Below are 922,746 nucleotides of genomic sequence, written 5' to 3'. Positions count from 1 at the left end.
TACAAAAAAAATATTGACAGCAAAAACAATAGTATCTACACTAATTGCAGTCGCTTCAAAAAATGAAGCGAAATGAGAAGGAAAGATTATGAATTATAAGAGAAAAATTTTTTATTTCAGGGTTGTTAGATATGTTCGTTAGCTTATCTGGCGATGTTTTAAAAGCAGCATTTGTAGGCGAGCCAGGTGAATTTATCTGGCTTGCAGTGTCGAAATTTACAGATCTGAAGGCAAAGCAAGTCAATGACGCCATCATCGATAACTACCTCCGTAGAGTCTTTTAAACAAACAATATTCAAAAGGGCATTTTATGAATAACGAAGCTTCTCAACGTTCAAACTTCGAACCGTACGTTTCTCAGCCTAACTCACCGAACTATTCGCGGTTAATTAAAAAGGCCTCAAGCGGAAAAAAAATTAATCGTTTTGTCATTTTTAGCGTTGTCATGATGGGTGGCTATTGTGCGCACGAACTTTTTGCAACCGAAACAACTTTAGAGCAAGTTATGGATCCACCGAGCGTGATCGTTAGTTCTCCTTTGAAAGGAAATTTTGAAACTCACTTAAAGTTCCTTGGTCAGTTTGCTGCCGTTGAGCATGTTGAACTGCGTCCCCAGGTCGGCGGTACATTAGAAAAGATACATTTTAAAGACGGTGATCTCGTAAAAAAGGGCGATCCGCTTTTTACCATTGACCAGACTCCTTACGAAATCAGATACAGTCAAGCGACGGCTCAACTGGAAAATGCACAGGCAAAGCTGCAGTTGGCAAATCAAGAATTAACACGGGCAAAAGTTCTGAAAGAAACGGATGCCGGTACTACACAAAACGTAGAGCAACGTTTGGCCGATCAACAAGCCGCTTCTGCTTTAGTAAACGTAGCAAAGGCGCTGGTACGCGATGCAAAGTTCGATCTTGATCACGCGAGCATCATAGCTCCCTTCAGCGGAAAAATAGGCACGCACCAAGTATCGGTCGGCAACCTGATTGCAGGTAATCGCGCAGGTACCGGGCCAACTACCTTACTGACCACCATCGTATCTCTCGACCCGATTTACCTAAATTTCGATATGAGCGAAGCCGATTACCAAACCTTCCAACGTCAGCGCATGACCGAGAAAGGCGAGTTGGCTAGCAAAGTTTATGTGGATCTCGGTGACGCAAAACTGAATCGCACAGGAACACTGGATTTCGTAGATAACGCCATCGACCGTTCCAGCGGCACCATCCGTGCTCGAGCCACAATTCCCAACAAAGATCTGTTACTCACTCCAGGCGGCTTCGCTCGTGTCCGCTTAGCTCTGACTTCAGCTGAATCAACCTTGTTGGTGCCGGATGCGGCGGCTACACCTGATCAATCCAACCATATCGTACTGACCGTCGATCACGATGGAACGGTGAAGCCTAAGCGAGTTGAAGTAGGTGACTTACATGATGGAATGCGCGTCATCAAATCGGGTATCGGCGCTAGTGACTTGGTGATTATCGAAGGTATGGCTTCGGCTGCTCCCGGCGCGAAAGTGAAGCCAATGAACGCGAAAACCGAATCCGTAAATCAAAAAAATAAAGAGTAATCAACATGAAACTGACACATTTCTTCATAGATCGCCCGCGTTTTGCGATAGTCATCAATATCTTCATCATCGTTTTCGGGTTGGCAGCGATGGTTAAATTACCGATCGCACAGTATCCGAGTATTGTTCCCACCACAATTCAAATTACGACCACATTTCCTGGTGCATCTGCAGATACCATTGCCCGCACTGTCGCGACGCCGCTTGAGCAAGCGATCAATGGCGTGGAGGGCATGGACTATATCACTAGCCAATCAACTAGTGATGGCAGGCTGGCGATTACTGTCATTTTTAAGGTTGGCACTGACGCCAATACCGCTCTGTTGCTGACGCGAAATCGTGTGCAGGACGTATTGACACGCTTGCCGCAAGAAGTGCAGCTGCAAGGCGTGCAGGTGAAAAAGACTATCCAATCGCTATTGCTAGGCGTACATGTTTATTCACCGGATGGGTCGCGTAGCGCCGAATATCTGTCAAATTACATGCTTCATGTTCGTGATGAGATCGCGCGTATTCCCGGTGTAGCTGATTTTTGGGCTTTGGGAGAACGTCAGTATGCGATGCGTATCTGGATTGATCCAGACAAAGCTGCAGCCTATAACATCAGCGCCAGCGAGATTATGAGCGCCCTTCGCGCCCAAAACGCACAGGTATCGACTGGTAATCTCAATGCCCCGCCAGTGGCGACCGATGCAGCTTTCCAGATCAACGTAGAAGCTCTCGGACGGTTAACTTCTCCTGATCAGTTTGCCGACATTATCGTCAAATCGGATAATCAAGGTCGCATCACTCGCATCCGTGATATTGGCCGAGCTGAAATTGGTTCTGTAGATTACGGTTCAATCGCTTATGCTGATAAGCATATTTCCGCACCTTGGTGGGTTATCCCGACACCTGACGCTAACGTAGTAGAGGTAGAGCACGCCATTTGGGATAAGATGGCCGAGCTTAAAAAATCCTTCCCGACCGGTGTTGATTATATCAACATTTACGATCCTACCACCTTCGTAAGCCAGTCGATTCATGAAGTAATCGAAACCATCTTTATCGCCATTATTCTTGTAGTCGGCGTGGTGTATCTCTTTCTTCAAAACTGGCGGGCTACTCTGATTCCCGTGGTAGCTATTCCCGTTTCTCTGGTCGGTGCCTTCACTATCCTCTCGATGTTTGGAATCTCTATCAATAATCTCTCGCTTTTCGGCCTCGTGCTAGCAGTAGGTATTGTGGTTGATGACGCTATTGTGGTGGTGGAAAACGTCGAACGCAATATGGCAACGGGTATGCTACCTAAAGAAGCCGCGCATCGCACGATGAACGAGGTGTCTGGCGCATTAATTGCTATTACTCTTACACTCTGCGCAGTTTTCGTACCTTTGGCCTTCGTCTTCGGAATTCCGGGGCTTTTCTTTAAACAGTTTGCGATCACAATTTCTGCTTCCACAATAATCTCGAGTTTTGTATCTCTCACGCTGAGCCCAGCGCTTTGCGCGATACTGCTAATACCGCATAAGACTGGCGAGTTATATGAGAAGCCACGCGGTGTAGCACGCTTTAAGAACCCTCTCTTCGACCACTTTAATCGTGGATTCGCATGGCTCTCGATCAGTTATGGCAATATGACCAGCCGTTTTGTGCGTGTTACTGCGAGTATTCTTATAGTTTATGTCGGGTTAATCAGCGTAACAGGCTTCCAAATGTCGCGTATGCCAACCGGCTTTATTCCGGATCAGGACATTGGGTATGAGGCGATCATCGTTATGTTACCGCCCGGTTCCAGCCTGTCCCGCACGGACGAAGTAGTACGTGAAGTCAATGATATGGCATTGAGCATTCCTGGCATAAAACATACATCGCCCACAGCTGGATTCGATGTGACGACAAATACAATTGCCTCTAATGTTGGGACGATCTTCACGTCACTTCCCTCACTTTACGGTGAGTATATACCCGGTACCACTGCTGCGGAAATGCTGGTGAAAATGCGCGAAAAATTCGCGGATTATAAGAAAGCCTATCTGATCGTAATCAATCCTCCTGCGGTACAGGGGTTGGGGGCGGCTGGTGGTTTTAAAATGATGATCCAAGATCGTGAAGGTCTTGGGCCACAAGCTCTCGCAAAAGCGACCAACGATCTCGTTGCTGCCGCGAATAAAGATAAAACCTTTGCTGGAGTGTTCACGCTATTTAATGCTGGTGCGCCGTCGCTTTATGCCGACATCGATCGCTTAAAGGCTGAAAAAGTCGGGCTCACGCCAACGGATGTGTTCTCGACTATTCAGTTATATCTTGGTTCGCAATATGTGAATGATTTCAATTATTTGGGTCGCACTTATCCCGTATTCGCCCAAGGGGATGCTGAATTCCGTAAAACTCCAGGAGATATTGGCAAATACAAAGTGAGAAATGCTGCCGGTGAAATGGTGCCGCTGAGCGCTGTGACCGATTTCAAAGAGCAATCCATGCCTTATCGCATCCCGCGTTACAACATGTTCCCAGCCGCGGAAATCATGGGCGCTGCTGCGCCAGGAATCGCTTCTGGTACGGCTATGGAGCGGATGGAAGAACTGGCTAAACAAACGCTTCCGCAAGGTATGTCGTTTGAATGGACAGAGCTTTCACATCAACAAGCGCAGCATGGCGTGCCTACACTGGCGATCTTTGCGGCTTCTGCCTTGTTCGTGTTCCTTGTTCTGGCTGCGCAGTATGAAAGCTGGCGTACACCGTTGGCAGTCGTGCTGATCGTACCTATGTGCTTGCTAGCAGCTATTATCGGGCTGGACATGCGGAGTATGCCGATCGACATTCTTGCGCAAATAGGCTTCATCGTACTGGTCGGGTTGGCTGCGAAAAACGCGATCTTGATAGTGGAATTCGCCAAGCACCATGAAGATCATGAAGGGCGGACGCCGGAAGATGCGGCAACGCTTTCGGCAAAAGAACGTCTGCGTCCGATCTTGATGACCTCATTTGCCTTCATCCTTGGCGTATTTCCTCTTGTAGTAGCCAAAGGTGCGGGTGCTGAAATGCGCCAATCCCTTGGAACCACAGTGTTCTTTGGAATGCTCGGAGTAACAGCGTTTGGACTCTTATTCACACCAGCGCTTTACGCCTTTGTACAAAAATTTAGCAAAAAGGAAATTAGTCATGACTAGTATGCTCAAAATATTTGTAGCTTTACTTGCTGGTTTATTTTTCAGCACAACTTTCTCTGGTTGCGCAGTAGGTCCGGATTATGTGGCTCCTAATATCGAATTAGTGCCATTTCACAATAAAGTCGAAGTTGTCGACAAGGAAATGGCTGTCTCACCTAGTTTAGATCGATGGTGGATGGGATTTAATGATTCAGAGTTGCTTAAAGTAGTGCAACGAGTGTTGGATCAGAATCTTTTTCTTGATGTAACGAAAGCAAGGGTAATTCAGGCGCGAGCTATCTCAGATGGAAGTAGCGCAAAGCTTCTGCCAACCATTGAGTTTAATGGCTCCGTTACCCGCCAGACTCTGAGCAAAGAGGGGCTGTTTGGCTCAATTGCTAGAAATTCACCTAACTTTAGCCGCGATTTTACCAATTTTACGATTGGACCTGCAGCAAGCTGGGAAATAGATTTTTTTGGTGGCTTGCAGCGCGGTGAAGCGGCATCAAAAGCGGAATTCCAAGCTTCAGAGGCAGATCAAGCTGGAGCACGAATCCTTGTCGTGGCAGATGCGGCGGATGCTTATTTCCAAATAAGAGGATATCAAGTACGTCTCAATATCGCAGAGCAGCAAATTAAAGATGATGAGCATCTTTTAAGCTTGGTACATGATCGCCATACTGCGGGGAGCGCTACCGGGCGAGAAGTTGCGCAGGCCGAGGCTCTTTTAAAACAGGCTCGCGCATCTGTTCCGTTGCTTCGAATTGGCCTTGAGCAACAGATGAACAGATTAGATGTTTTGATGGGTGTTCAGCCTGGCACATATATGAGAGAGTTGCATCCTGTTACTGAAATAGTGTTTCTTCCGACTATTCCTGGCGATCAACGTCCTGTTGATGTTTTGCGTCGTCGTCCAGACGTTATTGCGGCTGAACGACATCTTGCCGCTTCAAATGAAAGAATCGGTCAAGCTATTTCAGAATATTATCCCAAAATCTCGCTGTCTGGCCTACTAGGCTTCGATAGTATTTCGAGTGCTAATTTATTTACAGGTGGTGCATTTCAGGCTATTGCCAGAGGAACACTACGATGGCGTCTTTTCGACTTTGGCAAAATTGATGCCGAAGTGATGCGGGCAAAAGGGGCTAATGCCGAGGCGTTGACAGTGTACCGACAAGCTATTTTGCGCGCCGCTGAAGACGTAGAAAATTCGCTAGTCGTCTTTGCTCAAACACGAATTCATATTGATGAACAACAGGGCGAAGTACAAGCGTTGATGAAAGCCCGCGACCTCTCCGAGCAATCCTATAAAGCGGGTTCTATTACGTTGACCGATGTATTGGACGCGGATCGCCTGCTACTAGTAGCTCGTGATCAACTCAGCGCAAAGCAAGTGGATATAGCGCGCGCTGCCGTAGGCGTATTTCGCGCGTTAGGCGGTGGGTGGGATTCATAGTTTCATCAATTCGAAAAAAAACAAAGGGAAACAACCCGTGAAAATCTATGACCGTTAAGGCTTCTCAGACCCTATTTGGGTAAGAGCAAGCACGACTGTTATTAGATCAATCAGCGGTAAACGTTATGCAGATCTGTTATTTAAAAAATAGGAGAACAAGATGAATATGAACGTCATACAACAAGAACACTATGAACAATTCAAAGCCCTTCACGAACGACCAGAAGGCTTCATTATGCCAAACGTATGGGATGGAGGATCGGCTCTGATAATGATGGATGCGGGATTTGAAGCGCTTGCAACATCCTCTGCTGCTTTGGCAACTACGCTCGGACGAATAGATGGAAGGCATGCAGTCAGTCGGGAAGAACACCTTGCGCACGCACGCCTCATAGTGGATGTCACCGGTTTACCGGTAAATGGCGATTTGGAAGATGGATTTGGGCCAGAACCTGAAGATGTTGCAGCTACCGTGAAAGCTGCAATCGCTGCGGGTCTCGCTGGGGTAGGCATCGAGGACACTACTGCTAATCCGGAAAATCCGATTCACGATTTCGATAAAGCAGTAGCTCGCATCAAAGCTGCTGCCAAAGTCGCCAAAGGTCGCATTGTGCTTACTGGTCGTACTGACAATTATATTCAGGGGCGGCCAGATTTGGATGACACAATTCGACGACTGACTGCCTTTGCCGAAGTCGGAGCGGATGTGCTTTTTGCACCGTATCCTTCCGATATTGACGCCGTGCGCGCGATCGTGAAAGCAGTGGCCCCCAAACCCGTCAATCTGCTGATCGGAACAATGCAAGGTATCGTGCCATGGGCGGAGTTACAAAAAATAGGAGTGAAACGATTGAGCCTAGGCTCACGGCTTTATGCCCGTGCTATTTGGAGTGCTTACCAAGCGGGCCTCGATCTGCTGGAAGAGGGAAATATCAATCAAGCAATCGGTAAAACTTCATCCACATCGATGAATTACGGTCACGAAATTATTGCCAAAAAAATAAGGCTTTCTACCGGTTTATGGGGGCAACCATAAAATATGGTGCAAGCCGATAAATGAAAATATTCAGTATTCGATTTAATACTATTTACAATTATTGAAAAATGTGATTCTGAGACGGATTCTATGTGAATAACTTTAAAAAACAAATGAATAAAAATATAACTAACTTTAGTTATTAGTGCTTTTATTTGAAGTTAGACAGACTATCTCAAAATAAAAAATCAGAGTAATTATTATGAGCATTCAATCTTCGAAAAAACTATTTAGCCCACTAAAAGTTGGCGATATCACTCTTAATCACCGTATTGTTATGCCACCAATTAGCCGATTACGTGCAAATTGGCCTAACGCTATACCGAGCAATATGATGTTAGAACACTATAGTCAGCGTGCTACCGAAGGTGGCTTGATTATCGCAGAAGCCACGGCCGTATCTGCTGAGGCACGTGCGTATCACACAGCTCCAGGTTTATATACGGATGAACAAGTACTAGGGTGGAAACGAATCACTGACGTGGTTCATGAAAAAAAAGGCGTGATATTTGTGCAATTATCTCATGCAGGTCGTGCTACAAATGCACTTTTGACCGAAGGAAAACTCCCTATAACCGCCTCTGTTAATCAAGAATTTTTACAGAATAAAAATATCGTGGTTTCGACTCCGAACGGCTTTGAGCTTCCTTCAGAACATCGAGCATTACAAACCAATGAAATTCCAAATGTTATTGAGCAATTCAGATACGCTGCAGAAAATGCGAAAAATGCAGGTTTTGATGGTATAGAGATACAAGCAGGTCAAGGTCATATCATCGAACAGTTCTTACAAAATAAAAGCAACAACCGGATTGATGAGTATGGCGGATCTATTGAAAATCGCGTACGTTTACTTACAGAAATACTTGAATCAACCATCAGTGTTTGGGGGCAAAATCGTGTTGGTGTGCGTATTTCACCAAGTAGTACCTTTAATGGTATGGGAGACAGCGATCCGCGCGCCTTGTTTCGTTATCTAGCTAGTCGGATGAATAATTATGCCTTGGCGTATCTTCATATTATTGAACCTCGCATTAGCGGAGCGGATACAATAGCCGAAAACCAAGATGCCATTGCGACAAAAGAATTACGTGGTATCTATGAAGGTATTATCATTTCTGCCGGTGGTTTTACACCTGCAACCGCAGAAAATGCAATCGACAACGAGATTGCTGACTTGATTGCTTTCGGCAGACATTTTACTTCCAATCCTGATCTTCCCAACCGAATTTTCCACGACTTACCATTGACGCATTATGATCGGAATACATTCTATGCATTCGATGCCAATGGGTATACAGATTTTAGCGTTTATGATTTCTCTAAAGGCAATCAAAAGGCATCAGTTGAAGTTTGACCTGCAATAAAAACTGATTTCAATGAAGTTGATTGCAGAAAATGGTACTAAAATCGGGTAGTAAAAATAATTGTTTTTATTACCCGATTCCAGGTGATTATTTCTATTTCTAATGAAAAAAACAGCCGCGTCATTTGAATTACCTAAGGAACCTATGAAAAACGCCCATTTTGAGCGGCAGTTACTGTCAAAGTGGGTCAAAAACTTCAATATACGCTCGATTTTTGATCAAAACAGCGGTTGTTCTCTACATAAACTGTACCGATTGGTATAGAATGTAATTTCTGGCAGATACGTTTTCCACGCGTCTGCGATTTTATTGATTTGATTAAGAGGTAATTCATGAATATTTTGCTGTTGGGAGCGGCTTTTTGCATAGCCGCTTTGATCGTATCCGCTTGGATAATGACATTTGCTCGTTGGTTTCCAATTGAAGGTATAGATGGGAAGTTTTTAGTTGATTACAAGACAATGATCCGAGCACATATAGATTATGCTTTGATGGCATTATTTAATTTGGGATTTTACGGTATCGGGATTGATTTGCCGGTGTTTGCTTGCTGGTGCGTAGCAATTGGAGGTTTTGCTAATCCGACGGTTTTTACTATAGCAGCTTTTGATCCTGATTTTTGGAAAAAGAAACATTGGCGTTTATATACTATATCTTCATTCCTGATAACAACAATTGGATTTTTAGGCATAGGTTATGCACTATTAATTAATGGCGTTAATTGAAATTAAAAAACTAGACAGTGCTCTTTTCAAAGATACTAAAATTTACAGTTAATATAATATTTTTTTATTTTAAATATTCCTATTGAAATTTAGAATTAATTTTATATACAACTTTGCAGCATAAATTTATAAGAAAACGAAAACTCGAGACTACAACCAATATTTGAAGTTGCGAAACTCAATGCTGTTATAAGTTGATTAAGAGATAAGCGATGAAATTCAATAATAGAATGTCGTAGCATATAAAATAATACTTCTATTAGCTAACTTCTAAAGCGTACCAATTTATGAAACAGAACCTTGTTGAAATTGAATCATGCATTTCTTCGCAACACTCTTTTAGAAAAAATGTTGCAATTGGGCTTTTAACGATCTCTAAAGTTGTGAACTACTGCAAACGCTGCGTTAGCGAATTAAGATTGAACGGTCTCTGAAAGCTGCAGAGCCGGTAGGTTTTTCGACTAGGAAACTGCAAAGTATCGCGAAATGGCGTGGCGTCGTTATGGGAGAGCCAAAGCTTTGATCCCCTTGCTGGGTCAAAGCCGATGTGACACGGACAATCTGGGGCGTTTCAGGTAATCACGTGGCGGTGTAGGCGCGATTGCTAGTCAGGAATGGCTAGCAATCTTTCCCGCCGGAAGCCGACACTCGCCAGAAATAAGACAAGATAAAACAATTAAATAATTTTAATATGCACAGCTTTAATTATTATGAATGAAAATAATGCACTAAAAAACCATATCTTAAATGTAGCGTCTGATCTTTTTTATAAAAAAGGAATCAAATCTACAGGTGTAGATGCTATAGTTAAAAGCTCAGAAGTTGCCAAAATGAGTTTTTATAAATATTTCCCATCAAAAAATGACTTAATAAAAGAATACTTAGAAAAAGATTGTAAAGTGTTAGAGTATAGATTACGTGCCGAATTGCAGAAAAAAATATATGCACTGAAAAAGCGCTTGCAATATTTAGTTATTTTGCCGAACTATCTTCCATGGAAGGCTATCGTGGATCAGCTTTTATTAATGTCTTTATTGAAACATCAATGGACCTTGAATTTATTAAAGATCAATCCCTAAAGTTTAACAGTACACTCATAAAATTATTTTATGAGCAGCTTAATTATGATTTCTCTAAAGATGTTTCAACAAAAATGGCTGAACAATTCACGCAGTTACTGATTGGCGCTATAATTCAAGCCCAAATGAAAAATAGTTGCGATCCTGTATTATTTGCACAATCAACTGCTAAAGAGTTGATTGAGAAAAATTATGCGGAAAATTGTTACTGCTCCTGAAGAAAGTATTGTCACATGCCAGCATATTGACACTCTGGGTGTTTAAAGAAAGATTTCACGACTTGGGGGAGTTTCTGTAATCGATGCATGGCGGATTGAACGAGTTTCTTTAATTAGATTTTATTTTCCGGCATCTGCTTGGCGATGCGCGGTTTGATATGGCCTCAGACCTGTTCGTCCGGATTGAGTTGTGGCGCGTAGGGTGGCAGAAAAACCAACTGCAACCGGCCTTGCTGTTGCTCCACAAATGTTTTAACGCTCTTAGCCTTGTGAATCGGATGGCCGTCGACGACCAAGATGATCGGTTGTTCGGCACCGCGTAGTAGACGTTTCAGAAATTCGATAAACACCTCGGCGGTGACGTTGCATTCTTGCACCATGAAGCGAAAATCGCCTCGCGCGCTGACCGCCGAGATCAGATTCAATCCATATCGACGCCCGGTCATCTTCACGGTCGGCGTCCGACCCACCGGCGCCCAGGTCGTACCGGCATGAAAGTCAGAACGAACGCCGGCTTCATCGGCAAAATAAATCACCGCACCCGTGCGTTTCGTTTCAGCCTTCAATGCCGGAAATTCGTCGGCCTGCCACTTTTCCACCAAGACCGGGTCCCTGCGGTAATCTCCCATTTTTAAGCAAATTCAAAAGTAGAGGTTATGCGGCCGGGCTAATTTTTGTTTCGGTGTCACACTATGGTTATCTTCTGTCTTAATTTTTATTTTGCAGCATTCAGTGGAATGCCGCGCTCTTTAAGACGCTTGATTTTACCTGGCGAATTAGCTGGTCCGCCTGCATAGATGATTTTAGTGAAGTCGATCTCTTTACCAGTTTCTCGATCCACGATAATGGGAACGACTTTTTTGTGCGTCTTACTATCAACCAGCTGCGTATCAATACCATTTGGCGAAGCATGCTTGTTGCCCCACATCATGATGATAGCCAATACTGGCAAGAAATCCTTACCAATATCTGTAAGTACATATTTTGCGCGAGGCGGATTATCTTGGTAGATTTCTTTTGTCAACAGTCCTTCTCCGACCAACGCAGACAGGCGTTTGCTCAGCGTAGCAGGGGGAATTTCGAGGCTATTCTTAAGCTCTTCATATTTTGATAGGCCATTACTCAAGTCACGAAGTATCAAAAGGCTCCAAGAATCTCCAATTTTGTCAATCGATCGAGAAATAGAACACATATCACGGTGTTTTTCACATAATGCGTTATTTTTTTCATTCATAAATTCTCCTTAATTGACTACTTGATCAAATTTATCAATCACAGAAGCATACTACATTCAAAAAGTGAAGTCAATATAGATATTGGCAATAGATTCATAATATATAGTAAGTTTATATCGTGAAGTTACTAACGATATGAGTCAGTTTGATTAGAAAACTTCTGATTAATTCGTAACATTGTCATTGTTCTATAACAAAATCAATTCCTTGCACATAAAACGGTCTTAAAAAACTGAATTAATAAGCGATATAATTTAGAGAGTCAGTCCCCGCTTTGGAGATGACGCGCATGGAACAATACGAGCAGCTCAGTTTCACTGATGCCGAATACAACAACAAAGGCAAAGTCATGCGGCGAGAAAAGTTTCTCAATCAACAAGGACACTTATTGCCGTGACAGGTGATGATGGCGGTGATTAAGTAACTATATGTATCAGGCAAGGGGTGGGGCGTAGGCCGTTTTGAATGCCATGCGACATGTTCGCTTGGCACGGATTGTTTACAACTACCCCGACCCTGGCATGGAAGACGCGTTGTACGAGATTGATTGAATCGTTGCAGCGCTTTTGCGGTATTCGACTGGACGCTGTGCCGTATGAAAGCCCGATTTTGCAGTTTAGGCATTTACTGGAGCAGCGCAGTTTGACCGAAGAAATATTCCAAGCCATCAACTAAATGCTGAGTGAACGCCCGCTGTTTTTAATAACCGGCATCATCAATGCCTGTCTGATTACTGCTCTGATCTTGACCAAGATCAAAAGCCAGTCGCGCGATCCCGAGATGCAAGCCGGCAAGAAAGGCAATCAATGTTTTTCGTCAGCAAATTCCAAATTGGCGTCGACCACGAGATCGGGCTGGTACATAAGTTCAAAGTCACCTCAAGGCATGTCAGCGACATTGCCGAAACCGCGTCTTTACTGCATGGCGAGGAATAGTTTATAGGCAGCGATGCCGGTCATCAAGGCTTGGACAAACGTCCGGAAATGCTTATCGAAAATGCACCGTTTTGTGTGATCGTGGTGTGCCTTGGCAAACTGGATACGCTAACGAACGACGATTGTGCGCAGGTTCAGCGACTGCGTCAGACCCTGAGCGAATTGGAGAGCGTTAGAGCCAAGCTTGAGCATGTATTGCAGGACATTAAAATCCGCTTTGGTTACGCCAAAATTCGCTGTCGGGGCGTAGCCAAAAACGCCGCCTGTTTGACCTTTCTGACAGCTAATTGCCAATGTCATCCGGGGTGATGGCTATGAACGTCGGCGTATTATTGCATCAGAAATTCAAAAATAGGCTCAGAAAGAGGCTTATTTTGGGAAAAAACAGGCCGTTTTGATGGAAAAATGGTCGAATATTGAAATTATTTTACGGAATTCTAAATTAATATCGTTCAAAACGGCTGTTTTTTAGATGCGCCTTAAGTTTATAATTATTCGCTAACTTTTTGACTTGTATTGATAAAACCTATTTTTTTATAGGAAAAAATTATTTTACAAATGGCGAGATTGGATTCTAATATAAATTGACTTTTAACTCTTTTGGAAAATTTATGAAACAGTCAAAATTAATTGTGATATATCCAGTTCCTAGTAATTTAGAAGATTTCGAGCGTCGTTATGCTGAAGAGCATATACCAATGGCAATTGAAAAATTAGTCGGAAAAACGAAAGTTGTTACTTCACTAATAACCTCTAATGTTAATAACGCGCCAGCAAGGTATCATCGTGTAGCAGAGATTTATTTCAATTCAACTGCTGATTTAATAGTATGTTTAGGCTCACCTGGAGGCCAAGAAACTGCGGCTCATGCTATTGAAATATCGAGTGGCGGAGCGCCGTTATTTTTAATGGCGGAAGTGGAAGTTATCGATTTTTAGAATGGGTATAATTATGTGGAAATTACTATTTTAGGAGTATGTTATGCTAGAACTCCGACCCAATTGCGAATGTTGCGATAGAGATCTTGCTGCTGATTCATCGGAAGCTATGATCTGTAGCTTTGAATGCACTTTTTGTCGAGAATGTGCAGATACCAAACTGGGAGGGCGTTGCCCAAATTGTAATGGCGAATTTCAACTTAGACCAATTCGTTCTGTCGAGCTATTAGAAAAATATCCCGCTTCTTCAGTACGCATTTATAATCCGCAAGGATGTGACCCGAATAATGAATAAAAAAGATGCACGAATCATTAAACCTATAGTCGGTTTGCTGAATCTGGCCGAGTAATGGAGTAACGTATCTAAAAGCCTACAAAGTCATGGGGGCTGTCGCTAGATACGTTTTATCGCTGTGAAACGGCAGTAGAATCGGGAGATGTCGACAATCTATTTGATAATGATAAAAGCCATTGCCAGTCAAATCTGAAAAATCGGGTTGACGACGTCACCGAACTAGAAGTGTTGTCTTTTGTGCTGGATTTTCCTGTTTACGGTCGATTACGCATCATTAACGAGTTACGTAAAGCGGGGACGACTTTCGTATCGTCGAGTGGGTTGCGTAACTAACACGCCCTGGCTTCGTTGTAACGCAGCCAACGCGTTTTCTAGATGTTGGTGCGCATCATCGTAAAGTCTGATTCATGGTAATGCTCCGAAAAAAGTTATGGAAACACCAGGATCAGGGCTGAAAAAAAATTAACGAGCAAGAATAAATCTTCCAAACACGGTATGTGAATGGGCCACCTTACGCTGTACTCTTTTATTCAGACTATCACCGTCGGCGTCGGCATCTCACCAGATCTGCTGACCTGGATTTCCAATTTCGGAAACTACGGCGCTCGCGGATTCCCCGGATTCCCCGGATTGGCCTGGATACCGTTGGTGGGGAATTTCGCCCCGCCCTGAGTACAATCACCGTCATTTAAAGAGAAGTAGGCAGTGTCGCCAAGGTAAATAAGCTCTACTACTGGTATTTATGAGTTCGGTTTTATTGCCAAATATCGAATACGAAGGTCAAAAATTCACGCGTATTTTTTCCAGTAGCTGATTAACTTCAGGGTTTGCTGTCGATGATGGTTGAAAAAAAACTTGTACTGTGCGAAGTATTTCAGGATCGGACAGATAACGAAAATTAAGGTTGTCCGCTTTTTTGGGTATGGTGAATTCAGGCATCAATGCTATACCGATTCCGGCCCGTACCATACTCAATATCCATTCCTCACTATTACTCCTGTATGCGGCATAAAGATTGATTTGTTTATCTTGACAGACGTTTCGTAACTCTTCGCGTAACTCGCAGTTGAGACGATCAAGGTAGGGTTCTTGCTGAATCGCTACCAAATCGATTCGCTCAAATTGATTGAAACGGTGTTTGTCGTTGAAGACCACCACATAGCGTTCTTCATAAAGCTTTAACGAATGATAGTGTCCAATCGGTAGCGTGCTTGGTGCGCTGATGACCAAATCAAGAGTATCGTCATCGAGTAACTTCAACAAATTGCTTTCGCAATCCACTATCAATTCCAACTCTACATGTGGCCGCTCTTGCTGAAAGTCAGTAAAAAAAGGACTCAAATATTGCGCAGAAATGGTATTCATTACGCCGATACGCAACGGTACTGTGTTCAAACGATTGAATCGAATGGCATCGGCTTTGATACTTTGCGTTTCGCGAAATATTTGCCGCATGGTTGGCTCGACGAAACGTCCCAGAGGTGTAAGTTGGCAACCGCTACGATCTCGAATAAACAAATCGCCGCCTAGCTCTTCTTCCAGTTTCTTTATTGCTTGTGTCAGGGAAGGTTGTGCCACATAGGTCGATTGCGCTGCACGGGTAAATGAACTCTTATCACAGACTGCCAGAAAGTAACGTATTTGTTGTATTTCCATGTTAGTGTCCATTGAATAGGAAAAATCTATTATTTCATGGAAAATAGAATTTTGCTAATACAAGCCTGAACAATGCGACGAGTTCTCTTCTAGACATTAATCTGAAAGTGAAAAAGTTGAGACAGAAATGCTTCAATGCTCAGATTAGAGAGTGATGTTTTCGACAATATCGGTGTGATCCAAACTTAGAAATCACTGAACTGTGAAGATATAAAGAATTAAAAAACCAGGAAAACTGTCGTCGGCATTGAGTTGTAGTGGATAAAGTCAGGTGAATTTACTTAAAACTGCGCGAGCAGGTGTTAACTCTAACTATCAATGAAAACCTCACCAAATAAAGAGCGTGGAAAGATTGGTTATACCCTGAAAAGTAACGGGTCATTTTGTTAAATGGTAGTTTGGTTTTTGTATCATTTCTTTATGTATAGGTTGCATCTATTGATCGATAGGAAATTGGTATTTAACAATCTTGTGGAGTTACAGTAAATTTTAGCCAACTGCTACATCTCGACTCTCTATTAGAAGCGTTAACCATGCCTAGTAGAGGCGATTGATAATCAGTAAAAACAAGTTTAAGAGGCTAAAAATGAGCAAAGAAACGAAATGGGTCATCTGCAGTACCTGCGATATCAATTGCGGACTTCTTGTCACCGTTGAAGACGGTAAGGTGAAATCGATCAAAAAAAACCCAGATCACCCCCTTACTCCGAATTCGATCTGCATCAAGGGAGCTAACGCAAATAAATACATTACCCACCCAGACCGATTAACGCATGCGCTGAAAAGAGTCGGTGAGCGCGGCTCGGGTCAATGGGAACAAATTAGCACGAAACAAGCTTTAGATGAAATTGCCGATAAGATGAAGAAGTTGATAGCCGAAGATGGGCCGGAAACAATCGGCAGCACTTATGGTTGGAGCTCTAATGCTGGTGCGGCCTCACGAAGATTTATGAACTTACTGGGGAGTCCGAACTGGACTTGGACGGGATACGTGTGTTTAGCCAATTCCACAGTGCCCAGTAAAGCGACTTACGGTTTTTGGCAGTTTCCAGACTTTCATAATACCAAATGCATCGTACTTTTAGGCCACGCTCCGGGACCGCAAAGATGGACGGCTGAGTATCTGTGGATTAAGGATGCCCTGGATAGAGGAGCAAAACTAATCGTTACAGATCCACGCCGTAATAGCTACAGTGATCAAGCGGACATTTTTCTGCAAGTTAAACCTGCTACGGATAGCGCCTATTTACTGGCCTGGATCAATGTGATCATCTATGAAGACCTCTATGACAAAGAATTTGTAAAAAAATGGACGGTTGGTTTTGAACAACTCACTGAAAGAGTGAAGGATTACACTCCGGAGTGGGCGTCAGAAATAACTGGAGCACCAGCGGATAAGATTCGTGAGTCTGCCCGTATGTATGCTACTACTGGTCCGGCTGTGATCCCCTGGGGAGCAGTGCCTGATCATCATGCCAATAGCACTCAGACTTTGCGAGCCTTAACCATATTGAGATCCATCACCGGTAATCTCGATGTACCCGGAGGCGAATTGTTGATGGGGTACCATCCGGAAATTTCATCGGATGATGAATTCGAACTCAATGAGAGGCTATCTCCTGAACAACGCAAGAAACAACTCGGTGTAGATCGCTTTAAGCTCTTGAGCTGGGAAACACTCGAAAAGACTGGTCCAGCAATGGAAAAGGTCTGGGGCAAGAAATATTCAAACCAGGTATCCGGCGGCGCAATGGCGCATCCTGCAAGCATGTGGGAGGCAATGAAAACTGGCAAGCCTTACCGCTTGAGGGCACTTATATCGCAATGTAACAACACCTTAAACAGTTACCCCAACACTACTCACATTTACGAAGGGTTGATGAATCTGGATCTGTTAGTTGTCATGGATCTTATTAAGTCACCCACGGCCCAAATCGCCGATTATATTTTGCCGGCCACCCATTGGCTGGAAAGGCCGAACTTGTTTAATTACTGGGATTGGATTCCAATCTATCAAGGAGGAGAGCAAGCGGTGGAGGCGCCAGAAGAGTGTATGCACGACTGGATGTTATGGCGTGAGCTTGGCGTCCGTCTAGGACAGGAAAAAGATTGGCCATGGAAAAGCATGGAAGAGGCCTACGATGAACGGTTGGCACCAGCAGGTTTAACATGGCAAAAATTATCAACCCAAGATCGAGCGTCTGCCCCTGAACTCGGTTTCAAGAAGTACGAACAGACAGGCTTTGGCACTCCTAGCGGGAAAGTCGAGCTCTATTCAAGCATTTTCGAAGAGCTTGGTTATGATCCGTTACCAAGCTGGATTGAGCCACCGGATAGCCATGTAAGGAAACCTGAGTTGGCTAAGTCGCATCCATTGACTTTTTTTACCGGGATGCGAGAAAACTATTGGTTTCACAGTTTTGGCCTTGGCCGGTCTATTAAAGAGCTGCGTGGTCGTGAGCCGGACCCTCGTATGCAAATTCATCCTGATACGGCGTACGATTTGGACCTGTCGGATGGAGATTGGGCATGGGTGGAATCAACTAGCGGAAAAAGAATAAAACTCAGGTCGTGGCTCAGCAACGACACGCATCCTAACGTGGTCAGGGTTCCTCATGGCTGGTGGTACCCGGAAACAACAGGAAGTGAAGAACCAGGAGCGGCGTTATCGAGTCTCTGGAAATCGGCGGATGCGGTCATCCTTCATGACTCTGACGAATACTGTGATAAAGAACAAGGTAACTTCCAACTCAGAGGACTGGCTTGCAAAGTTTATAAAGTGGAGGACGGAACAGAAGGGACAAGTTATGCAATATAAAATTTTTGTAGCACGTACAGGGTAATCAGACTTAAAAGTAGCTTTAAACAAAGCTTTGATAAAGAAGATGAGAGCTATCATTTCGATTTGAATGATAGCCTCTATTCACCGACTATTCTAAATCGTTTTTTCCTATCTTGAAGAGCGTCGAGCCGATAAGTTGTAAGATCATAAATTTACCAACAATAATTGCTTGTCATTAATCGTAAACATTAGCATGAGCTCGATAATTTATCCTTGTTGGCAGCTTATGAAATTCGGACATAAAAAAGTATGTAAAGCCCAAAAAGCCTGACTCTAAATAAAAACAAACAGCATATGACATTGATTTTCTATATTTTTAAGATAGACGATCAGTGAAAATATTTTTGTATAGTTTTACGCACTATTTAAATTAACTTCGAGCCTACCTAAGTATGACTATTAAGTATGACTATATAGGGTTCATGGCTGATAAGGTTTTGCCGGAAATAGCAAAGCCTCCTGTACTAGGAAAGGAGTAACATGAGTGTGACTTACTTACATACAACAAATCCAGAAAATTCAACAGGTTCCCAATTGATTGATCCCCAGGGGCGCCATTTAAATTATTTGCGGCTTGCCGTTACCGACCGTTGCAATTTTCGTTGTACTTATTGTATGCCAGAGGAGGGTATTGATCTTAAAGCGCGTGATGATATTTTGTGCTTTCAGGAAATGGAACATCTTCTTGGACTCTTTCTGGATTTAGGTGTAACCAAGGTGCGTATTACCGGTGGCGAGCCTTTTGTTCGTAAAGGTCTGCCTGATTTTTTAACCAGAATAAACCAATATGAAAAACTGGAAACAATCAATTTAACAACGAATGCCTATTTTTTAGAAGATACCATCCCATTGTTTCAAAAAATAAAATCAGGCAGTATTAACATCAGTCTTGATTCATTGAAGCGAGACGTTTTTTATAAAATTACCCGACGTGATGATTTTGAACGGGTGTGGAATAACATTGATAAAATTCTGCTAACAGATCTGAACGTAAAATTGAACATGGTGGTTCTCAAAGGCGTCAATGACAATGAAATTGTTGATTTTGCGATGTTAGCCAAAAGCAATAAAGTCGAAGTCCGTTTTATTGAACAAATGTCATTTAATGGGGGGTGTTTTTCAAACGAAATATATTCTGCAGAAGAAATTATCAGCACGTTGCAGAATTTTTTCCCAGAAATGATCGAACATCTTAAAATGAGTTCAACTGCCCGAATTTTTGGAATCCCCAGATTTAGAGGAAAAGTCGGCATCATCGCCGGCCATTCCAGAACATTCTGTTCAACATGCAGTCGTTTAAGGCTCACTCCCGACGGTACATTCAAAACCTGTCTCTATGATCATGGCGCCATAAATTTAAAAGACATGCTACGTTCAGGGAAAAGTGATCAGGAAATAAAAACGGCAATTGGAGAGGCCGTGGCCAAAAGGGCAAAAGACGGATTTGAATCGGAACAGCGAACACAGCAAATAGTTCATTTTTCAAAAAAACATCTTTCAATGGCACAGATAGGTGGATGATGAAAAAACTTAAAAACAGATTTTGACTTTTGGAATAGTCTGGCTCTATTGATAACTTGAGAACACTATTACTGTTGGCAGTTGCGATTGCTGTTGGTTTCATTTCTTTTACCACACGAAATCTGACGATCGCGTTGATAGCCGGATTGATATTAGAGTATAGCTATAATTTTTTTAAACAGACAAACAAAAATAGTTTCCATTAAAACGTAAGGAAAAACTATGCAAATTAATGTAATTTTTTTTGGTGTTCTGAGTGATGTGGTGGGGAAGAACATGCTGACGATTCAAGATACGGATAATATGACTGATTTAAAGAGAAAATTAATCACAAATTATCCAGACTTAATAGACTATACCTATAGAATGGCTGTAAATCAGCAAATGGTTGAAGACAATCACCGTCTTTTTGATAACGATATAGTTGCAATTATGCCACCCTTTGCTGGGGGCTGATTTTTTAAAGGCAGCCATGAACCTAAATAAAGAGGAAATTCAGTATTATCATCGCCATTTGATTTTACCCAAAATTGGCAAAACAGGACAACAGGCTTTAAAAAAAGCAAACGTGCTGGTCATCGGTGCAGGCGGATTGGGCTGCCCTATTTTAATGTATCTGTCCGGAGCTGGTATCGGCAGGATTGGTATTGTGGACCCCGATAAAGTTGCGGTTTCTAATTTGCATCGCCAGGTATTGTATGGCTTTTCACAAGTTGGAGAATTCAAAGCTGAAGCTGCGGTAAATCGTTTAAAAGATCTCAATCCTAATATTGTTTTAAAGGCATATGCTCAAAGATTGTCTTCGAAAAATGCCGTCGATTTGGTTTCCCAATATGATGTCGTTATTGATGCGACAGACAACTTTCCAACCCGTTATTTAATTAATGATATTTGTGTTTATCTGGACAAACCTTTTGTTTCAGGATCAGTAGACCGCTTTCAGGGACAAGTGAGTGTATTAAATTTTACAGATGGTCAAGGCAATAAATGGCCAACTTATCGCTGCCTGTTCCCCAAGCCGCCGGCACCCGAAAAAGCACCGGATTGTTCGCAAAATGGCGTGCTTGGAGTTCTGCCGGGAATTATCGGTAACTTACAAGCAAACGAAGTTATAAAAATGATCTGCGGAGTAGGCGAAATTTTATCTGGAAAAATTTTAATATTTGATGCATTGAATAATCAAACGATGCAGTTTTCCATTCAACGAAACGAACAGGCTGTACAGCTAGCTTTGCAAAATGCCTCGGATTTCGGATCATTTGATTATGAATACTTTTGCAGTTCAAATCAGCAAAAAATAAATGAAATCAGCGCTGTTGATTTGTACAAAAAGTTACAAAAAAAAGAAAAAATACAATTGGTTGATACTCGTTCGGCACGTGAATTTCAAATGGAATTGCCGAATTCTGTTCACATTTCACTAAATGATTTGCAGGCTAACATTGATAAAATATCGAGAAACGGCAACAAGGTTGTTTTTTATTGTGATCATGGAATCAGCAGCGCCAAGGCGGTTAGAATGCTGCAGAATCATCATAACCTTAAAAATGTATTTAATCTTAAAGGCGGTTTGGCAGCCTGGCTGAAAAAAGAAAAAATAGAACAATGAGAACAATGAAAGATAAAAATTATTTTGTCCAGGGTGCGATTGATCCGGTTTTTATCGGTGAGCAAATAGCAACACATAACTCTAATCATGGCATAGGTGCCCATTCTATTTTTCTCGGTCAAGTACGTGCGGATGAAAAAGTAGGCAAACATGTAGCTGGAATTGAATACTCAGCTTATAGGGATATGGCCAACAAAGTTTTTGCAAAAATTCGTGAAGAAGCCTTTGAAAAATGGCCATTAAATTGCGTGCACATATTTCATAGTACTGGACTGGTAAAAACTGGAGAGTTATCACTTTTTGTTTTTTGCTCATCTGGGCATCGTAAAGAAAGTATTAAAGCGATGGAACAGATTGTTGAAGATATTAAACACAAAGTTCCCATCTGGAAAAAAGAAATTATGGAAGATGAATCTGTGCGCTGGGTTCAGGATTAGCTTTTTAGAACATTTTTTCAGAAATTGTAAGGTCAGTTGAAAATATAATTTTCTGATCGTTTGTATGTTCAACAAAATGCAAAAAATAAATAATTTAAGAGTCAAGGGTTACAAAATGATTGATGTTAGTCCAAAATTTAATACATTAAGATATGCAAAAGCCGAAGGAATTTTGACAGCTAATTTGGAAACAATAAAACGGGTGGCTGAAAAAACTGTCCCTAAAGGAGATGTTTTACAGGTTGCACGGGCAGCAGGTATAACCGCTGCAAAAAATGCTGCATCCTGGATCATCTTTTGTCATACCCTACCTTTAGATTGGGTTGATATAAATTTTGATATCGAAAAAGACACAATAAAAATTTCAGCGGAAGTAAAAGCAATCTGGAAAACCGGTGTTGAAATGGAAGCTATGGCTGCAGTTACAGGCGCGCTATTAAATGTCTATGATATGCTTAAACCTTTAGATGACAATATCTCTTTTTCTTGTATAAGGCTGGTTAAGAAAAAGGGCGGGAAAAGCAGTTTTAAAGAATATTTTGCTGAACCATTAAAATCGGCTGTTCTTGTTATTTCTGATTCAACATATGCTGGAAATCGCGAAGATACATCTGGAAAAATCATCAAATTATTTTTGGAAGATAAAGAGCTCTCGGTTCCGGTCTATGAAATTATACCTGATGATTCAGACCAAATATCAAATCGCTTGCGGCAACTGGCAGATGAAAATATTGATCTGATTATAACAACCGGTGGAACGGGTTTTGGTCCTAAAGATATAACTCCGGAAGCAACGGCTAACGTCATCGAAAAAGAGGCGCCCGGTTTAGTTGAGACTATACGCCGCTATGGTAAAGAACGCACACCTTATGCAATGTTATCACGCGAACTAGCCGGTATCCGCGGCAAAACAGTAATTATTAATTTACCCGGAAGTTCCAAAGGCGCGCAAGAAAGTATGGAAGCGCTTTTCCCTGGTCTCTTACATGCTTTCCCCATGTTGTGGGGTGGCGGACATGATGAAGAAAAACGCTGGGTAAAAAAGTGATATCCATAAACCAAACTCTGATAAGCAGTCTACTCAGAGTATAAGCCTGCCCTGCAAACGTCGATCACGTGCCTGCCGTTATTTTAGCAATTCTGAAATTAACCGCCAGATATATGCGATTTATTATCTGCAGAATCAGAAAAACACTGAAATTAAGAACTTACTTGCAGTTTTAATCCATAAATAAACCCTATTTTTTCATGGGAAATTAGTCTTTTACAAACACGTCTGATTTAATTTAAAATGAATTTAGGCGCATCAATAAAAGGGTTGCGATTATTAGTTTATCTTCCTAAAGCAAAATAAATATGTGTCACTCTAATAGCTATATGATAAACCTATGGTAAGCAGTATAAATAATCTTATTGAATGAATAGGCTTGTGCTCTAATTAAAGTAATTTACAGTGAAACAGGATGTCTGCATCTGAGGTGGTACATAATGAATGATATAAAAAAACTCTTGTTAGAGATTGGACTGCTTTTTTATTGGGTCAATTCATAACGTTTATACTAGTTGGAGCCAAAGGTATTTGGTCTGAATTTTGATTTTTAATCAAGTAAACCAAGCATAAACCGAATAGGTAAAATATGTCATGAATTTTAACCGTATTAAGTGACCTAAAAAGCTTGTAAATAATGGTAGCTAACGGTCATAATTCGATATAGTTTTATAAAAAGAGGGGCAGAAATTGGAAAATATCATTAAAAAACAGTATAGTCACTTAACAGAAGCAATTCGTCCAATATTATTATTCGTGTATAAATACAGATATATATTCGCAGTAATTTTGGGGTTTATAATTGCCTTTTTTCCTTCGTTAATGTTTTTTTTCTACAGCGTTTTCGGTTTAAAGGAATAGCTTCCCATTGTTAATTTAGATTTTCGGTGTGTCAACTCGTTAAATGTTATCAGACCAATTTATTGATTTGTTTAACATTTAACGAGAGATAGACATCTTAAAAAAAAGTGTCCTCGAAAAGCATAAGTTCGAAAATATTGATATAATTGGCGATACCTATATAGACACACTAAAATAAACCATAAGACTTGAAAACATCTGCATTTTCAGTTTGGTTTATTTATGAGTATCTGACCGCTTCAACCCGCAAAGTATTTGCGCTCCAATATTTGCTTTTTTGCTTCATGAAAGAAGTCACATCACCAAGGCGATCGACTCCCGGACAATAAGGCGACTTATGATACCGTGTTCAGCGAGCAAAACAGGCCTCTCTTTAGCAATTGCAATAAGCATCTGGGTAGCACATTTGCGCGGACTTTTGTGGCTTGAGCCGATTCAGAATCCCGCGAGTATATTAAGGTGAAAGCGAATGAAAATATCTCCATCGGGCATTCGACAAAGAAGGCTACATCATAGATTTTTTGTTGAACGCTCGTCAAGACAGGAAAGCGGCACTTCATTTTTTTATGAGGTGATAGTTTTCACGGTCGGAATGAAAAGATAGCACTGCAAAACTCAGGCCTGTTCGCACATTGGCATATTACCTTCGCCGGAATGACTGAACGATAAGAGCGGTATGAATCGAGATATTCACGTACCGTTGCGTGATATGTGATAGCCTGAAGGTGCGATTCCTTTGGGCTACTCGACCAACTAAATATGACGGTTTATGCCCAAATCAGGGGGGCGCCTCTATATTGAATTAATCGGTTCGTACTAGCTCAGTCATTCCATTCAAACTTTATAGCCAACTAGCAAAAGGTTGCACGATTACCGTTGAACCAGCTTCCACTCGGGTTTGATCGGCGGTCAAGACTATGAAACAGTTGGCTTGCGACATAGAACGTAAAATTCCGGAGCCTTGCTCACCTGTCTTGCATACTGTCAACTCGCCATCAGACGCCTGACTCAAAATGCCACGCTGGTACTCTGTTCTCCCCGCTCGCTTCCTTAAAAGTGAACTGGTCACCGCTCGTAAAATTAAAGGCGGACGCGCGATTTCGCCACCAAAACGCTGCAGGGCCGGCTGCACAAACTGGCTAAAACTTACCATTACCGCTACAGGGTTGCCTGGCAAACCAAAAAACAATGCTTGTTGCAGGCGGCCAAAGGTTAATGGTCGTCCTGGCTTCATCGCCACCTTCCAAAAGATAATGTCGCCTAATTCGTTCAACACTTGATATATATAATCGGCTTCGCCGACTGACACTCCGCCGCTGCTGATAATGACATCATGACTCTTCGCAGCTAATTGCAATGTATTGCGTACTTGCATGGGATCGTCGCCAACCACGCCCAGATCAGTTATATCGCAATGCTGGCGGCTCAACATTCCAAACAGCGTATATCGATTGCTATCATAAATCTGTCCTGGCTGTAAGGCTTCCCCAACTGTCTGCAATTCATCACCGGTGGAGAAAAAGGCTACCCGCAAGCGCCGCATTACTGCAACATTATTGATGCCTAAGGAAGATAACAGCCCTAAATCTGCCGCCGTTAATCGTCGACCACAAGTCAACACAGTTTGCCCTAAACGAATATCCTCGCCAACGAATCGGACATTTTCTCCTAGTCTCGCACGACCATCGATTCTAATGCTTTCTGCGCCGAGCAGTTCGACATGCTCCTGCGGGATTACAGTGTTGCAACCCGCCGGAATCATTGCACCCGTCATTATGCGAACACACTCGCCGCTTGTACAACCCTCAAAAAATGGATGACCGGCAAAACTATTTCCAACTACCTTTAATGTGACCGTCCCGTTCTGCGGTATACCATCGGCATGCAAGGCAAACCCATCCATCGCCGAATTGTCATAAGGGGGGACATTCATTTCAGCAATAATATCTTCAGCCAAGACGCGATCAATGGATTGTCGCAACGGTAATCGTTCTTGCTCCGTACTAGCTAATGGTTTGACACAATCTATAATGGACTGCTGTGCAACATCCACAGTTATTGCTGTCGGATCATGCTCGTCACTGCAACCTGGTCTGCTTAGATGAAGAATGTCGTTATCTATCATGTTACGCATAACGCTCTGAAACTATTATGATCATCCACTGCTGCAGATACTGTCCGACTTGTTCCATATTACTGGTATGATTCCTCATATTACCTCTTACTACTTAGCTCCAAAAGCATAACTAAAATTAACTCGATAACGTTGATAAAGCCGACGTTCATTCAAGATATAAACATCCTGCTAACGCCAAATAAAATAAATATTCTGTCTTGTTTTCAAATTTGCAATTTAAATATATCGTTATGCAATTTATTGATTTTAATAATATTATGTTTTATAGATATATTAATGATCAACATGTATTGTCTATTGAGAAGTAAATAGCCAAATGCATTTGTAAAAAAAACCCTCATCACCTATTCGCCACATGGCGAAAGAGTTAGTTCTAGCATTCTTCTCTTGGAGGTAAGAAAATGCTTGGGAGAAACGCCCCCAAACCCAGTACACGCGCATCAAATGTACTGATATTTTGATGATGAAGATCTGTAAATTGTTTCCAATCTTGACTTTATTGACCAATATATTATCTTTATTTAGTTTACGTAAATAGACAAGATGCATAAATCACTCTCACTCTGTTGATATCTGTGCTCCCAATCGAATGAAATACATTTCAAGAAGCGGGATGGGCGGTTGGCTCCACCAGACCAACCAGTAGCAATTACCTTCATCCATCAACCCTTGGGGGAGTTTATATGGCTGGTAGATATTGCTGGTCATATAGTTACTGATGGAGCTAACCGTCCACCCTGTTTACAGAATATAAAATGGTAGCATCTCACCGGATACAAACAAAAGAATGTAATACCCGGCGAAATACTGACTTTTATTTTAAATAATTATTTCTTTTCAATGCGCGCACTTAATTTATCAATTCCATCAATGTGCTCTGAAGTTACAAAAAACTAAATCATTTGGGTATCCCGCAGAGGCCACTGCGAATGTGGTTGACCTTGGAGTGGAAAAAGGAAGCCACGAAAGAGGTTTTACCTGCCAGTTTTTCGACAGCCATTGGGATATACTCATCTGCGTAGCGACGTTCAAAAGTTTTCATATCGGTCGGCACAGGGTAAATTACAATTAATTTTGCTGAACTCATAAGTTTATTGTATGGCTATCTAAATGGTAGCGCATATAAAACACCAATTTTTATGACTAGTAAAATACCTATTTTCTATGATTGAATAGGATTATCCTATTCAACAAAATTAGTGTAATTTTAAAATGCAATAAATTCGCTATTTCTGGCAGTCTGCGATAAGAACTCATTCAACCAGCCAGTTTTGGCGTATCTTGTTTTGACCATGTGGATTAGCATATATACATTTGCTGTTTATTGGGCAGGAAGCTTTTTGCTGAACAAGATAATGCATGGCATCAGGCGGCAATTTGGGACAGTATTTTTACTGCTAATCATGTAGTTGAATTTTATTTATGTTTTCTGTTCTACATTATCATGGGTTCTGCATCGTGGTTTTATGCGCGAACTTGATTATCATTATTTGCAAAAGGAATTTCTCTGCCTTTAACACTTGCCGTTCTCGGGTCATTTATCATTTTTGTTGCCGTTGGCTTCAATGAGTGGGGCATACATTTTGGTTTCGCGAGGAGTTGTTCGGTGCCTATATGCACTACGCTTTCGTCATTGGAGTTCGGTTCGCGCTTGCGGTGGGAGGAATTCTTCCCCAATGCGTTATTCGTATGAGCACATTGATGGAATTGATAAATCAATAACCCGCTTTGGAAAATACATAACTTTTCCTGATTACCCACGACCCTCAGCAACTTTTGATCATTCGGTTAGTCGAACTGAAGCCTTGATCTGCCTGGAGATCCGTGCCATGAAAAAAAACCGATCCAATTTCAAAAGGCTTCAGCTTGATGGATTTCATGAAGCAGTACGGCACTGAAAGCCAGTGCGCCGAAGCGTTACTTCAGGCCCGATGGCCTCATCCGGTTTTCAATGCCCAGGCTGCAATCCGCCAAGAAATGTCAATAGGCTTTGGTAATGTAAATGCCCTAAACACTAGGGTTTCACGCCGTAAAAGCCGATCAAGAAAGCCTACGAACAACGTCCGGAAGCCGTCAAAGCTTGGCTGAAGAACACTATCCTGTGATTGCCGCCCAAGCTAAGGCTGAAGGCGGCGAAATCCAATGGTGCAATGAAACGGCGCTGACCAACAAAGACGTTCGCAGCTGCCTGCCGTCGACTTCAATTGACTTATGAACGCCGATAAAAAATGCTCAGATTGATTGACATGGCTGATAATATAGTGTAGATTCTGTACCAAATGGTATATTAAAATTTAAGTTTTATGGCAAGATATCAAGAATTCGATACTCAAGAAGCTCTTACTAGAGCGATGTATGTTTTTTGGGATAAAGGGTATAAAGGAGCTTCTCTGAGTGACCTTTTGAACAACATGGGCATAGGAAAAGGAAGTTTTTATGCAACCTTTGGTAGCAAACATGAGCTATTTTTAGATGCGCTGAAACTTTATAGAAGTAAGCGAGCTATGGTGCGCGAAATAGCCGATATCACGGCAAGTTTACCTGCCAAAAACGCGATTGAGCGGATTTTGGTTAGAGTTATGGATAGGGCCATTGAAGACAAGCGTTGTTGCATGTTTGGAAAAACTGCGTTGGAGTTTTGGCAAACTGACGCAAAAATATCTGAAGAAGTTGAAGGCGGTATCAAACAAGTCGAAGATGCTTTCCGTCAGGTCATCATTCGAGGTCAAAAAGATATGGAAATTGCTGCTGATAAAGATTCCGACTCGCTCGCATATTTTTTTACTGGTATTTTTTATGGTTTGCAAGTTATGGGTAGCGCCAACCCTGATCGTAAAACTTTAGAAAAGGTTATTTCAAATGCACTTATCCTGCTGGATTGATTTTTAATAAACTAAAAAATAGATGTTTTTGTAACAATACTGTACTAGTCGATATAAATAAGCGACAAGGAGATAATCAATATGTGAGTCTTAATGAAGTAATACCTTAAAAACGGCATTTATTAACTGAATATTTATATATTTATGCGCACCAAAAAAACCAAACGGTACAGAATGGCGCAATGCGTGAGGACTTTTCGTGACACAGATTTTTTTAGCTAAAGACGCAGTAACTCAAGCTACGATGACGTCCAATCTCTATAACTGTTTTGTTCATTTTTTTTTCTGGCAGAAAGATCCAAAAATTGCTAAGTACTTTGAGCAGGGTCTTGGAGGAATTAAAAAAGGTTTTAAGTCGGCGATTATCAAGGGGCAAAATTCAGGGGAAATTTCAACCGATAAAGATCCTGAATCACTCGCTGATTTTCTAACTGGTCTATTTTACGGTTTACTGGCGACGGGAAGCGAAACTCTTCCCATGAATTCGGTTAGTCATATTATATCTAATGCATTGAGTGATTTGGATTAGTAAGTGCTTGTTATATTTAGGCGTTTCTTTTGCGCCAAAATGTACCGAACGGTACAAATAATGTTGCAAATTGCGACGAGGAGTGAATTATGTCAACAATTAGCGTATCCACCGGTTTTGATAAAGAAACCGCCACGGTCTCCAGGATTTATGATTATCTAATCTTGGTGTTAGCCGGATTTTTATATATTGGCTCTTATCATCTGCATTTCATGCTAACGGTGGGCGACTGGGATTTTTGGCTCGATTGGAAAGACCGGCAATATTGGCCGCTTGTGACGCCCGTTCTGATGATTGCCTGGCCCGCAGCAGTGCAATCGGTATTATGGACCCATTTTCGTTTGCCTATGGGTGCAACTTTATCAGTAGTGGGTTTAATGCTGGGCATGTGGATCACTCGCGTGACCGCCTATCAAATTTGGACCAATTACCCACTAAATTTTGTGCTACCAGCCACCATGATTCCTAGCGCCTTAGTTTTGGATGCTATTTTGATGTTGTCACCTAGTTTTCTAGTGACTGCGATTGCAGGGGGCGCTTCTTTTGCGCTTTTATTCTATCCAACTAACTGGCCTATTTTTGCTATGTTCCATGTTCCAATTGAATGGCAAGGTGGATTGCAAACCATCGCCGATCAATTTGGTTTTGAATAATTACGGGCGGGTATGCCGGAATATCTACGCATCATAGAACGAGGCACATTACGAACATATGGCCAGATGGCCGCTCCTTTATCCGCCTTTTTTGCAGCGCTACTCTGCATCCTGGTTTATGCCGCAGGTTGGTATATCGGTAAAGCCTTTGCCACTGTCCGTTACCTGAAACGTGTATAGGAGAAAAAACATGAAACTATTGAAGTTATTTGTTTTTTCATCCATCTGTCTTAGTGGGCTTTTTCTTTCAACGTCAACTGCTTGGGCTCACGGTGAACGTTCTTTAGAGCCTTTTGTCCGCATGCGAACGGTTCAATGGTATGACGTTAACTGGTCAGCTAGTACGGTTGCTGTTAATGATGAACTCACCATAACCGGTAAAGTTCATGTTGCAGAAGATTGGCCTAATAGTCTTCCAAAGCCAGAAGCCGCTTATTTGGGTGTCATCGCTCCTGGTCCAGTATTTCTCCGTAAAGAACGGTGGATCAACGGCGAAGCCCATTTGAACTCATTACCCCTAAAAGTTGGTCGTGATTATGAGTTCAAAATGAAGCTTAAGGCCAGAATTCCTGGGCGTTATCACATTCATCCTTCGTTTAATATCATAGATACAGGTAATGTTGCGGGACCTGGGCAATGGGTTGAGATTACCGGTAATGCCAATGCGTTCACAAACAATGTCGAAACTGTCAAGGGAGAAATGATCAATTTAGAAACCTACGGCACTGCCAACGGTGTTCGTTGGCATATGCTGTGGATGATTCTGGGAATAGCCTGGTTGGTTTGGTGGGTTCGACGTCCGTTGTTTATTCCACGCTATGCCATGGTGAATAAGGGCGAAGAAGATAAATTGGTAACTCCTAAAGATAAAAATCTGGCTAAGGCGATACTTGTCGCGGTTCCTGTCATTGTCTTGAGCGGTTATTTTGTGACAAACAGTCAGTATCCGGAAACCATACCGTTACAAGCTTCATTGGATCTTATCCCCCCGTTACCTGAACAAGCCGATCTGGTTAACGCAAAAATTAAACGCGCTACTTACAATATTCCCCAGAGATCAATGATGATGATGGTGGAAATCAAAAACGATAGTCAAAAAACTTTGCAGATTGGTGAGTTTACCACTGGATCTGTGCGTTTTATTAATTCAAATATGAACATTGATGCCAGTCATACGCCGCCAGAATATTTGGCGACAAACGGTATGCAAATTGAACCAAACGATTTGATTCACCCCGGTGAAGCCAAAGTTGTAAAAATCATGGCATCTGATGCTGTCTGGGAAATCGAACATCTCTCCAGTGTTATTGGTGATGCCGATAGTCGCTTTGGAGGGTTGTTGTTTTTATTCGATGATCAGGGAAATCGCTATCTATCAAGTATTTCGGCGTCTTTGATACCTGAATACAAATAAAACAACATTTATTTATATCTACATATAAACAGGAAATTATTATGGTTACTGCACCTGATAAAATTATTTCATCATCCAGCACTGAAACCTATGATAGACAGTGGTATCTGAAGGATTTTAAACGATACGCTGTGTCTTTCTTGGCAATTTTGCTTATGTACGTATCGATCACGGCTTATCAATATACTTTTGGTGCTGCTACGGGTTTAGATTCAACCGATCCTCTTTTTGAGGAATACTGGATGAATTTGTTTTATATAGAAGTCATTTTTCAACTCAGTTTGATCGGTGCACTTGGCTATTATTTTTGGAAAAACCGTGATCTACATCTTGATCAACTATCTCCACGCGAGGAATTACGACGTTATTTGAATCTGACGATGTGGATCAGCATTTATACCTTTTCAGTTTATTGGGCAGGTAGTTATTTTGCCGAACAAGATAATGCCTGGCATCAAGCTGCTATTCGCGACAACATTTTTACCGCCAATCATGTCGTTGAATTTTATCTGTGCTTTCCGTTTTATACCATCATGGGAGTTTCATCATGGCTATATGCGCGTACCCAATTACCATTATTTGCCAAAAACGTTTCGCTACCGTTGACTTTGGCTGTTGCGGGCCCCTTTATGATTTTTGTTGCTGTTGGCTTTAACGAATGGGGGCATACATTTTGGTTTAGAGAAGAACTGTTTGGTGCTTATATGCATTATGCTTTCGTTATCGGTGTGTGGTTTGCACTTGCTGTTGGAGGTATTTTGTTGCAACAAGTAACTCGCATGTCCGAACTAACCGAACTAATCAATCAAGACAATTCCAAAAAACGTTAATTAATTACAAAAAATCACATATAAAACGTCCAGCCAACAATAACAATCTATTGTTGGCTGGGTATATGATCTTAACGAATTTATTTTTATAAAATAAATCGTTATGCTATTTAATGACTATATTGTTTATGTATTAACTTTAATGGCTTCATAATAAACTAATGATGGCTGCTGATATCTGTGGTTTCTGATTTAAATAAATAGTAGCTATAGTGCATTCTCAGTGTTTTATAAAATAAAATTAACGAGTTATTAATCATGTTGGCAATTGGAGCAATATTTATTGCAGTCTGGTTTTTTAAATCTGCAAAGCAAACAAAAAAGAATCGGTATTTGTGGATGGCAATCGGTGTTATTAGTTATTATATTTTTAGTATTTTTTGTCTATATGGAATTATAAAACCAGTTTTAGGGCATGCGTTTTTTATACATCGAATGAAAACCGGTATTACAATCAAGGCTTTAGCAATGGCCTTCGGGGTTTTAGTGGGGGCATTGATACGTTGGAAGTTTCTGGTTAACAGTGCTGATAAAAGCTGAAATAGCACTCTGCAAATATTTAATAAAATAATATTATGATTATTATTGTGTAATCTGTTTTTTTATAAAAATAGCAAATTTTATAAGCCGATTAACGCTCGGCTCTTACGAACGCTTGCATGTAGAATAATAATTGGCTTGTGGCATATTAACGAAAAATATTTATATCGGTTTCTAGGTAAAACGAATTTACATTGTTTTAACATTAAAGTTTTTGCATAGGGAAAACCTATTTAATCATAGAAAATAAATATTTTACTAGACATAAAATATGTTGTTATATATGTCTCGAAAGTTGAATGATTATACGAAAAATCTATGAAGTAAAAATATTTTTAATTTATCGTATGACGCTCGAAATGAGAATTTTTAAATGATGATTAGCTAATTCTATTGTGCTCTTGGCTGTAAAAAATAGACAGGGGAAACATCTTTCGTGGTTATCTTGTTCCATTTAACGGATCAAGCAGCTGTTACATATTGCTGAGGCGTATTTCTCTTCTAACGCAAAGCTATATGTAAGTCGAAATTCACATGAATGTCAAAAAACGGTTGGAAACATAGTCGACACGTTTAACGATGGCACCCTTTTTTTTGATTACAGGAGCATAACATCATGCCTTATAAAAGAATTTTTCGAAGTGCGATGAAGATAGAGAGGATAAGCCAATGAAAACTAGTCTTGAAGAATACTTGTCGGCATACGGCATTAAAAGTTCCGGGTTTAAATTAGCGGTTATCCTTGTTTTGTTGGGACTAACGTCAATAAATGCCTATGCCCATCGTGGTGCACAAGAAGAGGTTGACGCCTGTAAAACTCGGCTTGGCTTTGAACGCGTGCATTTTACGGCATATACTCCAACGCTGACGGGTGACGCGGAATATTGCGATATTATTCCTGGACTTGGCCCTACTAAATTGGTTTTCGATTACGAAGGTAAACGTCTGCGAAATCTTAATATCGAATTTGAGATTACTAAAGAGCCCGAAGGTACGAGGATTTTTTATCAGGAACCACAATTGATTAAAACTGGTACAACAAATGGTTCGGTCGATTTCAGCCAATATGGTGCGGGCCATTACTTGGCGCATATCGCTATCGTCGACAAGGATAAGCGCCTAGATTCACATATTCCGTTCTCCGTAGGATTGGAGTCGCTGCCAGGAAAAAGCTATATGCCACAGCTTGTGATAATTGGCAGCCTGTTTTTAATGGTCTATGGATTGTTTAGGGTGGCACAGAAGGAAACGCCCAATCACACTCCCGAAACATAATCCGCAAAAGCTATTTAACCAAATCTAACAAATAAGAGAGGCACGGCTATGAATATTAATCAGTTAAAGTCTTTTCTACTTGAAGGAAATAAGTGGTGGAAGGTGTTATTCGGATTACCTGTCGTGGCTGTGATTTTCATGTTGGGTCTGGATCATAGTGGCGATTCGGTAGAACTGGGGCAAGCCAGCTATCACCCCCAAATGCATAAAGACCGCTGTCAACCTGATCAGCTTAAGGGCGATTCTGGTGCCAGTTATGGCGAATCGACCGAAAACGGCATTAAATACAACGTCCGCACCCCACTTAATTATGACCCTTCTATTGCTCACCCATTATTATTGGTATTTTCACCGGCGGGTTCGAATCGCGCCAAAACGGAGAAGACGACGGGATTGACCTTACCTGCTACGCGCGCAGGCTTTATCGTCGCCTATGCCGATCATCCGGAGTTATCGCCTAGCACCACTGTGGAATTAGGGACAATTCCGCATTTGATGGCCAAAAAATGGTGTATTGATGAAAAGCAGGTTTATATCACAGGGCATTCAGACGGAGGGACTTCGGCGATGGCGCTAGCGTTTATGACCGGAACACGACACATTCCACACGCTATTGCACCTAGTGCTGCTGGTATTACTTATGAGGATCTACGTGACCGCAAATGTCCAGAGCCCTTGTCGGTGATGATCATGCATAGCAGTAAAGATCGACTGTTCCCAGGATTTGGTCAGCAATCGGCCGGTTGGTGGGCATCCTGTAATAAATGTGATCCGATTCCGGATAAGCAAGGTGATGGTTGCATCTCTTATTCAGGGTGTGCAAATGGAGTAAAAACCTTATATTGCGAAGGTGATCAACCACATTCGCAATGGCCTCAGCTTGATACCCAAGTTATCGATTTTTTTATAACTTCTGAGTCCGTTGATAGAGTCGGTAAATTATGAACTCGCGTTGAAAATAAATAGTTATATAAAATAAAAATCAGTTTTCCTAGATGTTTCCTTGTTTTATTTTTATCTAGCGAGATGTTGCTATTTTAGATAATTTAAGAAAGATATATGACTAGCTCCATCAGAAACAAAATACCGCTAGTAGATCTATCAGCTATATAAACTCCCCAAGGGTGATAGTTGAAAGTAATTTCTACTTGTGGTATCTGATGGAGCTATTCATGCATCCTATTTCTTAACATTTATTCAAGTCAGTGAGATCAAAGATATTCATAGAATGATAGAGTTATAGTGATATTATAAATTTATATAAAATACACGAAATCAATTAGTTAATTAAAAATTAGAATAAAACTATAAGCCTTTATTATCACTAATATCAGTGCTCTTGTTAACAAACCTTTGATCATGGCCCTGTTTTGATTTGCCTAGTAGATGACTAATGACAACCGATAATTGATTTTAATGAATATTAATAATGACCTCATAAAGTTTATACATTTAACAGATGTTTTAAAACTCTGTAAGATTTTTCCAAAGTACGCTGAAGTTATGCGATCAGCGATAGCATACAAACCTTTTTAATCCGTGTTTAGTGAGTCAGTCATGGCATTAGGCTTTTTTCATCCAATAAGTGTAGTCACAGAAGGCTCTGTTCCAACCTCAGGAGAGTCATTCGTTGATTTATCTAATCAGCCTATAGATATAAAAGTCGGATCTAAGTTGTCTGGCCAGGAACCAACCCTAGCTATCCGAGACTTGGCTTTGGAAATGAAGAAGGCAAAAAATGAACTTCTGCGCTTACTTCTAGAAAATCCTATTGCCTATGGTTATTTGATTGATCAACTATTGGTTAGCAAAGGTGAAAGTGTCGATTATTCATTCAATATTAATGATAAAACCGTTGACGAGGAGATTGTTCAAAATAACGATCTTGTAAAATCCCATTTCACCTCGCACTTCCCCTTACAAAACAAAAATCAGTTTTTTGTTGGTAACAGTTCGGAATCAGTTCGTCTGGAAGATGTACATTTTTTTCCAGCATTTTTGATTCGGATTGCCGATCGAACTTTACATACATATCCCAACGACATCGCCCATAAAGTTGAGTTGGCAACTTCCCGCCGCCATTTGCAAGACATCCGACAAAGAATGATTGGCGCCAATACTGGTCTTGTGGCTTTTCTTGCGTATAAATACAAAACCAGCGCCTTAAGTTTTGACGATTTAATGCAGGAGGGCATCATCGGTTTGATCAGGGCCGTGGATAGATTCGACCCTAGTCGAGGGATACGCTTTTCCACCTATGCGGTGTTCTGGATCAAACAAGCCATTTCCAGACTGATCGTCAAGCAGGAAAAAGTGGTTCGCCTTCCGATTGCGATGGCCGAAAAAGCCTCAGTAGTGTTCGAGGCAATGAGAAATTGCTATCTCGAACACCAGCGTTGGCCGAGTCTGGTGGAACTCCAAGCCCGTTGCGAACTATCGCTGGAAGAGATTAAAACCATCAGTAGCTACTATCAGGCTACCCATTCCCTGGATGAATCGCTATCCGGTGAGAAAGACGATCAAACCCTGATGTCCAGCCTTATACAGCACCAGTTTCCCCAGCCATTGGACGAGCTCGTCGACCAAAATCTAAGCCTATACCTCGGCAAAATCGTCGCAAGCCTCCCAGAGAAGGAAGCCGCTATTTTGACTATGCGCTTCGGTTTAAAAAATCACACCGAGATGACGTTGCAAGCCGTCGCCGAACAATTGCACGTCACCCGCGAGCGGGTTCGGCAAATACAGAATAACGCCTTAAAAAAACTAAAACAAAACTTCGGTTATGACCTGATGCCGTTTCTAGAGCCTAACGATGGCTGAAAGAATCAGGTAAACCAACGATAACAAGAGGAGCGACCATGTCGTCAGAAAAACACAACACCAGCAAACCGACGCCACCGACCGACTGGAAGGCCGAGGCCGACAAATACTGGCAACAAGTCAGCCAACGCGGCGCCGATTTTTATCGCGACCACAAGCACCTGTTATCGTTGCGGAAAGTCGGCGCGGTATTGGGCGGCTCGCTGGCCCTGGCCTGGCTGGCGAGCGGGGTGTACATCGTTGATCAGGGCAATCGCGGCGTGGTCAGCCGTTTCGGCGCTTACGTCGACACCACCCAGCCCGGCCCGCACTGGCATATTCCGCTGCCGATCGAAACCGTCAAAATCGTCAATGTCGAGCAGCAACGCTTTATAGAAGTCGGTTATTCCAGTCGTGTTACCAAATCGGCCACCTTGCCTCAGGAATCCCTGATGCTGACCAGCGATGAAAACATCGTTACCGTCCGCCTGGCTGTGCAATACCAGATCAACAATGCCAAAGACTATCTGTTCAACGTCAAGGACAACGAAGCCACGCTGAAACAACTGACCGAAAGCGTGGAACGGGCGGTCATCGGTCGTAACGACATGGATTTCGTGCTGACCGAAGGCCGCAGCGAAATCGTCGCCGAAATCAAAGGCGAGATTCAACAAGCCATGGACGATTACCGCACCGGCATCACCATCGCCAGCGTCAATTTGCAAGATGCCCAACCGCCGGAAGAAGTACAAGGCGCATTTGAAGATGCCATCCGCGCTCGCGAGGACAAGCAACGGCTGATCAACGAAGCCGAAGCCTACAGCAACGAAATCATCCCCAAGGCCCGCGGTGCCGCCGCTCGCCTGTTACAGGAAGCCGAAGCCTACGAGGCGGAAAAAGTCGCCAAGGCCAAGGGCGAAACCGAGCGTTTCGACCAGTTGTTGGTGGAATACGAGAAAAACCCGGCCATCACCCGCAAACGCTTGTACCTGGAAGCCAAGGAAAAGCTCTACAGCGGCAGCAACAAAATCATGGTCGAAGCGGAACGCAACACGCCGCAGTTTTATATGCCGTTGCAATCGGCCCCAACCCATAGTGCAACAGCGAAAACGGTCCAAGCTCCCGAGATCAACAACGACAGCATAGCTAACGACAAAGGCACATCTCATAAAGCTGCTGCCAGCACTGAATTACGCCCCAGCCGGAGTAGACCATGAACAGCAGAACCATAACACTATTACCGGCCGGTTTAACCCTTCTGGCACTCGCTTACCTGTCGGTTTTTCATGTCAGCCAGAATGAAAAGGCTATCTTATTTCGTCTCGGTGAAATGGTCGCTTCAGACTTTACGCCGGGACTCCACTTTAAGACCCCCATCATCAATAACGTCAGTACATTTGATGCGCGTGTGCTGACCTTGGACACCAAGTCCGAGCGTTTTCTTACCTCCGAAAAGAAGAACGTTATAGTTGACTCGTTCGCCAAATGGCGGATCGGTGATGTGGGTCTTTTTTATACCACGGTCGGCGGCGACGACTATCAGGCCAATCTGAGACTCGAACAAGTTTTGAAAGATGCCATGCGCGGCGAATTTGGCCTCAGGACCATCAAGCAACTGATCTCCGAAGACCGTACCGAACTGCGGCAAACCCTGCTCACCAAACTGACGCCGGTAGCCGGTAAATTTGGCATCGAGCTGATCGATATCCGTATCAAACGTATCGATCTGCCGCCGGAAGTCAGCAGTTCGGTTTACCAAAGAATGCGCGCCGAGCGCGAACGGGTTGCGCGGGAATTCCGCTCGCAAGGCTCGGAAAGCGCCGAATCGATCAGCGCCGAAGCTGACAAGCAGCGGCAAGTACTGTTGGCTAATGCCCAACGCGATGCAGAAAATATCCGAGGCCGTGGTGACGCTCAATCGGCGGATATTTACGCTAAAAGCTTCGGTAAAAATCCCGAGTTTTATGCCTTTTACCGTAGCCTACAGGCTTATCAGACGGCGTTCGAGAAAACCGACGACACCTTGGTGTTGAAGCCCGAATCTGACTTTTTCAGATATTTCAACAGCGAAAAATAGAAACCAAATGAAAGGTGTAGGTCGGGTAAGGCGTCACCCGTCACCCGACACCCGACACGTTGGCTTCGATAGGTTGGGTGAGGCTCTATCGAGCCAACCCAGCCTGCAGCTGAACTTAATGCGGAGCATTCCCATGAAAAAACTCTTAATTTCTCTAACGATCATCACCGCCATCGGTCTGATTGTTTATTCGATTTTTAGCCGCAATCTGCCGGATTACGATCCGCATTACGACATCTCCTATTCGGATTTTATAGAGGATGTACGAGGTAAAGCAGTCACGGAAGTGACCATCAACGGCAATTATGTCGACGGCCGCCGTCAGAACGGCACTCGTTTTACTACCTACAACCCAAACGACATGCGGATGATTGATGAGTTGCTGGAATACGGCGTCAAAATCAAAGTAGAAAAACCGCAAGTACCATCGACCTTAATGCAGATATTCATCTCCTGGGCACCTATGTTGTTGTTAATAGCAGTGACCATTTTCTTCATGCGTAAACAGCAAATGGGTGGCGCCGGTGGTGCCAACAGTTTCGGCAAAAGCCGAGCAAAACTGATGGCAGAAGACCAGGTAAAAGTTCGTTTCAAAGATGTGGCCGGTGTCGAGGAAGCCAAGGAGGATGTCGTGGAGATGGTCGATTTTTTGAAAGACCCCGGCAAATACGAAGCACTTGGGGGGAAGATCCCGCGCGGTGTACTGATGGTCGGTCCTCCAGGCACTGGCAAAACCTTGCTGGCCAGGGCCATAGCCGGGGAAGCCGGAGTACCATTCTTCTCCATCTCGGGTTCCGATTTCGTGGAAATGTTCGTCGGCGTCGGCGCCTCCAGGGTGCGGGACATGTTTGAGCAGGCCAAGAAACGCGCGCCCTGCATCATCTTCATCGATGAAATCGACGCGGTTGGCCGCCAGCGCGGTGGTGCCGGCATGGGCGGCGGTAACGACGAGCGCGAGCAAACCCTGAACCAGCTGTTGGTGGAAATGGACGGTTTCAGCGGCAACGAGGGCATTATCGTCATCGCCGCCACTAACCGCGCCGATGTCCTGGATAAAGCCCTGCTCAGACCGGGTCGTTTCGATCGCCAGGTTCAGGTCGGCTTGCCGGACATCAAAGGCCGCGAGCAAATCCTCAAGGTTCATGCTGACAAGGTTCCCCTGGCCGACGACGTCAACATCAACGACCTGGCCCGCGGCACCCCCGGTTTTTCCGGCGCCGAGCTGGCCAACCTGATCAACGAAGGCGCGCTGTTCGCCGCTCGCCACAACCAGCGGGTGGTGACCATGAATGACCTGGACAAAGCTCGCGATAAGATGATCATGGGTGCGGAAAAGCGCACCATGGTGATGGGCCGCGAAGAGTTGTTGATGACCGCCTATCACGAAGCCGGCCACGCCATCGTCGGCCGCATCGTTCCCGAGCATGATCCAGTCTACAAAGTCAGCATCATGCCGCGCGGCGGCGCCTTGGGCATCACCATGTTCCTGCCTGAGCGTGATCAGTACAGCGCCTCGAAAGATAAGCTGGAAAGCCAGATATCCAGTCTGTTCGGCGGCCGGGTCGCGGAAGCCTTAATCTACGGTAAAAACAAAGTGACCACCGGCGCCTCCAACGACATCCAAAGAGCCACGCAACTGGCCCGGAATATGGTCACCAAATGGGGTTTGTCGGAGCGGCTAGGGCCTATGGACTATGGCGATAGCGAAGGCGGTTACATGGGGGCACAAGCCAAGCCGATGTCGGAACAAATGGCACAGATCATCGACGAAGAAATCCGGCATATGGTGGACAGCAACTACCAACGCGCCGAAACCATTCTCAAAGCGCATATCGAGATCCTGCACAACATGGCGTATACGCTTCTGGATTGGGAAACCATCGACAAATTTCAAATTGATGAATTGATGCAAGGAAAAATTATTGCGCCGCCTATATTTGAAATTCATGAATCGAGCATTGATGACATAAAAACAAATCAGAATTCAGAAGAAGTTGAAAACGACCAATTAGCTCAAAATATATTTGCATTATCTTGAGTCTAATTTTAATTAGATAATTTTTGGTAAAACCAATTTTTATAAATTTCATTATCTATATGTACATGGCTTTTTTTATATTGATGAAAATTTACATTGGTTTATTTTTTACTTTTGATTATTCCATATTGGGCTTGAGTGATTCGGCTCGATTAATAGCAGTAACTAACGTTTAGGAGAAGGTCTATGAAAACCACACAAATATTCAGAAAGAGTTTCCTTGGATTTCTGGGGATGATTTTTTCAACCATTCTTTGGGCGCACGGCGGTGCGGCCGGCACAGATACCGACCAATGCAAGTTCGAACTGGAAAAAGATCATTGGCTGCATTACACGGCTTATCAACCGAAAGCTTATCCGGCTAAAGATTTTTGCGGCAGCCTTCCCGATATCAACACGCTGACGCAGTTGGTATTCGACTACCAAGATCAGCGTTACCGCAACATGGCGATCGAATTTGAAGTCACCAAGGAGCCTGAAGGAAAACGGGTTTTCTTTTCGGAAGCCGAGAAACACAAGTCCGGAACCGTGGTATTAAATATGCCGGATGGAGTAGCTGAACAAGGCAAATATCTGATTCATATTACCTTGCTGCAAGATAACGGCGATAGACTGGATGCGCACATGAACTTTAAGGCAGGGGTAGGGCAACCAGCCAGCAAAAGTAAAATCGGTATATACATAGTCGCGTTCTTGACTATTCTTTATTTAGTATATTTAACCAATGCGCGCTTCAAACGCACAATAGGTAAATTAGTCAGAAGAACTCACGCCGAATCTAAAATCTAAGCCTTTAAAGGTTAAGGAACCTCTGATTAATTACCGGCGAGCGATATAATTCAGCAACAGCCCTGATTTCGAGATAACGCGCATGGAACAGTATCAACAACTTAGTTTTGCGGATGTCGAATACGCCAACAAAGGTAAACTCACACGGCGGGAAAAGTTTCTGAACCAACTCGAAGAGCTGTTGCCGTGGTCAGTCATGGGAGCGGTGATTGAACCGCATTACGCATCCGGTAAAGGGTATGGCCGCAAGCCGTTTGCCTTGAATGCCATGCTTCATGTTCACGTAGCGCAGATTGTCTACAACTACTCCGATCCTGGCATGGAAGACGCGCTGTACGAGATTGAGTCCCTGCGACGTTTTTGTGGGATTCGCCTGGAAGCCGTGCCCGATGAGAGCACGATTTTGCAATTTCGGCATTTGCTGGAACAGCACGGCTTGACCGAGCAAATCTTCCAAGCCATCAATCAAACGCTGAGTGAACGCGGGCTGTTTTCAAGAGCCGGCACCATCGTCGACGCCAGCCTGATTGCCGCGCCGACCTCGACCAAAAACACAAGCCAGTCACGTGACCCCGAAATGCATTCCAGCAAAAAGGGTAATCAATGGTTTTTCGGCAGCAAATTTCACATCGGCGTCGATAGCGAAACCGGCTTGGTGCATACGCTCAAAGTCACCGCAGGGAACGTAAGCGACGTAGCCGAAGCGGCTGCCTTGCTGCACGGCGAAGAGCAATTCGTGCACGGTGACGCCGGTTATCAAGGCTTGGACAAGCGCCCCGAGATGCCCACCGAAAATCCACCGATCTGCGTGATTGCGATGCGCCCTGGCAAACTGACTAAGCTAACGAAAGACGACAGCGAAGAGGCTCAGTTACTGCGGGCGGCAGCCAGAGAGTTGGCAAGCCGCCGCGCCAAGGTCGAACACGTGTTTCGAGACATTAAGATCCGCTTTGGTTACGCCAAGAATCGCTATCGTGGTATAGCCAAAAACGCCGCCCGATTAACCTTTTTAACCGCGATTGCCAATGTGCTGCGCGGTGATGCGTATGAGCGTCGATGCCTCATTGCGCCTGGAATTTGAAAATAGGCTTGGAAATGGGCTTGTTTTCGAGAAAAACCGGCTCGTTTGATGAAAAAACGGTCGATTATTGAAATCTTTGACCAATCTTGGAAATTACTGCCGCTCAAAATGGCAGTTTTTCAGAGGTTCCTTAAGAGAAAGATGAGCCAATTGTTAGATTTATCTGTTCGAATTGCAAAAGCGAGAATAATCTTTCTAAAAATACGCGCCCAATATCGCGAAATATCCTACTCAGACCGGCAGATGCTTTGTCCTTAAATCCGTTTTTGTGTATTGGCTAGCAACACATTGATGGCGTAAGCGACAACAAAAAAAACCACCGGGACGGCGCGTGGCGTAATCGGAAACGGCAAGGTCAAACTGACCAGCAACAGATACAGCGCTCCCAGGATCAGATAGAGGCTGTAGCGATGCGCCATGGGACTGGGGTAATCGAAATTGGTCTGGCTGATCTTGCGCCGCACCAGTCCGTCGACGACAAACGGCAGCAAGGCGGCCGCCAGGTACGGTAACCAAATACACGCCGTGGTCAGGCGCTTGATCATTTGAAAGATCGTGTCCCACAGCACGTTGAGCCGGCTTTCGATGAAGGGAAACAAATCGTTACGGCCCACATCCTCGAAACCTTTGGACATCTGCCGTTCGCGCTCGGTCGGGATGAAGTAGCGGAACACGCTTTCTCGGATGCCGGTGGTAACGAATAAGCGATCAAACCAGCGTTGCGCGGTTTTACTGATCTGTGATTCTTTATCGGCGCCAAAATAGCCGATCATCATCCGGTCTTCGGCCCGTTGCAGTTCACGCGTCCAGCGGTCGGAAACGAAACTGGCCACCAGGATCACTTCCAGTAGCCAAAGCATCAGGCTGAACAACAGATTGCGGGTCATGAGCTGGCACCTTGGTGATCCCGTTGTCGATTCAGTTCCGACCGCAGTATCGGCAAGCGGCCTTTGACAATGCGGCCGCCGGATAACTTGGCGATGTAATGCAAGTCAGGCAATTGTCCGAGTAACTGCGGCGCAAACAAGTCACCTTCTTCTTCCATCAGGCGTTCGCCGACATTGCCGGAAAACACGGTGGGATTGGTCGCGCTGGTGGCAACACCCTGGGTGCGCATGATGTATTTCAATCGCGTCTTTGGCAGATTGTCGGTGATGTACTGCTGGGTTTCGCTGTCCATGATTCTGAGCGCGATCAGGTTGTTGACGTTACCCAGCACTTGCCGAGCTTTGTCCTGGGAACCAGTGCGGGCGGCAAAATCGGCAAAGGTTTGCGTGGCAATGAACAGGCGAATCTTGGCGCCGCGGCCTTTGTTCAAAACTTGGATGAAGGGATCATTGATGACTTCAGCCGCTTCGTCGACGAACACATTCACCGGCCGATCCGAGACGCCGTAGTTGTAACGATCGCCGGCAACGGCGGCCAAGTCGGCCAACAGAATCGAGCCAATCGCGCTACCCACCATGCCATCCGATAACGAGTCCAGGCCAATATACGCGACCTGGGCTTTTTCAATGATGTGGCCGGTATTGGTAATCGGCCGCAGATCGTCCACGTCGTGTGGATTTGGTGACAGCAGAGGCCCTAAGGAGCCAGAGGTAAGCATGTTCATGATCGGAATCAAGGAGGCAACCATTTTGCTGAAGTGCGCCCGGTCGTGTTCGAACAAAGACAACAAGCCTTCCAAATCTAAATTTGGCAATTGATATTGCACGACCTCCCGATAGAACCGCACCAGACCCACGGCTTTGGAATCGATGTCCTTGGCATTCTTCAGGTAAGGGCGCGCTTCTTGTCGCCAATGGCCCAGATTATTGTCGAAATAGCGTTCCAGGGCTTGAATGACCAATGTCGAAGGACCGCCTTCCAAATAACGACGCAGCTTGACCAAAGTTGGCCGTTCCTCGATGACCATCAAGCCTTGAATCACGTTATCCAGTGATTTTTGGCCAAAGGCTTTGAACGGATCGTTACTGCTTTCGCTGGGCGAAATGGCGCTGATGCGGCTGGCGATTTCCGAAGGCCGGTTGAAATTGTGCAAGGGATCGAGTCGGACGCTGTCTTCTGGAAACGCCGGATGGAAATACACGAAACGATCCGGACGCTTGGCCAAAGCGCAGGCGCGTTTGGCACAGGCCATCAAGTCCTTGTCGCCCTTGGGATCGATGATGATCACGGCCTCGCCGCGCAACGCGGCTTGCGTGACCAATACGTCAAACGCTCGGGTTTTACCAGCGCCGGTGGTACCGACCAGCAGCGTATGGCCGGCGGTATGCTGCAAGGGCTGACGAATGTCGCTTTCGGACACTTCCAAACCATGAATCCAGGCCGAGCCCATGCGTTGATGATCGCTGGGTATCAAGGTCGAGACATCGCGTTTCAAGATCTCATAGGCCAATTGCGCGTGCTTTTGTACCCAATCGAATCCCCAACCGAACCACAAAGCCTCGGGGTTGCGCTTCACCATCGTTACCAGCTTCTCGGCATCCAGGTATTGGAACCGAAACTGGCGCAATCGGCGTTTGCGATACCAGAGATTCAATGCCGGCGACAGCCGCCAACACGCCATCACTCCGCACGCCGTCATCAACCAATCGAAGGGTTCGCGCGGCAATCCCGACCAGCGACTGGTCAGATACGCCAGACCAGCCCCGCCCAACCAACCCGAGATGGCATACACCTCAAATATCGGTCGCCAGGGAAACTGATAGTCGTAATCGGATTTCATAGGCGTAATCTCACCTGAATGCCTTCCGTGGCACTGACCGATCGACAATCTGGATGGTTGGCAATATCCAGCATCAGGCGAGTGCGCTTGATCGTAAGATGTTGCGTTAGAAATTGTTCCAGCGCGGTATTGGACACCGTGTGCCAGTGACCGTCTGGCGATGATTCATCGGGCGGAATGTTTTGTTGCCGCACATACGTGATCAGCAAGTCGATTGTTCCGGATTTTGCCGGTGGGGTTGTTAGGGGGGAAATTGCTTTATCAGGCTCGGAATTGGTCGAACTGATTGCTGCGTTGCAGTTTATTGATTTTTGTTTGCCGGTCGTGGTTGATTTTGAGCGGACAGGCTTAGGTTCGCGAAAGGCCTCGTCTTGAGGCTGAGATGACTTAGCTGGTTCTCTGATATTGTCAGTATTGCTGCTTGGGGTTTGCGCAGATGACGTTGGCGGCGTGACTTTGTCTCGGGATTTCAACAATGCCTTTAAAGCCAAACTCGGTTCCAATGCCAGCAGGACGCCGCAGACCGATTGGATGGTTTGTACCTTGCGCATCGGCGACAGGACGTCTGTCACCAACCAACCCGTCTCCTCCAGTATTTTGATGAATTGGGGCGGATCGACGGCGAGTTTTTCAGCAGTCGCCGGAAACGGGAGCAAGTATTTGTCTTGGACTTCCAACAGATCACTGCCTAACTGCCATTGGCCTTGATTGAGCATGCTGGCAATGTCCATTAGCCATTGACCGGCGTCGGCGTGGCTTCCCAACCAGCACTTGGCGTTGTCGACCGGATTAGAGATGCTTTTCGTATCCGTCGTAGCGAGATCGGGTTTTGCCGCTGAATCAGATTTTTCTGCGATGGGCGTTTTGGCTGGCGTTTCGTTTTTCGGTTGTTTTGTCTGACACAACGAAGGGGTGCCATCGATTGATTTGGATTGCGACAGTCCTTGATCGGGATCCGATGGTAAGGAATTTGAAATGCCTGACGCCGATTCGAGGACCGGTAGCTCGAGTTCAGCGCTGGTTTCATGAGCAGGTTCTATTTGGGGTTCATTTGGCTCAACTGGCTTTGGATTATCTGTGCGTTGGGGTTGCTTCAGAGTCGCGACATTCTTGGCTTTTGCCGGTTTGCTGATTTGCGGTGCCTGACTGGTAACAGGTTCGGTTTTTACGATGGCCGCATCCGATTCGTTGATTTCGAGCGCTGCAACCACGAGCGGCGGCTCGCCGCTGAAAATCAGTTCCGCGGATTTCAGGCGCAACAGATACAGCGGATTGTCCAGGCCTTCAGGCTGCATTTGCCAATAACGGTATTGCCGACCATCCGGCCAGGACTTAGGGATTGCCAAACCGCGTTCGATCAGGATGTCCGCCAAGGTATCTTCGTCGCGCGGAATACCGGGAACTTTGTCCTTGGCCAACAGGGTGACAATGTCTTGCGCACCGGCACGCCAGACGATATGCAGGCCATCCTCAAAACGCCATAGCCGAGCGCCTTTTTCGTTGACGGTCCATTGTCCGGATTTGACCAAGCGGCGCATGGCATCGAACAAGTACTTTTCCACCGGCATGCCCAAGGCCGAGTCGATGTTTTGATAATGCGCTTTTAAATCCCGTTCCACACTTTTGCAGTCGGCGGTTATCACCAGTGCGTAAACTTTGGATCCGCGGTCCAAACCGTTAATGGTTTCCAGCATGGCCTGCATGATGTCGGGGCCAGACTCCAGAATGAATGTGCGGGCTTCGCGGGTCAGGACGCGCTCGATCACCAAGGCCGAAAACTGTTCGTGGCGTTTATGGCGGTTATCCCGCCAGCGCAGAAAGTATCGGTCGATCTCATTTCGCAAAGCCCAGTCGGTGATGTTTTCATCGCAAGGGTTCCAGGTATGTTGCCCCTGTGCGTCGACCACGGCGATATCGGCGACCGGTTTGCCGATGTCATGCAACAGCCCGGCAAAACAGACCGCCAGACGCCAGCGTAATTCTTGTGCTTTTCGTTCCTGGGGTGATGCTGACGTGGCAAACAAACTGCCTTGAGAAGCCAAAGTGGCCCAATGGGCGACTTCCAGACCATGCCGAAATAAGCCGCCGGCGCCACGATGATGATGAGATTCCGAAGCCGGCAATAAGTGGCTGAAGCCGGCATAACGGCGTATGACCGGCGCGGCTATGGTTTGATACAGACTGTCCGGTAGGGCCAGCGCCTGTTCGATGGCCGCAATCAACTCCGCTTGACTGGACAGTATGCGTTCCACAGGCGCAGCCGGCAGACCCTTCATGAAGGGCGGATAACGCGGCACGTCCTCATCCATCGTTGTCGCAACCGGACCGACAGGCGCGGACTCGACGCCAAACAGACGTTGGCGGATGCGGGTAATGAGCGTCGAAGGCGTATTTTCCATAACGCCGCATCTTGCCGGGAATTTTTCAATCGTCGCTTGCAGCTGACGACGAATTCGACGTCAGCTGCAAACAGGCTTCGCAAAAGAGTGTTTAGTGTAACGAGCTCCCTTTAATTACTCTGGAGCTCTCATGAAATCCAAATCGCTCGTAATCCATTGTCTTGTGTCTGCAGTGTGCGGCACGGCCTGTACTTCGCTGAACCGGCACGATGCTGCCGTCATCGAATCGATTGTGCCGGTTCAACCCGAACAACCCTGGCGCCTGGATAATGCTCGGCAGACAGGAGGATTGGGCGGTTCGGTATTACGGTCTGCATCGATTGAACACGTTGTCAGGCAAGTCGATCAGCCGCTTGGCGTTTACGTGGCAAGCGACGACTCATCGGATCGCGTTCTCGATGTCAGCGCGTCGCACATTCCCGATCGCCAGGATGACCATACACTATTCATTGAACGTGCTTGGCGAAAATATTGCCATCACCAACTCGATATGACACCGGAGGAACAGGCGTTAGTTAAAACCATGCCAATTCCGCACAGCGTTCTGAGCCATGGTTGTCATCCTGGCAGCCTGAAGAAGTGAGGTGGTCGTCATGGACAGAAATACCACCAACCATTCGCTCGATAATCTGACCGAACGTTTTCAATCTCTGACGGAGCGGAAAAAGGCCAAATTGCGGGTCGTCGAACCCATGACTTCACTACCCAATTGGCCGTCGGCGATACGCGGTACCCCTAATGCCTGTTTGCGAAGTGCATTGTTCGCCGGTATCCAAGGTAAGGAACGCATTGCCTATAAAAAACGCACCCTGCTGGCTGCGGTCGATGGCATTGAGGTTCGTTACCTCGGCATACAGCTCAATCAATCGGACCTTGATGTCTGGATGCAGATCATGCACTTATCCCGGCAACAATTGCCGGGGTTTAGCGTGACCTTCAGCGCCCATGCCCTATTGACGGCATTGGGGCGCGGTAGCGGCAAAAGCCAACATGAATGGTTGAAAGAATCAATGGCTCGGTTGGGCGGCGCCTTTGTCGAAATCACCTTTCACGGCCGGGATGCCTTTGGTGAAAAAGGCTTCCTGCGCTATTACCGTGATGAACTGACGCAACGCTACGTGGTGGAATTGACCGAATCCATGCTGCGCCTGTTCGAGGAGGGCTACACCTACATCGAGTTCGAGCAGCGGCAGAAATTGCGGAAACAACCCTTGGCCTTATGGTTACACGGTTTCCTGTCGTCCCATGCCGCACCGTTCCCAATGAAAATTGCCACCATTCACCGACTGAGCGGCAGTGGCGCGAAAACCCTGCGAGATTTCAAATATCGGCTGGGTAAAGCGTTGGAGGCCTTGGTGAGCATTGGTACTTTGGCTAGCTTTGAATTCGCCGATGATATCGTGAAGATCAAACGCCAGCCGACGCCCAGTCAACAGCGTTTTCTGGACGACCAGCAGCTCTAAAAAAGCACGGCATTAGACCGACGCTATTTTGGGTCGGTCGAAGCCTCTCGATACGGCATTAGGCCGACGCGGACACGGCATTCGGCCGACAAGGTAACGGCATTAGACCGACGGGCACGGCATTAGACCGACAAAAAGCACGGCATTAGGCCGACGTTTGACACGGCATTAGACCGACGCTTCAAGCAAATTGTGAAATCGCCTCAGGCCATGCCATCCGTGGCCTGCAGCGATTCTCTTATGCTGAAATTCGAAGGTGCTAATCTATATATAATCTTTTTTTAATCTATATATAGGGACTGGTGATTACATATTTTGTTTTCGAAACGAATGCTAGTGAGGCGTTTGTCACTTGGTCGCCTATGGCATCATCGCCCTTGGCCGTCGTGGTTCGGCCTCAAGCAGCCTGTCATCCGATCTCTTTAAGTGTGCGTCAGTTGCATTCAATAAAAAAGCAGACATTAATTCTTTAAACTTAGTCGTTTCGGACAGACAAAACCCAAAGCCCAAAAAGCCAATGCCAACTGCCAGAGGCTATCTGGGGTTTATGAATGGTGTATCAGGGGAGAATTGTCCTTAAAAAAGAAATTGTCGCTCATGACAATCAAGTATCCCTCTATTCCATTAACGCCACCGATTTAACCTGAACCCAAACGTCTTGACCGATGGTTAGGCCTAAATCAAAGGCCGCCCGTTTCGTTAACCGAGAAACTAATTGGCTGCCGCCTATCGACACCCGCACTAACGCAAGTCCAGGGTGTTCATCCTCGCCGATGGCATCCACGTGTCCCTGCAAAACGTTTTGAATGCTGCTGTGGCTGGGCGGTGCGTTGGCCATGCTTACATCGCGGGCCAGCACTCTGACACGCACGCGGCGGCCGACCGGTAAACCATGGTCTCGCGTCCACAGGCTGCCGCCGGGAAAATCCACCCGCGCGAGTTGCCAATGACTGTCTACTGCGCCTATTTCCGCTGCGAGTACGGCTCCGGCGTCTTCACCCAAGTGAATGGGTAAATCGATTCGGGCCAGAATATTGGCCAACGGTCCGGTTGCCGTCGCTTTGCCCGCATCCATGACCACCAAATGGTCGGCAAGCCGGGCCACTTCATCGGGCGAATGGCTCACGTAGAGTACCGGAATATCCAACTGGTCGTGGAGCTGTTCCAGGTAGGGTAAAATCTCCTGCTTGCGCTTGACATCCAAAGCCGCCAGCGGTTCGTCCATCAGTAAAATTCGAGGGTTGACGACCAAGGCTCGGGCAATCCCAACCCGTTGGCGCTCGCCCCCGGAGAGGCGATCCGGTTTCCGTTCAAGTAAATGGCCGATACCCAACAACTCGATCACTTGATCCAGTTTAGCTGGTTCCGACCCCGCAACCCGCTTTAAACCATAACGCAGATTGCCCAGAACCGTTAAATGCGAAAACAAACTGGCTTCCTGAAACACGTAGCCAATTGGCCGTTCGTGAGTAGGCTTCCATTCCTGCTCGCCTTGCCAGATTTGGCCATTGACGGACAGATAACCGTGCGATGGCCGTTCAAGGCCAGCCACGCAGCGCAGTAAAGTGGTTTTGCCTGAACCAGAATGGCCGAATAAGGCCGTTACGCCGCGTCCGGGAATGGTCAGATTGACATCCAAGGTAAAACTCGGCCAATCGATCCGGAAACGTGCGTTAATCATATCCATACCGTCAGCACTTTTTCGGATTCGGTTGCCAAATATACAGCGACAGCAAAACCAGGAACGAAAACACCAGCATCATCGCGGCCAATTGATGGGCTTGCGCATATTCCAAGGCTTCGACATGGTCGTAAATTTGCACTGATGCCACGCGGGTAGCGCCGGGGATATTGCCGCCTATCATCAACACCACGCCGAATTCGCCGACGGTATGGGCAAAGGTCAAGATACTGGCACTCAAAAAACCGGGTAACGCCAGCGGTATCGCCACGGTAAAAAAGGCATCCAAGGGTGAAGCCCGCAAGGTGGCGGCGGCTTCTAACGGCCGGTCGCCAATGGCTTCGAAGGCGTTTTGCAACGGCTGCACCATGAACGGCAGCGAGTAAAATACCGATGCCACTACCAGCCCCCAAAAAGTAAACGGCAATAAGCCCAGTCCCAGTGTTTGTGTCATGTAGCCCAGCGGCCCATTCGGTCCCATCGTCAGCAACAGATAAAAACCCAATACCGAAGGTGGCAGCACCAAGGGCAAGGCGACAATGGCGCCAATCGGGCCTTTCCACCTGGTTTTTGTCCGGGCCAGCCACCACGCCAGCGGCGTGCCGAACATTAATAAAATCAAGGTGACGATGCCTGCTAGGCGAATCGTCAGCCAGACCGCTTGAAAATCGCTATCGGTCAAAATCATGGTTTTAATCGGTCAGTGATTGTGTTGAAAGGTTTTGATGGCGGATACCAACAAAATCGCGCCAAGTAGCGTCAATAAAAGATTCGTTGGTATCTGTCCTAGCAAAAAGCCACCGATGGCCGCGCCGAGAATGGAACCGGCAATCATCCAGGCCAATAACGCTTGTTCCTGGCGCAAGATGGCGAAGGCATCGGAACGGGTATAGCGGGCGAAGCCGACGATCATGGTGGGTAGGCTGACGCTCAAAGACAGGCTACCCGCCAGTTTGATGTCCAAACCGTACAGCAGCACGATGGTCGGAATCAGCAACTCCCCGCCTGCCACACCCAACAAGGCCGCCACCATGCCGATGCCAAAGCCTGCTATCAGGCCCAGCATCCAGCGCGATAGATCGTCATCGAGCAAAGCGTCGGTAGGGTTGTGCCAATCGAACCAAGCTTCGGATAGCATCAGTACCGACAAACCGGCCAACAGCCACATGATGATGCGATTAAGCAAGGTACGTGGCATGGTCATGGCATGACCCGCCGCCCACCAAGCGCCAACCAGACTGCCCGCCAGCAGATTCAAGCTGACATCGACGTGTGCCAGTTGTGTGGTGAACGGTATGTGGCCGGCTCTAAAAATCAAAGCCGAACTGACCACAACCAAACTCATGGCCTTGTTCAGAATGACGGCTTCCAAGGTCGGCAATTTGAAGAATCCCACTAATACGGGCAGCCGGAACTCAGCGCCGCCCAAACCGATTAAGCCGCCCAATGTGCCAATCAATGAGCCCGCAATGAAACTTTGGGTATCGCGTAGCGACGGCCTCATGTTAGTGGGCTACCGCTTCGCCCGGTAATACAAAACCGTATTTAGTCATCACCGCGCGAACGTCGGCGCTGCTCATGTGCTCGGCAAAGCGTTTGGCCAAGGCATTGTTTTCGGCCCGTTTGCTGATAATAAAGCCTTGCTCCAACGGTTCGTGCAGATTGTCGGGGATTAGCCAGTAACCGCCTTTTTGGCTTAATTCGGGGTTGCCCGCCAGCGACAAGGCAATAATCCCCACTTGCGCGTTGCCGGTCTGCACGAATTGTGTGGTTTGCACGATGTTTTCGCCAAACACTAGCTTGGACTCCACTTGTTCCCAGAGGCCCGATGCGCGGAGCGCTTCCTCGGCCCGTTTGCCATAAGGCGCATGTTTGGGGTTGGCGATGGCGATGCGGGTGATACTGGGGTCGTTCAGGCTGGCCATCGTCATTTTGGTCGCATCCATGCTGGCACTCCACAACACGATACGCCCGAGTGCGTAGGGTTTAACCTCGGAAGCCGCCAAACCGTTCTTGACCAATTCGCGGGGCAAACCAATATCGGCAGAGAAGAATAAATCAAACGGCGCACCCTGTTGAATTTGGGTGTTGAAATTGCCGGATGAACCATAAGCCACATCAATCTGGTCGTCGGGATTGGCTTGCTTGAAGCCGGTAATAATCTCGTCCATGGCAAACTTAAGATCGGACGCGGCAGCGATGGTGATTTTTTCCGCCTGCGCCGCAATGGAAAGCAGGGTTAGAGCAACGAACAGAAAGTGTTTGGCAAACTTCATAGTGGTTCCTTGGCTAAAGTTAAAGTATAGAAATTGTTCAAACGGCTCATCCATTAGACATGAATGTCTGGCTTCGTAATATATTAGAGACTATAACGATGTGCCGAGCAAAATTGATACCACTGTCCGCCACAGATAATTCTGGAATTGAATCGATGATTAGTGAATTGTTTTTACAATAAAAACCAGTAGTACTGTAATGTTTTAGAGCGAAGCCGACGGTAAGACTGCTAGGGGCTTATCATTCATAATCTTCCATTATTGTAATGATTCGCACCAATTGGGTTTTTCTAGCATTGATTGGTCATCACTCAGGAATAATTGATCCCCAAGGAATAGTCAGTTACAAACCGTTCAAATTCTTGAGGCAAACGACAGTTGATTGCATATGGCCGAAGGGGAACCATAAATACCAGTCTGGTTTATTCGCGTAATGCTTGCTTTTGTACGGCTTCAATTACCCTGCAATAACGCTGAACCGCATCGCGAATTTTTCCCAGTCGATCGAGCTGTTGCCGGATATGGGCAAACTCGGTTTCCAGTTCTTCAACTAATTCCGCTTCCCAGGCGGGTTCGCCCCTCAGCAGGTTGCCGAGCGGATAACGATAGCCATGGCCTTTCTTAACGTACTGCGCAATGGGCTTGGTTTGACCGTTTTGCCGCAACGTGGCCATGCGGTACCACTCAATGCTGAAAGCGCGTTGGTTTTCCCGGCAGCGGATGCGGACGCCGATTCGGCCCGATTCGCTTTTGCTGTGTTTCTGGCGCTGGCTTTTCAATTGGCGCCAATAATCATCGACCAATACTTTGGCTTGCGTCTGGAGATGATCGCACCGAGTTTCGATCCAATGCAATATATCTTGTTCGGTGAGAGTGGACTGAGCGTTGACTGGTCGTTCGCTGGACATGAATTTTCCTATTACTTAACTGTAGGGATAGACATGGACAATGCCTAATGGAGTTTTCTGTCCATTGCGAACCTTGGAAAGCGCCTTAGTGCATAGGTATTTGCACCTTAAATCCCTAACGTAGTAGGCATATCACTGTCATTTTCTCGATGGGTCATTTAGGCATTGCCTTCGCAAAACGGCGTGATTCATGCCTGCCTAGGAAATAACTTCGGCTTTGGGCCGATTACCGTTGCCTCGTTTCCCTACTAGCGTAGGTAAAGCGAAAGTCGATTTCCTATTGGGATTTGCGGGCCATCGTTCGTTCGCAATGACGCCGGTATTTTAGGCAACCGACATGGGATGCCAATTGCAGTTGACGCCGAATTTGCGATCGTCTGCCGTTACGGTCGGATTCTGCGATAGCTTTTGAACCATCTTGCAGCTGATGGCGTTTTCGTCGTCAGCTGCAAAAGTCGCTAGGAAGATCTGACGGACAATGGCGCGATGAACCGAAATGCCATTTCTTTACCGATCATCTTGAGCTTGTGTCTCAGAGCCTCTCTGGCGATGGGTAAGGACGACACGTCCGAGGTTTCCTATTTCGTCGACAAACAGCGCGGCTGGTTTTGGTATGAGGTGTTGCCGGAACCAGCTAAAAAAGCCAAACCCGAAACCCAAGCCGATCAGGAAAAACCCAAGCCTGACAGCAAACCGCCCAGCGTCGTTCAAGCTGAAATTGAAACCAAAATTCAAGATAAGCCCTCTGCAGAACCCCAATCGCTGTCTTCAGCCTGGTTAAAGCAAAACCTGGAGCGTTACCTGAACCAGGCCATCGACGATCCCAGCCCCGAGAATGTGGCGGCGTTTTATTACCTGCAGCGGGTGATGATGGACAAAGCCGAGCGTTTTACCAACGCGGCGCGTTACGTAGTGATGTCTGATCCGCAACTCGATGAAACCGTGCGCCGACCGGTGGCGACCTATGCGGCTAACGAAGCCAATCATCAAGCCAGTGTGGTCGCCGAACAGGCTTTGAAAGCGATTGCCGCCCAAGCCGGTATTTTGTTTTTCTTTCGGTCCGATTGCCCTTATTGCCATGTGCAGGCGCCGATTCTGGCCATGCTGGAAAACGCCTACGGTTTCAAAATCTATCCAGTGTCGCTCGATGGTTTACCGATGCCGAACGGCTTTTTCGGTCAGTTCAAACGGGATAACGGTCAGGCTGCGATGTTGGGGGTTGAGCAAACCCCGGCGCTGTTTCTGATGAAACCGCCCAAGCAAATTGTACCGTTGGCGCAAGGCGCATTGTCGCTGGAAGAAATCACCGGTCGGATTCTGCTAGCCGCCAAGGAAGCAGGTTGGATCGATGCTTCGCAATATCAAACCACTCAGGGTATTCGCAATACGCCGATGCTGTTACCAATGGCTGGCAGTATCAGCCCTGCGGTCACTCAAGATCCACTGTCACTGATCCAGGCATTGCAACGCAATGCGCAAATGGGGAGCACGCCATGACTTCGTTTTCGCTTCGATTTCGCTATCGCCAGATCGTTGTATTGATCCTGTTGATCGAGAGTTCTGCTCCAGCCTATGCCGACCTGCAACAGGAAATGGACAGTATGTTCGGCACCATGACCAACTTCACGGCGCCGACCGCGCATTTGGGACAGCGCCGTGGCGTGATTACCGGCGGTAGCTTGGTGGCGCGCAATGGCATCACCAATACCAACCTGGTGTCGTTCGTGCCGCCGTCGTTCAGCGCCGGTTGCGGCGGCATCGATTTGTTCGCCGGCAGCTTCAGTTTCATTAACTTCAACCAGTTCGTGCAATTGATGCGCAACGTGGCCGGCAATGCGGCGGGTTACGCGTTTCAACTAGCGGTTGGAGCGATGTGTCCCTGGTGTGCGTCGGTGATGACCGACCTGCAAAAGAAAATCCAGGAAATGAACCAGATGTTCAGCAACTCCTGCCGACTGGCACAAGGCCTAGTCAACGATACGGTCAAAGCCTTCGATCTGCAAAGCAAAACCAATCTATCCAATGCCTCGTTTACCCAAGGCATTTCCGATGTGTTTTCCAGCTGGACCAATACCAGCACCTTGGGTGATCCGGTACAGCAGATAAAGCAGAATGACCCGACCGATATGACCAAGATCATCCAAGGTAATCTGGTGTGGCGAGCGTTGGTCAATCAAAACGCCGGCGGCTGGTTTCGCTTCGGTGGAAACAGTTTGCTGGAAGCGGCGATGAGTATTTCCGGTACCGTGATTGTCGATGCGCCGCAAGCCGCGCCCGACGGCAAAGGCGAAAACAATGCCATCAGCGCGCCGCCGCCGGTGCTGCGGATCAAGGATCTGATGTACGGCAATGACGCCGGCAATAGTTATCAAACCGTCAGGATGTACACCTGTTCGGATGGACACGATGCCGATCAGTGCCTCAAACCCATCGTCCAGAACGTCAATCTGGTGGGCTTGAAGCAACGGGTGATGGAAATCCTGCTGGGTTCGGCCAATACCGGCAACGGCCTTATCTACAAATTCTCGACCAACAGCGGTCAAATCACCGATAGCGAAAAAGCCTTCATGCAAACCGTGCCGGATGCCATTGGCGGCATGATCCATAACCTGGCGAGGGAAGATGCCGGCATTGCCAGGATGTGGGCCGAAGAAGCGGCGCCGGTGATTGCCTTGGAATTGGCGCAATTGATCGTCAATGATTTACTCAATGCCGTGCAAACCGCCGCACACATGAATGACCATGCTTACGCCAAGTTGCTGATGGACGCCTTGAAGGATGCCAGAGAACAAATCCAGGATGAATACGTCACCATCGCCGGTCGCTATGGTAACCCGCAAACCTTGATGGCGTTTTATCAGCAATTGATGAATACCGTAAAGCCAAAACATTACGGTACCGTGGCGCAATTGCCGGCTTCCGGGACGGCTTGGCCAAATCCTTAAACGCTCATCCTCTCGCACCCCATGTTGGTTTTCTCCCTCGTTGTTTAAAAGGCAGGTTGCCCATGTTTGAACTCTTCTCCGTGGGCGATTCCGCCTATTTGCAAGCCGTACTGAATGCCATTGCAATGATTTCCGGGACGGGCGATTACCGCACCGCTGCGGCCGTCGGTGGTTTGATTGGTGCCATCATCGTCATGCTGCGGGCGTTGTTGCAATGGGATGGCCGCGGCATCCGCTATCAGGATTTATTGCTGGCTTATGTGTTGTGGTTGATGCTGTATGCGCCGTCGGTGCGGGTGTCGATCGAGGACGCCTATACCGGCAGCGTGGTGGTAGTCGACAATGTGCCGTTGGGGCCGGCGGTGGTGGGCAGCGTGATGTCGAACATGGGTTATCGCACCACACGGCTGTTCGAACAAAGCTTTGGCACACCGTCGATGACCGGCAATGGCTTTGCCGACAGTTTGCAGACACTAACGTCGGTACGGAAGAATTTGTTGTCGCGGGTTAATCTAGGCGCGGCCAATGTACCCAATGCCGGCAGCGACATGGAAACCTCGTTCGCCAACTATGTGCGTGAATGCACGTTGACCGGTGTCGATCTGAATCTGAAATCGGTGGATGCCATCTTGCGCGATGCCGATCCGCTGAATGCCATCCGCTTCGATTCCGACATCTACATGACCCAAATCTATGTCGGCGGCCAGCCGCAAACCAAAACCTGCTCGGATGCCTGGGCCGATTTGAGCGTGGTGACCAATGGCAATTTTGCGACAGCACTGGAAGGTTTGTTGCAACCGACACTGGGTGTGCCAGCCACAGGCGATACGGTGCCGAAAATCCAGGATGCCTTCGATGCGTTGGCCGGTCCGGGCGTGGTCGATGCGGCCGATTACATGTTGATGTCGGCGATCCTGCCGATGTTCGAGAAAGGCGTCATCGGTCGACATGAAGACGGCTTGCACTGGAACAAGGCTGCGATGGTCGAACAAGCCATCCAGCAACGCAATACCCAATGGGCCGCCGAACAAACGCTGTTCTCCAAAATCGTTCGACCGATGATGGCGTTTATCGAAGGCTTGAGTTATGCCATCGCACCGATCATGGCCTTTGTGGTGATGCTGGGCAATGTCGGTATACGGATGAATATCGGCTATTTCTCGATGTTGTTGTGGATCCAATTGTGGATGCCGATTCTGGCGGTGATCAATCTGTTCATCCAGATGTCCGCCGCCGGTAAAATGGCCGCGCTAACCACTGCCACCTACAATCTGCCGTCGATGATGGGGATTTACCAACTGGACATGGAATTGCAACAATGGCTATCGATTGGCGGTATGCTGGCCGCATCGACGCCGGCCATTACCTTGATGCTGATTTATCGCGGTGCGGTGACCGCCACCCATTTCCTAGGGCGGATGGATGGCGGGGATTACGTGAACGAGAAAATCGCCACGCCCGATGTGATCAGCCCGGCACCGGTCTTGAATGCCCAATCGCAACATCAATACAGTCCATTGTCGGCGGTCACCCAAACCGGCGTCGACAAGGTGCTGCCGACATTCACAGCCGGCAAGGACATGAGTGCGGCTGTATCGTCGACTTATAGCGCTTCTGAACAAGCCACCAGTAGTTTCATGCACAGTGTCTCATCAACGGCGTCGAAGTCGGCCAGCATCACTAGCGATGCGTTTGACAGTCGGTCATTGGGCAATCAAATTGCCAGCAGTTCCAGTTATACCGATGCTTACAATCGTCAGTTTGGCGAAGCTTTTGCCAAGAAACATGCCGATACTGGGATTTCCGCGGATCAGTTCTCGGCGTTGGTGGCCGGCAGTGCCAATGCTGGGGCCAAGCTGGGTAGCGACCAATTGAGCGGTGCGATCTCCGGTCGCCTGCAAAACGATTTCAAAGTCAGTCAGGACAAGTCCGATGCTATTGCCGCCGACATCAGCCAGACCGTCAACGACAGTCAGGGTTATCAAGCCGGCTTGGCGAAAAGCCTGGCCATGGATGCGCAAACCGGCACCCGAAACGTCGCCTCAATGGGATTGCAAAATCAATCGTTGTCATCACTGCAACACAGCGCAACCGATGCGGTATCCGCCAGCGAATCCTATCAACAAACCCTATCGGCCCAACAACGCTTCGGAACGCAAGCCAGTTTCGGCGCGGCGGAAACGGGTTACAAAATTGCGAATGATCCCGGCTTGATGGAGCGTCTGGATCGCACACTTGATCAATACGGCTTGCGCGGCGATACGCAACGGCTAGCCTCGCAATGGAAAGCGTCGGGTTGGATCAGCGATGCCGACCAAGCCTACGCGGCCGCTGGCATGTCGTTATTGACCGGATTTTCGTCACCCAGTTACCGAACGCTGGACGATCAGCAATCGCAGCAGGCGCACATCTCGGGTTACCAACTGCTAGGCGATGCTTTTAATGCACCGCAAGCCGATCAAACCTGGGATGCTAGCAGGAATGAAGCACTTAAAGCCAATGCGCCGGAAACTGGCAAGGTTCAGACTGCCGTCGAACAGGCACAGCTTAAAGACCAACGGGCTGAAACCGAATCGCTAAATCAACGAGCACAGGCGAGGATTCGTTCAGCGTCGGGAAAAATTGCCGGCGGTGAAGCAAGTATCGAAGCACAACATGATCGTAACCTGGCAGAGCGTGAACAAAATTCAAGAGAAGGCTTTGGGCAATTGGCGAATGTAAAAGCAGAGCACTTTAGGCAATCAATTGCCGCAGCGGCCAATGACACGTCTTCTGCCGCAGAGTTGTCTTACAACTACATTGGTGGTGGGGTCTACAGTACTGCTAAAAATCTTGAAGCAATGGGTGCTGCTGGGCAGGAGTACTTGAAGCACTTCAATAATAGTTATGATGAAGCGAGGTCAAGAGGCGCTGAAAAATGGGATGCTTTTAAACACGCAGCATCCCAGTCCTATCCTGGATTTGCTCAAGCTACGCAAGCCTGGGCTGATCAAAGAGTCAATGAAGTTGCCGACAAGCTGACATCGAGTCAACAAGCTTATTATCGTGCTGCTATGTTTGAAGCCTTTGATGGGATCGCTGTGAGTAGTGAAAACACTGGTGGATTGGGAGAGGCGAAGCAGCGGATGATAAATGAAGAAGGTGAAAATGATGGCAATAATATCGCTAACTTATTGAGAAGTGCTGCTGGGCAAAACAGACAGGATCTGATTGACCAGATAGGACAATATAATCGAGCCCGTGGGCTGATCAATTATTGAAACGTGGATTTTACTGGTTTTTTCCGACCTAGGATAAAGGCAGCAACAAAACCACGAGCAATAATCATAAAGAAAAATAGAGCAACATAGCCAGCTGCCGATGGATACTCATGGGCAATAAACATCGAAACTAGTACCAATATCGCCCAATAATAATTACTTCGATGAAAAAACTTGGCTGCCGCACGCTCAATTCCCTGAAATACTAATTCAGCCAATGTCATGGCAAGAAAGAACGCAGTCCCAAATGCTGCAAACAAACTGACGTTATCTGAGAGGTTTCCCCAGTCAGCAACAAACCATAGCGCTACAAGAAATATCGTTATGGTTACCAGTTTTTGAAGAACTGAAAAGGAAAGAACATCTGAGTATCTGGATTGGATAAATCGGGTAAAACCAGATGGGAACGATGCAAAAGTGCTTCCGCAAAAAGGACAAATCGATTTTGTTGGTTGTCCGTAATAGGTAATGACGCGAGGCACCATGATTCGATGGCATTCAGGACAATCGACCATTGCATGATGGCGATTAAACATTGAGTGATTTGACCGGGTTTGAATCGGCTGGTTGGGGCGTTTGAACCGATCTGAGAGCGATGACTGTGTCGGCATAGTATTCTCCATAAACGTTTTGGTAATCCTACCGCGAATGAACTAACGCTCCAAGTCGGTTTTAAATCAAAGCCATTTTCATAAGGCAAAGAAAATTAGCCTGAATATCGATTCGATTACTCGCCGACACTCGCCAGAATTTTGTTGATTACCGTAGCCGAAATTCGAAAGTCCGATCGATGCAGGACTTCAAACGCGGCTCGAGCAGACGAAATCAAACCTCGTTTCTTGGCTAGGCCAATAACGGCGGCCGTACCGACGACCTGCAGTTGATATTCTTTGGCCACCGCCCGGCCGGCACGTTCGTCCATGATCAGCAAATTGTTTTCGGGTGACGATAGCGCGATGTTGATGCAATCGGTTTCACCAGCGTCCAGATCAATGTCCAAACAAGGCGTGATGGATTCATGCCATACCGTTAACCAACCTATATCGAATGCATGAGCCAGGGCTTCTTCACCCGGCGCCGATTTGCCCCGTAACACTTCTTGTTTCACCGATTCGGGTACGAAAACCTGGTCAAATAACTCTGGCAGCCAGATTAAACCCTCCACCAACGCCAATCCGATCAATGGACTGGCATCGACAATCACTTTTTTGACCATCAGCGTTCAGGCTTGGTTTAGCCACTGGTCCAGGGTGTCTAAATCATCCCCAACTTCTTCGGCCGTTTGATCTATGACGGGGATACCCAAGCGGGAGACGTGCGCAATAAAATTGGCCAAAGGCATATCGGCCAGTTTGGCGGAGCGGGCAAGGGACAGGTTGCCGTCCTTGAAGAGTGCCGTTGCCAAGGCTTTACGCACACCCGGCATACCAATGATTTTGGCGGATTTGAGGCCAACCATTACGGCATCCGGTTCATTTCGGTTCATGACCAGAACCATATCCTCGTGGGCCATGCGCAAGGCTTCGCTGGGATTGTTCTTTAGACCACTGACATTGACAGTTTTCATAGTCTGGTTATATAGGAATATTGGATGGGTGGATTATAAGCCTATGAATGAAAATTGATGCAACAATGTGAAGTGGGATCGACCTGCCTTGACAACGAATCGACCGCTATGGGACTAAGTAACTAGGTCTGACTGTCCCTAGGATCAGTTACTCGTTGATCGCTATGGATTTAGGGATTTGGTTTAGCACGCACATTTGGCAGACCTGTTGGTATTTACAGCCATGAATAACCAAATAAGGTGTATGGCAGGTCGTACAGTAAGGTAGTTCAGCGAGACCGTCTTTCAGAGCCTCGATGATAATCCAGGCTTCATCGAAATTCGCAGGCCGTATGCGGCCAAACGGTCGGCGTTCTTGAATATGGTTTGGATAAAATGCACAAAAAGTGTCCCAGGCAAATACCATGGCATTTAGGTCTATTTCTGCTCTGATAGTGCCTGAGCAAGCGCTTCGATAGATTGAAGAAAATAGGGCCATGTAAAGAAACGACTCGCGTGACTGCGGCATTGCCATAATGCTGGGGACCAGTCCCGCCACTGGGCTTTCGCGGTGCATCGAAAAGTAAAGGTTACACAATTCTTTAGGGCGCAGGGTTTTGACGACCCGGCTGGCCAATTTGGTACGCAACTTTCGTTTCAGCAATTGATAGGCCCAATACTGATCTTTGAGTCGAGCAGCAAAAGGGCAATGGTCGCTCATGACTCTGGTGAAGGGGAGGACAAAAGCGTCAGGAGTTCGACAGTCCGTGCGGCGAGTGCATCGGGGTCTTCGGTTTTTTGGACGTTTAGGAATTGGCTCCATTTGTGGGGATTGAAACGGGGAACAAAGGTCAGGCAATCACTTCGAGCCAGGCTCTTTAATTGTTCGAGTGGCATCTTTCTGAGCAACGACACCGCTTCGGTCGTGAGGCCTAAGCAGAACATAGCTTTCTGTTCACTTTCGGAAAATATTAAGGACTGAGCAACGATGAGGTAGTCGAGATTGAGTTTGTAGAGATTTTCGTCCATTCTGCAATCCCCGATTAACTAAAGAATTCCTCGGATCTGATCGGCCAAAGCAATCACTTTCTGCCCATACTGGATGGCGGCTAGCTCGTTTTTCCAACTGTAATATCGGCCGATGCCATGCGCGAGATTGCCAGGCGCCGATTGGATGGCCTCGGAGAGTACGCTTGCGCCAATTTCGAGATTAGTGGTCGGTATCAAAAGTTGCTCAGGTTTCGCAACACGGTGACCATGCCATCGTAGATTCACTTGCATAATGCCAATATCGATATTGCGTTTACCTTGATCCATCAATTGATAAAGCAACGCTTCGGCTTCCTGCTGGCTGCCAGGAATAAAGGCGTTGCCAGCGTTATTGATGGCCCAGGGCGAAGGTATGACACGATTCTGTCCATCGTTTTTTCGTGACTCCGTGAGCGCAACGGCATAGAGAATGTAGGGGTCAATGCTATGTCTCCGAGCAACTTGGCCCCACAGCGTGTTCCGTAATGTGGTTTTTGAACCAGGAGACTGTTGGTTGCTGCTGTTTATTTGAACGGCTCCATCAGCCATTGATTCCATGGGTTGGCTGATGATGCAAAAGCCGACAAACATGCCAATCCGTATATGTTTAACAACGTTTTGAAATGGAAACTGAAGCTTAAGGTTTTTTGAAGGAATATTGCACATCGCAAGCTCGCCGTAATGGTCTTGATGCGAGTTTACGACGTTGCCAAAAATTCTATACGCTCGAAAAACCCCTCTTTTCGCGGTTTTTCGCTAGTCATCGGATTTTGGCCTTGCTTAGTCTTGCGGTCGGTACGGAGCGTGATGACTGGAGCGGGCTGAAGTTGGATTAAGTTTAATCGTGCAACCAAGATGTTTTTATGGCGCGATTTTTGGTTTAATGACATATTAAATGGCGCATTAAAACTAATCGCGACACAAAAAATGAAATCATGCCAAAAATAGTCCCATCAGAAGAGCTGGAACGAATCGAAAAGCTGATTGCTCAATATCCCGAAGGTATTGGCGCGAAAGACATTGCGCAATGGCTAGATTTCGAAATTAAGGGCCGCACTTTACAACGTCGATTGGCCACATTGGTGGCAGAGCGTCGCATTGTTAGCGAAGGCGATGGACGAGCACTGAAGTATAAAGTAGTAAAGCCTGGTACGGGTATCGCCACAGTTGATGGTGTGGATGACTCAAACCGGCATGGCGTTGACGAAGTTTACATTCCCATTTCGCCTGAAGGCGAAGAGATCAAGTTCTTTATTCGTCAACCACGAACTCAAAGGCCTCCCGTCAGCTACCAACCGGATTTCCTGGGGCAGTACTATCCAAACCACACCTATTACTTATCAGCTGGTTTACGCGAACAATTACATACCCTGGGCAGGTCGCCGTCTGAGCAAACCCCGGCAGGAACCTTTGCCCGTGACATTCTGAATCGCCTGCTCATCGACCTTTCTTGGGCTTCTTCCCGATTGGAAGGCAATACCTACAGTCGACTGGATACCGAACGCTTGATTGAATTCGGTCAGGCCGCTGACGGGAAGGATGTCATGGAAACCCAGATGATCCTCAATCACAAATCGGCCATTGAATATTTGGTACGCGATACCGAGCATGCCGGCGTCACAACTGAAACCATCGTTGCCTTACATGCTTTTTTATCGGATGGTTTGTTGGCAGATCCGATGAGTTGTGGCCGCCTGCGCAATCGGGCGGTCGATATCGGCGGCAGTGTCTATTTGCCGATTGCGATGCCGCAACGGATTGAGGAGTTGTTTGGGATTGTCATGACCATGGCGGCGGAAATCAACGATCCGTTTGAACAATCGTTTTTCCTGATGGTGAATTTGCCTTACTTGCAACCCTTCGAAGACGTCAACAAACGGGTTTCGCGGTTGGCGGCCAACATCCCGCTGATTCAACACAATCTCTGTCCACTGTCCTTTATCGATGTGCCTCAACAGGCTTACGTGGACGCGGTCCTCGGTGTCTATGAGCTTAATCGAATTGAATTGTTGAGAGATGTCTATATCTGGGCGTACGAGCGTTCATGCCAGCAATACGTGGCCGTAAAGCAGCAGCTCGTGCCGCCGGACATCGTTCGATTACGTTATCGAAACGAACTGGCTGAAGTGATACGAGCCATTGTCCGGGATGGACTGGAGACAGATGACGCATCGATCTTGGCTGGCACTCCGAATTCCGTGTCTCAGGACGACAAGCAGAAATTTATTATTTTGGTACAAAACGAACTCAAAACGTTACATGCGGGAAATGCTATCCGTTTCGGCTTGCGTCCTCTAGAGTTTTCGGTATGGCAGGAAAAAGGAACAAAATTCTGTGATTGAATTGAACCAACAAATAACTAAGGGCTAATTTTTTATTGATCTAATAAAAATCAACACTACGTGTTTTTATCTCCATTCAACTCGATTAAGTGGTTTTCCCATTTTAGTAAGGCGCTTCGTTTTTCCTGTAAATAATCATATCTATCATAATGTTTTGAGCTTACATCATTTAGAGCATGATTTTGTATCCTATCTCTGATGCTTTTTTCAATGCCAATTTCTCCCATACGAGTCTTTACTGTTCTTCTTAAATCTCTCGGGGTAAAAGTATCGATGCTGCTTATTCGCGTGATTGCGTGAGCCAAAGACGTTTTGTGTATCGGTTTTTCTTCGTTATATCGACTTGGAAAAAGATAATCAGAGTTTCCAGAATACGGCCATAATTTATCAAGTAATTTTTTAGCTAACGGAGTAATAGGTAATATCAGCCAGCGTTCGTTTTTCACTCGCTCTGGCGGGGCGCTCCAAATCATAGTGTCAAAATCAAACTCATGTTTCATTGCGCCGCAGAGCTCCCAAGATCGACAGCCATATAGCAGTAATAGTTTTGTAGCCAGATGGAATTGCTCAAGAAGGCATGTTTCGTTCCAAAGTACTTTTATTTCGGAAAATGATAATGCTCTTTCTCCAGCAACTTCCGCACTGGTATCTTTTGGAATTGCATCGACAGGGTTGGTTTGTATTTGAAAGGTAAAATCATTTGATAGGTTTTTGGGGTCGTTATCATGATAAACCCCTAATTCAAATGCTCTTCTTAAGTATGATCGAATCCGATTAGCTTGAACATTCGAGCCTCGCGAAATAATGGTGTGAAGTATTTTTCTTATATGGGCTGGCGTTACGTCTTTGGCTTGTAAGTCCAAAATGTCTTTACAGTTGTAATGAAGATCGGCCTCGACTTTTTCAAAAGTTCGCTTTCCTGAATCAACCATGTGCTTGATGTAGTAATCAAACAAATCGGCTACGCTACCAAGTCTCAGCTCAATGCGGGATTGTGGGTCAATCCCTCGATCGATCTCCCGTCTCAGTTCACGACACTTATCCCTTGCCTCAGATAGGCTAATCGATGGATACCGTCCTAGGCTTGCGAATTTTTGTTTACCATCTGGACCTGCATACTGAATAAAAAAGGTTACGCTTCCAGCTGGCGTCACTTTGACGCCAAAGCCTTTATCGGGCCCTTTTTCATAAAGTCTATATGCCGACGGTTTTGCCTTAAGTCCTTTGATCGATTTGTCAGTAAACATAATTTCGTGGTCACTTTGTGGTCACTTGAATTCCGCAACATAAGGTCACAGAATGAAACAACCAGGAACGGAAGATGTGATAAAGTTCAATATAATCGGGCATTTAGGAATGTTCTGCAACCTACAGAAATACATGGAAACATGGTCTTTAGCGACTGTTAATCACTAGGTCGGCGGTTCGAGCCCGTCCGGGGGAGCCAAATAAATTAAGGCCTCACATCTAAATGTGGGGCTTTTTTTTTGCCCGCGCCGGCCCTCCGCTGATCCGAGGGGCGTCTAGCTTCATCCAGTTCTGTCTATCTGATTCGAATATCCAAATTCGGTTTGGAATTAGATGAGCAACCCATTCAAGTTGAAATCGACCTACTGATAAAATCCAGGGCAAGGATTTTTTAATGGGTTTGATAGACTATTGCCCATCGGACGCCGTTTCCAATTAATTCTAAGATAGGGAAAGTCACCAAAAATGAGCTACAACGAAGCTGAAACCCGTTATTGGTTAATCGATCCCGTTCTGCGCGATAAAGGCTACGACGACGCCGGCAAGCTAAAATTGGAAACACCCGCACCGGTGGAAGCGATCGGCCACAAAGGCCGCAGACGCCCCGGCGGCGGTCGCACTGATTATCTACTTTGCGTACAAACGCCCGATGCCACCAAACCGCTCCCCGTCGGTGTGCTGGAAGCGAAAAAGGAAGAGGCCGACCCGCTGCAAGGCATGCAGCAAGCCAAGGCCTACGCGGAATGCAGTCGCTTTCATGTGCAATACGTATATGCCACCAACGGCCATCGTTATGGTGAGTTTGATAAAACTACCGGCTTGCAAACCGGGCCGCATGCGTTCAAAGAACACTTTCCAACGCACACCGCGCTAACCCAGCGCTACCTCAACGACACCGGCATCGACCTGCATAAACCGGAAGCGGCGCTGTTGTTCACCGCCGACAGCAAAGCCTATCCCAAGAGCCGCTATTACCAGGATGCCGCGATTCGCGCCGTGTTCGAGAAGATCCTGCATTGCGAACGGGCACTAAAGCCGTGTCGTGTTTTGCTGGCACTGGCCACCGGCGCGGGTAAAACGGTGATTGCCGCCAACTTGCTGTGGCGCCTGCAACAAGCCCAACGCCTGACCAAGCCGGCATTATTTTTGTGCGACCGCGACGAACTGCGCACCCAAGGCTATAACAAACTGAAAGCAGCCTTTGGCGATAGCGCCAGTATCGTCGAAACCGCCAGCGGACAAAACGCCGCCAAAAACGCCCGCGTGCATATCGCCACCTATCAAACCTTGGGTTTGGATGACGAAGAATCCGGCGCCAGCAGTTTTTTAACCGATCACTATCCGCCCGACGCCTTCAGCGTCATCATCATTGACGAATGCCATCGCTCCGCCTGGGGCCGTTGGTCGGAAGTCTTGCTGCGTAATCCTAACGCGGTGCAAATCGGCTTGACCGCCACGCCGCGCCAGTTGCGCGAATCCAAACAGCAAACCGCCGACGATGCCGCTATCACCGCCAACAATCTCAAATACTTCGGCGAACCGGTCTACGAATACACCTTGATTCAAGCGCAAGAAGACGGCTACCTCGCCGTCTGCGAAATCGTCAAACGCCAGGCCAGTATCGACAACATCAGCTATACCAAGCAACAAATACTCGACCTCAAACCCACCGACCTTCGCACCGGCAAACCCATTTGCGAGACGGATTTAAAAAAAGACCTCTACACCGCCAAAGACTTCGACGACGAAATCTTTATCGAACTGCGCACCCCAACCATGTGCGCAGACTTGTTCGAGCAACTCTGCCGCCACGGCGGCCCCGAGCAAAAAGTGATCATTTTCTGCACCCGCGACATTCATGCTGATCGCGTCGTGCAACAGATGAACAACCTGTACAGCCGATGGTGCAAACAGCACGGCAAAACCCCGAAAGACCTGTACGCCTTTAAATGCACCAACAAAGGCGGCCGCGACCTGATCCAGCCCATGCGCGGCTCCGGCGAACGCGCTTTCATCGCCTGCACGGTCGATCTGCTGGCAACCGGCGTCGACATCGAACGCCTCAATGCCGTGGTGTTCTTCCGCTACCTGGAATCCAGCATCTTGTTTTACCAAATGGTCGGACGCGGCACCCGCATCGACGAAGACACCCAAAAATACAAATTTTGGCTTTACGACTACACCGGCGTCACCGACTTATTCGGCACCGATTTCATCACCGCGAACAGCTCGGGCAAAAAGAAAAAATCGGGCGGCGATGATGAAGACGACGAGGACGGCGGCGGTGATGATGGCGATGGAGGACAAGGCCATCAACCCTCGGTAGCGGAGATCAAAGGCCAATACGTTAGCGTCACCCCGCAAGGCCGTTACATTCTGACCCGCCGCGATGGCCGCGACGTGCAAATCCCCAGCGACGAATACCGTCGGGAAATCCTGCTGCGCGTGGTCAGCGAAGCACGCGATCTCAACCAGTTTCGCCAATTGTGGATAGAAGCCAAAAAACGCCGGCAATTGATAGACCATCTGCTGGGGGACCATTACTCGCCGGAAGTACTGCGCGAACTGGAAGACATGCAGGATTTTGATTATTACGACATCTTCGCCCACCACGGCTACCGCGCCCAAGCCTTGAAGCAACCGCAACGCGGCCAGGCGTATATCGACAGCAATCAAGCCTGGTTCGACGCCATGCCAAGCGACAGCGCCATGGTGTTGCGCGGCTTCGGTCAGCAATTTGCGCTGGGCGGCACCGAAGCTTTGGAAACGCCGACGCTGTGGGACGTGCCCGAAATCCAGCAGGCGGGTGGTTTGGAGGCGTTGAAGAAACTGGGTAAACCGGTGGAGGTGATTTTGTTGGCTAAAGGAAGGTTGTTTGGGGTATGAACTTTTACTCAGTAAAACTTGGTGAAATTGCAATTCAGGAAAAAAACATCGTTTCACCTGAATCTGAAGATGCTTCTCTATTGCCATTCTTAGGTCTTGACCAAATTGAATCGCAGACTGGAAAAATTATTTCCTATGACTCTAAAAGCTCTGAAGGCAAAAGTACATCTTTTGCTTTTACCTCCAGTCATATCCTTTATGGTAAGTTGCGGCCATATCTCAATAAAGTGGCTACTCCAGAGCGAGATGGGCGCTGTTCAACCGAGATTATTCCGCTATTGCCGTATGGTGTTGACAGAGATTTTTTAGGTTTTCTTTTGCGTACTCAAGAAATTGTCTCGTTGGCAATGTCCGAGAAAACTGGATCACGGATGCCAAGAGCCGATATGGATGTGCTTTTGAATGCATACGTCGAAATTCCAAAAAATTTAGATGATCAAAAATGCCTTGCGGCCAAGCTCAAAACCCAACTCGCCGAAGTCGAAACCGCGCGGCAGGCTTTAGAAATTCAACAGCAAGAAATTGTCAAACTTGCCAATGCCTATATTCGCCAAAGCATCGAGCATTCCAAGGTTAGCGAATGCCCGTTAGGTGATGTTCTGGATGAAGTGAAAAAAGGCATTGGTGAACGTTGGGCCGATTACCCGGTATTGGGTGCAACCCGTGACGGCTTGGCCCCGGCCAAGGAGCCGCCGGGCAAACAACCGCAACGTTATAAACCGGTTTTCTCCGGCACCGTGTTTTACAATCCAATGCGTATCCTGATCGGCTCGATTGCCTTTGTCGATGACGGCGATCAACCCGGCATCACCAGCCCGGATTACGTGGCGTTGCAGGGCAAGCCGAGAATAGTCGACTCCCGCTGGTTTTATTACTGGCTACGTTCGCCTTACAGTGCGCAGTGCATCAATTCGCTGGCGCGCGGTGCAGTACGCGAACGGATGTTGTTCAACCGCTTAGCCGAAGGCACGATCCTGCTGCCGCCTTATGATGAACAATGCCGCGTTTCCAAGGCATTAGCGCAGTTGAAATCGGTCAAATCCGCTATTCAACAACAACTCGACGACCTGAATAAAATCCCGGAACGCCTGCTTGCTCAGGCCTTTTCAGCATAGTAACTATCATGCACCTTTGTTATTTCGACGAAAACAAGCACTCGCCCGACAATCCCTATTTTTTTATTGGCGGGCTGTTGATACCTGATAGCAAAGCACTGGAATTTGAAAAAACGTTAGCGCAAATTGCCTTTAATTTTTTCGGCTCCAGTTCATTGACAGTACATAACGAATTTCACGGCAAAGAGTTGTTTCATGGCAAGGGAATCGCCAAGGGGCGCAAGATGGAAGATCGGGTTCAGGTGTTTCGGGATGTCGCTAATTTTGTTACCTGCAATCAGATCCCGGTGCGCTTGGTGTGCATCAATGTAGATCGACACCGCAGTAAATATGCTTACCCCATGCCGGCTTACCGTTTGGGATTAATGCTTATTCTGGAGCGATATTGTGAGTATCTGGATAAGGTAGATGATTTAGGGCTGGTCTTTGGCGATTATGAAGCCGATGAAGTGACTAGCGCAGTCGTTGACTTTTCGGAATACAAATCACAAGGCAAAACCCCTATGTATTCCGGCAGGCCGCTGGGCCGTTTGTTGGATACCGTTTACTTCACTCATTCCCATCACAGCCGTTTTCTGCAAGTTGCTGATTTGCTGGTTTATATGGCCGGACGTTACGAGAATATGCAGAGCGCGCCGGATAAATGGCACGAAAAAGAAGTGGCGGCGGCGTGGGAAAAAATTAAGGCCAGCGGGAATGTGTATATTCAACGCTGGCCTTAGCAATTTGGAACGACCAGCCCCCTTGGGGTGAAACTCGCTTTTGGAACGAGTCATCTAGTCGCTGGAAGCATTATCAACAGATTTGGCTTGTCGAGCAAGTCAGAATTAAAAAACAAATATGGCAAAAGCTCTTAAAACCAAACAACCCAAAGCCATCGCCTCCACGCAATCGCTGTCGTCTTTCGTCAAAGCCATTTGCGATGTGATGCGCCGTTCCAATTGCGCCAGCGCTTTGCAGTACGTGCCGGAACTGACCTGGATTCTGTTTTTGCGCATTCTCGATGCCCAGGAGCAAAAAGCCCTGGAACAAGCGGAAGCCTTGGGCAACGACTATTCGCCGGCTTTGCGGGCGCCGTATCGCTGGCAGGATTGGGCGGCGCCGTATTCCGAGAAGCCGGACGCGCCGAAAACGCCGGAAGGTTATCGGTTTGGTTGGAAGCGGCAAGCCTTGTTCGAAGCCGGTGAAGGCAGTCTGTTCGATTTCATCAATAACCAATTGCTGCCGCATCTGCATCGGCTGGATGTCGATCCGCGTACTCAACTGCCTAACGCCGGCGCCAGCCCGAAGCAGCGCGTGATTGGCCGTATCATGACGGCGGTGGAAAAGGTGCGCGTGGATAGCGAAACCAATTTGTGCGACATTTTCGACAAGGTGCATGAAATCCATATCGATCATATCGACGACACCCATTTCTTTACCCTGTCGCAGGTCTACGAAGACTTGCTGCTGAAAATGGGCGAAAAGAACTCGGACGGCGGCCAGTTCTTCACGCCGCGCGAAGTGATTCGGGCGATGGTGAATGTGCTCGATCCGCAGCCGGGCGAAACGGTGTATGACCCGTGTTGCGGCACCGGCGGCTTTTTGGCGGTGACTTACGAGCATATCGCCTATCAACTAGGGCAATCGCCGGCCTCGACGGTGTTGGAAACGCTGAAGCACGATACGTTTTTCGGCCGGGAAAAGGAAAATCTGGTATTCCCCATCGCCTTAGCCAATCTGATTCTGCACGGCATCGACCAGCCCAATCTCTGGCACGGCAACACGCTGACCGGCAAGCAAACCTACGACGGTTTATTCGAGCAAGCGCCGACAACCTTTGATGTGATCCTGACCAATCCGCCGTTTGGCGGCAAGGAAGGCTCGGACGCGCAGAAAAACTACGATTTTGAAACCGGCTCCACGCAAGTGTTGTTTGTGCAGCATATTCTGGACGAATTGAAAGCGCCGCTGGACGGTAAGCCGGGCGGGCGCTGCGGTATCGTGCTGGACGAGGGTTTGCTGTTTCGCACCAACGAAAGCGCCTTCGTGGAAACCAAACGTAAATTGGTGGATGAATGCGATTTGTGGTGCATCGTTAGTTTGCCGGGTGGGGTGTTTTCCACCGCCGGCGCGGGTGTTAAAACCAACCTGCTGTTTTTCCGCAAAGGCAGCAAAACCGAGCGCATTTGGTATTACGATTTGTCGCAAGTCAAAGTCGGTAAAAAGTCGCCGATGACGTTGGCGCATTTCGGTTTTGATCGACACGGCGGCCTATTGAGCGATGCCGAATTGCCGTCCACACTGACCGCTGACTGGCTGGCGGTGGAAGAACATCAAGATAAGCTCTTCCCGTCGTTTGCCCGTTTGCTGGCGAAACACGGCACGCCGGAAGCCGACAGCGATTTTTCCTGGACGGTCGATTTCGCCGCCCGCCGCGCCAAAGCCCGCGCAGACCTACAGCCCTTTATCGACGAAGCCAACCGGCTAACCGAAGAACTGTTGCCGTTACGGGAAGCGTTGAAGGCATTGAAACGCGACAAAGCCGGCAAGGACAAAATCGCCGCCGCAGAAGATGCGATTAAAACCAAGGAAAAAGCCATCCGCGAAGCCCAGGCCAAAGCCAGCGACATCGACGCCGCCGTTTTCGACCTGAAAGCTGTGAATCCGCACGCCAAAGCCGTTATTGATACCCGTACCGTGCAACAGATTATCGACAACATCAATCATCAAGGCGAGATAGTCGCGCGGGCTATGGCGAATTTAGCAGCCATGATCTAACGCTGCGTCGTTCCGAATGCATGGTAATAACCTGGGTTTGTAACATCGAACGAAGGACTTATGCATTTTGCTCAAGTGCTAGGAATTCTTGTAAATGCTGTTGAACTCGCTTTTTGTCACATTGATGTCATAAGGTATTTGTAAGCTAAAGCTTCAAATAAATAAAAATATGAGTCAGGAAAATGAGCGAATTTTTCAACAAAAAGCCGATGGAGCTTTTGGAGATTGAACAAGTGGTTAACGAATTGATGGAAGACCTGAGCCACCCGGTGAATAACAAAAGACATCCTTACCATCGAGATTGTGTTCAAGCGTTTAATGATTTGATGGCACATGCGGACACTATTCGCCAGCACTGGGCTTCTCATTAGAACGATCTCAAAGCTCTACGGTCATCGGCCATGCTCACGCCAGAAGTAAAGCGCCCGGTTTTGGATTGGCTGGCGCGTAGGTATAGGATTACGCTAATGATTGTTGTAGATCAAAAAATCCTTTATTTTTAAGCCTATAGTGGCTGCGTCTTCACAGCACAATAGGTTCGGAAATACGATGACGGCAGAGCTGCAACTTAAACGTTACCATGTCTTTTTTGAAGATCTTACGCATCCTGGATTCGGTTGCCATCGCGATGAATCCGGCGTCGTAACGATCACGCTCCATCGATTACGCTTATCTATTTACGGTCGGACATTCAACCGCCGTTGGAAGTAATCTCTAAATAGCGCGCTGAACAGCCTCTGCCGCATTCTGTAGAGGCCATGGCGTGTTGCAGTTCTTGAATCGTGGTCTTTAGGGCTTTCAGTTAATGGTTTTGACTGGCTTAGCCATCCCAACTTTTCCGGTAGTAGTCATTGGCATTTGGCCTGAATCGATTTTGCCGTGGGCCGACACCTGTTCGTCTAATTTTCAATGTTGACTATAATTTCCAGCGATTCCAGTTCAGTTTCAGGATACCTGGGGCTTCAAGCCATTGCGGCTGTTCTGGCGGTGCGGTGAATCTTTATTGGGAAGACAAAATCATGATGAAGCGCTTAACGGGGTATTTATGTGTTGTGTTTTTTACCGGCTGTGCAACGCTTAGCCAACAAGACTGCAAGCGGGGTGATTGGTTTGGTTTAGGGGTTCAAGACGGTCGTTCTGGAGATGCGAGTGAGCGGCTGAGCGAACACCGAAAGGCATGCTCCGAATACGGTGTGGCGGTGAATGATTCGCAGTATTTTGCTGGCCGCGAACAGGGTATAAGAGAATACTGTCGTATCGATAACGCTTTTGAAGTGGGGTTGCAAGGCCATGATTACCGCCATGTTTGCCCGTCATCGATTGATGGTGTATTCAGCCGTTACCACGCAGCGGCTTACGCTGTACATAGAGAACGCGCCGAATTGGATAGGATAGATAACGAACTTTCCAGCAAAGAAATCAGCTTGGGGGATAACAAATTAAACGACAAAGACCGGGCCAGAATTCGTAACGATATAAGTCAACTGCGGCGTAACCGAGACCGGGCTCGGGATGATCTTTACTACCACGAACGGCAACTCAACGAGTTTCGCCATGAGTCTCAGTCTTATCGATGAGTGGCTTCTTGGGATTCCGGGAGGATTCGTTGCAAATATCCGGATTAAGCACAGATATGGCGCCAGCAAAACGCGGTATCTGTTAGGCAAGCTGGGCATTGATAATTTTTTGAATTAACTCTGCCTTTAACTTGCCTGGCAGCGTATTTGCCTTTAACTCATCCTCTCGGTTCGGGTTTGCCGCTGCTTAGTCTTTCCTGCTTGTCTTTCTCGAACTCGTGTTTCACGAAAAACAGGCCCCCCATCAAGCCCAACAGCATTACGACTTCCAGTATTTCTCTCATCATTTCAGCCACCTTTCGTTTAGGAAAAAGCCTTGTTACTTCAGTGGGGTGACTAATGATTTTTTGGACGGGCTACAAGAATAAGGTTTTTACAACATTAGTTTCCCTCGTCAGACAGATTACCCTGGGAATTTGCATAGTCAATGATGAAGCTGATAGTCAAATTAGCGGCTTACTGCAACAGCGGCAATAAACTCACCATGCCCCAGGCTATGCCGCCGGCGGCGGGAATCGTCAGAACCCAAGCCCAAACAATCCGTTCGATCACGGAAAGTTTCAGGGTATAGGGATTTTTGGCAAAACCGACACCCATGATCGCAGTGGAGATACTATGCGTGGTGGAAACCGGCATGCCGAAATGTGCGGCGGCCAATAGAATGGTGGCGGAGCTGGTTTCCGCCGCGAAGCCGTTGATTGGGTGCAGTTTGACCATTTTGTGGCCAAGGGTCTTGATAATGCGCCAGCCGCCTACTGACGTGCCGAGTGCCATGATCAAGGCGCAACTGAAGACGATCCAGGTGTCGATGTCCTTTTCGCCGCCGTCCGGACGCAGGAATTCCGCCCAACTCGGCAGCTGATCGAGCGTGCCGGCGTTATTGGCCGCAAAAATGGCCAGTGCAATGATGCCCATGGTTTTTTGTGCATCGTTACTGCCGTGGGCAAAGCCCATATAACCGGCCGATAGCAATTGTGCTTTTCCGAACAGCGCATTGATCCATCTCGGCCGCGAGATTTGCGCCATGACACCGCCGGCGGAATTCATGCCGCTGATGATTGCCATCAACAAACCCATGATCAAAATGCCCAAGGTAAAGCCGGCAATTGGCGAGCTTATCATCGGGATCACCACTTTCCAGAGCAGGCCTTTGTTTTCGGTCCACACCAATGCGGTTTTCGACCAAATCAACACATCGGGATTGTTGTGCCCCGCTGCCAGGGCCGCGCCGCATAAGCCGCCGATCAAGGCGTGGCTGGAAGAAGAGGGCAAGCCCAAGGCCCAGGTGATCAAATTCCAGATAATCGCCCCGGTCAGTGCGCAAATCAACACTTCGGAGGTAATCGTCACCATGCCGGTATCGACCAGTCCTGAGGAAATGGTTTTGGCTACCGCGGTGCCGGATAAGGCGCCGACCAGATTGGTCACGGCAGCCAGGATCACCGCCTGGGTGGGGGTTAATACTTTGGTGGCGACTACCGTGGCAATAGAGTTGGCCGTGTCGTGGAAACCGTTGACGAACTCGAATATCAGTGCCGCCAGAATGACCAGCAAAAGCAATGTCAGCATGACGGAGCCACTAAGAATTTTTTAATACGATGTGGTAAACCACGTTGCCGGCATCGCGACAGCGGTCAATGGCTTTTTCCAGGATTTCGAACAAATTGGTTTTTACCAGATAACGGATCGGATCGGTTTCGTTGGCGTAGACGTCGCGATACAGCTCAAGTATCTGTTCGTCGGCTTCCGCTTCAATCGTTTGCAGTTGATCGTTGAGTCTTTTGACTTCGTCCAAATCCATGCCTTTGCGCAGTTGACCAACCATTTGTTCCAAAACTTGGCAGGCTTGTTCCAGCATGACAGCGCGGCTGTTGAAATCGACATCGCCGATCCGCTCCGATGCCAGCGTATAACGCTCGGCAAATTTTTCGACGACTTTCGGAATCTTATACAGCGCGCCGTTTAGGGCTTCGATATCCTCGCGGTCCAGGACGGTCACGAAGGTATTGACTAATTCTTCGCTGATTTGGCCGAATAAATTCTTTTCCCGGCGCCGCGCCTGTTTAAATTTTTCTAATGACTGTTGGGTGGTGGGTGTGCTTAGTAGTTCTATCAAGGCTTTGGCAGAGGCGTGTGCCGATTCCGCACTAGCTTCAAGCAATCCATAAAATTTATCGCCTTTGCCAAAGATGGTTTGTAGAGAGAACATGGTGTACCTTAATTGTGACGGTTTTGTTGCATATTGTATAACAGCGTGGCGGCATGTGCAGAAACTGTCGGCAATTTGCCGACCCCATGCGTAGCGGATGTCATCCGGCGCTAAACTGCCAAACGCAGGTTAATCGTGTTTTTGCAAAATGTCCTTAACCGCGCGTATTGCCGATTGGCTGGCGCCGTTGGAGTGGCTGTCCTCGGTAAAATCTCCGGCAAAATAGACCCGGCCCTGCGGTTTTCTTAACGACTCAGACAGGTTATCGAAGCGCGACCGGCCGACCGGCCATGACGCTATCGCGCGCGGATGGTAACGGTAAAAATTCATCCGTTTGACCGACTCCCGGAAGCCTGGCCACTGTTTGTCAAACGCCGCCAGCAACGCTTCGCGAATCTGGTCCGGATCGCTCATCCGCGAGTTAAACCGTTCTGCGTCGGCACCGCTAACCAATAAATTCAACAGCGCATCGGTGCCGGATTTTGATCCGCCCTCATAAATTACCCCCAAAGGACTGTCGGTCATAATCGGCAATATGCTGTCGCCGTCGCGGGTCCAAAAGCTGCTGGCGGCCTTATTCACCGTGACGTGCGCCGTAAAGTAGGCACCGGCCGATTGGGTTTGGATAGCCTGCTTTCGCTCGGCGCTCAACGGCGGAGCGAACTGAATGTCGTTGAGCCGGAATAATGGAATGGCAGTGATCACGTATTTTGCGCGGAATAGCTTTTGCCGCAGACTGCTTTGGTCGGACGCAAGCACTTCCACATTGTTGTCGGTGGCGGTGATATGAGTGACTTGCTGGTTGAGCAGGATGCGGTCCCGGCCGATAAAATCGGCCAGCGCCCGCACGGCGCGTTGATTGCCGCCTACTACATGGCGGGGTGCCAGACCATTGCCGGAAAAATAATGCCATTCGGCAATGCCGTCCAGCGCGCTGATTTTTCGCCAGGAGGTAGCGTATTCCGGTTCGGTTTCAATGCGCACCAATTCTTGGGCTTTGGGCGACAGGCCGCTGGTGCTTTCGATCCAGTCGGCGAAGGAAATTTCTTGCAGTGCCAGCATCGCCTCGGGCAAAGGCCGCAAATCCAATTGCCGGTAAAGCTCGGCCATTTTTGCGTCCCAGCGTTGATAGGCTTGCAATTCGTCGCTATCCAACACCGATGCCAGAAACTCCTGATTGGTATTTTGCGTAAACGGATACAGCTTGCCCTGGTAATAAAAACTGGAAAAACTGCTGTAAGCCGTTTCCATCGGCACATGCAAATCCCGGAAAATCTCGATAGCCGGGTTATTTTCCCAAAACTCTTCCAAACCCACTTCGGCATGCGTGCCGTCCGGGTAAGTAGCGGTGCGGATGCGGCCGCCAACACGCGGACTCATTTCCAAAAACACGGCGGTTTTGCCGGCTTTCTTTAAATGATAGGCCGCACTTAAACCCGACAGGCCGGCGCCGACGATCAACACATCGGCGCTAAGCGGTTCGGCGGCTAACGCGGCGGAGCGCAGGCTCAGCGACAGCGCCAACACGATGAAACAGATGGAGCGGTTGATTTGCTTGAGGGATAGTGTGGTCATCTGCGTCGCCTCTGCGTGTTTATGGGTTGCCAGCCGTTTGCCATTGGAATCGGCCGCGAATTCTCGCTACGGTACGAGCCAAATATTGCAGGCAAATGACTCGATCGTAACTGCAGGTCTGCAGCCGGCTACGTCACATAATAGTCACAAACTTGTCGTATTCTCGCGTTTTACCCCATCGTAAGCTGCCCGACTGATGACTTATTCCGCAACCGTAAAAGGCAAAAGCTTTCATTTTCGCGATTTGCGTACCTTGCTGGCCAAGGCTACGCCGCGCCGGGCAGCGGATGAGTTGGCCGGTTTGGCGGCGGATTCCGAAGTGGAGCGGGCTGTTGCTCAACGAGCTTTGGCCGACGTACCCTTAAGGCGGTTTATCGAAGAGCCTTTGATTGCGCCGGAACTGGATGAAGTCTCGCGCTTGATTCTGGAGCGCCATGATCCGCAAGCGTTTGCGCCGATTGCGAGTTTAAGTGTGGGCGAGTTTCGCGATTGGCTGTTAACCGAGCACAACGATCTGGCGGCAATCTCGGCCGGGTTAATGCCGGAAATGGTGGCCGCGGTCAGCAAAATCATGCGTAATCAGGATTTGGTTGCCGTGGCGCGCCGTTGCCGGGTTGTTACCCGCTTTCGCAGCACAATTGGCTTGCCGGGCCGCTTATCTACCCGTTTGCAACCCAATCATCCGACCGACGATCCGCGCGGTATCGCCGCCAGTATTCTGGATGGTTTGCTCTATGGCAGCGGCGATGCGGTGATCGGCATCAATCCCGCCACCGACAATCTGCACAACGTCCACACCTTGTTGAATTTGCTTGATGAGATCATTACACAGTATCAAATTCCTACCCAGTCTTGTGTACTGGCTCATGTGACCACCAGCATGGAACTGATGCAGCGCGGTGCGCCGGTGGATTTGCTGTTTCAATCCATTGCCGGTACCGAAGCGGCCAATCGCAGTTTCGGTACCGACTTGGCAATGCTCCGCGAAGCGAAGGCCATGGCCGAAACTTTGGGCCGTGCGAGTGCCGGCCAGCAGTTGATGTATTTTGAAACCGGGCAGGGCAGTGCTTTATCCGCCAATGCGCATCACGGTATCGATGCGCAAACCTGCGAAGCGCGGGCTTATGCGGTCGCCAAGGAGTTCGATCCCTTGCTGGTCAACACCGTCGTTGGTTTCATCGGCCCGGAATATTTATACGATGGCAAACAAATCATCCGCGCCGGTCTGGAGGATCATTTTTGCGGCAAGCTGTTGGGTGTGCCGATGGGCTGCGATATTTGTTACACCAACCATGCCGAGGCCGATCAGAACGATATGGATACCCTGCTGACGCTGCTGGGCGTGGCCGGCTGCAACTTTATCATGGGCATACCCGGTGCCGACGACGTAATGCTGGCGTATCAAAGTACTTCGTTTCACGATGCGTTGTATCTACGACAAGTATTGGGCTTGCGGCCCGCGCCGGAGTTCGAGGCCTGGTTGCAGCGCATGGGTATTTTCGATGGTCAAAACCGCTTGGCCGAGGCGCGCAACACCACACCATTGCTGGCCAACTTTCATGGCTTGCCGAGGGCTTAACGATGAACGATCCGTGGATTAGCTTACGGCAATTTACCCAGGCCAGAATTGCCCAAGGCCGCGCCGGTTGCAGCCTGCCGACTGCGGCGCTATTGGAATTTCAATTGGCCCACGCGGCTGCTCGGGATGCGGTGCATCAAGTTTGGGATGTGATGGCATTTGCCGAAGGCTTGGAAAGCTTGGATTTGGAGCCGCTGGTACTCGCAACGCCGGTCGTCAGCCGCGCGCAGTACTTGCAACGTCCCGATTGGGGGCGTTGCCTGGCACCGGACAGCCGGGAACAACTGATGGCGCGCAAACAATCCGCAGTCGACGTAGCTTTGATTGTCAGCAATGGCTTGTCATCCGCTGCACTGGATGAGCACGGCTTGCCCTTGCTCGGCGCCATCGTTGCTGCTTACCGGGCCGCCAAGCTGCGGTTGGGGCCGGTGTGTTTGGTGCCCAATGGCCGGGTGGCCTTGGCCGACGAAATCGGTGGATTATTGAACGCGCGCCTGGCTGTCATCATCGTCGGCGAGCGGCCCGGTCTAAGCGCCGCAGACAGCCTGGGGATTTACCTCACCTACGCCCCGCAAGTCGGCAACACCGACGCCGAGCGCAACTGCATCTCCAACATTCGCCCGCCCGCCGGCCTGAGCTACAGCGCCGCGGCTGCCAAACTGGTTTATTTGAGCAAGCAGGCGCTGCAACTGGGTTTTTCGGGGGTAGCGTTGAAAGACGATATGCCGGCGCAGTGGCTTACCTAGATTGGCAGCGCGGAGTTGTTAAACAAACTCTGAACCAGTTGATTACGCCAAGGCAAAAGTGGCTCGGCAGCTGCTCCCGCATCCTGACAGTCGACACGATGTGCCATTTTCTGTTCGAATCGGCGGAAGATTTCATGGCCGCTTTCATGTCGCATGCCGCCGAATTAAACCGATTTAGGACCGGTGATGCCGCTCAATAACGTGTTGATTTCGGCGCAAGCCGGCGACTTGACTAGACTTGATCAATGATGGCTGGAGAGATGATTGGCCGATTGGGCTGTCATAGCTCGCTGAACCTGCGCTTTCGTCGCAATGCAATTGGCCGCTATTGCAGTTGGAGCGGGCGGCTAGAAAGGGTCCAAAAACACCGGTGCTTTGCCGAACTCGGTCTTGTATTCGCCGTTTGGCACGTACCAACCGGGGCCTTGAGAGCCGTTCATCCAAGCCACGCGCTTGCCTTCCGAGGCCCATTTCTCAAGTTTCTCGCCGCTTTTGGTCAGGTAGTCGGATGCGTAGCAAACAGTATTCAGCCAGGGGTCGATGACTAGCCAGGATTGGGCGATCTTGCGGTTGGTGAAATCGGCCATCGATGCATAGTCTTGCGCCGAATCGGGGATTGCTTCCTGGGAAACCAGGCAAAAGGCGTGGTCGCCTTTGTCGTGAACGTAGCAGATATAGAGTAAGTCGCGCTTGATATTGTAGATTTTCTTAGCGTAGTAAGCGCTCAAGACTGCCATCTCTTCGCAGTTGCCTGATCGATCCGCAATAGTCATCTTGACCAATTTCTCGGCCAAGTCCAAGTGCGATGTGCTGCCGTTGAGCCTGTGTTTGCCAGACTCGCACGCTTGCTGATATCGGGTCTTGCCTTTAGCGCTCATACTCACTAGAACGGCATGCCCGGCAAGGTCCACGTCGTAAAGCTTGTTACTGGATTTATGGCCTTTTTTAAAGAACTCTCTGACTAGAACCTTGATTTTTTCGCCTTCGTCCACCAGCATGGTTGCACCCTCTAGAGTTTGATTCTTGGCAATTGCAAGCGCCCCGCTTTCCGCTGTTCCGGAGGGCAAACGGGCGGGCCTCACGCCCGGTATTGCGTTCTCGGCGTTGTCTCGTAAGTATAGTTGAAACCCGAATGGTTTATGGGGGTCTCTGAAAATCCACGATTGTTTTGGTAAGCGGTTCGGGCAGATTTACCGTTGATTCGTCCTTCACGAGTTCGTTTACCGTTATCGATAACACTCCGGGTTATCGAGCCGTCACACCATTCATCAAATTGTCACCGAGCGGTTTTAGACTCCGGCGTTGCCGACTCGTTCACGTTTTTTGTCTTAAAGCCTTGGAGACCCTCATGAAATTCAAAGTAGTTCGATTAACCGCCGTCGCGACGCTGGTCGCTCTGGGCGGTAAAGCGCAAGCGGCATTGCCCAACGGCGTGGCCGCGGGCGACGTCAGCCAAACTTCCGCCGTACTGTGGGGAAGGTCCAATACCGCCGGTGATTTATATTTCCAGTACGCGACCGATAGCGCTTTTACGCAGAATGTCGGATCCAGCTTTAAGACCGTGAATGACCCGCTGGCGCCGGTCAAATGGGATGTCTCGGGCTTGTCCGCGGATACTACCTATTACTATCGTGCTATCGATAGCGTTGGTGCGATAGCACGCGGCCAATTTAAAACCGCCGCGGCATTGGGTAACACCACTGGTCTGCGCTTTGGTGTATCCGGCGATTGGCGCGGTGAATTACTGCCGTATCCGGCCGTGAAAAACGCCAGCCAGCGAAACCTGGATTTTTTTGTGGCGATGGGCGATACCATTTACGGCGATGTGGCCTCCAACGTCAACGGCGGTCAGCAACAAGCGCAATCCCTGGCCGACTACCGCAACAAACATGCTGAAGTGTATAGCGCCAAGGGTGGCATGAACGGCTTGGCCGATCTGCGCCAATCCACCGCCGTATTCGCGACGATAGACGACCACGAAGTGACTAACGACTTCGCCGGCGGCGCCGACGTCTCGACCGACGCGCGTTTCAATGCCGATCCGGCCGGCACCTTGATCAATGACAGTACCTTGTACAATAACGGTATCCAGGCTTTTCAGGAATACAATCCGCTTCGCAACGAGACTTACGGTGCCACCGGCGACATTCGCACGGCCGGCGAAGTCAAGTTGTACCGCAACCAAACTTTCGGCAGCGATGCGGCCTTGATGGTGTTGGATGCGCGCTCGTTTCGCGACAAAGAACTAGCCGATGCGAATCCTTTAAGCCAAGCTTCGGTTGGCGGCTTTTTGGCCAACTCGTTCGACCCGAGCCGGACCATGCTGGGCAAGCAGCAAATCGCCGACCTGAAAGCCGATCTGCTGTCAGCGGAGCAAAATGACGTCACCTGGAAATTTATCGCTGTCCCTGAGCCAATGCAAAACCTGGGGGTGGTTGGCGCTGGTGACCGCTTTGAAGGCTATGCCGCCGAACGTACCGAAATCCTGAAGTTTATCGACGACAACAAAATCGATAACGTGGTGTTCCTGTCGGCCGATATTCACGGTACTTTGGTGAATAACCTGACTTATCAACTCACACCCTTCGGTGAGCAAAAAGCCACCAACGCCTTCGAAATCACCACCGGTTCCGTAGCCTATGACGCGCCGTTTGGCCCAACAGTCGCGCAATTGGCGGCCGCGGTAGGTTTATTGACGCCGCAACAAAAAGCCTTCTACGACACATTGCCCAGCATTGCCGCCAAGGACAGTTTCATCAAGTCGGTAACCAATGGCGCTTTGACGCCGCTGGGTTACGACCCGCTGGGCTTGGATGCCAATCTGGCTAGCGCCGACGGCAAAATCCAGGCCGAATTGCTGCAAGGCGATTACGTCGCCACGCACACCTTTGGCTGGACCGAGTTTGAAATCGATCAGGTCACTCAACAACTGCTGGTCACCACCTATGGCATTCCCGCCTACAACGTCGGCGATATTGCCAACGATTTGAGCGGCATCGTCAACCGCACGCCACAAATCGTCAGCCAGTTCAGAATCACGCCAAGCTCCGTACAACCCGTACCGGTTCCCGGCGCGGCCTGGTTGTTTGGTAGCTCTTTATTGGGTCTGGCGTTTGGCAAACGCAAAAAAGCCTAGTTAAGTGGTCGGCAGGGGATGTCTGTCAGTTGCCGCATTATCTGCAACAGCAACTGCGGATTGAGGTTTTTCGCAGAACATCAGCTGTTTTGCTGGGGCCTAGTGTATCGAAGCACATGCGGTGGTGGATTGACTGCTGGCGCGGATGCCTCGGCGATATGGTCTTAATGTTTTGTCTGTATATATTTGGGGCTCAGTCTTGTAATTAGACTCGAAATTTAGCATGGATAAATTGATCAGAAACTCCTCAAACACACCAATTCTGCTGAAGGTCTGTGTTCTTTTGTTGTTATTGATTAGTTCGCCGGCTGAAGCCAGAAGAGTTCACGTTTGCTTTGGTATTGAGGATCATTTTTACGATTTGGGTGAATTAAAAGTCTCGGATCAACAGGTTAAAAAAACGGGTATGCCGGCCGAATGGGCTTCCGATGGGTATCTATTTGGTATTCAGTTACGGGATCACTGTTTGCTTGTTCCGACTAATACAGAGGTGGTCGGTTATGCCGTCTATGCCAAAAATTCAAGCCAATACTGGGCCTTGGACGAAACTACCATTCAATCATTGCAAAAGTCTGGGGTGCTGCCAAACCCCATGCCGCCGCTGCAGGTGCCGTGGGATGACACTGTTGGCGGCCAGTGGCTTTGGGGTCTGGCTATCTTGGCTGGGTTGGTAGTTGTTGTTACCCTGGAAGCTTTTTTGTCCGGCAAGCTGCAACGACGTGTCGTCGCTAAAGTTGATAAAGTCTTGCATGGTAGTTTTGTGCTGTTATTGCGCGAGGTGTTAGTCGATGTTGCGCGTATAGATCGGAATTTTGATGCTAATAAATTACATGCCATACTCGCTACTATGCAGCGGCTGGGGATTGCTGTTAACGACCTCGCTAAGCTTAACCCCGAGGATATGCCTGCAGGGAAATTATCAAGAAAGCTATTGATTGCTTATATCAAGGCGGTCGCTGGCAATCTCAACGATCAGCAAAGAAACATTTTACTAACCGGGATTGCGACCGTGATGTCGGTGGAAGGTAAAGTAGGTAGAAACAAAAAAGCCGTGTTTCGGCAATACATCATCGCGTTGGGTTTTCCGGACAATCAGGCGGAAAAGATCATGGAGATGGTTCTCAATGCTTAATTGGACGGTTTGGCCTCTTACTTACTCAAGCCAAGTCAGTACGGCTGTGGAAAAGTGGTCAAACCACCCGCTTTTTGACACTCATAAATCCACGTTAGTCTGGAGATTATCATGAAAATAAAAACCTTCGGTTTACTCTGGTTGTGTCTTGCCTCGGTTAACGCTCACGCCACCCAGCAAATTTCCTATAAAGGCCATATTATTTTTAGCGACGGCAATGTGGCGAATATTGGCGATTCGTTCTCGGGCCAGTTTTTGTTCAATCCCGATCAACCGGATGGTAGCCATTTTAATCCGGCCACTCCGCCTTATACCGAATGGGAAAGTGGTTTTTGGAACAATACTTATCTGTCCACGGCAATTCAAAATAAGTTTTCTTTTGTTAGCAATAAAGGTATTGGGGCTGCATTTCAAGACAATCAAAACATCACCCAAACTGAGATCGATGTAAACGGTTATCACGGCTATGTAAATGCGGGAAATTACGACGTAGTCTCTTTCGAGGCGATTAACCTTGGCAATGACGAGCAAACTGTTACTGGAACCGAGTTTTCCATTACAGCATTATTCGATCCATCTCGCTTCAATATTGCTTCGTTTCAAACCGAAGACTTAAACAGCATATTCCAGTCGCAGCCACTTAAATTTGGTTATTCCATCAACAAAGTCACCAACGGTTTATTGGATTTTCGTATTAGCGGCCTGATCGATACCTTTAATGTCAGCACGCCAACGTCTCAGGTTGCATTGCCTTCCGCACCGGTTTTACCAACACCAAGCAACGATGGATTTACATTCAGTACACCGCCCATGCCGGTTTTGGATGGCAACGGAAATCCAAAACCAGGCGGGTTTTACGACCCGGATGTGGCGGTGGCTTACACCTATGAAGCGTTAAATGCCGACACCTTATTCGGCGATGTGATGATTCCCAACCAATACGGCGACGGTAAATTCCAACTGCTGATTTGGGATGAGACCAGCGGTGAATACGTCGACAGCGGTATCCGCTTGTTGGCGGGCGTTTGGTTTAATTTCGGCGAATTGGGTTTTCAAAACGGCGTTGGCAAGTTCCGCATAGCCGGCATCGAAACTTCCGCCATGATCGATCCCAGCGATCCGCTGGGTTTTGTTACCGGTTTAACGTTTACCGGAAGTGGTAGTGCTTTCAAAATGACGCCTTTAGCGGCCCCCGTTCCGCTGCCTGCAGCGGTCTGGTTGTTTGGCAGCGGTCTACTCGGGCTATTGGGAAGCCGAAAATTCCGGGCATCGCGCTAGCCGCTTAGCTTTCAAACTTTAAGGCTGAAAGGCGTTTCGCCGGATTTGGAAAACGCCTTACGGCCTTTGTTTCAAAAACGCCGCTATAAACCGGCAGGCCTCCGCTAAGTTGGCAGCGCAGCGTTCGCTTAACCCGCAGCCCAGTTCGAAGGCTTCAGCTTGAATGCTTAATAAATAGCAGGGCGGTAGCGGCTGTTTGCCGAGGGTTTCATAGACCGACAGCAGCGCGGTCGGGCTCAGCGCATGGCTGGAGTAACTGTGGTCTTGGGCTGGGGTTAATGGGGTAAAGGTAAAGCTGTCCGGGCAATCTACGGCTGCATCGACAAACACTACCCATTCGCGGTCTTGTATATCCAGCGCATGTTCGATTTGTAACTGAAAATCGCTGAGCAATTCGATATTGCTGAGGTCCAGATGCTCGGCGAGATAATCCAACAGCAAAGGACCAACAGCATCATCGCCACGGCTGGGGTTGCCGTAACCGAACACCAGGATGGGTTTTGTCATTCGCTACCGTGAATGAATTCGCCGCTGCTGTGTCGCACCAGTTTATCCACCAACTTGCCGTCCGCGTCGACCAATTCCAACTGCAAGGGCATTTTGCCGACCGCATGCGTGGCGCAGGACAGACACGGGTCGTAGGCGCGGATTGCCACTTCCAGATTATTCAGCAAGGGTTCGGTCAATTCGCGGCCGGACAGATATTCCGCCGCGACTTGCCGCACCGACTCGTTCATCGCCGTGTTGTTGCTGGTGGTGGAGACGATCAGATTGGCTTTGGTGACAATGTCGTTTTCGTCGATTTGATAATGATGAAACAGGGTGCCGCGCGGCGCTTCGATCACGCCGATGCCTTCGTAACGTTTTTCGCCTTTGGCGACCAAGTCGTTACTCAGCAGGTCAGGATCATCCAGCAAGATTTGGATACTTTCCGCGCAATGCAGTAATTCGATCATCCGCGTCCAGTGAAAAGCCAGGGTGCTGTGAACCATGGCTGCGTCGCCGTGTTGCTTGAATTCGACGCGCGCGGCTTCCGCCAGTGGCGTGTCGATAAAATCGCAATTGTTGACCCGCGCCAACGGTCCCACCCGATACCAGCCGTCGGCTTTACCCTGCGCCGTCAGGTAGGGGAATTTCATATAAGTCCAGGAACGGACTTCTTCTCGGATCAAGTCCGGATAGTCGCAGTAATCGTAATGATCCACGAGGGTGTCGCCTAGCGGGTTCTTCACCCTAATCCCGCCGTGATAAAGCTCCAGCGCACCATCAGGCTTGGTCAAACTCAGGTAGTTGCTGCGGATGGTGGCAAAGTCGTCGTAATAGGGCTGGTTGGAGGTGTGGACTTTTGTGACCAGTTGCAAAGCGCCTTGCGCCCAACTCACGATTTGGCCGATGTCTTGTTTCAGATAATCGCGCTCATCTTTGCTCAGCGCTTTGTTCATGCCGCCAGGAATCGCGCCGGTGCCGTGAATGCGCTTGCCGCAGACCATGCGGATCACTTCCTGGCCGTATTTGCGCAGTTTCACGCCTTGCAGGCCAATATCCGGATAATCCGCCAACACGGCGACGATGTTGCGTTTGCCGATCTCGCTTTCGAATCCGAACAGCAAATCCGGGCTGGACAGGTGGAAAAAATGCAAGGCATGCGATTGCAACACCTGACCGAAATGCAGCAAGCGCCGCAACTTGTCTGCTGCCGGCGGCAGATTGGCCGGATCGACGCCCACCAACTGGTCGATGGCTTTGGCGGCGGCCAGATGATGACTGACCGGGCAGATGCCGCACAAGCGCTGCACCATGACCGGTAGTTCCCAGTAAGGACGGCCCTGGATGAATTTTTCAAAGCCGCGAAATTCGACAATGTGTAGCCGGGCTTGCTTGACTTGATTGTTTTCATCCAACAGCAGTGTGACTTTGCCGTGGCCTTCCACGCGGGAAACCGGATCGACAGCGACCCGTTTTAACTTGCCGGCTTCGACCAAGGCCGGATCGGCGGTTTCAAGATATTCGTACACGGGGTTCCTCCGTTAGTCGTAATGGACTAACTCGTAAGGTAAAGTCGGGTCGCGGCCTTCGATCAATGCGCTCAGGTAGTGCCAAAACACATCGGCGGACGGCGGACAGCCGGGCATAAAATAATCGATCTTGACGATCTCGTGGACCGGCCGCACCTTGTCCAGTAGCAAAGGCAATTCCGGGTCGCTGGGTATCTGCGGATTGTCCACGCCGATGCCGTCCTGGTACGCTTCCAACAAGCAATCTTCCAGCTTAAAAAAGTTGCGCAGCGCCGGTAGGCCGCCGTTGATGGCGCAAGCGCCGACGGCGATCAGAATTTTGCAGTTAGCGCGAAACTCGCGCAGCACATGCACGTTTTCGGAATTGCAAACCCCGCCTTCGATCAGGCCGATGTCGCACGGGCCGCAGTGTTCGATGTCGGTGAGTGGCGAGCGGTCGAATTCGACGCTGTCAGCCAATTTCAAGAGGCGCTCGTCTATATCCAGAAACGACATATGGCAGCCAAAGCAGCCGGCCAGCGAGGTGGTGGCGATTTTAATCTTAGCGGCCATGTTTGATGTCCGGAGCGGGCGGCATGGTCGCCGCGTAGTGGGAGTCCGGGCCACCGTTCTGCTGAGCTGACTCCGCCAGCTTGGTCGGGTCGCAGCTTGGGTAGCCGCTGGCCTCGCCGGCTTTGATAACCGCTTTTTCGCAGGCGACTTCGCTGATGGGATGCCCGTCGTAGATGCGTTCACCAATCGGTGCCAGATAGGCGCTGCGTTTGACCAGAATCGCGCCGGTCGGGCAGACATGGGCGGCCTCGTCATCGACACTAATCTCGCTGTCTTTCAGCTTGCCGCTAGGCGAGTTGATGACCAGGCGTTTGTGGATGCCGCGCCCGGCGATGCCGAATACGTCTTTCCCGTCTTTTTCCTTGCTGGCGCGCACGCATAAATTGCAGAAAATGCAGCGGTCGTGATCGATCAAAATATCCGGGTGCGAGGCGTCCATTTCGCGCTGTGCATAAAAATGCGGGTAGTGGTTATCCAGCATGTTCTGATGGTAGGCGACGGCCTGCAACTGGCAATTGCCGGATTTTTCGCAGGATGGGCAGAAATGGTTGCCTTCCACAAACAGCATTTGGGTGATGCGCTGGCGGTCGTGTTGCAGGTCGGGGCTGTTGCTGATGACGGTTTGGCCGTCGGCGGCCGGCAGGGTGCAGGCGGTATTGGTGCGGCCATTGACTTTCACCGTACACAGTTTGCAACTGCCGTAAGGGGCGTAACCCGGCCGGTGGCACAGATAAGGAATGTAAACGCCGGCGGTGCGGGCTGCTTCGATAATAGTTTGGCCGTCGCTGAACGGAACGGCGATGCCGTCGATACAAAGAGTGCCGCTCATATCAATTCTCCACTTGCGATAAATGCGCCGCGTCGTCGTCGCGCTGCGCCATGCGGCGAGCCACGGCCAGGGTGGCGTCCAAGTCAAAACCCGGGGTAAAACTGCTCTGCTTTAATTGCTTAAGATACAGCTCGGGATAGCTGGCCAGGGTGCTTAAAATTGGATTGGCTGCTGAATCCCCCAAACCGCAATGGCTGTTGTTTTTGACGACCAGGCATATCTCGTTGAGTTCTTCCAGGTCGACCGCAGCGCCGTTGCCTTCGACAATTTTCCGCAGCTGATTTTTCAACAGTGTGGTGCCGACCCGGCACGGTGTGCAAAAGCCGCAGCTTTCATGGGCGAAGAAATCAGTGAAATTTTGCACGATGTCGAAAATATTGCGGCTGTTGTTGAACACCATAAACGAGCCGGCGGTGGATAGGTCCTCGAAGGCTATGCGCCGTTGCAATTCCCGATTGGAAATAAAAGTGCCGGACGGCCCGCCGACTTGCACACCCATGACGTCGTCCGCGCCGCAGTCTTGCAAAATCTCTTCAATTGACGTGCCGAACGGGTATTCGTAAATGCCAGGCCGCGCGCAGTCGCCGCTGATGCTGAGCAGTTTGCTGCCGGTGGATTGTGCGGTGCCGACTTCCGCAAACCATGACCCGCCTTGTACAGCAATGTGAGTGGCGGCGAAAAACGTCTCGACATTGTCTACCACGGTGGGTTTGCGTTGATAGCCGCAGATCACCGAGTTGGGCGGCTTAACCCGCGGTATGCCGGGTTTGCCTTCCAAGGACTCGATTTGCGCGGATGCCTCGCCGCAAATATAGGCACCGGCGCCCATGCGGATTTCGATGTCAAAATCAAAGCCGTCGTGACCGAGAATATTGCGCCCCAGCAAACCGCTATCGCGGCGGCGTTTCAACACCCGTTGTAATTGTTCGTAGAGGAATAAATACTCGGCGCGCAGATACAGCAAGCCCTGGTCCGAACCAATAATCGCCGCGCACAAGGTCATGCCTTCAAATACTTGGTCGGCATACAGATCGAGCAGCATTCGGTCTTTAAAGGTACCGGGTTCGCCCTCGTCGGCGTTACAAATCACGTAGTGCGGTGTGGCAGTTTGTTGAGCGCAGGTCCGCCATTTCAACGCGGTTTTAAAGCCCGCGCCGCCGCGGCCGCGCAGATTGGAACTGTCCACTTCCGCCAGGGTTTCCGTCAGGCCGCGGGCAAAGGTCGCCCTTATCGCCGCGCCGTTTTCGAATGGCTGGTTGAGCAACAGGCCGGGTTTGCGGACCGGCTCTTCCACCGCAAAGAACTCCGGTGGCCAATCGCTTAACGGCGCTTGTTGTTCGATCAGTTTGGCGATGACATCGATTCTGGCAGGGTCCAGACGGGTCAACGCATAGCCGTTAACCAAACCGGCCGGGCCTTGGTCGCACATGCCGGTGCAGGAGGTATTATTCAAACTGACCAGACCGTCCGCGCGGACTTCACCCACGTTAACCCGCAATTTTTCCGCCAGGTAGTTCAACAATTTTTCCTTGCCTAGCATCCGGTCGGTAATCGAATCGCTGATATGAATGTCGTAACGGCCCTGTGGTGTCAGGTGCAAGAAACTATAGAATTCCGCGACGGCAATAATCTGCGTACGGGGAATATGCAGGGCTGCGGCCAATTGTTCGATAGCCGCGTTGGGAATATGCAGGTACTGCGCCTGCACGGCCCTTAGCATCTGCAAGAGCCTTTCTGGTTTATAGTCCGCCTCTGCAAGTACGGATCGAATAAAACTATTCATCGTCGAGTTCTGGGCAGTTAGGTTGAATCGTTGTGTCCCATTGCAATTGAAAAATCAAAGGCCATCTACACACCACTCTTAATTTGGCGCTAGATTTTTCAAATCGTTCACTAGCAGTTATTTGGCGGGGCGCCTCCACAAGACGCCTTGTCGGCGGCGATACATTCCGCTTGCCAAGTGAAAGTGTCTGCCCTGTCTCTCCAAGCGTCAATGCAGACAACTCAAGCGCGCGATGCCTATCGATACCGCCACGGAAGCTGTGCAAATTCGCCGTCATCCATGGCGCAATACTAAACAAATAAGCCAGGCGTGGACAGCAAAATATTGCCGGTTAAAACCGGGCAATAGCGGCGAAGGGGTTGCGGCGTTGGCAAGAAATACGCTTTTCACCGGGCTCCCGCTCACAGTCATGCTTGCGGGTTTGGTAACAAAGTGCGCAACGGGTCAAGCGGCGCTGGTAACGGCCATAGGCACTGAAAATAAAACGCTCTAGGCGATCCAATGCCGTAAGGTTGGGGGCCAACAGCCCGACTTGTCTGGCATGCAATGCCGCATAAAGCTGCCGGGCTTGATCGATTAAAATGTCATTGTCCATAGTCATAACCTGACTTAATCGCTGATGAGTCCAAAAAAACCGCGTTGGCATGTGCGATTGAACATGCCTGGCTGAATTATCAAACAGGCTTGTTCTGATAGCTTTGACTTCAATCAACGCCGCTTAAAATTGTTGGCGATTTTGATCCGGCTGACACTAATTGGCTTCCTCCGAGTCGGCAGCCAGGCACTGTTCGACGACACGGCGGCTTAACACTTCATCTTGCAGCATGATATTCACCATACACGCCACCACCGTACGGGTTTTTAAGCCGTTAAAGCGGGAAAAGTTTTTCAGTTGGTCGTAAGTGGGTTCTTCCACCGCAATTTTCTTTCTATCGTTTTTCGATTTATCAGTAGCCATGAGGGTGTTCCTTTGTAAGGTTAAAGAGGGGTAATGCAGTCGTTGGGTAAACGTTTTGCTATTTTTAAATCATCCCCTGTTTACGGAAAAAGAAAGCCACATTGACTAGGGCTATCATCACCGGCACTTCGATCAAGGGTCCAATCACCGCGGCAAACGCCGCGCCGCTATTAATACCAAACACCGCCACCGCCACCGCAATCGCCAATTCAAAATTATTGCTGGCGGCGGTAAACGCCAGTGTGGTGGTTTTGCCGTAACCGGCGCCGATGTTTTTACCCAGCCAAAAGCTGAGTAAAAACATCACCACAAAATAAATCAACAGCGGTATCGCAATCCGCACCACGTCCAGCGGCAATTGTACGATCAAATCGCCTTTTAACGAGAACATCACCACGATGGTAAACAGCAGGGCGATCAAGGTCAGTGGGCTGATTTTCGGGACGAAATGCTGGTGATACCAATCCTTGCCTTTGGCTTTGACCAATAGAAAGCGCGTGCTAAAGCCGGCGATAAATGGAATGCCCAGATAGATGAATACGCTTTTGGCGATTTCGCCGATGGTGATGGCTACCAGGCTGCCTTGCATGCCGAATAAGGGCGGCAGCACGGTGATGAACAGCCAGGCATAGACGCTGTAAAACAAGACCTGAAATACGCTGTTAAATGCCACCAAGCCCGCCGCGTATTCGTTGTCGCCGTTTGCAAGCTCGTTCCAGACGATGACCATCGCGATGCAGCGCGCCAGTCCGATCAGGATCAAACCCACCATGTAGTCCGGGTAATCGCGCAGAAACACGATAGCCAATACAAACATCAACACCGGACCGAGCAGCCAGTTTTGCAGCAAGGACACGGCCAATATCCGCCAGTTGCGGAACACGTCGCCAAGTTCTTCGTAACGGACTTTGGCCAGCGGCGGATACATCATCACGATCAAGCCGATGGCGATCGGAATATTGGTGGTGCGGACCGATACCGCCGCGTTGAAGTCGGTTACTTCCGTGGGAAACAGAAAACCGATGCCGACGCCAAACGCCATGGCGATGAAAATCCATAGCGTCAAAAAACGGTCGAGAAAGGATAAACGGGCGTTGGGGCAATGCGGGGTGCTCATTTAAATCTCCAAATCAGCGATTTACTGTGCAGCGTTATCGGCTGCCGGCGGTTTGCAGCAGCTGCTGGCGGGTTCAAGTTGCAACACTTGATCCTCGCCAAATAAGGGAATGGTTTGCAAGGAGTGGAAGGCTTCCCAGGCGATGCCTTGTGGATCGACGGTCCAGTATTTATCGGACTGGGCGTAGCAGCAGTTGGCTTGTTTTTGCGCGGCGACCGGTAGCTCGGCAACGGCCAGGTTTTCCTGAGCTGCTTCCAACTCCTCACCCGATTCGACTTGTATGCCCAAATGATCCAACCCCGGCTGGCGGCCGCGGCTGGAAATCGCGAAATTGACGCGCGGATCGTCCAGTAGCCACTTGGCGTAATCGGCTTCGCGCACGCTCGGTGCGCTTTGAAACAGCGCGCTATAAAAGTCGATATTTTTCGCCAGATCATCGACGGCGAGATGGATATGCAGGCGTTTCATCGCGTTTGCTCCGGGGTAAATAGTGAATGAGATTGGAGATTAGCTAGCATTGTTTAGTGGGGACCTCTGAAAATTCCCTCTCCCTCAGGGAGAGGGCTAGGGTGAGGGATGTAAATAACTGATTTTAATCCCCTCATCTCAACCTTCTCCTTTATGCTCCGTAGGTACTAAAGGAGAAGGCGTTTGGCCGGCCGGCCAATGCCAGCAAGCGTTCCACACCTGTCGGTTCTTCCCGCAACAAGGGCACGAGCGCGTAACGTTGGGCGTGTCGATCCGCTACCTCGGCAATTTCCGCCAATTCATTGGCCGCGCGTTGGCGTAACAGCGCCGAATGCACGGTGGTCGCCGCCACGCTGTTATTAATCACCCAGGCCCAAGGTTGGATGCCGGCCCGGCGCAGATCGTCTTGCAAATGAGCAGCTTCCAGTACCGGCGTGGTTTCCGCTAAAGTGACGATCAGCACCTTGGTTTGACGCGGGTCCTGCAACTGCATCATCGGCGTGGTGAAATGCTGATTGGAATCGCCCATCTGCCGCGCCACCTCGCGATGGTAAGCGCCGGTAGCGTCCAAGAGCAGTAAGGTATGGCCGGTAGGGGCGGTATCCATCACCACGAATTTCTTGCCGGCTTCGCGGATGATGCGGGAAAAGGTTTGGAAAACGGCAATTTCTTCGGTACACGGCGAGCGCAAGTCTTCTTCCAGCAAGGCGCGGCCTTGTTCATCTAGTTTGGCGCCTTTTGTGGACAGCACATGCTGACGGTAGCGTTCGGTTTCCGCATGCGGATCGATTTTGCTGACTGTCAGGTCCGGCAAAGCCCCGTTTAGCGTGTCCGTTAAATTGGCGGCTGGGTCGGAGGTGGTCAGATGCACCGGCAAACCGCGTCGTGCCAGTTCCACCGCCAATCCGGCGGCCAGGGTGGTTTTGCCAACGCCACCTTTGCCCATTAGCATCACCAGGCCATGACCGTCGGCGGCAATCTCGTCCACCAATTTAGATAGATCAGGCGCGGGTATGGCCGGCATAACGTCACTGTCAGGCATTGCTAGCGGTGCGGCATTGCTAAGCAATTGTCTGAGAGCCGTCAGTCCAACCAGATTGAAGGGCTTTAATTCAATGCGGTCCATCGGTAGGCTATTTAAAGCTGCCGGCATGTCGGCCAAAGCATGTTGCTCGCGTTGGTAGATGGCATTCGCCAGCGGGTCTTGTGCGGTGGCGCTTGCCGGCAAGATGCCATTGATGGCCAAATATTGTTGCGTTAAGCCGATGGCGTCTAATTCTTCATGGGTGCGGGCTACTTCGCGCAAGGTCGATGGTTGGGCGCGGGCGACCAGGATCAAACGGCTGCGTTGCGGATCGGCCAAGGCGTCGACGGCGGCTTTATATTGGCTACGCTGTTTTTCCAGACCGGCCAAGGGGCCCAGGCAAGAGGCGTCGCCTTTGCCTTGCTCCAAAAAGCCGCTCCAGGCACCTGGTAGTTGCAACAGGCGGATGGTGTGGCCGGTCGGGGCGGTGTCGAACACGATTTGATCGTAGCCGGCGGTCAAAGCGGAGTCGGTTAATAGCGCGGTAAATTCGTCGAACGCCGCAATTTCCGTGGTACAGGCCCCGGACAGCTGTTCTTCTATACCTTTGACAATGCTGTCCGGCAACACGCCCCGCACCGGGCCGACGATACGGTCGCGATAGGCTTGCGCCGCCGCTTGCGGATCGATTTCCAATGCCGCCAGACCGGATACGGCCGGAATCGCGGTGATCTGATTACCGATGGCGATACCAAATACCTGGCCGACATTCGAGGCCGGATCGGTGCTCACCAACAACACCCGTCTGCCGGCATCCGCCAATTTTACGGCCGAGGCGCAAGCGATGGAGGTCTTGCCCACACCGCCTTTGCCGGTAAAAAATAGAAAGCGTGGCGCTTGATCGAGAAATTTGCAATCGCTGCTCACGGCACGATCACCAGAAGTTAACAACAGCTGCTGCCGCTACAACAGCCCGACGGGGCTTGCTGTTCCGCTACGCTAATGGCTGCCCAACGCGCCAATTCGGTTCGATTCGGATAGCGACCGGCTAAGGCGACTTCGCCATCGACCAAGACCAACGGCAAGGCATCGGCGCCGGAGCGTTCCAGAAACGCTTTAACCACCGGGTTTTCGGCAAACGCCAACGGGGTTTGCGCCAGATTGAAGCGCTCAATGGCGGCGCCGTTTTGCTTGGCCCAATCGACATCGGCGGCAAAACCCACTAACTGCTGATCGACTTCCACACCGCAAACACCGGTGCTGCAACACAATGCAGGATCAAATATTTGAATACTGGTCATGGGAGAACTCCTTAACAACTAAGGCAACAAGGTGCCGATGCGATCCAGTTCGGCTTTCAGGCGCTCGGGATCGTTTTTTAACTCTTCCAACGGTAAAGCAAAAAACTGCTCGATGCGATGGCGCAGAATCCGATACGCGACCATGAAGGCCGCGTCGATTTCCTCGTCGGTACCCTCGACGTGAGCCGGATCTTCAACGCCCCAATGGCTGCGCATGACCGGGCCCAGGTAGGCGGGGCAGGTTTCGTTGGCGGCATTGCCGCACACACTCAGCACGATGTCCGGCGTCACCGGCAGGTCATTCCAGGACTTGCTGTAATAACCCTCGGTGGATATGCCTTCTCTGGCCAGCAAAGCCAGCGAACGCGGATGAATTTTACCGGTGGGTTTGCTGCCGGCGCTCAGGCCACGCCAGCCGGCCGGAGCCAAATGATTGAAAGTGGCTTCGCCAAGGACGGAACGGCAGGAGTTGCCGGTACACAAAAACAATACGTTCATGATGGAGTGTCGGTCGGGGTTGAGGGTAAAGATTCGTTATTGGTGGAACAGGCAGAGAGCGATAGACAGGGATGGCCGTCGCAACAGTTCTCAGTCAGGAAAGCCAACAGATCGTTCATCGCGGAAAAATTGGCCGTATAAATCACAAAGCGGCTTTCGTTGCGCGAGTTCACCAGGTTGGCGTAAGTCAATTCCTTCAAATGAAACGATAGGGAAGACGGGGCAATGCCGGTGGCTTCACTGATTTTTCCGGCGGCCAAACCTGCCGGGCCGGCTTGCACCAGCGCGCGGTAAATTGCCAGACGGGATTCTTGGGCCAATGCGGCCAGTGCGATAACAGCAGTTTTATTTTCCATATTTCAACAATAATTGAAATATGGAAACAAGTCAATTTTCCGGGCGTTTGCGATGCGGCTGTCGCGTAACGCTACTGTCATAAAGGCTATTTACCATTCGCAAGACTACCGTTCCGACGCTGTCGGTGAGCTGGTACTTACACATCCTTTCTTCAAACACCAAACGAATAGTGCCTCAGGAGCATTTTTATGAAACTCACTTCAATCGCCGCCGCCGTCGCTGCTGTGCTGGCCTCTGCCAATGCCAGCGCTGCGGGGGATTTTCAATGGTCGCATCAATGGACCTTCAATCACACTGCAGCGAATGGTTCCAGTGCCATGGGCTCGGAAATCGTCTCTTTCGATGCGGTTAACAACCGCTTGTGGGTAGCGGGAACCGATGCCAATCAGGCCAATATTGGCCAAGGCGGCATCGACGTGTTGGATATGAACGGCAATTTGCTGCAAAGCATTTCCACGAGCGCGTTCGGCGGAATCAACAGCGTGGCGGTGAAAAACGGCCAAGCGGCCATTGCTTTGACGGCGCCGACGAAAACCGATCCGGGTTTGGTGCGTTTTTACAATGCGGCTGACTACACATTGCAACACAGCGTAACCGTCGGTGCCAACCCTGACGCAGTGACATATACGCCCGACGGCAGCCGCTTGCTGGTGGCGAATGAAGGCGAACCCAGCAGCTATTTGGTGGGGCCAAGCGGCGATCCGGAAGGCTCGGTGAGTATTATCAACACCAACAGCTTTGCCGTCCAAACGGCCGGATTTACTGCTTTCAACGGTGCGGCGGCGGCTTTGAAAGCCAGCGGCGTGCGTCTGACCGGGCCGAACGCCAGCGTCGCGCAAGATCTGGAACCGGAATACATTGCGGTTAGCCAAGACGGCAGCAAAGCTTTTGCGACGCTGCAAGAGGCCAACTCGGTTGCGGTCATCGACATCGCCAGCGCCACAGTCACCGACATTAAAGCCCTGGGTTTGAAGGATCACAATTTAGCCGGCAACGGTCTGGATGTCTCGGATCGCGACGGTGCCGGCACTGCGGCTTTGAAAGGCAATATCCAGAACTGGAATGTGATGGGTATGTACATGCCCGACGGCATCGCCAGTTTTAGCAAAGACGGCAATCAATATTACGTGACCGCCAATGAAGGCGACTCTCGCGAGGATTGGCCGGGCGGTGCGGAAGAAGTGCGGGTGGGCGCAGCGACTATCGATCCCGCCTTGAATGCCACCATGACAGCCTTGCACGGACCGGATTGGGCCACGAACAATGACAAGCTGAATCGACTAACGGTTTCCAGGAGCGGGGATTTGGACAACGACGGTGACCTGGATCAACTGCAAGTCTTCGGCGCCCGCTCGTTCTCGATTCTGGATGCCAATGGTGCCATGGTGTTCGATTCCGGTGACAAACTGGAACAAACCATCAAAGCGCTGATCGCGGCGAATCCCGGTAATGCGGCTTACGAGGCCTTGTGGGACGATGGCCGTAGCGACAACAAAGGTCCTGAGCCGGAAAGTGCCGTAGTGGGTAAAGTGGATGGCCGGGATTTATTGTTCCTGGGTTTGGAGCGTTCTAATGCGGTGATGGTCTGGGATTTGACTGACCTGAACAGTCCGAAATTTTTGGACATGTTGTTTACCGGCGGCGACATCGGTCCCGAGGGTCTGAGTTTCTTCAGCAATGCCCAGGGCAGTTACCTGGCGGTGGCCAACGAGGTAAGTGAAACCACTTCGCTGTACAAAGTATCGGCCGTGCCGGTACCGGGCGCGGTTTGGTTGTTCGGTTCCGCGCTGGTGGGCTTGATGGGAATGCAACGCGGCCGTAAACAGTAATATCCGCCGGCCTTATTTAACACGGATAGACCGTTCGGGCTGAGCCATTCGACAAGGCTCTCCTGAACGCAGCCGAAGGGCTCAGGACGAACCGTATTTAAGGGCCGGGTTAATACGTCAGCTTGGCCGAGCTATATCGGCTAAGCTGGCTTTCCCGTTTTATCCCGTAACGCGCTTGTCATATTCAATCGCTAATGTTGCCGCTCCATCAACCGCTCTCGGGGCAACACATGAAAAAAACACATCCACAAAAACTGGCGGCAGTCGCTGTCGGCGCCTTCGGTTTTACCTTGTCGGTAGCCGCAGTCGCCCACGACCATGCCGACCGCGATCATCACGATTCTCATAAACCTGCACAAACCAGCCAAGTACCGACATCCGGCGCTGAATGGTTCAAAGCCGGTGAGGCTGCGGTGTTGGTCAATAAACGCGATGTAGCACAACTGCGCAAAGCCAAAAACGTTATCTTGTTCGTCGGCGACGGCATGGGCGTATCCACCGTCACCGCCGCGCGGATTTTGGAAGGCCAAATGGCCGGACGCGATGGGGAGTTCAACCGTTTGGGCTTTGAAAAATTTAATAATCTGGCGTTTTCGGTTACTGCCAGCGCCAATCAACAAACCTCGGATTCCGCGCCTACCGCTACCGCGATGGTGGCCGGTGTCAAAACCAACGACGGTGCTATTTCCGTCGATCAAAGCATCAACCGTACCGAACCTAGCGCGGAAGTCACCGCCGCAAAAAGCGTGAAAACCATCCTGGAACGCGCCGAGGAACGCGGCATGTCCACCGGTGTCGTCACAACCGCCCGTTTTACCCACGCCACGCCTGCCGTGAATTACGCCCACATTTCCAACCGCGATTGGGAAGCCGACAGCAACCTGCCTGCTGGCGCCACCGTGAAGGATATTGCTCGCCAGTTGCTGGAGTTTCCTTACGGCGACGGCCTGGAAGTGGCTTTGGGCGGTGGTCGTAGCTATTTCATGCCTAATAACGTTGCCGACCCTGAATACCCAACCCAAAAAGGTCGCCGCGCCGATGGCCGCGATCTGACCTTGGAGTGGACATCGCAATACAATAATTCCGACTACGTCTGGAACAAAGCCCAGTTCGACGCGGTAAATCCGGCGTCTACCGATCATTTGTTGGGTTTGTTCGAACGTTCGCACATGCGCTATGAAGCCGACCGCGCGCAAGACGCCGCCGGTGAACCGTCCTTGACCGAGATGACCGAAAAAGCCATCAAAATTCTGGAAAAAAACCGCAAAGGTTATTACTTGATGGTGGAAGCCGGCCGGATCGACCATGCTCATCACGCCGGCAATGCCTACCGGGCGCTAACCGATACCGTGGCGCTGTCGGATGCGGTGAAAAAAGCCAGACAACTGACCCGCGACGAAGACACCTTGATCCTGGTTACTGCCGATCACAGCCATGTGTTCACCATCGCCGGTTACCCCTCGCGCGGCAATCCTATCCTGGGTAAAACCGCTGTAGACGGCGTTGTTACTAAAGATTCTTTAGGTTTGCCTTACACCACGCTGACCTATGCTAACGGCCCAGGCTGGACCGGTGGCTTGCAACGCAAGGAATTTAATCCTGCCAACGAAGGTACCGTCGCTGCTGCCTACGAGGGTAGTAAACTGCGTCCGGATTTGACAGCGGTCGATACCGCCAATCCGAACTACATGCAGGAAGCCACCGTACCGATGAGCGCGGAAACCCACGCCGGCGAAGACGTGGCTATCTATGCCGACGGCCCTGGCGCTTATCTAGTACGCGGTACGCTGGAACAAAACGTGATTTATCATGTGATGGCGGATGCGCTAGGCATGCGTAAATAGTCCGGGAACCTTTCCCAAAGCCGAATCAGGGACGCTGGCCGTCCCTGATTTTTTGGAATTATTCACTGCGAAGTACAAGAATCCCTCTCCAGCGGGAGAGGGTAGGGTGAGGGGATGAAAACAAAGTATTTTGCTAGTTTAATTCTCCTCTCCCCAACCCTCTCCATCAGGAGAGGGAGCAATTTCTCGGCAATTGTCAGAGTTTTGCAATTCACTGAATAATTACATTTTTTTGAATACCGCTAAAGTGCAGGATCCATGTTCAACACCCATTTCAAATTTTTACCCAAACTGCTTGGTCTCAATTTATTAGTCGTTTTGGCGGCTTGCAGCCATGCACCGGCCAAGCATGCCGCTAACATCACCGATTTGTCTTCGGCAAACTTGCCCGCCGTGGCCGCCGAGTTCGTCACCACCCGCACCGGCGCAGAGCACGAACACGACGAGCACCAGGCATTGCCGGCAGAAGTGAGTTGGCGCTTCTGGCGCGATAGCCGGCAGATCACAATAGAACGGCCGCAATTGGGCGTAGGCGAACTTTGGCAGCGTGACGGCCAAGAGCTGATTCACCGTAAGCTGTATCACCAAGACCAGCGGGCAATCGAATTTCAGGCCGGCGATCTAAGGATGCTGGACATCACGCCGTCCTGGCAAAAATTGGCGTTGCTGCTGGATAGCCAGCTGCTCGACAAACTGACTGCCGGAGAAATAGAATGGACCGACGGCATCCCGACCCGCGAATATCAAGGTAAAGTCGCCGATACCGAATGGCATGTGGTGATGCGTTTGGACCTTGCGTTACCGGCCTTGATCGAACGGCAACAGGGCGAACTTTCCGAGCGCACCGAACTGTTGCAGGCTTATTCTTTAAGCGCTGCGCCCTGGCAACCGACGCCAATCGACGGCTACGACGTGATCGATTTTGCGGATTTGGGCGATAAGGAATCCGACCCGTTCGTGATCAAGGTACAAGCGCAAATGGGTCATGAGCATCATCACTAAGCGCTAGATCCGTCAGGCAAAAAAAAGCCCGCTGTATCGCGTACCAGCGGGCCCGAGTACCACTACAGAGCTTACAACTAATCCCTAAAACTTACGGAGCCGGCAAAATCCGATTTTGCGGGCCGGGGGCTACAGTACCATTGACGGTAAAGTAGTTTTCCAACGCATCCAGATCCAACGCGCCGCCCAGGCGGTTAGTGCCTTGTGTGAGCACGTAATATTGATCGCCGCCGTCGGCCATGAAGTTATTCACGGTAACCCGGTAGCTGGCGGCAGGGTCTACCACTACACCGTTGATTTTGATGCTGGCGGGATCGACGTTATCGCAAGCCGTGCCTTTTTCCTTCCACTCGTAACTGAAGCCGTTGGAAACTTGCATGATGCGGTTGAACGCTTGGCCGGTAGCCGGTGCGCCGGCTGGATAGCCGACTGTGCAACCGGTGAATTGTTGCTCCAACAAAGTGTGGATTTGCGCGCCGGTCAAGGTCAATGTCACCAAGGTGTTGCCGAACGGTTGCACGGTAAAGGCTTCCGCATAAGTTACCTTGCCGTCGCCTTCGTTAGCGGCGCTGGATGGGAAGGTCAAATCGGCGCGGATGCCGCCGGGGTTCATGAATGACACCACGGCTTCGCCAAAACCGACGTTTTGCGTAGCCAGCAATTGCGCGTCCGCAATCACGTCGCCCAAGGCCGATTCGCCGGCTGCGGTGGTGGTTCGGGTAATCGCCGCGCTGATGCTGCCGATCACCCGATTAGCGATGGGAGTAGACAGGGCTTTGTAATTATCGACGATGGTTTTAATCGCCGCGTTGGGCGTGATGGCGGTGTTGCTGCGATCAACCACGATGTTTTCGGCGCTGACGCTACTGACTTCACCGTTGGCGGTATTGATGGCCACGTCGATGTCGGTTAATACCCGGCCTTGCGAATTGGCGCTGGTCACCGAAATCAAGCGGCCGGCCTTGTTGGCGATTTGGCAGTTATAGGCTTGATGCGTGTGGCCGGAAATCACCAAATCCACTTCGTCGTCCAATTGGTTGACGATGGTTTTAATCGGCGAACCGTCCAAACCGCCATCGCAGTTGTTGATGGTAGATTTGCTTTGGGTGACCGGTATCGTGCCGCCTTGGTGAATCAACACCACCACCGCTTCCACACCGCGCGCCCGCAATTTCGGAATCAACGCATTCACGGTTGCTGCTTCGTCTTTGAACTCCAGGCCGGCCACGCCGGTGGGGGTGACGATGGTGGGGGTTTCTTTTAAGGTCATGCCGATAAAGCCGACCCGCACGCCGCCGACCACTTTGATCGCGTATTGCGGAAACAAGGTTTTGCCGGTGGCGGTTTCGACTACGTTGGCGGCCAGAAATTTGAAATCAGCGCCTTCAAAAGGCACCGGCGTGCCGACGGATGCGCCTTGACAGGAATTGGGATCGGTCGGATGGCAGCCGCCGTTTTGCATGCGTTTCAGTTCGTTCTTGCCTTCGTCGAACTCGTGATTGCCGACCGCATTAAATTCCAGACCCAGGCGATTCATGGTTTCGATGGTCGGTTCGTCGTGAAACAACGCGGAAACCAGCGGCGTGGCGCCGATGATGTCGCCTGCCGATACCACCACAGTGCTCGGGTTTTGGTTTTTCAATTCGTTGATATAGCCGGCCATCCAGTCCACGCCGCCGACCGGAATATTGGTGGCTGCCGCGCTGGTGGGTGTTTGCCGGAAGGTACCCGGCGATTCCAGTTGGCCGTGAAAGTCGTTGAACGCGACGATTTTAATCGTGGTGGTGGGGATGGTGGTCAAGGCATTGGCCGCGCCCAGTGTGCCCAAACCCAAGGCAATGCCGATGGCAAGTTTGTTTAATTTCATTGGTTTAACCCTTATTTAGTGGATTTGCGGCGACGAGAGACCAAGCCCAGCAGGCCGGCCCCGGCGGCATATAAACCGGCAGCGGCAGGCAGCGGCACGGCGGTCAGACTGACAGCGCCTACGGTGGCGTTAAGCTCGGTGGAGGTATCATCCAGAGCGGATTGGATCAGCAGGCCGCTGATTTGGTAACTGCCGGCACCCAGCAGAAATTCGCCGCGGCTGTAGTCTGAGCTGGCGTAAGCCAAGTCAAAATCGCTGTAAACAGAAGTTGGATAATTGTTAACGGCGGCCGAGGTTTCACCGATTACGCTGGCCGTGTTAAAAATCTTGAATCTATCACCAGCGAAGCCGGCGTCCACTACGCGCAAAACCGCCGAGCCGGTTAAGGTAAAGTCAAAGCTCAACGCATTGTTATCCAGGTCTATCCACTCCAAACCACCCGAGTTAGATACTGAGTTGTCTACGTCAAACGCATGCCAAGCGCCGTCGGCATTGAGAGTAACCGCCTCGGCTTGCGTACAAATTGCCGATAGCAAAGCCATGGCAAGAACAGATTGTTTAATCATTTAGAGTGCTCCGATAGAGACCGCGCGGGCGTTTTTGTTATAAGCCGCTGGCTGCTCGTTCATATGGGGTTGAGAAATTTCCATCGCTATGGGTAAAGCAAGTACAGCCTAAGGAAATTTTGTGATGAACTTGTGATTGCTAAATGAAGATTTTGTGAAATGTAATACACGGGTGTTGCGGGTTTTATTCGGGCGCTGACTCTGGCTTGGGTGGCTGGAAGGCAATCGATGAAATTTGCGGAATGAAGTATTTCGGGATGTAGTTAGTCCGGTTTGGTTTTCGACTGTTTGAGTACAGAGCTTGGCTGTTGGACAAAATAACTCCAGTGTTGGGGTTCTGAGCTTGGCTGATTGAGTTCTGAAGTGAAATGATCGAGAAAAAAGCTTGGATGGTCGAGAAAATTTCTCGATTGATCGAGCTCGGAGCTTGGGTGTTGCACAAAATTACTCCAACCGTGTGGTTCCTAGCATGAATGATGGAGAAAACTTCTAGTGCTTAGTTGCGTTATTAGGTGCTAATAATGTAATCTTGGAGGGATGTCACGAGTAGCCCAAAAATTGAGTGTTCCGCGGACGTGCGGGCAGAGTGAGAGCGACGCGCAGCGAGCCGTACGGAAGAAGCTCGAGTAGTCGAGCGAGCCCGGATGATTCTGGGCTGCCTGGATGGCGCGCAAGTCCAAGCGGTTGCAGCGCAATGCCGAACGCGGGCCAATACGGTCATCAAGTGGCGAAACCGCTTTATGGCTCAGGGGCTTTTGGGGCTGTCAGACGAACGTCGGCCGGGCGCACCGAAGACGTATGATGAGCATTTTCGACAGCGTGTCTTAGCAATCCTTGAGCTACCACCGCCAAAGGGACAAGCCGTCTGGGATGGTCCCGCTGTAGCTCAGGCCCTGGATAGTTCGGTTTACGCGGTTTGGCGCGTGCTCCGTAAGGAAGGGATTTGTCTGCAACGACAGCGATCCTGGTGCGTCAGTACCGACAAAGAATTTGCGGTAAAGGCGGCGGACATTGTTGGCTTGTATTTGAGTCCGCCCGAAAATGCCTTAGTCATCAGTGTCCACGAAAAACCCAGTATCCAAGCGCTGGAACGAATGACCGGGTACGTTGAAACCGACAGTGGCAAGATCGCGCGCGGATTCCAGAGCACCTATAAGCGTCATGGGACACTGAATTTGTTTGCAGCTCTGCAGGTCGCAACCGGTAACATCATCGCCCAGATAACCGAAACGAAGCGGCGTGAAGATTTTCTCGGGTTCATGGACACGATTGTTGCCGAGACGCCGGCTGGCCAAGAGTTGCATGTGATTCTGGACATTACTGTACCCACAAAAAATGCGACGCCTGGCTGGCTCAGCATCCCAATGTCCATTTCCACTTTACGCCCACCTCAGCCAGTTGGCTGAATCAGGTGGAAATCTGGTTCGGCATTCTGTCTCGTAAAGCTTTACGCGGCGCCAGTTTCCAAAACATCGCAGCCCTGCGGCAAGCGATTGAAGACTTTATTGCCGCTTACAATCCAACGGCTACACCTTTTCGATGGCGGAAACGCGAGGTCCGCGGTGCGCAATTACGAAATACTATCGCTAACTTACGGAATTAAGCACTAGTACGTAAGTGGATAGGACTTTATCATGATGAGGCCTGTTCTGCTCCGAACAGTTCAGCCGGGTTGCCGGCTTTTATGCCCATTCATTCACTGAGCGAAGCGAAACCGGCTGAATCAGCGCTCAATGCGACGTTGCCCAACGGCGTTAAACTCACATTACAGTCAGTCGCACTCAGCGATTTGCCGTTACTTTTGAATGCATTGGCGGCCTTGCCATGTTCAGTTTCAAACCGGGATTAAAGGTCTACCTGCACCGGGAACCCATCGATGGTCGCAAGGCTATCAATACCCACAGGGCATAAATGGCTTGGTGGTGTTGGTCGAGCAGGCATTGGGCTTGAACCCCTTCGAGCCGGCGATTTATGTGTTCAGTAATCGCCGCCGGGATCGGATCAAGTTGCTGTTGTGGGATCGCACGGGTTTTTGGTTGATGCTCAAGCGCTTGGAAGCGGATCGATTTCGTTGGCCGAAAGAGGCGGCGGTGGTCACGTTGATGGTGGAGCAACTGCACTGGCTGTTAGCCGGCATTGACTTGGCGGCGATGCGCCCGCATTCGGCGCGTATCTATACAAAATCAAGCTGAAACAATGACTTAAATCCAGTAAAATAGCGGCATGACGACCGCCATCACGCTGTCCACCGAAGACTATCAAGCCTTGTTAACGGACACGCAGGCCTTAGTGGATGAACAGCAGCGGCTGGCGAATTAATTACGGTTAGTGACGGTCGAGCGTGATCTGTTGAAGGAACGTGTGGATGCTTTTCTGCATCGTCTATATGCCGCCAAGTCCGAGGCGCGGCGCAATCCCGATCAGCGTGATCTCTTCCTGAACGAAGCTGAAGCGCTGGCACCCAATGGAACGCCGGTGGCCGAGGAAGCGACGCCCGAAGCGGTTGAGGTGGCCGGCCACAGCCGCCAGAAACGCGGCCGCAAGCCGCTCGATCCCCTCCTGCCGCGCGAGATCGTGCGCCATGAGCTACCGGAAGCTGAGCGGGTCTGCGCGCATGACTGCCATACGCTGGTGGAAATTGGCGCGGACATCAGCGAGCAACTCGACATTGTGCCGCAACAGGTCCGGGTGATTCAGCATCAGCGCATCAAATACGCCTGTCCCTGCTGCGACAATAGCATTCGCGTGACGCCGGTACCGGCGCGCATCATTCCCAAAGGTTTATTGACCGAAACGGCCTTGGCCTGGATCGTTACCGCTAAATACCAAGATAGCCTGCCGTTGTATCGGCAAGCCAACTTGCTTAGCCGGTTCGGCGGCGATCTGTCGCGCACCACGCTGGCCGCCAGCACAGTGCGAGTCGGTCAAGCGGTGCAGCCCATCATCAATCTGCTGCGTGATCATCTGCTGGAAGCCAATCTGATTCTGGGCGACGAAACCGGGGGGGGCAAGTGCTCAAGGAAGCTGGACGTGCCGCGCAACGTAAAAGCTATCTGTGGGCGCAAATGACCGGGTCCGGACCGCCGATTCGGCTGTTTAGCTACACGCCCGGTCGTGGCGGAAGTCATGCGCAACCCCTCTACGAAGGCATCCTGCCTGGCACCGTTCTCATGAGCGACGGCTATGAGGTGTATAACGCTATTGCGACAGTGCGAGGTGCCATTCACATCAGCTGTTGGGTGCATGCGCGCCGCTATTTTGTCGAAGCAGAAGCGGCCATCCCCAAAGCCGCGCGTGGATCAGCATCACTGGCGACGCAGTTTATCGCCGCGATTGGTGAACGGTATGCGATTGAGGCCAAAGCCAAAGATCTGAGTGCCGAACAGCGCACGCTGCAGCGTCAACAGCACAGCAAGCCGGTATTAGCCAATATCGAAGGTTTGCTGGTCGAACATCTGCATGGGGTCACGCCCGGCAGTTTGCTGGGCAAGGCCTTGCATTAGCTGTCGTCGCAATGGCCGAAGCTGATTCGGTTTGTGGAAAACGGTGCTTGGCCCATCGACAACAACCTCGGTGAAAACGCCATACGCCCGTTTGTCGTCGGTCGCCGCAACGGGTTGTTCTGTGACACGGTGGTCGGCGCGAAGGCCAGTGCCAATCTGTACTCGCTAATCGAAACCTGCAAAGCCAACCAAATCGAACCTTACACCTATCTGGCGGCGTTGTTCCGTCAGTTGCCCCTGGCCAAAACCGTCGAAGACTTTGAGGCATTGCTGCCCTGGCACCTCGCCAATCCAACGGCCTAACCAAATTCGCACGGCTTTGTAGAAAAATTCAATGGCGTGGTTTATAGGGCGCTTACGTTTATCTCGACTGCATCCACGTCAAAGTGCGCGATACCGGTGCCGTGCGCGTCAAAGCGGTTTATCTGGCGATTGGCATCAATATGAACGGCGAAAAGGAAGTGCTGGGCTTATGGATCGCCCAAATCGAAGGCGTCAAGTTCTGGTTGCAAGTCGTCACCGACCTAAAGAATCGCGGCGTCCAAGACATTTTCATTGCCTGTGTCGATGGTTTGAAAGGCTTCCCGGAAGCGATAGAAACCCTCTATCCACACGCCGCCGTCCAACTGTGTATCGTCCACCTAGTCCGCAACAGCCTGAACTATGTCAGTTGGAAGATGCGTAAGCAGATTGCCGATGATCTCAAGCGGATTTACCAGTCCGCCACCGTCACCGTCACCGACGCTGAGCAGAACCTGTCAGAATTCGAGGCTCAGTGGAACGAGGCCTATCCACCGATTGCCCAGATTTGGCGGCGCAATTGGGATCGGATCATTCCCTTCTTTGACTATCCGCCGGAGATACGCCGCATCATTTACACCATCAATGCTATTGAGTCGGTGAACATGAGTTTGCGGAAAACCACCAAGAATCGCGGCTCATTTCCCAGTGACGAGGCCTTGTCGAAATTGTTCTATTTGGCGCTGATGAATATCAGTAAAAAATGGACGATGCCATTACATGACTGGAAAGCGGCTTTAAATCGGTTTAGCATTCAGTTTGAAGACAGAATGCTAAACCACTAACAAAACCCGTTTACACAAAATTCAGGACACCCTCCGTTTGTTAGTAAGCCCCGACGCTGCAGTATGCCAACGATTGTCATATCGTTGTTGCCCATCATCTTTTGCATTTTCCTGAAATTCTTAACCTCCCTTTTTTCACTGGATTGCGGTCATTCGTGGTGGCTCGCATACCGGCACACCTGATCGTTGTGGGATGAATGAGGCGCCCATTCTCGCCATCGCGGTTTTGATGACCCACCCAGTAGGCGCATCTGAGTCTATAGTTATGCTGCTTCGCTTGCCCTAGGGTTAAAACATAGGCGTGTTCATAACGGCAGTTGACCAACTTTGATAGATGTTCCCTGGTGATGAATGAGTTATCCTTAGCGGTATTGCGCAACATTGATGCCAAGGGCTGAAGGGTTTAAATGGCCTTTAACGCGCTAACAACACCGAAAACATTGATAGGAATTTATGCCGCACAGTGCCTTTACGCTGGAATCGTTGCTGGAAACTCATGATCTGCCGCTGATCATAATCGGCGCCGATTTACGCATCGTGGCAGTGAATCGCGCTTGGGAACAGAGTTTTGGCGTCATGCGGCAGAATTTGGTCGGCCAACCGTGCTGCGTCGAAAACCGCAATTGCCGCCATCAGCGCTTATTTCAAACTCTGGAAGCCTACGCCGGTATTTTTGCCGACACCAACGATGCCAGTTCCCAGCGTTCTTTCAGTGCGCGCGGTTTTCCGTTGCTGGATGCCGATGCCACATTGTATTTAGGCGAAACGCTAACCGTGTTGAAAAGATCCGCGGCAAAAGGCAACGAGGCACCGGCCATGATCGGTAAGTCGGCGGCGTTTGCACAATATAAAACTCGGCTGCAACAGGCGGCGGATACGCAAGCACCGGTATTATTGCTGGGTGAGACCGGCACCGGTAAGGAATTGGCGGCGGAATTTGTGCATAGCCATTCCCGGCAGGCGGATGGCAATTTTGTGATTGTCGATTGTACGATTCTGGGCGAAGAGTTATTTGAAAGCGAATTGTTCGGGCATGAAAAGGGTGCGTTTACCGGCGCGACATCTGCAAAAAAAGGCTTATTCGAATTAGCTAACAATGGCACCCTGTTCTTCGACGAGATTGGCGATTTGCCGCTGTCGCAACAGCCCAAACTGCTGCGCGCCCTGGAAAGCGGCCAATTTCGGCGGGTAGGCGGCACGGCGATGCAAAAAGCCAATGTCAGAGTGGTATGTGCTACGCATAGAAATTTAGCGGACATGGTCAAAGCCGGTCGGTTTCGCGAAGATTTGTTCTACCGTTTATCGGTGTTTCCGGTCGAAGTGCCGCCACTGAGGCTGCGTAGACAGGACTTGCCCTTATTGATCGATCATTTTTTAGCGCAGTTAAACACCGAGGCCGATAGCGGCTATACAATGACGCAATCGGCCTTAATCAAGCTTATCCAATACGCTTGGCCCGGCAATATTCGCGAGCTGCGAAACTGTCTGCAATTGGCGGCCGGCTTGTGTCAGGATAAAAGCATTCAAGAAGCCGACATACATTTTATGCAGCGCCAAGCAGTAGGGGAGCCGGCCGCCGCCAGTGAGGCAAGTAGCGATGCATATTCCCCGCCAATTAACAGCATGGCGCAATTCGAGGCGGAGTTTATCAATAGTTTGATCAGCAAGTATCAGGGGAATCGCAAGTTGATAGCGGCGGAAATGAATATCAGTGAACGAACGCTGTACCGTAAACTTAACCGACTCAATCTAAATTAAGTGGCGGGGCAATGATGGAATCCAACCTGATAAACTGGACGCTTGATAACGTTGGCAGCCGGCAACGCAACGGTTTGACCCCGCCGCGCGACATGCGCGAGACTATCGCCCAGATTAAAGCGCTGCCGCCTTTGCCCGGCAGCGCGCTGCGCATATTGAATCTGATCGCCGATCCCAGCGCGGATGCGCGCAAATTAGCCGACATCATCGAACTCGACCCTTTATTGACAGCGCAAATTACCCGTTGGGCCAGTTCGGCGCTCTACGGTTATCGCGGCCAGATCACGACGGTACATGATGCGATTACTCGCGTGTTGGGGTTTGATTTTGTATTGGATTTGGCTTTGGGTTTGGCGGTGCTGGCACCGTTGAAATCGCCAAAGGAAGGGCAGATAGGTACGCGGATGTTCTGGACCCATGCCTTGGCCAGCACCCGCTTGATGGCGCAGTTGGCCGCTGTTATGCCGGCCGCTACGCGACCTGAGCCGCAAGCCTTGTTTTTATCAGGCTTGATGCACAATATTGGTTTCCCGTTACTGGGGCATCGTTTTCCTGACGAATTCAGTTATTTGAGTGGCTTGATCACCGCCAATCCCAGTCTGGCGATTTTCAATCTGGAAACTTTTGCCTTCGGGCTGAATCATGCCGAAATCGGCGCCTGGCTGATGAATGTGTGGTCGATGCCGCGCATGATTACCGATATTGTCTATCACCATCACAACCCCTTCTATCGCGGCGAAAACCACCAACTGAATCTGCTGACGTTTTACAGCGATTGCCTGTTGGGACGTTTAGGCATAGGCGACGCATCGAACCAGGTGTGTCCGGAGGAAGTGCCGGACTTGCTGGGGTTGGATGAGGCGGTTTGTCTGGAAATACTCGACAGCCAGAATGACGATTTAGCGAAAATTCTAGCCACTGCGGAACAACTTACCGATTAAATTCGCCGCCTGTCATCGCCAAGTGGGCGCCTAAAAATTTGCCGGCGCCCCACCAATCAACTCAGCAGTCAATCGCGCAATATCGCGTTGCGGCGGTCGGATTGCTTCAGAATGCCGCCCAGTATCCACATTTGATACATGGACACGGTCCACATAAAGGCAAAGGAAACGCCCAAGCCGGCCCCGGCGACAATCACCAACAAGGCGAAGTGGGGATTGAGTTTAGTCAGCCACCACGAGGCGATGTCAATCAGTAGAAACAAATAAGGCATCACGATGGCGGGGTATTTATATTTGCAAGGCACACCGGTACTAAAACTGAAAATGATGCCGACAAACATAAAAATAAAACTGATCCCAAACAAATGGATATGCGACAGGCGGGTCAGTGATTGAAAGGTTGCGCCTTCGTTTGATTCGGTCAGCTTTTTTAAGTTTTCGAACTTGGTGAAATCCGGCAACGAACCGGCATTGGCGCTATGACAGCCTATGCAAAATTGCTCGACGATGGGTTTGATGTCCTTGTTATAAACCGCTTCGTCACCGCCATCCCTGACCCATTGAATGATTTTGAAACGCTCCTGTTCCGGTGCGTTGTATTTCATCGATCCATTCAATTTGGATTCCAACACCGAACCGGAGCGGTCGCCATAGTAGCTGTAAACAATATCGTCCATCGACAAACCGAATTTGCCGTCGGCCATGCCGTGGGTAAACAAAATCTGGATTAAGGCCATTAAATAACCGGCGGCTATCGTCGTTAGATAACCGGTGAACAGCAATTTGATCGAGAGGCCGAAGCTGATCAGATTGGCGCCTTTGTACGCATATTTAACAGGTGTTTGGTTGCGATCAGACATAGATGTTTTCCGGGTTATTGAGCAGGGTATCGCTTAGCGCAAGGTTTCAAACGGGAGGCAAAAGCCTTGCCTCCCGTGCCAAGCATGTTACTAGTTTTTGATATTTTGGTAGTAATAACCCAGTTCGCTGATTTCTTCATCAGTCAGGGTTTGCGCGATGATGCGCATCCGGCTGTAGATGTCGTTGTGACGAGAGCCTTCCTTAAACGCATGCAGTGTGGCCGAGATGTAATCTGCATTTTGGCCGGAGATGGCCGGAATATCGACGGCTTGCCCCTTGCCGTCGCCGCCATGGCAGACTTCGCAAGGTGGTAACACCCGCTCACGGCTGCCGTTTTTAACCAAGGCTTCGGCTTTTTCATAGACCATTACTGTTTTCGATTGGAAGGCTGGCGGTTGCGAGCCGAACCATGCCGCCAAATCGGCGGCGTCCTGGTTACTCAGGGTTTTGGCCAAGCCCGACATCATCGCGTTATCCCGGCTACCGTCGGCATAATCCTGCAATTGCTTGTACAAATAGGTCGGCAATTGCCCGGCTAGCGACGGGAACGCCGCCGAGATACTGATGCCTTTTTCGCCGTGACAGGCGCTGCAAGCCTTGGCTAGTTCTTCGCCTTTTTGCGGGTTGCCGGCTTTCACGAAATTTAACTGTTCGGCAGTCCAGGCGACTTGTGAGGAAGGCTGGGCAAAAGCCGCGCTGGGCAACAATAATGCTGCGCTTAGAATGAGTTTTTTCATGATCAGACCCCCCATCTGCCTGAACCAAAGGTTTCCATCAAGAAGAATTGCAGGATCGGATAGCCGAACGCGATCAGCATGAACACGCCGATCACGATATTCCATAAGGTGAAGTTGTTTAGATAGCCGGGCAGATTACTGACCGCGTGAATCGGCTCGGCGTATTCCACTTCACCCTGATAACTTTCGCTGCCGAGATGGGTTTTATACAGGTTGTAAACCAGCATGCCGGCCGAAACGACCAGGATCAAACCGCCGAAAATCATCGTTACCTCGTAGGGTTCCCAGGAAATCGTCAACAGATTGTTGTAATTGACGCTATCGATGCGGCGTGGCTGGCCTAGCAAGCCCAGAATATGCCAAGGGGTAGTCATGATGATCATGCCGATGAACCAGCTCCACAGCTGAGCAACCGCCATTGAAGGACAGAACAGTGGTTTACCGGTCAAAATCGGCCAGAAATAATAGGCAATGCCAAAGTACATGATGATGGTGGTGCCGCCGAAGATTAGGTGGAAGTGTCCGGAAATCCAGGCAGTGTTATGCACCATCGCGTTCATTGCGTAGCTGGCATTAACCAAGCCGCCGAAGCCGCCGAAGATCAGCATCAACAAGCCCAGAATGATGGCCAATACCATGGGATTATTCCAGGGCAGGGCAGCAATCCAGCCGAACAAGCCCTTGCCGCCGTTCAAACGACCGGCGATTTCCAGTGAGGCAATCACGGTAAAACCGGTGATGAAGGTTGGCAGGGTGACGACAAAGGTACCGACCGCATGCAGGATTTTCCAGCCGTGGCCTTGTTCCGGGTCCATGTATAAATGATGAAAACCGATCGGCAAGCTGAATACCACCAATAAGATGAATGCGGCCCGGGCCATCTCATCGCTGAACAAAAAACCGCCAGCTTGCTTGGGCACCAAAGTATAAAACGCCGTGTAGGTGGGAATCAGCCAGAAATAAACGATAGGATGCAGGGTCCAGGCGAACAGCGTGCGCGCCAAGCCGGCATCGATGGTATCGATCCAGCCCAAAGCCCAGGGTATCAGTTGGAACAACACTTCGGCGGCTACGCCGGCGCTGGTCCACAGCCATAAAATGGCGTTCGCGGTGGTGGCGAACATCGCCAATGGTACGGGTTGCTCCGGATTGATCTTTTTCCATTGCATGTACATGACAATCATCGACACGCACCAGAACCAGGAGCCGACCACCAATAAGGTTGCGCCGATGTAAAACAGCGGATGCGCCATCAATGGCGGATAAAAGGTAAACAGCACCGAGGCCTGGCCCAGCAGCAACGGCAATGCCGCCAAGACTACGCCGGTCAATGCCACGCCGAAGCCGGTCCAGGCAAAAGTCTTGTTCCACACCGGCAGTTTCAAGGTGGTGTTGGCCACATAATAGCCAAAGCCCATGATGAAGAAGGTGGTAAGGACAAAGCCCATCAACACGCCGTGGGTACTGACCGAGGCGTAATACACCTCTCGGGATTCCAGAAAGCCGAAAAAGCCGCTGCGCTCGATGACCTGATACAGGCCCATCACCGCCGCCAGCCCGAACGAGCCAAACGCTACCCAGAAATGGGTCAGCGCCAATTTTTTTTCCGCTGCGTTATCCATGATTTGCTCCCCCTTGTTTGTTGAGCGCTTCCCATTGCGCCTTGCTCACCACCTTGATGTTGCTCCACATATGCGCGTGGCCCATGCCGCAATATTCGTTGCACAGCACGGGATAATCGCCGGCATGATGAAAGGCGGTGCTTACCTGCGCCACATAGCCGGGTACGATCATCGTACTCATATTGGTCATTGGCATATGCACGCCGTGGATGACGTCCAGGCTGACCCAGCGAAAGGTAATTTCAGTTTCTGCCGGCAGCGTGAGTTCTTTTGGATAAAAGCCGTAACGGCCGGCCACCATGCGCACGGTGACGCTACCGTTAGCATTATGTTGTACGCCCAGCTTGTCTTCGGCGAACTCGGCGGAGAGATGCAGTTTGGCGGAGTCTATGGTTTCGACGTTACTCGGCGCGTGAATGCCGTGAAAAAACGCCGACCCTAAAATGACGGTCACAAACAGGCCGGCTATCCCCAACGAGATACCGGCCCAGTTTTTTTCCAGTTTATCGATATGCATGTCTCCCCCTTAACCAATATGGCCGCGAGGCAAAAAGATGCCGTAGTACATCAACAGCCAGGCTACGACCATGCCGCCGCCGACTATCAACATTAGCGCCCAAGTGCCCACCGGTGAGCTTTGCAAAATTTTTTGACGTTCTTCTTCTGAGAGATTGTTCATATCCTTCCTTCTTGTATGCGTTTTGATAGGAATTAGGTTGGCAACCAACGGCATGAACAGCAGGGGCTTTGTCATTCTTACTGATGACTTTACCATCTGATTGCTAGGGTAATCATACCTTTAGCGCCGGGCTAACCGAAAGCAATAAATCAGCGGTACTAATTGTTAGAGGAGGGTGGGCTGAAAGCGCGCCGAGAACGGCCTCGGTATTTACCGGAGCGGGGAAGACATGGAGAACGGGAAATTTAGAAACCCTGTGCGGTTGGAAATCTCTGATGTGAGCCAAAAAGCCAAAAAACTGGTAATGGCGAAGTCGTCGTGTCACTATTTGGTGCAAACCGATAGTTTGCCCCAAAAAAGTTAACGGGACCCGCTGGCATGAAACACCGAAAAACTGCTTGCAAGCGTCCGTGTCGAATCACTAAACCGTGGTAGCCACAATGAATCAACCGATCAACGAATTTCAAGAAACGCCGCCCCGCCATGTGAAATTTCGATTACTTGGGTTTTCTAATGCGGCGTTGTTGCTGGCAGCTTGTAACTTTGTTATCTGGTTATTTATTTTATTTCCGATCTATGCCGCTACGGATGGCGTCTCCAACAGCGATGGCTTACGCTTCTTAGTGGTGGCTTTTATCGTGATGGATCTGGTTGGCTTAGCGTTGGCTGCCGTGGCGATGTTTAAGTCGAAACTCCGCAAAACCATGGCTAACTACGGATTTGTAATGAATGTCGCGATGATCGGTTTGAATCTATCGGTATTTCCGTTTTAAAGCTTTGTTGCTTCCGTTAAATATGTTTGTTGATTGAAATCAGTCAATCCTTTGCAGCTATGCCACAATAGGTAGTTGGAATCCTGAGGTTTTGTAAGCGGGGCTTTAAGAGAGCAACTGTATGCGCTTAGGTCAATGAATAGAAATCAAACGGTGGGCATGGGGTGTCTACTGCAGATTTTTCCTTAGCCAGGCTTTTCGTGAATGAACTCCGGTGTACAAAGGATTTCCAGCGTGGTACGTACTCAAAAAATTATTATTAGCGACGGTTTGCTCAGGAGCAAATATGCGAACAGTTAGATCAAAATTAAAAAAAAATCTGGTCATTTTTCTGGTGATGGCAGCTATTTCTGCTTTTAATCCAGTGCTTGCCGAAACGGCGGGGACTGACGACAAGGATGCTCATCACGAACACAAGAGTATGGATTGGCCGGGGATTTATACTGGCTTAACCCCTTGTGCCGACTGCATCGGCGTGAAAACCACGCTGGCTTTGAACAAAAATGGCAGTTATCTGCTGATGACCCAATTTTTGGGGAAATCGGAAAGGGAGTTTACTGAAAAGGGTAAGTTTGCCCCTGGCGAAAAAGCCAACACTCTGGTTTTGACGCCAAAGAATGGCGCAACTTCCCAGCAATATCTGGTTGAAAAAGATGCGTTGATTCAGTTGGATACTAGCGGCAACCGGTTCACCGGCAAACTTGCTGATCGCTATATTTTGCGTAGAACCAGCGTCACCGATAAGCAGCCTGAACATTCCGGGCATTGATTTAAAACTTAAGCCGGGTGGCCGCGCGCCCTGGGCCACCCGGAGATTAGAACTGTTATATCGATTTCTGCTGGTTTTTGCGCCGAAAATAGATAATGGCTAAAAGTACCGTCAAGGCCAACGCGCCAAGCATGAAGCGCGGTTCCACGACCTTCACCGAATGATTGTCGTCTTTGAATTTGAACTTGGCGAGTACGCCCAAGGCGGGGTCGGTAATGTCAATGGCAATCGATTTGGCGGCAAGATTTAAAAATTGCACTTCGCTGCCATCGAATGGCTTGTTGTTACGGGTATCGTTGCTGACCATGCCAGGATAAAGCGGTGTTTCAGCAAGGTGCGAGACGCTCAACTGTTTGGCGATTTCTTGCTCGAGTTCGCGAGTGGTTTTACCGTCGGTTTTGATATGAATCGGTTTTTGGTCGTCTATCTTAATCTCGATTTCGCCTTGTGAGGCGGTGAGGGCTTTTTTCGAGGAAAAGCCGTCCAGATATTCCACATCCGCGCTGAACACCAGATCAAAAGCCACTTGCACGCCGTCGGCGTTGAAATTTTTATCGGCAAGATCGAAACGCAAGCCTTGGTTGCTGTAATCTCTAACCGTTACCGTGGTCAACGAATAGCCGGTTTTGTTGGCGATGATTAATTCTGCTTGTTCCGGCGGTTGGGTAATAGTGATGCCGCGCCAATTCGGATCGAGCTGAATCATGCCGTCTTTCATTGATGTAAGTAGTTTTTTGGTGACCGCGTGAGCCTGTGTCGGATCATCAAACTTGTGTGCATTCAGAAAGCTCAAGCCGGTAGAGCGATATAGCTCCCCATCGTCGATACGCCATTCCGCCGTGTATGAAAACAGCGAATCGCTGGTTCTTCGGGGCATGCTGGTATGAATGCGCAATTTATCCTGCTCTGCCGGCGTAGTGATTGCAAAGGCTGATGGGACAAAAATACCCGACGAACAGCATGTCAGAATGATGGCGAGAGTGGATCGTTTCATCGTGGTTCCAAGCAAAAAAAAATTTACGTTAGCATAATGCGGCGTAAATGACACAACCTTTGATCGGTCGGATATTAACGCCACTAATTGTAGTGTTTGCCAGTGCTGATATTTTGCGGAAAACTACGCTGCGTTTGCTTGTGTTTGATCCGAAAAGGCGGTGGTTTATTTGCGCGGATATCTGTTTATTCGGGAACTAAAAAATTCACCGCTTGAAATAAATGTTCAAGTAAAAAGTAGGGATATTAAGGCGGGCAAACACTACGCAGCAAACGCTCGAGTATCTGTTCTGTATTACAATCCCAGTGCTGGGCGCTGCGTCAGGTTTTAATTCAATAAGTTGCAGGTAAGGTATCGGTAAAATCCGAAGAGGATAGAAGTGGACGAATCGATAGGGAGTAGAAATAGTGGGAACTAGAATTTTCCACTAAGTTTTTCAAAAAATAAATATAAATTAATAAGGAAATACTGTTATGACATTAGATTCTCATGCTGCTAAATTAAAAGAAATGGCGGAGAAAATTATAGATTTCACGCCGCAAGAAATCAGTAGTATTACGCCGGAAGAAATCCAGCGTCTATTTTATGATTTACAAGTTTACCAAATTGAATTGCAAATGCAGAATGAAGAGCTGCAAAAAGCGCAATTTGAGTTATCCCGCCTAAATAATAAGTTAAATTTTACTTACCATTGCGTTCCGGTGGGTATTATCACCCTGGATTATCAAGGTTTTATAGAGCAAGCAAATCATACGTTTGCAGATATGTTGGGTTATAAAGCCAGTAAATTGCAGAAAACCCATTTTTCCAAACTAATCTTCGAAGAAGATAAAAATATATTTATTCACCGTTTTGATGCTTTTTTCAAAGCGCCAGCCCATAAAAGTTTGCAGTTGCGTTTGCAAGGCGATAAGAATTTGGCTTTTCCTGCTTTGATTAAAGGTAATGCGGATGACGGTAGCGATACGGCAGGCGAATCGTTTGATTTGAAAGCACGTAAATTAGTCGTGACTATCACAAATATTAGCGACGTGATCAGCGACACAAATAAGGCTTGATTTTTCTATCGCCGCGTGGAGGGTAATGTTGTCCAGAGGCTTTATTAATTTAAACGATCGATATTAAATAACATGGTTTTATGGATAATGAAAACACTGTAAAAGTGCCGCCGCAGTATATTGTCGGGATCGGTGCTTCGGCCGGAGGCTTGGAAGCGATTGAGGCATTTTTCAAGAATATGCCTGCCAATAGCGGCTTGTCGTTTGTGGTGATTCAGCATTTGTCACCACAGTATAAAAGTTTGATGGCTGAACTATTGTCCAAACATACCGCCATGCCGGTAAAGCGCATCGAGGATGGTATGAAAATCGAGCGCAACACCGTCTACTTGATTCCGCCCCGGAAAAACGTCACGGTGTTTCACAACCAGTTATTGCTGGCCGAGCAAGATCCCAGCAAAGGGATTAATCTGCCGATCGATATATTTTTGCGCTCCTTGAGCGAGGACGCCAGAGAACTGGCGGTAGGTATCATTTTGTCCGGCACCGGCAGTGATGGCACACGTGGTATTCGTGCCATCAAAGAATTCGGCGGCATGGTGATGGTGCAAGACGAAAATTCCGCCAAATTCGACGGCATGCCCAAGAATGCCTTCGCTACGGGTTTGGCGGATTTTAGTTTGCCGCCGGAGAAGATGCCCGGTCAGTTGCTGGCGTTTGTTAAGCATCCCTATGCCACCTTACAGGAAAAAAATATCGTCTCGTCTGACGACAGTGACATCACGCGGATTTTTTCAATCCTTAGAGAAAAGTGCAAAATCGATTTTACCTTTTATAAACCCAATACGGTAGTTAGACGCATTGAACGGCGTATATCGATCAATCACTTAAAAGATATATCCGAGTATTTAAACTTATTGCAAACAAATCCTCATGAAGTTTTAGTGTTATTTCAGGAGTTGTTGATAGGGGTTACCAGTTTTTTTCGCGACGAGCACGTATTTGACGATATTCGTGAGCATTGGTTGAAAAAAGTCGTCAAGTTATTACAAGAAGACGAATTGCGAGTTTGGGTGACCGCATGCTCAACCGGCGAGGAAGCTTATTCCTTGGCGATGTTGTTGTCGGAATATCGGGAGTATTCCGGGCATTATTTTCGCGTGAAGATTTTTGCGACCGATGTTGATCTAACCGCCATTGAGAAAGCCAGTAACGGTAAATATCCGGAAAGTATTATTGCGGATATTCCTCCCAAGCTTCTATCGAAGTACTTTATTCGCCGGGAAGATTATTTTCAGGTCAGTCAAAAAATTCGGGAAATGGTGGTGTTTGCCCAGCACAACCTGATTAAAGATCCGCCATTTACCAATATTCATATACTTAGCTGTCGAAACGTGTTGATTTACTTGCAGCCTGTTTTACAGAAGAAGATATTGGAGTTATTCAACTTTTCTCTGGTAAAGGAAGGCTTGTTGGTGTTGGGTACCAGTGAAACGATAGGCGATATGGGTGAGTATTTCGATGTGGCAAGCGCCAAATCAAAACTATATCGCTCCAAAGGAAAATATAAATCCTTAGGTTTTACTGCCTCTCCCAGTGCTTTAATGACGTACTCGCCGTATCCAACTTCTGTGCGCTCCTCGAATGCACTTAGTGGTCAGGAAGAAAGAGTATTGGATCGCTTCATTAGGGCAATATCTAATGATGTCTTGCCGTTTACGATGATAATTAATGAGAATATGGAAATATCCCATATTTTCGGCGATTCTAAAGATTATTTGAGTTATCCCAGCGGCAAACTGGTGAGTAATGTCAGTAAAATTGTTAAAAAAGATTTATCCATACCCATTTCCACAGGTATCCAAAAAGCCTTAAAAGCGAATAACGAAATTGTGTTGTCCAATATTCGGGTCAGAGAGCAGGACAGTTTACGGACGTTTAGACTGCAATTTAAACCCCTGCCGGGCAAGAAGGGCCAAGAAATCTTAGTGGCGGCGATGATTACTGAGACGGTGGATCCTTCTTGTTTTAGCGAGACGGAAACCCTGATCTACGATGTCAATTTAGACGCCAAACAACGCATTATCGATTTAGAGCAAGAATTACAGTTTACCCGCGAAAACCTGCAAGCTACGGTGGAAGAGTTGGAAACCTCCAACGAAGAACTGCAAGCTACCAACGAAGAATTATTGGCAAGTAATGAGGAATTGCAGAGTACGAATGAGGAATTGCAATCGGTCAACGAAGAGCTTTATACCGTCAATGCCGAACACCAGGGCAAGATAGTCGAGTTGACCTTACTGAATAACGATTTGGATAACTTATTCAATAGCACCAATATCGCTACGCTGTTTTTAGACGAGAATCTGGATATTAGGCGATTTACTCCGAAACTACAGTCGATATTCCATATTTTGGAAACCGATCTCGGGCGGCCGTTTTATCACTTGACGCATACCATCAAAGATCTGGATGTCATCGCTGTCGTTAAAGGTGTCAACGATCAACACAACTGTTTCGATCAGGAGATTCAACTTGAAAACGGTACCTGGTATCTATTGCGGGTGATTCCCTACGTAGTTTCAGCCAAAGTCAATGCCGGCGTTATTTTGACTTTTGTGGACATCAATCAGCTGAAAAGCGCGCAATTGGAATTGCATAAGCGGGAGGAGCAAGAAACGCTAAGGTTGGCCAAATTTGTACAGTTCTCCAACGATGCGATTACCTTGCTCGAACCGGACGGTACCATCGTGACGTGGAATCATGCTGCCGAGAAACTGTATGGCTGGTCGGCGCATGAAGCGCTGGGGATGAATTTTTACAATCTGATTCCGGACGACGAAAAGCATTTTGCCAAGCAAGGTTTAAGCAACCTGAAAGTGGGTAACACCTTGCCGTCGTTTCAGGCCAAGCGGCTGAGCAAATACGGTAAGGTGGTGCACGTTTCGGCGTCGGCTTGTATGTTCCAGGCCGAGAACTCGGCCAGGGAGTTAATCGCGTTAACCGAGCGCGATTACGTTCACCAGCACCAAGTCGAAAAACAGGAATGTTTAAATTGTTTGCAAAAGCTGGCCACGATAGTGATGGACACCGATGAAGCGATCATTCTGTTTGAAGTGTCAGGGAAGATTACCGCTTGGAATAAAGGCGCCGAAATCTTATACGGCTGGGATAGCTTGGACGCCGCCAGCATGACGTTTGCCGAGATCGTCTCTGACGATGAAAGGGGCATTACCCAACAACTGATTCAGGAATTGATCCTTGCTGGCGGCGTGAAAAGTATTAAGACCAAACGTATCACCAAGGATCAGAAAATTATCCCGGTGCGTATGCATGCAACGGTTTTGGGTAATCGCTCGGGAGAAGCGCTGTTAATCGTCAGCAGTGAAAAAGCGGTGCACTGAGCGGCTAATATCAACTCGCTATTGAGGCAAGATTTCGGCTAACGATTGCTCCACAGCCGACAATTCCGCCAGCGTATTAATATTGACGAAGAGGTGCTGCGAGTCGCTGAAATCCACCTCGACCAGTGAATGCCGGTGAAACCAAGCTTGTAACTTGCGCTCACCACTATGCAGGTAGTTCTGTAAATCCGTTTGCAAGCGCGTTTTCAGCGCGGCGAAAACCGGGTGTAAGCGTTCGCCGTCAAAAGCCACGGCGATGTCAGCATCCTGGCTTATTAATGCGTCGAGCAAGCGTTGCAAATGCATGCTTGCAACCAACGGTGAATCGCACGGCGCTACCAGTAATATCGGATGCTGAGCGGTCTGCATCGCCGCCAGAATGCCGGCCAGCGGTCCGTCAAAGCTGAGTTCGGCATCGCTGATGACCGGATAATTGAATTGCCGGTATTGGTCTTGATGGCGATTAGCGCTGACGAATAACTCGTTGACCAATGGGTTCATGGCGGCCAGCGCATAACTCACCAAGGGCCGGTTATGGCATATCAACAAGCCCTTGTCCTGGCCCTGCATGCGCCGAGCCATACCGCCCGCCAGCACTACGCCGCTCACTTTGTTTTGCCCGTTCATGATGGTAAGCTTTGCCGATGTTTAAAAGAGTCGTCATTTTCGCAAGCCTGCCGTTGATTGCAAGTTGTGCCGCGCAGTCTGTGCATACCGAAGAAGTGACGTATTATCAGGTGGAAACCAGCAAACCCTACGACGAAGTATTGACCGAACTGGAAGTAGCGATTGCCGAACATAACTTTCGCATTACCGGCCACAGTCGGGTGGGGAAGGTCATCCGCGACAGAGGGGCCACGAACTTTCCGGAATACGATACGGTACAGTTTTGCAATCTGACGTTGGCAAAAGTAGTGCTGGAAATCACCCCGCACGCGATAGGCTATATGCCCTGCAATGTGGTGACCTATCAATTCGAAGGTAAAACCATCGTCAGGACGCATTTGTTACCGGAAGATACGGGCAACCCCGCCTTGAATAAATTCGCCAAGGAAATGAACCCGCAATTACGACAGATTGTCGACTTCGCCGCCGAGCAATAATTTAATATCCCTATAACGAAAAAACGAGCACCATGACAAAATCAATCTTCGCTACTCTCGCTGTTATCACGCTGCTAAGCGGTTGCGCCGCTACTCAGGAAAATTCAAAACCGGACGCCGCTGCCGGCGAGCCTGCGGCACTGGTCAATGATTATCCCACCCGCGACCGCGTCGAGTACGTGCTGGAATGTGTGGCCAAGCACGGCGGCCTAACCTATATCAGCCAATACGCTTGCGGTTGCAAAATCGACAAAATCGCCGAAAAACTCAGCTTCGAAGAATACGAATCGGCTAAAACCTTTACCCAGATGCAAAAAACTCCAGGCGAAGCCGGCGCGGCGTTTCGCGATCCCAAACAATCGAAGGATTTGCGCACCAAGCTGAAAGACGCTGATGCCGAGGCGGAAAAAGCCTGTTTCGTTAAATAATTCCTGTTGGTCACGACGGCGCCAGCCTGACGCCGTCTTGGTTCATGTCTTTTCCGTCAAACCTTTGCCATGAGTAGTTTGGCGTTCGACTCAATTAATCATACCGTTATGCCCAACGCCGAGTTTTTTCTTACCTACCCCAAATACAAACTGGCGATACTGGCCTTGTTGACGTTGAATATCGGCATATACGCAGCGGTCGATACGCTGACGACGGCGGTTGATGCGCTGACCTGGGTGATATTGTTGGTGATGTTCGAGCTGGAAACCGTCAAGGCCTCGCCATTCAACGAGCGTACCTTGCACGCAGTGCGGAATCTATTGATTGTGGTGATTGTGCTGGTGTTCGGCAGCTACGTCCGCGATAACGAATGGCTGGATGTGGTCAACTCCTTGCTTTGGTTTGGATTGATCGTGTTGCTCGAATTGGAAGTGCGCTGGCCGGCTTTGGTGGAGCGGCACCGGCAGGCGTTTTGGTTGGTCACCGTGCTGGTATTTATTGGCTTGATCGGTATGGTCGTGGCTTGGCTGATGCAGTCAGAATGGCTGGATGCTTACGATGCGTTGCTGTGGATCACTGCATTCGGTGTGATTGAAGTTGATATCTTCCACTTCCTGAAGTTAACTCGCGATTAACCGCATTTTCAACTGCTTCCTCGGTATGGGCAAAACGGTTTTATGGCTTATTTTGGTTGCGCCCTTGCTGCTGAAAGGGTGGTATGTCGATAATTTTATTTATCACTATACCGGCACCCGTTTTCTGGGATTTACTCAGGTTTTATGTAATGACGCGCTGATTTATGGCGGTATTTTTATATTGCTGTATTTTTCGTTTCTGCCGACTATCATGCGTGGGCTGGCAGCAATATTACGTTTGGCGGCTTTGTTGTTGTTTGCGCTTTATATTATTGATTACGCCATTATCGTTAATTTTAATACCCATTTGGCTTTGGGTGACGCAATAAAATATTCGGATTATTCGTATAAATATATTCAGCAAATTTATGGATTAAGCGATTTTGGTATGCTTGGGCTTAGCGCATTAGTCTTGGCTGTGCCGTTATATTTTTCGTGGGTAAGGTTTAAATCCATAAATCCTTATTTCAAAAAGTGGCCCATCTGCTTAATTCTTGGCTTACCGTTGGCCGCTGCGTTTGCCGATAATGAAAAATACGCCCATGCCTGGATTTATAAAAACGTCATTGACTATAACTTAACCATATTATCCGAGGCTGCGCAGTATAGCGCCGCTTATGTCGATAATTTTAGTTTTCAAGAGCCTATAAACTGCCAAACTCAGCCGGTAGAAATTAAGAATATTATTATTTTGATGGTGGAGTCCCTTTCCGCTTATCAAAGTCGATATTTCTCCGGCATCCACGATTGGACGCCCAATCTGGATGAAATTGCTCGCCAACATCAAGCGTTCAAGAATTTTTATGCCAACGGCTTTATCACTGAAGATGGCGAAGTCGCGCTGCTGACGGGCTTGCAGCCGCTCTATCCGCCCTCCAGTTATACCGACGACGGCGGTACGTCGTTTTATAGTTTTTATAATATAAAAGATTCCCTGCCCAATATCCTTAAAAAGCACGGTTATAAAACCGAATTTTTAACTACCGCGGATTTGGAGTTTGGTAATACCGGAGTCTGGGCAAAAAGCATAGGGTTTGATTATATCGAAGGCCACGACCAGCCGGAGTACGATAAATGGGAGCGGTTTCATTTTGAGGCCGCGCCGGACGAGGCGTTATATTTAAGAGCCTTGGATAGGATAGAGAAAAATAAAAAAAATAATTTTATGCTGTTTATCAAAACGGTTAGCAGTCATCATCCTTATATTAATCCAGAGACTAAGGAAAAATCCGAATCGGCGGCCATTACCTATACCGATAAGCAAATAGGCCGGTTTTATCAAGAACTAAAAAATAAGGGCTTTTTCAAGAATGGTCTCTTGATTATTGTCGGCGACCATCATTCGATGACGCCCTTAAAAAAAGCCGAAGTCGAGTTATATGGCCAGTATAAAGCTTCGGCCAAAGTGCCTTTAGTGATTGTCGATGGTGATCAGCCAGCAAGCGTGGAAAACAATCAATATCAACAAATTGATGTGTTTAATAGTTTGCAGGGTTTGATCGCCGGCAAGCAATGTTATTCGGATTGGAACGGGATATTGTTCGGTGCAGCAAAAACCTCGCCCAAATACATCATTCATCGGCGCGGCGACAACCGGGATATGGTTAGTGTATTTGCCGAAAACCAAGACTATCTGGTTAAACTGGATGGTGACAATACTCGCGTAATTAGCAAGCTACCGGCGGAACAGGATTTCAGAAAGTTGGTGGTCGATAAGGTTAACGCGCTGCGGATAGCGCGGGCGAAGTGGGCGTTGACACAATCCGCCGAAAAGTCAGATTGATCCGGGCTTGCTTGGCTTGGCGAGTTTTGGGAAGTTCGTGGCGCCAATGGTGCTGCAACTCGCCGGCCATGATCAGCAAATCGCCGTGCCTTAGCTCGATATCCAGCACCGTGCAGCTGCGGGCGTGTCGAAAGCGCAGCAATCGCGTCTCGCCGAAACTTAATGAAGCAATCAGCGGATTCGCCCCCAGCTCTTTTTCATTATCGGTATGGCAGCCCATCGAGTCCTTGCCGTCGCGATACAGATTCGCCAAAACGCTATTGAAAGGCTGCTGGCAAATGGTTTCGACGTCGCTTCGTATGGATTGTAGCTCGCTGGTCCAGGGCAAGGGTTGGTGATCTACCCCGGAATAGCGGTAGTCGGCGCCCGGGTCGCCGTACCAGGCCATCAAGCGCGGTACCGGCACCCAACGCCCGAAGATATGGATTTGTTCGGTTTGCCAGGCCAGGTTTTGCAGCAAGCTGCGCAAATAACCATCTGCAATGGTGGGTGGGTAGAAAGCTGGCAGTAGATACAACTCGCCATCGCAGGGAGCCAAATTCTGGTAGTTGATGATTAAGGTCGATGTCATCGCAGTACGCGCCTCAGTTGGCTCGGGGATTTTAGCCGCCGAACCAGACAATCCGATGAATGAATCAGTTTTAATGCACCAACAAGATAATCAGCTGCGCGGCGATGATCCGCAGAATCATGACCAGGGGATACACGGTCGCATAGGCCATGGACACCGCTGCCGCCGGGCTGAGGTTATTAGCGAACGCCAACGCGGGCGGATCGGTCATGCTGCCGGCCAGCAAGCCGCAAAGCGTCAGGAAGTTGAGTTTGTAGACTATCCGGCCTACGGCCGCGACGATCAGCAGAGGCAGCAAAGTGATTAATGCCGCGCAGGCCATCCAGTAAAAACCATCGCCTTTGACCAGCGTTTCGACGAATTGATCGCCGGAGTGCAAACCGACGCAGGCCAGGAACAACACAATGCCGATGTCTTTTAAAATGATGTTGGAGCTTTTCGGTAAATGCCAGGTCATCGTGCCCCAGTTACCCACCCGGCTGAGCATAATGGCCACCAGCAAAGGCCCGCCGGCCATGCCCAGTTTGACCGCGGAGGGAATGCCGGGTAAATACATGGGCAGACTGCCCAGCAACACTCCCAGCGAGATGCCGATAAAAATCGGCATGATCTGCGGATGGTTGAGTTCTTCCAGTGAGTTACCCAGGGCTTTTTCGATACTGTTTAACGCTTCCTGATGACCCACCACATTCAGCTCGTCACCGAAGTGGACATGCACATTGCTGGTGGGCGAGAACTCGACATCAGGCCGATGAATCCGGGAAATAGTCACGCCGTAAAGCATGCACAGATTGCCGACAGTTTGATTGATCGCGGATTTGTTGGTGACTACCAGTCGCCGGCTTTGCAAATTGGTGGCAATTTGTTTCAGATCGATATCCGACTCAGGGCCGATCAGAATTTTCAGTTGTTCCAAAGGTTCACGTTCGCCGACCAGTCGGATGGTGTCGCCAATTGCCAGGCGGCTTTCCTGGCCGGCGACATCGACTGCACCATTGTGCAGAATCCGGGTCATCACCACGTTCATGCCTTCGAAAAACGGAATTTGGCTCAGCGTTAAACCGTTCAGATTAGGGTTTTCCACCCGCAAATCCTTCCAGATCGGTACATGGGTGTCTTGCTGTTGTTGGTCGGCAAAGCTTTTGGCTTCGTCGGCTATATCGACTTTAAACAAGCGTTTGTTTAGTAGCATGGCCAGAATGATGCCGGCGATACCGAATGGGTAGGCCACCGCATAGCCCAAGCCCGGCATTTTCAAGGTTTCGCTGTCGATGCCGGCAATCCCGCCCAGTACTTGCTGGGCGGCGGCCAGGGAGGGGGTATTGGTGGTGGCGCCGGAAAACAGGCCCACCGCCACGGGCATCGGAATCTCGCCGACAATGCTGATTAATACCGTAATTAATGCGCCCAATAGCACAATAGCGGCGGCCATGCCGTTCAGTCGCAAGCCGTAACGAAAAAACGAGCTGACAAAGCTGGGGCCGACTTGCAAACCAATCGCGTAAACGAAGAGTACCAAGCCGAATTCTCGCAAGAAATGCATCACTTCCGGATTGATACTCAGTTGGAAATGCCCGAATAGCAGTCCGGAAAACAGCACGCCGGCGATGCCCAGTTGAATGCCGGCCAGCGCTACTCTGCCCAACACCAGGCCGCTTGCCACTACCAAGCTAATAATTAGTAGTGTGTGCGGCACGGAATCTTGATTAAAAAGCGATAGCAACCACGACATGGCCTATTCCTTTGGTTCGAGTGGGTTGAAGGGATTTAGGTTTGCTTAGTCAATGTCGCCTGACTATGATGCAGAAGCCTGATAGCGCATTATGTGGTCAGGATTGTACAACAAGCCAACCAAGGGTGATTCCGATGAATAATAAATATCATAAAATGAAATATATCGTCATGCTGGGGCTGTTTGCCGCAGGCGTCAATGCAGCGGATATCGAAGCAGGCAAGGCGAAAGCGGCTGCATGCCAAGGTTGCCACGGTGCGGCCGGCGTCAGTAGCAGCCCGTTATGGCCCAGTCTGGCGGGGCAGAGCGCGGTGTATATCGAGAGTCAGCTGAATAAATTTCGCAACGGTCAGCGTGATAACGAGGTGATGAAGCCATTGGCTTCAGGCTTGAGCGACACCGACATTCAAAATATTTCTGCGTATTACGCCAGCTTGCACGGCAAATCGGCCGGTAGCAGCGACGCCAATTTGGTTAAGCAGGGTAAAGACAAAGCTGCTATGTGTCTGGGTTGCCACGGCAACAATGCGCAAGGTATAGGTATGGTGCCGAAACTGGCCGGACAGCATCCGCAATATTTAGCCAAACAGCTAACCGATTTCAAAAAAGGCGCGCGCAAGGCCCCGCAAATGAATGCTCTGGCACAATCGCTTAGCGAAGACGACATCAAGGCGGTGGCCGCTTATTTGGGGTCCTTATAAATTATTTGATATTCCGCATCGTTGAGAGTACCTGACGATGCGGTTGTTTTGTTGAATGATTCGGCTAACCTTATGTGCATAGTTCTCAAAATCCCGCAATCCAAGCGCATAGCAAATTAACAGTGTGATGAAATTAAAGGGTCCGATACGGATTGGCTTGTTGGCTTGCGCCTCCGGGTCTGCGCTAGCTGATGCGTTGTCATCCGATGTGTCCTGGTCGGTGATTGGGCGTAATGTCACGATTACTCAGCCGTTCTTTGCCGGCGCAGACCGGGGGAGTTTTGCCGGAAACTCGGCAACGGTAGGTTCGGGGGCCACCGTTAATTTGGCGGGTGGTTACAGCATCCAGGAAGGCGACACCAGTTACTGCCCAGGCTGCATTATCCAGCTTTATACCGCTTGGATTGCCCCGGCACAGGCTGGCTCGGCCGGGTTTTACTCCGGCGGAATCGGTCCCGGTTTCGGTAGCCTGAGCGGATCGTTTTCCGGTCAACTCACGGCCCCTAAAACGCCGGGGACTTACTTTATCGGTCTCGGCGCAACGCTGGACTATGTTTACCAACCGAATACTGCCGGAGGGTTTGGGAAAGACCAGAATGGCATATCCGGTTTCGCGCCTTTTCAGGTGACTGTCACACCTATAGCCGTTAGTTCTATTAGTGCGAATGACAGTTTCAGCACTCTGCCCGGTTACTATTACAACACCGGCGGCGATTTCAACAACTATGGCACATTAGTCAATAACAGCGCCACGTTCAGTCATGGCTCAGGCGTTTTCGCCAATTTCGGCGCCATCAACAACCAAGGTGTAATCGAGAATGCCGGACAGATGGTCAATAGCGGCAGCATCGACAATGTAGCAGGCAATACGCTGACAAACGCCGGCGCACTGGTCAATCAGGGAAATTTCGGCAACGCCGGGCAACTGAGTAACCAAGGTACTTTCAGCAATCACGGCGTGCTGAACAATACCGGCACTATAAGCAATACCGGCCAATTCAATCTGGCGCAAACCGGCCTAATTACCGGGACCGGCGATTTCTATAACAGCGGGCAAGGGCGCGTCGATATTTCCGGTAACAACACGCATCGGTTTGATGGCAATGTCAGTAACGACGGAGTTTTCAGAACGGTAAATACCTCGGTGGCGTTTACCGGTAACTTCACGAATAACGGCCGCTATGAGAGCGACCCGTCGATCAATCAATTTAACAATCTGTCCATAGGTGCCAGCGGTTATTTGGTGGGCGGTGCCGGCGATGTTTTCATCGTAACCGGCGACTTTATTAATACCAGTACGCAAAATACCCTGTGGAATACCGCAAATGCCGATCTGGTTTTCAGCGGCCCGAGCGCGACGCAGCATGCGATGAGCTTGGTGGGTAGCGATCAGGGGCAGACCACTGCCGGTGCGGTCAATAATTTTGCCTGGGGTTCTGTAACGGTAGCGAGCGGCAACGGTTTGAGCTTGGTCGATGGCAATAGCACGCCGGGCGCCGCATTGTATGCCAGTCGACTGGTATTGGCGGATGGCGTGAACCAATTAAGCAGCATTAGCAGCGACTACAACATTTACATCGATCCCAATCTGCCGGAAAACCAATACTTATTGGGAGCGATACGCAGTTTCGGTGGCGGTCGAGGCCAATTGGCACCCTGGAGTCTGCAACCTTTTACGACCGAAACCAGCACCTCACCGGAATTAACCTTTAACCAGCAGACTTTCGCGCCCGCCTTGAATGAGGCTTGCGCGACCCCAAGCGGGATTTTGGCGACCCGGTGTCTGCAACTGCAAGCACTCAGTCCGGAACAGCAAACCACCGCTGTTGCCGCATTAACGCCGGATCAGGTGCCGAGCCAGATGGCCGGGCCGGTGAAATTGGGCGCAACGCGCATGGATGGCCCGTTGACCCGATTGGCGAGCTTACGGGCAGGCGGCGGCGGTGCGCCTTTGTCGGTGAATTTTAACGGGATCCAATTATCCGCCAACCCCGTGGGCTCTCAGGGGCTAGGCGGCGCGGCGGGCGATGACGAGCTGTTCCGTGATTCGCCGCTGGGTGTGTTTTTACAAACCCGCTTTAATTTTGCCAATCTGCGCGGTGATGCGTGGGATCGCGGCTTTGATTCGCAAGCGCGCACCGTAACGGGCGGCGCGGATTATCGGCTAAGCGATAAGCTGGTGGTTGGCGCGGCGTTTAACTACACGCATTCTTCCACCCAATATGCCGATTCGGCCGGCAATATGAGCAGCGATACTTATCTGGGCGCACTATACGGCAGCTATTATCTGCCCGAGGATATTTATCTGGATTGGGTGGGAAATTACGGCGGTAATGACTATGCCTTTAACCGCCAATACGCCTTTTCCGGATTCGCCGGCCAATCCGCATCGACAACCACCGGCAATCAATACGGTTTTGCATTAAGCAGCGGCAAAGACTTCAATTGGGACGAGTGGGCCATTGGCCCTTATCTGCGTTTGGAGTATCTGGGCATGAATATCGCCCAATACCAAGAGCACAGCGGCAACGGTTTCGACATCATCACCGGCGAGCAAATCAATCATTCTTTTGTCAGCAATCTCGGTACCCAAATCAGTTATGCGCTCAGCACGTCATTGGGCGTATTCACACCGGCCGTGCGCGTGGAATGGGAGCATCAATACCTCAACGACAACCGGCTGATTCACATGCGCTTGGCTCAGGCCGAGCCGGGGCAGGGTAATTTTACGATTCAAACCGGCGAGCCCGACCGCGATTATGTCAACCTCGGCGGTTCGCTCAGCGCTACATTGCCCAATGGCGGCTCAGGGTTCGTGCGTTATGAAACCCGCTTGGGCCAAACCAATATTTCCGACCACATTCTGGAAGCGGGCTTGCGGATGAGTTTTTAGGTACGCAAGCCCTTCCTGACTATCACCGATACGGTGGTGGTGGCGGTAATCCGGGCGGTGGTGGCGGGATGCTAGGCTGTGATGTTTTCGGCGTCGGCGATTGGTAAGAAAACTGCCCGGATACCGGTACTCTGTGCCCCTTGGCATACATACATTGCACATAGGCATTGTCGTAACCTTGTTGGGTGGCATAACCGGAGCGTCTTGATTCGCCGCTGCCGACGATAGTGCCGGCCACTAATCCCGTGCCCGCGCCGATTGCCGCTCCACCGCCTCCACCAATAGCGGCGCCAGCGGCCGCTCCCACTGCCGTGCCAACTGCGGCACTGCCGATTTGGCTATCGGCGCTGGCCTGATTCGGCGTAGCGCCTACTTGTCCGGCCGCGTATTGCTGACATTGGTAGTCGTCCTGGCGAAATTGTTCGAATGATAAGCCGGTGCCGGGCAGCGCCATCACACTCGGGCCCGAAGGCATATGAGCGCAGCCGCTCAAGGCCAGTGCCACGCAGATTCCTGCTATTGGGTTTTTACTGTTCATGTTTGCGGTCTCCTGCTAATTTTGCGGCGTCGGCTCAACTTGTTGCCAGCCATTCGCACAGTCCTTTACATAGGGATAGTAGCCAGCCGGGTCGTTACAGTAATACCAATAGCCTTCTGCTAAAGGGGCGTTCTGAGGCTGGCTGCGCTCGCGCTCGATGTAGACCGGGGGTTGCACCGGTACGGTGATAATTTCCCGCGGGTAATACGGATACGCCGGGTAGTAAGGATAGGACGGGTAAAACGGTCGGGGATAGAGTGGAGCGCCGAAGTAGAAGCCAAAACCCGGACGGAAGTGTCCGCCAAAATGCCGGCCGCCGTGATGATGAAACGGGTCGGCGCTCGCGCTTAGCGTCCATGCCGACAGTAAAGCTATCAGCGTGGCTGACAGCCACTTTTTGAGTTTAAACATACTTACCTCTCGTTTGCGTGCCGTATTGGAAACGGGATTTCAATCAGAACACTTAAACCACCTTGCAGCCGGTTGCCGGCGCTGATGCTGCCGCCATGCGCCTCGACGGCTCGATGCGCGATGGTGAGTCCCAGGCCGGTGCTGTGCGGTTTTTGTGCTTGACCACTGCGGAAAAACGGCTGAAAAATGGCCGTCAAATCCTGATCGGGTACCCCAGGGCCGTCATCGTCCACCCGAATTCTTAAGTGACGATTAGCGCTATCAAAATCGGCGGCAACGAATACCGTGCCGTCGGCTTGACAGTGTTGCACGGCGTTACGCAGCACGTTTTCGATAGCGCGATGTAATAGTTCGCTTTGGCATTCGACCTCCACGTCAACATCGCCGAGATACCTCAATGCGATACGTTTCGGTTCCGCCTCGAAACGCACGTCGGCGACAATGTCGGCCAGTAGGTCGTCGAGATTGATAGCATCTAGTTTTCCTGGCGCAACGCCGGCTTCCAGCTTAGATAGCATCAATAGTTCGCCGACCAAATCGCTGATTCGTTGCGATTCCCGTTCGATGCGTTCCAGCGTGGTCGGCAATTTTTCCGGTTGTTGTTGGGCTAGGCCGATAGCGGCTTGGATACGCGCCAACGGCGAGCGAAGTTCGTGGGATACATCGTGCAGCAGATGTTGCTGGGCACTGATTAGCGAGCAGATTTGTTGCGCCATATGGTCAAAGTCACGACCCAGGTCCGCCAATTCGTCGCTCCGTCTACCCATTGCATTGCCGATGCGGGTATTTAGCCGGCCTTGAGCGACAGCGCTTAAAGCGTCGCGCAGGCTGCGGATGGGTTTGGCGAAATACCAGGCCAACAGTCCGCTGAACAGCAGGCTGGCCAAGCAGCCGGAGACTATCGGTAAAATCGGCGCGGGCGGTTCGCGGTGCGGGCGAGGGCCGTGATCCTCTGGATTACCGCTCGGTGGTGGTGGCCGGTCTCCTAGCATGGAGCCGTCGAAGCCAAATGCAGGCAGTCCGGGATTACCTGGAAATGACGGCCTGAACAGGCCACCAAAGCCGTGCTCCGGTAGCGGAACGAATAGTAAATAGTGTTGGCCGTCGTCGGCTGCAATCATTTGGATAGCATCCGGGTAGGCGTTTTTTCGCTGTAAGGCTCTGGCCTGCTGCAATACCTCTGTCGCTAAGGGTCTGCCCAGTAATTCCCGATCCGTATCGTCTACCGCGTATATCGGTGGAAAGCGGGTACTTTGCAAAGTCTGAATAAAATCGTGCAAGCCCTTGACGCCGCCATGCGGCAGGGTGCTGGCGGCCAGCTTGACTAGCGAGGCGCGTCTGACATCGACGACATCGGCTGGCTTGGCCGACAGGTTTTGCTGCGCGGAGTGTCTGAGCCAGACGGCGGTACCCACACCGATGCCTGCGGTTAATAGAGCCAGCCAGAAAGCAAAGAAAAACTTCCAAAACAATCTGCCCATCTTATGCCTTGATCATCTGGTAGCCTTGGCCGCGCACGGTCTGAATGTAAGAGCGGCCGTCCGGCTGGTTGCCGAGTTTCTGGCGGATGCTGCTCATATGGACGTCAATGCTACGGTCGAAACGCGCCAGAGGCCTGCCCAGGGCTTTTTCGGAGAGCTCGTTTTTGCTGACGACCCGGCCCACCTGACTGGCCAAAGTTTCCAGCAAATTGAACTCGGTGCTGGTTAGGTCCAGGTCTTGTTCAAACCAGGCAGCTTTGCGTTTTTCCGGCCACAGTTGCAGCGGCCCGGCCACAATCGGTCCCGGCGAGAGACTGGCGGCGGGCTGGGTTCGGCGCAAAATAGCCCGAATTCTGGCAACCAGTTCTCTGGGCGTGCAGGGCTTGGGGACGTAATCGTCGGCGCCGGATTCCAAGCCAATGATGCGGTCCACGTCATCGCCCTTGGCGGTAAACATCAGTATCGGCACCCGGCTTTCCAGGCGGATGCGCGTCAATATCTCGGTGCCTTTGATATCCGGCAGCATGATGTCCAAAATGACTAATTGATATTCGCCGGATAGGGCATGTTGCAGTCCGGAGGCGCCGGTATGGCTGACGTCCACATTAAAACCTTCCTGCGTTAGATACTCTCGGAATAATCCCGCCAGTTCGACATCGTCATCGATAATTAACACTTTGTGCATGGTTCTCGCTCGTTGGCTGTGTGTTCATCATCATAGCCGCGGCTTCCGTAGACAACCAGCAGGGTTTACCTGATTTTACACGGCACTAACAGCACTTAACCTCTGATTTGAAATACTGGCTACGACGAAATTGAACAAGTTTTGTCCTTGGATTTATCATCGTTTTGTGGAGAGTGTTATGAAAAAATTAGTGTTAGTGCTTGGCTTGTTACCCCTAACTGCAATGGCTGAGCCGCCGCACGGCGGGCACCACGGCGGCGGGAAACCGCCGATGCATAGGTTTGGCGAGGCGGACGGCGAGCAACATTTGCCGAGATTTTTAAAAAATCTTGATCTCAGCGAAAAGCAGGAAGCGGATATCAAGAATTTAATGAAAACCCGATTCGGTGACGGCCAGGCCCGATTTAAAGACGAGCATGCGCTACGAGCCGAATTGCACGCTTTGAGCTTTTCCGCGGATTACAATGAGGAAAAGGCCAAAGCGTTGCTTGAGAAATCTGCGGCGATGCATCAGCAGATGGCCTTGGAAAAATCCAAGCTTGATCATGACGTGTTTATGCTGTTGACGGCGGCGCAGCAAGAAAAACTGCAAGCCGAAATCGGCAAATTCGAACATTGACTGAACCTGTTGTCCTTACACAGCCCGGTGCAGTGGCTGCTGGCGCCCGGGCAGCTCGGATAAGGCGGAATTGGCAATAAATACAGTGTCTTTGTGAAACAGTGGAATCTCGGTGACGCACCAAGTTAGAAAATTGTTAATGACCAAACAGCCATAATTTCGTAAAATCACCTAAGTTTTTATCTATCAGGAACGGGATGAATCGCAAGATTTATCCCGTTTTCTACATCTAAGGTGGCCAATCTTGAACAAACCTGCATTACTGGTACTAGAAGACGGGACGGTGTTTCACGGCATTTCGATAGGTGCCGACGGCTGTTCCGTGGGAGAAGTGGTTTTTAACACGGCACTGACCGGCTATCAGGAAATTCTCAGCGATCCGTCGTACGCACGGCAAATCGTCACATTGACGTATCCGCACATCGGTAATGTCGGTACTAATCCTGAAGACGACGAATCTGTCAAAGTGTTTGCCAGCGGCCTGGTGATACGGGATTTGCCTTTGCTGGCCAGCAGCTGGCGTAACGCGAAAACCCTGCCCGAATATCTGCGCGAGCACAACGTGGTGGCAATTGCCGACATCGACACCCGCAAATTAACCCGCTTGCTGCGCGACAAAGGCGCACAACGCGGTTGCATCATGGCCGGTGAGTCGGTTGATTTAGACGCTGCGAAACAGGCCATCGAAGGCTTTCCAGGCTTGAAAGGTATGGATCTGGCGAAGGAAGTGACTACCGCCCAAGCCTATGTCTGGACCGAAAACGTCTGGAAGCTGGGTGAAGGTCATCAACAAGCGCCTGATTTGACCAAGCATGTAGTGGCTTACGATTTCGGTATCAAGCGCAATATCCTGCGTTTGTTGGCCAACCGCGGTTGCAAGGTCACGGTCGTTCCGGCCAAAACGCCCGCCGCCGAAGTGTTAGCAATGAATCCCGACGGCGTGTTTTTATCCAACGGTCCTGGCGATCCGGAGCCTTGCACCTATGCCATCGAAGCGATCAAAACCATCCTGGACAAAAAAGTGCCGGTATTCGGTATTTGTTTGGGCCATCAGTTATTGGCTTTAGCCAGCGGCGCGAAAACCGAGAAAATGAAATTCGGCCATCACGGTGCCAACCATCCGGTGCAAGAACTGGCAACCGGCCGGGTGATGATCAGCAGCCAAAACCACGGTTTTGCCGCTAGCGCCGACTCTTTGCCCGCCAACCTGAAAGCCACCTACGTATCGCTGTTCGACGGCAGTTTGCAGGGCATCGCCCGCACCGACGTGCCGGCCTTCAGCTTTCAGGGGCATCCGGAAGCCAGTCCCGGCCCGCAAGATGTCGAGTCCTTGTTCGACGATTTCATCGATTTGATGAACCAGCCTCGTTCAGCTTAAGTTTTATACAGAGTGATATGCCAAAAAGAACCGACATAAAATCGATTTTATTACTGGGCGCAGGACCGATTGTCATCGGTCAGGCTTGCGAGTTTGATTATTCCGGCACCCAGGCTTGCAAAGCGCTACGGGAAGAGGGATACCGGGTTATTCTGGTCAACTCCAATCCGGCGACGATCATGACCGACCCGGATATGGCCGACGCGATTTACATCGAGCCTATCGACTGGCAGACCGTTGAGAAAATCATCGAAAAAGAACGTCCCGATGCGGTGTTGCCGACCATGGGCGGCCAGACCGCGCTGAACTGTGCGCTGGCGCTGGACAAACACGGCGTATTGGCAAAATACAGCGTGGAAATGATAGGTGCGACCAAAGAAGCCATCAACATGGCCGAGGATCGTGCGCTGTTCAATGAAGCGATGGCGCGCATTGGTTTGGAAGTGTCTAGAGCCAAAGTCGCACACAGCATGGAAGAAGCCTTTGCGGCGCAGGAAGAAGTGGGTTATCCCACCGTGATTCGGCCCTCGTTCACGATGGGCGGCAGCGGCGGCGGTATTGCCTATAACCGCGAAGAATTCATCGAAATTTGCGAGCGCGGCCTGTATCTGTCGCCGACCAGCGAATTGTTGATCGAAGAATCGATTTTGGGCTGGAAAGAGTTTGAAATGGAAGTGGTGCGGGATTCCAAAGATAACTGCATCATCATTTGCTCAATCGAAAATTTCGACCCTATGGGCGTGCATACCGGTGATTCGATCACCGTAGCCCCGGCGCAAACCCTGACCGACAAGGAATATCAAATCCTGCGTAACGCTTCGTTGGCGGTATTGCGGGAAATCGGTGTCGATACCGGCGGTTCCAACGTACAGTTTGCCATCAATCCCGACACTGGCCGCTTGATTGTCATCGAAATGAATCCTCGTGTCTCGCGTTCGTCGGCCTTGGCCTCCAAGGCCACCGGTTTCCCGATTGCCAAAGTCGCGGCCAAATTGGCGGTGGGCTATACGCTGGATGAATTGCGTAACGAAATCACCGGCGGTGCTACGCCTGCGTCGTTCGAGCCGTCCATCGATTATGTGGTTACCAAAGTGCCGCGCTTTGCCTTTGAAAAATTCCCGCAAGCTAATGACAGGCTGACCACGCAAATGAAGTCGGTCGGCGAGGTGATGGCGATTGGCCGCACCTTCCAGGAGTCTTTGCAAAAAGCTTTGCGTGGCTTGGAAGTGGGTGTCGATGGTCTGGATGAAATTGCCGATTTGAACGATGCTAATAGCGAAGACACCATTCTCAAAGAACTACGCTATCCCGGTCCGCAACGCCTCTGGTATTTGGCGGATGCCTTCCGTAGCGGTTTGAGTTTTGAAGACATTCATCAGGCGTCGAAAATAGATCCGTGGTTCTTGGCGCAGGTCGAGGATCTGATTAATACTGAAAAAACCTTGTCCACCAAAACCCTGGCGACCCTGGAGCCGGGCGAGTTGTTGCGGCTGAAGCGTAAAGGCTTCTCTGATAGACGCCTCGCGAAACTGTTGGAAACCAAAGAATCGGAAGTGCGCAGCGTCCGTCACAAAAAAGGCGTGCGTCCGGTTTATAAGCGCATCGATTCTTGCGCGGCGGAGTTTGCTTCCGATACGGCTTATCTGTATTCGACTTACGAGCAGGAATGCGAGGCCAATCCGTCCGATAAGGAAAAAATCATCATTCTTGGTGGCGGCCCAAACCGGATCGGCCAAGGTATCGAGTTCGATTATTGCTGCGTGCATGCCGCGTTGGCGCTACGCGAAGATGGTTACGAAACCATCATGGTCAACTGTAACCCGGAAACCGTTTCTACCGACTTCGATACTTCCGACCGTTTGTACTTCGAGCCTTTGACGCTGGAAGACGTACTGGAAATCATCGAACTGGAAAAGCCCAAGGGTGTCATCGTCCAATATGGTGGGCAAACGCCGTTAAAACTGGCCCGGGCCTTGGAAGCTGCTGGTGCGCCGATTATCGGTACTTCGCCGGACTCTATCGACTTGGCTGAAGATCGCGAGCGTTTTCAGAAATTGCTGGAGCGTTTGAATCTGTTGCAACCACCCAATGCCACTGCACGTTCGGTCGAGCAAGCCGTTAATTCGGCTCGCGAACTCGGTTATCCCTTGGTCGTGCGCCCATCCTATGTGTTGGGTGGTCGGGCGATGGAGATCGTGTTCAACGAAGAAGGTTTGCGTCGCTACATGAAAGAAGCGGTCAGTGTCTCCAACGATTCGCCGGTATTGCTGGATAGATTTCTGGACGATGCGGTGGAAATGGACGTTGATGCGATTTACGACGGCGAAACCGTGCTGATCGGCGGATTGATGGAACATATCGAGCAAGCCGGTGTGCATTCCGGTGACTCCGCGTGTTCGTTGCCGCCTTACGATTTGCCGGCGCATATGCAGGATCAACTGCGTGCGCAAGTCGCGAAAATGGCCGAAGCGCTGGGTGTACGCGGTCTGATGAATACCCAGTTCGCGATTCAGGGCGAAACCATTTACGTGCTGGAAGTGAATCCGCGTGCCTCGCGTACCGCGCCGTTCGTGTCCAAAGCCACCGGTTATCCGCTGGCGAAAATTGCCGCGCGGGTGATGGTCGGTAAATCCTTGCAAGAGCAGGGCATTACCGAAGAGCGTATTCCCGAATATTTCTCGGTGAAAGAGGCGGTATTCCCGTTCATTAAGTTCCCCGGCGTTGATCCGCTGTTGGGACCAGAAATGAAATCGACCGGTGAAGTCATGGGCGTCGGTAAGACCTTCGGCGAAGCGTTTGCCAAATCGCAACGCGCGTGTGGTGTGGATTTGAGTCACAGCGGCAAGGTGTTAATCAGTATCCGTGATGCCGACAAACCTAAGCTGCCGGAACTGGCTAAAATGCTGATCGACAAAAATTACGAGATTGTGGCGACTCGCGGTACTGCCAAGGTATTGAAAGAAGCCGGTATTCCTTGCAAGGAAATCTTCAAGGTCAACGAAGGCAGGCCCAATACTGTGGATATGATCAAAAACGGCGAGGTGCAGTTGATCGTCAACACGACCGAAGGCGTTAAAGCCGTGGCCGATTCGTTTACCATGCGCCGCGAAGCCTTGCAGCGCAAAGTGACCTATTACACGACGATGGCGGGTGCGCGTGCCGCTTGTTATGCCTTGGGCGAACTCGATGCCGGCGACGTGAACTGTCTGCAAGACTTGCATAAAACATTTTAACGGATGAATTTGAATTCAAAAGGGGAGCAGTAAATGCAAAAATTTCCACTGACAGTGGTGGGTGCCAATAAATTGCGCGCCGAATTGGAAGAACTTAAAACTGTGGTTAGACCGCGCATCATTCAGGCCATCTCTGAAGCACGTGCCCACGGCGATTTAAAAGAAAACGCCGAGTACCACGCGGCGCGCGAACAGCAAAGTTTTGCCGAAGGCCGTATCGCTGAAATCGAAGGCAAGTTATCTAACGCCAATATCATTGATGTGACAAAAACCGAAGCCAACGGCAAGGTCGTGTTCGGGGCGACAGTGGAAATCGAAGATCTCGATTCCGGCAAGACAGTGACCTATCAGATCGTCGGCGAAGACGAAGCCAACATCAAGGAAGGCCGCATTTCCGTGGGTTCGCCGATTGCCAGAGCATTAATCGGCAAAGAAGTGGAAGACGTGGTGACGGTAAAAGCACCGGGCGGCAATATCGAATACGAGATTCTCTCGGTCCAATATATTTAAGTTGATTGGTAATGGGGAGGAGGCATGCCTCCCCATTGAGTTTATTTCTTGGGGTTCAAACGATAAATAACGGCTATTTGGCCAATAGATTGCACCAGTTCGGCCTTGGTTTGCGCGCAGATTTGTTCTCTGATAGTGGCACGCTCGTCTCTTTCTGCGCGAATTTTGACTTTGATCAGCTCGTGAGCGTCCAACGCTACATTAATTTCTTTGATAACTGCTTCGGTCAAACCGGCCTGGCCGATAATCACCACAGGATTGAGCGGGTGAGCTTCAGCTTTCAGCTTTTTCTTTTGAATAGGATTCACTCTGTTTCCTTAAACTTTAAAAACCCAGCAATTTTACACGAATAGAAAATATGGCACGCAGCAAAAGTAGCCAGCAGTGGATGCAGGAACATTTCCAAGACGAGTATGTCAAGAAAGCGCAGGCCATGGGCTACCGTTCTCGCGCAGTGTTCAAGCTGATAGAAATCCAAGAAAAAGACAAAATCATAAAACCTGGTATTAATATAGTTGACCTAGGCGCTGCACCGGGTGGGTGGTCCGAATATGTTAGTAAAATCGTCGGTAAAAAAAATAAGGTGATTGCGCTGGATTTGTTGGCTATCGATCCTATTGATGGCGTCGATTTTATTCAAGGCGATTTCCGGGAAGACGAGGTGCTGGAGCAGCTATATAAAGTGCTTGATGGCGAACCGGTTCACTTGTTATTGTCGGATATGGCCCCCAATATGAGTGGTAGTCGGGAAATGGATCAGCCGCGGGCGATTTACTTGGGCGAATTGGCCCTGGATGCCGCGCAACATATACTGGCTAAGGGTGGGACGTTTTTGATCAAGATGTTTCAGGGCGCCGGATTTGATGAATACTATAATCAAGTGCGTCAGCAGTTCAGCAGTGTGGTGATTAGAAAGCCGAAAGCTTCGCGGCCCAGAAGTAACGAAGTGTATATTTTGGCGAAAGGTTTTAAATAAAACTGCGAAAGTCGCCGTTCATAGGGCTATGATGGCGGTGGGATGCGAGTAGTCCTGATACAATTACTCGGTTTTTAAATTTTGAGGCCATTCCAGGCCGGAGCGCGTAACTTGAGCGATATGATTAAAAATTTAATTTTGTGGGTGGTCATCGCCGTAGTGTTGATGGCTGTATTCAACAGTTTCGGGTCGCGGGCGATTCGTAGCGACGCGACTTTTTCGTACTCGCAATTGATCGACGCTGTCAAAGCAGGACAAGTTCAGCAGGTTGCGATCTCCGATAATACTGTCAAAGGCAAAATGGTCTCCGGTGATAAGTTTAAGACTTATATGCCTAACGATCCGCATTTGATCGACGATCTGTTGGCTAATGGTGTGGAAATATCCGTTCAGCCTCCCGAAGAGCCGTCCATGCTGATGCAAATCTTCGTGTCATTCGGTCCGATTTTGTTGCTGATTGCAGTTTGGGTATTCTTCATGCGCCAAATGCAAGGCGGCGGCGTCGGTGGTCGCGGCGGTGCGATGGGCTTTGGTAAAAGTAAGGCGCGTATGCTGGACCAGGATCAAAATAAGGTGACGTTTGCCGACGTGGCAGGTTGCGACGAGGCTAAGGAAGAGGTCGAAGAAATGGTCGACTTCCTTAAAGACCCGTCAAAATACCAGAAACTGGGTGGTAAAGTACCGCGCGGTGCCTTGATGGTGGGGCCTCCAGGTACCGGTAAAACTTTGTTGGCCAGAGCGATTGCCGGCGAAGCCAAAGTGCCGTTCTTCACTATTTCCGGTTCGGACTTCGTGGAAATGTTCGTCGGTGTTGGTGCCTCCAGGGTGCGCGACATGTTCGAACAAGCTAAAAAACACGCACCGTGCATCATCTTCATCGACGAGATCGATGCGGTTGGTCGTTCACGTGGTGCCGGTTTGGGCGGTGGCAACGACGAGCGCGAACAAACCTTGAACCAGTTGTTGGTTGAGATGGACGGCTTCGAAGGTCACGAAGGTATTATCGTTATCGCGGCAACCAACCGTTCCGACGTGTTGGATAAAGCGTTGTTGCGTCCAGGCCGTTTCGACCGTCAAGTGGTAGTTGGATTGCCTGATGTCAGAGGTCGGGAACAAATTCTTAATGTGCATTTGAAAAAAGTCCCTGCGGCGGATGACGTCAAAATCAAATATATCGCCCAAGGTACGCCAGGATTTTCCGGTGCTGACTTAGCCAACTTGGTTAACGAAGCGGCCTTGTTCGCCGCGCGCTACAACAAGCGTTTAGTCAGCATGGTGGACTTGGAAAAAGCCAAGGACAAACTGATCATGGGGGCGGAAAGACGTTCCATGGTGATGGACGAGAAAGAAAAGAAAATGACCGCGTATCACGAAGCCGGTCACGCTATCGTCGGTCGTTTGGTTCCTGAGCACGATCCAGTCTATAAAGTCAGCATCATGCCGCGTGGCCGTGCGTTGGGTGTAACCATGTTCTTGCCTGAGCGCGATCAATACAGTGCTAGCAAGCGTAAGCTGGATAGTATGATTTCCAGCTTGTACGGCGGCCGGATTGCCGAGGAATTGATTTTCGGCTGGGAACAAGTGTCTACCGGTGCTTCCAACGACATCGAGCGTGCCACCGAGTTAGCCAGAAACATGGTGACCAAATGGGGCTTGTCGCAACGTCTTGGCCCATTGGCATATAGCGAAGAAGAAGGCGAAATTTTCTTGGGCCGCTCAGTCACCCAGCATAAATCGGTTGCGGAAGAGACTTCACACACCATTGATGAAGAAATCCGGTCTATCATTGATAGAAATTACGAAAGAGCGGAAACGATTCTGAAAGAAAACGAAGATATTCTGCATGCAATGGCAGATGCCTTGATGAAGTACGAAACCATCGATAAATATCAGATCGATGATTTAATGGAAAGAAAACCGGTGAGAGAGCCAAAAGGTTGGGAGGACGATACGCCGTCTTCCAGTGGTGGCATCAAAAATGATCATTGGGATCAAAAAGATACCGACCCATCAATCGGAGGCGCAGCCGAGCAAGGCTGATGCTGTAACGGCAAAAGCGAGAGAGGCTCCGGCCTCTCTTTTTTTTGGGATTTAGTTAAGAGAAATTGAGTATGGCAAAAAAATATTTTGGCACTGACGGTATCCGCGGCAAAGTCGGTGAGTACCCCATTACTGCCGACTTCATGCTAAAACTGGGCTGGGCGACAGGCAGAGTCTTTGCCAAGGAAGGCAGTGGTTTCGTGTTGGTGGGCAAGGACACGCGCATTTCCGGCTATATGTTCGAATCAGCGTTGGAAGCTGGGTTGTCGGCGGCGGGTGTGGATACCCGTTTATTGGGGCCTATGCCCACGCCTGGTATTGCCTACTTGACTCGTACTTTGAGAGCAAAAGCCGGCATTGTCATCAGTGCTTCTCACAATCCGTACTATGACAACGGTATCAAGTTTTTCTCGGTGGATGGCGCCAAATTGCCGGATGACGTGGAGCACCAGATCGAACAGTATCTGGATGCGCCGATGACTACGGTGGAATCGGCAAAACTGGGTAAAGCCAAACGGGTCAGCGATGCGGCCGGGCGTTATATTGAGTTTTGCAAGGCAACCGTGCCGCCGCATTTGGATTTTAAAGGCATGCGGATTGTTATCGATTGTGCCAACGGTGCGACCTACCACATCGCACCGCATGTTTTCAGCGAAGTGGGAGCCGAAGTTGTCACCATCGGTGCCGACCCGGACGGTTTGAACATTAACGACGAATGCGGTGCTACCAAGCCGGAAAATCTGGCTGCCAAAGTGCTGGAATTCCGCGCCGATCTGGGAATAGCGCTGGATGGCGACGGCGACCGGATTATCATGGTCGATCACAAAGGTGAAATTGTCGATGGCGACGAGTTGATTTACATCATTGCCAAATCACGTTTGGAAGAAGGCAAATTGTTTGGGCCCGTGATTGGTACACTGATGTCAAACCTTGGCATGGAGCATGCGCTGAAAGCCGTCGGCGTGCCTCTGCTGCGCGCCAAAGTAGGCGACCGCTATGTGATGGAAATGTTATCTGAGCACAAAGGTATGCTCGGTGGCGAAGGCTCCGGACATATTATCTGTCTGGATAAAACCACCACGGGCGACGGTATTGTTTCCGCCTTACAAGTGTTGGCGGAAATGCAACGTACCGGCAAAAGCCTGAACGAGCTTAAATCCGGTATGAGCAAATACCCGCAAGTGCTGATTAACGTCAAAACCGATAAAAAAGTCAAAATCGAAGAGATCGACAGCATCAAAAAAGCCGTGGACGCAGTAGAGAAAAAACTGGGTGAACGAGGTAGAGTGTTGCTGCGATCCTCCGGCACCGAGCCATTGATCCGAGTGATGGTGGAAGGTGTAGATCAAGACGAGGTGGTCAAGTTTGCCAACCAACTGGCGGCCGATGTCAAGAAAGCTATTCCGGCTTGAACTAAAAGGCTTAACTCGATATTATATGCGGTCTTATTTAGCTCGGAGGATGTAATGCGTCGGTCTTTGATTATGGGTAACTGGAAAATGAACGGCTCTCGGGAAGATGGGCAAAAACTTGCTCAAGCTTTGGCTGATGGTCTAGGTGACGTTCAGCAGGAAGTCGCGGTTTGCGTTCCTTTCGTCTATTTGTCAGATATTCGTAACGTATTGGCTGCATCCCCTATCGCATTGGGCGCGCAAAATGTTGCCGACCAAGCATCCGGTGCTTATACCGGAGAAGTATCAGCAGCAATGCTGAGCGAAGTCGGCTGCAAATATGCATTGGTGGGTCACTCCGAGCGTCGCAGCTACTACGGCGATACTAACGAATCGGTCGCCAAACGTTTTTGCCAAGCCTTGAGCAAAGGTGTAGTGCCTGTGCTGTGCGTTGGTGAAACCCTGGAAGAGCGTGAGCAAGACAGAACCTTCCAAGTGGTTGACGAGCAACTGGACGCTGTGATTGCCGCCGCAGGCATCGAAGCGTTTGAAACGGCTGTCATCGCTTACGAACCGGTTTGGGCTATCGGCACCGGCAAAGTGGCGACCGACGAGCAAGCGCAAGAAGTACACAAGTATATTCGTCAACGGATTGCCGATAGAAATCCGGTAATCGCTGAAAAAGTACAAATTTTATACGGCGGTAGCGTCAAGCCAGATAATGCAAAAGGCTTGTTTGCGATGCCCGACATTGATGGTGGTTTGGTGGGTGGCGCATCGCTGGATGCAAAAGGCTTCCTACAAATTTGCCATTCGGTTTAGTTTCATCCGATTAAGGTCTTTATGTTGTACCAAATTATAATAATTATTCACATCTTTCTGGGTATAGGCATCGTTGGCTTAGTCCTGATGCAACAAGGAAAAGGCGCTGATGCAGGCGCGACTTTTGGCGGCGGCGCGTCCGGTTCGGTATTCGGCGCGCAAGGTTCTGCCTCATTTTTGTCCAGAACCACGGCTATTTTCGCCACCTTATTTTTTATTACCAGCTTAGGCTTGGCCGTCTTAAGCGGCTATCAAGGTAAAAAAACCGACGTCATATTGGATTCGACACCTGCTGCTGAACCCGTTAAGTCTGATGTACCGTTAACGCAAGGCATGCCGGCAGACGGCAGCTTGCCGATCCAGGATGCGACTTTGCCTGCAGCGCCGGCTATTAAAGAAGTCGAAAAGCCAGCGGCAAAATAAGTTAGCAACAAATAAAGCCGACGTGGTGAAATTGGTAGACACGCCATCTTGAGGGGGTGGTGACGCAAGTCGTGGCGGTTCAAGTCCGCCCGTCGGTACCAAACAAGGATTTTAAGAAATCCAAAGAAGTACAAAAACCCGTAAGTTATCTGGCTTAGCGGGTTTTTTATTGTCCAGCGACATATACAACTAAAAATATTACTTTTTTGCTACCGAGCCTATAGTGCCTGAAAAAAGGTAACAAAATGGCGGTTAAGGAATAAGCCAATCAAGGAAGTCAAATCGTCTGAAATATTGGCAGTGCTAAAGCCGATGTTGATAAACGGCAGCTTGAAACGGCCCACCGGCTCCACGCTAAAATCAGTTCGATCTTTGCTTATGCGATTGTCCACAACTTTACCGACTACGACCCGGCGCAATCCGTCGCCAAACAGATACCTGCGCAAAAGGTTAAACACCGAGTTGCAATCATCGACCCAAAACTTGTGGCGCAATTGCTCAGGGATATAAGAAACTATCAGGGAACCTTTGTTGTGCAATCGGCGTTCAGGCTTTCGCCTCTAATGTTTCAACGGCCCGGCGAAATCCGACAAATGCTTTGGGCTGATGTTGACCTAGTGGCGCGGGAATGGCGGCCCTATGTGTCTAAAACAGACTTTCATCATATCGTGCCGCTATCAAACCAAGCTGTTGACTTACTGGAAGCCGTCCAACCGCTCACGGGTGGCGGCCAGTATGTCTTTCCGTCAAGTCGGGGCGATGGACGGCCAATGTCGGATAACACTATCAGAACGGCACTTAAATCGTTAGGTTATGATTCAGACGTGATGACAGCGCACGGCTTCAGAACCACGGCATCAACCCTGCTAAATGAACAAGGTTGGTCACCGGATGCTATTGAACGACAATTGGCTCAGACTCCATTTGACCAGGTAAGGGCTGCCTATAATCGATGGTAATACCTAGAAGAGCGGCGGCGGATGTAGAGCTGGGTTGATTACCTTGATAGCTTGACGGCCGGGGCTCAAGTGATACCGTTCCGAAAACAAGGATAAGGCTTAACGCATCGCCTGCCGCGCGGCTTGAGCCAAGAATCCGGAACGGGTAGCGCCATGAGCTTTGGCGTATTCGTCAATACGAGTCAGCAACAGCTTAGGCAATGTAATATTGATCTTCTCGGCGGGGCCTAAATACCGTTCTACCGGCACTTCTACGATAGACCACACCCATCCGGCAAATTCTGGGTTTGCTTGGTGTTCCGCTAGCGTTTTGCCGGGTGGAATCATTGCACCATCTTCGATAACTGTTTCGCACCATAGATCAATGGCTTCTTTCGCGTTTTCGAATGCCTCGTCCAGGGTGTCGCCTGCCGAAAAGCAACCCGGCAAATCGGGCACCACTACGCCAAAAGCATGATCCTCATCACCTGGTTCTATCGCAACAAAAAATCTCATACCTTCAACTCCGCTTGTTTTAACAGCTTGTTTACCAACCCTTTGCCTAAATCGCTCTTTGGATGCGGCACCGTCAAATGCCCCGGCTTAACCGGGTGAACAAAGATGTGATGACTGCCTTTAACGCTACGCAGCGTCCACCCATCATCTTCAAGTAGCTTGATTAGTTGCCTGCTATTCATGGTGTGTATTATAACCACCATGGGGTGGCTGACAAGTCGGCACTCCCTTTGGTATTGGAATCTTCTTGGGATGTAATGAATCACTAATCATCGATTTCTAAGTCACTCGATTTCAAAGGGCCGCCGGATTACATGGCGGGCTGTAAGTCATCGCATATTGACTCAAGAAACGGATCAAACGTATCGATATCGTGCAGCACATTGAAATCATCTTCCAATTTGCGGCCACCAAGACTTTCTGCCGGGTTTTCACAAAGGCCATACTACACAGCGAGCTTTTTAGCAGTGGATAATGCGCTAATCGCACCTCGCAGTTGCTCTAAAGCCCATAATTCGTGAAAGCGTGAATTTAGAATGCCGAAGTTAGAGTCGTCCAAGCGAGCGATGAAGGCAATTGCGTGGCTTGGCAAAACCGTTGATTGTTTCCATGTGAATAGCCTATGCTTTGCCACTGCCTCTAGCGCGCAGCCACCCACACAGCACGTCGTAGGGATTTTAAGATAATATTCAGCGCTTCAGACTCAGCCAAACTTGAGGTTGCAGTTTTAGGTACAGGGATATTTTCATCAGCGGCGAGTCAGGACTTATTCAAAGGTTTACAAGGATTTTTCCCGAAAATGAATAACAAAAAAAACCTCAGCGAACGTGACATCTGCAGCAAATTTATCACGCCGGCCCTAACGGCCGCCGGCTGGGATTTGCTCAGCCAGATTCGGGAAGAAGTCGGTTTCACCAAAGGCCGCATTATCGTGCGCGGCAAACTGCATACGCGCGGTGAACAAAAACGCGCGGATTACATCCTCTACCATCAAGCGAATATGCCACTGGCCGTCATTGAGGCCAAGGTCAACAGCCTCAGTGTGGGTGCCGGTATGCAGCAAGCGCTAAGTTATGCCGAAACTCTCAGCGTGCCGTTCGTATTCAGTTCCAATGGCGACGGCTTTCTGATGCATGATCGCACCGGACTGTCCGACAAGACCGAGCAATGGCTGGCGCTGGACGCCTTCCCGTCGCCGGCCGAACTGTGGCGGCGTTATTGCCAATGGAAAGGCTTGGAGACAGACGCCGCTCGCCATACTGTAGAAATGCCGTACTACGATGACGGCACCGGCCGCGCGCCGCGTTATTATCAAGCCAATGCCATCAACCGCACGGTTGAAGCGGTAGCGAAACAACAGCAGCGCATCTTGCTGGTGATGGCCACCGGCACCGGCAAAACCTACACCGCATTCCAAATCATCTGGCGCCTATGGAAGTCCGGCGCGAAAAAACGCATCCTGTTTTTAGCCGACCGGAACATCTTGGTGGATCAAACCAAAAACAACGACTTCAAACCGTTTGCTGCGGCGATGACCAAAATCAGCAAGCGTCAGGTCGATAAAAGTTACGAGATTTACCTGTCTTTATATCAAGCCGTCACCGGCAGCGAAGAAGAGCAAAATATCTACAAACAATTCTCTCCCGATTTTTTCGATTTGATTGTCATCGACGAATGCCATCGGGGTAGCGCAGCAGAAGACTCGGCCTGGCGCGAAATTCTGGCCTATTTTTCCTCGGCTACCCATGTCGGCTTAACCGCCACGCCCAAAGAAACCAAAGACGTATCCAGTATTTTTTACTTCGGCGAACCGGTATATACCTACAGCCTTAAACAAGGTATCGAAGATGGCTTTTTGGCGCCCTACAAAGTGGTGCGCATCGACATCGACAAAGATCTGCAAGGTTGGCGACCCAGCAAAGGTCAAACCGACAAAAATGGCCAACTGATAGAAGACCGGGTTTACAACCAGATCGATATGGATCGCATCCTGGTACTGGAAAAACGCACCGAACTGGTCGCCAAGAAAATCACCGAATTTCTGACTGCCACCGATCCTTACGCCAAAACCATCGTGTTTTGCGATGACATCGACCACGCCGAGCGCATGCGCCAAGCCTTGGTTAATCTGAACCCGGAGCGAATCAACGAAAGCCGCAAATACGTCATGCGCATTACCGGCGATGAACTCGAAGGCAAGGCCGAACTGGATAACTTCATCAACCCCGAACAGCGTTACCCGGTCATCGCCACCACCTCCAAACTGATGACGACCGGCGTGGATGCGCAAACCTGCAAACTGGTGGTGCTGGATCAACATATTAAATCGATGACCGAGTTCAAGCAGATCATCGGTCGCGGCACCCGTATCAACGAGGATTACGACAAATACTGGTTCACCATCATGGACTTCAAAAAAGCCACCGAGCTGTTTGCCGACCAGGATTTCGACGGCGAGCCGGTGATGATTTACCAGCCCGAAGGCGGCGCATCCCCCGTGCCGCCGGACGACAATCCCGGCGCTGAAACCGATCATCCCGATTCAGAACCTACCGAAAATACCGTCGATACCTCAGCAGGCGAGGGCGACGACGAACCACACCGTCGAGTAAAATACGTGCTCGGCGATGTCAGCGTCTATGTGATTGCCGAACGGGTGCAGTATTACGGCCCGGAAGGCAAACTGATCACAGAATCGCTCAAGGATTACACGCGCTCCACCGTGCGCAAGGATTATGCCTCGCTCGATGACTTCCTGCGCCGCTGGACCAAAGCCGAACGCAAAGCCGCCATCCTGCAAGAATTGGAACAACATGGCCTGTTGCTGGAGCCGCTGGCTGACGAAGTCGGCAAGGATTTCGACGCCTTCGATCTCATCTGTCACGTCGCCTTTGACCAACCGCCGCTCACCCGTCGCGAGCGCGCCGAGCAGGTCAAAAAGCGTAACTACTTTGCCAAATACGGCGGGCAGGCCCGCCAGGTATTGGAAACCCTGCTGGAAAAATACGCCGACACCGGCATAGAAAATATTGAAGACATCAAAATCCTCACCCTGGACCCGTTCAAAAACATGGGTACCGCCAGTGAACTGGTCTCGGCCTTTGGCGGCAAGCCGGCCTACCTGGCGGCTTTGCAAGAATTAGAAGCCCATCTGTATGCGTAAACGCCGGTTTTTATAATTTTTGTAGTCGATTCGCGTGGGCAGAAAAACTTGCCCACCCACCCTTAGAATATCCCTCTTAACAGACATGATAAGCCCCCATTTATGAGCATTTCCGCCACCATTAAATCCATCCAAGACATCATGCGCAAAGATGTGGGTGTCGATGGCGACGCCCAGCGCCTCAGTCAATTGGTGTGGATGTTGTTTTTAAAAATCTTTGACGACCGCGAAACCGAATGGGAGATATTGCAAGACAACTATCAATCGCCGTTGCCGGAGCCGTACCGCTGGCGTAACTGGGCGGCCAATGCCGAAGGCATGACCGGCGATGCGCTGAAATCGTTCCTGGATAACGAGCTGTTCCCCTCCTTGCAGCAACTGCCGGCCAAGGGCGGCGACCAGCGCGCCTACGTCATCCGTTCGGTGTTTGAAGACGCCTACAACTACATGAAATCCGGCCAGTTGATCCGGCAAGTCATCAACAAAATTCAGGAAGGCGTCGATTTCAACAAAGCCCAGGAACGGCATTTGTTCGGCGATATGCCCAACGGCGTGTTTGCGCCGTACACCGGCATCAAAACCAATTTGCTGTTTTTCAGCAAAGGCACGCCCACCCAAAACATCTGGTTTTACGAACACCCCTATCCGCCCGGCGTCAAAAGCTACAACAAAACCAAGCCGATGAAGATCGAAGAATTTGCGGCGGAGACCGCCTGGTGGGGCAGTGAAGCGGATGGTTTCAGTCAGCGCGTGGAAAACCCGCAAGCCTGGCAAGTCAGCCTGGCAGACATCCAGGCCCGCAACTACAACCTGGATTGCAAAAACCCGCATGTCGGCGAGCAGGAAATCCACGACCCCGAACAACTGCTGGCCCAATACCAAACCATGCAAGCCGACATTGCTGCCTTGCGCGGGCAATTGAAAAATATACTGGCACAAGCGTTAGCGGACAGGAGGGCATGATGAATACACCGGTGAATATTCAGCCTTTATTTGATCAAGTCCGGCAGGTCATCGACCACGCCCATCAACAACTACGCCATACTGTCAACGATCTCATGGTGCAAAGTTATTGGCACATCGGTCGCTTGATTATCGACGACGAACAAGGCGGTGCGCACCGTGCGGAATATGGCAAGCAAACGCTAAAACAATTATCGGAGAAACTCAGCGCCGAATACGGCAAGGGGTTTTCACCGCAAAATCTTTGGAATTTCCGTCAGTTTTATCTTGAATTCCCAATTCTCTCCACGGCATGGAGAGAATGACAACCCGAATTGCAACGCGACCGGGCTATATTGGAAAATGCCGGTATGCATACTGCCGCATTTACAGGAAAGCGAGATTAGCCATGCCGATCATTAGTCGATTTCTGGGGGTCGTCATCTCCATGTTCTGGAATGGCCATGCTCCACCGCACTTTCACGCCAAATATGGCGATTACGAAATTACCGTCAACATTCATACTGGCGTAGTAGAAGGCCAATTCCCACGCCGCGCTTTGCGCCACGTATTGGATTGGTATGAATTGCATCAGGCGGAATTGTTGGAAGACTGGGAGCTATGCCGCAAATCGCAATTACCTAAACCCATAGAACCCTTGGAGTAACGCCATGTTCCTGCATATTAATGAAGCTAAATATCTCGACGAATACAAGGTCGCTGTCACGTTCAATGACGGCAAATCCGGCGTGGCCGATCTCTCCTCTGCGCTCACTGCTGGCGTATTTAAGGTGCTGCAAGACAAAACCGAGTTTGCCAAACTCAGAGTGGATGAAGAACTGGACACCATTAGCTGGCCGAATGGCTTAGATCTGGCTCCGGAATTCGTTTACTTCCAGGCCTTTAAGGATGACCCTCACCTTCAACTGCAATTCAAAGCATGGGGCTATGCAGGCTGATTTGCGGATATTTAAAGGTATGAGCGCCATTCAGCAACTGTTGACCGAACACCTGGATCTCTGGACCGCTGCCGACACCGTTAAAAAGTCAGGCCGGGGCCGAGGGGCCGGCACGGCGGCCAGTGTCTATGGCATTAAGAAATTGCGCGAGCTGATTTTGGAACTGGCCGTGCGCGGCAAACTGGTGCCGCAAGATGCTAACGACGAGCCTGCCTGTGAATTGCTGAAACGGATACAGGCGGAAAAGGCTAGGTTGATTGCTGAGGGCAAGATCAATAAAGACAAACCGCCGGCAGCGATTTCTGAGGATGAAAAGCCGTTTGAATTGCCGGAGGGTTGGGAGTGGGTTCAGTTTGGAGAAATATGCGGAATTGAGCGAGGCGGTTCTCCTCGCCCAATAAAATCTTTTCTTACGGATGCACCAGAAGGCCTGAATTGGATCAAAATTGGAGATACTGAACAGGGTGGAAAATACATTACATCCTCCAGTGAAAAAATTACTAGGGATGGCTTATCAAAAACCAGGATGGTTTATCCGGGTGATTTCTTGCTAACAAACTCAATGAGTTTTGGGCGCCCCTATATAACTAAAATTGAAGGCTGCATCCATGACGGATGGTTACGCATTAGCCCGCCCGAAAGCCTGAATAAAGACTATCTGTATTCACTACTTTCCTCACCATATGTATTTGCACGCTTTAAAGCTGCGGCTGCAGGCGCTGTTGTCATGAATTTGAATTCAGAAAAAGTCAGAGAACTTTTTATACCTCTACCTCCATTTGCCGAACAGCATCGCATCGCCACCAAAGTTGATGAGTTAATGGCGCTGTGTGACCAACTGGAAACCCGGCATATCAACGCCGCCGACGCCCATGAAAAACTGGTCAGCCACTTGCTTGGCACGCTCACTTCCACAACCGTTCATCCTGAGCTTGTCGAAGGACCATTAGCAAAAGATGCCGCTCATGCTTCGACAAGCTCAGCATTTATGCCCTATAGGGTACGAACGGAATCTTTTGCCGAAAACTGGCAGCGCATCGCCGCGCATTTCGACACCTTGTTCACCACCGAAGCCAGCATCGATGCCCTCAAGCAAACCCTGCTGCAACTGGCGGTAATGGGCAAACTGGTGCCGCAAGACCCAAACGACGAACCGGCCAGCGAATTGCTCAAACGCTACGGCATTTCTAGCACAGCATCATTTACTGCTGGTTGGTCAAAAGTTCCACTTGGCAAATTAGGTGACATATACAGCGGTGCAACGCCAAGCAAAGCTAAGCCAGAATATTGGGTAGGAAATATACCCTGGATTTCACCGAAAGACATGAAACGCTTCTACATTAACGACGCTGAAGATAATGTTAGTGAGAGCGCTATATCTGAAACGAATCTCAAACTAGTTCCAGCCGGGAGTCTTCTTGTTGTAGTTCGCGGCATGATCCTCGCACATTCATTTCCCGTCGCCTTGACAACTAGTGAGGTCACAATAAATCAAGATATGAAAGCGTTGGTTCTGCCAGAAGAAATTAAAGAATTCACGCTTCTTTATATGCGAGCGATGAAAAACTCATTCGTAGCTCTTGTGGATAGGTCAAGCCATGGCACTTGCAAACTTGTCTCTGCAAAACTCTGGACGTTTATTGTTGAGTATCCACCCCTAGCCGAACAACACCGCATAGTCGCCAAAGTCGAAGAACTGATGGCCCTCTGCGACCAACTAAAAGCCCGCCTCGCCGCCGCCAATCAATTACAGCAAAAGCTGGCGGATGGTATGGTTGAGCGGGCCATCATGCCATGATGTTTTGCTCAAAGCCTGAACAGCAAAGCCGCCTTCAATCATTTTTCCGAGCGTTTATACCGATGGGCCGTTGCTATATCGTCCGTTGAGCCGGTCTGTGCTGGGTGCAGCCGATGTGGCCGGTGTACAAGACAGCCGGCTCGCTGCTCATGAACCCTGCGGTATTCCCCAACAAAACTTAAAGGCGCGTCATTGCGGATGCTGTGGATTATTGCGTCCGGCTGCCGGTAATTTGCCACAGATGTAAGGGCGGGCGGCTTGTAAAGTGCTTATGCCGGCAAACAGCAAGGGTTTGCGACCCGACCGATCAGTGGTCGTCGCCGGTCAGATTGCAATAGGCATTGCATTTTGGCTCCGGCCAGCAAACGGAGGCGCTGGCCAAGAGCATCTGCGATTTGAATGGGTGTGCCCAAAACGGCAGGCGGATGAAGGCTTGGTTTAGACACGGATCGGTTCAAGTCGCGGTTTGGAACCACCTCTTAGCGGTGGGAATTTATTGATATTTCAAAGGAGCCAGTCAAATGAACACGCAAGTAACGCAAAATTTTAGGGTTCTGAATGCGGACGAACTGCAACAGGTAGCCGGCGGTTGGTGCGGTACGACTTACCCCGGTTTCTGGAAAGGGCCAAAACCCGGTCCGCTGCCCGACTTGTTTAGTGGCGCGGTCAGCAAGCTATCCATGGTCAGTTTGAACCCGCAACCGTTGCCACCCGCTGAAATCGGCTTTTTCGCGCAGTAAGCGCTTAAGCTCAGAAAAGCCGGCCCAGTGCCGGCTTTTTTACGTGGTGGCAAGCAAATAAAGGCTGAGTTACCGGCCTAAAAAAACCATGCCGCCAACAACTTGCTTGCTAACGGCATGGCAGGTAGGAGAGGAGTGCAGTGCAGGACGATTTAAACGCTGGCTTGTTTGCGTTTACCCAAGCCCATGACGCCCAGGATGCCGCTTAGAAACAGCCAGGTGGCAGCGGGCAGCGGTACGGCGGCAACGCCGGATACCGAGAAGGCTTGGTTAAACGTGGTGCCGCCGACGATGTCGGTGCCGATTCTCAGCCAGTCCGGGTCCAGGTTGCCGTCGCGTATCCAGGATTGCAAATCCGGCGTGAACGGGCCGCTGCCGCCGACTATTGGTTTAGCAGCCGACAACCAGAGGAAATTCCCGTTTTTCAATTCCACCTGCGGCACGAAAAAGTAATGGTCGGCCGCCAAGGAGATGGCGTCGTTAAAATTAATGTCAAATCTGACTTCCTGCCCGGAAACAGCGCCTTCGCCGCCGGTGGTTTGGTTGGGCAGCGGATGAATGCCGTTGATTACCGAGTTGCCGGCCAAGGCGTTGCTGTTTAGTAATGTGACGCTGTAGCTCAAGGAGTTGTCAGCCGATTCGCGGCCCAAAAACGCTACATCCGAAGGCGAGTTGACGCGGGTAGGCACGCGGCCGGAGGGCGGGTTTACGGAATCCTTACCAAATACTCGGTAGATTTCGACATTTACATTGGCGATGTCACTAAGGGTGGCGCCGTTGGCGAGCAAACCGGTGAACGTGGCCTGATTTAATTGGGTGTGTTGCGTTAATACAAAGTCGTCCGCTGATTCTATTTCCCGGCTGGTGCCGCCGGCTTGCGCGCCGGTGGCGATTCGGTAATCCGGGCCGCCCGTGCTGAACGAGAAGGCTGCGGCGTCGGCGTTGGCGGCGAACAAGGTGGAAACGGCCAAAAGGGGAATTAATTTGCTTTGCATGTCGGTACTCCTAAAAGGGTTAAAGTGCTGAGAATTGGTCTCGGATAAAGAAACTGCTGGCAGCTTCTGTCTCTAACAATGCGAGTAGCGTGCCAAGAAAGTTTTTTATAAATAAGCGTTTAAAATCATTTATTTAGAATTTAGTTTTTCCGTATTTGTGCCGGCGAGTGGGTGCGACAAAAGTTGCAGCAAAGGTGCTGGAAAGCGCTGCGATGCCGGTCATTAAGCGGCGGAGGGCGGTTGACAGAGTGGCTTATTCAGCAACTTTTGTCTCAGGGGGAGTAACGGAAAGCTTACATGTAGCGTGATAACCAAAGAAAAGGCCGTTGATCCAGTACGAAATTTAGCCTTACCCTGATTTCAATCGAGGATAGAATGAAGACCGGATTCGTAAACCACGCTTTGACACACGTAAACATGACGCAAAAAAGTATGCCTGGGCTTTTTTTAGCGGTTGGCATGGGACTGGCCTTAACGATAGCCGCGCGGGCGCAAACCCCGGAACCGCTGGCGCCATTACCGCTTACAGTGGCTTTAGATGCCCCGCGCGTGGTGTTGGGCCAACGCTTATTTCACGATCCCAAACTCTCCGACCAAGGCCAGCGCTCTTGCGCCAGTTGTCATCCGCTGGACAGCGGCGGCATGGACGGCAAAGTCCGCGCCGCAGCGGCGGACGGGGCGTCGCGGCTGCGCAATACTCCCAGTTTGTTCAACGTGTCGTTCAACTACTTTTTTAATTGGGATGGGGTCGTGACTACTTTGGAAGCCCACACCGAAAAAGTCATGCTTAATCCGAAAATCATGAACGCCAAGTGGCCGGAGTTGATCGAGCGTTTGCGCGCGGTGCCGGATTATGTCGATGCGTTTAGCCGAATCTACCCGGACGGCTTGACCAAAGCCAATGTGGTCGACGCCTTGAGCCATTTTGAGCGCAGTTTAGTCACGCCCAATGCCCGTTTTGACCGCTTTCTACGCGGTGAAACCACGGCGCTTGACGCTGACGAACAGGAAGGCTTTCATTTGTTCAAGGCCTTGGGCTGCGTGGCCTGCCATCAGGGTGTCAATCTGGGCGGCAATCTATTCCAGAAGTTCGGCGTATTCGGCGCACCGCAAGGGCTGCAAGAGCCGGTGGACGAGGGCCGTTACAGCGTCACCGGCAACGACAGAGACCGCGGCGTGTTTCGGGTGCCAAGCTTGCGTAATGTGGCCGTCACCGCGCCCTATTTTCACGACGGCCGCGCCGCTACCCTGGAAGCGGCGGTGGATACGATGGCCGAGCATCAATTGGGTAAGCGGCTGGCGGCGAAGCAGCGCGATACTATCGTCAAATTTCTGAAGACATTGACCGGGGAATACGCCTGCAAGGCTTTGGTCGCCAGCCAATCAGCCAATCAGCCAAGCCATGACCGTGATTTCCTGGCGGCCCAGATTGATCGTCGCCGGTCTGTTGCTGGCCTTGACCTATCTCTGGTTACAAAGCGCCAGCCCGGAACTGGAGCGGCGTAACCGCCTGCAAAGCACGCTGCGCATCATCGAACTACGCGATGCGGAACTGATGCGCGATATTTTGCTGGCCCGCGCCGGCTTGCTGGCTAATTACGACGCGCTAACCAAAGCCGGCCATGAGCTGCTGCGGTTATCGCAGAGTTTGCAAACCGAATTGCAACCGGCGAATGCTGATGCTGAAAAACTCATGGGCACATTGGCAGGCCAGCTGACGGCAACGGTGCAGGAACGCTTGGGGCAGATCGAATACTTAAAATCCGATAACGCCTTGTTGCGCAATTCGGTGATGTCCTTCGACGAAATCGGTAAAACCTTGCGCGCTGCCGCGAAGCCGGGTGATGCCGTCAAGCTGGGCAATTTATGGCGCTTGATGTTTAGTTTCATGGACAGCCCGCAGCCGGAACTGGCCGTGGAAATTCAGCAGGAGCTTGATCGGCTGGCCGCAGTGGCCGCGCAGTCGGATGACTATCGGGTGCTGATCGACCACGGCCGACTGATCATCGACGTGTCGCCGAAGGTGGATACCTTGCTGCGGCAGATCATCGCTCAGCCTATCGTTAGCCGGGTCGATGATTTGCAACAAGCTCTGCGCCATTACAGCGGCAGCGTGGAGCAACAAGCCGAAGCCTATCGTTTGGCGCTGTATTTGGTCGCCGTCGTCCTGCTGGCGTACTTGCTGTATCAATTTGTCCTGCTCAGGGCGAATACGCTGGCGTTACGAAAGGCCCACGCCAATTTGCAACAAGAAACCAACGAACGCTTGCAAGCCGAATCCTGGTTGCGGGAAAGCGAAGCCCGGCTGCGCGCCATTACCGATTCGGCGCATGAGGCGATTGTTTCTGTGGACATGCAGGGCAATATCGTGTCCTGGAACCAGGGCGCGCAGATGATGTTTGGCTTTCCGGCAGAGCAAATACTCGGTCAGCCATTTCAGCAGTTGCTGGCACACCCGGAGCCGGACTTTTTCGCGGAAACTGGGGAAGCACAAGGCGCAAATCGACTTAATAGCCCAATGCGGGAATTGAAGGTTTTAAGGCAGAACAACAGCGCGTTTCCGGTCGAGTTGTCGCTATCCCGTTGGACGCGCGGCGCCGAGCGCTATTTGACCGCGATCATCCGCGACATCAGTGTACGCAAGCAACTGGAACAGGTGGCCCGCCAGCAAGAGCTGCAACTGATTCAAGCCAACAAAATGACGGCCTTGGGTACTTTGGTATCCGGCGTCGCGCATGAAATTAACAACCCCAATCAACTGATTCTGTTTAATTCCGGCTTACTTGCCGATATTTGGAGCGATGCGCTGGAGGTGTTGGAAGAGCATTATCAAGCGACCGGCGAGTTTTCCTTGGGCGGCTTGCCTTACAGCGAAATGCGCAATAGTGCGGCGGTGTTGATCCGCGATGTCAGGGATGGCGCCAAACGCATCGAACGCATCGTCGCCGAACTGAAAAACTATGCCCGCCCGCCAAGTAGCGAGGCTCCGGTATCTTTTGCGATTAACGAGGTGGTGGAGCGGGCGCTGGCTTTACTGAAGCATTTGATCGAACAAAAAACCCGGCATTTCAAAACCGATTTGGCCGAGGGCTTGCCTGAGCTGCGCGGCAATCCGCAGCAGGTGGAACAGGTGTTGGTCAATCTGTTGATTAATGCCCTGGAAGCACTCCCGGACCAGGAAAAATCCGTCAGCGTTACCACCAAGCTGTTGAATGACGGCCGGCAGTTGGGTGTGGAAGTTCGGGACGAAGGTGTCGGTATCGCCGCCGAACATATCCAACAACTCTGCGACCCGTTCTTTACCACGAAGCAGGCTAATGGCGGCACCGGCTTGGGTTTGGCGATCAGTGCTTCATTGCTGCGCGCTCAAGGCGGTAGCTTAAGTTTTTCATCCGCGCCGGGGCAAGGCACCTGTGCGCGGGTTATTTTTCAGGTCAATCCGGGGCCGGCGATGGCAGACAATCATGCAATGTAAAGACTTGGGCAACCTGCCTATTTTGTTGGTGGACGACGAAGCGCAGTTGTTGCACAGCGCCAGTTTGGTGTTGCGGAGTGCCGGATTTACCGAGGTGCTGACGCTGGACGACAGCCGGACGGTATTACCATTGCTGGCAAGCCGGCCCGTCGGCGTCATTGTGCTGGATTTAACCATGCCGCATCTGTCCGGCAAGGCCTTATTGGAGCAGATAGCCGCCGAGTATCCGGAAATCCCGGTGATCATGATGACCGCCACCAACGATTTGCAGATTGCTGTAGAGTGCATGCGTAGCGGCGCCAGCGATTATTTACTCAAGCCGGTGGAGCATAGCTGTCTGGTGGCCGCGGTGCGGCGGGCGGTGGAAAGCCGGGTGCTGCGCGCGGAATTTTTGTCGCTGAAAGAGCGGATGCTGACCAACAGCCCCCATGAGCCCAGCGCATTTGCCGACATCGTCACGCAAAGCCCGGCCATGTTTGCTATCTTCCGCTACATCGAAGCTATTGCCGCCTCCCCGCAACCGGTGTTGATCACCGGCGAAACCGGGGCCGGCAAAGAGTTGATTGCCCGTGCCTTGCACCGCTTGTCCGGGCGCGCGGGTGATTTGGTGGCGGTCAATGTCGCCGGCCTGGACGATACCTTGTTTTCCGATACGTTGTTCGGCCATGCCAAGGGCTCGTTTACCGGCGCGGAACGGGCCCGTGACGGATTGCTGGCCAGCACCGGCGAGGGTACGCTGTTTCTGGATGAAATCGGCGACCTCAGTATCGCTTCGCAGGTCAAATTGTTGCGTTTGTTGCAGGACGGCTCCTTCTACCCGATAGGCGCGGATCGGCCCCGGCAGAGCAGGGCGCGCATCATTGTGGCGACCCATTGCGATGTCAGACGGCAAGTCGAACTCGGCAGTTTTCGCAAGGATTTATATTTTCGCTTGCGGACCCATCATATCCAACTGCCGCCGCTCCGTGAACGCCGGGAAGACTTGCCGCAACTGACGCTGCATTTTGTGGAAAAAGCCGCCGACAGCCTGAGCAAGCCCGCGCCCAGCCTGCCGCCGGCGTTGTTTCAGTGGTTGCATAATTACCCGTTCCCCGGCAATATCCGCGAGCTGGAAGGCATGGCCTTCGATGCGGTCGCCCGTAGCCAGGGTGGGGTACTGTCCTTGCAGAGTTTCAAGGAGGCCATTGCCGAGCAAATGCCGATGCCCGGCGATGCTAGTGTCATGGACGGGATGTCGGCCTCGTCCGGCAGTTTTCCGGAGCGCTTGCCGACGCTGAAGGAATCCGAAGAGTCACTGATTGCCGAAGCTTTACAACGCGCCCAAGGCAATCAAGGGGTCGCCGCCGGTTTGCTGGGCATCAGCCGGCAGGCTTTAAACAAGCGCCTTATTCGCCGCGACGCGGAAAGTTTGTGAGCCGATAACCTATTTGTTCCGACGGTGTAGATGCCGTCAGACGCCATCTAATTAAATATAACAACGCCAAGGAGAGCCAAGCGTGGCTTTAATATCTTTACGACAACTTTTGGATTACGCGGCCGAACACAGCTTTGCGGTGCCGGCTTTCAACATCAGCAACATGGAGCAAGTGCAGGCCATCATGCAGGCGGCCGATGCCTGCGATAGTCCGGTGATCATGCAGGGCTCGGCCGGCGCGAATCGCTATGCCGGCGAAGTGTTTCTACGGCATTTGATCTTGGCCGCCGTCGAGCAATATCCGCATATTCCGGTGGTGATGCACCGCGATCACGCGCCATCGCCGGACATTTGCGCCCAGGCTATTCAATCAGGATTTAGCTCGGTGATGATGGATGGCTCTTTACTGGAGGACATGAAAACCCCGGCGTCGTTTGAGTATAACGTCGAGGTGACCCGCCGCGTGGTGAACATGGCGCATGCCTGTGGCGTGTCGGTGGAAGGCGAAATCGGTTGCCTGGGTTCGTTGGAAAATCAGCAGAATGCGGATCACAGCCGCTTGCTGACCGATCCCGATGAAGCGGTGGAATTTGTCAAACAAACCCGAATCGATGCCTTGGCGGTGGCCATAGGCACCAGTCATGGCGCGTATAAATTTAGTAAGCCGCCGACAGGTGAGGTGCTGGTGATCAGCCGCTTAAAAACCTTGCAACAGCGTCTGCCGAATATGCATTTTGTCATGCACGGCTCCAGCTCGGTGCCGCAAGACTGGCTGCAAATCATCAACGAATACGGCGGCGATATTCCGGAAACCTATGGTGTGCCGGTGGCGGAAATTGTGGAAGGCATTAAATACGGGGTGCGCAAGGTCAATATCGATACCGACTTACGCATGGCGTCCACCGGTGCGATTCGCCGCTTTGTCGCCCAACCGGAACATGCCGTGGAATTGGATGCCCGCAAGATTTACCAAGCCGCCAGAGACGCGATGCAGGCGCTTTGCCAGGCGCGTTATGAAGCATTCGGTTCGGCTGGACATGCCGGTAAAATTAAAGTGGTGCCATTAAGCCGGATGGTGAAAAGCTATTGTTGAGATAGGCAAACGCCGAGCGGATTTTTCGCAAAGGTGCCTATGATGTTCTGAGCATCGAATGCCCTGCTTGCCTATCCTGCGGGCTTGTCGTTGGCAATCCCGTAAAACCCGACTGGGCAGTTTCGACAGAAACACCGCCTTAACCCCGCTATTTCCATTCGATGTAAGACTAAAAAAATAATTATCTTAATGATGCTACAATTCGCGGCCGATTAGGTTTGTCCGAAAGTGAGTCCTTTATTTTTATCCGTGATAACGGGAACGGGCTACAGCGTAGTCATTAGGAGGAAATGTGAGAGTTTTGGCTATTGTGTTAATTGCATCGCTTGCATGCTTGATGGGTGCTTGCAGCAAGGCGAATCAGATCAATGCCCGGAGTTTACAGACTGCGCAGAAGTCGGTTTTTTACATCAAAGAACATTTGCCGGAAGCAGAACGTATGCCGTTTGAGGTTTCCTATTGGTTATTGCGCGAGCAAATCAAGAATAACGATGAGTTCTTGCAACTCATCGACGGTAAGACTTCGAAAGAGTTGATCGACTTGGGGAAAGACAATTTCACGAAGCGTAAAGCGGCCGGCGATAAGGAATATGCCCGTTACGAGAATTGGGAGCAGATGATTGCCAAGTCTTCGCAACAGCGCAACGCTCAAGAAACCGAGGAAAGTGCCGATCCGCGCGACAAAAAAGGTTATCCCCGCGTCGACTACAAAATGCACGCGATGTAACTCACGCATTTATGCGTTTACTACTAATCGAGGACGATCCAGCCTTCGCTTTGCCGCTGGCGGCCGATTTGCGCGGTGCCGGCTACGTCGTCGATACCGCAAGTGACGGTGCGCAGGGCGAGTTCCTGGGTGCCACCGAACCTTACGATGCCGCGATTCTCGACCTGGGCTTGCCCAAACTGGCCGGTCTGGAGGTGCTGAAATGCTGGCGCGATGCCGGCAACCACATGCCGGTTATCGTCCTGACCGCCCGCGATGCCTGGCACGAAAAAGTCGACGGCTTTAAGGCCGGTGCCGATGACTATGTCTGCAAACCCTTCCACCCTCAAGAATTGCTGGCCCGTTTGCAGGCGGTGTTGAAGCGGGTGCATCATTTCAACCAGTCCAAATTAACGGTGTTTGGTGTCGAATTGGACGAAGACGAGCAAACCGCCACAGTAGCCGGTGGCGAGGCCCAGTCGCTGACTGCCATCGAATTCAGGCTGTTGCGCTATTTCATGCTGAATGCCGGCAAGGTGTTGAGCAAGGGACAACTGGGCGAACATGTCTACAGCGAATCGGCCGAACCCGACAGCAACGTGCTGGAAGTTTACGTCAAACGTCTGCGCAAGATCGTCGGCAACGATTTGATCCACACCCGGCGCGGCCAAGGCTATCTGTTCGGCCTAAAGCCATGATGTCGTTGCGCAAGCGCCTGGGCCGTGGCCTGATCGCGGTGTTGGGGGCGATTTTCATCCTGCATTGGCTGGCCGCCGACTGGATTATCCGCAGCGCCGCCGAAAAACAGATGGCCAACCGCCTGGCCGACGACGGTTACTCACTGCTGGAATCTCTGGCCTACAGCGACGCCGACCAAGTCACTTTCAATAGTTTCCATATCAGTTCGGTCTACAACCGCCGTTTGTCCGGCCACTACTACCAGATCAAGATCGATACCCAGGCCTACCCGTCGCCGTCTTTGCTGGATTTTCCGCTGGCGGTCGAGGCCGTCGGGCCTGAGCAGTCGATGCTTTACCATGCGGCCGGACCCGAGCAAACGCCGCTGTTGGTATTGACCTTGGGCGCGGTTCGTTTCGGGCATCGGATCAACATCAGCGTGGCCGAAGACCTATCGGCAGTCGACCACGACATCACCGCCATTCGCGTGGCTTATTTGGGTTTGACCCTGCTGATATTGTTCAGCGCCATCGGCCTGCTGCGCTGGGACATCCAGCGCGCGCTACGTCCGCTGGCCACGGTGCGCGCCGAACTGGAGCAGGTCGCCGGCGGCGGCAGGCAACATATCGGCAGCGAGGTGCCGGCCGAAGTCCAACCGCTGGTCGAGGAAATCAACCATTTGCTGGAATTGGTGGTGCGCCGCTTGCAACAATCGCGCACCGCGATGGGCAATCTGGCGCATGCGCTGAAATCGCCGATGGCGCTATTACTAAGAACCGGCGAAGACCCGCATTTCGATGGCCGGCCTGACTTGCGGTCGCGCCTGGATGAGCAAAGCCAGGCCATCCGCCATTGCGTAGAACGCGAGTTAAAACGGGCGCGGATCGCCGGCGACCAGCAGGCGGCGCCGGCTTTCAACCCGCATAGCGAAATCATCGCCCTGAAAAAGACTCTGCGCGCCATTTACGCCGACAAGTCGCTGGATATTCAAGTCACCGCACCCAAACAACTGCTGCATTTCGACCGGGAAGACTTGATGGAAGTCCTCGGCAACCTGCTGGATAACGCCTGCAAATGGGCGAAGCAGCGGATTGATGTCGAATTGGCGCTGGAAGGCGGGGTGGTAATTCGGGTCGCCGACGACGGCCCCGGTTGCCAAAACGAAGATCTGGCCTACCTGACTCAACGCGGCCGGCGCCTGGATGAGTCGGTGCAAGGCCATGGCCTGGGTCTTGGTATCGTGTCGGACATCGTCAACACCTACCATGGCGCAATATATTTTGGCCGCAGTAAGGTTCTGGGCGGCTTTTTGGTAACGGTGAGTTTGCCGTTGCATCGCTAAAACCGGATTCAAAGCGCCGGGATTTTCAGTTTCGATTCAGTTGGCTTGGTTACATTGCGCCCCGGTATTCAGTTTCGGCCTGCCGGGGCTTGGATGCGTTGTTAATCAATATTCAATCCGAAGTGAATCATATGCCCAAACAACATGGATTATTGCCGGCTTTGCTAGCGGGTGTGATGGCCGGGAGCGTGGCGGCGGCCGAACCCGAGGCCCATTCGCCTTCAGCCGAGCATGCCGTCGACACGCTGACTAGCGTCGAAGTCGAAGAAAGCGTCGAGAAAGCCGCGACCTTTTCCGGCTCCACGGCGGTGATCAGCAAAGATACTTTGGAACGTGACCAGGTGTTCACGGTCAACGAGGCCTTGCGCAAGGCGCCCGGCGTCTACGTGCGCGACGAGGAAGGCTTTGGCCTGCGGCCGAATATCGCCTTTCGCGGCCAGAACCCGTTCCGTTCCACCAAGGTGTTGTTTCTGGAAGACGGCATCCCGTTCAACTTCGCGCCCTACGGCGACAACGATATTTACTACCATCCGCCGATCGAACGCTACGACGGCATCGAGATTTACAAGGGCGCCGATTTGACTCAATTCGGCCCGCAAACCATCAACGGCGCGATCAATTATTTGACGCCCAAGGTGCCGACCACGCCCGGCGGTTTCGTCAGTTTTACCGGCGGCAACCGCGATTATCTGAACGGCCACGCCCGCTACGGCGGCATGGCTAAGAAAGTTCAGGGTCTGGATGCCGTCGGCGGCGTGGTCGATTACATCCACAAGGAAGGCATGGAAAACCGCGACAATACCTTCGCCGTGGTGGACGACGCCAACCTGAAAAGCATCATCGACTTCGATGCCCGCAACCGCTTGACCCTACGCGGCGACTTTTACCACCAGGACGAACAAGGCGCGGCCTTTGGTTTGACCGATGCCGAATACCGCAAACTGGGCGCGCGTTACAATCCGGACAAGAACGCCAATTTTACCAACGACCGCTGGTCAACCTCGGCCACCTACGAGCACAGCTTTAATAACGACGTGACGCTGGAAACCAGTTTTTACTGGTCGGCGTACGAACGCAACTGGTGGCGACAGCAAAACGAGTTTCCGACCGAGAACCAGTGCGTCTCTCGCGGTATTTCGACTTATGTGCAAGACCGCGAGAACGGCATTCCGGTCGATATGGATTTGTGTAATTACAACTCCGGCCGCTTGCGTAACTACGAAACCTGGGGCGTGGCACCGACCTTGCACGCCAAGCACGATCTGTTCGGCATCGAAAGCCAATTGGATGCGGGTTTTCGGGCGCATTTCGAGAATCAGTATCGGCGCATGATTCGCGGCAGTACCGCGGACGCACGCGACGCCAGTAACCCCAACGGCGGCAGTTACGGCCAACTGACCGAGAATAACCAACGCTTTGCCGACGCCTATTCCGGCTTTGTGCAGAACAAATTCATCTGGAACGATTGGACCTTCACGCCGGGCGTGCGCGTCGAATCGGTCAGCTATGAGCGCAAGAATCTACTGAACGGCACGCAAGGCCAAAGCAGTCTGACCGAAATCCTGCCGTCGTTCGCGATGACGTATGCGCCCATCGATAGCGCCGAGCTGTTTTTCGGCATTCACCGTGGCTTCGCACCACCCCGAGTGGAGGACGCGGTTTACAACGATACCGGCGGCTCGGCGGAAGTCGGCGCGGAGATCAGTTGGAACACCGAGTTCGGCATCAGGGCCCGGCCGGTGCGCGGCGTCAAGACCGAGTTGACCTATTTCCACAACGACTTCGATTCGTTAACCGTACTGGGCACGGTCGGCGGCGGCACGGTGCCGGTGGCGCAAGGCAAGGCCTTGTATGAAGGTATCGAACTGATGGCGCGGGCCGATTTCGGCGATGTGTTCGACTGGACCCATAACCCGTATGCGCAGATTGCCTACATGTGGCTGCCGACCGCCGAGACCACCGAAGCCTTCCGCTGTGTGCCGTTGTCCAGCGGCGCCTATCCGGCGAGTTGCCCCGGCGGCAATGTGTTCGGTTCCGCGCCGGGCAAGCGCGCACCCTACGCACCGGAAAGCCTGTTGACCGCGACCTTGGGCTACTCGCATCCGACCGGTTTCGATGCCCACTTGGAAGCAGCCTTCGTCAGCGAGCAATACGCCGATTTTCTGAATCTGGACAGCGGCGCCGATCACCCCAACGGCCCCACCAGCAGCGCGGCTTTGGGCGGTAGCTACGGCAAAATCAACGACTACGTGGTGGTCAACTTCGCCAGCTCGTACAAGGTGCGCAAGGACTTAACGCTGTTCGTTTCGCTGAAAAACATGCTGGACAACACCTACATCACCGACCGGGTGCGCGGTATCCAGTCCGGCATGCCGCGTCTGGTGCAGGCAGGGTTTAAGTACGAGTTTTAAAACGAAGAGCTTTGTACAAGAAATTGTTATGAATTATTTTTAATTTATCCTATTTCTGCTACGATGGCGGCTGTTATGGAAATTCTTCCCAGACTTGCCGCCATCGGAGACAGAAGCATGAATCAGAAACTAATTCGAAAGTTTCCCGTTTTGATGCTGGCGATCATGCCAGCTGCGCAGGCGCACCCGTTCCATTGGACCGGCGATACTATCGGTTTCCTCAGCGGCTTATTCCACCCTTTTTCCAGTTCGGATCATATTCTGACGATGTTGGCGGTGGGTATGTGGATATGCCGAACAGTTAGCGGCAAATCGGTTTTATGGCTGGCGCTGTTGTTCCTGTCCATGCTTTTGCTGGGCGGCGGTTTGACCCTGATCCCGTTGGAGATTGCCCACGCTGAAACGCTGATGTATGCGAGCGTGCTGATTTTGGGTTTGCTGTTGGCGTCGGGACGCAAATTGCACTGGGTTTTTTCGTTACTGCTGGTTACGGGCGTCGCGGTGTTTCACGGTTATGTGCACGCTTTGGATATTTGGCTGGATGTTGAAGCGCTGGGCTATACGGCCGGCTTCGCTTTGGCGACTTCAAGTCTATTGGCAATCGGCGTTGTCGTAAATCTGGGTATCTTGATGTCACTGGCTAAGCTGGCTGGCCGGATGCCTCAATAAATAGCCACGCCAAGCACTCGAAAATAATTTCAACCAAAGGAGTCGCCCGCTCAGTAGAGTTTAATCTCAGATCAGGACAATTTGCTTTACCCGTTACATTTCATTTTAACTAAGAGGAAACACATGACATTAAAGAAAATTTTTATCGCATTAACTCTGCTGGTTTCGATTCTGGGCTTTTCCGGTGCAACGTATGCAAAAGAAGCCCATAAAACCGTGCCAGAGGTGTTGAAAGAAGTGGATGCTCATATGCAAGCCGCTTTGGATGCGATTCCGTCCGCTGATTCGACAAAAATAGCCACGTTGATCAAGGAAGCGTCGCAAAGCGCCAGCGAACTTAGCGCCAACTATAAATTCGAATTCGAACGCGACAAAGTGGTTTTGAAATTGAAAAAAGCCAGAGAATCGGCTAAAAAGTCCGATTTTGCTGCTGCAGAACAAGAACTTAAAGAAGCCAGAGAAGGCTTTGCCGGTCTGACAAAATTCCAGTAATGGCATTTTGACAACACAAATATTTCATGTATGCAGTTTGGGCAGCTTGGGCTGCCCTTTTTTTTGCGCGGAAGAAAAATACCGGAAGTCGCTGCCGACTGGGTCGGCGTGGGCAATTTAAGCGGCCGGAAGAAATAGCGCGATGAAGAAATAACGGGTCGTTTTACACGGGGATAGGCAAGAAAATGAACGTCAAAAAACGCCGATACCTCCCACTGTTATTCGAATGTGCCAACTCCGGCGACGGCAGAAGTTGGCTTTTACTGTTGGTTAGAAAGCCTGGTTGGCAAAGGGGTTGAAACTGGGGCGTTGAACCACGTTAAAGCCAAATTCGGTGGCTTGGTGGCAGGCGTTGCAACCAGCGGTGAGCTTATCGTAATTTGCAATAAACTCAGCTTTGTTTTTGGCGCTTATCGCTTGTTCCAGCGCTGTGAGTGGCTGGTCGACATATTGGGCGATCAATTCCGGAATCGCTTGTTTGATCTGCTTATGCGTGGGGTGGTACTTACCGGCATCTTCCATCCCTTCGTGCAGTTCGTCGATTTCATAGGCCGCCAGTGCCCAGTTTTCGGCCTGACCGGCAAACCATAATTTGGTGTGGCGAGTGGCGGTTTGCGCCATGATTTCACCCAGGCCTGGTACGAAACCGGCGTCGGCGTGCTGTTCATCGTGATGGTGATGGGAGGCACAGGCGGTTAGCGATAACACGCAAGCGGCCAGTATGGTCGATTTAAATCGGATCGGTGTCATAGGGGGTTCCTTTGCAAGACAGAGTGAAAGCAGGCTATTGACTACCGACGGTCGCGACATGCGCGGCGCGCCGGTATCTTTTCGTTCGGCCCGTAGCATGTGGTTACGGCAGGCAGGCCCGTTGTGGTCGGAGCGACGAAATCGGGGTTAACGCGGTGTATGAGCTGGATTGGGCTTTAGCCAGCGCGGTACGAAGTAGGCCGCCAGCGCTATCAATCCGCCCAGCAATCCCACCACAATCCATAGGCTATTGCCGCTAGCGGCCGTTGGTTCGACAAGCAAACCAACGGTCAGAGGCATGTGAAGCGCGCTGATCTCCGGTGGCGTATGCAAGTCGTTGTCCTCTACGAACAACACTGCTTGGTATTTACCCGGCGTTTTAAAATCCACTGTCGTCGTCAATACGCCTTGCTTAACCACGGCCATCGGTAATTCGGCGATGGATTGACCGTCTTCGCGTAATATTTTCAATGCCACCGGCTTCTTGCGTACATCCAGATCCAGCAAATCGATCGCAATCTGAGTTTTGCCGACACGCGGCAGATCGACGCATTCGGCCTGAGGTACGGATTTGTCGTCCTTGGCACGATTAGGATCGATCTGGTAGGCGGCAAAATTGACCACGTAATAGTCATTGGTCAGCATGCAACCGTAAAGATCGTAGCTGCCGTTGGCGCCTTTGCGGTTGCCACCCAGAGGCACCGATGCCATAGCCAGTTGCAAGCCGGTCGCGAACAACAATAAAGCAGCGGAAAGTCGGCTGATACGAATCATGGTTTGGCCTCCCCGGGCGCCGATTCGGCGACGATGGAAAATTTGGAAACCCCGCTGACGATTAGCCCGTCTTCGGTAATCACCCGGTAGCGGGTGGCGTAAGCGCCGGGCGGCAATGTTTGGGTGGTGGCGGTTAGCCGATGACGTTCGCCGAGGACTAGGCGGGCATCGCCGTTGTCGACCCGCTTGCCTTGGGCATCGACAACCACGACCGAAGGTGAACGCTCGCCGACGTTACCACTGAACCAGAATTTCACCGTGCCGTCGAAACCGGTCACTTCGGCGTTATTTTTGGGGTCGGACTTTAACAGCACGCCTTCGGCAAGGCTAATTGGGCTGGCCAATGCCAGCAACACCGGGATGAATGGATTTAAAAGCTTACGCATGGAGTTTCCTTAGGGCAGGCCGAAGAAGCCGGCGATGAACAGTACCAGCGGATCGGATAAGGGGTGAAAGAAGCCCAAGGTTATCGCCGCTAGACTAATGACGAAAACCCGGGTCCAAGTCGTCAGATCCAAATCCTGTTTGCGCCAGAGCAAATGAAATGCCAGCCAACTTAATAACCAGACGCCGATAGCCAGGGTTTCCTTGCCCGTATACGAGCCTATGCTGCCGTCCGGGCCTTTGCCTTGCGACCCCGGAATCCAGTAGCCGAAGCTATGCACTAACTTGTCCAGGCCGGGCGACAATCGCGAAATATGGTGGCTGACCATCAAGGTCAAAAATGCCAGTAATAGGGCCATGCTGGCCGCTACCACCGGCCCGGAATAGAGGGGCTCGTTATTGGAATCGGTTTGGTTTTGATTATGTATCACGCGGGTCCCCGTCAAACAAAGCGCAGTTTGGCCAGTACCAAGCCAACCACGAAGCCGATCATCAGAAAACTCCATGACACCAGGATTGTGATGCCGACGAAGCGGGTCAGGTCGCGGCGCATTTGGATCGATAGGCCGTAGTAGTACAGTGTCGCGGTTGCCAATAGCATCAGCGGAAACGGGAACAGCGAGACGAATTCCTTGAATTCCATCAGCACGTTATGAATTGCCGGCACATGAGCCAGTATCCAGTCGCGCGGGCCGTCTTGACCGCGGTAGCGCATATAGATCCAGTTCCCGCTAATCGCGCCGGCCAGATTTAGCAGGGTGGCGGCCAGCAGCCAGAGGCGCAACGATTCAAGTCTGACGTGCATGCCTTTTATCAACGGAATGGCACGATGGGTAAGATAGGTGCCGACCACGACAGCGAGGATAGCGCTCACGCCATGCACGCCGGCCTTCAGGCTATAGTCGCTCGGATACCAAAAGTCGGAAGCCGTTAATATCAACAGCAGTGTTAAGGCAATACCGACTTGGCTGCGAATGACGAGTTTGCTGAAGTTGTCGTGTATGTAATGTCCCGCGGACATGAAAAATGCCTCTTGTTGTTTTAATCGCGCCGGCAGTGCGGCGGGTATCTATATCGGTGTAAACGCCAGCGAATCAGGGCTTTGCGTTATAATCGACGATCCCATAACAATAACGACAGGAGCCGACTTTGGAACGTTTTACCATCTCTCTCAACGACGATTTGGCCGCCGAATTCGATCAATGGATTGCGGCGCGCGGCTACTCCAATCGTTCCGAAGCCGTACGCGATTTATTGCGCAAGGAAATCGAAACCAAGCGTCTCAGCAAGGATGAGGCCATCTACAGCATCGCCACGCTCTCCTATGTCTACAATCATCACGAACGTAATTTAGCCGAACGCCTAACCAGCCTGCAACACGACGCCCACGACCTGGTCGTGTCGTCCATGCATGTTCATCTCGATCACGACGACTGCATGGAAACCTTGTTCCTGCGCGGCATGACTCAACGAATTCGGTCGCTGGCAGACAAAATGTCCGCCGAAACCGGGGTGCGCCACGCATCGCTAAACTTGGTGCCGGTGAAAATGGCAATGTCGCATCACCAGCATGGTCACCACGATCATGCTCACAGCCACTTTCATCCGCGTACTTGAAGGCCCGAGTTAGCGGCACAAGCAGTTTATTGGCGAAGATAATAAGATATTTTGTTAAATCTTCATAATTTTAAAAAATGTGACTTCTATCGTATGATGGTTTTACGTTTTGTCCCACATGGCGCATAGATCGAGCTTTAAGACCGATAAACCCAGATAAATCTCATGCAATTTCAGTTTCAAACCAAGCTAACAAAGTCAGCCCGCAGCCGTTTATGGCTCGCGTCGTGCCTGGCTTTGGCGTTTGGGTTGTTATTTCCGTTGCTCAATATTTTTGGCGGTTTGGACAATATCGGTTGGAACAATGGTTTCAGTCATCCCTTGGGGGGCTGGGATCACCTGCTGACCATGTTGGCGGTGGGGATCTGGGCCGCGCAATTACGCGGCCAAGCGATCTGGATGTTGCCGTTGGCCTTCGTCGGCGTGATGAGTTTGGGCGGATTGGCCGGCGCGGCCGGGCTGACGATTCCCAGCGTCGAAGGCATCATCCTATTGTCCTGCGCGGTGTTTGCCGTGCTGATTACCCGCAAGATTCGTTTCAGCGCCAAGCTCAACGTCTTTATCGTCGCCTTTTTCGCGTTTTTCCACGGCTTTGCCCATGGCCAGGAAATATCCACGTCGGCTAGTTTGTTGTCTTACACGCTGGGCTTTATGCTGGCGACGCTGTTGCTGCACGGCGCCGGGATACTGGTCGCTAAGCTGGTGGTGTTGACCGTTACCTGCTTGCTGACTTTGTTATTCTCGCAAGCGGCGATGACCAGAGCCGCTGACGCCATGGTCAGCGACACCGGCAACATTACAACGCTAAGCCAGAACACCAGTTCAACAGCGTTGAGCAACTGGACGGACTTATTCAATACCGGAGCGTTGGCCGAGCGGTCTGTTTTTGAGCGGCAAGTAGCTGCGATGGGGCTGGATGATGCGGTTTCAGGCAGTCAGGCATTGGGCAGACCGGCCGGATATTCGGCGACAAAGGCTTGCGCTACGGACGGTCAAACCCTTGGGCTCAGTGCTTCATTGAGCGCTTATTTGCAGAATCTGTCGGTGCTATTCAAGGCTATCGTCGATTTCGATGGTCTGGCAGCACTGGGCAACTTACACTTCAGGCAATTGTTTCCGGACATCAATCATACTCCGGGTACGCAATTGTGCAGCAGTGGCGTCGGTCGCACATCGCCGCCAGCCTATCCGAATGTCTTTGTTGTAAGCACCTCTTTCACTCTTCGCAAGTCCCCGGTTTCCACTGTTGAAGCGCCCCGTCTTCAACCGACTTTCGCCAGCACTCTTCCCGGCGATTTTACTACCCAATCATTTAACGAATTACAGCCGGACGCTTTAGCGGCTGCGGTTTCCAGCAAGCAGTTTTTGCTCCCCAAGCCAGCGCTTTGCGCGGCAAGCTTATCCCTCCCGTTTCATTCTCGCGCTGTCGGCGTTCAACGGCTCATAGCGCGCGGTTTAGAAAATTCGACCGATTTCGGTCCAGGCAATACCCCCAAAACAATAACAACTAAAACAATAACGCAAATCGAGGAAGACCTTATGCAACACCATGCCGGCGCTCCGCGTCACCCATCGACTTTACTAAATACCTCCCGGAGCTGAGATGAAATCCTGCAATACCTATTTCAAAAAGAAGCACCTGGTCATCGGCCTGGAAATTATTTTAGGTCTGGCCTGTGCGGATCTGAACGCCGCACCTAATGCCGACGCGGAATCTGTCGAACTAACTGCGCAAGAAACCTCGCGACAGAGCGCAAAGAAAGCCAAAACCGCTAAAAAGACGGAAAAGTCCGAAGAACTGGAAGCGGTGCAAGTGGAAGAAGACGGCCGCGGTAAGAATCTGATCGGTATTGCACCGTCGGCCTCGCAAGGCGAAGTCAGCCAGAAGCAATTCGAATACCGGCCGTTCTCGCGTAACGGCGAATTGGTCGAAGTGGTGCCCGGCGCCATCGCCACCCAGCATAGCGGCTCCGGCAAGGCCAACCAATACTTTCTGCGCGGCTTTAACCTGGACCACGGTACCGATTTTACGACTTATGTCGACGGTATCCCGATGAACATGACTACCCACGCCCACGGCCAAGGTTATATGGACATCAACAGCATCATTCCGGAGCTGGTGAAAAAAGTCGAATACGGCAAGGGTCCGTATTACGCGGAAGTCGGGGACTTCTCGGCGGCTGGTTACGCCAAAATGTTCAGTATGGACAGGCTGGACAAAGGCATCACCAAATTCACCGCCGGTTCGTTTGATTACTACCGAACGCTGGTAGCCAACTCCAATAAACTCGGCGACGGCGATTTGCTGTATGCCGGCGAATTCAATCTCTACAACGGCGTCTGGGAAGTGCCGGAAGATTCGAAAAAATTCAACGGCCAGTTGCGCTACACGCTGGATCGCGGCGACTGGGGCATGGCGATTAACGGCAAGGCTTACACCAATAGCTGGACCGCCACCAACCAGATTCCGCAAGCCTCAATCGATAGCGGCGCCATCGGCCTGTACGGCAGCATGGACCCGACCGACGGCGGCGAGAGCAACCGTTATAGCGCCTCGGCCAGCTTCTGGAACCAGGGCGGCAACTGGAAAAACGACGCGAATATCTACGCGGTCTACACCGATTTGAGTTTGTTTTCCAATTTCAGCGGCTTCACCCGCGGTCCCGGCGGCGACCAGATTCTGCAAACCGAGCGCCGAGTGCAAACCGGCGGCCATTTCGAACACACCCGCTATAACAAGCTGTTCGGGTTTGAAATGGACAACAGCATTGGTCTGCAATTTCGTAACGACCAGATCATGGACTTAGGTTTATACGAAACCACAGCCCGGCAGATCGTCAATACCGTCAGCAAGAGTAATGTCGGCGTGACCACAGTCGGCACCTATTTCAAAAACACCACCCACTGGCACGATAAAGTCCGCACCATCGCCGGTTTGCGCGGCGATTTCATTAATAATGACGTCGAGGTTCTGGCCAGTGGCAGCGGCACGGCCGAGACCAACGCTGCCAACTCCGGCAGCCGCGGCAAAGCCATGATCAGCCCGAAATTGAGTCTGGTAGTCGGCCCCTGGTACAACACCGAATACTTCGCGAACATCGGTTACGGCTATCACTCCAACGACGCGCGCGGCACCACGCTGCAAGTGCATCCGGTCACCGGCACCGAGTTTGACCCCGATGGCAACGCGGTCAGTCCGCGCATCCGCCCGGCGGCCTGGTCGCGCGGCGGCGAAGTGGGCGCCCGCACCAATATCATCCCCGGCTTGAACAGCACCTTTGCCTTGTGGTGGCTGCAATCCAGCGAAGAACTGGTGTTCGTCGGTGATGCCGGAACGACCGAAGTGAATGGTAAATCGCAACGCTACGGTATCGAGTTTACCAATTACTACAAACCCACCGAATGGCTGACGCTGGACGCCGACTATGCGTTGACCACGGCGCAATTCAACAAAGCCCCGGATGGTGCGACCAATAAGTACATCCCCAATTCCGTGGGTCGAGTAATTAGTGCCGGCGCTCTGATCGAAGCACCCAACGGCCTGTTCGGTACCTTGCGTTTTCGGCATTTCGGCAGCGTGCCGCTGGATGAATCCGGCGAGGTTTGGGCCGGCGATACCAACATCGTCAATTTGGGGGCGGGTTATAAACAAAAGCAATACAAACTCGAGATCGACATTTTCAATATTCTCGGTTCGCAAAGCAACGACATTGCCTACAACTACGAATATAACTATCCGAACGGTGTTTCTGGGTCTGGCCTGATGAAACATCCGGTCGAGCCACGCATGGTGCGCGGCACCATCACGGTCAATTTTTAGGACAGCCTGATGAAATCTTTCACTTTGAACGTGGTAAGAGGGCTTATGGTAGGGCTGTTGATGTGCCAAACAGCCGGGGTTTACGCGCATCCACCGGGCTTGAGCTCCTTGGATGTGACAATTAAACCCGCGCAACTCGATGCCAAGGTGACCTTCGCCTTACAAGACATCGAAGCCTTTGCGCCGATGGATGCCGATTTGGACGCGGAGGTGACCGAAGCCGAGCGCGAAGCGGCCAAGCCGGCTATTGCCAAACTATTGGCCGAGCAACTGCGCGTGAATATCGATAGCCATGATGCTCTGCCCAGCGAACCAGGTCAGGTCAGCTTTGACGATCAAAATAATGCGCGGGTGGAACTGCACTATGCGGGGCCGGTGCAAACCACTTTGCTGGTGCAGTCGAAGTTTTTGGCTTTGCTGCCCGACGGCCATCAGCAGTATTTGACGGTCAGGGACGCCAACGGCAAAGCGCTCAGCGAAAAAATGCTGGGCAAACACGACGATCAAATCAGTTTACCAATCGCCAACGCCGCGGATGCGGAGTCCCCCCAAGCTCCGTTTGCGGCGTTTGGCGATTTTTTTAAACTGGGCATCGAGCACATCCTCACCGGTTACGATCATTTGCTGTTTTTGTTCGCACTGTTGGCGGTCACTCACAGCTTTTGGCCGGCCTTGAAAATCATCACGTTCTTTACCGTCGCCCATTCCATCACGCTGGCTTGCGCCGGGCTTAATCTGATTGAACTGCCGAGCAGTTTCGTCGAGCCGTTCATTGCCGCGACGATTATTTACGTGGGTGTGGAAAACATCATCCGCGGCGATCATCCCAAGGGACGGCATTGGCTGACCTTCGGCTTCGGTTTGATTCACGGCTTTGGGTTCGCCGGGGTGTTGCAGGAAATGGATATTTCTTCCGGCGATACCGGGATTTTGTTGCCTTTATTGTCGTTCAACTTGGGCATAGAAACCGGGCAAATCGCCGTCGCGGCTATCGTGTTGCCGATGATCTGGTGGCTAAATAATAAGATAGAGACGGCCGAGAAGTTTTTGAAAGCCGGTTCGATTGCGGTCAGTTTGATGGGCGCATTCTGGTTGGTGGAGAGAACCATGCTGTAAAGAAAGCCCAAGGCGGGAGGCTAACCCGCAATAACTGGCACAAGGCCGGCTCCCGCTGGCCTGATTCAATCCTTATCAAAAAAACGGTTCATAAGAGCCACGGATTGCTATTGCCTGTCGTTTGGGTAAAGCGGTGATGGGCTTTCAGATAAGAGATTGAGCTACAAAGATTTTTTAATAAAACAACAACAATATTTATATAGGAGGAAGGCCGTGGAACTCACCCATACGCTAGAACAAATTCTGTACATGATCTCGTCATCGCTGTATCTGCCGGTATTGCTTATCGTCACCTTGCTGGCAGCGTACTCGGTCTATACCTGTGGACGATTAGCTCAGGAATGGCTGGAGCGGCGCCAGGCTGGATCGCGTGCCGTGCGCCTATTTAATCTCGATCTGGCCGTCGCGCTGGGGCGTCAGCAACGCGCCAATGCCGCGCCGCTGGACGTGGAGTTGGAGTTGCTGCTGCAAACCCATGAGCATCGGCAATTGATCAAGCTCGATCAGGTGCGTTTCGTGATCAAACTTGGCCCGGCGCTGGGCTTGATGGGTACTTTGATCCCGATGGGGATTTCGCTGGCCGCGCTGGCGCAAGGCAATATTCCCAGCATGGCCGGCAGCATGGTCACCGCCTTTACCGCTACCGTGACCGGCTTGGGCTGCGGTGTAATTACTTATCTGGTGGCTTTGGTTCGCGAGCAATGGCTGCGTGCCGATTTTGCGGCGATGCGCCACCAAGCCGAGCTGGCTGCCAGCCGGACTCTGGACGCGCCGGATTTGACAATCGAGGAGGACGGCCATGCGCTATCTGAGACGCTCTAGTCTGCATCGTAACAGCGAGCCGCTGGAAGATCCGATTGCCGGCGTCGCCAATCTGTTCGACGCCAGCGTGGTGTTCATCGTCAGCATGATGGTGGCCTTGTTCATGGCCTACAACATGTTGGATTTGATGAATCCGGAATCAACCGTGACGATGACCAAGGAAAATGCCGACGGCACCATGGAAATCGTCAGTAAGAAGGGCTCGCAAATCAAGGTGTCCAAAGTCACCGACCGCAAACTTAGCGGTTCCGGCGAACGATTAGGTACTGCTTATCGCTTGAACGACGGTAAGGTGGTTTATGTACCGGAATAAATGCTGGGCTTGGCTGCCGGCTCTGTTGCTATGGCTGGCCGCAAGCAGCGCTTTCGCCGAAACGCCGCTCAACCTTAGCCTGATTCTCGGCGATCTGGACTCGCAAACCGCCGTCGCCGCCACCGCTAAACTGCAAAATGATCCGCTGTTGCAAGGCGTCAAGTTGCGGGTGTATTCCAGCTCCAAATTGGCGCAAGCCGATCAGGCCGAATTGCAACAATCCAATCTGGTGCTGGCGCAAATCACCGGCCGCGGCATTCTGCGCGAGGGCGGCGAGGTGTTTAAACAGATCGCCGCGCATGGCGGCAAGCTGTACGCGGTGGGTTTGAGTTACGACGCCGATTTCGCCGATTACGGCCTGCAACTGGATAAAGACCTGCAAGCCTATATGTCGGCTGGCGGCGCCGACAATGCCGCCAACATGATCCGGCTGGCCTTGGCCAAATTCAAAAACGTTCAGGCCGACATTGCACCGCCGCAAGCCCAGCCGGAAATCGGCGCTTTCGACGTGCGCAGCAAGCAATTGTTCGCCGATTTCGACAGCTACCAAAAGGCTTATGCCGGTCATAAAGCTGGCCAGCCCTGGATCGCGATTTTGTTTTACCGTTCCTCGGCACTGTCCGGGCAAACCGATACGGTCAAAACCTTGGCCGAGCAGCTGGAGGCCAAGGGTTATAACGTGCTGCCAGTATTCGGCTACCCCTACGACAAGACACTGGAAAAAATGCTGGTCGACGGTAACGGCAAATCCCGCGTCGAGGCCATCGCTGCGCTGGCCTTGAAAATCGGTGCCAGCCCGGACAAGACCGTGCCGACCTTGACCCGCTTAGGCGTACCTGTGCTAAACGGCATTGCCTTGAACAGCCAAAGCCACGCGCAATGGACCGAGTCCTCCACCGGTCTGGATGTGATGGAACGGGCCTGGCAAGTCGCATTGCCGGAATTCGCCGGCGAAATTGCCCCTACCGTGGTGGCCAGCAAGGAAAGCGTGCATGACAAAGCCACCGGCCAGGATTTCGTCCGCGAAGTGCCAATCCCGGAACGCATCGCCCGCTACGCCGACCGCCTGGATAAGTGGGCCAAGTTGCGCCATACCGCCAACGCCGATAAGAAAGTCGCGCTGCTGTATTACAACTACCCGCCCGGCAAGGAAAATATCGGCGCCTCGTATTTAAACGTGCTGCCGGAATCGCTGTTGAACATCATGCAGCGCATGCGTCAAGAAGGCTACCAGTTGGGCGACGCGCCGACCGACGGCGCAGCATTGAAAGCCGCCGTCAAGAACCACGGCATCAACCTGGGCAATTGGGAACCGGGCGCGATTGCCGAAGCCGCCGCCAGCGGCCGGGCGGTATTGTTGCCGATTGCCGATTATCAAAAATGGTTCGATGCCTTGCCGGAAACCTTTAAAGCGGCGATGCTGAAAGCCTGGGGCAAGCCGGAGGACAGCAAAATCGGCGCCTGGACCGACAGCAAGGGCCAACGCTTTTTGATTTTGCCGGCGCTGCAATACGGCAATTTGCTGCTGGCGCCGCAACCGTCGCGCGGTTGGGAGCAGGATGTCAAAAAGCTCTATCACGACGTGTCCATGCCGCCGCACCATCAATACGTGGCGTTCTATTTGTGGCTGCAAAAAGGCTACCGCGCCGACGCGATGATTCATCTCGGCACCCACGCCACCCACGAATGGCTGTCCGGCAAGGAAATCGGTTTCACTCAAGCCGATCCCGGCGAGATTTTGATGGCCGACGTACCGCAGATTTATCCCTACATTATGGACGACGTCGGCGAAGCCTTGCAGGCCAAGCGCCGGGCGATGGCAACCATCATTTCGCACATGACGCCGCCGCTGGACAAGGCCGATTTGAATCCGGAGCTGGCCAAACTGGCCGGCTTGCTGGACGACTACAACGTCGCCGCCCAGAAAAGCGAGCAACTGGCTAAGATCAGGCTAGACGAGATCAATCAAATCGCTAGTAAGGCCGGCTTGTTGAAAGACCTGAAAATGGAAAGGGCCGAAACCGGCGACCAGTTGGAAGAACTGGAGCATTACCTAAAGGAAATCCGGGAGAAAAAGGTGCCTATGGGTTTGCATACCTTCGGCAAGGCGCCGGATGAAGCGATTAGACAGCGTTTTGCCGAAGCCATCGTCGCCCGCGATCCTAAGCTGAAAGGCGAGGCTTTAAAGCAAAAAGTCCAGGCCATGGCCAAACTGATTGCCGATAGCGCCAACGCCGAAATGAACGCGCTGATCAATGCGCTGGCCGGCCGCTACATCCCGGCCGGCAGTGGCGGCGACCCGTTGCGCAACCCGGACGCCTTGCCGACCGGCAAGGATTTGTACGGTTTCGATCCGTCGCGGATTCCCAGCGAGGCAGTCTACAACGAAGGCGCGCGTTTGGCCGAGCAAGTGGTTGCCGATTTCAAAAAGCAGCACGGCCATTATCCGGAACGGCTGGTGTTCAATTTGTGGGGTGTGGAAAGCTCGCGCCATGAGGGCGTGATGGAAGCCGAAATCATGCATCTGCTCGGCGTCAAACCGCATTGGGACGAGCGCGGCCGCACCCAGGGCGTGGACGTGATTGCTCGCGACAAACTGGGCCGGCCTCGGGTCGATGTCACTATCATTCCGTCCGGCTTGTACCGGGATTTGTTTGCCTCGGTGATCAAATTGCTGGACCAGGCCGAAACCAAGGCGCAGGAACAAGACGAGCCGGATAATCCGTTGCGCCGGCATATCCAGGAAACCCAGGCCGAGTTGGTCAAACGCGGCTTGAAGCCCGAGGAAGCGCTGGATATGGCTTCGGCCCGCTTGTTCAGCGTGCCGTCCGGTGCTTACGGCACCAATCTGGATCGGGCCATTCCGCTGTCCAACACCTGGACCGACGAGAAGCAACTGGCTGACGTGTTCTTCAATCGCATGCACCACGTTTACGGTCGCGGCCATTGGGGCGAGGCGGCCAGCAAGGACGCGACGCTGGCGGTGGACTTGTTCAAATTGTCTTTGAAAGATACCGATGCGGTGATTCACAGTCGCTCCAGCAATGTCTACGCCACGCTGGACGGCGACGACTTCTTCCAATATCTGGGCGGTACGGCGATGGCGGCAAGACAGGTTAACGGCAAGACGCCGGAAGTCTTGGTCGCCGACTTGGCCGACCCGACCGCCGCCAAAACCATGAGTCTGGAGCGTTATCAGGGGCGGGAGATGCAAAGCCGCTACCTGAATCCGAAATGGATAGAGTCGATGTTGAAGGAAGGTTACGCCGGCGCACGCTTTATCAATATGGTGGCCGAAAACCTGTGGGGCTGGCAGGTGACGGTGCCGGAGGCGGTCGGCGCCGAGAAGTGGCAGGCGATGTACGAAACTTACGTTGAGGACAAATACCAGCTCGACATCCAGAAAAAATTCGAGCAAGCCGACAACCTGCTGGCTTACCAAGCTATGGTGGATCGGATGCTGGTGGCGGTAAACAAAGGCTATTGGAAAGCCGATCCAGCGGTGAAAGCCAAGCTGGAACAAGTTAACAAGGAAGTCATTGCGAAAGCCGGCGTGGCTTGCAACAAGGACACTTGCAGCAGCCCGGAAATCACCAAACTGGCTGAGCAACAGGATGCGGCCAAAGCCGCCAAGGCAGCCGCGCCGGGTGCGCAAGCCCAACCACCGGCACCCGCAGCGGCTCAAACGCCACCGCAGCCCACTCAATCTCAACAGCCGCCAGCCGCTCAGCAACCGCAGGCTCAAGCACAAGCCGCGCCGGATGCCGCCAAGCCTCTGGAAGGCTATGAGATGGAAGAGAAAAAAGCCGCCAGCGAAAGCACTGAACAGCAACAAACCTTGAGTTCGGCGCAGAGCTGGTGGTTGAGTTTTGCGATCTTGCTGTTGTTTGTCGCCGGTTATTGGCACGGCAGTTGGGAACAGCGGAAGGACAAAGCCTAGCGCTTGGCTGGAAAAACCCTGGCGTCCTTGTTACAGCGAGGGCGGTAACCCAGGAAATTCGAAAGCCATCATTCCCGCTTTCGTGGGGATGATGGCTGCGGGGAGTTTATGGGCTCACATAGGCCCGATATGAATAATAGCGTGGCGCCTCAGGGGGAAATTCAAGTAGGGGTCTGCTCTTGATGTAAGAAGAATTAAAAATAAATCTAACATGACCATGAAGCGCCGTTTTTTAAAATTGCATTACCGGAGGAATCAACTTTGTCTCGTTTACACGTAATAACGCTGTTGGCCCTGACCAATTTGGCTTACAGCAATCAAATCCTGGCAGAAGATAGCGATCAAAGCGCCGTGGGGCCAGCCGAAACCGCTAAGACCGACAATTCGGCCAGCAACGATGAGTCGCTGGGTACGATGGTGGTGACCGCCACCCGCTCGGAAATCAGTGCATCGATGGCGCCGGCCAATGTCAGTGTCATCACCACCGAAAATACCGAAAACCGCCTGACCCAACGTATCGGTGACGCCTTGAAGGATGTGCCGGGGGTGTATTTGCGTGGTAGTGCTTATGGCACCAGCTTCCCAGGCTCCAGTGTTAGCTCGTCTGCATTCCATGGCATCAGCGGTACGAATCGATCTTTATTTTTAGTGGATGGGCTGCCGGTAAACAATGCCAATTCAGGGCTGGTTGATTGGAATATCCTGAATATGGACGACGCTCAGCAAGTGGAATATGTCCCTGGACCCTTTTCAGCGCTGTACGGTAGTGGCGCGATGGGCGGTGTACTCAATGTGATCTCCAAAGTCCCCACTAAACGCGAAGGACGTCTGTCATTTGGCGCCGGTGGCGCGGCTGTTGATCAATGGGGCATCAAAGGCCGTTACCGGGATCGTTTCGAAAACGGCGTGGGGATTTCTCTGACCTTCAACCACATGGATAGCGATAACTGGGCGGTGTCGGATTACGTGACGGCTTCGCCAGCCAGCTTTACGCCACCGGCTACAGCGATACCGAATGCGGTAGTCAGAGCGAACACGGCTACCGCGTTAAGAAACGCCTCGACACCGGTATTCGGTGCCATTCCGACCGCAACCACCCAAGGTGGCTCGACCTACATCATAGGAGACAAAGGGGAACGCCCTTGGGAGCAGAACACCGCATCCTTGCATCTCTATTACGATTTGACTGATAGCACCGAGATTGATGGCGGTATGAGCTGGAGCCGCAGCGAAACTAGCGCAGGGACGTTTAACAGTTATTTGACCACTGCCGGAGGCTCGCCAATTGCAATCGCTACCGGAAACCCCACTGTCAATTCAGTCGCCAGCGTGGCCGGCCTGGCGCAAAGCAACAACCTTAATCTAAATGGGCAGCGACTGAATGTCTACGAGCAGCAATTTCTGCATTTTTTGCCGTCAGTAGAAGACACTCGCCGCTATTTTGCCCACCTGAAACATGATTTTGGGCATGACGTGAAATTGAATGTCGATTTTCAATACATGGATCACGAGACTTATTCGCCTAGCCCAAACAGCGCGGCGTTCGACGATACCTTAAGCGGCGGCAGAGGCCAGTTAACCGTTACGCCTAGCCAACGGATTGACGGTAACGTGGCATTGCGCTTCCCGTTTTTGTGGGATCAACGTAACTTTGTCACGGTCGGTTTTGGTGCTAACCACAATAATTTGGAAGGTCAAAAACGTTTGGCCTTGAGTAATTGGCAAGATTGGTTCTCAGTGACGAATACTGTTTACGATGGCAAGGGCGAGTCGAGTATTTACTCCGCCTTTATTCAGGACGAAATTTGGTTGCGTAAAAACTTGATTGCTCATCTTGGCGTGCGTTATGACGACTGGTCAACTTCCGGTTCCATCGTACAAAAGGCTACCGTCACTTCCACGGGTACCACCACTAACCTGACGCAAACTTACAGCGAACGTTCCGTGTCGCAATTTAATCCCAAATTTAGTTTGACCTGGTTGCCGGCGGATGGCTACAAGCTGTTTGCTTCAACCGGTTGGGCATTCCGTCCACCCACCAACTCGGATTTGTATTCGACATCGCAAACGGCTAGCGGCAGTGTTTTTACCTTGACGCAAGCCGGGCCGAATCTGAAACCGGAAACCATGTATTCATGGGAAGTAGGCGGAGAGGCAACACCGATTGATGGTACAACGATTGCCGCCTCGTATTTTCACCATTACATTTCTGATTTGATTTACCGTAAAGATACGACATTAAGCGCAACCAATCGGCTTCAGGAGCGGCAAAATGCGGGTGAAGCGGAGGTTGAAGGCGTGGAGGCCAAATTAAGGCAGAAATTGTATTGGGACTGGCTGCATTTTACCGGGACCTACACCTTAAACGACTCGATAATTACCAAGAACGAGGCGAATCCGCTGTCGGTTGGCAAACAGATGGTGTTGTTGCCGGAGACCATGTTCAGTGGCGGCTTGGATGTCAAATATGAGCAGTGGAGCGGCGGCATTATTGGGCGCTATGTCAGCCAGCAGTATACGAACGACCAAAATCTGGATCAAAGGGCCGGCGTCCCAGGGAGTTACGACCCTTATTTTCTGGTCGATACCCGTATTGCTTATCAAGCGACGAAAAATATCGATCTGTCGTTTTCTGTGAATAATCTGTTGGATCGGGAATATTCCTCTTTTTATCAACAAGCCGGCCGCACCGTTTATGGGGAAGTGTCTTACAGCTTCTAATGCGATTGACTGTCGCCTCCGGCGCAATCTGCTCCGGATATTCGCAAAGCGAATATCCGGAGTAATGGCTGTTGGCAGTTTATAGCCATCGCTTAGCGTGCACAGTTCACAAAAATTGGCAATGTAAGCGCCGGCTTTGTAGTCTTCATCTGTTCTTAATCTTTTCCTAATCAAGACTTAAACATTGCTCTCTAGAATCAAGTCATAGATAAATTATTCTCGATCAAGGGGATTTATGTTTAGAGTGGCAAGTGTCGTTGTAATCAGTTTGTTGGTTTCGCCAATAGCCATCGCTGACGGGCATGGACGAGGTCATCACAAACATCACCACCATGACCGGTACGTCGAGGTCGAGCGGGTGTATGTACCGGGGAGGGTTACGCAGTACGTCCCGGCACCGCCGCCCGCACCGCGCTACAACAGTTACGACCAACGCTCCACTCAGGGCTTGGTAGGTGGCGCGTTAGGCAGTGCGGCGGGTTACGAGATGAGTAGAGGCGATCCGTTGGGAGCCGGCATCGGTGCCGCCGCCGGCGCCTGGATCGGCAACAGTATGAGCCGTTAATCAGCTACCGCCAATCAATTAACCGGCTTTAAATTTTGGGATGACTCATGCGACAGGAGGACAAAATGAGAATAAAAAATGGTAAAAAATATCAACAAGAACAGTACAGTAGAGTAGAAAAGTTATTGAATGTATTGTTGTTTTTTGTCGTTGCCTACTATAGCTACTATGTGTTGTCTTTCTCCCAAATGGGGGCTTGAGACCACTGGCGGTTGCGGTTTATTGTCCGTTTGCGTTCCTGCCATACAGTCCGGATAAGCAAACGCTAGATCGAATCAGAACCCTGCAAGTCTCAGACTTGCAGGGTTTTTTATTGCCGGTTGTTGGGCAAGATCGAATATACATCCAAAAATCGTAATTCCGGAACAAACTGCCCATCGATCCGTTCTCCACGACACGGGGGCTTCGGATATTCAATCCCAGCCCTTGATTGTGCTGGCTGCGCTTAGTTTATTCATAACCTGTTCAAGCCGTTGACAAGGCCGGACCCAGCTGATAGCTTTGCTGTCTGGCACTCACCAATATCGAGTGCTAACGGAATTTGGGGGATGACGTGGCTGGCGGACAAGATTTAAACGAAAGATCGCTATATTTATTAAAAACCTTGGTTGAGCGTTATATCCAGGACGGTCAGCCTGTTGGTTCGCGTTTGTTGTCTAAAGATCCGCAGTTAAAGCTGAGTCCGGCCAGCATTCGCAATGTGATGGCGGATCTGGAAGAGATGGGTTTGATCCATTCCCCGCACACGTCCGCCGGCCGAGTCCCAACCGTGAGTGGCTATCGTTTATTTGTCGACAGTTTGTTAACCGTCAAGCCTTTGGCATCCAGCGAATTGGACCAACTGCAACATGGCCTGAAAGGGGAGGCGGATAAAGCCAGTGACGTGTTGAATAAGGCTTCCAAATTATTGTCGGACGTAACGCGGATGGCCGGCGTGGTGACTTTGCCGCGCAGAGAAAGCGTCACCTTGCGGCACATCGAATTCCTGCCTATGTCCAATACCCGGGTGTTGGTGATTTTCGTCACCGACGACCAGGAAGTGCACAATAAAATCATTCATACCCACAAGCAATTCAGTCCTGCGGAATTACAACAGGCTGCCAACTATTTGAATTCGGTTTATTCCGGCCGCAGCTTGGCGAAAATTCGCGATTTGGTGGTGCGGGAGATGGAGCTCGATCAGCGGCAGGTCAATCAAGGCATGATGGACGCGGTGAACATGGCGCAGCTGACCTTCAGCGAACAACCCAACGACGACTATGTGTTGAGCGGCGAAACCAATCTAATGGGCTTTTCCGAGTTGTCGGATATGGAACGACTCAAACAGTTGTTCGAAGCTTTTAGCCAAAAGCGCGGCGTCATTCATTTATTGGATCAGTGTCTACAGGCCGAAGGCGTGCAGATTTTTATCGGTGAAGAGTCCGGCTATAGCGCATTCGATCATTGCAGCCTGGTGACGGCACCTTATTCGGTGAATGACGAAGTGGTGGGGGTGTTGGGCGTGATCGGCCCCACCCGAATGGCGTATGAAAAAGTGATTCCGTTCGTGGATGTGACGGCAAAGTTATTGGGCGCGGCCTTGAATCCCAAATAAATGGCCCTATCGTTAGGCCAACTAAAAAATTTAGAACCATGGAGTAAGTAATGAGTCATCAGCAATCGAGCCACGAACCCCAATCGGATAGCGATTTGATCGCCGAAGTTTTGGAACAGACCAAGCCAATCGACGCCGACGAACAGCCAACCGAAGCATCTGGCGCCGCCCCAGTCACTGTGGAAGCCTTACAGGAACAATTGGAGCAAGCTCAGCAACAGGCTGCTGCCAACCTGGATAAAGCCATCCGCACGATGGCCGAGATGGAAAATTTAAAAAAGCGCGTGCAAAAAGACTTGGACGACGAACGCAAATACGGTCTGGCCAAATTTGCGAAAGAATTGCTGAGTGTTCTGGATAGTTTGGAATTAGGCCTGCAAGCGGCAACCGGCGATAGCCCGGAGATAGTGAAACTACGCGAAGGCAGTGAATTGACCATCAAGCAATTCGAGTCGGTATTTGCCAAGTTTAATATCGAAACTGTCGACCCCATCGGTCAAGCATTCAATCCGGAATTGCACCAGGCGATGGTCATGCAGCCAAGTGCAACCGCCCAACCCAATACCGTGTTAAACGTCTTCCAAAAAGGCTATGTATTGAACGGCCGTTTATTGCGCCCTGCCATGGTGGTGGTGGCGAAAGCCGAGGACAAACCTGCCGATAGCGCAAAAATCGATGAGCAGGCTTGAAATTAAGACGATCAACCGCATATCGCTAACAACTTTTTAATTTATTACCAATTCAAGTCTGGAGAATATCAATGGGCAAAATGATCGGCATCGATTTAGGAACCACCAACTCCTGCGTCGCAGTCCTGGAAAACGGCACCGCGCGGGTTATCGAAAACAGCGAAGGCGCGCGCACCACGCCTTCCATCATCGCTTTTACCGGCGACAATGAAGTATTGGTCGGCCAGTCCGCCAAACGGCAGGCGGTGACCAACCCTGAAAACACTTTGTTCGCGATCAAACGCTTGATCGGCCGCCGTTTTAAAGAAGACGCGGTACAAAAAGACATCAAAATGGTGCCTTACAAAATTATGGAAGCCAACAATGGCGACGCTTGGGTGGAATGCCACGGTAAAAAAATGGCGCCGCCCGAAGTATCATCACGTGTGTTGATGAAACTGAAAAAAGACGCTGAAGCGTTCCTGGGTGAAGAAGTCACCGAAGCCGTCATCACCGTACCGGCATACTTTAACGACTCACAACGTCAAGCCACCAAAGACGCCGGCCGTATCGCCGGTCTGGACGTCAAACGCATCATCAACGAGCCGACTGCGGCAGCGTTGGCGTTTGGCATGGACAAACCGAAAGGCGACACCACTATAGCGGTTTATGACTTGGGTGGCGGTACTTTCGATATTTCCATCATCGAAATCGCTGAAATCGAAGGCGAGCACCAATTCGAAGTATTGGCCACCAACGGTGATACTTTCCTGGGCGGTGAAGACTTTGACTTGCGCATCATCGACTTTTTGGCCGGCGAATTTAAACGCGACAGTGGCATCGATCTGCACAACGATCCATTGGCGCTGCAACGTCTGAAAGAAGCGGCAGAAAAAGCCAAAATCGAATTGTCTTCAGCTGAGCAAACCGACATCAATCTGCCGTACATCACCGCCGACGCATCCGGTCCGAAACATTTGAACGTGAAACTGACCCGCGCCAAACTGGAGTCGCTGGTTGACGAGTTGATCGAAAGAACCAAAGGCCCTTGCTTGCAAGCGATTAAAGATGCCGGTATTTCGACCTCTAAAATCAACGATGTGATTCTGGTTGGCGGTCAAACCCGTATGCCGAAAGTGCAAGCGTTCGTTAAAGAACTGTTTGGCAAAGAGCCGCGCAAAGACGTTAACCCTGACGAAGCGGTAGCGCTGGGTGCGGCGATTCAAGCCGGTGTATTGGGCGGCGATGTTAAAGACGTATTGTTGTTGGACGTAACACCTCTGTCTTTGGGTATCGAAACCCTGGGCGGCGTGATGACCAAATTGATCGAGAAAAATACCACGATCCCAACCAACGCCTCGCAAACCTTCTCGACTGCGGACGACAATCAAACCGCGGTGACCGTGCAAGTATTGCAAGGCGAACGGGAAATGGCATCCGGTAATAAATCATTGGGTCGTTTTGATTTGCAAGACATCCCGCCGGCACCGCGCGGTATTCCGCAAATCGAAGTGTCGTTCGACATCGACGCCAACGGTATCTTGAACGTATCGGCGAAAGACAAAGCTACCGGCAAAAAACAATCCATCGTGATTAAAGCCTCCAGCGGTTTGTCGGACGATGAAGTCGAACGCATGATCAAGGACGCAGAAGCGCACGCCGACGAAGATCGGAAATTAAAAGAACTGGTTTCTGCGCGTAACTCTGCTGAAGGCATGATCCACGCCACCGAAAAGTCGCTGAAAGAACTGGGCGATCAAGTAGCCAGCGACGAAAAATCGGCGATTGAATCTGCGATCAAAGACCTGCAAGCGGTGCTTAAATCCGACGATAAAGACGCGATTGAAGCGAAAACCCATGCCTTGACCGAATTGTCGGGCAAATTGGCGGAACGTGTTTATGCGCAGAAAGGCGCGGAAGGCGGCGCCGAGGCCGGACATGCAGCCGGCGCGGCGGAGGCTGCCGCAGAGCATGATCACAATGTGGTCGATGCAGAATTTGAAGAGGTTAAGGACGATAAGAAGTAAGGTGTAGGGCGGATGGCGTAAGCCGATCCGCCTTTCAATCTTTCATAGGGCGGAACGCTTAGCGGTTTCCGCCTTAAATGTTAAGTCCGGTAGGGCGCAATAACCAACGGGCATTGCGCCGTATTATGCCCTATTAGGTCAGATTAGTCATGTAGGGTACTCACACCGCGGACCTTTTGCAAACGATGGGCTTCCTGGTGTCAGCCCATCCTACATTGAATAAACCGAATTCGGCAGAAATACAGGCAAGAACCGGCAATGCCAAAACTATACGAATATTTCGGTTTAATTGTGATGTTTTATGCCAATGAATACGAACCCGTTCATGTTCACGGCAAATGTCAGGGGCGGGAAGCGAAGGCCGAAATTATTCTGGTAGACGGGCTAGTTGATAGTGTTCGTTATATTACAGTCTCCGGCCGTGAAATGTTATCCGAGGGTGAGATGCAATATTTCCGCGAAATTGTCACGGCTCGTGTTAATGACATTGTGCAAAAATGGATCGATTATTTTGTTTGGCATAAATCGATTCGACCGGAACGCATTTGTACGAGGTTAAAATGAATCAAGTTGTTAATATTTGTAGCGCCGAGCAGATCGATTCGTATCTTTTGCGCTTAAAATTTGATGATGGTAAGGAGCAGATTATCGACTTCAAGGGATTTTTGATGCGTTCCCCGCATCCTGATATTCGGGCCTACCTCGATGCTGTGAAATTTTCAGATTTCCGGATCGAATATGGTGAGTTGGTGTGGGGCGATTATGAATTATGTTTTCCGATGATCGATTTGTATATGAATCGTTTGGAACACGGTACTTATATTGAATCGGCAGCGTAGATTTATGAATAATTGGTTAGACTTGGCGGAAACCCGAGCAGAAGAGATCGATGCCGGCATCGTTGAATTGATACCTTCCGAAATAGTGTCGCTCAAAGCAAGGGAGTTGTTGAGTTTTCAGCGAGATCAACAGGCATTATTGCCGCCAAAGTTTAGCGAGCCAATAAAGGCCGAATATAGAAAGTAAAAATAAATAGATAAATTCATCAAGTGACTCAAGACATTTAAATGGCCGCAAAAGAAGACTTTTACAAACTGCTGGAATTGGATCGCAACGCGAGCGAAGCCGAAATCAAGAAGAGCTATCGCAAGATGGCGATGAAATTTCATCCCGACAGAAACAAGGATAATCCGGAAGAAGCGGAGAAAAAATTCAAGCTGGTCAAGGAAGCGTACGAGATTTTGTCCGACCCTAAAAAGCGCGCGGCGTATGATCAATTCGGCCACGCCGGCGTCGATTCGTCGATGGGCGGCGGGCGCGGCGGCTTTAGTGGGGCGGAGAATTTTAGCGATATTTTCGGCGATGTATTCGGCGATATTTTCGGTGGCGGCCGGCAGCAACGCAGCAGCGTGCAACGCGGTGCCGATTTACGTTACAACCTGGAACTGACCCTGGAAGAAGCCGTAGGTGGTACCGAAGCTACAGTCAAGGTGCCGGTATTGGTGGCTTGCGTTGAGTGTAACGGCAGCGGCGCCAAAAAAGGTAGCAGCCCGATCACCTGTAACACCTGTCATGGTCACGGCCAAGTCAGGATGCAACAAGGTTTTTTCTCGGTGCAACAAACCTGTCCTACGTGCCGCGGCACCGGCAAGCAAATCAAGGATCCTTGTCCGAAGTGCTACGGCCAAGGCCGCGTGCAGGAAACCAAAACCCTCAACGTCAAAGTGCCAGCCGGTGTCGATACCGGTGACCGGATTCGTTTAGCCGGTGAAGGCGAAGCCGGTGCGAACGGCGGACCAGCCGGGGATTTATATGTGCAAGTGCAGGTCAAGGATCATCCGATCTTCACCCGCGACGGTGCGAATCTTTACTGCGAAGTACCGATCAGTTTTCCAATGGCCTGTTTGGGTGGCGAACTTGAAGTACCTACGCTGGATGGCAAGGTCATGTTGAAGATTCCACCGGAAACCCAAACCGGACGCATGTTCCGTTTGCGCGGCAAAGGTGTGAAGCCGGTCAGAGGCGGTGCAGTCGGCGATTTGTTATGCAAGGTGCAACTGGAAACGCCGGTACATCTGACCAAAGACCAAAAAGCCATGATCGAGAAGTTGGGCGAATCCTTATCCGGCGGCGGCAAACATCACAGTCCGCAAGAGCATGGCTGGATGGATGGCGTTAAAAACTTCTTCGATAAATTAACAGGGTAAGCCATGGTGCGGATCGCGGTAGTAGGCGCTTCCGGGCGCATGGGTTTATGTTTGCTGAAAGCCGCGCTGGCGGCGGAGAACGCCGAGTTGACGGTAGCGGTATCCCGCCCCGATAGCTTGGCGCTGGGCAAGGATGCCGGTGAACTGGCCGGTGTGTCGGCGGCTGGCATTAAAGTCTGCGACGACTTGGCTGCTCTGACTGAAAAATTTGACGTATTGATCGACTTCACCCGGCCCGATGCGTCGATGGATTACATCGAAATCTGTCGGCAGGCCGGCAAAAAAATAGTGATCGGCACCACCGGTTACAGCGAGGCGCAAAAAGCCGCGATTGCTGAGGCTGCCCAGGATGTGGGAATAGTCATCGCACCCAATTTCAGCGTCGGCGTCAATCTGTCCTTAAAGTTGTTGGAAATGACCGCCAAGGTGATGGGTGAGTACACCGACATCGAAGTGATAGAGGCCCACCACCGGCACAAAGTCGATGCGCCGTCCGGAACCGCGTTGCGGATGGGTGAAGTGGTTGCTGCGGCGTTGGGGCGCGATTTGAAAGACTGTGCCATCTATGGCCGTGAAGGCGATACCGGCGCGCGCGACCGCAAAACCATCGGCTTTTCCACGATTCGGGCCGGCGATATAGTCGGCGAGCATACGGTAATGTTTGCCGACGAGGGTGAGCGGGTGGAAATCACTCATAAAGCCAGCAGTCGTATGACCTTCGCTAACGGTGCGGTAAGAGCCGCGACTTGGTTAGCGGACAAACCTAAGGGACTGTTTGATATGCAGGATGTGTTGGGTCTGAAAGGCTGATCAGGTCTTAAATTTTGTCTGCACACCGCTGAATCAGCTAAGACTTATATTCGTAGAGGCGTTACCTCGCCTGCCAGTTTATAATGCCGGTAATCCGCAATAACCTGAGCGTGATCGAAAGCCAGCAGGCTGGGCAGATTGTCGAAGTTGAATAAACCAAAGTTTTTAGCATCGTCGGCCGCCATCGGTGTGCCATGCGCTTGCGCCAGGTAGACAGCGGTGACGGTGTGGTTGCGTGGGTCGCGTTGCGGATTGGAGTAAAGGCCCAGCAGTACGGTTAGTTGTACATCCAGACAGGTTTCTTCCTTAGCTTCGCGGATGGCCGCGTGCTCAATCGTTTCGCCGACATCGACAAACCCGCCGGGTACTGCCCAGCCATAGGGTGGATATTTCCGCTCTATCAACACGAAGGGACGCTGGGGGTGGTCGATCAGTTCGATCAAAATATCGGCGGCTAACAAGGGGGTGACGGGCTTTGCCATGGCGTTCCTGAAAATGATGAGTTTTAGTGCATTGAAAATAGGCGTGTTCTGCTAAATTTAACCATGTTTTCAAGCGTTGCTGAAATTCTCGATGCTTTTTCCTCGACCAATTAATCATGAATTAATCGGCTTTTCATATCATCCCAGCCGCTTTACACGGCGCTTTTAAAGTCGAATCAAATTTCCAAGAATCAAAACATGAATGAGTTTATTCCCGGCCAACGCTGGATTAGTAATACCGAATCGGAACTCGGTTTGGGTATGGTCATAGACACCGAGTTTAACCGTGTCACCGTGCTATTTTTAGCGACCGGCGACCGCCGGGTTTACGCCAGAGATAACGCGCCGTTGACCCGGGTGCAGTTCAACGAAGGTGATGTGATCGAATCGGCGGATTACGCCAAGATTAGCGTGCAACAGGTGCAACAACACAATGGTTTGTTGACTTACATCGGTATCGATGAAGACGGTCAGTTGCAGCAAATCGACGAGATGGAACTTAACCATCATATTCAATTTAACAAACCGCAAGATCGTTTATTTACCGGCCAGTTCGACCCGACAGCCTGGTTTTTATTACGCTATGAAACCTGGCGGCGTCAGCAACAGCATCAACAAGCCGCGACCAAAGGTCTACAGGGCGCGCGGGCTTCACTGATTCCGCATCAGCTGTATATCGCCCATCAAGCCGCCAGCCGTGCTTTGCCGCGGATTATGCTGGCCGATGAAGTGGGTTTGGGTAAAACCATAGAAGCAGGTTTGATCATTCAACATCGCTTGATCAACGGTTTAAGCAAGCGGGTGTTGATTTTGGTGCCGGAAAGCCTGCTGCATCAATGGTTGGTGGAGATGCTGCGCCGCTTCAATCTGCGCTTCAGCATTTTTGACGAAAGCCGCTGCTTTGCCAGTCCCGACGAGAACCCGTTTCTCAGCGAGCAATTAGTGCTGTGCAGCCAGCGCTTCTTTGCCGATTCTCCGCATCGCCAGCAACAAGCTTTGGATGCCGGTTGGGATCTGGTGGTGGTTGACGAAGCACATCATCTGGAGTGGAGCGAAGACGCACCTAGCGCCGATTATCTATTTGTCGAGCAGTTAGCCTTGGCGTCACCCGGTCTGATTCTGTTGACCGCTACCCCCGAGCAGTTGGGTAAGGAAAGTCATTTTGCGCGTTTGCGCTTGCTCGATCCGGATCGTTTTTATCGCTTCGAACAATTTTTAATTGAAGAAAGCCAGTTTGAGCCGGTGGCCCGACTGGCTAATTTGCTGATTTCCGGCGAAGTGCTGGATGCCTTACAGCAGGAGCAATTGAAAAGTTTATTAAAACAGGACAACGTCGACAAACTGCTGCAGCAGGTTAACGACAGTCAAGCCAATGCTCGGGAAGAGCTGATCAAATTGTTGCTCGATCATCATGGCACCGGCCGGATTTTGTTCAGAAACTCTCGGCAAACCGTTCAGGGCTTTCCGGATCGGCAACGCCATGCTTATCCGCTGCAAGGTGAGGACACGGCGGACTTAGCCAACAGTCCTTATCTGCATTGGCTGGTTGCGCAGTTGAAGGCCTTGGGCGACGAAAAGGCCTTGTTGATTTGCAAACGCGCGGAAACCGCGATCCAGCTGGAGCAATTATTACGGCAGCACGTCGGCCATACGGCAGCGGTGTTTCATGAAGGCATGAGTATCGTCGAGCGGGATAGGGCGGCGGCATTTTTCGCCGACGAAGAGAGCCGCGCGCAAGTGTTGATTTGTTCCGAGATCGGTAGTGAAGGGCGCAATTTTCAATTCGTGCGGCATCTGTTTTTGTTTGATTTGCCGGAAAATCCGGATTTGTTGCAGCAGCGTATCGGTCGTTTGGATCGAATCGGCCAAAAGCATGTGATTCAAATTCACATCCCTTATCTGCTCGATAGTGCTCAGCACGTATTATTCCGTTGGTACGACGAGGGCCTGGACGCATTCCGGCATAATTGTTCAGGTGCCGCACAAGTCTTGAAGTTGCTCGGCGATGCTCGTGACAGTGCATTGCTTAGCCGCGATGCGGCGGCAGTCGAGGCTTTGATCGCCAACACCAAGGTCCTGAACAGCCAAGTTGAAGAGGAATTGCATAAAGGCCGCGATTTGCTGTTGGAGCTAAATTCTTGCCGCCCGCAAGAAGCCGCATGCCTGGTGGCAGAGATCAATGCCGGCGAACGCGACGGTAGTTTGTGGCCGTTTATGGAAGCGATGTTTGATTGTTATGGCGTCGATGTTGAAGATCATTCGCGCGATTGTCATATCCTCTGGCCCAGCGAAAATCTGCGCATCGCCCATTTTCCGATGCTGCAAGACGACGGTTTGACGGTAACCATCAACCGAGACATCGCGTTGGCCAGGGAAGACATGCAATTTTTGACCGCCGAACATCCTATGGTGTTGTCGGCCATGGATTTGGTGCTATCCAGCGAGACCGGCAATGCCGCGGTCAGCGTGGTCAAACATCCACAACTGAAAGCCGGCCAATTCCTGCTGGAACTGTTGTTTGTTGCGGAATGCAGCGCGCCCGCTGAATTGCAAATCGGCCGATTTTTACCGCACACGCCGCTGCGCGTTTTGGTCGATCAAAATAAAAAGGATCTAACGGCTGTTATTAGCCACGACAGCTTGGTCGAGACCGGCGATAGCTTCGATAAGGCGCAAATCAGCCAGTTTTTGAACAGCCAACGTCAGCATATTCAGGATATGATCAAAGTCGCGGAGCAGTTGGCGGGTGCGCAAATGCAGAAGTTGATAGCGGAAAGCAGTAATCTGATGATAGCCACGCTAACCGGGGAAATCAAACGTCTGGTGCGGCTGAAAAAGATCAATCCCGGCATCAAGGAGCAGGAAATAGAGCAACTCAAGGAGATGACCATGCTCTCGCACGAAAGCATACAGGAAACTCAGTTGCGGCTGGATGCGGTGCGGTTTGTGATTACCAGCTAACTTGCCGACAGCGATTTACGGCGAGCAGGTGCCGTTTGGTGCCGGGATGACGATTAAGCGGTTTTAATCAGCACGGTGGTGTCGTCCAGTTCCACGCATTCAAACATCAGATCGTCGATAGAACCTTCCACGTGGTCTACGTAGTGTAAGCCACATTCCGAATCGACATGTTGATGTTTCAGAATGCCGTGTACACTGAACGGCGTTCCCGATTCAGGCAATACCATGGTGATTTTAACTTTGCCGGCAACATCGGGACTGATGGGGTCTTGAAGCTTAACCCGGATGCCGCTATAGCTGATGTCCAGAATTTCCGCATTCAGCGAAATTTCCCGGGGTGTTCTGCTATTGAAAATAATGCCGGCCTGCAGGCCTCTAGGTTTTACTCTACGGTGAATTCGTTTTTCGAAACTCATGTGTTGTGGCCTCTGCTGAAGAATTGCGGTAATGCTATTGAGGATTTAGTGTAGGTGCAAAGTCAGTTTTTGCTACTGTGGCGTGCCCATCATGCCATATCTTTTCTATTCATACACCCGTTAATTGCGGGCATAAAATAAGGTTTTTGCATGTTATTTTCAGAATTGGGTTTGTCCGAGCAGCTTCTTAAAGCGGTTGCAGAGCAAGGCTATGAAACTCCCACTCCGATTCAGGCGCAGGCTATTCCGGTCATTTTGCAAGGCCGCGATGTGCTGGCCGGCGCGCAAACCGGCACAGGTAAAACCGCCGGGTTTACCTTGCCTTTGCTACAGTTGTTGCAAGGACAACCGGTTCCGCAAAAGCCGCGGCCGGTTCGGGTATTGATTTTGACACCGACCCGCGAATTGGCGATGCAGGTTTATGAAAGCGTCAGAACCTATGGCAAGCATTTACCTTTTTTTGCCGAGGCGATTTTTGGCGGCGTCAGTATCAACCCGCAGATTCAGAAGATCCAGCGCGGCACCGATATTGTCGTTGCCACTCCAGGCCGTTTGCTGGATTTGATTCAGCAACAACATCTGGGTTTGTCAAAGGTGGAGCATTTCGTACTCGACGAAGCGGACCGAATGCTGGATATGGGTTTTATCCGCGATATTCGTCGAATCATCGCGTTGTTGCCGAGTAAACGCCAGAACCTGCTGTTTTCCGCGACCTATGCCCCGGAAATTAGCGCGCTGGCCGAACAAATCCTCACCGATCCAGTTGAAATCGCTGTTGCCAAGCGCAATGCCGCGGCCGATACCGTTTCGCAACTGGTGTATGGCATTAACCGTGAATACAAGCGCGAATTGCTGTCCTACCTGATAGGCAACGGCCATTGGCAGCAGGTGTTGGTGTTCGTCCGCACCAAGCATGGCGCGGATCGTTTGGCCAAGCAGTTGATCAAGGATGGCATCCGTTGTGCCGCTTTGCACGGCGACAAGAGCCAGGGCGCTCGGGTGCGGGCTTTGGAAGATTTTAAAAACGGCTCCATTACCGCGTTGATTGCCACCGACATTGCCGCGCGCGGCCTGGACATCGATCAATTACCGCATGTGGTGAACTTCGATTTGCCGCAAGTAGCGGAAGATTATGTGCATCGTATCGGCCGTACCGGCCGAGCTGGCGCTGAAGGGCAGGCAATTTCGCTGGTTGATCCGGAAGAGGCGTACTTGTTGGCTGCCATCGAAAAACTGTTGAAAAGGCAGATTCCGCGAGTCGACGATACCGGCTATCCGAGAGTATCTTTGGCGGTGACCAATAGCAAGCCGCAGCCGAAACCGGTTCAGCCGAACAAGCCGGCGGCCAGACGGCCGCATAATGGCCGGGCAGGGGAGTCGGCTAAACGCGCGCCGAATTCGCGCAAACCGCGTGCGCAAACGGCCAAGCCCCGCTAATCCGTTTGACGTGTCGTGCCCGGTCATGGGCACGGCAGTCGTCTCTCGCCGAATCTCCGTTTATTCCGCAACCGGCTCCGCAAAAATATGGATTGCCAGCCATATCGACTCAATGTCCGGATGGGTCCAATCCACCCTATGCCGGCAATGCGCTGGAATCAGCAGATAGTCGCCGGGCTTTAGATCGACAGGTGCGGATTGAGCAAATGTCAGTCTGGCTTCGCCTTGTAACAATATTACCCATTCGTCCTGATTTTGATCGTACCACTCGTTTTCGGAGTTGCAATGACCCTTGGAAACGATGCGCTCGATGCGAATAGTAGGCTTGCTAAACAAGGTTTGGCATAATTCTATTGGCAACTGAGCTGGAATGTCTGTAAAAATGCACGAACTGCTGATGTTCATAAAAGCGGGTACATAATAAAAAATTGGGGGAGGGGAATGAATATGAATAATACGTCTTTTACTGCGTTAATGGCGGTGGTTATCGATAAACTACCGGGGATTATGCAACTGTCGCAACGCAGTTGCGATACTGCTAAATGCGTGGACTTTTTGGCGCCGCTGTTGCTGCGGCTGTATTTGGCACCGGTATTTTGGATGGCGGGGACCAAAAAATTTGCCAATTTTTCCGACACGGCCGAGTGGTTTGGTAATGCTGAATGGGGCTTGGGTTTGCCGGCGCCGTATGTGTTGGTGTTTCTGGTCGCGCTATTTGAAATCGTCGGCGCCTTGTTTTTACTGTTAGGTTTTGCCACCCGGCCTATCACTTTGCCATTGATGATCATCATGGTGGTCGCAGCGGTCAGCGCGCATCTCCAAAATGGCTGGTTGGCCATTGCGGCCGGTAGCGGCATTTTTGCCACCGAACGCACGATAGGCGCGATTGAGCGACTGGAGCGGGCCAAGGAAATTTTACAGGTGCAGGGCGACTATCAATGGCTCACCGAGAACGGCGCCTTGGTGATACTGAATAACGGGATAGAGTTTGCCGCCACCTATTTCGTCATGTTGTTGGCTTTGTTTTTCCTGGGCGGCGGCCGGTTTGTCAGTGTGGATTATTGGCTGGCGCGCAAGTATTTGCCTGAACTAACACCCAGGGCCTGACCACCACAGCCCACACCGAACTGTTGGCACTGATCCATTCGCCGGCCTGTCGATCCGAAACATGACCGATTAGGCCGGCATCCAGCCATTGCTCAACTTGCGCCTTGTTGTCGCGCGAGAACTGATAAGCCACTTCCACCAGATCCAGTTCCTTTGCAACCGAGATTGCCAGGCCGGCCGCGAAAAATCGTTGCAACTCGGCCCAGGGAATGGACGAGGTTTCTAAATTCACCTTGGCTTTTTCCAGATCGGGGAGAGAGTCGTTCATTAACATTTTCCGGTTGGGATGTTGTAGTATGCCCAGCTATTTTATCGTAACCCGGTTTATAAAACAGAAGTGAGGATTCATCGATGTCGCTATTGAGTTCATTTAAAAAGCGTTCCACCCTGGACGCGGCGATCAAGCAAGTTGCCCAGGCCCGTAAAAGCGAAGGCAGCAAAGCCGAGCAACTATACAAGGGTGCGTATCAAGGCTTTGCTAATGTCATTGCCGACCATTTGATCGTCTCCGAAGCGCTGTATCACTGGGGATTTGGGCTATTACACGAAGCCAGGACTCAAGAACCGAAAGCCGCGGTTGAAACTTACGAAGACGCCATTTCCAAGTTTTCTTTTTGCTTATTGATTTCGCCTAACTATTTAGGGGCGGCAATAGACGGCGGCGTGGCATTTATGGAATTGGCCCGCATCAGTGCTGAGGCGGCGAAGCCCGACCTTTACGATTTAGCGGAAGATTTTTTCGAGAAGGCCTGCGCCATTCAAAAAGGCAGCGCGGCTTACAATCTGGCCTGCGTTTATGCATTACGCGGCGATAACGATGCTTGCTTGGCGGCGTTGCAAACCGCCAGGGAATTTGGCAGTTTGCCCGACGAACAAAATATATTGCAAGACGACGATATGGCCGGCGTGATTAATGCCCCTTGGTTCAAGGCGTTTATGGAGGAGGTACGCGCTACGCCGGCCCCGGAAAAAACCAAACTCAAGGATATTGAAATCAATGTCGAGCCGGGCTTCAAGATAGAGAAAAAAGAGGATTTTGATTACTACTCATAAAGTATTAGGCCATACAAACCTGAATACCCTGCGGGCCAAGGCTTAGCGGGGTTTTAGGTCTGAATGAGCCAGATTGTCCATCTGCGCGGTTTTCCATATAGCCAATCCGTTTTTGTCCGCGGATAGGGGATGAAAGCAAGCTATTTGATGCAGGTTGGCATTAATCGGGTTTTTCCATCCCGGTCGTTTGTTGTGTCGGCAAGATGAACTTTGCTATGTCTTTCAGGATTTAGCTGATAGCGAATGCGCTTTGGTCTCCATGGCAGGCTTGGCGTCGCCGACATCCTGGTAGCGCTGAGCGGTTTCATCGAATGCCTCGGCGATAGCCAAAAAGGCATCGGTGACATCCGGATCGAAGTGCGTTCCCCGGCCTTTAGCGATCAGCCGCACCGCTTCTTCGTGGGGATACGCTTCTTTATAAACCCGTTTGCTGATCAGAGCGTCGTAAACGTCGGCGACTGCCATCAAACGGGCGCTCAGCGGGATTTGCTCTCCCGAAAGCCCTTGCGGATAACCGGCGCCATCCCATCTTTCATGGTGGCAATAGGCGATCTCCACCGCGTAATTTAAAAATGACCAGTCACTGTCGCCAAAATCCCGCGCCGCCGACAAGATGGCAGACCTTCCCTCCGCGCAGTGCGTTTTCATAATCGTCCATTCATCCGGTGATAGTTTTCCCGGCTTAAGCAGTATCGCATCGGGAATGGCAACCTTGCCGATGTCGTGCAGAGGCGCGGATTTAAACAACAGTTCGATGTCGCCATCGGTGAGACTATAGCGAGCATTGGTGCGCAACCGTTCGGCCAACAACTGCACGTATCGTTGGGTACGGCGTATATGGTTGCCGGTCTCGTTGTCCCTGACCTCTGCCAAGGCACAAAAAGCCGCGATGATGGAGCTTTGCGCGGCGATTAGCTGCCGATCTTTGCGGAACAACTCTGCCGTGCGCTCGGCCACCAATTGCTCAAGATTTTCGTTATGCTGTTTCAGCTCGCGCCTGGTGGTGGCCAGGGCCAGATGATTACGGACCCGTGCCAACACCACCGGCGCGGATGCCGGTTTGTGAATAAAATCCTCGGCGCCCAGAGACAGACCGCACTCCTCATCAACGGCGCTATCCAAGCTGGTCAGAAAAATCACCGGAATATCGCGAGTCGCGAGGTTGGCTTTAAGTTGCTTACAAACCTCGAAGCCGTCGATGCCCGGCATGACGACATCCAGTAATATCAGGTCCGGCGCGTCGCGGCCGATCAGCGCCAAAGCCTCGGAGCCATCGCTGGCAAAGCGGGTGCTGTATCCCTTGCCCAAGATGTTGCTCAACACCTCGATATTATTTAAGGAGTCGTCTACGATCAGTATTTTCGGTCGTTTATCTTGGCTATTCATGGTCTGTCCAGCTATTGCGCTCTAAGAGTTTCTCTAATGCAATCAATGCTGCATCGTAGCGCAATTTTTGTGTCGCTTGCGCAATTTCCGCAAATTCCAAGGCGAGTTCATGATCGCCTATCTTGTCGGCGAGATCGGTGACCGAATACCGGGCATCCAGATTCTTGGTTTTCAATTGGCGAAGCAATTTCTGTAGGTCGGGCAGCAGATTGGCATGTTTAAACAGTTTTTCTGAATTAACCGATAAGGCAAGCCGCCTATCGTCAGCATCTTCTAATGACTGACTCAATAACAGGAGTGCCGCCTCGCATTCCTGAGCAAGTAGTTCCGTTTGCGCCGTCAAATTCCTCTCCTCTCCGCCTTTGAGCATCCGGCACAGTCGGTCGGCTGAGGCTTGAAGCGCGCCGAGACCTAAATTGCCGGCCTCGCCTTTCAGGCTGTGAGCGAGTAAAAACAGTTGCTCCGAATCGCCATCGGCAAGCCGTTGGTGCAATAGCGTTGCAGCGTTCCGATGCTGCTCGGCAAACGCCAGCAATAGGCGCCGGTAAAGGCCAATGTTGCCTCCCAGCCGGGCCAAAGCCGCTTGCACCGCCACGCCTGGCAGATTGCTCTCGAGTTGGGCAATCGCCTTGGTATCCGGGCGAATGTCGGCAGCTTTTTCCTGCTGCGCCGTAGCGGGTTTGGGCTTGATCCACCTCGCCAGCGCATTGGCGAGTTCTTCCGGTTCGACCGGCTTGGCGATGTGGTCATTCATGCCGGCCGCTACGCAGGCCTCTTTATCCTGATTCATCGCCGCCGCAGTCATGGCAATGATGGGCAATTCCTTTAACGCCGGCAATTGGCGAATCTTACGGGTGGCCTCCAGGCCATCCAGCACCGGCATATGCAGGTCCATCAACACCGCATCGAAATGGGATTTCTCCAGGCATGCCAAGGCCTCCAGGCCATTGTTGGCAGTCGTGACCGCCAAGCCGCCTTTAATCAGAAATTCCTGTGCCACCTGTTGATTGAGTTGATTATCCTCGACCAGCAAAATCCGCGCGCCGCGGATAGCTGCCAGCGTGGTTCGGGTGGCGTTGAATACTTCGGCGGCGGGAACAGGCTGGCTGGTTTCGTTTCGTTGCAGTTGGATCAGGGTGTTGAGCAGGTTGGAGGGCGTTACCGGCTTGGCGATGATCGCGTCCACTGGAATGTTGCCGGCCGACTTGGCCAGCGCCTCGCGCTCATAAGCCGTGATCATGATGGATATTGGCGGCCGGCTGTTATGCTCGTTATGGGCTATGGTCTCGGCTAGTTCCAGACCGTTCATGCCGGGCATTTTCCAATCCAATAACAATAGTTCGAAGGGTTTGCCGCATCGCGCCGCTTCGGCGAACAAGCGTAAACCTGTTTCGCCCGAATCGGCCGTCGCCACTTCGAATTGCCAACTTTCCAAAATCGAGCGCAGTATCGTCAGTGAAGTTTCCTGATCGTCGACCACCAGGGTGCGCATGGGGCATAAACCCTGCAAACGCCGGCCCGGTGTCTGCTCGCTGGACGAAATACCGGCCGGCAGGCCTAGTCTAACGGTAAAGGCAAAGGTACTGCCGGATTCGGGTTCGCTCTCCAGGGTGATTTCTCCCGCCATCAATTCCACCAGGCGTTTCGAGATCGTTAGCCCCAAGCCGGTGCCGCCGAATTTGCGGGTGATGCCGGCGTCGGCCTGCGCGAAAGGCTGAAACAGTTGGCCGGCTTGTTCGGCCGTGATGCCGATGCCGGTATCTCTTACCGCAAAACGCAGGCGTATGGCATTGTCCGTTCTTTCCTGCGTCTCGACGCGAAGGTGGACTTCGCCTTGATGGGTGAATTTAATGGCGTTGCCGACCAGGTTGTTAATGATTTGGCTGAGGCGGAGCGGGTCGCCCTGCAACTGATCGGGCACATCCTGTGCTATGTCGATGAACAGCTCTAGGCCTTTTTCATCGGCACGGATGGAGAACAAGTCTGCCGTCGCCCGCAGTATTTCTTCCAGGCTGAATTCGATGGCCTCAATGTCTATGCGCCCGGCTTCGATTTTTGAGTAATCGAGAATGTCATTCAGAATACCCAGTAAGGCTCGCGATGAATTCAATACCTTGCTGAGGTAATCGTGTTGCTTCCGGTTCAGCTCGGTATCCAATGCCAGTTGCGTCAGGCCGATGATGGCGTTCATCGGGGTACGTATCTCGTGGCTCATGTTTGCCAAGAAATCGGATTTGGCCAGGTTGGCACTTTCGGCTTGTTTCCTGGCGTCCAACAACTCCGTCGTGCGCTCGTTTACCAGGTGTTCGAGATGATTTTTGTAGTGCTCCAATTCGACTTCGTAGCGTTTGCGGTCGGTGATGTCCATACGTATGCCCAGGATACGGCTAACCATGCCGTCGTCGCCGCGCTGCACGCAGAATGCTTTAACACTGATCCAGCGATAGCTGCCGTTGGCATGGCGCATCCTGGCTTCGTAACTGTAGGCATTGGCGCGTTTCGACAATACGGCCGTAATTTTTTCGGCGATGCCGGCTCTGTCGTCCGGATGGAGGCGCTCCAGCCATTCGTTACGATCACCGGGGCCGGGTTTTGCTTGATAGCCCAGCATGGTGAAATAAATCGGTGACATCTCGAAACTGTCCTTTATGACGTCCCAATCGAAAATGCCGATTTGCGCCACATCCATCGTCAAGCGCAGACGCTCTTCCGATGTTTTGAGTTGCTCTTCGACTTGCTTGCGTTCGGTAATGTCGAGCGTAAAACCGTTGATCTGTCCGTTTTCTTCATCCAGATAAGCGGACATCGAGAACCATTTAGTTTGCCCGGTTACGAGCACCGCTTGCGCCTCAAAGCCGCGTACCTCTTTATTTGTCTGCAGCAACTGATAAAACAACTTCAATTGATCGAGATCGGCCCATAGCTTCTCGGCCGGCACATAATGTTGCAGAAAGGTATCGACGGAGTCGCAATCCAATTGGCGTGCCAAAGTGAGATTCAGAAAGCTAAACTGACCTGCAAAATTTCTCTGAAAAATGCCGACCGGTGCATTCTCGATAATGTAGCGGTAATTTCTTTCGTTGTTCTGCCATTTCAAACGGCTGTGCCGTGCAACCAAGGCTAACACTAACGAAGCAATCAAGATGACGAGTCCGGCCGTACCGTACCAGGCCAGATGTTTCCGCCATTCGGCCAGATAGTCCTGTTCGGCGATGGCGGCCAGCACGTACAAAGGATAATCGCCGACCCGTCGAAAACTATAGAGGCGTTTGACGCCATCGCCCGGGCCGGGCTGTAGATAGGAGCCGTGGGTCATACCCTGGGCGATGTATTGGTGCAGGGGGTGGTTAGGCATGGTTTTGCCTAGATTGGCTTCCAGATGCGGATGGCGTGCCCAAAGCCTCATCTGTTCGTCGCGGAGTAACACCGCGCCGTGTTCGCCAAGGTTCAACGTCGCGTAAAAACTTTCGAACGAACTCAATTGCACGATGACGTTAACGTATCCGGCAAAGCCGCCATCGGGAAAATCGATACGCCGGGTCAGGGAGATATGCCAGATGCCCAGAGTACGGGATATTTCCGGCGGGGAAATGTGTAAGCCAGTCTGGCGATGATCCCTATGAAATTGAAAGCTTTCTTTGTCGGCGACATTGATGGCTGGCTGAGCATCGATAGAACTGTAGATACAATCGCCGTTGGTATTGAATATCTGGATTCCGCCGATCTCGATCACCGCCGCTTGCTGAATATCGTTGGCCTTTTCCTGCAGCAAGGCTTGCATAGCATGGTTTTCAACGGCGTTATCGAATTGGCTGCTGCGCATGTCCTCGGGTTGAATATGCCCCTGAATATCTTTCAGAATCAGATCGATTTTTTGTAGGGTGGCCAGCGCATGCCCCTCCAGAACCAGAGCGATATTTGCTGTTTCGATACGCGCGTGTTCTATGTGGTTATCGCGCTCTTGCTGCAGGCTCAAGCCCATCAGTGCCGTAAATCCCAAGATACCGACCAAGCCTGCGGCGATTGCCAAGCCAAACGCTGATATTCTTGGAAAACATTGTTTCATGTGCCACTCCCGGCTATAAATTATCATCTAAATCCGACAATTGCTAAAAAGCCGAGGACTCAAAGTGAGCCGCTGAGATGGCCGCGCATAAACCGGCGCGAGTCGAGTTCCCTCGTGAACGGCTCTATGCAATCCTGACGTAACAACAATTCGAAAGACTTATTTTGCGCCGCCGCTTTGCCATATCAGGACTCGGCTAATCTTGAAACGAGAAAACCGAACGCATACGGGTAAAGGTTTTCGCTACTGTTGGTAGCAGGCATTGACAATCGCCCGCAATTTTTCCAGACCCAATTCGCGGGTCAGCGCTATATTGCGCTCGGGAATACCCTCCGGGTCCGGATGACTGGCGACGGCTTTTTCGATGCTGTCTTCGCGAATCAGATGCAGCATGGGGTAGGGGGAACGGTTGGTGTAATTGCTGGGGTCGTTTGTCGGCGTTTGCGCAAAGCAATAGTCCGGGTGAAAACTAGCCAATTGGTAGATGCCTTCGTAGCCTTGATCGATCAGCAATTGCTCGGCGATAGCCAGCAAATCCAGGAAATCTTCGAAGTCGGCAAACGCCTCATTAAATATCAGCAAGGTGGTTTCGGTGTCGGGCTCGGAATCGAGATGCACGCACTCGGCAATGACCGCTTCCAGGCTATCCTCAATGCTGTTGCTCGACACGACCTGATAGCGAATACTGCCTTTCTCCTGCTCGCGGCGGGCAAACGGGCAAATATTGTATTCAATAACAAAAGTTTTTAGCCAGGCCTGCGTAGCGGCGATAATCTGTTGGTTAGTCATGGTGATCGAAAAAAATGAAGAAAAGCACTAAACACTGTCTCTGGCTGTTGGCGATATTGCCGGCTTTGCTATCTGCCGAAGTCTATCAATGGACCGATCCGCAAGGTCGCCGCCATTATGCCGACCATGGCAATGAAAACGCCAAAGTCTTAAGTATCGATCCCGGCATTGCCTTTTATAGGGTAGAAAAGGTGTTCGATGGCGATACTATCTTATTAAGCGACGGCCAGAAAGTCCGTTTTTTGGGGATCAATACCCCGGAGGTTGCCGGCCGTAACAAGTCAGCAGAAGCCGGCGGCGAGCAGGCCAAAGCCTGGTTGAAGCAAAAGTTGGAGCATCAGAAGGTATTTCTGCAAGGCGATGTGGAAAAACAGGACAAATATCAGCGCACTTTGGCCTACGTGTTTACCGAGGACAAGGAGCATATCAATCTGGAACTGGTGAAACGCGGATTGGCCACGGTGAATATTTTTCCGCCGAACTTCAAATATCTCGACAGCTTGCTGTCGGCCCAGCGCAGTGCCGAACAAGCCAAATTAGGGATTTGGGGGGGCCAAGCCTACGCGCCGCTGGCTGCGGAACTGCTCCATGAGGGTAATTACCAGGGTTGGAAGCGCTTAACTGGACGCATCCGCGGGCTCAAAAACACAGCGAAGCACAGCTACCTGCAATTCTCCGATGCGGTATCTATCAGTGTCGAGCCAATATCGGCCGGCTTGTTTCCGCCGCTGGAAACCTATGTGGGTAAGGATGTGGAAGTGCGGGGGTGGGTGCGGCGCTCGAAACAGCGTTTTGCCGTGCAGGTGCGGCATCCGGCGGACATCGTGTTGCGTTGATGTTGGCAGCCGGGCCGCTTACTCTTCTTCGGCGAATAACGCTTGGATCATTTGCTTTTCCTCGTCGTCGAGGATGTGCTCTGCGGAAAACCAGCGAGTGCGTTGAAACGGGATTTCTCGCTCCGCGTCGCGCAGTCCGGCGCGACGATCAATCTCGCGGCGCTCGGCCCGCCGACGATCCAAAACCCGCCTGTCTTGTTTTGGCCACAGCACATATTGTTGCTGAACGAAAGCGATCCACTCCGCTGAGTTGAAGGCGAACGGATTAGTCCGGCGTTCTTGCTGACGGCGCGCCCCTCGGCGGCGTGCCGAATCATCGCTAGTCATCATAGTAGCTACCACTGACCTATGCCGCCGCATACACGCATGCTGTAGAGGACAACCGGCGAATTGATGTAAAAAAAATACGACCTAAATAACATTCGACCAAAATAATAAGCTTCTCAAGAAAATCTGAGTATCTAGGTAGGGATTTTAAATGTACCGGCCCAAATGCTCAATCAAACTTAGTTTTCGGATGTCATTTTACTGGACAAAGTTCCCGGTAACCGCGGAAGTTGATCAGTCATCACCAGCATTTGGACGGCGATCCAAAAATCCGGGAGACATTATTGGCTATGTCTTATTCCGCCGAACAACGCAGGCCTGCAAGCGCTTTTTATTGTTTTGGCGGCTAGGGCGCTATGCGCCATTCGCACCTGGACAGCTCAGGGAACAATGTATTGATTAATAGCCGCGAATCGACCAAGCCTTTTTTCATCAGCGCAATCAATGTTTTATTAGTGGATCCAACCGGTACGACAGCCCATTCCTTAGGGCATTTATTCAGCAGATTTATTTGAGCAGTAGTCAGTTTTTCTCTAGCCATCGTTACACCTATTTTCGGATTTGGTATTGCTAACGGGTCTTGTATATGGGGTTTTACTTGACGCCGGCATACGGTAAGTCAAAAAACAGGATTTGTTAAATTAGTAATATTCATCAGCTCTATTAATAACGTGCATTTGGGGCTATCGGCCTTCCGCCGGCATAGAAACAAGGGTAGCGAAGGGCGGGGTAACGAGCTAGAGACACTCAAAGCCGGCAGGCCGCATAGATGCGGGCGAGTTCCAGCAGATTCGGCGCGCCGGTTTTCTCCATCACTTTGGCGCGATGGATTTCAACAGTGCGGTGACTAATCCCCAAACGCCTGGCTATTTCTTTGTTGGTTAGACCAGCCACCACCATCCCCATAATCTCAAGTTCGCGTGACGTCAGCCCGCTTAGCCGATTACACTGCGCTTGCCCTTTTATGGCCTGTGCGTGAGTGTTGACTTCAAGCTGTAGCGCGGCCTGTACTCTGTCGAGCAATAGTTCGGTGCTGACCGGTTTGGTCAGAAAATCAACAGCTCCCGCTTTCATCGCGCGCACTGTCATCGGTATGTCGCCATAGGCGGTCAGGAAAATAATGGGAAGGTGGATGTGGCGGCGGATAAGTTCGGCTTGCAACTCGTGACCATCCAGACCCGGCATGTTGACATCCAGCACTAGACAGCCTGGCTGCTCCGGAGAATAGCTTTCAAGAAAGCACTCGGCACTGGCAAATGTTTGATACGGGAGGCCCGCGGTTTCAAATACCAAACCCAAGCTGTCGCGGACTGCATCGTCGTCGTCTACCACGAATACGCAGGGCTGAGTATTCATTTCGCAAACGGTAAGGTAAAGAACAGGCTAAGGCCGTCGCCGACATTCCGCTCCGCCCACAGTTGGCCGCCATGGGCTTGGATCAAGGCGCGGCTAATGGCCAAGCCCATTCCCAGTCCCGCGGGTTTAGTCGAGTAAAAGGGCTGAAACAGCATTTTCAGGGCAGTGGCGTCCGCCAGGCCTTTACCGCTGTCACAAACACAGACTACCGCCATATCAGGATCGTCGGCGTATCGGCCGGTGGTAATGCGCAATACCTCGGATAGCTTACCGTGTTCCTGCATCGCTTCCAGACCATTAATGATCAGATTGACCAGCACCTTTTGAATTTGCAGCGCATTGACCGTGGTCTGCGGTAAGTCGGCGGCAAGATCCAGTTCTATGTTTAAAGTGTCTAGGGTTTTGTCGTTTTTTATAAACGCGCAGGCTTCTGTCACGAGAAAGTTAATATCGACCCGTTCACCGACGGCCTCGGTTTTATTCAAATGGCTAAATAATTGTCTGATGACTTCGCCGGCACGCTGAGCTTGTTGCACACAGGCTTCCAGTACGTGGTTGAGTTTTTGGGAATCCGGTTTTTCCGATTGGTAGAGGCGCAACGCCACGTCGGCATAAGAGGAAATAGCGGCCAGGGGTTGGTTTAATTCGTGGGCAATCGCCGCTATCGTCTGCGTCGCCAACGATACTCGAAATGACTGTTCCATCCGATTTCGGCGTTCGCTCAATTCCCGGGTCAGTTTATAGTCGGTGATGTCGAAATTGATGCCCAGCAATCGATAAGGCCGATTATTTTTATCATTCAATAAGCTGCCGCGCGAATGTATCCAGCGGTAGGAGCCATTTTTGTGGCGTAAGCGGAATTCCAGTTCGTAAGCGGATACATGCCCGGACAGGTAGTCTTTGGTGCTTGCCAGGACCCATGCCCGATCATCCGGATGCAAGCGAGATTCCCATTCCTCCCAGCGGTTCTGCATCTCATGGTCGTCAAAACCGATTTGCCGTTTCCATTCCGGCGAGAGAAATAAGGTTTGCGAGACCAAATCCCAGTCCCAATAACCGGCGTTCACTTCGTCGATGATCAGTGCCAGGCGGGTCTCGGTATGCCGCAATTCCGCGTGGGTGCGTTTCAGTTCGGTAATGTCTACATGGGTAATAATCATGCCCTGGAAACCTTGGGTAATGCGTTTGGCATGCATCATAAACCAAAGCTCGCCCAGCGCGGTCCGACAGGGATATTCCATCATAAATTCCTGTTGATGGCCCGCTATCAGGCTTTCAAGGCCGGTCAAAGCCTTCTGTGCGTCCCGGTCGCCTGTCGCCGACGAGCGGCGGCAAACTTCAAGGTAGTTGGCGCCTTCCGACAATTGACTGGACGAACCGCCGTTCTCGATAGCAAAGCAATCCCAGGGCGCGTTGACCGTCGTCACCAAGCCGCTATCATCCAGTACTGCCACATGCGCGGGCAGCGAATTCAGAACGCAGCGTACGAAAGCCTCGTTACGGCGCAGGGCGTCATCAGCGACTTTCAGCGGTGTAATATCCAAAAATGCGCCAACGGCCCCGCGCGGCTGCCCTTTATTGTCCAGCAAGGGCGATGCATTGGATACCACGGTAATCACTTTCCCGTCTGGGCGGACTATATCCAGCGTCTCGTCGCTCACCACTTCTCCCCGGCAAGCACGCTGAATCGGCAGATCTTCAGCGGCCAGCGGATAGCCGTTTTGCAATACTGTGATGGCCGGCGGGGTTGGGCTCGATAGTGAAAGTTCCGAGGTGGGGGGCACGCCCAGCATCTGCTCATTCGCCCGATTTCCGCGGATATGTTGTCCGCTATTGTCATTGGCGATGGCGAGTCCGATGGGTACCGTGTTGTAAATAACCTGCATTTCCTCCAGACGGCGTTCCAAGCGTTGGTTCAATAAGGCAATTTTCTGCTCGGACAGTTTGCGCTCTTCGATGTCGATCACATGCACCACAATACCTTTCAACCTGCCGGCTTCATCGGCATTGGGAATATAGGTCGCATGCACCCAGCGGGGTTTGCCGTTGCCATAAGGAATTTGCTGGTCAAAACTAACCGGCTCGCCCGCCAATGCCCGCTCCAGATACGGGCGGACTATGTCCCAGGCCGCGCCACCCAGAATTTCCGGCACGGTGCGGCCGATAACCTGTTCCGGAGAGATGCCGAACCAGTGTTCATATGTCGCATTTACCCGTACATAGCGAAAATCGACATCCAAATAGGCGATCAGCGCCGGCGTGGCATCCATGATCAGTTGCAGTTCCCTATCCTGGTCGCGATAGACCGATTCAGCCTGTTTTCGCGCGGTAATATCTTGGAGATAGCCATGCCACAAAATGCTGCCGCCCTGTTCCCGCATCGGCATGGAATGACCTTCTATCCAGATTTCGCCTTTACTAGGGTGTTGGTAGCGAAAGGTGTCGCGCCAAGGCGTCAGGCTGCGCGCAGATTCGCTGATGGTTTCGTTGATCAGTTTGATGTCGTCGGGATGCACCCTGGCAAATACCGGACTAAAGTCCTCGGCCACCGCTTCGGGAGGCAGTCCGTACAAAGATTCAAGCGCCTGACTGGCATAAGGCATGCTGGCTGAGCCATCCGCAGCTAAACGAAAAGAACAAATAACGCCGGGTACGGAAGCCGCCACTTTGGACAGCTGATCCTGTAAATGATGTTCGGCTGGTAGTGGGCTGCGTCCGTCTGCATCGCGCAGGACAAGGCAATACAAGGTTTGCTGGTTTGTGTCGATCTCGGAAATCACGGCTTCTATAAGAAACTCTTCGCCGTTAGCGCGCAAACCGGTTACTGTGCGAAGTTCTTTAGACTGATGATCGCTATCGCCTGTTGGTGCTAAATAAATGGCCGGAAAACCAGCCGGAATAAAGCATTCGATCGAGTTGCCAATGGCTTGATCTGCGCGGCAGCCGAACAACTTGCCGGCTGCGGGATTGCATAATACGACACGGTATTGTGCGTCGATGCAGACAATGGCATCCCGCGCGGCTTGTATAAGTGCCGCGGACAGTGCCGGGCTTTGCGCCTGCACAGATGATTCTGTTTGTGATTGTCGACTGAGATCGGTGAGGGTAATACGCAGTTCCGGCTGGTCGGCGAGACCGGTGAGCATCAGGCAGTCGAGTCTGGCAGGAAATGCAGCGTTATCGCCACGCAGCATTGGCAATTCGCAAGGCTGAATTTCGCTACGTTGCTGAATCTGCGATAAATGCCGTTGCCAAAAGTCGCGGCTTTGATCGGCAATCAAGCTTGAAAAATGACGGCCAATTAAGTGTTGACGCTCACCACCCAACAAGGCGGCGGCCGCAAAGTTTATGGTGGATATTCGCTGGTCCGGGCTGAGTGTGAGGCAGGCGTGCGGGGCGAAATCGTAAAGATGCTGGAAGCGGTCTCGCGCCTGAATCAGCGATTGATTTTGGGTTTCTAATTCAAGCAGACGTACTTGCTGCTCATGCAAAATTTTCTCCGGAGCATCGAGGGAACTGCTGGTTTTGCTTGAGTTTGGGTGTCTGTTCTGAGCTTCTTGTCGAACAGTATTGTCAGGGTGTGCAGACTTACAGCGCTCGTCAGTCATGAGACATCTTCTATTTTGGACAGAATTTAGACCGCTTCAGGCATTCTTTCGATGGTTGTAACACAAGCCCTATTATACGGATGTGGCTAGCCGAGAAGCCCTGTTTCGGCAACAGCGGGAGTTGGCAACCGGGTCTTAACCCGTGCATAAGCCCAAATAGCCGGCCTTAGTTTGTGAAAAGCTATGCCTAGAGTTGGCTTCTTGCCCCAGTTCGCGCGGAAGTATGCTGGCGAAAAATTAGCCCTGTCAAACTTATCTTCAATCTAAGTAGCAGTACGTATTTTTAGCGGATAGCGGCTGTGTTAAAACGCGCTATGTTGGTATGGCTTTACCGTTTCAGCAATATGAATACTTGATTTACCCCTCGCTAAACAATCCGGAAATAACTGATGAGTGAATTGGACCATCCAAGACAAAACCAGCTTCTCGCTATGCTGCCTGAACCCGAGTATGCCCGTGTTTCAAGTTTACTGGAACGGGTTGAAATGGAGTGTGGCGACGCGCTTTGTGAACCGGATGAGTCTTTGCGTTATGTCTACTTCCCTGTGACCGGCGTGATAGCGGAGCTTTACTTTACTGAGAATGGAGCCTCCCGCGAACTGGCTTTGATTGGCAACGAAGGCATGCTGGGTATATCGCTGTTCATGGGCGGTGAATCCATACCGTATCAAGCCTTAGTCGTGATGCCGGGCTACGCCTATCGTTTGCGCAGGAGTCTGGTTGATGAGGGAATTGGGCTGATAGGCGGACAGCACAGTGGGCTGCAAGGTGTGTTACTCCGCTATACCCAGGCACTACTGACGCATATGACGCAAATAGCGGCTTGCAAGCGGCATCATTCCATTGAACAACAATTCTCGCGTTGGCTGTTGATGATCCTGGACCGGCAGAGCGGGAGCGAGATAGCAATAACGCAGCAATCCATCGCCAGTCTGTTGGGCGTGCGCCGCGAAGGCATCACCGAGGTTGCCGGGAAATTACAGCAAGCCGGGGTAATTCGGTATTGCCGTGGTCAAATCAGCGTGCTGGAGCGCGCCGGCCTGGAAGCGCAAAGTTGCGAGTGTTATCCGATCATCAAAAACGAGTTTGCTCGGCTGCTTGCTGTCAGTGCCAATCCGTCGCCGCTGTCCAAACCTATTACCGCCATTACCACTTATGGACATGCCAAAGATCTCAGGAGACGCTACGCATTTGGCTGATCAAGTCTACCGGCGCTGAAATATCGCCCCGTGGTTTTATCTGGTCAGTCCAGCTATTGAAACCCAGTCACCGATAGGGGGCGATTTTATGAACACTGCATCAGCCAAAGCCCATAGCTGCTCACTTGTTATAGACCACGATCCAGCCAGCCGGATGACGAACAAACACTCCCTGGCGGCGTTTCGGGATCATGATGCGGCGTTTTGCGAGGGAGAACCCAGTCATCACGGTCTTAAACTCGCTGAAGACCGCCAGCCAGAACAAGTGCGCGGGAATTGGCAATCACCGGATATGCTGGATGCCGGCTACATCGCCAATCAAGTGGAAACGGTCAAACAGGCGAATGTCTCCATCCTGATGCCGATAGAATGCGATGATGCGGCCTTTGCCACGGACCAATCTAACAACTGCGCCAGCAACGCGGACGCCGCATCGCCCACTGAAGTCAACCGAGAGTTGCAGGGACAGCACCTGCTGGCGGAGAAAACCGAAACCCTGGCGCAATTGCGTGAGGCGGAAGCTAAGTACCGGGCCTTGGTGGAACAAATGCCGGTGATCACTTATATCGCATCGTTGGAAACGCCGGTAAAGCTGTTATATGTCAGTCCGCAAATTGCTCAATTGGGCTTGCCCGAGCAAGATTGGCTTGATGACCCGCAAGGTTTGCTGAAGCGGGTGCACCCGGACGATCTGGCAGTGGCGGTAGAAGCCTATGCCTATACCTATAAACATCATGCGCCTCTGAGGTGCGAATACCGATTACGTAAACAGGATGGAAGCCATCGCTGGTTTCTCGACGAAGCCAACGTAGTGCGGAATGAAGCCGGCGAAAGTTTGTTTTTGCAAGGGGTCCTGATTGATATTACCAAAGACAAAGAAACCGAACAGGAGCTGAGCTATTACCGGCAACGTTTGGAGGAGTTGGTGTTTAAGCGTACGGAACAACTGGAAAAACAATGCGCTATCCTCAAGTCCGCCAATGCCAGTCTTGACACCACTTTGGTAAAGCTCAAACACGCCAATACCGAGGCACGCAACAGCGAGAGGCGCTTTCGCTTACTGCTGGATTCTGCCGGCGAAGGAATTGTCGGTCTTGATGTGGATGGCCGTTGCAGCTTCGTTAACCGAGCCGCGTTGCAGGTTTTGGGTTACGCCGAGGTAGACGTGCTGGGACAGGACATCGTTGCCATGATAGCCGGGGATTTGATCTTAGCGTTGGAAGCGCTCAAGTTGCCTGATATGGCCCGCGACATCATCGCTCAGCGTAGTACCGCTAATTTTAAACGCAAGGATGGCCGGTCATTTCCGGTCGAATATTCGTTTTATCCGGTCGCGTTGGATGGATTTGTCGATAGCTTGGTGTTGGTGTTTTGGGATATGTCGGCATCTCAAACCAAACGGCAGAGTTTGGCCTATCAGGCCAGCCACGACCCCTTGACCGGGCTGGTTAATCGGACAGCTTTTGAACAACGGGTGGCAAGGGTACTGGCTAGCACCCGCCCCGGCTATTTTCACCATGCGCTTTGTTACCTCGATCTGGATCATTTTAAGCAGGTCAACGATACCTGTGGACAAGCGGCAGGGGATGAATTACTGCGCAGAATCAGTAGCGTTTTGTCCTCCAAACTGCGGCAACGCGACACGCTGGCCCGATTGGGCGGCGACGAGTTCGCGTTGTTGCTGGAACACACCACACTTGATCAAGCGCGCAATATCGCCCATGAACTATGTAATAGCCTGCGCAATTTCAAATTTAACTGGGGTGATGCTGAATTTACCGAGAGCGCCAGCATTGGAGTGGCTGCGGTGACGTGTACCGTTCGGGATGTCGGGGAGTTTTTAAGTAACGCCGATAGCGCGTGCTACAGAGCCAAGGAAAAAGGCCGGAACCAGGTGCATGTGTTTTTACCTGATAACGTCGAGCGCCTCGATCAATTCCTGCAATGGAAAGCTTGAGGATTTTGCTAAAACGTATTTTGTGTATGAAGAACGGAGCCAGCGCATCACTGAGTGGCAAATCCGGCTCTATTGATTACCGGCATCCCGATCCGGCTATGTTTGTCGAAGCCAATTAGGGTGCTTCTCCAATAGGTCCGGAGCGAAAGGTATTAATCGACCGGATAAAAAACTCAGTGTTCAGGATGAATGTCAATCTACTCGGAGTATCGCCATGAAACACTACCTATTGATAATACTGGGTATTTTACAATGCCTGATCGTCGTGCAAGCTATTGAGCATGCGCCTGCCAAACCCATCAATCAAGAACAGTTACAGACAATAGTGCCTTACGCGGTGCAGGGGACGGTACAAACCTTTACCAAAACGGTGCACGGCGGTGTCCAGCATGTGGTGATCAAATCCGCGGACAATGCCTCGCAAATCAAATTAATTCAGGGGCATTTGCAAAAAAGGGCGGAACAATACCAGGCGGGCAATTATGCGGCGACGGAACGTTTGCATGGTGCGGACATGCCGGGGCTGGCGCAGTTAAAAAAGGCAAAAGTCGATGATATTAAAGTTCAATATCAAGCTTTGGATAACGGCGGACAGATTCATTTTTCTACCGAATACCCCCAATTCGTTCAGGCCCTGCACGAATGGTTCGATGCCCAAGCCGAGGACCACGGCAATCCAGGCATACCTGATCACGATAGCCATCATTCGCCGGCTGCTGAATGATGGCAGAGGCGTGTCTGTTCCGGGCATCCCAGGCGCGCTATAGGGCTTACTGAGTCGGCTCGGTTCGTTGAGCGGTATGAGTCGCGGAGCCTCCGCTCTGCGGACTGGCGACTGCTACTCTTTCAGCGGCGTGTTAGGTCTTTTTACTATCAAAAACAAACCTCTGCGTGTCGGGGCTATTGCCTCGCTTCAATCATCATCCCGCTGCCAATCCGCAAACCACTCCGGCAATTCGCGTGACTCGCTTAGAGCAAGTAGCCGATGATCAATGCCGTCATGGTTGCCCCACACCACTTCGCTCAGCGCGCCATCACTTACGCGCGCTTCGATGTCTTTACAGTACAGCCCCTGATCGCGCTGAACATAAAAACCGTAAGTTCGGCAAGCGATAGGGCGGTGTGCATAGACCAGGCAAGCGCCATTGGCTTTGTCCAGCAGCGGGCAGATGACTGGGCGCGCTATTTGGCCGGCCAGAGCGGCTATCTCCCCACTGATTTGCTGAAATTGCTCCGGCGGTAAGGCCATCAGGCCTTGTTGCAGACAATGCCATTCGTCCGCGGTGATCTTGGGTACTGCGGCAAGCCTGCGGCAACAGCCGTCGCAACCCTGGCGGCATAGCCAATCGGGTTGGTTGTCGCGGATGATTTTTACCCGCGTGTCGATATCTGCATGGAGTTGGGTGAGGGTTTTCATTGGAACATACTGCCTGTTTAAGCGGGTGTTGCAAAGCCTTTCCGAACATGACGCCGATTCGTGAGTGCTGAGCTGCCGGCGGCGTTTTAACCGGATTCTAATCAAAGCTTAAGTAGATTTTAAGTCGCCAAACTTAGAATTTTTCACAAGTGAACAACTTACGGAGTGATTATGTGCGACTCGAATACTGCTATAAATCAACAGCTTGGCGAAAAATGCATCGGCAGCAATATCTCGCAACTTTATCAACTCTAATGCGTGCCGGAGCAATCCTCCGCAGCACCAGTCGCTCAATATTTCAAACAGCAATGATGAGAATTTAGCTAACAATTTAAACATGCCTTTTGGAGGAAAAATGACACAAAAATATTTCGGCAGTATGTTGCTACTTGCCACATTAACCAGCGGCTGCGCATCCATGAGTAGCTGGCATCCGATCATCGACCCGCGTTTGGACCAACAGCCGCAAACCACGCAACGCGACATGGTCGAGTGTAAGTCTCTTGCGGAACAAGCGTCGGATATTACCAAGGAAATCGGCATGGGTGCCGGTGTCGGTGCGGTTACCGGTGCCGCGGGCGGCGCGGCAGTCGGTGCGATAGCCGGCAGCGCCGCCACCGGCGCAGCCGGTGGTGCAATATTGGCTATCCCCGCGGGATTATGGGAAGGCTATAAAGCGAACGAAAGCTTTAAAAGAGCATTTAAAACCTGCATGCGTCAACGCGGCCATACCCTGGTTAACTGAAGAAAATTTCTGAAAATGCCTGATTTTCACCATGGAAGGCGAGGATATTTAAAGGCCGGTTCAATGGTCCATATATTATAAATATCGGTTATCAGGCATGGGCTTGATAATATATCGCCTGGATATTTATCGAACTTAGTTAGAACCGACGATGCGTGAATTAACCGACCGAGAGCTGTATCAGGCCCTGCAATACGCCAAAAGCCAGGATGAAAATGCTGGCCGCAGCATACTTCAGCAATTCCAAACCGAGCAGAGCGCGTTGGCGCAAACGATCTTTGGCGTGTTTTCGGCTTTGATTGCCGACAAGGATAAAGATTTGGCAAATCTGTTCATGGATCTTTGTTTCGATGTGATTTGTGTATTCCGGCATGCCTTCGGCGATTTGCCGGACCAAAGGGTATTGAACATGGAATGGTTACAGAATACGGCCGCCTTACTCGATGCGGAGTTGCAGGCATTCATGCCTGGCAACAAGATGGATACGAAGTTTCGCGACAAATTTCAGAATCGATTTGCCGAGCGCCTGACCGAGAGCGATTCGCAAGCCGGCTTGGTTAAATTCATGGATGATGCCATCAGCGCCTATGTTGCCGACAGCCCGGCGGATCCTGATGCGGTTCGTGTTGCCAGAACCATGATTTATGTCGTTATTCAGCTATTTGGCGCGATGTATGATCAGGCGGAACGCCAAGCGACGGCTTCATGATTCCGGAGATTTAGAAAAATCTTAGACTTTAGCTTGTCGCTTCGCGCCGAGTTGAAAAATCTGAACTCGGCGCTCTGTGTCACGGTTAATGCAGGGCAGCCAAGGCGCTGACGTAGTCAGGCTCGTCGGCAATTTCGCTGACCAACTGGGTGTAGATGATTGTGTCGCTTTCGTCGATGATGACGATAGCGCGGGCGGTCAAGCCTGCCAGGATGCTGTCCAACAGCTCGACGCCGTAATCGTGGGCGAAGCTGGAACGGAAGGTCGAGAGCGGCACGACGTGTTTGATGCCTTCGACTTCGCAAAACCGCACTTGCGCGAAGGGTAGGTCGGCCGATACCACCAACACCACGGTATTATGCATATGCGCGGCTTTTTCGTTGAATTTGCGGGTCGAGGTAGCGCAGGTCGGCGTATCCAGGCTGGGGACTATGTTCAACACTTTACGTTTGCCGGCAAATTCAGCCAAACCCACGTCCTGCATTTTACGATTGGTTAATTGGAAATCCGTCGCTTGCGTACCTACCGCCGGTAAATCGCCGATAGTGTTGATCGGTTTGCCTTGGAAAGTGATGGTTGCCATGTGTTGCTCCCTGGGTGTTTTTATTTTTTGCGTTTGCTGAAATCGATCAGACGCTTGCGTTTTTTCATCTGACGATCGCTTAGCGGGTTTTTCTGGCCTTGAAACGGGTTCTCCGGCGACTTGAATACCAAGCGTATCGGCGTGCCTGTCAGCCGCAACTGATCGCGGAAATAATTCATCAAATAGCGTTTGTACGCACCGGGCAGGGCATCGGTCTGGGTGCCGTGGATCACGACAACCGGTGGATTGCGGCCGCCCTGATGCGCGTACTTCAATTTGATGCGGCGACCACCGACCAGCGGCGGCTGATGCGCGGCCAGCGCGTCGGTCAAAATCCGGGTCAGCAAGGGCGTTGACATGTCGGTCATCGCCGAGTCGTACAGGGTATGCACCACGTCGAACAGCTTGCCGACGCCGCTGCCGTGCAGCGCCGAGATCGGATGCTTTTCGGCAAAGTCCAAAAACGACAATTTGATCTCGATCTGCTTTTTCACGAAATCGCGGTGTTCGGCATTCAGGCCGTCCCATTTGTTCAAACCAATGATCAAAGCCCGGCCGGCTTCCAGCACTAAGCCCAAAATATGCGCATCCTGATCGGTCACGCCTTCACGGGCGTCGATCAAATAAATCACCACATGGGCTTTTTCGATGGCTTGCAGCGATTTAATGATGCTGAATTTTTCCACCGTCAACGATACCCGTGAGCGGCGGCGCATGCCGGCGGTATCGATTAGGGTGAATTTCTGGCCGTTGCGTTCGAACGGAATATAGATACTGTCACGGGTCGTGCCGGCTTCGTCGAACACCACCACGCGCTCTTCGCCGAGCAGCCGATTCACTAAAGTCGATTTGCCGACGTTAGGACGGCCGACGATGGCAATGGCGATACCCGGATCCTGTTCTTCGAATTCGTCCTCGACTACCGGCAATAACTCGTCGATACGATCCAGTAAGTCGTGGACATTGCGGCCGTGGGTAGCGGCAATCCCGATGGGTTCGCCGAGTGCCAGGCTATAAAAATCGTTGGTCACGGTATTGCTGTCGATGCCGTCGACTTTATTCACCACCAGCACCACCGGTTTGCCCAGCTTGCGCAGCATGTCGGCGATGGCTTCGTCGGTGGCGTTCAAACCGTCGCGGGCGTCGACCAGGAAGAACACCACGTCGGCTTCCTGCAGCGCAATTTCCACCTGCTTTTTCGCAAAAACGTCTATGCCTTCCTGTTCGTCAGTGATACCGCCGGTATCGACTACCAGACAGTCGCGCTCGCCGCGTTTGACCCGACCGTACTGGCGGTCGCGGGTCAGGCCGGGATAATCGGCAACTAATGCTTCGCGACTGCGCGTCAAGTAATTAAATAGCGTAGATTTGCCCACATTGGGGCGGCCCACCAGGGCGATAACAGGTAACATGAATTTATTTTGCTCTCAAAGCGGCCAGGGTGCCGTCTTTGGCGTAAATGAAAACCGTATCGTCCACGACTACCGGCTTGGCTTCTATCGCCGCTTTACTGACCTGAATCCGGCCCAATTGGCGGCCGTCGCTATTGGACAGCCAATGTACATACCCTTCGAAATCGCCGACTACGACATAATTTTGATAAACCACCGCCGCCGTCAATTGGCGGTTGTGTAAGTCTTTTTGTTTCCACAGCGAGGCGCCGCTGCGTTGATCGAGTTGCCAGACATGGCTTTGGGTATCGCTGACATAAAGGTAACGGTAATCCAGGCTCAGGCCGGTGTAGGAAGACACCGCTTCGTTGCGCCACAGCACATCGCCATCCACTTCGGATACCGAAGACGCGCCGCCGGTGAAGCCGGCAATATAAATGGCGCCGCGCGCCGCGACCGGATCGACATCGAGATCGACCAAGCGTTCGACTTCGGACCGACCGCTGGGTATCGCGATAGTGGCTTCCCAGATGGATTTGCCGTCTTTCAATTGCAGGGCTTCCAGCTTGCCATTGGCCGAGCCGGCGATCACGTTGTCGTCGACAATGATGGGGGCGCCGGTGCCGCGGATGCTCAGGGCCGGTACGCTGTGTTCGAAGGTCCAGAGTTGCGCGCCGTTATCTTCTTTGAGGCCGATGATTTTCCCGTCGGTGGTCCGGACGATAACAATACCGTGACTCACCACAGGGGCGGCCAATACTTCGCTGGGTACATCGATTTTCCAGCGCTGTTCGCCGTTGGCTTTGTCAAAACCTATGACTTCGCCGGTGCTGGTACCCATTACCACGGTATGCACCCCCAGACCGGGACCGGCTGAGAAGCTGTAATCGGTGTTGTTTTCCCAGCTCAGACTACCGTTGCCGGCGCCACGCGCCTGCAAATGGCCTTTGTTGTCGCCGACGTATACAGTGCCTTCGGCGACTGCCGGTATCAGTTTCAGATATTTTTCATCCGCGCCATTACCGATTGATTCCTTCCACAGCACCTCGACTTGCACTTCCGGGGTATATTCCTGCAAGGCGGCCGGTGGATCGGCATTGTCGTCGTCGCCGGTGATATATTCCGTTAAGCCCGAGATAAAGTCGCGTCCGGCATCCAAGCCCGCGCAGCCGGCCAGCATCGGCAGGCAGGCAAGCAGCGGGAGAAGTGAGCGGTATCTGATGTTCCTGATTAACATGCTATAGCGTTTATCCGTTGGCGTGTGCTTAATTGGCAGTCGCCGCGGCAGCGTTGCCAGGCGTTGCGACGTCGTCCAGCTTGAACTGCGTCAGCGGGGTGGCTTGACCGGTTCTGATTGCGCTTTGGTACGCGCTACGGGCTTCGTCCAAGCGGTCCAGCGCCACGTACAGGTCGCCCTGCAATTCGTCGTAACTGGCGGAAAAGCCTTCGGATTTAGCCGGATCGACCGCAGCGATCAGTTGCAAACCTTGTTCGTATTGGCCGGTAGCCAGCATCAGTTGAATCAGGCGTAGACGGGCAACATGTCTTAACTCATCGCTGTCGGCTTCCTTGATGGATTTTTCCAGAATTGCTTTAGCGCCTTCCAGATCGCCTTTTTGCACTTTGCTTTTGGCCAATTGCAGGCCGGCATAGTGGGAGTAAGCGGTGCCCGGAAACTCGATAGGCAAGCGTTCCGCCAGTTTCTCGGTGGATTCGCTATTGTCCTTGGCCGCGCTATCCAACAATTGTTGGTACATCTGCGAGGCTTGGGCGCGTTTTTCCAGTTGGTGGTTTTGCCAGAGATTCCAGCCGCTCACCAATACTATTGCGGTGACAACACCGGCGATCAATGAAGTCTGATTGGCTTCCCACCACTTTTTCAACTGTTCCAGTTGTTCTTCTTCGGTATCGTAAATTGCCACGGTAGTTCTCTTCTGTTATCAGGTTATAAGGGATTATTGGCGGTGCCAGTCTTGCAGGGTTTGCAGGAGCTGGTCGTGATTGTGTGTGCTTTGCTCAGCGTCGATGCGCAAGGGTTTTAAAGCCACTTCGCCGCGTTGGGCTTCGTCGTCGCCGATGATGATGGCGTACTCGGCGCCGGATTTATCGGCTTTTTTAAACTGGCTCTTGAAGCTGCCGCCGCCGCAATTGACCTGCAATTTCAGGCCGGGAAGCGCATCGCGGATGCGTTCTGCCAAGCGCATGCCGGCTGCTTCGGCGTTGGTGCCGACGCGAATCATGTAGACATCGGTGCTAGCTGCGACTGGGACATTATCCAGTAATTCAAGCAAGGCCAGGATGCGCTCCATGCCCATCGCAAAGCCGATGGCGTGATTCGCCTTGCCGCCCAGTTGTTCGATCAATCCGTCATAGCGGCCGCCAGCGCAGATGGTGCCTTGGGAGCCTAAGTGCTCGGTGACCCATTCGAATACGGTTTTGCCGTAATAATCCAGGCCGCGCACCAAGCGAGTATTCAATTGGTAGGTAATACCCAGATCGTCCAGCGTGGCTTTCAGGCTATTGAAATGTGCCAGACTTTCTTCTCCCAGATGCTCAAGCAACACCGGTGCTTGTTGCAGCATGGCTTGCATGTCTGGGTTTTTACTGTCCAGGATCCGTAACGGATTGGTTTCCAAACGGCGCAGGCTGTCTTCATCCAAAACCGCCAGATGTTGTTGGAAATATTCGACCAGCTTGCCGCGATAGGCCAGCCGTTCTTCGCTGGTACCCAGGGAATTGATTTGCAGCTCGACTTTATCGCGGATGCCCAGTTGCTTCCAGAGCCGGTCGGTCAGCGCGATGATTTCCGCGTCGATGTCCGGGCCGGGCATGCCGTAGGTTTCCACACCCAGTTGGTAGAACTGCCGGTAACGGCCTTTCTGTGGGCGTTCGTGGCGGAACATGGGGCCGTAATACCACAAACGGTGGCTTTGATTGTGCAATAAACCGTGCTCCAGGCAGGCGCGCAAACAGCCGGCGGTGCCTTCGGGGCGGAGGGTTAACGAATCGCCGTTGCGGTCGTCGAAGGTATACATTTCTTTTTCGACGATGTCAGTGACTTCACCGATCGAACGCTTGAACAGTTCGGTCTTTTCGACGATAGGTAATCTGATTTCCTGATAGCCGTAGGCGCTCAATACCTGTTTGGCCTGGCTTTCCAGCCATTGCCATAGAGGCGATTGTTCAGGAAGGATGTCGTGCATGCCGCGGATGGCTTGGATAGCCTGTTGTTGTTTTGCCATGATCTTGTTTGTTGCCGGATTATTTGCTGATCGCGGTTTTGACTTGTTGTGCTTCTTTGGAAGCCGGAAAAGAGCTAATCAATTGCTCGCGGTATTCTTCGGATATTTTGCTGTTACCCAGCGCCCGTTCGGTTTGAAACGCGATCCACAGCGTTTCCGGGGTATGTTTGGCGACGCCCAGGTAGCGCTCCAGAAACGCCCTGGCCGACATGAACTGGCCATTCTGGTAACTGATGCGTTGCATCTCCTGTAAGGCCGGCGAGTAATCGGGCTGTGATTGCAAAGCTTGGCGAAAATACTCTTCGGCGCGCTGCATGTCGTTCTGCTTAACGTAACAAACGCCCAGATTGGTTAATGCAAACCAGGGCCGGTTGTTCATTGGCGATGCCATCGAATCTTGCAGCAAGGCTATGCCTTTATCGAATTTGCCTTGCTCGCACAAGAAGCGGCCATAGTTATTCTTGATGCTGAAATTATCCGAATCTTTATTCAGCGCTGTTTGATAGCTGTCGCTGGCTGCTTCGGTTTGTTTGATGCGCTCATAGAAGACGGCCAAGGCGTTATGAGTTTCCGGGTTGCTGGAATCCAGCCGCACGGCAGTTTCCAGCTTTTCCTTGGCGACGTCGAGCATGCCCATGTCCAGATAACGCGCGCCCATTTGTAGATTGAGCTTGGCTTTTTCGGCATTGCTCATCGTCTCGCGGGTGTCCGGCAGCAGGCCGCAAGCGCCTAGCAATAGGCTCATCAGCACTAATCCGCGAGCGGCTTGCCTATTGGCCATGCGAGAGCCCTTGTACTTGCAGTTTTAAATGTCTGCGGCTTTTATCTTGTACTTGACCGACCAATTGCCCGCAGGCTGCATCGATGTCGTCGCCGCGGGTCTTGCGAACGGTAGTGACGATGCCGGCATTATGCAGAATATCCCGAAATTTCAGGATGGCGGCGTTACTGGAGCAACGGTAAGGCGATTGCGGAAACGGATTGAACGGAATCAAATTCAGCTTGGACGGCACGGTTTTCAATAGCTTGACTAAGGTGCGCGCGTCTTCCGGGCTGTCGTTGATGCCGTCCAGCATCACGTATTCAAACGTAATATGCTTGCGCGGGCCAGTCTTGGCGTATTCGCGGCAGGCTTCCATCAACTCCTTCAGCGGGTATTTGACGTTGATTGGTACGATTTGGTCGCGCAAGGCGTCGTTGGGGGCGTGTAGCGACACGGCCACGCTGACGTCGCAGACCTCGTTCAGGCGTTTCATGGCCGGGACAATGCCCGAGGTGCTGATGGTGACGCGGCGTTTGGACAGGCCGTAACAAAAATCATCCATCATTAAATTCATGGCTGCCACGACGTTATCGAAGTTCAACAGCGGCTCGCCCATACCCATCATCACAACATTGGTGATGCGGCGTTCCGGTCCCAGCCGTTGTTGAGCCAGATACAGCTGGCCGATGATTTCGGCGGTGGACAGGTTGCGGTTAAAGCCTTGTTTGGCGGTCGAGCAAAAGGTGCAGGCCAACGCGCAGCCCACTTGCGAGGACACGCATAGCGTGGCGCGGCGTTCTTCCGGGATGTAAACGGTCTCCACCCGATTGCCGCAGTGCATCTGCACCGCCCATTTGCAAGTGCCGTCGGACGCCAATTGTTCGGCGACGATTTCCGGGACTTTGATCTGGCAGTGTTCTTTTAAATGACTGCGTAGCGATTTGCTCAGGTTGGTCATCTCGTCAAAATCCGAGATGCCTTCCTGATAAATCCATTTCAGCACCTGGGTGGCGCGAAACGGTTTTTCGCCGAGCTCGACAAAAAAGGCTTGCAAGCCTTTTCTGTCGAAATCCAGCAGATTAATCAATGCTGGCTTAGCGGATACGGTCGCAGAGTTCATTAGCAGAGAAGAAGTAAGCGATTTCTCTCGCGGCAGATTCTGGTGCATCGGAACCGTGTACAGCGTTTTCGTCGATGCTGACTGCGAAGTCTGCGCGAATAGTGCCGGCCGCCGCTTCTTTAGGATTGGTGGCGCCCATCAGTTCACGGTTTTTCAGGACTGCGTTTTCGCCTTCCAACACTTGCACAACGACTGGACCAGAAGTCATGAAGCTAACCAAGTCTTTGAAAAAACCGCGTTCTTTATGCTCGGCATAAAAGCCTTCGGCTTGATCTTGGGTCAGTTGCAGCATTTTGGATGCGACGATGCGCAGGCCGTTTTTTTCGAAGCGGCTGACAATTTCCCCAATCACATTTTTAGCGACTGCATCAGGCTTGATGATTGAGAAAGTACGTTCGATTGCCATTGTTTAACTCCAGTGAGGATGTTGATTGAAAAATTAGTTGCGCATTATAGCGTGTCAGGCAGAGTGTTGAAAAACGCCCTGCCGAATAGTGTGTTTCCGAAATCGCGGAAGCGGTCCGGTTTATGCTAAGCCGAGACCAAATTTTGGCTAGATGGAAATTTTATCGCTGCGGTGATCGTTGCCGTAGAACCAGTTGACCAACATCCGGGTGCCGGTGACCGCGGTAAATACCGAAGTGGCAATCCCAATCATCAAGACCAGCGCGAAACCCTTAACCGGGCCGGTGCCAAAGCCGAACAACAATACGGCGACGATGAAGTGGGTAACGTTGGAGTCGAGAATGGTGGCAAAGGCTTTTTCGTAACCGACGTATATGCTGGCCTGCCGGCTCAAACCGTTACGCAGTTCCTCGCGGATCCGTTCGTTGATCAATACGTTGGCATCCACCGCCATACCCACAGTCAAGACGATGCCGGCCATGCCTGGCAGGGTCAGAGTGGCTTGCAACACGGACATAATGGAGATCAGCAGCACGACGTTGAATAACAAAGCAAAGTTGGCGATCAAGCCGAAAGCTCGGTAATAAGCTACCATGAAAAACACGACCAGCAGGAAGCCGGCGGTAATCGACATCATGCCTTGATCGATATTTTCCTGGCCCAAGCTAGGGCCGACGGTGCGTTCTTCGACAATTTCAACTGGAGCCGCCAAGGCGCCGGCTCTAAGTAATAAGGCCAAAGTGCGGGCTTCTTCAGGGCTGTCCAGGCCGGTGGTTTGGAAGCGTTTGCTGAAACTGTCGCGGATGGTGGCGACACTGATGACTTTTTCGACTTTTTCTTTGTGTTGAACTTTCTCGCCGTTAACGACCCGGGTTTCGGATTTGTATTCGATGAACACCACCGCCATCGGCTTGCCGATATTTTCCTGAGTCATCTTGCCCATTTTCTTGGCACCGACGCCATCCAATGTGATGAATACGGCAGGTGAGCCGTCTTGATCCAAGCCTGATGACGCATCGGTGATTTGGTCGCCGGTGACGATAACCGCGCGTTTCAATAGCACCGGCGCGCCGTTTTTATCTTTATATAAGCGGCTGCCGATAGGTTCGTGGCCGCCCAGGGCCGATTGCACATCATGCTCTACGTCAACCAAACGGTATTCCAGTGTGGCGGTAGTGCCCAACAATTCTTTGGCGCGGGTAGTGTCTTGCACGCCAGGCAGTTGCACGACGATGCGGCTGTCGCCTTGTTGCTGAATGATAGGCTCGGCGACACCCAGTTCGTTGACCCGGTTACGCAGCGTGGTAATGTTTTGGCCCAGCGCCGCCTTCTTGATTTCGCGCAGGTTGCGTTCGGGGATGTTCAATGTAAATTCATTCGGACCGCTTTCCACTAAATCCAGGCCGCGAAAATCTTTATTGAGTACTTCTGTGGCGGCCACTCTGGATTCTTCGTTAGGTAACACGACTTTGATGCCGCCCGCTTCCTTCGCAACCGATTGATACCGAACTTTCGCATCGCGGAAGGCCGAGCGAATGTCGTTGGTGTAGCGTTCTTCGGCTTGTTTCAGCGCGGAGTCCATGTCAACTTCCAACAGGAAGTGCACCCCCCCGCGCAAGTCTAAGCCCAGATGCATAGGATTTGCACCGAAAGCGCGTAGCCAAGCCGGGGTGGCAGGCGCTAAATTCAAGGCGACTGTGGCTTTACCGGCCATTTGTTCGCGCAATAGGTCTGCCGCTTTCATTTGTTCGTCGGTGTTATTGAACCGCGCCAGGATTTTGCCGTCGGCAAATTCAAAGCTTTTCAACGTGAAACCAGCGTTTTTGATGCTGGCGGCGACTGCGTCAGCCTGAGACTGCTGCAATGGCGTCGGGCTAGACGAAGCCAATTGCACTGCCGGGTCGTTGCCATAAAGATTAGGCAGCGCGTAAATCGTACCGACTAACAGCACGAAAATTACTAGGATGTTTTTCCAGACAGGGAAATGATTTTGCATGGTTATTCCATTAAAGCAGTGACAGCCAAGCTGTTGCGAATAAAAGCGGGGTATATCGCAGGGTTAAAGCAAACTTATTCTTTGGTTTTTTTGCTGTTCAAGGTTTTGTAAGTACCTTTAGGCATCATGTTGGCGATGGCGTGACGTTGGACCTGAATAAAGCTGTTGTCAGAGACTTCCAGTTTGACGAAGTTGTCGTCCAATTCGGCCACTTTGCCCAAAATGCCGCCGGTGGTGACCACTTCGGCGCCTTTACCCAACGCAGCCAGCATTTGTTTTTGTTCCTTGTTGCGCTTGGATTGTGGGCGGATGAACAGGAAATAGAAAAATATCAGAATACCCAATGGGAACAGCATGCCTTCAAAGCCGGGTTGTACGGCGGAGGGCGCTGTTTGGGCCAGCGCATCGGAAATCAAGAAACTCATGGTAATCCTCTTATTGTTATCGTCGTTTTAATGGTCCGGCCGGGCGGACAGGCGCGCATTATGCCACACTAGCAGTGCTTATCACATTACGCTGTCAATTTGTCCGGTTTATGCTAGCGTTCGGCCAATCGCCTCGCCCAGTTGTACCGCTCTGCCGCTGGAGAAGTCGTCGTTCCAAGCTATTTTTTCTTTACCGAACAGGACGATAATCGTCGAGCCCATATTGAATCTGCCCATTTCCATGCCTTTTTCAATAATCGGCGCGTCTTTTTCATAACGCCAGGTCCTGGGAGCGCTGATGCTCGGTGGCGTTACGACACCGTGCCAGACGGTTTCGACGCTGGACACGAAAATTGCGCCGACCAGAATCAAAGCCATCGGACCGGCGGCTGTGTCAAAAATACAGGCTACGCGCTCGTTGCGCGCGAACAGATTCGGAACGGCGCCAACGGTAGTGTTATTCACGCTAAATAGCCGGCCGGGAATGTGCACCATTTCTTTCAAAGTGCCGGTTAGCGGCATATGCAGGCGGTGGTAATCCTTGGGCGACAAGTAAATAGTGGCGAAGGAGCCATCTTCAAAGGCCTGCGCCCGTTCGGCGTCGCCGCCCAGCAATTCCATGGCGCTGTAGTCGTGGCCCTTGGCTTGGAAAATTCGACCGTTGCTGATCGATCCGGCTTGGCTGACCGCGCCGTCCGCCGGACAGGCTATGGCGTCGGCGGCGGAGTCAATCTGTCTGGCGCCGTCTTTTAATTCGCGGGTAAAAAAATCATTGAAGCTGGCGTAGTGATCCAGCTCTTGAAACTTGGCTTCCTGCATATTTACCCCGTACAGCTGCACGATGGATTTGATAAACAGGTTTTTCCAGATTTTATTTTGGCAGTGAGTCAGTTTGGACATCACCCCGGAGAGTGCGTGATGCGGCAATGCGTATTGCGGCAACACGGTAAACGTTTCTTTTAAATTCATGATTCGGAGTCGGGGGTTTTGCCGCTGATGAAATACGCAAAGGCGATGACTTCGGCAACGGCAATATAGAGTTGTTGGGGGATTTCCTCACCGAGCGGGACTTGCGCCAAAATTCGCGCCAGCTCCGGCTCGTTTTGCAGCGGTACGCCGTGTTTTTCGGCGATGGCCAGAATTTGCTGAGCGGTAAAGCCTTCGCCTTTGGCGGTTACTTTCGGCGCATTTTTGCCGTCGTATTGCAGGGCTACGGCAATGTCGCTGTTGTAGAAGGTTCTGCCACTCACGTTGCTTTACGGCAGATTGACCAGTTCAGGCGCTTGCCAGCTTGGGTCGCGATGTTCGGCGATTACCGTGGTGTAAATGCCGCCACGCACATTGAATTCGGCGCGCAGGCGCATGAAATTGGGCGAAATTGCCGCGACGATATGATCCAAAATTTCGTTTGTGACAGCCTCATGAAAGGCGCCACGCTCGCGGAAAGTCCACATATACAGCTTCAAAGACTTGAGTTCCACGCATAATTTATTGGGTACATACTCCAGAACCAATTTGGCAAAGTCGGGTTGGCCGGTCATCGGGCACAAACAGGTAAATTCCGGGATGTCGATGCGAATCGTAAAGTCGCGCGCCGGCCTGGGGTTTTCGAAAGTGGTGAGGTCTGCGCTGGGTTTTGTAGTCATTACTTGATTTGGGTTGTTATGGATTCCGGAGTAGCGAATGGGATGTCCGCCGGTTAAGTCTGGCAATATTTTACCAGCTAAGATGCGATAACGTATTAAGCATTTAAACTCAATGAGTTATCGTGTGATTTTGAGCTGGCGCTTGCGTAGGGTCCCGGGTTTGTTTCTCCTGAATCAGTCGAAACATTTGATGGGCAGAATTGTCAACAACTTGCGGCGAATGATGTAAAATTATTGTTAAGGCGAATCGCAAAAACCGCTAAGATGTGAGTCTAACTTGCAGGGGAGTCGACGATGGAAATCAACACTACATACCCAAACCCAAATTCCTTGGCTAGCCAAGGTGTATCCAAAGATCAAAAAGCCGGCGGGATTGAAGCGTTGGCCGAACGCAGGAAGGCGACCAATTCGCAAAATCAGGCCGAGAGACCAGAGCCCAGCCCAAGCGACACGGTTAGTTTGTCGCAGGAGTCTTTGAAATTGGCGCAGGCTGCCAGCGGACAAAATAGTGACAGTCAGGCCAGAATCAATAGCCCTGAGCAGGCGCAACAGGTGCTTGGAAGGTTGATCTCGGATATCCAAAACAATCCCGGTCAAGCGCAATCCGCTGTCGCCAATCGGCGGCCTAACAACTTAGGCGCATTGTTGAATTAGCTGCGGGTCGTTTTTTGGCCTGGACCTCGACGGCAAGAGCCAGTCTTGATGACTGGCTCCCTTCTTCATAATCCGTTAAAACTACGCGGTTTACCAGAGACGAGTGCGTCAACAGGGCCGCAATCATTTGAATTTCGAAAGAAATTAACCATAACGGGCTTCTCGAGCAGTTTTTAGAATGCTGGATTTGTAGAGTCTTGGACTCCCACCTCGACAGGCCAGCACCGAGTGCAGCCAACAGTTTAGACAGAACCGCTGTTTCAGGCCGGGTCAATCTTTAATCGTCATCGTTAACCGCCATGCGATACCCCACCCCCACGTCGGTCAGCAAATAACGGGGCCGCGCCGGATTGACTTCCAGTTTGTGGCGCAATTGCCCCATATAAATGCGCAGATAATGTTGATCGTGTATGTGTTCCGCACCCCAAACCTCTTGAAGCAGTTGGCGATGGGTCACGACCACTCCGGCATGGCGGATTAGAATGCCGAGTAGCCTAAATTCGATAGGGGTGATGCGCACTTCGTGGTCGGCAACAAATACTTTGCGCCGCGTCAGATCGATTTTTAACTGACCGGTTTCAAAAGTCTCTTGATTGCTCAGGCTGCGTGCAACCCTGCGCATTAAAGCTTGTAGCCGAGCATGCAATTCGCCGCTGCCAAAGGGTTTGGTCAAGTAATCGTCGGCCCCGGCATCCAGCGCCATGATCTTGTTTTGTTCCTGGCTGCGCGCCGACAATATCAGGATGGGCAGGTCAGACAATTGCCGCAAGCGTCGGGTTACAGCGATCCCGTCCATGTCAGGTAAGCCCAGATCCAAGATCACTAAGTCGGGATTGGCAGTGCTGAGTATCGCTAGTCCGGATTTGCCGCAGTCGGTTTCGATCATGGACCAGCCGCGAAGGCTGAGGCTGGTTTTTAGAAAACGTCGGGTTTGTGCGTCGTCTTCTATTAATAAAATTAAAGGCGCATTAGTCATGCCAGGCCTCCAAGCGCTTCCGATTCGACCAGCGGCGGCGGTTCGTGCAGCGGTAGTTCAATAAGAAACTCCGCGCCCTTGCCAATGCGGTTTTTCACATAAATCATCCCGCCATGTGCCTCGACAATCGCCTTGCACAATGCGAGTCCCAGGCCAACCCCGTTTTGTCCGGTTTCGGTAGTGCCGCGATAAAACTTTTCGAAAATCCGAATTTGTTGGTTCTTGGCGATACCCGGACCGTAATCTGCTACGGTTAAGCGGAATTGATCGCGCAGCGACACCGCTTCGATGTCAATCGGGCTGCCTGGCGACGTGTACTTAACCGCGTTTTCGATTAGATTGACCAACACCTGTTCTATCAGCACGGCATCTATCCAAACTAGCGGCAAGCTATCAGGCAGCAGGGTGCGGACTGGTCTGTCCTGTAACTGCTTATCCATACGGTTCAGAGCACTGCCGACTATCTCCTCAATGGTGTTCCAGCTTCTTTGCAAAATGATTTGACCGCTACTCAAGCGGGCCATGTCCAGAATTTTGCCGGTCAACTCCGACATGCGTTGCGCTTCTTCCAATACCGATTGATTCAGCTCTTGGCGTTCCGGGGCTGATAATCCGGCATCATTCTCGATAGCGGTGCCGACCGCGCCGATGATGCGGGTCAAAGGCGTGCGCAAGTCATGGGAGATAGAGCTTAACAGAGCGTTGCGCAAGGCTTCGGTTTCGGCTTGCAGATTGGCCTCGCGGGCCTGCGCGGCTAGCTGAAATCGTTCCAAGGTTTGCGCGATTAAGTGGCAGAAGGTGTTTACTTCCGGCGTTTGTCTAGCCAATGCTTCGGTTTGTAGGACGGCTAGAATGCCTTGCGCAGCGCTAGATCCTTGCAGTGGGTAATAGCTTAATGGGGGCTGAAGTTTGGCTTCACCTGTCTCGAAGGCTTGCTGTGCGAGGGTATGGTCGAGGCTTTGCAATGAAACGGGCAATGCTTGATTCGTTCGGATTTGCAGGCCGTTTTCGGTATTGGCAATCAGCAGAACGGAATCGGTACCAAATTCATTATCGATATGTTCGGCCGCGATACGTGCGACGGCGTTATGATCCTGTGCCGCCGCCAGGTCGCGACTCAATCGATAGAGCGCGTTGGTATGCGATTCACGCTGTTTGGCTAACTCGGCTTGCATGCGCGATTTTTCAAGCAGACTGCCGGTGACATTCGCGACGATGATCATCACCGCCAAGCCGACGATATTTTCCAAGTCGCTAATCGCAAAGGAGAATATGGGGCGGGCAAAATAAAAGGCAAAGGTTGGTGCGCTGAGTAGCGAGGCGACGATGGATGCGCTGCGGCCGTAGCGGCTAGCGACCAGAAATACGCCCAGTAAATAAGTCATCAGAATGCTGGCCGGTCCCAGCAGGTCACGCAAAGGCCAATCGATCAGCGTGCAAATGAAGGGAGCGGCGACGCCCCAGGCATGGCCGAGGAAGCGCTCGCGCTTTTGCGGGGATAGCCAAGCTTCGGATAGTGTCATCGGGGCGTCGGTATTAGCGCGTGGGGTGCGGTTGTTAGCCATTCGACCGGTCAGAAAGATCCGGCATTGACCAGCATATGCGTACCGATACTGGCGAAGTAAGCCAACAGGATGACCGGGCACCATTTCATGTGGCTAGCAAAGGTATATTGCCCCTTGGCTTGTCCCATCAAACCGATGCCCGGCGCTGAGCCGATGGCCAGCAGGCTGCCGCCCACGCCCAGGGTCAAGGTCAGCAACAACCATTGGCCTTGCGGAATATCCGGGTGCATGGTTAGCACCGCAAACATCAGCGTACCGTTGTCGACGAATGCCGACGATAAACCGATCATTACATTCGCCAGAGTTGGGCTGAATTGTCCGTATAACACCTGAGAAATGGCATCAAGATAGCCGATAAAGCCCAAGCCGCCAATTCCCATCATCGCGCCGTAGAAAAACAGTAAGGTATCCCATTCCAGTCGGCCCACTTTATCGAAAATATCCAGGCGCTTGGCTTCGTTAGTCATCAAATTCACGTCGCCGCCGCCGAAAAATAGCGAAAACGCCGACTGTTGCGGACTGCTCGGTTTATCGGATTTTTGGAGATAGAAATAAAAGAATTGTAACAAGGACAGGCCTGCCATCATGCCGGCCGCCGCCGGCAATCCCAACGTCATGTCAAAACCAACCGCCAAGCTAATGGTGACGCCGAACAAGAACAGGATGCGCTTGGCGCCGCGCGGTAACGAAATTTGCTCAGCATCGACGATGGGTTTGTCTTTAGGCACGGCAAAATGCATGGCTGCCGCTGGTACTAAAAAATTGACCAGGCAAGGTACGAACAATTTAAAAAACTCGGTAAAACCCAGGATGCCATGCTGCCAAACGAACAGTGTCGATATGCCGCCCAGTGGACTAAATGTGCCGCCGGCATTGGTGGCAATCACGATGTTCAAACAGCCCAGCGAGACAAAACGCGGACTATTTTTGCCAACGGCTACCACGACAGCGCCCATTAACAAGCCGGCGGTCAAGCCGTTGACGATACAGGAAATGAGGAAAACTAAAAATCCCGTTATCCAAAACAGTCGGCGATAGCTGAGGTCTTTGCTGACCAGCCAGATCTTCAGCGCATTAAAAATGCCCATGTCCTCCATCGCATTCAAGTAGGTCATTGAAACCATGATGAACAGCAGCAATTCTATATAAGCCTGCAAGTTACCTTTAAACGCTGTGGTTGCCGGTAAGCTGTGGCCGTGTTGTTGATATGCCAGGACGATGACGAACCAGATCAACGCCGCGGCCAGCAGCATCGGTTTGGATTTGCGCAGATTGGTCACATCTTCGAGCATCGCCGAGATATAGGCAACGATCATCACGACCAGCGAAAAGTAGCCAACCCAATGTTGGGTAAGGTCAAGATGAAAGGTCTGTGGCGCTGCTGGCGCCGATTCGGCAGATACGAGTTCCGGAAAAATCAGTGATACCAATCCAAACAGATAAATGACCCGCAGCATGCGTTCTCCGGTTAACGAGATAAATTAAAATGCCACAAAATTGCTTGGTTTCCGGCAACTTTTGGCTATCTGCGGATTTTATTTTTAGCCGTGTAAAAAAGGCGTAAAGAGCGAGTGTTTGTGGGCAATGCCAAGGTATGCGCAAAGCTGGCGTCGACTGCAATATCGGGCGGTTTTCGGTTGCTGGATTTGGCAGTCTGACTTTTAGGTCGGCTTGGTCAAGCGATACCCGCAATCTGATTAAGTATTGATTTTCGAGACGAAATCCTGCTTTTGGTTTAAGGCCCGGTGTTAAGCCGATTTAAATTCCATTCGAATCGAAACGGCATTTCGACGATAATAGCCGGCTTTGTAAACGGTCTTGAGCGTCATAAATCAGGCATGAAGCTGGAAAAAATCAAACTTTCGGGTTTCAAATCCTTTGTCGATCCCACCACGATACCGATCAACGGCAATTTGACTGCGATCGTCGGTCCGAACGGTTGCGGCAAATCCAATATCATCGACGCGGTACGTTGGGTGATGGGCGAAAGCTCGGCCAAGCATTTGCGCGGCGGCAACATGGCCGACGTGATTTTCAACGGCTCTTCGGGCCGCAAGCCGGTGAGTATGGCTTCGGTCGAACTGGTTTTCGACAACAGCGAAGGCAAGGCCGGCGGTGAGTATTCGCAGTACGCCACCATTTCCATCAAGCGCCAGGTCAGCCGAGATGGACAATCGCTATTCATGTTGAATGGCTCCAAGTGCAGGCGTAAGGACATCACCGATCTGTTTTTGGGTACCGGTTTGGGTTCGCGCAGTTATGCGATTATCGAGCAAGGCACGATTTCGCGGATGGTGGAAGCCAAGCCCGAAGATTTGCGGGTGCATATCGAGGAGGCGGCCGGCGTTTCCAAATATAAGGAACGGCGTTCGGAAACCGAAACCCGCATGCGTCATACCCGCGAGAATCTGGAGCGCTTGAACGACTTGCGCGACGAAGTTGAAAAGCAAATCAAGAATTTGGCCAAACAGGCCGAAAAAGCCGAGAAATACACGGAACTGAAAAAGCAGGAACGCCAGTACAAACAAGAGTTGCTGGCGATGCGCTGGCAAAACTTTCAACGTTCCGCGCAAAAACTGGAAGAAAAACTGCAAAGTATTGCCGCCGAGCATAATCGTTTGTTTGTGTTGCTGCGAGATACCGAAAAAGCTATGGAGCTGAAACGCGGCGAGCAGAAAGCCCAGCAGCAGCATTTGGATAGCACCCAAGCCGAATATTATGCGGTGGTCGCCGAAGTTAGTCGGCTGGAGCAGACCATCAAGCACAACCAAAAAAGCCACGAAGAAACCCTGGTCGAAATCAATCGCTTGAAACTGCAAGCCGAGCAGGCGCAATCTGAATGTGAACAGGACCGGCAGCAATTGGAGGAAATTCGTCAGACCTTGCTGGAAGCCGAAGAAACCATGATCGTGGCCCGCGAACGCGAGGAAGACCTGCTGGGCATTCAACAAGACGCGCATCTGCAAAAGCAGCAATGGCAGCAGCAATGGGAAGCTTTTTTGGCGGAAAACGCCGGTTATCGCGAACAAGCCGAAGTGCAGCGGACCAAGCTGGTACAGCTGGAAAATCAAAACCGGCAATTGCAGACTAGGCTGGATAAATTGAATGGCGAACGCGGCGGTTTAGCCGATACCCAATTGCAACTGGAATTGGAAACCCTGGATAACAGTATCGAATTGATTGAAGCCGAACGCGAACAGTTGCAACAGCAGCTGGATACCGTTTTGCGGCGCATCGCCGAACTGCGACCGACCATCAAACAACTTCACGACAGCCTGCACGCCAGTCGCGCCGAGTTGCAGAAGGTCAACGGCAAGATCAGTTCCTTGGAACTATTGCAGCAGCACGCGATGGGCAAGGATAGGAAAGAGCTTGGATTGTGGCTGGAGCAAGTTGGGCTGGAACAACAGCCGCGCTTGGCCGAGTTTCTGGAGGCCGAGGAAGGCTGGGAAACGGCCGTGGAAACGGTGCTGGGCAGTTATCTGGAAGCGATCTGTGTGGATAGCGCCGATTCGATACTGGGTGAGCTGCAGGATTTGACCAAGCAGTCTTTGGTGGTGTTTGAGACGCATGCCAGTTCGAGTGGCGCAAGTGCCGATTCAGCGGCCTTGGCTAGTAAGTTGCGTAGTCGCTGGGATTTATCCGGTCTGCTAAGCGGAATCTATTGCGCGGAGACCATGCAGCAAGCCCGGCAAATGCATCTGCAGGCGCATGAGTCGGTGGTATTAGCTGACGGCACCTGGCTGGGCAAAGATTGGATCAAAATCAGCCGGGGCAGCGACAGCAAGGCCGGGGTATTGCATAGGGAAAAGGAATTACGCGAACTGAAGCAGCGGCAAAGCGAATTGCAGATGGCTATAGCCGAGGACGAAGAGCAATTGGCCAACTCCGAACACGAATTGAAGGCCGCCGAAAACAATCGAGAGCAATATCAACAAAAGGAAAAGTTGCTCAGTGCCGAGTTTTCCGCGAAGAGCGCCGAGTACAGCGCGCAATCGGCGCGTTTCGAACAGCAAAAACGCCGCCTGGAACAGCTCGATCACGAGATTGAAGAAATCAGCCAGCATCTGGCGGAAAATGCCGAAAGCATTTCCGAAGCGGAAATGATCAAGCAGGACGCCGAGCAGGCCTTGGGCGATTTGGGCGACAAGAAAACCGAATTGGAGCAATTGAATCAACAGATTCAAGCGCAACAGCAAAACACCGATGCCTCGGTAGATGAAGCGCGCCGGCACTTGCACCGCTTGCATGCGCAAATCGAATCGCTGAAGTCTTCGGAAGTGCTGACCGCCAAACAGATCGAGCGTTTGCAACTACAGCATCAGCAATCGGCTGATCGAATCGCCGAGCTGGAAAACAAATTGCACTTTTCATTAGCACCGCTCGACGACGAGAAAATGCAGTTGGAAGAGTTGTTGGAGCGTAAAGCTGAATTCGAGGATAGCTTGCAGTCCGAGCGCCAGGCGCAACAAGCCAGCGAACAGACGGTCAGTCAGTTGGCCGAGCAATATTCGCAAACCCAACGCTCCCTGGAAAAACAAAAGGAAGCCTTGGATCAAGTGCGTTTCGAGCAACAAGATAGCCGAGTCCGGCAGCAAACCATTGCCGAGCAGCTGACTGAGGTGGATGCCGATCCGGAGGTGATTCTGGCCAATCTAACCGAAGGCGCGAGCGAAACGAAATGGAAAAATGCCGTCGACGAATTGACCGATCAGATAGAAAAGTTGGGATCCATCAATCTGACTGCCATCGAAGAGTTCAAAACGCAATCCGAACGGATGAAATTTTTAAACGAGCAGCATGACGATTTGGTCGATGCCTTAAATACTTTGGATCAGGCCATCAGTAAGATCGACAAGGAAAGCCGCCAGCGCTTTAAAGAGACTTTCGACAAGATCAATAGTGGCTTGAAAGAAAAATTTCCGCGTTTGTTCGGCGGTGGCCAGGCTTATCTGGAGTTGACCGAAGACGATTTGCTGGAAGCCGGCGTCAACATCATTGCCCGGCCGCCCGGCAAGCGCAACAGCTCCATCCATTTATTGTCTGGCGGTGAAAAAGCCTTGACGGCGGTGGCCTTGGTTTTTTCTATTTTTGAACTGAATCCGGCGCCGTTTTGTTTGCTGGATGAAGTGGACGCGCCGCTCGACGATGCTAATGTCGTGCGCTTTTCGCAGATGGTGGAAGACATGTCGGCAACCGTACAGTTTTTGTATATTTCGCACAACAAAGTCACAATGGAAATTGCAAAACATCTGGCAGGTGTTACCATGAAGGAGCCTGGAGTATCCAGAATGGTGGCGGTTGATATTGATGAAGCAGTGAGCATGGCAGAAAGCTAATGGATAAAGAATTATTAAGAGTCGTGATTATTTTGATCGGCGTGCTGGTGATGATCGGCATGGTGTTGTGGCATTTCGTCAAGTCGTTGCGAGAAAGACGCACCCCTGACGATTATTACGACGAGGACTCTTACGACGACCGAGTGGTTGACGAGTTTTCGGTCGAGGAAGACGACGATGAAATGGATGTATTTGCGTTAGGCAACGAGTTGGTTGATGGAGATGCTCTGTTAGACGATCAAGCCATCAAGCCCAGCCCAAAACCTTCTGCCGATGCTTTGCGCAAGGATGTCGAGAAAAAACAAGCCGCGACCTTGGCTAATTCGCGGCGTTTGGAATTGCCGGCTTTGATCGAGTTCAGCATCGTTGCCCGTGCCGACCAAGGCTTTAATGGCGAAGATCTGTTCGAGGCTTTCGAACGTGTGGGCTTGCGCTATGGCAGTGTGCGGGTATTCGAGCGGGTGGATGCCAATCGCATGGTCGATTTCGCGGTCGCCAGCATGGTTGACCCCGGTACTTTCCCGGACACCGGGCTACAAGATTTTTATTGCCCCGGCATCGTGTTTTTTATGCAACCGCGCGAAGTCGATGCGCCGTTGGCGGTATTCGATGATTTCATGGAAACCATCGATACGTTGGCCGACGAACTTGACGGCGTGGTCTGGGACAACCAGCGGCAACCGCTGACTGCCGAAACCGTCGCGCAATTCAGACAAATACTGGCCAAGGCCGCCTAAAGCAGTACCTCGCGGGGGCAGGGCAGCTACCGCATTTATTCTGTAAACCTAACGAATTAACTAGAAGCTAAGTGGATCAAAAAAATATCAGAAATTTCTCCATCATTGCCCATATCGATCACGGGAAATCGACATTGGCAGACCGATTTATTCAAATTTGTGGCGGCTTAAGCGACCGGGAAATGGAGGCGCAGGTACTCGATTCCATGGATCTGGAGCGGGAACGCGGCATTACCATCAAGGCGCAAAGCGTCACCCTGGATTACAAGGCCAGTGACGGCGTCACCTATCAGCTGAACTTTATCGACACGCCGGGCCACGTGGATTTTTCCTATGAAGTTTCGCGTTCGCTGGCGGCTTGCGAAGGCGCCTTGCTGGTCGTCGATGCTGCTCAAGGCGTCGAAGCGCAAAGCGTCGCTAACTGCTATACCGCCATCGAACAAGGTTTGGAAGTCGTGCCGGTCTTGAATAAGATCGATTTGCCGTCAGCTGAACCCGAGCGGGTGATGGAAGAAATTGAGAATGTGATCGGCATTCCGGCCGATGAAGCTTTGAAGATCAGCGCGAAGACCGGGATTGGTGTCGAAGCCGTGCTGGATCAACTGATTCAAAAAATTCCACCGCCGGCCGGCGATGAAAATGCGCCGTTACAGGCTTTAATCATCGATTCCTGGTTCGACAACTATCTCGGCGTGGTGTCCTTGGTGCGCATCGTCAACGGAAGTCTACGTAAAAAGCAAAAAATTACCGTCATGTCGACCGGAAAGTCATTTCTGGTTGATAAATTGGGCGTTTATACCCCCAAACAATTGGAAAAGCAGCAACTCAACACCGGTGAGGTGGGATTCATTGTCGCCGGCATCAAGGATATTTTCGGCGCACCGGTCGGCGACACCATTACGGCTACCGACAATCCAGCCAGTGAAGTACTGCCGGGGTTTGAAAAAGTCCAGCCGCGGGTGTTTGCTGGTTTGTATCCCGTCAGTTCCGATGATTTCGGCGCGATGCGCGAAGCGTTGGATAAATTGCGTCTAAACGACTCGGCACTCAATTACGAACCGGAAACCTCGCAAGCGCTGGGTTTTGGCTTTCGTTGCGGCTTCCTCGGCATGCTACATATGGAGATCGTCCAGGAACGGCTGGAGCGCGAATACAACATCGATCTGATTACCACCGCGCCGACTGTTATTTACGAAGTGGAAACCCATGGCGGCGAGGTCGTTATGGTCGACAATCCGGCTAAGCTGCCGGACGTCGGCACCATTGTCGAGATTCGCGAACCGATTATTCAGGCCAATATTCTGGTGCCGCAGGCCTACTTGGGTAACGTGATCAATCTTTGTATCGAAAAACGCGGCATCCAAAAAAACATGCAATATGCCGGTAGCCAAGTATCGCTTAGTTACGAACTACCGATGAGTGAAGTAGTGCTGGATTTCTTTGATCGTTTGAAATCCTGTAGCCGCGGCTATGCGTCTTTCGATTACGAATTTTTGCGCTTCGAGCCTGCGCCGCTGGTTAAGCTGGACGTCTTGATCAATGGCGATAAAGTCGATGCCTTGTCTATTATTGTGCATCGGGATTTGAGTCAGAACCGTGGTCGAGATTTAGTCGATAAGATGAAAGATCTGATTCCGCGGCAGATGTACGAAGTGGCGATCCAGGCGGCCATTGGCGCAAAAGTCATCGCCCGCTCTACGGTCAAAGCCATGCGCAAAAATGTCACAGCCAAATGTTATGGTGGCGACATTACCCGTAAGAAAAAGCTGCTGGAAAAACAGAAAGCCGGTAAGAAACGCATGAAGCAGGTGGGTAGTATCGAGATTCCACAGGAAGCCTTCCTGGCGGTGTTGCAGGTCAATAAAGAGTAATAACGATCAATTATGGATTACGATTTTTCATTTTTTCTGGTGGTAGCCAGTTTTGTCACCGGCGTTGTCTGGGGTGGCTATAGCTTATATCTGAAGCGGGCCAATCTACCTTATCCTACTGAGAACGAGCCGTTATTGGTCGAATATGCGCGTTCGTTTTTTCCGGTGGTGTTGATCGTATTGTTGCTGCGCTCGTTTCTGTTCGAACCTTTCCGGATTCCCTCGGGATCGATGATGCCGACATTGTTGGTCGGTGATTTTATTTTGGTGAATAAATTCAGTTATGGAGTGCGCTTACCGGTGCTGAACACCAAGGTTATCGAAATGGGTGAGCCCAAGCGCGGCGATATCGTGGTGTTCAGGTTTCCGAAACAACCGGAAGTTGATTACATCAAACGGGTGATTGGTTTGCCGGGTGACCGCATCGCTTACTTTGACAAAAAGCTTTACGTCAACGGCGTACCCGCCAAGCAAGTGTCGCTTGGGCGTTATCAAGGCGTCGGGCAGGGCAGCAATATGAGCGGTGCCGAGCGGCTGGAAGAGGATTTGTTGGGGGTTGAGCATTCCATCCTGGTAAGTCACGGGGCTTCGTCTGTAGAGGATGTGTTCGTCGTGCCGCAGGGTCAGTATTTCGTCATGGGCGATAACCGCGATAACAGTAATGACAGTCGTTATTGGGGTATGGTACCGGAAGCTAATCTGGTGGGTAGAGCCTTTTTTATCTGGATGAATTGGGACTGGCAAAATAACGGTATTGCTTTCGACCGGCTAGGCACAGTGCTGCGTTGAGCGGTTAGCTGTTAGATAATCCGAAAAAACAATGCTTAATGCGGTGGACTCTCAACAGTCGTCGGTTTATTTCTAATTTTTCTCGGGGGTAGTGTTATGCCGTCATCATTAAAAAAACAACGCGGTTTAACCTTTCTGTCCATTGCCTTTATTTTGGCGTTAATTGGTTTTTTTACCTTATTGATTCTAAAAATTGCGCCGATTTATATTAATCATAGCCGCGTAGTTAACGCCTTGAAAGCAGTAGAAAACACTACTGATATAGTGACTAAAACTAAGTCTGATATAAAGGGTAGCTTGGAAAAACGCTTTGATATGAATTATGTAGAGCACGTCACCAATGACAATATCAAAATTGTCGCGCAACCCGGCTATGTACGGGTTGACATAGACTATGAGCGTGTAGAACCCATCATGGGGAATTTGAGTGTGTTGGTTGAGTTCCACGAGGGATTCGAAGCTGGCAACAAGTGATTAAGAAACCTGAAATTCTTGCCGGCAAGTTGGGTTTAAGGTTTAACGATCCCAGCTTATTTACGATGGCTTTGACTCATCGCAGCATGGGGGCCAGAAACAACGAGCGTCTCGAATATTTGGGCGATTCCGTGTTGGGCTTCGTGATCGCCCAAAAACTATACGAACTGTTCCCCGAGGCGGGAGAGGGCGCCTTAAGTCGGTTGCGGGCCAGTTTGGTCAACCAGAATTCTCTGGCGGAAGTGGCCAGGCAGCACAATATCGGTGATTATCTAATTCTCGGTTCCGGCGAACTGAAAAGCGGCGGTTTCCGTAGAGATTCGATTTTGTCGGATGCGTTGGAAGCCATCATGGGGGCCTTGCTGAAAGACCAAGGCGTTGAGGTTTGTCAGCAGTGGATATTGCGATTATTCGATGACAAGCTGGCCGCGCTGAAAGTAGACGATTGGACCAAAGACCCGAAAACCCGTTTGCAGGAGTTGATGCAAGCCAGCCGTAAACCCTTGCCGATTTACGAATTGGTCAGTATGTCCGGCGCGGATCATGCCCAAACCTTTGAAGTGAAATGCACCATCGCATTAACACCGGAAACGCGCAACGGCGTGGGTATTTCCAGAAAAAAGGCCGAGCAGGCTGCTGCCGAAAATATGTTAAATTTTTTACAATCCAGGGATAAATGAACTGCGGATATGTTGCTTTAATCGGTAGGCCCAATGTCGGCAAATCGACGCTGATGAATCACTTGCTGGGTCAGAAACTCAGTATCACCTCAAGAAAACCGCAAACTACCCGGCACCGAATTCTGGGTATCAAGACGACAGCCGCTGGTCAAGCCATCTTCATGGACACACCGGGCATGCACAGCGACGAAAAAAAGGTATTGAACCGTTATCTGAATAAGACTGCGGACAGCACGCTGCTTGGGGTCGATGTCGTGATTTGGTTGCTGGATGGCCTGTATTGGCACGACTACGACGAGAAGATTTTCAAGAAACTCGAGCAAGCCGGACTGCCGGTTATCTTGGCAATCAACAAGGTCGATAAAATCAAGGATAAGGATGCGGTGCTGAAGTTCTTCGCCGAGGCGCAGCAAAAATATCCGTTTCAGCATATCGTGCCGGTTTCGGCCTTGAAAAATACCAATCTTGAGGTGCTGGAACAGCACATTATGGCGTTGCTGCCCGAGGCCGAGCTCATTTATCCGGAAGATCAAATCACCGACAGGCCGGAGCGCTTTTTTGCCGCTGAAATTATTCGCGAAAAATTGACTCGGCGTTTAGGCGATGAATTACCTTATGCGCTGACTGTCGAAATCGAACGTTACGAGGAGTTTCCGGAGCTTTGCAAAATATACGCGGCCATCTTGGTGGAGCGTGATAGCCAAAAAAGCATCGTCATCGGTAAACAAGGCGAAATGTTGAAAAAAGTCGGTAGCGAGGCGCGGGTTGATATTGAAAAATTGATCGGCCAAAAAGTCTATCTGGAATTGTGGGTTAAAGTGAAAAAGGGTTGGTCGGATAACGAGCGCGCCTTGCAGAGTTTAGGTTTTAGCGATTTTGACCATTAATGAGCGGCTCGGCCGTTTATTTACAGCCGGCGTTTGTTCTGCAGCATCGGCCATACCGGGAAACCAGTGTATTGTTAGAGGTCTTCACGCGGGATTTTGGCGTGATGTCCATGCTTGCCAAGGGTGTGCGTAAGGAAAAGTCGAAAATAGCCGGGTTGTTATTGCCTTTCAGTGCATTGCGGCTGTCCTTTATCGATAAAAACGAACTAAAAATTCTGTCTCAGGTGGAATACGTCGACAGCTACCCTTTAGAGCGCTTGGCGCTGTACTGCGGATTTTATGTGAACGAGCTGGTGCAACTATTCGTGCACAAAAACGATCCCCAGCCCGAGATATTTAGCTGCTACGAGCGCTGCTTGAGTGGTTTATTGCTTGGTGAATGTATCGAGCAGACTCTGCGTTATTTTGAACTGGATTTATTGCAAGAAGCTGGCTACGCCGTTGCGATGGATTCGGAAGCTAACGGTAATCCCATCAAGATAGGTCAGCGCTACAATTTTTTAGCTGATTGCGGCATGGTCGCGGATAACGAAGGTTTGATCGGTGGTGAAACCTTGTCAATATTGGCCGCAAGGGCTTCATTGGAAGGCCGCGCGCTGCTCGAAGCCAAACTGCTCTTCAGAAAAATGCTGGATGGACATTTGCAAGGCAGACAGTTGAAAAGTAGGGATGTCCTGGCAAAAATTATTAAGTATTTATAGGCGAAAGACAAAGATCAGGATAGGTTGACCGTCTTTCATCCCTCTTTCTCATCCGCTTGCGGACTTATATTCAATGGAAAAACAAATCATCTTATTAGGTGTCAACATCGACCATGTTGCGACCTTGCGTCAGGCTAGAGGTACTCGTTATCCCGAGCCGGTGCAGGCTGCGCTGATCGCCGAGCAAGCCGGTGCTGACGGTATTACCGCGCATTTGCGCGAAGACAGGCGGCATATTCAGGACAGAGATATTTATTTGTTAAAGGATATGTTGCACACCCGGTTGAATCTGGAGATGGCCGTGACAGAAGCCATGTTGGCGTTTGCGGTTAAGGTCGAGCCACAAGCTTGTTGTTTGGTGCCCGAGCGCCGAGAGGAATTGACGACCGAAGGCGGTCTGGATGTGGCAGGCGCCGCGGAAAAGATGCGTTCTGCTTGCCAACAATTGGCGGATGCGAATATAGAAGTCTCTTTGTTTATCGATCCGGATTATCGGCAAATCGACGCGGCGGTCCAGGCGGGTGCGCCGGTGGTGGAGTTACATACCGGCCGCTATGCCGATGCTGCAAGTAAACCAGAGCGGGAGCAAGAATTGCAACGAATCCGCACGGCTGCGGCTTACGCGCACCAAGCAGGATTGCAAGTGAATGCCGGCCACGGCTTGAATATCGCCAATGTGGAAGCTATTTGCCGGATCGAGCAGATTGTTGAGCTAAATATTGGTCATTCCTTGATTGCGCAGGCTTTGTTTTCCGGCTTGGATAGCGCGGTCAGGGATATGAAGCGTGTCATGCGGGAGTCGCGTTTACACGGTTGATGTAATGCAGAACGAACTCGAGTTTTATCAATTAACCTCGATAGGCAATCGCGAGGTCAATCAGGATTGCATGGCGCACCGGGTGTGCTCTGATTACGCATTATTTGTGGTCGCTGACGGATTAGGCGGACATTACTCCGGCGAAAAAGCGTCGCAATTTTTTTGCCGTAGCTTGATTGCTCTGGCGGAAAAATATCATGCTCATATAGCCTCAGTGAAGGCAGAAACGGTCATGGCTGCTTGGATTGCGGAAGCTGTTAGGAATATGAGTGAACTATTTGCCGACGATCCGTTTGCAAGCGATGCCCACACCACCTGCGCAATTCTGTATTTGGACCAGGAACGAGCGATAGTGGCGCATTGCGGAGATTCGCGAGTTTATCGGATCAATTCCGAGCAAGTCCTATGGCGTACAAAAGATCATTCGGTGCCCCAACAACTGTTTAACGAGGGAAAAATCAGCGAATGGGAGATGGGGGTTCATCCCGACCAGCATAAGCTCACGCGAAGCATCAATGTGTTGAGTACGCCTGCGGTGGATATTGCCTGTTTCCCACCGATGAAATGCGGCGAAACTTTTCTGCTCTGTAGCGACGGTTTTTGGGAGTTTGTAAAGGAACAGGAATTGTTGGCGTTATCGCAAGAGTGCAGCGGAAAGCCGGAGTTGCAGAAGATGGCAAAAATGGCAGTGTTACGAGCCCAAGGTAAAAGCGATAATGTTACTGTGCAGTGGATCAGGCGGCGTTAGCTGTTTAGGTGGAGGCTGGGGCTGAACCATGCAGCCCCGGTAAACCGTATGGCTTAGTGTGTTGCCAAGCCGTGCTTTTGAATCCGGTAAAGCAAGGTGTCTCTGGAAATGCCCAATAAGCGCGCCGATTTGCTGCGATTGCCCTTGGTTCTGTTCAAAGCTTGCAGAATCATATCTGCTTCCAGTGCATCTAGTTGTAGACCCAACTCCGGCAAAGTAAAGTCCGAGCTGACTGTTATTGCGCTGCGGTTGAATTCGTGGGGCAGATTTTCCGGCTCGATTACTTTGCCCGCCAGCAGAATGCTCAGTCTTTCGCAAAGATTGCGCAATTCACGTACATTGCCCGGCCATTTGTAGCTGCGCAGCGTTTTTATGGCTTGTCTGCTGAAAGTAGGCGGTTCCAGGGAATGTGCGGCCGAGAAGTGTGTGAAAAAGTGTTTCGCCAGTATTTCTATATCTTCGGTGCGCTGATGCAATGCCGGCAATTCCAGCGGCACTACATTTAAGCGGAAATACAAGTCCTGACGAAATTGACCGTTTTCTATCAGTTTGGTGAGGTCGGCATTGGAGGCAGCAATCACGCGCACATTCACCATGTAGGGTTTGGTGCCGCCAACGGGTAAACATTCTCCCGACTCCAGAAAGCGCAAAAGTTTTGCCTGGATTCCCAAGGGTAAGGAATTGATTTCGTCCAGAAACAAAGTGCCGCCATCGGCTGCCTGAAACAAACCTTGCTTGTCCGATACCGCGCCGGTAAAAGCGCCTTTCTTATGGCCGAATATTTCTGATTCAACCAGACCCTCAGGGAGTGCTGCGCAATTTAAGGCGATGAAAGGTTTATTTGCGCGCGGGCTATCCTTTTGAATTGCCGTTGCCAGTACTTCTTTTCCCGTGCCGGTTTCGCCTTTGATCAGCACGGTAACGTCGGTCGCCGCAACGATACGAGCGCTGCGAATCAATGCTTCGATTGCGGGAGATTGTCCAATAATAGGATCGAAGTTATCCACTGTAAAACCTCTCAAAACGTCATGATGTGTTCAACGCGCATCGGATAGAGCCATGGGAAGGCTGCTAATAGCGCAAAGATAATAAACAAGGCTGCCACCGCGTGTTTAAAGTGCCGGATTTTCGAAAGCCTCGCCAGTAATGAGGTCATTATACCGACACCCATTACGGCAGGTAAAGTGCCCAATCCAAATGCTAACATCGTGAGCGCGCTGTGGGTAATGCTCCCCGTGGTAACTGCTAGTGCCAATGCCGTATAAATCAGGCCACAGGGTAGCCAGCCCCACACCATACCAAACAACAAAGCTTGGGTGCGGTTTTGTACCGGAATCAATCGGCGGCCGAATGGTTCGATCAGTTTCCAGAAGCGTGCGCCCATTTTTTCTATATAGGCAAAGTACGGAAACCAGCCGCCAAGGTAAAGCCCTGCACCCGCCATCACCACGGCGGAGAGGAGTTGCAAAAATCTGTGCGCTTGACCTTGAGCAAAAGGTAAAGTTAAGAAGGCCTCCAGCACGCCAACCAAGGCACCGGCCATCGCGTAGCTGAGAACCCGGCCGATGTTGTAATTCAGCACGATGCCGAACAGACGGCGCTTATCGTTACGAAGTTCGGGTTTCAGACTGTAAGTTAGGGTGCCGATAATGGAACCGCACATGCCTATGCAATGCAGGCTGCTGAATAAACCCATTACAAACGCGGCAAGATAGGAAGCATTAAAGTCGAGGTAAAGATGCATAAACAAAAAGCCGAGGTAATAAGGTATCGAGTGGATTAGCGGGGATTATAGACGCTTTCGGAAACGGGAACGACGCGCAGATCTCTAAACTACCTGCCGTTGGACAAGTTATTCGCGCAGATACGATTCCGCCCTTGATGCTTGGCCTGATATAACGCATCGTCCGCTGCTTTCAATAAACTGGCAACGTCGTCGAATGTGTGGGCCTGTAGCGTCGCAACCCCGAGGGATATGGTCACGAAATTGTTGGGATTGTTCTGTGTGTGCCGTATTTTCAGATTCTCTATGGCTTCGCGGTACTGCTCGGCACGCATCAGGGCGCCTATGCTGTCGGTGTTGGGAAGCAGGATGGCGAACTCTTCACCGCCCAATCTTGCTACCAAGTCTTCGGGTCTGTGGGTAATGGTTTGTAAGGCACGCGCCACCCGTTTCAGGCACTCGTCGCCCATAGGGTGGCCAAAGTAGTCGTTAAATTGTTTGAAATTGTCAATATCGGCAATTAACAATGAGAGCGGCATGCCCGTGCGTTTGGACTGGTTCCATTGGCGTTCCAGGGCGGCGTCAAACGCTCTGCGGTTGGGTATCTCGGTCAGTCCATCCAGCGATGCCAGTTTTTCCAATAAATCGGATTTAGTTTTTAGCTGTATTTGGGTGCGTACTCTTGCTAAAACAATCGATGGCGAAAACGGTTTGGTGATGTAGTCGCTACCGCCGATTCGAAAACCGTGTACCTCATCTTCTTCCGAGTGTTTAGCGGTCAGAAAAATAATCGGAATATTGCGGGTTTTATCCGACGACTTGAGTTGGTGGCATATTTCATAACCATCCATGTCGTCCAGCATGATGTCCAGTAGGATCAGATCGGGAAGCTGGCTGGTGGCGATATGTAACGCCAGTTCGCTATGCACGGCTACTTTTACCGTGTAATGGGGTTCGAGAATATTCTTGATAAGATCCAGATTTTCCGGGCTATCATCCACGGCCAGAATGGTATGCGTGTTTCTACTTTCCATTTTCCTATATCCGATGTTCCAGTATGTGGTTGAGAGCTTGCGCGGCATCTACAAACTGGTAATTGGCAATTTGTTTTTTGATGGGCAATAAGATTTGCAGCAGAGCTTTATCATCGATATGGCGCATAATCCGCTCAAGTTGCTGGTCCGAGTCGGAATCGAAGGTTTGCAGTTTATCAATCAATATGGCCAGCTGTTGCCGAGTTTCCAGTGTCGAGTAGCGCGGTTCACCGTCGCTGTGGCTTTCGCTGTTGGCCAAATTACTGTTGATGCTGCTGATAACCTTGCTCATCTCCAGTGTTGTGGCGGCAATATTACTATCGATATACGGGACGTCGGCAATATTGGCGCGGAAATCGATTAGCGACTCTTCCAGCCGTACTAAGTGGCTTTGCAATTGTAACGCTCCGAGGGAGCCGACTAAGCCTTTCAAAGTATGGACTAATTGATAGGCCTTGTCGTACTGGTTATGTATGAAGGCTTGGCCGATTTCGTTCATGGTATCCGCATGGTTTTCAGCAAATTTTAGTAACACTTTTCGATAGACGGCTAGATTCCCGGCCGTATGTTGTAAGCCGGCGGAGGTGTCTATGCCATACAGATAAGGAAGCGGATTGCTTTCCAACTGTTCGCTGTTGGGATCGGTCTGGGGTATCCCGTCGGCTCGCGGTTTAATCCATTTTGCCAGCGTGGCGTAAAGCGTTTCCGGTAATATCGGTTTGCTGATGAAATCGTCCATATCGGCTTGAAAGCATTTGTTGCGATCATTACTCATGGCGTTAGCGGTCATCGCTATGACCGGCAAGGTTTGACAGCCGGGGAGTGTTCGTAGTTGTTTGGTGGTTTGATAGCCATCCATCACCGGCATTTGCACATCCATTAGCACGCAGTCGTAAGTGGTTTGTTGCAGTTTGCCCAAGGCGATTTCGCCGTTTTCGGCCACGTCGACTTGCAAATGTGCTTGTTCCAGCAACTCGATGGCCACAATTCGATTCACTTCGTTGTCTTCAACCAGCAATACTCGGGCGCCCCTGATATGTTGCAATTTCCCCGTATCGAGGGGGAGCTTTTGTTGGTATTGCGCGTTGCGTATCGAAGCAAGGCTGGTAATGCCCAGTTTGACGCTAAAGGTAAATGTAGAGCCCAGATTTTCTTGGCTGGCGACGCTTATGGTTCCGCCCATTTGTTCAACCAATTGTTTGGAGATGATCAGGCCCAAGCCCGTGCCGCCGTAATGACGTGTGACGCTACTGTCGCCTTGGCTGAACGCCTGGAATAGTTTGGCTTGTTTTTCTGCATTCATGCCGATGCCGGTATCGCTGATACTAAACTGCAAACAAGTCTGTTGCGCAGAGCGCTTAAGTTCGGTGAGCGTGACTCTTACCTCGCCATGTTCGGTAAATTTGATCGCATTCCCGATCAGATTGATAAAAATTTGCCTTAGCCGTTGCGGGTCGCCGATCACCGGGAGAAAAGTTAGCGTCTTAGGTGGGCGAATCAAGGCTATGCCTTTGCTGGCGCAAAGTTCCGACATCGTGGAAAATACCTTATCCAGCATTTCTTCCAATAGAAAAGGTACGGATTCCAGTTGCATTTTTCCGGCTTCCATTTTGGAAAAGTCCAGAATGTCGTCAATGATGGTCATCAACGAGCGTGACGCGGTTTCCACTCTTTCCAGGTAGTCGCGCTGTTTGGCGGAGATGCTGCTGTTCAGACATAATTCAACCAAGCCGATAATGGCATTCATCGGCGTGCGGATTTCGTGGCTCATATTGGCGAGAAATTCCGATTTTACCCGTGTTGCCTGTTCTGCCTGCTGCTTGGCTTCCAACAGCCGTTGCTCGGTTTGCAGCCGGTCGGTGATGTCTTGCATGGTGCCTTGAACGCCAGTGGGTTTGTCATTAACGTCGCGAATAACTTGTCCGCGTTGGTGGACATGACGAATTTGGTCGTTACCGAGCACTATCCGATGTCTGAAATCGAGACTGCCGCTACTGATCGCGTTTTGCATCGATGTTTTGAAAAAGCTTTGGTCGTCCGGATGAATCAGCGTGCTTAAAATGCTGGAAAAGTTGGGGGTAAAAACAGCTTTACTGGTTGCGGTGATCCGATACATTTCGTCCGACCAGCTAAAGTGATTGTCAGGCAAATGCCAATGCCAATCGCCGATATGGGAAATGCTTTGCGCATCCAGTAAGCGCTGTTTCTGGTCTTGCAGCGCATTGATGGCGCGGCTGCGTTCCAGTTCGGCGGTAATTTGCAACGCGAATAATTTCAGGGTGTCTGTGGCAAAGGTAGTATCGGGAATGGGCCGACAGTAGGATACCGAGATAAATCCGAAACTATTTTGTTGTTTGTCGTGTAATGGAATGCCCAGATAACCTTGAATTTGTTGGCGTCGCAGCCAGTCGGCGTCGGGGAATCGCTCCGCTGCGTCGTGTTCGACACAACAAATAGTGCCGGCGGCCACCTCGCGGCAAGGCGAATTATCCAGGCTGAATTCGCGGTTACCGACAATTTTGCCTTTTGCGCAAAGCGATAGGCTGCGGGCACGTCCATTGCCCGTTGTTTCGGCAATTAATGCAAAATCGGCTCCCAGGGTTTCCACGGTCAATAGTGTCAGATTATCCAGCAGTGACGCGGCACTTTGCGGCAGGTTGCTGGAGACGATATTCCTAATCACACTGGATTGCTGGCGCTGCTGAGTGATGTCACTCACCAGACCCTGATAGTCGATAATCTTGCCTTGCTCGTTGCGCACCACCATCTTGCGGTCTTGCACCCATTTTATGCCGCCGTTTTGGGCGACGATGCGATAGGGTTGATGCGCTATTTCGGAACAGTCCGGATCGTTGCGGCAGGTGGCGATCTCGCGAAGGAAAACCCCGACATCGTCGGGATGGATCAGGTTGAGATAAAACAGATTGCCGGTAATCAATTGTTCGACGCTGTAGCCGAATAGCTGGCGGGCGTTCTCAGTGGCGAATTCTATCGGTAATCCTTCGGAATTATTCCATTTCAATACCACTGCTGCGCTCTGGCTGATAATTTGATAGGCGCGTTGCAGATTGTGCTCCGACTGCTTCCGCACGCTGATGTCTTGGTGCGTGCCGCATAGCCGGCTTGGAGCGCCGCTGACCGGATCGTACGCAACAACGGCGCCGGAGCCTTGTATCCATACCCAATGGCCGAGTTTATGGCGCATGCGAAATTCCACGACATAGGGGCGGTCGGAGGCTATATGTTTGGCAACGAACTGTTTCACTCGTTGTCTGTCGTCCGGATGCAGGCGTTTGTCCCAGTCGCTGACATAGTTATCCAGCTCGTCATGGCTGAGGCCCAACATGTCCAGCCAACGTTGATTCACGGAATGTTCGCCGCTTAGATAATTCCAATCCCAGTAGCCTAGCTGGGCGCCGTCTATGACCAGGGCCAATTGTTCTTCAACTTGTTTTCGCGGCGTGATGTCGATATGGAACTGAATTAATTCGCTGTTGTTCTGCGTGGACAGACGGGTAAGCGAGATTTGCTGCCATGTTTGATTTGGAAAGGCAAAGTCGCTGGCCTGCATAGCCTTGCCGGCCATGATATGTTGGCATAAGGGGCACTCTGTTTCGGCATGGTGGGTCGGGTGAAACCAGGCGTGTATGGTTTGTCCGACTAATTCCGCCGGGGACTTGCCCACCGACAAAGCGGCTGCCTGGTTGGCATGGCGAATAATCCCCTGATTATCGACCACGATGGCGGATTGGGCGAGATGGTCGTAAAAGTCGCCGATGGGTGTCAGTCCGGAGGATAAAATTTGCCGATTTGACAGCAGTTCGCTAAAAATCAACAAGACAGCCAGTCCGGGCAGCAAAACTATCAATATTTTGGTCAGCTCACTCGTGCCGTTTATGTTTTGATAGAGCACAACGGTAATCTCACCTATCAACAGTAAACACACTGCGACCAGCACGAACCGGCGTATCTGATTGGCAGTATTGGCAAGTTTATCTGTCATAGTTTGCTGATGTCGGGGATTTGGCCGGGAGGGACGGGAAAAATCTTAGACCGGGTATCGGTAAATGTGAATCCATGTCGCCGGAAAACTGTCCGGTGCTCAGCAAATTGGGATTTTATAGGCTGCTCCGGCCTGTTCTTTAACCAGCTTGGGAACCAGATAACCGGGTAGATGGCTTTGCATATCTTCGAGCAATTGTCGGGCGGCGATTTCGGATACTTCAAAATGACCGGTGCCGCTGGCGTGATCCAATACATGCAGGTAGTAAGGCAAAATCCCCAGATCAAATAGCTTTTCGCTCAGTTCGCAGAGAGTGCGGCCGGCATCGTTAACTCCCTTTAGCAGAACGCTTTGGTTCAATAAAGTGATGCCGTGGCGGCGTAAATCGCCGCAAATAGCTCCAACGGCAGCACTCAGCTCATTCGCATGATTGGCGTGAAATACCATCACAACTTGTTGCGACAGGCTGGAGAAAGAGTTGAGCAGTGGTTGGGTGATGCGCATTGGTAACACGATGGGCACTCGGCTATGAATGCGAATACGTTTGATATGTTCAATCTCACCTAACCGCGCCAACAGCTGGCCGAGTTTTTCGTCATTTAGCAGCAAGGGGTCGCCGCCACTGAGGATGACTTCGCTGATTTCCGGATGGCTGATGATGTAGCTAAGCGCTTGTTGAATTTTTTGCGTCGACAACTGCAATTCCGCATAAGGGAAATTGCGCCGAAAACAATACCGGCAGTGCACTGCGCAAGCGCCGGTGCTGATCAACAATACCCGGCCATGATACTTATGAATGATACCTGCTTCGGCGACCGCACCGAGGTCGCCTACCGGATCAAGGCTGTAGCCGGGATAGTCGATCAGTTCGTGCTGAGTCGGCAGCACTTGTCTCAGCAAGGGGTCATTTGGATCGCCGCGGCGCATGCAATCAGCAAAGCCGCGCGGCACACGGAGCGGAAAGGCTTTGAAATCCGGCAGCAATGCCACGCTGTCTGTTGAAATATTCAAATAGTCACAAAGGGCCTCGACGCTGGTAAATGCGTCGGCCAGCGCCTGTTGCCAGCCGGCGGTTTGGGTGTTCAATGCTGCTCCGGTTTCCGATTAAAAATCTTATCCATTATAATCGTCCGACTATTATTTGTTTCACGAGGAAAAAATGGCGACTTTTAGCACCAACGAGTTCAAGGGCGGTTTGAAAATCATGCTGGACAACGACCCTTGTTCGATTATCGAAAACGAGTTTGTGAAGCCGGGTAAGGGGCAGGCGTTCAATCGGGTCAGGATCAGAAATCTGAAAACCGGCCGCGTCATCGAACGTACCTTTAAATCCGGCGATACCGTCGAAGGTGCGGACGTCGTTGATAAAGAAATGCAGTATCTGTATAGCGATGGCGAATTCTGGCATTTCATGGTGCCCGATACGTTTGAGCAGTACCAAGCCGATAAAAATGCGGTGTCCGATGCCATTAAATGGCTGAAAGAGCAAGATATTTGCACGATGACCTTGTGGAACGACTCACCGTTATCGGTTACCCCGCCCAATTTCGTAGAATTGGCCATCACCGAAACCGATCCCGGTCTGAAGGGCGATACATCCGGCGGTGGCGGTAAACCGGCAACCCTGGAATCCGGTGCCGTGGTGCGCGTACCCTTGTTTGTGCAAATCGGCGAAGTCATTAAAGTCGATACCCGAACCGGCGAATACGTCTCCCGCGTCAAAGAGTGACGGTGAGCTGGCAGCCGAGCTGCCCACTGGTGCATTTGCGCACTCGCGCGCAAATGCTGGCGGCGATACGGCGTTTTTTCGAGGCACGGGATGTGTTGGAAGTCGAGACGCCGCTATTGTGCCCAGCCACCGGTACCGATCCGCAGCTGGATTTTTTCAGCAGCCAGTTTAACTTCCCCCCCAGCCAGCCCACCCTGTTTCTGCAAACCTCGCCTGAGTTCGCGATGAAACGGCTGTTGGCCGCTGGTAGCGGCAGTATTTATCAGATCTGCAAGGCCTTTAGGAACGGCGAAGCCGGGCGCTACCACAATCCGGAATTCACGATTTTGGAATGGTATCGGGTCGGCTACGATTTGCGGCAATTGATGGCGGAAGTCGCCGAATTATTGTTGCAGTTGTTGCAACCTTTTCATGCCGCATTGTCAACCAAACAAATCAGCTACCAACAACTATTTTTGCACGCCACCGGCTTGGATCCCTTGGAATTTTGCAGCAGCGATTATGAGGCTTATGCGGCTGCGAATGCGCTTCCGGAGGCTGTCGACCTATGCGGCGACGATCATGCCTTGTGGCTGGATTTTATTTTTAGCCATTGTGTCCAGCGGGCGATGGATAAAGATACGATTTATTTGCTGCATAGCTATCCGGCGATACAGTCTTCGTTGGCGCGTCTGCATGCCGATGACTCTCGGCTCAGTGAGCGTTTTGAAGTGTTCATCAACGGTGTGGAGTTGGGCAACGGCTTTTATGAGCTGGCCGATCCTGTTGAACAGGAGGCACGTTTTGATAAGGAAATTGCTTATCGGCTAAGCCATGACTTGCCGGTAGTTAGCAAAGATGAAGCATTTTTGCAGGCATTGAAATTCGGTTTGCCGGATTGCAGCGGGGTAGCAATTGGTTTGGATCGGCTGCTGATGATTGCTCTGGGCAGCGAGTCTATCAGTGATGTGCTGGCTTTTCCGGTCCGCGTTTGAGGCTCAATGTTGAAAGGCTTGAAAAAACTCCCCCTTCGCCGAAGGGGGATGTAGTAGGTAGGTGTACCTAAAAACGATTAATCGATTTATTTAGTAGGGCCAGCTGAGCGAGCTTTTTTGCTGGTCCGGATGGTCTGCAGCATCTAGCGCTGTTTGTATGTCGTCTACGAAAAAGCGTCTAAGGCCGCGGCCAAGGCGATGGGCTAGCACCGGCAGAGCTTGATCTTTGTCTAGGTAGGCCACGGGTTCGCGACCCTTGCGGTAATGGTGTAGCGCTCTTCTGACTGCGCCGCACAGATAGCACTCCGTGCCCTCAGGAAGAGTAGAGTTCAAATCGCGAAGTAGATGTGGAGTTATTTTATTCATAGCATCCCCCTCCTCATTCGGAGTGTTGGGCGGTAATCCATATGCCATGCGAAGATCCGCGACCGGGATCTGTTATTTAATAAAAATAACGTGATTAACTTATCAATTTGGCAAAAAAAGTCAACGACTATTTGGGGTGCTTTTTTGACGTATATCAATACCTTGGATGACTGCTTCCCAAGGTATCCGGTGGTAAGCTTAACAAGAACAAAGGGCGGACAAGGACAGTCCGCCCTCAGATTTACCTTAATCCTGTTTTTCGGTTTTGCCGGCTGGGGTACGCAGTCTGATACCCAATTCTTTCAATTGTTCTTCGCTGACCAATGCTGGCGCATTGAATAATGGGCAAGCGGCAGTCTGGGTTTTCGGGAACGCTATGACGTCGCGGATCGAACTGGCGCCGGTCATTAACATCACCAAGCGGTCCAAACCAAAGGCGATACCGCCATGCGGAGGCGCGCCGTATTTCAAGGCATCCAGCAGGAAGCCGAATTTTTCGCGGGCTTCTTCGTGGCCGATACCCAGAATGTCGAATACGGTTTGTTGCATCGCAGTGCGGTTGATCCGGATCGAGCCGCCGCCGACTTCGGTGCCGTTCAACACCAGGTCATAAGCGCGAGACAGCGCGGTGCCGGGGTTGGCGATCAATTCTTCCACCGAGCAGCTCGGTGCGGTAAACGGATGGTGAATTGCGGTGTAGCGTTGGGCTTTTTCGTCCCAGGCGAACATCGGGAAGTCCACGACCCAAAGCGGTTTCCAGGGGCCGGTCAACAAGTTGCGATCCAGGCCGAGCTTAACGCGCAGAGCGCCCATGGCTTCGTTGACGATGCCGGCTTTGTCGGCACCAAAGAAAATCAGGTCGCCGTTTTGAGCGCCCACTTTCGCCATGACTTTGGCCCAGACATCAGCCGGAGCGAATTTGACGATAGGCGACTGCAAGCCTTCGACGCCGGCCGCCAAGTCGTTGACTTTGATATAAGCCAAGCCTTTTGCGCCGTAAATGCCGACAAATTTGGTGAGTTCGTCGATCACGCTGCGGCTCAAGTCGCCGCCTTCCGGCAATTTCATGGCCACGACGCGGCCGTTTGGATCGTTGGCGGGGCCGGAGAAGACTTTGAAATCCACGCCTTTCATTTCCTCGGCAATGTCTACCAGTTCCAGCGGGATACGCAGATCCGGACGGTCCGAACCGTAACGATTCATGGCTTCGGCATAACTCATGACCGGGAATTGGTCGCCCAAATCCACTTCGATAATGTCCTTGAACAAGCGGCGGATCATTTCTTCCATTACCGCCATGATCTCTTGTTCGTTCATGAACGAGGTTTCGATATCCAGCTGGGTAAATTCCGGCTGGCGATCAGCCCGCAAATCTTCGTCGCGGAAGCAGCGTACCACTTGGTAATAGCGGTCCATGCCGGCAATCATCAGCAGCTGTTTGTAAAGCTGCGGTGATTGCGGCAAGGCAAAAAACGAATTTTGGTGGGTACGGCTGGGTACGATGTAATCGCGCGCGCCTTCCGGCGTAGCCTTGGTCAGATACGGCGTTTCGATTTCGAAAAATTCGTGATCGTCCAGGTATTGACGCAGATTGCGGGTCACGTCGCGGCGCACTTTCATTTTTTGCTGCATCGCGGTGCGGCGCAAGTCGATGTAACGGAAACGCAGGCGGGTTTCTTCGTTGACTTCGATGTCGCTTTCCAGCGGGAACGGCGGGGTTTCCGCTTCGTTCAACACTTCGATATGTTTGCCCAGAATTTCGATTTGGCCCGTGGACATATTGGGATTATGCGTGCCTTCAGGTCGGTCGCGGACGATACCTTCGATACGCAGCACGTATTCGCTGCGCACATGCTCGGCAATCGCAAAGCTTTCGGCCATATCGGGATCGAACACCACTTGCACCAAGCCGGCGCGGTCTCTCAAGTCGATAAAAATAACGCCGCCGTGGTCACGGCGACGATGAACCCAGCCGCACAGGGCAACGGTTTGACCTAGATGTTGGGTGTTCAATTCTCCACACTTGTGGCTACGCATAGTTGTTCTCGGGTTAATCAAAATACGGGGATAGGTAAAAATTAGGAAGTGCCAGTCGTTTCGGAAAACTGGCAGTTACCATGAGATTCCTAATGGTTATGGTTCGGGCAGCCGCTGCAATTGCTGGCTTTTTCCGGGGCTTTGCTTTCGCCGGCGACGTTTTTCTTGTTGCCGCTTTTAAAATCGGTTTCGTACCAGCCGCCGCCTTTCAAACGAAATCCCGCTGCGGAAATTTTCTTTTTTAATTCCGCTTCATTGCAGGCCGGGCAAACGATTAAGGGCTCTGCACCCAGTTTTTGCAGGGCTTCGTGTTCATGTCCGCAAGCATTGCATTGGTATTCGTAAATAGGCATCTGCTTCTCCAGTTGAAAGTGTTTAAATCGGCTTACTAAGGGCGGGGTTTTAAATTTTCAAGGCCCTTAATGTTAGAATAACTAGCTATTTTAAATGAAAACGTCCGGAGATTATGGATAAATTGACCATCCGCCAACCTGATGATTGGCATTTGCATGTCAGAACCGGCAGTATTTTAAAAACGGTGATCGGGCATACTGCCAAGCAGTTTGGTCGCGCTATTATCATGCCGAATCTGAAACCCCCGGTCACCACGGTCGCGCAGGCTTTACTTTACAGGCAGGAAATTTTGGCTGCTTTGCCGCGAGAGTCCACGTTTCAGCCTTTGATGACTTTGTATCTAACGGCAAGGACCTCTGTTGAGGAAATCAAAAAGGTGGCCGATGCCGAGCATGTTCATGCCTTCAAGCTATATCCGGCCGGAGCAACCACCAATTCCGATGCCGGAGTCGCCGACATTGAAGCGGCTTATCCTTTATTTGCGGCGATGGAGCAATACGGCGTACCACTATTACTCCACGGTGAAGTGACGGATGCGGAATACGATATTTTTGATCGCGAAAAACTGTTTATCGATAACAAGTTAAGCAAGCTCACCCGGCAATTTCCGGCACTACGCATCGTTTTAGAGCATTTGACGACCCAGGAAGCGGTGCAATTTGTCGAAGCTGCATCCGAGAATATCGCCGCGACTATTACCCCGCAGCATTTGCTCTATAACCGCAATGCCATTTTGGCGGGCGGTATTCGGCCGCATTACTATTGTTTGCCCATTTTAAAGCGCGAGCATCATCGCCAAGCCTTGATAAAAGCGGCTACCAGCGGTAATCCCAAATTTTTCCTTGGTACCGATAGCGCGCCGCATTTAACTGGGTTGAAGGAAAATAGCTGCGGTTGCGCAGGTTGTTACAGCGCGCATGCGGCATTGGAATTGTATGCTGAAGCCTTCGAACAGGCTGGCGCATTGGATAAGCTGGAAGGGTTTGCCAGTTTTTATGGCGCGGATTTTTACGGTTTGCCGCACAATTCCGCGAGCGTTACTTTAGAAAAGCAAGCCTGGATGGTACCGGAAGCGTATGCCGATACGGCTGGCACTATTACACCGTTACGGGCTGGCGAGAGTTTGTCGTGGCGCTTAGTCGTCGCCTGATTCCTTATGATTAATGGGGCAATTCAACCCACTTAGTGGTTTGTTTCAACCGATCCTCTTGCTTTTTTATATCATCTTGAGGTGTGTCGGGCGTTGCCGACTGAAATAGTGTTGGCATGAAATTGGCTTAATCTTATGTCATAACGCTGGCGTGATTCTGGTCGCTTGGATGTCCAGTGCCCCGAATCGATATTTTCTCGAAAAATGACCATACCCGATAAACTGATTTACCGCTGGGGCATCCTGCCGCTTTGGCTGCTGTTGTCCGCAAGCGTTTATTTTCGCTCGACCATACCCATCGATGAAACGCGCTATCTCAGTGTGGCTTGGGAGATGTGGCTGCGCGGCGATTTCCTGGTGCCGTATTTGAATGGCGAAACCTACAGCCATAAACCGCCTTTATTATTTTGGTTGATTCAAGCCGGGTGGTGGGTTTTCGGCGTTAATCAGTGGTGGCCGAGTTTGGTCGGGCCGTTGGCTGCATTGGCAAATCTGTTGCTGACGCGAAAATTGGCGGAAAAACTTTGGCCGGAGCAAACTGCGGTAGCAATGGCGGCGCCGTGGGTCTTGATTGCAACCTTGCTGTGGACCTTATTCGCCACGTCTATCATGTTTGATATTCTGCTGACTAGCTGGGTGCTGTTGGGAATGCTCGGCTTGCTGGAAGTCTTGCAAGGCTCGGAACGTAAGGGTTGGATGTTGGTTGCGGCAGCAGTGGGGTTCGGTATTCTAAGTAAAGGGCCTGTGGTTTTTTTGCATCTAATCCCTACCGTAATTTTGGTTGCTGTTTGGGCTCCGCGTTCGATTGTGTTCAGTCGATGGTTTGCTGGCTTGTTGATCGCAGCCTTGATTGGAGTCGCGATAGCCCTGGTTTGGGCGATTCCGGCTGCCATTGCCGGTGGCGAGCAATACGCCAACGCGATATTGTGGCATCAGACCGCTGATCGCGCAGTCAGCACCAAAATCCATACCCGTTCGCTGTTTTGGTATCTGCCTTTTTTACCGATGTTTTTGTTCCCCTGGTTGTTCTGGCCGCATTTCTGGGGCAGTTTGCGCGGCAGCCGATTTTTTAATGATCGCGGTCTACGTTTCTGTCTGGTGTGGCTGGTATCAACCTTTGTGGTGTTCTCGCTGTTGCCCAGCAAGCAGATTCATTATTTGATTCCGATGTTGCCGGCGTTTGCGTTGTTGGTAGCCAGGGTGGTGGTGAATACCCAAAAGCCGAGATTGGGTGGCGAGTGGTTGCTGCCGGTGCTGTTCGGCGCAATCGGGGTGTTTTTAGTTTATCTGCCCAAGGTACCGGGTTTGTCGAAATTGAACTGGGTCCAGACTGTGCAGCCGGCATGGGGTTTGAGTGTGTTGGCTATTGCCATGATGTTGGCGCTATTGGTTTGGATTAAGCGCACGTTGTCGGTTGCGGCAATCTCGACAGCGCTGGTGGCGGCAATTTTCGTCGGATTTATATTTTTCTTCCGCTATGCCGGCCTGGCATACGACCTGCAACCCGCTGCGTTAAAAGTGAATAGCTTTAACGATCAGCATATTCCTTATGTCTATGTTGGCAATTACCAAGGGCAATTCAATTTCTTGGGGCGATTAACCCAGCCGCTGCCGGTTTTATCCGCGGAACGGCTTGCCGATTGGGCGGCACAGCATGCGGACGGTTATTTGATTTCCCTGGAAAAAAACCAGCCTAGCGATGCAGTATACCTACAGCCGCATCGAGAATATTGGCTGGTATTTCGGCGCGCGGGGCAGGCTGCTGACGTCAAGCCCCTATAACTCAAACCTGTACAAAATTCTTATCCGTGTATAAGCGTTTGATACAATTCACAACTTTTTCAACTTTTACCAAGATATGAAGATTTCTGTAGTAGTCCCCGTTCACAATGAAACGGACAATGTCGAATTGCTGATCGAGGAAATCCATCGTGCGCTGGGCGATGGGGAAGCCTATGAAATGATTTTTGTGGACGACGGTAGTACCGATGACACTGGCCTAAAACTGCAAGGTGCAATGCAGCAATATCCGACTCTGCGCGTGCTGACACATCAACGCAGTTGCGGACAAAGCCGTGCCGTGCATACCGGCGTTTCGGCAGCGCGCTACCCATGGATTGCCACCTTGGACGGCGACGGCCAGAACGATCCGGCCGATATACCCCATCTGGTCGCGGCCTGGCGCGAGCAAAACGACAGCCAATTGTGGATGCTGGCCGGCTTTCGGCATAAGCGCAACGATACCGGTTGGCGCAAGTTTTCCTCTAAATTTGCCAATGCGGTGCGGCAGTCAATTTTGCATGACGCCACGCCGGATACCGGTTGCGGCTTGAAGTTATTTCTGCGCGATAAGTTTTTGGCCTTGCCTTATTTTGATCATATTCACCGTTTCTTGCCGGCGTTAATCCGGATGGCGGGCGGGAATGTCATTTCCGTAAAAGTAAATCATAGGCCGAGAAATTTTGGCACATCGAAGTACGGAACCTTGGATCGGGCGCTGGTTGGCATCGTCGACTTGCTGGGCGTGGTCTGGTTGAAAAAACGCCATAGCCTGCCGATTGTCAGCGAGATTCAGCGTGGTTAATCGCTGGATTCAACCCATTTGTTCCGCCGTATTTTAGGAGTCGTTAACATGGAAAATGGAATCGTTTATTTTTTTACGCATTTGGCGGATAAATGGCAGCACCATTTATCGATCATGGATTCGAATGACATCATTTGGCTCAGCATCGGTTTGGTGGGCCAGACCTTGTTTATGATGCGTTTTATCGTGCAATGGATACACAGCGAGCGGCACCAGAAGAGCATGATTCCGGTAAGTTTTTGGTATTTCAGTTTGTCGGGCGGGGTCATCGTGTTGGCTTACGGTATTCACCGAGTGGATCCCGTGATTATCCTGGGTCAATTGCCTGGTACTTTTGTGTATGCCAGAAACCTAATATTAATTCGCCGCGAACATCGCGATGCGTTGGCGGAGATGACCGAGCAAGATCTGGGGACCTAATCGATTTGACTAGCCGGAAAACGACATAAGCTATTTTGGCGCAACGATTTTTCCTAACTATTGAAAACAGACTGAATTTTTACCCTAAACTATGGCCCGAGCAAATGGCGTTTTGGCGAGGTGTGCGATGAGGGTGTTAATTTTGCTGGCGATGGTTCTGAGTTATCACTCGGCAAGCGCGGAGGTATTTAAATGTATCGGCAAGGACGGCAAAACCGTTTATCAGGCCAAACCTTGCCAAACCAGCGATAAAACCGTGCAGTTGGATATTCAAGCCAATGAAGCACAAGAGGCAGCGGCCAAAGCCAAGCTGGAAGCCCTGCAAAACGAACAGGAAGCTGCCAAAGCCGTCAAGCTGGAAGCTGAAAGACGCGATGCGATACTGAAAAACCAAACCGAATCGACAAATGCCCTAAAGCAAAGTGCGATTGCGCAACAGCAGCAAGTTGAAGCGGAACAACGCCAGGCGGCAGCCTTGGAAAGACAAGCGCAACAAAACAGTAATCGGGTGCTGATTGTCACGCCTCCCACCGCGTTACCGGGCATGCCCGCGCCGGTGACCACCGAAATTTTACGTTAGTCAGCTCTGGGAACCTCATGCTCTGGTTAAAAGCCTTACATTTGATTTTTATGGTGACCTGGTTTGCCGGCTTGTTTTATTTGCCCAGGTTATTTGTTTATCACGCAATGAGCGACGACAGTATCAGCAACGAGCGCTTCAAAGTCATGGAACGCAAACTGTACTATGGCATCATGACGCCGGGCATGATTTGTACCTTTATCTTTGGCGTGTGGATGTTGGGCGATTATGCCTGGATGCTATATTCCCGCAGCGGTTGGCTACATCTAAAGTTGGGTTTGTTGGGTTTGCTGGTGGTTTACCATGTGTTTTGCGGCAAGTGGCTGCTGGATTTCAAGCATGATCGCAACCGGCATTCGCATGTGTATTTCCGCTGGATCAACGAGATTCCGGTATTGTTCTTAGTCGCCATAGTCTTGCTGGCCGTCGTCAAACCATTCTAATGCATGCCATCCTCGGCATGTCGGCCGCTGAGGCGCAAGTGATGCTCACTCAGTTCAGCCAAGCGTTCCGGTGTGCCTATGTCCATCCACAGGCCGGAAAACTTCTCCCCGCTAATCCGCTGTTGCTGCATGGCTTGGTTTAACACCGGTCTCAGTTTTAACGGCGCGACCGGGATGTTGGCAAACAGCTTGGGGTGATAAACGCCGATACCGCTGAAGGTGAGTTTGTTCAAGCCTTGTTCCGACAATACACCGTCGGCATTCAGCGAAAAGTCACCTTCCGGATGATGCGGCGGATTATTGATCATCACCAAATGAGCCAGATCAATGGCTTGGGTTCGCAAGTTGGCCAAGGGATAATCGCAAATAATGTCGGCGTTAAGCACCAGGAACGGCTCATTGCTCAGCAAAGGCAGGGCCTTGGCAATGCCTCCGGCGGTTTCCAGCGCGGTTTCGCCTTCATCTGAATACTCAATCGAAACATTCCAGCGCTTACCATCTCCACAATAGTCTTTAATCTGCGCGCCTAGATGGGCGATGTTGATGACGATTTCGGTAAAGCCGGCGTGTGCCAGGTTTTCCAGGGTGTATTCAATCAGCGCCTTACCGGCGGCTTTCAATAAGGGTTTGGGGGTATGGTCGGTCAAGGGCCGCATTCTTTCGCCGCGCCCGGCCGCTAAAATCATTGCCTTCATGCAGATGCCTCGACACGCGGCAGCACCTGTTCTTGCAGAAACTGCTGCATCTCGGTTAACTCGGGATAGAGCTCGCAAACCCTAGAAATATAAGCCAGGGTGCGCGGAATGTCGGCCAAATAGTCGGATTTTCCATCGCGCAGATGCAGTCTGGCGAAAATGCCGACGGCTTTCAGGTGACGCTGCATGCCCATCAGATCGAACCAGCGTTTGAATTGATTGAAATCGGCTTTCAGCAGTCCGGCTGACAACAGGCGTTGATGATATTGCTGGGCCCAGCTGATGACTTGCTGTTCGGGCCAAGCGATGTAACAGTCGCGCAGCAGCGACACCAAATCGTAGCTGATAGGGCCGACGACGGCGTCTTGAAAGTCGATAACGCCCGGTGAGTTGTGTTCCAGCACCATCAGGTTGCGCGAGTGGAAGTCGCGGTGCACGCAGACTTGCGGCTGTTCAAGTGCCGAATCGATCAAGATAGCGTTGAGAGATGTCGCGAGCGTATGGGGAATCGTAATGCCCAATAGTTTTTCCAAAAACCATTCGTAAAAAATACCGAGTTCCCGCAGTAGCAGAGCGCTGTCGTAAACCGGCAAGCCGCAATCGAGCGGATTTACGCCGGTTTGTAGTTTGAACAAGCTGTCCATGGCTTGTCGATACAACAGTTCTGCATCGCCGGTTTGTAAGCGGTCAAGAAAGCTTGTGGAGCCTAAGTCTTCCAGCAACAGAAAACCTTGTCGGCTATTCTGTTGATAGATATTCGGGATATGAATATCGCTCGGTTTCAGCAATCCGGCGATGCGTACGAACGGTTCGGTATTTTCCTTGTCCGGTGGTGCATCCATGGCAATGTGGCAGCCGTCCCGGTGCTCAACTCGGAAATATCGCCTAAAGCTAGCGTCGCTGGAAGCCGGGGTGATTTGTTGTATATCAAGAGCGACGTCGTTATTGAGCCAATCGACAAGCTCCGCCAAGCGGCGGTCTGAGCTGGAAACGTACATTTTTATTAATTGCGGGTCAACCTAAGGTAAAATGATGACAAGCATTTTATTCGATTTCCATTCCGCTAAGTCAATTTAGCCGCATTCGCCAAGACATGAATTATCGGTTTTATACAATTTCTTCAGCATTATTGTTTTTTACGGGCGTCGCCTCTGCTGCCAATAATGCGGCGTGGAATTGTGAGCAAACCAAAAATGGCGAATGGACTTGTCTAAATCAAACACCTGCTGGCAACGAGCCAACTGCTCAGCCGCAAGTGATTAAACCCACCCCGCCCGCCCAAACCAAGCCTGCCCAGCCGGAAACAGTCGCGCAGCCGCCTGTTCCTGTCGTGCCCGCGCCCGTTCAACAAGCGGTCAAACCGGAACCCGAGCCGGAAAAAGTTAAGGTGGTCGAAAAGGCGGTGGAAAAAGCTATTGCCGAGCCGCAAAAGTTACGGGTTAAAGTGACTGAAAATCAAAAACCGGTGCTGGAAAAAGTCGAGCCCAAAACCGAGACAGCCAATGCCAATACCGGCAAAGTGCCCGGTTGGACTTGCAAAACCGGTGATGATAAGAGTGGTTGGAACTGTAATCTGGTGGGTGCCGATCCGAAAGGCGAGGCCCATGTCGTAGCCGAAGGCGGCAGCAGTGAAGAGTCCGGTTCGTCTTGGCTTACGCCGACCTTTGATCGCAAACAAGAGCGGGATTTTCAAACCTTACGGGCCGAGTTTGATAAAGATCCTTGGCAAAGCTGCGAAGTGTGGGGTGCTAAAAAACGCAAAATCAGAGCCACCTCCGCCGAAGTCCGCGATGCAGCAACTACCGATATTAACGCCGATTTTTCGGAAGTGTTCGACGGCGAAGTGCTTAATTTTGCCGGTAATGTGGATATGGTGCGCGCGGATCAGCATTTGGTTGCCGACAAGGCCAGTTACGATACGGTTGCCGAAACCTTGGACGCACAAGGTAGCGTGTTATACAGCGAAGACCAGCTGGCTTTTTCCAGCGAGACCGCCTCGTTGAGCCTGGGTAAAGACGAAGCACGCTTGCGCAAGGCGCAATTTATCGTCGCGGAGGCGCCGTTTCGCGGCAACGCCGGGGTGGTTTATCGCGAGAGTAAAGGCTTGTCGCGTTATAACGATGCCGCGTTTACCAGTTGTGCGCCGGGCAACCAGGACTGGATTGTGCATGCCTCGCGGATGAAAATTAACCGGGACAGCGGACAAGGTTCAGCGAAAAACGCTTGGCTGGAATTTAAAGGCGTACCGGTGTTGTACACGCCTTATATTTCCTTCCCTACCGACAATCGCCGCCTGTCGGGCCTGTTGGCGCCAACTTGGGGTAACACACAGCGGAACGGTTTCGACTTTTCCGTGCCGTTTTATTGGAATATAGCCCCCAACTTCGACGATATCGTCACGCCGCGGTATATGACCAAGCGTGGCGAGCAATTACGTAATAAATTCCGCTATCTGACCGATATGTCCAGAGGCACGTTTTCTGCGGAATATATGCCCAACGATCAATTGGTCAACAAGGCCCGTTACTCGGCAAGCTGGAAGGATCAAACCAGTTTGCTACCCGGTTTAAATTCCTTGTTGGATTTGAATTATGTGTCCGACAAAACCTATTTCAACGACTTGAACAATGCCTTGGGTTTCCAAAATACCAGTTATTTGCCCAGTACCGCATTACTGAGTTACGGCGGGGCTGTTGCCGGCACCGGTCTAGGTTTGTCGGTGGGGGCATATCATTATCAATCGGTGGATAGAACGATTCCCGATGCCGCGATGCCCTACGATATGCTGCCTCGTGTCAATTTCAACGTGGCGCATGCGTTCGAAGGTTTGCCGGTTACGCTGGCGATGAATAACGAGTTTACTCATTTCTACCACACCGATTTGGTAAACGGTCAGCGCTTCAATATTGCACCATCGATTAGTTTGCCATTGGAAAGTAGTGCTGGATTTGTCATACCTAAAATTACTGGTCAGTACACTCAATACCAGTTAAGTAGTCAGACTCAGGCGGGACTGCCATCTACAATAAGCCGTGCATTACCAATTTTTTCGCTGGATAGCGGCATGACATTCGAAAAAGAATTGAATTTGTCCGGCTCTCCGTATCTGAATACTTTGGAACCTAGATTATTTTATTTGTATATCCCTCGTAAAGATCAGAGCAACATTCCCGTTTTCGATACCGCTTTGTACGATACTAATTTTTACAGCTTGTTTAGGGAAAATCGCTTCGCCGGCGGCGATAGAGTTCAGGACGCGAACCAGGTTACTTTAGCTGCGACATCGAGGTTCATCGATTCAAATACCGGCTTAGAACCATTGAAGTTGAGTATTGGACAGATCCTCTATTTCCAGGACCGAACAGTGGATTTGTATGATAAAAATAACCCAACCGTGCGTCCGTTTACAGCCCCCCAAACAAGCAGTACATCCAACCTGATCGGAGAGCTCAGTGGGCAATTCAGCCGTAACTTGTCATATATGACCGGAACGCAATGGGATCCTGAAGCTAATGGTTTTGCCAGAGGCCAAGTTGCATTAACGTATCGCAGGCAGCCAAACGAGATACTTAATCTAGGGTATCGCTATCGCCGTAATCCTCTGGATAGTTTACAAACCATCTCGCAAACCGATGTATCGTTCCGCTTACCTTTATTCGGCGAATGGTATGGCTTCGGACGTTGGCAATATTCTTTGAATTTCGACAAAACCACGGAAAGTTTCATTGGTGTGGAAAAGGAAAACTGTTGTTGGCGCTTCCGCATCCTCGGTAGGCGCTTTATCAATGGCGCGAACACCGGTACTGTTACCTTTATCGATCCTAGCACCAAACCGGAAACCGCATTTTTCGTACAGTTGGAACTGAAAGGTCTGTCCAGCTTCGGTGACAATGTCGATACCTTCCTGCAAACCAACCTGAAAGGCTATCGCAAAGCCAGCTATTTTGAGTAAGCAACGCATGATAAAAAATTGGTTAGTGATTTTCTGTTTGCTCCTGTGTGCTTATATGGCTTCGGGTCAGGCCCAGGTGTTGGACCGGATAGTGGCGGTGGTGGAAGAAGATGTGATTCTGGAACGCGAACTGAATAACGAAGTCGGGGCTATCGTCAGTAAATTGCGGAGTAACAACGTAACGATGCCACCTGAATATGTGCTGCGCAAACAGGTGTTGGAACGCATGGTGGTCGACAAGTTGCAACGGCAACTGGCGGCTAAATCGGGTGTACAGGTCAGCGATGAAATGCTTAGTGCTTCAGTCGCTGATATAGCCAGCCGGAATGGCTTGTCGGTTGAAAGTTTTCGTAACGAGTTGACCAAGCAAGGTATGGACTACAAAGCGTTCGAAGATAATCTGCGCAACGAAATTATAATCAACCAGCTACGTGGTCGGGAAATCGGTTCGCGGGTCAAAGTTACCGATGCGGAAGTGTTGCATTACATGGAAACGCAGAGCAAAGCCGGCCAGAGCAATTCCCAGTATCATTTAGGGCATATTCTGATCGCGGTGTCGGAAGCGGCTTCGGCCTCCGCGATTCAAAAAGCTAAGGACAAGGCCGATCAAGTCATCGCCGAATTACGCGGCGGCAAGGATTTCAAACAAGTTGCGGTTAGTGTCTCCGACGACGATAACGCCTTGAAGGGCGGCGATCTGGGTTGGCGCAGCATCGGCCAGATTCCATCCCTGTTTACGGAAGTCGTGACGACGATGAACCAGGGCGATGTCTCGGAAGCGATCCGCAGTCCCAGCGGTTTTCATATCATTAAAATGCTGGAAACTGAGGGTGCCGGACAGCATATCGTTACCAAAACCAAGGTCAGGCACATTCTGATCAAGACCAATGAATTGGTGGACGACGCCGAAGCGCAGAAGCGTTTGATAGCGCTGAGAGAACGGATTAATGACGGTGACGATTTTGCCAATTTGGCGCGCGCGCATTCCGACGACAAAGGCTCGGCGATTAACGGCGGTTCGCTGGATTGGGTGGGTCCGGGCGCATTAGTGCCGCCTTTTGAGGAAGCGATGAACAAGTTGGCGATTAACGAGATTAGCCAGCCGGTGCAAACCCAGTTCGGTTGGCACATGATTCAGGTCTTGGGGCGCGAAAATCAGGACAACAGCGAGCAATTCAAAAAAGACAAGATTCGCGAGGAAATCCGTAAGCGTAAAATCGAGGAAGAAACCGAATTATGGTTGCGGCGCTTGCGCGACGAGGCTTTTGTGGAAATCGATCTGGATAGATTGTAAGGCACTATGAACGCTTTCTCTGCCGAAAGTCGTAAGGAAGATAAGTTTAAAAGGCGCTTGCAGTGCATAGTCAGCGAAGAAGACCTGACCCAGCAACGGGAGCTGATTCAGCGTACAGCGGCCGAATTGGATATAGACCTATTGACTTGCGCCGCGGCCTTGGTTTACCTAAGCCAACCCAACCTGTATCCCGCGCATACTCATACTCAGCAGCCCAGATTGTTGGTCCCTCTACCACAACCTCACAGTCGCGGTCCGCATGCAAACGGCAAAATGGTGCGTTATCGCCTGGCCGTCGGCAGCCAGCACCAAATCAGTCGCGACGATATTCAAGCGGTATTGGTCGAAGAGTCCGGCGTAGATAAAAAGCGCATTGGCAGGATCGACATTCGCGATACGTATACGTTGGTGGAGTTACCGGACGGCATGCCGGCGGATATTTTTCAGTTATTGACCGAAGCGTCCATAGGACCGCATCGCCTCAACATCAAACGCATCAAACCGAATAAATTCAGGCAAACCCGTAACAACAATCAGCTGGACGAGGAAAACGGCTAATTTCAGCCGTTTTCCTGCGGCCAGGTTTGGACTACATCGTCAGGCGAATGCCTATCCAAGCGGCGCGCGGTGCGCCGACCCCAACGAAGCGGCTTTGTTGGTCGCCTGGAAATCCCACGCCGTCAAGTACATCCCCGGTATTGCCCCAGGTGCCGAAATTGGCATATTGGCGGTCGAACAAATTGCTCACTTTACCGAACAGCGCGACGTTTTTGTTGAAGCGGTATTCGCTACGCAAATTAAATACGACGAATCCCGGCAGCTTGGCCGTCAAATTGGCTTCGTCGCCGCGCAGATATTGCGAGCTGTTGTAATTCATATCCATTCCCAGAGTCCAGGCGGAGACGATGTCGAAGTCGGTGCTGAACTTGAACTGATGGGCTGGGATGCCGGGTAGCTTGTCGCCGGCCTGTACCTGGATATTGCCGTCGCCATCCGCCAGCGGATTGTTGGGGCTGCTGCCCAGAAACGGCGTTTCGAAGCTGGCATCGATATAGGTGTAATGGCTAGACCAGCGCCAGCGCTCGTAAAAATTACCCGCCAATCCCACTTCTACACCTTGGCGTAAGGTAGAGCCGACATTGTCGAAATAACCGACATTGCTGCCGACACCGCCGGTGCTCTTGAAGATGATGTCGTTATTGTTGATGGTGCGGAATAAAGCCAAATTCCAGTCCATGTAGCCGGGCAGCAAGTTTTTCAACCGGCCGCGCACCCCGGTTTCGAAGGTATTGGCGACTACTTGCTTGAGAGGCGGATCGGATACGAAAGCATTCGGCAAACGGCAAGGGTCGTCCGGGTTGGCGCAGCTTAACTCCATCGGTGTCGGCACCCGCGACGATTCGCTGTAGTTACCGAAGAATGTCAATTCCGGCATGAAGGCGTAGGTCAGACCCGCCGCTGGATTGAAGCGGTCGAATGAGTGCGAGCCGTTCAGGTCGTCGCCGACATGGTCGCGCAGTTTAATATGGGATTGGTTGTAACGGCCGGAGACGGTCAGATCCAGTTTGTCGGTCAAGGAATAGGTATCGGTTAAAAATACGCCGTAATGATCGGTCTCGGTAGTCAGGCGGACATGGGCGTCTTGCAGCAATACCCCGCCCCCTGACACCCCGCGATCAGCGGTTAACGAACCCAGCTGGGTGTCGGCGTGATAGCGGGCGTTGCCGTGGTCGAAACTGGCCCCGCCTACCAGATGGTTGTTGCGGCCGAATATTTTGTGGTCGAAAGCATTTTGCAAGGCAAAGCCGAACGATTGCTGTAGCGTGCTGGAAGTGTTGATGGTGCCGCCCTCGACCGCTGGTGAGGCAGCTATATTACTGCCGCCTAGATCGAACAAGCCCTCATCGTCCAACTCGCCACCGGATTCGGCGCACAAAAAGTTGTCCTCGCCAGCGCCTTCATCAATACATTCGCCAAATTCGCTACCATCGCCGTTATAGGTGCCGATCTTGTTCCGGCGGTAGTACATCGTACCGGATAATTGATTGTGGTCGTTCAGCCAGGTATCGCCGGCCAGCGACACCAGCATCATCCGGTTGCGGGTAATGTCGGGATGCGTAAATACCTGATCGCGGCCGAATGCCAGCATTTCCTGAGGAAGGGCGCCGTTGCCGCGCAAGGTGTTGTCGCTGCCGGCGATGCTTAAATCCAGGCCGGATTTAACGCCGCGCCAACTCAGGGTGCCGAAGCCTTGTTTGGCTTCGCTCGGGGAGTGGGCGCGCCAGCCTTTTTCGTTGAAATATTTGGCATCCAGGAAATAGCCCCAGGTGCCGTTGTTCCAACCGCTGGTGAGTTCTTCGGAATGGCGGTCCCAGGAGCCGCCTTGGGCTTCGAAACTGTGGCCGGGTGCCGAGAAACCGGTCTTGGTGTTGATGTTGATTGAACCACCCAGCGCATTCAAACCAAACGCCGGGTTCGATGCCGGTTGCAGGCTCATATTGTCGATGGCGCCATTGGGAATTAAGTCCCAGTTGATCATGTCGCCGAACGGTTCATTGAAACGAATACCGTTGACGTAAGTTGCCAAGCCTTGCGGTAAGCCCATCAGCGGTGAGGCGCTGAAGCCGCGGTATTGCACGTCCGGTTGCAAGGGGTTGTTTTGCGCATCGTTGATGTTGACGCTGCCGAGATAGCGGTTCATGTAGTCCGCCAGAGACAGGGCTTGGGCTTCCTGCAATTTCTCGGCTGACACTGTTTGTACATTCGCCGGAATTTTATTGATATCGACGCCGCCGAATTGTAAAGGCGTTACCGCCACAACTTCCACTTCCTCCAGATTGGTCGCAACTTCCGCGGCTATGGCTTCGGCTAAGGGCAGCATGCTGAACAATGGCAGCACGCCGAGCGCAACTTTTTTCATAAATTTACCTGAGAATACAAAACAAAAGCGGCATGGTAAACAAGCAGGGCCGGGGGTTCCATTGTCGGCAATAAAAAGGAAAAATTCCTGATTTGCATCGCGTCGGCCAATGCCGGAATATTTCAGTCAATCACGCCCCGACGGGGTAAAATACGCAGTCACGCCGTTTTTCGGCAAGCCCTGTTAATTGCCATAGCGACTATGACTATTCAATATATCAACCGCCCGGATCAACTCGATAGCCTTTGCCAACTGATCAGCCAGGAGCCCTGGATCGCCCTGGATACCGAATTTCTTCGCGAGAAAACCTATTACCCCAAGTTTTGTTTACTGCAAATAGCCGCGCCGGGCTGGGTGGCTTGTGTCGATCCGTTAGCGATTGCCGATTTAACGCCGCTGTTAGAGGCGATTTACAATCCCAATATTGTCAAAGTGTTGCATTCCTGCCGGCAGGATCTGGAAATTTTTTACCAGATTACCGGCAAAATTCCGGGCCCGATTTTCGATACGCAGATTGCCGCGCCGCTGCTGGGTTTTCAGGAAAATCCGGGTTATGCGATGCTGGTATCCAGCTTTTTAAACGTCAATCTCAGCAAGGCGCATACTCGTACCGACTGGTCGGAGCGGCCCTTGAGCCAGGATCAAATTCAGTATGCCGCCGACGATGTGATTTACCTGTGCAAGATTTACAAAATCATGTGCGAGCAACTGGCTAAATTAGGGCGTGCAAATTGGCTGGAAAGTGATTTTGCGCTGTTGAACGATCCGGAGCTATACCAACTCTCGCCGGAAAATGCCTGGTTGAAGATTCGTGGCAAAAACAAGCTGACCGGTAAGCAATTGTCTATCATGCAAAGCCTTACCGAATGGCGCGAACGCACCGCCCAGCAAGAAAACAAACCGCGCAGTTGGTTGTTGCAGGATGATTTGCTGCTGGAACTGGGCAAATTACAACCCGTGACCTTGGCCGATCTAGCCAAGATCCGCAACATTAACGACCGCACCGTCAATCGTTACGGCAAAACGATTTGCGAATTGATCGACATTGCCAAACAACGTCCGCCCAAACCCTTGGCCGAAAAGGATCAAGCCGGCAAGAAAACTCAACAGCATGAAGCGATACTGGATGTACTCAGCGCCGTGGTCAGAATCCGTGCTGAGGAAAACTCGCTGAATCCCATCATCTTGGCTACCCGCAAGGATTTGGAGCAATTACTGTCCGGCGATGAGGATTGCTTGTTGTTGCACGGCTGGCGTTACAACATGGCCGGCCGGGAGTTGCAGGGCTTATTGCGCGGTGACTTAACCTTGAGCTTGAAGCCGGATGGTGTGGTGATTAGTGCGGTTTAGCATGCGGCGGCCTGCAATAGCCATATGCTGAATTATTAATCCCCCAATGTATCGGTGTCTGGCTTTTCCGTATAAGCCGGTCTATCGAATAGCGGCGTTTTTATTGACTGGGCTCCCGCCTGCCCGTTAGCGAGTGTGATAACAAAGATAACGGGGTTGGCGGCGGGGAACGGCTGAGAATCCGCTATGCTGATTTACCGAATTGTTGTTCAAATGTTGCCGCCGGCAGCGGTTTGGCAAACAGATAACCCTGACCGTAATCGCAGCCGATAGCGGCCAGCAAATCACGTTGTTGCTCGGTTTCCACACCTTCCGCGATAACTTTTAAGCCCAATTTATGCGCCATCACGATGATGGCTTCGCAGAGCACGAAGTCGTTCGAATCCTGCGATAAATTGCGGACGAACGACTGGTCTATCTTCAAATAATCGATGTCGAATTTTTTCAGATAGGACAATGCGGAATAGCCGGTGCCGAAGTCGTCTATCGCTACTTGCATACCGGCGTCGCGGAACGCCATCAAATGATTGTGTACAGAAAGATTGGCGTCCAGCAGCAAGCCTTCAGTAATTTCTACCACAATACTTTGGCCCGACAATCCCAGTCGATACAAATAATTGAACCAGTCTTCAGGGGCATGCTCGGCGCTTTGAAATTGCACCGGTGATTTGTTGACGCTGATTTGGAAGTCAGGGTGGATAGTGCTTCGCCAAGTTTGCACTTGTCGTGCCGCGGTTTCGAATACCCAATCACCGATTTCTCTGATTAAACCGGTTTCTTCCGCCAGCGGTATGAATTCGGCGGGGCTAATCAAGCCACGCTTTGGATGATGCCAGCGTAGCAAGGCTTCCGCTTTGTGGACTTCGCCGTTCAGCAAGTCGACGATAGGTTGATAGCACAGCAAAAATTGCGCGTTGGCCAGCGCGATACGTAAGTCGCCGAGCATCGCGGCGCGGGCTTCCAGCGCGTCCTGTAAGGCTTGGGTAAAGAAGCGGTAGTTGTTTCGGCCCTGGTTTTTGGCGGCGTACATGGCCTGATCCGCATTTTTTTGTAACTGGCTTAAATCGGTGCTGTCGTTTGGATAAAACGTGATGCCGATACTCGCAGAGACATAAGCTAGTTCGCCGTCCAAGCTAAACGGCGCACTGAGTTTTTGCAGTAGGTTTTTAGCTATCGGTTCGGAGACTTCGATGCAGTCCAGCTCGCTCAAGATAATCGTGAATTCGTCGCCGCCCAAGCGCGCCACGGTATCGGACTCCCGGACGCAGGTCTGCAAGCGCCGCGCGGTTTCCTTCAGTAATTTGTCGCCCATGTCGTGGCCCAGCGTATCGTTGATTTCCTTGAAGCGGTCCAGGTCGATAAACAACAGCGCAAACAACTGCCCCATGCGGTGGGCTTTTTTGATTTCCTGTTCCAGACGGTCGCGGAACATGCGCCGATTAGGCAGACCGGTGAGCGGATCGAAGTTGGCTTGCCGCCAGATTTGTTCCTCGGATTGTTTACGCTGAGTGATGTCGGAAAACAGGGCGACCCGGCGTAGCGGCTTGCCTTCCGCATCATAAATGGTGTTGATGGCCAGCTCTTCGACGAACAAGTGACCATCCTTACAGCGATTTTTTATTTCTCCGCGCCACGCGCCGGTCGTTTGCAGCGTGGTCCATAATTCTCGGTAAAACCCCGTATCATGTTCGCCGGAACTGAGAATATGGGGATTTTTACCGACAACTTCAGCCTCCGTATACCCAGTCATCTTGGTAAATGCGGGGTTGACGCTGAGGATGGTGTTATCGCTATCCACCACTATCATCGCTTCACTGCTGTTGTGATAAACCAGGGCCGCCAGCCGCAGGTTCTCTTCGGTTTTGCGCAACTCGCTGATATCGCGGGCAAAACCAACCGTACCCAGTAACTGACCTTGCTCATCCATTACAGGCGCTTTATAGGTCTCGAACCATTTGCGCACGCCGCGATCAACAATTTCCTCTTCGACAATCAATTTGTCTCGCAAAGCCATCACGCGCCGGTCATCGGCCACGTAGCTTTCGGCCAGTTCCGGCGGGGCAATGTCGAAATCGTTTTTGCCCGCCAGCGCCTCCGGGTTGACCGCGGAAAATACGTTGGCGAACTCCTGGTTGACGGCCAGCAGGCGGCTATCGGTATCTTTTAGCCAAATCGCATGCGGAATGTTATCCAGCAATGCGCGTTGATAGTATTCTTTCTTTTGCAGCGCTTGTTCCGTACGATGTTGATTACTGATGTCGCGAAAACTCCAGACGCGGCCGACAATTTTGTCGGCGATACTTTGTGGCTTGGAATAGCGTTCAAAAATCCGGCCATCGGTAAACTCGATCAGATCGTAACTTTCTGCCGCGGGGTGATTGTAAAGAGCCTGAACTTTGTCGAAAAACGCATCGGGATTTTTTAGCTGCTTAACGGCTAAATGCAAAAGTTTTATATCGTCTTTATCTTCTCCAACAGCCGTGCTGGGCAACTGCCACAGTTCAAAAAAACGCTGATTGTAAGTGACGATCTGACCTTGCAGGCTGACCACCAAAATGCCGTCGGCCGTGGCTTCCAGCGTAGCCTTTAGCAAGGAAACCGATTGGGCTAAAGCGTCTTCGCGGACTTTGTTTTCGGTAATGTCTTCGTAGATCCCCAAAATGCCGATCATTGCATGATCGGAATTGCGCAAGGGTATTTTCGAGGTGCGTAGCCAAATGGTATTGCCGGCAGGTGTGGTTTGGGGTTCTTCATACGCCAGTTTGCCTACCCCCGATGTTATCACCTGACGATCATCTGCTTGGTAACTTGCGGCTTGATCTCGCCAATTCAGTTGACTGTCGTCCTTGCCGATTAAATCGCTGGAGCTGGATTGTCCGGCATCGCCGGCAAATAGCGCGTTACAGCCCAAATAGCGAGAATTTAGGTCTTTCCAGAATACACGGATTGGTAAGGTTTCCAGGATGGTCTGCAACAGTAAATGGGATTCGGTCAGTGCTTTTTCGGATTTTAGTTGCTCGGTAATATCGAACAAAATGGCCAGATTGTCTCCGACATACGATTCGCCCAGGGATACCGAACCGGCGAGCACCGTGCGCCGTTCGCCGTGTTTGCAATGAATTTCCGCTTGGAGGGTTTCGAAACTTTGCACGCGACGGGATTTATCAGTCAACTCCAGCCAGGTTTCCATAATGTTCTGGCGGTAGGCGGGGTCGGGATAGGCTTTGGGCCACCATTCGTCAAGCGTTTTAATGTCTTCCAAGGTGTAACCGAAAGCTTTGCTGAAAGCCGGATTTAGCAATGTGAACTTGCCTTCGGCGTTGTAAATGGCCTGGGGTACTGGCGAGTAGTCGATGATAGCCTTCAAACGTTTTTCGCTATCGCTCAGTCCTGAGGTAATCAGCTGCTGCTTGTGCAGAGTAAGTGCCAAAGTGGTGCCGGTCCAGGACAGTACCAATATATAAAACCAAAGATTCAGCAATTCGCTTTTCTCAAAGTCGTCGCCGAAAAAGCCTAGATGATGTGCGGCACCGAATAGCGCTTGGATGGTAATCAAGCCGGCAATCAGTGTCACGCCATGGCGATAGAAACGGAGGGCGGCCCAAATGGCAAACAGAAACATCCAGTAACCGCGGGCGATTTTGCCAAAGACAGGCTGGAAAGCATCGAGAAATACTACTTGGCCGGCGAACAAAGCAACAATAATCAGCAGCAACGCTTCCAGGCCGCGCTTTTCAGCAAACCATTGCTTTGGCCAATTTCGCCACACCAATAATATCGGGGTGGTCGTGACAATACCGAACGCATCCGCCATCCACCAATGTAAAATCGCTTGCGGCATAGCCGCTAGCGGTATGAAGCCGGCCTGATGTAAAGCCAAAGGGCCAATGCCTGCACTGATCAACGAGCAAGCGGCGCCGGTCAGGGTTAGCCAGATAAAGTGGCCTGGCTCGGTTAAGTCTAAAGAAAAACGCTGTTGGTGTTTTAGCAGGTAGGCGGCTGTCACCGATTCCAGTGTGTTGCCCGTTGCAATGGCAAAAGACAGTGGGAGCGAGTCGTCTACCATCAAGCCGGCGGCGAACGCGCCCAGAAATATGCCTGGCCAATAGCAAAGGCCTTTCAGCAATAAGGCGGCCAATCCCAATCCGCCGGAAAACCACACCAGGGTGATGTTACCGGTCTCTGAGAAATAAGACAGTACAATTTTGGCTAACAGGCAATACAGCCCCGCCAAGCCGAGTATTGCCGCAACGTCTAGCCAGCGGTAATTGGGAAATGCCATGAATCGCTGCAAGTCTGGAATTTGGCTAAAGTTGGGGGAGCAAACCCGCAGCCAGCAAGCTTTCGTAGGCTTTATAGGCCGCAACTGCCGACAAAATCAGGAAAAACACGCCGCTGGCTTTATGCAGCAAGGACAGGGGGATTTTTTGCAACACGGTGCGGCCAGCCAGCACGCCCAGTGCGGACGTAAACGCCAGCGCCAGCGTCGAGCCCAGCCAAACTGCAATCGGTTGCGCGGTACTGCTGAATGCCACGACAGCCAATTGAGTTTTATCGCCAAATTCGGCGACGGTGATCAATAAAAAGGTCGTAAAGAAAATGCCGTGGCCACTTTTCTCGACGATTTCTTCGTTGTCATCGTCTTCGTCGTGGTTGAGCAAAGCATGCAGACCGAATGCGGCAAACAGCAGGGCGACGGTGGCCGCGACCAGATATTCCGGTAACCATGTTGCAATCGCCGCACCAAAAACCACCGCCAAAGTGTTCAGCAGCGCGAACGCGGCAATCGCTCCTAATAACACCGGAGTCGGTCTGTGCTTGGAGGCCAGGGTCATGCATACCAGTTGGCTTTTATCGCCAATTTCTGCGGCGGCTATCAGTGCAAAGCTGGTGCCGCCGGTCGCGAGCAATTCCGCAAAGTTTAAGGTGCTTATTTGGGTGATGAATGCGGTTAGGTATTCCATTCGGCACTGAGGAGTTTGATCGGAAGATATAAAGCCCAAAAGGCTTTTGCCTTTTGGGTGGCGCGCTTGGTTTAGGTGGTGTTTATGTCAGTATTTTGTCCAGGATCATCATGATGATGAAACCGGCCATTAATGAAAATGTAGCGATGCGCGAGCGGCCTTTGGCGTGCGTCTCCGGGATGATTTCTTCGCTGATGACGAACAACATCGCACCGGCTGCAAACCCCATTGCAATCGGCAATATCGACGAAAATACCGTGACCATGGTAATGCCCAATAGGCCGCCCACCGGTTCCACCAAGCCTGTCAACGTGGCGATGGCGACGGCTTTCCATTTGTTGTAACCCAGGCCGACTAGGGGCAGGGCGACTGCCAGGCCTTCCGGCAAATTTTGCAAGGCAATGGCAATAGACAACACCAAGCCATTGTTCATATCGCCGGAGCCAAAGCTGACGCCGACCGACATGCCTTCCGGGAAGTTATGGATGGTGATGGCGATGATGAATAAAGAGATTTTTTGCAGCGAATCCAGGGAATGATCGCTGACTGAATCAAAATGCAGATGCGGCAATCGGCTGTCGGCAACATGTAAAAACAGCGCGCCGATCAGCATGCCGGCGGAAACGATCCACAAGCCTTTGCCGGGCCAGATTTGTTCGCCGTAATCCAAGCCGGGCACCAGTAGCGAAAACGCGGTGGCCGCCAGCATTACGCCCGCTGCGGCGCCCAGCAAGCCGTTGAATAGCCGGTCGGAAATATTTTTAAAGAACAAGGCCGGCAAGGCGCCGATGCCGGTAGCTAATCCAGCCAGCACGCTGGCCAGAAAGCCGATCACCACCACTTTGTCAAAAATAAGGTACAGGCTGCCGAATACCAGGATTTGCGAGAGCAAAAACAAACCGATAAACACCCCCCAACGTTGCATCAGCGGCAAGGTCATCACATGCAGGTATTTAGGATGGGCTTGCAAGCGAAGATAATAGTCTTCGAGCGTTTTTTGAATATTCAGCATATTTTTACCTTTATTGTTCTTGTGGCTAAAGCCAGGATTATACTGAATTCATGCGAATTGCCGATTTTTACCCACAATGTTTGCGGGGAGTTTCTCGGTTATCTGCAGATAACACGCCGTCTTTGCACAGGACGCCGCGGCTGTCCGCCTGCGGCGATAAAAGAGCCCAGGTTGTATCCTGGGCAGGTTTCGATTTACAGTGCCGGTTTTGGCGGCCATGATGTGGCTTGGTCCGGTATTTCGGCGTTTTTCAGGAGTTCGACAGAATGAAGGTTTTGCAAGGTTTTACAGCAGTCGGTGTTCTCGCGGTCATCAGCGCTTGCGCACCGGTGCAACAGCAGGTTTCAGATCAGACTTTTGCCTTGGGCGGGTCGCCAGCCGTCTATGGTGCAGCAGGTTCTATCGCCGGTGCGGTGGGGCAGGCCAACCAACTAGGGTTAATCGATATTCTGGTTGGGCAATTGGGCATCAGCCCGCAGCAAGCGCTGGGTGGCGTGGGGTCAATTTTTTCAGTGGCGCAGCAACGCATGAATCCCGGTGACTTTTCGCAATTGAGCAATGCCCTACCGGATATGGACCGCTATTTGTCCTCGGTACCGCAACAGGTTTCCACTACCGGCTCGCAATCGTTGCTGGGCGCTGCGGGCGGGTTAATGGGCGGGCAACTTGGCAGTCTGGCGAATTTAGCCGGATCGTTTCAATCTTTGGGTATGAATCCGTCCATGGTCAGCCAGTTTGTGCCGGTGGTTTTACAATATGTACAAAACCAAAGCGGTGCTGGGGCTATGAGTTTGCTTCAGCACGCTTTATATTGAACAGCGCGCCCACTTTTCCGGTTTGAGTCCCGCTTCTCCGCCCGCGAATATCGTCGTTTGCGCTCAGGCGGGAATGACGACATCAGAAGATATAAGGGCCTGATGAATGAAATGGCGTGGACCTCGATCTAATTTTTACAATCACAGACTAAAAAATCATGGAAATATTATTGATAGGCGCCGTTTTGATGATCTTCGCCATTTTGTTATCCGCATGGCTGATGACTTTTGCCAAATGGTTTCCGATCAAAGGCATAGACGGCGAGTTTTTAAAAGACTACAAAACCCTGATCAGGGCACACGTTGATTTCGCCTTAATGGCGTTGTTTTGCCTGGGCTTTTACGGCGCCAAAGTACCGTTGCCGGACACCGCTTGCTGGTTGGTCGTGATTGGCGGCTTGACCAATCCCGGCGTGTTTGTGGTGGCGGCATTCGATCCGGATTTTTGGTCCAAGCCGATATGGCGGATCTATTCCGCTTTGAGTTTTGTCGTCACCACCCTTGGTTTTGGCTGGATTGGCCTCACTTTACTAAATCATGCTTTGTCGGCATGACCCATGGAACCGGCTGTAAAAAGCCGGGCCTAAGTTTTCGAAATTCTCGCTTTTTGTTTTCAGGTTAAAAAATGACTGCTGCCTTACCTATCCATGATTACGCCCTGCTCGATGATGCCGAATGTGCCGCGCGCATAGAAGCCGCCAAAGCCAAACTCGGCAAACGCTGCATTATTCTGGGCCATCATTACCAACGCGACGAAGTATTCAAACATGCGGATATATTCGGCGACTCATTGAAATTATCGCGGGAAGCGGCGCAATCGGAAGCCGAATACATCGTCTTTTGCGGCGTGCATTTCATGGCGGAAGTGGCGGACATTTTGTCGCGGCCGGAGCAAATCGCGATTTTGCCGGATTTGGCGGCCGGCTGTTCGATGGCGGACATGGCCAATAAGGTCAAAGTCCAACAATGCTGGGACGAGTTGGCGAAAGTGATTGATGTGGAAAATACCGTCACCCCGGTGACTTACATCAATTCCGCCGCCGATTTAAAAGCGTTTTGCGGGCAGCATGACGGTATTGTCTGTACCTCTTCCAACGCCGAAAAAATCCTGAAATGGAGCTTTGCCAAACGCGAAAAAGTATTGTTCTTCCCCGATCAGCATTTGGGCCGCAATACCGGCTACCGGATGGGCATCCCGCTGGAACAAATGGTAACCTGGGATTTCAATAAACCGGAGGGCGGTTTGACCGAACAGCAAATCCGCGATGCCAAGATTATTCTTTGGAAGGGTCATTGTTCCGTACATCAAGCCTTCCAGCCGGAGCAAATCGACGCCTTCAAGGAAAAACACCCGGAAACCATCGTTATTTCCCATCCCGAAGCCTGTTTTGAAGTCTGCGAAAAATCCGATTACATCGGTTCCACTGAAATGATTTTGAAAATCGTCCGCGAAGCCGAAGCCAATACCCGTTGGTTGGTAGCGACCGAGCTGAATCTGGTCAATCGCCTGAATCAGGAATGCAAGGCACAAGGCAAAAGCGTGCATTTCATGGCGCCTACTTTAAGTATGTGCTCAACGATGTTCCGCACCGATCCGCAGCATCTGTGCTGGGTGCTGGAAAATCTGGCGGCCGGGCATGTGGTCAACCAAGTCTCCGTGCCTGCCGAGCAGGCGGCGCTGGCGAAAAAGACTTTGGATAATATGCTGCTGGCGTCTTAACGCCTTCTAAGCTTGCGCTCGCTGGCGGTGCTGGTGAGTTCAAGCGGGTTAATAATCTGAATTCAGTGCGGGCTGTAACAGAATTTTTCTGACGCCGGCTTGGGCGGCGTGATTGAATGCGGCAAGTCCATCGCTCAGTGGGTATTGGCCGTCTATCATCGTTTCCACGGGTAGCTTGTTTTCTGTCAACAGCTTTAGGGCTTCTGCAAACGGCCCGCAGCGGGAGCCGATGATGTTGATTTCGTAAACCACCACCTTGCTTAAATCCAGTGCCGCGTTGGCTGCAAAGGTGCTTTTCAACACCAAGGTGCCGCGCGGTTTGACGATGCGCAAGGCTTGCGCAAAACCTGATGCCTGACCGCTGGCGTCGACGACGCGGTCGAAGCTGTTGTCTGGAATCTCGTTAGTCAAGCCAGTCGTCAGTTGCCATTGTTTGGGCAAAGCTAATGACTCCAACGACCGGCCCAACACCGTGACTTGGTAGCCGGCCAGACTCAACACCTTGGCGATCAACAAACCCAAGCGGCCGGGGCCGACCACCGCGATGTCGGCGATGGGCAGTGCGGCTATTTGTTTTACTACACGCAAAGCAGCGGCCAGCGGCTCGGTAAACACGGCGGCTTGGTCAGTCACTATGTCGGGGACGGTGTACAAGTTGGCAACCGGCAGGCTGAAATAATCGGCAAATACCCCGTCTTTGCCGCGTATTCCCAGCACTTTACGATTCAGGCAATGCTCGGGGCCGTCGCGCTGGCACACCTCGCAGACGTTGCAGCCGATATTGATGGCACCCACCGCGCGCCGGTTCAGCCAATCTCTGTGTTTGTCATCGGCAACGGCGATGACCTTACCGACAAATTCATGGCCGAGGATGCCGGAAAATCCGGCATAACCCTTCACCAGTTCCAGGTCGGTGGCGCAGATACCGGCCAGGCGCAGTGCAATCAAAGCTTCGCCGGCAGCTAATTCGGGTATCGGCATATCGTTGCGGTAGGATAATGATTTGTCTAATCTCAATGCTTGCATCGGTATGGGCATGGTGTTGTGCAGAATTAACGTTTTACCAAACATTCAATCCAAGAATATATCTTTAGGGTTTTTCCAGCATTTTTCAGGTGGTTTGCAATGAGCGATTTACCGACGACGTCTTCTGCGGCAGCATTTCAACATTTTCTGGCCACGCCATTGGATACCTTGCTTACCAAGCATCAAGCGCTTAATCCGCAGCAAAAAATGCTGGCTCTATTTCAGCGTTGTGCGGCTGAGGTTCCCGCTTATCGGCAGTTTTTACAAGCCCAGCAAATCGATCCCGCGCAGATTAATAATTACGCGGATTTTCAAAAGCTACCGCTAATCAGCAAAGCTAACTACATGCAAGCCTACCCGTTGCCGGCGCGTTGTTTCGGCGGCAATTTAAGCGGGGCGGACCGGGTGGCGGTGTCGTCAGGCTCCACCGGCATGCCAACTTTCTGGCCGCGTTCGGCAGCATATGAGTTGGATGTGGCGGTGCGCTTCGAGCAGGTGTTCAAGGACAGTTTTCAGGCCGATAAGCGCTCGACTTTGGCGGTGGTGTGTTTTGCGTTAGGCAATTGGGTGGGCGGCCTGTTCACGACCTCCTGTTGCTGGCATCTGGCGCAGAAGGGCTATCCCTTGCTGGTGGCAACGCCGGGCAATAATAAAGCTGAGATTTTTCGGGTAGTCCGCGAGTTGGCGCCGCACTTTGAGCAAACCGTGCTGTTGGGGTATCCGCCGTTTGTGAAGGACGTGATCGATGCCGGCGCCGCCGAGGGCATAGACTGGGCGCAATTCAAACCTAAACTGGTGTTTGCCGGCGAGGTGTTTAGCGAGGAGTGGCGCAGCTTGCTGTCCGAGCGTATCGGCTCGCAGTCGGTTTGTTTCGATTCCGCATCGTTATACGGTACCGCCGACGGCGGCGTGCTGGGTAACGAAACGCCGCTTAGCATTGCCATTCGCCGTTGGCTGGCGCAACGGCCGGAAGCGGCCCGAGCGTTGTTCGGCGAATCGCGGCTGCCCACCCTGGTGCAATACGATCCGCATAGCCGTTTCTTCGAAGAACACGAGGGGACTTTGGTGGTCTCCGGCGAGAACAGTGTGCCTTTGCTGCGCTATCACATCGCCGACAAGGGTGGGCTGCTGAGCTACGCGCAAATCTGGGATTTTCTGCGACAGCACGGCGTGCAGTCGGTCGAGGATTTAGGTTTGGCTAGCAGTTTTCAAGCTCGCGACTTACCTTTTGTGTATGTGTTCGGCCGCGCCGATTTTACCGTGTCCTACTACGGCGCCAATATCTATCCGGAAAACGTCACGGTAGGTCTGGAACAGCCGGAGATCATGGCTTGGGTGACCGGTAAATTTGTTCTGCAAACCCAGGAAAATGCGGAGGGCGATAAATATCTGCAGATCGCCGTGGAATTATTGCCAGGCGTGGTGGCGGAACCGGCGATGGCGCCGAGGATAGCCGCCTCCATTCGTACGCAGTTGTTGCGGCTGAACAGCGAATTTGCCCATTACACGCCAGTCGAGAAGCAGTTGCCCCAGATCAGCCTACATGGTTTTGCGGATGCGGATTATTTCCCCGTTGGGGTAAAACACCGGTATACCCGGCGTTAATTGGTATATTCGGCGGCGGGTGCTGGGGCTCTAATAGTGAGAGCCCCAAAACTGCCAGGGTTGTGAAGTTGCTGGCCCCGGAATTAACGTTTTTCGTCAACTTCCTCGCCGATTTCCCATTCCTCGGTGGCGGTTTCGATGATTTTGCCGCTGGCGGCATCCACTTCGATTTTGGTTTCCAGACCTTTGTCATTCACGATGTCGAATTCGTAAGACGAGCCGCCGTTTTCCTCCACTTCGTATTCGACTTCCTCAATCTTGCCGGGATTGGCTTTTAACGCAATTGCTGCGGCATCTTCCTCGGTGACTTTGACATTCTTTTTGAATGCCTGGCTATTGGGGTCGGCTACTTCAGCTTCTTTTTCAGTCAGCTTGCCGCCGTCGGCATCGCACATGTATTCCCATTCCTGGCGGTTGTTGTCGCGCAACTCCAGTTCATAGGCGCCTTTGCCGGCTACGTTGAGCTTTTCCAGTTTGACCAGCTCGCCTGCCTTTTCTTTTTTGACGGCCTGGATGCAATTTTCCAAGCCTTGATCGGCTGCTAAGGCACTAGCGGATAACACGCCCAAACCGGCTAATACAGATAATGCTAACACTGACTTTTTCATAAACCACCTCGCAAAAATAGGAAAAATTCCCGAATATCGGGAATCATACGCCTTTATGCATAATCAAGCCATGGCTATTGGCAAATTTTGTCAGTGTGTCCCGACTGTCGATAGCCAGTTTCAGCTTGATTTGAGTTTGGCAATTGGAGACCGTTTTACTGCTGATACCGAGTTGCGCAGCTACCGTTTGCAATGAACAGCCTTCGGCTAACAGACAAAACACATCAAACTCGCGGGAGCTGAGAGAAACAAAGGGTTCTAATTGCTTTTTGATTTGCCGCATGGCCAGCAACTGGGCAATCTCTTGGTCCAGGTAATATTCACCCTGCACAATCGTGCGGATGATCTCAGCCAACTTGGCCGCGTCGGGAAACCATCTCAACAACCCGGTCACTCCGACCTGCAAATAGGTCAGGGCATGGGCGCTGGAATGGCTAAGCAAGGCTACAAACTTACTGTTAGGGGCAATGCTTTTTACTTGATCGATCAGATCCAGATTGTCTGGCAACGCCGCGTCACCGTCGATCAGGACGACGTCTAAAGCTAACAAATTCATGGGTTCCGTAGTGTTTGGCTCGATTGTGATGACGGCAATGCCTTGGTTTTCCAATTCTTTCGGATTAAGGCTAATTTCTGCAAACCCTTGCGCGGGTAGCAATAGTCTGATGACTGACACGATATATTGCCTATTGTCTAAACGGGTGGAATGGCAAACCTAGGACCTTTTGGTAAATAAGGTATTGCTGTTTTTTGTTTGAGCCTAGCTAAACTTGGAGATTAACGGAAACCGGGCGGTTTAGCGCCGATTCAATGACTCTCGATGTTTTTCAGCATCCGTTCGATAGATTGCATGTAGATCTGCACACTGCTCTCAAAAGTCGGCGAAATGGCGGTAAATTGAAAACCTATGCGATGCGCGGTGCTTATCGTATTGGTTTTGACGTCGATACTGTATTTGGCGCGCATCGCAACGTCGGCGTGGTGGTGTTCGTGGTCTTGCAGAAATAAGGTGCAACTGACGACTTCAACACTAAGCAATTCCTGTTGCAAATCATGGTCCGGATTCAATAAAGCCAGTCCGCACAAACCAATATCGATCAGTTTGAAGGTTTTAACGACAGATGTTTGTTCGCCATCCGCACCGCTTAGCTTAAAACCGAATTGGCAATACGTGCCTGTATGCGATTGCGGCACTTTCACCCGGTAATAATTGCGCCGTTGCCGCCAGTACAGTCTATCGGGCAATGGCATGGTTAGTACCGCACCATGCGCGCATTGCGCCAGTTTGATGTTCACCCCCTGAAAAGCCGCATCAATCCCATCCACCTGCGTGAAGAAATGCGCGCGCTTGCTCAGTAATAAACGGTCCGTCAATTCCTGGGTGGGCGCAATGTCTATCGCCAAGGTATTGTGTTTAGGGTCGATTTGCACAATCGCAGTTAAAAACGCCTGATTATCCGCGCCATAGCGAGCCGACAAAATGCAATTACGCTGCTGGATCTCCGTTAAATAATTGACAATCTGTTTCGGGCTAAAAATCGCGTAGTCGTTTTCCATTGCTAGTGATCATCGGTTTTGCAAATATGCGGAAAATATACGTTAAAAACCGGATTGTTGCCTTGTTGGAAATAAGGAGGGGCTTAAGCTTTTTAGGGCGGGGACGTTTAGGTCTAGTGGGTGCAACGCTGGAGCGACGAGCGAGTGCCGATGTGACAAATTCAGGCTAAGTTGTCAGGGAAGCATAGCGCGCACCTTGATCTGTCTAGCTTTGGTATTGACATCCCCTGGGAGCGGTAAAGGTATTTGAAGGCAGGGATCGACTGCCGGATGCGGCAAACAGTCTGACCGGTGGTAAGATCGAGGTGACGGGCGTAATCCCGTCACTCCAAGTCAATCTTTACAGCATCTCCGCGATCTGAACCGCCGCTCGCTTAACATCAAGAAATATCAAGCCCAATTTGGCCGATGACTTGGTTAAAACGGTGAGAACACCCTCAGAACCGGCATAGGTCATTAACACATAGCCGGCCTTGCCTTTGATCAGCACTTGCTCCAACTCGCCTCTCGCCAGCTCTTGCGCAGTCCGGTCACCCAATGACAACATGGCGGCGCTCATCGCACCTACCCGGTCTTCGTCCATGGAAGCCGGTAATACCGAGGCCATCATTAAACCATCAGTCGATATCACGCCACTGGCTTCGATGTCGGCCGATGAACCATTCAATTCCGTCAAAACAGATATTAATAAATCCGCGCGCATAGTGATCTCCTTATTTGTCTCTGTAGGCCAAGGCCAGATTGGTGAATAACGTGCGGCTCATGCCGGAAATTTTCAAAAACTTTTCCAGTTCTTCCGCCAGGCTCGAGGCTTGATAGGATTGCTGCATCACCAGCAATGAAAAGCCGGTTACCGAGTTAACCGCGGCAATCGTCCGAGCGCAATATTGCTTATCGTCACCAAAGGTTTCAACTATCAGCGTGAAAAGACGGTTATTGATCAAAGTCATCGCTCCGGCCATGAATTCGACAGGCAATTTAACCTTGACATGCACATCACCGACCTTGAACATCTGTGCGGTAAAGTCTTTATCATAGGGGCCTGTGAATAGTCCTTCCATCCATAGGCGGTGGGTTTTTTTCAAACCCTCGACTCGGCCTTCCAGAAACGAAGCCGTTTCCGGTATGGTGGCCAACTGTTGATAAAATTCGTCGGTTACCGCCGCCAGATGTGGCTTAATTTGCGACCCAACCTCTAGCAACAAAGCTTCCTTATCGGGGGTAAACCCGCTAAACGATTTGCCGTATACGGTCAGCTTTTCGAAATCCAATGACATTAAACACTCTCCTCGTGAACTAAAAAAAATGCAGCCGACTTTGTGGGGGTGTTTTTAGTGCGGCCGCATGGTCTTGCTAGTTAGACTCAGCGAGGAAAGCATATACCAGGTTTTTTGTTAGGTATTTTTTTGCACGGCTTATTTGTGGCTTATGAGAATTAGCTCGCAAACCATCGTGTTATTAATTTTTCGAGCGTCTATCGCCAAAGCATTGTGCTTAAGGTCAATTTGTAGCATTGCGGTTAAAACCGGGTGATATCGTATTCGCCAGCTAAGGCTTTCGGCACGACTTTCTCAATCGACACTACCGTGCCTTTAAAAATCAATGCACTGGCTTGAAGATATTCTTCCGGGTGCGGATGCCAACAACTGCAAGCTAGTGCCGGAGTTGGTATTGTCGCCAAACCCAAAACCCATGCCCCAAGGATCATATTTGCCAGCTTGCCATGCTTGTCCGATCTGAGGATACGAATATTCTTTATTGCTATTGCGGATTTTAGCTGACGGACATAGAAATTGATGGCTGCAATTGTCGATGTATTCATTTTTCTTCCATTTGGTAGTCAGAATTCAGGAGTTTGGAATGATGATCAGACAAAGGTAAATTGGTCGTCGATTACACTGTTTCTCAATCACTTGCCGACAAATTCAACACTGCCATCGCCCCGCCGCCCTCGGCATTGCCGACCTTGATCTTCCCGCCATGTAACACAGCCACTTCCCTAACGAAAGCCAAGCCCAACCCGGTACTCTTCCGGCCATTGTGGGGGCGGGGCAGGGAGTAAAAGCGTTCGAACAAACGTTCCAATGCGTAGTCGGGTATGCCGGGGCCGTGGTCGCGGATGCGCAAGATGATTTGCTTGCCGTTGCGGCGGCCGTCGATTTCGATTGTGGACTTGGCAGGGGCAAAGGCCAAGGCGTTATCCAAAAGATTGGAGATGGCCTGCCGCAATAAAAACTCTTCAGCCAGCACGGGCAGCGGTTTGTCTACCGACACGGCGGTGTGCAAATTGAGTTGCAGCAGTTGCGGGGCTTTTTCGGCCAGGACGCTATTAAGCAATTCGCCTAAATCCAATAGCTGTGGATCGGATAGCTGCTGGCGCTGCTCCAATTCCGCCAGTCCCAGTAGTCGTTCGATTAATTGGTCCAGGCGTTCGGCTTGTTCGCGGGCATTACCGGCGAAGCGACGGCGGTCGGCATCGGGTAACGGATCTTCCAGCAATTCCGCCGCGCCGCGAATGGCGGCCAACGGGCTTTTCATCTCGTGGGTCAGGGTTTGTACGTAGCGCTCAACGTATTGTTTGCCTTCCAATTCCTGGCGCATGGTTTCCAGCGCGTGTGCCAGCGTGGACAATTCGACGCTGCGCAATTTGGGCGGGCTGGCTTTGCCGCCGGACGCCACGCTGCGGGCGTAGCCGACCAGTAAATCGATGGCGCGGGTCAAGCGCCAGTTGAATACCGCGCCGAATAGCAAAGCGCCGCCGAACAGCCAGAAGGCACCGCGTTGTATAGCATTCTTGCTGGCGTCGACGATGGGTTGCAGCAGGGCGGTGGGGTAGGCGACGGTGACCACGCCGATCAATTTATCGCCGTCGCGCACTGGCGCCGCGACATGCATGGTCGAGCTGGCCTTATCGCCGGGATTGGCCTGCGAGGAACGCGCGCCGTATTGGCCTTGCAGGGTCAGATACACGTCGTTCCAGCGCGAGTAGTTTTCGCCGATTGCCGTAACCGCCGAGTCGAAACGAACGATGCCAACCGCGTCGGTGACGTAAACCCGGTAATCCAGGCTTTGTTTCGGAAAGCCGAAGATGGTCGCGGATACCGGTCGCTTGCTGTAGCGCTTGACCGCTTGAGCGAAATGGCCGTCGGCGATGCTGCCTTGCCGCAAATCCGGCGCGGCCAGTTCGGCCAGCAGGTTGGCGGTATCGACCAAACTGGCTTCCAGCGCGGTGCGCACGCCGGGGCCGATCTGCTTCACCACCAGCATTAACACCAGTTGCCCAGTCACGGCCACCAGCAGGAAGTAGCCTAAAAACAGCCGTACCGATAACTTCATCGGCTTTGCAAGCTATAACCCAGGCCGCGATGGGTGCGTATAGGATCTTGATCGGCGGCGGCCAAGCGTAGTTTGGCGCGCAAGGTTTTGATGTGGGTATCGACGGTGCGGTCGAACACGTCGCCGGGGTCTTGCCAGATTCTTTCCAGCAGTTGTTCGCGGGAGAAAATCCGCTCGGGGTGTTCGATGAATAGTTTCAACAACAAAAATTCGTAACGGGTCAAATCCAGCAATTGTCCGTAATAGCGGATGCGGCCGGCTTGGCTGTCCAGTTCAAATTGTCCGGCAAGCGTAGGCGATTGGTCGGTGCCGATGGGCGCATTTAGCCTGCGTAGGATCACGCCCACTCTGGTCGCCACTTCGCGCGGACTAAACGGCTTGGTCACATAGTCGTCGGCGCCGATTTCCAAACCAACGATGCGGTCGATTTCGTCGCCGTGCGCGGTCAGAAAAATCACCGGAATATCCGAAAATCGACGCAACTGCCGGCACAAGTCAAAACCGTTGCCGTCCGGCAGGCCGACATCGAGAATCACCAAAGAGAACTCGGTGGATTGCAATCTGACCAAGGCGGTTTGCACTAAGTTGACGTGCTCGGTTCGGTAACCGCTGCTGTTCAGCACATAAATCAATGTGTCGGCAATCGCCGGTTCGTCCTCGACTATTAAGATGCGTTTGGCGGCAGTCACGGCTTTAATAAGTCATGCAAGCCGCGCTTAACAAGCCCGCCGCCAAAGCAAAACCTGCCAGCACGATGGCGGGTCCTAGTTCGTCGTCTGCAATGCGTTTGCACAGGTCAGCGAAAGTCAACCGCAGGCCGACGAATACCAGCACTTGCAAAAATAAAGCGATGCCAGCCCAGATCAGCATGTCGATAAACGACACGCTGTTGGCGACGGCTCCGGACAGCGCCAAGACAAAGCCCAGTAGTGCGCCGCTAAACGCCACGGCCGGCGCGGTTTTGCCCTCGCGGATCAGTTTGAATTCCGCGTAGGGCGTAATCCACAAATAACAGAAAGCAAACGCGCCGGTTAGCGCGGCGGCCGCGACAAAGTGCAGAAAAAAGCCGTTGGCGCCGGCCAGGATGTGAGAGAGGTCTAGCGATTCCATAGTCAATTCTCGACGAAATAATGCGGGATGAAGCGGCTATTGTTGCCGGTGATTTCGGTTTTGTCTTCCCGGATGCCGATGCCGGCCGGTTGATCGGCGATGATCCAGGAGCCGATCACCGGGAAATTGCCGGCAAACTCGGGCAGCGGGGTATAGCGTTGATAAATGCAGGCCTCGCCGCCGTAACTACCGCCGGTTTCGACGAGGCTGGCGCCCCGGCGAATCTGGATGTTGGCGCCTTCGCGGGAATACAGCGGCTTGCGTACATAATCGCCCAGCAGCGGTTGGTCGGCGAAACCGGCCTCCAGCAAATTGGGGTGGCCGGGAAACAGCTCCCACAAAATCGGCAACAGGCCTTTGTTGCTGAGCGGCAGTTTCCAGGGTGGTTCCAACATCGCCGGTTGGGCTTGCGGCAGGTAAGGGCCAAACTCTTCTTGCAACAGCCATTCCCAGGGATACAGTTTGAACAACGCGCGGATGGGGTTATTGCGCAGATCGACAAAGTGTTGCCCGCCGGCGTCCCAGCCGATTTGATCAATAGCCAAGCGTTGGGTTTGCAGGCCGGCTTGTACAGCGGTGTCGCGCAGATATTCCAGATTGCCGATGTCTTCGTCGCTGCTGTCGACGCCGGCAAAATGCAGGCTGGGCTGGCGTTGCCGGTAATCTTGCCAAAAGACCAGCAGTTTTTCGTGTATGGAATTGAATTGATCGGCGTCCGGATAACAATCCCGCAACCAGAACCACTGCACCACGCCGGCTTCCAGCAGCGCAGTGGGCGTGTCGGCGTTGTATTCCAGCAATTTGGGCTGGCCGCTGCCGTCCCAGGCCAGATCGAAGCGGCCGTAAACGCTGGGTTCACGGCGTTCCCACGAATCGACAATATAGGGCACGGCCCAAGCCGGAATCAGCAGTTGTTTGAACAACTTGCGGTCTATGATGGCCTGAACGGCTTTTAGACACAGCGTATGCAATTCGGCGGTGACGTCGTCGAGAATATCGATCTGGCTGGCCGTGAAGCGATAGCAGGCCGATTCGTCCCAATAAACATCGCCGTCCAGGGTGTGATAATTCATCCCCACGGCTTCGACGCGCTGCTGCCAATCGGCGCGGGGTGTGATGGCGATTCTTTGCATAACTAGCCGCCGAAAGAACTGTGCGAACCGCCGAAGAAACCGAAGCCGCCGCGCCTGACCGAACTATGGCTGTCCGCGCTGCCATTGCCGCTATAACGGGAGCTCGAGCCGCCGCCGTGGCCACCGCTGCTTCGGCATTCAATCGGGTTGCCCTGGTCGTCGACGCAATCTTGTTGGCGGATCCGAAAATCGTCCGGGTTCCCGTGGTAATTGGCTAACGATAAGCCGCCCAATAACGCCAAGGACACCTGCATGGAACGCCGAGGGACTGCCGCTTGCACCGGCCGGGTTTCCGGTGCGGCTTGCAACACGCTTTCCCAGGTGGATAGCCGGGGATAGAAGTCGTAGTGATAAAGCGCGCCTATCGACAACAGCAGATAAAAATCCAGCCTGTTACCGCACAGCAGAAACAGCGGTAAGCCCAACCAAGCCACGCCATTGGCGATCAATGCGGAGCGGAAGGCTCGTTGCTGGGCCAGCGCCACGCGCACCGTATAGTTCGAAACGCCGATGGGTGGCTTGGCTAGCGTTTGCAATAGCGGATAGGCCGCCAAGGCGATGGCAACAAACAACAAGCGCACCGGCCAGGCCGGCAATTGAGGAGCGTAACCGGCAAATAGCGGGTATTGCCAATGCAGCATCGTTGCATAAATCACGTACACCAACAGATAGACGCCGGTCAGCACGGCCATGAAACGGAAGGACGACACCGCTTTATCGAACTCCACGCAGACGGCGCTATTGCTGCTCAACGGGCTGCTGGAGAAACTGCCAAGCCGATAGATGTTACGTCGATACGAATCCACCCATAGTCGCAGCTCCGCCGACAAAAAATTGCCTGCTATTTGAATAGACTCACGTTGGTTTTTGTTGGAGCCGTGAAAAAAGCGCCAGGATTTCGCATTTCCTTGATCCTGGCTATCAGTCACCAGCAAGGCATGGGTTGGAATGGTGGTTTGGCCGAGCCAGCTGCGTTTGACGATTTTGTCGGGATACAGCGTAATCGATTGAGTCGAGATGATGCCAAGCAGCGCCCAAGCAGCATACGCGCCGAATAAAATAAAACTAACTTCGACGATGAAAAAGTTACTTAGAAATCCCGCCCAAGCCATTAGGAAGGCCAGCGCTAATCCCAGTAGCGCAAGTAGTTGTCTCCACGCGCTGTAAGTAAGAACCAGTTTTTTATTAAGCGACGACGATGGCATAGGCTCGGCTAAATAAGATGGTGACGTTAGAATCGGTTACTGGGAAAATGTCGGCGAAGCATAGCCGCTACTTGATGTTTTTGCTGAAAATAGCCGCGAGTGGCCGGTTGCCGGAAGCGGATTGCTGATAATGGCTTCGCATCTGTCTCCGGACTTGTCTCAGATTGGTGTTTTCCTGTTTTGGTGCGGTGGCAGTCCGTTTTGGTGCGCGATGCTGATTTAGCTTGCTGAGCTTGGCAGCGCAAAGCTTAGTTAGGCTGGATTCAAAGCGCTGGCACAATCCGTGCTGCAATTTACCCGGTGCAATGGCGCACCCTCGGTTCCCTTCAACAACGGCGTTGAAACGTTGCTGGTTTTATAACCCGCAATACTGTTTGCTCGGCCGTTGTCCCGCTTTTCCCTTTCGGACTTTCGCTGATCACAAACACGCCGTTTCCAAGGGAGCTTTAGCTTGCGCATACAGGCTTATTTAAACGAATGGCGGTGCTTGATAACCACCGACATTCAAGTCCTTCCCACAATTTAAAGGTGAGTTATGTCCTATCTGATCCCTTCGGAATTCGTTACAAAGATGGTCGATGCCGGTGAATCCAAAATCTTCATGTCTACCCGCGACACCTTAATCCGCGCTTACATGGCCGGCGCGATCCTGGCGCTGGCGGCGGTATTTGCGGTGTCGATTACCGTGCAAACCAACTCGCCGATCTTTGGGGCGATTTTGTTCCCGGTCGGTTTTTGCATGTTGTATTTATTGGGTTTCGATTTGCTGACCGGCGTGTTCGTATTAACGCCGCTGGCTTGGCTGGACAAGCGCGCCGGGGTGACGCTGAGCGGCGTGCTCAGAAATTGGGGCTTGGTGTTTTTAGGCAATTTTCTCGGCGCGTTGACAGTGGCGGTGATGATGTCGGTGGTCTTTACTTACGGCTTCTCCGTGGAACCGGACGCCGTCGGTAAAAAGCTGGCCGGTATCGGCGAAGCACGGACCTTGGGCTATGCCAAATACGGCATAGCCGGCTGGCTGACGATTTTTATTCGCGGGATGCTGTGTAACTGGATGGTGTCTACGGGTGTGGTGGGCGCGATGATTTCGACGTCGGTCAGCGGTAAAGTGATCGCGATGTGGATGCCCATCATGCTGTTCTTTGGCATGACCTTCGAGCATTCTGTCGTGAACATGTTTTTGTTCCCCTCCGGTTTGATCATGGGCGGCAATTTTTCGATCATGGATTATTTTGTCTGGAACGAGATCCCCACGGTGTTGGGTAATCTGGTCGGCGGCTTGGCCTTCACCGGTTTGACGCTGTATTCCACGCATGTCAAAACTGCGCCGAAGCGCTCTTCCAACTAAGCGCCAAGCGATCCGGCCCCGATGCCGCTGAGCACGGGGTTTTTCTCGCTGTTAACCAAGCTAAGGAGTTAAACATGACACGCAACGAAGTGACCGAGTTGGTCGTTACGCAAAAACTGGCCAAGCAATTGAGCTGGGCGCAACTGGCTGAAGCGATTGGTTTGAGTAAGGAATGGACCACTGCCGCATTGCTGGGACAGATGACCTTGAACGCCGAGCAAGCCGCGATCATCGGCGCGTTGCTGGAGTTGCCGCCCGCGGCTATTGCCCAATTGCAAGTAGTGCCGTACAAAGGTTCGCTGCCCAGCGCCGTGCCAACCGATCCATTGATTTACCGTTTCTACGAGCTGGTGAATGTCTACGGCACTACGTTTAAGGCCTTAATCCACGAAGAATTCGGCGACGGCATCATGAGCGCCATCGATTTTAGTATGGACTTGCAGCGTGAGCCCGATCCGAAAGGCGACCGGGTCAAGATCGTGATGAGCGGGAAGTTTCTGCCTTATAAGAGTTATTGAGGCCGCCTTGCTTTAAACCATGTCCGGGAAATTAAGCATCACTGTCGGCCAATATTCCGACAAGGGCCGCAAGGCGCTGAATCAGGATTTTCATGGCGTTTATATTGCCAAAGAGCCGCAGTTAAGCGCCAAAGGCATTGCCATCGCCTTGGCCGACGGCATCAGCAGCAGCGAGGTCAGTCATATTGCCAGCCAGGCGGCGGTGACCGGTTTTTTGGCGGATTATTTTTGCACCTCGGAAGCCTGGTCGGTGAAGAAGTCGGTGCAGCGGGTACTGACGGCCACCAATTCCTGGCTGTACGCGCAAACCCGGCAAAGCCGCGATTGCTATGATATGGATCGCGGCTATGTCTGCACCTTGAGTGCGCTGGTGATTAAATCCGCCACCGCGCATCTGTTTTCTGTGGGCGACACGCGGATTTATCGGGTAAGCGGCGAGGAACTGGAACAGCTGACCCACGACCACCGTTTGTGGCTGTCTCAGGAAAAAAGCTATCTGAGCCGGGCCATGGGCATGGATTCGCATCTGGAAATAGACTATCAAACGCTGGCCGTCAGTTTGGGCGACATATTTGTATTGGCGACCGACGGCGTCTACGAATACGTCAGCCCGCGCTTCGTTACCCAAACTATCCTGCAAGCCGGCGACGATCTGGACGCTGCCGCAAAAAACATCGTCGAGGCGGCCTACGCAAATGGCAGCAGCGATAATCTGACCGTGCAGATTGTGCGTATCGACCAACTGCCGCTACCCAGCGCCAACGAGTTGTATCAGTCTTTAACCGACTTGCCGTTTCCACCGCCGTTGGACGCCAGGATGGAGTTTGATGGCTACACCATCGTCCGCCAATTGCACGCCAGCAGCCGCAGCCATATCTACTTGGCGGTGGACAACGACACCCAGGCGCAGGTGGTGCTTAAAACCCCGTCCATAGACTTGCGCGGCGATCCGGCGTATCTGGAGCGCTTTCTGATGGAAGACTGGATTGCCCGTCGTATCAATAACGCCCATGTGTTGCAGCCGTGCGCGCAGACGCGCAAACGCAATTTTCTCTATGTGGCGACGGAATTTATCGACGGCCAGACTCTGAAACAGTGGATGATCGATCATCCGCAACCTGATCTGGAAACCGTGCGCGGCATCGTCGAACAAATCGCCAAGGGCTTGCGCGGCTTTCATCGTCTGGAAATGCTGCATCAGGATTTGCGACCGGACAACATCATGATAGACAGTACCGGCACCGTTAAAATCATCGACTTCGGTTCAACTAGGGTCGCCGGCGTCATGGAGATGGGCGCACCCATCGGCGGCAATGCTATTCTCGGTACCGCGCAATATACCGCGCCGGAGTATTTTCTGGGCGAGCCGGGCACGGTGCGCTCGGAGCAGTTTTCCTTAGCAGTGATTACCTATCAAATGCTGACCGGCAAACTGCCTTACGGGGCGGAAGTGGCCAAATGCAAATCTCGGGCCGCACAGAACAAACTCAATTACGACGCTACTTTGTATCGCAACCGGGATATTCCGAGCTGGGTGGATGATGCGATCCGCAAGGCCGCGCATCCCGATCCGTATAAGCGCTACGAAGATTTATCCGAATTCATTTTTGACTTACGCCATCCCAACCCGGCGTTTTTGACCAAAACCGGTTCGGCATTGCTGGAACGCAATCCGGCGGCGTTCTGGAAAGGCGTGTCTTGCATCTTGGCGGGGGTTATCGTGGCCTTGTTAATCGGCCAATCCGCAAATACCGATCAAGCCGAGTCTGTTGGCTGCGTCCGGAACAACCGGGTAGAAGAGGGTGGACGGTCCCCCGCGCCTGTGGCAAACAGGGCCGGGTCACCCCACAATCGCTAGCCTGCCCAGCGGTATCGCCGGCCCGGATTTGCTTGTCTCTGCTATCCTTTCGGCTGTGCCGGAAAACCTGGAAGAATTGATCTGAGTTAATCGATAGGCTGAAAATTAACAAACATCGCCCGCTCCTTGGTATCCTTCGGCAAAATTAGCCCCAGTGTTAATGCATAACTTCCGAAATAACTAGAATTCCAAACTGGAGTTAGCCATGTTGGTCCGCCCGCTGTTTGTCACTTGTTGCGCTTGCCTGATCAGTGTGTCCGCGCATGCGCAACCGGTTTCCACGGAAGAGGAAGAAAGAGCTTTGTCGCAAATCTACGGCACCGAGGATATGGTCAGTATCGCCAGCGGTTACAAACAACCGATTTCCAAAGCCCCGTCGATTGCCACCGTTATCACGGCCGACGACATCAAACAAATAGGCGCCACCGACATAGACGAAGCGTTGGAAAGCGTGCCCGGCCTGCACGTCGAACGCAACACGATAGGCTATAACCCGATTTACACGTTTCGCGGCATTTATTCGCAGTTCAATCAGCAAGTGCTGATGATGATTAACGGCATCCCGATCACCAATTCCTATACCGGCAGCCGCAGCGAGGTGTGGGGCGGCATGCCGATCCGCGACATCGCCCGTATCGAAATTGTGCGCGGGCCGGGATCGGCGGTATACGGTGCCGATGCCTTCGCCGGGGTAATCAACGTCATCACCAAAACCAAACAGGACATTGAAGGTACTGAGGTCGGTGGCCGGGTCGGCAGTTTCGACACCTATGACGGCTGGGCCTTGCATGGCGGCGAATGGGCCGGCTTTGACGTTGCCTTGGCTTTCGAATACCACAAGACTGCCGGGCAGGACGCCAACGTCGATGCCGACCTACAAAGCCAGTTTGATAGCTTGTTGGGAACCCGTGCTTCGCTGGCGCCGGGGCCCTTGAATATGTCGCGCGACAATCTCGACGCCCGATTGGATTTGTCGCGCGGCCATTGGCGGTTTCGCGGCGGCCTGCAACACCGTAGCGATTTCGGCAACGGCTCGGGTATCGCGCAAGCCCTCGACCCGGTCAACCGTTATGCCAGCGACCGTTGGAACGCCGACGTCACTTACCATAACGCCGACATCGAAAACTGGGATTTGACGACGCAAGCCAGCTATTTCGAAACCAGTCAGGAAATCGAGCGCAATCTGACGCTATTTCCGGCCGGCACTACCTTGCCTATCGGTGCCAACGGCCAGATCGGCGCCGGTGCGCCGGTCACCTTTCCGAACGGTTACATCGGCAACCCTGAGGTGTGGGAACGCCATGTCCGTATCAGCCAGACCTTTGCTTACGGCGGTTTTCAGGGACATCAGTTACGCAGCGGCATCGGTTTTAATTACGACAGCCTGTTCAAGGCGCGGGTCAGTCAGAATTTTGGTATCGATCCCGCCACCGGCACGCCGATACCGTCGCTGCCGGGGATTCCGCTGACCGACGTCTCCGGCACCTCCGCGACCTTCATTCCGGAAGTGGACCGGAAAGTGGCATACCTGTTTTTACAAGACCAATGGAATTTTGCCAACGACTGGAGTTTGACCGCCGGTGCCCGCTACGACCGCTATTCGGACTTCGGCAATACCTTCAATCCGCGCGCGGCCTTGATCTGGGAAGCCCGCTACGATTTAACGGCAAAGCTGATGTATGGCTCGGCGTTTCGGGCGCCGTCGTTTCAAGAAATGTATATCATCAACAACCCGGCGCAACTCGGTAATGCCGCCTTACGCCCGGAAACCATGGAAAACGTCGAGTTGGGTTTCGATTACCGGCCGACGGACAGCCTGCGCCTGGGTTTGAATTTCTTTAACTTCTGGTGGAAGGACATCATCCGTTTTGTACCGGATGCCAATACCACCACTTCCACCGCGCAAAATACCGGTGTCCAGCAAGGCTACGGCACCGAACTGGAGGCGGAATGGCAGGCCGCCGACACTTTGAAAATTATCGGCAACTATGCCTATCAACGTAGCCGTGACCAGGCTCTGGACCGCGATAGCGGATATGCGCCGCATCATCAGGTCTATCTGCGCCTGAATTGGGAGTTTTTGCCCGATTGGCAACTCAGTCCGCAAGCGAAATGGATAGTGGGGCGCGACCGTAGTTTCGGCGATACGCGCAAACCGGTCGCGGATTATACTTGGGTGGATGTGACGCTACGCCGGCAGAATTTGGCCAAGCATCTGGAAGTGGCGTTTTCCGTGCGCAATCTGTTTGATGTCAGTGCCCGGGAACCCAGTCTGGCCGGCAATCCGGCCGCCATTCCCAACGATTTGCCGTTGGCGCCGCGCAGTTTTTACGGCGAAATCAGTCTTCATTTTTAGCCGAGGCGCCGTTGCTTGGGTCTTGTTTACACCGTAGTTCGGGAGTCATTTTGTTCTATAGACTATTTTTTCAGCTCGGATTGGCCTTATGTCTGCTGTGGCCTTTTTGCGGTGGCGCCTGGGCGCAAGCGCCGACCGTTGCCATCGTTTATCCCGATGTGCGCGAGCCCTACCGCTCGGTGTTCATGGAGATCGCGCGCGGCATGGAACAGGAGCTGGGTAAGCCGGTTGGGCATTACCTGCTGAGCGAGCGCGACAAGTCGGTCGAAAAATTGATTCAGGACCTGAAAAACGACAGGATCGATGTGGTCGTGACGCTGGGCCGCGCCGGCTTGGCGGTCGCCAAATCGGTATCTTCCCAATTTCCGGTGGTGATCGGCGCGACCATGATCCGCCCGGATGAGGTGCAGGGCTTGGCCGGTATCAGTCTGACGCCGGCCCCGGAAGCGATGTTCGACCATTTGAAAAAATTGGTGCCGGAGGTGAAAAAAATCACCGTGATCTACGATCCTCGGCAAACTGCCTGGGAGATCGAGCGTGCCGGACGGGCGGCTCTGGAACGTGGCTTGACGCTGGTGGCGCAACCGACCGGCAACTTACACGATTCCTCGGATCAGTTCCGGCAGATTTTGCTGGAGATTAAAGACAACTCTATTGCCCTCTGGCTGCCGCGCGAAAACGCCGCCATGGACGAGCAATCCTTGTTACCGGAAGTACTGCGCGAAGCCTGGGAGAAAAATTTCGTGGTGTTTTCCAGCAATCTCGACCATGTGCGCAAAGGGGCACTATTTTCCTTATACCCGGACAATTTCAGCATGGGCCGCAGTTTGGCCGGTCTGGCCGTCCAGCAAGTACAGGCGGGCGGCAAGTTTGAATCGGTCGAATTGCTGCGGGATTTGCTGGTGGCCGTTAATTTACGCACCGCGGAACATCTGGGTTTGCGTTTTTCCAGTCAGACACGCCGCGAATTCGCGATGGTTTTCCCGGTCCCTTAAACGCAATGAAGCGTTTGCGATGGCCCAGGTTCAAGCGGGCGAGCTTCCTGCAACAGCTGGCCGTGACCTTTTGTTTCGGTCTGGTAGTGATCTCGATACTGTCGGCATTCGGCATTTCCACGCTGTCTTACTACATCGTCCGCGATAAATGGGTCGCCCAAGGCCTCCAATCTACGGAAGCCTTTGCGGCACAGAGCACGCTGGCTTTGCTGTATGCCAGCCGGGAGAACGCCGAGGAGCCGGCCCGACGCTTCCTGGCGTTTCCCGATGTGCACGGCGTAGCCATTTACAACAACGCCCTGGAGCCCTTATTCGAACGCGGCGAACCGGCGATGCCCGCTGCCGACGCGGCGCGCTGGCCGGAATCCCTGGCCTTGGTGCATGAGAACGAACAAGCCTGGTATTTTGCCGCGCCGGTATTCGCGCGTAACACCGCGGAGCAAGAGGCGTCACCGTTCGAGGCGCAAACGCCGACGCCGGAATTGGTCGGCTACGTGCGCTTGGTGATGGGCAAGCAATCGCTGAATGTCATGAAAGAAAAAATTCGCTGGACCACTTTGATGGCGTCCAGCGGCTCGGCCACGGTGTTTTTGCTGTTTTTATTGGCGATGTCGCGGCGTTTGACTTTGCCGATTCAACAACTGGCGCTGAGGATGCGCAAGGCCTCAGCCGGCGCGAAAAACGTGCGGGCCCGCTTGAGCGGGTCGCGAGACATCATCGAAATGGGTGAAGCCTTCAACACCATGATGGCGGTGTTGGAAACCCGGGAAAAGCAGTTGGAGCGAGCTCGTGATACCGCGCTGGAATCGGCGCGCCTGAAGGGCGAGTTTGCCGCCAATGTCAGCCACGAACTGCGCACGCCGCTGAACGCGGTGCTGGGTATGCTGGAGTTGCTGCAGGATATGGGGCTGACGCCCAAGCAACTGGAATACTCGATGGTAGCCCGCAACGCCGGCGAAGCGTTGTTGAAGTTAATCGAAGATATTCTGGATTTCTCGCGCATTGAATCCGGCATGATGAAGCGGCAGCCGGTCGACTTCGTGCTTTACGAAACCTTGGACGAAGTCGTGGAATTGATGTCTGCGCAGGCGCACCGAAAAAATCTGCAGCTCACCTACTCGCTAGCCGACGATATACCGCTGGTGTTGAACGGCGAAGCGTCCAGGGTGCGGCAAGTGCTGATTAATTTGGTCGGCAATGCGTTGAAGTTTACCGAACAAGGCGGCATCACCATTGATGTACACACCGAAGCGGCGGAGAGCGATACCATCCCGTTGCGGTTTTGCGTGACCGATACCGGGATGGGCATACCCGAGGCGGCACAAACCAGTATTTTTGATGCCTTTGTCCAGGCCGACGGTTCCAGGACCCGGCATTACGAAGGCGCAGGCCTGGGGTTGGCGATTTGCCGGCAGTTGGTGCAACTGATGGGGGGGCAAATCGGCGTCCAAAGCCGCGAAGGGCAAGGTAGTTCGTTCTGGTTTACCGTACCCTTCAATCCGCCGCGCGGTACCGAGGGCATCTCCGAGGCCCGGCAAGCCTATTTCGCCAATCTGCGGATATTGGTCGTGACCGAGAACGACAAAATGCGCCAGTTTTTGGCGCAAAGTCTGGCGCGTTGGAAAATTCACTACCGGCATAGCGGCTACGGCATCAAAGCCGTGGATATGTTGCGTTCCGCCAATGATCAAGACCAGGCGTATCATTTTGTCATCATCGATCTGAGAGATGCCGGCGATGCCACTTGGGTGGATATGATTGTTGACGATCCGGCGCTGGCCGATGTCAAAATCGTGTTGCTGTCCGACCCCGTTAATGCCGTCAATCTGCCGCGCTTGCCAAACGTGGCTGCACAGTTGGCGAAACCGGTACAGGTTTCCAAACTATACGATTTCATATTGACCGCCGGTCAGGATTATCAGGAACCCGCGGCCGACTTGGCGCCCGAGGTCGAGCAAAGCGTCGTGCTCGGGCGGCGCATATTGATCGTCGAAGACAACCGTGCCAGTCAAATGGTGGCCGCGGGCATGCTGGAGCGGCTGGGTTGCCGCTACGAAATCGCCGGTTCCGGCGTCGAGGCCTTGTCCTGGCTGGAGCATCAGGCTTTCGATTTAATCCTGATGGACTGCCACATGCCGACTATGGACGGCTTTGAGGCGACTCGACGCATCAGGCTGCTGCCTGAACCCTTGGGCCGGCTGCCCATCGTGGCGATGACCGCCAACGCTCAGCAAGGCGATAGCGATTTGTGTCTGGCGGCCGGGATGGACGATTATCTGGCCAAACCGATCAAGCTGAAGCCGTTGCGGGAAAAACTGCTGAGTTGGTTCGAGGGCAGGCCGTGCCTGACCGCCGAGCCGCTCTCGCCGGAGCCGTCGCTGGAGGCGCTGGATCACGCGGTTTTACGCCAATTGCGCGAGGAAATCGGCCAGGGTTTTGTGAAGATGGTGGGCTATTATCTGGAAGACGCGCCGGCGCAAATCGAGCAAATCGCCCAGGCGCTGGCGACGGACAATCACGCGCAATTGCGTGAATCGGCCCATGGCCTGAAAGGTGCCAGCCGCAACCTGGGCGCAGAAAAGCTGGCGCTGATTGCCCGGCAACTGGAAGAGCAGGCGGCTGAAGCGCAGATTGAAAACGGCGAGGCCTTGCTGCAGCAATTGCGCGACGAATACCGGTTCATCGAACAACTGTTGAGCTTGGAAATAGGCGCGGAAACGGCTGCTGACCCGGTCCCGCAGGCCGGCCCCAGGATTTTGGTGGCGGACGACGATAGAGCCATGCGGTTTGCCTTGCAAGATGTTTTGGAGAAAGATGGCTACCGGGTGGATTTGGCCGGCACCGGCCGGCAGGCGCTGGCGCTGTGCCAGCGGCAAATGGCGGATTTGATCTTGATGGACGCGATGATGCCGGAAATGGACGGTTTCGAGGCCTGCCGCAAAATTCGCGCGCTGCCCCATGGGGCGGAGGTGCCGATACTGATGATTACCGCCTTGGAAAACGACCATTCGGTGGAATTGGCTTTTTCGATAGGGGCTAACGATTACATTCCCAAACCGATTCATTTCGCGGTATTGCGTAAACGTATCGCGCATTTGTTGGAAGCCAGCCTGACGCAGCGGACCTTGAATCGCCTGGCTTACCACGATCCCTTGACCAATCTGGCCAATCGCACGCAATTCATCGACCGGCTGAACTCGGTGATCGCCGTCAGCGCTGATCAAAATCAGCTGCATGCCGTGCTGTTTCTGGATCTGGATAGATTCAAACTGACTAACGACACTTTGGGGCACGATGTCGGCGACCAGTTGTTGAAAGCCGCGGCAGAGCGGATTCAAGGCTGTGTGCGGCGGGAAGACATGGTGTCCCGGTTCGGCGGCGACGAATTTACGCTGTTGTTGGAAAATATCAGCAATCCGCAAGTCGCCGCTGCCGTCGCCGACAAGATCCGTATCGCTATCGCCCAGCCATTCGCGTTAATGGAGCAAGAGTTTTACGTCAGCTCCAGTATCGGCATTTCGCTGTATCCTGCCGACGGCGCCGATAGCGGTTTGCTGATCAAACACGCCGATACCGCGATGTACCGCGCCAAGGAGCAGGGCAATACCTATTGTTTTTATGAAGATAATATGGAATTTGTCGTGTCGACCAAGCTGCGCCTGGAAAGCGATTTACGCCGGGCGCTGCAACGCGACGAATTTTTTCTTCACTACCAGCCGCAAATCGATCTGGATTCCGGGCGGATCGTCGGCGCCGAGGCGCTGATCCGCTGGCGACATCCCGAGCTGGGTTTGATTCCGCCCGATCAATTCATTCCGGTCGCCGAAGAAATCGGCCTGATCGAGGCGATAGGTGCGTGGGTGTTGGGCGAGGCGTGCCGGCAGAGCCAAATTTGGCGGCAAAGCGGCTATCCGGCGTTCACGATGGCGGTCAATGTCTCGGCGCGGCAATTGGATCAGGAAGACTTTGTCGCGCAAGTTATCGCCATCGTCAATGAAACCGGCTTGCCCGCCGAATACCTGGAATTGGAGCTGACGGAAAGTTTGTTCATCCGCAATCCGGGACGGAAGCGGGCTATATTGGCCAAGCTCAGGGAAGCCGGCTTGCAAATTTCGATAGACGATTTTGGCACCGGTTATTCCAGTTTGAACCAACTCAAGCAGTTTGCCTTCGACAAGCTGAAAATCGACCGCTCATTTGTGGCGAACATACCCGACGACGCAGACGCCGCCGCGATTGTGATGGTGATTATTTCCATCGCCAAGATCCTGAAATTCAAGGTGATAGCGGAAGGCGTGGAGACGGAGCAACAGGCGCAATATTTGTTGAGAAACGACTGCGACGAGGCGCAGGGTTATCTGTTTGGCAAACCGATGGCCGCCGAAGAGTTTACGGCCTTGTTGGCGCGAGCAAAAGTGGCCGTGGGTTAGTCACCAACCGTTTGCGGTGGCTTCGCCGGCCAGCCAGATTTTCGCTCATCCATCATTCCCGGTTCACCGGCAAGGCCGCGATACGCCGTTCTATGTCTTGCATCAGTTGTTTGTACGCTTCGCCGTCGGTACCGCCAAAGCGGCGGATAAACTCGGCTTCGCTTAGCGATTCCGGTAAATCGGCGGTAACCGGCATCATTTGATTTTCATCGGCGTTGGCTAATATTGATTGGATTCTCCTTGCCAGCGCCGGGCTGGCGACGGCTTGTTCGCCCATGCGCGTGCCGGCCCGGTCGGCGGCGAGGTCGTTAAACGAAAAACCGCTGCCGCCGCGCGAATCTTCTATTTCCTTAAACAAACCCACCGCGTCGGCCAACGGGGTGCCGGAATAGGCCGCCAGCATCGCCGAAACCAGGTAATGTTTCGCTAGGTCGTCGCGGCCGTTCAGCGTTAATTGGCGCCAAATCGGGCGGGGCCAAAGTCTGGATTCCGGGAGAATTTTCGTCAGGCGCTGTTGATTGGCATAAAGTGTCAATATCAGAATCAATGCCCGGTTTTCCTGAATCGGGTCGTTGCTGGCGCTTCGTTGTGCGGCCAGCTGAAACAGCGGTTTGCTGAAATCAGTGAGACTGAGGCTTTTGTTATCTGTCCGGCTTAGTTCCGCTAAATGTCGCTGATAAGCCTGCAGACGTTGTTGGTCATCAGGCGTTAGCAAGGCGCCGCGCAATTTGCCGGGCAAGTCAGCTTGCCAACGATAGGTTACCGTCAGGCGCTGGGGTTGAAACAGCACATGCTTGACAATATCGGCGAAGGCTTGCCGATCCGCTGCCGGTTGCAAGGTGTTGAGCGCCCATTTCACCAAGAGTTTGGCTAGCATGCCGGGCAGCCGGATTTGTCCCAAAGACAGGTGGTCCACTTCCGGTAAGTCGCTGGTTTGCTTCAGCGCCAACGTCAAATTCAGATATTGGCCTACAGGATTTCGTGGTAAAGGCAAGCTGGCGTCGATGTGGGCGCGGCCTTGATAGAGCCGTAAACCCGCTACGCCGTTAGCGTATTGATTGGCAAGATAATTGATCGCCAGGTCCAATTCCTGTTGATCCAGTGCCACTTGGGCAATAGCGCCGGATTTTAGACGGCGCGGATCGTTTTGCCGAAAAATCAATTTGCCGCGGGCAATTTGTTCCGGTGTCAGGTCGGCTCGGGTTTGTAATTTGGGCGCGTCATCAATTGCCAGCCATAGCGCCATTCCCGACAATACAGGCAATAGCAACACCGCCAGCAATACGCTTTTTGTAATCCATTTCATCGGGCGTTCCGTTCAATCCTTGCTGTGGACCATGGTCGTGTTAAATGCTTAAAAACCTTAGGGCAGACGTTGGGCTAATGTGGTTTGTTGTGCTGTTCTTCATACGCGGAAGGACTGATGCCGGCGCTTGCCAGATATTCGCGCAGATGTTTGACTTCCTGTTTAGTGCATATGCCGCTGTGGTGTGGATGATGCAACACGCCTTCGACATTATTCAGCATCACGTGAAAGCGCGCACCATGGCTGGGTTGCAGGTTGGCGCCCAGGTGATGCAACAGCGATTCTATTTCCCGCCAATGGATGTTACCGCTAAGCGGATCCTGGAATATGGCGCGCAGTAGATTTAAATGGTGGCTCATGACTACATCCTCCTGCATCAATATCGGTAGCTTAAGTTTGAACCGAGTTGAGGTTCAATTGGGCTGGTGAAGGGTGGTGCGTAACTAAATTTGTTTCAAAATAAGAAACAAATCATGCAATAAATACCTTATTGTAAATAAACAGCAAAGGTTTATAGTTAAACCGTCTTCAATGAATCGACTGAAACCCAGTCAAGGCGGAAAAAATGAACCAGTCAAGCAATCTGTATAAAGACATCGTCACCGGATTGTTTTTTGCAACCGGTATGTTCAGCTTCCTGTCCGGTCAGTTTGTTCTTTCCACTCTGTTTTTTGGCGCTGCTTCCCTGTTTAGCAATATCGAAGCGGCTAAACCGGTCCGATTTTAAGTTTTTTCGTAGTACCTCCTCGTTGTAAAGCTACACATTCCACAGCCTCCACCCCGCTCAAGGTGGGGGCTTTTTTTGTACCTAAGCAGGCGATTTCTCAGTCCGACTTGGAGGTTTTTGCCGGGTCTGACACCACGGTATATTCAGCTTCCAGACTTTGTCCGTCAACCTGGGCATTTTTCAGCTTTCGTAGCAACCACCAGCCTCTGATGCCGATGATCGCTACCGGAATCAGCAGCAAGGCAAAAAACGCGGAAAACACCACGGTGCCCAATACCGCGCCGGCAATCATCGCCGGAATACTCAGCAGATTGGACAGCTTACTTTGTGGAGGCGATTCCAGGCGAGGATGTGCGCCGGAGCCGTCGATGCGGATGGTTTTTCTGTAAATTTTTAACATGTCGGGCACCTATTGAAATGGGACGAGGCCGGTCTCGTACCTGAAAAGGACTAGCGGGTCGTCAACGTTCCAGGGCGGGTATTTTTGCATAACCGCTGCAAACAGATTGGACCTTAAAAAAGTGTTCAGCCATTGTTGCAGGGCTGGATACGGCGAACTTTCAAACCACGCATTATCCACTGCGGCAAACTGGCGGATAAACGGTAGGGTGGCGGCATCCGCTAGGCTGAAAGACTCGCCGCATAAGAATTTGTGCCGCTGCAAGCGTGTTTCCAGCTCGGCTAAAAACACCTCGCCTTGTTGACGATAATCGGCTGGTGTTTGTTCCGGATAGCGGTCCGCGTATTTGTAACGGTCTAAATAGTATTTGAAATCGCCGTCGTTCCAGTCGATTAATCGCTGCGTATCTTCCGGCGCTTGGTTTAGCCAGTTTTGCGGATCGTGTTGCGCCAAGGCCCACCGCATAATATCCAGACTTTGTTCGATGACTCGGCCTTCGGGCAAGAACAGCACCGGCACCGTGCCTTTCGGCGAAATAGCCAGCATCGTCTCCGGTTTATTGCCGAGCTCGATTTCTCTGAGCGCGACGCTTAATCCCGATACGGCAATGGCCAAACGTGCCCGCATCGCATAGGGACAGCGGCGGAAACTATACAAGATGGGGTAAATTTGTTCTGTCGTGGCGGGCAGTGCGTTCATGTGGGGATAGTCAGTGACACATTACGGTAAATGATCGTCGATTAAAGTCTGGTAAAATAACCGATTTTCGCGCCAACTCATTTATTTCGTCACAAGCTTCAAGCGGCGGCGACGCTCTTTTTACTCTTAATCTTCGGACACTCTCTTGATTTCTACCGCCAATATCACCATGCAATTCGGGGCTAAGCCCCTGTTTGAAAACGTTTCCGTCAAATTCGGCAACGGCAACCGTTACGGCTTGATCGGCGCCAACGGCTGCGGCAAGTCTACCTTCATGAAAATCCTCAGCGGCGACTTGGAACCCACCTCGGGCAACGTCAGCATAGACGCCAACGAGCGCGTGGGTATCTTGCGCCAAAACCAATTTGCCTACGAAGAGCAAAGAGTGCTGGACGTGGTGATGATGGGCCACGCCGAAATGTGGGCTGCGATGTCCGAGCGCGACGCCATCTATGCCAATATGGAAGCCAGCGAAGACGATTACATGCGCGCCGCCGATCTGGAAACGGTATTCGCCGAATTCGGCGGCTACACTGCCGAAGCACGGGCTGGCGAGTTATTGCTGGGTTTGGACATCCCGCTGGAACAACACAACGGGCCGATGAGCGCGGTTGCGCCGGGCTGGAAACTGCGGGTGTTGCTGGCACAAGCTTTGTTCTCCAATCCCGACATCATGCTGCTCGACGAGCCGACCAACAACTTGGACATCAACACCATCCGCTGGCTGGAAAATGTTCTTAACGAGCGCAACTCGACGATGGTGATCATCTCGCATGACCGGCATTTCCTGAACAGCGTCTGCACCCACATGGCCGATCTGGATTACGGCGAATTGCGGGTGTATCCGGGCAATTACGACGATTACATGACCGCCGTGACCCAGGTACGCGAGCAATTGCTGGCCGGCAATGCTAAGAAAAAAGCCCAGATTGCCGAGCTGCAAACCTTTGTGGCCCGTTTCTCGGCCAATGCCTCCAAAGCTAAGCAGGCTACTTCGCGGGCGCGGCAGTTGGAGAAAATCAAGCTGGACGAAGTCAAGCCGTCCAGCCGGGTCAATCCGTTTATACGTTTCGATCAAACTAAAAAGCTGTACCGTTTGGCGGTGGAAGCTAAAGATTTGGCCAAAGGCTACGGCGCGGAACCCTTGTTCAAAAACTTGAACATGATGATCGCGGTTGGTGAGCGAGTGGCGGTGATCGGCCCTAACGGTATCGGTAAATCGACTTTATTAAAAACCCTGGTCGGCGATTTGACGCCGGACAGCGGCGAAGTGAAATGGGCGGAGAATGCCGACGTCGGTTATTTTGCCCAGGATCACGCCGAAGATTTTGCCGAAGACATGCCGCTGATCGAATGGATGGGCCAATGGCGCAAGGAATCGGACGACGATCAGACCATACGCGGCACGCTGGGGCGGTTGCTGTTTTCCAATGATGAAATCAACAAATCCGTGAAAGTGATTTCCGGTGGTGAGCAAGGCCGGATGTTGTTCGGCAAATTGATTCTGCAAAAAAACAACGTGATGGTGTTGGACGAACCCACCAACCATTTGGATATGGAATCGATTGAATCGTTGAACGCGGCTTTGGAAAATTATCCCGGTACGCTGATTTTCGTCAGCCACGACCGCGAGTTTGTGTCCTCACTGGCGACCCGCATCATCGAATTGACGCCGAACGGCATCGTCGATTTCAGCGGTAACTATGAAGACTATTTAAACAGTCAGGACATCAACTAAGGCTAAGCCGCCAGGGCATTCCGGCGCGGATAAACCGGTCAGTAATCTCTGCCGCCGCGCACGAACAGCGTCGCACCAACGTCGGTATACACCTCGCGGTGCGCGCTGCCGGCCGGCGCCAATTGGTAGTCGCCGGCGCGCAGCAAGAGGTCGTCGATAAACAAATCGCCGTCCAGCATCATGCATTCCTCTTCCAGCCGATGGCCGTGTGCCGGGCATTTGGCGCCGGCTTCCAGGCGGTAAAAACCGGATTCGCGTTCCCCGTCCTGCCACAGCGGTTTTTTCCAGACGCCGGGGGCTATTTCCTGCCAGTCGTCTATTTGCTTGGTAAACACGCTAAACGACTCAGTCTTGCCAAACGGCAGCAGACCGCCCAACACTTCCCGTAATACCTCGCGGTTATCGCCCAGCGACGTACCGCGCAAATAGGCCAGCGCGCCATTCGTCGAACTTATCCCGCCGTGCCGGCTGCCGGCTGGCGAGGCGTGGTAATCCAAGGGGCCGAGCCGCAAGTCGTCCATTTGCAAATCGCCGCGCAGCACGATGCCTTCTTCCAGACAGTTGTGTCGATGCGGTATCAGACTGGCGCCGGGGGCGAATTCGATCAACACCGAATGGCCTTGCCCGCCGCCGTCCCATAGTGGTTTGACGCGGATGCCGGCCTTCAGGGTTTGCCAGGTGCCGTGTCCGGCGCGCACGGTGAGTAAGCCGGCCTGTTTGGCAAGGCTGGTCGTGACTTGCGCCATCAGGCCTTGGCGCAGCACCGTGCGGCGTGCGCCGGCAACCGGAATCGGCGCCAAACCGTCGGCCAGCAGCGTTTCAAGCTGCTGCAAGTCGTTGGCGTCTGTGCCATCCAAAGATGGGAGTTTGTCTGTCATAGTGCTCAGTTAACCTCGCCGGCATCGGCTGTCAATAATTGTTGCATCGTCTGTAGCGCCCGGCGGATATGCGATTTCACGGTACCCAAGGGCAAACCGCTGCAAACGGCGATTTCGTCGTGGCTCAAACCCCGGAAAAACGCCAACGACAGCAATTGCCGGGGCAAGGGCTCCAAAGCCGCCAGGGCCGTTTGCACGCGATGGCCTTGCTGCACTGCCGATAGTAAATCCGGCGGCATTTGGTCGGCTGGGGCTTCAATCAACACCAGAGCCTCCGGTTCCAGCTCGCTTAGATTGCCGTCCAGTTGCCGCAAGGCGTCCAGTGCCCGGCTGCGAGCCATCGTCATCACCCAGGCTTTTACCGAACCGCGTTCGGCATCGAAGCGCGGCGCCTGCCGCCAAATCTGCCAGAACGTGTCTTGCACCACTTCTTCGGCACACTGCGACCGCCGGGTGATGCGTAGTGCCAAACCGTAGACCTGATCGACCAGGCTATCGTATAAGCGCCCCAGCGCGGCTTGATCCTGATCCACGATGTCGGCGATCCATTCCCTCAGTAAGGCTTCGTCGGCGGTCGTTGCCAGCTGTCGGTTCTGGTCGTCGTCCGAATCGCTATCCGTCATCGTCCTCGCATCCTTTTAAAAGCTATACGCGGCATCGGTTGGTTTGGATGCGAAGCGAAGTTGGGATAGCGCTCAAAGTGTGAACCAGGCGACATAAGGCATGTGGATTTTTCTTGGTTTGCCAAGATTGGTGGCCGCATTTAAGAGGGCAGAGAGTAGGAGTTTGTGGTTGGACCACTATAAAACAGCCGTTTGCGTGTGGCAAATAGTCAAACTACCGAAGCGATTATGGCTTGTGCTCTGGGTTAATAACACACGTCGTTTCCTATCGAAAGATGCTTATGTGCCAAGCACCGACCCAGTTCGTTGTACAAACCCGGCCGCAAATATTTTTACCTGTTTTGCATCCAATGCCGAATTGGCCGCGTATCAGTCATCGCAAGCCGGCGCGAATGCCGAGTATCGCCATCCGCATCTGGAATCCGCCGCCGGCTTGCCATTTCTAACCATAGACTGAGAGGAAACCACGATGAAAAAGCTATTTCCGGTTGCGTTGTTGGGCGTCTGCCTGACTGCAGCGACAGCGGTTGAGGCCGCGGACTTTCAATTTAACGGCAACTTTGCCAACGATAACGATAAGCTGAGCTTTGCCTTTTCGCTCGGCTCGCCCGGCACGGTGACCTTGTTTACCTCATCCTGGCTAGGCGGCGGTTTCGATCCGATTTTGACGTTGTGGGACGGCTTAGGCAACCAATTGGCCGAGCAAGACGACGGCGGCTTGGGCGGCAGCCAATTGTCGAACGGGGTTAATTTCAATTACGGCGAATTCGACAGCTATTTAGCTATCAACCTGGTCGCCGGGAATTACCTGGCAACCTTGACTCAATACGACAACTTTTCGGTAAGTGCCGCGCTGGCCGACGGATTTTTACGGGATGCCGATCCGCAATTTACCGCCGCCTTCGGTTGTTCGAACGGTCGGTTTTGCGAGGGATCTTTAACCGATAGCAATGGCGATCCGGTGGAACCGAATCGCACGGCGGCTTGGGATCTACATATTCTCAATGTTGCTAATGCCCAGATTGTCAGTGTGCCGGAACCGCCCACCCTAATGCTGCTGAGTTTGTCCGGCTTGTTTTTGCTCGGTGGCCGGCTGGGAAAGGCTAGATCCGCACCGCGAACCGACGCGGAAGCGGCCAGTCCGGTGCGTTTGGCATAAATTCCATTTTCCGGCATCCGTTTGCCGATTTTCCGCGTATTCCCTAACGCAGCTACTTGAAGCTGCGGCTTTAATTAATGAGGAATTAGACTATGAAAGACTTACATCACTACAGCCGTTGGCCGCTGACCATGTTCGCCAGCGCTTTATTATTGATGGGCGGCATACCGTCCGTTGAGGCCGCCAATCATCGCGAAGCGCCGTTAACAGCGTTGGATGCCAAGGCCGACATCACCGATTGGTACGCCTTTGTCAGTTACAACGATCCCAGTAAAGTGACCATGATTCTAAATGTCGATCCCTTGCTGGAACCCAGCAACGGCCCGAATTATTTTCCGTTCGATCCGGAAATTTTGTATGAAATGAAAGTGGATAACAATTTCGACGCCGACGAAGACATTACCCTCCAGTTCAGATTTAAAACCGAAAACCGCTTGCCTGGCGTGTTTACCGGTTTTGTCGGTGCCGGCACGGGTATTGTCGCCCCGGCCAATTCGCCCAACCCGATCGCTGCCGGTACCTTGATCGTGCCGCCTGCCATTACTGCACTGGATGGCCCCGGATCGGAAGGCTTGGGTTTGCGGCAAAGTTATACGGTGACGCTGATTAAAGGGAAGGGCGCCAATCGGCAAGTTATCGATCTGACCAACCAGCAAAAGCTCTATGCAGTGCCTTCCAACGTCGGACCGCGCACCATGCCCAACTATCAAAATCTGGCCAGCCAGGGAATTTATGATTTAGGCGGCGGCGTTAGCGTGTTTGCCGGCACCGTCGACGATCCGTTTTACATTGATTTGGGTGCGACTTTCGATACGTTTAATTTTAGGGCTGGCGCGTCCGGCGTCGGTGTGCCGGGAGTGTTTGCCGAGAACCAAAATGATGCGGAAAACCAAAACTTTGCGTCCGACGATGTGGCCGGTTACAACGTCAATTCCATCGCTATCGAATTGCCTATCGCCATGCTCACTCAGGACGGCAAGCAACATACCGCCGGCGAGGCCTTGGCGGTGATCGGCACTTATGCCACCACTTCGCGGCCTCGCACCAAAGCTTATGCAGACAGACCAGGCGGCAAGCCTAAACTCGCCAATGCCTATGTGCAGATTCAGCGCATGGGTAATCCCTTGGTCAATGAGGTGTTAATCGGTACCGGCGACAAAGACCGGTTCAGTATGAGCGAACCCAAGGACGACGCTAGTTTTGCCGGTTATGTGTTGGATCCGTTATTGGCCAGAGTCGTCAACGCCGCATACGGCGGTGCGGTGCCGATTCCGGCGCCGCCCAGGGTAAATCCGGCCAACCCCAGTTTCGATCTCGGTCCCTTGGTGTTTTATGCCGCGCCGATTTGCCCAGGTTGTTCTCCGTCACAACGCGGGCCGGTCGCCGATTTGTTGCGTTTAAACACCGGCATCGGCCCCGCGCCTGTCAGCGCCCGCAAACGCATGGCATTTCTGGCGGGCGATAGCGCCGGTTTTCCCAATGGTCGGCGGGTGTCCGACGACGTCACCGACATTGCCGCGCAAGCGGTGGTTGGTGTTTTGAATCCGGCATTCAACAGCTTTCCGAATAACCGGGTGGCCGACGGCGTCAACACCAACGACAGAACTTATCAGGAAGTGTTTCCGTATGTCGCTTTTGCCAATAGCGGCCGGCAAAGCCGTCATGTCGATCCTGGCGAATCCGGTTGTTTCGATGCCGTTTCCTTGGCTATGGGTAGTTGTCCAAATAACTAGAAGAGGGAAGGGGGCGGCTGTGCTCGCCCCCCTGTCCGCTAAGCATCCGAAGGAGGAGCCGATGAAACACTGGCTTATATTAGGTTTATTGATGTCTGTTGCTATGTTTAGTGACGCCGGGGCACAAGCTTATTTACCCAAAACCGATGACGAAATCGTCGAAGTCTTGCCGGCCAGGGGCGACAGTTGGCTGGAAATTCGTGACTTGCGCAAACAAGTCGCGGCTCAGCCTAATGACTTGGAACCGGCTTTAGCTTTAGTCCGGCGCTATATAGAACTGGGCCGCGCTGAATCGGATCCGCGCTATTTCGGTTACGCGGAAGCCGCATTGACGCCTTGGCTGGCGGTCGCGCAGCCGACAGCCGAAGTGCTGACGTTGCGAGCGACCTTGTTTCAAAATCGCCACGAATTTCCGGCGGCCCTGGACTATTTGCATCGGGCTTTGGCGCGTCAGCCGCGCTTGGCGCAAGCCTGGTTGACGCGGGCGGCCATTTTGGAAGTGCAAGGCCAACACGCCGAAGCGCTGAACAGTTGTATACCCTTACTAAAATTAGCCGAGCCGCTGATTGGCAAAGTTTGCCTGAATTCCATTCTGAGTGTTTCCGGCCAGCTCGACGCTGCTTATCGCCAGTTGGCACGAGCAGTAAGCGCTGCGCACAGTCCCGCACCGGCAGATCAACAATGGGCCTTGACCACGCTGGCGGAAATGGCCGAGCGCATGGGCAATACTGATGCGGCCGACGGTTATTACCGGCAGGCGCTACACATACCGCGCCGCAATGGTTATCTGTTGGCTACCTATGCCGATTATTTATTGGACCGGAATCGTTTCGAAGACGTGGTGGAATTATTAGCCAACGATACGCGCGCCGATGGCTTATTACTGCGCCTGACTTTTGCCGAAATAGCACTGCGGCTGCCGACTGCCGCTGTGCATATAGATGCGCTGACCGCTCGCTTTGCCGCCAGCCGCATGCGCGGCGATACCAGTCATCAAGGCGATGAGGCGCGCTTTTTATTGCATGTGCTGAATCAGCCTGAATCGGCGCTGGCGCTGGCGCAAAAAAATTGGGACGTGCAGCGCGAGCCGCGCGATGCGCGCATTTTCTTGGAAGCGGCGCTGGCGGCCGGCAAAAATCCGCAGCCGCTGCTGGCTTTTTTAACCGAGTCCAAATTGCAAGATGCGCGGCTACAAACGCTGCTCGCGCAAATTGGCGGGGGCAGAATATGAACGGATCAGCGAAATTCATCGCCCTTTTAGATACTTTTTGCCCTGAATCTCCAGGCTGCACTCAAGGCAGGCTTGTCGAAGGTTCGGCCCCGCCAAGCTTTGAAAGATTAAGCTCGAACGTGATGATTTGGGCCGGTTTGATCATGGTCTTGCTGCTGACAGCAAGTTTTAGCGCTTTTGCCCATAAGGCCAGCGATAGTTACATGACGGTGCAGGTTGACGGGCAGCAAATCTCCGGGCAATGGGATATTGCCTTGCGCGACCTGGATTACGCCCTGGGTTTGGATGGCAACGACGACGGTAATATTACCTGGGCCGAGTTGCGAAATAGTCGGGATGTTGTGTATGCCTATGCGCTGAGTCGTTTGCAAATGACGACGGCTAAGCAAGTTTGTTCGCTGCAAGCAGGAGATTTACGAGTGGACGAACACAGCGATGGCCATTATGCCGTATTAGATTTCCAGGCGATTTGTCCGTCTGCGTCCGCGCCGTTGTCCATAGACTATCGCTTGCTTTTCGATCTCGACCCGCAGCATCGCGGGCTGATAAGCGTCAAGCATGCCGCTAAAACCGACACCGCGATCTTTAGTCCTGACCAGCAACGTAGCGAATTTGTGCGGGACGCAAATTATGCCGGGTGGCGGACCGTGGCGCGATTCGGCTACGCCGGGCTATGGCATATCTGGATCGGCTTTGACCATATTCTATTTTTGTTAAGTCTGTTGCTGCCGGCGGCTTTGGCGTGGGAGCAGCGAACTTGGCAGCCAAAACCAGGCTTCAGACCAGTGTTTATGGACGTGCTGGGCGTAGTCACCGCTTTTACCTTGGCGCATTCCTTAACCTTGAGCCTGACCGTGTTGCAATACATTTGTCTGCCATCCCGCTGGGTAGAGTCGGCGATTGCTGCGTCGGTGGCGTTGGCGGCGCTGAATAATATTTATCCGCTGTTGGTAAAACGCCGCACCTGGTTTGCCTTTGCTTTCGGCTTGATCCACGGCATGGGCATTGCCAGCGTGTTGCTAGATATGGGCTTGCCGGACACGCAGCGGTTGTTACCGCTATTGGGTTTTAATTTGGGCGTGGAAGCAGGGCAGTTGGCGATTGTCGGCGCGGTTTTGCCTCTGATAGTGGGCTTTAGCCGCTATCGCTATTATCCGCTGCTGGTCATGAAAACCGGTTCCGCTTCCATCGTCACCGTGGCTTTGGTTTGGCTAGCGGAACGGAGTCTGGATTTTCAGATGAACATATTTTGAGCAACTTGGCGTATATCGTCGCTCCAGCCAGGGCGGGAGACCAGCGGCTATAGTGGATTCGTAGGGTAGTCTTATTGCTGATCAAGGTCCGGCGCGGACTTTTGCGTATATGAGCTGGCGGCCAGCCCCGCTGTTTCGATGCGAGCTATCAGCGTCACAATTTGCTCATCCAACATAAAGCGTAGCTCCCATTCCACCGCCAAATCGTCGGCCAGATTGTCGATACCATGATGATCGGTATAACTTTGCTTTAGACGCGCTTGATGCCCGGCTAGCTCGACCGGTTTACCAGCTGGTTCGCCTTGCAGGAGGCTGGCGGTATATTCCAGGGCGGTTGTCAGCGCGGCATCGAAGGCCCGGCTGAGTTGTTGCAATTCGTCGGGAAAATGACTGAAGCGCTGGCCGCTGAGTAAACGGTAGCGTTTGCGGACTTGTAACAAACCGGATAAATGGCCGGCGTCCCTGACAATAGCCCGCAATGCTGCCCGTTCATGCACTTTTTCGACTAGGCGCGCATCCGGTTCCAATACCGCATGCGCCAACAAGTCTTGAGCGGCGGCCAGCTGTTTTTCCGCCGCTAGCCGTAAGGGTAAGGTGTAAGTAAACAGCAGGCTGACATCGGGTAAGCGGCTGGTGAAATTGGCAAGGGTGCGTAACGCCGCAATGCTGTGATGGCGCGCTAGCACTGTCGAGCGCCGCGGCCATAGCGCGTAATCGATAACGCCCATTACGATCAGTCCGAGCAAAATGCCGATGACCCGGTCGCGCGGCAGATACAGATCGGTGACTTGACCGAAATCGTGCAGCACAAACAACGCAAACGAAAACCCCAGCTGCCGGCCCAGGTAGGCGATGCGTTCGCTGCCGGCGGTAATCCAGGCCGCCAACGCCCAGAATGGCGCTGTGGAGAAGGCAAAGCCGACCACGGTATCGAGCTGAGATTGAAAGACCAATACGTAAAAATAGGCGCAGATGCCGCCGACAGCAGCGCCCGTCACCCGCAACAGCGAGAGCCGGTAGTCGGCGCCGAGACTGGTTTGCGCCGCGACCAGACAGGTGGGAATCGCGGTGTTGATGTCGGGCCAGTCCAGGCTTTCCACGATCAGCATGCACAGGATCGCGCCCAACGAGAATTTGATACCGAATTGCACGCTATCGGCATGGCTAGCCCAAAACTCGTAACCCAAACAGGCCGGCAGCCAGCTATTTTCAGGCTTATCGCCGGCTTCCTGGTCGATGTCCTTACTGTCCACATCTACGGTTTGATGTAATGCCTGCATCAAACCGGCAATGCGTTGCAAGGCTCGCCACAAGGCGGTTAACAGCGAAGGATTGGATTCTCGGGCATAAGCTTGCAACACTTCCTCGTTTAACAAGCCCGTGACGTCTGCGGATACATCGCGCGATTCCGCCAAGCCTTGCCGCAACTTGGCGCAGGCGGTTTGTAAGGCCTGATAAACATTTAATTTTTCCGGCGTCAGCGGCTGGGCGCGATATTCCGCGGCCAACACCTGATTCAGCCAATCCGCCAACTGCCGCAGACCGTCGATTTCCAACAGCAGTGCCCGGTAAGTCGGGTGGCGTTCGTGCAAACCGGGATGGATCAATTCGGCATTCGCCAGCAAACCCAGTAGTTTGCCGAGGCTGCCGGCAGCGGCATGCATGCTGGCGTCAGGTCTGGGGCTATACGCGCCGGCATCGGCCAGACGGGCGCTGAAGATGTATTCCACCGCTGCCAACTGCGTGGCAATCTCGGCTTTTAACAGTTTCAGCGGGTCTTGCGGTTTGATGGTCAGGTGCACGACCGTCCAGGTTCCCAGCGCCAATACGCCAATGATCGGGATGTTCCATAAGGCATGGTAAATATTTTCATCGGGCGTGTTGGGGCTGTACAGCACCGCTACCGAATACCATAACGCAATGCCCGTATGCCAAGCGATCAGCCTGGCGTGGAACAGCGACAAGGCCAAGATGACGAACGACAGCGGCAACAATAACCAAGGGTCGTTGCCGGCCAGCATCAGCGTCAATACCGATACCAAGGTCGTGACTATCAGGTAACCGAGCTGGCGTATGCCAAATGCCAGGGATTGGCCGGCATTGGCGTAAGCGTCGTAGCTTAGGCAAATCAAGATGGAAATTGCCCCCAGCGGCGGGATGTGCAAGGTTTGGCTGACGAGTGCGATTGTCAGGGTGACGACGAATAAACGCAGGGCTGCGACGCGCCGTGCCGGTGTATCTTTGAGTTCGGCGGTCAGGAATTGCCCCAGGCTGGTGCCAAACCAAAGCTGGTTGGGTTTTGACTGTGTGCTTGAACCAGTCCGGCTGTCGCCTCGGGTCATGACGGCGGCAGAGCTGTACCGGCTGCGTCGGTAGTGGCTTTCAGTACCGTCACAAACGCGGTCATGCCCATACGGAGCGGATGCTCGGGGTCGTGCTCTTTAATCTCGATTCTTACCGGAAAACGCGAAGCCAGAATGACCCAGTTCAGCGTGCGATCCACTTCCGGCAACACGCCATGCTGTTTGATATTGTCGGGCGAATTGGCCCAGCCGATTCCGGTCACCACCCCGCGAAAGCGCTTGCCCGGATAAGCAACCAGAAACACCTCGGCTTCCTGGCCGGGTTTGATAGACTGCAAATAAGTTTCCTTGAAGTCGGCGATCACATACCACTGGCGGTCATCGACCAAAGCGAACATTTGCGTACCGGCCTTGGCGTATTCGCCTTCGCGGGTATTCAAATTGGTGACGTAGGCATTGAAAGGCGCTCGCACGTAACAGTATTCCAGATCGAGCTCGGCGGCGGTGACCAGGGCTCTGGCGGCTTCGATGCGGGCATTGACGTCGCCGACCTGGGCGACTAACGATACCGCTCGCCGGCTATCGCTCTTGGCTTCCTCGATGGCACTACGAGCCGACAGTTCTTTGGCTTTCGCATCCGCCAATTCGGCGCGCGAAGCCGCATAACGCGAGCGCGCCTGTTTGATCTGGTCGGTGGTGACATATTGCTTATCCGCCAAGGGTTCCAGCCGTTCCAGATAGTTATGCAGATATTCGTCTTCCGCCTCGATTTTTTTGACTTCGGCATTGGCGGCGGCGCGCTGGTGTTCCAGGCGTTCGATGGCGATTTCCGCGGAACCGCTGGAGGCACGCCGGGAATCCACCTCTTTTTCCGCCAGCAGCAATTCAGCCTTGGCTTTATCCAATCTGGCCTGATACGGGCGCGGGTCGATCACGTACAGCAAGTCGCCCTGTTTGACGTATTGGTTATCCTCGACATGCAATTCCACTATACGGCCGCTGACTTCCGGGGCGATGCCGACGATATTGGCCCGCACCATCGCGTCGTTGGTGCGGGGATTTTGATAGTTGATATGCCAAACCAGCGCGCCGCTTGCCACCGCGCCCAGCACGATGGCTATGCCAATGATGCGGCCGAGCAATATCCGGTTTTTCAGGCTTAACCCTGGGCTATCGTTTTGACTGTTTTCCATCAGGCTTCGCCGTTTTCATGCTGCATAAAACACCAACCAGATGACAAAGGTGCATAAGGCCCACAGGCTGGGCGCGATCAGCAGCGGCGGTCCCAAATGGGGCGCCAGGCGATAGTGCACCAGTTGCCACATCAGCAGCATGCTGGCGAAAAGCCCACTGAGGATGCAGATGATCCAGGCCGGCCAGAACGAGCCTTGCAGACTGAGCAGCGGATCACACGCGGTCAGAAAAAACGAGAGACTCGCCGGGAAAAACGTTTTAAGGGAACCTCTAAACATTCCCTCGCCCTCAGGGAGAGGGCTAGGGTGAGGGGGGTAAGTAATTGATTTTAATTCCCTCATCCCAACCTTCTCCCGTGAGGAGAAGGAGGTGTTTTTATTTTTAGAGGCCCACTTAAGTAATGGCCCGGAGATCATTGTGAGCTTCACTTCAAACGTATAAAGATTTCGGTACTCGTTAGAATTCATCATCGAGTTGTTCGATATGATTGCCGCGAGCGGCGATGACCGCTTCATGCAGTCTCTGCAAATCCGCCTCCAGCTTTGCGATGTCCTCGGGCGCGTAATCGTCGAACAGGCGGCCGATATGGGCCAGATGCTCGGGGAAAGTCTGTTCGTATACGGCGCGGCCCGCATCGGTCAGGCGGATGATCTGGCTGCGGCCGTCTTTTTTTGACGCCGACCTTTCCACCAGGCCCTTGTCCTCCAAGCGGCTGACTACGCCGGTGAGCGTGCCTTTGGTAATCAAAGTTTCTTCGCCAAGTTTCTTGGGCTGCATGCCGGCGGTTTTGCCCAGCGTGATGATGACATCGTATTGCGGCAAGGTTAATTCAAGCCGGTGAACGTGCCTTGCGGCATAAGACAAAAAGGCTTGATGGGTGCGGAGTAACTGTCGCAAAACGGTTGGAAAGGTAGAGTCTGAGGACATAATGTGAAAATAATTGTTCTAATTAGGATTCGATGATAACTGTAAGCTCATTCATGCTCAAGACCATCCCGGTGCATGGGTTTGGGGTTACTGGCTGTGTGGTCATGAAAGACGGCCGTTTAAGGCTCATTTGACACGTCCTGGTTTTGCTTGCCTGACACATAAACCAGCGTCGCGGCGGCACGCAATAAGCCCGCCCGACTGTCGATTTCGGTAAAACGGGCCCGCGCCAGATCTTTTTGCGCCGACAACAGTTCGATTACCGTCGAAAAGCCGTGTGTATAGGATTCCTGGGTGGCGGCATAGGACTCTTCGGCGGCTTTCAACAGCGCCAAGGCAAACTCGCGTTTTTCCAGCGCGGTTTTGGTGTCGGCGTAGGCTTTCCAGATGTCGCGCATGATCTCCAGACGCAAAGCCTCCAGTTGGGCTTGGGATGCCGACCTTTTGGCCTCGGCTTCCCGCACCGCATTGCTGCGTTCAAAACCGTCGAATAAGGTCCATTCCACATTCAACATGGCCGTATCGACCATGGCGTTGGCGGAATAATTCTCTCCGCCGCTCGGCTTGGTCTGCACGTCGCCCCAATATTGATTACCGACCATGCCGCGTAGCGATATTTTCGGCCAGAATTCCGCTCTGGCTTTTTTAACTTCCGCTTCGCGGGCACGCAATTCGGCTAGGCGCGCCAGCAAATCGGGTCGCTGTTCCAAGGCCTGATCGACGATTTTTTCCACCGATTGCGCCAGTTCGGCGGGTAAGGGCATCTGGCTGAGGTCGACCAAGTGCAGGCTGTATGCCGGCGAAATACCCAAATTCGTGGTCAAATTGGCCCGTGCCTGAGTCACCGAGCCACGCGCATCTTGCAAGTCATAACTGGATTTTGCCTGCTCTTGCAAGGCCAGCAACAAGTCGGGCTTGGTGGCTAGGCCTTGTTTGAGTTTAGCTTGCACCGAGTCGGCGTTGGTCTTGGCCGACTCGAACGTTTGCTGCGCCGCCGTCACCTTGGTCAAGGCGGCCTGATAGGCAAAAAAACTGCTGGTCACCCGATAGGCAATTTCCTGGTGTTTACGGTCGAAGGCAAAATTAGCCGCGCTCAGACGCTCCGCACCGGCATCCACCAACGCTTCCCGGCGCCCGAAATCGAATAAGGTCCATGCCAAATCCAGACTGGCGAACGCCGCGTAACCGTTGCTGACCAGCGCGCTGCCGGGGATGGGAAAGCTGCTGGTAAAATGTTGGCCAAAGGCCATTGCCGTTAGCGTTGGATACCAGGTACTGCGATTTCTTTCCAGGCGCGCGGCGGCGGCTTTCGCTTCCTCCCAGCTAATCTGGGTTTCCGGATGGGTGCGTAAGGCCAAATCCACCAAGGCCGGCAAATCGTAGGTTTGTTGGGTATCGATTCCGGCGTCCACAGCGCTGGGACTGGATGTATCAGGTGCTGGCGGCCGGTTTTGGGTTTGATAAGCGCGCCAAGATACAGCCGACTGGGCAGGGACTGGCGGAGTGTTTTCTGCATGCGGTAGCGGCGTCGGCACGCTGCAGGCTGTCAACACTGTCAATGTTGCAGTCGCCGCGCTACGATAGCTTGGCGCTAAGTACGCCAATATTGCCGAATTGGAAACGAATTTTTTCAAGCGTTTATTGGGTTGTCGAATCACTCTAATTTGGAAAAAATCCCCTGGTCATTGCTGTATTGTTTAAAACCGACTCTATCATTTATTTGGGGCCGGCGAGAAACAGTTCATTTGTTTAGTTAAGTTTTATAAAGTCGTCGCACGTCAAATTTCAGCTTTTTAATCCCTCGCCCAACCCCTGCCGGCGGGGAGGGAGAGGATCTGCCGAAATTTGCTGTGCGAAGGATATGTCAGATCTTGAGATCACGACAAAGCCGGTATTTTGCCGATAGGAGCGACCGTTTCAGTCGTCGGCCTGGGCGATTTGCCGTTGTCGCAGTGCCGTTTTGCCGGCTGGGCTGCCTTGGGTGGTGCGATCTTGCGGCCCTGCATCAGCTCGTCGATCTGATATTTGTCCAGCGTCTCCCAATCCAGCAAGGCTTGCGCCATATTGTGCAGAATATCCATATGCGATTTCAGGATGGCTTCGGCGCGTCTGTAGTTATTCGCCAGGGTTTGTCTGATTTCATGATCGATCAGGCGGGCCATTTGCTCGGACATCGGTTTGGTCGAGCCCATAAATCCGCTGTCGTTGTCGCCGCAATCCATGGGGCCCAAGCGATCGGATAAGCCCCACTTAGTGACCATATTGCGCGCCAATTGAGTCGCGCGTTGTATATCGTTAGAGGCGCCGGTGGTAACTTTGTTTTTGCCGTAAATTAAAGCCTCGGCAATCCGGCCGCCGAACAGGCTGGAAATTTGGCCCTCCAGTTTATCTTTGCAGGCACTGTATTGGTCGTGTTCCGGCAGAAACATGGTAATACCCAGCGCGCCGCCGCGCGGCATGATGCTGACTTTGTAAACCGGGTCGTGCTCAGGCATCAAACGGCCGACGATGGCGTGGCCGGCTTCATGGTAAGCCGTCATCAGCAAATCCTCGCGACTCATGATCATGGTGCGTTTCTCCGCGCCCATGATGGCTTTGTCCCGGGCGCTGTCCAGGTTGTGCATGGTCACTTCCCGCTGGTTGTTACGGGCCGCGAACAAGGCGCCTTCGTTAATCAGATTGGCCAGTTCGGCGCCAGAAAAACCCGGTGTGCCGCGCGCCAGGTCGGTGATATTCACATCGTCCGCCAAGGGAACGCGGGTGGCGTGGACTTTGAGAATTTGTTCGCGGCCTTTGATGTCGGGCAAGCCGATTTGCACTTGGCGATCAAAACGGCCCGGCCTCAGCAAAGCTTTGTCCAGCACATCGACCCGGTTGGTCGCGGCGATGACGATAATCCCTTCGTTGCCGCTGAAGCCGTCCATTTCCACTAATAACTGGTTAAGAGTTTGTTCGCGTTCTTCGCCGCCGCCGATATTACCGCCGCTACTGCGCTGGCGACCGACGGCGTCGATTTCATCGATAAAGATAATGCAGGGCGCGCGCTTTTTAGCTTGCTCAAACATGTCGCGCACCCTGGAGGCGCCGACACCGACGAACATTTCCACGAAGTCGGAACCCGAGATGGAAAAGAACGGTACGCCAGCCTCGCCGGCAATCGCTCGAGCCAGTAGGGTTTTACCGGTACCGGGAGGGCCCACCATCAACACGCCGCGCGGAATTTTGCCGCCCAAAGCTTCGTATTTGCCCGGATCTTTCAGGAAATCGACCATTTCAGCCACGTCCTGTTTGGCTTCCTCGGCGCCGGCCACATCATTGAAACGTATCTTAACTTGATCTTCAGTCATCAATTTGGCCCGACTTTTACCAAAGCCGTTTTGCGCGCCGGCACCCTGTTGCTGCTTACGCATGAAATAGATCAATACCCCGATCAGCAGCAAAGTGGGGGCCCAAGAGAATAACAGTTGCGTCAGGGTGGACTGCGTCTCAGGCCGCTCGACTTTGATCTTGACGTCATATTCCAAAAGATCGTCTATGATCCGCGCATCACCAGGGTTGTAAGTGGCAAAGCGGGTGCCGTTATGGCGGCGGCCGTCGATGGATCTGCCGTCGATCACTACTTCGGCAACGGATTTGCTGCGCACATCCTTGATGAAATCGGAATAGGAAATGTCGTTTTGCGAATTGTAGGAAGACAGTCTGGGATTGAATACCGCGAACATCAAGATAGCAATGCCAACGGTTATGGATAGAGCGATGAAGAGCTTTTTCATGATTGCGATCTCCTGTTTAGGATGCAAGGTTCAAGTGATACGCTTCGGCAAGACTTGGGTTGGTGCACGGACGTTTGCCGCATCGAGCCAGGCGAGAATAGAGAACCCTGGTTCGACATAAAAAAATCAGCAACTTTTGCGCCATTAATTCGATATAAAAAAGACCCGCATCACCGCTTCGCCAGTTGGCGAACAAGTTAACTGTCACGTTTTTCTTTTCGGAGGTAAGAAAACGCTTGGTCCATAGGTCCAAGGCCGACGCACGCGCATCAAATGCGCCGGCGTTATCCGCAATGCGGGTCGTAAATGGCAGTCTTTACATACAGCTTGAGCCCTACAATGCTCTAGCCTGTGTCCAATTTGTACACAAAACGCCCCGATTTTGTGCGCCGCTCGGCCCTTTGAGGCGTGGCTCAACCGGCGGTTTTACGCGGCTTAATGGCTGGAAATATAAAGCGTGTGCATTTCCTCGTAGCGACTTAAAGCGTCTTTCAAGGATTCGCCGGCCAATTGCAAATCGCCGCCGCGGGCTGCTTTCCAGGCGGTATTCAGGCGTTTGCCGGCATGCTGGCGTTTGACTTCGAGATCGTTGTTCTCGATGTCTTTTTGCTGTTGCTTGGCATGGCTGACCAGCTCAGCTACCGTTTCCTTGTCTGCACCGTTTTCTACTGCGGAGATGGACGCTTTGACTTTGGAAATGGTGCTTTCCAGAGCAGCTCTTACTTCTTCGTGGCTAAAAGTCGCCGCGGAGACCGGAAAACTCAGCGCGCTGATAAGGGAGATTGCGATAGAGAAAGTTATGAATTTTTTGCATGACATCATGATGTTAGCCTCGGTAAACCAGAAAAAATAAATCGATAGCGGCTTGCGCCTCGGCACTTCAGGATCAAAACGAACTTATGTTTCGAAAGCTTCGTTTCAATTGATAGTGTGGGTAAAGTCTACCAGACTATGGTTCTGATTAGAACTTAATTTGTTTTCATAAGAACTATATGTGTGCTTTTCGTCACACTTTTTATTGACCCGGACCTTAAATATTGTTCGGGCTGAGTGTGTCGAAGGACGCGCGGCATAAGGCTTCGACGCGCTCAGCCCGAACGGTGTACCCGTGTTAAACAGGGCCGGGTTTATAATTGAGTATGCATAAGCGTGCCAGCCGTAAAGGGGGCGCTGGCGTTTGCTTGATTGAATTGAACGCCAGCAATGTGCGGTTTTATTGGTAAGCTAAGGGTATAACTATTCTTATAACCACGCCTCGGAGAAAATAATGATCACGCTATTAAAAATTGCCGCCGCCACTTTGTTGAGTTTGAGCGGCACTGCGGCACATGCCTACGGCAGCAGCCAGAGTTCTCAGCACTGCGATAAACCGGTGTTTTCGGAGTTTCAACCGGCAACCAATAAATATTTGCAATCGTTCAGCGAGTTTTCGTTGATGGCTTCCGCCAACACCACACTGACATCGGTGGTGGTTAACGTGAGTGCCGGCGAAACCAAATACCATTTCACCCCAAAGCAACTGCAAATCACCCAACAACCTAGCGGCCGCTTGGAGATAAAGGGCAAAGTGGATAGACCTATAGAAAGTGGATTTGCGCGCTTGAGTGTTACCGCGCACAGCAAACCCGGTTGTGAAAAAACCGACGGCTATCTGATTCGCATTCATTAATCGCGAATTAACTCGGCCCTCAAACATCGTCGCTCCCGCGCAGGCGGGAGTCCCATTCTTCATGCGGCCGCCGCAATTTCCAAGGTTAGGAACAATCTACACCGGGCATTCAGAGCCTTCCCTTCCGGAATGCTGTAATCACCAAAATCAACGGACAACGCGCATCCGGCAAGACTTGGTATCTGGTCTATAGTTGCGGTTGACCGGCATATCCAGTGCTGGGACGTTAGATGCGCTCAGTGCGCGCCACATTCCGGTGCCGCCACGAGTCGGACGGCCAGTTTTATCCCGCTTGCTGCGCGGTAATTTTCGGAACGACCGGATAGCGTTGACCGCAGTTCAAGCGATTAAAAGGGTGATAACAATGACTAAAAAGCCTGGGTTTTATCTGTTTCCGATGTTGTTTTTCGCATCCGCTGTCGCCGCTGATTACAAAGCCGACATCGGCTATCAAGCCTTGCTCACGCAATTAGGTGCAAACACGCCGACCGGCGCTGGTGTCAATGTGGTTCACGCCGAAGCATCATTAGTCGAATCGCGGGATCACTCGGATTACCCCATCTATGCGCCGAATATTCGTAACACCCAATTCGCCGGTAAGACATTCAGTTTTCCGGGAAAAAAAGCCAGTACCGCACCATCGGGACATGCTGACAGCGTCGGTGCCAGATTTTACGGTAAGGATTCCATTGCCAACGGCATCGGCAACATCGCCAGTTATGATGCCAACGCCTGGATCGATAGTCTGATTAGTCCAACGGCCTTGGCTCCCTTCAACGCCAGTCGGATTGCTAACCACAGCTGGGTCGGCAAAGGCGACACCGTGCCGGAAACGGCGATGATTCTGCGTTTGGTTGATCGACAGGTGCAGCGCAACCAATTCATCCAGGTGGTTGGTATGCACAATGGCCTCAGCGACTCGCCGCTGTTGGGCAGCGCTTACAATGCAATTGCGGTAGGGCGCACGGACGGTAGGCAGGATAGAGGATCCGATGCGGTTGACTCGTTATATATATCGGGGCGGACGCGCCCCGATTTAGTGGCGCCGCAAACTACCACTAGCGGAGCCACACCCATAGTAGCCGCTGCTGCCGCGTTATTAGTTGAGACCGGCCACAAGGGTGGGGCTAATTTATCGCAGGGATCGATTAATATTGAGGGCGTGGGAACCGTTTACAACGCTGAACGCGCCGAAACCGTTAAAGCTGCGTTGCTGGCGGGTGCCGACAGAGCGACGCAGAATACTTCAACCACGGACAACATCGTCGACTATCGCCGCAGCGGGCATCAAACACTGAACGGCCTGGATGATAGATTCGGTGCCGGCCAACTGAATATTTTGCATAGTTACCAAATCATCGCCGGTGGCGAACAAGATAGCCTGGAAGATGGCGGTGCGGCAAACGGCATCGGCTTGGCCGGATTCGATGTCGATACGGCGTTCGGCGGCTTGGCTAGTAATAGTTTGGCGACATACAAATTCGCCGCCGCGACGGCTTTGAATTTGCAGGCGTCTTTGGTTTGGAACCTTGGGGTATCGAACGATCTGAATCTAACAACCACTTTATACGATCTGAATCTGGAGTTATTCGACGCCACGGCGCAAAACATCGCCGCTTTCTCGGCGAGCAGCGCCGACAACAGCGAGAACCTGTGGCTTAGATTGGTCACCGGTCATGACTACGAATTGCGGGTCAAATCCGGCGAAGCCAGTCCGTTCAGCTGGGATTATGCGTTGGCCTGGCATATGAGCCCGCTGCAATCGGCACCGGTGCCTTTGCCGGGGGCGCTTTCCCTGTTTCTTTCCGTACTCGGCGGGTTTGGCTGGCTGGTGCGCGGGAAACGATGTAATACCGAAGTTTTCTGATTGAATGAACCTCTGCCCAAGCAGTTTTCATCAGCGGCTGCGCGCCCTCTCTTTGCCTTATTCAGTAGACCCTTAAAATACCGGGTTCCGCTATTCCCGCGTTGGCCGGAGCGACGATATTTGTGGGCCTTGTTAATAAGTGGCTTCAGCTAAACCAAAAAATCCGTCATGCCTATGCAGATACCCAAAGGGCATAAATTGTGGCAAATAACTTTGTGCGTAAGTTATTTCACGGAAAATTCACCGCACATTAATACTGGTCATCTACGTATCTTTCTGTATTTAAACAAAAATGTTTTGTGGTCTGAATATTGTATAGGGATCGCCGTGCTTAGCCATAGGCGTGGAAACGGCTAACACCATGAAGGACTTCCAATAATTCATACTCGTTTCTATAGGCGACTTAGCAAACTAAGTACGCCGCGGCCTACCTGCTTTCAAAGACGTGGGAACGGCGAATTTTTAGAGGTTCCTAAAATCAAGATCCCTACGCGCTCTAACTTCAATCAACATAAAGGTTGTAATCGTGAATAAACTAATAAAATCAATCGGTGTCGCCGGATTGGCGGGGTGTGCGCTCTTTGCCGAGGCCCAAGCAAATACACTGCAAGTGTCAGGCACCATTTATAAAGTAAGCGGCGGTACTACTTACGACACTTGGAAAATCAATATGCTTAGCGGCGGTACATTCAAAGTTGATGTGTTGGCTTATGAGGCTACGCAAAAGCAAACATCCACCGCCGGTTATCAGGAAGTCGACCTGAACAACGACGGTGAAATTACTTTTCTGGATCCGGATACTTATATCTACCGGGATGACGGCTTGCTGGATGCCGGCGACATGTTGGCGCGTTGCGACGATTCCGATGGCAATCACTGCCCTGATAGCAGCAATCAGCCGATTTTGACAAATACCGACGGTTCGGCGGATGGTTCGCTTTTCTTACGTGATCCGGCGTTTAACGTCACCTTGCAAGCCGGTAATTATTTATACCTGGTGGCCGATTACACCTTATCGACCAGTGAAGCCGTCGCCGGTATCAATACTAACGACAACTTGACCTTACCGACCGGGCTTCCCGCCCGCGATCACGGCGACTATCGGCTTACCTTGAGCTCCGATACCCTGAATTTTTCTCTGGCGGGCAATACCATCACCGTCTCGCAAGTGCCGGTTCCCGGCGCCGTTTGGTTATTCGGCAGTGTACTGGCCGGATTGGCGAAGGTAGGGCGGCGTAAGATAGCTGTGGTTTGACCTTGCTCATCGGCGGGAGGCTTGGGCTTCCCGCTGCTTTTTGTTCTGGTATGGCACCAAAGCCGGCGAACGCCTTACTCGCCGCTTTGCCGGAATTTTCCTGAAAACCTTGGTTTACGTTGAACCTGGCCATGCGTCAGGGTTGCCTGTATCCGGAATCAAATATCGCAATATAAGATATTTAATTCTAATTATATCGTTTTTGTTGGTTATCGGCTTTGCGTAGCATAAGCCCCGTGGCCAACCAACATTCAGCTTGCCGCAAGCAGATCGATAACTTTTTTTCAGGAGCACCCATGAGATTCACCCATACCTTCAAGCCCTTACTCTTCGGCATCGCCCTGGCCCTCAGCGGCAATGCGCTGGCCGAACGCACCCTGCTGAACGTCTCCTACGACCCGACCCGCGAGTTGTATAAAGAATATAACCAACTGTTTACCCAATATTGGAAAACCAAAACCGGCGAAGACGTTAGTATCCAGCAATCACACGGCGGCGGCGGCAAGCAAACCCGCGCCGTGATCGACGGCCTGGAAGCCGACGTGGTGACCTTGGCTCTGTCCGGCGACATCGATCAAATTCACGAGAAAGCCAATCTGTTACCCAAAGACTGGCAAGGCAAACTGCCCAACAACAGCCTGCCGTACACCTCGACTATCGTATTTCTGGTGCGCAAGGGCAACCCCAAAGCCATTAAAAACTGGGACGATTTAATCAAGGACGGCGTCTCCGTCGTTACCCCCAACCCGAAAACCTCCGGCGGTGCCCGCTATAACTACTTGGCAGCCTGGGCCTTTGCGGAAAAGAAAAACGGCAGCAAGGACGCCGCCAAGGCTTTTGTGGAGAAGCTGTTTAAAAACGTGCCGGTACTCGACTCCGGTGCGCGCGGCTCCACCACTACTTTTGCCGAACGCGAAATCGGCGACGTGTTGATCACCTGGGAAAACGAAGCGTATTTGGTGCTCAAAGAATTCGGCGCCGATAAATTCGAAGTCGTTACCCCGCCGTTCAGCATCCTGGCCGAACCGCCGGTCGCGGTGATCGAAACGGTCGCAAAAAAGAATGGTAACCAGGATCTGGCGATCGAATACCTGAAATATCTCTACACCAAAGAAGCCCAAGAGATTATCGCCAAAAACTTCTACCGGCCCACCGACAAAGACATCGCAGCTAAATACGCCAAACAATTCCCGACCATGGAACTGGTCAGCGTAGGCCAATTGGGTGGCTGGGGCTTGATTCAAAAAGAACACTTCGACGATAACGGCGTGTTTGACAAAATTTACGGGCGCTAAGAACGCTTAGGCAGAGGAGGGTGTAGCCATGGTGGAAAATACCATCGAATTGCTCCGTGACGATCTGGAACGGGCCTTGTATCTGGATCTGGACGAATTCAAACTGGAAATCGAGCAACAGGAAGTGCTGAGCCGATTCATAGGCCTGAAATTGCGCAGCGAGTTTCAACCGATATTCGATGCCGGCAAATCCCAGGGATTGCTTGGCTACGAAGCCTTGCTGCGCACCTCCACCGGCTTGGAAGCCGTGGGCCCGGATTTTGCGTTCAGTTGGGCGGACAATCAGGGCAAATTGGTGAAGCTGGATAGGGTGGCTAGAACCCTGCATATGCTGAATTATCTGAATCTGCCGGCGGACAAGGGCTTGCTGTTTTTAAACGTACATCCCAAATTGCTGGTCAGCGTGAATACGCACGGCAAGGTATTCGAACACATTCTGCATCTGCATTCGGTGCCGACTACAAGGGTGGTGCTGGAGATCATGGAAAACGCGGTGGAAGCCGATCAACAGTTGCTGGAAGCGGTGGACAATTACCGCGACCGCGGCTTCCAGGTGGCTATCGATAACTTCGGCAGCCGGCATTCCAATTTGGACCGGTTGTGGCGCTTATCGCCCAGCTTTGTGAAACTGGATTTAAGCATCATCCATCAAGCGCAAACCGATGCCAAGATCCGCCGGGTGCTGCCCAAATTAATCGAAATCATCCAGGCCTTGGGCGCGCAAGCGATCATTGAGGGCATCGAAAACGAAGTACAGCTGGATATTGCGTTGGATGCCGGCGGCAAATTACTGCAAGGTTATTTCCTGGGAAGGCCGGCGGCGGCTGGGTATTGGCAAAAACCCAGGCTGGCGGTGCAAGAGAATCTGTTAATGCCCGGTGCGCCGATGCATTTCGGCAGTTTCAGCGTCCCGGCTCAGCACGGTATGTAGTGTGTAACGACTGCAAGATAGTTTGATGGTTTACCGAAAACTCGGTGAGATGTGCTCTCCTGTGGCAATCCTGCTAACCCCGCCTTCTCGGCGGGGGCTTTTTTGGTTTAGGTCAGGGTTGAAAACCTTGCGATTTAGTATCCGTAACTCAAATTGCTGATTTTTTTCAACTCCCCATCTTCAAACTCAAGCAGCTGCTGAAACTTGCGTGGCCCGAAGTTGTAAATCCATTCTTCGATCAGCACCTCTTCGAATTGATCTATCTCCAACGCGCCGTAGGGATGCCGTAAGCGGCTGCCGCGGATTGCTCTGCGCTGTTCGACCGAATCCGGTTCCCCGCATTTGTCCAAGACTTCGGCTTTATAATCACCCACCTGGACCAGTTTATGTCCGCAGCGCAGCGCAAGCGCATCGCCGGCAAATACCAGCATGCCCAATCCCAACAAAATGCCTCTGATTGGCGAACGGGTCATTAAGGGCTTACCGTGTAACTTTGCGAGTAGCTACCGCCTTTATTGCAAACGTTTCGGCTGGTGGGCGATTCACAGGATACATCGGTAAATTCGGCTTTTAACTCGCCGGCTTTATCCGGCACAAAGTAGAAGCGGAAATTAGGATCGGCGCTGATCGCAATATCGATTTTGGCGTTAAGCACGGGCTTGTCGTTAAAAGTCACTTTTAGTTGATCGATAAAGTGCGATTTTCGGATGAATCGGGTCATTTGATCCATCTGCATGCCCGTGAGGTTGGGGTGGCTGATCATCAATTGCGTCAAGGCCGGTTGGCCGCTTTGAATGCCGTCGTCAAGCCGAAACTTAACTTTGCCCAGCCGCTTCATGGCTTCATCCAGATCAGCGCCGATCGGTGCAGAGCAGCCGCCGCTGGCTTTGACAAATTTTTTGGTCATGCTGAACTTGCCGTCATTGGTTTCGGCAACCGCGCGAATGTCGCTATAGGTATTGACGCGCACTCGCAAAGCCAAATCGGCTTTACCGCTCTCCGGAAAGAACTCGAACTCACCGACAAATGGGAACGGGTTTTTATCGACGAACAGCCAGATTTTTTTGATGTATTTATCTTTGCTTTGCGCAAATTTGCTGGTGACTTTAACCGGCACAATCGCCGGATCTTCCGCCCGGTAAGGAGCATCCAATTCGATAACCGCATTGGCTTCGTCGATATTTTTACCGGCGAAAAACTGGCTTCTCAAAACCGTGTTCCAAGTAATGTCGTCACCTTCGGCAATCGCGATGGCCGGCAAAATCATTAAAGCCAGCAGAAAAATAGCGTTATAAGGTTTGTGCATGCTTTTAATCTCCTTTGTTTAATCTTCCCATTCCAGCTCGGCAAACGCGATGGTCACGTTTTTGCGGTGGAATTGTTCAAATAGCTGCCAATTTTTTTTAGCAGGCAGGCCGACGGTATTCACAGCCTGCTCGAGGGTTTTGCCCTGTTTGATCATAGCCCTTACTTCGGTAGCTAGACTGTTCAAATAGGCTTTTTGCGGCTGTAGACTAGCCGGCCAATCTTTCACCAAATGCCCGTGGCCGGGCACCACTAATTTATAGTGATTTTTCTCCAAGCACTCAATCTCAGACAACCAGCCTTTGATGCTGCCGTCTATCACCGGGATATGCTCTAAAAACAACAGATCCGCTAGCCACATAGTATCGGTGGTCTTGTCGTAGACGCTTAAATCGTTATCGGTATGCGCACTGGGATGGGCGGTCAGCAGCAGTTCACGATTACCGATGTTCAGGGTCATGCTGTCATTCACCTCTATATCGGGCGGAATAATGTTGTCGTGATTAACTTGAATATCCAGCAATTCCGCCGCGCGACCGAGATAATGGTCGCCGCGCGTGGCCATGGCCCGCGCCAGCTTATGGTGGCCGACAAACTGCACGCCCGGTTCCTTGAAAGCGATATTGCCGTAGATATGGTCGGGATGCACATGGGTGTTGATCACATAGCAAACCGGTTTGGTGGTCACTTGCTTGATGGTATTTCGCAACGCGGCACCCTGCTGTGGACTGCCGCCGCTATCGATCACCGCTACGCAGCGCTCACCAACAATAAAGCCGATATTGGCAATCTCGCCGTGATTATCTCGATCCGGCCAATGATGCGCTGAGGTATGCAGATAGATGCCCGGCGCCACTTGGCTGAAAGACAACGGCGGCGCAGCCATACTGCTGTAACTGGTTAATAGGCCCATTAACAACAACACAAACTTCATTCAGTTGGCTCCTATGCGGCGATGCGTTTGAAAAATTCGGTCTCGGCAATAATATCTTGGTTATTTTCCACCCTATCCAGATAGACCAATCCCAACAGATGATCGAACTCGTGTTGGAAGACGCGGGCTGGAAAATCCTGCAAGGCTAAGCGGTAGGTTTCACCTTGCTGATCTTGATATTGCACTTCGATAGCCCGGTAACGCGGCACTAGCGCCCGGATACCCGGCACGCTTAAACAGCCTTCCCAGTCTTTATGCAATGAGTTATCGACAATCTTAAAACTTGGATTGACCATCAGAATCGGCGGCATTTCCGGAGCATGGGGATAACGGGCTGTCGGCCGGGAAGCGATGATCATAATTTGCCGGGAAGCACCCAATTGCGGGGCGGCTATGCCGACACCATTAGCCTCCAGCATAGTCTCATGCAGGGTTTCAATCAGTTTATGGAACTCCGGGCAGGCAAAGTCGTCAACAAGCTGCGCCTGCTGCCGCAATACCTCGGCTCCCAGTTGGGCAATCGGTGTTTTCGAAGTCATGGTTGTGCCGGATAGCGTATAGGCGGGTTGCGGAAATAAGTCGTTTCGGGCGAGAGTATACTGCCGATTGGCGTAATCTTCCTGCCTTTACTTTACAAGGCTTTTTTGTGATATTAACAACAGGCCAGTTGCCGGAAATGCAGGGCTCCGGTTGCAAACCGATTATTAGAACAATTCGTTTTTTCCACAGGAGATAGTATGAAGAAAATCAACAAAACCCCGTTCGCCATTGCAATCGGCGCATCTCTGCTGCCAACGCTGGCGGGCAATTTTGCTCAAGCTGACAGCAACCCGTTTGCTTTGTCTGAGTTGAGCTCAGGCTATATGCTGACTGCCGAAGCGAAACCTGAAGCGGGTGCCGATAAAATGAAAGACGGTTCTTGCGGAGAAGGGAAATGCGGTGCGTCCATGATGAAAAAAAGCACTGATAGCAAAGCCGCTACCGAAGGCAAGTGTGCTGGTAACAAACCGGCCGCTCCAGCCGCCGACAAAGCCGCTGACGGTAAAAAAATGGAAGGAAATTGCGGCGCTAATATGAAGTAAGCGCCGATGACGCCGGCTTTATTGAGATTGCAAAGCCGGCGTTTTTATCCGCTAAACCGAAAAACTCTCCCCGCAACCGCAGGTGCCTTTTACATTGGGGTTGTTGAATTTAAAGGCCTCGTTAAAACCTTCCTTCGCATAATCCAGCTCAATGCCGCTCAATTTATCCAGATCAGCCTGTTTAACCAGTACTTTTACATCGTGTTGATCGAATACCACCTCATCAGCTTCGGCCTGATCGGCATAATCCAACACGTAGGCGTACCCTGAGCATCCGGATGTTTTCACGCCCAATCTCAAGCCTAAGCCTGTGCCGCGCTTTTGTAACTGTTTTTGGATTTGCCGGGCGGCACTTTCGGTGACGGTAATAGCCATTGCTCATTCTCCTAATTAATTTGCTATCAATGTTTTTAACACATCGACGAATTGATCGATTTCGGTTTCTTGGTTGTCTTTACCCAAACTGACGCGGATAGCCGATTTAGCCAAGGAGGCTTCCACTCCCATAGCCGTCAACACCGGGCTGATTTCGCCGGACGACGCCGAGCAGGCGGAGCCACTGGAAACCGCGATATTGCGCTGATCCAACTGCATTAACAACATTTCGCCGCTAATGCCGGGGATACCAAACTGCACGGTATTCGGCAATCTTGGGGCGTGTTCGGCAAAGATCACCAAGCCCGGAATGGTGTCTAGAGCTTGCTCCAAACGCTTTCTCAGCGCCAGCATGCGAGCTTGTCTTGCGTCTGTTTCTGTCTTAGCCAACTCGGCTGCTTTACCAAAACCCACTATCGCCGCCACGTTTTCCGTACCAGCCCGCCAGCCATGCTCCTGGTCGCCGCCGCGCAGCCAGGGCTTTAAAACAAAATCTTCTGCAACGACCAATGCCCCGCAACCTTTTGGCCCGTATATTTTGTGGCTGGATAAACTCATCAATTTAACGCCCAGCTTTTTGAACGAAAATGAGATTTTACCCAAGGCCTGGACGGCATCGGTATGCAGGTTGACTCCGCGTTCAGCTAAACGTTCGGCGATGGCTGCAAGGTCTTGAACAACGCCGGTTTCATTATTCGCCAACATCACCGACGCCATGTCGCCGGCTTGCCAATTTACTTTGTCCAGAGCGAGTAAGGGAATTGTTCCATCGCCATCCACCTCAAGCGTTTGCAAGTTGCGAAAACACTGCCGGAAGTATGCGGCGTTTTCGAAAATGGAGGGGTGTTCGATTGCAGAAATTGCCAGCCCGCGTTCACGGGCGTTGGCTAGTGCCAACGCATTTGCTTCAGTGCCGCCGCTGGTAAATACAATCTGCGCTCCTGGTGCATCTATCAGCCCGGAGATTTGTTCCCTGGCGGTGTCGATAGCGCTGCGGGCTATGCGGCCAAGCTTATACAAACTGGATGGATTGCCGTACATGCCATGCAAATAGGGCAACATCGCTTCCACCACTCGCTCGTCACAACGGGTGGTGGCGTTATGATCCAGATAGATCATTACGCGATGCGTTTTTCCTGCCGAGGTTGCATTTCGATGACATGCTCGACTTGTTTGCTCTGTCTTTTTGCCACGTCACTGACAAAATCGCGCTCTAGCAACTGCCCAAGACTGATTTCTTTTAAGTAAGCGCGAATTTGCTCGCTCAAGCCCATCCATAAATCGTGGGTCAGGCAAGGTTCATCGTTGTGGCAATTGGCTTTACCACCGCATTTGGTCGAATCAACAGGTTCGTCGACTGCTTCGATAATGTCGGCAATATTAATTTCCCGGGCACTGCGACTAAGTGTGTACCCGCCGCCGGGCCCTCTAACACCTTTCACCATGCCGGCCTTGCGTAAACGAGCAAACAATTGTTCAAGATAAGACAAGGAGATGGTTTGTCGAGTCGCAATGTCAGTCAAAGTCACCGGGTTGGCTTGACTGTGAAAAGCCAAATCCAGCATCGCGGTGACCGCGTAACGCCCTTTTGTGGTAAGCCGCATTTCAAACCCCTTACAAACTAATGAAAATAATGCTGACTATAAATAAACCCAGTAATTTGGTCAAGTATTCAATCGTAAGTGGTTCTTGAGGTATTAAACACAGACAAGCTGTAACACATATTTTTCAATTCTGAGGACAGATCAAGCGTTTTACAGCTTGAACTCGTTGGGAATTTGCGGGGTTGAAATCTCGCGACTCTGCAAGAAGCTTAAAGCATACGCTACTCAGTTTGAATCACGCCGATGACCAGCGTTCGAGCATTCAGTATCAGAAAATACCTGACAGCGTTATTGCTTATCCTTAATTTCACAATCATCCAAAGCCGACATGGCCTGGCGATGGCAATTAATGCCGGCATCGTTCAATACCTGTTGCATATCGGCTATTTGTTTATCGAGTTGATGGATATGGTCAAGCATCAGATTGATAGCGTTAGCGATAGGATCCGGCATATCACCCGTGGCGCCGTATGCGTCGAAACCCATTTTCTGTGCCATTGCATCGCGCCGGGCTTTTTCTTGTTTGGCTTTGGGGTCGACGATATGTGCGGGAATCCCAACTACCGTCACCCCCATTGGCACCGATTTTACTACTACCGAATTCGAACCGACTCTCGCCCCATCGCCGACCTCAATCGGTCCCAGCACCTTGGCCCCAGCCCCTATTACCACGCCATTGCCCAGGGTCGGGTGGCGCTTACCCTTGTTCCAACTGGTGCCACCCAAGGTCACGCCATGGTATAGCGTGCAATCGTCCCCAATCACGGCAGTTTCACCGATCACCACCCCCATGCCATGGTCGATAAAGAACCGCCGGCCGATTTGCGCGCCGGGATGAATTTCGATACCGGTTAGCCACCGGCCCAAGAACGATACATAACGACCGGCCCACCTAAAGCCACGCAACCATAACCAGTGGCTGCAACGGTGAATCAGTACGGCGTGAAAGCCGGGGTAGGTGGTTATCACTTCAAAAGCCGACTGCGCGGCCGGGTCCCGGGCAAATACGCAGTTAATATCTTCTTTGAGTCTGGCCAGCATGGGTTTATTTGGCGTTGTGATTTTGTGAGAAGCGCAGTATGCCCCTCAGGATATCCAGCTCCTTGGTATCAAGCTGGGTCCGATTAAAGATGCGCCGCAAGCGACGCATGATTGATTTAGAACGCTCCGGGTGCAGAAAACCAATATCCGCCATGGTCTGATGGAGATGCACATAAAAGGCTTCCATCTGTTCGGCTGTCGCCAGAGGTTCTTCACCCATATCGCCCACATTGCTGACCATTTCCTGGCCGGATGCGACGAATAGCTCGTAGCACACAACTTGCACTGCCGCCGCCAAGTTCAGCGAGCTATATTCTGTGTTGCACGGAATTCGCAACAAATAATGACATAAGTCCAATTCATGGTTTTTTAAGCCGGAATTTTCCCGGCCGAACACCAAGGCGATATTTTGCTCCGGTGATGCGCCTACCCATTTTTCGGCGGTTTGCCTGGCAGTCAAGCTTGGCCAGCTGATGGTTCTATCGCGTGCGCTGGAGCCCAATACTACCTGGCAATCGGCAATAGCATCTTGTAAAGAACCGAAGACAGTTGCAGATCTAAGCACATCGTCGGCCCCGGACGCTCTGGCCGTGGCATCGGCATGCGGAAAGCTTTTTGGAGACACCAAGCGCAGTTGGTCCATCTGCATATTTTTCATGGCTCTAGCCACCGCACCGATGTTGCCGGGATGGGAAGTCTCCACTAAAACCACTTTAAAATGTGATAGCAATGCCCGGCCTCTGCGGCTAAAAAAGCAGCGATTCTAGCAAAATTTGCTATCCTATCCGAGTTTTCTAACTGCTCATTTTCAATTCGATCTATGCATCCGATGCTTAATATTGCCGTCCGCGCAGCGCGGAACGCCGGCGACCTAATCCAACGCTCTTCACAAAATATCGAGAAACTCACTATCGATCAAAAAAGCCGTAATGACTACGCCTCCGAGGTTGACCGGGCCGCCGAGCAGGAAATTATCAAAGTCATTCGCGCCGCGTTTCCCGAGCATGGCATTCTGGCCGAAGAAAGCGGCGAACACAAAGGTAACGACTACACCTGGATAATTGACCCTTTGGATGGCACCACTAATTTTTTACACGGCTTTCCACAATATGCCGTGTCTATAGCGCTAAAAAACAAAAATAAACTAGAGTTGGGTGTGATTTACGACCCTAGCCGCGACGAACTCTTCACTGCCGAACGCGGCGGCGGCGCTATGTTGAACAATCGCAAAATCCGGGTCACCAAACAAAGCAGTATGCGCGGCGCCCTGATTGGCACGGGTTTTCCATTTAAAACCATGGAAAACATCGAACCCTATTTGGGCATGTTTAAAGCCGTTTGTGCCGACTCAGCAGGTATCCGCCGCGCCGGAGCCGCCGCACTGGACATGGCTTATGTGGCCTGCGGTCGTCTGGATGCGTACTGGGAAATCGGCGTGAAGGAATGGGATATTGCCGCTGGCGTGTTGCTGGTGCAGGAAGCTGGTGGTGTCGCCACAGATTTTTCCTTTAACGACAAATACTTACAGTCCGGCAACATCATTGTTGGCAACCCTAAGATGCATCAATTGATGTACCACGCTATCGAGCCGCATGTGCCGGCGCGCTTAAAATAATGCGCAATTCGGCATTTAGCCTAAAATTGTTATCGTCTTGCCTTTTCTTTTATACTTACCGGCTAATCAAATTATAAGAGGCCATCATGGAAAAACCCTTTATCCTGCACATGCTGACTACAGCCAAGAACTTAAGCCCGTTCGACGTCAATATGGCGATGGACGCCGGCTGGATTTCAGCAATCCCCTACATCAACGTTGAACCCAGCGAAGTCAGGGGCTTGGTCCAAGATGCTATTTTTTCGCGCAGTCCGAAAGGCCTGTTGCGCACCGCTATTTTTATCGGTGGCCGGGAGACCAAGCAAGCAATGGATATGTTGAAAATGGCCAAGAATTCCATGGTCCCGCCTTTCGAAGTATCAGTATTCGCCGATCCTAGCGGCGCATTCACCACGGCAGCCGGCATGGTCGCAGCAGTTGAAAAAGAACTGGCTGAAAAATTCGACACCACGCTGGAAGGTAAAAACGTGATCGCCTTGGGCGGTACTGGTCCGGTCGGTCAAGCGGCTGCGGTGATTGCCGCTCAAGCGGGCGCTAAAGTCCGAATCATCGGTAGGCAACTCGATAAAGCCGAGCGCACCGCAGAGCTATGCAGCGAAGAATTTGGCGATGGCAAAATTACAGTGCTGGCAGGCGCCGACGCCGATAAGACCGAATACATGAAAACCGCCGATGTGGTTTTTGCAACGGGTGCGGCCGGCATTGAATTGCTCAGCACAGAATTAATCTCCCAAGCTGCGCAATTGAAAGTAGCCGCCGATGTAAACGCGGTACCGCCAGCCGGTATTGCCGGTGTGGATGCGTTCGATAACGGCAAACCGTTAGCCGGATCCACCAGTGGCGCGGTAGGCATAGGCGCTCTGGCGATAGGCAACATCAAATACCAAGCGCAAAGCCGTTTGCTGAAAAGAATGCTGGAAAGCGATCAACCGCTATTCTTACATTTCGAACACGCTTTCGAAGTCGCTCGCGAATTCATCAAATCGTCTAAGTAATTAGCTAAGCTCCCCAAAGTCTGCCTATCACAGAGGGTAAGGTAAAAATGGCAAAACGCAGCATACTTCACATGTTCGACCCGATGCCAAACAACAGTCCGTTTGACATTAACATGGCACTCGACGCAGGCTTTGATGTGCTGATGCCGTATTCCAACGTTAAATTGGAGACTATTCACAATTTGACCCAAGATGCGATTTTTTCGCGTAGTCCGTCGGCCAGTAAGAAAACCGCGATCTTTATCGGCGGCAGGGATATGGGCATGGCTATCGATATGTTGCAAGCCACCAAGCCGGCCATGGTGCCGCCGTTTGAGGTTTCAGTATTTGCCGATCCGAGCGGCGCTTGCACCACCGCAGCAGCTTTGGTGGCGTGCGTGGAAAAGGCGCTTAAACAACATCATGGTAAAGAATTGAAGGGCAGTAAGGCGGTAGTGTTCGGCGGCACCGGCCCGGTCGGCATCGCCACTGGCGTGATAGCCTCGTTGCAAGGCGCGGAAACAATCTTGGTGGATCATCTATCAATAGATTCCGCAAAAGACGCGGCCAAACAATACAACCGGCGTTTTGGTGCCACCATGAGTGGCGGAGTTGCCCGCAATGACGAAGAAAAAGCCGCGTTAATAGCCGATGCAGACTTAGTATTCTGCACGGCAAAGGCCGGTATTCGAGTTATCAATGCGGCCGTTCTGGCGCAAGCCAAGCAGTTGAAAGTAGCCGGTGATGTCAATGCCGTACCGCCATCCGGTATAGAAGGCATAGAGTTAAATGATTTATCGGCACCATTAAACTTGGCGAATCAAGCGATAAATGCGGTCGGTGTCGGTGCGCTGGCGATAGGTAATGTCAAATATCAGTTGCAACATGAATTGTTGAAAATGATGCTGGAAGCGGAAAAACCGGTCTTTCTGGATTTTCGGGAAGCCTTTACCAAAGCCCGCACCTTGGTCTGACTACTCTAGGGATGTGTGGCAAACAACCCCGCATCCCTGTTTTTTAAAGGGCATCAAGATAATTAAATTTGACTGCCAATCTGGTTAACTCCACATCGTTTTTTATATTCAATTTGCGATACAAGCGATAGCGGTAGGTATTGATAGTCTTGTCGCTCAGTTGCAAAGCCTCCGACATTTCCTGAATGCTCCTGCCGCGCAAAATCAGACGTACTACTTCAGCCTCACGCTGGGAAAGCTGTAAAAAAGGCGAGACATCCGCGCCTGGCAAAAACTGAAAAGCCAAGTTACTGGCCACATCCTGGCACAAATAGCGCTTACCGGAAATTACCGATTTAATTGCCGCCACCATTTCGCTGACCGGCGAAGCCTTGGATACAAAGCCGACCACACCCAATTTCAGCAGTTGTTGCGGTATGGGGCCGTCGTTATGCACCGACAAGGCGATGATTTTAATCGATGGCTGCGATTGCAGTATGCGCCGGCACGCTTCAAACCCGCCTATGCCGGGCATATTAATGTCCATCAAAATGACATCGGGCGGCTCTTGTTCGACAATCCGCAAAGCCTCCTCGCCACAATTACAGACGGCGACCACCTCAATATCCTTTTCAGCTGCCAACAAAGCTTCTATGCCGCTTCTGACAAGCTCATGATCATCAACCAGCAATACTTTAATCATAACTTCCTTTTTCTGGGGCTTATATCAGGTCAAGTTTCCCAAATTTCATCAACAACAGCAATGCTAAAAGTGAGTAGGATAGACCCAAATAGCGTCGTTGATTCGTGGTTTTGGCGTTTAGCCGTTAAAATAGCGGTTTTGATAAAACAACTTCAGGGCCAATATGCGCACTTCCCAATTTCCTCTTAGTACCGTCAAAGAAATACCGGCCGACGCCGAAATAGCCAGCCACAAACTCATGATACGCGCCGGCTTGATTCGCAAACTTGCCGCGGGCATCTACACCTGGCTGCCACTGGGTTTGCGGGTATTGCGTAAAGTTGAACACATTGTACGTGCGGAAATGAATAAAGCGGGCGGTCTGGAAGTACTGATGCCGGCTTTGCAGCCTGCAGAGCTATGGCAGGAAACCGGACGTTGGGAGAAATACGGGCCGGAATTAGCACGGCTGAAAGATCGCCACGACCGCGAATTTTGTCTGGGTCCGACGCACGAAGAAATTATTACTGACCTCGCTCGTCATGAGTTGAAAAGCTACAAACAGCTGCCTATCACTTATTATCAAATTCAGAGTAAATTCCGCGATGAAATTCGTCCGCGTTTTGGTGTGATGCGTTCACGCGAATTTATCATGAAAGATGCTTACTCATTCCATCTCGATCAGGAATCGTTACAGGCGACTTACAACGTAATGTATCAAGCCTACACCAATATTTTTAACCGCTTTGGTTTGAAATTCCGGGCCGTGATAGCCGATTCCGGCTCAATTGGCGGCGCGGTTTCCCATGAATTTCACGTACTTGCCGAATCCGGCGAAGATGCGATAGCTTTTTCCACCGCTAGCGATTACGCCGCGAATGTCGAAAAAGCTGAAGCTCTAATGCCTGAAGGGATACGCGCCGAGCCGACTCAAACTATGGTTTTGGTTGATACGCCAAATCAGCATAGCATCGAAGACGTCAGCCGATTTTTTAAGGTCGATGCCAAGCAGTGCCTGAAAACCTTGATTGTCAGAGGTGAGGACGCCAGCTTGGTTGCCTTGCTGCTGCGGGGTGATCACGAATTAAACCCGATTAAAGCCGAAAAAATCGACGGCGTCCTGTCGCCATTACAATTTGCCAGCGATGAAGAGATTCTCGGCGCTTGTCACTGCAAACCCGGCTCGATAGGTCCTATCGGCCTGAGCATAAAGATAATCGCTGATCGCAGCGTAACTGTGATGTCCGACTTTGTGTGCGGCGCGAATCAGGATGGCAAACATTATCAAGGCGTCAACTGGCAGCGCGACCTGGCCTTACCTGAGCACATTGCAGACTTGCGGATGGTAGTAGAAGGTGATCCCAGCCCGGACGGCAAAGGGCAAATTACCATTGCCCGAGGCATAGAAGTGGGCCACATTTTTCAGCTCGGCACAAAATACAGCGAAGCGATGAACGCCTCCATCATTAACGAAGCCGGTAAAAACCAGATCATGATCATGGGCTGCTATGGGATTGGTATCTCGCGGGTGGTTGCGGCGGCCATCGAACAAGGCCACGATGACCGCGGCATTATCTGGCCCAATGAGCTGGCGCCATTTCAAGTCGCTATTTGCCCAATGAATATGCATAAGTCTGATCGTTTGATTGATACGGTCGAGAAAATCTATAAAGATTTAACGGATGCCGGCATCGAAGTGTTGCTGGACGATAGAAAGGTTCGAGCCGGATTCATGTTCTCGGATATGGAACTGATCGGCATTCCGCACCGGATCGTAATAGGCGACCGTGGCCTGGATAGCGGTACCGTCGAATATCAAGGTCGCATGGACAAAGAAAGCCAGAATGTTGAATTTGATAAACTCGTCGACTTTATTAAGAACAAACTCGCATAACTTTCGTCGGATTAATCAAACGAAAAAGGGCGCAAATTGCGCCCTTTTTATTTACTGCGTTAGACGCTTGTTAACGTACCAGAGTAAACATAGATTTTACTGCCCCGCATTTAGGGCAGCCCCAATCTTCTGGAACATCTTCCCAACGAGTGCCGGGGGCCACGCCGTTGCGGGGATCGCCTAACTGCTCGTCGTAAACGTGGCCGCAGGTTTTACATTTGTATTTTCTATACTCTGCCATTGATAGATTCCTCGAATTGTAATCACGGTTTAAAGAAAGCCCGGCGATTGTAGCCGAAGCTTCACTCACAAAAAACCACGAAGATTTGGAGGGGATTGTTAGGGTAATCTGAGAATTGTTCCGTCGGGCTTAGCTTGTCTTTTCTTAAAGCAATCTAATGGCATGATTTTGATAAATAAATGTCATCTTTGTTCTGTTCAATATTTGGCTGGTTTACGGCGCGCACCATGATGGGATGGTATTCATTCCGTCGTACTGGCGATGATCTTGTGAATTCGCTTAGTACTTATGCCGATGATGACCAAAATAAACGGAATCGATGCGCCTTCCACTAGCTCGGCGTCTACATGCCATCCTAAACTGTGCAATGCTTCGGCGATTTTGCCGATTAGGCTCGCTGCATAATAGGTGATAGCTACCATCGAAATGCCTTCCACCATTTGTTGCATGCGCAACTGCATTTTTGCACGCAGGGCCATGGAGGATAACAGGCCTTGGTTTTGCCGCTCGATAATGATGTCGACTTTGGTGCGTAACAACTGGCTGGCATTGCTGACGCGCTCGGAAACCAGGGTGAAGCGGTGGGATACGGAATTGCAGGTATGCATCGCCGGTTCCATACGCCGTTTCATGAATTCGCCCAAGGTTTGAATGCCCTGAATCCGCACTTCGCGCAAGTCTTCCAGGCGTTGGCCGACCAATTGGTAGTAAGCGCTGGCTGCGGCAAAGCGAAATTGATGTGTGGAAATATGGTTCTCCACCTCAGCCGCCAACGCCGTTAGCTCATCCAGCAGTTTGGCGTCATCGTTATCCGTCTGGGTCATCGAATTAGTAATGGTATACAGCTGCCGATCAGCCTTTTTTAATTCCGGATACAGTTTGCGCGCGATAGGAAACGCCAACAGCGCCATCACTCGGTAAACTTCAATATCGAACAAACGATGCAATAAGCGTCCGGCCTGCGCGGTTCTCAAGTTTTGATTAACCACTAAGAAACGGCTAAAGCCATCAACATGAATCCGGAAATCGGTAAATACGGCTGCCGCGCCGCCAGTTACTTTTGAACCAACGATTGGGTTGCCGGCAAAGTAGGCGGTTAACGGGGATAAATCCATTTCATCCTGATAATTAACCTCCTCGGCGGAAACGATGCTGGCGTGTGCGGCAACAATCACTTTTCCGCTGATCTGCGATAACCAATCGACCGGGACTTTTTTTAAAGCAGGAGCTGCAAACGGCTCTGTGTCTATGTCGTAGGCATAAAAACTATAGGTACTGAATTCGCCGTGTTGCTCCCAACTCATCTGGAACGCATCGAAGCTGGCGCTAAAGTGGTCTGCATCTAGGTCGGGTGGTACAGTTCCAAACCGTTCGCAAAGTGCTTTCAAATGCCGACGTTCCTGCATTTTTTCATCGCTTGATAACGCCAGAGCCAAGTAACTGGCCCTGACCGGCAAGCTGAGAATAGACGAGGCCCTGGCATGAACTTCGTTATGTAATATAAACCGTTGAGGATGATTTTCCGGGATTTGAAATAGAGTAGTCACAAGTAAATTGGGTAGCATCAAAGGTTAGCGTCTATCGCTTTTACCGATGAATATAACGTAGAGAGGGCTAGGTTGCTACTGCCTAAGCGAATGAGGGCAATGGGCTATAAAAACTGCATCAGAACTTGTTGATGCTCATATCCTAATGTGTTGATAAAGCGGCTTGTGCCAAGCTATTGACTGATATGGGTTAGGTGCGAGATTGCTAAGTCTACTGCTGTTGGCACAGGCCGATTATTTAACCGCGACGCTTCACTAGTTTGAGTAATCGGTTGCGGCTTTTATGTTCGCCGTTGTGTATTACTCCAATTTGGTGAATTTGCTTACAAAACTGATTTGGCAGTTTTGTCCTGTTATCCCGGATGCAAAACTCCTTTGATGATGTAAGTAAGAGTCGTACATTGCGCTGCCATCGTGCGAATGAAAGTTTATAAAAGGATCGTAGCCTTTTTGGGAAAAAAAGGAATGACAGAGCTGTTGAGACAGTGTCAGTTGATTTTGGGGTTTAATTAGTTTTTCCATGTTGTTCTCCAATGATTTGCAGTCGAGATACCATAAGCTTTCTAGCAAAAAGCTTCTGTGATAAGCGGTTCGTAGTTAAAATTATTTTGTGTTTTTATCAAAAAAATGGCAAGAAAACAGGCCTATTCACAACGCTGGCGCTTTCGTTTTACGGGGTAGTTTGTCCCCCGCAAGTTTTGGTGGCTTAATTTTCAAGTCAGCTTTTACGCTACCTTACGGGCAGGAATTGAGTATTTCAATATGATGCGGCTTGACTGTATTGGCATATCAAAGGGGTTAAATTGTTCGCGTTTGTCAGGCTGTTGCTGTTGCTTTTACAGCGGTCGGTAAAATGCTATCAGCGCGAATAGTAAGCAGAGAAAGCGAGGTTTCAAGCGGTATTGAGTGGCAATTTGATGCTGATTGAACGTTTGCACGTGTCTCCTTTGTAAGCAATCCTTGCGGCAAAATGTCGGCAAAAGCGAATTTGAAATGTGACAGAGTGCTATAATTGCAAAAGCCCGTTAGGCATTAGCCTTCGGAATCATCACTATCCGAATGATGTTGAATCAGGAGATTATGGATGCTGAGACATAATTTAGAAAATCAAGACAATAAGCAAGACGACGTAGAGCTGTCTCGACGCAGCTTCTTTGGGCGTCTGGCTGTTGGTGCGGTTTTATCTATTGCGATGCCCGGCGTCGTTCATGCTGCGAAAAGCGTAGCGGTAAAAGCGGATAAAAACCATCGACTGGAGAAGTCGGCAAGGAGTGCAGTGCGCTTGCCTAAACATGGAGCCATTCAAGCGACTAAGGCTGTTCGTCAACCTGCCAAACTAAGCAAAAGCGCTGGCGGCAATAACCTTAGGCCTGTAGCCGGCCAGCATGGACAGCTGCATACAGCCCATGCAGAACGCCACTCCCTACATGAGTCTCGTGTACGAGATATTTATACAGGCAAAAAACAACACGTAAACACGGCTTCCTACCATGCCAATCGACATGGTAATCAGGGCGGTAGAGTGCATTCTATTATTCAGCCGGCACCAAGAGAATCATTCATGGAGCCTAGCCAAGATTCGTTGTTTTTAGCGGATCACGGGCGTTTTGCAACTCACCGGGCCTTGGCTTTTCAAAATCCGCATACTGGGGACAAATTGAGCCTGACGTATTTTGAAAGAGGTCGTTACCTTAGCGATGCCCTGGATGAAATCAGTTTTTTGTTGCGCGATTATCGTACCGACGATGTGCATCCTATTGATCCGGAGTTACTGGATCAGTTACACGATTTGAAACAAATTTTGGGTTTAAATCAACCTTTTGATGTTATTTGCGGTTATCGTTCGCCATTGACCAACGCTAAACTGCATGCCGAGAATTCCGGTGTTGCGAACAATAGCTTCCACATGCAGGGGCGGGCAGTGGATATTCGTATCGAGCGCTTTGACCTTCGGCGTATTCATGGCGCGGCACTGGCTATGCACCGTGGCGGCGTTGGATATTACCCTGAGTCAAACTTTATCCATCTGGACACGGGAACCTTCAGAACCTGGAAGTTATAGAGTCGTTCGCTCATAAAAAAAGCGTCATTTGCGGCGCTTTTTTTATGTCTGCTCGATTTTCCGGTTTATGGATTAGTGCCGACGTCCGTGCTTTTGTTCATCACTAATTGATTATTCGCTGTCGAACTAGCCGTTGTCGGAGCATGGATTTTGTCCAAGGCCTTTTTCAGTTGTTCGTCCTGGCCGTAAACGTCCGGGTAGAAACGTAACTGGTTTTGATGGTCGACAAATGTCGTGCCGTAATAAAACAGTACCGGTACGGCACGTTTTAGCGTCACGTGGCGGGTTTTAGGGGCCGACATTGCTTGCTTGATGGATTCTTTGTCCCAGCCGGCCTGATCACCCAAGACGAATTCGGCTAATTGTTCCGGCGCCGATACCCGCACACAACCATGGCTTAAATCCCGACGAGGGCGGTTAAATGCAGCATGGCCTGGGGTGTCGTGTAAATACACATCGGCGGTATTGGGAAACACGAACTTAACCCGTCCTAACGGATTTTTCTTGCCAGGCCGCTGACGAGCTCGCAAATAACTGCCACCACCTTTCTCCTCACTGTTTTGGTGTCTTACCAGTTCTATTTCCTGGCTGGCTAAATAGCCTTGGTTATTGGCGGCTTTTGGCAGAATTTCTTTTTCATAAATAGTTTTTGGAATGTTCCAGTAAGGCATAAACTCCAAATATTTCATTTCTTCCCAAAGTACCGGCGTTTGGTTGCTCGGGGATTTCCCTACTACCACTTTCATGTTCAGCGGGTTGGGGTCGTCAATTGAATTGAACGCCCATAACTCAAATGCCGGGATATTAACCACAATCATCGGCCCATCGGTGGTGTCCGGAATCCAGCGTGCGCGCTCCATAGCCAGCGCGATCTGGGCGATTTTTTCGCTCGAAGATTGATTGAATAATGCCGCAGTGGCCGAGCCAATCACGCCATCGGCCGTTAAACCTTGTTGTTGCTGAACCTTTTTGACGGCGGCAACCAAATCGTTGTCGTAAGTTTTACTGTCGGCGGCATTATTATTGTCCAGTAAGGCCATGTCCCGTAGCCGTTGGCGCAAATGCACGATATGTGGATGTTTATCGCCGGGACGTAGCATTTTGCCGGGCTTGAATTCCTGAGCCCCCGTTTGATTTCCCAACTGCTGCAAGTGGGTGAAAATTTGTTTGAGTTGTTGGTATTGCTTGGTTTTAGGCTCAAACTGACCGACTACCTCGGTCAATGTTTGTGCTGCCAAGTGTTGTTTCAACAAGCCAGCCAGGTCCAAAGCAGGTTTGGGGGCGATGTGTACCGGATACTCAACATCGCGCGGATCCACTTGGCCGTGCCGCAAATCGTGTAAATAACGCGCCAAAGATACGGTCAAAGCCACATCGTATCCCGCAACGGCCGCACTATCCGGATTTGGCTCATTGATAAGCTGTTTCAGGCGGTCAACATCATAATTGGCAGGATTCAACGCATCATTGGATGCATTGTTTAATACGCTCAACAAATCGTTCAGGTTTTTTTCCGAGCGATTTGCCGTAAACCAGATCGGTTGAAATTGAGTACTCAGGTAGATTTGGCTAACAAGTTCGCTAACGCGGCTAAAGTCGGCGCGTAACAACAGCGGATGTCGTTTGCTAAGCAGAATGGCGCCAATCGGGTTGTCGGCAGGGATAGGATTAACGACTTCAGGAACGCTGTTTATCGAAGGCAGACTGGTTTCCGGCACTGTAGCCGGCATATCTGCGCTCCATGCCTGCTCCGTTCCTGCATAATAAATACAGGCCGCCAACGCTAACCTGGCATACCTATGGCGCGAATTTTTCAGGGCGTGCGATTGAGTTGTCATGGTTACACGAATAGGGTTCGAATTGGGTGTTTATTGTGTGCTTTGCGCTTAAGTCTAGCCGCAAAGCTAATCAATATAATGTTAGTCTAATTGTACCCTGTTATGACAACAATTGACGCGAAAAGCTTGCCAAAGCTTTGTAATGTGCGGTATTAGGAGAAGGGCGGGGTTGTTTTCAGAGTTCCCTACACCTCCTCCCCCGTACTTTAGCTTTCAAAAGACAGTTTATCGGCAAATGCCGATTGCCAGTCGTGGCTGAATTTCTCAACGGCGGTGTCGGTAGCGGGAGTGGTCAAGATTTGCTGGGCAATGTCCAGCGGTAAGGTCACTGCGCCAACGCCAAGTTTTAACACCTGCAAAACCTGATTGACGTTTTTGAAGCTGGCAACCAAAAGTTTGCTGGGCAATTGGTAGCGGTCTATTAAAGCCTGCAAATCGCTGACGACAGCAATGCCGTCAAAGCCTTGATTGTCGATGCGGTTGAGATAAGGCGCCAAGTAATCCGCGCCATGCAGCGCAGCAAGCATCCCTTGCTGCACGTTGTAAATCGCAGTGGCTAATAGCGGGATATTAGCTTTTTTCAGCTGTTTGATAGCACTCAAACCAGCGGTATGCGCGGGTATTTTGACGATAATGTCGAACGGCAATTCATGAAGTTTATGCGCTTCCGCAATGATACCGTCAACCGAGGTACTAAGCACTTGCACATGAAACCGCGTTTGTGGGCCCATGATGTCTGTCAGTGCGGGCAGCAATTCCTGTAGGCCTATACCGTTCGCCGCCATAATCGACGGATTGGTGGTAACGCCCGCCAAGGGCAAAGCTGGGCAAAGGTTTTTGATGCTGGCGACATCGGCGCTGTCTAAATAAATTTCTAACATGGAACGGCGTGTGGTTTTACGGATAAAAGCGGCCAGTATAACCAGTGCTGTTGCTTATCTTTAGAAAATTACCTCGGTAAATCGCGCGTTCGGTGTGATTACTTGCAGTTTTGCCAGTTGATCCAGCGCGATTTTCCCGGCAGGGCTATCTTCTACCAATAGAAATTCGCGTCTTTCTTCAGTCACTACATTCAGTGCCCGGCCCTCGACGATTCTTTGATCCTTTAATGTCAATCTAACCCGATAGCCGTATAGACAGGCAATTTCGATATAGTCGTGTAAATCGCAAGCGATTCGTGATTCGCTCATGGCATCTCCCCTTGAGTTTTTTGTTCATCGATCTTACCCTCGGTGTCTTCCATAGCCAATCATCTGGGGGCAAATTATTTTGGGTAGCAATTCATCTTCAAGACGCTTGGCGTCTATCGACATTTTGCGCGGCTTGGTCATGGTATTGATGACGTTGGATCATACTCGCGATTTTTTCAGCGACAGCCGTTTTAGTCCCACCGATCTGGATAAGACCTCAGTGGCCTTGTTTCTGACCCGTTGGATCACGCATTTCTGCGCGCCGGTGTTCGTGTTTTTGGCCGGCACCAGCGCGTATCTGTGGCAGAGTCGCCGGGGAGCGGATGCGCCGCTGAGCCGGTTTTTGCTGGAACGTGGCCTATTGCTGTTGGTTTTAACCTGCACCGTGGAAGCCTGGTCGTGGAATTTTCGCGCCGATCTGCGGCATATTGACGGCGGTGTGTTATGGGCAATTGCTTGGTCGATGATCGCCTTGGCCGGGCTGGTGAAGTTGCCGCTGGCTTGGTGTGTAGCCTTCGGTGCAGCCATGATCGTCGGGCATAATGCCTTCGATGCAGTCAAGCCAGCTGATTTGGGTGGTTTTGGTCCCTTATGGGCCGTGCTGCATACCGGTGACGATGTGCCGTTCGGTGACGGCTGGCTATTGAATCCTTACTATCCATTGATTCCGTGGATAGGGGTGATGGCGGTTGGCTTCGGTTTTGGAAACTTATTGATTGACAATGCCTGGCGCACACGGCGCCGGCTGTTTACTTTAGGTCTAACCCTGCTATGGGTGTTTTTGGTTTTGCGTTTCAGCAATGTTTACGGTGACCCCAAACCATGGCAAAGCTATCCGGACCCCGTATTTAGCGTATTGTCGTTTATCAACTGTCATAAATACCCTCCTTCCTTATTGTATCTGTTAATGACTTTGGGACCCGCGCTGCTGATTTTGGGGATGGCTGAGGGCAAGTCCGCGGAACGCTTCGTTGTTTTGCAGGTATTCGGCAGGAATCCGTTGTTATTTTATCTGCTGCACTTGTACCTGATTCATGGTCTGGCAGTATTGGTGGCGGCGGTCACAGACGGACCTGTATCAGCAATAATCGGTGGCGGTATTTGGGTGCCGGAGCTGCCGCAAGACTACGGCTATGGTTTGCCGGTGGTTTATGGCATTTGGGTGTTAGTGGTGCTAACGCTGTATCCGGTTTGCCGAAGTTTTGAAGCCCTAAAAGCCCACAAGCCTGATTGGCGTTGGCTCAAATACCTGTAACCTGCATGGCGTGTTATCACTTGAAGAAGGCTGACCATGACCGGCGGCAATTTTCCATTAAGTTTTCGCGGCAAGTTTGCCAGGGGCCAAAAGCCTTTGACCCGCACGCGGTAAAATTTTAAACCGCTATTAACCGGGTGTGGCTTCCTTAGCCTGCTTTTGCTTGTTCAACTGATTTAAAAAATAGCTTTGATAATTCCAGCCGGGACGGGGGGGCGGTGGTTGGTGAGCGAACGGCATAATAAACCTCTGGTGGTGCATTGATTAGGGATAAAAAGTGCTCCCGCCGGCTCAGCAACGATGCGCTGTATTGCTTTGATCGAGCTAGCGGGAGCATTAACTAGGAAATATTGAAACTAATCCACTGCGAGGGAGAATCTACCAGCGAAAAGCCGACAGGCAAGTGCGGGTAAGATTTTACTGCGATGAAATATGGTCCAATCTGCCTCGCCGTTCTGTCGATAAAGTGACTGACGGAACAGCGAGGCATCCTAGGTTTTTGCACGCTCAACCACATGACAGGCTGGCGAGCGGGGATTGACATAACTTAAGCGGCCGCGAAGCCGTCTACCTGCTCGCGGGGAATTTGCAGGCCTATCAGTTTTTCCACCAGGCGCAAGGCCTGATATTCGTCTTGCGATACCAGCGAAACTGCCTGACCGTTTTGTCCAGCTCGGCCGGTTCTACCGATGCGGTGCACATAATCGGCCGAAGAACGCGGTAACTCGAAATTAACCACATGCGGCAATTGGGCAATGTCGATGCCGCGCGCTGCCACGTCGGTAGCTACCAAAACGCGAATATCACCGGCTTTGAAACCGGCTAAAGCGCTGGTTCTGGCGCCCTGACTTTTGTTACCGTGTATCGCGGCGGCCTTGATATTGGCGGTGTTCAGTTTTTCGGTGAGTTTGTTCGCGCCGTGCTTGGTGCTGGTAAACACCAATACTTGTTGCCAGTCTTTGCTTTTGACCAGATGGGTTAACAAAGCAGTTTTGGCGGTTTTACTCACCGTATAAACCCGCTGCTCAATGGTCTCGGCAGCGGCGTTTTCCACAGCGACTTCGATTTTGACCGGGTTGACCAGTAAGTCGCCGGTCAACTTGCGAATGTCAGCGGAAAAAGTTGCGGAAAACAACAGGTTTTGGCGCTTCTTAGGCAGCATAGCCAGGATTTTGCGGATGTCTTTGATAAAGCCCATGTCCAGCATGCGGTCGGCTTCGTCCAGTACCAGCATTTCCACCTTATCCAGTTTGACGGCGTTTTGACTGACCAAGTCCAATAGCCGACCCGGCGTTGCGGTCAAGATGTCCACGCCGCCACGTAAACGCATCATTTGCGGATTGATCTTCACGCCGCCGAATACTACTTCCGACTTTAAACGCGGTTGCTGATGCGCGCCGTATTTAGTAACGGATTCGCCCACTTGTGCGGCGAGTTCGCGGGTCGGCGTCAGTATCAGCGCACGGACTGGGCGGTTGCGGCCATGGCTGGTTTGCGCCAACCGGTGCAGGATCGGCAAAGTAAAACCGGCAGTTTTGCCTGTGCCGGTTTGCGCGGCGGCGAGTAAATCGCGGCCGGTTAATACGGCGGGTATGGCTTTGCTTTGAATAGGGGTAGGGGTGGTGTAGCCGGAATCGGCAATTGCTTTAATTAAAGCCTCGGATAAACCGAGATTGGAAAATGGCATTAAGGATCTCAAAGGGGAAAATAAGGGGAGAAATCTATGTGCGGCAGTAATGCTGACGCGATGTCCGCCCGGGGACTAAGGGAATTACATATTGAAGTTGAACTTTCAGCCTGCAGTCTATCACGGTTACTGGTTTAAGGTTAGGAAACCCGTGTTAGCTTGATCTGACGCTTGTTCGTTGCGGCGAAATTGATGCACAAAAGCCGTGTTCAAATTGCCAAACTGGCCAGATCGATCGCTATCCCGCGGATTTTCTCCGCTGCGCCCAAATGATTGGCGATGCGTATGTCGATTTGTGGATGCATATCGCGAATTCTTTGCACTTGTTCGGGAATATCGATGCTCACGTGGCGTCCCGCCGACAGGAAATACGGCATCACGACAATCTGCCCTGCGCCATTGGCTATTTGTTGGTGTAAGCCTTGGGCAATAGTGGGTTCGGCGATTTCTAGAAAAGCACAGTCTATTGCGGTGAAGCGGGTAGGCGCAAGCCGCAGTTGTTCTATCAGCTCGCGAATCTGAACATTGGAATCCTCCCGGCGGCTGCCGTGCGCTACCACTAGTAAATGTGTCACCGGACAGCCTTATTCGATGTCGATATGAATTTCAGTGCGGCGTAAGGCAGGTAAAGTCCAAGGCGGATCATAGGCCGCCGAACGCGCGGCAGATAGGGCAGTGAGCTGTTGTTGTTCGATCCAAGCCATCAAGAGGCGGCTTTTTTCATTGATTTTTTCCAAAATCACACTGCCGGAATAGCGCAACACCGCGACTTTTTTCGCGGGTAAAGCTTTGATAGTCACTTGGGGATCGATTGGCGTTGGTAAGGTTTCGAGGCTATAGCCGGCCGGCATCACAAAAGCCATAGTCCATTTATTATCGACTGCCTGCTGTAACACTGGCGCGGTCATAGGGATGTGTTCGCCGGCATTTTCCCGAAACACCGGGGCGGTCATGGCCATCTGTTGCTTTTGCTGATTCCCACCAAAAGTATAGCCGGCCAAGCGATTGAAACCGATATTGCCGGCTTGCGCGTAATCGGCGTCGATCACGGTTTCGGCAATCAGCAAGGATGGATATTGCCTGATTTGCACGTCTCCCTGTTCCGAGAGCAATTGGTATTGCGGTTCCGCGCTGCTTCTAATGCCCATCACCGTACATCCAGTCAAAATCAGGCTGCCGAGTAGTGCTAAGGGGTTTTTCATATAAACGAGTCTCGTCAGATAGGGTCATGTTTTTCCATGGCCGGAGCGAATGCTGCAACTGGCATCTTGGCAGGGTTTGGCGCCAAACAAAGTACCTAAGCGTAAACGGTGCCGGGCAAACCATGCATACAGACGGTCAAATAGCGGTTTTAGCAGAGGCCAGCGGGTGGGAGCCATCAGCCATCCCAAGCCGACAGCGCTGTATGCAGCGTAAAATACCGGCATGCCCTTGATTAAGCGGCCATCGGCATCCACGCCATGGATTTCCGCCATCAATTCGTCCAGCGATTTGCCATAGTGCGCCGGATTAAACCCCTCGGCATGAATATCTTGCAAACCCAGCTTGTTTTGCTTGTTTCGCGACTGCAACCAAGTCACTTCCCTCCGGCAAATAGGGCAGTGACCGTCGTAAAGTAGCGTGAACACGTGTTCGTTATTCATAGGATTGTTCCGGGAAGTTTTGCGCTAGCAGGCTTGTCATAATCAGGCTGGCAGCAGGATTCAACATAGTGCAAGTCTGTATTGGATTACGTTGCAATTTCACAATGTTTGCGCAGTTTACATTCGCTTACGCAAAAAAGTCCCCTCGCGATGCGGGACTCGCGCAGTCGGCGAGAAACTCGTATCGAAGGGGATTACGGGCTATCAAGCACCCCTCTGAGGACGGAACGTGTGTCAGGAATCAACAAATTTAGCACTCCGCAATCTACCAGCGGATGTGGCGGAAGCAAGGGGGCGAATGCTAAAAAAGGTAGGGTGATCTCGTCACATTCCCGCTTTCTGGGCGGCAGGGACAAAAACGATGTTGATAGGCTATTCCAGCGATAGTTCCCGTTTTATTGTTTATGAAAAGGGAATTATGAATAACTTAAATGGCTAATTGTAAATTTTCGACAGGGGATTATAGTGAAGCCGTAGTTTAGAGCCACTGCAAACGCTTGATGCAGAGCAGACAAACGCTTCAGGTAAGCTTAGGAAAAACAGTATTACCTATCCTCAGTTTACTTTGGGTATTTGGAACTTTTCGATGGATGAGTTGGTTATATCTACGCTGTCGTTCGCTGCTGCGAATTTTCAGAGCTTTGATTTTTGTTGGACTCGCTAGTGCTTTATGTTTTATGTGTGACCTCCCTCGTAAGCAGTGACTCCGGCACTGCACACTCTATAGCCTCTATCGTGGTATTCGGTAGAGGCTTTTTTTTATTTACATGGCGGACTATTTGCTCCGCACGTGGTAAATCGCGTAACCGGCAAAAAACATGGTTAAAAGGTAAATTGTCACTGTAATCATTTTGTACTCCTGGTTATCTTTATTGTTGTGCGGCATTTATAACAGAAATCCGGGTACATAATTCGGTAATTGCTTTGGCAACAGCTTTTGCGTGTTAGTGTTGTCGGCGCTGATCGGGGTTTTCCACAAAAACTGTGGATAAGCTTGTTGGTAGGCTGGTAAAAGTCAGCGCAAGTTGCTGTATTTAAGCAGGCGCTCGTAAATTGGCTAATAATTGACCACGGTTACCTGATTCATCAATTACTCAACACCGGAAATCGATAGCGGCAACCTGTGTTTGCCGATCATTTTGACGGAAAATTTTCTAAGCTCTTAGCTGCTCTTCGCCTAGAATGTCCAATCTGCATGGCAAACTTTCAGGATATTTTATGCAAATTCTTGGTGTGGATATTGGCGGTTCGGGTATCAAAGGTGCGATTGTCGATACCTTGACGGGCGAACTGGTCTCCGAGCGGCACCGGATCGATACGCCGCAGCCGGCAACCCCGGAGGCAGTAGCCGCAGTGCTGGCGCAGTTGGTATTGCATTTTGGCTGGACCGGGCCCATTGGCTGCGGTTTTCCGGCCGCGATTCAACAGGGCGTGGTGCGCACGGCGGCGAATATCTCCAAGGCCTTTATCGGCACCAATATCGATAAATTGTTTTCAGAAGCCACTAACTGCGAGTGTCACAACTTAAACGATGCGGACGCGGCAGGTATTGCGGAAATGCATTTCGGCGAGGGTGCCGACCAAAAAGGCGTGGTTCTGTTGATCACTATCGGCACCGGTTTGGGAACCGCGCTGTTTACCGATGGACATCTGCTACCCAATACGGAACTGGGTCACGTGTATCTGGAAAATGGGCTGGAGGCCGAGCGTTACGCATCCGATGCTGCCCGTAAACTGCAAGATTTGGGTTGGAAAGCTTGGGGCAATCGCTTCAGCATTTATTTGAATACGATGGAAAAACTGTTCTGGCCCGATTTGATTATTTTGGGCGGCGGCGCGAGTAAAAAATTCGATAAATTCAAAGAGCAGATAGGCATAAAAACGCCGGTGAAGCCGGCGGCATTTTTAAACCAGGCCGGTATTGTCGGCGCGGCTTTATTTGCTAAATCGAAAGTTACCTGAGCGATGGCGCTTCAGGACAGAAAACCTTGTTATTGAAGACGGTAAAACAAGAGTTTTTTCAAGTAGCGCTAATATTTTTACCTTCGATAAATTCTGTTTCCAAGTCACCTTGACTATGAAATTACCCGCGGTAACCTGAGCTTATGAGGTTGCTGGCAGTGAAAAATTTATTTTTTCCGTGAGAGCAATCAGACAAGATAGTCGGCAGCCTCATATTTTCCATATGTAGTAAAAGCTAATTTTCTGACTTCTTGTATCGCAAGCTTGTCGAAGATTGGTGCAAATCATGGGTGGTGCTGGTGACGTAAGCCTCTAGGTCGGGAGATAGCTAGAGGCCCGTCATCAGTATCATTCCTGGTAGTTTCTTTATCCCCAAATGACTAAAACGCCATGTACCAACGTTTTAGTTTGTTCCAACGCCAAGTGCCTTTACTGCCCAATCCCGCCCGTGTACCATGCTGCGAACTATCGCGCCGATATTGCTGATGGATGTGCCGGCGCCGTTATCAACCGCCGACCGAAGCGAGAAAACTCATGACAACGCTCAATATCAACGGTAAAAGCCGCAAGATAAATCTGCCCGCTGACACACCACTGCTTTGGGCGCTGCGCGACCAATTAGGGTTGACCGGCACCAAGTACGGTTGTGGCATGGCAGTGTGCGGCGCCTGTACGGTGCATATCGACGGTGAGCCAACGCGCGCTTGTGTCACGCCTATTTCGGCTGCGGTGGGCAAAAAAATTGTCACTATCGAAGCGATAGAACAGGATCAGACCGGTAAAAAAGTTCAGGACGCTTGGTTGAATTTGGGCGTGCCGCAATGCGGCTACTGCCAGGCCGGGCAAGTGATGGCGGCTACGGCTTTGCTCAAAAATCATCCGCAACCCAGCGATGCCGACATCGATAAAGCCATGAGCGGCAATCTATGCCGTTGCGGCACTTATCCGCGGATTCGCGCCGCGATCAAGCAGGCTGCCGGTTTGCCGGAGGTGCAATCATGAAAAACTCCATCGAATTTCTGCAAGCCGATACCGATCAGAACGCGGTCGACGACGGTTATTTGATCGACAACGTCAGTCGCCGGACCTTTATCAAGCAGTTTGCTTTAAGCGGCTTCGTGTTGGCCGTCGGTCTGCCTACTTTGCTCAGAGCGGACGAAGCCGCCGCACCGGCAGCCGCCGGCAAGTTCGGGGCCGACGCAATGCCGCACGGTTGGGTCGATAATCCTTTGGTGTTCGTGGCTATCGCCGCCGACGGTGCGGTAAGCATCATCTGCCACCGTTCCGAGATGGGGCAGGGCATACGCACCAGCTTGCCGATGGTGGTGGCTGACGAGCTGGAAGCCGATTGGTCCAGGGTGCATGTCGTGCAGGCGCCCGGTGACGAAAAGCGCTTTGGCAATCAAGACACCGACGGTTCCCGTAGCATGCGCCACTTTTTCATGCCGATGCGCCGAGTCGGCGCGGCTGCCAGACAAATGCTGGAAGCTGCGGCGGCAGGGCGTTGGCGCGTGCCGGTAACAGAAGTCCGCGCCGAGCAGCACCGGATACTGCACATCCCCAGCGGCAAAGCCTTGGGCTACGGCGAATTGGCCAAAGCAGCGGCGAAATTGCCGGTGCCAGACCGCGATAGCTTGCGTTTGAAGAATTCGGCGGAATTTCGTTACATCGGTAAAGGCCGGCAAGGCATTTACGATGGCCGGGATATTGTGTCCGGACGCGCCATGTATGGCATAGACACCCAGCTGAAAGGCCTGCTCTACGCCGTCGTGGCGCGGCCACCGGTATTGGGCGGCACAGTTTTAAAATTTGATGCCAGCGCCGCACTGAAGGTGCCGGGTGTGGTAAAGGTCGTTGAACTGCCCAGCAGTCCGCTGCCGGCCGAATTTAATCCCTTGGGTGGCGTCGCGGTGATTGCCAGTAATACCTGGGCGGCTATCCAGGGGCGCAACGCCTTAAAAATCGAGTGGAACAACGGGGAGCATGCCTCCTACGATTCACTAGTCTACAAAGCCGAACTGGAAGCCGCCGTCCGTCAGCCAGGCAAAGTGGTGCGCCAACAAGGCGATGTCGATGCCGCATTGCAAGGTGCCGTCAAGCGCCTGGAAGCAGAATATTATTTGCCCCATCTGGCCCAAGCGCCGATGGAGCCGCCGGCAGCGACGGCCCGCATCGTCAAGGGAAATTGCGAAATTTGGACCTGCACCCAGGCGCCGCAGTTGACTCGGGATAAAGTAGCCAAATGGCTGAAATTGCCGGAAGACAAAGTGACCGTCAACGTAACTTTATTGGGCGGCGGTTTCGGGCGTAAATCCAAACCCGACTACGTTATCGAAGCGGCCTTGTTATCGCAAGCGATGCAAGGCAAACCGGTGAAAGTGACCTGGACCCGCGAGGACGATCTGCATCATTCCTATTTCCACACCGTGTCTTTGGAGCGCTTGGAAGCAGGCTTGGATGCGCAGGGCAAGCCGGTAGCCTGGCTGCATAAAACGGCGGCGCCGAGCATTTCCTCCACATTCGGACCGGACAGCAAGCAACAAATGCCGGTGGAGTTGGGGATGGGGGTGATCAATGTGCCGTTTGCAATCGATAATCTGCGCATCGAAAACCCACCGGCAGCGGCGCATACCCGTATCGGCTGGTTTCGCTCGGTGTCCAATATTCCGCATGCGTTTGCCGTGCAGTCCTTTGTGGCGGAAATGGCGGCGGCAGCGGGACGCGATCATCGGGATTTTCTGCTGGATTTAATCGGTCCGGCGCGGCGTATCGATCCGACCAGTCTAAATGACACCTGGAATCACGGCGAATCGCCCGCGCTTTATCCGGTCGATACCGGCCGTCTGCGCCGCGTGATCGAAACGGTGACTCGCGAAGCCGGCTGGGGCCGGCAGTTGCCCAAAGGCCAAGGCTTGGGGTTGGCTGCACATTACAGCTTTGTGACTTATGTGGCTGTCGTTGTGGAAGTGGTAGTGGATGAAGCCGGCAAATTAAGCATTCCTAGGGTCGATGTGGCGGTGGATTGTGGGCCGCAAGTCAATCCCGAGCGGATTCGTGCGCAGATCGAGGGGGCTTGCATTATGGGTGTCAGCTTGGCAACGCTTGGTGAAATCAGCTTTAAAAACGGCGCCGTGCAGCAAGATAATTTTCATGCGTATCAACTCACGCGCATCGACGATGCACCGCGCGAAATCAAAGTACATCTGCTGCCACCCGCGGAATTTGATACCCCATTGGGCGGGGTGGGCGAACCGGGCGTGCCGCCGATTGCGCCGGCGTTGTGCAATGCTATTTTTGCCGCCACCGGGCAGCGGATTAGGCAGTTACCGATAGGCGATCAGCTGCTGAAAGACTGAGAATTTATGGGCATGGCGGTGAGCTGAATTAGCTTGCCGCACCCGTTTAAAGCTTTGGTAAAACCGGTCGATAAATGGATGCCGGCCGAAACATGGCGGGTACTATTCAATCCAGAGGAGATAAATCATGTCATCCGTATCGGGAGTAGGTTCAACACCGTATTTCCCTATCACCAACCAAGCGAAACAGCCGGCAGCCAATCAGCAAGCAGCAACGCCGCCCGTGCAAGCGGTTGTGAAAGACACAGATGGCGATAATGATGCAAGAATAGGCAGCAAAATCGACACCTATGCCTGATAGGCCAGCGGTGCCAAGCAGTAAGAAAAAGCCGGGTAACACCGGCTTTTTCTTTTTTAGGGATCAGGGCTATGGAGTTTGGAGAAAACGCTGCTTGGCTTCGTTGTCTTCGCGCGCGGCGTCTATTTCGCGGATCACACTACGTAGATCGGCTGGTTTATTACTGTCTGCGAAATGTCCGGTCAGCTGGGTTTCCGGATGCAAATCGCCGCTTTGATACAGCTTCCACATTTCCTTACCAAAGTGTGTCGTCAACAATTCCGGTGCGAACTGGCCGAAGTAGGCGGCCATATTGGCGACGTCGCGCTCCAGCATTGCGCGGGCATTGTTATTGCCGGCCGCGTCCACCGCTTGCGGTAAATCGATAATCACCGGCCCGTCGCTGCCGACCAGCACGTTGTATTCCGACAAATCGCCATGCACCAGACCATCGCAGAGCATGCGCACGATCTGGCCGATCAGAAACGCATGGTATTCGCGGGCCAGCTCTGCCGGCATTTCCAGATCGTTCAGCCTAGGTGCCGGGTGGCCGTCGGCATCGGCGACCAATTCCATCAGTAGCACGCCGTCAATAAAGTTATAGGGTTTAGGTACTCGCACGCCGGCATCCGCCAAGCGGTATAAAGCCGTCACCTCGGCGTTTTGCCAAGCCGATTCCTGTTCTTTACGGCCATAGCTACTGCCTTTTTCCATGGCTCTGGCGCGGCGGCTATTGCGCACTTTGCGGCCTTCCTGGTAAAGCACACTTTTTTTAAAGCTGCGCTGGTCGGCCTCCTTGTAAACTTTGGCGCAGCAGATTTCCGAGCCGCAACGCACCACATACACGGCGGCTTCCTTGCCGCTCTTCAGCGAGCCTATGACCTCGTCGATCAAGCCGCTATCGATTAGGGGTTCAAGTCTTTTCGGTGTTTTCATAGTGCCTATTATGCCGCGCTCGCAGGAATATCGCGCAAAACTTCTGCCAATCGATGCACTTTTAGCCGCGAGAACAATCCTTATAGTCCCCTACTGCTCAAATCAATAAGCGCCGATTCGTAAAGGCTATCCATTGAATCGCCGTTGATTTCTCGGTGGCTACAACCTTAGATAAAATCGGGTTTGCCGGGCTCGCGTAGCGTCTGCTAGTGCGCTTGGTTTTACTTTGGTGTTGGCGAATAGGTCGCTTTTTGACATTTTGCTGTTACATTAGCGCTTTTATAAAACGACTCGGCAAGCACCGCTCATCTCATATCATGGCAGATTCAAAACATATCATCATCGTTGGCGCCGGCCCCGGCGGCTTGTGCGCCGGCATGTTACTCAGCCATCGCGGCTTTAAAGTGTCCATATTCGATAAACATCCCCATGTTGGTGGCCGCAATCGGGCCATTACGATGGACGGGTTTACCTTCGATACCGGTCCGACTTTTTTATTGATGAAGGGTGTTTTGGACGAAATGTTTGAGTTGTGCGGCCGGCGCAGCGAAGACTACATGCAGTTCATGCCGCTGAGTCCGATGTATCGTTTGCTATATGACGATCGCGAGATTAATGTGTTTTCCGACCGGGAAAATATGCGTGCCGAGTTGGAGCGAGTTTTCGACGAAGGCAGCGCCGGCTACGAGCGCTTCATGGACAACGAACGCAGCCGCTTCAATCGTTTGTACCCGTGCATTACCCGAGATTACTCGAATTGGTCTTCGTTCTTCTCGCTGGATTTGATCAAGGCCTTGCCCTGGCTGGCGTTTCCGAAAAGTGTGTTCAACAACCTGGGCCAATATTTTGATAAGGAAAAAATGCGCCTGGCGTTTTGCTTTCAATCCAAGTATCTGGGCATGTCGCCCTGGGAGTGTCCGGCACTGTTTACCATGTTGCCGTACCTTGAGCATGAATATGGCATTTACCACGTGGCCGGCGGTTTAAATAAGATTGCGACGGCGATGGCGCAAGTGGTGACCGAGTCCGGCGGCGAGATTCATCTCAACGCCGAAGTCGCTTCGTTGATCGTCGAAGACGGCGCGACCAAGGGTGTGAGATTGCAAAACGGCGAGGAAGTGCGCGGCGACGAAGTGATCGTCAACGCCGATTTTGCCCACGCCATGACGCATTTGCTGGAGCCCGGCACCTTGCGCAAATACGACCATCAAGAATTACAAAAGTGCGAGTATTCCTGCTCGACCTTCATGCTCTATTTGGGCCTGGATAAACAATACGATTTGCCGCACCACACCATCGTATTTGCCAAGGATTACCGTACCAATATCCGTAATATTTTCAGCAATAAAACTTTGACCGAGGACTTTTCGTTTTACGTGCAAAACGCCTCGGTCAGCGATGCCAGCCTGGCGCCGGCCGGCAAGTCGGCGCTATACGTGCTGGTGCCGATGCCGAATAACGACAGTGGCGTTGATTGGCAAACTCATTGCGCCGCTGTGCGTGAGCAAGTGCTGGATACGCTGGGTGCGCGGCTGGGTTTGAGTGATCTTCGTGAGCATATCGAATGCGAAAAAATCATCACTCCCGGCACCTGGGAAAGCGACGAACACGTTTATAAAGGCGCGACCTTCAGCCTGTCGCACAAGTTCAGCCAGATGCTGTACTGGCGGCCGCATAACCGCTTCGAAGAGCTGGACAACTGCTATCTGGTCGGCGGCGGCACCCATCCCGGTAGCGGCTTGCCGACCATATACGAGTCGGCGCGGATTTCCTCGAATCTGATTTCCCGCAAGCACCGGGTGCATTTCAAGGAAATTCAACAAAGTACCTGGCTGAAAAAAGCCAAGGCCTAAGCGGTGGCGACTATGCAGGCCGTATCGCCGGTCGATGGCCGCGTGCTGGGCGATTTTCCGGTTAGCGATTTACAGGCGATTCAGCAGCAGATGCTGGCTGCGCGTGCAGCGGCGCAAATCTGGGGCAAGCGGCCGGTAGCCGAAAGGGCGAAAATTCTAGCCAAGCTGGTGCCTTTATTGATGGCCGAATTGGACTCGATTTGCGAGCAAATCAGTCTGACTACCGGTAAAGTCCGCACCGAAGCCCTGCTGGGCGAGATTTACCCGGTTTTGGATTTGGCCCGCTATTACCAAAAGTACGCCGCCAATATCCTGGGCTATCAAGGCATTCCCACGTCACCCTTCGCTTTTCCCGGCGCCACTGCCGGCATCGAGCGGCGGCCCTACGGTGTGGTTGCGGTGATTTCGCCGTGGAATTATCCGTTTCAACTGTCGGTCGGGCCAATGCTGACGGCTTTGTTTGCCGGCAATGCGGTGATCTTGAAACCGTCCGAATTAAGTTTGCAGGTCGGCCAGTTGGTTTTCGATTTATTCAAGCAATTGGATTTACCTGATAGTTTGGTGCAATGGTTGGTTGGCGACGGCGAAACGGGGGCGCGGCTGATCGACGCCCGCCCGGATTTGGTATTTTTCACCGGTGGTCTGAACAGCGGTAAAGCCGTCATGCAGCGCGCCGCGCAACACCCCATCCCGGTGTTGCTGGAGTTGGGCGGCAAAGACCCGATGCTGGTATTCAACGATGCGGCATTGCAACGCGCGGCCGATGCGGCTTTGTACGGCGCGTTTTGCAATAGCGGCCAGGTCTGCGTGTCGGTCGAGCGTTTGTATGTTCAGCAGGACTGTCACGATGAGTTTTTAAGCTTGTTGCAACAGGGCGTTTCGCAATTGCAGGTCGGGCACGGCCCGCACGGCGACTTGGGTGCAATGACCAGCGAAAGGCAAATTGCAGTTGTCGAGGCGCATTACCAGGATGCCATTGCCCAAGGCGCGCAAGCCTCCGGGCCGCTGGAACGGCAGGGTAATTACCTTAAACCCGTCGTGCTATGGAATGTCCATCACGGCATGCGGGTAATGCGCGAGGAAAGCTTTGGGCCGCTGTTGCCGGTGATGGCCTTTGCCGATGAAGCCGAAGCCATCCGTCTGGCGAACGACAGCGAATTTGGCTTGAATGCCAGCATCTGGAGCCAGGATATTGCTAAAGCCGAGCGGGTCGCCGGCCAACTCGAAGTAGGTAACTGGGCAGTCAACGACGTGATCAAGAACATCGGCCATCCCGGCTTGCCGTTCGGCGGCGTGAAAAAAAGCGGCTTTGGCCGTTATCACGGCGCGGAAGGTTTGCGCAGTTTTACCTATCCGGTGGCCGGCATGACCAGCCGCAGCCATTTACCCAAGGAACCTAACTGGTTTCCGTACTCCGAGCAACGCTACCAAGACTTCAAAGGCTATATGGACTTTGTCTACGGCGAAGGTTCGCTGTTGCAACGCATCAAGCGCAACTGGCCGGCGCTACAAGCTTTTCGGGAATATTCAGCGTTCGATTTAACCCAGCGCTGGCAAAATCTTAAATTACTGTTGTCATGGAAACGGGACTACTGATGAAGCAAAACAATAACAATAAACGTGTCGTCGTCATCGGCGCCGGTCTGGGCGGTTTGTCGGCGGCTATTTCGCTGGCTAGCGAAGGTTTCGCGGTGGAGTTGGTTGAAAAGAACGACAAGGTCGGTGGCAAGCTGAACATCATGACCAAAGACGGCTTCACTTTCGATTTGGGACCGTCGATCCTGACCATGCCGCATATCTTCGAAGCACTGTTTACCAAAGTCGGTAAAAACATGGCCGATTATGTCGGCATCGAAAAAGTCGAGCCGCATTGGCGCAATTTCTTTGAAGACGGCACCACCATCGATTTATGCGAAGACGAACAGAACCAGCGCCGCGAGCTGGACAAACTGGGGCCGAATACCGCCGCCGAATTTGCCAACTTTATGGCCTATTCCAAAAAACTAGGCACGGAAACCGAAGCCGGTTATTTCGCCAAGGGCTTGGATACCTTCTGGGAATTGCTGAAGTTTTACGGCCCCATCCGCGCCTTGAATTTCGACGTGTTTCGGTCGATGGACCAGGGCGTCAAGCGCTTTATTTCCCATCCCAAACTGGTCGATATCCTCAACTACTTCATCAAATACGTCGGCTCGTCGCCCTACGATTCGCCGGCTTTGATGAATCTGATGCCTTACATTCAATACGAATACGGCTTGTGGTATGTCAAGGGCGGCATGTACGGTTTGGCGCAAGCGCTGGAAAAACTTGCTATCGAATTGGGCGTATCCATTCGTTTGAACAGCGAAGTTGAGGAAATTCAATACCAAGCCGGCAAAGCCACCGGCATCAAACTGCAAGACGGCGAGGTATTGGCGGCGGACATCGTGGTATCGAATATGGAAGTGATTCCGGCGATGGACAAATTGCTGCATAACTCACCGGCGGAACTGAAAAAAATGCAGCGCTTCGAGCCGACCTGTTCCGGCTTGGTGTTGCATTTGGGTGTGAACCGGCTGTATCCGCAATTGGCTCACCACAATTTCTTTTATTCCGATCATCCGCGCGAGCATTTCGATGCGGTGTTTCACAGCGGCAAATTATCCGACGATCCGACTATTTACCTGGTCGCGCCGTGCAAAACCGATCCGAGCCAGGCGCCGGACGGTTGCGAGATCATCAAAATCCTGCCGCACATCCCGCACATCAATCCGGACAAACCGTTGACTGCCGACGATTATTGGGCGCTACGCGAGCGCGTTTTAGCCAAACTGGAGCGCATGGGTTTGACCGATTTGCGCCAACACATCGTCACCGAAGAATACTGGACGCCTCTGGATATTCAGGCCAAATATTATTCCAATCTGGGCTCGATTTACGGCGTGGTGGCGGACCGCTGGAAAAACCTGGGCTTCAAGGCCCCGCAACGCAGCAAGCAATTAAGCAATCTGTATTTCGTCGGCGGCAGCGTCAATCCGGGCGGCGGCATGCCGATGGTGACCTTGTCCGGACAGTTGGTGCGGGATAAGATTTTGGCGGACTTGGGGCAGGCTTAGCCCCAGGCAGACAAAAAATTCGGATTTGCATAAGCCGGTTAAATTTAAGCCTACACTTAAGCGGCGTTTGCATGGCTTGGGGTTAGCCCGGCATAAACCCATTCGCGCCGGAGTGCAGTGTTCACGCGCCTTTGGCTTATTTCGTATGCCTACTGTTAGCTAGATTTTATGCTGCTTTTTTTTCGGAATATCCCGGCATCGACCCGGCCCAACGAGTTGTATTCTTACGTGGCGATGGCGGTCAGTGAAGATTTAATAGAACAGGCCAAGCACGTGATAACCGTCGACGTGATGGTGATTCGGGACAAGCGCAGCAATCAGCTGGAGCATCACGGCCTGGTGTCGGTGAATTCCGATGAAGCCGGCATTCGCGCTATTAAGAATCTGAACGGCCTGTTGTTTAACGGCTGCGAGGTTTTGGTGCGAGTTTACAAACAGCGCGACGTCAAAAATGACCGGCGCCGCAATGGGCTGCCGGTGCCGAGTGAGATTATCGAGAAACGCATTCAGGATCGGCGCCGCGGCGCTAGCGTGGAAATTTATGTCGATTTTTCCAATGTGTTCTATCCCATCACGCTTTAAAGGCGCCATGCCGTTTGGGTATTAGACCGCTAAAGCCAGACGCGCACGCAGTTCCGGCCATTTTCCTTAGAGGTGTATAACGCTTTATCGGCCTTGGTCAAGACGCAATCCGCCGTACCGCTATCGGCATGCATTAAGGCAATCCCGATGCTGACGGTTATTGGAATCACATGCTTATCTATCATCAGCGGTGTATCGGCCAGCTCCTTACGTAAGCGTTCGGCAATGATCATGGCGGGTTCGGCATCGGTCTCAGGCATGAATATCGCGAACTCCTCGCCGCCAATCCGGCCCACCACATCAATCTGGCGCAATTCCGCGCGCATAATGCCGGCAAAGTGCTGCAACATCGCGTCGCCGGTGGGGTGTCCGTAACCGTCGTTAATCTGCTTGAAATGATCCAGGTCCAGCATTAATACCGCTACCCGGTGATTATTGCGCTTTACCCTAGCAAATTCGTTTTCCAGACGGGCCATAAAGTGCCGGCGATTTAAAAAACCGGTCAATCCGTCGGTCGTTGCCAATTCCCACAGTTCGGTTTGCATCCGTTTACGTTCGCTGACATCCTGCTTAACGCCGACGAAATGGCGTATGCAGCCTTGCTGATCCTTGACGGGGGAAATCACCAGTTCTTCGTCATACAGTTCGCCATTTTTACGCCGGTTGACGATTTCGCCGCGCCAGGTGTTTCCGGACAGTATGGTGTCCCATAAATTGTGATAAAAGGCCGGGTCTTGCTTGCCGGATTTGACCAGTTCGTTGGGCCGCATACCGATAGCTTCGTGGCGGCTAAACCCGGTCAGGGTTTCAAAAGCTTTATTGGCCCATTCGATATTGGCATTGATGTCGGTGATCACGACACCGTGTTCCACCGTTTCCAGGGCTGATATCAGCAAGTGGTCGCGCAACTCCGACGCCTTGCGTAAGCTGATATCCTGATGGATACCCACCGCGCGAATTGGTTGACCATGAAAATCCCACTCCAGCACGCGGCCGGTATCGTGTACCCAAACCCAATGACCATCCTTGTGAAGTAAACGATGTTCAACAGAGTAAAGGTCGGTTTCGCCGCGCAAATGCGGCTCCAGAGAGGCTGTGATTAACGGCCAGTCATCCGGATGCACCAAGCGTTTCCATATGTCTATATCGGATCCGACTTCGTCAAGCGTGTACCCCAGCATCGAGGCCCATAGGTCGTTAAAAATCACTTTCCCGCTGGGAATATGCCAATCCCATAAGCCCAGGCTGGCGCTCTGTAAGGCCATGCCCATCCGTTGTTCGGACTCGTGAAGCCGTTTTTCCAAGCTTATCCGCGTCAATGCGTAGCGTATTGCCCTGACTAAACTGTCGGTGTCTATGCTGGTCTTGAGCAGATAATCCTGCGCGCCGCAGTCTAGAGCCTTCAGAGAAAACTCGGTATCGTCGTGCCCGGTCAGCACGATAATCGGCAGCACTCGGGTCGCTTTGCGGATGCGTCTGACGGTATCCAGGCCGCGCGAATCCGGTAGGCTCAAATCCACCAGCACCACATCGATCTTTTGTTGGGCAATGATTTGTTCGCCATCCGCCAAATTTTCGCGCCAGATCAACTCAAAACGCAGATTAGGCGAGGCACGCAAATATTGCCGAACCAGGCTGGCATCGCCCGGTTCGTCTTCAATTAATAAAACGCAGCAATTTGTCGCTTCAGTCATAGTTATTGCTTGCTGGGTAAGCGCACGACATTGAACCAATAGCCTTCGATTTGCCGAACCGCCGCGATAAATTGTTCGACATCCACCGGCTTGGTGATGTAACTGCTGGCGCCGAGTTGGTAGGTTGCCACTACGTCGCGCTCAATATCGGATGTGGTCAGGACAATAGCCGGGATGCTGGAGAAGTCCGGTTCCGACTTGATTTTAGCCAGAAACTCGCGGCCGTTCATACGCGGCATATTCAGATCCAGCAAGATCAAATCCGGGCGCGGCACATCGGTATAGTCGGCACCTTGCCGCCGCAAAAACGCCAGCGCTTCGACACCGTCCCAGACATGATGCAGATTGCAACGCACCCGGTTTTCCTTGAAACTCATTTTCACCAGATGGGCGTCGGCGGGTTCGTCTTCCACCAGCAACACATCGAACAGCGGCGTTGATTTATCCGTCATGCTTATTTCCTGCGATATTGGGTAGCTCGAACACCACTGCCGTACCGTTCTGCGCCGTACTTTCTATCCAAATTTTGCCGCGACAGCTACTGACGATACGGCGGGCTATCGACAAACCGATCCCGGTGCCGGCCTCGTTGTCGCGATAATGCAGGCGCTCAAAAATTTCAAAGACCCGTTGCCGGTATTCCGCATCGATTCCGTCGCCGTTATCGCGCACATAATAACGATTTACGTCCAGATCGGATACGCCGCCAATTTCGATGTGTAAGGGGTGTTCAGGATGGGCTGGCCTGCCGTGCTTGACGGCATTGTCCAAAAGCAATCTAAAAAGTTCGGTCATGCGGGGGAGATCGATAAAGGCATGCGGTAATTCACCGACGCTGACACTGGCGCCGGCAGTTGCTATCTTGTCCGCTAATGCCTGGATAGCTGCTTCGGCAGCGGCTTTGGCGTCCACATGGGTCATTTTGTCGCGGGCTTGATCGGCCGTCACATACAGTTGAATGTCACGTACCAGACCGATTAAACGCTGGGCGTCGTGTTCCAGATAATCCAGGCTGCTATTAATGTCTTCGTCGCCTAAGGCTTCAGGATACGCCTTCAATGAGTTGCGTAAGCGTTGCGTAAAACTGCCGAAGCGGCGAGTCGGCTCCATCAAATGATGGGCGGAAATTTCCGCGAAACGGCTCAGATCGGCGTTGCTGGTTTCCAGCGCCATGCTGATTTGTCTGCGTTCGGTAATGTCGATGCACGAGCCGATATAACCGACGAATTCGCCGTGGTCGTCGTAACGGGGAATGCCGGTGTCGAGCAACCAGCGATATTCACCATCGTAGCGTTTCATCCGATATTCCATGCTGAACGGCAGGTGTTTTTCAAAGTGTTGCGTGTAGTGGTTTAGACAAAACGCCAGTTCATCCGGATGCACTGTTTCTGACCAACCATTACCTTGTTCTTGTTCGATACTGCGCCCGGTAAAGTCTAACCAGACTTTGTTAAACCAATAATAACGCTGGGTGGTGTCCGAGAGCCAAATCATCACCGGCGCCGAGTCCGCCATGGCGCGGAACCGGCTTTCGCTCTCGCGCAATTCGGCGGTCATGTTTTCTGCCAGGGCCATTGCTCGGCTGCGGCTATTCACCAATTGCCAAGTCAACAGACTTAATAGCAGGCTCAGGCTTACGCTGTTGCCGGCGATAATGAATGGCTTGTCTTGATCGACCCGCGCTTGGAAATTCGGTTCGGCATGAATCAATAAGGTCCATGGGTGGCAAGCCAATACAATCTGTTGTTTGGAAGTCAATAGTGGTTGAATGTTTGCCGGCGGTGCGGAGCCGTACATGCGGCTTTCTTCGTTTAATGTTTCTCCGTCGAATATTTCCAATCCCAAATCGCTTTCTAGTTCGCCGCCAATTCCGGCCATTAAGTCCTTGGTGCGGAATGGTGCGTAAACCCAACCCAGCAGATCGGCGCGGCGTTGCTCCAGCGTGTCGTGCGGCACGTCCTTTTTATACACTGGCAGGTACATTAAAAAGCCGGCTTGCACGTCTTGTTCGGTTTCCTGCAATAAGATCACTTTGCCGCTGATGCCCAGGCTGTTGTTGTCGCGGGCATAGCTCATCGCGCGGTTTCGTGTTGGCTCAGAGAACATGTCGAAACTGAATGCGCGTAGATTGCGACCTAAAAATGGTTCCAGATAAATTATCGATGTGTAAAAATCCCGCTCGCCAACGGGATGGATGTCGTAATCGGCAAAGCCTTGTTTGCGCATCTGGGCAACATGCCGGTCTTTCTCGGTTTTCGGTATCCACAGCGAAAAGCCCACGCCCTGGATGCCGGGAAAGCGTTGGTCAAGGTTCAGTGCGGAGACATATTCCCTATATTCGCTGCGTTCTACCAATCCTGATGCGGCAAACAAACCCCGGGCGCCATATAACATTTGCTCGTAAGTTTGTAATCGTTGCTCAATACTTTGCACCAATTGCCGGACGCGGAAATCGAAATAGAGCTGGCGTTCGTGTGCCAAGTCTTCAACCGCAATCCGCCAAGCCTGGTAGCTGGTGAGTAATGTAATCAGCAGGACTGCCACCGTCAGCCAGTGGCTGTAATACCGCGGTTTGCTCAGGCTTGAGCGTGGCTGGGCGCCGACCGAAGTTTCAGGGTGCTTATTCATGTCGGCTGGCTGTCGGTTGCGGGGGTATAGCCCAAGGGAATTTCAAACGTAAAACAGGAGCCCAGGCCTTCGCCGGCGGAATCCACCCATATTTTGCCGTTGTGATGTTCTATTATGCGCCGGCACAAAGCCAGGCCCATACCGGTGCCTTCGAAGCGCGTGCGGGCTTGCAGGCGGCTAAAGAACTGAAACAGCCTATCAAATTGTCGGGGGTCTATACCGATGCCGTTGTCGCGCACACTGAGCCGCCAACAGCCGTCAATGACCTCGGAGTTAACATCGATAATGGGAGCTTGGTATTCTTGCCGGTAGTGCAGGGCGTTAACCAACAGGTTTTGCAGTAGGCGGCTGAGCTCGTCGCGGCTGGCATACAGGATAGGCCAGTCGCCTTGGCAACGGATGTTGGCTTGGCATTGTGTTGCCAAGGGTTCGACGAATTGCAACACTTCGTCGCGGACCGCGTCGCTGGCAATCCAGGATTTTTGTTGAGTCTTGCGGCCGACGCGCGAATACTCCAACAGCGAGACGATCATCGCATCCATCCGTTTGGCACCCTCCAGCGCAAAATTCAGATTTTGCCGCGCGTCTTCATCCAGTGACTCCCTGAGATTGCGTTCCAAAAATTGCAAATGGCCGGAGACCATGCGCAAAGGCTGTCGCATGTCGTGGGAGACGCTGTAAGCGAACTGTTCCAGATCGACATTGGAACGCAACAAGGCGTCGTGGCTTTGCCTTAATTCTTGTTCTATCTGTTTATGCTTATCGATATCGACATGCGTACCCAACATCCGTTGCGGTTTGCCTTCCGGTGTGTGCGCCACCACCATGCCCTTGGCGAGTATCCACTTATAGCGTCCATCCTTGCAGCGCATGCGAAACTCCACCCAATACAATTTATTCTTGCCGTCGAAGTAGTCGGACAGGGTTTGTAGCACCCGGTCGGTATCGTCCGGATGCAGGCTGTCGCGCCAGGCATCGAAGTTATTGGCGAATTCTTCCGGTTGATAACCCACCATCGATTTCCAGCGCGGCGAGAAAAACACCTCGCCGCTGATGATGTCCCAATCCCATACCCCTTCGTCGGCGCCTTCCAGAGCAAATTTCCAGCGATATTCGCTATCCGCCAGCCGAATATTCTGTTCGCGGACTCGGCGCCGTTCCGCAGCGAGATAACGGTTTACCCAGAACAAACTCAAGCTGAGTAACACTACCAGCATGACACCGGCGCTGAGTGCCAGTATCGGTGTCGGGTAGCGTTGCCAAATATCCGTCAACGTGAATGACGGAACGGCGTCGAACGGCTTGGCGCGCACGTTCCGCAGTAGTTGTTCCACCGAATTGTAATCGGCCGGGATGGTAAAGCCTTCAATCCCCGGAATGAGGTCGGGGCTCATCAGCAGCAAACAGCCGGCGACTTTTTTGGCCAGCGCGCGGTCTACGTTGGGCATGGCTAAAAACGGCCACTCGGGATAAAGCGCAGTCGATAGCAGCTTGAATTCACTAGAGGGTTGGACGTTGAGAATTTTGATTTGCCGCAGATCGAGCTTGCCATTTTTGGCCAAATCCTCCAGAACTCCGGTGCGGACAAAGCCTATATCGGCGTGCCCGGACAATACCGCTTCCGTTACCGCATCGTGCGGCATACCTGTGATGACCAATTGGGATGCCTTGACTATGTCTATGCCGGCTTGGGCGGCTTCGTAGGCTTGCATTTGAAAGCCGCCCAGGGAGTCTTGACTGGTAGCGGCGATTTTTTTGCCGCGCAGGTCGCCGAGTGCGTTGATATCCAAACGCTCGGCTTTCGCAAAGATGACGCCGCCGAACTTATCCTGAGAGCCGCCGTCCTCGTGTCTGAGCAATGTGGCCAGCGGTGCTGAAAAGCCGTGTTGATAGCTGATATGGACATAGTGGCCGGGATTGGTCAGCACAAAGTCCAATTGGCTACTGTCCACACCGGCCTCCAGTTCGTCGTAGTTCAAAGCTTCGACGATGAATTCGCGCTCCGGTATAGCCTGGTGCAAGACTTTACTCAGTGCTTGCCATTGTTCCAGGGTTTGCGGCTTGGGCCGATAGGCTAATACACCGATCCGCACTGGTGCGTCGGCCAGCGCTGAAAAGCTGACCAGCACGCAACAGCCCAGTAACAGAAATTTAATCCGGTTAAGCAAAGCGTTTGTAATCATTAATAAATGGCCACGGCTCATTTAGGTAAAACCCAATACTCAGCTGTTCAATGTCCCAAACATTCTCTAATGTTCAGGCGGGTTGCCTTGCGCGCCGGCCAGAAGGCGGCTATCCAGGCCACGATTAACATGATCATCAGCCAGTACAGAACAGCCCACCAGTCGAAACGGAAATCCAGCCGTATGCCAAGCATAGTCTGTCCGAGTTGTTTGGCTAGCGGCTCGGCGGCCAAATAAGCCAAAGGAATACTCAGTAACCAAGCCATGCCGCCATGCAGCAGGCCTTCCAGTAAAAACATGCGGAATATTTTTTTGGACGGGGCGCCGATGGCGCGCAACACGCCAATTTCGCGAATGCGCTGCAATACGCTAATGGCTAATGTGCCTGATAAACCGATACCGCCGACCGCTGCAATCATGCAGGCCAGGCCCAGCAGGGTGTTGAGCACTGATTTGAACTGGTTGCGGGTAAACTGGCGTTGTTCCAGTTTGGCAAGCGTGGTGTAAACATCCAGTTGTACATCATGGTCCTGAAACTGTTGTTGCAAGTTGCGTAGGTAGTCGGCCTCCTGATGTAGGTCGGCGACCGGCGCATCCAGCAGTGCAAACGACGCCATTTCCAGGTTTTGAGTGATCTGCCGTAGAGTTTCCAACGGTGCATAGACCGGTTCCACCGCATAGCTATTGCCGGCCAACCAACGATAGATACCTATCACTTGCCATTTTTGGTGATCGGCGCCTAGCGCGACGTCCAGCATGTCGCCGGCTTGGATACCGTTGAGCGCGGCCGTATCCGCACTCAGCACTAGCACGCGCTGACCAGCGTCGCTGGCTTGCAACCAGCGTCCGGATTCGATCAGCGGTTGATACATGCTTGAGTTTTCTGGCAAGGCCAGCATCTGCAGGCCCAGGCTGCCTTTTTGCGGCAAAGCTAGGCCGTTTTTGGCAATTTGTATGCTGGATCGTTGCCAGCATTCAATTTTTTCCGTGCCGGCTACCGCTGCCGCGATGTCACGTACTTTTTGCTCGGGTTGGTCGACGGTAAAACCCAGCCGCACGGCATAACGGCTGCGGGCCATTTCTCGGTCCAGTGTTAAATTCAGCGAGGCGATCAAGCTGGTTAGCACTAAAAACATCACGCCGGCGCAGATCAATACGCTTTGCGTCAAGACCAGCCTGGCTTTACGGCGGAACAAATTCCCTAAGGCTGCGGCGGATAAAGTCGGCAGAAAGCGCGCGCCGAACTTTTCTATTAGCAGATCGAAACGGTTGTAGCCAAAATCGGCGCCCACGCCGTAACTGGCGATTGCCGCACGCACCGTCAGCGCCGCACCATGCAGAATCGGCGGCAAACCCGCCAGCAAGGGCGCCAGCAGGCCGCCGAGTAGCATGTAATTAATGGCTGGCACGGAAATGGCAAATGCGCCGCAATCGATATTGAATAAAGCCAGCAGTCGGCAGGCACTGAAATAAGCGGCAGCTAGAGCGGGTGGTGCGGCGAAAACTATCGCCGCCAACGATAAAAACAGGATTTCCAGCAGATACAGTTTTGCAATCGTTACGGTCTTGGCGCCCAGCGCTTTCATGACGCCGATCTGGTCGGTTTCCTGGGTAATATGGGCCGATACTGTGTTTAAAATTAATACGCTAGCCAGGGCTAACGAGACCAAGGCCATGATTTGCAGTACACCGTTGATCCCGGCTAAAAACGGCCGGCCCCAATGTTGTTCCGGGTCTTGCAACAAGGTGACGTTGACGCCGATATGCTGCGCGCTCAGCAGGCTGCGAATTTGCCCGGCAACGCTGCGGGCGGATTCGCTGCTGTAAGGTTCGGCGATTTGCACCAGCAACTGCCGGAAACTGTGTGCCGGAATGCCGAATTGGGTGGCTTGCGCGGTGCCGGCAAAAAAATGTATTTGGCCGCCGAATTTGGGCGGTTTAACGAAGGGATGGCGGACGATACCGCCGATAGGCAAGGTCTGCGGGCCTTGGGCGGTTTCGAATTCGACGTCGCCGCTTTGCATGCCGCTGGACAGGGCGGACAGGTTTTCTATCGCTACTTGATTAACGCCCGGCCAATCGCCGGATTGTAATGCGGTTTTGTCGAAATGTTGCTTGCCATAGTCGGTCCGGATGATCAGAGTTCCCAATTGCCAGTCGGTCTCGCCAGGTTGGCGGAAATGCACGCTCAGCGGCGTCAGCGTATCGACGCCGGCTACGCCGGGTATGGCTTTGATTTGCTCTAACAAACTGATATCGGCATCATTGCGCAAAATCAGATTGATGTGTGACGGTTGCGATTGCCGATGCGCGGCATCCATTTTGCTCAGCAGTAAATCGATCATGCCGAACAATGTGCCGACACAGCAGACGCCGACGGCGATGCTGATAATCGCCAAGGCAGTGCGGCTTTTAGTCAGCCATAAGTCGGCCCAGACTTTATGCCACAGCGTATTCACCTGCTGCCTACCGGTTGGCTGTCGGCGTGGATTCGTCCGGAGCGGATTTCCAGTTTGCGGCTGGCGGCGTCGGCCAGGGTTTCGTTGTGGGTAACCATCACCAGGGTTTTGCCTTGGTCGCGCAGATGGGTGAACAAATCGAACACCGAATCGGCGGTGGCCGCATCCAGATTGCCGGTGGGTTCGTCGGCGACGATCAGCGGCGGGTCGTTGGCCAGTGCGCGGGCGATTGCCGCCCGTTGTTGTTGGCCGCCGGACACCTGACTGGGCAGGCGCTCCGCCGCATCGGCCAGTCCGACCAGTTCCAGCAAATACATGGCCCGGTCAAGGCGCTGTTGCTTGTTTAACGAGCCGAGAAAGTCCATCGGCAGCACGATGTTTTGCAGCAGATTCAAGGTAGGCAATAACTGGAAGAATTGAAACACGATGCCGACATTGGCGCCGCGCCAGATGCTGAGTTTTTCGTTACTGAGTGTTTGCAGCTCGGTGCCGTTGACGCTGATTTGGCCTTGGCTGGGATGGTCGATGCCGGTCAGCAGATTGAGCAGGGTGGATTTGCCGTTGCCGGACGGGCCGACGATGGCAACAAATTCGCCGGGGTAAATATCCAGATTGATGTCATGCAAGACAGTTTGCAGCGTGCCGGCTTGCGGATAGTCCTTATAAACCTGTTTCAGTTCGATGATCTTTTTCATAACAGCCGGCAAATTGCGGTATGTTACACGAGGCGCGGGGATCCTGGCATACCCGTCATTTCACGCACACTGCGCCGGAGGGCGATTAATGACATCGGTACGGATTTTGTGGCTAGTGCTTTGCCTGGTTTGGATAGCGGCGGAAATTGCTTTGGCCCGCCGTACTGCGCTGCAAGCCGGGCCGGTCGTGAATACGGAGCGGCGTTCGCAGCGCATTTTGTGGATCAGTATTTTGGCAAGTCTGGCGCTGGCATTGTGGTTTAAAAATCTGGCGTTGGCGCCTATAAGGATTGATTATCTGCCTAGGCAAGTGTTGGCCATGCTGTTGTTTGCTTCGGGGCTTTATTTGCGTTACGTGGCGGTGATGAAATTGGGCCGATTTTTCACAACTAACGTGCTGATACAGCAAGAACACAGATTAATCAAAGAAGGGCCTTACCGCTGGTTACGGCATCCGGCCTACACCGGCTTGTTGATAGCCTTGTTTGCCGCCGGAGTGGCGATGGGCGATGTTCTGGCGTTGGCGATGTTGCTAGGGCCGACGGTTTGGGCGTTTATTCGCAGAATCGAGATTGAAGAGCGGATGCTGCTGGCTGAGTTCGGTGTGGTTTATGCCGATTTTTGCTTATCGACCTGGCGGCTGTTGCCTTGGATATATTGAAAGCGTATTGGGGCGGTTTTAACCGCCCCAATAGCGGATAGACCTAGCCGGTCAATTCGTCCAAATATTTTTCTACGTCCAAAGCGGCCATACAGCCGGCGCCAGCCGAGGTGATGGCTTGTTTGTAATGTGAATCCATCACGTCGCCAGCCGCGAATACGCCGGGTACACTGGTGGCCGTGGCATTGCCGTGGATGCCGCTTTTAACGACGATATAGCCGTGCTCCATCTCCAGCTGGCCGGCAAAAATGTCGGTGTTGGGGGTGTGGCCGATGGCGATAAACACGCCGTGCACGTCTAAATCTTTGGTGCTACCGTCCTGCGTGCTCTTGATACGCAAACCGGTAACGCCCATGTCGTCGCCCAGTACTTCGTCCAACTCGTGGTTCCATTCGATACGCACGTTGCCGGATTTTGATTTTTCGATCAGCTTGTCCGACAAGATTTTTTCGGAGCGGAATTTATCGCGCCGGTGCACCACGATCACCTCGGAGGCGATGTTGGACAAATACAGTGCTTCCTCCACAGCAGTATTACCGCCGCCGATCACCGCGACCGGTTTGTTGCGGTAAAAGAAACCGTCGCAAGTGGCGCAGGCGGAAACGCCTTTACCCTTGAACGCTTCCTCGGACGGCAGACCCAGATATTTTGCGGAAGCGCCAGTGGCAATGATCAACGCATCGCAGGTGTAGACGCCGGCATCGCCGGTCAAGGTAAACGGTTTTTGCGAAAGATCGGCGGTATGGATATGGTCGAAAATGATTTCGGTATTGAAGCGCTCGGCGTGCAGGCGCATCCGTTCCATCAAATCCGGGCCTTGCAGGCCTTCCACGTCGCCGGGCCAGTTGTCCACTTCAGTGGTGGTGGTCAATTGGCCGCCTTGTTGCATGCCGGTGATCATCACCGGATTCAAGTTAGCGCGCGCGGCGTAAACGGCTGCGGTGTAACCGGCCGGGCCGGAACCTAGGATTAAGAGTTTGCAATGTTTTGCGGCAGCCATTATGTCGAGTCTCCATGCGGGTTAGGGTAGCAAAATTATAAGGGCATTCCCCCCGCGATAAAACCGATTTACCAACTGGTTTTTAATGGCGTGGCCGGTAAAGCTAATGTGAAATCGATTTACATCATCTATAATCATGTTTTGTGACGCTTTTATTGTGAGCCGACAACTATGGTTGCTGTTGTGGAAGAAAGAGCCTCGCGAGGCTATCGCGAAATCGCATTACTGGGATTTTCGAGTTGTGCGTTGTTTTTTTTAATTGCCCTGGTCACTTTTAATTCCAACGATCCGGGTTGGAGTCATAGCACATCGTATCAATCCATCAGTAACGCCTGCGGTTTGTTTGGTGCCTGGCTGGCGGATTTTGTACTGAGTTTTCTGGGCTTGATGGCCTACCTGATTCCGGTGATGATTTTCTGGTATGGCTACATCCTGTTTCAAGGTTCCCGCCAGACCGGTGGGCAGTGGGCGCTGGCGTCGCGCTCGGCCGGTTTTCTGGCTACTACAGTGTCCGGCTCGGCGATTCTGTTTTTGCACCTGCATTTTCTGCGTACCAAGATGGATTTGCCGGAGAGCCCGGGGGGTATTCTGGGGCGGGAAATTGGCGACGCCTTGGTGCATCTGTTAGGCAATTCCGGTTCTACCCTGTTGTTACTGGCCATTTTCATGACCGGCGTGACCTTGTTTACCGGCTTGTCCTGGCTGACGATGATGGCGTTTATCGGCAAATGCGCGATGACGGCCTGTTCGGTTGTGGGCCGGCAGGCAGTTGAGGTGCCCGAGCGTTATCGCGCGGATAGACCCGCGCGACTCGAACCTGTAAAAGAAACCAAAAAACCGCGTAATCAGCAATCCGAAGTTAAAACCGAAGAGCGCGCGAAAAAGTCGCAAATTCAAGTGCTAGAAGCCGCGCAACCTTCTGCCGCTGTCGCGGTTAGACCCTTGCGTAGAAAAGACAGCAAACCCGTGGACGATATGGAGCCCGGCGCCTACATCAACGCCTTGCCAACCTTGTCTTTGCTGGACAAGCGTGAAATCAAGGTGAAGCGCTATTCCAAAACCGAGCTGGAAGAAATTTCCCGCCAAGTCGAGGATGTATTGCAGGATTACGGTATCGCCGCCGAAGTGGAAGCGGTATTGCCTGGACCGGTGATTACCCGGTTCGAATTACGCTTGGCGGCCGGTGTGAAAGTCAGCCGCATCAGCAGCCTGGCCAAAGACTTGGCGCGCGGTTTGTCAGTAACCAGCGTGCGTATCGTCGAGATTATCGAAGGTAAATCGGTGATTGGTTTGGAGATTCCGAATCAAGAGCGGGAAATGGTTTCGCTACGCGACTTACTGGTATCGGATGAGTTTGAGCGGGCTAAATCCAAGCTCAGCATCGCGATGGGTAAGGACATTTCAGGCACGCCAGTGGTGGCCGATCTGGGCAAAATGCCGCATGCGCTGGTGGCCGGCACCACGGGTTCCGGTAAATCGGTAGCGATCAACACCATGATTCTGAGTTTGCTGTACAAAGCCAAGCCGGAAGATGTGCGAATGATCATGATAGACCCGAAGATGCTGGAATTGTCGGTGTACGAAGGCATCCCGCATTTGCTGACGCCGGTCGTTACCGACATGAAGGACGCGCAAAACGCCTTGCGTTGGGCGGTGGCGGAAATGGAGCGTCGTTACAAATTGATGTCCAAATTGGGTGTGCGAAATCTGGCCGGTTATAACCAGGCGGTCAGGGAAGCGGAAGCGGCCGGTCAGCCGATTCGCGACCCGCTATTCCGGCCGGAAACGCCGGTGGCATTGGAAGACTATCCTTTGCTGGACACACTACCCAGCATCGTCATCGTCATCGACGAGTTGGCCGACATGATGATGGTGGTCGGTAAAAAGGTCGAGGAACTGATCGCCCGTTTGGCGCAAAAGGCACGAGCCGCTGGTATTCATTTGGTGTTGGCAACCCAGCGTCCATCAGTGGATGTGTTGACCGGTTTGATCAAAGCCAATGTGCCGACCCGAATTTCTTTCCAGGTATCGTCGCGCATCGATTCCCGGACCATTATTGACCAAGGCGGTGCGGAAGCCTTGCTGGGTAACGGCGACATGCTGTTCCTGCCGTCCGGCACTAGTATCCCGTTGCGCGCCCATGGTGCGTTTGTGGATGACCACGAGGTACATCGGGTGGTGGAGTTCCTGAAAAAAACCGGTCCGACCAATTATTTGGACGAAATCACTCAAGAGCGCACCGATAGCGGCGAAGTGGCCGGTTTGGACAGCGAAGACAGCGAATCCGATGCGCTTTACGATGAAGCGGTGGCGTTCGTTACCGAATCGCGCAAAGCGTCTATCTCCAGCGTGCAGCGCCGTTTCAAAATCGGTTACAACCGCGCGGCGCGCATCATCGAAGACATGGAAAACGCCGGCGTGGTCAGCATGCCGGAAACCAACGGCTCCCGTGAGGTATTGGCACCCCCGCCGCGCTGATTGCAATGAGTATTATCATTATAGGCTTGCTGGTCGTCGCTGCCGTTTCCGGCATCGGCGGCTGGTTAGTCAGCTCTAAACAAAGCCAGGAAACGCCGGTTAAGATCATGATGTTTGTGGGTTATTTCTGGCTGTTGGCTTTCGCGCAATTATTGCTGGTCGCTTTAAGCTATTTTGGCTGGCAACATTTCTCGGCTTGATTTTTCTGACATGAACCTAATTCCCGAGCTAATCGGTTATCTGGCGGCGACTTTGACCACCGCTTCTTTTCTGCCTCAAGCAATTAAGACCTTCAAAACCCGCGACACCGAATCCTTGTCGCTAGGCATGTACAGCATGTTTACCTTGGGGGTGTTGCTGTGGTTGATTTATGGTATCTATTTGGTGAACATAGCTATCATAGTAGCTAACGCTATTACCTTTTTGCTGGCAGCGGCTATCTTGGGCTTTAAGATCCACAATCTGCTGCGTAAATGAATATGCCGGGTCAACCACAATGTCTTCCAGTGCTTCCAGCCATATCGAAATAAAAGCCGATAGTTTCGCCGCCAATGACAGCAGTGCTTTCATTGAGAAAATTCGCCCGAATACCGGCATTTCCGAGCCTGTCTACAAGCAACTGCAAAGACGCATCAACGATATGATCCAGTCCGGCGAGCTCGGAGATGGTTTTAGTCTGCCATCCGAGCGAGCTTTGGCGGAAGCGTTGGATCTTAGTCGCACCACGGTGCGGCGTTGTTATGAAGAATTGCGGGCTCAGGATTGTATTGCCACTCATGGTCGCGCCGGCGTCACGGTTAAGGCGCCACCTTCGCGGATTAATCCGGAGATGGGTAAACTGAAAGGTTTTACCGAGGAAATGCGCGAGTTGGGAGTTACCCCGTCTACGCAAATTCTCGAGCACAAGATTGTCGTCGATAGAACTATCGCGTCTATTTTTAATCGTCCGGCGTCTACGCGATTTCTACGTTTGGTAAGGGTGCGCTTGGGAGACGGTATGCCGCTATCGCGCGAAGTGGCTTGGTACGATCTAACGGTAGCGCCGGCTTTGGCTGATTGGAACGGCGAAGGCTCCGCCTATCAATACCTTGAGCTCCAATGCGGCTTGGGCTTGGTGCACGCCGAACAATCCATCGAAGCGGTGCTCAGCGATGACGTGGAAGCCGGCGTATTCGGGTTTGACCAGCCGGGTCCCTGCTTGTTGTTGAAGCGCAAGACCTACGCCGACAACGGGCAGATTGTGGAGTATGTCGAAGGCACGTTTCGCGGCGACGCCTATACCTACCGGGTCAATCTAAAGATCCGGCCGAACTAGACTAATTTTGGTATTGGATTGGTTTTCATAAAGTGGTCGATCTCGGCTGGCGTCGGCAAGCACCTCAATACGCCATGATGCTTGGCAACCCAGGCACCGCAGGCACAGGCTAGTCTCAAAGCCTCGGTTAAACTCAGACTATTCAGTAAGGCAGTTGCCAGGCCGGCGCTGAATGCGTCGCCGGCACCGGTGGCGTCCAGTGCAGCTATTGGCCAAGCCGGTTGGTGAAGAACCACGCCTTTCGTCAACGCCACGCATCCCGCCTCACCCAGTGTGACCACCAGTAGTTCCCCGGACCAGGCAATTTGTTGCGTCCACTTGCATAAGTTACTCAGCCACTGTGCCAGGCTGATCACATTGTTGCTTAGGCCGAATAATGCAGCGGCTTCGGTTTCGTTTACCACCAAAATATCGGTCAGCTTTAACAAGCCGGGATCAGGTTGCCGCCAGGGCGAGGGGTTCAGCATAGTGCGGATACCAAGCTGACCAGCGATCTGGAAGGCTCTGTGGATCGGTGCTTCCGGGATTTCGAATTGGGCGTAAATCAGATTTAGATGGGGCAGGGAGACCAGGGCTTGTTCGACGTGTTCCTCTTTCAGCAGCGTGTTGGCGCCCGGATAGACTGCGAGGAAGTTCTCGCTGGTCGGGCTAATGAAGCCCACGCCAAAACCGGATTGCGGTCCTGTTTTCAGCAGCCAGCGGCTGTTCATGCCCGCGTTCTTGATGAGCTCAATTACTTCATCCGCCGCCGAGTCCATTCCCAGCGGCAATAGCATTGCCACCTCAGCGCCAAGCCTATGCGCGGCTATGCCAACATTCAAGCCTTTGCCGCCGTGTTCCTCGATCATGCCGGTTGCTTGCAAGGATTCGCCCGAACAAGGCAAGTGCTCAACGTTCAGGCAATGAGCATGGACATAGCTGGCTAATACTAGGATGGACACGACATCTCCGTTTTAGGAAAAAAGTCTGTGAAATAGTACCGAAATAAAACCAATAATTTACGATTGACGCAAAAAATCTAAATGGTATCTATATGGTTACTTAATTAAATACCAAAAAGATGGAGTATTAGCCATGACCCAGCAAGTTCTGAATATCAATAACACCCAAATCGTCAGCGGCACGGAAAACATGACACCAGGCGAGGGCGGCGCGCATACCCGATTGCTTTGGGCCAGTGTGCCACCTTTTTCGGCCAGACCTGATGTAACCGTTAGTATCTATTCCGCCGAAGGTATGCCAAACGCCGGTACTACGTTTGTTCCTTGGTCTATCGAGTACGTTCCGGGTGGTGCGGCTGGTGGCCGAGACCTGATAGCCATTTCGGCAGCCAATACCGAAACCGGTTTGGAAACCGATGTCGATGTAGTTTGCAGTTATCTGGCCATTGGTCCAAGTGAGTAGCCCTTTATTTATGCTACCGATTTCAGTTCGTTTAGAAATTCGAACTGACCGGTGAAGCCAAGCTTCGCATTTCCAAAGGAAATATTATGAAATTCAAAACTGCATTACTAACCCTGTCCATCCTCTATCTGCTGGTCTTCAATACAAGTGCCGTCGCGAGTGCGAACGCAACTGCCGAGGTTAGCGTTGACTGGAATACCTTGAGAGTGACTTCGGGAACCAGCACCAATGCCGGAATTGCTTGGTACGATAAATCTTCGCGCGTGGATACGCGGATGGACACGCCTTACGGGGAAGGCACCTATTCATCAGATTGGGTGACGCCGTTGGTCAGCTTACAAACGGGGAGCGGGATTCGCTCGCTTACCTCGAAAGCCGATGTCGATTCAAATATTTTGCACAGCTATTCCCAGGATACAGATCCAGCATTCGGCGATGCAGTGACCACCGAGAGTTATCGCACCGGCAGCTTTACCGGTTCAGGAGCCGGTGCGACAACCTTCTCGGTCGACTACAGCATCAATATCGGTTTGGTGCCTGGCAGCGGGACCAATGATGTGGCGGCGGCCTGGGTGTTACTGGTGGTAAACGATTTCGGTGATCCCAACCGATCTTTGTCCAGCCGTAAGGATCTGTTCCTTAATGCCAGTTTCGTCGGTAGTTTGCCGAACCAGGCCGCTGGCACTTTATCGGTCACGCTGCCTACCACGAGTACAGGGCGGGTATCCTTCAAGGTTACCACTCATGCTTACGCAAACGTTTCAGGGATTTCTCAAGTGCCGTTGCCAGCCACGGCTTGGCTATTCGGATCGGTATTATTGGCGCTAATCGGAGCGATGCGTCGGCAATGGGCCGCTGCTGCCGGTATCTGAAACTTTTCTGACTTCCCAAGTAGCGTTTAAGCGCACCGGCACACGTTTTGAGCCTGGCCGGTAGTTGTGATACCCACCATTCTTAACAACGTTAATCAATTAGAGGACTTTTATGAATCGCTTCTCGTCTTTGCTGGCGCTTTGTGCAGTGTTGGCTTATGCACCAACAGCAGCTGCGTACACCACATCCTTGACCGTGATCGCCAGCGCGAACGCCGCTTATGGCAGTCAGTCCTACGATGCGGATTCCAAGGTGTTAAACAACATCAATAGCCCTTCATCGTCTGCGGTCGATGCGTTGTATCAAGTACCCAATGCGGGCGGGCCGGGTAGTTACGTTGAGACGTACCGCTCCGCCGCCGGCGGTTTTGTCACTCCCGGCGTAATGAAAGCCAGTGCCAGTGCCAGTGCGACAGCCTATGCCGCGAATGTCGCCAGTGCCAGCAGCAAAGTGTCATTTGCCGATAACTTCAAGTTGGCGGGTCCCAGCGGTCGAAATATCGATCTGACTTTGACTTATTTGGTGTCGGGAGCACTGTCCGGCACCGCGGCCGCCAGCGGTGCTGTGCAACTAAGTACGGGTGACAGTATTTCTTTCACGGAAAATGGTTATACACCGCGCAGCTTCAGTTGTTCATGGCTGGCGTCGTGTACCGGCGTGGCGACATTTTCGGTGCCGGTCAATACCTTGATTTCACTGGATGCTTTTCTGGAAGTCGGAGCGGGTGCTAGCAGCTATTTCAAACCAACCCTGACCGAGTCCTCGGCCAATTTCGGGAACACCGGTTTGGTGTATCTCGGTATTGCCGATAGCCGTTATCAGTTGCTGAGCGGCAGTGGTTTTAGCTACGCCCCCGTGCCGTTACCTGCCGCGTTTTGGACTTTTGTTGCCGGATTGTATACGTTGGGCTATTCCGTACGGCGCAAGTCGGGCCTGGGCTAGATCGACACGCCATTGCTAAGCCGGCACGGCAAAAGTATTCGTCACTGAAGCTTTTGCCCTTCGCCTGACCGCTAGCCGTGCCGCAGTCCTGCTTCTGTCTCTTGGCTGTTATTAAGTTGTTACAATGCGCGGTCAACTTGAACAAGCGGCTGCTAAATCGGCCAGAGAAGCATAATTAATGAAAACCAGAGATAGAAGGCACGGCGTTGTACTGGTACACACCGGCGAAGGTAAAGGTAAGTCCTCAAGTGCGTTTGGCATGGTATTCCGCGCCGCCGGGTGGGGCATGAAGGTCTGCGTGATTCAATTCATCAAAGGCCAGTGGCAAACCGGCGAGCAACGGGCGGCGACGCGATTCGAAGAGATCGAGTGGCATGCCTTGGGCGATGGTTTTACCTGGGATACCAAGAATCCGGAGCAAGATATTAAAACCAGCCGGGAGATTTGGGAGTTTGCCAAACAAAAAATCCTCTCCGAAGAATTCGATCTGGTGATACTGGACGAAATCAATTATTGCTGTGGCTACGGCTGGATCAGCGGCCAGGAAATCGCCGATTTCATCAAAAACGATAAACCCACCTGGCTACACTTGGTGATGACCGGCCGCAATGCGGCGCCGGAAGTCATTGAGGCTGCCGACACGGTCACCGAGATGACCCGAATCAAACACGCTTTTGCCGCAGGCATCAAAGCCGAGCAGGGCGTGGAATTTTAAGCTGAAAAAAAACCGGGCTTCTGGCAGAATTGCCGGTTTTTAATCCAGGCACCAATACCACTATGCAACAAGCAAAAAAACTTATCGAACAGTACTATCAAGCATTCAACAGCGGCGACATGGATACCTTTCTGAGCTTGTTGACCGACGAAGTGGTACATGACATCAACCAGGGCGACCGCGAGCAAGGCAAGGCTGCTTTCGCTGAGTTCATGAAAAAAATGAATCACCACTACAAAGAACAGTTGGTGGATATGGTGATCATGGCTAACGAGGACGGCACCCGCGGCGCAGCGGAGTTTGTGGTATTGGGCGAATATCTGAATACCGACGAAGGTCTGCCGGAAGCCAACGGCCAAACTTATCGTTTGCCGGCCGGCGCGTTTTTCGATATTCGCGACGGTAAAGTCGCGCGCATCACCAACTACTATAATTTAGGCGATTGGATTGCGCAGGTGGATCCGCAGTAAGGCTTTTGTCAGGCGCATTGCCGATACCGGTCGATTGGCATAGAATCCGAAGGGTAACAATTCGGATTCGCCGAAAAAATAACTACAAAACAGAGGAGAGCAACAATGGGTGAAACACAGAAATTGATGATCGCTGTGGTGGGGGTGTTTGTAGCCGGTTTTATCTTGGTGGGTGTCAGCAAGGATCAATCCAACGAGGAAAAAGAGGCCGCTGCGCAAATCCGCACGTTGGTAGCCATGCAGGAAATGGCTAACCAAAAATGTCCGAAATTGATCGAAAACAAAACCGGTACCCAAGTGTATTTCCCGTCCAAAACCGATACCGATAAAACGACCTATGTCACGATGGAATGGGTAGGCGAGAAAGACTCTAACTTCAAAACCGCATCCTGTACCCTGCATTTGGCATTGGGAGGCGTGTCGAAGCTGGTTATCGATGATAAGGTTTTGATTGACAAGAAATTTTAATCAAAGGCGGCGTTTTGCGCGATAGCTGGAAACGTCGCCTTGTCTCCCATTGATCGGTTAGCGGTGAAAGATTTCGTTAGCCGATTTGTCAGTGCTTTTATGAATATCGACGCCGGGTGTGGTCGTCGTCTTCTTCGCAAATTAACCATCCAAACAGAACCGGCAATACCGTCTGCCGTTTGCCAGGCACGTTGGCTGGTAAAACAGCTAACGCATCGTAGTAGCGGATGCCAGGTTTACCGGGAATCGCAAAGTCAGGCGGCGTAATCGATCAAAAGCGCCCAGGCCGGGTTTTATGTTTTCGGGATTTTTCAGACAAAATACACAAAAATAATAATTAACTAGAGGTGAAAAGATGGCGGATACGACCATCCTGAAAGGTGTTTTAAAAACCTGGAAAGACGATAGAGGTTTTGGCTTTATTCAGCCGGATAACGGCGACAAAGATATTTTTGTACATATTTCCTCTTTAAAAGGCATGGCTCGCCGTCCGGTGCGCGGCGATGTGTTGTTTTATGAAGTCGCCCGTGACACCGGCGGTAAATTGAAAGCAGTGAATGCTCGCATCGAAGGCGTGCCTTACGAGCAAAAATCCGGTAAGCCTAAACTGTGGGTATGGTTGCTGGCGGCGGCACTTGCTCTAATAAGCGGGGCAGTAGCGGCTTATTTCTTCTAGCGCGCCGAAAAGTTGTCATTAGTAGCAGATATTATTGACCGAGATTTTTCAACCAAACGAGTAAAACATGGACTGGCTACACTATTTGACCGACATTCTGCTGCACATCGATAAACATTTAGCCAACATCATCAGCGACTATGGCACGCTGACCTATGCCATTTTGTTTTTGGTGATTTTTGTCGAGACCGGTTTTGTAGTGATGCCGTTTTTGCCCGGTGACTCCCTGTTATTTGCCGCCGGTGCCTTCGTGGCGATGGATGCTTTCAATCTGCCGATATTGCTCGGCGTCTTGGGAGCTGCGGCGGTGCTGGGCGATACCGTCAACTATTGGATAGGTCGCAGTATTGGTCAACGCGCCTATTCGCTCAGTTGGGTAAACCGCGAACATCTTGACCGCGCCCAGGCGTTCTACGATACCTACGGCGGCAAAACTATTGTATTAGCGCGCTTTGTGCCTATCGTGCGCACCTTTGCGCCGTTCGTGGCCGGGATAGGGAAAATGCCTTACAGCACTTTCATTTTGTATAACATTATCGGCGGAGTGGCGTGGGTGTTGATTTGCGTGTTTGCCGGCTATTTCTTCGGCAATATTCCGCTGGTGAAGAAAAACTTCGAGTTAGTGGTGTTAGGCATCGTGTTGATTTCGATCTTGCCGATAGTCCTGGAAGTTTGGAAAGCCCGTAAACAAGCCAAGCAATAAGGTCGCATGATGGTAGAGATGAACGATTCGCAAAAATGGTTTGTACTGGCCTTTATACTGGCTTTCGGCGGCCTATTGTATGTGTTGGCGCCGGTGCTGATGCCTTTTGCGTTTGCGGCCATTCTCGCTTACCTAGGTGATCCTGTTGTGGATAGGCTGGAAACTTTGCAATTCCGTGGTTGGCGTTTAAATCGGACGCTGGCAGTCATGGTGGTGTTTTCCGGCATCATTTTTTCAATAGCGGCGCTGCTGATCGTCATCATTCCTGCCCTGGAATATCAAATCAGCGAATTCATCGACAAACTGCCGTCTTATTTAAACTGGATAAACAAATCGGTCGTGCCGGTTTTGCAAAAATATCTGGGACGCACGATTAGACCGTTGCGCGAAGATCAATTGATTAATCTGATCAAGAGTCATTGGCAAGACGGCGACGGCGTTGCCGAGAACCTGATTCAATCTGTCTCCCATTCCGGTGCGGTGATCGTTGGTTGGGTGATGAATCTGGTGTTGATTCCGGTGATTACCTTCTATTTACTGCGCGATTGGGACGACTTAGTGGCGCGAATCCACGATTTATTTCCACGCCGCGTTGCCGGCACTGTCGCCAAATTGGCCGGCGAGGCCGACGTGGTGTTGGGTGCGTTCATGCGCGGCCAGTTTTACGTGATGCTGGCGCTGGGCGTGATTTATAGCGTCGGCTTATGGTTGGTGGATCTGGAACTGGCCTTGGTGATCGGCATGCTGGCCGGCTTGGTCAGTTTCGTGCCGTATATGGGCGCTATAACCGGTATCGTCTTTGCCTGCATCGCGGCCTTGCTGCAATTTCAGGATGCGATGCATTTATTGCCGGTGTTGATCGTTTTTGCGGTGGGTCAGAGTATGGAAGGCATGCTGTTGACGCCGTGGTTGGTCGGAAACAAAATCGGTTTACATCCCGTAGCAGTGATGTTTGCTGTACTGGCGGGTGGTCAGCTGTTCGGGTTTTTAGGCGTCTTGTTGGCCTTGCCGGTGGCGTCGGTGATTATGGTGCTGTTGCGGCATATCCATGAGCGTTATACCTTTAGCGGTTTTTACAGCAAAGGTTAGTGTTCACTATGCGCAATGCGTCGTTATTTGCGGCATTATTGCTAGTTTCGACATCGGTGTTTGCGACCGATAGCCGCAGAGAGCAGGACTTTGCTGCGGCTATTCAGCAACAATTGTCCATGGGGCAGGCGACTTGGTTGAAATCCGCCGACAAAACCTTTCTGGCGCTCTTCACGGAAGCCGAAAAGACCGACAGCAGCCAGGTGGCAATCGTACTGCACGATATGGGCGAACATCCCGATGCCAAGCCCTTGATTCATCGCTTGCGAACCACGTTACCGATGCATAATTGGGCGACGCTTGCCTTACAAATGCCTATCAGGGAAAGCGGCGCGCAGGCTGAAGACTATTACCCGCTGTTCGAAGAAGCACGTGGACGGATTGATGCGGCTGTGGAGCATCTGCTGAAAAACGGTGCGAAACATATCGCAATTGTCGGCTACGGCATGGGCGCTTTGATGGCCACGTCCAGGCTTGCCGATAAACCCAATGACGTGACGGCGCTGGTATCGATTAGTTTGCCCGTGCCGCAAACCACTGCAACACAGGCGCAAAGCCTCGATTTGATTAAAAAAGTGCAATTGCCTTTTTTGGATGTATATGCCGAGTTTGATTTACCGGCAGTGCTCAATAGCGCCCGGCAACGGCGTATGGCCGGTAAAGATAATCCGGTGTATCGGCAGATAAGAATGGATGGCGAGGATCACGGCTATCAACAAGATTACGATTTGCTTGTAAAGCGCGTATACAGTTGGCTGACTACGACGGTCAGCGAAGATTAATAATTATTACAAAGGGTGTAACACATGCTTTTAACCGAAGAATTGGTCGCGGAAATCAAATTTTTATCCTTGTTCAATCTGGAGTCCGTACAAGAAGGCGTCAAGGTGCATGGCAATGCCGAGCCGGTATTGATCGCGGCGGCGCAACGTCTGTTCGACAAAGGATTGGTCACCCAGCATGACGGTGGGTATCTGACCGACCTGGGTATAGAAGTGGCGGAACACGCCCAACGGATGTTGACGATATTGCAGTCTAACTAACGACGATTCAAAGGCCTAGGCCCAGCTCGAACAACCATTTCAAAGAGACGTAAAAAATCAGGGCAATGACTAGGCTATAGCCGAGAAATCGGATGGGCTTGTTCAGATTGTGGCGGAAAAAGCCTTGGTATTCGCCTTGCGCCTTCAATTGCCGGTACAGTGCGCGTTGGTTTAGGGCGCGTTCTTGTTGGTATTCGTTGAATAATTGTCTGGCTTTATCGACGTCATCGCGTTGATAAAGCCAGATAGCCGGCATGGAAATGCCCCAGTTGCCTGCTGACGTTTCGTAAAATTCAATATCGTTGTCGGCCAGTAACTGCCGAACATCGTCCGCTTCGTCCGTGGGTACGCCTCTTAGCGAGAAAAATAAAATCGTCATAGCCAGCCGCATGGTGTAAGAAGCGCAAATTATAAATCAATAAGCGTGCATCGAGCGCCGGGCAAACTCTTCAGAATGAATCATCCCAGCCCATTTCCACTGCCTGCTCAGACCTCTGTTGTTTTGCTGGAGGATGCTGGAGCAAATCCAAGTGCAGATAGTTTGCAAGGCGTGCTGCGCGCGCAGGATTTTCGCTGTGCGGTGGCGTCGAGTGCGGATGAGGTGATGGAGCTGCTGACAAATGCGCCAGTGGACTTACTGATTATTGCCTGTCGAGATTGGCCTTGGCGGCAGGTAGCCGATATGCGCGATGCGGCCGACTCCTACCTGCCTATCATATTGATTGCCGATGATTTAACCGACACGCTGCTGGACCATTGCGCCGCTGTTGAGATCGACGCTGTCATTTGTCGACCGGTCAATCAGCATTTATTGCTGTTAAAAATACGGTCGTCATTAAAACTGCGCATGTTGTATCAGCACGAGCACGCGCAAAAAACGCTGTTGCTCGATTATTGGCAGACTTCCGACCTGGAACATGAAGTCGCGGCCAAACTGTTCAACGACGTGTTAAAAGCCGACTTTCTGGAAACTGAAGCCGTGGAAGTGGTGATGTCGCCGATGGCCTTGTTTAACGGCGATTTGGTGTTGATTGCCAAAACCCCGGAAAATCATTTGCATGTGCTGTTGGGCGATTTTACCGGCCACGGTTTGTCGGCATCGATAGCGGCTACGCCACTGGCGGATATTTTCTATGGCATGACGCGGAAAGGTTTCGATATTAACGAAATCGTTACCGAAATTAACGCCAAACTGTATCGAGTGTTGCCGGCCAACCGCTTTTTGGCGGCGACGGTGGTGGCGCTGTATCCCGAGTCGTCGTCGATGAAAAGCATTACCTGCGGGCTACCCGAGCATTTTTTAGTCAATCATGCCGACAACAGTTTTTTGGCGATACGCTCTTTGAATATTCCGCTGGGTATTCAGCCTTCGATTGACATCGAAGAGCAACTGCATCGGGTAAGCGAGAATCAGCGTTTATATCTGCTCACGGATGGCATTTTTGAGGCGGAAAATGCTGAAGGTGAGCTTTTCGGCGGGGAACGCATTCTTAATGCTATCCGGCAAAGTAAATCCGACGCCATCAAAAATTTGCAGGCCAGCCTTGAAGCACACACCGGCGGTGCGATTCAGAAAGATGACAATACCCTGGTTATTTTGAGCTGTGCGGTCGATAGCGTTCCCTGGGGGCGGCGAGAAATTCGGCTTCCCCGGCAGCGGATCGCCGCGACGACCTGGAAGCAGGTACTGGAATTTGACATCGATAGTTTGCGCCAGATCAATCCGGTGCCGGTCATGGTCAACACCGTCATGGAAATCCAGGGTTTACAGAATTATCGCCAGGATATTTTTATGATAGTCAGTGAATTGTTCGCGAATGCGCTGGACCATGGCGTGCTGGGCTTGGATTCGGCTCTGAAGAGCAGTCCGGAGGGCTTTATGCGCTTTTATGCGATGAAGGACGAACGCTTGCAACAGCTCCAGCGCGGCAAAATCCGCTTATCGTTTATCCATCATGCGACCGAATACGGTGGCCGCTTGATCGTTAAAGTCGTCGATAGCGGCAACGGCTTCGATTGGCGACGGCGCATCGGTTTGCGGAAGGGTGATGAGGCCTATTGCGGCCGCGGCATTATCATGCTGGAGACTTTATGCAGCAGCCTGAGCTACCACGGTTGCGGCAATCGCGTAACCGCCGTTTTCGATTGGCGGCATTAACGGGCTTAGTGTTGGCAATTGCCGCAATAGTAGCTGGCGCGTTGGCCGATTTTGAGTTGCTGAATTGGTTCCTCGCAGCGCAGGCAGGCTTGTCCGCCGCGACCGTACACATTCAGGGATTGCTTAAAATACCCTGGCTTGCCCTCGGCATTGCTAAAGTCGCGCAACGTGGTGCCGCCTTTATCGATGGCTTGTTGCAATACGGTTTTGATCGCCGCCACCAACGCTTCGCACGCCGGCGTATCCAGTTCTCCGGCGCAGCGCATCGGCTGTACGCCTGCTAAGAACAAGGCTTCGCTGGCATAAATATTCCCCACGCCCACCACGACATGGCTGTCCATAATCAATGATTTGATCGGCACCGCGCGGTTTGCCGCCCGCTGCCGCAAATAGTTAGCGTCGAATGCCGCGGAGAGCGGTTCAGGCCCCAGCGTGGCCAGCAAGGGATGCAACATCGGATCTTCGGCAGTCCACAAGGCCGCGCCGAAGCGGCGCTGATCGTTAAAGCGCAGTACCGTATCGTCGGCAAAAATGAAGTCGATGTGGTCGTGCTTGCGCAGCGTTTGCTCGGGTGAGGTGATGCGCAGATTCCCCGACATGCCCAGATGCAGGATCAGCGTGCCGCGCCCCGTACCGAGTAATAAATATTTGCCGCGCCGCTCGACAGCGTCCAGACGCTGGCCCGGCAAATCGGTGGTCAGGGACTCGGGAACCGGCCAACGCAACTGCGGGTGACGCACAATCACGGTTTTAAAGGTTTTGCCGGTAATATGCGGCGCAATGCCGCGCCGACTGGTTTCGACCTCGGGTAGTTCCGGCATGTTGGCGTCAGATTTGGGTGAGTAGAAACTGGGCTTCGTCCTGGATCTTTTTGCGGAAGAACAATAGCTTCCAGCGGCTGCCGCCGCATTGCCGCCACAATAAAGTGGCGCGTATGCCAGCCAACAGTAAGGCGCGTATTTTATTCACAGTACTTTGGTTGCCCAGGTATTGCTGATCGCCTTGCACCATAATGCGCGGTTGCAGTGTGCTGATAGTACTGTGATACACGTCGGCCAGATTGGCCAGCACATTTTCATGCAGCACGCCGAAATGTTCGGTTTGAGCTTGAGCCTTGCTGACGCCGGCCTGTATGGTTTTTTGCATGTCCGGCTGTTTGTTCAACTGTTTTTGCAAATAGACAATCTGTGCCGCGTATCGGGCCTGTTCCGGACTGGCCAGCACCCGGCTGCCGAGTTGGGTTGTGAGCTGTTGTAAGCCGTGTTCGATACCGATCAAGCCGCCGTAGACATCAATCACGCTGTCTGCGTCTATTTTCAGCAAACTGCTGATGCTGGCTTCCAATGCGGCGTTTGGACAAGTGCCGGTGCCGGCAAGCTGATGCACCAAGGAGCAGGCCTGGGCGATGCCGGCCAGCGCGATGGTTTGGTTACTGAGCGTGTTCAGGGACATGTTACTTACAGGCGGTAGTCAAACAATCGGCTTTAACGGGGCGGCCGTCTTTGATCCATGACTGGATACCGTTGGACAAATGATAGACATTTTTCATGCCCAGCTGTTCGGTGAGGATTTGGCCGATCTTGCCGCTCCGATTCCCGGAACGGCAAACCAAAATGATCGGTTGGTCGGGCGACGATTTCAGTTTTTCCAAGTTGGCCAGCCATTTTTCCTGGTCGAAGTGGCCGTTCCCGTCAAAGGATTCCAATTTTTGGCTGTTGGCGATGACGCCGGTGGCTTGCCATTCCGGCGCGGTACGCACATCCACGACCAGCGCATTCTGATTTTTCTGCATGTTTATGAGTTGTTCTGCCGTCACCGCACCTAATTCGGTGGCGTAAAGATGGGCCGCGAACAGACAGCCTAGCCAGAATAAAGTCAGTCTCAGTTTCATGATGATGTCGGTAGGTAGGATAAATGGCTCAAGCGGCCAAGAAAGGTAAAATGCGCGTCGCCCACCAGTCTATGCTCTCCAGATAGATATTGGCGATACACTCGGGATTTATGCCGCGGAAGGTGCCAAGGCCAGGTTCCCAGCGCTCGTAGGCGATGCAGAATTGTAACGCTTCGCCAGCGTTGCCGCGATATTTCAAAATGGCATCGTCAACATCTTCCGCCAGCGGCAATTGTTCCAATACTTTGTTCGCCGGCATGTCCAACAGGCTGTCCAAACCCGACAGCATGCCGATTAGAAAATAGTGTTCCTGGTCGTCTTTAAGTTCTCGCGCTATTAATTCACACATTTTGGCGCGGATCAGCACGTTTTGCAGCACCGAGGACGGTTTGCCGGACATGGAAGATAAGGCCAGAATATTCACCCAGCGTTTGATCTCGACCAGTCCCAGGCAAACTATGGCATGCTGAATGGATTCGATTTTTTGCGGCAAGCCAAAAAACGCGGAATTCAAATAATGCAGCAATTTAAAACTCATCCCGACGTCTTGCGAGATAATCTTGCCGATTTCCGCAAAACTGGCGTCCGCCTTGTTCACTGCGGACAGTAATTGGATGGCGGCGGTTTGGCTGACGCCCAGCCGTTTACCTTCCACAATATTCGGTTTACTGAAGAAAAAGCCTTGAAACAGCTCGCAGCCCCATTCGCGTAGGGTTTCAAACTCCTGATGCGTTTCGACTTTTTCCGCGAGTAATTTGAGTTTATAGGGTTTTAGCTGTTCAATCAGTTGCCGGGTGCCGTCCAGGCCGTCGGCCATCACATCCAGCTTGATAATATCGGCAAACTCCAGCAAGGGCAGCCACTCCGGAGACAAGACGAAGTCGTCCAGCGCGATGGTATAGCCCAGTTGTGATAATTCTTTCAGGTTGGCGACAATGTTGTCATCGATAGTAACGCTTTCCAGTACTTCGATGACGATACGCTCTTTGGGCAGATGCAGCGGCGTTTTGTCTAGGATGTTTTGCGTGGTGAAATTAATGAAGGCTTTGTGCGGGCCGACCAGTTCGTTCAGGCCGATTTCCAGCAGCGTATCGGTAATAACTTGATTTGTGGCGTTGGCGGCACCATCTTTCAAACTGAGATCGAAATCTTTGCCCCTGAATAAAATCTCGTAGGCGAAAGTGTCCAGATGGCGGTCCAGAATTTGCTGTCTGCCAATCAGAAAATCTGTCATTTATTTACGGGCTCCCGATCATTGCACTATCATGCGAATAGGTCGCGCCTTATACCATGTTCAAACAGTTTAAGTCGAGAATGGCCGGCCGCTCTTAATTTCAATCATAAGGAGATCAACATGTCCGAATCAGCAACGTTAACAGTAAGCGGTATGAAATGCGGCGGTTGCGAGAGCAGCATCGTCAGTAAAGTATCGGCGATTGCCGGTGTGGTAACGGTGCAGGCTTCGCATAAAGACAAACGGGTCGAAGTTGAATTTGATCCGGCGCAAACCGACTTGGACGAAATCGAAGACGTTATCATCGACGCCGGTTTCAAGGTCGAATAAAACCGCATCGGCGTTTGCCTACGGATCAACACGATATTGCTTGGGAATCGTTATGGCTTTAGATCAATCGACTAATCAGCAGCAGGAAATACGCCTTTCCATACTCGGCATGCGTTGCGCCGGTTGTGTCAGCGCAGTGGAAACCGCCTTGCAATCGGTGCCGGGGGTTGCGTCCGTCACCGTCAATTTTGCCGACCACTCTGCTACCGTCGGCGGCGATCCCGATCATCAAGCCATGAAGCAGGCCTTGAAATCCGCCGGCTACGATGCGGCGGTGATGGAAGGCTTGGAAGACCCGAGTGAAGAGGAAAAGCAGGAAGAAGAGCGTTATCGCGACCTGCTGCGAAAAGCTGGCGTGGCCGGCGCATTGGGTCTGCCTTTGATGCTGGGCGCACATCTGGACTGGTTTCCGGCCATGGGCAGTGCCGCCGGCACGGTGTTTTGGTCCGAGGTGGCCCTGTTGACGTTGGCGGTGATGTTTTATTCCGGCGGACATTTTTTTCACAGCGCGCTGAAATTGCTGCTCGTTAAGCAAGCCAATATGGACACCCTGATCGCGCTGGGTACCGGTTCGGCGTGGCTGTATTCTTGTATTGTCATCGATTATTCCAGTCAGCTGCCTTCGTTGTCCGCGCATGCTTATTTCGAAGCCTCTGCGGTGATTTTGGCCTTCATCAATCTGGGTAGTGCGCTGGAAACGCGCGCGCGGGGTAAAACCTCGGCGGCGATACGCGCATTGATTGGCTTGCAACCCCGCACCGCTCGCGTGGTGCGCGAGGGTCAAGAGATTGATATTCCTATCGAACAAGTCGGTCTGGGCGAAATCTTACGGGTTAGACCCGGCGAAAAAGTCGCCGTGGACGGGGTGGTATTGGAAGGCCACTCGACTATCGACGAATCCATGCTCACCGGCGAATCGATGCCGGTTGAGAAAGTCGAAGGTGCCAGTGTCGCCGCCGGCACGATTAATCAGCAAGGCAGTTTTTTATTCAGCGCGACCCGCATCGGCCGTGATACGGCTTTGGCGCAAATTATTCAAAGTGTGCGGCAAGCGCAGAACAGTAAGCCTGCCATCGCCAAATTGGCCGACAAGATTTCCGCGGTATTTGTCCCCACCGTGGTGGGCATATCGGTACTGACTTTTTTAATTTGGTTGAGTATCGGTCCCGATCCGGCTCTGGGTTACGCATTTGTTACGTCCATGACGGTATTGGTAATCGCTTGCCCGTGCGCGCTGGGTTTGGCGACGCCGATTTCGGTGATGGTCGCGGTCGGTCGTGCCGCGCAAATCGGTATATTGATCCGCAAGGGCGAAGCCTTGCAAAGCGCGGGCAAGCTGACTTGCCTGATTCTGGATAAGACCGGCACCGTCACCGCCGGTAAGCCCAGTCTGGCGGAGGTGATCGCTTTTGGCGATGTCGACGAAGCCCAGGTGTTGCAGTATGCCGCCAGTCTGGAATCGGGGTCCGAACATCCCTTGGCCGCAGCGATACTGGCGGCTGCCGAACAAAAACAGCTTAAGTTGGAGAAGGTCAGAAAATTTCAGGCCGTGGCCGGGCACGGTATCGCCGGCCGCATCGCGGATCGGCAATGTTTGTTCGGTAATGCCGCGTTGCTAGCGGAACATGGCATCGACGATAGCAAGCATCGCGACAAAATGGCCGAATTGGCGGCAAAAGGCCAGACGCCAATGTTTTTGGCGGTGGAAAATTCGGTGGTTGGCATTGTCTCTGTGGCCGATCCGATTAAACCCGATTCCGCCGCAGCGGTACGGCAATTACGGAAGCAGGGTATCCGCGTGCTGATGGTGACGGGCGACAACGAGATCACCGCGCAAGCGATAGCGGCGCAAGCCGGAATCAGCGAAGTCCGAGCGCAAGTCTTGCCACAAGACAAAGCCGCCGTGGTAAAAGCCTTGCAACAGCAAGGCGAAATTGTCGGCATGGTCGGTGACGGTATCAACGACGCGCCGGCCCTGGCGCAAGCGGATGTCGGTTTTGCGATTGGCACCGGCACCGACGTGGCTATCGAAAGCGCCGACATTGTGTTGCTGCAAGGCTCCTTATTGAAGGTGTCCGAGGCGATGGCGCTGTCGACATTGACGGTTGCCAATATCAAGCAAAACCTGTTGGGTGCGTTTTTTTATAACACCATCGGCATTCCGGTTGCAGCCGGTTTGCTGTATCCGCTATTTGGCTTGTTACTCAACCCGATGATTGCCGGCGCGGCCATGGCCATGTCATCGGTCACGGTCGTCAGCAACGCCAATCGTTTGCGCTGGATTAAACTGGATGTTCAGTAGGGGCGAAGAATGAATAGCGTGCCTAAATCGTCGGTACAAACCTTCAGTATCGCCGACTATACGGGATGGCCGGACGACGAGCGCTGGGAGTTAATCGACGGTGTTCCTTACAATATGAGTCCCGCACCCAGCATCAAACATCAGACGGTTGCTGGACGTGTTTTTAGCCGGATGGAACAATTTTTAAAAGGTAAGCCCTGCAAGCCTTTCATCGCCCCTGTGGACGTCATTCTCTCCGAGCATGACGTGGTGCAACCGGATTTGTTAGTGGTCTGCAATCCGGAAAAGATTGGCGAAAAAGCCATACACGGGGCGCCGGATTTGGTGGTAGAGGTTTTATCCCCTAGCACGGCGCTGAAGGATATGCGTGAAAAGAAAGCGCTCTACGAGCGTGCCGGCGTGAGGGAATATGTGGTCATCGACCCGTTGGAAAATTATGTTCAGCGTTTTTTTCTGGGCGCAGACGGTCGCTATGCCAATGCCGACGTTTTTGGGGTTGAGGAAGATTTGCCCCTATTGAGCTTGCCGGAGTTGATTTTGCCCTTGGCGGAGGTATTTGAGTTGTAAGGCGCTATTGGCTTGCAGGCAAACCGAATAGCGCGCTGGGTGGCTTACAGTTTGAATTGGGAAATCGTGGTATGTAAATTACCGGCGATTTTTTGCAAATGATGGGCTTCTTCCGCTGTTTGCTCGGCGTCCTTCGAGTTGTTGATGGTGACGTCATTAATCGAATTGATGTTTTGATTAATGTGCTCGACGACGATTTTTTGTTCTTTCACCGCGTCGGAAATATGCGTATTCATGGTGGAAATTTGCGCCACCATGCTGGAAATGTTGTCCAGCAACTCGCCGGTACTTTCGATGACTTCAACGGTCTCCTTAGCCTGATTTCGGCTTTCCGACATGGCTTTCACCGCTTCCCGCGAGCCTTGCTGCAAGCGCTCTATCATCGCTTGAATTTCATGCGTGGAATCCTGGGTTCGGCTGGCCAGTGTGCGCACTTCGTCCGCCACTACCGCAAAACCACGGCCTTGTTCGCCGGCTCTGGCCGCCTCTATCGCCGCATTGAGCGCCAATAAATTGGTCTGATCGGCGATGCTCTGAATCACATCCAGCACCGAGCTGACATTCACGCAGTTTTGCTCGACATTACCGATTACGGTGCTGGCCCTGTCGATATTGTTAGACAGCGCATGAATCGATTGCACCGTGTTGGTCACCACTGCCTTGCCGTGGTTGGCGGCCACGCTGCTTTTCTGCGCCGTTTGCGCGGCGTTAGCCGTGTTGTTGGACACTTCCGTCACTGTCGCGGATAGTTCCGTTACCGTTGCCGCGACCTGATCCGTGCCCATCTGCTGTTTCAAAATATCCTCTTGTACCCGCTCGGACATTTGGCTCAAGCGGTTCGAGGCGGTGTTCAACTGGTTGGATTCCGTCGCCACTTGCCGCATCAGGCTGTGTAACACGCTTAAAAATTCGTTGAACTGGGTGACGATAATGCCGACTTCGTCACTGCCTTCGTGCGGAATGCGCCGGGTCAAATCGCCGCCGCCCTGTCTAAGCAGATACAGCGATTTTTGCAGCTCGGTCAATGGTGGTTCTATTTTGAAATAAAGCATGCTCAAACAGACCGTCACAAACAGTAGCAACCCGATGGAAAAAGCAATACGCGATAGGCTGTAATCGTGCAAAGACGAACTTAATTGTTGTTTGGCGAGGGCAAGCTCCCGATCAAGTTGCTCGGTAATTCTGATTAATTCTTCGGTCAGCGTGGCAGCTGTGTCGTCAAGACCTGAGCCCGGCGCCTTCATGGTAACGGTGCCTGCCTCGGTGCCCAGCTTAATGTAATCCCAAGCCATCTTTACGCCGGCATCGTGCATTACTTGAATTTCCCGTTTCAATGTTTCGACTTGCGCGTGCAATGCCGGGTGAGATTGTTCGGCTTTGTCCAGATTTAACAATGCGGCGTCTAGGTTTTCTTTGGCTTCCGCAAAGCCATCATCATCATGCGTCGCGCCGACGTCGGTCAGAAATTGTTGAATCTGCACGACATGAAAACGCACATGAGACAAATAGTCCGAGGTGTTTTGTTTTTGCGCGGCTGCTTGCAAGTTGTCGTCTATGGACTGAAACGCATGCCACAGCGACAACACAAACAGCAGATTGGCAAATGCCAAAGCGGAAGCAATGAAGATCAGCGAAGATTTGATTGAGATATTTTTAAACATGAGGTTTTTGGGTAATTATTTTTCAAGTTTTTCTAAATCAGTCACCAACGCCGCCATTGCCGCAACGGCATGGTGTTGGGCTTCTGACAGGGCGTCGCCGTTGTTTAAGGCGTACAAACCGATCTGCCGGTTGAGTTCGGCAATTAAGCGTGCGCGATGCTCGCGGCGGTTGCGTAGTTTGGCAACCATATTCGAAAACGACAGCGCCAAATCCTGTAGCTGATCGTTTTCTCGCAAGTGCGTGACGGTATCAAGCTTGCCGTCGCCGACCTCTTGGCAGAGTGTTTCGAAGCGATATAAGGGCCCGGCGATTTTATGCGAGGCGTAAAGAACGGTGCTCACCGCAATGCCGCCGGCAACCAAAATGGCCACCAAGTTGCCGATTAAAATCGATACGCCCAGGCGTTCCGCCGCATTAACGATATTGGCGTGCGCCGACTGGGATTGGGCCTGCAGATCGCCGCCGGTCATCCAATAAATCAGTAAGGCCGAACATAATCCGGCCAGCAATATCAGTGCAAAAGCGCCGAGGATGAAACGGCCTTGAAAATCCCTTTTGATAAAAATTTGGCGACGTTTGGTAACGGTATTGTTCATTTTCAGGAACCTTAGTTGACGTTGTGACAAGTTAAACAGAGCTCGCCGTCGCTGTTGTTACGGCGGAGTAAAAAGCTTTTTTTCAGCCTTTCGGCGTTCATTAGTTTATCCATGAAGCTGTGGCTGGCTTGCGGCCGGTCGCTATCCAGCTTGCCGTGCGTGTAGTGGCAGGTCAGACAGGTAATGTCGTTTTCCTCGTTAAGCGGTAAGTCGGCGGGTACCGGAAAGTCGATATTCAAGCCCACTTTGTGGCCTTGGTTGGGATTATGGCACGAGGAGCACATGGCCACGCCGTCCTTGCTAAAGGTGGTTTGATCCGCTGATATATTTTTGCTGTGTAAAATGCCGTCCTCTTTGATTTCCGGCGTCGTGGTATGGCAATTACTACACCCCGCTTGCGGCGATTGCTTGGAAATGAGGTGCGGATTGTCGTCGGCGGTATGCGCGCCACTGACGAACAATAACAAAAGTGCGCCGGTGCCGCCGGCCAATAAGCATTTGTATAGGAGCTTGTTCATGATTAAAAAGACATGACGATTTGGGCTATGCCCAGTTTTCTGTCGAAATAACGCTCGGCGGTTTCGGTGCCCAGCGAATCGTTGTATTCAAATTTGACCCGTAAATGATCGCTGAATTTGTAGTTAAACCCGAGGCTAAGCATGGAGAGATCGTTGATCGCCACGGTGCTGCCATCAAAGTCCAGGCCAAGGTCTTGCGAAGGCTGCCAGCGGCTGTAGCGGGCGAACACCACGATGGGCTGTTTGCTCAGGCTTTCCAAATCCACGGTCAGCGTGGAGTGGTAGCCCAATTGGTGGCCCTTGCCGAACGGGCTGGTGTTTGGATCGGGGATGATGACAGGTAGTGGGTTGCCATCCGCGTCTTGTTCCAAAAACACCTGTTGATGTGCGTTCAGCAGCATGAATTCGTTTTGTAAACGCCACATGCCGTAGCCGATACTCAAGTCAGCGCCGTAAACGGTATTGCGGATGCGGTTTTCGCCATCGAACTCGCTCAGATGGGAGACACCGATTTCGATACCTTCCGGATTGGCGTTGTGGATTTTGTAGGTATTTTGCCCCATAGCCAGGCCCACCCGGCCGCCGACGGTATGGCCGTCATTGGCGTACAGCGCGTCGGTCCAGAATACCGAATAGTTGAATATATCCCAGGCACCGTAGGAACGAATGCCGTCGGCATTGTAACCGCCCAATTGCATGCGGGAGGTGGTCAACGGTGCGGTAACAGTGATGCGGTCTTTGTTAGCGAAGTTTTGGTAATCGTTGCCGAACGGTAAGTCGAAACGGCCGGCCTGGATGTGCAGACCTTTGTTATTGAAAATCCGGCCGCGTGGCGGGATACGATCATTAAACATATGGTAGTCGACCAGCGCGACGGCGATACCGGCCATTGTGCTGCCGCCACTCAGCGCGCCGGGGCCGCTGTTACCGCAGAATACCGCACCGGGCGCACCATAGTCGGCGTTGGATGAGTTGCCGCATAACACTAAAGCCGAGCTGGCACCGAAGTGGTCGTCGTGTACATAGTCCAGATCCAGTTCCACCGAGCCGACGCTGAAAGTTTGATCGGTGGAGTTGCCGGTTTTGGCGTTGATGTCGAAAAAACCGCTCATTTGCAGGCCGTTGGCTTCGGCCGCTTCTTTTAATGCGGCAATTTTTTTGTCCAGGGCCTGGAGTTTGGTGTCCACGGTTGGTTCAGGTTTGCCGTTCGCAGCCGTTTTCACCGGTGCCGGGGCGGGTTCGCCGGCCTTAGCGACTGCCGGGCTTGGCGCTGCCGCTACAGCGCCGCTTCTTTCTTGTTCCAGTTGTTTGATACGGGCTTCCAGTTGTTCGATTTTCTGGTCTTTTTCTTTCAGCACGCCTTGCACAATCTGGCGGATATGTTCGTCTTCCGCAGCGGTGGCATGCGCGTTGGCGTGGGCTGCCAGGCTGAGCAGGGCGATAGCTATTCGCTGGTTTCTTGGATGCATATCTGTCTCTGTGTGTAAGCTTAGGACTACATTTTTTTCAGAATCTTCGTATCGAGGCAAGGTTAGTTGCTTTTGTCGGCATTTCAAGTTGATGCATGGGGCTGGCCTTATTCAACGAACTCAACTTATCCCTGGCGCCCCGTTCGAACTGAGTTCGTCAAAGCCTGGAGTGGTTTGTCCTTCGATAGACCCAGTAGCCTCAAGGGCATAAAGGCGAATGGTATCTAAGGGCTTGGTTAATCATTCGCCGATCCGTTTGCGAATGCTGGTGCGGCTTATTCAACACAGAATCTGATGTTACAATGAACGGTTTTATGCCCGGCGCGCGTCTGTCAAAGGCTGGGAAACCGCGAATCAAGCTTAGGTCGTTTATGAATAAACTGAAATGTGCCGTGATAGGTGCCGGATATTTAGGAAAATTTCATGCGGAAAAATACGCATCGTTAAAGGATTGCGAGTTGGTGGCGGTGGTTGACATCAATGCCGAGGCGGCGCAACAAGTTGCCGAAAAAAACGGCGCTCAAGCGTTGACGAATTACCATGATTTACTCGGCAAAGTCGATGCGGTGAGTGTTGTGGTGCCCACCAGCTACCATCACAGCGTGTCCAAAGACTTTCTGAATGCCGGTGCGCATGTACTGGTGGAAAAGCCGATCACCGTTACCGTAGAAGAAGCCGATGAACTGATCGCGATTGCCAAGGAAAAGAACGTTATTCTGCAGGTCGGGCATTTGGAACGCTTCAACCCTGCCGTACGCGGTTTGGAGAAAATGGAAGACAAACCTCTGTTCATCGAGTCGCATCGCTTGTCTCCGTTCAATCCGCGCGCCAACGATGTCAGCGTGGTGTTGGATTTAATGATTCACGACATCGACATCATCATGGCGCTGGTCGATTCGGAAGTGGAAAAAATCGATGCCAGCGGCACGGCGGTGCTGACGCAAGGCACCGACATCGCCAATGCCCGCATCACCTTTAAAAACGGTTGCGTGGCCAATGTCACCGCCAGCCGCATCAGCATGAAAATGGAACGCAAGATGCGCATGTTCCGTCCTTGTTCCTATATTTCCGTGGATTTTCAGAATCGGGTTTTGATTAAACACAGAACCGGCGATAAAGAAATGTTCCCCGGTATTCCGGAAATCGTCACCGAAGAATCGGTCTTTGAAAGCGGCGATGCCTTGCTTGATGAGATTAAACATTTTGTCAATTGCATCAAGACCGGCGAGAATCCGCTGGTCCCCGGCGAAGCGGGCCGCAAAGCCTTGGCTACCGCGATAGAAATCACCAAATTTTTAACCCATCGATAAAGGGCTGACACTATGATCCCCATGGTCAATCTGCAAGCGCAGTATGCGGAAATTCAAGATGAAATCGTCGGCGGTTTCACCGAAACCCTTAACAATTGCGCGTTTATCCTGGGGCCGAATGTGCAGGCTTTTGAAAAAGAAGCCGCTGCGTATCTGGGCGTTAAACATGCCATCGGTTGCGCATCCGGTACCGATGCATTGCATTTAGCCTTATTGGCGGAAGGCATAGGCGCGGGCGACGAAGTCATTACTAGCGCATTTACTTTTATTGCCACCGCAGAAGCAATCAAATACGTTGGCGCCAAACCGGTGTTTGTCGACATCGATCCGGGCACGTTCAATATCACCCCGGAAAATATCGAAAAAGCCATCACAGCCAAAACCAAGGCGGTGATGCCGGTGCATCTGTTCGGTCAACCTGCCGATTTGCCGGCCATCAAAGCTATTTGCGACAAACATGGTTTGAAACTGATAGAAGACTGCGCGCAATCCTTCGGCGCGACGGTTTACAACAAGCAAACCGGCAGTTTCGGCAACGCGGCCGGTTTTAGTTTCTTTCCCAGCAAGAACCTGGGCTGCTTCGGCGACGGCGGCTTGGTGACGACCGATTCCGACGCGACGGCGGCCAAGATCAAGCAATACCGCAATCACGGTTCGGACGTGCGCTATTACCATGACGTGATAGGCTACAACAGCCGACTGGACGAGCTACAGGCCGTGGTGTTGCGCGCTAAGTTAAAACGCATCGATCAATACAATTCAGCTCGCCGCCATGCCGCGCACTTGTATTCTGATCTGATGGCCGATTTGCCTTTGACTACGCCGTATGAAGACGGCATTGGTGTGCATGTCTATCATCAATACACTTTGTTGTCCGACCGCCGCGACGAGGTCATGAAAGCCTTGCAAGAGCAGAAGATTGGCTGTGCCGTCTACTATCCGGTACCGCTGCATCAACAAAATGTGTTTAAAGAAGAGTGCGCCGGCCTTTCCCTGCCGGTTACTGAGTCGGTTGCGGCGCGTTGCTTCTCTTTACCGATTTGTTCCAATCTGAGCGACGATACCGTCAAGCAAATTGTCGGCGTCATTCGCGGCGTTTTCCAAGCGTAAATTCCGAAACGCATTAATGTAGGGTGGGCTAAGCAACACGCAGCCCACCAACAACTCTCAAATGACCAATCAATCTGCCTACACGGTGCTGTTTAGCGCCGGCGAATCCTCCGGCGACCAACACGCCGCCAATATGTTTCTGGAATTGAAACAGCGCTGTCCGGCGGTGCGCGGCATCGGCATGGGCGGCAGCAAAATGCGCCAGGCCGGTATCGACGTGCGCTACGACTCGGCCGGCATCGGCGTGATCGGTTTGGTGGAAATTTTGAAGCACTACGGCGAGATCCGCCGCGCATTGAATTTACTGAAACAGATCATTCGCGATGAAAAACCGGATTTGCTGGTTTGCGTCGATTACAAAGAGTTCAACCTCAAGCTGGCGCGCTTTGCAAAAAGCCAAGGCGTGAAGGTGTTGTTTTACGTCAGTCCGCAAGTTTGGGCTTGGCGGCCGGGCAGGGTGGTGACCTACGGCAAGGCCATCGACATGATGGCGGTGATTTTTCCGTTCGAGACCCGCTATTACGAAGCCGAAAATGTCCCGGTCCGTTATGTGGGTCATCCTTCCGTCGATAAAGTCCATCCGCAGCGCAGTCGCTCCGAAGATTGCGCGTTGTTTGGCCTGGATCCCCATCGGCCTGTCGTCGGCATACTCCCTGGCAGCCGCGGCAACGAGATCAAACGTATCCTGCCGGTGATGTTGGCAGCGGCGGCTAGTTTGGCCGCGCAGCGGCCGGAATTGCAGTTTGTCTTGCCGCAAGCCGATTCGATCAGCGATGCGGTATTGGCTGCGCATTTCGTAAACACTTCGCTAGCCGTTAAGGTGATCAAACAGCAGCCCTATGATGTCATCCAATGCTGCGATGCGGTGATGACCACTTCCGGCACCGCCTCGCTGGAAATTGCCTTACTCGGGGTGCCGATGGTCATCGTATACCGGCTGGCGGCGTTTAGTTACTGGTTGGGTAAGCGCTTGGTAAAAATTCCATTTATCGGGCTGCCGAATATCATTGCCGGCAAAGCCATCGTCAAGGAATTGATTCAGGAGCAACTAACACCGGAAAATTTGGCGGCCGAGATTGTGCAACTGTTGGACGACGGGGATTATCGGCAAAATTGTCTAGCGGCGTTGCAGGCCGTCAAACATCAGCTTGGTGATGGCGGCGGCTCAAAAAATATGGCGCAACTGGCCTTAGAGATGTTGGGCGGTGCTTAGCCGCTCAACACGGGTAAAGCATCCGGCGGCTTGCCGGCAAACCACCGTATTTTGAAACGTAACGGCGGTTTTTAAACCGGTCCGCGGCTGTCGCGCTGGTCGTAAAACGCCGCAACAAATTCATCGAAAGTCTGCCCGTCAATCGCGTCCCGCAAACCTTGCATCAACTCCAGGTAATAGTGCAGATTGTGGATGGTGTTGAGCCTGGAGCCCAGCATTTCTTTGCACTTGTCCAAGTGTTTTAGATAAGAGCGCGAGTAGTTTCGGCAGGTGTAGCAACTGCATTCTTCGTCCAAGGGCCGCGTATCAAATTGGTATTGCTGGTTGCGGATTTTGATCACGCCGTGCCGGGTGAATAAATGGCCGTTGCGGGCGTTGCGGGTTGGCATCACGCAATCGAACATATCGATACCGCGCCTGACACCTTCCACCAGATCTTCCGGGGTGCCGACGCCCATCAAGTAACGGGGTTTATCCACCGGCATTTTCTGGTGAATTGCATCCAGTGTCGCCAGCATTTCGTGCTTGGGTTCGCCGACCGACAGGCCGCCGATGGCATAGCCGTCAAAGCCGATGTCGGTTAAGCCGGCGATGGATTCTTCGCGCAATTGCGGATACATGCCGCCTTGCACAATACCAAACAATGCAGACGAGTTACCTTCATGCGCACGCTTGCTGCGTTCCGCCCAACGCAAGGACAAGCGCATGGAGTCAGCGGCTTCTTGATAGGTGGCCGGGTATGGGGTACATTCATCAAAAATCATCACGATATCCGACCCTAGATCGCGCTGCACCTGCATCGATTCTTCCGGGCCCATGAAGATTTTGCTGCCGTTGACCGGCGATTTGAATGTCACGCCTTGTTCGCTGATTTTTCGCAACGCGCCCAGGCTGAATACCTGAAAGCCGCCCGAGTCGGTCAGAATAGGCTTTTGCCAGCGCATGAAGTCGTGCAGGTCGCCGTGGGCTTTCATCACCTCCATACCGGGTCGCAGCAGCAAATGAAAGGTATTGCCGAGAATGATTTGTGCACCTAGCGCGTTTAAATCTTCCGGGGTTAGCGATTTTACCGCGCCGTAGGTGCCGACCGGCATGAAGATGGGGGTTTCCACCACGCCGCGGGCAAAAGTCAGTTGACCGCGGCGGGCGTGACCATCGGTGGCTTTGAGTTTGAATTCCATGCAAATCCGGCAAATGAAAAAAGGCGGAATTATCGGTCCTTTTCGTTCCGCAAGCCAGTGGAGTTGTCGTTTTGAGTTCAATAGGCGAGCGTGGCGGCTTTTGTCCCCTGAGAAAACTTGTTGGTATCGGATTGTGTTATAAATTTGAGGCACTTGCCGCAGCTTTTCTATCGAAATACCTCAGGTTTGGTAATTCCGTTTATTATCGGGATATTGTTCATTTCACTATGTAAACTAGCAAAATTGATGAATTTTCTTCAGGCCATAACAACAATAATCGGCCGTTCTCGGGGGAAGTATGTTGGATACTAAAAGCAAAACCATTTTGGTAGTCGATGATTCTCCGGAAAATCTCACCGTCATCAGCGAATTACTGCAACCGCAATACCGCGTGCGCGTCGCTACCTCCGGGCAAAGAGCCTTGCAGATGGCCGCCAATCAGCCTTATCCGGACTTGATTTTGCTTGACGTGATGATGCCGGGCATGGACGGTTACCAAGTCTTCGAGCATCTGCGCGCCGATCCCATTACGCGCACGATTCCGGTGATATTCGTCACGGCGATGGACAGCATGGAGTCCGAACTGCATGGATTGGATGTCGGCGCGGTCGATTACATTACCAAACCCATTCTGCCACCCATCGTTTTAGCGCGGATCCGCACCCAGTTGGAGTTAAAGCAGGCCAGAGATTGGTTGCGCGACGAAAACACCTACTTGGAAATGGAAATAGCGAAACGGATGAGCGAAAACGAGTTGATTCAAAAAGTCAGCATTCGCGCCTTGGCGCATCTGGCGGAAATTCGCGATCCGGAAACCGGCAACCACATCTTGCGCACCCAAGGTTACGTACAGCATTTGGCGCTTGCATTGCAGAGCCATCCGCGCTTTTTCGCGACATTGACCGATCATTACATCGAATTGCTGACACGCTCCGCGCCGCTACACGATATCGGCAAAGTTGGGATACCGGACGCGATCCTGCAAAAGCCAGGCAAACTCACTCCCGAAGAATGGGCGGTGATGAAGACCCATGCCAAATTGGGCAGCGATGCGATAGAAATGGCCGAACGCGATGCGACGCGCTCGGTGGAGTTTCTGATTTTGGCGAAGGAAATCGCGCATTGGCACCATGAAAAGTGGGATGGCAGCGGCTACCCGGAGGCGTTGGCCGGCGATGCCATTCCGGTTTCCGCGCGGATTATGGCGCTGGCGGATGTATTCGACGCCTTGATTTCCCGGCGCGTTTACAAAGAGCCCATGGCTTTTGCTGAAGTCAAGACTATTATTGCTGAGGGACGTGGTCGCCACTTTGATCCGGACATAGCCGATGCATTTTTAGCCGATTTCGATTCATTCTGCGCTATTGCCCAACGCCATCTCGATTCAATCCCGGAGTAAATGAGTCATGACGCAACACGCTCGTATATTGTTGGTTGAAGACGAGGAAATCATCGCCATCATCATTCGGGATTTACTCGCTGCCGAGGGCTTTCAGGTGACGGTTTGCGCAAATGGCTGCATTGCCTGGGAAACATTGCAGCACGACCGGATGGGCTACGACCTGGTGCTGTTGGACCGGGGCTTGCCGGGGATGAACGGTATGGAATTACTGCGATTGATCAAGGGAGATCGGGTCTTGGCTGCCATACCAGTGATTCTGCAGACCGCCCGCAGCGACAAAAGAAGCATCCAGGAAGGGCTTAGTCAGGGGGCTTATTACTATCTGACCAAACCGATTCAACCGGAAATCTTGATCGCCGTGATCAATGCCGCACTGCAACAACGCCGTGAGTTGCAGGAAATGTCCGAAACAGCCAATCGCGCCGGGCGTCCTTTGGCACTAGTGCAATCCGCCGTATTTCGTTTTCGCGATCTCGATGAAGCGAAGGTGTTGAGTCATTGTTTAGCCCAATCCTGTCCGGAGCCGGAGCGCGTCATCCAGGGTTTGCAGGAGTTGATGGTCAATGCGGTCGAGCACGGTAATCTGGGGGTTTCTTATGCGGAAAAAGGCGAATTGATGCTGGCGGGAGTCTGGCTGGAGGAAATTCAAAGACGTTTGACACTCCCGGAATTCAGCCGGCGTTTTGTTACTGTGCATTTCCAGCGTCTGCCGGATAAGCTGGTGTTCACCATTCAAGACCAGGGTGATGGTTTCGATTGGCAAGACTTCCTGGATTTTTCCCCGGAACGGGTGTTCGATTTGCATGGCCGCGGTATCGCGATGGCCAGATTGATGAGCTTTGATCGTCTGGAATATCAAGGTAACGGCAACACGGTAACAGCTGTGGTCAACGGCGTGTCCTTTTTGTACGGCTTCGACCATTAATTAGACTTTGCAAGCCCATGCAGTCGAATAACGATCCATCAAACTCAGCGCAGGTCAGCCGCAAAAGCGTCTTAGCCGTCGTACTGGTATACGCCATCTTCGCCGCCAGCTGGATTTTGGTATCGGATCAATTGGTACACCACGTATTCAAAGACCCGGACCAGCTGACGCTAGCCAGCATGCTGAAAGGCTGGGTTTATGTATTGGTGACTTCTTTATTGCTCTACGGTTTGATGCGGCGCTGGTTTGGTCGAAACAGCGAACCGCAAACCGTTCCCCAGGCACCGCGTAGCCATTGGTTGTCGCTGGGCTTATTGATAGTCGCCATCCTGGCTTTGATGGCTGCCAGCGCGGCGCTGACGATCGAGCAACACACCCAAGAAGAGTTCGGCCGGCTTCAGGCGGTCGCCGGCCTCAAGTCCAGGCAAATCAGCGACTGGCTGACTGAACGGCGCGGCGACGCGGATTTTATCCAAACCAGCGAATTTATCATCGACTTGTATCATCGTTGGCAGATTGATGGGGATCTGCAAAGTGCCGAACGCCTGCAAAGCCGTTTGGAACAATTTCGCAAAAGCTGGGGCGTCACGGCTATCAGTCTGCTTAGACCCGATGGCGAACGCTTATGGCGTTCCGCGAAAGCTCCCGCCACGCTGTTGCCTGAGCTGCTAAAACTTACAGAGTTGTCGACCAAATCGCGGCAAATCCAATTAGTTAATCCCTACAGAGATGATAGCGGGCGCGTCCTGCTGGATTTGGTGGTGCCGCTGACAGCGCAGCCGGTAGCGGCGCCGCTGATTGTTTTACATATCGATCTCAGCGAGTGGCTGTTTCCGGTTCTGGAGAGTTGGCCTGTGGCGAGCGGCAGCGGCGAAACCTTGTTGTTTCGGCGTGCCGGCGATAAGATTCTCTATCTGAATCCGCTGCGTTTTCGCCCTGATGCGGCTGCTTCGCTGCGTTTGCCGCTCAACACGCCTAACTTGCTGGCCGGCAAGGCGCTGCAAAGTCCGGTTAGTCTCGACAACATCCTGGAAGCCAAGGATTACCGTAATGTCTCCGTCATCGGTCTGGTACAGGCGATTAGCGGTACCGACTGGCTGTTACTGACTAAGTTGGATAAGGTCGAAATCTACAGCAAAGCCAGAAGCGAAGTCGTCTGGATTGTTTGTGTCGGTAGTTTGACCATTTTTATCGTCTGCGCCGGTTTTTATCTGTTGCGGCAAAGTCAGAGCCTGGCCTTGGCCACGGCGGTGCAGAAGGCGCAAGCGGAGCGTTTGCGGGCGCTTGATTTATTAGCGGCAATCTCCGATTTGTCCGTGGACGCGATCTATGCCAAAGACCTAGACGGCCGGTATATTTTGTTTAATACCGCCGCCGCTAATTTTGTCGGCAAGCCGGTCGAGGAAGTTATCGGCCAGGACGATAGCGCGCTATTTCCGCCGCATCAGGCCGAGCACTTGAAAGAGTTTAGCCGCCGGGTAATGGCGGAAAATATCACGCTGACGGAAGAAGAAACCCTGGACACCCAATTCGGATCAAGAACTTTCTTGACTACCAAAGGCCCGCTGTGCGATGCAAACGGTAAAACCATCGGGGTGTTCGGTATCTCGCGGGACATTACCGAACGTAAACAGGCCGAGCTGAAGCTGCGCGAGAGCGAGGCGCGCTTTCGCGGTTTGGTGGAACAGTCACTGGCCGGCATTTATATTATTCAAGATGCACGCTTTGTTTACGTGAATCCAGGGTTTGCCAGGATCTTCGGCTATCAGTGGACCGAGGATATTATCGACGGCAAAACAGTGGCCGATCTGGTCTGTCCGCAGGACAGGCAGATGGTGTTGGAAAATTTGCGCCGACGGATTGATGGCGAGATTGAAGACCTTAACTACCGTTTCGAAGGCTTGCACCAAAACGGCCACTGCATTCATGTTGAAGTCCATGGCCGCAGCTTCGATTATAAAAACCGGCCTGCGGTGATTGGTTTTATTCTGGATGTCAGCGCCCGCAAAGCCGCCGAAGATCAACTTAATCTCCAGGCCGCGGAATTAAAAGCGCGGAATGATGAATTGGAGCGATTTAATCGGGCCATGGTTGGCCGCGAGCTGGACATGGTTAATTTAAAGCAGCAGGTCAATGATCTGTATGCGCAGCTTGGTCGCCAGCCCCCCTATACATTGGCGTTTCTCTCAACCCAACCCGAAAGTGCTGTTGGTCATGATTTTGCTGAAGTTCACACCGAATCCGGCTTGGACCCTCTCAAACCGGACGGAATATCAGTAAGCAATGCGGACGGGTTAATGGGCGGCGATACATCGGTTGCGGAAGAAGACCGTTTATGAGTATCCCCGAGTTGCCATTGGGCGATTTTTCCGCGTTGGTGCCTTCCCGTTACCGGAGCAGCCATAGACTCGCCTACGTGTCGGCGGTGGTCCTGGTATTGGCCGCGCTGGCAATCCGCCTGAGTTTGCCGGCATCCTTTGGCGAGCGCCCGATGTTGCTGTTGTTTTTGTTTCCGGTGGTCGTGAGTGCCTTGTTCGGCGGCTTGGGGCCTGGATTATTGGCGACATTGATGGCGGCGATGGTCAGCGATTTCCAACTGTTGCCTCCCTATCGCAGCTTGGCAATTGCCGGCCCTTACGATGTAGTGCAATGGACGTTATTGATTGGCAATGGTGTTTTAATCAGCCTGCTCAGCGAATTCCTGCTGCGGACTCGGCAACGCGAAAATGCTCACTGGCAACAATTGCTGGACGCGCGCGACCAACTGCAGGTTAGCCAAACCCTATTTCAGACTACGTTCGAACAAGCGGCGATAGGCATTTGTTTATTGGCACCGGACGGGCGCTGGCTGAAGGCTAACCGCCAATTTTGCGAGATAGTGGGTTATAGCCTGGAAGAATTGCTAAGCAGCAATTTTTCGGACATTACCTATTGGGAGGATTTTGGCGATTTGTTGCAGATGCCGACAGGTGAAGGTGAAATAGATAGTTTTTCCGGAGACAAGCGTTTCATTCATAAGAACGGCAGTGTTGTCTGGATTAGATTAAGCGCTTCCGTGGCGCGTAAGCCGGATGGTAGCCCTGCGTGTTTTATCTTGCTCATGGAAAACATAGAACAGCGTGAACAAGCGTTACTGGCGCTACATGAAAGCGAGATGGCTTTGAAAGTCGCTCAGCGTTTAGCCGCCTTGGGCAGTTGGGAATGGGACTTGCGCACCGGCGAATCGAAGTGGTCGGAGCAGATATACAGTTTATTCGGCCGCGCCCCTCATTTACCGCCAGCCGGCTATGACGAGGTTGGGCGGTATTTTAAGCCCGATAGCTGGCAGCGCTTGCAAGCTGCCGTAGCTCAGGCTTGTAGCGACGGCTTGCCTTATGAATGCGAGGTGGAATTGCAGAACGATGGCGAACTGCATCGCTGGGTAGTGGCCCGCGGCGAAGCGGTCCGTGATGAGCAGGCTAATATCGTGGCTTTGCATGGTACCGTGCAGGATGTTACCCCACGTAAACAAGCCGAACTTGCGCTGCAAGAGGCGCAGCGGGTGGCCCTGGAAAAGCAACGCGAGGCCAGGCTAGCCGCACTCAATTTGATGGAAGATGCGCTGGCGGCCCGCAAAGCGCTTGAAGCGGCGAATGCGTCGCTGCGCGAAAGCGAAGAATTTAAGCGGGCTATTTTGGATTCGGTGAGCGCCAACATCGCCGTGCTGAACCGCGATGGTGTGATTGTCTCCGTCAATCGACCCTGGCAGCAGTTTGCCGAGGATGATGCTCTGGCATGCGGGCAATCCGCTGATATTTGCAGCATAGGCACCAATTATTTGCAGATTTGCCAGCAGGCATCGGGTCCGTATCGGCAAGGGTCGCAGGCCGTATTCAACGGATTGTCGGCGGTGCTGGAAGGCCGGCTTCCCCGCTTCAGGTATGAATATGCCTGCCATTCCGCACAGAAGCAGCGTTGGTTTGCCATGGTTGTCACGCCTTTGGGATTTGGGGAAGGCGGCGCGGTGGTTTCTCACACCAATATCACCGAGCGCAAATTGGCGGAAATGGCCTTGGTCGAAAGCGAGGAGCGCTTACGTCTGGCCCAAAGTACTGCCAATATCGGCATCTGGGATTGGCATATTGATAACGACAAAGTGCAATGGACTCCGGAACTTGAGACGATGTTCGGTTATGCGCCAGGCGCTTTTTCCGGGGACTACTCGGCTTTTTCCCAGCGCGTGCATCCCGACGATTTGGCCGAGTTGGAGCATTTTCGAGATTCAGCGGTTGCCGCGCATCGGACTTTTGATTTTGATTTTCGGGTGCAAGCGGAGCCGGGGCGTTTCAGATGGCTAAATTGCAAGGGCGGAGCCAGTTACGATGATATGGGCCGGGCGCAAAGGGTATTTGGGGTTTGTATCGATATTACCGAACGTAAAAATACTGAAAACGAACTCAAGCTCTGGGCGCAAGCATTCGAAAATGCCGAATTCGGACTGGCGATTGCCGACGCGCAGAGCAATGTGTTCTTGGCTGTGAATCCGGTATTTGCTAGGGAGCGTGGTTACGCCCGAGAAGAATTGATCGGCAAACCGGTCATGACGGTGTATCCGGCCGATTGGGTCGAACAGATCAAACAGCAGATTAATATTCTGGATTCGACCTGTCATGGGGTATTTGAGGCGGAACATCAACGCAAGGACGGCAGTCGTTTTCCGGTGATGATAGACGTGACTATTATCAAATCCGGCGACGGCAAATCCATCAGGCGTGTGGCCTATGCCTTAGATATTAGCGAGCGCAAAGCCGCCGAGGTTGCGCTACGCGAGCAAACTGAGGCCCTGCAGCGTTTCAACAGAGCCATGGTCGGCAGGGAAATGGATATGATCGCATTGAAACAAACCATCAACGAGCTGTCCGGGCAACTGGGACAGGAACGCCCCTATCCGCTGGCGTTTATTGAGCAAGCCGGCACAAACCCGGTTGGGAATGTGCCGGGATGAAACGCGCCCGGTTTGCGTATTACTTAGCCGCCATGATGATCGTGATGGGTCTATGAATCCTGAATTGAAATTACTGATTATCGAAGAATTACAGGCTGATTATCTGGCCCTGGTGCACCACTTGCAGCAGAACGGCCTAAGCGTGGCATGCCGGCGGATAGATAGCCGCGCGGCGCTGGCGCTGGCTTTGCAAGACGACTGGGATTTGGTGCTGTCGGATTACGCGGTACCGGGAATGGATATTCGCGATACCTTGCAATTCATTCAAACGCACAGTAAAGATTTGCCGGTTATTCTGGTCTCCGCCAGTGTCGGCGAAGAAGTCGCGATGGAGTTGTTACGGCTGGGGATGGTCGATTTCGTGTACAAGGACAATCCGGTCCGCTTGGTGCCTTCCCTGCTCAGAGCGGTCGAGGAACGCGATCAACGCCGGTTAAGGCGTGAAGCGGAGCAGGCCTTGCGGCAAAGCCAGGAGCAAGCGCTGTTAGAGCAGCATCAGGCGCAACTGGCGGCCTTAAATTTGATGGAAGATGCCATCGCGGCCCGCCAGCGCGCGGAAGCTGCCGCGGAAGCCTTGCGCGCGAGCGAACGGCGTTTAATGCTGGCGCAGGAGGGGGCGCATGTCGGGATTTGGGATTGGGATATTGTCAATGATCGCGGTTATTGGTCGCCGGAATGCGAGCGGCTGTATGGCTTGGAACCCGGCAGTGTGCGGTTCAACGCCGACTGGCGCGCAAGAGTGCATCCGGACGATCAGCATTTGATTGATGCACAGTGGGAAAGCCGCATTTTGCGTGGCGAGGCGTTCGAGGTGGAGTTTCGCTATATTTTGCCAACCGGCGAAACGCGATGGCTGAGCAGCAAGGGCCGTGCGCAATACGATGCCGCGGGTAAACCGATCATGCTGTTTGGGGTCAATCTGGATATTAGTGAGCGCAAACAAACCGAACAGCAACTGCGTAAGTTGGCGCAGGCGGTGGAACAAAGTCCGGCCAGTATTATCATCACCAACCTGAACGGCGATATCGAATACGTTAACGAGGCGTTTTTGCAGGTGAGCGGCTACCGGCGCGACGAGGTCATCGGCCGTAATCCGCGCATATTGCAATCGAAAAAAACCCCGCCGGAAAATTATCGGGCGCTGTGGACCGCACTGGGCTGTGGTCAGACCTGGAAAGGCGAATTTATCAATAAACGCAAGGACGGTAGCGAGTATGTGGAATTTGCCATTATCGTGCCAATCCGTCAGGCCGACGGCATCGTAACCCATTTTGTTGCGGTACAGGAAGACATCACCGAGAAGAAACGTGTGGCGCTGGAGCTGGATCAGTATCGGCACCACCTGGAAGATTTAGTGGCCAGCCGCACGGCCGAACTGGAAGCGGCGAAACTGTTGGCCGATGCCGCCAATCAAGCCAAGAGCGCCTTTTTGGCCAATATGAGTCACGAGATTCGTACCCCCATGAATGCCATCATCGGCTTGACTTATTTGCTGCGGCAAAGCAGTCCCAATCCGGAACAAAGCGAGCGTTTGGACAAAATCGATGGCGCCGCCCAACATCTATTGTCGATTATTAACGACGTGCTGGATTTATCGAAGATCGAAGCCGGCCGGCTGGAGCTGGAGCAAACCGATTTTTCCCTGGCGGCGGTATTGGACCACATTCGTTCCATTATCGCCGATCAGGCGCGGGCCAAGGCCTTGAGCATAGAGGTGGATGGGCAGGGCGTTCCGCAATGGCTGCGCGGGGATCCGATGCGTCTGCGCCAAGCGATGCTCAACTACGCCACCAATGCCGTGAAGTTTACCGAACGCGGTTCGATCCGGTTGCGGGCGATGGTGCAGGAGGAAACCGCCGCGGGCTTGCTGCTGCGCTTCGAGGTGAACGATTCCGGAATCGGTATAGAAGCGGAGCAACAAGCCGGTTTATTTCAGGCTTTCACCCAGGCCGATGTGTCGACCACCCGCAAATATGGCGGGACAGGCTTGGGCTTGGCGATTACCCGCCGTCTGGCGAATATGATGGGCGGCGATGCCGGCGTCGATAGCGTATTGGGCGAAGGCAGTTGCTTTTGGTTTACCGCCCTGGTTCAACGCGGGCACGGCGTCATGCCTTTACACCCCAGTGAAAAGCCCGTCGACGCGGAAATGGCGTTACGCCGAGATTACGCCGGCGCGCGTTTGCTTTTAGTGGAAGATAATCCGATCAATCGGGAAGTGGCGCTGGAGTTGTTGCATGGCGTGGGTTTGGCAGTGGATACCGCCGAGAACGGGCGAATCGCCCTCGAAAAAATCGGCGAGAACGCCTACGATCTGGTGTTGATGGATGTACAGATGCCGGAAATGGACGGTCTGGAGGCGACGCGGGCGATACGTGCGCAGCCGAGTTTTGCCGGCTTGCCGATTTTGGCCATGACTGCCGCCGCGTTTGAGGAAGACCGGCATGTTTCGCTCGCTGCGGGTATGAACGATTTTGTCGCTAAACCGGTGATTCCGGAAGATCTTTACGCGGCCTTGTTGCGCTGGTTGGCACCGCGTTCTGATCCGCGTCCCCTGAGGCCCGATAAAGCGGAGGCAGGGCGCTTTTCGGCAAAAACAGGGGCAACGGACGATACGCTGCCGCCGGCTTTGCTGGCCATCAGCGGCCTGGACACCAAGCAAGGCCTGGCTGTAGTGAAGGGCGACGTGGATAAATATCAACGATTGTTGAGCATGTTTGCCGATGCCCACAATGAAGACTTGAAACAAGTTCAGGCCTACTTGGTTGATGGCAAATCCGCCGAAGCAAAACGCATCAGTCACTGCTTAAAAGGCGTTGCCGGCACGCTGGGTGCCAAACAGGTTGCCGATTTGGCGGCTAAATTGGACCGGGCGATAGCCGAGAGCAGCGATTTGGCGGTCTGCATGGAGTTGGCGGCGTTGTGCGATAGCGAATTGACGCATTTGGTTCGCGCTATCCTGGATTTACCTTCCCAACCGGCAAGCAGCGACGCGGATGAGGAAATTATCGATGCGGAAAATATGCGCCAAGTCGTAGCTGCACTGGCAAGTCTTTTGGCAATTGGCGATGCGCAAGCCAGCCGTTTGGCGCGGGAATACGCCGTGTTGCTGCGGTCAAAATTGGGGGCTGCATATCCGGATTTTGCCAGGCAAATCGAAGCGTTCGACTATCAAGCCGCTTTATTGCTTTTACAAGCTGCGGATTTGTAAGGCTGTAAGCTGAGTGAGGTTTTAAAACTATGGGCTGTCAATCGGTAGCGGCTGGCATAAAAAAGCCGCAGTCACTAAAAGCGACTGCGGCTATTGCTGTGCAAAGTGCCGAGTCAGGATATTTGCGATTGCAGATAATTTGGCAAACCAATCATATCAATCAAGCTCAATTGTTTTTCCAGCCAGTGCGCATGATCTTCCTCGGTGTCGTCCAGCATCACTTCCAGAATTTCCCGTGTTTGGTAATCGCGCACGGTTTCGCAATAGGCGATGACTTTGCGCAAATCCGCAACCACTTTGTATTCCACCGCCAGATCGTTTTTCAGCATCTCCGGCACGTTGGTGCCGACTGCCAGCGGTTCGCGTTTGGATAAATCCGGTGTGCCTTCCAGAAACAAAATTCGCTTGATCAAGGCATCCGCATGGTTGGTTTCGTCTTGAACCTCGTGATTGATGCGTTCGTATAATTTGGTAAAGCCCCAGTTTTCATACATCCTGGAATGAATAAAATACTGGTCTATTGCGGTCAGTTCGCCTGCCAGCAATTCGTTTAAGTGAGCTATGACTTGTTTGTCGCCTTGCATATGCCGCCTCCCGGATAAATTTGCTAATGCCCTGGGCTATGGTAATACAAAATGCCGCCGGATACTGGGTTTGCGTGGATTCCCGCTGGGCCATTGTCACCCCGGTCCTTAAATGCCGTTTGGTTTAATAAATCAATGCAGCTTGATAGCGTTCCCGCTAAGCAGCGGAACAAAAGCCTTGTTTAGATCGGTAGCAAAAGCCGTTGGCTCGCCGTTAACGATGAATACCAGCCGGCTGCGGCCGTCGTCGCTTGTTCTGGCGGTTAATGGGGTAGGTGGGTACAGTCGAGTGCCGGCTGCCTGAATCACCATCGGTTCGGTTTGTTCGGCAAGATAAACCACGCCTTTGATGCGCAATAAGTCTTGTGGGTGGCGGTTAAGCAGCTGTTGGAGGAGGGTTTGCAGGTGCTGCCAGGGCAGAATTTGTTCCAGATGCAGCGAGATACTGCGAAAGTTATGTACCGGTAACGGGCCGGCAGGAGGCAAGCGGCGCAAGCTTGGGCCTGCTTTAGTCAGCAGGCTAAGTGCATGAAAGTCTTCTGCCGTCAGTCTGGGCGTGGCCGGCGCTAGAACTTGCAAGCGGGTTGCCAACGCGGCTTGCTGGTCGGCATTGCTTACGTCGGCATGGGTCAGCAATAAGGTATCGGCCCAAGCCACCTGCGCCCGCGCTTCGGCAAAACTGTCCAGCTGTGCTGCAGCCGAGGGTATAGCCAAGGTAGTGATGACGTTTTGCAAATGATAACGGCCAGGCAGCCAGCGCTCGCGCAACAGAGTATCCAGAATCGGTTCCGGGCTGGCGATGCCGCTGGCTTCGATAATCATGCGTGCGAAAGGCTTGCTTGCCGCTTGCTCCCAGGTCATCCACAGGTTTTTTAACGTGGGCGCCAACGCGCCTTTGACCTTGCAGCATAGACACCCGCCGGACAGCACGGTCAGCGGCAGATTTTGGTTTGCCAACAAATCCTGATCGACCGGTATTTCGCCGAACTCGTTTATCACCACAGCGGTCTTTACCCCGTCAGCCAAAAATCGATTCAACAAGGTGGTTTTGCCGCTGCCGAGGAAGCCGGTGAGCACAAAAATAGGGATTTTGTCTGGATCGGGCATTTTCAAAAGGTCGCCGCTTTCTTCATGAAAAGCTGTGATTACGAGGTCCAAGCGAATACAAATTTAATTTACCTATTCGGATCGGTTATCTGTAAAAGCGAATTATGCCTGTTTTTTGAACCGGAACGTCAAAGACAACTGGTGACTGGCCATCTGCCCAGTGCCCAAAAACCCATTCAGCGACTTTGTCTAAACGCCTACCCGGCAAGAAGCCAAGGCCTCCAGCATATCCTCCTTGGGTAAGTTGCGACCGATAAACACCATACTCGATTCCCGTGCTTCATCGGCTTGCCAAGGGTTGCCGAAAGTCTCGGTCATCAGCATATGCACACCTTGATAAATCACTTTTTGTTCGCAGCCGGCGATGTTAAGAATGCCCTTGTAGCGGAGCAAGTCGTTGCCGTAGTCGCGGATCATGATGTTCAGGAATGCCAGAATCCGCGCGGCATCCAGAGGCCGGTCGGTTTGGTAGACCAAGGCACGGATGTCGTCCTCGTGCTTGTGGCTGATGTCTTCCAGAAAATCCGGTTCGATTTTCAAAATGTCATCCAGGTTAAAGCCGTCGATATCCAGAATATCGCCGAGTTCAGTTTGGCCGAAATGCACGTGTTTGATTGGCGCTCTGGGGTTCATAGCTCGGAGGCGGGTTTCCAAATCTAAAACAATGTCCGGTTCTTGGAGGTCGGTTTTAGATAGCAGGATGCGATCAGCAAAGCCGACTTGCTCTTGCGCTTCGTGGTGTTCGGCTAGCTGGAGGTGGGCGTGCACGGCATCGACGACGGTGATGATGGCGTCCAGCTGGTAGTTTTCGGCAATGTTTTCGTCGATGAAAAAGGTTTGGGCAACCGGAGCCGGATCCGCCAAACCGGTGGTTTCAATGATGACCCGCTCAAATTGGAGTTCTCCGGATTCGCGGCCGTCGCTGAGTTCGCCGAGAATACGCACCAAGTCGCCGCGCACGGTGCAACAGATACATCCGTTATTCATGGTGACAATTTGTTCGTCGGCTTGCACTAAAAGTTCGTTGTCGATACCGGCTTCGCCGAATTCGTTTTCGATCACCGCAATCCGTTTGCCGTGGTCTTCGCTGAGAATCCGGTTCAACAAAGTGGTTTTGCCGGCCCCGAGAAAGCCGGTGAGAATGGTCACGGGCACGGCGCTGTTAGTTTTGAGGTTGGCGTTCATAGGGCCTCCGTCAGGATGGGGAATTGACACGCTGTATCAGTGCATAAGCTGAGTGATTATGAATAGACTCGAAGTTTTCCGATTCGACGCTGTAACTGATGATCCGTGGCTCTGCGTTCAAGCGGGCGGCTACATCGCGCACCATGTCCTCGACAAATTTGGGGTGGTCGTAGGCGTATTCGGTGACGTATTTTTCGTCCGGGCGCTTTAAAAGGCCGTAAATTTGCGAGGAGGCTTCGGCTTCTACCAGCGTGATCAGTTCTTCAAGCCAGATAAACGACTTGGCCTCTACAGTCACGCTGACGTGTGAGCGTTGATTATGCGCACCGCGTTCGGAAATTTCCTTGGAGCAAGGGCACAGACTGGTGACCGGCACTATCACCTTCACTTTGATGCGACAGCCGGCGTTATCGATTTCGCCAATAAAACTGACTTGATAGTCCATTAAGCTGCGGACGTCACTGACCGGCGCTGCTTTATCGATGAAGTAGGGAAAACGCATCTCGATATACCCGGATTCGGCCTCCAATTTGGCGAGCATGTCCTGCAGCATCGCCGGAAAAGAGGCAATGCTGATTTCCCGGTCGTGATCGTTCAAGATTTCCACAAAACGGGACATATGGGTGCCTTTGAAGTCGTGCGGCAAATTGACGTACATCGCAAAGTGCGCAACGGTGCGCTGTTCGCCGCCACTTTTCTCTTTGACCCGGATCGGGTGCAGAATGTCTTTGATGCCGACTTTGTCGATGGCAATGCGCCGTGTGTCAGGGCGGCCTTGAATGTCTTCGATAGGGAGCATGAGTTTACGTGAATTATTCAGGATTTTTGTGTTCGTCCGCTTATCAGCGGTGCACCCTAAACCGGGGGCGTTCTGCGAAGTCGGCATCGTTGATGGCGAAATTGTTAAGTTTCAAACTGTAGAACCGGTTGAAATGATCTTGCACCGTCCGCGTGATGCGGGCATCGTAATTGGGTTGCAGCATTTGAGCTCGGCCGCTTGGCCGCGCCACGACCACGCCGTTTTGCACCACTAATTCACCGTGTTTAAACATTAGAGCGGCATTGGCGAACATGGCAGCGATATTTGCTTGAGGATGGGTAGTAAATGCACCGGTGATCGGATCGCATCTGCCAATTCCCGCCGGGTCGTAGACGGCAATGTCGGCTATTGCCCCAGGTGCCAGATGACCGCGATCATGCAAGCCCAATAGCTTTGCGGCAGCACTGCGGGTCATGTTGGCAATTTCGTTTAAGGTAAATTCGCGCTTGAGGTTGGGCAATAAGGTCATCGCCAGCGCTTCTTGATTTAAGCCTGCCATATAGGCCTGGCGGTAATCGGCGTCCATCAACAGTCGGATCAATTCTGGGTAGGCGGTAAACGGTGCGCCGTTCGGATGGTCGGTGGTAAAGAATAAACGCTCCGGGGCTTCTGCAAGCAAAAAAAGCTCCAAGCCGATGGCCCATTGCAAGGTGTTGACGAAACTGGCTTCCCGGTATCGGTAAGGCACCACGCCGCCGGAACCTTCACACTCGGCGTCCCACATTACCCATTTATTGGGGCTGGCATCCGCGTGGCGGCTGTATTGAGCGATGACATCGCCGGAAATGGTCACGGTCTGGCCGAACAGCACCTGGCCGACATCCATGGTGATATTCGGATGGCGGTTGAACGCTTCCAGAAGTTGCGCGGCTGCCGAGGAAAAGCCCTTACTGCCGTCCTTGCCATAGGCGTAGAACTGGACGTGGGCTAGATGCATAGGCAGTCCTTGCGCGGCTGCCATGGTGTCTATGATGGTTTCGATATTTCCTGGAATACCCAAGTTGTTGCAATGCACATGTACCGGGTGTGGCACGCCTAGTTGGCATACGGCAGTTTGCAAGGTTTGCAGAATTTGCCGGGAGCTGACGCCGTAGTCGGGGACGATGTCATCCAAAGCGAATTGGCGGGCATTGCTTTTAAAGGCGTTGGCACCACCGGCGTTGATGACTTTCAAGCCCAGCGCGCGGGTAGCGTGTAAAGTCCAGGCCACGTAGTCGTTGATTTGGTTTTGGCTGGCTTTGGCTCGTATCAGTCGCAACAACAAGTCGTCGTTACCCAGAATGGCTAGCGCGGCGGTATCCAGGATGGGTATATCGGCCATCTGCAAATGCACGTCCAAGGCATTGACCGGTAACATGGCCGGTTCGACCACCGTGGTGTAGCCCATGCGCGCGTAGCGGTAGCCGGTGTCGGTGGTCGACCATTTCGCCGTGCTGAAGGGATGATGCAAGCGCCGTTCCATGTGATTGCGGTGTTGTTCAGGCAACAACAGGCGTGCGGTGTTGACGTTGCCGCCGGCAATATGGCTGTGAATATCCACCGCGCCGGCCATGACAATCTGGCCGGATACGTCGTATACCTGATCGAACTTGGCGTCGGGGCCCGGGTCGGCTGTGATTATGCCATCACGGATAAATAGATCGTGCGATTCACCTTGCCGGTTTTGTGCGGGATCGTAGAGGTGTCCGCCTGCTAATTTGATCAGCAATGCCGCACCCTCACAGCATATCCAGCGTCAGTACCAAGCGCCGCGGCTGCACCGCCGTTGGCGTAGGTGATCGATGCACAAAACCCTGGCCTTCGTTACCTTCCCAGGCTTCGCCTTTCATCAGGCCCACGGCATAGGCGGGCATCCGCCGAATGGCGGTTTGGTCGGCGATCAAACCGGACTGCGCATCATCCAGGCCGCCACTACCCATCCCCAGTTTTCGTCGATCCAGCGCATATTCCGGTAGCCATTCGGTGCCGATGCCGCCGTAGCTACAAATCATCCGCGCGGGCACTCTATCCACATGAAAGCGTGGACACATGGCGGTTTTCAAGGTCCTTAGGCGCAAGCCGGTTTGCTTGAGTTCGAATAGCTCGCAGAACGCCGTCGTCAATAGTTCGATGTCTGCCAGCCATGTGTCATAGCCATCGAGTTGGCTGGCTTGGGGCCACAGGTTTGTATAGTTAAAATCAGATGGATTGACGGGCTGACTGAGTTCCCAGGGGCCGAATAGCTTCAAGGCCTGATAGATAAAGCCTTCAATGGTGGCCGGCAATGGTCGTTCTATTAAGCAAAAGTTCACGTCGTCCTCGTAGATGCGCGTCAAATCCACAAAGTTTGTGGAGACGACGGTGCGGGTCGATGGCCGATACGAAACGGGCTGGAAGGATGTGGGGCCGGCTAACGGCGACAGGGATGATTGACGAAAGGGTATGCGGGCAAACACAAAAACTCCTTAACCAGCGATCAGGAACTGTTCGAAAAATACGATGAATTGCATAAACACGATGCCGAAACCAAACGCGGCGGTTTGTCCGCTCAGGCTGGGAAAACTGCATGGTTCGTGTAATACCGGAATCAGATCGGAGGCGGCGATATAAATAAAGCCGCCGGCAGCGATGGGTAACAGTAGCGACAAGGAAGATTCGGCTAACTGGCTGAGTAACAAGGTAAAGATCGCCCCCGGCAGAACCGTCAGCGAGCAATAAAAGTTGTAGAGTACGGCTTGTTTGGGCGAGTAGCCGCCGCGCAGCAATGCGCCGACATCGCCCAGTTCTTGCGGGACTTCGTGGGCGATAATGGCCAGGGTGGTGGTCAATCCCAGCGCCGTATCAGCGAGAAAACTGCCGGCAATCAAGATGCCGTCGACGAAGTTGTGCATGGCATCGCCGATCAGATTCATTTTAGCCAATGGCATGACCTCGCCACCGGTTGGTGTGGTGTCGACATTATGGTCGTGCCGCCAGCGCACCAATTTTTCCAATACAAAGAAACCGAATACACCCACCAATACCGTCAGGCAGACATCGCTGACACTGCCGTGGCGGTCTATGGCATCGGGGATCAAATGAATAAAAGCATCGCCCAGGAGTACGCCGACTGCCAGCGCGACTAGATACGGTACTACCCGATGCAAGGCGTCGGGTTTCAACCATAATGCAAATATGCTGGACAACGAGCAAAGGCTGACGGCGAGACAGGCCGCAATGGCGCCGGCCATAGTGTTGATAGCGATAGTCATGTGCGATGGGGTGTTTTGGCTTTGAGCGAGTGGTATGCGTGCTGAGAACTGTAAATAAATCCGGCTAATTTGTTCGGCAAGGCATGGGTAGCAAAATGCGCCAGCATGAACCCCAACACAGTCAAAAACAGTTTTGACAGCACACGTTTGGCGGACGGCCTGTCAATCAAGGGCAAGAGCATGGCTAGAATAAGCAACAATTCAATGCCGATGATATGCAGATAGCTGTCGATGCTAGCCATCGGCAAACCACTGCGGAAATTCATCTTGATAGTGTCGCCAAACTGCCGGGCCGGCTGCCAGTTCGGCGTCGGTTAACAGGCACTCGTCCAATTCGCGGCGCACTTGGTCGGCATTGAGGTTTTGACCGATAAATACTAGCTCTTGGCGGCAGTCGCCGTGGGGTTCGGCCCATTGTGACTGGATGTCCAGCATATAGTCTTGCGGCCATTCCTGGCGCGGTACTGTCGCCCACCAGCGACCCGCCAAACCATGGTGCATCACGCCGCCCGCTTGTGACCAGCTGCCGGCGTGATCCGGGCGCGATGCCAACCAAAAAAAACCTTTGGAACGCAACAAGGTGCCGTTATCCCAATCGCCGTGGTGCAGATGATCATAGAAACGCTGCGGATGAAAGGGGCGCCGGGCGGTGTAAACGAAGCTGCTTATGCCGTATTCCTCGGTCTCCGGTTTATGTTCGCCCCGCAATTCTTTTAACCAGCCTGGGGCTTGCTCGGCTTTTTCGAAATCGAACAAGCCGGTGTCGAGTACTTTGCTTAAATCGACCTGACCCATCACGATAGGGAGGATTTCCGCATCGGGGTTGAGGCTGTGTAACACCGCTTTTAGGTTGATAAGCTCGTCGCTGGCGATCAGATCAATTTTGGAAATCAGAATGACGTTGGCAAATTCAATTTGATCGACCAGCAAATCGGCGACGTTACGTGCGTCGTCTTCGCCGAGTGATTCGCCGGTTTCTTTTAAACTCAAGGCTTCCAGGTAATTGCGCATAAAGTTGACCGCGTCCACCACGGTCACCAACGTATCCAGGCGGGCAATGTCCGATAAACTCAAACCCTGTTCGTCGCGAAACGTGAAGGTTTCCGCAATCGGCAAAGGCTCGGCAATGCCGGTGGATTCGATTACCAAGTAATCAAAGCGGCCATCCTTGGCCAAGTTGCCGACCTCGATCAGCAAGTCCTCGCGTAGCGTGCAGCAAATGCACCCGTTGCTTATTTCGACCAGTTTTTCCTGGCCACGATTCAGTTGTACTTGGTTTTTGACCGTTGCCGCATCGATATTCACCTCGCTCATGTCGTTGACAATTACGGCCACTCTTAAATTCTCCCGGTTGTTGAGGATGTGGTTCAACAAGGTGGTTTTACCCGCACCCAGGAAGCCGGACAGTACGGTGACAGGGAGTTGTTTGGCTGGTGCGGATGCGAGGGTCATGGTGTTTTGGATGATATATTGTGGCGTTTGCTTGGCCAAAAAAAGGCGCTGTCGAAAAAAACAGCGCCGGTTTCAGCGTTCTAATAACTGACTCTAAAGCCGACTTCCGCGCCGCGTCCGGCTTCCGGCGCAAAGTTTCGCAAGTAAGATGTCGAGTTGCGGATGTTTTGATCCAGCAAGTTGTTACCTTTGGCGAACACCATCAGTTTGGCGTCTTTATAGGCCTGGACCTGATAGTTGGCGCCGACATTCAGCAAGAAATAGCCCGCGGTGGAGGTTTCGAAATCGCCGGCATGGGGCTGGGATTCGGCTCGGGTAAAGCGCAAATAGGTGGATAATTTGTCCCGGTTGAAATCCAGTTGTAGGCCGTAGCGCAAAGGCGGCATGCGCGGTACGTCGCTGCCGTTGAGAAATTCGCCGCGGGTGTAGTCGCTGAATAAGGTCATCTCTAATAAGCCGACCTGGTTTTCCATCATGGGCATAATCAGTTTGGCTTCGTAGCCTTTGAAGATGGCGTCGTGTTGCCCGCTGGTAACCAAAGGCACGCAATCCGCCACGCAGGGATTGCCGTCTTGATCGACGAATTCACCGCTGCGTTGCTGGAAAATATAATCGCTGGCCCAGTTGTGGAATAAGTCGAATTCGGCGCGTAACCAGTCGGTTTTGAAGCGGTAACCCAGATCCAGGTTGTAGGAGGTTTCTTCTCTTAAACCCAGGTCGCCTCTGTCGTAACTGCGAGTGGCGTCGTGGTAGCCGTCGGATAGTAGTTCCTGGACTTGCGGGGCGCGCGAGGAGCGCGTGACTGCCAGATTCAGGCTGTTGCGATTATCCAGTTTCCAAACGGCCGAAGCCGACGCGCTGACGGGCGTGTAGCTGAGATTGGCGAAACCGTCCGGGCGAATATCGGTTTGTTCGACGCGCGTGCCTAGTTGATAGGTCACCGCGCCAATATCGAACGATTCCACGGCAAATACACCGTAACTGCTGATGTCCGAACGCGGGACGATGCTGTCGCCGGTGAGTTTTTCGATCGCATTAAAATCGCTGGCTTGGGCTTGAAAACCCACCACGCCGCGCAACGGTCCCAAGTCTTGGTGAGCCATTTCCATGCGGCCCTCGTAAGACTGGTTGGTGTAATAGGCGCCGGGCTCGCCGTTGGCAATTTCGGTGTGTTGGTAATCGGTGTAACCCAGCCGGGTGCGTAGACTTTTCGCGAAGCGGAACGGGTTGTTTAATTCGCTCTTAAAATCGTATTTGGTTTGCCGCATCGCGATGCTGACGGTTTCGTCGCCGGTGCCGTCCGGAGCGATGGCGTAGTTGTTATTTAGATTATTGATGGATACGCCCGCAAAACCGGGGGCACCGATCCAGGACAAGCCTGCCGAGCCGCTGATCGCTTCGGCGCCGGTGTTGTTCAGATAGCCTTTGGGGTTGTCGACAATCGCCAAGCTGGGATCGGTGATGGCCACTTTAGCGGTGTCTATGCCGCTGCCGCCAATGTCCAGATTGTTGCGGTGGCGGTAAAAACCGTCCAGGTGGTAAGCGATGTTGTCCTTGCCGCCCTCGACTTTCATCGTGGTGCTGGTTTCGTCTGAGGTGGAATCGAAGCGTTGTTCGAGCGCCGCACCTACCAGCTTGTCGAACTGGCGGCCTGGGATGCGGTTATCGATGACGTTAACCACGCCGCCCATCGCGCCGCTGCCGTAGAGTAGGGTGGCCGGGCCGCGCAGGACTTCGATGCGCTCCGCCAGCAGCGGTTCGACGCTGGTGGCGTGGTCTGGGCTGATCGCCGAGACATCATTGCTGCCGATGCCGTTGCTCAAGACTCTCACCCTCGGGCCGGCCTGGCCGCGTATCACCGGGGTGCCGACGCCGGGGCCGAAAGATTGGCTGCTGATGCCCAATTCGTTTTTTAAGGTATCGCCGATGCTGTGGCCGGTCTTCATACGTAAATCGTCGTCGCTCAACACGGTGACCGGTACCGGACTGTCCGATTTTTTATCTTGCAGCGGTGCCGTGACGATGATTTCGTCTAGTGCTTGAATCGCAAGTTCTTCGGCCAACAAAACCGGCGATGGCAGCATTAAAATTAGGGCAGCGGTTTTTTTCATGAGAAGTAGAGCAGTCAGTAAAGATGTGCAAAGATGTTATATTGTAACGCACATGAATGCAATATTATCACATTGGTTTTTTTTGCGGCCTATTTGAAGATTTGAGTTTGAAGCGTTGTGAAAACAACAAACTGACAGTAACAATCCCGAAGGGCGGTGCGGACCGCTTTCGAGATCATAGGGTTGAAATGTTACGGAAATGTTTCTTTGAGCCGCCAGATGAAATACTTCTTCTCGGCTGTGTTGATAACGCCTAGTAGTTTGTGCCTACGGCCGGCTAATTTAGGGCGTGCTTTTGTTCCAGGCATTGCTGGGCCTGGATGGCAATTTCCAGTTCCTCGTTCGTGGCAATCACCAATATCGCCACGCCGGCGTTGGCTGGGCTGATGTTGTCGCATGGTTTCACCGGTTTTTGGTTTCTTTCCGGGTCCAAGGCAATACCGAAGATTTGCATTTCCAGACAGACGTGTTCGCGCAGCCAAGCGTCGTTCTCGCCGATGCCGCCGGTAAATACCAAGGCATCGACTCGGCCCAGCGCCGCAAAATAAGCGCCGATGTATTTTTTGATGCGATAGGCGTACATCGCTAACGCCAGCCGGGCATGATCGTCGCCGGCTTCCACCATCCGGTGTATCGCCCGCATATCGTTTTCGCCGCAAACGCCTTTGCAGCCGCTTTCTTTGTTTAACAAGGTTTCTATGGCCTCATTGGACAAATTCAGTGTGCGACTTAGATAAAAATGGATGGCCGGATCGATGTCGCCGCAGCGGCTGCCCATCATCAAACCTTCCAGCGGCGTCATACCCATCGATGTATCGATACTCCGACCGTTTTGGATGGCGGTGACGCTGGCACCGTTGCCCAGGTGTAAAGTGATCAGATTGGTCTCAGACAACGGTTTGCTAAGATACTGCGCGGCTTGCTCGGCAACATAGCGGTGCGAGGTACCGTGGAAGCCGTAACGTCTGACGCCATGATCGGTATAAAGATGGTTGGGCACGGCATAGCGATAGGCATAATCGGGCAGGGTTTGATGAAACGCCGTGTCGAATACCGCCACTTGCGGCGTATCGTCCATTTGCCGGATGGCTTCCTCAATGCCCAAAAGATTGGCAGGGTTATGCAGCGGCGCCAATGGGATCACTTCGGCAATGCGCTGCATCACTTGCGCATCGATTAAGGCCGGTTCACGAAAATGTTCGCCGCCATGCACCACCCGATGACCAATGCCGGCCAGTTCGCGGCGGTCGGTCAAAACGCGGCAGGCAGCCAGTGTTTCGAACAACAATTGCAAGGCTTGTTGATGGTTGCGGCAATTGATTTCGTCACGTGTCCGGTCATTATTCGCCAGCGCATAACTATGGCTAGCGGCATCTTCGCCGATACGTTCGATGATACCGGCGATCAGCACCGAGCGATCAGACATCTCGAATAAGCTGTATTTAACCGATGAACTGCCGGCGTTGAGCACCAGGATTTTCATGAATATCGTAAAAGGGTGGGGTGATTAATGTACAAGCTTCGCCGGTGGCGGTGGGCTGTAGCGGCGCTCCAGATCATGGTCGATTTTCGTGGTCAGGCTTTCCACGGCTTTGATGGTCAGGCTGGCGTTGGGGCCTTTGGATTCGGCAATGTAATCGCCGACCAATCTACCATTGTCTACCTTGACCAAACGCCCCATTAGATATGCGAATAAAAAGCTGGGTTTGTGTAGCCGCCCCACCAAAATGTAGTCGGCGTGGTATAGCTTGCCAAGTTGCGCGGCGGCGTCGGCATGGTCGAACAAATAGCCAACGCCGCTATTGGCGGCTTGCTGTGCCTGGTGCGGTATGGCTACGATTAGATAGCCGGCGCGGGCTAATTCTTGTTCCAGCAGCGGTTTGATCGACGCGGTTCTTTGCAATTCGGCGGGGACGCCGGGAGCCAGTGTCAGGTCTTTCAATTCAAAATCCAGGATGGCGATGCGGGTCTGTGCCTGTAAATTAAAGCTTAGAAGGCAAAACAGCAAACTGCTTGATAGCGTTTTATATATCATGTTTTGTCGGCTTCTTGGGCTTGAATCGCGGTGATGACGACGGTGTTGACGATGTCTGTCACGGTGCAGCCGCGGCTCAAATCATTGACCGGTTTGTTCAAGCCTTGCAGGATGGGGCCGACAGCGATTGCGCCGGAGGAACGCTGTACCGCTTTATAAGTGTTGTTGCCGGTATTCAGGTCCGGAAAAATCAATACTGTGGCCCGGCCGGCAACTTGGCTGTCGGGTAGTTTGGTTTTAGCAACGCTGGCGTCCACGGCGGCATCGTATTGCATCGGGCCTTCCAGCTGTAGGTCCGGACGCAGACTTTGAGCGATTTTGACGGCGTCTCTGACTTTGTCCACCGCTTCGCCCTTGCCGGATTCACCGGTGGAGTAGGACAGCATGGCAACGCGCGGCTCGATGTTGAACATGCGTGCCGTTTCGGCGGCGTTGATCGCGATGTCGGCCAATTGCGCAGCGTTGGGGTTGGGAATCACCGCACAATCGCCATAGACCAATACGCGATCTTCCAGGCACATGAAAAACACGCTGGAAACAATGGACGCGCCCGGTTTGGTTTTGATGATTTCGAAGGCCGGACGAATGGTATGTTGCGTCGAATGCACCGCGCCGGAGACCATGCCGTCGGCATAAGAAAGATGAATCATCAAGGTGCCGAAATAGCTGGGATCGGCCATTAGGTCGAAGGCAGTATCGTAAACAATGCATCGATGCTTGCGGGCTTGGTAATAGGTTTCCGCGAACAAGGGCCGCAGATCCGATTTAATCGGGTCGATGATGTTGACATTGTCCATCTTCAAAGCCATGGCCTGAATTTTTTGCCGGATCTCGGCTTCGTTACCCAGTAGGGTGATTTTCACGACATCGCGCAGCAGCAAAATCTCTGCCGCGCGCAGAATCCGCTCTTCATTGCCTTCCGGTAGCACGATATGCTGCTTCTTGGCTTTGGCGCGCTGCAACAGATCGTACTCGAACATCAGCGGCGTGATTTTATGCGAAACCTTGCTGCACAGCCGCAGCCGCAGTTCCACCATATTCATGTTACTTTCGATTAGTCCCAGCGCGGTGGCGATCTTGCGGTCATCTTGCGAATGCAGGCGGGCGGTGACCTGGCTGACCTGCATAGCCGTGGTGAAGGTGTCGGAATCGACGCCGAGTACCGCAAACGGTGTGCCGCCCAGGCCATCGATCAATTTTTGCACTTGCGGGGCAGGCTGTTGGTGGCCGGTTAATATCAAGCCGGCGATTTGCGGATAGTTACTGGAGTTGTAGGCCATCAGGCTGGCCATGATGATGTCCGATCTATCGCCAGGCGTGATGATCAAGTCGCCGGTTTCCACATAGTCCAGAAAGTCCGGCACCAACATGGCCGCCACTTTGTAGTGGTACACCTCGCGGCTCATGGTGGCGTTTTCGCCGGAAAACACTTTAGCGCCGATAACCTTGGCAATATTGCCGACGGTAGGTTTTTCCAGGGACGATTCGGCGGGCACCACGTACACCGGAAATTCAGTGGAATGATTCAAGCTGTGGCGCAGGCTGGCAATTTGATTTTGCGCGACCCCGATGATGACTGTGGCCAGCGATTCGCAATCGTGCTCGTGCATGGAATGTTTCAGGCTGGCCAAACCATTTAAAATTTGTTCGTCGCTACGATTTTCGCCCTGCATAACCGGCATCATCAGGCAGCCCAAATTGTTGGCGACATCGGCGTTGAAATCGAATTCGGAAATGGCGTTGCCGTGTCGATAGTCGCTGCCGACGCAGAGCACATGATCGCAACGGGCCTTTAAGGCCCGGTATTTAGCCAGAATGGTTTTCAGCAGTTCGTCGTACTGTTCGTTTGCCAAGAGCTGCCTGGCTTCCGCGCTGGTACATCCATACATGGCATCGTAGGGTGTGGAGAGCTGATAGCGGTGGCTAATGAATTGAATCAAATCGTCTTTGTCGGTATCGCTTTGAATAATGGGCCGAAAAAAACCGATATTGTCGGCGTAGCCGGACAACATTTCGATGATGGCCAACATGATCAAGGATTTACCGTTACCCTCGTCGACACCGGCAATATAGATGTCTTGCGAAATCAAGGGCTCGCTTGGTGCATGGGGCTGAGTTGGATTCATGATCGATGACTTAATGTATTGATGGGAAAGTCTAACCGTGGATGTTGCCACATGGCGCGCCGCTTGGCGACTGTATATTTTTATTTATTCGGGCACCGCGGACGTGTTAGAAGCATGCAAATAGTCTTTGGCTATCATAGGTTTGGATTTAAAAAATAATGTAATATCAAAATAATTATTGATTAATCTGCAAGCTTGGCTTTAATGGCTATACTACTAGCCGGGCGCAGGGATTACTTGAACAACAGAGATGGCGAAATTTACCGTTTATTTTAAAGACAATGCAATCCATACAGGTGTTTTTGATTCTGGTGTAGTGCATATTGGTCGTGATGAAACCAATGACCTAGTGGTTGATAGTCTTGCCGTCGCGCCCGCGCATGCCGTTGCCGTGATTAAAGATGGCAATTGCGTTCTCAAGCAATTGAACGAAAAATTTCCGCTGTTGGTCAACGATCAGCACACCAAAGAATGGAGTCTGCAAAACAACGACATCATCAATATCGGCAAGCACTATATCGTCTACAACACGACCGATGAATTTTCGGAAAAAGTCCTGGTATCGACGCCAGCCGACTTTGGCGATGCAGACGTGCGGGCCTTAAATGAAAAGCTGGAAGATGCCGTCAAATCCCCCGAAGCCAATTTGCAAGTATTGAACGGCATCCATATCGGTCGAATTCTGCGCTTGAAGAAAGCCATGACCCGCCTGGGCCACGAAGGCGCAGGGGTTATTGTGATAGCCAGACGCAAGGACGGCTATTTCCTTTCCGCCTTGCAAGGGCATGAGGGGCTGGCGATTAACGATGAGCCCTTAGGCGACCGCACCGTACAGTTGCAACGCAACGATGTGATTGTCGTTGATAGTACCTCAATGCAATTTTTCTTGGATTAAGCGTATGACATTTGAAAAAAGCGATGATAAACGCCGTTTTCATAGGATTTTTTACCATACAGGGGCTGTGTTAACCGGTTCGGGGCAAACCTATCCTTGCAAAATTATTGATCTGTCCCTGCGCGGTTGCCTGTTGGATTGTGAGCAGCCCTTAGCCGGTCAGGCCGATACCTTATATAACTTGAAATTCGACTTATCCGAAGAAATCAGTATCAGCATGGAAGTGGCGGCAACTCATGCCGATGCCAACAGGGTGGGTTTTAAATGCGTGCATATCGATATAGACAGCATTTCCAACTTACGCCGATTGGTGGAACTCAACCTGGGCGATAGCGAGTTGCTGGAGCGGGAATTGGCGGCCCTGGGTGATTTGGCTGAACAAGCCGATCATTAATCCGGATTGTTTCCTCGATAAAATCAGCTCAATCCTGCCAGCCAAAGTCTAAAACGCATACCCCATTCCGACGTATAGCCTACTGTCGTAAAGACAATCTCGCCGGTGGCGTTAATAAAAAATACAGCCGGCACGCCTCTAATCCCATAGCGTTGACCGAGATTGCCGCTGTTGTCGTTCACAACCGGCCAGTTCAGTTGTTTGTCGTTTAGATAGTTTTGTAATTTGCTGTCGTCTCCGGAGCGCACCGCTACCGTCAAGCCCGGATAATCCCGCATTATGTTGCTGACGCTGCCCTGCATACTTCGGCATATCCCGCACCATTCCGCCCAGAAATACAACACAGCCGGTCCTTTATTTATGCGTGGCATGGGGTTTTCGCCGGTCAGCGTGGTTTGCACTATGGGTGGCGGGGTGCCGCTGACCAAATCCTGATGGACTAAAAATTGCCCCGCAAAGATAAACAGTGCCGCAAATATATAAAATCCCAACTTTTTCAGCATTACAAGCCTTGCATCACGCTGGCGCCGTGCTGTTTTAGCCAGAGCCGGCGTTGTTTAAAGTCGGGTAGGTGTTCGCCAACCAATTGCCAAAAAGCCGGAGAATGATTTTTGTGTTTGATGTGGCAAAGTTCGTGGACTACCACGTATTCCAAAACGGCGGCCGGAGCCAGCAGCAGTAGCCAATTCATATTGATGTCGTTTTGCGGACCGCAGCTGCCCCAGCGGCTTTTTTGGGTTTTGATGCGGATGCTGCGCGGAAACAGGGCAAAGTGCGGTGCGTGCAGATCGACCCATTGCTGGACATGCTGTTTGGCCTGGTTTTTCATCCAGCGGATCAAAGCTTGCTGGATCAGTGCGGAGTGTTGTTCATCGGCAATCCCAACCGGTAATTTCACCCAAAACATCTCGTCGTTCAGCAATTCGATGCGGACCGTTTTGGCTTTGCCGGTGGTGATTTTTAGCGGTAAGCGGCGGCCTTGGTACGGTATATGCGCGCCATCCCGATACTCGATTGGTGCTAGCTTGGGGGCGGCGGTTTGCACTCTGCCGGCGACGCGCTTTAGTGCGGCTTCTATCCAGTCTTTTTGGGCATGCACAAAATCCTGAATGTGCCGTTCGGACACTTTGAGCGGGGCTACCACTTCTATTTTGTCGGCGGTGACCACGATGCGGGTGTTTTTGGCCCGGCTGCTGCGGCGCAGCTTGTAAGGTAAGGAGGCGGTTTGCTTGTTCAAAAAGGTGATTCCAGCATTCTTAATTTAAGCTCGGTCCACATGCTTAAGCGGTCCGAACCGCCGACATGTTGCCCGGAGCCTTTGCTTTTGGCAAGCCATAAGCCGGTACCGTTAAAGCTGTATACGGGCTGCAAGTCGCTGCGCTGCGTAGCGGGGACTATGCTCGGCTTCAGATTATCCAGCACCAAGGGTACCGCGCGCGGCGAGTCGAAATAGGTTAATACCATGTGCGCCTGATTCAGTTCCAAAGCCTTGACGTAGGTAATCCGCAGTTTACTTTCATCGACGCCCATTTCTACCAAAGTAAAATATTTGGCGATTGAGTAATCTTCGCAATCGCCGGCGCCTTTAGCCAGAAACTCGGTAGGTGCCGCCCAGTAATCGGTTTTTTGCCACAGGATAATATCGTCAACAAACTCGACGTTACCGTTGAAAAAGTTATTCACCCGCTCCAATTTCTCTGCTTCAGGCCAGCTCTTGCCGTTCTCGATCAAACTTTGCCAGTCCACAAAACGTTGCTTGGCGGCCGCACCGTATTTTTTTTCGACTCTATCCAGCAGACTCTGATCGATTAACAGGCCGGCTGCCAGCACAATGCCGAAACACAGGCTGAAGGCGATAATAGCGATTTTGGCAGCGTTGAGTGCGCCCTTGTTAACGGCTGGCACCGACGATTCCTATCGCCTTTAAGCGGCGATAATCCTGATCCGATTGCACGTTTTCCGCCAAGATCGAAATATCCAGCAATGTGGAAATTTCTTGCATGGTTTGCACAAAAGCGTGTTTTTGCGAGGAACTGTCGATGCCGTTACCGATGTCGCGGGCCAGGCGAATAAAGTCGGGTTTCAGGCGTTTGACCAATTCCGCCGACATGGATTGGGTTTCGAAGCGTTTGATCATCACCCTGGCGCCCCAATGATGCACGGTTTCGATGAAGGCCTGATAGGCGTCTATATCCTTGACGACGGCATAAGCCGACAAACTGAACACCAGTTTTTTGGCTTCCGCCGGATTTTGTTTGATCAGTTTTTCCAACCAGAGCCGGAAATCGCTGTTTTTGATAGTGCGGGTCGATACGTTGACGGCGATGGCGTGCTCGATGTGATTGTGTTGAATATGATCTAGCGCGATGCGTATCACACCTTTATCCAGATCGACGATTTTGGCGAATTTTTCGGCAATCGAGATGAATGGACCGATGGCCACCAGGCCGCCCTGTTTATCGTGTACCTGAATGAAAGCCTCTTCCATCAACAGTTCGCCGCTACTGAATGCGGCGATCTGGCCAATATACCAAACCGAGTAACCGTCGTTATCGACGCAATCGAAGACCAAGTCCTTCCAGGTGGCAATATCACGCGCAAAATTATCGCCGGTGCGGATGAAATAACTGTTAGTGCCGATCAGATGCGCTTGTTCATAAGCTTCGTGGGCGGCTTCCAATAAAATTTCGGTGGTCAGCAGCGGATTGAAAGCAACCACGCCAATGTGGGCCAAATCGGTTTTTTGGTAACGTTCGCCTAATTCGGTTACTTCGTTGCTCAAGGTTTTCATCAACTCTTCCAATTGTTCCGAATTCCCAAGCTTCAGCACGAGTGCAAATTCGGCGCCGTAGAATCGATAAGCTTTGCCGGCTTGTGCTCCAGCCAGATCGGCGATTTTTCCCAGGATGGCGGCAAACGCTTGTAAGAATTGATCGATCACGTCGCTATCGCGCTCTTTGACCAGATCAACCAAACTATCGATTTTAATCAAAACCACAAAAGCATCGGCGTCTTCCAATGCCAAATTTTTCATGTCGGTTTCGAACACGGACTTTTTATACAGCCCGGTCAAGTCATCGCGTAACAGGCTGGCGCCCATTTGATCCAGCTTGCCATGCAACGCTGCTATCGTAGTTTTGATCTTATGCGACATGGTGTTCATTGATGCCGCCACGTTGCGCACTTCGCGGGTCCAGGGCAAGGCTTCGATGCTTTCGAAATGGCCGTCGCTGATCTGCTGAGCCAGTAAATCGATTCTACTTAGCGATGCCAGGGTGACGCGCAATAACAAGGCTAACAGGGCAATGGATAGTAAAAATGCCGCCAGGGAATAATAAAATCCGGATTTGGCTTGTTCATACAGTTTTAAATAGGCATAGCCGGAGTTGACTGTCACGTAGATCACGCCGCTCATGTTCCAGCCCGAGCTGATTTCGCTTTCGGCGGTGGCGGATGTCATGGGCAGCAGTTCGGTAAACCAGTCCGGCACGCCTTCTATGCGTTTGTCGCTGCTCAGGGCTACCAACTCTTTGTTGTCGGCGTCGACCAGCCTGATCTCCTTGTAATAACCCATATCAAAAATGGCGCTCATCATGGTTTTAATCACCGGGTCGCGGTTATCAACCATGTAAGGGCTAAGCGATAGACCCAGCGAGGTGGCCGTATCTTGGGCATGGTTTTTTGATTCGCCTTCCAGATAGTCCTTGATGTTGTTGACGCTCAATGCGAAATTGACACTGAAAATCATCAAAAACAGCGCCGATATCAGGATTAACAATTGTTTGGATAATGACATTTGGCTCAGCTTCCCGTGGCTTCTTGATTGATCATATGCGTCGCGAGTTGTTGTAAGGCGGTTCGGATGTTTTCGCGCAGGCGTGGGTCTGTCTCAATTTCGTCCAAAGCCTTGTTCATGCATAACATCCATTGATCGCGCTCCGATTCGCCAATTTGAAACGGAAAGTGTCTGGCGCGTAGCATGGGATGGCCGAATTCTTCGATAAACAAATTGGGGCCGCCCAGCCAGCCGGAGAAGAACTTAAATAATTTGTCTTTGGCGCTTGCCAAGCTGGGGGCATGCATGGCCCGGATGCCCTGGGCTTCCGGCAGAATATCCATGTAAAAGTAGAATCTGTCGACCAGGCTGCGCAACGCATTCTCGCCGCCGATTAACTCGTAGGGGGTGGGGCTCATGTCCTATTTAACCTCGTATGTGCAATTTCTTTAGGTATACTAGCAGACGGTACCGACAATGCCTTGAAACTCCAGGGCCGTTGCGCGGTCATAGCATTACTTGTAACTTTGAGAGGATAACTGATCATGCGTTTAAATACTGCAACTGCTCGTTCGGAAGCCGGCATACTGGCGACCAATAAGGTTTTAAAGAATACTTATTTATTGCTATCGATGACTTTGCTGTTCAGCGCCGCTATGGCTGCGGTAGCCATGACGCTGGATTTGCCGCATCCGGGCTTGATTATCACCATGGTAGGCTATTTCGGCCTGCTGTTTTTAACCACCCGTTTCAGTAACAGTGCTTTGGGCTTGGTGTTTGTGTTTGCATTGACCGGTTTCATGGGGATGACCTTGGGGCCGATTTTAAACATGTATATTCATGCGTTCAGCAACGGTCATGAACTGATTTTAACCGCACTGGGCGGTACCGGCGTGATTTTCCTTGGCTTGTCAGGCTATGCCTTGACCACCCGCAAGGATTTTAGTTTTATGGCCGGCTTCCTGATGGTGGGGGTTCTGGTAGCGTTCTTCGCGGGTTTGGCTGCGTTACTGTTCTCGGTGCCCGCGCTGTCGTTGGCGGTTTCCGCGATGTTCGTATTGTTGATGTCCGGTATGATTTTGTATCAAACCAGTGAAATCATCCACGGCGGCGAAACCAACTACATTTTAGCTACCGTGTCATTGTACGTGTCCATCTACAACCTGTTCACCAGCTTACTGCAACTGTTGGGCGTATTCGGTGGTAACGACTGATAATTCGGTCAAATACCTTATCACTTTGCGTGCTAGACAAAGCGGACTGTTAGAGCAACGTTGATAAAGAAAATGCCCCGTCGGGAAACTGGCGGGGCATTTTTTTTGAGTATGGGCATTAAAGCTGGGGGACGAGCGAAGGGCTGGTTTTCGCCTGTTACTTAACCCGTCCGCAAGGATGTATACGGGCCGCTTTAATGTTGTTCGGGGCTATACCAAGCTTCAGCTGCCATTTTGTACATTTCTTGAAAAATGACTTTCAATAATTGAAAAGCTGAAATAGCTATCAGTGCCCCGATAGTGACTCCGGCCATAGCGACAAGTGCAATTTTCATAATGCCTCCTCTTTTGATCGAATAAAGTGTGAACAGCGTCTAAAAAAATCCCGCTTCGGGCGCGATTTTCCTATGTTAAACAAGGATTTCAAGTGGTTTTTAAACGACATCTGTCGCGCGATTTTTCAATGTTACGTATCTTCAGAGACTTAACATTGGACCTTAATGTTGTTTGCTAAAAATTTTTTTTTCAGAGGCTATGACTCTAGCTGGCGGACGCTGATTTTTGAAAAACGTTTAAGCGGATATTATCGGATCGGACTTATACTCTGGTGCTGCGCTTAATAGACGCAAAAGGGACCTTGTATTATCCACCCGTGTTTTTCAGGAGATAATGAAATCTCGCAAAACATGCCTGAGGGGCACCTCAGGTTTGGGTCACTGGATGCCGTATCGGACCTTGGACTATTGAAGCCCGAGACGTAGACCCCTGCAGCAGTGACCCACCCTCGATCAACGATCGGACAGTCTCTTCGGCCCGGATTCCGGCAGCCTGCATTCACAAGGTAGATCATTTGAGGTTTTCAATGTCCCATTTTTATCTCGGTATCGATGTTTCAAAAGCCAAGCTGGATTGCTCATTACGCTTGTCCAACGGTAAGTTTCGCGCCAAAGTGGTTCCCAATTCGCTTGAAGGCTTTACAGCTTTGTTGACGTGGCTAAACGCCCAAAAAGCTGAATCCGTGCAGGTCTGCATGGAAGCGACCGGCATTTATTGGGAAGACGTTGCTCAGCATCTGGCAACCAACGGCTTAACTGTCAGCGTCGTCAATCCGGCACAAATCAAAGCTTATGGCGCTTCACGGCTCACCCGCAGCAAGACCGATACGGTCGATGCTAAACTCATTGCCGATTTCTGCGCCGAACGCAAACCATCCGCTTGGCAACCCCGTTGCGAGGCGGAAGTCACGTTACGCGCACTAGTGCTGCGCCTGGACGCCCTGCAAACCATGCGCACCCAAGAAAGCAACCGTTTGCAGGTGGCTCGCGAAGCGGTGCGCGAGGACATTCAGCAGCATCTGAATTGGCTGGATACCGCTATCCAACAATTGATCGACGCCATCAATGATCACATTGATCGCCATCCCGATCTCAAGCAACAGCGCGAATTACTCGACAGCATCCCCGGCATTGGCGAGCGCACCAGCGCTATTATCCTAGCGTTCTACGCCGATACCTCGCGCTTCGCCAATAGCCGACAAGCCGCAGCCTTTGCCGGACTCGATCCTAGGCAATACGAATCGGGTAGTAGTATTAAGGGCAAACCCAGACTCTCCAAAATAGGCCACTCGTTCTTGCGAAAAGCCATGTATATGCCAGCCATGGTCACATTGTATAAAACCGCCTGGGGGAAACAATTCAGGAACCGATTAGCCTGCGCCGGTAAGCCCAATAAACTCATTATCGGCGCCATGATGCGAAAATTGATTCATGTGGCGTTCGGCGTCTTAAAATCCGCCAAACCCTTCGATTCGGCTATTCATTTGGCTTGACTTGGATAACAGTATCTACTCATGCGGTATTTGACTTAAGCAAATAAGCTGGTTAACTACAAAAACGGGGGATAAAACGATGAACGATAAACTATTGCCAAAAATTGACGAGAACCTGGTGTCCAAAATCGTGGACATTTTCTATGCCGGCATGCTCGATGACTATCGTATCAACCGGTATTTTTACTCCAGGCCCATAGAAGAACAAACCAAACCGCTGAAGCAACTTGTTAATGCTTTGCTCAGCGCAGAGCCGGTCGAGCCTAAAAAACTTGCCGAATTGGCTGATGATTATTTTGCGGCGGCTTTTGCCAGAGGAAACGCCAAGCCCAGTTTGGTGAATAATCGAGACTTTGCGTTTTTGGAGATGTTCGTTACGGGCGATCTAGTCGGTAGCGACGAGAAACCCCATCTGACCCTGCTCTGTCCCGGACATTCCCATTTTTTAAGATTACAGCCCATTGACGATAACTACGATGTGGTGTTGGAACTGTTGCAAAACAGCCTCAATCAATTGCAAGTTCCGCAGGAAACGGCTGAGCAGATCATGGCATTCGCGGCTTCCGGCCGGGACGGTATTCTGGGCAGGGGCCAAGCTATTTATGATGATGGTGAAAAAACGACCGACTTCCGGACGCATGGCTAGTTTTATTGTTTACCCGGTCTTGTTTATTACGCTTATGCCGTTCAGGCTGTGCTCGTCGACGCCGGGGCTTGTGTGGCCTTCAATAGACTAAAGGCATTAAGGCGAACTGTAATTTGTAAGGATAGCGTGAATAGCGATTAAAGCGGGCGCCTAAAAGCTCGTCATTCCCTCATGCAGAAGGTTCTCAAAGCCGAGCCGCGCAGAAAATCTTATTCGCAGCGTACCATTTATGTGATTGGCTACCCGTTTCCATGCAGGGGCGACGCTCCGCTGGAGATTCTTGCGAAAGAGGGTATAAAAACAGCTTGAGATTGCGTTTAAGCCGTTGTCAGCATTCAATCAGATTCACCGCCAAACCGCCGCGTGAGGTTTCCTTGTATTTGGTTTTCATGTCGGCGCCGGTTTCGCGCATGGTTTTGATTACCTTGTCCAGCGATACAAAATGTTTGCCGTCGCCGCGCAGGGCAATGCGCGCCGCGTTGATAGCTTTTACCGACCCCATCGCGTTACGCTCGATGCAGGGCACCTGCACCAAACCGCCAACAGGGTCGCAGGTCAAGCCCAAGTTATGCTCCATGCCAATTTCGGCGGCATTTTCCACCTGCTCGGGCGTGCCGCCCAATACTTCGGCCAGTGCGCCGGCAGCCATAGAGCAAGCGACCCCGACTTCGCCCTGACAGCCGACTTCGGCGCCGGATAGCGAGGCGTTTTCTTTATACAGAATCGCTATTGCGGCGGCTGTCAGTAAGAAGCGAATCACCCCTTCTTCATTCGCGCCATCGCAAAAGCGCCAGTAATAATGTAATACCGCCGGGATAATGCCGGCAGCGCCGTTGGTGGGTGCGGTCACGACGCGCCCGCCGGAAGCATTTTCCTCGCTGACGGCAAGTGCAAATAAGTTTACCCATTCCATGGTTCCCACCGGCATGCTGGGAGTTTGCCGAGGAATTTCGCCGCTCAATTGCCGGTAGAGATTGGCCGCTCTGCGCCTGACTTTCATGCCGCCCGGCATAACCCCTTCTTCGTGCAAGCCGCGTTCGACGCAAGCTTGCATTACCTGCCAAATGTTCAATAATTTCTGGCGGATTTCCTCTTCACCCAGCCAGGCTTTTTCATTGCTCAGCATCAAATCGCTGATTGATTTGTTATGTGTCGCGCACAGTTTTAGTATCGCTGCACCAGTTTTGAAAGGATAGGGTAGGCGGGTGTCGTCATTGCTCAGCCTGTCCGCAGCAGCCGCAGCGTCGGTCACGACAAATCCGCCGCCTACCGAATAGTAATCGCTTTGCAGCAGTTCGGAGCCGTTTGCGCCGAATACACTAAAGCGCATGCCGTTGGAGTGATAAGGAAGTACTTTACGTTGAAACAGTAAATCGGCTTTCTCGTTGAACGCTACCGGGTAACGCTGCAATAGCCTAACTGCTCCGGATTCGCGGATTGCGGATAGCCGTTGTGGAATGATGGCGGGGTCAATCAAATCGGGTGCTTCGCCTTCCAGGCCAAGTAATACCGCTTTGTCGGTGCCATGGCCTTTACCTGTCGCACCAAGCGAACCGAATAATTCGATGCGCAGGCGTTGTACCTCATCAATAAAACCTCGCTGTTCCAGATTATTGACAAACGTCATTGCTGCCCGCATGGGCCCCACAGTATGAGAACTGGAAGGTCCGATACCGATTTTAAAAATATCGAAGACGCTGATAGCCATAATTGTCGCCTAAATAGTGCTAAGAAAAGTGTGTCTGGAATAAAGGAGTTGTGCCCCCTTCAGTTGCACAGCAATTAATGTGCCTCCGCTGCGAGATTATAAACAGCATCTCCAATCGAATGGGCAGGGGCATTCCAAGCTAGACTTATCGGTAAAGGTTGTGAGCGAAAACAAATTGGCTGTCGGTTTTTCCGGCGCACTTTGCGTTCGAGCTGCGAATGTCTTTCTTTTAAACCAATGGAATTAGGCCGTGAAAATACTATTTTTAATGGGCTTTAGCATATTCGCATTTTTACCGGTTTGTCAGGCGTTGGCCGAGCCAATGAAATGTGTGGTCGATGGAAAAACCTTGTATACCGATGATCAGGCGCGGTGTGCTAAAGGAGCCATCAAACCAATTAATGGCAGTGTAATAATTTCATCTTCCAAGGGCGTGCCGCGTGCCAATAATATTGCCAAGCCAGCGTTTGACGTGCCGTCCGGCCTTAATGGCATTCTTCAGCAATTTGGTATCACTGAAAAGGAGCTGGAGAATGGGTGGCAAACCGTGATGGAAGCCCATAAGCGCGGATCATGGAAGGCGCCTGAATTGCCGGAGGATGACAAATAGCTTGTTCTTCGACGCAGCTAAAAAGCGGCGCAGGTGTGTAGGGTGTACGCCAGTGCATAAAAAACCCCGCGAAGCCGAAAGCTTGCGGGGCTGTGGGATAGTGTGGGCCCGTTAAGAACGGGCTTAACTATTTATAGGCTGTAGTACATATCCAGCTCAACAGGGTGAGTGCTCATACGCAGACGAGTCACATCTTCTTGTTTCAATGCGATGTAGCCATCGATTACGTCGTCAGTGAATACGCCGCCACGAGTCAAGAATTCGCGGTCTGCATCCAGAGCCGCCAAGGCTTCGTCCAAAGAGAAAGCCACTTGTGGAATCGCTTTTTCTTCTTCTGGCGGCAAGTCGTACAAGTCTTTATCCATCGCTTCACCTGGGTGAATTTTGTTTTGGATACCGTCAAGACCGGCCATCAACATGGCAGAAAACGCCAAGTATGGGTTAGCGGTGGAGTCTGGGAAACGTACTTCGATACGGCGGCCTTTAGGGTTGGTGACGTAAGGAATACGGATAGACGCAGAGCGGTTACGTGCTGAGTAAGCCAGCATTACCGGAGCTTCGAAGCCAGGAACCAGACGTTTGTAGCTGTTAGTTGATGGGTTGGTAATTGCGTTCAATGCTTTGGCGTGTTTGATGATGCCGCCAATGTAGTACAGCGCGGTTTCTGACAAGCCGCCATACAGGTTGCCGGTGAACAGGTTGACGCCGCCTTTAGCCAAAGATTGGTGAACGTGCATGCCGCTGCCGTTGTCGCCAACCAGTGGTTTAGGCATGAAGGTTGCGGTTTTGCCGTAAGCGTGCGCGATGTTGGCAATCACGTATTTCAAGCCCAGTACTTCGTCGGCTTTTTTAACCAAAGTATTGAATTTAACACCGATTTCGCACTGACCGGCAGTTGCCACTTCGTGGTGGTGTACTTCAACGGTTTGGCCGATTTCTTCCAGAACCAGGCACATTGCAGAGCGCATGTCTTGGAATGAATCGACTGGCGGTACGGGGAAGTAACCACCTTTAACGCCTGGACGGTGACCGATGTTGCCGTTTTCGTAAACTTTTTCTGAGTTCCAGCCGGCTTCTTCTGAGTCGATTTGGTAGGAGCAGCCACCCATGCTGGTGTTCCAGCGGACGTCGTCAAAAATGAAGAATTCGTTTTCAGGACCGAAGAACGCGGTGTCGGCGATACCGGTAGATTGCAAATAGGCTTCAGCGCGTTTGGCTATAGAGCGTGGGTCACGAGCGTAACCTTGCATGTCTTTCGGTTCGATAATATCGCAACGCAAGATCAGGGTTTTGTCGTCGAAGAAAGGATCGATAACCGCGGTGCTGGGGTCCGGCATCAGAATCATGTCCGATTCGTTGATGTGTTTCCAGCCGGCGATGGACGAACCGTCAAACATGTTACCTTCTTCAAAGGTGTCTTCGTCGATGGTGTGCGCTGGGAAAGTAACGTGTTGTTCTTTACCGCGAGTGTCGCAGAAGCGGAAGTCGACAAATTTGACGTCGTTTTCTTGGATTAATTTCAGAACGTGATCAACAGACATTAGTGAGGGTCTCCGTAGGTTGTAGTTGTTTTGGTTGAGAAGCTTAAACGATTTAACAATATCATCAAACGTAGTAAAGAGCTATAACAAACAGAGCCTCCAAAGGGCTTTCAACGCAATGGAGGCGTACAGCTTTATAACGATGATTTACTTAGGCTACCAACTTAGAAAGTGATGACTACGTCCGCAGTAACCAAGAATTGGTTGTGGCGTGTACCGTTGTCGAACGCTTTAGCATTATCGGTAAAGTCGTAACGCAGGTTTGGACGCAAGTTCAACCATTTTGCCGGTTTGTAGCTCAAGCCGGCTGTAACGGCGTAATATCCGCTGGCTTCTTGAAACGGGACATAGTTAGCGCCGTAGTTGCTGCCACAAGCGAAGTTGTCGCCGACTGTGCCTGCCGCAGCATAGCAACGGCCAGGGCCGAGAACACGGATGCCGTTATGATCACGGAACCATTCTGCGCGCAGACCGGCTGAGACTTTGTCGTTGACGTCATAAATCAAATATTGGTTGATGCCATACCATTCGGCGTCTTCCCTGCCGTCTGGAAGTCCTGCAAGGCTTGCGTTCCCGGTCCAGATATTATTGGCAAAACCGTGATCGTGTTGAATGATGTAATGCAACTTGTCGGTGAAATTGTGCTTGCCGACGATGCTGTACATGGCCCATGTGTCTTTGCTGTTTTCGGAGCGTTCGCCAGCCGTTGATGTAATAGCCAGAGATGTGCCGGCGTCGTCGCTTGTCCAGGTTACCCCGCCCAACCAAGCCCAGTTGCCCAGGTCTCTGTCCCAGTTGCCGTCCCAGCCGCCCGAGTTGCTTCCGGTAACTGCACCGCCCATTACTGTCCAATTCGGATTGAATGCGTAGGTTGCTAGTATGCCGGTATGGGTAAATGGTTCGCCATATTGCATAGTGTAGGGTTTGGTGATGAAGAAGTTATCGGGAGCGGTAACTACTTCGTAACCGATTGGAGTATAAAAGTGCCCGGCTTTGACTGCGATACCATTACCGAATGGGAGGTTAAACTCGGCGTATGCTTGTGGTAATGCCAAGCCGTAGAAGCGTTCCCCATGTCCGCTCAAATTCAGATCCCAGTTGCCACGGTCACTGTCCGCTAGGGTGCCGGGGTCGAATCCGAATGAACCGTAAGCTTGTGTAAACGCGGCATCGGTACCGTACATCACATCGACGCGACCGCCGATGTCGAAAGAGTCGCCGTTCACATTGATAGCTTTTTGCAAATACAGATACAACTGGTTGAGTTGCAATTCACCGCTACGGTCGTTGAATGTCACTGGGCCGTTAAAACCGTCACCGTTGCTATTCATGTTGGCGCCGACGCTACTGTTCAGCCAGCCGCCAACCTTCAGATTATGATCGGTCATGAATTTCGATGCGTTTGGGTCAATCCCCGCGGCACCCAGTAGTCCGGATGCTTCTGTCCAGCTGTCCGCGCTAGCGGAGGCACTGCAAATCACCATTAACCCGGCTAAGCAAGCGCGGCTGTGTGATTTTGTTAACGTTGTGTTGTTTCTCATGGTGGTTATCCCCTTGGTTCAGTGACTACTGAAGATTCTATAGCAGTTTTTAGGCCATATTCGATTTATTAAAAATCAATAAGATAGGTGGTATATGTAGACTAGTTCATGATTCGCAATGGTGCAAATTCTTTTTGTTGCACCAAAGTAATGCAGTGTTGCTATGTTGCGACAACGCCCCGTTTATTCTTAAAGCAAACCACTGAAACTGGCAGATCAAGGCCTGTAGGGTGGTATTGAGTTGCAATGGTGCAATCCAAAAAGCGTTGCACTGATTTGGTGCGATTCTGTTGTGCTTTTAATGGATGTGTTTAATAAAGCTTTAAAAATCAGGGGAATAAATAGTGGCATGCATCATGCTTTGCTTGTTTCGGGAATTTATTAACTCAAGCAAAGAGGTGTTGAACTATGAAACTGATAACAGCGGTGGTTAAGCCGTTTAAGCTAGACGACGTGCGTGAGGCGTTGTCGGATATCGGTGTATCTGGCGTGACGGTTACTGAAGTAAAAGGCTTTGGTCGGCAAAAGGGCCATACGGAACTGTATCGTGGTGCCGAATATGTGGTCGATTTTTTACCCAAAGCAAAAATCGAGGTAGCGGTTGCGGATGCTTTGCTTGAGCAAGCCGTCGAAGCGATTGTGAAAGTAGCCAATACCGGAAAGATCGGCGATGGCAAAATTTTTGTAACCGATCTGGAGCAGGTGGTTCGGATTAGAACCGGCGAATCCGGCGAAGAAGCTCTTTAATATGAAGATGGGGAAACCAACAATGAAATATTTAACAGGCATGGCGCTGTTCGCGCTGTTTGGACTCTCGGGCATGGCGTTTGCGGAAGAAGTGGCGGCACCGGTCGTGCAAGCCACCGTTAACAAAGGCGATACCGCCTGGATGATAGTTGCCACCGTACTGGTTGCGTTAATGGTAATACCTGGCTTGGCCTTGTTCTACGGTGGTATGGTGCGTGCTAAAAACATGCTGTCTATCTTGATGCAGGTCTTTGTGATCTTTTCGTTGACGGCGATTATGTGGGCGACGTTCGGCTACAGCGTCGCGTTTACCGAGGGTAACGCTTTCTTCGGCGGTTTCAGCAAGGCATTTTTGAAGGGTATTACCCCGGATTCGATGGCGGCCACTTTCAGCAAAGGGGCTTATGTACCTGAATTTATTTATGTAGCGTTCCAGCTGACTTTCTCGGCCATCACGCCCGCGTTGATCATCGGCGCATTTGCCGAGCGGGTTAAATTTTCAGCGGTGCTGTTGTTTACCGTGATCTGGTTTAGTTTCTGCTACTTACCGATGGCGCATATGGTTTGGTACTGGGCAGGCCCTGATGCCTATACCGATGCGGCCGCTGCGGAAACTGCCGGTGCGACTGCGGGCTTTTTATTCCAAAAAGGCGCCTTGGATTTTGCCGGCGGCACGGTGGTACATATCAACGCAGGTATCGCCGGCTTGGTCGGTTGCTTAATGATAGGCAAGCGTATTGGTTATGGTAAAGAATTTATCGCGCCGCACAGCGTGACGATGAACATGATAGGCGCATCCTTGTTATGGATAGGCTGGTTTGGCTTCAACGCTGGCTCCAACCTGGAAGCCAACGGTCTGGCGGCATTGGTTTTCGTCAACACATTGTTGGCGGCAGCGGCGGCAACTCTGGCCTGGATGGGTGCGGAATGGGCTGTGCGTGGTAAACCTAGCATGCTGGGCGCTACCTCAGGCGCGGTGGCCGGTTTAGTTGCGATTACGCCTGCTTGCGGCTGGTCAGGCCCGATGGGAGCTATCGGTTTGGGCTTAGTAGTCGGTGCAGTATGCTTCTGGTCGGTAACCTTTTTGAAACACGCGATGAGTTACGACGATTCGCTGGATGCGTTTGGTGTGCACGGGGTGGGCGGTATTATCGGCGCCTTGGGTACTGCTGTGGTTGCCAGCCCTGATTTGGGTGGTACCGGCGTCTGGGATTACGTCACCAACGCAACCTTGCCTGACTACAGCGTGCTTACCCAGCTTGCCAGCCAAGCTTGGGGTGTAGGCATCGCCATCGTTTGGTCCGGCGTGGTGTCCTTCATTGCCTTCAAAATTGCCGATGTGGCTCTTGGTCTGCGGGTTAGCGAAGCGACCGAGCGCGAAGGTCTGGATGTCACCGAGCATGGCGAAACCGCTTATCACGTTTAGGGTTGAAAGCTGCGGTTAACGCGAAAAGAAACGGGTGGTCGGCGATGGCTGCCCGTTTTTGTTATCATGAAGCACTACTTTGGTGCTTTTGCTCGGGTAAATTGTAGGTTCTACCGGAATTATTTATTATGGTGGCAACAGTGACGAAACAGCTTTTTAATTATTCGAATTTGGGGATAGCATGAAATTAATTACAGCGATTATCAAACCATTCAAGCTGGACGACGTCAGGGAAGCCTTGTCCGAGATCGGGGTGGCGGGTGTAACGGCAACCGAAGTAAAAGGCTTTGGCAGGCAAAAAGGCCATACCGAGTTATATCGCGGCGCCGAATACGTGGTGGATTTTCTGCCTAAGGTCAAGCTGGAAATCGCCGTGGCGGAACACGTTGTCGACCAAGCCGTGGAAACCATCGTCAAAGCCGCAAACACCGGCAAAATTGGTGACGGTAAGATTTTTGTGACCAACCTGGAACAGATTATCCGTATCAGAACCGGCGAGACCGGAGAAGACGCTATCTAAGTCTTCAACAAAAAATAAAAAGCAGTAGAACATCAAAAATCGCCCTGGTCTGCGCGAAATTCGCAGACCAGGGCGATTTTGTTGTTTATAGACCGCTTAAAAATAACAACACACCATCATCTAGTGAAAGACAATGACAACAATAAAAAGAACGCTGATGCTAATGGCATACAGCTTGATGTTGCCGCAGCAGGCTTGGGCCGAAGGCATTAACCAAGCCAACACCGCTTGGGTTTTAACCTCCACCGCGCTGGTTTTATTCATGACCATTCCTGGCCTGTCGCTGTTTTATGGCGGTTTGGTCAGAAGCAAGAACGTGCTGTCGGTATTGATGCAATGTTTTGCGATTACCTGTCTGGTATCGCTACTGTGGCTGGCCGGTGTATACAGCTTCGTATTTGCCGATGGCGGCAGCTGGCAGCCGTTTTTGGGGAGCGGCAGCAAGATTTTTCTGCCGGACATGAACACGCAAACTTTGATCGGCGATATTCCGGAAACCGTGTTTTTCATGTTTCAAATGACTTTTGCGATTATTACCCCGGCCTTGATCGTTGGCGCGTTTGCCGAACGGATGAAGTTTTCAGCCATGCTGTGGTTTAGCGGACTTTGGCTGATTGTGGTGTATATGCCGATTTGCCATTGGATATGGGGCAACGGCTGGCTGGCGGCGATGGGTGCGAAGGACTTCGCCGGCGGGATTGTGATTCACGTCAACGCCGGGGTGGCATCTCTGGTGGCGGCATTAGTGTTGGGGCGCCGTAAAGGCTTTCCCACGGTGGCGATGCCGCCGCACAATATGACCATGGTCGTGACCGGTGCCGGGATGCTTTGGTTCGGCTGGTTCGGCTTCAACGGTGGTAGCGCGTTAAAAGCCGACGGCAGTGCCGGGATGGCGATTGCCGTGACGCATATCGCCGCGGCCGCCGGTGCTTTAACCTGGATGACCATTGAATGGCTGCGTTTTAGTAAGCCCAGTGTTTTAGGTATCGTCACCGGGATGGTCGCCGGCTTGGGCACCATTACGCCGGCCTCTGGATTTGTCGGGCCCATGGGTGGTTTGGTTATTGGTATTGTGGCTGGCGCCGTGTGTTTTTACGCCACGCAATTCGTCAAACGCCGTTTGAAAATCGACGATTCCTTGGACGTGTTTCCGGTACATGGCGTCGGCGGCTGCGTCGGTTCGATTTTAACCGGCGTGTTTGCTGCTGAAAGTTTCGGCGGCTTGGGATTGAACGGCGTGACTATTGCCGAGCAAGTCGGCGTGCAAACGCTTGCGGTTTTAGTGACGGCGGCCTGGAGCGCTTTGTTCAGCTATGTTTTATTGAAACTCATCGGCGTGTTCATCGGTTTGCGCGTCAGCGAAGACGAAGAGCAGCAAGGTCTGGATATTGTGTTGCACGAAGAAACCGGCTATCACAATCTGTAACCATTAACGGTTAGAATTTAAGCTTTTCATAGCGGGCAGGGCGGATCGCCGCCTTGCCCGCATCCCTACAAAATCAGGAAAATCATGCCCATCACTCTTGAAGCTTTAGAAACCATCGTCCGCGCGGCCGGCGATGTGGCGATGCGATATTTCAACGATCTGGACTCTCTGGCGATTAACAAAAAAAGCGCTCGCGACTTGGTCACCGATGCCGATGTCGCAGTGGAAAATTATCTGAAACAAGCGCTCAGCGAGCATTGTCCGGAGTACGGTTTTTGGGGGGAGGAAAGCGGCCAAACCGCCAACCAAACCAGCCGCTGGATCGTCGATCCGATCGATGGCACTCATTCATTTTCGAAAGGCCAATATTTTTGGGGCATCAGCGTAGCCTTGGAAATCGACGGTGAATTGATGATGGGCGCGGTTTACGGCCCGGCCTTGGACGATTATTACTGCGCGGAAAAAGGCAAGGGCGCCTGGAAAAACGGCAAGCCTATCCGGGTCTCGGATGAAACCAATCTGGCCAGCAGCATGGTATCTACCGGTTTTGCCTGCCTGCGCCAGTATTTGGAAGATAATAACCTGCCGCGTTTCAATCGCATCGCCCAGGCTACCACCGGCCAACGGCGCTTGGGTTCGGCGGCATTGGATTTATGCACGGTTGCGGATGGCCAGGTCGATGCTTTTTGGGAACAAGAACTCAATCTGTATGACATTGCCGCGGGCGTGTTGATAGCCAAAGAAGCCGGCGCAACCATCACCGATTTTAAAGGCAATCCTGGTGTGTTTCCAAAACAGGTGTTTGCGACTAACGGCAAAATTCTCGATCAGCTATTGCCTTTGATGTAAGCGTCTTTCATCAACATCTCGCAGCGTTTGGCAATATCGCTAGCTTGTTGTGCGGACGAGAAGCCGGCGTATTTATCCGCAAACTGTTGGGCGGTCTGTGTGTGTTTCGAATGGCGTAATAGCTCAGTTACGGCTGTTTTGTAGTTGGGATTTTTGCTTTCCGCGGCGATGTAAGTGCCCGCGCCGAGAGTAGCGAGGTTTTGAGCGCTGATCAGTTGTTCCAGCTGAAATGGCAATGCCAGCAAGGGTTTGCCGGACAGCAAAAATGCCGACAATGTCGCCATACCGCCATGGCAAATAGCCAAATCGCATTGTTTGGCAGCAGCCGAGATGATTACCGGCTGTGGAGTAATGTGTAGATTGGCGCTGCTGTTTTTTTCTATAAATGCGGGCGTTGTGCCGGGTATGTGTGCCAATATCGACCAGGGTAACGCGCGCAACTGTTTTAGCAACACTTCCAGGCCGGGATATTCCGGGTGCAAATAGACAAATAATTTTTCGGCTCCGACGCTCGGCCAGATCGGCTCCATGCCGTCCGTCTGCAAAATGGTGGGTCCCCAATATTTTGCGTTACGGTATTGCCGATAATGATCCAGCTCCGGAAACGTGCAGATAAAATCTTCCGTAAACTCTAACAAGTCCGCCAAAATCCTTAATGGTGGTGCATTCAAACGCTCTAAAACCGAGTTAGTCGTGTTTAACACTTGGCTTTCGATAATGTTTAAGGCCTTATCGCTAACGCGCAACCAGGGGCGAATATTGGGCATCGGACTGATGCGCGGCGGCGAAAAAAAGCCGGTGCCGAACCCCGCTCGAGGCGTGTCAAATTTGCGGGCAGCCAGTAACGCGGTCGGTGCGTGGTCGCATACGATCAAGTCAGGACTTACATGGCGATAAAGGGATTGCCAGGCTTTTGCTCGGGTTAACAGACCGGTTTTATCGGTAAAGCCGGCGTTTTGTAGAATTCCCGGATAACTGGAGGCTGGCGCTTGCGGACGACTGTCCGGCCAGCGTATCGGGGCTTGTAGGTAACAAAAGTGATCGGCAGCTAACCAAGTGTCGGCGTATTCCAAATCTTTAAGCGCGAATACGACCTCGTGCCCGCGACTTTTAAGTTGTCGGGCTATGGGCAGAAATGCGGCGGTGTGGCCGTAGCCGCCCCCTAATTCCCAGCAATACAGGACTCTAGCCATGGCAGTGGATTTGCTTTACAAAAGGTTGAAGTTGGAGTTTGTCTACAGCGTTTAGCAATAACTTTTGTTGAAACAACTGGTTTAAGAATTTATGCGCTAGCATTTATCTATGTTCATGATGGCAGTCAATAATAGAATTCAGACTGTTTGCTAATGATTTGGAATCATCGATAGTATTCAGTGCCATAATTAGCATACAAGGTTTTTATTCTTTAATTACGCTGTATCTAACCTGCTAAATTCTCATGATCCTACCTATATTACATTCAGAAAAGTTATCAGGTTTATGCGGAGTAACGGCAATGCCGCCGATGTCTTCGCGCCAGTGCTTAAACCGGGCAATTCGACCCCTTGCATTGAGTTCCAAGGAAGTATTGCTGGCAGCGGCGGCCGCTTTATCTTTCGCGCCATTTTCAGTACAAGCTTGGACTCTGGATTTTTCTTCCAGGTCCTATAACTTTAACGAAGCGGATGGTATTGTCCAGGCTAACGTTAGTCTGGCTAGCAGCTCGGGTGATTATGGCGGCTGCACCATAAGCGGCGATGTCGTCGCTGCCGGCGGCAGTGCAACCGCAGGCAGTGACTACAATATTTCGAGCGGCACCTTTTCTTTCAGTGTTCCCTTTTTGTTTGGCGGGTCTCATGCCGATAGTGCGCCGGTATCCATCAATATTATCGATGATGCATTGGTAGAAAGCACTGAAACTGTGACCTTATCTCTTCAGAATGTAACGCCAAGCTGTACCGGTGATTCGGTGTCGGCGGGCGCGTCAGCAGTCGCCAGCATCGCGGACAACGACGTCGCTCCGCCCCCCACCACGCCAACGACGCCCACTACGCCCACTACGCCAATAACCTCGACGCCCAACTTAACCGCCGATCCGACCTTTACCCCTAATCAGCAAGCAATTTACGAAGGTTTAACCAGTGCTTGCTCGGGAGCTGGCGGCGATTTATTGGCCCGCTGCAATGAAATAAACAACGCCGACCTGAATGCGGTGATTCCGGATGCGGTGGCGGCGCAAGGTGCGGCGGCTGTAGATTTTGGTTACAAGCAATTTTCCGTGGTGCATGGCCGCATCGTTAATCTGCGCAACTCCCAACAGCAAAGCGCCTCCTTACTGGGTTATTCCACCATTAATGTCAACGGCGAAACCATACCGGTCGGCAAGGCTTTGATGACAGCACTAGGCCCCGCTCGGGGCGGGGCGGCTGGGGATGATCCAAACGAACAGCCGTTTCGCGATAGCCCGTTAGGTTTCTTTCTGAAAGGTCAATTCAACGTCGGCGAAAAAGCCAATACCGGCAGCGAACGGGGCTTCAAAGCCGACAGAAAGGCGGTTACCTTCGGTCTGGATTACAGTGTTATGGATGAATTGGTGTTGGGTGCGGCCTTCGGTTACGGCTCTACCGATACCAATTACAATTTAAACAGCGGCAGTATGTCGACCGATGCGTACGAGTTTTCGTCGTATGGCAGTTATTTCCTGCCGCAGTCATTTTATATCGACTGGATTATGAGCTATGCGCTGCATTCCTTCGATATCAATCGGCGCATCCAATATACCGGATTCGATAATACGGCTACCAGTAGCGCTAATGGCGACCAGTACGGCTTTAGTTTGGGGTTTGGTAAAGATTTTGCGCTGCAAAGTTTTGTGATTAATCCCTATGTGAGGCTGGATTACAGCAAAACCGAAGTGGATAGCTATCAGGAAAGCGGCGGTGGTGGTTTAGCCATGGAGTTTGCCGGCCAATCTATCGATTCGGCGACATCGACTATCGGCGGTCAAGCCAGTAACGCGATCAGTACCTCTTGGGGTGTGTTGTCACCCGGCGTGCGTTTCGAATGGGTGCATCAGTATCTGGACGAAAGCCGTTTGATTCAGGCGCGCTTTAGTCAGGCGGCTGCCGGTGCCGGCAGATTCAGCGTAAAAACCGATACGCCGGATCGCGACTATTTCAATATCGGTACGTCGTTGGCATTGAGTTTGCCGGAAGGTCGGGCGGGCTTTTTACGATACGAATACCGCTTAGGGCAGGCCTATATTACCGATCACACTATCGAGTTGGGAGCGAGAATTCCGTTTTAAGGAATTTGCAGCGAATGCTTTGGGGAAGTGACCGCTGCGGGACATCCCGCAGCGGCTGTCTTTAGTTCAGACTTATTTGGCTGCGGCTAATTCCGCGCGCATGTCGTCGATGACTTTTTTATAATCCGGTTTGCCGAAAATAGCCGAGCCTGCAACGAAGGTGTCCGCACCGGCTTCCTTGATTTCACGAATATTAGCCACGTTTACGCCGCCGTCGATTTCCAGGCGGATATCCAAACCGCTGTCGTCGATAATTTTTCTGGCTTGGCGCAATTTATCCAGCGCGGATGGAATGAAAGATTGGCCACCGAATCCGGGGTTGACCGACATCAGCAAAATCATATCGACTTTGTCGAGTACGTGCTCCAGGTAATGCAACGGGGTGCCTGGGTTGAATACCAGACCGGATTTGCAACCCAAGTCTCTGATCATTTGCAGTGAACGGTCAATGTGTCTGGAGGCTTCGGGGTGGAAAGTAATGTAGCTGGCGCCGGCTTTAGCGAAATCCGGGATGATGCGGTCTACCGGTTCCACCATCAAATGGACGTCAATTGGGGCGGTAACGCCATGCTTGCGTAGCGCTTCGCAAACCAAGGGACCGATAGTCAGATTGGGCACAAAATGGTTGTCCATCACATCGAAATGCACAATGTCTGCGCCCGCATTTAAGACATTAACAACTTCTTCGCCCAAGCGTGCGAAGTCTGCGGAGAGTATGGAAGGTGCAATCAGATTGTCAGCCATCTTTTGATCCTTTTGGTGAGGTTAAAAAACCGGCATTATAACTTTTTTCCGGCGTTTGGCTAAAACAGTGGATTGATTGCACACTTTAGGGCTGCCGGCGCCTGTTTCAAGCCGACATCACGGGCTCAATATTTTTGTTAAGAGCGTAGTCGGTCAGAAACTTTTCGAATTCCGCTATCGGTAGCGGTTTGCTGACCAGATAACCTTGGTAAAGATCGCATTGCCGGCTTTTCAGAAAAGCCAGTTGCTCGGCGGTTTCCACGCCTTCCGCTACCACGCGCATGCGTAGCGTCTTAGCCATGGCGATAATCGTCGCGGTGATTTCCATATCGTCAGTGTGTTTGGGGATGTCTTCAATAAAACTTTTATCGATCTTTAAGACATCCAGCGGAAAGAGTTTCAAATAAGCCAGCGACGAATAACCGGTGCCGAAATCATCAATGGCCAGATGCACACCCAACCCGTGCAGCTTGTGTAAAATTTCGATAGCTTCTTTTTCCCGTTTCATCAACGCGCTTTCAGTGAGTTCGAGTTCCAGGCACTCGGCCGGAAAACCGGTCTCTGCCAAAATCCTGGCGACCACATCGCTAATATCACTATGCAAAAACTGTTGCGGCGATAGGTTAACCGCCAGACGCAAGGCTGGAAAACCTGCTTGCCGCCAGCGCTGGCCGTGGTGACAGGTTTCTCTCAACACCCAATTGCCGATACTGGTAATCAGACCGGTTTCCTCGGCAATCGGGATGAAGCGTAGCGGCGGTATCAGTTCGCCGCTGGCAGTCTGCCAGCGGACCAAGGCTTCGGCGCCGATAATTGCGCCATTCTCGATGCAAATTTGCGGTTGGAAAAACACCCGCAATTCGCCTTGCTCGATAGCTTGGCGCAGGCGGATTTCTATATCGATACGTTCCCGCGCGGCGCGGGTCAAATCTTCCGAGAAATATTTGAAGCGGTTACGGCCCTCATTTTTGGCTTGATACAAGGCCGTATCGGCTTGTTGGATCAACTCGTCCGGCGAAGCGCCGTGTTCGGGAAACATGGCGATGCCGACGCTGACACCGATGCGTACTTCATGGCCGCTGGGTAGTTGCCAAGTTTGGTTCAAGGCATTGATGATTTGCGTGGCCACATGAGCGACGGTTTCAGGTTGGTTGACTTCCTCCAGCAACACCACGAATTCGTCACCGCCGAGCCGGCAAATGGTGTCGCTGGTACGCAGCCGGGTAGTCAGGCGTTCGGCGACCATTTGCAGCAAATCGTCGCCGGCCAAATGGCCGAAGCTATCGTTAACGTCCTTGAAGCGGTCCAAATCCAGCATCAACACTGCCATCTTGTTGGCCTGACGGCGGGCTTTTTCGATGTTGTGTTGCAGGCGCGACAGGAACAGCATGCGGTTGGGCAATTTTGTCAGCGGGTCGTGGTGGGCCAGGAATTCCAGTTCCATTTCCGAAGCCTTCAGCTTGGAAATGTCGGCAAACACACCCACGTAGTGGCTGATCTCGCCTTTGCCGTCGCGCACGGTGCTGATGCTCAACAATTCCGGATACACCTCGCCGGACTTGCGGCGATTCCAGATTTCGCCTTGCCAATGATCCGTAGTGGCAATATTGGCCCACATTTCCCGGTAAAAATCGGCGTTGTGGCGGCCGGAACTTAAGATGCTGGGGCTATGACCGATCACATCCCGATTATCGTAACCGGTGATGTTGCTAAAGGCCTTGTTGACCATCGTGATTCGGCGTTGGGCGTCGGTAATCATCACGCCCTCTCGGGTGCTTTCAAATACGGCGGCGGCTTGTCCCAAGCGCTCTTCGTTGGCTTTGATGTCGGAAATATCGGTAATGGTGCCGACGTAACCGCACAATCCGCCCGTTTCGTCCAGTTCCGGTTCGGCGCGGCCCACCACCCAGCGCACACTGCCGTCCGCCAGTTGAAAACGGTATTGCATATTGAAGGGCTGCAAGGCGGATACGCAACGCTGCCATTCGGCAATCACCGCATCGCGGTCTTCGGCAAGCAAACCGGCTATCCAGCCGTCACCGTGCGAATCGATAAAATGCAAGCCGGTGATTTCGCACCAGCGATGGTTGACGTAATCGCACTCACCTTTTTCGTTGGTGCGAAAAATACCGACCGGGGCAATCTTCGATAGCGTATGAAAAAGTAGCTCGCTTTCCTGCAACGCGATTTCCGCTTGCTTACGGGCCGTGATGTCGCGCAGTCCGATGACATAGGCCGGCGCGCCTTCCCATTCCAGCGGCGTGGAGCGCAGTTCGGCCCAGGCTATGCCGCTGGGGCGAATCAGGTTGATGTCTTGAAATTGAATTTTGTCGGCGGAAATCGGAATTGCCAGGGAATGGCCGATCAGGCTGCCGCGTTCCAGCAATTGTTCTGCGGCTTGATTGGCATAAATAACGCTGCCTTGCGGGTCGACCACCATTACGCCGTCGGTAATGGTGTCCAGGATCAGATTGAGTTGTTTGAGTGTTTGTGGCATTTAGGGGTTACGACCGGGCATCAAACGATCACTGTCTGCACACCTGTACCAACATTTTGGGTAGTGATGGCCGCCATCACCGACGACATTCGCGAAAGATCGCCTAGCAGTTTCAACACCGGTTCCGGCAGGTCGCGCACCAGCATCGGCGTGGCAAAGATTTCTTTTTCCAGTGCCTTTTCCGGCATGCCCAATACTTCGACTACGTCGAATACCCAATGGCCGGGTTCGTATATGCCGGCCAGCACCGCGCTGATTTGCTCCACCAGCCTGCGGGTTTCCGGATTCAGCGACACCACGTATAAGGTCAAAACCAGCTTATGGTGGTTGGCCCGGCGTTCTTCGTGAACTTTGGCGATATGCACCACTTGGGCGATATTGCGGATTTGCGACGCCGACAAGGGTTTGCTGGCCAGCTCGAATTGCAAGCCTTCTTCATGGGCGTCTTTCAGTTGATCCATGAATTCGGCGGCAAAGGCCGTGACGATATAGACATTCAAGCTGGTGTCCAATGCCTTCAGGCGGCGTAAGGTCTCCACGCCGTCTATGCCGGGCATGCGTAAGTCCAGAAATATCAAGTCGGGACGATCGGCTTCCACCATGGCGATACCTTGTAGACCGTTCTCGGCTTCGCGCACGCGATAGCCTTCTTCTTCCAGAATCAGCTTGAAGGCGCCGCGTACCGCCGGGTCGTCGTCAATCACCAGAATGTTGTTTACCATCGCCTGTGTCTCTATTCGTTAACAAATACTAAATGTGGGGGAATTTTAACCGGATGCGGCAACCTTCGCCAATGCGGCTTTCCACGGCTATCGAGCCATCGGCATCTTGAATCAAGCGGCGGGTGACGGATAAACCCAGGCCGGTGCCTTGGCCGGGCGGTTTGGTGGTAAAGAAAGGGTCGAACATGCGGCCTTGTACTTCGTCGGGGATGCCGGGACCATTGTCTTTTATATTCAACTCTAGCATTTTTTCCGCACAACGGACGCTGATTTCTATTTCGGGTTGGGCAATACCGCTTAGCGCATCGCGGGCGTTGATCAATAGATTGATCAGAATCTGTTGCATGCTTTCCGCCGTGCAGGCGAGTTTGGGCAAGTTTTCCGGTATCTCGGTACGGACTTGGATAGCGGTTTTGCGCAATTCGCCTTCCAGCAACAACAAGGTTTGGCCTAAAACTTCCTCTAGCGAGCAACTGCCGGTTGGCGTGGTCTTTTGATGCATGAACACCAGCATATTCGACACAATGTTTTTGATGCGTTGAATTTGCTGCAAGGCTTGCGCCAGTATTTGCTTGGATTTGGCATCTTCCGTGCGGTCCGAGACAAATTCGACGAAGTTCATCACGCCCATCAGCGGATTGTTGATCTCATGGGCCACGCCGCCGACCAGCGTGCCCAGTGCCGACAGCTTTTCCATTTGCAGCATATGATCCTGGTTTTCTTGTAATTGTTTGTAAGCTTGGCGGGTTTGTTCCAGCAAGCGGGCGTTTTCCAACGAAATGGCCGCTTGGGCGGTCAACAGCTCGGTCATGCTGATTTTTTCCGGGGTGAATACGCCTTCGGATAGCCGGTTTTCCAGGTAAAGCAAGCCGATTAATTCGCTTTGCTTGATCACCGGCAAACACAATACCGAGCGTAAGCCAAACGCCACAACCTCGGGCGCATTTTGAAACTCGCCTTCGCTGCAGGCGTCGCTCAGCACGACTTTTTCGTGGGTACGTTGCACGTAATTGACGATGGCGTGGCAGATGCCGCGCACCTTGTTCAAGCTGTAATAGTGTTTGTGTATCGTGCGTTTTTTGCCGACGTGCTGCTCGGCGGCCACCAATAATTCGTCTTGTTGTTTGATCAACAGATAACCGTGCTGGGCTGCGGAGCTTTCCAACACCACAGCCATGATTTTTTGCATCAATTGGGTCAGATCAATTTCCGCCGATAACGCCAGCGCCGATTTCATCAGATAGCTGATGTCCAGACTAGGTAAGGTGGTGGGAGCGGGCTGAGGTTTGGCTATTCTGGCGCCGGTTTCAGGGCTGACGTATTGATGACGTTCCTGCAGCTGGTTGCTTTTCGCATCGGCACGGCATAAGCGGTAATGGCGGCGCGCTTCGCCGTAATACAGTTCCGCGTCGCCCAAGCGGTGCTTCAGCAACAGATCTGCCAGCGTTTCGTAAATATGGCCGGTCAGCAGGCCATAGTTCTGCGCCAGTGACAAGGCAATGGCATCCATGTAAAGATTGCGCGCTTCGCGGTATTGGCCCTGCTGTCTGGCAAGCTCGGCATGGACAAACATTAGGTAGGGTTTCAGCAAGGGACCAAGTTGCCCCCACACTTCCAGTTGCGCAAGCAAGGGCGCAATTTCGGCATCGATTCGCGCCGCATCCATTTCCGAGCGCAGCAAGTTCAAGATCCGAAAGGCGTACCAAAGACGTTTCAAAACATTGTCGGTTAAGCCGTGCAAATAGTTTTCTACGGCTTTCAGCGATACTGCCGCCGCACCATAGTCGCCCAGGTAATATTGGGCAAAACCCAGTAATGCGAAGTAACTGCCGGTAGCGGCCACATAGTTATTGGCCTGCCAGTCCGCCAGCGTGGTTTGCATATCGACCGGGCGGTAATCGGGCTTCATCGGCAATACCCAGCCGGCCATCACCGCCTGGGCCAGGCCTATTGAAAACGACAACTGGTTTTTGCGGGAAAATTGCAGACATTCATCGGCGGCTTCCTCGACCCAGCGCAGGTTTTTACCCTGGGCCAATAGATTCCACATCAGCGGGCCGTAGGACAGGCCGGCGTTGTAGAGATCGCCGCAGTTCTTGCCGGACTGAATGGCCTTGTGAGCGTAATCGACAATATCGGCCGGGTGGCTGCGCGAGTGCATATTGCACCAGACGATGCCGTTCATGCCGCGGGTGGCGCCAAAGGTGTTGGGGTATTTGGCGCACAAATCGTGTGCCAAATCCTGATAGAGAAACGCCTGCGCGAATTTGCCCTGTTCGCCCAGATTGAGGCCCATGATGGAAAACGAATAAATCACCGATTCGTCCATGCCGCCTTCCAGGCAGTGCAGGGTGGATTGGGCGGCGGATAAATACAGCTGCGGCACCAGACCGCACATGTACAAATCCGGAATCAACTCGCTATAAAAAGCCAGTTCGATTTTGCTTTGCCGCTGCTCGGTAAACGGCATGTTCAGGATTTTTTGCCAGACATCGTCTTGCTGGTCAATGATCAGCATCAGACTTTCCATGCGTTGCCGGGCTTGTTCGGGATCGTCGGGAATGGATTTGTTGAAATACGCCAAGCCACGGTTGGCCGTAGCGATAGCTTGCTTAAAGTTGCCGAATGAGGACAGGGACGTAGTCTGATCGGCCAGCGCTTCGGCCTTATCCAGGTCGCTGACCGCATGCTCGATCAGCCGGTTCAGCAAGGCTTCCGAGCTGTCGTAGCGGCCGCACATCAAATCGGTTTTCGCCAAGCGCTGATAAATCCGAAACGTCAGCGCGTAAGCCGTTTCCCAACAATCCGGCGGCAAATAATGGTGGGCCTTCAGGAAAAATTCGTTGGCGGCATCCCCGGCCAGCGCATCCAGGGCTTTATTGCCGGCATTAAAGTTGATATTCACCAGCCAGTAGGCGGTTTCTTCGTCCAGATCATTCGGGCAACCTTGATTGAGATGAGCGGCGATGGTGAATAAATTGTCGAGGCTGACCAGTTCGGCGCCCGGTGACACCGCCGACAGCAAGCGATTGCCGATCCGCCAATGGATGCCGGGGCGCGCCGCGGCGGCAACTTGCTGCAATACCGCTTCCTGTACCCGGTCATGGACAAATTGCAGGTCGGCTTTATTTTCCAGTATCAGGCCCATGCTTAATACCGGTTTTAAGTCCTCGAACAGTCGCTCAATGGGCTTGTCCAGTACCAGCCCGACATCCTCCGCTGTGAAGCGATTACCCATACAGGCGCAATGATAAAGAATATCCAAAGTCCGGCTGGGCAATTTACGCACTTTGGCGCTGAACAGTTCCACCACGCTGGCTGGCATTTGCGTGTCGCGGATGCGGTTCATATCCCATCGCCAGTGTTGATTGGCGTCGATGCTGAGTAAACCTTCGTTGTACAACCAGGCCAGGCTTTCACTGACAAATAAGGGGTTGCCTTCGGTCAGATGGGCGATAAAGTCGGCCAAATTGGCGGTGGCGTTCAGCGACGAATCCAGAATGTAGGCAACCATTTCGTGGCAATCGGCGTCGCTGAGTTCGGTCAAATGGATCTCGGCCAGTGGGCCGGCGTTTTCTCGCACGCTACGGATCAGTTTGGTCAAAGGATGACCACTATCGACCTCGTTATGTCGATATGCGCCCAGCAAAAATAGATAGGGGTGTTCACGGTGATTGGCGAACAGGTTTTGCAAGAAATCAAAGGTGGCGCTGTCGCACCATTGTAGATCGTCGATGAATAACACCAAGGGATTGTCCTCGCTGGCCAGGCAAGCCAGGAAGCGGCCGAACAAATTGTTGAAACGGTTACGCGCTTCCACCGGCGGCAAGGGCTGTACTTCGGCTTGCGGGCCGATGATGAATTCCAGTTCCGGCACTACGTCGATGATTGCCCCGCCGGCGTTGTCCAGCGCGTCGAGAATTTTTGCGGACCAATCATGCACTTGGGCGTCGCTTTCGGTCAGAAAGGTGCGTATTAGATTGCGCAAGGCCTGAATCAGCGAACTGTAGGGAATATTTTTTTGGTACTGATCGAACTTGCCGGAGCTGAAATAACCGCGATTTTTCACCAGTGGTTTTTGGAGTTCCTGAATCAGCCGGGTTTTGCCGATGCCGGATAGGCCGGAAATTAGCACCGAACGAAACCGGCCTTGGGTCACCTCGCTGTAATCCTGGCGAATGAGCTCGGCTTCGCTTTGGCGGCCGACCATTTTCGAAATGAAAACCACCCGGCGGCTGCGGTCGTGTTGGCCTATGCCAAAATTCGATACGCTGCCGGTGGTTTCGTGTTCTTTTTGGCAGCGCAGCAAATCGGCCAACAAACCTGAAGCGCTTTGATAGCGTTTTTCCGGTTGCTTCAAAATCAGTTTGGCGATGATTTCGCTCAGGGTGTTGGGGATGCCCGGACTGATGTCGTGGATTTTGATGGCTTCCTCGGCTAGATGCGAGTGAATCAGTTCCAGCGGATCGTCGGAAAAAAACGGCAGTCGGCCCGTCAGCAGTTCGTAAAACACGATACCCAGCGAATATAAATCGGTGGAGAAATCGACCCGGTAGTTGATGCGCCCGGTTTGCTCCGGCGAGGTATAGGCTAGGGTGTTGCGGACAAATTCCGGATCGTAGATAAAGTGACTGACATCGCGGATGTCCAGCGGCGTGATGAAGTCGGTCAGGCGCAGACTCAAGCTGCCGGATTGCACCAGAATATTGTGCGGTTTGATGCCGCCATGGGTAATGCCGGCATCGTGCACCGATTGCAGGGTATCGGCCAAGGAGCAGGCCAATGTAAAAAAATCGCTCAGATTCACCGCTTGTTGTTGAGCGATCCATACATTCAACGGTTGGCCGTTGAACCAAGGCTGGACGATGAATTGATCGCCGTCGTTGGATTCCAAAGCCAAGGGCGTGCAGACGCGCGGGTCGTGCAATACTTTCAGGCGTTCGATTTTTTGCCGCAGATGCCGGGATTGGTCGTCCCAACTGGACAACAATTTCAGGCATTTAACCACCAGCGGGTATTCCGGCACGTGTTTGTGATAGCCCTTATAAACCGTGGCTTGCAGGCTTTCGCCGAGTTTGTCGGTCAGCACATAGCTGTCCAGTTGCGGAGCATTTTGAAGCGGAACGGTTCGGGTGCTTATATCGATCATGCGCTGGCGAGTGGGAAAGTTAAGGCGATTTTCGCGGCAGTTCCGGGGGCGGGCTGTTTTATAATTCTAGTCTTGTTTTGACTCAACAGGATTAGCCATGGCCGCGACAGCCTCCACTATGCTGCCTCTGGGCAGTATCGCCCCGGACTTTTGTTTGCCGGATACCGTGACCGGCCGCGAGTATGCTTTGCAGGACTTGAAAGGCGAACGCGGCACTTTGATTTTGTTTATCTGCAACCACTGCCCGTATGTGTTGCACGTCAAAGAGCAATTGATCGCCATTGCCCGGCAATACGCGGCCTCAGGCATTTCGACGGTGGCGATCAGTGCCAATGACATCGAAAACTATCCGCAGGATGCGCCGGATAAAATGCAGCAGATGATGGCGGACTGGGGGCATCCGTTTGCCGCGTATTTGTACGACGAATCGCAGGCGGTGGCCAAAGCCTACCAGGCAGCCTGCACCCCGGATATTTACCTGTTCGATGCCGATCTGGCTTGTGTTTACCGCGGCCGCCTGGATGGCGCCACGCCGAAGAATGATGTGCCGGTTACCGGCGAGGATTTGCGCAATGCCTTGGATAATTTGCTGGCGGGAAAGCCTGTCGATACGATACAAATTCCCAGCATCGGCTGTAACATCAAGTGGAAACTTGCGGAGTAAATGCCGGTAATCCGCAACCCGTTGTCACTTCGGTAAAAACCGCCGCTCAGGTTTTTGAACTTTTCTGGCGGCGGCTTGCGCAGGAGTGTATTCAGGCTGACAAATCATTGCCCCCAGCCTTCGGCACGGTGCGTTTTTAGCGTGGTACGTCGTCGAATTGCTCAACCAACATATCCAGCTCTTTGCTGAGTGCCGAGACACCGCCGCTGGCCGTACTGGCATGAACCGCATGCTCTGTAGTTTGTCGCGATAAGCTGCCGACGGCTTCTACCGTTCTGGAAATTTCTTCGGAAACAATATGTTGCTGTTCGGCGGCGCTGGCGATCTGCACGATCATGTCGTTAATGATATTGACCGACAGTGTGGTTTGTTGCAGCGATTCGGTGGAGTTTTTTCCGTGTTCCGCGCCGGTTGCCGCCATTTCCCTGACTTTAGCCATTTCCTGTACGGCGTTATTGACGCCGGAACGCAGGCCGTCGATCATTTTGTGGATTTCCTCCGTGGATTTTTGCGTGCGTCCGGCCAAGGTTCTGACTTCGTCGGCCACGACGGCAAATCCCCGGCCTTGTTCGCCGGCGCGCGCTGCTTCGATGGCGGCATTCAGCGCCAACAGGTTAGTTTGCTCGGCAATCCCTTGAATCACATCAAGGACGCCGCCGATTTTCTTGCTGTGATCGGCCACAATTTTAATGACTGTTTCGGCTTGGCCGACCGCGACCACTAAGCGGTCTATCATTTGGATGGTATTGTTGACCCGCGAAAGCGTTTCTTGCGATTGTCGATTGACATCATTGGCGGCTTGAGCGGCGTTGGCGGCACTGCGGGCGACCTCGCTGACGGTGGCGCTCATTTGGTGTATCGCCGAGGCAATCTGTTCAATTTCCGCCAGCTGTCTATCCATCGCTGCGCTAACTTGGCTGACTGCCTGGTAGCTCGTATCGGCTTTGCCTGCCAGGGGTTCTGTGGCTTGAGTTAGACGGCGTATGATGGTTCGGGATTTGGCTTTTAAAAGCTTCACCGCCAACAGTAATTGTCCAACTTCGCCGCCATCGGCGGTGTAAATCTGCTGCATCACCGGATTGTCGATCACCCGGCGCGCTTCTGCCGCTGCGTCATTTAAAGGTTGTAATACCAGCCAAACCCAGGCATAACCGACCGCTAAGGGGCCGGCGAAGATTGCTGTCGCTACGCCAAAACTGCACGTTTCGCTCAGATAAAGGCTGATGGCGGTGATTAATTGAATCACTGCAAAACCGCCGGTCAGTTTGCCGGACAAACCGATGCGGCTCAAAGGCGATTCGATATTTTTGCCGTGTTTCAGCTTTTCGTAGACAGTATTGGCGCGGGTCACGCAGGTCACGTCCGGTTTAACCCGCACCGATTCGTAACCGACAATCTTGCTATTTTCGAAGCGCGGGGTGACAAAAGCATCCACCCAGTAATGGTCGCCGTTTTTACAGCGATTTTTGACAATTCCCATCCATGGCCGGCCGCTCTTCACGGTTTGCCACAAATCGGCGAATGCGGCGGAAGGCATGTCGGGATGGCGAACGATGTTATGGCTCTGGTTTAACAGCTCTGCCTCGCTAAAGCCGCTAGTGTTCAAAAAATCTTGGTTGACATAATTGATCTTGCCGGCGGGATCTGTCCCGGAGGTGATGGTAGCCGAAGCTGAGTAAATCAATTCACGTTGGGTAACGGGTAGGTTTTTTCTCATTTTTGTACCGGGTCGGCAGAGATAGAAAGGTAAGTTCCCACGCAAGCGCTGGCTGACTGGTCTGCACCGCTTTTGTCGAGGAAGTATAAAAGGCTTTACGGCGATTGCAAAAGCCGGCCCCTGACTAGCGTGTGTTATCTGCAGGCCGTTTTTATTGTTAGATAGCGGCAATGCACTATGCTTGCAACGGAAAAACCTAAAATGAGGATGGAAATGGCAGAATATCAATCACGGCAGTTGCAATTCAGCGGCAGCGGTGGCGAGTATTTCCGGATTTGGATCGTCAATGTTTGCTTGAGTATCGTCACCTTGGGCGTTTACTCAGCTTGGGCCAAAGTCAAACGTAACCAATATTTTTACCGCCACACTACCTTAGCCGGTGCGGGTTTTGACTACCACGGCGATCCCAAGGCGATCTTGAAAGGACGCATCGTCGCTTTTCTGTTGTTTGCTGGTTATACCCTGGTCGGTGAATTCGATCGGGTTGCAGGCTTGGCAATTTTGCTGGTGATCGTATCGGTGATGCCCTGGTTATTGATGCGTTCGCTCCGCTTTAGAATGCATAACACCAGTTACCGAGGCTTACGTTTTGCGTTTCATGGCAGCACCGGAGAGGCGTACTTCAATTTTCTGCTATTGCCGGTATTATCGGCGTTGACTCTGGGGTTGCTGTGGCCGCTGGCGCAACAGCGCATGGCCCGTTACACCCGGGAAAACAGCACGTACGGTAATGAGTTTTTTAAATTCTTTGCGAGCATTGGCGCTTACTACCGCATCTATCTGATGACGATATTCATAGGTGTGCTGGTGTTTGCCGGCCTGATGGTCAGCGTTATGTTGTTGGGTAGCAAGGAGCTGATTCCGGTCGAGGCTGAGCAATTAGTGGCGATGAGCGTATTGGTAGCCGCGATAGGCACCTATTTGGCCTTGTTTTTACTGGCTTATCCCTATGTCGCGGCGCGTCTGCAGAACTTAGTCTGGAATAGCACGCAATTGGGTCCGCACGGGTTTCAGGCCCAGCTTCAAGCGCGGGAGATGCTGGGTATCATGTTTAGCAACGTCCTGTTGACTTTGCTGACCTTGGGGCTGTACAAGCCGTTTGCTGATATTCGTTTGGCGCGCTATCGCATCGAGCGCGTCGCATTATTGCCACGCGGCAGCATCGACGAGTTTGTGGCTGGTTTACAGACAAATACTTCCGCCGCCGGCGAGGAAATGGCCGAGATGTTTGATTTCGATATTGCCTTGTAAATGTTGCTTACGGCCGTTTACTACGACGGGCGGCAAGCCAGGCCGCATCCCGTTACCCTCTGTGTTGAGGGCGACAAGCTGTTGTTGCAGGGCCGGGAGATTGTCCGCCGCGAAAATTTAGCTAGTCTGAAAATTCCGCCGCCGCTCGGCAGCACGCCGCGCCTGATTTTGTTCGCCGATGGCGGCCGTTGTGAAGTGGCAGATCGACAAGGTTTTGCCGAGATGTTGCAGGATGCAGGTAGTAGCGCGGTAGCGGGTATGGAAAATAGTTGGTGGTATGCGTTGGCGGCGCTGCTGTTAACTTTGAGCCTGCTTGTCGCGTTGTATTTGTTTGCTCTGCAGCATCTGACTCTGCACATCATGTGGATGCGATGAGTGTTTTGGGGGGCTTATCTGGCCTTGTTTTTACTGGCCTATCCCTGCGTCGCGGCGCGTTCGCAGAACTTAGTCAGAAATAACACGCAATTTGGACCGCTTGGTTTTTAGGCCCGGTTTGGGGCGCGGGGGATGGTGGGTATTATGTTTGGTAATGTACTGTGGACTTTGGGCTTGTACAAGCAATTTGCCGCTGTTCGCTTGGCGCTGTATCGCATCGAGCGCGTCGCATTATTGCCGCGGGGCAGCATCGACGAGTTTGTGGCCGGTTTGCAGACAAATACTTCCGCCGCCGGCGAGGAAATGGCCGAGATGTTTGATTTCGATATTGCCTTGTAAATGTTGCTTACGGCCGTTTACTACGACGGGCGGCAAGCCCGGCCGCATCCTGTTACCCTCTGCTTAGAGGGTGACAAATTATTGTTGCAGGGCAGGGACATTGTCCGCCGCGAAGATTTAGCCAGTTTGAAAATTCCGCCGCCGCTCGGCAGCACGCCGCGCCTGATTTTGTTCGCCGACGGCGGCCGTTGCGAAGTGGCAGATCGACAAGGTTTTGCCGAGATGTTGCCGGATGCAGGTAGTAGCGCGGTAGCGGGTATGGAAAATAGTTGGTGGTATGCGTTGGCGGCGCTGCTGTTAACTTTGAGCCTGCTCGTCGTTGCGTATTTGTTTGGATTGCCTTATGCGGCGCGGGCAGCGGCGGACCAAGTGCCGGTTTATTTACTGGAACGGATGGATACGCAGTTTTTCGCCAGCCTTGATCAAACCTTATTGAAGCCCAGCACATTATCCGACGAACGTCGGCAAACCATTCAGGATGGCTGGCAGCGCTTGGCTTTGCCGCCGGGTGAGGATAGACCGGCGCATATTGAATTTCGCGCTAGCCCGACACTGGGTGCCAACGCTTTCGCGTTGCCGGGCGGCAGCGTGCTGCTGCTCGACGACTTAGTGAGTTTGGCGAGTAACGACCAAGAAATTTTGGCGGTGCTGGCCCACGAAATGGGCCATGTCCACGAAAAACATGCCTTGCGGCAAATGCTACAGGCTTCTGTGGTGGGTTTGGCGATGGCTTGGTACATTGGCGATATCAGCAGTCTGCTGGCCGTCGCGCCGACCGTATTATTACAAACCCGCTATTCGCGCGATTTCGAACGTCGTGCCGACGCTTTTGCCGCAGAACTGTTGCGCGCCAACGCTATTCCGGTCAGTCGGCTGGCCGATATATTGGAAAAACTGGAGGCCGCCCATCAAACCACAGTACCCAAACAACCCGTAGAATCGCTTGAAGCGCTGGATTATTTATCCAGCCATCCCAATACCGAAGAACGGATCAAACGCTTGCGCGGGCTGTAAAATGCTCGGTAGCCGGAGTATTTTGGCTATCCATTTATAGGTATCAGGAGAATAAAACACCATGAAACGTCTTTATGTCCTCGCGCTGGCGGGGCTGCTGGCAGCCGGTGCCACCGGTTGTGCCTATACTGCCAAGCCAGATCCGCAGGCGCAAAATCGCAAAGTACATCATGTGGTTATCGTTTGGTTGAAACAAGCTGGAGACAAACAACAGCGGCAACACTATATTCAACAGAGTGAAGGCTTGGCAAAATTGCCGGGCGTGCTGGCTTACGATGTCGGTACACCGGCGGCGATTAAGCGCGGGCGCGCGAATACGGCCTTAGATGAAAGCTATGATGTGGCCGTATCCGGTGTTTACGAAAGCCAGCAGGCTTACGAGGCGTTTTTACAGAATCCGGAATATCTGCGCGTGGCGCAACAGGTGCTGCGGCCCTTGGTGGACAAATATAAGATTTACGATTTTATCGAGTAATGACGGACCAGCCGTTTCCCCGATTTGTAGCCAGGAATGGCTGGACAGTATCAGTCGGGCTTCTTCAGCGCCGGCAGCATGTGGCTTAAGGTGTTGTCGCGCTGCACGTAATGATGAAATAGTACCGCCGATACGTGTAAGCCAATCAGGTAATAGCCAATCACTCCGCCCGTTTCGTGTATTTCTTTGATCGTTTTGGCCAGTTCCTTGTTTTCGGCGATCAGCGCCGGCAACTCCAGACCAAAGAATGGAATTGTTTTACCGGCGGCGCTTAATGCCAACCAGCCGACTATCGGCATTCCCAACATCAATCCATAAAGCAATAGATGCACCAGACGTGCCGCCTGCCGTTGCCAGGCCGGCGGTTCCGGCGATATGGCCGGTGTGGGGCCGGCCAGACGGAAACCCAGTCTCGGCAACAGCAGCATTAACACCAATAAACCCAGCATAAAATGCAGGGCTTTCATGGTTTCACGCGGGTCGCTGCCTTTGGGGAACAACTCGCGTAGCTCGATACAGGCATACCCGGCTGCCATCACGATGAACGTCAGCCAGTGCAAGGCAATCGTCATCGTGCCATAGCGTTCGTTGGCATGGTTTTGCATCGTTAATTACTCCTTTTTGCCGAGAAAATCATAATACGCCGAGTATGCAATGAGCCGATTTGTCGAACGATGCCCGCGACTGGGTGATTTAAAACCCTAGCGATGGGTTTATTTTTTCAAAGCGGAGGCTTCAGCGGCGCGGCGGGTGATTTCCGCCCAATCGCCGGCATCGACCAGCTCGGACGGTGCCATCCAGGAGCCGCCGACGCAGGCCACATTGCTTAGCGCCAGATATTCCACCGCGTTTTTCGGATTGACGCCGCCGGTCGGGCAAAAGGTCACTTGCGGCAACGGGCCGCCGATGGATTTCAGCATAGGGATGCCGCCCGCCGCTTCGGCCGGGAAAAACTTCATCGCGGTTATGCCTTTGTCCATCAAACGCATCACTTCGCTGGGGGTGATGACGCCAGGCAAAATCGGCACACCGGAAGCCAGAGCCGCATCCAGCAAGCTGTCGGTGACGCCGGGGCTTACGATAAATTCTGCGCCGGCATCGATGGCGTTTTTTAGGGTTTGGGTATTGATGATGGTGCCGGCACCGACAATCGCCCCCGGTACTTCGGCTTTGATGCGGCGGATAGCGTCCAGTGCTACGGGCGTCCGTAAGGTGATTTCCAATACTTTCAATCCACCTTCAACCAAGGCGCGCGCCAGCGGCACGGCTTGTTCCAGTTGATTGATTACCATCACCGGCATTACCGGGGAGGTGGTCATGACTTCTTTTATTGATACGGTCATTTGTTATTTTCCTAATGTGAGGGTGCTTGGAAAACCCACGCCGTGAAGCGTGCGTGTTTGACAAAACGACAACGGTCTCGGGGTAAACCCTAAACCGTATAGGTTGTCGATGCGGTTTTGCCGCCGTGTCCGGTCCAGTCGGTATGAAAAAACTCGCCTCGTGGCCGGTCGATGCGTTCGTACGAATGGGCGCCGAAATAGTCTCTTTGCGCTTGCAGCAGATTGGCGGGCAGCCGTTCGGTGCGGTAGCCGTCGAAATAAGCCAGAGCGGAGGAGAAGGCCGGCGTCGGGATGCCCAATTGTATGCCCAAAATCACCGCTTGGCGCCAGCCCGCTTCGGCTTGCTTCATCGCTTCGACGAAGAAGTCGGCCAGCAGCAAATTTTCCAGATCGGGATTTTGCTGGTAAGCCTGTTTGATGTCATTCAGGAACTGGCTGCGAATAATACAGCCGCCGCGCCACATCAAGGCAATGTCGCCGTAATTTAGAGCCAGCTGGTATTCCTTAGCGGCTTCGCGCATCAACCGAAAGCCTTGCGCGTAGGAAATGATTTTCGAGGCATATAGGGCCTGGCGAATAGCTTGAATCATCGCCGCTTTGTCGCCGCTAAAGCTGGCGCTGGTTTTAGGTAAGGCTTGGGCCGCGCGGATGCGTTCGTCTTTTTGCGCGGATAGGCAACGGGCAAAGACCGATTCGCCGATCAGGGTTAGTGGGATACCTAGGTCCAGCGCATTGATGCCGGTCCATTTGCCGGTGCCTTTTTGGCCGGCGGTATCCAGGATGCTGTTCAGTAAAGGTTGGCCGTTGTCTTCTTTGTACGCCAGGATGTTGGCGGTGATTTCGATCAAATACGAGCTTAATTCGCCTTGATTCCACTCAGCAAAAATCGCTTGCATCTCGTCGGTGCTCAAGTTCAAGCCTTCAGCCAACAATTGATACGCTTCGCATATCAGCTGCATGTCGCCGTACTCGATGCCGTTATGCACCATTTTTACATAGTGACCAGCGCCGTTATCACCGACCCATTCGCAGCAAGGGTCGCCGTCGACATGGGCGCTGATGGCTTGAAAAATCGGCTTAACCGCTGGCCAGGCCGCCTTATTGCCGCCGGGCATGATGGAAGGGCCGTGCCGGGCGCCTTCTTCGCCGCCGGATACGCCGGTGCCTACATAGAGTAAGCCTTTTTCCTGCAAATATTGAGTGCGGCGGTTGGTGTCGGTAAACAGCGAATTGCCGCCGTCGATGATGATGTCGCCGGCTGACAGCAAGGGCAGCAAGTCGTCGATATATTGATCCACGACAGTACCGGCCTTGACCATTAACATCACCTTGCGCGGCGAATCCAGGCTGTTGACCAACTGTTCAAGAGAATGCGTACCGATGACTTGGGTGTTTTTAGCCGGGCCGTCGAGAAACTCATCGACTTTGCTGGTCGTGCGGTTATACACCGCCACTTTGAATCCGTGGTCGTTCATGTTCAGAACCAAATTCTGTCCCATGACGGCCAAGCCGATTAAACCGATATTTGCTTTCATGTGCTTGCCTACTGTAAACGTTGTCGTTGTGGGGTGATGACACAATGTTGCTTAATTCTGGTTTCAAGAAAGTCGTCCTTCCGTGGAAGGACGGATTTGGCAAAGTGAAACTAAGACGGCATTGCTTAAAGCGTGTGAATCTCAGTCCACGAAAAACAGATTGGTCGCTCCGGTTTCCGAGGTCGATGCGTTTGCCCGCATCGCGCCAAACAGTTCGCGGCCCATACCAAAATGATGGCCGGTAGCGCTGTTGGGCGTTGGCACGCGTGCATCGAATTCGGCTTGATCCACTTGGACATTGACTTCCCCGGTTTGGGTGTTCAGCGCAATGATGTCGCCGTCGCGGACCTTGGCCAGTGGGCCGCCATCTATGCATTCCGGCCACATGTGAATGGCCGACGGTACCTTGCCGGACGCGCCGGACATGCGGCCGTCCGTGACCAAGGCGACATGAAAGCCGCGGTCTTGCAATACGCCCAATACCGGCGTCAATTTATGCAATTCCGGCATGCCGTTGGCTTTTGGGCCCTGGAAGCGCAACACCACGATCACGTCTTTTTCCAGTTCGCCGCGTTTGAAGGCAGCCACCACGTCCAGTTGGTCGTCGAACACCATTGCCGGTGCGGTAACCACCTGATGCTTTTCCGCGACCGCGGAAATTTTTGAGACGCCGCGGCCCAGGTTGCCGTGCATCACGTGCAGACCGCCGCCCGCAGCAAAGGGTTGTGCCACACTGCTAATTACATCCGGATCCAGCGAAACCGCTGGCCCTGCTTCCCAGCTGAGCTTGCCGTCGTTCAGCGTCGGCACTTGGCTGTATTGCGCCATGCCGCGCTGGTCGCCGATGGTCAGAATATCGCCGTGCAATAAACCATGCTCGAGCAATTCCTGAATCAGCAAGCCCATGCCACCGGCAGCTTGGAACTGGTTGACGTCGGCCGGGCCGTTCGGATAAATCTTGGTCAATAGCGGGATGGCTTTGGATAGATTATCGAAATCGTCCCAGTTGATGATAATGCCGGCCGCGCGGGCGATGGCGATCAAATGGATGGTGTGATTGGTCGAGCCGCCCGTAGCCAGTAAGCCGATAATCGCGTTGATGATGGCTTTTTCGTTGACGACGTGGGCAATCGGCCGGAAGTCGTCACCCAGCGCGGTAAATTTCAACACTTGTTTGGCGGCGGCTTTGGTTAATTCGTCGCGTAGCGGAGTGTAGGGGTTGACGAAAGAGCTGCCTGGCAAGTGCAGGCCCATGATTTCCACCATCATCTGATTGCTGTTGGCGGTGCCGTAGAAAGTGCAGGTGCCGGGGCTGTGGTAGGCCTTGGATTCCGATTCCAGCAGTTCTTTTTCGCCGACTTTACCTTCGGCGAATTTTTGCCGGGTGCGGGATTTTTCCTTGTTGGAGATGCCGGTAGTCATCGGCCCGGCGGGCACAAAAACCGCAGGCAAGTGGCCGAAACTCAAGGCGCCGATCAGCAAGCCGGGCACGATTTTGTCGCAGACGCCCAAATACAAGGCGGCGTCGAACATGTTATGGCTCAAGCCAATCGCCGTGGATAAAGCAATCACGTCGCGGCTGAACAGCGATAATTCCATGCCCGGCATGCCTTGGGTGACGCCGTCGCACATGGCCGGCACGCCGCCGGCGAACTGGGCGACGCCGCCGGCTTCGCGCACGGCTTGTTTGATCAGTTCCGGGTAGTGTTGGTACGGTTCGTGTGCCGACAGCATGTCGTTGTAGGCAGAGATAATGCCGACGTTGGCTTTCACGGCATGCGACAGAGCGTCTTTTTCAGCCGCCGAACAGACGGCAAAACCGTGGGCCAGATTCGCGCAAGGCAGATTGGTACGTTGCGGGCCGTTGGCAATGGCGGCGTCGATACGGGCCAGATAAGCAGCGCGGCTTTCCCGGCTACGTTCCACCACGTCGGCGGTCACTTTTTCTAAAACAGGATGCATAAGCTCTCCAGGGCAGCAGATGGGGTGGTGTCGACGCGCCGAACGGCGTTTTGGAATCGAGAGTGATCGGGTTATGCGCGTCTAACCCACCCTAAATTTAAGCGGCTAAGGTGCCCAGTACAATTCCACCGGCACGTCTTCCTGATTCAATAAGGCCCGAATCGGCATGTCTTCTACCGGGCCCGGTTTCTGGGCGCTGTTGAACACCGCCAACTTATCTTCGCCGGTAAACAAAATCACGATGCGTTCCGACTTTAATAAAGCGTTGCGGGTCAGGGTCAGGCGTTCTGTATTGGCGCCGGTCACTTCGCTTTGAATGGCGGTGATGGCCGCGGTCAGATTTTGATTGTCCTCACTCAATGCGTTGGCCAGACCTTCTGCGTGCGGAAACAGCGAAGCGGTATGACCGTCCGGGCCCATGCCGACGATGCTCAGCGTGAAAGGCTGCGGCAGTTTGGCGTAGCGGCCTTCAGCCTCTGCCTGACCTTGTTTTGCCTTGGCAGCCGGGGTTTTCATGCCGATAAACTCAACGTTTTTGGCGTTGTTGATCAGCAGGCTGCGGCGAATTAAAGCTTCGTTGCTGGCGCTGTGTTGATTGTCTACCCAGCGTTCATCTACCAATGCCACCTTGATTTTTTTCCAATTCAAATCGGATTTGGATAAAGCTTCATAAAGCGGGGCAGGGGTGCTGCCGCCGGACACCAATAAAGTGGCTTGACCGTGTTTGCTGACGGCTTCGGACAAAACATCCTGGCATTCGGCCACCAAGGCGGTAAACAGGTGGTTACGTTGTTCGAAAAAAAATTCTCTAACCATGTTCGTTGTTCTCGTGATGGATACAGATTGATTACTCTTCCCAGGCGCGGCCGTCGCGGGCCAATAATGCCACGGAGGCAATCGGCCCCCAGCTGCCAGCCGGGTAAGATTTTGGAGCGCTGTGGTTTTGCGCCCAGGCGTCTTGGATCGAATCGACCCAGGCCCAGGCTTGTTCGATTTCCTCGCGGCTTAAAAACAGCGTGGTGTTGCCGCGCAGGGCTTCCAGAATCAGTTTTTCGTAGCCGCCGAAAATACTGTTTTTCTTGAAGGTTTCCGAAAAACTCAAGTCCAGCTTGGTTTGTTGCAATTTGATATTACCGTCTATGCCCGGTACCTTGTTCAACATCACCACATCCACGCCTTCGTTGGGCTGCAAATGGATCACCAGTTTATTGGCCGGCAGGTCGCGGAAGCTGTCTTTGAAAATGTTGTGCGGCAATTGTTTAAAGTTGACGACGATCTCGGTACGCTTGTTGGGCATGCGTTTGCCGGTGCGCATGTAAAAAGGTACGCCGGCCCAACGCCAGTTGTCGATGTCCACCCTAATTGCCACGAAGCTTTCGGTGGTGCTTTCCTTGTTGGCGCCTTCCTCTTCCAGATAACCCGGCACCGCCGCGCCTTTAATGAAACCGGCGGTATATTGGCCGCGCACGGTTTTTTCCTCGACATTGCGTGCGGTAATCGGCCGCAAGGCTTTCAACACCTTGATTTTTTCCATGTGGATGCTTTCAGCTTCCAGATCGGCCGGCGGTTCCATCGCTACAAAGGTCAGAATCTGCAGTAAGTGATTTTGCAGCATGTCGCGCAACTGGCCGGTTTTATCAAAGTATTCCCAGCGGCCTTCGATGCCGATGTCTTCACCCACCGTAATCTGGATATGATCGATTGTATTGTGGTTCCAGTTGGTAGTGAAAATCGAGTTGGCAAAACGCAGGGCCAGCAGATTCAGTACCGTCTCTTTGCCCAGGTAATGGTCGATACGGTAGACCTGATCTTCCTGGAAGACTTCTTCGACGACGTCGTTGATCTCCTTGGAAGACTTCAAGTCGTGGCCGATGGGTTTTTCCATCACCATCCGCGATTCGGCGGTTAATACGCCGCAGCTTTGCAAACCCTGGCAGATACTTTTGAATAGAAACGGCGCTACCGCAAAATAGTTGACCATCACCCGCTTTTCCGGATCGACTGCGGCATTCAACTGCAGATATTGCTCCGGTTGAGTCAGGTCGATTTTCAAGTACGATAATCTTTGCGACAGCCGCTCCCAGATTTCCGGGTTTATCTCTTTGTTTAAGAACGATTTCAGGCTGTTATGGGCAATTTGGACGAAGCCTTCGCTGGTTTCCTCCAAACGGTCGACGCCGATAATCCGGGTATCGGCTTCCAGCAAATTGGATTTTTCCAGACGATACAACGAAATCAGTAACTTTCGTTTCGATAGGTCACCCAATGCGCCGTAAATCACCAGGTCGCAAGGTTTGTAATTTTGATTTTTCATCAGTGATACTAGGAATGAAGAAGAGGGTTGATCGGCTTTGGCATGTCGATTTCCGCGCGTAAACTAAACGCACGTTGCAGGAAACTCTGAGCCCGGATCAGTCGAAAATGCCGCCATTATAATGTTCGTTGTCGGTTTGGAACAAGATCAAAGGCCGCCAAGGCCGGATTTATAGGGGTTGGCGGCGCACAAAACGCTTGACTGCTAGCCGAACATCTCGGTGGTATAACGATAGGCTTGTATCTTGTCAGACCAATAGGCGGCGGGTAAGCCGGCCTTTTGTTTTAAGTGTTGTAAAAACTCGGTGGGGTTGGGTAAATCCTCCCACACCGAGGGCAGGAAGGTGCCGCGCCGGGCGCCTTCCTGCAAGATGATGCCGTCTATGCCGGGGCGCAGTTGCGCGATCAGATCCGCTTCGGACAAAAATGTCAGCGCTACGGCGGGGCTAAGCACGGAAATATGTAAGTCAAGATCGGCCAGTTCACCAGCGGCTAATGGCGGAAAGCGTCGATCCCGGAACGCTGCCGCAAAGGCATTTTCGGCCACATCTTCCGCCAGAGGCCTTACCGCTTCCAGCATGCCGATACAGCCGCGCAATTGGCCACGGCGTTCCAGGGTGACGAAAGTCGCGCGGATTTCGCGTAATTCCGCTGGATAAGCATCCAAATCAACCGCTAGCGGCCGACCGGTTTGCAGGCCGTGGACTATGGATTGCCGGGCTAGTGCCAGCAAGCGATTTTGCGAGGTTTCAGTCAACGACATAGGCACCGTATCCCACCACTTGCTGTTTGTTACCGGCCGTGTCGCCGGAATTGCGCAGATCTATGGTTTTAATAGACAGACCTTTTTGTTTCAGTAGCTTCAGCAAGCCGTTGACCGGCACCTTACCGCAGGCGGCCTCGCCGCAAATTTCATTGTATTGCAACTGTTCTATCATTCGGCTAGTCGCTTGGTCCAGGCGTTTGGCGGTGTCGTAGTCGTGATAATGGCTAAGATCCGAACTGATCACCAGCAAGGTTTCATCGCCGCCCCACAACAGCTCCAGCGCCTGGCTGACTAGTTCGGGACTGGCGTCGCCGGCCACGATGGGGACCAGTGTGAATTGCTGTAAAACCGATTGCAGAAACGGCAGATGTACTTCCAGGCTGTGTTCCAGCGTGTGGGCTTGTTCGATATATTCTACAAACGGCAAACTCACTAAGGCCTCGATAGCGGCCTGGTCTACCTCAACATCGCCGAGCGGGGTGGTGTAAGCGTGGGTTCTGCTGACTGCCAAGCCGCGAAACGCCACGTGATGCGAAGGGCCGATCAATACCACGCGGGTAATGCTGGCTGCGGCGGGCTTTAAACGGGCGTAAGCGGTAGCGGCTATCGGCCCGGAATAAACGTATCCGGCATGCGGCACGATCATGGCTTTGGGCGCTTTGCCGGTGGGGCGTAGGTCCTGCAAATAGCCGGACACTGCGTCATGAAGTTGTTGGGGGTGGGCAGGATAAAACCGTCCTGCTACGGCGGGTTTTCTATTCATGCGCTGATCCTTTTTTAAAGTTTTAATACGATCAGAAGCCGGGCGGATAGCGGCGCATCAAAAAATTGAATACCCCGCCCATCTTGGGTTTATTCTACTGCTAACTCTCGCCGATAACGACCCGATTTTATGCTTGGGGTTCAAGGAGCATCGCCATGACTACTTTACTCAGCGCGGATACCGCAATCACCCGTTATTGGCATGTGTTGGCGGACGGCAAGGTGCAGTGCGACTTGTGTCCGCGCTTTTGCAAAATGCATGAAGGCCAACGCGGCTTGTGCTTTGTGCGGCAGAATCTGCATGGTCAAATCGTGATGACCAGTTACGGCCGCTCCAGCGGTTTTGCCATCGATCCCATCGAGAAAAAGCCGTTAAACCATTTTCTACCCGGCACGCCGATTTTTTCTTTCGGCACCGCGGGCTGCAATTTAGCCTGCAAATTTTGCCAGAATTGGGACATCAGCAAGTCGCGGGAGATGGACACGCTGATGAGCCGGGCCGAGCCGGAAGCAATAGCCCGAGCCGCACTGGAGCACGCTTGCAGCAGCGTCGCCTATACCTACAACGATCCGGTGATTTTCCACGAATACGCCATCGATACGGCACAAGCCTGCCGGGAGCTGGGTTTGAAGTCCGTGGCTGTGACCGCCGGCTACGTCTGCGCCGAGCCGCGCGCCGAGTTTTACCGCTACATGGACGCGGCCAATGTCGATTTAAAAGCCTTCTCCGAGGATTTTTACCACAAGATCACCGGTGGCCATCTGCAAGCGGTGCTGGAAACGCTGCAATATTTAAAACACGAGACCCCGGTCTGGTTGGAGTTGACCACGTTGCTGATTCCCGGCGCCAACGATTCCGAGACGGAATTGGAAGCCATGACCCAATGGGTGGTCGAGCATCTTGGTCCGGATGTGCCCATGCATTTCACCGCGTTTCATCCGGATTGGAAAATGACGGATACCCCGCACACGCCGCGGTCCACATTGTTGCTGGCGCGCAGCATTGCCTTGAAAAACGGCGTGCGTTACGCCTATGTCGGCAATGTTCACGACAAATCGGCGGAGAGCACCTATTGCCACAGCTGCGGGAAAATTTTGATCGGTCGTGATTGGTACGAACTGTCGGATTGGAATTTGGATGCCGCCGGCAACTGCCGGTTTTGCGGATGTTCTTGTGCCGGGGTGTTTAATCCTTTACCCGGCGATTGGGGCGCCAAGCGCCAGGCAGTCAAGTTTTAAGGTAGCGGGTCTGCTCTTAAGACCAGGCATCCGGATTGATTTGGCCGATAGCCTGAAATGTGGGTTTGCAGAACAGATAGCCTTGAAACAGCGTGACGCCGCAGCCCAGCAGAAAATCCCGTTCGGCCTTGGTTTCGATGCCTTCCGCCAGCACTTCGATGCCGAGTTCGCGGCAGATTTGCACAACCCCTCCCACTATCGCCTGCTTGGGCTTGCTGAGATTGATGTCGCGCACCAAATCCATATCCAGTTTCAGCACATCCGGCTGGAATTCGGCGAGTAGGTTCAGGCCGGCGTAGCCCGCGCCGAAGTCGTCGATAGCGGTTTTAAAACCAAAGCGCCGGTATTCGGTGAATATATTGATTAAATGCGGACGGTCGGACACATCCTCGCCTTCAATCACTTCGAAAATGATGCGGTCTTTGGAAAAGTTGTAGCGTTGCGCGGCTTCAAAAGTCGAGCGGATGCAGGCTTCGGGTTGGTAAACCGCATTCGGCATGAAGTTAATCGATACAAACTCCTGGATACCCAACCTCGCTGCGCCTTCCACGGCTTTAATCCGGCAGTTTTGGTCGAAGCGATAGCGGTTGGCATCGGTGACTTTGGCGAGTATCGATGCGGCCGATTCACCGTTAACACCGCGCACCAGCGCTTCGTGGGCAAAAACGGTGCGGGCAAAAAAATTGACGATGGGCTGATAGGCAAAACTAAAATCGAAATCCAGTTCTTCCAGGTCTCGGCAACGGTTACAGCTGGGCAGGTCGGTATTGGTGTTGGTCTGTGGCGAATGTGGCGTGGTTTTTTCTGGCATAACGGATTCTCGAAATCGATGTCAGGATGTTGATCATCCTTGCTTGAGCAGGCTTGCTTCCCTGGTAATCGTTATTATCAAGTGTAGCGAAGTTGATGCAAATCATCATTTGCTTCGCAAGTATTCGATTACTGGGTCAAGTTGGTTTCAGGGTTCACTGAATTAGTTCAGTGTCAAATCCTAAGAACTAATTATTTGAACCAGCATCAATTTTGATTCTGCAGGAAAACTTGCATATGATAGCCCAACAAATTTAAGTCGGTGCTTGCTCACACTGTCCCTGCAAATATTCAGCAGGCTTCTGGCAAACGGAACTTAAGGGAATTCCATGAAAAAACCTCGATCACTCGATCACGACGGCCTGGATGGCATTATTCCGTCTACGGACAAAGCGCGGCTGAGTTCTGCCAATCCGCAAGGCAAATCAGACAAAACCTTTAAAAAACCCTTGCGCAGCAATGTGCCGTGGTTGCTTGGTGTGATTGGTTTGCTGGCCGTGGTGGCGGTTTTAGTGCCTGATTTAGCGCAAAAGCCGGCAGCTATTACCCAGACCTCAGCCTTGAATAAACCGGCAACACCAGACACCGGTCCTGAGCCGGCAACCCCCGATACCCAAGCGCCGCAGCCCTCAACAGAAGCCGCTCCAACCTTGCTTGCCGACGCTAAACCGGATCAAGCGATTGCTGCTAAGCAAGAGGCGCAACAGTCGGCATCCGGCAACGACAATCCGCAAACATCGGATCCGATGCCTGAGTTACCTACTGAGCCGACCGCGGCGGGTATTCCTAAAGTCTCGCCGGATACCGCGGCGCAAATCTCTGGCACGCCGTCTTTTACCGTGTATTTCAAATTTGATTCCAGCAAATTAACGCCGGAATCTGCGAACAGCAGCAACGAACTTTTGAGCGCGGCCAGAAGCTGCCAAAGCCGGATCAAACTAACCGGGCATACCTGCAATTTGGGTAGCGATGCCGCCAACGTGCAGTTGGGCTTGACGCGGGCTAATGCCGTTAAAAGACTGTTGGTCGGCAAAGGTATCGGCTCAACAGCCATCTTCACCGCATCGGAAGGTATGAGAAATCCGGCGGCGCCGAACGATACCAAAGAGGGCCAGGCCTTAAATCGTCGGGTCGAATTGCAGTGTGTGGATAATTAACCGAATTGAAGAGGGTAGACGCTATGATACAAAACAGTAAATCAGACTATCAGATAGCCCAGCAGCAAATTCTCGACGGTATTATTTCCGGCGAGTTCGATATCGAAAATCGCAACGATCTGGGCCCGCTGATTCCCATTCGCTTGTTTCAAGCCTTGCGCATGGTGGCTTTGGGTTCCAACGTAGAAGACATATTAGGCCAGGGTGCTCCTTCGCTGGTTTATCATTCCGGCCAGAGTTTGGGTTTGGCGATGGGCCAAATTGCCGCCGCCAATATCGATAAAGACCTGGAAACCTATGTCGGCAAAATCAAATTGCTGTGCCGGCAGCTGAGTATCGGTTTGGTGGTGCCGGATAAAGTGGACTTGTCCGCGGGCGTGCTGGAGTTAAGGGTGGACGAATGCGTTTCCTGCGCCGGTATTCATCATGTGTCGGCGCCTATTTGCCATTTCGAAGCCGGCATGGTTGGCGGTATCGTTAAAACTTTTTTCAATCGTAATGTAAAGGCCACCGAAACCAAGTGCAACGCGCTGGGCGACAAGACGTGTTTAATCCGCGTCGATTTACTGTAGGTTGATAATTATTAAAAGCATCAGGAGAGCAACATGAGTAGTAATGTCCAATTTCTCGATCCGCGAAAATCTCAGAACAACGAAATCGATTCCATCTTGCGCAATCTGATGAACATCCAGGGCGTGTCGGCGGCGGCCATTGTCGATAGCGACGGCTTTGTCACGCATATTCACCGCGATTTTGAAATCAACACCGACGCCATCGGTGCTTCGGTGCAGGTGGTGTTCGGCGCGGCGGCCAAAGCGGCGCAACATGTCGGCCATCATTTAACCAATATGGTGATCTGCGAAAACAACGACGGTTACATTTTATCGACGCCGATAGACGCGGGTTTTATTCTGGCTCTGGTCACCCAGCGGGAAGCGTTGTTAGGACGGGTGCGGTTTGAATTAAAAGAAACCATTCCGGTATTGAAAAAATTGTTTACCAGTTATCTGGCCAATTAACCGCCGTCTAGAGCTTAAATATGCATTGGTTTGAATCGCAGTTGGCGCAGTTGGATACGCTCGCCGACGATTATCTCGCCGCGCGCCGGCAACCTGCGGCCGACATCGTCAATGTCAGTGAAGCCACCCGCTTAAAGCGCGCGGCATTCATCGACGCCGTGCAGTCTGTGGTGGATAAAGTGGTCAAGATCAATGGCGTAAGCGCTTGCGCAGCCTACCACGACGGCCTGATTCTGGCCCAATCCGCGGAAGCGCCCAATATGGATGCGGATGCGTTCGGGGCGATTATTCAGGAAACCATTCGCGCTGCACAGCACGGTGAAACCTCGCTGGGTTTGGGCGAGATCGAACAGATCGTCATTGTCGGTGCCGTCAACAAGCTGGCAATGCTCAGCGTCGGCCCCATTATTTTGTGTATTTCTAGTCCCAAGGGCGTCAACCTGGCCTCTGTGTTGAGTCAGGCTAAATAGACGGCGGCAAGCCTATCCAGCCGTCGTTTCTTCCTTCTCGCCGGGTGCTGGCGAGAAACCCCATCCCCACGTTCGTAGAAATTGCCCTCCGTTACCAACTGAACTAAGCTGTTTAGTGAACGGCGGGTGTTGTCCCGCGGTTTTAAAAAAATAACTAGATCTTCGCGTTATTAACCCGGCCCTATTGGTCGCGGGTATGCCGTCCGGGCTGAGCTCGTCGAAGTCCAGGCTGGTGTGGGCGATGTTTAAGGGCCGGGTTAATAAATCTCACTGGGGGGATGCAAAATGAAAGACTGTGGGTCTCAATTTGGCGTCGGCTGGTCTATCGGACTGGTTTTTGTGTTTAGTGTGCTGCGCCAGCCCTTAACGCTGGCGGCGGAACCCGGCGCAGACTTCGAAGCCGATTCCCAGGCTGGCCGGACGTTTTCGACTGATTTGAAAGCGGCTGACGATGCTGTTATCGACACCCGTCTTTCTGAACAGGCCGATGAGGCCGCCAGGGATGTGGCGGATATGGATCTGCTGGAGCTGGTGAATGTCAAGGTGTCGCCGTTCGATGTGTCTTCCCAGCTTGATAGCGGATACCTTGCTTCGAATTCGGTGTCCGGCTCCCGTTTCGATGCACCGATCAGCGACTTGCCGTTTGCGCTCCAAGCCTTTACCGAGTCGTTCATCAAGGATCAAAAACCCCGGGATATTTTCGACATAGCCCGCTATTCGCCGGGAGTCACTTATCGCAGCAACGACTTCAACGAAGGCAACGCCAACTTGGCCATTCGCGGCTTTGCAGTGGGTTCTTTGGCCGGCGGCAATATTCACACGTTGCGCGACGGCGTCCACGGTCCGTCCATTTTGGATTTCACCAATATCTCGCGGCTTGAAGTGGTCAAGGGGCCGGCATCGTTTCTGTACGGTCAGGTCGCGCCGGGCGGTATCGTCAATGTCATCACCAAAAACCCGCAGCGCCGGTTTGCCGCTGCTGCGGATGGGCGTTACGGCTCCTACGGCGAGTATCGTTTCGATGTTGACGTGACGGGACCGGCTACAAAAAACCTGTTCTACCGGCTGGCGGCTTCCTATGATCAGGATATGCATTACTGGGAGCCCTACGATGCCCATTCCTGGAACATCTCGCCTTCTTTGCTTTGGCAACCCAGCGACCGCCTGAGTGTCTCGGTAAAATACGAAAACTTCGAAAAAATAGAAGAGCCCCAACTCATGCAAAAGCCCGGCTACAACACGCAGGCCGGGGTATTGCCCACTGCCGCGGACCCCAACCTTTCCGGCGTCGATGTGCCGGGTTTGCCCGACAATTGGAACAGCATGGCTTACAGCGACTATCGGCGTAGCCACACCCACAATCTCAGTACCTGGATAGATTTTAAGGCCGACGAACACTGGAATCTGCGTACCGGCTATTCGCATCTGGAATACGATGTCGATGCGCTGTTTACCGGTAACTTGGGCATGAGTAATAACACGACGTTGATGCAGGGTCGCCGAGTCAGGCAGCAAGCCTACAGCAACCGTGACGACACGATAGAACTGCAAGGCGTGGGTAAGTATGACCTGGGCTTCGCCAGTCTGCGCTTGCTGCTGGGCGGTCAATACATTGACCGCAACTTCCATCGCGCCGCCGGCCAGGCACCCAACGATCCGGCCTTGGGCAGCAATCCCACCGCCTCGCCTTTGCCTTTGTGGGATCTCGGCAATCCCAATACCTGGAACCGGCATACGGCGATACCCTTATCCCGGCTGACGACCAGCCTCACCGACGAGAACGTGAACGCTGTCGACAAGTCGGTCTACGGCAGCTCTACCTTCGGTTTTTTCGATGACCGTTTGCTGCTGTTGGCCGGTTGGCGCTGGACATCAACAGAAAGCCAATACACAAACCGCCTGACCGGCCAAGCACAGGGCGCCACCGCAAGCGCGGTCACGCCCCAATACGGGCTGCTCTTTAAGCTGACACCGGAATGGTCGTTGTTCGCCAGCTACGCGGAATCGTTCGTGCCGGGCACTTTTCCGGCCAACAATCTGGACGGTAGCACGTCGATTCCCAAGCCTACTGAGGGCTGGGGTTACGATGTCGGCATTAAAGCGGACTGGTTTGACGGTCGTTTATCCAGCACGCTGACTTACTTCGAGATCTTAAATAAAAACATCGTCAACGATATGGCGTTGACCAATTCCGCCGGCGGCATCACCATTTACGGTCTGCAAAGCGGTGAACAGCGTTCCCGAGGCATCGAATGGGACGCCACCGCTAAACTGACAGACGACTGGCAACTGTATCTGTCCTACAGCTATATGGATGCCAGGATCACCGAATTCAGCGGTCAGGACCATGCCATCCTCGCCCAAGACCCCGGCACGCTCGATGCGGCGGGGCTGGCTAACTACAAGAACGTCAATCGCTTCCACAACGCGCCGCTGCAAATGAGCGCGCCGCATCTGGCCAACCTTTGGACACGTTACGACTTTAGCATTGAGGCGCTACGCGGCCTGCATCTGGGCGGCGGCGTCAATCTGGTCTTCGATCAGACTCTGTTACCCGATAGTCCGGCTAGCTCGCGGCAAACTTATGCCTTGTTGAACGCCCTCATCGGTTATACCTGGGAAGTGGGAGGGCATAGTATGAGCGTGGATCTGATGGGCAAAAACCTGCTGGACGAACAATACCGGCCTTCGCAAAGCAGCCGCAGCAGGCCCCGCGAGTTGATGATCAACTTTTCGGTGAAGTTTTGATACCGGGGCTAAGACTATGACACTAGCCGATTATCGGTACTGTTTCGCAGCGGCAAGCCGGTTAGCATTGGGCATTGCCGATGTTGGGCGCTATGCCGGATGTGTTACGCAAGGAGTGCGGTGTTGAGTGCTAATTCATCAGGGGCTTGCGATCAATGTGCAGGCAATAAGCTATGTCCGAGGCGCCATGCCAGGGCGGCCCTTTGGCTTGCTGCCCTGTTGTTGCTGCCGGGTTTGGCAGTCGGCCAGGAGGTGATAGTCGATAACCCCTATAAAGTAAAAGCGGCCTTTCTGCGTAATTTTGCCCATTACGTGGTCTGGCCGAAACAGGCGCTTCCCGCCGGAAATGCGCCTTGGTGTATCGGTGTTTTGGGGCCCGATCCGTTTGGCGATATTTTAGAAACCACCTTGCGCGGACGAACGGAGCAGGGCCGCAGCTTTGTCATTGTTCGCGCCGCCACGGTGGCAGAATTGCCGCCGTGTCAGATTGTTTTCATGGCTTATGCGGATGCCGCAAAGCGGCGCACGGCGCTGGCGGTGTTGAAACAGCAACCGGTTCTGACGGTCAGTGACGAGCCGGAATTCTTGCCGGATGGTGGAGTCATAGGATTTGAAGTGACGGATAGGGTGCGGATGAGCGTCAACCTCGATCAAGCCCGAGCGGTTTCCTTGACGATTCAGACCAAAATGTTGGAAGTGTCCAGTGAGATTTTGGAAAACGGCGAGCTGCGCCGAATGAGATAAGTCATGTCCATCCAAGCCACTATTTACAACAGACTTGCGGCAGTGCTCTGGGGGGCGGCCCTGTTGGCGTTCGTGTTGGCTGTGGCGGGGCTGGCGCTGTTTCACAGTATGACCCTGGAACAGCGCGTGCGGCAGATCATGGAGCCATACGCGCAGTTGGTCGCTGTGGGCACAGAGGCTGCGGTGGCTTTCGAAGATCCCACGCGGGCTCAGGAAGTGCTGGATACCTTGCGCGCCAATCCGCAAATTCAAGAGGCGGATATTTTTTTAGATGACGGGCGGATGCTGGCCAGCCTCAACCACACTGCCTCCGAGCCGCCGCGGAGTATGCCAACCTTAGCCGATGGCATTTATCTAAACCACGATACCGCGAAGTTACTGCAGGGTTTAGGCAAAGGCGGGCGCTTGCGCATCGTGATGGGTTTGGAGCAATTGAGTCAGCAAACTCACCAGCTGCTCTGGTTATTCGGTGCCGGTATGCTGGTGCTGTTGGCCGCTACCTTAGGGCAACTGGCGGTGCTGCGGCGGACTATCATTCAGCCGATTGCTTCCTTAACCGTCGCTGCGGAGCGGGTTCGGCTGTCCGCCGACTACCGGCACCGGGTTCCTGTTGTCGGCGCCGATGAATTGGCGCGCTTGGGGGAAAGCTTCAACGCCATGTTGGAAGCGGTTGAAGAACGTGAAATGGCATTGTCCCGGCTTAACACCTTTCATCGTACGATTTTGGACAACGCGGCCTATGCCATCGTCTCTACATCCGCCGACGGCACTGTTACCAGCTTCAATTTAGCCGCGGAGCGCTTGTTGGGGTATACGGCCGACGAGTTGATAGGCCAACACACCCCGGCACTTTGGCACGATGCAGCCGAGATCCAACGGCGTGCTCAGACATTGTCTGCAGAACTGGGTGTCTTGATTAATCCGGGATTCGAAGTGTTTACCGCGCATTCTCAACGGGGTCTACGCGAAGAAAACGAGTGGACTTTTATCTGCAAGGACGGGACGCGCGTGCCGGTCAATCTGTCTATAACGGCTTTACAGGGGGAGGGCGGCGCCGTTAGCGGGTTCGTTGGCTTGGTTTACGATCTGACCGAGCGGAAACAGGCGCAGCACCAACTGCAATTGCTGACTTATGCCCTGGATCAAGTGAAGGAATCCATATTCCTGATGCCGGGGAACGATCCGAAATTTCTTTATGCGAATCAGGGGGCCGCCAACCGATTAGGCTACAGTCGAGATGAGCTTACCCGCGGTATGGGGGTGTTTGATATTGATCCCAGCTGGTCGCCGGACGTGTGGGAGAAATTTTGGCCGGTGCTGTCTGTGAGTCGCCAAATGCAATTCGAAACCAGTCACCGGACACGTGATGGCCGGGTTTTCCCGGTGGAAGTGACCGGTAACTGTTTTGAGTTTGATGGCAAGACATACAATCTGGCGATTTGCCGGGATATTAGCGAGCGCAAAAACGCCGAGAAATTGTTGTCGGAATACGCCGCGATCATTGAATCCACTGAAGATGCCATTATCGGTAAAACTCTCGATAGCGTCATTACCAGCTGGAACAAGGGTGCGGAACGCATGTTTGGCTATAGGGCCGACGAGATCGTCGGTCATTCGATTGCTATTTTGATACCCGGAGAATGCCAAAATGAGGAGCGGGAAATTCAGGATAGAGTCAGGCGGGGAGAATCGATTAGGCATTACGAGACGATCCGCCGCCGTAAGGATGGGCAATTGATTGACGTTTCGGTAACGGTGTCGCCGTTGCGAAATTCAAAAGGCGAAATTGTCGGGGCTTCCAAAATTGCCCGCGACATCACTGATCGCAAACGCGCAGAAAACGAACTGATGCGCTACCGAAACGAGTTGGAAAACACTGTGCAGCAACGGACGGCGGAATTGCTGTTGGCTCGCGATGCCGCCGAAGCGGCGAATAAAGCCAAGAGTGTATTCCTGGCTAACATGAGCCACGAATTGCGCACGCCGATGAACGCGATTCTCGGTTTTTCCGCCATTCTGCTGAAAAATGCCCGGCTACAAGACGGTGATCGCGCCAACGTCGAAATTATCAATCGTAGCGGCGAGCACTTGTTGAATTTGATTAATGACGTGCTGGAAATGGCCAAGATAGAAGCGGGCCGGGTCCAGTTGGAAGATGCGCCATTCGATTTGGGGGAAATGGTGCTGGATGTGATGAAGATGATGCAGGTACGCGCGGCCGAGAAAAACCTGCAAATAGTCGTCGATCAGTCTTCCTCATTTCCGCGCTATATCATCGGTGACCAGGCCCGCTTGCGCCAGATATTGATCAATCTGGTGGGCAACGCATTGAAATTTACCCAGCAAGGCGGGGTGGTCATACGCTTGTCCACCAAGAACAACGCCATCGCCCATTTGCTGATTGAAGTTGAGGACTCCGGTCCTGGGATTGCCGCTGAAGACCAAAAGCATATTTTCGAACCGTTTGTGCAGATAGGACAGCTGGCCGACAACAAAGGTACCGGGCTGGGCTTAAGCATCACCCGCCAATTTGTGCAATTAATGAAGGGCTCCATCAGTCTGGAGAGTGCACCGGGGCAAGGTTCGCTGTTTCGCATTGATGTACCGCTGAAGCAGGCGCAGGCCGCCGATATTACCGATTTGTACCGATTGGAAGAACGCATGGTGCTGGGCGTGATGCCGGGGCAGGATAATTATCGGATTCTGATAATCGAAGATCAGCTGGAGAATCGATTATTGCTGGTGAATCTGATGGAGGCCGTGGGCTTTCAGGTTAAGGTAGCCGAGAACGGCGAGTTGGGCGTGGCATGTTTCCAAAGTTGGCAGCCACACTTAATCTGGATGGATATACAGATGCCGGTCATGGATGGTTTGGAGGCGACCAGAATCATTCGAAGCTTGCCGGGTGGCAAGCAGGTGAAGATCGTCGCGGTCACGGCGTCGGCTTTCACCGAGCAACGGGCGGATATTATGGCGGCCGGCATGGACGACTTAATCTGTAAGCCTTTCCGGGCCAACGAAATTTACGACTGTCTAACCCGTCTATTGGGCGTGCGCTATGTTTATGCAGACTCACCGGCAATCATGCCGGAGGACGTGATTTTGACGCCGGAGATGCTGTCGGTCGTGCCGCAGAATTTACGCGAGGATTTGCAGTTGGCGGTGAATAATCTGGACAGCGAGCGTATAGGCGGGATTATTCAACAGATTGCAGCGTACGATCTGCGGGTGGCCGCTGCATTGACTCGGCTTGCCGAAGCTTATGAATATCCGACTATTCTTAATGTATTGGGAACTAACTAAAACATCATGGTAAATGCAGGCAAAATTCTGGTCGTTGACGACACTTCGGCGTCTTTGAAGTTGCTGTCGGACCTGCTTAAGGCTGAAGGGTACGAGGTGCGCTCGGCGATAAACGGTGAGCTGGCTGTTAATTTTGCTACTGCCAATCCGCCTGATTTGGTGTTGCTGGATATTCTGATGCCGGGTATGGGCGGCTTTGAGGTTTGCCGTTTGCTTAAAGCACATCCGGATACCCGCCATGTGCCGATTATTTTCATCAGTGCGCTGTCGGACCCGGACGAAAAAGTCCAAGGCTTTGAGCTGGGCGCGGTGGACTTTGTCACCAAGCCGTATCAACGTGAGGAGCTGCTGGCGCGCGTGCGCACACATTTGGAAATCGACCGGCTGCGCAATCATCTGGAAGAGTTGGTGGAAGAGCGTAGCCACCAGCTCCTGGAGAGCGAGAAAAAGCTCAGAGTCAGTCTGAACGATCTGGTTGCAGCCCATAGCCTCATGCACACCTTGCTGCGGACTATTCCCGATCTGGTCTGGTTAAAGGATCTGCAGGGTGTGTATATCAGCTGCAATCTGCAATTCGAACGCTTATACGGCGCCAAGGAAGCCGACATCGTCGGCAAGACCGATTACGAATTTACTTCCAGGGAGCTGGCCGATTTTTTCCGGGACCATGATCGCAAAGCGCTGGCCGCCGGCAAGGTTTGCGCCAACGAAGAATGGCTGACTTTCGCTGATAACGGTTACTACGGCTTGTTCGAAACTCTGAAGACACCGGTATTGAATCAGGACGGCAAACCGATAGGCGTACTCGGCATTGCCCGCGACGTGACCGAGCGTAAAGCAGCAGAAGCGAAAGTCCAACGCCACATGCAGCTCTATGCGGCCTTGAGTCATTGCAATAAAGCCATCGTCCACAGTGCCGACGAAACCGAACTGTTTCTGGAAATTTGCCGTGCTGCCGTGGAGTTTGGCGGTATGAAAATGGCTTGGGTTGGCGTGTTTGCGGCCGATCAGTGTTCGATACGCCCGGTCGCCAGTTTTGGGGAAGGCGCGGAAGAGTTGGCTACTATCGATATGTGCATGGATGCCGCCAGTGCTTTCGGCCGCGGTCCCGCCAGCGTGGCAATCCGCGAACAACGCCCTTGCTGGTGTCAGGATTTTATTAACGATCCGATGACCGTGCCGTGGCGCGAACAAGGCTTGCGCGCCGGCTGGGCGGCGTCGGCTGCGTTGCCTTTACTCAAAAACGATCAGGCGGTCGGCGCATTCGTACTGTACGCTGACGAAGCGAACGCCTTCGACGATGCGGCGCGCGACCTGTTGGTCGAAATGTCCATGGATATTAACTTTGCCTTGGAAAATTTCAGCCGCGCGTTGGCTCAAAAACAGGCGGAAGCCGAGATCGAGCGCCTAGCGTTTTACGATCCCTTAACCAATCTGCCGAATCGCCGTCTGCTTTACGACCGTCTGCAACAAGCCATAGTCACCAATGCCCGGCATGATAAGCATGGTGCGGCCTTGTTTATTGACTTGGATAACTTCAAAGCGCTCAACGACACCAAAGGCCATACGATTGGCGACTTGCTGCTGATCGAGGTTGCCCAGCGTCTGCGAGAATGCGTGCGTGAAGGCGATACCGTCGCCAGGCTGGGCGGCGACGAATTTGTGATGATATTGAACAGTCTAAGTGCGGACGAAACCCGTGCGTCTGCCCATACCAAAATGCTGGCTGGTAAAATCCTTGCTGCCATTAATCAGCCTTATTCGTTGCAGGGATACGATCACCATTGCTCCGCCAGCATGGGTATCTGCATGTTTCGCAACCAACATATTACGGCAGAGGAATTGCTGAAATACACCGATACCGCGCTTTACCAAGCCAAACGCGGCGGCCGTAACAAGCTGCTGTTTTACGATCCGGTGATGCAGGCCGCTTTGGAAACCCGCGCGGTATTGGAAAGCAATTTGCGTGTGGCGCTAAGCGAGCAGCAATTGGTGCTGTATTACCAGATGCAGGTCAACCGCGCCGGTCAGATTCTTGGCGCAGAAGTCTTGATACGTTGGCTCCATCCCGAGCGCGGCTTGGTTTCGCCTGCGGAATTTATTCCATTGGCCGAGGACACTGGCTTGATCTTGCCGATTGGTAAATGGGTCATGGACTCGGCTTGTGCGCAGCTCAAAGCCTGGGAAAACGATCCGCTTAAGTCTGAGTTACAGCTTGCTGTGAATGTCAGCGCCCTACAGTTTCATCAGGATGATTTCGTGGAGCAAGTGCGGCTTGCCCTGGCGCGCTGCGATTTGAGCCCCAATCGGCTGAAACTTGAGCTCACCGAGAGTTTGGTGCTGGATGACATTGACGATGCGATTGTGAAGATGCAGCAACTGCGTGATTTTGGCGTGCGTTTTTCGATGGACGATTTTGGCACCGGCTATTCGTCGCTGAACTATCTGACCAAGTTACCGATAGACCAATTGAAGATCGATCAGTCCTTCGTGCGCAATATTACGGTATCCCAAAGTGATGCGGTGATTGTGCAAACCATCATCGGCATGGCCGATAACTTGGGTATCGAAAGTATCGCCGAAGGCGTTGAAACCGAAGAGCAGTTGACATTCTTGGAACGGCAAGGCTGTCAGTTATATCAGGGCTACTTGTTCAGTAAGCCGATACCGTTGGCTGATTTTGAAGCACTGTGCATTAAAAAGCCGGAGTCTTTTGGATTGCCTTGAATATAAGCCGAATGCAAAGAGGGCTGAAGCGACTGTGATTCGAATACTGCTTGCCACCGCAGTTATCGCCGCTCTGGTTGCCTGTCCTGCGTCGGAGGACGCACATTCCACAGCGACGGGCACTGAGCCGGTATTGACACTGGAAGCAGCGGTTGCCGGCAAGTGGCGCGACCCTGCCAACGTCGCCCGCGACAGCTGGCGGCATCCGTTGCAAACGCTGACATTCTTCGGCGTGAATCCTCAGCAGACTGTGATCGAAATTACGCCGGGTTATGGTTGGTACGCGGAGATTCTGGCACCTTTGCTTCGGGAAAACGGCCATTACATCGCCGCGGTGATAAACCCTGAGAGTGCCGTCAAGAACAGCGCCAAGCATTATTATGCAAAGCAACTCAACGCGCTTGAGCGCAAATTGCGTGCTGCACCAAGCCTATACGGTAGTCCGGAGATTCGGCTTTATGACGAAGCCAAGCCGACGTTTGGCGCACCCGCTTCAGCGGATGTGGTGCTAACGTTCCGCAATGTCCATAACTGGCGGGAAGCGGATAGCGTGGCATTGATGTTCAAAGGTTTTTTCGACGTGCTTAAACCTGGCGGTACGCTGGGGCTGGTCGAACATCGGGCAAACGGCGATGTGGCGGACGACGATTTTTCGGGGTATATCGGCCAAAATCAGCTGATTGCCTGGGCCGGTGCGGCCGGCTTTGTATTGCAGGCTGCCAGCGAGATCAATGCCAACCCGTTGGACAGCAAAGACCGCGAGGGCGGCGTGTGGCGCTTGCCGCCGGCATTCAGCCAAGGCAGCAAGGATAGGGATAAATACGCCGCGATCGGCGAAAGTGATCGAATGACCTTGCGGTTTATAAAGCCTGGCGCGGCGCTTGGTGCGGTGCAATAGCTCAGCTAGCCCAAAAAAAGCCACAGGGCACAAGAGCGGGCATCCAGCGCCATGGACGGCAAGCTTCTAGCTATCCATGCAGTCTGGATTTCGGCAATCCCTGCCGAAATGACGACTTACGGGACGTACCTTTGAATTAGCTAACGGCTGACGCTAACGTTGACTATTTCGACATGAGGGCGTTTACTCCACAGGAAATTTTCTTGGTTATAAAGGTGCCGAATCGATGAACGAAATACTAATTGCCGTGGCTGTTGAAAAAGAGGGGAATATTGCGCCGCATGCCGGCCGGGCATCGCGCTGGCTGGTCTATGTTGCCGGAAATGCAGCTGAGGCAAGTTTGGCCTGGACGCTCGATTTAACTGAGATTGGCAGCCTGCACGAATGGCATGTGCGCGGCGACGGCAATCGGCATCCGCTGCATTATGTTGATGTGGCGATTGCCGGGTCGGCGGGAGACGGGGTGAAGCGGAACCTGCTGGAGAGAAATACTGAGCTGCATACCACCAGCGAGACATCGCCTTTGCAAGCAGTGGCCGCCTATCTGGCCGGCGAACTTGTCGATGGCCTGCCGCACGAGGAAGCACATTGCCTAAAAACCAGCGATCAGTGATCCGTACTCAAATATTGTCGCTCCCGCACAGGCGGGAGCCCAGTTGCCGGACTTGGTTCGCTGAGCGGTATTACTGCTTTGGTAAGTTCAAGGGCCGTGTCGCTTACTAGCTCGGCGCAGTTGTTTTACTACAAACTCAAAACTCCCAAACCACTTTGCCATAAACGCCGCGTTGCACTTCGGCAGCCTGGGTGAAAGTTTCCTGAATGTATTCCAGATGTTGGTTGTCCAACAGGTTTTGGCCGACCAGCGATAATTCGACGGCTTGATTGAGCTTCCAGGCCAGACGCAAATCCAGGGTGGTGTAGGCTTTAATGTATGCCGGCCCGCTTAAGGTAAAGGCGCTGGCGTTGTCCACATATCGCAGCCAGGCATCCAGGGTAATGTCCGGTATGGGATTGAGCATCGCGCGCAACGAGGTTTTGTGCTGCGGCGATACTGCTTCCTGGTAATAGGGATTGCTGGTCAGCTCGGTTTTCAACACGCTATAACTCAGGTCCCAGCGCCACCAATCCAGCATTTTCCAAACTACTGCGGTTTCCACGCCATAGGTTTTGCCTTTGCCGGTATTGTCGATGATCAAAGGCTGTTTGATAAAAAACGGCACATTTGCCGGGTCTATCGCTCCAGGATGATAGGAGCGCAGATTTTGATAATCGTTATAAAACAACGATACATCTAGGGAGAAGCTGTTGCTGGGGGTGTATCGATAGCCGGTTTCGTAGGCCAGCACCTCTTCGGATTGGTAAGCGTTGGAACCGGTTACCGCGAGGGCGAGCGGTAAAGGTGTGCTGTTGGGGCTGGTCAGCGGCGGTACGACTTGGCCGATTAACTCCATATGCGCATCCACCCGCGACGGAATGCGCACGCCTCGGGAAATAGCGGCCCACAGCCGGTGATTGGGGTCAGGTCCCCACAGCAGGCGGGCGGTGGGTTGCACTTCGATGCCGGTGTAATCGTTGTGCTCCAGTTTGGAACCCAGCGTCAGCCATAGTTGCTCGTCCACCAAGGTTAATTGGTCCTGCAAGAAGGTACTGAAATAACTCTCGCCGCGTTGAGGTGGCGTGAAATTAACTAAGGTCTGCTTCACTTGGTTTTCTTTGGTATAGGTATACCGATAACCCGCTCCCCAGATGATGTCGTTCCAGTCGTTTAGCGCAAAGCGGTGTTGAAAATCGACGTCGCCGGTATAACGCTCTTCTTCAATAAAACTTTCTCTGCGGTCGTAACTGTCGAAGTACAGTTGTAGGGCGTAATTTGACGTATCGGAGATGCGGTGTTGTAGACGGCCCAGCAAGTTGCCGCCGGTGGCTTGTACCTGGTCGGCAATCGTTTCTCGATAAGGCGCGGTGAACGTAGCTAATCCGATTTGCTGGTTTAAATTGCTATGATAAACATCGCCTTGTACGGTGGCGGAGTCGGCGGCCGACCAGTCTGAGTCGATGCGAAAGCCGCCTTGCATTTTGCTCCAGGCATCGCCGGCTGGCTGGCCGTTGGCTCTGCTGAGCGAGTCACGATCAAAACCTTTGAGATAGGCGCGGCCGCTGGTGTTTTCGTTGAGTTTGCCGCCATAGCGGAATGCACCGAATCCGCGTTCCTCGCTACCGCCGCCGGCGCTGAGTAAGCCGCCTTGGGTATCCGCGGCATGTTTGGTGATGATGTTGATCACGCCATTCACGGCGTTGGCTCCCCATAGCGCTGCGCCGGAGCCGCGAATCACCTCGATGCGCTCCACGTCCTCCAGCATGACATCCTGCATTTCCCAATACACACCCGAGAAAGCCGGTGTGTAGATATTTCTACCGTCGATCAGCACCAGTAATTTATTGGAAAACCGGCCATTAAAACCGCGCGAGCTGACGGCCCATTTGTTGGCGTCGATGCGGCCCACGTCAATACCGGGTGCCAGACGCAGCGCATCAGGAATGTTAGTGGCGCCGGCGCGTTTTATGTCGTCGTTGCTAATCACAAATACCGCCGCCGCCGCATCGCCTAGCGCTTGGGTTTTTTTGGAAACGGATGTGATTTTTACCGATAGCAGTTCTTCTAAATTCAACTCGGTTAAATCGGTATCGGCCGAAGCAATCTCCGTATGAATAGCCAAGCACAGCGCGCCTATCCAAACGGGGTAAAAGGTATTTTTCATTCTGTAGCAAATGGGGCATAGCAAGAGACAGCGTGTCTCTCGGGTTAATTCTTCAGCTGCAAATGTAGCGCAGCATCGATTTATCACAAAGTTTTTGTAGCATTTATGCATTCTACTTTGTCAGGGGCTTAAAGGTGCTGGCCATTCCGGCCCGCAAGTATCATGCTGCCCGCCTTAATAGAAATGGTGAACGCAAGAAAAGGCTGGTCAATAGGTCAATCTGTTGACGGACAGCGTTCTGCGCTCACAGGTGCGATGGAATGTGCTGTGCGTGAGGGCCAAATAGGGGAGGAGGGGATATGCCGTTGGTCGTTGGCGGGCGGGATGAAGATAAAGTTTTCAGCGCTATGCCAACGGCAGTGGCACGAGGACTTAAGCTGACGCAGTTTGTTGTTACCCGGTCCTGATATATCAGCGGCCCCGCGCCGCCCAGGGCCAAAAGAGCTGCGCTAAGGTTACCGCGTTCGAGGGATGACGATACTGGGTCTATATAGGAGCCGGAATAAACTATCAGGAGGGTTTCACACCTCCGCCCACATCCTCAGCAGGTTGTGGTAACAGCCCGTCAGGTTGACGGTCGGCGCGGTGTCGCCTTGGGTGTTGCGCAATTCCAGGATAGCCATATCCATTTCAAATAACAGGCGGCGGCGTTCGGTTTCCCGCACCATGCTTTCCAGCCAAAAGAACGAAGCCAGCCGCGCGCCGCGCGTCACCGGTTCCACCCGATGCAGGCTGGAACCGGGATACAGCAGCATGTCCCCGGCCGCGAGCTTCACGGCGTGTTCGCCGTAAGTATCTTCGATGACCAGTTCGCCGCCGTCGTAGCTGTCGGGCTCAGCCAGGAAAATCGTCGCCGACAAATCGGTGCGCACCCGTTCGCCGCTGATCGGGCAGTGGCGGATGGCGTTATCAATGTGGTTGCCGAAGGTGTTGTGTTCACCGGCATAACGATTGAACAAAGGTGGGAAAATCTTTTTCGGCAGAGCAGCCGACAGAAACAGGGGATTGCGATTCAGCGCATTCAGCAGAATGGCACGGGCGGCCTGACTTTGCTCGGTTTGCTCCGGCAGTTGCCAGTTGTTTTTAACCTGTGCCGACTGGCTGCCGGCGGTGATGCGGCCATCCGCCCAAGGCGCGTCGGCCAGCATATCGCCGAGCTGTTGTAGTTCGGCAGGGGATAGGACTTCTGGAATTTGGATCAACATGGTCTAACCCGAGATGGCTTGCAAGGCAAAAAACACCGCCAAACTCATGGAGCCCAGCCCTAAGCCGGCGGCGGCCAAACGGTTGCCGTGCAGCCTGGTCCACAATAAAGTACCGGTTAAGGCTAGCAGGATCAAACCGCCCGCCAAGGTATCCACCAACAGCACCCAGCCCACGCCCATGCCAGTACCTTTGTGCAGATTATTCAAAGTGGTCAACAGGTTGGCCTCGCCTTGCTTGACCGTGACAAAGGCGTTGCCTTCCCAATAGTCGGCAGACAACAGTTTTTGCGGATTGCGCACGTTGATCTGCCAGGAGGCCGGCTGTTGAACCGGCTGATTGTTCCAGGTCACGGTTTTACCGGGTTCCTTGCGGATTTTGGCGTGGGACGTATCGATGCTCAGCGTTTCACCCAGCCAGGTTGCCATTGCTTTTGGGTCCGCGGGATGAGGTTCCGGCAAGGCCAGCTGAATTTCTTTTTGTTCCATGCGGCCAATCGGAATTTTCAAGATGTCACGATGATTCATTAAAATCCCGGTAAAGCCGAACAGCAAGCCCAACGCCGCGCCCCACAGCCCGAACCAGGCATGGGTGCGGCGCAGCCATTTCAGAAAGGCGCCGCGCGATAGACTTTTCGGTAAAAACAAGTAGCCGCCGTTGGTTTTCTTGGGCGGGCGGTTGGCTGGCGTCAATAATGAGTCGGTTGCGGTGTTCATGAGTCGGGGTCCAAAAGCGGGCTATGGCAATTGCAAATAAGGGGGTTGCGGATTGGGCGGAACGGTTAAACCATCTCACCAATAGCGGATGTTGTTTAACCGTTCGCACACGTCGAGTTTAGTATTTAAAGCTCACCGTCAACTGCCCGGATACCGGCGTGCCCGGCAAGGCCGAGTTGGTTTGTCCGGATTCGTAGTAGACGGTATCGGTCAGGTTGAACACGTTGAGTTGCACGTCGTAATGTTTTTGATGATAGGCCACCACTGCGTCCAGGCGGGCGTAACCCGGTAATACCGCTTCGTTGACGCTGTCGGCATAACGGTGGCTGGCGTAGTACACGCCGCCGCCGATCTCCCAGTTGTCTGTTAGATGATAAGTGCTCCAGGCTACGCCGCTGTGTTCCGGCACGTTGACGGCCGTCATCCCCTCGAACGATTTCACTAAGCCGCTGACCGAGCCGGTGGCTGTTGATGTGGATTTGCTGATTTTCGAGTCAAGATACGCATAGGTCAGCGATACATCCCATTTCGGCAACACTTCGCCGGCCAGACCGGCTTCGAAGCCGTCCGTACTTTGTTCGCCTGCGAGGATTTGCAGATTGGCATCCAGCGGCGAGGTGGTGCGGGCATTGGTTTTTTCCAGGCGGAACAGGGCGGCGGTGGCCGATAATTTGCCGTCGAACAGTTCCCATTTGCCGCCGATCTCATAGTTATGATTCTGCTCCGGTGGCAGGTTGGCGTTGTTGGCCGACAAACTCAGGCTTTCCGCAGACGGATTAAACGACTTGCCGTAGCTGAAATAGTAAGACTGAGCTTTGCTGGGCTGCCAGACGATGCCGCCGCGCGGGCTCCATTGATCGACGCTGCTATTGAAGTCGGCGCTGCCTATCCGATCTGTCTGTTGCGCCTCGAACACATCGTAGCGGGTGCCGGCCAGTAATTTCCATTCCGGATTGATCTCGAATTGGTCCAACACATAACCCGCGTAGGTTTGGGCTTGGGTCAGACGGCTGGTGTCCAGCGTGCCGCTGAAGTCGTACGCCAAGCCGGTGGTACTGGCGGTAAGGCGCGGATTGAATATCGACACCCGGCTGACGCCAGTCGAGTTTTTCGATTTGTAATCGTATTCTTCCCAACCGAATTCGCTACCGAACATCAAGGTATTGTTAAAGCCGAACAAGGGCTTTTTGTAGACAAAGTCGGTTTGGTTGTAGATGTTTTCCTGGGTATTCAGGCGCAAGGCTTGCGAACGGGCGATGGTGCCGGCATTGGCGCCGGTATAGGCCGCCGCGCCGGAATACAGATGGGTCAGGTATTTACGTTCGTAATCGCCGTAGCGGACCGTGTTTTTAACCGAGAAATCCTGGTTGAAACGGTGGGTTAACGCCACGGTGGCCACATTGACATCGGTGTCCATCATCCGGTTATCGGTAAAGCCGTAAAAGGTGTTGATAGGCACGCCAGCCGGCCGGCCTCGATACATAGGCACGCCGTAATCGAACACGCCTTCATCCTGCTGGTGCAACAGATTTAGCGTCAAATCGGTATCGGCGCTAATGTCCCATTTGAACGAAGGCGCGATACCCCAACGGTTGCTGTAGTTGTAGTCGCGATAGGAGTCGGCATCCTGGTACATTACATTCAGCCGGGCCGATAAATCTTGATATTGGGTTTCGGCGTCGATGGCGGTGCGTTTGAAATCGTACAAGCCATAAGTAAAGCTACCGTTAATCCCGGTTTTACCGGTGGGCTTCTTTGCTACTTGATTGATCACGCCGCCGGTGGCGCCGCGACCGAATAAAATTGACGATGCGCCTTTCAGCACTTCGGCTCTTTCGATGAAAAAGGTGTCGCGAGTGTACTGGCCGTTGTCTTTGACCCCGTCCAGATATTGGTCGGAGCTGGCCGCGAAGCCGCGCAAGGTAATGGAATCGCCGGTACGGCCGCCCTCGCCGGCGGCAATGGTCAGGCCGCTGACATTGCGTAAGGCATCGCGCAGGTTGAAGGCGTTTTGCGACTCGATCAGTTCTTTTTTTACCACGCTGACCGATTGCGGAATGTCGCGCAGCGCCATCTCGGTTTTGCTGCCGGTGGTCGAGGTGTCGGCTTTGAAGCGAATGGCCTGTTTTTCGCGGTTGGCTTTGACCTTAACGTCTTCCAAAACCACTTCTTGATCATTGTTGGCCGCTACGTCGGCGGCCGGGTCAGCGGCGAATGCCGCCCCGCTCAGAGCCGCGCCCAGCGGCAATAAAGCCCCCAAGCGCCACTTGGCAGGGGTGGTTTTTTTCGTGGTCGAATGGTTTGCAGACATAGTATTCCCGTAACTGAATAAATAGTGCTGGCTGCCTGGCTGGGAATGCTGGGTGGCTAAGATTTTACGAACCGACAGTTATTGTCCGTCGGTTATTGATCGCTATTCGAGATATGCGGCTCCAAAAAGCCAAGAAATAAGATCATTCTCAAATAATAACGATTCTCATTTTATTTTTTTTGAGACTAATGTCAACTCCGGAATTTGCGTGCAGACTGTTTCCCAATTCGAAATCAAAGCTTGGATAGGCTTAAATCTTTGAGCGCATTCCAGCCGTTTCGCGAGCTTGGTAGCCTAAAGGCTTGCGGAAATTAGCCTTTAGGCTGCAAAACCAACGGCGAGTTAATGGCTGAAATTTCAAGGAGGAAGAAATACTTTACTTTTCAAATGAGAATAATTATCATTTGAGTCAGATTAAAAATCAGCTGCCGCGACGTGAAAAGATTATTCCCCTTATTTAGAGAACCTGAGGCTGTGCGCTTGGCAATCGCTCCGGAAGTTTTGGCGGCGTTGGTCGAAAAAGGCGAAATCCATGCCACGGATTTCCGATGTCTTGATTTAGGGTCGAAACAAATCGTTTGGAAAATGTTCCTGTCTCAGGCAAAAGCCAAGCTCAATCGTGGTTTAGTAAATCCCGAGCTTTAGTCCGCTTAAAAAGTTTTTTACCCAATCCCTGACGATTTTTGAAGGAGTAAACCTATGAGCAACAAACCCTGTACCCACGAATGTTTGGCGGCGACGGCCTTAAGCAAGGTATTGATTTGCCGCGAATGCGGCGTCGTCCACCTGCATCTGCAGAACATGTCATTGCGCCTGGAAGTGGCGGATTTTCTGAGCTTTGCCGACACCATGGCCGAAGCCGCGCACCAGGCCAGAGCCGGTCAAAAAGACAAAAGCAAACGCGCCGGCTTTACAGTGGTTAAATCCAGCACCAGACTCAATTAGCGAAACCGCACTTGCCGGAAAATTCCCCGGAGGTTTGCCTAAGATAGCGGGATGGCGGAATAACCTTCAGAAACTACCCATTCTGCTTTCGCTGTGTATGCTGGCATCCAGAGACACGACTCTGTCCGCCATGCCTATGGTTTCCGGCCGATGGGCGATGGTTAAGCGGGTGATGCTTAACGAATTGATTGCCAAATTCACCTTCCGCTCTTTTTCGACATCCAAGTGGCTGGTTGCTTCGTCCAGGACCAGTACTGACGGCACCTTATAGAGCGCCCGCGCAATAATGAGCCGTTGCTTTTGCCTGCCGGAGAAACTGCTGCCCATGTCGCCAACCTGGGATAGATAGCGCATGGGTAGAACCTCGATTTCATGGTCGATGCCGGCGAGTTGAGCGCTTTGTTTCAGCAGATCGAAATTGGTTTGTAAGTCGAATCCGGAAATATTTTCTTGAAGGCTCCCCGAGAATAATTGGTCTTCCTGCAGTACCGCTCCCACCAGCCGACGCCAATTGGCCAATCCGAATTGGCTTAAAGGCATGCCGTCGATTTCGATGACGCCCTCGGTCGGTTCCAGCAGACCCAAGCAGAGTTTGACCAAGGTGCTCTTTCCGCAACCGGACGCGCCGACGATGGCGATATGTTCGCCGGGTCGGATGGACAAATGCCAATTGCGAAATACCCACGGCATATTCGCGCCGTAGCGAAAGCCCAGGTTTTTAAACTTGATCGTGGGGCTGAAATCCTTTCTGTTGATGACTTTGTCTGCTGCGTAGCCGTCGGTATGCTCTTTTTCCGCCAAGACAATATCGGACAAACGCTCCACATGCAGACTGACCATGCGCATGGACATCAGGTTGTCGATTAGTCGTTGCATCCGCGAGGTAAAATCGTCCTTGTAGGAAATAAACGCCATCAGCATGCCGACGGTCAGTGCGTTGTCCATGACCATGGTGGCGCCGACTGCTAGGACGGTGATGGCTTCGGCGGCAAACACCGCGCTATAACCGAGCGAAAATCCCAGCGACATTTTTTGCGCGCCAATGCGCTTATTAACGCCGGCCACTAACAAATTCAGCCAGCGCGCCCGGCGCTGCTCTTCCAAACCCGCCAACTTTGTGGTGTGAACGGCGCGAATGCTTTCCAGGAAATGGCTTTGCGCCTTGGCCTCGTGCGCCAGTGCTTCATCGGTTAATCGATGATAAATCCCATGGGGCAAAACGCGGATCAGCAGATAGGCCAATACGGCGGCAACGGCGAAAGCGCTTAGCGTGGGGCTATACAGCAACATCACCGCCAGGACAATTAAACCGAATCCGCCGTCCAGGACCACTTCGACTAATTTGCCGGTCAGCGTCTGTTGAATGGCTTGCATCGATTGAAAACGGGATACGATATCGCCGGTATGCCGTAGTTCGAACCAATGCACGGGCAGTCTTAACAAGTGGCCGATAATGCGGCCGGCCCATTGCAGATTGAATTGTGTCGCCAGCACGATGGCCAGCCAGCTTCTAACGGCTTCCAACACGATTTTAATCACGGCAATCAAGGCATAGGCCAAGGCTAATACCAACAGGAAATCCCGGTCGCCGGAGACAATAGCGCCGTCTACTATCCATTGGGCAACGATCGGTGTTAGCAATGCGAATAATTGCATGGCAACGGCCAATACCGCAATTTGCGTCAAGCTCCGTATCAGGCCATCGACTTTACCGACCAGTTTGGCGATGGGAATGCGCGGCTTGGGCGTTATACGCTCGAACGCCGGTGAAGGCGTAAGCTCCAACGCCACGCCGGTGAACAGTGAGTTGACTTCGGCTAGAGAAATCTCTCTTTCGCCCTTGGCCGGGTCGTGCACCAGCACCCGGCCGCGCCCCACTTTTTTTAGCACGACAAAATGGCTCATTTGCCAATGCAAAATACAGGGGAGACTGAGTTGGTCGAGTTCCGCCAATTCCAGGCGTAGCGGTCTGCACGAGAACCCGAGCGCCGCCCCAATACCGACCAAATCCATCAGCGTGGAGCCGCGTAGCGACACCGCATACTTGGCGCGTAAGTCGCTCATGCTGTGTGCGGCACCGTGGCAGGCGGCGACATAGCCTACGCAGGCCAAGCCGCATTCGGTCGCGGTGGTTTGCAAGTACGACGAATGGTGCGAGTGCTTAAGGTGCTTCATTGTTGGTATCGACAAACACTTCCAGCAACTGATCGGGATTGATGTGGCGGGCAATCGCCGTATTCACCTGGGCCAGCGTCAAGGCTTCAACGCGGGCATTGATGTCGGCGTAGTAGTGCATGTCGCGGCGTAAGCGTAATAGCAGATTCAGCTTGCCGAACAGCTTGTCATGATCTAGTTTGCTCAGGTCGTTGCGATGGCGCCAGTTCTCTTTTGCACTGTCGAATTCCGCGGCGCTGAGGCCATCTTTAACCAGCAGCGCCAGTTCCTCGTGTACGGCTTTGGCGAGCTGTTGCCGCAGGGCCGGCGCATAGCTTGCTGTGACGGTGAGGGTGGCGCGCGGTTCGAAGGCGGAAGCGCTGATCTTGCTGGCCACACCGTAGGAAATACCCTCTTGTTGACGCAGGCGGCGACCGAGGCGGGATTGCAGCGCATCCTCGCCCAGCGCGACATTCGCCAGCATTAAAGCCAGGGCGTCCGTCTCGTCCGCTTGCAACGGCTGTCTAAGCTGTGCCGTGTAAATGCCGTGCGCGCCATCGGCTACGGTCATGACATGCCGGCCGGGTACCAAAGCGGTGTAAGGTAGCGGCGGCCGCTGGTAGGCCTGCTTGCTGCGCCAGGGACCTAACAGGCCTTCCAACTGCCGGCGTGTTGCGTCGGCATTAAACTCCCCGGACAGCATCAACTCCCCGTTCGCGCCGTAATAATCGGTGTGGAAGGTTTTTATATCGTTCAATTCGATGCGTTCCAACGCGGCGAGCGCTTCGGCCATGCCGGGTTCGCGACGGATGTCGCCGATAGGGTATGGGCTGGTGAGTGCGGTCAAGGCTTGTTCCGCGACGACTTGCGGTTTGGCGCTCTGGCTTTGGTAGGCGACACGCAACTGATTGCCGACTTCCTTGAATCCCTGCTCCGGCAATGCCGGATGGCGAAGAACATCGATCAGAACGCCCAGAAATTCCGGCAACGATTGAGCGGGCAGATCGAAGCGAATCGCCAAACGGTCCTCCATCGGCGTCATCGACAAGTGGGCATCCAAACCCACCAAGCGATCAAACAGTTGTTGCCGATCTAAACTGGCCGAACCGTGCGCCAACAGGCTGCCGGTAAGGTCCGCCAACATACGTTTGCCAAGCATGCTGTCCGCCGTGCCCATGCGCAGATTCCACTGTCCCTGCACCCGGCCGGTCGGTGTAGGCTTGGGCCAGAGCGCAACCGCCAGCGACTCGTTAATGCTAAAGCGCTCGATTTGCGCATTAATAGCCGCCGCCGTCGCATCGTTAGCCGCCGGGCTCGCGGTTTCCGGCACGCTTGCAGGCGCGGACGCGGGGGATGGTTCGGCGCTTGTTGCCTGCGGTACGAGGGCTTCTTTCCGCGCCGTGACACTTGCCGCATGCCGACTGCTCATCAACTGGGCAACCGGGAGACACTGCTGGAAAAGCGTTTTGGCCGTTTGCTGAATCTCCGCCAAATTCATTTCTTGGGCCGCGTCGATACTCTCGAACCACAGCCGCCAGTCGCCGAGGGAGGCAAATTCCGCCAAACGGTAGCCAAAAGCAGCGGCTTGAGATTGCACGTGTAAAGCTTCGTTGCGTATCAAGTTTTTGGTGCGTTCCAGTTCTTTTTCCGTGAACGCGGTATCGCCCAGCGAATGCACTTGTTCTGCTAAGGTGTGTTGGAGTTGTTCCAACGCTTCGCTATCGGCTGTCAGCGGCAGCGCAGTGACTTCGAATGCACCCGCATTGCGCAATAGCAAGGGCATAGCCGAGACAGAGGCTGCCTGTCCGGCACTAACCAGCGATTCATGTAAGCGACTGGCTGGCGAACCGGTCAGCAAGCCGCTCAGTAGGCCCATCGCTGCTACATGCTTGGCATCGAACGAATGGGGTAACGGATAAAATAACGAGACGGAAGCAACATCGCCTTCGCCGCGAAAACTCCGTTGCAAGTCGCTACTCTCCTGTCCGGACGCCGCCTGGAATGCGGGTGGTGGTCCGATTTTGGGCGACTTAATCTCACCAAAATGAGTTGCCAATTGCTTCCAGGTTTCGGCAACGTCAAATCGACCGGTAATGATCAACAGCGCGTTGTCGGGACGATAGTGGGTCCGATAAAAAGCCTGAGCGTCTTCGATGGCGATACCGCGTAATTCAGCTTCGTTACCTATCGGCGGGCGTACATAGGGGGCAAAGCGAGTAACAACCGGCAGTATTTGTTGCGCTAATTTTTGCTGATGATTGCTATCGCCAAGCTCTTTTTCCCGCAATACCACGGGTAATTCCCTGGCAATATCCGTTTCCGTAATCGTCAGTTTATGCATGCGCAAGGCTTCTTGTTGCAGCAGCCAGTTCAGCGTGGGCTGGTCGCTGGAAAAGGCCGTGTGGTAGATAGTGCGGTCGAAATTGGTATTGCCGTTATAGGCAATGTTGCGGCGCGCCAGCTCGCTCACCAGCGAATGATTGTCCGGCGTCGTCGGCGCGTTAAACAGCAGATGCTCCAGCAAATGCGCAAGGCCCGACTTTCCCACGGGATCGGCGAGCGAACCGCTGAAATACACCAGCGTCACCGCCGTCTGCTCGGCCTTACTATCGGGAACCAACAAGGCCCGGAAACCGTTCTCGAATTGCCGTTCGATCGCGCCGTATTTCTCGGCGGCGGCGCTGTTTGTATTATTTTCCGTGGCGTGCCCGCTACCAACGTTGACGAGAGTTAGTATTAAACATGCTATTAAGGTCGAGCGGGTACGATTCATAGGTAAGATTCCTTTCTAGGGTTGGATAAGTCGAGGTTAATTAAATATCGGGCGGCAATAACGAAACTTAGAGAGATACACGTCAATAAATACAACAGAGATGCGCCATATTTGAAATCTCATACGGATGAATATTGATAGGCAATCCGACTCGCTAGGCGGGAATTAAGCTTCATCCAATATCTGAGGAAGTATTATAGAAATGGCTTTGTTGACGGCCAAAATCTTCGATAAATAACAGCTATGATATTCAGTAATAAAAATACTCCAGAGACCATAACAATCTTGTCGTGCAGTGCTTTGTCTTGGGTAACTAATTCTGAAGACGCGCCGGCACAAATAAATCCTGCCATTAAGTAAGTTGTTATATCGCGTCGATACACGAATTCGGTAGTTTGTCTCCCTGAGAACAATCTTTCTATGTTATCTTGGTTTTTTTTAAAATAAAAAACGCCTGCCATAAATATCAAAAAGAAGGCGATATACAAGATAACCGCTTCTTCGCCATGGAGATGAGAGCTGATATCTGCAGTGGCTTTTGGAAATACGAATGCTAATACCGTAAGTGCCGATAATAGGGTAAAAGCCGAGGTAACTGAAATTAAAAATGGGTGATTTTTCATGATGAGTTTAGGTAGAAAAAATTAATATAGGGCGGATGTGAAAATGGCTTTGGCAAGCCATTTTTTATTTTATCAAATTTTTAATATAAACCATGCAATTAAGCAAATAGCTATCGAATTCAGAAAATGAAGTAAAAACTGAAATCTTGTCATAGCGTCCTTGTCTTTACGTAATTGACTTTTAATCACCATTTCAAGAGAGATAACAGAGGCCATTGCAGAAAAAAATAAACTAATAAAAAGATAAATCATTGCGCCATCCTCAATAAATAATCGGTAAAGTAACCCTCCAAAACTTACTAACCGTCGCCATCTTCACCATGTAATTCTCGCTGAATTTGTGCAAATAATGCTCCATCATTGAGCATGGCGTCTGCCAGAAGAAAAGATCCCAGCCCAACGCCTACAACACCGACAGCAACACCTATGACACTGCCAACCGCAGCAGCTTGCGCAGCTGTAAAGCCACCCCCGGTGGCGATAACAGTTCCGCCTTGGATTTGATCGCCGACTGATATACCTCCGCCGACAACAGACATTTCACGAATTGTCAATTCACGCATTTCTATCTCCTTATCTTTTAATTAATAGGTATATTTGATTTTACCGGCCACCGATTCTCAATGCTTTTGTTGTTGATTCAAGGTGGATTGCGATAATGGTTCGCAGTGCTGATAGTTTAAATAATCAATAGGCCCAGTCTTATAAGCAATGCCGAACATTTTGGTGTGGCGGATTTTATGGGGTTAGGTAATATATTTACGATAAAAGTTTAATGGTAAAATGAGTCAAGGCGTTGATATAAATAATTGATAAACTAATCCAAAGCGCTTTCTTTCTTATTGTTTCTGAGCTGGGTTTAATAAATTTTGATTTTCCTATAATGGTTGTAATCATCACAAGGATAACGCCGAAAACTAATAAATAAGTCTGTGTCTCGTTCATGTCGCAATAATGTCATGTTAAGTTGATAAATGTGGGAGCGAATGATTATTAGCCTCTATCGCCATCTTCCCCGCCACCGCTACTCAAAGCACCGCCTTCAACTAAGCCATCTCCTATGGCAAACCCACCTAAGATTACGGCAGCCGCCCCGGTTGCAACGACTACAGCACCCACTTCAGGTGCAGCCGCAACTAGTGCAATGCCGGTTCCTACAAATGCTAAACCACCGCTGACTTCATCCCAGTCAACCCCTCCGCTGACAATCTCCATTTCCGAAATAGTTAATTCACGCATATATTTATCTCCTTGAATAAAATTTATATAACTAATTTTTAAATAATTATCTAAAGTAACTCTATAAGGTCTAATGTCGATAATATTTTCAACAATTGACTCTCCTTGTCGGATAATTGCTTAGAATTTTTATTGGCCGGCAAGTTATCGGCTGAACTGATGCCGGCAAGGAAGTCGGCGCTTTCGGTGTCGAGATTTATCTTGAAGCCGTTGGCTAATAAAGTTTTCTGATCGTTGGATATGGGTAGGAACGAGTTTATTCGAATTTTATTGCCCAGAAGGGCGGTGTTATCCGATATGCCGGTTGGAGACAAACTGCCAATATTAAATCGCGATTTAACTCTTTGTTGTTCAGTAAAAGCGATGAAAAAATTATGGAGATTTTCCGGTTCGGCTAGCGTGCTTTGTAACAGCGGGATATAACCTTCAATAAGGTCCGTCGTATTGAGATAAGGGTTGATAGACCCCCGGCTTTCAATCCGGTCCGGCAGTTGATTGCCGCATAGCCAAAGCAGGTAGTCCAATAATTTAGGCGGGAAGGTGCCTATGGCGATATGAAACGTCTCGTCGCCGGCGATAGGCAGGGCCTCGTGCCACCAGCCTCTTGGGATATACAGCAAATCCCCGGCCGCCAATACCGTATCCAGCACCGGTTCCGCCGGGCATTCCGCTTTATGGTTTAGGCTGGTTTGATGGTTTAAAGGCAATTCGAATGTGGGTTGATAGAGGCGCCATCTTTTGCGTCCGATCAGTTGCAAGGCGAACACATCGTGAGTATCCCAATGTTTGCCGAACGAACCGTCGCCGCCGAATGCCGCATAGGCATTGGCGTTGGTCTTTTCGCCGACGAATTGCGCCACGTCCATGCAATAGTCGTTAATTTCCGGGAGGTAGAGCTGTAGTTTGTTTAATACCAAGGTCGCACCGTCCGTTAAATAGCGGTACAAAACGTCTTTGACGATACGTGTGCGTTGTTCGCCCAGTTCCCAATAGCGCTCGGTATAGCGGCTCGGATCGACCGGTCCGTCTTTAAATAATTTAATCTGCGTATTGGCGTTTTCCATGGCGTAAAGCGCCTGGTCGATATGCTTCCAGTTTAAATTGTTCTCGGACAGTACTTGGCGCTTCAGCCACCACCGGCTTTGGTAATGCGCCTCGAGAAATTGTGTTCTATCGATGCCGAAATGTATCAGTGACATAGCGTTCCCTAGTTATATTTGGTTAATCCGTAAAGCGGTTCGATCATCCACTCAATTAAGCGCCGCGTATCTTGTTCGATGTCCGCCTCCACGATCATGCCGGATACCAGCCTTTTCGGTTCGCCGTACACCGAGGCAAACTGCGAATCCAGTTTTACGGTGACGCGGTAATAATCGTCCGGTGGGGAATTGGCGAATAAATTCGGTAAGGTCTTCGATGAAACCGGATTTTTCGAGACGGTTGCGACCGTTCCGGAATACTGGCCGAACTTTTGATAAGGGTAGGCTTGGTAACGCAAGCGTACTTTCTGGCCGGATTCGACAAAGCCGATGCCGCGCGTGGTCACGTACAATTGCGCGGTCAGTTCCGCACCATCGCCAAGCAAGGTTGCCAAAGCATCCTTATCCGAAATTTGGCCGGGGTGCACGCTAATACCGGTGACCATGCCGTCAATCGGGGCGACGATAGCCAATTGGCTTTGAATATGGGTTTCCTGGATTTTTTGGCGGAGTATGCTTAAGTCTTGGTCGATATTGGCGATGCTGATTTGGGTTTTTTCCGGTGCGATGCGTTTTTCGTCCTCCAGCTCCAATTTTTTTCGCTCGAGTTCGTCGTAATCCCGCTTTAAATCCGATGCTTGGGCACGCAATAGCGTCAGGTTGTCCAGCTCCTCGTCCAATTTATCTTTTGCAATAAAGCCGGATGCCGCCAGGCCGCGATGCTTATTCAGGCGCTGCTCCGCCAGGAACAATCTTTCCTGATGCTGAGTTATCTGTTGTTTGGCGTCGGCAATCGATACTTGTATTGCCGCCAACTGTCTGGATAGTGCCGAATTATTTTTGTCTTGCAGGGTGCTTAATTGGCGCTTTTCCCGGAGATTGGCTTCCTCTTCCGCGCGCAGTGCCGCTTCAAGTTGATCGGCGTATCGGGCTCCGCTGGCGTCCGACCGGTTTGTGAATGAAGAAAGATGGCGTTCGTCTCTTAACGTAAATAAGGTGTCTCCGGCATGAACCGTTTGACCTTCCTCAACATGAACGGCCGAAATAAGCCCAGGCGCCGGCGTGGCAATAATAATCGCGCCGCCATTTGGGACCAACATGCCGATAGCGATGGTTCGTTTGGTGTAGGACGCAAAGCTGATAAATAAAACGGTTGCGGCGACCAGCGTTAATACAATCGCGAATACCAGCCACGACGACCAAGACCTTGCCAGCAGGATGTCGCCTTCCAAGCGTCCGGTCTGCGCTGCCATGGCTTCTGCGCGATAAAGATTCGTCGAGAACATGCGTCCTGCCTATCGGATTTCGATGTTTGACAGCGAAGCGTTTTTGGGCCGCTTAGGCTATTAACCCGGTCCTATTTATCCTTGGTGCCCGGTTCGGGCTGAGCGGGCCGAAGCCTGAGTTGGTTGGCCCTTCAGTACCCTCAAGGGCATGGAGGCTAACGGTGTTTAAGGGCTGGGTTAATAACGAAGAGCTAAAAATCAGCTGTTCGATGGCGCTTTCGGCTGTAGTGAGAAAGCCGTAAACGAAATGGCGGCTAGCGAAAAATGATTTGGTCATAAGGTCCCCTGGATGAATTGATTAGCACCGTGAGGGCTGGCTAGTCAGGAGACATGGCTGGCAATACGCCTTCTGCGCGAAGGCTGAGTGGACTTTAAGGAAGTTCTTGCTCGCTGTCAACTCATATTATGCGGTAGGTCTTGTTTGCTTAGTTTTGCAGCAGCCAAGGCTTCGACTGAATAACCAATCTTGTATTTGCCCGTCTCGAACTGTCTATGGAAGCCGAGCAGATTTAAACATTCGTCGCAGACATTTAATCGACAATGTCGGCTAGCAAGCCTGGGATATAAGCGGCCGCCCGTTTAGCGTTCTGCGCGGGCGGGCCGTGAATTAGGCATGGTCGATCACGCTGATCGCCTGCGGCTTGCGCTTTAACTTCGACGGTTGGCAGCGTCGTGTCGCTGTCGGTTTCGGCGGCGTATGCGGCGGGCCGGCTGTGAAAAGATAGGAGGTTCGCGGCTAGCGGTGAGGTAACGAACCGCAAGGAGTAAATTCTACCGTTTCGCGAACGGTGCGGTTCGCAAGCTCACCGGCAGCCTACGCCAGCGGATGTTGCGAGCAGAGGTAGGGTGGGCAAAATTGCCCACCAGACTATGCTGGCCACTTGATATTCTTGAAGTAGCCAAGTTCAGCCTGAATGTCATCGATTTTCTTAGTTTCGGCGGGATCCTAGTGTGGAATGTGCAGGTAGACGATGTCTGACGAGTGGCCTTGCCTGCCCTTCTTGGGCCGGTCCGTGGCGATGCCGATTACAGTCTTGACGGATTTACAGCGACCCCTCACGACGAGGCAGCGCAGCATCAGTTCTCGCCCACGGAATTCCCGTTCCGCCGAGTCGCCAGTGGTGAAGACGAACGCAGTGTCGTTGTCTGCGACTATGAGGCGTGCGGCTATTCGCGCATTAATGGGGCGAAGAAATTCCAAGAAGGCATCTGCAAGATTCGCTCGGTGACATCGGGGCTGCAGCGCCATTGCGACGAGCGCCAACTCGTTCTGGGTTACTTCCTTTCGGAACATGTCAAACATGCCGTCGGTGAGTAAGTCCTGAGCAAAGCTCTCGATCAGGTTGTCCCAGGCATATGACGACGCTAAGTCCCTGTTCCGCGCGAGATAGTCGGCGCTTTTGGTCAGGGCTAACCAGACACCCTCGTGAATAAACGCAAGAGCTGGTTGTCCGGTATCTGGATCAAACAGTCCAAAGTCAGGTCCGTTCTGGACATAGAGCGCTAGCAAGTCCTCAGCACCGGCACCCATGAAGACAGGCGTCGCGCCGCGCTCGAAGAGGCTCTCGGCGGCGGATAGGTAACGGACAAAGTCTGTGACTGTAGTGAGTTCGTTGAATGTTGCTTCCAAGCTGTACTCGTCAAGCAAGTGCACAAACCCGTGCCCAAGATCTCCCCATTTCAGTGGGACTTTGCCCCGCCCTCCCAGTGAAACCGTGATCCGATGGAACCGACGATCCTTCTTTGGCGGGAGCGTGATCTCTCGCCCATCGCTTCGAATCAGGCCGTCGGCAACCTGCAGCCAACGTTCCGCGCCCCAAATCTGCTTCACTGACTTTTCAATTGCGGACTTTTGCCATCGTTCCCAGCCAACAGCGTCACCGGTATCTCGGTACTCAATCTCTTTGACTGAGAATATGATAATGTGGGGTCCGCAGACCACCAAACAATCACATAGTTCCTTTCCGCCTTTGCCAACGGGGTTTGGGTGGGTCCAAAGGCGCAGGAAGCTAATTGCGCCGAGTTTGTTCACCAACTGTTCTGATGGAGTAAGTCCGGGTGGCATGATGCGGCCTCTGGTATGACGCCTAAGTAGTAATCAAACAGTTTCCGTATATCAGCAAGTTAATCCTTAATTTTGCAATTACTGATTGGTCGGCATGACATTTTTCTGTCTGTATATCATTCGGAAATCAAAACCAACGACAGGTAACGGAGCAATAGGAGTTTTTGAATCACTGGATCGACCGATTGCAACTGGGCCAGTTTCCTCTTCCAGTTTATTCGATTTTACTCCCAATAACACCATCGCCATGCCGGAAAATCTGTGGCATTGAATCGTAAGGTGCCGCCATCCCTGGCGGCGTTGTTAACGTATTCCTCCGAACACGCTAAATCGGTTAACAATCCGGGATTACCGCAGACCTCATTATCCCGACAAGCCCGGCGCCACTTGCCGCCGCGGAATCACCAGCGGCGCGTTCGGGATTTGCGGATGACTACTGATGCTGACCGGGTAAGCGAATACTTGCCGGATCAGCTCGCTGTTCAGGATTTGCGCGGGCGTGCCGATGGCGGCGAGCCGGCCTTGGTGCAGCAGGGCGATGCGGTCGGCGTAAAGCGCGGCCAGATTCAGGTCGTGCAAGACCGCCAACACCCCGGCCTGTTGTTCGTCGGCGAAGCGGCGGGCGATGGCCAGCACCGCGTGCTGGTGGGCCAGGTCCAGAGCCGAGGTCGGTTCGTCCAGCAACAGATAGCGGTGTAGTGGGTCTTGCGGTTCCCAGATTTGCGCCAGCACCCGCGCCAGTTGCACCCGTTGGCGTTCGCCGCCGGACAGCGTGGTGTAGATGCGTTCGGCCAGATGGCCGGTATCGGTCATCGCCAGCGCCTGTTCGGCGATGGCCCGGTTTTGCGCAGCACTGTGGGTTTTGCGCTGCGGGCTGCGGCCCATCAGGGCCACGTCGCGCACCGTAAAACGAAACGCCAGTCCGGAACTTTGCGGCAACACGCCGCGCAGCAAGGCCGCCTGTTGTGGCGGCCATTCCGCCAGCGGCCGGCCGTTCATCGTCACCTGGCCGGCGAAAGGCGCCAGCTCGCCGCTGATGGCCCGCAACAGGCTGGATTTGCCGGCGCCGTTCGGGCCGGCCACGGCCAGTACTTCGCCGGGGCGCAGCTCCAGCGTCACGCCGTCCAGCAAGATTTTCGCGCCGGCGCGCAGGCTCAGGTCCATGGCTTGCAGCATGTTAATGGCCCATCAGTTTTTGCCGGAACAGCAGCCACAGAAAAAACGGACTGCCGAGTAGGCCGGTGACGATGCCGATCGGGATTTCGGCCGGCGCCGCCAAGCTGCGGGCCAGATAATCAGAACCGATCAGCAGCAAGGCGCCGAGCAGCGCTGACGCCGGCAATAGCCAGCGGTGGTCCGGCCCCAGCGCCAAGCGCAATAGATGCGGCACCACCAGACCGACGAAGCCGATCACGCCGGACAAGGCCACCGCCGCGCCGACGCCGAGCGCGACCAAGGCCACCACGCCGGTTTTGATGCGTTCCACCGGAAAGCCCAAATGTCCGGCTTCAGCTTCGCCGAGCAGCAAGGCGTTCAAGGCATCCGCCAACCATGGCAACAGTAGCAGATTGGCCAGTAAAAACGGTGCGCCGATGGCGACGCCGTCCCAGCCGGCGCCGTTCAGGCTGCCCAAGCTCCAGAAGGTCAAGCTGCGCAATTGGTCGTCGTCGGCCAGATAGACCAGCAAGCCGGTGGCCGAACCGGCCAGCGCGTTGATGGCGATGCCGGACAACAACAGCGAGGCCACGTCCAGCCGGTCGCCGCTGTCGGCCAGCCGGTACACCAGCCAACTGACCCCAAAACCGCCGGTGATGGCCGCGACCGGTAATAAATAGGCGCCGAATGCGCCGGCCACAGCGCCAAACAGGCTGTCGCGCAAAACAATGACCGCCACCGCGGCCAGCGCGGCGCCGCTGGAAACGCCGATCAAGGCCGGATCGGCCAGCGGATTGCGGAACAAGCCCTGCATCGCCGCGCCGGATGCAGCCAAGGCGCCGCCGACCAGCAAACCCAACACCAGGCGCGGCGCGCGAATCGCCAGCAGCACCGCTTGCTGGTCCGCGCCGAACGGCCAGGGCAGGGCGATACCGAAGCGGTCGGCGACGATGGCCGCGGCCTGGCCGGCCGAGATTGCGACTGCGCCGCTGCCCAGCGCGGCCAAGGCGGCGACGGCCAGCAGCAGTGCCAGCAACCAGCACAGGCCGGCGCGGCTCAAGGCCGGTTTCAACCAAAGACGCGGTCCGGCCGCCGCCATCGCGGCATGCATAGTCATCGGCCGGCCCCCGCGTCGGCGGCTACTGCCGGTTCGTCGTGCAGTCGTTTGGCCAGTTCCAGCACGGCCTGGCCGCTGTGCAAGCCAAAGCCGAGCAAGGCCAGGGTATCGACCACGAAGACTTTACGCTGCCGGCCGGCTGGGGTTTGGGCGATGCCGGGTTGCCGGTAGAACGCTTCCAGGCCGCCGATGGCGTTGGCGGCGACGTCGGTTAACAAAATCACGTCCGGGGCGGCGGCGACCATCGCTTCCGTGCCGATGGGTTTGTTGCCTTGCAGTTCGCCGACGGCATTGGTGGCGCCGGCCAGGGTTAACATCGCGTCGGCGGCGGTGCCGTGTCCTGAAGCCAGCGGTGCGCCGTGGGCGACTGCCATTAAAAACAGCACCTTGGGTTGCTCGTCCTGTTGAGCACGCCACTGCGCCAAGCGGTCGAAATCGGCTTGCACCTGGCCGGCCAGTGCCCGGCCTTGCTCGGGCTTATCCAGCAAGGCGGCGATAGTGCCGATTTTGGCGGTAATGCCGGCGGCGGAATAGTCCTCGGCCAGCGTTTCGATACGCACGCCGGCCGCGCGCAATTTCTCCAGCACCGCCGGTGGCCCGGCGTGGGCGCTGGCCAATAGCAGGTCCGGGCGCAGCGACAGCACGCCTTCGGCCGACAGCGTGCGCATGTAGCCCACTTGCGGCAGGGCTTTAGCCTCGGCCGGCGCCAGGCTGGTGCTGTCGACGCCGACCAGACGCTCGGCACTGTCCAGGGCGTAGACGATTTCGGTCAGCGCGCCGCCGACCGAAACGATGCGGCTCGGACCGGCGGCATTGGCAGGCGCGGCGGCGGTTAGCCAGAGGAGCGCAACGGATGCGGCTCTGACAAGTTTATGGATTAGGGATGTGGTCTGTTTCATGTTCGGGTTTTCGTTTGATTTATTAATCCGGCCCTTAAATACCCGTTCCCCCTGTCAAAGGGCATTCAACTCAAGGCTTCGACAGGCTCAGCCCGAACGGGATACCGATAAAAATGCAGCCGGACTTTTAGGCTGCCGCTCCGCCTTACGCCGGCGCTTCGGCCGGTTCGCGGGCCTTATGGCCGACATCGTTGACGTGACGGATTTGCCCCAAATCGTCGCCTTCTATCGAAAATGCCTTGGCAAAACCCTGCACGAAACTGCCGCGCTGCGGACGGATACAGAACAGATGAAAGTCCTGCATGTTTTGTAACTGTTTCATGAACGCGCCGAATTTTTCCTCGAATAAGCCCATGATGTAGGCGAAAGCTTCGGACTCGCGGTCGATTTCGCCGGCCGAGCAGTGATAGGTAACCCGTTGCCGGGCGAACAAATGCGCGGCTTTGTCTTCGTCCTCGACGAACAACAGGCAAACCCGGCCGTTGTGCAATAGGTTTTGGGTGTGCGCCGACAGTTCGCTGACATACACGTAATAATGACCGTCGTGCCTCACGTAAGCGGCGTAACTGGCTTCGGGCTCCCCGGAAGCGCTGACCGTGGCCATTAGCGCGGAGGAAAATGTTTGCGGCAGCGCGGTATAGGCTGCTCTGACTTGTTCGAGATCGATGGTTTTCTGGTTCATGCGGGTTTCCTGATATGGCGTTATCGATAAAACGTATCGGTTTATGGGGTTGGGTAGCGACGCAATAAGCTAGGAACCTTCAGCAAGCGCCGAGGCTAGGAGCAAGTCGCGCCAAAAACCGTTTTCGCCGTTGGTGTCGTCGTAACCGCCGAAGACGGAGGCGATGGTCTGCTGGTTTTGGCCGCGCACCAACAGGCCGGTTAATGCGTGTTGCCGGTACCTCAGTTGGACGATGTCCGCGCCGGCCACGGCCATTTCGTTAAGATGCAGATTAAAACGCTGATCCAGGATATTGAACCAGGGTCCGGTAATCTTCAGGTTTTGAATTGGGCCGTCGTGCAGTTGCAGGGCGCCGGGATTGCCGACCAGCACTTGTATCGGCAACATCAGTTCCGCCAGTTGCTGCATGAGCGCGCGTAGCGCCGGCATGCCGATCCGGCCGGTGACGGCAGCCTCGGAAGTGTCGGCCAGTAGCAGGCGTCGCCAGGATTCCGGCAACTCCGCGCATTGTTTAAGGTCGCCAAGCGGCGGATTAGGGCTATGCGCGGGCAATACCGGATTGGGCGACTGATCGTCGGCCCGAAAGATGTCGACCAAACGCCGGTACAGGCCGGCATCGGCATGTTCGGTCAAATAGATTTTGTGCACGGCCTCGCCGCCCGTGTCGAAAAATTGCAGGCTGTGGCGCGGGCCGAGATGGGTTTCCTCGGTCACGGCGAAACCCGAATGCCAAATACTGATGGATAGACATAATGCGATATGGTGTCCGTCTATCAGAATGGCGTCGCCGCAAGGGCGTATATCCTCGTAGAGCCCGGTGCTTTCATGTACCGCGAAAGCGTTGCGGGTCAAGGCCATCACCGGCCCCAGTGTGCCGACCGCGCTCAGCAGCGCGGGCCAGTGTGCCCGCAATCGGATGACGCGGTTGCCGCAGTCGGTTGCCAGCAGTTCGGCTTCGCTGACGCCCAACGTCGCCGCGGCATCGCGAATCCGCATATGCGGGTGATCGGCGAGCAGGTCTTGCCACGCTTGTTTCAAAGTGTCCGCAATCGATAAGGGTTGTTTAGTCATGGAATTTGCCATTACGCTGAGCTCCGTTAAGCGAATGCGCTGTTTGTTTCCAAGGCAGCGCACGTTAGGGACTTTGCAGCCGGGCCGCACGGCCCGGCTGCAAAGCGTTTACAGGTAAGTGCTTATGCCGCCAGGCCTTTTTTACGATTTAAACCCAGCAAGCCCATGAAGCCGGCGCCGAACAGCCATACTGCCGCAGGCAGCGGTACACTGGTTACGGGATCGGCGCTGGGGCCGATGTCGATAGCCACTTGGCCCAAACTTAAGCTATGTCCGGCGCTATTGAACGAGAACAGATAATTGCTTGCCGGTCCGGATAGATCCCAATAAGCCAGGTATTGCACTAGCTCGACCGGGCCGAATGAGCTTTCGTAGTTGCCATCGTAGAAAGTTTGTGTCGTAAATGTAGGCGCTACGCCATTCAGTAACAGGCTGTTGTAGTCCATTTGCACGCCCCAGGTTTCGAATTGCAAAGCTGCTCTTAAGGGCTCGTTGTTGGTAGAGCCGCTTAGCGAAGCCGTGAAATTCTCGGTGACGCTGAAGCTGTACAAATTGCCCGATCCGGCCGCGAATGTGCCGGCGTTCCAGCCGATATTGGCATCGGTGGTGCCGGCACTGCCCACATCCGCCGCCGCGGTGCGGGTGCCGGGATAAGAGTTATCCGCGAAGCTGTCCCATTCCGCATACAGCGTGCCGGCATCGCCACGGTTCCAGTTGCCCCAGCTGGCTTCGCTTGGGGTGTCGAAGCCGTAGCCGGCGGCGTAAGGGTCGGGACCATTGGTCAAGTCAGCCGAAGCGCTGCCGGAAACGGCTAACAGGCCGGCGATTAAAGTCAGTTTTTGTGCAGTTTTCATGGTTGGTTTCCTATGTAAATAAATTGACGCATCTCTTCACCACGAAGACGATCCGTTGCTTTCGTCAAAATAGCGTCCGCCGCTTCGACCCCATGCCGGCTATCCGCGCTGGCCTTTGGCCTTTGCGGTGGCGGAGATTTAAAACTCAGTGCGGCTCGCGGCATTCCGGAAGTGCGTTGCCATCGCGATTGCCGTTCGGCGTGCCTTGCACCTGAAAGTCCAGCACGTAGCGGTACTGTTTGCCGCAATGGATGATCACTTCCTTTTGCCCGCGCTTTAACAGCCGCATTTCCATCCGCAATTCGCCGAAGCCCTCGTGTTCCAGCAATTCGTCGAACAGCGTTTCCAGTTTTTTCCGCGCCTCTTTCTTGGCCCTGTAGCCCTTGGTCATCAGATTGTTCTCCGTCAAAAAGCCAGTTTTACCGTGACGCCGAGATTGCGCCCGGGACGCGAATAGCGGTCGGCCCAGTAGCGGGCGTCGGCGAAATTGCCCAGCGTGGTATGCGGATCGCCGGCGCGGGTGTTGATGTCTTCCCAGTCGATATATTTCTTATCCAGCAGGTTGAATACCCCGACATTGAACGAGAGATGCTTGCTGGCGTTGTAGTAGGCATTGAAATCGATGACGCCGTAACCGCTGGGCAGAAATAGGGCGTCAGCCGGGGCGGTATTGGCTTGTTTGGCGCCGACCAAGGTCAGGTTTAATTCCGTGCCCCAGTCGCCGCTGGCTTGGTCGTAGCGCAGACCGACGACGGCTTTCATCGGGCTGATTTGTCTTAGGGCATCGTCGTCATTGCGTTGGGTTTTAAGATTCATGCCTTCAGTAAATGCACCGCTGAACAGCAGGCTGGCGCCCTGTAAATAGGGATTTAGCCAGTCCAGGTAAAACCGGCTTTTGATTTCGATACCCTGAATGCGGATCGGGTCAGGGCTATTGATGTTTTGATAGGTGGTAAAACCCAACGGCGGACAGGCCGCGGTCGCCGGGTTGCAAATCACCGCGTTATAGATGAAGTGGTCGTAATCGTTACGAAACAGGCTTATGTCGAAAGTCCCGGCAGCGCCCTGGCCGCGCAAACCCACTTCCGCGCCGACGCTGGTTTCCGGCTGTATGTTGTAATTGGGCAGGTTGGTGTATCCGCCGGTGATATTGGTAAAACCGAGATTGCTCTCGCTGAAGTTGGGGCCGCGAAAGCCATGCGCATACTGGCCGTGCACCGTGAATATCTCGTTGAGGTGCAGTAAGGCGCCGAATCTGGGTAAAAAGGCGTTGGCGTCGATGATGATGGGTATAACCGGATCGGCGCCTTCGGCAACCGCTGCCGCGGAGGCTTTATCGAACAAATAATCAGGCTTGGGCAATAAGCGGAAATATTCCCAACGGCCGCCGGGGATCAGCTCGATGCGTTTATCAAACAGGCCAATACTATCCTCAAGATAAGCGCCGGCCTTGGTGACGGTGGAGAGCGGAAAGTCGCGGACCGGAAACTCATCCGGCGTCACGGTCTTGCTGATCCGGCCCTTGGGACAAATGTTATTGGGCCGTCCGGTGCGCGGGTTAACCGAGCCGCTGACGCAGGTGTAGCTGCCGTCGCGTTGTTGGGCTATGCTGTTTTTACTGATCTGGCCGCCGTATTTCAGTGCATGCGCGGTATCGCCTAAAACAAAGTCCTTTCCCAGTTGCAGTTCGCCGCCGAAGTCGTCGTTGGCATAATCGAAAATCCGCTCGGTGAGTGTGTTGCCGTCCACGTTGGCGGTGCGATCTTGCAAAGTGACTTGCCCGGTAGCGGATTTTTGCGTGTAAAACTTCCAGAGCACAGCGTCGAACAGCGGCGTATCCAGATGCTTCAGGGTGTGATCCAGTGTCAGCCGCCAACGCGATTGGGTATCGGTGGTGAGCATGCTGTTGACGTTGCGCAGGCTGATGTCGGCACCGCGCAGATACAAAGCGTCGATATCGGATCGACTGTCCAACCATTCGCCGGTCAGACGCAACACGTTGTCGTCGTTAAAACGGTACAGCAGCTTGGCCAGCAGGTTATAGCTGAGGTTTTCTTGCGGACTGGGCGTGGTGCGACGGCCGTCGGCAAAATCCGCCGTGCCTTTATTGTCGGTTTCGTTGCTTTGGTTGTGAGTGAATAGCGCCATGCTTTCCCAGCCGCCCCAGGCACCCGCCAATGTTGCGGTTTGCACGAAGCCGTTGTCGGTAGTGTTGTAATTCAGTTTCAGGCCGGTGTAGTAATCCTTGCCGAATACGTTCAAGTAATCGCGCGGGTCCTTGGTGACGAAGTTGACGGTACCGCCCATCGCATCGCCGCCGTAATACGCCGACCCCGAACCACGGACGATTTCCACGGCTTTTAAGGCGTCCATGTCCACCGCATTGCGGTTGGCGCTGGCAAACGAGCCGATGCGGAAGGCTTCCGGCAGGCGCACGCCGTCGATCTGCATCAACACCCGATTGCCGCCCAGACCGCGTATGGTAAAGCCGCTGGCGCCGAAGCGCTGCGGGTCGTTGCCGACATTGACGCCGGGTTCGTAGCGGATCAGGTCTTTGATATTGCGCACCATGCGTTGCTCGATGGTTTTGTCGTCTATCGTCGATTGAGTACCGGGCGGTGCGGCGGCCGGTTTGTCGGCTTGAGCTTTGACCGTGACGGTTTCCAGTTCCAGTTCTTCGGGCATTTCAAGCTCCTCGGGTTCGGCAGCCAAGGCTGTGCCGGCCAGCACACACAGCAGCGCGCCAAGCAGGGCGCGCCCGCAGTCGCCTGGAATTCCGGAGCAGGTCGCCTTGGGGCGGTTGTGCAGAGTGGGTACTAAATCAGTCGGTTTAATTGCCATGGCATACAGTAGTTACTGCTGGCTGCCTGGCGCGATGGCTAGGGGGGCTGGCGGGTTATTGCTATCAGTTGTTAGCTGGTGTTTCTATACCGAGTAAGCGTCGGTCGCTGAGATTTGTATTTTGGGTAATGGCTTAAAAAAAGTGGTCTGATACGTTTGTCGCGCTTCCAATTGCGCACCTTTGTTGTTGGCAGTCGCCACAAAGCCAAGGTCGCGGCGTGCGCTTTGTTTTTTACTGCGACGGTGGAAAGGGTGACGTCCTTGTCGGCCGACGAATCCTTGTCGGTATCCTGTGCCGCAGCCGGCGCCGGGCAGATCAGCGCGGCGGCCAGCGGCAGTGCCGCCATCAGTGCTCGGGAATCCGCTGGCTCGTGCCGGCGGCGTGAATTGGGCTGGGGCATGCGTGCTCCGTCGGGTTAGCAATGTCGTTAAAGTCATGGCTACCTGGCGGGAGGCTGGGTGGCGGTCTATAGATAATTTAATTTTTTGTCCGGATTACGCCGAGCCGGGTATGGCGTTTGCCGCTACCGTTCAAACCCTGCTCAAGGTCATGTCGCTGAGCGGAAGCGTACAGCAGGCTAAAATTTCCCGCTCGCCGAGCGTCATCGTCGGAGGCAGCAACCAGCGATAGTCACCGCTATCCGCTCTCACCCGGCAAGCGCCGCAATGCCCCGCTCGGCAATCGCTATTGATCGCGATGCCGGCACTTTCCAGACCGTGCATCAAGGTCGGCCGGCCCTGGAAATCGAATGCGGTTTTGCCGACGATGTTGATCCGGTAAATCGCATCATCCGTCGATGGCACCAAGCCGCCGAACCCTTCGCTGAAAATGCGGTCGGGGGGGATGCCCAAATCGGTTAAATCGGCCCGTAACATCGCGGTCATTTCGATGTTGGCGCACAAATAAAATTCAGCGTTTGCCACAGCGTCCAATGCATCGACAATGCGTTTACCGTTCAGCCGGCCGGTTTCTCCCGGCCAAGATGCGTTGGGCCGGGAGACAATAGGCCGATAGCGAAACCGGGAATGGCGATTTTGAAAGCCGATAAATTCGGCGTGATAGCACAGCTCTTCGGCATGCCGCACCGCATGGAACAGATACACGGTGCTTCCAGGGTTGTCGCGATCGTTTAACAAAGTGTGCAGCATGGCCCGCAACGGCGTGACGCCGATGCCGCCGCCAATCAACACTTTGACGCCGCCGGAAGTTTGCAGCGTAAACCCGCCGCGCGGCGGCAGGATTTCCAAACGGGTGCCGGGTTGGGCGAATTGGTACAGATGTTCCGATACGCCGCCGCCGGCCACGCGGCGAATGCCGAGCTGATAGTGCCGAGGCTGCGTTTGCCAGGCCGCCAGCGAGTAGCAGCGGCGTGACGGTGGCAGCCCGGCTCGCGGCAGATTGACGGTCAGGTACTGACCGGCCTGAAATGCCGGGAGTTGACCGCCGCCGAGAGGTCTCAGTACCAAGCCGAATAAATCGGCGGTGTAATCTTCGCGGCTCTCGATCACGACCTGCAGCGGGGTGGTGCTGCTCGCTCTATTGCGGGCGATCCGGCAATGCCAAGCCAGACGCAGGCCGTCGCAAAGCCAGAGCGCCAACGTGCCCAGCCCAAAAACCACTATGCCGGCCAAGATTGACAAAAACATCTTGTCAGCCCTTTCCCAGCAATGCGGCTTTGCGTTGTTGGCCGCGCCACCACAAATAGACGCCGCTCAAGCATAAAAACACCAGCAGGCCACCCAATAGGTCTATCCATAACCATTCCCAATGTTTGCCGAGAAAGGCTTTACCGGTATGTACGTCCAGAATCAGCTTACCCACACTGTAATCCTCGCGCAAAGCCTCGGCCGGCAATTGCTCGAACGCCTTCAAAGTCGCGGCGTCGGGCCGCCAACTGGTGCCGCCGTCATCGCTGAATAACAGGCCGCTATTCTGCGTCGCGATGAAAATGGCGCCGTCGCTGCCGATTTGTACGCTATGTACAGCCTGACGGTATATTTGAAGCCAATTGCCCTCGCTGTTTAACCAGACACCGCGATTTCCCGCTGCGGCAATCTCGCCTTTATTCGCCGCCAAGCTGCGGATTTCATAACCCGCCAACTCGGATACGGCTGTTAGCTTATTGTTTTCAAACATGAATAGCCCAGCTTTGCCGCCGATAAATCGACGGCCGTCGGCCAACGACAGTGTGCTTCTGATATCCGGGGCCGCTTGCGCGTTCGGCGTCAAACCCGGCAGCCAGCCGGCGTCGACCGAGACGCCGTTCAAGCCCAGCGTTTTGTTGTGTGCAATCAGAATTGCGGTCAGGCCCACCAAAAATGCGGGGATGCTTAACAGAACGCTCAGCCATGCGTGCCAGTGGCGCCAATCTATTTTTTTCATGGTTTGCTCCCGGTCACGTTCAAAATTGCAGCGTCAAGCCGGCCATGAAGGTGCGGCCGTAGTTTTCCACTTTGCGAGTGTTGGTGCCGTTGGCCAGATTTTCGACGTCCACCCGTTCGCGGTTGGTAACGTTATCGACTTCGCCGAACAGCGACAAACCCTTGTATAACTGCTGGCGCGCCGATAAATCCAAGGTCAGCGACGACTCGATCATCGTCACGTCGCCGTTGGCTTTATATTCCGGACGGTCGGCCAGATAGTTCAGTGCGGCGGTAACGATGGTGCCGGTCGGCGCGTAAGAAAAGTCGATGCCGACGTTGGCGATGAAACCGGGTTGTTGTTTGAAGCGGCGGTTGTTGCCGGCGAAATCGCGTACCTTGGAATCCAGCAAGGTCTGGTTGGCCCACAGTTGTGCGCCTTGCAGGGCCGGGATGCCGAGGCCGGCCAGGCTCAGGCGCTGTTCCAGTTCGATGCCGTGGGTCCAGCCGTCGCCGACGTTTTGGACCTGATAGACGTCTTTGCCGTCCTGGTCCACACCCGTATCGACTTCTTCGATGATGTCGGTGATGGCTTTATGAAACAGGTTCAAGGCCAAAAACAGATTGCCGCTGGCGTATTCGCCGCCAAGGTCGTAATTCAAGGCTCTGGCCGGGTCCAACTGCGGACTGCCGATGACGATCGTGGTGCCGTTATCGACGGCGAAGGGCGACAGTTCGTCGAACTTCGGCCGGTTGACCGATTTGGAAAACGCAAACCTGAGGCTCAAGTCGTCGCGTACCCGGTACAGGGCATGAAACGACGGGTTCAAATCGGTGACTGTCTTGTCGGCTTGGCTGCCGTCGCCGGTTCTGGATTGCAGATCGACGTGTTCCGCGCGCAAACCCGGCATCACGCTGAAGGCTTCGTTCAACCAAACATTGTCCTGCACGAATCCGGCGTAATAGTTTTCGGTCATGTAGTAGTTGTCTTTTGCCGTGGTAGTGCTGCGGACCACGCCGGTTTTACTGATTTCACGGGCGTTTTTATCGCGAAAGCGTACCCGTTCCCGCACCGCGCCGCCGAACTTGAGTTCCTGGCGCAGGCCCAGCGTGAACGGGACTCGCAAGGCGCTGTTCAGCGTCCAGGTTTCGTCTTCCTTGTTTTCTCGCTCCAGCGTGGTTTTGTCGAGATTGAAGCGGCCGCTGCCGACCGCCGATTCCTTGGTGGCGACCTTGTTTTTGTCTTTGTCTTCGGTGGACGAGTGGTAAGCGAACAAGGACTCCCATACCGGGCCGCCACTAAAATTGTGGCGGTGGGTGAAGGTAGCGCCGGAGGTACTGACCACTGCGTCTTCGGTTTCGGTTTCCCCGGAGCCGGCTTTGGCCGGTTCGGTGGTCAATTTGGTTTTGACTTTGAGTTTGTCCAGATTCAGCAGCATTGGTTTGGCATGAAATTCGCCGCCGTCGTAAAACAGGGCCAAATCAGAGAACACGTTGTCGGAATGGCTGCGTTCGGTTTCGTGTTCCAGTTCGCGCTTGCGCGTGGAAAACCGCTTGTCGCGGGTGCGGTCGATCAGATTGTCCAGGTGGTCGAAGGCGCCCATGCCGCCGAACCAGTCCACCGGCTTGTAGCCGAAGCCGAACTGGCCGTGCAGCAGATCGCCGTCCATATTGTTACGGCCGCCGTAACCGAAGCGGGCTTCCAGTTTCGGTTCGGTGGGTATTTCCCTGGTTTTGATCTCCACCCGGCCGGCGATGCCGTCGCTTTCGTATTCGGCGCTGGAGTTGCGCAGTACGTTGACCTGGCCGACCATGAACGATGGCAGCTGGTTAACTTGAAATTCGCGCTTTTCGCCGCCGTTGGGTAATTGCACGCCGTCGACTTGCACCCGGGTGTATTCCTTATCCAGACCGCGCAATTTGATGTCCTTGCTTTCGCCGGGATCGTCGACCACGCTACCGCTCATGCGTTTGACGATTTCGCCGGTATGGCGGTTATTGCGATTGGCGAATTCGTCGCGGCTGACGCCAGTTTTCGGTACAGGATCGGACAGGCGCGGATTTTGTGGGACGGCGGTCGATTTGACTTTGGTCTCGGCCAGCACTTGTTCCTTGTCGTCTTCCAATTCCGCCTCGCGAAGCTCGACTTCGGCCTTGCCGGGCGCCAGGGGTTCGGCGCCGGCCGGTGCGGCTAAAACGATGCCGATCGGTAATAGTGCGCAGCTGGGCCAATACAGGGATGAGTAGGGTCGTGTCATAACATTTGTTGAATATGTAGGTAAGGACTAGTGCTTGGCGCCGGCTTCCGGCTCCGAGACGAAACCGATTTTACTGACCCCGGCCTTGGCCGCATCCGCCAGCGTTTCGGCGACGAAGTGGTACGGCACGTTTTGATCGGCGCGAATATGCAATTCCGGTTGCTGCGGCGATTGGGCGATGTCCGCCAGCCTTTGATTCAAAACGGTGCGGTCTATTTGTTCCTGGTTCCAGAACAATTTCCCCTCGCCATCCACCGACAGTGCCACCGGGTCGTCGCTGGGTTGTTGCGGTACGCTGCTGGCCTTGGGTAGGTCGATTTTCACCGCATGGGTCATCAGCGGGGCGGTGATCATGAAGATCACCAGCAGTACCAGCATTACGTCGATTAACGGGATCATGTTGATTTCGGCGACGGTGTGGCCGCCGGCCTTGTTTTGATCGAAGCCGCCGAATGCCATTAGTGTTCTCCAGTGGCGAAGGCCATTTCAACGCCGGCAATAGCGGCGGCTGGCGCGCTGGCGATGGTGGCGCCGGTGGTCAGGAACGCAAACAAATCGTGGGCGAAGCCGTCCAAGCGGGCTAACAACAAGCGGTTGCTGCGCACGCAATCGTTATAGGCTAGTACCGCCGGAATTGCGACAGCGAGACCTAAGCCGGTCATGATCAACGCTTCGCCGACCGGTCCGGCGATTTGATCCAGGCCGCCCAGTCCGCCTTGGCCAATGTTGACCAGGGCGTGGTAAACCCCCCAGACCGTGCCGAACAAGCCGATAAAGGGTGCGGTGCTGGCGATGGAAGCCAGCGCAGTCAAACCCCATTCCAACTGCGCGGTTTCTTCGTCGATGACCCGACGCATCGAGCGGGTCAGGAACTCGGCGGTCGAGCCAGCTTGTTGTAAACCCTGATGACCGTGGCGGGCGTGGTGCTGGGAGGCGGCCAGGGCGTGGCGGGTCAGGTTGGAAAACGGGTCTGCCTGGGCGCCGTCGGATAAGTGGCCGGCGACATCGGCTAGGGTGTCGCTGGCCCAGAATTTCTGCAAAAACAGCTCGGCGCGACGGCGGACCTGGATGGCGTGCCAGGCTTTGACGACGATGAAATACCAGCTGGCGACCGACATAATCAACAGCAAGCTGAATAGGAAGGCGCCGACACTATCGGTTTGCGCCAGGAAATGGTCGAGACTTTGATTGAGTGCCATGATTTATCCTTCGAGAGAGAATGAAACGGGAACCACGACCCAGGCGGAAACCACCTGTTCGCCGCGGCGGGCGGGGACGAAACGCCATTTTTGGACAGTTTCCTGGGCGGCTTGATCCAGGCGCTCGTAGCCGCTGGATTTACGTAGCGTGACTTGTTCGACCGCGCCGTCGGTATTGACCAGTACCCGCAACAACACCTTGCCTTGCTCGCCGAGTTGCCGAGATGCGCTGGGATAGGCCGGGGCCGGGTTGTTCAAGTAGTCGGCATTCAGGTTGGGCAAGGTCATTGGCGCCGACGACGCTTCGCTGGTGCTGGTAGAACTGGGTGCCGGAGCAGGTGCTGCGGTAGCGGCCGTTGGTGTAGGTTCAGCGCGCGGTGGTTCCGGCGTTGGCTCTGGCGCGGCGATTGCCGTCGGCGCTTGGCTGGCGGTCGATACGAGATTCGGTTTTTTAACCGGTTTGGGCGGAGTTTTCGGTTTGCTGACGGCTTTTTCAACCGGTTGCTGGGCTTGCTGCACCGGCGGTTTGGCGGGGGCTTGCTGAGTTTGTGCGTCGCCGATCCACTGCACCATGATGGGTTGCGGCGGGGTGACGGGCTGCGGTTTCTCGCTGTTCGGCATCAGGCCAAACCAGGCTAAATGCAGGCCGAGCGCGATGAGCAAGCCCAGGCCGCGTTCGTTATATTCGGCTTTTTGTATTGTGGCTATCGATTTATATGGCCCTTCGCTGGCTACGAGGCGCATGGGGGCCAGGCAGGCAAGCTGGCGGAAACTGGCGGTCGGTAACATACAGGCCTCTCGATTAACTGATCTGAAAACGATTGGCTGGCTACCCTGAGGTTGGCTGGCTGGTGTTGTCGGGTGTTGCGGTTTACTTGGTCAAAATTAGTTTGCCGTTACTGGTAATGCGCAGGCGGTACTCGTCGCCTTGATGTTCGATGACAATTTCGTTTTGGGTGCCGAACAATAAACGGCTATTCACCCGCTGCCTGGCTTGCGGTATTTCCGGCGGCGTGTCGGCGGTTGACGGGCTAAGTCGCACTGGGTTAGACGGATTTTTCATAGGACTAAAAATGATGACGAATAAATGCCAAACCCGCTCAATGCGCCGTTGCCGGCTGCTGGCGAGCCGCTTTTCGCTCTAATAACAGGTTGGTAACGGTTTGCCAGTGTTCCAGCAATTGTAGGTACATATCGCGGCTGGAGGCGCTATGTGCCAGTTCCGGGTGGCTTAGCAGGCGCCCCAATTGCTGCACGATGAGATGTGCCAGCTTGGGGTTGTGATGGCCGTTGATGAATTGGGTCATTAACACGCAGGTCGCGGCATGAATTTGCGCCACATCGCGGCTTCTCGGTGCGCCGATAGAGTTGTCTTCAAACATGATGACCTCGGGTTGCATAAGTTATAAGTTAAATTGCCGCACACTGGATAACTTAGGAGGCTGTGCAGGTGCGGCAATGACAGCACGAGAGATGACTGTCGGATACAAATGATAATGATTATCATCTATATGTCAAGCAAAAGTATTTTGCTGTGGGTGGTTTGGGAATTTGTCGGGAAGCAATTGGCAGGGCCAATGGGGTGGGGAAGACGATAGAGGTGTTTTGTTTGTGGTAAATGATTTGAGAATATGACTGCAAATGGCAGCGGAAGTCGCCATCCTTGGTCAGGCTGATAGCGTGGCTTCGGCTTTTTGCAGCTTTAGGGCAGTGGTTTGTAAGCCAGTAGTCCGGCCAGCGTTTCCAGGAGTTCGCTACGGGGATGATTTTTGATCCAGACCAGCGCGATTTGCCGGCTGGGCCGCTGGCGGATGGTGATATAACGAATGTCATGATCGTCCGGCTGCACGGCGACCGAAGGCATCAGTGTCACGCCGACGCCGTTTTTGACCATGAAACGCAAGGTTTCCAGGCTGGATGCCCGGAAGTCGTGCTCCACAAAGCGCGACGGATGGCATAATTTTAGTGCCTGATCCCGCAAACAATGGCCCTCGTCCAGCAACAGCAGATTTTCTTTGGCCACCGTGTTCAGGTCAATTTCTGCCTGCTCGGCAAGGGGATGATCGGCGCACACCGCCAGGGTGAAAGGGTCTTCGAATAGGGTTCGACATTCCAAACTCGCCTGTTCGACAGGCAAGGCTAGCAAGGCAGCATCCAGCTTTTTGTCGAGCAGTAGGGCGACGATTGCGTTGGTTTTTTCCTCGACCAGTTGCAGTTTCAGCTCGGGGTAATGCTGCTTGATGCGAAATACGTACTCCGGCAACACGTAACTTGCCAGCGAAGGAAACGCTCCTAACGACAGCATGTTGCGATGCCGATCACTGGCGTGGGCGGCGATTTGGCGAATGGAGCGCGCATCGTCAAGTATGCGGCGGGCGATCGGTAAAATTTCCCGGCAAATTTCGGTAGTTTCCACCGCATTTTTTTCGCGCAGGAATAAATCCACGCCTAAATAATCCTCAAGTTTCTTAATCTGCGTGCTCAACGTCGGCTGGCTAATCGAACAATGCTCAGCCGCTTGGCTGAAGTTCTTCAATTCCGCTACGGCCACTAGGTAGCTTAAATCCCGCAAGTTCATCGACTGTTATCCGCTGTTGAGTTAAGTATTCCGAAAGCGCACCCGGACCGGAATCATACCAGCTCGGAAGCGCCTATTATTGACTTGGCCTATCGGTCCATCGAAGAAATCAATTTCAGTTTGCGGCCAATCTCCCGTTGAATATGTCCACCGAACCCGTTTTCTGAAGGGATAGGGTGCCGTTACAACTAAATGCCGCTACAGTTAATCCCGTGCGGTCTTTAAAACGAAAAAAACAACGGCTGGTTTTTATCTTAAATCACAACAAGGAACAGAGGTGCACCATGACAAGCAAACAATTTTTCCTGGCTTCCACATTGGCACTAGCCATATCAGCGGCATTGACCGCCACACCGGTGCAGGCCGAGCCGGAACCGACCATGAACAGCTTCTGGTGGCCGGAGCAACTGAATCTACAACCGTTGCGCCAGAACGCCGCCGAATCCAACCCCTTGGGCAAAGCCTTCAATTATGCCGAGCAATTCAAAACCCTGGACTTGAAAACCGTGAAAGCAGACATCGCCGGCGTGCTACATACCTCACAACCCTGGTGGCCGGCGGATTACGGCAACTACGGGCCGTTTTTCATTCGCATGGCCTGGCATAGTGCCGGCGTATATCGCATCTTCGACGGTCGCGGCGGTGCGTCCGGCGGTCAACAACGCTTTGAGCCGCTAAACAGCTGGCCGGACAACGTCAATCTGGACAAAGCCCGCCGTCTATTGTGGCCGGTCAAACAAAAGTATGGCGCCAAATTGTCCTGGGCCGACCTGATGGTGCTGGCGGGCAATGTGGCCTTGGAAGATATGGGCTTCAAGACTCTGGGTTTTGCCGGTGGTCGCGCCGATGATTGGGAAGCTGAAGTGGTCAATTGGGGCACGGAAAAGAAATTTTTGGCCGACGAGCGTCACGACGGCAAAGGTGAGCTGGCGAAACCCTTGGCGGCGGTGCAAATGGGTCTGATCTATGTCAACCCGGAAGGACCTGGCGGCAATCCGGACCCCTTGGCCGCGGCCAAACATATCCGCGAAGCATTCGGCCGGATGGCGATGAACGACGAGGAAACCGTGGCCCTGATCGCCGGCGGCCATACCTTCGGCAAGGCGCACGGTGCCCATAAACCTGACGAATGCGTGGGCAAAGAACCTGCCGCTGCCGGTATTGAAGAGCAAGGTTTGGGCTGGGCGAATAAATGCGGTGCCGGCAACGGCGTCGATACCGTCAGTAGCGGCCTGGAAGGCGCCTGGTCGACCAACCCTACGCGCTGGACCCACGATTATCTGACCTGGCTATACACCTTCGAGTGGCAACAAAGCAAAAGTCCGGCCGGTGCCACGCAATGGATACCTAAAGACGGCAAAGGCGATAACTTTGTACCGGACGCACACGACCAGAGCAAACGCCATCCGCCGATCATGTTTACTACCGATATTGCTTTGAAAATGGACCCGGATTACCAAAAAATTTCCAAACGCTTTTTGGATAATCCAAAAGAATTCGAGGCGGCCTTCGCCAAGGCCTGGTTCAAGCTGACCCACCGCGACATGGGGCCCAAAGCCCGCTATATCGGTGCGGAAGTACCGGCCGAAGACTTCGTCTGGCAGGACCCTATTCCCAAAGTTGATCACAAATTGATTGACGCCAAGGATGCCGGCAAATTGAAATCAGCCATCTTGGCTGCGGATCTGACGATTCCCGAGTTGGTGAAAACGGCCTGGGCCTCGGCAGTCACGTTCCGTGGCACCGACATGCGCGGCGGAGCCAATGGTGCGCGGATTCGGTTAGCGCCGCAAAAAGACTGGGAGGTCAATGATCCCGCTGAGCTGGCCAAAGTGCTGGCAAAACTGGAAGCGGTGCAAACCGAATTCAACCGTTCCTTGAAAGGCGGTAAAAAAGTGTCGCTGGCCGATGTGATCGTGCTGGGCGGTTCGGCAGCGGTGGAGGAGGCGGCCAAAAAAGCCGGTTATAAGGTGCAAGTGCCGTTCAAACCGGGGCGGATGGATGCGGCGCAAGAGCAAACCGACGTCAATTCTGTCGCGGTGCTGGAGCCCAAAGCTGACGGTTTCCGAAATTACTTTGGCAAAGATAATGCGCATTCGCCTGCGGAAATGCTAGTCGAACGCGCGAATTTTCTGACCTTGAGCGTGCCGGAAATGACGGTGTTGGTGGGCGGCATGCGGGCTTTGGATGCGAACGCCGGCCATGCCAAACACGGGGTGTTCACCAGTCGTCCGGGCACGCTCAGTAACGATTTCTTCGTTAATCTGCTCGATATGTCCACGAAATGGACCAAGTCAGCTACTGAAGGCATTTACGAAGGACGGGATCGGGCCAGCGATCAAGTTAAATGGACTGCCACACCAGTGGATTTGATCTTCGGTTCCCACTCCGAGCTACGGGCGGTAGCGGAAGTCTATGCCTCGGCAGACGGCAAGGAAAAGTTCGTGCAGGATTTTGCCAATGCCTGGGCCAAAGTGATGGATTTGGATCGATTCGATAAGCGCTGAGCTTGGCTTGCAAGGTATCCAATTTGGCCGAACTTGGGTCAAGTTGGCTGCCTTGCGCAAAAAATGCCTTTCATCGTCAACTTATTAACCCGGTCCTAGTTGTCACGGGTATGCTGTTTGGGCTGAGCCCTTCAAAGCCGTGGCTGCTGTGTTCTTCGATGGGGGGAACGGTTTTCTGCGTCGGGTTAATACCAGGCTGGTGGCAACCCGCAAACACCTCGGCTTGTGCCAAGTGGTGCCAGGGTCCCTCACAGAGAAAAGTCAAAAAAAGGGCAGTTCGAAGACTGCCCAAAGGGGGAGAACTCAAAGTGAATCAAATCCAGTCGGAATCGTCGCTGTCGTCCGGCACGCTGTAATCTGCGTCGCTAAGTGAAAAATCGTCACTATTATCCAAGTTGGCTTGCTGGATGGCATCGTCGCCGTAATAGTTGTTGACTACTGTCTGTTCCTGAAGGCCGCTGTGTTCGCCCATTGCTTGCTGGCCCCAGGCGCTGGAGCCGTGATGACCCATTAGACTTTCGATGCCTTGGAACAAAAACGAACCGGCGACGACGCCCGCTGCCGTGGTTGCGACATTACCTAAAAAACTACCGCCACCACCACCGAAGAAGCCGGGCGCTTGCGCGGGAGCGGCGCCGCGCGGCATTTGATAATTACCGGCACCGGGCACCGCTCCGCTATTGTTGGCAGGTTGAGCCCACGGATCGTTGCCCAGGAACCCGCCACGTTGTGGGTTTGCACCGGCTTGCAATTGATTTTGCAACTCGGCGATTTGTGCTTTAGCCGCAGTCAAAGCTTGATCCTGCAACAAGGCGCGTTGCACCAGCAGATAAGCGGCATCGGGTTGTTTGGCCACCGCATCTCTAATCAACGCTTCGGCTTCGGCATCTTTTTGGGTGAGCTTTACTTCGTTCAGTTGATTCAGAAACTGGCTGAGCTGGTTGCGTTCCTGTGAATTCATTCAATAACTCCTATCGTGAAGATATAACCCGGCTAAACGCCGGCATGGGCAAAGACTGCAAAATCGCTGCAAAGTTTCTTTAACAGTTGGGTGTGGTTTAGGAAGTTTCAATAGTCCGGGTGAAATAGTTGATGGCGTAAATTGCTTCTTTCTAGCAGCAAAGGGCAACGTATTCAATCACTGCCGGTCCTGTTCCAACGGCGCGATAGACTATGCTTCGGCGCCTGGTGCTGCAATTGCTGCTTTATCTTTGGCATTGCAAATTTCGGAATATGGGTTCTCGCACTTTCCGGGAAAGGGTCGGGGGTAGGGCATCATAAAACCAAAATTGTAAGGGCGGTTACTAGGGCTCGGTTAAAGCAGCCAGCCAAAAACAGCATTGCCTGTTAGTCCGGTTAGCGTACAATCCAGAGTGCTTCGCTAGTCGTTTCAAACCCACTTCAGTCGTTAGTTAGTAGCCGGCCGCTAAATCATACGTGATCAGTAACCCGAACAAACAAGCAGCAATTCAAGCGGCACAGCTTCGGCAACTGTTTGCAGCAAGCAATGTGTCATTGATCAGCAGTACGCTACTGGCGGCTATTTTGGCTTATATGCAGCGCGACATGATTGCGGCTCATGTGGTGCTCAGTTGGTTGACGCTGATTGTGTTGGTGGCGGTTTCCCGCACTTTGCTGGTCAAGGCTTATCGGTCCGCCGCGCCGGAAGTGGGCGAAAGCACTCGGTTCTGGATGAAAAGGTTTCGGATTGGGGTGCTGGCCGTGGGCTTGGTGTGGGGAGCGGCCGGTTTTCTGATGTTCCCGGCCAACAGTTCGCAGCACCAACTCTTTTTGGTTTTCATGCTGGCAGGCTTGTCCGCCGGCGGCGTGGTGGCTTTTTCCGCCGATCTGCTTAGTGCGGTGCTATTTTCTTTGAGCTCGCTGCTGCCCATCATTGTCCGCTTGTTCATGTCCGGCAATGGGTTGTTTGTGGCGATGAGCGTGGCAGGGTTTTTATACCTGTGCTTCATGGTGATCAGCTTGCGTCGTATCAATCGAAGCATCACCGAGAATATTGTCTTGCATCTCGACGCCGCGGAAAGAGAAGAGGCCATGCGTATCAGCGAGCAGCGCTATCGCTTGTTGCTGAAACATTCGCCCATCGGAATTTTTCATTACGACACCGACCTGATCGTCACTTACTGCAACGAACCGTTTGCCGCTATTTTGCAGAATACCGTCGATAACGTGGTCGGATTGGATATTAAGGGTTTTAACGACGGTTCAATACTTGCCGCTTTGCATCAGGCGTTGAACGGTGAAAAGGTGAGTTATGAAGGCAATTTCAGGCCGGCGCCGGATGCCGCCGGCATAGTGATAGACATGAGCTGCGCGCCGTCCCGCGACGGCGCCGGCAAGATTGTTGGCGGTATTGCGATTATTCGGGACATCAGCGAGCGTAAACAGGCGGAAGAAATGCTGCGTATCAGCGCCATCGCCTTCGAATCGCAGGCGGCGATGATCGTCACCTCCCCGGACGCGATAATCCTGCGGGTGAATCGAGCTTTTACCGCGCTGACCGGCTACGAAGCGCAAGAAGTAATGGGGCAAACGCCGCAGATGCTCAACTCCGGTCGGCACGACAAGGGGTTTTTTACCGCCATGTGGACTTCATTACAGGAAACCGGCCACTGGCAAGGTGAAATCTGGAATCGGCATAAGAATGGCCTGATTGTTGCGCAATGGCTGACCATTGCCGCCGTAGTCGCGCCCGATGGCCGCATTACTCATTACGTCGGTACATTTTCGGATATTACCGAGAACAAGGACGCGGTGGCGGAAATCCACCGTTTGGCCTATTACGATCCTTTAACCCATTTGCCTAACCGGCGTTTGCTGCAAGACCGCTTGGGCCAGGAGTTGGTTGCCGGCGCCCGCAACGGCTTGTATGGCGCCATCCTGTTCTTGGACCTGGATAACTTCAAGACGCTTAACGACACGCGCGGCCATGAGGCCGGTGACCAATTATTGATAGAGGTGGCGCGGCGTTTACGTACTAGCGTGCGCGAATGCGACATCGTCGGCCGTCTGGGTGGGGATGAGTTTTTGGTGTTGCTCTCAGATTTGAGCGCCGATGTCGAGCTTGCCGCCATGCAAACCAAGCAAGTCGGCGAAAAATTGCTGGATGCGTTGGCTCATCCTTATGACATAAACGGCTATGAGTTCCATTGTTCGGCCAGTATCGGCATTCGCTTGTACCGTGATCACGAGCTTGCGGAGGACCTACTCCGGCACGCCGATCTTGCTATGTATCAAGCCAAAATGGCCGGGCGTAATGCTGTGCGTTTCTTCGACCCGAGCATGCAGGCGCTGGCGACTGCCCGAGCCGAGTTGGAAAAAGATCTGCGCCTTGCGCTGTCTCAAAATCAGTTCAAGCTGTATTTTCAAGCGCAGATCTACCGAAACCACCAAGTAGTGGGCGCCGAGGCGCTGTTGCGTTGGCAGCATCCGCAACGCGGGCTGGTATCGCCGTTGGAGTTTATTGCCTTGGCGGAAAAAACCAGTTTGATTTTGCCGATTGGCCAGTGCGTGTTGGAAGCCGCCTGCACGCAACTGAAGCAGTGGGAGCAGCATGCGCGTTCGCGGCAATTTCGGCTAGCCGTTAATGTCAGTGCGCGCCAGTTTAGAGCGGCAGATTTTGTCGAGCAGGTGCGGCGGACGCTGGATAGCCATGGCGTTAACCCGGACTTGCTGGAACTGGAACTGACCGAAAGTCTGGTCCTTGAGAATATCAACGACACCATCTCTAAAATGCACGCGCTCCGAGAGATGGGCGTGCGCTTTTCGTTGGACGACTTCGGGACCGGATACTCGTCGTTTTCCTATCTGACGCAGTTGCCGTTCGACCAGTTAAAAATTGACCGTTCCTTTGTGCATAACATTGGTATCAAAACCAGTGATGCGGTGATCGTGCAAACCATCATCGGCATGGCCCATAATCTGGGGATAGAAGTCATTGCCGAAGGCGTCGAAACCGAAGCGCAGCGCTTGTTTCTGGAACAGCACGGCTGTCACGCCTGTCAGGGATTTTTGTTCAGCAAGCCGGTGCCGATAGACGAGTTTATGGCCTGGAGTCGGCGTTTGCCCAAGTGCTAACCCAGCCTGTCAATGTAGCCGCTCCGGCTATCAGGCATGCACCTGGCCTTTCGCGGAATTGTTGGTATATTCCTGTTTACTGCCATTTTTTTCTAAATTGGCTTTGCCGGGGCTCCGAATGAAATCGTCCGATACACATCCGCACAATTCCCGGCTGGCAGTCCGCGAGGCGTTAAAAGGCGCAAGCAATGACTATCACAACCGCTTAAATCAGCACAGTTTGCTGGTCGGAATCACCCAACCAGACTATTCGCTGGCTAAATACCGAAAGCTGCTGTCCGCTTACTACCATCTCTATCAGGCTTTGGAACAGCGGTTAATTGCCTTTCAGTCTTCTCAAGACTGTCAATTCGACTATTCTCAACGCCTTAAGCTGCCTTGGATTTGCCGCGATTTGGCGTTTTTGGGGATAGACCCGCTTAAGGAATGCAACATGGCGCAAAATCTGCCGGCACCGCAGGTAGCCAGCATGGGTGAATATACCGGGGTTTTATACGTGATAGAGGGATCGATGTTGGGTGGACAGCTTATTTCGCGTAGCCTTGAGGCCTACCACGGTTTAAATGGCGAAGCCGGCGCTTGCTTTTTCCGCGGTTATGGTCAGAACACCGGGCCTATGTGGCAAGATTTTCTGCGGTTTGCGGAAAACCTTGCCGGTGACGATGACCAGCGTTCGGCTGCCGAGCACGCGGCCTGCCAAACTTTTCAATTTTTTATTCAGGTGTTGGATGATTATGCCTATTCGTAAGTTACACGTTCTCCGCCCGGTCTAATGGATGATATTGATCAACAGGCGTTGCAACAGGCCCTGGAAAAGTGCGCGGCAGAACCCATTCACCAAATCGGGCAGATTCAGCCGCATGGCGCCTTGTTGGTTTTGAGCGCTGATCGGCCTTACACGGTATTGCAGGCCAGTGCCAACGTTAGCGAATTTTTCAGCGAAGTGACCGGCGAGGTGTGCCGCAAACCGCTTCAGGAACTGGTCGGCGAAAAAATTACCGGACAAATCGAGCAAATGTTTCAATCGGCGCAGCGTAAAAATACGGCCGCCGGGAAACTCAGCATTCCTCAACGCCGCGGCTCTCTTGAGCTACAGGCCCACGCTTATGTCAGTGACGGGCTATTTGTGTTGGAGCTTGTGCCTGATCACGACGCCGACCAGGAAGGGCGATTGTCCGAATTTCTGATGCAAATGCAGGAATCATTGCTGCGATACGACGCGAATAGCGATTTCTCGCGCTATTTCGATGATGTCGCGCTGTTGGTGCGGCGGATGAGCGGCTACGATAGCGTGATGATCTATCGGTTTGACTCTAATTGGAACGGTCAAGTGATCAGCCAAAATAGCGTGGATCATGCGCCGTCCTACCTTGGGTTGCACTTTCCGGCCAGTGACATTCCGCCACAAGCGCGGCGGCTTTATACGAGTAATCTGGTACGCTTGGTTGCCGATATTGATGCCGAGCCGGTGCCCATTTTACCTGGCCTCAATCCCGTAACCGAGCGGCCGCTGGATATGAGTTACTCGGCGTTGCGTTGCCTGTCGCCGATACATATCCAGTATTTGCGCAATATCGGTGTGCAGGGGTCGATGGTGATTTCTTTGCTGCAAAACGGCCGATTGTGGGGATTGATAGCTTGTCATCACTTCACGGCAAAACGTGTGTCGATTGCCCAACGCGAAGCGGTGACGTTTATAAGCCGGATGGTGTCGTCGAAATTATCCTCGATTGAGGCCTTGGAGCAGTACGACTGCGTTGCCAGCGCTAACCATGTGATCGGTGAGTTGCTGAATTATATTTTTACCGATCACGAGCAACGGGTCCTGCAAAGGTTACTACCGCCATTGATGGCGTTGCTGGATGCAACCGGGATATTAGCTGTGGTGGAAGGTAAGCGGCATGTTTACGGCGAGGTGTTGAAGCCTGCAGATCTAGGGGCATTATTGCTCTGGCTGGGCCAACAAGCCAGCGGCCAGATATTTAGTTCTGATCATCTTGCCAATGATTTTGTACAGGCAGAAAAATACCAGGAAATAGCCTCAGGGATATTGACCACACCGTTGCCCGGCGATATGCGCAATGTCATAGTTTGGTTCAGACAGGAAAAGCCGCGCACCGTAAGCTGGGCGGGCAAGGCCGAGAAAGGCTTGGTGATGGACAAAAGCGGAAACTACCAACTGACACCGCGTAAGTCATTTGAAATGTGGACGGAATTATGGCGGGGTCGCAGCGAGCCTTGGTCGCGTGTGCAAATTGACATTGCCGGGATGTTGGCGATGACCTTGCCTGAGGGCCTGGCACAAAAAAGCCGGTTGGAGCACGCGCTGAGACAGCAGCAGTTATTGGACGCTGAGCTGCGGATTGCCGCTACCGCTTTCGAGTCGCAGGAAGGCATCGTGGTTTTGGACGAGAATCGCTTGATACTGCGGGTAAACCAGGCGTTTACCCGTATTACCGGTTACCTCAGCGAGGAAGTAGTAGGCAAGAATCCGCGGGTATTGGAATTGGATTTGCAGGGTCTGGTCTATTACGAGGAGATGTGGGAAAGGGTCAATAACTCAGGGGTCTGGGAAGGTGAGATTTCTAGTAAACGCAAGGACGGTGCGGTGTTTCCCATGCATTTGGCCGTCAGTACGGTGAAAGACCCGACGGGTTGCATTAAAAATTATGTGGCCACGTTTGTAGATATTACCTCGATTAAAGCCGCTGCCGAGGAAATTGAGCGCTTGGCGTTTTATGACCCGTTGACCGGTTTGCCGAATCGCCGATTACTGCAAGATCGTTTGAAACGAGCGCTGATTGCCAGTGCGCGTAGCGGGCGGGAGGGGGCCATCCTGTTTATCGATTTGGACAATTTCAAAACCTTAAACGACACCCTCGGTCACGACATGGGTGATTTATTGTTGCAATTGGTGGCACAACGTTTGGTGGCCTGCGTGCGCGAAGGCGACACGGTTTCGCGGCTGGGCGGGGACGAATTTGTGGTGATGTTGACCGATCTGAGCGATGAAGTGCTGGATGCCGGCGCGCAGACCGAAGTGATAGCGAATAAAATCCTTACTGCCTTGACGCAAACCTACCGACTGGCCGACCACGAATATCGCAATTCGCCCAGTATCGGCGCGGTGTTATTCAACGACCAGGATTCGGACATCGAGAGCTTGCTGAAACAAGCCGATATTGCCATGTACCAGGCCAAAAAAGCCGGGCGGAATACCATACGTTTCTTCGACCCGGCCATGCAGGCCAGTATTAATGCGCGGGTCAAATTGGAGGCGGATTTACACGGTGCTTTAGCGAATAAGCAATTCCAACTGTATTATCAGCCGCAAGTCTCGCAGGGTTTGGATATTATCGGTGCTGAAGTCTTAATCCGTTTTCAACATCCCGAACGCGGCTTGATTTCACCGGCTGAGTTTATACCCTTGGCCGAGGATATTGGTTTGATTGTGCCGATAGGCCGTTGGGTACTGGAAACCGTTTGCCGGCAGCTGAAGATTTGGGAAAGCAGCACACATACTCAACATTTGCAACTGGCTGCAAATGTCAGTGCGCGGCAGTTTAGGCAAACTGATTTCGTCGACGTGGTGCGGCAAATCATTCGAGAGAGCGATATCAATCCCAATCGCTTGAAGTTGGAGTTAACTGAAAGTCTGGTGCTGGACGATATTGATGAGACCATCCGTAAAATGCATGCGTTAGGAGAAATTGGCGTGCGCTTTTCAATGGATGATTTCGGCACCGGGAATTCCTCGTTATCTAATCTCAGAAAACTGCCCATCGATCAATTGAAGATTGATCAAAGCTTTGTAAGAGATATTTCTATCGATCCGGACGATACCGTGATCGTCCAAACGATTATTGCTATGGCCAATAATCTGGGTTTGGACGTCATAGCCGAAGGGGTGGAAACCGAAGAGCAACGTAGTTTTCTGGAAAACCATGGCTGCCATACATTTCAAGGCTATCTCTACAGTAAACCCTTACCGTTAGATAGCTTTGAACGCTTGTTACCCTCAGGGGATGAACAAGTTTAGCCCGCCGGCGGATGTGATTAGAGCTTCCGTAATGCTGGCTTCTTTGATTTTGGTTTTGCGGCGAGTCTAACCATCATTCCTAGAGTCGGACCTGGCATATACCGGTCAAAAAATTCCCACAGCAAATACTTATCTGTAGAATCGCGGTTTTTTTGCCAAGCGATCCGGGGAGCAAAAGTCGAATGGGTAGAGCGTATCAAAACCGTAAAGTGTCCATGGCCAAGACGGCTGACGCCAAGGCCAAGGTTTACAGCAAATATGGTCGGGAGATCTATATGGCCGCCAAATCCGGCGGTATCGATCCATCCGGCAACTTGACTTTGCGGGGTTTGATCGATAGAGCCAAAAAAGACCAAGTGCCTACGCATGTCATCGAAAAAGCTATCGATAAAGCCAAGGGCGGCGGCGGAGAAGATTTTGCGCCTGCCCGCTATGAAGGCTTTGGACCTGGCGGTTGTATGGTGATTGTCGATTGCTTGACCGATAATCCCAATCGCACGTTTGGCGATGTACGGCTGTGTTTTACCAAAACCAAATGCAAGATCGGTACGCAAGGTGCTGTCAGCCATATGTTCGATCATTCGGCAATTCTGGCGTTTAAACACAACGACGAGGATGCTGTACTGGAAGCCTTGCTCAGTGCGGATGTGGATGTGTCCGACATCGAAAACGAGGACGGCAAGTTGACCGTGTTTACCCCCCATGCCGACTATGCGAAAGCCAAGCAGGCCTTAACGGATTTGTTGGGCGAGATCGATTTTGAAGTGGATGAAATTCAGTTTATGCCTAGAAGTGTTACCCCTATCAGCGGCGACGATGTAGTGATGTTCGAAAAGTTTTTGGATATGTTGAACGACCTGGATGACGTGCAAAACGTTTTCCATGATGCCGAGTATTAAAGGCAAAACCGTTCAGTAATTTGAGATATTGCATTCAGGAACCTCAGCGTTCCTGATCCACTAAAGTGCATTGCCATTGCTTGTTTTAGCAGGATAACCTGGCTATTGTTTCTTTTCGTAAAACAAACAATATGTATTAGAGGATATTGTTGATAAATTATATCTATCTTATAGTGTAAGCGTGTTTATTACGGAGTAACAAAAATGAATGACTTACAAAAAGATATTTTGAACGGTTTGGCTTTTATCACCGGCGTGATCGGTTTTATGTCAGGCGAATTTATTCTTTCATCGGCACTATTTGCTTCAACGACTGTTGCGAGCAACATCAACGCAAATCGGAAAAAGCGCCAGGATTAAGCTGGCTTACTATAGGGCGGTTATATTGGCCTATATCGTTTTAGCAGGGAAATAAGGCATCGGCTTAGGCCGGGTTTTTCCGGAGTCTGCTGTCTCTTCTCGGCTTTATCCTAATCTAGGCGATCAATAAATTTGCATTTGGTCGACAGATTTAAAAATCTATCCGCTCCGGCGCCACCCGCAACACTTCCTCAATGGTGGTAATGCCGGCGGCAACTTTTTCCGCGCCACTTAGTCGCAACGGGCGCATACCTTCTCTGATCGCTTGGCGTTGCAGCAACAGTGTGTCGCAGCCTTCCACAATCAATTTTTGCAGGGTCGGCTGGTTTTCGAAAATTTCGTAGATGCCGATACGGCCGGCAAAGCCGGTATTGCGGCAGGTCTTGCAACCAACAGCTTTATAAATGTGTTTAGGGGTAGCGACTTTAAACGGCGCCACCAATGCCTGCCACTGAGCTTGGTCTACGGTTGTCGCGGTTTTGCATTGCCCACATAGCACCCTTATCAAGCGTTGCGCCATTACCCCCAAAATGGTTTGCTGAATCAGATAGCCTGGCAAGCCAAGATTTAACAAACGTGTCACCGCAGCCGGTGCGCTATTGGTATGGAGGGTGGAAATCACTAAATGTCCGGTCAGCGAAGCTTGCACGGCCATTTCCGCGGTCTCCAAATCGCGAATCTCCCCGACCATAATAATGTCGGGATCTTGCCGAAGTAGGGTGCGAATCCCACTGGCGAAATCCAAGCCGATATTGGCCTGAGTCTGCATTTGATTGAAAGCCGGCTCTATTTGCTCGATGGGGTCTTCCACGGTGCATAGATTGATTTCCGAGGTGGCCAAGCGCTTCAGCGTGGAATATAAGGTAGTGGTTTTGCCGGAGCCAGTCGGGCCTGTCACCAGAATAATGCCGTGGGTCTGGCTGGTCATCCGGTTCCAAATCCCCAGCTCCTGTTTATTAAAGCCCAACTGCTCGTAATCGCGCAGCAGCACTTCCGGGTCGAAAATTCGCATCACCAGCTTCTCGCCAAACGCAGTCGGCATGGTGGAAAGCCTTAGTTCTATCTCTTTGCCGTTGCTATTTTGGGTCTTGATCCGGCCGTCTTGCGGCAGGCGTTTCTCGGCGATATTCATCCGGCCTAGAATCTTCAAGCGGCTTAAGACCGCATTCATAATCGGCATCGGAAGTTGATAAACCTTGTGCAGAATACCGTCGATCCTGAATCGCACATTGCCTTGCTGACGGCGCGGCTCGATGTGAATATCGCTGGCGCGCTGGTCGAAGGCATATTGCAGCAACCAGTTGACCAAATTCACCACATGCTGATTGTTCACGTCCAAATCGGCGCTTTTACTCAGCTCGACCAACTGTTCGAAGTTCTGGCCTTCTGCGGTGCGGCCATCATTGTGGGTTTGCGCGCCTTTCAGCGATTTGGAAAAGGTATAAAACTCGTCCAGATAGCGTTTGATCTCGTCCGGATTGGCAAACACGCAGCGAATCTTGCCGTGGTGCATCTTCGCCAGGTCGAGTTGCCAGGCACGGATGAAGGGTTCGGCGGTGGCTACCACGATTTCATCGGCGTCGATCTTGATCGGCAAAATATTATAATTGCCGGCGTAAGCCTTGCTGAACAAGGCAGTGACCGTAGGTACGTCGATCTTTAGCGGGTCGAAATAGTAATAAGGCATAGCCAGCTTTTTCGCCAGCCATTGGGTCAAGTCTTCTTGCGTCAACGGCGTGCCGAGCTGGCTTTGGTCGGCGAGTTCGCACTCTGCTAAGACCTTTAACGGATGCTTGTTGAGATTGATTTTGGCGGCTGCGTATTGCCGGCACTTTTCGACATCCTTGGCGGATAACATGCCGTCTTCTTCCAGCCACTTTACGATCTGGTTGATGTCCAGCTTTCTGTCTTCGGATTTGTGTTCTTCCCGCATACGCCTGGTTTGCTATGATATAAAGGTTTAGTCTAGCCAAATATGCAGGACGCTGTGTAGATTTAAAGCTTGGCGGTGGAATTTTCAGGCAGAGCATGGAACACTGCAAAAAGGCAATGTGAGACGACGACAAGAGCTATAATAGCGAATCGATTCTTTAATATGGAGTGGTTTAAGTCTTAACCCTACAATTAAAGCTTCCAGAAACAAACTACTTTCAGGATTTTTAAGCGATGTTTACCCAATTGCATCCAGGCAAGAACCGGGCACTTTTGATAGAAGTGTGTTTATTGACCAGTGCACTGCTACTGCCCGGATGCGCGAGTACGGAAAAGCGTGACGAGCTTTCCGTTAGTGAAGCGGGCCATGCTGATCCGTACGAGGGATTTAACCGGTCCATGTACGGTTTTAATATGACACTGGACAAATATTTTTTTAAGCCGGTTTCTGATGGTTATAAATTTATTACACCTGATTTCATGGAAACTGGCGTCAATAATTTCTTCACCAACTTGAAGGGTATTAACGTGGTGCTCAACGATGTCCTTCAGGGTAAATTCCAACAGAGCGCTTCGGACGCCGGACGCTTTTTAACCAATACCACCATCGGCGTGGGTGGATTAATAGACGTCGCCAGCGAAGTCGGTTTAAAAAACAACGTTGAAGATTTTGGGCAAACTTTGGCTGTGTGGGGAGTCGGGCAAGGTGCGTATTTGGTGTTGCCGGTTTTTGGGCCCACCACTATTCGCGATGGCGGCGCGGGCATCCTCGATAGAGCCGCCAACCCAGGTACCTACGTGCCGGGTACCGGTATTCTCGAGGGGATTAATGATCGTGCAAATGCCGAAGGGGCGTTGAACTTTATCAATGAGGCTGCTTTAGACCCTTATGTGTTTACTCGGGAATCCTTCCTGCAATATCGGCGCAATTTGGTCAACGACGGAAAAAGCGACAGCGCGAACTATGATCTCGATATTGATCCCACCGCTGACGCTGCGTCTGAACCCAAACCCAGCAGCTCGGAAGTACTCAAGCCATCGCTAGACACCACCAACAAGACTGAACAGAGTGGTTCACCCTCCACTCAGCCTGCCGTCGGCGCTACTGCCGATACCAACGCCTTCGACAACATGCTGCAATCGTTTGAAGAAGCTTCAAACAAGCTCGATAAACTGAGTAAGCACAGACGTAGAAGGTGAGTAAAGACCTGGATAAGGCCCACTATGCGGCTTTATCCAGAGTAGGCTGTTTTGACTGTTTAGTAACATATTGGAGAGGGCCTTTTTTCCACGATGTACTAAGCAACGCCTCGGGGCAATCCAGAGGTTTGGTGTGTGAGCGAATTTGATCTAATCGGATGGTGCGGAATGATCGGATACAGAGTGCTTAGCGGTTTGCCGCTTTTTCCTGACAGCATAAAAGTAGGTCATGCCGGAAATGGTGCCGCATACCGTGGCTAATTTATCCAGAATAGGTGCGACGGTTACTATCAAAGGTTCATCGACCAGCCCCAACCAGACGCCGAAAGCGCTTAGGCCGGTTGGCGTGGCTATTGTCGCCGCGACAGCCGATAGCCCGGCAATGATGCCTGTCGCCATGGCGATATGTTCTACCCTAGTGGCAATAACTTCGTGGTTCATGTGGATTGCGGGCGTAGTTGGTGGACTAATCGCAACCGGGTTTCCCGGCGGCTCAGCAGAAAAATCGGCTGCATTTTAGTCAGTTTCGAGCTGCTTGTCAGCGGGAGTGGGCAGCGAATGCTGGCGAAGATTGTCGGCATTCGTTGGCGTTATCGGGCTGAGGTTTCTTTGCTGCGCTGAGTGCCGGCAATATCCGAAATTGGTGTTTGACATTCCTCTTAACCTGGAGTAATACGGTGTCCTATTGGAGTGAAACTGCATGTTCATTCCGAAATCTGCCGCCAGCCTACGGTGTATTCAGGGAGTTTAGAACGCTATGTCTTCCCTAACTGTTTCCAGTGTTAATCAATCCGGCTTTCAACAGTTGAGCGCGCTGACGGCCAAAAGAAATGCCGACCAAGCCGAGCAAATGGCGCAAGCCTTGAGAAAACAGGCGGATGCCGTTCAAGCCCAAGCCGACCAATATGCAGCCAAAGCCCAGGCGCTCGATTCCCAAGCCAGTAAGGCCAAGGTGGACTCTGACGCCGCGCACTTAAGACTGAATCTGTCCAACGCTTTTCAAGATGCAGGCGCGCAGTTAACTAAGACTATTCAGAACGCCGAGGTAAGACCGTCTACCTATTCGCAAACCTTGGCGGGTATAACCACAACTTCTGCGGCTGATTACAATAAAGCAGTGGGGAGTTCAATAGACATCGTTGCTTAGCCTGATTACCGTTCAGGTAGATAAGCAAGAGGTCGTCAAAAAACAGTAAGCGAGGTGACATCATGTTGTCGTCAATCAATACTAACAACCTGGACAAATCCCAAAGTCTGATCCAAACCAGCATCCAGCGCCTTAGCTCCGCGAAGCGGATCAATTCGGCCGCCGACAACCCTGCCGGGTTGGCAATTGCCGATGCCATAAGTAGTCGCTTGGGAGGGCAAAACCAAGCAATCGGCAATATCGGCAAGGGTCTGTCGCTTACGGATACAGCCAGTAGCGCATTAACTCAGGTAACCGACAACCTACAACGCATTCGTGAACTGACGGTGCAAGCCGGAAGCGGCTCTCTGTCGGCCGCTGATCGACAAAGCCTTCAGGACGAGATCAACGGCTTGGGTAAAAGCATTGATGGTATCGCCGGCAACACCCAGTTCAACGATCAAAAACTGTTGGACGGCAGTTTTTCCGGTCAATTGCAAATCGGCCCCAATCCCGGAGATACCCTTGGCTTAAGCCTAAGTAATGTATCCAGCACAGCCCTGGGTGTGTCGGGATTGGATGTATCGAGCGCTACAAATGCGTCCAATGCGCTGGATAGCATAGACAGTGCGATTAAAAATGTCGGGAATCAGCAGAGTAACTTGGCAAGTACTGCTGCAGGCTTAAATTCAAATCTGGCGAATCTGAGCAGCAGCTATCAGAATCTGGCCGAAACCCGCAGCCGTATTCAAGACACTGACTATGCGCAAACGGCTGCTGACTTGAACAAGGGAAAGTTGCAAAACCAGGTGGCTAGCTACGCGCTCAAGCTATATCAAGACAATCAAAAAGCCGCATCGGCGTTGTTAACCGGAATCTGAACGCCGTGTGACCTGCATCTACACGTCAGGTTTTGATTGTCCGCAATCGCCTATCGCTTTTCCGCTGTTTTATCGGCGCGCTGCCGCTGCTTAGGCGGAACCTAGTGGGCGTGATTGCTTAGTGGCGACTCAGTAAGCGCTTACGCAGTTTCAGCGGTTTTACCAGGACAGGAAAAAGCCCGAAGCGCCGCACCAACCATTTTCTGAATTCTTCCAGCAGCAGCATACCGAGCGCAAACGGCAAGGTAAACAGCCAAACTTTGATGTCTATCGGCGCGGTGCCGAACAGCGCGTTGCCCCACGGTGTGTAGACAATAGTCAGAATCAACGCAATTTCCAAAGCAATGCCGGACAGGATCAGTTTATTGTCCAAGAACGATGTGGCTAACAGGCCGCGTTGCCGCTGTTTGCAAATAAACACATTCGCGATCTGCATCATGATGATTGCGGTCAGGCAGGCGGTAGTGGCTTGCAGGTAGAGCGGGTGATGGTTGGACAATATCTCGCCATAATCCCAGCCGCCGCGATGCAACACAAAAAAGAATGCAGCCATTGCCGCGAGTGCTTCCAGCAGACCTAGGAAGCCGTAAGCCCTGGCCAGCAAGCGCCAGTCGATCAGCGTTTCCTTGTAAGAGCGCGGCGGTTTGTTCATGGCGGATGCATCCGGTTTTTCCACGCCCAAGCCCAAAGCCGGCAGCATGTCGGTGCCCAAGTCAACCGCCAAAATCTGGATGATGGTCAATGGCAGCGGAATTTTGCACAACACAAAGGCCAGATAAGGGATCAGTTCCGGGATGTTGGAGCTGAGGATATAGGTCAGGAATTTGCGGATATTGTCGAACACCGCGCGGCCTTCCTCAATGGCGGCCACGATGCTGGCAAAGTTGTCGTCCAGCAAAATCATGTCCGCCGCTTCCTTGGCGACATCGGTACCGGCCTTGCCCATGGCGATGCCGATGTCGGCTTTCTTTAAGGCTGGTGCATCGTTGACTCCATCGCCTGTCACCGCGACCACATGTTTCTTGCGCTGCAAGGCATCCACGATCAGCATTTTCTGGTCGGCACCAACCCTGGCAAAAATGATTTCCGGGGCATCCAACGCCACTTGCAACTGGCTGCTCGTGAGTTTTTTTAATTTGTCGCCGGTAATCACTTTGGGATTATCCGATTTGATCAGCTTGATCTGCCGGGCAATCGCCACCGCGGTATGCGGATGGTCGCCGGTGATCATGATGACTTTAATGCCGGCGATATGGCATTGCGCGATGGCATCCGCGACTTCCGGCCGCGGCGGATCTTCCAAACCCACCAGGCCGCTGAAGATCAAAGCTTGTTCCGGCTCGGCTTCGAATGGGTCCGATAGGGGGCGATAGGCAAACGCCAGCACGCGCAATCCTTGGTCTGCCAGGGTTTTTAGAGCGTTTACCAGCTGTTGACGACCAGCGTCACCGAGAGGTTCTACGTTACCGTGCATCACAATGTGCCGGCACAGCGGCAGCACCATTTCCAGCGCACCTTTGCAAAACAACATTTTGCCTTGTGGTGTATTGTGAATAGTCGACAGGCGTTTGCGGTCGGTATCGAAGGGCACTTCGCCGATTTTCGGGTAATCGATGCGCATGCCTTGTTCATGTGCCATGGACACCAGTGCCACTTCCATCGGATCGCCCAGCAAACCTTTGCCTTCCACGTGTTTCAGGCTATGGCACAAAGCCGCGTTGGCTAAAAAGGCGGTGTGATGTTGCAGGCTATCGCTGCCCAATTGCTCGGGTTGCCAATATTGATTGTCCAGAAACAGCTGCTTAACCGCCATGCGGTTTTGAGTCAGCGTACCGGTTTTGTCGGTACAGATTACCGTGGTCGAGCCCAGGGTTTCCACCGAGGGCAGGTTACGGATCAAGGCATTACGCTTGGCCATGCGCTGCGTAGCCATCGCCAGCGACAGCGTCACGGTGGGCAGCAGACCTTCCGGCACGTTGGCGACGATGATGCCGATTGCGAACATGAAATTTTCCCAAAAGGTCAGGCCGATGATTTGCCCGATAAAGAAAAACACCACGCCCAACAGCAGGGCCAGCAAAGCCACAAAACGGCTGAGGCGGCGGATTTGCAATTGCAGCGGCGATTGGCCTTTGACCGTGGTTTTCAGGGTGTGGGCAATCTTGCCGAACTCGGTATGCATGCCGGTGGCAAACACCAGAGCCTTGCCTTCGCCGGCCACCACCGAGGTACCGGCCAATAGAATGTTGCGGCTTTGGCTGATGTCCTCGACATCCGACACTTGCGCATCGCGGCCCTTGGGGAGTGACTCGCCGGTGATGGTGGCGTTGTTTACCCGCAAATTAAATGCTTCCAGCAGCCGGCAATCGGCCGGCACGTTATCGCCTTCCTGCAATACCAGCAGGTCGCCCGGCACCAGTTCGTCGGCAAATACCAAACTCAGCTCGCCGTCGCGAATGACTTTGACTTGATGCGGCAGCAGCTTTTGTAATGCGGCAATCGCCTGCTCGGCTTGATGCCGTTGCCAGAATGAGAAACAGCCGTTGATCGCTATGACGCCCAGCACCGCATAGCCCAAAGTGACCATGCCTTCACCGGGTTGCCGGGATTCCGCGAAAAACGCCAAGCCGGCTGCCAACCATAAAATTAAGGCAAAAAAGTGCAGAAACTCTTGGGCAAACAGTAGCAACGCCGAGGTCTTTTTCGATTCCTCGATACGGTTGAAGCCAAATTCATGTAAACGGCCTTCAATGGCGGCATCGGCCAAGCCGTCCATGCTGGAGCCTAAACTGTCCTGAGCTTCTTCGGGGCTTAGATGGTGAATTTTCATGATAGCAATCGAACAAAACGCCTAGAATCTCAGTGTAAACCTATTGAATGTACTCGGCGATGACTTAATTTTTCTGAAATTGCTTAGGTTCGCGATGAGGTATGGGGGGGGATTGAGCGGCTAACTCAAGTAGAAGGCTATAATCTGCCAACTTGATGTTAAACGACAGCTAGCCAGCAAGACGGAGATATTTTTGAGCGAAACTATCGATAAAAACATGGTGATGCGCTGCGTGGCCTATCAAAAAGGCCTGGGCATCGGTGACGTTACCATCGAAGACATCAGCGAAGTGTTGCTGAAAGACGATACCTTTATCTGGTTGGGTCTACGCGAGGCGAATGCCGAGATATTGAGAAAAATTCAGCAGGAGTTTGGTTTGCACGATCTGGCGATTGAAGACGCTTGTGCTGCGCACCAGCGGCCGAAGATCGAGGAATACGGCGATTCTTTGTTTATCGTGTTGCACACGGCGGAATTGATCGAGAAAAAAGTGGAATTCGGCGAAACGCACATTTTTATGGGGCCGCGCTTTGTGGTCACCGTGCGCCACGGCGCGTCGCAAAGTTTGAGCAAGGTGCGTGAGCGTTGTCAGGCCATGCCGCACCAACTCAGCAAGGGGCCGGGCTTTGCCTTGTATTCGATTATGGATTTCATCGTCGATAATTACATGGTGGCAATTGCCGGCTTGCAAGACCGCTTCGATGTGCTGGAATCCGCGATATTTCAATACCGGCCCAGCCGGCAAACCATGGAAGACTTATACGAGCTAAAGCGCGAATTATTGCTTTTGGAAGGGGCGATTAATCCGGTTATCGACATTTGCAACGAGTTGATGCGCTTTCATGTTGGCCTGATACATAAGGATGTCAGAGTATATTTCCGCGACATCGCCGATCACATCAAGCGCGTTGATCAGGCTATCCACGGCATGCGCGAGATGTTGCTGGCGGCGATGCAGGTCCATCTGACTTTCGAAACCGTGCGGCAAAACGAAGTGGTCAAACGCCTGGCCGGTTGGGGGGCGATTTTAGCGATACCGACTATGGTATTCAGTTGGTACGGCATGAACTTCCGACATATGCCGGAATTGGATTGGCCCTATAGCTATCCCTTGGTAGTGGGCAGCGTGGCAGTGTGCAGCTTGGCCTTGTATTGGCGTTTGAAGCGGGCCGGATGGTTGTGAGCTACAAACCCGCTAAGAGTTGCCCGGTTGGGTGAATATTTATACGCTTGGCTTTGTATCAGTTCCCGCTCGCCTGCAATTGCTTCAGCGTTTCCGCAACTCGTTTGGCATCCAGGGCCGGGTCTACATCGTCATCGATACGGCGTATGGTTAAGTCGGGATCGACGATAAAGGTCCAGCGTTTGGCCATGTTCAATATGGGCATTTTTACGCCGTAGGTTTCGCTGACTTTGGCGTCCGCGTCAGACAATAATGTGAAGGTCAGTTTGTGTTGCTGATGAAATGCCAGCAGGTCCTGGACCTCATCCGTACTGATCCCGTATACCTCGGCATTTTGTTTGCGGATCAGTTCGATGGCGTCGCGGAAAGCACAAGCTTGCGCAGTGCATCCCGGCGTACCGGCTTTGGGATAAAAATATAAGACCGTCCAACCTTTCCCGCGCCGAGCGGCTAAACTTACTGGGTCGCCAGCATGCGCTTGCAGTTGAAATATCGGTGCCGATTGGCCAACTTGCAGCGGAGCCGCGTTTGCTGTCATCGCAAACGTTGGTAAGGCGAACAGCATGAAGACCAAGAGCCTGAATGTAAGAGTGGATTTTTGCATGCATGATCTCCCTTAAGGGGCTTACGACGGTGAAATACCGAATGTTTTTGTGTTTAATTATAATCGCCAGTATGCCGCAAAAAGTCGCTTACACAATGGTTAATAGGTAATCGCAGTGATTCGTTTGGATAGGCCCGACATCCATTTTCAACAGATAAGCCCCATGGTTCGGGCGTCCGCACCGAAAGCCGGAAAACTTTAGTGTTATGGTTCACCTTATATCTCACTTATATTACTCGTGGTTTTCGGCCGGTTGGTTTTAAGTTTTTGGCAGGCTGGTGTCTATTTTGGAGTTGAATAACGGAATAAGCAAAATGACGCGACCGTATTACTTTTCCCGGTTTTCTCGAATTTTGTGGCTGAATCTGGCCATGTTTGTGATTTTCGTGATTGCATTCGCGGTTTACGTGCGCGCCGAGAAGCAAATTGATCGCGCCAACGAAATCCGCTTTGCGTCACACTTGCTGGCCGATGAATTTAGGCAATCGTCCAACGATCTCTCGCATGTGGCGCGCAGTTATGTCGCGACCGGCGATCCGGTTTATAAACACTATTTTCAAGAGATTATCGACATTCGCGACGGCAAACTGCCCAGGCCCGAAAATTATCACGACATGTATTGGGACTTGGTGATCGCGAATGCTCATCCGGCGCCGCAATCAAGCACTCAGCCGGTTGCCTTGCTGGAGTTGATGCGGCAAGCCGGGTTTTCCGAGCAGGAACTGGCGAAAATGGCCGAAGCCACGGCCGATTCCGCTGCACTTATCCAAATAGAGCGCACGGCGATGGACATGGTTGATTCGAATCAGGGAATGCCCGACGGCAAATGGCATCAAGCCAATCTAATGCTGCACGATGCGACTTACCATCGAGCAAAAGCGAAAGTCATGCAATCGATCATCGACGCCTTCGAATTGATAGACCTGCGCACGCAACAGAGTGTGGTTGCCAGAGCGCGTATTGCCTTTTGGTTGCGGGTGGTGTTTGTGGTTTTCGGGGTTATGTTGTTATTGACGCTTTGGCGGGCGTATCGGACTTTACACGCAATATTGGGAGCCTCGGTCGATGAATTGCACGATCAGATCGTGCGTTTGGGTAGCGGCGATTTTTCCGCCGATATTCCGGTAAGCAAGGGCATGCGCAACAGCGTGTTGGGCTGGCTGGCGGAAACGCGGGCAAGTTTGGCAAGCGTTGAAGCCGCGCGCCGCACTGCCGAGGCAAGAAATCTGCGATTGACCCAATTGTATGCCGCGCTAAGTCAATGTAACCAAGCCATCGTTCGCTGTACCAGCGAAGCCGAATTATTCCCGCAAATTTGCCGCGACGCCGTGATATTTGGCGGCATGAAAATGGCCTGGATCGGCATGCTTGACCAAAACAGCCAAACTATCAAACCGGTTGCCTGTTATGGCATCGGCATCGAGTATCTGGATGGCATTGAAATATCAATAGACGAGAACCTGCCGACCGGGTGCGGACCAACCGGTACCGCAGTCAGAGAGGACAAGCCATATTGGTGTCAGGATTTTCAACACGACCCTGCCACCATAGCCTGGCATGCGCGTGGGGCAAAATTCGATTGGCAGGCTTCCGCGGCCTTACCCTTGCATCGAAACGGCAAGCCGGCTGGGGCGTTTATGCTGTACGGCGATCAAATCAATGTGTTTGACGATGCCGCGCGCAATCTGCTGTTGGAAATGGCCATGGACATCGATCATGCCATCGGTGGCTTCGAGCGTGAGGCCGAGCGCCAGCAAGCACAGCAGATGGAAAGTTTGCGGGTGTTTATGCTGGAACGGCTCAACGGTAACCTGCAGTTGACGGATATTTTGCATGATGCGGTTACCGAACTGGAAATTATGTTGGCTGGTAGCGTTTGTTCGATTTTGCTCGTGGATGATGAGCAATGTTTACGGCTAGGCGCGGCACCTAGTCTTCCGGATTTCTACAATCAGGCGATCGATGGGCTAAAAATTGGTGCCGGGGCGGGGTCGTGCGGCAATACAGCGTACACCGGGCAAAGAACGATTGCGGAAAATCTGGCCGAGCATCCCTTTTGGCAGCCTTTTTTGCCGCTGGCAGAACGGGCGGGTTTGGCGGCATGCTGGTCGGAGCCGGTACTCTCCGCCGGTAAAAAAGTGCTGGGTACCTTTGCGATTTATCATCGTCACCCTGCCGTTCCCAGCAAACATGAATTGCGCTTGCTGGAAATGGTCGCGCATTTCGTCGCCTTAGCTATCGAACGTAAGCAGGCGGAGGAGCACATTTATTACTTGGCCAATTACGATTCGCTCACCGGCTTGCCGAATCGCAGTCAATTGGACGATCATTTGAAATATGCATTGAGTTTGGCCAAACGGAGTAACGGCCACTTAGCTCTGATGTTTCTTGATCTCGATCATTTCAAAAATATTAACGATACCTTGGGGCATAGCGTCGGCGATGCGCTATTGGTGGAGTTAGCCAATCGGCTTTGTGCCGTGTTACGCGAAGAAGATACCGTGACCCGTTTGGGCGGCGACGAATTTATTTTCTTGTTGCCGGGCACCGATGCCGGCGGGGCGGCGAATGTCGCGCAGAAGCTTCTTGATGCGATAGCCGAACCTTACCGGATTGAGGAATTCGATTTGACGATGAGCGCATCGATTGGCATAGCCTTGTATCCTAACGACGGCGAGGACCTGGAAAGTCTGTCCAAAAGCGCTGATGTGGCCATGTACCGAGTCAAAACCGATGGCCGGCACGGTTACCGCTTTTTTACACCGGAAATGCAAGCCCGCGCCCAGCGCAATTTACAACTGGTTAATGCCTTATCCCATGCCTTGGACCGTCAACAACTGCATGTTTATTATCAACCGCAGGCGGATATTCATAGCGGGCGCGTGATCGGTGCAGAAGCTTTGTTGCGTTGGCGGCATCCCGAGTTTGGCATGGTTTCGCCGGCCGAATTCATCCCCGTGGCGGAAGATAGCGGACTGATTTTGCCTATCGGCGAGTGGGTATTGCAAACGGCGGTGCGACAAGCGAAAACCTGCTTTGATCAGGGGTTGGGGCCTTTGATCATGGCGGTCAATCTCTCGGCTGCTCAATTTAGCCATCCGGCCTTACCGGAGATGGTGTCGCGTATTTTGGAAGAGGAGGGCTTGCCGCCCGAATATTTAGAATTGGAATTGACCGAAGGCGTGTCGATGCAGAATCCAGAAGCGGCTATAGCGGTGATGAATAATCTGCATGATCGCGGGATACGCATGTCTATCGACGACTTTGGTACCGGTTATTCGTCGTTGAGTTATCTGAAGAAATTTAAAGTATACAAATTAAAGATTGACCAATCTTTTGTCCGCGACATCAGTACTGATTCGGAAGATAAAGCCATTGTCAATGCGGTGATTAGTTTGGCCGCCAGCCTGGGTTTGCGGACCATAGCCGAAGGTGTGGAAACGGTTGAACAGCGGGAGTTTTTGCGCGAACAGGGCTGTCAGGAAATTCAAGGCTATTTATTCGCTAAGCCGATGCCCAGTGACCAATTTGAGTTGTTTTTGCGGCAAACCGTCATTGATGCCACTCATGCGTTTTGAGCAGCGCATAAATTGACGAAAGGGTGGACCGGGTCCATGCTTGTTTACTAAATTCGGCGGTGCTGGTGACTGGCAATGCCTTGCATCTTGATTTTCCGCCGACTTAACGGAGTCAGCCCTTGAACGACGTCAATCCCCTTTTTAAAAATCTGCCCGATTCGCTGCCGATTTCGCCCTTGGCGGTTCTGATTCTCATCACGGTGCTGGTCGGTGCGAGCATGTCGTTTTATACCATTCCGGCCGAGTCAGAGGGGATTGTGTTGCGCTTTGGCGAATACATCGAAAAAGTTCCATCCGGTTTGCATGCCAAACTGCCATTTGGCGTGGATAGCGTCATCACCGTGCCGACTCAGCGTCAGCAGAAGCTGGAGTTTGGCTTTGCCACGGCAGGCTTCACCAACCCGGATCAAATCAGTGACGAGCCGGCTTTGGAAAAGTCTATGGTCACCGGCGATCTGAACTCGGCGCTGGTCGAGTGGATCGTGCAATATCGGATCACCGATCCGGAAAAATATCTATTTGTGGTCCGCGACCCCGGTGTGACTTTGCGGGATATTTCCGAAGCCGTGATGCGGGAAGTGGTCGGTGATCGCACTGTCGATGAAATCATCACCATCGGTCGACAGGAAATTGAAGAAACCGTGCTGGCGCGAGCACGCTTGTTGGCCGAGCGCTATCAATTGGGGGTGTCAATTAACCAGGTACAGCTCAAAAATGTGAATCCACCCGAGCCGGTACAGCCCTCGTTCAATGAAGTGAATCGTGCTCAGCAAGATAGAGAGAATGTCATCAATTTGGCTAATGGCGAATATAACAAAGCCGTGCCGCGTGCACGTGGTGAAGCGGACCAGAAGATTCGCGCGGCGGAAGGTTATCGTTTTAAACGAATTAACGAAGCGGAAGGGGATGTCACCGCTTTCAATCAGGTATTGGAACAATATCTAAAAGCGCCGGACGTGACCCGTGCGCGGATTTATCTGGAAACCATGGGCGAGGTGTTGCCGCAAGCCAGCCAGCAAATTATTGTCGATGACACGGTGCAGCAAATATTGCCGATGTTGCCGTTTCCTGGTCAGGCAGCGGGAGTAGTGAAATGAATTTATCGATAAGAACCTGGCTGTTAATCGTAGTTTCGGGGTTTTTGCTGTGGCAATCGGTGTTTACTGTCGATCAAACCGAGCAAGTCATCATCACCCAATTCGGCAAACCGGTCGGCGAGCCGATTACCAGCCCTGGTTTGCATTTCAAGATCCCGTTTACCCAGCAGATCAATAGCTTCGATAAGCGTTACCTGGCCTGGGATGGGCCGATGGTGGAAATGTCCACCAAAGATAAGACCTATGTACAAGTCGATACCTTCGCCCGCTGGCGCATCACCCAGCCCATGCAATATTACTTGCGATTGCGCGACGAACGCAGCGCGCAATCAAGGTTGGAAGATATTTTAGGTAGCGAGACCCGCACCGCGATTGCCCGCCATGAATTGATCGAAGTGGTGCGTTCTGACAAAGATCGCAAACCCTTGCAAGACGAAAGTTTGGGGCCGTTGACCGGCGAAGGCACCATAGGGGTGCTGCGGCCGATTCGGGTGGGCCGGGCGGCAATCGAAAAAGATGTGTTCGATGCCGCAGCGCCGAAATTGGCGGAATTTGGTATCGAACTGCTGGATGTGCGCTTTAAACGCATCAATTACAACCATCAAGTGTTGGAGCGCATCCACCAACGGATGATCAGCGAACGCTTGCAAATTGCCCAGCGTTTCCGTTCGGAAGGCGAGGGCGAGGCAGCCAGAATTAACGGTAATCGGGACCGGGATATCAACGAAATTGAATCCACCGCTTACAAGCGCGTGCAGGAAATTCAAGGCGAAGCGGATGCCAAGGCCACCGAAATTTACGCCAAAGCCTATGGGCAAAAGTCCGAGTCCGCCGAGTTTTACAAGTTCTTGAAGAGCATGGAAACCTATCGCAAAGTGATAGACGGCGACGCCACTATAGTGCTGTCTACCAACAGTGATTTATTTGGCCTGTTGAAGCGGGTGGAGCAAAAGAATCGTTGATAGCCGCCAAAACGGCGCTGCTGTTTGTATCGCCAATAAGCAAAAATTAAGCTACGGACGGCAAACTTTATCGCAAGCAAATAATTGTTTAACAGGAGGTTTGCGATGTTAAAAACAACAACAGTCATCGTTTTGGGTTTATTGGTGTCGTCGGCTGCGTTGGCCGACCATGAGCATTGGGGGCATCATCATGGCCACCATCATCACGGGCATTATCGGCCGATGTACCGGGAAGAAGTGGTTTATTATCAACCCGCCCCGGTCGTTGAATATGTGCCGGCTCCCCGGTATTACGCGCCACCACCGCCACCGGCTTATTACGGCTACGACCAGCGTTCGCCGCAAGGTTTGTTGGGTGGGATGGTCGGTAGTGCGATGGGCTATCAGCTTGGAAATGGCGACCCGATTGCCGCCGGCATTGGTGCCGCCGCCGGGGCTTTGCTCGGTAATGGTATGTACTGAGATTGCCTGATCGGAGCGCTCAATATTCCAGTAACTTGAAAAAACTTTTCGGCGCGCCGCAAATCGGACAATCCCAGTCGTCGGGGATGTCCTCCCAGCGGGTGCCGGGTGCTATGCCGCTATCCGGGTCGCCCTTGGCTTCGTCGTAAATGTGTTCGCATTCCTGGCAATGGTATTTTTTGTAATCGCTCATTGGATTTTCCCTGGGTGTTAAGCTGCAAAATCGCCGAGAAATCGCGAGAAAGCAGTCGCCATTATCGGCAATATGCTTAATAAGCGGTGGTCGGCATCCAATATATGCAGACGCGCGTGATGTTCGCGGCAGAAGCGCCAGGCGTTCTCCGGTGGTACCACATCATCTTGCCAGCCGTGAAAGACCTCAATGTTGGCGGTGCTAGGCTTAAACTCGGTACGCGCATAGCCTGGCAAATAGAATGCCGGCGCAATCAAAAACAAACCCTTCGGCTTGATGATTTCCGCCGCGACGGTCGAAACATAAGCGCCCATGCTGGAGCCCACCAGCACTATCGTTTCATATCCCGATACATCCAGCGCCAATAGCTGTTGCACGCGCCAGTCCGGATCGTTGCTGGCTTGATAATCCGGGCTGATAAATTCAAACCCTTGGCGTTTGGCGACCTCCGCCAGTGCCAATGGCTTTTCGCCCCAGGGAATACTGTCCTTGCCGTGGTTGTATATCACCAGTTTGCTCATGATTTTTTCTCGCTGTGCGAAAGCTTATTTTCTGAAAAATAAATTGGCCAGTAACGTGATCAGCACGCTGGCCACAATCATCGATGTAATCGGTATAAACACGAAGCTAGTTTTACTCTGAATCCGAATATCCCCCGGCAGTTTGCCGAACCAATTCACCAACCAAGGGGCATAATTAAGAATCAAGCCGAGCACCAGGATGGCCGAGCCGATAATAATTAACGCTTTGCCGGGTTCCATCTTTTTTCCTGTGCGTTACGGAATGACTACCACTTGCGCGAAACCGCCGCCTGGCGTGCGAAAGTTGGTAGTTTGGCCTTGGTAGAGGCGGGCGCAGAGCACTTGGGTTTGGCCTTGATAGACATAGTGGCGCAAATCCAGTTTTAACTCGCCGGCATCCAGATGCCGTTCGCTGGGTTTTACCAGCGTCTGCGCTACATAATCGTGTTGCAAAATATCCTCGAAAACGCGCCGGGTCAATTTATCGCCGCGATACGCCGCTTTACTGCCATAGCCTCTGGCGGGTTTGAAAAACAGCTGCTTACGTTCCGCCCAGAACTGATCGGCATTCTGCGCATCAACCAGCATCGTGTGGGCGATACCTTCTCGCAATAGTGTTCGGGTGTGCTCATCGACGCCGATTGTACGCAGAAACTCGTCGTTGCTTAGCCAGACCAGATTCCTTTTGTCGGCATACAGCGCATGATTTCTGGGGTGCGGTGTCAGTAATACCGCACCGGCCAGATAGACTTCCTGTAAAGTCCGGCATTCCGGCGATTCCAAGCCAAAGTCGGTCAAGCGGTTATAAACCAGATCGATTTGCAGATCACCGTGCCAAAGTGCGCCGTCGTGATAGCGCAAAGCCTTAGGGTCGCAGACTACGGTTTTGATTTTATGCTGCTCGAACAACTGTTTAAACAACAGAAACTCCGGCCACAAGTATTGATTTTCTGGGTCTTCATCGACAATGGCAATGCTGCGCAGCGGCGCCAAGCCACGCTCCGCGCGCCACTCCCGGTAAAACATGTCGATAAATAAGGTTTCGGCTGGCTGAGTATCCTGCCCAGGCAATTTAAGTGTGCCAGGCTGCTGGTTGCCGGCGATTTCGCAACAGCTGTTTTGCGCGCGAATCAATAACGCATTAATCATCGCGCCGCCGGCATTGGAATTGATTTCGATCAGTTTCGGGCCGTCGGCGCTCAGATGAAAGTCGTAGCCTAGAAATACGCCATGAGCTTTAGTTAAAAATCGTGCCGCGTCCGGAGCGTATGTAAGTACCTGTTGTTGATACGCCGGCAAGGCAATTACCCGTTCCAGTGCAGCGATGATTGCCAATTGTTGATCCAGGCAAGCTTGATCGATAAACACCGCAGACTCGGCAAACAAATTCGGCCGTTCGTCCGCAATCATCCGATACAAATCGCCGTTCCCATCCAGCCTGTTCAGTTCACGACGCAGCGCTGTGCGATTTAGCGACGAGCAGCGGCAATCGCTATTCAGCTGTCTGGCGTTAGGGGATTGCTCAGGTTCTGGATGGGGATGCATGAAAACGATAGGCGTGGATGGGTGCTGAAACAGAATTTACGCCGCTATTCTAGCGCGATACGCCTGTCCGTTAATCGGTAAATTCTTATACAGATACCCGCTAGATCGGCAAAAATCATTTACAAACAGGCGGTTGAGCTTATTTTGTTAGCTAGCGTACATGCTGAACGACATGTTCAGAACAGCTTGATCCAAACTTGTGAAACTTGAGACTGCACGGTATTTTGCCGGTAGCAGCATCACCTTAGCCGTAATTTTTTAGGGTGCGGCAATGATCGGTGAGCTGTATGGCATTAAGCCCTTTTTATCGGGCAAAACTAGAACTTGAGCCCGTATTTTGTCAATATGGCAACCTTTGTCCGAATTTGAACTTGCAAAAATCATGACGCAGCAAGCCGTATCACGCATCAATCAAACAACCAGACGTAACTTTCCACCGTATCTGCTGACGGTACTGATGCTGTTGTATGGTTTTTCGCAATCCGCCAGCAGCCAGAGCCCGGAGCCTTCCGTAGGGCAAGCCATACAATCGTTACTAGCCGGCAAACAGCAGCCTTTGCTGTCGCAAGCGGATTTTTCGCAGTATAGCGACGCACTGAAACAGCTGTATCAGATGAATGCCAACCAGCTGATTTGGCTGGGGGAAGGTCGAGCCGCGAAAAATCGCGACGACGCTTTAAGCCTGCTAAGCAATGCCAAAGTCGATGGTTTAAATCCGGACGTTTACGAAGTCGAGCGTTTGCGCGGCTACATACAACAAGCCGCTGCGCTGCCACACACTGCAACGACGCAGTTGGTCTCTTACGACGTGGCTTTGTCGATAGCATTGGTGCATTACGCGCATGATCTGCATCTTGGCCGGGTTGATCCGCGCGACTTCAATTATCCCCCACAGTTTGCCGCCAAATCGGCAAGCGAGGTTGCGGTATCGCTGAATCAACATATTCAACAACAATCCCTTGCCGAACTGCCGGCGGCGCTGGCGCCAAAACTCAAGCAATATCAGCAGCTAAAGACTTTGTTGGCGGCTTATCGTCAGCAAAATACCGAGGCGCAGAAGCCAAAACTGCTTTTGGCGAAATCGCTGCGCCCAGGCGAGCAAGACGCGCAATTGCCCGAGTTGCGTCGGCGTTTGGCGGAGTTGGGTGTACTGAAAACGGAAGACCTTGTCGGTGCCGGCAACACTGAAAATTTCTACGATGCGGCCGCGACGGAAGCAGTGCAACGCTTACAGCAGCAACAAGGCTTAAAAGCCGATGGGGTGATCGGTAAGCAGACCCTGGCCTTATTGAATCAAACGCCGGCCGAAAAAATTGCGATGCTTGAATTAGCCATGGAGCGTTTGCGTTGGATGCCGGAGTTGCCGGAAGGGCCGAGGATATTTGTGAATATTCCGGCGTTTCAGTTATGGGCTTTCGGTTCTCGCGACGATCAACAGCCTCTGACGATGAAAGTCATCGTCGGCAAAGCCGAGCAAAATCAGACGCCGGTACTCTGGGAGGACATGAAATATCTGGAATTCATGCCGTATTGGAATATCCCGAAAAGCATTATGGACAAGGAAATGTTGCCGAAGCTAGTGAGCGATGAAGAGTTTCTGGCGAATCAGGATATAGAATTGGTGGGACGTGACGCCGACGACGATGAAGAGGAAAATCAGGACAGCATCGTCGACGAAATCAAGAGCGGGCGGGTGCGCGCCAGGCAGCGACCCGGCAGCAGCAACCCCTTGGGGCGGGTGAAATTTATTTTTCCGAACAAAGCCGATGTGTATTTGCACGATACGCCGGGCAAAGCCGCGTTTAATCGCGATCGCCGCGATCTCAGTCACGGCTGCGTCAGAGTGGCGGAGGCTGAAAAGCTGGCGGAATTTGTGCTGGGCGACCAAAGCGAGTGGGACCAACAAACCATACAGCAGGCCATGGCCGGGCCTAAAACCCAGCGAGTTACTCTGAAAAAATCGATACCAGTGTTGTTTTTTTATACCACTGTTTTTGTGGGTCTTGATGATAAACCGCGCTTTTACCCGGATATTTACGGTCAAGATCAATTGTTGCAGACTGCTTTGAGCAAAGCCGCCAATCCGGGCGCTAAACAACAATTAGTCAGTAAAGCAGTAAATAATGCCGGCGGCGGTTAATAGGGTTCAGTTTTAACGGTTTTGGATTATGCTGTTATCCGGAGTGTGGTTTTTTGGGAGACAGGGACATGACGCAAGCAAAAATAGTAAACCAGGCGGTTACCGAGAAAGTTAAGAAATCGCCGGCGCGCAAAGGCAAGAAAGGCAGAATGGCACCGCCGACCAATGGCGAGATTTTGGTCAAAGGTGTGGTAATGGGTATCGTGATTTCCGGGTTGACGCACGCCAGCAAAAGCATCACCCGTGCACTGATCCGCCATCCGCTTGCCTTATTCTCCGGTGGTTTGCTGGCCGGCTATCTAGCGCATAAACATCGCAAGGACATCATTGTGCTGGGTAGTCGCACCGCCGTGGAAAGCCGAAATTTCGTGCTGAGACAACGCGAAAACCTCGGCGATTTAATTGCTGAAATCAAGGCAGAAAGCGGCAAGACTCTATAATCTTCGGTTTGTTTGGGTTTACCCGGATCTTGCCTCACCTCCGAGTGTTCTGATGACCGGACTCTCGTATCCGCGTGACTGCGGTGCATAAGCAGCACTACCGCAAAAATTTTTTTACGGTAGATTGCTGGCTATCGCAGTAACTCAGCATCGTCGTCCGCCAGTATCATGAAAATTTACCACATCCACCGCCAGCAACGCTTGGCGCTCAGTCAGCAGCAGGCGTGGGCCTTCTTTTCCTCTCCGCACTATTTAAATCAAATCACGCCGGAGTTTTTTCATGTCGATATTACTTCGCCGGTGCCCGACGATATTTACCCTGGCTTATTGATCCGTTACCGGATAAAGGCGGTTTTGGGTGTACCCATGTCCTGGTTGTCGGAAGTCAGCCACTGCGATAAGCCGAACCGGTTTGTCTATCAACAAGCCGTCGGCCCATTTGGATTCTGGAGCCATGAAGTCTGCCTAAGACCTTGCGAGGACGGCATCGTATTGGAAGATATCGTGTTTTATACGATGCCTTTCGGTTGGCTGGGGCAATTGCTGCATGGCTTTATCGGCGATAAGTTGCAGTGTATTTTCGATACGCGCCGGGATTATCTGCAAGCAAAGTGGGGCGTTGGCGGGCCGTAGCGCATGCAATTTGGTATCGGTTTGACAGTTGACTTTTTTTAACCGCAGGCATCTAATCAAGGCCCTGCACATTCAACCTGAAGGAGACGAATATGGCTCAAGACAAAGGTTATTTGGATCAGTCCGGCAATCAAGTGGTTGCTATCGTTAAAAATCTGGACCGCGATGTCGAACGCGGTGAAGATACCGTCATGTTGGGATATGGCTTGGTATTGCTGGCGCCGGCTTTCGCTCCCTTGTTGCCGCCCAGTATTCTGTTGCCGCTGATGGCGATTGCCTTCGCGGTATCGGCGACTGCGGCGCGTCTGCATTTTTACAAAATGGCTCGCAAGCTTTCGGTTGCCTTGGATGAACTGGAAAGCCGGGATAAACAGACTTTTAAGCCGATCACCGACGTATTTGCCGAGCATCCCCAGCAAACGCTGGCTGTCGCTTTTAACCCATTAAAAAATTTGCAACGTACTGGGAAAAGCATACTCGGCGGCTTGATGATCAACCCGTTTTGGGGGCCGATTTTTTATATGTTGGGTGTGCAGTTTGTCGAGGATAAACAATTGGTGGTGCTGAATAAGGCCGTGATTGCAGTCGAAGATAAAGTGATGCCTATCGTACTGCGCGACGACTGGACAGAATAAACGAAGGGTTTGAGACTGTTAGGCGGCGGATAAGCCGTCGGGGGAGGAATAAGTAGCTTGAGTCTATGGGTTTTAGGCTATTGTTTTCGGTGGCAGCCATTGTCCAAAAGTACAGTTATACACAGAAGTTGTGGATAAACTTGTGATCAAATCGTGAGCAAACCAGCCAATCGCCCGTCCTGTTTGGGACATCTTTAAATTGACTAAAAATTAGTCAGGCAATTTTTGACTATGCTTAGAGCATCATAAAAAAGCCGTCGGCTTTGCCCGACGGCCCCCCGTTTTATTTCCTGAAAAGGTTATCCCATGCAAAAGCAAACCCTCACCATCGACGGCAATCAGGCTGCGGCCAGCATTGCTTATAAACTCAATGAAGTGATCGCAATTTACCCCATTACCCCGTCCTCGGCGATGGGCGAATGGGCCGACGAATGGGCCTCCCGCGATCAACCCAATCTCTGGGGTACCGTACCTCGTGTAGTCGAACTGCAAAGCGAAGCCGGCGCGGCCGGCACCATTCATGGCGCGCTGCAAGCCGGTACCTTGGCCACCACCTTCACTGCCTCGCAAGGCCTGTTGTTGATGCTGCCGAATATGTACAAAATCGCCGGCGAACTGAGCCCGACCGTGTTTCATATCGCCGCCCGTTCACTGGCTTGCCAGGGCTTATCGATCTTTGGCGACCACAGCGATGTGATGTCGGCGCGGATGACGGGCTACGCGATGTTGTGTTCCAACTCGCCGCAAGAGGTGCAAGATTTGGCGTTGGTAGCGCATGCCGTGGCTTTGCAAAGCCGCATCCCGTTCATGCATTTTTTCGACGGTTTCCGCACCTCACACGAGGTCGCCAAAATTGTTGAGATCGACGACAGCGTCATCCGGGCGATGATAGACGACAACTGGGTCAGCCAGCATCGCGGCCGGGCCTTAACGCCGGATAAGCCGGTGCTACGTGGTACCGCGCAAAACCCGGACGTGTATTTCCAGGGCCGGGAATCGGTTAATCCTTACTACGCCGCGTTGCCGGAGATTGCCCAACAAACCATGGACCGGCTAGCCGGTTTGACTGGCCGTCAATACCGCTTGTTCGAATACGTCGGGTCGCCGCAAGCCGAGCGAGTAATCGTGATTATGGGTTCCGGCGCCGAAGCGGTGGAAGAAACCTTGGAATATCTGAATCGCCAGGGCGAAGCGGTGGGCTTGTTGAAAGTACGGTTGTTCCGGCCGTTTTCACCGCAGCATTTGATCGACGCCTTGCCGGCCAGTTGCCAAAAAATCGCAGTATTGGATCGCACCAAGGAACCGGGTGCCGACGGCGAGCCTTTGTACAAAGATGTATTGGCTGCCGTAGCCCAAGCCTTCAGCGACGGCGAAAAATTTACCAGCCTGCCTAAAGTGGTGGGTGGCCGCTACGGCTTATCGTCCAAGGAATTCACGCCGGGCATGATCAAGGCGGTTTACGACGAACTGAAAAATGCTAAACCCAAGAACCACTTCACGGTCGGGATTCACGACGACGTTAGTCACAGCAGTTTGGATTGGGACGCGGCTTACCGCACCGATACCCACGATCAAACCTTTCAGGCCATGTTTTACGGTTTGGGCAGTGACGGCACGGTGGGTGCCAATAAAAACACCATCAAAATCATTGGCGAAGAAACTGATTTATACGCCCAGGGCTATTTTGTTTACGACTCGAAAAAGTCCGGTGCGATTACCGTCTCGCATCTGCGCTTTGGGCCAAAGCCGATTCGCTCCACGTATTTGATCGGCGAGAACGACGCGCAATTCATCGGCTGCCATCAAACCGTGTTCCTGGAACGCTACGATATGTTGGCCAACGCCGCCGACAAAGCGGTGTTTCTGTTGAACAGCCCGGCGTCGGTCGATGAAGTCTGGGAAACCTTGCCGCGCAAGATGCAGCAGCAAATGCTGGATAAGAAAATTAGGTTTTATCTGATAGACGGCAACGCGGTCGCAGAAAAATCCGGCATGGGCAAACGCATCAACACCATCATGCAGACTTGTTTTTTCGCGATTTCCGGGGTGTTGCCGCAGGAACAGGCGATTGCCGCGATTAAACACGCTGTGGAAAAAACTTATGGCAAAAAAGGCCAGCGCATCGTCGATTTAAACTTCAAAGCAATCGACGAAACCCTGGCCGGCCTGCGCCATGTGCCGTTACCGAAACAGGCCGACAGCGGTTTCGATATTGCCGCGTTGATTGCCGACAGCGCACCCGAATTTATTCGTCGCGTCACCGGTGAAATCATCGCCGGCCGTGGCGATGCCTTGCCGGTCAGTGCAATGCCTGTAGATGGCACCTTCCCGACCGGCACCGCTGCCTACGAAAAACGCAATCTGGCGCTGGAGATTCCGGTCTGGGAAACCGATTTGTGTACCCAGTGTGGCAAATGCCCGATGGTGTGCCCGCATGCGGCGATTCGCAGCAAAATCGTGCCCAACGAAGCCTTGAGCAATGCGCCCGAAACCTTCAAGCACGCGGCGATGCTGGGTAAAGATTTTCCTGCCGGCCTGTCGATCAGTTATCAGGTGGCGCCGGAAGACTGCACCGGCTGCGGTTTGTGCGTGGATATTTGTCCGATCCGCGATAAATCCAACGCTAGTCGCAAGGCTTTGAATATGCAACCGCAAGGGCCGCTGCGCGAGCCGGAAAGCCAAAACTGGGATTACTTCTTATCCTTACCCGAATACGACCGTCGGCAGCTGAAAACCAACACCATCAAGGGTTCTATGGTGCTGCAGCCCTTGTTCGAATTCTCCGGCGCTTGTGTTGGCTGCGGCGAAACCCCTTATGTAAAACTGGCCTCGCAGCTCTTCGGTGACCGCATGGTGGTAGCCAACGCCACCGGCTGTTCGTCCATTTACGGCGGCAATCTGCCGACCACGCCTTGGACCAAAAATGCCGACGGCCGCGGTCCGGCCTGGAATAATTCCTTGTTCGAAGACAATGCCGAGTTTGGTCTGGGCATGCGAGTGGCGATCGATAAACAAGCCGAACATGCGGCCGAATTGCTGGTGTCGTTACGGGAAACCTTGGGCGGCGAATTGGTTGATGCCATTTTACAAGCCGACCAATCCGATGAAGCCGGCCTTTACGAACAACGCCAACGTGTCGCTGAATTGAAACAGCATTTACCCTCGCTAAAGCAACCTGCAGCGCAAGCCCTGTTACCGCTAGCGGATTATCTGTGCAAGAAAAGCGTTTGGATTATCGGCGGCGACGGCTGGGCTTATGACATCGGTTACGGCGGTCTGGATCATGTGTTGGCCAGTGGTTGCAACGTCAATATCCTGGTTTTGGATACCGAAGTGTATTCCAATACCGGGGGCCAGACCTCCAAATCCACGCCGCTGGGCGCAGTGGCCAAGTTCGCGGCAGGCGGCAAGGCTACCGCGAAAAAAGATCTGGCCTTGCTGGCGATGGATTACGGTAATGTGTATGTCGCCCATGTGGCCTACGCTGGCAAGGACACGCAAACCTTGAATGCCTTCCTGGAAGCCGAAGCCCACAATGGCCCGTCCATCATCATCGCTTACGCGCCTTGTATTGCCCATGGTGTGGATTTATCCAATAACCATAGACAGCAAAATCTGGCAGTCAAAAGCGGGCATTGGCCGTTGTTTAGATTCAATCCGGGCCGCATCCAACAGGGCAAGAATCCGATGCAACTGGATTCGCCGGAGCCGTCGGTGCCGTTGCGCGAATTTGTGATGAGCGAAACGCGCTTCAGCATGCTCTGGCAAAGCCATCCCGACCACGCCGAAGCGTTTTTGAAACAAGCGCAGCAGGACGTGAAAAACCGCTACCGCTACTATCAACAACTGGCCGCGCTGGAATGGAGCGATGCCACCAGCGTCGCGGCCGCCAAAGCCGCACTGAAAGCCGATCTTGCCCAGGAGAGCCAACATGGTTGATTTAACGACAAATTATTTGGGCCTGAAACTGGCGCATCCTTTGGTACCTTCGGCGTCGCCGCTGAGTAAGGATTTGGATAGTGCGCGGCGCCTGGAAGATGCCGGCGCGGCGGCCATCGTCATGTCGTCCTTGTTTGAAGAAAAAATCGAAGCCGAACAGCAGCAGATGGAGCGGTTTTTTTTCGGGCAAGGCATTGGTTACGGCGAGGCCGATTCCTTTCATCCGGTGCCTGAGCAGATTTTGACTTACCAGGAGCAGTATCTGGAAAATCTGCAGCGCTTGAAAAGCAGCTTGCATATTCCGGTGATCGCCAGCCTGAACGGTATTTCCCAAGGCGGTTGGATCGAATACGGCCAAGCCTTGCAGCAAGCCGGGGCCGATGCGCTGGAGTTAAATATCTATCACCTGGCGGCTAATGCCGATGAAAGCAGCGAAACGGTGGAAAACCGCTATCTGGATATTCTGCGGGAATTAAAAAGCCGGGTGAGCGTGCCGTTGACCTTGAAACTTGGTCCGCAATTCAGTTCGCCGATACATTTTGCACAACGCCTTGAAGCGGCCGGCGCCGATGGTATTGCGATATTCAACCGGTTCTATCAACCGGATATTGATTTGGAAACGCTGGAAGTGGTGCCGAAATTGCAGTTATCCACCCAAGCCGAAGCTTTGTTGCGCATTCGCTGGACCGCCTTGCTGTATGGTCGGGTAAAAATGTCGCTGGCGGTAACCGGCGGTTTTCATCAGAGCGCGGATGTGATCAAAGCCTTATTGGCGGGTGCGGACGTCGTGCATTTGTGCAGTGTATTGCTGGCGCAAGGCGTGGGCAAACTCGGCGAGATTCGCGCGGAATTGGAGCAATGGCTGATCGAACACGAATACGACTCCGTCAGTCAGTTAAAAGGTAGCGTCAGTCAACAACATGCCATCGACCCCAGTGCATATGAGCGAGCTAATTACATTCATGTGTTGGATAGTTATACGCCAGCGGCCGGTGTGTTGAGATAGCGTCAAAACCGTGCGGGACTTGGACGAACTATTTGCCGGCTTGGCTAAGTCCAAGTTTCGCAGCCAGTTTCGTCTGCACGGCAAGGATCTGGATTATTTGCGCATCAAGGGCCTGGAAACGGTATTAAGCCATGCCCAAGACTTTATCGGCAAACGCCTGGCCGCAGCCGAGCCGCGCAACGACGGCAAACAAACCCCATTTCGCGGTCATCCGGTGTTTGTGGCGCAACACGCCACAGCTTGCTGCTGCCGGGGGTGCCTGGAAAAATGGCATAAAATTCCGCAAGGCAGGGAGTTGAGTGACGACGAACAAACCTATGTTTGTAAGGTGTTGGAGCGGTGGTTAAGGATTGCTGTTACCGATATTTAGTCAGCCAGAAAACGGCAGATATGTAATTCGCATAAATGGATTAAATTCGTGCTTTAGCTGTAACGATCTTACTATTTACTGCTATTCCGCCGGACTACGAGCGCAAATGTCATGGGTCAAGAAATTCATGCCGAAATCTATCAAGATGCCGACTTTCAGAGTTTCCGCCAGCGCCTAGCCGCAGAAACCGAACTTCTTGGCCGGCTGATTAACAGCCGCGCTTGTTCGGAAGCCGAGCCGGTGGCTGGTTTTGAAATCGAAGCTTGGCTGCTGGACGACAACATGCGGCCGGCACCGATGAATCAGGCCTATCTGCACTCTTTTGCCCACCCTATGGCCGGTCCGGAATTGGCCAAATTCAATATCGAACTGAACACGCTACCGCTGGCGTTGACCGGCGACGTATTCAGCCGCATGCATCAGGATTTGCAAAACACCTGGCAGCAAGCCGAACAGCACGCCCGGCAACTGGATTTGCATTTGTTGGCGATAGGCACCTTGCCAACCTTGCAGCAAAGCGATCTGCATCTGGGCAATATGTCGGACATGAATCGCTACCGGGCCTTGAATCAACAGATTTTGCGCTGCCGAGGCCGGCCGATTCTGCTGGATATATGCGGGCATGACCATCTGAAAATAGAGCATCATGATGTGATGCTGGAAGCCGCCACCACCTCGTTTCAATTGCATATCCAATGCCCGCTCAGCATCGCTCATCATGTGTATAACGCGGCTATCATCGCCTCGGCGGCGATGGTGGCTGTGAGCGCCAACGCACCGTTTTTGTTCGGTAAGGATCTCTGGGCGGAAACCCGTATTCCCTTGTTCGAACAGGCCATTGCCACCGGCGGTTATGCCGGTGCGGCGGACGGGCCCTTGCACCGGGTCAGTTTCGGTTCCGATTTTGCCCGACATTCGATCCTGGAATGCTTTGTCGAGAACCAGCAGCATTTTCCGGTTTTGTTGCCGGAGTATTTCGACGATGCGCCGGAAGCGTTTCAACACTTACGCCTGCATAACGGCACGATCTGGCGCTGGAACCGGCCGCTGGTGGGTTTCGATGCCGACGGCACCCCGCATATCCGCATTGAACACCGTACGCCGGCTGCCGGGCCGACCGTGTTGGATATGATCGCCAATGCTGCGTTTTATTACGGGCTGGTGAAAAATTTGGCCGACGAACGGCAAGCGGGCGGGGCGGAGTTATCCTTCGCCCAGGCCAAGGATAATTTTTATCAAGCCGCGCGGCACGGTTTGGACAGCCATATTGTTTGGTTTGGTGAACATAAACTGCGGTTGGCGGCGCTGATAGAGCATGAGTTATTGCCGCGTGCCGTTCAGGGCTTGCAGGCTTTAGGCATCTGCACTGCTGATTGTGAGAATTATCTGGATGTGATTCGCCAGCGCCTAGCCAATCAACAGACCGGCAGCCACTGGCAGCGGCGGTTTATCAAGGAAAATCCGGGCGAATTTGCGGAGCTGACGCGGGTTTATTTGCAGCGGCAACGGAGTGGAGAAACGGTTTCGGCATGGGGAATATGAATAACTGCAACATCATCTTTTCGGTGCTCAGTCGTTACTGCCATTAAGTTAAGAAAAAGCTCCCTCTCCTGTTGGAGAGGGTTGGGGTGAGGAGAATAAAATAAGGCAAGAGGCTTTATTGGTCCCCTCATCCTAACCTTCTCCCAGAGGGAGAAGGGACGGTCCCAACCTAGCTTAAAGGCAGTGAAGCCGGGGCATTGGAAAGATAAACACGCGATCTACGCCAACCGATCAATCAAGTTCAGCCCGTGACAGCAGATCTCGAAGTACCTCTTCGTTGTTAAAGGCCAATGACATTGCTTTTCCGAGACGTTCCAGCGCGGAACGTGATCCTTGCGCGGAAAACATTCCGGCCTCCGGATCAAAATCGAGCTCATCTTGTAAATCGGGCAGTTGTTCGAATAGTATGACTTGAGCAATTGAGTTCCAGTCGTAACCGTTGCCATTCCAGCCTTCGTCAGCCCGCTCTTCGAATACATGCAATTTCTCAACCATATCCTGGTCGGAAAGTATTAGAGACCGGTATTCTCCCGAGTCCAGAAGAATGAACGGCGCATAGGTAGTCTTGTCTGTATTGTCTTTATCCATAAGGACCTCGGGATGTAAATTTAGTGAAATTTAGCGGGTGCGTAGATCGGAAATGCCATTCGCCTTTGCCCTGAGGGTACTGAGTTTAACGAAGGGTCAGCCACCTCAGGCTTCGACGAGCTCAGCCTTAACGGGGCACCAGGGATAAATAGCGCCGGGTTAATAAGGCTGTGGCCGGGTAAGTGTAGGTGGTTTTCCCGGTTTCATTTATGTCAGCCTGAAAATAACGATAGAATTGCTCCAAGCAAATCAGTTAAATTCGTTATGCCACAGATTTCACGCGCCAATTGCATCCCCAAACAATTCGACAGCCTGCCAAACGGTTTGCTGGATATTTCGGTTAATAACCTACACACCCTAATCCCCGAACCCACGCTTTTCCACCTCCCCGGCAAACGCCCGGAAACCCTGTTTGTCTCGGTCTTGCTGCACGGCAACGAATCCACCGGCTTTCTGGCAGTACAAAAGCTGCTGCAAAAATATCACGGCCAAAGCTTGCCGCGCGGCTTGACGCTGTTTTTCGGCAACACACAGGCGGCGCGTTTCAATTTAAGACGACTGGACGGCCAACCCGATTTCAACCGCATCTGGCCCGGCACAGCGTTACCCGAGTCGCCAGAGATGGTTTGGGCGGCACAGATTTGCCAGATTATGCGTGAACACAGAGTGTTTGCCAGTGTGGATGTGCACAACAATACCGGCTTGAATCCGCATTACGCCTGTATCAATAAATTGGGTAAGGATTTTCTGCATCTGGGCGCGTTGTTCGGCCGTTTGCTGGTGTATTTCACCCATCCCAAGGGAACCCAATCCAGCGCCTTTGCCGAGTTTTGCCCGGCGGTGACTTTGGAATGTGGCCGGCCGGGCCAGCCGCACGGTACTGAACATGCGTTTCAGTTTCTGGACAGTTGCTTGCACTTGCATGAATTTCCGGCCCAGCCGATTGCGAAGCAGGATGTGGATATTTATCACACGGTCGCGCAAGTGACTGTTGCCGAAGATGTCGGTTATAGCTTTAGCGATGCTACGGCCGATCTGCGCCTTGATCCGGAATTGGAAAGTCTGAATTTCACGGAGATTCCGGCTGGTACGGTGTTGGGCACAACCGACTGCGCCAGGATGCCCTTGATTGCCAAAGACAACGACGGTAAGCCGGTTACGGAGCAATTTCTGACTGTTACGGATGGCCAGGTGCAAGTCACGCGGCAAACAATGCCGTCCATGCTAACGCTGGACGAACGAGTCATCCGCCAGGATTGTTTGTGTTATTTGATGGAGCGCTTGGCTGTGGAGACTGGCATTTGAGTTTGTGTTGCGGCGGGAAGCGCTAAAAACCAAAATCCTGGACGCCGCCTTTGCGGGAATGTTAGATTCATTCGGCCGCAACGGCCTTCCAAAGGAGAAGAATAATGTTGAAGTCACTCGACGTGTTACTGGGTTTATCGGTGGTGATGTTGATCGTCAGCATGGCGGTGACCTTAATTAGTCAGGGCATTTTAAATTTACTGGCCAGCCGCGGCCGCAATCTGCGCACCGGTTTGGCCGACTTGCTGGAATTGTTGGATGCCCGCTTTTCCCGAACCGAGGCCGAGTCCATCGCCGCCTTAACCCTGACGCAACGGACTATCGGCGGCCGCTGTCGCTGCCGACTGCCGGCGTGGTTGCAATTTTTTCAGTTCGGCGAAGTGATCCATCGCGAAGAATTTATCAAGATTTTGCTGGATTTAGCGGCTGGCTACGATGTGTCGATCAAAACGGAATTCGAACAGATCAAAGCGAGGCTAGCCAATAAAACCATCAATGTTGGTCAAGCCACGGAGGCCCTGGAGAGCAAACTCCTGGAATATCCGTTGTTTTTTAAGCGCCTGGATATTCAAGCTTTGCTTGCCAAGATCAAAAAAGAAAAAGCCGAAACCAAAAAACAACAGTTTCAGCAGTTGGAGAAAATCGTCGCCGGACAAATCGATCTGCTGGACAAGTTGAAATCGGTGCTGCACGACAGTGGTATCGAAGATCCGGCCACGACCTTGAAAAACGCGCGGATGCTGGCGCTGGAATTTGAAAAATCCAACCCTGAACTGGCGCACGACGTGCGTGAGGCTAATGCCTTGTTACAAGAAGCATCCAGCGATTTTCTGGCGAACATTTGTCTGAATTTTGACCATTTGCTTGACCGGGTCAGCGTCAGATTTACCGCCACCACCCGCGTAGTCAGCGTGATCAGCGCCGCCCTGGTAGCGATTGCGTTGCAGTTGGACACCGTGTATTTGATCAATCGGCTGTCTATGGACGAGCAAATGCGCGCGACTTTTGTGGCATTGGCCCCTTCGCTAACCGAAGATCCGCAACTAAAGGATGCAGTTGAACCAGCCGCTGCCAAAGCTAGCGGAGAGCAGGATACCGAGACCTCGGCTGACGAGACTGTTACAGCCAAAGAAGGCATCGATCAGGAAAAGCAAAAGTATTATCTGAATTTTCTAGCTCAACAGGGCTTGATCAGTTTGCCGGTTGACCGGGATGCTTGGTGTAAGCATTGGAAGCTGGTGAGTATTCCCGGTTTGATTTTGTCGATTTTTCTACTGAGTCTGGGCGGGCCGTTTTGGTATAACGCATTGAGTAAGCTGGTGCAATTGCGCTCCGGCCTTGCCCGCAAGGATGATGAGCAGAAAGCAATCCGCCAAACCACGCAGACTGCGGGCGGCGAACCTCAAACCCCTGGCACTTTGCCGGCATCCAATCCGTTACACGGCGAACGTGGCGATCTGAAGGCGCAGGGCTGAGGAGGCCGTATGGAAAAGCAATGGATAGGCTGCGCGCCGGGTAATTTTCGGACCGGCCGCCCGGCAGGCTTCAAACCGGAAATTATAGTTTTGCATACGACTGATGGCAGCTTGACGAATGCCGCTATCTGCTACAACAAGCCGGGCGCGTTGCAGTCTGTGCATTATGCCATCGGCAACAATGGAGAGATTCATCAATACGTCCAGGAAGCCGACACGGCATTTCATGCCGGTTTGGTGGTCAATCCGGCTGCCGAATTTATCAAGCAGCGACCCAACACCAATCCCAATTTTTTCTCGATTGGTGTTGCCTTAGAAGTGTCGGTGCTTGGCCCGCCTACGGCCACGCAATTAGCGGCATGCTCGAAATTAATCAGGGAAATTGCCGACCGCTGGCGGATTAGCGTCGATGCGGATCATGTGCTGTCGCATAGCGCAATTCGCGCCTCGGTAAACTGCCCCGCTGCCCGTGTCGATATTGCCCAGCTGATTGCCACTGCGTTGCCGGATCCGGCAGCCGATTTGGTGGCTGGCAAGCAAATCGGTTTGCTGAGTAAAGTAAATCTCCGCAGTCGCGCGTCTGTCAGTGCACCGGTGCTGCGTGTCTTGGATGCCGGCAGTAAAGTCGATGTCGTCAGCTTTACGGCAGGTGATGTGGTGTCCGGCAACGGCTATTGGTATCAGGATAAAGACAATTGTTTTTTCTGGGCGGGGGCCACAGATCGGCCCAATCCGCGGGTATTGCTAACGCCGAACGAAGACGAGGCGAGTACCGATACTATGCTGCTCCGTGACCAAGCTGCCGCTGCGGTTGCCGGTTTGCAGATCAATCGCTCCCGATTCCGTTTGCCGGCTGGGCAGTTTTTTCCCGAGCGGCCGAAAAAAGATCTGATTGTTTTGCACTTCACGGCGGGTTCGTCTGCCAAGTCGGCGTTCGATACCTGGATCGGCGATGCCCAACATATTGCCGCAGCTTATCTGGTGGATGTCGACGGCACAGTCTATGAAGTGTTCGATCCGACGCAGTGGGCTTATCATCTGGGGGTGAAGGGTTTTAACGGCCGACTGGATCAACGCTCAATAGCGATAGAAATTGCCAATGTGGGGCCATTGCGGCCGGCGCCGGATAATCCGGAAGTCTTGAATTGGTGGCCGCCGCGTCGGGGCCAAACCCAGTTATTCGGTACTCGATACTGCGACAAAACCCAAACCGATAAATATAGGCAAACCAGCTATCGGGGCGAGCAGTATTTCGCTACTTTTCCCGCGCAGCAGGTGCAGGCGATTCGCTTGCTGCTGAACGATTTATGCGGGCGATTTTCCATACCGAAAACCTTGCCTCCCAAAGCCAAGCAATTTGAACGCGATCTGGATTTTTTTCAGAGCTATTCCGGTATCGCCAGTCATGTGAATTTTCGCAGCGATAAATGGGATATAGGCCCAGCCTTCGATTGGGCGGCGTTGGCTATTGCCAATGCGCACGGCGCCTGATTCGCGCTTGTATACGCCAATCCCGCTGGTGATCAGGTATTTTTGGCGCCTCATCACAAGCTTATTCTCACAACCGATGCGGCCGTCACAGTTCTGCCCGGCCGCCGGCATGAATGTTCGCTGCGGCTGTTAAGATGGTTTAACTAAGCGGTCGGGCAATTTTGGCCCGGACCGCTATGCTTATTTGGCACACGCTATCGCCTCACCCGCAAATCCAGCAACCCAGGAAATATCATGCCCGAAAAACCGTTCTGTATTTTTGTAGTGGATGACGATGCTCTGTTGCGTTTGGTCATAACCGATCAATTGCAGGGACATGACTATCAAATCCACGAGTTTGCCAATGGCGAGGAATGTTTGGCCGCCATGGATTTGGCCCCCAATCTGATTTTGTTGGATATTGAAATGCCGGGCCTTAGCGGTATCGAGGTATGTCGGCAGATTCGCGCTGACGGCAATGACGATGTGCAGGTCATGTTTGTGTCTGCCCACGACGATCTGGAGATTTTACTGACCGCATTTGATGCCGGCGGTAACGATTTTATTCCGAAAAACGCCAAAAAAGACGTGCTGCTGCGCAAGGTCGATTTGGCCATCGAAGCCGAGCAGCAAAAACGGCAACTGCAATCGCAACTGTCTTACGCGCAAAAAACCGCATTTACCGCTATGTCCAGTTTGGGCGAAACCGGCACGGTATTGCAGTTCTTACGCTCATCGTTTCAATGCGTGACGTTTCAGCAATTGGGTAGTTTGTTAATCGAGACCTTGCAGCAATACGATCTAAACGGTTTGGTGAAATTGACCGATACGGTGAACGAATACGACTTTAGTCCGGAAACAATCTGTACGCCGCTCGAAGCCTCCATCCTTACCTACGTGGCTAAGTTGGGCCGGATTTATCAGGCCGGTGATCGCTTGGTGTTTAATTTTCCGCACGTGACGCTCTTGGTGACCGGCCTGGATACCGACGATCCGGATGCGATCGGCCGCTTGCGCGATCATCTGGCGATACTTGCCGAAGGTGCCGGTGCCCGTATCGAAGCGATGATCAGCGAACAACAACGTCTACAGGAAGCGAATGCCCGCCTGGAAGGCGTGAGAGAGTTGACCGATTTATTGATCGAGATCGAGGCCAATCAACAAAGTAATCACTCGCAGATGGTGAATTTAGCCGAACAGCACAAAATGAACATGGAAAGCGCCTTTATTCATTTGGGGTTGACCGATAGCCAGGAATTTTTGCTGAACGGTTACGTGGACGAACTCACTTCGCAAATGGACAACTTGTTCGAGAACGATAACAAGCTGGCCTTGCGGCTGAACCAAATTGTCGAAAAACAAAAAGCCTTGCTGTTATCGGCCCAAGATAGCCGCTAAATACCCGTCCGAATCGCTACCGACCTAATATTCGCACCGAGGATTGCCTATGCAAGCTTTGTTTTCGCCCGCTGTGGCGCTGATGAATCGATTGAGTTTCAGCAAGAAGTTTGTGGTGATAGGTTTTCTGTCGTTGCTGGCGGTTGCCGTGGTGTTTTACGCTCTTTATCAAAGTCTGAACCGGGTGATATTGGATTCAGAGCGCGAGCTTCAGGGACTGTTACAAATCAAGCATATTACGCAGACCATGCAATCTGTGCAGCAGCATCGCGGCATTACCGTGGCGGTGCTCGGCGGCATAGAGAGTTTGCGCGATAAACTTGACGTATCGGAAGCCAAAGTTGCTGCGGCCTTATCGGCTTTGGGGCCAACGCTGGCGGCGGATTCGTTGACCGCTTCGGCATACGCGGATATAAAAAACGATTGGGAGCAACTCCGGCAAAACGCCGCCAACCAAAGCATTGAAGAAAGCTACCGCTTACACAGCCGTTTGGTCGAGAAGTTATTGGATTTAGAAGAACTGATTGGCGAGGAATCCTTGTTGTTCACCGACTCGAATCTGGATTCCTACCATCTGATCATGCTGGTAACCGAGCAAATGCCAAAGGCCCTGGAAGGCGTTGCGCAATTGCGTGCGTATGGCATTGGGATACTGGCCAAAAAGCAGATTAGCGCTCAGGAAAAAATCGAAATTTACCTGATTAAGGACAGAATCGAATCCGGCATCAGGGTCATTGAAGAAACGACTCACGACTTTAAACGCTATAAACCGGAATTGCACCCGATACTCGCCACCACCAGGGAAAATATTGTCAACGCAGCCAGGCTGATTACTCAGCATGTCATTGCCGATATTGTGGAGGAAAAATTCTCCATCAATCCGGAATACTTTCATTCCACCGTTACCTTAGCGGTGGATACAGCGTATGCGGAAATTTACGACAGTTTTATCCCGGCAGCCGAACAACTGATCGAGGCCAGAATTGGCGTGGCGAAAACCACGCTAGCGCTGAGTATCGGCATCCCCGGCTTTATATTTATGCTGATCATTTATTTTGCGATTGGCGCCCATCTTGCGGTGAGCCGATACGTGGAGAGGCTGGCGAAAACGGCAAAAGCGTTTGCCGGCGGCGACTTTCAGCAAAGAATGCCATTAACCCTGCGTGATGAAATCGGGCAGGTTGCGGAGAGTTTTAACGAAATGGCCGATGGTTTTGCGGCGCTATTGGCCGCGAGGCGCGAGGACGAGATTCGCATCCGCAGTATTGTTGATACGGCTCTGGATGCTTTGGTGCAGATGGATGCCGATGGTTTTATCAATGGCTGGAATCGCCAGGCCGAACAGATATTCGGTTGGCCGGCCACCGAAGTCTTGGGCCGCTTGTTGCATGATGTGATTATTCCGGAGCGTTACCAACAAGCTCATCAGCAAGGCATACGGCGCTATTTGGATACCGGGCGCGGAACGGTCTTGAACCAGCGAATTGAAGTGGTGGCGCTGCACCGTGACGGGCATGAATTTCCGATTGAATTGGCCATCACCCCTAACAAATTGGCAAATGCTGTCGAGTTCAGCGCCTTTATCAGAGACATTTCCGCGCAAAAACAGGCGATACACACTTTGCAAGCCAGCGAACAGCGGCATCGGGCGCTGTTCGAATCGTCGCGGGATGCGCTGATGACCCTCAGTGCCAGCCGTGGCTTTATCTCAGCCAATACGGCAGCAATCAACCTGTTCGCCTGCCGGGATGAGCAGGCGTTTTTAGCGCAAACCCCGGCCTCATTGTCGCCGGAATTTCAACCAAACGGCCTATCATCCGCCGAGCTGGCCAATGAAAAGCTCGAGCAGGCCATCGCCGAAGGCTCGGTGATCTTCGAATGGCTGCACAAACGCTTAACCGGCGAAACCTTTTACGCCGAAGTGCAACTCAGCCGGGTGGAGATCGACAACGAAATTGTGCTGCAGGCCACGGTGCGCGACATCAGCGAAAACAAACGTGCCAAAGCGGCACTGATGACCAGCGAAGCCAGGACTAGGGCGGTACTGCGGACCATGTCCGATGCCGTGGTGTTGATTGATAACAAAGGCATCATGCTGTTGGTTAACGACGCCATTAGCGATTTGTTTGGTTATGAGGAAGACGAGTTATTGGGGCAAAATGTGAAGATGTTGATGCCGGAGCCTTACTATTCCGAGCATGACGGTTATTTGCGCCGGCATCTGGACAATACCAAGGAACGGGTGATGATCGGCCGGCGAATCGAAGTGGAAGGCAAGCGTAAGGATGGGCTGCTGGTGCCGATAGAGTTGAGCGTCAACGAATTGATGGATGATTTTGGTAGCACTTACATTGGGGTTATGCGTGACATCAGCCATCGCAAAGCAGTAGAGCAAGCGCACGAAGCCGCGCGTTTGGAGGCGGAGCATTTGGTGCATATGAAAAGCGAGTTTCTGGCCAATATGAGTCATGAAATTCGTACACCATTAAATGCCATTATCGGCCTGGCCAAAATGAACCTACGCGATAACGCCGGGCGGAATATGCAGGAAAATAGCGCCCGTATTTACGATGCCGGCATGCATTTGCTCAGTGTGGTCAACGACATCTTGGATTTCTCCAAAATTGAGGCGGGCAAGATGACTTTAGACGAGCATCCGTTTCGCCTGGATGCGTTGATACAGGATGCCATCAGTCTGGTGGATATGCGTGCCAAGGAAAAGCAACTCGATTTAATAGTGCATCGTCCCCAAGATTTGCCGGAATGGGTGATTGGCGACCCCTTGCGCTTAAGACAGATTTTGGTGAATTTATTGTCAAATGCCGTGAAGTTCACCAATCATGGCTATGTCAGCCTGGAAATTTATTGGCAGAAAGACATGACGGACATCAGTGTCACGGACAGCGGTATCGGCATGACCGCCGAGCAGATTGGTCGTCTGTTTACCGCTTTTCAGCAAGCGGATAACTCTACCACCCGTAAATTCGGCGGCAGCGGCTTAGGTTTGGCAATTAGCCGGGATCTGGCCAACTTGATGGGTGGCGATATTGTCGTGAAAAGTACCTTGGGGACAGGCAGCAAATTCACTTTGACTGTGCCGCTACCGGCGACGGATGCCGGTGTCGAGCATTCAGCGGATTATCATCAGGACAATGGCGGACGCTTGCGCGGTTTGAGAATATTGGCTGCGGAAGACGTGGCTTTAAATCGCTTGGTATTGGAGGATTTGTTGAGCCACGAAGGCGCGCAGGTGACTTTTGCGGAAAACGGCCAACAGGCGCTGGATCGCCTGGACGAAGCCGGCTACACCGGTTTCGATGCGGTGCTGATGGACATTCAGATGCCGGTGATGGATGGCTATCAGGCGGCGCGGCGTATTCTGGAAATCGCGCCGGATTTACCTATCATCGGTTTGACCGCACACGCCATGCCCGAAGAGCGGCAGCGCTGCCTGGAAACGGGCATGCGGGATCGCGTTACCAAACCCATCGATGCCAACGCCCTGGTTGGTGCGTTGCGGCAGCATGTGTCTATCAGCAAGGTGTCTGATCACGCCAGCGGAAAGGGGGGTGCTGCCGAGGTAATTGAAATTCCGGAAGCGGCAAATGAGGCTATGGTGGCGGTAGCGACTGAAGGCTTGATCGATTGGGAGGTCTTGCAACAGCGTTTTGACGGTCGTCAGGCCTTTATAGACAAGTTGATCGACAACGCCTTGGACGGCGCGCAGCAGGCTAACGTCGATAAACTAAGGTTGGCCGCTGAGCAGCGCGACTATGCCGCAATTAAATTTGTCGCGCATAATTTGAAAGGTTTTGCCGGCATTTTCGAGATTCAGCAAATACAGCACTTGGCGCAGCAAGCCGAGGTGGCCGCCAAGGATCAGGCCGAAGAAGCGATGGTACTGGCCGAAGGTTTGGCCAATGCGCTGGAAACGACTCTGGCGGAGTTGCAGCGTAAACGGACTGTCGCTGGTTAGGGCCTCCGAAACTATTTATGCCATCAGCCACGTCGTCCGCAGCCTCGGAGAGGCCGCTTTCACGGTAGTGGCGAAATTTAAGGGGCGACCGCTCGTCATCATCCCAGGAAAGGATTTCCCGGTCCTATATTGCACACCGTTATCCCTTTCGTATCCTCAGGGGCATAAAGGCAGAGTTCGTTGAAGCCCCGGCTGGTTTGCATTCCGCAGGTTCTGTACCCGCAAGGGCATTAAGGCGAACGGTAGTTAGTGGCGGGGTTAATAATCATCGCTTGATTGCCCCGATGTGCTCAGACTGGTGGCGAAAAAAATGGCGGGTCTATGCAACCCGCCATCAAAACATCCCTGTCGCTAGGAGGAGGTTTGCCTCTCACTAACAAAAGCCGACAAAATCACCTGGTCGATTTGTCATGTTAATGAACGGAACCTCTAAATTAAAACGATATAATGTGATTTTTATATCGAAAGAATAGATTGTCATTGCAACGTCGAATTACAGTATAGGTTAGTAATAAAATTTTGCTTTGAATCCCGGAATTTTTTTAGGAGCACGCCTATGAATCTTAATCAATTGGAATTGCTGCGAGTTTTGCAGGAAACCGATTGCAACTTGAGCAAAGCCGCGGAAAAAATGCACGTGGTGCAGTCGGCGGTCAGTCGGCAACTCCAGTTGTTTGAAATAGAAGTGGGCTCGCCGCTGTTCGTCAGACAGGGAAAAAAGCTGACGGGTCTGACGCCCTTGGGCGAAAAGATCATGGAAGAAGTAGATTTAATCAATCAGGCTAAAAAAAATATCCAACTGATTGCCGACGACTTTCTGGAAAATAGTAACGGCACCTTACGGATAGCGACTACTCATACGCAGGCTAAATATTTACTGCCGGAACCGATAGGCCGGTTTAGGCGCAAATATCCGGGCATTAAAATCTATATGGTGCAATCGTCGCCGGATAATCTGATTAATTTGTTACATAGGCATCAAGCCGACATCGCCATCTGCACCGAAAAACTGGACGAAGACGACAAATTAGTGGTCAAGCCCTGTTATCACTGGCATCACGTCGCCGTGGTGCCACTCGGTCACCGGCTGGCGGAAGGCGAAATAAGCCTGCAACGGCTATCAGCTGAGCCGATTTTGACTTACACCCCTGGTTTTACTGGTCGCTCGACGATAGAAAAAGCCTTTCATAACGCCCATTTACCACTGGATATTACCTTGGCGGCGGCCGATTCCGATGTGATAAAAACCTATGTGCGTTTGGGAATGGGCGTGGGGATTATTGCCGGTACGGCTTACGAAGCCAGCAAGGATGCCGATTTGGTTGCCCTAGACCTGTCGGGTTTGATACCCAGTTCCACAACTAAGATTGCTTACCTGAAACAACTGTACGTACCCAATTACTGCCGTTATTTTATCGATGAATTGCTGGCGGAAGCCGCGCGGAAAAGCCGGGAAAGAGGCGAGGGGTTTGACGAATGTTAAGCTGTCGGACCATGGCTGCGGGCAGCTCGTCTCTGTCGGCTGGGTGTAGTAAATGTGTGTGAAAAGGGGTGCTAAACCCGCTTTATTTAACATAGATTAATAAAAAACTATCGGATTTGGCGTCTTGCCAATTGTCTAGCTGTTTGATTGCGCAAAATATTTCTAGTCCGGCTTTAAATTTGCTGGTTACTTTCGGTTTAAGCCCTGATACCGAAACTATTAAGCCGGCAAATGTCTTTTCCAGCCCATCAATCCCTCCAAGAGCTATACGTCAGTTGCCACGGCGAGTTGGAGACTGTGCTGTATTCGCGTGTACGCTGCCGGGAAACCGCCGCGGACATTTGCCAGGAAGCGTTCGTGCGCTTATGTCGCAGCGAGGACTTGGGTAGCGTCGGCAATCTAAAAGCCTATCTGTTCCGTACCGCGCAAAATCTGGTGATTGATTACTATCGCAGTCAAACCGTGCGCCATGCTACGCTGGTGTCATGGCCGGACGATACGCCGCCGGAAGTGGAAGACCTGCGCTGCGCGGAAACTGTGGCGCTGGGCGAGGAGGATTTGGACCGCCTGATCGAGGGTATGAGCAGCCTGTCCCCGTTGTGCCAGCGGATTTTTTACCTGAACCGCTTCGAAGGCCTGAAGCAGCGCGAAATCGCCGAAACCCTGAATATCTCGGTTCGCACCGTCGAAGAGAACATCAAAAGGGCATTGCTGCAATGTGCTAAAACCCTGGATGAATTCGAATAGCGACTGTGGTTTAGGCCACCGGCCTCGTCTATGATATATCTCCCCCACCGTTTAACCAGGAATTAACCATGTCCACCGAACCGATGCCGGATAATGCCGAGCGTTTGCTGGAACAGGCTTGCGCTTGGTTAAGCCAATTGCATTCCGGTGAATTTCCCGTGTCCGCGCGGCAAGAATTGAATGCCTGGCGCGCCGCCGACAGCGCCCACGAACAAGCGTGGCAACGTGCCGAAGCGCTGTGGGCAGGTTTGGGACAACTGCGCGGCCGCCGCAGTATTCCCGGTGCGCAACCCTTGCCGGAGGAGGGAAGCTTAACAGCCAAAATACAACCCTCTTCCTCTGGGAGAGGGCAGGGTGAGGGGACGCAAATTAATTTTATGCCGACCACCACCGCCCTCTCGGTAATTGATCCCGACACGACCCCATCTTCTGCATCCATGCAGTCGTCCCGAGAAGAGAGGATGCTTTTACGACAGTCTCCAGGGCAAGGTGGCAGGCAAGCGAAGGCAGCGGATGTGCTGGCCGCAAGTCCGGTTGCCATGCTGGATTCCCGTCGGTGCGGAAATGACAGCCTCAGGGATTTTAAAGTCCGGGTCAATACCAGAACCCGCCACCCTAACCGATCCTTCCGTTTGGCTGTAGCCTGCTGTGCAATGCTGGCAGTCACGCTCACCGCGCTGTATCCGCCGGCATTCTGGCGGGCAGACTATCTCACCGGTAAGGGCGAGCAGCGCAGCGTGACCTTGGCCGACGGCTCGCGGGTGATGCTTAACACCGCCACGGCCCTGGCCATCCACTTCGACGCAGGCACGCCCCGGGTGGAGTTATTAGCCGGCGAAGCGTTTTTTGACGTGGCTAAAAATCCGCAACGGCCGTTCGTGGTCACTGCTGCCGGCAGCGAAGTGCGGGCAGTGGGCACCGCCTTCGCCGTAAAGCGACAATCCGAGCAAACCGAGGTGGAACTGGTCGAAGGGATTGTTGAAATACAAGACGGGCAGCAACACCAAGAACGCCTGACGGCCGGGCAGTCCGCGTCGATAGGCGCCAGCAGCATTGCCCTAAAAAGCGTCGGCCATCCGGACAGCATGGCGCTGTGGCGCGATGGCTATCTGCAATTCGACGGCTTGCCGCTAAGCGACGCCATTGCCCAAATCAACCAATATCGTCCCGGCCGCGTCGTGTTGCTGAATACCGCGCTGGCCGACAAGCGCATCAGCGGCCTGTTCCGCTTGGATGCGCTGGATCAAGCCATCGCCAGTTTAAAAGCCGCCATCCCGGCGCTGCAAATTGTCAGCATCACGCCGTATCTGGTGGTGTTGCGTTAGACGTTGTTACTTCCCCCTTTGAAAAAGTACCCTCGGGGGCATAAAGGGGATTGAGGGGGGATTTATCTAAAAAATCTCCCCTGGCCCCTCTTTTTCAAAGAGGGGAAATAAAACCATCGAATCCGAGCCAGCGACGTCCACTTCCCCCTTTGAAAAAGGGGGACCGAGGGGGATTTAGTCTCAACTACTTAGGTAAACACTGCCCCGCTTTGCCATCGCCAATTCAATTTTCCATTGCCTATTTCCCCCCAATGTAAAAAATTCAATGGCCGCCCAATGTGGGTTTTCAAAAAGTTTCCGTCTTAACTAACACCAGCCCAATTGCTGCCGTGTAACCAGACCGAAACCAGGAGAATCCATGTCCAACGCAAAGCATTGCAAACCCGTCTCAGCCGGCAAAATCCGGCGCCATGCAGCCAAAGCCGCCTTGCTCGCGGCGTTGATCTCGCAAACCGCCCACGGCGATGCCGCCGGCAAACAGCATTTCGACATCCCTGCCCAGTCGTTGAATCAGGCCTTGCTGATGTTCGGCAGGCAAAGCCAGCAACAACTGATGTATGGCACCGACATTGCCGACAACCTGCGCAGCCGTAACTTGCAAGGCGACTACACCGCCGACGAAGCGATCAGGATTTTATTGGGCGATGCGCCGTTGCAAGCGGTGACGACCGGCGAAGGGGCTATCACCTTGCAGCCGCGTCCGGCGGAACTGCAAAACAATCTCGGGCCACAGACCATGCCGGCGGTGCAGGTGGTAGGGAAGGCGGCTTATGATGCCACCGATCCTTATAATCCGGATTACCGTTTGCCCAATGCTTCTACAGCGACTAAGACTGATACGCCGATTATGGAGACGCCGTTCTCGGTACAGGTGGTGCCGAAACAGGTACTGGAAGATCAGCAGGTAGTGCGTTTGGATCAAGCAGTACGCAACGTCGCCGGTGTTAATACCAGTTCGTTAAATCAAGGGACCACCGACGGATTCATTATTCGCGGATTTCAAAACAATATTACTTATCGAGACGGCATGTTGTTGCCAACCATTTTGGGTGGCGGAACAACCAAGCGCGAGATGGCCAATCTTGAACGAGTAGAGGTGCTGAAAGGTCCGGGATCGATATTGTTTGGCCGTTCCGAACCGGGTGGAATCATTAATATGGTCACCAAGCAACCGCTGGCAACGCCATACTATTCGCTGCAGCAGCAATTCGGTTCTTACGACTTTTACCGAACCACAATTGATGCCACCGCGCCGCTAACCAATGACGATACCTTGCTGTACCGGTTGAACCTGTCGTACGAGAACGCGGGATCGTTCCGTGATTTTGTCGACAATGAGCGCGTGTTCATTGCGCCGGTCTTAAAATGGAATATCAGTGAGCGCACGCAAGCGACGTTTGAATTGGAATACCAACACTTTGACGAAACCAATGATCCAGGAATTACAAATATTGGCACTCGTCCAGCCAATGTACCGATTAATACCGCTTTGCACGAGCCTCTCCTGAGTAAAAACAAAGGGGACAGGGTATTAGTTGGGTTTAATTGGGCGCATGAGTTTAATGACAACTGGAAAATTAGCCATCGGTTTAACTATGAAAATTATAATTTCAGCACCATGTCTTTATTTTTTGGTGCCGCCAGTAATAACGGGGATGTTGACAGGTTTTTGAATCTTGGGCCGGAAAATGACTCCGGTCGATATTTTAATAGCTTAAATTTGTCCGGCAAAATTGATACAGCTGGCGCGCACCATCAGCTTCTGCTTGGGTTTGATCATTTTATAATTGATGATAAATTTGTTGGCAACTGCTGCCAATCCGCACCAAGTTATAATATTTTTAGTCCGTCATATTTAGCCAATGTGCCGGTGTTGGATTCCGCAAATTCATTTAAAGGCAGCTATACCCAAGACTGGTACGGTTTATATATTCAAGATCAAATTGAGTTGCCTTACCATCTACATGCATTGGCCGGAGTTCGATACGACAGCGCTCAGGGCTCGGATAACATACTTGGCAAGGTGACTTCCGATGAAGATTATCTGAGTCCAAGAGGGGGATTACTCTGGCATCCTATGAAGTGGTTATCGGTATACGGAAGTTACACTGAAAACTTCGGCCCCTCCAGCACTTTGTTAAGATCGGACGGTTTAAGGCTGCCCCCACAAACCGCACAACAGTGGGAAACCGGCATCAAAACCGAGTTTTTTGACGGACGATTAAGCAGTACGATTTCCTATTTTGATCTAACGAAACAAAATATCCGTGTTGCCGGCACTCAGGCACCGCTATTTCTCCCACGTGCCGCCGGCGAAGCGGAAAGTCGCGGCATCGAGTTCGAGTTATCCGGCGAGATAATGCCCGGCTGGAATATGATTGCCGCATACGCCTACACGCCTTTCGCAAAAATCACCAAAGACAATGACAGTAACGGCGGCCCGGCTAATACCGGAAAGCGGTTGTTTCTCGCCCCCGAACATTCAGGTAGTTTTTGGAATACCTACGAATTTCAAACAGGTTCTTTACACGGTTTAAAGTTTGGAGCCGGGGTATCTGGTGTGGATCAGCGTCAGGGCGATGCGGATAATTCTTTTCAATTGCCTGGATATATGACAGTGGGTTTGCTAGCTAGCTATCAAATGAAGATTGGAAAAACTAAACTCACCACGCAAATCAATGCCGATAACTTATTGGATAAAGGCTATTACGCGGGCACTAACAGCGGCAACTTTATCGCAATCGGTGCACCGAGAAGTTTTATGGGGTCGATTCGTCTTGAGTATTAATTCAGCATTTTATGTTTATGTTGATACCGGCAAGAAAACATCGCCGAAAGTTCTGGTTGTTGCTGCATCGTTACTTGGGTTTGTTTGCCGGGGCCATATTCGTGATTATCGGTTTGACCGGCAGTATTTTGGCTTTTGGTCATGAGCTGGACGAGTGGCTGAACGCGGATGTCAGGGCCGTTAGCCGGCAAGCGTCCACTGGCCGGGCGCCACTGGACGCCATCGTCGCGGCGGGCATCAAAGCTCTGCCGACCGGCGCGAAAGCCATCAATCTGGATTATCCGCGGTATGATGGTTTAGCGTTTGCGCTCTGGTTTGAGCAAACTTCGTCTGGCCGGGATTATCCGGAACGCCACCAAATCTTCATCGATCCCTACCGCGCGCAAGTTACCGGCCAACGTCTGCTAATCGATTTTCACAGGATTTGGCGCGATCCGCTGCTGGATTTCGTATTGCGGCTGCATTACTCGCTGGGTTTCGGCGAAAACGGCATGACACTGGTTGGCTGGGTGGGCCTTGCGATGTTGTTTTCGGTACTGGCGGGGTTGATCGTCTGGTGGCCGCTAACCGGCAAGTTTCGCTCGGCATTGACATTAAAACCTAAAACCAGCCGTGAGCGCTTGGTTTACGACTGGCACAAGATATGTGGTGTCTACGGCAGCATCGTTTTGCTCGTGATCGTCGCGACTGGCATTTATCTGGAATTTCCCAGTTATGGCCGAGGCTTGGTTGGTTTATTCTCACAGGTTGCCTCGCCGTGGCCGGAATATGCCAGCCGACCGCCGCAGAATCTCGACACTCCCAAAACCATCAGCTTGTCCGAACTGGAACAGATCGTTGACGCAAATTGCCCCGAGGGCGACTTTCGTTACATCGTGTTCCCAAACGATGCAACCGGCAGTTACGAAGTTGGTAAACGAGCGCCCGGTGAACCGAATCGGCTTCAAGCGCAACGGCGGATTTGGATCGATCAATATAGTGGTGAGGTTCTGGCGTTACGGGACCGATCCTCACAATCCAGTGGTGATGTGTTTGTCGAATGGCTTTATCCATTACATACAGGTGAGGCATTTGGCCTAACCGGGCAGTTAATCATTCTACTAATAGGCTTCGTGCCCTTGTTGCTGTATGTCACCGGTGTAATACGTTGGCTGCAGAAACGCCGCGTCAAGCGCTTGGAGGGAGGCAGATGCCGCTAGGGCGCCCACGTACCTATAGGTGATTTACCGCGTACTTTGAGCTGGCGTATATACAGTCCCCAATCTTGTTTACAACAATCCATTGCGGCCAAGTCCGCGACAGTTAGCCTGTGTAGGGCATTATTTTTGCCGGCCGGTATGGACTTTAAGCCTAGTAGTCTGGCGTGAATGGTGTTTTGCGATTCGCGAAAGCTTCGTTAGCTTGGGCGTCAACCAAAATGCTTTGCCCTCAAGGCTGTTAGCTTGATGCGAAAGGCTATCGTGGCTCGGGTCCAAGCTTAATTGCCTTGAACGCAAGGCTTTTAGCTCGATTCGCAAGGCTATATTGGCCCGCTCGCAAGCCTAAAAGCCTGGCGAGGATAGCAAAACACCGCGTGCGCAAGCTTAGTTGCCTTGCGCGCGAGGCTTTGAGCTTAATTCGCAAGGCTATGTAGGTTCACGCGCAAGCTTTTATGCCTGGCGAGGATAGCGAAAAACTTTGTGAGTGAGTCTTAATACCTTGCGCACAAGGCTAAAAGCCATAACGGTATACCAATGTGCATTGGCGATTAGATCACGTTGGGCAAATCCCTGGCGCCATGAATGACGCGAACTATCTGCACGCCATCGGTTAGGGTTCTGTAAAGGATAAGGTATTTGCCCGATATAAAATACCGTAGCTCGGGCGCAATATCGGGGCGGTAACGACCCATCTGGGGATTGTCTGCCAGCATGATGAAACGCTGTTCCATATCATCCAATACTCTATCAGCCGCGAGGGGATTATCTTGGGCAATGTAGAGCCATATCTCAATTAAATCCTCTTCGGATTGAGCAGTACGCTGGACGCTACCCATGGATAGTTTGCCGTACTATTTAGTGGATGATGCAAGGCGTTTTCTGGCCTCCATCTTAACGGCATCCATATCGGTAAATGTTCCAGAGCCGCTATCAATACCTGTCTGCCAAAGACTTTTCAGTTCTTGAAGTTCACTTTGTTGCAACAACCGTTTAGTTTTCCAGTCACGCAATGCTTCACGAATGAGTTCGCTGGAGCTGGCGTATTCACCGCTTTCAACACATTGCCGCACAATAGTCGCCATTTCGGGTGTTAAAGCGATAGATATTTTTTCGACGTTGGCCATATTTATTACCTCCAGCGATGATGGTAGTAATGTCTCACACTATCTGCAAATGATTCTTGAGCAACTACCGATTTTGGGTTCTGGTCTGCAACCTAAGCTCTGTTGGCTAGATCCATACGCTAATTCCTCGCAAGTTTGGATGGTGCGAATAGTACCAAGCCCTCAATAGATCGAGTTTTAGCAAATTCCCTTTGTGCTTCTTACGAATTTACGCTATAGGTTTAGGCTTGTAGCTGCCAGTACTGGCGGATAGGATATTCTTAGACGTGATACCGACTTAGCTCAGGAAATGACCAATGAACCTAGCCGAAACTATTTATAAACACAGTTTAAATCTCCCGGAATCGGCTGCTCGCGAAGCCTTGGATTTTATCGAGTTTCTGGAGCAACGTTATTCAATGGATCAGCCGCAAACAGAGCAGAAGAACGATACAGCGGCCTTTCTGGCTGCATTGGCTGGTGGTTTAAGCGAAGATTTTCCAGATGATATTAGTGATGCCGATTTAGGAACTGACACACTCAGAGAGACTTGGGACTGATGGCTTATTTATTGGATACCAATGCTGCCATTGCACTGTTGAAGGAAAATCCAAACTTGCTTAATCATGTCCGTCACGTAGGTAGGACATCATTAAAACTGTGTGCGCCTGTCGAAGCAGAGTTGTGGTTCGGTGTGGCAAAAAGCGTTCGGCAAGAACAAAATCGCTCCCGCCTGCTTACGTTATTAGAATGGGTACCAAGCTTACCCTTTGCAGGCCCGGCAACACAGCGTTTTGGTGAGATTCGGGCCTTTTTGGTTAGTCAAGGGACACCCATAGGCCCGTATGATTTGCAGATTGCCGCTATCGCTGTTGCCAATGACTTAACGGTTATAACGAATAATACCCGGGAATTTCAGCGGGTGCCGGGTCTCAAATTAGAGGATTGGCTGTCGTGACGAACCGGCTCAAAGTTTAAGGCTGGCCTTTAAATACAACAATGCCAACAGTAAATACACCACAAAACTCAAACCCAACAGCCAGGGCTTGCCTTTAGGTCTGGCCCATGCCGGCAAATGCGGCGGCAGCATTTTGTGGTTGATCAGATACAACGCCACAGGAAACATGATGGTGCCGCCGAAGCCGATGATAGCGCTGGTTAAAATCAGCGGGCCGGGGGCGTCGAGTTGCATGGTCAGCGAGGTGATGACGGTCAGCAAGCCCAAAAAAATGTAATACCAGCGTCGGGCCGGCAGACGGCGGCTTTTCGGAAACAAGGTCAAAATAATATCGGTCTGAATCCGGCTGACGGCGTCGGCGGTGGCCAGCCAGGTGTCGGTTAAAAACGCTGCCGCCACCACCAAAAACAGTAAGCGGCCGATTTCGCCCCAACTCACTGCAAAAAACTGGCTTTGCACCACCGCCAGTTCGTATTCCTGCGGTAGCAAACCTTTGGGAAACAACAGCGCATAAGCCAGCAGGCAGGTCATCAGCGTGGTGAACAGATTGCCGACAATCCCAACCAATATGTCCGCGCTTAAAAATCGCCGCCAGGTCGACCAGTTTTTTGCGCTTTCCGCTTCGTCAGCAGGCAGAAAACCGTCGCTCAATACCGCTTCTTCCGCACCGCCCAAGCCGGTGATGCGACCCACCAGGCCGGCCATGCCGGCGCCTTTGTCGCGTAACCAGTACGAATAAAACAAAATCCAGAAGCCACCGAGGCCGGCGAAGGTGATAGCCGTTAGTAATTTGCTGGCATCGCCGCTGTCCCAGGGTCGCGGCATGTCGCCGACCGGGCCGAGCAGGCCCATGCTGAATTCCGGCAACGCCTTTATCACATCGCTTTGCAAGCATGCGGATAACAGCCCGACCACGGTGACCACCGCGACCAGTTTCATGAAGCGTTCTATCAGCGTATAAACCACGCCGCTGGCGAGAATAGCGGAAACGAACACCGCAATCGAGGTGTAGCCCCAAAACAGGCTTTGCCCGCGTTGCGTCCAGCCAGTCGGCCAGTGGGTCAGTTCCGCCATTGCGGTGCCGCCGGCCGAAGCAAACGCACCGAACCACAAGAACGACACGGTCATCAGCAGCCACAGAAAGATCCCAAAGCCGCGATGCAAACGAATAAATCCGTGGAAAATGCTTTCGCCGGTCAGCATGGTGTAACGGCCAATTTCCAGGTTCAACGGATATTGCAGCAAACAGGCCGGGACTAGCAGCCATAAAAAGGTCAGGCCGTATTTGGCAATCATGTAAGGCCACCAGATCAACTCGCCGCTGCCTTGCGCTAGCGCCATCCACACCACGCCGGGCCCAAGCGCCGCCCACCAACCGGGGAAGGCTGGGACACTTTGGCGGGGGAGGGATTGCAAGTCGGTATTGTTCATGGTTTGCAAAAATGAAAGCTTTGTTGGAAAAGCCGCCATTTCCGCAAATTTGCTTGGATTTGGCAAATCCGGTTAACAACAGGGGCGTTACTGGTGGAAATGGGAAAACCAGGGGGGGTCAGCGTTTCTTGGAAATTTGTTTGGGTGAGACGCCAAAATGTTTACTAAAAGCCAGGCTGAAGTTGCTGGTGTGCCTGTAACCCACCATCTCTGCCACCAAGCTGACGGGTTGCCGAGTCGACGCCAATGCGCGATAAGCATGCTGCATTCTGATCTCGGTCACTACGCCATAAGGAGAGTTATTAAAATAATGTTGGAACAGATTTTTTAACTTGAATGGAGTGATGCCCAGGGTTTTTGCCAGGTTTTCCAGTGAGGGTGGATCTTGGTAATGTAGTTCGAGGATCTCGCGGGCTTGGTCAGCCATGTGTCGGCTGGCTCGGTCGAATCTGGAATAAGCGTATTTTTCAGGTCGGCACAGTCCGTTAAGTTCGTTAGCCAGTATCGTCATGACATGGCCGTTTAAGGTTAGCGGTGCTAAAGGGGCGCTGAGGTCACATCCCAGTAATTGCCGGGCAGAAATCATGCTTTGAGTATGGCTTGGCCGGCTGCTTAACAGTTGCAAGGCATTGTTCCGGAAGAAAAATGCCGATTCGTTTTCGCCCAAATAACGGTCCATCCAGCGCTTGCCGATTGAAAAACGCAGTTGCTTTATAGGCTGATTTGCTTGGTACCGGCGTTCGCCGTGACTGCTGTCGAAACTGGTAATCGTGGTATGGCCTGCGCTGAATGTCAGCTCCTGCTTGTCGCTGTCGATGAAGCGGGTGTGACCGGTTATCCCAAGCGTTACTACCAGGCGTGGTTCGCCGAAATCGATTTTGCTGGTGATCGCCAGATCGTGCAGGGGGTGATAGGTCGTTTCTATGTAACTCAGGGACGGATCGAGCTGAAAAATTAGCGATCTGCCCTCGCCAAGCTGAGAAGGTAAGGATTGACGCCAGCAATGTTGTTGCTGACCGGGTTGCATAGATAATTCGTCACTGTGCAGCCTTTTGTATCCTGCCTTTTTTCTGTCGGTCATGTCGTGAAATGTCCTTGGCCTGGAAAATTTGCCCACCTCTTTTGGGCATACGACTTACTTTTACAATAATTTGTGACATAACACTAATTTTTAGCATAAATCGGTTTGAATCGGTCTGCTTTACCGGACGAATTGGATGCGTGTTTTTTCTTATCTTGTTGTTTTATATGTTTTACTAAATCGGTGGCATAAGGATTGATAGGTAGTTTTGGGTTGCTTCCCTACTTAAGCCTCAGATTGCGCGGAATCGCAATCAGCAGGAATGATTAGGGGTAATTCGCCAATTACAAAATAACTATCAAGATTTTCGAGAGGACAAGATGAAAAACTATAAATACCTGCTGTTAGCCGCAACGCTGGGGCTATCTACACAAGTTCAAGCCGCACCAGGTTGTAGCGCCGCTAATTTGAACGGCAGCTATGTGCTGTATCAAAACAGCGTAGCGCTGGCTAATCTGCATACCGGACGGTGTGAAATTACGGTTCTTAACGGCGTCGTCGGCGGTTCATGCGCATTCACTACCACGCAAAGCGGAGTGATTACCCCTGGTTTCGCCGGCCCGGTCAGCGGTACCGCCACCATGAACACCGATTGCTCGGCCGTGGCACAATTAGATTTTTCGCCGGCGCCGAATGTCACCGTGCAATCATTCTTTGATTTGCAATTTACCCCGGACAAACAATCGTTTATCGGGCAATGGACCAATAATTTCGGCTTATTGGGCACCTCCTCCGGCACCCGTTTCTCGCCGTTCCTGCCCTCCACACCCGCGCAATAAGGCCTGCTGATTATGACAACTAAATCTATAAAGCTGGCCTTGGCGGTTGCGGCCGCGTTATTGGCGCCCGGCGCTAACGCGGCGGTTTACAATTTTGTGCAAACCGGTTTTGACGACGGGGCGACCATTTCCGGTAGTTTTACCGTGAATGACGCCAATCACTCCGGGCAAATTAACGTGGGAAGCGCCAATTTCGGGATGAATTTCAATGAAATCTCGGCGTTTTCTTTGTCGTTCTCGGGTAACTCTATCGTCGCTGCGTTTACTCATAACCTGGCTGATTTGTCGGCGATGGTCTACAACCTCAACAGCCCGTATCTCGGCGACGAGATTAACGGCGCGCAACAAGAACTGATCGCCACCAATTACTTTGGCACCACTGGCTTTGATTATTACAGCGGCATGGGCTTTGGCGGTTTCGGCGGCGCGGTATTCGATAAAGCCAACAATGCAACATCTTACAGCTACGAATTGGTGTCGGTAACGCCAGCCGCCGTGCCGGTTCCTGGCGCAGTTTGGTTGTTTGGATCGATGCTGGCCGGGTTTATCGGTATGAAGCAGCGCAAAGCCTGATAGCCGGTTGCAAGGCTTGGTTAGCAAAAACGCCCGTTAAGGGCGTTTTTTTGACTGCCCGTTTCTTAGTGATGTGGGTGGCAATCAATTCGCAACGGTCAGGCGGTTTTTTGCAGCTTTTTCAAAATGCTTTTGCTGATCCGTTCCACAAAGTCTTCGGGATTTTCGTAGTCATGCTCCCGGATAAACTCCACGACCGATGTCACCAATTTTTTGGTGTCGGTGATTTCCTGGTGCGATCTGCCGCAACCGCCGCAGTGGGTGCCTTCGGATGTGCATTGGTCGATACAAGGTTGGTATTTCATAGAGTGTTCTCAAAGGTTAATGACTAATGGTGATTATTGTAAGTGGCGGCAGTGAGTTACCGCAAAACTTAACGCTAACATTGGGTCTTTCGATTCTGATGTTTGGCAAATTGCTGTTTACGTTGTTTTGATTACTGTGGTCATGGCAGCATAAGTTATTGAAATTCATCAAATATTAAGTTAAATAACATAGTTCAATAACTTGAATTAAATAATTCTAATATTACAATATAGTTTGCTTTAATTTGTTATAGCTAATTGACCGCTTCAGGCTTCCGGCTGTAGTCAATCATAAAAACTGTTTCGACATTTCACAGAATTCCAGCTTTTTTGATGGTTTCAAGGGCGGAAAGGTCTTGATGATCTTGGTAGGGAGCAATAGCAAATTGACGTTATTTTTGACTTTCGAAAGGCGAATTATGAAAAAAATCTGCACAGACAATCAACAAACGGTCCGGCACGTCCCCTCGTCAGTAACAACAGGTCTCGGCTTATTGGGTTTGTTGGCGACTGGCATGCTGCCTCTCGGCTTTAGCTCGGCGGTTAGCGCCGATGACACAATCGAAAACTCCCTGGCTGATGAAGTGGTACTGGAAAAAGTCATCGTCACCGACAAGTTTCCCGGGGTAAAGGCCTTAAACGCTTCAGACATGGAAGCGGATATTCTCACCAGCAAGCGCGCGGCGGTTAGTGACACCGCTAAACTCCTGGAAGACACGCCGGGGGTGAGTTTATACGGTGCCGGCGGTGTGTCCAGTTTGCCGGTGATCCACGGTTTGAACGATGATCGGGTGAAAATCGACATCAACGGTATGACGCTGACCTCGGCTTGCGCCAACCACATGAATCCGCCGTTGTCGTATATTGATCGCAGCAATATCGGCAAGATCACCATCTTGACCGGTGTTACCCCGGTGAGCTTGGGCGGCGACAGTATCGGCGGCACGATTTCCGTGCAAACGCCCGATCCGGTATTTGCCGAGCCGGGCAAGGATATTTTGCTGGACGGCAGCGTATCCTCGTTTTACCGCAGCAACGGCGACGCCTTTGGCGGCAGCATCGCTGCCGGCGTGGCGACGCAAAACGTGCGATTGGACTATACCGGTTCGCACACCGAGAGCATGAATTACAACGACGGCAACGGCCAGATCGTCAAATCCACGGCTTACGAAAACCAAAACCACTCGGCGGCTTTATCCTTCAAAACCGACAAACATCTGGTGGTGATTCGCGGCGGTCAGCAGCATATACCGTTCCAGGGCTTCCCGAATCAGCGGATGGATTTGACCAACAACGACAGCATTTTCGGCAACATCATGCACAAAGGCAGTTTCGACTGGGGTTCGCTGGAGAGCAAATTCTATTTCGAAAGCACCCAGCACAGCATGGATATTGGCGAGGACAAACACAGCCAGTTTCTGGATGGCACGGCCAGCGGTGGCACCTTTGCACCACCCAACGATCAGATGCCGATGGAAACCCGCGGCCGCAACCTGGGGTATAAAATTCAGGCGGAAATTCCCTTCAACAAACGCGACACTTTCCGGATCGGCAACGAATATCACAGCAACAAAATCAACGATTACTGGCCGGCGGTACACACCAACACCAGCATTGCCGCCAATAACACCGACGCCCGCAGCGCGTATTGGATGATGGCGCCGGAGGCGTATTTAAATATCAACAACGGCGAACGCGACCGGGTGGGATTTTTTGGCGAGTGGGAAGCCAATTGGGACGCCAAATGGCGCAGCTTGTTGGGTCTACGTTATGATCACACCACCACCAATACCGGTGAGGTTCAACCCTACAACCCCGATTTGATCAACACCGGCGCGGCTCGTACGGTGGATAGAGCCGGGGCGATTACCGCGCTAAATGCCGCCAATGATTTCAACGCCCGCGACCGCGAGCGTAGCAACGACACCTTTGATGTCACGGCGTTGGTGCAATTCACCCCCAACGACATGAGCCAATACGAATTGGGCTATGCCCGGAAAAATCGCGCGCCTAATTTATACGAGCGCTATGTCTGGGGCGCGCGCAATATGGATATGGCGATGATCGGCTGGCATGGCGATGGCAACGGCTACGTCGGCAATATGGATTTAACCGAGGAAACCGCGCACACCGTCAGCTTGACCGCCGCATTCCACGAACCGAAAAACAATCTGTGGGAACTGAATGTCACGCCGTATTTTACCTACGTGAACAACTTTATCGATGCCGACCGCTGCGTCAGTGCTTCCAATGCGGCGGCCAGCGGTTGCAAAGCCACACCGCAAACCGCCACCAACAGCTTCGTCTATCTGCAATATGCCAATCACGACGCCCGGCTGTGGGGGATGGATGTATCCGGCCGGACACGGATTTACAAAGACCCAACCGTCGGTGAGTTTGCCGCACATACCACGATGAGTTACGTGCGTGGCGAGCGCATGGATGGCGGCAATCTCTATCACATGATGCCGTTCAACATGAAGCTGAGCTTGGATCACCGTTTGAGCAGCTGGCAAAGCGCGATAGAAATGCAATTTGTTGACGGCAAGGACGACGTGCAGGCCATCCGCAACGAAACCGAGACTGCGGCTTATATCCTGTTAAATGCCAGAACCGGCTACGAATGGGGCAAAGTGCGTTTTGATGTGGGTTTGGATAACGTGCTGGATAAGCAGTATTACCATCCGTTGGCAGGCGCCTATCTGGGCGACCGCTACGGCATGAATCCAACCGCAGCGGCCAATGTCACGGTGCCATGGGGCAGAAACATCGCCGGCATGGGCCGCTCGGCGTTTGTGGGCTTGACGATCAAGTTTTAATGCTGAGTTTGAGACTTAGTGGAAATTGATTGAACGAAGCTATTTGATTGTTGTGTCACGACCCAGGCGGGTTTTGACACAATGATTGAAAAATACCGGCTTTGGTCTGGCAGAAATTGTGAAAGTTTTCGGTGGGTAACGTTCGGCAAGGATTCCAAAGACACGAGTAAACACGGTGTCACAGTCGCTGAACTTCTCTTTCGGCGGCACCATTGCAGGTCAGCAAAATTCGTTTGGCGACAAAAATAACGGATGGTCTATGCTTGTCGGCCAATAGGCATGGTTTGTGAATCCTCAGCGAAGCGATGGTGTAAGCGCTCGGATTTTCGGAAATGTCCGGCCAGTCGTTAGTCTATTCGCCTCAGTATTGTATTGTTGGGGAGAAAGGCGCCCTCCAAAGTAGATCAAAAGGAAAAGTCGATGTTAACTATCTCGCTACGCAAGGGATTTTTAAGCGGTTTAGTGGCCTTAGCCTGGCTGTTATTGATGCTGAACGGTTGCCGAGAGGATAGCAAAAGCGTCGCTCCGCCGATGATATATCTGTTGAACCATCAACACTGGACGCCGGTGTTGGTACTGAATTTTACCGATGCCATCGCGCCACCGGATGACAAAAGTTTGCCTTTGAAGGACGGGATTCCGCAACTGGAACCGGCCATGGAGGGTGTGTGGCGGTGGCAGGATCCGTCGCGGTTGGCGTTTTTTCCGGCGAGACAGACGATTACGCCTGATACTAATCTGAAAATTTCTTTGGCTGACGTGAAATTGCATCCCAGCTACAAGCTGGAGCAAGCCGATCTAAAATTCCATACTCCCGAATTGCAAATGATTCGCCACGAATGCCAATGGGTCGATAGTCAAGACGCACCCTTGCGGCGTTCGTTGGAATTTAACTTGGAGTTTAATTATCCGTTAGCCCGTCCTTCTTTCAGCGTCGCGATGGCCAACGGCACGGCGATAGAAATTCGTGCCAGTCAAGGCGTGCGTATTAAGGCCAGTAGCGACCAACTGCTGCGTCCGGCCGAGGATTCTGTTATTAAAGCAAGCTTTAAAGCCGGCAAAGTGTGGTTGCTGGCTGTCAATCAGGCCGCGACCGAAGCTGAATTGGCAACTGGTGCCGAATGCGAGTTGCCGATGATACGGGGGGATTGGGATAAGTTCGATGCGCCGAAAGCCGTTACTCCCAGCGTCACCGATATCTGGGCCAATCAATACGACGGCAAAATCAGTGTTCGGCTCAGAGGTACGGATTTGACAGAGTCTGTCAAGAAAACCAAGGCCGGCGAGCCCGTGGCTGCCGGCGTCCGCATCGTGCCCGAAATGGAAGGCCAATGGTTCTATGGAGAATCCAAAGGCGATGGCGATTTGGTTTTTACCCCGAAGGCGGCGGATGCGTTGAAACCCGGCCAAGCATATGAAGTCAAGCTTGAGCAATCGGCCTTTCCGGCGCTGAAGTTTGAAAAGCCGCAGTATTCTGGCTACGTGACGATGCCGGATCTAACTGTGTCGGTCGGCAACGTTCGGCTTTACAACGACCCGATAGATGCCAAGATTAAACGCGCCACGGCCATCCTGACTTTCAATTATCCACCGCAACGCGATGGTTTGGCCGCCAAAACAGCGGTGTGGTCGCGGCGTTTGCCGGCTAGAACGTTCCAGGATGCGATCGGCTACGAGCTTAGCTACGACGACAAAAATCCCAAACTGGCCTATCTGAAAACCACGGCATTACACTTGGTCGACGATCCGAGCGAAATCAAGATCGTTGTCGATAAAGGCGTCGTTGCCCAAAGCGGCGGCGAGCCGAGCAAGCAGGAAGCAATCGGCGTACTGGCCGTGCCCAGCGCACTGGATTATTTGAAAATAGAAAGTCTGGCTGTCCAAAGTGTCATCAAGCAAGATGACAGTATCGAACGTTTGCTTGTGCTGAAAACCAATATTGCACTGAAAGACCCGGCCGGGTTGGAAAAAGCCGTCGAAGTCTACGTGTTGCCGGATTGCCGGATCAAAAATCCCGTCAGACCCAAGTTTTGCGCCGAAAAAGATGTTGCCGAATGGCAAAGTGCCAATCAGATCGACTCCGACGTCATTAAACTGTCGACGCTGGCGGCGTTAAAATGGCGCGAATCGGGTAGTGAAGATCCTACGGTTCAGCATTTGAGTTTCGCGGCTCCGGAAAATAGCCGGTTGTTGGTCAAGGTCAACAAAGGCATCGAAAGCCTGGACGGTTTTAAACTGAGCGGCGACGCCCGCTATTTACAGGAATTGGGCGCTAATCAACGCGAGCTGAAAATCCTCCACGAAGGTGCCTTGCTCAGTCTCAGCGGCAATAAACAATTGGGCGTTACCGCGCGCGGCGTGCAAAACGTGCACGTGGAGTTGCAAAGGGTGTTACCGCACAACATGCACCATGTCGTGCATTTCACCTCCGGTAATTTCGAAAATCCCAGCTTCAGCCTGCCAATCGAGCATTTCGCCGAGAAATTCGGTTACGACCAGGCTTTACCCGCCGGCAAGGAAATGGAACGCCAGTATTTCGCGGTGGACTTCCGCCGTTTTACTCGCGACAAAGGCTTTCCGCCGCGAGGCTTGTTCATTCTGTCGGTAGGGGAAAAAAAGCCCGAAGCCTCCAAAGCATGTAGCGAAGAAACTTCAGCCGTTGACGATGTTGAAAACGAGAATGCGGAGCTTATCGAGCCGGGCGACGAGGATGAGCAAAGCCAAGCAGAGTGCGCCGGCTCGGCAAGCGAAGTACCAGTGCTCGGCACCGATAAACGTCTGGTGCTGCTGACCGATATGGGGCTGTTGGTTAAAACCGCCTCCGACGGCAAGCAAGAAGTATTTGTAATGTCCTTTCGCAGCGGCCAGCCGGTCGCTGGCGTGCAAGTGTCGCTGCTGGGCAAGAACGGCGTGGCGGTGTTTTCCGGCAAGACCGACGCACAAGGCAAAGTCATCTTTCCGACTACCGAAGGCCTAAAAGATGAAAAAACCCCGACCGTTTATTTGGCAGAGAAAGACGGCGACCTGAGCTTTCTGCCGTTTAACCGCAGCAACCGACAGCTGGATGTGTCGCGCTTCGATATAGACGGCCTGCGCGATAATGCCGACAGCCTGCAAGCCTTTTTGTTCTCGGATCGCGGCATCTACCGGCCCGGCGACACGCTGAAAATCGGTGCGATTTTGCGCAAACGCGATTGGTCGGCGCTGCCGGCCGGTTTGCCTTTGAAAGCCGTTATCAGCGACCCGGAAAATCAGGAAGTCTGGAGCAAAACCTTGAGTTTCGGCGCCGAAGGTTTCGAGGAAATCGCCTGGACCAGTTCAGCCGCCGGCAAGACCGGTACCTATCGCGTGGAGTTGATCGTTGCTGACAAGAGTAAAAAGTCGCTGGGCAGCACCAAGGCCAGAATAGAGGAGTTTCAGCCTGATCGCTTGCAGGTCAAAACCGAGATTCCCGCCGCGCCGGCCAAGGGGTGGCTGTCCCCTGATGCTGCCAAGGCCAAAGTCACGGTCCGCAACCTGTTCGGCACCCCGGCCGAAGGCAATAGCGCCAAACTGCAACTGACCGCAAGGTCTTGGTCAGGCCAGGTGCCGGGTTATGCCGATTACCGTTTCCGGCGTTCTGCGACGGATAGCATCCCTGATGTGCCTCAAGAGTTGGGTGAAACCAAGACCAACGCCCAGGGCGAAGCCGTATTTGACCTGCCTCTGGCAAGCGTTGCCGAACCGGTCTACGAAATAGCGCTGGCCGGGGAGGGCTTCGAGAAAGGCTCGGGCCGCTCGGTGGTGGCCATGACTTCGGCGCTGGTGTCCAAACAGGCTTATATGTTGGGTTATAAACCCGATGGCAGTCTGGATTTCATTGCCAAGGACAGTAAGCGCAAGCTGGATTTGCTGGCTCTGGGCAGCGACTTTCAGCCACGGCAAACCGAAACATTGAATGCCGAGATATTCGAAACCCGCTATGTTTCGACGCTGGTTAAACGCAACGACGGCTTGTATCAATACCAGTCCATGCAACGCCAGGAACTGCGCAAAACTCTGCCGCTGACCTTGACCAAGGGCATGGCCGACTTGATCTTGCCCAGCGACAACCCCGGCCGTTTCTATGTAATCTTCAAAAACACCCAGGGCGAGGAACTGAACCGAGTCGATTACACCATCGCCGGTGCCGGCAACGTCACCCGCAACATCGAGCACAACGCCGAGCTGAATCTGACCCTGAATAAGACCGAGTATCAACCCGGCGAAACTCTGGAAGTACAAATGGTCGCGCCGTATCAGGGCGCGGGTTTGATTACCGTCGAACAGGACGGCGTACTCACCAGCCAATGGTTCAAGACCAGCACCACTGCCTCCAGCCAGCGCGTCGTGTTGCCGAAAAATATCAGCGGCAACGCCTATCTGTCGGTGGCTTTCGTTCGTTCGCTGGATTCGCGGGAAATTTACATGAGTCCGCTCAGCTATGGCGTGGTGCCGTTCAATATCTCCAAACAACGCTATACCCAGGAGATAGCACTTAAGGTGCCGGAGACCGTGCAACCCGGCAAAACGCTGGATGTGGGCTACCGTGTCAAGGAACCGACCAAATTGGTGTTATACGCAGTCGACGAGGGCATTTTGCAGTTTGCCCATTATCAGAATCCGGCACCGTTGGATTATTTCTTCCGCAAACGCGCCTTGCAGGTTAAAAGCCACCAGATTCTGGATTTGATCTTGCCGGATTTTGCCTTGGTACAGCATCTATCTGCGCCGGGCGGCGATGAGGATGCGCAGCTGGGTAAATATAAAAATCCCTTCGCCCGCAAACACAAACCGCCTATGGCGTTCTGGTCCGGCATCATCGACGCTCAGCCTGGCGAACACAGCCTGGCGATTCCAGTGCCGGATTATTTCAATGGCAAAATCCGCGTGATCGCCGTGGCGGCCAATGCCGGCAAACTGGCGGTGCCGGTGGCGAGCAGCGTTGCCAGCCAGGCTTACGTGATCCAGCCGCAGCAACCCTATGTTGCCGCGCCAGGCGACGAGTTCGACATGGGCGTACTGGTCGCCAACAATAGCGGCGCAGCCGGCAATCTGCCCTTGCAAGTCAATGTCGCCGCCGGCGATTCGTTAGAATTGTTGTCACCCAATCCGCAAATTCTGACGCTGGCTCAGGGCCAGGATGGCACGGTGCGTTTCCATGCCAAGGTCAAGGACAACAAACTCGGTCCCGTCGATGTGCATTACCAGGTCTCTGGCGCCGACAAGAGCGCCGACTACCGCGAGGAAATCAGCATCCGGCCGTCGCAACCCTTACTCACGACGCTGCAAGGTGGGGTGCTGACCATAGAGGAACAGCGCAAGGGCAATGTGCGCCAGTTGGACGTGAAACGCGACATGTATGACGCCCAACGGCAGGTGGAGTTTTCAGTGTCCATGACGCCAGCAGCCTATCTGCGCGGCATCGTCGATTATCTGAAACACTATCCTTACGGTTGTACCGAACAGATCACCAGCCAAGCCTTCCCAGCGGTGGTGTTGGGCACCAATCCTGAATTGGGTTTGTCGGCCGACGACGTTCAGCAATTGCTTGGCCGCAGCATTCACACCCTGCAAACCCGGCAGAGGCATGACGGCAGTTTTGGTTATTGGACGGTGGCGGACGAAGGCATGCCGTTTTACTCGATGTATGCCACCCATATGTTGATGGAAGCCAAGGAGCGCGGCCATCAGGTCCCGGAAGCGATGCTGGAACGCGCGCTGGGTTTTGCCGACGAGTATGCCCAATCCCGGCAATACCAATTCCTGCAACACGACGCCAAAGCCTATGCGTTCTATCTGTTGGCTCGAAGCGGCCGGAATGTGGCCGAACGCTTGCGGGCTTTCGAAGCCGATCTGCAGGCGCAAAGCAAAAGCAGCGGAAACGCAATAGCTAGCCGCAGCCGTTTCTTCATTGGTGCCGCCTACAAGCTGCATCATCTGGATCAGGATGCCGACCGCCATTTCGGCGAATTCCAGCGACAATGGAAATCCAGCGGCTTGTTGCCCAAGGACATTCATAACAATCCGGAAGATCTGAGTCTATACCTGTATTTGGTCGGCAAGCACATGCCGGAGTTGATCGACAGTCAGGACCCGCAATTCGGCCGCTATCTGCTGGAGCTGGGCCAGGATTTGGTCAAACAGCGGATGAACTCGTTCCGTGGATCGATGGCTTTGCTGGGCCTGGGCAGCTTGTGGACGCGCTTTGAACAGGATCAGCAAAAAACCTTTACGGTGTTGGCCGGCACGCCGCTGGCACAACTGGCCCTGGAAGGCAAAACCATCAAGAGTGCCATGCTGACGCCGGCGCTGCGGCCTTTGGAAATTCGCGGTGAAGGCAGTTGGAATCTGTACTACCAGCTTAGCGAACGTGGCTACGACAAAGCCGCGCCCGCCACAGCCATCGTCGAAAAGCTCAGCATTACCAGGCAGTTGCTCAACGATAAAGGCGAAAAAGTCGACCACATCGGATTGCAGGACAAGCTGTACGTTCGGGTGGGCCTGCATCCTGATCGGGCGATGAAGGACGTGGCGGTGGTGATGCTGATCCCCGGCGGTTTCGAAATCGACCTGAGCGAGCAAGGCTTGGCCGAGCGCAAGTCGCTGCCTATAGACAAGAAACCGCTCTGGCAGCCGGATTACATCGACGTACAGGAAGATCGTTTAGTGATGTTCGGCGCGCTGGACGGCGGCGAAAAATATTTTGAGTTCCGCTTGAAGCCCTTGAACTCAGGCACTTACAAGGTGCCGCCTGTGTTTGCAGAGGGGATGTATGACAGCGAGATTTTGTTTAGAGGATTGGGGGACGTGGTGAAGGTAGATGAATAATAAAAAAGGAAGATACTTTATGGATGCTGATTGCGTACTCAATTGCTCTTTATCGCTTGGATGCGGGAACGCAACGCAACGGCTAAAGCCGCCGCAATCGTTTACCTATTTATTCCATTTGTTAATGGTATTGACCTTCGTGCATCTGCCGGGCAACCTTGCTCATATCACCAGCTATTGCTCGTTTCGATAAGGATGTACTGGAGGCCTTCCTTGCCAGAGGCTGTGGCTGGCAAACGCGGATGAATGATGCGCTGAAAGGCTGGCTTAATGAGCATGCGGCGGATTAATAAACAGCCATATTGAACAGGATTCCTGGAAGCTCTGGAGTCCAGCTTTATCGAAGGTTTACGTGCGGAAAAAACCTCAAGTAAGGTATGGAAGTGGGGATTGCCTGGTACGAAAATGCCGAAAATTGGGCGGCGGTTAAACGGCGAACGCTGGATGCTGGGTCGCGGGCTGAATTTTTTTTCCAAACTGCTAGGCAACGGTCAGGCAATATTTGCTTAACGGATCAGGTTAGATGCGCCGACAAAATCTCTCAAAATGGAGGTGAATTGTCGCCGCTTGGTCTCTATTTCACCAAAACTAATGAAATTTACCGCCAAGGTTTTGAAATCCTCGCCGGCCAAACGCCTGCTGTTGGCGACGGCTTTACTGACATTGCTGATCTGGCTGGCACAGGGCTTTAGCCCGCAACCGTTGTTGGTCAACCGAGCCAACGGCTCGTATGTCGTGACCGACAACGATGGTCGCTTGCTGCGATTGAGTCTAACGTCCGACGAAAAATACCGGCTGTGGACGCCATTGGCAGAACTGCCGCAATCCTTGCAAGATGCGACGCTGCATTACGAAGACCGCTGGTTTTACCAGCATCCCGGTATCAATCCGGTGTCGCTGTTGCGGGCGGTGTGGAGCAGTTTGATCACGCAAGATCGTCGGATGGGCGCATCGACGTTGAGCATGCAATTAGCGCGGCAGCGCTGGCGCTTGAAGACCGATACCGTAGACGGCAAGTTAAAGCAAATGGCTTATGCCTTGTGGTTGGAGCGGCATTTCACTAAAACGGCATTGTTGGAAGCCTATCTTAATCTGGCGCCCTATGGCGCCAACATTGAGGGCGCCGGCGCGGCGGCCTGGGTTTATTTCCACAAGCCGGTTTCGGCGCTCAATCAAGACGAGGCGCGGGCTCTGGCGCTGATACCGCAAAACCCCCACGCAAGGGCACCTATGAATCCTGCTGCACGGCAAAGGCTGCACTTGGCCTGGCAGGCGGCATACGGTAACGATCCCGGATTCGACCGTCTCTGGTTCAGGTCGCGTAAGGAGCTGCCGTTCGGCGCGCCACATTTCGCCGAACGATTGCATAGTCTACATCCTGAATCGGCAACCTTGTCGTCAACGTTGGATGGCACCGTGCAGGCACTAAGCGAGGAATTGCTGGGCGGTTTTCTGCGTCAACATAGATTACAGGGCGTAGCCAACGCCAGTGTGATGGTGGTGCATGTGCCGAGTATGGCGGTGTTGGGCTATGTGGGTTCGGCGGATTATTTCAACGCCGATATTCATGGTTACGTCAATGGCTTGAAATCGCCGCGTTCGCCAGGATCTACCTTGAAGCCCTTCATTTATGCTCAGGCCATCACTCAAGGTCTGATCACTCCGGATACTCGTCTAAAGGATACGCCGTTGCGTCTGGGCGACTACCAACCGGAAAACTTCGAGCGTAACTTCTACGGCCCGCTGTCGGCCACCGAGGCCTTGGTGCGCAGCCGAAATATTCCGGCTATCAGCCTGTTGGCGCAGTTGCAAAAACCGACGTTTCACCAATTTCTACTTCAGGCCGGCATAAATATCCCCAAACAGGCCGCCAATTACGGGCTGAGTCTAGCGATAGGTGGAGCAGAGATCTCCATGGAGGATTTAATGAAACTGTACGGCATGTTGGCCAATGCCGGTGAGTTGCGGGAATTACGGTGGTTGAATCAGGAGGATCAACCTGCAGGTAAGCCGCTGTTGACGCCGGAATCGGCGTTTCTAGTCGGCGAAATGCTGGAAAGCAATCCACGCCCGCAACGCAGTTTTGGCGGACGCAGTTTCGGTCGACAACGGGCCGTCGCGTGGAAAACCGGTACGTCTTCCGGCCTGAAAGATGCCTGGGCCATAGGCGTCATGGGCGATTTGCTGGTCGGTGTCTGGGCCGGCAATTTTGACGGCAGCCCCAACCGCCACTTGGTCGGACGAGAATTGCTAGGGCCGCTGTTGTTCGATATTCTGGATGCCGTCGCCATGGAACGGCCGAGTCCTGTCGATAAAATTCCGCCACCTGGGTTGAAACGCATCGAAATCTGCCCGTTGTCGGGACAACCGGTATCTGATTGGTGCCCACATCGCAAGGAAGGCTGGATTATTCCAGGCGTGTCGCCAATTAAAACCTGCACCTTGCATAGATCGATACGTATCAACCCGGCCAACGGCTTACGAAAGTGCCCGGAAGACGATACGCCAGGCGAAACCCGTGTCGCTGAATTTTGGGATAGTGACGAGTTGGAGGCGTTCCGTCAGGCCGGCATCCGCCATGACAATCCGCCACCTTTCGAACGCTTATGCGAGCAAAGTCCATCGGTCGATGTGGTAATCGATTCGCCCAAAATAGTGTCTCCGCAACCAGGGGTGAGCTATCCGGTACGCGGCGGGCAGCAAAACGGCATTGAATTCAGCGCTATCGCCGCCGGTGGTCAGCATCGTTTATTTTGGTTTGTAGACGATAGTTTTGTGGGTGAAGGTGCTACTGTGTTGTGGCCGGCGAAACCCGGCCGCGTCGAGATCGTCGTGGTTGACGATCAAGGGCGCTCGTCAAGTTTAGTGGTTGACGCAACACGGGTAGAATAGGCTACGAGTTACTCTACACTAGCGAGGTTTAGGTGTTGGCCGTCACTCAATAATATGGGTTTGAAAGCACGGTTTATTTGATTTCGGAATGCAACGCTAATCAGGCGTCTGCTCGGCTTCTGACAAACAGTATACATAAATCGTCGCGCCAATCACCGCCGCTTGGCCCATTAATAAATTCACGATAGGCAAGGTCAAGCCCAGACCGGTCAAGCCGCCGAAGCTTAATACCCCCCAACGGGTTTGCTGCATGAATTGTTTCTGTTCGGGAAACGGCAGGCCGCGTTCTTCCAGCGGATACGCCAGAAATTCCATGGCGATACCCCAGGCGGCAAATACCGCCCAGATAAAGGGGGCGATCAAATTGACGACCGGAATCAAAAATAGCAGCAGCAGTGGCAAGATGCGCAGCAACAAATAGCCGACCCGCCGCAATTCACCAAAAAACACCTTGTCCCAGGGCAGATCGGCTTTTGCAATGCTGCCGCCGCTGATCAATTGCAGCGTCTTAGCCGCTAGCTGGCTGTAATACGGCGCGGCGATCAGGTTGGCGAACAGGGTGAAGGTAAAGAAGCCGATCACTAAAAAGCTGACAAAAAACAGCGGCCATAAAATCCAATTCAGCCAGGACAACCAGTCCGGGATAAAGGAATGTATCAAAGCCGATACCGAATGGTAGCCCAGCACGAAGGCGCCGGTGTACAACACCATATTGATGAACAAGGGTATCAACAGGTATTTGCGCAGTTCGGGGTGGGTGAGCATTTTCACGCCCTGCCACAAGCAGGTCAGCGCAAAGACAGGGTTATTGCCGCGCGGTATGTTTAACATGGTGCCAAACTCCTTACCCCGTGCAGACCGGGGTCGATAACCACGCCGCGTTCGGTGACGATGGCGCTAATCAGGGCGGCTGGGGTGACGTCGAATACCGGGTTCCAGGCGTTCACCAGCGAGCCGTCGTTTAAGTAACAATCCGCCAACAATTCTTTGGGATTGCGTTGTTCTATTTCGATACTGTCGCCATTCTCCATGCTGAAGTCGAAGGTGGAAGAGGGCGCGGCCACCATCATTTTTACCCCGTGTTGTTTGGCCAAAACCGCCAGCGAATAGGTGCCAATCTTGTTGGCGACGTCGCCGTTGGCGGCGATGCGGTCGGCGCCGACGATGATCCAGTCGATTTTGCCGGATTGCATCAGCCAGGCTGCCGCCGAATCGGCGATCAGCGTGGCGGGGATGCCGTCTTGCGCCAGTTCCCAAACGGTCAGACGAGCGCCTTGCAGCCAGGGCCGGGTTTCGTCGGCGTAGACGTTTTGCAATTGACCGCGCTTGTGCAAACTGCGAATCACGCCCAGCGCGGTGCCGTAACCGCCGGTGGCCAACGCGCCGGCGTTGCAATGCGTCAATACCGCTTTAGCATTGCCGATGACATCCGCGCCGCGCTCGCCCATCGCGTGGTTGGCAGCGATGTCCTCGGCGTGGATTTGCTCGGCCAATTGAGTCAATGCGGCGACGGGTTCCGGCGGATTTTGCGCTAGCAGGCCGCGCATTTTATCCAGCGCCCAGAACAGGTTTACCGCCGTCGGCCGGGACGCGGCGAGTTGTTGAATGTCTTGTGCAACGGCAGCTTGCCAATCGGCTTGCGGATAGTGCCGCAGCGCCGATAGCACTACCCCGTAAGCCGCGGCGATGCCTATGGCCGGGGCGCCGCGCACCCGCATTGAGGCAATGGCCTCGGTAACGCCGGCGGCATCGTTGTATTCGTCGTAGGTGATGGTTTCCGGCAGCAAGCGCTGGTCCAGCACTTTCAGGCTGTGTCCGCTCCATTGCAAGGCTTGTACGGAAAGTTTTTGCGTTGTAGTCATGATGATTTCGTCTAAATCTATATTTGAGGAGGTTATGAAATGCCCGGCAACTGCTCTTTTCCCTATGCGCTTGAGGTAAAAGCGCGGCCAATTTGCGTTGAAAAGGCAAATCAGATGCGGCGGTAGTCCGTTGTACGAGTGCTATTTTAAGGTGTTTTTGCACTTACTGCCGGGGGATATTGACTTCCCGTTGGCTGCGATCCGTGTCGATACGATGGCGGGCCGCTGGGTTTTCGCGCAGGCGAGACGGTAAAGCGCCCCCGTCCCATTCCGGCATCATGACGTTCAGCAAAATTAAATTGGGGTGTGGGTCGGAGTGGGTGGCGGCCTGCGCTGTTCTCCGCAGGCGAGCAAGCCGGCTAACGAGGTATAATCGCCGCTTTGCATATCGGGAGAACCCATGCTGGTCGACCTTCTCATTCAAGCCCGTTGGATAATACCGGTAGAGCCGGCGTCCGAAATCCATGAGCACGCCAGTCTTGTGATAGATGACGGCAGAATTGTCGATTTGTTACCGACTGAGCAGGCCATGTCAAAGTACCAAGCCCGACAGCTCGAAGTGTTGGATCAGCACGCACTGATTCCGGGTTTGATTAACTGCCATACCCACGCCGCGATGTCCTTGCTGCGCGGGATTGCCGACGATCTGCATCTGATGGATTGGCTGCAAAACCATATCTGGCCGGCCGAACAAAAATGGGTCAGCGAAGCGTTTGTCAGAGATGGCACCGATCTGGCGATTGCCGAGATGCTGCGCTGCGGTACGACTTGTTTTAATGACATGTATTTCTTTCCGGAAATCGTCGCGCAGCAAGCCATGCAACACGGCATACGCGCCAATATCGGTTTGATCGTGTTCGATTTTCCGACCGTCTGGGCGGAAAACGCGGATGCCTATCTGACCAAGGGTTTGGCGCTGCACGAGCAACTCCGGCACGAAACTTTGATCAGCACCTCGTTTGCGCCGCACGCGCCATACACCGTGTCGGACGGACCGTTGCGTAATGTCATCACCTACGCCGACGAGATGAACTTGACGGTGCATATGCACTTGCACGAAACCGCGCACGAAGTCGATGAGCAAAAAGGTAAAAACGGCCAAACGCCGCTACAGCGTTTGCATGAACTGGGTTTGTTGACGCCATCGTTTATAGCGGTGCATATGACGCAATTGTCCAGCGAGGACATCCAACTTTACGCGGAAACCGGCGGCCACATCGTGCATTGCCCGGAATCCAATTTGAAATTGGCTAGTGGCTTTTGTCCGGTGTCGGCGTGTCTGGCTGCGGGTATCAATGTGGCCTTGGGCACCGACGGTGCCGCCAGCAATAACGATCTGGATATGCTGTCGGAAATGCGTACCGCAGCCTTGCTGGGTAAGGGGGTAGCAGGCGATGCCAGCGCGGTATCGGCGACGACAGCGTTGGAAATGGCGACTATTAACGGCGCCAAGGCCTTGGGTTTGGACGCTGAAATCGGTTCACTGGTTATCGGCAAAGCGGCCGACGTGGTAGCGATAGATCTGAGTGAACTGGAAACTCAACCCTTGTTTAATCCGCTGGCGCAAATCGTCTATGCCGCCGGCCGGCATCAGGTGACTGATGTTTGGATTAACGGCAAGCAGTTGCTGCGCAAGCGCGAATTGACCTCGTTTGATGTTCCGGCTCTGCGACAAAAAGTCACACTTTGGCAAGAACGCTTGCAAGAACATCCAGCGAATTAATCGTTTTTTTATAAGTCGCCAAGAAGCCTTGTGACAGGCCATTTAAGCCGTGGTACTGAATTCAACATCAGGGCCGGAAGTTGGCGCATGACGAATAACCTAGTAATACAGTAAACTATAGCCCCATGAACAGGTTGGCATTATGACAGCGACAGAAAACGTACATCCTCACGAAATTCATAAGTTCGGCTCGCAAGCCGAGCGTTGGTGGGATCCGAACGGCGAATTTAAAACCTTGCATGACGTCAATCCTTTGCGTTTGCAGTTCATTCAGCAATACGCCGATTTGTCAGGCAAGCGGGTGGTGGATGTCGGTTGCGGCGGCGGGATTCTTACCGAAGGTTTGGCGAAAGCCGGCGCGGATGCCTTGGGTGTGGATTTAAGCGAAGACTTGCTGGATATTGCCGATTTGCATGGCCTGGAAACCGGCGTCAACGCCAGTTACCGCAAAATCAGCGCCGAACAACTGGCCGAGGAACAGCCGGCCGGCTTCGATCATGTCACCTGCATGGAAATGCTGGAGCACGTGCCTGATCCGGCATCCATCATTGCCGCGTGCGCAACACTGGTTAAGCCCGGCGGCATGGTGTTTTTCTCGACATTGAATCGGGTGCCGAAAGCCTGGTTGCTGGCAATTGTCGCGGCCGAGCATGTGCTGAAAATGGTACCCAAAGGCACGCACGACTATAAAACCTTTATCAAACCTTCCGAGCTTGGGCAAATGGCTAGAAACGCCGGACTGGAACTGCAAGGGATGGTCGGTATCGAATACAGTCCGTTTAGCAAGCGCTTTAGTTTGGGTAAAGATATAGACGTCAACTATATAGCGGCGTTTCAGCGCCCCGAGTAACGCAGCATGACTGGATTTAAACTGGATTGCGTGCTGTTTGATCTGGACGGGACCTTGGTCGATACCGCACCCGATCTGATCGCCTGTTTGAACAAGACGCTGCTGGCCCACGGTTTTCCGGAAGCGCCAACAGAGTCAGTGCGTCCGTTCATTTCCCATGGTGCCATGCCGATGATCAAGCATTGCGTTAGCGTTGAAGACAGCTTGGCGCAGCAGATGCTGGCCTTTATGCTGGATACCTACGAACAGAATATCGCTGAACACAGCCGCTTCTTCCAGGGGATTGCCGATAGTTTGGAAGCGATAGAACAACTGGGTTTGAAGTGGGGCGTAGTCACCAATAAAAAGTCCCGTTTTACCGTGCCCTTGATGGAGGCGATGCAACTCAGCGACCGAGCCGCCTGCATTATCAGTGGCGATACCACTGCCAATAGCAAGCCGCATCCGGAACCGATGCTGGCCGCTTGCCGCCAAGCCGGGGTGTTGCCGGAAAATTGCGTGTATATCGGCGACGCGATACACGACATTACCGCCGGTAAACGCGCGAATATGAGAACCCTGGCGGCACTATACGGTTATTTGCAAAGCGACGATCAGCCCGACACCTGGGGTGCCGACGCCTTGATCGAACAGCCGCCACAATTGATGGAATGGATACACGCTAATTTATGTCATTAAGCAATAAGGTTTTACTGATTACCGGTGCCGGCGGCGGTCTGGGCGGCACGGCGGCGCTGGCATTAGCCGGGCAGGGCGCGCAAATCATTCTGTTGGATAAAAGCATCCCCAAGCTGGAAAAAGTCTACGATGCGATTGTGGCTGCCGGCGGCCCGGAACCGGTGATGTATCCCTTCGATCTGGCCGGTGCCAGTGAAGCGCAATACGAAGAAATGGCCGAAGCGATAGCCCAGCGCTACGGCGCTTTGCATGGCGTATTGCATGCGGCCGTGGAGTTTAGCGCTTACAGCCCCATCGCCAATTACAAAACCAAGGATTGGGGACATGCCTTAAACGTCAACCTCAGTGCGCCTTTCCTGTTGTGTCGGGTGTTATTGCCCTTGCTGCAACGCAGCGAGCACGCTTCTATTGTGTTTATTTCCGATTCCTCGGCGCGTAAAGTCCAGGCTTATTCAGGTGCTTACGGCGTAGCGAAAATCGCGCTGGAAGGTCTTGCCGGGATTTTGGCCGCGGAACTGGAAGCAGCAGGAAAAATCCGTGTTAATACTTTGGTACCGGGACCGGTGGATTCACCTTTGCGGAAGAAAGCTTTCCCTGCCGAAGATAAAACCAGGCTGCCGAGCATGAACAGCTTGGACCCGCTGTATGTTTACTTATTCAGCGACGCCAGTATCGGCAAGACCGGTCAAATTATTGACGCCCAAACTTTCAAACCTTAAGAAACTTATGGCAGACAGAGAAGTTGTATTTTTAACCCGCGACGTCAACATTGTTACCATTCCGGACGGTAACCACGGCACTTTGAATAAAGGCCAGGAAGTCACAATACACCAGGCCTTGGGCAGTAATTACACCGTGGTGACCGATTACGGCCACATGGTACGGATCGCCGGTATCGACGCCGATGCCTTGGGCAAGGAAACCCAGCATTTGCATACGCTGGTGTCGGAAACCGACAGCAAGGCGGTGGAAAAAAACTGCTGGGAAGTGATGAAAACCGTCTACGACCCGGAAATCCCGGTCAATATCGTCGATTTGGGTTTGGTTTACCATTGCAGTGCCAAGCCTAACGCCGATGGTGGCAACGATGTGCATATTCAGATGACCTTGACCGCGCCCGGATGCGGCATGGGCCCGGTGATCCAAAGCGACGTGGAAAAATGCATCCGCGCCTTACCCGGCGTTAGTTCGGTTGATGTCGAAGTGGTGTTAGATCCGCCTTGGTCGCGGGAAATGATGTCGGAAGTCGCGCAAGTACAGTTGGGTTTGTTTTAAAAGTCGGCAAAGAGAGGCGGCGGCAGCTAAGCGGCGGAAAATTGCCGCTTGCTGAAGAAAACTGCGGTTGTTTGTGTTTAAGTAATTGTATTTTATAGCTATAAAATAATTGGCACGCTCTTGGCTTTATTCTCCTTGAAGTTTGATTCAAGACTCGGGGAACCGTCATGAGAGATAAAGCAGCCGATTTAGCGATAGTCAGTAATAAAACCTTTGAAGCGTCAACCGCTGTCAATTTGCATCACTACGATATCAGTAGTGCTTTGCAGACTTCATTGGAATTCAACGAGTTGATCGCCATTTTCTGCGACAAAATTCAAAATACCATTCCGCATAACGGCTTTGAATACATCAACGAAGATTTCGATTTGGAATTCAAACGCGGCGTGATGGCCCGCCACTCTTGCAGCTATGCCCTAAAAGTCGAAGAGCAGCAGCTGGGCGAGTTGAAACTAACCCGTAGCAATCGCTTCAGCAAAGACGAATTAAAAATGCTGGAAAGCCTGTTGTGTTGCCTGATTTACCCGCTAAGAAATGCCACTTTGTTTCAGCAAGCATTGAAAATGGCATTCACCGACCCTTTAACCAAAACCAATAACCGCACCGCGTTTAACGACTGTTTGCTGCGCGAAATCAAACGTGCGCATCGTAATTCGCAGCATTTGTCGGTGATTTTTGTGGATGTCGATCACTTCAAGCATATCAACGACGATTACGGGCATGCCTGCGGCGATTTGGCTCTGTCCTCATTGGCCGGCTGGTTGAAAGACAGTGTGCGCGGCAGCGACGCGGTGTTTCGTTACGGCGGCGAAGAGTTTGTGATTTTGCTGAGCGATACCGACATCGACGGTGCGATGGTGATAGGCGAGCGCATCCGCGCAGATATTGAATCGCACACTTTGGCTTATGGCATGGACGTGTTGAATCTTACCGCCAGTTTGGGCGTTGCAGCCTTAAAAGGTAGCGATAGCCCGGAATCCTTGCTCAAACGAGCCGATGCCGCGATGTATCAAGCCAAACAACGCGGTAGAAACCGGGTAGAAGTGGGATATTGATTCGGTTTTCGCACTGCGGCGATCAGACCGAGGTTGCCGCTTAACCCACTTTAAAGCGATAGCCCACACCCGACTCGGTCAGCAAATATTTCGGCTGAGTCGGATCGCTTTCCAGCTTTTGCCGCAATTGGCTCATATAAATCCGTAAATAATGCGGATTTTCCTGATACGACGGCCCCCAAACTTCCTTCAAAATTTGCTGATGCGTCAAAACTTTGCCGGCATGCTTGATCAGCACGCAGAGCAAGCGGTATTGAATCGGCGTCAGATGAATGTCGTTGCCATCGACGCTGACTACCCGGTTGCGTAAATCCACTTTCAGTGCATCGACGACAAACACCTCGTCCTGAGCATGTTCCGCCGGTCGGCTGGCATGTCGCAAAGCCACCCGTATGCGCGCCAACAGCTCGCCGAATCCAAACGGCTTGGTTAGGTAATCGTCCGCGCCGGCGTCCAAGGCGTCGATTTTTTGCTGTTCGTTACTGCGCGCCGACAGCACGATGATAGGCACGGCCGACCAGCTGCGCACACTCTTGATCACCTCGACGCCATCCAAATCCGGCAAGCCTAAATCCAGAATCAGCAAATCCGGTTTACGCACGCCGGCTTCAATCAGGCCTTGTTTGCCGGTCTCGGCTTCGAATACCGCAAAGTCGTGCGTCGCCAGACTGGTACGCAAAAAGCGCCGGATCGGTGGATCGTCTTCGATCACGATAATAACGGGATGCGTTTTAGCCATGGCCAAAATCCAGTGGGATTATGTTCATTCCTCCGGCTCCATAAGCGGAGGGGATTCGTCGTTGGGTAGCGCGAAGGTAAAGATCGCACCGCCCCCCGGTTTGTTGTTAGCGCGAATCCGGCCGCCATGCACTTCGACAATGGCTCGGCAAATCGCCAGCCCCAAGCCGACGCCGCTTTGCGCCGATTCATGACGGGCTTGGTAAAATTTCTCGAACAATTTATCCTCCAGACCTTTGGGAATACCGGGGCCGTGATCGGCGACCGAAATTTCCATGGTATTGCCGACGTATTGGGCAAACACTTCAAGTTCGGAGCCCGCAGCGGTATAGCGCACGGCGTTTTCCAATAGATTAATCAACACCTGCTCTATCATCACCGCATCGACAAATACCAGCGGAATACCCGGCGGCAGGCTGACGCTGACTTTTCGGCCGGCCAGGTGTTTTTGCAAGCGCGTTAGGACGGTGCCGATAATTTCTTCGACAGGATGCCACTGTTTGTTTAATTCCACCACGCCGGCGTCGAGTCTAGCCATGTCCAGAATATTATTCACCAAATTGGCCATCCGTTCGGCTTCGTCATAGATGGCACGGCCGAGTTCCAGCCGGTGCTGGGCCTGTAAATGGCCTTCGTCTTCGACTAAGGCACTGGCCGAGCCAATGATCGTCGACAACGGGGTCCGCAAGTCGTGAGAAATGGCGCTGAGTAAGGAGTTGCGCAGCCGTTCGGCTTCGATTTGCAATTGTGTCGATTTGGCCTGTTCGGCAAAGCGTAAACGAGCGACGGCCTGGCCGATTTGCCGCAAAAAGGTTTCCAGTAATTTTTGCTGCTCCGGCAAAAACACCCGGCGTAAATTGACCGGTAACAGCGCCAATACGCCGATGGCTTTGTCTTCGTCTTGAATCGGAAAATAAATCGCCGCGCTGCCGGGTAAGGTATGGGTGCCGTGCCCGGCCATTTCGTTGTGATCGTAGACCCACTGCGCCACGCTCAAATCCGTGCCGCGCAAAGATTGAGGCAGGCTGTGTTGTTTGGGATAGACCAGCCGCCCGCCCGGATTGGCAAATAAAATGACATTGCGGCTGCTGAATTCGGCGTATAGATGTTTAACGGCGGTCGCGACGATTTGCTGTTCGCTTTGCGCCACCGCCAGCTCCTTGCTCATCGCGTATAAGGCCGCGGCGCGGCGTTCGCGATGCGCGGCAACCTTGGCCTGCGCGCGGACGTTGACCATCAGATTGCTGATGACAAAAGCCACCACCAGCATGGCCAACAACGTGATCAGATACTGGCTATCGGCTACCGACAGACTGTAGAAAGGCTGCACGAACAGCACGTCGAATACGCCGACGCTGAGCAAGGAGGCCAACACCGACGGCCCGCGCCCGAAATGGGTGGCGACAAACACCACACCGAGTAAATACACCATCACCACATTGGCCAGTTCCACCTTGCCGAACAACATCTTGCCCACCGCCGTGCAGAGCAAGGTCACTCCCATCGCCCACAGATAGCCGCGATAGCGTCGGCGAGTTTTACTGGGGATGCGTTGTCGCAGGCCGGGCAGGGGTGATTTCTTGAATAAAGACAGCTCGGCTTCCAGTTCCTCGCGTTCGCCCAGTTGCGGGCTGCCCAGCAGGTAAATATTGATATTGTGAGCGTGGCTGATCAATACATCGACCACAGAACCCAACAGCCAGCGCCGCCAGCCGCGTCGGCTGGGCTTACCGACTACGATTTTGTTGATATTGCGTTCGCGGGCAAAGCGGATGAGCGCTTCGCTCATCTCCGGCGCGCTGAGCGTCACCGTTTCGGCGCCAAGCTGTTCCGCCAGCCGCAATACCCGTAAAATCCCGTCGCGCTTTTCGGCGGGCAAGCGCGCCAATTCGGGCGTTTCCACGTAAACCACGATCCAGGCCGAACGCAGGCTGGTCGCCAAGCGCTTGCCGGCTCTGACCAGACGCTCAGCCAGCACATTCGGGCCGATGCACACCATCAGCCTTTCGTTGACCTGCCAGACTTCGCGAATCGCATTGTCTTCACGATAATCCAGCATTTGCGCGTCGACGCGATTGGTGGTTTGCCGCAAGGCCAGTTCGCGTAGCGCAATCAGATTGCCTTTACGGAAAAAATTCTGAATCGCGTGTTGGGCTTGCTGCGGCAAATAGACTTTGCCTTCTCGTAGGCGCAGCAACAATTCGTCGGGGGGCAAATCCACCAGCTCGACTTCGTCGGCGTCCTCGAATACTGTGTCCGGCACGGTTTCCCAGATACGGATGCCGGCAATCTGCCCTACATCGTCATTCAGGCTTTCCAGGTGTTGCACGTTCAGCGCGGTATACACATCAATCCCGGCTTCCAGCAATTCGCGAATATCTTGCCAGCGTTTCGGATGGCGCGAGCCGGGCGCGTTGGTATGCGCCAGTTCGTCAACCAGGATGATGGCTGGCCGGCGTTTTAAGGCCGCATCAATATCAAACTCCTGCAACACGGCGCCTTTGTAGTCGATCTTGCGGGTTGGGAGGGTTTCTAAGCCCGTCAACAGCGCTTCGGTGTCCGCGCGACCATGAGTTTCCACCAGGCCGACGATCACATCGAGATTTTCCGCACGGCGTTCGCGCGCCGCCAGCAGCATCGCATAGCTTTTCCCGACCCCGGCCGCCGCGCCGAAAAATATTTTCAGGCGGCCGCGCTTGGCCTTGGCTTTGTCGCGTTCGACGCGGGCCAGAAGTTGATCGGGGTCCAGGCGTTGCTCGTTCATGGTGTGGTGGCTTGCGAGTAGGCGTCCAAAGCCAGATTTAAACTCAAGACATTAACTCTAGGTTCGCCGAATATTCGCCATTGCCTGGGTTCGCTATGCGATTCGACCAAATCTCGAACGACACTTTCCGGCAATTTGCGCGCTTTGGCTACGCGCTTGATTTGGTAATGGGCCGCCGCAATACTGATGTGCGGGTCCAAGCCGCTGGCGGATGCGGTAACCAAATCCACAGGCACCAGAGCACGATTGTCCGGGTCGAGTTGCTGTAGTGCTTGAATGCGCAGTTTTACCGCGTCGCTCAAGGCCGGATTGGTCGGGCCGAGGTTGGAACCGCCGGATGCCGCTGCGTTGTAAGGGTAGGGCGCGGTTGCCGACGGCCGGCCCCAAAAATACCGGGCCTGGCTGAAGCTTTGACCGATTAAAGCAGAGCCAATGGTTTGGTCTTGCTTATCGTGTATCAGGCTGCCGTTGGCTTGGGCAGGAAAAACGCCTTGCGCCAGTAAAGTAACCAGCGCCGGATAGAGGCCGCCGGTGAGAAAGGTCATGAGCAACAGGAGGGTGGCAGCAGGTCTGAAGTAGCTAATCATGTTTTTCTCCTACACCAGATTCATCGTTACCAGTATCAAATCAATCGCCTTGATGCCGATGAACGGCACGATTAAGCCGCCGACACCGTAGACCAGCAAATTGTTTTGCAACAGTTTTTCAGCGCCGAGCGGCTGATATTTGATGCCTTTCAAAGCCAGCGGGATCAAGGCGATGATGATCAGCGCATTGAATATCACCGCCGACAGTATAGCGCTGGCCGGGGTGGCCAAACCCATGACGTTCAAAACGTTCAAAGCCGGATAGGTGGTGGCAAAGGCGGCCGGGATGATGGCGAAATATTTCGCCACGTCGTTGGCCACGCTAAAGGTGGTCAACGCCCCGCGCGTCATCAACATTTGCTTGCCGGTTTCGACGATCTCGATCAATTTGGTCGGGTTGGAATCCAGATCGACCATATTCCCGGCTTCTTTCGCGGCCTGGGTGCCGCTGTTCATCGCCACCGCCACGTCGGCTTGCGCCAGTGCCGGAGCATCGTTGGTGCCGTCGCCGGTCATAGCCACTAAGCGGCCGTCCGCTTGATGCTGTCTAATCAAAGCCAGCTTGGCTTCCGGCGTGGCTTCCGCTAGAAAGTCGTCGACGCCGGCCTCGGCGGCAATCGCCGCAGCGGTCAGGCGATTGTCGCCGGTGATCATGATGGTTTTGATACCCATCTGCCGCAGTTCGATGAAGCGTTCCTTGATGCCGCCTTTAACGATGTCTTTTAATTCGATGACGCCCAGGGCCTGTTTGCCGTCGGCTACCACCAGCGGGGTACTGCCGCGCCGCGCCACATCGACGACCATTTTTTGGATTTCTTCGGGAAAGCGGCCGCCTTGTTCGGTCACATACTGTTTAATCGCATCTTCGGCACCCTTGCGGATTTGCCGCATGTTTTCGCTCCCTCGCCCTTCGGGAGAGGGCTGGGGGGAGGGGAAGTTGACCCCGCTCATCCGGGTTTGGGCGCTGAAGTGGATAAAAGTCGCGCCCAGGGATTGCACGTCGCGCTCGCGCAAACCAAACTTTTGTTTGGCCAGCACGACGATGCTGCGGCCTTCCGGGGTTTCGTCGGTCAACGAAGCCAGTTGCGCGGCATCGGCCAACTGCTTCTCGCTGATGCCTTTGGCGGGAATGAATGCCGCAGCCTGCCGATTGCCCAAGGTAATGGTGCCGGTTTTATCCAGCAACAGCACATCCACATCACCGGCCGCTTCCACCGCGCGGCCGGAGGTGGCGATCACATTTTTTTGCATCATTCTGCCGATACCCGCGACGCCAATCGCCGACAGCAAGCCGCCTATGGTGGTGGGAATCAAGCACACCAACAGAGCCACCAGCACGGTGATCGAAATTGGGTGGCCCGCACCGGACGTTTCCACGCTATACAACGAGAAGGGCAGCAAAGTCACCGTGGCCATCAAAAACACCAGCGTCAGGGCCACCAGCAGGATAGTCAAGGCAATTTCGTTCGGAGTTTTCTGCCGCTTGGCGCCTTCCACCATCGAAATCATCCGGTCCAGAAAGGTTTCGCCGGGGTTAGCGGAAATCCGCACCACCAGCCAATCCGATAATACCCGGGTGCCGCCGGTCACCGAGCTGAAATCGCCGCCCGATTCGCGGATTACCGGCGCGCTTTCGCCGGTGATAGCGCTTTCGTCCACCGAGGCTACGCCTTCGATGACATCGCCATCGCCCGGCACGAAATCCCCGGCTTCGATCAGCACCACATCGCCTTTCAGCAGACTGGAGCCGGCGATTTTGGCGTAGTTGCTACCGTAACGCGGTTCATCCAGCTTCTTGGCGGCAATATCGCGCTTGGCGGTGCGCAAGAAAGCCGCCTGCGCTTTGCTGCGGCCCTCCGCGGCCGCTTCGGCGAAGTTGGCGAACAGCACCGTAAACCATAACCAGACCGTGATAGTTAAGATAAAACTGGCGGATTCCTCGCTATCACCGGCCAAAGCTTGCAGCCATAACAGCGTAGTTAACAAACTGCCCAGATACACGACAAACATCACCGGATTTTTCCATTGTTGCTGCGGCGTCAGTTTTTTAAAGGATTCCCAAACCGCTTGCTTAAGCAGGTCAGGGTCAAATAAGGAAGACGAGAGCGCTTTGTGAGTCATATGCTTACCTGCTATGAAATCAAGAATGAGCGAGCATGTGCAACTGCTCGACGATAGGGCCTAAGGCCAGCGCCGGCACAAAGGTCAACGCGCCGACCATTAACACCGTGATAATCAGCAACACCGCGAACAAGGGCGTATGGGTGGGTAAGGTGCCGGGACCGACCGGCACATGTTTTTTGGCGGCCAGCGAGCCGGCGATGGCTAATACCGGAATCATCAACCCGTAACGCGATACCAGCATTGCCAAGCCGAGTAAGTAGTTATAAAACGGCACATTGGCCGACAAACCGGCGAAGGCGCTGCCGTTGTTATTACCTGCCGAGGACAACGCATACAACACTTCACTAAAGCCATGGGCGCCGGGATTGAGGATGGATGCCTTGCCGGCTTCGGTCATTAAGGCTAACGCCGTGCCGCCCAACACTAAGAGCGGGGGGATTAAAATAATCACCGCCGCCATCTGCATTTCAAAGGCTTCGATCTTTTTGCCTAAATACTCCGGCGTGCGGCCTATCATCAATCCGGCGATAAACACCGCCACTAGCGCGAACACGATCATGCCGTAAAGGCCCGAGCCCACGCCGCCGAAGATCACTTCGCCCAGCTGGATCAACCACATCGGGATCATGCCGCCGATGGGGGTGAACGAGTCGTGCATAGCGTTCACCGAGCCGTTGGAGGCGGCGGTGGTCGCTACTGCCCACAGTGCGGAATTGACGATGCCGAAGCGGGCTTCCTTGCCTTCCATATTGCCGCCGGCTTGTTGATTGGACGCGGCTTGATCCACGCCCAAACTCGCCAGCGCCGGATTGCCGTGTTGTTCGGCGGGCACGGTGACGAACACCAGCGTCACAAACACCAGTGTCATCGCTGCCAACAGCGCCCAGCCTTGCCGGCTATCGCCGACCAAAAAACCAAAGGTATGACACAGCGCGGCGGGGATTAACAGGATGGCGAGCATTTCCAAAAAATTGCTCAGCGGGGTGGGGTTTTCGTAAGGATGCGCCGAGTTGGCATTAAAAAAACCGCCGCCGTTGGTACCAAGCTGCTTGATGGCAATTTGCGAGGCCGCGGGGCCCAAGGCCAGGGTTTGTGCCTGGCTTTGCTGGGTTTGAGTGACGGGTTGGCCTTGTGCATCCAGTACAGCGTGTCCATCCGCATCAAGCGCTGGTGCCGAGTAAGTCAGCGGTTCTTGCAGCTTGACGGTGGCATAACGATCAAAGGTTTGCACCACGCCTTGCCCCACCAAGACGACAGCAAGTAGCAACGAAAGCGGCAGCAGGATATACAGCGTCGAGCGCGTCATATCCACCCAGAAATTGCCAATGCCGTTGGTGTTACGCCGGCTGAAACCGCGTATCAAAGCCACCAGTACCGCCATACCGCTGGCTGCCGACAAAAAGTTCTGCACCGTTAAACCGAGCATTTGCGTGAGGTAACTCATGCTGGCCTCACCGGCATAGCCCTGCCAATTGGTGTTGGTGGCAAAACTAATGGCGGTATTTAAAGCTGAGTCGGAGCTGATGGCCGGCAGGGCCTGCGGATTGAGCGGCAACAGGTCTTGGCAGGTTTGCATGGCATAAACCACCAGCAGACCCAGCAAGTTAAAAATTAGCAAAGCACCGGCATATTGCTGCCAGCGCATATCTTGCTGGATTTGTATGCCGCACAGCCGATAAAGTCCGCGCTCAAGCCCGGCAAACCAAGTGTTGCCCACGATGGATTCGTCTTGATACACCCGTGCCATGTACGTACCCAGTGGCTTGCTCAGCAGCAGTAAGGCCAGCAGATAGATAAAAATTTGTAGGAAGCCGGTTTCGTTCATCAGAATTTCTCCGGATAAAACAGCGCGACCACTAGATAAATAAACACCAGCAGCGCCAAGCCGCCGCTTAATAGATAAATCCCGCTCATATAGACCTCCTGCAAAGATGCTTAAGCATTTTTTAGACGGGCGAATACGTCAAACAGTCCAAAATTTTGGCGGTTTTGCCGCTGATCGCCTGAGTCACAATCTACCGATTGGCGGGTAAAAATGTCGTAAAAATTCTTTGAATATTCGTTAAGAAAACATAAAACTCAATCGAATTTGTTGATCAAGAAGGCTTTTCTGTTGGGAAACTTGCTCTTGCTTTGGCGGGATGAATTCGGGATTGATGGCTGAATTGTTTTACCGATTGACGGTAGTTCGTGGTCAAGGACGCAATAGCCTGCGGGTATTGCGCCGCATGTAAACCGCCGCCACAGGGCGAAATATGCCTTTGTCTATTGCCGCCCTGTGGATTTAGCCTTACTGTCTTGAAACGCGACGAATTAACCAGTGGCGTTTAACGGGACCAGCGTAATGCCTTGGCGATATTACGTCGACTGATGAAGCCTAAGCCGCTCAGCAGCAGCCATGCCGCGCCGGGAACTGGTACGGCCGAAATCGGCGAAGGAAGGCCCAGTTTGATGTTGTCAACCTGCGCATAGGTCGAGCTGAAGATAATTTTATTCAGGTTTTTGAAGGAATCGTTGAAATAAAGGGTTTCCAACGTATTTGTGGTCGCGTCAAGCAGGAATGACTGGCTGACGAAGCCGCCGGCTTGCGGGTAGCCATAAACAGAGAACTGCCGGCCGCTGGCAATGGTCCAAAACGACGCCGCGTCCATACTGAGTAAGTCAAACGAACCGCCATCCTGTTTTTCCAGTAAAAAGACGCTACCTTGATTGGTGACTACCCCGGAATACAAACCGACGCTGCCGGTCCAATAAGGGCTGGCAGGCATGATCGCGTAGAGGGTGCCACCGCTTAACTGGAATGACACCCCGGCCAGCGTGCTCAACTTGAAGCCGTCTTCCAGATAGGGTTTGGGCACTGAAATTTCGTGATTGGTGGGATGTAAAGCAATGCTGTTGAAATCGATGGTGGTGACGGCAGCATGGCCGGAGCTTGCCAAACCGGCAAGCAACATTCCGATCGCCGGAAACAGTGTCTTTTTCATTCAATTCTCCTAATTGTTTGGGGTGGTGACTGTATTGAGGGTTGAGTCTAACGAAGCCGATAGCTTGCGAAAACTGCACAAAGGGGTAGGGGAAAGGTAGAACTGATGATGCCGGTCAAACAGAATTTGTCCATTGACCAAGCGCATCTGCGATTTTTATATAAAAAATTAGGTGCTGGTCCTGCTCCGTAACAAGACGTTTGTTCTGGTAGCCGTGATCAATTATTGGGATCAATCGACGGTAATGTGTTCATCAAATGATTGAGACCACACTTCCCGTGGCTGCAACCGCATTTTATAGCGCGCCGTTGGCATGTAAAAACATCCGGAAGGCTATCACGAGATGTCCAGTGGTGCCGCAGGTTCTTGTGGCGGCACCGCTAAACTGCTTGGCGGCGCCTTCCTGCCCGCCGGATGTGCATTCGGGATATTGGGGGACGCAGACGCGGGAATTTTATATGCCGCCGGGACTTTTTAGGACGCCCTCGCAGCGGCCGGAAACCCGCACGGGTGCTATGGAAGTCTGGCCAAAGCGGCTGTCTATGCCTTCGGCCCGTTTAATCAGGCAAAAGTTAGCGATAATATTCGTACCAATACAGTTCGGCGAACGTCATTCCGAAACCGCTGTGGCCAGTATTAGCGCCCGATCCAATTCCGCCAATGTATTGTAAAAATGCGCCGAAAAGCGAATCCCGCCGCCGCGTAGGGCACAAACCACACCATTTTTTTGCAAATGCTTATAAAGCACTTCATTGTCAATGGATCGGTGTTTGAAGTTGACGATGCCGGACTGCAAACGGCTGTGCCGCTGCGACAGTAAAATCAGCTCGGCGTTGGCGCTGATGGCTTCGCGCAGGTAGTTGCTGCGTTCCAGAACCAGGGCCTCGACTGTCGGCATGCCGGTTTCCAGTAATAAAGACAAACTGGCGGACAAGGCGTGAATGCCCAACATGTTCGGGCTGCCACATTCGAAACGGCGGGCGCCGGGATGGATCTCCCATGGCAGGTTTTCGTAATTATGCGTGTCTTTCATCATGTGCCAGCCATATTGGCTGAGCTTGAGCCGGTCGCGTGCGGCCGGGTTGGTATAAAACACCCCCAGGCCTTCTGGGCCGAACAGCCATTTATGCCCATCAGCCATCACAAAGTCGGCCTGATAGGCTTGCACGTCAAATTGCACCGCGCCCAGGCTTTGAATCGCGTCGATGCAAAACAGGATGCCGCGCTGTTTGCAAAATTCGCCGATGCGTTCCAGATCCATGCGCAGGCCGGAGGCGAATTGAATGGAACTGATGGTCAACAAACGGGTATTGCCATCCACCAGCGCAAACAGGGCATCTTCCGGGGTTGCGGCACTGTGCAAATCGGCTTCTCTAAACTCGACGCCGCGCTCGGCCAAGGCTTGCCAGGGCAGGCGGTTGGACGGAAATTCCTCATTGCTGGAGACGATGTTGTCGCCGGCTTGCCAGGGTAAGCCAAAGGCCACGAAAGACAAGGCTTCCGAGGTGTTTTTCACCAGTGCAATATCGTTAGCCGAGGGTGCATTCAATAAGGTCTGCAATTGGCGGCGGATTTCGTTTTCTTTTTTCAACCAATCCAGATAGTAATGCGAGCCGAACTGGCAGTTTTGTTCGGCAAATTGAATCACCGCTGCGCTGGTGCGTTTCGGCCAGGGGGCTACGGCGGCGTGGTTGAGATAAATCAGCTCGTTGGTTAACGGGAATTCGGGGTGTTTCATGGTGCGTACCGGTAAAAAGGGGGAGGGCGAATCGATAGGGATGATGCGGTAAAACACTCGGCCTATCAACCTTCTGTACAGATGATGGGCTTGCTCGGACGGCTAAAATTTGGGATTTCCGCGAAAATAGTTGGGCCTAGATCGTCCGGAAAATCCAGGCGCAAGTGGCGTAGCTGTTTAAAAATTAGCCAGTAACCTTTTAAAACAGGTTACGATCCCGATATATTAAACGGTGTTTTTATTTTGGTTGATAGATATGATGGAATTAACTTGGATTAGTACGGCATATATCGCTGGTTTGGTAGCCAGCCGCCTGTCTTTTCCGCCGCTGGTTGGTTATTTGGTCGCTGGTTACGTATTGCATGCCCTGGGCATTGCGGTATTGCCGGATCTTCACCATTTGGCGGAGATTGGTATCGAATTATTGTTGTTTTCGGTCGGTTTAAAACTCAAGCCCAGTTCGCTGATTCGTCGCGAAGTGCTTAGCGTCGGTGGCTTGCATTTAATGTTGATGGCATTGATTTCCGCGCTGGTGTTTCTGTGGCTAGAGCAGCGAGTCACCGGCGGCTTGGTGCTGGGGCTCAGTTTGGCGTTTTCCAGCACCGTGTTGGCGATCAAGGTGCTGGAAGATAACGGCGAATTGTCGTCGCTGCATGGTCGGGATGTCATGAGTATCCTGATTTTGCAGGACATCGTGGCAATCGGTTTGCTGGCGCTGGCGGAAGGCAGACAGCCTACGCCTTGGGCATTGGCTTTGTTACTGGTGCCGCTGTTACGGCCGATAGCGCATCGGGTATTGTCGGTCAGCCGATCTTCGGAACTGAAATTGCTGTTGGGGGTAACCCTGGCGCTGGCCGGCGGCGTCGCCGCGGAAAGCGTCGGTATTGCCGCGGATATTGGTGCTTTGTTGACCGGCGTGATGTTGGCTAATCATCCCAGGATCAAGGAGTTAAGCGACAGACTCTGGGGTTTGAAAGAGCTGTTTTTGGTGGCGTTCTTCTTGCAGATTGGTGTCAGTGACTTACCGAACCGGGCGCAGATTATGGACGCTTTGCAATTGCTGGCGTTGTTGCCTTTGCAATGTGCGCTGTTCTTTGGCCTATTTGTGGTCGCCGGACTCCGGGCGCGTACTGCTTTCGTATCGTCCTTGGCCTTGACGACGTACAGCGAATTTTCGCTGATTACCACCAGCGCCGTCGTCAAAGCTCAACTGTTGCCAGCGGAATGGAACGCTATCATCAGTTTGGCGGTGGCCGGTTCGCTGGCCATTGCCGCACCGTTAAACCGTTATTCCCATCGCTTGTTTTCCTGGGTAGAGCCACTGCTGGTGAGGTTTGAAAGAAAGTCCGACCACCCGGACCGCCTGCCGGATTCGTTCGGCGCCGCCGAATGGCTGGTGATAGGCATGGGCCGAACCGGTGGCGTGGTCTATAAAACCCTGTGCCAGCAAGAGCAAAGGGTGGTTGGCTTGGATGCCGACCCTACCGTGTTGGAATATCATCTTGCCGCCGGCCGCCGCGTGCTCTACGGCGACGCCGAGGACACCGAGTTATGGAGCGGTTTACCCTTGCATAAGGTTAAAGGCATTATCCTGACGGTGCCGGCATTCGAGGTGCGTTTGACCGCGGTGGCTCAGCTTAGGAAGCGCGGTTTCACGGGGCAAATCAGCAGTATTTGTTATCACGGTGTGGAAGAACAGCAATTATCAAAAGCGGGCGCCAATTTTGTGATCCATCCCTTGATTGAAGCCGGCAATCGTCTTGCCCACCTGATGCTGAATCGCCGTGAGCAATCAAGCCAGTGAAGCGCTGCTGATCTTGGATGGGCAGCGAATCCAGGTGTTTGCTGCTGAAGGCCCGCTTTCAGCTTAACCAAGGGCAAACCGCTAAAATACCCGGGTTTGTAGCGAGACTAAGCGGCTTTGCTGACAAACAAAACGATGTTGCTGGTGTCCATTGGCGGCCACGCCTGAAAATCGATAGGCAGCTCCAGCAATGGGCCGGTAACGCATGACTTCAACGAGCCATCGGTTGCGATATAAAGCTTTTTCGGCAACTTGGCTTTGTGATTGTCGATTTTGGCGGTTTGAGTGTTCATTACGCTTAGGCTGGTTAGCTTGGGAGATTTCACTTTATTGCCGGTTTCTTATTGCTGCCTTAACCACGCGATGGCATTTGGATTACGTCGATCCTGGGCGGAATGACAATCTTCGGAAATAGGGGCCGTGTAATAGGATTAACGGGTTATTTAATTATCTGCAATGTATGCCAAACCCAATATGCTCGAGCAAATTAAACTGTTTTTTGAAAAACACCTGTCCTTACCGTCACCGGACGCTGCGGAAGCAAAGCTTCAAGAGGCTTTGACTGCCTTAATGACAGAAATGATGACCATGGATGATGTCTGTCAGAATGTCGAGCGGACCAAGATTCTGTCCTTGGTGCAAAAGTGTTTTTCGCTCTCCACTGAACAGGCTCAGGCCTTGATGGCCAAAGCGGAACACAAGCGTCAGCAGGCGGTTGATTATTACGAATTTACCTCAACAATCAACCAATGCCTTGGTCCTGAGGAAAAGATAAAGTTTGTTAAATCCCTCTGGCAAATCGCCTACGCCGACGGTGCTATCGACCCGCAAGAGGAGTATCTGGTGCGGAAGATTGCTGACCTGCTTGGCGTCTCGCACACCGATTTTATTCTGGCCAAACTGCGCGCTAATCCCGACACTTGATAATCCCCAGACCTGTTTAAATGAATCACCCCATGAAAAAGACTAAGAAAAACAAAAATCTGTGGCTAAAAGAAGCTGATATTGCGGTCGGTGATTTGTATTTCACCACCGCCCAGCAATACCGCGCAGTCCTGGCGATGAACGGCGATTTTTTGATTTACGCACCTAGCTCGGAAGGCATGGAACCCTTGCCGGCCGATAGCCCAATGCCGTTTGCCAACTCGCCCGCTAAAAAATGCCAGATCGCCACATTTGCACAAAAGGAATATCAAGCATTCGATTGGCATGGAACGGTTGCCGTTAAACATAAACTCACGCCGTCTCAGATAGCCGAGGCCATCGGCCAATGTAACGCCAAAGCCCAAATCGCCGGGTTGATGGCTGAATAAGGTGCGTTGGAAAAGATTTTTAACAGCCTGAAATCCTGCTTTTTCTGGTTTGCAAACGGGAGTTTGGGAACCACGTCCCGGCAACGCCAGCAGTGGTGTAAGTACCACTTACCATTCAAACACCAGTATGTTGACCAAAGCGAAAAGCTAGGCCTTGCATACCGGGCTGATCGGCCCGGCAATCAACGATATTTCGTCACTCGAACGACATATCGTCGCCGCTTCTGCCCGCCGGCTCATTGCCGCCAACCTTAATTGCCTTAAACGACAAAACCAAAACAACCTTAAAACAATCGCTTACAGGGCAATAGCCGCAAACACGCGGCAATTGGCACAAGAAATGACCAGTAAACGCTAACCATCGGACATCGGTTAGCCACTAACCGCCTCCGAGACCACACTTTTTACGTTTACTCAGGAGCCGCACCATGTCCCGCCCTTGTTTCAAAGCCCACCCATTAGCGCTGGCCTTGGCCGGCATCCTAGCCAATAGCCTTTTGACCTCGCCCGTTCTTGCCTACGAACTAGTCTGGGACGGCAGCGGCGACAACGACAGTTGGTTTTTCTCGAACAACGATTTCCTTCATCCCAATACCAACTGGCTAAACAACGACCCATTATTACTGCCGAACACCGGCGATAGCTTGGTCTTCAAAGGCAATACCCGGTTGACACCGCTTAACGACGGCCCGGAAGATCTGGACATCAACGGCATTACCTTTGCGGCCGACGCCAGGGCGTTTACCTTAAACGGCAATCGCATCGTCAGCATCGGCAATATCGTCAACGCCAGCCGCAATCTGCAAACCATCAATATGCCGATCATTATCGGCGCCGATCAGATCTGGGATGGCGGCAATATCCCCGGCGGCTTTTTACAAGTGAATCAATTCGCCGGTTTGCGCGACCATTCCCTGACCTTGCTACGCTACGCCAGGGTTTCCGCAGGCAATAACCCATTGATTCTCGGCGAAACCGGACAAGCACAATTGCTGGTGAAAGGCAGGAGTACGCTGGACAGTGTTTCGGCCGTCATCGGCGCCGGCCAGGGAAGTACGGCGGAAATGACCGTCCAAGGCTCGGGATCGAAATGGACCAATAGCGGGAACATGAATATAGGCACGCACGGCAAAGCCATCCTGAATATCCTCGATTCCGGCTCGGTGATCAGCAAGACGGCGTCTCTCGGCAACGGTGCCCAAGTGGCTATCGATGGCCTGGGATCGAGTTGGACCAATAGTAACGATCTGCACATTGGCTATCTTGGTGAAGGCACGCTGAGCGTGACCAATGGTGGTGTGTTGAACTCCGGCAAAAGCACCATAGGTGGCGGTAACTCCATGCATCCCAGCTTAGTCACCATCGACGGCGCCGGATCGCGGTGGACGAATCAGAGCCTGTTTATTGGTTCGCCTGGCCAAGGCAGTTTGAAAATCGCTAACGGCGGCATAGTCGTAAGCGGCCAAAGCGTTATCGGCGATCAAGGTGCGGGCGAATTGAATATCGTCAAGGGCGGGAGCATGGAAAGCCAATCTACCATTATCGGCAATCAGGGCAAGGGCAAAGTTTTAATCGAGGACTCGGGCTCCAGTATGCTGAGCATCGGCAATTTGTCGGTTGGATACGAGCGCGGCGGCAGAGGTGAGTTACTCGTCGGTCCTGGCGGCACCGTCAGCAACCAGTTCGGTTACGTCGGCGCAAAATCGCAAAGTATCGGCCGGGTAAACGTGCAGGGTTTGGGCGCCCAATGGCTTAACAAAAGCGAGCTGTTTGTCGGCGATCAGGGTAATGGCAGCTTAGTCGTCGATAGCGGCGGCAGCGTGAAAAGTGACAGAGCAACTATCGGCAATGCCAGTGGCGGTGTGGGGGAGGCAAGTATCAAAGGCCAAGGGTCGACATGGACTATCCGGGATAGCCTAACGTTAGGCAATCAAGGCACCGGCACGCTGAATGTGGAAAATGGCGGAAAAGTGGAAAGCGCAAGCGCGGTCATCGGCAATGCCATCGGCAGCTTGGGCAAGGTGATGGTCAATGGCGACGGCTCGCAATGGTGGAACCAAGGCGATCTGATCATCGGCTCTAACGGACGGGGATTGCTCAACATCGAAAACCAGGGCCTGGTTTCGGTTGGCGGACGCTTCCGAATTTTAAGAGCCGGCGTCGTGAATCTGGACGGCGGCACGCTCGAAGTCGTCAATCAAGACGACGTTCGCCCTGGGCCTGGCGGGCAGTTTAACTGGCTCGCCGGCACCTTGAGCGTCACCGGTGCCGACGGCGTGACCTTGGGCCGTAGTGAGATTTCTAGCCCGTTCACGACCCTGACCAGCCGCAAAACCTTGGCGGTGACCAACAACTTGAACGTCAACAGCGGCAGTCTATTATGGCTAAACGGCGGCTCGCTAAAGGCCGGCTCGCTGGCAGTGAACGGCGGACTAATCGTCTTCCATAACGGTAGCCGTCTGGATATGAACGACATCGGCACCTTGTCCGGTTACGGCACGCTGACAACGACAGTGAGCGGCGGCACGGCGGCTAACACCATCCGCGCCAATAGCGGCAAACTGGTGCTGGGCAACGCCAATTCCACTCAAGGTTTCGAATTTGGCGGCAAGCTCGATGTCGGCTCAAATCAAGTGACGTTGCAGGATAAAGATAAAGCCCATTTGGGTGTCTCCACCAGTTTGGGCAAGGGCGGCGAACTGGGCAGCATCAACGGCATCGATTTGGGCGACGGCGACACTCTGAGCTACACCGGTAGCGCCAGCATTCTGGGCGACTTCACCAACAACGGTCTGGTGACTGGCTCGAGGGGCACCTTGACTTTCCTGAACGATGTCAACGGCGCCGGTGGGTTTGGCGGTAACGTTATTTTTCGCGGTGGCTACAATCCCGGCAACAGCCCGGCCGCCATCGACTTCCACGGCGGCAGCCCCCGCTTTGGTGCCAGTTCGGTGCTGACGATGGAAATCTTCGGTAATCAGCCGGGCAGCCAATACGATCAGTTATTGAATATGGGCCATTTTGATTTTAACGGCACCCTGTCCTTGGTGTTCGGCGGTAACTTCACACCGGTCGCCGGCGATGTTTTCAAGTTATTCGACTTCGCCGGCTTCAGCGGCAGTTTAAACCCGGACCGCATCAGCGTCGCCGGCATAGACCGCAAGCTACTCGACTTTTCCAACTTGGCAACCAACGGCAGTCTGCGGGTCGCCGCCGTGCCGCTGCCGACTACGGCTTGGCTGTTCCTGGGCGGTTTGCTGGGCATACTGGCCAAGTCGCGCCGCCACACCCTCCATCGCGCGAAGCTAGCGTAAAAGGGGAGTAGGGCGAAGCGATGCCAAGTGTAGACACTAAGGCATTGCTTTAATTTATGTTGATCGGCGGATGACGTTAGGCTTATCCGCCCATTTTTTTATTTGTTGGGGTATCACAGCGCACTTCATTTCCGCTCAGTCGAATCAGACAGATTGGCAACGCGCTTGCCGACCCGAAACAAACTCCACGCCAGCACGATCACCATCAAGGTGATGACCAGGCCCAGAAACCACGAACTGTTCAGCAGTTTAGCGACATTGAAGTGTTGTTCGCCGATTGTGGCCTCGGCTTCCGGCCCCAATCCGGCTCGATTGCTCTGGTAACCGCGGCGTAATAATTCCTGGATCGGTGCGGTGTCATAGTGCGGCGCCTCGGCGGCTTCGGCGCCGTATTTGATTTGGTAGCTCAGGCCGGTTTGCGGCAGGAATAGCAATTGGTAGCCGGGACCGGTGCCGGCGACGGTGTTGATATGCAGTTCCGGGTTGTCCTGGTCACGAATCACAATGCGGTAGCGCGTTTGCCGTTGTTCCGGAAAACCGATAGCGGTTTGTTCGCGGTTGATGTCTTGATAATGCAGGGCTTCCAGGGTGCCGGTACCGATGGTGCGCATTTGGGTTTCCAGCCCTTGCGTCAGCGGGATTTGTACTTCGGCTTGGCGGCTGAAGTTTGGGGTCATTATTTGCAGCTTCAAACCGTTCAGCGGTTGCCGTAGCGTGTCGACGTCGATGATAGTGGCTTTTTGCTCGGCATCGAGTTTGATTTTAAAACCGGCCGGGTAATCAAATTGCTGATCGGTGTCGGCCACGGTTTCGCCCAGGTTGTGCCAGAGCTCGATGCGCTCGACATGCAGCGGTTCCTTGATTTGTTGCGTGGTTTCCTGGCGTTGCACTTCCGCGCCGCCGCGCACGGTGCGGGTTAATTCCAACAGCTCGGCAACCCGGGTTTGGCTGGCTTTGGCGACGACTATTTTGAATTGCCGGAAGCTATTGGCCGGCAAAGCAACGTCGCGGTTACCGACACTCATATAACGCGAATAATCGTAAATCTGTGCGCGCTCGACCAGCAGTTGCCAATTCTCGCCGTCGTTGGAACCGTGAATTTGCAAGGCGTATTCGAAGTCGCGCTGGTCGGTGATCAGACTTAAACCATCAGCGTTGGCGGCATTTTTGTCCAGTTGCACGGTCACGACGAAGCCTTCGTCCTCGTCGCCGAATTTTTGCAAATCGACGGTTTTACTGGTGCTGGCCACGCGCTTACTGACCGTTTTTTGGCTGGCGATTTTTTGCAGCAAATACGGGGTTTCGACGCCGTTTTGATCGACCAGGCGCAAGTCGCGAAAATCGGCGGCGGTGTTGGCATACACCGCACTGTCCAGCGGCACGGCCAGCAGGCTTTGTTGCCCATTATCCTGGGCCAGCACCGGCCGGCTGAACCGGTAAACCGGTGTTTCGTTAGCCCAAGCCTGAGTGAAAAACAGGCAGCATAACACTGCAAATTTGGCGATCATGATCATGTTTTGTTTTCGGTATTGCCGATAAAAGTTTGTTGATAACGCATGTAAAAAAACGCGCCGCCGAGTGCCAGCATGCCCAGCACGATAAAGGCGACGATCCGGTAAATTTGTTCCAGCCGGGCCAGGTCGATGAAAAACACCTTCCAAGCTACCAGGGCAAATAACGCTAGACCGACCAGGCGCAACGCGCCAATTTGCCGCTTGATGCCGTTGAACACCAAGGTCAACGCAAATATCGACCACAAGATCGACACGCCACCGGAACGCAAACCCGGCACATAGTGATACAACAGCGAGTTAATTTCCAGACTTAAAAAGGTAAATAACAAGACCAGTGCCGCACCGCCTAGCCATTGGCGGATATTGCCGCTGTCGGTTTCGTGGTCGGCCAGGCGGCGTAAGGCAAACAGTAAAAAGGCTATCGTCGCTGCAAAATCCAGCAAGCGCATCAAGGCTAATTCAAACGAGTAGCCGCCGCCGTAACGCAAGGTCCAGACGCTGTCGCCGACGCTTATATGGCCCAGCGTCAAATCCCAGGACGGCAGGTCGAACAACAGCATCTTCAGGAACACGCCGATCAGGAACAGTCGAAGTGCTTGTAGCAGCCAATCGCCCGTACCGGCTACGTAACGGCTCAACAATAGCCAGCACATGGCCAGCCAGACGAGGGTCAGCACCGGCAATTGTAAGGGCGGATACAGATAGGCAAAGCTGCGGAACAGCTCCAATTGCAGCACTACAAACAACAGGCCGCCGCCGATCAGCAGGATGATTTGCAACAGCAGATTGTCTTTTAGCCATAGCGGCACATCGTTGCCGGCATCGCAAGCCAGTGGCGATGCCGGCGCCGGTTTTTCGATCAGCGTATACGCCAAGGCCAGCGACAGGATGGGGATACCGAAGCTGATTACCCGTTCCAGTAAACCCAACAGGAAGGCGCCGAACGATTGTTGGCTATCCATCGTCATGCCGTATTGGCCGGGCAAATCGATGAAACAAAAACGCACCAGCACCAGCGCGTACAGCAGATACGCCACTTGTTGTAAAAACGCGCTACGCAATTTGCCGGCCATCCACAGCATCACCAGGGCTTGCAGCGACCAACTGACGGTGATCCATTGATTAGACAGCAGCAAGGGCAGGGTGATGGTCACAAAAAATGCCGCCAAACCGATGAAGCTGATCAGCAGCTCTTTATCTGCCACCTTGCGCGCCAGACAGTAATACACATGGCCCACATAAAATGCCGCCAGCGCCACGGTCAGCAAGGCGGTCCAGATCTGGCCGTAAGCCTCGTCGATTAGATGATAGGCGGTGCCGAAGAAGATGGTGGCATTGACGATCAGGCCGATTAAATCCAGCAAGGTCGATTTGCTGTGGTTGACCAGACAGAACAAAAACACTGTCGTCGAATACAGCACAAAAAATCCGCTCAAGAATGGTAAAACCTGCCAGAAATAGCCGACCTGATAGTTCTGCATCGCGCCGAAGAACAGCAGGTAATTAAAGAAAAAGCTCAGGAAATTTAACAAGTGCCACTGCTTGTACCAGTTGATCGCCAAGATGCCCACACCCAGCAGCAGCATGTAACTAAACAAGCCGGGGAAATTGACTTGGCCGGTGGAGAGCATGATGGGCGTGCAGTAGCCGCCGATGATGGCGAAGATGGCGACGAGCATCGAGTCCAGCTTGATCGCTAAAAATGCCGCGCAGGCAGTCACCAAAATCATCAGTGCAAAAGTCGGATAGATGTCCAGCAGATGATAAAAACTATGCGCGGCAAATACGCTGAAATACAACACTGCAATGCCGCCGCCCAGCAAACCCTGGCTGAACAGATGGTAGGTGCCGCCGACCAAACGCACGCCGCCGATAATCATGCCGACACCGGCCAGCACTGATAAGGCTACCCGCGCTTGTTCGCCAAGCAGGCCGTTGTCGATGGAATATTTCAGGAAAAAGCCGATACCGGTCACCAAAATCAACACGCCGATACGCAGCAGCCAGTTGCTGGCCACCGCATATTCCATCGCCACGCCTTCGGGCCGATGGCCTTCGCCGACGATGATCCAGTTCCAGATTTCTTTGAGGATTTTCTGCGCCGCCAGTTCGAAACGGCTGGGTTCTGCGGGTTGCCAGGTGTTTTGACTCCAGGGATTTTCCTGGGCTGGCTCTGCAATCGGTTCCGGCGGCGTTGCGGGTTTCGGCGGCTCTTTTTCCGCAGGCAGTTGGCTGTCGGTAATGTCGAATATCACCTGTGCCGTTGCCGGTGTTTGCGCCTCAAATAAGGCGGGTTGCGGCGGCGTTTCGCTTGCGGGCATTTCTCGCGCTTTTGCCAGCTCGCGCAGCAGTTTGCGGTCTTCGCGCAGCGCCGCTTCTATCTTACGCAAGGTCTGATTAAGGTCATCCTGGTTACGTCTTTGGCGGCCCATTAGAACGGTCAGCATCGCGATGATGACGATGGGCACCAAAATTAGGACAAAAGCGACAAAACCGAAGAAATCGTCCACGGCAACTCTCCAAGGCTGGGCAAACGGCGGGTTATTGGGGTTATCAAGCAAGCTTTTCAGGTTACGGCCGGGTCTTCTGCGTGACGCGGGCAAGGCGCTGGGTTAAGCGTCAAGTGGCAAAAGTAGTCGTATTCGTGAGCGGCGTCACTATTCAGGATAACCGCTTGTCGGGTGGATTGCTATATATGGCTCGTGCGGTAGGGATTTGTTCTATGCTTGATGCATGGATTACAAGGGTCAGTTTAGGATTACATATAGATTTTCCAGAAGCTGCCGACAACCCAAGGTGTATCACCACACACTCCAATACATTGGCTCATCTCATGAACAAGAACTCCACAATCCAATCCAAAATATTGCTAAGTATCGCCAGTGTATTTTTGTTGCTGATGTTTGTCAGCACACTGTTCATGGCGGAAAGGCAAAAAGACATGATACAAACGCTGGCGACCGATAAAGCTCGGGATATTGCCAACAGCTACTTCGACGGCGTGAATACGCTAATGCTGACCGGCGCGATGGCGCAGGGTGAAGTATTGCGCGAAAAAGCCCTTTCGCATGGCAATGTCACGGAAGTGCGCTTAATTCGCGGCAAGCAGATTACCGATTTTTACGGTCCAGGCAAAACCGAGCAAAGACCCCTTGATAATCTGGACGATCGCGCGCTGACGGGTGAAAGCATCATTCAACCGGGTAATGACAAAAACGGACGTCTGATCACCGTGTTGGAGCCGATCAAGGCTAGCGCCAATTTTCGCGGCACGAATTGTCTGACTTGTCATACGGTGAGCGAGGGGACGGTGTTGGGGGCGGTGCGGGTGAGTTTTTCGTTGGCGAGTCTCGATGCGCAGATTAATCGCGATTTGGTGATTGCTTCGGCCATTTCCTTGGTGATGTTCGCCGGCGGCCTGTTGCTGGTCAACATGTTGATGCGCAAAATTGTAGTCAATCCACTAGTGACCATGCGCGACACGGTTAACGCTATCGCCGGACAGTCGGATTTACGCCAAAGGTTGCAAATTGATTCCGGCGACGAAATCGGCCAGGTCAGCGAGTCGTTTAATACCATGTTGGCAAATTTTGCCGGTAGCTTGGGGCAGGTGTCTTCGGTCAGCCAGCAATTGGCGTCCGCAACCAACCAAATATCCGGTGTGGCCCGGCAAACCTCACAAGCGGCCACGCAACAACGTAGCGAAACCGAGACGGTGATTCAAGCGATACACGAACTGGAAAATTCTGTGCAGGACGTGCGCGGCGGGGCGACCGGCGCGGCGCAAGCCTCCGTGGAAGCGGACCAGGAAGCCGCGCAAGGCGCGGCGACCACTAAAAATGCCATCAACGGCATCAATGAGCTGGTGAATGAAATCGACCGTGCCGCCGAAGTGATCAAACGCCTGGATCAAAAAAGTAACGGTGTCGGCGCGGTGTTGGATGTGATCAAAGGCCTGGCCGAGCAAACCAATCTGTTGGCCTTGAATGCCGCCATCGAAGCCGCCAGAGCCGGCGAGCAGGGGCGCGGGTTTGCGGTGGTGGCCGATGAAGTCCGCACCTTGGCTACACGTTCGCATAAGGCCACCGAAGAAATTCAAAGCATCATCGATCAATTGCAACGCGAAGCCAAAGACGCGGTGACGGTGATGAACAATGCCAAAAACAGCGCCGAGCAGCGCCGTGAACAAGTGCAAAGCGCCGACCAGGGTCTAAGTGCGATTGCCGAACGGGTGACGCAGATCCGCGAGTTGAACGCGCGGATGTCGCAAGCGGCCGATAATCAAAGCCGCGTTGCGCAGCACGTAGGGCAAAGTATTGCCAATATCGGCCAACTGACCGAACGCACCGCGCAGGATGCCGCGCAAACCAATGCCGCTAGTAACGAATTGGTGAAATTGGCCGCGCAATTGAATGAGTTGGTGAGTCAGTTTAAGCGATAGTCTTGTTCAGCTGCGATTGACACCGGTATCAGCGTGCTTATATAGTCCGACCTATGAGTAATCCTATCAATACAAAAAACAGACACCTATGGCTGTGGGCATCGCCTACCGCCGTGGTGTTTGCGTTTTTCTAAACAATCAAGCAACCGCGGGTCTTACCGCAGTTGCTTCGACACTCGCCTAAGGCCCGCATCACTCAGGAGGCCTAATGGCGACGACTAAATCCACCGCAGCATTCAACCGCAACCGTTTATTCGGCTTTGCCCTGGCCACCCTGGCGGCTATCGGTTTTTCCGGCAAAGCCATTTTGGTCAAACTGGCGTATTACCAGCCGGTGGATGCAGTGACGCTATTGGCCTTACGCATGCTGTTTTCCGCGCCGTTTTTTTTAATCGTTGCGTGGCGGCATGCCGGCCAGAAGGATCTGAGGCCATTAAACCGGCGAGATTATCTGGCTCTCTTGATATTGGGCTTTCTGGGTTACTACCTGTCCAGTTTGTTTGATTTTGTCGGCTTGCAATACATCTCCGCCGGCCTGGAGCGCTTGATTCTGTTTCTGTATCCGACCCTGGTCGTCGTGCTGTCGGCGTTGCTGTTGGGCAAACCGTTCGGCCGCAAGGAAGTCGTGGCGCTAGTGCTCAGTTACGCCGGCATCGGCGTGGTGTTTTTCGACGAAATCAATATTCAGTCTGAACATCTGTTGCTGGGAGCCGGCTTCGTGTTTGCCAGCACCTTGACTTACTCGGCTTATCTGATCGGCACCGGCGAAACGGTGGTCCGCATCGGTGCTTCCCGTTTTACCGCTTACGCGATGCTGGTGGCTTGCGCGGCGACGCTGCTGCAATTTTTACTCACCCATCCGCCGCAGGCTTTGCTGCTGCCGATGCGGGTATATCAATTGAGCTTGCTGATGGCGATTTTCTCGACGGTGCTGCCGGTGTTCATGCTGTCGGCAGCGATCAAGATGATAGGTTCCAGTCACACTTCGTTGATCGGCTCGCTGGGGCCGGTGGCAACCTTGTTTATGGCCAGTTATGTGTTGGGCGAAGAATTGACGCCCGCGCAGATAGGCGGGGCGGCGTTGGTGATGGTGGGAGTATTGAGTTTGTCGTGGAAGTGAGGGGCCGTTAATCGGAAGCCAAGCCGCCCGATACCAACATCTCCCGCGCATGCGCCAAGGTGTTTTCGGTAATCGTTACGCCGCCCAGCATGCGGGCCACTTCGTTGACTCGTTCGTCTTCGCTGAGGCGGCGAACCGTGGACGATGTTACCGCCGCTTTTTGATTCTTCGCGACGAATAAATGCTGATGCGCTTGCGAGGCAACTTGCGGCAAGTGGGTGACGCATAAGACCTGCCGGTTCTTGCTCAAACGCCGGAGCTTTTGGCCGACGATCTCAGCGATGCCTCCGCCGATGCCGGAATCGACCTCGTCGAAAATCATGGTCGGTGTGGTTTTGTCGGTGCTGGTAGTGACTTGGATTGCCAAGCTAATCCGCGATAACTCGCCGCCGGATGCTACTTTGGCTAGCGGCTTGGCCGGCAAACCGGGGTTGGTGCTCACTAAAAACTCGATGCTGTCCACACCGTTGCGTTGCGGTTCTGCGTCTTCCGGCGTGCGGAGATTGACGAGGAACTCGCCGTGCGGCATGCCCAATTCCTTGATGGCGTAGGAAATGCGTTGCTGCAACTCCGCGCCCGCTTGGCGGCGACTGGCGGACAATTCGCCGGCCAATTTGCGGTACTGGCTTAATAGCCGCTCGCAATCGGCATTCAGGCTTTCGATACGTTCGCTGCTGTGGCTGAGGTTATCCAGTTCTGTGGCAAAGCGCGCGGCCAATTCCGGCAATTCTTCCGGCTGGATTTTATGCTTGCGGCTCAGCGATTGAATCACGCCGATCTGGTTTTCCAGCCAAGTCAGTTGTTGCGGATCGGCTTCCTGATTTTCCAGGAAGCGGCGCAATTGCTGGGTGGCTTCGCCGATCTGGATTTCCGCGTCGCTCAATAACTCGGCAACACCGTTCAACTCGCCGGCATATTGCGCCAGTTCGTTGATGGCATGAATCACATGGCCCAGCATGTCGGCCACCGATTGTTGATCGTTGTCGTACAAAATATCCAGTTGCTGTTGGCCGACGCCGAGGATTTTGCCAAGGTTGGCCAGCTTATGATGTTCGTCGGCCAGCGCTTGGTAATCGAAGTTTTCCAAATCCAATTGCTGCAATTCTTCTAGTTGATAACGCAGCAATTCCTCGCGTTCCGCCTGATCACTGCCGGCTTTTAACAATTGCTGTAATTGCTTATGCGCTTGCTTCCAGTTTTGGTAACAGGTATTCAGATCGTCCAGCAAGGCTTGATTGCCGGCGAAGCCATCCAGTAGCCGGCGTTGTTCTTCGCTGTCCAGCAAGGTCAAATGCGCGTGTTGGCCGTGGATTTCCACCAATTGCCGACTCAAGCCTTGCAGGGTTTGCAGATTGACCGGGCGGTTGTTGATATAAGCCTTGGAACGGCCGTCGTCGCTGATGGTGCGGCGGATCATGCACTGGCCGTCGTCGTCCAGTTCGTTATCGATCAGCCATTGTTTGACCAAAGGTGCTTTGGATAGATCAAATTCGATATTGACTTCGGCGCGCTTGCTGCCCGGCCGCACGTAGCCGGAATCGGCGCGGTCGCCCAAAGCTAATCCTAAAGCAGTCAGTAGAATCGATTTGCCGGCGCCGGTTTCGCCGGTCAATACCGACATGCCGGGGTCCAAGTCCAAGTCCAGCGCGTCGACGACGGCTAGGTCGATAATATTCAGGTTTAACAGCATAGCCTTAGGCGGGGTAGCCGCTCCAGTTGAGTTTGCTTCTTAGGGTATGGAAAAAATCGTGATCCGCGGGATGCAAAATTTTAATCGGTTTGGCGGCTTTTTTGATGACGATTTTGTCGTTGATCCGCACGTCCGGAATCTCCATGTGGTCGCAAGTGACTAGGGCATTGATCTGTTTGGTCTGGCTGAAACGGATTTCAATGACCACGTTGTCGTCGATGACGATGGGCCGATTAGACAAGGTATGTGGGTTCAATGGCACCAATACCAGCGCGTTCAAAGCCGGATGCAGAATCGGGCCGCCGGCCGATAGCGAGTAAGCGGTAGAGCCGGTCGGCGTAGCGACGATCAGTCCGTCCGAGCGCTGGGTGTTCAGATACACTCCATCAATGCTGGTGACGATTTCTATCATGCTCGGCGTTACCCAGCGATGCACTACCACCTCATTGACGGCCGTTTGCTGGTGGATGATTTCATGGTCGCGGATGATATGGGTGCTGAGTAACTGGCGCTGCTCGGTCTTGAATTCCCCGGCCAAAATCTTATCCAGGCGGGTGGACAACTGCTCCGGCGAAATATCCACTAAAAAACCCAGCCTACCCAGATTAACGCCCAGCAGTGGCGTTTCAAAATCAGCGGCGGCGCGGGCTGCGGCCAGAAAGGTGCCGTCGCCGCCCACGGCGATAATCAAGTCGCACAATTCCGGCAGGCGCTCGATATGCACGCCGTTGATATCTGCGCCGGTTATCAACTCCGCACTTTGGCTGTCTACGACAATGTCGTGACCACGGGTTTTTAGGTAACGGAAAAGTTCGTTCAGCGTCACGGCAATACCGGGATCGCCGCATTTGCCGATGATACCGATACGCTGAAAGGGGCTTGGCATGGTTGGGGTGGTTAATTTTGAGTAAGTTCGATTATAGGGGATTGTGTTTTTATTCGGTAGCTTTGATGTTGGTTGTGTCGCTGTCGTGACGGCTGGTTTTGAAGTCGGTTCGCGGACCGACAACCGCGACACTTTCTTTTGTTTGGCCAAAAGAAAGTGTCCAAAGAAAAGGCCACCCGGATGCCGCTTTGATCCTGCGCGCCGAAGCTTTCGCCTGGGGGTGACGAAAGGGGCTTCCTGCCCCTTCGTCAACGTGCGGCATCCCTGCCGCACCCCTTCGGGCTGATCCCGCCGAAAGCTCCGGTGCTCGGCGCGGCATACGGGAGAGACTCCACTCCGGAATTTATCGTTAAGTAGGCTAAATTGCTCTAGTTCCCACGTTTCACGTGGGAACTCAGATGTACCGCGCTGCGGTGCATTTGTGCCGCAGCGCGGCCAAGCCCTGCATTACCACGCGGCGCGTGGGAACGAGGAAAAATGGCCATTGTTGTTGGCAAGCGCGAATCGCCGAGCGCAGTAAATCCCGAGCCGCATCGTTAGCCAAAATCGGCGCCCGCCGTTCCGTCACCACGGTAAAAAAGTAAGAACCGCCCGGTACATAACAACGCCGATAATTCGCCATCGCAAACCCCGTTTGCAGATTTTTGTATTGTGAATTGTGGACCGGTTTAAACCAATCGGCAATTCAATGTAGGGTACGCAATGCGCACCAAATGAGGGCCGTTCCCGATGGTAATAGCCAGAAGGTACGCGGTGCGTACCCTACAGGGCTGTTCCGCCGCCACGGTAAAAAGTAAGAACCGTCCGGCACATAACAACGCCGATAATTCGCTATCGCAAATCCCGTTTGCAAATATTCGTGTTACGAATTGTGGACGGGTTTAAACCAATCGGCAATTCGATGTAGGGTACGCATTGCGTACCAAATGAGGGCCGTTTCCGATGGTAAAAGCCAAAAGGTACGCGGTGCGTACCCTACGGGGCTATGAGTTGTCTGCAAGTTTGTAATGCACTTTACCATTGTCATTTACGACAATTTTTTGCTTTATTAACTCATTAATAATGCTGTCAATAGCGTCATTTGGTAATGTTCTACCAAAAAATGCGTTGATAGCATTTTTTAAGGTTTCGATTTTTCGTGGTTTTGCATTGCCTCTATTAATTAAAAAATCAGTTGTAGCAGAAACTCTCTCGGCCAAGGTTTTTATTGTCAAGCTTTTTATTATTGAAATATCGTTTATTTGAGTATACCTCTGAATGAGTCCCTTTTTGTCGCGAATATGCTTAATTAGCGTATCGAACCCAGTGTCTTTTGAAATAATGTGGAAATAACCGTTGGTGTCTAGCTCAAATAGCCTTCCTAGATAAAAGGCAATATGAAAATCCAATGCATTTTTACCAATGCCGTCGACTTTGATATATTGGGCGTTATTACCAAATGCTTGCATAGATGCAGCCAGTTCAATAGGTATTTTGTTCTGATTAGCTCCCACGAAGAGTAGAATTTTAAAAGGATAATCGGACGTTATTGAGAATGATGATGGCTGAACATTTTCATAGTCAATTAAGATGTAATTTGTTCTTAGCTTTTTATCAGCAGAATCCATGCTCATGCTCGGCAAGAGAAGTGGCGAGAAGTTCTTTTTCTAAATTCTATAATTAAACTATTGGAATAGCATTGAACCGTTTTTGCCATCAGACTATAGCTCAATACCAACAAAAAAGGCCGGTTTCCCGGCCTTTTCCAAATCGAATCAATTTATTTCAACAACCCCTGTAACAACCCATTCAACTTATGCACAAACGCCGCCGGGTCGTCCAACTGGCCGCCTTCGCTGAGTATCGCTTGATCGAACAAAATATGGCTGATGTCGGCAAAACGGGCGTCGTCCTGCTCGTTTTTCAGGGCCTGGACGATGGCGTGGTCCGGGTTGATTTCGAAGATCGGCTTGCTGTTGCCGCCCATGCCGAACATGCCGCCGGCCTGGCCGGCTTCCTTCATGATCCGCTCCATGTGCAAACTCATGTCGTAGGCGCCGGTCACCAAGCAAGCCGGTGAGTCGGTCAGACGGTGGCTGATTTTGACTTCGCTGACTTTGTCGCTGAGTACGTCTTTGAGTTGTTTGACTACCGATTCGAAGTCCTTGCTGACCTCTTCCTGGTGTTTTTTCTCTTCTTCAGTATCGAATTTGTCCAGGTCCAGCTCGCCTTTGGCGATCGATTGCATGTGCTTGCCGTCGAATTCGGTCAGGCTGGACACCAGCCATTCGTCGATGCGGTCGGTCAGCAGTAATACTTCGATGCCTTTCTTGCGGAACACTTCCAAATGCGGGCTGCTTTTGGCGGCGGCGAAGCTGTCGGCGGTGATGAAGTAGATTTTTTCCTGGCCTTCCTTCATCCGGCTGACGTAGTCGGCCAGCGACACGTTCTGGGTTTTGTCGTCGGTGTGGGTCGATGAGAAGCGCAACAGGCCGGCAACGCGGTCCTTGTTTTTGTGGTCTTCAATCGGGCCTTCTTTGATGACGTTACCGAATTGCTCCCAGAATTTTTGGTATTTCTCCGCGTCGTTTTCGGCCAGGTCTTCCAACAATCCCAAGACCTTTTTAACCGCACCGCCTTTGATGGTGTTGATTTGTTTGCTTTGTTGCAGAATTTCCCGTGAGACGTTCAGCGGCAGGCTGTCGGTGTCGATCACGCCGCGAATGAAGCGCAGATAGCGCGGCATCAATTGCTCGGCGTCGTCGGTGATAAACACTTTTTTGATGTACAGCTTGACGCCGTGTTTGGCGTCGCGATCCCACAAATCAAATGGCGCGCGGCCCGGTACGTAAAGCAACAAGGTGTATTCGTTGGTGCCTTCGACTTTGCTGTGGACGTGCGCCAATGGGTCTTGGAAGTCATGGCCGACGTGTTTGTAAAACTCGTTGTACTGTTCTTCGGTGATGTCATCTTTGGACTTGGTCCACAGGGCCGAGGCGCTGTTGACGGTTTCGTCTTCGACGCGGGCTGGCGCGGTTTCGTTACCTTCCTCGTCTTTCTCTGCCGGGATTTCCTTGCTCATGATGATCGGCAGGGAGATGTGGTCGGAGTATTTTTTGATGATCGAACGCAGTTTCCAGGCGCTTAAAAATTCGTCTTCGCCTTCTTTTAAATGCAAGACGATTTCGGTGCCTCGGCCGGCTTTGTCGACCGATTCGATGCTGTATTCGCCCAGACCGTCGGATTCCCAGCGCACGCCGTCGCTGGCTGGCGCGCCGGCTTTGCGGGTGGTCAAGGTGACTTTGTCGGCGACGATGAACGATGAATAAAAGCCCACGCCGAATTGGCCAATCAGTTCGCTATCCTTGGCCTGATCGCCGGTTAGCCTTTCGAAGAAGGCTTTGGTGCCGGATTTGGCGATGGTGCCGATGTGGTCCTGCACTTCTTCGCGGGTCATACCGATGCCGTTATCGGTGATGGTGATGGTCTTTTTGGCTTCGTCGAAATCGACGCGGATTTTCAGTTCGCTATCGCCTTCGTACAGGCTGTCATTGGCCAAGGCTTCGAAGCGCAATTTGTCGGCGGCGTCGGAACCGTTGGAGATCAGCTCGCGCAAAAAGATTTCCTTGTTGCTATACAAGGAGTGAATCATCAAGTGCAGCAAATGTTTTACTTCGGTTTGAAAACCAAGGGTTTGTTTGTTTGCTTCAACAGTCATGTCTATACTCATTTGGTTGTAAAGTGGACTCGGGCGAGTTGGGGATGATAATTTTATTTTTCAAGTCCGCCCGCTACGTGGATTTTATGGAGCCGATTTCTTGAGCGTTTTATTAGCCTTTCTGCCATGAGTTTTAGTTTAGCCGGCAAAAGTATCCTGATTGTCGAGGACAATCCCGTGTTTCGGAAAGCGATGCGCGACATGCTTTATAGCTTGCAAGCCGTCACTGTTGTCGAAGCGGATAATGGCATAGCCGCGATCAATGCCATGAGCAAAAGCAGTTTCGATATTGTGTTGTGCGATTACAACCTGGGTGTGGGTAAGAACGGGCAGCAGGTGCTGGAGGAAGCCAGACACCGGAATTTAATCGATTATCGCTGCGTGTTTGTATTGATCAGCGCCGAGCAGACTACCAGTGCGGTGTTGGGGGTTATGGACAGCAAGCCCGATGAATATCTGACCAAGCCCTTTAACGCGCAGCAACTAATGAGTCGGCTGACACGGAATTTTGCCCGCAAGGAATTTATGGCCAGTGTCGACAAGGCCTTGGCCGCTGGCGATTTGTCTAAAGCCATTCAGTTATGCGATGCACTATTGCTGTCCGGGGACAAGAAAATGCATTTGCATTTGCTGAAAATGCGTGCCGAGCTGGCGATTTCCGCCGGCGATTTCGACAAGGCCAGGCAGATATATCATGAAGTTCTGGAGCATAGAGAACTGCCCTGGGCCCGATTGGGTTTGGGCGTGATCGATTTTCAAAACAATAACATCGAACAAGCGATTGCCGGTTTTCAGAGTCTGGTGGCTGACAATCCGATGTTGATGGAGTGTTACGACTGGCTGGGCAAGGCCTACGAAGCATTGGATCAGTACAGCGACGTCGAAAGTGTGTTGCAGCAGGCTTTGCAATTGTCGCCGCAATCGATACTCAGGCAAAAAAAACTGGCCGAAGCGGCGGACCGGAACGGCAATCTGGAAACCGCCGAGAAGGCCTATAAGTCGGTGGTGAAGCTGGGCAAGCATTCCGTGCATCGTTCCTGCAGTGATTTTGCCGGATTGGCCAAGCTTTATGCCAAAACCAATGCCGCGGACGAGGCATTAAAAACGCTGGAGGAAATGCGCAAAGAATATGCCAATCATCCCGAGGCGGAATTACGCGCCTCGACTGTGGAGGCGGATGTGTATAAAACGCTGGGTAACGACGAGTTGTCGCAGAAAGCGTTGCTAAAAGCGGTGGATATATGCAGCCGCTTGGGTAATAAAGCGCCCAGGGACTTGCAGTTGGAAGTAGTGAAAACCTGCTTCCTCAGCGATGAACACGATAAAGCCGAAGAAATACTTTACGATCTGATTCATGCACATATCGACGACGAACAATTTTTGAACGATTTGCGCCGCATGCAAAGCGGCATTGGCATGGATAATCACTCGGAAATTCTGATTCAAAAAACCAAGCAGGCTTTGATTGCGACTAACAACAAAGGGGTGGCGCTTTATAAACAGGGTAAGTTTTCCGAAGCATTGGATTTGTTCGAACAGGCCATTCTGACTATGCCGGATAATAAAACCATCATCGTGAATATGTTGAAGATCATGATTCATGATTTGAAGGTTAATGAGTTTTGCGAAGAAAAAAATCAGCGCATCAGAGCTTTATTTATTAAAGCCAAGCAAATTGGCGTTGATCCACATAAGCTGGGGATATTACAAATGGAGTATGCAAAATTGCGGCAGTCTCAAGCGGTCAAGGCTTAAAACCATGCAAACCCATCCTAAAAACAACGATTTGTTTCCGACTATTCTCGCGTCAACCGTGCACGATATAAAAAACTCATTGGGTACCTTGCTGGAGCTGGTTAGGCAAACTGCTGCCAAACAAGACGGACCATCCGCTGAGTTAAATCAGTTGGAATTCGAGGCGGCTCGGATTAATCACAGTCTGATGCAATTGTTGGTGATGTATAAGGTCGATTCGCAAAAATTTAGTTTGCATATTGAAGAATGCCCGGTAACCGATATTCTCGATGAAGCGATTCATCAACAGGCGCGCTTGGCTGGATTGCACAACATTGATCTACAAGTGGATTGTGGCGATGACGAGATGTGCTACTGCGATAACGCCATCATCAGCAATGCGCTGGCAGCTGTCTTGAATAATGCTTTGCGCTATACCCACAAAACCGTTTTGATTGCCGTGACTGAGGAGGACGGCTATCTAACCATCGCCATCGAAGACGACGGTGCGGGTTATCCGCCTCATTTTTTAACCGCGGACTTAAACGATACGGCCGAATTGGACTGGGTGTCGGGAAATACCGGCCTGGGTTTGTATTTTGTGTCGGTAATGGCCGGCCTGCACAAAAATGCCGGGAAAAACGGATTTGTGCGGATCGACAACGAAAGTCGTTTGGGTGGGGCGAGGTTTAAACTTTTTTTGCCTTAAGGATTGCAGAATCATTAGACACTGAAGGATGGTACTAAGGTACAATGGCCCCGATAATAATAGCGTTTTTCGTCGGGCAGACGGTTAGAAAAAATAAGAAAACTTTAAAAATGAGTATTTTAGTCACCGGTGGGGCCGGGTTTATCGGCAGCAATTTTGTATTGGATTGGTTGGCGCAAAGCGACGAATTGCTCGTCAATTTGGATAAATTGACCTATGCGGGTAACTTACAGAATTTGGCTTCGCTACATGACGATGACAGGCATGTATTTGTTCAAGGTGACATTGCGGATTACGATTTGCTGCTGAGTTTACTGCAAAAGTACCGGATTCGGGCCGTGATCAATTTTGCTGCCGAATCACATGTTGATCGTTCCATCCACGGACCGGAAGATTTTATTCAAACCAATATCGTCGGCAGTTTCCGTTTGTTGGAAGCGGTACGACAATACTGGAACAACTTGGAACAGCCGGCCAAGCAAGCTTTCCGGTTACTGCACGTGTCTACAGACGAGGTGTACGGTTCTTTGGAAAAGACCGATGCGCCGTTCGCTGAAACCCACCAGTATCAACCCAATAGTCCTTATTCAGCCAGTAAAGCCGCCAGCGACCATTTGGTGCGTGCTTATCACCATACTTACGGTTTGCCTGTATTGACTACCAATTGCTCCAACAATTACGGTCCTTATCATTTCCCGGAAAAACTCATCCCGCTGTGCATTCAGAACGCCTTGTCCGGCAAAGCTTTGCCGATATACGGCGACGGTCAACAGATACGCGATTGGCTGTTTGTGAAGGATCATTGCAGCGCGATTCGCCGGGTGCTGGAAGCCGGCAAGCTTGGCGAGGTTTATAACGTCGGCGGTTGGAACGAGAAAGCTAATCTGGATGTGGTCAACACGCTGTGCGGTATTCTTGATGAACTGCAACCGCGTAGCGATGGCAAATCCTATGCCGAACAGATTACCTATGTCACTGACCGACCTGGGCACGACAGACGTTATGCCATCGATGCCGGCAAGCTGGAACGGGAGCTAGGCTGGAAACCGGCGGAAACCTTTGAGACCGGCATTCGCAAAACCGTGCAGTGGTATTTGGATAACCAAGCCTGGGTTAGCAATGTGTTGTCCGGTGACTACCAGTCCTGGCTCGATAAAAACTATGCAGGGCGCACTGCGTGATCAATGCTTTGCATGGTTGAGTGAATGAAAGTTTTATTGTTCGGTAAAAATGGCCAGCTGGGTTGGGAGTTGCAACGCAGCTTGGCGCCTTTGGGCGAATTGCTTGCGCTTGACAGATTCGACCAACATTATTGCGGCGATTTAAGTAATCCAAGCGGGATTGCCGAAACGGTTCGCGCGCTGCGTCCCGATGTCATCGTCAATGCTGCTGCCTATACCGCAGTGGATAAGGCCGAGTCTGAAAGCGACTTGGCGAATACGATCAATGCGGTGGTGCCGGGAGTTTTGGCGGCAGAAGCCAAACGTATCGATGCGTGGTTGCTGCACTATTCGACGGATTACGTATTCGACGGCAGCGGTGATAAACCCTGGCGGGAAGATGATCAGGTTGGGCCGTTGAATGTCTATGGGCAAAGCAAATTGGCTGGGGAACGGGCCATTCAAGCCAGCCATTGCCGGCATTTGATTTTTCGGACCAGTTGGGTTTATGCAGCCAGAGGTAATAACTTTGCCAAAACTATGTTGCGCCTGGCGCAAGAACGGCAACAGCTATCGGTGATTAACGATCAAATCGGTACGCCAACCGGCGCCGAATTGCTGGCGGATGTGAGTGCCCACGCTATTCGTCATGCCTTGAAAACACCTGAAGTGGCTGGTGTTTATCATCTAACCGCTAGCGGCGAAACCAGTTGGTACGACTACGCACATTTGGTGCTTGACTATGCCCGTCAAGCCGGACTGGCGCTGAAAACCGACAAACAATCGGTTACGGCAATTCCCACCAGCGCTTACCAAACGCCGGCGCAGCGGCCATTAAACTCACGTATGAATACTGAAAAGTTGCAAAGCGTGTTTGATTTACAACTGCCGGCTTGGCAAAAGGGTGTCGAGCGAATGTTGTCTGAACTCTACGGGAAGTGACTATGAACCAGCGCAAAGGCATCATCCTGGCCGGAGGATCCGGCACCCGGCTGTATCCGGTAACCAAAGCGGTTTCCAAACAATTGCTGCCGATTTACGACAAGCCTATGATTTATTACCCGCTCAGCACGCTAATGTTGGCGGGGATTCGCGATATTTTGATCATTTCCACGCCGCAAGACACCCCTTTGTTTCAGCATTTATTGGGTGACGGCAGCGATTGGGGGATTAATCTGCAATATGCCGTACAACCCAGTCCCGACGGGTTGGCGCAAGCTTTTATCATCGGTAGGGATTTTGTCGGCGCGCAACCCAGTGCATTGGTATTGGGTGACAACATTTTTTACGGCCACGATTTACACGTTCAATTGGAACGCGCGACCGATCAATCCTCAGGGGCAACGGTTTTTGCCTATCATGTCAATGACCCGGAGCGCTACGGTGTCGTCAGCTTTGATGCTCAGGGTAGGGCAACTTCGCTAGAGGAAAAACCGACGCAGCCAAAAAGTAATTATGCAGTTACCGGTTTGTACTTTTACGACAATCAAGTCGTCGATATAGCCGCCAATTTACAGCCGTCGCCGCGCGGCGAGTTGGAGATTACCGACGTCAATAAAATGTATCTGGACCTAAATCAGCTTAGCGTCGAAATCATGGGTCGCGGCTATGCCTGGTTGGATACGGGTACTCATGCCAGTTTGATCGAGGCCAGCAATTTCATCGAAACCATCGAAACCCGGCAGGGTTTGAAAATCGCCTGTCCGGAGGAAATCGCCTGGCGTAGCGGCTGGGTTGGCGATGAGCAAATCGAAAAATTGGCCAAACCATTGGCGAAAAATGGCTACGGCCAGTATTTACTGGGCCTATTGAATAAGCAGGTGTTTTAATGCAAGCAACTAGACTTGCTATACCCGATGTCGTTTTATTTTCACCAAAAGTATTCGGTGACGAACGTGGTTTTTTCTTTGAAAGCTTCAACCAAAAAGTTTTTCAGGAGCTGACAGGATTAAGTGTCAATTTTGTTCAAGACAACCACTCCAAATCTCAAAAAGGAGTATTGCGCGGATTACATTACCAATTGCCGCCTAAGGCGCAAGGCAAGTTGGTGAGGGTGGTCCAGGGAGAGGTGTTCGATGTGGCGGTGGATATTCGTAAGAATTCCCCTACATTCGGAAAGTGGGTCGGCGAGATACTTTCTGTGGAAAATCGACAGCAAATGTGGATACCAGAGGGATTTGCGCATGGCTTTTTAACGCTGTCCGAAACAGCCGAGTTTTTATATAAAACCACTGATTATTATGCGCCCGAATATGAGCGTTGCATTACCTGGAATGATGCAGATTTGAAAATCGCCTGGCCATTTGAGGGCGTGCCGCAACTTTCGAGCAAGGATTTGCTGGGCGCAACGTTCAAGGATGCCTGTTAGCCTAACATTTAACATGTTTATATCCGCCGGGCTGGCACTGCAGCATGCAGTTTATCGCTGCCGCTTGGTTTGATTTCAATAAAAGAGGAAGTTATATGAATAAAAGAGAACGCTCAATGCTCGACCTTTTAAAGAAGGGAAAGCAGGAGTATGGATACGAAGGCATTAAAGCCGAGTTTGAAGCGGAAGGTACTAGAACGGACGAGCTGTTGAGGCTGATTGAGATAGTGCGCAGAGCTGACCTGAAAGTGGGTTTGAAGATTGGCGGTTGCGAAGCAATGCGGGATTTATTAGAGAGTAAGTTAATTGGTGTGGATCATATCATCGCGCCGATGATTGAAAGCACTTACGCGCTGTCTAAGTATATAGACGCGAAGAACAAAGTATTCACGGAAGACGAGCAGCAAGATACTGATTTTTTATTCAATATTGAAACCGAACAAGCGTTTCAAGTCGTGCAAAGCTTGGCCGATCAAGCCAGGCAAGATAACGGTGTCGATGGCATGGTGTTTGGCCGTGTAGATTTTTCCTTGTCACGAGGTTATTCGAGAGATGCCATTAATCAGCCGCAAGTAACGGAATGTTGCATTGCCACTGCCAAAGAGTGTAAAGAAAAAGGTTTGGATTTTGTAGTGGGCGGCGGTGTTTCCATTGATGCATTACCCGCATTAAAAGAAATTAATCAGGTTCACCTTACCCGATTTGAAACCAGAAAAGTCATATTTTCCGGTCATTCGTTAGACAAGCCGGATATTGAAAAGGGCTTGTTAAACGCTGTGCATTTTGAGTTACTTTGGTTACAGAATAAACGCGATTATTACGACATTATTGCCAAGGAAGATCTGTCTCGAATAGCGATGCTTGAGGGACGTTGGAACGTATTAAGAGACAGCAATTAATTCGGTCGAAGCAATGCAAAAAATTCTGGTCTTCGGCGGTACCGGTACAATAGGTGCACATGTTTGCCAATTATTCGATACCAAGGGATGGCAGGTCGTTATAGCGTCCAGAAAGCAAAGCGCGCTTCCTGAGCATATTTTATTTGACCCATTCGATGACAATTTGAATTTATCCGCGCTTAAAGCAGCAGGCCAATTCAATGCCGTGTGTTGGGCGCAAGGGATGAATTGTAACGATAGTGTTTATAATGTTGATACAGATAAAAATATTGAACTATATAAAGCTAATTGCTTGTTTATTGTCAAAGCATTAAATATTTTATTAAATGAAAATATATTAGCCGAAAATGCGCGTTTAGCCGTGATTAGTTCAATATGGCAAAATATCGCCAGACAGGACAAGTTATCGTATTGCATGACTAAATCCGCGTTGCATGGATTAGTGCTTTCTGCTGCAACCGATCTTGCCCGTGACGGCTATTTAATTAATGCGGTTTTGCCGGGGGCATTGGATACGCCAATGACTCATCAAAATCTTGCGCCGGAACAGCTGAAAAAGATAATCGATGCGACGAAGTTTAACCGACTAGCCACATTGGAGGATGTGACCAATATGGTTTATTTTCTGTGTTCTCCGGAAAATACCGGTATAACAGGTCAATTTATTAGTGCAGACTTAGGGTTTAGTCATGTCCGTATCGTTTGATATTCAATCCAGTATTGCAAATTATCGCGTGGTAATAGAAAACGGTGCTTTTGCCGAAGTACAACGGCAAGATGAGAATAGCGCCGTGTTATGCGATAACTTTTTTGAAACGGCTTTTTCCGGGAATGCCAAGGTTATTGCGGTGCCGGCGAATGAAGAAACCAAGAGTTTGACATCCGTACCCGAGATAATCGTAAAAATGCGAGATTTAGCCTTAACAAGGCAAGCTAAATTGACGGCCGTCGGTGGCGGTAGCCTGCAGGATATAGCCACCTTTTGTGCATCGATTTATATGCGCGGTATCAAATGGGATTATATTCCCACCACTCTATTGGGTATGGTGGATTCTTGTATTGGGGGTAAATCATCTATCAATGTTGGACGTTATAAAAATCTGGTTGGAAACTTCCATCCCCCGGAAACCATTATAATTGATCCGAATTTAGTAAAAACCCTCAACTCAGAACAGAAAATCGCCGGATTGTGCGAGGCCGTGAAGATTTGCTATGCCAAAGGAAGTTCGTGTTTTTCTGAGTATATGCGGTTAAATCCGCAAATGGATATGAATGTAGAAGGGTATGCGGACGTCATTGAATTAAGTTTAAAAGCAAAAAAATGGTTTATCGAAATTGATGAATTTGATAAGGCCGAGCGTTTATTACTGAATTTTGGTCATACCTTCGGGCATGCTTTGGAAGGTGCTTCCAATTTTGAAGTGAGCCATGGCATAGCGGTTGGGTTAGGCATGCTGATTGCTATTAACTATGCCCAAGTGAGCGGTGGCCTGGAGCACATTCCGGCGGATACTCAACAGTTGAAAGATTATGTCATTGGCTTATTGGATGAAATTCCGATGCTGAAGGAAATTATCCAGCGAATTGATGTGGAAAAAGTCTTTGAGTGTTTTATATCCGATAAAAAGCATTCCACCAGTCATTTTATTATTATCAGTGTGAATGGTTCCGGAGCGTTAGAACGGTTATTTATCGATAAAACCGAGGCAAATATAATCAATTTGAAGTCTGCGATTAGCTCAGTCATTAGTCAGAGCTACAAATAATGGCTTTTGATTTCGAAAAAGCGTTTGGCGCTGATTATTCATTTATATTAGATCACCTATTTAGTAAACAAAGCCATATTGCTGTGACCGGTGCCTGCGGCTGGTTAGGCCGGGCAACTCTGGAATTGTTTTCCGCTTTGTACGGCGATGAATTTAACCAGCGGGTATCAGGCTATGGATCGCGCGAACAGCAGATAGTATTGGCTGATGGCCGTACGGTATCTGTTAGACCTTTGGCGGAAATCACCCATCGGCATACGCAACATACTCTCTATTTGTTTCACTTTGCGTTTTTAACCAAGGATAAGGTTGGCGGATATTCAGACGATGAATATATTCGGTTGAATAAAGTTATTCAGGGCTTGGTGACACAGGTATTGGAACAATCACAGGTAAAAGCTGTGCTATTGTCGTCGTCCGGAGCAGTCTACGATTATTTAAACGATAGTAATAGAGATGAATCTGCAAATCTGTACGGTAGATTAAAATATGAAGATGAGTTGCGCTTTCAAGAGATATGCCGTAAAGCTGATATAAAACTTCTTATCCCGAGAATATTTAATCTAAGCGGGCCATATATCAATAAGCTAAATGCTTATGCCTTGTCCTCGATTATTGCGAATGTCGTAGCCCGAGAAAATGTGTTAATTCGGGCAAATAAGCCCGTGTTTCGGTCTTATATTTACATACTGGATTTACTGCTGATCTGTATTCGCCTGATGTTTTCGGAACGTTTCGAAAACATCGTCTGTTTCGACACCGTGGGTGATGAAACGGTGGAAGTGGGTGAGTTAGCTGAAAAAGTATGCAAGCTCCTTAATGCTGCTGACTTAACAGTTGAACGTCCGAATATGATAAATGGGGAACCCGATAGCTATTTGGGAAACGAGCAGCCTATTAAAGACATTATAAAGGGGTTCGAATTTCCCGTAACAGGTCTGGATCGACAGATTTTAGAAACTGCCGAGTATATTCGTAATTTGAATACATGTAGTGGGTAGATGATTATGTCTATAACCAAGAGGAAATATTAATGAAGTTGGTTATTCTTGCGGGTGGATTGGGCACTCGTATTAATGAAGAAACCTCGGTGAAGCCTAAGCCGATGATTGAAATAGGCGGCAGGCCTATTTTATGGCATATAATGAAGTTATATTCTCATTATGGAATTAACGAATTTATAATATGTTTGGGTTATAAAGGCTATATTATTAAGGAGTATTTTGCGAATTACTTTTTACATATGTCGGATGTGACCTTCGATATGGAGCATAACGAGATGCAGGTGCATCAAAAATATGCGGAGCCATGGAAGGTGACCTTGGTTGACACCGGTGAGTTAACCATGACGGGCGGTCGCTTAAAAAGAGTTCGCGATTATGTCGGCGATGAAACATTCTGTTTTACTTACGGAGATGGGGTCGGCGATGTCGACATTCATGCGTTGATCGATTTTCATCATTCTCACAATGACGCCGCAACAGTGACCGCCGTGCAACCGCCCGGCCGGTTTGGTGCCTTGGAATTGGTGGGTAGCCGCATCAAAAGTTTTCAGGAGAAACCGCAGGGCGACGGTGCCTGGATCAACGGCGGTTTTTTTGTGTTGTCACCGGCAGTGTTCGATTTAATCGATAGCGACGAAACGCTATGGGAAAAAGAACCGATGGAGCGCCTGGCGAACAGCAATCAGCTGCACGCTTATTTCCACAAAGGCTTCTGGCAACCCATGGACACATTAAGAGATAAACAGCATTTGGAACAGCTTTGGCAACAGCAAAAAGCACCGTGGAAAATATGGTAGAGCATAGCGATTTTTGGCGAGGCAAAAGGGTTTTTATAACCGGGCACACCGGATTTAAAGGCGGTTGGTTGGCGTTATATCTGCACCGGTTAGGTGCGGAGATCAAAGGGTATGCGTTACCGGCGCCTACTGCGCCCAGTTTATTCCAAGTGGCTGATGTGGCTTCGGTACTGCAGCACGTTGAAGGCGATATTCGCGATTTAGCCAGCGTGATGGCGGAAATGCAAAGTTTTCAACCTGAGATTGTGTTTCATTTGGCCGCGCAACCGCTTGTTCGTTATTCCTATCAACAGCCGGTGGAAACCTATGCCACCAATGTGATGGGTACGGTTAATTTACTGGAGGCGGTCAGGCACACTGCGTCGGTAAAATCAGTCGTGATAGTCACCAGCGACAAATGCTACGAAAACAAGGAATGGTTGTGGGGCTACCGTGAAAACGAGCCGATGGGCGGCTTCGATCCTTACAGCAACAGCAAAGGCTGCTCAGAGTTGGTGACTGCCAGCTATCGTAATTCCTTTTTTCCCAGCGAACGCTACGCTGAGCACGGTGTGGCGGTGGCGTCGGTGCGTGCCGGTAATGTGATCGGCGGCGGGGATTGGGCTCAAGATCGTTTAATCCCCGATATTATGAGGGCGTTCATGGCTGGGGAGGCAGTGACGATTCGTAACCCTACGGCCATCAGGCCCTGGCAGCATGTACTGGAGCCGGTGACCGGCTATGTCCTGCTGGCAGAACAACTGTATAAACAAGGTGGCCGATATGCGGAGGGCTGGAATTTCGGGCCTGGCGAAGCAGATGCGCAACCCGTATCGTGGATATTGGAAAAACTGGCAGATTTATGGGGCAATGGCGCAAGTTGGCAAATCGATGGTAGTGAGCAGCCGCATGAAGCGCACTATTTGAAGCTTGATTGCTCCAAAGCCAAGACCCTTCTGGGTTGGGTACCGCGTTGGACTCTGGCCCAAGCGTTGGCGATGATTGTCGACTGGAACCTGGCCTATCAACAAGGCAAGGATATGCGGCAAGTCTGCGCGGAGCAGTTAGAGCAGTTTTTGACGGCTGATCAACATTAATTTTATTGAACACAAAGATAAGACAGTGACAGAAAATACATTAAAAGCGCAGATTTTGGATTTGGTTGAACAATACGCCGCCGAACGTTATGCCGAAAAAGCTTTCGTTCCGGAACAGTCCGTAGTGCCGCCTTCGGGTAAAATTCTCGGCGCTAAAGAACTTAGTTATATGGTCGAAGCCTCGCTGGACGGTTGGTTGACTACCGGACGATTTAACGACCAGTTTGAAAAGCAATTGGCAGAGTTTATCGGGGTTAGCAGCGCGTTGACGGTCAATTCCGGTTCCTCTGCGAATCTGCTGGCTTTTGCCTGTTTGACATCCGAAAAACTGGGTGATCGTGCCTTACAGAAAGGCGATGAAGTCATTTCCGTAGCGGCCGGTTTTCCCACAACGGTTAATCCCATTCTGCTTTACGACCTTGTTCCGGTATTTGTCGATGTGGAAATTCCTACCTACAACATCGATCCCAGTAAAATCGAGGCGGCCATCACGCCTAAAACCAAAGCAATTATGATTGCCCACACGCTGGGCAATCCGTTTGACCTGGATAAAGTCGTCGAAATCGCAAAAAAATACAATCTCTGGTTGATAGAAGATTGCTGTGATGCCTTAGGCACAACCTACAAGGGCCGTAATGTTGGTACCTTCGGCGATATTGGTACGCTCAGTTTTTATCCGGCTCACCACATCACGATGGGCGAGGGTGGCGCGGTATTTACCAGCAGTCGCCGTCTGAAAACTATCATCGAGTCGTTTCGGGATTGGGGAAGGGATTGTTACTGCGCCCCCGGTGTTGATAATACCTGTAAAAAGCGCTTCGGTTGGCAGTTAGGCGATTTGCCGGCTGGCTACGACCACAAATACACCTATTCGCACTTGGGTTATAACTTAAAAATTACCGATATGCAGGCGGCCTGTGGCTTAGCGCAGTTAGAGCGTGCGCCGGAATTGATTGAAATCAGAAAACGTAATTTTAAATTCCTGAAGCAACGCTTGGCTACTTGCGAGCAATATTTAATTCTGCCGGAAGCGACACCGGGATCGGATCCCTCATGGTTTGGGTTTCCTATCACGCTGAAGGAAGACTCAGGTCACGAGCGTGTGGAATTGTTGAAATATCTGGATAAATACAAAATCGGCTCCCGCTTGCTGTTTGCCGGAAACTTGACCCGTCAGCCCTATATGAAAGGCAGACAATACCGAATATCCGGCTCGCTGGATGTGACCGATAGAATTATGCGGCAAACCTTCTGGATTGGTATTTATCCGGCCTTAACCACCGAGATGTTGGAATTTGTTGCCGAGAAAATAGAAATCTTTTTTGGTATCCGTCAATAAGTTGGCAAACAAGCAATGCAAAACAAGACCATAAAATATAGCGATCTATTGGCCGATTGGTTAAAAGAAAAAGGATATACCCACTGCTTTTACGTGGCGGGCGGCAATATCATGCACATTCTCGCCAGCGTAAATCGTCATTTCAAATGCGTTAGCGTGGTGCATGAGGTGGCAGCCGGCATAGCAGCAGAATATTTCAACGAAATAAGCACCGATGGCAAAGCCTTTGCTCTGGTAACCGCCGGTCCCGGCTTAACCAATATTGTCACCGCAGTGGCGGGTGCCTATTTGGAGAGCCGGGAATTATTGGTGATAGGTGGGCAAGTCAAGACGGCCGATCTTTGCCGGCAACAAGTACGCCAGCGCGGCATTCAAGAGATTGATGGTGTCGATATCGTCAAGCCGATCACCTCAAAATCAGTGCTGATGGATAGCTTGATTTCCTGTGAGGCATTTAATCGGATTATCGACGCCGGGGTTACAGGCCGCAAAGGTCCGGTGTTTCTTGAAATTCCGTTGGATATTCAAGGTGCGCCAGTTGATGTAAACGATCCGCTATGCGAATTTGCTCCAGCCGCAAAGCAATCTATCCCACCTATACATTCAGCCGAAATCCAACGTCTAATCGACGATGTTCGCACGGCAAAACGGCCGTTTTTATTGATTGGAGCCGGTGTTGCCAGACAGACGGTAGAAAAGATATACGATGCTTTGGAGCCCATGGGTATTCCTTTGGCAACCACATGGAATGGTGCGGATAGGGTGGCAGCGGATCATCCCTTGTATTTTGGCCGCCCGAATACCTGGGGGCAACGTTACAGCAACTTGTTGATGCAACAAGCCGATTTGCTGATCGCACTGGGAACCCGTTTGGGTCTGCAACAAACCGGGTTTAACTGGCAGGAGTTCGTACCTAACGGCAGAGTAGTGCAAGTGGAATGCGACCCTACCGAGCTTAACAAAGGCCATCCCCGCGTCGATTGCGGTTTGCAAGGCGATGCCAATCAAGTATTACAAGCTTTAGCGGCAGCCAATCTTGGCGATCATGCCGAATGGGTGGCTTATTGCCAAAAAGTGAAAGCCGAATTGCCGTTGATCGAGCCGATTAATAACACGGCAGAGCATTATTTATCGCCGTACGATTTTGTCAGCCGTTTGTCGGTACACTGCCGAGACACGGATAATGTCATTCCTTGCAGTAGCGGTGGCGCCTTTACCGTGATGATGCAAACCTTCGCCCAACAGCGCGGCCAACACATCGTTACCAACAAGGGCTTGGCGTCCATGGGTTACGGTTTGAGCGGAGCAATAGGCGCGGCTTTCGCCTATCCGCAGCTCAGGACAGTTCTAGTCGAAGGCGATGGCGGATTTGCCCAAAATTTACAGGAGTTGGGCACGGTTGCTGTTAATAAGTTAAATCTGAAAATTTTCATTTTTAACGATAATGGCTATGCATCCATTCGCATGACGCAAAGAAATTATTTTAATGGTGCCTATATTGGTTGCGACCAGTCTTCGGGATTGGGTTTACCGGATTGGCTAACCTTATTTAAAGCCTTTAATCTGCCTTGTATCAAACTCGATGCTAGCTTCGAGCAGGACCCTGAATTCCAACGCCTATTTGCAAGCGATGAGCCGGCTGGATTTGTTGTGCCGATAGATCCGGAACAAACTTATTTTCCCAAAATTACCAGTAGGGTAACGGAAACAGGTTCGATGCAATCAAATCCCTTGCACCAAATGACTCCGGACTTGGATGAGAATCTATATGCCGTAGTAGCGCAATATTTGCAATAAACATATCCAGTATGAATAGAAAACTAATCTCAGTGGTAATTCCTGCCTATAACGAGCAGGACAATGTTGATGAATTGGCTAAACAATTAACAGCAGTATTTGCGGAAAATAGCGCTTACGATTTTGAAGCCATTATCGTCGAGAACGGTTCTCAAGATAATACCTACGAAAAGCTCTGCGCGGTACATGAGAAAGACCCGCGGTTTAAAATTGTGCAACTGGCGCGTAATTTTAGAATGGATGGCGGCATTACCGCTGGACTGAATTATGCGTCTGGTGATGCTGCCGTGATCATGACTGCGGATTTGCAAGATCCACCACATTTAATAACTCAGTTCATCAAAAAATGGGAAGAGGGATATGAAAACGTTTACGGTATTGTTACTAAACGTAATGGCACGGGCTTAATTCGCCGTTTTAACTCGCAATTGTTTTATTGGGTGGCCAACGGTTTGACCAACGGCATGGTTCCTAGAAATGTTAGCGACTTCAGGCTGATCGATAGAAAAGTATACGAAACTATCAATTCCATACACGAACGTAACCGTTTTATTCGTGGACTATTTGCCTGGGTTGGCTACAAATCCATAGGTATTGAGCATGAGCGAGCTGAACGCTTTGCCGGCGTATCGGGAGCTCACACTTTCAAGGTTATTGAACTGGCGTTAAAAGGCATATTGGCCCATTCTTATGTGCCTTTAAAGCTTATTACTATATTGGGAATAACCATATCTGCGGCGTCTTTTATCCTATTAGTATGGACAATAGTAAAAGCAATATTCTGGGGTGTGCCGTTTGCTGGATATGGGACCATTATGACCGTTATGTTTTTGATGTTCGGAATATTATTTACTATGTTGGGTATTGTTGCAGAATATATTGGTTTGATATACGAGGAAGTGAAGAATCGACCTAATTTTATCGTGAGAAAGCAAGTTGGGTTCAATAACTAAACGTTTTTGGGGTAACGAAAAAATTCGTTATTTATTTGTAGGTTTGTACAATACCGCTTTTGGGTATGGTTTTTTTGCAGTTATTTGGTTTTTCCTACACCATGATTTACATTATGTGTGGCTTTTAATCATAAGTCATTTTGTATCGGTGATTAATGCATATTTGGGTTATAGGATTTATGTGTTTCGCGTGAAAGGGCGGTGGTTGAAAGAATTTTTTAGGTTTAATATGGTTTACCTTGGTGCTTTTGGTTTTAATTTAATAGCATTACCTCTTTTGGTCGAGAGACTTAATCTACATACATTGATTGCCCAAGCAATTATAGTATCTATTACTGTGATAAGCAGTTATATCTTGCATCGCCGATTTTCTTTTAAAAAGAATGGTGCGCAAAGTAAGTTATCTTAAATTTACTATCTAGTATGGATGGCATATTGAATGACTTCAGCTGATAGTGTTTGTGTAAAAAATAAAAATATTCATTGGTGGTTTGTCTGGATAATCTTTTCAGAGTTGGTTTTTCTGATCTTTTTTGTCAAGTATTTTGAATCCAGCGGTTATGCAATGCCGCCATTTTTCTTTGCGCCTTTAGATACATTTATGGACTTCTATAATACAAATTATTGGAGTCTAAATGATGGGCGTTATGACATATGGCAATCAATTTATCCGATAAGCGTATTTGCATTGGCGCAAATGTTAGTGCCGGATTATTGTGCCTCCGTTGTTTTACCGGCAGAGTTACGAGATTGCACGCCGTATTCTATCGCTTGGCTATTTTTGTTTTATTTTTGTGGAATTTTTGTATGTACAAAATTAATCGTAAAACAGGTGGGTATAAAATATATTTCGGTTGAGATTGTTATATTTCTTGCGTTGCTGATGCAATTTCCCGGGCTTTATGCGTTAGAAAGAGGCAACTATATTATAGTTGCTTTTATGTTGTTGGCTTTTTCTCAGGCTTTTGGCGCCAATTGGAAAGGCGCAGTATTTCTTGCGTTGGCTATAAATATTAAGCAGTATTTAATAGTGCTCTGGTTCGTGCCGTTTTTTAAAAGAGAATATACATACTTTCTGATAAGTTTTTTTGCATCATTATTGATTAATCAAATAAGTATGATTGTCTTGGAAGATGGAAACTATAGGCAAATTTTCGAAAATATGTTTTCTTTTTCCGGCGCTGTTAATTCGGATTTTTTTCAGAAAGTTTGGTACACAACTTCGCTTAGTTCATGGTCGAAAGCTGTCTTTTACTATCAGGACAGGATTCCGGTAATCCTCTATTTGACTGCACACTTTTTAAGGTGGTTTGTTCTTTTTGTTGCGGCGTCTATTCTATTTTTATCGGCGCGAAAAGCTCATTTTTTTACTTGGGAGCAATTAAGCGTAGTTGTTTTGCTTTCTATGATGGTCGCTACTGATTCCCCTGGTGGGTATGCAGTTATTATGTTACTGCCATATTTAAGTGCAATTTTAATTGGAAGTTATGCTAATAAATATAGAAGGATAATCATGTTTGTGCTGTTGATTCCTCTGGATTTTGTGGTTGGTCCGATAATTGAGTTCAATCAATTTAGTTTTCTTTCGCAGTATTACGTGGATGTATCAACCGGATTGACATTTGGTGCATATATTCGTCCATTTTGTCTGCTTTTCATGTTGATAATCATGAGTTACCCGGTTTTAGTATCTTTAAGGAAATTTTCATGACATTTAAAAGCCTAGTTGATGCGCTGATACAAAATAAAAGATATATAGGTTTAAATCTCCTATTGTGGGTTTTGATGGCCTTTATTTTACTGGAAGTAATGCCTGTTAAATATGAGGCGCAAGTTATAATTAAATTAGGTCAATTTGATAACAATACGCCCATTGCTGGCGCGGCGGAATCCATCGAATATTTACGTAACTCAGAAACCTTAATTTCGGTGGCGACTGCTAATAACGTATCTCCTACGGGCCTTTCAAAGAGAATTAGGACGCATCCTATCGATAATAATAAAGCAATAAAGATACTAGTCCATTGGGATTCTGTTGACGATGCTGAACGCTTAGTTTCTGCTTTAGCTCAGAAAATTGTCGATCATCATCAGCAAAAATTAAACAAAGAACTCAATAGTGTCAAAAGTGAAATACTTTATTGGGAGAAAATTTTAGACAAGAAAGAATGCAATAGTCAGGTCGTTGAAACAATTTCCCAGCTAAAATTGATTATTTTGAGCATGAGGCCAACAGAAATCGTGGCTCCCGCGTCAAAGTCATTTGATATTGTATCTATCGATTATATAACGGTATATTTGGTGGCGTTATTTATGTGGATGTTTTCAAGTTTGCTAATTGTTGAATATCATAGGTCGTGAGTCTATAGGTTGTATTTTATAGTCGGATAATCTATTCAAATCATGGTGATTTCTCAAAAAAACTATTTGGCAATCGCTGTCAGTGGTTTGTGTATTCTGTCTTTAATTGTTTGGCGTGACATGCCTTATTATCCTGATGAAGTAGCATTGCAATTCTATGCAGGAAGGTTTATTCAGGATAAGGGCGTTTCTCACGGGTTGTTTGCACTTTGCTCGTCTTGGGGGCTGAAAGTCCCGATGCTGCTTGCATTACCAGCGTGGTTATTGTCTAAAACTATGCTTTTGGTAAATCCCGTGCAGTTTCGTATTTTTCCATTACTGGTTACTTTGACGATAGCATTATATGTGGCTAAGAAGGCTGTCAATGGTGTAAATCCACTTGCGGTACTAATTATTTCAACAGGATTTATTGGGGTTGCTGGCTCCGGGCTAACGATGGCTCGTCCTGAATTTATTCATTTGCTTAATTTGCTTTTCTGCTTACTCTCATTTGTTTATTGGGATAATTCTGAAGTTCGTAAGCTTTATATCGGTATTTTTGTATTGGTTGGTTTGCTGGCTAGTGCATCATTGTCGGTTTATGTGCATATTCAAGGGGTGTTATTTGTTCCGCTGTCTATAGTTCTTGCAATATTACTATGTCGATCATTTACGTATAAAATTATTCCCACGATATTATCTGTTGCATATTTGTTCGGTATGTCAATTGCAGCTATTATTGGGTTTAGTCGGGGCATGTCATGCGACAATTACCCTGGTATACAGAGTTATTTGTCTTCTATGACAGTTGATATACATGCAGTTGTATTGCAGGGATTCTTTAGCTGGGTTAATAATAACTTTGTCGGTTATTCTCAGTCGTTTCTTTATAATAATGAATATGCGATTGGTTACTTGCCCTCCGTCGAACCTGAGTCTATAGTTTATTTTATTAAACTAAGGTTTTTAAATTGGTTTATACGGATTATTCTGTTTTTTAATCTTGTTATATTTTTTGGAGTTTTATTTTTTAGCGTTTTTAAGGTGATTAATGGGTTATTTTGTTATTTTAAGGCGAAATACACCTGTAAAAAATATTTTGATATAAGATATTTGCTTCTGTGTTTGATTGTTTCTCCGATTGTTTTTTTGTATGTTTATGACGCGGCTCATAATTTTTATAGGACTTTTTTTCTAAATTATGTAATTGTTGTTGTTGTTTGTCTATCTCTTGCTGGTTTTAGGTCTGGATACTTTAAGCATCTTATAAATATATATGCGTTAGTCTGTATTTGTGTAGTTGCTTCATCCCTACTTGTGAATTTTGTATTATTCAACAAATATTTAAAGGAAGGCTTTGTGGGTCCATCAATTGCGTTGAATAGTCTCGGCGCAGTTAATCATGATATTTTGGAGTTGGCTAGTGCATGTAAACTGAATATGGATAAGGGCAGAATTATTGTCGACGATTTAACCTATGAAAGCATGAAGCGTTTTTCTATACTATTTCCAATTACCTATCTCGACTTGCAGGGGCAGTTGACTGGCTTGGGCACTAAAAGAGTGCTTGATGTTGCTAAGCCTAGAGGGGTTATTGCTAGGTGTAGTTATGTTGAGCACGCAGGGCTAGTATATGAACATAAAAATAACGGGTTGTGTTGTGCAAACTATAGCTATCTATAAAAATAAATTATTTGGTAACTTAGTTTTGTAGGTGTTTATTTCGTGTTTTATATCTTGTGCTCATAAGTATTTAAAATAGTTTGATTTATAACATGCAGGCTTATCTGGCTTATAAGGAATTTTGTTAATATGAAAAAGGTAGCCATCCTTCAATCAAATTATATCCCTTGGAAAGGCTATTTTGACATTATTGCTGCAGTAGATGAGTTTATTCTATATGACGATATGCAATATACTCGTCGAGATTGGCGGAATCGCAATCAAATTAAGACGCCTCAAGGTCTTCAATGGTTAACAATTCCCGTGCAAGTGAAAGGTAAGTATCTTCAGAAGATTCGAGAAACCCAAATTGATGGCAATGACTGGTCGGGAATGCATTGGAAAGCACTTGAGCAGAACTATCGTCGAACTCCTTATTTTGATGAGATCGCCTCACTTATTGAACCTATCTATAAAGGCGAATCTTTCATATATATCTCCCAGTTGAACCGGAGGTTTATTGAGGTTGTTTGTAAATATTTAGGTATACAAACTGTAATATCTAATTCATGGGATTACCATCTTATTGATGGTAAAACAGAACGCCTTGCAAATCTTTGTGTTCAAGCTGGTGGTTCAGAATATATTTCAGGTCCATCCGCTAAAGGCTATATTGACGAACACGTATTTGGAGAAATAGGTATCAAGCTTACTTGGTTCGATTATGCTGGATATCCTGAGTACCCGCAACTTTGGGGTGATTTCACGCATGGTGTTACCATACTGGATCTTTTGTTCAATTGCGGTAAAGATTCGCGTAGTTATATGAGGTATGTTAGCCCATGAAGCTTTCAATTGTTGCCACTCTTTATCAATCGGCACTATATATTAATGAGTTCCATGCTAGGGCAACCGCTGCCGCGATTGAATTAACAGGTGGTGAATACGAAATAATACTAGTTAACGACGGTTCTCCGGATAACAGTCTCGATCTTGCTGTAAAGCTTAGTGAGCGAGACCCCCATGTGATTGTTGTCGATCTGTCGCGTAATTTCGGCCATCACAAAGCGATGATGACCGGTTTATCGATAGCGCAAGGTGAGCGAGTGTTTTTGATTGATAGCGATCTTGAGGAAGAACCAGAATGGTTGCTACCTTTCATAAGGCAAATGGAATCGGAGGCATGCGATGTTGTATACGGCATTCAATCCAAACGCAAAGGAGGTTTTTTTGAAAGAATCACTGGTGTTTTGTTTTATGGTTTATTTCGAGTTTTTACTGGAATAGCTCAGCCAAATAATATCGTCACTGCCCGGCTAATGTCACGAAGGTACGTTGAAGCCTTGCTGTTACATCAGGAACGGGAAATTAATATTGGCGGACTTTGGATTATCACTGGGTTTAAACAATGTCAATCAATTGTCAAAAAACACTCAAGTAGCCCCTCGACATACTCTATCTCTCGAAGATTTAGTCATTTCGTCAACGCGGTAACATCTTTTAGTAGTCTTCCATTAGTATTCACATTCTACTCAGGATTCGTTATATCGATTTCCGCATTGATCTACATTGCCTATCTTTCTTTCAGGTTTTTTTTCATCGCTTCGCCGCCTAGTGGATACACTTCAATTATTGCATCAATATGGTTGTTTTCTGGATTGATTATTTTTTTTATTGGTGTGCAAGGTATTTACATATCAAAGGTATTTTCCGAGGTCAAACAACGGCCATATACGATAATTCGGCATGTTTATAGACATGTTCAACAATCGCGAGGTGCAAAATGACAGTTAATAGTATACCTAGTGGTTCATATGGAGTTTGGCAGCAGTGTCAAGTGGAGTCAGTGATTGATGAGGTTGTTGAGCAAGTTACAAGAGTTGGTTATGCAGTTGTTGACGGGGGCTATTCGTTATCTGAGCTGAAGGACATTTCGGATGAATTTAATCGTATTCGAAAGAGATATATTTCGATGTACGGAGAACAATTGCTTAGAGATATAAATGAATATCACACTATTCGGTCGCCTTTAACTCATAATGGAGGAGTTGACGTTTTTATTGGTCTTGCTTTGAATGAAAATCTTCTGTTAGTGCTACGGCGCTTGATTTCAGGAAAGTTTGTGCTTAATCAGCAAAATGGAGTTATCAATCCTCCGCTAGAGACTTATAATCAAGGAGCTTGGCATCGGGATTTGCCTTATCAGCACTTTGTGTCTACAAAACCTCTCGCTATCAATGCCTTATTCTGTGTTGACGATTTTACATTTGAAAATGGGGCAACATTTGTACTTCCTGCATCGCATTTATCAGAACCATTTCCTTCGTTAAGTTATATTCAACGTAATGCTATACAAGTAGAGGCAAAAGCTGGTTCATTTATTGTGCTCGATTGTATGCTGTTTCATTCCGGTGGGTTTAATAAAACAAATTATGAGCGTCGCGCGGTTAATCATCTCTATAATGTCCCGTTTTTTAAACAACAGATTAGTATACCAAACAATATAAATGATAATACATTATCTCAAGAGGCAAAAGAAATTCTTGGATATGATTACATGGAAGCGAGTTCCGTTGGGCAATATTTCGCAATGCGTAAAAATAAATATTACTGATTATTGGCTCGCTATTTTAGGAAAAACTAAATGGTTAACAAAAATATTTCCTTATATAAGGCATTTTCTGATCCTGTTGTACAAAGTGAGCTTAAGCTTGATGGCTGCAACGGATTAGTTAATAGTAACGGTGTATTGTATAAATTTGTAAACTCCAACCCGTTGGTTATCGATTTTATTGAGCCGTATTCTTTAACAGAAACTGATGATATTAATCTGAAAATGTATAATTCAGAGGGATCTACCGAAATTTATCGTAATTTTTTAAACTGGCTTTTCGAAACATTTGATGAGCAAGAGTCCTTTTTCAGAGTTAAAACTATAAATCGTTTAAACCTTGCTAAAGGTATGAAGGTTTTAGTTACTGGGTGTGGCCTGGGTGAGGATATTCCGCTGATTATGAATATTATTGGCGAAGAAGGTGAATTACATGCTCAGGATTTTAGTTTGGCAATGGTTAAAAAAAGCAGTGACATAAATAAATTTAATAATTTATGTTTTTCTGTTTCAAATGCCAAATCTCTTCCTTATGCATCTAGGTATTTTGATGCGGTTTATCATTTTGGTGGTATTAATTTATTTGGAGATATTGGGAAGGCTATTTCTGAGATGGAGCGTGTATGCAAGATTGGCGGTAAAGTGCTGTTTGGTGATGAAGGGATTGCATCACATTTAAGAGGTACTCCGTATGCAGAAATAGCAATTAATAATAATAGATTGTGGGCCTCTAATGCTCCTTTGGACGCGCTTCCATACAATGCAGATAATATTGAGATAACCTATGTTTTAGGAAATTGCTTTTATCTTATTTCTTTTTCTCCGTATATTGGGTTTCCAAAAATGAATATAGATGTTATTCATAAAGGATTGCGTGGAGGTACGGCGAGGACCAGGTATTTTGGAATGCTTGAAGGTGTTACTGAATTGTCAAAAAACAGATTAATAAGTGAAGCAAAAAAAAGAGGTATATCAATTCACGATTTAATGGAAGAAATTATTAATGATAAGCTGTCTAACATATAACATAATGTTTAATAGCTACGGCGTGACTACTGCTCGCAACGATGCGGTTATTTTTGATTCATACATTTGTTTAATAGTTTAGATTGCCCGATATCATGACTGCTGAAAAACTAATTAAAGACATAGGGAATTACTACGGTAGAAAGATCGTCGAGCATGGGGTAAGTCCTAAGGGTGTGGACTGGAATGGAGAGGCTAGCCAAGTTTTGCGGTTCAGTCAATTATGTAAATTGCTTGACGCGGGTGCCTGCGATGAGTTTTCTATAACCGATTATGGTTGTGGTTATGCCGCATTGGCGGACTATTTGGCAGCTCGTTTCGAAAAATTTGAGTACCTCGGATACGATGTCTCCGCTGAAATGATCGATGCTGCGAGGATAGAGCATTGCGATCAGTCAAATGTTAGGTTTAATGTTGGAAGTCAAATACTAGAAGTCACAGATTATTGTTTGGCAAGCGGCGTTTTTAACGTCAAGCTTGAGTATTCAGACGATACTTGGATTGATTATATTCATACGACTTTGGATGCTATGTCCCAATATGCCAGTCGAGGATTTGCCTTTAATTGTCTTACCGCTTATTCGGACGCAGATAAGATGCGCGATTACCTCTATTATGCGGACCCGTGTGCCTTGTTTGATTTGTGTAAGCGCCGCTATTCGCGAAATGTGGCTTTGCTGCATGATTATGGGCTGTATGAGTTCACGATATTGGTAAGGAAATAATTATGAAGAATCGGCTTGTAATTTTCGGTTGCGGTGAAATAGCACAGCTTGCCTATTTTTATTTCAGTAATGACTCAGATTATGAAGTCGTGGCTTTTACAGTTGACAGGGCATATATAACGGACTCATTTTTTTGCGGTCTTCCAGTCGTGGCATTTGAAGATATTATTCTGCAGTATAGCCCAGAAGAGTATGAATGTTTTATCGCACTTAGTTACTCGAAACTAAATGCAGTTCGTAAGGAAAAGTATTCGTCGGCCAAAGCAAAAGGATACCAGTTAGCAAGTTATGTTAGTAGCAGGGCTACAATTTTAAACGAGGGGCGAATTGGCGATAACTGTTTTATTTTTGAAGATAACACAATTCAGCCTTACGTTACGATTGGTAATAACGTAACACTTTGGAGCGGCAATCACATCGGTCATCACTCTACTATTAAAGATCATTGTTTCATCGCCTCTCATGTCGTTATTTCTGGAGGGGTCGAAATTGGGGAGCAATGTTTCGTTGGTGTTAACGCGACAATCAGAGATCACATTAAAATTGGCGAAAAATGCGTTATTGGAGCTGGAGCATTGTTGCTCGTGAATGCTGAACCCGAAGGTGTTTACATGGGAATGGCAACAGATCGATCAAAAATTCCAAGTACCAGATTAAGGGGAATATGAATAGCAAATGGCAAAAGCTAGGACTGCTCTACAGTACCCCTAGCAACGGGCTTCATCCCAAACTCATGACCCATGCTTCAAATCCTCTGCCCGTGTTACTGAAAGATGATGTATACCGTATTTTTTTTAGCGGCAGAGATGCGAATAATCGCTCTTCGGTTGGTGCAGTTGATATCGATATCCTAACACGCGAACTTGTTTGTGAGCATAGTGAACCCTTTTTTGTACATGGACCTGAGGGTTGTTTTTATGCTGACGGCGTTAGCATCGGTAATTGCTATGAGGTTAATGGGATAACCTATATGCTTTTTATGGGTTGGCAGACGCCTAAACAGGGGCATTGGCGGGGCGATATTGGTAGATTGATTTTAAAGCCGGATTGGAGTTTAGAGCTAGATTCTGATATTCCTCTAATGGGATCTGATGATGTTGATCCCATAAGTCTTTCTTATCCTTGGGTCCAAAAGGATGAGGACGGTTATAGCATGTGGTATAGCTCAGTTACAACTTGGGATATTGGCAATGGAGAAATGTTAGCTCCGATCAAATACGCTTCTTCTCATGACGGACACAAATGGAATCGTAAAGGGTTAGCAATACCTTACGAAATTGGAAGAGCGCAAGCCTTTTCTAGGCCCACAGTTATAGGTGATTTAGAAAACGGATTTAAGATGTGGTTCTCCTATCGAAGCGATATTGGAGGTAAATACCGAATTGGATATTCTTTTAGTAATGATGGAAAGCAGTGGGAGTTATCCTTGGCAGACGCGGGCATTGATGTTTCTATTTATGGATGGGATTCTGAAATGATTGAGTATCCATTTGTTTTTGAGCACAAAGGCCATCGATATATGCTCTATAACGGCAATGGCTTTGGCAAGACAGGGTTTGGATTGGCTGTTTTAACTTATGGGTAATATGTCTTTGCCACAAAAGAGAAGTCGAAGTTCAGTAAAACAATTATTTCGCTACGGAGTTGTTGGAGTTTTCAGTAACTCGGTGGGTTATATGGTTTATTTACTGGTTACTTATTTTGGAGGGGCTCCTAAGATAACCATGACTTGTCTATATGCTGTTGGGGCTGTTATTGGCTTTATTGGCAACCGTAAACTGACATTCGCGCACTCGGGAAGTTTGCTTGGAGCCGGAGTCCGTTACGCAATTGTACATTGCGTAGGATATTTTATTAACCTTGGGATACTTATCGTAATGGTTGATAAGCTTGGATACCCACATGAGTTAGTTCAAGCGGCGGCGATTTTTATCGTGGCTTTGTTCCTTTTTTTTACATTCAAGTTTTTCGTTTTTACGGCTTCTGGAAGTGTTAATGCGGGTAAGGTATGAGACATTGCTTAGCTTGTAACTCGCAATATGATACTAAAAACTCTAACTGTTTAAGTTGTGGATTTAGCCCCTGCAATATAGACGGTTTTGATTCTTACGCGCCTGATTATGCTCGTGGTGGCGGAGGCTTTAAGGCAAGTTATTTTTCGGAGTTAGCTTGTCTTGAATCATCTAATTTCTGGTTCCAATCGAGAAATAAAATAATTTTGTGGGCGTTGAAAAAATACTCTCCAAGCTTAAGAGATTTTCTTGAAATAGGTTGTGGTACTGGTTTTGTGTTGAGCGCAATTCAAAATTCTTTTCCAGATGTGGCAGTTAATGGAAGCGAAATTTTCGTCGAAGGGCTAGGATTTGCTGCGAAGCGAGTTCCTTCAGCTAATCTCATGCAAATGGATGCTCGGCAAATTCCCTTTATGGATGAATTTGATGCTATTGGAGCTTTCGATGTACTCGAACACATCAAAGAAGATGAGCTTGTTCTTAGTCAGATTCGTAAGGCATTGAAGTCCAAAGGAGTGCTATTGCTCACTGTGCCTCAGCATGCGTGGTTATGGAGCGTTGCTGACGAATATGCACTTCATGAACGTCGTTATTCTGCTATAGAGATTTATAAAAAGGTAGAGATGGCGGGGTTTAGAATCGTCAGAAGTACGTCTTTTGTGTCTTTGATTTTGCCTGCGATGATATTTTCTAGGTTTTTTAAAAAGAATATGGACGAGAAATTTGATCCCACATCTGAGCTTAAAATTGATCCTTGGTTGAATATATTATTCGCTAGCTTGTTAAGGATTGAGCTTGCAGGGATAAAGTTTGGAATGAATTATCCCTTAGGTGGATCCCGACTTATAGTTGCTACGAAGATTTAAAGTATGAAAAATATGAAAAATACTATTCCTTTTAATTGGCCTTATATGACAGGCAAGGAGTTGTACTATATAGCCGAAGCTCATTTCAATGGAAGCTTGGCTGGTGATGGGCCTTTTACCAAGAGATGTCATGGCTGGATAGAGGAGCGTACCCATTGTAGTAAAGCTTTATTAACTCACTCATGCACGGCTGCGCTGGAGATGGCTGCATTACTATTGGATATTCAGCCTGGTGACGAGATCATTATGCCGTCTTATACCTTTGTTTCAACGGCCAATGCCTTTGTGTTACGTGGTGGCGTGCCAGTTTTTGTGGATATCCGAGAGGATACCTTGAATCTGGACGAGCGATTGATCGAATCAGCTATTACGCCGCGAACGAAGGCGATTGTACCAGTTCATTACGCTGGGGTTGGGTGCGAAATGGACACAATTATGGCTATTTCTAAGCGCCATGATCTTAAGGTTGTAGAGGATGCCGCGCAAGGTGTCATGGCTAGTTATAAAGGGAGCATGTTAGGAAGCATCGGTGATCTTGGGACATATAGCTTTCATGAAACCAAGAATGTTATATCTGGAGAGGGTGGAGCTATATTAGTGAACGATCCTGACCTAGCATTGCGTGCCGAAATTGTTCGAGAAAAGGGTACTGATCGCAGTCGTTTTTTCCGTGGTGAAGTTGATAAATATACCTGGCAAGAAGTTGGCTCATCATTTTTGCCTGGTGAATTGATCGCTGCTTTTCTCTGGGCTCAGCTTGAAGATTCTGAGCGCATAACACATGAGCGGCTGGTAAGCTGGCAGCGTTACCATGAGATATTGGAGCCTCTCGAATCGAAAGGTGTTCTACGCCGACCTATTGTCCCTGATAGTTGTCAACATAATGCCCATATGTACTACGTGCTATTGGCTTCTGATATTGATCGGCAACAAGTATTGAATGAGTTCAAACGTAATGACATCACGTCAGTGTTTCACTATGTTCCGTTGCATTCTTCGCCGGCTGGGGAACGATATGGAAGAGTTCACGGCGAACTTGATGTTACCAATTCGCGCTCAGAAAAATTGATACGTTTGCCGCTTTGGGTTGGACTTACTTCGGAGCAGCAAAGACGAGTTGTGGATGTGCTGGAATATGTTACGAGCAAGGGGTAGATTTTGCCTGCTATGTGTTTACTTCATTGAAAATTAATTGATGAGGCAAGCATGACCAACTTTGGGCAATGGAATAATCAACTACTGGAGCCAGTATTGATTACCTATAATAGGGCCTCGTGCTTAAAAGAAACATTGCAAACTTTTCTCGATGCCGGTCTGACAGAGATGCGTCTGCATGTTCTGGATAATGCATCGACAGATGAGACAGGTGATGTTGTGGCTGCATATCAGGAGCAATGGCCTAACCTGAAATATCATCGTAACAAATATAATATTGGCGGTAACGGTAATATTTTGCGAGCGGTGGAAATAACTGATTCAAAATATTGCTGGATTATAGGTGATGATGATGACTGGCACCTGGAATATGTTATAGATTTAATTTATGCGCTGGAAAATAGTGATGCCGATATTATTCGTTTGGGTTGGCTGGTAGAGGATAAACATAGAGGTCAGCTTATCAGTGCACTGGATTTGGCTGAAAATGAATCGTTATTCTTTGCTAGTATTAGCATGATTTCCGCAACAATAACTAGGCGTTCTATTTTGGCGGCTTATTTGCCAAATTCTTACATGAATATTGGCGATGCTTACCCTCAATTAGTACCCGCCATCCTTGCCGTGCAACAAACACCTCTCCTTGTTTATAGTACCAAAAATAACTTAATGACACATACTCCAAATACCGGCCCAGGATATTATTTCGGTGATTTGGAATGGTATGCTGCTTGGTTTAGAACCAGTAGGTTTTTAACGGATACAAAGCTCCGGATAAAATTTATTGGGGAAATTACTCGGTATATGACAAGAGACAGGAATAATAAGAACGGCTGTTTGTGGTTGGTTAAAGTAGCCTTAAATTACAAGGCCCAAGGTATAAATCAATTCAATTATTTGTTGTCTATGCTGGCATATGGTGATGGTTGGCGCGGTCGCATCCTAATCGTATTGCTGGTCTATTGCTTAATGCCCGGCCGTTTGGCAGGAGGCTTGCGGCGATTTTATCGTAAGCTTTTTAATTTACCCGAGAGAACTTTAACTATTGATCGATCCAGGCTTTGATTTTTTTGCCGAATTGAATTTATAACTAGCCAATCCATTCATTGGATACAGGGAACCCGAGGCAAAACTATATGCAGGTCGATAAGAAAACGTTAGCAGTTTTAGCGCAACGCGGCTGGCAGGCTGGCGCTGGCCTGATTACGCTGTTTTGCATTGCACGATATTTATCGCCTGCTGAACAGGGCTACTACTACACCTTTGCCAGTCTCGCCGGCTTGCAGGCGTTATTGGATATGGGTCTGTCCACCATACTGGTGCAGCAGGCGGCGCATGAATTTGCCGAATTGACTTGGTTGCCGCATGGGGCGGTCGTTGGTAAAAATGTCGGCCGCTATCTGGCTCTGACTAAAAAAGCGTTGTGTTGGTATGGTGTTTCAGGACTGCTGTTTTTGTTGGTTTATCCGGGCGGTTTGTATTTCTTTAGTCATCGGCCCCAGGAGTCGGATTTAGCCTGGCAGCAACCTTGGTTGGTTCTAGTTGTCAGTACCGCAGTAGGTTTGGCCTTATTACCGGTTTTGGCTATAGTGGAAGGCAGCGGTAAAGTTGTGGAGGTCTATTCGCTGCGCTTGGTGCAAGGTATTGTTGGCGCTATCGCCATTTGGTTTACCCTAATGCAGGGGGGCGGTCTTTATGCGGTCGCTATGATGCCCGCATCGGCTGCCTTGATTGCTTTGGTATGGGCACTATTTCGCTATCCGAAACTATGGGTGTCAGCGTTGTTTGGAATTTCTGGAGACTTCGGTTGGTGGCGAGAGCTTTGGCCGATGCAATGGCGTTTGGGAATCAGTTGGCTCTGCGGGTATTTTTTAACGCAGATGCATACTCCGCTATTGTTTCAAACTCAGAATGCTGTGGTTGCAGGGCAAATGGGTGTCACCATGACCGTTTGCAACATGTTGGGTTTGTTAAGTTTAGCTTGGATGACGAGCCGAATCCCCGTGTTAGCGAAAGCTGCCGGTCAACAGGATTGGGATTTACTGGACAAGGAATTCAAAAAGGGTTTTAAACGTTCACTTGCGGTATTTGTCCTGGGGGCGGTGTTTTTTGTTTTGATTCGCTATGCGGCCGATTACACGGCGTATGGCGTAAGATTTTTACCGTTTTGGGAAACTTTTGTTCTCATCGGTGCAATTTTGTTTGCCCATATTTCCGGATTGTTAGCTATCTATCTCAGGGCGCACCGTAAGGAGCCCTTTCTTTGGTTGTCCTTGTCAGGAGCGTTGTTGACCGTTGGTGGCTCGGTTTGGCTGGCGCCAAGTTTGGGTTCGGCGGGTATTGTGCTGGTGTTGTTTTTAGTGAATGTTGGGTTCGGTTTTCCGACATCGCTGGTGATGTGGGTAATGCTTCGTAAAAAGTGGCACGCGATAATATAATAAAAATATGAATAAAGAGAATAGGCCCTTGCTAACTATTGCCATTCCAACTTGGAATAGGGCAAATTATTTAGTTAAGAATATCGAACAAATTGTATCTCAGCTTGGTGAATTAACTTATCCAATAGAGATTTTAGTATCCGACAACTGTTCCAGCGATAATACTAAAGACTGCGTCGACGAGTTTTTAAACAAAGGACTTCCGATACGATATATAAGAAACTCGGAGAACATAGGTCCTGATCTAAATATTGCACAATGCTTTAATCAGGCGGCTGGGCAATACGTTTTAATTTTTGGCGATGATGACTTACTGATAGATGGCTCGTTAAAACATCTGGAAAGTTTATTGGCGCGTAAAAATTATGGTGTGGTGTCAGTCCGAGCATATGGTTACGACTTCGACTTTAGGGCTGAATACCCTGGCGGTAGCGAGAAATTGTACGAATTTGCAAACTCAAACGAGTTTATTGTCAAGTTAGGTAAGTTTTCGACGTTGATTTCCGTGAATATAATATCCAAGGATTATTTGCAAGGTGTCGATGCTAACGATTACTGCGGAACCAATCTGGTACACATTGATTTAATTTACAGTGCTGCTTTAAAGGCGCCTGTTAATCTATATGTAGACAGCTATTTGGTGGCTTATAAGCGTAATAATAGCGGCGGGTACTCCTTTTCCGACGTGTTCGTTGATAAGTTTGGCGCTATTGTTGATAAATATATTGATAGTGGATTATCCGTCGGTACTAAATATAAACTCGAATCGGATATGCTGATAGGCTATTATCCATACTACGTGTTAAGGTTGCGGTTGCAGGGAACTGAAGATTTGAGTATTGCCTATTCACGATTTAATGCCAGATTTTCTCAGCATTGGACTTTTCATTGTTTTGTCGCGCCAATTTTTAAGCTGCCAAAAGGATTGGCAATAATTTACGGTGCTATGTCGGTTTTTATCGGAAGAGTGTTGACTGGCGACTTCAGACGTGGTTGCGCTTTTGTTTGGGTACGGTTGGGCAAATTTATTAGGCATTAGTGTTCTGGCTTATGAGTAATTGTTTTTATTAAAGATTGATAAAGTTCACCTTATTAACATACCGATGATTTCTTTTTGCTAAAGGTGGAGACGGCTATTAATTGTTTCAAGATTCTTAAGTATTTATCTCAAGTCAATGAAAATATCAATTGTCACCGTATCTTATAATGCGGCTGAGTTTATTCACGATAATTTGCAGTCAGTATCGAGGCAGAATTTTAATAACATCGAGCATATCGTCATTGATGGTGGCTCAACCGATGGCACCGTCGATGTGGTGTGTAAATACGGTCAGCATCTGGCCAAGTTTATTTCCGAACCTGATCACGGTATTTACGATGCGATGAATAAAGGTATTTTTCTGGCGTCCGGTGATGTCATAGGTACACTGAACGCCGACGATGTGTATGCGGATGACACGATATTATCCCAAGTCGCCGACATTTTTTCTGACCCTACTGTAGACGTCTGCTACGCAGATTTGTTGTATGTCGATAGGTACGATGCTTCAAAAATTGTTCGATATTGGACTTCTTGTAACTATCGTAGCGGTTTATTCGAAAAAGGTTGGATGCCGGCGCATCCCACTTTTTTTGTGCGTCGCCGCCTCTATGAGCAGTTGGGCGGATTCGATTTACAGTTTTCCAGACAAGCAGACTTTGAGTTGACTATGCGATTTCTAGCCGTGAATAAGGTTAAGGCTGTTTATATTCCCAAAATCTGGATAAAAATGCGGATCGGCGGTATTTCCAATAATAGTCTGATCGGCATTATCAAAGGAAACATAGAAGCTTATTACGCTTGCCGAAAGAATAACCTGCCCGTGCGAATGCCGATGTTTATTTTACGTAAGGTTCTTTCCCGGATGCCGCAGTTTTTTAATAGACCGACTGTCCCCGTTAAGTAGTTCCGCGTTCGTTCCGGCCAAGATTTACGGGTTCTTTGGTCAATGCTTCCGATACCCTGGAGCCGTTGATAATTTGCTAGAATGCCTGTTAGCTCATTTTTTAGTACAGACATGAAACACATCGAACTCCTCTCCCCCGCCGGCACCATTCGTAATATGCGGTACGCCTTTGCGTTTGGCGCTGATGCGGTTTATGCCGGGCAGCCGCGTTATAGCCTGCGTGTGCGCAACAACGATTTTATGGCCGACAACCTAGCCAAAGGCATAGCCGAAGCGCATCAGTTGGGTAAGAAATTCTTTCTGGCCGCCAATGTCATTCCGCATAATGCCAAGATTAAAACGTTCTTGAAAGACATGGCGCCGATCATTGCGATGCAGCCGGATGCGTTGATCATGGCCGATCCTGGCTTGATCATGATGACGCGGGAACAATGGCCGGAGATGCCGATTCATTTGTCGGTACAAGCTAACACGGTGAATTACGCCAGTGTCAGATTCTGGAAAAGCATGGGTGTGGAGCGGGTGATTTTGTCGCGGGAGTTATCGCTGGATGAGATTGCCGAAATCCGCCAACAATGTCCAGATATGGAGCTCGAAGTATTTGTACATGGTGCGTTGTGTATTGCCTATTCCGGTCGCTGCTTGCTGTCCGGTTACTTCAATCATCGCGATCCGAATCAAGGTACTTGTACCAATTCCTGCCGGTGGAAATACGATACTAAGCCGGCTGTGGAAAATGCGGAAGGCGATTATTTGCTGGCTGATAGTACGGTCATTTCGATGAATGATTTGAATGCCGGGCTCAATACCGCCAGTTGCGGTGGCGCCGACCGGCATCCTTTGGCAGACAATATCTATTTCCTTGAAGAAGAAGGCCGCCCAGGCGAATTGTTGCCGGTGATGGAAGACGAAAACGGTACGTACATCATGAATTCCAAAGACTTGCGGGCGATTGAGCACGTGCAGCGCTTGGTGGAAATCGGTATCGACAGCCTGAAGATCGAAGGCCGTACCAAATCGCATTTTTACGTAGCGCGCACTGCGCAGACTTATCGGCAAGCGATAGACGACGCATTGGCGGGCCGGCCGTTTCAGCCCGAGTTGTTGGGGATTTTGGATAACTTGGCGAATCGCGGTTATACAGACGGTTTTTATCAGCGCCACCATACCCACGAACATCAAAACTACCTATCCGGTTATTCCAAAAGTCACCAGCAGCAATTTTGCGGCGAAATTACCCATTACGACACCGAAACGGGTTGGGCGGACATTAGCGTCAAAAACAAGTTTTCGCTGGGCGACAAGTTGGAGTTAATCCTGCCGCAGGGGAATCGGGATATAACTGTGGAGAATATGGTCGATAAATACGGCCAGCCCATGCAGGAAGCGTCTGGGGGCGGTTATGAAGTGAAAATTCCACTGCCTGATGCTGATTGCCAGTACGGACTGCTGGCGCGTTATTACTAGCCTTTGGAGGCTGTATGTCATTTCTTACCAGCGCATTATGTGATCGTTTTTCCGCCCAAGAAAATTTTCAAATTGCCGAGCCATTGTTCCGGTATTTCGGCGGTAAAACCCAGTTCAGCGGGCAAATCACGACTTTAAAAGTGTTCGAAGACAACACTTTGGTGCGGACCGTGCTGGAAGAAAAAGTCAATGATCGGGTGCTGGTTATCGACGGCGGCGGCTCAAAGCGTTGCGCCTTGTTGGGGGATACTTTGACTGCTTTGGCGGTCGAAAATGGCTGGCAGGGTATCGTCGTTTACGGCAGTATTCGCGGTTCGGAAGCGATCAACAAAATGCCGATTGGTGTGGTGGCTCTGAACACTCACCCGCTTTGCAGCAGTAAGCACGGACATGGACATCGGGATTCGATGATCACTTTTGCCGGCGTCAATTTCAAAAAAGATCACTATCTTTACGCCGATAGCGACGGAATTATCGTCTCGGAAACAAAATTGGATTAAAATCGTTTTGTCTTAACCAAGTAAAATACTCAAGAATATGCAAATCGTACTCGCAAACCCTCGTGGATTCTGTGCCGGCGTAGACCGGGCTATTGAAATTGTCGATCAAGCGATCGATACCTTCGGTGCACCGATTTATGTGCGGCACGAAGTGGTGCATAACCGTACGGTAGTCGATGGCTTGAAGGAAAAAGGCGCGATTTTTATCGAAGAACTCAGTGACGTGCCGGTGGGGTCGTACCTGATTTTTAGCGCTCACGGTGTGTCCAAGCAGGTCCAAAAGGAAGCGGAAGAGCGCAAGTTAACCGTGTTCGACGCGACTTGTCCGTTGGTTACCAAAGTGCACATGCAAGTAGCCAAACATGCCAAACAGGATAGAGAAGTGATTCTGATCGGCCATGCCGGTCATCCTGAGGTTGAAGGCACTATGGGACAGTACGACAAATGCACCGAGCATGGCGATATTTATCTGGTTGAAACCCCGGATGATGTGAAAAACCTGAGAGTGAATAATCCGGATAATTTGGCTTACGTCACGCAGACCACATTGTCCATGACCGACACCAAAATAATGGTCGACGCATTGCGTGAGCAGTTTCCGTCCATCAAAGAACAGAAAAAAGACGATATTTGCTACGCTACCCAAAACCGCCAGGACGCAGTTCACGATCTGGCAAAGATTTCGGATCTGATTTTAGTGGTGGGTTCGCCGAACAGCTCCAACTCCAACCGCTTGCGGGAAATCGCCGAACAGCTGGGTAAACAGGCGTTTTTGATCGATACCTACAAGGATTTGAAACAAGAGTGGCTGGAGGGCATCAACGTAGTCGGCGTGACTGCTGGGGCGTCCGCGCCTGAAGTGTTGGTGCAGGAAGTCATTAATCAACTCAAAGAGTGGGGCGGCGAAACCACCCAGGTTCGTGAAAACAAAGGTATAGAAGAAAAAGTAGTCTTCTCGATTCCGAAAGAATTGAAAAAACACATGGAAGCTTAATTCCGTTTACGACTGGAGAATTTTATGAGCCTTACTGCGCAAGAACTGGTAGCTGCCGCCAAACAACAGATTACCGAAATCGACGTGGCGACTGCGCAAACGCGCTTGAGCAGTTTATTGCTCGATGTGCGCGAGCCAGCGGAATACGCCGCCGGGCATTTGCCGGGGGCTGTCAATATTCCTCGCGGCTTGCTGGAGTTCAAGATCGATACCCATCCGGATTTCCAAGGCCGGCAACAGGCGGACATAGTGGTTTATTGCCAGACTGGCGGACGTTCGGCATTGGCTACTCAGGTCTTGAATCAACTGGGTTATAGCGGTGCGGTTAGCATGGCGGGCGGGTTTAAAGCCTGGACGGAGAGCGGTTTAAGCGTTGAGTGAGTTAAACCAAGTCCGCATCGATAAGTGGTTATGGGCCGCGCGTTTTTTCAAGACGCGCGGTCTGGCCGGTGATGCAGTCAGCGGTGGCAAAGTGCACGTCAACGGCCAGCGCTGCAAGCCGGGCAAGGAAGTGAAAGTCGGCGATTTGATTAGCGTTACCAAAGACCAATACACTTGGGAGCTTACGGTGACTGATCTGAATAATCAACGCCGTCCGGCTAAAGAGGCAGTGGCGCTTTACAGCGAAGACCAAGCCAGTATCGATAAGCGAATTAGGCAAATCGAGTTACACAAGCAGCAGCAAGCCTTGCTGCATCCGTCAGAGCGCGAGCATAAACCCAACAAAAAACAACGCCGGCAAATCCATCGCTTCAAACAGGACGCGCTCTAAGCACTATTGGCGCGTCGAACAAAACAATAGCCACAAAACACACTTCAATTTATCATTCCCGGCTAACTTGCATGGAATTAGTGCTTGAATAGCGTCTATCCGCGGCATCAAGATGCCTTAGGATAAATTTTATCGAATTACGATTAAGCGGCGCCTAAGAACTCGATTCTACATTTAAACGATACTGCATCGGGCACATGCCTGCCTGGGTTTCGCGACACCATAGGATATTTAATGTCGATACGTTGTTTTTCAGTCCTGACTACTGCATTGCTAACCAGCGGTTTCCTAGCCGGTTGCGCCACAACCCGGCAAATTGCCGTCGATTATCCCAAAACCGAGTCTTTGCCGATCAAGCCGCTACGCGGTCAAACCATGGTGAGCGGTGACGACTACTATGTACAATTGGTCTCCGACTTTGATTTCAAAGGGGATAACGCCCTGAAAGGCGGTTGCAGCGATGTCGGTGGTCATTACGAAAACGGTGACCTGTCCGCGGCGCTAGTATTCAGTGTGCATAACGATGCCTTAAAACTGAAGCGCGAAGCCAGCGGCTTTTTGTACCAAGCCACAACCGGCAAATGCAATTTCAAGCTGGAAACCAAAAAATCTTATCTGACCCCTTGGTTACGGCTCGATTCCAGCAAAGACACCCTGATCGAATACAACTTTCTGACCAGTAACAGCCATGAAGCCAATCTTTCCCAGTTGATCAGCGACGTGAATGCCGCCAGCAGTTTGTTCGCCTTCACCGGCGTCGGTGCCGGTATGGCCGTAATGGGCAAGCTGGCCGGCAACTGGGTGGAGAGCAATCCGCAAGTGGTGGCCAAAACTCCCGCAGCCGGTACTTCTGGTAACGGTAAATACAGTTCCGAGACGCATTCTTTGCCTGCCAGTGTGGTACTTGCGGGGGACAGCAGTAGTTTCAATCAAATCCGTCTGGGTGTTTATGAGGTGGTTGAAGGTGGCTTGAGTGCTTGGTCTTCCGAAAGCAAACTGCTGGGCGAATTGCGGGTATACCCGGAAATAGTCTCCTCATTACTGTTGAAAACCTCGGGCGACCTGCCGCCCGACGCCCATGATTTGTCACTTGATGAGTTGTGGCGGATACCGATTCAAACGGCCAATGGCGAAGTCAGTTTGCGGCAGTTGATCGATCAAGTCGACCCGGCCGCGAAACCCAATCTGCAACCGGATTGGCAAAACTACCCGGATGTGGAAAGCCAATGCCGGCGCTTGAAGCTGGCGATGAAGGATTTGGGCTTCAATAAATTTGATCGCAATGCGGTGTTGTACTATTTCCTGAGCAAAACCTCGCCGGATTGGAAAAACTTTAATATCTCCGCGCAGCGGGCCATGACCGACGAAATTCGCCCCAAGTTGCTGGAACAATATCGGGCTAAGGACTTCGCCGGCTGTCTGGCGAGCGAAGACTACGCCGTCATGAAGAGCATGAAGCTAGCGGTTAACACCGAGCAGGATTGGGAAGCGCTGACCAACTCCCGGCAGAAAAAAGAAGGCGTCATCAACCCAATTCAATCGGCGGCGCGGCAATTCTTGTCGGCTTTGCAAAATCCCAACAAAGACGAAGCCGCTCGGCAGCTATACCCTTTATTAAATACCGAAAAAGGCGGGAACGGCACGGTGCTACTGCAAAACCATTTGGGCAACTTTGGTTTGGAAGCGCTACTGCAAGTGCCGACGGTTGCTGACGAAGGCGTGCTGATCAACGCCGCTCAGCTGGCGGGTGTGTTTAGCGGGCTCAATGTCGAGACTTACACTTGTGCGCGTCCGGCTCAAGATCAAGGCCAGCCTTTGGCGAATATCGGCATCATGCTGTTTGTCACCAAACCCGGCAGTCCGCGTGAAAAAGGCGGGGCTTTGGAGTTTGAGTTAGTGCAAGGCAAGATTGCCCGCCTGGCTTTTCAACATCCGTCCTTTCGAGATTTCGAACAAAACCTGGCCGATTATCCGGATCTCGGTGGATGCCGGATAGATGCCGATTTGTTGAATAAGCTGCACTAATTCCCAGCGTGTGGTGGTGACAATGAATCGAAAAAAAGGCTTGATCGCAGGATTGGGGCTTATTGCGCTTTTGGCGATCTACGCCTTCTTGGGGTTTTACCTGGTGCCGGCCCTGGCCTTAAAAAAACTGCCGGCTTTAATTCAGGAAGAAACCGGACAGCAAGCCCGGCTTTCGGCAATTCGCTTTAACCCCTTCAAATTCACACTGACCTTGGAAGGCTTTGCCCTGGCGGCGAAAGACGGCAAAGATCTGGCGGGTTTCGAGCGTTTATTTGTCGATTTGGACACCGTCGAGTCGGCAAAGCTGGGCGGTGTGGTTTTAGACGTCATTGATTTGCATAATCCGCAAGTCAATATCGAACGTCGCGCCGACGGCGTATTCAATTTTGCGGATATAAAAACCAAGCAATCAGAGTCGCAGCCTGACACAACAGACAGTGATGGCGAAAGCTTGGCGCTGTTGGTTCATCAAATCGCGATCACAGAAGGACGAATAGGCTGGCAGGATGCTACCAGCGGTCAAGTGCTATCGGAAAACCTGTTACCGCTTAATCTATCACTCAACGAATTCAGCACTCAGGCGGCAAGCAGTGCGCCGGGCGAATTGAGTGTGGGTTTGGAATCGGGCGGCACTATCCAATGGCATGGCGATTTCTCGATTGCACCGCTGGCTTCTAAGGGTCAGTTGCAGTTGGAAAAAATAGGTCTGGCCAGAAGCTGGCAATTATTTTTGCAACAAATCCTGCCGGTGGAAATCGTCAACGGCGTGCTGGGTTTGCAAGTCGATTACACGCTTGCCCAAGCAGCGGATGGGATGCTCACAAAGCTAAGCAACGGCAATGTCGAGATCAAACAGCTGGAGATCACCGAGAACAATCACGGTAAGCCTTTAGTCAGCATACCGGCCTTGGCCGTCAACGGGATTAATGTCGATGTTAATCAGCAACAAGTTGAGATTGGTGCGGTATTCAGCAGCGATGCGGGGATTAGCGCATGGTTGCAAGCGGACGGTGTTGTCAATTATCAGGCTTTGTTTGCCGGAGATGCCGCAGCTCCAGCCACCACTCAACCATCGGTACCACCAGCAGTTGCGGAGGAGAGCAAGCCGTGGCTGGTTAATGTGGATGAGTTAGCACTGAACAACTACAACATTCATTTTACCGATTTCAGTCTGCCGAAGCCGCTGGAACTGCAACTGAGCGAGTTGAGTGGCAAGGTGCAAAAATTTAGCACCCAGGACAGTGGTAAATTGCCGGTGCAATTGAGCTGCAAGTTCAATAATACCGGCGGGTTGAAAGTGGACGGCGAGATGAGTTTGCAGCCTTTTGCGGGGACTTGGGCGCTGGATATTCACGATATTAATCTGAAAGTGTTCCAATCTTATCTGGACCCCTTTTTAAAACTGGAATTGGTGGATGGCGATTTCAGCGGGAAGGGTAATCTGCAATTAGCGGTGGCCGAGCAACTGCAACTCACGTTTCAAGGCGATGCCAATTTAGAAGGTTTGGTGACTCGGGATCAGCTCAAAAACGTGGATTTCTTGAAATGGTCCAATCTGGAGGTGTCGGGAATAGACATCGATTTGGCGAAACAGGATTTCAAATTCGCCAAGGTAATGTTTGACCGTCCTTACCTGCGGTTTAATATCAAAAAGGATGGTAAAACCAATATCGACGATCTAATGCTGCCGCAAACACCCGCAAAACCAGCGCCGGCAGCTAAACCTCCTGCAAAACCGGCGGCCGGCAAATCCACCGAGCCGCGAGTCAGTATCGGTAAAATCGAACTGAAAGAGGGTAAGTCGGATTTCTCCGACTACTCCTTGATATTACCGTTCGTAGCGGCGATGAACAGTCTCAACGGCGAAGTCAGCGGGTTTTCCTCGGACAAAGATGCCGAGGCCAAGTTGGCTTTAAAAGGCAAGGTTTATGAGATGGCCTCGGTCGGTATCAAAGGCAAATATCAATTCGATACGGGGGATTCGGACATTGCCCTAAATTTTACCAACATGCCTTTGCCGTTGATTACGCCTTATATGGCTGAGTTTGCCGGCTACCGGATTGAAAAAGGCCAAATGGCGTTGGATTTGCGATACACCATCAAGCAGGCGCAGTTGGCAGTCCAGAATAAATTGCTCATTGATCAGTTGACCTTGGGTGAGCATGTGGAAAATCCGAATGCGGTGTCCTTGCCTTTGCATTTGGCGATTGCCTTGCTGAAAGATGCGGACGGCAAAATTAATCTGGATTTTCCCATCACCGGCAGTCTGGAAGATCCGAAATTCAGTATTGGTTCCTTGCTGGCCGATGTGTTGGTTAATCTGATCTCTAAAGTGGCGATGTCGCCGTTCAAAGCGCTGGGTTCGCTGCTCGATGATGACAAGGATTTTAGCGCGGTGGCTTTCGCACCGGGCAGTGCTGAATTGGCTGTCGAAGAATCCGCCAAACTGGATCAGCTTAATAAAGCCTTGCTCAGCAAACCCGAGTTGACCCTGGAAATCAAAGGTATTGCCTACCAAAACCTGGATTGGCCGGCGATGCGCTTTGAAGCAGTAAAGGATGTATTGAAAAAAATGAAGTCCGGCGAGTTGCGCGACAAAGGTGAGAAAGTTCGGCACGAATACATCGAATTATCCGACGATGACTACAAGCGCTTGCTGGCCAAGTTTTTTGGCGAAGTCTTCCCGCAGGAGATGGATAGATCCTTATTAGGCAAGCCGCGGATCAAGGCTAATCCGGACTCTGATTTTTACCCGTTGGCGCAACAGAAATTGGAAGGCATTTTTCCACCCGATCCGCAGCGCCTTAACGATCTGGCGATTGCCAGAGCCAATCATATCGCGCAGTATCTGGCCGAACCCGGCGGGATTAGCAAAGATAGGCTGTATCTGATGGCGACCGAGTTGAATCAGGCTGAAACAGCCGATGGGATTAAATCGGTGCTATCGTTGAGCGTTTCACAGTAAACGGAAGCTTACACTGTTTGTAATATAATGGCGTTTACGCAGCGATAGTGGCGCATCGATTTGTATTTAAGGTTTTATAAAAATGGAGATTCTAATGTCAACCCAGTTTTTTCGATTTATTCCACTGTTGGCGCTAAGCCTAGGCGGGCTGTTTTTCGTGTCTCCGGCGGCTGCGCAATCGCTAACATCCTGCACGATGACTTACAAGTTGAGCGGTTGGTCACTCGTTTATAAGCAATACGATGGCCTGGGTAATATCAGCTGCAGTAACGGACAGCGGGCGCAAGTTGCACTGGCGTCCAAGAGCATAGGTTTTACCATCGGTAAATCGGAAATCGAGGGGACAGGGGTGTTTTCCGAAGTTAGAAATCTGAATGAAATTTACGGCAGCTTTGTGGCTTTTGAAGGGCATGCCGGCGCCACCAAGTCGATAGACGGGCAATTGTTAACCCGAGGCGAAATTTCTTTGGCGCTGTCCGGCAAGGGTCGCGGTATAGACATTGGCGTGACCTTGGGCGCTTTGACTATCTCACCTAGATGATCGGTTTTTGCGTTGCCGGTGCTTACCGATAAGGTCTGGGATTTTGCTTATTATGTCGATGGTAGGTGACCCGTGCCGTTTGTAGTCCGAGATCAGACGGGGGCAATTGTGCAGCTGTGCGACAGCGGCGATGAGTGGCTGGATGTCGACCACCCGGAAGTAGTGGCATTCTTGCAGCAGGTCCCAAGTGATAAGGCAAGGGAAGCCTTGTCAGCTACCGATAACGATATGGTCAGGGTCATAGACGACTTGGTGGATTTACTGGTAGCCAATCAGGTGTTGATTTTTACCGAGCTTCCTGAGCGCGTGCAAACCAAGTTGTTGGCAAGGAAGCAACTCAGAAAGGATGTGAATGCCTTGCAAAATTTGATGGTAGACGATGAAGGGTTGTTCTAGGCAATGGTTGAGGGCTTAGCAACACAGCGCGCTGTTGGTTTTGTCGCCTATTGGGATGTTATCCTGAATAGTGAGCGATTCGCAGCACGTTCATCAATAATGGATGCTCTGTGAAAAACTCGTTTTTTCTGGTCATACCCCAGCAAAAAAATGATCCCCAATTGTCGGCGTCGTTTACCGACGATGCGCTACGGCAATGGATCGCGGAACTGCCGACGGCCAATCCCGGTCTGGCGGCGCGGCTGTTTTATGAGTTGTTAGGTGAATTAATTTCGGTGGAAATGCCGGCGGCGAAACGCTTGCATGCGTTGGAGTTACTCAGAGACAGCTTTTACTTGATCGACGATTATTTGCGCTCGCGGTTAATCAAGTTCGGTTTCCCAAAGGGTGAAAGCGAAAAAAAAATCTTCGGCTTGGCCTGCGCAATCGAAAGACAATTTACCATCGGCTATTGGAGCGTGGTCAAGGATTTGACCCGCCGCGAAATCGGTTGGTTGCAGGGTAAATCCACTGCGTTGGCGATACAGCGGACTATCCGGGGTTTGAGCCGTATTGTGATAAGTCATTACATGATGAGCTATCCGGTGCCGGATTGGATCTGGATCGATTTGCACTCGTTGTATAAACTCGCCGTGAAGCTGGATAAGGCGGGCTCCAAGGTGGCCGACCAGGGCGGTATATTCAGCAAACTGTCGTCAGTCGAAGACAGCTATAAACAAATATTGCTGTTAAGTTTGGCTTATCCATCCGGCTTGATGCAGAAAGAGTTTCAACTGGTTTATGAGTTTCTCGAGAAAATCAGCGATTTTCTGCAAATCGAAACCAAACCGGTAGCCGAACAAGCCGTGCAATGCGCGATTTTAATGGACGAAGACCTGCCGCCGGCTTTTTTGCTCGGCGGCACACAGACAGATCGCCGGTCGGACTCGGCCATGCTGTACCTGAATCTGACCAAGTTGGGTAAAGTCATCAAACAGGCGGACAAATTGTGCAGCAAGGAGGAGGCGCGTTTTAGTTCGCTGGAAGTCGATAAGAATAATCATCAAAAGCTATCTGCGGAACTGTTCGACTATCTGATGCAGCGCTGGCAAGGGAAGGAGCCGCAAGGGACGGTCTATTTTGCCGATAGGCTGGATAGATATGTGGCTATTGGTTTGGAAACGACCTATGATCTATTGGAAACCGGTAGGCCTGGTTTGGAAACCGGCCTGGAAATCCGGGCCGAGACAGACTCCGAACGCGCCTTGTCCTGTAATTTCCACAAGGAAGGCGTGTTGTCTATCGGCAGCTTGGTGAGTTTTCGTAAGATAGACGCGATGCCGCAACAACGTTCGCTCGGCGTGGTTTGCAAAATACTGCTCCCCAAGCAGGATTCCAAGCTGATATTCGAGGTGATGGTCATCGCCGCGCAAGCTTTCCCGGTGGCTTATCAGGCGCTTGAGGCGGATACCGATGCGGAGCGCAAGAAAGCCTTGATCTATGGCATAAGAGATAATGAAGGCGAAAAGAGCTTTATCATCATGGATTCTTTTCGCTTGAAAGACGGCGATTTATTGCGAATGTTCATGGGGCATGAAAATTTTCCCATTATTTTGAACGGCCGTAGAAATATCGGCTTGGGCTATTGGCAGTTCGAATGCCGGCGTATTCTGGACGACGTCGTTCCCACGCAGAACAAGAAGAAAGGCTATGATTTTATATAACAAAGACGATTGCCGCCCGGTTCCCACAGGGAATAGGCGGCAGAACCCAGCAAACAGACTCAATGACAGCAAATACCGATCAGACATCTGATTTTAATGCCCTCGTCGATCCGCACGCCCAGCGTGAGGCCGAAAAATACGAGAATCCCATCCCCAGTCGCGAGCTGATCCTCCAGCTTATTCAAGAAGCCGGCAAGCCGCTACGCCGCCAACAAATCGCCCAACAATTTGCCCTGGAAACGCCCGATGCCCTGGAGGCGCTGCGCCGCAGGCTGCGAGCCATGGAGCGCGACGGCCAGTTAAGTTTTAACAGCCGGCAAAAATATTGCCTGGGTTCCGGGGGTAACACAATCGCCGGACGGGTTTTGGGACATCCGGAAGGTTTCGGTTTCTTGAAACCCGACGACGGTAGCGAAGACCTGTTTTTGTCGCCACGGGAAATGAAGCCGCTGATGCCCAACGACCGAGTCATCGCGCGCGTGGCCGGCATTGATAGACGCGGTCGCCGCGAAGCGGCAGTGATTGAAATCAGTGAACGTAATACGCATCAAGTGGTCGGTCGGTTTTTTACCGAGGGCCGCGTGGCTTATGTGGTGCCGGATAACAAAAAAATTGCTCACGAAGTACTGATTGCCAAGGAAGACGTCGGCCATGCCAAACAAGGCCAGATCGTGGTCGCAGAGATAATTCAGCAGCCTAGCCAGCATTGCCAGCCCTTGGGCCGCATCATCGAAGTACTGGGCGCGCATATGGCACCTGGCATGGAAATCGAAATGGCGATTCGCTCTCACGATTTGCCCAATCAGTGGCCGGACCAGTTACTGGAAGAAATCAAGGTACTCACGCCGCAAGTGCCCGAGTCCGCCAAGCAGGGCAGGGAAGATATTCGCAAGTTGCCCTTGGTCACCATAGACGGCGAAGATGCCCGGGATTTCGACGATGCCGTCTACGCGCAGAAAACCCCAAAAGGCTGGAAGTTGTTGGTGGCGATTGCCGACGTCTCGCATTACGTAAAAGTCGATACAGCCTTGGATGCCGAAGCCAAAAACCGCAGTACCTCGGTATATTTTCCGGAAAAAGTCATTCCGATGCTGCCGGAGATACTGTCTAACGGTTTGTGTTCGTTGAACCCGGAAGTGGATCGTTTATGCATGGTCTGCGAATTACTGATCAACGAAGAAGGTAATGTCCTGCGTTCCCGGTTTTTTGAAGCTGTGATGCGCTCCCATGCGCGTTTGACCTATACCGACGTAGCAAAAATGCTGGTGGATGGCGATCAGAAGCTGGCAAAAAAATACGCCGCTTTGCTGCCACATTTACAGACTCTGTACGACTTGTACAAGGTGATGCGTAAGCAGCGCGAGTTGCGCGGGGCGATGGATTTCGACACCCAGGAGACCAAAATCGTCTTTGGGCCGGAGCGCAAAATCGCTGAAATCGTGCCTTTGCAGCGCAACGATGCCCATAAGCTGATCGAAGAATTTATGATTACCGCCAACACGGCAGCGGCGAAGTTTCTGAACAAGAAAAAAATGCCGCGCCTGCTGCGGATCCACGATGGCCCCGGCCCGGAAAAATTACTGGCACTGAAAACCTTTCTAGGCGAACTGGGTTTATTTCTGGGTGGTAAGGCGCAACCCACGCCATTGGATTACATGCATCTGCTGGAGTCGGTAAAGGAACGTCCCGACGCGCATTTGATTCAGACGATTTTGCTGCGCTCCATGTCGCAAGCCGTTTACAGCCCGGAAACCAAAGGCCATTTTGGCTTGGCGCTGGATGCCTATGCGCACTTTACTTCGCCGATCCGGCGCTATCCTGATTTGCTGGTGCATAGGGCGATCAGGCATTGTCTGGCCGGTAAGTCGGTTGATAGTTTTTATTACACGCATCCTGACATGGTGTTGTTGGGTGAGCATTGTTCGGCGAACGAGCGCCGAGCCGACGACGCCACCCGCGATGTGGTGAGCTGGCTGAAATGCGAATACATGATGGACAAGATCGGCGAAGAGTTCGACGGCGTGATTTCCGCCGTGACTGGTTTTGGCTTTTTCGTTGAATTGCAATCGATTTACGTGGAAGGCTTGGTGCATATCGCCTCCCTGGTACAGGATTATTTTGCCTTCGACGCCAGTAAACATCAGTTGTACGGCGAGCGTACCGGCGTACGTTACCGCTTGGGCGATATGGTGAAAATTCGCGTGGTGCGGGTTAATCTGGACGACAAGAAAATCGATTTTGAGTTGCTACAATCAGGTAAAAAAATCGCTAAGACCAAATCCTCTTCGGGCCGCAAAAAAGCCGAAGCCAGCGCTAAAGCGACGAAGTCGAATAAAGATAAAAAATCCTCAAGTAAGCCAAAAGCCAAAAAACGCCGTCGCTCATGAATTTAACCCAATTGTTTGGTATTCACGCGGTGCAAGCCGCGCTGGATTATTCACCGCAGAAAATTCGCCGAGCCTGGGTGGATAGTCAACGCCAGGATGTGCGCCTGAAGCAAGTGATAGACGATCTCGTCAAGCTGGGAATCAATCCGGAAAAAACCGAGCGTAAAAAGCTGGAAAAGATGGCCGACGGCAAGAATCACCAAGGCATCGTCGTCTCGGTCGAGTTGCCGGCGATGCGCAGCGAAGACCAGCTCAAACAAGACGTTGAAGCGCTAACCCAGACGCCGTTTTATCTGGTGCTGGATCAAGTGCAAGATCCGCACAATCTCGGCGCTTGTCTGCGTACCGCGGATGCCGTGGGTGCGCATGGCGTGATCGTCACTAAAGACAATGCCGCCGGTATCACGCCGACGGTTTGTAAAGTAGCCAGCGGTGCAGCGGAAACGGTGCCGGTGTATCAGGTCACCAATCTGGCCAGAGTTCTGCGCTGGTTGAAAGAGCAGAATATCTGGATCATGGGCGCGGCCGGCGAAGCTGAACAAACTGTGTTTCAGATGGAACTCGATATGCCTTTGGCGGTGGTGATGGGTACGGAAGGTACTGGCATGCGCCATCTGACCCGTCAGCATTGCGATTTTCTGGTGAAAATTCCTATGGCTGGACAGGTGGAAAGCCTGAACGTATCGGTGGCTGCTGGCGTATTGTTGTACGAAGTGTTTCGGCAGAAACTGCTTGCTTAAGCGGCATGAAGCGCATGGGCTATGTTTCGGCGGCGTTGCTTGCCAGCGCATTGAGCTCGATGGCTTATGCTGAAATCGATGCGAGAGCAATGGCCTTTAATTGCTGGAATTGTCACACCGATTCAAACTTAGATGCCCAAAGCTCAATCCCTTCGCTAAAAAATTTATCCGCTCAGCAGATCCAGCAGGCCTTGCTGGATTTTAAATACGACAAAAGGCCGGCCACATTGATGCCGCGTTTGGCTAAAGGTTACAGCGACACCGAGCTGGCGGCGGTTGCCGAGTATTTGAGTCGCCATTAATGACCGGATTATCCCGCAGACGTTTTTTACAAGGCTTTGCCGGAGTTGGGGCTGGTGTTCTTAGCGGTTGTGGCGGATTGCCGTTCTTTTCGGGTGCCAAAGCGCATGTCGTAGTGGTCGGTGGTGGCTTTGGCGGTGCGACGGCGGCGAAATATCTGCGCTTGCTGGATGCGAATATTCAAGTCACGCTGATCGAACCTAAAGCCAAATATATCACTTGCCCCGGCAGTAATTGGCTGTTTGCCGGTTTGGCGGGCCTCGACCAGTTGACGGTCGATTACCAGGCTTTGCAAGACAAATATGGAATCAAACTGTTAATTGATCGCGTCAGCAGTTTAGATGCTGGGCAACGGCGATTGCGATTGGCCGGCGGGCAGAGTGTGAGCTATGACAGGTTAATCATGTCGCCTGGCATCGATTTTCGCTGGGATGCGATGGCTGGTTACGATCAGGCCGCCGCGGAGCAATTTCCGCATGCTTGGCAGGCCGGTCCGCAGACCTTAATGCTGGCGCGGCAACTGCAAGCCATGCCGGACGGTGGGGTAGTGTTGCTAGCGGTGCCTGCCGATCCTTATCGATGTCCGCCCGGCCCTTACGAGCGGGCCAGTATGATGGCGTATTGGCTGAAACAGCATAAACCGCGTTCGAAAATACTCATCCTCGATGCCAAACGCAGCTTTTCCAAACAGGCTCTATTCGAAGCCGGCTGGACCAAGCATTACGGTTACGGCACCGCCAATAGCCTGATCGAGTGGCATAGCTTGGCAGATAATCCTTTACTTGAACTGGATAAGCCGAATAGGGTGCTGACTAGCGAATTCGGCGACCGATTCCGGGGCGACGTGTTGAACATCATTCCGCCGCAAACGGCTGCGTATATCGCTTTGCAGCAGGGCTTGGCCGATAGCACCGGTTGGTGTCCGGTTCGGCCGCTGACCGGCCAATCGTTATTTGACGACTTTATCCATGTCATTGGCGACGCTGCGCATTATGCGCCTATCCCTAAGTCTGCTTTTGCCGCTAATTCCGAAGCTAAAGCGTGTGCGCTGGCGGTGACGAGCTTGCTTAATCAGACCCCCGTCCCCGAAGCACATTGGCTGAATACCTGCTATAGCCTGATCGCGCCTGACCACGGTATCTCCGTGGCCGGTGTTTACAAACTGGATGCAGCCGATGCGATTGCGCCGGTGAAAGGCGCCGGTGGAGTAAGTGCGCGAGCCGATGCCCAAGTTGCCGCTGCGGAAGCGGATTACACGCGAGCCGTTTATCGGAACTTGATTGCCGATACGTTTGGTTGACTTGATGTTTTGATCAAAAATATTTTATTTCAATAGCTTGCATTGGATTTTTGTAATTTTTTTTGAATTGTTTTTCCTTGCAATTGAAACTGAATAAGAAAGCAATTTTTCGGCCAGTATTTACGAGTATTTACCATTGAAGGCGCGGGAATCCGAAAACAGCGTGTTACAATCGCGCCTGTTCATTTTCCATGGTTGACTGCGTGAAGAAAAACCCACTATTACAAATACTGTTGCTGAGTATGCTGTCCGGCAAGGCCGCTCATGCAAGCAGCTTTGTAGTTGAGGATATTCAGGTCAAGGGCTTACAAAGAATTTCCGCCGGTACCGTCTACAACTATTTGCCGGTTAATGTTGGCGAAACCTTTTCCGAAGACAAGCAAGCCGCGGCGATCAGGGCTTTATTCAATACCGGATTTTTCAAGGATATATCGCTGGAACGCGATGGCGGCACGCTGGTGGTGAATGTGGTCGAGCGGCCTTCGGTAGCGAAAGTGGTTATCGAAGGCAACAAAGACATTAAAAAGGAAGATTTAACCGAAGCCTTGAAAAAAATCGGCTTGGCGGAAGGCAAGGTTTACAACAAGCAAATCCTGGACAAGGTCGAACAAGAGCTACGCCGACAATATTTCAGCCATGGTAAATACGGCCTGAAAATTAAAACCGAAGTTTCGGAATTGACGCGCAACCGGGTCGGCATTCATATCGATATTTCCGAGGGCCGGGTTGCCAAGATCAAGCAAATCAATATCGTCGGCAGCAAATCCTTTGCTAACGATGTGTTGCGGAAAGAGTTTGAATTAAGCACCACCAACTTCCTGTCTTTTTATTCCAAAGACGACCAATATTCCAAACAAAAGCTGTCTGCTGATTTGGAAAAGCTGCGTTCATTTTATCTTGATCGCGGTTATATCAATTTCTCCATTGAATCCACTCAGGTTGATATTACGGCCGATAAGAAGGAAATTTACATCACCATCAACGTCAAGGAAGGCGACGTGTACACCTTGGAAAAGGTCAAATTGTCCGGTGAATTGATCGTGCCGCCTGAAGAGTTGATCAAGTTGGTTAAAGTCGGACCGGGTGAGATATTCTCCCGGAAAAACGCCACGGAAACCTCCAAATCCATTTCGGATCGCCTGGGTGACGAAGGCTATACCTTTGCCAACGTGAATATGGTGCCGGAGATTAACGAGCAGCAAAAGACCGTGGCGATGACCTTTTTTGTTGATCCTGGCAAGCGTGTGTATGTGCGGCGCATCAACGTCAAAGGTAACACCAAGACCCGTGACGAAGTGATTCGCCGGGAAGCCCGGCAAATGGAGTCCAGTTGGGCGGCCAGCAGCAAGATTGAACGGACCAAGACCCGTCTGGATAGATTGGGTTATTTTGAGGAAGTGGGTGTGGAAACGCCGCCTGTGGTCGGTTCGGCCGATCAGATCGACGTTAATTACACGATCAAGGAGAAAGCCTCCGGTAACTTGCAGGCCGGTGTCGGTTACTCCCAGGTGCAAGGAATTATCTTTAACGCCAACGTGTCGCAAGACAATATCTTCGGTACCGGTAAGCGGGTGGATTTCGCGTTCAACAACAGTAGTATTTTGACACGTTACAACCTGGGCTTTTCAGATCCTTATTACACGCTGGATGGCGTGGCGATGGGCTACAACCTGGGTTACACCTCTCGAAATGCCTACGCGGCTAACTTGGCGGCTTACAATACAACCATTACAAACGCCGGTATCAACTTTGGTATCCCGTTGAACGAGTTCGACAGAATCGGTTTTGATATTGATCTAAAGCGCACCGAGATCGAAAACACCACCTTGTCTTCGGACACGATTCTAAAATTCCTAGGGTTTAAAAAGGGCGACGACATTTCTGCAATCCGGTCGAAAAGCTTTGATACGCTGTCAACTTCCGTCGGTTGGACTCACGATACCTTAGATAGAGCCACCTTCGCTCATAGCGGTGGTCAGCAAAGACTGTCCGGATTGATAACCGTACCCGGTAGTGATTTGGAATATTTCAAAGTCGGCTATAAACATCAGCATTATTTTCCCTTGTCCAACGACTTTACCTTCCGCTTGTTAGGTGAGGTGGCGCATGGCGGTAGCTACGGTGGTAGTTCCGGCTTGCCGTTTTTTGAAAACTATTTTGCCGGTGGTACCGGTGACGTTCGCGGTTTTATGCAAAATACCTTGGGTGTCATTGACCAAAACGAAATCAATACCGCCAATACCTACAATCGACCCATCGGGGGCTCCACAAAGCTGATTGGCAAGGCCGAGCTGTTTTTCCCTGTGCCGTTCTTAAGCGATATGAAATCGGTGAGAATTGGCTCATTTGTTGACGCCGGCACGCTGGCGCCCGGACTTAGTACCGGCGATTTGCGCAAGTATTTCCGTTATTCGGTGGGCTTGTCTGGGGAATGGTTGTCGCCGTTTGGGGCCTTGGCAGTGAGTGTTGCCCAGCCCCTGAATTCGGAGAGTACCGACAGAACTCAAGCCTTCCAGTTCACCTTCGGCTCGGGATTTTAGTTTAGTTTGAGCCTGTTTTGCCCTATAATCGCTTTTGCGTTCTGTCTTAAACTCAAAAAAATTAACCGGAGATGGTTTTGACCATGAAAAATAGAATTTCTTTGTTTCTAATGCTGATGATTTTTGCTGGCGTGAGTCACGCAGAGCTGAAAATCGGTTTTGTCAATGTGGCGAAGGTTTTGGAAAAAGCGCCACAAGCCGCCAAAGCAAAAACGCGCTTGGAAACTGAATTTTCACCAAGAGACAAAGCGCTGGTTTCTCAGCAAAAAGAGATTAAATCGCTGGAAGAAAAGTTGGGCCGAGACACTGCGGTAATGGGCGAAGAAGAGCGTCATAGAATCGAAAAAGACATTCTGGACAAAAAACGCGACGCGGCTCGTGCACAACAAGAGTTCAGCGAAGATTTCAACATGCGTAGAAACGAAGAGTTGGGCAATCTGCAAAAACGCATCGTAGAAGCAGTAAGAGCGTTAGCCAAAGAAGAGTCTTTTGATCTGTTGCTGACCGACGGTGTTATTTACGCCAACGATCAAATTGATGTTACCAGCCGCGTTCAGCAAAAACTGGAAAACTTGTCGCAATAAGATTTTCCCCGATGCTTCCTGATTGAGGGAGCATGCAGCACTTAAGTTGGGGAGTTCCTGGTCTAAGCGAACTTCCCGCTTCCCCTCATTTCGCACAGAATACTCATGGCCGGCACACTCGATATTTTACAAATTCAGGAACTCTTGCCACATCGCTATCCTTTCTTGCTGGTAGACAGGGTGCTTGACTGCGAGCCGGGCGTGCGTTTGCTGGCTGTGAAAAACGTGACCTTTAACGAGCCGTTTTTTCAAGGCCATTTTCCGAGTCAGCCTATCATGCCTGGTGTGTTGATCATGGAAGCCCTAGCGCAAGCTACTGCGCTACTGACGTCGCAAAGCAACGATCAATTGGGCAAAGGCACGATTTATTACTTGGCGGGCATCGATAACGCCCGCTTCAAAAAGCAAGTTGTTCCCGGTGACCAATTGCGTCTGGAAGTGACTTACATCAAACACAAGCGTCACCTCTGGTCCTTCGATTGCCGTGCGGAAGTAGATGGTGAACTTGCCGCGAGTGCGCAAATCATGTGTGCGGCCGTGGCCGCAGAGGCATAAATGATAGATCCCAGAGCGGTTGTGCATATCAATGCCGAATTGGCGGACGACGTTAAAGTCGGGCCGTTCTCGGTTATTGGCCCGGATGTGCAGATAGATTCAGGTACCGAGATTGGGCCGCATGTGGTGATTAAAGGTCCTACCGCCATCGGCAAGGATAATACGATCTACCAATTCACCTCGATAGGCGAAGACCCGCAAGATAAAAAGTACGCCGATGAAATCACCCGTCTGGAAATCGGCGACCGCAATGTAATACGCGAATTTTGTACGATGCACCGTGGCACGCAGCAAGATCGAGGATTGACGTTGATCGGCAGCGATAATTTGTTCATGGCTTACACCCACGTGGCGCACGATTGCGAAATTGGCGATCATGTGATCATGGCGAATGGCGCCTCGATTGCCGGGCATGTGCATTTGGGTGATCATGCTATTTTGGGCGGTTTTACCTTGGTGCATCAATTTACCAAAATCGGCGAATACAGTTTTTCGGCGATGGGTAGCGCAATCACTCAAGACATTCCGCCATATGTGATGGTCGGTGGCAGGCCCACTCGCCCGCACGGGATCAATTCGGTGGGTATGGAGCGTAACGGCGTGCCGCCGGAAGTGATTCGGCAGATTCGCAAAGCCTATAAGATCCTCTATAAAAACAATCTGCGTCTGGAAGACGCCATCGAAGAAATGGAAGATATGGCCGGCGAAAGTAACGAACTTTCCAATATGGTCAGCTTTCTACGTAATGTCACACGCGGTATCCTCCGATAACCCCCCACGCATAGCCGGTATCGACGAAGTTGGCCGCGGCTGCATAGTCGGGCCGGTGGTCGCCGCTGCGGTAATTCTCGATCCACTCAGACCCATCGCGGGTTTAACAGATTCCAAAAAACTTACCGAAAAGAAACGCAAGCTGCTGGCCGAGCAGATCAAGAGCAATGCCTTGTGTTGGGCCGTTGCCCGGGCTGAAGCTAGCGAAATTGATACTATCAACATTCTGCAAGCGACGATGGTGGCGATGCAACGGGCGGTATCACAACTCGAATATCGCCCGGATGCGGTCAAGGTGGACGGCAATCGGCTACCGGTAGTGGATATACCGGGCGAAGCTATCGTACAAGGCGATTTGCTGGTTGCGGAAATTTCCGCCGCCTCGATCCTAGCCAAAGTCGCCCGCGATGAGGAAATGCAGACGCTGGATAGGCTGTATCCCGGTTATGCTTTTGCTATCCACAAAGGCTATCCTACCCAGCAGCATTTAGCAGCTTTACAACAGCTTGGGATTAGCCCGCAGCATCGAAAATCGTTTGCTCCTGTTAAAAAGTATCTTGTTTAAACAGCCATGACGCCGAGTTTTGTTCATCTTCGTATTCATACTGAGTTCTCCCTGGTTGACGGTATCGTCAGAATCAAGCCCTTGGTGAAGAAACTGGCTGAGTATCAAATGCCGGCGGCCGCGATTACCGAACAAAGCAATTTGTTCTCGCTGGTTAAATTCTATAAAGCGGCGCAGGGTGCCGGCATCAAACCCTTGATCGGCGCCGATGCGCTGATTTTCAATCCTGACGAGCCGGCCTCGCCGTTTCGCCTGACTATGTTGGCCCGCAATCAAAAAGGCTATGTGACGTTGACCGAGCTGATTTCCAGAGGCTACCAGGAAGGGCAGCACCAAGGGATACCGATGCTGCACAAAGACTGGATTGCCGAGAATCATGAGGGTTTGATCGTGTTATCGGGAGCGATGGATGGTGACGTCGGCCAAGCTTTGCTGGCGGAAAATGCCGAGCAAGCCAAACGCTGTGCCGAATATTGGCGGGATTTGTTTCCAAACAGTTTTTACCTGGAATTGCAGCGGGTCGGTAAAACGGACGAGGAGCGTTACATTAAACTCGCGGCGGATTTGGCTTCCGAACTGGAATTGCCGGTCGTCGCCACCAACGATGTGCGCTTTATCGGTAAAAACGACTTCGATGCGCATGAAGTGAGGGTCTGTATCCATCAGGGCCGGGTGCTGGACGATAGCCGCCGGCCGAAAAATTATACCGCCCAGCAATATTTGCGTACCGCCGAGGAAATGGCCGAATTGTTTGCCGATATTCCGGAGGCCTTGGCCAATAGTGTGGAAATTGCCAAACGCTGCAATGTCGAATTGACCCTGGGCGAAAACTATTTGCCCGATTTCCCGGTGCCTGAAGGCATGACTCTGGACGACTATTTCAAGCATGCTTCGCGCCAGGGCCTGGAAGAACGACTCGTTCAATACCCGCCGGTAGGCAAGGGCAGCTTCGCGGAAAACCGCAAAGTCTATGACGAAAGATTGGAAGTTGAGCTGAACGTGATCACCCAAATGGGTTTTCCCGGCTATTTCATGATTGTTGCCGACTTTATCCAGTGGGCCAAGAACAATGCGATACCGGTAGGGCCGGGGCGGGGTTCCGGTGCAGGTTCTTTGGTGGCGTATGCGTTGAAGATTACCGACCTTGATCCCATCGAATTTGATTTGCTGTTTGAACGGTTCTTGAACCCGGAGCGGGTATCGATGCCCGACTTTGATATCGACTTTTGCATGGAACGCCGCGATGAGGTCATCGATTACGTGGCCCGTCACTATGGCCGCGATCATGTATCGCAGATTATTACCTACGGCTCGATGGCGGCCAAGGCGGTGATTCGCGACGTGGGGCGGGTGATGGGTCACGCCTACGGTTTTGTGGACAGGCTGGCAAAATTGATTCCCTTTGAGATCGGCATGACACTGGATAAGGCCTTGCAAGACAGCGCGGAATTGAAGGCGTTGTACGACACCGAGGAAGAGGTCAAAGCGCTGATCGATATGGCGCGTTCGCTGGAAGGCATCTCCCGGAATGCCGGTAAACACGCCGGTGGTGTGGTGATTTCGCCGACCAAACTCACCGATTTCAGCCCTTTGTATTGCGAGCAGGGCGGCGGCAATCTGGTCACGCAGTTTGATAAGGACGATGTCGAAGCGGTAGGCTTGGTTAAATTCGACTTCCTGGGTTTGCGAACCTTGACGATCATTGATTGGGCGCTGCAAACCATCAATCGCCAGCGCGTGCAACGCGGTGAAGAGCCGGTGGATATAAGCCAGATTCCGCGCGACGACATGCCCAGCTATGAATTATTAAAAAATGCCCAGACTACCGCGGTGTTTCAGCTCGAGTCGCGTGGCATGAAGGAGTTGATCAAAAAACTAAAGCCCGATTGCTTCGACGACATTATCGCGCTGGTGGCATTATTCCGTCCGGGCCCCTTGGAATCGGGCATGGTAGACGACTACATCAACGTTAAGCACGGCGCCAAGGCTGAATATGCGCATCCCTTGCTGGAACCGATTTTAAAACCCACCAATGGCGTTATTCTGTATCAGGAGCAGGTGATGCAGATTGCCCGGGAATTGGCCAGTTACACCTTGGGTGGCGCCGATATGTTGCGGCGGGCGATGGGTAAGAAAAAACCGGAGGAAATGGCCAAGGAGCGGGAAAAATTCATGTCGGGCGCGGTAGCGAACCAGATCGATGCCGCGATCGCGACTTATGTTTTCGACCTGATGGAGAAGTTTGCCGGCTACGGTTTCAACAAATCGCATTCAGCGGCTTACGCTTTGGTTGCGTATCAGACCGCCTGGTTGAAGGCGCATTATCCGGCCGCGTTCATGGCGGCGGTGATGTCGTCGGATATGGATAACACCGACAAAGTGGTGGTTTTGATCGACGAATGCCGGGAGATGAAGCTGGAGATTTGCCCGCCGGACATTAATGTTTCCGACTTTCGTTTTACGGTAAACGACCAGGGTCAGATTGTTTATGGTATCGGCGCGATCAAGGGTGTCGGCGAAAATGCGATTGAAGATTTATTAAAGGAACGGGCTGCCAACGGCGCGTTTGCGGGCTTGTACGATCTGTGCAAGCGTGTCGATTTGCGCAAGGTCAATCGCCGGGTCCTGGAAGCATTGATCAGAGCCGGAGCGCTGGATACTATCGATCCAAATCGTGCGGCGCATCTCGCTGAATTGACTACCGCCTTGCGAGTGGCCGAACAACACGGAAAAATGGCGTTGGCCGGTCAAAACGATCTATTCGGTTTGGCGGTACAAGTGGAAGTCAGCGACGGTGAAGCGGAAGCTTATTCCACCGTGGTCGAGCCGTGGACCGAAAAAGAAAAGCTGGAAGCGGAAAAGCAGACTTTGGGTCTGTTTCTGACCGGCCATCCCATCGCCGAATATCTGCCGGAATTAAAACATATCACCCACGGCTCGCTCGCCAGTCTGGAAGTCGATGCCGGCCGGTCCAGAGGTAAAATGGAAGCGCGTGTTGCCGGCCTGATCGTGGAAATGCGTACCCGGCAAACCAAGCAAGGCAAGATGATGGGCTTTGCAACGCTGGACGACCGTACCGGCCGGCTGGAAGTGGCGGCCTTCAGCAATATATACGACAAATACCGTAACCTGCTCAGCAAAGACACGATTCTGATTGCCGAAGGTTCATTGGCAATGGACGACTTTACCAACAGTCTTAGGATGACTGCCGAGAAGCTCTACAGTATGGAAGAAGCGCGCGAATTATATGCCCGCGGCATTACATTAACGATAGACCTGGCCAATGGCGGCCTGCCGCCGGGTTGGCTGGCAAATCTACAGACCACACTGACGCCATTCTGCGGCGGTCAATGTCCAATCCAAATCGAGTACCGCACTGCGGCCAACAAAGCCATCCTGCAATTGGGCGACGACTGGCGCGTGCGCCCTAGCGATGAACTCCTGATCCGCCTGCGGCGCTTGCTGTCTAGCGAAACTGTGCTGGTCAGATATTGAACTGGCGTTTGACGCATTGTATTTCTGGGAGCGGGGATAGGCGGGGTTCGGCTAAATGCACACATCGAGTGTGTATTGAGTTTACGGACCGCAACAAGCGCGAACGATGCTGAGCCCATTTGATTGATCTGGACATAAAAAAGGGAGGCCTGGGCCTCCCTGGTTTCGTTAAGCTGGAAGCTTAGCGTTTAGCGGTCGGTACGTTTGTATTCGACACGGCGGTTGTAGGCACGGCCCTCGTCGGTTTCATTGGTATCGACGGGTTTGGATTCGCCGAAGCCAACCGCTGTCAGGCGTTTGCCTTCCACACCTTGTTTGATCAGCTCGGCTTTGACTGCATTGGCTCTGCGCTCGGAAAGCTTTTGGTTGTAAGCATCTTTACCGTAACTATCGGTGTGGCCCTGAATCTCTATGGTCAAACCAGGGTTCATTTTCATGACTTCCACGGCGTTTTGGATCAGCGGGCCGTATTTGGCTTTGACGTCGGATTTGTCGAAATCGAACAGTAGGCCGCGGAACGCCCAGCAACCGTCTTTATCGACGATAGCGCCTTTAGGGGTGTCAGGGCATTTATCGGCACAGTTGCTTACGCCGTCTTTGTCGTCGTCTTGGGTTGAGCAATCGGCCACTTTGGGTGTGCCTGCTTTCAAGAAGACGTTTTTAACGAAATCACTCATGCCTTTGGCGCTGGTGATCGCTTCGGCAGTAGTCGAGAATCCGCAACCCGATGCATTGGCTAGGTCTTGCAGCACCGCTTGTCCGGCCACATCTTGGTCATTACCGACCCAGACTGTGTAAATGCATAGCTTGTCTCCGTACTGGGATTTAAGCGCTTCGGCAGTCGGTAGGGGCGAGACTTCCTCGATACCGTCGCTTAAAACGATTAAGGCGATATTGCCGGGAGCAGAGGTGATGTCTTTGCCGGACTCGCTTAGCGCCGTGGCTAGTGGGGTGCCGCCGCTAGAGCATTGTAGAGAGGTAATTGCAGTTTCGAAACCGGCCTGAGTGTAATTTTGCACGGCTTGGTTGAGATAAGTTGAGCCCCAAGACAGGCATGGGCCAAAACCGAAGCTGCGCAAACCGGATGTCAGCGGCATAACCGGAATGGATTTGTTAAACTTGTTGAGCAGATTTTTTTCGACATCCAGCTTGGTGCCGCTGTAATCCGCAGAATTTACATAGGTACGGCTCATGGATGAAGACGAATCATTAATCACGAAAAAACTGTTGGTTTTTTGTACCAGTTTTCCAGATTTAACCAGCGCGTTAAGGTCTTCAGGCTGGAAAGCCTGGAAATTATTGCTCGACTGCGTCGCGCAACCGGAAAGCAGCGCTCCGGCCAGAGTGGCCGTGAATAAAAGTTTTCTTTTCATGTATTGATTCTCCAGGTTATTGTTCTGCATCGACAAGGCCTAGCGTACCGCCTTGGTGTCTTAAGTCTAACATCAATCCCTTATTTTTAAATAGTGCGTTCATCTTAGCCGGGCGCCGTGAAATAATGCCGGTTTGTTTTTAATCCTTAGGCTTCCTTGGAGAATGTAATGGGCAAGATTTTATTTTTCTGTGCGATGTTTTTACTTGCCAGTGCGGTAAAGGCTGACAGCGTGAAAGAAATGGCTGAGCAGGGGAATGCGCAGGCTCAAGCCAAGTTGGCATCGCTGTATTTACTGGGCCGAGAGGGTTTCGAGAAGGACGAGCACAAGGCCGCGGAGTGGATGGAAAAGGCGGCGAATCAAGGTTTGCTTGATGCTCAGGTGGTGATGGGTGCGATGTATGATCGAGGCATGGGTGTGAATAGCGACAGAGATAAGGCTACCGATTGGTACGAAAAAGCCGCTAAACAAGGACATGCCACCTCGCTGGCGATTCTGGGCAGAAACGATGCAGCGAAAGGCAGCGTGCAATTTAATTATCAGGCGATGCGTTTAAACGCCTCTCGCTCCATTCCCGGCGAATATGCCAAGAAATTTTTAACAACTAAATAATTGACGATGAGTATTAGAACCCGCTTTGCCCCCAGTCCCACCGGTTATTTACATGTTGGCGGTGCCAGAACCGCTCTGTTTTCGTGGTTGTATGCGCGCAAACACGGTGGCAAATTTATTTTGCGAATCGAGGATACCGATCTTGAACGTTCCAGCCAGGAGTCTGTGAATGCCATTCTGGAAGGCATGACTTGGTTAGGCTTGGAATATGATGAGGGGCCGTTCTATCAGACGCATCGTTTTGATCGATACAAAGAAGCCATTCAGCAATTGCTGGCGCAGGGCGATGCCTATTATTGCTACTGCAGTCGCGAAGAGTTGGAGGCTTTGCGCGAGCAGCAAATGGCCAACAAGGAAAAGCCGCGTTACAACGGCAAGTGCCGGCATGGCGTTGACAATCCGCAAGGCGAGCGGGTGGTGCGCTTTAAGAACCCGGAGCAGGGCGAAGTGATTATCGACGATTTAGTAAAAGGCCGCATCGTCGTTGCCAACAAGGAACTGGATGATCTGATTATTGCCCGTTCCGATGGTACGCCGACCTATAACCTGACGGTAGTAGTCGACGATATGGATATGGGGGTTACTCATGTAATACGGGGTGACGATCATGTTAACAATACGCCCAGGCAGATTAATATTCTGAAAGCCTTGGGTGCGCAATTGCCTGTGTATGCGCATGTGCCGATGATTTTAGGTTCCGACGGTGCAAGATTGTCCAAACGCCACGGTGCGGTCAGCGTGATGCAGTACCGCAATGACGGGTATTTACCCGAGGCTTTGTTGAACTATCTGGTGCGGTTGGGTTGGTCGCACGGTGATCAGGAATTGTTTTCCTTGGAAGAAATGGTGGCCTTGTTCGAGTTGGAAAAAGTTAACGTTTCCGCGTCCACGTTCAATACCGAGAAGCTGGTGTGGTTGAATCACCAGTACATCATGAATAGCGATCCGGCACATGTTGCTCGGCATTTGGCTTGGCATATGGGGGAGCGTGGTATCGATCCGACCACCGGCCCGGCGCTGGCGGATGTTGTTAAAGCGCAGCGCGAGCGATGCAAAACTCTGGTGGATATGGCCGCTGAGAGCGAATACTTTTATAAGGAATTCGACGCTTACGAAGAAAAAGCCGCCAAGAAGAATTTCAAAGCGGGCGTGGACGATGTATTGCAACATTTACTGGTGCAATTTAGCGCTATCGGCGAATGGGAAGCGTCAGGCCTTCATCAAGTGGTATTGGAGAGCGCGGAGCAGTTGCAGCTTAATCTGGGTAAGGTTGCGCAGCCCTTGCGTGTAGCGGTTTGCGGCAGCGGCGTATCGCCGGCTATTGACCTGACTGTAGCGCTATTGGGCAGAGAGAAAACCTTGCACAGAATAGAGCGAGCGATCAGATACATAAAGAATGTAGAAAATTCCTAGACAAAGCTCTGAAAATCCGTATAATACGAGGACTCAACTACGGGGCCATAGCTCAGCTGGGAGAGCGCTTGCATGGCATGCAAGAGGTCAGGAGTTCGATCCTCCTTGGCTCCACCAAAGTAGTTGATTTAGTCCTGAGTCCCCATCGTCTAGTGGCCTAGGACACCGCCCTTTCACGGCGGTAACCGGGGTTCGAACCCCCGTGGGGACGCCAACTTGGCTAAAGTCGGTTAAACCGGCACTTCTTGTTGAAGAAGTCATTCTGAAAAAATAGTCTTAGTCCCCATCGTCTAGTGGCCTAGGACACCGCCCTTTCACGGCGGTAACCGGGGTTCGAACCCCCGTGGGGACGCCATCAATTCTTAAAGTTATAGCTCGTGCGCAGCGGATACAATGCTGTGCAAAGTTTGCTATATCGTCTGTTTTAATTCAATATTTTAAGTCCAATCACTATTTCTGTGGTGATGTGGCGACTAGTGTCTCCTATGCTGATCGCTTTACTGGGGCGGTTTGATCTCGCGAAGCATAAGAGTAAACCTAAATCGCTTATTTAAGTTTACCCTCGCGGCGATGAGATAGATCTAGTGTCGTAGATCCATATTGAACTTACGTATTTGTTGTCTGAAGCTTTAGGTAGACGGATGGCTGGCTTCAATCATCACTTTTAGCTTAGAGCCCGGTTTGATGTCCGCCTTGTTTTTGGGAACGTTATTCCATTTGCGGAGCTCGGTGACGTTAACGTTAAATTTTTTGGAGATCTGCGCCAAGGTATCGCCGGGTTTGACTGTGTAGCTGATTTGCTTGACGGAAGGCGCGGTAGATGCCACGGTTATACTGCTGCTGGTTTTCTTGATAGTCAGTTTTTGACCGGGTTTCAGAGCCGCTTTCTTGGGTAATTTATTCCAACTCAAAATATCATCTTTATCAACAGAAAAACGTTGCGAGACATCCCATAAGGTATCGCCTTTCTTAACCGTATATTGCTGTTTGCTTGATTGGGCGGGGGTTGGCGTGGATTGTTGTGACGCTGCGGCAACAGCCGATGTGGTTGGTTCGCCTTTCTGTGAATGATAAGACACTGGAATTAGCAGGATTGTGCCTTGGGCAACGGTATCGTCGTCAAGATGATTGACATTAATAATCTCTTCTACACTGGTACTGTGTTTGCTGGCTATGCTTTTCAGAGTCTCTTTCTTACCTACCGTGTGGTGTTCCCACTTGATTCTCTCTTCGTGTGGCAGTTCAGCGAGTTTCTCTTTAAAGGAATCGGCTTTGCTTACCGGAATCAACAGATGTTGCGCACCGTTCGGGTCGGTGCTCCAGCGGTTGTAGCCGGGATTGAGCTTTAAGAAGTCGTCCAGTGGGGTTTGCGCCATTTCGGCGGCTTTACCCAAATCGAGCTGCGACTTTACATCCACCAATTCGAAGTAAGGTTGGTTGGCGAATTGATGCAGATTGACGTTATATTTTTCCGGGTTGGCAAAGATCTTGGCGATTGCCAGCAGCCTGGGTACGTAAGCTGAGGTCTCGTTGTTCAAATCCAGAGACCAGAAGTCGGTAGGCTGTCCGCGTTCGATGTTTCTATCTACGGCGTTTTTGATATTGCCTTTGCCGGCGTTGTATGAAGCAAGCGCCAGTAACCAGTCGTTATTGAAAGTCTCGCTCAGTTCTTTCAGAAAGGTAGTGGCTGCCTGAGTCGATTGCACCACATCGCGTCGCGCGTCATACCAGCTATTCTGCTTCAACCCGTAAAGACGCCCGGTGGGTGGAATGAACTGCCAAAGACCGGATGCTTGAGCTGGCGACATTGCGTCAGGTCTGAAAGCGCTCTCAACCGCAGGTAACAGGGCCAATTCTCCGGGGATGTTTTTCGCTTCGATTTCGTTGAGGATGAAGTATAAATAAGGCTCGGCGCGTTGTTGTACTCTGGTCAGGTATTCAGGGTTTCTGAGATACCAGTTTACTTCGCGGTCGATTCTGGCATTATCGATTTCCGGTAAGGCGTAAAGAGACAGCATCCTATCCCAGATGGTGGCGTGCTCTTTTGCTTCTACCTGTTTGTTATGGATTTTTCCGGCATTGCCATTCCGGGTAAATACGGAAAACTTACTAGTTGATGATTGGCTTAGATGGTCTTTTTGCGCATGTTGGCTACAACCGGTTGCCAGCAAAATAGGTAGTAGATAAGACAGATGACGGCCTGATTTTTTGGAAATTGAGCGGGGCATTGTCTGAACTCGCTAAAATAAAAAAATTAGATCCTAGCATGGCTTTCTAAAATAGCCAAAAAAACATACCCTTAGCGGCGGTTAAATGAAGAGACAATTTCTGTTTGCGTTGTACCAAACCCCAAGGGGTAAGCTACTGCAAACCATGGAGGCCAACTATCTGCGAAGATCAATAACGGTGAGTTGTAAACAACAACAACTCCAGATCGGTGGCTTAGGTTGGGAAAATGAGTTCGTCGATTTTTCCTTGTATAAGAATTATCTAATTCTGGACGGCAAGGCCTTGGGTGATGCTGGTGCGTTGAAGGTGACTGCTAAGGCATTCAACTTGCCTGTTCAAACTGAATCGATGGATTTAGTCATACTTCCGCACATTTTGGAGTTCGATGCGCGTCGATTTCAAACCCTCCGCGAAGTCAATCGCGTGTTAAAACCGGGTGGCGAATTGGTCATGTTGAATTTCAATCCGTTCAGTATGTCGGTACGTTTTCAGTTTTTATGGGACTGGAAGCTTGCGGAATCCTGGCGGGCGCATTTGATTACCAAAGCACGGGTATTGGATTGGTTGAAACTGATGAATTTCGAATTGTTAACGACTGCCGAGTTTGGGCTAGACAGTTACACCATTGCTCACGGTAAATTTGAATTTAGCTTTGCGTCTTTGTTTGCTATGGCTTACGGCATTAAAGCGGTGAAGAGGCAATATACATTGATTCCTTTAACCGCGGCACAGCAACGCCGCAGCAATTTGGCTGCGGTTGGATTGGGATTGAAATCGAACTTACATAGAAAGGTGGGCCATGACTGAAGTCATTATTTATACGGATGGTGCATGCAAGGGCAACCCTGGGCCAGGAGGTTGGGGCGTGCGCTTGGAATACCGAAATAAAGAAAAGGAACTGTGCGGTGGTGAACCTGAAACGACGAATAACCGGATGGAATTAGTGGCCGCAATACAGGCTCTGGAAACACTAACAAAACCGTGTAGCGTCAAATTGCACACTGACTCTAAATATGTTTTGCAAGGTATTACCGAATGGATGGCTAATTGGAAAAAGCGGGCATGGAAAACCGCGGCAAATAAACCTGTGAAAAACGAAGATTTATGGCGACGTTTGGATGCTGCGATCCAGCGTCACAACATCGATTGGATATGGGTGAAGGGACATGCCGGGGATGTCGGTAACGAGCGTGCCGATCAGTTGGCCAATGTGGGAATAGAACGCTTGTCTCGCCGATAAATCACTTAAAATCAGGAAAATACATGTTAGGTTCGATAGCTGCTGCGTTAGTCGGCATTTGGTTTTACAACACGGCGGCACGCTCAAGTCGTCCGCCAATCTCATGGGCGGTGTCGGGTGTGGTGGTGTATTTTTTGGCGGCGCTACTCTGGACTTTGGCTATCACGCCAAGTGTCAAAGATGCTGCAAGTCACAGCCAAAGCGCCGCACTGATCTTCATCGTTCGCTATGCCTATATCGGGTTTGGCGTACTGGTAGCGATTTTGTTGAACAGTTGGTTGAATAAATCCACCGACTCTGAATAGCGCGCCAGTGTCAAATTGGTCGGTGTATATCATTCAGTGTGATGACGGCAGTCTGTATACCGGAATTAGTACCGATGTTGAGCGACGTTTTAAGCAGCACATAGAAGGACGAGGGGCGAAATATTTTAGAGCTAAGCGACCAAAAGAATTAATTTATACGGAAGTTGGTCATAGCCGCGCCAGTGCTAGTCGAAGAGAGTCTGTAATAAAAAAGTTGTCAAGAGTTCAAAAGATGAAGTTGATTTCGGGTGAGGATTTTAAACAGATCGCTACTCGTATAAAGGTGGAAAAAAGCTAAACGAATATGCGTAATTGTCCAAGTCAAGCCTTTCTGCGAAGCTGCTAAGTTGACGGGATTTCTATTGTTCATTGTGATTAAAGCCAATCTTCTGAATCCAAAATATTGCCACGGCATGGCACGGTTAGTCCATCAAAAATGATATAGATTCTCATTAAGATTAAGTGTAACATACCCCCATCTTTTACAAGATTTTACATTTCGTAAAATATCGTCAATATTCAGGGGTGAAGTCATGTTTGAAATAAAACCACTTGTTCGAGCTATATCGCTCGTTTGTCTTTCGATGGGGGCAATGTCTCTCCCGAAAGCTGCGGAAAAAGCTGAAGAAGATGTTTTGGATGTGGTGAGTGTGTTGGGCGACCCGGCGGATGTTAAAGATTTGCCTGCTTCCGCTACGTATATTAGAACTGAGGACATTCGCGATCAAAGTTACAGTGATGTAAACCGAATTTTGCGCAAAGCGCCTGGGGTGAATATTCGAGAAGAAGACGGTTTCGGCTTGTTCCCGAATATTAGCTTTCGTGGGGTTGATACCACTCGTAGCGCCAAGATTACAGTTATGGAGGACGGTATAATGATTGCGCCGGCGCCATATTCTGCCCCAGCGGCCTATTTTAATCCCGCTGGCGGGCGTATGAGTGGCGTCGAGGTTTTGAAAGGTGGTAGCCAAATAAAATACGGCCCCCACATTACCGGTGGCGTGATGAACTATCTTTCGACGCCCATCCCTACGAATGGGAAGGCCTATTTAAAAACCATTTATGGTAGTTACGGTGAGTTCCGTTCGCACGGATTTGTCGGTGATACCCTAGATACCTCACACGGTAAAGTGGGCTATTTGCTGGAAGGTTTTTATCGCGGCTCCGATGGTTTTAAAACCATCGATAGTACCCCGGACTTTAAAAATGGTGATCAAACAGGTTTCCAGCAAGTTGAACCTATGTTGCGTATGTCCTGGGAACCCAATACCGCGATGTACCAAAAGCTGGACGTTAAATTTGGTTATTCATCTATGGATGCCGACGAAACCTACTTAGGGCTTACCGAGGAAGATTTTCGGAATACTCCTTATCGTCGTTACGCGGCTTCGCGCTTTGACAATATCGATACCACGCAAATCGGCGGTTATGCACGCTATTTGATCGCGCCGACCGATAATCTTGATATTGTCACCACGGCCTATTACCGGGAGTTTGATCGTAATTGGAGTAAGTTGGACGGTGAGCAATGGTCTCGTGCGTTAGCAGGGAATAACTTGAATGATCTCGCCTGTCTCAAAGGCACTAGAGCTTGCAGTTTTAACGTTCGGGACAATAATCGTACGTACTACTCGGCGGGTGTCGAAACTGCCGCAATTTACCGCTTCAATCTAGGCCCCACTCATCACGAGTTGAACGGCGGTTTCCGATACCATGAAGACGCCGAAACGCGCTTCCAGCACGATACCACCTACACCCAGAATGCGAGTGGCGCAATAACCAACAAGGTAGTGGGTGCGCCTGGTAGTCAAGACGACCGGACCGGGTTTACTCAAGCCTATGCATTCTTCTTGAAAGATAGGATCGAACTGGGTAAGTTTGGCTTCACACCGGGTCTACGCTACGAGCATTTGAACCAAGTCTACGAGGATCGCAGACCTGCTTCAAGACGATTGGCGAGTTCTGGGCTGGATATTTATGCGGGCGGCGGCAGTGTCGATTATCGTTTTAACGACGACCTTATGGTGTTTGCCGGTGCTCATCGAGGATTTTCGCCGCCTAATCCCGAAAGCGCAATAGTCAACAATTACGGAGAGGAAACAAGTGATGCTTACGAGTTGGGCGGGCGCTATACGCATGGAGCATTCAACGCAGAGCTGACGGGTTTTTATACGCAGTTCAACAATTTGCTGGTAGTCAACAATATCGGCGGTGGCGGCGGCCCTGCGGAGAACTTTGGCAGCGTCGACAGCCGCGGGGTTGAGTTGGCGATGAATTTCGACGCCGGCGAAGCATTTGCCTGGGGCTTTCGCAATCCATACTTCTTGGCTTTCACTTACACTAATGCCGAGCAAACCAGCAACGCCCGATCCAGTAACTCCGAGTCCATCTTCAGTTACGGACGCAAAGGTAATAAAGTGCCTTATATTCCTGAATACACACTTAATTTTGGCAGTGGGTTGCATTTTCAAAGCTGGGGTATGGAAGTGTCTGCTAACTATGTCAGCGAGACCTTCACGAGTGCTAACAACACGGAACAGCAATTGGATGGAAACACCCCTGTGGCCAGGAAAGACTCGCGCTTTGGTGTCACTGACGAGTACGTGATTATGGATGTGTCGGCCTATTATAAAGTTGCGAAAGGCGTAAAAGTCTTGGGTGGCGTGCAAAACGCCTCAAATGAAGAGTATGTTGTCTCGCGTCAGCCTTATGGGCCACGTCCGGGTATGCCGCTTTTCGCTTATGGAGGCTTCGAATTGGATTTCGATATTTAATTCCCGTGGTAGCCTCCGTTGTCGAGGACTTACGACTGGTAATGGTAATGCGCGATTCATTATTCTGAAATTGCCGTTACTTGTTTAATGGAATCACTGGGGCGCTGAGTTAAACCTAAATGGTTTTTCAGCGCTTTAAGGACCTCTCTTTGCGCTTTCTCTTTCCTCCTGTAACATGCCCGAACAATTAGCGCATGCGGGGGATTTATGAACAAACATTTACAACAAGTTAGAGATTTTCACCGGAAATTCGCTATCAAGCAGCCTGATGACGGCGAGATCGGGCACTTGTCCGACATGGATATTGTGCTGCGCCAAGCGCTATTATTGGATTGCGGTAGTGACACCTTTAAAGCCATTGCCAGCGGTGACCTCATCAAAATTTTGGCCGGTTTGGTGGACTTATCCTTTAATGCATTGGCGGCTATTGCCAGCCGCGGTGACGAAGTTATCGCGGTATCCGCCAATTGGCGGCAGGATGGATCGGTGTTATCGCTAATGCGTGTGCTGTCCGAGAAAATCAACCTATGTACTTCCGGCGAGACCGTGCATTATTCCGGCTTATATGCGATTTGCGTGCATTTGTCCCAGCGTTTTGTCAATGCTGATTTCGACGAAGCTTTTCAAATCGTCTATCAACATCTGATGAGCGGGCGCGGCGATGCCGAGCGTTTGGATTTAAGCCCGGCGCTATTCGAATAACAGCGAGCGTCACTATGGCACAACAACGCTACACGCTAGGCTTCGTTGGGATAGGCTTGATGGGGCAACCGTTGACATTGCGGCTTTTGGCCTCGGGTTTTCAGGTGAATGTCTGGAATCGCACTACCGCCAAATTGGCTGTGGTGGCGGGTGCCGGTGCTAAGGTCTGCGGCAGTGTCAGTGAATTGGTAAAAACCTCCGATGTGGTGATTTTGTGCCTGGCCGACACCATGGCTGTTGAAGCGGTGGTGATGGAACACGTTATAGCCGACGGCGCTGCCGACAAATTGTTGATTGATTTATCCAGCATTCACCCGGAGGCCACTCGACGCATGGCGTCTCAATTGCGCGCCGCTTGCCGTATGCGCTGGGTGGATGCGCCGGTATCCGGTGGCACGGCCGGGGCAGAGCAGGGTAGTCTGGCGATTATGGCCGGCGGTGCGGAACAAGACATTCAAATTGCCAGGGAAGTATTGCGGCCGCTGTATAGCCGTTTGACGTATATGGGGCCGGTCGGCAGTGGTCAGACCACTAAAATCTGCAATCAGATGATCGTCAGTTGCAATGTGCTGGTGATCGCGGAAATGATGGCGCTGGCCAATTCGGCCGGCGTCGATGCCGCAAAAATTCCGGAAGCGCTGGCCGGCGGCTTTGCCGATTCCAAACCACTGCAAATCGTCGGCCCGGAAATGGCGGATCAGCGTTTCGAGCCGGTAAAGTGGCGCGTGAAAACTTTATTGAAAGATTTAAATATGGCCGTCGATTTAGCCAGCAAGCAGGGCAGTGCGATACCTATGTCAGGCTTGGCGGCGCAACTCATGCAATTGCACGGCAGTAGCGGCTTTTTGGATCAAGACCCCTCGACACTGATCAAACTGTACGCCCAAGACTAATGCTGCGCTTTACCGCCAATCTGAGTTTATTGTTTACGGAACTGCCGTTGCCGGAACGGTTTCAGGCTGCTAAACAGTGCGGTTTCGACGCAGTGGAAATCCAGTTTCCCTACTCGCTGCCAGTCGAACAAATCGGCGACCTATTAGCTCAACAGGACTTAAAGTTGGTGTTGTTTAATGTTGATGCCGATACCTTGCTGCAGGGCGGCGAGGGTTTGGCGGCGGTTCCGGAAAAACGCGAGCAATTTAAAGTCGCGGTGGGGCAGACGCTGGCTTATGCCGAACGATTAAAGCCCCGCGTTATTAATGTGTTACCGGGTCGCTGTTTCGACCCACAACGCTTGGGCGAATATCAAACTACCTTTTGCGAGAATCTGGCTTACGCCGCCGCAGCGTTTGCCGAATTGGGTATCAAAACCGTATTCGAGGCGGTCAATAGCTATGACATGCCGGGCTTTATCGTTGATACCGGCGACAAGATGCTGGATGTGCTAGAGCAAATCGGCCATCCGAACGTATACATGCAATACGATATTTATCACATGAGCCGAATGGGCGAAGATTGTGCCGGATTTTTGCGCCAACATACAGATAGAATCGAGCATATTCAATTTGCCGACTCTCCAGGCCGCGGGCAGCCAGGCACAGGCGCTGTGGATTTTAAAACCTTGTTCGATATTATCGCAAACTCGGATTATAAAGGTTGGGTCGGTAGCGAGTACCGGCCGACAGCCGACACCGCTGCCAGTTTGGCTTGGTTGAAAACCTACGCGGTGAAATAATCGGGCGGTATAATCTCGCTGCCTTACTCACCTGTTAATTGCCATGTCCAAACATAATTTCACGATACATCACGCCAGTTTGATCGTCTCCGATACCGAGCAATCGCTGTTTTTTTACCGCAATGTGTTGGGAATGGAGCAAACCGAACGGCCGAATCTCCCTTTCCCAGGCGCCTGGCTGCAAATCGGCGCGCAGCAAATTCATTTGCTGGAACTGGATAACCCCGATCCCACTACCGGCAGACCGGCGCATGGCGGCCGTGATCGGCATGTGGCGATGCATATCGATTCGGTTGATGCTCTACGCGAAGATCTGGAGCGGGCCGGTACGGCGTACACGCTGAGTATCTCCGGCCGTAAGGCGCTGTTTTGCCGGGATAGAGACGGCAATGCGCTGGAGTTTATCGAGCGGCCTTGAGAGTCATGTTCGGACGGCTTTTTTTCGGCGGACTACTGATAGGCAGCCTGGCGATGCTGCTGTTTGTGCTGGGGTTTGTGTGTTTGCAGTTTGGCTTGGTTTTTTTGATGGGGCTGTTTTATCTGTTAGCCAGTAAAGTGATGTTGTTGGCTTTGGGTCTGCTGGCTTTGCTGGCCGTGATGACTTTATTTAAAGCGATTTACCGCGAGCTGCGCGGGTATTTCAGTCGCGAATCGGCGGCGGTACGGCAGCTGTTGTCTTTGCAGATTCGTCGGCAAAATATTGAGCGGCGCCAGGCTGCGGAATGCCGGCAGTTGAGCTATCTGAGCAGATTCAAGCGGCAACGCCTGCTGGTAGCCGATAACCGAAAACAGGCCAGGGCCTTATTCGCGGTAATTAGCGATGAATTGCAAGCGGTGCGGGCGCAATTGCCGGCCACTCGATATAAAAATCTGCGCAAAGCCTTGCGTACCTATCGTAAACAAGCCGATGCTGCGGCAATGCTGGCTTTACGCCACCAACTGCATGTCGTCGATTAGCCGTTGGCTGGGCGAAGCGCTGGCGTTTTTGCGGCGCAGTCGCGACGACAATTTGCAATGGCATTTATCCAGGCACGAAGATGTCGCCGAACTGCGGCAAACCAAGGCGCTGGCGGAACAGGCCTTGGTGGCGCAACTGAAAAAACAGTCGCAGCAATTGGCTCACGAGCTGGCCGTCATCAAAGCCCGCAACAGCAACGAGTTGGCGATGGTGAAAACCCAATGTCAGCAGGATTTAAAAGACTATCAGCAATATCTGCAATCGCTGGATAAGCTGAAGGAGTCTTTGCGCACCAGTTACGCGCATCTGCCGGAAGCGGTGGCGTTCACGATTCATCATCACGCCAAGCAGTTATTGAATCGGATGTGGGACGCCCAAGAGCCGCAGGAAAAAATGAAAATTGAAATGCAGTTGTTGCAGTTTATGACGGCGGTGCATGAAGACAGTCAGGCCGTTTTGCAAGGCGAGGGCATCGAAGGTTTGCCGCAGCGGGCACTGGCTTTTATCGATGCGGATTTGGCGGACTAGATCGGCTGGAAATAGCCTTCGATGTCTCTAACCATTTTCTTGTTCAACGCAAACATCACCACGTGATCGCCTTCCGCGAATACGGTGTCGTGATGCACCGGAATCACTTCTTTTTCGCGAATTAGCGCGCCTAATATGACGCCGTCCGGTAAATTGACCTGATCTACACGCAAGCCAACCACTGAGCTGGAGTTCTTGCTGCGGTGAGCAATCGCTTCGATCGCTTCCGCACTGCCGCCGCATACCGAGCTGACGCCGACCACGTCGCCTTTACGCACGTGTTTGAGGATGCCGCCCAAGGTTTCCAGTTTTGGTTGAATCGCCAGATCGATTTCGGTGCCGTCCAATAATTTTAGGTAGGAATTATTGTTAATCAGGCAGATAGCCTTTTTGGCGCCGAGTTTTTTCGCCAGACCGGCGGCAATCAGGTTGATGCCGTCGTTATTGGTAATCGCGCAGAACAGATCGATGTCTTCGATCATTTCTTCCTGCAGTAGCGATTCGTCGGTACAGTCGCCGTGTAGAATTAAGGTGTTACGCAAATCGTTAGATATCTCCCGCGCGCGCTCGATGTCTTGCTCGATGACTTTGACGTGGTAGTTTTTTTCCAAGGCAATGGCCAGCCGCTTGCCGACGTGGCCGCCGCCGGCCAGCATAATGGTTTTGATCGGCGATTCCAGTTTATGCAGATCCACCAGGGTTTTACGGACCTTATCGCGGGGGCAGACAAAAAATACTTCATCGCCGGTGGCAATTACCGCCTCGCCGTTTACCGCGATGGCTTTGCCGTCGCGGAAAATCGCCGCGACCCGGATCATGCTGTCGGCCAGTTTTTCTTTGACGGCGTGGATGTGTTTGCCGGTCAGAAAGCCGGTCGGTACCACGCGAATCGAAAACAGCCTGACCAAGCCGTCGGCAAACTCGGACACATGCAGCGCACCGGGGTATTTGATCAGGTTGTGGATGGATTCGGTGACAACCTGCTCAGGGCTGATGACAATATCTATACCGCCCGGCGCAAATAATTCCGGATGGTTGAGAAAGTCGATGGCGCGCACTCGGGCGATGGTTTTGGGTTTGCTGTACAGGGTGTTGATCACCTGACAGGCCAGCATATTGGTCTCGTCGCGGTCGGTAACGGCAATCACCATGTCCGCGTCCTGAATCCCGGCTTGTTCCAGCACGCTGGGATGGGCAGCGTTACCTTCGACGGTGGCTATATCCAGGCGACCTTTTAATGCGGTGAGCAAGTGGGCATTTTTATCGATAACGACAATATCGTTTTCTTCACTGGCCAATGCGCCGGCAACCGAAGAGCCGGTCACACCGGCACCGAGAATCACTATTTTCATAAATTGTTAAAGCCAGTAATGATGTCGAATGCTTGCCGCCACAAGGGCCGAAGCCGGCGAATTATACGCTGATCGATAGGCTTGTCCATGTTCCAGCGAGTGCTAACTTTGCCGCGATGGAAATCGCCGGATGATGCAGTTAGGCTGCGGCTGCCAAGCAAAAATCCTGTTTTAAACAGCCGATTTACAAAAACAGGCTGGTGAATAGTCTCAGCTTGCCGGGCTTGTTTTCTGGTCACAGCCGCCCCATACCGTTTATAATCGCAAACTTTGGTTCACTCTCACTCTGGAAATATCATGCTGGGTAAGCTGGTTAAATTGGTAGTTGGCAGCCGCAACGACAGGCTGGTCAAGAAGAAACGCAAGCTAGTCAAGAAAGTCAATGCTCTGGCCGCCGAATACGAAAAATTATCCGATGCGGCGTTACAAGCCAAGACGCAGGAATTTCGCGACCGCCTGGCCCAAGGCGAAAACTTAGACAATTTACTCCCAGAAGCCTTTGCCGCCGTGCGGGAAGCCTCGACCCGTGTATTTGGCATGCGGCATTTCGACGTGCAGTTGATTGGCGGCATGGTCTTGCACAGCGGCAAGATAGCCGAGATGAAAACCGGTGAGGGTAAAACCCTGATGGCGACCTTGGCCGCCTATTTGAATGCCTTGCCCGGTAAAGGCGTGCATGTGGTGACCGTCAATGATTACTTGGCCCGCCGCGACGCGGAATGGATGGGCAAACTATACGGTTTCCTGGGCTTGACCACCGGTGTCATCGTCAGCGATTTGACCCATGAGCAACGCCAGGTTGCCTATGCGGCGGATATTACTTACGGCACCAACAACGAATTTGGTTTCGATTATCTGCGTGACAACATGGCTTTCAGTCTGGAACAAAAAGTCCAGCGTGATCTGAATTTTGCCATCGTCGACGAGGTGGATTCGATTCTGATCGACGAAGCCAGAACGCCGTTGATCATCTCCGGTCAGGCGGAAGGCAGTACCGATATTTACCTGAAGACCAATCAAATCATTCCCTACCTGACCAAACAGGAAAAAGCCGACGATCCGGAGAAACAGGATCAAATGCCGGGTGATTATGCGGTCGACGAAAAATCTCGGCAGATTCATTTAACCGAAGCCGGTTACGAACATGTGGAACGCTTGTTGGCGGAGCACGGCTTGATAGCCGACGGCTCCACATTATACGAAGCCGCCAACATCCGCTTGATGCACTATTTGAACGCATCGCTGCGAGCTCACGTACTGTTCCAAAAAGACGTGGATTATGTAGTGAAGGATGGTCAGGTCATCATCGTCGACGAATTCACCGGCCGGATGATGAGCGGTCGGCGCTGGTCCGAAGGTTTGCATCAAGCGATGGAAGCCAAGGAAAACGTGACTATTCAAAACGAAAACCAAACCCTGGCTTCGATTACCTTCCAGAATTATTTCCGTCTTTACAACAAATTATCCGGTATGACCGGTACTGCGGATACCGAAGCGTTTGAGTTGAACAAAATCTACGGCCTGGAAGTGGTGGTTATTCCTACCCACAGACCGATGATTCGTAAAGATAAGGGCGATTTGGTTTATCTGTCCGCGCGGGAAAAATACAACGCCGTCATCGAAGATATTAAGGATTGCGTGCAGCGCGGCCAGCCGGTCTTGGTCGGTACGACGTCGATCGAAAACTCTGAATTGATTTCCCGGATGCTGCAACAGCAAAACATCCGCCATGAAGTCTTGAATGCCAAGCAGCACGAGCGCGAAGCCCACATCATCGAAAATGCCGGTATGCCGGGCGCTGTGACGATTGCTACGAATATGGCCGGTCGCGGTACCGACATCGTGTTGGGTGGCAATCTGAATGCCGAACTGGCTGCCTTGGGACCGGATGCCAGCGAAGCCGATAAAGAGCGGGTGCGTGCTACTTGGCAGGAAAGACATGAAAAAGTCTTGGCAAGCGGCGGTCTGCATGTGATCGGTTCGGAACGCCACGAGTCGCGGCGGATCGACAACCAGTTGCGCGGCCGTTCCGGTCGGCAGGGCGATCCGGGTTCGACCCGTTTTTATCTGTCGCTGGAAGACGATTTGATGCGGATTTTCGCGTCCGAGCGCGTCGCCAGCTTGATGCAAAAACTGGGTATGGAAGAAGGTGAAGCGATTGAGCATCCTTGGGTGACTCGTTCCATCGAAAGCGCGCAACGCAAAGTCGAGAATCGTAATTTCGATATTCGCAAAGAAATTCTGGCGTACGACGATGTCGCCAACGATCAACGTAAGGTTATTTACGCGCAGCGCAATGAGTTGATGGCTGCCGAAGACATCAACGACATTATCAACGCGATTCGTGCTGACGTGTTGAACGACGTCATCACCGAATACATTCCGCCGAAAACCATGGAAGAGCAATGGGATGTGCGTGGATTGGAAACCCATTTGCAGCAAGAATTTAATCTGCAGATGCCGCTAGTGGAAATGTTGGAGCACGACCGTACCCTGAATGAAGCGAAATTGCGCCGGCTGATTATCGAAAAAGCCGAGCAAGAAAGCCGCGCCCGTGAAGAGGCCGTAGGTGTGCAAGTGCTAAGGCATTTCGAGAAATCCGTGATGTTGCAAGTGCTGGATAATAGCTGGAAAGAACATCTGGCGGCGATGGACCAATTGCGCCAAGGTATTCATTTCAGAGGCTATGCGCAAAAAGATCCCAAGCAGGAATACAAGCGGGAGTCGTTCCAAATGTTTACCGGCCTGTTGACGCATATCAAGCAGGAAGTGGTGGGTATACTCGCCAAGGTGCAAGTGGCGCGTGAAGAAGACGTGCAGGCGATCGACGAACAACGCCAAGCACCGCTGGAAATGCACTACGAACACGCGGAAGCCCACTCCATTTTTGAAGAAGAGCCCGCGGTACCAGCAGCTCAGCCAGACTCAGACCCGGAGAGCGCGGAGCAGCCTTTTGTCAGGCTCGGCAACAAAGTGGGCCGTAACGACCCATGCCCCTGCGGTTCCGGTAAAAAGTACAAGCAATGCCACGGCAAATTGAACTAATGTTTAACCGCGGCGCCCCAAACCGGGCGTCGCGGCTGCCCGACAATTTGATTTAGAGGGCCTTTGGCATCGCTTTCAGCCTTGCAAAATCAGCGGCCCACGGCTTTTAATTTTCACTGTCCTCAAGGGTAAGTACTATGCCGCATAGAGTCTTTAATAAGAGTAATCCCGCCGCCGATATTACCAAGCTCCCCAAGTTGGGCATGGAAAAAAAGCATTTCATCGCCGACTTCAAACACTACTACAGTCATCGGCTCGGGCGCGATGAAAATTGCCGTTCTCCGCATTACGCCTACGAAGCCTTGTCTTTGGCGATCAGCGACCGTTTGGTCGAACGCTGGAAGAAAACCTACAACGTCTATCGCGACTCCGATTGTAAAAAAGCCTTCTATCTGTCGATGGAGTTTTTGATGGGGCGTTCTTTGAGCAACGCCATGTTGAATCTCGGGGTTGACGATATTGTCACGCAAGCCTTGTATGATTTGGGTTTGGAAGCCGAGGAACTTATCGAGAGCGAGCCGGACGCAGGCTTAGGTAATGGCGGCTTGGGACGCTTGGCGGCGTGTTTCATCGATAGTTGTGCCACCTTGCAACTACCGGTCACGGGCTACGGTTTGCGTTATGAATACGGCATGTTTTCGCAACAAATCGTCAATGGCGAGCAGGTCGAGAAACCCGATCATTGGTTGCGGATGGGCAACGTCTGGGAAATCGAACGTCCGGAATACATGCACCGCATCAAATTCGGCGGCCACACCCAAACCCACATCGATGAAAAAGGCAACAAGCGCACCAGTTGGCTGGATACCCATGATGTGATCGCCATGCCTTACGACACGCCGGTGCCTGGCTATAAAAACGGTACGGTCAATACTCTGCGCTTGTGGAAAGCCATCGCCACGGAAGAATTCAATTTGCAGGAATTCAATGCCGGTGATTACGCCGAAGCCGTGGCCGAGAAAAACACCGCTGAAAACATTACGATGGTGTTGTATCCCAACGATGCCAACGAAAACGGCAAAGCCTTGCGCCTGCAACAGCAATATCTGTTGGCCTCCGCCAGTTTGCAGGACGTCATCGCCAACTGGGTGGGGCGTCACGGTAATAATTTCAGTAAATTTGCCGAGAAAAACTGCTTTCAGCTCAACGACACTCATCCCAGCATCGCGGTGGCCGAGCTGATGCGCTTGTTGATGGATATTCACGGTTTACCTTGGAAAGAAGCCTGGAACATCACGCGGCAAACGATGGCCTACACCAATCATACCTTGTTGCCCGAGGCCTTGGAAAAATGGTCGGTCAATCTGATGCAGCATTTGCTGCCGCGCTTGATGGAAATTATTTTTGAAATTAACGCACACTTCATGGCTGAAGTGTCGGCGCGTTGGCCTGGCGACAATCCACGCATGGCGCGGATGTCCATCATCGAAGAGGGTTATCAAAAACAGGTGCGGATGGCATTTTTGGCTATCGTCGGTAGTTTTTCTGTCAACGGTGTCGCCGAGCTGCATTCCAAGCTGTTGCAGGAAGGCTTGTTTAAAGATTTTTATGAGCTCTGGCCGCAAAAATTTAATAACAAAACTAACGGTGTGACCCCCAGACGCTGGCTGGCCGGCTGTAATCCGGAATTGGCCGAGTTTATCACCGCAACGATTGGTGACGGCTGGATTACCGACCTGTCTCAGCTGTCCAAATTAGCGCCTTATGCCGAGGACGCGGCGTTCAGGCAAAAATGGTACGACTTGAATCGGGCCAGCAAACAGCGTTTGGTCGATTACAAAAAAGAAGAACATGACATTGAAATCAATGTCGATGCTTTGTTTGATGTGCAGGTTAAGCGTATCCACGAATACAAGCGGCAGATTTTGAATGTGCTGCATGTGATTCATCTTTATGATCGGATTAAACGTGGCGATACGCAAAACTGGGTGGATCGTTGCGTCTTGATCGGCGGCAAGGCGGCCCCTGGCTATGTCATGGCGAAAAAAATCATCAAGCTGATTAACAATGTCGGCAGTGTCATTAATGAAGACCCGGAAGTAGGCAACAAGCTGAGATTGGTGTTTATGCCCAATTACTGCGTATCGGCGATGGAAAAAATCTGTCCGGGCGCGGATTTGTCGGAACAAATTTCGACTGCCGGCAAGGAAGCGTCCGGTACCGGTAACATGAAGTTCATGATGAATGGCGCGCTGACCATCGGTACCTTGGATGGTGCCAACATCGAAATTCGTGAAGAGGTCGGTGCCGACAATTTCTTCCTGTTCGGCTTGACCGAAACCGAAGTGGAGGCGATGCGGCCGCATTACGATCCGCAATGGTTCATCAATCAGGACAGCGATTTACAAGGCGTGATGCGCTTGCTGGAATGCGGGCATTTCAATCAGTTTGAGCCGGGGATTTTCGACGACATCATTGCCTCGATTAAAAGTCCGCACGATCCTTGGATGACTATCGCCGATTTTCGCAGTTATCTGGAAGCACAGAAGCGGGTCGAGCAAACTTGGCGTGATCAAGAGCGCTGGACCAAAATGAGTATTCTCAATACCGCGGCCAGCGGTAAATTTTCCACGGACCGGACGATTAGCGAATACAACCGCGAGATTTGGAAATTGTCCCCGGTGGACGTGGAAAAATACTGAAACAATGCTGGATATTGTCTTGTTCGAGCCGGAAATTCCGGCCAATACCGGCAATATCATCCGTTTATGCGCGAATACCGGTGCGCATCTGCATTTAATCCAGCCTTTGGGGTTTGATTTGGACGACAAACGTCTGCGTCGCGCCGGGCTGGATTATCATGAATGGGTGAACATCCGCCAGTACGGTTCCTTGCATGATTACGTCGAAAAAGCCAAGCCCCAACGTTTATTTGCATTAACCACCAAAGGCCACACCGGTTACAGTGAGGTACGATACAAAGCCGGAGATGCCTTGTTATTCGGTCCGGAAACCCGTGGCTTACCGGCCGCATTTCTTGGTCAACATCCGGCAGCTCTGCAACTGTATTTGCCGATGCGCAAGGAGAGCCGCAGTCTTAATCTCTCCAATACCGTGGCAATAGTGCTCTACGAAGCCTGGAAGCAATTGAATTTTGTGGATGCGGCGCGTTGACTTAGTGATAGATCAGCGCCCGCAGCAACGCTTAAATTTCTTGCCGCTGCCGCACGGACAAGGCGCGTTTTTGCCGGTATCCGTGCTTACCGCAACTTTGCCCGCGGCTTTGATGACGCCGTCCAGATAAAGCCAACGGGAATTGGATTTAACGAAGCGACTGATTTCGTGCATGAAATAGTCTTCGCCGTCTTGTCGGTAAAAAGCCTTAAACTCGACAATGCCCTTGCTGTCTTGGCCGCTGCCTTTTTTAGTGCTGACTATCGCCAGTTTTTGCCAGTGTGCGGTTTCCTTGGAAAAGTCGATGTCGGCCGGCCGTTTGCTGGTATCCCAAGTATTCAATAAATAGTCCACATCGCGCCGGGCATAGGCACTAAAACGCGAGCGCATCAAGGCTTCCGCAGTCGGCGCGTAGTGTTCGCCGCTGTGATAGCGGCCGCAGCAGTCGGCATAATCCAGGCCGGAGCCGCATAAACAAGTTTCTAGTGGGTCGGTGATTGTCGTCATAACGGCGGATTTTACCGAAATAGACAAGCCAAAAGCCAATCTTAGCCGCTCTCGGCGGAACGTATCCGCGCACTGACAGAGCTGTTAGATGATGGGGGCCGGGCTTGTTATGATAAATCTCTAAGCTTTGGGGTTTTACGATCAGCGTATTTTCAGGAGGCCGGATTGAAAGTCGCACTAAACACACAAATTTTTCTGGGTGCCGTATTCGGCGTAGCGTTGGGCATGGGATTCGCCAAATTGGGACAGGACGCCGCGCTTAGCAAACAAGGTATCTACGTTTGCGGTCTATTGAGTACTTTATTCATGGATTTGTTGAAAATGGTCTTGGTGCCTTTGGTGTTTACCTCCATTGCGGTTGGGGTGGCAAATTTGCGCATGCACGGCCAATTGCATCGAGTCTGGCTGTCTACCTTGGTTTTTTTTGTGGTCTCTATGGCTCTGGCTATCCTGCTGGGCGTGGCGGCGGCAAATATATTCGAGCCGGGAAAAGGTTTGAATCTGGACTTGTTCAATAACGCTGTTCCCAACTTCGCCGCCAAGCAAATGAGCTTTGCGCAATTTGTAGCCAGCTTCCTGCATGGCTTATTCGTTAACCCGTTCGCGGCACTAGCGCAGGCCAATATCCTGGCAATCGTGATGTTTGCACTGTTGTTGGGTATTGCTTTGGTAGTGGGAGGGGATCGTTATCGCAATATCTTGCTGCTGTTGAAGGAAGGCTTGGAGTTGATGCTGCGCTTGGTCGGCTGGATTATGCGGCTGGCGCCGCTGGGCATCATGGCTTTGCTGGCGCAGTTGCTGGCGACGCAAAATCTGGCCTTGTTAAGCAGTTTGGCGGAATTTGTCGCGGTGGTCATTGGCACCACCATGCTGCATGGCTTGGTCGTGTTGCCTTTGTTGTTAGGTATAGTTGCCAAGGTTTCGCCGCTGAAGTTTTTTCTGGGCGCCAGGGAAGCCTTAATCACCGCATTTGCCACCAGTTCCAGCTCGGCGACATTGCCGGTCACCTTGCGTTGCGTTGAACAGCATTTGCACGTCAAACCCGGTATTGCCGGTTTCGTGGTGCCGCTGGGTGCCACGGTCAATATGGACGGCACCGCGCTCTACGAAGCTGCCGCTGCGTTATTTGTCGCTAATTTAGCCGGCATAGAGCTGGATTTGGCGCAACAATTGATCGTGTGTTTTACCACGATGATCGCCGCCATGGGCGCGCCGGGCATCCCCAGTGCCGGCATGGTGACCATGATGATGGTGTTGCAATCGGTTGGTCTCCCGACCGAAGCCATTGCGATACTGTTACCCATAGACCGCATACTGGATACGGTGCGGACCATGGTCAACGTCGAGGGCGATATGGTGGGTTGCTTAGTGGTACAGCGCTTGACGGATCGCTAGTTTTTTCTGCGGTTTATGAATGGATTACCCGATTGCGGCCGCTTTGCTTGGCTTTATACAAGGCGTTATCTGCGCGGACGATAAAGCTTTCCGGATTATCGCCGGATTGCAATCTGGCAACGCCTATCGACAAGGTGATTTTGCCCAGCGACTGGTTGTCGTTTTTGCGTTGCAAGCGGCTGGCTGCCATCGCGGTGCGAATATTTTCGGAGATTTCTACCGCCTTTTCGTGGCTGGTATTGGGCATGATAATCGCTAGTTCCTCACCGCCGTAACGCGCAACGTGATGATGTTCCTCGGCGTGTTTCTTCATTAAATTTGCTACATATTTAATGACATTGTCGCCGATAGTGTGGCCGTAAGTGTCATTAATGCGTTTGAAATGGTCTATGTCCAGCATCGACAGGCACGCGGTATCGGGTGCGGATTGTTCGATGATTTCGGCCAGGGTCATGTCGAACGCGCGCCGATTCAACAAGCCGGTTAAACCGTCGGTGGTGGCGATTTGTCTGGCTTGAGCCAGCTCGGTGCGCAATTGCTCCATTTCTTGGTTGGCTTCGGTCAGCTTGGTTTGCATGGCCTGACTGGTCATCGCCAGCGCTTTGGTTTCCTGAATGATTTCTTCCAAGATGGTTTTCAAGCCGTCTGAAGCGGAGAAAGTTTCCAAGATGACTGATTTTTTCTGAAAGCTGTCGTTGGTCTCTTCGGCCTTGTTGTAAGTTTCGTTGATCGCGCTAGTGGCTTGCTCGATGACTTTGTGCAGTTGCCGGTTGATTTGCTCGAAAGATTCCAAAGACGCATTACAAATGTGTGATTTGTAAAGCTCGACGCTGTTGTCGTAATCGAAGGCCTTGTTTTCGGCGAGCAACGAGTCGACTGCTTTGTTTAAGCTTGGGTTGCCGCCGGCCACATAGTCGTACCAAATAGCGTAGTTGATGGGATTGGCAGCAACGTTATGACGCATCAATAATGGCAGGATTTGTTTTAGATGGCCGGCGTTAACGCTCGGCGAGAAATCGTAAATCGGTATGTAAGTGGTGCCTTTACTCATCAGATTTTTGTCGATAAACGTATAACGGTTTAAGTACTGCTCGCGCCGGGATTGTTAACCCTGTCACTGCTTTCGATTGTTCCGTATCGATGCGCCGGGTTTAGCGCTTAGTAGAACGTGTCTTAAGGTAACTTGGATAATTGTGCTTGAAACACTATGAGCCTCCAGGCTTTCATTTTACGTAGTCATAAGCCTACATAAAGGTAACTTAAAACCGGGATTTTTCAATAGATCCGGAAAATAAGCTGACGCACACGGTGTTTGCAGTTTGCGTGTAGGGGCGGGTTTTGAGAGGGTGAGTTTTTCAGTGTAATTTTTTCTAGAAATGGTTTGCGTGTACCGGCTGTTTTTCTAATGGCTGTCCGGAGAATGCAAACTCTTGGCAACCGCACGTGTGGCACGAGTATTTGCATCGCAAAGTTAACAAAACATTTTGCAGCAGCTCCAGTTTTGGATAGAATGCGCGTCCTTTAGTCGGGTGCTTAGCTCAGCTGGGAGAGCATCGCCCTTACAAGGCGAGGGTCGGGGGTTCGAACCCCTCAGCACCCACCAGACTATCGGAGGTTAAACATAGAATCTCCCACGATTCTTATTCGGTAATCTCAAGCGTCCCAATCAACATTCCTAAGGCAAGCGCTACGCCAATTCGTCGCAACGGATTCCTATTTTCGGCAAAATGGCAAGCTGGGTTTTGCCTTGCCATTGTTAGCTTTGCGGTTTAGCGAACTCTCCATTACTTCCAGCCCTTTGACTGGCCCAGGCCGAGCGCAACCCAGAACTGTCTGTCTTATTGACGCCATTTTCAATCCCCACGATAAACACCAAATGCAGTGGTGGTCCGCTGTTGTTAGGCGCGTCCGCATTCCGGGAATAATTGGTTGATACGGCAACCTCGACTCCTCCCGCGCCTGAGTAAACCATCCGCTCAATTCGAAATCTTATGGCTAGGCCATCTAATTAGGAAATTGAAATTAAATGCCGCCGCTAACTCCTTGAGTTAAAAAACAAAGCACGCAAGTGCGGCTATTTAGTAAAAATTTCCCGCTGACAACACAATATGTTGTGCTAGAATTTCAACATAGACACTATATGCAGTATATCGCCGGACTGTATTGTTTTCGGTTTTAATCCAATAAACATCAACATCTTAGCCGTGCCGGAGCGGCAAGATAGGCCTATAACCATTCAATTAGAAAAGGGAATCCACGAATGACCGCAAAACTTCATGTTGTGACACAAGACGCCACCGAAATCCCGCTGCAAAGTGCTTCCCTGGATATTTGGGACAGCAAATACCGCTTAAAAACCAAGGATGGCAAAGCAATTGATGAAACCATTGATGACACCTACAAGCGTGTCGCCAAAGCCCTGTCTAGTGTGGAGAAAACCAAGGCGCTGCAAGAAAAACACTACAAAGAATTTCTGTGGGCCTTGCGGAAAGGCGTGATCCCGGCCGGTCGCATCACCTCCAACGCCGGCGCTTTGGATCATAAACCGGCCACCTCCACCATCAACTGCACCGTGTCCGGCATTATCGAAGATTCGATGGACGATATTCTGCACAAGGTTCACGAAGCCGGTTTGACCCTGAAAGCCGGTTGCGGTATTGGTTACGAATTTTCGACATTACGGCCGCGAGACGCTTATGTATCCGGCGCCGGCGCCTATACCTCCGGCCCGTTATCGTTCATGGATATTTACGACAAGATGTGTTTCACCGTATCCTCGGCCGGCGGCCGCCGTGGCGCGCAAATGGCCACCTTCGACGTCGCCCACCCGGATGTGGTGGATTTCATCCGCGCGAAGCGTGAAGACGGCCGCTTGCGCCAGTTCAACCTGTCGCTGCTGATTACCAGCGAATTCGTCGAAGCTGTGAAAAGCAACGGCCAATGGCCGCTGTCTTTTCCGGTTACCGAACGCGAAGCCAATGCCGATAAACTGGATTTAACCGATACCGACAAAATCGTCTGGCGCGATCTGCCCAATAAAAAAGGCTATGTGGTCAACGACGCCGGCTTGGTGGCTTGCCGCATTACCAAAGTCATGCCGGCCCGCCGCTTGTGGGACATCATCATGTCCTCCACTTACGATTACGCCGAACCGGGATTTATCTTGATCGACAAAGTCAACGAGATGAACAACAACTGGTTTTGTGAGCACATCCGCGCCACCAACCCTTGCGGCGAACAACCTTTACCGCCTTACGGCAGTTGCTTGCTGGGCTCGATCAACCTGACCCGCTTCATCGATAAACCATTCTCCAAAGAAGCCCGCTTTGATTGGGAAGCTTATCGTAAAACTATTCGTATCTTTACCCGCATGTTGGATAACGTCGTCGAGATCAACGGCCTGCCTTTGGAAAAACAGCGCGAAGAAATCATTGGCAAACGCCGCCACGGCATGGGCTATTTAGGCTTGGGTTCCACCATCACCATGTTGGGCATGAAATACGGCAATGAAGAGTCTCTGGCATTTACCGAACAAGTCACCAAAGAGTTGGCTTTGGAAGGCTGGAAAGCCGGCCTGGAACTGGCGAAAGAAAAGGGCCCGGCACCTATCATGGACCAGCTGTTCACCGTCACCGGCGAAATGCTGCACAAACGCCCGGAAATGACGGCGGACGGTTACAAACTGGGCGACCAAGTGCCCGGTAAAGTTTTGCACGCCAAATACAGCCGCTACATGCAAAAAGTCGCGCAGGAACTGCCGGAATTGGTCGCGGAACTGGCGGAAGTGGGCTGCCGCTTTACCCACCACAGCTCGATCGCGCCGACCGGCACCATCTCGCTGTCGCTGGCCAATAACGCCAGCAACGGTATTGAGCCCAGTTTTGCCCATCATTATTCGCGCAACGTAATCCGCGAAGGCAAAAAGTCCAAGGAAAAAATCGACGTGTTTTCCTTTGAATTGCTGGCCTACCGCGAACTGATCAACCCGCAAGCCATGCCATACAGCCAGGACCCGACTCAACAATTGCCGGATTATTTCATCGCTGCCGATGACATCAGCCCCAAACAGCATGTGGACATTCAAGCTGCTGCGCAACGCTGGATAGACTCGTCCATCTCGAAAACCGCCAACGTGCCGACCGATTATCCGTACGAAGACTTCAAGTCCATCTACGAATACGCCTACGATCAAGGCCTGAAAGGCTGCACTACCTTCCGCTTCAACCCGGAAGTGTTTCAGGGCGTGTTGGTCAAGGAATCCGACCTGGAAAACACCACCTACCAGTTCACACTGGAAGACGGCCATGTGGTGGAATTTAAAGGCAACGAAGAAGTGGAATACGATGGCGAAACCCACACCGCTGCCAACTTGTTTGATGCTTTGAAAGAAGGCTATTACGGCAAGTTTTGATTTTTAAAAAATGTAGGTTGGGTTAGGCGTTAGCGTAACCCAACATTTGGCCATTATGAGTGTTGGGTTACGGCTAGCGCCTTTTACACCCTTTGGGTGAACCCAACCTACACAGAATATGAGATACCCCCATGACCCTACACAAAATCAACAAAAAAATCGTCGGCTACAAAGTGCTGACCAAAGAAAACCTGGAAGCAGCTGCCCAGGCGGAAGCCGAAGTGGCAAAACCGTCGCTGGAGGAAATGCACGAAAATCTGGCGCGCCCGGAGATGCTGCTCGGCTCCACTTATAAGATTAAAACCCCGCAGTCCGAGCATGCCCTGTACATCACCATCAACGACATCATCTTGAACGAAGGTACGGTGCATCAGGAACGCAGACCTTACGAAATCTTCATCAACTCCAAAAACATGGAGCATTTTCAATGGGTGCTGGCGCTGACCCGCTTGATTTCGGCGGTGTTTCGTAAAGGCGGCGACGCCACCTTTTTGGTGGAAGAAATGAAGGCCGTATTCGACCCGCAGGGCGGCTATTTCAAAAAAGGCGGGGTCTTCATGCCGTCCCTGGTCGCCGAGATCGGCCACGCCATTGAATCGCACATGAAACACATCGGCATGATCAAGCCGGAAAAACTCAGCGATCATCACCAGCAATTGGTCGACGAAAAGCGCCGGGAGTTTGAAGCCCAGCATGGTACGACCGAGGGGCAGGCGTTCCCGGAAAAAGCGGTGTTATGCGTGAAATGTTCGACTAAGGCGATGGTGTTGATGGATGGGTGTATGACTTGTTTGAATTGTGGGGAGTCGAAGTGTGGTTAATTTGGTGCGGTTCGCTATAATCCGACGATGATTGAGATAGCGACGACCGAGTATTTTCGTAGCGATGTGTTGCAAAAAAGGCCTTACATCAGACTCGAATGGTGCCAATCTGCATTGTCCGAACCGTTTCGCCGCGAAATTCAAGAAGACGGTAGAATTCGTCACTGGTTTTTCGTATCCGAATTAAATAAGTATTTGCGTGTTGTTACCTTGTCCGATGGCATAACCATCCACAACGCCTTTCCCGACCGGAGATTTAAACCATGAAATTGAGCTACGACGAAGCGACAGATTCTCTTTACATTCATTTAGCCGACAGGCCTTCGGTCGATTCGGATGAAGTCAGTGATGGTGTGGTATTGGATTTCGACGAAAACGGTGCATTGGTGGGGATCGATGTTCAACATGCAAGTCAAAAAGCGGATATTCAAAATTTAGCGGTTTTGCATTTGCCGTTGAGGGAGTTGCAGGCGGCTTAGAGATATTGACTGGTTCGGTTCAGTTTCGCCTTGAAGCATAATGTGAAGATGCAGAACTGAAGTAATCCTTTATGGAAGAATCCAAACGAGTCAAGAAATTACGACGAGAAGTTATCGCGGCGCTGCCAACGTTTCCCAACAATCGTGAAACTAAAGACTTGCTTGATGGAATGTTTTTAGGGAACTTGCTTATTCATTATCTCAATTGGGTAATCAGATACGTTGCAATTAAGCCGCGCAAGGTTTTAATAGAGCCGGCGGTCATGAGTGATCGGAGATGGTGCGACCTCAAACATCAAGTTTATGCGCTGCTTGAAAAAGTCAGAGATGGCGATAATTTAAATCCACATCTTTCTACATTGCCACAAACTCGTGGATATATGCCATCAACGTCAGAAACGGAGCATGGTGTCGATCGATGGGTGGATAAAGATTTTCTGTTGAACACTATGGGGTTTCATCATTTTCATCTTGGTATGAAATCAGAGCGAAACGGATATGTTGAGCGAACTAACGAATTGGTATTTGCAAATGTATCCCGGGAAATGTTCACATTAATGGGCATATTCGATCATTCAGTTTTTGAATTTACTGATAAATCCATGAGCGATGAGCGAAAACGGCTCTGGGCAATGTTCGACTCCTACATTACTCGTGGAGCTCCGTCCGGTACTGTTGTTCTCGCTACGCAAATCGCAATGTCAGGCCACCCAGTTCATGTAGTCGAAACAGCAGATCAATATTCCAGGATTATTTATCAGATCGATTCAAAGCTGGATAGCATGGAATATGTACGTGATTTGTACGCGAGTAATAACTTAACAACGCCGAAAAAATTGAAATTTGAATGGATGCTTAATTTTTCGGATCTTTTGCTTCTGGAAAAACATAATAATCATTTTTTTGTAATGCATCGTGGATTCAATTAATTAGTCTCGTAAAGGCGGGCACGGTTTTTGTGCTCAGGCGGGATTACCAATTTGGACCAACAATGATTCGCTAGCGTAAAACTTGATTTAACGCCGGTTTGCAGACCGGCAACCGCGATGCTTTCGCTACGAAAACCATCCCTGGTTTTCGCCCTTCGGGCCAGCCTATGGGCTGTTCAAATTTGCTTCAGGCGAATTTGTGCGTGACCAAAAGAAAGTATCCAAAGAAAAGGCGACCCGAATGCTGCTTGTTTCCTGCGCTCCTCGCTCTTGTGCCCTGTGGGTATTTGCCGAGGGTTTTCGGAAGGGGCTTCCTGCCCCTCCGAAAACGAGCGGCATCCCTGCCGCTCCCCCGCGGGCCATTCTCGGCAAAACCTCCGGTGCTCGGCGCGGCATACGGGAGTAAACCAACCCCTTGAAGAATTCCTCGTTCCGATGCGCTGCGTGGGAACGACGGGCTTGCCCGCGCTGCGGGCCTAATCGTGCCTATGTGCTATCTCCGCTAAAATCTCCGATGTTCGGCGTGGCATGCGGTAACTCGTCGCCTTTTAGGATGTGCAGAACAACGTGAAGCGCATCGGTTGTATTAAATAATGTATATCCGGATGTCCCGTGTGTATCTAATAGTCCCGTGGACGCACTCTCAATGGCTTGGGAGAGGTATAAAAACTTCCCGGGCGTATGTAAAAATATCCCGAATGTGTGCTCGCCGGCTTTGGGGGCACGGACAAATGTGTTGGAGGTGCGGTCAAGGTCGCTGAATGCGCCTTCGAGATACGCGAGGGTATGTTCGAAAGCTGGGTGGGTGCCTACGTGACATTTTTATGTGCCTTCGGCTTCATGGGGATTGCCTTCGCGTCCTTTGGAAACGCGATAAGGTGTGCGTTCCCAGACGCTCCGCGTCGTCTTGCAAAGACCGCGTTGGTTATTCATTTTTAAACACGCATTTTTCTGGAATTAATCGACAGCATGGCAAAACCTAAAAAAATCAAAGCGAAGGGCGGGGCTAAGGAAGCGGGCAAGGGATTGGTGATGGATTCGTTTTGCGGCTGGGATGGCGACGTGCTGGTGCTGAATGTGCTCGGTACGCCATCCGCCAAGCAGGATGCAATCGGCAAACCCAAGGGTCAGCAACTGAAGATTAGCGTCACCGCCGCGCCGATGGACGGCAAGGCCACCGATCATATGGTGCGCTTCCTGGCCAAAGAGTTTGGGGTGGCAACAGGCGATATCGAGGTGGTGTTCGGGCGCTATAACATCAATAAACAATTGCGCATCAAGGCGCCCAAGCAATTGCCGGCGGTGATTGGCAAATCAGCTGGGTAGGTATCCCCGGACGTTCTGCGCCGTCTGGGCTGGTAACCAAGCTCCCGCTTGGTTACTCGGTCTTGGAAGCTCTAGCTTCCCGATTAAATCAACGAAAGCTGGAGCTTTCGAGATGGTGTTCCCAAACTGGAGTTTGGGAACCAGGGCAATACTCGGCGTCGCATACGGAAACTTGTCTCCTTTTAGGATGTGCTGAACAACGTTGAGCGCATCGGTAGTTGTAAACAATGCATCTCCGGATGTTCCGGGCGTATCTAATAATCCCGCGAATGCACTCCCAATGGCTTGGGAGATGTATAAAAACTTCCCGGACGCATATAAAAATATCCGGAAGGTGTGGCCGCAAGCCGTGAGGGCATGGATAAATGTGTTGGAGGTGCGGTCAAGGTTGCTGGATGTGCCTTCGAGAGTCGCGAGGGTATGTTCGAAAGCTGGGTGGGTGCATCCCTGACATTTTTATATCCATCCGACTTCATGGGGAGTGCCTTCGCATCCTTTGGAAATGCATTCAGGGGGGCAATGTGTCAATGTTGGCATGCAATCCAGGGCCTTAGGATGTGCTTCACAAAGTGAAGCGCATCGGTCGCTTGATCGACGCATGCTTTATTAAAATGTTTTTTTGTATCGAGCCAACGCAATACGGATTTTAAAAACTGAGGTAAATGTGCAATTACTGTCTTTGATTCTATCGCTATTGATCTTAAGCGCGTGTTCGACTCACCAACTGAAAACAATATCTTCGGAAAACGTTTCGAGTTACGGCAAGGACATTAAGCTTGATGTAAGCGGCGAGAACTTGGAGATTGTCGATAAACTCAGGCGTTATATTCAGGCTTCTTTATTAACGGCGGGATTTAATATTGTCACCGACGAGAATGCTACGCAGCTGGATGTGGCGATTTCGGCATTTGATCCGGGCAATGCCGCATTACGATTGACGGTAGGTTTCGGCGCGGGCAGGGGATCGTTGGTCTACAATGCAAAATACATAAAAAGCGGCAAGCTGTTAGTCGACTACGACGGCGCCGAGCGTTTTACCGGATTGGAATTTGCGCCCGGCACCCAATACGAGGCTTTCCGAAATTTAGGCGGCGAGGAAACATCGACGCTGATTTTGCTGGAAGAAGCGTCAAAGCATATTGTTGAACAGGCGACGATAAACGGGAAATAAACATTTCCGCTTGCTTAGTAGATTGGGTTTTGTGCCCAGTCGGGAGTCATTTGCAGAAAATGTTGTTTATCTGAGTCTTTAAAATAAAAAAGGCCTTGAAAAATCAAGGCCTTTAAAGTGTATGGCGGAGAGCTAGTCCGCCTAACAAAAGTCCGATATTGTTTTTTATCGTCCTAAATTCTTGTTAAAAAACGATAAGTTACAAATTTATTGTCCAGCTTGGTTTGATAAAATATACTCCAATCCGATGCCGAAAGTAGGGTAGGAAGTAGGGTAGGATTTATGAGTCGGATTTTGAATAAGCTGAACGCACGCAAGGTTGTGACAATCAAAACTCCCGGTTATCACAGTGATGGTGGTGGTCTTTACCTACAGGTTAGTCCGACACTTTCAAAAAGCTGGATTTTCAAATTTGTCAGGAATAAAAAGGCTACCGAGATTGGTCTGGGTAGTTTTGGCGATATTTCGCTGGAAGCAGCCAGGGAGCAAGCATCTGAGTACCGAAAGCTGCTCAAGCAAGGTCTGAATCCTCTGGTCGAAAAACGGAAAATTGAACGCGAGCTTCATTTGTCCGTCGCCAAGTCAATGACATTTGCAGAATGTGCCTCCGCTTACATTGAAATTAATCGCCATGGCTGGAAAAATCCTAAGCATGCTCAGCAATGGTCCAATACCCTAGAACAGTACGCATATCCAACCATTGGCAAACTCCCGGTCGCGGAAGTCGATACGGCACTGGTTGTTAAATGTCTTGAAGGAATCTGGACGTCCAAAAATGAAACGGCCAGCAGATTGCGAGGTCGCATCGAAACGGTGCTGGATTGGGCGACTGTAAGCAAATATCGAGAAGGTGAAAATCCAGCTCGATGGCGTGGTCATCTTGACAAGATATTACCTAAACCATCCAAAGTTCAAAATGTCGAACATCACGCCGCATTGCCTTACACGGATATATCGGAATTTATTGTAAAACTAAGAAATCAACAAGGCATAGCCGCGCGATGTCTGGAATTTACGATCCTTACCGCTGCCCGAACCAATGAATCCATTGGCGCAACTTGGGATGAAATAGATGTTATCAGTCAGACGTGGACCATTCCCGTCGAACGGATGAAAGCCAACAAACCTCATCGAGTGCCCTTGTCGCCTCGGGCAATGGCTATCGTTCAGGAGATGAGTCTACTCAAAACGAATGAATTTGTGTTTCCTGGGTTAAAAAGAGGTTTGTCGAATATGGCCATGCTGCAACTATTAAAACGCATGGGCCTACCGGAACTGACGGTTCACGGATTTCGATCTAGTTTTAGGGATTGGGCTGCTGAAACAACCCATTATCCCAATGAAGTAGTTGAAATGGCATTAGCCCACACGATTAAAAATCAGGCAGAGGCCGCGTATCGCCGAGGCGATTTGATGGAAAAGCGATCTCAGCTCATGGCCGACTGGACTATGTATTGCGAGCAGGGTAATCAGGCTTTAAGGTAGTGTTCCGGTTAAGTTCAAATAGTAGCGCGTATGTTTGCGTTCTCCCGTTCTAAACAATACGCCCTTGGCGACCAGATCCTGCAGATCACGCGTGGCCGTTGCTGAAGGTGCCCCCGTGATGCTGCGATATTTGTCTGCACTGAGTCCGCCGGTGAAGCCATCCGGACCTTCCCGAAACATTCTCGCCAACGCTTTTTCCTGTCGCGGATTCAGATGCCCACGCACGTGGTCGTAGAGTTTGGTTTTTTGAATTAAGAAATCGATCCATTGATGGGTGTATTCCTGAGCGGCCATTACCAATTCGGCGAAATAAACCAGCCAATCAGTCACGTCGATTTGCTTGTTAGCCATTTCCAAAGCGGTGTAGTACGCATTACGGTGGCGTTCGATGGTAAATGCCAGGGCGATTAATGTCGGTTGCCCCAGACATTGGGCCAATGCCTTTTCGGCAATGGCGCGACCGATGCGACCGTTACCGTCTTCGAACGGATGGATGCTGACAAAATAAAGATGCGCGATCCCCGCGCGCTGTAAGGTCGGCAAGGGCGTGTTTCCATCAGGTGCCGTGCTATTAAACCAATCAATGAACTGATCCATTTCCGGCGTCATTTGGCAGGATGGCGGCGCCTCGAAATGGATCTTGGGCGCATAAATGGGACCTGAGACAATTCGCATCGGGTCGTCGTGTGTTCGATACCGTCCGACATCCTGTAGGTCGCTACGACCGGCCGTAATCCAAGTGTGCCAGCGATACAACTGCTCATGACTTAGTGGGGTAGAAAAATGCTGGTACAAATCGACCATAACCTCCGCGATGCCTTGCTCGGCTGGCGGGACTTTTCGATGATCGGTGGTTAAACCGAATTGACGGCAAATCGAAGATTGCAGGCTGTCCCGGTTGAGATATTCGCCTTCAATGGCTGACGTTTTCAAGGCTTCATTGCTGATTAGCTCGATGGTCAAATGCCGCTTGTCGTCTTCAGACAAATGCTTGATCGCGCCGAATGACACACCGGCGCCGAGCAACAAGCGCTTTTCAAAATCGTCCAGCTGCGTCGCGTTGTAGGTGAAGCGCGGCCAACCCGCCAGTTGCCAATTCCAGATCATGATTAATACAAAATGATTTTATCGATCATAAATATATCATTTATTGAGCGATAAAGGACCTGTTTAAACATCACGCAGCCTGCATTGCGACTCTGGGAACACCCGAGCACTGTAACTGTTGAAAATGAGATTACTGGTATTACCGGTGTTACCACCTTGTCTGGTGTAGGCTGCAAAGGATATGTCGACGGATTACCTAGTGTTACCGGTATTACTCGCAGACGATGTCTATAAATAAAATAAGCCTCCAGATCATCGAGGTCTCTCTCTTATCGAAATCGATTTTGGCGTCACCCCAGTTTTTAATACCCCGATTTTCAATGGCGGTTGGTGCGAAAGTCATTCATGTCGTTAAATCTGAATTGTCCAATAAAATCCAACGCCGTCCAGCCTGTATTCATCACTTAAGCAATTGAAATAAAATGAAAAAACCATTTGACAGTCGCTTAATTTCAACCCCAAAATAGCCCCGCACGTAGAACTTTTCGGGACGAAATTTTCATAGACTGCACTTCGGCAGTATAAAAAGCGAAGAAGTACCAGCTATATAGCCCCTAGTGGGGTGGCAGAGGAACGCCGCTGGATGTACTGTGTCCGTTGGGCCTTAGGGCAATGCGTCCACGCTTAAATATATTTTTTTGGTGCAGATGGAGTTTTGAAAACGCTCTATCTGGGTCGGCAGGGAAAATGCGCCTTGATGAAATGCGCGGTCGCTGTCGATAGTGAAGCTTGTTTATATTCATCAACGATCGTCTGCTGATCGCTGATTATTCCAAAGCTCCTTGATGGCGCAAACCAATAGACCGCGCGAGTAGAGTTTCGAAAGGCGGTGTTGCCATTGCGCGTTTGCAGGCGCGCAGAAATTTTGTCTGGAACCCCGGTTCCGCAAAATGGATACTGAAAGGTCGTTTGACCGGTTCAGTGGTGGCAAACTTATAGCTATGGTTTTATATCAATCGTCCCCATCTGGATCGGCGACAGGCGACTGCCTGCCCACCAGAGCAAGGCGATTGAACGTCTTTTAGAATCCCGTCGTCCCGTTTTCAGATCGGTCTGTGCCACCGGCAGTCGCGTTTGCCGGCTTAACAACCGATATCGTCACGCGGATTAGATCTGGATTCCCTTCAATGACATACCTGGACGTTCTAAGAATGTCTTCCGGTACATACCTAAGCCCACTGTTTCGCCGTTTCTAAAAAACAGAAACAGAACGGGATTCAAGCATTTCCATTAAGTAAATCAACCGGATACCTGCATGATAATCGCGGGTTTTGCCGGGTCAGTCTGTCTCGAACGTGTAAGGGGCCGAGTTTAGCGTCGTAATTGGACGCTGAATGCGTCTGGCCAGCACCCCGAGTTCGTCACCGACCGACACAAAATATCTCGCCTGCGCAGCGAGTCATAAGCCGCGCACCTCACACTGGGTATACACCTCCGCCGGGTAGGCAACCCGTGCGTCAACACTCATCGTCATGAGTTTGGCCTTGTATACCAAAGTGGGGTCGGAGCCGGGGTCCCCCGCTCATGACGAAAGAAAAACTGTTTTAACAAGGCCACCCCGGCTCCCTTGTTCAAAGCCGACTGCTGATGCGCATGGCGTTGCCCATGAAATCAGTCCCAGTCCGCTTTGGACAAGGGAGTCTGTTGCCCACTTTTTTCTGGAGGTTAACCATGCCAATCGATCGACCTGACGAATACCAAGTAAACCAGACTGGCACAGGCGCGCGTGTCAGTCCTCCTGATGACCAAGCGCCAAAACCATTGATGGCGAGTCGAAAGCGAGGCCGCAATCTCGGTCTTGGCAGTCGCAATCTGACCCGAGCCGGAAAAACCTGCGCCCATCAATCGGGCAAGGCCTTCGCCACGCGCGGCACACTCGCCGAGCGCTGGTCGGTGTTTGCCAAATGGCTGGAACAGGCCCAAGGTATCAAACGCATGGAAAACATCAACCGTGAGCACGTGATGGCTTATGGCCTGGCGTTGAAAGCCAGAGTGGAACGCGACGAATTGAAAGCCTCGACCGCGCAACTGTACGTCTCGGCAGTCAACAGCATCATGACGTCTGCAACGCAAGGTGAATGGCAGACGGTCAGTCCAACGCGTGATTGCGGCATACCCAAGCGGCGCTACATTCCGGAAACCAGCAAAGCCATGCCACAGTTGCAGCACGAACAGTTGCAAATCAGCGTCGACGACGAACGCATTACCGTCTTGCTCAATCTGCAACGGACATTAGGCTTGCGTTTCAAGGAATCGGCTTTGTTGGATGCGCAAAAAGCGCTTCGCCAGGCACAACGGGAACAGCGCATCACAGTCTTCAGTGGCACCAAAGGCGGCAAACGGCGCCAAGTGCCGGTATCCGCAGAAGCCTTGGCGGCACTGGAAACAGCAGCCAGTCTGCAGGATGGACCGTCGATGATTCCCGCTAATCTGCGCTATGTCGATTTTCGCGACCATTGCTATCGCCAAGCGCAACAACAGCGATTTCAGTTTCACGGCCAACGACATCATTACGCCCAGCAGCGCTATCAGGCATTAACCGGCGTACCGGCGCCCATCAATACGACAATCTCCAAATCTAACTGGCATAGCTACATGGCAGCGCAGCTCTGCATTAGTCTGGAAGCCGCTGAAGCATTGGACCAACGTGCCCGAAGCATCCTGTCTCAGGAATTAGGCCATGAGCGTCTGGAGGTGGTGTGTGTCTATATTGGTTAAACAGATCCAGGCTCTGGCCCACCACTATGTCCGCCAGGGCGCCAAAGCCCATCGTCGCTTGCAGGTTGGCCGTATGATCAAGTTCGTGGAATTTATCGAACAGACGGAAAGGCCGCATAACCTGCACGAAATCGGCAAACGCCACGTCATTGCCTTCTGGAAAGCCCACCGCGACCTGGCACCGAAAACCGCTCATGCCTATTGGCTGGCGTTATGCGTGATCTGGGAGTGGACCGATAAACCGGGTCAGCCGCCAAAGCCACTGTGTACTACCAAGCCGATTGCAGATGCCACAGATGACTAAAACGGCCATCGACAAAGTCAGACGAAATCGGCTTGCGTCGGTTTTTACTTTGCTTTCACCGGCTTAAAAATGCTAATTTCGTCTTTTTGGCCACTCTCGTTACTTGGTAGTGCTGACTCGGCAAGCGGATTTAAATAAATTAAGGATATATGCAGACGCCAACGCCTAACCACTTACCACGTTACCAACTGAGTCAATGGGCCAAGTGGTTTGCTAACGATCGTCGCTTTCACGCCTTTGCTCTCGACCAAGAAACGCTAGTGTTGACGGACAAGTTTCAAAAGAAGCATCAACATCATGTGCTGAGTATTCAGCCAGCTATTGGCATCGAGTCCGGTTGGTTTTGGGACACGTTGTTGATTTCTCAGATAGATGGCCAGACCTTACGCTTTGGCGGCGTCGATAAAAAGCAGTCGGCATTGTTACAAGTATCGATGAAACGCCACGTCAATCAACGCATCCAGCGTTTCTACCAAGAGTTTGCCCCTGCCCTGATACAAGCAGCCCAAGAAGCCAGATTGATCTTTTCCGGCCAGCATTATATTCGCCGTACCTTGGCGGCTCATTGGATTAAACGCCATGCTACGTTAGCGGCGGGCCTGAAGCGTCCTGATGGTTTACAGTATTTGCCGAGCGAGTTGCATCAAGACTATCAGCATGTCCGTCCGTTAATAGACAACATGGATGAGCAGATCAGCTGTTTCAATCAGGCGTTTATCGATCGACAAGCCCAGCTGTTCAGGGATTTTTTTGATCAGGTCGAAACCAACCCGCTGACCGAAGCGCAACGCAAGGCTTGCATCATCGACGAACAGCACAACCTGGTGCTGGCCGGCGCGGGTACCGGTAAGACCAGTACCATGATCGGCCGCGCCGGTTATATAATCAAAGCTGGTCTGGCAAAACCCGAACAAATTTTGATGCTGGCCTATGCCCGCAAAGCGGCGGATGAAATGGGCGAACGCATCCGGTCGAAATTAGGGATTCAAAACCTGACAGTGAAAACCTTTCATGGCCTGGGTTTAGACATCATTAGCCAGGTTGAAGGTGCTAGGCCGGCCATTGACAAAATGGCGGAAGACGACGTCCTGCGTGCTGCGTTTGTCGATAGTCAAATTCAAAGCCTGCTGGAAGATGAACGCTATCGCTCGCGGCTGTTGACCTATTTTCTACGTTTTGCCTATCCCTACAAAAGCCAATTCAATTTCAATAGTTTAGGCGCTTACAATGCCTACATCCTCGAAAACGATATTCGTACACTGCAAGGCGAGCTTGTCAAAAGCTACGAGGAATGCGAGATTGCCAATTTCTTGTATCGACAAGGGATTGCTTATCAATACGAGGCCAATTACCAGGTTAACACCTCCGGTCCGGATTACCGCGTCTACCAACCGGATTTCTTTCTACCAGCTTACGGCATTTACATCGAACACTTTGCCGTTAACGAACTAAATCAAACGCCGCCTTTTATAGACCAAACAAACTACCTTGCTGGCATGGCCTGGAAACGGGCGCTACACGCAAAATATCAAACACCGCTGATTGAAACCTTCAGCTACCTGAAACAACAAGGGCGATTGACCGAAGTACTCAGCGAAAAATTACAAGCTGCCGGCGTTCAGTTCAAACCCTTGCCGCAAAACGAAATACTCGACCAACTGAATCAGCTGGGCCGAGTATCGGAATTCAGCAAACTGATGGCACAAATCCTCAGCTTGTTCAAAGCGGCTTACCTCAGCATCAAACAACTGGTCGAAAAAGCCGACAAGCATGAAGACCAGGAACGTATGCGCGCCGCCGCGCATTTATTCGAACCGATCTACCAAGGCTATCAGCAACGGTTGCGCGACAATGCCACCATCGATTTTGACGACATGATTGGTCGGGCCATCGAATACGTCGAATCCGGCCGTTTTCAATCGCCATACAGATATTTACTGGTGGACGAGTTTCAGGATATTTCCGCCAGCCGGGCACGCTTACTGAAAGCCTTGATGGCCCAGCAAGTGGAAGCCAGCTTATTTGGCGTTGGCGACGACTGGCAATCCATCTACCGCTTTACCGGCAGCGATGTCGCACTGACCAAAGACTTTCAAGCCCACTTTGGCGACACGGCAACCAGCGTGCTGGATCAAACCTTTCGCTTCAATAACAAAATCGGTGAAGTGGCGTCACGTTTTGTCACCCAAAACCCAAGCCAAATCGACAAACAGATTCGTAGCTTACGGCTTGTCGAACAGCCCGCCGTATCCCTCATCAAAACCGATCAGGATTTGACCGGCATCCAGGCGGCACTCGATGCCATCGCCAGCAAGGCCAAGCCATCCGCCAGCGTGTTGCTGTTAGCCCGCTTCAACTTTAAACGGCCCGATGTCGCGGCCTTAAAGCGCCGCTATCCGCAATTGTCACTGCACTTCATGACGGTACATGCCTCCAAAGGCAAAGAAGCCGATTACGTGATCGTGTTTGGCTTGGAGAAGGGCGAACACGGCTTTCCGTCGGAAAAAGCCACCCATCCCTTGCTGGAATTATTGCTGCCTCAAGCTGAGGCCTTCGCACATGCCGAAGAGCGTCGCCTGTTCTACGTAGCACTCACACGGGCGCGGCATCACGTCTATTTGGTCACCAACGGCCTGAACCCGTCGCCATTCGTCAGGGAATTAGTCGACGGCGACTATGCCGTCAGCATCGACGAATTTACAGGGCCCGGCTTTCAAGAGCAGATCGCCGATATTCCCTGTCCGGCCTGCGAAACCGGTTGGATGGTACCCAGAGATAGCCAGTACGGCAGCTTTTTTGGCTGCAACCAATATCCACTCTGCAATCACACGCAGCGGGCTTGTCAATGGTGTGGTAGCGGTTTTAAAACCCAAGGCCGCTTTCGCGTTTGTGAGAATCGCCTTTGCGACTTTGTCGAACCGATCTGCCCGCGTTGCCAAGGCGCCATGGTGTTGCGTAAAGGACCGCATGGCCAATTCTGGGGCTGCTCGCATTACCGAAAAAACGCAGCGTTTTCCTGTTCCCACACCGAGCAATTTATCGATCTAAAAGCTGCCAAGGTTAAATCAACAGTCAGCGCCGACTAAGAGCAACGCTTGGCATGATCTAAACTTGGTCCGATCTAACTAGAGAACTACAGAGATGAGTGACGAGAAACGCCTATCTACCACCCAACTGGCCAAATTGCGCGGCGTGTCCCAAGAGCAAATGTTCGGGCAGTTGACTGCACTGGGCCTAATCGAGAAACAAGAGGACAAATGGCAGTTAACCGACGCAGGCACTGCCGCCGGCGGTGTCTACCTGACAGGTAAATACGGCCAATACGTCGCCTGGCCTGAGGATTTCCAATTGCCAACCGCCGATGCCAAACCGGAAGCGGCTAAGCTGCTAACCGCCACCGTGTTGGGGCAACACTTCGAACTGTCCGCCAACAAAATGAATTACATCCTGTCGGAACTCGGCTGGATCAAAAAAGGCTTGAAAGGCTGGCTGGTCACCGAGCAAGGATTGGCGATGGGCGCCGAACAAGGCGAAGACAGCCGTTCCGGTATACCCTACGTGCGCTGGCCGGAAAAAATCACCCGCAACCGCGCGCTGAAAGACAACGTCGATAACATCAAGGGCGTCGACAAACCCAAAACCGACGCCGACAAAATGGGCAGCTTCCGTCACAAATTCGAAGCCACCCACCGTACCACCGATGGCCACTTCGTCCGCTCCAAGGCGGAAATGTTGATCGACAACTGGATGTACATGGCGGAAATCGTCCACGCCTACGAGCGCAAACTGCCGATAGAAGAAGAAATGTACTGCGACTTTTACATCCCCACCGGCAAGGTCTATATCGAATTCTGGGGTTACGAAAACGACGTCAAATATCAAGCCCGAAAACAGGAAAAACTCGCCATTTACCAGAAATATAATTTCAACCTGATTGAACTGACCGACAAGGACGTGCTGAATCTGGACGATATTTTGCCGAGGTTGTTATTGAAGTTTGGAGTGCAGGCGTATTGACTTAACGTCAACAGATTTTTGTCGATTTATGATATTTGTAGTTAGATAGGTAGGATGCCATTCGCTGTCGTTCCGCGAATCCTACACCTACCGTAGTTTATTATATGAGAAATATTAGGATGATTATATGGATTTAAAAACATTTGAAAAATTAATAAACTTAAATGAAAAGGACTTTATTGACTTTAAAAGCGAAATGTATTTTTCAAATTCGAACAAAAATAAGGATAAGGCGAGAGCTGAATTTGTAAAAGATATTATAAGCATGTGGAATACGCCGCGAGAAACAAATGCCTACATAATATTGGGTGTAAAGAAGGGGTGTGATAACAATAATGAATTTATTGGAATAGATTTTAATAATATTCCTGATGATGCAGATTTACGAAGCCAATTCGATTCTCTGGTTAGCTATACCCCGAGCTTTGATTATGATTTTTTTAATTACAATGAAAAAAATTTTGTTATATTTACAATACCTATAGCCAATACTATAAGTGTTGGTTTAAAAGATTTTTATGAAAAAACCTTAAAGAAAGATGCTCTATACTACCGGGAAGGCAGTAAAAACACCGAAGCATTAAAAGGTTCCAGAAAAGAAGAGGAGATCTATAGATGGTTCAGAGAAAAAGATAAGATTTTTTACTCAGGTATAAAATCATATACTCAAAATGAAATTCTCTTGTCAGCAATGGGAGATTTTGATTCTGATAAATATTACTATTTTTTGATAACTTCGCCTCTAAGTAATCTTAAATCAGACTCGCTCCTTCAAAACTTCGGCTTCGTTAACTGGACGTTTGTTGTTGATTTTGACCCCGATAGCCAGAACAGCGGACTATTGTCTAGTTGCAAGGATAACTTGGTAGATCGGCAGAGCTTAAATATTATTGTTAAAGGTGAGACGCCAGCTATACATGCCTCGTTCGGCACATATTGGTATTTTGCATCTGGATTATCGGGGCGCAACGAAACTTTGTTGTCAAATCAACAAAGAATCACATGGTTAAAAGAATATAGTGGAGATTTTAGAAGGCAGGTAGAACGTATATCCAAAGCCATTGGAAATGCAAAGCCTATTAAAGTTTTGATGGTTTTAGAAAATGGTTTAATTTCAGATTATTTGACTACAATTCTAGATTCTTTAGTTTCGACTTATCAAGATAATGTATCTTTTATAGTAGTTTCACCTGAGAAATATTCGTCAATCGAAAGTATTGTGAATAATTATGGAGTTGATTTTTTGCAAATGCCTTTGTTACACCTTTGTCAAACATTTGAAAACTGTCAAAAGGTATTGGACTTTCAAAAAGGCAGTTATTCAATACCATCTTCAACAGGCACAGCTATATCAATTGAGAAACAAAAAATACCTTGGTTAAAGGAAGAGCTTGAAATTGTGCATTTAGGCGTTGGAGATGATGCATTCCCCGAAAATATTAATTATTTAGACTTTTTGCGTGGTCACGAAATATCGTGGGGCAATCTAAAGTATCGACATGATGTTGACAGAGATGAAACCGTTAAGCTTGAAAGGCTGATTATAGATGCTCTTAGAAATAGAAGGCACTTGAGAATAAATTTATATCATATACCTGGTGCTGGGGGGACAACAGTAGCGCGTCGAATATTATGGAATCAGCACAAGGAATATCCGTGTATTGTATTGCAAGATATGAAAGATCCATTGGAAACCATGATACGGCTAAGTCATGTTGCTGATATATCTCAATCTGCTGTTCTGCTATTGATAGATGGAGGACTTATATCAGACCGACAGGCTGATGCTTTATATGAAAAGATAGCTTCTTCATACTTGCCAGTTGTCATATTGCAGGTGCTGCGTAAATTTGATTTACCCTCTATTCAGAAAGCATCAAAAAATACAAGAACGTTAAGCGACAAACTCTCAAAAAACGAAAAAGATAACTTCTACTATTTGCTTTCAAAAGAAATTTCTAGCGATAAGTTAAATCAACTAAAGGAGGAAGTTAAAAAAGATTGCACTCCGTTCTCGCTCGGTTTTCTTATGTTCGGAGATGACTATCAAGGTATAGATAATTATGTAAAATATCGACTTGATAATATCGGTGATGCGCAAAAACGTATAGTCATATTTTTATCAATTGCTTATTATTATGGGCAAAGAAGCATATCACCAAATTGGTTTCATAAGCTTCTAAATATTTCTGCAACTCTTCATGTCGAGTTAGATAAGGCTTTTGACTCAAGGGTTCATGATTTAATAGTGTACGATGAAATTGGTAGATGGCGAATCAGTCATGTTATTTTCGCAAGAAAATGCTTATCATATTTATTTTCGCCAGAATATTTTGGAAATAATAATTTTGATCATATTTGGAAGCAGGGCTTATCTACATGGGCAAAGGAGTTTGTTGTTTTTTGTCGAGGTAATCTTGATGCACCGCCTTCCGATGAAAGCATTGAGCTAATGTGCAGGGTTTTTTATTTCAGAGATAACGATGAGTTACTCGGAACTGAAAAATCGTCGTTTTCAAATTTTATTGAGGATATTAACGACGATAATGGAAAATTAGCTGTATTTCGTTATCTAACTGAAATGTTCCCTGGTGAACCTCAATTCTGGGCTCATCTTGGAAGGTTTTATAGTGTGATAAAAAAGGATTTTGATGAAGCAGTTTTAGCTATTGATAGGGCGCTTGACTTAAATGATAATGATCCGTTGATTCATCACATGAAAGGAATGGCAATAAGGAATAAATTATATAATTTAATTTACAAGGATAAACTAGATGAAAAAGAATTCTTAGCTAAAATAGTACAAGAAGCAGAAAAGGCTTCGTTAAGTTTTGCAAAAAATCGCGAGCTTAATCCAATTGATGAGCATGGCTATATTAGCGAAGTGCAAATGATTATTAAAATATTGAATCATGCTGCCAAGTATTTTAACAACAATCCTATTGATGCAATAACTTTTATACAATCTCCAAAATGGCTGAGAGAATCTCTTGAAAATGCATCTTACCTGCTCGATCAAGTAAGGCGTATTAGGCAAGAAGATCATAGAAGTAGATTTGAGGCTAATTGTCAAGCGGAGTTGGATGTTATATATGGAAATGTCGAGGATGCCTTACAGAAATGGAACATATTACTTGATAGTGAAAAAATTGCGCCATTCGATAAACTTTCAATACGACGCTCTATTATTTATACGAGACTAAAGCAAGTTAATCATAAGTGGGCTGATTTAAATCCAAAACACATTAATAGAATTGTTGAGTTATTAGAAGACAATCTTAGACAGGGAAAGCAAGACAAGGACTTAAGTATGTGGCTTGATGCAATTCGCATACTGCCGACTTCGCCTCATTTGGATGAGATTTCAGAGAAAATTTCATACTGGAAGATTAATACTAACTCAATCGATTCCATTTATTATTTGTATATACTACAAGTTTTGCAAGTAATGTCTGGCTCGTTAACAGATTTTGGTAATGCAGAAGCGAGCATAAAAGAATGTCATGATCGATCTAGATATCGAAGAAAAAATGAAATTTGTTTTGAATGGCTGGGTAATGGCAGTGGAGTTAAGCAACTTATCCATCGTGAAAATCTTGGTGATTGGCATGATGGTTTTTGGACGCAATCGAGTGCTTTAAAACGGTTAAATGGTGTTATTGCTTCTATCGAAGGTGCTGCAAAAGGCTATATTGAAATTGAAGGCACAGGGTTAAAGGCGTTTTTTGTTCCAGGTCAGAACTATAAAATGAATTTTTTTGAAAACAGAAAAGCCTCTTTTTATCTTGGCTTTAGCTATAGTGGGTTAAGAGCGTGGGAAGTAAAAGAGGAGTAATCTCAGAAGATAAAATCGTTTTCGTGTTTTTACATGTCCCGTTGGAATGACGGGATGGTCCGATTAATGAAACATAATCGGACGAATGAAAAGTCTCGTAGTGTGGTCAAATTTGCCCACACTACGAATTACGAATCTGTTATTTCAATTCGCGGGCGGCGATGTTTGATAAGCTACGCCAAATTGCTCGGCCAGTCTCGCCAAGTGCTTGTCCAACGTCCACAGCCTTGCGCCGGGCGCGATCAAAACCGAAGCCAGCAACTGCTCAATTAGCCCGCAACCCAAGCCATATAGCGCTTCCCGCTCGATAAATTCTTCCACTTCCTGCAAACCGGTTTGATTGCAGCGCCTTAACTGACGAAGGTTATACAGTGGGGCTCGGCGCCAGTACTATCGGGACCATGGTTGTTAACCGGCTTAAAATTCCGCATGAAATCAGCGACCCAATATAGTTTTTCGTATTTATAAGAAACTCGTTGTTTTGGATCATGACGCCAACTTCCAAATTTCGATTAAACGCATCATCCGTCAGGTTTGCACTGGAAATCAAAACCGTATCGTCAACAATAGCTAACTTAGCGTGAAGTTTTCCTGGACGTCCGGCCTGATTTCTATCGCGTTTCTCTATTGGCCAGCAATAAACTTCAGTATTTTGAACAAAGGTCTCTGGAAAAGCCTTGAGTGCATCGTAACTTAATTGCCCCTCAGAGCTTTGTTCGAACTCAAGGATCAGTCGGATTTTTACACCACGCTGTCGAGCATTGACCAACTCATTAACAAGCCGCTGAATCCTAGACGCAGCAAAGGTAACCAGCAAGATTTCGCTTTTAGCATTAGCAATTAAATCGTATAGCGCCTGATCGATTCGGCGGGCAGGAATCTGTGCAACCGGTGTTGGGCCTGACCAAAGTAATTCGATACGTTGAGAGGCTAAGCTTTGCTGATAAATTTCAAAACTCGAATCAAGAGCCCAGCTCAATGCCTCCCAAGACATGGTGTTGGAAGCCATTCGCACCGTTTCGCCAATCAAAAATGAAAGATCGGCATTATTAGTTAACGGTAGTTTTTTGATCACCCGGTCTGATGACGTATCAGAATCAACCGACCGAAGTGTTTCGCATGCGGCTATCATCCAATCAGCCGGTGCTTTTTTGACTAGCTTATCAATCGATTCAAATAAATCTTTGCGCACGTTGGTCATTCAAAAAACGCTGTTCCGCGGGCGGAAAATGTATCGACAAGTACTGATCGATCCAGATACCTATTGCCTCGTTCGCATGACGTTTCCGCGGCAAATTGGCAAGCGTGACAGCAAGCACCGTGTATGCCTCTACCCAACGTATCGGGTCTATGTTCGGAACACAACGGATCGGACGCACATAAGCGCATACTCTCTAGCGCTTGTTGAAGGTGCCGGCCTAAAGTGAGTGGATCACCCAATTCGACCAAGCCGCCTAACGTGCCTTCACTATCTGGCGCCGCGGTGTACAACAATATGCCAGCCATAGGCCCGCCATCTTCTCCAGGGTTGCGCGAATACAAACGCTCTCTAACACTGGAAGCTGTATACCCACAGTCTAAAACGATTTGCCGCATCAAAGCATGAGATAACGAGTGCAAAAGAATCAGTCGGATACCTGGAAAGCCATCTTGTACGGGTTCAAGTTTTCTCAGTCGGCGCCAGGCCTTATGTGACTCAAAAAACTCTTGCTCAAGCTGCTTGACCTCATCTTTCGCTTGCCAGGCCAGAAGAACATCTTCTCGGATACGTAAAAACAAACCTTCGCCCCGCACTTCCGCTGCCGGCAACCAGTTTGGATTTTCCCGACAAAGTTTGGTCATACGACCATCTTGAATGATTGTTGCTTCCGCAAAATCAGCGTTAGATTCGATGCGGGTAAATCCCAACAAAGTCCGCACCTCCCGGATTCGTTCCACTAAGACCGTGTCTTCGAGAAACGCCTCAAACCCTTTTGGCGGTGATACTCGCTTTAATTTGAAATCTCGATTTTCCTTGGATGAATCCGGATTTGAAAAAGCCATCCACTCTGGCAGCTTCAAATCTTCTGCAGGCAGAGCGCTCTGTTGTCCTGCGCGTTTTTCTTCAATGGCCACCCAGATTTCTTCGTCAGAAAATTCCGCAAATAACGGAATTAGCGATTGGTAGGTCTGTTGCTCCTCTCGATAAAAACCCAGTTTCGCTAACGAATTCGCGTTCATCAACTTGGCCCACTGTTCTTCAACCAATTTTCCCAATTTGTCAGTGGCACGCGGGATGGATAACGCGGATAGAGCAATTGGAAACCAACTATTCGATGCTCCAAGCAAAATGGGTTTCGCTTCCTCTTTACAATCGTGCTCAACCAAGCGTAAGTGCGGATGATGTCCTGAGCATGCATATTTGTAGCTGTCTCTATCAAAAGCGTCAGCCATACGCCTTGACATTCCGCATCCCCCATGGCATTCGACAATAATGTCAGAAGCATCCCCTGACGCTCCGAATTCCCGCATAGTCAATGTGGCCGGGCGACAAGGGACATTGCCTTTGTGCACAAAACTTAACCAAGAAAAATCGGTTAAATGCCCCTCGCGACATGCCAGTAAAAATCGTACCGACAAAGCCGATGGAGAGCGCCCACCCTGGCTTTTCAAACAGCCTTGATGCACATATTCCGTCCGATCAGGACGATAAGGGTCTTGAATCAACTTAAAAACCCCCGACTCCACTGTCGCCAAGGTGTCACATAACGAACAGCGCATCCAACGCGGAAAAGGCACCACTGGCACACCGATAGCTGGAGCCGTCGGATCACGGTCCATGCTATCCAACTTTATTGGCGGCATGTAAAGCCTATTCATCTGTGCACCGAGGCGCTTTTGTACCGCGGCGATCAAGCGGTCTTCTTCGATCTCCTTACAATACCGAGTATCCCAGTCGTCCAGTCCCATCACCAAAGCGGACATATTCGGCAAATCGACTAACGAGCCAATGCCAAAAGTAAAAATTAACTGGCTGGGGCGTAGTTCGCCAAGTTCGTTCATCGTCGTTTCCTTAATCCGTGTGTAAACCTGTGGTGCGCTGATCCAGCACCAGATCGACGGTGCCTTCCACGTCACGCAGCGAACTCAGACAGGTAAATAGCTTCCACTCTTTGTCATCGGCCAATTCCAGCAAGCCGACAGTCGCGCCTCCCTCGGAGCGGTAACAAAGCTGATGATCTTTTTGGTTATGCACCCGACACAACCATTCATCTCGGCGTCTATCCAGCATATCCTTGATGCGTTCAGCGACAGCAGGATCATGAGTGGCATTAACGCCTCGCTTGGCTAAAACATCAGCCATCATGTTCCAAAATGCGTCTGTATCCGCTACCAGGCCAGCCGCGGCATTTTCGTTCAAATGCTCATCCCATAAGCGCATCAAACCGACCATGACACCTGACAAACCACGATCCAGTGCCCTCGCGGAAAATGGCGTTACGGACAAGGCTTCGACATGTTTGTAAAAGGTTTCATGATAGTGTTCAAAGCGTTCGTAATGCGACAGATCGCGTGGACGCGCCCAGTTGAATACCGTACAGACTAAGCCAGGCCCGTCCGATGAACGCCCCACACGGCTAGTAGCCTGAATATATTCAGAAGTGTTTTTGGGTTGACCGGCGACCAGCATTAGACCTAAACGGTCAATATCCACGCCTACCGAAATCATATTGGTTGCCAGAATGACATCGTAAGGCATCGAAGAACTAACGGGCTGATTGGCTTTACGCTCCGCAGCACGCTGTACTTCCAGTTCCTTATCAAAAACGGCCTCCAGCCTATCCAATATCTTTGGAATGTCCGAGCCGGATTTACGCGAAGTCAGCTCTTCCACTGCGCCCATTCGTACCCGACGCTTTGCCAATCCTCGTTGATCGGCATCGCGGAGACGGGCGCGGATATCATCTTCGACCAGTCGACGCGTACCGGCCAATTCGCGTATGGAATTGAAGTATCCAGCCAGGGTCATCCATGGATCAGCCAAGCGACCGTATTTATCATAAAGCGCTTGCGCCGCAGCCATATGCGCCACATAGCTACGAATCATCGCTACCGGATAACGCCGTCCAAAGGCATTGATACCTAAATACCGACGACCAGGATACTCAGGCCCCGTCGGTCGTTGAATGGCGAAAAAGCTATCTCTGATACTGGTGCCTTGCGGCGGAAACACTTCTAGTTTACGCACAAACAGTTTTTGAACCTGATCCGGCGCACGACGAATCGTCGCTGTCGAAGCCACAACCTTGGGTCGCACCTTCTTGCCGTCGACTTGCCAAGAGCACAGCTCATCAACCGCCGATTCGTAGAGCCCAACCATTGAGCCCAATGGCCCGCTAATCAAATGTAATTCGTCCTGAATAATCAAATCTGGTGGCCGTAACGCTCCATGGGGCCGATTTTTGACTGACGGCAAACCATTACGGGAAGGATGGGATTGCCCATCATCGATTTCCGGCGACAGAAACCCGTGCCGATCACACACCTCCGAAACCTTGCCAAACAGCATTTGCGTTTCGCCTTTCCAGGGCATTTGCGCAAACTTGTCGACAGTGGCAATCAATAGCGAGGGTGGCCGACGATATATTTCTTCATCCACCACCATCACCGGCAAACCTTCCTTGGGTGCTTTGGCTTCGGAAAACTCACATCGTCCTAAATCGTCGCCACAATAGGTGACGCAGCGACCAATGTCGCTGGGTGCTTCATAGACCCGCAAATGTTTTTCCTTGATCTCACAACCACACCAAGGACAGGACGTGATTTGTTGCGGTGTACCGGAGGCCGACGGTCTGCCACCGACATTGCGCTGCCTTAAAGAATTGGCTGCAGCGGCAAGGGTATTGGGAGTGGTTTTATTACCCACCCACAGTCCCAAGCGGAAGGGTGTTTCGCCCCATTTGCCAATATCAACCCGACGAATCGACTCACAGGCGCACATCAAAGCAGCCGCCCGTTGAAACTGCTGTAACGTCAATAAGCGTAGGGTATAGCGCATTAAAACCGCCACACCATGATCACTGCGTCGCCCCTCGATTTCGCCTTGTAAGCGTCTTAATGCCAGGGTATAGGCCGTCAAACCCAAATAAGCTTCGGTTTTACCACCACCTGTGGCAAACCACAGCAAGTCGGCAACCGCATCGGTTTCATGACTACGATCAGAGTGGTGTAAATCGGTCAGACTCGGTAAATTCAGTAATACGAACGCCAACTGAAACAAACGCCAGCTGCGGTTTTTGGCAATATCTAAAGCCGAAGTACCATCTTCCAGCTTGATTTCCTTTTTACGCACCTTTCGGGAAAAAGTGGTGTGAATCCGCTGTTGCCACATCGCGCGATTGGCAAATCGAAAGGCCTCCTCCGCCAGAGTATCGTTTTCGATTAAATCAATACCGGCTTTGATCCGTTGCAAGGCCCGAGTACAACGCTCCACGGCTCGGCGCGCTGTTTCTTCATGGCCGTCTAGCTTCTCAGCCGGCAAGGTCAATTTGTTGGCTTCCGCTTTGATCCACACTCGGTAGGCTGTCTCGATATGGCGCAAGCTGGCAATTAAGCCTTCCTTGGGTAAATCTGCCAGGGCCTTCATGTCCATACTCAAGCCGGCGAGATTTTCATCGTCTGCCGCAGACCGCGGGGTTTGTTGCGGCACTTCAAAACAAGGCACCCATTCGGTTTCCACCTGGCTGGCTCGCTCTGCCAAAGGCTCAGGTAACGTGGCATGCACCGAAATGCCGTGGCCGACCGCAAACTCGCGTTGATGCCGATACAGCATTTCCAAGGTTTCGGATTCCTCGCGCGTCAACGGGTCCATTTTCGACAAATCAAGTTTGACGTTTTTGCGCTGCACAAAAATCGGTTGGCTATCCGAGGCATACACTTTTAGCTTGGGTTGAAATACCCACACTTCGTCTTTTGGTTCGTTTCTGCCTTTACGTTCTTCCTGTTGATTGATCATGAATAACGTAACCACCCAACCGTCAGCAGTAGAACGGATGCGTCCTTGCAGCAACACCAAGGGGTGATCGGGATGAAGCGCTTGTGGGGCAATATTGCCTTCCTTCAACACTAACGGTAATTCTGGCGCAACCACCGGCCTGCGTTTCCAGACATTGGCAGGATTGCCATCTTTGTTCTGTTGATTATCGCTTTTAATCCGCAGGTACTGCCCCCATTCGGCAGCAACCAGAATTTCAGCCGTTTCGGATGCCACCACAAAGCTCAAACCCATTGAAGACGGAAAGTACGTGCTGCCCGCGGGTACGCCGGCATCAGTATTGCCTTCTTCCCCCTCATCGCCGTCGCCCGTTGCCAATTCGTCCAATTCGCCGCCGGCTACCTCCTTGTCCTTCGGCGCCAACATGCCGACCAAATAACGTTGGTAGGCATGGTCTTCGTATTGATTTAACTCTTCCTCAACACCACCAGCTGGGCCGAGAAGATCGCGAATGACCATTTGAGTCAATTCGTCGCGAATCGAAGTGGGGGTAGGCGCATACAGCGTCATCGTAAAAGTCCCTTATTTGTTTGAGGCCAATTTTTGTTCGTATTCGTCCCGACTCAGTGGGCAATCCACCAAATTCAAAAACTCCGCTTTATTAAGCCGACATTGCTTTGCCATCAATCCCAAAAGATTATCCGGAATCTCACGCATTTTGGGTGTATGGCTGGTTTTGGTGAAAACAGCGGTTTTCTCGCCTTTCAGGTTGTAGTAGATGAAAAAATGATGGTCGCCTTCTTTTTTCACAAACCCTTTGCGTAGCAAACCTTGCTCAATATCATCCTTACGCCTTGGCATCTTCTGCCTCCACAAGATTCAATAAGTTGGCCTGAATGATTTTGGCATCAACATCTAAAGTTTGATCGGCAGCCAGTGCATATTCCTGCCATAACATTGCCAACTGCTCTTGAATTTCGGCGAACAATAACTCGCGATTCAAAGCAAAAATCTGTAACCCTATATTCGGTTCGGTTATGCATAAGTACTGTTGACTGTCCTCATCCAGTGAAGGCGATAATTCCAGAGGCTGTTTAAAGCGAACATTAACGGCTTCCACTTCGTTAATCAGCACAGGGGAAAGATCGATCGGCTCAACTCGCGTGACATCCATTAACTTGATCGGATTACCTGTATCGTCCAAAACAAACCGACCGGTTACCTGAATCGGCTCTTTACGTGATTCAATAATGTTTTCTTCGATTTCCGCCAAATAAGTACAGACAATTTCTCGCCGAGTTGGCGGATAAAGAATGGTCAATTGATGCGCGGCAAAATCGATCCGCTGTAGTTCGCCCGTAACTGTCATGACGGCATCTTCCGACGTTTTAGGGGCCAAATAGTCGGCGATAAAACGTGAGGTTTTTGACGTCAAAAATGCCGGCGTTGTCGAGGAACGGCTCTGGAAACCCAAACGCAAGCCTTCATGCTCTTTGGGCAAGAATTTCTGGATTTCTCTCAATGCCTTTTGCGCAATCGTAGCGGGCAATAGTTGCTTTAACTGGTTTTGATCCTGACTCGCTAACGCACTCCAGATTTGCTCGATACGCGACAAAAAAGGGCTAGGGGCCATATCCATTTGTTGATGCAAGCCCAGATCCAGCGGCACGGCATAACTGCCTGCTTGGGGTACACCACAAAGCAGCGAACAGCTTTCGCGCATAGCTTTGCTGGGTTTCAGCCGCTCGCCTAACTCCTGACCGGATTCGGCAGTCGCCAACAAATAAACCAATTTTTGCAAACCAGCCAAAACTGAAGCCAAAGTCTCCGCGCGGATTTCATGATATTCCGCTTCGGCACCCTCGATTTTTAACAAGGTCGTGAACTCAGCGGTATGATTATCTGTGAGTTGATTAGTAAAAGTCATGGAAAGAAAACGAATATTTAATTTCAGAAGAATAGCAGATCATTATTTGCTCCAGCCCGCAAATTGAAATCCACATCGTCGCCGACATCCGGCATCGCGGCCAGCAGGTTTTTGATGTCTTGTCCGGCGGTATCGATAGCCCGATCATAAATAATCGCGACCCGTACCGGGCCAGCGGGTATTTCCGGCGGCAGCTGCAAATGCAGACAATGGTCTAACGGAATTTCTGCAACGGCTTCATAATATTGGGCGGTCATAGCGGCTCTCCTTCTGAATGGCGTTCAGAAAATTTGGAATTGTTCGGGTTCATTGGCAGCAGCAGGCTCGGTTTTTTTCTTGCGGCCACGGCCAGTGCCAGCAGACTTGGCTGATTTCTTGTCGTGCAAGCCGGAGGCGATTTCTTCAGCGTAGCGTTGGTGATTCAGTTCCAGCAGGCGGTCGAGAACTTCTAGGCGCGCAGCTTCGCTAATGGTGAATCGAATGCCTTGCTTGGTTTCATGGAAGTCATGGTTAAAATCAAGATCACGCCATCCATATGCAATAGCGATCCCTAGATCAAGTTTTACATGCAATTCGCGCAATCCTAAAATATCTGAATCAGTTTCCGTAGGATTATGTACGCGGTTATATAACTCAGTTAGTGCCCAGGATCTCGATATCCTTAATTCATCGCGCCGATGTGCATATCGCTGCCCAATTTCAGTGATTTGATCTGTCGGTTGAGGGAATGGATATGTTGCCAAAACTCTATCTGCTGTATATGCAAGCAAATCTAAATTTGTTGCGCAATAATTCCATACCCATAGTGTATGAAATGTACTTTGTAACGATGCAAAACATGCATAACTAGAATCAGCTATCACGACCATTGGGTGGGCAAAAACACATCGCGATGGATAAAAGCTAGGCATAACATATTTTGCTGTGTAAGGTTGTAGTAGAACGTGACTTAAATCTTTTACTGCCTCAGCAAGTGCGGGTCTAGCATCAGCATAACGCCACCATCTTTCTCTATGAGTTTCGCGCTTTACCAAATCTCGTTCTGGCTTAACTCTTTCACGGATGATTTCAAGAGCTTCCGGATAGTTTTGTTCAATCTCAGGCAAATCGCGAAATCCGAAGTTAATTGCTTTTAATGGGTTTGTTTGACATACCTTATTATTTAACTCGTCACCCTTAATATAATCAAAAATCACATCGGCATTATCAGGATTTACTAATATAAGCTTTTCGACTTCGTCTGGGCCAATCAAAAAACCCTGTCCTCCAAGGTAATGTCCAGAAAAAGATATACCTGAATTATGGCGTAACTGTAATGGTGCATTTCTTCCTGCTTCTGGTCGAAAATATGCATTAATTTCATTTACAAATAATGAGTCAAATTTTGATTTTGCATTCCAGTTTCCTTTGAAAAAATGACAATCTACTATTTTTACCCCTGCTGTTCCAGGCCAAGGTCTAGATGATCTGGCGCAAATAATCTTGAAATTCATAGAGCAAAGTTGAGCGATTCCTGCTTCGCGTGAATCTCCTTGGGTAATTATGTCACTTAGAATTAATCCAGAAACCGAGTTTTCTTTAAGTAAACTACAAGTTCTACGGAGGAAATAAACGCACAGGTCAGTTGTTCTTATTGCCCAAGGAAAAAGCGATTGCAAATGTGAGTAATATTCTTGACCAAGTCTAAATGAAATCCGCCGGCCTCCTAAAAACGGTGGATTTCCAATAAAAGCATCGAATCCATTGTGATTAATAACTTCTGGGAAAGCTAATCCCCAATGAAAACAACGCACGTTTTTTAGTCTCTTACTAGCAAAAGCCCGTAACTCAGTAATACTTTGTGCCCAATAGGCCATCATATGATCAGCCGCTAGTTGGCGTTCTTCCTCATAAGCCCTGCCTTTCAATCCTTTAATTTCCACTGAGATTAGAACATCAGCCGCTGCATACAATTTGGTTATAGCCTCTTCAGCCTCTTCGTACAACACAGATTTAGCAGATATCTGTTCAGGCGTATCGGATGACATTGCTTCCAGAGCTTCCCGCTTCTTAGTTGCCTCTTCGATATGGCGAAACAGATTCAACGTCGCAAAAGATGTTTGCTTGCAGCCCTCTGGTTGCAGACTGAAGTTTTCTAATTGTTTTAGCGAGGTGATGCCCAATAACGAATCACCACATTTGAAGGCATGATCCAAAAAGGTAAACGAGCGATGTTTGTCGACGGTAATCAACCACATCGACAGCTTGGCCATTTCCACGGCCATCGGGTTTATGTCTACACCGTACAAACAACGATCAGCCACTACCCGACGGGCAACAGCAATACGCTCGGCAGCATCTTGTGGAATCAAGCGTTCGCTGGGCGCGGCTTTGGAAAACTCGCCTTCCGGACTGGTCAATACTTCTCCGGGATGGCGCTTTTCCTCGTTCTCCCAGGCCTCCACCAAACGCTCGGCCAAATAGCGGCAGGCTTGTACCAGGAAGGCGCCGGAACCCATGGCCATATCGCAGACCTTGAGTGACAGGATTTGTTTGGGCGATTTAAGTTGCCATTGCTCGCGCGGCCAGCCTTCGGCAGGGCCTTGATACACCAAAGGCTCCAGGGTGTGCTGAACCACCGGCTCAGTCAATGTCGGGGGGGTGTAATGGGTGCCGGTGCTACGGCGGGTGGTGCCGGCGGTGACATAGGCGCTACCGGGCAAGACTACCAGCGGCCGTTCAAAGGAATCGTCGCGGATAATACCGACAAAGGGTCGCAAGCGTTCCAGTAAGACTTGATCCTGTCCGCAAGCGAGCAATAGCTTGTGTTCGTCCAGCAAACTGCCTTGTTCCAAGGCTTTACGTAACGCTGACGCGGAACGGCCGGTTTCGTCTTTGAGAAAGTTGATGAGTTTATCTTGGCTGTCCGCCAGTAAGGCTTCCAACTCGGACAAGGGTATTTCCGGCTCTTTTTTTCGGGTGCCGGAAATACCCAACACTACTTCATTGGCCCGAACCGCGGTGTGGTCGAGCAAGCCTTCGTAAACATGGCCGATTTGCTCCACGCCCAGCGCGCGAAACGAAACGCGGCGGGTTTCCGCCATGCCTGCGGGACCATTTTTAGTGCGCAGTCTTTGCAAGGAGTTGAGCAGATGTAAAACCACGCGGTTATTGACGGCCAAAGGCTCGGCGGCGCTATTGCGCCAGTTGCTGCCGATACTACGGCCTTCCAGAAATGGATAGCGGTCAGGATCGAACAGCGAACCGCCGTAGGCTTGCATCATTAAATCCTGGTGATCGACACCGCCATGAACCGCGCGAAAAGTGGCTAATAACCGAGTCCAGGCATCGTAGCGTCTTTCCAAGACTTCTTCGCCATAACGGTCGGCCACTTCCTGGAGTTGTACCTGCAAGGTGGAAACGGCATAGTTTTCGTCATACAGCGGTTTGCCCAAATGCAGCAGGTCGCGTTCTTCGGCAGAAAACAGGAACACCAAGCGCATCATGATGGTGAGTGCGGCTTCGTATTGGCTTTTGGCGCTGACGCCTTTTAATAAGACACGGTTGCTTTCCTTGTCCAAGGCATCGAAGGATTGCACCAATACTTCGACTGCTTCCCGGACTTGGTAACCGAGTTGATCGGTGACTTCCTGCTGATCTTGTGCGCTTTCTTTGAGCATGGTTTGCAGCGTGCTGCCTTCGGCGACACCAAAGAAGCGACGGATGCTCAGCAAGGAATGGAAAGCGCGCAGGGTAATGGGTTCATCTAGCCAAAGGCTGGCATACCAAGAGGTATAACCGGTGATTTCACCGCGGGGCGCATAGACCAACATCCATTGTTCGCCGTTACTGACCAGCCCCAATGGCACATCGGCACCGTGCAATAATTCCATCATGCGGGTGGCGGGTGTGGCTTTCCAGAGTTTACCCATCACCGGTTTATCCAGCGCCTGTTCGGATGGGTAAATCATTATCAACATGTGTGCTTGGCCGGGTTTGTCGGAACCCGCCGGGCTTACCAAGGCAAAATCTGGGCGCAGGGTTTCAGCCATTTCCGGCAAGCAGGCTTCCAAACCAGCAGGAAGCGTTTGACCTTCGGCAATCAGATCTTGCGGATACGCCAGAAGTTGAGCAAGGACATGCAGTATCCAGCCTCGCTGTTTGCCCGGGCCATTGGGGTTGTCTTGCCATTCTTCATAGGCAGCGCGTAATACTTTGGCTTGCGCCGGATCGCGAGCGTCCAGTCCTTGCGGAAAGGTTTTAAGCAATACCGGCAGCGAGACGAATGGCCCGGAGACTTCGACCAGCGACAGCCAGTCGGCATGATGACGGGAAACGTTGGGCTGGCTCATGCTTTACCCCCGGTGATTTCCAGCACGGCTTTACGCGGGATTAACCAGGTGACCGCGACCGGGAACAGTCGGGCATGCGGATTCGTGAAGCGCGAGCGGATATGCTGCGATTCGCGCTCAATTTCCTCGGGAATTTCTTCTAGCCGTCTACGCAATGCGGATAGATCGCGTTCGCGCTGTTGTTTGCCAAGATCGTCACCCAGGAGAAACAGGTCTAGTTGTTCGATTTGGTGGGGAGCGAGTTCGGCTTGAATCGAGCGTTGTAGTTCGGTCATGATGGCGGTCAGTTTGCTGACTTCTTTTTCGGCGCGTTCTTCGAGGGTTTTTTCCAGATTTTTGGTGCGGTCGACGCGTCGCGCTTCCAGGGCAGCCAGTAAGCTATCAGCGTGCTTTGGCCATAGCGCTTGGAAGCGGGCTTCAATTGCAGCCGGTACGGGTGTATCGGTAGCTGATTCTGCAGCGGCTTTGGTTTCGCCGACATTCAAACGATTAAAGCGGCCTTCAATCAAGGCACCGCCGGCGGTGATGATCTCTTCATGTAGTCGGTGGTTATCGCCACCCAAAACTACAATCCGGCCATGGGCAATCACCACGGGATGGCTTAACGCTGAATCATCGACGATGCAGGCCGATACGCGCGACAAATGCTGGGTTTGGGTGTCGAGCGACCAGATTTCCGCTCGCAACAGTCGCAAGCACATTTGCACCAGACGATGATTGAGATGAGCTAAAACTACATCGTCTCGACCGGTTGCCAAAGCGGCATCAAACACAATCGGGCGAATGGCTTTGCTGTGTGGATGGGCCAGACCATCGGTACATTGCGCCCAACTATGCGATAGCGCCGGTAAATGAAATACCGGGCAAGTCTTCCGCAGACCGGTCGGGTCGGGCCAAATGCCGTCTATCTCGACCGGTATCAGCGCAGGCTGACCGGCGAGTTCCAGGCCAACTCGAACCACGTTTTCGATATGATCGGGCGTGAGATTGAGGTCGTGCTGGGTTTCGTGTAACTGAGCGGCCAGTTTTTCCAGTTGCTCGCGGAGTTTGCGTTCAAATTTCAGCATGCGGCGCACGGGTTCTGCATCTTGCTCAGCACGGCTGGTATCAAGGCGCTGGCGTTTGCCGAGCATAGCTTCTTCAACTTGCGTGGCGATTACCGGACCAACTTTGCCGAGGTCTTCGCGTATGGTTTCCACCTTGAGCGCAGCGCGCATCAAAAACTCCAAATCGGCCTCAAGGTCGCCCACCTTGGCGGTTGACTGGGCTTTATCAAAGCCTTTGCCGACAAAATGATAAATATCCACTTCGTCCGCTTTTTGACCGTGACGATCCACCCGGCCGTTGCGCTGTTCCATGCGATTAGGGTTCCAGGGGATTTCAAAATGGATCAGCTTGGAGCAATAATTTTGTAAGTTGACGCCTTCCGACGCCGCATCGGTTGCAAGTAGAATCCGAACTGTCGAATCTTTGGGGTGAGTTTGGAATGCGGCTTTGATGGCTTCGCGCTGTTTGTTGTCCATGCCGCCATAGATCATCTCTAGGCGTTCATTTTCGGCGAAGCCTTCACGGGCCAGCAGGTCATAAAGCCATTTTTGTGTGGCACGGTATTCGGTGAAGATGATCACACGCTCTTCATTCCATTGTCCGCCCGGTCGCAAAGAGTTCTTGAGCCAGTTGATCAGGGTCTCGGCCTTACTGTCCGGCCGCAAACTGGTTTTGACAGCATAGTCGCTGAGTTGTCTGAGCAAGCTTTTCTCTTCGCTGGTCAAGGCTGATAACGATTGGCTGACGGAACTGACGACTTCGCCGGTTTCGAGTTCATATTCATCGTCATCTGCATAGTCATCGGAAAAGTCAGCAATGTCGCGGTTGGCAATTGCTTTACCACTTTGCTTGCCGACGGAGGCAATGTGTTTTTCCAGCGTGCTGCCGAAAGCTGCTGGTGACGAGAACAAGCGCTTTTTGAGCAGTTTCAAGACAAATTCGGCAGCCATGCGTTCACCGTCTGAGCTGGCGTGTTTGAGGCGCAATTCCGAATATTGTTGTAAGGCTTGGTGGGCCAGTCGTTCTTCATTTGTATATGGCACTTCCAAATGTTTGACGAGTCTTTCGGCAAAACGACGACTACCATCCCAGCGTAATTTAAGCTCGGATTTCATGCGCCGAACCATCACGGCGTCTAATTGCGAGCGATCGGGGGTAATGGCGCGGGCAAAACGCTGGCTGTCCAACAATTCCAATAACGCCGCAAAGCTTTCGCGGTAACCGTTATGCGGTGTCGCGGAGAGAAATAATTTGTGCTCGAAATGCGGAGTTAATGAGCGAATTGCTAAGGTCCGCATCGAGTCTGTGGCATATTTGCCGCGGCCAGATGGGGCAATGTTGTGGGCTTCGTCGACGATCAGTAAATCGTATGCTCGTGGGTAAGTGGGTTGATCGCCTGCTGGCAAGGTTTCCCGAAAAGTCCGTAACGGACGCTCACGTTTCAGATAGTCAACGGAAGTAATCAACCGCGGAAAATGTGTCCATGGATTGACATGGATGCCGCGCTTACGGCGCAATTGACTGATCGTATTGCTATCGATAATGCGAAATTCGAGACCGAACTTATCCCGCATTTCTTCTTTCCACTGCACTTGCAAAGACGAGGGGCAAACGATCAATACTGAACGGACACGGTGGCGTAGAATCATTTCCTGCACAACAAGTCCGGCTTCAATGGTCTTACCGAGACCGACATCATCTGCTATCAACAGATTTACCCGCGGCATGGAAAGCGCTCGAACCACGGGATCGAGCTGGTAATCGTCTACTTCAATGCCACTGCGAAAAGGTGACTGTAAGGCTTTGTCATCGGCTTGCGAAACGGCACCCCAGCGAACAGCGTCCAGAAAGGCTTGCAAGCGTTTGGGATGATCAAATGAGTCTGGGTTTGGAAGCGTAGATTTTTCGTAAACCGAGGTGCCTGGCTCCAGCTCCCATATAACTTGCAGCTCTTCTCCCAATCCATCGTCTTCAACTGACGAGAGTTTGATCAAGTGGTTGGGTTTATCTCGTCCAATTCCGGGGGCTGCCGGAATGATTTCCGTAACAACGAAGGGACGCTTGCGAACGATAGCAAGTTGACCAATTTCCGGTGTTGTCTGCATTTTCTTCCCTAATTCAAAGCTGTGCTAATAAATAAAGCCAAATGCTACACCAACATCAATTATTGCCTGCGAGAAAATTAATCCGAGGTTTCAGTAACGAAGGTTCAAGGGGGGATTCAAAGTGTGTAGCGAACCAACAACAGGGTGGAATCACATTTTCATCCGGTACCAATGCACCATCAGCAAAGCGCTTTCCCAACTCAGTGTCAGCTAATCAAAACCGAGTAATTTTTTAGACGCTTAATCGCATTCGGGTTGGCAAAAAAAAAAAATTTCACCAATTGTCGAAATCTCCAAAATTATCGCGATTTCGAAGACGACCTTCCAAATTTACTCTTCACAATATTCCCCAGGACGTTTTCGGACGGCGGCTATTTCGTTGAACCTCGTTAAACAGGCATTGGCCGGCATCAAGCGAAATTTTTTTCGTAATCTTGCAGTAAATTGCGAAATCGCAATTTACTGCAAGCGGCTTTCAAAGTTATTGCTGAAAAATACGTCCTCAGATCGCATCAGACAAACTTAATTTCCCGATCTTGCAGCTGATGGCAAATTCGTCGTCAGCTGCAAACGAGCCGCCGCTCGATTTGGTTATTCTGTCCGACGCGACACTACGCAATCCAATGGATTGCAGACTGGGCCGGCAACGGTCTTGCTATTGGTCGGACCGTGACTGCGTGTTGCAGTCAACGGTCATCGGCCGATTCGTTTTCACTGATTTCGAGAAAAAACGCTATGTCAAAATTGCCTGAAACCGGATTTCTCCGACTGAAACAGATTCTTGGCGATCCAAAAGCCAATCCGCCGATTCCGCCACTGATTCCGGTGAGTAAGTCCACTTGGTGGGCCGGCGTAAAAGCCGGCATTTATCCCCAGCCCGTCAAATTGGGTAAACGCATCACCGCCTGGCGGGTGGAGGATATACGCGCGTTGATGGAACGGCTGGGTTATGCATGGGTGGCCGATGCCGCCTAGTCAGCGCTTGTCTTTGCCGCCGTTTGGTAAGGAATTGATCATCAGGCTGCAATCCGCTTCGCCGCCGTGGCCGATTATGATCTGCTTAGGTGGTAATGCCTGGCAACGTGCGCGGCAATGGCAATCGAATCCCACCGTATCGGCACTGGTATGTCCGTCTAACTCAGTACCTGCCCATTATCGTTGGCCGGTGCTGGACCTAATGTTAATCGTCGATTGGCAACGTGATCACGCGGCCAGTCGTGATGACGTGATGGCACTGGTCAAGGTGCTGCTGAGTTACGGTGCCGAATGGGTCGCCGTCTGGCCAAGTTGGGTGGATTTCAGCCAACCCGCGTTTGAATACGATCCACGTTTGCCGGTTGGTGAGCGTTGGGTTCAGGTGCGGGACGAGATTGTTGTTTATCGGCTGAACAAGGAGTCAGGCGGTGGATGATCATGCTGAATCACTGATGTATGAAGAGTTTGATGGCGGATTGGCATCCGCCATTAGGCGATTTCTGCCTGAGAAGTTGTCGCCTTCGGATTTGGCCGAGATCCAGCAAGCCCGTCAATCAATGGTTGCTGCCAAATCCGAGAAGGATGCGGCAGCACTTTTTCCCGACGCCTCCAGTCGGCCCTGTTACCAAGTGTATGAACACACCTGCGGTCCTAGTCATAGCTGGCCCGCCGGTGTGTATTATCACTTTCTCGGCAAATCGTCGGCCAAGGAGCCGCCGGCGCTGCGCGATGTCAGAATCTGTGGGGTGTTGAAGGCGGTAGCGATTGCCCGCAACCGGCAGGGTGGCGACTTCGGTATATTGCTGGAATTTCGTGATCGACTGGGGCAACTCAAACAGTGGAACATGCCGTGCCGCTTATTGGCTGGTCGTGGCGATGAATTACAGAAAGCCTTGTTTGACCAGGGCCTGGATATTCACTATGCGCAACGCAGTCGTCTGGCGGAATATCTGTGTCAGCAACACCCAGACCGAACGGTCTGGATCACATCGACGCCCGGTTGGTTTGATCACGTTTATGTGCTGCCAGATCGCACTATTGGTGGCGATTCAACGGACGCCGTATTGCTGCAGTGCGAGGGAAATATAAACAGTGGTCTGTATCGGCAAGCCGGCACCTTGTCCGCCTGGCAACAACAGGTCGCGGGTTTATGTCCCGGAAATCCTTTTTTGCTGTTCCTGGTCTCACTGGCCTTTTGCGGTCCCTTACTGGCTAAATGCCATTTGGACAGCCTGTCCATTCATATTTATGGTCCCTCCAGTCAGGGCAAGACCAGCGGCATGCAAGTCGCTGCCAGTGTCTGGGGCGAACCGAAACGTTTCCAGCGCTCCTGGACGGCAACCTTGAATGGTCTGGAATCAGCCGCCGTGCAGGTTAATGATGGTTTTCTGTGTCTGGATGAGATGAGTAAAGCCGATGCTCAGGACGTCAGCAAGTCGTTGTATCTTTTGGCCAATGGAGTTGGCAAGCAACGGGCCACGGTCAGTGGCAGAGCCATGTTGCATCAGCATTGGCGGGTATCGATTCTATCCAACGGCGAAGACTCGATTGAAGCCCAGCTGAGTAAGGCCGGTATTCCAGTCAAAGCCGGCGAATTGGTGCGTTTCCTTCAGTTGCCGGTATTTGGTCAGTGTGGCGCCTTTGACCACCTGCATAACTATGGCAGTGGCCGTGCCTTTGCCACCGTGCTGCATAAGCACACATCGCAGCAATATGGCACCGCCGGAATCGCCTTTCTGGAGCACTTGACCCGCGATTCACGCGATTTTGCCACTTACCTGGACCAGTGTTTACGCATTTTCGAACAGCGCCATGGTCCCTTATCGGCTCAGGAGGCCCGCGCCGCTCGTGGCTTTGCCTTGATTGGTCTGGCGGGCGAATTGGCCAGCGAATATGGTGTTACGGGCTGGCCGGAACGCATAGCGATGGAAGCGGCACTGATCTGCTTCAAACATTGGCGTCAACAGCGTGGAACTGGCGAACTGGAACCCCAGCAATTGGCCAATGCGTTACGACAGTATGTCGAACTCTATGGTGACAGCCGCTTTACCAAAACCGACGATCCCAACCGACTGCATGGCGAGCGTTCCGGCTATTGGCGCCAAACCGAACGAGGCCGGCAATGGTTGTTCAGCACGGCCGGATTTAAAAAGGCGATTGGTCATGCCGATTTGGCCTTGGCGGTCAAACTGCTGATCGGGCAAGGCATCCTGAAATCCGGACCCAACCCGAAAAAGCATGTCACCCAGGTCAAAGTCCACGGCGGCTCGGCCTGGTTTTACGTGATTCAATTTGATGACGACCATGTTGGCTGATGTGATACGGCACTATCTGGCAGAGGCGACCGATGAGCCGTCTCTACAAAACGATCAAGGCCACGGAGCGCAAAGTAAGAATGTTTCAGCGGTAACACCAGTGTTACCCGACCCCGAATCGGTAATACCACCACAACCCGCGCCAGAACTGGCGGTAACACCAGTAATACCGGTAACACCCCAAAACAGCAAGCCTCAACAAAACAACGTCAACAAGCTCAACGCCCAAGACCAAGCAAAACTTATGGCCTATCTGAACGCCATTGGTGAAACCGATTCATCGGTCATCGACGAGTTTCTCAGCGAATGCGCGGCAAGCTCCGACGTCCTGCATTACGCCCTGAAGCTGGCCGAAGACACCCTGCGTATTCACCACGGCGATTCGCGAGGGTTTGTACGCTGTGCCAGTTGTCGGTTCCTGCAAGTGTCAGAACAACGATGCAGTCAATTCGGCTGGTGGATTGTGGTGGATAAATGGCGGAGGTGTAAGAGCTTTGAACAACGTTAAGTTAAATTGCGAATACAGCTCGTCATTGATCCAGTGATACTGTTTGAACAATGGCCTCGAATTCCGCCAAGAATTCCGGCTGCCTTTGCTGCAGAAACCGTTTTATTGCTGGGTTTTCAAGTAATTTGGCTAAGTAGCCCTTAGCCAATACCAAATTGAGGACATCTTGCCCGTAGGTCTGCTCAACCATTTTGTATCGTTCTTGAAGATTGCTCATTTCTCGCTCCATTTTGGCAATTTGCTCCGCAGTCAAACCGCTCAGCTTTTTGGGCTTTTTACCTTCGACAAGCATTGATGACGGCGTGGCGACTAATAGTGCTTCAGCATAATTTATGGTGATGGTATTGGCTGATATCATGAGCTCGACACATTCGAGTTGACGGGTCGGTTTCATTTTTCGCAACACCCGTGACAGATCCGTTGGGAACTGGTGATCTTTCAACAGTTCTGCTGCCTCGGGGCATATGCCTTCCAATAACGCCGCTTTGCGCTCAATGGTGCGGGGATCGACACTGAGCGCCTTGGCCAGCCGTTCTGGGGTGACGCCGCGTTCGATAGCGCGGCGAATCATGTGATGTTCCTGTATGGTCGACAAACGGTTGATGCGACTGTTATACGTGTAACTCTCGTCATCAGTAGCAACCAGACATGGAACCTCCATATATCCCAATTCCTGCAAAGCGATCAGACGGATGTGGCCATCCAGTAAAATGAGCTGATCGGTTTTAGCATCGGCAGGCCCGACCGATAGAGGCTCAATCAGTCCAATTTCCTGTATCGATGTGCGTATCTGCAAATATTTTCGCGAGGTGACAACGCCAGTAGGCGTTCTGCGTGAGGGCAGGATCTTATCTAAGGGCACTGAAATCGGTTCGAGACTGAATCCGAGAGGTATATTGGTCATATCGTGCGGCCTCCCGACAAGACGCGTTCAGCGAGATATTTCGGCAGAGAGTCCAAACCCTCTGCGCGCAGAAGAGTCGAGAAATTCTCATCGGCAAATAATTCTCGGAGGGCACTGACGACAAACAACAAGCGTTGTTGAGTCAACTGGGCCTTTTTAACGACCAGTTTTTGGCGGTCGACTTCCTTTTGGTAGACTCTGACCAAACTTGCCGTCGTGACATCTTGCGCTTTTCGCGGCGTACCTTTGGCAACCGATGGTCCTAACGTTTGTCGGCGTTCGATAACTCGTCGCGCCTGTATCAATTGTTTTCCGCGTAGTTTTCCAGTCTCGTAAGCTTCCTGAAGGGCGGCCTGGATGGCTTGATCGTCATCACCCGCGCCGACAATGGATAAGGCAGCATTCAATGGAATTTTGCCTTTTTCCACGGCAACCAACAAACGTTCTTCGCCTTTCATCAGCAAGGTGAGTATGCCGTGGACATACTCGACGCAGAGTCCGGTTTTTTGGGCGATGACTTTTTTGTCGTATCCCTGTTCGTGAAGTTGCTGAATGCCTGCCAATAACTCTAACGGTCGATAGTGGCGGCGCGCGATATTTTCGGTCAAGCTCATGATGAATGCATTTTCGTCGCTGACTTCAATAACCAAAGCAGGAATTGTTGCTTCACCTAAAGCATGAAATGCCTTCATTCGACCTTCGCCACACACTAAAAGGTAACGGTCAGTCCCGTCTGGGGTGGAGCGCGGCGTCACAGTGATTGGCTTTTTGAGTCCGATTGTTTGGATATTGGTGACGATCTCCTCGAACACTCGCTTGTTTCTCTCTCTGGGATTGAGGACATCAATCAAGTCAATTGGGATCATTTGCATTTGGCCAGTTTTGATTGTTTCTGTCATGCTGCTCTCCTAAAGCGCGTGTGTTCCGCCATCCCGTACAGATAGTCCAAACTGTCGAAACGGTAGCTTTCGAATTCTATGGGATTGTGTTCGGCAAGGCGTATGCGCGGTTGATCGAAATCCAGTCGCGGTAATAGGTAGTAATCGAGCGCGGCATGATTTGTCTCATCAAGGCGAACCGCCACGGTAATGTCAGGAGCCAGGCTGGTATCAAACCGGACCTTCCAATGATGACGACCACTCTCGGTACTCTGGCAACGCGCCAATACTATGGAAACACTGAATTCATTATTGACTTGCAGCAGATCCGTGCCAGCGTCGCGTTTGACGGTGCCGCCTAATGCCATGATCTGACGTTCGGTTTCATTGACGGTTTCTGGGTGAAAACGACGGAGGAATTGGTTGATCTCCAGATATCGATAGTCCCGATCGGGCGTGAAACCGACCATTTGGTAGGCTCGCACCAGGCTGCCGAAACGATGCGCGTAAACGGACGTGGATGGCATGCCTTCGGATTCGTTGATGATCAATCCCGACAGAAATCCTCTGCGCTGGTAAAGTTCTCGCAGACGCTCGATTAATTCCTTGTCGGTATATCGGTGAACTCTGGCTCGAATGATTCCTTGCGCGGTGTAAAACAGTTCAGGCGGCACGATAGGTTCGAATGCGCCTTCTTTTTTGATCCACATATCAGAAGGATTAACCACTCTTAGCTTTTTGAGCTTGAAGGAAATGCGGTTATAGATATTGTTACCAATGTATTTTTCATTGGTCAGGATCTCTTGCACCGTTGCGCGAGTCCACTGCCGATCCAGGTCAGTATGTATTCCCATGCCGTTCAAGCGTTCGGCAATTTCGGACTCGACCAGTCCATCCTCGATGAACCAGTGATACATCAAATTGACGGTGCGGATTTCCGCCTCGGGACCAGGCATGAGGATGACACGGTCGGTTTGCAGGCTTTTATGTTCGCCTCTGGCCAGTTCGGCTTTAATGGAACCGTTTTGATCGAGTAATACCCGTCGTAGGCCATATCCAGCAGGGCCACCTTGACGAAAACCGAGCTCAATCAGTCGAGACTGCCCGGCGAAAACCTTAGCCGACAATTCTCGGCTGTATTCACCCGCCATAGCCCGTTTAACGCCTTTGACAATGGTGGAAACAGGTGAACCGTCGTTTTCAAACTGTTCGGCACAGTAAGTAACTTGAATACCAGCTTTCCGGCACCGATATTCATAGTAAGCGCTCTCATCAGCATCCTGGAATCGTCCCCAGCGGCTAACGTCATAAACTAAAATCATTGAAAAGTCGGCAGATCCAGTTTCAACATCTTTCAACAGCTGTTGTAATGAAGCTCGGCCATCGATGCGCAAACCACTTTTACCGGCATCGGTGTAGGTTCGGACGATCTCAATATCATGACGAGCGGCGTATTCGCGGATTTTGTCAGACTGATTTTCTGTGGAGTACTGCTGGTGCTCGGTCGACATTCGCACATATTCCACTGCGCGTAATTTGACGAACGTTTCTGGCTGTTCTTCGTTGGATTCAATTTGATTTATCAAACCTGATGATCCCCGATCGCATGAAAATTAGGCTCTCGCTAAGCCACTTGTGGACAGGAGCTATCTTCTAAGCGGGGACAGCCAAATCCAGGGTTTACCAAGAGCGAACTGACAATACGGTATAAGAATCAGATTGGTTTGCCGATCAAGTCATCTCTTTGCAACACTGGCTTATGGCCGACATTCGCAAGCATGTACCGTGATTTCTACGGTCCAAACGTCCATCTTTACATTATTGGTCTCTGTCACCAAACTTAGTCTGTAAATCCCTGATGGCAGCAGCTTTGCTGGAGTTGACGCGTCCATATTTGCAATTCGAATATTCTTGGCTTTGGCGTTGCGTGTCCGCTGCAAAGTACGATTACGATCAACATACTTTGGATGAGATTCACGGTATTGACGCCAATAATTAGGATTGCGCTCTATCCACGATTGTTGAGCCCGTTGTTGGTTCTCTTGATAATCAGGGTCTGTTTGCAGTTTGTTGCGGTGCCATTGCCGTTTACGATGCTGTTGGCATGAAGGCGCTGAGCAATAGGTTTGCAGTGGAACTTGTGGACGTGGTTGAAAAGACTGGCCGCAAGCGAGGCATTGTTTAATCGCCATTGAAGGCTCCCTACACAAAAATGCGTATTGAGCCGAATCAAATGAGTTAAAAGGCTGAAATAAGGCTAAGGCTGGTTTGCAGATGTCGTAGCTGTGACTTTGTTACGGCAGGATGCTAATAACTTTTCCAGCTTTGCCTCAGATTATGCGCGGAGTCGACAAATGGCTGATAATGGTTCTGTATCAAATAACGCCCACTGCAATGGAATCAGTGATGGTTATTAGAATCAAAAGTAGGGTAGGGAGTAGGGTAGAAAAAATTAAGGCCTTGATAAATCGTTATTTATCAAGGCCTTAACTATATATTATGGCGGAGAGCTAGGGATTCGAACCCCAGGAAGGGATAAACCTTCAACGGTTTTCAAGACCGCCGCTTTCGACCGCTCAGCCAGCTCTCCAACAGCCGCGTATTATTACAGAAAATATTTTAAAATCCAGCGTTTTTTGCGGGTCCACTCTCATGCTGCAACCGAATGCAAGCTGCTTTAATACCTAAGTGTTTGTTAGTGATTGCCAAATCGGCAAGGATGTTGGTGCAAATGTGTGTCGATTCCGGATGCGAGGTGGTGGCTATCGATTGCTTCGCCGATAGCGATACTCGGCAAATGGCAAAGCAGGCATATCAGGTGCCGTCATTGGCCTGGGATGATATTCAAGTCACTTTGGCTGCGGTTCGTGAGGTTCATGGCTTGACCGAATTGGTATATGGCAGTGGTTTGGAAACTTACCCGGAAACCTTGAGCTGTCTGGAAAAGCATTGGCGCATTATCGGGAACTCGGCGGCTATTTTTCAACGGGTCCAGGACAAGCGTGATTTTTTTGCCCGACTCGATACGTTGTCAATTCCGCACCCGCCGGTGGTGTTTACGAAGCCTGAGGATGGTTTTGACTGGTTGTTAAAGCCTTGGCGTGGCGAGGGCGGCTTGGGGATTAGGCGCTGTCATAATGACGAGTTTGTTGACGGCTATTGGCAGCGTTATATCGAAGGCCGTTCGATGTCTGTATTGTTTGCAGCGAGTCGCGATGGGGTTGAGTTGATCGGTTTTAACGAGCAATGGACGGTAAAGTCGGAGGGCGGGCAATCGTTTCTGTTTGCGGGGATTGTCAGTCATGCCAAGGTTTCTAGGTCGATTCAGACTGAAATTGCCGACTGGTTGGATAAGCTTGTCAATGCCTATGAATTGCGCGGTTTAAACAGCATGGATTTTATGCTGTGTGACGGCAGATGTTACGTGTTGGAAATCAATGCGCGGATTTCCGCTAGTACCCAGCTTTACGGTAAATCACTGCTCTTGAAACATCTACAGGCTTGTCAAAACAGCCGGGATAATCGTGTCGAATTATCGGCGGAGCCGAGTGCTTATCAGATTGTTTATGCGCAAAAAACAGTAACGATCCCCGAGCGGCTGATATGGCCGTCATGGACTGCGGATAGGCCGAATCCCGGCTCAATTGTTGCCACAGGCGAGCCGATATGCAGTATTATTGCCACCGGAAAAAATTCGGGGCAGGTGCTGGATAATCTGCATCGCCAACAACGCATCCTTGCAAATCTTTTGGAAACAGGTCTTTAAACATCATGCAATACCAGGCAAGCGTCAATAAATTTTCCCAGCCCTTGGTTCAACAACTGTTGGATAACGCGGATAAATTACGGTTGGGTATCGAAAAGCTGGAAAACGGCTGCACCATTATCGATGCGGGTATTAAGGTGCCGGGCGGTCTGGAAGCTGGCCGAATTATCACCGAAATCTGCATGGGCGGCTTGGGTACCGCGACGATCTCGCAAAGTCCATACACCAGCCATTGGCCGCTGACCATTAATGTACACGCCAGCAATCCGGTGCTGTCTTGCCTGGGTAGCCAATATGCAGGTTGGAGTTTGTCGCACGGCAAATATTATGCCCTAGGTTCCGGACCCGCGCGGGCACTGGCAACTAAGTTGAAAGACGGTGCAGTAGAGCCGGTGGAAGAGCTTTATAAAGAACTGGAATATCGTGATAGTGCCGAGCAAACCGCGCTGGTCATAGAAAACGACGCCTTGCCGCCAATCGAAATCGTCGAAAAAGTCTCGGCGGCATGCGGCGTGTCGCCGGCCAATTTGACCATCATCGTCACGCCCACCAGCAGTCTGGCCGGCGGGGTGCAAGTCGTCGGGCGAGTATTGGAAGTGGCGATGCACAAAGCCCATGCGTTGCACTTTCCGTTGGAAAACATCGTCGATGGTTCCGGCAGCGCGCCGATTTGCCCTCCGCATCCGAATTTCGTCAAGGCGATGGGTAGAACCAACGACGCGATTTTATTCGCCGGCCAAGTGCATTTGTTCGTCAAAGGCAGCGACGAAGCGGCGGAGAAACTGGCGAAGGAATTGCCAAGTTCAACGTCCAAAGATTACGGCAAACCGTTTGCCGATATTTTCAAAGCCTACGAATACGACTTTTTCAAAGTCGATGCGATGTTGTTCAGCCCGGCCAGCGTGATTGTCACTGCCGTCGAATCCGGCAAAAGTTTCCGCGCTGGCAAACTGGATAATGCCTTACTCGATCTTTCGTTTGGGGCTTAACTCGCTCTAAGTCTCTTCGACAGCTAACGGGTTTTGCGTCGCAAAGCCTGTTAGCTTGTTTCGTCAACTTCATTCGTAACCCATCCCTTGCGCCGAATTGCAATAATTACCGATGATCCGGGTTGGCACGGCAAGCAGTTGTGCTTGGCTTTTGCCGAGCGCGGTTATGCCGCCGAATATGTCTCGCTGACTGCCTGCAAATTGCAGTTAACGGTCTCGGATTTGCCGATTGTTATTCCCGGTTTTGAGCAAGAATTACCGGCGGCGGTTTTCGTGCGCGGCGTGCCCGGCGGTTCGCTGGAAGAGGTGGTGTTTTATCTAGATGTTTTGCACGGCTTAAAAATACTGGGCATACCGGTTTATAACGATGCCGGCGCTATCGAGCGTAGCGTCGATAAAGGCATGACCAGTTTTTTGTTGCAACATGGCGGTTTGCCGACGGCAATGACTTGGGTATTGCGGGATCGCGATGCAGCATTGGCGATTGCCGAACAGCAGTTGCGCGCCGGCTATTATCTAATCAGCAAGCCATTGTTCGGTTCGCAAGGCGAGGGCATTCGGCGTATCGAAAAATCTACCGATTTGCTCTGGCTAACCAGTAGTCACGGTATTTATTATTTGCAGCGCTTTGTCGAATGCGCCGGTGATGGCTATTCCGATGTGCGGGTGTTTGTGATTAACTGTAGGGCCGTTGCAGCCATGCGGCGGCGCGGCATTTCCTGGCTGAATAATGTGGCTAGAGGCGCGTCTTGTGAATGTATCGAACTGGAACCGGCTTTAGCAGAATTGGCGATTGCCGCCGTTGCGGCGTTAAGCATGGATTATGCAGGCGTGGATGTGATTCAGGATGCCAACGGTTGTTATCGCATCATCGAAGTAAACAGCGTGCCGGCCTGGAAAGGTCTACAAAGTGTTTGTGATATTAACATCGCCGAATGTCTGGTGGCTGATTTGCTTGATCGATATTGCGTGTCGGAAAAAGTATGTTGAACAGGCAGCAATTGATGGACGCTTACCTACAAGCTTGCGAAATCGAGTTGCAAGCGTTCAAGCCTGGCAATGTCAGTGTATATAGTGCCGCTGACGATATGACAGTTGAGGATTTTCGTGTCAGTGCTCGGGTAAGCGGCGAGCCAATTACCAATCCGCAATATAGTTTGGGTGAAAAGATTTATTACGCAGTCAAGGCAACCCGCGAGGCGGTGGCTTGCAATACCAATCTCGGTATTATTTTGCTTTGCGCGCCATTGTTGCAAGTGGTTGCCGGTTTAAAAAAGGGCGAAAACTTGCGGGATGGTTTACGGCTATTGCTGGAAAATACGACCCGTGAGGATGCAGATTGGGTTTTCAAAGCGGTCACCTTAGCTGCGCCGGCCGGTTTAGGTGAATCCGCGCAGCACGACGTCCAAAAACCGGCGGATGTGACGCTGACCGAGGCCATGGTTTTTGCCGCTGACAAGGACCGAATTGCGTTGCAATACGCAACAATTTTTAAAGACGTTTTTGATTTCGGCGTTTTAAGATATAATCGTGCTTTCGTTTTGTCTGGCGATTGTGCTTGGGCGGCGTTAGCGGTTTTTGCCGCAATGTTGGCTCAATATCCCGATAGTCATATTGAGCGGAAGTATGGAGAGCGGTATTCAGAGTGGATCAAGGCTGAGATGCATAAGCTCGAGAGAGCGATGCAAACAGCTGGTGAGCCTGAAGAGCTTTTGCCAGTATTGTATGATCTGGACAAAGCTTTTAAGGCACAAAGGATCAATCCGGGTACAACAGCTGACATAACTGTAGCGACAGTACTGGTGGTGCTTCTGGAACAACTTATCGGTGAAGGAACCGGTGGGTTATAGAGGGAACTAAGCAGAAACTACAATCTTGAGACACGAAAGTGTCTATTTTTTTGGTTCAATCTTATCTTTAGGGGATAAATTTAAAATGGCAAAAATCAATAACTTGCGCGTTGGCGAATCTTTGGTTGGTGAAGGCAACGAAATTGCTCACATCGATTTGATCATCGGCCCACGCGGCTCAGCAGCTGAAACTGCTTTCGCAAATGCTTTGACAAACAACAAAGACGGTTTCTCTACTCTGTTGGCTGTTGTTGCTCCTAACCTGTTGGTTAAACCAGCAACCATCCTGTTCAACAAAGTAACCATCAAAGGCGCAAAACAAGCTGTTCAAATGTTTGGACCAGCTCAACGCGCTGTTGCTATGGCTGTTGCTGATTCCGTTGAAGACGGCACTATCCCTGCTGACGAAGCTGACGATTTGTTCATTTCTGTTGGTGTTTTCATCCACTGGTTGGCTGAAGACGATGCAAAAATTGAAGAATTCAACTACAAAGCCACCAAAGAAGCTATCGCTCGCGCGGTTGCCGGCACTCCAACTGCTAAAGAAGTTGTTGCTGCTAAATCTGGTGCAAAACACCCATTTGCTACTAACAACGTTTAAGTTTTTAGTTTCAAAGGCTGTCGAAGATACCCCGGCTTGCCGGGGTATTTTTTTGCCTAAAATTTTTCTAGCATAGCGGCGTCGATACTGCCGTTATGCAGGGCGCTAGCCAGTAGCACAGCGGTAATGCCGATAGTTTCCAGGCGCATGAGATCGTTCACATCCCGAACCCCGCCAGCCGCAACAAAATGTTTATCGGGATGATCCTTGCAAATCCGGCTGAGTTTTGCAAAGTCCGGACCCTGATTGCTGCCAACCAAATCCAAGGTCATCACCACATTAGTTTTCGGCCATAGTTCAGGGCTTTCCAGCCACCCCGGATGACCCAAAACCTGGTTATGTTTAAAATCCAACGATAGGATCAGATCGGTATTTTTTAACGATACGGGTAGTCGTTGCGATTCGGTACCGATAACCGGCTTACAGTTTATTCCGCGATTCGTTGCAGCAAGTGCTTGATAGCTACTGCCCTTATCCAGCCAAAATTCCTTGTTTGGATATTGGCTAAACAAGTTGTCGATGATTTCGTCGTGATTACCTTGGCCGGTGATTGCGTCGAGATCTGCGATATAAAACTTTGGAAATGGATACAGCTTTAATAAACTCGACACGACTTTGTTTATTTGGCTGCTATCGCATATTGACGAGGTGAGATGCACGGGTTGATAGCGGTTGCGGTCGCCTCCTGCGGCGTGGACCACCAGGCCGTCTTTCAAATCGATGACGGGAATAATCTGCATAAGCCAAGCGAGTTTTAGAATTGAGAGTTCTGGTATTTGAATTTATTACCGGCGGCGGTTTGGTCGGGCAGGCATTGCCTGCTTCGCTGGCGACGGAAGGCAGCTTGATGTTACAGGCTTTAATCGCCGAACTGAAGTGTCTGGACGATCTTCAGCTATGTGTGCCCTTGGATGAGCGCTGCGCCAGACCGGATATGCTGTTGCCAGGCGAAATTGTGACGGTAAGCGCCGCTTGCGACATCTTTGCACTGTTGCGGGATTTACTGACACAAGCTGATTTGTTTTGGCCCGTCGCACCGGAAAGTGACAGTATGTTGCAGAGCTTGGCTGAGCTGGCTATTGCCGCGAATGTCGAAGTCTTATTATCCAATCCGGCTGCCTTGAGCGCATGCGCCAATAAGTATGCGACATATCAAGCTTTGAAAAAACGGATGATTCCGGCGGTGGCAACGCATCTGCTCAGCGAAGCCAAGGAGGGTATCGGTTTGGCGGATAAGCTGGTCGTCAAAATTGCCGACGGCGTCGGGTGCCTTGATAGTTTGCAAATCGATGCCGAGCAATTGCCGGCCGCTATTGCCGAATTAACCGATCCGCACCGCTATGTGTTACAGCCTTATATTCACGGGCAGGCCGCCAGTTTGTCCTGTTTGTTCAAGCATGGCCAAGCCTGGCTTATCTGCTATAACCACCAGCAAATTGCTTTGCAGCAAGGCCGATTTAGTTTGCAAGGCTGTTTAGTGAATTTACAAACCGATAAGCTGAGCTTTTATCGAAATTTGGTAAGCGAAATAGCCGATGCGCTGCCTGGCTTGTGGGGCTACGTAGGTATCGATGTTATCGAGAATGCCAAACTAGGTCCGCTGGTGTTGGAAATTAATCCGCGTCTGACCAGTTCTTACGTCGGCATCCGCCAAGCGACCGGGATCAACGTGGCCGAACAGGTTTTGCGCCTGCGCCATGCCGAACCGGTGTTACAGCCGTATAGAAATGAAACAGTTCAAATCCATATCAATTAAAAAGGCAGAATGAACAAACAGATTGTAGGTTGGGATATTGGGGGTGCGCACGTTAAGTTGGCGTTGCTGGATGAGTCCGGACATATCCAGGCCCTTGCTCAGCAGGCTTGTCCATTATGGAAGGGGATAGAGTATCTGCATGGCACTTTGGCCGATTTGGCCGGCCAATTCGATTTGCAAAATTGCCGGCATGCCGTGACGATGACCGGTGAACTGGTGGATTGCTTTACCAGTCGCGAGCAAGGTGTCAACGCCATCGTCCGGGTTGTTTGTGAACAATTCAATGCCGAGCAGGTAACAGTATTTGCCGGCTTGCGCGGCTTCTTGCCGGCAGCACACATTCAGCCGGCAGATTGCATGGACATCGCTTCTGTTAATTGGTTGGCTAGTCTGATGTGGGTGGCAAAGCGCCTGCCAATTGCCTTATTTGTGGATATAGGCAGTACCACTACCGATATTTTGCTGGTCGAAAATCATCAGCTCAAAGTGCAAGGCTTCACCGACTATCAGCGCTTGGTCTCCGGCGAGTTGGTGTATACCGGTATTGTCCGCACGGCAGTGATGGCGATTGCCCAGGAAGCCGAATTCAACGGCCAATCAATGGGTTTGATGGCCGAGTATTTCGCGACAATGGCCGATGTGTATCGCTTGACTGGTGACTTGAATGAAGTTCATGACCAAACTGACACAGCGGACGGGGCGGAAAAATCGGTTTCTGCCAGCGCCCGCCGCTTGTCGCGGCTGACCGGTTACGAATTTAGCGAGAGCGATCTTGCACTCTGGTTGGCATTTGCCGAGCAGCTCAAAACCAAGCAAACACAGAAAATCAGCCATGCTTGTGTCAGACAATTGCAAAGGGCTGAAACCGGCTCGGCGATTAAATTAATCGGTGCCGGTGTTGGCCGCTTCCTTGCGCGCGACATGGCGGCGGATTTGGGCTTGGAGTATCTGGACTTTACCGATTTGCTGCCATCAACCGCTAAAACCAATGTTATTGATGCCGCAGACTGTGCGCCAGCCACCGCAGTGGCTTATCTTGCCGGCGGGTTTGGTTAAAGCCGGCTGCTGGGGTAAAATCGGTATATTGCAAATCATGTCCTTGCGGCACATTCCGGCCGCTTAACAGCACTTCTTAATGCCTTTAGCCAAACCCATCAAACAATCACTGCCTTATTTTCAAGACAGTGCAGCATTATTTGCCCCGCTGGCGCAACAGCCTTGGGCAGTCTTTCTGGATAGCGCGCAGCCGCACAGCCATCAGGATAGATTCGATATTATCGCTTACGGCCCAGTTGTAACTCTGCAAACACGTGGCGATATTACGCTTATCGAACGCGATGGTGTGATTAGCGAAAGTACCGAGGATCCTTTTGAGTTGTTGAAACAACAGTTAGGCGCGTCCTTAGCTAGTGTTGACGGACTGCCGTTCAACGGCGGCGCCATTGGTTATTTTGCTTATGATTTGGCCAGACGCATTGAGCGTTTACCGACAATGGCCGACGATGCGGAAAATCTGCCTGAGATGGCGGTGGGCATTTACCGCTGGGCGGTGATTGTCGATCATCAGCATCGGCAAAGCTGGTTGGTCAGTGTCGACTTGCCGGAAAGCGAGCAGCAAAGACTAGTCAGCGAATTCAGTGCGATTTCTACACCAGCTGAGACTACAGAATTTAAAGTGCTGCAAGCGCCGTGCGCCAATATGGACAAACAAGCTTACGCCGCCGCTTTTCAGCGCATCAAACATTATTTGAAAGAGGGTGATTGCTATCAAATCAATTTGACCCAGCGCTTCGAAAGCCCTTGCCAAGGCCAGCCATGGCAAGCCTATCAAATATTGCGGCAGATCAACGCTGCGCCATTCAGCGCTTATCTGAACTTTCCGGATGTGCAGGTCTTGAGTTCGTCGCCGGAACGCTTTTTAAAAGTCACCGACGGCGCCGTGGAAACCAAACCCATCAAAGGGACACGTCCACGTCGGAATGATTGGGAAGCCGATCAGGCACAGATCGCAGACTTGGTGTCCAGCACCAAGGACCGGGCCGAGAATGTGATGATCGTCGATCTACTCCGCAATGATTTGGGCAAGAGTTGCAAAAAAGGTTCGGTGTGGGTGCCGAGCTTATTCTCGGTAGAAAGCTATACCACCGTACATCACTTAGTCAGTACCGTGACGGGGGTGCTAGCGGAAGGCCAGCATGCCATCGATTTATTGCGCAGCTGTTTTCCGGGCGGCTCGATTACCGGAGCGCCGAAGATCCGGGCGATGGAAATTATCGAGGAACTGGAACCGCATCGGCGCGGTATCTATTGCGGTGCGATAGGCTATATCGGTTTTGACGGCAATATGGACACTAATATCGCGATTCGTACTCTGGTCCACAATCACGGCACGATACGTTTTTGGGCGGGCGGGGGCATCGTCAACGACTCGGTGTTGGACGAAGAATATCAGGAATGCTTCGACAAGGCCGCCGCCTTATTACAGTTGCTCAAACAATTCAGCGCATGACTTTTGTGATCAAGTTGGGCGGCAGTTTGCTGGAAACGGCGGCCTTGCCCGCTTGTTTGGCGACAATCGCAAATCGCGCCGGCTACCCAATCATCATCGTGCCCGGCGGCGGGCCGTTTGCTGAACAAGTGCGTATCGCGCAACGTCAATGGCGTTTCGACGATCTCGCCGCGCACCGGATGGCGATTCTGGCGATGCAGCAAATGGCCTTGTTGATCCAGAGCCTAATGCCCGAGTTTGCAATCGTCGCCGATGCGGAAAGTATACGTTGTGCATCGCAAGTCAAACCGGTGCTGATCTGGTCTCCACAAGTCGAGCAATTAGATCAAGCCGGGATTGCCGCTAGTTGGGATATAACGTCCGATAGTTTGGCGGCCTGGTTGGCGGGCTATATCGAAGCCGATGAGCTAATTATCGTTAAATCGGCGCCGATTCCAGAGCAAGCGAGTTTGCTGGGCTTACAGCAACAAGGCATACTCGACGCTGCTTTTCCGCGCTTCACCGCCCAGGCACACTACAAAATCAAAGTGATTAATAAAGACCGTTTCCTGTCCCACCATGATTAATTTTATCAAAGCCATACTGAACAAGCGTTTGCGCAAGGCATACTACCAAAGCCGCGAGTCCTTGCTGGGTCATCAAAAGCGCGACATTGTAGTGATGCAGGTTGGGCAGGCTTGCGAGAGTTTGAAGGACAGCCGGGATCAATTTGTCGATGCGCTGGATAAATTTAAAAGCATCGTCAATGTGCAGGACAGTTCGATGGAGCAACGCTATCAGCAACTCAAACGCCGCTACGATCTATGCAAGGGTAAGGCCGACCAAGTCAGTCAAAGAATTCAGGCAGTGGAAGAAATTAGCGAAGCTTTATTCAACGAATGGGAAGCCGAGTTGGCTTTATACAGCAACCGGGCCCTGAAGGCGCGCAGTCAGCAACAACTTAAAAAATCCCGCCAGCAATATGCCCGTTTGTTAAAAGCCTTGCAGACCGCGGAAACCCGTATGCATCCGGTATTGGCAGCGTTTCAGGATCAAGTGCTGTTTTTAAAGCATAACTTGAATGCGCATGCTATTGCGGCATTGCGGCATGAGTTCATGGAAATCGGTGTGGATATTTCGAGGTTGATCGAGGTGATGGAGAAAACCATCAGCGAGGCCAGCCAGTTTGTTGCGGTTCTGGTGGAACAGAAACAACTGCCGGCCCCGGTGCGCAGATAAATTACATGGAGTGCATTTTGTAGTCGACCCGTGCCGGTGGATTTTTGTCCCGTTGGTCAGGGGTTTTCTTGCGGTTTTGATCGATACGTTCTTGCGAGTATTGGGAAATCATTTGGTCCCAATTGGCGTATTTTTCATACTCTTTGCTGCCGGCAGCTTTACGTTTGGCGAATAACTCTTTGCCGGCTTCCACCAATTGTTCCGGTGTCTTGCCATCGATAGCGTCCAAAAACTCCTTGTTATTGCGGATTTCATCGCGTAAGGTCCAGAAAGACACTTCAAACTCGATGCGTTGGTCTAGCGGCAATTTTTCCTTGATTTGACTGATTGATCGATTGACCGTTTTTAAACTGCTGCCGTTGATTTGATTGCTTTTATTGCAACCAGCCAAAAGTGCACAGGTTAAAAAAACCAAAACAGTTGACGCTTTTTTCATGATGCAGCCCCCCAGTGGCTAAATAAACAAACCCGAATTTTGTATTTATAATGGTTGCAACGCGGGTTACCAAACAAACCAAATTACTCGGTAATTAAAAACACAAGCTTACCACATGCTGGAATTTATCCAACTTCTCAAACAGCGTTACCAAACTGTGCTACAGCAGCTGGATAAAAAAAATCCCCAGTACCTGGATTATCAGCAACGTATAGAGCAATTGTTGCACGGTGAAGCCTTTATTCGCAAAGGTGAACTGCTGGACAATAACCCCGGTTTTCCGCTGCAAATCGCCGTAATCGGGCCGACGCAGGCCGGTAAAAGTTCCGTCGTCAATCTGCTGTTAAATGCCAACGCCGCCGGCGTCAGTCCACTGGCCGGTTACACGGTACAGGCCCAGGGCTTTTGCCACGGCCTGACGCCCGACGACTGCGACGGAATGCAACATTATTTCGGCCGCTTTCAGCGTCTGCAACAAACCGAATTGCGGCCGGGAAGATACGATTGCTATTCCTTGAGCCCAAGCCCCGGCGCCTCGACCTTGTTGCCGGCTTGCGTCTGCTGGGATACGCCTGATTTCGATTCAATAGACGCCGCTGATTATCGGGAAGGCGTGATCCGCACCATCGCGCTGGCCGACATCGTGGTACTGGTGGTGAGTAAAGAAAAATACGCCGATCAATCGGTGTGGGAAATGATGAAAGCTATCGAGGTTTTCCAGCAGCCTACCCTGATTTGCGTGAATAAACTTAACGAAGGCAGCGAGCCGGTGATTCTGGATTCGCTGCGGCAAAAGTGGCTGCAAACCCGGCAAGATACATTGCCTACAGTGGTGCCCTTATTATTCCAAAAAGCCCCTGCGAAGCCGAGCTGGCCGCAGTCGGCTACACACGCATTCGCGGATCTGGCGAAAAAGGTCACCCGTCACAAACACGGCGCTCGGCAGCAGCAATTACTTAGCCGCTATTGGCTGGACTGGCTACAACCGGTGTTCGCCGAGCACCATGCTCAGCATCATTGGCAAACCCTGGTCGATCAAGCGTTGGCGCAGGCAGTTAAGGAGTACCAGCGCGATTATCTGAACCATCCACATCATTACGAAACCTTTCAAAACGCTTTGTTAAATCTGCTGACCTTACTGGAAATCCCCGGTATCGCCAAGGCGCTAGGCAAGACAAGAAGGGCCATGACCTGGCCGTTTCGTAAATTATTTGCCTTGGGCGGCACACCTATCAATCCCAATCAGGAACTCGGGGTACTGAACCAGTTAGGTGAGCATCTGTTGATTCAAATCGCCGACCGCTTGCTGGAGAAAACCGAAACCGAGCCGGCCGATAGTCGCTGGTGGAAAGAAACCGCGATGGCGCTGAGACAGAAACGCGGCGATTTATTACAGATTTATCGCCAGGCGGTGACGGATTATCACAGCGATTTTCAACAGGATGTGGAAGCCTCGGCGCAGCGTTTATACGTAAAACTGCAAGAGCAACCGATGGTTTTGAACAGTCTGCGCGCCACCCGCGTCACGACCGACGCCGGCGCCTTATTGCTGGCTATCCAGGCCGGCGGTATCGGTATCCACGATTTGGTGATTACCCCATTGATGCTGACCATTACGTCCTTATTAGCCGAAAGCGCCATCGGCAGTTATATGCATAAGGTTGAAGCCGAATTAAAACAGCATCAGCTCAATACCGTGAAAACCGCGCTGTTCGATGCCTGCCTGAAACAGCGCTTGTATTTGTTGCCGCAAGGCGTGCTGTCGCCCACCCGCTTTAATATCTCCGAACAACAATGCCACGCCGCGGAGCAGGCGCTGAAAGAGAAGAAACATGGCTTACGATTACTCTGAATTGCTGACCCAAGCCCAGCAATGGGCCGCAGCCGCGCAAGCCGAAGGCCGATTGAGCGCGGAGCGGGCGCAATTATTGACCACAATAGATGCGCGCAGTACGGAAGCTCTATTTGCGGCGAGTCAAACCGACCCGCAGACCAGACCTTTGATTGTGGCGTTCATGGGTGGTACCGGCGTCGGCAAAAGCAGCTTATTGAATCGTTTGGCGGGGCAGGCGATTGCCCGGGCCGGCATCGAGCGGCCCACCTCGCGGGAAGTGACTCTGTATCACCACCAAAGCCTGGCGATTAACAAACTGCCGGCAGGTTTGCCGCTGGACAGCATCAAGATCAGCCAGCACAACGATGCGGCCAATAGCCATATCGTCTGGATTGATATGCCGGATTTCGACAGCGTCGAACTCGGCAACAAGCGTTTGGTATTGGAGTGGCTGCCGCATATCGACGTTTTACTGTATGTCGTCAGTCCGGAACGCTACCGCGACAACAAAGCCTGGCAATTGCTATTGGCGGAAGGCGCGAAACACGCCTGGCTGTTTGTGATGAATCAGTGGGATCGTGGTCAGCCGGTGCAATACGACGATTTTAAACAGCAGCTGGGTAAGGCCGGTTTCACCGATCCCTTAATCTTTCGCACCAGTTGCAGCGAACCGGACGGCGACGAATTCGCCGCATTGTTGGAACAGTTGCGGCAACTGTCCGGACAGCACAGCGTTGCGCAACTGGAACAGCGCAGCCAGCAATTGCGCCGCCAACATTTAAAGCAGACCTTGCAGCAAATGGCTGACGATTTTTCCGGCCAAGACTATGCACAATGTCAGCAAAATTTTGAGGCGCTTTGGCAGCATACTGAAGCCAGCTTGCAGCAAGGTTTGGCCTGGCCGATTAAACAGCTCGCGCAATTTTGGGCGGAGAACCTGGGCCAACCAGCCGACATCAAGCTGTGGGACGACTGGGCGCAGAACCGTCTGAACGATTTGCTGGACGAATTGGTGTTGCAAGCCGCGCAAGCCAACATCCCCAGCAAACCCTTGAAAGTTGCGTTGCAAGGGATCCGCGATAACACCGAGAAAAACCTGACTGCTCAAACTGAATTGGCCGGTCGACAGGCTTTATTGCAGCCCGGCAACGGCGCTCAGCGTTTTCTGCTGACATTGACGGCGATTTCCGAATCGGTCTTACCGCTGGCGGCGATGGGCGCCGTCGGTTATCAGGTATTCTCCGGCTATTACCACAGCGCCGCCGATGCTACTGCTTACTTGGGTGCCGATTTTGCAATTCATAGTGTGTTATTGATCGGTTTGAGCTGGCTGATTCCGTTTTTCCTGCACAAAAAAATTCAGCCGTCTTTGCAGAAAGCGGCGTTGAAAGGTTTACAGAAAGGTTTGCAGCAGGCCTTGACGGCGGTGATGGCGGAGATCAAGCAGGTGTTGTTGAGCGAGCAGCAACGGAACGAAATGCTGGGTCAGCAGTTGACGCGGTTGATCGAGCGTTGCGGTGCTGAATCAGCGATGGTTGTCGAAAATGGCAGCCTTCTGGGTCGGGTATTATTGGCTAAGTGAGATTATTCAGCTTAAGGTTTGAGTGCTGACATTACCTTAAACTCACGTGACCCAAGCCTGGAAATCGTTAAGTTTGTGCCTAAGTAACGCAGCCGCATTCTGCGCTGAATGCTTATAATTTGAAGCGTGCAGCCAACTTATCGAGGCTAGCGGCCTGTTGTGCCAATTGTTCTGCGCTCTGCTTGGTTTTCTCTACGGTTTTAGCCAGCGAGTTGGCATTTTGCGAGATCTGTTCCACCCGATTAGCCATATCGCGTGTAGCAGCCGATTGCTGGCCCAGTGCGCCGCTAATCCCGTCTACCGATAGTGTCACGCGGTATTGGGCATCGAGAATTTCGTTGACCGATTGGCCCGCCTGGCTGGACAGCGCTACGCCGGATTCAACGCCGGTTACCCCGCTTTCCATAGCCTGCACAGCGGCTTTGGAGGCTTGACGAATTTTTTCCACCATTAATTTAATTTCACCGCTGGACGTGCTGGTGCGCTCGGCAAGCGTTCTGACTTCGTCTGCAACCACCGCAAAACCTCGGCCGTACTCGCCGGCGCGAGCGGCCTCAATCGCGGCGTTTAGAGCAAGCAGATTGGTTTGTTCGGCGACACCGTGAATCACGTCGACAATACTGGTTATTTCCGAGCTGATTGATTCCAGATTGCGAATGTAGTCAGCCGCATTCACGACAATGGCTGAAATTTTTTGCATCTCTATGGCGGTGGAGCTAATTACCTTGGTGGATAACTCCGCGCGCTGTCCTGATTCGAATGCAACCTGCTTGGCGTCCAGCGCATTACCGTTGACTTGTTCGAGCGATACCGATAGCTGTTCGATAGTGGCCGCCATACTGCAAGCTGCCTCGTAACCGTTATTGGCGATAATCGATTCTTGCGCGGCGGCCTCCAACAGGTCCGCCGAATATCGATTAAGCTGGAATACGCCGTTGTGCATATCGGAGATTAGATTGTGTAAGTTCTTGCGCATCTGCGCTAACTTTCTGAGAAGTTGTCCGATTTCATCGTCGCCTGCATCGGGGATCACTACCGTCAGGTCGCCGGCGGCGATAGCCCCCGTGACTTTTTCCGCTTGATCAAGGCTGTAGCGGATTTGTTGGATAATCACGTAGGCCATTATCACGAATGCGATTGCACCCAGCAAGGCCACTCCAACCAGATACCAGGTTGTGCTGCCGACGGTTTGGTTAAGGTTTGCCAAGGTCTCATTGGAATATCGGTTGGAAATTTTGACGGTTTCTGCCAATGCTTCGCGATGCCGTTCGTACTGTTCATCCAGACGTTCCATAGCCAGGTCCATTGTTTTTACATCACCTTCCTTGATTGCTGGAATATAGCGTTCCTCCAATTCTTTCCACCACTGATCAGCTTGTTCGCGTTGCGTGCCCAATATGGCTTGTTTTAGTTGGGCTGGAATCTCCTGTGCGGACTCCCAATAGCGATTGCGGGTGTCGTACTCGATTTTCAATTCTTTTAACCGCGCATATTTAGGGTCTTTATCTTTGTCGTGGTATAGCTGCTCGGCCATTAACTGGGCTTCAACCAGAAATAAGGGGGGCGGTAGAATGTCGGCGACGATGTCTTTACTCTTCCCCATGCTGTGAGCCGCATCGCCGACATAATTTAAGGCGTGATAGCCAAGTAACGCCAGGCCGGCCAGCAGTAGCGACGCAAACCAAGACATCAGTTGAAGTTTGGCAGCTATCGAAAAACGATTCAGCATACGCATTCCCCCTATATTAATAACGTGAAAGCTGAGTAGAAATTGTAGAAGAAATTTTCAATGCAACAATCAATCACTTAGATAGAGCTGAAATATAGGAAAGGCGGTGGGTCAGTCTGCGAGTGAGCGAATATCGACAGATGCTTGGATTACCTAGGATTGAGTGGCGTTGACGGTAAGCAAGCTTATTATTTGTCGGGTACTTTATGTTGTTTAACAAATGCTCAAACAAGGTGTTGCTTAACGCGGAATGAGCAGGGCTGATGTACCGGTGGTTCTGGTTTATTTCTTGCTGTCAGTTAGCTGAGCCGCAAAATGGCCTGAATTAGCGGTTATTCATGTCGTTTTCATAACATCGCTCAGGCCGAATGTTCGATGGCCTACAGAGGTTCGATCATTCACGCGGTTCGACCTGTATTTATAAAACCTATATCAAGAGGATTAGACAATGGCAGAGTTTTTTATTGAGATAAGCGCGCAGGAAAATGGCGACCACCTGATTCATAAATCCAGCTGCTCTTTGCTGCCGGCTAAAGAGGCAATTTATTATCTGGGTTCAATCAGCAACGTGGTCAGTGCGGCGAAGAAGGCCAGTGAGAGATTTGCTAAGCCAACCGCTTGTTCGCAATGTTCTCCGGTTTGAGATAAAACCTTTACAAGGCGAATACGCCAGCGTATTCGCCTTAAGCGTTTGAAAAATCGGTGGATGCCCAAGCGGTAAGCACACCGTTGATTTATTGGGCTACTGCTTCGCTGTCAATCACTGCCGCGGGCCGTTGCTCACCCTTGCCGATTTCCAATAAATCCCAAAACAACAAACCGCCGCCCGCCGCCGTCATCAAGCCAAATACCATGCGCCAGACCATTGCTTGCATGAACCAGGGATGATTTTGTGCGGCAAAATAGCCGGCCCAAGTTGAGCCTTCCACCGCGCGTTCGATAAACGATTGTTCGTAGCCGGCGATCAACAACGCCACCGTCATACCCATCACGCCCAGGTTTAATAGTACCGCTGCGGTTTTCCAGCGCCAGCCATTGGCAAGCTCGCCGCCCATCCAGACCTTACCGCGCGCTTGTTGTGCGGCCAGATAGAAGAAGGCGATGTTGATGGTGGCATAAGCGCCGAAGAAAGCTAAATGGCCGTGCGAAGCCGACCATTGGGTACCATGAGTATACAGATTGATTTGTGGCAGAGTGTGCATGAAGCCCCAAACGCCCGCACCGAGAAAGTTACCGAAAGCATGGGCGATGATCCAGGCTAGGGCGGGGTGGTTGCTGTTTTTGAAGCGGTGCGCGCCGGCGTCGTAGATGGAATGTACTACCATCGCCACCAAGGGGATGGGTTCTAGCGCCGAAAAGAAGCCGCCGATGGTGAACCAGTATTCAGGTGTGCCGATCCAGAAGTAGTGATGGCCGAGCCCCAAGATGCCGGAACCGAACATCAAGGCCACTTCGATATACAGCCAGGTTTGTACGACTTTGCGGCGCACGCCCAGCAACTTCATCAAGCTCCAGGCCATGATGCAGCCGACCAGCACTTCCCAGGTGGCTTCCACCCATAAGTGGATGACCCACCACCACCAGTATTGGTCGACGGAAATATTGGTGACGTAAAACATGCCGGCCAGATACAAACCGGCCAGCGCGACCAGGTCCAAAGTCAACACGCCGGCGATGCCCGACCATTTGCCCTTGGCAAAAGTGGCGGCGACGTTATAGAAGAAGGTTAATACTACGACGACGATACCGATGTCGGCCCAGCGCGGTGCTTCGATGTATTCGCGGCCTTCGTTGATCAACCAGAGTGAGGTATCGGTACCACTGCCGATTTGAATCAGCAAGTACACCAAGACCACGACGGTGACGGCGCCGGTCAATACCCAGAACGCCAATTGTCCCCATTTCAGGCCGACGATTTCGACGCCGCTTTCATCTTCCAGAAACCAGTACACCGAGCCGAGGAAACCGTACAGCATCCATACCACCATGGCGTTGATGTGCACCATGCGGTTGACGTTGAAATCCAGGATTTCATAGAGAAAGCTGGGGAAGATGAATTGCAGACCGGCCAACAGGCCGAACAGCAATTGCGCCATAAACAACACCATCGCCACGGTAAAGTAATGTACCGCCAGTTTTTGGCCGCCGCTCAGATGGGGGTTGGTCATGAGCTCGGTATGGCGTTGCTTGCAACCGGCCCAGCAGTTCGCCGCTTTTTCTTGATAAGCTTGTAAGGTCATTTATTGTTCCTCTTCGCCCAGCGCGATGAAATTATGCGGAAAGCCATTGGTGTCGATAGACGACATCCATTTCAGGAAAGCAACGATGGCTTCCGCTTCGGGTGGTGTGATGTCCAGATTGGGCATCTTGCGGTTGGAGCCGTAGGTGCGGGCATTTTTTTCCGGGTCCAGCAGGAAATTCACCATCATTTGTTCACGCGATTCCTTGGCTCCCCAACCTTGATCCAGCCAGGCTTTGGTCAAATCGGGCGCGTAGTAGGCGCCGTTGCCGAGTAGGGTGTGGCAATTCATGCAGTTTTTGGCTTGTACGGTTTTTTTGCCGTGGTCGATCAGTTTTTCGGCGTCTTCTTCGCTCAAAGTTTTGCCGAACAACGGTGCGTCCTCGCCTATGGTGGGTTGGTAGCGCTGCTTGGCTTTGTCGAAACGATAGCTGATGTCTTTGTTTATCACGCTGTAGGCGGGTACGCGCGGGCCGCCGGCACTGATTTGTTTCATCGAATCGAAGCTTAAAATAACCAGCAGTACAAAAGATCCGCCGGTCACCCAGATCGCGGTTTTTTTCCAGAATGTTTCCGACGCCCAGCGGGGCGGACTTTGCTCAGTCATGATGATCTCCAGATTGATGAGAGTGATGTGTATCTGCATCGTGCGTCGCGGCGCACAGCTTCCAGATAAAACGCGGCATCCAGCCGTAGCCGAGTACCATTAACAAGGACAGCAGTAGCCAATAATCGTTAAAATGATTGACGTAGCTGAACACGCCGACACAAATCAGCAATGCAGCGTAGATTAACCAGGCGGCAAGCTCGAATTTGCGGCGGCCGCTGATCTTGGACCAGGCATACAACGCGGCATAGACGGTAGCCAGCAAGATGATCAACGCCGCACTGAAAAAGCTCAGGAAAAAATCGGATAGGGCAACGGGTTCGATCAACATTAAATTTTACCGCCGGACAGTTTTATAACATGCGTTTAAAATGCAACTTTCCGGCAAGTGTAAGCGTCATTAACATTTATTTCAAATACGGCTTTTACCAAATTCACCGACATGCAATTGACTGCACATACCGATTACGCGCTGCGCGTACTGATTTATCTGGCTATCAACACTGAAAAACGGGTAACAATTACTGAATTAGCCGATTTTTTCGGCATCTCCAGAAACCACTTGGTCAAGGTGGTACACAAACTGGGCGTAAAAGGTTTTGTGCTGACGGTACGCGGCAAAGGGGGCGGCATTTGTTTGTCGCGGCCGGCGCGGGAGATCAGTGTCGGCAATGTGGTACGGGAAGTGGAGGGGCACTTTCAGATGGCCGAATGTTTTAATCCCAAAAAGCAGGGTAGTTGTGCGCTGGAGAAAGGGTGCGGGCTGATAGGATTGTTAGGCGGCGCTGTCGAGCAGTTTTTACAGACTTTGGACAAGGCGGTTTTGAGCGATTTGGTGCCAGGGCCCCGGCCGAGTGGCTTGGATGGCGTACCGCTAAAACAGGGTTGAGGCATTGCAATGTTTAGGATGGGTAGAGCGAAGCGAAACCCATCAAGTGTCCTCAAACTGATGCGATGGGTTTCAGCTATCGCCCCTACCCATCCACCGTTGTCAATAAAATCCGCTGGCAGCTATTTATCCAGAATGCTAGTTCCTCCGTTTTAACCTGTCCTTGGGCTGATTTTTTTCGGTTAGCGGTAGGCTCCAACAAACGGATTGCTGCGCATTTCCGCGCCAAAAGTAGACATAGGGCCGTGACCGGGGATGAATTTCACGTCCTCTCCTAAGGGCCAGAGTTTTAATTCAATGGAATTGATTAAAGTTTGATGGTCGCCTTTTGGAAAGTCGGTGCGACCGATCGAGCCTTTGAATAGTACATCGCCGACCAGCGCCAGGCGCTGGTCCTCGCTGAAATACACCACATGGCCGGGCGTATGGCCAGGGCAGTGGATCACCTGTAAGACCTCGTTACCCACCTTAACCGTATCGCCGTCGTTCAGCCAACGCTGTGGGGTAAAACTCGCCGACTCCGGAAAACCGAACATCCGGCATTGCTGTGACAAGGCCTCGATCCAGAAGTTATCTTCAATTTGTGGGCCGATGGTCGGCAACGAAAGTTTTTCGGCCAACTCCGCCACACCGCCAACGTGATCGAGATGGCCGTGGGTGACCAGTATCGATTCCAGCTCCACGCCTTGTTTTTTGACTTCCTTCAGCAATACATCAAGGTCGCCGCCCGGATCGACCAGAGCGGCTATATTGGTTTGTTCGCAGACCAGTAAGGTGCAGTTTTGTTGATAGGCGGTGACGGGAATAATGGTGTAGCGCATGAAATCGATGATGGCTGGAAGTTGGACTCCCGCTTGCGCGGGAGTGATGCATCAGGAAGTTAGATATTTAGTAATAAATGCGCCGGCGCTTCCAGACATTCTTTGATGGTGCCCAAAAATTGCACCGCTTCCTTGCCATCTATCAAGCGATGGTCGTAGGACAAGGCCAGATACATGATAGGCCGAATCACGATTTCGCCGTTCTCCACCACCGGCCGATCTTTAATCGCATGCATACCCAAAATTGCGCATTGCGGCGGATTTAGGATAGGCGTGGACAACATGGAACCGAAGATGCCGCCGTTGGTGATGGTAAAGGTGCCGCCGCTCAGGTCTTCGACGCTGATCGAGCCGTTGCGGGCTTTATTGCCGAAATCGTGTATGCCTTTTTCGATGCCGGCGAAATCCAGTTGGTCGGCGTCGCGCAAAATCGGCACGATTAGGCCGCGCGGTGTAGTCACGGCGATGCCGATGTCGTAGTAGCCGTGGTAAATGATGTCGCTACCGTCAATGGAAGCGTTAATCGCCGGGAAGCGTTTTAAGCCTTCAATCGATGCTTTGACGAAGAACGACATGAAGCCCAGCTTGATGCTGTGTTTGGTTTCGAAACGATCTTTGTAGTGATTGCGCAGATCGATGACGGCACTGAGATTGACTTCGTTAAAGGTAGTTAGCATCGCCGCGTTTTGCTGAGCTTGCAGCAAGCGTTCGGCTACTTTGGCGCGCAAGCGGGTCATCGGCACCCGCTGTTCCGGCCTCAGGCTGGCGACAGCTGTGGCGGACAACGGCGAGTGGGTTTCCGCTGCCGGCGCGGGAGTAGGAGCGGTTGGTGCATCTTTCGCTTGCGTGTTCAAGAAATCCAAGACATCGGTTTTCAGAATCCTGCCGTGTTTGCCGGAGCCGGCGATCGCTTGCGGATCGAGATCCTTTTCAGCGACCAGTTTGCGAACGGAAGGGCTGAGGACGGCGTCTTCGGCTTTTTCGGTTACCTGAGCCGGTTTGGCTTGCTGGGCGTCGAGTTTGGCGAGTAGTTGGCCGCCGACCACGGTTTCGCCGTCTTGCACCACCAGTTCCAGCAGAGTTCCGGATTTGGGGGCCGGTACTTCCAGGATGACTTTGTCGGTTTCGAGATCAGCCAGATTGTCGCCTTCGTTTACCCATTCGCCCGCCTGTTTGTGCCATGCGACTAAGGTGGCATCGGATACGGATTCGGGAAGGCTGGGGACCAGTATTTCAAAGCTCATGTGTATTTCCTTCGTTGCTGCCATAGAGCGCGGCGTTTACCACGGCGCGTTGTTCATTGAGATGGGTTTTGTAATTGCCGACCGCCGGAGAAGCCGACGCGACCCGGCCGGCATAACTGATCGGGATATTCTTGTCTAGCAAATCGAAAAAATGATGCTTGCTTTGGTACCAGGCGCCTTGGTTTTTCGGCTCTTCCTGACACCAGACAATATGTTCGACATTGGGGTATTTGTCGATTTCACGTTTGAATTGTTCGTTCGGAAACGGGTAGAGCTGCTCGATACGAATAATCGCGACATGGCGCAGTTGCTCCTGATCCAGGCGGCGGGCTTCCAACAAATCGAAATAAACTTTGCCGGCGCATAAGACTATGCGTGTGACATGGTAGGGATCGATATCGTCTTGTTCGCCTATCACGTTCAAAAATTCGCCGTCGGTTAAATCGCTGAGTGTCGATACCGCCAGCTTGTGTCGTAGCAGGCTTTTCGGGCTCATGACGATCAGCGGCTTACGATATTGGCGTAACATTTGCCGGCGCAGCAAATGAAAAATTTGCGCCGGGGTGGTGGGTACGCAGACTTGGATATTGTGGTCGGCACACAACTGTAAATAGCGCTCCAGGCGAGCCGAGGAATGTTCCGGGCCTTGGCCTTCAAAACCGTGCGGCAGCAGCATCACCAAGCCGCTGAGTTTGCCCCATTTGGTTTCACCGGAGGAAATGAATTGGTCGATGACCACTTGCGCGCCGTTGGCGAAATCACCGAATTGCGCTTCCCAGATCACCAATTTATTGGGTTCGGTGGAGCTGTAGCCGTATTCGAAACCCAAGACGCCGGCTTCCGAGAGCAGCGAGTTAAAGATTTGGGCGCGGCCCTGATTTTCGCTCAAATGTTTCAGCGGGATGTAGTTTTCACCGTTGGCCTGATTCAGCAAAATAGCATGGCGATGCGAGAAAGTACCGCGGCCGATGTCCTGGCCGGTCAATCGCATGTCATATTTTTCCAGTAGCAGCGACGCATAAGCCAAATTTTCCGCGAAACCCCAGTCCATCGGGATTTCGCCGGCCGCCATTTTATTGCGGTCATCCATGACTTTGGCGACTCTGGGGTGTAGCTCAAAACCATCCGGCAAGCTTTGCAAGCGTTGGTTGCAGAATTGGAGATGCTCCAAGCTTATCGAGGTCTTGGCGGGCGTGTCCCAATGTTTGTTTTGATACGGTACCCAGCGCGCTGAGTATGAGTAAACATTGTTTTCAATAATCGGCCGCGACACCGGTTGACCTTCGTTGAGCAGTTGTTGGTAATCCTGCTCCATTTTCTGCACCATGTCTTCGGTGACGACACCTTCCGCAATTAATTTTTGTGCATAGATTTGTGGCGGCGTTTGGTGATCGCGGATGGATTTGTACATCATCGGTTGGGTAGCCGCCGGTTCGTCGGCCTCGTTGTGACCGTGGCGGCGGTAGCAAATCAAGTCGATCACCACATCTTTATGAAAGGTGTTGCGGTAATCCAGTGCCAATTGCGTGATGAAAATTACCGCTTCCGGATCGTCGCCGTTGACGTGAAATACTGGCGCCTGAATCATATTCGCAACGTCGGTGCAATACAGGGTGGAACGCGCGTCGAACGGGTTGCTGGTGGTAAAACCGATTTGGTTGTTGATGACAATATGCACGGTGCCGCCGGTGGAGAAGGCGCGGGTTTCCGACATGTTCAAGGTTTCCATCACAATACCTTGGCCGGCAAACGCGGCGTCGCCGTGAATTAATATCGGCAGGATCGCGTCAAAACCATCCGGGCCATGGCGATCTTGGCGGGCTTTTACTGAACCTTCCACCACTGGATTGATGATTTCCAAATGCGAGGGGTTGAAGGCCAACGTCAAATGAATCGGGCCACCCGGTGTGGCGATATTGGACGAAAAGCCTTGGTGGTATTTGACGTCGCCGGTCAATACGCCGGGCGAGGACGTGTGAGTGCCCTCGAATTCGCCGAACAATACCGCCGGGCTTTTGCCCAGAATATTAATGAGTACGTTCAATCGGCCGCGATGGGCCATGCCGATGACGATTTCCTTGCCTTTGTGTTCGCCGGCGCGCTGGATTAATTCGTCCAGTATCGGAATCAAAGACTCGCCGCCTTCCAGCGAAAAGCGTTTTTGGCCGACATATTTGCGGTGCAGGAAGCGCTCCAGGCCTTCGGCCGCAATCAACAACTTTAAAAGCCATTGGCGCTTTTCCGGGTGGCTGCTGAAATCCGGTTTTGCGCCTTCCAGTTTATCCTTGATCCAACGCTTCTTCTCGTCATCGACGATGTGCATGTATTCGCTGCCGATGCTGCCGCAGTAAATCTCGTTAAGCGTTTGAATAATGGCTTTCAAGGGCAAACGGTCCACGCCGCACAGGCCGCCGGTATCGAACAGGGTGCTCATGTCCGCATCCGTTAGACCATAATATATGGGTTCCAAGTCTGCGGGGATGCTTTGCGATTGGCCAAGCGGGTTGTTAGAGGCTATCTGATGGCCTTTGACCCGGTAATGATTGATCAAACGGGCTACCGCCGATTGCTTCTTGACGCTTTGCTCGGTAAAACCCTGCATTCTGGCCAGTCTGCCTGGTTCTGCAATCGCCAATTTTTCGAAGCGTTCCACAATCACGCTGTGCGGCGTGTCTTCGGTGGCGCCACTGCGAATGTGGTCGAAGCGCTGTCGCCAGCTCGGGCTGATGGATTCCGGATTGCTCAAGTACTGTTCGTACAAGTACTCGATGAAATGGGCGTTGCCTCCGTACAATGAGGAGGACTCTTCAAATTGTTTAAGCAGGCTACTCATGCAAACATCCAGGTTTTCGGCAAGTTCAGCCGATTATGTTAGAACTAAAATGTTATATTACCAAGGACAATGTGTTGTAACGGGCTAGTGCATCAAGTCATTCCAGTTTCATATGGTTGATTCAATATCGGGAAAAAACATGGCTGATAATAAAGTAGTTATCAAAATTAATTATGATAGGAAACACCCAAGCATAAACGCGGAGCCGCAAACGGTAACGGTTTGGCATATTCGCAGGATACTGGTTGCGGTTCTGGTGTTAGTTTTGATGCTAATAGTATTATTTTCATGGTTTGGTGGCGGCGATGAAGATATCGATACTCAGATCGATACCACGGAAAAAGTTCAAAAATTAAATACACCGGATGTTGAAATGGTTGAACGGCAGGAGCCTGCGCTATTGGAAAAGCCAGTGCCGGCGATAGTACAGCAGGCATCAGCTAACTCAGAAAGTGTTAAAAAAATAGACAGTGTTAAAAAGCCGGCGGCGATTATATTGGACCGCAAGGTTATCAGGGCCTCTTTAAATACCGAACCGAAGGATGATGAGCCCGGCGAACCGATTAAGTCGCCGCTGAGAGTTATTCCTAACCAATCCCGGGAAGTTTTTTATTTTAGTGAGATAAAAAACATGAAGGGTAGATCTTTGTTTCATCGATGGTCGCGTAACGGTCAAATCGTGCATCAAAAACAATTGGATATGAAAGATAAAATAACCAAGGTATGGTCTAGTAAAATCTTGTCTGCCAAAGATAAAGGCGAATGGCAAGTACAGTTGACGGATAAGAAAGGTAAGGTATATTCCGAGGTCAATTTTTCAGTTAACCCTGAATAATAGTTTTATTTATAAACGCCGGGTGATAGAATTGCTTGCGTTTTTTGATTAACGAGGAAAATATGACTGACTTTAATAAACTATCCGAAGCCGAATTACAGGCTGTTATTGATAATGCCGAAAAAGCATTAAAAGAAAGACAATCCAGTAAACGTAAGGAAGTTATTGCGCAAATTAAGGAATTAGCGGCTTCTATCGGTGTAACGGTCGATATTCAAGACGGCGAAAAAAAATCCGAAAGAAAAACCGGCAAAGTTGCGGCTAGATACCGTAGTCCTAACGATGCGTCCTTAACTTGGTCTGGCCGTGGATTGGCACCGAAATGGATGCAGGAACTACTGGCCTCCGGTCGCAATAAAGCCGAGTTCGAAATTAAATAATCTTCGGATTCAAACCGTAGTCTGGTTTATCCAGTCTTTTAAACGGTTTGCTACCCAGGCTCCATCGTCCAAACATAGATCATGGCCCGCCCACGGGTGCTTGAAGATGTCGATTTGCCATTTGTTATGAATGGCGTCGGAACAAGCCGGTGCGACTAATCGGTCGCCCCGGCCGTTCAATATCAGCAACGGCGTCTCGGGTTTTTTCTGACTAGGCCGATAGCGTGCCGCTGCTTTTAGCTGTCTGATTCCATTAGCAAGGCTGATAGGCCGAACTTGCTGTATGGCGGTCCAGGCCTTGGCCGTTTCCGCGTAGAGATTTTGCCGGTTACTAACCAGCTGAAGGATTGCCAGTTCTCTGAGATACAAATCCCTTTCCAGTAATAACTGAAAAAACTGCGGATAGCTCTGCCAACGCATGCGCCGATAAAACGGGCTTAAGCCTGCAAAGCTGGTGTTGACCAGAGCGGCAGCGGCGATGTCGTGCGGATAGCGCTGTAACCACTCCCAGGCTACCATGCCGCCGAGTGATAGTGCGAGTAACGTTACCGGCTTTGCCAACAAACCATAGTCTAAAGCCTGGCCGCGGACTTGTGCCGTTATCGCTTCGATACTGTCCGGGCTAGGTTCTTGGTAATATCGGCCGGTGCCCGGCAAATCGATAGTACTGACGGTTGATCGCGGAAAAGCCTGTTGCAACATATCCGGAAAATTTCCCCAATGTGCAGCCTCTCGGCATAGACCACGCAGTAACAACCAATGTTGCCCGGCTGCTGCTTCAGGCATACCAGAAATCCATCGCTTGTTGCCGATTATGTTCTTGCTGTTGGCTGGTCAATGTCGCCCATTTTTGCGGATAGAGCAGGCTGCGATACAGGAAATCGAATAAGGTCAGATGCCGACGCATGATGCGCTGTTGGCGATGCGGCAACAAGGGGTGAAACAAGCCGTGACGTTGAAACAAATGTGTCGGGCTTTTACGCAGCCACAGCCAAGAGCCCATCTCCAGCGTCAACGGCAGAAACACGCGCTGTCTACCGTGCCGGTCGATAAAGTCGTCATATAGATAATCCCATAAATCGCCGCTGATGACGTATTCCTGGCTCATGGGCTCTATTTTATAAAAATGATGCGGGTAGCAGCGATCAAACAGTTGTTTTAAGCCGTATGCTTCGGCGATGCCTGGAAACGGCGTCTGGCAGGACGCATAGGGAAACCATAACCTATCGTGTATCCCAAACCCCGAATGCAGATCGATAGCAATCGATAACGGTGCATTGAACAGATGTTTATGCACCACCCGGCATAGGGCTTGGGCTTCCTTTTCCATTTTCGATTCATCGCCGCGATACCAGGGCAGTTTGGCGCTGAAACGCTGACCGCTGTATAGCCGGGTATTACCGCTACTTTCGATGGGTGAATTGCGCATCAAATCCACGCCATGGCCGTTGCAGCGCGTGCCTCGGTAGACGCCTACCGGGTTGACGATGGGCACAAATACCAGTCGCGAATGCTGCAAACGAGCGTTAAATTCTTGATCCCAATCCAATAATTGCAGGATGGTTTGCAAGTAGGCCAATATGACTTCCGAGCCGATTTTCTCCAGACCATGTACGCCGCCGAAAAAAGCCAATACTGGGACGTCCGGGCTGTTTGAACCCAGGCTGAGGCAATGGATGGGAAATTGCGTGTCTTTGTAGCTTATTTGCTCGATGATCTCGCAATGGGCGCGGTCGCCGAATTGCCGGATCAGTGCTTCCAGCTGATCCAGCTCCGGGAATGAACGATTTTCCATGAATTCGCGCCAATCTACCCGGCCAGTGATTTTTCGATGTAGCGCTGTCTTTTTTTGGGTGCGATTTTATCGACCTCCACCATGATCAGGCCGTCGATACAATTGTTAAAGTCCGGGTCGATATTGAAGGCGATGAAATGGCAGCCTTTATCGACGCATAATTCCACGTATTGTTTATAAAGCGTAGGGACTTTGACGCCCAGTTTTTTCAGCTCGCTATTCAATATTTTAAAGCTGGTGGAATAGTCGGCGCTGAATTCGGTGGCAGCAAATGCCTTGCCTTGTTGCGAAATCACGAACGGTGTTCTGGCCTTGGTGTGCTGTAAATCGGAGGCAAATTGCTGTTGGTAAAAACCGATAATCAGCTCTTTGGCGGCCTGCGGATAGGCGTTGCTGATACTGACCGGGCCAAATAGGTATTTGATGTCCGGGCGTTCGCGCAAATACGCGCCGATGCCGTACCAAAGGTAATCCAGGCTGTGCTGTCCCCAATAACGCGGCTGGACAAAGCTGCGGCCCAATTCAATGCTGTAGGGCAGATAAGTTTCAAATTCGCTGCGCAAATCGAACAGCGTTTGCGTATAAAAGCCGTCCACGCCGTGGCTGGCCATAATCGCCGAGCCTTCGCCGACTCGATACGCGCCGACGATTTCCAGATCGTTGTCGTCCCACAGCACAATGTGGCTGTAGTAGATGTCGAATTTGTCCAAATCCAATGCCAGGCCCGTGCCTTCCTCGACGGTTCTGAAGGTCAGCTCGCGCAAGCGGGCGATCTCCCGCATCACCGGGCAATCGTCTTGAAACTGGTATAAAAAGATCTTCTTGCCGTCGCGAGTTTCGCCAAGCAGACGCGATTGGTACAAGGCCTTCTTCACCGCTTTGGTGTCGGAAGGATGCACTACGGTGGCGACGGTCTCGAATAGCGCCGGTTTGTTTTTCCTGCCCAGGTTTTGCACGTGCTTCCGAAAGCGCTGACTGAGCTGTTTGTTGCTTTCCTCGCTGTCGGCGATGACTTGGTAAGGTACCGGCGCGCCGACCATGAATTTAATTTCCTGGCCCTTCTTGTTGAACATTTCTTTGACCAACAACATTGTGCCCAATGGTTTGTATAGCGTCGAGGCGCTATAGAACAAGGCGGAGTTCTTGGCTTTGATAAAGATCGGCAAGATTGGACATTGCGCCCTGCGGGCCAGCTTGATAAAACCGGATTGCCAGGCACCGTCGCGAATGCCTTTAGGGGTGATGCGCGACACTTCGCCGGCCGGAAAGAAAATGATCGCTTCTTCATGCTCCAGTGCATCCAGCATGACTTTATAAACGTCTTTCAGTTTTTTCTTGTCGGATAACACATCGACCGGTAAGAAGATCGATTGCAAGGGTTCCATGTGCGATAAAACCCGGTTGGCGACGATACGCACGTCGGGTCGTACTGATCGAATCAATTTCACCAGGGCTAAGCCATCCAATGTGCCGATCGGGTGATTGGCGACGATCAGCAAGCGACCTTCGGAGGGGATATTGTTGTAACAATCGTTGCTGACTTGATAATTGAACTTGAAATAATTCAGTAGTTTGTCGAGAAAGGCGAAGCCGCGTAGATGTTGGTTTTTACGGATAACGTCGTTGAAATCGTCTTCGTGGATCAGTTTTTTTAAAGCTTGTACGACCAGCTTATTGTCTTTGCCAAATTTAAAGTCGGGATAGGTTTCTTGCAGAATGCGTTCAGCATCGATCATCGCTCAGTGTCCTGGAAAAAGGAGTATGGCGGGGGATTCTAGTGAGCGAATATGTCAGAAATATGTCAGTCCGCAGGTTGAAGAAGAATGGCAGGCAATGGTGGATTATGCGTGATGAAGTACTCTTGGCAGTCACCAAACACCCCTCTCCCGGTCTAGAGGGGAGGGGATGGTGGGTTCGATGGCGACAATCAGTGAGCTTTCTGAGCGGGTTTTTCCGGCGTCAGCACGGTGTTTTGTGGCGGCTGGCTGTTGTCCAGATCCGGATAGTCCTTGGTGTAATGCAAACCCCGGCTTTCCTTGCGCTGTTGCGCGCAACGGATAATCAGCTCGGCGACGATCACTAGATTGCGTAGTTCCAGGAGGTCGCTGGTGATGCGGAATTGGCCGTAGTATTCGGCGATTTCATCTTTCAGCAACACCAGGCGGTTCATGGCGCGTTCCAGGCGTTTATTGGTGCGAACGATGCCGACGTAATCCCACATGAAACGGCGCAATTCGTCCCAATTGTGCGCGATTACCACTTCCTCGTCCGAGTCCCCGACTTTGGATTCGTCCCAATCCGGCAGCGGCAACGGTTCCGGCAAATCAGCAAATAGGCGCCGGATGTCTTGGTTGGCTTGTTCGGCAAACACCAAGCATTCCAGCAAGGAGTTACTGGCCATGCGGTTGGCGCCGTGCAAACCGGTGCAGGCGACTTCACCTATGGCGTAAAGGCCGGGGATGTCGGTGCGCGCGTTGGCATCGGTCAATACACCGCCGCAGGTGTAATGCGCAGCCGGAACCACGGGGATCGGTTGCTGGCTGATGTCTATATCCAGTTCCAGACATTGCATATAAATGGTGGGAAAGTGCTTTTGAATGAACTCCCGCGATTTGTGGCTGATGTCCAAATACACGCATTCGATACCGTGTTTCTTGATTTCGCTGTCGATGGCGCGGGCGACGATGTCGCGCGGCGCCAGTTCCATGCGCTCGTCGTAACGGCGCATGAAACGTTCGCCGTCGGGCAGGATCAAATGTGCGCCTTCGCCGCGTACTGCTTCACTGATTAAAAACGAACGCGCAGTGGGGTGGTACAGGCAGGTCGGATGAAATTGCATGAATTCCATATTGCTGATCCGGCAGCCGGCCCGCCAGGCCAACGCAATGCCGTCGCCGCTGGAAATGTGTGGATTGGTTGAATACAGATAAACCTTGTTAGCGCCGCCGGTCGCCAGCACGACTACTTTCGCGGCTATCGATTTGATGCTGCCGGATTTGCTGTCCAATACATAGGCGCCGCATATGCGTTGTTCGTTTGCCCCCAACTTGGTGGCGGTGATCAGTTCGACGACATTGTGGTATTCCAGGAGGGTGATATTCGGGTGCGCCTGCGCGCGCTCGATCAACGACAGCGAGACGGCTTTGCCGGTGGCGTCGTCGGTATGTACGATTCGCCGATGTGAATGCCCGCCTTCACGGTTTAAATGCAATTGTTTGGCGCCGTCGGCGTTACGCTCTTCGGTAAAATTCACACCTTGTTGACGTAGCCATTCGATGCTTTGCCGGCCCTGCGCGACGGTGAGTCTGACTATCTCCGGATCGCATAAGCCGGCGCCGGCGATCAAGGTGTCTTCGATATGCGATTCTATCGAATCGTATTCTTCGTCAAATACCGCAGAGATACCGCCTTGGGCGTAATAAGTGCTGCATTCGGTCAATGCAAATTTGGCGAGCACTGCCACCTTATAGGTGTCGGCAAGATGCAACGCAAGACTCAGCCCGGCACCGCCACTGCCGGCGATAAGGATGTCGTAATGGGAATCAGCGGTATTGTTGGGTTGGTTTGCTGTCAGTGTGGTCAACTTTGCGGCCGGATGAATAGTTTTAGCGTTTTCGAATAATATCTGGTTTTAATCCTGCGGTAATTTTTTTTGTGTTGCCAGAACTAATGAGGTTTAATTCTGTCCACTTCAATACCAAAATAGCGCAGTGAACGAACAAGAAACGAATACCGAAGATCTGGATCAAGAGCTGGTGCGCCGCGTGCAGCAAGGCGATAAATCCGCCTTCGATCTTTTGGTGATCAAATACCAGCACAAGATCGTCCACTTGGTGAACCGGTACGTCAAGGATCCGAGCGAAGCTCAAGATGTGGCGCAGGATAGCTTTATCAAGGCTTACCGGGCTTTGGGAGATTTTCGCGGTGACAGCGCCTTTTACACTTGGTTGTATCGTATAGCGATTAACACCGCCAAAAACTATTTGTTGTCGCGTTCGCGCCGTCATTTTGATTACGAAATCGATGTTCAAGATGCCGAACAAGTAGAAAATGCGCCACAACTGAAAGATATAGAAACGCCGGAAAATTTGTTGATGAACGAACAAATTGTGGCGGTCATTAAATCAGCTATCGAGAGGTTACCAGAAGAGATGCGGATTGCAATTACGCTCAGGGAGTTTGAAGGGATGAGTTACGAAGAAATTGCGGAAGCAATGGATTGCCCCATCGGGACGGTACGCTCGCGGATTTTTAGGGCTCGCGAAGCCATAGACCAAAAATTAAACCCATTGCTCGACTAAAGGTGTATCGATGCAAGAACAACTTAACGAAAAACTTTCTCAACTGATAGACGACGAACTGGATAGCCAACAGGCGCTGTCGCTATTGCAGACTTTGCAGAACGACGGCTTGCTGAAAGACAAGTTGCGCCGCTATCAAATTGCCAGTCAAGTCATGAAGACTGGCGAATATTCTCACGTTACCAGCGATTTTTTGGACAAGATTCACGAACAGATTAGGCAGGAACCTACCTACTTTTTACCCCAAAAAAAGTCGGCGGTAAATTGGCAAAAAGCGGCGTTGGCGATTGCTGCGTCGGTGGCGTTGGCCGTGGTGTGGGTCAGCAGTAAAGTGGATAAACAAATGCATAACCCGCTCGGTTCGGTCGATATGGTGGCTCAGGGTAAAGACGTATCAGCAGAGGAAATGCATGCTCGATTCAAGGATTATCTGGAAGCTCATGACAACGCGATGTATGTCAATAGCGTGCAAGCGGGACAACCCTACGCACGGGTGGTGGGCTATCGGCAGGAATAAGCGCGTGAGAGTTTTAAAAGCTTTTTTGCTGTGCGTTGTTTGTCAAAGCGCTTTTGCCGATAAGGATCAAGTTACGGCCCGACAATGGCTGGATAATATGAACCGGGCGATGAAAACCCTCAACTACCGGGGTACCGTGATCTTCATGAAAAACGGTCAGCTCGATACGATGAAATATCAGCATAGTGTTGAAAACGGCGTCGAACAGGAGCGCTTGGCGTCTTTGAATTCGCCGATGCGGGAAGTGACACGTAAATCCAACGAAGTAACTTGCACGTTCAAGGAAACCAGTCAAAAAGTGGTGAATCATCATCCGTTGGATAGCTCGTTTATCGTCAATTTGCCGCAGAACACCGCTAACCTGGAAAAAAATTATCAATTAGTTTTGTCGGGTCACGAATCCATTGCGATGTTGCCGACGCAAATCGTCAGTGTCGAGCCTACCGATGCGCTGCGCTACCCGAGAAAAATCTGGGTGGATACCCAACATTTTTTGCCGCTGAAAGTCGAGGTTTACAATTTGGACGGCAGTATCCTGGAGCAAGTAGTTTTCACCGATTTAATGACCGATTCCTTAGCCGAGCCCCACACCGGCAATGTCGACGACAACAGCTTTCATGTCAAACATATCCACACCGCTCAAGCTGAACCGTTTGAAAACGCTACATTCGTACTGAAGAATTGGCCGTCTGGGTTTGAGCCGGTATTTTTTATTCGCAATTCCATCCAGCAATCTCAGAAAGCCGTAGATCATCTATTGATTAGCGACGGTTTTTCTACCGTGTCGGTGTATCTGGAAGCCAAAGAATCGCAAGGTATGAATGGTTTGCATAGCCTGGGTTCTGTCAATTCGTTCAGTAAGGTGATTGGCGATACCCAATTCACCGTACTGGGTGAAGTACCCGCCAAAACAGTCGAGCTAATTGCTGACGGCATAGCGCTACGTTAGCGTGTCCTTTTTGTAACAAATCAAATGTATGAGTGGAGATTACATGCTTAATAAGCTGTTTTATGGAGTTTTGATATTTTTAACGGCGATTGATGCTAGCTATGCACAATTGCCCGATTTTACTGAGATGGTCAAAACCAATGGGGATGCTGTGGTCAACATCAGCACAACCCAAAAGGCTGCGGATCCGCAAGCGGGCGTCGATCAACAGCAAATGCCTGAGGATATGCCGCCGGAAATGGAAGAGTTTTTTCGGCGGTTTTTCCAGGGCCCTGGGCGTGGAGGTAATTCACCACGAGAAACCAACTCCTTGGGCTCAGGGTTTGTGATTTCCAAGGACGGATACGTCTTGACTAACCACCATGTGGTGAACAACGCCTCCGAGATTGTCGTTAAATTGAAAGATCGCCGGGAGTTGATTGCCAAGCTGATCGGCTCCGACGAAAGCACCGACGTGGCCCTATTAAAAGTAGAAGCTAAGGACCTGCCGGTAGTGGAAGTCGGTTCGCCGGAGCAATTGCAAGTAGGTGAGTGGGTGTTGGCGATTGGTACCCCGTTCGGTTTCGATCAATCGGTTACCGCCGGTATTGTCAGCGCCAAGGGACGGAGCCTGCCGGACGGTAACTATGTGCCTTTCATTCAAACCGACGTTGCCATCAATCCAGGCAATTCAGGTGGCCCCTTATTCAATATGCAAGGCAAGGTGGTCGGAATTAACTCGCAAATCTACAGCCGTTCCGGTGGCTATATGGGCTTATCGTTTGCCATACCTATCGATGTGGCGATGAACGTGGTCGACCAAATCAAAAGCAAGGGTAAAGTATCGCGTGGCTGGTTGGGTGTACAAATTCAGGATGTGACCCGGCAGTTGGCGGAATCCTTCGGTATGGATAGGCCGCACGGCGCCTTGGTCTCAAAAGTGATACCCGGCGGACCGGCCGAAAAAGCCGGGATTCAAATCGGCGACATCATTGTCGAGTTCAACGGCCAAGTCATCGAAACGTCCGGTGAATTGCCGCCTAGAGTGGGTATGACGCCTATTGACGAAAAAGCCAAGGTTAAAATTATTCGCCAGGGTGATAAGCAGGATCTTAGCGTGAAAATTGGCTTGTTGCCTGCGCAACCGTCCTCTTTGGCAAACGCGCCCGCCGCTGCGCCTGAAGTCGCTGTAAATAGGCTGGGATTGGCTGTTGCCGATTTAACCACCGAGCAACGCCAGCAATCGCAGGTTGAGAAAAACGGCGTAATAGTACAAAAAGTTAACAAAGGCATAGCAATGGACGCCGGCATTCAGCCAGGAGATATTATTTTGCGCATTCAAAATAATGTGGTGCGCGATGCCGCCGAGTTTAACTCTATCGTCGCGAAATTACCGGTTGAAAAATCGATAGCACTTTTGGTACAACGTAATGGCAGCCCGGTGTTTTTAGCGTTTAAAATCGAGAAATAATAGGGGTAACTCAATGCCTGTTGCCAGCGATGTAATGCAATTGATCGGCAATACGCCGGTAGTGAAATTACATAAAGTCGTGTTGGAAAACTCCGCGACTGTGCTGGCAAAGTTGGCATCGCAAAACCCCGGCGTCTCGGTTATGGACTGAATCGGTGTGGCTATGATTCAAGTCGCGGAGCAAGCGGGGCGCTTGCTAAATAGGGCACTTTTGTCAAGGCCCAGCAAATCGTCAGGCAGTCCTGGGCGCTATGTCCAGGGTTGCCGACATGATCAAAAACCGTAAGCGTCAGATTTTGATTTGGCGGTGGAGCTAGTCGAGACTCCGGTCATCTCGGGCGGCGCGAGCACGGCATTGATGGGCGTGGAGAAAGCCGTGGTGACCATTGTTCATGACGCTGGCGAGCGCTTTTAAGTATGAGCTGACGCCGTTTTATCACGCATTCTGCTGGAGCAAAAAATAATAATGACAAATCCCAGCATCAAAATCCGTTCTACCGGACTCGGTTATTTTATTAACCGCATTCAAACCCTGTTTGTCAGCATGTTGCGTATCTGGACGATACCCATTGTTCTGATGCTCAGCCTGTCGTCCGGGTTTACGACCTATTACGGTTTATCGCATTTCATCACGCCCTGGATTGCGTTGGTGATTACCGTCGCCATTCAATCCATCATTGTTATTTGTTCGCTGGAAATGGCCGGCATTCATTGGAAGGCCAACAGGATGCGCTACTTTACCGTGGTGGCGTCTTTAGCGGTGGCGATTGCTGCTTCAGTGACTTTTTCCTATTTCAAGTTTTACGAAATATCCGAGCAGGAAACGCTGCATATTAATAGGCTGAACGAGTTAAGACAGCAGACCAAAAATTATCTGGACAGTATTCTGCAAGTTAAAAGCCAGATGCTGCACCAACAAAAGCTGGATCTGGAAAAAGCTTCGCAGGATGCCAGTCAGGCGTATTTTGGAACGCATAATCAAATTGGACCCGGCTACAAAAATCAGGTGGGGGAAGGGCCGTTCTGGCGTCATTACAATCAGATTTATCAGGAAAAAAAGCAGGCTTTGCAACAGCAAGAACAGGCTTTTCAGGTCCTGGACAGCAATATCAGACTGCTGCAAAGTAATCTGAATCAGCTGGATGTAACTAACGACAAGGAAGCCACTTACTCGCAATTTTTGAAAAATTATCAGGATATTCAACTCGGCGTGAACCAACTGGCCAGCAGCATGGGCTTGTCTTTACCCGACGCGCCCCTGCTGATGACCTATAAACAGTTTGTTGAGGAAGTTAAACCCTCGTTTGCGATGTGGCGCGGGTTTTCCTGGTTTGCATTTGCTTGCGCGGCGATGGTGGATTTTTTTACGGTGTTATTGTCTTACCGTTTGGAGTTTACCGCGCCGGGACCGTTGACGATTCAAGAAGAAGAACTGGTGTTTGAATGCCTGCGACAATTCACCGAGTTTCGGATCAACGAGAATGACGAACTGGAAATGGTCATCGAAAAATCCGACTTGGAAAAAGCCCGCCGTTACTCGGATTGGTCGCGGATGTTCGTGGTCGGCTTGCTGCTCAGCCGCGGTTTCTTGCGTAAAGTAGACGATAGAACCGTGGAGTTTGCGCCGAATCTTTACCCGCTGATTGCGGAAAAAATGTCCGACAAAATCGCCGCGCTTAAACAAAAAGCCGCTGCCGCAGCCGGTAGTGTTAGCCATGAATAGCGCCGGCACCGAATTGGAAGTCTGGCTGGCCGGCGGCGATTTATTTGAAGAGTCGCTTGCCGATGCGGCGGAGCAATGGATCGCTGGTTTCGACGCCGACCGGCAAGTGGTGCAGCTAAAACTCGGGCCGTATAAAAAACTCTTTTTACGGCCAAAAAAGTTCGTCAAACGCTTTTATCACCATATTCACCCGCTGACGATAGAAAGCTGGCAATACCGGCGGCAGCTAAGTATGTTCGACGATTTTTGCACCGTGGATCTGGCGCTGGATTTGCGCTTTCAGGCCACCCTGGCTTATGTGCTGAAAAACAGCGAAATGCTGCCCAAAATTAACCAACACATCAAGCAGTTGTATGCCGATATTATCGATGATGTGATCAATCTTGAGTTGCAAACGCTGGCTGATGGCAACTGGATTCAAACCGGTCTAATTGACACCGAGAAACGCATTGCGCTGGCTATTAACCAAGTATTAATGCAGCAGCACATTCAATCGCAAGCCCTATGTAGCCTTACCGCCAGCTTTAACGAATTTCCGAATGTGCAGTTGGGCCGCGACAGCGTTTATCTGAACGTGTTGAAAAAGACTTTTGAGTTGAATGAAGAACGCACCCGCGAACTCTCCCGGCAGCAGCGGTTGCTGGAGGAAGAAGAAATACACGAAAAACGCCTGCAACTGGAGCATTTGCGCCGCGTATCCGAGTTGGAATTGCAGATGCAGGCTCAGGAGGCCGAAAAACAGCGGTGCTTGCTGGAAGACAAACAAGAGCAGCTTAGACAGCAACTGGAACTTGAGAAGCGTTTGTATGCCGAACAGCTAAGCCACGAAAACGAGTTAAAGGCGATGCGTCTGGAAGCGGAGTTGCTGGCCCAGGAAACCCAGCAGGCCAGGCAAAGGCTTGCGGAAAGTCAGCAGCTCTCGGAACAATTGACCCACCAGGCGGAATTGCACGATAAAAAGGTACTTGCCGATATTCGCTTGCAGCAACGCACGCAAAGCTTATGGCAAGAGAACAGTTCAACGAATGAAACAGGGAGTGACTATGCGCAGCAATAAATTGATAGGTGTAAGTTATCGGGTGTTGATTTTGTTAATGACTGCATTATTGGCGGCTTGTAGCACTACACCGCGTCCGCTGCAATTCCGCACGGAAATCGATTCGCTAGTCGCCGTTAGCGCTCCGCAAAGCAATATGCGATTCGTAGTATTGCCGGGCAATGCCGGTGCAAACGAACAGGATTTGCAGTTTATCGAGTTTAAAACCTATATCGAAAAAGTCCTGGCCAATCGCGGCTACAGCAAGGCCGGTAGTTTGCAAGACAGCAATTTGGTGATGTTCTTAAGTTACGGCGTCGGTGCGCCCGAAGTCCACCAGTATAGCTACGAAGTACCATTGTGGAACGACATGGGTTATTACTATCCGTACCGCATGTCCCGATTTTACAATGGCTATTATCCCGGTTTTGGTTGGGGTTACGGCGGCTATTCGCAACGCACCGAATCCTACACGACGTTCCGGCGCTATCTGGTGTTGGAAGCCTGTGATAAAGAAGCCTATTTGCAACAGCAGCAACGCAAACAGTTATGGAAAACCAGCGTACAAAGTAACGGTTCCAGTAACGACTTACGTCTGGTGTTCCCGTATATGGCAGCAGCAATGCAGCCCTATCTAGGCACTAACACCGGGCACATGATCACTGTGGATATAGACGAAACCAATACCTTGGTACGTAGTCTGCTGGGTCCATATCAACCCAGCACACCGCAGCCGCGATAAAGATGGGATTGGGTTATCCGCCTGCTGCTCAAGTGCATTGTAGGCAACATATTGACAACGCTTGGTGGCGGATACAGACTGAGGGTACACCCAGCCAAGCTGGGGGACGAATTTGATCTCCAGTATCCGGTTGGCCGAGCCGAAAGTTTAGGGATGAAAGTAAACAATAATAATCAGGAGAGCAGCATGAAAACAATCGTTTTGGGATTTGTCCTGGCTTTCAACAGCCTGACTGCACACGCTGCAAAATACGGTCTGGAGCCGGGCGATGCGGTACTGACCAATTGCCACGAAATTTATACCCGGGGGGTGGTTAAAGCCAAAGTCGATGACGGCTATACCGTGCACTTTCCCAAGAACGCCGGGCCTATCCAGTGTCCGCCGTTTCGTTGGCATGCAGAGTTCGTGTTGCCGTTTCAATCGGTTTCGGAGTATAGCCTGAAGTTTTTGGGTGGCTTAAAACGCGATATCCTGTTTCAAGTGGGCGAACCGGTGACTTTTCGGGTCGATACCGACAGGCGCGTCGTCAAAACCAAAGCCAGCATTGATATTGACGCACAGATTACCGACATCAGCAGCAACGGCGCGATAGCCGTGAAGTTAATCAGCACTGATCCGGAAGCGGCGGCGACATTTTGGCAATGGATAGGCGGCAATTATGTCGATTTGCGGCATAAATATTTGGAACTGGAACGGGATAAAAGATCTCGCTAAGCTAAACACCTTCAGGTAATTGCCAACGCAAGCACCGGCACTCTTAGCTATCTTCTAATGGATCATCGTCCGGATGCAGAAGAAGGAAAACACATGGCTCAATTGCTTAGGGGGTATGAGGAGAATGACTTGCTATTCAGTTCCCAAGCTTTTGATTGGCATGGGGTCCAACTGGATTTGACTCCTGGTTTGCTTATTTTCCTTATTTCCCCTACGCTTCCGGTCAAACTCACTGAAGCGGCGTCTTCCGTATGAAGATGATCGCAAAACCGGGAGTGGTCTGGGGCGGCGTATGGGTAGAGACGGTATGAATTCGACATTTTTCCATCTGACAAAAGTTGATCGAACTGCCAATCCCTATGCAAGATGACCTCAACATCACCATGGATCAGCTTCGGGTCGGGTTGTATATCCACCTCGATCTCAAGTGGTTTGATCACCCATTCTCGTTCAGCCATTTCAAGATTAAAAACGAGGCGCAGATCAAGACCCTGCAGGGTCTTGGGCTGAAATCGATTCGTTACGATCCGGCCCTCAGCGATGTCAATCCGCTGCCTAAAAAAACACAGCAGGTAGAGCAACCACAGCTTGCCGCCAAGCCGGATATTTCGCCGGCGTTGGCAGCCAAACTGGCGCTGGTCGAGCGGATCCAGCAGCAGCGAGAGGTGGCGGCGCGGATTGAAAATGCCTTTATCGATACCGCTAAAACGATACACGGCATTGAGAAAAGCCTGTTTACCATGCCGGCGGAAACCGTGCGCAAGGCTGGGCAATTGGTGGACCAAATTGTCGACTCGCTGCTTTGCGCACCGGAACTTGCTATACATGTCATGATCGGCAAAGCGGGTGCAGAGGAAATGTATTACCACTCTTTGAATGTCACCATGCTTTCCCTAATGATGGCGCGCGACATCCAGTTGCCCCAAGAACTGGTCGGCAGCCTGGGTATAGGCGCGCTGTTTCACGATATTGGCCATAAGGAAATTCCGACAAAAATTCTGATGAAAAAGGAGCCGCTCAATCAGGCTGAGCGGCATTTGTTTGAAATGCATTGCCAGTACGGCGCGGATATTGGCCAGCGGCTGGGATTAGCGCCGGCCGTGGTGGCCATCATCCGCGAACACCACGAATGGTTCGATGGGACTGGCTACCCTAATAAACTAAAGGGTGAGGCTATCAGTTTACTTTCCCGGATTGTTGTCATTGCCAACCACTACGATGAATTATGCAATCCGGTGAATATTAACGATGCGCTGACGCCCCACGAGGCGCTGTCGACCATGTTCGCCAAGTTGCGCAACAAATTCGATCAGAAGTTGCTTCAGGTCTTCATCCATTGTCTTGGTGTGTATCCGCCCGGCACGATCGTGCAGTTTTCCAATGGCGTGATCGGCATGGTCGTCACCGTCAATACGGCCAAGCCGATGAAACCGCTGGTGCTGATTTACGATGCGGATATTCCCAGGGATGAAGCGATCCTGGTGGACATGGCGTGCGAAGCGGATGCGAATATCGCAAAGGCGATCAGGCCGGCGCAGGTCCCGAGGGAGATATACAACTATCTCAGTCCGCGCAAACGGGTCAATTACTATTTCGATCCGAATACGCCTGGGCAGGAGCGAGCCGGATGATCAGCCTCGAACATCTGATGCTTGATTACAGCCGGTATATGATGTTGTTGGTTGAACCCGGTGAGTTGCGGATCATCGTTGCCAACAAGATTGTCGAGAAAATGCTGGGCTATTCGGAAGCCGAATTGCTGGCCATGCCGATCACCAACATCGAAAGTTCATTGCAAGACGTGTTTTATTGGGAGGACGTCCGTAACGGCCAATACCAGGATATCGAGACCCAGGACGGACTTTACCAATGCGCCGACGGTTCGATGCTGACGGTGACCAAATCCGTCAAAGTCATTGATCACGAAGGAAGCCCTTTGATTCTGGTGCAGGCCAGGGATGTACAGAACGAGCACAAGGCCGAGGATGCTCTGGCCCAGATATTGTCCCAATTGCGCGCGACGTTGGAATCGACAGGCAATGGCATTCTAGTCATCGATTGGCATGGCAAGATCGCCAACATGAACCGCCAGTTCAGCAGCATGTGGGGCATTTCCGACGAGTTGCTGCTGGAGGGGGAGGAAGCGGATATTCTCGAGTTCATCGCCGGGCTGGTTGCCGAGCCGGAAATATTTCGTATGCGCCTACAGGAGCTAGTCGGCAACAGCGAAACCGAAGATATTCTGAGCCTCAATGATGGCCGGATTTTCGAATGCAGATCCCGGCCGCAATATCTAGGCGAGCACATCATCGGCCGCGTCTTCGGCTTTAACGATATTACCGAACGCAAACGGGCCGAGGAAGCATTGCGCGATTCCCGAGACGAGCTCGAAGAACAGGTGCGAAAGCGCACTGAATCCCTGCAAATGGCCAATACGCAATTGCTGGCCGAGAAGGCGCGTCAAGAGGAGCTGATCAGGCAGCTTGAAGAAACCCAGATGCAACTGCTGCAATCCGAAAAAATGGCTTCGATTGGTCAGCTCGCGGCCGGTGTGGCTCACGAAATCAATAATCCCATTGGCTTCGTCAACTCCAATTTGAGCACTTTGCAAGAGTATGTCGATGGCATGCTGGCACTGCTGGCGGCTTACGAACGGATTGAAGGGTCGTTGGTAAATGAGGCCTTGCAAAATATCACGCATCTGAAGCAGGAAATCAATATCGGCTATCTACGCGAAGATATTGGCGATCTTCTGGCGGAATCCCTCGACGGCCTGCAGCGAGTGCGGCGCATCGTTAAGGATCTGAAGGATTTCTCTCACGTCGGCGAACTGGAACAGCAATCGGCGAATCTTGAGGCTGGTCTCGACAGTACGCTTAACGTGGTGTGGAACGAGATCAAGTACAAGGCCGACGTCGTCAAGGAATACGGCGGAATCCCCGAGATAAATTGCATCGCGTCCCAGCTCAACCAAGTGTTTATGAACCTTTTGATCAACGCCGTGCAAGCCATTGAGGATCACGGCCGAATTACGATTCGCACCGCGTATGACGAGCAAAATGTTTGGGTTGAGGTGGAGGACACCGGCAAGGGCATCAAGCCTGAACAGCTTGGAAAAATCTTCGATCCGTTTTTTACCACCAAATCAGTTGGCATGGGCACAGGCCTGGGTCTGTCTTTATCCTATGGGATCGTTAAAAAGCACAATGGGCGAATAGAGGTGAAGAGCGAACTGGGGAAGGGCACGTGCTTTCGCGTATGTTTGCCGCGGACTGGCTGACAGGCGCTTCAGCATTTTGCCGTTATGAGGGCGTAAATATTTTTGCCAATTCCCCCGATAAATAGCGGTGCCCATGCTACCAGACTGATTTAAGTGATAGATCAGAAGCAAGGCCGCTTTCAGAGCAATAACAGACCTTGGTGCTAAAGGTCGTGGAAGGCAGGTCTTTATCGCTTTCGTCTCAACTAGTCCTAACTAAAGCTAGAAAAATTCGGGGCAGCGTTACGGCAAAGCCCTGATCATGCGAGAGCATATCGCATAATATTCGCCGCCTTCCCAGGCGAGGGTAACCAAGCTAAGCGCTTTGCTATCGGTATCATTCGTTGGATCGATAATGAGCGATAGTTGTGTTTGCCAGTACCAATTGACCGACTCGACCGATTTCGTGCAATCGCCGAACGGCGATACCGTCTCGGGTCATATCTTGAGCATCGGTAAAGGCATTCAGCCAAGTTTCCGCATCGGCTTTATTCGGTGCTTTAAACGATAAATAGTTGTCAGCATAGGTGGGGGCACAAAAGGCCAGCGTTGATCCCAATAGCAGTCTTTTCATAATGTCTCGTTAATAGCTTGATGATTTAGTTTGGGTTGCCGTTTGCATTTGGTTGAAAACCTCTAACAGCTGAGCAATCTCTTCTTCCGTTGACCGAGAGGCGATTTGTGGCTTGCCCCGGATTTTCGCTTCGGTCCAGTCGACAGCTTCGCCTGATCCCCAGGATAGCAGCGAGGCCAAGGTAAACACCAGCAAGCTGCGTGTCGTGCCACGGGGCAAATCTTGCTTATCCAGCAAAGTTTGGGCACGTTTGGCTACCCAGATGAATACGAGGGTGGTAATGATCAGGTTCCAGATGGATGGTAAGGTAAACAAATTCACTCCAACTTTTTAACTTGTGGCAAAACCAGCCTCTGCTCTATTTAGTCAGGGTTTAGGCTACTAGCGCTTATTACTACCGGAGGCTTGGTCGTAATGCTTTTGGGCAATATGATCGATAACGACCAAGTGATAACCTTACGCTACTCACATAACTTAAAGGTATCTGAAAAATGAAAAAACTGACTTCGGCTCTTATTCTGGCTGGCTCAATATCAGGCGCGCAAGCATCGACTTTACTTACCAGCACTTTTACTGCCGATAACGCCTTTGAAGAGTACATCAGCTCCAGCGCAACCTCGATTAGTAGCGCTGCTATCCTAAGCGGCAACAATTGGGGCAGCACGTATTCTTCGGTCGACAACCTAACCACCACGTCTGTTTCCTATCTGATTTTAAAAGTCACCAATCAAGGCGGCCCGGGTGCAGCATTGGGTACTTTTACGCTGTCGAATAACGAATACTTATTCGGCAATGGCGCAAATACTATTTCAACTGGCGGTACCGGTTGGAGTATGTACTTAGATTCGCTGGCGAATCCGGCATCCCCGATTGTCGCAGAGGGTGCCAATGGAATATCGCCCTGGGGCTTCCACTCCGGTATCGATTCCAGCGCGCAATGGGTTTGGTACTATAACAGTATCAATACCAATGGCGCAGGAGCATGGGGCAGTGATAATAGTACCGTTTATTTGGTCACTTCAATTACGCCAGCCGCTGTACCAGTGCCTGGTGCGATCTGGTTTATGGGTACCGGATTACTGGGTTTCCTGGGCCTGAAACGTAAACAGGCCTGATATTCTTCGTCCTTTGCGGCTGCCCCGTTTGAGGTGGCCGCCAATTAACTTCGTTGGCGGTCACCGATCAGGGCATATTACTAGGTCACCCCTGCAAAGCCTTCAACAAGCCCTGCAATTTATCATTAGCGTCGCCGAACAACATACGGGTGTTGTCATGCACGAACAGCGGGTTGCCGACGCCGGCGTAACCCGATGCCATCGAGCGTTTCAAGACGATAGTGGCAGCACTTTTCCAGCATTCCAAAACCGGCATGCCGGCTATGGGGCTGTTAGGGTCGTCCAAGGCTGACGGATTGACGATGTCGTTGGCGCCTATGACGATGGAGACATCCACATGCGGAAAGTCTTCGTTGATTTCGTCCATTTCAAAGACTATGTCGTACGGGACTTTCGCTTCTGCCAACAAGACGTTCATATGCCCCGGCATGCGGCCAGCCACTGGATGGATGGCAAACCGGACTTTTTTGCCGCGACCGGTCAGCAATTTGGTGATTTCGTTGACCGTGTGCTGCGCTTGCGCCACGGCCATGCCATAGCCGGGGATGATTACGATGTCTTTAGCATCCAACAATAACTGCGCGGTTTCTTCAACTTCAATGGGCTGCACGTCGCCGACTACTTCTGCCGCTTCACCACCCGCGCTACCGAAACCGCCGGCAATCACGCTGAGAAAGTGTCGATTCATCGCCCGGCACATGATGTAACTTAAGATCGCCCCGCTGGAGCCGACCAAGGCGCCGGTGACGATCAGTAAGTCATTGCTAAGCATGAAGCCCGTAGCCGCAGCCGCCCAACCGGAATAGCTGTTGAGCATCGATACCACCACCGGCATGTCGGCGCCGCCGATGGCCATCACCATGTGTACGCCAAATACCAAAGCAATCACCGTCATAATCGCCAGCGGCAGCATACCGCCACCACTTTCTGCCGCGCTCAGAAAGCTGCCGCCCAAAATCACGGTAACGACCAGCATGGCCAGGTTTAGCCAATGCCGTGCTGGCAACAACACCGGCTTGCCGCTGATGCGACCGCAGAGCTTGCCGAAGGCGATCACCGAGCCGGAAAAGGTCACCGCACCGATAAATATACCGATGTAGGTTTCCACTTCGTGGATGGTTTTTTCGGCGCCGACCAAACTGTTGGAATGATCCATGGCGTTGGCGTAGCCGACCAATACCGCCGCCATCCCGACCAAGCTGTGCATCAATGCCACTAACTCGGGCATCTGCGTCATTTCCACTTTGGCGGCGGCTTTGGTGCCGATGAAGCCACCGATCAGCAAGGCAATCGTGAGTATGACGTAGGCGGTCACACTACCGCCGAATACCGTGGCTGCAATCGCAATCGCCATCCCGGTCATGCCGTAATAATTGCCGCGTCGCGCCGTGTCCTGCTTACTTAGACCGCTGAGGCTGAGAATGAATAGAATCGAGGCCGCGATGTACGCCATCGTAACTAGACCGTTTGACATGTAGCTCTCCTTATTTTCTAAACATTTCAAGCATGCGGCGCGTCACGAGAAAGCCGCCGGCAATATTGATGGACGCGATCAGAATGGCCACCGCCGACAAAATACCGATTATCGAGTCAGGCGAGGACACCTGCACCAGAGCACCGATGACAATAATGCCGCTGATGGCGTTGGTCACGCTCATTAAGGGCGTGTGCAGTGACGGTGAGACATTCCAAATCACTTGGTAACCGACGAAACAAGCCAGTACAAATACCGTGAAGTGCGATAAAAACGACGTAGGTGCCGTCGCGCCGACCGCAAAGAACACCAGAGCAGCCAAGGCAATCGGCAACCATTGCTTTATCGGTTCAGGTACCAAAGATTTGGTTTCCACTGCGGCGGCGGCTTCGGCTGCTGCCACTTGTTTGGGGGCAGCGGACAGTTTGGGCGGTGGTGGAGGCCAGGTGATATTGCCTTCCTTAATCACTGTCGCGCCGCGTATCACCTCGTCTTCCATGTTGATGACAGTGTTGCCGTCTTTGTCAGGGGTAAGGTCGGTGAGCAGATGCCGCAGATTAGTGGCGTAAAGCTGGCTGGATTGATTGGCCAAGCGGCTGGGTAAATTGGTGTAACCGATGATAGTCACATCGTGTTTGACCACTACCTGATTTTTCTCGGTCAATGCACAGTTACCGCCTTGTTCGGCGGCCAAGTCCACGATCACACTGCCGGGTTTCATCGACGCGACCATTTCAGCGGTAATCAGTTCGGGAGCGGGTTTGCCGGGGATCAAAGCGGTGGTGATGATAATGTCCACTTCCTTGGCTTGTTGGGCAAACAAAGCCATCTCGGCTTCGATAAACTCCTTCGACATGGTCTTGGCGTAACCGCCGGTGCCGGAGCCGTCTTCCTGAAAATCCAGCATCAGGAATTCGGCGTCCATACTTTCGATTTGTTCTTTTACTTCCGGACGGGTATCGAAGGCGCGGACAATGGCGCCCATGCCTTTCGCAGCACCAATCGCAGCCAGACCGGCTACACCAGCACCAATCACCAAGACCTTGGCGGGAGGGATTTTTCCGGCAGCGGTGATTTGACCGGTGAAGAAGCGGCCAAAATGTTGCGCGGCTTCTACGATGGCCCGATAACCGGCGATATTGGCCATGGAACTCAGGGCGTCCATTTTCTGGGCGCGGGACATGCGCGGCACGCTGTCCATGGCCAACACAGAGACTTTTTTGGCGGCCAATTTTTGCATTAGTGCTTCGTTTTGCGCCGGCCAGATAAAGCTGATCAATTGCTGGCCTTCGCGCAGCAAGTCGGCTTCGTCGATAGCCAGTTGCGGATGAAATTCGGGAGCGCGGACTTTCATGACAATATCGCTGTGTTGCCATAATTCCTGCGCTGTGGCGACCACTTGCACGCCGGCCGCACGATAAGCATCATCGGAAATATTGGCATTGTCGCCGGCGCCGCTTTCCACCAGTACTTCAAAACCTAGTTTGATGATTTTTTCAGCGGCCTCGGGCGTGGTAGCGACGCGCTTTTCGCCGTCGTGAACTTCTTTTGGAACACCGATCTTCATGATTTCTCCTAAGGTTTGGAGGGGAATAACGGATTGTTGGTAGGCTGAAAAGCCAGCGGGCGAGGATAGGGGATTGACTCGGTTTTATCAATTGTTTTCTGTGAGTTCAATTAATTACGCTAGAATCCTAGAGTCTGCTTAAGCCAACTAAAAGAACAATGAAAATATTGGTGGTCGATGATAGTAAAGTGATCAGGCAGCTGGTTGCGGAATGTTTAAAGGAAATGGGGCATGCGGTGTCCTATGCGGAAAACGGTTCCGAAGCCTTGCAATATGTCGCCGACCAAGACGTGGATTTAATTTTGATGGATGTGGAAATGCCCTTGCTGAGCGGTTTTGAGGCCACGAAAGCCATCCGCGAGCTAAAAAAGGCCGATTGGTTTCCCATCATTTTTTTTACGATGCACGACGATGATGAGTCGTTCGTTAACGGTATTTTGGCCGGCGGCGACGCCTATCTGCCTAAGCCGCTAAATCCTACCCGTTTGCGATTGACAGTGATCGCGATGGAACGTATTTATGTGATGCGGCAAAAGCTGCAAACCACTCAGCGGGAATTGCAGGCCGCCAATCGGGAATTGGAGCGTTTGTCATTGCGCGATCAATTAACCGGCTTGGGCAATCGCCGCCATTTCGATAGCAATCTTGCCATGCAGTTTGCGCTGTCCCGTCGCAATAAAACGCCGTTGTCTTTGATTATTTGCGATATCGATCACTTTAAGAAATATAACGACACCTTAGGGCACCCGCAAGGCGATGGCTGTTTGATTGCGGTGGCGAAAGTTCTCACGGAGCAATTGGAGCGTAGCAGTGATCTCATTTGTCGCTACGGTGGCGAGGAGTTCGTGGCGATCCTGCCCGATACGGCTTTGCAAGATGCCCTTAAGCTTGCTGAAAATATTCGCCGGCAAGTTTTTGAAAAAAACATCGTTTACGGCGACACCGAGACTCAGTGCGTTAGCCTGAGTTTGGGCGTGGCAACCTATGTCGGCCAATATAGAACCGCGCTGGAGATGCTGGAGGCGGCAGACGCCGCTTTGTACAAGGCCAAGCAAAGCGGCCGTAACCGGGTGGAGTTCAATTAAAACCGTGTATCGAGCCAAAGATTTTATTAAAACCGCGGAAGGACTGATTTTCGCGGTCGTTGTGCAGGGCCAGGAAAATGGGAAGGTCCTATGTTTTCTGCGTTACCTCTGTTTGGAGGGCGTTTGGCGCAAGGTCGACACCGCATTGGCGAACCAACATCTTGAGCAATATTGCCCTCAGTATCTGCATTATTCGGCACTGCTCGATGCGCATTTACACGCCGTGCCCAGTGCCGCTATTGTTCGGCATTATCAGCCTCAAAAAATATTGCAAAGTTTGTTGGCTGAGGAGCCCGGCGATCCGGTATTGGCCGATTTGCATAAACTGTGCGGCTTGTTTCGGTCCAATGGCTTGGACCTTAGCCGTTTCGGCGTGACCGGCTCGCTGCTGGTGGCTATGCAAAAACACAGTTCCGATATTGATTTGGTGTGCTACGAGCGTGGCGAGTTTCATCGTGCGCGCAATATCGTCCAAGCCTTGATTGCCGAAAATCGTTGCCAGGCATTAAACGATGAAGACTGGTTGGAGGCTTACCAGCGGCGAGCCTGCGATTTTGCCTTTGACGAATATGTCTGGCACGAGCAGCGCAAGTATAACAAGGGCATGATCAATGGGCGCAAATTCGATTTGTCGCTGGCGGTCGCCGATCCGGAAGCACAGGATAAAAGCTATCGTAAACTGGGCTTCATCACTATCGACGCCGAAGTGTGTGAAGACCAATTCAGTTTCGATTATCCCGCTCGGTTTGCCATCAAGCATCCCCAAGTTGATAGCGTGGTGTGTTTTACCGCCACTTACAACGGCCAGGCACAAATCGGCGAACGGATTCGCGTGGCCGGGCAGTTGGAAGTCGATCAAGACGGTGTGCAGCGCATAGTAGTCGGTTCGAATCGGGAAGCCATAGGCGAGTTTATTAAGGTCGTCCGGTGACAGATCGGCATTGGCGGGCGGTCATTTTCGATATGGACGGTTTGGTTTTGGATAGCGAACCGACTTATGTTCAAGCCTGGCGTGCCGCTGCTGATGAGCTTGGTTTTGCGATGCCGGCCGAATTTTGGGATAGCTTGTCCGGTTGCTCCGGAAAATTAGTGACTCAGCGTTTGCAGGTGCATTGTGGGCTTGGTTTCAATCTGGACAAGTTTAAACATTTAAGTAGCGATTATTGGCTCGCACATGTGCAGCAACACGGTATCGCCGTAAAGCCCGGTTTTTTTGCCGTGTTGGAGGTATTGGCTCAGTACCAATTGCCGTTCTGTCTGGCCACTAATAGCGCGCTGGCGGCGGCGCAACAATGCCTGGCCTGGGCCGGATTGATGGATGTTTTTTCTTATATCGTTGCCGGCGATATGGTGGCTGCGGCAAAGCCGGCGCCGGATATTTTTTTGCGCGCTGCCGCAGAATTGGCTCAACAGGTTGAGGACTGTTTGGTGTTGGAGGATTCGCCTACCGGCGTCCGCGCCGCTTTGGCTGCTGGGGCGTCTTGCGTCTTCGTGCCGTCGTTACAGCCGGCGGATGCCTGGGCTGTCGAACACGCCGATTTTCTCATGGACGATCTGCAGCAAGTGGCTGATTTTATCTCGGCCCGCCAACATCATCCGCTATAATGCCGGCTCCTTAGTATTTGACGGAATCCAGGTGGTGAAAGCGCGGTACCAATCAGTGACGGTCATAGCACCGGCTCGCTTGCATATGGGCTTTATCGATTTGAGCGGGGCTTTGGGGCGGCATTTCGGTAGCATCGGTTTGGCGCTGAACGAAATCAATACCCAGCTCAGCATAACCGCCGCGGATACCCTGCAAGTCAGCGGTCCGTCCGCCGAGCGTGCTCTGAAATGTACCCGGCAATTTTCTCAGCTGCTGGGCGTTTCCGATGCACTTAATATCACTATCGACCATGCCATTCCTGAACATATTGGCTTAGGGTCCGGTACGCAAATGGCTCTGGCTGTTGGTGCGGCGTTGAATGCTTTTTACGGTTTGGATCTGTCGGTGCGGGAAATAGCGCAACTCTCTGATCGCGGTGCGCGTTCTGGTATTGGTATCGGTATCTTCGAAACAGGCGGCTTGGTTGTGGACGGCGGTCGCGGACCGGATACCAAAACCCCGCCCATGATCGCGCAAATGGCGGTGCCGGGAGACTGGCGGTTTATTTTGGTGTTTGATCAACGCGGCCAAGGTTTGCATGGCGAACAGGAGGTCAGCGCTTTTCAGCAATTGCCGCCGTTTCCGCAAACCCAGGCCGAGCGCTTATGTTACTTGCTATTGATGCAGGGTTTGCCGGCGTTGGCTGAACGTAATCTTAATAAATTCGGCGAAGTGATTACTGCGTTGCAGCAGGCGGTGGGCGAACACTTCGCGCCGGTGCAGGGTGGGGTGTTTACCAGTCCGGATGTTGCGGCAGCGATGGCTAGTCTGGCTGAGCACGGCGCGGTGGCGATAGGTCAAACTTCGTGGGGGCCGACCGGATTTTGCGCGGTTGCCGATCCGCAACGCGCGGCAGATTTGTTGGCGCAGTTGGAACGGCAATTTGCTGCATCGCCGTTGAGTTTTCTGGTGGCTAGCGCCCGAAATCAGACCGCCGAAATTATTCTTAACTAGCCCATGCTTCAGTCGAGCACGTGCTCGGCGTGATCTTGGTTTTGTCTATTGTCAGTCCATTCGGCACTGAGTCTATCGCCGCTATTTGCTATTAATCTAAACGTAAAAAACGGATTTTTGGATAGGCTGCCGGCCATATTGGTGGTTAGGATTAGTTGATCGTTTAATTTAACCAGTAACCGCTCGATAAAATGCGCCGGAATCAATTCGCCGTTGGCGTTGCGATTGCGGCCGTTTTCCATCGGGTGCGTGATCAGCAATTTAACTTCCGTATAGCCATCGCGCCGTTGGCTTCTGATTTTTATACTGTTGGCCATATCAACCTGTTCCGCAGCCGCCGTGCATCACATTAACCCAGCGGCTGGTGCGCAGTAGCGCGCCGTTGTGTTCTGCAAGCAAAATCACGTTGCAAGATTCCGCTAATTTAATCCGCGCCGTGAGCAGGGGTGCGATGAGTGGTGTGAGTTCGAATTCCGCCAGCAGCGGCGTGGGATTTTTATCGGCGAATAGATACAGTTTCTCGATGCCTTCCAGCTCGCTGGTAATGCTGACCGGTACCACCGCGCCATCTTCAGCAATCTCGGGCAGGATCAAATTGAGTTGGTTGCTGTTTGTCACCGTTCGCTGATCGATAAGTTGCGTGTAAAGGGTGATGAAGTCGTCGGCGGCAAAATGCGTTGCCAACCTCTCGGCAAGGACGTTTGCGAATTTGCCGGTCAATAAAGCCGCGGTCAGCAAAATACCGGAGTGCTTTAGAAATAGGCGGCGACTAGGCATAAAATTCAACAACCATAAAAAGTTTGATGTATATCAAAAAATATAAGCTTCCGTTTGTTATCTTTTGCTCCGTTGAAATTTTTTTCAGCACCACCATCACAAACAACAAAAGGAAGGTACAAAATGAGTGAAGTACAAGAAAAAGATAATTTCTGGCTCTATATCGTCATTGCTGTCGTACTGGCGGCTGGCGCCGTACTGATGGTAAAAAATGCCGAGCATGATAAATATGCTACTGCGGCAAAAAATATCGCCGAAGACTCCGCCAACTCAGCTTACCGCAATGATGTACTTCACAGCGGTGGCACGAAAAGATAAGCGCTTTGCAAAGGTTCGGGAAATGTAATCTACGTTTCCCAAATTCGCGGATTTTGGTGGGGCATCCGGGCCCCGTCAAAATCCGTTTCTGTTTCTGCTAGTCGTTGAACAATACCGTTGCTTTCAGCAAGGCGATGGCATTGGCCATGCCAACTTCCAAGTTTTTCTCGATCTCGGCCATGGTGATTTCACCCTCTACCACACCAGCCGCCCAATTCGCAACCACCGAGATGTTGGCATAAGCCAAACCCAGTTCCCGTGCCAACGCGGCTTCCGGCATGCCCGTCATGCCCACCAAATCGCAACCGTCGTTAGCCATACGTTTGATTTCGGCAACCGTTTCCAGCCTTGGCCCTTGGGTGCAGCCGTAAGTGCCTGATGGGGTGAGGGAAATGTTTGCCTGTTGCGCGGCTTGAATAATTCTGGCGCGTAAGGAGGGTGTATACGGTTCGGTGAAATCGATATGCGTAACATGCTCCAGATCGTCGGCAAAAAACGTATGTTCGCGGCCATAGCTGTAGTCTATCAGTTGATCCGGAATGGCAATAACGGCTGGAGCCATCTCGGTACCTATTCCCCCAACTGCTGCAACGCCGATAATCTCGGTAACGCCTAGTTGTTTTAATCCCCAGATATTAGCCCGGTAGTTGATCTTGTGCGGTGGGATTCGATGCGGATTGCCGTGTCTGGCCAGGAACACCAATTTCTTCCCATTTAGCTCACCCAGCAAATAAGGCGCGGATGGCTCGCCGAAAGGTGTGGTCAGGCGTTCCTCACCGGTGATGGTGAGTGCTTCGATTTGGGTGAGGCCGGTGCCGCCGATGATAGCTAATGTCATAGTACTTCCTTGCAGGCAAATACGCCTGGCGCATTTCTAAGATAACCCTTGTAATCCATGCCGTAACCAAACAGATAATGATTGGCGACAGTGAGGCCGATAAAGTCGGGCTTGATAGGTTTGGTGATTTGCAGGTCTTTGTCGAACAGCGCAGCGGTATAAACGGTGCTGGCGCCTTGCTCTTGGCAATATTCGACTATCGCTTGTAAGGTATGGCCTTCGTCGAGAATATCGTCCACTACCAATACCGTGCGGCCGGCCAATGGCGTGGTCGGTTTGAACAGCCAATGTATGTCGCTGCCTGAGGTGGCGTTGCGGTAACGACTGGCGTGGACGCTATCCAGATTTAACGGAAAGTCCAGACGCGGCAGTAACTTGCCAGTGGCGATGATGCCGCCATTAATGACGCACAACACCAAGGGATTACTGTCTTGCAGTTTATCGGTGATCGCCGCCGCCATGCTATCCAACGCAGCTTCGACTTCGTCGGCGCTGTGCAGCAAAAGTGCTTGCTGTTTAACAATGCCGATTTCTTCAAGCATGGGATTCATAAAACTCCGTGATTTGTTTGGAAATGGTTTGCCATTTGTCGCTTTTTGCCAGGGCGTCTTTATCGAGCTGGCATTTGCCGCGCATCGCTTGCAGGCGTTGCTCGCGTTTGCTGTTTTGGCTGATAGGCAGCTTGTCCAGCACTTGTTCGGCGGCTGCCGAATTGTTGCAAACCAGCAGCATATCGCAGCCGGCTTGCTGGGCAAGACCGGCGCGTTCGGTGAAGTCGCCTATGCTCGCCGCACCTTCCATACTTAGATCGTCGCTGAAAATGGCGCCATCAAAGCCCAGTTCGCCGCGCAGAATGGTCTGTAACCAGAAACTGGAAAAGCCCGCTGGATAGCGGTCCACTTGCGGATAAGCCACATGAGCCGGCATGATCGCTTCCAGGCCTTGCGCTATCAGTTGTTTGAAAGGCAGTAAATCTTGCCGGCGGATGGTTTCCAAGTCGCGCTCGTCGACCGGCAAGGTCAAATGTGAATCCAGCGCCACCGCCCCGTGGCCGGGGAAATGTTTACCGGTGGCGGCCATGCCGGCCGCGCGCATGCCTTGCCGAAATGCGCCGGCCAGTTCTGCGGCTGATTTTGCGTCTTGGGAAAACGAGCGGTTACCGATGATCTCGCTAACCCCGCAATCCACATCCAATACCGGCGCGAAGCTGAAATCCACATCCACGGCCAGCAGTTCGCTGGCCATCAGCCAGCCGGCAGCTTCGGCCAACTCAGGTTGCTCGGCGTAAAAAGCCGCCGCCGGCAGGCGGGTAAAGCCATTTTGAAAGCGTTGCACCCGGCCACCTTCCTGATCGACGGCGATCAGGATGTCACCGTTGCGTGCAGCGCGGATCTGTTTGATTAAGTCAGCGACTTGTCGAGGATTGTCGTAGTTTCGGGAAAATAGGATTAAGGCGCCGGTATTGGGATGAGCGATTTTTTCTTTGTCCAGCGCACTGAGGCTGTGGGCCTCGATGTCGATCATGACCGGGCCGATAGCTTGTGGTTTCATGGTGTCAAATGGCGAAATTGGAATATACTTTTGGTGTAGTCACTACATTATATGAGGAATCCGTGCGAACATTTATTTTGTTGATCAGTTTGATGCTGTTGCCGGCGATGACCTGGGCGAACTCCGGCGAGAAAAAAGCCGACGAAAGCGCCGGGCCGGTCATTGAGTATCTGGAGATGAAACCCAAGTTTACCGTCAATCTGGCCGAGCCCAAAAAATACCTGATGTTGAACGTGCAGTTACTGGTGGAAGGTGCCGATCATTTGGAAGTCATCAAAAAGCACATGCCGGTTCTGCGTCATGAAATGATAATGATGCTTAGCGGCATGAAAAGTGCCGACCTGCAAAGCATGGAACAGCGCGAAGCCTTACGCTTGAAAACCAAACAAGTGATAACTGATCTGTTGAGCAAAATTCAAAATAGCGACGGTTTTCGTGATGTGTTTTTCTCGGAGTTTTTAATTAACTAGACGCCGCGGTCATTATTGTCCCAAACAAAACTAAGGCTTGCAGCGATGCGAGCTTTTTTTTGCGCTGTGATTTTGCCGTTGTTTAAATACCGTTCGCCTTTATGTTCTTGACGGTTATGAGGCTTGGATTTTTCTCGCGGTCGGCGCTCCCATTTCAATAGATAGCTCCCTGCCAGAATGAGTGTGCCAGTGAGGCCGTTTTGATAGCAACCGCTGTTACCGTCGATTTGGCAGCAGATAAATTTAGTTTAACCCGGTGGTATATTTAATCAGCGGCTTTTTCATCGTTTGTCTGGCATTCGTCTGATGAGCTTTCAAGAGCGGATGTAAGATTAGACGCTGAACCGGTAGAGCCAATGTCGGGTGGCAAAATCTGTGCGACTATCTGGAGATTGGCGCGTGCAGGGTATAATCCCTTTGCCCAGTTATCAATTGCTTGAAGATGATGCTATGCCTAAGCCATTAATTTACAAAGGTCGCGCCAGTATCAGTAATGCAGTCGGTCGGTTTGAAAAATTGAACAGGCAGGCTGAAGACGACGGCTGGGGCTGTTTGGATGCAGCGTTGCCGCCGTTGCCCACCGAAGTCATTATCGATAGCAGCAAATCGGTGATTACCTATAACGATTCGCCGGATATTCCGTTTGATCGGTCGATAAACCCGTATCGCGGTTGCGAGCATGCTTGTATTTATTGCTTTGCCAGGCCGACCCATGCCTACTTGGGCTATTCTGCCGGTCTGGATTTCGAGAGCAAAATTCTGGTTAAGCCTGACGCTGCACGTTTGTTGCGCGAAGAGTTGGCCAAACGCAGTTATCGTTGCGCGCCGCTGGCCTTGGGAACCAACACCGATCCTTACCAACCGCTGGAACGGCAGCAGCGCATTATGCGGCAGATTTTGGAAGTGCTATCAGAGACCCGGCATCCAGTCAGTATCGTCACCAAATCGGCCTTGATCGAACGCGACATCGATATTTTAGCGCCGATGGCCGGGCAGGGTTTGGTTGGCGTCTACCTGTCGATTACCACGCTGGATAGAACGCTTGCCAGGACGCTGGAGCCGCGCGCCGCTGCGCCGCAACGTCGTTTGGAGGCATTAGCGCGCTTACGGGAAGCCGGGATTCCGGTTGGCGTGATGCTGGCGCCTTTAATCCCTGTTCTCACCGATTACGAACTGGAAAGCATCGTCAGCGCGGCTCATACGGCCGGCGCGCAAAGCGTGCAATACATTCTGTTGCGCTTGCCCTTGGAAACGGCGGATTTATTTGCAGAATGGCTGCAACAAAACTACCCGCTGAAAGCCGAGCACGTGATGAATCGAGTCAGAGACAGCCGCGGCGGCAAAGCTTACGAAGCGGCGTTTCATCAACGCCAAACGGGTAGTGGTAGTTACGCCGATTTGCTGGCGCAGCGTTTCAAGCTGATTACCAGAAAGCTGGAACTAACGGGTTCTCTACCGGCATTGCGCAGCGATTTGTTTCGTCCACCAAGCTTGGGCGGACAGCTGAGTTTCGATTTTTTCGATTGAACGCGACTTAGGCTTCCGTTTCTTCTACATCCCGGCGCTCCAGCAAGCCTTGCTCGCGGATCATCGCTTTAAAACCTTTCATCACCGGCCGGGAAATCGCGGTTTCCGCCATCAGACGTTTTTCGTAAATCAGATTTTTCAGGGCTTCGTCGTCTTCGCGAGTGCGGGCGGTCGCAATCAAAGGATGTAGATCGGCTGGCAGCAGTTGCCCAGGCAAGTGTTTGACGCAGTCGTACAGCAGCGCCATCACCACTTTTTCAGTCGGCCGCATCTTGCATTTGCCGTCGATGATTTTCAGCATCACCGTCACCGCGCAATCGACGTGAATCGGACTGATGGGGTGATCTTTTACCCATTGCTGCACATGCTCAGGGGTCATCCGATCTCCTCGCCGGCTGCGGTGCGCTTGGCATAGTCCAGCAAGGATTCTTCAACCGCCGCATAGGCGTATTCAGAAACCGCGCGCACACCGATGGCATGGACTTTGGCGGTGGGACCGTCACCGATGCGCGCCACGAACACTGCGTAACAGTCTTTAATGGTCGCCAAAATGCCGGGCATTGCGGACTCGTCGGCATGCTGGCCCAGGCAGTAATTGGCCACTTCGCGGGTTTCTAATAATTCGCAACTGGCTTCGGAGACGCTATACACGGAAAACTTCGTGGCATGGCCGAAATGTTCGTTGATGGAAATGTTGTCCTTGGTGGCGACGGCCAGTTTTAACGGAAACTCGGGCATGTGCGAGGGCTCGTTCGGGTGAATGGGATTTAGCCAAGATGCAAGCAAGACCAATACCAAATGAACTGAGCCTGGAATAGTGGGGTTTTGGCGAGACTAATGCAGAAATGAATTGAAGCTTTGTCGAGTTTACGACAAGTGCAGCCGACAAACGGCTTAGTCTTCGTGCTTTTTTAAGGTGTTGCCGGCGGGTTTGAAGGTGTGTAAATCCACCGCCGGCTCGGTGCCTTGCGCGGCGCAGCCCCAACTCAATTGCTGATCCTGGGTGAAGCGCTTGCCCAACTGCCAGGCTATCTCGGCTCGGGCCAGTTCCACACCCAAATAAAAGGCGTGGCCGCCGTCGGTTTCGACGTGCAGTTTGGGGTATAAATCAAATGGGTCTTGTGCGGTGTGCAGGCCATCGCGGTTAAATACATGGATGCCGTCGCTGCTGACCTGGATGCGGTAGCTGGGGTCTTTAATTTCCGCCGCCAGGCTTTCGATTTCCTCGCGGCTGTTCAAAAACGGCGAGCTGTCATGCACGGTCAGCAAATCCGGCGCGATATGCTTGGGCAGGGTATTGTGCCGCTTGGCGGTGTACATGATGCGGCGGGCGCTGTCGGCTTCCTTGATGGCGCGGCGCGCGTGTTTACTCACTTCCGTTGCCAGAATATGGTTAATATTCAACTCCGAACAAATCCCCAACAAAATCGCGTTGACGCCGGAGGTGTCGGCGTGGGTCAGTTCGGTGAGATTGCCCACGCCCATCATCATTTCCACGTCCGGATAGCGGCGGCGGAATTCATGATTGCGGACGATGGAGTCGGTGAAACCAAAGTGGATTGGATCGAGGATGGGATCGACGATGAAAGCGCGGTTTTTACGCTGTAAGATCGCGATGGCCTCGTCCAACGTGTCCAAGTCGCCGTGCGTTTCCGGAATCAGAATCGGCGTTGTCGCCACCTCCTCGGCAATCCACAGACTTTTGGTGGTCAGGCTCAGCATGTAATCGGCACCCGCTTGGCCGCCTGCGAGCAGATCGGCGTCTTCCAGCGAGTCGATGCTGACGGTAAAGCCTTCTTGTTTCAAGGTGAGGATGCACTCAGCCAGATGTGGAAACGGCGTGCCGGGCAGGCAGCCAATATCGATCACATCCGCGCCGTTGGCTTTGTAATAATAAGCGCGCTCAATCGCCGCCTCGACGCTGATGCTAGGCGCGTCGGTGATTTCCGCGAAAATTTTGGTTTGGTATTGGCTGAGGTCGTAATGCTGAGCGGCCAGGCCAAAATGCTGCGGCAAGTCCTTGATTTCCTCCGGACCGCGTTCGAATGGCACACCAAAGTGTTGTGCTAATGCGTAAAGATCGCCGCGGCAGCGGCCCGGTAAAATCACCCGGTCAGCGCCTTGCGCGTCCGGCAAGCGGCGGATGATCATGTCGCTGGTAATCAACGCCGCCACCGTTACGCCCATCACATACACCTTGTATTGAAAGTCGGGCTGCATTTTTTCCAATACTTGCCGGACTTGTTTCTCCGCCAGCCGGCCGGTGATGAACAGGATGCGTTCGGTCATAGACTGGCCAATCGCGTGTTGACGGCAACGATTAGCTGCTCGACATCATCAACCACTTGGGTGTAAGGAAAGCTGCGGATTTTGTCGGTGGCTTCCAGGTCGATTGGGCGCGGATAGACCATGAATTTTTTCTTGCCGGGCGCGGTGGTTTCAATCTCCGGCTGGGTGTCGCAAGGGTAAACGATGCTGGGCACGCGGCATTTGCCGGCCTGGGAATACAGGTTAGTGATCAACGAATCGGCGATGCCCAACACGCATTTGGCGATGGTATTGGAGGTAGTGGGGGCCATCACAAAGGTGTGGTAATGACCTTTGTAGAACAAACCGACCGGTGGCGCCGAGGCGGCTTTATCCCGATACACCGGCATCTTGGCGCGGATGTCGTCCAGGCGAATACCGTACATTTTCAAAACTTCCTCGCCGGCCTGACTCAAATACAAATCAACATTATCCAGCGTCAGCATGTATTCAAGACATTCTTCTATATAGTGTCCGGAGCCGGTAATAGCCCAGGCGAGACGCGGTGTGGTCATAGCATGTGTAGTCGTTTTGTGGACGGGGCATTATACGTGAAGACGGTGGTTAATCGACCATTCGCCGGCGATACGGTCCGGGCTGTCGCTTATGTGCCGACATTTACAATTTGGTTTGTTGTATGAATTCATGAATTTATAAGTTTGGGCTTACAATATTGCCCGAATTCGGCTGGTTTGGTTTGCCGATCTGTACGCGACCTAAACAGCCTATTTCATTGCCATCATGGACAGTTTATATATCTCAGAACAGGGCCCATCAAAACCGCACCTTATCGTGTTTGCCGGTGCCAAGAGCGGCGTCGGTAAAACCAGTGTGGTGGCTAATGTAGCGGCGGCAATGGCTTTGCGCGGCAAGCGGGTCTGCGTAGTCGATGTCGATACCGGCTTGTCCAATATCAATACATTGCTCGGGCTGCGGCCGGCACATCGCCTGGAGCAGGTGTTACGCGGTGAAAAGGCCATTGCTGAGGTGTTGCTGAAAACCGGCGACGGTGTTGGCGTCGTGTCAGCTGCGCATCTAATGGGTGGTGCGCCGGTCTCCGCCGAGCAGACACATAGGCTGGCGGCTGCGTTGGCGGATCTGGAAACGCAATTCGATTATTTTTTGATCGACACGGCTGCGACGCATACCGAAACGCTGTTGCGCTTTATCGAATTGGCGCAATCAACTTTTTTAGTGGTCAGCGGTGATCCTGCGGCGCTAACCGATGCCTTTGCGCTGCTGAAGTCTTTGAATACCCGCCAGTATACGGGCAGCCTGCGCGTCGTGGTCAATCAGGCCGTGGATTACCCGGCTGCGACCGATACCTATCGGCGGTTTGCCGCCGTGGCGGAAAAATGCTTGAAATTGAAAGTGGAGTACGGCGGCTTTGTGATTCGCGACGAGAATCTGCCCAAAGCCGTGGCTTTACAGATGTCGGTTGTGGATTTGGCTGTCAATTCCCCGGCCAGTCGCTGTTTGTTGGCCTTGGCGGACAATATTATCAAGCACATCGGGTGCGAAACCGCAGGTACCGGGTTGGTGGAGTACTGGCAAAGGCTGTTAAGTGCTACGCCGACCAGGCAAATTGTGGGTGATGATGCCGATGCTGAGCCGGTTAACGCGCTAAGTCCTGCTGATAGAGCGGAAATGAGTATCAGTGAGTTGAGTCGGAGGTTGTTGTTGGCGATGAAGCAGCAACTGCTCGATCAACCGGCGCTGGAACGCTTTATCGGCGAATTTGTAGAAACCTACTGCGAGCAATTCGGCCGTTTTCCGAATGCCTTCAAGCCGCTGTTTTATCGCTGGCTGGAAACCGAAAATTATGCCGAGCCCAGATTGATTGAATTGGTGGCGACGCTGGAGGCTTTGCATGCGATGCGTTATCAACGGCCAATGTTCAGCCTGGAAGAAAATGCGGCGCGATTGGTGGCGCAACTGCAAGGACAGCAAGAACAGCATAAAAATTTGGTGGAACAATTATGCGCGGCTTATCGGCAGGCTTTTCACACCGAGGTATTCGATGCCGAGCAGATGTTGCTGGAACGCATGCAGGCCGACGATTTCACCGAACAGCATTTCGAAGAATTGCTGCAAAAATTGCGGGACGGCTTTCAGACCCGCTTTAAACGGCCTTACCAAAGTCGGCACGAGTTGGCGCTGGCGTCGGCGGTCGAGGCTTTAAATGTCATGGGCGTCGATCAACACAATTTGCAGGATGAAATCACGATGCTGATGCACGGTTTTCAGCTGTTGGGTTCGCGGCGTGAAAAGTTGCTGACCACTCTTAATGCCTTGCAAAATTCCGGTTTACCGCTGGCCGCCTCGGCCGTCCGGGATAATTAAGACGGTATTTTAGGCTCGCGCGCAAACCCATACATCGACTTTACCGACTCCGGCTTGTTTTAGCGTGGCGGCCAGCGCCGAGGCAGTGGCGCCGGTGGTCATGACATCGTCAATGATTGCAATATGTTGAAACGTCAGTGGCTTAACAATCTTGAAAGCCAGGCGCATGTTTTTCCGGCGTTGCTTGGCAGGTAAGCCGGTTTGGTGGCCGGTATCGCGCTGGCGAACGCAGCTATACAAATCCAGCGGAATGCGGAGCTGCCGGGATAAATGCCGGGCAATTTCTATCGATTGATTGAAGCCGCGTTCGCGGTAACGCTTGGGATGTAACGGTACGGGTAACAGACAATCCGGCAGCTCCGCGCTATCGGCAATATGCTCGGCCAGCAGGGCCGCGATTAAGCGGGCGTTTTTGTAATCGTTGGCAAACTTTAATTGGCCGATCAAATAGCGCATCTGGCTTTGGTATAAAAACGGCGCATAGGTCTCGTCGAAGGTCGGCGATTTTTTCAGGCAGCGGCCACAGAGTTGCGGCATATCAATCGCGGTCTCGAAATGTTCTCCGCAACGGTAGCAGCACGAAAGATTGCGCGGCAGGTCGGTCAAGCAGCCCAGGCACAAATCTAAATCGCCGCATCCCGGGCTTGCGCATAACACGCAACGTGGCGGCAGCAATTTCTTCTGTATAATGTTCAGCCAGTTGTTTACCATAATTTTAAATACAGGTTGATGAGTCGGTGTCCGACGCCGGTTTTGTCCTCACTTTTCGGAGATTATCAGAATGTCTGCAAGCCAGAAACCCTTGGAATCAAAGGCCACCATCCGTCACGATTGGCAATTACACGAAGTCGAAGCTTTGCTGGCGCTACCGTTTAACGATTTGATTTTTCAGGCGCAAAGCGTGCACAGGGTGTATTTCGATCCCAACGAGATCCAGGTGAGCAGTTTGTTGAGCATCAAAACCGGTTCCTGCTCCGAGGATTGCGGCTATTGCCCGCAAAGTGCGCGCTACGACTCCGATTTAAATCCGGAAGCTTTGATGCCGGTTGACGCCGTCTTAAAAGCCGCGCAGCAAGCCAAGGAGCAGGGCGCGTCGCGGTTTTGCATGGGTGCGGCTTGGCGTAGTCCGAAGGACAGAGACATCGAAAGAGTCGTGGAAATGGTGCAGGGCGTGAAAGCGCTGGGTATGGAAACTTGCGTAACGCTAGGTATGCTCAGCGATAAACAAACGCAAGCTTTGAAGGACGGCGGCCTGGATTATTACAACCACAATCTGGACACCTCCGAAGATTACTATTCCGAAATCATCACTACTCGCACTTATCAGGATCGCCTGGATACTTTGGAACGGGTACGCGACGCCGGCATCAATGTGTGTTGCGGCGGGATTGTCGGGATGGGCGAGTCGGCAACCGACCGCGCCAAATTGTTGTTGCAACTGGCGAATATGCCCAAGCATCCGGAAAGCGTCCCTATCAATATGTTGGTGCAGGTGGAAGGTACGCCTCTGCACGGCACCGAAGCGCTGGATCCTATCGTGTTTGTGCGTACCATCGCCGTGGCCAGAATTCTAATGCCGCAGTCGCGGGTACGCTTGTCGGCGGGACGGAAAGCGATGAGCGACGAGATGCAGGCTTTGTGTTTCCTGGCCGGCGCCAACTCGATTTTCTATGGCGATAAACTGCTGACCACCGATAACCCGATGACTAACCACGACCAGCAGTTGTTTGAGCGCTTGGGCGTTAAAATGGGCGGTTCCACCTACGCCTAATGGCCAATAATTTCTACGATTTTGCCGGCCAACTGCGGCAACTGGAGCGCGATAACCTGTATCGGCGCCGCCGGGTAGTCGATGGTCCGCAAGGCATTACGCTGAATGTCGATGGCCGGCAGCTGATCAATTTTTGCAGTAACGATTATCTGGGGCTGGCCAATCATCCCGAGGTTGCTGCTGCGTTTAAGGCCGGCGTCGATCGCTACGGCGTCGGCAGCGGTTCCGCGCATCTGATTTGCGGTCACAGTAGCGCGCATCATGGTTTGGAAGAAGAATTGGCGGCATTTACCGGAAGGGAACGAGCCTTGCTATTTTCGACCGGTTATATGGCCAATCTCGGCGTGATTTCGGCATTGTTGGGTCGCGGCGATACAGTGCTGGAGGACCGTTTGAATCACGCTTCTCTGTTGGACGGCGGTCTGTTGTCACGGGCGCGTTTTCAGCGCTATCGACACGTGGAGGTCGAGGACTTACGAGCCAAGTTGTCTACTGCCGCCGGCAAGGCTTTGGTGGTCAGCGACGGTGTATTCAGTATGGACGGCGATTTGGCGCCGCTGCCGGCGATGGTCGAGTTGGCCGAACAACATCATGCCGGCTTACTGATCGACGATGCCCATGGTTTTGGCGTACTCGGTAAAAACGGCGGCGGCATTGTCGAGCATTTCGGTTTGAGTCAGGATGACGTACCCATTCTGATTGGGACTTTGGGCAAGGCATTTGGGACCTTCGGCGCCTTCGTGGCCGGTTCCGAGGATTTGATCGAGATGCTGATTCAAAAAGCTCGGAGTTATGTCTTCACCACCGCCTTGCCGGCGGCTGTTGCCGAGGCGACTCGCGCCAGTCTGCGTTTGCTGCAAGCTGAGTCCTGGCGCCGCGAACAGCTGCAAAATCTAATCTCCCGTTTCCGGCAAGGTGCGCAACAACAAGGCCTGCGACTAATGGACTCTTTTACCGCGATTCAACCTGTTCTGATTGGCGACAGCGGCCAAACCGTGGCGGCCAGCCAGCGCTTGCTGGAGCAAGGATTTTGGGTCAGTGCGATTCGGCCGCCGACCGTGCCGGCCGGCAGTGCGCGCTTGCGGATCACTTTTTCCGCCAATCACACAGAACAGAAGGTCGATGCGTTACTGTATGCATTGGCCAAGGCTTTGCCATGACCGGTATTCATAGAGAAATATACGGCCGGGGATTACCGTTGGTCATGCTGCACGGTTGGGCGATGCATAGCGGTATTTGGCGCGAGTTTGCCAGGCAACTGGCTCGGCATCGCCAGGTGATTTGCCTGGATTTACCCGGTCACGGCCGCAGTGCCGGTTTGGATGCATATGACCTGTCGGCTATTACGTCCGCTTTATTCGATGCGATTCCGGTCAATCGCTTTAGCGTGTTGGGTTGGTCGCTGGGCGCGACGGTGGCTTTGGATATGGCGGCGCGCCGTCCGGACCGAGTGCGGTCGTTGTTTTTGCTGTCCGGCAATCCTAAATTTGTCAAAACTGCCGATTGGCCGGGAGTGAGGCCGGAAGTGTTGGATGGTTTTGTTGCCCAACTTAGCGATGACACGAAATTGACCTTGCAGCGCTTTTTGGGTTTGCAAGTTCAGGGCTTGCCGGAAAGCCGGCAGTTGTTACAGAAATTGCGCTTGGCAGTACATGAGTGCGATGCGCCGGCGCGCGATGCGTTGCAGGGTGGTTTGCAAATTCTGAAAAATAGCGATTTGCGCAAGTCCGTGGTGGGCTTGCGCTGTCCGACCACGGTCATGCAAGGCGATAAAGATACTTTGATTCCGGTACAAACCGGGCAAGCTGTAAAAACTTTAAATTCGCGCGTCAAACTGCATCTGCTGGCAAATGCCGGACATGTGCCTTTTTTATCGCACGCCCAGCAGTTATGCGACATCGTTGCTGCGGCTGAATGAGTTTTGCCGTGTTGGATAAAGCCAAAATTAGGCATTCGTTTGCGGCGGCGGCTGGGAGTTATGATTCGGCGGCGATGTTGCAACGCCAGGTGGGATTAGCCCTGCTGCAAAAATATCCGTTGCAATCCGCACCGGGCTGGGTGCTGGATATTGGGTGCGGCACCGGTTTTTTGACGCGAAGTTTGCCGTTAGATGGGCTGAATCAGTCTTGTTTGGCATTGGATATTGCATTGCCCATGCTGCAAGCGTCGCGACGGAACAACGGTGCTGTATCGGTAGAATATGTTTGTGCCGATGCCGAAAAACTACCTTTTGCGGATAACAGTCTGCAACAAGTTTATTCGAATCTAGCCGTGCAGTGGTGTCAGGACTTGCCGGCGGTATTTGCCGATGTGCGGCGATTATTGCGTCAGGATGGGCAGCTGGTATTTTCAACCTTCGGTCCGGAAACCTTAAAAGAATTGAAAGCCGCTTGGACTGGTGTCGACGACTTTGTTCATGTTAACGATTTTTATAGTGCGGGGCAGATTGGCGGTTTTTTAAGGGCTGCTGGTTTTGGGCGGGTTGATGTGGATACTGTGATGTATCGTTTATCTTACCCCACGGTACTGGCTTTGATGCATGAGCTAAAAGACCTGGGGGCGCATAATGTTAGCGATGCCAGAAATCGGCGACCCACCACCCGTTCGCAATTGCAGCGCATGATTCGGCGCTACGAGAACAGTATGGTAGGCGGTGAAGTAGTGGCCAGCTATGAAATTATTGTCGTGCGGGCAAGGTTATGAAATCCGCGTTCTTCATTACCGGTACGGATACTAACGTCGGCAAAACCTGGGCGACGATTGCCTTGATGCGCTACCTGCAAATGCAAGGCTTGAGTACGGTGGGGATGAAGCCGGTGGCCGCCGGCTGTGAATGGCATAACGGAATGCTGAAAAATTCCGATGCGCTACTGATGCAGCAATACGCTTCGGTGTCACTGGAATACCGGCAAATCAACCCCTACGCTTTTGAAGCGGCAATATCTCCCCATTTGGCTTGCGGTGGTGTGGATGTTTCAGTGGATGTTATTTCGGATGGATTTACCCGCTTACAACAACGGGCTGATGTGGTGCTGGTCGAGGGTGCAGGCGGTTGGTATTCGCCAATGAGCGGGGTTTTGGACAACGCCGGTCTGGCGCAAGCCTTGCGTTTGCCGGTGATTCTGGTGGTGGGTGTCAGGCTGGGTTGTATCAATCACGCGCGCTTGACTATGTCGGCCATACATCAGGCCGGCTTGTCTTGTGCCGGTTGGGTGGCGGTGCAAATTGATCAGGCTATGCCGGGTTTTGACGGTAATCTAACGTATTTACGTGAGCGTCTGGATGCGCCTCTATTGGGGATTTTGCCGTTTTCGGCTGCCGGTGATTTTGAGTTGTTGGCGGCTAAATTGAGTTTGCCAAACTGGCAAAAAGTTGATGTAAATCAAAAAAAATGAAGAGCAGATGTTCAAAATGACGACTCCATTACAAAAACAACCAGGAGACGTTATATGGCTTTAATTACTTGGACTGCGGCTCAATATGGCACTAATGTCGGATTTGCCGACCAAGAGCACCAAACCTTGTTCGGTTTGCTGAATAAACTGTACGATGAAGCCACGGGCGGCGCCGCGCGCGCAACCGTTGGCGCTTCGCTGGATGCACTGATTGCCTATGTGGTTGATCACTTTGCTCACGAAGAAAAGGAAATGGTGGCAAAGGGCTTTGCTGGTTATGATAGGCACAAAGCCGAGCACGAAGCGTTGATCGGTATCTGCGCGGATTTACAGAAAAAATTTCATGCTGGCGAAGCCGAAGTCACCGAAGACGTGGGGCAATTGGTCAAAAGCTGGTTGGATAGCCATATTCCTAAATTCGACATGGCGTATTCTGAAGCATTGAAGTAATGACAGCATAAATCTGTCTCTATTACGCAACAAAAGGCTTGCGAGCAGCGATGCTCCCAAGCCTTTTTTATGTGTATTTTTTACAAACGGGAAAACCTCTTCTGGTTTGTGGGTGAGTCATGGGTTAAAATTGCCCAGTTAATTTATGATAATTATCAGTAAATGGAATTGTTCGCCGGTTAAAGGGTCTTGCGACGATATTACGAAGATATAACGCATACAAGTTTATAACTACCAATGGGGAGGCTGCTCCGTGAAGAAAACAAAGCAACTGCTCGCTTGTTTAGTCCTGATGGCTTTAGGCTTGGGGACTGCGCATGCGGACTATACACTCAACCTGATGAAGGGCGTGACGCAACTCAGTAACGAGCTCTACGATTTGCACATGCTGATTCTGTGGATCTGCGTGTTTATTGGGATCGCGGTGTTCGGCACTATGTTTTACTCGATTTATCATCATCGTAAATCAAAGGGCCATAAAGCCGAGCAGTTTCATGAGAATACGACTGTTGAGATCATCTGGACCATCATACCCACCCTGATTCTGGTGGGTATGGCGATTCCTGCCACCAAAGCCGTAATCGATTTGGACAAGGTGCAGGACTCAGAGATGAGCATTAAAGTCACCGGTAAACAATGGTATTGGGAGTATGAATACCTGGATAGCGGCGTGCATTTCGAAAGCCATTTAGACGAGGCCAGCGAAAAAACTCATAGGGTCAGTTCCATGGACCCGCGTAACGTGCCCAATTACTTGTTGAATGTGGACAAGCCGCTGGTGGTGCCGGTTGGTAAGAAAATCCGCTTTCTGTTTACTGCTGGCGACGTGATTCACTCCTGGTGGGTGCCTGATCTGGGCTGGAAAAAAGACGCCAACCCCGGTTTTATCAACGAAGCTTGGACTTCAGTTGATAAACCAGGCACTTACCGCGGCCAATGTACCGAGCTATGCGGTCGAGACCATGGCTTCATGCCTGTGGTGGTAGTGGCGATGGAGCAGGATCAATACGACGCCTGGGTGAAAGCGACTCTGGAGAAACAGAACCAAGCACCTGACTTGAGCGACCAAACCCGCAACACGCTGATGGCAAAAGGTGAGTCTGTTTATCTGAAAAACTGCGTGGCTTGCCACCAGATCGATGGTAACGGCATCTCCGGTTGGTTCCCCGCTTTGCGAGGCAGCGCGAAAGTCACCGGCAATATGGATCAGCTGATTGGTTTTATTCAGGCAGGTACGAGCAAAATGCCGGCCTTCAAAAAATTGCCGGATGACGAATTGGCCGAACTGATCACTTACATCAGAAACGCGCCGGCATTGGGTAACAACGTGGGTGATGAGATTCAGCCTAATAAAATCACACCTAAATGGGACGATGATGAGTAATTCACTGATTTTCGCAATGAACTCATTTTCTAATTTTTGCTGAGGTATAAAGTATGACTGCTGTCGTAGCTGAACATGATGATCATCACGATCACCACGATCACGGCCCTGAGAAGGGCGTTTTACGGTGGATATTTACCACCAACCACAAAGATATAGGCACCTTGTATCTGGTATTCGGTCTGGCAATGTTTTTTGTCGGTGGTGCCATGGCATTGGTTATACGCTCTGAATTATTCGAGCCTGGCCTGCAATTTGTCGATCCAAACTTCTTTAACTCCATGACCACCATGCATGCTTTGGTGATGGTGTTCGGCGCCGTCATGCCGGCGTTCGTTGGCTTGGCCAACTGGATGATTCCGATGATGATCGGTGCGCCGGATATGGCCTTGCCACGGATGAACAACATGAGCTTCTGGATGTTGGTGGCAGGCGTATTGTTGTTGGCCAGCACTTTGTTCATGGAAGGTGGCGCGCCATCGGGTGGTTGGACTTTTTATCCGCCCTTGGTTTTCCAAAACGGTAAATCCTTCCCGTTCGCTATTTTCTCTGTGCATTTGTTGGGTATCTCATCCATCATGGGTGCTATCAATGTGATCGCCACCATTTTTAATATGCGCGCGCCTGGCATGACCTTGATGAAAATGCCATTGTTCGTCTGGACTTGGTTGATCACCGCGTTCTTGTTGATTGCCATCATGCCGGTATTTGCCGGTGCGGTAACCATGTTGCTGACCGACAAATTCTTCGATACCAGCTTCTTCGATGCGGCCGGCGGTGGTGATCCAGTATTGTACCAACACATTTTCTGGTTCTTCGGTCACCCTGAAGTGTATGTCATGATTCTGCCGACTTTCGGTGTGGCGTCTACCATCATTCCGGTATTTGCCCGTAAGCCGCTGTTTGGTTATGCCTCCATGGTGTATGCGACTGGTGCGATTGCCTTCTTGTCTTTCATCGTTTGGGCTCACCACATGTTCACCGTGGGTATGCCTGTTGCTGGTGAGTTGTACTTTATGTACGCCACCATGCTGATTGCGATTCCGACTGGCGTAAAAGTGTTCAACTGGACCGCTACGATGTGGAAGGGCTCGATGACCTTCGAAACGCCGATGCTGTTTTCGATTGCGTTTGTCGTGCTGTTTACCATGGGTGGTTTCACAGGATTGATGATGTCGGTAGCGCCAGTGGATTTCCAATACCACGACACCTATTTCATCGTTGCTCACTTTCATTACACCTTGGTGCCGGCGTCTATTTTCATCCTGATGGCGGCAGGTTATTTCTGGTTGCCTAAATGGACCGGCAATATGTACAACGAGAAAATCGGCAGACTGCATTTTTGGCTGTCAGCCGTATCGGTAAACATCTTGTTCTTCCCGCAACATTTTCTGGGTTTGGCTGGCATGCCGCGTCGTATCCCCGATTACGCGATTCAATTTGCTGATTGGAATATGGTGTCCAGTATCGGCGCGTTCATCTACGGTTTTAGCCAATTGTTGTTCGTGTATATTGTCATCGACACTATTCGTGGTGGAACCGGCGAAAAAGTCAGTGACGAGGTATGGGAAGATGCCAGCAAACACAGTCTGGAATGGACCGTGCCTTCACCTGCGCCATATCACACCTTCAGCACACCGCCGGCTAGTATCCCTACCGAGCATTTTTAAGGCTTGAAACGAGTGATTGAAATAAGCCATGTCAAACGACATGGCTTATTGGGTAATGAAATGGATACAAAAAAGAAAAACATTTTGACGGCTTTGGTGTTGTTTGCAGTGGCCTTTACGATATACGTATTTGCGGTTATTAAGGCTATCTCGCAATGAGCGACGATATTGGGCAAAAAAATATCAAGCTGGTCCGTAAGCTGGCGCTTGTCGCAATTGCCATGTTTGGTTTTGGTTATGCTCTGGTGCCGTTATACGATGTGCTTTGTGATTTAACCGGTTTGAACGGCAAGGTTGAAGGCCAAGCCATTCAGGAAACGGCGTACCAGGTGGATAAAAATAGGGAGGTGACTGTCGAGTTTCTCACGTCCTTAAATGAGTCAACTCCGATGTTGTTTCGCTCGGAAGTGAAAAGCATGAAGGTGCATCCCGGTGAATACTACACCGTTAATTTTTATGCCAAAAATACCACTAACAAGCCGATGATCGCCCAAGCCATACCCAGTATCACGCCGGGCTTGGCTGCGGAGTTTTTTAAAAAGACCCAGTGCTTTTGTTTTACCGAACAAACCTTTGCGGCAAACGAAGAAAAAACCATGCCGGTCCGTTTCGTTGTCGAACCGAAGTTGCCCGAACGCTATAAGACCGTCACGCTTGCATACACTTTTTTTGATAACACTAACATCAGTAAAAAATAGAGGGGAAGGATATGTCTACACACGATAGTTATTACATACCGCATAAAGCCGTGTGGCCGGTTTTGGCTACCGGCGGCTTGATGATGACCCTGGCGGGTTTCGCCAATCATTTGAATGGCTCATCAATCGGTTCCGGCATGATGCTGACCGGCTTCGTGATATTTCTGGTGATGCTGGGTCTGTGGTTTGCTTTACAGTCCACCGAGAGCGAATCCGGTATGTACAACCATGGCGTTGGTATTTCCTATCGGATGGGCATGATGTGGTTCATTTTTTCCGAGGTCATGTTCTTCGCCGTTTTCTTCGGCGCACTCTGGTATACGCGGAATTTGTCGGTGACTTGGCTGGGTGAAACCGGTTTGCCAAGCGGACCGGGCCGTTCGACACACGATACCTTATGGCCGGCGTTTCAAGCGGTTTGGCCGACTAACGGTCCTGGCAAGGTCGGCGGCGATTTCGAGCCGATGGGGGCTTTCGGTTTGCCGTTCCTCAATACCTTGTTGCTGCTGTCTAGTGGCGTGACTTGCACTTGGGCGCATCATGGCTTGCTAGCCAAAAATCGCGATCAACTGATCAAAGGTTTAATTGCTACCGTTGGATTGGGCTTTTTGTTCGTCGCTTGCCAAGCCACCGAATATTACGAGGCATACCATGAAATGGGTTTGACATTGGGTTCCGGTATTTACGGTTCAACCTTCTTCATGTTGACCGGTTTTCACGGTTTCCACGTTTGCGTCGGTGCGATTATTTTATCTGTAGTGCTGTTCAGAAGCTGGAAAGGTCATTTCACCCCGGAAAACCACTTTGCCTTTGAAGCAGCCGCGTGGTATTGGCATTTTGTCGACGTGGTCTGGTTGGGTCTGTTCGTGTTTGTTTATATGATGTAACAGCTGTTAATCAAACCGGAAAAAGCGCGGTCTTTACGGATCGCGCTTTTTTTTTGTCGATTTTTAAGGGTTTGACGTTGCAGTTGCTGGATTTTGGTTGGCATGCATGCGGGCACCGATGCCGTGGGGTTGAACCATGCCTGTGGCGTACGCGATGAACAGTAGGACGAATAAGGCCAGCGAGAGACCGATACGCATGGTTAAAGCCTTGGCGGTCTTGGCCGAATCGCTGTCTTCCTTGTGTTTGACAATATGAAACAGCGCGGACCCGAGGCTGATGACGATGGCCAGGAATGCGACGATAGTGAGCGTTTTGATGAGCATGGCGGCAATAATAAATAAAAACCTGCATTCTCGGCGATTCAGGTACGCTTGCCAATAGCACATATCCACCCAGGAGCAGTCACCGATGATCAAATTTAGTATGCGGGGTATCGAATTCCGTTGTTCATTACTCGCCTTAAGCGGATACCTGCTGTTATTCGGTTTGTTGTGCGGTTTGGGGGTTTGGCAATTGGGACGCGGCGAACAGAAGTCGGTTTTACTGGCGCAACAGCAAGATGCTGTCAATGCGGAAGCCTTGGATTTAACGCCTCAAACCGGAATAGATAAGGATGTTTTGCGCTATCGGCCGGTTTTAGTGACTGGGCACTACGATATTAACCATCAGGTTTTGATCGATAACCAAACGCTAAACGGCAAACCCGGCTACCTGGTTTTAACGCCGTTTTTGCCCGATAGCGGTCAGCCTGGCATATTAGTGAACCGTGGTTGGATTCCGTTAGGCGCTTCCCGCGAAGTTTTGCCGGACATTGGTATCAGCACTGTGACGCAGCAAGTACGTGGCAGAATTAACCGTTTTCCTGAGCCAGGTCTGAAATTAAAAGGTGCGGAAATTCCGGGGGAAACTTGGCCGGTCAGAGTACAAGTAATAGATGGCCAACTCTTGGCGGATAGGTTGGGATATGCGTTGGCCGATTATCAGATCGAACTCGACTCGGCGCAGCCCGATGGCTATCAACGGCAATGGAAGATTGCTGTGGCAATCCCACCTGAAAAACATAGGGCCTATGCAGTACAATGGTTCGGCTTAGCGCTGACCTTAACAGCCCTATTTATTTGGATTAGCAGTCGAAAAATACACCGTGGATAATCAATATAAAAAAAACCGCATCACCATCGTAGTGATATTCGCCATGTCCATCGTGCCCTTTGGGTTTGCGTGGTTTTTGGCGAAAAATCCGGACATCGTTAGGCTAGGCACCAACAATGGCGTGCTGATCACTCCACCGCAAGTAACCTCGGCTGATGAATTTTCCGGTTACGACACATTTTCTGCGCAAAATATGCAGGAGTTGAAAGGCCATTGGGTGTTGGTCAATCCTGTGCCGAGGGACTGCGGGGAAACCTGTCGCGATGCCTTGTATAAAACCCATCAACTGACATTGATGATGGGTAAGGATATTGCCCGGATTCGCCGCTTGGCGGTGTTGTTTGAAAAAACTTATCAGCTGCCGGCGGAATGGCGCGATGACGGTCGCTTATTAAAAGCCTTGCCAGCCGTCTCCTTAAAGGAAAAGTTAACACAATTAAACGCGCAGCCCTTGCCGGAAGGCATGCTGATCATCATGGACCCACTAGGAAATCTGATGATGCAATACGCTCCGGGCTACGATCCTTACCAAGTCAAAAGCGACTTAAGCAAGTTACTCAGAATTTCACAAATCGGTTAGAAATATGTTCAGAAAACTAACTCTGTGCTGCGCGTTGTTGGCGCTGCTAGTCATCATCGTCGGCGCGTATGTGCGCTTAACCCACGCCGGCTTGGGTTGCCCGGACTGGCCTGGCTGTTACGGCAAGGCTTTCGTCAGTGACAGCGCGGAATTTAAAGCCGATGCGGCTGCTGTCTTTCCGCAGTATGCCTTGGATACCGCAAAAGCTTGGAAAGAAATGGCCCACCGCTATTTGGCTGGCGGCTTGGCGCTATTGGTGTTGGTTTGGTTTGGATTGGCGTGGAGGGAAAAACCGCGTTCGCCTGCAGTCATGCTGACCACTCTGGTATTGCTGTTGATAGCCGGGCAAGCCGGTTTGGGCATGTGGACGGTGACATCCGGCACGCGACCCGGCGTCGTAACAGCGCATCTGTTGTTGGGTTTTTTTACGTTTTGGACTTTAGGTTGGAGCTATTTGCGGCTTAATCCGGCTGCCGAAGCAAGGCCGGTTCGTTCCGGCCCCATCCTATTTACCGGTTTGGCGATACTGGTCTTGCTTGCGCAGATTGTGCTGGGCGGGTGGGTCAGTAGCAACTATGCCGGCCTAGCGTGTAGCGATTTTCCGCGTTGTAACGGCGAATGGTTACCGGGCGGCAATTATCTGAGTATTTTGGATCTGTTTAGGGACAGCGGTCTTTCCGCCGATGCGAAAATGGCGATACAGGCATTGCATCGCGTTTTGGCTGCTTTCACTTTCCTGGTGCTCAGCGCTTTGATGTTGTCCGCAACTTCGGAACGCCATCCAAAACCGGTGCGGTTGGCGGGAAATATCCTCAGTATGCTGTTATTACTGCAGATCGCACTAGGGATTTTTAGCGTCAAGTACCAGCTGCCTCTGGCGTTGGCCGTTGCGCATAATGCGGTCGCTGCGTTGCTGATGTTGCCGTTGCTGGGGATTCTATTTTACAGCCGTTATCGCACGGGAACCGAGGACGAAAGTGTAGCCTTCGAAGCCTCTGAGACTGTTGCAACCGAACAGGTGCCCGCGGAAGTAACTCAGGTTAGCAGCGAAGATTCTTTATATTTGCGTTTAACCACTCAGCTGAAAAAAACCAGAACCGGCCTGGGCGGGGTACTGAGCAGCTTGGCATTCGGGCAAAAGGCGCTGACCAAGGAGTTATTGGCCGACATTGAAGCCCAATTATTGATGGCCGACTTGGGCATCGAAACCACCACGCAATTGATTAAACAGCTGACCGATAGTTTGGAGCGCGATCAACTCAGCGACGGCCAATTATTGAGCCAAACCTTGAAGCAAAATTTATTAGCGATGCTGGAACCTTGCAGCCTGCCGTTGCAAATTCCCAAACAAGATGGGCCGTTCGTAATTTTGGTGGTGGGTGTTAACGGTGCCGGCAAGACAACTTCGATCGGTAAACTGGCTAAACGCTTGCAGCAACAAGGCCATAGCGTCATGTTGGCGGCGGGCGATACTTTCAGGGCCGCCGCAGTCGAGCAATTGCAAACCTGGGGCGAGCGCAACGATATTCAAGTCGTGGCACAGCATACCGGCGCCGATTCCGCATCGGTGATTTTCGATGCCTTACAGTCAGCCAAAGCCAAAGGGGTGGATGTATTGATCGCCGATACCGCCGGACGTTTGCATACCAAGTCCAACTTGATGGACGAATTGAAAAAAATCAAACGGATCATGGGCAAACTGGACGAGTCAGCCCCGCACGAGGTATTGCTGATACTGGATGCGGGCACCGGGCAAAATGCTTTGTCGCAAGCTAAACTATTCAACGAAGCGGTAGAACTGACCGGCATTGCCTTGACCAAGCTGGACGGCACCGCCAAGGGTGGCATTATATTCGCGCTGGCTAATCAACTGCATATTCCGATTCGTTTTATCGGTGTGGGCGAGCAGATTGACGATTTGCAGGATTTCAATGCGCAAACCTTCGTCGATGCCCTGTTTGTTCAAGAGTGATGCGCAGTAGCCAGATACCATGTTGAGATTCGAACACGTAAGCAAACGCTATCCCGATGCCGGCGAAGCCTTGACCGATGTCAGCTTTCATTTGCATCGCGGCGAAATGGCATTTTTAACCGGCCGTTCCGGTGCCGGTAAAAGTACCTTGCTGAAGTTGATCGCGATGATGGAGCAATGCACGCGCGGCAGCGTGTTGCTGGATGGCCAGGATATTACGCGCATCGGCGAACGGAAGATTCCCTACATGCGTCGTAATCTGGGCCTTATTTTTCAGGATTACAAACTGCTGAACGATAGAACGGTATTCGATAACGTGGCCCTGCCATTGGTGGTCTCGGGTTATAACCATCAGGAAGTGGCGCGGCGGGTGCGGGCATCCTTGGATAAAGTGGGTCTGTTAGGCAAGGAAAGGAAACATCCCTTGGCTCTGTCCGGTGGGGAACAACAGCGCGTAGGTATCGCCCGAGCCATTGTCAATAAACCTAAATTAATTCTGGCCGACGAGCCGACGGGCAACTTGGACCCGGATCTGTCCGCCGAAGTGATGTTCATGTTCGAGCAATTCAAACAGGTCGGGGTGACGGTGTTGATAGCCAGCCACGATATAGAGTTGATTAATCATCTCGGCCATCGAGTATTGACGCTCGATAAAGGCCATTTGATAGCGAGTTGACGATGAAACGCAATCACCGCAGACAAACCGGTAGCAGGCTGCTGGAATTATTCCATGCCTATATGCTCAACCATGCCCATGGACTGTTCTCCAGTCTAGGCCGGCTGAGCCGCACGCCTTTTACTTCCACCATGACCATTCTGGTATTGGCCATCGCCATTTCCTTGGCCAGCAGTTTTTATATCGTGGTCGCTAACATCCAGCAATTGACCGGCAATCTGGAGTCCAGCAATCAGATGTCCTTGTTTTTGCACGACAACATTACCGACGCTGCCGGCCAGAAGCTCGCCGAGCAAATCCAGCAAAACGGTAGCGTCATGGAAGTTAAATTTATCAGCAAGAAACAGGCGCTGGAGGAGTTCAAAGCCAATAGCGGTTTCAGCGATGCGTTGAATGCGCTGGAACGCAATCCCTTGCCGAGCGTGATTCAAGTAGTGCCGAAAAATGCGCTGGAAAGCAACGAAGACATCGAGAAACTGATGTCCGATTTTAAACAATTCCCGCAAGTCGATTTCGTGCAGGTGGATATGCAATGGGTGGCGCGCTTGCAAACCATCATGCTGATTGCCAGCCGCGGTGTGATGTTAGTCAGTCTGCTACTGGGTTTCGCGGTAACCTTCATTACCGGCAATACCATTCGTCTGGAGTTGCAGAATCGCCAGGACGAAGTGTTTATTTCCAAACTGGTCGGCGCTACCCATGCTTTTATTCAACGGCCGTTTTTGTATACCGGCTTTTGGCTGGGTTTTATCTCGGGTTTTCTCGGCTGGCTGATCATGACGATCATGCTGTTGATCCTGGAAACGCCGGTGGAGAAACTATCGACCTTGTATAACAGTTCATTCGACTTACTGTTTTTGAGTTTCTCGGAGTTTATTTTGCTATTGATGATTTCGTCCATGCTGGCGGTACTTGGTTCCTGGGCGGTGTTGCACTATCAGTTGCGGCAACTAAAACCGCAATAAGCCTATGAATTTTTGGGAAACCAAGACCCTGGCGCAAATGAGCACGGAAGAGTGGGAGTCGCTGTGCGATAACTGCGGCAAGTGTTGTTTGAACAAGCTGGAAGACGAAGACACCGGAGAAATTGCTTTTACCAGCGTGGCGTGCGATTTGATCGATTTAGAAACCTGTCGTTGCACTCGTTATAGCGAGCGTTGCACGCTGGTGCCGGAATGCATCGACTTGAAGCAACATGACTTTGCCGAATACAACTGGTTGCCGTCAACCTGTGCATACCGCTTGTTAACCGACGGTGAATCGTTGCCTAGCTGGCATCCCTTGATCACCGGGACTCGCGAGTCGGTGAAAGAGGCGGGGGTGTCTATCAGCAGTTATGCGGTTAAAGAGTCGCAGGTTACCGATCTGGAAGATCATATTATCGAATGGTTGCAGCCCTGATTCAGGCTGGCTGGGCCGCCGGTCAACTTCGTTTTCCGGCGGCTTCAGGTGTGGAAAAGCCGGGATTACCGATCCCTTGGGTGGACTTTAGCTTATCCTTTGCCGGGCAACATACCTACCGTACCCGGTTTAATTCGTTTGCAACTCACTACGACATCTTCCTGACGGCATTTTGCTTCCTGTGGGTTGCTACAGGTGTCGCAAACTGTGTTACCAGTGCTTTTTACCTCGTCGACATGCCAGCCGTAACCTTGGGACTGGCAGAATTTTTTGCTGAATCTGTCGATATTGTAGTTTTTGGCAGCATTTTCCTTGGCTTTGCTCTCAACTTGGCAGTGCTCGGGGGCCAGAGTGTTCGCCATTATGTCTCGATAAATATATTCGGTAGCCTGGACGGGGCTAGCTAACAATAAAGAGGCTAACAAGGTGCCGATAAAAGTGGTTTTCATCATATTAATCCTCGCGGTTGCCGATGACTCGGATGTTCATTAAGCGATTCTCTTCGGCAATTTGATCCTTGATGGGGGCAAATTTTTCGTTTTCGCTCATTTTTACCGCCAGGATGGCGCCAACAACAACTGCGGTAGCCAGCACCAAATACAACACGAAGTTATCTTTTTCTTGTTTTACTTCTGTCATGGTTTTACCTCTTATAATAATAAATCGGCCAGTGCCGAACCGAATTTGTATTGAAAAACCTGTTCGCCCTTTAACGGGGCCGGCACTGATTTGACGTCAATCTTAGCGATTTCTCCGATACCTATAGCATGCTCGCGCCGTCGAGCCAGATCGAATATTTCGCTGAAAGCATTGAATGCATCAGCCAGGAATTGCGTTACACCTCCACGTAAGCAGCTACGGATTGAAAACACCTGATTTAGGCATTTCTGAGCTGCTTCATGGTAGCGAATCGAAACAATAAAAGAAATGCGCGGGCTTGTCAAACAAATATCGTATCAATATTATACGTTTGCCGTTGTTTTCGCAAAGACTGTCTGCAAGTGGTGTTTGGATTTTGCACTATTATCTGCTCTCCCCAATCTGATCAGGCGCGATTTGGCGTAAAAAGCCGACGGCGCTTTATTTGAAAAGTCTGGAAAAAGCAGCATCTACCGGCGATAAAATATTCGCGAAGTTGAAATTGGCGATTATCCTGGTAGTCTTCGATGCTGTTCTTGTCTAATTACTTTACTCACAGAAATAGAAAAATCTCATATGCAAACATTGACTAGAAAAATTAAAAAATATGTGACGGTGATTTTTTTAGGTGCATTGCTTCCGGCGCTAAACCCGGCTTGGGCGGAATCCGATAAGCAACTCCAGGAAAAAACGCTTAAAGCGCGGGAATTGATTCATCAGAAAGACATGGATCATTCCGCCCATGCGGAACTCGCGGACAAAACCGAGGGATTTCGCGGCGTGTTTTACGGTTATTTGCCCTGCAAGGAAAAAGATTGTGATGGTTTCAAAATGACCTTGTCTTTGAAACAAAAGAACAATTACTTATTGGTCACTCAATACGCAAAAGCCTCTTCCAGAGAGTTTTACGAGAAAGGCAAGTACGACTGGGATGACAAAACTCACATACTGTCGTTAACCTCCAATAAAGGCGATCTGAATCGCAAATTCAGCATCAAAGACGAAGGAACGTTGATACACCTGAATAGCGACGGTACGCCCATGCTCGGCGACCAGGACGATTACACGCTGGCAAGAAGCGATAAATCAAAATCTCGGGAAGTGCATATTCATTAAGCTCTTCCCTGAAGGGTCTAGCCGGTTTTAGATGACGCCGGCTATTTAAACGATAGGCTGTCGGATGCAAAGCGCCGATACAGCCTAGAGAGTATGAAATTTACGCTAATTCAGCTAAATAGTCGTTTTTCAACTTCACATAATGTTTGGCCGAATATTCCAGAAAAGCTTTTTCTTCATCGGTCAAAGCCCGCATTTGTTTGGCGGGTGTACCGACATATAAATAACCGCCTTCCAGCTTCTTGCCGGGCGGCACTAAAGCACCAGCACCCAGCATCACATAATCCCCCAGCTCGGCATCATCCATCACAATTGCACCTATGCCGATGAGACAATAATCGCCTATCGTACAGGCATGCACCACGGCGCGATGACCGATAGTGACGCCCTTACCGATTGTCAACGGATGGCCTTGCGGCGAATAGTCGCCAGCGTGGGAAACATGCAACACCGAGCCATCCTGAACGTTGGTGCCTTCGCCTATGGTAATAGCTTCGACGTCTCCGCGTATCACCGTGGTCGGCCACACCGATACATCGTCGCCTATTCTCACATCGCCGATCACGACCGCCGCTTCGTCGATGTACACGTTTTTGCCGACCTTGGGTTGTTTGCCTTTATATATTCTGATTGCCACCGCAACTCCCATTTTTTGCCATACTTAAACCGCGATGTTACGCAATTAATCGATTCTTCTCCAGTCCAGCGAGGGTAGTGATGGCATTTATAGACGGTATCAGACGGCAACTACGTTCGGTTATCGAATGGGAAAACCCCGATCCAGATCTGTTGTTGGCACAATGGACTGAAAACGGCGACGAAATCAAAAATGCCTCCAAATTAATCGTCGGTCCGGGGCAGGGCTGTATTTTCGTGTATCAGGGCCAGGTCAAAGCGGTGATCGAAGAACAATGCATGATCAATTTAGAAACCGATAACGTGCCGTTTTGGACTACGATCAAGAAATTCATGCAGTTTTTCGAGAGCGAACATAAGGTGGGGATTTATTTCTTCCGTAAAACCAAGATTCTTGATCAGAAATGGGGCACCACTTCGCCAATCAAATATCAGGACCCGAAATATCATTTCCCGGTCGCTTTAAAAGCTTACGGCAACTACAGCTATCAGATCGCCGATGCCAACGATTTTTTCGTCAATATCGTCGGCAGCCATAACCAAATGCGCATTGACGATTTCCGCAACATTCTTTCGGCGCGGATCATTAATCCCATTTCCGATTATCTGGCGGAATGTCAGTATAGCTTTGCCGACATCGACGCCAACCGCGACGAAATAGCCCGTGGCATAGCCATTAAGCTGGCCATCGTGTTTCGTAAACTGGGCTTTAGTATTAGCGATTTTCGCATCGAAGGTACTGATTTTGATGAAGACACTTTGCGCCGCATTAACCGTATTGCCGACCTGACCGCTGAAGCGCAAGCCGCGCAAGCGGTGGGTTTGGATTACGCCAAGGTGCAGCAGTTGGACGCTTTGCGCGATGCAGCCCGTAACGAAGGCGGCGGCGCCGGGCTTGGGATGGGGATGGGCGCCGGCATCGGTTTGGGGCAAGGCATGGCGCAATCGTTGGGTGCTGCGACCAATCAGGTCGTTGCCGATAGCAATCAAACTGTCGCCAAGTTGACCGAATTGAAGCAGCTATTCGAAGCGCAGCTGATAACCGAGGCCGAATACGCCGCCAAAAAACAACAAATATTGGACAAGTTTTAGCATGGCCAACTGCAGCAGTTGTTCCGCACCCTTACCCGCCAACACGCAATATTGCAGTTATTGCGGGGTCCGCAACGACATCGATTTGCTAGGCAAGCACGACTATCAAGTCATCGATGCCACCAGCGAGCGAGTTTGTCCTGAATGCGCACAAAGCCTGCAAACCATTAGTCTGGATGCCGCCGGTTCCCTGCATATCGAGCGGTGCGCCAACTGCTATGGCTTATTTTTCGATCCCGGTGAAATAGAAACCTTGCTGGATAGCGCGGTGGCGCCTGTGGTTACCGTCAACCTGGAACTACTGAGCAATATTAATAAGGACCGCTACCCGAAAAATGCCACCGTAAAATACCTTAAATGTCCGGTGTGCCAAGTGTTAATGAATCGGGTGATCTATGGCTATCGCAGCGGTGTAATTATCGATCAATGCAGAAGCCATGGGATTTGGCTGGACGGCGGACAAATCAGTCATCTGCTGGAATGGAAAAAAGCCGGCGGCCAGATTTTGAATCAGCAAAAAATCAATGCCAAACAAGAAAAAGCCAGCTCCGAGCAATTCAAAAAGGCCTTTCGGAAAGACTATTCCCGCCCGCAACAAAGCTATGGCGAACAAAGCATCGACGGCGATTTAGTGGCGTCGGTCGCCGAAGTGATATTCAAGATTTTTGAGTAACTTTAGTGTCGCCGGTTGTACTTCGGCCGTGATTTTTTTGAATAACGCCGAAGCAGGTCGGTTTTGCGCTATTTTCAATCGGGATTTCTGTGTGAGTGCTTTGCCTTGCTAAAATCGCCGTGCCGCCATATTCTTATTCGATAAGTCGGGGCCAGCAATGTCTCGATTGAGGTTGGGTTTCGAATTCGCGTTAAAAAACCAAATAACACCCATTCACGGTGTTGCGATAACAAAAATATCCGGCTCTGACAGCTCGGAAAATACCCAAGAACAATATTTAGCGAGTAAGGGTGGTTGATGAATAGTTATGCTCAGGACGGTTCCAAAATCGGCAAAATTGCCGTACTTTTGCCTTGTTATAACGAGGGGCTGTCGATCAGAAAAGTGGTTGACGATTTTCGTAAAGAGCTTCCGGATGCTACCGTCTACGTTTACGACAATCGTTCTTCCGATAACACAATTGCAGAGGCCACTCTAGCCGGCGCTGTGGTGAGATCAGAACCGTGGCCGGGGAAAGGCAACGTCGTCAGGCGCATGTTTTCGGATGTCGATGCCGATATCTACATCATGGCCGACGGCGACGGCACTTACGATTCTAAAGTAGCCGGGCAAATGATTCAGCGTTTGGTCGACGAACATTTGGATATGGTTGTCGGTACTCGGCGTAACGTATTCGAAAATGCCCATAGGGCCGGCCATGGTTTTGGTAATCGGCTGTTTAATGCGATGTACCGCAGTCTTTTCGGGCCGCTGTTTACGGACATTTTTTCCGGCTATCGAGTTTTTTCGCGGCGCTTCGTAAAAAGTTTTCCGGCGATATCCAGCGGTTTCGAGATAGAAACCGAAATGTCCGTTCATGCCAGTCAATTGCGCATGCCCATCGCGGAAATGCCCACCGATTACGGCGCGCGCCTAGAGGGCTCCGCCAGCAAACTGCGTACGGTTCGGGATGCGTTCAGAATACTGTTTACCTTTCTGATATTGTTCAAAGAAATTCGTCCGGCGCGTTTTTTTGGCGTGCTTGCGATGGGCCTGATTCTGATTGCGCTGGTTCTGGCTCTGCCGCTATTGCTGACATATTTAGATACTGGCTTGGTACCGAGATTTCCCACCGCTATTCTGGCAACAGGCATAGTGCTATTGGCTGGCATATTCACGGTTTGCGGTTTGATTCTGGATAGCGTCGCCCGCGGCCGCCTCGAACAAAAGCGCATGTGGTATATGACAAACAGCAGAAGTCAGGCATAGGTTGTAATCCGGATGTTTATTCGCTTCCTGCTCGTCGGCGGAGCCGGCTTTTGTATCGATGCCGGTCTGACTTTTTTGCTGATACAGCTTAATTTGGCGCCGTGGCTGGCGCGTATTCCGGCTATTTTTTCCGCAATGCTATTTACGTGGTTGGCCAATCGGTGTTTTACCTACCAAGTCGAACATTCCCGTTCTATCCGCGAAGGCGGGCGCTATGTGCTGGTGGCATTGAGCATGGCTTTAATCAACTACCTAATTTACTTGGTTTTGGTTAGTTATGGCTTGTGGCCGATGTTGGCGGTGACCTTGGCAACCGCTTGTCAGACCATTCTCAGTTTTCACGCCTATCGTTATTTCGTATTCAGTGATGCCGCCGGTAATACAAACAGCGATTTGCGGCAGAAATTATCAACCGGAACAAGGTTGGAGGGCTTTGTTAGGGCAAGGTCTTGGTATCCGGATTTGGCTGTATTTGGTATTGCCACCGCGATTCTCGCGGCGGCAATGATGGTTTTGCGCGGCTTGGACAGTGGCTTGACCGGCAGCGACGAGGGATCTCATTTTTTGAATGCGTATCTGATCTGGTCGTATGTCACCACAGCATTCGGGCAGAATCCCATGCAGTACGCCACTGATTTTTACGTGCATTACCCCAAGATTTCGATTGGGCATTGGCCGCCGCTGTACTATGCGTTTCTGTCATTATTCTTCTTCATCCTGCCGCATGCTACCTTTCCGTTCATGCTGGTCAATTTGCTGATAGGGGCGCTACCAGCTTTATTGGTGGCACGTATTACCAGGCAAGTTCTGGGTATGCCTTGGGCGCTTTTAGCGGCGATTGCTTATGTCTGCATGCCCGTCACCATTAATAACACCTTGCGATTAATGTTGGATCAGGCTTTGGTTGGCTTGTGCGTGTTGGCGGCCATGCAGTGGAGTGGTTACACCCAACAGCCCACCTTACGCAGAGGTTTGACCTACGCGGCTTTAACGTCAGCCGCTATCCTGGTAAAAGGCAACGGCTGGTTACTGGGCGTATTCCCATTTTTTCATATTGCTCTGACGGGACGTTGGCAGATACTTTTGAATTGGCGTACATACGTATCGGGTTTTGCGGCGTTGGCTGTCGTGGGGGCCTGGACGGTAGTTACCTACAAAATATCCAGCGATGGCTTCAATTACGCTTGGGGTATGGATTACTTTGTTTTGGCTTTATCGGCGTTCCTTCCCGCCATATACGCCAATATCGGGCCGATAGGGACAATCGCGGCGCTAGTCGGGGTAGTCGTCAGTGTGAGCGGCAGGGCGGATCCTGCTATAAGGGAGGCGGGGCTTACCGGCCTGGCCATGGTGCTTGCCACTATTATCTTTCATGCCATCGTGCCGGTGGATTTGGATCAGCGGTATATGTCGTCCGCCATGCCTTATTTGGCGATTTTTATCAGCATGGGCGCCGCAGCCGCAGTACGGCGTTGGCAGTGGGCATTTGCTAGGCCTTGGCTGGTGGCAACAGTCTTGATCTTTGTGTTTTGCGCTCCCGGCTGGTTTTTTCTTGTCGACCGCGCGCCAAGGTTTGATTTGCGCATGGATTTGGTAGCCGAACAAATTATCAACCAGGCGCCGGGTACGGTGACGATTGTCGACGGGCATGCGGGTACGGAGGGTGCGTTCGCTGCCGAATTGGCGTTACGCGACAAGTTTTTGCAGTGCTACGTGGTGCGCAGTTCGCAGTTGTTGGCAAAATCGGACTTCATGGGTAAACGCTACGCCCTAAGAACGGAGTCGCCGCAAGCCGTGTTGGAATTGCTGGATCAGGTTTCGGCTAGTGCTGTGGTAGTTGCTGAAGGCCCGTTAATCGAACCGCATTTTGCCCACTCCGATTTGTTGCTTTCGGCATTAAAACAGCCGAATTCGCAGTTTCGATTAGCGCAAACTTATCAGCACTACCGGCACGATGGCCGAACCTATTTGTATCTGCGCGACACGCCGATACGATTGGATCGGGAAGCGGTCAAGCGTGTCAATTTTCCCGAAAAAGCGCCACTATGACGCATGGTAGAAAAGGCGGCTTGAGCCGGTTCTCGATTACACATTCAGCACCCCCGGCAGAAAAAATTCTGCGACCAACAACGGTTGCCGATGAATCGCGTAAACGGTTCGACGCCCCCAAATAGCATCGTCTACACCAACCGCCGTTTGCAAACCTGGCGACCAAATGCCCGTATCAGCCCGACTGAACTGTCTCTGGCGGCGCTCCAAATCCGGATAGGCGAAAATCACTTCACCCAAGGGCCTGGTGCCGAGATGGGATAGATTGCGGTGGGCGATTTCGATGGTCGGCTCGGGCAGGATGGTGCGGGCCAGCACCAAGGGTTCGCCATCGGCATGCAGCAGCACTTCGCGGATCAATTGATAGCGGCAGGGCGGTAAGCCCAATAGTCGGCATTCGTCTATGAAAGCCGGTTTCCAGCGGTGGAATAACACTTTTACGCCGAAGCGGTTGCCGTGGATGCCGCGCAGACGTTTGGTCAGCGAGCCGGTTTCGTTGAGCCAGGATTGCAGATCGTTCGGCAGTTGCCGTTGGCTGCTCTGTTCGTGGCTTTTCCAGATGGGTGGGCGGCTGAATAAAAAACTTTTGTCGGGCAAGCGTTAAACCTCGGCGTAATGGCGGCTATGGCCGATCCAGCGTTGGATCAGCGGTTGAATGGCGTCTAGGTGTTGGCGATGGATCAATTGCGCGGCGGCTGGGATCAGTTCCAGCAGGTCTCTGTCGCGCTCTAGGTCGGCGATTTTGAACTGTATCTGCCCGGTTTGGCGGGTGCCCATCACTTCGCCAGGGCCGCGCAATTCCAAGTCTTTCTTGGCTATGACGAAGCCGTCGTTGCTTTCTTTCAGGATAGCCAGACGTTGCTTGCCGGCTTGCGAGAGCGGTGATTGATACAGCAGCAGGCAATAGCTGTCCTGATTGCCGCGGCCAACCCGACCCCGCAATTGGTGGAGCTGCGACAAGCCCAAACGCTCCGGATTTTCGATGATCATCAGGCCGGCGTTGGGTACGTCCACACCCACTTCAATCACCGTGGTGGCGACCAATAAATCGCAATCGCGATTTTTAAAGGCTTGCATCACCGCGTCTTTTTCCGCGGCTTTCATCCGGCCATGCGCCAGGCCGACACGCACGTTCGGCAAGGCTTGGCATAGATAGGCTGCGGTTTTCTCGGCAGCCTCGCATTGTAGAACCTCGGATTCCTCGATCAAGGTGCAGACCCAATACGCTTGGCGTTGCTGCGCCACCCAATGTTCGATACGGCCGATGACTTCTTCGCGGCGTTCCGAGGAAATTACGCTGGTGGCGATGGGTTTACGGCCGGGCGGCAGCTCGTCGATGATGGAAATGTCCAGGTCGGAATATTGCAGCATCGCCAAGGTGCGCGGGATGGGCGTGGCAGTCATGATTAATTGATGCGGCCTCAATCCGCCGTGTTGGCCTTTTTCACGCAAGGCCAGGCGCTGATGAACTCCGAAGCGATGCTGTTCGTCGATGACGATCAAACCAAGCTTATGAAAATGCACACTATCCTGAAATAGCGCGTGTGTGCCGATCACAATATTGGCCGTGCCGTCCGCCAAGGCATCCAACGTGGCTTGTCGGGATTTGCCTTTCAATTGACCGGTCAGAAACAGCACTTGGTGGCCGGTTTCGGCGAACCATAGGCTAAAGTTGCGAAAGTGTTGTTCGGCTAATAATTCGGTGGGTGCCATGATCGCGACTTGATAACCCGAGTTCAGCGCCAGCAAACTTGCTAGAGCCGCCACCACGGTCTTGCCGGAGCCCACATCGCCTTGCACGAGGCGCAGCATGGGTTGTGCTTGGCAGCAATCGCTTTCGATTTCGGCGGTCACTCGCTGTTGCGCATTCGTCAGTTGAAAAGGCAAGCCTGCGAGGAATGCCTGTTTGGCAGCTTGGTTTATGTCAAAAACCGGCGACTGCCAGCTTTTATAAGCTAACTTGCCTTGCAATAGTGCCAAATGGTGGGCCAGAAACTCCTCAAAAACCAGGCGTTTTAAGGCGGGCAAGGAGCCGCCGTTAATGATCTCTACCGACAAATGCGGCGGCGGATTATGCAAGGTTTGTAGCGCATCGCTGAGGGAAGGGTAGCCATGCTCGATCAACAACTTAGCCGGTAGCCAGTCCGTAATCGCGCTGTCGCTGGTTAAACATAGAGTTAACGCCTGTTTGATGGCTTTACGGAGCGCGGATTGGGAAATGCCTTCGGTTAACGGATAGACCGGCGTCAGCGTTGCTTCCAGCAGCTGCTCGGCGGCAGAAACGATTTTGTATTCCGGATGCACCATTTCCAAGCCGTTGTAACCGTAACGGATTTCGCCGAAACAGCCGAGTAGGGTGCCGGGCTTTAGCTGCTGACTTTGTTGCACGGTGAAATGGAAAAAACGGATCGACAAGCTGCCGCTGTCGTCGGCGATGCGGCAAATTACGCTGGGACGGCCGCGCTGGATGCTGTCGGTAAATTCGACGGTGCCGCAAACCAAGGTGGTCATACCCGGCATCAACTGGGAAATGGGCACGATACGGCTGCGATCCTGGTAGCGTAGGGGCAGGTGAAACAACAGGTCTTGGAGGGTATGGATGCCCAGTTTTTCAAGGCGGGTGGCGGATTGGGAACCGATGCCTGTCAAGGTGGTGACAGGCTGTTTATGCGGTTCCGGATGACTCATGAATCAATAAATAAGGCGAAAAAACGCCCCGTTGTTTTGATCAGTAGTATTCGTTGCGCAATACCATCACGCCGTCCATTTCCACGCCAACGCCTTTGGGTAATGCCGCCACGCCTATTGCCGCACGAGCGGGGTAGGGTTGGCTGAAGTATTCGGCCATGATTTCGTTGACGATAGGGAAGTTGCTTAAATCGGTCAGAAAGACATTGAGTTTGACGATGTCGTTGAAGTCGCCGCCAGCGGCTTCGGCCACCGCTTTCAGGTTATCGAATACCCGGCGGATGTGCACAGCGATGTCACCGTCCACGACTTGCATGGTCTCCGGGTCAAGCGGGATTTGTCCGGATAAATAAACCGTCTCGCCTACTTTGACGGCTTGCGAATAAGTGCCGATTGCTTGCGGGGCCAGAGGGGTTGAGATGATTTCCTTGTTCATGCTATGCCTTGATGCGGGTAATTTTTAAAACGATGGAAAGTTTTTTCAATTTACGGATGATATTGGCCAAATGCACGCGATCCTTTACGGCCAGGGTTAATAAATCCACCGAGACCCGATCATCCTGGCTGACCACGGTAATGTTTTCGATATTGGAATCCATACTGGAGATGGTCGAAGCGATGGTGGCCAGCGAACCGCGTTGGTTTAACAGTTCGATGCGGATTTCAGCGGGGAATTCGCCGCTGGCTTCCGGGCTCCATTCCACATCCAACCAGGTAGTCTGTTTTTTTCTGACTTCGTTGCTGTTACGGCATTCGTGATGATGGACGACGATGCCTTTACCGGGGTTGAAGAAGCCGATAATCGAGTCGCCGGGAATCGGCCGGCAGCATTTGGCAAGGCTGACGACAATGCCTTCGGTGCCTTTGATAATTAAAGGGGTTTTATGCGTTGATTCGTTGTCGTCGAGTTTTACCGCCGCGTTCACGTCGGTTTGACTGATGCGTTTTGCCACCAGGAAGGGCATGCGATTGCCCAAGCCGATGTCTTCCAGCAACTCGTTCATCGAGTGCTTTTTCAAGACCTGTAACACCTGGATGATGCGGGTATTATCGACATTTTCCAGTTGAATACCCAGGCTCTGCAATTCTTTTTCCAGAAGGCGGCGGCCCAGATTGATGGCTTCCTGTTGGTTGAAGTTTTTCAAATAGGCGCGGATGCAGCTGCGGGCCTTGGCGGTGGTGACGTAGTTCAGCCAAAGGGGATTCGGTCTGGCCCAAGTGGCGGTAATGACTTCTACCGTCATGCCGTTTTCCAGCTTGGTTTGCAGCGGCACCAGTTTCTTGTCGATGCGCGCGGAAATACAGGCGTTGCCGACATCGGTATGCACCAGGTAGGCGAAATCGACAATGGTCGCGCCGCGCGGAAGCTTGATGATTTTGCCTTTGGGGGTAAACACGAAAACTTCTTGCGGGAACAGATCGACTTTTAAGTTATCGATGAATTCCAGCGAATCGCCGGCGGATTTTTGAATCTCCAGCAAATCGCGCAGCCATTCGTTGGCGCGGGCCTGGATGGTCTCACTTTTATCGTTGTCGGATTTGTATAGCCAATGCGCGGCAATTCCCGACTCCGAAAGGCGATGCATTTCGTGGGTACGAATCTGAATTTCGATAGGCACGCCGTAAGGGCCTATCAATATCGTGTGCAGTGACTGATAGCCGTTGGCTTTGGGCAAGGCTATGTAGTCCTTGAAGCGGCCAGGAACGGGTTTATATAAATTGTGCACGCAGCCTAAAGCCCGGTAACAGTCGTCGACCTGATGGCAATAAATGCGGAAAGCGTAGACATCAAAGACGTCGGTAAAGGAAATCCGTTTGCTGAGCATTTTTTGATAAATGCTGGCGATGTTTTTTTCGCGGCCCGCCACTGCACCGTCCAAGTTGGATTCGTTTAGACGATTCTGGATGGCATTCTGGATGGTGTCGATGATTTCCTTGCGGTTGCCGCGCGATTTTTTCACGGCATTATTGATGGCCGTGTAGCGGTTGGGGTAGAGCGCTTTAAAGCCCAGCGATTCCAGCTGATGCCTGACATCGTTCATGCCCAGCCGATTGGCGATAGGGGCGTAAATTTCCAGCGTTTCCTTGGCGATGCGGCGTTTTTTATCGACCGGCATATTGCCCATGGTTTGCATGTTGTGCAAACGGTCGGCGAGTTTGACAACGATTACGCGCAGATCTTGCGCCATGGCCAGGAACATTTTTCTGACGTTTTCCGCTTGCGCTTCGGCGCGGGAACGGCTGTCGATCTTGGAGAGTTTGGTCACGCCATCAACCAGTTCAGCCACTTCGACGCCAAACTGTTCCCCCAGTTGTTCCTTGCTGATAGGGGTGTCTTCGATGACATCGTGCAGAATGGCCGCCATGATGCCATGGTGATCCATGTGCATGCTGGCCAGTGTGATCGCCACGGATACCGGATGACAGATATAGGCTTCGCCGCTCCTGCGGAATTGCCCGGAATGCGCGGCCGCACCGAAATGGTAGGCGCGGATCACATCGTTGATTTGTTCTTGGTCGAGATAGCTGCGCAGGATCTCGCAGAGCTGGTGAAGAAGTTTTTCTTCAGGATGCTCGATAGCAGGTAGCGCTGGTGCGGGTTTGACAGCTATCTCGGGCATGGGTGTTAGATTTCCAGATGGGTTTCCGAAACGTAACCTGCACGATGCAAACGGTCGATATTTTCTTCGTTGACAAAGCCTGCGGCTATTTCACGAAGTGCCAGCACAGTGTCTTTATCTTTGCCGCGTGGAACGAATTCATCGGCGCCTTTTTCCAACTGCCGTGCTCTTTTGCTGGCGAGTAACACCAATTTGAAACGGTTTTCAACATTTTCCAAACAATCTTCAACGGTAACGCGTGCCATTATTAAACCTTATCTGAGTTTGCGGGGGATCTTCGCCCGATAGACTTTAACAGTACTGAGCGGACAGGGTTGAATTATAAGATAAACGGCGCACTTAGGCCAATCGAGGCTGCAAGCGGCTAGGTGGAGAAAGTAAAACGACAGGCAATAAAAAGCCCGCTATACGCGGGCCCGTCCTGTTTGTTGTAATTATTATTGTTATTGTGTTGGACGCCTGCCTTAGGGCAGTTTAGTCAAGCAATTACTATTTTATAATTATTATTATCAGCCGTTTTACCGGCTGTTTCCCTCCCCCCTCAAAGATGCAACCCGTTAAGGTTGAATGCACTCCGTATTCAAGGTGGGCGCAGTGTATTTTAAAAAAAACCGGGTGTCCAACAAAAAAATCAGTTTTATTTCGGGAAATGGTTTTGCCCCGAAATTAATTTTCTTAAACAAAAACTTAGCTCGTATCAGGTTTTTCTAATGTTTGAAATTAGCGTTCCATTCGGCGCGATTCTTCCTCGCTGAGAAAGAAATTTAGCCGTTCGTTGAGGATGGCTTGTAGCTGAAAGCTGAGATCAGTCTGTTGTTTTGCCAATCTGATTTGCATGATCGCCGCTTCGGTTTCGCCGCTAGCGTAATAGTACTCGGCCATGTAGCGATGCGATTCCCCGGGCTGTTTGAGGTCGGCGAAAATCTGCGCGAGTAGTTCGTAATAATACGGCTGGTCTTTCTCGCTATCCGACAAGCTTTGTAACACTTGTTTTGCGCGTTGCGGTTGAGCGTTCTTGACCAGGCTGCGGGTATATTGAATTTTTAAGGCGTCATTGCTGGGGAAGGTGTTAATTGCTTTCTCAAATAATTTGCCGGCTTTTTCGTAGTCGTGCGCATCCATCGCTGTGCGGGCCAGCGCGGAGATATATTGCGGTTGCGACGGATATTGCTCGGTGAGTTTTTGAAAAATTTCGCTGGCTGCGGCGTATTGTTGATTTTCCAAATATACCAAGCCCATGCCATAGCGGGCGACAGCTCTTTGTTCCGGCGTGCCTTGCATTTCGAGCGTGGTGAAATGCTGTAGCGGGGTGCGTTTGTCCTGCGCAGTCAGCACGGTAAGCTTGGCCTTGGTCAACAAATACGCTAATGAATCCGGATATTGCCGGTAGGGATAGATTTCCGCTCTGCCGCGGGTGTCGGCCACCCGATTTTCCGATACCGGGTGGGTTCTTAAAAATTCAGGTACGCCTTTGCCGTAATAACGGGTGGATTGCTGTAAGCGTTCGAAAAAAGTCGGCATGCTGCGCGGGTCGTAATTGGCACCGGCTAAGGTTTGCATACCCACCCGGTCTGCTTCTTTTTCGTGGTCGCGGGTAAAATCGATTTGAAACTGAATGTTGCCGGCTTGGATGGCCATTAAAGCTGCTTGGCCCATATTGGGGGACTGGGTGCCGATCAAAATCGCCGCCAACGTGGCGGCGACGGTCGGGATCGACAATTTGCTGGCTTTTTCAATCGATCTGTATAAATGACGTTGGGTAACGTGAGCAATCTCGTGAGCCATTACCGATGCCAGTTCGCTCTCCGCTTCGGTCAAAAGGATCAAGCCGGAATTGACGCCAATGTATCCTCCTGGGCCGGCAAAGGCGTTGATATTGGGGTCCATCACGACAAAAAAGTGGAAGGGATTGGACGGCGTGTCGCTGTGGGACGCTAATTGCCGACCTATGTTCTGGATGTATTGTTGGATTTCCACATCCTGATTAATTTCGGCTTGTTGATGCAAATTACGAAAAAAAGCTTCGCCGAACTCCTTTTCCTGAGCCGGTGAAATGATGGCGCCTGCTGAATCGCCCATGTCCGGCAGTTGGATTTTTTCGATGTCCAAGGCTCGCGGCGACGGACAGAACAGGATCAGGCCAAGGCTGAAAATAAGAGGCTTAATTGTCATGGAAGCTCGGACTGGAAGCAGTAAGTTTGGTTCAATAGCAAAACAATGCGCGGCAAAAACGGGCAGCTTGAACGTGCTCGTATTAAAATAGGCCGAATATTGAATTTAACGATTATTTTACAGCGCGATGAAATATGCCGTACAAGTTAATGCCAGTCCTTACGCCAGCAATGCCGGCCTGAACGCCTATCGGTTTATTCAGGCGGCGTTGGCGGCCGAGCACCAAATTCTGCGAGTATTTTTTTACAAGGAGGGTATCTATCATGCTTTCCGTTATGCCAAGCCGCCTGAGGATGAATTTTCGATTACTCGACATTGGTCGGCTTTGGCTGAGCAATATGGTGTGGATTTAGTGGTGTGCATCTCGGCGGCGCAGCGCCGGGGTTTATTGTGCCTTGATGAGGCTGCACGGCAGGGTAAGCAGGATGACGATACGGCGCCGGGGTTTCGGATAGCCGGTTTAGGACAGTGGCTGGAGGCGACTCTGCTGGCTGACCGCAGTATTGTCTTCGGTTAACTGTGCCATGAAACGCTATCTATTTATTATGCGCCGCTTGCCTTACAGCGGTGGTCATCTGCAAGAAACTCTGGACGCGATTTTGACTGCCGCGGCCTTTGATCAGCACGTCGCCTTGCTTTTTGTCGACGATGCCGTGTGGCAATTAAAAAATCAGCAGCATCCTGGCGGATTAGATTTAAAGGATACCTCGGCAATTTTTCAGGCCTTGCAAATTTACGACGTTAACGATTTGTACGTAGAAGAAGAATCTTTGCAACTGGCCGGACTCACATCCACCGATCTAATCTTGCCTGTCGTCAGTCTGCCGCGTGTCGAAGTTAGCCGCTTGATGCATCGTTACGATCTTATTATTTCTGATTGATGCTGTGGAATTAAACAGTTGAAGCCGCTTAAGCTAAAATTCTTTATTCGTAATATTTACCCCACTTAAGTAGACCGAGGACGAGCACACCATGGCGGATGAAATTGAAGAAAAAAGGCGTTATTTTCGAGTCAACGACACGATAAATCTGCTGCACAAAGTCATCGACAAAAAAAATGTCGACGCCTTGAGTCATGTCTCTAATGATGTACTGGGCAATTGTTCATTGACCTCCGCGTTGGACGTATTGGCGCAGGAAGCGCGCATGTTGTCGCCGCGCCTGGAAAGGCGCGATCCGGAAATGTTCGAATATCTGAAGATCATCGACACCAAAATCAACTTGATCGCCCAGGCGATTAGCGCACAGAGTGAGGAGTTTTCCGAACACGATACCCGCGACGTCAGTCTCAGCGCCACTGGGTTAGCTTTTAGCAATGAAACACCTATAGCGGTTGGCGAACTGCTGGAATTGCGGATGCTGCTGACCTCGTGTATGGCGGTGATCGTGGCCTACGCGAACGTCGTCCAGTGCAAGGATATTTCCGGCGATAGCCCGGAGCGGCCGTTCTTTATCTGTGTTGAGTACGTCAATCTCAAAGAAGACGATAGAGAGCTGTTAATCAAGCATGTCGTCAAGAAACAATTGCAACAATTGCGTGATAAAAACGAGTTTTAGCGCCGTAGTCCGGCTTTACTGCACGTTCGACAGGTTGGCGATTGATCTCTCCTAAACTTAAACAAATTTTACATGTCCTGGCGGACGGTCAATTTCACTCGGGGACCGAATTGGCGGGCTTGCTGGGCGTTAGTCGTTCGGCGGTATGGAAACACTTAAGTGCGTTGTCCGAGTTCGGTATCGAGTTACTAGCGGTATCGGGCAAAGGTTACCGCTTGCAAAGCCCTTTACAGTTGTTGGACGAGCAGCAGATCGATCAGCACTTGGATGGCCATGCGCGATCCTTGCTGGGTGAACTGGAAATTCACGACGAGATTCACTCTACCAACACTTATTTATTGGACAGGGCGAGGCAGGGTGCCGGCATCGGCTCTGTCTGTTTGGCCGAACGGCAAACCGCGGGGAAAGGGCGGCGCGGCAGATATTGGGTTTCGCCGTTTGGTCACAATATTTACTTATCAATTTTGTGGAGTTTCCAGGGTGGGCCGGCTGCGATTAGTGGATTGAGTCTGGCGGTTGGGGTAGCGGTAATCCGCGCGTTGCGAGGTTTCGGGATTGTTGATGTGGGTTTGAAATGGCCGAACGATATTTATTGGCGACAACGTAAATTGGCGGGGATTTTGATTGAGGTGTCCGGAGAAAGTAGCGGGCCTTGCCATGCGGTGATAGGTTTGGGTTTAAATGTGTATTTGCCGGCGCATGAAGGTCAGGCCATCGAACAGGATTGGGTCGATTTGCACGGTATTTTGGCGGAGTCGGTTCATGGTCAACGTAATCGGCTGGTGGGCGAGTTATTGAATCAGTTGTTACCGGTGCTGGCGGATTACGAGGTCCGTGCACTGGGGCATTATCTCGACGAATGGCGTAGCTACGATAGCATGCAAGGCAAACAGGTCGATATTTTTATGCACGAGCAGAGCTTTAGCGGCGTGGTGGCGGGCATCGACGATCAAGGTCTGTTGTTGCTGGAACTCGCCGACGGCGAAACCCGAGTGTTTGCGTCCGGCGAAGTCAGTTTTCGACGCATATGATTTTACTGGTCGATATTGGCAACTCACGTCTGAAATGGACCCAGGCAGAGGCCGGTGTGCTGAAACCGACGATGTTTATGGATTATCGCCAAGCGGATTTTCCGGAACGTTTGCGTGAGTTTTGGCTGAGTATCCCCGCACCCAAGCAAGTGGCTATGGCGTCGGTATCGGAAAATGCTCTGACCGTTTTATTGGGCGACATGGCGCGGGGACTATGGCCCGGTGTAGAGCTGATCATGCCGCAGTCTTCGCAAACAGCTTTTAACGTCAAAAATGCATACACTGAGCCGGAGAAGTTGGGGGTGGACCGCTGGTTGGCATTGCAAGCGGCACATCGTTATTATCCTGGAGATACCTGTGTTGTCGATTGTGGCACCGCCATCACAATAGATTTCATCGAGAGCGGTGGCAGGCATCTGGGCGGCTTAATCAGTCCGGGGTTGTTGCTGATGAAAAAATCCTTGGCAAACAATACCGCTGCGCTGCCGTTTAGCGAAGACCAGGCAGAGACAAGTTTGGCGGTTGTCACGGCGGCGGCTATCAATAACGGTACCTTGTTAGCCGCGGCTGGTCTGGTAGAGGCGGCCTTGGTGCGTCAGCCCAAAGCCTATCAGTTAGTGTTGAGTGGTGGCGATGGGGAGATGTTAGCTCGGCATCTGGCCGTTCCAAGTATTGTAGACGGCGATTTGGTCTTTAAAGGCTTGCTCAATTATTGCCAAAACGACAAAGCCTTATGAAGGTGCTGTTTTTTTTGTTATGTCTGCTGAATGTGTTGTTTTTTTTCTGGAAGCTACATTTTGGTGCGCTGACGCCATCGGTCGAGCCGGTCACTAATATTCCGGCCTTGCTAACGGTCAGAGAGAGACAATTGGCACGGCGTGGAGCACAAATTTCTGCTTATCTGGACAATGCTGCCGCTGAATTGCAAGCCAAGCAAGTAACGGATATTCTGCAGCGCTTAAACCCGCCCCAAGTTGCTTTAATCTTCAAAGCAAGCCCTCATACGCCTAAATCAACTGGTTCAGACAGGCAGAAAACCGCGATCCATCATTGCTATGAGGCCGGGCCGTTCAGCGATCAGGAGGCGTTGCGGCGATGGGCCAGCACTGAGCATTTAACTGTGTTTAAAGCCGCAAACAAATCAACTATGGTTTCTTCGGACTTTCAGGTTTATTACCCGGCTGGAAAAGATGCCGAACAAACCCGTATCAATAAGATGATGTTAAAAGCCAAAGGATTAAACGATGTCTGGCCAATCTCGGATGGTGATATCAAAGGGGCAATATCGCTCGGCGTGTTCAATGATCGGCAGCGCGCCATGCTATTTAAAAACCAGTTGGCCGAGCAAGGCGTCAAAGCGGAAATTAGGCAGCGCAATAAACCCCGGGATGAATTGTTTATTCGGTTCGTCGGGGGGCAGAGCGCTATTTTCAAGAATGTTGGCTATACACAAGTGGCCGATATAGACTGTGGCAATGCGTTGAAATAAGTACCCGACGCTGGTCGCATTTGTTCGATGCTATGGCGGTCGTTGAGCCGGATGAGGCTAATTTAGGTTCATCCGGCTTTTTTATGTTCGAAAAATTACTTTGACGCAGTTCAAAACGTGTAATGCACCGATTTGGTGACTTTTTTAGGCAAAAGGCAAAAATCACTCGTAACGTGTCGGTAATATTTACACTTTGCAATTTTTGCTCTGATAACTTATTGAAAATAAATAGAATTAATTGTGGCATTGTATTTGCTTTATTCTGTATGGGTGGGTGTTTGTATATATCCACCCCCCTTCTTAGTTGGGATTGAGGAACAATTTTGACTAAGGAGTAAGGTGGTCAAAAGGATGACCAATTGTTAACGTTAATTTAAATGGGGAATATCCATGAAAACGCTTTTATCTTTAAAACTTTGGCTTGCTGTTTGCCTATTTGCGGTTTCGACTGTAAGTTCGGCAGGCATCATTTGGGAATCTACTGACGGCGATAGCAATTTTATCTCCTTCGGTTCTAGTTCATTCCCATTTACTTCAAGTGACACCTTCGGTATCTTTTCTGCTACCGCTGATCTGGCTATTGATGCACCTGTTTACACCTTTAACGGTGTAGGCACGTTTGCTTCTGCTAGCCCTTTCAAATTGGGTCTGTTGACAGCGAGCGGTTGGGTTAGCGAAGCTGGTAACTATGAATTGGGTGCCCCTAATACGTTCTTGTTGACCTTTGTAAAACCAGGCGTAGTCACCAGCAACTTGAGCTTTCTGTTTGGATTCGATCTGAAAGCTGCTGCGAATCAAAACCCTGTCACTAGTGTACCTCTCCCTGCATCGGTATGGTTTATGACAAGTGCTTTGATGGGCTTCCTGTATACCGGTCGTCGTAAAGCGGCCGTTCAAGCTTAAAAATTTTTGAGCTTTTTAAACCGGATGGAGTCGTTCTCCATCCGGTTTTTTTACGTCTGTTGAAAATCTCCGAGTACCTTTAGTTTCCCGCATGGCGGGAGCTTTTAAATCGCTTAGTGAATCATTATGGCCGTTGAGCTCCCGCTTTCCCGGGAGCGACGATTGATAAACAAGTGAGCAATTAATGGTCTTTCTTCACTGCTTTTCTGCTTAAGAACACGCCGACAGCGCTACCGAATAACCAAATGGGTGCGGGCAGCGGAACTGGCTGAACAGAGCCTGACACGGGTTTAAACGACACTAATTTCAACAAATCGCCATTCAGAAAATCGTTGTTCGCCGCCAAGGTAAAGTAGCCGGAGCTGGTCGGCGCGGAGGAGCCGGCTTTGGCGTAAAGGTTAAACTCACCCGCGCCGCCGTCCCATCTAGCGCTTTTCCCCCAACCGCCACCTTGCGTCCACTGGCCTATCAATTGTTGGTTAAAGTCCAGTGTTTCGCCTGCGCTATCCCAGGTGGCAAAATCGAAATCCGTCATCTGAAATGTGCCGTTTCCCAAGCCTCCCGTGGCGTTGGACACAGTTAATGTGAAAGCCTTGATTGCGTCATTGTTGCTGAAATCGAGAAAAGCCGAGCCTGGATTGGGAATGAGTTGCTCATCCAGGCTGATAAGGCCTTGTGCAGTGGCGGCGTTTCCGAATGCTAAGCCGCTGTAATCGAGACTAAAAGTAACTATTGCGGCCTCGGCGTTGCCGGCCGCACATAATGGGATAAGTACGGTCAGGCCGGTTTTTAAAAGTTTGTTGAGTTGCTTATTCATCGTTGTTCTGGTTTATATTGAAAAAGAGACTACGCCGGCCCGGCGGGTAGGGCGTTGCCGGGCGAGTGGATTTTGCTAATCCAGCCTTTAAATTCCCTGGCGTTGCTACGCCCGTAAAAACGGGAATCCGGTTCCTCTCCTGTGCGTCGGCTAGCGCAGGAGAGGCTTTGTTTAAAGCTTAGGCGAACAGCTTGCTGAAATGCCGGGATTGGAACATGTCCGTCCCGGCCCGCAGATGCTAACCGCCGCTGACTATCATGCTTCGTGCCTGATTCTTTAGGTTTATCGCGTTTTGCATGAGCGTTGTGCGGTTTGGATAAAGCTTGTTCGTTGCCTGTGTTTCGTAATAGAGCGCTTGCTGCAGTTTGTCTAACGCATCCGGATAGGGATTAATGACAGCTTCCTTAAGTACGTCGATAGCGTCCTGAGTATCGGCAATCGCCAGTTTTAAGGTTTTGACGCTTTGGTCACCGTTCAACGTAATCGCTTTTTGATCCAAAAGATTGGAGCTGCGGATGTTTTCCAGCACGTTGATGGAGCGCAGGAACAAGGCAACGGCAATCACTTGCGACGAATCCAGTTTGCCTTGGCGGTTGGCTTTGCTGGAGGTGAATGCGCCCGGTGAACTGTTAAATGCATCCGAGCTGTAAAACGCTACGGTCTCTTCCAGCGTGGTCACGCTGTTGTTGTGAAAGAACGGCGCGGTATCGGCAGCTTCTATCAGCGATGGCGTGTTAAAACGATTCAATCCCTGATGTCCCGCTGGGCGTGTCGTGGTGCCGGCTGGCGCCAAGCTGCCGTCGCTGTAACAGGTTTCGTTAAAGTTCGGGCCGCAATCGGTTTGTAGGGTTTGTCCGAAACCGCCATCGTAGGCCAGATTTGGATCGGCTAGATGATGCAACTGGTCGCGCATGCGCTCGACGCCGGTGTCGCGGGTAGGATTGGCGTTGGTGGTGGAACTGATGCCACCGGCGTTGGAATGGCAGCCGTTGCAGTTGCCGGTAGTGCCGAATAGCACCGTACCATCCGCAAGTTTGGGATTGTTTTTGGTGTTGAACAACAGCAAGCCGTTTTGCACCAGCGGCGACTTGAAATACATATTGGCAAGATTGATTTCTTCACTGCGGCCCAGAGACAGCATATAAGCTTCCAACGCATCCAGCTCGGCTTCGGTAGGCAATCTAAAGTCGATGTTTTCAGCGCGAATCAGGGTTTTGGGCAAATGCTGTTTAATGGCCCCCTTGGCGAAATCTCGCAGCGACCCGCCGTCGGGGGCGCCGTCTCCAGACCAACCGATAGCATGCGTATGCGTACCGGATTGCTGCGCTTCGGGGTCGTGAGCGTTGAAATAATCCGTATCCTGAGTGAATTCGCCGTTGCCGTAACCTGGGTTGATGGTTTTTTCGAAGGTCAGGGTGTTGGCAATACCTAGCAGATGCGAGGAGCTACGCATGACTGGCGGCCTATCGAAGCCATCGACATTGGCCACGAACAAACCAAATTGTCTGAGCAGCGCCGGTTTTTCCAGATCGGCCAATACCGGATTGGTCTCGGCTACAAATAGCGGGTCGGTTTTCGGCAGTTTGGCAATGTAGCTGGGATCGATGGTGTGGTTGTTGTCCGGCCTGTGGCAAGTGGCGCAAGTACGGCCGTTGCCGTTAAAGGTTTGTTCGGTAAACAGCTGTTGCCCGGTGGCGATCAGTTGCGTCAGTTGTTCGGGCGAGGTGGCCGCCGACGAAGTTACTGCGGCTTGCGCGGTTTTGGGCAATAAAAATTCGAACGCCGCTTGTGCGGGGCGGGCGTTCTCTTCTGCCGTTACGGCGCCTATGGTTGCCGCCGGCCAATAGCGTTCGGTGTAATACAGCCGTTGCAGCAAGCTTGGTGAGCCGAATAACAGGCCGCCGGTTTGCGGTGTCTCTCCGGCTTTGGCAATCGCGACGGCATCCATCGTAAAGCCGGTGAAGCGGTCGCGGTCCAATTGGGTTGTCAGTAAATGTTTATCTTCATGAGCCGACAATGGGCCAATTTTGATTGCTTTATCGTTTAGGTTATTGCCGGATTTGTGATTATCCAGCAGCCACACATCGTATTGTTCTTGATTGGATAAGCCGCTGACCGCCACGCTTAATTGGCCATTCAGCAGATTCAATGCCGCTTCACCATTGGCAGCGGTAAATTGCCGAGATTGTGCTCGCGAAAAGCCCAGGCCGACACGCAAAACCTCCAGGTTTCCTTGTTGTTCGTGTGCGGTTTTCCAGCGTTCGTATACTTTACTTAAGGCATCGACATTGCCGTGGCCGGTGAAGGGGGCTTCCGGTTTGGGGGTAAGAGCATAGCCCAAGGCGATGGCGGCGACAAAAGCCAAGGGAATTTTTAATTGTTTTTTCATGCTTATAATCCTGGGTTGAGCTAAATAAGGCTGATGCGGCGGACAACGACGGGATTTGATAGAAAGCACGGTTCCGGATGTTTCTGATCATGGTAACCAATTAAATTGTGTTCCAGCGCGGCATCCCCCAGGCCAAAGCAATAGCCATGCCCGAATGTGTTTTATTGTAATCTTGTTGAAAAAACTTATATAAATCAATGATAAGAATTTATTTGATGCTGATTTTTTTCAGCTGAGAACAAGCTTCTTCGGGTCGCTAGATGATTTTTTCGATATGTCAAATTTCTAGCTTTTGGATAAGTGTGTCATATGCCCTATCTATGCGTTATATGACACAGTCATTTAGATTGCCGGCGCTAAAAGTGCTGTAAGTTTTCGCTAGAGGGTATGTTTTAGAGGCTTTTGTTGGGAAATATTTTTTTGTTCTGCAAATTCCGGCATTATTTATCCGGTTTTGGGGGGTGAGCTCTTCCGGTGGACGAGTTTTGGCTATTTAGCGTGTCGGAAATTGGGTTATTTACCTTAAATTGCAGACTATCGAGGCCTTGCGGTCGGACTGAGTGGCTTGCGACGTAACTGTGTTCAGTTGATGTGGATCGGCTGTTCTAGGTTAATGGCTGGCAAAACCAATCGCTTTGAGTAGGCCGGGTTCCGGGATATGAATCCCGTCCCCAGTGCTCAATTAAAACTAATTTTCGTAGCCAAACTCGTTTATAAATGGTTGCAGTTCAGGCAGGATGGAAGTGTATTCCGCCCGATAACGCTGCCATCGGCCAACTGATGATGAATATAAAGGTTGCGCGACCTGGCTAAAACTAGGGCTGGCGATGTACTTGCCGGCTGCTTTTTTATGGAATTCAGTAACCCCAGGATCCCACTCCAAACCAATAAAATCAAATACCTTTCGGAATGCCGGTTCGAAATCAAATACCGCGTCTTCGTATCGAAACTCGATAAAACCCATCGTTAGTTTGGGTTTGATAGTCAGCCACCAGTCCATGACTTGCGCATAAAACCGCGCAGTGCTTTCCCAGCTTAGCAATTGCACCGTTGATGGCGTCGGCAACATGGTTTGCATGAAGCAACTCAAGCAAACGTCACGCGGGTCGCGCAACAAAAATACCAGCTTGGCGTCCGGGAAAATGCAGTTGATCAAGCCCAGATCGATGGTGTTCATCGTGGTTTTATCCAGCAATAATCGGGTGCCGATCTTATCGCCATACAAGGCGCGGGCCCGGTGCCAGTAAAACGCACGTAAGTGCAGCACGCCTGCTAAATCGAGCTTGCGTAGTTGCTCGGCAACGCTACCTTGTCCATTCGATATTCGCTTAAGTTCCTTCGCCGTCGAGATAATCAAGTCGGTTTCGTCAGCGACAAAAATTTCCGGATGGGCGGCCAGCACTTCCTGGGTCAGCGTAGTGCCGGTGCGCATAAAACCCAACAGAAAAACCGGTGCGGGTTGGTCGGTGGGGAATTCGGTATTGGCCCAGCGACCGAGTAGTTCGCTATCAAATTCCGTCTTATGCGTTGCTAGCATTTTTGGCACTAAACCGGCGTCTTGGCGTTTTACTTCCGCCAGACGCGGTGCCTGTTCGGCAGCCGCATGCAAATGCGGGAAAACCCGTTCATATTCTCCAAGCTTGTCCAGGATGCGGGCCAACTCTTTATGGGCCCGGAACCTTTCTTCGGTGGTCAATAAGGCATTTTGCAATACCTTTTCCAAACGTTGTTTGGCTTCTTGGTTCAGGCCATCGGCAGCTTCCAGAGTGGCGAGTAATATCGCCAATACTGCGCTGTTCGGCGCCAATTTCAATGCTTGTCTACCGGCTGCGAGGGCGAGTTTTTTTTGATTTAAACGAGAATAGGTCAATGCCAGCAATTGATAGCCGCGCAATTGCCCCGGATTGATTTGCACGGCTTGTTTGCATAGCGCCAGTGCACCGGGAAAATCGTTCCAATACTGCAATTGGTCGACCATATCCAGAGCCAGGCCAATGTCGCGGCTTTTACGGGATTTTTTTAAAAGCAGCTGCCCGGACTGATGAAGGTGCGCCAAGCCTTCCTCGCGCTGCCCCAGCCAGCATAGCGATTGTCCCAGGCAGGCCTTGATTTGCGGATCTTTAGGGCTTTCCGCCGCTGCCTTGGTAAACCATGCCACCGCTTCGCTGAAATTTTTTTGTTGGACGGCGGCCTGGCCGAGTTGCATGAATGGGGTCATGGTGTTTATCGCTATAAAATCGAATGACAGTTGTCTGCTGGGGGCTGTTTTATTGTTAAGCGAAGTTGCAAAACTCGCTTAAATCAATTACGTGAGGTGCTTTAGGGGATTGCGGTTTGCTGTAATTTGTCTTGGCCTCCTGCCGCTGGGGTTTCAATAGGTTATTGACGCTGATTATATCTTAGCCGCGCCAGCTAATATCAGGTGGTTGTGAGCATACTTAGCCTGATGTCGGCTGCCGGTTTTTTCTGGCAATCGAAATCAAGCCTAACAGTCCGCTACCGAGTATCCAACTCGCGGCGGGAAGGGGTACTGCTGTTGGTGCATCTACGGCAATATCGTCAATTTGCACTTTGAATTCCGCGCCGATTTCGATTATATCCTCAACGCTTTGCGCGCCATGGAAATGTATCCAGACCGCCGAGACATTCGCAAAGTCTTGATTCAGTGCCAGCGTTCCGGAAAAGCCATTTTCAACTGTCTGATAGGCTACTCGGTTGCTATAGTGGGTGCCGTCGCCATTGGTCAAATCCGGGTTCAAGGCGCTGCTAAACCCTATGATTTCGTAAAAATGAATTGCCGGATCAAAATTTTCCGGTATTGGCGTTCCGCCGGCATAAGGATTTCCTTCGGCGGCGTAAGGTGCTTTGAATTGTATGCTGTGCAGACTAAACGCGGTCGAGTCTAGGGCTCTTATATAGATACCCGGTGCATCAGCATGGTAAGACAACTCGGAATCCGTCACGGAATTCAGTGCATGTAGATGCCCCCCGGTATTGATTGCTTCCGACAATGTGCCGACGACAAGACCATTCTGATAAATGCATGCCGTGGTATTGCAAGTGCCATCGGCGCCGGGGGCGGTGTTGGCGTGGCCGTAATAGGCGCCAACCGGTAGTACCGGGTTCGGCGAAGCTCTATCGGGTTTTACGCCGAAGTCGACGAAGGTTGGGGCGGTAATCGCCGCGTCGGCATGGCTACTTGCTGCAAGCATTGCTAACCAAATTACCGCTAAAGCCGGTTTTGCTTTATTCATAAATATCTTCAGGTTGGGGGAAGAGGGAGTTGTAAAAGATTTCACAAATGCCGATAGCCTACTTAAGCCTCACTTCGGTCACGGAGTTTTCCGGCAGCAGTCCATATGCCTGCGAGGCCGGTGATAAGTAGCCAAGCTGCGCTTGGAATCGGCACTGCCGTGGAAATATTGACGTTGTCTAATTGCATGCCGAAGCTGATTCCGATGTCCGGAACGCGGGGAAAGCCGTGGTAATGGATCCAGAAGGCATTGATATTTCGAAAGTCTTCGTTGAGCAGTAAATTGCCTTGGAAGCCATTAGCGACAGTTTGATACGCCACGCGCGTCGAGTAATTGGTGCCGTCGCTGGTCGCGCCGGCAAGGCCTGGATTCGCAGCGTTATTAAAGCCCAGAATTTCCCAATATTCGTTGTCGCCTAGAAAGGCTGTGTCGTCGGGGCTAGAAGAAACTGGCTCGGGTACCAAGTACTGTCCGCCATTGCCGTCATCGTAGGCGGTATAAGTTGGATTATCGCCGTAAATAGGGTTGCCGGCATTAATCGGGGCAAAGAAGTCCATGCTATCTAGGCTAAAGGCGGAACTGTCTTTAGCCCTGATGTATATGCCGGTGGAATCGGCATGATATTGAGCGCGTTTGTTCCCGCTAACTGTCGCGCTATGAATATGTTCGCCGCCTCCCTCGTAAACCACTCCCACCAGAAAACCGTCCTCCTGGTAGCATGTGCCGTAAATAGCCGAGGGCCCTGGGCAGCCGCCTGTTGCAGGGTTTGCCGGAAGATCGGGTTTGCCGGCAGTTGCAGTACCTAAGGCGCTGAATCCAATCACGGTTGGTAAGGTGGGCGGCGTAATTGCTGCCAAGGACTGCGAACTCGCCAGAATAAGGCTGCTGGTAGTCAGGCAGCGAAATATCGATTTCTGCATAGTGATTTTTTCCTTGAAAAGTTTTAGAGGCATGAAAATCAAAGAACATGCCTGTCCTTGATGTGTTTTAAGGCTAGAGCTCAGTGGAATCAAACAGTGGGTCATAGGTCGCAACGTAGGATAGGCAATACGTCAAAAGCTGCCGCAATATCCGTACCATGTTCGTTAGACATTTCGTCGGCCACAATCTTATAAACGGCTGAATCAGGGGTCGGCTGAGGGCATGAGGTGATTCAGCCAGCAAAGGTTTGAAAGGATAATAATTAAACTATGTTATATAGCTACGTATCAACGTAATTGCGGGTGATTACTAGTATTTTTGGCTTTTTGTCTAACGTATAAACCGGTATGCCAGGCAAGTTTAAACTTGAACCCAAATAATCCATTCGCCAGAAATACACCGAATTCTGACGATTTCTAATGGATGCCATTAGAGTAACTTGTTGATATTAGTGCGATTCAGCCTCTAATGGACAATCTGGGTTGAATGCAGAGCTCAATGTCTGCAAATGAACGTTATTCGAATTGCTGATTGCGCATATTCGAACGTATTAAAACCGTACAGCATCTAGGAGGCGGTTCCGATAGGAACACCGCAACGCTTTGATTTTGCTGGTTTACTGGGCAGATTGTTACGGTTTTTAACGAACTTCGATATGCGTATTTGTAACAGGTTCACATGCCGCAACCGGACCGGTTGCCTGGTTTTTAGAGTTTTATAATTCGCAATACTATTTGTGGCATAGTATTTGCTAAAAATTTGGTGTAGCAGCAAGCATGAGCTTGGCTTATCTTGAAAGATGTCGATTGTGTATTGCTTGCAAAAGTAGTCCGTAGTCTTTTCCTGGGCCGGGAGGCGTTGGTTATGACTGCAGGTTCAAAAAACTAAACGGCAATAACAGCAAAATTATAGACATACCCAGACCATGAAATTAAAAGTCGTAGCAGCGTTTTGCCTCATAGCCCATTGCAGTATGGTGTTGTCCGCAGAGATAGGAAGTTCGGTGCCGAGTTGCCCCGCAACTAGCGCAGATAGGACTAATCGGCTAGATATTTCCGCTTACAAGGGCAAAGTGTTATTGATAGATTTTTGGGCGACCTGGTGCGGCCCGTGCCGAAAAGCGATGCCATTTTTGAACGGATTACGTAATGAACAACTCAAGGACGGCTTTGAAGTGATAGGAATTAATGTCGATGAAGACATCGAGGCTGCGCAAGAATACTTGAAGTCCGCCGCAGTCGACTATCCGATGTCGTTTGATCCAGAAGGCGACTGTCCGCGCATTTTCGGAGTAACAGCCATGCCCTCATCATTTATCGTCGATAAACAAGGCAAAATTCGGATGATTCATTTGGGCTTTCGCGACGAAGACAGAGAAGGGTTGCGCAAGCAGATTACCCAGTTATTGAGCGAATAAGATGTTGTTGGATAACAATCGGATTGTTTCGCTTATATGCAAAGGGCTAGCTCTGATTGTATTGACTCAATGTTTTGGCTGTAGCGCCGTGTCTCCTTGGGAAAGAGGTAATCTTGCCAAAGACGAAATGGCGATCACACCGTATCCAAACAGGGAAGCTTTTCGAGATCATATTTTTACCAGCAAGGAAGCCTCGCAGGGTGGACACGGCGGTTCGGGAGGCGGCTGTGGCTGCAACTAAGCTCGAAAAAAACAAGGTTTTAGCTGCGCTGACATCTGCAGCGTTAGGATTGCCCGGGCTGGATAGTCATGCGGCAACGCCGACGACCCAGGCAGAGGCCAACGCGCAGTACGGCTATTATCAGGAAAGCGATAACCGAATGCGCGTAGAGGTATATCACGGCGATTTTGTGATTCCAATGTCGGATCGCCTGGAGTTTACCTTCAGCGTGGATCGGGATACATACAGTGGCGCGACACCGTCGTTCAGTATGCCCGAGGTGATGGCGAACCAAGCGAAAATAGATCAAAACCAGAATCGTGCCGATGTGATTTCGGCTGCCTCTGGCGGAGTAGATCCGACCAAGTTGGCCGGATATCAAGGTGTAATGTCATTTAAAGAACCATTCGAAGCCTATACAGCCATAGGATCCCAAAGCCAACAGCTCGAATTGAATTTAATCCAGCAGGGTACCGCTGCTATAACGGCGAATACCGATCAACTGCTTACCCAGTATCAAACTGCTAATCCAGCACCCGGTTTTCCGGCGGGTTGGGGACAAACTATTTCCAGCGCAGTTACTATCGATTTTCAGGGAGTAAACGCGGCTGTTTACGGTAAGGCTGATACCAATACTGGCGGGTTCTGCCCGGGTGGAGCGGGGTGTTATCAACAAAATGGCATTGTAGTCGGCACAATTTCCGATCCTCTAAACCCCGACGGGCATCTCCATCGACAAGGCACAATTGCAGATCGTGAAATCCAATACCATGCCGACTCATCGGGCATTTATATCCGCGAATTGGATGGTAAGGCTTTTCGCGCTGCAAATATGTTTTTTAACAGTCTGCAAGCAAATGGCTCAGGCGTTAATGATGTCTGGGAAATCCTCGGTTTTAATTCGGCAGTGAATCAAAACTTGAGCACGGGTGATGGCGCAAATTACGCGAATCGAGTGGCTTATCAACAAGTTGCCACCAACCATACCGGCATTTTGGCTCTTGATTCTTCGTTCTCGAATATTAATGCGCTGTGGATTCATTACAAGGGTTATATACAAGATGTGACAAATTCAGGCGCTGATTTTGAGCTGAGGGTTGACGACATCAATCTTGCGCCAGCGCAATTTGCCAACGCAACACCGGAACAAATTGCATGGCTGCAGGCCTATAGTGCATATCAGAGCAGTCTTGAAACGGCGTCAGCATCTCAGCGTCAAGCTATAATTGATAATGCGGCCGCACAAAAGGCGGCATTCGAAAAGAGCGCCTTGATCAGTATTTACCGCAATTTTCTGAACCAAGTTGTCCCACCCAACACTCGGGTCAAGCAAACGTTCCAGACTCAGCCGCAAGAAACCCGCACGCAACCCGTATTCGGCGCCAAATATTATTTCGATGACGCTACTTTGGGGGTTTCCGGCGGTCAATCGAACGAACCCGATTTCAACTCAAACTTCGGTTCGGTTAATTTCTCGCAGGAATTCAATAACAAACTTACCACTGTTTCGGCTGGTTATAGTTACACCCACAATGATGTTACGCGAAGCAGTGGTGGGCACAGCGATCATCATTCACAAGATCCGGGCCACAATCCGGCGATTTATCCTGAGCTTGATGAGTCTAGTGAGTCCAATGGGTTCAATCTTGGTCTGTCCCAAGTGCTTAATAAGAATGCATTATTGCAACTTTCTGCCAACTACACCCGGCAAAGCGGATACCTTAGCAACCCTTATAAATATGTGTACGTACGTGGCGAAGTTACTGCCGAAGAATATTATGAGATGTTTAATTCGCCGGAAACCGTAAACTGGAGTGGCATTACAAATCTGGAAATTGTCGGTATCGATTTATTCCGCGAAGTTCGTCCAAATCTGAGGAATCAATTTTCTTTCTCTACCCGGCTGAATCAATATATCCCGGCGGTCGACGCCGCTTTGCACATGGATTATCGTTATTTTCGGGATGACTGGGGCATTGATTCCCACACTATGGAAATGAAGTGGCTGCAAAAACTGCCTTTCGGTCTCACCGTTACGCCTAGTCTGCGCTATTACTCGCAATCCCAGGCCGATTTTTTCGCGCCGTATTTTTTGGCGCCACGCGCCGACGGGATGTATTCCAGCGATTTCCGCCTTTCCGGCTATGGAGCTCTGAGCGGCGGTGTTACCGTAGCCAAGCAGTTCAATCGTGGTATCAAACTCGAATTGGGTATGGAGTATTACACCCATCAAGGTAATCTGAAATTGGGTGGGGGTGGCGAAAGTGATTACGCCGATTTTAGTTATTGGATGGCGCATGCCGGACTCAATATCGCGCTATCGGCACCGGGACAAATTTTCGGCGGTGGCGCCGGCGACCACCATCATCATCACCATAATCACGGCGCACCAGCACCGGCTGGCGTGATGTTCGCGCATATGATGAATAGTGCGGACGACATCATGGTAGGTTACCGATACATGTACGCCAATCAGTCCGGTGGTATGTATCAAGGCCGGCATGCCGCCGGTGACAGCGCTGTGTTGAATTATGCTTGCGGTACAACCAGCTGTATCTCGAGGCCGACCGAAATGGGTATGCACATGCATATGCTTGATTTGATGTACGCACCTACTGATTGGCTAAATCTGATGCTGATGCCGCAGTTGATGGATATGAACATGAGCCTGGAACAATTGCCGGGGGCGGTTGCAGAGACTGCACACGGGTCCGGGCACGAAAGTCACGGTTTAGGTGACACGCTGATGGTGGCGATGGTCAAGGTGTTCGATGCGCCCGGTCATCATGTGCATGCCGGTGTGGGCGTTAGTGCGCCTAGCGGCGATGTGGACGTGACGCTGGATGGTAGAGACGAGCCGGACAGCGAGTTACAAGATTACGGCATGCAACTTGGTAGCGGTACCTGGGACTTCAAGCCGAGTTTAACTTATACCGGTCAAATTGGCGATTGGAGTTGGGGTGCTCAACTTAGCGGTACCAAGCGTTTACAGGACCGAAATCCATCGGGTTACGCCTTGGGTGACATGTTTCAGGCCACGGCTTGGGGTGGCTATAGCGTGTCCACTTGGCTCTCGGCCACGTTGCGCGGTATTTATACCGACCAGGGCAAAATACGCGGTGCGTTTAATCGAATAAGCTCTTCGGGTGCGACGGTTGACAGTCCAGCCAACTACGGCGGTAAATTCTGGGATGTTGGCTTCGGTCTAAATCTGAACGTGCCGGATGGTGCGATGGCAGGTCACAACTTTAGTGTGGAATGGCAGCAGCCTGTCGCCGACAAATTTAACGGTTTCCAGCTGGAGCGCGAAGGTGTGTTGTCGGCTACTTGGAATTATGCGTTTTAGAAAGGCCTGGTATTTAGCCACTCAGCAAATATGTAAGTGCTTTGCCTCGGTTTTTCAGAAAATAAGTGATATGGCTCAATTATTCGATTTTTTCGCCAGAGCGAAAGCCGTGGAGCCCGCAGAACATATGATTTCCTAAGGATGGCATGATAACTGCTTTAGCTTTGTCGGGAAATCTGCTGGCTAAGCCCGCTTTCTAGGCGGAATTCCCTGATGCAAGTGCTGAACAAATCGTCGTACACCTCAAGAATTCGGTAAGCCAGGTTTTAGCCTCCCATGGATTGCCGTTGGTGGAGTTGAAAATAGATTTGACCAGCGCTTTTGAATGTAAATGTCCAATCCCCCGAAATCCGGACATTCAAACTGAATGACAGGCCATCGGTCTGTTGCGTAAGATTTTATCTGATGGAGATTTTATCGATGATGAACAAAGCTTTTACACTCAAGACCTTGGGTGGTTTATTTTTGGTTGGCACGGCGGCTTTAGCGACTAATGCTGAAGCGGCGACTGTCGATTTCCAAGGAATGACAGCGGCTACTTATGGTAACGCCAATGAAACAACTGGCGCTTTTATCGGTGGCTGTCCAGATTCCAATTGCTTCGCTCAAAACGGTATCGTAGTGGGTACTGTGGGCGATCCTACTGATTCCGGCGCTCATTATCATCGTCAAGGTACTTCAGGTGATCGCGAAGCGCAGTACCATCCGGATTCCACCGGCCTATATGTGCGTATGGCCGATCTTTCCAACTTCAGCTTGCAAAATATCTACCTGAACGTAACCAATGGCGAGGCGGGTGGCAATTTCGTGCTGTACGGTTACAGCAATGCTATCAACAACGGCTTGCTGACTGTTGCCGGTGGAACTAGTGGCGGTGCCGGTTCAAGCAGTGACCCGGAAGGCGGTAATACTGCACCTATCGCTAGCTATGTCGTAGCTAACGATGGTACTTTCGATCAGAACGTCACTTTAAGTGACCTGTTGGCTGCCGATTCCGATTGGGGTGATATAGGTGCGTTCTGGCTGACTTTCCAGGGCTTTAATCATAGCCCAACTGTAAACTATGCTTTGGGCAGTTATCCGGACTGGGATATTCGTATTGACGATATCACTCTGGATGCGCCTGTTTCAAGTGTGCCGGTGCCTGGCGCGGTATGGTTGTTCGGTTCCGCTTTGTTGGGCATGATTGCGCAAGGCCGCAGAAAAGCCATGATTTAAGCTGGTTATTTGAAATTCTGCTTGAACTGAAGGGCAAGGCGAGTTCGTCTTGCCCTTCTTTGTTTGTAGCGGAATGGAAGTGGTGGCTATAAATTAGTCCCTGAAAATGGCTTGCTCGCCATTACCTGAATAGCTCGAAAATAGGGTAAATGCCAGTAAATCTATGCTGTATATAACATAGATTAATTTATGGAACATTTACGACCAACAACGCGCCTGTTGGTAAAAAGTAAATTAGACCAAAGTCTTATAATTGTCGCGTCGACTGTGAAAAATATGAAGTCTAATTCGCAAAGGACGTTTTTTGGTCCGCTATCGATCTAACCAAAAACGGCATTATTTTGTTCACAAGTGACTGACCATACTTTCGGTGTTGGTCTTGCATTCGCACCGGCCCTCTTTGGCGCCAATTCCCGTATTTAAATAAGTGATTTAACCTGTTTTTTCTTCCTGGGGTCTGATTATTGTTGGTTAAGGCGAGGCTTTATAAGGCTTTTCGCTATGGCATCGTTTTTGCTAATTCATCGGTTGATGCTTAGCGTAAGGGATCAACAATGACCTTTTTGTCATTAGCAGTCTAGTTCAGTAGTAACTTTTTAGGACATATTTTTTAGGATAAATCTGATGATAAGAAACACACTTGCCAAAGCTATTTCTTTAGCTATCGCTGGCGGCGCAATAACCCTCGCTGGCGTATCAAATGCTTCAGCCTCCACCACGATGTATAACACCAATAAGCCCATTACCAACGGTAATCCTACCGATGCGGCGGCCTTATCTACCGACGGCTGGACTCGCAATAACAATAGTACTAATACCGGAACCCCTTTGCCTTGGTTGGGAACAGTTGGTGCGGTAAGGCCGTTTGGCTACGAAGGCTTGTCGATTGCGAACTGGGCGGCGCATGTTACGGCTGCGGGAGATTCTTTGGAGATTTCGCAAGCCGATGCCGCGACGCGCTACGGGACTGCATGGGGTCCAGTGGCGGGTACAACGTACTTGGCTAATATCGATACAGCTAAAGGCGCTTGGTTCGATGGCTCTACCGGCTGGGCGCACAATACCGATATAGGCTTGTTCAAATCCGACGTTACCACCGAAGTATCCATCAGGTTAACGCCACTGTTTAATGTTTCCGAGCCCGATAAGTCGTGGAGCAATTTTGGTGTTACGGTTTTTACCGGCATGGATACGGATACATCCAAGGCTACAACCCCCAACTATAGTCACCATGCGGGTTGGAACGAGACCAGTTTTACTGCGGACAACCCCATGGGCACCACCGGCCTAACCTATTTGACGCATGACGCGACCGTAGACGCTACGAACGCATTGGTGTTTACCGCAGTTGCCGGACAGGTTTATTCAATATATCTGGGTGGTAACTCGGGAGAAGGTAACTTTAACCCGCACGCTGGGTATCGATTGAATCTTAGCACTGCCGCTCCCGTCCCGTTGCCTGGTGCTGTTTGGCTATTTGGTAGTGCTTTAGTCGGTTTGCTGGGCTTTGGTAAGCGCAATTCGAGTAAGTTTTCACGGTAAACGCTACTGTTGCAAGAGTGAATTCGCCGCTCTTGCAACGAGACTTGGCGACTTGGCGAGTTGGCTGTTGGTGGCAATGTTGCGGCAAACTGGATCAAGCGACGGATAGGATTAATTTAGAGGCAAAAAATGAGATTAACCGATATTGTTATTATGTGTTGTTTGCTCGTGTCGCAGGCAGCAGTTGCCCATGGGCCTATGCCTATGCCGCTGCAACGTGTGCCGGTTCCGCCCGTGCCGGGACTTACCGATGGTCCAAATCCAATTGTTGTGGACAAGAATAAAGCGATCGCTTTAGGTAAAGCGTTATTTTGGGATGTCAATGTCGGCAGCGATGGCATGGCTTGCGGCTCTTGTCATTTCCATGCCGGCGCGGATAGCCGCGTCAAAAATCAAATCAATCCTGGTCAAAAAAGTACTCAGCCCAGCGGGCAGACCTTCGAAGCGTTGCCAACCGGCTTGGGTGGTCCCAATCACGAACTCAGCGTTGCCGACTTTCCGCTACGTCGATATAGCGATCCGCTAAATTCAGCGAGTCAGGTCACCTTTAATTCCGACGATGTAGTGTCTTCGGCAGGTACTTTTAGCGGAACCTTCATTAGTGCACCACAGTTTAGTGGCAATAACGATCAATGCGGCAGAGGCGCTGATCCGGTGTTTCACGTGAATGGTATTGGGACGCGGCGGGTTGAGCCGCGTAACGCGCCAACCGTGATCAACGCGGTTTTTAATCATCGCAATTTTTGGGACGGCAGAGCCAATAACGTGTTTAACGGCAGTAGTCCATGGGGCGACCGTGACCCAACGGCCGGTGTCTGGGAGAAAGTCAATGCGCGGAATGTTCAAAAATCACGTTTACATTTGGTCAATTCTTCATTGGCCTCTCTTGCGGTTGCTCCGCCTTTGAGTGATTCGGAAATGGGATGCCGGCAGCGAGTTTGGCCCGATATCGGAAGAAAACTATTGTTAAGGCAGCCGCTGCAGAACCAAAAGGTTCACAACGAAGATAGCGTGCTTGGTCCGTATAGTTTAAGCAGCGCTGGAAATTTGCGGCCCGGCCTAAATACCACTTATAAAGCACTAATCAAGCAAGCTTTTAATCAGAAATACTGGTCCTACAGCGGTATCGGTCCTTTCGGGGGGCGTCAGGGACAAGTACCTTACGACCAAATGGAAGCCAATTTTTCGATGTTTTTCGGTATCGCATTACAGTTATACCAAGGCACGTTAATTTCGGACCAGGCCCCAATCGATTTGACCGCACGCGATCCCGATAGCTTGGAGCCTATTTGGACTAACTTAGGGTACGATCAGGAAAAAATTGATACCCTGACACGCGGGTTTGAGGCTTTTACCGGCAACCATTGTCAACTGTGCCATGGGGGGCCGACCTTAAGCATTGCCGCGGTAGCTACCAATGCCAGTTTGGTGACGCCTACGCCGGGCATGAATTACGGACCGCTTAGTCAACCCATTCCTTACGGTCCGAATGCTATCGGTGACGGTGACGGCGGCAGAATCGGCGGTATCACACCAGCCGCGAATGTTGTGACTCGGGACACTACTCGAAATGGCGCTACCAGCTATTACAAATTGATGGACTTAGGTTTTGCCAACACTGGCGTAGCGGACCCGGACTCTGATGTGGGTGTTGATGGCGTGGACGATTTTGGTAATCCTTTGTCATTTACCAAGCAATATGTCCAATACTTGCTCGATAATCCAGCTGGTGTGCTGGATTCGGGAGTCTCGACTTTGCAAGCCTGTGACTTCATTAAAGCTTTGGCGGATAACGCGATACCGTTTTCTCGTTGGTTTGGCGTAGCTGATGGAATTATCGCAGATGGTAGCAAAGAAGGGCTGCTGCGAAACCAAAACTGTACCGTTGCCAGCTCGGCCTACATTCCCACAGCCGCTGCGGCTTTAGCGAACTTGACGACAGAAAAAATGAGTATTGCCACCAAGGCTGCGTTTAAAGTCCCAACTTTACGTAACATTGAATTGACTGGGCCCTATATGCACAACGGCAGTATGTCTACTTTGGAGCAAGTCCTTGAGTTTTATTCCAGAAAGGGTAACTTCAACAATGATAACAAGCATATCGTTGTCAATCAGATCGCTCTGTCCGGCCAGCCCGCATCGATACGAGCCGATTTGATTGAGTTTCTGAAAACGCTCACCGATGAACGAGTTCGCTACGACAAAGCACCGTTCGATCATCCTGAAATTGTCGTGCCGCACGGACATGCCGGGGACAATGTCGCCGTGACTCCAGGTAATCCATTGAACAGCAATCTGGCGATAGAAGAAACCATGACCATACCGGCAGTGGGGGCGAATGGTTTGCAAGACCCGATTCGGCCTTTCGATACTTACTTGGCACCTTAGCTGTATGTAAACAAGGTGTTAAAGATGTGGGCTGGGGCGATCAGATTTTGCGCTAGCCCACATTCAATTTGAACTTTAGATTTTAGGATTCTCAACATGGGATTTGCAAATAACGGAAGCGCTAGATTTTTTTACCCGACGGTAGTCGCAATATTGTCGGTGTTTTACGGGCAGCAGGCTCATGCGGTAAGCGTATTTAGTAATTATGCCACGCTCACTTACAGTCTTTCTTCGAGCGCTGACGGACTCGATATCGACGGATCTTTTGAAATGTTGGGTAGTCCGGACTCTTTCTTGATCGCCGACAATGGTACGGTTACGCCAAGCCACGGTGCCGGTTTGTTTCCTTTAACTCTGGACACACCCTTAAGCTTTTCTGTGAGCGGTCAAGACAATGCCGGTGAGTTTAAGTCGCAGCATTACGGTGTATTCAGTTTGAATTTTTTTAATTCCAGCACGGCTGTAATCAATGTGGATTTAACGCTGAACTATATACTTCATGCCGCAGTTGCCGGTGAGGCTGCCGACAGCGATGTCTATCTTGATTATTACAACTCAGACTACACTTTTAATGGTTTCGATAGCCTTAACGCCACGCTTTCAGTGCCTTTTTCCGAGCAGTTTACGGTCAATGGCAGTTCCGGAGTATTTAGTTTTTCACTCAATCCCGGTGAATCGGAAACGCTTTCGGCTGACGTTAAAATTGCGAGTACTATGCTGGCTGCACCAGTGCCATTACCCGCTGCGGTTTGGTCGTTTTTAGTAGGCTTGCTAGGAATTTTGGGTTTTAAAAAACGTAAACAGCCCACGATTGCTTAAAGCGTTAGGGATAAGCCGATTCATGGTTTGTTGTGCCGGATTGGATCACTCTATCCGGAAGTTCCTCGCCTGAAAAATAAGCCTGCAAATTCGCCAATACTTTTTCCCCCATCGCGGTGCGCGTTGCAATCGTGGCGCTGCCCAGATGGGGCAGATGTGACGCATTGTCCAGCGTCAATTAGCCGGTATCAAGGGCTGCCTGGATGTGCCGGCATTTACCACTTCGATCTGGCGATTTCGTCGCATGACGCCGGTATTCCCGAGATTTGGGGCAATCCCTAGGCCTCGCAACACTTTACCAAGGTATTAGTGAAAAACAGTAAACCGATGCTGTCGATGCCAATACCCTGATGAAATATGTGGAGCGCATGGGTTTTGTCGCTTGGGCACGACCATCAATCAACGCCTGACTTTACGTGGGTTTGTTGGTCGCATTGATGCTCTGCCCGGTCAGAAAAAACATCTGTACGCGCTGAGTGCGACGCAAAAAAAACCGAAGGCGTTGCTGCGCGATGCCAAGCTGGCGATTAGTAAATTGGAAAAACGCATTACTGCGTTGGCTGCGGAAGTGATGATTGGGGGCAAGGCTCACTCGGAGCTATCGCGTATTTTGAATTTGTTACCAGCAACAGGCATTAACCAAACCAGCGCCATTGCTTTGATGGGCGAGCTGTTGTTACTACCGGCCAACCTGTCCTAGCGCGAGTGGGTCAGTTTGCCGGGCTAGATCCCAAGGCCTTTGAACCGGGCAAAAGTATGCACAAGAAAATGCCGCCATCCAAAGTGGGTAACAGGCATATTGGTTAGGCATGCATATGCCGGCTCTGAGCGCCAAACAAGATGATCCCTAGGTCAAGCTTATTTCCAGCACTTGGTCGACAATGGCAGGAAGCCGTTACAAGTCGCCTGCGCTATCATGCGTAAACTACTGCATGCGATTTCACGGCATTTTAAAACACGATCAGCCATTCAATAACACACGGTTTTTACGCCACTCCGATACCGATCATCAGTGAGTAAAAAGCGATGGAATTTTGTTGACTTGGAATTGAGTATTTACACACCTAGTAACCCTTTCTATCTCTAAGGCATTTGCCGCACTTTGGGGCATTACCCGCACCTAAAGTTGATGATGTTGTCTTGCATTTGGATGGCAACGCTCTCTAAGTATGTTTGAAGGAAGCAAGTTTGCACAGCCAAGAACTTATAACGGAATAGGCCTGAATATTGCTTTAACTTAGTGGCAAACTTCTGCTGACCAGTTGTATCTGCGTCTTATTCATTTATCAAGTTTGTAGCAAAGAAAAAAGTTTCGTTGCGAAATCCAACAATACCTAAATTTCACAAGCCTTTAAACTGCCACTGTAAGTGGATGCACATTTAGTCATAACTATGCATCCCCCATCAAGAGCTGAGCTTAATCAATAAATAAGGAAAATTTAATGAAAAAATCAAAACATTTAAATGACAATATAAAATCAATGTTAATAATTGCGAATTTAATATTGTCCGGCAGCCAAGCTCTTGCATCACCGTATACTATTGAAGCCAATCAAACCATAACTGGTTTATCAAGCCCAGGCTTTGATAATATAATAAATCGTGGACTAGTAATTGGTGAAACTGATGATTACTTACCTTTATTACTAGAAAACTATGGAAGTATTTATTTGCCGTCAAAAATAACTTGTCCTGGGCAAAAATTGGTCAACTATGCCAAGGGATATATTGCTATCGGCGGATATTTTGATTGTTACAAACAGGGAGCCCAAGCGCTGATCGAAAACTCCGGTACCATTGCTGTAACTAACGCTGTTGGTGAAAATATCGCCTTAGATCCACGAACAATTGGTGGACAACTTCGCCCAGCAAAGGACTATATGCCTTGGACATATATATTCTGGGGCAAAATTGATAACAAGGTTACCGGCAAATTCATAATAGACCGCAATAATGGAGTAAATCTATGCCAATCGCAGGGTTCTGAGGCGCCTGAGATAGAAAATCGTGGATATTTTGAGATTGCTCAGGGTAGCACATGCAATTTCATATCTACCAAATCTGGCAGTTACAAGCAATTTGAAGGCGAAACTAAGGTAAACGGTACTTTCGGATCACGTTTACTTGACTTCCAGGGAGGAATTCTGACCGGAACAGGTACGATATTGAAGTTTCCTGAACAATTATGGAACGCCAGTTTTAGTATATCGCCCGGCAATTCCACATCACCTTTCGGTGAATTGACGCTAACCCCTGAAATGGGTTATTCAGTATTCGGTGACGGTACACTGAACTTTGTAATTGGTGGCTTGAACAATAACAGCAAGCTGCACGTTAACGGCGAGGCTTATATTGTTGGTAGCGCCAAAATCGCCATCAGCCTGAAAAATGGCTTTATGCCTAATATAGGCAACAGTTTCACCATAATCACCGCTAACGACATTCGCACGGATGATTTTAACCAAGCCAACCTGATTTTGCCTCAACTACCAACAGGTCGACAATGGCATTTTGATAATGACGGCACCAGCCTAAAATTGAGTGTGATTTGATGCTTTCATATACTCGCGAGGGAAACCTACCTCTGAGCACCGCTTTTAGCCGTTCACAACAGCCCCCACGGGCGCTTTCCCGGAGGATACTTTACTTTCGAGAATAAATAATTTGATTCTAAGCTATACGATCCGGTATGTCTTTGCCGGAGAAATAAGCCTTAAGATTTTCCAGCACCTTTTCCCCCATCGCGGTGCGCGTTGCAATCGTGGCGCTGCCCAAGTGGGGGAGCAGTGTGGCGTTTTCCAGCGCCAAAAAGCCCTGATCTATGTTGGGTTCGCCTTCGTAAACATCCAGACCGGCGCCGGCGATGCGTTTTTCTTGCAAGGCTTTGATCAAAGCCTTGCTGTCCACCACATCGCCGCGCGCGGTATTGATCAAATGCGCGGTAGGCTTCATTAAATTCAAGGTTTTTTCATTGATTAAATGCCGAGTCTCGTTGCCGCCCGGACAATGTAGCGACACGTAATCGCATCGCGGTAATAGTGCTTCCAGCGTATCGCAACGCTCCGCGTTTAGTTCGTCAACGACGGCGGGGTCTGCCGGACTGGGCTTGAGATACAAAATTTTCATACCAAAGCCGTGATGGGCTTTGCGCGCCATGGCTTGGGCGATGCGGCCGAAGCCGACTAGTCCGAGCGTGGCGCCGGTCACGTCACTGCTCATCATATGCGTTGGGCACCAGCCGGCCCATGCGCCGGCGCGCACTAGTCTGTCGCCTTCGGCGCCGCGCCGTGCAGACATCAGTAACAAAGTCATCGCAATATCAGCCGTGCTTTGTGTCAACACGCCCGGGGTATTGGTGACGATTAGCCCCTGTTGTTTGGCGGCGGCAATATCGATATGGTTATAACCCACGCCAAAATTACCCAGGATTTTGCAGCGCTTGTTCGCGACATTCAGCACCTCGGCCGGCAGGGAATCGCAAACACTGGGGCACACCGCATCGTAATTTTGTAAAGCTAACCTAAATTCGTCAGCACTCAAGGGGTGGTCGTCGAGATTCAGTGTGACGTCGTAAAGCGCTTGCAATTTGGCTTCAACACTTGCCGGCCACCGGCGGCTAAGCAGGACTTTGGGTTTGTTCATGGGATTTCCTATCGTAAAACTTCAGGTACTTTCAGGTTAGAATCGGTGGTGAGGTGGTTAAGGATCGACGGCCGGGTTGGAGGTCATTATGCCGCCATTACCGTGATCACGGTCGTAGGCTTTTAAGCGTGCTGCCCGCAGGCTATTGATGCTGGCTATGTTTTCATCGTGTTGCTTTAGGGATCTTTGCCGCTGCAGGGCCAAATGTTGGTCTTTTTGCTCTTGCAAGGCCATCGCCATCGCCGGTTTTTGGTATTGCAGTTCGGCTTGGCGTTCGGCGATGTTTTGTTCTTGTGCACGCGCGTCCGTGTTCAGACGTTTCTCCATTAAATCCAGGCCGCTAGCTTGGTTTTGCAGCTGTTGCTCGGTCAGTATTCTGGCGTCATCCAGCTGCTGTTGCCTGAGCCTTAATTCCATTTCCGCGCGTTTGGCTGCCTGTTCGTCTTGGTATTGAGCGCTAATCTGTTGATTTTCGCGTAACGCTTGCTCCCGCTGGTTTTTTAGCAATTCGGCAGCCTCAATAGCTTTGTCATTTTGGATGCGCTCTAGTTCGGCTTGTTGTTTGGTTTGCTGATGATCGTGATAAAGCCAAGAGCCAATTGGAAATAGCAGCAGTGCGGCAATCGCTACTCGTTGCAACCATGGTGATACGGGATGGCGGTTGATAGTGGCGGGTGGCGATAGATCCTGCGGCAAGCGGCTGGCTGCCAATTTACGATCATAGGCGATGCGCCGATTGGCGTCGGACAGGATTACAAATGCTTCTCGGGTTCGGTTCAGTGTATCGATGCCGGCGTCGTCTTCGCGTTTTAGCAAATGGCGTTCAATATCCTTGAATGCGCGATGGATTTGTTCGTCGTCGGCGGACTCGGGTATGTTTAACAGTTGATATAGAGTTTTTGCCATATTCGCATCTCCCAACGCTTTGTCGTCTGATGATCGGTAGATAGCGGACTAGCCCCAGACAATGCCGGTGCTGAACAAAGCACCGGCAGATGGGACTATAAAGAATTGAAATTAACAGTGCAAACGTCCGCTAAAAATTTAATCGGTGACGATTGCCAGCTTTTCTTGGTTCCTACGCAGCAACGCTAAAGAACCCAGCATGCAGCCCAATACGAACCAAGTTAGCGTGGCGAGGGGCATAGATGACAAGGATTTTTCACTAAGCACCGCAACGTCTGGCTGGCCGGGTTGGGCATCTGCGGTTTTCTCCATTAGAAACTGGTAACCAATGTCGGGGATAAATGACCAGGCTCCGCTACTGATGGCGGGATAGTTTATCACGGACCAGTTCACTGCGCCAATTTCGCGCGCTTCTATGGTATTTCCGCGATTTAATCCTGAGGTGTAAATGGCTTCCATAACGCAAGTGTTGATCTGGTCGATGCTATGGTTGCCGGTTAAGCTGCTGGGTAGCCAGCATAGGCCGGGTGCTAAAAAGTCGGAATTTGGCGCCAAGCTATTTTGAGTGGCGTTTTTTAGCAATTCTTGATGGTGAACTTCAGTGGGCTCGTGTTCATGAATTTCCGCATGAGCAGGAGCGATCAGTGCTGCTAACAACAATAGGCGGTGTCTCATGATTTTCTCCTTTGGTTTTGGAGTCAGAAGATAACTCAAAAAAATATCAAGCAATAGCAATGCCCTTATTTAAAAAGTCTTTTATTTTAAATAATTACTGATGTTTTCATTGTTTTTGATGTGAAAAATCAGGTGTTTTTGGTGTGGAATGGTGCAAAAGATGGTTAGTTTTGGTGCTTAAAGCACAAAACACAGCTGCTTGTCTCGTGTTCTAAAGTACAGGGAAGTGCTATATCCGCCTGTTTTGGGCTGTGATGGGGGGCTAGGGCGGAGGGAATAACAAGCTGATCGAATGACGGGTGGCTGGTTAAGCAGGCCACCCGCCAAATCTAGGGAATGTTATTTAGCCGTTGAGCGGTAATACTCGATGGCTGCAGCTACGCCGCTGCCGGCTTTGATGTCAAAGCCATGGTCCAGCATAGCCATTTCCACGCCGGCAATCGCACCCAACAAGGAAACATCGTTCATATCGCCAACGTGGCCGATGCGGAACACTTTACCGGCTACTTCGCTAAGGCCTGCGCCCAATGAAATGTTGTATTTGTTGTACGCGGTGCTGATGACGTGGCGGGCATCTTTATCGGCCGGTACCACGATGGCAGTGACGGTGTCGGAGTCCCAACCTGCTTGCGCGCAAGTTTGCAAGCCCCAGGCCGCGACTGCACGGCGCACGCCTTCACCCAAGCGGTGATGACGGGCGTAGACGTTTTCCATACCTTCTTCCAGCAACAATTCCAGCGCTTTACGCAGGCCGTACAACATTGGTGTGGATGGCGTGTAAGGGGTGTAGCCGTCTTTATTGGAGGCTGCCATGTCTTTCAATGAGAAGAAAGACCGCGGGAAGTTGCTGTTGTCAATCGCGGCCAGGGCTTTTTGGCTGAAGCCCAGAATTGCCAGGCCGGCAGGTAACATAAAGCCTTTTTGCGAGCCGGCGATGCTGGCGTCCACGCCCCATTCGTCTTGACGGAAATCCAGGCTGCCTATCGAGCTGACACCGTCGACGAACAGCAACGCAGGATGGCTTGCCGTATCCAGCGCTTTGCGCACGCCAGGGATGTCGCTGGTGACGCCGGTAGAAGTTTCGTTATGTGTCGCCAGAATCGCTTTGATTTCGTGGTTTTTATCTTCGTTAAGACGCGCCTGCAAATGATCCAAAGGAATGCCTTTGCCCCATTCAACCTGATGAATTTCCACGTCAAAGCCCAGTTTTTTTGAAGCTTCCGCCCACAAATGACCGAACTGACCAAAGCGGTAAATCAATACCTTATCGCCTTGGTTCAGGCAGTTGGTCATCGCCACTTCCCAGCCGGCGGTGCCGGTGGCGGGGAATACGAAGCATTGGCCGGTTTCGGTGCGGAACACTTTTTTCAGGTCTTCCAAAATCGGCGCCAGCAATTTAGGGAAGATAGGCGAACGGTGATCTTCCATCGGCACATGCATCGCGCTCAGAATTTCATGTGGGGTATTGGTTGGCCCTGGAACAAATAGGTGATTGCGACCTGCCATCTGGTGTCTCCTTGGAATTTTGGAAGCTTAGAAAATCGCGGGATGTTGCCACAGAAGCCGTGATTCGGCAAGTCGTTTACTGGCGCAAACCTGCACCGAAGCTGACAAGCGCAATTGACATTGCAGGCCCTGAAAGTAAAATGTCACGTTCTTCAACCCATACATGGCGCGGTTTTTTAGCCGGCCAACCAACCGTAGGAAACATACATGAGTCACACTCTTTACGAAGCTAATGCCCAGCGCGTGCAACGTTGCGAATTGGCGGTACCGGGTTCCAGTCCGGAAATGTTTGAAAAAGCCTTAAAAAGTGGTGTGGACTTTGTGTTTCTCGATCTGGAAGACGCCGTTGCGCCTGACGATAAACTGCAAGCGCGGAAAAACGTCATCCAGGCCATCAACGATTTGGATTGGAAAGGTAACGGCATCACGCTGTCCGTACGTATCAACGGTCTGGATACGCAATATATGGTGCGCGACCTGGTTGACTTGGTCGAACAAGCCGGCGCTAAAATCGATACGCTGTTGATTCCCAAAGTCGGCGTCTACGGCGATGTCTATATGGTCGACGCGATGCTGTCGCAGCTGGAAATGCAGGAAGGCCTGAAAAACAAAATCGGCATCGAGTGCCTGATCGAAACGGCACTGGGCATGGCCAACGTCGAAGATATTGCCAAACAAGGTGCGCTTAGCGGTCGGGTGGAAGCCCTGCATTTCGGCGTCGCCGATTATGCCGCCAGCAATCGGGCCCGTACCGTGAATATCGGTGGTTTGAATCCCGATTATCCCGGCGACCAATGGCATGCGGCGATTAGCAGGATGACGGTGGCGTGCCGTGCCTACGGACTGCGTCCTATCGACGGTCCATTCGGCGACATCAAAGACCCTGAAGGCTATAAAGCCGGTGCCCGCCGCGCTGCTGCGCTGGGCTGTGAAGGCAAATGGGCGATTCATCCCTCGCAAATCGCTTTAGCGAACGAAGTATTCACCCCGCCTGCTGCGGAAGTCGAAAAAGCCAAGCGCATCCTGGTAGCGTTGCAGGAAGCCGCCGCGCAAGGCAAAGGCGCTGCCGCACTGGATGGTCGTTTGATTGATGCAGCTTCCGAACGGATGGCGAACAACATCGTCCGTGCCGCCGAAGCGATTGCCGCGAAATCAAAATAAAAAATTGTAGGTTGGGTTGCTCTTTGGGAAAAAACCAAGGGTAACCCAACATTTAAGGCCTTCGTGTTGGGTTAGGGCTGATGCCTAACCCAACCTACATTTTTCCAATATCACGAGAGAGTGCATGGACATTCATGAGTACCAAGCAAAACAGCTATTGGCCGACTATGGCGTGAAAATAGCGGATGGCGGTCTGGCTTACAGCCCGGAAGATGCGGTGCAACGCGCCCGCGAAATCGGCGGCCACGTCTGGGTGGTTAAAGCCCAGATTCATTCCGGCGCCCGCGGCAAGGCCGGCGGTATCAAGATTTGCAAAACCCACGACGAAGTCAGCGATGCCGCCGAATCTTTGCTGGGCAAAAAATTGGTGACACACCAAACCGGTCCTGCCGGCAAACAATGCCTGCGCTTATACGTCGAAGCCGGAACCGATATTGCCAAGGAACTGTATTTCAGCCTGTTGATCGACCGTGCCCAGGAGCGGATTGTCATGGTCGGTTCCGCGCAAGGCGGTATGGAGATTGAGGAGCTGGCGGAAAATAATCCGGATGCGATCAAAAAAATCTACATTGAACCTGCAGTTGGTTTACAGGATTTCCAAGCCCGCGAAATGGCCTTTGCGCTGGGCTTGAACGCCGATCTGATTCCGCAAGCCGTGAAGTTGATTCAAGGCTGCTACCGTGCCATGCGTGAACTGGACGCCAACATGGTCGAAATCAATCCTTTGGTCATTACCGGCCACGACGAATTGATCGCACTCGACGCCAAAATGGGCTTTGACGACAACGCCTTGTTCCGTCGGCAAAAAATCTCCGAATTGCGCGACAAAACGCAAGAAGACCCACGGGAAATGGCGGCCGCTGACCGAGGTTTGAGCTACGTCGGTCTGGACGGCGACATCGGTTGCATGATCAACGGCGCCGGCTTGGCGATGGCGACGATGGACATGATTAAATTGGCGGGCGGCGAGCCGGCGAATTTCCTGGACGTCGGCGGCGGTGCATCGGCCGAACGCACCGAAAAAGCCTTCCGGATGGTGTTGCAGGATAAAAACGTCAAAGCCATGCTGGTCAACATTTTTGCCGGTATCAACCGTTGCGACTGGATTGCCGAAGGCGTGGTCCATGCGGTGAAAAAAATCGACATGCAGGTGCCGCTGGTGGTCCGTCTGTCCGGTACCAACGTTGAGGAAGGCCGCAGAATCATCGAAGAAAGCGGTTTGCCCATCATCACGGCAAATACCTTGGCGGAAGCCGCCGAGAAAGCGGTCGAAGCCCGTAACAAAGTTGTAGCCGCGCAAGCTTAAGGAACAGACATGGCAATTTTTATCGATCAAAACACTCGCATCATCGTTCAAGGCTTTACCGGTAAGATTGGTACTTTTCACGCCCAGGAGATGATCGACTACGGTTCCAACGTGGTCGGCGGCGTGACGCCGGGTAAGGGCGGGCAAAAACATTTGGACCGCCCGGTGTTCAATACCGTCAAGGACGCTGTCGAACAAGCCGGCGCCGAAGCCAGTATCGTGTTCGTGCCGCCGGCTTATGCCGCCGATTCGATCATGGAAGCCGCCGAAGCCGGCATCAAATACTGCGTATCGATTACCGACGGCATCCCGACTCAGGACATGATGAAAGTCAAAATCTTTCTGAGCAAATTTCCCAAGGAAAAACGCATGGTGCTGACCGGCCCTAACTGTGCCGGCACCATCAGTCCGGGCAAAGCCATGCTGGGCATCATGCCGGGGCATATTTATATACCTGGTAACGTCGGCATCGTCGGTCGTTCCGGTACCCTGGGTTACGAAGCGGCCGATCAAATGAAAGCGCTGGGCATCGGCGTGTCGACTTCAGTCGGTATCGGTGGCGACCCGATTAACGGCAGCTCGCACCGCGATATTCTGGAAAAATTCGAGCAAGACCCGGAAACGAAAGTGGTGGTGATGATCGGCGAGATCGGCGGACCGCAAGAAGTGGAAGCCGGTATGTTTGCCAAAGAACATATGACCAAGCCCGTTGTGGCCTACATCGCCGGTTTAACCGCTCCGAAAGGCCGCCGTATGGGCCACGCCGGAGCGATTATTTCCTCAGTAGGCGAGTCGGCGGCGGAGAAAGTGGAAATGCTCAAAGAGTTGGGCGTAATTATTGCCCCAACTCCTGCGGCGATGGGTGAGACAGTGGCTAAGGTATTGGCAAAGCTGTAAGTTACCCACCGCTAAAATAAAGCCCGCTTCGGCGGGCTTTTTTGTTTGTGTTGACTTGAGGTTCTTTAGCTTGCCCTGCCAAGCTGGTAACATCCCCTCTTTTGCCGTTTTGCCGGAATCATGCAATCTTCTCGTTTAGTCGAACGCCTTAAAACTTTTCGAACATTAACCCCAGAGCAACAGGTTATTATGAAGTTGCTGGCGGTTTATTACGGCTATAGTTCGCTGATCAATTTGGCGAAATGCCTGGGCAGTTTGGGTATCAGGGAGGGTGAGAAAACACTTAAGTCGGAAGCTGTCAAAGCCCGGCTAAAGCCGCTGATCAAAGCCGGTTTGCTGGAAGAAAACCTCAAATCCGGCGGCACCCGGTGCTGCCGAACCCTAGCGGAAGTGTTGACCCGCCAAGCGGTCGAAGACAAAGAGTTTGATTTGTTTGCCGGCGCCGTACAAATGAACAATCCGCCCGGCCATGGCTACTATCGTTACAGCACCGTGGACGACTGCATTCGCGAAGCGCGGATCCAATTTTATCGCGGCGATTACGCCAAAGTAGACGAGTGCCTGGAATCCGGTGCCCACTACCTCGGTAAACTGCCGCCGGTTAACGAACTGTATCTTTCCTGGTTTTTAAACCCGCTGGATGTCGCGTGGTTTACTACGCATCATCCGCAATTATTGCTGGGGCTGGCCGGGTTTTCGGGCTTACATCAACTGCTGTATCTGTATGCCGACGAAAAATTGGATGGCTTTTTAGAGCAGTTATTGTTCGTTAGCCAGGGTGTGCAGCAGGAATTGTTGAACCGCGTCGCTTTGGAGTTACGCTTGCTGCGGGGTGACTGGGATGCAGTCGAGCAATGGGTCGCAGATCAAAATGATCCTGAGCTGCAAGCGCTCGCGGCGACATTGATTTTTCTGCGCGGCGATTACGCGGCAGCGGTCAGCCGTTTCGAGGGCGCTTTGGCACAGCTACGCAAGGTTTCCGGACAACGCACTGCCTATTTTTACGGCTTGGCAGGCGTGTTTTACCCGCTGGCTATCCTGAAAAACAATGACGCCAAACAACGCGCCAAACTCAGCACACTGATCAATCAAGCGATCAAAGCCGACAATTATTGGTTGGGCATTTATCATCAGTTGGCCTTGTTTCAGCGTTTTTTACAAGGCGATTTGTCATTGCGGGAGCAACTGTTAAACACCGATTTGACCTATAAAATCAGTAGCGGCTATCGGGAAAGCGGCTACCCGGACACCTTGCTCACTCCGCCATTACTGCTGCATGTGTTTTTAACCCTGATCAAATTTTGGGTTAAAGCCGATCAATTCAATCATGTCACGCCACTGAGTCAAAAGCTGTACCGGCATCTGGTGGACAACGGTTATCGTTGGCCGGCCGCCGAATTAGCCAAGATCTTTACCCATATAGAGCCGCCGCGTTCCCTGCAATGGGATTGCAGCTTTTTCGATGCCAGGCCGGCGTTGGCGGATTTATTTGCCAGCCGCCCGGATTGGGACTTGGCACTGGATGCCTTATTAAATTTGCCCAAGGCCGAAAAAAAAGCCGATACCGCCGCGCTTATCGACAAGCCAACGCGCTTGGTCTGGTTGTTGAGTTACGATGACATTAGCCATCATCTGGACATCGAGCCGCGCGAACAAAAACAACAAGCCAAAGGCGGCTGGAGTAAGGGCAGGGCGATTGCCTTGAAACGGTTGGCGCACGAAACCAACAAGTTTGACTATTTAACCGAACAGGACATTAAGCTGTGCGCGCATATCAAGGAATACCGCGATAGCGGCTGGTACGGCAGCGGCACTTATTTTGAGTTCGACAATAGCATGCCGCAGGCCTTGCTGGGACACCCGCTGTTGTTTTGGGCCGATGCGCCCGAAGTACGGGTGGATGTGGTCAAGGGCGAAGCCGAACTGCGGGTGAAAAAACTGGCTGGTAGCGACAAGATCAAAATCAGCCTGGAACCCGTGCCCGGACACGAACAAAAATTCTATGTCGCCAAGGAAACACCCACGCGCTTGCGCGTGCTGGAGTTCACCGCCGACCATCATAAAATCCTCGCGGTATTGGGCGCCAAGGGCCTGGAGGTGCCGGTATCGGCGCAAGACCGAGTCTTGCAAACTCTGACCAGTATTTCCGGCTTGTTGACCGTACATTCGGATATAGGCGGCAGTTCCAGTAGCGCCGAGCAAGTCCAGGCCGACGCCACCCCGCGCGTGCATTTATTACCCTGGGGCGAAGGTCTGCGCGTGGCGATGCTGATCCGGCCGTTCGCCAGCGGCGGCGCCTATTATCAACCTGGGCATGGCGGCGAAAGCGTGTTAGCCGAAATCGACGGCCGCCATTGCCAGACCAAACGCGATCTGGCTTTGGAAAAACAGCGCGCGCAAGCCGTTTTGCAGGCTTGCGATGTGTTGGAGCAGGCGGAACGCGATGGTGCCGGTGATTATTTGCTGGATCAACCTGAACAATGTCTGGAGCTGCTGTTGCAATTACAGACGTTGCCGGCCGAACAAGCCGTATTGGAATGGCCGGAAGGCGTCAGATTTCGGTTGTTGGGGCAAACCAACGGCAGCGGCTTTAGCATGCAAATCAAGCGCGACAACGATTGGTTTGCCCTGCAGGGCGAGTTGCAGGTCAATGAAGATACCGTTATCGAAATTCAGCAATTGCTGGGTTTATTGAACAACCGTGAAGGCCGCTTCTTGAAATTGCAGGACGGTCAATTCATTGCTTTGACCGAAGAGTTTCGCCGCCGGCTCGACGATTTACGCGCCTACGCGGATCTGCACGGCAAGAAAGTCCGGATCAATCCCTTGGCTGCCCTGACGCTGGAAGACTGGCAGGACGAGGCTGGTTTTAAAGCCGATAAACATTGGCAAGCACACATGCAACGCCTGAAGGATTCGCGAGACTATCAGCCAAAAGTACCGTCTACTTTTCAAGCCGAATTGCGCGACTATCAAATGGACGGCTATCGCTGGTTGGCGCGCCTGGCTCGCTGGGGCGTCGGCGCGTGTCTGGCGGATGATATGGGCTTGGGCAAGACGGTGCAAGGTTTGGCCTTGTTGGTTGACCGCGCCCCGAACGGTCCCAGCCTGATCGTCGCACCGACTTCGGTATGCATGAATTGGGAGAACGAAGCCAGCCGGTTTGCGCCGACGCTGCATCCGCAAATTCTCGGTAGCGGTGATCGGCAGCGCTTGCTGGATAACCTGGGGCCTTACGATTTACTGATTTGCAGTTACGGCTTGCTGCAACAGGAACAAGTCGCCGAGATGCTGGCGAAAATCCAGTTCCAGACCGTGATTCTCGACGAAGCGCAGTGGATTAAAAATATCGCCACCCGCCGCTCGCAGGGGGCGATGAATCTGCAAGCCGAGTTTAAACTGATCATGACCGGCACGCCTTTGGAAAACCATCTGGGCGAGCTTTGGAATTTGTTCAGGTTTATCAATCCCGGTTTATTGGGTTCATTGGAACAGTTCAATCAACGCTTTGCCGGCCCTATCGAACGCGACCGTAGTGCCGAGGCCCGTTTTCAACTGAAGAAACTGATCCAGCCTTTTATTCTGCGCCGCACCAAAACCCAGGTATTGCAGGAGTTGCCGCCGCGCACGGAAATCCCAATCTATGTCGAGCTGAGCAGCGAGGAAATGGCCTTCTACGAAGCCTTGCGCCGGGATAGTCTGGCGGCATTGACTAGCGCCGATGCACCGGCCGGGCAAAAACAATTACAGATTCTGGCGGCGATCAGCAAATTGCGCCGTAGTTGCTGCAATACCTTGTTGGCCAACGCCGCGGTGGCTTTGCCCAGCAGCAAGCTGGCGGCGTTCGGTGACATCGTCGACGAATTGCTGGATAACAAGCACAAGGCTCTGGTGTTCAGCCAGTTTGTCGACCATTTGCAATTGATTAAAAACTACATTGAACAGCGCGGCATTCGTTATCAATATCTGGACGGCAGTACGCCGGCCAAAGAGCGCCAGCAACGGGTAGACGCCTTTCAGCGCGGCGACGGCGAATTGTTCCTGATCAGCTTGAAGGCCGGCGGCGTGGGTTTAAATCTGACCGCCGCCGACTATGTGATTCATATGGACCCTTGGTGGAATCCGGCGGTGGAAGACCAAGCCTCGGACCGGGCACATCGCATGGGCCAACAGCGGCCGGTGACGATTTACCGGATGATCGCCAAAAACACCATAGAAGAAAAAATCGTCGCACTGCACAGCCATAAACGCGATTTGGCCGACAGCTTGCTGGATGGCGCGGATATTAGTGGCAAAGTGTCGGCTGATGAACTGCTGAATTTGATGAAAGGCGAAGCTTAAACAGGCAACGAATCCGGCTACTAGGCGTGGTTTTTACTGTAGGTCCATTTTAAAGTGCACCCGAGATGCGGGGTTCCTAGTTTTTGATTTTACTGCGCTCCCGCATTCGCGGGAACGCCAAACCGGGCTGAATTGCGCTGGGTTAATCCCGTCTTAAATTATGTTTCTTACGAGCGATATTGCGGCTGGCTTTGTTTTGTTGATGGGTCAATCGGGCTCGTTCGCCGGCAGTGACCACGCCATCAGCTTTCGCTGCGGCTTCTTGGCGTTCTATGCGCATTTGTTGGTGTTCCAAACGGTTGGCTTCGCGGTCGGTCAAGGCGCCGGAAGCCTCGCCCTGCTCAATGCGTCTTTCCTGATTTTCCTGGCGCTGGTCGATGCGCGGGGTTTCGATGCCGGCGAAGCAGGGTTGCGCCAAGCCAAAAAATGCCAGCAACGCGCCCGATAGTAAAAATGTGTTGATGTTGTTCATGTGTGCCTCGGTAGTGTCGTTATTAGGTTGCCAACGTTTTAAAACCGTCGGCGAAGTCATTTTAGCCGGCAATATTAAGATCGCCTTAACGTTACGCGGCTAGCTGCACGGAGCTTAGTAAGCTTTGGATATTTGGGCGTCTTTTAATTGGCTGACTTAAAACGCCAATCAAGTTCAAGAAATCAAATAAGTAGAACTCGGTTCCTGACCGGCCTCCAGAATTTGTTTCATGCTGACCATGTCATAACCACCGGACAGCAAGACAATAAAGCGTTCGCGCAGCATGGGGCTTTGCCGGGAACGTAAGATGATATTGTTGGCGTCTTTTTGTTCCAGAATTCGGTACCAGTTGTAGATCATTTGAAAGATCCGCCCCATCGGTTCGCGGATGCGGGCTTCGTAATGACTGAAACGCGCGGCACTGAAATCGTCGCCGTTGGCAAAACCCTCCAGCGCCGCGTCGGCCGCGTAAACCCCACTACGCATCGCCAGCGTCACCCCGGCGGAAAATACCGGATCGACAAACATCGACGCATCGCCCACCAGCATAAAGCCGTCGCCGTGAAAACGTTCGTTCATATAGCCAATGGATGAAATGGTTTTGATGTCCATGGCTTGCTCTGCGTCGGCCAGCCACTCTCGCACGCACTCGCAGCTTTGAATGGCGGCCTCGAAGCGCTGTTGCGGCGAATCGCCCAAGCTTTTCGCAAAGCGGGTATCCAACACCGCGCCGACGCTGACGATGTCGTCGCGTAACGGAATGTACCAAATCCAGCCGCCATCAATGGTATGAATGTCGGTGGTGACCGAACCGTCTATCACGTCTCCAAAATTGATAAAACCGTGCGGGTCGCGGCGAAAGCCGCCTTTGAAATGGGCAAAATGGGCGATTTTATTCAATTCCGGTAAGGGGCGTCGCCAGTTTAACTTGCGGGCGATTAACGACTCGCGCCCTGAAGCGTCGATGACCACTGAAGCATGAATGGGCGCCGGGTTGGAGCCGTTCCGGCCGGCGCTCACGCCAATCGCTTGTTTGCCGTCGAATAATACGTCGGCCACCGCCCACTCCCGCCGCACATCAACGCCGCATTCGGCGGCATGCTCCAGCAAAATTTCATCGAAGCGGGCGCGCTCGACGTGATAGGTATAGGGCCGTTCGAAATACCCCGGATATTCCGCTGTCAGCAGCAATACATCGGGTTTTTGATTGAACATGCCGAAGTTTGCGCCTTGCTTGACGGTAAAACCTTCGGCTTCGATTTTTTCCGTCACGCCCAGCCGCCGCCAAAGCTCCCAGCAAGCCGGCAACAAGGATTCGCCGATTTGAAAGCGTGGAAAGCGTGAGCGCTCGAACAGCACCACGTGCTTGCCCGCTTTGGCCAAGATGATTGCCGCGCTGGTACCGGCGGGACCGCCGCCGATGACGGCGGCATCGAAACGTTCAGATTGTGACATGCTGTTGTGCCTGTGTAAGAAAATCGGGACTAAGGGTGGGGTGGATTTAATTTTGTCGAAGCCACTGTACTAAGCAATGGCTTGCATCGGTTCATCGGCGGTAAATTTGCCATAATACCCGCCTTACGCGACTGACTCCAAACGATTGGCACTATGAACACCACTGAAGTATTTCTGATCGCCCTGACCATCATCTACAGCTTGCCGTACCTCATTTGGCGAATCGGTCGGACCGATTATTTCGCACCCTTGGTGGTGGTGCAAATCATCACCGGGATTTTGTTGGGGCCGGGCATCTTGGGCAACGCATTTCCCGATTATTATGCGTTTGTTTTCAATACCCAGGTCATACAAGCTCTGAACGGCATCGCCTGGTGGTCGGTGATGCTGTTTGTCTGGGTGGCCGGCATCGAGTTGGACTTGCGGCAAGCCTGGCAACACCGGCTGGAAACCAGTATCACGGCGGGCTTGGCCTTGGGTGTGCCCTTGGGTTTAGGTTGTGTTGCGGCGTTGGGGATGCTGCTATTTCCGGGTTGGATGGGCGCCAAGGCCATGCCTTGGCAATTCGTGTTGGGGATTGGCATGTCTTGCGCAGTGACAGCGTTGCCGATCTTGATTTTGCTGATGGAAAAATTGGCAGTGCTGCGGCAGCCCATCGGCCAGCGTATCTTGCGTTACGCCAGCATGGACGATATTGCAATTTGGGCTGTACTGGCTTTGATTCTGTTGGATTGGGACCGGGTAGGCCGGCAGGGTGCGTTTTTGTTAGGTTTTGCGATCAGCGCTTACGGGATTCGCAAACTGATGGCCTGGCTCCCTGAGCGTGACCGCTGGTATGTCGGCATCATCGCCTTGGCGGCGACAGGCTTTGCCGCCGACTGGGCCGGACTGCATTTCATGGTGGGGGCGTTTTTGGCCGGCGCCATCTTGGATGGTCATTGGTTTAACCAAGCGCAGATGGACTTGTTGCGTCACCATTTATTGCTGACCGTGATGCCGGTGTATTTTATTAGTGCCGGCTTGAAAACCAATTGGGCGATGGGTGGGGCTGCGGTGTTGGTGGTTGCCGGCTTATTGCTATTGGTGTCGGTGTTCGGCAAATTGCTGGGTATTCATCTGGCTGGAAAAATCTTGAAATGGCAGCGCGGCGAGGCGTCTTTGATTGGTTGGTTGCTGCAAACCAAAGCCTTGATCATGATTATTTTTGCCAATGTGTTGCTGGATAAACAAATCATTAGCAGTGAAACTTTTACCGCGCTGTTGCTAATGGCCGTCCTCAGTACGATGCTGACGGTGCCGGTGGTATCGCCGAAACTGGCGAAGATGCAGGCGCTTATTTCCCGTGCAGAATAAATGCCCTAAGCCCTTAGTCGTCAATCCTTAAGGTTTTCCAAAAATCTGCTTGCTTAGCGATACCCAGTACCGCCTGCGCGGCGAGTAAGGCGGAGACGCTGACACCGGCTACCCCACCACCTGGCCGGGTCCAATGGCCGGTGTGGAACAAGCCGGGCAGGGCGCCGACTACACTTGGCCGGTTCGGGCCAATCTGATCCGGGGTGGGCGCAAAACCATAGGCAGCGCCTTGGTGGTTTAGAGTGTAGCGCTCCAGGGTGCGCGGTGAGCCGGACTCCACGACCAACAAATGGTCGTTCAATCCGGGAAAATGCCGTTCGGCTTTTTCCAGCAAACGCTGCTGAAAGCCGCTTTTGGCGATGCGCCAGGATTCGCCTACGTCAAACGGACACAAGGTGGTCAGCATCATGATGCTTTGTCCGGGCGGCGCCAAGGAGGAGTCCGCGAAGGAGGGCAGGGTTGCGGAAAACCAATTGCTCTGGCCGGATTGGCTGCAGGCATAGCTGGCTTCGTGGTCGAACGTTTCAAAGAAAAACCCTTCATGGGCGTGGTCTTGTTCCGAGATCGGTAGGTCGGTGGCGATATAGCAGGCGAAAATCGACAAAGACGGTGACAGCTTTGCCAAGCCTTCGCCATACCCGCTTGGCAAGTGCTCCGGGCCGATCAACAATTCGGCGGTTTGGCGAATGTCGATATTGGAAATAACCGTTTCGGCCCGGATTACCTGGCTGTTTTCCAAAACAATGCCGCAAGCTTTACCGGCTTCGACACAAATCCGCCGCACGCTAGCATTCAGCAAAACTTCGCCGCCTTGGTTTTCGATGGCGGCGGCCAGTTGATTGGCGTAATTTTGGAAACTGCCCCGGCAGTAATAGCCGCCTTCGTAGGTGTAACCGGCCATCATCGACGCCCAATACAGGAAAGACAGTTGCGACGGCGGTAAACCCAAGTAAGGCCACAGCATTGCGCAAGCGCTTTTCAGGCGGGCATCCACCAGAAATTCGTCCAGCGCCTCGGCCAGCGTGGTGCGCCGGTAGCGGAATAAATTGCCCAGCATTTGCATCGGCGAAACCCGCGTTGCCTTACTTTGGGACAACACTTCCTCGGCCAGCATGGCTTCTTCCGCCAGGACTTTGCACAGGCGGATCAACGCCAGCAGACCTTCCTTTTCTGCCGGAAAATTTTCGGTTAAGCCGGCTACGAACGCCGCTTCGCCGGCTCGCAACGGGATTTCGAAATCCGGAAAAACCGCTCGGGCGTATGATGGTACGGGGATAAACAGTTCCTCCGGATCTATGCCCACCGCCCGGCAAATCTTATTCATAGTGCTGCCGTTGCCATAGCCTTCCGGGCTGCAACCACTGACCAGATGCACACCGGCATCGAAATGAAAGTGGCGGCGCTTAAAGCCATGCGCGTAGCCGCCCGGCCTGTCGTGCCTTTCCACCAACAACACCGACTTGCCGGCTTTCGCCAGCAATGCGCCGGTACTCAGCCCGCCAATCCCCGCGCCAATGACGACGACGTCGTAAACTTCTTTTTTCGATTCCGTGTGTATGCCGCGCATTGGCTGTCTTCTATGGAGATAAATAGCCGGCTAGCTTAGGAATAAACCAAATGGAAAACAAGTGCTTGGTTTTACCTCAGCTGTTGCACCATCGCGCAGAAGCTCTCGACTAATGACACTGGCTGGTCTCCAGAGCGTGCTACTCATGGCTCAAATACTGTAGTTTTGTTGCTTTAAACTGCTGAATGTAATCCGATCCTTAGGCCTCTGGTTCCCAAGCTCCAGCTTGGGAACCCAGCCATCGGAAGCTCCAGCTTCCCAAATCCTCACCAGTCTTTAACCACCTCGATCAAGCCCTCCATTCCCGAATAATTCCGTGCACTGGAATAGCGCCAATGCTCCGGTAAATCGACATAACCGCGCTTGACCGGATTAAGGTGAATATAATCCAGCTTCTGCCGCATCGCTGCCTCGGATTCGATCAGCTGCGGATGGCTACCTTCCTCCCAAACCTGGTACTCGCTCTCGATCTTATGCGGTCGCTTCAACAACGCCAATAATTCCAGCACCCGCGCCGAACCGCTTTGTTGCAAATGACCGATGATTTGCTTGGCGGTATAAGCCTTAAACCCAAATAATCCATTCGCAGAAATACACCGAATTCTGACGATTTCTAATGGATGCCATTAGAGTAACTTGTGGATATTAGGGCGATTCAGCCTCTAATGGACAATCTGGGTTAAACCGTTGCATGTCCCGGCTCAAATCCGGCGAAGCGGCGATCAGGTGCAAGTGATTTTCCAGGATCACGTAACCGTAAAGCTGAAACTCGCTGTCGCGCTGCAAAAACCGCCAGGAATCCAACACGATATTCAAGCTTTTCTGAGGGCGAATAGGTTTGCTCAGGCTTCCTCGAGACCGAAAGTCTGAACCAAAATTTGCCGTTCTTCCTGGTTCAGATCCAGCAAAACGCTAAGGTCCTGTGCGCCGGTTTTCAGAAAATCGATGCCGGTGCGCAACAGGCGTAGCGGCAATTTCAGAGCCTCGCTGTTTGTACCGGCGGCTTCCCAAGCCGCATACCATTGCTCCAGATTATCGGGGCTGGGTGTTTCGTTGAGGTTGCGGTGGATAGTGCCAAGATGGTGTATTAGGGCTTCGCCGAGGTAAGTTGTTGCGTGGCGTTGTTCGAAAACTTGCCCGAATTCGGCGATGCGTTGTTGGCGCGCGGTTGTCGACAGGCTACTGGTATAGACAAAAGAGACCATGGCTTTAAATAGGGCTTCTTCCGGCTGACTATTCGCGGTTAATTGAGCTAAACCATCCGCAAGTCTCCCGATTCCTTCCGTCCAGCGTCCCTGCATGAAGCTTGCCAATGCCAGAGCGGAATGTGCGTCTGCGAATATGTCATCCGGCAGATTCTCAATAGTTAAAATTCTCGCGTAATCGCGTTCGGCGTCTTCTAACCTGCCGGCTAAAGAATAGAGAGCTCCTCGGTTATATAAAGCATTCGCCAGGGTCTCCGGTGACCTTTCAGGCGATTCGATTGCTAAAGTGTTGGCTGCAAGCGCGCCGGCGAAATCTTCCAACCGACCTAATGCTACTCCTCGGTTGTAGTGCGCGTTAGCGATCGAATCCGGCGGGACGTCGTGCAATTCGACAACGCGATCGAAATCCTTCAACGCCGCCTCAATTTCTCCCAAGTTTCCCATTATTCTTCCGCGCCGGATGAGCGAATTTGCTGTTTCCTCCGGTGCCGCGCCCATTTCGATTACGCGGCTATAATCCTTTAGTGCTTGATCGGTCATGCCCAAGCGTTCGTAAGTGGCTCCTCTATTATTTAGGGCCACCGCCAGTATCTCACCGGATGCATTTGATAATTCGAGCAATCCATCCACCATTCGAATGCCCGCTTCGATTCGGCCGAATTCAAAATACTCAATTGCGGCGAAGCCATATGCTACTTCAATAACTAGTTGAGGATATTTATCGGTTTCCCTGCATATATCTTCCAAATAGTTCATTCCGACTTCATTATTTCCCTTGGCAAACTCCCCACAAGCAAGAGTCAATTCTTCGGATAAGTTTGAAGCGGTTTCAATTATCGACATCCATTTGTCACGTTGCTCGTCATTCAACTCATTGCGAAAGTCCTCCAACAACAATTGCGCCCGCAAATTTCCCAGAACCGAATTTCTGTCGATCGCCGCCTGCAAATAATTACGCGCCAAACTGCCTTCACCACAGGCCGACAAACGTTCGTCGAGTTGAGCTCCGTCGTACCAAACCCGCAAAAAATCCACCAATAGCCTTAGCGGGCCGGGCGACTGGTTTTCCTTGATTTCCACGCAAATCCGCATCAAGGGTTCGGCGATTTCGTATAGCGACTCGCGGCCGCGCTGGGCCGATTGTACGTAGCCTTTGGCGCGCAAATCCTTGAGTTGGCTGGAGATGGTTTGTTGACTGGCGAACAGATGGCGGGCCATGTCCTTGACCGGCGTCGGCCGTTCCCGGCTGCATAGAAATTCGACGATCTTGCGTTGTTGAGCCGGTAGCCAGCGGATGCGTTCCTGGTAATAGGGCGTCATTTCGTCGACCATTTTGGCGAAGGGTTCGACCAGGGCGTTGATGTTGTCGCCGGTAATGAATTGCGACAGCACCAGATAAACCCGGTGGTTGCCGCCGGACAAATGGTGCAGGGCCCGTACCCGCGAACGGCCGGTGGGGCTGCGTAAAAAGGCGGCGGCTTTGTCCTGGCGGTTAAGCGCGGCGATTTTGCTCAGCAATTCGGCGGCGTCTTCGACCGATAACGTCGACAGCATTTCGGTTTGAAAGAAGCCGAAGAAGGTGCTGTTACGTTTGGACACGTCATCGACCAAGCGTTGGGCAGTAGCGATGATAGTCATCACCGGATGTTCCTGAATGAAGGCACGCAAGCATTGTTGGCCGGCTTTGCCCAGGCCTTCGAACAAGGCATCCAGGTTTTCCAGTGCAACCAGCAGCGTTTTGCCGACCAGCTTTTCCAGCAATAACGTAGCTAGCAGCCGTTCGGCGGCCTCGGCATCCAAGTCGTAAATGGGTTCCAAATCGCCCGCGCGGTAGTCGTTTGGGTAACGCTTGCTCAGCGCCAAATAAATGCGGCGCAACAGTTCGAGCAGCGTGGTGCTGGTTTCGTCCTCGTTCAGCCAGGCGATCCGTAATGACTGTTGCAAGCTTTCGTCTGAGCCGGCACGGTGAACCAACAAGGTCAACAAATGGCTTTTACCGGTGCCGCGGGGGCCGACGAACAACAGATGATGTTTATGGCCGCTGCCGGCGCTTTCCCGCACCCGTTCCACGGCGTCGGCCAGCAGCGCATGGCGCTGGACGAAGATGGCTTCCAAGTCTTCCGGCGCGGTCCGGCTCGGCGTGAATACCGATAAAAAGGCTGATTCGCTCATCTTGACCTCCTAAAGTCCGCGCGACAGGCGCCACCAGCGTTTCAGCAACGGGAAACGAAACTGATAGTGGCCTTGTTCGTCTTTGGCGAGGTAGTGGTCTTGTTCGACTGCTTTCAATAATTTCAACAATCCTTCCCTGTCCACGGCCAAGCCTTGGCTTTTCAGCTCATGGAGTATTGTGTTGACCGCCGTTGTCTCGTCGCGCACCGCGATGCTATCCAACAGTGCTAAAACGGCTGCTTCGGAAGCGGTGCCGTAATAAGTCGAGATTCGGTCGCGGTAATGCGCCAGTTCCCAGGGATCGTTGCCGTCCAGCAATTGTTTGCTGACTTGCTTGTCGATTACCTCGGCAGTCGCCTCCAACCCGGATAATTTCACTGCCTTGACAATGTGGTGGATGTAAAACGGAAAGCCGTCGGCCAATTCGGCGACGGTTTCGGCGGAGATTGCAGCGTAGGATGTTGCGATGTTTTCGCCCGCGATCAATTTTGCCGCCAATTCCTGCGCGAAATTAGGCTCCAAAACGGGCAATTCGAAGGCGTATAAGTCGTTCAGCGGCGAATTGGCGTAGCCTTGTTGTTTCAGGCTGTCGATGACGTGGTGAAAGCCGATCGATCCGGTCAAAATCATGCGCAAGCCCTGGCCGCCTAATTCCTGGCGTAGCGCTCTTAAGGTATCCAATACTTCCATCGCGGCGGCCTGGCCTTCTCGAGCGGCGATGCTTTGCAGCATCAGCGGCACTTCGTCCCAAAGCAACAAGGGCCGTTCGTTTTGTTGGTGTTGGGATTCGACCAAGTCTTCGATCGATTTGCTGAGCAACGTTTTCCAAGGCGTTTGGTCGTTAAAAGCGGGCAACTTGAGCACGCCTTTGATTTCCGTGCCGCCGATGGCCTGCAAAAAATCCTTGGCCCGCCGCGCGCTCTGCTTCCGCGCCGATAGGTAAGTATCGACTTCGCGGTAAACGGCTTGGGCGAAATCCATGGCGCTATGGTATTGCTCCAAATCTTGAAAAATCGGTTTCCAGCCGGCTTTAGGCGATGCGCAAAGCTTTTTAATGACGGTGGTTTTGCCGATGCGGCGTTCGGCGTTGATGCGTATCGATTGCTGCTCCAAGGTTTCCCAAAGCTGTTCGATGACGCGATCGCGCCCTATGATTTCGTTTAAATCAATCTGACCGCCGGGATTGGCTTTCATAAGCGCCTCGTTGATAGATGTATTTGATACGTCAAAAATAACGTGCGTTAATTTTAACGTATTTTTTGTGCTATAGCTAAACACATAGTCTGAGCAAAACAACGTGACCCCTCTATCCATCCAAACTCCTAAGCGGAGATTGGAGAAATCCGTTCGTTTGCGATATCGGCACAGAGAGAGCCTGGAATGACTGCACTCTACCCTTATAGTGCAGAGGGATCAGCCCGAACCAATCTGAATGATCTGATTCAACCGCTCGCAAACCTGAGTGAACAAATCGCCCGGCAAGACCTTGAGCGGATGCGGTTTGGCTTTGCGCAAGCGCCAGTCGAAGGATTTGGGTTGGTGGCAGAGCACATAGCTGGTTTGTTCGGCTTTGCGGCCACCGGCTTTGCCGACAGCGACCGCAAATGGATTGTCAGCGTTATAGGCGGCAGTTGTCATTGGCAGGCCGATCACCAGCGAGGTTTTTTCGTTGAAAATGCTTGGCGAAAGCACTAAAAACGGATGGATGTCGCGCATTTCCTGGCCGACTTGCGGATTGCAATCGATCCAGATGATGTCTTGCCGTTCCGGCACCCAGGCCGCTGTTTGCTTGTGGCTTACCAACGTTCGGTACCGATTGCTTCTGCGGTTGCCATGGCTTCGCCGCCGTGCCGCTCGGGATCGAAACGGGCCAAACGTTGTTCCAACGTTAAAGCTTCGTCGGCTAACGGGGTGATAATCACCTTGTCATCTTCAACGGATACCCGTACTCGTTGATGGTTGTGCAAATGGGCTGCTTTGGCAATGGCCGCCGGTAGGCGCACGCCCAGGTTATTACCCCATTGTTTGATGTCGAGTATGGCTTCGGTCATGATGTTTCTCTGGAATGTTTAAACGTGAGTATAAACATGGTTATATATTCGGGTCAATTTTGTGAATTTCTCTAATCCTCTGGGGTTCCCAATCCGGAGCTTGGAAACCAGATCGACCGGCTGGCCGATAGGTCACTCCAATTCCCCATCCATCTCTAACGCCCGCATCTCCAAGCCTTCGATTTCTTGTAACGATTTGCCGGCAATCCCTTGCAAGTCGCCGTACATGCCGACCGTGGCATTCATCACCCGCTCGATTTGCGCTTCGCGTTTGGCCCATTGCTTCAGGATCGCTTTGCGCTCCTTGTCCAGGTCTTCCTGCATGGTGGAGAAGGCTTCGACGATGGCTTCGACCCGTTGCCGAAAGCGCGGGCCGGTTAAATATTCGTAGACCAAAGCAGTTTTGCCGTGCTGGCCTTCGGCGGCGAGGCGGGCCAAACCGATTTCCAGCAGGGTGTGGCGCAGGATGGTGGCGACCGGTAGGGCGGCGCGGGGACTGGTGACCCAGACGCCGTCGATGACGTCGAAGGTTTCCACGTCCTTGGGCAAGGCATGGCTGACGATGACTGCCAATTCGGCTTTGGCGGTGCGCTGGTCTTCGCGCAGCTTCACTAACCAGCCGTCGCTCCAGTTTTTGGTGCGCTTGGATTCCCACAAGATGTTGCCGGCCGGGGTGCCGTTCGGGCCGTTGACCCGTTGCAACACGTCGCCGCCGAATTCACCCTTGGCGACCGGTTCGATACTGTCGAACGGGAATTTGGCGCGCAACAGGTTTTCCAGTTCCAGTTCCTGGACTTCGCCTTGCAGTTGCTGCGAGCCTTGTTCGGCTTTTTGTTTCAGTTCCTCGATTTTTTGCTGCATGGAGGCGATGGTCTGGTCTTTTTCCATTACCCGCAGTTTCAGGCCTTCCTCGGCTTCACGTTTGGCCTGGCTGCGCACTTCAGCCAGATTGGTTTGCACGCGCTTTTCGATGGTCAGGTCCAGCTCGCGTTTGGCGTCGTCCAGTTCGCGCTGCTTTTTAATCAACTCGGCTTGGGCTTGCTGGGCTTCGGCCAGTTTGGCGTCGCGGATTTTCAAGACTTCGTTTAACTCCGCCAGTTCCCGGCTTTTATGCTCCAGCTCGGCGGCGGCAGCTTGTTTTGCTTTGCGGGTTTCTTCCTCAATGACCCGCTGGCGCTCGGCTTGCAGTTGCTTGGCAACTTGCTCTGCGACTTGATCGTCCAGGCCGCGCTTGGCTTCGGCCAGCTGTTTTTCCCGATCTTTGATGCCCTGTTCGCGCAAGGCAATCGCTTGGTCTTTTTGTTGTAGCTGCTGCTCAAACTGTTTACGGGTGGCGGCAATTAGCGGCGCGGCCAGCGATTCGGTCAACGGTACTTGCGTGCTGCAATTGGGGCAGGTGATGGTGGCTTCGGTCATGTTTAGGGGCTTTATATAGAGATTCAGGATACGCAGGTATTGGCGCCGGACACACTTGGCATTTTGACCCCGGCATCCGTGCCGGGTGAGGATTTACTGCGTTTGATGGATGGGCGCAAGCCGATATTTATCTGCGCTGTCTAGCGGCTAAAGCATGGTCGCCCAAGGATTCCAGGTCGGCCAGCCCGTGAATTTCGCAGCGTCCGCCGCGAGCGATGTAGTCTTCCCGGTAATGGGTGATAAACTCCATCACGGTATGGTCGATCAAGTCGGTGGCGCTTAAATCGAAGATCACGGTTTGGCCGTCGGTCAGGCTGGCTACCTGGCTTTTTAGCGCCAGAAAGTTGGAGAATAAAGCCGCACCGCTGACTTTAACAATCCAGCTGTTTGGTCCGTTGGCTTGTAGTTTAAAAGATATAGACAGCAAATTGCCCAAGGGCACGCCGCGGCCGATGTGCAGCAACAATTTGGCGGCGATGCCGATCAGTACGCCGACTAACAGATTGCTGGCCAGGATCGCGAAAATGGTAATCACGAACAACGCCAGTTGTTCCTTGCCCAAGTCCATGCTTTTGGCAAAGGCTTGCGGCGAAGCCAAGCGATAGCCGGTATAAACCAGCAGCGCAGCCAACGAGGCTAAGGGTATTGTCGAGATCAAGTCTGGAAACAGCACCACAAACAGTAAGACGAAGCCGCCGTGAAAAAAATTAGCCCAGCTGCTGCGGCCGCCGGCGTCGATGTTGGCTGAGCTGCGGACGATTTCCGCAATCATCGGTAAACCGCCGATCATGCCGGACACTACGTTGCCGATACCTACCGCGCGCAACTCCTTATTCAAGTCGGAATAACGTTTTTCCGGGTCGAGTTTATCGACGGCGGCGGCGCTGAGCAGGCTTTCCAGGCTGCCCACCAGGCAGATTGAAATCACGCTTTCCCAAAACGCCAAGGCACTCAGTTTGCCAAAATCCGGCAGGTAAAAACTGGCCAACAGACTGTCCGGGAAAGTCACAAGAAAGTGCGATGCAAACAAAACATCTTTAGGAACGATGAACGCTTCGCCCGGCTGCAATTGGTCGAGCTGGAATAGATGGCCCAGCAGGATGCCGGAGGCGATGACGATGATGGGTGCCGGAATCTTGCGCAGTAAGGGCAGCTGGATTTGCGGCCAGCCGATCAGCACCACAATGCCTGCCAATGCGATCAAGCCGATTTGTGGCATGAAGTAAATCAGGCTATGCGGCAAAGCGGCGATGCCGGACAGGATGCTGGCACCTTGGCTTTGCACGCCGGCCATCACCGGTAATTGTTTGCTGATGATGATAATGCCAATCGCCGCGAGCATGCCGTGTACCACCGAAGCCGGAAAAAATGCCGCCAAGCGGCCGGCTTTGAAGTAACCCAGCACGGTTTGCAAGGCGCCGGCAATGACGATTGCCGCCAAGGTATAGCGGTAGCCTGCCATTGCATCGCCGTCGCCGAGGGTTTGCACGGAGGTCAGTATCACCACGATCAAACCGGCCGCTGGGCCGGTAATAGTGAGTTGCGCGCCACCGATGCGCGATACCAGCAAGCCACCGACGATGGCGGAAATGATGCCGGCCATCGGTGGAAAGCCGGAGGCGACGGCGATACCCAGACACAAGGGCAAGGCGATCAGGAATACCAAAAAGCCGGCGGTGAGGTCTTGCCGCCAAGGATTTGCTAGCGAGGGTTTTTGCATGAATTCTCCGGGTAAGTCGCATGGCCCGATACGCACGCAGTTAAACGGGCAATGAATTGGATGAGGTTTTTATTCAATCATAACCAGTTTTTTCCGAACGTTATGAAGTTTGTGGGCGGATGCCCGTTCCGGCTTTTTGTTACGGGTATGGCTAAGCGGGTATTGAAGGCCGCAGTGGCAGGTTGGTTTTAACGTTTGCCTAGGCCTGCGACAGTGCGTCGCAGGGACAAATAAAACGGGCCTAGCCTGATGATTCGGGTAAAATGCGCCGGCCAATTCTGGTCTTTTTTAACACTGAGAACCAGCTGTTTCCAGTTTCTTTTCCCGCTTAAATTAATGAATATGCACATTGTTGCTCGCGTAATTTTTGTCTTTTTCTGTTTGTTGTCAGGGCCCTTGCTGGCCGCCGATTCGGGTAACTCCAGCTTTCTGGTATTAAATTATCACGACATTCTCGAAGAAGAAGAGCGGGTGCCGCCATTTGATCGCATCGCGGTCAATAAAGACCATTTGGCCGATCATTTTGCCTGGTTGAAGCAGAATAACTATCACGTTATCAGCGTCCAGGATTTGCTGGATTGCATGAAGGGCGACAAGGTGTTGCCGACTAAAGCCGTGATGTTGACCTTTGACGACGGCTACCTGAGTTTTTATACCCGGGCCATGCCTTTGCTGAAAAAATACAAGTATCCGGCCACCTTGGCGGTAGTCGGTTCTTGGCTGGAGCAGCAGAATGTGCCCGGCGTTAAACCGTTAATGACGCCTGCGCAGATTCGCGAAGTGGCGGACAGCGGTCTGGTCGAGATTGCTTCGCACACCTATGACTTACATCACGGCATCGTCGCCAATCCGCAAGGCAATCAGCAAAGCGCAGTCACTTCGCGTTTGTACAGCAACGAGTACGATGAATACGAGAAAGACGAGGACTATCGCAAACGGATTTTCCAGGAAGTGGATAAAAGCTCTGAGCGCTTGTTTCAGATACTGGGCAAGCGGCCGCGGGTGATGGTGTGGCCTTACGGCGAATATAACGCCATCGCGCTGGAAGCAACGAAATTGGCCGGCATGCGCCTGACTATGGGTTTGAACGACGGTGCCAATACTTTGGCCGATGCATATGTGATGAAGCGGATGATGATCACCGACGACGTCAACGCCAAACAGTTCGGTGAAATCGTCAAAAATCAGCGCGTGGGCCAGGAATTGCGGGTCGCGCACGTGGATATGGATTACATCTACGATGATGACGAAGAGCAGACTGAGAAGAATTTGGCTTTGGTGGTGGAGAGAATTAAAGCCAGCGGCGCTAATACAGTTTATCTGCAAGCCTATTCCGACCCGGACGGCGACGGTAATGCCGACAAGCTGTATTTCCCTAATCGGCATCTGCCGATGCGCCGGGACATGTTTAATCATGTGACCTTGCAATTGCGCACTCGGGCAGGGGTGAGGGTGTATGCCTGGATGCCGATCATGGCCTATAAAGCCGATGTGCCGCTGAAATGGTATGTAAAGGAATGGCGCGACGGCGAGCCGCAGCTATCCCGGCATATCTACACGCGGTTGTCGCCGTTTAACCCGGAAGCGCGGCAGTTTGTCGGCGAGATATATGAAGATCTGGCGAAGCATTGCGACTTTAACGGCATTCTGTTTCACGACGACGGGATTTTGTCGGATTTTGAAGACGTCTCGCCGTTGGCGATGGACTTCAGTCGTAACGTCTGGGGCATGCCGGCCGAGTTCGACAAGATCCACGCATCCAGCGAGTTACGCTTGCGTTGGGCGCAGCACAAAACCGAGTTGATCGGTCAGTTTACCGATTATTTGACCGACAAAGTCCGGTTCTATCGGCCCTATATCAAAACCGCCCGCAATTTTTACTCTTTGCCGCTGCTAAAGCCTTATAGCGAAGAATGGTATGCGCAGTCTTTCCCGGCGTTTTTAAAGCATTACGACTACGTGGCGGTGGAAGCGATGCCTTTCATGGAAGAGGCGGAAAATCCCAAGCAGTGGTTGATAGAGTTGGTGGAAAAGACCGCGCAATATCCGGACGGTCTGGACAAGATGGTGTTCGAATTGCAGGCGGTCAATTGGAAAACCAAGCAGGATATTGCGATGCCGGTGTTTACCGAGCAATTCGAGTTATTGAAAAAACACGGCGCCAAGCATATCGGTTATTACCCGGATAATGTGTTTAACGATCAGCCGAAGTTGGCCGAGCTGAAAAAATTCTTCCCGGTTTCGAGAAAGGATTAAACGATACATGGAAAACTTGCTAGACCAAGCCTGGGTGCAGCAGTTTATCGACTGGTGGTTGATCGCCCTGGAATATTTGCAGGAAGTGCCGTGGTGGCAGTTCAACGAATGGCTGTCGCGCTTTGTGTTTTATTATCCGTTGCTGATGGCCTATGTCTGGATGTTGGGCGGCATGATTTATTACGTGCGTTGGGAGCGGAATCGCGGCAATGTGTTGTCTGATCTGCCGCAGTTACCCGAATATCCGTCCGTGTCGATTCTGATCCCTTGCTATAACGAGGGCGAGAATGTCCGGGAGACCATCGAATATCTGCTGCATCAGGAATATCCCAACTACGAAATTATTGCGATCAACGACGGCAGCAAAGACAACACGCTGGAAATTTTGCACGAGCTGGCCGACCAGCACCCACAAATTCGGGTGGTCAATTTAGCCAGCAATCAAGGCAAGGCGGTGGGTTTGCGCACCGCGGCATTATTAGCCAATAGCGAAATTTTGATCGGCATTGACGGCGATGCCTTGCTGGCGCCGAATGCGACGGCCTGGATCGTTCGGCATTTTCTGGAAGATCCGCATGTCGGCGCGGTGACCGGTAATCCGCGTATCCGCAACCGTTCCACTTTGCTGGGTAAAATTCAGGTTGGGGAGTTTTCCGCTATCGTCGGCATGATCAAGCGTGCGCAGCGTTCTTATGGGCATGTATTTACCATTTCCGGAGTGATTGCCGGTTTCCGGAAAACTGCCTTGCACGATGTGGGCTATTGGAGTCCTGACATGGTGACCGAAGACATCGACATTAGCTGGAAGCTACAGCTGGCCGGCTGGGCGATTCGTTTCGAGCCGAATGCCTTGTGTTGGGTGTTGATGCCGGAAACGCTAAACGGCTTGTGGAAGCAGCGCAGCCGCTGGGCGCAAGGTGGAGTTGAGGTCTTGCTGCGTTATTTCCGGCCGCTGTTTAGCTGGCGTTCCCGTGGTATGTGGCCGCTGTATCTGGAATGCTGCATCAGTTTGACCTGGGCGTTTCTGGTGGTGGCGATGCTGGCGCTGGTGCCGATCGAGTGGCTTAGTAGCGAACCGCAGGAGGCGCTGGAAGATTTATCGCCGCATTGGACCAGTATGTTGTTATGCGTCACCTGTTTGATTCAGTTTGCCGTCAGTTTGACTATCGATTCCAGTTACGAGCGTAAGAGCGGCGGCTCCGCGCAGCATTATTACTGGATGATTTGGTATCCGATTGTCTATTGGCTAATCAATGTCGGTACCACGATTAACGGCTGCATCAAGGCTTTACGCAAAAAGCGCGGCCAGCGGGCGGTGTGGGTAACCTTGGATAGAGGCTTGAGGCAGAAATGAAAGACATCATCATCAACCAACCGCATCTACAAAGTTTCTCGCAAAAATGCGGTTCGGCGTTTATGTCGGTATTGAGTTGGGTGCTTTGGTTGTACTTTTTGTGGCCCCTGTTTACGCTCGGCGCCTGGTTGATGGGTTTGAAAAGCCTGTCCGACGAGATCCGCTGGTTCGGGGGTTATAAAACGCTGTTGGAATTGTTGCAGTTGTACGGCGAGATCGTGGTGATCATTGCCGGCATTTGGTTGTTTTGGACTTTGTATTTGTCCTGGTTGCATGCCAGCGTCGCTCCTAAGCGGACCGCGCCTGTCACTGATCAACAGTTGGCGGTGGCGTTTAAAGTCGATGAAGCCTTGGTATTGAAGGCTCGGGCCGGCAAAAAAGTAACCGTGCACTTCGATAATCACGCGGTGATTACCGAGATAGATTCGTAGTAGTCCGGATTGCTGGGTTGCGGTTCTGCTTTTCGCGGCGTTGATGTTACACTGCGCTAGGCGTATTCAAGGACTTACATTATGCAACTTGCAATCACAGTGTTGGGCGGCAAGTCCAACGGTTTTATCGCGGAAATCCTCTCGGCCCTGAGTGCCTGTCAATGCAGTGTCGTGGAACTGCGCACGTCCAACCTGACCCAAATCACTGCGGCTTATCTGCTGATAGCCGGCAATTGGAATCATATCGCCAAGCTGGAAGGTATGCTGGAAGCGATAAAAGTTCGATTCGAAATTCAGATGAGTTTTTTACGGCCGGATGAAATCCCGCCAGTATTGGAGGGGGTGCCTTACACATTGGAAACCATTTCCATGGATAAAAACGACGTGCTGTTCGCGGTGACATCGTTTTTATTGGACAGGGGCATTTCTATCGAAGAAGTGACTGCCAGCCGCCATCAAGCGGCGTTTTTTAACACGCCGGTGTTCTCCACCAAATATGTATTGCTGGTACCGCCGGAAGTGCGCATTTTATCGTTGCGTGAAGAGTTTCTGGATTTTTGCGACAGCTTGAACATCGACGCTATTCTCGAACCCATTAAAAGGTGATCTGATGACTTTAGCTACTCTCGGCTCCGCCGTTCCCGATTTTGAAATTGCCGCCACCGGCGAAAAAACCGTCAAACTGAGCGACTATCGCGGCAAAAAAGTCGTTTTATATTTCTATCCCAAGGACAACACCCCCGGCTGTACCCAGGAAGGTCAAGGCTTTAGGGATAATATCGAACAGTTCAATCAATTAAATGCCGTTATCCTCGGTGTATCCCGTGATAGCGTGAAAATGCACGAGGGATTTAAATGTAAACAAGAGTTTCCGTTTGATTTGTTATCCGATCAGGACGAGAGCCTTTGCAATTTATTTGATGTCATCAAAATGAAAAACATGTACGGCAAGCAAGTGCGTGGCATAGAGCGCAGCACTTTCCTGATCGACGAAGCGGGTGTGTTGGTCAAG

At 51.5% G+C, this 922,746-nt stretch carries 807 protein-coding genes, 6 tRNA genes, 10 pseudogenes and 2 riboswitches (1 of these 825 only partly in view); of the genes and pseudogenes, 479 read left to right on the top strand and 344 right to left on the bottom strand.

Going from position 1 to position 922,746, the window contains the following annotated elements:
- Positions 1 to 131 precede the first annotated feature (131 nt).
- The 9 genes from DDY07_RS13180 (at position 132) to DDY07_RS13140 (ending at position 10,585) form a co-directional block, all read left to right on the top strand.
- Positions 132 to 284: a hypothetical protein gene (locus DDY07_RS13180; RefSeq protein WP_171696224.1), complete on the top strand. Its 153-nt coding sequence runs from the start codon at positions 132 to 134 to the stop codon at positions 282 to 284.
- Between the two features lie 26 nt (positions 285 to 310).
- Positions 311 to 1,573, top strand: a complete 1,263-nt coding sequence (locus DDY07_RS13175; RefSeq protein WP_231886512.1) for an efflux RND transporter periplasmic adaptor subunit — start codon at positions 311 to 313, stop codon at positions 1,571 to 1,573.
- 5 nt (positions 1,574 to 1,578) lie between these two features.
- A complete protein-coding gene (locus DDY07_RS13170; protein WP_064007099.1) occupies positions 1,579 to 4,725 on the top strand; it encodes an efflux RND transporter permease subunit in 3,147 nt (1,048 codons plus the stop codon).
- Positions 4,685 to 6,160 carry an efflux transporter outer membrane subunit gene (locus tag DDY07_RS13165; RefSeq protein ID WP_253734480.1) on the top strand — a complete coding sequence of 492 codons (1,476 nt, stop codon included), beginning with the start codon at positions 4,685 to 4,687 and terminating at the stop codon, positions 6,158 to 6,160. Before DDY07_RS13170 ends, DDY07_RS13165 begins: the two co-directional genes overlap by 41 nt.
- Before the next feature lie 160 nt (positions 6,161 to 6,320).
- Positions 6,321 to 7,196, top strand: coding sequence for an isocitrate lyase/phosphoenolpyruvate mutase family protein (locus tag DDY07_RS13160; protein WP_064007097.1), 876 nt, complete (start codon positions 6,321 to 6,323; stop codon positions 7,194 to 7,196).
- A gap of 202 nt (positions 7,197 to 7,398) precedes the next feature.
- Positions 7,399 to 8,553: an alkene reductase gene (locus DDY07_RS13155; RefSeq protein WP_064007096.1), complete on the top strand. Its 1,155-nt coding sequence runs from the start codon at positions 7,399 to 7,401 to the stop codon at positions 8,551 to 8,553.
- 342 nt (positions 8,554 to 8,895) lie between these two features.
- Positions 8,896 to 9,288, top strand: a complete 393-nt coding sequence (locus DDY07_RS13150) for a hypothetical protein (RefSeq protein ID WP_064007095.1) — start codon at positions 8,896 to 8,898, stop codon at positions 9,286 to 9,288.
- 710 nt (positions 9,289 to 9,998) lie between these two features.
- Positions 9,999 to 10,367: a TetR/AcrR family transcriptional regulator gene (locus tag DDY07_RS13145; RefSeq protein WP_171696223.1), complete on the top strand. Its 369-nt coding sequence runs from the start codon at positions 9,999 to 10,001 to the stop codon at positions 10,365 to 10,367.
- Positions 10,334 to 10,585: a hypothetical protein gene (locus tag DDY07_RS13140; RefSeq protein WP_171696222.1), complete on the top strand. Its 252-nt coding sequence runs from the start codon at positions 10,334 to 10,336 to the stop codon at positions 10,583 to 10,585. The genes DDY07_RS13145 and DDY07_RS13140 overlap by 34 nt, the downstream gene beginning before the upstream one ends.
- A 164-nt stretch (positions 10,586 to 10,749) precedes the next feature.
- Here the strand turns inward: DDY07_RS13140 and DDY07_RS13135 are convergent, their stop codons facing one another.
- Both DDY07_RS13135 and DDY07_RS13130 read right to left on the bottom strand, forming a co-directional pair.
- Positions 10,750 to 11,214, bottom strand: coding sequence for an IS630 family transposase (locus tag DDY07_RS13135; RefSeq protein ID WP_064007093.1), 465 nt, complete (start codon positions 11,212 to 11,214; stop codon positions 10,750 to 10,752).
- 86 nt (positions 11,215 to 11,300) lie between these two features.
- Entirely contained in the window at positions 11,301 to 11,819 is a 519-nt protein-coding gene (locus DDY07_RS13130; RefSeq protein ID WP_020481766.1) for a helix-turn-helix domain-containing protein, read from the bottom strand.
- Between the two features lie 544 nt (positions 11,820 to 12,363).
- Between DDY07_RS13130 and DDY07_RS24130 the strand changes: the two genes are divergently transcribed.
- The 5 genes from DDY07_RS24130 (at position 12,364) to DDY07_RS24465 (ending at position 13,988) form a co-directional block, all read left to right on the top strand.
- Positions 12,364 to 12,495 carry a transposase gene (locus DDY07_RS24130; RefSeq protein WP_231890196.1) on the top strand — a complete coding sequence of 44 codons (132 nt, stop codon included), beginning with the start codon at positions 12,364 to 12,366 and terminating at the stop codon, positions 12,493 to 12,495.
- 131 nt (positions 12,496 to 12,626) lie between these two features.
- A complete protein-coding gene (locus DDY07_RS24315) occupies positions 12,627 to 12,755 on the top strand; it encodes a hypothetical protein (RefSeq protein ID WP_269454636.1) in 129 nt (42 codons plus the stop codon).
- A gap of 48 nt (positions 12,756 to 12,803) precedes the next feature.
- A complete protein-coding gene (locus DDY07_RS24125; RefSeq protein ID WP_231886510.1) occupies positions 12,804 to 13,064 on the top strand; it encodes a hypothetical protein in 261 nt (86 codons plus the stop codon).
- Positions 13,065 to 13,366: 302 nt separating this feature from the next.
- Positions 13,367 to 13,693, top strand: a complete 327-nt coding sequence (locus DDY07_RS13120; RefSeq protein ID WP_064007092.1) for an EthD family reductase — start codon at positions 13,367 to 13,369, stop codon at positions 13,691 to 13,693.
- A gap of 43 nt (positions 13,694 to 13,736) precedes the next feature.
- On the top strand, positions 13,737 to 13,988 hold the full coding sequence (locus tag DDY07_RS24465) for a DUF1272 domain-containing protein (protein ID WP_082879502.1): 252 nt from the start codon (positions 13,737 to 13,739) through the stop codon (positions 13,986 to 13,988).
- Between the two features lie 514 nt (positions 13,989 to 14,502).
- A riboswitch (FMN riboswitch) is annotated at positions 14,503 to 14,668 on the bottom strand.
- Positions 14,669 to 14,768: 100 nt separating this feature from the next.
- On the opposite strand, the gene DDY07_RS13110 is transcribed toward DDY07_RS24465, so the two are convergent.
- On the bottom strand, positions 14,769 to 15,644 hold the full coding sequence (locus tag DDY07_RS13110) for a LysR family transcriptional regulator (protein ID WP_064007091.1): 876 nt from the start codon (positions 15,642 to 15,644) through the stop codon (positions 14,769 to 14,771).
- Between the two features lie 586 nt (positions 15,645 to 16,230).
- On the opposite strand from DDY07_RS13110, the gene DDY07_RS13105 reads away from it, so the two are divergent.
- The 7 genes and pseudogenes from DDY07_RS13105 to DDY07_RS24460 all read left to right on the top strand — a co-directional run.
- Positions 16,231 to 18,462, top strand: a complete 2,232-nt coding sequence (locus DDY07_RS13105) for a molybdopterin-dependent oxidoreductase (protein ID WP_064007090.1) — start codon at positions 16,231 to 16,233, stop codon at positions 18,460 to 18,462.
- A 386-nt stretch (positions 18,463 to 18,848) separates the two neighbouring features.
- Positions 18,849 to 18,978, top strand: a riboswitch (molybdenum cofactor riboswitch).
- On the top strand, positions 18,967 to 20,007 hold the full coding sequence (gene moaA / locus DDY07_RS13100; RefSeq protein ID WP_082879512.1) for a GTP 3',8-cyclase MoaA: 1,041 nt from the start codon (positions 18,967 to 18,969) through the stop codon (positions 20,005 to 20,007). It overlaps the preceding riboswitch by 12 nt.
- A 222-nt stretch (positions 20,008 to 20,229) precedes the next feature.
- Positions 20,230 to 20,463 (top strand): MoaD/ThiS family protein, encoded by a 234-nt coding sequence (locus tag DDY07_RS13095; RefSeq protein WP_064007088.1) that lies wholly within the window; start codon positions 20,230 to 20,232, stop codon positions 20,461 to 20,463.
- A gap of 16 nt (positions 20,464 to 20,479) precedes the next feature.
- Complete coding sequence (moeB, locus tag DDY07_RS13090; RefSeq protein ID WP_064007087.1) at positions 20,480 to 21,616, top strand: molybdopterin-synthase adenylyltransferase MoeB; 1,137 nt, start codon at positions 20,480 to 20,482, stop codon at positions 21,614 to 21,616.
- A 5-nt stretch (positions 21,617 to 21,621) separates the two neighbouring features.
- Positions 21,622 to 22,053 carry a molybdenum cofactor biosynthesis protein MoaE gene (locus DDY07_RS13085; protein WP_231886509.1) on the top strand — a complete coding sequence of 144 codons (432 nt, stop codon included), beginning with the start codon at positions 21,622 to 21,624 and terminating at the stop codon, positions 22,051 to 22,053.
- Positions 22,054 to 22,117: 64 nt separating this feature from the next.
- Complete coding sequence (gene moaCB, locus DDY07_RS13080; protein ID WP_082879501.1) at positions 22,118 to 23,101, top strand: bifunctional molybdenum cofactor biosynthesis protein MoaC/MoaB; 984 nt, start codon at positions 22,118 to 22,120, stop codon at positions 23,099 to 23,101.
- Between the two features lie 1,346 nt (positions 23,102 to 24,447).
- Positions 24,448 to 24,537, top strand: a pseudogene (locus DDY07_RS24460) (IS6 family transposase); the annotation flags it as partial.
- Between the two features lie 266 nt (positions 24,538 to 24,803).
- Here DDY07_RS24460 and glp read toward each other — a convergent pair.
- Both glp and DDY07_RS13070 read right to left on the bottom strand, forming a co-directional pair.
- The gene (glp, locus tag DDY07_RS13075; RefSeq protein WP_064007085.1) at positions 24,804 to 26,096 is read right to left on the bottom strand and encodes a gephyrin-like molybdotransferase Glp; all 1,293 of its coding nucleotides are present in this window, start codon (positions 26,094 to 26,096) and stop codon (positions 24,804 to 24,806) included.
- Positions 26,097 to 27,054: 958 nt separating this feature from the next.
- A pseudogene (locus DDY07_RS13070) lies at positions 27,055 to 27,186 on the bottom strand (ethyl tert-butyl ether degradation protein EthD); the annotation flags it as partial.
- Positions 27,187 to 27,423: 237 nt separating this feature from the next.
- Between DDY07_RS13070 and DDY07_RS24455 the strand changes: the two are divergent.
- From DDY07_RS24455 to DDY07_RS12985, 17 genes and pseudogenes are all read left to right on the top strand, one after another.
- Positions 27,424 to 27,821, top strand: a pseudogene (locus DDY07_RS24455) (methane monooxygenase/ammonia monooxygenase subunit C).
- Positions 27,822 to 27,968: 147 nt separating this feature from the next.
- Positions 27,969 to 28,063, top strand: a pseudogene (locus tag DDY07_RS13060) (transposase); the annotation flags it as partial.
- A 54-nt stretch (positions 28,064 to 28,117) separates the two neighbouring features.
- Positions 28,118 to 28,296: pseudogene (locus DDY07_RS13055) on the top strand (IS630 family transposase); the annotation flags it as partial.
- A 106-nt stretch (positions 28,297 to 28,402) separates the two neighbouring features.
- The gene (locus tag DDY07_RS13050) at positions 28,403 to 28,981 is read left to right on the top strand and encodes a TetR/AcrR family transcriptional regulator (RefSeq protein WP_064007083.1); all 579 of its coding nucleotides are present in this window, start codon (positions 28,403 to 28,405) and stop codon (positions 28,979 to 28,981) included.
- Between the two features lie 199 nt (positions 28,982 to 29,180).
- Positions 29,181 to 29,510 carry a hypothetical protein gene (locus DDY07_RS13045; RefSeq protein WP_064007082.1) on the top strand — a complete coding sequence of 110 codons (330 nt, stop codon included), beginning with the start codon at positions 29,181 to 29,183 and terminating at the stop codon, positions 29,508 to 29,510.
- Positions 29,511 to 29,599: 89 nt separating this feature from the next.
- Positions 29,600 to 30,343, top strand: a pseudogene (gene amoA / locus DDY07_RS13040) (bacterial ammonia monooxygenase, subunit AmoA).
- Between the two features lie 10 nt (positions 30,344 to 30,353).
- Complete coding sequence (gene amoB, locus DDY07_RS13035; protein WP_064007081.1) at positions 30,354 to 31,577, top strand: bacterial ammonia monooxygenase, subunit AmoB; 1,224 nt, start codon at positions 30,354 to 30,356, stop codon at positions 31,575 to 31,577.
- Between the two features lie 41 nt (positions 31,578 to 31,618).
- Complete coding sequence (amoC, locus tag DDY07_RS13030; RefSeq protein WP_033193892.1) at positions 31,619 to 32,407, top strand: bacterial ammonia monooxygenase, subunit AmoC; 789 nt, start codon at positions 31,619 to 31,621, stop codon at positions 32,405 to 32,407.
- Positions 32,408 to 32,665: 258 nt separating this feature from the next.
- Positions 32,666 to 32,947 (top strand): hypothetical protein, encoded by a 282-nt coding sequence (locus DDY07_RS13025; RefSeq protein ID WP_064035884.1) that lies wholly within the window; start codon positions 32,666 to 32,668, stop codon positions 32,945 to 32,947.
- A 669-nt stretch (positions 32,948 to 33,616) separates the two neighbouring features.
- Positions 33,617 to 34,222 carry a hypothetical protein gene (locus tag DDY07_RS13020; protein WP_064009717.1) on the top strand — a complete coding sequence of 202 codons (606 nt, stop codon included), beginning with the start codon at positions 33,617 to 33,619 and terminating at the stop codon, positions 34,220 to 34,222.
- A 48-nt stretch (positions 34,223 to 34,270) separates the two neighbouring features.
- Positions 34,271 to 35,167 carry a PHB depolymerase family esterase gene (locus tag DDY07_RS13015; protein WP_064009718.1) on the top strand — a complete coding sequence of 299 codons (897 nt, stop codon included), beginning with the start codon at positions 34,271 to 34,273 and terminating at the stop codon, positions 35,165 to 35,167.
- A gap of 612 nt (positions 35,168 to 35,779) precedes the next feature.
- Positions 35,780 to 37,042, top strand: a complete 1,263-nt coding sequence (locus DDY07_RS13010) for an RNA polymerase sigma factor RpoD/SigA (protein ID WP_231886508.1) — start codon at positions 35,780 to 35,782, stop codon at positions 37,040 to 37,042.
- A 38-nt stretch (positions 37,043 to 37,080) separates the two neighbouring features.
- On the top strand, positions 37,081 to 38,238 hold the full coding sequence (gene hflK / locus DDY07_RS13005; RefSeq protein WP_064009720.1) for an FtsH protease activity modulator HflK: 1,158 nt from the start codon (positions 37,081 to 37,083) through the stop codon (positions 38,236 to 38,238).
- Complete coding sequence (gene hflC, locus DDY07_RS13000; RefSeq protein ID WP_064009721.1) at positions 38,235 to 39,098, top strand: protease modulator HflC; 864 nt, start codon at positions 38,235 to 38,237, stop codon at positions 39,096 to 39,098. The genes hflK (DDY07_RS13005) and hflC (DDY07_RS13000) overlap by 4 nt, the downstream gene beginning before the upstream one ends.
- Before the next feature lie 133 nt (positions 39,099 to 39,231).
- Entirely contained in the window at positions 39,232 to 41,136 is a 1,905-nt protein-coding gene (gene ftsH, locus DDY07_RS12995; protein ID WP_064009722.1) for an ATP-dependent zinc metalloprotease FtsH, read from the top strand.
- Positions 41,137 to 41,322: 186 nt separating this feature from the next.
- Positions 41,323 to 41,925, top strand: a complete 603-nt coding sequence (locus DDY07_RS12990) for a hypothetical protein (protein WP_033193891.1) — start codon at positions 41,323 to 41,325, stop codon at positions 41,923 to 41,925.
- A gap of 82 nt (positions 41,926 to 42,007) precedes the next feature.
- A complete protein-coding gene (locus DDY07_RS12985; RefSeq protein WP_020481735.1) occupies positions 42,008 to 43,006 on the top strand; it encodes an IS5 family transposase in 999 nt (332 codons plus the stop codon).
- 254 nt (positions 43,007 to 43,260) lie between these two features.
- Here the strand turns inward: DDY07_RS12985 and DDY07_RS12980 are convergent, their stop codons facing one another.
- The 3 genes from DDY07_RS12980 to mobH are packed head-to-tail and all read right to left on the bottom strand — an operon-like array spanning position 43,261 to position 48,133.
- Positions 43,261 to 43,893, bottom strand: coding sequence for a DUF4400 domain-containing protein (locus tag DDY07_RS12980; RefSeq protein ID WP_064009724.1), 633 nt, complete (start codon positions 43,891 to 43,893; stop codon positions 43,261 to 43,263).
- Positions 43,890 to 45,734 (bottom strand): conjugative transfer system coupling protein TraD, encoded by a 1,845-nt coding sequence (gene traD, locus DDY07_RS12975; protein WP_171696221.1) that lies wholly within the window; start codon positions 45,732 to 45,734, stop codon positions 43,890 to 43,892. The genes DDY07_RS12980 and traD overlap by 4 nt, the downstream gene beginning before the upstream one ends.
- Positions 45,731 to 48,133: a MobH family relaxase gene (gene mobH / locus DDY07_RS12970; RefSeq protein ID WP_171696220.1), complete on the bottom strand. Its 2,403-nt coding sequence runs from the start codon at positions 48,131 to 48,133 to the stop codon at positions 45,731 to 45,733. The genes traD and mobH overlap by 4 nt, the downstream gene beginning before the upstream one ends.
- A 130-nt stretch (positions 48,134 to 48,263) precedes the next feature.
- On the opposite strand from mobH, the gene DDY07_RS12965 reads away from it, so the two are divergent.
- Positions 48,264 to 48,716, top strand: coding sequence for a hypothetical protein (locus tag DDY07_RS12965; RefSeq protein WP_171696219.1), 453 nt, complete (start codon positions 48,264 to 48,266; stop codon positions 48,714 to 48,716).
- 10 nt (positions 48,717 to 48,726) lie between these two features.
- Positions 48,727 to 49,596 carry a plasmid replication initiator TrfA gene (gene trfA / locus DDY07_RS12960; protein ID WP_171696218.1) on the top strand — a complete coding sequence of 290 codons (870 nt, stop codon included), beginning with the start codon at positions 48,727 to 48,729 and terminating at the stop codon, positions 49,594 to 49,596.
- Between the two features lie 616 nt (positions 49,597 to 50,212).
- Here trfA and modC read toward each other — a convergent pair.
- The 5 genes from modC to mobI form a co-directional block, all read right to left on the bottom strand.
- Positions 50,213 to 51,283, bottom strand: coding sequence for a molybdenum ABC transporter ATP-binding protein (gene modC, locus DDY07_RS12955; RefSeq protein ID WP_171696217.1), 1,071 nt, complete (start codon positions 51,281 to 51,283; stop codon positions 50,213 to 50,215).
- Between the two features lie 4 nt (positions 51,284 to 51,287).
- Positions 51,288 to 51,965 carry a molybdate ABC transporter permease subunit gene (modB, locus tag DDY07_RS12950; RefSeq protein WP_171696216.1) on the bottom strand — a complete coding sequence of 226 codons (678 nt, stop codon included), beginning with the start codon at positions 51,963 to 51,965 and terminating at the stop codon, positions 51,288 to 51,290.
- Positions 51,966 to 51,977: 12 nt separating this feature from the next.
- On the bottom strand, positions 51,978 to 52,781 hold the full coding sequence (locus DDY07_RS12945) for a sulfite exporter TauE/SafE family protein (RefSeq protein WP_171696215.1): 804 nt from the start codon (positions 52,779 to 52,781) through the stop codon (positions 51,978 to 51,980).
- A gap of 1 nt (position 52,782) precedes the next feature.
- The gene (gene modA / locus DDY07_RS12940) at positions 52,783 to 53,553 is read right to left on the bottom strand and encodes a molybdate ABC transporter substrate-binding protein (RefSeq protein WP_171696214.1); all 771 of its coding nucleotides are present in this window, start codon (positions 53,551 to 53,553) and stop codon (positions 52,783 to 52,785) included.
- Between the two features lie 422 nt (positions 53,554 to 53,975).
- A complete protein-coding gene (gene mobI, locus DDY07_RS12935) occupies positions 53,976 to 54,461 on the bottom strand; it encodes a conjugative transfer protein MobI(A/C) (RefSeq protein ID WP_171696213.1) in 486 nt (161 codons plus the stop codon).
- A gap of 486 nt (positions 54,462 to 54,947) precedes the next feature.
- Between mobI and DDY07_RS12930 the strand changes: the two genes are divergently transcribed.
- The 3 genes from DDY07_RS12930 (at position 54,948) to DDY07_RS12920 (ending at position 60,666) form a co-directional block, all read left to right on the top strand.
- Positions 54,948 to 55,958 carry a conjugal transfer protein TraF gene (locus tag DDY07_RS12930; protein WP_253734477.1) on the top strand — a complete coding sequence of 337 codons (1,011 nt, stop codon included), beginning with the start codon at positions 54,948 to 54,950 and terminating at the stop codon, positions 55,956 to 55,958.
- Positions 55,955 to 57,406 carry a conjugal transfer protein TraH gene (locus tag DDY07_RS12925; protein ID WP_171696212.1) on the top strand — a complete coding sequence of 484 codons (1,452 nt, stop codon included), beginning with the start codon at positions 55,955 to 55,957 and terminating at the stop codon, positions 57,404 to 57,406. The genes DDY07_RS12930 and DDY07_RS12925 overlap by 4 nt, the downstream gene beginning before the upstream one ends.
- Before the next feature lie 62 nt (positions 57,407 to 57,468).
- The gene (locus tag DDY07_RS12920; protein WP_171696211.1) at positions 57,469 to 60,666 is read left to right on the top strand and encodes a conjugal transfer protein TraG N-terminal domain-containing protein; all 3,198 of its coding nucleotides are present in this window, start codon (positions 57,469 to 57,471) and stop codon (positions 60,664 to 60,666) included.
- Here the strand turns inward: DDY07_RS12920 and DDY07_RS12915 are convergent.
- The 6 genes from DDY07_RS12915 to DDY07_RS12890 all read right to left on the bottom strand — a co-directional run bounded on the left by DDY07_RS12915 (position 60,660) and on the right by DDY07_RS12890 (position 63,907).
- Positions 60,660 to 61,277: a hypothetical protein gene (locus tag DDY07_RS12915; RefSeq protein ID WP_171696210.1), complete on the bottom strand. Its 618-nt coding sequence runs from the start codon at positions 61,275 to 61,277 to the stop codon at positions 60,660 to 60,662. The genes DDY07_RS12920 and DDY07_RS12915 overlap by 7 nt on opposite strands.
- Positions 61,278 to 61,393: 116 nt before the next feature.
- Entirely contained in the window at positions 61,394 to 61,882 is a 489-nt protein-coding gene (locus DDY07_RS12910; RefSeq protein ID WP_171696209.1) for a DUF3368 domain-containing protein, read from the bottom strand.
- Between the two features lie 6 nt (positions 61,883 to 61,888).
- Positions 61,889 to 62,233 carry a UPF0175 family protein gene (locus DDY07_RS12905; RefSeq protein ID WP_171696208.1) on the bottom strand — a complete coding sequence of 115 codons (345 nt, stop codon included), beginning with the start codon at positions 62,231 to 62,233 and terminating at the stop codon, positions 61,889 to 61,891.
- Positions 62,234 to 62,381: 148 nt separating this feature from the next.
- Positions 62,382 to 62,933, bottom strand: coding sequence for a FlhC family transcriptional regulator (locus DDY07_RS12900; RefSeq protein WP_171696207.1), 552 nt, complete (start codon positions 62,931 to 62,933; stop codon positions 62,382 to 62,384).
- Complete coding sequence (locus tag DDY07_RS12895; RefSeq protein ID WP_171696206.1) at positions 62,930 to 63,241, bottom strand: flagellar transcriptional regulator FlhD; 312 nt, start codon at positions 63,239 to 63,241, stop codon at positions 62,930 to 62,932. Before DDY07_RS12895 ends, DDY07_RS12900 begins: the two co-directional genes overlap by 4 nt.
- Before the next feature lie 18 nt (positions 63,242 to 63,259).
- Positions 63,260 to 63,907 (bottom strand): transglycosylase SLT domain-containing protein, encoded by a 648-nt coding sequence (locus DDY07_RS12890; protein ID WP_171696205.1) that lies wholly within the window; start codon positions 63,905 to 63,907, stop codon positions 63,260 to 63,262.
- A 269-nt stretch (positions 63,908 to 64,176) separates the two neighbouring features.
- Between DDY07_RS12890 and DDY07_RS12885 the strand changes: the two genes are divergently transcribed.
- Positions 64,177 to 65,583, top strand: a complete 1,407-nt coding sequence (locus tag DDY07_RS12885) for a Fic family protein (protein ID WP_171696204.1) — start codon at positions 64,177 to 64,179, stop codon at positions 65,581 to 65,583.
- 56 nt (positions 65,584 to 65,639) lie between these two features.
- Here DDY07_RS12885 and DDY07_RS12880 read toward each other — a convergent pair whose 3' ends face one another.
- Positions 65,640 to 66,830 carry a site-specific integrase gene (locus DDY07_RS12880; protein WP_064031273.1) on the bottom strand — a complete coding sequence of 397 codons (1,191 nt, stop codon included), beginning with the start codon at positions 66,828 to 66,830 and terminating at the stop codon, positions 65,640 to 65,642.
- Between the two features lie 466 nt (positions 66,831 to 67,296).
- On the opposite strand from DDY07_RS12880, the gene DDY07_RS12875 reads away from it, so the two are divergent.
- The 6 genes from DDY07_RS12875 (at position 67,297) to DDY07_RS12850 (ending at position 75,169) form a co-directional block, all read left to right on the top strand.
- Positions 67,297 to 69,717, top strand: coding sequence for a DEAD/DEAH box helicase family protein (locus DDY07_RS12875; protein WP_171696203.1), 2,421 nt, complete (start codon positions 67,297 to 67,299; stop codon positions 69,715 to 69,717).
- Positions 69,714 to 70,832 (top strand): hypothetical protein, encoded by a 1,119-nt coding sequence (locus DDY07_RS12870; RefSeq protein ID WP_171696202.1) that lies wholly within the window; start codon positions 69,714 to 69,716, stop codon positions 70,830 to 70,832. The genes DDY07_RS12875 and DDY07_RS12870 overlap by 4 nt, the downstream gene beginning before the upstream one ends.
- Positions 70,833 to 70,840: 8 nt before the next feature.
- Complete coding sequence (locus DDY07_RS12865; protein ID WP_171696201.1) at positions 70,841 to 71,554, top strand: DUF3800 domain-containing protein; 714 nt, start codon at positions 70,841 to 70,843, stop codon at positions 71,552 to 71,554.
- Positions 71,555 to 71,672: 118 nt separating this feature from the next.
- The gene (locus DDY07_RS12860; RefSeq protein WP_171696200.1) at positions 71,673 to 73,592 is read left to right on the top strand and encodes an N-6 DNA methylase; all 1,920 of its coding nucleotides are present in this window, start codon (positions 71,673 to 71,675) and stop codon (positions 73,590 to 73,592) included.
- A gap of 182 nt (positions 73,593 to 73,774) precedes the next feature.
- On the top strand, positions 73,775 to 73,963 hold the full coding sequence (locus tag DDY07_RS12855) for a hypothetical protein (protein WP_033157922.1): 189 nt from the start codon (positions 73,775 to 73,777) through the stop codon (positions 73,961 to 73,963).
- Between the two features lie 648 nt (positions 73,964 to 74,611).
- A complete protein-coding gene (locus DDY07_RS12850) occupies positions 74,612 to 75,169 on the top strand; it encodes a DUF2799 domain-containing protein (protein WP_171696199.1) in 558 nt (185 codons plus the stop codon).
- Positions 75,170 to 75,327: 158 nt separating this feature from the next.
- Here DDY07_RS12850 and DDY07_RS24310 read toward each other — a convergent pair whose 3' ends face one another.
- From DDY07_RS24310 to DDY07_RS12835, 4 genes are all read right to left on the bottom strand, one after another.
- Positions 75,328 to 75,456 carry a hypothetical protein gene (locus tag DDY07_RS24310; RefSeq protein WP_301539348.1) on the bottom strand — a complete coding sequence of 43 codons (129 nt, stop codon included), beginning with the start codon at positions 75,454 to 75,456 and terminating at the stop codon, positions 75,328 to 75,330.
- A 169-nt stretch (positions 75,457 to 75,625) separates the two neighbouring features.
- Positions 75,626 to 76,738 carry an inorganic phosphate transporter gene (locus tag DDY07_RS12845; RefSeq protein WP_033157921.1) on the bottom strand — a complete coding sequence of 371 codons (1,113 nt, stop codon included), beginning with the start codon at positions 76,736 to 76,738 and terminating at the stop codon, positions 75,626 to 75,628.
- 10 nt (positions 76,739 to 76,748) lie between these two features.
- The gene (locus tag DDY07_RS12840) at positions 76,749 to 77,378 is read right to left on the bottom strand and encodes a DUF47 domain-containing protein (protein ID WP_033157920.1); all 630 of its coding nucleotides are present in this window, start codon (positions 77,376 to 77,378) and stop codon (positions 76,749 to 76,751) included.
- A gap of 129 nt (positions 77,379 to 77,507) precedes the next feature.
- The gene (locus DDY07_RS12835; RefSeq protein ID WP_171696198.1) at positions 77,508 to 78,953 is read right to left on the bottom strand and encodes an NAD(P)/FAD-dependent oxidoreductase; all 1,446 of its coding nucleotides are present in this window, start codon (positions 78,951 to 78,953) and stop codon (positions 77,508 to 77,510) included.
- A 196-nt stretch (positions 78,954 to 79,149) separates the two neighbouring features.
- Here DDY07_RS12835 and DDY07_RS12830 point away from each other — a divergent pair, with 196 nt between their 5' ends.
- Positions 79,150 to 80,532, top strand: coding sequence for an ethanolamine ammonia-lyase subunit EutB (locus DDY07_RS12830; RefSeq protein WP_171696197.1), 1,383 nt, complete (start codon positions 79,150 to 79,152; stop codon positions 80,530 to 80,532).
- A gap of 2 nt (positions 80,533 to 80,534) precedes the next feature.
- Entirely contained in the window at positions 80,535 to 81,278 is a 744-nt protein-coding gene (eutC, locus tag DDY07_RS12825) for an ethanolamine ammonia-lyase subunit EutC (protein WP_171696196.1), read from the top strand.
- A gap of 347 nt (positions 81,279 to 81,625) precedes the next feature.
- Here eutC and DDY07_RS12820 read toward each other — a convergent pair whose 3' ends face one another.
- Positions 81,626 to 82,276, bottom strand: a complete 651-nt coding sequence (locus DDY07_RS12820) for a hypothetical protein (protein ID WP_171696195.1) — start codon at positions 82,274 to 82,276, stop codon at positions 81,626 to 81,628.
- Positions 82,277 to 82,626: 350 nt separating this feature from the next.
- Here DDY07_RS12820 and DDY07_RS12815 point away from each other — a divergent pair, with 350 nt between their 5' ends.
- From DDY07_RS12815 to DDY07_RS12805, 3 genes are all read left to right on the top strand, one after another.
- Complete coding sequence (locus tag DDY07_RS12815) at positions 82,627 to 84,414, top strand: alkaline phosphatase (protein ID WP_171696194.1); 1,788 nt, start codon at positions 82,627 to 82,629, stop codon at positions 84,412 to 84,414.
- A 223-nt stretch (positions 84,415 to 84,637) separates the two neighbouring features.
- Complete coding sequence (locus DDY07_RS12810; RefSeq protein ID WP_171696193.1) at positions 84,638 to 85,546, top strand: hypothetical protein; 909 nt, start codon at positions 84,638 to 84,640, stop codon at positions 85,544 to 85,546.
- A 111-nt stretch (positions 85,547 to 85,657) separates the two neighbouring features.
- Positions 85,658 to 86,824, top strand: coding sequence for a hypothetical protein (locus tag DDY07_RS12805; RefSeq protein ID WP_171696192.1), 1,167 nt, complete (start codon positions 85,658 to 85,660; stop codon positions 86,822 to 86,824).
- Positions 86,825 to 86,881: 57 nt separating this feature from the next.
- On the opposite strand, the gene DDY07_RS12800 is transcribed toward DDY07_RS12805, so the two are convergent.
- The 13 genes from DDY07_RS12800 to DDY07_RS12740 all read right to left on the bottom strand — a co-directional run bounded on the left by DDY07_RS12800 (position 86,882) and on the right by DDY07_RS12740 (position 97,725).
- Positions 86,882 to 87,331 carry a hydrogenase maturation protease gene (locus DDY07_RS12800; RefSeq protein WP_171696191.1) on the bottom strand — a complete coding sequence of 150 codons (450 nt, stop codon included), beginning with the start codon at positions 87,329 to 87,331 and terminating at the stop codon, positions 86,882 to 86,884.
- Complete coding sequence (locus tag DDY07_RS12795; protein ID WP_171696190.1) at positions 87,328 to 88,839, bottom strand: nickel-dependent hydrogenase large subunit; 1,512 nt, start codon at positions 88,837 to 88,839, stop codon at positions 87,328 to 87,330. Before DDY07_RS12795 ends, DDY07_RS12800 begins: the two co-directional genes overlap by 4 nt.
- A gap of 12 nt (positions 88,840 to 88,851) precedes the next feature.
- Positions 88,852 to 89,391 carry an NADP oxidoreductase gene (locus DDY07_RS12790; RefSeq protein ID WP_171696189.1) on the bottom strand — a complete coding sequence of 180 codons (540 nt, stop codon included), beginning with the start codon at positions 89,389 to 89,391 and terminating at the stop codon, positions 88,852 to 88,854.
- Positions 89,381 to 90,220: a 2Fe-2S iron-sulfur cluster-binding protein gene (locus DDY07_RS12785; RefSeq protein ID WP_171696188.1), complete on the bottom strand. Its 840-nt coding sequence runs from the start codon at positions 90,218 to 90,220 to the stop codon at positions 89,381 to 89,383. The genes DDY07_RS12790 and DDY07_RS12785 overlap by 11 nt, the downstream gene beginning before the upstream one ends.
- A 1-nt stretch (position 90,221) precedes the next feature.
- Entirely contained in the window at positions 90,222 to 92,003 is a 1,782-nt protein-coding gene (locus DDY07_RS12780) for an NAD(P)H-dependent oxidoreductase subunit E (RefSeq protein WP_171696187.1), read from the bottom strand.
- A 331-nt stretch (positions 92,004 to 92,334) separates the two neighbouring features.
- A complete protein-coding gene (locus tag DDY07_RS12775; RefSeq protein ID WP_171696186.1) occupies positions 92,335 to 92,598 on the bottom strand; it encodes a hypothetical protein in 264 nt (87 codons plus the stop codon).
- Positions 92,599 to 92,754: 156 nt separating this feature from the next.
- A complete protein-coding gene (locus DDY07_RS12770; RefSeq protein WP_033157910.1) occupies positions 92,755 to 92,961 on the bottom strand; it encodes a hypothetical protein in 207 nt (68 codons plus the stop codon).
- 64 nt (positions 92,962 to 93,025) lie between these two features.
- Positions 93,026 to 94,078: an ACR3 family arsenite efflux transporter gene (gene arsB, locus DDY07_RS12765; RefSeq protein WP_171696185.1), complete on the bottom strand. Its 1,053-nt coding sequence runs from the start codon at positions 94,076 to 94,078 to the stop codon at positions 93,026 to 93,028.
- 21 nt (positions 94,079 to 94,099) lie between these two features.
- On the bottom strand, positions 94,100 to 94,546 hold the full coding sequence (locus DDY07_RS12760; RefSeq protein ID WP_171696184.1) for an ArsI/CadI family heavy metal resistance metalloenzyme: 447 nt from the start codon (positions 94,544 to 94,546) through the stop codon (positions 94,100 to 94,102).
- Between the two features lie 151 nt (positions 94,547 to 94,697).
- A complete protein-coding gene (gene arsA, locus DDY07_RS12755) occupies positions 94,698 to 96,497 on the bottom strand; it encodes an arsenical pump-driving ATPase (protein WP_171696183.1) in 1,800 nt (599 codons plus the stop codon).
- Between the two features lie 17 nt (positions 96,498 to 96,514).
- Complete coding sequence (gene arsD, locus DDY07_RS12750) at positions 96,515 to 96,871, bottom strand: arsenite efflux transporter metallochaperone ArsD (protein WP_171696182.1); 357 nt, start codon at positions 96,869 to 96,871, stop codon at positions 96,515 to 96,517.
- A gap of 18 nt (positions 96,872 to 96,889) precedes the next feature.
- Complete coding sequence (locus DDY07_RS12745) at positions 96,890 to 97,369, bottom strand: arsenate reductase ArsC (protein ID WP_101051724.1); 480 nt, start codon at positions 97,367 to 97,369, stop codon at positions 96,890 to 96,892.
- Complete coding sequence (locus DDY07_RS12740; protein WP_033157905.1) at positions 97,366 to 97,725, bottom strand: helix-turn-helix transcriptional regulator; 360 nt, start codon at positions 97,723 to 97,725, stop codon at positions 97,366 to 97,368. Before DDY07_RS12740 ends, DDY07_RS12745 begins: the two co-directional genes overlap by 4 nt.
- A 189-nt stretch (positions 97,726 to 97,914) precedes the next feature.
- Here DDY07_RS12740 and DDY07_RS12735 point away from each other — a divergent pair, with 189 nt between their 5' ends.
- From DDY07_RS12735 to DDY07_RS12725, 3 genes are all read left to right on the top strand, one after another.
- Positions 97,915 to 99,555, top strand: a complete 1,641-nt coding sequence (locus DDY07_RS12735) for a choice-of-anchor I family protein (RefSeq protein ID WP_171696181.1) — start codon at positions 97,915 to 97,917, stop codon at positions 99,553 to 99,555.
- 230 nt (positions 99,556 to 99,785) lie between these two features.
- Positions 99,786 to 101,399, top strand: coding sequence for an alkaline phosphatase (locus tag DDY07_RS12730; protein WP_171696180.1), 1,614 nt, complete (start codon positions 99,786 to 99,788; stop codon positions 101,397 to 101,399).
- A 258-nt stretch (positions 101,400 to 101,657) separates the two neighbouring features.
- Positions 101,658 to 102,401, top strand: coding sequence for a hypothetical protein (locus DDY07_RS12725; RefSeq protein ID WP_171696179.1), 744 nt, complete (start codon positions 101,658 to 101,660; stop codon positions 102,399 to 102,401).
- A 91-nt stretch (positions 102,402 to 102,492) separates the two neighbouring features.
- On the opposite strand, the gene DDY07_RS12720 is transcribed toward DDY07_RS12725, so the two are convergent.
- Both DDY07_RS12720 and DDY07_RS12715 read right to left on the bottom strand, forming a co-directional pair.
- Entirely contained in the window at positions 102,493 to 104,268 is a 1,776-nt protein-coding gene (locus DDY07_RS12720; protein WP_171696178.1) for a bifunctional UDP-sugar hydrolase/5'-nucleotidase, read from the bottom strand.
- An 11-nt stretch (positions 104,269 to 104,279) separates the two neighbouring features.
- Positions 104,280 to 104,834, bottom strand: a complete 555-nt coding sequence (locus DDY07_RS12715) for a hypothetical protein (RefSeq protein WP_171696177.1) — start codon at positions 104,832 to 104,834, stop codon at positions 104,280 to 104,282.
- A 557-nt stretch (positions 104,835 to 105,391) separates the two neighbouring features.
- Between DDY07_RS12715 and DDY07_RS12710 the strand changes: the two are divergent.
- The 8 genes and pseudogenes from DDY07_RS12710 to DDY07_RS12685 all read left to right on the top strand — a co-directional run bounded on the left by DDY07_RS12710 (position 105,392) and on the right by DDY07_RS12685 (position 112,121).
- A pseudogene (locus DDY07_RS12710) lies at positions 105,392 to 106,437 on the top strand (IS630 family transposase).
- 202 nt (positions 106,438 to 106,639) lie between these two features.
- Positions 106,640 to 107,026: an IS66 family insertion sequence element accessory protein TnpB gene (gene tnpB / locus DDY07_RS12705; protein WP_171696176.1), complete on the top strand. Its 387-nt coding sequence runs from the start codon at positions 106,640 to 106,642 to the stop codon at positions 107,024 to 107,026.
- A 136-nt stretch (positions 107,027 to 107,162) separates the two neighbouring features.
- On the top strand, positions 107,163 to 107,903 hold the full coding sequence (locus tag DDY07_RS24110) for a transposase (RefSeq protein WP_367650877.1): 741 nt from the start codon (positions 107,163 to 107,165) through the stop codon (positions 107,901 to 107,903).
- Positions 107,900 to 108,421: pseudogene (locus DDY07_RS24105) on the top strand (IS66 family transposase); the annotation flags it as partial. The gene DDY07_RS24110 and the pseudogene DDY07_RS24105, both read left to right, overlap by 4 nt.
- A gap of 45 nt (positions 108,422 to 108,466) precedes the next feature.
- Positions 108,467 to 108,640: a transposase domain-containing protein gene (locus DDY07_RS24450; RefSeq protein WP_367650918.1), complete on the top strand. Its 174-nt coding sequence runs from the start codon at positions 108,467 to 108,469 to the stop codon at positions 108,638 to 108,640.
- 56 nt (positions 108,641 to 108,696) lie between these two features.
- A pseudogene (locus DDY07_RS12695) lies at positions 108,697 to 109,422 on the top strand (IS256 family transposase); the annotation flags it as partial.
- A gap of 453 nt (positions 109,423 to 109,875) precedes the next feature.
- The gene (locus tag DDY07_RS12690) at positions 109,876 to 111,180 is read left to right on the top strand and encodes a sigma-54-dependent Fis family transcriptional regulator (RefSeq protein WP_171696175.1); all 1,305 of its coding nucleotides are present in this window, start codon (positions 109,876 to 109,878) and stop codon (positions 111,178 to 111,180) included.
- Positions 111,181 to 111,191: 11 nt separating this feature from the next.
- Complete coding sequence (locus tag DDY07_RS12685; RefSeq protein WP_084153217.1) at positions 111,192 to 112,121, top strand: HDOD domain-containing protein; 930 nt, start codon at positions 111,192 to 111,194, stop codon at positions 112,119 to 112,121.
- A 68-nt stretch (positions 112,122 to 112,189) separates the two neighbouring features.
- Here DDY07_RS12685 and DDY07_RS12680 read toward each other — a convergent pair whose 3' ends face one another.
- The 5 genes from DDY07_RS12680 to DDY07_RS12660 form a co-directional block, all read right to left on the bottom strand.
- Complete coding sequence (locus tag DDY07_RS12680) at positions 112,190 to 112,981, bottom strand: elongation factor-1 alpha (protein ID WP_171696174.1); 792 nt, start codon at positions 112,979 to 112,981, stop codon at positions 112,190 to 112,192.
- A 90-nt stretch (positions 112,982 to 113,071) separates the two neighbouring features.
- Positions 113,072 to 113,719, bottom strand: a complete 648-nt coding sequence (locus tag DDY07_RS12675; RefSeq protein ID WP_171696173.1) for a c-type cytochrome — start codon at positions 113,717 to 113,719, stop codon at positions 113,072 to 113,074.
- Between the two features lie 2 nt (positions 113,720 to 113,721).
- Positions 113,722 to 115,341 (bottom strand): b(o/a)3-type cytochrome-c oxidase subunit 1, encoded by a 1,620-nt coding sequence (locus DDY07_RS12670; protein ID WP_171696172.1) that lies wholly within the window; start codon positions 115,339 to 115,341, stop codon positions 113,722 to 113,724.
- Positions 115,334 to 115,858 carry a cytochrome C oxidase subunit II gene (locus DDY07_RS12665; RefSeq protein WP_171696171.1) on the bottom strand — a complete coding sequence of 175 codons (525 nt, stop codon included), beginning with the start codon at positions 115,856 to 115,858 and terminating at the stop codon, positions 115,334 to 115,336. Before DDY07_RS12665 ends, DDY07_RS12670 begins: the two co-directional genes overlap by 8 nt.
- Before the next feature lie 9 nt (positions 115,859 to 115,867).
- Positions 115,868 to 116,020 carry a hypothetical protein gene (locus DDY07_RS12660; RefSeq protein WP_051669688.1) on the bottom strand — a complete coding sequence of 51 codons (153 nt, stop codon included), beginning with the start codon at positions 116,018 to 116,020 and terminating at the stop codon, positions 115,868 to 115,870.
- A gap of 440 nt (positions 116,021 to 116,460) precedes the next feature.
- On the opposite strand from DDY07_RS12660, the gene DDY07_RS12655 reads away from it, so the two are divergent.
- Both DDY07_RS12655 and DDY07_RS12650 read left to right on the top strand, forming a co-directional pair.
- The gene (locus tag DDY07_RS12655; RefSeq protein ID WP_033155638.1) at positions 116,461 to 116,793 is read left to right on the top strand and encodes a hypothetical protein; all 333 of its coding nucleotides are present in this window, start codon (positions 116,461 to 116,463) and stop codon (positions 116,791 to 116,793) included.
- A gap of 214 nt (positions 116,794 to 117,007) precedes the next feature.
- On the top strand, positions 117,008 to 117,562 hold the full coding sequence (locus tag DDY07_RS12650) for a copper resistance protein NlpE (RefSeq protein WP_367650876.1): 555 nt from the start codon (positions 117,008 to 117,010) through the stop codon (positions 117,560 to 117,562).
- Between the two features lie 55 nt (positions 117,563 to 117,617).
- Here the strand turns inward: DDY07_RS12650 and DDY07_RS12645 are convergent, their stop codons facing one another.
- On the bottom strand, positions 117,618 to 118,556 hold the full coding sequence (locus DDY07_RS12645) for a hypothetical protein (RefSeq protein WP_171696170.1): 939 nt from the start codon (positions 118,554 to 118,556) through the stop codon (positions 117,618 to 117,620).
- Between the two features lie 473 nt (positions 118,557 to 119,029).
- On the opposite strand from DDY07_RS12645, the gene DDY07_RS12640 reads away from it, so the two are divergent.
- Together DDY07_RS12640 and DDY07_RS12635 are read left to right on the top strand one after the other, a co-directional pair.
- The gene (locus tag DDY07_RS12640) at positions 119,030 to 119,614 is read left to right on the top strand and encodes a PAS domain-containing protein (protein ID WP_171696169.1); all 585 of its coding nucleotides are present in this window, start codon (positions 119,030 to 119,032) and stop codon (positions 119,612 to 119,614) included.
- A gap of 80 nt (positions 119,615 to 119,694) precedes the next feature.
- Positions 119,695 to 122,958, top strand: a complete 3,264-nt coding sequence (locus DDY07_RS12635) for a chemotaxis protein CheB (protein ID WP_171696168.1) — start codon at positions 119,695 to 119,697, stop codon at positions 122,956 to 122,958.
- An 18-nt stretch (positions 122,959 to 122,976) separates the two neighbouring features.
- On the opposite strand, the gene mobA is transcribed toward DDY07_RS12635, so the two are convergent.
- A complete protein-coding gene (mobA, locus tag DDY07_RS12630; protein ID WP_171696167.1) occupies positions 122,977 to 123,585 on the bottom strand; it encodes a molybdenum cofactor guanylyltransferase MobA in 609 nt (202 codons plus the stop codon).
- A gap of 17 nt (positions 123,586 to 123,602) precedes the next feature.
- Between mobA and DDY07_RS12625 the strand changes: the two genes are divergently transcribed.
- The 4 genes from DDY07_RS12625 to DDY07_RS12610 all read left to right on the top strand — a co-directional run bounded on the left by DDY07_RS12625 (position 123,603) and on the right by DDY07_RS12610 (position 126,908).
- Positions 123,603 to 124,061, top strand: a complete 459-nt coding sequence (locus DDY07_RS12625) for a DUF302 domain-containing protein (RefSeq protein ID WP_033155632.1) — start codon at positions 123,603 to 123,605, stop codon at positions 124,059 to 124,061.
- A 32-nt stretch (positions 124,062 to 124,093) separates the two neighbouring features.
- The gene (locus DDY07_RS12620; protein WP_171696166.1) at positions 124,094 to 124,489 is read left to right on the top strand and encodes a hypothetical protein; all 396 of its coding nucleotides are present in this window, start codon (positions 124,094 to 124,096) and stop codon (positions 124,487 to 124,489) included.
- Positions 124,490 to 124,558: 69 nt separating this feature from the next.
- On the top strand, positions 124,559 to 125,125 hold the full coding sequence (locus tag DDY07_RS12615) for a hypothetical protein (protein WP_253734476.1): 567 nt from the start codon (positions 124,559 to 124,561) through the stop codon (positions 125,123 to 125,125).
- Between the two features lie 25 nt (positions 125,126 to 125,150).
- Positions 125,151 to 126,908, top strand: coding sequence for an LTA synthase family protein (locus DDY07_RS12610; protein WP_171696165.1), 1,758 nt, complete (start codon positions 125,151 to 125,153; stop codon positions 126,906 to 126,908).
- Here DDY07_RS12610 and DDY07_RS12605 read toward each other — a convergent pair.
- Both DDY07_RS12605 and DDY07_RS12600 read right to left on the bottom strand, forming a co-directional pair.
- Positions 126,844 to 127,479 carry an alpha-ketoglutarate-dependent dioxygenase AlkB gene (locus tag DDY07_RS12605; RefSeq protein WP_171696164.1) on the bottom strand — a complete coding sequence of 212 codons (636 nt, stop codon included), beginning with the start codon at positions 127,477 to 127,479 and terminating at the stop codon, positions 126,844 to 126,846. The genes DDY07_RS12610 and DDY07_RS12605 overlap by 65 nt on opposite strands.
- Before the next feature lie 70 nt (positions 127,480 to 127,549).
- On the bottom strand, positions 127,550 to 129,211 hold the full coding sequence (locus DDY07_RS12600; protein WP_171696163.1) for a putative transporter: 1,662 nt from the start codon (positions 129,209 to 129,211) through the stop codon (positions 127,550 to 127,552).
- Between the two features lie 134 nt (positions 129,212 to 129,345).
- Between DDY07_RS12600 and DDY07_RS12595 the strand changes: the two genes are divergently transcribed.
- A complete protein-coding gene (locus tag DDY07_RS12595; RefSeq protein WP_171696162.1) occupies positions 129,346 to 129,912 on the top strand; it encodes a cytochrome c in 567 nt (188 codons plus the stop codon).
- Positions 129,913 to 130,039: 127 nt separating this feature from the next.
- A complete protein-coding gene (locus DDY07_RS12590) occupies positions 130,040 to 132,805 on the top strand; it encodes an autotransporter outer membrane beta-barrel domain-containing protein (RefSeq protein ID WP_171696161.1) in 2,766 nt (921 codons plus the stop codon).
- Between the two features lie 22 nt (positions 132,806 to 132,827).
- Here the strand turns inward: DDY07_RS12590 and DDY07_RS12585 are convergent, their stop codons facing one another.
- From DDY07_RS12585 to DDY07_RS12570, 4 genes are read right to left on the bottom strand one after another with little or no spacing between them, the layout of a single operon-like run.
- Entirely contained in the window at positions 132,828 to 133,343 is a 516-nt protein-coding gene (locus DDY07_RS12585; protein ID WP_171696160.1) for a glycine zipper family protein, read from the bottom strand.
- A gap of 15 nt (positions 133,344 to 133,358) precedes the next feature.
- Positions 133,359 to 133,754, bottom strand: coding sequence for a hypothetical protein (locus DDY07_RS12580; RefSeq protein ID WP_171696159.1), 396 nt, complete (start codon positions 133,752 to 133,754; stop codon positions 133,359 to 133,361).
- A 2-nt stretch (positions 133,755 to 133,756) separates the two neighbouring features.
- Positions 133,757 to 135,235 carry a HAMP domain-containing sensor histidine kinase gene (locus DDY07_RS12575; RefSeq protein WP_171696158.1) on the bottom strand — a complete coding sequence of 493 codons (1,479 nt, stop codon included), beginning with the start codon at positions 135,233 to 135,235 and terminating at the stop codon, positions 133,757 to 133,759.
- A 1-nt stretch (position 135,236) separates the two neighbouring features.
- Entirely contained in the window at positions 135,237 to 135,920 is a 684-nt protein-coding gene (locus DDY07_RS12570; protein WP_171696157.1) for a response regulator transcription factor, read from the bottom strand.
- Between the two features lie 178 nt (positions 135,921 to 136,098).
- On the opposite strand from DDY07_RS12570, the gene DDY07_RS12565 reads away from it, so the two are divergent.
- The 4 genes from DDY07_RS12565 to greA all read left to right on the top strand — a co-directional run bounded on the left by DDY07_RS12565 (position 136,099) and on the right by greA (position 141,660).
- Positions 136,099 to 136,539: a Spy/CpxP family protein refolding chaperone gene (locus DDY07_RS12565; protein WP_171696156.1), complete on the top strand. Its 441-nt coding sequence runs from the start codon at positions 136,099 to 136,101 to the stop codon at positions 136,537 to 136,539.
- Between the two features lie 244 nt (positions 136,540 to 136,783).
- Positions 136,784 to 137,917: a glutamine-hydrolyzing carbamoyl-phosphate synthase small subunit gene (gene carA, locus DDY07_RS12560; protein ID WP_033155620.1), complete on the top strand. Its 1,134-nt coding sequence runs from the start codon at positions 136,784 to 136,786 to the stop codon at positions 137,915 to 137,917.
- Positions 137,918 to 137,934: 17 nt separating this feature from the next.
- Entirely contained in the window at positions 137,935 to 141,150 is a 3,216-nt protein-coding gene (gene carB / locus DDY07_RS12555) for a carbamoyl-phosphate synthase large subunit (protein ID WP_171696155.1), read from the top strand.
- A gap of 33 nt (positions 141,151 to 141,183) precedes the next feature.
- On the top strand, positions 141,184 to 141,660 hold the full coding sequence (gene greA, locus DDY07_RS12550; protein ID WP_020485125.1) for a transcription elongation factor GreA: 477 nt from the start codon (positions 141,184 to 141,186) through the stop codon (positions 141,658 to 141,660).
- A 41-nt stretch (positions 141,661 to 141,701) separates the two neighbouring features.
- On the opposite strand, the gene yhbY is transcribed toward greA, so the two are convergent.
- A complete protein-coding gene (yhbY, locus tag DDY07_RS12545; protein ID WP_171696154.1) occupies positions 141,702 to 141,968 on the bottom strand; it encodes a ribosome assembly RNA-binding protein YhbY in 267 nt (88 codons plus the stop codon).
- A 50-nt stretch (positions 141,969 to 142,018) separates the two neighbouring features.
- Between yhbY and rlmE the strand changes: the two genes are divergently transcribed.
- The 7 genes from rlmE to DDY07_RS24100 all read left to right on the top strand — a co-directional run bounded on the left by rlmE (position 142,019) and on the right by DDY07_RS24100 (position 148,271).
- Positions 142,019 to 142,636: a 23S rRNA (uridine(2552)-2'-O)-methyltransferase RlmE gene (rlmE, locus tag DDY07_RS12540; protein ID WP_171696153.1), complete on the top strand. Its 618-nt coding sequence runs from the start codon at positions 142,019 to 142,021 to the stop codon at positions 142,634 to 142,636.
- Between the two features lie 120 nt (positions 142,637 to 142,756).
- Complete coding sequence (ftsH, locus tag DDY07_RS12535) at positions 142,757 to 144,676, top strand: ATP-dependent zinc metalloprotease FtsH (RefSeq protein WP_205451079.1); 1,920 nt, start codon at positions 142,757 to 142,759, stop codon at positions 144,674 to 144,676.
- A 71-nt stretch (positions 144,677 to 144,747) separates the two neighbouring features.
- Positions 144,748 to 146,088: a phosphoglucosamine mutase gene (gene glmM / locus DDY07_RS12530; protein WP_033155614.1), complete on the top strand. Its 1,341-nt coding sequence runs from the start codon at positions 144,748 to 144,750 to the stop codon at positions 146,086 to 146,088.
- Positions 146,089 to 146,142: 54 nt separating this feature from the next.
- Positions 146,143 to 146,889 carry a triose-phosphate isomerase gene (tpiA, locus tag DDY07_RS12525; protein WP_171696151.1) on the top strand — a complete coding sequence of 249 codons (747 nt, stop codon included), beginning with the start codon at positions 146,143 to 146,145 and terminating at the stop codon, positions 146,887 to 146,889.
- A 21-nt stretch (positions 146,890 to 146,910) separates the two neighbouring features.
- Positions 146,911 to 147,312, top strand: a complete 402-nt coding sequence (gene secG, locus DDY07_RS12520) for a preprotein translocase subunit SecG (RefSeq protein ID WP_171696150.1) — start codon at positions 146,911 to 146,913, stop codon at positions 147,310 to 147,312.
- A gap of 16 nt (positions 147,313 to 147,328) precedes the next feature.
- Positions 147,329 to 147,413: transfer RNA gene (locus DDY07_RS12515), tRNA-Leu, on the top strand.
- A 384-nt stretch (positions 147,414 to 147,797) separates the two neighbouring features.
- A complete protein-coding gene (locus DDY07_RS24100; RefSeq protein WP_367650875.1) occupies positions 147,798 to 148,271 on the top strand; it encodes a tyrosine-type recombinase/integrase in 474 nt (157 codons plus the stop codon).
- 99 nt (positions 148,272 to 148,370) lie between these two features.
- On the opposite strand, the gene DDY07_RS12505 is transcribed toward DDY07_RS24100, so the two are convergent.
- Positions 148,371 to 148,766: a type II toxin-antitoxin system HicB family antitoxin gene (locus tag DDY07_RS12505; RefSeq protein ID WP_033155605.1), complete on the bottom strand. Its 396-nt coding sequence runs from the start codon at positions 148,764 to 148,766 to the stop codon at positions 148,371 to 148,373.
- Complete coding sequence (locus tag DDY07_RS12500; RefSeq protein WP_171696149.1) at positions 148,763 to 148,948, bottom strand: type II toxin-antitoxin system HicA family toxin; 186 nt, start codon at positions 148,946 to 148,948, stop codon at positions 148,763 to 148,765. The genes DDY07_RS12505 and DDY07_RS12500 overlap by 4 nt, the downstream gene beginning before the upstream one ends.
- Before the next feature lie 617 nt (positions 148,949 to 149,565).
- On the opposite strand from DDY07_RS12500, the gene hsdR reads away from it, so the two are divergent.
- The 7 genes from hsdR to DDY07_RS12465 all read left to right on the top strand — a co-directional run bounded on the left by hsdR (position 149,566) and on the right by DDY07_RS12465 (position 156,368).
- Positions 149,566 to 151,929 carry an EcoAI/FtnUII family type I restriction enzme subunit R gene (hsdR, locus tag DDY07_RS12495; RefSeq protein ID WP_171696148.1) on the top strand — a complete coding sequence of 788 codons (2,364 nt, stop codon included), beginning with the start codon at positions 149,566 to 149,568 and terminating at the stop codon, positions 151,927 to 151,929.
- A gap of 102 nt (positions 151,930 to 152,031) precedes the next feature.
- Positions 152,032 to 152,892, top strand: a complete 861-nt coding sequence (locus tag DDY07_RS12490; RefSeq protein WP_171696147.1) for a type I restriction-modification system subunit M N-terminal domain-containing protein — start codon at positions 152,032 to 152,034, stop codon at positions 152,890 to 152,892.
- On the top strand, positions 152,892 to 153,197 hold the full coding sequence (locus DDY07_RS12485; protein WP_033155601.1) for a DUF1016 N-terminal domain-containing protein: 306 nt from the start codon (positions 152,892 to 152,894) through the stop codon (positions 153,195 to 153,197). The genes DDY07_RS12490 and DDY07_RS12485 overlap by 1 nt, the downstream gene beginning before the upstream one ends.
- An 83-nt stretch (positions 153,198 to 153,280) precedes the next feature.
- Positions 153,281 to 153,538: a DUF4160 domain-containing protein gene (locus DDY07_RS12480; protein WP_171696146.1), complete on the top strand. Its 258-nt coding sequence runs from the start codon at positions 153,281 to 153,283 to the stop codon at positions 153,536 to 153,538.
- Between the two features lie 4 nt (positions 153,539 to 153,542).
- Complete coding sequence (locus DDY07_RS12475; protein ID WP_033155599.1) at positions 153,543 to 153,830, top strand: DUF2442 domain-containing protein; 288 nt, start codon at positions 153,543 to 153,545, stop codon at positions 153,828 to 153,830.
- A complete protein-coding gene (locus tag DDY07_RS12470) occupies positions 153,781 to 155,628 on the top strand; it encodes a restriction endonuclease subunit S (RefSeq protein WP_216614750.1) in 1,848 nt (615 codons plus the stop codon). The genes DDY07_RS12475 and DDY07_RS12470 overlap by 50 nt, the downstream gene beginning before the upstream one ends.
- Before the next feature lie 521 nt (positions 155,629 to 156,149).
- Complete coding sequence (locus tag DDY07_RS12465) at positions 156,150 to 156,368, top strand: hypothetical protein (RefSeq protein WP_171696145.1); 219 nt, start codon at positions 156,150 to 156,152, stop codon at positions 156,366 to 156,368.
- 152 nt (positions 156,369 to 156,520) lie between these two features.
- On the opposite strand, the gene DDY07_RS12460 is transcribed toward DDY07_RS12465, so the two are convergent.
- Positions 156,521 to 157,363: a PEP-CTERM sorting domain-containing protein gene (locus DDY07_RS12460; RefSeq protein ID WP_171696144.1), complete on the bottom strand. Its 843-nt coding sequence runs from the start codon at positions 157,361 to 157,363 to the stop codon at positions 156,521 to 156,523.
- 417 nt (positions 157,364 to 157,780) lie between these two features.
- Here DDY07_RS12460 and DDY07_RS12455 point away from each other — a divergent pair, with 417 nt between their 5' ends.
- The 10 genes from DDY07_RS12455 to DDY07_RS12410 all read left to right on the top strand — a co-directional run bounded on the left by DDY07_RS12455 (position 157,781) and on the right by DDY07_RS12410 (position 169,643).
- Positions 157,781 to 158,869 (top strand): cytochrome-c peroxidase, encoded by a 1,089-nt coding sequence (locus DDY07_RS12455; protein ID WP_171696143.1) that lies wholly within the window; start codon positions 157,781 to 157,783, stop codon positions 158,867 to 158,869.
- Positions 158,766 to 160,838, top strand: a complete 2,073-nt coding sequence (locus DDY07_RS12450; protein ID WP_171696142.1) for a DAHL domain-containing protein — start codon at positions 158,766 to 158,768, stop codon at positions 160,836 to 160,838. The genes DDY07_RS12455 and DDY07_RS12450 overlap by 104 nt, the downstream gene beginning before the upstream one ends.
- A complete protein-coding gene (locus DDY07_RS12445) occupies positions 160,828 to 162,252 on the top strand; it encodes a sigma-54 dependent transcriptional regulator (RefSeq protein ID WP_171696141.1) in 1,425 nt (474 codons plus the stop codon). Before DDY07_RS12450 ends, DDY07_RS12445 begins: the two co-directional genes overlap by 11 nt.
- A gap of 82 nt (positions 162,253 to 162,334) precedes the next feature.
- A complete protein-coding gene (fba, locus tag DDY07_RS12440) occupies positions 162,335 to 163,345 on the top strand; it encodes a class II fructose-bisphosphate aldolase (RefSeq protein WP_171696140.1) in 1,011 nt (336 codons plus the stop codon).
- Positions 163,346 to 163,637: 292 nt separating this feature from the next.
- The gene (locus DDY07_RS12435) at positions 163,638 to 164,072 is read left to right on the top strand and encodes a hypothetical protein (RefSeq protein WP_367650874.1); all 435 of its coding nucleotides are present in this window, start codon (positions 163,638 to 163,640) and stop codon (positions 164,070 to 164,072) included.
- A gap of 11 nt (positions 164,073 to 164,083) precedes the next feature.
- Positions 164,084 to 164,749: a response regulator transcription factor gene (locus DDY07_RS12430; protein ID WP_171696139.1), complete on the top strand. Its 666-nt coding sequence runs from the start codon at positions 164,084 to 164,086 to the stop codon at positions 164,747 to 164,749.
- The gene (locus tag DDY07_RS12425; protein ID WP_171696138.1) at positions 164,746 to 166,071 is read left to right on the top strand and encodes a sensor histidine kinase; all 1,326 of its coding nucleotides are present in this window, start codon (positions 164,746 to 164,748) and stop codon (positions 166,069 to 166,071) included. Before DDY07_RS12430 ends, DDY07_RS12425 begins: the two co-directional genes overlap by 4 nt.
- A 131-nt stretch (positions 166,072 to 166,202) precedes the next feature.
- On the top strand, positions 166,203 to 168,482 hold the full coding sequence (locus DDY07_RS12420) for a TonB-dependent receptor (protein WP_171696137.1): 2,280 nt from the start codon (positions 166,203 to 166,205) through the stop codon (positions 168,480 to 168,482).
- 117 nt (positions 168,483 to 168,599) lie between these two features.
- Positions 168,600 to 169,151 carry a HupE/UreJ family protein gene (locus DDY07_RS12415; protein ID WP_171696136.1) on the top strand — a complete coding sequence of 184 codons (552 nt, stop codon included), beginning with the start codon at positions 168,600 to 168,602 and terminating at the stop codon, positions 169,149 to 169,151.
- A 123-nt stretch (positions 169,152 to 169,274) separates the two neighbouring features.
- The gene (locus DDY07_RS12410) at positions 169,275 to 169,643 is read left to right on the top strand and encodes a hypothetical protein (protein WP_171696135.1); all 369 of its coding nucleotides are present in this window, start codon (positions 169,275 to 169,277) and stop codon (positions 169,641 to 169,643) included.
- A 270-nt stretch (positions 169,644 to 169,913) separates the two neighbouring features.
- Here the strand turns inward: DDY07_RS12410 and DDY07_RS12405 are convergent, their stop codons facing one another.
- From DDY07_RS12405 to DDY07_RS12385, 5 genes are all read right to left on the bottom strand, one after another.
- The gene (locus tag DDY07_RS12405) at positions 169,914 to 170,393 is read right to left on the bottom strand and encodes a hypothetical protein (protein ID WP_171696134.1); all 480 of its coding nucleotides are present in this window, start codon (positions 170,391 to 170,393) and stop codon (positions 169,914 to 169,916) included.
- Positions 170,394 to 170,540: 147 nt separating this feature from the next.
- Positions 170,541 to 171,167, bottom strand: a complete 627-nt coding sequence (locus tag DDY07_RS12400) for a hypothetical protein (RefSeq protein WP_171696133.1) — start codon at positions 171,165 to 171,167, stop codon at positions 170,541 to 170,543.
- Positions 171,164 to 171,553 carry a copper resistance protein CopC gene (locus tag DDY07_RS12395; protein WP_171696132.1) on the bottom strand — a complete coding sequence of 130 codons (390 nt, stop codon included), beginning with the start codon at positions 171,551 to 171,553 and terminating at the stop codon, positions 171,164 to 171,166. Before DDY07_RS12395 ends, DDY07_RS12400 begins: the two co-directional genes overlap by 4 nt.
- A gap of 9 nt (positions 171,554 to 171,562) precedes the next feature.
- A complete protein-coding gene (locus DDY07_RS12390) occupies positions 171,563 to 171,982 on the bottom strand; it encodes a hypothetical protein (RefSeq protein ID WP_171696131.1) in 420 nt (139 codons plus the stop codon).
- Between the two features lie 11 nt (positions 171,983 to 171,993).
- Complete coding sequence (locus tag DDY07_RS12385; RefSeq protein ID WP_171696130.1) at positions 171,994 to 172,572, bottom strand: hypothetical protein; 579 nt, start codon at positions 172,570 to 172,572, stop codon at positions 171,994 to 171,996.
- 128 nt (positions 172,573 to 172,700) lie between these two features.
- On the opposite strand from DDY07_RS12385, the gene nikR reads away from it, so the two are divergent.
- The 18 genes from nikR (at position 172,701) to dapB (ending at position 193,771) form a co-directional block, all read left to right on the top strand.
- Complete coding sequence (gene nikR, locus DDY07_RS12380) at positions 172,701 to 173,168, top strand: nickel-responsive transcriptional regulator NikR (RefSeq protein ID WP_171696129.1); 468 nt, start codon at positions 172,701 to 172,703, stop codon at positions 173,166 to 173,168.
- Between the two features lie 165 nt (positions 173,169 to 173,333).
- The gene (locus DDY07_RS12375) at positions 173,334 to 174,770 is read left to right on the top strand and encodes a HupE/UreJ family protein (protein ID WP_171696128.1); all 1,437 of its coding nucleotides are present in this window, start codon (positions 173,334 to 173,336) and stop codon (positions 174,768 to 174,770) included.
- A gap of 1 nt (position 174,771) precedes the next feature.
- Positions 174,772 to 176,988 (top strand): TonB-dependent receptor, encoded by a 2,217-nt coding sequence (locus DDY07_RS12370; RefSeq protein WP_171696127.1) that lies wholly within the window; start codon positions 174,772 to 174,774, stop codon positions 176,986 to 176,988.
- Positions 176,989 to 176,997: 9 nt separating this feature from the next.
- Positions 176,998 to 178,104 (top strand): HupE/UreJ family protein, encoded by a 1,107-nt coding sequence (locus DDY07_RS12365; protein ID WP_171696126.1) that lies wholly within the window; start codon positions 176,998 to 177,000, stop codon positions 178,102 to 178,104.
- A 213-nt stretch (positions 178,105 to 178,317) separates the two neighbouring features.
- Complete coding sequence (locus DDY07_RS12360; protein ID WP_367650873.1) at positions 178,318 to 178,926, top strand: MotA/TolQ/ExbB proton channel family protein; 609 nt, start codon at positions 178,318 to 178,320, stop codon at positions 178,924 to 178,926.
- Positions 178,904 to 179,239, top strand: a complete 336-nt coding sequence (locus tag DDY07_RS12355) for a DUF2149 domain-containing protein (protein ID WP_026147208.1) — start codon at positions 178,904 to 178,906, stop codon at positions 179,237 to 179,239. The genes DDY07_RS12360 and DDY07_RS12355 overlap by 23 nt, the downstream gene beginning before the upstream one ends.
- On the top strand, positions 179,226 to 183,179 hold the full coding sequence (locus DDY07_RS12350; protein WP_171696125.1) for a cobaltochelatase subunit CobN: 3,954 nt from the start codon (positions 179,226 to 179,228) through the stop codon (positions 183,177 to 183,179). Before DDY07_RS12355 ends, DDY07_RS12350 begins: the two co-directional genes overlap by 14 nt.
- Positions 183,180 to 183,440: 261 nt before the next feature.
- Positions 183,441 to 185,900 (top strand): TonB-dependent receptor, encoded by a 2,460-nt coding sequence (locus tag DDY07_RS12345; protein ID WP_171696124.1) that lies wholly within the window; start codon positions 183,441 to 183,443, stop codon positions 185,898 to 185,900.
- Between the two features lie 235 nt (positions 185,901 to 186,135).
- A complete protein-coding gene (locus tag DDY07_RS12340; protein WP_171696123.1) occupies positions 186,136 to 186,465 on the top strand; it encodes a glycine zipper 2TM domain-containing protein in 330 nt (109 codons plus the stop codon).
- 65 nt (positions 186,466 to 186,530) lie between these two features.
- Positions 186,531 to 186,665 (top strand): hypothetical protein, encoded by a 135-nt coding sequence (locus tag DDY07_RS24305; RefSeq protein ID WP_256438894.1) that lies wholly within the window; start codon positions 186,531 to 186,533, stop codon positions 186,663 to 186,665.
- A 353-nt stretch (positions 186,666 to 187,018) separates the two neighbouring features.
- Positions 187,019 to 188,059 (top strand): heat-inducible transcriptional repressor HrcA, encoded by a 1,041-nt coding sequence (gene hrcA / locus DDY07_RS12335; RefSeq protein WP_033155579.1) that lies wholly within the window; start codon positions 187,019 to 187,021, stop codon positions 188,057 to 188,059.
- A 50-nt stretch (positions 188,060 to 188,109) separates the two neighbouring features.
- Positions 188,110 to 188,748: a nucleotide exchange factor GrpE gene (grpE, locus tag DDY07_RS12330; protein WP_171696122.1), complete on the top strand. Its 639-nt coding sequence runs from the start codon at positions 188,110 to 188,112 to the stop codon at positions 188,746 to 188,748.
- A 71-nt stretch (positions 188,749 to 188,819) separates the two neighbouring features.
- A complete protein-coding gene (dnaK, locus tag DDY07_RS12325; RefSeq protein WP_171696121.1) occupies positions 188,820 to 190,754 on the top strand; it encodes a molecular chaperone DnaK in 1,935 nt (644 codons plus the stop codon).
- 258 nt (positions 190,755 to 191,012) lie between these two features.
- On the top strand, positions 191,013 to 191,318 hold the full coding sequence (locus tag DDY07_RS12320) for a DUF4160 domain-containing protein (protein WP_171696120.1): 306 nt from the start codon (positions 191,013 to 191,015) through the stop codon (positions 191,316 to 191,318).
- Positions 191,315 to 191,593: a DUF2442 domain-containing protein gene (locus tag DDY07_RS12315; RefSeq protein WP_171696119.1), complete on the top strand. Its 279-nt coding sequence runs from the start codon at positions 191,315 to 191,317 to the stop codon at positions 191,591 to 191,593. The genes DDY07_RS12320 and DDY07_RS12315 overlap by 4 nt, the downstream gene beginning before the upstream one ends.
- Positions 191,594 to 191,597: 4 nt before the next feature.
- Complete coding sequence (locus tag DDY07_RS12310) at positions 191,598 to 191,780, top strand: hypothetical protein (protein WP_171696118.1); 183 nt, start codon at positions 191,598 to 191,600, stop codon at positions 191,778 to 191,780.
- Between the two features lie 41 nt (positions 191,781 to 191,821).
- On the top strand, positions 191,822 to 192,961 hold the full coding sequence (dnaJ, locus tag DDY07_RS12305; RefSeq protein WP_171696117.1) for a molecular chaperone DnaJ: 1,140 nt from the start codon (positions 191,822 to 191,824) through the stop codon (positions 192,959 to 192,961).
- A 3-nt stretch (positions 192,962 to 192,964) separates the two neighbouring features.
- The gene (dapB, locus tag DDY07_RS12300) at positions 192,965 to 193,771 is read left to right on the top strand and encodes a 4-hydroxy-tetrahydrodipicolinate reductase (RefSeq protein ID WP_171696116.1); all 807 of its coding nucleotides are present in this window, start codon (positions 192,965 to 192,967) and stop codon (positions 193,769 to 193,771) included.
- Between the two features lie 44 nt (positions 193,772 to 193,815).
- Here the strand turns inward: dapB and DDY07_RS12295 are convergent, their stop codons facing one another.
- Positions 193,816 to 194,253 carry an NUDIX hydrolase gene (locus DDY07_RS12295; RefSeq protein WP_171696115.1) on the bottom strand — a complete coding sequence of 146 codons (438 nt, stop codon included), beginning with the start codon at positions 194,251 to 194,253 and terminating at the stop codon, positions 193,816 to 193,818.
- Between the two features lie 198 nt (positions 194,254 to 194,451).
- On the opposite strand from DDY07_RS12295, the gene rapA reads away from it, so the two are divergent.
- Positions 194,452 to 197,214, top strand: coding sequence for an RNA polymerase-associated protein RapA (gene rapA, locus DDY07_RS12290; protein ID WP_171696114.1), 2,763 nt, complete (start codon positions 194,452 to 194,454; stop codon positions 197,212 to 197,214).
- 53 nt (positions 197,215 to 197,267) lie between these two features.
- Here the strand turns inward: rapA and DDY07_RS12285 are convergent, their stop codons facing one another.
- Positions 197,268 to 197,630, bottom strand: coding sequence for a PilZ domain-containing protein (locus DDY07_RS12285; RefSeq protein ID WP_033155569.1), 363 nt, complete (start codon positions 197,628 to 197,630; stop codon positions 197,268 to 197,270).
- A gap of 150 nt (positions 197,631 to 197,780) precedes the next feature.
- On the opposite strand from DDY07_RS12285, the gene DDY07_RS12280 reads away from it, so the two are divergent.
- The gene (locus tag DDY07_RS12280) at positions 197,781 to 199,067 is read left to right on the top strand and encodes a DEAD/DEAH box helicase (RefSeq protein WP_171696113.1); all 1,287 of its coding nucleotides are present in this window, start codon (positions 197,781 to 197,783) and stop codon (positions 199,065 to 199,067) included.
- A 60-nt stretch (positions 199,068 to 199,127) separates the two neighbouring features.
- On the opposite strand, the gene DDY07_RS12275 is transcribed toward DDY07_RS12280, so the two are convergent.
- Entirely contained in the window at positions 199,128 to 199,472 is a 345-nt protein-coding gene (locus DDY07_RS12275) for a cupin domain-containing protein (RefSeq protein ID WP_171696112.1), read from the bottom strand.
- A gap of 42 nt (positions 199,473 to 199,514) precedes the next feature.
- Between DDY07_RS12275 and DDY07_RS12270 the strand changes: the two genes are divergently transcribed.
- Positions 199,515 to 200,174 (top strand): DoxX family protein, encoded by a 660-nt coding sequence (locus DDY07_RS12270; protein ID WP_240618108.1) that lies wholly within the window; start codon positions 199,515 to 199,517, stop codon positions 200,172 to 200,174.
- Here the strand turns inward: DDY07_RS12270 and DDY07_RS12265 are convergent.
- Positions 200,116 to 200,442, bottom strand: coding sequence for a DUF2288 domain-containing protein (locus tag DDY07_RS12265; RefSeq protein WP_171696110.1), 327 nt, complete (start codon positions 200,440 to 200,442; stop codon positions 200,116 to 200,118). The two genes, DDY07_RS12270 and DDY07_RS12265, sit on opposite strands and share 59 nt — an antisense overlap.
- An 83-nt stretch (positions 200,443 to 200,525) precedes the next feature.
- Between DDY07_RS12265 and DDY07_RS12260 the strand changes: the two genes are divergently transcribed.
- Positions 200,526 to 201,227 (top strand): hypothetical protein, encoded by a 702-nt coding sequence (locus DDY07_RS12260; protein WP_171696109.1) that lies wholly within the window; start codon positions 200,526 to 200,528, stop codon positions 201,225 to 201,227.
- 222 nt (positions 201,228 to 201,449) lie between these two features.
- On the opposite strand, the gene DDY07_RS12255 is transcribed toward DDY07_RS12260, so the two are convergent.
- The 3 genes from DDY07_RS12255 to DDY07_RS12245 all read right to left on the bottom strand — a co-directional run bounded on the left by DDY07_RS12255 (position 201,450) and on the right by DDY07_RS12245 (position 207,468).
- Complete coding sequence (locus DDY07_RS12255; protein ID WP_171696108.1) at positions 201,450 to 202,613, bottom strand: two-component system response regulator; 1,164 nt, start codon at positions 202,611 to 202,613, stop codon at positions 201,450 to 201,452.
- The gene (locus DDY07_RS12250) at positions 202,606 to 206,679 is read right to left on the bottom strand and encodes a response regulator (protein WP_171696107.1); all 4,074 of its coding nucleotides are present in this window, start codon (positions 206,677 to 206,679) and stop codon (positions 202,606 to 202,608) included. Before DDY07_RS12250 ends, DDY07_RS12255 begins: the two co-directional genes overlap by 8 nt.
- 243 nt (positions 206,680 to 206,922) lie before the next feature.
- Positions 206,923 to 207,468 carry a DUF1415 domain-containing protein gene (locus DDY07_RS12245; protein ID WP_171696106.1) on the bottom strand — a complete coding sequence of 182 codons (546 nt, stop codon included), beginning with the start codon at positions 207,466 to 207,468 and terminating at the stop codon, positions 206,923 to 206,925.
- 14 nt (positions 207,469 to 207,482) lie between these two features.
- Between DDY07_RS12245 and DDY07_RS12240 the strand changes: the two genes are divergently transcribed.
- Complete coding sequence (locus DDY07_RS12240; RefSeq protein WP_171696105.1) at positions 207,483 to 208,304, top strand: thermonuclease family protein; 822 nt, start codon at positions 207,483 to 207,485, stop codon at positions 208,302 to 208,304.
- Positions 208,305 to 208,322: 18 nt separating this feature from the next.
- On the opposite strand, the gene DDY07_RS12235 is transcribed toward DDY07_RS12240, so the two are convergent.
- The 4 genes from DDY07_RS12235 to DDY07_RS12220 form a co-directional block, all read right to left on the bottom strand.
- Complete coding sequence (locus DDY07_RS12235) at positions 208,323 to 208,634, bottom strand: hypothetical protein (RefSeq protein WP_051669669.1); 312 nt, start codon at positions 208,632 to 208,634, stop codon at positions 208,323 to 208,325.
- 343 nt (positions 208,635 to 208,977) lie between these two features.
- Positions 208,978 to 209,172: a hypothetical protein gene (locus DDY07_RS12230; RefSeq protein ID WP_165385980.1), complete on the bottom strand. Its 195-nt coding sequence runs from the start codon at positions 209,170 to 209,172 to the stop codon at positions 208,978 to 208,980.
- A 206-nt stretch (positions 209,173 to 209,378) separates the two neighbouring features.
- Positions 209,379 to 209,987, bottom strand: coding sequence for a response regulator transcription factor (locus tag DDY07_RS12225; RefSeq protein WP_171696104.1), 609 nt, complete (start codon positions 209,985 to 209,987; stop codon positions 209,379 to 209,381).
- Positions 209,984 to 213,478, bottom strand: coding sequence for a PAS domain S-box protein (locus tag DDY07_RS12220; protein WP_171696103.1), 3,495 nt, complete (start codon positions 213,476 to 213,478; stop codon positions 209,984 to 209,986). Before DDY07_RS12220 ends, DDY07_RS12225 begins: the two co-directional genes overlap by 4 nt.
- 506 nt (positions 213,479 to 213,984) lie before the next feature.
- On the opposite strand from DDY07_RS12220, the gene DDY07_RS12215 reads away from it, so the two are divergent.
- The 3 genes from DDY07_RS12215 to DDY07_RS12205 all read left to right on the top strand — a co-directional run bounded on the left by DDY07_RS12215 (position 213,985) and on the right by DDY07_RS12205 (position 217,475).
- On the top strand, positions 213,985 to 214,794 hold the full coding sequence (locus tag DDY07_RS12215) for a Crp/Fnr family transcriptional regulator (RefSeq protein WP_171696102.1): 810 nt from the start codon (positions 213,985 to 213,987) through the stop codon (positions 214,792 to 214,794).
- An 88-nt stretch (positions 214,795 to 214,882) separates the two neighbouring features.
- A complete protein-coding gene (locus DDY07_RS12210; protein WP_171696101.1) occupies positions 214,883 to 216,751 on the top strand; it encodes a diguanylate cyclase in 1,869 nt (622 codons plus the stop codon).
- 214 nt (positions 216,752 to 216,965) lie between these two features.
- On the top strand, positions 216,966 to 217,475 hold the full coding sequence (locus tag DDY07_RS12205) for an aspartate carbamoyltransferase (RefSeq protein ID WP_171696100.1): 510 nt from the start codon (positions 216,966 to 216,968) through the stop codon (positions 217,473 to 217,475).
- A gap of 189 nt (positions 217,476 to 217,664) precedes the next feature.
- On the opposite strand, the gene DDY07_RS12200 is transcribed toward DDY07_RS12205, so the two are convergent.
- The gene (locus tag DDY07_RS12200) at positions 217,665 to 218,168 is read right to left on the bottom strand and encodes a YkgJ family cysteine cluster protein (RefSeq protein WP_171696099.1); all 504 of its coding nucleotides are present in this window, start codon (positions 218,166 to 218,168) and stop codon (positions 217,665 to 217,667) included.
- 355 nt (positions 218,169 to 218,523) lie between these two features.
- Here DDY07_RS12200 and DDY07_RS12195 point away from each other — a divergent pair, with 355 nt between their 5' ends.
- A complete protein-coding gene (locus DDY07_RS12195) occupies positions 218,524 to 218,913 on the top strand; it encodes a glycine zipper family protein (RefSeq protein ID WP_171696098.1) in 390 nt (129 codons plus the stop codon).
- Positions 218,914 to 219,064: 151 nt separating this feature from the next.
- Positions 219,065 to 219,622 (top strand): hypothetical protein, encoded by a 558-nt coding sequence (locus tag DDY07_RS12190; protein WP_171696097.1) that lies wholly within the window; start codon positions 219,065 to 219,067, stop codon positions 219,620 to 219,622.
- Between the two features lie 85 nt (positions 219,623 to 219,707).
- Here the strand turns inward: DDY07_RS12190 and tpx are convergent, their stop codons facing one another.
- The 13 genes from tpx to queF form a co-directional block, all read right to left on the bottom strand.
- A complete protein-coding gene (tpx, locus tag DDY07_RS12185; protein ID WP_171696096.1) occupies positions 219,708 to 220,205 on the bottom strand; it encodes a thiol peroxidase in 498 nt (165 codons plus the stop codon).
- A 20-nt stretch (positions 220,206 to 220,225) separates the two neighbouring features.
- The gene (der, locus tag DDY07_RS12180; RefSeq protein WP_171696095.1) at positions 220,226 to 221,617 is read right to left on the bottom strand and encodes a ribosome biogenesis GTPase Der; all 1,392 of its coding nucleotides are present in this window, start codon (positions 221,615 to 221,617) and stop codon (positions 220,226 to 220,228) included.
- A gap of 4 nt (positions 221,618 to 221,621) precedes the next feature.
- The gene (bamB, locus tag DDY07_RS12175; protein WP_033155552.1) at positions 221,622 to 222,833 is read right to left on the bottom strand and encodes an outer membrane protein assembly factor BamB; all 1,212 of its coding nucleotides are present in this window, start codon (positions 222,831 to 222,833) and stop codon (positions 221,622 to 221,624) included.
- Positions 222,834 to 222,861: 28 nt separating this feature from the next.
- Positions 222,862 to 223,518 (bottom strand): tetratricopeptide repeat protein, encoded by a 657-nt coding sequence (locus DDY07_RS12170; protein WP_171696094.1) that lies wholly within the window; start codon positions 223,516 to 223,518, stop codon positions 222,862 to 222,864.
- A 33-nt stretch (positions 223,519 to 223,551) separates the two neighbouring features.
- Complete coding sequence (gene hisS / locus DDY07_RS12165; protein WP_171696093.1) at positions 223,552 to 224,838, bottom strand: histidine--tRNA ligase; 1,287 nt, start codon at positions 224,836 to 224,838, stop codon at positions 223,552 to 223,554.
- A 19-nt stretch (positions 224,839 to 224,857) separates the two neighbouring features.
- Complete coding sequence (gene pilW, locus DDY07_RS12160; RefSeq protein ID WP_253734475.1) at positions 224,858 to 225,583, bottom strand: type IV pilus biogenesis/stability protein PilW; 726 nt, start codon at positions 225,581 to 225,583, stop codon at positions 224,858 to 224,860.
- Positions 225,584 to 225,608: 25 nt separating this feature from the next.
- On the bottom strand, positions 225,609 to 226,721 hold the full coding sequence (gene rlmN / locus DDY07_RS12155) for a 23S rRNA (adenine(2503)-C(2))-methyltransferase RlmN (RefSeq protein ID WP_171696092.1): 1,113 nt from the start codon (positions 226,719 to 226,721) through the stop codon (positions 225,609 to 225,611).
- Positions 226,696 to 227,127: a nucleoside-diphosphate kinase gene (ndk, locus tag DDY07_RS12150; protein WP_171696091.1), complete on the bottom strand. Its 432-nt coding sequence runs from the start codon at positions 227,125 to 227,127 to the stop codon at positions 226,696 to 226,698. Before ndk ends, rlmN begins: the two co-directional genes overlap by 26 nt.
- 147 nt (positions 227,128 to 227,274) lie before the next feature.
- Complete coding sequence (gene secD / locus DDY07_RS12145; protein WP_171696090.1) at positions 227,275 to 229,122, bottom strand: protein translocase subunit SecD; 1,848 nt, start codon at positions 229,120 to 229,122, stop codon at positions 227,275 to 227,277.
- 74 nt (positions 229,123 to 229,196) lie between these two features.
- A complete protein-coding gene (gene yajC / locus DDY07_RS12140) occupies positions 229,197 to 229,547 on the bottom strand; it encodes a preprotein translocase subunit YajC (RefSeq protein ID WP_084153212.1) in 351 nt (116 codons plus the stop codon).
- A gap of 108 nt (positions 229,548 to 229,655) precedes the next feature.
- Entirely contained in the window at positions 229,656 to 230,516 is an 861-nt protein-coding gene (gene asd, locus DDY07_RS12135) for an archaetidylserine decarboxylase (protein WP_171696089.1), read from the bottom strand.
- Complete coding sequence (locus DDY07_RS12130; RefSeq protein WP_026603899.1) at positions 230,513 to 230,797, bottom strand: EscU/YscU/HrcU family type III secretion system export apparatus switch protein; 285 nt, start codon at positions 230,795 to 230,797, stop codon at positions 230,513 to 230,515. The genes asd and DDY07_RS12130 overlap by 4 nt, the downstream gene beginning before the upstream one ends.
- A 6-nt stretch (positions 230,798 to 230,803) precedes the next feature.
- The gene (gene queF / locus DDY07_RS12125; protein WP_171696088.1) at positions 230,804 to 231,193 is read right to left on the bottom strand and encodes a preQ(1) synthase; all 390 of its coding nucleotides are present in this window, start codon (positions 231,191 to 231,193) and stop codon (positions 230,804 to 230,806) included.
- A 294-nt stretch (positions 231,194 to 231,487) separates the two neighbouring features.
- Between queF and DDY07_RS12120 the strand changes: the two genes are divergently transcribed.
- Complete coding sequence (locus DDY07_RS12120; RefSeq protein ID WP_171696087.1) at positions 231,488 to 231,847, top strand: hypothetical protein; 360 nt, start codon at positions 231,488 to 231,490, stop codon at positions 231,845 to 231,847.
- A gap of 277 nt (positions 231,848 to 232,124) precedes the next feature.
- Here DDY07_RS12120 and DDY07_RS12115 read toward each other — a convergent pair whose 3' ends face one another.
- From DDY07_RS12115 to nhaD, 3 genes are read right to left on the bottom strand one after another with little or no spacing between them, the layout of a single operon-like run.
- Entirely contained in the window at positions 232,125 to 232,823 is a 699-nt protein-coding gene (locus DDY07_RS12115; RefSeq protein WP_171696086.1) for a response regulator, read from the bottom strand.
- A complete protein-coding gene (locus DDY07_RS12110) occupies positions 232,820 to 234,388 on the bottom strand; it encodes an ATP-binding protein (RefSeq protein ID WP_253734474.1) in 1,569 nt (522 codons plus the stop codon). The genes DDY07_RS12115 and DDY07_RS12110 overlap by 4 nt, the downstream gene beginning before the upstream one ends.
- A gap of 8 nt (positions 234,389 to 234,396) precedes the next feature.
- The gene (nhaD, locus tag DDY07_RS12105; RefSeq protein WP_171696085.1) at positions 234,397 to 235,845 is read right to left on the bottom strand and encodes a sodium:proton antiporter NhaD; all 1,449 of its coding nucleotides are present in this window, start codon (positions 235,843 to 235,845) and stop codon (positions 234,397 to 234,399) included.
- A 381-nt stretch (positions 235,846 to 236,226) separates the two neighbouring features.
- On the opposite strand from nhaD, the gene smc reads away from it, so the two are divergent.
- From smc to DDY07_RS12055, 10 genes are all read left to right on the top strand, one after another.
- Positions 236,227 to 239,727, top strand: coding sequence for a chromosome segregation protein SMC (smc, locus tag DDY07_RS12100; protein ID WP_171696084.1), 3,501 nt, complete (start codon positions 236,227 to 236,229; stop codon positions 239,725 to 239,727).
- Entirely contained in the window at positions 239,727 to 240,464 is a 738-nt protein-coding gene (locus tag DDY07_RS12095; RefSeq protein ID WP_033155538.1) for a cell division protein ZipA C-terminal FtsZ-binding domain-containing protein, read from the top strand. Before smc ends, DDY07_RS12095 begins: the two co-directional genes overlap by 1 nt.
- 71 nt (positions 240,465 to 240,535) lie before the next feature.
- Positions 240,536 to 242,335 carry a translation elongation factor 4 gene (gene lepA, locus DDY07_RS12090; RefSeq protein ID WP_101054918.1) on the top strand — a complete coding sequence of 600 codons (1,800 nt, stop codon included), beginning with the start codon at positions 240,536 to 240,538 and terminating at the stop codon, positions 242,333 to 242,335.
- 12 nt (positions 242,336 to 242,347) lie between these two features.
- The gene (lepB, locus tag DDY07_RS12085) at positions 242,348 to 243,124 is read left to right on the top strand and encodes a signal peptidase I (RefSeq protein ID WP_171696083.1); all 777 of its coding nucleotides are present in this window, start codon (positions 242,348 to 242,350) and stop codon (positions 243,122 to 243,124) included.
- 96 nt (positions 243,125 to 243,220) lie between these two features.
- Positions 243,221 to 243,598: a DUF4845 domain-containing protein gene (locus tag DDY07_RS12080; RefSeq protein WP_033155535.1), complete on the top strand. Its 378-nt coding sequence runs from the start codon at positions 243,221 to 243,223 to the stop codon at positions 243,596 to 243,598.
- On the top strand, positions 243,595 to 244,278 hold the full coding sequence (rnc, locus tag DDY07_RS12075; protein WP_033155534.1) for a ribonuclease III: 684 nt from the start codon (positions 243,595 to 243,597) through the stop codon (positions 244,276 to 244,278). The genes DDY07_RS12080 and rnc overlap by 4 nt, the downstream gene beginning before the upstream one ends.
- Positions 244,275 to 245,165 carry a GTPase Era gene (gene era, locus DDY07_RS12070; RefSeq protein ID WP_171696082.1) on the top strand — a complete coding sequence of 297 codons (891 nt, stop codon included), beginning with the start codon at positions 244,275 to 244,277 and terminating at the stop codon, positions 245,163 to 245,165. The genes rnc and era overlap by 4 nt, the downstream gene beginning before the upstream one ends.
- Entirely contained in the window at positions 245,165 to 245,866 is a 702-nt protein-coding gene (gene recO / locus DDY07_RS12065; protein WP_171696081.1) for a DNA repair protein RecO, read from the top strand. Before era ends, recO begins: the two co-directional genes overlap by 1 nt.
- Positions 245,867 to 245,939: 73 nt before the next feature.
- A complete protein-coding gene (gene pdxJ / locus DDY07_RS12060; protein WP_171696080.1) occupies positions 245,940 to 246,683 on the top strand; it encodes a pyridoxine 5'-phosphate synthase in 744 nt (247 codons plus the stop codon).
- A 4-nt stretch (positions 246,684 to 246,687) separates the two neighbouring features.
- Positions 246,688 to 247,431, top strand: a complete 744-nt coding sequence (locus tag DDY07_RS12055) for a PP2C family serine/threonine-protein phosphatase (protein ID WP_171696079.1) — start codon at positions 246,688 to 246,690, stop codon at positions 247,429 to 247,431.
- 53 nt (positions 247,432 to 247,484) lie between these two features.
- Here the strand turns inward: DDY07_RS12055 and DDY07_RS12050 are convergent, their stop codons facing one another.
- The 5 genes from DDY07_RS12050 to epmB all read right to left on the bottom strand — a co-directional run bounded on the left by DDY07_RS12050 (position 247,485) and on the right by epmB (position 255,277).
- Entirely contained in the window at positions 247,485 to 248,438 is a 954-nt protein-coding gene (locus tag DDY07_RS12050) for a sigma-54-dependent Fis family transcriptional regulator (protein ID WP_033155529.1), read from the bottom strand.
- An 11-nt stretch (positions 248,439 to 248,449) separates the two neighbouring features.
- The gene (locus tag DDY07_RS12045) at positions 248,450 to 249,175 is read right to left on the bottom strand and encodes a sulfite exporter TauE/SafE family protein (protein ID WP_020485298.1); all 726 of its coding nucleotides are present in this window, start codon (positions 249,173 to 249,175) and stop codon (positions 248,450 to 248,452) included.
- An 89-nt stretch (positions 249,176 to 249,264) separates the two neighbouring features.
- Positions 249,265 to 250,188 (bottom strand): diguanylate cyclase, encoded by a 924-nt coding sequence (locus tag DDY07_RS12040; RefSeq protein ID WP_033155528.1) that lies wholly within the window; start codon positions 250,186 to 250,188, stop codon positions 249,265 to 249,267.
- A 4-nt stretch (positions 250,189 to 250,192) separates the two neighbouring features.
- On the bottom strand, positions 250,193 to 254,191 hold the full coding sequence (locus DDY07_RS12035; RefSeq protein ID WP_171696078.1) for a PAS domain-containing protein: 3,999 nt from the start codon (positions 254,189 to 254,191) through the stop codon (positions 250,193 to 250,195).
- Between the two features lie 99 nt (positions 254,192 to 254,290).
- Positions 254,291 to 255,277 (bottom strand): EF-P beta-lysylation protein EpmB, encoded by a 987-nt coding sequence (gene epmB / locus DDY07_RS12030; RefSeq protein ID WP_171696077.1) that lies wholly within the window; start codon positions 255,275 to 255,277, stop codon positions 254,291 to 254,293.
- Between the two features lie 73 nt (positions 255,278 to 255,350).
- On the opposite strand from epmB, the gene efp reads away from it, so the two are divergent.
- Together efp and epmA are read left to right on the top strand one after the other, a co-directional pair.
- Complete coding sequence (gene efp, locus DDY07_RS12025; protein ID WP_033155525.1) at positions 255,351 to 255,920, top strand: elongation factor P; 570 nt, start codon at positions 255,351 to 255,353, stop codon at positions 255,918 to 255,920.
- Entirely contained in the window at positions 255,917 to 256,894 is a 978-nt protein-coding gene (gene epmA / locus DDY07_RS12020) for an EF-P lysine aminoacylase EpmA (RefSeq protein WP_171696076.1), read from the top strand. The genes efp and epmA overlap by 4 nt, the downstream gene beginning before the upstream one ends.
- Before the next feature lie 612 nt (positions 256,895 to 257,506).
- Here the strand turns inward: epmA and aspS are convergent.
- Entirely contained in the window at positions 257,507 to 259,297 is a 1,791-nt protein-coding gene (gene aspS / locus DDY07_RS12015; protein ID WP_171696075.1) for an aspartate--tRNA ligase, read from the bottom strand.
- Positions 259,298 to 259,386: 89 nt separating this feature from the next.
- The gene (locus DDY07_RS12010; RefSeq protein WP_171696074.1) at positions 259,387 to 259,650 is read right to left on the bottom strand and encodes an FmdB family zinc ribbon protein; all 264 of its coding nucleotides are present in this window, start codon (positions 259,648 to 259,650) and stop codon (positions 259,387 to 259,389) included.
- A gap of 113 nt (positions 259,651 to 259,763) precedes the next feature.
- Between DDY07_RS12010 and pyrC the strand changes: the two genes are divergently transcribed.
- The 6 genes from pyrC (at position 259,764) to hemJ (ending at position 264,828) form a co-directional block, all read left to right on the top strand.
- Positions 259,764 to 260,801 carry a dihydroorotase gene (pyrC, locus tag DDY07_RS12005; protein WP_171696073.1) on the top strand — a complete coding sequence of 346 codons (1,038 nt, stop codon included), beginning with the start codon at positions 259,764 to 259,766 and terminating at the stop codon, positions 260,799 to 260,801.
- A 204-nt stretch (positions 260,802 to 261,005) separates the two neighbouring features.
- On the top strand, positions 261,006 to 262,583 hold the full coding sequence (locus DDY07_RS12000; protein ID WP_171696072.1) for a glycosyltransferase family 39 protein: 1,578 nt from the start codon (positions 261,006 to 261,008) through the stop codon (positions 262,581 to 262,583).
- Positions 262,584 to 262,659: 76 nt separating this feature from the next.
- Positions 262,660 to 263,385: a glycosyltransferase family 2 protein gene (locus tag DDY07_RS11995; protein ID WP_171696071.1), complete on the top strand. Its 726-nt coding sequence runs from the start codon at positions 262,660 to 262,662 to the stop codon at positions 263,383 to 263,385.
- 48 nt (positions 263,386 to 263,433) lie between these two features.
- Positions 263,434 to 263,805 carry a lipid-A-disaccharide synthase N-terminal domain-containing protein gene (locus DDY07_RS11990; protein ID WP_033155518.1) on the top strand — a complete coding sequence of 124 codons (372 nt, stop codon included), beginning with the start codon at positions 263,434 to 263,436 and terminating at the stop codon, positions 263,803 to 263,805.
- A gap of 127 nt (positions 263,806 to 263,932) precedes the next feature.
- Positions 263,933 to 264,385, top strand: a complete 453-nt coding sequence (locus tag DDY07_RS11985) for a DUF4124 domain-containing protein (RefSeq protein WP_171696070.1) — start codon at positions 263,933 to 263,935, stop codon at positions 264,383 to 264,385.
- A gap of 17 nt (positions 264,386 to 264,402) precedes the next feature.
- On the top strand, positions 264,403 to 264,828 hold the full coding sequence (gene hemJ / locus DDY07_RS11980) for a protoporphyrinogen oxidase HemJ (RefSeq protein ID WP_171696069.1): 426 nt from the start codon (positions 264,403 to 264,405) through the stop codon (positions 264,826 to 264,828).
- On the opposite strand, the gene murU is transcribed toward hemJ, so the two are convergent.
- Together murU and DDY07_RS11970 are read right to left on the bottom strand one after the other, a co-directional pair.
- On the bottom strand, positions 264,825 to 265,523 hold the full coding sequence (gene murU / locus DDY07_RS11975) for an N-acetylmuramate alpha-1-phosphate uridylyltransferase MurU (protein WP_171696068.1): 699 nt from the start codon (positions 265,521 to 265,523) through the stop codon (positions 264,825 to 264,827). The genes hemJ and murU overlap by 4 nt on opposite strands.
- Positions 265,520 to 266,521, bottom strand: a complete 1,002-nt coding sequence (locus DDY07_RS11970; protein WP_033155514.1) for an aminoglycoside phosphotransferase family protein — start codon at positions 266,519 to 266,521, stop codon at positions 265,520 to 265,522. Before DDY07_RS11970 ends, murU begins: the two co-directional genes overlap by 4 nt.
- A 95-nt stretch (positions 266,522 to 266,616) precedes the next feature.
- On the opposite strand from DDY07_RS11970, the gene lptD reads away from it, so the two are divergent.
- From lptD to DDY07_RS11955, 3 genes are read left to right on the top strand one after another with little or no spacing between them, the layout of a single operon-like run.
- Positions 266,617 to 269,475, top strand: a complete 2,859-nt coding sequence (gene lptD, locus DDY07_RS11965) for an LPS assembly protein LptD (protein WP_171696067.1) — start codon at positions 266,617 to 266,619, stop codon at positions 269,473 to 269,475.
- Between the two features lie 7 nt (positions 269,476 to 269,482).
- Positions 269,483 to 270,769 (top strand): peptidylprolyl isomerase, encoded by a 1,287-nt coding sequence (locus DDY07_RS11960; RefSeq protein WP_171696066.1) that lies wholly within the window; start codon positions 269,483 to 269,485, stop codon positions 270,767 to 270,769.
- 6 nt (positions 270,770 to 270,775) lie between these two features.
- Positions 270,776 to 271,327: a DbpA RNA binding domain-containing protein gene (locus DDY07_RS11955; RefSeq protein WP_171696065.1), complete on the top strand. Its 552-nt coding sequence runs from the start codon at positions 270,776 to 270,778 to the stop codon at positions 271,325 to 271,327.
- Positions 271,328 to 271,358: 31 nt separating this feature from the next.
- Here the strand turns inward: DDY07_RS11955 and DDY07_RS11950 are convergent, their stop codons facing one another.
- Positions 271,359 to 273,689 (bottom strand): TonB-dependent receptor, encoded by a 2,331-nt coding sequence (locus DDY07_RS11950; RefSeq protein ID WP_171696064.1) that lies wholly within the window; start codon positions 273,687 to 273,689, stop codon positions 271,359 to 271,361.
- Between the two features lie 201 nt (positions 273,690 to 273,890).
- Between DDY07_RS11950 and rnd the strand changes: the two genes are divergently transcribed.
- On the top strand, positions 273,891 to 275,039 hold the full coding sequence (gene rnd, locus DDY07_RS11945) for a ribonuclease D (protein ID WP_171696063.1): 1,149 nt from the start codon (positions 273,891 to 273,893) through the stop codon (positions 275,037 to 275,039).
- Positions 275,040 to 275,223: 184 nt separating this feature from the next.
- Here the strand turns inward: rnd and DDY07_RS11940 are convergent, their stop codons facing one another.
- The 3 genes from DDY07_RS11940 to DDY07_RS11930 all read right to left on the bottom strand — a co-directional run bounded on the left by DDY07_RS11940 (position 275,224) and on the right by DDY07_RS11930 (position 281,015).
- Positions 275,224 to 279,321, bottom strand: a complete 4,098-nt coding sequence (locus DDY07_RS11940) for an EAL domain-containing protein (protein ID WP_171696062.1) — start codon at positions 279,319 to 279,321, stop codon at positions 275,224 to 275,226.
- Positions 279,322 to 279,346: 25 nt separating this feature from the next.
- A complete protein-coding gene (locus DDY07_RS11935; protein ID WP_171696061.1) occupies positions 279,347 to 280,003 on the bottom strand; it encodes a TMEM165/GDT1 family protein in 657 nt (218 codons plus the stop codon).
- An 82-nt stretch (positions 280,004 to 280,085) separates the two neighbouring features.
- Positions 280,086 to 281,015, bottom strand: coding sequence for a ZIP family metal transporter (locus DDY07_RS11930; protein ID WP_171696060.1), 930 nt, complete (start codon positions 281,013 to 281,015; stop codon positions 280,086 to 280,088).
- Positions 281,016 to 281,281: 266 nt separating this feature from the next.
- On the opposite strand from DDY07_RS11930, the gene DDY07_RS11925 reads away from it, so the two are divergent.
- The 3 genes from DDY07_RS11925 to nadA all read left to right on the top strand — a co-directional run bounded on the left by DDY07_RS11925 (position 281,282) and on the right by nadA (position 283,550).
- Positions 281,282 to 281,830 carry a DUF2780 domain-containing protein gene (locus DDY07_RS11925; protein ID WP_171696059.1) on the top strand — a complete coding sequence of 183 codons (549 nt, stop codon included), beginning with the start codon at positions 281,282 to 281,284 and terminating at the stop codon, positions 281,828 to 281,830.
- A 158-nt stretch (positions 281,831 to 281,988) separates the two neighbouring features.
- Positions 281,989 to 282,384 carry a hypothetical protein gene (locus DDY07_RS11920; RefSeq protein ID WP_171696058.1) on the top strand — a complete coding sequence of 132 codons (396 nt, stop codon included), beginning with the start codon at positions 281,989 to 281,991 and terminating at the stop codon, positions 282,382 to 282,384.
- A gap of 71 nt (positions 282,385 to 282,455) precedes the next feature.
- Positions 282,456 to 283,550 carry a quinolinate synthase NadA gene (gene nadA / locus DDY07_RS11915; protein ID WP_171696057.1) on the top strand — a complete coding sequence of 365 codons (1,095 nt, stop codon included), beginning with the start codon at positions 282,456 to 282,458 and terminating at the stop codon, positions 283,548 to 283,550.
- 48 nt (positions 283,551 to 283,598) lie between these two features.
- On the opposite strand, the gene DDY07_RS11910 is transcribed toward nadA, so the two are convergent.
- Entirely contained in the window at positions 283,599 to 284,621 is a 1,023-nt protein-coding gene (locus tag DDY07_RS11910) for an alcohol dehydrogenase catalytic domain-containing protein (RefSeq protein ID WP_171696056.1), read from the bottom strand.
- Positions 284,622 to 284,675: 54 nt separating this feature from the next.
- Between DDY07_RS11910 and DDY07_RS11905 the strand changes: the two genes are divergently transcribed.
- Positions 284,676 to 286,181, top strand: a complete 1,506-nt coding sequence (locus DDY07_RS11905) for a phenylacetate--CoA ligase family protein (RefSeq protein ID WP_171696055.1) — start codon at positions 284,676 to 284,678, stop codon at positions 286,179 to 286,181.
- Between the two features lie 83 nt (positions 286,182 to 286,264).
- Here DDY07_RS11905 and DDY07_RS11900 read toward each other — a convergent pair whose 3' ends face one another.
- The 11 genes from DDY07_RS11900 to DDY07_RS11850 all read right to left on the bottom strand — a co-directional run bounded on the left by DDY07_RS11900 (position 286,265) and on the right by DDY07_RS11850 (position 295,130).
- Positions 286,265 to 286,789, bottom strand: a complete 525-nt coding sequence (locus DDY07_RS11900) for a PepSY domain-containing protein (protein WP_171696054.1) — start codon at positions 286,787 to 286,789, stop codon at positions 286,265 to 286,267.
- A 43-nt stretch (positions 286,790 to 286,832) separates the two neighbouring features.
- Positions 286,833 to 287,465 (bottom strand): response regulator transcription factor, encoded by a 633-nt coding sequence (locus DDY07_RS24445; RefSeq protein WP_171696053.1) that lies wholly within the window; start codon positions 287,463 to 287,465, stop codon positions 286,833 to 286,835.
- A 131-nt stretch (positions 287,466 to 287,596) separates the two neighbouring features.
- Positions 287,597 to 288,346, bottom strand: coding sequence for a flagellar brake protein (locus tag DDY07_RS11890; protein WP_171696052.1), 750 nt, complete (start codon positions 288,344 to 288,346; stop codon positions 287,597 to 287,599).
- 340 nt (positions 288,347 to 288,686) lie between these two features.
- On the bottom strand, positions 288,687 to 289,049 hold the full coding sequence (locus DDY07_RS11885; RefSeq protein ID WP_033155499.1) for a roadblock/LC7 domain-containing protein: 363 nt from the start codon (positions 289,047 to 289,049) through the stop codon (positions 288,687 to 288,689).
- Positions 289,050 to 289,059: 10 nt separating this feature from the next.
- The gene (locus DDY07_RS11880; RefSeq protein WP_171696051.1) at positions 289,060 to 289,623 is read right to left on the bottom strand and encodes a protoglobin domain-containing protein; all 564 of its coding nucleotides are present in this window, start codon (positions 289,621 to 289,623) and stop codon (positions 289,060 to 289,062) included.
- A gap of 242 nt (positions 289,624 to 289,865) precedes the next feature.
- Positions 289,866 to 290,168, bottom strand: a complete 303-nt coding sequence (locus tag DDY07_RS11875; protein WP_171696050.1) for a hypothetical protein — start codon at positions 290,166 to 290,168, stop codon at positions 289,866 to 289,868.
- Between the two features lie 83 nt (positions 290,169 to 290,251).
- Positions 290,252 to 291,682 carry a two-component system sensor histidine kinase CreC gene (gene creC / locus DDY07_RS11870; protein WP_171696049.1) on the bottom strand — a complete coding sequence of 477 codons (1,431 nt, stop codon included), beginning with the start codon at positions 291,680 to 291,682 and terminating at the stop codon, positions 290,252 to 290,254.
- Entirely contained in the window at positions 291,679 to 292,371 is a 693-nt protein-coding gene (gene creB, locus DDY07_RS11865; protein WP_171696048.1) for a two-component system response regulator CreB, read from the bottom strand. The genes creC and creB overlap by 4 nt, the downstream gene beginning before the upstream one ends.
- A gap of 4 nt (positions 292,372 to 292,375) precedes the next feature.
- Positions 292,376 to 292,792: a DUF350 domain-containing protein gene (locus DDY07_RS11860; protein ID WP_171696047.1), complete on the bottom strand. Its 417-nt coding sequence runs from the start codon at positions 292,790 to 292,792 to the stop codon at positions 292,376 to 292,378.
- Between the two features lie 2 nt (positions 292,793 to 292,794).
- The gene (locus DDY07_RS11855) at positions 292,795 to 293,925 is read right to left on the bottom strand and encodes a glutathionylspermidine synthase family protein (protein ID WP_171696046.1); all 1,131 of its coding nucleotides are present in this window, start codon (positions 293,923 to 293,925) and stop codon (positions 292,795 to 292,797) included.
- A 2-nt stretch (positions 293,926 to 293,927) separates the two neighbouring features.
- The gene (locus tag DDY07_RS11850) at positions 293,928 to 295,130 is read right to left on the bottom strand and encodes a hypothetical protein (protein ID WP_171696045.1); all 1,203 of its coding nucleotides are present in this window, start codon (positions 295,128 to 295,130) and stop codon (positions 293,928 to 293,930) included.
- 535 nt (positions 295,131 to 295,665) lie between these two features.
- Between DDY07_RS11850 and DDY07_RS11845 the strand changes: the two genes are divergently transcribed.
- From DDY07_RS11845 to DDY07_RS11820, 6 genes are all read left to right on the top strand, one after another.
- Positions 295,666 to 296,478, top strand: coding sequence for a formate/nitrite transporter family protein (locus tag DDY07_RS11845; protein ID WP_171696044.1), 813 nt, complete (start codon positions 295,666 to 295,668; stop codon positions 296,476 to 296,478).
- A gap of 74 nt (positions 296,479 to 296,552) precedes the next feature.
- Entirely contained in the window at positions 296,553 to 296,996 is a 444-nt protein-coding gene (cynS, locus tag DDY07_RS11840; RefSeq protein ID WP_101054970.1) for a cyanase, read from the top strand.
- A 19-nt stretch (positions 296,997 to 297,015) separates the two neighbouring features.
- On the top strand, positions 297,016 to 298,854 hold the full coding sequence (locus DDY07_RS11835; RefSeq protein WP_253734472.1) for a bifunctional protein-serine/threonine kinase/phosphatase: 1,839 nt from the start codon (positions 297,016 to 297,018) through the stop codon (positions 298,852 to 298,854).
- Between the two features lie 205 nt (positions 298,855 to 299,059).
- Complete coding sequence (locus tag DDY07_RS11830) at positions 299,060 to 301,210, top strand: TonB-dependent siderophore receptor (RefSeq protein ID WP_171696043.1); 2,151 nt, start codon at positions 299,060 to 299,062, stop codon at positions 301,208 to 301,210.
- Positions 301,211 to 301,260: 50 nt separating this feature from the next.
- Positions 301,261 to 302,205 carry an ABC transporter substrate-binding protein gene (locus tag DDY07_RS11825; RefSeq protein WP_033155487.1) on the top strand — a complete coding sequence of 315 codons (945 nt, stop codon included), beginning with the start codon at positions 301,261 to 301,263 and terminating at the stop codon, positions 302,203 to 302,205.
- A gap of 62 nt (positions 302,206 to 302,267) precedes the next feature.
- On the top strand, positions 302,268 to 306,635 hold the full coding sequence (locus tag DDY07_RS11820; RefSeq protein ID WP_367650872.1) for an EAL domain-containing protein: 4,368 nt from the start codon (positions 302,268 to 302,270) through the stop codon (positions 306,633 to 306,635).
- A 52-nt stretch (positions 306,636 to 306,687) separates the two neighbouring features.
- Here DDY07_RS11820 and DDY07_RS11815 read toward each other — a convergent pair whose 3' ends face one another.
- Complete coding sequence (locus tag DDY07_RS11815; protein WP_171696041.1) at positions 306,688 to 307,941, bottom strand: hypothetical protein; 1,254 nt, start codon at positions 307,939 to 307,941, stop codon at positions 306,688 to 306,690.
- 74 nt (positions 307,942 to 308,015) lie between these two features.
- On the bottom strand, positions 308,016 to 308,300 hold the full coding sequence (locus DDY07_RS11810) for a type II toxin-antitoxin system HicA family toxin (RefSeq protein ID WP_171696040.1): 285 nt from the start codon (positions 308,298 to 308,300) through the stop codon (positions 308,016 to 308,018).
- A gap of 206 nt (positions 308,301 to 308,506) precedes the next feature.
- Between DDY07_RS11810 and DDY07_RS11805 the strand changes: the two genes are divergently transcribed.
- Positions 308,507 to 308,668 carry a hypothetical protein gene (locus DDY07_RS11805; protein WP_171696039.1) on the top strand — a complete coding sequence of 54 codons (162 nt, stop codon included), beginning with the start codon at positions 308,507 to 308,509 and terminating at the stop codon, positions 308,666 to 308,668.
- A gap of 97 nt (positions 308,669 to 308,765) precedes the next feature.
- On the opposite strand, the gene DDY07_RS11800 is transcribed toward DDY07_RS11805, so the two are convergent.
- Positions 308,766 to 309,068 (bottom strand): hypothetical protein, encoded by a 303-nt coding sequence (locus DDY07_RS11800; RefSeq protein ID WP_171696038.1) that lies wholly within the window; start codon positions 309,066 to 309,068, stop codon positions 308,766 to 308,768.
- A 9-nt stretch (positions 309,069 to 309,077) separates the two neighbouring features.
- A complete protein-coding gene (locus tag DDY07_RS11795) occupies positions 309,078 to 309,767 on the bottom strand; it encodes a glutathione S-transferase (protein ID WP_171696037.1) in 690 nt (229 codons plus the stop codon).
- Positions 309,768 to 309,912: 145 nt separating this feature from the next.
- Here DDY07_RS11795 and DDY07_RS11790 point away from each other — a divergent pair, with 145 nt between their 5' ends.
- Positions 309,913 to 311,505 carry an ABC-F family ATPase gene (locus tag DDY07_RS11790; RefSeq protein WP_171696036.1) on the top strand — a complete coding sequence of 531 codons (1,593 nt, stop codon included), beginning with the start codon at positions 309,913 to 309,915 and terminating at the stop codon, positions 311,503 to 311,505.
- Between the two features lie 38 nt (positions 311,506 to 311,543).
- Here the strand turns inward: DDY07_RS11790 and DDY07_RS11785 are convergent, their stop codons facing one another.
- Together DDY07_RS11785 and DDY07_RS11780 are read right to left on the bottom strand one after the other, a co-directional pair.
- On the bottom strand, positions 311,544 to 312,383 hold the full coding sequence (locus DDY07_RS11785) for a cupin domain-containing protein (protein ID WP_171696035.1): 840 nt from the start codon (positions 312,381 to 312,383) through the stop codon (positions 311,544 to 311,546).
- Positions 312,384 to 312,388: 5 nt separating this feature from the next.
- Positions 312,389 to 313,006, bottom strand: coding sequence for a sigma-70 family RNA polymerase sigma factor (locus tag DDY07_RS11780; RefSeq protein ID WP_171696034.1), 618 nt, complete (start codon positions 313,004 to 313,006; stop codon positions 312,389 to 312,391).
- 283 nt (positions 313,007 to 313,289) lie between these two features.
- Here DDY07_RS11780 and DDY07_RS11775 point away from each other — a divergent pair, with 283 nt between their 5' ends.
- The 5 genes from DDY07_RS11775 to DDY07_RS11755 all read left to right on the top strand — a co-directional run bounded on the left by DDY07_RS11775 (position 313,290) and on the right by DDY07_RS11755 (position 318,382).
- Complete coding sequence (locus DDY07_RS11775) at positions 313,290 to 313,463, top strand: hypothetical protein (protein WP_171696033.1); 174 nt, start codon at positions 313,290 to 313,292, stop codon at positions 313,461 to 313,463.
- A 12-nt stretch (positions 313,464 to 313,475) separates the two neighbouring features.
- On the top strand, positions 313,476 to 314,165 hold the full coding sequence (locus tag DDY07_RS11770; RefSeq protein WP_171696032.1) for a DVUA0089 family protein: 690 nt from the start codon (positions 313,476 to 313,478) through the stop codon (positions 314,163 to 314,165).
- A 92-nt stretch (positions 314,166 to 314,257) separates the two neighbouring features.
- Entirely contained in the window at positions 314,258 to 315,898 is a 1,641-nt protein-coding gene (locus DDY07_RS11765; RefSeq protein ID WP_171696031.1) for a DUF4331 domain-containing protein, read from the top strand.
- 61 nt (positions 315,899 to 315,959) lie between these two features.
- Positions 315,960 to 317,129 carry a hypothetical protein gene (locus DDY07_RS11760; RefSeq protein WP_171696030.1) on the top strand — a complete coding sequence of 390 codons (1,170 nt, stop codon included), beginning with the start codon at positions 315,960 to 315,962 and terminating at the stop codon, positions 317,127 to 317,129.
- 122 nt (positions 317,130 to 317,251) lie between these two features.
- The gene (locus DDY07_RS11755) at positions 317,252 to 318,382 is read left to right on the top strand and encodes a HupE/UreJ family protein (RefSeq protein ID WP_253734471.1); all 1,131 of its coding nucleotides are present in this window, start codon (positions 317,252 to 317,254) and stop codon (positions 318,380 to 318,382) included.
- A 71-nt stretch (positions 318,383 to 318,453) separates the two neighbouring features.
- On the opposite strand, the gene DDY07_RS11750 is transcribed toward DDY07_RS11755, so the two are convergent.
- From DDY07_RS11750 to DDY07_RS11720, 7 genes are all read right to left on the bottom strand, one after another.
- Positions 318,454 to 320,724: an FUSC family protein gene (locus DDY07_RS11750; protein ID WP_171696029.1), complete on the bottom strand. Its 2,271-nt coding sequence runs from the start codon at positions 320,722 to 320,724 to the stop codon at positions 318,454 to 318,456.
- On the bottom strand, positions 320,721 to 321,878 hold the full coding sequence (locus DDY07_RS11745; RefSeq protein WP_171696028.1) for a biotin/lipoyl-binding protein: 1,158 nt from the start codon (positions 321,876 to 321,878) through the stop codon (positions 320,721 to 320,723). Before DDY07_RS11745 ends, DDY07_RS11750 begins: the two co-directional genes overlap by 4 nt.
- 15 nt (positions 321,879 to 321,893) lie before the next feature.
- Entirely contained in the window at positions 321,894 to 322,349 is a 456-nt protein-coding gene (locus DDY07_RS24090; protein WP_253734470.1) for a YtcA family lipoprotein, read from the bottom strand.
- On the bottom strand, positions 322,336 to 322,806 hold the full coding sequence (locus DDY07_RS11735) for a MarR family winged helix-turn-helix transcriptional regulator (protein WP_171696027.1): 471 nt from the start codon (positions 322,804 to 322,806) through the stop codon (positions 322,336 to 322,338). The genes DDY07_RS24090 and DDY07_RS11735 overlap by 14 nt, the downstream gene beginning before the upstream one ends.
- Positions 322,807 to 322,925: 119 nt before the next feature.
- Positions 322,926 to 324,464, bottom strand: a complete 1,539-nt coding sequence (locus tag DDY07_RS11730; RefSeq protein ID WP_171696026.1) for a TolC family protein — start codon at positions 324,462 to 324,464, stop codon at positions 322,926 to 322,928.
- A gap of 219 nt (positions 324,465 to 324,683) precedes the next feature.
- Positions 324,684 to 326,579 (bottom strand): ATP-dependent zinc metalloprotease FtsH, encoded by a 1,896-nt coding sequence (gene ftsH / locus DDY07_RS11725; protein ID WP_171696025.1) that lies wholly within the window; start codon positions 326,577 to 326,579, stop codon positions 324,684 to 324,686.
- A 435-nt stretch (positions 326,580 to 327,014) separates the two neighbouring features.
- On the bottom strand, positions 327,015 to 327,401 hold the full coding sequence (locus tag DDY07_RS11720) for a hypothetical protein (protein WP_101055002.1): 387 nt from the start codon (positions 327,399 to 327,401) through the stop codon (positions 327,015 to 327,017).
- A 445-nt stretch (positions 327,402 to 327,846) separates the two neighbouring features.
- Here DDY07_RS11720 and DDY07_RS11715 point away from each other — a divergent pair, with 445 nt between their 5' ends.
- The 5 genes from DDY07_RS11715 to DDY07_RS11695 all read left to right on the top strand — a co-directional run bounded on the left by DDY07_RS11715 (position 327,847) and on the right by DDY07_RS11695 (position 333,596).
- Entirely contained in the window at positions 327,847 to 328,248 is a 402-nt protein-coding gene (locus DDY07_RS11715; RefSeq protein WP_171696024.1) for a hypothetical protein, read from the top strand.
- Positions 328,249 to 328,612: 364 nt separating this feature from the next.
- Positions 328,613 to 330,115 (top strand): hypothetical protein, encoded by a 1,503-nt coding sequence (locus DDY07_RS11710; protein ID WP_171696023.1) that lies wholly within the window; start codon positions 328,613 to 328,615, stop codon positions 330,113 to 330,115.
- A gap of 526 nt (positions 330,116 to 330,641) precedes the next feature.
- Positions 330,642 to 331,370, top strand: a complete 729-nt coding sequence (locus DDY07_RS23880) for a VPLPA-CTERM sorting domain-containing protein (RefSeq protein WP_216614746.1) — start codon at positions 330,642 to 330,644, stop codon at positions 331,368 to 331,370.
- Between the two features lie 296 nt (positions 331,371 to 331,666).
- The gene (locus DDY07_RS11700) at positions 331,667 to 332,665 is read left to right on the top strand and encodes a sulfate ABC transporter substrate-binding protein (protein ID WP_171696022.1); all 999 of its coding nucleotides are present in this window, start codon (positions 331,667 to 331,669) and stop codon (positions 332,663 to 332,665) included.
- A gap of 28 nt (positions 332,666 to 332,693) precedes the next feature.
- Positions 332,694 to 333,596: an EAL domain-containing protein gene (locus DDY07_RS11695; RefSeq protein WP_171696021.1), complete on the top strand. Its 903-nt coding sequence runs from the start codon at positions 332,694 to 332,696 to the stop codon at positions 333,594 to 333,596.
- Positions 333,597 to 333,730: 134 nt separating this feature from the next.
- On the opposite strand, the gene DDY07_RS11690 is transcribed toward DDY07_RS11695, so the two are convergent.
- The 4 genes from DDY07_RS11690 to def are packed head-to-tail and all read right to left on the bottom strand — an operon-like array spanning position 333,731 to position 336,374.
- A complete protein-coding gene (locus tag DDY07_RS11690; RefSeq protein ID WP_033155463.1) occupies positions 333,731 to 334,069 on the bottom strand; it encodes a DUF2845 domain-containing protein in 339 nt (112 codons plus the stop codon).
- Positions 334,069 to 334,902, bottom strand: a complete 834-nt coding sequence (locus DDY07_RS11685) for a quinoprotein dehydrogenase-associated SoxYZ-like carrier (protein WP_171696020.1) — start codon at positions 334,900 to 334,902, stop codon at positions 334,069 to 334,071. Before DDY07_RS11685 ends, DDY07_RS11690 begins: the two co-directional genes overlap by 1 nt.
- An 18-nt stretch (positions 334,903 to 334,920) precedes the next feature.
- On the bottom strand, positions 334,921 to 335,835 hold the full coding sequence (locus DDY07_RS11680) for a quinoprotein relay system zinc metallohydrolase 2 (RefSeq protein ID WP_171696019.1): 915 nt from the start codon (positions 335,833 to 335,835) through the stop codon (positions 334,921 to 334,923).
- An 11-nt stretch (positions 335,836 to 335,846) separates the two neighbouring features.
- The gene (gene def, locus DDY07_RS11675) at positions 335,847 to 336,374 is read right to left on the bottom strand and encodes a peptide deformylase (protein WP_171696018.1); all 528 of its coding nucleotides are present in this window, start codon (positions 336,372 to 336,374) and stop codon (positions 335,847 to 335,849) included.
- Positions 336,375 to 336,572: 198 nt separating this feature from the next.
- Here def and DDY07_RS11670 point away from each other — a divergent pair, with 198 nt between their 5' ends.
- A complete protein-coding gene (locus DDY07_RS11670) occupies positions 336,573 to 336,917 on the top strand; it encodes a hypothetical protein (RefSeq protein WP_101055015.1) in 345 nt (114 codons plus the stop codon).
- 51 nt (positions 336,918 to 336,968) lie between these two features.
- On the opposite strand, the gene DDY07_RS11665 is transcribed toward DDY07_RS11670, so the two are convergent.
- The 5 genes from DDY07_RS11665 to DDY07_RS11645 all read right to left on the bottom strand — a co-directional run bounded on the left by DDY07_RS11665 (position 336,969) and on the right by DDY07_RS11645 (position 340,667).
- Positions 336,969 to 337,292 carry an iron-sulfur cluster assembly accessory protein gene (locus DDY07_RS11665; protein WP_033155458.1) on the bottom strand — a complete coding sequence of 108 codons (324 nt, stop codon included), beginning with the start codon at positions 337,290 to 337,292 and terminating at the stop codon, positions 336,969 to 336,971.
- A gap of 15 nt (positions 337,293 to 337,307) precedes the next feature.
- Positions 337,308 to 338,411 carry a cysteine desulfurase family protein gene (locus tag DDY07_RS11660; protein ID WP_171696017.1) on the bottom strand — a complete coding sequence of 368 codons (1,104 nt, stop codon included), beginning with the start codon at positions 338,409 to 338,411 and terminating at the stop codon, positions 337,308 to 337,310.
- Positions 338,411 to 338,896, bottom strand: coding sequence for a Fe-S cluster assembly transcriptional regulator IscR (gene iscR, locus DDY07_RS11655; protein WP_033155456.1), 486 nt, complete (start codon positions 338,894 to 338,896; stop codon positions 338,411 to 338,413). Before iscR ends, DDY07_RS11660 begins: the two co-directional genes overlap by 1 nt.
- Positions 338,897 to 339,184: 288 nt before the next feature.
- Positions 339,185 to 339,937 (bottom strand): serine O-acetyltransferase, encoded by a 753-nt coding sequence (gene cysE, locus DDY07_RS11650; RefSeq protein WP_171696016.1) that lies wholly within the window; start codon positions 339,935 to 339,937, stop codon positions 339,185 to 339,187.
- A gap of 4 nt (positions 339,938 to 339,941) precedes the next feature.
- Positions 339,942 to 340,667, bottom strand: coding sequence for an RNA methyltransferase (locus tag DDY07_RS11645; protein ID WP_171696015.1), 726 nt, complete (start codon positions 340,665 to 340,667; stop codon positions 339,942 to 339,944).
- 90 nt (positions 340,668 to 340,757) lie between these two features.
- Here DDY07_RS11645 and DDY07_RS11640 point away from each other — a divergent pair, with 90 nt between their 5' ends.
- The 3 genes from DDY07_RS11640 (at position 340,758) to DDY07_RS11630 (ending at position 343,500) form a co-directional block, all read left to right on the top strand.
- Positions 340,758 to 341,552, top strand: coding sequence for an inositol monophosphatase family protein (locus DDY07_RS11640; protein WP_171696014.1), 795 nt, complete (start codon positions 340,758 to 340,760; stop codon positions 341,550 to 341,552).
- Positions 341,553 to 341,638: 86 nt separating this feature from the next.
- Entirely contained in the window at positions 341,639 to 342,547 is a 909-nt protein-coding gene (locus tag DDY07_RS11635; RefSeq protein WP_026603994.1) for an NAD(P)-dependent methylenetetrahydromethanopterin dehydrogenase, read from the top strand.
- A 47-nt stretch (positions 342,548 to 342,594) separates the two neighbouring features.
- A complete protein-coding gene (locus tag DDY07_RS11630; protein WP_171696013.1) occupies positions 342,595 to 343,500 on the top strand; it encodes an NAD(P)-dependent methylenetetrahydromethanopterin dehydrogenase in 906 nt (301 codons plus the stop codon).
- Between the two features lie 43 nt (positions 343,501 to 343,543).
- Here DDY07_RS11630 and DDY07_RS11625 read toward each other — a convergent pair whose 3' ends face one another.
- Entirely contained in the window at positions 343,544 to 344,182 is a 639-nt protein-coding gene (locus tag DDY07_RS11625; protein ID WP_171696012.1) for a response regulator, read from the bottom strand.
- Positions 344,183 to 344,345: 163 nt separating this feature from the next.
- On the opposite strand from DDY07_RS11625, the gene DDY07_RS11620 reads away from it, so the two are divergent.
- Positions 344,346 to 346,055, top strand: a complete 1,710-nt coding sequence (locus tag DDY07_RS11620; protein ID WP_171696011.1) for a proline--tRNA ligase — start codon at positions 344,346 to 344,348, stop codon at positions 346,053 to 346,055.
- Positions 346,056 to 346,125: 70 nt separating this feature from the next.
- Here DDY07_RS11620 and DDY07_RS11615 read toward each other — a convergent pair whose 3' ends face one another.
- Both DDY07_RS11615 and DDY07_RS11610 read right to left on the bottom strand, forming a co-directional pair.
- Positions 346,126 to 346,296 carry a rubredoxin gene (locus tag DDY07_RS11615; protein ID WP_084153209.1) on the bottom strand — a complete coding sequence of 57 codons (171 nt, stop codon included), beginning with the start codon at positions 346,294 to 346,296 and terminating at the stop codon, positions 346,126 to 346,128.
- Positions 346,297 to 346,538: 242 nt separating this feature from the next.
- The gene (locus DDY07_RS11610) at positions 346,539 to 347,843 is read right to left on the bottom strand and encodes a DUF3422 family protein (protein WP_367650871.1); all 1,305 of its coding nucleotides are present in this window, start codon (positions 347,841 to 347,843) and stop codon (positions 346,539 to 346,541) included.
- 1,084 nt (positions 347,844 to 348,927) lie between these two features.
- On the opposite strand from DDY07_RS11610, the gene DDY07_RS11605 reads away from it, so the two are divergent.
- The gene (locus DDY07_RS11605) at positions 348,928 to 349,905 is read left to right on the top strand and encodes a DUF882 domain-containing protein (protein ID WP_033155447.1); all 978 of its coding nucleotides are present in this window, start codon (positions 348,928 to 348,930) and stop codon (positions 349,903 to 349,905) included.
- Positions 349,906 to 349,970: 65 nt separating this feature from the next.
- Here the strand turns inward: DDY07_RS11605 and DDY07_RS11600 are convergent, their stop codons facing one another.
- From DDY07_RS11600 to DDY07_RS11590, 3 genes are all read right to left on the bottom strand, one after another.
- Positions 349,971 to 351,743 carry a murein L,D-transpeptidase gene (locus DDY07_RS11600; protein WP_253734469.1) on the bottom strand — a complete coding sequence of 591 codons (1,773 nt, stop codon included), beginning with the start codon at positions 351,741 to 351,743 and terminating at the stop codon, positions 349,971 to 349,973.
- A 206-nt stretch (positions 351,744 to 351,949) separates the two neighbouring features.
- Positions 351,950 to 352,624, bottom strand: coding sequence for a transaldolase family protein (locus DDY07_RS11595; protein WP_171696009.1), 675 nt, complete (start codon positions 352,622 to 352,624; stop codon positions 351,950 to 351,952).
- A gap of 60 nt (positions 352,625 to 352,684) precedes the next feature.
- The gene (locus DDY07_RS11590; RefSeq protein WP_171696008.1) at positions 352,685 to 352,933 is read right to left on the bottom strand and encodes a Rho-binding antiterminator; all 249 of its coding nucleotides are present in this window, start codon (positions 352,931 to 352,933) and stop codon (positions 352,685 to 352,687) included.
- Positions 352,934 to 353,012: 79 nt separating this feature from the next.
- On the opposite strand from DDY07_RS11590, the gene DDY07_RS11585 reads away from it, so the two are divergent.
- Entirely contained in the window at positions 353,013 to 354,188 is a 1,176-nt protein-coding gene (locus tag DDY07_RS11585) for a DUF1624 domain-containing protein (RefSeq protein WP_171696007.1), read from the top strand.
- 547 nt (positions 354,189 to 354,735) lie between these two features.
- Here the strand turns inward: DDY07_RS11585 and DDY07_RS11580 are convergent.
- The 4 genes from DDY07_RS11580 to DDY07_RS11565 form a co-directional block, all read right to left on the bottom strand.
- Entirely contained in the window at positions 354,736 to 355,875 is a 1,140-nt protein-coding gene (locus DDY07_RS11580) for a DEAD/DEAH box helicase (protein WP_171696006.1), read from the bottom strand.
- Positions 355,876 to 356,084: 209 nt separating this feature from the next.
- The gene (locus DDY07_RS11575; protein WP_171696005.1) at positions 356,085 to 356,450 is read right to left on the bottom strand and encodes a CbiX/SirB N-terminal domain-containing protein; all 366 of its coding nucleotides are present in this window, start codon (positions 356,448 to 356,450) and stop codon (positions 356,085 to 356,087) included.
- 9 nt (positions 356,451 to 356,459) lie between these two features.
- On the bottom strand, positions 356,460 to 357,077 hold the full coding sequence (locus DDY07_RS11570; RefSeq protein WP_171696004.1) for a heme-binding protein: 618 nt from the start codon (positions 357,075 to 357,077) through the stop codon (positions 356,460 to 356,462).
- A 24-nt stretch (positions 357,078 to 357,101) separates the two neighbouring features.
- Positions 357,102 to 357,518 carry a thiol-disulfide oxidoreductase DCC family protein gene (locus DDY07_RS11565; RefSeq protein WP_171696003.1) on the bottom strand — a complete coding sequence of 139 codons (417 nt, stop codon included), beginning with the start codon at positions 357,516 to 357,518 and terminating at the stop codon, positions 357,102 to 357,104.
- A 1,218-nt stretch (positions 357,519 to 358,736) separates the two neighbouring features.
- Between DDY07_RS11565 and ppgK the strand changes: the two genes are divergently transcribed.
- The 4 genes from ppgK to DDY07_RS11545 all read left to right on the top strand — a co-directional run bounded on the left by ppgK (position 358,737) and on the right by DDY07_RS11545 (position 363,134).
- Positions 358,737 to 359,480 (top strand): polyphosphate--glucose phosphotransferase, encoded by a 744-nt coding sequence (gene ppgK, locus DDY07_RS11560; protein ID WP_171696002.1) that lies wholly within the window; start codon positions 358,737 to 358,739, stop codon positions 359,478 to 359,480.
- A 534-nt stretch (positions 359,481 to 360,014) separates the two neighbouring features.
- Complete coding sequence (locus DDY07_RS11555) at positions 360,015 to 360,482, top strand: (2Fe-2S)-binding protein (protein ID WP_033155785.1); 468 nt, start codon at positions 360,015 to 360,017, stop codon at positions 360,480 to 360,482.
- The gene (locus tag DDY07_RS11550; RefSeq protein ID WP_216614744.1) at positions 360,479 to 362,836 is read left to right on the top strand and encodes a xanthine dehydrogenase family protein molybdopterin-binding subunit; all 2,358 of its coding nucleotides are present in this window, start codon (positions 360,479 to 360,481) and stop codon (positions 362,834 to 362,836) included. The genes DDY07_RS11555 and DDY07_RS11550 overlap by 4 nt, the downstream gene beginning before the upstream one ends.
- Positions 362,837 to 362,963: 127 nt before the next feature.
- On the top strand, positions 362,964 to 363,134 hold the full coding sequence (locus tag DDY07_RS11545) for a hypothetical protein (protein WP_165385976.1): 171 nt from the start codon (positions 362,964 to 362,966) through the stop codon (positions 363,132 to 363,134).
- Between the two features lie 69 nt (positions 363,135 to 363,203).
- Here DDY07_RS11545 and DDY07_RS11540 read toward each other — a convergent pair whose 3' ends face one another.
- A complete protein-coding gene (locus DDY07_RS11540) occupies positions 363,204 to 364,049 on the bottom strand; it encodes a PA4780 family RIO1-like protein kinase (RefSeq protein ID WP_171696001.1) in 846 nt (281 codons plus the stop codon).
- A 317-nt stretch (positions 364,050 to 364,366) separates the two neighbouring features.
- Here DDY07_RS11540 and DDY07_RS11535 point away from each other — a divergent pair, with 317 nt between their 5' ends.
- From DDY07_RS11535 to DDY07_RS11520, 4 genes are all read left to right on the top strand, one after another.
- Positions 364,367 to 365,902: an NAD(P)/FAD-dependent oxidoreductase gene (locus DDY07_RS11535; RefSeq protein WP_171696000.1), complete on the top strand. Its 1,536-nt coding sequence runs from the start codon at positions 364,367 to 364,369 to the stop codon at positions 365,900 to 365,902.
- Positions 365,903 to 365,914: 12 nt separating this feature from the next.
- Positions 365,915 to 367,498, top strand: coding sequence for an aldehyde dehydrogenase family protein (locus DDY07_RS11530; RefSeq protein ID WP_216614874.1), 1,584 nt, complete (start codon positions 365,915 to 365,917; stop codon positions 367,496 to 367,498).
- Positions 367,480 to 368,997 carry an NAD(P)/FAD-dependent oxidoreductase gene (locus DDY07_RS11525; RefSeq protein ID WP_253734468.1) on the top strand — a complete coding sequence of 506 codons (1,518 nt, stop codon included), beginning with the start codon at positions 367,480 to 367,482 and terminating at the stop codon, positions 368,995 to 368,997. The genes DDY07_RS11530 and DDY07_RS11525 overlap by 19 nt, the downstream gene beginning before the upstream one ends.
- Before the next feature lie 168 nt (positions 368,998 to 369,165).
- Positions 369,166 to 369,579, top strand: coding sequence for an RNA-binding protein (locus DDY07_RS11520; protein ID WP_171695998.1), 414 nt, complete (start codon positions 369,166 to 369,168; stop codon positions 369,577 to 369,579).
- Positions 369,580 to 369,608: 29 nt separating this feature from the next.
- Here DDY07_RS11520 and DDY07_RS11515 read toward each other — a convergent pair whose 3' ends face one another.
- From DDY07_RS11515 to DDY07_RS11490, 6 genes are read right to left on the bottom strand one after another with little or no spacing between them, the layout of a single operon-like run.
- Positions 369,609 to 371,273 carry a diguanylate cyclase gene (locus DDY07_RS11515; RefSeq protein ID WP_171695997.1) on the bottom strand — a complete coding sequence of 555 codons (1,665 nt, stop codon included), beginning with the start codon at positions 371,271 to 371,273 and terminating at the stop codon, positions 369,609 to 369,611.
- A gap of 2 nt (positions 371,274 to 371,275) precedes the next feature.
- Positions 371,276 to 371,725: a response regulator gene (locus DDY07_RS11510; RefSeq protein WP_171695996.1), complete on the bottom strand. Its 450-nt coding sequence runs from the start codon at positions 371,723 to 371,725 to the stop codon at positions 371,276 to 371,278.
- Positions 371,715 to 373,901, bottom strand: a complete 2,187-nt coding sequence (locus tag DDY07_RS11505) for a CHASE domain-containing protein (RefSeq protein ID WP_171695995.1) — start codon at positions 373,899 to 373,901, stop codon at positions 371,715 to 371,717. Before DDY07_RS11505 ends, DDY07_RS11510 begins: the two co-directional genes overlap by 11 nt.
- Positions 373,898 to 376,084 carry a PhnD/SsuA/transferrin family substrate-binding protein gene (locus DDY07_RS11500; RefSeq protein ID WP_171695994.1) on the bottom strand — a complete coding sequence of 729 codons (2,187 nt, stop codon included), beginning with the start codon at positions 376,082 to 376,084 and terminating at the stop codon, positions 373,898 to 373,900. The genes DDY07_RS11505 and DDY07_RS11500 overlap by 4 nt, the downstream gene beginning before the upstream one ends.
- Positions 376,085 to 376,131: 47 nt before the next feature.
- Positions 376,132 to 378,543, bottom strand: coding sequence for an FtsX-like permease family protein (locus tag DDY07_RS11495; RefSeq protein WP_171695993.1), 2,412 nt, complete (start codon positions 378,541 to 378,543; stop codon positions 376,132 to 376,134).
- On the bottom strand, positions 378,540 to 379,238 hold the full coding sequence (locus DDY07_RS11490) for an ABC transporter ATP-binding protein (RefSeq protein ID WP_171695992.1): 699 nt from the start codon (positions 379,236 to 379,238) through the stop codon (positions 378,540 to 378,542). The genes DDY07_RS11495 and DDY07_RS11490 overlap by 4 nt, the downstream gene beginning before the upstream one ends.
- An 88-nt stretch (positions 379,239 to 379,326) precedes the next feature.
- Here DDY07_RS11490 and DDY07_RS11485 point away from each other — a divergent pair, with 88 nt between their 5' ends.
- Positions 379,327 to 379,899 (top strand): isoprenylcysteine carboxylmethyltransferase family protein, encoded by a 573-nt coding sequence (locus DDY07_RS11485; protein WP_216614743.1) that lies wholly within the window; start codon positions 379,327 to 379,329, stop codon positions 379,897 to 379,899.
- Positions 379,900 to 379,942: 43 nt separating this feature from the next.
- Here DDY07_RS11485 and trxB read toward each other — a convergent pair whose 3' ends face one another.
- Entirely contained in the window at positions 379,943 to 380,899 is a 957-nt protein-coding gene (gene trxB / locus DDY07_RS11480; RefSeq protein WP_033155426.1) for a thioredoxin-disulfide reductase, read from the bottom strand.
- A gap of 171 nt (positions 380,900 to 381,070) precedes the next feature.
- On the opposite strand from trxB, the gene DDY07_RS11475 reads away from it, so the two are divergent.
- Genes DDY07_RS11475 through DDY07_RS11460 form a run of 4 tightly spaced genes read left to right on the top strand, consistent with a single transcriptional unit; the run spans position 381,071 to position 384,692 of the window.
- Positions 381,071 to 383,377, top strand: coding sequence for a DNA translocase FtsK (locus DDY07_RS11475; protein ID WP_033155425.1), 2,307 nt, complete (start codon positions 381,071 to 381,073; stop codon positions 383,375 to 383,377).
- A gap of 5 nt (positions 383,378 to 383,382) precedes the next feature.
- On the top strand, positions 383,383 to 383,577 hold the full coding sequence (locus DDY07_RS11470) for a hypothetical protein (protein ID WP_171695991.1): 195 nt from the start codon (positions 383,383 to 383,385) through the stop codon (positions 383,575 to 383,577).
- Positions 383,578 to 383,587: 10 nt separating this feature from the next.
- Positions 383,588 to 383,854, top strand: a complete 267-nt coding sequence (locus tag DDY07_RS11465; RefSeq protein WP_033155423.1) for a SemiSWEET transporter — start codon at positions 383,588 to 383,590, stop codon at positions 383,852 to 383,854.
- Between the two features lie 19 nt (positions 383,855 to 383,873).
- On the top strand, positions 383,874 to 384,692 hold the full coding sequence (locus DDY07_RS11460; protein ID WP_171695990.1) for a GntR family transcriptional regulator: 819 nt from the start codon (positions 383,874 to 383,876) through the stop codon (positions 384,690 to 384,692).
- On the opposite strand, the gene DDY07_RS11455 is transcribed toward DDY07_RS11460, so the two are convergent.
- A complete protein-coding gene (locus DDY07_RS11455; protein WP_171695989.1) occupies positions 384,689 to 385,633 on the bottom strand; it encodes a ribokinase in 945 nt (314 codons plus the stop codon). The two genes, DDY07_RS11460 and DDY07_RS11455, sit on opposite strands and share 4 nt — an antisense overlap.
- Positions 385,634 to 385,766: 133 nt before the next feature.
- Here DDY07_RS11455 and DDY07_RS11450 point away from each other — a divergent pair, with 133 nt between their 5' ends.
- The 11 genes from DDY07_RS11450 (at position 385,767) to DDY07_RS11400 (ending at position 393,075) form a co-directional block, all read left to right on the top strand.
- Entirely contained in the window at positions 385,767 to 386,096 is a 330-nt protein-coding gene (locus tag DDY07_RS11450; RefSeq protein ID WP_033155420.1) for a hypothetical protein, read from the top strand.
- A gap of 86 nt (positions 386,097 to 386,182) precedes the next feature.
- Positions 386,183 to 386,968, top strand: coding sequence for a hypothetical protein (locus DDY07_RS11445; RefSeq protein ID WP_171695988.1), 786 nt, complete (start codon positions 386,183 to 386,185; stop codon positions 386,966 to 386,968).
- Between the two features lie 112 nt (positions 386,969 to 387,080).
- Positions 387,081 to 387,911 (top strand): hypothetical protein, encoded by an 831-nt coding sequence (locus tag DDY07_RS11440; RefSeq protein ID WP_171695987.1) that lies wholly within the window; start codon positions 387,081 to 387,083, stop codon positions 387,909 to 387,911.
- A 178-nt stretch (positions 387,912 to 388,089) separates the two neighbouring features.
- Entirely contained in the window at positions 388,090 to 388,626 is a 537-nt protein-coding gene (cobO, locus tag DDY07_RS11435) for a cob(I)yrinic acid a,c-diamide adenosyltransferase (RefSeq protein WP_033155417.1), read from the top strand.
- Positions 388,627 to 388,688: 62 nt separating this feature from the next.
- On the top strand, positions 388,689 to 389,096 hold the full coding sequence (locus DDY07_RS11430) for a ketosteroid isomerase-related protein (protein WP_171695986.1): 408 nt from the start codon (positions 388,689 to 388,691) through the stop codon (positions 389,094 to 389,096).
- Between the two features lie 105 nt (positions 389,097 to 389,201).
- Positions 389,202 to 389,564, top strand: a complete 363-nt coding sequence (locus tag DDY07_RS11425) for a hypothetical protein (protein ID WP_033155415.1) — start codon at positions 389,202 to 389,204, stop codon at positions 389,562 to 389,564.
- 355 nt (positions 389,565 to 389,919) lie between these two features.
- Positions 389,920 to 390,240: a cold shock domain-containing protein gene (locus DDY07_RS11420; protein ID WP_051669653.1), complete on the top strand. Its 321-nt coding sequence runs from the start codon at positions 389,920 to 389,922 to the stop codon at positions 390,238 to 390,240.
- Positions 390,241 to 390,307: 67 nt separating this feature from the next.
- Positions 390,308 to 390,943 carry a DedA family protein gene (locus tag DDY07_RS11415; protein ID WP_171695985.1) on the top strand — a complete coding sequence of 212 codons (636 nt, stop codon included), beginning with the start codon at positions 390,308 to 390,310 and terminating at the stop codon, positions 390,941 to 390,943.
- An 18-nt stretch (positions 390,944 to 390,961) separates the two neighbouring features.
- Positions 390,962 to 392,032, top strand: coding sequence for an AI-2E family transporter (locus tag DDY07_RS11410; protein WP_033155782.1), 1,071 nt, complete (start codon positions 390,962 to 390,964; stop codon positions 392,030 to 392,032).
- Positions 392,033 to 392,040: 8 nt separating this feature from the next.
- A complete protein-coding gene (locus tag DDY07_RS11405; RefSeq protein ID WP_216614872.1) occupies positions 392,041 to 392,814 on the top strand; it encodes a DUF3530 family protein in 774 nt (257 codons plus the stop codon).
- Between the two features lie 24 nt (positions 392,815 to 392,838).
- Positions 392,839 to 393,075, top strand: a complete 237-nt coding sequence (locus DDY07_RS11400; RefSeq protein WP_171695983.1) for a TIGR02647 family protein — start codon at positions 392,839 to 392,841, stop codon at positions 393,073 to 393,075.
- A gap of 7 nt (positions 393,076 to 393,082) precedes the next feature.
- On the opposite strand, the gene DDY07_RS11395 is transcribed toward DDY07_RS11400, so the two are convergent.
- On the bottom strand, positions 393,083 to 393,454 hold the full coding sequence (locus DDY07_RS11395; RefSeq protein ID WP_171695982.1) for a DUF6164 family protein: 372 nt from the start codon (positions 393,452 to 393,454) through the stop codon (positions 393,083 to 393,085).
- A gap of 75 nt (positions 393,455 to 393,529) precedes the next feature.
- Between DDY07_RS11395 and DDY07_RS11390 the strand changes: the two genes are divergently transcribed.
- The gene (locus DDY07_RS11390; RefSeq protein ID WP_171695981.1) at positions 393,530 to 395,233 is read left to right on the top strand and encodes a fused response regulator/phosphatase; all 1,704 of its coding nucleotides are present in this window, start codon (positions 393,530 to 393,532) and stop codon (positions 395,231 to 395,233) included.
- Between the two features lie 5 nt (positions 395,234 to 395,238).
- Here DDY07_RS11390 and mutM read toward each other — a convergent pair whose 3' ends face one another.
- Genes mutM through DDY07_RS11370 form a run of 4 tightly spaced genes read right to left on the bottom strand, consistent with a single transcriptional unit; the run spans position 395,239 to position 398,358 of the window.
- A complete protein-coding gene (mutM, locus tag DDY07_RS11385; RefSeq protein ID WP_171695980.1) occupies positions 395,239 to 396,054 on the bottom strand; it encodes a bifunctional DNA-formamidopyrimidine glycosylase/DNA-(apurinic or apyrimidinic site) lyase in 816 nt (271 codons plus the stop codon).
- 7 nt (positions 396,055 to 396,061) lie between these two features.
- Positions 396,062 to 396,685: a high frequency lysogenization protein HflD gene (hflD, locus tag DDY07_RS11380; protein WP_171695979.1), complete on the bottom strand. Its 624-nt coding sequence runs from the start codon at positions 396,683 to 396,685 to the stop codon at positions 396,062 to 396,064.
- Between the two features lies 1 nt (position 396,686).
- Complete coding sequence (locus DDY07_RS11375) at positions 396,687 to 397,124, bottom strand: rhodanese-like domain-containing protein (protein ID WP_171695978.1); 438 nt, start codon at positions 397,122 to 397,124, stop codon at positions 396,687 to 396,689.
- Between the two features lie 28 nt (positions 397,125 to 397,152).
- A complete protein-coding gene (locus DDY07_RS11370) occupies positions 397,153 to 398,358 on the bottom strand; it encodes an EAL and HDOD domain-containing protein (RefSeq protein WP_171695977.1) in 1,206 nt (401 codons plus the stop codon).
- Positions 398,359 to 398,478: 120 nt separating this feature from the next.
- On the opposite strand from DDY07_RS11370, the gene DDY07_RS11365 reads away from it, so the two are divergent.
- Genes DDY07_RS11365 through DDY07_RS11355 form a run of 3 tightly spaced genes read left to right on the top strand, consistent with a single transcriptional unit; the run spans position 398,479 to position 401,557 of the window.
- On the top strand, positions 398,479 to 398,688 hold the full coding sequence (locus DDY07_RS11365) for a heavy-metal-associated domain-containing protein (RefSeq protein ID WP_171695976.1): 210 nt from the start codon (positions 398,479 to 398,481) through the stop codon (positions 398,686 to 398,688).
- A 52-nt stretch (positions 398,689 to 398,740) separates the two neighbouring features.
- Entirely contained in the window at positions 398,741 to 400,990 is a 2,250-nt protein-coding gene (locus tag DDY07_RS11360) for a heavy metal translocating P-type ATPase (RefSeq protein ID WP_171695975.1), read from the top strand.
- 9 nt (positions 400,991 to 400,999) lie between these two features.
- The gene (locus tag DDY07_RS11355) at positions 401,000 to 401,557 is read left to right on the top strand and encodes a Uma2 family endonuclease (protein ID WP_171695974.1); all 558 of its coding nucleotides are present in this window, start codon (positions 401,000 to 401,002) and stop codon (positions 401,555 to 401,557) included.
- Between the two features lie 44 nt (positions 401,558 to 401,601).
- On the opposite strand, the gene DDY07_RS11350 is transcribed toward DDY07_RS11355, so the two are convergent.
- Genes DDY07_RS11350 through DDY07_RS11335 form a run of 4 tightly spaced genes read right to left on the bottom strand, consistent with a single transcriptional unit; the run spans position 401,602 to position 405,802 of the window.
- Entirely contained in the window at positions 401,602 to 403,218 is a 1,617-nt protein-coding gene (locus DDY07_RS11350) for a methyl-accepting chemotaxis protein (RefSeq protein ID WP_171695973.1), read from the bottom strand.
- Positions 403,219 to 403,233: 15 nt separating this feature from the next.
- Entirely contained in the window at positions 403,234 to 403,815 is a 582-nt protein-coding gene (locus tag DDY07_RS11345; RefSeq protein ID WP_033155404.1) for a hypothetical protein, read from the bottom strand.
- Between the two features lie 11 nt (positions 403,816 to 403,826).
- On the bottom strand, positions 403,827 to 404,333 hold the full coding sequence (locus DDY07_RS11340) for a cytochrome c3 family protein (RefSeq protein WP_033155403.1): 507 nt from the start codon (positions 404,331 to 404,333) through the stop codon (positions 403,827 to 403,829).
- Between the two features lie 2 nt (positions 404,334 to 404,335).
- The gene (locus DDY07_RS11335) at positions 404,336 to 405,802 is read right to left on the bottom strand and encodes a hypothetical protein (RefSeq protein WP_171695972.1); all 1,467 of its coding nucleotides are present in this window, start codon (positions 405,800 to 405,802) and stop codon (positions 404,336 to 404,338) included.
- Positions 405,803 to 406,173: 371 nt separating this feature from the next.
- On the opposite strand from DDY07_RS11335, the gene DDY07_RS11330 reads away from it, so the two are divergent.
- The 3 genes from DDY07_RS11330 to lpxB all read left to right on the top strand — a co-directional run bounded on the left by DDY07_RS11330 (position 406,174) and on the right by lpxB (position 409,435).
- Entirely contained in the window at positions 406,174 to 407,112 is a 939-nt protein-coding gene (locus tag DDY07_RS11330; RefSeq protein WP_101055132.1) for a Gfo/Idh/MocA family protein, read from the top strand.
- Positions 407,113 to 407,124: 12 nt separating this feature from the next.
- Complete coding sequence (locus DDY07_RS11325) at positions 407,125 to 408,222, top strand: DegT/DnrJ/EryC1/StrS aminotransferase family protein (protein ID WP_171695971.1); 1,098 nt, start codon at positions 407,125 to 407,127, stop codon at positions 408,220 to 408,222.
- A 61-nt stretch (positions 408,223 to 408,283) separates the two neighbouring features.
- The gene (gene lpxB / locus DDY07_RS11320; RefSeq protein WP_171695970.1) at positions 408,284 to 409,435 is read left to right on the top strand and encodes a lipid-A-disaccharide synthase; all 1,152 of its coding nucleotides are present in this window, start codon (positions 408,284 to 408,286) and stop codon (positions 409,433 to 409,435) included.
- A gap of 71 nt (positions 409,436 to 409,506) precedes the next feature.
- Here lpxB and tgt read toward each other — a convergent pair whose 3' ends face one another.
- A complete protein-coding gene (tgt, locus tag DDY07_RS11315) occupies positions 409,507 to 410,631 on the bottom strand; it encodes a tRNA guanosine(34) transglycosylase Tgt (protein ID WP_367650917.1) in 1,125 nt (374 codons plus the stop codon).
- A gap of 283 nt (positions 410,632 to 410,914) precedes the next feature.
- On the opposite strand from tgt, the gene DDY07_RS11310 reads away from it, so the two are divergent.
- Genes DDY07_RS11310 through DDY07_RS11290 form a run of 5 tightly spaced genes read left to right on the top strand, consistent with a single transcriptional unit; the run spans position 410,915 to position 421,138 of the window.
- The gene (locus DDY07_RS11310; protein WP_033155397.1) at positions 410,915 to 412,015 is read left to right on the top strand and encodes a two-component system response regulator; all 1,101 of its coding nucleotides are present in this window, start codon (positions 410,915 to 410,917) and stop codon (positions 412,013 to 412,015) included.
- Between the two features lie 7 nt (positions 412,016 to 412,022).
- On the top strand, positions 412,023 to 412,943 hold the full coding sequence (locus tag DDY07_RS11305) for a response regulator (protein ID WP_171695968.1): 921 nt from the start codon (positions 412,023 to 412,025) through the stop codon (positions 412,941 to 412,943).
- Between the two features lie 17 nt (positions 412,944 to 412,960).
- A complete protein-coding gene (locus tag DDY07_RS11300) occupies positions 412,961 to 415,282 on the top strand; it encodes a PAS domain S-box protein (protein WP_171695967.1) in 2,322 nt (773 codons plus the stop codon).
- Positions 415,279 to 417,927, top strand: coding sequence for a PAS domain S-box protein (locus tag DDY07_RS11295; RefSeq protein ID WP_171695966.1), 2,649 nt, complete (start codon positions 415,279 to 415,281; stop codon positions 417,925 to 417,927). The genes DDY07_RS11300 and DDY07_RS11295 overlap by 4 nt, the downstream gene beginning before the upstream one ends.
- A 52-nt stretch (positions 417,928 to 417,979) precedes the next feature.
- The gene (locus DDY07_RS11290; protein WP_171695965.1) at positions 417,980 to 421,138 is read left to right on the top strand and encodes a response regulator; all 3,159 of its coding nucleotides are present in this window, start codon (positions 417,980 to 417,982) and stop codon (positions 421,136 to 421,138) included.
- A gap of 113 nt (positions 421,139 to 421,251) precedes the next feature.
- On the opposite strand, the gene bfr is transcribed toward DDY07_RS11290, so the two are convergent.
- The 13 genes from bfr to pta form a co-directional block, all read right to left on the bottom strand.
- Complete coding sequence (gene bfr, locus DDY07_RS11285) at positions 421,252 to 421,722, bottom strand: bacterioferritin (protein WP_171695964.1); 471 nt, start codon at positions 421,720 to 421,722, stop codon at positions 421,252 to 421,254.
- A 132-nt stretch (positions 421,723 to 421,854) separates the two neighbouring features.
- Positions 421,855 to 422,829, bottom strand: a complete 975-nt coding sequence (locus DDY07_RS11280) for a GTP-binding protein (protein ID WP_171695963.1) — start codon at positions 422,827 to 422,829, stop codon at positions 421,855 to 421,857.
- A gap of 189 nt (positions 422,830 to 423,018) precedes the next feature.
- A complete protein-coding gene (locus DDY07_RS11275; protein ID WP_171695962.1) occupies positions 423,019 to 424,014 on the bottom strand; it encodes a GTP-binding protein in 996 nt (331 codons plus the stop codon).
- A 10-nt stretch (positions 424,015 to 424,024) separates the two neighbouring features.
- Positions 424,025 to 424,813 (bottom strand): GTP cyclohydrolase FolE2, encoded by a 789-nt coding sequence (folE2, locus tag DDY07_RS11270; protein ID WP_171695961.1) that lies wholly within the window; start codon positions 424,811 to 424,813, stop codon positions 424,025 to 424,027.
- A 43-nt stretch (positions 424,814 to 424,856) separates the two neighbouring features.
- On the bottom strand, positions 424,857 to 426,542 hold the full coding sequence (locus DDY07_RS11265) for a formylmethanofuran dehydrogenase subunit A (RefSeq protein ID WP_171695960.1): 1,686 nt from the start codon (positions 426,540 to 426,542) through the stop codon (positions 424,857 to 424,859).
- A 10-nt stretch (positions 426,543 to 426,552) separates the two neighbouring features.
- Positions 426,553 to 427,155 carry a DUF1826 domain-containing protein gene (locus tag DDY07_RS11260; RefSeq protein ID WP_367650916.1) on the bottom strand — a complete coding sequence of 201 codons (603 nt, stop codon included), beginning with the start codon at positions 427,153 to 427,155 and terminating at the stop codon, positions 426,553 to 426,555.
- Between the two features lie 123 nt (positions 427,156 to 427,278).
- Positions 427,279 to 428,064 (bottom strand): ZIP family metal transporter, encoded by a 786-nt coding sequence (locus tag DDY07_RS11255; protein ID WP_171695958.1) that lies wholly within the window; start codon positions 428,062 to 428,064, stop codon positions 427,279 to 427,281.
- A complete protein-coding gene (locus DDY07_RS11250) occupies positions 428,061 to 428,306 on the bottom strand; it encodes a hypothetical protein (RefSeq protein ID WP_171695957.1) in 246 nt (81 codons plus the stop codon). The genes DDY07_RS11255 and DDY07_RS11250 overlap by 4 nt, the downstream gene beginning before the upstream one ends.
- Positions 428,299 to 429,516, bottom strand: a complete 1,218-nt coding sequence (zigA, locus tag DDY07_RS11245; protein ID WP_171695956.1) for a zinc metallochaperone GTPase ZigA — start codon at positions 429,514 to 429,516, stop codon at positions 428,299 to 428,301. Before zigA ends, DDY07_RS11250 begins: the two co-directional genes overlap by 8 nt.
- 80 nt (positions 429,517 to 429,596) lie before the next feature.
- Positions 429,597 to 431,627, bottom strand: coding sequence for a TonB-dependent receptor (locus DDY07_RS11240; protein ID WP_171695955.1), 2,031 nt, complete (start codon positions 431,625 to 431,627; stop codon positions 429,597 to 429,599).
- A 277-nt stretch (positions 431,628 to 431,904) separates the two neighbouring features.
- On the bottom strand, positions 431,905 to 433,110 hold the full coding sequence (locus DDY07_RS11235) for an acetate/propionate family kinase (protein ID WP_171695954.1): 1,206 nt from the start codon (positions 433,108 to 433,110) through the stop codon (positions 431,905 to 431,907).
- A 24-nt stretch (positions 433,111 to 433,134) separates the two neighbouring features.
- Complete coding sequence (locus DDY07_RS11230) at positions 433,135 to 433,662, bottom strand: DUF2380 domain-containing protein (RefSeq protein WP_171695953.1); 528 nt, start codon at positions 433,660 to 433,662, stop codon at positions 433,135 to 433,137.
- A complete protein-coding gene (pta, locus tag DDY07_RS11225) occupies positions 433,659 to 435,788 on the bottom strand; it encodes a phosphate acetyltransferase (RefSeq protein ID WP_171695952.1) in 2,130 nt (709 codons plus the stop codon). Before pta ends, DDY07_RS11230 begins: the two co-directional genes overlap by 4 nt.
- 250 nt (positions 435,789 to 436,038) lie before the next feature.
- Between pta and DDY07_RS11220 the strand changes: the two genes are divergently transcribed.
- The gene (locus tag DDY07_RS11220; protein WP_171695951.1) at positions 436,039 to 436,683 is read left to right on the top strand and encodes an FHA domain-containing protein; all 645 of its coding nucleotides are present in this window, start codon (positions 436,039 to 436,041) and stop codon (positions 436,681 to 436,683) included.
- A gap of 4 nt (positions 436,684 to 436,687) precedes the next feature.
- On the top strand, positions 436,688 to 437,077 hold the full coding sequence (locus DDY07_RS11215) for a PilZ domain-containing protein (RefSeq protein WP_033155384.1): 390 nt from the start codon (positions 436,688 to 436,690) through the stop codon (positions 437,075 to 437,077).
- 23 nt (positions 437,078 to 437,100) lie between these two features.
- On the opposite strand, the gene DDY07_RS11210 is transcribed toward DDY07_RS11215, so the two are convergent.
- The 5 genes from DDY07_RS11210 to DDY07_RS11190 are packed head-to-tail and all read right to left on the bottom strand — an operon-like array spanning position 437,101 to position 441,271.
- Positions 437,101 to 437,580, bottom strand: coding sequence for a protein disulfide oxidoreductase (locus tag DDY07_RS11210; protein ID WP_171695950.1), 480 nt, complete (start codon positions 437,578 to 437,580; stop codon positions 437,101 to 437,103).
- Positions 437,580 to 438,314, bottom strand: coding sequence for a M48 family metallopeptidase (locus DDY07_RS11205; protein WP_171695949.1), 735 nt, complete (start codon positions 438,312 to 438,314; stop codon positions 437,580 to 437,582). The genes DDY07_RS11210 and DDY07_RS11205 overlap by 1 nt, the downstream gene beginning before the upstream one ends.
- Entirely contained in the window at positions 438,311 to 438,982 is a 672-nt protein-coding gene (locus tag DDY07_RS11200; RefSeq protein ID WP_367650870.1) for a transglutaminase-like cysteine peptidase, read from the bottom strand. The genes DDY07_RS11205 and DDY07_RS11200 overlap by 4 nt, the downstream gene beginning before the upstream one ends.
- Positions 438,969 to 440,873, bottom strand: a complete 1,905-nt coding sequence (locus DDY07_RS11195) for a LapD/MoxY N-terminal periplasmic domain-containing protein (protein ID WP_171695948.1) — start codon at positions 440,871 to 440,873, stop codon at positions 438,969 to 438,971. Before DDY07_RS11195 ends, DDY07_RS11200 begins: the two co-directional genes overlap by 14 nt.
- A 5-nt stretch (positions 440,874 to 440,878) precedes the next feature.
- Complete coding sequence (locus DDY07_RS11190; RefSeq protein ID WP_033155379.1) at positions 440,879 to 441,271, bottom strand: group II truncated hemoglobin; 393 nt, start codon at positions 441,269 to 441,271, stop codon at positions 440,879 to 440,881.
- 126 nt (positions 441,272 to 441,397) lie between these two features.
- Here DDY07_RS11190 and DDY07_RS11185 point away from each other — a divergent pair, with 126 nt between their 5' ends.
- Complete coding sequence (locus DDY07_RS11185) at positions 441,398 to 442,066, top strand: Bax inhibitor-1/YccA family protein (RefSeq protein ID WP_171695947.1); 669 nt, start codon at positions 441,398 to 441,400, stop codon at positions 442,064 to 442,066.
- Between the two features lie 194 nt (positions 442,067 to 442,260).
- On the opposite strand, the gene DDY07_RS11180 is transcribed toward DDY07_RS11185, so the two are convergent.
- Positions 442,261 to 442,401: a hypothetical protein gene (locus DDY07_RS11180; protein ID WP_155931185.1), complete on the bottom strand. Its 141-nt coding sequence runs from the start codon at positions 442,399 to 442,401 to the stop codon at positions 442,261 to 442,263.
- A 527-nt stretch (positions 442,402 to 442,928) separates the two neighbouring features.
- Between DDY07_RS11180 and DDY07_RS11175 the strand changes: the two genes are divergently transcribed.
- Both DDY07_RS11175 and DDY07_RS11170 read left to right on the top strand, forming a co-directional pair.
- Positions 442,929 to 443,894, top strand: coding sequence for an IS110 family transposase (locus DDY07_RS11175; RefSeq protein ID WP_171694354.1), 966 nt, complete (start codon positions 442,929 to 442,931; stop codon positions 443,892 to 443,894).
- 79 nt (positions 443,895 to 443,973) lie between these two features.
- Positions 443,974 to 444,540: a hypothetical protein gene (locus tag DDY07_RS11170; protein ID WP_171695946.1), complete on the top strand. Its 567-nt coding sequence runs from the start codon at positions 443,974 to 443,976 to the stop codon at positions 444,538 to 444,540.
- Positions 444,541 to 444,868: 328 nt separating this feature from the next.
- Here DDY07_RS11170 and DDY07_RS11165 read toward each other — a convergent pair whose 3' ends face one another.
- Positions 444,869 to 446,248 carry an L-serine ammonia-lyase gene (locus DDY07_RS11165; RefSeq protein WP_171695945.1) on the bottom strand — a complete coding sequence of 460 codons (1,380 nt, stop codon included), beginning with the start codon at positions 446,246 to 446,248 and terminating at the stop codon, positions 444,869 to 444,871.
- A 250-nt stretch (positions 446,249 to 446,498) separates the two neighbouring features.
- On the opposite strand from DDY07_RS11165, the gene DDY07_RS11160 reads away from it, so the two are divergent.
- Positions 446,499 to 446,858, top strand: a complete 360-nt coding sequence (locus tag DDY07_RS11160; RefSeq protein WP_171695944.1) for a hypothetical protein — start codon at positions 446,499 to 446,501, stop codon at positions 446,856 to 446,858.
- Positions 446,859 to 446,989: 131 nt separating this feature from the next.
- Here DDY07_RS11160 and glnA read toward each other — a convergent pair whose 3' ends face one another.
- Both glnA and DDY07_RS11150 read right to left on the bottom strand, forming a co-directional pair.
- Positions 446,990 to 448,399 carry a glutamate--ammonia ligase gene (gene glnA / locus DDY07_RS11155; protein WP_020485489.1) on the bottom strand — a complete coding sequence of 470 codons (1,410 nt, stop codon included), beginning with the start codon at positions 448,397 to 448,399 and terminating at the stop codon, positions 446,990 to 446,992.
- A gap of 164 nt (positions 448,400 to 448,563) precedes the next feature.
- Complete coding sequence (locus DDY07_RS11150) at positions 448,564 to 449,787, bottom strand: porin (protein WP_253734467.1); 1,224 nt, start codon at positions 449,785 to 449,787, stop codon at positions 448,564 to 448,566.
- A gap of 561 nt (positions 449,788 to 450,348) precedes the next feature.
- On the opposite strand from DDY07_RS11150, the gene DDY07_RS11145 reads away from it, so the two are divergent.
- The 5 genes from DDY07_RS11145 to DDY07_RS11125 all read left to right on the top strand — a co-directional run bounded on the left by DDY07_RS11145 (position 450,349) and on the right by DDY07_RS11125 (position 454,908).
- Positions 450,349 to 450,687, top strand: a complete 339-nt coding sequence (locus tag DDY07_RS11145; protein ID WP_020485491.1) for a P-II family nitrogen regulator — start codon at positions 450,349 to 450,351, stop codon at positions 450,685 to 450,687.
- 73 nt (positions 450,688 to 450,760) lie between these two features.
- Positions 450,761 to 452,113: an ammonium transporter gene (locus tag DDY07_RS11140; protein ID WP_367650915.1), complete on the top strand. Its 1,353-nt coding sequence runs from the start codon at positions 450,761 to 450,763 to the stop codon at positions 452,111 to 452,113.
- 181 nt (positions 452,114 to 452,294) lie between these two features.
- On the top strand, positions 452,295 to 452,633 hold the full coding sequence (locus DDY07_RS11135; RefSeq protein WP_020485493.1) for a P-II family nitrogen regulator: 339 nt from the start codon (positions 452,295 to 452,297) through the stop codon (positions 452,631 to 452,633).
- Positions 452,634 to 452,790: 157 nt separating this feature from the next.
- A complete protein-coding gene (locus tag DDY07_RS11130; RefSeq protein WP_101055171.1) occupies positions 452,791 to 454,059 on the top strand; it encodes an ammonium transporter in 1,269 nt (422 codons plus the stop codon).
- Between the two features lie 84 nt (positions 454,060 to 454,143).
- Positions 454,144 to 454,908, top strand: a complete 765-nt coding sequence (locus DDY07_RS11125; RefSeq protein WP_171695942.1) for an inositol monophosphatase family protein — start codon at positions 454,144 to 454,146, stop codon at positions 454,906 to 454,908.
- Here the strand turns inward: DDY07_RS11125 and DDY07_RS11120 are convergent.
- Positions 454,887 to 456,101 (bottom strand): glycosyltransferase, encoded by a 1,215-nt coding sequence (locus DDY07_RS11120; RefSeq protein ID WP_171695941.1) that lies wholly within the window; start codon positions 456,099 to 456,101, stop codon positions 454,887 to 454,889. The two genes, DDY07_RS11125 and DDY07_RS11120, sit on opposite strands and share 22 nt — an antisense overlap.
- Positions 456,102 to 456,403: 302 nt before the next feature.
- Between DDY07_RS11120 and DDY07_RS11115 the strand changes: the two genes are divergently transcribed.
- Positions 456,404 to 458,194 carry an autotransporter domain-containing protein gene (locus tag DDY07_RS11115; RefSeq protein WP_171695940.1) on the top strand — a complete coding sequence of 597 codons (1,791 nt, stop codon included), beginning with the start codon at positions 456,404 to 456,406 and terminating at the stop codon, positions 458,192 to 458,194.
- 72 nt (positions 458,195 to 458,266) lie between these two features.
- On the opposite strand, the gene rpe is transcribed toward DDY07_RS11115, so the two are convergent.
- The 4 genes from rpe to DDY07_RS11095 all read right to left on the bottom strand — a co-directional run bounded on the left by rpe (position 458,267) and on the right by DDY07_RS11095 (position 467,306).
- A complete protein-coding gene (gene rpe / locus DDY07_RS11110; RefSeq protein WP_033155369.1) occupies positions 458,267 to 458,938 on the bottom strand; it encodes a ribulose-phosphate 3-epimerase in 672 nt (223 codons plus the stop codon).
- 106 nt (positions 458,939 to 459,044) lie between these two features.
- Positions 459,045 to 461,435 carry an EAL domain-containing protein gene (locus DDY07_RS11105; RefSeq protein WP_171695939.1) on the bottom strand — a complete coding sequence of 797 codons (2,391 nt, stop codon included), beginning with the start codon at positions 461,433 to 461,435 and terminating at the stop codon, positions 459,045 to 459,047.
- Positions 461,436 to 461,455: 20 nt separating this feature from the next.
- Positions 461,456 to 462,157 (bottom strand): response regulator, encoded by a 702-nt coding sequence (locus DDY07_RS11100; protein ID WP_033155367.1) that lies wholly within the window; start codon positions 462,155 to 462,157, stop codon positions 461,456 to 461,458.
- Between the two features lie 28 nt (positions 462,158 to 462,185).
- Positions 462,186 to 467,306, bottom strand: coding sequence for an AAA family ATPase (locus DDY07_RS11095; RefSeq protein ID WP_171695938.1), 5,121 nt, complete (start codon positions 467,304 to 467,306; stop codon positions 462,186 to 462,188).
- A gap of 97 nt (positions 467,307 to 467,403) precedes the next feature.
- On the opposite strand from DDY07_RS11095, the gene DDY07_RS11090 reads away from it, so the two are divergent.
- Complete coding sequence (locus DDY07_RS11090) at positions 467,404 to 467,970, top strand: thioredoxin family protein (RefSeq protein WP_171695937.1); 567 nt, start codon at positions 467,404 to 467,406, stop codon at positions 467,968 to 467,970.
- Between the two features lie 136 nt (positions 467,971 to 468,106).
- Here DDY07_RS11090 and DDY07_RS11085 read toward each other — a convergent pair whose 3' ends face one another.
- On the bottom strand, positions 468,107 to 469,687 hold the full coding sequence (locus DDY07_RS11085) for a PAS domain-containing methyl-accepting chemotaxis protein (RefSeq protein WP_171695936.1): 1,581 nt from the start codon (positions 469,685 to 469,687) through the stop codon (positions 468,107 to 468,109).
- 213 nt (positions 469,688 to 469,900) lie between these two features.
- Between DDY07_RS11085 and DDY07_RS11080 the strand changes: the two genes are divergently transcribed.
- The 5 genes and pseudogenes from DDY07_RS11080 (at position 469,901) to DDY07_RS11060 (ending at position 473,141) form a co-directional block, all read left to right on the top strand.
- On the top strand, positions 469,901 to 470,938 hold the full coding sequence (locus DDY07_RS11080) for a YjgN family protein (RefSeq protein WP_216614742.1): 1,038 nt from the start codon (positions 469,901 to 469,903) through the stop codon (positions 470,936 to 470,938).
- Positions 470,939 to 471,313, top strand: coding sequence for a hypothetical protein (locus DDY07_RS11075; protein WP_171695935.1), 375 nt, complete (start codon positions 470,939 to 470,941; stop codon positions 471,311 to 471,313). It abuts the gene before it with no gap.
- Between the two features lie 129 nt (positions 471,314 to 471,442).
- Positions 471,443 to 471,652 (top strand): annotated as a pseudogene (locus DDY07_RS11070) (DUF898 family protein); the annotation flags it as partial.
- Positions 471,653 to 472,666 carry a M48 family metallopeptidase gene (locus DDY07_RS11065; RefSeq protein WP_171695933.1) on the top strand — a complete coding sequence of 338 codons (1,014 nt, stop codon included), beginning with the start codon at positions 471,653 to 471,655 and terminating at the stop codon, positions 472,664 to 472,666.
- Positions 472,667 to 472,727: 61 nt separating this feature from the next.
- Positions 472,728 to 473,141 (top strand): Dabb family protein, encoded by a 414-nt coding sequence (locus tag DDY07_RS11060; protein ID WP_171695932.1) that lies wholly within the window; start codon positions 472,728 to 472,730, stop codon positions 473,139 to 473,141.
- 50 nt (positions 473,142 to 473,191) lie between these two features.
- Here DDY07_RS11060 and DDY07_RS11055 read toward each other — a convergent pair whose 3' ends face one another.
- The 8 genes from DDY07_RS11055 to amrB all read right to left on the bottom strand — a co-directional run bounded on the left by DDY07_RS11055 (position 473,192) and on the right by amrB (position 481,823).
- Positions 473,192 to 473,746: a cytochrome b gene (locus tag DDY07_RS11055; protein WP_171695931.1), complete on the bottom strand. Its 555-nt coding sequence runs from the start codon at positions 473,744 to 473,746 to the stop codon at positions 473,192 to 473,194.
- Positions 473,747 to 473,854: 108 nt separating this feature from the next.
- Complete coding sequence (locus DDY07_RS11050) at positions 473,855 to 474,484, bottom strand: bifunctional 4-hydroxy-2-oxoglutarate aldolase/2-dehydro-3-deoxy-phosphogluconate aldolase (RefSeq protein ID WP_171695930.1); 630 nt, start codon at positions 474,482 to 474,484, stop codon at positions 473,855 to 473,857.
- 89 nt (positions 474,485 to 474,573) lie between these two features.
- Entirely contained in the window at positions 474,574 to 476,019 is a 1,446-nt protein-coding gene (gene gnd, locus DDY07_RS11045; RefSeq protein ID WP_171695929.1) for a decarboxylating NADP(+)-dependent phosphogluconate dehydrogenase, read from the bottom strand.
- Positions 476,020 to 476,160: 141 nt separating this feature from the next.
- Positions 476,161 to 477,981, bottom strand: coding sequence for a phosphogluconate dehydratase (gene edd, locus DDY07_RS11040; protein ID WP_171695928.1), 1,821 nt, complete (start codon positions 477,979 to 477,981; stop codon positions 476,161 to 476,163).
- Between the two features lie 105 nt (positions 477,982 to 478,086).
- Positions 478,087 to 478,797, bottom strand: a complete 711-nt coding sequence (pgl, locus tag DDY07_RS11035; RefSeq protein ID WP_033155358.1) for a 6-phosphogluconolactonase — start codon at positions 478,795 to 478,797, stop codon at positions 478,087 to 478,089.
- 31 nt (positions 478,798 to 478,828) lie between these two features.
- Positions 478,829 to 480,295: a glucose-6-phosphate dehydrogenase gene (zwf, locus tag DDY07_RS11030; RefSeq protein ID WP_101055191.1), complete on the bottom strand. Its 1,467-nt coding sequence runs from the start codon at positions 480,293 to 480,295 to the stop codon at positions 478,829 to 478,831.
- Between the two features lie 204 nt (positions 480,296 to 480,499).
- Positions 480,500 to 481,057: an AmmeMemoRadiSam system protein A gene (gene amrA, locus DDY07_RS11025; protein ID WP_171695927.1), complete on the bottom strand. Its 558-nt coding sequence runs from the start codon at positions 481,055 to 481,057 to the stop codon at positions 480,500 to 480,502.
- Positions 481,044 to 481,823 carry an AmmeMemoRadiSam system protein B gene (amrB, locus tag DDY07_RS11020; RefSeq protein WP_171695926.1) on the bottom strand — a complete coding sequence of 260 codons (780 nt, stop codon included), beginning with the start codon at positions 481,821 to 481,823 and terminating at the stop codon, positions 481,044 to 481,046. The genes amrA and amrB overlap by 14 nt, the downstream gene beginning before the upstream one ends.
- Positions 481,824 to 481,978: 155 nt before the next feature.
- Here amrB and amrS point away from each other — a divergent pair, with 155 nt between their 5' ends.
- The gene (gene amrS / locus DDY07_RS11015; RefSeq protein ID WP_171695925.1) at positions 481,979 to 483,061 is read left to right on the top strand and encodes an AmmeMemoRadiSam system radical SAM enzyme; all 1,083 of its coding nucleotides are present in this window, start codon (positions 481,979 to 481,981) and stop codon (positions 483,059 to 483,061) included.
- 16 nt (positions 483,062 to 483,077) lie between these two features.
- Here amrS and DDY07_RS11010 read toward each other — a convergent pair whose 3' ends face one another.
- Positions 483,078 to 483,872 (bottom strand): EAL domain-containing protein, encoded by a 795-nt coding sequence (locus DDY07_RS11010; protein ID WP_171695924.1) that lies wholly within the window; start codon positions 483,870 to 483,872, stop codon positions 483,078 to 483,080.
- 328 nt (positions 483,873 to 484,200) lie between these two features.
- Between DDY07_RS11010 and DDY07_RS11005 the strand changes: the two genes are divergently transcribed.
- The 10 genes from DDY07_RS11005 (at position 484,201) to DDY07_RS10960 (ending at position 497,550) form a co-directional block, all read left to right on the top strand.
- Complete coding sequence (locus DDY07_RS11005; protein ID WP_171695923.1) at positions 484,201 to 485,028, top strand: OmpA family protein; 828 nt, start codon at positions 484,201 to 484,203, stop codon at positions 485,026 to 485,028.
- Between the two features lie 23 nt (positions 485,029 to 485,051).
- Positions 485,052 to 485,600, top strand: coding sequence for a V4R domain-containing protein (locus DDY07_RS11000; protein WP_051669630.1), 549 nt, complete (start codon positions 485,052 to 485,054; stop codon positions 485,598 to 485,600).
- 33 nt (positions 485,601 to 485,633) lie between these two features.
- Entirely contained in the window at positions 485,634 to 486,047 is a 414-nt protein-coding gene (locus DDY07_RS10995; RefSeq protein ID WP_033155353.1) for a roadblock/LC7 domain-containing protein, read from the top strand.
- A 20-nt stretch (positions 486,048 to 486,067) separates the two neighbouring features.
- Entirely contained in the window at positions 486,068 to 486,517 is a 450-nt protein-coding gene (locus tag DDY07_RS10990; RefSeq protein WP_101055203.1) for a roadblock/LC7 domain-containing protein, read from the top strand.
- Between the two features lie 285 nt (positions 486,518 to 486,802).
- Positions 486,803 to 489,265, top strand: coding sequence for a TonB-dependent siderophore receptor (locus DDY07_RS10985; protein WP_171695922.1), 2,463 nt, complete (start codon positions 486,803 to 486,805; stop codon positions 489,263 to 489,265).
- Between the two features lie 123 nt (positions 489,266 to 489,388).
- Complete coding sequence (locus DDY07_RS10980) at positions 489,389 to 490,009, top strand: YfiR family protein (protein ID WP_171695921.1); 621 nt, start codon at positions 489,389 to 489,391, stop codon at positions 490,007 to 490,009.
- Positions 490,010 to 490,012: 3 nt separating this feature from the next.
- Positions 490,013 to 493,312 carry a PAS domain S-box protein gene (locus DDY07_RS10975; RefSeq protein ID WP_171695920.1) on the top strand — a complete coding sequence of 1,100 codons (3,300 nt, stop codon included), beginning with the start codon at positions 490,013 to 490,015 and terminating at the stop codon, positions 493,310 to 493,312.
- Between the two features lie 6 nt (positions 493,313 to 493,318).
- Entirely contained in the window at positions 493,319 to 496,039 is a 2,721-nt protein-coding gene (locus tag DDY07_RS10970; RefSeq protein WP_171695919.1) for an EAL domain-containing protein, read from the top strand.
- A gap of 34 nt (positions 496,040 to 496,073) precedes the next feature.
- Positions 496,074 to 496,937, top strand: coding sequence for a class I SAM-dependent methyltransferase (locus DDY07_RS10965; RefSeq protein ID WP_367650869.1), 864 nt, complete (start codon positions 496,074 to 496,076; stop codon positions 496,935 to 496,937).
- A 226-nt stretch (positions 496,938 to 497,163) separates the two neighbouring features.
- The gene (locus DDY07_RS10960) at positions 497,164 to 497,550 is read left to right on the top strand and encodes a nitrogen fixation protein (RefSeq protein WP_171695917.1); all 387 of its coding nucleotides are present in this window, start codon (positions 497,164 to 497,166) and stop codon (positions 497,548 to 497,550) included.
- A gap of 136 nt (positions 497,551 to 497,686) precedes the next feature.
- Here DDY07_RS10960 and DDY07_RS10955 read toward each other — a convergent pair whose 3' ends face one another.
- The 4 genes from DDY07_RS10955 to DDY07_RS10940 all read right to left on the bottom strand — a co-directional run bounded on the left by DDY07_RS10955 (position 497,687) and on the right by DDY07_RS10940 (position 503,926).
- Positions 497,687 to 499,696 (bottom strand): TonB-dependent siderophore receptor, encoded by a 2,010-nt coding sequence (locus tag DDY07_RS10955; protein ID WP_171695916.1) that lies wholly within the window; start codon positions 499,694 to 499,696, stop codon positions 497,687 to 497,689.
- A 521-nt stretch (positions 499,697 to 500,217) separates the two neighbouring features.
- A complete protein-coding gene (locus tag DDY07_RS10950) occupies positions 500,218 to 500,901 on the bottom strand; it encodes a Fe2+-dependent dioxygenase (protein ID WP_171695915.1) in 684 nt (227 codons plus the stop codon).
- A gap of 3 nt (positions 500,902 to 500,904) precedes the next feature.
- A complete protein-coding gene (locus DDY07_RS10945) occupies positions 500,905 to 501,615 on the bottom strand; it encodes a PepSY-associated TM helix domain-containing protein (RefSeq protein WP_171695914.1) in 711 nt (236 codons plus the stop codon).
- 118 nt (positions 501,616 to 501,733) lie between these two features.
- A complete protein-coding gene (locus DDY07_RS10940) occupies positions 501,734 to 503,926 on the bottom strand; it encodes a TonB-dependent siderophore receptor (protein ID WP_171695913.1) in 2,193 nt (730 codons plus the stop codon).
- A 435-nt stretch (positions 503,927 to 504,361) separates the two neighbouring features.
- Here DDY07_RS10940 and DDY07_RS10935 point away from each other — a divergent pair, with 435 nt between their 5' ends.
- Positions 504,362 to 504,571 carry a hypothetical protein gene (locus DDY07_RS10935; RefSeq protein ID WP_033155342.1) on the top strand — a complete coding sequence of 70 codons (210 nt, stop codon included), beginning with the start codon at positions 504,362 to 504,364 and terminating at the stop codon, positions 504,569 to 504,571.
- Positions 504,572 to 504,625: 54 nt separating this feature from the next.
- Positions 504,626 to 504,871, top strand: coding sequence for a hypothetical protein (locus DDY07_RS10930; protein ID WP_033155341.1), 246 nt, complete (start codon positions 504,626 to 504,628; stop codon positions 504,869 to 504,871).
- Positions 504,872 to 504,937: 66 nt separating this feature from the next.
- On the opposite strand, the gene DDY07_RS10925 is transcribed toward DDY07_RS10930, so the two are convergent.
- The 16 genes from DDY07_RS10925 to DDY07_RS10850 all read right to left on the bottom strand — a co-directional run bounded on the left by DDY07_RS10925 (position 504,938) and on the right by DDY07_RS10850 (position 524,829).
- Complete coding sequence (locus DDY07_RS10925; RefSeq protein ID WP_171695912.1) at positions 504,938 to 507,046, bottom strand: peptidase domain-containing ABC transporter; 2,109 nt, start codon at positions 507,044 to 507,046, stop codon at positions 504,938 to 504,940.
- On the bottom strand, positions 507,033 to 509,798 hold the full coding sequence (locus tag DDY07_RS10920) for a pitrilysin family protein (protein WP_171695911.1): 2,766 nt from the start codon (positions 509,796 to 509,798) through the stop codon (positions 507,033 to 507,035). Before DDY07_RS10920 ends, DDY07_RS10925 begins: the two co-directional genes overlap by 14 nt.
- A 194-nt stretch (positions 509,799 to 509,992) precedes the next feature.
- A complete protein-coding gene (locus DDY07_RS10915) occupies positions 509,993 to 510,421 on the bottom strand; it encodes a hypothetical protein (RefSeq protein ID WP_171695910.1) in 429 nt (142 codons plus the stop codon).
- A gap of 299 nt (positions 510,422 to 510,720) precedes the next feature.
- On the bottom strand, positions 510,721 to 510,984 hold the full coding sequence (locus DDY07_RS10910) for a hypothetical protein (RefSeq protein WP_171695909.1): 264 nt from the start codon (positions 510,982 to 510,984) through the stop codon (positions 510,721 to 510,723).
- Positions 510,985 to 511,414: 430 nt separating this feature from the next.
- The gene (locus DDY07_RS10905) at positions 511,415 to 511,660 is read right to left on the bottom strand and encodes a hypothetical protein (protein WP_171695908.1); all 246 of its coding nucleotides are present in this window, start codon (positions 511,658 to 511,660) and stop codon (positions 511,415 to 511,417) included.
- 50 nt (positions 511,661 to 511,710) lie between these two features.
- Positions 511,711 to 512,859 carry a cupin domain-containing protein gene (locus tag DDY07_RS10900; RefSeq protein ID WP_171695907.1) on the bottom strand — a complete coding sequence of 383 codons (1,149 nt, stop codon included), beginning with the start codon at positions 512,857 to 512,859 and terminating at the stop codon, positions 511,711 to 511,713.
- An 8-nt stretch (positions 512,860 to 512,867) separates the two neighbouring features.
- A complete protein-coding gene (locus DDY07_RS10895; RefSeq protein WP_171695906.1) occupies positions 512,868 to 514,145 on the bottom strand; it encodes an HlyD family secretion protein in 1,278 nt (425 codons plus the stop codon).
- 946 nt (positions 514,146 to 515,091) lie between these two features.
- Entirely contained in the window at positions 515,092 to 516,210 is a 1,119-nt protein-coding gene (locus tag DDY07_RS10890; RefSeq protein WP_216614741.1) for a hypothetical protein, read from the bottom strand.
- A 363-nt stretch (positions 516,211 to 516,573) separates the two neighbouring features.
- Positions 516,574 to 517,386, bottom strand: coding sequence for a heme ABC transporter ATP-binding protein (locus tag DDY07_RS10885; RefSeq protein WP_171695905.1), 813 nt, complete (start codon positions 517,384 to 517,386; stop codon positions 516,574 to 516,576).
- Position 517,387: 1 nt separating this feature from the next.
- Entirely contained in the window at positions 517,388 to 518,482 is a 1,095-nt protein-coding gene (locus tag DDY07_RS10880; RefSeq protein ID WP_171695904.1) for an iron ABC transporter permease, read from the bottom strand.
- The gene (locus DDY07_RS10875; protein WP_171695903.1) at positions 518,479 to 519,381 is read right to left on the bottom strand and encodes a hemin ABC transporter substrate-binding protein; all 903 of its coding nucleotides are present in this window, start codon (positions 519,379 to 519,381) and stop codon (positions 518,479 to 518,481) included. Before DDY07_RS10875 ends, DDY07_RS10880 begins: the two co-directional genes overlap by 4 nt.
- Before the next feature lie 145 nt (positions 519,382 to 519,526).
- Entirely contained in the window at positions 519,527 to 520,063 is a 537-nt protein-coding gene (locus DDY07_RS10870; protein ID WP_171695902.1) for a HugZ family protein, read from the bottom strand.
- A gap of 69 nt (positions 520,064 to 520,132) precedes the next feature.
- Positions 520,133 to 521,134: a ChuX/HutX family heme-like substrate-binding protein gene (locus tag DDY07_RS10865; protein WP_171695901.1), complete on the bottom strand. Its 1,002-nt coding sequence runs from the start codon at positions 521,132 to 521,134 to the stop codon at positions 520,133 to 520,135.
- A 122-nt stretch (positions 521,135 to 521,256) separates the two neighbouring features.
- The gene (locus DDY07_RS10860; protein WP_171695900.1) at positions 521,257 to 521,988 is read right to left on the bottom strand and encodes a VPLPA-CTERM sorting domain-containing protein; all 732 of its coding nucleotides are present in this window, start codon (positions 521,986 to 521,988) and stop codon (positions 521,257 to 521,259) included.
- Between the two features lie 145 nt (positions 521,989 to 522,133).
- Complete coding sequence (locus DDY07_RS10855) at positions 522,134 to 522,379, bottom strand: hypothetical protein (RefSeq protein WP_101055249.1); 246 nt, start codon at positions 522,377 to 522,379, stop codon at positions 522,134 to 522,136.
- A gap of 14 nt (positions 522,380 to 522,393) precedes the next feature.
- Positions 522,394 to 524,829 carry a TonB-dependent hemoglobin/transferrin/lactoferrin family receptor gene (locus DDY07_RS10850; protein ID WP_253734466.1) on the bottom strand — a complete coding sequence of 812 codons (2,436 nt, stop codon included), beginning with the start codon at positions 524,827 to 524,829 and terminating at the stop codon, positions 522,394 to 522,396.
- A 156-nt stretch (positions 524,830 to 524,985) separates the two neighbouring features.
- On the opposite strand from DDY07_RS10850, the gene DDY07_RS10845 reads away from it, so the two are divergent.
- A complete protein-coding gene (locus tag DDY07_RS10845; RefSeq protein WP_171695899.1) occupies positions 524,986 to 525,249 on the top strand; it encodes a hypothetical protein in 264 nt (87 codons plus the stop codon).
- A 111-nt stretch (positions 525,250 to 525,360) separates the two neighbouring features.
- On the opposite strand, the gene DDY07_RS10840 is transcribed toward DDY07_RS10845, so the two are convergent.
- From DDY07_RS10840 to DDY07_RS10800, 9 genes are all read right to left on the bottom strand, one after another.
- The gene (locus tag DDY07_RS10840; RefSeq protein WP_171695898.1) at positions 525,361 to 526,476 is read right to left on the bottom strand and encodes an iron-sulfur cluster-binding domain-containing protein; all 1,116 of its coding nucleotides are present in this window, start codon (positions 526,474 to 526,476) and stop codon (positions 525,361 to 525,363) included.
- A gap of 4 nt (positions 526,477 to 526,480) precedes the next feature.
- Positions 526,481 to 527,212 carry a PepSY domain-containing protein gene (locus tag DDY07_RS10835; protein WP_171695897.1) on the bottom strand — a complete coding sequence of 244 codons (732 nt, stop codon included), beginning with the start codon at positions 527,210 to 527,212 and terminating at the stop codon, positions 526,481 to 526,483.
- Positions 527,213 to 527,231: 19 nt separating this feature from the next.
- Positions 527,232 to 529,448, bottom strand: coding sequence for a TonB-dependent receptor (locus tag DDY07_RS10830; RefSeq protein WP_171695896.1), 2,217 nt, complete (start codon positions 529,446 to 529,448; stop codon positions 527,232 to 527,234).
- Positions 529,449 to 529,475: 27 nt separating this feature from the next.
- A complete protein-coding gene (locus DDY07_RS10825; protein WP_171695895.1) occupies positions 529,476 to 529,907 on the bottom strand; it encodes a biopolymer transporter ExbD in 432 nt (143 codons plus the stop codon).
- Complete coding sequence (locus DDY07_RS10820; RefSeq protein WP_171695894.1) at positions 529,907 to 530,647, bottom strand: MotA/TolQ/ExbB proton channel family protein; 741 nt, start codon at positions 530,645 to 530,647, stop codon at positions 529,907 to 529,909. The genes DDY07_RS10825 and DDY07_RS10820 overlap by 1 nt, the downstream gene beginning before the upstream one ends.
- A gap of 3 nt (positions 530,648 to 530,650) precedes the next feature.
- On the bottom strand, positions 530,651 to 531,436 hold the full coding sequence (locus DDY07_RS10815; protein ID WP_171695893.1) for an energy transducer TonB: 786 nt from the start codon (positions 531,434 to 531,436) through the stop codon (positions 530,651 to 530,653).
- Between the two features lie 82 nt (positions 531,437 to 531,518).
- The gene (gene hemP / locus DDY07_RS10810) at positions 531,519 to 531,710 is read right to left on the bottom strand and encodes a hemin uptake protein HemP (protein ID WP_033155322.1); all 192 of its coding nucleotides are present in this window, start codon (positions 531,708 to 531,710) and stop codon (positions 531,519 to 531,521) included.
- A gap of 37 nt (positions 531,711 to 531,747) precedes the next feature.
- Positions 531,748 to 532,029, bottom strand: a complete 282-nt coding sequence (locus DDY07_RS10805; RefSeq protein ID WP_240618122.1) for a hypothetical protein — start codon at positions 532,027 to 532,029, stop codon at positions 531,748 to 531,750.
- Positions 532,030 to 532,349: 320 nt separating this feature from the next.
- On the bottom strand, positions 532,350 to 533,225 hold the full coding sequence (locus DDY07_RS10800; protein WP_171695892.1) for a LysR substrate-binding domain-containing protein: 876 nt from the start codon (positions 533,223 to 533,225) through the stop codon (positions 532,350 to 532,352).
- Positions 533,226 to 533,509: 284 nt separating this feature from the next.
- On the opposite strand from DDY07_RS10800, the gene katG reads away from it, so the two are divergent.
- The gene (gene katG, locus DDY07_RS10795) at positions 533,510 to 535,732 is read left to right on the top strand and encodes a catalase/peroxidase HPI (protein WP_171695891.1); all 2,223 of its coding nucleotides are present in this window, start codon (positions 533,510 to 533,512) and stop codon (positions 535,730 to 535,732) included.
- Between the two features lie 313 nt (positions 535,733 to 536,045).
- On the opposite strand, the gene DDY07_RS10790 is transcribed toward katG, so the two are convergent.
- Complete coding sequence (locus tag DDY07_RS10790; RefSeq protein ID WP_033155319.1) at positions 536,046 to 536,693, bottom strand: DUF2076 domain-containing protein; 648 nt, start codon at positions 536,691 to 536,693, stop codon at positions 536,046 to 536,048.
- A 476-nt stretch (positions 536,694 to 537,169) separates the two neighbouring features.
- On the opposite strand from DDY07_RS10790, the gene DDY07_RS10785 reads away from it, so the two are divergent.
- The 5 genes from DDY07_RS10785 (at position 537,170) to DDY07_RS10765 (ending at position 545,125) form a co-directional block, all read left to right on the top strand.
- Complete coding sequence (locus DDY07_RS10785) at positions 537,170 to 539,827, top strand: bifunctional diguanylate cyclase/phosphodiesterase (RefSeq protein ID WP_171695890.1); 2,658 nt, start codon at positions 537,170 to 537,172, stop codon at positions 539,825 to 539,827.
- A 118-nt stretch (positions 539,828 to 539,945) separates the two neighbouring features.
- Positions 539,946 to 540,575, top strand: coding sequence for a biliverdin-producing heme oxygenase (locus DDY07_RS10780; protein ID WP_171695889.1), 630 nt, complete (start codon positions 539,946 to 539,948; stop codon positions 540,573 to 540,575).
- Positions 540,576 to 540,599: 24 nt separating this feature from the next.
- A complete protein-coding gene (locus DDY07_RS10775; protein WP_171695888.1) occupies positions 540,600 to 543,866 on the top strand; it encodes an EAL domain-containing protein in 3,267 nt (1,088 codons plus the stop codon).
- Between the two features lie 182 nt (positions 543,867 to 544,048).
- On the top strand, positions 544,049 to 544,765 hold the full coding sequence (locus DDY07_RS10770; protein WP_171695887.1) for a YebC/PmpR family DNA-binding transcriptional regulator: 717 nt from the start codon (positions 544,049 to 544,051) through the stop codon (positions 544,763 to 544,765).
- A gap of 204 nt (positions 544,766 to 544,969) precedes the next feature.
- Positions 544,970 to 545,125, top strand: coding sequence for a hypothetical protein (locus tag DDY07_RS10765; protein WP_165786410.1), 156 nt, complete (start codon positions 544,970 to 544,972; stop codon positions 545,123 to 545,125).
- Between the two features lie 151 nt (positions 545,126 to 545,276).
- Here DDY07_RS10765 and DDY07_RS10760 read toward each other — a convergent pair whose 3' ends face one another.
- On the bottom strand, positions 545,277 to 547,058 hold the full coding sequence (locus DDY07_RS10760) for a GspE/PulE family protein (protein ID WP_171695886.1): 1,782 nt from the start codon (positions 547,056 to 547,058) through the stop codon (positions 545,277 to 545,279).
- Between the two features lie 233 nt (positions 547,059 to 547,291).
- Here DDY07_RS10760 and DDY07_RS10755 point away from each other — a divergent pair, with 233 nt between their 5' ends.
- The gene (locus tag DDY07_RS10755; RefSeq protein ID WP_171695885.1) at positions 547,292 to 548,257 is read left to right on the top strand and encodes a VacJ family lipoprotein; all 966 of its coding nucleotides are present in this window, start codon (positions 547,292 to 547,294) and stop codon (positions 548,255 to 548,257) included.
- 150 nt (positions 548,258 to 548,407) lie between these two features.
- Here DDY07_RS10755 and DDY07_RS10750 read toward each other — a convergent pair whose 3' ends face one another.
- Positions 548,408 to 548,698, bottom strand: a complete 291-nt coding sequence (locus tag DDY07_RS10750) for a hypothetical protein (protein WP_171695884.1) — start codon at positions 548,696 to 548,698, stop codon at positions 548,408 to 548,410.
- A gap of 316 nt (positions 548,699 to 549,014) precedes the next feature.
- Between DDY07_RS10750 and DDY07_RS10745 the strand changes: the two genes are divergently transcribed.
- Both DDY07_RS10745 and DDY07_RS10740 read left to right on the top strand, forming a co-directional pair.
- The gene (locus DDY07_RS10745; protein WP_171695883.1) at positions 549,015 to 549,404 is read left to right on the top strand and encodes a hypothetical protein; all 390 of its coding nucleotides are present in this window, start codon (positions 549,015 to 549,017) and stop codon (positions 549,402 to 549,404) included.
- Positions 549,405 to 549,466: 62 nt separating this feature from the next.
- The gene (locus tag DDY07_RS10740; RefSeq protein ID WP_171695882.1) at positions 549,467 to 550,264 is read left to right on the top strand and encodes a flagellin; all 798 of its coding nucleotides are present in this window, start codon (positions 549,467 to 549,469) and stop codon (positions 550,262 to 550,264) included.
- A 118-nt stretch (positions 550,265 to 550,382) separates the two neighbouring features.
- Here the strand turns inward: DDY07_RS10740 and DDY07_RS10735 are convergent, their stop codons facing one another.
- Positions 550,383 to 553,094 (bottom strand): cation-transporting P-type ATPase, encoded by a 2,712-nt coding sequence (locus DDY07_RS10735; protein WP_171695881.1) that lies wholly within the window; start codon positions 553,092 to 553,094, stop codon positions 550,383 to 550,385.
- Positions 553,095 to 553,287: 193 nt separating this feature from the next.
- Here DDY07_RS10735 and corA point away from each other — a divergent pair, with 193 nt between their 5' ends.
- Positions 553,288 to 554,277 carry a magnesium/cobalt transporter CorA gene (gene corA / locus DDY07_RS10730; RefSeq protein ID WP_205450697.1) on the top strand — a complete coding sequence of 330 codons (990 nt, stop codon included), beginning with the start codon at positions 553,288 to 553,290 and terminating at the stop codon, positions 554,275 to 554,277.
- Between the two features lie 58 nt (positions 554,278 to 554,335).
- Here the strand turns inward: corA and DDY07_RS10725 are convergent, their stop codons facing one another.
- Positions 554,336 to 554,881, bottom strand: a complete 546-nt coding sequence (locus DDY07_RS10725) for a peroxiredoxin (protein ID WP_171695880.1) — start codon at positions 554,879 to 554,881, stop codon at positions 554,336 to 554,338.
- A 314-nt stretch (positions 554,882 to 555,195) separates the two neighbouring features.
- Here DDY07_RS10725 and DDY07_RS10720 point away from each other — a divergent pair, with 314 nt between their 5' ends.
- From DDY07_RS10720 to DDY07_RS10705, 4 genes are all read left to right on the top strand, one after another.
- Positions 555,196 to 558,459, top strand: coding sequence for an EAL domain-containing protein (locus tag DDY07_RS10720; protein ID WP_171695879.1), 3,264 nt, complete (start codon positions 555,196 to 555,198; stop codon positions 558,457 to 558,459).
- Between the two features lie 119 nt (positions 558,460 to 558,578).
- Positions 558,579 to 559,556 (top strand): FtsH protease activity modulator HflK, encoded by a 978-nt coding sequence (gene hflK, locus DDY07_RS10715; protein WP_171695878.1) that lies wholly within the window; start codon positions 558,579 to 558,581, stop codon positions 559,554 to 559,556.
- Complete coding sequence (hflC, locus tag DDY07_RS10710) at positions 559,553 to 560,518, top strand: protease modulator HflC (RefSeq protein ID WP_171695877.1); 966 nt, start codon at positions 559,553 to 559,555, stop codon at positions 560,516 to 560,518. Before hflK (DDY07_RS10715) ends, hflC (DDY07_RS10710) begins: the two co-directional genes overlap by 4 nt.
- Positions 560,519 to 560,623: 105 nt before the next feature.
- Complete coding sequence (locus DDY07_RS10705; protein ID WP_033155310.1) at positions 560,624 to 560,980, top strand: hypothetical protein; 357 nt, start codon at positions 560,624 to 560,626, stop codon at positions 560,978 to 560,980.
- Between the two features lie 19 nt (positions 560,981 to 560,999).
- Here DDY07_RS10705 and DDY07_RS10700 read toward each other — a convergent pair whose 3' ends face one another.
- Genes DDY07_RS10700 through DDY07_RS10685 form a run of 4 tightly spaced genes read right to left on the bottom strand, consistent with a single transcriptional unit; the run spans position 561,000 to position 563,239 of the window.
- A complete protein-coding gene (locus DDY07_RS10700; RefSeq protein ID WP_033155309.1) occupies positions 561,000 to 561,173 on the bottom strand; it encodes a rubredoxin in 174 nt (57 codons plus the stop codon).
- Between the two features lie 17 nt (positions 561,174 to 561,190).
- Positions 561,191 to 561,694: a YqiA/YcfP family alpha/beta fold hydrolase gene (locus tag DDY07_RS10695; RefSeq protein WP_171695876.1), complete on the bottom strand. Its 504-nt coding sequence runs from the start codon at positions 561,692 to 561,694 to the stop codon at positions 561,191 to 561,193.
- A gap of 24 nt (positions 561,695 to 561,718) precedes the next feature.
- Positions 561,719 to 561,934, bottom strand: coding sequence for a DUF2905 domain-containing protein (locus tag DDY07_RS10690; RefSeq protein WP_171695875.1), 216 nt, complete (start codon positions 561,932 to 561,934; stop codon positions 561,719 to 561,721).
- A gap of 15 nt (positions 561,935 to 561,949) precedes the next feature.
- On the bottom strand, positions 561,950 to 563,239 hold the full coding sequence (locus DDY07_RS10685) for a hypothetical protein (RefSeq protein WP_171695874.1): 1,290 nt from the start codon (positions 563,237 to 563,239) through the stop codon (positions 561,950 to 561,952).
- Positions 563,240 to 563,621: 382 nt separating this feature from the next.
- Here DDY07_RS10685 and DDY07_RS10680 point away from each other — a divergent pair, with 382 nt between their 5' ends.
- The 8 genes from DDY07_RS10680 (at position 563,622) to DDY07_RS10645 (ending at position 573,944) form a co-directional block, all read left to right on the top strand.
- Entirely contained in the window at positions 563,622 to 565,379 is a 1,758-nt protein-coding gene (locus DDY07_RS10680; RefSeq protein WP_171695873.1) for a murein L,D-transpeptidase, read from the top strand.
- 68 nt (positions 565,380 to 565,447) lie between these two features.
- The gene (locus tag DDY07_RS10675; protein ID WP_171695872.1) at positions 565,448 to 565,819 is read left to right on the top strand and encodes a hypothetical protein; all 372 of its coding nucleotides are present in this window, start codon (positions 565,448 to 565,450) and stop codon (positions 565,817 to 565,819) included.
- A gap of 168 nt (positions 565,820 to 565,987) precedes the next feature.
- Positions 565,988 to 566,452 carry an SRPBCC family protein gene (locus DDY07_RS10670; RefSeq protein ID WP_171695871.1) on the top strand — a complete coding sequence of 155 codons (465 nt, stop codon included), beginning with the start codon at positions 565,988 to 565,990 and terminating at the stop codon, positions 566,450 to 566,452.
- Positions 566,453 to 566,544: 92 nt separating this feature from the next.
- Entirely contained in the window at positions 566,545 to 567,087 is a 543-nt protein-coding gene (locus DDY07_RS10665; protein WP_171695870.1) for a hypothetical protein, read from the top strand.
- 306 nt (positions 567,088 to 567,393) lie between these two features.
- The gene (nifJ, locus tag DDY07_RS10660) at positions 567,394 to 571,026 is read left to right on the top strand and encodes a pyruvate:ferredoxin (flavodoxin) oxidoreductase (protein ID WP_171695869.1); all 3,633 of its coding nucleotides are present in this window, start codon (positions 567,394 to 567,396) and stop codon (positions 571,024 to 571,026) included.
- Positions 571,019 to 572,032 (top strand): dihydroorotate dehydrogenase-like protein, encoded by a 1,014-nt coding sequence (locus tag DDY07_RS10655; protein WP_171695868.1) that lies wholly within the window; start codon positions 571,019 to 571,021, stop codon positions 572,030 to 572,032. Before nifJ ends, DDY07_RS10655 begins: the two co-directional genes overlap by 8 nt.
- Positions 572,033 to 572,042: 10 nt before the next feature.
- Positions 572,043 to 572,402, top strand: a complete 360-nt coding sequence (locus DDY07_RS10650; protein ID WP_171695867.1) for a DUF4186 family protein — start codon at positions 572,043 to 572,045, stop codon at positions 572,400 to 572,402.
- Positions 572,403 to 572,513: 111 nt separating this feature from the next.
- Positions 572,514 to 573,944, top strand: a complete 1,431-nt coding sequence (locus tag DDY07_RS10645; protein ID WP_171695866.1) for a glutamate-cysteine ligase family protein — start codon at positions 572,514 to 572,516, stop codon at positions 573,942 to 573,944.
- 231 nt (positions 573,945 to 574,175) lie between these two features.
- Here the strand turns inward: DDY07_RS10645 and DDY07_RS10640 are convergent, their stop codons facing one another.
- On the bottom strand, positions 574,176 to 574,532 hold the full coding sequence (locus DDY07_RS10640; RefSeq protein WP_033155298.1) for an Imm51 family immunity protein: 357 nt from the start codon (positions 574,530 to 574,532) through the stop codon (positions 574,176 to 574,178).
- A gap of 264 nt (positions 574,533 to 574,796) precedes the next feature.
- Here DDY07_RS10640 and DDY07_RS10635 point away from each other — a divergent pair, with 264 nt between their 5' ends.
- The 8 genes from DDY07_RS10635 (at position 574,797) to DDY07_RS10595 (ending at position 587,711) form a co-directional block, all read left to right on the top strand.
- Entirely contained in the window at positions 574,797 to 575,837 is a 1,041-nt protein-coding gene (locus DDY07_RS10635; RefSeq protein ID WP_171695865.1) for a M14 family metallopeptidase, read from the top strand.
- Positions 575,838 to 575,941: 104 nt separating this feature from the next.
- A complete protein-coding gene (locus DDY07_RS10630) occupies positions 575,942 to 577,312 on the top strand; it encodes a hypothetical protein (RefSeq protein WP_171695864.1) in 1,371 nt (456 codons plus the stop codon).
- Between the two features lie 9 nt (positions 577,313 to 577,321).
- Positions 577,322 to 578,803 (top strand): N-acetylmuramoyl-L-alanine amidase, encoded by a 1,482-nt coding sequence (locus DDY07_RS10625; protein ID WP_171695863.1) that lies wholly within the window; start codon positions 577,322 to 577,324, stop codon positions 578,801 to 578,803.
- A gap of 234 nt (positions 578,804 to 579,037) precedes the next feature.
- The gene (locus tag DDY07_RS10620) at positions 579,038 to 580,180 is read left to right on the top strand and encodes a PleD family two-component system response regulator (protein WP_171695862.1); all 1,143 of its coding nucleotides are present in this window, start codon (positions 579,038 to 579,040) and stop codon (positions 580,178 to 580,180) included.
- A gap of 49 nt (positions 580,181 to 580,229) precedes the next feature.
- Positions 580,230 to 584,156 carry a PAS domain S-box protein gene (locus tag DDY07_RS10615; RefSeq protein WP_171695861.1) on the top strand — a complete coding sequence of 1,309 codons (3,927 nt, stop codon included), beginning with the start codon at positions 580,230 to 580,232 and terminating at the stop codon, positions 584,154 to 584,156.
- Between the two features lie 556 nt (positions 584,157 to 584,712).
- A complete protein-coding gene (locus tag DDY07_RS10610; RefSeq protein WP_171695860.1) occupies positions 584,713 to 585,639 on the top strand; it encodes a LysR substrate-binding domain-containing protein in 927 nt (308 codons plus the stop codon).
- A gap of 231 nt (positions 585,640 to 585,870) precedes the next feature.
- Positions 585,871 to 586,386: an RNA polymerase sigma factor gene (locus DDY07_RS10605; RefSeq protein ID WP_171695859.1), complete on the top strand. Its 516-nt coding sequence runs from the start codon at positions 585,871 to 585,873 to the stop codon at positions 586,384 to 586,386.
- 68 nt (positions 586,387 to 586,454) lie between these two features.
- On the top strand, positions 586,455 to 587,711 hold the full coding sequence (locus DDY07_RS10595; RefSeq protein WP_253734465.1) for a FecR family protein: 1,257 nt from the start codon (positions 586,455 to 586,457) through the stop codon (positions 587,709 to 587,711).
- A gap of 388 nt (positions 587,712 to 588,099) precedes the next feature.
- Here the strand turns inward: DDY07_RS10595 and DDY07_RS24085 are convergent, their stop codons facing one another.
- The gene (locus DDY07_RS24085) at positions 588,100 to 588,312 is read right to left on the bottom strand and encodes a hypothetical protein (RefSeq protein WP_253734464.1); all 213 of its coding nucleotides are present in this window, start codon (positions 588,310 to 588,312) and stop codon (positions 588,100 to 588,102) included.
- Here DDY07_RS24085 and DDY07_RS10590 point away from each other — a divergent pair.
- Both DDY07_RS10590 and DDY07_RS10585 read left to right on the top strand, forming a co-directional pair.
- Complete coding sequence (locus DDY07_RS10590; protein ID WP_253734463.1) at positions 588,307 to 590,499, top strand: TonB-dependent siderophore receptor; 2,193 nt, start codon at positions 588,307 to 588,309, stop codon at positions 590,497 to 590,499. The genes DDY07_RS24085 and DDY07_RS10590 overlap by 6 nt on opposite strands.
- Positions 590,500 to 590,510: 11 nt before the next feature.
- Positions 590,511 to 591,698 (top strand): PepSY domain-containing protein, encoded by a 1,188-nt coding sequence (locus tag DDY07_RS10585; protein ID WP_253734462.1) that lies wholly within the window; start codon positions 590,511 to 590,513, stop codon positions 591,696 to 591,698.
- A 548-nt stretch (positions 591,699 to 592,246) separates the two neighbouring features.
- Here the strand turns inward: DDY07_RS10585 and DDY07_RS10580 are convergent.
- Together DDY07_RS10580 and DDY07_RS10575 are read right to left on the bottom strand one after the other, a co-directional pair.
- Positions 592,247 to 592,534 (bottom strand): type II toxin-antitoxin system RelE/ParE family toxin, encoded by a 288-nt coding sequence (locus DDY07_RS10580; protein ID WP_171695857.1) that lies wholly within the window; start codon positions 592,532 to 592,534, stop codon positions 592,247 to 592,249.
- Between the two features lie 15 nt (positions 592,535 to 592,549).
- Positions 592,550 to 592,822 (bottom strand): type II toxin-antitoxin system ParD family antitoxin, encoded by a 273-nt coding sequence (locus DDY07_RS10575; protein WP_171695856.1) that lies wholly within the window; start codon positions 592,820 to 592,822, stop codon positions 592,550 to 592,552.
- A gap of 296 nt (positions 592,823 to 593,118) precedes the next feature.
- On the opposite strand from DDY07_RS10575, the gene DDY07_RS10570 reads away from it, so the two are divergent.
- The gene (locus tag DDY07_RS10570; protein WP_033155290.1) at positions 593,119 to 593,361 is read left to right on the top strand and encodes a DUF2281 domain-containing protein; all 243 of its coding nucleotides are present in this window, start codon (positions 593,119 to 593,121) and stop codon (positions 593,359 to 593,361) included.
- Positions 593,361 to 593,759 (top strand): type II toxin-antitoxin system VapC family toxin, encoded by a 399-nt coding sequence (locus DDY07_RS10565; protein ID WP_171695855.1) that lies wholly within the window; start codon positions 593,361 to 593,363, stop codon positions 593,757 to 593,759. Before DDY07_RS10570 ends, DDY07_RS10565 begins: the two co-directional genes overlap by 1 nt.
- Positions 593,760 to 593,768: 9 nt before the next feature.
- On the opposite strand, the gene DDY07_RS10560 is transcribed toward DDY07_RS10565, so the two are convergent.
- Both DDY07_RS10560 and DDY07_RS10555 read right to left on the bottom strand, forming a co-directional pair.
- Complete coding sequence (locus DDY07_RS10560) at positions 593,769 to 595,190, bottom strand: Nramp family divalent metal transporter (RefSeq protein WP_253734461.1); 1,422 nt, start codon at positions 595,188 to 595,190, stop codon at positions 593,769 to 593,771.
- Positions 595,191 to 595,308: 118 nt separating this feature from the next.
- Positions 595,309 to 596,271 (bottom strand): helix-turn-helix transcriptional regulator, encoded by a 963-nt coding sequence (locus DDY07_RS10555; RefSeq protein WP_171695854.1) that lies wholly within the window; start codon positions 596,269 to 596,271, stop codon positions 595,309 to 595,311.
- 320 nt (positions 596,272 to 596,591) lie between these two features.
- Here DDY07_RS10555 and DDY07_RS10550 point away from each other — a divergent pair, with 320 nt between their 5' ends.
- Positions 596,592 to 597,050 carry a hypothetical protein gene (locus DDY07_RS10550; protein ID WP_101055302.1) on the top strand — a complete coding sequence of 153 codons (459 nt, stop codon included), beginning with the start codon at positions 596,592 to 596,594 and terminating at the stop codon, positions 597,048 to 597,050.
- Between the two features lie 12 nt (positions 597,051 to 597,062).
- The gene (locus tag DDY07_RS23875; RefSeq protein ID WP_033155286.1) at positions 597,063 to 597,623 is read left to right on the top strand and encodes a hypothetical protein; all 561 of its coding nucleotides are present in this window, start codon (positions 597,063 to 597,065) and stop codon (positions 597,621 to 597,623) included.
- Between the two features lie 98 nt (positions 597,624 to 597,721).
- On the opposite strand, the gene DDY07_RS10540 is transcribed toward DDY07_RS23875, so the two are convergent.
- Positions 597,722 to 597,928: a DUF1289 domain-containing protein gene (locus DDY07_RS10540; protein WP_033155285.1), complete on the bottom strand. Its 207-nt coding sequence runs from the start codon at positions 597,926 to 597,928 to the stop codon at positions 597,722 to 597,724.
- A 419-nt stretch (positions 597,929 to 598,347) separates the two neighbouring features.
- On the opposite strand from DDY07_RS10540, the gene DDY07_RS10535 reads away from it, so the two are divergent.
- From DDY07_RS10535 to pbpC, 5 genes are all read left to right on the top strand, one after another.
- Complete coding sequence (locus tag DDY07_RS10535; protein WP_253734460.1) at positions 598,348 to 600,747, top strand: TonB-dependent siderophore receptor; 2,400 nt, start codon at positions 598,348 to 598,350, stop codon at positions 600,745 to 600,747.
- Between the two features lie 420 nt (positions 600,748 to 601,167).
- The gene (locus tag DDY07_RS10530) at positions 601,168 to 607,596 is read left to right on the top strand and encodes an alpha-2-macroglobulin (RefSeq protein ID WP_171695852.1); all 6,429 of its coding nucleotides are present in this window, start codon (positions 601,168 to 601,170) and stop codon (positions 607,594 to 607,596) included.
- A gap of 158 nt (positions 607,597 to 607,754) precedes the next feature.
- The gene (locus DDY07_RS10525; RefSeq protein ID WP_216614739.1) at positions 607,755 to 607,886 is read left to right on the top strand and encodes a BrnA antitoxin family protein; all 132 of its coding nucleotides are present in this window, start codon (positions 607,755 to 607,757) and stop codon (positions 607,884 to 607,886) included.
- Between the two features lie 87 nt (positions 607,887 to 607,973).
- Positions 607,974 to 608,288, top strand: coding sequence for a hypothetical protein (locus DDY07_RS10520; RefSeq protein WP_171695851.1), 315 nt, complete (start codon positions 607,974 to 607,976; stop codon positions 608,286 to 608,288).
- Positions 608,188 to 610,488 (top strand): penicillin-binding protein 1C, encoded by a 2,301-nt coding sequence (gene pbpC, locus DDY07_RS10515; protein WP_171695850.1) that lies wholly within the window; start codon positions 608,188 to 608,190, stop codon positions 610,486 to 610,488. Before DDY07_RS10520 ends, pbpC begins: the two co-directional genes overlap by 101 nt.
- A gap of 96 nt (positions 610,489 to 610,584) precedes the next feature.
- Here pbpC and cysZ read toward each other — a convergent pair whose 3' ends face one another.
- Positions 610,585 to 611,319 (bottom strand): sulfate transporter CysZ, encoded by a 735-nt coding sequence (gene cysZ / locus DDY07_RS10510; RefSeq protein ID WP_171695849.1) that lies wholly within the window; start codon positions 611,317 to 611,319, stop codon positions 610,585 to 610,587.
- Positions 611,313 to 612,350: an S-methyl-5-thioribose-1-phosphate isomerase gene (gene mtnA / locus DDY07_RS10505; protein ID WP_171695848.1), complete on the bottom strand. Its 1,038-nt coding sequence runs from the start codon at positions 612,348 to 612,350 to the stop codon at positions 611,313 to 611,315. The genes cysZ and mtnA overlap by 7 nt, the downstream gene beginning before the upstream one ends.
- Before the next feature lie 400 nt (positions 612,351 to 612,750).
- On the opposite strand from mtnA, the gene DDY07_RS10500 reads away from it, so the two are divergent.
- From DDY07_RS10500 to DDY07_RS10475, 6 genes are all read left to right on the top strand, one after another.
- Entirely contained in the window at positions 612,751 to 614,073 is a 1,323-nt protein-coding gene (locus tag DDY07_RS10500; protein WP_171695847.1) for a TRZ/ATZ family hydrolase, read from the top strand.
- A gap of 142 nt (positions 614,074 to 614,215) precedes the next feature.
- Positions 614,216 to 614,923, top strand: coding sequence for a bifunctional 2-polyprenyl-6-hydroxyphenol methylase/3-demethylubiquinol 3-O-methyltransferase UbiG (gene ubiG / locus DDY07_RS10495; RefSeq protein ID WP_171695846.1), 708 nt, complete (start codon positions 614,216 to 614,218; stop codon positions 614,921 to 614,923).
- A 6-nt stretch (positions 614,924 to 614,929) separates the two neighbouring features.
- Entirely contained in the window at positions 614,930 to 615,601 is a 672-nt protein-coding gene (locus DDY07_RS10490; protein ID WP_171695845.1) for an HAD family hydrolase, read from the top strand.
- Positions 615,592 to 616,320: an SDR family NAD(P)-dependent oxidoreductase gene (locus tag DDY07_RS10485; RefSeq protein ID WP_171695844.1), complete on the top strand. Its 729-nt coding sequence runs from the start codon at positions 615,592 to 615,594 to the stop codon at positions 616,318 to 616,320. Before DDY07_RS10490 ends, DDY07_RS10485 begins: the two co-directional genes overlap by 10 nt.
- 7 nt (positions 616,321 to 616,327) lie before the next feature.
- Complete coding sequence (gene sufT, locus DDY07_RS10480) at positions 616,328 to 616,876, top strand: putative Fe-S cluster assembly protein SufT (protein WP_171695843.1); 549 nt, start codon at positions 616,328 to 616,330, stop codon at positions 616,874 to 616,876.
- Between the two features lie 167 nt (positions 616,877 to 617,043).
- Entirely contained in the window at positions 617,044 to 617,931 is an 888-nt protein-coding gene (locus tag DDY07_RS10475; protein ID WP_171695842.1) for a GGDEF domain-containing protein, read from the top strand.
- A gap of 40 nt (positions 617,932 to 617,971) precedes the next feature.
- On the opposite strand, the gene DDY07_RS10470 is transcribed toward DDY07_RS10475, so the two are convergent.
- From DDY07_RS10470 to DDY07_RS10435, 8 genes are all read right to left on the bottom strand, one after another.
- On the bottom strand, positions 617,972 to 618,670 hold the full coding sequence (locus tag DDY07_RS10470) for a response regulator (RefSeq protein WP_171695841.1): 699 nt from the start codon (positions 618,668 to 618,670) through the stop codon (positions 617,972 to 617,974).
- Between the two features lie 24 nt (positions 618,671 to 618,694).
- A complete protein-coding gene (locus DDY07_RS10465) occupies positions 618,695 to 621,433 on the bottom strand; it encodes a sensor histidine kinase KdpD (RefSeq protein ID WP_171695840.1) in 2,739 nt (912 codons plus the stop codon).
- Complete coding sequence (kdpC, locus tag DDY07_RS10460) at positions 621,430 to 622,020, bottom strand: potassium-transporting ATPase subunit KdpC (RefSeq protein WP_171695839.1); 591 nt, start codon at positions 622,018 to 622,020, stop codon at positions 621,430 to 621,432. The genes DDY07_RS10465 and kdpC overlap by 4 nt, the downstream gene beginning before the upstream one ends.
- A gap of 9 nt (positions 622,021 to 622,029) precedes the next feature.
- Positions 622,030 to 624,141: a potassium-transporting ATPase subunit KdpB gene (gene kdpB / locus DDY07_RS10455; protein ID WP_171695838.1), complete on the bottom strand. Its 2,112-nt coding sequence runs from the start codon at positions 624,139 to 624,141 to the stop codon at positions 622,030 to 622,032.
- Between the two features lie 19 nt (positions 624,142 to 624,160).
- A complete protein-coding gene (gene kdpA, locus DDY07_RS10450; RefSeq protein WP_171695837.1) occupies positions 624,161 to 625,969 on the bottom strand; it encodes a potassium-transporting ATPase subunit KdpA in 1,809 nt (602 codons plus the stop codon).
- Positions 625,969 to 626,058 (bottom strand): potassium-transporting ATPase subunit F, encoded by a 90-nt coding sequence (locus DDY07_RS10445; RefSeq protein ID WP_033155269.1) that lies wholly within the window; start codon positions 626,056 to 626,058, stop codon positions 625,969 to 625,971. Before DDY07_RS10445 ends, kdpA begins: the two co-directional genes overlap by 1 nt.
- A gap of 413 nt (positions 626,059 to 626,471) precedes the next feature.
- A complete protein-coding gene (locus tag DDY07_RS10440; RefSeq protein WP_171695836.1) occupies positions 626,472 to 627,128 on the bottom strand; it encodes a hypothetical protein in 657 nt (218 codons plus the stop codon).
- 610 nt (positions 627,129 to 627,738) lie between these two features.
- Positions 627,739 to 628,866: an aminotransferase class V-fold PLP-dependent enzyme gene (locus tag DDY07_RS10435; RefSeq protein ID WP_171695835.1), complete on the bottom strand. Its 1,128-nt coding sequence runs from the start codon at positions 628,864 to 628,866 to the stop codon at positions 627,739 to 627,741.
- Positions 628,867 to 629,122: 256 nt separating this feature from the next.
- Here DDY07_RS10435 and DDY07_RS10430 point away from each other — a divergent pair, with 256 nt between their 5' ends.
- Complete coding sequence (locus tag DDY07_RS10430) at positions 629,123 to 630,670, top strand: cation:proton antiporter (protein ID WP_033155266.1); 1,548 nt, start codon at positions 629,123 to 629,125, stop codon at positions 630,668 to 630,670.
- 107 nt (positions 630,671 to 630,777) lie between these two features.
- On the opposite strand, the gene DDY07_RS10425 is transcribed toward DDY07_RS10430, so the two are convergent.
- Positions 630,778 to 630,963 (bottom strand): hypothetical protein, encoded by a 186-nt coding sequence (locus tag DDY07_RS10425; RefSeq protein ID WP_033155258.1) that lies wholly within the window; start codon positions 630,961 to 630,963, stop codon positions 630,778 to 630,780.
- Positions 630,964 to 631,126: 163 nt separating this feature from the next.
- Between DDY07_RS10425 and DDY07_RS10420 the strand changes: the two genes are divergently transcribed.
- The 3 genes from DDY07_RS10420 to DDY07_RS10410 all read left to right on the top strand — a co-directional run bounded on the left by DDY07_RS10420 (position 631,127) and on the right by DDY07_RS10410 (position 635,297).
- Complete coding sequence (locus tag DDY07_RS10420) at positions 631,127 to 631,594, top strand: TerB family tellurite resistance protein (protein WP_253734459.1); 468 nt, start codon at positions 631,127 to 631,129, stop codon at positions 631,592 to 631,594.
- A gap of 32 nt (positions 631,595 to 631,626) precedes the next feature.
- Positions 631,627 to 631,983, top strand: a complete 357-nt coding sequence (locus DDY07_RS10415; RefSeq protein WP_171695834.1) for a hypothetical protein — start codon at positions 631,627 to 631,629, stop codon at positions 631,981 to 631,983.
- 428 nt (positions 631,984 to 632,411) lie between these two features.
- Entirely contained in the window at positions 632,412 to 635,297 is a 2,886-nt protein-coding gene (locus tag DDY07_RS10410) for a hypothetical protein (protein WP_171695833.1), read from the top strand.
- Positions 635,298 to 635,422: 125 nt separating this feature from the next.
- On the opposite strand, the gene DDY07_RS10405 is transcribed toward DDY07_RS10410, so the two are convergent.
- Positions 635,423 to 636,805: a hypothetical protein gene (locus DDY07_RS10405; protein WP_253734458.1), complete on the bottom strand. Its 1,383-nt coding sequence runs from the start codon at positions 636,803 to 636,805 to the stop codon at positions 635,423 to 635,425.
- A gap of 2 nt (positions 636,806 to 636,807) precedes the next feature.
- On the bottom strand, positions 636,808 to 639,321 hold the full coding sequence (locus tag DDY07_RS10400) for a DUF2339 domain-containing protein (protein ID WP_171695831.1): 2,514 nt from the start codon (positions 639,319 to 639,321) through the stop codon (positions 636,808 to 636,810).
- A gap of 323 nt (positions 639,322 to 639,644) precedes the next feature.
- Here DDY07_RS10400 and DDY07_RS10395 point away from each other — a divergent pair, with 323 nt between their 5' ends.
- Both DDY07_RS10395 and DDY07_RS10390 read left to right on the top strand, forming a co-directional pair.
- The gene (locus DDY07_RS10395; RefSeq protein WP_171695830.1) at positions 639,645 to 641,252 is read left to right on the top strand and encodes a methyl-accepting chemotaxis protein; all 1,608 of its coding nucleotides are present in this window, start codon (positions 639,645 to 639,647) and stop codon (positions 641,250 to 641,252) included.
- 208 nt (positions 641,253 to 641,460) lie between these two features.
- The gene (locus tag DDY07_RS10390; RefSeq protein WP_101055344.1) at positions 641,461 to 642,372 is read left to right on the top strand and encodes a DMT family transporter; all 912 of its coding nucleotides are present in this window, start codon (positions 641,461 to 641,463) and stop codon (positions 642,370 to 642,372) included.
- Positions 642,373 to 642,379: 7 nt separating this feature from the next.
- Here the strand turns inward: DDY07_RS10390 and recN are convergent, their stop codons facing one another.
- The 5 genes from recN to htpG all read right to left on the bottom strand — a co-directional run bounded on the left by recN (position 642,380) and on the right by htpG (position 648,645).
- Positions 642,380 to 644,062, bottom strand: coding sequence for a DNA repair protein RecN (recN, locus tag DDY07_RS10385; RefSeq protein WP_171695829.1), 1,683 nt, complete (start codon positions 644,060 to 644,062; stop codon positions 642,380 to 642,382).
- A gap of 4 nt (positions 644,063 to 644,066) precedes the next feature.
- Positions 644,067 to 644,948: an NAD(+) kinase gene (locus DDY07_RS10380; protein WP_171695828.1), complete on the bottom strand. Its 882-nt coding sequence runs from the start codon at positions 644,946 to 644,948 to the stop codon at positions 644,067 to 644,069.
- A gap of 394 nt (positions 644,949 to 645,342) precedes the next feature.
- Positions 645,343 to 645,570 (bottom strand): hypothetical protein, encoded by a 228-nt coding sequence (locus DDY07_RS24080; protein ID WP_253734457.1) that lies wholly within the window; start codon positions 645,568 to 645,570, stop codon positions 645,343 to 645,345.
- A gap of 361 nt (positions 645,571 to 645,931) precedes the next feature.
- Complete coding sequence (locus tag DDY07_RS10370; RefSeq protein WP_171695827.1) at positions 645,932 to 646,555, bottom strand: PIN domain-containing protein; 624 nt, start codon at positions 646,553 to 646,555, stop codon at positions 645,932 to 645,934.
- A gap of 152 nt (positions 646,556 to 646,707) precedes the next feature.
- Complete coding sequence (htpG, locus tag DDY07_RS10365) at positions 646,708 to 648,645, bottom strand: molecular chaperone HtpG (RefSeq protein WP_171695826.1); 1,938 nt, start codon at positions 648,643 to 648,645, stop codon at positions 646,708 to 646,710.
- 126 nt (positions 648,646 to 648,771) lie between these two features.
- Between htpG and DDY07_RS10360 the strand changes: the two genes are divergently transcribed.
- From DDY07_RS10360 to dnaE, 53 genes are all read left to right on the top strand, one after another.
- Positions 648,772 to 650,400: a tetratricopeptide repeat-containing response regulator gene (locus DDY07_RS10360; protein WP_171695825.1), complete on the top strand. Its 1,629-nt coding sequence runs from the start codon at positions 648,772 to 648,774 to the stop codon at positions 650,398 to 650,400.
- Positions 650,401 to 650,404: 4 nt separating this feature from the next.
- Positions 650,405 to 651,088 (top strand): sensor histidine kinase KdpD, encoded by a 684-nt coding sequence (locus tag DDY07_RS10355; RefSeq protein WP_101055358.1) that lies wholly within the window; start codon positions 650,405 to 650,407, stop codon positions 651,086 to 651,088.
- Positions 651,089 to 651,198: 110 nt separating this feature from the next.
- Positions 651,199 to 652,269, top strand: a complete 1,071-nt coding sequence (gene rfbB / locus DDY07_RS10350; RefSeq protein WP_171695824.1) for a dTDP-glucose 4,6-dehydratase — start codon at positions 651,199 to 651,201, stop codon at positions 652,267 to 652,269.
- Between the two features lie 24 nt (positions 652,270 to 652,293).
- Positions 652,294 to 653,190, top strand: a complete 897-nt coding sequence (gene rfbD, locus DDY07_RS10345) for a dTDP-4-dehydrorhamnose reductase (protein ID WP_171695823.1) — start codon at positions 652,294 to 652,296, stop codon at positions 653,188 to 653,190.
- 2 nt (positions 653,191 to 653,192) lie between these two features.
- Complete coding sequence (gene rfbA / locus DDY07_RS10340) at positions 653,193 to 654,077, top strand: glucose-1-phosphate thymidylyltransferase RfbA (RefSeq protein ID WP_033155245.1); 885 nt, start codon at positions 653,193 to 653,195, stop codon at positions 654,075 to 654,077.
- Positions 654,077 to 654,616 carry a dTDP-4-dehydrorhamnose 3,5-epimerase gene (gene rfbC, locus DDY07_RS10335; RefSeq protein ID WP_033155244.1) on the top strand — a complete coding sequence of 180 codons (540 nt, stop codon included), beginning with the start codon at positions 654,077 to 654,079 and terminating at the stop codon, positions 654,614 to 654,616. The genes rfbA and rfbC overlap by 1 nt, the downstream gene beginning before the upstream one ends.
- Before the next feature lie 95 nt (positions 654,617 to 654,711).
- Complete coding sequence (locus DDY07_RS10330) at positions 654,712 to 655,515, top strand: aldolase/citrate lyase family protein (protein ID WP_033155744.1); 804 nt, start codon at positions 654,712 to 654,714, stop codon at positions 655,513 to 655,515.
- A gap of 13 nt (positions 655,516 to 655,528) precedes the next feature.
- Positions 655,529 to 656,221, top strand: coding sequence for an SDR family oxidoreductase (locus DDY07_RS10325; protein WP_033155243.1), 693 nt, complete (start codon positions 655,529 to 655,531; stop codon positions 656,219 to 656,221).
- Positions 656,205 to 657,281: a 3-dehydroquinate synthase family protein gene (locus tag DDY07_RS10320; RefSeq protein ID WP_033155242.1), complete on the top strand. Its 1,077-nt coding sequence runs from the start codon at positions 656,205 to 656,207 to the stop codon at positions 657,279 to 657,281. Before DDY07_RS10325 ends, DDY07_RS10320 begins: the two co-directional genes overlap by 17 nt.
- Entirely contained in the window at positions 657,281 to 658,282 is a 1,002-nt protein-coding gene (locus tag DDY07_RS10315; RefSeq protein ID WP_171695822.1) for an NAD(P)-dependent oxidoreductase, read from the top strand. Before DDY07_RS10320 ends, DDY07_RS10315 begins: the two co-directional genes overlap by 1 nt.
- A 32-nt stretch (positions 658,283 to 658,314) precedes the next feature.
- Positions 658,315 to 659,082 carry a glucose-1-phosphate cytidylyltransferase gene (gene rfbF / locus DDY07_RS10310; protein ID WP_033155240.1) on the top strand — a complete coding sequence of 256 codons (768 nt, stop codon included), beginning with the start codon at positions 658,315 to 658,317 and terminating at the stop codon, positions 659,080 to 659,082.
- Positions 659,046 to 660,158, top strand: a complete 1,113-nt coding sequence (gene rfbG, locus DDY07_RS10305; RefSeq protein WP_240618127.1) for a CDP-glucose 4,6-dehydratase — start codon at positions 659,046 to 659,048, stop codon at positions 660,156 to 660,158. Before rfbF ends, rfbG begins: the two co-directional genes overlap by 37 nt.
- 25 nt (positions 660,159 to 660,183) lie before the next feature.
- Positions 660,184 to 661,497 (top strand): lipopolysaccharide biosynthesis protein RfbH, encoded by a 1,314-nt coding sequence (gene rfbH / locus DDY07_RS10300; protein ID WP_033155238.1) that lies wholly within the window; start codon positions 660,184 to 660,186, stop codon positions 661,495 to 661,497.
- Between the two features lie 15 nt (positions 661,498 to 661,512).
- The gene (locus DDY07_RS10295) at positions 661,513 to 663,294 is read left to right on the top strand and encodes a thiamine pyrophosphate-binding protein (RefSeq protein ID WP_171695821.1); all 1,782 of its coding nucleotides are present in this window, start codon (positions 661,513 to 661,515) and stop codon (positions 663,292 to 663,294) included.
- Between the two features lie 11 nt (positions 663,295 to 663,305).
- Positions 663,306 to 664,247, top strand: coding sequence for a glycosyltransferase family 2 protein (locus tag DDY07_RS10290; protein ID WP_033155237.1), 942 nt, complete (start codon positions 663,306 to 663,308; stop codon positions 664,245 to 664,247).
- Entirely contained in the window at positions 664,231 to 664,656 is a 426-nt protein-coding gene (locus tag DDY07_RS10285; RefSeq protein WP_084153194.1) for a GtrA family protein, read from the top strand. Before DDY07_RS10290 ends, DDY07_RS10285 begins: the two co-directional genes overlap by 17 nt.
- A 30-nt stretch (positions 664,657 to 664,686) precedes the next feature.
- The gene (locus DDY07_RS10280; RefSeq protein WP_171695820.1) at positions 664,687 to 665,958 is read left to right on the top strand and encodes a hypothetical protein; all 1,272 of its coding nucleotides are present in this window, start codon (positions 664,687 to 664,689) and stop codon (positions 665,956 to 665,958) included.
- On the top strand, positions 665,955 to 666,608 hold the full coding sequence (locus DDY07_RS10275) for a hypothetical protein (protein ID WP_171695819.1): 654 nt from the start codon (positions 665,955 to 665,957) through the stop codon (positions 666,606 to 666,608). The genes DDY07_RS10280 and DDY07_RS10275 overlap by 4 nt, the downstream gene beginning before the upstream one ends.
- A gap of 42 nt (positions 666,609 to 666,650) precedes the next feature.
- Entirely contained in the window at positions 666,651 to 668,270 is a 1,620-nt protein-coding gene (locus tag DDY07_RS10270) for a hypothetical protein (RefSeq protein ID WP_171695818.1), read from the top strand.
- A 129-nt stretch (positions 668,271 to 668,399) separates the two neighbouring features.
- Positions 668,400 to 669,095, top strand: coding sequence for a WbqC family protein (locus DDY07_RS10265; RefSeq protein ID WP_033155233.1), 696 nt, complete (start codon positions 668,400 to 668,402; stop codon positions 669,093 to 669,095).
- Complete coding sequence (locus tag DDY07_RS10260) at positions 669,092 to 670,036, top strand: glycosyltransferase family 2 protein (RefSeq protein WP_101055381.1); 945 nt, start codon at positions 669,092 to 669,094, stop codon at positions 670,034 to 670,036. Before DDY07_RS10265 ends, DDY07_RS10260 begins: the two co-directional genes overlap by 4 nt.
- Positions 670,033 to 670,863 (top strand): phytanoyl-CoA dioxygenase family protein, encoded by an 831-nt coding sequence (locus DDY07_RS10255; RefSeq protein WP_171695817.1) that lies wholly within the window; start codon positions 670,033 to 670,035, stop codon positions 670,861 to 670,863. The genes DDY07_RS10260 and DDY07_RS10255 overlap by 4 nt, the downstream gene beginning before the upstream one ends.
- 30 nt (positions 670,864 to 670,893) lie before the next feature.
- The gene (locus DDY07_RS10250) at positions 670,894 to 671,886 is read left to right on the top strand and encodes a class I SAM-dependent methyltransferase (protein ID WP_171695816.1); all 993 of its coding nucleotides are present in this window, start codon (positions 670,894 to 670,896) and stop codon (positions 671,884 to 671,886) included.
- A 95-nt stretch (positions 671,887 to 671,981) separates the two neighbouring features.
- The gene (locus tag DDY07_RS10245; protein WP_171695815.1) at positions 671,982 to 672,611 is read left to right on the top strand and encodes a methyltransferase domain-containing protein; all 630 of its coding nucleotides are present in this window, start codon (positions 671,982 to 671,984) and stop codon (positions 672,609 to 672,611) included.
- A gap of 2 nt (positions 672,612 to 672,613) precedes the next feature.
- The gene (locus DDY07_RS10240) at positions 672,614 to 673,279 is read left to right on the top strand and encodes an acetyltransferase (protein ID WP_033155229.1); all 666 of its coding nucleotides are present in this window, start codon (positions 672,614 to 672,616) and stop codon (positions 673,277 to 673,279) included.
- Positions 673,276 to 674,196: a hypothetical protein gene (locus DDY07_RS10235; protein ID WP_171695814.1), complete on the top strand. Its 921-nt coding sequence runs from the start codon at positions 673,276 to 673,278 to the stop codon at positions 674,194 to 674,196. Before DDY07_RS10240 ends, DDY07_RS10235 begins: the two co-directional genes overlap by 4 nt.
- Positions 674,189 to 674,623, top strand: a complete 435-nt coding sequence (locus DDY07_RS10230) for a GtrA family protein (RefSeq protein ID WP_216614737.1) — start codon at positions 674,189 to 674,191, stop codon at positions 674,621 to 674,623. Before DDY07_RS10235 ends, DDY07_RS10230 begins: the two co-directional genes overlap by 8 nt.
- Positions 674,620 to 675,489 (top strand): trans-aconitate 2-methyltransferase, encoded by an 870-nt coding sequence (locus DDY07_RS10225; protein WP_171695813.1) that lies wholly within the window; start codon positions 674,620 to 674,622, stop codon positions 675,487 to 675,489. The genes DDY07_RS10230 and DDY07_RS10225 overlap by 4 nt, the downstream gene beginning before the upstream one ends.
- Before the next feature lie 3 nt (positions 675,490 to 675,492).
- Complete coding sequence (gene rffA, locus DDY07_RS10220; RefSeq protein ID WP_253734455.1) at positions 675,493 to 676,644, top strand: dTDP-4-amino-4,6-dideoxygalactose transaminase; 1,152 nt, start codon at positions 675,493 to 675,495, stop codon at positions 676,642 to 676,644.
- Between the two features lie 51 nt (positions 676,645 to 676,695).
- Positions 676,696 to 677,709, top strand: coding sequence for a glycosyltransferase (locus DDY07_RS10215; protein ID WP_171695812.1), 1,014 nt, complete (start codon positions 676,696 to 676,698; stop codon positions 677,707 to 677,709).
- Positions 677,710 to 677,780: 71 nt separating this feature from the next.
- Entirely contained in the window at positions 677,781 to 679,082 is a 1,302-nt protein-coding gene (locus DDY07_RS10210; RefSeq protein WP_033155226.1) for a lipopolysaccharide biosynthesis protein, read from the top strand.
- A gap of 7 nt (positions 679,083 to 679,089) precedes the next feature.
- Positions 679,090 to 680,121: a glycosyltransferase family 2 protein gene (locus DDY07_RS10205; RefSeq protein WP_171695811.1), complete on the top strand. Its 1,032-nt coding sequence runs from the start codon at positions 679,090 to 679,092 to the stop codon at positions 680,119 to 680,121.
- Between the two features lie 136 nt (positions 680,122 to 680,257).
- Positions 680,258 to 681,028: a glycosyltransferase family 2 protein gene (locus DDY07_RS10200; protein WP_171695810.1), complete on the top strand. Its 771-nt coding sequence runs from the start codon at positions 680,258 to 680,260 to the stop codon at positions 681,026 to 681,028.
- 111 nt (positions 681,029 to 681,139) lie between these two features.
- Complete coding sequence (gene yegQ / locus DDY07_RS10195) at positions 681,140 to 682,495, top strand: tRNA 5-hydroxyuridine modification protein YegQ (RefSeq protein ID WP_171695809.1); 1,356 nt, start codon at positions 681,140 to 681,142, stop codon at positions 682,493 to 682,495.
- Positions 682,496 to 682,509: 14 nt separating this feature from the next.
- Positions 682,510 to 682,995, top strand: a complete 486-nt coding sequence (gene rraA, locus DDY07_RS10190) for a ribonuclease E activity regulator RraA (protein ID WP_171695808.1) — start codon at positions 682,510 to 682,512, stop codon at positions 682,993 to 682,995.
- Between the two features lie 37 nt (positions 682,996 to 683,032).
- Positions 683,033 to 683,989: a 4-hydroxy-3-methylbut-2-enyl diphosphate reductase gene (ispH, locus tag DDY07_RS10185; protein WP_033155221.1), complete on the top strand. Its 957-nt coding sequence runs from the start codon at positions 683,033 to 683,035 to the stop codon at positions 683,987 to 683,989.
- A gap of 24 nt (positions 683,990 to 684,013) precedes the next feature.
- On the top strand, positions 684,014 to 684,370 hold the full coding sequence (locus tag DDY07_RS10180) for a rhodanese-like domain-containing protein (protein ID WP_171695807.1): 357 nt from the start codon (positions 684,014 to 684,016) through the stop codon (positions 684,368 to 684,370).
- Positions 684,363 to 684,761: an RNA-binding S4 domain-containing protein gene (locus DDY07_RS10175; protein ID WP_171695806.1), complete on the top strand. Its 399-nt coding sequence runs from the start codon at positions 684,363 to 684,365 to the stop codon at positions 684,759 to 684,761. Before DDY07_RS10180 ends, DDY07_RS10175 begins: the two co-directional genes overlap by 8 nt.
- 234 nt (positions 684,762 to 684,995) lie before the next feature.
- On the top strand, positions 684,996 to 686,786 hold the full coding sequence (locus DDY07_RS10170; RefSeq protein WP_171695805.1) for a hypothetical protein: 1,791 nt from the start codon (positions 684,996 to 684,998) through the stop codon (positions 686,784 to 686,786).
- A 22-nt stretch (positions 686,787 to 686,808) separates the two neighbouring features.
- Positions 686,809 to 689,751 (top strand): DUF748 domain-containing protein, encoded by a 2,943-nt coding sequence (locus DDY07_RS10165; protein ID WP_216614736.1) that lies wholly within the window; start codon positions 686,809 to 686,811, stop codon positions 689,749 to 689,751.
- Between the two features lie 94 nt (positions 689,752 to 689,845).
- The gene (locus DDY07_RS10160; RefSeq protein ID WP_026604268.1) at positions 689,846 to 690,292 is read left to right on the top strand and encodes a hypothetical protein; all 447 of its coding nucleotides are present in this window, start codon (positions 689,846 to 689,848) and stop codon (positions 690,290 to 690,292) included.
- 108 nt (positions 690,293 to 690,400) lie between these two features.
- Positions 690,401 to 690,688 carry a hypothetical protein gene (locus DDY07_RS10155; protein ID WP_216614735.1) on the top strand — a complete coding sequence of 96 codons (288 nt, stop codon included), beginning with the start codon at positions 690,401 to 690,403 and terminating at the stop codon, positions 690,686 to 690,688.
- 110 nt (positions 690,689 to 690,798) lie between these two features.
- Positions 690,799 to 692,391 carry a hypothetical protein gene (locus DDY07_RS10150; protein WP_171695802.1) on the top strand — a complete coding sequence of 531 codons (1,593 nt, stop codon included), beginning with the start codon at positions 690,799 to 690,801 and terminating at the stop codon, positions 692,389 to 692,391.
- Between the two features lie 62 nt (positions 692,392 to 692,453).
- The gene (gene rnr / locus DDY07_RS10145; RefSeq protein WP_171695801.1) at positions 692,454 to 694,778 is read left to right on the top strand and encodes a ribonuclease R; all 2,325 of its coding nucleotides are present in this window, start codon (positions 692,454 to 692,456) and stop codon (positions 694,776 to 694,778) included.
- Positions 694,775 to 695,518, top strand: a complete 744-nt coding sequence (rlmB, locus tag DDY07_RS10140; protein WP_171695800.1) for a 23S rRNA (guanosine(2251)-2'-O)-methyltransferase RlmB — start codon at positions 694,775 to 694,777, stop codon at positions 695,516 to 695,518. The genes rnr and rlmB overlap by 4 nt, the downstream gene beginning before the upstream one ends.
- A gap of 5 nt (positions 695,519 to 695,523) precedes the next feature.
- Positions 695,524 to 695,820: a c-type cytochrome gene (locus tag DDY07_RS10135; RefSeq protein WP_051669598.1), complete on the top strand. Its 297-nt coding sequence runs from the start codon at positions 695,524 to 695,526 to the stop codon at positions 695,818 to 695,820.
- Positions 695,820 to 697,118 carry an NAD(P)/FAD-dependent oxidoreductase gene (locus DDY07_RS10130; protein WP_033155212.1) on the top strand — a complete coding sequence of 433 codons (1,299 nt, stop codon included), beginning with the start codon at positions 695,820 to 695,822 and terminating at the stop codon, positions 697,116 to 697,118. Before DDY07_RS10135 ends, DDY07_RS10130 begins: the two co-directional genes overlap by 1 nt.
- A 242-nt stretch (positions 697,119 to 697,360) precedes the next feature.
- On the top strand, positions 697,361 to 699,658 hold the full coding sequence (bamA, locus tag DDY07_RS10125) for an outer membrane protein assembly factor BamA (protein ID WP_051669727.1): 2,298 nt from the start codon (positions 697,361 to 697,363) through the stop codon (positions 699,656 to 699,658).
- Between the two features lie 83 nt (positions 699,659 to 699,741).
- On the top strand, positions 699,742 to 700,242 hold the full coding sequence (locus DDY07_RS10120) for an OmpH family outer membrane protein (protein ID WP_020485707.1): 501 nt from the start codon (positions 699,742 to 699,744) through the stop codon (positions 700,240 to 700,242).
- Positions 700,243 to 700,347: 105 nt separating this feature from the next.
- Positions 700,348 to 700,797, top strand: coding sequence for a 3-hydroxyacyl-ACP dehydratase FabZ (gene fabZ / locus DDY07_RS10115; protein WP_033155210.1), 450 nt, complete (start codon positions 700,348 to 700,350; stop codon positions 700,795 to 700,797).
- Positions 700,798 to 701,568 (top strand): acyl-ACP--UDP-N-acetylglucosamine O-acyltransferase, encoded by a 771-nt coding sequence (gene lpxA, locus DDY07_RS10110; protein WP_033155209.1) that lies wholly within the window; start codon positions 700,798 to 700,800, stop codon positions 701,566 to 701,568.
- Positions 701,543 to 702,133, top strand: a complete 591-nt coding sequence (gene rnhB, locus DDY07_RS10105; protein ID WP_171695799.1) for a ribonuclease HII — start codon at positions 701,543 to 701,545, stop codon at positions 702,131 to 702,133. Before lpxA ends, rnhB begins: the two co-directional genes overlap by 26 nt.
- Before the next feature lie 6 nt (positions 702,134 to 702,139).
- On the top strand, positions 702,140 to 705,628 hold the full coding sequence (gene dnaE / locus DDY07_RS10100) for a DNA polymerase III subunit alpha (RefSeq protein WP_171695798.1): 3,489 nt from the start codon (positions 702,140 to 702,142) through the stop codon (positions 705,626 to 705,628).
- 188 nt (positions 705,629 to 705,816) lie between these two features.
- Here dnaE and DDY07_RS10095 read toward each other — a convergent pair whose 3' ends face one another.
- Positions 705,817 to 707,001, bottom strand: a complete 1,185-nt coding sequence (locus tag DDY07_RS10095) for an OmpA family protein (RefSeq protein WP_171695797.1) — start codon at positions 706,999 to 707,001, stop codon at positions 705,817 to 705,819.
- Between the two features lie 168 nt (positions 707,002 to 707,169).
- Between DDY07_RS10095 and DDY07_RS10090 the strand changes: the two genes are divergently transcribed.
- The 5 genes from DDY07_RS10090 to DDY07_RS10070 all read left to right on the top strand — a co-directional run bounded on the left by DDY07_RS10090 (position 707,170) and on the right by DDY07_RS10070 (position 709,381).
- Positions 707,170 to 707,613 (top strand): tetratricopeptide repeat protein, encoded by a 444-nt coding sequence (locus DDY07_RS10090; RefSeq protein ID WP_033155206.1) that lies wholly within the window; start codon positions 707,170 to 707,172, stop codon positions 707,611 to 707,613.
- A gap of 6 nt (positions 707,614 to 707,619) precedes the next feature.
- On the top strand, positions 707,620 to 709,026 hold the full coding sequence (gltX, locus tag DDY07_RS10085) for a glutamate--tRNA ligase (RefSeq protein ID WP_171695796.1): 1,407 nt from the start codon (positions 707,620 to 707,622) through the stop codon (positions 709,024 to 709,026).
- A 41-nt stretch (positions 709,027 to 709,067) separates the two neighbouring features.
- Positions 709,068 to 709,143, top strand: a tRNA-Ala gene (locus tag DDY07_RS10080).
- 21 nt (positions 709,144 to 709,164) lie between these two features.
- Positions 709,165 to 709,240 (top strand) — tRNA-Glu (locus DDY07_RS10075).
- Between the two features lie 65 nt (positions 709,241 to 709,305).
- Positions 709,306 to 709,381, top strand: a tRNA-Glu gene (locus DDY07_RS10070).
- A 274-nt stretch (positions 709,382 to 709,655) separates the two neighbouring features.
- Here the strand turns inward: DDY07_RS10070 and DDY07_RS10065 are convergent.
- Entirely contained in the window at positions 709,656 to 711,254 is a 1,599-nt protein-coding gene (locus tag DDY07_RS10065) for a LysM peptidoglycan-binding domain-containing protein (RefSeq protein ID WP_171695795.1), read from the bottom strand.
- Between the two features lie 178 nt (positions 711,255 to 711,432).
- Between DDY07_RS10065 and DDY07_RS10060 the strand changes: the two genes are divergently transcribed.
- The 11 genes from DDY07_RS10060 (at position 711,433) to DDY07_RS10010 (ending at position 719,437) form a co-directional block, all read left to right on the top strand.
- Positions 711,433 to 712,062 (top strand): class I SAM-dependent methyltransferase, encoded by a 630-nt coding sequence (locus tag DDY07_RS10060; protein ID WP_367650868.1) that lies wholly within the window; start codon positions 711,433 to 711,435, stop codon positions 712,060 to 712,062.
- Positions 712,055 to 712,495: a ribonuclease HI gene (gene rnhA / locus DDY07_RS10055; protein ID WP_171695793.1), complete on the top strand. Its 441-nt coding sequence runs from the start codon at positions 712,055 to 712,057 to the stop codon at positions 712,493 to 712,495. The genes DDY07_RS10060 and rnhA overlap by 8 nt, the downstream gene beginning before the upstream one ends.
- A gap of 23 nt (positions 712,496 to 712,518) precedes the next feature.
- Positions 712,519 to 712,800 carry a hypothetical protein gene (locus tag DDY07_RS10050; protein WP_033155201.1) on the top strand — a complete coding sequence of 94 codons (282 nt, stop codon included), beginning with the start codon at positions 712,519 to 712,521 and terminating at the stop codon, positions 712,798 to 712,800.
- A gap of 7 nt (positions 712,801 to 712,807) precedes the next feature.
- A complete protein-coding gene (locus tag DDY07_RS10045) occupies positions 712,808 to 713,098 on the top strand; it encodes a GIY-YIG nuclease family protein (RefSeq protein WP_171695792.1) in 291 nt (96 codons plus the stop codon).
- Positions 713,099 to 713,333: 235 nt separating this feature from the next.
- On the top strand, positions 713,334 to 715,574 hold the full coding sequence (locus tag DDY07_RS10040) for a TonB-dependent receptor (RefSeq protein WP_253734454.1): 2,241 nt from the start codon (positions 713,334 to 713,336) through the stop codon (positions 715,572 to 715,574).
- A gap of 207 nt (positions 715,575 to 715,781) precedes the next feature.
- Positions 715,782 to 716,276, top strand: a complete 495-nt coding sequence (locus DDY07_RS10035; RefSeq protein ID WP_171695791.1) for a nucleoside triphosphate pyrophosphohydrolase family protein — start codon at positions 715,782 to 715,784, stop codon at positions 716,274 to 716,276.
- 14 nt (positions 716,277 to 716,290) lie between these two features.
- A complete protein-coding gene (locus tag DDY07_RS10030; RefSeq protein ID WP_171695790.1) occupies positions 716,291 to 717,169 on the top strand; it encodes an NAD(P)-dependent oxidoreductase in 879 nt (292 codons plus the stop codon).
- Entirely contained in the window at positions 717,169 to 717,951 is a 783-nt protein-coding gene (locus DDY07_RS10025) for a hydroxypyruvate isomerase family protein (RefSeq protein ID WP_171695789.1), read from the top strand. Before DDY07_RS10030 ends, DDY07_RS10025 begins: the two co-directional genes overlap by 1 nt.
- Positions 717,952 to 717,994: 43 nt before the next feature.
- Complete coding sequence (locus DDY07_RS10020) at positions 717,995 to 718,369, top strand: VOC family protein (RefSeq protein ID WP_171695788.1); 375 nt, start codon at positions 717,995 to 717,997, stop codon at positions 718,367 to 718,369.
- A gap of 5 nt (positions 718,370 to 718,374) precedes the next feature.
- Entirely contained in the window at positions 718,375 to 718,908 is a 534-nt protein-coding gene (locus DDY07_RS10015) for a hypothetical protein (RefSeq protein WP_171695787.1), read from the top strand.
- The gene (locus DDY07_RS10010; RefSeq protein WP_171695786.1) at positions 718,895 to 719,437 is read left to right on the top strand and encodes a hypothetical protein; all 543 of its coding nucleotides are present in this window, start codon (positions 718,895 to 718,897) and stop codon (positions 719,435 to 719,437) included. Before DDY07_RS10015 ends, DDY07_RS10010 begins: the two co-directional genes overlap by 14 nt.
- Here DDY07_RS10010 and trkA read toward each other — a convergent pair.
- Entirely contained in the window at positions 719,434 to 720,789 is a 1,356-nt protein-coding gene (trkA, locus tag DDY07_RS10005; RefSeq protein WP_171695785.1) for a Trk system potassium transporter TrkA, read from the bottom strand. The genes DDY07_RS10010 and trkA overlap by 4 nt on opposite strands.
- 297 nt (positions 720,790 to 721,086) lie before the next feature.
- Here trkA and secA point away from each other — a divergent pair, with 297 nt between their 5' ends.
- From secA to trmL, 3 genes are all read left to right on the top strand, one after another.
- Complete coding sequence (gene secA, locus DDY07_RS10000; protein ID WP_171695784.1) at positions 721,087 to 723,834, top strand: preprotein translocase subunit SecA; 2,748 nt, start codon at positions 721,087 to 721,089, stop codon at positions 723,832 to 723,834.
- A 137-nt stretch (positions 723,835 to 723,971) separates the two neighbouring features.
- The gene (locus DDY07_RS09995) at positions 723,972 to 726,476 is read left to right on the top strand and encodes a glycogen/starch/alpha-glucan phosphorylase (protein WP_171695783.1); all 2,505 of its coding nucleotides are present in this window, start codon (positions 723,972 to 723,974) and stop codon (positions 726,474 to 726,476) included.
- A 4-nt stretch (positions 726,477 to 726,480) separates the two neighbouring features.
- On the top strand, positions 726,481 to 726,948 hold the full coding sequence (gene trmL, locus DDY07_RS09990) for a tRNA (uridine(34)/cytosine(34)/5-carboxymethylaminomethyluridine(34)-2'-O)-methyltransferase TrmL (protein WP_171695782.1): 468 nt from the start codon (positions 726,481 to 726,483) through the stop codon (positions 726,946 to 726,948).
- A gap of 12 nt (positions 726,949 to 726,960) precedes the next feature.
- Here the strand turns inward: trmL and DDY07_RS09985 are convergent, their stop codons facing one another.
- Positions 726,961 to 727,455 (bottom strand): YchJ family protein, encoded by a 495-nt coding sequence (locus DDY07_RS09985; protein ID WP_171695781.1) that lies wholly within the window; start codon positions 727,453 to 727,455, stop codon positions 726,961 to 726,963.
- 165 nt (positions 727,456 to 727,620) lie between these two features.
- Between DDY07_RS09985 and DDY07_RS09980 the strand changes: the two genes are divergently transcribed.
- Entirely contained in the window at positions 727,621 to 728,850 is a 1,230-nt protein-coding gene (locus DDY07_RS09980; protein WP_171695780.1) for a dicarboxylate/amino acid:cation symporter, read from the top strand.
- A gap of 13 nt (positions 728,851 to 728,863) precedes the next feature.
- Here DDY07_RS09980 and DDY07_RS09975 read toward each other — a convergent pair whose 3' ends face one another.
- Positions 728,864 to 729,901 (bottom strand): GGDEF domain-containing protein, encoded by a 1,038-nt coding sequence (locus DDY07_RS09975; RefSeq protein ID WP_033155185.1) that lies wholly within the window; start codon positions 729,899 to 729,901, stop codon positions 728,864 to 728,866.
- A gap of 476 nt (positions 729,902 to 730,377) precedes the next feature.
- Between DDY07_RS09975 and DDY07_RS09970 the strand changes: the two genes are divergently transcribed.
- The 8 genes from DDY07_RS09970 (at position 730,378) to DDY07_RS09935 (ending at position 739,472) form a co-directional block, all read left to right on the top strand.
- Positions 730,378 to 730,453, top strand: a tRNA-Val gene (locus tag DDY07_RS09970).
- A gap of 657 nt (positions 730,454 to 731,110) precedes the next feature.
- A complete protein-coding gene (locus tag DDY07_RS09965; protein WP_171695779.1) occupies positions 731,111 to 733,261 on the top strand; it encodes an adenosylcobalamin-dependent ribonucleoside-diphosphate reductase in 2,151 nt (716 codons plus the stop codon).
- A gap of 131 nt (positions 733,262 to 733,392) precedes the next feature.
- Positions 733,393 to 734,082 carry an NrdJb gene (locus DDY07_RS09960; protein WP_171695778.1) on the top strand — a complete coding sequence of 230 codons (690 nt, stop codon included), beginning with the start codon at positions 733,393 to 733,395 and terminating at the stop codon, positions 734,080 to 734,082.
- A gap of 263 nt (positions 734,083 to 734,345) precedes the next feature.
- Complete coding sequence (locus DDY07_RS09955) at positions 734,346 to 734,561, top strand: DUF2283 domain-containing protein (RefSeq protein ID WP_033155182.1); 216 nt, start codon at positions 734,346 to 734,348, stop codon at positions 734,559 to 734,561.
- 71 nt (positions 734,562 to 734,632) lie between these two features.
- A complete protein-coding gene (locus tag DDY07_RS09950; protein ID WP_171695777.1) occupies positions 734,633 to 735,490 on the top strand; it encodes a hypothetical protein in 858 nt (285 codons plus the stop codon).
- A gap of 969 nt (positions 735,491 to 736,459) precedes the next feature.
- The gene (locus DDY07_RS09945) at positions 736,460 to 736,816 is read left to right on the top strand and encodes a DUF167 family protein (RefSeq protein ID WP_171695776.1); all 357 of its coding nucleotides are present in this window, start codon (positions 736,460 to 736,462) and stop codon (positions 736,814 to 736,816) included.
- A gap of 664 nt (positions 736,817 to 737,480) precedes the next feature.
- Positions 737,481 to 737,987 carry a DUF4410 domain-containing protein gene (locus tag DDY07_RS09940; protein WP_171695775.1) on the top strand — a complete coding sequence of 169 codons (507 nt, stop codon included), beginning with the start codon at positions 737,481 to 737,483 and terminating at the stop codon, positions 737,985 to 737,987.
- A 282-nt stretch (positions 737,988 to 738,269) separates the two neighbouring features.
- A complete protein-coding gene (locus DDY07_RS09935) occupies positions 738,270 to 739,472 on the top strand; it encodes an integrase arm-type DNA-binding domain-containing protein (RefSeq protein WP_171695774.1) in 1,203 nt (400 codons plus the stop codon).
- On the opposite strand, the gene DDY07_RS09930 is transcribed toward DDY07_RS09935, so the two are convergent.
- Positions 739,464 to 740,579 (bottom strand): Fic family protein, encoded by a 1,116-nt coding sequence (locus DDY07_RS09930; RefSeq protein WP_171695773.1) that lies wholly within the window; start codon positions 740,577 to 740,579, stop codon positions 739,464 to 739,466. The two genes, DDY07_RS09935 and DDY07_RS09930, sit on opposite strands and share 9 nt — an antisense overlap.
- A 1,671-nt stretch (positions 740,580 to 742,250) precedes the next feature.
- Here DDY07_RS09930 and DDY07_RS09925 point away from each other — a divergent pair.
- The 5 genes from DDY07_RS09925 to DDY07_RS09905 all read left to right on the top strand — a co-directional run bounded on the left by DDY07_RS09925 (position 742,251) and on the right by DDY07_RS09905 (position 751,453).
- Positions 742,251 to 743,297 carry an integrase domain-containing protein gene (locus DDY07_RS09925; protein WP_171695772.1) on the top strand — a complete coding sequence of 349 codons (1,047 nt, stop codon included), beginning with the start codon at positions 742,251 to 742,253 and terminating at the stop codon, positions 743,295 to 743,297.
- A complete protein-coding gene (locus DDY07_RS09920) occupies positions 743,281 to 743,601 on the top strand; it encodes a hypothetical protein (RefSeq protein ID WP_171695771.1) in 321 nt (106 codons plus the stop codon). Before DDY07_RS09925 ends, DDY07_RS09920 begins: the two co-directional genes overlap by 17 nt.
- Before the next feature lie 263 nt (positions 743,602 to 743,864).
- Entirely contained in the window at positions 743,865 to 746,687 is a 2,823-nt protein-coding gene (locus DDY07_RS09915) for a UvrD-helicase domain-containing protein (protein ID WP_253734453.1), read from the top strand.
- A 55-nt stretch (positions 746,688 to 746,742) separates the two neighbouring features.
- Positions 746,743 to 747,618 (top strand): glycerol kinase, encoded by an 876-nt coding sequence (locus DDY07_RS09910; RefSeq protein ID WP_171695769.1) that lies wholly within the window; start codon positions 746,743 to 746,745, stop codon positions 747,616 to 747,618.
- A 127-nt stretch (positions 747,619 to 747,745) separates the two neighbouring features.
- A complete protein-coding gene (locus DDY07_RS09905) occupies positions 747,746 to 751,453 on the top strand; it encodes an ATP-binding protein (RefSeq protein WP_171695768.1) in 3,708 nt (1,235 codons plus the stop codon).
- Between the two features lie 144 nt (positions 751,454 to 751,597).
- Here DDY07_RS09905 and DDY07_RS09900 read toward each other — a convergent pair whose 3' ends face one another.
- Genes DDY07_RS09900 through drmD form a run of 9 tightly spaced genes read right to left on the bottom strand, consistent with a single transcriptional unit; the run spans position 751,598 to position 766,837 of the window.
- Positions 751,598 to 751,774, bottom strand: coding sequence for a hypothetical protein (locus tag DDY07_RS09900; RefSeq protein WP_171695767.1), 177 nt, complete (start codon positions 751,772 to 751,774; stop codon positions 751,598 to 751,600).
- A 43-nt stretch (positions 751,775 to 751,817) separates the two neighbouring features.
- Entirely contained in the window at positions 751,818 to 752,654 is an 837-nt protein-coding gene (gene drmC / locus DDY07_RS09895; RefSeq protein WP_171695766.1) for a DISARM system phospholipase D-like protein DrmC, read from the bottom strand.
- Positions 752,651 to 754,495: a DUF1998 domain-containing protein gene (drmB, locus tag DDY07_RS09890; RefSeq protein WP_171695765.1), complete on the bottom strand. Its 1,845-nt coding sequence runs from the start codon at positions 754,493 to 754,495 to the stop codon at positions 752,651 to 752,653. Before drmB ends, drmC begins: the two co-directional genes overlap by 4 nt.
- 10 nt (positions 754,496 to 754,505) lie before the next feature.
- A complete protein-coding gene (drmA, locus tag DDY07_RS09885) occupies positions 754,506 to 757,997 on the bottom strand; it encodes a DISARM system helicase DrmA (protein WP_216614734.1) in 3,492 nt (1,163 codons plus the stop codon).
- 12 nt (positions 757,998 to 758,009) lie between these two features.
- The gene (locus DDY07_RS09880) at positions 758,010 to 758,288 is read right to left on the bottom strand and encodes a hypothetical protein (RefSeq protein WP_150049771.1); all 279 of its coding nucleotides are present in this window, start codon (positions 758,286 to 758,288) and stop codon (positions 758,010 to 758,012) included.
- Positions 758,275 to 759,354: a hypothetical protein gene (locus tag DDY07_RS09875; protein WP_171695764.1), complete on the bottom strand. Its 1,080-nt coding sequence runs from the start codon at positions 759,352 to 759,354 to the stop codon at positions 758,275 to 758,277. The genes DDY07_RS09880 and DDY07_RS09875 overlap by 14 nt, the downstream gene beginning before the upstream one ends.
- Before the next feature lie 23 nt (positions 759,355 to 759,377).
- The gene (locus tag DDY07_RS09870; protein WP_171695763.1) at positions 759,378 to 759,611 is read right to left on the bottom strand and encodes a hypothetical protein; all 234 of its coding nucleotides are present in this window, start codon (positions 759,609 to 759,611) and stop codon (positions 759,378 to 759,380) included.
- 24 nt (positions 759,612 to 759,635) lie between these two features.
- Positions 759,636 to 763,685, bottom strand: coding sequence for a type IIL restriction-modification enzyme MmeI (locus DDY07_RS09865; protein WP_171695762.1), 4,050 nt, complete (start codon positions 763,683 to 763,685; stop codon positions 759,636 to 759,638).
- Entirely contained in the window at positions 763,682 to 766,837 is a 3,156-nt protein-coding gene (drmD, locus tag DDY07_RS09860) for a DISARM system SNF2-like helicase DrmD (RefSeq protein WP_171695761.1), read from the bottom strand. Before drmD ends, DDY07_RS09865 begins: the two co-directional genes overlap by 4 nt.
- Positions 766,838 to 767,572: 735 nt before the next feature.
- Here drmD and DDY07_RS09855 point away from each other — a divergent pair.
- The 4 genes from DDY07_RS09855 to DDY07_RS09840 are packed head-to-tail and all read left to right on the top strand — an operon-like array spanning position 767,573 to position 770,635.
- Positions 767,573 to 767,812 carry an AlpA family transcriptional regulator gene (locus DDY07_RS09855; protein WP_171695760.1) on the top strand — a complete coding sequence of 80 codons (240 nt, stop codon included), beginning with the start codon at positions 767,573 to 767,575 and terminating at the stop codon, positions 767,810 to 767,812.
- Positions 767,802 to 768,248, top strand: a complete 447-nt coding sequence (locus tag DDY07_RS09850) for a hypothetical protein (RefSeq protein WP_171695759.1) — start codon at positions 767,802 to 767,804, stop codon at positions 768,246 to 768,248. The genes DDY07_RS09855 and DDY07_RS09850 overlap by 11 nt, the downstream gene beginning before the upstream one ends.
- Positions 768,241 to 770,127: a DUF927 domain-containing protein gene (locus tag DDY07_RS09845; protein WP_171695758.1), complete on the top strand. Its 1,887-nt coding sequence runs from the start codon at positions 768,241 to 768,243 to the stop codon at positions 770,125 to 770,127. The genes DDY07_RS09850 and DDY07_RS09845 overlap by 8 nt, the downstream gene beginning before the upstream one ends.
- Positions 770,108 to 770,635 carry a hypothetical protein gene (locus tag DDY07_RS09840; protein ID WP_171695757.1) on the top strand — a complete coding sequence of 176 codons (528 nt, stop codon included), beginning with the start codon at positions 770,108 to 770,110 and terminating at the stop codon, positions 770,633 to 770,635. Before DDY07_RS09845 ends, DDY07_RS09840 begins: the two co-directional genes overlap by 20 nt.
- Before the next feature lie 22 nt (positions 770,636 to 770,657).
- Here DDY07_RS09840 and DDY07_RS09835 read toward each other — a convergent pair whose 3' ends face one another.
- From DDY07_RS09835 to DDY07_RS09815, 5 genes are all read right to left on the bottom strand, one after another.
- The gene (locus DDY07_RS09835) at positions 770,658 to 771,539 is read right to left on the bottom strand and encodes a plasmid partitioning protein RepB C-terminal domain-containing protein (protein ID WP_171695756.1); all 882 of its coding nucleotides are present in this window, start codon (positions 771,537 to 771,539) and stop codon (positions 770,658 to 770,660) included.
- Entirely contained in the window at positions 771,536 to 772,438 is a 903-nt protein-coding gene (locus tag DDY07_RS09830; RefSeq protein ID WP_171695755.1) for a plasmid partitioning protein RepB C-terminal domain-containing protein, read from the bottom strand. Before DDY07_RS09830 ends, DDY07_RS09835 begins: the two co-directional genes overlap by 4 nt.
- Positions 772,435 to 774,003 carry a recombinase family protein gene (locus DDY07_RS24075; protein ID WP_253734452.1) on the bottom strand — a complete coding sequence of 523 codons (1,569 nt, stop codon included), beginning with the start codon at positions 774,001 to 774,003 and terminating at the stop codon, positions 772,435 to 772,437. Before DDY07_RS24075 ends, DDY07_RS09830 begins: the two co-directional genes overlap by 4 nt.
- 171 nt (positions 774,004 to 774,174) lie before the next feature.
- Positions 774,175 to 774,609 (bottom strand): hypothetical protein, encoded by a 435-nt coding sequence (locus tag DDY07_RS09820; protein ID WP_171695754.1) that lies wholly within the window; start codon positions 774,607 to 774,609, stop codon positions 774,175 to 774,177.
- A 308-nt stretch (positions 774,610 to 774,917) separates the two neighbouring features.
- A tRNA-Ser gene (locus tag DDY07_RS09815) sits at positions 774,918 to 775,007 on the bottom strand.
- A gap of 75 nt (positions 775,008 to 775,082) precedes the next feature.
- Here DDY07_RS09815 and DDY07_RS09810 point away from each other — a divergent pair.
- From DDY07_RS09810 to fae, 5 genes are all read left to right on the top strand, one after another.
- On the top strand, positions 775,083 to 776,183 hold the full coding sequence (locus tag DDY07_RS09810; RefSeq protein ID WP_171695753.1) for an ATP-grasp domain-containing protein: 1,101 nt from the start codon (positions 775,083 to 775,085) through the stop codon (positions 776,181 to 776,183).
- Positions 776,184 to 776,188: 5 nt separating this feature from the next.
- Positions 776,189 to 777,172, top strand: a complete 984-nt coding sequence (gene mch / locus DDY07_RS09805) for a methenyltetrahydromethanopterin cyclohydrolase (RefSeq protein ID WP_171695752.1) — start codon at positions 776,189 to 776,191, stop codon at positions 777,170 to 777,172.
- A gap of 87 nt (positions 777,173 to 777,259) precedes the next feature.
- Positions 777,260 to 778,162 carry a RimK family alpha-L-glutamate ligase gene (locus DDY07_RS09800; RefSeq protein ID WP_171695751.1) on the top strand — a complete coding sequence of 301 codons (903 nt, stop codon included), beginning with the start codon at positions 777,260 to 777,262 and terminating at the stop codon, positions 778,160 to 778,162.
- A complete protein-coding gene (locus tag DDY07_RS09795) occupies positions 778,156 to 779,022 on the top strand; it encodes a triphosphoribosyl-dephospho-CoA synthase (protein WP_171695750.1) in 867 nt (288 codons plus the stop codon). Before DDY07_RS09800 ends, DDY07_RS09795 begins: the two co-directional genes overlap by 7 nt.
- 85 nt (positions 779,023 to 779,107) lie before the next feature.
- Positions 779,108 to 779,623: a formaldehyde-activating enzyme gene (gene fae, locus DDY07_RS09790; protein ID WP_033158126.1), complete on the top strand. Its 516-nt coding sequence runs from the start codon at positions 779,108 to 779,110 to the stop codon at positions 779,621 to 779,623.
- A 56-nt stretch (positions 779,624 to 779,679) separates the two neighbouring features.
- Here the strand turns inward: fae and DDY07_RS09785 are convergent, their stop codons facing one another.
- Positions 779,680 to 780,363: a HisA/HisF-related TIM barrel protein gene (locus DDY07_RS09785; protein ID WP_171695749.1), complete on the bottom strand. Its 684-nt coding sequence runs from the start codon at positions 780,361 to 780,363 to the stop codon at positions 779,680 to 779,682.
- A gap of 20 nt (positions 780,364 to 780,383) precedes the next feature.
- Between DDY07_RS09785 and DDY07_RS09780 the strand changes: the two genes are divergently transcribed.
- The 5 genes from DDY07_RS09780 to DDY07_RS09760 all read left to right on the top strand — a co-directional run bounded on the left by DDY07_RS09780 (position 780,384) and on the right by DDY07_RS09760 (position 785,106).
- On the top strand, positions 780,384 to 781,379 hold the full coding sequence (locus DDY07_RS09780; protein WP_171695748.1) for an ATP-grasp domain-containing protein: 996 nt from the start codon (positions 780,384 to 780,386) through the stop codon (positions 781,377 to 781,379).
- A gap of 9 nt (positions 781,380 to 781,388) precedes the next feature.
- Complete coding sequence (locus DDY07_RS09775) at positions 781,389 to 782,435, top strand: hydantoinase/oxoprolinase family protein (RefSeq protein WP_171695747.1); 1,047 nt, start codon at positions 781,389 to 781,391, stop codon at positions 782,433 to 782,435.
- Between the two features lie 79 nt (positions 782,436 to 782,514).
- Complete coding sequence (gene pabB, locus DDY07_RS09770) at positions 782,515 to 783,888, top strand: aminodeoxychorismate synthase component I (RefSeq protein ID WP_171695746.1); 1,374 nt, start codon at positions 782,515 to 782,517, stop codon at positions 783,886 to 783,888.
- Complete coding sequence (locus DDY07_RS09765) at positions 783,885 to 784,454, top strand: uridylate kinase (protein WP_171695745.1); 570 nt, start codon at positions 783,885 to 783,887, stop codon at positions 784,452 to 784,454. The genes pabB and DDY07_RS09765 overlap by 4 nt, the downstream gene beginning before the upstream one ends.
- Positions 784,447 to 785,106: a DUF2959 domain-containing protein gene (locus tag DDY07_RS09760; protein WP_020482201.1), complete on the top strand. Its 660-nt coding sequence runs from the start codon at positions 784,447 to 784,449 to the stop codon at positions 785,104 to 785,106. The genes DDY07_RS09765 and DDY07_RS09760 overlap by 8 nt, the downstream gene beginning before the upstream one ends.
- Position 785,107: 1 nt before the next feature.
- On the opposite strand, the gene DDY07_RS09755 is transcribed toward DDY07_RS09760, so the two are convergent.
- Positions 785,108 to 785,542 (bottom strand): DUF6694 family lipoprotein, encoded by a 435-nt coding sequence (locus DDY07_RS09755; protein ID WP_171695744.1) that lies wholly within the window; start codon positions 785,540 to 785,542, stop codon positions 785,108 to 785,110.
- A gap of 115 nt (positions 785,543 to 785,657) precedes the next feature.
- On the opposite strand from DDY07_RS09755, the gene DDY07_RS09750 reads away from it, so the two are divergent.
- Together DDY07_RS09750 and DDY07_RS09745 are read left to right on the top strand one after the other, a co-directional pair.
- Positions 785,658 to 787,394 carry a GTPase domain-containing protein gene (locus DDY07_RS09750; RefSeq protein WP_171695743.1) on the top strand — a complete coding sequence of 579 codons (1,737 nt, stop codon included), beginning with the start codon at positions 785,658 to 785,660 and terminating at the stop codon, positions 787,392 to 787,394.
- Positions 787,375 to 788,958 carry a GTPase domain-containing protein gene (locus DDY07_RS09745; RefSeq protein WP_171695742.1) on the top strand — a complete coding sequence of 528 codons (1,584 nt, stop codon included), beginning with the start codon at positions 787,375 to 787,377 and terminating at the stop codon, positions 788,956 to 788,958. Before DDY07_RS09750 ends, DDY07_RS09745 begins: the two co-directional genes overlap by 20 nt.
- A gap of 112 nt (positions 788,959 to 789,070) precedes the next feature.
- On the opposite strand, the gene DDY07_RS09740 is transcribed toward DDY07_RS09745, so the two are convergent.
- On the bottom strand, positions 789,071 to 790,687 hold the full coding sequence (locus DDY07_RS09740; RefSeq protein WP_171695741.1) for a methyl-accepting chemotaxis protein: 1,617 nt from the start codon (positions 790,685 to 790,687) through the stop codon (positions 789,071 to 789,073).
- 448 nt (positions 790,688 to 791,135) lie between these two features.
- On the opposite strand from DDY07_RS09740, the gene DDY07_RS09735 reads away from it, so the two are divergent.
- The gene (locus DDY07_RS09735) at positions 791,136 to 791,330 is read left to right on the top strand and encodes a hypothetical protein (protein ID WP_033156621.1); all 195 of its coding nucleotides are present in this window, start codon (positions 791,136 to 791,138) and stop codon (positions 791,328 to 791,330) included.
- A gap of 91 nt (positions 791,331 to 791,421) precedes the next feature.
- Here the strand turns inward: DDY07_RS09735 and DDY07_RS09730 are convergent, their stop codons facing one another.
- From DDY07_RS09730 to DDY07_RS09720, 3 genes are read right to left on the bottom strand one after another with little or no spacing between them, the layout of a single operon-like run.
- Positions 791,422 to 792,927, bottom strand: a complete 1,506-nt coding sequence (locus DDY07_RS09730; protein ID WP_171695740.1) for a cbb3-type cytochrome c oxidase subunit I — start codon at positions 792,925 to 792,927, stop codon at positions 791,422 to 791,424.
- Positions 792,928 to 793,533, bottom strand: a complete 606-nt coding sequence (locus DDY07_RS09725; protein WP_171695739.1) for a cytochrome c — start codon at positions 793,531 to 793,533, stop codon at positions 792,928 to 792,930. It lies immediately after the preceding gene.
- Positions 793,526 to 793,864 carry a hypothetical protein gene (locus DDY07_RS09720; RefSeq protein ID WP_051669963.1) on the bottom strand — a complete coding sequence of 113 codons (339 nt, stop codon included), beginning with the start codon at positions 793,862 to 793,864 and terminating at the stop codon, positions 793,526 to 793,528. The genes DDY07_RS09725 and DDY07_RS09720 overlap by 8 nt, the downstream gene beginning before the upstream one ends.
- Before the next feature lie 111 nt (positions 793,865 to 793,975).
- On the opposite strand from DDY07_RS09720, the gene DDY07_RS09715 reads away from it, so the two are divergent.
- A complete protein-coding gene (locus DDY07_RS09715) occupies positions 793,976 to 794,422 on the top strand; it encodes an Rrf2 family transcriptional regulator (protein WP_033156619.1) in 447 nt (148 codons plus the stop codon).
- Positions 794,423 to 794,604: 182 nt separating this feature from the next.
- Here DDY07_RS09715 and DDY07_RS09710 read toward each other — a convergent pair whose 3' ends face one another.
- The 3 genes from DDY07_RS09710 to DDY07_RS09700 are packed head-to-tail and all read right to left on the bottom strand — an operon-like array spanning position 794,605 to position 799,320.
- Complete coding sequence (locus DDY07_RS09710; protein ID WP_171695738.1) at positions 794,605 to 795,243, bottom strand: MBL fold metallo-hydrolase; 639 nt, start codon at positions 795,241 to 795,243, stop codon at positions 794,605 to 794,607.
- A 59-nt stretch (positions 795,244 to 795,302) separates the two neighbouring features.
- Complete coding sequence (gene odhB, locus DDY07_RS09705; RefSeq protein ID WP_171695737.1) at positions 795,303 to 796,487, bottom strand: 2-oxoglutarate dehydrogenase complex dihydrolipoyllysine-residue succinyltransferase; 1,185 nt, start codon at positions 796,485 to 796,487, stop codon at positions 795,303 to 795,305.
- Positions 796,477 to 799,320, bottom strand: a complete 2,844-nt coding sequence (locus DDY07_RS09700; RefSeq protein WP_171695736.1) for a 2-oxoglutarate dehydrogenase E1 component — start codon at positions 799,318 to 799,320, stop codon at positions 796,477 to 796,479. The genes odhB and DDY07_RS09700 overlap by 11 nt, the downstream gene beginning before the upstream one ends.
- A gap of 139 nt (positions 799,321 to 799,459) precedes the next feature.
- Between DDY07_RS09700 and DDY07_RS09695 the strand changes: the two genes are divergently transcribed.
- The gene (locus DDY07_RS09695; protein WP_171695735.1) at positions 799,460 to 800,155 is read left to right on the top strand and encodes a DUF2914 domain-containing protein; all 696 of its coding nucleotides are present in this window, start codon (positions 799,460 to 799,462) and stop codon (positions 800,153 to 800,155) included.
- A 62-nt stretch (positions 800,156 to 800,217) separates the two neighbouring features.
- Positions 800,218 to 800,535, top strand: a complete 318-nt coding sequence (locus DDY07_RS09690) for an H-NS family nucleoid-associated regulatory protein (protein ID WP_033156614.1) — start codon at positions 800,218 to 800,220, stop codon at positions 800,533 to 800,535.
- Positions 800,536 to 800,544: 9 nt separating this feature from the next.
- On the opposite strand, the gene DDY07_RS09685 is transcribed toward DDY07_RS09690, so the two are convergent.
- The 4 genes from DDY07_RS09685 to nadB form a co-directional block, all read right to left on the bottom strand.
- The gene (locus DDY07_RS09685; protein WP_171695734.1) at positions 800,545 to 801,321 is read right to left on the bottom strand and encodes an alpha/beta fold hydrolase; all 777 of its coding nucleotides are present in this window, start codon (positions 801,319 to 801,321) and stop codon (positions 800,545 to 800,547) included.
- Entirely contained in the window at positions 801,314 to 802,330 is a 1,017-nt protein-coding gene (locus tag DDY07_RS09680) for a M14 family zinc carboxypeptidase (RefSeq protein WP_171695733.1), read from the bottom strand. The genes DDY07_RS09685 and DDY07_RS09680 overlap by 8 nt, the downstream gene beginning before the upstream one ends.
- Before the next feature lie 14 nt (positions 802,331 to 802,344).
- Entirely contained in the window at positions 802,345 to 804,066 is a 1,722-nt protein-coding gene (locus DDY07_RS09675) for a lysophospholipid acyltransferase family protein (protein ID WP_171695732.1), read from the bottom strand.
- A 191-nt stretch (positions 804,067 to 804,257) separates the two neighbouring features.
- Positions 804,258 to 805,913 (bottom strand): L-aspartate oxidase, encoded by a 1,656-nt coding sequence (gene nadB, locus DDY07_RS09670; protein ID WP_171695731.1) that lies wholly within the window; start codon positions 805,911 to 805,913, stop codon positions 804,258 to 804,260.
- A 127-nt stretch (positions 805,914 to 806,040) separates the two neighbouring features.
- On the opposite strand from nadB, the gene rpoE reads away from it, so the two are divergent.
- The 11 genes from rpoE to DDY07_RS09615 all read left to right on the top strand — a co-directional run bounded on the left by rpoE (position 806,041) and on the right by DDY07_RS09615 (position 817,042).
- Positions 806,041 to 806,631, top strand: coding sequence for an RNA polymerase sigma factor RpoE (gene rpoE / locus DDY07_RS09665; RefSeq protein WP_020482182.1), 591 nt, complete (start codon positions 806,041 to 806,043; stop codon positions 806,629 to 806,631).
- Between the two features lie 10 nt (positions 806,632 to 806,641).
- A complete protein-coding gene (locus DDY07_RS09660) occupies positions 806,642 to 807,148 on the top strand; it encodes a sigma-E factor negative regulatory protein (RefSeq protein WP_171695730.1) in 507 nt (168 codons plus the stop codon).
- Between the two features lie 4 nt (positions 807,149 to 807,152).
- Positions 807,153 to 808,097: a MucB/RseB C-terminal domain-containing protein gene (locus tag DDY07_RS09655; protein ID WP_171695729.1), complete on the top strand. Its 945-nt coding sequence runs from the start codon at positions 807,153 to 807,155 to the stop codon at positions 808,095 to 808,097.
- Positions 808,098 to 808,140: 43 nt separating this feature from the next.
- On the top strand, positions 808,141 to 809,547 hold the full coding sequence (locus tag DDY07_RS09650) for a DegQ family serine endoprotease (RefSeq protein WP_171695728.1): 1,407 nt from the start codon (positions 808,141 to 808,143) through the stop codon (positions 809,545 to 809,547).
- A 13-nt stretch (positions 809,548 to 809,560) separates the two neighbouring features.
- A complete protein-coding gene (locus DDY07_RS09645; protein ID WP_216614733.1) occupies positions 809,561 to 809,698 on the top strand; it encodes a hypothetical protein in 138 nt (45 codons plus the stop codon).
- A 315-nt stretch (positions 809,699 to 810,013) separates the two neighbouring features.
- Positions 810,014 to 811,270, top strand: a complete 1,257-nt coding sequence (locus DDY07_RS09640) for a hypothetical protein (RefSeq protein ID WP_171695727.1) — start codon at positions 810,014 to 810,016, stop codon at positions 811,268 to 811,270.
- The gene (locus DDY07_RS09635) at positions 811,263 to 812,327 is read left to right on the top strand and encodes a hypothetical protein (RefSeq protein WP_171695726.1); all 1,065 of its coding nucleotides are present in this window, start codon (positions 811,263 to 811,265) and stop codon (positions 812,325 to 812,327) included. Before DDY07_RS09640 ends, DDY07_RS09635 begins: the two co-directional genes overlap by 8 nt.
- Entirely contained in the window at positions 812,314 to 813,048 is a 735-nt protein-coding gene (locus tag DDY07_RS09630; protein ID WP_171695725.1) for a hypothetical protein, read from the top strand. Before DDY07_RS09635 ends, DDY07_RS09630 begins: the two co-directional genes overlap by 14 nt.
- Positions 813,049 to 813,234: 186 nt before the next feature.
- Positions 813,235 to 813,762: a hypothetical protein gene (locus tag DDY07_RS09625; RefSeq protein WP_240617966.1), complete on the top strand. Its 528-nt coding sequence runs from the start codon at positions 813,235 to 813,237 to the stop codon at positions 813,760 to 813,762.
- A gap of 359 nt (positions 813,763 to 814,121) precedes the next feature.
- Complete coding sequence (locus tag DDY07_RS09620; RefSeq protein WP_171695724.1) at positions 814,122 to 815,393, top strand: HD domain-containing phosphohydrolase; 1,272 nt, start codon at positions 814,122 to 814,124, stop codon at positions 815,391 to 815,393.
- Complete coding sequence (locus tag DDY07_RS09615) at positions 815,390 to 817,042, top strand: ATP-binding protein (protein WP_171695723.1); 1,653 nt, start codon at positions 815,390 to 815,392, stop codon at positions 817,040 to 817,042. The genes DDY07_RS09620 and DDY07_RS09615 overlap by 4 nt, the downstream gene beginning before the upstream one ends.
- Before the next feature lie 316 nt (positions 817,043 to 817,358).
- On the opposite strand, the gene DDY07_RS09610 is transcribed toward DDY07_RS09615, so the two are convergent.
- Both DDY07_RS09610 and DDY07_RS09605 read right to left on the bottom strand, forming a co-directional pair.
- Positions 817,359 to 817,595: a hypothetical protein gene (locus DDY07_RS09610; RefSeq protein WP_171695722.1), complete on the bottom strand. Its 237-nt coding sequence runs from the start codon at positions 817,593 to 817,595 to the stop codon at positions 817,359 to 817,361.
- A gap of 9 nt (positions 817,596 to 817,604) precedes the next feature.
- Positions 817,605 to 817,910 (bottom strand): hypothetical protein, encoded by a 306-nt coding sequence (locus DDY07_RS09605; RefSeq protein ID WP_171695721.1) that lies wholly within the window; start codon positions 817,908 to 817,910, stop codon positions 817,605 to 817,607.
- A gap of 176 nt (positions 817,911 to 818,086) precedes the next feature.
- Here DDY07_RS09605 and DDY07_RS09600 point away from each other — a divergent pair, with 176 nt between their 5' ends.
- Complete coding sequence (locus DDY07_RS09600) at positions 818,087 to 818,710, top strand: hypothetical protein (protein ID WP_171695720.1); 624 nt, start codon at positions 818,087 to 818,089, stop codon at positions 818,708 to 818,710.
- Between the two features lie 85 nt (positions 818,711 to 818,795).
- Here DDY07_RS09600 and pntB read toward each other — a convergent pair whose 3' ends face one another.
- Both pntB and DDY07_RS09590 read right to left on the bottom strand, forming a co-directional pair.
- Entirely contained in the window at positions 818,796 to 820,184 is a 1,389-nt protein-coding gene (pntB, locus tag DDY07_RS09595; protein ID WP_171695719.1) for a Re/Si-specific NAD(P)(+) transhydrogenase subunit beta, read from the bottom strand.
- A 10-nt stretch (positions 820,185 to 820,194) separates the two neighbouring features.
- Positions 820,195 to 821,751: a Re/Si-specific NAD(P)(+) transhydrogenase subunit alpha gene (locus DDY07_RS09590; RefSeq protein ID WP_171695718.1), complete on the bottom strand. Its 1,557-nt coding sequence runs from the start codon at positions 821,749 to 821,751 to the stop codon at positions 820,195 to 820,197.
- 158 nt (positions 821,752 to 821,909) lie between these two features.
- Here DDY07_RS09590 and DDY07_RS09585 point away from each other — a divergent pair, with 158 nt between their 5' ends.
- Genes DDY07_RS09585 through DDY07_RS09570 form a run of 4 tightly spaced genes read left to right on the top strand, consistent with a single transcriptional unit; the run spans position 821,910 to position 825,435 of the window.
- A complete protein-coding gene (locus DDY07_RS09585; protein ID WP_101051944.1) occupies positions 821,910 to 822,836 on the top strand; it encodes a diguanylate cyclase in 927 nt (308 codons plus the stop codon).
- A 4-nt stretch (positions 822,837 to 822,840) separates the two neighbouring features.
- A complete protein-coding gene (locus DDY07_RS09580; protein ID WP_171695717.1) occupies positions 822,841 to 823,767 on the top strand; it encodes a hypothetical protein in 927 nt (308 codons plus the stop codon).
- Positions 823,764 to 824,441 carry an HAD family phosphatase gene (locus DDY07_RS09575; protein WP_171695716.1) on the top strand — a complete coding sequence of 226 codons (678 nt, stop codon included), beginning with the start codon at positions 823,764 to 823,766 and terminating at the stop codon, positions 824,439 to 824,441. Before DDY07_RS09580 ends, DDY07_RS09575 begins: the two co-directional genes overlap by 4 nt.
- 55 nt (positions 824,442 to 824,496) lie before the next feature.
- Complete coding sequence (locus DDY07_RS09570) at positions 824,497 to 825,435, top strand: beta-ribofuranosylaminobenzene 5'-phosphate synthase family protein (RefSeq protein WP_367650867.1); 939 nt, start codon at positions 824,497 to 824,499, stop codon at positions 825,433 to 825,435.
- An 8-nt stretch (positions 825,436 to 825,443) separates the two neighbouring features.
- On the opposite strand, the gene soxZ is transcribed toward DDY07_RS09570, so the two are convergent.
- Both soxZ and DDY07_RS09560 read right to left on the bottom strand, forming a co-directional pair.
- On the bottom strand, positions 825,444 to 825,752 hold the full coding sequence (gene soxZ, locus DDY07_RS09565) for a thiosulfate oxidation carrier complex protein SoxZ (RefSeq protein ID WP_171695714.1): 309 nt from the start codon (positions 825,750 to 825,752) through the stop codon (positions 825,444 to 825,446).
- A gap of 1 nt (position 825,753) precedes the next feature.
- A complete protein-coding gene (locus DDY07_RS09560) occupies positions 825,754 to 826,212 on the bottom strand; it encodes a thiosulfate oxidation carrier protein SoxY (RefSeq protein WP_171695713.1) in 459 nt (152 codons plus the stop codon).
- Between the two features lie 123 nt (positions 826,213 to 826,335).
- Between DDY07_RS09560 and DDY07_RS09555 the strand changes: the two genes are divergently transcribed.
- A complete protein-coding gene (locus tag DDY07_RS09555) occupies positions 826,336 to 826,530 on the top strand; it encodes a hypothetical protein (protein ID WP_033156590.1) in 195 nt (64 codons plus the stop codon).
- Positions 826,531 to 826,627: 97 nt separating this feature from the next.
- Here DDY07_RS09555 and DDY07_RS09550 read toward each other — a convergent pair whose 3' ends face one another.
- Genes DDY07_RS09550 through nagZ form a run of 3 tightly spaced genes read right to left on the bottom strand, consistent with a single transcriptional unit; the run spans position 826,628 to position 828,919 of the window.
- Positions 826,628 to 827,368 (bottom strand): S-methyl-5'-thioinosine phosphorylase, encoded by a 741-nt coding sequence (locus tag DDY07_RS09550; RefSeq protein ID WP_171695712.1) that lies wholly within the window; start codon positions 827,366 to 827,368, stop codon positions 826,628 to 826,630.
- Positions 827,365 to 827,910, bottom strand: coding sequence for a hypoxanthine-guanine phosphoribosyltransferase (locus DDY07_RS09545; protein WP_171697761.1), 546 nt, complete (start codon positions 827,908 to 827,910; stop codon positions 827,365 to 827,367). The genes DDY07_RS09550 and DDY07_RS09545 overlap by 4 nt, the downstream gene beginning before the upstream one ends.
- Entirely contained in the window at positions 827,903 to 828,919 is a 1,017-nt protein-coding gene (gene nagZ / locus DDY07_RS09540) for a beta-N-acetylhexosaminidase (RefSeq protein ID WP_253734451.1), read from the bottom strand. The genes DDY07_RS09545 and nagZ overlap by 8 nt, the downstream gene beginning before the upstream one ends.
- Positions 828,920 to 828,981: 62 nt before the next feature.
- On the opposite strand from nagZ, the gene fliL reads away from it, so the two are divergent.
- Together fliL and DDY07_RS09530 are read left to right on the top strand one after the other, a co-directional pair.
- Positions 828,982 to 829,389: a flagellar basal body-associated protein FliL gene (gene fliL / locus DDY07_RS09535; protein WP_033156742.1), complete on the top strand. Its 408-nt coding sequence runs from the start codon at positions 828,982 to 828,984 to the stop codon at positions 829,387 to 829,389.
- A gap of 450 nt (positions 829,390 to 829,839) precedes the next feature.
- On the top strand, positions 829,840 to 830,916 hold the full coding sequence (locus DDY07_RS09530; RefSeq protein WP_101051986.1) for a PA0069 family radical SAM protein: 1,077 nt from the start codon (positions 829,840 to 829,842) through the stop codon (positions 830,914 to 830,916).
- A gap of 7 nt (positions 830,917 to 830,923) precedes the next feature.
- On the opposite strand, the gene DDY07_RS09525 is transcribed toward DDY07_RS09530, so the two are convergent.
- From DDY07_RS09525 to DDY07_RS09510, 4 genes are all read right to left on the bottom strand, one after another.
- Positions 830,924 to 831,295, bottom strand: a complete 372-nt coding sequence (locus tag DDY07_RS09525) for a hypothetical protein (RefSeq protein WP_033156586.1) — start codon at positions 831,293 to 831,295, stop codon at positions 830,924 to 830,926.
- A complete protein-coding gene (locus DDY07_RS09520; protein ID WP_033156585.1) occupies positions 831,292 to 831,654 on the bottom strand; it encodes a NifB/NifX family molybdenum-iron cluster-binding protein in 363 nt (120 codons plus the stop codon). Before DDY07_RS09520 ends, DDY07_RS09525 begins: the two co-directional genes overlap by 4 nt.
- A gap of 156 nt (positions 831,655 to 831,810) precedes the next feature.
- On the bottom strand, positions 831,811 to 833,205 hold the full coding sequence (locus DDY07_RS09515) for a DUF6513 domain-containing protein (RefSeq protein ID WP_171695711.1): 1,395 nt from the start codon (positions 833,203 to 833,205) through the stop codon (positions 831,811 to 831,813).
- On the bottom strand, positions 833,202 to 833,738 hold the full coding sequence (locus DDY07_RS09510) for a flavoprotein (protein ID WP_033156583.1): 537 nt from the start codon (positions 833,736 to 833,738) through the stop codon (positions 833,202 to 833,204). The genes DDY07_RS09515 and DDY07_RS09510 overlap by 4 nt, the downstream gene beginning before the upstream one ends.
- A 226-nt stretch (positions 833,739 to 833,964) precedes the next feature.
- Between DDY07_RS09510 and DDY07_RS09505 the strand changes: the two genes are divergently transcribed.
- Positions 833,965 to 835,566 carry an AAA family ATPase gene (locus tag DDY07_RS09505; protein WP_101051952.1) on the top strand — a complete coding sequence of 534 codons (1,602 nt, stop codon included), beginning with the start codon at positions 833,965 to 833,967 and terminating at the stop codon, positions 835,564 to 835,566.
- A gap of 9 nt (positions 835,567 to 835,575) precedes the next feature.
- Here the strand turns inward: DDY07_RS09505 and DDY07_RS09500 are convergent, their stop codons facing one another.
- A complete protein-coding gene (locus DDY07_RS09500; protein WP_101051953.1) occupies positions 835,576 to 836,277 on the bottom strand; it encodes a ComF family protein in 702 nt (233 codons plus the stop codon).
- A 70-nt stretch (positions 836,278 to 836,347) separates the two neighbouring features.
- On the opposite strand from DDY07_RS09500, the gene bioB reads away from it, so the two are divergent.
- The 10 genes from bioB (at position 836,348) to DDY07_RS09450 (ending at position 845,821) form a co-directional block, all read left to right on the top strand.
- Entirely contained in the window at positions 836,348 to 837,337 is a 990-nt protein-coding gene (gene bioB / locus DDY07_RS09495; RefSeq protein ID WP_033156581.1) for a biotin synthase BioB, read from the top strand.
- Complete coding sequence (bioF, locus tag DDY07_RS09490; protein WP_171695710.1) at positions 837,337 to 838,497, top strand: 8-amino-7-oxononanoate synthase; 1,161 nt, start codon at positions 837,337 to 837,339, stop codon at positions 838,495 to 838,497. The genes bioB and bioF overlap by 1 nt, the downstream gene beginning before the upstream one ends.
- Complete coding sequence (gene bioH, locus DDY07_RS09485) at positions 838,494 to 839,255, top strand: pimeloyl-ACP methyl ester esterase BioH (protein ID WP_253734450.1); 762 nt, start codon at positions 838,494 to 838,496, stop codon at positions 839,253 to 839,255. The genes bioF and bioH overlap by 4 nt, the downstream gene beginning before the upstream one ends.
- A complete protein-coding gene (gene bioC / locus DDY07_RS09480; protein WP_171695709.1) occupies positions 839,252 to 840,040 on the top strand; it encodes a malonyl-ACP O-methyltransferase BioC in 789 nt (262 codons plus the stop codon). Before bioH ends, bioC begins: the two co-directional genes overlap by 4 nt.
- Positions 840,037 to 840,732 carry a dethiobiotin synthase gene (gene bioD / locus DDY07_RS09475; RefSeq protein WP_033156577.1) on the top strand — a complete coding sequence of 232 codons (696 nt, stop codon included), beginning with the start codon at positions 840,037 to 840,039 and terminating at the stop codon, positions 840,730 to 840,732. Before bioC ends, bioD begins: the two co-directional genes overlap by 4 nt.
- 54 nt (positions 840,733 to 840,786) lie before the next feature.
- Complete coding sequence (locus DDY07_RS09470) at positions 840,787 to 841,182, top strand: bacteriohemerythrin (protein WP_033156576.1); 396 nt, start codon at positions 840,787 to 840,789, stop codon at positions 841,180 to 841,182.
- 253 nt (positions 841,183 to 841,435) lie between these two features.
- Positions 841,436 to 842,566 carry a cytochrome c oxidase subunit II gene (gene coxB / locus DDY07_RS09465; RefSeq protein ID WP_033156575.1) on the top strand — a complete coding sequence of 377 codons (1,131 nt, stop codon included), beginning with the start codon at positions 841,436 to 841,438 and terminating at the stop codon, positions 842,564 to 842,566.
- Between the two features lie 53 nt (positions 842,567 to 842,619).
- On the top strand, positions 842,620 to 844,236 hold the full coding sequence (gene ctaD, locus DDY07_RS09460; protein WP_171695708.1) for a cytochrome c oxidase subunit I: 1,617 nt from the start codon (positions 842,620 to 842,622) through the stop codon (positions 844,234 to 844,236).
- A 155-nt stretch (positions 844,237 to 844,391) separates the two neighbouring features.
- Positions 844,392 to 844,934 (top strand): cytochrome c oxidase assembly protein, encoded by a 543-nt coding sequence (locus tag DDY07_RS09455; protein ID WP_171695707.1) that lies wholly within the window; start codon positions 844,392 to 844,394, stop codon positions 844,932 to 844,934.
- A gap of 11 nt (positions 844,935 to 844,945) precedes the next feature.
- On the top strand, positions 844,946 to 845,821 hold the full coding sequence (locus DDY07_RS09450) for a cytochrome c oxidase subunit 3 (RefSeq protein ID WP_171695706.1): 876 nt from the start codon (positions 844,946 to 844,948) through the stop codon (positions 845,819 to 845,821).
- 63 nt (positions 845,822 to 845,884) lie between these two features.
- Here the strand turns inward: DDY07_RS09450 and DDY07_RS09445 are convergent, their stop codons facing one another.
- Positions 845,885 to 846,238, bottom strand: a complete 354-nt coding sequence (locus DDY07_RS09445; RefSeq protein ID WP_308441641.1) for a twin transmembrane helix small protein — start codon at positions 846,236 to 846,238, stop codon at positions 845,885 to 845,887.
- Here DDY07_RS09445 and DDY07_RS09440 point away from each other — a divergent pair.
- Genes DDY07_RS09440 through DDY07_RS24440 form a run of 7 tightly spaced genes read left to right on the top strand, consistent with a single transcriptional unit; the run spans position 846,231 to position 852,010 of the window.
- Positions 846,231 to 846,974, top strand: coding sequence for an SURF1 family protein (locus tag DDY07_RS09440; RefSeq protein WP_033156571.1), 744 nt, complete (start codon positions 846,231 to 846,233; stop codon positions 846,972 to 846,974). The two genes, DDY07_RS09445 and DDY07_RS09440, sit on opposite strands and share 8 nt — an antisense overlap.
- Complete coding sequence (locus DDY07_RS09435) at positions 846,967 to 847,554, top strand: hypothetical protein (RefSeq protein WP_033156570.1); 588 nt, start codon at positions 846,967 to 846,969, stop codon at positions 847,552 to 847,554. Before DDY07_RS09440 ends, DDY07_RS09435 begins: the two co-directional genes overlap by 8 nt.
- A gap of 4 nt (positions 847,555 to 847,558) precedes the next feature.
- Positions 847,559 to 849,526 carry a signal recognition particle-docking protein FtsY gene (ftsY, locus tag DDY07_RS09430; protein ID WP_033156569.1) on the top strand — a complete coding sequence of 656 codons (1,968 nt, stop codon included), beginning with the start codon at positions 847,559 to 847,561 and terminating at the stop codon, positions 849,524 to 849,526.
- A gap of 19 nt (positions 849,527 to 849,545) precedes the next feature.
- Entirely contained in the window at positions 849,546 to 850,202 is a 657-nt protein-coding gene (ftsE, locus tag DDY07_RS09425; protein ID WP_033156568.1) for a cell division ATP-binding protein FtsE, read from the top strand.
- Between the two features lie 2 nt (positions 850,203 to 850,204).
- The gene (gene ftsX, locus DDY07_RS09420) at positions 850,205 to 851,167 is read left to right on the top strand and encodes a permease-like cell division protein FtsX (RefSeq protein WP_033156567.1); all 963 of its coding nucleotides are present in this window, start codon (positions 850,205 to 850,207) and stop codon (positions 851,165 to 851,167) included.
- Positions 851,168 to 851,171: 4 nt separating this feature from the next.
- A complete protein-coding gene (locus DDY07_RS09415; protein WP_033156566.1) occupies positions 851,172 to 851,603 on the top strand; it encodes a YcgN family cysteine cluster protein in 432 nt (143 codons plus the stop codon).
- The gene (locus tag DDY07_RS24440; RefSeq protein WP_165385948.1) at positions 851,588 to 852,010 is read left to right on the top strand and encodes a hypothetical protein; all 423 of its coding nucleotides are present in this window, start codon (positions 851,588 to 851,590) and stop codon (positions 852,008 to 852,010) included. The genes DDY07_RS09415 and DDY07_RS24440 overlap by 16 nt, the downstream gene beginning before the upstream one ends.
- Before the next feature lie 46 nt (positions 852,011 to 852,056).
- On the opposite strand, the gene DDY07_RS09405 is transcribed toward DDY07_RS24440, so the two are convergent.
- Positions 852,057 to 852,242, bottom strand: a complete 186-nt coding sequence (locus DDY07_RS09405; protein WP_033156565.1) for a hypothetical protein — start codon at positions 852,240 to 852,242, stop codon at positions 852,057 to 852,059.
- 11 nt (positions 852,243 to 852,253) lie between these two features.
- The gene (locus tag DDY07_RS09400; RefSeq protein WP_171695705.1) at positions 852,254 to 852,547 is read right to left on the bottom strand and encodes a hypothetical protein; all 294 of its coding nucleotides are present in this window, start codon (positions 852,545 to 852,547) and stop codon (positions 852,254 to 852,256) included.
- Between the two features lie 271 nt (positions 852,548 to 852,818).
- Between DDY07_RS09400 and DDY07_RS09395 the strand changes: the two genes are divergently transcribed.
- Positions 852,819 to 853,358, top strand: coding sequence for a copper resistance protein NlpE (locus DDY07_RS09395; RefSeq protein ID WP_033156563.1), 540 nt, complete (start codon positions 852,819 to 852,821; stop codon positions 853,356 to 853,358).
- A gap of 100 nt (positions 853,359 to 853,458) precedes the next feature.
- Here the strand turns inward: DDY07_RS09395 and DDY07_RS09390 are convergent, their stop codons facing one another.
- The gene (locus tag DDY07_RS09390) at positions 853,459 to 853,995 is read right to left on the bottom strand and encodes a gamma carbonic anhydrase family protein (protein ID WP_033156737.1); all 537 of its coding nucleotides are present in this window, start codon (positions 853,993 to 853,995) and stop codon (positions 853,459 to 853,461) included.
- Positions 853,996 to 854,075: 80 nt separating this feature from the next.
- On the opposite strand from DDY07_RS09390, the gene DDY07_RS09385 reads away from it, so the two are divergent.
- From DDY07_RS09385 to DDY07_RS09370, 4 genes are all read left to right on the top strand, one after another.
- Entirely contained in the window at positions 854,076 to 855,086 is a 1,011-nt protein-coding gene (locus DDY07_RS09385; RefSeq protein WP_171695704.1) for an SPFH domain-containing protein, read from the top strand.
- Position 855,087: 1 nt separating this feature from the next.
- Entirely contained in the window at positions 855,088 to 855,759 is a 672-nt protein-coding gene (locus DDY07_RS09380; RefSeq protein WP_171695703.1) for a zf-TFIIB domain-containing protein, read from the top strand.
- A gap of 297 nt (positions 855,760 to 856,056) precedes the next feature.
- The gene (locus tag DDY07_RS09375) at positions 856,057 to 857,007 is read left to right on the top strand and encodes a glycosyltransferase (protein ID WP_051669954.1); all 951 of its coding nucleotides are present in this window, start codon (positions 856,057 to 856,059) and stop codon (positions 857,005 to 857,007) included.
- Positions 857,008 to 857,019: 12 nt separating this feature from the next.
- On the top strand, positions 857,020 to 859,056 hold the full coding sequence (locus DDY07_RS09370) for a GtrA family protein (protein WP_171695702.1): 2,037 nt from the start codon (positions 857,020 to 857,022) through the stop codon (positions 859,054 to 859,056).
- Between the two features lie 36 nt (positions 859,057 to 859,092).
- On the opposite strand, the gene DDY07_RS09365 is transcribed toward DDY07_RS09370, so the two are convergent.
- The 6 genes from DDY07_RS09365 to DDY07_RS09340 form a co-directional block, all read right to left on the bottom strand.
- Positions 859,093 to 859,653 carry a chorismate lyase gene (locus DDY07_RS09365; RefSeq protein ID WP_171695701.1) on the bottom strand — a complete coding sequence of 187 codons (561 nt, stop codon included), beginning with the start codon at positions 859,651 to 859,653 and terminating at the stop codon, positions 859,093 to 859,095.
- Between the two features lie 3 nt (positions 859,654 to 859,656).
- Positions 859,657 to 861,744, bottom strand: coding sequence for an ATP-dependent DNA helicase RecG (gene recG, locus DDY07_RS09360; RefSeq protein ID WP_171695700.1), 2,088 nt, complete (start codon positions 861,742 to 861,744; stop codon positions 859,657 to 859,659).
- A gap of 40 nt (positions 861,745 to 861,784) precedes the next feature.
- Complete coding sequence (locus DDY07_RS09355; protein ID WP_020482115.1) at positions 861,785 to 862,180, bottom strand: RidA family protein; 396 nt, start codon at positions 862,178 to 862,180, stop codon at positions 861,785 to 861,787.
- A gap of 1 nt (position 862,181) precedes the next feature.
- Positions 862,182 to 864,365, bottom strand: coding sequence for a bifunctional (p)ppGpp synthetase/guanosine-3',5'-bis(diphosphate) 3'-pyrophosphohydrolase (locus DDY07_RS09350; RefSeq protein ID WP_020482114.1), 2,184 nt, complete (start codon positions 864,363 to 864,365; stop codon positions 862,182 to 862,184).
- A 5-nt stretch (positions 864,366 to 864,370) separates the two neighbouring features.
- Positions 864,371 to 864,610 carry a DNA-directed RNA polymerase subunit omega gene (gene rpoZ / locus DDY07_RS09345; protein ID WP_033156558.1) on the bottom strand — a complete coding sequence of 80 codons (240 nt, stop codon included), beginning with the start codon at positions 864,608 to 864,610 and terminating at the stop codon, positions 864,371 to 864,373.
- 475 nt (positions 864,611 to 865,085) lie between these two features.
- Entirely contained in the window at positions 865,086 to 866,537 is a 1,452-nt protein-coding gene (locus tag DDY07_RS09340) for a M48 family metalloprotease (protein ID WP_171695699.1), read from the bottom strand.
- 127 nt (positions 866,538 to 866,664) lie between these two features.
- Here DDY07_RS09340 and tusD point away from each other — a divergent pair, with 127 nt between their 5' ends.
- From tusD to DDY07_RS09305, 7 genes are all read left to right on the top strand, one after another.
- Positions 866,665 to 867,054 (top strand): sulfurtransferase complex subunit TusD, encoded by a 390-nt coding sequence (tusD, locus tag DDY07_RS09335; protein WP_171695698.1) that lies wholly within the window; start codon positions 866,665 to 866,667, stop codon positions 867,052 to 867,054.
- Positions 867,055 to 867,061: 7 nt separating this feature from the next.
- Positions 867,062 to 867,418, top strand: coding sequence for a sulfurtransferase complex subunit TusC (gene tusC / locus DDY07_RS09330; RefSeq protein ID WP_171695697.1), 357 nt, complete (start codon positions 867,062 to 867,064; stop codon positions 867,416 to 867,418).
- A gap of 91 nt (positions 867,419 to 867,509) precedes the next feature.
- Positions 867,510 to 868,094, top strand: a complete 585-nt coding sequence (locus DDY07_RS09325; protein ID WP_171695696.1) for a PilZ domain-containing protein — start codon at positions 867,510 to 867,512, stop codon at positions 868,092 to 868,094.
- A gap of 41 nt (positions 868,095 to 868,135) precedes the next feature.
- Positions 868,136 to 869,125: a bifunctional biotin--[acetyl-CoA-carboxylase] ligase/biotin operon repressor BirA gene (birA, locus tag DDY07_RS09320; protein WP_216614731.1), complete on the top strand. Its 990-nt coding sequence runs from the start codon at positions 868,136 to 868,138 to the stop codon at positions 869,123 to 869,125.
- The gene (locus DDY07_RS09315) at positions 869,122 to 869,862 is read left to right on the top strand and encodes a type III pantothenate kinase (protein WP_171695695.1); all 741 of its coding nucleotides are present in this window, start codon (positions 869,122 to 869,124) and stop codon (positions 869,860 to 869,862) included. Before birA ends, DDY07_RS09315 begins: the two co-directional genes overlap by 4 nt.
- A gap of 185 nt (positions 869,863 to 870,047) precedes the next feature.
- On the top strand, positions 870,048 to 870,614 hold the full coding sequence (locus DDY07_RS09310) for a hypothetical protein (RefSeq protein WP_171695694.1): 567 nt from the start codon (positions 870,048 to 870,050) through the stop codon (positions 870,612 to 870,614).
- A gap of 390 nt (positions 870,615 to 871,004) precedes the next feature.
- Positions 871,005 to 871,517, top strand: a complete 513-nt coding sequence (locus DDY07_RS09305) for a hypothetical protein (protein WP_033156550.1) — start codon at positions 871,005 to 871,007, stop codon at positions 871,515 to 871,517.
- Positions 871,518 to 871,698: 181 nt separating this feature from the next.
- Here the strand turns inward: DDY07_RS09305 and DDY07_RS09300 are convergent, their stop codons facing one another.
- From DDY07_RS09300 to DDY07_RS09280, 5 genes are all read right to left on the bottom strand, one after another.
- Positions 871,699 to 872,334 (bottom strand): hypothetical protein, encoded by a 636-nt coding sequence (locus DDY07_RS09300; protein ID WP_033156549.1) that lies wholly within the window; start codon positions 872,332 to 872,334, stop codon positions 871,699 to 871,701.
- 238 nt (positions 872,335 to 872,572) lie between these two features.
- Positions 872,573 to 874,723 carry a hypothetical protein gene (locus tag DDY07_RS09295; protein ID WP_171695693.1) on the bottom strand — a complete coding sequence of 717 codons (2,151 nt, stop codon included), beginning with the start codon at positions 874,721 to 874,723 and terminating at the stop codon, positions 872,573 to 872,575.
- A gap of 688 nt (positions 874,724 to 875,411) precedes the next feature.
- Positions 875,412 to 876,941: a tetratricopeptide repeat-containing sulfotransferase family protein gene (locus DDY07_RS09290; RefSeq protein ID WP_253734449.1), complete on the bottom strand. Its 1,530-nt coding sequence runs from the start codon at positions 876,939 to 876,941 to the stop codon at positions 875,412 to 875,414.
- Positions 876,942 to 877,161: 220 nt separating this feature from the next.
- Complete coding sequence (locus DDY07_RS09285) at positions 877,162 to 877,977, bottom strand: VPLPA-CTERM sorting domain-containing protein (RefSeq protein ID WP_171695692.1); 816 nt, start codon at positions 877,975 to 877,977, stop codon at positions 877,162 to 877,164.
- Positions 877,978 to 878,039: 62 nt separating this feature from the next.
- Positions 878,040 to 879,002 carry a hypothetical protein gene (locus DDY07_RS09280; RefSeq protein WP_133120648.1) on the bottom strand — a complete coding sequence of 321 codons (963 nt, stop codon included), beginning with the start codon at positions 879,000 to 879,002 and terminating at the stop codon, positions 878,040 to 878,042.
- An 821-nt stretch (positions 879,003 to 879,823) separates the two neighbouring features.
- On the opposite strand from DDY07_RS09280, the gene DDY07_RS09275 reads away from it, so the two are divergent.
- The 7 genes from DDY07_RS09275 (at position 879,824) to DDY07_RS09245 (ending at position 889,848) form a co-directional block, all read left to right on the top strand.
- Complete coding sequence (locus DDY07_RS09275) at positions 879,824 to 880,315, top strand: TlpA disulfide reductase family protein (RefSeq protein ID WP_171695691.1); 492 nt, start codon at positions 879,824 to 879,826, stop codon at positions 880,313 to 880,315.
- Between the two features lies 1 nt (position 880,316).
- Positions 880,317 to 880,556 carry a DUF4266 domain-containing protein gene (locus DDY07_RS24435; RefSeq protein WP_051669948.1) on the top strand — a complete coding sequence of 80 codons (240 nt, stop codon included), beginning with the start codon at positions 880,317 to 880,319 and terminating at the stop codon, positions 880,554 to 880,556.
- A complete protein-coding gene (locus DDY07_RS09265; RefSeq protein ID WP_171695690.1) occupies positions 880,543 to 883,881 on the top strand; it encodes a DUF3570 domain-containing protein in 3,339 nt (1,112 codons plus the stop codon). Before DDY07_RS24435 ends, DDY07_RS09265 begins: the two co-directional genes overlap by 14 nt.
- Positions 883,882 to 884,301: 420 nt before the next feature.
- A complete protein-coding gene (locus DDY07_RS09260) occupies positions 884,302 to 885,099 on the top strand; it encodes a hypothetical protein (RefSeq protein WP_101051963.1) in 798 nt (265 codons plus the stop codon).
- Positions 885,100 to 885,723: 624 nt separating this feature from the next.
- Positions 885,724 to 886,641, top strand: a complete 918-nt coding sequence (locus DDY07_RS09255) for a hypothetical protein (protein ID WP_129871381.1) — start codon at positions 885,724 to 885,726, stop codon at positions 886,639 to 886,641.
- Between the two features lie 129 nt (positions 886,642 to 886,770).
- Entirely contained in the window at positions 886,771 to 889,029 is a 2,259-nt protein-coding gene (locus DDY07_RS24300) for a cytochrome c peroxidase (protein ID WP_033156542.1), read from the top strand.
- Positions 889,030 to 889,125: 96 nt separating this feature from the next.
- Positions 889,126 to 889,848: a hypothetical protein gene (locus DDY07_RS09245; protein WP_033156541.1), complete on the top strand. Its 723-nt coding sequence runs from the start codon at positions 889,126 to 889,128 to the stop codon at positions 889,846 to 889,848.
- Between the two features lie 4 nt (positions 889,849 to 889,852).
- On the opposite strand, the gene DDY07_RS09240 is transcribed toward DDY07_RS09245, so the two are convergent.
- Complete coding sequence (locus DDY07_RS09240; protein WP_225893087.1) at positions 889,853 to 890,026, bottom strand: hypothetical protein; 174 nt, start codon at positions 890,024 to 890,026, stop codon at positions 889,853 to 889,855.
- 204 nt (positions 890,027 to 890,230) lie between these two features.
- Between DDY07_RS09240 and DDY07_RS09235 the strand changes: the two genes are divergently transcribed.
- Together DDY07_RS09235 and DDY07_RS09230 are read left to right on the top strand one after the other, a co-directional pair.
- A complete protein-coding gene (locus DDY07_RS09235) occupies positions 890,231 to 890,548 on the top strand; it encodes a hypothetical protein (protein WP_171695689.1) in 318 nt (105 codons plus the stop codon).
- Between the two features lie 742 nt (positions 890,549 to 891,290).
- The gene (locus DDY07_RS09230) at positions 891,291 to 892,400 is read left to right on the top strand and encodes a hypothetical protein (RefSeq protein ID WP_101051967.1); all 1,110 of its coding nucleotides are present in this window, start codon (positions 891,291 to 891,293) and stop codon (positions 892,398 to 892,400) included.
- 118 nt (positions 892,401 to 892,518) lie between these two features.
- Here DDY07_RS09230 and DDY07_RS09225 read toward each other — a convergent pair whose 3' ends face one another.
- The 4 genes from DDY07_RS09225 to DDY07_RS09210 form a co-directional block, all read right to left on the bottom strand.
- Positions 892,519 to 893,490, bottom strand: a complete 972-nt coding sequence (locus tag DDY07_RS09225) for a D-glycerate dehydrogenase (RefSeq protein ID WP_171695688.1) — start codon at positions 893,488 to 893,490, stop codon at positions 892,519 to 892,521.
- Between the two features lie 57 nt (positions 893,491 to 893,547).
- The gene (locus tag DDY07_RS09220) at positions 893,548 to 894,396 is read right to left on the bottom strand and encodes a hypothetical protein (protein ID WP_033156537.1); all 849 of its coding nucleotides are present in this window, start codon (positions 894,394 to 894,396) and stop codon (positions 893,548 to 893,550) included.
- Between the two features lie 138 nt (positions 894,397 to 894,534).
- The gene (locus DDY07_RS09215) at positions 894,535 to 895,071 is read right to left on the bottom strand and encodes a hypothetical protein (protein ID WP_171695687.1); all 537 of its coding nucleotides are present in this window, start codon (positions 895,069 to 895,071) and stop codon (positions 894,535 to 894,537) included.
- Between the two features lie 339 nt (positions 895,072 to 895,410).
- Complete coding sequence (locus tag DDY07_RS09210) at positions 895,411 to 896,577, bottom strand: aminotransferase class V-fold PLP-dependent enzyme (RefSeq protein WP_033156535.1); 1,167 nt, start codon at positions 896,575 to 896,577, stop codon at positions 895,411 to 895,413.
- A 207-nt stretch (positions 896,578 to 896,784) separates the two neighbouring features.
- Here DDY07_RS09210 and DDY07_RS09205 point away from each other — a divergent pair, with 207 nt between their 5' ends.
- The 4 genes from DDY07_RS09205 to DDY07_RS09190 all read left to right on the top strand — a co-directional run bounded on the left by DDY07_RS09205 (position 896,785) and on the right by DDY07_RS09190 (position 904,282).
- Entirely contained in the window at positions 896,785 to 897,738 is a 954-nt protein-coding gene (locus tag DDY07_RS09205; RefSeq protein WP_171695686.1) for a CoA ester lyase, read from the top strand.
- Between the two features lie 124 nt (positions 897,739 to 897,862).
- Positions 897,863 to 899,044, top strand: coding sequence for a malate--CoA ligase subunit beta (locus DDY07_RS09200; RefSeq protein ID WP_171695685.1), 1,182 nt, complete (start codon positions 897,863 to 897,865; stop codon positions 899,042 to 899,044).
- 9 nt (positions 899,045 to 899,053) lie between these two features.
- Positions 899,054 to 899,941 (top strand): succinate--CoA ligase subunit alpha, encoded by an 888-nt coding sequence (gene sucD / locus DDY07_RS09195; RefSeq protein ID WP_033156532.1) that lies wholly within the window; start codon positions 899,054 to 899,056, stop codon positions 899,939 to 899,941.
- A 120-nt stretch (positions 899,942 to 900,061) separates the two neighbouring features.
- Positions 900,062 to 904,282, top strand: coding sequence for a DEAD/DEAH box helicase (locus DDY07_RS09190; RefSeq protein WP_171695684.1), 4,221 nt, complete (start codon positions 900,062 to 900,064; stop codon positions 904,280 to 904,282).
- A gap of 142 nt (positions 904,283 to 904,424) precedes the next feature.
- Here the strand turns inward: DDY07_RS09190 and DDY07_RS09185 are convergent, their stop codons facing one another.
- Together DDY07_RS09185 and DDY07_RS09180 are read right to left on the bottom strand one after the other, a co-directional pair.
- Positions 904,425 to 904,754, bottom strand: coding sequence for a hypothetical protein (locus tag DDY07_RS09185; protein ID WP_171695683.1), 330 nt, complete (start codon positions 904,752 to 904,754; stop codon positions 904,425 to 904,427).
- 174 nt (positions 904,755 to 904,928) lie between these two features.
- Positions 904,929 to 906,209 carry an NAD(P)/FAD-dependent oxidoreductase gene (locus DDY07_RS09180; protein ID WP_171695682.1) on the bottom strand — a complete coding sequence of 427 codons (1,281 nt, stop codon included), beginning with the start codon at positions 906,207 to 906,209 and terminating at the stop codon, positions 904,929 to 904,931.
- 153 nt (positions 906,210 to 906,362) lie between these two features.
- On the opposite strand from DDY07_RS09180, the gene DDY07_RS09175 reads away from it, so the two are divergent.
- Positions 906,363 to 907,562, top strand: a complete 1,200-nt coding sequence (locus tag DDY07_RS09175; RefSeq protein ID WP_171695681.1) for a cation:proton antiporter — start codon at positions 906,363 to 906,365, stop codon at positions 907,560 to 907,562.
- Positions 907,563 to 907,575: 13 nt separating this feature from the next.
- Here DDY07_RS09175 and DDY07_RS09170 read toward each other — a convergent pair whose 3' ends face one another.
- The 9 genes from DDY07_RS09170 to DDY07_RS09130 all read right to left on the bottom strand — a co-directional run bounded on the left by DDY07_RS09170 (position 907,576) and on the right by DDY07_RS09130 (position 917,693).
- Positions 907,576 to 909,129, bottom strand: a complete 1,554-nt coding sequence (locus DDY07_RS09170) for an NAD(P)/FAD-dependent oxidoreductase (protein WP_171695680.1) — start codon at positions 909,127 to 909,129, stop codon at positions 907,576 to 907,578.
- 266 nt (positions 909,130 to 909,395) lie between these two features.
- Positions 909,396 to 909,662, bottom strand: a complete 267-nt coding sequence (locus DDY07_RS09165; RefSeq protein WP_367650866.1) for a hypothetical protein — start codon at positions 909,660 to 909,662, stop codon at positions 909,396 to 909,398.
- A 112-nt stretch (positions 909,663 to 909,774) separates the two neighbouring features.
- Positions 909,775 to 909,945: a hypothetical protein gene (locus DDY07_RS09160; RefSeq protein ID WP_171695679.1), complete on the bottom strand. Its 171-nt coding sequence runs from the start codon at positions 909,943 to 909,945 to the stop codon at positions 909,775 to 909,777.
- A gap of 26 nt (positions 909,946 to 909,971) precedes the next feature.
- Positions 909,972 to 912,506 (bottom strand): ArsR family transcriptional regulator, encoded by a 2,535-nt coding sequence (locus DDY07_RS09155; protein ID WP_171695678.1) that lies wholly within the window; start codon positions 912,504 to 912,506, stop codon positions 909,972 to 909,974.
- A gap of 9 nt (positions 912,507 to 912,515) precedes the next feature.
- On the bottom strand, positions 912,516 to 913,700 hold the full coding sequence (locus DDY07_RS09150; protein ID WP_171695677.1) for a hypothetical protein: 1,185 nt from the start codon (positions 913,698 to 913,700) through the stop codon (positions 912,516 to 912,518).
- A gap of 219 nt (positions 913,701 to 913,919) precedes the next feature.
- On the bottom strand, positions 913,920 to 914,309 hold the full coding sequence (locus tag DDY07_RS09145; RefSeq protein ID WP_171695676.1) for a type II toxin-antitoxin system PemK/MazF family toxin: 390 nt from the start codon (positions 914,307 to 914,309) through the stop codon (positions 913,920 to 913,922).
- Positions 914,303 to 914,557, bottom strand: coding sequence for an AbrB/MazE/SpoVT family DNA-binding domain-containing protein (locus DDY07_RS09140; RefSeq protein WP_171695675.1), 255 nt, complete (start codon positions 914,555 to 914,557; stop codon positions 914,303 to 914,305). Before DDY07_RS09140 ends, DDY07_RS09145 begins: the two co-directional genes overlap by 7 nt.
- 132 nt (positions 914,558 to 914,689) lie before the next feature.
- On the bottom strand, positions 914,690 to 915,973 hold the full coding sequence (locus DDY07_RS09135) for a DUF2130 domain-containing protein (RefSeq protein ID WP_171695674.1): 1,284 nt from the start codon (positions 915,971 to 915,973) through the stop codon (positions 914,690 to 914,692).
- Between the two features lie 127 nt (positions 915,974 to 916,100).
- Positions 916,101 to 917,693, bottom strand: coding sequence for a SulP family inorganic anion transporter (locus DDY07_RS09130; RefSeq protein ID WP_171695673.1), 1,593 nt, complete (start codon positions 917,691 to 917,693; stop codon positions 916,101 to 916,103).
- A gap of 336 nt (positions 917,694 to 918,029) precedes the next feature.
- Here DDY07_RS09130 and pgaB point away from each other — a divergent pair, with 336 nt between their 5' ends.
- From pgaB to DDY07_RS09105, 5 genes are all read left to right on the top strand, one after another.
- Positions 918,030 to 919,949: a poly-beta-1,6-N-acetyl-D-glucosamine N-deacetylase PgaB gene (pgaB, locus tag DDY07_RS09125; protein WP_171695672.1), complete on the top strand. Its 1,920-nt coding sequence runs from the start codon at positions 918,030 to 918,032 to the stop codon at positions 919,947 to 919,949.
- Between the two features lie 7 nt (positions 919,950 to 919,956).
- The gene (gene pgaC, locus DDY07_RS09120) at positions 919,957 to 921,303 is read left to right on the top strand and encodes a poly-beta-1,6-N-acetyl-D-glucosamine synthase (RefSeq protein ID WP_171695671.1); all 1,347 of its coding nucleotides are present in this window, start codon (positions 919,957 to 919,959) and stop codon (positions 921,301 to 921,303) included.
- Positions 921,300 to 921,734: a poly-beta-1,6-N-acetyl-D-glucosamine biosynthesis protein PgaD gene (pgaD, locus tag DDY07_RS09115; RefSeq protein WP_171695670.1), complete on the top strand. Its 435-nt coding sequence runs from the start codon at positions 921,300 to 921,302 to the stop codon at positions 921,732 to 921,734. Before pgaC ends, pgaD begins: the two co-directional genes overlap by 4 nt.
- 81 nt (positions 921,735 to 921,815) lie before the next feature.
- Positions 921,816 to 922,340, top strand: a complete 525-nt coding sequence (locus DDY07_RS09110) for a glycine cleavage system protein R (protein ID WP_033156519.1) — start codon at positions 921,816 to 921,818, stop codon at positions 922,338 to 922,340.
- 4 nt (positions 922,341 to 922,344) lie between these two features.
- Positions 922,345 to 922,746: the 5' portion of a peroxiredoxin gene (locus tag DDY07_RS09105; protein WP_171695669.1), read on the top strand. It continues 72 nt past the right edge of the window; the window shows 402 of its 474 coding nt (coding positions 1–402); its start codon is at positions 922,345 to 922,347; its stop codon lies beyond the right edge, outside the window.

The organism is Methylomonas sp. ZR1 (genome assembly GCF_013141865.1).
In the GTDB taxonomy this organism is placed as follows: Bacteria; Pseudomonadota; Gammaproteobacteria; order Methylococcales; family Methylomonadaceae; genus Methylomonas.
Note: the sequence above shows the minus strand (reverse complement) of the source record. Positions and strands in the feature narration are given on the sequence as shown.

Bases quoted from the DNA above. Each gene is read 5' to 3' on its own strand.
- DDY07_RS13180 (WP_171696224.1), top strand. From the start codon at position 132: ATGTTCGTTAGCTTATCTGGCGATGTTTTAAAAGCAGCATTTGTAGGC.
- DDY07_RS13175 (WP_231886512.1), top strand. From the start codon at position 311: ATGAATAACGAAGCTTCTCAACGTTCAAACTTCGAACCGTACGTTTCT.
- DDY07_RS13170 (WP_064007099.1), top strand. From the start codon at position 1,579: ATGAAACTGACACATTTCTTCATAGATCGCCCGCGTTTTGCGATAGTC.
- DDY07_RS13160 (WP_064007097.1), top strand. From the start codon at position 6,321: ATGAATATGAACGTCATACAACAAGAACACTATGAACAATTCAAAGCC.
- DDY07_RS13155 (WP_064007096.1), top strand. From the start codon at position 7,399: ATGAGCATTCAATCTTCGAAAAAACTATTTAGCCCACTAAAAGTTGGC.
- DDY07_RS13150 (WP_064007095.1), top strand. From the start codon at position 8,896: ATGAATATTTTGCTGTTGGGAGCGGCTTTTTGCATAGCCGCTTTGATC.
- DDY07_RS13145 (WP_171696223.1), top strand. From the start codon at position 9,999: ATGAATGAAAATAATGCACTAAAAAACCATATCTTAAATGTAGCGTCT.
- DDY07_RS13140 (WP_171696222.1), top strand. From the start codon at position 10,334: ATGGACCTTGAATTTATTAAAGATCAATCCCTAAAGTTTAACAGTACA.
- DDY07_RS13135 (WP_064007093.1), bottom strand. From the start codon at position 11,214: ATGGGAGATTACCGCAGGGACCCGGTCTTGGTGGAAAAGTGGCAGGCC.
- DDY07_RS13130 (WP_020481766.1), bottom strand. From the start codon at position 11,819: ATGAATGAAAAAAATAACGCATTATGTGAAAAACACCGTGATATGTGT.
- DDY07_RS24315 (WP_269454636.1), top strand. From the start codon at position 12,627: ATGTTTTTCGTCAGCAAATTCCAAATTGGCGTCGACCACGAGATCGGG.
- DDY07_RS24125 (WP_231886510.1), top strand. From the start codon at position 12,804: ATGCTTATCGAAAATGCACCGTTTTGTGTGATCGTGGTGTGCCTTGGC.
- DDY07_RS13120 (WP_064007092.1), top strand. From the start codon at position 13,367: ATGAAACAGTCAAAATTAATTGTGATATATCCAGTTCCTAGTAATTTA.
- DDY07_RS24465 (WP_082879502.1), top strand. From the start codon at position 13,737: ATGCTAGAACTCCGACCCAATTGCGAATGTTGCGATAGAGATCTTGCT.
- DDY07_RS13110 (WP_064007091.1), bottom strand. From the start codon at position 15,644: ATGGAAATACAACAAATACGTTACTTTCTGGCAGTCTGTGATAAGAGT.
- DDY07_RS13105 (WP_064007090.1), top strand. From the start codon at position 16,231: ATGAGCAAAGAAACGAAATGGGTCATCTGCAGTACCTGCGATATCAAT.
- moaA (WP_082879512.1), top strand. From the start codon at position 18,967: ATGAGTGTGACTTACTTACATACAACAAATCCAGAAAATTCAACAGGT.
- DDY07_RS13095 (WP_064007088.1), top strand. From the start codon at position 20,230: ATGCAAATTAATGTAATTTTTTTTGGTGTTCTGAGTGATGTGGTGGGG.
- moeB (WP_064007087.1), top strand. From the start codon at position 20,480: ATGAACCTAAATAAAGAGGAAATTCAGTATTATCATCGCCATTTGATT.
- DDY07_RS13085 (WP_231886509.1), top strand. From the start codon at position 21,622: ATGAAAGATAAAAATTATTTTGTCCAGGGTGCGATTGATCCGGTTTTT.
- moaCB (WP_082879501.1), top strand. From the start codon at position 22,118: ATGTTCAACAAAATGCAAAAAATAAATAATTTAAGAGTCAAGGGTTAC.
- glp (WP_064007085.1), bottom strand. From the start codon at position 26,096: ATGCGTAACATGATAGATAACGACATTCTTCATCTAAGCAGACCAGGT.
- DDY07_RS13050 (WP_064007083.1), top strand. From the start codon at position 28,403: ATGGCAAGATATCAAGAATTCGATACTCAAGAAGCTCTTACTAGAGCG.
- amoB (WP_064007081.1), top strand. From the start codon at position 30,354: ATGAAACTATTGAAGTTATTTGTTTTTTCATCCATCTGTCTTAGTGGG.
- amoC (WP_033193892.1), top strand. From the start codon at position 31,619: ATGGTTACTGCACCTGATAAAATTATTTCATCATCCAGCACTGAAACC.
- DDY07_RS13025 (WP_064035884.1), top strand. From the start codon at position 32,666: ATGTTGGCAATTGGAGCAATATTTATTGCAGTCTGGTTTTTTAAATCT.
- DDY07_RS13020 (WP_064009717.1), top strand. From the start codon at position 33,617: ATGAAAACTAGTCTTGAAGAATACTTGTCGGCATACGGCATTAAAAGT.
- DDY07_RS13015 (WP_064009718.1), top strand. From the start codon at position 34,271: ATGAATATTAATCAGTTAAAGTCTTTTCTACTTGAAGGAAATAAGTGG.
- DDY07_RS13010 (WP_231886508.1), top strand. From the start codon at position 35,780: ATGGCATTAGGCTTTTTTCATCCAATAAGTGTAGTCACAGAAGGCTCT.
- hflK (WP_064009720.1), top strand. From the start codon at position 37,081: ATGTCGTCAGAAAAACACAACACCAGCAAACCGACGCCACCGACCGAC.
- hflC (WP_064009721.1), top strand. From the start codon at position 38,235: ATGAACAGCAGAACCATAACACTATTACCGGCCGGTTTAACCCTTCTG.
- ftsH (WP_064009722.1), top strand. From the start codon at position 39,232: ATGAAAAAACTCTTAATTTCTCTAACGATCATCACCGCCATCGGTCTG.
- DDY07_RS12990 (WP_033193891.1), top strand. From the start codon at position 41,323: ATGAAAACCACACAAATATTCAGAAAGAGTTTCCTTGGATTTCTGGGG.
- DDY07_RS12985 (WP_020481735.1), top strand. From the start codon at position 42,008: ATGGAACAGTATCAACAACTTAGTTTTGCGGATGTCGAATACGCCAAC.
- DDY07_RS12980 (WP_064009724.1), bottom strand. From the start codon at position 43,893: ATGACCCGCAATCTGTTGTTCAGCCTGATGCTTTGGCTACTGGAAGTG.
- traD (WP_171696221.1), bottom strand. From the start codon at position 45,734: ATGAAATCCGATTACGACTATCAGTTTCCCTGGCGACCGATATTTGAG.
- mobH (WP_171696220.1), bottom strand. From the start codon at position 48,133: ATGGAAAATACGCCTTCGACGCTCATTACCCGCATCCGCCAACGTCTG.
- DDY07_RS12965 (WP_171696219.1), top strand. From the start codon at position 48,264: ATGAAATCCAAATCGCTCGTAATCCATTGTCTTGTGTCTGCAGTGTGC.
- trfA (WP_171696218.1), top strand. From the start codon at position 48,727: ATGGACAGAAATACCACCAACCATTCGCTCGATAATCTGACCGAACGT.
- modC (WP_171696217.1), bottom strand. From the start codon at position 51,283: ATGGATATGATTAACGCACGTTTCCGGATCGATTGGCCGAGTTTTACC.
- modB (WP_171696216.1), bottom strand. From the start codon at position 51,965: ATGATTTTGACCGATAGCGATTTTCAAGCGGTCTGGCTGACGATTCGC.
- DDY07_RS12945 (WP_171696215.1), bottom strand. From the start codon at position 52,781: ATGAGGCCGTCGCTACGCGATACCCAAAGTTTCATTGCGGGCTCATTG.
- modA (WP_171696214.1), bottom strand. From the start codon at position 53,553: ATGAAGTTTGCCAAACACTTTCTGTTCGTTGCTCTAACCCTGCTTTCC.
- mobI (WP_171696213.1), bottom strand. From the start codon at position 54,461: ATGTCCAGCGAACGACCAGTCAACGCTCAGTCCACTCTCACCGAACAA.
- DDY07_RS12930 (WP_253734477.1), top strand. From the start codon at position 54,948: ATGAACCGAAATGCCATTTCTTTACCGATCATCTTGAGCTTGTGTCTC.
- DDY07_RS12925 (WP_171696212.1), top strand. From the start codon at position 55,955: ATGACTTCGTTTTCGCTTCGATTTCGCTATCGCCAGATCGTTGTATTG.
- DDY07_RS12920 (WP_171696211.1), top strand. From the start codon at position 57,469: ATGTTTGAACTCTTCTCCGTGGGCGATTCCGCCTATTTGCAAGCCGTA.
- DDY07_RS12915 (WP_171696210.1), bottom strand. From the start codon at position 61,277: ATGCCGACACAGTCATCGCTCTCAGATCGGTTCAAACGCCCCAACCAG.
- DDY07_RS12910 (WP_171696209.1), bottom strand. From the start codon at position 61,882: ATGGTCAAAAAAGTGATTGTCGATGCCAGTCCATTGATCGGATTGGCG.
- DDY07_RS12905 (WP_171696208.1), bottom strand. From the start codon at position 62,233: ATGAAAACTGTCAATGTCAGTGGTCTAAAGAACAATCCCAGCGAAGCC.
- DDY07_RS12900 (WP_171696207.1), bottom strand. From the start codon at position 62,933: ATGAGCGACCATTGCCCTTTTGCTGCTCGACTCAAAGATCAGTATTGG.
- DDY07_RS12895 (WP_171696206.1), bottom strand. From the start codon at position 63,241: ATGGACGAAAATCTCTACAAACTCAATCTCGACTACCTCATCGTTGCT.
- DDY07_RS12890 (WP_171696205.1), bottom strand. From the start codon at position 63,907: ATGTGCAATATTCCTTCAAAAAACCTTAAGCTTCAGTTTCCATTTCAA.
- DDY07_RS12885 (WP_171696204.1), top strand. From the start codon at position 64,177: ATGCCAAAAATAGTCCCATCAGAAGAGCTGGAACGAATCGAAAAGCTG.
- DDY07_RS12880 (WP_064031273.1), bottom strand. From the start codon at position 66,830: ATGTTTACTGACAAATCGATCAAAGGACTTAAGGCAAAACCGTCGGCA.
- DDY07_RS12875 (WP_171696203.1), top strand. From the start codon at position 67,297: ATGAGCTACAACGAAGCTGAAACCCGTTATTGGTTAATCGATCCCGTT.
- DDY07_RS12870 (WP_171696202.1), top strand. From the start codon at position 69,714: ATGAACTTTTACTCAGTAAAACTTGGTGAAATTGCAATTCAGGAAAAA.
- DDY07_RS12865 (WP_171696201.1), top strand. From the start codon at position 70,841: ATGCACCTTTGTTATTTCGACGAAAACAAGCACTCGCCCGACAATCCC.
- DDY07_RS12860 (WP_171696200.1), top strand. From the start codon at position 71,673: ATGGCAAAAGCTCTTAAAACCAAACAACCCAAAGCCATCGCCTCCACG.
- DDY07_RS12855 (WP_033157922.1), top strand. From the start codon at position 73,775: ATGAGCGAATTTTTCAACAAAAAGCCGATGGAGCTTTTGGAGATTGAA.
- DDY07_RS12850 (WP_171696199.1), top strand. From the start codon at position 74,612: ATGATGAAGCGCTTAACGGGGTATTTATGTGTTGTGTTTTTTACCGGC.
- DDY07_RS24310 (WP_301539348.1), bottom strand. From the start codon at position 75,456: ATGATGAGAGAAATACTGGAAGTCGTAATGCTGTTGGGCTTGATGGGG.
- DDY07_RS12845 (WP_033157921.1), bottom strand. From the start codon at position 76,738: ATGCTGACATTGCTTTTGCTGGTCATTCTGGCGGCACTGATATTCGAG.
- DDY07_RS12840 (WP_033157920.1), bottom strand. From the start codon at position 77,378: ATGTTCTCTCTACAAACCATCTTTGGCAAAGGCGATAAATTTTATGGA.
- DDY07_RS12835 (WP_171696198.1), bottom strand. From the start codon at position 78,953: ATGACCACACTATCCCTCAAGCAAATCAACCGCTCCATCTGTTTCATC.
- DDY07_RS12830 (WP_171696197.1), top strand. From the start codon at position 79,150: ATGACTTATTCCGCAACCGTAAAAGGCAAAAGCTTTCATTTTCGCGAT.
- eutC (WP_171696196.1), top strand. From the start codon at position 80,535: ATGAACGATCCGTGGATTAGCTTACGGCAATTTACCCAGGCCAGAATT.
- DDY07_RS12820 (WP_171696195.1), bottom strand. From the start codon at position 82,276: ATGCTGGTGGACGAAGGCGAAAAAATCAAGGTTCTAGTCAGAGAGTTC.
- DDY07_RS12815 (WP_171696194.1), top strand. From the start codon at position 82,627: ATGAAATTCAAAGTAGTTCGATTAACCGCCGTCGCGACGCTGGTCGCT.
- DDY07_RS12810 (WP_171696193.1), top strand. From the start codon at position 84,638: ATGGATAAATTGATCAGAAACTCCTCAAACACACCAATTCTGCTGAAG.
- DDY07_RS12805 (WP_171696192.1), top strand. From the start codon at position 85,658: ATGAAAATAAAAACCTTCGGTTTACTCTGGTTGTGTCTTGCCTCGGTT.
- DDY07_RS12800 (WP_171696191.1), bottom strand. From the start codon at position 87,331: ATGACAAAACCCATCCTGGTGTTCGGTTACGGCAACCCCAGCCGTGGC.
- DDY07_RS12790 (WP_171696189.1), bottom strand. From the start codon at position 89,391: ATGGCCGCTAAGATTAAAATCGCCACCACCTCGCTGGCCGGCTGCTTT.
- DDY07_RS12785 (WP_171696188.1), bottom strand. From the start codon at position 90,220: ATGAGCGGCACTCTTTGTATCGACGGCATCGCCGTTCCGTTCAGCGAC.
- DDY07_RS12780 (WP_171696187.1), bottom strand. From the start codon at position 92,003: ATGAATAGTTTTATTCGATCCGTACTTGCAGAGGCGGACTATAAACCA.
- DDY07_RS12775 (WP_171696186.1), bottom strand. From the start codon at position 92,598: ATGGACAATGACATTTTAATCGATCAAGCCCGGCAGCTTTATGCGGCA.
- DDY07_RS12770 (WP_033157910.1), bottom strand. From the start codon at position 92,961: ATGGCTACTGATAAATCGAAAAACGATAGAAAGAAAATTGCGGTGGAA.
- arsB (WP_171696185.1), bottom strand. From the start codon at position 94,078: ATGAGCACCCCGCATTGCCCCAACGCCCGTTTATCCTTTCTCGACCGT.
- DDY07_RS12760 (WP_171696184.1), bottom strand. From the start codon at position 94,546: ATGAAACGCCTGCATATCCATCTCGCCGTCGATGATCTGGCGAAAAAT.
- arsD (WP_171696182.1), bottom strand. From the start codon at position 96,871: ATGACCAGTATTCAAATATTTGATCCTGCATTGTGTTGCAGCACCGGT.
- DDY07_RS12745 (WP_101051724.1), bottom strand. From the start codon at position 97,369: ATGAACGTATTGTTTTTGTGTACCGGCAACTCCTGCCGTTCCGTCCTT.
- DDY07_RS12740 (WP_033157905.1), bottom strand. From the start codon at position 97,725: ATGGAAAATAAAACTGCTGTTATCGCACTGGCCGCATTGGCCCAAGAA.
- DDY07_RS12735 (WP_171696181.1), top strand. From the start codon at position 97,915: ATGAAACTCACTTCAATCGCCGCCGCCGTCGCTGCTGTGCTGGCCTCT.
- DDY07_RS12730 (WP_171696180.1), top strand. From the start codon at position 99,786: ATGAAAAAAACACATCCACAAAAACTGGCGGCAGTCGCTGTCGGCGCC.
- DDY07_RS12725 (WP_171696179.1), top strand. From the start codon at position 101,658: ATGTTCAACACCCATTTCAAATTTTTACCCAAACTGCTTGGTCTCAAT.
- DDY07_RS12720 (WP_171696178.1), bottom strand. From the start codon at position 104,268: ATGAAATTAAACAAACTTGCCATCGGCATTGCCTTGGGTTTGGGCACA.
- DDY07_RS12715 (WP_171696177.1), bottom strand. From the start codon at position 104,834: ATGATTAAACAATCTGTTCTTGCCATGGCTTTGCTATCGGCAATTTGT.
- tnpB (WP_171696176.1), top strand. From the start codon at position 106,640: ATGCATTGGCGGCCTTGCCATGTTCAGTTTCAAACCGGGATTAAAGGT.
- DDY07_RS12690 (WP_171696175.1), top strand. From the start codon at position 109,876: ATGCCGCACAGTGCCTTTACGCTGGAATCGTTGCTGGAAACTCATGAT.
- DDY07_RS12685 (WP_084153217.1), top strand. From the start codon at position 111,192: ATGATGGAATCCAACCTGATAAACTGGACGCTTGATAACGTTGGCAGC.
- DDY07_RS12680 (WP_171696174.1), bottom strand. From the start codon at position 112,981: ATGTCTGATCGCAACCAAACACCTGTTAAATATGCGTACAAAGGCGCC.
- DDY07_RS12675 (WP_171696173.1), bottom strand. From the start codon at position 113,719: ATGAAAAAACTCATTCTAAGCGCAGCATTATTGTTGCCCAGCGCGGCT.
- DDY07_RS12670 (WP_171696172.1), bottom strand. From the start codon at position 115,341: ATGGATAACGCAGCGGAAAAAAAATTGGCGCTGACCCATTTCTGGGTA.
- DDY07_RS12665 (WP_171696171.1), bottom strand. From the start codon at position 115,858: ATGCATATCGATAAACTGGAAAAAAACTGGGCCGGTATCTCGTTGGGG.
- DDY07_RS12660 (WP_051669688.1), bottom strand. From the start codon at position 116,020: ATGAACAATCTCTCAGAAGAAGAACGTCAAAAAATTTTGCAAAGCTCA.
- DDY07_RS12655 (WP_033155638.1), top strand. From the start codon at position 116,461: ATGAATCAACCGATCAACGAATTTCAAGAAACGCCGCCCCGCCATGTG.
- DDY07_RS12645 (WP_171696170.1), bottom strand. From the start codon at position 118,556: ATGAAACGATCCACTCTCGCCATCATTCTGACATGCTGTTCGTCGGGT.
- DDY07_RS12640 (WP_171696169.1), top strand. From the start codon at position 119,030: ATGACATTAGATTCTCATGCTGCTAAATTAAAAGAAATGGCGGAGAAA.
- DDY07_RS12635 (WP_171696168.1), top strand. From the start codon at position 119,695: ATGGATAATGAAAACACTGTAAAAGTGCCGCCGCAGTATATTGTCGGG.
- mobA (WP_171696167.1), bottom strand. From the start codon at position 123,585: ATGAACGGGCAAAACAAAGTGAGCGGCGTAGTGCTGGCGGGCGGTATG.
- DDY07_RS12625 (WP_033155632.1), top strand. From the start codon at position 123,603: ATGTTTAAAAGAGTCGTCATTTTCGCAAGCCTGCCGTTGATTGCAAGT.
- DDY07_RS12620 (WP_171696166.1), top strand. From the start codon at position 124,094: ATGACAAAATCAATCTTCGCTACTCTCGCTGTTATCACGCTGCTAAGC.
- DDY07_RS12615 (WP_253734476.1), top strand. From the start codon at position 124,559: ATGAGTAGTTTGGCGTTCGACTCAATTAATCATACCGTTATGCCCAAC.
- DDY07_RS12610 (WP_171696165.1), top strand. From the start codon at position 125,151: ATGGGCAAAACGGTTTTATGGCTTATTTTGGTTGCGCCCTTGCTGCTG.
- DDY07_RS12605 (WP_171696164.1), bottom strand. From the start codon at position 127,479: ATGACATCGACCTTAATCATCAACTACCAGAATTTGGCTCCCTGCGAT.
- DDY07_RS12600 (WP_171696163.1), bottom strand. From the start codon at position 129,211: ATGTCGTGGTTGCTATCGCTTTTTAATCAAGATTCCGTGCCGCACACA.
- DDY07_RS12595 (WP_171696162.1), top strand. From the start codon at position 129,346: ATGAATAATAAATATCATAAAATGAAATATATCGTCATGCTGGGGCTG.
- DDY07_RS12590 (WP_171696161.1), top strand. From the start codon at position 130,040: ATGAAATTAAAGGGTCCGATACGGATTGGCTTGTTGGCTTGCGCCTCC.
- DDY07_RS12585 (WP_171696160.1), bottom strand. From the start codon at position 133,343: ATGAACAGTAAAAACCCAATAGCAGGAATCTGCGTGGCACTGGCCTTG.
- DDY07_RS12580 (WP_171696159.1), bottom strand. From the start codon at position 133,754: ATGTTTAAACTCAAAAAGTGGCTGTCAGCCACGCTGATAGCTTTACTG.
- DDY07_RS12575 (WP_171696158.1), bottom strand. From the start codon at position 135,235: ATGGGCAGATTGTTTTGGAAGTTTTTCTTTGCTTTCTGGCTGGCTCTA.
- DDY07_RS12570 (WP_171696157.1), bottom strand. From the start codon at position 135,920: ATGCACAAAGTGTTAATTATCGATGACGATGTCGAACTGGCGGGATTA.
- DDY07_RS12565 (WP_171696156.1), top strand. From the start codon at position 136,099: ATGAAAAAATTAGTGTTAGTGCTTGGCTTGTTACCCCTAACTGCAATG.
- carB (WP_171696155.1), top strand. From the start codon at position 137,935: ATGCCAAAAAGAACCGACATAAAATCGATTTTATTACTGGGCGCAGGA.
- greA (WP_020485125.1), top strand. From the start codon at position 141,184: ATGCAAAAATTTCCACTGACAGTGGTGGGTGCCAATAAATTGCGCGCC.
- rlmE (WP_171696153.1), top strand. From the start codon at position 142,019: ATGGCACGCAGCAAAAGTAGCCAGCAGTGGATGCAGGAACATTTCCAA.
- ftsH (WP_205451079.1), top strand. From the start codon at position 142,757: ATGATTAAAAATTTAATTTTGTGGGTGGTCATCGCCGTAGTGTTGATG.
- glmM (WP_033155614.1), top strand. From the start codon at position 144,748: ATGGCAAAAAAATATTTTGGCACTGACGGTATCCGCGGCAAAGTCGGT.
- tpiA (WP_171696151.1), top strand. From the start codon at position 146,143: ATGCGTCGGTCTTTGATTATGGGTAACTGGAAAATGAACGGCTCTCGG.
- secG (WP_171696150.1), top strand. From the start codon at position 146,911: ATGTTGTACCAAATTATAATAATTATTCACATCTTTCTGGGTATAGGC.
- DDY07_RS12505 (WP_033155605.1), bottom strand. From the start codon at position 148,766: ATGAGATTTTTTGTTGCGATAGAACCAGGTGATGAGGATCATGCTTTT.
- DDY07_RS12500 (WP_171696149.1), bottom strand. From the start codon at position 148,948: ATGAATAGCAGGCAACTAATCAAGCTACTTGAAGATGATGGGTGGACG.
- hsdR (WP_171696148.1), top strand. From the start codon at position 149,566: ATGAATAACAAAAAAAACCTCAGCGAACGTGACATCTGCAGCAAATTT.
- DDY07_RS12490 (WP_171696147.1), top strand. From the start codon at position 152,032: ATGAGCATTTCCGCCACCATTAAATCCATCCAAGACATCATGCGCAAA.
- DDY07_RS12485 (WP_033155601.1), top strand. From the start codon at position 152,892: ATGAATACACCGGTGAATATTCAGCCTTTATTTGATCAAGTCCGGCAG.
- DDY07_RS12480 (WP_171696146.1), top strand. From the start codon at position 153,281: ATGCCGATCATTAGTCGATTTCTGGGGGTCGTCATCTCCATGTTCTGG.
- DDY07_RS12475 (WP_033155599.1), top strand. From the start codon at position 153,543: ATGTTCCTGCATATTAATGAAGCTAAATATCTCGACGAATACAAGGTC.
- DDY07_RS12470 (WP_216614750.1), top strand. From the start codon at position 153,781: ATGACCCTCACCTTCAACTGCAATTCAAAGCATGGGGCTATGCAGGCT.
- DDY07_RS12465 (WP_171696145.1), top strand. From the start codon at position 156,150: ATGAACACGCAAGTAACGCAAAATTTTAGGGTTCTGAATGCGGACGAA.
- DDY07_RS12460 (WP_171696144.1), bottom strand. From the start codon at position 157,363: ATGCAAAGCAAATTAATTCCCCTTTTGGCCGTTTCCACCTTGTTCGCC.
- DDY07_RS12455 (WP_171696143.1), top strand. From the start codon at position 157,781: ATGACGCAAAAAAGTATGCCTGGGCTTTTTTTAGCGGTTGGCATGGGA.
- DDY07_RS12450 (WP_171696142.1), top strand. From the start codon at position 158,766: ATGACCGTGATTTCCTGGCGGCCCAGATTGATCGTCGCCGGTCTGTTG.
- DDY07_RS12445 (WP_171696141.1), top strand. From the start codon at position 160,828: ATGCAATGTAAAGACTTGGGCAACCTGCCTATTTTGTTGGTGGACGAC.
- DDY07_RS12430 (WP_171696139.1), top strand. From the start codon at position 164,084: ATGCGTTTACTACTAATCGAGGACGATCCAGCCTTCGCTTTGCCGCTG.
- DDY07_RS12425 (WP_171696138.1), top strand. From the start codon at position 164,746: ATGATGTCGTTGCGCAAGCGCCTGGGCCGTGGCCTGATCGCGGTGTTG.
- DDY07_RS12420 (WP_171696137.1), top strand. From the start codon at position 166,203: ATGCCCAAACAACATGGATTATTGCCGGCTTTGCTAGCGGGTGTGATG.
- DDY07_RS12415 (WP_171696136.1), top strand. From the start codon at position 168,600: ATGAATCAGAAACTAATTCGAAAGTTTCCCGTTTTGATGCTGGCGATC.
- DDY07_RS12410 (WP_171696135.1), top strand. From the start codon at position 169,275: ATGACATTAAAGAAAATTTTTATCGCATTAACTCTGCTGGTTTCGATT.
- DDY07_RS12405 (WP_171696134.1), bottom strand. From the start codon at position 170,393: ATGACACCGATCCGATTTAAATCGACCATACTGGCCGCTTGCGTGTTA.
- DDY07_RS12400 (WP_171696133.1), bottom strand. From the start codon at position 171,167: ATGATTCGTATCAGCCGACTTTCCGCTGCTTTATTGTTGTTCGCGACC.
- DDY07_RS12395 (WP_171696132.1), bottom strand. From the start codon at position 171,553: ATGCGTAAGCTTTTAAATCCATTCATCCCGGTGTTGCTGGCATTGGCC.
- DDY07_RS12385 (WP_171696130.1), bottom strand. From the start codon at position 172,572: ATGTCCGCGGGACATTACATACACGACAACTTCAGCAAACTCGTCATT.
- DDY07_RS12375 (WP_171696128.1), top strand. From the start codon at position 173,334: ATGCAATTTCAGTTTCAAACCAAGCTAACAAAGTCAGCCCGCAGCCGT.
- DDY07_RS12370 (WP_171696127.1), top strand. From the start codon at position 174,772: ATGAAATCCTGCAATACCTATTTCAAAAAGAAGCACCTGGTCATCGGC.
- DDY07_RS12365 (WP_171696126.1), top strand. From the start codon at position 176,998: ATGAAATCTTTCACTTTGAACGTGGTAAGAGGGCTTATGGTAGGGCTG.
- DDY07_RS12355 (WP_026147208.1), top strand. From the start codon at position 178,904: ATGCGCTATCTGAGACGCTCTAGTCTGCATCGTAACAGCGAGCCGCTG.
- DDY07_RS12350 (WP_171696125.1), top strand. From the start codon at position 179,226: ATGTACCGGAATAAATGCTGGGCTTGGCTGCCGGCTCTGTTGCTATGG.
- DDY07_RS12340 (WP_171696123.1), top strand. From the start codon at position 186,136: ATGTTTAGAGTGGCAAGTGTCGTTGTAATCAGTTTGTTGGTTTCGCCA.
- DDY07_RS24305 (WP_256438894.1), top strand. From the start codon at position 186,531: ATGAGAATAAAAAATGGTAAAAAATATCAACAAGAACAGTACAGTAGA.
- grpE (WP_171696122.1), top strand. From the start codon at position 188,110: ATGAGTCATCAGCAATCGAGCCACGAACCCCAATCGGATAGCGATTTG.
- dnaK (WP_171696121.1), top strand. From the start codon at position 188,820: ATGGGCAAAATGATCGGCATCGATTTAGGAACCACCAACTCCTGCGTC.
- DDY07_RS12320 (WP_171696120.1), top strand. From the start codon at position 191,013: ATGCCAAAACTATACGAATATTTCGGTTTAATTGTGATGTTTTATGCC.
- DDY07_RS12315 (WP_171696119.1), top strand. From the start codon at position 191,315: ATGAATCAAGTTGTTAATATTTGTAGCGCCGAGCAGATCGATTCGTAT.
- DDY07_RS12310 (WP_171696118.1), top strand. From the start codon at position 191,598: ATGAATAATTGGTTAGACTTGGCGGAAACCCGAGCAGAAGAGATCGAT.
- dnaJ (WP_171696117.1), top strand. From the start codon at position 191,822: ATGGCCGCAAAAGAAGACTTTTACAAACTGCTGGAATTGGATCGCAAC.
- dapB (WP_171696116.1), top strand. From the start codon at position 192,965: ATGGTGCGGATCGCGGTAGTAGGCGCTTCCGGGCGCATGGGTTTATGT.
- DDY07_RS12295 (WP_171696115.1), bottom strand. From the start codon at position 194,253: ATGGCAAAGCCCGTCACCCCCTTGTTAGCCGCCGATATTTTGATCGAA.
- rapA (WP_171696114.1), top strand. From the start codon at position 194,452: ATGAATGAGTTTATTCCCGGCCAACGCTGGATTAGTAATACCGAATCG.
- DDY07_RS12285 (WP_033155569.1), bottom strand. From the start codon at position 197,630: ATGAGTTTCGAAAAACGAATTCACCGTAGAGTAAAACCTAGAGGCCTG.
- DDY07_RS12280 (WP_171696113.1), top strand. From the start codon at position 197,781: ATGTTATTTTCAGAATTGGGTTTGTCCGAGCAGCTTCTTAAAGCGGTT.
- DDY07_RS12275 (WP_171696112.1), bottom strand. From the start codon at position 199,472: ATGAACATCAGCAGTTCGTGCATTTTTACAGACATTCCAGCTCAGTTG.
- DDY07_RS12270 (WP_240618108.1), top strand. From the start codon at position 199,515: ATGAATAATACGTCTTTTACTGCGTTAATGGCGGTGGTTATCGATAAA.
- DDY07_RS12265 (WP_171696110.1), bottom strand. From the start codon at position 200,442: ATGAACGACTCTCTCCCCGATCTGGAAAAAGCCAAGGTGAATTTAGAA.
- DDY07_RS12260 (WP_171696109.1), top strand. From the start codon at position 200,526: ATGTCGCTATTGAGTTCATTTAAAAAGCGTTCCACCCTGGACGCGGCG.
- DDY07_RS12255 (WP_171696108.1), bottom strand. From the start codon at position 202,613: ATGAATAGCCAAGATAAACGACCGAAAATACTGATCGTAGACGACTCC.
- DDY07_RS12250 (WP_171696107.1), bottom strand. From the start codon at position 206,679: ATGAAACAATGTTTTCCAAGAATATCAGCGTTTGGCTTGGCAATCGCC.
- DDY07_RS12245 (WP_171696106.1), bottom strand. From the start codon at position 207,468: ATGACTAACCAACAGATTATCGCCGCTACGCAGGCCTGGCTAAAAACT.
- DDY07_RS12240 (WP_171696105.1), top strand. From the start codon at position 207,483: ATGAAGAAAAGCACTAAACACTGTCTCTGGCTGTTGGCGATATTGCCG.
- DDY07_RS12235 (WP_051669669.1), bottom strand. From the start codon at position 208,634: ATGATGACTAGCGATGATTCGGCACGCCGCCGAGGGGCGCGCCGTCAG.
- DDY07_RS12230 (WP_165385980.1), bottom strand. From the start codon at position 209,172: ATGGCTAGAGAAAAACTGACTACTGCTCAAATAAATCTGCTGAATAAA.
- DDY07_RS12225 (WP_171696104.1), bottom strand. From the start codon at position 209,987: ATGAATACTCAGCCCTGCGTATTCGTGGTAGACGACGACGATGCAGTC.
- DDY07_RS12215 (WP_171696102.1), top strand. From the start codon at position 213,985: ATGAGTGAATTGGACCATCCAAGACAAAACCAGCTTCTCGCTATGCTG.
- DDY07_RS12210 (WP_171696101.1), top strand. From the start codon at position 214,883: ATGAACACTGCATCAGCCAAAGCCCATAGCTGCTCACTTGTTATAGAC.
- DDY07_RS12205 (WP_171696100.1), top strand. From the start codon at position 216,966: ATGAAACACTACCTATTGATAATACTGGGTATTTTACAATGCCTGATC.
- DDY07_RS12200 (WP_171696099.1), bottom strand. From the start codon at position 218,168: ATGAAAACCCTCACCCAACTCCATGCAGATATCGACACGCGGGTAAAA.
- DDY07_RS12195 (WP_171696098.1), top strand. From the start codon at position 218,524: ATGACACAAAAATATTTCGGCAGTATGTTGCTACTTGCCACATTAACC.
- DDY07_RS12190 (WP_171696097.1), top strand. From the start codon at position 219,065: ATGCGTGAATTAACCGACCGAGAGCTGTATCAGGCCCTGCAATACGCC.
- tpx (WP_171696096.1), bottom strand. From the start codon at position 220,205: ATGGCAACCATCACTTTCCAAGGCAAACCGATCAACACTATCGGCGAT.
- der (WP_171696095.1), bottom strand. From the start codon at position 221,617: ATGTTACCTGTTATCGCCCTGGTGGGCCGCCCCAATGTGGGCAAATCT.
- bamB (WP_033155552.1), bottom strand. From the start codon at position 222,833: ATGTTAATCAGGAACATCAGATACCGCTCACTTCTCCCGCTGCTTGCC.
- hisS (WP_171696093.1), bottom strand. From the start codon at position 224,838: ATGGCAAAACAACAACAGGCTATCCAAGCCATCCGCGGCATGCACGAC.
- pilW (WP_253734475.1), bottom strand. From the start codon at position 225,583: ATGAGCCTATTGCTAGGCGCTTGCGGCCTGCTGCCGGACACCCGCGAG.
- rlmN (WP_171696092.1), bottom strand. From the start codon at position 226,721: ATGAACTCTGCGACCGTATCCGCTAAGCCAGCATTGATTAATCTGCTG.
- ndk (WP_171696091.1), bottom strand. From the start codon at position 227,127: ATGGCAATCGAACGTACTTTCTCAATCATCAAGCCTGATGCAGTCGCT.
- secD (WP_171696090.1), bottom strand. From the start codon at position 229,122: ATGCAAAATCATTTCCCTGTCTGGAAAAACATCCTAGTAATTTTCGTG.
- yajC (WP_084153212.1), bottom strand. From the start codon at position 229,547: ATGAGTTTCTTGATTTCCGATGCGCTGGCCCAAACAGCGCCCTCCGCC.
- asd (WP_171696089.1), bottom strand. From the start codon at position 230,516: ATGAATTTAAAAGAAACGTTTACCGTGTTGCCGCAATACGCATTGCCG.
- queF (WP_171696088.1), bottom strand. From the start codon at position 231,193: ATGACTACAAAACCCAGCGCAGACCTCACCACTTTCGAAAACCCCAGG.
- DDY07_RS12120 (WP_171696087.1), top strand. From the start codon at position 231,488: ATGGAAATCAACACTACATACCCAAACCCAAATTCCTTGGCTAGCCAA.
- DDY07_RS12115 (WP_171696086.1), bottom strand. From the start codon at position 232,823: ATGACTAATGCGCCTTTAATTTTATTAATAGAAGACGACGCACAAACC.
- DDY07_RS12110 (WP_253734474.1), bottom strand. From the start codon at position 234,388: ATGGCTAACAACCGCACCCCACGCGCTAATACCGACGCCCCGATGACA.
- nhaD (WP_171696085.1), bottom strand. From the start codon at position 235,845: ATGCTGCGGGTCATTTATCTGTTTGGATTGGTATCACTGATTTTTCCG.
- smc (WP_171696084.1), top strand. From the start codon at position 236,227: ATGAAGCTGGAAAAAATCAAACTTTCGGGTTTCAAATCCTTTGTCGAT.
- DDY07_RS12095 (WP_033155538.1), top strand. From the start codon at position 239,727: ATGGATAAAGAATTATTAAGAGTCGTGATTATTTTGATCGGCGTGCTG.
- lepB (WP_171696083.1), top strand. From the start codon at position 242,348: ATGGATTACGATTTTTCATTTTTTCTGGTGGTAGCCAGTTTTGTCACC.
- DDY07_RS12080 (WP_033155535.1), top strand. From the start codon at position 243,221: ATGCCGTCATCATTAAAAAAACAACGCGGTTTAACCTTTCTGTCCATT.
- era (WP_171696082.1), top strand. From the start codon at position 244,275: ATGAACTGCGGATATGTTGCTTTAATCGGTAGGCCCAATGTCGGCAAA.
- recO (WP_171696081.1), top strand. From the start codon at position 245,165: ATGAGCGGCTCGGCCGTTTATTTACAGCCGGCGTTTGTTCTGCAGCAT.
- pdxJ (WP_171696080.1), top strand. From the start codon at position 245,940: ATGGAAAAACAAATCATCTTATTAGGTGTCAACATCGACCATGTTGCG.
- DDY07_RS12055 (WP_171696079.1), top strand. From the start codon at position 246,688: ATGCAGAACGAACTCGAGTTTTATCAATTAACCTCGATAGGCAATCGC.
- DDY07_RS12045 (WP_020485298.1), bottom strand. From the start codon at position 249,175: ATGCATCTTTACCTCGACTTTAATGCTTCCTATCTTGCCGCGTTTGTA.
- DDY07_RS12040 (WP_033155528.1), bottom strand. From the start codon at position 250,188: ATGGAAAGTAGAAACACGCATACCATTCTGGCCGTGGATGATAGCCCG.
- DDY07_RS12035 (WP_171696078.1), bottom strand. From the start codon at position 254,191: ATGACAGATAAACTTGCCAATACTGCCAATCAGATACGCCGGTTCGTG.
- efp (WP_033155525.1), top strand. From the start codon at position 255,351: ATGGCGACTTTTAGCACCAACGAGTTCAAGGGCGGTTTGAAAATCATG.
- aspS (WP_171696075.1), bottom strand. From the start codon at position 259,297: ATGCGTAGCCACAAGTGTGGAGAATTGAACACCCAACATCTAGGTCAA.
- DDY07_RS12010 (WP_171696074.1), bottom strand. From the start codon at position 259,650: ATGCCTATTTACGAATACCAATGCAATGCTTGCGGACATGAACACGAA.
- pyrC (WP_171696073.1), top strand. From the start codon at position 259,764: ATGGATAAATTGACCATCCGCCAACCTGATGATTGGCATTTGCATGTC.
- DDY07_RS12000 (WP_171696072.1), top strand. From the start codon at position 261,006: ATGACCATACCCGATAAACTGATTTACCGCTGGGGCATCCTGCCGCTT.
- DDY07_RS11995 (WP_171696071.1), top strand. From the start codon at position 262,660: ATGAAGATTTCTGTAGTAGTCCCCGTTCACAATGAAACGGACAATGTC.
- DDY07_RS11990 (WP_033155518.1), top strand. From the start codon at position 263,434: ATGGAAAATGGAATCGTTTATTTTTTTACGCATTTGGCGGATAAATGG.
- DDY07_RS11985 (WP_171696070.1), top strand. From the start codon at position 263,933: ATGAGGGTGTTAATTTTGCTGGCGATGGTTCTGAGTTATCACTCGGCA.
- hemJ (WP_171696069.1), top strand. From the start codon at position 264,403: ATGCTCTGGTTAAAAGCCTTACATTTGATTTTTATGGTGACCTGGTTT.
- murU (WP_171696068.1), bottom strand. From the start codon at position 265,523: ATGAAGGCAATGATTTTAGCGGCCGGGCGCGGCGAAAGAATGCGGCCC.
- DDY07_RS11970 (WP_033155514.1), bottom strand. From the start codon at position 266,521: ATGTACGTTTCCAGCTCAGACCGCCGCTTGGCGGAGCTTGTCGATTGG.
- lptD (WP_171696067.1), top strand. From the start codon at position 266,617: ATGAATTATCGGTTTTATACAATTTCTTCAGCATTATTGTTTTTTACG.
- DDY07_RS11960 (WP_171696066.1), top strand. From the start codon at position 269,483: ATGATAAAAAATTGGTTAGTGATTTTCTGTTTGCTCCTGTGTGCTTAT.
- DDY07_RS11955 (WP_171696065.1), top strand. From the start codon at position 270,776: ATGAACGCTTTCTCTGCCGAAAGTCGTAAGGAAGATAAGTTTAAAAGG.
- DDY07_RS11950 (WP_171696064.1), bottom strand. From the start codon at position 273,689: ATGAAAAAAGTTGCGCTCGGCGTGCTGCCATTGTTCAGCATGCTGCCC.
- rnd (WP_171696063.1), top strand. From the start codon at position 273,891: ATGACTATTCAATATATCAACCGCCCGGATCAACTCGATAGCCTTTGC.
- DDY07_RS11940 (WP_171696062.1), bottom strand. From the start codon at position 279,321: ATGGCATTTCCCAATTACCGCTGGCTAGACGTTGCGGCAATACTCGGC.
- DDY07_RS11935 (WP_171696061.1), bottom strand. From the start codon at position 280,003: ATGGAATACCTAACCGCATTCATCACCCAAATAAGCACCTTAAACTTT.
- DDY07_RS11930 (WP_171696060.1), bottom strand. From the start codon at position 281,015: ATGCTGAATATTCAAAAAACGCTCGAAGACTATTATCTTCGCTTGCAA.
- DDY07_RS11925 (WP_171696059.1), top strand. From the start codon at position 281,282: ATGAAGGTTTTGCAAGGTTTTACAGCAGTCGGTGTTCTCGCGGTCATC.
- DDY07_RS11920 (WP_171696058.1), top strand. From the start codon at position 281,989: ATGGAAATATTATTGATAGGCGCCGTTTTGATGATCTTCGCCATTTTG.
- nadA (WP_171696057.1), top strand. From the start codon at position 282,456: ATGACTGCTGCCTTACCTATCCATGATTACGCCCTGCTCGATGATGCC.
- DDY07_RS11910 (WP_171696056.1), bottom strand. From the start codon at position 284,621: ATGTTTGGTAAAACGTTAATTCTGCACAACACCATGCCCATACCGATG.
- DDY07_RS11905 (WP_171696055.1), top strand. From the start codon at position 284,676: ATGAGCGATTTACCGACGACGTCTTCTGCGGCAGCATTTCAACATTTT.
- DDY07_RS11900 (WP_171696054.1), bottom strand. From the start codon at position 286,789: ATGAAAAAGTCAGTGTTAGCATTATCTGTATTAGCCGGTTTGGGCGTG.
- DDY07_RS11890 (WP_171696052.1), bottom strand. From the start codon at position 288,346: ATGGAAAACGACTACGCGATTTTTAGCCCGAAACAGATTGTCAATTAT.
- DDY07_RS11885 (WP_033155499.1), bottom strand. From the start codon at position 289,049: ATGCGCGCGGATTTATTAATATCTGTTTTGACGGAATTGAATGGTTCA.
- DDY07_RS11880 (WP_171696051.1), bottom strand. From the start codon at position 289,623: ATGTCATTGGATTTCGAAAAGCTGACCGTATACGGCAAATCGTTTAGC.
- DDY07_RS11875 (WP_171696050.1), bottom strand. From the start codon at position 290,168: ATGAATACATCGACAATTGCAGCCATCAATTTCTATGTCCGTCAGCTA.
- creC (WP_171696049.1), bottom strand. From the start codon at position 291,682: ATGAAGTTATCGGTACGGCTGTTTTTAGGCTACTTCCTGCTGGTGGCC.
- DDY07_RS11860 (WP_171696047.1), bottom strand. From the start codon at position 292,792: ATGGAATCGCTAGACCTCTCTCACATCCTGGCCGGCGCCAACGGCTTT.
- DDY07_RS11855 (WP_171696046.1), bottom strand. From the start codon at position 293,925: ATGCAAAGAATCGCCATCACACCCCGCGCCGATTGGCAGCAGCGCGTC.
- DDY07_RS11850 (WP_171696045.1), bottom strand. From the start codon at position 295,130: ATGCCATCGTCGTCGCTTAATAAAAAACTGGTTCTTACTTACAGCGCG.
- DDY07_RS11845 (WP_171696044.1), top strand. From the start codon at position 295,666: ATGTCCTATCTGATCCCTTCGGAATTCGTTACAAAGATGGTCGATGCC.
- cynS (WP_101054970.1), top strand. From the start codon at position 296,553: ATGACACGCAACGAAGTGACCGAGTTGGTCGTTACGCAAAAACTGGCC.
- DDY07_RS11835 (WP_253734472.1), top strand. From the start codon at position 297,016: ATGTCCGGGAAATTAAGCATCACTGTCGGCCAATATTCCGACAAGGGC.
- DDY07_RS11830 (WP_171696043.1), top strand. From the start codon at position 299,060: ATGTTGGTCCGCCCGCTGTTTGTCACTTGTTGCGCTTGCCTGATCAGT.
- DDY07_RS11815 (WP_171696041.1), bottom strand. From the start codon at position 307,941: ATGAAATGGATTACAAAAAGCGTATTGCTGGCGGTGTTGCTATTGCCT.
- DDY07_RS11810 (WP_171696040.1), bottom strand. From the start codon at position 308,300: ATGAGCCACCATTTAAATCTACTGCGCGCCATATTCCAGGATCCGCTT.
- DDY07_RS11805 (WP_171696039.1), top strand. From the start codon at position 308,507: ATGAACCAGTCAAGCAATCTGTATAAAGACATCGTCACCGGATTGTTT.
- DDY07_RS11800 (WP_171696038.1), bottom strand. From the start codon at position 309,068: ATGTTAAAAATTTACAGAAAAACCATCCGCATCGACGGCTCCGGCGCA.
- DDY07_RS11795 (WP_171696037.1), bottom strand. From the start codon at position 309,767: ATGAACGCACTGCCCGCCACGACAGAACAAATTTACCCCATCTTGTAT.
- DDY07_RS11785 (WP_171696035.1), bottom strand. From the start codon at position 312,383: ATGACAGACAAACTCCCATCTTTGGATGGCACAGACGCCAACGACTTG.
- DDY07_RS11780 (WP_171696034.1), bottom strand. From the start codon at position 313,006: ATGACGGATAGCGATTCGGACGACGACCAGAACCGACAGCTGGCAACG.
- DDY07_RS11770 (WP_171696032.1), top strand. From the start codon at position 313,476: ATGAAAAAGCTATTTCCGGTTGCGTTGTTGGGCGTCTGCCTGACTGCA.
- DDY07_RS11765 (WP_171696031.1), top strand. From the start codon at position 314,258: ATGAAAGACTTACATCACTACAGCCGTTGGCCGCTGACCATGTTCGCC.
- DDY07_RS11760 (WP_171696030.1), top strand. From the start codon at position 315,960: ATGAAACACTGGCTTATATTAGGTTTATTGATGTCTGTTGCTATGTTT.
- DDY07_RS11755 (WP_253734471.1), top strand. From the start codon at position 317,252: ATGATTTGGGCCGGTTTGATCATGGTCTTGCTGCTGACAGCAAGTTTT.
- DDY07_RS11750 (WP_171696029.1), bottom strand. From the start codon at position 320,724: ATGACCCGAGGCGACAGCCGGACTGGTTCAAGCACACAGTCAAAACCC.
- DDY07_RS11745 (WP_171696028.1), bottom strand. From the start codon at position 321,878: ATGGAAAACAGTCAAAACGATAGCCCAGGGTTAAGCCTGAAAAACCGG.
- DDY07_RS24090 (WP_253734470.1), bottom strand. From the start codon at position 322,349: ATGATGAATTCTAACGAGTACCGAAATCTTTATACGTTTGAAGTGAAG.
- DDY07_RS11735 (WP_171696027.1), bottom strand. From the start codon at position 322,806: ATGTCCTCAGACTCTACCTTTCCAACCGTTTTGCGACAGTTACTCCGC.
- ftsH (WP_171696025.1), bottom strand. From the start codon at position 326,579: ATGAAAAAGCTCTTCATCGCTCTATCCATAACCGTTGGCATTGCTATC.
- DDY07_RS11720 (WP_101055002.1), bottom strand. From the start codon at position 327,401: ATGATGTCATGCAAAAAATTCATAACTTTCTCTATCGCAATCTCCCTT.
- DDY07_RS11715 (WP_171696024.1), top strand. From the start codon at position 327,847: ATGATCACGCTATTAAAAATTGCCGCCGCCACTTTGTTGAGTTTGAGC.
- DDY07_RS11710 (WP_171696023.1), top strand. From the start codon at position 328,613: ATGACTAAAAAGCCTGGGTTTTATCTGTTTCCGATGTTGTTTTTCGCA.
- DDY07_RS11700 (WP_171696022.1), top strand. From the start codon at position 331,667: ATGAGATTCACCCATACCTTCAAGCCCTTACTCTTCGGCATCGCCCTG.
- DDY07_RS11695 (WP_171696021.1), top strand. From the start codon at position 332,694: ATGGTGGAAAATACCATCGAATTGCTCCGTGACGATCTGGAACGGGCC.
- DDY07_RS11690 (WP_033155463.1), bottom strand. From the start codon at position 334,069: ATGACCCGTTCGCCAATCAGAGGCATTTTGTTGGGATTGGGCATGCTG.
- DDY07_RS11685 (WP_171696020.1), bottom strand. From the start codon at position 334,902: ATGCACAAACCTTATAACGCTATTTTTCTGCTGGCTTTAATGATTTTG.
- DDY07_RS11680 (WP_171696019.1), bottom strand. From the start codon at position 335,835: ATGAAGTTTGTGTTGTTGTTAATGGGCCTATTAACCAGTTACAGCAGT.
- def (WP_171696018.1), bottom strand. From the start codon at position 336,374: ATGACTTCGAAAACACCGATTGCCCAACTGGGAGCCGAGGTATTGCGG.
- DDY07_RS11670 (WP_101055015.1), top strand. From the start codon at position 336,573: ATGAAGAAAATCAACAAAACCCCGTTCGCCATTGCAATCGGCGCATCT.
- DDY07_RS11665 (WP_033155458.1), bottom strand. From the start codon at position 337,292: ATGGCTATTACCGTCACCGAAAGTGCCGCCCGGCAAATCCAAAAACAG.
- DDY07_RS11660 (WP_171696017.1), bottom strand. From the start codon at position 338,411: ATGATCTATCTGGATCATAACGCCACCACCCGTTGTGACGAGCGAGTG.
- iscR (WP_033155456.1), bottom strand. From the start codon at position 338,896: ATGCGGCTTACCACAAAAGGGCGTTACGCGGTCACCGCGATGCTGGAT.
- cysE (WP_171696016.1), bottom strand. From the start codon at position 339,937: ATGCTGGCCAGACTCAAAGAAGATATTAACTGCGTATTTGCCCGGGAC.
- DDY07_RS11640 (WP_171696014.1), top strand. From the start codon at position 340,758: ATGCATCCGATGCTTAATATTGCCGTCCGCGCAGCGCGGAACGCCGGC.
- DDY07_RS11635 (WP_026603994.1), top strand. From the start codon at position 341,639: ATGGAAAAACCCTTTATCCTGCACATGCTGACTACAGCCAAGAACTTA.
- DDY07_RS11630 (WP_171696013.1), top strand. From the start codon at position 342,595: ATGGCAAAACGCAGCATACTTCACATGTTCGACCCGATGCCAAACAAC.
- DDY07_RS11625 (WP_171696012.1), bottom strand. From the start codon at position 344,182: ATGATTAAAGTATTGCTGGTTGATGATCATGAGCTTGTCAGAAGCGGC.
- DDY07_RS11620 (WP_171696011.1), top strand. From the start codon at position 344,346: ATGCGCACTTCCCAATTTCCTCTTAGTACCGTCAAAGAAATACCGGCC.
- DDY07_RS11615 (WP_084153209.1), bottom strand. From the start codon at position 346,296: ATGGCAGAGTATAGAAAATACAAATGTAAAACCTGCGGCCACGTTTAC.
- DDY07_RS11605 (WP_033155447.1), top strand. From the start codon at position 348,928: ATGCTGAGACATAATTTAGAAAATCAAGACAATAAGCAAGACGACGTA.
- DDY07_RS11600 (WP_253734469.1), bottom strand. From the start codon at position 351,743: ATGACAACTCAATCGCACGCCCTGAAAAATTCGCGCCATAGGTATGCC.
- DDY07_RS11595 (WP_171696009.1), bottom strand. From the start codon at position 352,624: ATGTTAGAAATTTATTTAGACAGCGCCGATGTCGCCAGCATCAAAAAC.
- DDY07_RS11590 (WP_171696008.1), bottom strand. From the start codon at position 352,933: ATGAGCGAATCACGAATCGCTTGCGATTTACACGACTATATCGAAATT.
- DDY07_RS11580 (WP_171696006.1), bottom strand. From the start codon at position 355,875: ATGCCATTTTCCAATCTCGGTTTATCCGAGGCTTTAATTAAAGCAATT.
- DDY07_RS11570 (WP_171696004.1), bottom strand. From the start codon at position 357,077: ATGAAAAACCCCTTAGCACTACTCGGCAGCCTGATTTTGACTGGATGT.
- DDY07_RS11565 (WP_171696003.1), bottom strand. From the start codon at position 357,518: ATGAATAACGAACACGTGTTCACGCTACTTTACGACGGTCACTGCCCT.
- ppgK (WP_171696002.1), top strand. From the start codon at position 358,737: ATGCAAATTCTTGGTGTGGATATTGGCGGTTCGGGTATCAAAGGTGCG.
- DDY07_RS11555 (WP_033155785.1), top strand. From the start codon at position 360,015: ATGACAACGCTCAATATCAACGGTAAAAGCCGCAAGATAAATCTGCCC.
- DDY07_RS11550 (WP_216614744.1), top strand. From the start codon at position 360,479: ATGAAAAACTCCATCGAATTTCTGCAAGCCGATACCGATCAGAACGCG.
- DDY07_RS11545 (WP_165385976.1), top strand. From the start codon at position 362,964: ATGTCATCCGTATCGGGAGTAGGTTCAACACCGTATTTCCCTATCACC.
- DDY07_RS11540 (WP_171696001.1), bottom strand. From the start codon at position 364,049: ATGAAAACACCGAAAAGACTTGAACCCCTAATCGATAGCGGCTTGATC.
- DDY07_RS11535 (WP_171696000.1), top strand. From the start codon at position 364,367: ATGGCAGATTCAAAACATATCATCATCGTTGGCGCCGGCCCCGGCGGC.
- DDY07_RS11530 (WP_216614874.1), top strand. From the start codon at position 365,915: ATGCAGGCCGTATCGCCGGTCGATGGCCGCGTGCTGGGCGATTTTCCG.
- DDY07_RS11525 (WP_253734468.1), top strand. From the start codon at position 367,480: ATGGAAACGGGACTACTGATGAAGCAAAACAATAACAATAAACGTGTC.
- DDY07_RS11520 (WP_171695998.1), top strand. From the start codon at position 369,166: ATGCTGCTTTTTTTTCGGAATATCCCGGCATCGACCCGGCCCAACGAG.
- DDY07_RS11515 (WP_171695997.1), bottom strand. From the start codon at position 371,273: ATGACTGAAGCGACAAATTGCTGCGTTTTATTAATTGAAGACGAACCG.
- DDY07_RS11510 (WP_171695996.1), bottom strand. From the start codon at position 371,725: ATGACGGATAAATCAACGCCGCTGTTCGATGTGTTGCTGGTGGAAGAC.
- DDY07_RS11505 (WP_171695995.1), bottom strand. From the start codon at position 373,901: ATGAATAAGCACCCTGAAACTTCGGTCGGCGCCCAGCCACGCTCAAGC.
- DDY07_RS11500 (WP_171695994.1), bottom strand. From the start codon at position 376,084: ATGATTACAAACGCTTTGCTTAACCGGATTAAATTTCTGTTACTGGGC.
- DDY07_RS11490 (WP_171695992.1), bottom strand. From the start codon at position 379,238: ATGAAAAAGATCATCGAACTGAAACAGGTTTATAAGGACTATCCGCAA.
- DDY07_RS11485 (WP_216614743.1), top strand. From the start codon at position 379,327: ATGACATCGGTACGGATTTTGTGGCTAGTGCTTTGCCTGGTTTGGATA.
- trxB (WP_033155426.1), bottom strand. From the start codon at position 380,899: ATGGCTGCCGCAAAACATTGCAAACTCTTAATCCTAGGTTCCGGCCCG.
- DDY07_RS11475 (WP_033155425.1), top strand. From the start codon at position 381,071: ATGGTTGCTGTTGTGGAAGAAAGAGCCTCGCGAGGCTATCGCGAAATC.
- DDY07_RS11470 (WP_171695991.1), top strand. From the start codon at position 383,383: ATGAGTATTATCATTATAGGCTTGCTGGTCGTCGCTGCCGTTTCCGGC.
- DDY07_RS11465 (WP_033155423.1), top strand. From the start codon at position 383,588: ATGAACCTAATTCCCGAGCTAATCGGTTATCTGGCGGCGACTTTGACC.
- DDY07_RS11460 (WP_171695990.1), top strand. From the start codon at position 383,874: ATGTCTTCCAGTGCTTCCAGCCATATCGAAATAAAAGCCGATAGTTTC.
- DDY07_RS11450 (WP_033155420.1), top strand. From the start codon at position 385,767: ATGACCCAGCAAGTTCTGAATATCAATAACACCCAAATCGTCAGCGGC.
- DDY07_RS11445 (WP_171695988.1), top strand. From the start codon at position 386,183: ATGAAATTCAAAACTGCATTACTAACCCTGTCCATCCTCTATCTGCTG.
- DDY07_RS11440 (WP_171695987.1), top strand. From the start codon at position 387,081: ATGAATCGCTTCTCGTCTTTGCTGGCGCTTTGTGCAGTGTTGGCTTAT.
- cobO (WP_033155417.1), top strand. From the start codon at position 388,090: ATGAAAACCAGAGATAGAAGGCACGGCGTTGTACTGGTACACACCGGC.
- DDY07_RS11430 (WP_171695986.1), top strand. From the start codon at position 388,689: ATGCAACAAGCAAAAAAACTTATCGAACAGTACTATCAAGCATTCAAC.
- DDY07_RS11425 (WP_033155415.1), top strand. From the start codon at position 389,202: ATGGGTGAAACACAGAAATTGATGATCGCTGTGGTGGGGGTGTTTGTA.
- DDY07_RS11420 (WP_051669653.1), top strand. From the start codon at position 389,920: ATGGCGGATACGACCATCCTGAAAGGTGTTTTAAAAACCTGGAAAGAC.
- DDY07_RS11415 (WP_171695985.1), top strand. From the start codon at position 390,308: ATGGACTGGCTACACTATTTGACCGACATTCTGCTGCACATCGATAAA.
- DDY07_RS11410 (WP_033155782.1), top strand. From the start codon at position 390,962: ATGAACGATTCGCAAAAATGGTTTGTACTGGCCTTTATACTGGCTTTC.
- DDY07_RS11405 (WP_216614872.1), top strand. From the start codon at position 392,041: ATGCGCAATGCGTCGTTATTTGCGGCATTATTGCTAGTTTCGACATCG.
- DDY07_RS11400 (WP_171695983.1), top strand. From the start codon at position 392,839: ATGCTTTTAACCGAAGAATTGGTCGCGGAAATCAAATTTTTATCCTTG.
- DDY07_RS11395 (WP_171695982.1), bottom strand. From the start codon at position 393,454: ATGACGATTTTATTTTTCTCGCTAAGAGGCGTACCCACGGACGAAGCG.
- DDY07_RS11390 (WP_171695981.1), top strand. From the start codon at position 393,530: ATGAATCATCCCAGCCCATTTCCACTGCCTGCTCAGACCTCTGTTGTT.
- mutM (WP_171695980.1), bottom strand. From the start codon at position 396,054: ATGCCGGAACTACCCGAGGTCGAAACCAGTCGGCGCGGCATTGCGCCG.
- hflD (WP_171695979.1), bottom strand. From the start codon at position 396,685: ATGTCCCTGAACACGCTCAGTAACCAAACCATCGCGCTGGCCGGCATC.
- DDY07_RS11375 (WP_171695978.1), bottom strand. From the start codon at position 397,124: ATGAAACTGAGACTGACTTTATTCTGGCTAGGCTGTCTGTTCGCGGCC.
- DDY07_RS11370 (WP_171695977.1), bottom strand. From the start codon at position 398,358: ATGACAGATTTTCTGATTGGCAGACAGCAAATTCTGGACCGCCATCTG.
- DDY07_RS11365 (WP_171695976.1), top strand. From the start codon at position 398,479: ATGTCCGAATCAGCAACGTTAACAGTAAGCGGTATGAAATGCGGCGGT.
- DDY07_RS11360 (WP_171695975.1), top strand. From the start codon at position 398,741: ATGGCTTTAGATCAATCGACTAATCAGCAGCAGGAAATACGCCTTTCC.
- DDY07_RS11355 (WP_171695974.1), top strand. From the start codon at position 401,000: ATGAATAGCGTGCCTAAATCGTCGGTACAAACCTTCAGTATCGCCGAC.
- DDY07_RS11350 (WP_171695973.1), bottom strand. From the start codon at position 403,218: ATGTTTAAAAATATCTCAATCAAATCTTCGCTGATCTTCATTGCTTCC.
- DDY07_RS11345 (WP_033155404.1), bottom strand. From the start codon at position 403,815: ATGAACAATACCGTTACCAAACGTCGCCAAATTTTTATCAAAAGGGAT.
- DDY07_RS11340 (WP_033155403.1), bottom strand. From the start codon at position 404,333: ATGAACAAGCTCCTATACAAATGCTTATTGGCCGGCGGCACCGGCGCA.
- DDY07_RS11335 (WP_171695972.1), bottom strand. From the start codon at position 405,802: ATGCATCCAAGAAACCAGCGAATAGCTATCGCCCTGCTCAGCCTGGCA.
- DDY07_RS11330 (WP_101055132.1), top strand. From the start codon at position 406,174: ATGAATAAACTGAAATGTGCCGTGATAGGTGCCGGATATTTAGGAAAA.
- DDY07_RS11325 (WP_171695971.1), top strand. From the start codon at position 407,125: ATGATCCCCATGGTCAATCTGCAAGCGCAGTATGCGGAAATTCAAGAT.
- lpxB (WP_171695970.1), top strand. From the start codon at position 408,284: ATGACCAATCAATCTGCCTACACGGTGCTGTTTAGCGCCGGCGAATCC.
- DDY07_RS11310 (WP_033155397.1), top strand. From the start codon at position 410,915: ATGTTGGATACTAAAAGCAAAACCATTTTGGTAGTCGATGATTCTCCG.
- DDY07_RS11305 (WP_171695968.1), top strand. From the start codon at position 412,023: ATGACGCAACACGCTCGTATATTGTTGGTTGAAGACGAGGAAATCATC.
- DDY07_RS11300 (WP_171695967.1), top strand. From the start codon at position 412,961: ATGCAGTCGAATAACGATCCATCAAACTCAGCGCAGGTCAGCCGCAAA.
- DDY07_RS11295 (WP_171695966.1), top strand. From the start codon at position 415,279: ATGAGTATCCCCGAGTTGCCATTGGGCGATTTTTCCGCGTTGGTGCCT.
- DDY07_RS11290 (WP_171695965.1), top strand. From the start codon at position 417,980: ATGAATCCTGAATTGAAATTACTGATTATCGAAGAATTACAGGCTGAT.
- bfr (WP_171695964.1), bottom strand. From the start codon at position 421,722: ATGCAAGGCGACAAACAAGTCATAGCTCACTTAAACGAATTGCTGGCA.
- DDY07_RS11280 (WP_171695963.1), bottom strand. From the start codon at position 422,829: ATGCCCGATCCAGACAAAATCCCTATTTTTGTGCTCACCGGCTTCCTC.
- DDY07_RS11275 (WP_171695962.1), bottom strand. From the start codon at position 424,014: ATGAACGCCAACCTCAAAACTAACAGCGCCGTGCCCGTGACCATTCTC.
- folE2 (WP_171695961.1), bottom strand. From the start codon at position 424,813: ATGCTCCCTATCGAAGACATTCAAGGCCGCCCTGACACACGGCGCATT.
- DDY07_RS11255 (WP_171695958.1), bottom strand. From the start codon at position 428,064: ATGACTATCGCTATCAACACTATGGCCGGCGCCATTGCGGCCTGTCTC.
- DDY07_RS11250 (WP_171695957.1), bottom strand. From the start codon at position 428,306: ATGGCTAGCATCGACAGCTATCTGCATATCATCGGCATTGAATTGTTG.
- zigA (WP_171695956.1), bottom strand. From the start codon at position 429,516: ATGACCCTCGCATCCGCACCAGCCAAACAACTCCCTGTCACCGTACTG.
- DDY07_RS11240 (WP_171695955.1), bottom strand. From the start codon at position 431,627: ATGAAAAAAACCGCTGCCCTAATTTTAATGCTGCCATCGCCGGTTTTG.
- DDY07_RS11235 (WP_171695954.1), bottom strand. From the start codon at position 433,110: ATGAAAATCCTGGTGCTCAACGCCGGCAGTTCATCGGTTAAATACAGC.
- DDY07_RS11230 (WP_171695953.1), bottom strand. From the start codon at position 433,662: ATGATATATAAAACGCTATCAAGCAGTTTGCTGTTTTGCCTTCTAAGC.
- pta (WP_171695952.1), bottom strand. From the start codon at position 435,788: ATGAATCCAACTCAGCCCCATGCACCAAGCGAGCCCTTGATTTCGCAA.
- DDY07_RS11220 (WP_171695951.1), top strand. From the start codon at position 436,039: ATGGCGAAATTTACCGTTTATTTTAAAGACAATGCAATCCATACAGGT.
- DDY07_RS11215 (WP_033155384.1), top strand. From the start codon at position 436,688: ATGACATTTGAAAAAAGCGATGATAAACGCCGTTTTCATAGGATTTTT.
- DDY07_RS11210 (WP_171695950.1), bottom strand. From the start codon at position 437,580: ATGCTGAAAAAGTTGGGATTTTATATATTTGCGGCACTGTTTATCTTT.
- DDY07_RS11195 (WP_171695948.1), bottom strand. From the start codon at position 440,873: ATGTCATTATCCAAACAATTGTTAATCCTGATATCGGCGCTGTTTTTG.
- DDY07_RS11190 (WP_033155379.1), bottom strand. From the start codon at position 441,271: ATGAGCCCCACCCCCTACGAGTTAATCGGCGGCGAGAATGCGTTGCGC.
- DDY07_RS11185 (WP_171695947.1), top strand. From the start codon at position 441,398: ATGCGTTTAAATACTGCAACTGCTCGTTCGGAAGCCGGCATACTGGCG.
- DDY07_RS11180 (WP_155931185.1), bottom strand. From the start codon at position 442,401: ATGAAAATTGCACTTGTCGCTATGGCCGGAGTCACTATCGGGGCACTG.
- DDY07_RS11175 (WP_171694354.1), top strand. From the start codon at position 442,929: ATGTCCCATTTTTATCTCGGTATCGATGTTTCAAAAGCCAAGCTGGAT.
- DDY07_RS11170 (WP_171695946.1), top strand. From the start codon at position 443,974: ATGAACGATAAACTATTGCCAAAAATTGACGAGAACCTGGTGTCCAAA.
- DDY07_RS11165 (WP_171695945.1), bottom strand. From the start codon at position 446,248: ATGGCTATCAGCGTCTTCGATATTTTTAAAATCGGTATCGGACCTTCC.
- glnA (WP_020485489.1), bottom strand. From the start codon at position 448,399: ATGTCTGTTGATCACGTTCTGAAATTAATCCAAGAAAACGACGTCAAA.
- DDY07_RS11150 (WP_253734467.1), bottom strand. From the start codon at position 449,787: ATGACCGATCATAATCTGAAGGTTGGCGGCTGGCTGAACAGTAGCGTC.
- DDY07_RS11145 (WP_020485491.1), top strand. From the start codon at position 450,349: ATGAAACTGATAACAGCGGTGGTTAAGCCGTTTAAGCTAGACGACGTG.
- DDY07_RS11140 (WP_367650915.1), top strand. From the start codon at position 450,761: ATGGCGTTTGCGGAAGAAGTGGCGGCACCGGTCGTGCAAGCCACCGTT.
- DDY07_RS11135 (WP_020485493.1), top strand. From the start codon at position 452,295: ATGAAATTAATTACAGCGATTATCAAACCATTCAAGCTGGACGACGTC.
- DDY07_RS11130 (WP_101055171.1), top strand. From the start codon at position 452,791: ATGCTAATGGCATACAGCTTGATGTTGCCGCAGCAGGCTTGGGCCGAA.
- DDY07_RS11125 (WP_171695942.1), top strand. From the start codon at position 454,144: ATGCCCATCACTCTTGAAGCTTTAGAAACCATCGTCCGCGCGGCCGGC.
- DDY07_RS11120 (WP_171695941.1), bottom strand. From the start codon at position 456,101: ATGGCTAGAGTCCTGTATTGCTGGGAATTAGGGGGCGGCTACGGCCAC.
- DDY07_RS11115 (WP_171695940.1), top strand. From the start codon at position 456,404: ATGCCGCCGATGTCTTCGCGCCAGTGCTTAAACCGGGCAATTCGACCC.
- rpe (WP_033155369.1), bottom strand. From the start codon at position 458,938: ATGGCTGACAATCTGATTGCACCTTCCATACTCTCCGCAGACTTCGCA.
- DDY07_RS11105 (WP_171695939.1), bottom strand. From the start codon at position 461,435: ATGCCACAAACACTCAAACAACTCAATCTGATCCTGGACACCATTACC.
- DDY07_RS11100 (WP_033155367.1), bottom strand. From the start codon at position 462,157: ATGGTAAACAACATTCTGGTGATTGACGACGACCCGGCGGTACGCGGC.
- DDY07_RS11095 (WP_171695938.1), bottom strand. From the start codon at position 467,306: ATGATCGATATAAGCACCCGAACCGTTCCGCTTCAAAATGCTCCGCAA.
- DDY07_RS11090 (WP_171695937.1), top strand. From the start codon at position 467,404: ATGGCCGCGACAGCCTCCACTATGCTGCCTCTGGGCAGTATCGCCCCG.
- DDY07_RS11085 (WP_171695936.1), bottom strand. From the start codon at position 469,687: ATGAGAAAAAACCTACCCGTTACCCAACGTGAATTGATTTACTCAGCT.
- DDY07_RS11080 (WP_216614742.1), top strand. From the start codon at position 469,901: ATGGCAGAATATCAATCACGGCAGTTGCAATTCAGCGGCAGCGGTGGC.
- DDY07_RS11075 (WP_171695935.1), top strand. From the start codon at position 470,939: ATGTTGCTTACGGCCGTTTACTACGACGGGCGGCAAGCCAGGCCGCAT.
- DDY07_RS11065 (WP_171695933.1), top strand. From the start codon at position 471,653: ATGTTGCTTACGGCCGTTTACTACGACGGGCGGCAAGCCCGGCCGCAT.
- DDY07_RS11060 (WP_171695932.1), top strand. From the start codon at position 472,728: ATGAAACGTCTTTATGTCCTCGCGCTGGCGGGGCTGCTGGCAGCCGGT.
- DDY07_RS11055 (WP_171695931.1), bottom strand. From the start codon at position 473,746: ATGCAAAACCATGCCAACGAACGCTATGGCACGATGACGATTGCCTTG.
- DDY07_RS11050 (WP_171695930.1), bottom strand. From the start codon at position 474,484: ATGACCGTATCAATAAAAGAAGTCATGACCACCTCCCCGGTAATGCCG.
- gnd (WP_171695929.1), bottom strand. From the start codon at position 476,019: ATGAAAGCAAATATCGGTTTAATCGGCTTGGCCGTCATGGGACAGAAT.
- edd (WP_171695928.1), bottom strand. From the start codon at position 477,981: ATGCATCCTGTTTTAGAAAAAGTGACCGCCGACGTGGTGGAACGTAGC.
- pgl (WP_033155358.1), bottom strand. From the start codon at position 478,797: ATGGTTAGAGAATTTTTTTTCGAACAACGTAACCACCTGTTTACCGCC.
- zwf (WP_101055191.1), bottom strand. From the start codon at position 480,295: ATGAAAAATCAAAATTACAAACCTTGCGACCTGGTGATTTACGGCGCA.
- amrA (WP_171695927.1), bottom strand. From the start codon at position 481,057: ATGTCGTTGACTGAAACCTCGCAAAATCGCTTGCTGGCACTAGCCCGG.
- amrB (WP_171695926.1), bottom strand. From the start codon at position 481,823: ATGAATAGAAAACCCGCCGTAGCAGGACGGTTTTATCCTGCCCACCCC.
- amrS (WP_171695925.1), top strand. From the start codon at position 481,979: ATGACTACTTTACTCAGCGCGGATACCGCAATCACCCGTTATTGGCAT.
- DDY07_RS11010 (WP_171695924.1), bottom strand. From the start codon at position 483,872: ATGCCAGAAAAAACCACGCCACATTCGCCACAGACCAACACCAATACC.
- DDY07_RS11005 (WP_171695923.1), top strand. From the start codon at position 484,201: ATGAAAAAACCTCGATCACTCGATCACGACGGCCTGGATGGCATTATT.
- DDY07_RS11000 (WP_051669630.1), top strand. From the start codon at position 485,052: ATGATACAAAACAGTAAATCAGACTATCAGATAGCCCAGCAGCAAATT.
- DDY07_RS10995 (WP_033155353.1), top strand. From the start codon at position 485,634: ATGAGTAGTAATGTCCAATTTCTCGATCCGCGAAAATCTCAGAACAAC.
- DDY07_RS10990 (WP_101055203.1), top strand. From the start codon at position 486,068: ATGCATTGGTTTGAATCGCAGTTGGCGCAGTTGGATACGCTCGCCGAC.
- DDY07_RS10985 (WP_171695922.1), top strand. From the start codon at position 486,803: ATGAAAGACTGTGGGTCTCAATTTGGCGTCGGCTGGTCTATCGGACTG.
- DDY07_RS10975 (WP_171695920.1), top strand. From the start codon at position 490,013: ATGTCCATCCAAGCCACTATTTACAACAGACTTGCGGCAGTGCTCTGG.
- DDY07_RS10970 (WP_171695919.1), top strand. From the start codon at position 493,319: ATGGTAAATGCAGGCAAAATTCTGGTCGTTGACGACACTTCGGCGTCT.
- DDY07_RS10960 (WP_171695917.1), top strand. From the start codon at position 497,164: ATGAACGAAATACTAATTGCCGTGGCTGTTGAAAAAGAGGGGAATATT.
- DDY07_RS10955 (WP_171695916.1), bottom strand. From the start codon at position 499,696: ATGAAAAATACCTTTTACCCCGTTTGGATAGGCGCGCTGTGCTTGGCT.
- DDY07_RS10950 (WP_171695915.1), bottom strand. From the start codon at position 500,901: ATGTTGATCCAAATTCCAGAAGTCCTATCCCCTGCCGAACTACAACAG.
- DDY07_RS10945 (WP_171695914.1), bottom strand. From the start codon at position 501,615: ATGAACACCGCAACCGACTCATTATTGACGCCAGCCAACCGCCCGCCC.
- DDY07_RS10940 (WP_171695913.1), bottom strand. From the start codon at position 503,926: ATGTCTGCAAACCATTCGACCACGAAAAAAACCACCCCTGCCAAGTGG.
- DDY07_RS10930 (WP_033155341.1), top strand. From the start codon at position 504,626: ATGAGCAACAAACCCTGTACCCACGAATGTTTGGCGGCGACGGCCTTA.
- DDY07_RS10925 (WP_171695912.1), bottom strand. From the start codon at position 507,046: ATGAAGCACCTTAAGCACTCGCACCATTCGTCGTACTTGCAAACCACC.
- DDY07_RS10920 (WP_171695911.1), bottom strand. From the start codon at position 509,798: ATGAATCGTACCCGCTCGACCTTAATAGCATGTTTAATACTAACTCTC.
- DDY07_RS10915 (WP_171695910.1), bottom strand. From the start codon at position 510,421: ATGAAAAATCACCCATTTTTAATTTCAGTTACCTCGGCTTTTACCCTA.
- DDY07_RS10910 (WP_171695909.1), bottom strand. From the start codon at position 510,984: ATGCGTGAATTGACAATTCGTGAAATGTCTGTTGTCGGCGGAGGTATA.
- DDY07_RS10905 (WP_171695908.1), bottom strand. From the start codon at position 511,660: ATGCGTGAATTAACTATTTCGGAAATGGAGATTGTCAGCGGAGGGGTT.
- DDY07_RS10900 (WP_171695907.1), bottom strand. From the start codon at position 512,859: ATGTCACTGATACATTTCGGCATCGATAGAACACAATTTCTCGAGGCG.
- DDY07_RS10895 (WP_171695906.1), bottom strand. From the start codon at position 514,145: ATGTTCTCGACGAATCTTTATCGCGCAGAAGCCATGGCAGCGCAGACC.
- DDY07_RS10890 (WP_216614741.1), bottom strand. From the start codon at position 516,210: ATGCCACCCGGACTTACTCCATCAGAACAGTTGGTGAACAAACTCGGC.
- DDY07_RS10885 (WP_171695905.1), bottom strand. From the start codon at position 517,386: ATGCTGCAAGCCATGGACCTGAGCCTGCGCGCCGGCGCGAAAATCTTG.
- DDY07_RS10880 (WP_171695904.1), bottom strand. From the start codon at position 518,482: ATGACTATGCATGCCGCGATGGCGGCGGCCGGACCGCGTCTTTGGTTG.
- DDY07_RS10875 (WP_171695903.1), bottom strand. From the start codon at position 519,381: ATGAAACAGACCACATCCCTAATCCATAAACTTGTCAGAGCCGCATCC.
- DDY07_RS10870 (WP_171695902.1), bottom strand. From the start codon at position 520,063: ATGAACCAGAAAACCATCGATCTCGAACAAGTCAGAGCAGCCTATACC.
- DDY07_RS10865 (WP_171695901.1), bottom strand. From the start codon at position 521,134: ATGACTAAACAACCCTTATCGATTGCGGACACTTTGAAACAAGCGTGG.
- DDY07_RS10860 (WP_171695900.1), bottom strand. From the start codon at position 521,988: ATGAAAACTGCACAAAAACTGACTTTAATCGCCGGCCTGTTAGCCGTT.
- DDY07_RS10855 (WP_101055249.1), bottom strand. From the start codon at position 522,379: ATGACCAAGGGCTACAGGGCCAAGAAAGAGGCGCGGAAAAAACTGGAA.
- DDY07_RS10850 (WP_253734466.1), bottom strand. From the start codon at position 524,829: ATGGCAATTAAACCGACTGATTTAGTACCCACTCTGCACAACCGCCCC.
- DDY07_RS10840 (WP_171695898.1), bottom strand. From the start codon at position 526,476: ATGTTTTTGTCAATCTTGGCCGGCATAGTGGTTTTTGGGCTGGGCACG.
- DDY07_RS10835 (WP_171695897.1), bottom strand. From the start codon at position 527,212: ATGAAAAAAATAGATTGGCGCCACTGGCACGCATGGCTGAGCGTTCTG.
- DDY07_RS10830 (WP_171695896.1), bottom strand. From the start codon at position 529,448: ATGACACGACCCTACTCATCCCTGTATTGGCCCAGCTGCGCACTATTA.
- DDY07_RS10825 (WP_171695895.1), bottom strand. From the start codon at position 529,907: ATGGCATTCGGCGGCTTCGATCAAAACAAGGCCGGCGGCCACACCGTC.
- DDY07_RS10820 (WP_171695894.1), bottom strand. From the start codon at position 530,647: ATGGCACTCAATCAAAGTCTCGACCATTTCCTGGCGCAAACCGATAGT.
- DDY07_RS10815 (WP_171695893.1), bottom strand. From the start codon at position 531,436: ATGTTACCGACCGCCAGTTTCCGCCAGCTTGCCTGCCTGGCCCCCATG.
- hemP (WP_033155322.1), bottom strand. From the start codon at position 531,710: ATGAAAAATCCGTCTAACCCAGTGCGACTTAGCCCGTCAACCGCCGAC.
- DDY07_RS10805 (WP_240618122.1), bottom strand. From the start codon at position 532,029: ATGTTTGAAGACAACTCTATCGGCGCACCGAGAAGCCGCGATGTGGCG.
- DDY07_RS10800 (WP_171695892.1), bottom strand. From the start codon at position 533,225: ATGAACTTGCGGGATTTAAGCTACCTAGTGGCCGTAGCGGAATTGAAG.
- katG (WP_171695891.1), top strand. From the start codon at position 533,510: ATGACAAGCAAACAATTTTTCCTGGCTTCCACATTGGCACTAGCCATA.
- DDY07_RS10790 (WP_033155319.1), bottom strand. From the start codon at position 536,693: ATGAATTCACAGGAACGCAACCAGCTCAGCCAGTTTCTGAATCAACTG.
- DDY07_RS10780 (WP_171695889.1), top strand. From the start codon at position 539,946: ATGAAATCGTCCGATACACATCCGCACAATTCCCGGCTGGCAGTCCGC.
- DDY07_RS10775 (WP_171695888.1), top strand. From the start codon at position 540,600: ATGGATGATATTGATCAACAGGCGTTGCAACAGGCCCTGGAAAAGTGC.
- DDY07_RS10770 (WP_171695887.1), top strand. From the start codon at position 544,049: ATGGGTAGAGCGTATCAAAACCGTAAAGTGTCCATGGCCAAGACGGCT.
- DDY07_RS10765 (WP_165786410.1), top strand. From the start codon at position 544,970: ATGAATGACTTACAAAAAGATATTTTGAACGGTTTGGCTTTTATCACC.
- DDY07_RS10760 (WP_171695886.1), bottom strand. From the start codon at position 547,058: ATGCGGGAAGAACACAAATCCGAAGACAGAAAGCTGGACATCAACCAG.
- DDY07_RS10755 (WP_171695885.1), top strand. From the start codon at position 547,292: ATGTTTACCCAATTGCATCCAGGCAAGAACCGGGCACTTTTGATAGAA.
- DDY07_RS10750 (WP_171695884.1), bottom strand. From the start codon at position 548,698: ATGAACCACGAAGTTATTGCCACTAGGGTAGAACATATCGCCATGGCG.
- DDY07_RS10745 (WP_171695883.1), top strand. From the start codon at position 549,015: ATGTCTTCCCTAACTGTTTCCAGTGTTAATCAATCCGGCTTTCAACAG.
- DDY07_RS10740 (WP_171695882.1), top strand. From the start codon at position 549,467: ATGTTGTCGTCAATCAATACTAACAACCTGGACAAATCCCAAAGTCTG.
- DDY07_RS10735 (WP_171695881.1), bottom strand. From the start codon at position 553,094: ATGAAAATTCACCATCTAAGCCCCGAAGAAGCTCAGGACAGTTTAGGC.
- DDY07_RS10725 (WP_171695880.1), bottom strand. From the start codon at position 554,881: ATGCAAAAATCCACTCTTACATTCAGGCTCTTGGTCTTCATGCTGTTC.
- DDY07_RS10720 (WP_171695879.1), top strand. From the start codon at position 555,196: ATGACGCGACCGTATTACTTTTCCCGGTTTTCTCGAATTTTGTGGCTG.
- hflC (WP_171695877.1), top strand. From the start codon at position 559,553: ATGAATTTATCGATAAGAACCTGGCTGTTAATCGTAGTTTCGGGGTTT.
- DDY07_RS10705 (WP_033155310.1), top strand. From the start codon at position 560,624: ATGTTAAAAACAACAACAGTCATCGTTTTGGGTTTATTGGTGTCGTCG.
- DDY07_RS10700 (WP_033155309.1), bottom strand. From the start codon at position 561,173: ATGAGCGATTACAAAAAATACCATTGCCAGGAATGCGAACACATTTAC.
- DDY07_RS10695 (WP_171695876.1), bottom strand. From the start codon at position 561,694: ATGAGCAAACTGGTGATATACAACCACGGCAAGGACAGTATTCCCTGG.
- DDY07_RS10690 (WP_171695875.1), bottom strand. From the start codon at position 561,934: ATGGAACCCGGCAAAGCGTTAATTATTATCGGCTCGGCCATCCTGGTG.
- DDY07_RS10685 (WP_171695874.1), bottom strand. From the start codon at position 563,239: ATGCATCCCCATCCAGAACCTGAGCAATCCCCTAACGCCAGACAGCTG.
- DDY07_RS10680 (WP_171695873.1), top strand. From the start codon at position 563,622: ATGACGCAGCAAGCCGTATCACGCATCAATCAAACAACCAGACGTAAC.
- DDY07_RS10675 (WP_171695872.1), top strand. From the start codon at position 565,448: ATGACGCAAGCAAAAATAGTAAACCAGGCGGTTACCGAGAAAGTTAAG.
- DDY07_RS10670 (WP_171695871.1), top strand. From the start codon at position 565,988: ATGAAAATTTACCACATCCACCGCCAGCAACGCTTGGCGCTCAGTCAG.
- DDY07_RS10665 (WP_171695870.1), top strand. From the start codon at position 566,545: ATGGCTCAAGACAAAGGTTATTTGGATCAGTCCGGCAATCAAGTGGTT.
- nifJ (WP_171695869.1), top strand. From the start codon at position 567,394: ATGCAAAAGCAAACCCTCACCATCGACGGCAATCAGGCTGCGGCCAGC.
- DDY07_RS10655 (WP_171695868.1), top strand. From the start codon at position 571,019: ATGGTTGATTTAACGACAAATTATTTGGGCCTGAAACTGGCGCATCCT.
- DDY07_RS10645 (WP_171695866.1), top strand. From the start codon at position 572,514: ATGGGTCAAGAAATTCATGCCGAAATCTATCAAGATGCCGACTTTCAG.
- DDY07_RS10640 (WP_033155298.1), bottom strand. From the start codon at position 574,532: ATGGATAAAGACAATACAGACAAGACTACCTATGCGCCGTTCATTCTT.
- DDY07_RS10635 (WP_171695865.1), top strand. From the start codon at position 574,797: ATGCCACAGATTTCACGCGCCAATTGCATCCCCAAACAATTCGACAGC.
- DDY07_RS10630 (WP_171695864.1), top strand. From the start codon at position 575,942: ATGTTGAAGTCACTCGACGTGTTACTGGGTTTATCGGTGGTGATGTTG.
- DDY07_RS10625 (WP_171695863.1), top strand. From the start codon at position 577,322: ATGGAAAAGCAATGGATAGGCTGCGCGCCGGGTAATTTTCGGACCGGC.
- DDY07_RS10620 (WP_171695862.1), top strand. From the start codon at position 579,038: ATGCCCGAAAAACCGTTCTGTATTTTTGTAGTGGATGACGATGCTCTG.
- DDY07_RS10615 (WP_171695861.1), top strand. From the start codon at position 580,230: ATGCAAGCTTTGTTTTCGCCCGCTGTGGCGCTGATGAATCGATTGAGT.
- DDY07_RS10610 (WP_171695860.1), top strand. From the start codon at position 584,713: ATGAATCTTAATCAATTGGAATTGCTGCGAGTTTTGCAGGAAACCGAT.
- DDY07_RS10605 (WP_171695859.1), top strand. From the start codon at position 585,871: ATGTCTTTTCCAGCCCATCAATCCCTCCAAGAGCTATACGTCAGTTGC.
- DDY07_RS10595 (WP_253734465.1), top strand. From the start codon at position 586,455: ATGTCCACCGAACCGATGCCGGATAATGCCGAGCGTTTGCTGGAACAG.
- DDY07_RS10585 (WP_253734462.1), top strand. From the start codon at position 590,511: ATGTTTATGTTGATACCGGCAAGAAAACATCGCCGAAAGTTCTGGTTG.
- DDY07_RS10580 (WP_171695857.1), bottom strand. From the start codon at position 592,534: ATGGGTAGCGTCCAGCGTACTGCTCAATCCGAAGAGGATTTAATTGAG.
- DDY07_RS10575 (WP_171695856.1), bottom strand. From the start codon at position 592,822: ATGGCCAACGTCGAAAAAATATCTATCGCTTTAACACCCGAAATGGCG.
- DDY07_RS10570 (WP_033155290.1), top strand. From the start codon at position 593,119: ATGAACCTAGCCGAAACTATTTATAAACACAGTTTAAATCTCCCGGAA.
- DDY07_RS10565 (WP_171695855.1), top strand. From the start codon at position 593,361: ATGGCTTATTTATTGGATACCAATGCTGCCATTGCACTGTTGAAGGAA.
- DDY07_RS10560 (WP_253734461.1), bottom strand. From the start codon at position 595,190: ATGAACAATACCGACTTGCAATCCCTCCCCCGCCAAAGTGTCCCAGCC.
- DDY07_RS10555 (WP_171695854.1), bottom strand. From the start codon at position 596,271: ATGACCGACAGAAAAAAGGCAGGATACAAAAGGCTGCACAGTGACGAA.
- DDY07_RS10550 (WP_101055302.1), top strand. From the start codon at position 596,592: ATGAAAAACTATAAATACCTGCTGTTAGCCGCAACGCTGGGGCTATCT.
- DDY07_RS23875 (WP_033155286.1), top strand. From the start codon at position 597,063: ATGACAACTAAATCTATAAAGCTGGCCTTGGCGGTTGCGGCCGCGTTA.
- DDY07_RS10540 (WP_033155285.1), bottom strand. From the start codon at position 597,928: ATGAAATACCAACCTTGTATCGACCAATGCACATCCGAAGGCACCCAC.
- DDY07_RS10535 (WP_253734460.1), top strand. From the start codon at position 598,348: ATGAAAAAAATCTGCACAGACAATCAACAAACGGTCCGGCACGTCCCC.
- DDY07_RS10530 (WP_171695852.1), top strand. From the start codon at position 601,168: ATGTTAACTATCTCGCTACGCAAGGGATTTTTAAGCGGTTTAGTGGCC.
- DDY07_RS10520 (WP_171695851.1), top strand. From the start codon at position 607,974: ATGGAAGTGGGGATTGCCTGGTACGAAAATGCCGAAAATTGGGCGGCG.
- pbpC (WP_171695850.1), top strand. From the start codon at position 608,188: ATGAAATTTACCGCCAAGGTTTTGAAATCCTCGCCGGCCAAACGCCTG.
- cysZ (WP_171695849.1), bottom strand. From the start codon at position 611,319: ATGTTAAACATACCGCGCGGCAATAACCCTGTCTTTGCGCTGACCTGC.
- mtnA (WP_171695848.1), bottom strand. From the start codon at position 612,350: ATGACTACAACGCAAAAACTTTCCGTACAAGCCTTGCAATGGAGCGGA.
- DDY07_RS10500 (WP_171695847.1), top strand. From the start codon at position 612,751: ATGCTGGTCGACCTTCTCATTCAAGCCCGTTGGATAATACCGGTAGAG.
- ubiG (WP_171695846.1), top strand. From the start codon at position 614,216: ATGACAGCGACAGAAAACGTACATCCTCACGAAATTCATAAGTTCGGC.
- DDY07_RS10490 (WP_171695845.1), top strand. From the start codon at position 614,930: ATGACTGGATTTAAACTGGATTGCGTGCTGTTTGATCTGGACGGGACC.
- DDY07_RS10485 (WP_171695844.1), top strand. From the start codon at position 615,592: ATGTCATTAAGCAATAAGGTTTTACTGATTACCGGTGCCGGCGGCGGT.
- sufT (WP_171695843.1), top strand. From the start codon at position 616,328: ATGGCAGACAGAGAAGTTGTATTTTTAACCCGCGACGTCAACATTGTT.
- DDY07_RS10475 (WP_171695842.1), top strand. From the start codon at position 617,044: ATGAGAGATAAAGCAGCCGATTTAGCGATAGTCAGTAATAAAACCTTT.
- DDY07_RS10470 (WP_171695841.1), bottom strand. From the start codon at position 618,670: ATGGCTAAAACGCATCCCGTTATTATCGTGATCGAAGACGATCCACCG.
- DDY07_RS10465 (WP_171695840.1), bottom strand. From the start codon at position 621,433: ATGAACGAGCAACGCCTGGACCCCGATCAACTTCTGGCCCGCGTCGAA.
- kdpC (WP_171695839.1), bottom strand. From the start codon at position 622,020: ATGATTAGCTACTTCAGACCTGCTGCCACCCTCCTGTTGCTCATGACC.
- kdpB (WP_171695838.1), bottom strand. From the start codon at position 624,141: ATGACTCACAAAGCGCTCTCGTCTTCCTTATTTGACCCTGACCTGCTT.
- kdpA (WP_171695837.1), bottom strand. From the start codon at position 625,969: ATGAACGAAACCGGCTTCCTACAAATTTTTATCTATCTGCTGGCCTTA.
- DDY07_RS10445 (WP_033155269.1), bottom strand. From the start codon at position 626,058: ATGAGCGGGATTTATCTATTAAGCGGCGGCTTGGCGCTGCTGGTGTTT.
- DDY07_RS10440 (WP_171695836.1), bottom strand. From the start codon at position 627,128: ATGAAAAAGACACTGTTTCCGGCGATCGGAATGTTGCTTGCCGGTTTG.
- DDY07_RS10435 (WP_171695835.1), bottom strand. From the start codon at position 628,866: ATGAAACACCCCGAATTCCCGTTAACCAACGAGCTGATTTATCTCAAC.
- DDY07_RS10430 (WP_033155266.1), top strand. From the start codon at position 629,123: ATGATGGAATTAACTTGGATTAGTACGGCATATATCGCTGGTTTGGTA.
- DDY07_RS10425 (WP_033155258.1), bottom strand. From the start codon at position 630,963: ATGAACACTCAAACCGCCAAAATCGACAATCACAAAGCCAAGTTGCCG.
- DDY07_RS10420 (WP_253734459.1), top strand. From the start codon at position 631,127: ATGTATGCCAAACCCAATATGCTCGAGCAAATTAAACTGTTTTTTGAA.
- DDY07_RS10415 (WP_171695834.1), top strand. From the start codon at position 631,627: ATGAAAAAGACTAAGAAAAACAAAAATCTGTGGCTAAAAGAAGCTGAT.
- DDY07_RS10410 (WP_171695833.1), top strand. From the start codon at position 632,412: ATGTCCCGCCCTTGTTTCAAAGCCCACCCATTAGCGCTGGCCTTGGCC.
- DDY07_RS10405 (WP_253734458.1), bottom strand. From the start codon at position 636,805: ATGATCGCCAAATTTGCAGTGTTATGCTGCCTGTTTTTCACTCAGGCT.
- DDY07_RS10395 (WP_171695830.1), top strand. From the start codon at position 639,645: ATGAACAAGAACTCCACAATCCAATCCAAAATATTGCTAAGTATCGCC.
- DDY07_RS10390 (WP_101055344.1), top strand. From the start codon at position 641,461: ATGGCGACGACTAAATCCACCGCAGCATTCAACCGCAACCGTTTATTC.
- recN (WP_171695829.1), bottom strand. From the start codon at position 644,062: ATGCTGTTAAACCTGAATATTATCGACCTAGCCGTCGTCGACGCGCTG.
- DDY07_RS10380 (WP_171695828.1), bottom strand. From the start codon at position 644,948: ATGCCAAGCCCCTTTCAGCGTATCGGTATCATCGGCAAATGCGGCGAT.
- DDY07_RS24080 (WP_253734457.1), bottom strand. From the start codon at position 645,570: ATGGCGAATTATCGGCGTTGTTATGTACCGGGCGGTTCTTACTTTTTT.
- DDY07_RS10370 (WP_171695827.1), bottom strand. From the start codon at position 646,555: ATGGATTCTGCTGATAAAAAGCTAAGAACAAATTACATCTTAATTGAC.
- htpG (WP_171695826.1), bottom strand. From the start codon at position 648,645: ATGACTGTTGAAGCAAACAAACAAACCCTTGGTTTTCAAACCGAAGTA.
- DDY07_RS10360 (WP_171695825.1), top strand. From the start codon at position 648,772: ATGAGTTTTAGTTTAGCCGGCAAAAGTATCCTGATTGTCGAGGACAAT.
- DDY07_RS10355 (WP_101055358.1), top strand. From the start codon at position 650,405: ATGCAAACCCATCCTAAAAACAACGATTTGTTTCCGACTATTCTCGCG.
- rfbB (WP_171695824.1), top strand. From the start codon at position 651,199: ATGAGTATTTTAGTCACCGGTGGGGCCGGGTTTATCGGCAGCAATTTT.
- rfbD (WP_171695823.1), top strand. From the start codon at position 652,294: ATGAAAGTTTTATTGTTCGGTAAAAATGGCCAGCTGGGTTGGGAGTTG.
- rfbA (WP_033155245.1), top strand. From the start codon at position 653,193: ATGAACCAGCGCAAAGGCATCATCCTGGCCGGAGGATCCGGCACCCGG.
- rfbC (WP_033155244.1), top strand. From the start codon at position 654,077: ATGCAAGCAACTAGACTTGCTATACCCGATGTCGTTTTATTTTCACCA.
- DDY07_RS10330 (WP_033155744.1), top strand. From the start codon at position 654,712: ATGAATAAAAGAGAACGCTCAATGCTCGACCTTTTAAAGAAGGGAAAG.
- DDY07_RS10325 (WP_033155243.1), top strand. From the start codon at position 655,529: ATGCAAAAAATTCTGGTCTTCGGCGGTACCGGTACAATAGGTGCACAT.
- DDY07_RS10320 (WP_033155242.1), top strand. From the start codon at position 656,205: ATGTCCGTATCGTTTGATATTCAATCCAGTATTGCAAATTATCGCGTG.
- DDY07_RS10315 (WP_171695822.1), top strand. From the start codon at position 657,281: ATGGCTTTTGATTTCGAAAAAGCGTTTGGCGCTGATTATTCATTTATA.
- rfbF (WP_033155240.1), top strand. From the start codon at position 658,315: ATGAAGTTGGTTATTCTTGCGGGTGGATTGGGCACTCGTATTAATGAA.
- DDY07_RS10295 (WP_171695821.1), top strand. From the start codon at position 661,513: ATGCAAAACAAGACCATAAAATATAGCGATCTATTGGCCGATTGGTTA.
- DDY07_RS10290 (WP_033155237.1), top strand. From the start codon at position 663,306: ATGAATAGAAAACTAATCTCAGTGGTAATTCCTGCCTATAACGAGCAG.
- DDY07_RS10280 (WP_171695820.1), top strand. From the start codon at position 664,687: ATGACTTCAGCTGATAGTGTTTGTGTAAAAAATAAAAATATTCATTGG.
- DDY07_RS10275 (WP_171695819.1), top strand. From the start codon at position 665,955: ATGACATTTAAAAGCCTAGTTGATGCGCTGATACAAAATAAAAGATAT.
- DDY07_RS10270 (WP_171695818.1), top strand. From the start codon at position 666,651: ATGGTGATTTCTCAAAAAAACTATTTGGCAATCGCTGTCAGTGGTTTG.
- DDY07_RS10265 (WP_033155233.1), top strand. From the start codon at position 668,400: ATGAAAAAGGTAGCCATCCTTCAATCAAATTATATCCCTTGGAAAGGC.
- DDY07_RS10260 (WP_101055381.1), top strand. From the start codon at position 669,092: ATGAAGCTTTCAATTGTTGCCACTCTTTATCAATCGGCACTATATATT.
- DDY07_RS10255 (WP_171695817.1), top strand. From the start codon at position 670,033: ATGACAGTTAATAGTATACCTAGTGGTTCATATGGAGTTTGGCAGCAG.
- DDY07_RS10250 (WP_171695816.1), top strand. From the start codon at position 670,894: ATGGTTAACAAAAATATTTCCTTATATAAGGCATTTTCTGATCCTGTT.
- DDY07_RS10245 (WP_171695815.1), top strand. From the start codon at position 671,982: ATGACTGCTGAAAAACTAATTAAAGACATAGGGAATTACTACGGTAGA.
- DDY07_RS10240 (WP_033155229.1), top strand. From the start codon at position 672,614: ATGAAGAATCGGCTTGTAATTTTCGGTTGCGGTGAAATAGCACAGCTT.
- DDY07_RS10235 (WP_171695814.1), top strand. From the start codon at position 673,276: ATGAATAGCAAATGGCAAAAGCTAGGACTGCTCTACAGTACCCCTAGC.
- DDY07_RS10230 (WP_216614737.1), top strand. From the start codon at position 674,189: ATGGGTAATATGTCTTTGCCACAAAAGAGAAGTCGAAGTTCAGTAAAA.
- DDY07_RS10225 (WP_171695813.1), top strand. From the start codon at position 674,620: ATGAGACATTGCTTAGCTTGTAACTCGCAATATGATACTAAAAACTCT.
- rffA (WP_253734455.1), top strand. From the start codon at position 675,493: ATGAAAAATATGAAAAATACTATTCCTTTTAATTGGCCTTATATGACA.
- DDY07_RS10215 (WP_171695812.1), top strand. From the start codon at position 676,696: ATGACCAACTTTGGGCAATGGAATAATCAACTACTGGAGCCAGTATTG.
- DDY07_RS10210 (WP_033155226.1), top strand. From the start codon at position 677,781: ATGCAGGTCGATAAGAAAACGTTAGCAGTTTTAGCGCAACGCGGCTGG.
- DDY07_RS10205 (WP_171695811.1), top strand. From the start codon at position 679,090: ATGAATAAAGAGAATAGGCCCTTGCTAACTATTGCCATTCCAACTTGG.
- DDY07_RS10200 (WP_171695810.1), top strand. From the start codon at position 680,258: ATGAAAATATCAATTGTCACCGTATCTTATAATGCGGCTGAGTTTATT.
- yegQ (WP_171695809.1), top strand. From the start codon at position 681,140: ATGAAACACATCGAACTCCTCTCCCCCGCCGGCACCATTCGTAATATG.
- rraA (WP_171695808.1), top strand. From the start codon at position 682,510: ATGTCATTTCTTACCAGCGCATTATGTGATCGTTTTTCCGCCCAAGAA.
- ispH (WP_033155221.1), top strand. From the start codon at position 683,033: ATGCAAATCGTACTCGCAAACCCTCGTGGATTCTGTGCCGGCGTAGAC.
- DDY07_RS10180 (WP_171695807.1), top strand. From the start codon at position 684,014: ATGAGCCTTACTGCGCAAGAACTGGTAGCTGCCGCCAAACAACAGATT.
- DDY07_RS10170 (WP_171695805.1), top strand. From the start codon at position 684,996: ATGTCGATACGTTGTTTTTCAGTCCTGACTACTGCATTGCTAACCAGC.
- DDY07_RS10165 (WP_216614736.1), top strand. From the start codon at position 686,809: ATGAATCGAAAAAAAGGCTTGATCGCAGGATTGGGGCTTATTGCGCTT.
- DDY07_RS10160 (WP_026604268.1), top strand. From the start codon at position 689,846: ATGTCAACCCAGTTTTTTCGATTTATTCCACTGTTGGCGCTAAGCCTA.
- rnr (WP_171695801.1), top strand. From the start codon at position 692,454: ATGACAGCAAATACCGATCAGACATCTGATTTTAATGCCCTCGTCGAT.
- rlmB (WP_171695800.1), top strand. From the start codon at position 694,775: ATGAATTTAACCCAATTGTTTGGTATTCACGCGGTGCAAGCCGCGCTG.
- DDY07_RS10135 (WP_051669598.1), top strand. From the start codon at position 695,524: ATGAAGCGCATGGGCTATGTTTCGGCGGCGTTGCTTGCCAGCGCATTG.
- DDY07_RS10130 (WP_033155212.1), top strand. From the start codon at position 695,820: ATGACCGGATTATCCCGCAGACGTTTTTTACAAGGCTTTGCCGGAGTT.
- bamA (WP_051669727.1), top strand. From the start codon at position 697,361: ATGCTGTCCGGCAAGGCCGCTCATGCAAGCAGCTTTGTAGTTGAGGAT.
- DDY07_RS10120 (WP_020485707.1), top strand. From the start codon at position 699,742: ATGAAAAATAGAATTTCTTTGTTTCTAATGCTGATGATTTTTGCTGGC.
- fabZ (WP_033155210.1), top strand. From the start codon at position 700,348: ATGGCCGGCACACTCGATATTTTACAAATTCAGGAACTCTTGCCACAT.
- lpxA (WP_033155209.1), top strand. From the start codon at position 700,798: ATGATAGATCCCAGAGCGGTTGTGCATATCAATGCCGAATTGGCGGAC.
- rnhB (WP_171695799.1), top strand. From the start codon at position 701,543: ATGTCACACGCGGTATCCTCCGATAACCCCCCACGCATAGCCGGTATC.
- dnaE (WP_171695798.1), top strand. From the start codon at position 702,140: ATGACGCCGAGTTTTGTTCATCTTCGTATTCATACTGAGTTCTCCCTG.
- DDY07_RS10095 (WP_171695797.1), bottom strand. From the start codon at position 707,001: ATGAAAAGAAAACTTTTATTCACGGCCACTCTGGCCGGAGCGCTGCTT.
- DDY07_RS10090 (WP_033155206.1), top strand. From the start codon at position 707,170: ATGGGCAAGATTTTATTTTTCTGTGCGATGTTTTTACTTGCCAGTGCG.
- gltX (WP_171695796.1), top strand. From the start codon at position 707,620: ATGAGTATTAGAACCCGCTTTGCCCCCAGTCCCACCGGTTATTTACAT.
- DDY07_RS10065 (WP_171695795.1), bottom strand. From the start codon at position 711,254: ATGCCCCGCTCAATTTCCAAAAAATCAGGCCGTCATCTGTCTTATCTA.
- rnhA (WP_171695793.1), top strand. From the start codon at position 712,055: ATGACTGAAGTCATTATTTATACGGATGGTGCATGCAAGGGCAACCCT.
- DDY07_RS10050 (WP_033155201.1), top strand. From the start codon at position 712,519: ATGTTAGGTTCGATAGCTGCTGCGTTAGTCGGCATTTGGTTTTACAAC.
- DDY07_RS10040 (WP_253734454.1), top strand. From the start codon at position 713,334: ATGTTTGAAATAAAACCACTTGTTCGAGCTATATCGCTCGTTTGTCTT.
- DDY07_RS10035 (WP_171695791.1), top strand. From the start codon at position 715,782: ATGAACAAACATTTACAACAAGTTAGAGATTTTCACCGGAAATTCGCT.
- DDY07_RS10030 (WP_171695790.1), top strand. From the start codon at position 716,291: ATGGCACAACAACGCTACACGCTAGGCTTCGTTGGGATAGGCTTGATG.
- DDY07_RS10025 (WP_171695789.1), top strand. From the start codon at position 717,169: ATGCTGCGCTTTACCGCCAATCTGAGTTTATTGTTTACGGAACTGCCG.
- DDY07_RS10020 (WP_171695788.1), top strand. From the start codon at position 717,995: ATGTCCAAACATAATTTCACGATACATCACGCCAGTTTGATCGTCTCC.
- DDY07_RS10015 (WP_171695787.1), top strand. From the start codon at position 718,375: ATGTTCGGACGGCTTTTTTTCGGCGGACTACTGATAGGCAGCCTGGCG.
- DDY07_RS10010 (WP_171695786.1), top strand. From the start codon at position 718,895: ATGTCGTCGATTAGCCGTTGGCTGGGCGAAGCGCTGGCGTTTTTGCGG.
- trkA (WP_171695785.1), bottom strand. From the start codon at position 720,789: ATGAAAATAGTGATTCTCGGTGCCGGTGTGACCGGCTCTTCGGTTGCC.
- secA (WP_171695784.1), top strand. From the start codon at position 721,087: ATGCTGGGTAAGCTGGTTAAATTGGTAGTTGGCAGCCGCAACGACAGG.
- DDY07_RS09995 (WP_171695783.1), top strand. From the start codon at position 723,972: ATGCCGCATAGAGTCTTTAATAAGAGTAATCCCGCCGCCGATATTACC.
- trmL (WP_171695782.1), top strand. From the start codon at position 726,481: ATGCTGGATATTGTCTTGTTCGAGCCGGAAATTCCGGCCAATACCGGC.
- DDY07_RS09985 (WP_171695781.1), bottom strand. From the start codon at position 727,455: ATGACGACAATCACCGACCCACTAGAAACTTGTTTATGCGGCTCCGGC.
- DDY07_RS09975 (WP_033155185.1), bottom strand. From the start codon at position 729,901: ATGAGTAAAGGCACCACTTACATACCGATTTACGATTTCTCGCCGAGC.
- DDY07_RS09965 (WP_171695779.1), top strand. From the start codon at position 731,111: ATGACCGCAAAACTTCATGTTGTGACACAAGACGCCACCGAAATCCCG.
- DDY07_RS09960 (WP_171695778.1), top strand. From the start codon at position 733,393: ATGACCCTACACAAAATCAACAAAAAAATCGTCGGCTACAAAGTGCTG.
- DDY07_RS09955 (WP_033155182.1), top strand. From the start codon at position 734,346: ATGAAATTGAGCTACGACGAAGCGACAGATTCTCTTTACATTCATTTA.
- DDY07_RS09950 (WP_171695777.1), top strand. From the start codon at position 734,633: ATGGAAGAATCCAAACGAGTCAAGAAATTACGACGAGAAGTTATCGCG.
- DDY07_RS09945 (WP_171695776.1), top strand. From the start codon at position 736,460: ATGGCAAAACCTAAAAAAATCAAAGCGAAGGGCGGGGCTAAGGAAGCG.
- DDY07_RS09935 (WP_171695774.1), top strand. From the start codon at position 738,270: ATGAGTCGGATTTTGAATAAGCTGAACGCACGCAAGGTTGTGACAATC.
- DDY07_RS09930 (WP_171695773.1), bottom strand. From the start codon at position 740,579: ATGATCTGGAATTGGCAACTGGCGGGTTGGCCGCGCTTCACCTACAAC.
- DDY07_RS09925 (WP_171695772.1), top strand. From the start codon at position 742,251: ATGCCAATCGATCGACCTGACGAATACCAAGTAAACCAGACTGGCACA.
- DDY07_RS09910 (WP_171695769.1), top strand. From the start codon at position 746,743: ATGAGTGACGAGAAACGCCTATCTACCACCCAACTGGCCAAATTGCGC.
- DDY07_RS09905 (WP_171695768.1), top strand. From the start codon at position 747,746: ATGGATTTAAAAACATTTGAAAAATTAATAAACTTAAATGAAAAGGAC.
- drmC (WP_171695766.1), bottom strand. From the start codon at position 752,654: ATGACCAACGTGCGCAAAGATTTATTTGAATCGATTGATAAGCTAGTC.
- drmB (WP_171695765.1), bottom strand. From the start codon at position 754,495: ATGAACGAACTTGGCGAACTACGCCCCAGCCAGTTAATTTTTACTTTT.
- drmA (WP_216614734.1), bottom strand. From the start codon at position 757,997: ATGACGCTGTATGCGCCTACCCCCACTTCGATTCGCGACGAATTGACT.
- DDY07_RS09880 (WP_150049771.1), bottom strand. From the start codon at position 758,288: ATGCCAAGGCGTAAGGATGATATTGAGCAAGGTTTGCTACGCAAAGGG.
- DDY07_RS09875 (WP_171695764.1), bottom strand. From the start codon at position 759,354: ATGACTTTTACTAATCAACTCACAGATAATCATACCGCTGAGTTCACG.
- DDY07_RS09870 (WP_171695763.1), bottom strand. From the start codon at position 759,611: ATGACCGCCCAATATTATGAAGCCGTTGCAGAAATTCCGTTAGACCAT.
- DDY07_RS09865 (WP_171695762.1), bottom strand. From the start codon at position 763,685: ATGAGCCAGCCCAACGTTTCCCGTCATCATGCCGACTGGCTGTCGCTG.
- drmD (WP_171695761.1), bottom strand. From the start codon at position 766,837: ATGCAGACAACACCGGAAATTGGTCAACTTGCTATCGTTCGCAAGCGT.
- DDY07_RS09855 (WP_171695760.1), top strand. From the start codon at position 767,573: ATGTCAAAATTGCCTGAAACCGGATTTCTCCGACTGAAACAGATTCTT.
- DDY07_RS09850 (WP_171695759.1), top strand. From the start codon at position 767,802: ATGCCGCCTAGTCAGCGCTTGTCTTTGCCGCCGTTTGGTAAGGAATTG.
- DDY07_RS09840 (WP_171695757.1), top strand. From the start codon at position 770,108: ATGACGACCATGTTGGCTGATGTGATACGGCACTATCTGGCAGAGGCG.
- DDY07_RS09835 (WP_171695756.1), bottom strand. From the start codon at position 771,539: ATGACCAATATACCTCTCGGATTCAGTCTCGAACCGATTTCAGTGCCC.
- DDY07_RS09830 (WP_171695755.1), bottom strand. From the start codon at position 772,438: ATGACAGAAACAATCAAAACTGGCCAAATGCAAATGATCCCAATTGAC.
- DDY07_RS09820 (WP_171695754.1), bottom strand. From the start codon at position 774,609: ATGGCGATTAAACAATGCCTCGCTTGCGGCCAGTCTTTTCAACCACGT.
- DDY07_RS09810 (WP_171695753.1), top strand. From the start codon at position 775,083: ATGCAAGCTGCTTTAATACCTAAGTGTTTGTTAGTGATTGCCAAATCG.
- mch (WP_171695752.1), top strand. From the start codon at position 776,189: ATGCAATACCAGGCAAGCGTCAATAAATTTTCCCAGCCCTTGGTTCAA.
- DDY07_RS09795 (WP_171695750.1), top strand. From the start codon at position 778,156: ATGTTGAACAGGCAGCAATTGATGGACGCTTACCTACAAGCTTGCGAA.
- fae (WP_033158126.1), top strand. From the start codon at position 779,108: ATGGCAAAAATCAATAACTTGCGCGTTGGCGAATCTTTGGTTGGTGAA.
- DDY07_RS09785 (WP_171695749.1), bottom strand. From the start codon at position 780,363: ATGCAGATTATTCCCGTCATCGATTTGAAAGACGGCCTGGTGGTCCAC.
- DDY07_RS09775 (WP_171695747.1), top strand. From the start codon at position 781,389: ATGAACAAACAGATTGTAGGTTGGGATATTGGGGGTGCGCACGTTAAG.
- pabB (WP_171695746.1), top strand. From the start codon at position 782,515: ATGCCTTTAGCCAAACCCATCAAACAATCACTGCCTTATTTTCAAGAC.
- DDY07_RS09765 (WP_171695745.1), top strand. From the start codon at position 783,885: ATGACTTTTGTGATCAAGTTGGGCGGCAGTTTGCTGGAAACGGCGGCC.
- DDY07_RS09760 (WP_020482201.1), top strand. From the start codon at position 784,447: ATGATTAATTTTATCAAAGCCATACTGAACAAGCGTTTGCGCAAGGCA.
- DDY07_RS09755 (WP_171695744.1), bottom strand. From the start codon at position 785,542: ATGAAAAAAGCGTCAACTGTTTTGGTTTTTTTAACCTGTGCACTTTTG.
- DDY07_RS09750 (WP_171695743.1), top strand. From the start codon at position 785,658: ATGCTGGAATTTATCCAACTTCTCAAACAGCGTTACCAAACTGTGCTA.
- DDY07_RS09745 (WP_171695742.1), top strand. From the start codon at position 787,375: ATGGCTTACGATTACTCTGAATTGCTGACCCAAGCCCAGCAATGGGCC.
- DDY07_RS09740 (WP_171695741.1), bottom strand. From the start codon at position 790,687: ATGCTGAATCGTTTTTCGATAGCTGCCAAACTTCAACTGATGTCTTGG.
- DDY07_RS09735 (WP_033156621.1), top strand. From the start codon at position 791,136: ATGGCAGAGTTTTTTATTGAGATAAGCGCGCAGGAAAATGGCGACCAC.
- DDY07_RS09730 (WP_171695740.1), bottom strand. From the start codon at position 792,927: ATGACCTTACAAGCTTATCAAGAAAAAGCGGCGAACTGCTGGGCCGGT.
- DDY07_RS09725 (WP_171695739.1), bottom strand. From the start codon at position 793,533: ATGACTGAGCAAAGTCCGCCCCGCTGGGCGTCGGAAACATTCTGGAAA.
- DDY07_RS09720 (WP_051669963.1), bottom strand. From the start codon at position 793,864: ATGTTGATCGAACCCGTTGCCCTATCCGATTTTTTCCTGAGCTTTTTC.
- DDY07_RS09715 (WP_033156619.1), top strand. From the start codon at position 793,976: ATGCAATTGACTGCACATACCGATTACGCGCTGCGCGTACTGATTTAT.
- DDY07_RS09710 (WP_171695738.1), bottom strand. From the start codon at position 795,243: ATGCGCTACACCATTATTCCCGTCACCGCCTATCAACAAAACTGCACC.
- odhB (WP_171695737.1), bottom strand. From the start codon at position 796,487: ATGAGCTTTGAAATACTGGTCCCCAGCCTTCCCGAATCCGTATCCGAT.
- DDY07_RS09700 (WP_171695736.1), bottom strand. From the start codon at position 799,320: ATGAGTAGCCTGCTTAAACAATTTGAAGAGTCCTCCTCATTGTACGGA.
- DDY07_RS09695 (WP_171695735.1), top strand. From the start codon at position 799,460: ATGGCTGATAATAAAGTAGTTATCAAAATTAATTATGATAGGAAACAC.
- DDY07_RS09690 (WP_033156614.1), top strand. From the start codon at position 800,218: ATGACTGACTTTAATAAACTATCCGAAGCCGAATTACAGGCTGTTATT.
- DDY07_RS09685 (WP_171695734.1), bottom strand. From the start codon at position 801,321: ATGCCTGAAGCAGCAGCCGGGCAACATTGGTTGTTACTGCGTGGTCTA.
- DDY07_RS09680 (WP_171695733.1), bottom strand. From the start codon at position 802,330: ATGGAAAATCGTTCATTCCCGGAGCTGGATCAGCTGGAAGCACTGATC.
- DDY07_RS09675 (WP_171695732.1), bottom strand. From the start codon at position 804,066: ATGATCGATGCTGAACGCATTCTGCAAGAAACCTATCCCGACTTTAAA.
- DDY07_RS09660 (WP_171695730.1), top strand. From the start codon at position 806,642: ATGCAAGAACAACTTAACGAAAAACTTTCTCAACTGATAGACGACGAA.
- DDY07_RS09650 (WP_171695728.1), top strand. From the start codon at position 808,141: ATGCTTAATAAGCTGTTTTATGGAGTTTTGATATTTTTAACGGCGATT.
- DDY07_RS09645 (WP_216614733.1), top strand. From the start codon at position 809,561: ATGCCTGTTGCCAGCGATGTAATGCAATTGATCGGCAATACGCCGGTA.
- DDY07_RS09640 (WP_171695727.1), top strand. From the start codon at position 810,014: ATGACAAATCCCAGCATCAAAATCCGTTCTACCGGACTCGGTTATTTT.
- DDY07_RS09635 (WP_171695726.1), top strand. From the start codon at position 811,263: ATGAATAGCGCCGGCACCGAATTGGAAGTCTGGCTGGCCGGCGGCGAT.
- DDY07_RS09630 (WP_171695725.1), top strand. From the start codon at position 812,314: ATGCGCAGCAATAAATTGATAGGTGTAAGTTATCGGGTGTTGATTTTG.
- DDY07_RS09625 (WP_240617966.1), top strand. From the start codon at position 813,235: ATGAAAACAATCGTTTTGGGATTTGTCCTGGCTTTCAACAGCCTGACT.
- DDY07_RS09620 (WP_171695724.1), top strand. From the start codon at position 814,122: ATGCAAGATGACCTCAACATCACCATGGATCAGCTTCGGGTCGGGTTG.
- DDY07_RS09615 (WP_171695723.1), top strand. From the start codon at position 815,390: ATGATCAGCCTCGAACATCTGATGCTTGATTACAGCCGGTATATGATG.
- DDY07_RS09610 (WP_171695722.1), bottom strand. From the start codon at position 817,595: ATGAAAAGACTGCTATTGGGATCAACGCTGGCCTTTTGTGCCCCCACC.
- DDY07_RS09600 (WP_171695720.1), top strand. From the start codon at position 818,087: ATGAAAAAACTGACTTCGGCTCTTATTCTGGCTGGCTCAATATCAGGC.
- pntB (WP_171695719.1), bottom strand. From the start codon at position 820,184: ATGTCAAACGGTCTAGTTACGATGGCGTACATCGCGGCCTCGATTCTA.
- DDY07_RS09590 (WP_171695718.1), bottom strand. From the start codon at position 821,751: ATGAAGATCGGTGTTCCAAAAGAAGTTCACGACGGCGAAAAGCGCGTC.
- DDY07_RS09585 (WP_101051944.1), top strand. From the start codon at position 821,910: ATGAAAATATTGGTGGTCGATGATAGTAAAGTGATCAGGCAGCTGGTT.
- soxZ (WP_171695714.1), bottom strand. From the start codon at position 825,752: ATGGCCAACAGTATAAAAATCAGAAGCCAACGGCGCGATGGCTATACG.
- DDY07_RS09560 (WP_171695713.1), bottom strand. From the start codon at position 826,212: ATGCCTAGTCGCCGCCTATTTCTAAAGCACTCCGGTATTTTGCTGACC.
- DDY07_RS09555 (WP_033156590.1), top strand. From the start codon at position 826,336: ATGAGTGAAGTACAAGAAAAAGATAATTTCTGGCTCTATATCGTCATT.
- DDY07_RS09550 (WP_171695712.1), bottom strand. From the start codon at position 827,368: ATGACATTAGCTATCATCGGCGGCACCGGCCTCACCCAAATCGAAGCA.
- DDY07_RS09545 (WP_171697761.1), bottom strand. From the start codon at position 827,910: ATGCTTGAAGAAATCGGCATTGTTAAACAGCAAGCACTTTTGCTGCAC.
- nagZ (WP_253734451.1), bottom strand. From the start codon at position 828,919: ATGAAACCACAAGCTATCGGCCCGGTCATGATCGACATCGAGGCCCAC.
- DDY07_RS09530 (WP_101051986.1), top strand. From the start codon at position 829,840: ATGCCTAAGCCATTAATTTACAAAGGTCGCGCCAGTATCAGTAATGCA.
- DDY07_RS09525 (WP_033156586.1), bottom strand. From the start codon at position 831,295: ATGACCCCTGAGCATGTGCAGCAATGGGTAAAAGATCACCCCATCAGT.
- DDY07_RS09520 (WP_033156585.1), bottom strand. From the start codon at position 831,654: ATGCCCGAGTTTCCGTTAAAACTGGCCGTCGCCACCAAGGACAACATT.
- DDY07_RS09515 (WP_171695711.1), bottom strand. From the start codon at position 833,205: ATGACCGAACGCATCCTGTTCATCACCGGCCGGCTGGCGGAGAAACAA.
- DDY07_RS09510 (WP_033156583.1), bottom strand. From the start codon at position 833,738: ATGACCACACCGCGTCTCGCCTGGGCTATTACCGGCTCCGGACACTAT.
- DDY07_RS09505 (WP_101051952.1), top strand. From the start codon at position 833,965: ATGGACAGTTTATATATCTCAGAACAGGGCCCATCAAAACCGCACCTT.
- DDY07_RS09500 (WP_101051953.1), bottom strand. From the start codon at position 836,277: ATGGTAAACAACTGGCTGAACATTATACAGAAGAAATTGCTGCCGCCA.
- bioB (WP_033156581.1), top strand. From the start codon at position 836,348: ATGTCTGCAAGCCAGAAACCCTTGGAATCAAAGGCCACCATCCGTCAC.
- bioF (WP_171695710.1), top strand. From the start codon at position 837,337: ATGGCCAATAATTTCTACGATTTTGCCGGCCAACTGCGGCAACTGGAG.
- bioH (WP_253734450.1), top strand. From the start codon at position 838,494: ATGACCGGTATTCATAGAGAAATATACGGCCGGGGATTACCGTTGGTC.
- bioC (WP_171695709.1), top strand. From the start codon at position 839,252: ATGAGTTTTGCCGTGTTGGATAAAGCCAAAATTAGGCATTCGTTTGCG.
- bioD (WP_033156577.1), top strand. From the start codon at position 840,037: ATGAAATCCGCGTTCTTCATTACCGGTACGGATACTAACGTCGGCAAA.
- DDY07_RS09470 (WP_033156576.1), top strand. From the start codon at position 840,787: ATGGCTTTAATTACTTGGACTGCGGCTCAATATGGCACTAATGTCGGA.
- ctaD (WP_171695708.1), top strand. From the start codon at position 842,620: ATGACTGCTGTCGTAGCTGAACATGATGATCATCACGATCACCACGAT.
- DDY07_RS09455 (WP_171695707.1), top strand. From the start codon at position 844,392: ATGAGCGACGATATTGGGCAAAAAAATATCAAGCTGGTCCGTAAGCTG.
- DDY07_RS09450 (WP_171695706.1), top strand. From the start codon at position 844,946: ATGTCTACACACGATAGTTATTACATACCGCATAAAGCCGTGTGGCCG.
- DDY07_RS09440 (WP_033156571.1), top strand. From the start codon at position 846,231: ATGATCAAATTTAGTATGCGGGGTATCGAATTCCGTTGTTCATTACTC.
- ftsY (WP_033156569.1), top strand. From the start codon at position 847,559: ATGTTCAGAAAACTAACTCTGTGCTGCGCGTTGTTGGCGCTGCTAGTC.
- ftsE (WP_033156568.1), top strand. From the start codon at position 849,546: ATGTTGAGATTCGAACACGTAAGCAAACGCTATCCCGATGCCGGCGAA.
- ftsX (WP_033156567.1), top strand. From the start codon at position 850,205: ATGAAACGCAATCACCGCAGACAAACCGGTAGCAGGCTGCTGGAATTA.
- DDY07_RS09415 (WP_033156566.1), top strand. From the start codon at position 851,172: ATGAATTTTTGGGAAACCAAGACCCTGGCGCAAATGAGCACGGAAGAG.
- DDY07_RS24440 (WP_165385948.1), top strand. From the start codon at position 851,588: ATGGTTGCAGCCCTGATTCAGGCTGGCTGGGCCGCCGGTCAACTTCGT.
- DDY07_RS09405 (WP_033156565.1), bottom strand. From the start codon at position 852,242: ATGACAGAAGTAAAACAAGAAAAAGATAACTTCGTGTTGTATTTGGTG.
- DDY07_RS09395 (WP_033156563.1), top strand. From the start codon at position 852,819: ATGCAAACATTGACTAGAAAAATTAAAAAATATGTGACGGTGATTTTT.
- DDY07_RS09385 (WP_171695704.1), top strand. From the start codon at position 854,076: ATGGCATTTATAGACGGTATCAGACGGCAACTACGTTCGGTTATCGAA.
- DDY07_RS09380 (WP_171695703.1), top strand. From the start codon at position 855,088: ATGGCCAACTGCAGCAGTTGTTCCGCACCCTTACCCGCCAACACGCAA.
- DDY07_RS09375 (WP_051669954.1), top strand. From the start codon at position 856,057: ATGAATAGTTATGCTCAGGACGGTTCCAAAATCGGCAAAATTGCCGTA.
- DDY07_RS09370 (WP_171695702.1), top strand. From the start codon at position 857,020: ATGTTTATTCGCTTCCTGCTCGTCGGCGGAGCCGGCTTTTGTATCGAT.
- recG (WP_171695700.1), bottom strand. From the start codon at position 861,744: ATGAGTCATCCGGAACCGCATAAACAGCCTGTCACCACCTTGACAGGC.
- DDY07_RS09355 (WP_020482115.1), bottom strand. From the start codon at position 862,180: ATGAACAAGGAAATCATCTCAACCCCTCTGGCCCCGCAAGCAATCGGC.
- DDY07_RS09350 (WP_020482114.1), bottom strand. From the start codon at position 864,365: ATGCCCGAGATAGCTGTCAAACCCGCACCAGCGCTACCTGCTATCGAG.
- rpoZ (WP_033156558.1), bottom strand. From the start codon at position 864,610: ATGGCACGCGTTACCGTTGAAGATTGTTTGGAAAATGTTGAAAACCGT.
- DDY07_RS09340 (WP_171695699.1), bottom strand. From the start codon at position 866,537: ATGACAATTAAGCCTCTTATTTTCAGCCTTGGCCTGATCCTGTTCTGT.
- tusD (WP_171695698.1), top strand. From the start codon at position 866,665: ATGAAATATGCCGTACAAGTTAATGCCAGTCCTTACGCCAGCAATGCC.
- tusC (WP_171695697.1), top strand. From the start codon at position 867,062: ATGAAACGCTATCTATTTATTATGCGCCGCTTGCCTTACAGCGGTGGT.
- DDY07_RS09325 (WP_171695696.1), top strand. From the start codon at position 867,510: ATGGCGGATGAAATTGAAGAAAAAAGGCGTTATTTTCGAGTCAACGAC.
- DDY07_RS09315 (WP_171695695.1), top strand. From the start codon at position 869,122: ATGATTTTACTGGTCGATATTGGCAACTCACGTCTGAAATGGACCCAG.
- DDY07_RS09305 (WP_033156550.1), top strand. From the start codon at position 871,005: ATGAAAACGCTTTTATCTTTAAAACTTTGGCTTGCTGTTTGCCTATTT.
- DDY07_RS09300 (WP_033156549.1), bottom strand. From the start codon at position 872,334: ATGAATAAGCAACTCAACAAACTTTTAAAAACCGGCCTGACCGTACTT.
- DDY07_RS09295 (WP_171695693.1), bottom strand. From the start codon at position 874,723: ATGAAAAAACAATTAAAAATTCCCTTGGCTTTTGTCGCCGCCATCGCC.
- DDY07_RS09290 (WP_253734449.1), bottom strand. From the start codon at position 876,941: ATGACCCCATTCATGCAACTCGGCCAGGCCGCCGTCCAACAAAAAAAT.
- DDY07_RS09285 (WP_171695692.1), bottom strand. From the start codon at position 877,977: ATGAATAAAGCAAAACCGGCTTTAGCGGTAATTTGGTTAGCAATGCTT.
- DDY07_RS09280 (WP_133120648.1), bottom strand. From the start codon at position 879,002: ATGACCCACTGTTTGATTCCACTGAGCTCTAGCCTTAAAACACATCAA.
- DDY07_RS09275 (WP_171695691.1), top strand. From the start codon at position 879,824: ATGAAATTAAAAGTCGTAGCAGCGTTTTGCCTCATAGCCCATTGCAGT.
- DDY07_RS24435 (WP_051669948.1), top strand. From the start codon at position 880,317: ATGTTGTTGGATAACAATCGGATTGTTTCGCTTATATGCAAAGGGCTA.
- DDY07_RS09260 (WP_101051963.1), top strand. From the start codon at position 884,302: ATGATGAACAAAGCTTTTACACTCAAGACCTTGGGTGGTTTATTTTTG.
- DDY07_RS09255 (WP_129871381.1), top strand. From the start codon at position 885,724: ATGATAAGAAACACACTTGCCAAAGCTATTTCTTTAGCTATCGCTGGC.
- DDY07_RS24300 (WP_033156542.1), top strand. From the start codon at position 886,771: ATGAGATTAACCGATATTGTTATTATGTGTTGTTTGCTCGTGTCGCAG.
- DDY07_RS09245 (WP_033156541.1), top strand. From the start codon at position 889,126: ATGGGATTTGCAAATAACGGAAGCGCTAGATTTTTTTACCCGACGGTA.
- DDY07_RS09230 (WP_101051967.1), top strand. From the start codon at position 891,291: ATGAAAAAATCAAAACATTTAAATGACAATATAAAATCAATGTTAATA.
- DDY07_RS09225 (WP_171695688.1), bottom strand. From the start codon at position 893,490: ATGAACAAACCCAAAGTCCTGCTTAGCCGCCGGTGGCCGGCAAGTGTT.
- DDY07_RS09220 (WP_033156537.1), bottom strand. From the start codon at position 894,396: ATGGCAAAAACTCTATATCAACTGTTAAACATACCCGAGTCCGCCGAC.
- DDY07_RS09215 (WP_171695687.1), bottom strand. From the start codon at position 895,071: ATGAGACACCGCCTATTGTTGTTAGCAGCACTGATCGCTCCTGCTCAT.
- DDY07_RS09210 (WP_033156535.1), bottom strand. From the start codon at position 896,577: ATGGCAGGTCGCAATCACCTATTTGTTCCAGGGCCAACCAATACCCCA.
- DDY07_RS09205 (WP_171695686.1), top strand. From the start codon at position 896,785: ATGAGTCACACTCTTTACGAAGCTAATGCCCAGCGCGTGCAACGTTGC.
- DDY07_RS09200 (WP_171695685.1), top strand. From the start codon at position 897,863: ATGGACATTCATGAGTACCAAGCAAAACAGCTATTGGCCGACTATGGC.
- sucD (WP_033156532.1), top strand. From the start codon at position 899,054: ATGGCAATTTTTATCGATCAAAACACTCGCATCATCGTTCAAGGCTTT.
- DDY07_RS09190 (WP_171695684.1), top strand. From the start codon at position 900,062: ATGCAATCTTCTCGTTTAGTCGAACGCCTTAAAACTTTTCGAACATTA.
- DDY07_RS09185 (WP_171695683.1), bottom strand. From the start codon at position 904,754: ATGAACAACATCAACACATTTTTACTATCGGGCGCGTTGCTGGCATTT.
- DDY07_RS09180 (WP_171695682.1), bottom strand. From the start codon at position 906,209: ATGTCACAATCTGAACGTTTCGATGCCGCCGTCATCGGCGGCGGTCCC.
- DDY07_RS09175 (WP_171695681.1), top strand. From the start codon at position 906,363: ATGAACACCACTGAAGTATTTCTGATCGCCCTGACCATCATCTACAGC.
- DDY07_RS09170 (WP_171695680.1), bottom strand. From the start codon at position 909,129: ATGCGCGGCATACACACGGAATCGAAAAAAGAAGTTTACGACGTCGTC.
- DDY07_RS09155 (WP_171695678.1), bottom strand. From the start codon at position 912,506: ATGAGCGAATCAGCCTTTTTATCGGTATTCACGCCGAGCCGGACCGCG.
- DDY07_RS09150 (WP_171695677.1), bottom strand. From the start codon at position 913,700: ATGAAAGCCAATCCCGGCGGTCAGATTGATTTAAACGAAATCATAGGG.
- DDY07_RS09140 (WP_171695675.1), bottom strand. From the start codon at position 914,557: ATGACCGAAGCCATACTCGACATCAAACAATGGGGTAATAACCTGGGC.
- DDY07_RS09135 (WP_171695674.1), bottom strand. From the start codon at position 915,973: ATGACCGAAGCCACCATCACCTGCCCCAATTGCAGCACGCAAGTACCG.
- DDY07_RS09130 (WP_171695673.1), bottom strand. From the start codon at position 917,693: ATGCAAAAACCCTCGCTAGCAAATCCTTGGCGGCAAGACCTCACCGCC.
- pgaB (WP_171695672.1), top strand. From the start codon at position 918,030: ATGAATATGCACATTGTTGCTCGCGTAATTTTTGTCTTTTTCTGTTTG.
- pgaC (WP_171695671.1), top strand. From the start codon at position 919,957: ATGGAAAACTTGCTAGACCAAGCCTGGGTGCAGCAGTTTATCGACTGG.
- pgaD (WP_171695670.1), top strand. From the start codon at position 921,300: ATGAAAGACATCATCATCAACCAACCGCATCTACAAAGTTTCTCGCAA.
- DDY07_RS09110 (WP_033156519.1), top strand. From the start codon at position 921,816: ATGCAACTTGCAATCACAGTGTTGGGCGGCAAGTCCAACGGTTTTATC.